Consider the following 918363-nt stretch of genomic DNA (forward strand, 5'->3'; position numbering starts at 1 on the left):
CCCCGTCCCGCCCGTCAGCGGCTGCTTCGAGACTCCCGCACCGCGCTACCAAGACCTCTTCCGCTCCACCGGCTTCCACACCGCATTCACTCAGCACCACACTGCCGGTGACCGGCGTGCCCGGCTGATGTACAGCGCCCCGGGCTCGCCCTCTGCTGTCCATCCTCGCGATCTGCCCGACCCACCCGCGACGACACCGCGCGACAACCTCCGCGGGCGGGCCGCTCGCCACTCCCCCGCACCGCATCTGCGCCGTGCGCCACCGCCGCGACGCACCCGAAGCGCGGCAGTCTCGCGGCCTTTACGAAGCGGTTTCGGGGGCCGGTTCGCACGGCGCGACACTCACCGGAACGCCGCTGTGACGGCCCCGTGGCCCCGGCAGGGGCTGAAGCCCGCCCCGGCCCTTCGGGGAAGATCCGGGCTTGTTGCGTAGCGAGACGTGATCTCCGGCGTACTCTTTCACCAGCAGTTGTGTTCCGCACCGTTGCCTGAGACACGGCAACCGGCATCGCGGGGCCCACTCGCCTCCGCCGGCACCGCAGACGTCATACCTCCTCCGAGGATGCCGGCCGCGATACGGCACACCCTCACATCCCGAGCCGCGCTGCGGCCGCAACCCCTGGAGAGCCGATGTCCCTGTCCGTGCCCCGCCCGGCCAAGCCCGACTACACGGCGGTGTTCATCGAGCCCGCCTACCCCGAGGGCGATCCGTACGCGGACCTCGACCAGGAGGACGAGGAGATCCCGCTCGCCGTCGTCAACAACCGGAGCCAGCGGGGCGTCACCGCGCCCGGCCGCCCCCGTCGTGCATGACGTGACGCAGTCGGCCGCGGTCGGCCGGCCGGCCCGCCGGTGAAGACCAGCGGACCCGGTACCCGTACTCCGAGGGCGTGTTGACCCGGGCCACCACGCCCTCCGGAGCCGGTCCACGAGCTATCGGCAACCGCTGAACGGCCGGCTCAGTCGGCCCGCAGGGCGGCCCCCGCAAGGCCGGTGCCGTGAACGCCGAGCGGTGAGCTATGAGCGGTGAGCGACCACCGGTGCCCGCTCCCCCGTTACGGCCGAAAGCGGCCGGTGACGGTGCGCCTCCCCGATGCCAGGCGGTTCGTGCGCGGCCCCGGCCCACTGCCGCGGTCCCTGCCACGGGGCTCTGCCCGCCGGGTCACCGCCGCGACCACGGATGCCGTAGCCGGATCCAGACGTCCCTGGCGTGCCGGCCGGCCTCGGCCCGGCTGTCCGCGACCAGGGCCTGGGCTTCCTCCTCGTTCTCGACCATGGGTCCGGAGCCGCGGAGCGGCTTGCCCGCGGTCTCGTGGAGGAAGAAGGCGGCGATCAGGCCGATGACGCCTGCCACCATCAAGTAGTAGGCGGGGACCATATCGCTCCCGGTGGCCTCGACAAGGGCCGAGGCGATGAGGGGCGTGGTGCCGCCGAAGAGGGAGACCGAGATGTTGAAGGAGATCGACAGCGCGCCGTAGCGCAGCCGCGTCGGGAAGAGCGCGGGCAGCGTCGAGGCCGAGGTTCCCGCGAAGCAGACCAGCAGCAGCCCAAGGATCAGGCATCCGAAAGCGGGCAGCAGAATGCCGCCGGCGCGGATGAGGAGAATCGCGGGGGCGGCGAGGACGATCATGGCGATGCTGCCCGCCATGAAGACGGGTCGGCGGCCCCAGCGGTCGGAGGTGCGGCCCACCGTGGTGATGGTGAGCACCACGACGATCATGGTGCCGAGCACCAGCAGTTGGGCGGTGAGATCGTCCTCGCCCAGGGTCTCGGTCATGAAGGTCGGCAGGTAGGAAGTCACCATGTAGTTGGTGACGTTGTAGAGCAGCACCAGGCCCATGCAGATCAGCACGGCCTCCCAGTGGCGGGTGAAGATCTCCTTGAGCCGCCCCTTGCCGGACTGGCGTGCCACGTCCACCGGGTCCTCACCGCCTTCGGTCCGGGCCTGTTCGGCGGCCTGGTGGGCCTGTTCCGCCTCGCGCTGGAAGGCGGGGGTCTCCTCCAGGCGCAGCCGCATGTAGAGGCCGATCAGTCCGAGGGGGCCGGCCACCAGGAAGGGGATGCGCCAGCCCCAGCTCACCATGTCCCCTTCGCCGAGCACGGCCGTGAGCACGGTGACCAGACCGGAGCCGAGGGAGTAGCCGACGAACGTGCCGAAGTCGAGCCAGCTGCCGAGGAATCCGCGTCGCCTGTCCGGTGCATATTCGGCGATATAGGTGGTGGCCCCGGCATATTCACCACCGGTGGAAAATCCTTGTACCAGTCGGCAGACGAGCAGCAGGATCGGCGCGGCGAAGCCGATGGTGTCATAACTCGGCAGGAATCCGACGGCGAATGTACTGACCGCCATCATGATCATGGTTGCGGCGAGTACGCTCTTTCTGCCGATGCGGTCGCCGAGCGGTCCGAATACGAGACCGCCGAGCGGCCGGACGAGGAATGCGGCGGCGAAAGTGGCGAAGGTGGAGACGACCTGGGCACCTGGTGAGCTGGACGGGAAGAACACCTTGCCCAGGGTTCCGGCGAGATAGGCGTACACGCCGAAGTCGAACCATTCCATGGTGTTGCCCAGAGCGGCCGCCGATACCGCCCGACGCACTTCCGGTTTATCGGTGACCGTCACATCCTCGGCGCTCAGCGGCTGTTTGCGGCGGCGCAGCAGAATGCGGAGCAGGCGGTCATTGGTGGTGGTGCGGCCACCTACCGGTTTCCGGCCCCTCCGGGGGTTCGACGGATTTCGGCGTCCAGCGCTCATTCCATCCCGTCCACAGGGCGAAATCGGGTGCCCCATTATTTACCCGCAGGCGTCCGTTATCGGTCGTCAAGCGATCGGAACCGCGTGTCGTTGCCGACGGTGCCGGCGGGCGGGATGGCGGAGCCTGGGGTGCGGGCGCGTCCGGCGGGCCCGTCAGGGGGCGCTGTCGCGCAGCGCCTCCTCGACGATCGCCTCCAGGCGGGCGTGGTGCGCTCCTCGCCAGTAGACCCGTCCGCACGACGTGCACTGCGCGAAGACGTCGTAGCTGCGCTGCGTGCCGTGCCGCAGCTGCTCCTGGACCGAGTCCTTGTCGGCGTCCGCCAGCCGGCCGTTGCAGGCGGTACAGCGGGTCCACGGAACGAGCTCGGGCGCGAAGCGGCCCAGTACGTCGCGCAGTTGGTCGTCGGGCCGGTCGCTGTAGACGTACGCGCCGGCCCAGAGCTCCCGCCGCCGCAGCAGCCCCCGGTCCCGGGAGAGCATGACCCGCCGCTCCTGCGCGGACCGGGTGGCCAGGGCCGCGTCACCGGGGTCCTCGTTGGTGTACGCCGCGTCGACGCCGAGCAGCCGCAGCCTGCGCGCGAGGGTGCCGAGATGGACATCGAGCAGGAAGCGCAGCGGGGCGCCGTGGATGCGCTGCGGGCGCTCGACGGCCCGCACCTCGACGCTCTCGCCCGCCCGGGGCACGTGGGAGACGGGGACCTCGCGGCCGTCCACGACCAGTCGGCCGACCTCGGTGAGCGGGACTCCGAGCGACTCGACGACATGGCCGAGTGTGGACACACCGTCGGTCACCACGGGCGTACGGTCGGCGCTGCGCCCCGTCGTGAGGAAAAGGCTCAGCTCGGCGGCGAAGCTGATGGGGATCTCCGGTCCGTTCACGCCCGCAAGCATGCCATCGGCCGCCTCGGCCGACCACGGGATTCCCGGGCCCGGCAGGCGCCGCGGCCGACCGTGCGTGTCACCACCCCGCGGCCGCGTGCCGCTGTTCCCTCGACCTTGCGCGCCAACACCCGGCAGCCGTGGGTGGCTTGGACGTACCGGCAGGTCGTGGATGCGGCGGGGCGGGAGGTGAATCCCCCGCCCCGCCGCGCGGGATCACCGGGTGGGCTCCGGTGCCACGGGCTCTGACGGGCCGTGAGCGACGGCGCCGCGCACTTCCTGCGGCACGTGAGAGGCGTCGTCGTTCGGCCCCTGCGGGATCTCGGGGCCCTTTGGTGCCTCCGCCGCGCCCTGAAGAGCCCCGGCGCGCCCCTGGGAGACATCGGGCCGGCTCACCAGGACGCTGGAGAGGTCCGTTGCGGCGCCGTCGAGGTCACTGCCCGCGATGCCGCTGCCGAGCTGGAGGTTGTTCGTACGGTCCACCTCCAGCCAGGAGTCCGCGTTCGAGTTGTCGATGAGCACGACGGACCGGTCCGCTGCCTCGGCCGAGGTCGAACCGCCACCCAGGAGGTCCGAGACGATCGCCGCCGCTGCCACAGTCGCACCGCCCACGAGGTACCCCAGGCGTCGCGGCCGGCGGCCGTGGCGGGGGAGGTCCGCCCGGACCCTCATGCGGGAACGGCCGCTCGCTGGGGGTGCGGCCGGTCGATGTTCCTGGCCAGCAGTTCGGTGGCCTCCCGGACCCCGACCTCGCCGCTGTCGCCGGTGGCCGGCAGCCGCCCGTCGGCGAACTTCAGCTCGGCCATCGCCGTCTCCATCGCGCGGTGCGCGGCGAACAGACAGGGGGTGCTGTAGATCGCCACATCGATTCCCAGCTCGGCCAGTTCGGTGAGCGAGAGCCGCGGGGACTTGCCCCCGGCGATCTGGTTGAACAGCAGCGGCTTGTCCCCGACGACCTTCCGGATACGCCGGATCCAGTCGACGCTGCGCACCCCGTCGACCAGCACCACATCGGCGTCGGTCTCGGCCAGCGCCGCGGCCCGGCGCAGGATGTCCGCCTCCTCCGTGGCGTCCGTACGGGCCACGACCAGCAGGTCGCCACGAGTGGCGAGCACCAGGTTCAGCTTCTCCAGGTAGTCCTCCAGCGGCAGCACCAGCTTGCCGTCCGCATGGCCGCATCTTCGTGGTCGCTTCTGGTCCTCCAGGATCACCCCCGAGGCCCCGATCCGCTCCAGCCTCCGCACCACGTGGCAGGCGACCTCGGGGTCGACGTAGCCGTCGTCGATGTCGACCAGGAGGTGGTGGCGCGGGAACGCGCCGCGCAGGCGCTCCGCGAAGGCCACCATGTCGGGCCAGGCGATGAAGCCGATGTCCGGGAGTCCGTAGTGCGACGCGGCGAAACCGAAGCCGGACACGAAGAAGCCGTTGTAGTGCTCGGCGGCGATCGATGCCGAGTACATGTCGTGGACGCCGATCAGGGGCGTCGTGCCGCGGGCCGTTACCTCGTCACGCAGTGCTTGTCCGTAACGCAATGTGCTGCCTCCTCGGAGAACCGGCGGGGACGCCGTCCGTCCGAGGTCAGGGGGGCATCCCGAGGGAGGCCCACGTCCGGCGGCGCGACGCCCCTTCGCATGAAGAACGGGTCAGGGGCATATCTATCCGGCACACGTCACCAGCGCTCTTTAACACGCCATGACTTTTCTTTTACTTCATCCATGCGCCGGTATGGCGCGTTGTTGGGGTTCTGTCAGGTCTGCCGGAATCGGCTCGCGCCCGGGCATCAGCGGCACAACCGGCGCGCACGCAGTCTGTTCCGGCCACCGCTGGACCATCGGGCGAGCGGCTCGCCCCGGTCAGCTTCGGACTGCGCGGCCCGCGGACCTGTCACGCATCCGCGGCGTCCGCCGGGGGCGGCTGCTCGGTCCAGATGACCTTGCCGCCGGCGGTGTAGCGGGTCCCCCACCGCTCGGCGAGCTGGGCGATGAGGAAGAGCCCGCGGCCCCCCTCGTCCGTGGTGGCCGCCTGCCGCAGGTGCGGCGAGGTGCTGCTGCGGTCGGAGACCTCGCAGATCAGCGAGCGGTCGCGGATCAGCCGCACCCTGATGGGGCCGGAGGCGTAGCGGATGGCGTTGGTGACCAGCTCACTGAGGATCAGCTCGGCGGTGAAGGCTTCCTCCGACATGTCCCACTCCGCCAGCTTGCGCACCGCGGCGGCCCGCACGTCGGCGACGGCCGAGGGGTCGGGCGGCACGTCCCAGTCGGCGACGTGCGCGCTGTCCAGCAGGTGGGTGCGGGCGACGAGCAGCGCGATGTCGTCGCTCGGGCGGTCGGGCAGCAGCGCGCGCAGCGCCCTCTCGCCGGTCTCCTCCGGCGTCAGCTCGGGATGACCGGCCAGCGTGTCCTGGAGGAGCGTGAGTCCCTCGTCGATGTCCCGGTCCCGGTCCTCGACGAGCCCGTCCGTGTAGAGCACCAGGCGAGTGCCCTCCGGCAGCCACAGGTCAGCCGTCTCGAAGGGCAGTCCACCGAGCCCGAGCGGCGGGCCGCCGGGCACCTCGACGTACTCGGCGCTGCCGTCCGGCCGCAGGACCAGGGGCTGGGGGTGGCCGGCGCGGGCCATGCTGCAGTGCCCGGACGCCGGGTCGTAGATCGCGTACAGACAGGTGGCGCCGGTGACCGCGCCGTCCCCGTCGTCGACGGCCTCGTCCTGGTCGATCCTGGTGACCAGTTCGTCGAGATGCCAGAGCAGCTCGTCGGGCGGCAGGTCGAGGTTGGCGAAGTTGTGCACCGCCGTGCGAAGCCGGCCCATGGTGGCGGCGGCGTGCAGTCCGTGGCCGACGACATCGCCCACCACGAGCGCCACCCGGGCGCCGGGCAGCGGGATGATGTCGAACCAGTCGCCGCCGACGCCGCCGAGCCCTCCGAGGCCCGCGTGCGCGGGCAGATAGCGGTACGCCGCCTCGACGGCGTTCTGTGCCGGCAGTCCCCGCGGCAGCAGGCTGCGCTGCAGAGTCACCGCCATGTTGTGCTCGCGGGTGTACCGCCGTGCGTTGTCGATGCTCACCGCGGCGCGGGCGCCCAGCTCCTCGGCGAGGGAGAGGTCCTCCTCCTCGAAGGGCTCGGGCTTCTCCGCGCGCCAGAAGAGGACCACGCCCAGGATGACGCCGCGGGCCCGCAGCGGAACGGCGATCATCGAGTGGATGCCGCGTTCGACGACCTTCCGGGCCCGCTCGGGGTCCTGCTGCTGCCAGCCGGAGAAGGCCGCCAGATCCGCCTGCAGCACCGGCTCGCCGCTGACGAGGCCGAGGCCCAGCGGCGTGGTCAGGTCGAAGTTGATGAGCTTGCCCAGCGGATAGAGCGGATTGCCCTCCCGGTCGCCGCTGACCGCGATCCGCCGCATCTCGGCGACCGAGGTGGTGGACGTCGGCTCCTCGCCCCGCAGTACGGCCTCGGACAGGTCGACGGTGACGATGTCGGCGAACCGGGCGGCGCCGAACCCCGCCAGCTCCTCGCAGGTGCGCACCACGTCGAGGGTGGTGCCGATCTCGGTGCCGGCGTCGTAGAGCAGCTTAAGCCGGCCACGCGCCACGTCGGCGCGGCCGGTGACCGCCTGCAGTTCGGTGGTGTCCCGGAGCGTGGTGACGCTGCCCGGCGGCCCGCCGTGCTGGTCCGTCGTCCGCTGGTTGACGGCGAGCAGGCGCTCCCCGACCGGGTGCACCTCGTCGGTCACGATCCGCCCGGAGGCCAGCAGCGAGCCGGTGGCCGGGTCCAGCCCCAGTTCGGAGACCTGGCGTCCTTCGACGTCCGACGGCAGGTCGAGCAACCGGCGCGCCTCGTCGTTGGCGAGGAGCAGACGGCCGTCACCCCCAACGATGATCACGCCCTCGCGCACCGCGTGCAGCACCGCGTCGTGGTGCTCGTACATCCGCGTCATCTCGGCGGGGCCCAGCCCGTGGGTCTGCCGGCGCAGTCGTCTGGAGACCAGTGCCGTACTGCCGGTGGTGAGCAGCAGCACGCCCGCGGCGGAGCCGAAGAGCAACGGGAACTGGTCGTCGACGACCCCGCTCACCCGGTCGATGGTGATGCCGGCGGACACCAGGCCGATGACGCGCCCGTCACCGGCCTTGACGGGGACCACGGCCTGGACGAGTGGGCCGATGGTGCCGGTGATCTTCTCGGTGACGATGTCGCCGGCCAGCGCGGGCCCCAGATTGCCGACGAACTTCTTGCCGATCCGGTCGGGGAACGGGTGGGTATAGCGGATGCCGTCGGTGTTCAGCACGACGATGAAGTCGACCTCGGAGAGCTTCCTGGCGGCTTCGGTCCGCGGTTGGAGGACCGCGGTCGGGTCGGGGCTCTTGAGCGCCGCTTCGATGCCGGGCGCGTTGGCGAAGGTCTCGGCGACGGCGACCGACCTGTTGGTGGCCTCCCGCTCGCCGTCCGTCCTCGACTGCAGCACGAGCGCCGTGATGGCGGCGGCGACGAGCAGCACCACGATCGCCACCTGCAGGAGAAAGACCTGACCTGCGACAGTTCGCATCCTCAGAACCGAACGCGGGCGGCCGTAGCGTCCGGCCATGTCCTCTTTCTACACCTCCCGCATACGGTGGGCGAACCGCGTGATGCGGAGCGCAGCAGCCGGTCGTCGTGCCTGCCGGACCCGGTCCGCGCGTCCGTGAGGCCGACCGCGGGACCGGTCCCTCGCGGGCCCCGTGACCCCGGCCGTCGGGCGAGGGCGTCGCCCGCACCCCGTCGAGATCGTGACGGCCGCGCTCACGGTGGGTCCGCAAGGATGGTCCGATGTTCCCCCAGTCCGGCCTCGTGCACCAGAGGACCGACAAACCCGCGGGTAGGTTTGTGCCCCGGGTGACCCACCGCGGCATCCCGGGAAGCGCCGGACCGGCCCGTATCCCCGGTCCTCCCATGTAACTCTTGCCACAGGTTTGACCTGCGAATAATGCCCGCAGGGCGGTCCGAAGGCCGGAGCTTCGGAAGGAACGTCCCTGGTCAGCCGGGCCGAAGCCGGACCCCGGTGCCGCGCGGGAGCGCGCGATGCACCTCGTTGCCACTCTGACATGCCGCCGAACGGGTGTGAGACGTTCGTGAACATGCATGTTCCAGAGGAGATCCGTGCCGAGGCGGCCGCGCTCATCGACCACCACGCGCTCGGACTGTGGAAGCCGCAGGCCGCTGACCGGCGTGCGGCCATGGCGCTCTTCCGTTTCCTCGAAACGGGCATGCCCCTCTCGGCCGAGCAGATCCGGTCCACACTCGCCACCGCGGAGCAGACGACCGACCCCGCCCCCGTGGAGCCCGCGACGGCGCCCGGCTCCGGCGGCGGGCTGCTGGGCCTGCTGCGCTCCACGGCCGGTCTGCTCGACACCCCGGACGTGGCCGACGACCCCGCCGGGCGGGACGCCATCGACCACGTGTGCCTTCTGCTGGACGCTGTCGCCCTCTCCGGGGCCGCGAACCGCTAGACCCGCCCCCGACGCCCGTCGAGGCCCGGGAAGCCTGCGCCGGGCGCTTCCCACGAGCGTCCGGCGCCCCGGAGCCTCCTGCACCGCCCCTACATGCATACAGGGCCGAGGGGCTCCCGCCGGTTCGGCGGGAGCCCCTCGGCCCCTGTGATGTGTGCGTCCCCTGCGGACTCCGGCCGGGTGCGACGGCCGGGAGCCCCGGAGGTTCGTTACGCGCTCACCGACTCGGGGCGCTCGTCACCGAGAGCGGTCTGCGCACCGGGAGCCTGCTCGTCCTCGGGAACCGTGATGACCCAGTGCGTCTCCTGGCGCGGACGCAGATAGCACGCCCAGTAGACGGCGGCACCGGCGACGATGGCCCCGGTGATCATCAGGCTCTTGACGCTCTGCTGGTAGAGGACCCAGGCCAGCACCATGACGAGCAGCGCCGGAACCACCGGCCAGAGCGGCATCCGCCAGGCCAGGCGGTGCTTGTGGACCCCGCGGCGCGAGACCAGGGCGCCGAGCGCGACGAAGACGTACATCGCGGCGACGGCCACGCCGGTCACCTCGCTCAGGGTGTCGAGGTTGACGAAGCACAGCGCCGCTCCGGGGACACCGACGCCGAGCGTGGCCGCCCACGGCGAGCCGAAGCGCCGGCCGACGTGGGAGAAGACCCGGTTGACGGGGGTCGGCCAGGCCGCGTCGCGTGCCGAGCAGAAGACGACGCGGGAGTTCTGGATGACCATCACGATGGCGGCATTGATGATCGCCAGGGCGATGCAGAGGCTGACGAACGCGCCGACACCGGAGTTGCTCCAGGACTGCACCATGCCCGCGACGTCGCCGGCACCGAGGGTCGCCAGGTCGGGGGCGCCCAGCGTGATCGCGACGACGGGGACGAGGACGACGGCCACGCCGATGCCGAGCGTCCACAGGACGGTGCGCGAGACGTTGCGGCGCGGATTGTCCATCTCCTCGGCCAGATACACGGCGGTGGAGAACCCCTGCAGGATGAAGAGCGCGGTAGCCAGGCCGGTCACGATCAAGCCCGCGGTGATGGCCGTGGTGTGCCCGTGGCCCGAGTCCATCACCGGGTGGACGAGTACCGAGGCCGAGCGGTTGGTGTGGCTGAAGCCGAGGAAGGCGACGACCGCGCAGGCCACGACCTCCAGCACGAGGAAGATGCCGGTGATCCAGGCGTTCGCGCGCAGGTCGAGCAGGCCCATGGCGGTGGCCAGCAGCATCACGCCGGCCGCGGTGTACTGCGGATCGAGCGGGACGATCGGCGCCAGATAGTCGGCGGTGCCCAGCGCGATGATGGGCGGGACGATCATCACCACGATCAGTGACAGCACGAAAACCAGCCACCCGGCGAGCCGGCCCATGAGGGTGCCGACCATGGCGTACTCGCCACCCGAACTCGGTATCAGCGTGCCGAGTTCGGAGTAGGTGAAGGCGACGCCGACACACAGCAGGGCCGCGACGGCGATGGTCAGGGCGGTGCCCGTGCCCAGGGTGGCGAAGGAGTCCGGCACGATCACGAAGAGCGAGGACGCCGGGGTCAGACATGACAGCGTGAGCAGCGTGCCCCCGACCACACCGATCGACCGGGTGAGCCGCGGGGACTTCCCCTCCGTGGAGCCAGGTCCCGCATGCTCCGGAGCGACGGCTGCGGGGGTGTGGTGCGTATCGGTCATGCGTATCCCATCGGTGCTGGCGGCAGGAAGGGGGCACCTTCGGCGGAGAGTGCCTCGAAGGGGAAGAAACCCGGCACATGGCGGGCTCCCGCTTCGGTGACCGAATACAACCCTCGCGTCAGGGCCCCGTCAAGACCTCTTCGACAACGAAATCAGTTGCTGAACGGGCCATGGAGGGCGCTTCTGGACGACCGCACGCCGGTATGCACGCGGATTTCGCGGCCACCCGGGGGTTCGAATTCCACGGTCGACCGGTTACAAGTCAGGGAGGTCCGGTGGACGATCCGCCGCCGCCTCGTCACACGTCGTGAGCGTGCGCACGGGCGATGAGCAGGGCGACATCGTCGTGGTCGTTCGCATGTCGCAGGGCGCCCAGGAGCCGGTCGCAGAGTTGCTCCAGCGGCTCCTCGGGCTCCGCCAGCAGGTCCAGGAGTATGCGCAGCCGGTCGTCGATGGGCTGGTCGCGCGTTTCGACCAGACCGTCGGTGTAGAGCACGAGCTGGTCCCCGTCGGGAAGCGGCACCGTGGTCTGTTCGAAGCGGACGCCGCCGACGCCCAGTGGGGCCCCGGTGGGCAGATCGAGCAGCTCGGGTGACCGGCCGGACCGTACGAGGACGGGCGGCAGATGCCCCGCGACGGCGATGCTGCACTGGCCGAGATACGGGTCGTAGACGGCGTACAGACAGGTCGCGAAGGCCGGGTCGAGGCCGGAGACGATGTGGTCGAGATGCTGGAGCACGTCGGCGGGCTCCAGGTCGAGATCGGCCAGGGCGCGGGTGGTGGTGCGCAACTGCCCCATGGTGGCGGCGGCATTGATTCCGCTGCCCATGACGTCGCCGACCACCAGAGCGGTCTTGTCGCCGGCCACGGGAATCGCGTCGAACCAGTCGCCGCCGACCTCACGCGCCGCCTGGGCGGGCTGGTAGCGGTAGGCGATCTCCATCCCCATGGGCTGCGGCGGCCGGTGGTTCATCAGGTGACGCTGGAGGGTGAGCGCGGTGCGCCGCTCACTCTGATAGGAGCGGGCGTTGTCGATGCACACCGCGGCGCGGGAGGCCAGCTCGACCGCCAGTACGGCGTCGTCCTCGTCGAACGGCTGCGGATTGCGCACGCGGTAGAGCGACAGCGCGCCGAGGACCTCACCGCGGGCGATCAGCGGCACGGCGAGATAGGAGTGCAGTCCGGCCCGCCCCAGCAGTTCGGCGCCCTGGGGATCGGCGGCGATGCGCGGCAGGTCCGCCGGCCCGACGTGCGGTACGAGTACCGGGCGGGCGCTCGTCACGCACCGGGTGATGAGCCGGTCTGCGTCGTAGGAGGCGATCTGGCCGGTCGGGTCGGCGGCGCGGACGGCGTCGGTGGGGTAGGCCGTGGAAACCGCGAGCGCCCGGAAGCGGGCAGCGGCGCCCGGCGAGGGAGATGTCGTGCGCCGGCCTTCCAGCACGGCGTCGAGGACGTCCACCGCGGCCAGGTCGGCCAGCTCGGGCACGATGACGTCGGCCAGTTCGTGCGCGGTCTGGTCGACGTCGAGGGTGGTGCCGACGGTCGCGGAGGCATCCGCGATGACGGCGAGGCGCCTGCGTGCCCGGGCCGCTTCGGTGGCGGCCCGGTGCTGCTCGGTGATGTCGACGACGGAGGTGGCCAGGCCGAGGACTCGGCCATTGGGGTCCTCCAGCCGGTAGTACGACACCGACCAGGCGTGCTCACCGGCGGGGTCGGCGACCGTGCGGCCGACGGTGAACTGATCGAGCAGCGGCCGCCCGCTGTCGAGGACATCCCGCATCCGGGCGGCGATCACCTCGGTGTCGAGAAAGGTCAGCACATCCTGGACCTCGCGGCCGATGTGCTCCTCGGCGGGCAGGTCGTTGATGCGCTCCAGTGCCGGGTTGACCATGACGAACCGCAAACCGGTGTCCAGGACCGCCAGGCCGATCGGCGACTGGGCCACCAGCCGGACGGACAGCGCGAGATCGCGCTCCACCCGCCGCAGCACGGCCTGGTCGGTGGCGATGCCCAGGGCGTACGTCTCGCCGCCTTCGTCCTGAAGGCGCATGTTGCGGAACTCGACCAGGCGCGTGCTGCCGTCCTTGTGCTGGACGGGAAAGACACCGGCCCAGCTCTTGCCCTCGCTCATGACCCGGGAGAACAGGCTGAGCACCTGGTCGAGGTGCTCGGGACCGACCAGCAGTTGGGCGGCGGGCCGGCCGAGCGCCTCCTGCGCGGTCCATCCGAAGAGCTGCTCGGCCTGGGGACTCCACAGGGCGATCCGGCCCTCGGCGTCCAGCATGACCGCGGCCACGCCCAGCACATCGAGCAGCCCGCCCGGCCTGGACGGCCCCTCCCCGACCGGGAAGCCTTCGACGGGGAAGCCCTCGGGGAACGCGTCGGTCGCCATCCCAGGCACTCCTTCCGCCGGTCTTCGCGACCGACAGCCACTGCGCTCTTCGCACACCGGCCGTCTCCCGCCGTGCTTCTGCTGCACTCCATCATCTCTCCACGCGGGACGGACCCGCAGGGAGAGGGAGCGCTCCTTCGCTTCTTTCACCTGATGCGAGCACGTCCCACACCGTCGGTCCACCGGACCGGCACCGCCGTGGTGGCCCGACGGCGGGTGCCCGGCGCCCGCCGGACGGCGGGGCGCGCCGGGCATCGCCCGACTTGGAGAAGTCGATCAACAACCGCTAACCTGACTTTAGTTGCCTCTAGCAACTAAACCTGCACACCGCACCGCCGGCGTACGGCACGAGCACGTCGGCGTCAGGAGGAACCCCCTACATGTCAGCAGATGCCCGGACCTTCCGCACCTACGTGGAGGAGAACCTTGACGCACTGAGCGCCGACCCCGCCCGCGAGATCCAGGTCCACCAGGGCCGGCGGGTCAGCGCGGGCGAGTTCCGTGCGCTGGTCTACCGCATGGCCCGAGCGCTGTGCGCCCAAGGGGTCGACCGGGGACAGACCGTCACCCTGCTGAGCGGCAACCTGCCGGAGACGATCGCCGCCCGCTACGCGGCCAATCTGCTCGGCGCCCGCGTCAACCACCTCTACAACAAGCTCTCCGCGGACTCCCAGGCCGCCATCGTCCGGGACGTCGAGACCCGCGCCCTGATCGTGGACCCGCGCATGGTGGAACGGGCCGAGGAGATAGCGGGCGCGGCAGCGGTTCCGGCCGTTCTCGCACTCGGCCCCTCGAAGACCGGCACCGACCTGCTGGAGCTGGCCGCCGCGGAGAGCGGCGAGCCGTTCCCCGGCCGGGCGCAGCCGCAGGACGTGTGCACCATCCGCCACACCGGAGGCACCACCGGGCACCCCAAGGGCATCTGCACCACCTTCGGGCAGGCCCGCTGGTTCCGCGGCGCGCCGTCCGACCTGCCGGTCGGTGCGCGCCGCCAGCTGGTGTGCACGACCCTCGCGCACGCCGCGGGCATGATCGCGGACAGCACGATCAACTCGGGCGGCACGGTCGTGCTCCTCGACGACTTCGACCCGGCGACGGCACTCGCCGCCATCGAGCGCGAGCGCATCACCGACCTCTTCGTCCTGCCGCCGCTGCTCTACCAGCTGATGGACCACCCGGACGCGCCGCACACCGACACCTCCAGCCTGCGCACCCTCACCTACGGCGGCTGCCAGGCGTCCCCCGCCCGCATCGCCGACGCGGTGCGCGCCTTCGGCCCGGTGCTCGTCCAGGGCTACGGCCAGAACGAGGCGGGCGGCGTCAGCGTGCTGGCTCCCGAGGACCACGACCCGCTTCGGCCGGACCGCCTGCGGTCCGCGGGGAAGGTCCTGCCCGGGGTCGAGGTGGCGATCCGCGATGCCTCGGGGCACGACCTCCCGACGGGTGAGCACGGCGAGATCTGCGTGCGCTCCCCCATGGTCATGCAGGGCTACTGGAAGCAGCCCGAACTGACCGCCGAAGTCCTGCGGGACGGCTGGCTGCACACCGGAGACGTCGGACACCTCGACGGCGAGGGGTACTTGACCATCGTCGACCGGCTCAAGGACATGATCGTCGTGGTCGGCGGCCATGTTTACACCACCGAACTCGAAGACCTGCTGAACACCCACCCGGACGTCCTGCAGAGTGCCGTCTTCGGCGTACGCGACGCCGACCGCACCGAACGGGTGCACGCGGTGGTGGTACGCGCGCCCGGCAGCGAGGTCGACGACCGGGAACTCTGCGCCATGGTCCGCTCGGCGCGCGGCGCGATGTACGAGCCGGCGCGCGTGACGTTCACCGACGCGCTGCCGCTCACCGATGCCGGAAAGCCGGACAAGAAGGAACTGCGCAGGCAGGCCGAGCGGGAGTTCGCCGACGCCCGCTGAGGACGCCTATGCGCCCCATTCCTCGGGGCCGCCGCCTTGCCAGTCGATGAGGTCGGTCTCCTCGACCTCCACCTCGTCCAGCCCGACGTGCCGGAGGAGCGACACCACGTCCTCGATGCGGTGGGCGACGCCAAGGCGGCGATCACCGGCCATCACCCGCCGCGCCCCGCCCGGCTCTGGCGGGTGCACGGTCACCTGCGGTGGCTGCTCTTCCATGTCACCAGGCTGCGGCCAGGTCCCCCGGGGCGCACGTCGCGAGCACCCCGGCCGGCCTGCGCCCCGCCACCGCCGGGCGCCGGACGGCCGGCGGCCATGCCGAGGGCACGAGGTCAGCGCCACCGGCGGTGCACTCGGCGCACCAGGGGGTCGTCAGCCGCCTCGACGAGCCAGTTCAGCTCGGACGGGTCGGCGGTGACGGAGTTGGTGAGCGAGCCGACGCCGTCGATGGCGATCTCCACGACGTCCCCCGTGTTGAGGGTGAAGTCGAGGTCGGGCACGATTCCGGTCCCGGTGGAGAGCGCCACTCCGTCGGGGAAAGGCTGGCAGCGCCGCAGGTACCCGACCAGTTCCTCCGGCGTCCGGTGGAAGGCGGCCGTGGAGGTGGCCGCCTTGTACGCCACGGTGCCTCCCCTGCGCACGGTGAGCGCGATCCCCAGCGCCTCGGCGTCGGGTATCTCCCAGGCCGGAACGATGCCGGAGGACACCGCGCAGCTGCCGGCGTAGATCTTGGCCTGCGGGAGGTAGAGAGGGTTCTCCCCTTCGATGGAGCGCGAACTGACGTCGTCGACGACCACATAGCCGACGGTCTCGCCGTGCCGGTTGACCATCAGGCCCAGCTCGGGCTCCGGCACATCGAGCGCGGAGTCGTCCCGCACCGCGATCGGTTCACCGTCCGTGACGACCCGCCAGGGCACGGCCTTGAGGAAGAGTTCGGGGCGCTCGGCGTCGTAGATCCGTTCGTAGACGGTCTGCTCCGTGCTCTCGGCGACGCGGGCCTCGCGGGAGCGCTCATAGGTGACACCCGCGGCCCACAGCTCCATCCGCCCGTCCAGTGGCGGCAGGAGGAGGACCTCCCGCTCGGTGTGGGAGGCGTCGCCGGCCGCGGTGGTTTCGGAAAGTTCGCGGAGTTCGGCGGCGCGCAGCCGGAGCAGATCGGCGATGCGGGTCCCCGCGGGGAAGGCCCGGATGCCGCCGCGGTCGTCGGCGATGCCGGTGTGCACGGTGGCGGTGTCGTCGGTGAAGCGCACGATGCGCGTCATGGCTCTCCTTCTCGAAGTCTCTGCTGTCGGGGCCCGGCCGAGGCCGAGGGGGCTAGTCGGCGACGTCGGCCGTGGGCCGGCCGGCTCGCGGGGCGGGTCGTCCCGCGTCTCGGCCCACCCAACGGAAGCCGGTCACGACCACCGCACCGGCGGCGACCACCGCCCCGATGACGTACAGGCCGGCGGCGCCGGACCCGGTGGCGGTCTCGACGAGGCCCATCAGATACGGCCCGAGGAACCCGCCGAGGTTGCCGAAGCCGGAGATCAGCGCGATGGTGCCGGCCATCTGGGCACCGGTGAGGATCGTGGGCGGCACCTGCCAGAACACCGGCTGGGCGCCCAGGAATCCGAAGGCGGCGACACCGAGCGCGCCGATCGCGGCGACCGGCGGCAGGACCACCGCGCCGATCAGCCCGGCGACGGTGAGCACCAGGGCCAGCCGGAGCGGTCCACGCCGGTCGCCCGTACGGTCCGAGATCCATGGCAGCAGGAGCACGCCGAGCAGTGCGAACACCCAGGGCAGCGCCGAGACGAAGCCGATGCCCAGGTCGGAGAGGCCGTCGATGCGGCCGACCAGCGCGGGCAGCCAGAAGGTCACACCGTAGACGCCGATCTGGATGGCGAAGTACACGAACATCAGGCGCAGTACGCGGCTGTCGGAGAGGATCTGGCGGATGGCGCGGGGTGGTCTGGCGTCGGCTCCCGGCCGGTCGGCGGCGATCCGGTCGGACAACAGCCGCCGTTCCTCGGGCGTCAGCCACTTCGCCTGTTCCGGACGGTCCGTCAGCAGCCACGGGATGGCCATCGCGAGCAGGACGGTGGGCAGGCCCTCCAGGAGGAACATCCACTGCCAGCCGGCGAGTCCGCCCAGGCCGTGCAGGCCGATGAGGTAGCCGCCGACGGGGTTGCCGATGAGGCTGGCGACGGCCACCGCCGACTGGAATACGCCGGTGGCCTTGCCGCGGTCGGCCCCGGGGAACCAGTAGGTGAGGTAGAGGATCACCCCGGGGAAGAACCCGGCCTCGGCCGAGCCGAGCAGGAAGCGCAGGACGTAGAAGCTGGTCGGGCTGCTGACCAGGGCCATCGCGCAGGACAGCACGCCCCAGGCCAGCATCATCACCGACAGCCAGCGGCGGGCTCCGATGCGGTGGAGTACGAGGTTGGACGGAACGCCGAGCAGCGCGTAGCCGACGAAGAAGATGCCGGCGCCGAAGCCGTAGGCGGCCGCGGAGACCCCTACGTCCGTGGCGAGATGGGTTTTGACCAGGGCGACATTGGTGCGGTCGAGGAAGCTCAGCACGAACATGACGAACAGCGGCGGGAGCAGGCGCCGGGACACTTTCCGGCGCACGCTCTCCGCGGTGATGACGGCCGTGGTCATCGAACCTCCCTGCGGGACAGGCTGACGGGTGGGCGGTCGGGTGACGGGGTCGGTGGGGAGTCGGCGGCTGCGTGACATCCGGCCGGGTCGGAAGGGGTCGGAGAAGGCTTTCACCGAGCTGTTCCGGCCTGACGGGTGGCCGTGACGCCGGGACGGGACACCGAACGGCAATCCCCGAGACATCTGACCGGTGCACCGTAGCCGCCCCCTCTTACCCCTACAAGGGGCCGGTGAATGGCCTTTTTCTTTGATGTGTCGTCTGGCGACCGACGCAGACATCTGACATGTTGGCTTCCCGGGGCGCACTCCGACGCGGAGTCCGCTCCTCGTTCGCTCTGCGCAGGACACCCGTTCGCTGTCACAGGAGAGTGCAGATGACCGCTCGTATCGTCGGCGTCGAGACCATCGACGTCCGCTTCCCGACCTCGCGCGACCTCGACGGATCCGACGCGATGAACGAGGCGCCGGACTACTCCGCCGCGTACGTGGTGCTGCATGTCGCCGGCGGCGACAAGCACACGTCCGAGGTGACCGAGGGGCACGGCTTCACCTTCACCATCGGCCGGGGCAACGACCTCGCGGTAGCGGCCGCCCGCGCCATCGGCGAGCGTGCCGTCGGAATGTCCGTCGCGGAGATCGTCGGCGACCTGGGCGGCTTCTCCCGGCATCTGCTGGGCGACAGCCAACTGCGCTGGCTGGGCCCGGACAAGGGCGCGATCCACCTCGGCACCGCCGCGGTGGTCAATGCCGCCTGGGACCTGGCGGGCAAGCTCGCGGGCAAGCCGGTGTGGAAGCTGCTCTCCGATCTCTCACCGCGGCAGCTGGTCGACCTGGTCGACTGGCGCTACCTCAAGGACGCGCTGACGCCGGACGCCGCGCTGGAGATGCTGGAGGCCAGGGCCCCGGGCCGCGCCGAACGCGAGGCCCTGGTCCGCCGGCAGGGCTACCCCGCGTACACCACGAGCGCCGGCTGGCTGGGCTACGACGACGCCAAACTGACCCGGCTCTGCCAGGAGGCGGTCGAGCAGGGCTGGGACGCCGTCAAGCTGAAGGTCGGCGCCGATCTGGCCGACGACGTACGCCGGTGCCGCATCGCCCGCAAGATCATCGGTCCTGGCAGGCGGCTGATGATCGACGCCAACCAGACGCTGGGTGTCGAGGAGGCGATCGCGTGGATGGACGCACTGGCGGAGTGCGACATCTGGTGGTTCGAGGAGCCCACCAGCCCCGACGACATCCTGGGGCACGCGGCGATCGCCCGGAGCATCGCTCCCACCCATGTGGCGACCGGGGAGCACGCCCACAACGCCGTGATGTTCAAGCAGTTCCTGCAGGCCGAGGCGATCGGCATCTGCCAGATCGACGCCTGCCGGCTGGGCGGCGTCAACGAGGCCGTCGCCGCCCTGCTGCTGGCCGCCGCGCACGGGGTACCGGTCTGCCCGCACGCCGGCGGGGTGGGCCTGTGCGAGCTGGTCCAGCACCTGTCGATCTTCGACTACATCGCCGTCAGCGCGAGCATGGAGGACCGCGTCATCGAGTACGTCGACCATCTGCACGAGCACTTCCACGACCCGGTACGCATCCGCGGCTCGCGCTATCTGGTGCCCGAGGCCCCCGGATACAGCGCGCAGATCCGCCGCGAGACCCTGCGCGATCACCGCTACCCCGACGGTCCGGTATGGGCCGGGATGACATCCTGAGGCCATGGCATCGAGAAAAGAGGGCGGCGGGGTGGGGAGCGTCGTCGACGAGGCGATCGGGCTGCTCAAGCGCCGTATCGAGACCGGCGAGTTCGCCCCCGGCCACCGGCTGCCTCCGGAGGCCACGCTCGCCGCGGAGCTTCAGCTCTCCCGCCCCTCGCTCCGCGAGGCGGTACGCGCGCTCGCCATGGCCGGAGTGCTCGAAGTGCGCCGCGGCGACGGCACCTTCGTCACCGACCTGCGGCCGGACCGCCTGCTCAACGCCATCGGCAGCTTCCTCGAACTCGCCCAGGACACCGGCATCGGCGAGATGTTCGAGTGCCGCAAGGTGCTGGAGCCGGGTGCGACCGCGCTGGCCGCCACCCGGATCGACGACCGGGCGCTGGCCGGTCTGCGGGAGCGGATCGAGCGGATGCGCACACTCCAGGACCCCGAGGAGCTGGTCCGTGAGGACCTGGCCTTCCATGCCGACATCGTGGCGGCGACGGGAAACCTCACCCTGCAGTCCCTGGTGTCCTCGGTCAGTCAGCTGACGGCCAGGGCCCGTATCTGGCGGGCCCTGGTCAAGAGCGACGTGCTGTCCTGGACCCATCAGCAGCACATGGACATCTACACCGCGCTCAGCGCGCACGACAGCCTGGCCGCCTTCACCGCGGCGACCCGCCATGTCAGCGATGTGGAGAGCTGGGTGCGCGAACGGCTGGACGCGGTGCGGGAACACGAGGAGAACCTGCCGGACCGCTAGTCACGCGCCGGAAAGGACCGGGGCGGCCGACTTCCTGGAGCGTCTTCCCCCAGGCGTCATCAGGGCAACTGCATCGGCCGGGCCCGACCCCGGCCCGACCCGTACAGTGCGGTGCCATGACCGACACATACGGCCAGGGCGGCCCGAACTCCTTCTGCGTACCGAGCGCGACGCCCTGATACCGCTCCTGAGGGACCGTCCGGACGCGGACTTCGCCCTGCGCACCGCCTGCCCCGGCTGGACCGTCCGTCATGTGCTCGCGCACTGCGGAGCGGCGCTGACCCGCATCGTGGAGAACCGCGTCGAAAAGGGCGTCTTCACGCCCGAGGGAAACGACCGCGACATTGCCGAGCGCGCCGGCTGGTCGAACGCCGAGGTCGTCGACGAGCTGGAGCGCGGTATGACCGAGGCGGGCGCCGTCATCGCCCGGTCCGGCGGGCGCCTCGACGGGGTGGCGCTGGGCGAGTGGGTCCACGCCGGGGACGTACGCGATGCGTTCGGGGAGCCAGGAGCGTACGGGGGTGCCGGGCTGGAGCACGCACTGGGGATCCTGGCCCACGTATCCCGGCAGCGCGCCGCCCTGCCGTTGCGGGCCGACATCGACGGCCGCGACGACCCGCTGGTGCTCGGGGCCGCAGGCGGCGGCCGGTCACCAGCGCACTACGTCGGCGATGCACCGAGCCTCATCCGGCTCTACACGGGACGGTCACTCACCGGTACACGCTATGAGCTGGTGGGCGCGAAGGAGAGCGAACCGAACCTCTTCGGCTAGGGGTGCGGGCGGGAGCGGGGAGCGCTCATTTCTTCTTGGCACGGCTCGGCTGTACCCGGGACGGCTCCCCCGGCATCTTCGGGTGGTCGGGCGGATACGGCATCTCCCCCAGCCCGTCGTCCGCCGCCTGCCGGTCGGCGAGTTCCAGGATCGTTTCCAGACCGAAGGCGTGGTCGCTCATCTCGGCGTGCAGGTCGCCGAGTTCGGCGAACCGCGGCGGGACGGTGCGCAGGTCGAAGTCCTCCGGCTCGACGTCGGACAGCTCCTCCCAGTGCAGCGGGGTGGAGACCGTCGCCCGCGGCCTGGAGCGCAGGGAGTAGGGCGAGGCGATGGTCCGGTCCCGGGCCATCTGGTTGTAGTCCACGAACACCTTCTCGCCGCGCTCCTCCTTCCACCAGGCCGACGTCACCAGGTCCGGCAGCCGGCGCTCCAGGGCCCGGGCGAGGGCGATCGCCGACCGCCTGACCTCGGTGAACGTCCACTCGGGCCGGATCGGTACATAGACGTGCACCCCGCGGCCGCCGGATGTCTTGGGCCAGCCACGCAGCCCGAGCTCGGTCAGCAGCGCACGCAGTTCGTGGGCGGCCCGTGCGGCGTCGGCGAAGCCGGTGCCGGGCTGCGGGTCGAGGTCGATCCGCAGCTCGTCGGGGTGCTCGGTGTCGCCACGGCGCACCGGCCAGGGGTGGAACGTCAGACAGCCCAGGTTGGCCGCCCAGAGCACCGCGGCGGGCTCCGTGGGGCACATCTCGTCGGCGAACCGTCCGCTGGGGAACGCGATACGTGCCGTGGGCAGCCACTCCGGCAGCCCCTTCGGCGCCCTCTTCTGGTAGAAGAACTCGCCCTCGACGCCGTCCGGGAAGCGCTGCATGGTGGTGGGCCGGTCGCGCACCCCGCGCAGCACCCCGTCCGCGACGGCGATGTAGTACTGCGCGACGTCCATCTTGGTGAAGCCACGCTCGGGGTAGTACGTCTTGTCGGGGTGCGAAAGGCGCACCTTGCGTCCGGCGACGTCCAGCTCAACAGCTCCTGCGGCCATGCCTCAACGCTAAATTGCGCGGGCCGGGGCCGCGCGCCGGGAGCGGATGGCGCCCCGCCGGGAGCGGTCGCCGGCGCACCGGCCCAGCGCGCGGGAACGCGGCACTCCGCGCAGGATCGGAAGCATGGATCTGCCTGTCATGCCCCCGGTCTCCCCCATGCTCGCGAAGCTGGTGGCCGACATCCCCGCCGGCATGCAGTACGAGGCCAAGTGGGACGGCTTCCGCGTCATCGTCTTCCGGGACGGCGACGACATCGAGATCGCCAGCCGCACGACGAAGTCGCTGACCCGCTACTTCCCCGAGGTGGTGACCGCGGCACGGGCCGAGCTGCCGCCCCGCTGCGTCGTCGACGGTGAGATCGTCATCGCCCATGACGGCCGGCTGCACTTCGAGGAGCTGCTGGAGCGCATCCATCCGGCCGACTCGCGGGTCCGTACGCTCGCCGAGCGGACGCCCGCCTCGCTCGTGGCCTTCGACCTGCTCGCCCTCGGTTCGCGGTCGCTGCTGGACGAGCCGCAGTCGGACCGCAGGGAAGCGCTGGTGGCGGCGCTCGCGTCGGCCGGGCCACCGGTGTACACCGCGCCCGCCACCACCGATCAGGAGCTGGCGCGTACCTGGTTCGACCAGTTCGAAGGAGCGGGTCTTGACGGTGTGGTCGCCAAGCCGCTGCACCTGCCCTACCGGCCGGGCGACCGGGCCATGTACAAGATCAAGCACGCTCGTACCGCGGACTGCGTCGTCGCGGGCTACCGCCTCCACAAGAGCGGCCCCGTCGTCGGCTCCCTGCTGCTGGGGCTGCACGACAGTGACGGGCGGTTGCAGCACGTCGGGGTGTGCGCGTCGTTCCCGATGGCGAAGCGGCGCGCGCTGGTCGAGGAGCTGGAGCCGCTGCGGATGGACGAGGTGGCGGGCCACCCCTGGGGCGACTGGGCCGACGAGGCGGCACACGCGTCGAAGCGGATGCCCGGCGGCCCCAGCCGGTGGAGCGGCGGCAAGGACCTGTCCTGGGTGCCGCTGCGCCCGGAGCGGGTCTGCGAGGTCGCCTACGACCACATGGAGGGCGACCGGTTCCGCCACACGGCCCAGTTCCGCAACTGGCGCCCGGACCGGACCCCGGAGAGCTGCACCTACGCGCAGCTGGAGGAGCCGGTCAACTACGACCTCGGGGAACTGCTCGACGGCTGACGCCCCGGGGCGCTCGTACGCAACCGGCGAGCGGCCGTCCGTACGTCATCGTTCGTCGCCGTCCGGGGGCGGCCACCGTCGCATGGTCTCCCCCGGCGCGAGCCGTTCCACCACCTCCGCAAGGTCCCTGCACGCCTGTTCGATCTTCCGCCGGACGCTGTTCTGCTCGGTGACGATCGCCGACAGCAGCAGGGCGGTGAGTGCCGCGGAGCCGTTGAGAGCCTGGAGATTGACCATCGCCTCCAGCAGGCTCTGGCCGGAGAAGGGCCCGCTGCGGCTCTTGGCCGCCGAGATGGCCAGTACGGACACCAGGAGCACGCACGGAGCCGCGCCCGCGAGCTGGAATCGCAGGGCGGCCCACACGATCAGCGGAAAGACCAGGAAGAGCACCGCCAGCGGGCTCTGCGTCGCCAGGACCGCGACGGCCGCGGAGCAGACCGCCAGCAGGCTCGCCTCGATCCACCGGTAGGGGCGCAGGTCACGGGGCCTTCTGACGGTACGGAAGACGAGCAGGAGCGGGGTGATCACGAGCACGCCCATGGCGTCGCCGACCCACCACGCCGCCCACGTCGGCCAGAAGCCGCTCGACGGCAGCGATCCCGCCAGCCATTGCACACCGCTGCCCAGGGTCGCGCTGATCAGCATGCCGCCGAAGGCGCCCAGGGTCACCAGCGCGATGCCGTCCCGCAGCCGGTCCAGTGCGAGGTGGAAGTCCACCGCCCTGAGCATCAGGCAGGCGCACACGGGCGCGAGGGTGTTCCCCGCGATGACCCCCAGGGTCGCGTAGGAGAGGGGGCCCAGACTCAGGATGACGAAGAGCGTGCCGAGCGCGATACCCGGCCAGGTCGCGAGTCCCAGGTAGAGCAGGCAGCTCAGCGCGATGCCGGTAGGCGGCCACAGGGGAGTCACCACCACCCCGTCGATCACCACCTGCTCCAGCAGGCCGACCCGTGCGGACGCGAAATAGACGGCGGCGAGGGCGAGGATCTTCAGCACTGCTGGAGCGAGACGCCGGACTTCCTCGGTGCGCACCACGTCAGCCATCAGACAATGCCGACGCCCCGCCACCGGCCGCGACACGCGCGCCCGGCCCCGGCTTCACCCCGCCCTGTCCGCCCCGTCGTAGCGCAGGACGATCACCGCGGCGTCATCGGTGTGCCCGGTGAACTCCGCGACGCTCATCACCGCGTCGGCCACCGCGCCCGGGGATTCGCCGGCCCGGGCGCTGACCAGGCGGCTCACCTGCTCCAGCCCCGCCTCGATCGGGAAGGACGGGCCCTCGATCACGCCGTCGGTGAGGAGTACGAAGGCTCCGGCGGTGGTGAGCCGCCGACGCGTCACGGGGTACCGCTCACCCGGCACGATGCCGAGCGGCAGGCCCCCGGCGTCCTCGGCGAGGCCGTACCGGCCGTCGGTCGTGGCCCAGACGCCGGGCACATGCCCGGCACGGGCGCTCGACACCTCCCAGGCGACCGGGTCGAAGCGCACGAACGTGCAGGTGGCGAAGAGGCCGCAGTCCACCGACAGCAGCAGGTCGTTGGCCCGGCTCAGCACTTCTCCCGGATCGGCGGCGTGGGCGGCCACGGCGCGCAGTCCGATGCGGATCTGTCCCATGAAGGCGGCGGCCTCGACGTCGTGTCCCTGGACATCGCCGATGGAGAAGGCGAGCGCCCCGTCGGGCAGCGGGAAACCGTCGAACCAGTCGCCGCCGATGTCCAGGCCGCTGCGGGCCGGCGCATAGGTGGCGGCGGTCCGCAGCCCCGGCAGCTCCGGCAGCGCGGCCGGCAGCATCTCGCGTTGCAGGGCCTCGGCGAGTTCCACCCGGGCCTGCTGGAGCTCGGCCCCCTCCCGCGCCCGGGCGGTCAGCTGCCCGAGCGTGGTCAGCAGGTCGTCGGCACTCGCCGACCGCGGGGGACGACGCCGAGCCATGGACCGCTCCCAGGTGCATCGCTTCGTGGGCCACTGCGGGGGTGCGCCGCGCGGCATATCCGAGTCCGCCCTCCTCACCGGACGCCGGAGCCGCCGGAAGCGACCGGGCCCGGCCGCGACCGACACATCCGCTCCGATGGGCCCTCGGAAGCCCACCATTGCCGCATTCATCATATTTCTGGCACGTGGCTCGCGCTTCACGACACCGACCGGCCGGCCGGTCAGCCGCACGTCCAGCAGCCCGACCAGCAGGCGGTGTGCGCCGCCCGCTGCCGCCCGGCGGTCCCCTCGGCACGGTCGTACCAGTCGGCCGCGGCGTACGACAGGGCGAGGCGGGCGCACAGCACGACGGTGAGCGCGGCGAGTTCCTCGGGCTCGGCACGGCCCTTCTCGACGCGCAGCAGGTCGGGAGGCGCTTCAGCGGGTTGGCTCATGTCAGGGTCCGTCGGGCTCGATGGCATGCCGTGCTCAGGGGGTCGGCCGGCCCCGGGTGTTCTTCCGCGACGCATTCGGGCAGGTCACAGGCCGACCATAGGAGCGCGTGGGCGGGCTGTCGCGTGGAGGCGGGGCCCGTCTGCGCCATCCGTGCGGGCGCCGGTCAAGTGCCGCACCGTGAACCGCCGCGGCGCCGGCCGGGGGCCGATCGGGGTAGCGGGAGGGGCATCCGGGCGTGATATCGGGCGGCGAGGCCGTGTTGCTCCCGCCCTTCCCGCCGGCCGTGGGGACCATCGCGCTGAGGTACACAGGCGGCTGGGTGCCCGATGACGCAGTCAGGGATGGCGGGACCATGAGACGTGACCGGGCCGGCGAAGGCCGCACCCCAGCGCGGGACGAAGGGCGTCGGGAGTTCCTCAAGTGCGCGGCGGGAATCGCCGGTGTGGCGGCCGCCACCGGCCTGGGCGGGGAGGCACACGCCGCCGCGGCGGGGGCGCCCTCCGCCGGGCCGCGGGCGGGCCGGCGGGTGCCGCCCGACAGGATTCCCTTCCACGGACGCCATCAGGCCGGCATCGTGACCCCGCAGCAGCTCTTCGCCGCCTTTCTCGCCTTCGATGTGCAGGCGGAGAACCTCTCGCAGCTCACCGAGCTGTTCAAGAAGATCACCGAGCGGGCTCGCGTCCTGGTGGCGGGGGAACTGCCCGAGGACGAGGCACCGGCGGCGGACCGGCCGGGGCCCGACTCGCTGAGCATCACGCTCGGCGTGGGCACGTCCCTCTTCGACGACCGGTTCGGCCTGACCGCGCAACGTCCCCGGCACCTCAAGCCGATGCCGGCCTTCCCCGACGACCGGCTGGTTCCGTCGCGCAGCCACGGTGACCTGTCCCTGCAGATCTGTGCGCAGCACCGTGACACCGTCGTGCGGGTCATGCGCGATCTGGCCCGGGAGACCGCCGGCCGGATGCGGCTGCGCTGGCGGGCGGACGGATTCCTCAACCCGTCCGGGGCCTCGGGAACGCCGCGTGACTTCGCCGGCTTCAAGCAGGGGATCGCCACCACGGACTTCTCCTCGGACGCCGGGAGGGACCGGCTGCTGTGGGTGACGCCGCCGTGCGGCGAGCCCGACTGGGCGATCGGCGGCTCCTACCAGGTGCTGCGTCTGATCCGCATCCACGTCGAGGCGTGGGACCGGCTGCCGGTCACCGCGCAGGAGCGGATCTTCGGGCGGCACAAGGCGAGCGGAGCGCCGCTGGGCGGTCGCGTCGAGACGGAGGTGCCCGACTTCCACGACGACCCGCAGGGCACGAGGATCCCGGTCGACTCCCATATCCGGCGCGCCAATCCACGGACCCCCGAGACCGCCGACTCGCTCTTCCTGCGGCGGAACTACAGCTACGACGGCGGGTTCGACACCGACGGGCGGATGGATCTCGGACTGGTCTTCTGCGGCTACCAGCAGAACCTGGAGCGGCAGTTCGCCGCCGTGCAGCAGCGGCTGGAGCACGAGTCGCTGGCGGAGTACGTCACGCCGGTCGGCGGCGGCTACTTCTTCGCCCTGCCCGGCGTACGGACCGACGACGACTGGTTCGGTTCCGACCTGCTGCAGAAGCGCTGACGGACCCGGCAGAGCCGGACTCGCGCCCGACCCGCGCGGCAGGCGCGAATCGGGCGCGGGTCAGGCTCGGCTCATGAGCGGTCCGGGCGCGGCTCAGGCGCAGTTGCCCTGCGTCCGCTTGCCGGCGAAGCGGTCCGCGAGCCAGTTGGCGGCCGGTGTGGAGCCCACCATCGCGCCGACGACGTGCTCGCCGAGCGGGATCGGCGCCCAGTGGACGTCGGCGCCCTTGCCGCACCAGTCGGCCCGCAGCTGTGCGCCGACCTCGTACGGAATGAGCTCGTCGGCCGTGCCGTGGTAGAGGTACACGGGCGCGTCCGGCTTCTTCGTGCCGAGGCGGGAGGCGAGCAGCCGCCGCTGCCAGTCCGGCTCGTGCAGCGGGTTCTGGACCGTCACATCCGAGATCCTTTTGAAGAGCCCCGCGACGGTGTCGACGGCCACACAGTTCTTCCGCATGAAGTCGACGTAGTGGCGGCCCTTGTCGTTGAGGTACTTCTCCAGGTTCAGCTCGGGATGGGCGGCGTTCTGGCCCGAGGCGGCCATCAGCACCAGACCGGCTCCGATGTTGCCGTCGTTGGCTTCGGCGACCTTCATCAGATCGGCGGGGACGCCGCCGGTCGCGGTGCCTTTGACGTTCAGTTCGGGCGCGTAGGTCGCGTGCAGTTCGGCCGCCCAGCTGGTGGCCTGGCCGCCTTGGGAGTAGCCCATGATGCCGACCGGGGAGTCCTCGGTCAGGCCGGCCGCACCCGCTTCCGGCAGTCGCTGCGCGGCACGGGCGGCGTCCAGGACGGCTTGGCCCTCGGCGCGGCCCACGGTGTAGGTGTGCTCGCCCGGGGTGCCCAGACCTTCGTAGTCGGTGACCGCGACGGCCCAGCCGCGGGCCGTCAGCTGCTGGATGAGGTTGGCCTCGACGGTGGTGCCCTGGGGAAAACCTGCCGAGGGGGCGCAGGAGTCCGCGAGCCCGACCGTTCCGACGGCGTAGGTGATGAGCGGACGCGGGCCCGTTCGGCCGTCCTTGGGCACGATGACCGTCCCGGAGACGGTGTTGGGGGTGCCCTTGGCGGTGGTGGAGCGGTAGGTGATGTGCCAGGCCCGGGTGGCGGTGGGTTGGCCTGGCAGGGGGTGGAAGGACGTGGCCGAGGAGGTCACGAGGTCGCCGGGGGCGCCGTTCGCCGTCGGCCGGTCCGGCGCGGCGCTCGCACCGGTGAGGCCCAGGGACAGGGACAGGGACAGGGCGGCGGCGAAGGCGAGCGCGGTGGACCGTGGGTTCATACGGCTCTCCCAACTGACGTGTGTGCCGGGGTGGTTGGGGTGACCGTAGTGACTCGCGGGTAAGGAAGGCGCTGACCGGGACGCTCAGCTTCGTTGACCGAGGACCTCAGGACCGCTGTGGACCGGGCACGACGGCCCGGAGGGCTTCGGCCCGTCCGGCGGCCCGTTCGACCGGTACGCGCCGGGAGTCGTCCCCGTCCAGCGGCGGAACGCACGGAGGAAGGCGGTGTCCTGCGAGAAGCCGATCCGCGCCGCCAGCTCGGCGATCGGCTCCTGCCCGGCGGCGAGCGAGGCGATCGCCGCGTCCCGCCGTACCGCGTCCTTCAGCTGCTGGTACGAGGTCGCCTCGGCCCGCAGCCTGCGCCGCAGCGTCGCCGGGCTGACCGCGAGCCGCGCCGCGACCGCGGAGACGTCCGGCAAAGGCGCCGCCGACTCGGCCCGCAGCGCCTGGACGAGCGTCCTGCGCACCTGGTCGGCGACCGTGGTGCCGTAGTCGCGCCGACTGAGCAGGTCCGCCGGCGCCCGGCGCAGCATCCGCGTCAGCGCGTCCTCGTCCCGGACGACGGGGGCGGCCAGCCAACGCGCGTCCCAGCCGGCGGCGGTGTACCGGGCGCCGAAGCGCACCGGGCAGCCGAAGAGCACGTCGTATTCCCGGGCGTGCGCCGGGGCCGGGTAGGCGAACCGGGCCCAGCGCAGCGGGATACGTCGCCCGATCAGCCAGCTGGAGAGCCGGTGCCAGATGATCAGGAGGCATTCGGAGAGGAAGTGGCCTTCGTCGTACGGGCGCAGGTCGCTGCGCACCGAGAAGACCGCCTCGTCCGTGCCGTCCCCGCCCGTGACCGTCTGGATCGCCAGGTCGGGCCCACCGGGGAAGAGCCCGTAGAAGCGTGCCGCGCGGTCGAGCACCGCACCGAGGTCGGGACAGCCCAGGCAGGCATGGCACATCATCGCGAAGGTACCGCGGCGGCTGGGCGTGGGGCCGAGGCCGAGGAATTCGTCGTCCGTGGCGTGGTGCAGCGCCTTGATCAGGCGGGTGAACTGGTCGGGTGTGACACGGGCCCGGTCGTCGCCCAGCAGGAGCGGCGGGATGTGTGCCGCCTGCAGCAGCGGCAGAGTGTCGATACCGAGCCGCCGCGCGCCGCTCAACGCGGCCCGGACATGGTGCATCGCGATCGTCAACCGGCTCATGTCCCGCCCCTTCGATGCCTGGTGAACGCGGCTCCGTGCTCCAGGATCGACCGCTGCACCCGGCTTCGTACAGGGTCGGGCGGCCGGCATCGAGGCGAACGGCGGGCAGCGGAAAACTGTGCGACGCGGAAGGGTGCACGGAAAGGGAATCCCGGTTCATTGAATTCCCCGGAAATACTTCGGGCGCCACTGCATTCACCGTTGAAACCCTGCACCGCATAGCCCAGTTGAAGACACCACGCCGAATACGCTCCGGGCCGCGCACTCCTCGCGTGCACACGCCATGGAGCACCAGGGGACGGGGTCGCGCCTCCTCCCCATTCGTGATCACGCCTCGGCCGCCCGTCATGGAGCGGTCGACGCACAGCCGGCACCGAGCGCCACGCGGGGACAGGAAGCCCGCACGCTTGGTGATCAACGCATTCCACCGCACCGTCGCCCCCTGAACTGGGCCGGAGGGAAAAGCAGTTGATTACTTGACGAAAACCTTCCGGAAAGCGGAAAAACTGCCGGGCGCCTGGCGACGCATATGTTCGATCCGGTGGGGCACTCGGACTTCCATCGCCAACAGAACGGCCGAGATCACTTCGCAAACACCCCTACAACGCACGACAGGCGGGATCATGGCGACAACGGAGAGCAAGGAAGACAAGAGCCGCCCGGAGCGCATCGCCGCCCCCACGGCCATGCGGCAGGCCGCCGGGCAGCTCGCGGAGTTGCTGGGTTCCGAGCCCGCTTCGGTGTCCGCGCTCAAGGCCACGCCGGACGGCTGGTCGGCGGACGTGGAAGTGGTGGAGATCGAGAGAATTCCCGACACCTCCAGCGTCATGGCCTCCTATCGCGTCTCGCTCGACTCCCAGGGGCAGCTCCTGGAATACGAGCGAATACGCCGCTATGCGCGGGGCCAGGTGGACCGGTGACCGGCAGGCTCCTGCCAGATCCCCCAACCGTGCCCCATGTCCCGCTCAGGTCAACCGGAAGGGAAAACCGATCATGACCGTCGTTCAGCAATCCAACGCACCGAACACCGGTGGCGGCTCGGGCAATCTTTACGATGTGCTGGAGCTCATCCTCGACCGCGGACTCGTCATTGACGCCTTTGTGCGCGTCTCTCTCGTCGGCATCGAAATTCTCAAGATCGATGTCCGCGTCGTCGTCGCGAGCGTCGACACCTATCTGCGATTCGCCGAGGCGTGCAACCGCCTCGACCTGGAATCGGGCCGCAAGGCACCCACCCAGCTCACCGACATCGTCGGGGAGGCAACCGAAAGCGGCGCCAAGGGGAAGTCGAAAGGCGCGCTGACGGGAGCCGTCGAGGCATTCAGCGAGTCCTTCCAAAAGGGCCGCGACGAGTCCGCCGAGGAGACCGAGCGCCCGGCGCGCAAGTCCTCCTCGTCCAGCAGCCGCCGCACCGCCCGCAGCAGGGAGGAATAACACATGTCGACCTATATATACGCGATCACCGACAGCGGGCACCCGCTGCGTCTGGACGGCATCGACGGGGTCGGCGACCCCGCTGCGCAGCTGCGCACCATCCGGACGAAGGAGCTGAGCGCGGTGGTCAGCGACGCGCCGGCGGACCTGCGGGCCAAGCGCCGCGATCTGGTCGCACACCAGGCCGTCCAGGAACGGCTGCTGTCCGACGGAGCCGCGCTGCCGATGCGATTCGGCCTGGTGGGCCCGGACGACGACCAGGTGGCCGCCGTCCTTGAGGAGCACCGCGCCACCTACGCCGAGCGCCTCGAAGAGGTCGACGGCTGCCTGGAGTACAACCTCAAGGTCGCCCGGGACGAGGACGACCTGCTGCGGGAGATCATGAAGGAGTCCGCCGAGGTACGCAGGCTCAACGAACGCACCCGGGACAATCCCGCCGCGCAGGACGACAAGATGGCGCTCGGCGAAATGGTCTCGCAGGAGGTCCAGGCCCGGCAGGACCGCGTGGGCAAGGACATCGCCGCACACCTCGACGAGGGCGCGGTGCGCACCGCGGTCGCCGACCCGACGAAGAGCCACTTCCTCAATGTGTCGTTCCTCGTCCGGCGCGAGGAGGCCGGCGCCTTCTCCGAGGCCGTCCACGCGGAGGCCGAGCGACTGGGCGAGTCCTACACGCTCAACCTGCACGGACCGCTGCCCCCGTACAGCTTCGTCTGACACGCCGAGCGGAGGACTCATGGGTCTCCTCACACAGATCCTCACCCTGCCGCTGGCCCCCGTACGGGGCACGGTCTGGGTTCTCGACCAAGTGCTGCTCACCGCGGAACGGGAGTACTACGACCCCGAGCCCGTGCGGGCGGAACTCGCCGAACTGGAACAGCAGTTGCTGTCCGGGGTCATCGGGGACGAGGAGTTCGACCGCCGCGAGGACGAACTGCTGGACCGCCTGGAGTGGCTGGAGGCCAACCAGCAGCGGCTACGTGACCACTCCTGACCTAGGAGAACGAGGTGTACGAGAGATGATCAGCAACGCCAAGATAGGTGCCGCCGTAGTCGGTGGCTACCTGCTGGGACGCACGAAGAAAGCCAAGATGGCCATCGGCCTGGGCATGTTCCTGGCCGGCCGGAAACTCAGCCTGAACCCGCGGGAGCTGGGCAAACTGGTGGCCAACTCGCCGGTCCTCGGCCCCCTCAACGACCAGGTGCGCGCCGAACTCGTCGACGCCACGAAGTCCGCGGCCACGTCCGCCATGACACAGCGCATGTCGCATCTCGCCGACTCGCTGCACGAGCGGACGCTGGGCCTCGGCGAGTCGGACGAACCGCAGGACCGCGCCGACGAGCCTGCGGACGACGCGGACCAGGACGCTGACGTGGACGCGGAGTCCGACACGGACACCGCACCGCATGGCGACCGGGACGACGGGGACGACCAGGGCTCCGCGGACAGCCGGGGCGGCTCCGGAGCCGAGACCGCGCGTCGTAAGAAGCCCGCCAGGACGGCCAAGTCGACCGCGGACAAGGCGTCCTCCGGCGCGCGACGGGGCGGATCGGGCGCAGCCGGCGCGGCCCGCAAGAGTGCTTCCACAGGTGCGCGCAAGACGGCGTCGGGAACCGCCCGCAAGACCACTTCCGGGGCGCGCAAGACGGCCTCGGCCGCGCGCCGCACCGCTGAGCGGGGAGGCCGCAATGACTGACTCCACGCTGAGCAGGATGAAGGACGAGGTGGCGCAGAGCCCGGCCGCCGAACAGCTCAAGGAAGAACTGCGGAACTACCTCCAGGCGCGTGCTCAGCACACCGTCACCCATCTCGGGCAGAAGCTGGGCGAGAGCGTCACCAAGCTCGCCGAACCCGGTCAGGGGCCGAGCGGGCTGGTGAGCGGCCTGGCGAAGGGCGGCAAGGCGCTCAGCGAGGGCAAATCTCCCGCGCAGGCCGCACTGACCGCCGGCGCCTCGCACGTCAAGGACACCCTCAAGGACAAGGTCAAGGGCCTGTTCGGCAAGGGCCGCAAGGGCGGTGGTGGCAAGTCCAAGAGCGTCACCATCACCGAGGACATCGATGTGGGCGTTCCGGTGCGCGAGGCGTACGACCAGTGGACGCAGTTCCAGGAGTTCAGCACCTTCGCCAAGGGTGTCGTCAGCGTCGAGAAGGCGGATGACACCACCAGCAACTGGAAGGTGAAGGTCGCCAAGTCCACCCGCAGCTGGCGGGCGAACGTCACCGAGCAGGTGCCCGACGAACGCATCACCTGGACCACCGAAGGCGCCAAGGGCACGGTCAAGGGGGTGGTGACCTTCCACCGCCTCGCGGACAACCTGACGCGTGTGCTGCTGGTTCTCGAATACTTCCCGAAGGGGCTGTTCGAGAAGACGGGCAACATCTGGCGCGCCCAGGGGCGCCGGGCCCGGCTGGACCTCAAGCTCTACCGCAAGTTCCTCATGATGCGCGGTGAGGCCACCGATGGGTGGCGCGGCGAGATCCAGGACGGTGAGGTCGTCGTCGAGCACGAGGACGCCGTCGAGGAAGAGGAGCGCCGCGCGGAGGAGGAACGTGCCGCGGACGGCGAGCGGGAGCATCCGGAGGACCGTGACGATTCCGGGGCCGATGCCGACGCCGACGATGCCGTGGACGACGAACCGGACGACGACCGCGATGCGGAAGGCGACCTCGACCCGGAGGACGACCTCGACGACGAGTACGACGCGGAAGACGAGGAAGAACCCGCGGACGAGGACCCCGAGTTCGCGGACGAGCCGGACGCCGGCGACGGCTACGACGACGGCGACGGCGACGACGATGTAGAGGACGAGCAGCCGGTCTCCCGGCGCCGCCGGGCTGTCGCGGCCCGCGGCTGACCCGTCCCGACCGCACAGATAGGGATGATCACGTGTCCGACTCACTCGCCGGCCGTATGGGGCCGTCCTCCGGGGCGTCCCCGTACGGCCAGCAGGGATCCTCCGCCAACCTGGCCGACATCCTGGAGCGCGTCCTCGACAAGGGCGTGGTCATCGCGGGCGACATCCAGATCAATCTGCTCGACATCGAGCTGCTGACGATCAAACTCCGTCTGCTCGTGGCCTCCGTGGACAAGGCCAAGGAGATGGGCATCGACTGGTGGGAGCACGATCCGTCGCTCTCCTCCCGGGCACGTGCACCGCAGCAGGTCTCCGACGCGCGGGCGCCGGCCGCCGGCGGTGACGCGCTGGCCGAGGAGAACGCGCAGCTGCGGGCCGAACTCGCCGAGCTGCGCACGGTGGCCGGACTCCCGCCGGGACCCGGAAAGGCCGCCGAGGCCGCCAAGGCCGCCGCCCCGGATCGGCCGGCCGCGGGCCGGGCGGAGGCAGCAGAGGCGAACCGCGAGGAGAACCAGTGAGCATCGACGCACACACCGCCGAACCCGCCACCGCGCCGCTGGGGGAGCCGGTCGGTCAGCCCCGCAGCTCCTACGTCTACGCCATCAGCCGCGCCGGCACCGACCTCGACGCCGCGGCACCCCGGCTGATGGGGCTGGAGGGCTGCACCCTGCGTACGGTCACCGCCGCCGGGCTCGCCGCCCTCGTGTCCTCCGTTCCGGCCGACGGCTACAGCGCCGAGGGCATGACGGCACGCATGGAGGACCTCGCTGAGCTGGAGGCGATCGCCCGCACGCACCACGCGATGGTGGAGGCGGCGTACGCGAGCACGACCGTCCTCCCCATGCGGCTTGCCACGGTGTATCTGGACGACACCCGTGTGGTGTCGATGCTCCACGAGCGGGCCGCGGACTTCGGCGAGCTGCTCTCCTGGCTCGAAGGCCATGTCGAGTTGGGGGTGAAGGTCTACGCGGATCCGCGGGCGGCGGCCGAGCCGCCGGCCGGGTCGACCGCCTCCGCCGGTACGGCCTCGCCGACGACGACCCCCGGCCGGGCGTATCTGCAGCAGCGCCGGGCGCAGCGCCGTACCCATCGCGACGCCTACCGCGCGGCGGGTGCGGTGGCCGCCCGTATACCGGAGGCCGTGGCGGGCCTCGGCCGGGCCAGGGTCGTGCACCGTCCGCAGCAAGGGGAACTGGCCTCCGGCGCGGGCGAGAACATCGCCAACGAGGCATACCTGGTCCCCGCCGACAGCGTGCCGGAGTTCCGGCAGGCGGTGGTCGGGCTCGCCGAGGACGCCCCTGGGGTGCGCATCGAGGTCACCGGGCCCTGGGCGCCGTACTCCTTCGCCACGCCGCCCGCGGCGGGCGAGCGGTCATGACGGGCGGTGAGGTGCCGGTGGGCGGCTTCGCCGGCGTCGCCGACCTGACCGAGGAGGAATCGCTCGCCGGGCGGCAGGTGGCCCTCATCGACCTGTTGGACCGCCTCCTGAACGGCGGCGCGGTGCTCACCGGAGACCTTGTGCTCTCCGTCGCCGACGTCGACCTGGTCCGGATCAATCTGCGCGCGGTCATTCACTCGATCACGCCGGACGACCCGGCACCCTGGTGACGTCCGGTCCAACTCCCCTACTCAGCAGCGTGTTTCCCCGCAGCGGTGAGGAATTTCCATGATGGACGAGCCCGCAGAGCCCGCGTTCGCGGAAGTGGCCCGGGCAGCGGCACGGGCCTTCGACCTGGTCCCTGCCGGGCCCGCCGAGCAGCGGTCGGGCGGCGGCGACATCGCCCAGCGGCTGAAGACCGATCCGGAGACCGTGGAACGCGATCTCATCAAATTGGTGCTGACGATCGTCGAGTTGCTGCGCCAGCTCATGGAACGCACCGCACTGCACCGCGTCGACCAGGGCGACCTGAGCGAGGACCAGGAGGAGCGGGTCGGGATGACGCTCATGATTCTTCAGGACCGCATGGCCGAACTGTGCGACCGCTACGGACTCACCATGAGCGATCTCAACTTGGATCTCGGCCCACTGGGTTCACTGCTTCCCACTGATAACGCGGAATGACAATTGCCGAACTCCCGGTGTTTACAACGGATTCGAGCGGAAAGGCGAACGGTATGACTCAGCAGCGGAAGAATTCTGACGGGCCCGACAGTAAGCCGCAGCGGGATTCGGCCCGCGCCGCCACGAAGGCCAAATCGTCGGCACATGTCGCCGAGGAGGCAGCGGAATCCGGCGCGCGGTCGGCCAGGACGGCGACCGGACAGGCCGGACGGGCCGCCGCGGCCGGAATCGAAACCGGCCGGCAGGCAGCCGTGGCCGCCACCGGGAAGGTCGCCGCCACGGCGGGCGCCACCTGGCTGGCCGTCAAGAAGCGCAAGGCCGTCGCGGCCGGCGCGGGAGCCGGACTGCTCGGTGTGGCCGGCGCCGCCTTCGCCGCGGGCCGCGCCACGGCGAAGCCGCATTTCGGGCCCGTGACGCGACTGACCCACGGCCGCATCTGAGCGGCTTCCCCACTCTCGGATGATCACCGTCATGCACATCACCCGTCCCCTCCCGTCACTGCGGCGCACGCCCGACCCATGGCGGGAAAGACCCCGATTCGGAGGTTGACAATGGTCCCCCTGCTTCTCGTCCTGCTTCTCGCCCTGCTTCTCTTCGGTGCCGGATTCGCACTGAAGGCCCTGTGGATCGTCGCCGTCGTGGTACTGGCGTTCTGGCTGCTCGGCTTCCTCATGCGCTCGACCACCGCGGGCGGCTCGCGCGGCCGTTGGTACCGCTGGTAGTCGCATCCATATCGCCCGACCGGGGGCCCCGCCGCAAGAATGCGGTGGGGCCCCGGCGCCTTTTCGGATCACCCGCACGCCGCTCCCCCGAATATCTACCGGATTTCCCCGGCGGCATGCGTATCGGGAGATCCACCGGGCATCAGAAAACCGAACGCGAATGCAATGATCAGCGAATTCCGCGCGCTACGGCGTGCGACTGATACGTGCACTGCACACCGTGCCGGGCCGGTATCGCCCTCACCCGCGCACCGCAAGGAAGGATCCCTCTCGTGACGGACAGCATCTGGGGTTTCCACGACGCCGCCGGCTACCCGGAAGGCACCGATCTGACGGGCTTCAAGGTCGAGGCGATCGACGGCGCGATCGGAAAGGTCGACAAGCACTCCGTAGAGGTCGGCGCCGCCTACCTCGTCGTCGACACCGGGGTGTGGATCTTCGGCAAGCATGTCCTGCTGCCGGCCGGGACGATCTCGTCCATCGACCTCGACGAGACCACGATCTACCTCTCCCGCACCAAGGACGACATCAAGCACGCGCCGGAGTTCGACAAGGAAAAGCACATCGGCGACAAGGACTACCACGAGCAGCTGGCCGGCCACTACGGCGCTCCGCACTCCTGACCACGCCGGGCCGCGGTGCCGCACGCCGCCGCGACCACGGCGGGTACCGGGCTCCGGAGTGCCGGGACCGATCGGGGGTAGCCGTTGTCAGCAGCGGCGGGCGCGGGCCCGCCGCAGTGGGGAGGGAGGCACAATGGCCGTGGCCAAGACCAGTGTCCTGGTACTCGATTGCACCGAACCGGAGAAGCTGGCGGACTTTTACGCGCGTTTCCTCGGCGGCGAGCCGAGGACCGGGGCAGGCCCCGACTACATCGAAATCGTCGAGCCCCAGGGCATCCGCCTCGCGATCCGCCGGGACCACGGGGCCGCACCGGCCAGCTGGCCGCGTCCGGACGACTCCCAGCAGGCGCATCTGCACTTCCTGGTGCCCGAGGACGACATGGACGCCGCGGAGCGCGAGGCGATCAGCCTGGGCGCCCGCCCGCTGGAGACCAAGGACAACGGCGGCCCGTTCGACGTCCGCCGCTACGCGGACCCGGCCGGCCACCCCTTCGTGCTGGCCGCGCGCGAGGGCCACGGAGTGACCTGAGCGGCGCCGCCGACGGGGTGAAGCCCCCGGTCGCCCCCCGCGAGGCCCGCGCCGTACACGACCGCCCGGGACACCCGGCCCATGGCCACTTCGGTGGCGGGCCCGGCGCCCCGGGCGGTCGTGCGCGCGAGGCGCTGCCTCAGCAGATCCGCGGCAGCTGTTCGCCCAGCGGCAGGTCGACCACCCGGGTCCCGCCGAGCGGCGTCCGGGCCACCACCATCCCGGGGTGTGCCTCGACGGCCTCACCGATCACCGCCGCCTCGGCGCCGAGCGGATGGGCGCGCATCGCATCGAGCACCGCGTCGGCGTGCTCACGCGGCACAAAGGCCACCAGCTTGCCCTCGTTGGCGACGTACATCGGGTCGAGGCCGAGGATCGCGCAGGCGTTGGCCACGGTGGGCGGGACCGGGACCGCCCGCTCCTGGAGGACGACGCCGGTGCCCGAGGCGCTCGCGATCTCGTTGAGGGCCGCGGCCAGGCCGCCGCGGGTGGGATCGCGCAGCACATGCAGGTCAGGGGTGACGGCGAGCATCGTCTCGACGAGGCCGCCGAGGGCCGCGCAGTCACTTTCGATCTCGACGCCGAACTCCAGGCCCTCGCGGACGCTCATGATCGCCACGCCGTGCACGCCGATGGCACCGCTGACGATGACCACATCGCCGGGGACGACCCGCTGCGGGCGCAGATCGACCCCTGCCGGGATCAGTCCGATGCCCGCGGTGTTGATGTAGACGCCGTCGCCGTGCCCGGCCTCGACGACCTTGGTGTCGCCGGTCGCCACCTCGACGCCGGCGGCCCGCGCCGCCGCTCCCATGGCGTCCGCCACGGCGGCCACCACCGGCATCTCGACGCCCTCCTCCAGGATGTAACCGCAGGAGAGGTAGGCGGCCCGCGCGCCGCTCATGGCCAGGTCGTTGACGGTTCCGTTGACGGCCAGGTCGCCGATGCTGCCGCCGGGGAAGAAGAGCGGCCGTACGACATAGGAGTCGGTGGAGAAGGCGAGGCGTACGCCACCCAGGGAGACCGTCGCGGAGTCGCCGAGCTGACCGAGCACCTCGCCGCCGAAGGCGGGGGCGAAGATCTGCTGGACCAGTTCGGCGGACAGCGCGCCGCCGCCACCGTGCCCCATCACGACCCGCGGCTGGTCGCGCAGCGGGGCCGGGCAGGTCCAGCCGGTGATGTCCACGGTGGGCAGGTCGCGGGCGGCCGGCGCGGCGTTCTCGGTACCGGAGGACGGCACGGTGGTGTCAGGCAACGGGACTCGCCTCCATCGGAGTGGGCGTGACGCCGAGACGGCGGTAGAGGTAATAGGCGGCACAGGCGCCCTCGCTGGAGACCATGGTGGCGCCCAGCGGGGTGCGCGGGGTGCAGGTGGTGCCGAACGCCTCGCATTCGTGGGGCTTGAGCAGCCCCTGCAGGACCTCGCCGCTGCGGCATTCGGCGGGCTCACGGGTGGTGATGTCGCCCACGGAGAAGCGGTGTTCGGCGTCGTATTCGCGGTAGCGGGAGGACAGCCGCCAGCCGCTTCGGGGGATGACCCCGATGCCGCGCCAGGCGCGGTCGGTGACTTCGAAGACGTCCGCAAGCATCGCCTGGGCCGCCGGGTTGCCCTCCGCGCGCACGGCCCGCGGGTAGGCGTTTTCCACGGTGTGCTCACCGCGCTCCAACTGCTGGACGGTGCGGCGGATGCCTTCGAGGATGTCCAGCGGCTCGAAGCCGGTCACCACGATCGGCACCTCGAACCGCTCGGCCAGCTCCGGGTACTCGCCCATGCCCATCACACTGCACACGTGCCCGGCGGCCAGGAACGCCTGGACCCGGCAGCTCGGCGAGGTCATGATCGCCTCGATGGCCGGTGGCACCCGGACGTGCGAGACCAGCAGGCTGAAGTTGGGAATGCCGAGCTTGCGTGCCTGATACACCGTCATGGCGTTGGGCGGTGCGGTCGTCTCGAAGCCGATGCCGAAGAACACCACCTCCCGCCGGGGGTTCTGCTGGGCGATCTTCAGCGCGTCGAGGGGCGAGTAGACGACCCGTACGTCGCCTCCCTCGCTGCGGACCCGGAACAGGTCGCGGTCGGTGCCGGGGACGCGCAGCATGTCGCCGAACGAACAGAAGATCACGTCGGGCCGGGAGGCGATCTCCAGTGCCTTGTCGATGACCTCCAGCGGCGTCACACAGACCGGGCATCCCGGTCCGTGGATCAACTCCACCTTTTCCGGCAGCAGTTGGTCGATGCCGTGCCGGATGATGGTGTGTGTCTGGCCGCCGCAGACCTCCATCAGGGACCAGGGCCGCGTCACCGTGGCGTGGATGTCGTCGAGCAGGCGGCGGGCCAGCTCGGGGTCCTGGAACTCGTCGATGTACTTCACTGCCGCGCCTCCTGCGCTCCGTCACCCATGGCGGCCACCGGCATGCCGACCGCCTCCGCGGCCGCCTCCCAGGGGTCGCCGAACTCCTCCTGCAGCAAGCCCATTTCCTCGAACAGCGCGAGGGTCTGCCGGGCCGACTCCTCGTCGAGTCGCTGGAGCGCGAAGCCCACATGGACGATCGCGTACTCGCCCACCGCGAGGTCGGGGACGTACTCCAGGCACACCTCCTTGACCACCCCGCCGAAGTCGACGGTGGCCATGCGGGTGCCGTCCCGCTCCTCGATGTCCAGAACTTTTCCGGGTACCGCCAGGCACATGGGGGGTTTCTCCTCGTCGTGGATACGTTCCGTGAACTCGCCGCGGGGCGCCGCCTCAGGGGGCGGACGCACCGCCGTACGCGTGCGCGGTGCGCGCGGCGACCGCGATCTGGCCGAGGGCAAGTCCCCCGTCGTTGGGCGGGACCCGACGGTGCCGCAGGACGGTGAAGCCGTCCTGCCGCAGCAGGCGGGAGGCGGCCTCCGCCAGCAGGGTGTTGGCGAAGACACCGCCGGTCAGGGCGGCCGTCCGCACCCCGGCCCGCTCGCGGGCCAGGACACAGCAGCGGCTGACGAGTTCGGCGACCGCGGTGTGGAAGCGGGCCGCGATCAGCGCCGGGGCGACGCCCGCGCGCAGATCCTCGATGACCGAGGCGAACACCGGCGCCGGGTCGGCGATCGTCTCTGCGCCCGGCTCCCCGGGCGCCGCGGTGCGCAGCGCGAAGGAGTAGCCCGATGCCGGCTCCTGCTCGACGGCCAGCGCCGCGGCCTCCAGTTCGACGGCGGCCTGTGCCTCGTAGCCGGCGTGGTGACACACACCGGCCAGGGAGGAGACGGCGTCGAAGAGCCGGCCCATGCTGGAGGTCGGCACGCAGTTGAGGTCGCGTTCGAGCTGTCGTGCCAGCAGCCGCCGCTCGTCGGGCGGGCAGGCCGCCACCGGGGGCAGGTCCTCGTCCCAGGCGATGCCCGCGGCACGCAGATGGGCGAGCGCCATGCGGTACGGACGCCGGACGGTGGCGTCGCCGCCGGGCAGCGGCACGTACGCGAGCTGCCCGAAACGGCGGTAGCCGTCGTAGTCGGCGAACAGGATCTCGCCGCCCCAGACCGCTCCGTCGTCGCCGTAGCCGGTGCCGTCGAACGCCACACCGATCACCGGGCGGCTGCCGTCGAGGCCGTGCTCGGCCATGGCGGCGGCGATATGCGCGTGGTGGTGCTGGACCCGCACCAACGGCCTTCCCCCGGTGTGCCGTTGGGCCCATTGACCGGAGCGGTAGCCGGGGTGCCTGTCGGCGGCCAGGAGCTGCGGACCTACCCCGGTGACCGTCTCCAGGTGCGCCTCGGCCCGCTCGAACGCGAGTTGCGTCTCCAGGTCGTCCATGTCACCGATGTGCGCGGACAGCCACGCGCGCCGCCCTTCGGCCAGGCAGAGCACGTTCTTGAGGTCGCCCCCGACGGCCAGCGCGGGCCGCACCGGCAGCGGGAGCGTGACCGGGAACGGCGCATAGCCGCGGGAGCGGCGCACGAACAGCGGTTCCCCGTCGCACACACGGAGCACCGAGTCGTCGCACGGGACCTGGATGGGCCGGTCGTGGCCGAGCCAGGCGTCGGCCAGATGCGCGAGCCGCCGCACGGCCTCCGCGTCGTCGGTGACGATCGGCTCTCCGGCGACGTTTCCGCTGGTCATCACGAGCAGCCGGGGCCCCGGCGGGTCGCCGGGGAGACCGAGCAGCAAGTGGTGCAGGGGGGTGTAGGGGAGCATGACGCCCAGGTCCGGGCTGCCGGGGGCCACCGCGTGGGACAGCCCCGGCGCTCCGGCGGCGGCCCCGGTGGCGCGGGTGCGGCGCAGCAGGACGATGGGGCGGCTGACGCCGGTGAGCAGCGCCCGCTCCTCGGCTCCGACGCGCACCAGGTGCGCGAGGTCGGTGAGGTCCCGGGCCATCAGGGCGAAGGGCTTGTCGCCGCGGGCCTTGCGGCGCCGCAGCAGCGTGACCGCCCCGTCGTCGGAGGCGTCGCAGACCAGGTGGTAGCCGCCGAGGCCCTTGACGGCCACGATCGCTCCGCGGGCGAGCAGCCGGCGTGCCCCGGCGACGGGGTCGGCGTCGGGTGCGGGGCGGGGCGGGCGGGTGCGGTCGTCGGGGTCCGCGATCAGCAGACTCAGCCGGGGGCCGCAGTCGTGGCAGGCGATCGGCTGGGCGTGGAAGCGCCGGTCGGCGGGGTCCGCGTACTCCGCGGCGCACGCGGCGCACATCGGGAAACCGGCCATGGTGGTCTGCGCCCGGTCGTAGGGCAGTCCGGTGACGATGGTGAAGCGCGGCCCGCAGTGCGTGCAGGTGAGGAAGGGGTGCCGGTGGCGGCGGTCCTGCGGGTCCCTCAGCTCGGCGAGGCAGGCGTCGCAGGTGGCGGCGTCCGGGGAGACGAGGGTGCGGCAGGTCTCCGCGGCGTGAGAGGCCAGGATGGTGAAGCCGGCGCCACCCGTCGCGGGGACGTCCTCCCCTTCGACGGCCTCGACGACGGCCAGGGGCGGGGCGTCGCGGCGGATCCGGACACCGAAGCGGTCGACCGCGGCCGGGGCGCCCTCGACCTCGATGAGCACGCCTTCGCCGGTGTTGGTGACGTGGCCGGTCAGGCCGAGTTCGGAGGCGAGGGTGTGGACGAACGGGCGGAAGCCGACGCCCTGGACGACTCCGCGCACCGTGATCCGGCGTCGTACGGCGGCCGTCGCGGGGGCCGCGCCGACCTGCCCCGTGGTCATCGGCGGCTCGACGCCACGGTGCCGGGGTCGGTCGTGTGGGAGCGGGCCCCCGGAGAGTCCGGTCCACCGGCCGGCGCGTGCGAGTGGCCCTCGCCGTGGGTGTGGCCTTCGCCGTGGGCGTGGCCCTCGCCGTGCGAGTGGCCCACCGCATGGGCATGCCCCTCGCCGTGCGTGTGACCGGCGTCGTGGGCGTGGTGGGACTGTCGGCTCATGACCGGGAGGTGGACCGGGGCGCCGTCCCGCGCCGCGAGCGCCCGGTCGAGCAGGACGCCGTCCCCCTCGCCGCGGCGTGCCGAGGTGAGGACGATCTCGACACCGGGGTTGATGCGTTCGACGTTGGCGCGGAACGCCTTCTCGTCGAAGTCGACGGCCTCGGCGATGTCGGTCTTCGTGACCACGACGAGATGGGCGAGTCCGAAGGCGGTGGGGTACTTCAGCGGTTTGTCCTCGCCCTCGGTCACGGATGCCAGCACGACCCGCAGGGTCTCCCCCAGGTCGTAGGAGGCCGGGCAGACGAGGTTGCCGACGTTCTCGATGAAGAGCAGCCGGGTGTCGGCCGGGAGCCACCCGTCGAGATGGCCGCCCAGCATCTCCGCTTCCAGATGGCACAGCCCGTCGGTGAGGACCTGCTTGACGGGCACCCGGGACCGGGCGAGCCGTACCGCGTCGTTCTCCGTGGCCAGGTCCGCGGTCAGCGCCGCCACCGGTACGCCACGGCGGTGCGCGAGGGCGAGTTCGCGCTCCAGCAGGGCTGTCTTGCCGCTGCCCGGGCTGGAGAGCAGGTTGATCACGGAGGTGCCCCGGGCCGCCAGGTCCTCGCGCAGCGTGTGGGCGCAGGCGTCGTTCTTGGCGAGGACCGCCTGCTGCAGGTCGACGACACGGCACATGGTTCAGCGCTCCTAGTGGGTCGGTAGGTGCGGTGGTGGGTGCGGCGACGCGGGCACCGGGGCGTCGTTCCAGCAGACGCTGACGATCTGAAGTTCGCGGCCCGACATCAGTTCCGCGGTCGTTCCGCCGCAGCGTGGGCACACCAGGTGCGGCGGCATGCCCACCGCCCAGCTGTCCGCGCAGGGACCGCAGCGGGCGCGGGCCGACACCTTTTCGGTGACCAGCTCCGCGCCCTCCAACAGCGTGCCCGCGCAGGCGAGTTCGAAGGAGAAGGCCAAGGCGTCGGGAACCACCCCGGCCAGTTCGCCGACCTGCAGCCGGACGCGGGTGACCGCGGTTGCCCCGGCGGGCCGTTCCGCGCTCGCGACCTGGTCCACGACCGCGAGCGCGATGGACATCTCGTGCATCGGTCTCTCTCTGGTGCGGGGACGACCGGGTGCCGCTCGGCTTCATTACACGGCGCTGGCGGAGCCCGGCCGGGATGCCTCGCCGGGGCGGCGTTCTCGCGTACGCCGGTCGGCGCAGCGGGCCGTCACATGGACCGGATGCGGAGGTAGCGCCTGAGGTCCGGCAGAACACTCTTCAAGGCGAGGGCGAACACGGCCGCGGCCGCTCCGCCGAGGGCGAGCTTCAGCATGGTGTGGAATTCCTCTCGATGGTGTGGGGCCGGGCGGGGGCCGCCGTCGGCTCCTCCGGTTCGACCAGTCGCAGGATCAGGCTCACGGCCTCGTCGACCGCGGCGCTGACCGGCTCGCTGAGTCCGATGCCCTCCTCGACGTCGGCCGGTTCGCAACCGACGACGAGGACGCGCTCCGGACGGCACCCGCCGGTGCCCGCGCTGAGCGTGTCGAGCAGCGCGAGCACGGTGTCCGGCGTCATGTGGTGGCCGTCCAGGGCGGTGCTCTGCGGGCGGGCGGTGGCCGGGTCCGTGGCGTCCAGCAGGTAGACGGTGCCGGGCTCGCCACCGCGCGCGGAGGCGTCGACGAGCAGCACCGTGTGATAGCCGTCCAGCATCTGGTAGGCCAGGTGCACACCGCGTACGCCGGCGTCGACGACCTCGACCCCGTCCGGGAGCGGGTGTTCGCCCAGCCTGCGGACGGCCTCGACGCCGAAACCGTCGTCGCCGAGGAAGATGTTGCCCACGCCGGCGATCAGCGTCTTCCCGGACGCGTCGGCGAGGGGGGCGTCGGTGCTCACGCGTCCTCCAAGGGGGCCACTTCGTCGGGTTGGAAGTACAGGAACCGGCCCTGGGCGCGCCGGATGTCGACACCGGGGTCGCCGTCGACGGTCACCGCGAGATGCACCCCGCCGTCCACGTCGTGCAGGACCGCTTCGACGTGCGCGCTGCGTCCCTGGAGGAACAGGTCCTGGGCGTCGGTGCGGCGCAGCCCGGGGCGCAGCAGCACCCGGCTGCCCGCGCCGATGGACTGTCCGTCCACGATGATCCGGTCGGTCACCGGGTCGACGCTGCGGTCGCTCTCCGGGTCCCACCAGGGCGTGCCGGGGCGCAGGCCCGGTACGTCGGGGGTGAGGTCGTCCGGTTCCGCCGGGCCGGGGCCGGTCACCTCGCGCAGCGAGCGGACGGCGCCGTGCAGGCGTTCCAGCACCTCGGGGGGCATCGAGTCGGCGAGGTCGATGACCTCCGCCGCGCGGCGGTCGGTGCCGCGTGCCTCGCGCTTCTCCTGGTCGGTGAGGGCGGCGGTGCGCAGGGCGAGGATCTCGTCGATCTCCAGGGCGTCGTAGAGGGCGCCGGGGCTCTCGGGGGCGATGGCGGGGTGGTCCTCCAGGATGATCGGGGAGGACAGGATCACGTCGCTGCGTCCGGGCTCGCCGGCGAGGACGGGCCAGGCGTGCTCGTTCCGGCAGCCCGCCACGGCGCCACTCGCCCATTCGGGCGGATCCGTCATCGACAGGAAGGAGCCCGGGGCGAGGCCGAGCAGAAGGTGCGCCGCGACCAGGGAGCGGGGCAGCACCGCCTCGCGGTCGGCGGCGCCCTCGTCCGGTGTCCAGGGGCTGGTGTTCTCGACGGTGGCGGTCAGCCGCATCGCCGCGTACGGGCCGTCGAGCGGGCTCGTGGTCAGCCGCACCCGGCCGTTGATCTCCTCGCAGCGGCGCACCAGGCGGCCGACGAGCACACCGTCCGCGTCGTGCACCAGCTCGGTCTCCTCGCGTGCGGGCCGCGAGAACGGCACGGTGACGCCGTCGCCCTGGAGTTTGTCGACGGCCACGACGTGCGTGACGCGTTCCTCGGCGCCCTCGTCCCAGGGCACCAGCACCCGGTCGGGGAGTTCGAGTTCGACGACCGTCTCGAACTCGCCGTCCGGGCACAGGCGTTGGACGACGCGCCGTTGGGCGTGCAGGAACCGCAGTTCGACCGAGAGATGCGCGCCGGACCTGGGCTCCATCAGGCATTCGGTGCGCTGGAAGGAGTGCTCCTCGCTCTCGGCGCCCCAGCCGGGCGGGACCAGCACGCCGAACTGCCAGCGCAGCTTGTTCTTCGCCGCGGATGCCCGGTACGGGTAGAGCACATAGCCCTCGAAGAGCACGGCGTCCGCGACCTGCCGGGCGACGGCGAACCGTGCCTCCATCTCGTCGGGCAGCACGCTGGTCGTCACGGCGCGGTCCTCTCGGTGACGGGACGGGCGACGGCGCCGGGGAAGACCCGCGCGCGTGGGGCGGGTTCCTCGGCGTCGACGGTGGCCAGGAGGGCCTCGACGGTCGCTTCCCAGGACGGCAGGGCCCGGCGGGAGCGGAAGGCGAGCAGCGCGTCGAGGGTTTCGCGCGGCAGCCGGAGCCAGCCGCAGCCCGGGAAGTGCTGTTCGGTCATCTCCTGCCAGACGGGCACCGGCATCCGGAAGGCGGCTTCCTTGTGCCAGGGCACCGGTGCTACGCGGAACCCTCCGGCGCCGGCGAACACCGTGCCGGAGAACAGCAGGAGCAGCGGGACCTCGCCGTCGCGCAGCGCGCGGAAGTAGCGGGACGCGGCGACATCCATGTCGTAGGTGCACGGTACGGGGAGGTCCACCTCCGTCTCGCCGGTGAAGCCGGGGACGACGAGGGAGACCTGGGCGAACTGCAGCGGCTGCAGGGTGCTGCCCCAGCGGGACCGCTCGCCGAAGAGGTCGGCCAGCGCGGCGGCCTCCTCGGGCTCGTAGCTGCGGCGGGCCGGCTCGATGCGGAACTGGCAGCGCAGGGCGATGGCGTGCACCCGTGCGTCGTCGGCGGCCGTGATGCGCAGCCGGAAGACGAGGGTGGGGCCGGCGGCGTACTTGTCGGCCCGTACGCCGGTGCAGACGAAGGAGAGGTCGGTCACGGCCGGGTGTCCTCCTTCGGCGGGCGGGCCCGCCGGGCCACCTGGGTGAAGAAGTCGGCCAGCGCGGTGCGCGCCTGTGGCCCGCCGTCGAAGCCCTGCCACAGCAGGCGCATCCGGCCGACCAGTTCGTAGCAGATGTCGACGGGCACCAGGTAGCACTCGATGCGGCCCTCGGTACGGCGTACCAACAGGGCTTCCACGTCGGGTGCGAGGAGCTGCGCGAGCCGGCTGGCGCCGACGACCGTCTGCCAGGTGGACGGGTCGAGCTCGCTCTCGGTGGCGCCCGCCGGGCTGGGGTAGAGCGCCACCAGCCGGTCCAGATCGGCGTTGCGCAGGAAGAAGGCGACGCCGACCGGGATCTGGAGCTGCTCCCAGGCCGCGTCGTCGAGGGTGTGGCCGGCGTCGACGAGGTAGCGGTCGGGGACGGTACGGAACTGACCGGTGCCCTCCCCCGGCCGGTCGAAGAGCAGCGCGCAGGGCGTACAGGCACAGGCCAGCGCGCGCTTCTTCGTGTCGACGAGATGGCGGTGGTTGTGCTCCGAGAGGACCGCGGAGCACAGCTCACAGCGTTCCGGGGCCTGCGGTCGGGGCGCGCGGAACCGGCGCAGGCCGCGGTGGGCCGGTGGTGCGGGACGCGTGGGCGCCGTCTGCGGGCCGGTCACGACGGTGTGGCGGCGGTCGGCGGACGGCTGGAGATCTGCAGCAGCGTCGGCTCCTTCGTCGCCTTCGCGGACTCCATCTGCACCGACGTCACCTCGGGCGCGAAGCACGACAGGGCGTCCTCGATGGCCTGCTGGGCCCCCTGTGCGGTGCTCGGGCAGCCGCAGCCGCCGGAGTCGGCCGAGCGCAGGCGCAGCACACCGGCGTCCTCGTCGAAGCCGGCCACCTCGGCGGGGTGCTGTCGTCGGACGCTCTCCAGCGCCCGTTCGATGCGGGCGGCGACATCCTCCGGATGCAGGTCGTGCAGCACCAGCAGGCTCGCGACGAGTTCGTCGCGCAACAGGGCGGCGCGCGGGCCGCCGTCGCCCTCGCGGTTCCCGCCGCGGTCGAGGAGATGCACGATCCGCGCCAGTCCCGCGCCGTAGAAGTCCATCAGGACGCTGACGAGTTCCTCGGCGGACGCGGTGATCTCGGGATCGTCGCGCTGCGCGATGCGATCCAGGACCTCCTCGACGCGCCGGCCGGTCGCCTCCGCGTTCGGCGCGGTGTTCCGGGGCGGTGCGGTGTCCACGGGGGCGCTCATCCGCCGAGCCCGCTCAGACCGGTGGGCACGTGCATCTTCTGCACGGACTTGCCGCCGCCGACGTACATGTGGACGCCGCAGGGCAGGCAGGGGTCGAAGCTGCGGACGGCGCGCATGATGTCGATGCCCTTGAAGTTCTCCGGGGAGTTCTCCTCGAAGATGGGGGTGTTCTGGACGGCGTCCTCGTACGGGCCGGGGGTGCCGTAGGTGTCACGGGTGCTGGCGTTCCACGGGGTGGGCGGGTAGGGGTGGTAGTTGGCGATCTTCCCGTCCCGGATGACCATGTGGTGCGAGAGGACGCCGCGGACCGCCTCGGTGAATCCGACACCGATGGACTCGTCCGGCACCTCGAACTTCTCCCAGGTCTGGGTGCGTCCGGCGCGGACCTCCTCCAGCCCCTTCTCGGCGAAGTGCAGTGCCATGGCGGCCGCGTACGCCTGGAAGTACGTGCGGGCGCGGTTGCGCTCCAGCGCGTTGCTCCACTTGGGGATCTTCCACTCGAAGCGGGCCTCGGGCTTCGTCATGCTGCGCGGCAGGTCGATGACCACGCTCTGGCCGGTGGACTTGACGTAGGGCGTGTCGACGAGGCCGGACAGCGCGGTCGACCACAGGCGGGCGATGGGGCCGCCACCGGTGTCCAGCGCCAGGTAGTCCTTGCCGTCGAACCACCGCGGGGACATCACCCAGCTGTACTTGTCACCGAAGTCCCGCTTCTGCGGAGCGGGGATGGTGTGCTGGTTCCACGGGTGGCGCGGGTCGACGGGGTTGCCGAGCGGGTCGTGGGTGACGAACTGCTCCTGGCCCTCCCAGTCCTGGTAGTAGGAGCTGCCCAGCAGGATCCGGATGCCGAGGTTGATCTCGGTGAGGTCGTTGGTGACCAGCTTGCCGTCGACGATGATGCCGGGGGTGACGAACATCCGCCGGCCCCAGTCGGTCATGTTGCGGTACGTGAAGTCGCAGTGGTCCGGGTCGTTGAGGGCGCCCCAGCAGCCGAGCAGCACGCGCCGCCGGCCGACTTCCTCGTAACCGGGCAGCGCCTCGTAGAAGAAGTCGAACAGGTCGTCGTGGAGCGGGACGACGCGCTTCATGAATTCGACGTAGCGCATCAGCCGGCTGAGGTAGTCGGTGAACAGCTGCACGCTGGCGATGGTCCCGACGCCGCCCGGGTAGAGCGTGGAGGGGTGCACATGGCGGCCCTCCATGAGACAGAACATCTCGCGGGTGTAGCGGCTGACCTGGAGCGCCTCGCGGTAGAACTCGCCCTCCAGGGGGTTGAGCGAGCGCATGATGTCGGCGATGGTGCGGTAGCCGTGTTCGCCGGCGTGCGGGGCCTCGGTGCGTTCGGCCAGTTCCAGGACGCCGGGGTTGGTCTCGCGGACCATCTTTTCGCAGTAGTCGACCCCGACCAGGTTCTCCTGGAAGATGTTGTGGTCGAACATGTACTCGGCGGACTCACCGAGGTTGATGATCCACTCCGCGAGGTGCGGAGGCTTCACGCCGTAGGCCATGTTCTGCGCGTACACCGAGCAGGTCGCGTGGTTGTCGCCGCAGATACCGCAGATGCGGCTGGTGATGAAGTGCGCGTCCCGCGGGTCCTTGCCGCGCATGAACACGCTGTAGCCACGGAAGACCGACGAGGTGCTGTAGCACTCCGCCACCCGCTTCTGCTTGAAGTCGATCTTGGTGTGGATGCCGAGGCTGCCCACGATCCGGGTGATCGGATCCCAGGCCATCTCCGTCAGACCGCTGCCGTCACCGGCCGCCTTTGTCTTCGGTGCCATCGTGTGTGCCGTGCCCTTCTTCGTGCGCGGGAGGTGGGGTCGGACGGAGAGGCCGGACGCTCAGGCGGCTCCGGTTCCTGCTGTTACCAAGGGGACCGGTAACCGGTGGTCAGCTTGTCGCCGCGGTGGCGCCACTTGGGCTCGCTGTCGACGGTCTTCGCGGTGACCTGTCGCAGGCGGCGGATGACGCTGCCGTACGCGGCACTGGCGGTGCTGGAGACCTTGCCGCCGGGCGGCTCGTCCATGAACGGCATGAATTTGTCGGGGAAGCCGGGCATGGTGCAGGCGATACAGATGCCGCCGACATTCGGGCAGCCGCCGATGCCGTCCATCCAGCCCCGCTTGGGCACGTTGCATTTCACCACGGGGCCCCAGCATCCGAGCTTCACCAGACACTTGGGCGAGTCGTAGGTGGTGGCGAACTGACCCTGCTCGTAATATCCGGCCCGGTCGCAGCCCTCGTGGACCGTCGCGCCGAAGAGCCAAGTGGGCCGCAGCTGGTCGTCCAGCGGGATCATCGGAGCCGAGCCCACCGCCTGGTAGAGCAGGTAGGTAAGGGTCTCCGAGAAGTTGTCGGGCTGGATCGGGCAGCCGGGCACGCACACGATCGGGATGCCGGCCTTGGACGTCCAGTCCCAGCCCAGGTAGTCGGGCACGCCCATGGCGCCCGTCGGGTTACCGGACATCGCGTGGATGCCGCCGTACGTGGCGCAGGTGCCGATGGCGACCACGGCCAGCGCCTTGGGGGCGAGACGGTCGATCCACTCACTGGTGGTGATCGGCTGGCCGGTCTCGGGGTCGTCACCGAAGCCGCACCAATAGCCTTCCGGCTTGATCGACTCGTTCGGGATGGACCCCTCGATGACAAGGACGAACGGGTCGATCTCGCCGCGTTCGCCCTTGAAGAACCACTCGATGAAGTTGTCGGCACCCTGCACGGGCCCGCATTCGAAATCGATCAGCGGCCAGTGCACGGCCACCTTGGGAAGGCCCGGCAGCACACTGAGCGCGATCTCCTCAATGCTCGGCTGGGTCGCGGCGGTGAGCGAAACGGAGTCGCCATCACAGCTCAGCCCCGCGTTGATCCAGAGAACGTGGATCGGGGACTCGTCCTCGGCGGACGGCTTTCCGGCCGTATCCGCACTGTCGGCCACGGTCGAAGATGCTGCATCCATAGGGATGCCTCCTTGGGGAGGTATGCAACGAAAGCGCACATTTCACGGCTTCCGTACACAGTGGTAGCACCGAACCCGTCGACCGGAACCACAACGGGGGCCGTTCCAGTGACGCACCGGCGTCGCGTGCCCCGCGCCCCCTCACACGCCTGAGCGGGCCGGTCCATGACCGGCCCGCTCAGGCCCTGCTCACCCCGGAAATCGTCAGGCAGTGGCGCCCGTTTCCATCGTCGTGACGGTGAACCGTCCGCCGCACACCCGCAGCCCGCGACTCTGCGTGGTCATCGAGTCCTTCGAGCCGGGCGGGTAGACGTAGACGAGTTGCGACGAGGACCAGCACGGGGTGTCCGAGACCCCGTCGTTGACGGTGTGCAGCACGGCGTGGGCGCTCTGCCCCGGCCGCAGCGTGACGGAACCGCCGGCGCCGCCCTCGCGGGAGGCGGGCTTGCCGATGACCGAACCGTCACGGGACATGAGGGAGACGCCGGGGTAGCCCCGCAGCGAACAGGCGTTCTTACCCTTGTTGGTGAAGACCAGCGGGTAGTGAATGTTGCCCGCGCCGATGTCGGAGGGGCCCAGGCGCAGCGACATCTGCGGGGCGGTGCAGCGCCCCGCGGGCGACTTGGTCGCGTTCTTGCTCCGCGACGGGCTGGGGCTGCCGGCATCAGGTGACTTGTGCCCGGACGGCTTCGACGCACCCGCGGAGGGCTCCGTCTCCGCGGAGGGCGCCTGCGTCCCCGACGGCTTGAGGGCGTCGCCGGACGGCGTCGCACTGTGGTCGCCCTCGGAGGTGCGCGCCGCGTCCGGCGAGGAGGCGGACGGCGGACCGGCCGCGGAGTTGCTCCCCTCCTGGCAGGCGGTGAGCGTGAGCGCCGCGATGGCGATCAGCGAACCGGCGGCGGCACGACGGCCGCGGCCGAGGGTCTTGGCGGTGAGCGACATGAGTGTCCCCCTCGTCTTGTGCGTCCGTACCCTCTTGGTGCGGGTGCGTATGGTCCGTCCGTTGCTTCCAGCGTGGCCCAGGGCGCTGCCGGTCCGCTAACGCAGCGCTAACGCACCGCTAACGGGCCGGGCACCCCGGCCCGCGGTGCCTCCGCTGGTCTGTGTGACCAGCCGGAACGTCGGGTGTTACACCAGGCTCGCAGAAGTTTGGGAGTTTCGAACGCGGCACCACGGTGTTCAGCCGCACCTCCCACCGGACGCCGTAACCTCCTCGGCCTCGACAGCCCCACCGGCCCCGCCGACGAGGACCGGTCGGGCCCCGCCCCGCCCGCCCGGCCGCGCTACCTCCCACTCCCCTGGTCCGCCCCGATGTTCGGCGGGTCGGGGACCGGGTTGCCGTAGAAGTCCCGGTCGCCCGAGCCGGGCACGACCACGCCCGCACCGAGGGCCGGGGAACCGGCACGCAGGCGGACGTCACCCGGGGAGACGAACCGCGGGTCGGCGCGTACCGCCGCGCTGTCGCCCGGGATGCCGGAAATGCGGGCGTAGAGGTTGTGGTCGTAGACGTTGTGCGGGTCGGCGATCGGGGAGGTCGTCCCGGCACCGGCGAAGATGTTGTTGCGGAAGGTGACGCCTCCGGGGCCGTTGCTGCTGACCATGACTGTGCCGGAGGAGGCTGTGGTGATGGTGTTGTTGTGCACCAAGGTGTTGGTCGCAGGGCCGCAGACGACCGAAATGACGCCGTAGGGCGCGGACTTGTTCTCGTCGTTGACGCTGACGTTGTAGCGGACGGTGTTGCGGTCCGACGTCATCCCCTCACCGTTGCAGATGAGCAGGAAGCCGCCTTCGTTGTCGTGGCTGTAGTTGTACTGGTAGATGTTGCCGTTGTTGCCTCCGTCGATGTCGTACGCCATCGAGTCGCGGGTGCCGTGACCGCCGGTGACCTCGTTGAACTGGTAGACGACGCGGTCGGAGTTCCAGGCCCAGATGCCTGCGTTGTAGCCCGCCGAGCGGGTGTTGAAGCCGGCGACCAGGTTGTGTTCCACCCGCGCCCCGACGGCGTTCTGCACGACGATGCCGTCACCGCCGACATCCCGCACGGTGTTGTGGTGCACCGAGAGTCCCGTGATCGGCGCGAAGGACGTCCCCGGCCCCTGGGGGTGCTCCGGCCTGCGGCCCCAGGTGGAAGAGGTGCCGATGCCCGTGCGGTCGGTGTGCTCCACTGTTGAGTGACGCACCGTCACCTCCGCGAAGCGGGTGGCCACGGCTGAGCCCTGTACGGCGAAGAGGATGCCGCCCGAGGGGTCGGGGTCTTTGAAATCGGCCCCGTTGACGTCGTGCACATCGACGCCGTCCACCAGGTAGTGGTGACCGGTGCCGAAGTCGTGCAGCCGGACGAGTATCCCGGCGCGGCGGTCGGTCGTGGTGGCCGGGCCGGTGTTGGTGACGTCGAGGTCGCGCAGCTCCCAGCGCTGGACGTTGTCGAGAAGGATCGCGGCACGCGCGCCGGCCCCCGCGATGCGCGGCTTCGCGCCGCTCCCGTACGCCCCGGCGCCGAGCGGCGCACCGGATGCCCCCGATGCCGTGGGGGCGAAGGTGCCGGTACAGGTGACGCCACGCTTGAAGAGGATTCGGTCACCCGGGCGGAGGGCCGCGGCGCTTGCCTTCTTCAGGGTGCGCCAGGCGGTGGCGGGGCTGGTTCCGAGAGCGGAGTCCGACCCCTCGGCGCAGTCGACGTGGTAAGTGGCCGATTTTACAGAGGTGTTCGCGGATGCCGCGGGCCCGGCCTCCGCCTGCGCAGGCGGCGCGGAGAGCGTGGCGAGGCCGGCGAGGACGGCAGTGCTGAACAGAGCGGCCAAGACCGTTCGGGCCATCACGGGTGCCGTTGGGCGGAGAGCCGGCAAGGCTCCATGCGGCCGGCGGCGGGTGCGGTGGGGCATCGTCTCTCCTGGTTCCGGTGACCGTCCTCTTCCGGCCGCCGGACGCCTGCGGCGTGGGATCCGCTGAAGAGACGGTGACGGAAGGCGGACCGGGCGGACGTCGTGCCGCCGGGCAGCGGCAGGGTCGCCATATCGTCGAGCCCCGCGCGGAAGGGTGACAAGGCTTGCCGAGGAAAGTGCAAGCCCTCAGACGAAAAGTGCAACTGAGCTTGAATGCAGGCGAGTTGATGCCGAAGGACGTATCCCCGATTGCCGCCCCGGGGAACGAGCGGGTGGTGCGCGATGGTGACGCGCCGGGCGCGGCTCATGGGGGTGGCTCAGGGGGGGGTGGCTCAGGGGGGGGGGGCTCAGGGGGGGGGGGCGCATGGGGGGGGGCTCATGGGGGGGGGCCCATGGGGGGGGGGGCAGGGGGGGTGGCTCGTGGGGGGTGGCTCATGGGGGGGGGGCGGGGCCTGGCCCCGCCCACCACTCGGCGTGCTTCCCGGCGGCGCACCGCTCTGAAGGCGAGGGCCCCGTCGGTCGGCGGCGCGCGCCGGGGCCCTCGCCATCAGAGCGAAAACTCTCCGGAAAATGGCGACGGGGCATTGCGCCATTCGGCGGCATCGGCTCCAGAAGGGGCGCAGGGGAAACGTGGACATCGGCCTCACCTCGTGCACGCCGCCCCGCCGATTACCACTCCCGCCCCGCATTCGACAGGATGGGCGACATGACCGAGATCCACACGCCCCGCCTCCTCCTCCGCCGCTGGCACGACGACGACCTCGCCCCGATGGCGGACATCAACGCGGACCCGCTGGTCATGCGCTGGGTCGGGGACGGGTCGGTCCTCGACCTGGACCAGACCGCGGAGGCCATCGAGCGGTGGGAGGAGGAATGGGACGACGAGGGGTTCGGCCTCTTCGCCGTCGAGCTCCTGGCCTCGGGCGAACTGGCCGGGTTCGCGGGTCTGTCCCTGCCCGAGTACCTGCCGGAGGCGATGCCCGACGTCGAGATCTCCTGGCGCCTCGGGCGGCAGTTCTGGGGGCAGGGCTACGCATCGGAGGCAGCGCAGGCCGTGCTGGAGTTCGCCCTCCAGGACCGCGGACTCGAACGCGTCATCGCCGTCGACCGGCTGGGCAACGAGGCGTCGGAGAATGTGATGCGCAAGCTCGGCCTGGCCTTCGAGCGGGAAACCGCCCACCCCGAATACGGCCACGCCCTGACCGTGCACAGCATCGACCTGACCGAATACCAGGCCTGAGCCCACTCCCGGACAGCGGCGGACCCATCGGGCCCCCGGAGCGGTGCGGCACGGACCAGCGGCGGTCACGACGCGGTTCAGCGCCGTCGCCGGGTCGATGCGGTGCAGCGCCGTCTCCGGGAGCGCGCCAATCAGCGCCATCCAGGCCGTGCGCAGCAGCGCCCTCTCCGGGTCGGCGCGCAGCAGGGATGCTCCGGACGGCGCGCCATCAGCATCGTCGGGCCACGCGCAGCAGCGACCTCGCCGAGGCGGCGCGCACCAGCGACATCTCGCGTCGATGCGGTGCAGCGCCGTCGCCGGGGCGGTGCGCCAATCAGCACCGTCGCAAGGCCGGCACTTCAGCACCATCTCCGGGGCGGCCGGTTCAACGACGTCTCCGGGATGGCGCGCCATCAGCACCATCTCCAAGCCCCGCGCATCAGGGATGTCTCCGGGACGGCGCGCCATCAGCATCGTCCCGGGCCACGCGCAGCAGCGACTCGCCGGGGCGGCGCGGTGCAGCCGTCTCTGGGCGCCACCGCCAGCCAGGGCCGGCTCAGGCCCAGCGAGCATCGCGGGGCAAGGGTTGGGCGAGGTGAGGCGGGGGCGTTAGGCGAGGGCGGCGCGAGGTGATGCGGCGTAGGGGTACGCCGGACGACGGCCCGACGGGGGCGACGGGCGCCGACGGGGTGACGGCACAACGGGGCGAGGCCGTCGCCCAGGCTGGAGGGGCGACGCTCCGACGGGGCGTGATCCCCCGCCCCCCTGTCGAGGCGAGGGGTGCGGCCGCCGAGGAGCCGCGCCATCTGCCCGGCGCCGGCCGCGCCCAGGCCGCGGACCCGCCATCCACCGCCCGCCTCGGCACCAACGCCGCTCCCGCCCCTCCCCCACCACTCCCTCTCGCCGCCCGTGTCCCTCCCCTCGGTTCCGGAGGGAGGGACACGGACGGCACCGTGGCGGACGCGAGCATCATCGCGAACGTCAGCGGGCGGCCCCGGACGGCTGGACCAGGTCCAGGTCGAGAACCTCGGTGGCGCCGCCTGCGACGGATATCGGTGCGGCGTGCGGCGGATAACCGGCCGCCGACAGCGTGTAGTGACGTCCGCTCAGTTCGGAGAACGCGAAGGCGCCATCCGGGCCCGTGACCGTGTGGGCGGCGACCGTACCGTCCTCGACAAGGGTCACGGCGGCATCGGCCAGTGGCCGTCCGTCCGGGCCCCGCACCGTTCCACGAACGGTTGCGGCAGGCTGCAGACGTACCTCCTGGCGCGCCGGCTCGCCGCCGGACAGCTCGACGGCGCGGGCCTCCGGTCGGTATCCGTCGGCGCTCATGACCACGGTGTAGCTGCCAGGCAGGAGCCTGGAGACCTCCCAGTTCCCGTCACTGCCCGACGTCGTCGTGGTCACCACGTCGCCACCGCTGTCGGTGACCACGACGCCCGCACCCGCCAACGGGAGGCCGTCCGGCCCGCCGAGCAGGGTGCCCGTCAGCCTGCCGGAGGCGGTCAGAATCAGGTCCACCTCGACCGGGGCCGTCCCGGCGCGGTACGTGGCCGATGCCGCGTGCGGGGTGCGCCCGGCCGCGGCGCCGGTGAGGACGTAGGTGCCGTCGGCGGGTGCGGTCAGGGCATATCGGCCGTCCGCACCTGCCGTCGTGACGCCGGCCTGCCGGCCCTGCCGGTCGATCAGGGTGATGCTCGCCCGCGGCACGGGCGCACCGGATGCGTCCAGCACCCGGCCACGGAAGCCCGTGGAGGAGTCGTCGTGCGCGACAACGCCGACCGTCTCCGGCACCGCCGGGTCGGCCTGCGGCACGGGGGTGGAAGCGGGCCGTGCCCAGGAAGGCGCTGGCTTCACGAGCGCGTCGGGACGCTCGGCCGTCAGGGGCGGGGTGACCGGAACAGGCTCCGTGCCCGCGGAGAGGAACGGCGCCGGCGCCGCCGCATCGCCGTACGCATCGCCCGCACCGGCGACATCGGAAGTTCCGGCAGCTCCCGCCGCCTCCTCCGAACTGTCCGTGCTCTGTGCGACCAGGGTCGGCCGTGACGTCTTGCTCTGCGACGGCAGGAACGCGGCCACGGCCACGCCGACGATTACCGCGCCCGTGGCGATCAGGAAGGAGACCCGGAAGCCGCCCATGGTGGGCACCGTGACCGACCCGACCCGCGTGGACATATGGGCGAGGACCATGCCGATGACGGCGCTGGAAACGGACGTGCCGATGGAGCGCATGAGGGTGTTGAGGCCGTTTGCCGCACCGGTCTCGGACGGGTCGACGGCGCCGATGATCAGGGCGGGCAGCGAGGAGTACGCGAGCCCGATACCGGCGCCGACGGTGACCGCGATGATGACGGTCTGCCAGGGCGCGTTCATGAGTCCGATGCCGGCGCCGTAGCCGATCGCGATCACCAGCATGCCGAGCAGCAGCGTGATCTTGGGGCCGCGCCGTGCGGCGAGGCGCGCGTAGAGCGGCGCCACCAGCATCATCGTCAGTCCCAGCGGCGCCACGCACAGTCCGGCCACCACCATGGACTGGCCGAGACCGTAGCCGGTGGACGTCGGCAGCTGGAGCAGCTGCGGCAGCACCAGGGAGATCGCGTAGAAGGCCACGCCGACGGTGATCGAGGCGAGGTTGGTGAGCAGCACCTCACGCCGGGCGCTGGTGCGGAGGTCGACGAGCGGGTCGGGGATCCTCAGCTCCATCACGCCCCACAGCACCAGAATCACGGCGGCGAGACCGAACATCCCGAGGGTCAGGGGCGAGCCCCAGCCCCAGTCGCTGCCCTTGGTGATGGGGAGCAGCAGGGCGACCAGTCCGGCCGAGAGTCCGATGGCGCCGGCCACGTCGAAGCGGCCGCGCGCCCGTACCTTCGTCTCGGGGACCACCAGGGCGGTGAGCAGCATCGACAGCACGCCGAGACCCGCTGCGGCGAAGAACAGGGCGTGCCAATCGGCGTGCTGGGCCACCAGGGCCGCGGCGGGCAGGGCGAGTCCGCCGCCGACGCCTATGGAAGAGCTCATCAGGGCCATCGCCGAGCCGAGCCGCTCGCGCGGCAGCTCGTCGCGCATGATGCCGATGCCGAGCGGGATGGCACCCATGGCGAAGCCCTGGAGTGCCCGGCCGACGATCATGGTGAGCAGGTCGTCGGTGAATCCGCAGACCAGGGAGCCGATGACCATCACGGCGAGGCTGGACAGCAGCATCCGACGCTTGCCGTAGAGGTCACCGAGGCGGCCCATGATCGGCGTCGACACCGCGCCCGCGAGGAGGGTTGCCGTCATGACCCAGGTGGCGTTGCCGGGCGCGGTGTTGAGCAGCGTCGGCAGGTCCTTGATGACCGGCACCAGCAGGGTCTGCATGACCGCGACGACGATGCCGGAGAAGGCGAGGACCGGGACGATGCCGCCAGGGCTTCTCCGGGGTCCGGCCTCGGTCGGGTCGGGCCCCGGGCGCACGGCGGACAGGTCCGCCGTCGCCCTCTCGGATAGCTGATCGGTCGTCGTCCGGGTCATGCGTGCGGCCTCCAGGGCGGCAGAAAGGGAATACAGGAAGAATGAGGTCAGCAGTGATTGATTGCGGTCGGTAGGGACTAAAGCGGTCAGTGGTACTGCGAACGACCCGGTTCGTCGGGACCGACGGCTTGCGACGGCGCGCGACGGCCAACAGTCAATGGCCCGTGAAGCCGCGAAGGGCAGCGTCAGCAGGCCGGGTGACGTTCGTTGGGGCGGCTGGGTCGTGGAGCTGTGAAGTCGTGGGAGCGGCTTTCGATACGACTGGGACGGGTGCGGCAGGGGCGTTGGGGGACGGACATCGGAACGGCGGGCATGGGCGCGGTCGAACCGACTGAACACCCGTTACTTGCATAGCGAACATATTATTTCGATGCCGTATTCCGGTACGCGGGCAGTCATCTCATGCCGCGCGACGTGATCTGCCTCACGCGCACCGCGTCCATTCCGGCCGTTCTCCCACAAAGGGCCTCCCCGTCCCCGACGCCCACCCAAAAGACCAATTCCCCAAGGCACTTAGCCGACTTCTCGACACCGCCCCAGCCAACAACCCCAGTGAACCGCACGGCACTGACAACGCCCGTCGCACGCTCGACCGCACCGCGCACGCACCGGCCCCCTCAGCAACCGAAGCCACCCCACCCCGCCAACGACAAAGGCGCCGCGAACCCGCGACGCCCCCGACCCCGACACCGACTGTGCGGTATTTTTCAGCCCGCCACCAACCGGCCCAACTCCCCCATATCCCCGGCCCCCTCAGCCCGCCACCCCGGCCACGTCGCCCATCTCCTCCCCCTCTCTCCCCTCGTCCGACTCGTCCACCTCATCGGCCAGGGCTTTCCCTCTAAGCGCGGCGTCGAGCTTCGCACCGCGCTCCGGATCGAGGATCAGCCTCCCCAGGACCACGGGCGCGGCGATGCTGGGCAGAGTGTGCTGGAAGAAAACGGCCAACCGGTGGCCGAGGTCGGCCTGGTTCGAGATGGCATTCGACATCAACTGGAGCCCGGCGAAGGCGCCGACGAACAGCTCCGCGGCGTCCCGAAGATCAACACTCTCCAGAATCTCACCGCGCTCCCTCGCCTCCAGGAACAGCGCCTCGACAAAGTGCGTCCAGGAGATCATCGACTGCTTGCGATCAAGGTGATTGGAGCCCTGCTCGACCGCCAGGCGCGCCGCACCGCGCTGGATCGGGTCGCTCCGCAGCCGGTACGCGAGGACCTGGCCGGAGTCCACGAACTCCTGCAGCTTGATCTTCTGGGGCTCGACGGCGATGTCCACCACGTGCTCCCTCAGCACGGCGAGGGCCAATTGCTCCTTGGAAGCGAAGTGGAAATACAGGGCACCCTTCGTCACGCCGGCACGCTCAAGGACTTCGGCGATGGTCGCACGGTCGTAGCCGAGGTCGTCGAAAACCGCGGCGGCCGCCTCCAGGATCATTCGGCGGGTCCGGATCGCGCGGTCCTGTTGCGCCACAGGACGCCTCCTGTCTTTCGAAGATTTTCCATTCAGCAACAGTTAGCTACAACTTCAAGTCGCCCGCAGACCAGCCACTTGTCCTCTTTTTCACACGGCATTGAAAATAAAACCGGATGGTACGTATCTTAACAGCGTTCGACACCATCCCGTTGAGACGCCTGGGGGCAGTCATGAGCGACACGATGCACGTCGAAAGCCCAGTTCATCCCAGCACTACGCGCGTTGTGGCACCCGCCAGGAACCGGGCCGCCGCACCGCGCACCCGGCGCGATGCCGCCACCACCGTTCCCAGGGAGTTCGTGCACCGCCCCACCCCCGAGGACATCCTGATCACCTCGTGGCGCCGGCTGGACGAGACGCACTTCTCGCTGACCGCCCAGTGGCCCCACAACCATGGGTACTTCACCCCGAGCCACGGCCGCCATCACCTCATCCTCACCGGCGAGACCATCCGGCAGGCGGGGCTGCTGATCTCGCACACCGAACTCGGCGTCCCCGTCGGCCACCATTTTGTCCTGGGCGACCTGGCGTACACCACGCACCCCGAGCACCTCGCCGTCGGCGACGGGCCCACGGAGCTGACCATCGACGTGACCTGCAGCAAAATGCGGATGCGGGCCGGCGCGATGGCCGGCGGCCACTTCGACATGACCATCCGCAAGGAGAACGGAATCGTCGCCACCGGCCACTCCGGCGTCACCGTCACCTCCCCCGCCGTCTACCGCCGGATCCGCGGCGCGCAGCTGACGGCACGCCACGTCCAGGGGCCGCTTCCGGAGCCCGTTCCGCACGGACTGACCGGCAGCACGAAGAGCGAGGACGTCCTGATCGCGCCCACCGACCGGCCGGGCCGGTGGCTGCTGCGCGTCGCCCCCGGCCATGCCGCCGTCGTGAATCCGGCGAACGATCACGTTCCGGGGATGGTGCTGCTCGACGCGGCGCAGCAGGCCGCCCGCGCCCTCACCTCCCCGGCCACCTTCGTTCCGTACGCCTTCGGCACCGAATTCCGCCGCTACGCCGAGCGCGACGTGCCCTGCGTGATCGAGGCACACCTCGTGCCGTCGGCGATGCCCAGCACCACGACGGTCCGGGTGACCGGCTTCCAGGACGGCGAGCCGGTCTTCGTCTCCACGCTCACGGCGCTGGACGAGCGCCACTGAGGCACCTGCCCGCACATGGGCAGCGCCTCCCTGCTCCGACGGCGGACGCCAGGACGGCCACCGATCGCCTGATGCCGACGGCACGGCTGCCGCGGTCACGCGTCGTGGAAGACCAGGCCCAAGGAGTGCCGATGGCCGGAGCGGACGGTGCTCACGCCATGGCGCACCGGCCCCGCCGCCCACCCGCGGGTGGACCGCACGGGGCGGTCGCGGGTGGTGAAGACGAGGCCATGGCCCTGCCGAAGGACGGTCGTGGTGCCACGGGACTGCGCCCGCGGGCGCTGCTCGACGAGAAGGAACTCGCCACCCGTGTAATCGGTGCCCTGTTCGTCGAGCCCGATGACGACCTGGAGCGGGAAGACCAAGTCGCCGAAGAGATCGCGGTGCAGCGCGTTCCAGTCACCCGCCCCGTAACGCAGCAGGATCTGGGAGGACTTGCTCTGACCTGCCGCGTGACACATCGCCAGCCACTCCCCCAGCTGATCGGGCCACGGCGACGGCCTGCCCAGCTTGCCCCACCAGTCGCGCGCGATCTCCAGCAGATACGGATAGAACGCCTCGCGCAGGGCCTGGACGGGGTCGGGGAGCGGCTGGGCGAAGTAGCGGTACTGGCCGGATCCGAAGCGGTGCCGGGCCATGTCGATCGTCGACCGGAAGCGGGCGGTGTCGTCGTACAGCGCGATGAGGTCGCGGCAGTCGGAGGGCGTGAGCAGCTGCGGGGTCAACGCGCAGCCCAGGGCGTCGAGTTCCTCGGTCAAGGCCGGCCAGTCGCAGGCGGCGACCCGGTCACCGAGTGCGGTCGGCCGGGAGCCCCTGGCGCCGCGCGCTCGCCGGGTGGTATGCGTAGACATGGAGTGCTCCATTGGCGTGGTGCGGGGTCTCACCGATGTCGGGGCGCGCGGAAGAGGTTCAGAGCTTCCCCGGGTTCACGCCCGCCGGGCCCGCGAGCCCCTCCAGGCCGAGGAGTTGGCTCTTGCGGTCCAGACCGCCCGCGTAACCGGTGAGCGATCCGTCGGCACCGATGACGCGGTGGCAGGGCCGGACGATGAGCAGCGGGTTGGCGCCGATGGCCGATCCGAGGGCGCGCACGGCACCGGGCGCCGCACCGATGTCGGCGGCGAGCCGGCCGTACGTCGTCGTGGTGCCGTACGGAATGGCCTCCAGGGCCTTCCACACCCGCTGCTGGAACGCCGTGCCGCGGGTGGTGACGCACTCGATGTCGAAGTGCGTCAGCGTCCCGTCGAAGTACGCGCGCAGCTGGCGGATGATCTCGTCGAACGCGGCGGCGTCCTCGTGCCAGCTGTCCTGGACGACCGCGCCGCCCTTCTGCCCGGGAACGGACAGCGAGGCGAGCGTGGTGCCGCCGTGCGCGGAGTCGGATTTCCGGCCCACCAGGAGAAGTTCACCCAACGGGCTCTCGCAGGTGGTGTACAGCATCGCGGACGACGCGGAGGAGGCGGGCGATGCGGGCTGCGGCGTGGTCATCGAAGTCCTGGGCAGGTTGTCGGGCCGGTTCGGGGCGCTGGGTACGTGTGTAGTCACGGGTGCTGTCATGAGTCTGCTCTTTCCTTGAAGCCCGGATCCTTGAAGCCCGGTTCCTTGAAGCCCGGTTCCTTGAAGCCCGGTTCCTTGAAGCCCGAGAGGATCGGACGGCGTCTCCCGCGCGATCAGGGGCGCGGGGTCCACCGCACCGGGGCCCGGCTCGCGCAACGAGCGGGCAAGGGCGACGACACGTCCTTGGCGGAGCGGGCACCGTCCGTCAATCGATCCGGCCATCGTGACCGGCTGGAGCTCGGGCGGGACGGGGGTGGGCCCTGAGGCGTCCAGCCGTCCTCTTTCATCATCACGGTCACCACTCTGCGGCAGGGGGGACGGCGATGCTGGCGGGAATCGGACAGAGCATTTCGAGGCCGACCGTACCTCTGGAGCCGCACCGTGGTCGCCCCTTGTAAGCGCCGGACAGTGAGTCGACATGTCCACCCGTGACTGCGGGCAAGCCGGGCGCGGTGCGCCTGCAGCCGCCGTAGCGTGCAGGCCGGCGATCAGCCCGACGTTCAGGCCGGTGGCATCGGCCAGTCGTTGAGGCTGCCACCGCGCCATTCCACGAGGCGGGGATCATCCAGCTCGATGTCCTCGGCCGGTTCGGCGACTCCGGCACGGCGGAGGAATTCGGCGACATCACCACGCCCGTGGGCCAGGCCGACGATCTGTCCGCGCACGGTGACCCGCCGCCCGCCGGAGGGCGTGGGGGGATGCACGATGACAGGCGGATGCTCGGTCATGCCTACAGCCTGCGCCGGGCTCCGCTCGCGCGCACGTCGAAGAGCGCCCCCTTCCACCGCGGGTGAGACGGGGAGACCATGGACGAAGTGATCCGTGACCCTGTGGATGTCTCCTACACGTCCACCGGATGGCGGGCTAGGGTTTTCCCTGTCGCGCCGGAGCGCAGCCCGCCTCCCCGCGCCGGCGAACTTCGAGACTCAAAGCACTCCTCGGTAGACTGGACATGTGGTGCCATCGACACAGGCCGAACTGACGCGAGAGCTGCTCACCGCCATGCACGAGGTCGTGAGCTGGTCCCAGGTGCAGCTCCGGACGACCCTGGACCGGCTGGAGCTGACCGCACCGCTCTCGGAAGCACTCTGGGCGCTCGATCCGGAACTGCCGGCTCCGTCGATGAAGGTGCTGGCGGGCCGGCTGCACTGCGACCCGTCCAGCGCGACCTTCCTGGTCACCCGCCTTGAGCGGCAGGGCTTCATCGAGCGGGTCCCCGATCCTGCGGACCGGCGCTCCAAGACGGTCGAGCTCACCGACAAGGGGACGAAGGTACGCCATGAGCTGATCGAGGCGATGATCGACCAGTCTCCGCTCACGGCGCTGGGCGTTCCGGATCAGCAGGACGCCCTGCGGCTGCTCCGCAAGGCACTGTCCCAGGCTTCCGCCGCGTGGGAGAGCCTGCCGGAGGACAACAGGTAGCGCGGCGTCCGGGCTCGCGCCCGCCCGCACTCCGCCGAAACCACGCCCCACGCCCCACGCCCCGGTGAGGATGGAGTCGACGTGCCCGACCCCCTGGACTCGGCAGAGTTCTCCCAAGACCCCTATCCCCTGCTCGCCGCGCTGCGTGAGCGCGGCCCCGTCCAGCAGGTGCGCACGGCCAACGGCCGTACGACGTGGGTCGTCACCGGATGGGCGCAGGCACGCTCGGCGATGGCCGACGCACGGCTGTCGAAGGACACCGCCCGTTACTTCGCCGGACGGCCGTCCACGCGCGATCTCGCCCCTGCCGTCAGCCGCACCATGCTCGCCACGGACCCTCCGGACCACGGCCGGCTGCGGAAGCTGGCGATGCAGGCGTTCACGCCGGCGGCCGTGGCGCGCCTGGAGCCGCGTATCCGCGAGATCGCCGAGGGGCTGGCCGACTCGTTGGCCGATGGCGGCTCCGCGGACCTGGTGGAGGAATTCGCCGTCCCCCTGCCCATCGCCGTGATCAGCGAGCTGCTCGGCGTGCCCGAACACGACCGCGCGGCGGTCCGCCGGTGGTCCGACGATCTGTTCTCCGCCGCGGACCCGGACACCGTCGACCGCGCGTCACACGCCATCAGCGACTACATGACGGCGCTGATCGCGGCGCGGCGCGACGCTCTCGACGACGACGTACTGAGCGCTCTGATCGCCGCCAGGGACGACGAGGACCGGCTCACCGAGCCCGAACTGGTCTCCCTGGCCGTGCTGTTGGTGGTCGCCGGTCACGAGACGACGGCGAACCTGATCGGCAACGGCATGCTGGCCCTGCTCGACGACGACGCGCTCCTCGCCCGTCTCCGGGCCGATCTCTCGCTGCTGCCCGCGGCCGTCGAGGAATTCCTTCGCCACGACTCGCCGCTCACCCTCGCGACCTTCCGGTACGCCCGCGAGCCGCTCGATCTCGGCGGCGTCCGGATCGCGGCGGGGGACGTCGTCCTGGTCTCCCCCGGCGGCGCCAACCGCGATCCCGCACGGTTCCCCGACCCCGACGCCGTACGTCTGGACGGCCCGGCCGGGCACCTCTCGTTCGGTCACGGCCCGCACCACTGCCTGGGCGCAGCGCTGGCCCGCACCGAGGCCCGGATCGCCTTCGAGGTGCTGCTGACCCGCTTCCCCGACATGCGGCCGACGGCGGACCCGGGCGCCCTCAACTGGCGGCGCACACGGCTGATGCGCGGCCTCGCCACTCTCCCGGTGACTCTCGCGCCGTAGAAAAGCCGACGCCGCGACTGCAGTGCGGCAGTCGCGGCGTCGGCCGGTCTCTGATCGGTCACGGCAGGAAGCCGTGGACCGGGTCAGCTTTCGGTGGTGGTTCCGGAGAGGCGTTCGACGCCGCGCAGGAGGGCGGAGTGGTCGAGGTTGCCGTCGCCCTGGGCGCGCAGGGAGGCGACCAGGCTCGCGACGACGGCGCCGACGGGCAGGGCCGCCCCGACGGTGCGGGCGGCGTCGGTGACGATGCCCATGTCCTTGTGGTGCAGGTCGATGCGGAAGCCGGGCTTGAAGTCCCGGTTTTTGAAGTTGTCCTTCTTGCGGGTCAGGACGGTGGAGCCGGCCAGACCGCCGTTGAGGACGTCCAGGGCCGCAGCGAGGTCGACGCCGGACTTCTCCAGGAACACCACCGCTTCGGCGCAGGCCTGGATGTTGACCGCGACGATGAGCTGGTTGGCGGCCTTGACCGTCTGGCCCGCGCCGTGCGGACCGCACAGCACGATGGTCTTGCCCAGCGCCTCCAGGATCGGCTTGGCGGCGTCGAAGTCGGACTGCTCACCACCGACCATGATCGACAGCACCGCCTCGATCGCACCCGCCTCACCACCGGAAACCGGCGCGTCCAGCACCCGGATGCCCTTGGCACCGGCAGCCTTCGCCAGGTCGATGGAGGTCTGCGGGGTGATCGAGGACATGTCGATCAGCAGCGCACCGGACCTGGCGTTGTCGACGATGCCGTCCGGGCCGTAGGCGATGGCCTCCACCTGCGGCGAGGCCGGCACCATCGTGATCACGACGTCGGCGTCCTTGACCGCCTCCGCGATCGAACCGGCCGCCGTGCCGCCGGCCGCCGCCAGCCGCTCCAGCTTGTCGGCCTCCAGGGTGTAGCCGGTCACCTCGTACCCGGCCTTGATCAGGTTCTCGGCCATGGGCGACCCCATGATCCCCAGCCCGACCCACGCAATCTTGGGCAGCTTGCTCATACCAAAGCCTCTTTCACACTCAAACGTTCAGACAGATCAGCGGGCAACCGTCAACGGCAGGCGTCAACGGGCCGGGCGCAGCTCGGCCGGCAGCCAGGCGAAGGACTGCGCGCTGGGCGCGTCACCGGGCTTGTACTCCAGACCCACCCAGCCCTGGTAGCCGTTCTTCCTCAGCCGGCCCAGCAGCCCGGCCAGGTCCAGCGCACCGGTACCGGGCGCGCCGCGGCCGGGATTGTCGGCGATCTGCACATGCGCGGTCTTGGCCGTGCAGCGGTCGATGACCTCCTCGAGGTCCTCACCGTTCATCGACAGGTGGTACAGGTCCATCAGGAACCGCGCATTGTCCAGACCCGTCGCCGCGTTCACCGCATCGACGACCTCGATGGCCTTCGGCGCCGAAACGATCGGACAGGCCGGCGACTCCGGCGCATTGAGCGCCTCGATCAGCAGCGTCCCGCCCACCTCGCCCACCGCACGGGCCGCCAGCGTCAGGTTCTCCAGCGCCAGCGCGTCCTGCTCCGCCGCCGCCACACCCTCCACACGATTGCCGTACAGGGCATTGAACGTCACACAGCCCAGCGACCGCCCGAACTCCACCGCCACCGGCACATTCGCCCGGAACCGCTCCGACTCCACACCCGGCACCGACAACGCACCACGGTCCGGACCCGGCAACTGCCCCGCATAGAAGTTCAGCCCCACCAACTGCGTCCCCGCGTCATTGAGCGCGTCCCGCAGTGCATCCAGCTCCGACTGCTCCGGCACCGCGGCATCCACCCACGGCCACCACAGCTCCACCGCCGTGAAACCCGCCGCCGCCGCGGCCGCCGGCCGCTCCAGCAACGGAAGCTCGGTGAACAAAATCGACAGATTGACGTTGAAGCGCGTGTCCGTGAAACCCATAAGGGCCGGCGCTCCTTCCGGATAGCGGATTTCTATTTCTGTTCTACGAGATGGTGGTACTGCCGGGCGGGGCGGTCAAGCCCTCGCCCGGCACACCTGTCCCGACGGGTCCGAGGTCGGACCCCGAGCCCGGACGGGGACCTTCGGTCCCTGCGTCAGCCCTTCAGCGGCTTGATCGCGGTGGGCGCGTGGCCCGGCTCGGTCGCGATCTCTTCCCACTCGTTCACGCTGGCGATGTCGGAACCGCTCATCGAGATGTTGGTGATCCGCTCCAGGATCGCCTCGACGACCACCGGGACGCGGTGCTCGGCGGCGAGCTTCTTGGCCTCCTCGAAGGCGGCCAGCAGCTGGTCGGGCTCGGTGACCCGGATCGCCTTGCAGCCCAGGCCCTCGGCGACCTTGACGTGGTCCACGCCGTAGACACCCAGCTCGGGGCTGTTGATGTTCTCGAACTCCAGGTTGACCTGGAAGTTGATGTCGAGGTTGCGCTGCGCCTGGCGGATCAGGCCCAGGTACGCGTTGTTCACCAGGACGTGGACGTACGGGATCCGGTGCTGCGCACCGACGGCCAGCTCTTCGATCATGAACTGGAAGTCGTAGTCACCGGAGAGGGCGACGACCGGGGTCTCGGGGTCGGCGGTGGCCACACCCAGCGCGGCGGGGATGGTCCAGCCGAGCGGGCCGGCCTGGCCGCAGTTGATCCAGTGACGCGGCTTGTAGACGTGCAGCATCTGCGCGCCGGCGATCTGGGAGAGGCCAATGGTGGTGACGTAGCGCGTCTCCGGGCCGAAGGCCTTGTTCATCTCCTCGTACACGCGCTGCGGCTTCATCGGCACGTTGTCGAAGTGCGTACGGCGCTGCAGCTGAGCCTTGCGCTCCTGGGTGGAGGCGGCCCAGTCGCTGCGGTCGGGCAGCTTGCCTGCGGCCTTGAGCTCCTTGGCCACCTCGACGAACAGCTCCAGCGCGGCCTTGGCGTCGGAGGCGATGCCGTAGTCCGGGGCGAAGATCTTGCCGATCTGCGTCGGCTCGATGTCGACGTGGACGAACTTGCGGCCCTGGGTGTAGACGTCCAGCTTGCCGGTGTGGCGGTTGGCCCAGCGGTTGCCGATGCCGAGGACGAAGTCGGACTCCAGGAAGTTCGCGTTGCCGTAGCGGTGCGAGGTCTGCAGACCGACCATGCCCGCGTTCAGCTCGTGGTCGTCGGCGAGGATGCCCCAGCCCATCAGGGTCGGGATGACCGGGGTGCCGGTCAGCTCGGCGAACTCGACCAGCAGCTCGGAGGCGTCGGCGTTGATGATGCCGCCACCGGCGACGATCAGCGGCCGCTCGGACTCGTTGAGCAGCGTGATGGCCTTCTCGACCTGCGCGCGGGTCGCGGTCGGCTTGAATGCCTGCAGCGGCTCGTACGTCTCGGGGTCGAACTCGATCTCGGTCAGCTGGACGTCGATCGGCAGGTCGATCAGGACCGGGCCGGGACGACCGGAGCGCATCAGGTGGAAGGCCTGCTGGAAGACGCCGGGGACCTGGGCGGCCTCCATGACGGTGGTCGCGGCCTTGGCGACCGGCTTGGCGATCGAGGCGATGTCGACGGCCTGGAAGTCCTCCTTCTGGATCACCGCGGTCGGAGCCTGACCGGTGATGCACAGGATCGGGATGGAGTCACCGATCGCGGAGTAGAGGCCGGTGATCATGTCCGTGCCGGCCGGGCCGGACGTACCGATGCAGACACCGATATTGCCCGGGTTGGCCCGGGTGTAGCCCTCGGCCATGTGCGAGGCGCCCTCGACGTGACGGGCGAGCGTGTGGTCGATCCCACCGGCGCCCTTGAGTGCCGCGTAGAACGGGTTGATCGCCGCTCCCGGCACTCCGAAGGCGTTGGTCACGCCCTCGCGCTTGAGGATCTCCACCGCAGCGCGGGCGGCTGTCATTCGAGGCATCGAGTACTCCTGCGTCGACCTGTCAGGGGCAGTTCCGGCCGAAAGGCCAGGTTCTTAATTCCGCATCATGGAATCAATGTTTTGCTTTATGGAAGGAACGTAGAACGAGACGATCCGCTCGTCAAGGGGATGCCGACCACGCGACGCCGAAATGTCCGCGATGCGGGCGCGCGGGAGGACACGGGCGCGAGAGCGCGTGCGAGAGGGAAGGGAGGCCCGGGCGCGATGGCGCGGGCGCCATGCGCGCGGGCGCGCGATGAGGGCGCGTGGGGAGATGGCGGCGAACCGGCTCGCAGGCGCCGGCGGCTACCCCCCTTAGGCACAGGGGTGCCGAAACGTGCGCATGCCGACGCCGGCCGCCCGTCATGGGAGCGCCGGCGTCAGCAATGCGCGCGATCTGAGGCAGGCCGTCGCAGTCGTACGCCCCAGAGCTCACCCGGCCCGGAGGAGCTGCGCCCCGGACCGCTTCATCCGGGGTCCGCGATCTCCATCACGGGCAGGGCGACACTCGCGGCGCGCGGGTTCACGAGCGCGACAGCGGCGGTCGGCACCCGCCGCCGCCCGGTGAGGCGCGAACTCGCCGCAACCCTCGCCGCCGGGCGAGCGCGCCTTGAGACACGTCCCGACCCGCGCGGGAACGCCGCATTCAGAGGCCGGCGGCTACCGCCCCCTGTCATGCCGACGAACGAACTACTTGATCAGCCAGACCACGAACGCGACGGCTGTAAAGAGCAGCACCGCGCCCTCGATCCAGTCCGTGAACGTGAACTGGCTCTTCTTCTTCGCGTCGGTCTCTCGATCACCGGTCATGTCTGGCTGCCTTTCCCCGCGTTGGCCGAGCCTCAAGATCTACAGCATCACAGAACCATGGCGGCGAGCCCCCCTCGCAGCTCCGACCAGGAACGGCCCTATCCAAGAAGGGCTCTTGCCCAACTCCGTTGCAAGGTAGGCATGTTGAGGGTGGTGACAGACGGCCGACACATCCCCGCAGGCCGCTCCCCGCAGCCCGTACTCGCGGCGCGCCGGCGCTCACTGCGGCATCCCCCGGCTCTCGACGCACCGAAGGCCCCACTCCGCGCCGACATGGGGCCTTTCACGCGGCCCGCTCTACCCGCGTCCTACTGCGGACAGGTCAAGCGGTTCGGCCTACCCGGCCGTCCGCCCGACCGAGCGACGACAAGGTCGTGGATAGCTTGGGCCGTGTACTGCAGGGCATAGAGGGCGTTACCCGCAGGTGACGCTGCCCATGGAACTGAGGATCGCCGATCAGCCGCAGGGCTCGTGGAAGGACTCCCCCGCCCGATCTGGATCGTCGCGAGTACGGCCGCTCCCCGGGTTCGCACCTCCCCGTCGGAAACGATCTCCCAAATATCTCCCACAGCCGTTCGAGGCGCCCGGGAGACCACCGAAGGCCCCACTCCGGCAGGAGTGGGGCCCTACTTCATTCACGGCGGACTACGCGCGTCCTACAGGGGGTTGGACCTAGCGGATCGGCATGCCCGACAACGTCCGCGCGATGACCAGGCGCTGGATCTCGCTGGTGCCTTCGAAGATGGTGTAGATCGCCGCGTCGCGGTGCATCCGCTCGACCGGGTACTCGCGGGTGAAGCCGTTGCCGCCGAGGATCTGTACGGCCTGGGCGGTGACCTTCTTGGCGACCTCGCTCGCGTAGAGCTTCGACATCGAGCCCTCCGCGGAGGTGAAGGGCTTGCCGGTCGTCGCCATCCAGGAAGCGCGCCACACCAGGAGGCGGGCGGCGTCGACCTGGGTGCGCATGTCGGCAAGCTGGAAGGCCACGCCCTGGTTGTCGATGATCGGCCGGCCGAACTGCGAGCGGGTCTTGGCGTACTCCAGCGCCTCCTCGTAGGCGGCGCGGGCGGTGCCGACCGCCATGGCGCCGACGGCCGGGCGGGACGCCTCGAAGGTGGCCATCGCCGCGTTCTTCACGCGCTCGCCGCCGTTCTTCGCCCGCTCACGGGCACGGGCGAGGCGCTCGTCGAGCTTCTCCTTGCCGCCGAGCAGGCAGTGGCCGGGGATACGTACGTCCTCCAGGACGACCTCGGCGGTGTGCGAGGCGCGGATGCCGTGCTTCTTGAACTTCTGGCCCTGGGACAGACCGGGGGTGTTCGGCGGGATGATGAAGGAGGCGTGGCCCTTGGAGCCGACGTCCGGGTCGACCACCGCGACGACGACGTGGACGTTGGCGATGCCGCCGTTCGTCGCCCAGGTCTTGGTGCCGTTGAGCACCCACTCGTCCTTGGCCTCGTCGTAGACCGCGCGGGTGCGCATCGCGCCGACGTCGGACCCCGCATCCGGCTCCGACGAGCAGAAGGCGGCGACCTTCACGTCGTTCGCGTCGCCGTACATCTGCGGCACCCAGGTGCCGATCTGCTCCTGCGTGCCGTTCGCCAGCACCCCGACCGCGGCGAGGCCGGTGCCCACGATGGACAGACCTATTCCGGCGTCCCCCCAGAACAGCTCCTCCATCGCCATCGGGATGCCCAGGCCCGTCGGGTCGAAGAACTGCTGGGCGTAGAAGTCCAGCGAGTACAGGCCGATTTTGGCCGCCTCCTGGATGACCGGCCAGGGAGTCTCCTCGCGCTCGTCCCACTCGGCGGCGGCGGGGCGCATGACGTCGGCGGCGAAGCCGTGAATCCAGTCACGGACTTCCTTCTGCTCGTCGTTGAGCTCCATGGTGAACTCGGCCATGACCCCTCCAGCGCTACGTTCTCAACTGTTGTTACTTGCGGTAACCCAGAGTGTGTTACTCGCCGGTAAGGAATGTCAACTCCCCAAGGTCCGATTTCGCCGTGGAGTGTGGGTGTTACGTTGCGCAAACGCCACGGATTCACAAGGGTGGGGAGCACGACCATGGAGAAGACACAGCACCTCGGTCGCCAGCAGGCGGCGACCGAAAAGCGGCGGCGGGAGCTCTTGGAGGCCGCCGAACGCATCGTGCTGCGCGACGGCCCGGAAGCGTCGATGAACGCCATCGCCGCGGAGGCCGGCATCACCAAGCCGATCCTGTACCGGCACTTCGGCGACAAGGGCGGGCTGTACCGCGCGCTGGCCGTGCGGCACACCGACGCCCTGCTCGACAGCCTTCGGGCGGCGCTGGACGCGCCGGTGCTGCGCCGGGACCGCGTCGAGGCCACCCTCGACACCTATCTCGTCGCGATCGAGACCCGGCCGCAGGTCTACCGGTTCCTGATGCACCCGGCCGACGACGCGAACCAGGCAGAGTCCGGTTTCGATGTCGGACGGCACTCCGCTCCCCTGCTCCGCCGGCTCGGCGAGGAGCTCGCCAAGGTCATCGGCGACCGGCTCGACCTCGGGCCGGCCGGCGAGGAGATGGCCCGCGTGTGGGGGCACGGGATAGTCGGCATGATGCACGCGGCCGGCGACTGGTGGCTACGCGAACGCCCCTGCTCGCGCGAGCAGTTGGTCCAACACCTGACCGACCTGTTGTGGGGTCAGCTGGCCCTCGTCAAGGACCGTGCGAGCGGCCCCGGCTTCTGATACGACGCCGGAGGGCGCGGGTCCGCCGTTCAGCGGGCGGACTCCGCCGCCCAGGGCGCCTTGGCCGCCGCGCGCAGCGCCCACCGGCGCCGCAGCCCGGTGAGGTGGTCGACGTACAGACCGCCGTCGAGGTGATCGCACTCGTGCTGGAGGCAGCGGGCGAAGAAACCGGTGCCGGCGACCTTCCTGGGCTCGCCGCCGACGTCGAAGCCCGTCACCACGGCCTCGTCGTGCCGCGGGGTCCCGGCCTCGATACCGGGCAGCGAGAGGCAGCCTTCCGGGCCGCGCACGAGAGGACCGCCGGTTTCGAGGAGGCGGGGGTTGACGAGATGTCCGAGATGGCGGCGGTCCTCGTCGTCGGGGCAGTCATAGACGAATACCCGCAGCGGCACGCCGATCTGGTTGGCTGCCAGCCCCACGCCGCGGGCGGCGTACATCGTCGCGAACATGTCCTCGATCAGCCGGGCGAGTTCACCGTCGAAGGCGGTGACCTCCCGACAGGGTTCGGCGAGGACCGGATCGCCCAGAAGGCGCAGGGGGCGCGGGCGGCCTGAACTGCCCGGGATGGTGCGGGGACGCATGGGGGTAAGCGTACGGTCCTGCTCATACCGGATGCCGCGGCACGGGTGGCGGGGTTCGGGCTCACGCCCGGATCTCGATAGGCTGCTCCCCGACCGAAGCCTCCGGCCGGTCGTCGGCTGCGGAGGAGGCGTTCCACCGGCAGCCCACAGGGCAGGAGGGCGCCGGATGCAAGGAGGATCAAGGACGATGGCAGGCAACACGGAGCCGCTGTCGCCGCGGGCCAAGCTGGCCGTGACGGCGGGCAAGGCCGCGGCGGCGGTATCGCGCGCGGCGGGCCGCGGCAGCGGATCGGTGATCGGTGGCCGGGTGGCACTCAAGCTCGACCCCGACCTGCTGGCCCGGCTGGCCCGGCATTTGGACGTCATCCTGGTGTCGGCGACCAACGGCAAGACGACCACGACGCGGCTGATCGCGGAAGCGCTGCGGGCCAGCGGTCCGGTGGTCTCCAACGCGCTCGGCGCCAACATGCCGGCGGGCATCACGTCCGCACTGGCCGGTGGCTCCGACGCCCGTTTCGGCGTCATCGAGGTGGACGAGAAGTACCTCTCCAACGTGGCGCGGGATGTGACGCCGAAGGCCATAGCGCTGCTGAACCTCTCGCGCGACCAGCTCGACCGTGCCGCGGAGACGCGGATGCTGGCCGAGCACTGGCGCGAGGGCCTGGCCGGCTCCAAGGCTCTGATCATCGCCAACGCGGACGACCCGTTGATCGTCTGGGCGGCCTCGTCGTCCGCGAACGTCGTGTGGGTCGCCGCCGGCCAGGAGTGGAAGGACGACGCCTGGTCGTGCCCCTCCTGCGGTGGCGTGATGCAGCGCCCGGGCGAGGACTGGTTCTGCGGGGAGTGCGGCTTCCGCCGCCCGACCCCCAGCTGGGCGCTGTCCGGCGACCACGTCCTGGACCCGCACGGCAGCGCGTGGCCGATCAAGCTGCAGCTCCCCGGGCGGGCCAACAAGGCCAACGCCACGACGTCCGCCGCGGTCGCGGCCGCGTTCGGGGTGCCGCCGCAGGTCGCGCTGGAGCGGATGTACTCCGTGCAGGCGGTGGCCGGCCGCTACGACGTCGTCACCTTCATGGAGCGGGAGCTGCGGCTGCTGCTGGCGAAGAACCCGGCCGGCTGGCTGGAGACGTTCTCGCTGATCGACCCGCCGCCGACGCCGGTGATCATGTCGGTGAACGCCCGCGGCGCGGACGGCACGGACACCTCCTGGCTGTGGGACGTCGACTACACCCGGCTCGCCGGGCACCCGATCTTCGTGCTCGGTGACCGCAAGCTGGACCTCGCCGTACGACTGGAGGTCGCCGGACTCGACTTCCACGTGTGCGAGAGCCTTGACGAGGCGGTGCGGATGGCACCGCCCGGCCGGATCGAGGTCATCGCCAACTACACGGCCTTCCAGGACCTGCGCCGTCGCGTGGGCAACTGAGCATGATGCGCGGACAAGGACGAGCGAGCATGAGTGACAACAGCCTGCGGCTGGTGTGGATCTACCCGGACCTGCTGAGCACCTACGGCGACCAGGGCAACGCCCTCGTCGTCGAGCGGCGGGCACGTCAGCGCGGCCTGGATGTGCAGCGCCTGGACGTGCGGTCCGACCAGCAGATCCCCACCTCCGGCGACATCTACCTGATCGGCGGCGGTGAGGACCGGCCGCAGCGGCTGGCCGCCGAGCGCCTGATCCGCGACGGCGGTCTGGACCGTGCGGTCTCCAACGGCGCGATCGTCTTCTCGGTGTGCGCCGGCTACCAGATCCTGGGCCACGAGTTCATCAACGACCTCGGTGAGCAGCAGCAGGGCCTGGGCCTGCTGGACGTGGTGAGCACCCGCGGTGAGGCGGAGCGCTGCGTCGGCGACGTCCTCGCCGACATCGATCCGCAGTTGGGGCTGCCGCCGCTGACCGGCTTCGAGAACCACCAGGGCGTGACGCACCTGGGCCAGACGGCCCGGCCGTTCGCCAAGGTGCGGTTCGGCAAGGGAAACGGCGTCGGCGACGGCTACGAGGGCGCGTGGAACGACACCGTCTTCGGCACGTACATGCACGGCCCGGTGATGGCCCGCAATCCGCACATCGCCGATCTGCTGATCAAGCTCGCGCTGGACGTCAACGCGCTGCCGCCGGCCGACGACCGCTGGTACGAGGCACTGCGGCAGGAGCGGATCGCCGCGGCGACCCAGCCCGCCTGAGGCACCGAGGCCCTCTCGTCCTCATTTCTCCCGCATTGCTCCCGTTTCGTACGCCCGCAGTCCGCACTGCGGGCGTACGTGTGCCCAGGGTCTCCGCGCTTGTAGGGTGTGCGGGATCCAACCGGACGACGGGGTCCGGGCCTCCGGTTGAGTTGCAGAGGGTTTTCGAGCAATGCGTATTGGTGTACTCACCTCCGGCGGCGACTGCCCCGGTCTGAACGCCGTCATCCGGTCCGTCGTCCACCGCGCCACCGCCGATCACGGCGATGAGGTGATCGGTTTCCGGGACGGCTGGAAGGGCCTGCTGGAGGCTGATTACCGCAAGCTCGACCTCGATGCCGTCGGCGGCATCCTGGCGCGCGGCGGCACCATCCTCGGGTCGTCCCGGGTGCAGCCCGCCCATCTGCGCGACGGCGTCGAGCGTGCCCGCGGCCATGTCGCGGAGCTGGGCCTGGACGCGATCATCCCGATCGGCGGCGAGGGCACGCTGAAGGCGGCCCGGCTGCTGTCCGACGCGGGGCTGCCCATCGTCGGCGTCCCGAAGACGATCGACAACGACATCGCCGTCACCGACGTGACGTTCGGTTTCGACACCGCGGTGGGTGTCGCCACCGAGGCGCTCGACCGGCTGAAGACGACCGCCGAGTCGCACCAGCGGGTCATGATCGTCGAGGTCATGGGACGCCACACCGGCTGGATCGCGCTGCACTCGGGAATGGCGGCCGGTGCGCACGCGATCGTGGTGCCCGAGCGCCCCTTCGACATCGACGAGCTGACCGCCCGGGTCGCCGCGCGGTTCGACGCCGGCAAGAAGTTCGCGATCGTGGTCGTCGCCGAGGGCGCCAAGCCGCGCGAGGGCACGATGCCGTTCGACATCGGCGGCAAGGACATGTACGGCCACGAGCGGTTCGCCGGGGTCGCGCGCCAGCTCTCCGTCGAGCTGGAGAACCGCCTCGGCAAGGAGGCCCGCCCGGTCATCCTCGGCCACGTCCAGCGCGGCGGCACCCCGACCGCCTACGACCGGGTCCTCGCCACCCGCTTCGGCTGGCACGCCGTCGAGGCCGCGCACCGGGGCGACTTCGGCATGATGACCGCGCTGCGCGGCACGGACATCACGCTGGTGTCGCTCGCGGAGGCGGTGGAGACGCTCAAGACCGTGCCCGTGGAGCGCTACGCCGAGGCCGAGTGCGTGCTGTGACTTCCGCGCGATAGTTCCGCGCTGTACGAACCGCCCCCGGCCGAGGCATCGGCCGGGGGCGGTTCTAGTCTGGTCGCCGGAGTATCGGTACGAATCAGGAGCGAGCGGATGGATCACAGCGGGCACGGCATGAACATGGATCTGCCGCCGTTCACGCTGGGACGCGGCCTGGAGTTCGGCGGCGACGCGTTCTTCCTCGTCGGCTGCCTGCTGGGGCTGGTGTTGTACGGCTGGGCGGTGGTGCGTCTGCGGAGGCGCGGTGACGCCTGGCCGGTGAGCCGGATCGTCGCCTGGGTCGTGGGTGTCCTGACGGTCGCTCTGGTGATGTGCACCAAGCTCAACGACTACGGCATGGCGATGTTCAGCGTGCACATGGTCCAGCACATGGTGATCAGCATGCTGTCGCCGATCCTGCTGCTGCTGGGAGCGCCGGTCACGCTGACGCTGCGCGCGCTGCCCACCGCCGGGCGCGGCAACAAGGGCCCCCGGGAACTGCTGGTGGCGCTGCTGCACAGCCGCTACATGCGCATCATCACGCACCCGGCCTTCACCATCCCGCTGTTCATCGCGAGCCTCTACGCGCTGTACTTCTCGCCGCTCTTCGACTTCCTGATGGGCTCGCGGACCGGGCACATCGCGATGATGGTGCACTTCCTGGCGGTCGGCCTGATCTTCTTCTGGCCGATCATGGGCGTCGACCCGGGGCCGCACCGGCCGGGCTATGTGATGCGGATGCTGGAGCTGTTCGCGGGCATGCCGTTCCACGCGTTCTTCGGTATCGCGCTGATGATGGCCTCGGAGCCGATGGTCGGCACGTACACACACCCGCCGGCCTCGCTCGGCATCGAAGCGCTGGCCGACCAGACGGCGGCGGGCGGCATCGCCTGGGCCTTCAGCGAGATCCCGTCCGTGGTGGTGCTGATCGCGCTGGTCTTCCAGTGGTACAAGTCCGAGGAGCGCCAGTCCCAGCGCTCGGACCGGGCCGCCGACCGCAACGGGGACAAGGATCTGGCGGACTACAACGCCTATCTCGCCTCGCTCCACGCCCGGGGGCAGTGACGCCGGGGACGGAGGACACCTAGCGGTACGGGCCGCGGCCGGGGACGATGGGTCCCAAGGCCGCGGCCCGTGGCGTGGATGCCCGGGCCGGCAGGAGGAGGTTACGGGTATGCCCGGATCTGCTAAGACGATGGCCGTGTGCACGGTGGGGGGCCTGGTGGTCGCGACCGCCTACACCGTGGCGCTGGGCGGCAATGGCTGGCTCTGGTTCTCCTGGGTGGTGTTGGCCCTGGTGACGATCGGTGTGGTGGCGGCGCGGCAGGCATGAGCAGCCGAAGGGGCCCGCGCCAAAGCCGCTGACCAGCGGTGATGCGACTGCGCAGCCGACGGGGCGGCTCGCGTCGCCCGGTCGGCGCGCGCCGTCAGAAGCGGAAGACCGGCCCCGTCGCGGAGTCCATCGTGCAGGCGCTGGGGAAGTCCCTGTGCCAGTCGATGGAGCCGCCACGCCAGGTCCCGGTGGCGGTGACGGTGACCGGGTCGTACTCCTTGGTGCATGCGTGCGGCTCCCCGCGCAGCGCGTTCAGATCGCCTCGTGCCCAGGTCAGCGCGTCGCAGGCGGCCGTGCCGTGCGGATGGTCGCCGCGGGTGTCGGGGCAGACCAGCCGGATGCCGCGGACCCAGGTGTGCTGGGCGTCGGACACGGTCAGGAACAGGCCGCCGTCGCTCGTCGGCCGGGCCGCGCCGGCCGGGGTGGCCGTCGCGCCCCACACGGTCAGCGCCGCCACGGCGGTGGGGACGGCGGCTCGGGCGAACAGACGTGAACGGCTCTCGGGCATCACGGGCTCCTGAAAGGCACGGCGGGATCGACTGCGGGAGCGTGGGCTCGGGCACCGCGGCGCCCGGCCGCCCCAGGGCACCCCGCCGGACGCCCCCGGACAAGCGGCCACGCCGTGGGGTCGCCCGGACGGAGCTTCCACAAGCCGGTCCTCGGCCGGAGCCGTACGGAACCGTGCGGCGCCGGCCGAGGTGGCGGGACCCACTGCCGTGACCCCGCCACCGAATGCGGCGCCCGGCACTGTCCGCCCAAGCCCCTTGGTGGAGCGGGTCATTGAGCGCTTGCAGGGCGAGAACGACTGCGGCGACTGGCTCGTGGGCACCAAGCTGCCCAGCGAGACCGCCCTTTCCAAGGAGCTCGGTGTCGGCCGCTCGACGGTCCGCGAGGCATTGCGCGCGCTCTCCAGCTTGGGACTGGTCCGGGCCCGTCAGGGCGCCGGCGTCTTCGTCATCGCCACCCGGCCGGTGGAGGAATGGCCGGACCGACTGCGCCGCGCGGCCCTCGCCGACGTCTACGAGGTGCGCATGCTGATCGAGGTGCAGGCCGCCCGGCTGGCCGCCGAACGGCGGACCGACGAGGACTGCGCCACGCCGGCGAGGGCGCTGGAAGCCCGGCGGACGGCGGCAGGCGGCAGGCGGCAGGCGGCAGGCGGCAGGCGCGGACAACGCCGCCTTCGTCGACGCGGACATCGCGCTGCACGCCGCCGTCGTGGCCGCCGCGCACAACCCCGTACTCACCGACCCGTTCACCGAATTCGTGCCGGCGCTCCGGCGCGGGCCGGTCGAGCTGCTCGGCCTGACCGCCTTGCGTGAGGACGAGCCCCACCACGGCGACGCCTCGCACGCGGCACTCGTGGACGCCGTCCGGCGCGGCGACGAGCAGGCGGCGGCCGGCACGCTGCAAGAGGAACTGGCAGCCACGCCGGCCCTGTTCCGCACGCCGGGCACCGCCGCGGACTCCCGGTGAGTGAACCCGGCATCCACGCCGAACGGCCGTCCCCCGCCGTGCCCCCTCACACCTCGGCCACGGGGAGCGTCTGCTCGGCCCAGATGGTCTTGCCCGTCGGGGTCTGCCGGGTCCCCCAGCGCCGGGCGAGCTGGGCCACCAGCAGCAGTCCGCGTCCGCCCTCGTCGTAGACGCGGGCGCGCCGCAGGTGCGGGGCGGTGCTGCTGGCGTCGGAGACCTCGATGATCAGCGTGCGGCCATGGATCAGCCGCAGCTGTACGGGGTGCTGGCCGTAGCGGATGGCATTGGTGACCAGTTCGCTGACCACCAGGCCGGTGACGAAGGCGGCATCGTCCAGGCCCCAGGCCGTCAGCTGGTCGGTGGCGAGCCGCCGCGCGCGGGCCACGACGGACGGTTCGGAGGGGATGTCCCAGGTGGCGACCTGGTCGTCGCGCAGGGCGCGGGTGCGGGCGAGAAGCAGGGCGATGTCGTCCTCGGGGCGTTCGGGCAGCAGCTCGTCGAGCACGCTGTCGCAGAGGGCGTCCAGCGTCGGGGCGGAACGGGCCAGCGCGGTGTGCAGGCTGTCGAGTCGGCGCTGCTTCTCGTCACCCGCGTCACCCGCGTCGGCTGGGTCGGCTGCGTTTGGGGAGTCTGCGGCGTCTTCGGCGTCGTCGCGCACACCGAGCAGACCATCCGTGTAAAGGGCAAGCAGGCTTCCCTCGGGCAGTTCGACCTCCACGGCCTCGAAGGGCAGGCCGCCCAGCCCCAGGGCCGGGCCCGCGGGAACGTCGAGGACGCCGACGGTGCCGTCCGGGGCGACCGTGGAGGGCTGTGGGCGGCCGGCCCGCGCGAGGGAGCAGCGGCGGGTGATCGGGTCGTAGACCGCGTACAGGCAGCCGGCCCCGATGACCCCGGCCGCGGCCGGATCCGCGCCGTCCTCCTCGGCGGACAGGCGCGTGACCAGGTCGTCGAGGTGGGTGATCAGCTCTTCGGGCGGCAGGTCGACATCGGCCAGGGTGTGCACCGCGGTACGCAGTCTGCCCATGCTGGCCGACGCCTGGATGCCGTGGCCGACCACATCACCGACGACCAGGGCGACCCGTTCGCCGGACAGCGGGATCACGTCGAACCAGTCACCGCCCACCCCGGCCCCGTGGACGGCGGGCAGATAGCGGGAGGCGACCTCCAGGGCGGCCTGCCGGGCGAGTTTCTGCGGCAGCAGGCTTTGCTGCAGGGTCACCGCGGTGGTGCGCTCGCGGGTGTACCTACGGGCGTTGTCGATGCAGACGGCCGCCCGGGCGGTGATTTCCTCGGCCAGCAGCATGTCCTCCTCCACGAAGGGCTGCGGGCTCCTGTGGCGTGCGAAGAGGGCCATTCCGAACGTGATGCCGCGTGCCTGCATCGGCACGATGATCGCCGAGTGCATGCCGTGGTCGCGCACCATCGAGGCGCGGGCCGGGTCCTGGGCCGCCCAGCGGGCCATCGAGAAGTCGGTGATCTGGTAGACGGCGGCCCGGCCCGCGCTCACGCACTCGGCCGGGGGTGAGAACTCCGGGTAGGTGGCCACCTCGCCCACCCCGACCAGGGCCTCGATGTTCCCGATGACGGACTGCATGCCGGTGCGCCGCATGGTGATCGGACCGGTCAGCCGGCCCGAGGGCGGTTCGTCGCCGCGGTGGAGGAAGGTCAGCAGGTCGACGGTGGCGAAGTCGGCGAACTGCGGTACGGCCACGTCGGCCAGCTCCTGAGCGGTGCCGGCGATGTCGAGGGTGGTTCCGATGCGGCGGCCGGCCTCGTTGATCAGCAGCAGCCGCTGCCGGGTGACGTGCTCCTCGGTCGTGTCACGCGCCGCGAAGCACACACCGCGTATACGGCCGCCCGGGTCCTTCAGCGGAGCGAGCGAGACCGCCCGGACATGGTCGCGGTCCTCGCCCGGGGCACGCAGGCGGTTCTCCAGAAACTGCCGCTCGCCGCTCTCCAGCACGCGGCGCATGGCTTCCTCGTTCTTCTCGGCGTCGGGGTGCGCCATGATCTCGGTCAGCCGCCGACCGCGCATCTGCGCGTCCGTCATGGCGACCGCGTGTTCCATGTCGGCGTTCGCCCGCACCGACCGCAGCTCCGTGTCGTAGATCGCCAGAGCCCTGGGGGACTGGGCGAACGCCCACTGCGCGAGGGTGTCCGCGAACGCCGAGCGCGGATCCTCCGCTCCGGCGCACACCAGCAGCCACTCGACACCGCCGCCGTCGGCCGCCCCGCGGTACGCGAGCACCTCCGCTGCAACCCGGCCGCCGTCCCGGTGCCGCAGCTCCATCCGCCGGCTCCCACCGGACCGGCGGTCGGCGGTACACCCTTCGGCGTCCTCCTCGTCGGCGAGCAGATCCTTCGCCGGGCGGCCCACCACGTCGTCCTCCCGGGCGCCCAGAAGCCGCTCGGCGCCCTCGCTCCACCCCGTGACGATGCCGCGCCCATCGATGGTGGCCGTGGCGGTGTACGCCCCACCCAAGGGGCCCTCCGGCCGGTCTCCGTGTGCCGCGCGGCGTCGCGTCACCCCGGCTCATCTCCTCTCGATGAGACCGCCGCGCGGGTCGGGCCGACGGGAGGCGGAAGTCCGTCCGTCCCGGCCGTCCCGGCGCGGCGAGCACGGGCGCCCGCCGCAGCGGCACGCGGGCCGGTCTCCTGCGCCACAGCACCCAGCGTATGACCTCCCTGCCCGATCAGACAGTCGGTGCGGGCCCCGGAGCGCCCGCCGTGCGAGGCGCCCGGAGCGCGCCCCCGCCCCCACCCATCTCGCGGCACCGGCAGGCTCAGATGCACCCCTGCCCCTCGGTGACACCGTGATGAGTGCCGTTCGGGTGACGAAGGGCATGGGAAGGCCGAGGGACGCCCCTGAACGTTCCGGGGACGGTGGGCCGTGCCGGGTGATGGGATGGGCGAGGGGGTATCCGGTGAGACGTGGCAGAGGCGGGGGTCGACGGCGGGCCCACAGCAAGGCGCGATCCCGGAGCGGCGGAGCGGGACGGAGCTGACGAGCCGTCACCATGGCTGGCACGCACGGGCATCAGTCCGTCGCGGGTGGTTACCCCGGTCCGCACCGCCACGTACACTTCCCCCTCGCGCACCCAGCTGACCTGGACAAACGCCGCCGTTGAGCCGATCCGGGCGAGTAAGGAGAGCTCCGTGTTCTACCAGGTACTCAAGTACGTACTCCTAGGGCCCTTGTTGCGGCTGTTCTTCCGGCCGCGGATCGAGGGGCTCGAGCATGTGCCGGAGGAGGGCGCGGCGATCATCGCGGGCAATCATCTGTCGTTCGCCGATCACTTCGTGATGCCGGCGATCGTGCCGCGACGGATCACCTTTCTCGCCAAGGCCGAGTACTTCACCGGCCCCGGGCTGAAAGGGCGGCTGACCGCGGCGTTCTTCCGGGGCGTCGGACAGATCCCGGTGGACCGGTCCGGCGGCCGGGCGTCCGAGGCGGCCCTCTCGTCGGGTCTCGCCGTCCTGCGCAAGGGCCGGCTGCTGGGCATCTACCCGGAAGGCACCCGCTCGCACGACGGCCGGCTCTACAAGGGGCGCACCGGAGTCGCCGCGATGGCCGTCAAGGCCGGGGTGCCGGTGGTGCCGTGCGCGATGATCGGGACGTTCGAGGCACAGCCGACCGGGCGGCGGCTGCCGCGTGCGATGCGGATCACCATCCGCTTCGGCGCACCGCTGGACTTCTCCCGCTTTGCCGGCATGGCGGACGAGCGCACCGCGCTGCGCACGGTCACCGACGAGATCATGTACGCCATCCTCGCCCTCTCCGGCCAGGAGTACGTCGACACATACGCGGGCGAGGCGAAGGCGGAGGCCCAGGCCAAGGCGAAGGCCGAGGCGAAGGCGCGCGGGCACGGCCTGCGCGGGCACAAGAACTGACGGACGGCAGGCGCCCGCGATATCCCCTCGCGGGGCATGCCGCCGGCCCGTACCTTGATCGCCATGGACGATCACATACGGGGGTGTCCGCGATGAGCGCCCGGCTGCGCGGGATGGCGCACGAGACGGAACGGATCGTGGCGGCAGGGGCATATCGCGCCCCGAGCGGCCGGCTGGTGGAGATCGCGGCGTCGGTGGAGCGCGCGCGTGCGGGCACCCGGCTTCACGGGCCGGAGCCCGTCGACCTCGCCGCCGGGGAGGCCGCTCCGGCGGGGCGGACCGTGTTCGAGGTGACGGGGGAAGGCAGTCTCACGGCCGGCGGCCGGCTGGCCGCGGACGGCGGCGGCCCGCTCGCGGTGCTGAACTTCGCCTCGGCGCGCAATCCGGGCGGCGGCTATCTCAACGGCGCGCAGGCCCAGGAGGAGGCGCTGTGCCGGGGTTCCGCGCTGTACTCGTGTGTGCGCGAGGCGCCGGACTTCTACGCCGCGCATCGCGCCGAACCGAGCCCGTTCTACAGCGACCGGGTGATCCTCTCCCCCGGAGTGCCCGTCTTCCGCGACGACCGGGGGAAGCTGCGCGAAGTGCCGTACGAGGCGGGGTTCTTGACTGCCGCGGCACCCAATGCCGGAGTCATCGCCCGGCAGCGGCCTGACGAGACGGGCCGGGTGGCCGCCGCGCTGACGGCCCGCGCGGAACGTGTGCTGGAGGTGGCCGCGGTGGGCGGACACCGCCAACTGGTGCTCGGCGCCTGGGGCTGCGGTGTCTTCCGCAACGAGCCGGCCGAGGTGGCACGGGCGTTCGCGACGCATCTGCTGGACGGCGGCCGGTTCGCCGGCCGGTTCGACCGCGTGGTCTTCGCTGTGCCGGACCGCCGGGAGGACTCCCCCACCCGGGCCGCGTTCACCAGGGTGTTCGCGGCCTGAACCATCGGAAACGCCGTACGGGCGGCCGGGAGGGATCCCGGCCGCCCGTACGGTTGCGGACAGCTCCGGCGGCGGTGGCAGCAGGCTCAGGGCGCAGGCGCCCCGGCCCGGTGTGCCCTCCGCGCGCTCAGGGAGTCAGCAGGTCGGAGACGAGGTTGGTGGCGGTCTTCACCGCCGAGGTGGTCGGCTTGGGCGTGGCGTGCGGGGCGCACGTCACATCCGCGGCGTCGACCTTGCCCGTCAGGAAGTAGGAGTCCACCCGGTCGTTGATGCAGGGGTTGACCTGACCGGTGACACCGTGCGATCCGGCGTCCCGCTCGGTGATCAGGCGGGAGCCCTTGAGCCGCTTGTGCAGCTCGACGGCGCCGCCGTAGGGCGTGGCCGCGTCACGGGTGCTCTGCACGATCAGGACGTTGGGCAGGCCCTTGCCGGACGTGACGTCGACGGGGCGCTGCTGCTTGGCCGACCAGCTGGCGCACGGCAGGTTCATCCAGGCGTTCGACCAGGTCATGAACGGTGCCTTGGCGTGCACGCGGGTGTTGTCGCGGTCCCACTTCTGCCAGCTGGTGGGCCACTTGGCGTCGGTGCACTCGACAGCGGTGTAGACGGCGTTGCCGTTCTCGGAGGCGATGTTGCCGGCCTTGTCCGAGAGGTCGGGACCGGCGTTCTCGATCAGCGGCTTCTCGTTGCCGTCGAGGTACGCGCTCCACGCCTCGGCGACCGGGGCCCACATGGAGTCGTAGTACGGCGCGTTCTGGAAGAAGCCGGTCAGCTCGGCGGGGCCGACGACGCCGCCCAGCGGGTTCTTCTTGGCGGTCGCGCGGAGCTTCTCCCACGCCGCCTGGACCTTCTTCGGCGTGTTGCCGATGTGGTAGGTCTTGTCGTTCTTGGCGACCCACTCCTTCCAGTCGCCCCAGCGGGTCTCGAAGGCGACGTCCTGGTCGAGGTTGGCCTCGTACCAGATCTTCGAGCGCGAGGGATTGACGACGCTGTCGACGAGCATCCGGCGCACGTGGTCGGGGAAGAGCGTCGCGTAGACGGCGCCCAGGTAGGTGCCGTAGGAGACGCCGAGGAAGTTGAGCTTCTTCTCACCGAGAGCGGCGCGGATCACGTCCAGGTCGCGGGCGGTGTTGGGCGTCGTCATGTACGGCAGGAGGTCGCCGCTGCGCTCGGCGCAGCCGTCGGCGTACTCCTTGGCGAGCTTGCGCTGGGCGGTCTTGTCCGCCTCGCTGTCCGGCACCGGGTCGGCCTTGGGTGCCTTGACGAACTCCTGCGGGTCCTCGCAGGAGATCGGGGCGGAATGGCCGACGCCCCGGGGGTCGAAGCCCACGAAGTCGTATGCCTTCGCGGTCTTGGCCCACAGGGCGCTCTTGGTGGTGATCCGGGTGGGGAACTTCATGCCCGAACCGCCGGGGCCGCCGGGGTTGTAGAGGAGGGAGCCCTGTCGCTCCTTGTCGCTGCCGGTGCTCACGGCCCGGTCGACGGCGATGTCGATGGTGCGCCCGTTGGGCTTGGCGTAGTCCACGGGCACGGTGACGTACCCGCACTGGATGGGGGCTTTCAGGCCCCAATCGGCGGGACAGTCCTTCCAGTCGATGCCCTTCTTGGCCGCCTGTGCTGCGGCGGTCTGCACGCCGCGCGCTTCGGCCGAACCGCCGGGGTGGTGTCCGCCCGCGGTGGCGGGCGTGGCGACTATCGCTCCGGCGATGAGCGTGCCGGTCACCAGGGTGCCGGCGGCGCCGAGCGCTGCTGTTCTTCTCACGTGGTGGTTCCCCCTGCATGGTGCGCCGTTGCGGCGGAGGTGATCACTGAGCTACAGAAGGATCCTGTCTCTTCCTGTCCCTTCCTGAATAGGTTTGATCGCGGTTTCTTTACCAACCCGTAGGATTTTCTCGGCTGTCGAAGGTCTGTGCGAGGTCAGACCCCCGAACAGCAGGAGGATTCCTCCCGTTACCGTGCTGCCGGGCCGTTACGCCCGAGACGCCGCAGACGCCCATACCGGGTGACAACGGGCCGCCGAGGGGCGATAACTCGTCAATTGCCTTACACATGCTCTTCAGGCATGTGCCAGCCGCATTGGGTTCAGTAACCTTCCGTGCAGGCTCTCCCACACACCGCACAGGGAGGGCTTCGGCGTTTTCCCTCGGCGCAGGCAGTCCCGTGCGAGTTGCCCTGCCCGAGCAGCCCCGTCCGCGCGCGTGCCCGAAGGAGACCCAAGTGCCGGGTATCGATCAGGTGTTGGCCACTGCCATGGAGGTGCCCGGGGTGCAGGGCGCCGGACTGGTCGACTGGACCAGCGGCCTGACGCTCGGCACTGCCGGGCGGGGGCCGCACGCCGATCACGACGCGGCCGCCGCGGACACCGCCGAGGTGGTCCAGGCCGTGGCGCGCAACGCCACGTTCGACACCGCGGGCACCGACGGGTCGTCCCTGGAGGACCTCATCATCACCACGGCGGACAGCTACCACCTCATCCGCTTCGTCCACCCGGCCTTCGACAGCCAGACCTATCTCTACCTCTGGCTGGACCGCGCGCAGGCCAATCTCGCCGTCGCCCGGTTACGGCTGCGCGATCTGGCGGCCGGGCTGGTGGCCGACTGACGCCCCGTGCCCGGAGCGCGGCCCGGCCGCACAGCGCCCCCGTTACGGGCAGCCGCCGTCGCCGCGCGGCCCGTACGGCGTCACACAGCACCAACGGTGAGGGAACCAGCCATGGGCCTGCCCATACCCCGCCCGCCCACGTCGGCCGGCCCGCTCGATCAGCTGGCCGCCGCACGCGCCACGGGCGCCCTGCGCGGCCCGCACGGGTGCTTCTACCTCGTCGACGGCGCCGTCTCCTGCGTCGAGAGCGCCACCGCCCCCGGACTCGGGGCCCGGCTCGCCGCCGCCGGCCGGGTGCCCCCGGAACGCTGGCAGGACGCGCGCGACGCCGCGGATGCACAGCACACAGGCGCCCGCCATCTCGTCGACGCCGGGCTTCTGACCCAGGGCGAACTGGAGATCTGCCATCTCGGCGCCCTCCTGGACGCCGCCTTTTTCGCCCTGCCCCTGCTGGAGGCGGACGACGTGTCCTTCACTCCGGGCGCCGGGCACTGGCTGGGCGTCGTCCGCCGCGTCGGTGCCGACGCCCTCCAGCGGGCGACGGCACGCCGCCACGCGCTGCTCGGACGGCTGGCCCCGTGGGCGGCGGTCGACGCCTCCCCCGTCGTGCCGCTGGACCCTCCGGTCCGGCCCGTCACCATGCGTCCCACCGGCCCGCAGCGCCGGCTGCTCGCACACGCCGACGGCCGGCGCACCCCGCACGAACTCGCCCTGGCGCTGGGCCGGTCGGCGTTCGTGACGCTGCTCGATGTCCGCCGCCTCGCCGCCGGCGGCCTCGTCCTCGTACCCGACGCAACCAAGGCACTGCCCCGCAGGCGCCCCGGCGCATGCCTGGACGAGAGCCCGGCGCCCGCCGCCGGAGCGGCCCGTACCCCCACCTGGCAACCACCGGTTCCGCGCCTCCCCGAGACCGCCGACCCGGATATTGCCCTCCTTGTCCGACTGCGCACGGCGTTGGAGGAGAACCTGTGACCCCCTGCGGCCCCCGGCCATGAAGCACGCACTCAGAAGACGTGCGGTGAAAAGGAGACTGATGACGATCGAGCCCCTCGTACGGGACGAACTGCACGCGTTACGGGATCAGATACGCCATTTCCAAGGCGGAATGGTGGCCAGCGCGGACGGCATGGTCATCGCCCACGACCTCCGGGACATCGAGCCGGACGGCCTCGCCGCGCTCACCGCGGCCGCCATCGGGGTCGCCAAGCGCCTCACCGAGGCGACCGGGCAGGGGCCGTTCGAGGAGTCCCTCACCCGCGGCACCAGCGGTTACATCGCGGCCTACTCCGCGGGGAGCAGCGCGGTCCTCACCGCGGTCGCCGGCCCCGACACCAACGTCGGCCGGCTGCACCTCCAGGCCCGCAGGGCCGCCGCACGCATCGGCGCCCTCGTCGACACCGCGCCGCGGCGCTGACGCCCGCCTCCTGACCACCCGCCTTCCCGCGCATCAGCGGGGACATCCGCAACCCACCGAAAGGTCCGAACAGTCATGGCTCAGATGGAATCCGCACTCGCCGACGCGATGTCGAACATCGAGGGCGCCGTCGGCGTCGCCCTGGTCGACTACACCAGCGGAATGGCGCTCGCCACGCTCGGCGACAACGCAACCTTCGACCTCAACATCGCCGCGGCGGGGAACACCGACGTGGTCCGCGCCAAGCTCCGCACCATGGAAATGCTCGAACTCCAGGGCGCCATCGAGGACATGCTCATCACGCTGACCTCGCAGTACCACCTCATCCGCCCGGTCACCGGCAAGGGCGGCAACGGTCTCTTCCTCTACCTGGTCCTGGACCGCAAGCGCGCGAACCTGGCACTGGCCCGCCATCGGCTCGCCCGGCTGGAAAACGACCTGGAGGTGTGACGGGGGTGAGGGCGTCGGTCCGGCGCCCTCACCCAGCCGCGACGCTCCCGGCGGCCTCGTCCAGCAGGCGTCGCAGCAGCAGCGCGTCGGGGGCGACGGCGGTGGCGAGCGCCGCCGGACCGGCGAGCGGCGCCAGCACTCCCTGTCCGGCACCCTCCCCACCGCCCGCCGCATCGCCCAGCAGCCGCACCTCGATGGGCTTGTCATCGAACTCCGGCGCCACGAGCAGCAGTTGACCGACGGAACGATTGCCGTCCAGCACCGCCGACGCGTCCCAGCCCGGGGCGCCGGGCCCGTATGCCGTCTCCTGGTCCAGCAGGGTGCGCCCGGCACGGCGGACCGTCAGCCTGCTGCGCAGCGCACCCGGCCGCTCGCCGCTGCGCCCGAGGACCTGTTCCTCGCGGAGGACGAGCCGTGCGGTGGGGGCCAGTTCGACGGTCGTGGTCATCCGCAGTTCGCTGCCCTCGGCGGAGATCAGCGGCTCGGGAAGCCAGTCCAGCCGCGCCCCCTCCCCCACCGTCAGCCGAACGTCGTAGGTGGCGTGCCCGGCGGTGCGGCCGGGCAGCGCGACGGTCGCCGCGGCGGTCGTCAGGCGCAGGGCGGTGCCCGCCTCGGCGACCACCTCGATACCCAGCCGGTCTCCGCCGAGCGGTGCGCTCATCGCGCCCACCACGCACACCCTGACCTGATCGCCGTGCGCACGGATGCGGCGCAGCGCGAACGGGCCCGCGCCGTCCAGGACGGGCAGCCGGGTGGTGCCCCGCGCGTCGGTGCGGGCGGTGATGCGGGCGGTGGCGCGCAGACCGGTCACCGTGGCGGTGGCCTGCGTATCCGAGGGGCCGGGGGTCACGAGGCTCATTCCGGTCCCGCGGTCCAGTCGGCCAGGCGCTCGCGGACCCAGTCCGCCACCGGCTTGACGCCGTTCGGCGACTTCAGGGCGGTGAAGGCGACCGGCAGTTCGCCGCGCTGCGCCTTGGCGTCCCGCGCCATCCCTTCCAGGTCGACACCGACGTACGGCGCGAGGTCGGTCTTGTTGATGACGAGCAGGTCGGCGGTGGTGACACCGGGCCCGCCCTTGCGGGGGATGTCGTCGCCGCCCGCGACGTCGATGACGAAGATCTGCGCGTCGACCAGGCCCTTGGAGAAGGTCGCGGTGAGGTTGTCACCACCGGATTCGACCAGGACCAGATCCAGCGGGCCCACCTCCTCCTCCAGGTCCTCGACGGCTTCGAGGTTGGCGGAGATGTCGTCGCGGATGGCGGTGTGCGGGCAGGCGCCGGTCTCCACCGCGGCGATCCGCTCGGCGGGCAGGACCGCTTCGCGGAGCAGGAATTCGGCGTCCTCACGGGTGTAGATGTCGTTGGTGACGACGGCGATGGAAAGCTCGTCACGCAGCTCCCGGCAGAGCGCCGCCACGGTCGCCGTCTTGCCGGTGCCCACCGGTCCCCCCAGCCCCAGCCGTAGCGCGCGGCGCTTGCCGTCGGGGCGGCGGACGCTCGCGGCGCTGTAGGTGTGGCGCTGGGGGAAGGTGTCCTGATGGTCGAGGTGCATGGTCACTCCGGAGTGTTCGTGCGGCCACGGGCTGCGCGGCCCGGGGGCGGGCGTGAGGTCAGGAGGCGAAGAGGCGTACCGGCCAGGCCGCGTGCTGTTCGGCGGTGATGTCGAGCAGCGGCGCGGAGGCGGCGGGCAGCGCGTCGACTCCCTCATGGGGAACGCGCTGCGCCGCTTCCGCGCCCCGCGCCGCGACCCGGTCGAGGTCGGCGGCGAGACGGGCCAGGACGGCGGTGGCGTCGAACGGGTCGAGGCTCAGCAGGCGGACGGCGGCGGTGGCCGGTCCGCTGACGTTCTCGTAGGCCACGGCGTACGCCGCGTCGAGCGGTTCCAGGCCGGCGGAGCGGGCGGCGAGACCGAGCACCACCGGCTGGTGCGCGCCGCGCGGCCGGGCCGCGGCGAGGGCATCGAGGTCGGCGCTCGGCCAGGTGGCGCGGGCGGCCCGCATCATCTGCCGGCCGAGGCGCCGGGCGACCTGCCGCAGCGCCGGCACGGGCGTACGGGCGTCGGCCGCGTCGTCCAGGGCGAGTGGGTCGGCGCCGGCGGCCGCCGCGGCGGCGATGCCGGCGGCGACCAGGCCCGCGGTGTGCAGCCGCCCTCGGCAGAACGCCTCCAGGGTGGCGGCGTCCTTGATGCGGCCCGCCGTGACGGCCGGTTCTGCGCCGCCCGAGTGGGCGTGCCCACCGGCCGGGAACCGGCCGTCGGCGAGGACCAGCAGCGCTGCGCGGCTCATCGGCGGTCCTCCGGGTGGGTCATGGGCAACCGCATCAGAAGAGGAAGTACCGCTGGGCCATGGGCAGTTCGGCGGCCGGCGCCGGCTCGACCGGCTCGCCGTCGATGGTCACCGTGAACGTGTCCGGGTCGACCTGGACCCGCGGCAGGGCATCGTTGTTGCGCATGTCCGCCTTGGTGACGCCTCGGGTGCTGCGGATGGCCTCGAAGGACTTCGCCAGCGGCAGCCGCTCGGGCAGCGCGTCGTCGAGTGCCTGCTGGGAGACGAAGTTGACCGAGTTGCTGCCCGGGGCCCGGCCGGTCGCACCGAACATCGGACGTGGCAGCACCGGCTGCGGGGTGGGGATGGAGGCGTTGGCGTCGCCCATCTGCGCATACGCGATCTGGCCGCCCTTGATGACGAGTTGCGGCTTGACGCCGAAGAACGCCGGGTCCCACAGGACCAGGTCGGCGAGCTTGCCGTCCTCGACCGAGCCGACGACATGGTCGATGCCCTGCGCGATGGCGGCGTTGACGGTGTACTTCGCGACGTATCTGCGGGCCCGGTGGTTGTCGGCGCCGCCGTCGCCCGGCAGGCTCCCCCGGCGCCGCTTCATGACGTGCGCGCTCTGCCACGTGCGCAGTACGACCTCGCCGATGCGGCCCATCGCCTGGGCGTCCGAAGCCATGATCGAGATGGCGCCGAGGTCGTGCAGGATGTCCTCGGCCGCGATGGTGGAGGGCCGGATCCGGGACTCGGCGAAGGCGAGGTCCTCGGGGACGGCCGGGTTGAGGTGGTGACAGACCATCAGCATGTCGAGGTGCTCCTCGACGGTGTTGACGGTGTGCGGCCGCGTCGGGTTGGTGGACGCGGCGAGCACATTGGGCTCGGAGACCATCGCGATCATGTCGGGGGCGTGGCCGCCACCCGCGCCCTCGACATGGAACGCGTGGACCGAGCGCCCGGCGATGGCGGCGAGGGTGTCACCGAGGAAGCCGGCCTCGTTCAGCGTGTCGGTGTGGATCGCGAGCTGGGCGCCGCTCTCCTCGCAGACGCCCAGACAGGCGTCGAGGACGGCGGGGGTCGCACCCCAGTCCTCGTGAATCTTGAAGCCGAGGACGCCGGCACGCAGTTGGTCGCGCATCGAGGCGACGGACGTGGTGTTGCCCTTGCCGAGCAGTCCGACGTTGACGGGCAGGGAGTCCATCGACTCCAGGAGCCGGGCGATGTGCCAGGCCCCGGGGGTGATCGTGGTGGCCTTGCTGCCCTCGGCGGGCCCGGTGCCGCCGCCGACGAGCGTGGTGACGCCCGAGGCCAGCGCCTCGTCGACCTGCTGGGGGCAGATGAAGTGGACGTGGGTGTCGATGGCGCCGGCCGTGAGGATCTTGCCGTTGCCCGCGATGATCTCGGTTTCCGGGCCGATGAAGAGGTCGGGGTGGACCCCGTCCATCGTGTCGGGGTTACCCGCCTTGCCCAGGGCGGTGATCCGGCCGTCGCGGATGCCGACGTCGGCCTTGACGATGCCCCAGTGGTCGAGCACGACCGCGCCGGTGATCACGGTGTCGGGGGCGCCCTCGGCGCGGGTGGCGCGGGACTGCCCCATCGATTCGCGGATCACCTTGCCGCCGCCGAAGACGGCCTCGTCGCCGGCCCGTCCGGGGCCGCCCGAGCGGTCCTCGGTGATCTCGATGACCAGGTCGGTGTCGGCGAGGCGGATGCGGTCGCCGACGGTCGGGCCGAAGAGGTCGGCGTACTCCTGGCGGGTCAGCTCAGCCATCGAGGGTGCCTCCGGTCTCGCCGCGCAGGCCCATGACGATCCGCTTGCCCCCGATGGGGACGAGTTCGACTTCGGTGGGGATGCCGGGCTCGAAGCGCACGGCGGAGCCGGCCGCGACGTTCAGCCGCTTGCCGTGCGCGGCCGCGCGGTCGAAGTCGAGGCCGGGATTGGCCTCGGCGAAGTGGTAGTGGGAGCCGACCTGGACGGGGCGGTCGGCGGCGTTGAGAACGGTCAGGCGGGTGCGCGGGAGGCCCTCGTTGAGGCGGACCGGCTCCTCGGCGGGAAAGATCTGTCCCGGGATCATTGTCTGTTCTCCCGCGGTCAGTTGATCGGCTCGTGGACGGTGACGAGCTTGGTCCCGTCCGGGAAGGTCGCCTCGACCTGCACGTCGTGGATCATCTCGGGGACCCCTTCCATGACGTCGTCGCGGCCGAGCACCTTGCGCCCCGAGGACATCAGCTCGGCGACCGTACGACCGTCCCGCGCGCCTTCGAGGATGTGGGAGGTCAGCAGCGCGATGGCTTCCGGATGGTTCAGCCTCAACCCCCGAGACCGTCGCTTTTCAGCCACGTCCGCCGCCACATGGATCATCAGGCGTTCCTGCTCATGCGGGGTCAGTTGCATACGGTTCACCTCACAATTCTTCCCGCCCGGACGCGTTTGCCCAGGTCACGGGCGTGGGCACACCCGTATCGATAGATGTATCACGCAGTGGTTAAAGGAGGAGCAAACCGGTTGCCAGCGCCTGGCCATCAATCGCCTCCACAACCGGAGGCTAGTTCGGCGGGATTTCAACGGCGTTACATCCAGGGACCGCCGCGCACCTCTTCTTACGCCCGCCGTAACACGGCGTCCATCACCGCCCGTTACGGCGCGCCGGGCCCGATCTCCGCCCCAGGGCCCCGGAGCCGGCACGGTGGCGCATTCCGCTCCACGACGGGCCGTCACCTCCCGGGCGCGAGCGGGAGTGCGGGCCACCCGGGGGGACCTGTCCCCGCAATCCGGACATGCCCCGCTCTGCGAACGCCGCTGTCCGGTATCCGCTCTTGACGAGGCCGGACACGGTCGGAATTCTCATGTGCGCGTCAAATCACGCTCCGCACCACCCCCCACACCAGTATCGGAGCCCCACCGTGATTCGCTCACTTCGTCCTGCCCGCCGCGTGGTCATCGCCGCCGGCGCCTGCACGGCCGTGGCCGCCCTGCTGGGCACCGCCGCCGTGGCCCAGGCCGACAACAACCAGCCGCTCGCCGCACCGGACATCCCGATAGCCGGCGTCAAGGGACACCTTGACAAGCTGCAGTCCATAGCCGACGCCAACGGCGGCAACCGCGCCCACGGCCAGCCCGGTTACAAGGCATCCATCGACTACATCAAGGGCAAGCTGGACGCGGCCGGCTTCACCACCAAGGTCCAGGAGTTCGACTACAGCGGCAGCAAGGGCTACAACCTCATCGCCGACTGGCCGGGCGGCGCCGAGGACAAGACCGTCATGGCCGGCGCGCACCTGGACTCCGTCGAGGACGGGCCCGGCATCAACGACAACGGGTCCGGCTCCGCCGGCATCCTGGAGACCGCGCTCGCCGTCTCCCGCGAGGGCCTCAAGCCCACCAAGCACCTGCGGTTCGGCTGGTGGGGTGCCGAGGAGTACGGCATGGTCGGCTCCAAGAACTACGTCGACAGCCTCGGCGCCGACACCTCGAAGATCGACTCCTACCTGAACTTCGACATGATCGGCTCGCCCAACCCCGGCTACTTCGTCTACGACGACGAACCCCGCCTGGAGAAGGTCTTCAAGGACTGGTACGCGACCAAGAACATCACCACGGAGATCGAGACCGAGGGCGACGGACGCTCCGACCACGCCTCCTTCAAGGACGCCGGCGTCCCCGTCGGCGGGCTCTTCTCGGGCGCCGACTACATCAAGACCGAGAAGCAGGCGAAGGCGTGGGGCGGCACGGCGGGCAAGGCATTCGACGCCTGCTACCACGCCTCCTGCGACACGACGAAGAACATCGACGACACCGCGCTGGACAACAACAGCGACGCCATCGCCAACGCCCTCTGGGAGCTCAGCTCCTGACCCGCACTCCGCACTGAACGGTCAGCTCTCGCGACCCGGCCGCCGATCCCCGGCGGCCGGGTCGCGGTGTTCTGCCGCGATGCCGAACCGCCGCCGTTCGCCCGGAGCGGACGGCAGCTGCCGCACGGTGGAGACCGTGCTGATCACCTGCTCCTCCTCCGCGCCCTCCTCGCGCTTCCCCAATTCCTCGAGCAGCTGCAGGTCAGCGGCCGATACCAGCGCCACCAGAGGCTTGCCGTGGCGCGTGACGACCACGCGCTCGCTGCCGTAGACGACGCGGTTGATCAGATCCGCGAGCTCTGCCCGGGCTTGCGTCACCGGAATTTCGTAGGCCATGCTCCCATTCTAACGGGATGTACATCCTGTACATTTTTTACGGAAGAGAAGGAGCAGACATGCTGCGACCGACGGCCCGCTATGTCCTTCCGGAGTTCACCGAACGCACCTCCGCCGGAACCCGCACCCTCGACCCGTACTCCAAGCTGCTCGACGAACGCATCGTCTTCCTGGGCACTCCGGTCGACGACGCCTCCGCCAACGACGTCATGGCGCAGTTGATGCATCTCGAACACGCCGCGCCGGAGCAGGACATCTCGCTCTACATCAACTCCCCCGGCGGCTCCTTCACCGCGATGACCGCCATCTACGACACGATGCAGTTCGTCTCCTGCGACATCGAGACCGTGTGCCTGGGGCAGGCCGCCTCCGCCGCCGCGGTATTGCTTGCCGCCGGCGCCCCCGGCAAGCGTCTGGCGCTGCCCGGCGCCCGGGTGCTGATCCATCAGCCGGCGTTCAGCGAGCCGGTCCAGGGGCAGGCGACCGACCTCCGGATCCAGGCGGATGAACTGCTGCGCACCCGCGACCTGCTGGAGGAGATGCTGGCGCGGCACACCGGGCAGCCGCGGACGCGGATCGCCGCGGACATCGAACGCGACAAGATCTTCGACGCCCCGGCCGCCGTGGAATACGGCCTGATCGACGCCCTCACCCGCAACCGCAAGCAGTCGTCCGCCCCTCTCGGCGCACGGTGAGCGGTCGTGCTCCCACCCGAACTCCCTCCACTGCCCGCGCTGACACGGGCCGAGGGTGAACTGATCGACCGGTACCTGGAGGTCGTGGACCTGCTGGGCCGCATCAACCCGGCGCGCGGCGACTCCACCTACAGCGGCCTGCGCGCCGCCCAGGCGCTGGTCGGCAAGAGCGCCGAACTGCGGGACGCGCTCACCCTGATGCACCAGCGCGGGGAGAGCGAACTGCATCAGGAGACGCTCACCCGGGCGCTGCGCGTCCTGGACGGCGAGCGACGCGCACGACTCGTCACCGTGCCGCCGCCACCCCCTTCTTGACGCGAACGGCCCCTCTTCCGGCGTTCGCAGCTCCCCCCTCCGACGACGGCCGGGCCCTCCTGTGACGTGTGCAGGACGCCGTCGGCGCGACACGTGCCGGTCTCGGCTCGCACGTACGGCTCAGCGTCGACACCTCTCGCGGGGAGGCGACGAATTGCGCCGGGCACCGCCTCCTTGCAGCGGCGCTCGGCGCTTTCCCCTGGTCCCGCCCCTGCCGGCCGCCACGACACTCCCGACAAACACACCTAAATAACCATTTAGCCGGTATGTGGCGAATGTCACATACGGCATTTTCAACTCGGAATTCTGCCGGTGGATGCGTGACGATCCCTTCGACGACAAGACCCCGCCACAGTGACGGGGCGGTTCGGGCGGGCGCCTAATCCTGCCGCCGTCCGGATGTCCGGTCGACGCTGCTTGGATCGGCAGGAGCGGAGGACCCGAGCACGACGGGGTCCCGGCCATCACGGCCGCGGATCCCTTGGGGTGAAGCCGTACGCACGGCCGGGCATCTTCGCCTGCCCGAACCCGACAGGTCTTCCTTCGCAGGCGGCTGACGAAGGGTTGCGCATGAACATGCGCAGGAATGGATCGAACCTGCCGGTACGTGCCGGCATCATCTGCGCCCTTGCTCTGATCACCGTCGGAGGAACGACGCTGGTACCAGGAGCGGCCGAGGACGCCGCGGCCGCGCAACGCTCCACAAAAGCGTTGCGCGTCGCCGCCTCGAAGCAGGGGTCCCCCTACCAGTACGGCGCTCAAGGTCCCTACCGCTTCGACTGCTCGGGCCTGACGCGCTATTCGTTCAAGCGTGCGGGCAAGGCCCTGCCCCGTACCGCCGCGGAGCAGTACCGCCACACCGAGCGGGTCCCCGCGGGCGTCCGCAGAACCGGTGACCTGGTCTTCTTCCACTCCTCACGGGGCATCTACCACGTCGGCATCTACGCGGGCCGCGGCAGGATCTGGCACGCCCCCAAGGCAGGGGCCGTGGTACGGCTGGAGAAGATCTGGAGCCGCGCCGTCCGGTATGGGCGGGTGGGCTGACCTCGGCCGATACACGACAGAGGGTCAACTGTCGATGGCCGACGGGCAGGTGATCGGCTGATGCGCCGTCAGGCGGCCAGCGCCACCTCGACGAGCAGGATGCCGCCCAACGCGGTCAGCAGCGCTCCCGTGGCGACCTCCAGGGCGCGCGTCACCCGCGGACGGCGCAGCCAGCTGCCGAGGCGGTCGACGAGCAGTGCCACGGCCGGGAACCACACCAGCGCGAGGCCGACGACCATGGTCGCGAGCAGCAGGGTGCGGGGCAGGGCCGGTTCGCCCGCGGGAACGAACTGCGGGAGCAGGCTGAGGAACAGCACGGGCGCCTTCGGATTGAGGGCGTTCGTCAGGAAGCCCTGGCGCAGGCTGCGCACGGTGCCGGGGCGGGCAGCCGTGCCCCGGGCTGCCTCCTCGGTCGCAGCCGGGTCCGCCGAAGCGCCCGCCTCGCCTGCCCCGGCGGGACGGCGGAAGGCCGCCACGAGCGCGCGGGCACCCAGATAGAGCAGGTAGCCGCCGCCGAGGAGCTGAACGGACTCGAAGAGCGCGGGAACGGCGACGAGCACCGCCGCGAGTCCGGCCACCGCGAGCGTGGTGTGCACCAGCAGCCCGCCCGCGACTCCGACCGCGGTCGCCACCCCCGCCCGGCGCGAGGCGAGTGCGTTGCGCACCACGACCGCGAAGTCCGCGCCCGGCATGGCGACCATGCCCGCGGCGACGCCGGTGAAGGTGATCAGCTGTCCGTCCATGGTGCCAGCTTCACCCGTCCGGGCCTTTAATAGGTATTGGCAATCTTCTCTGCCTGCCTTAAGAGGTTCTTTATGTACGACCCGACGCGGCTGGCCGCGCTGGTGGCGGTGGCGGAAGCCGGTTCGATCACCGGGGCGGCCGCCCGCCTCGGCTACACCGCGCCCGCTCTCTCCCAGCAGCTCGCCAAGCTGGAGCGGGAGGCGGGTGCGGCGCTGCTGGTGCGCCACCACCGCGGGGCGCGGCTGACCGCGGCCGGCGAGCTGCTGCTCGTACGGGCCCGGCGGGTGCTCGACGAGCTGGATCTGGCGCGGCACGAGCTGGCCCGGCTGACGGGGCTTTCCGGCGGCCGACTGCGGATCGGCACGTTCATGACGGCGGGCACGCATCTGCTGCCGCCCGCGCTCAGCTCCTTCCGGCGCGCCCACCCCGATGTGGAGCTGAGCGTCACGGAGTATCTGCCGCCCCAGGGGATGGCGGCGGTGGCGCTCGGCGAGGTGGATCTGGCGCTGACGCACGCGTATGTGCCGGGCGATCCGATGCCGGCGCCGGACGGCGTGAGCCTGGAGCCGCTGCTGACCGAGGAGCTGGTGCTCGTCACCGCGCCCGGCCATGCGCTGTCGTCCGCCACCGGGCGGCTGCCGCTGGCCGAGCTGGCCGGGCAGCCGCTGGTCAGCATGGCGCCGGCCAACCCCAACCGGCGCGGGGTCGAGGCGGCTCTGTTGGCGGCCGGGGCGAGCGTCGCGGTGCGCTGCGAGTCGCCCAGCTATGCGGTGGTGTGCGCGCTGGTGAGCGCGGGCCTGGGGGTCGCGGTGGTGCCGGAGATGATGGCGGCCGGTTCGGTGACTCCGCTGGGGGTCCGCCGGCTGGAGCCCGCCGACCTGCGGCGCACGATCTCGGCGGCCTACCGGACCGGCGGCGGCGCACCGGCCGCGGACACCCTGCGGGCGTTGCTGCGCGGGGCCTTCACCCGGCATTCGGGGGCTCCCGCGCAGGCCGCGCCGCCGTCCTGAGGGGATGGCTCCTCAGGCGACGGCGACCGTCCACGGCATGCTGATCCACACGGTCTTGCCGCCGGATTCGGTGGGCACGACCGTGAGCCTGCCGCCCGCCTCCGCGGCGAGGTAGCGGATGATGACCAAGCCGCGGCCGTTGTCCTGCTGTACCGCGGCCGGCAGACGGCGCGGCCGGCGAGGATGACTGTCGGTGACACCGACGCGCAGTCGTTCGTCGCGGTCCAGCCGCATCTCGACGGTGAACGTCGGCGACTGGCCGAAGGTGTGCTGAACGGCGTTGGTCGCCAGTTCGGAGACGATCAGGCGGACGGAGTCGGCGATCACCGCGTCGGCGGGGACTCCCCATCCGGCGAGCACTTCCAGGACGAATCCGCGGGCGGCGGTGACCGAGGCCGGGTCGCTCGGCAGGGTCAGTGAGGATTCCTGGTGGTCTGCCATGCGCGACGCCGTCCTTCTTCCCACCGAGGCCCGGCTCCGGCGCACCGGCCGGGGAGCCGGGATGCCCACCGGGATACCGATGGGCCTCGGGCTGCTGCTTGCGACAGCCTGCCATCCGCCATGGGGTGCAGTGGGCGATCCACCAAGATCTGGATATATCTGTCGCTCGAAGCAGTGAACTCTGCTAAGTGAGAACGTATTTGAGCGACATGACGGGGCTTCAGCACACCCTCTTCCGCCCCCCCCCGGGCGGTCGCCGACCAGCGACGGAGCCGGCAGCACCCGCCGCGCTCGCACGCCGGACCGCCGCGCGGGGGAAGGTGGCACCGTGGGGCGGTTCACCTCGCCACGGCGCTTCGGGCCCGGTCCTCGCTCAGGCGACCGGAGCGGTCGCCACGATCGTGTCGACCGCCCTGGTGATCTGTGCGTCCGTCAGGTCGCCACGGGCGGTGAGCCGGAGGCGGGAGATCCCGTCGGGCACGGACGGCGGGCGGAAGCAGCCGACCGCGAGTCCGGCCGCGCGGCAGTCCGCCGCCCACCGGACCGCCAGTTCCGGCGAAGGAGCCCGTACGGAGACCACCGCGGCGTCCGGCCGTACGGCCGCGAGCCCGGCCGCGGTGAGCCGTCCGTGCAGCTCCGCGGCGACCTGCCCGGCGCGGGCGGCGCGGCCCGGCTCGCGGCGCAGCAGCTGCAGTGCGGCGAGGGCGCCGCCGACTGCCGCCGGTGCCAGTCCGGTGTCGAAGATGAACGACCGGGCGGTGTTGACCAGATGCTCGATGACCCGGGCGGGGCCGAGGACCGCGCCGCCCTGGGAGCCGAGCGACTTGGAGAGCGTCACCGTGGCGACCACATCGGCGTCGCCCGCGAGCCCGGCGGCGGCCGCCGCGCCCCGGCCGCCCTCGCCCAGCACTCCCAGTCCGTGCGCGTCGTCGACGAGAAGACCGGCGCCGTACGTCCGGCATGCCTCCGCGAGCCCCGGCAGCGGTGCGGCGTCGCCGTCGACGGAGAACACCGAGTCGGTGATCGCCAGGGCCCTGCCGTCGTGGCCGGCCAGGGCGGCCCGAACGGCCTGCGGATCGGCGTGCGGGACGACGGTGGTGCGGGCGCGGGAGAGCCGGCAGCCGTCGATGAGAGAGGCGTGATTGCCGGCGTCGGAGACGAGCAGGGCGCCGGGGCCGCTGAGGGCGGTGACGGCGGCGAGGTTCGCGGCGTAACCGGAGGAAAGGACCAGGGCCGCCTCGAACCCGCAGAAATCGGCGAGTTCCCTCTCCAGTCGGGCGTGCAGCTCGGTGCTGCCGGTGACCAGTCGGGAGCCGGTGGCGCCGGCGCCCCAGAGCCGCGCCGCGCGGGCGGCGCCGTCCGTGATCTCGGGGTGCCGGGCGAGCCCGAGGTAGTCGTTGCTCGCCAGGTCGAGCAGCGGGGAGTCGGCGGGGCGGGGCCGCAGGGTGCGGACGAGCCCGGCGCGCCGGCGTTCGTCGCGCGCCGCGTCGATCCAGTCGAAGGTCGCGTCGCCCGCCGGCCGCGGGTCCGGGACGGACAACACTTCGGCGGGTGCGGCCGGCGCGGTGTGGCGCGGCAGCGGCGGCGCGGAATCCTGCGGCATCGTCGTCCTTCTCGATTGTCGGCTGTCGATAGACGTTAGCGGTCGTTCCGCCCGCACACGGTGTGGCGATACACACACCCCGATCGGCCCTCGTTGTGGGAATCCTCCTTGGCCGGGGGCGGTGGCGTACGTCAGGATCAACGCCATGGACCTGCTGAACACACTGGTGGACAAGGGACTGCGGCGCGAGTTGCCGACCCGCGAAGAGGCACTCGCCGTGCTGGCGACCTCCGATGACGAACTGCTCGATGTGGTGGCCGCGGCCGGGAAGGTTCGCCGCCAGTGGTTCGGGCGGCGGGTCAAGCTCAACTACCTCGTCAACCTCAAGTCGGGCCTGTGCCCCGAGGACTGCTCGTACTGCTCGCAGCGCCTGGGCTCCAAGGCCGAGATCCTCAAGTACACCTGGCTCAAGCCCGACGACGCCTCCAAGGCGGCCGCCGCCGGGGTGGCCGGCGGCGCCAAGCGGGTGTGCCTGGTGGCCAGTGGCCGCGGGCCCACCGACAAGGACGTCGACCGCGTCTCGGAGACCATCTCGGCCATCAAGGAGCAGAACGAGGGCGTCGAGGTGTGCGCCTGTCTCGGGCTGCTCTCCGACGGCCAGGCCGGCCGGCTGCGCGACGCGGGCGCGGACGCGTACAACCACAACCTCAATACCTCGGAAGCCACATACGGCGACATCTGCACCACTCACGACTTCTCCGACCGGGTCTCCACCGTCCAGCAGGCCCAGGCGGCCGGCATGTCGGCGTGCTCCGGGCTGATCGCCGGGATGGGCGAGAGCGACGCCGACCTCGTCGATGTCGTCTACGCGCTGCGTGACCTCGACCCCGACTCGGTGCCCGTCAACTTCCTGATCCCGTTCGAGGGCACCCCGCTCGCCAAGGAGTGGAACCTCACCCCCCAGCGCGCGCTGCGCATCCTCGCGATGGTCCGGTTCGTCTGCCCGGACGTCGAGGTACGCCTGGCCGGCGGACGCGAGGTGCACCTCCGCAGCATGCAGCCGCTCGCCCTGCACCTGGTCAACTCCATCTTCCTCGGCGACTACCTGACCAGCGAGGGCCAGGCCGGCAAGGACGACCTCGCGATGATCGCGGACGCCGGTTTCGAGGTCGAGGGAACGGACACCACCACCCTGCCGGAGCACCGCACGTGCGCCGAGGCGGAGGCCCCGGCCGAGGCCGGCCAGGACATCCCGGCCGCCGAAGCCACCGCGACCGTGCCCGCGCCCGTCGACGAGACCCGCCGGGACCTGGTCTCGGTGCGCCGCCGCGGCGCCGGCACCGACCTCCCGCCCAATGCCTGAGCCGCTCACTCCCGACGCACTGCTCGCGCTCGACCGGCAGCATGTCTGGCATCCGTACGGGCCGATGCCCGGCCGCGCCGAACCGCTGCTGGTCGAGTCGGCGTCCGGCGTACGCCTGCGGCTGGCCCAACCGGTCGAGGGCAGCACCGAGTTGGTGGACGGCATGTCGTCCTGGTGGTCGGCGGTGCACGGCTACAACCACCCGGTGCTCAACGACGCCGCGCGCGGCCAGCTGGACCGGATGAGCCATGTGATGTTCGGCGGGCTCACCCACGAGCCCGCCGTACGGCTGGCGAAGCGCCTGGTCGACATCACCCCCGAGCCGCTCCAGCACGTCTTCCTCGCCGACTCCGGTTCGGTGTCGGTCGAGGTCGCCGTCAAGATGTGCCTGCAGTACTGGCGCTCGCTGGGACAGCCGCGCAAGCAGCGGCTGTTGACCTGGCGGGGCGGCTACCACGGCGACACCTGGCAGCCGATGTCGGTCTGCGACCCCGAGGGCGGGATGCACGAGCTGTGGCAGGGGGTGCTGCCGCGCCAGATCTTCGCGGACGCGCCGCCGGCCGGCTTCGACGCCGCGCCCGACGAAGCGTATGCGGCGCACCTGCGCGAGCTGGTCGCCCGGCACGCCGAGGAGCTGGCCGCGGTGATCGTCGAGCCCGTGGTGCAGGGCGCGGGCGGTATGTCCTTCCACTCCCCCGCGTATCTGCGGGTACTGCGGGAGGCGTGCGACGACCACGGCGTGCTGCTCGTCTTCGACGAGATCGCGACCGGGTTCGGCCGCACCGGCGCGCTGTTCGCCGCCGAACACGCCGGCGTCGCACCCGACGTCATGTGCCTGGGCAAGGCCCTGACCGGCGGTTATCTCACGCTGGCGGCGACGCTGTGCACCGCGGCCGTCGCGGACGGCATCTCGCGGGGTGAGCTGCCGGTGCTGGCGCACGGGCCCACCTTCATGGGCAATCCGCTCGCCGCGGCCGTGGCCGACGCCTCGATCGATCTGCTCCTGTCCCAGGACTGGGCGCAGGAGGTCAAGCGGATCGAGGGCGGTCTGCGGACCGGCCTTGCCGCCGCGCGGGACCTCCCCGGCGTACGCGACGTCCGTGTGCTCGGCGCGATCGGCGTGGTCCAGCTGGACCACGAGGTCGACATGGCGGCCGCGACCCGGGCGGCGGTCCGGGAGGGCGTCTGGCTGCGCCCGTTCCGGGATCTGCTGTACACCATGCCGCCGTACATCACCGGCGACCACGACGTGGCACGCATCTGCGCCGCGGTGTGCGCCGCCGCCCGCGAGGGCTGAGCACGGAGTGTCCGGGGCGGGCCGGTCCGGTCCGCCCCCTTCACCATCACAGGTCCACATCTTTTGACGCGCCGTATCGGGCGCGGAGTTCGGAGGCACACCATGTCGGTGCTGTTCGTGACGGGCACGGGCACGGAGATCGGCAAGACCGTCGCCACGGCCGCCATCGCCGCGGCGGCGCTCGCCCGGGGCCGTTCGGTCGCGGTGCTCAAGCCGGCGCAGACCGGGGTCGGTGCGCGGGAGCCGGGCGACGCGGCGGAGGTCCAGCGGCTGGCCGGTCCGGTCACCACCGCCGAACTCGCCCGTTACCCGGAGCCGTTGGCGCCCGCGACCGCCGCACGCCGGGCGGGCCTGCCGCCGGTGCTGCCGCACGACATCGCGGAGGCCGCGGCCAAGCTCGACGCCTCGCACGACCTGGTGCTGGTCGAGGGCGCGGGCGGCCTGCTCGTGCGCTTCGACGCGGACGGCCACACCCTCGCCGACGCCGCCCGGCTCGCGGACGCTCCCGTCCTGGTGGTCGCCCAGGCCGGTCTCGGCACCCTCAACGCCACCGCGCTGACCGCTCTCGCGCTGCGCTCGTACGGCCTCCGCTCACCCGGCGTCGTCGTCGGCAGCTGGCCCGCCGCGCCGGATCTGGCGGCCCGCTGCAACCTCGCGGAGTTCGCGGACATAGCGGGCGCGCCGCTCCTGGGCCTGGTACCGGAGGGCTCGGGCGCGCTGCCGCCGAGCACCTTCCGCGCCACGGCCCCCGACTGGCTGGCCGAAGAACTCGGCGGCACGGGAGCCTTCGGCATTCCGGGCTGACGCCCGACGCGGGTGCCGCCGTCAGCGGCGGCCGTACGCAGAGGGCATGAACAGGACGGCGGCCGCGGCGGGCGGCGTCAGGTCCTCGCGACCAGTGTGGAGTAAGCCCACTCCAGGCCCTGCGTGTACCCGGTCCCCAACTCGACGTAGACATGGCCGCCGGCCGCACACGCTTCACGCAGGGCAGCGCTCTGGTCCCTGACCCACGCGGCGATCTCCCCGTAGGTGGCGTCATCGGCTCCCTCGAGCCAGTCCGGGGCGGCCCGCAGGTGTTCGGGGGTCAGCTTCGTGTTTCCGAGGAACACGGCGGTCAGGGGCAGCCCGAGACCGGCGGCGGCCGTGGCCGCCGCCGGTGTGACGATGTCGCCCTCGACCACGTAGCCGTCTTCGGGGTCGGAGTCATCGAGAGCCTCCGCAGCCGCGCGGATGAACTCGACCAGGAACGGCTGGGCGGGCACGGCCTTGTCCGGATGCGTGCCATGCCGCACGCCGTGCTCAGGGGCAGCGCGCTGCAGCATCGACACCAGAGCGTCGGTCGGGCATCCCGGGAGGCCCGCTCGGTCCAGCAGCATCCACGCGAGGGTGCTCTTGCCCACCCGTGGCGGGCCACCGATCAGGTAGATCACCTGAAGACCGTATCTCGGGCGACGAGTTGGGTCGCCGGAATATCACCGGAGATCATCACGGACGCCGGGCCGCGCCCCGCTCCGTGAGCCGCGCGGAGGCGGGCGCGGAGTCGTGAGGCGCGGGGCCTGCGGCGTCAGACCGTCCAGGTGCGCAATTCCTCCGCGATGGCGTGGACATCGGCCTCGCCTTCCTTGACGAGGCGGGCGAGGTCGCGGACCTGCTCGGGCGAGGTGGCGATCTTCAGCCCGCTCGCGACGAGGTAGCCGTAGGCCACGGCGGTGGCGAACATCGCGTTCGAGCGCTCCAGGGCCGGTACCCGGAGCAGCAGTTGGAGGAGCGCCGCGGCGCGGTCCTGGGGCTCGGTGTAGACGGGTACGCCGAATATCTCCGCTTCGTGGCGGCCCACGGCGGCCACCAGCGCGCCCCAGTCGGTGACCTGGGGGTCTCCGGGGGTGTGGTGTTCGGCGATCAGAAGGAGCCAGGCGAGATCGATGCGCAGTGTCACGTGGTGCCCGGCTGTCCTTCCCGGTCCGTGGGGGCGGCTCGGCCGCCGCCCGGATCCGCACCGAATTCCTCGGCGAAGACCCGTTCGTACTGCTTCATGAAGTCGGAGGCGGCCTCGACGAAGGTCTGGCCGACCTCTCCTGCGTCCTTCAGGACGAGCTCCTCGATATAGCGGTTCACGCTGACTCCCCGCTGCAGGGCGCGCTCCCGCGCCGTCTCGGCGGTGGCTTCGTCCACACGGACGTTCAACTGTGTCTTCGCCACCCCTCCACGCTAGCGCGCAATCGCTAGCACCGGCAAGCGCCACCGTCCGCTTCATCCCTTTCGCCCGGCCAGTGCCGCAGCCCGCGCAGCAGGTCGAGAAAGGCACGCTCCGCGGGCGAGAGCAGACGGTCCCGGCGACGCACGAGGCTGATGGGGCGGGGCTGCGGGGCCGGTGCGGCGGGCAGGGTCAGCAGGGTCCCGGCCCGCACCTCGTGGACCACGGCGTGCTCGGAGATCAGGGCGAGGCCCATACCCGCGGCCACACACTGCTTGACCGCCTCGGGACCCCAGATGTCTGCCCGCGACGCACCCGCGAGGCCCCAGTCCGCCAGCACCTGTTCCTGCAGCTCACGCGTCTGCGAGCCGGGCTCGCGCAACAGGAACCGGGCGCCGCCGAGGTCGTCCGGGCCGATCGTGGCGCGCTCGGCGAGCGGGTGCCCCGGGGCGGCGATCAGGACCAGCCGCTCGTCCAGGACGGATTCGACGACGAACCGGTCGCCGTGCGGCGAGCCGGCCACCACCGCGACGCCGATACCGCCGCCGAGCAGCTGTTCCTGCACGGTCTCGTAGTTGCCGACGAAGACATCGCAGTCGATCCCCGGATACCGGCGCTGGTAGCGGGCCAGCAGTGCCGGCAGGAGGTAGGTCCCGACGGTGGTGGAGCCGCCGATCAGCAGCCGGCCGGCGACCAGGCCGCCGACCTGCTGGACGGCGGCGACGGCCTCTTCGGCGAGCAGGAAGACCCGCTTGCCGTACTCGGCCAGGACCTCCCCCTCGGCGGTCGGTCTGGCGCGGGTGCCGGAGCGGTCGATGAGGGTGACCCGCAGCGACTGCTCCAGCCTGCGCACCTGGTTGGAGACCGAGGGCTGGCTCATGTACAGCTTCTGCGCCGCCGCGGAGAAGCCCTGGTGCTCGACGACCTGCATGAAGATCCACAGTCGGTGGAGGTTGAGTTCCACGGCCCTCCCGCGATGGTCGGCGGCCGGCAGCCCGCACCGCACGGCATCCCATGATCGACAGCGCGGCGAGCCTAGCCGGGTACGTCCTCGATGGACAGGGGTCGGAGGGCCTCCCCCGACCCAGGGGCCTGCTGCACCGCTGCCGGGTCCGTCGAAGCAACTCCCTCGTGGTCCCCGTGTGCCTCCGTGCTCCCGATCCCGCGCGAGCGTGCCCAGAGGTAGTACAGCGGCGCGGTCACGATCAGCCCGACGAGCCAGGACAGATCGGCGCCTCCGAGGTGGGCGGCGATCGGGCCGGTGTAGAGATCGGTGGCGAGGAACGGGATCTGGACGGCGATACCGAGGGCGTAACTGCCGAGCGCGACGGCGTTGAAGCGCCCGTAGCGGCCCCCATCCGGAGCGAACAGGGCGTCGAAGTCGTACCGGCCGCGGTGCAGCAGATAGAAGTCGATGAGGTTGATCGCGGTCCACGGCACCAGGACGACGAGCAGCACCAGTACCAGATTGACGAAGCGGGCCACGAAGTCGGTGGACAGGCCGAGCGCGAAGGCCAGCGCTCCGGCCAGGACCAGCGCCGACACCGCTCCGCGGGCCATCAGCCTCGGCTGCCAGCGCGCCCGGAAGGTCTGCCCGATGGTGATCATCGACAGCACCGCGCCGTAGAGGTTGAGCGCATTGTGGTTGATCACGCTGAAGAGGAACAGGAGCAGCAGGACCGGCCCGAAGGACCCGGCCGCGGCGTCGAATCCCGCGACGGTGTCCGGGTCCGGGCTGACCAGCGCGACGACGGTGCCGGCCAGGAACGGCAGCATGGAGCCCAGGCACGATCCCCAGTAGGTGGCCCAGAAGGTGCGCGAGGTGCGGACCGTGCGCGGCAGGTAGCGCGAGTAGTCGGAGACGTACGGGGCGAATGCCAGTTGCCACAGGGCGCTGAGCGAGACCGTCGCGAGCCAGCCGGCGAAGGTGAAGCCGCCGCGGGTGAAGAAGTCCGCCGGCAGGCCCCGGGCGACGACGACCGCCACGCCGGCGACGATGCCGAGGCCAAGGACCACCGTCGCCACCTTGTTCAGGGCGTGGATCAGGCGGTAGCCGATCAGGCAGATCACCGCGGAGCCGGCGGCGCCGAGCAGGATGCCGGCGCCGACCGGCACCGCGGGCACGAGGCCGTGCAGCGACTTGCCGGCGAGCACGATGTTGGAGGCGAAGAAGCCGACGTACATCGCGGCCGCGACCACGACGATCAGCAACGCACCGAGCGAGCCGAACTGCGCCCGGCTCTGGATCATTTGCGGCACCCCGAGCTGCGGTCCTTGCGCTGAGTGCAGCGCCATGAAGACACCGCCGAGGAGCTGGCCGACCAGGACCGCGAGGACGCCCGACCACAGCGACTGGTGGAAGACCTGGACGCCCATCGCGCCGGTGACCAGCGGGAGTGGAGCGATGTTGGTGCCGAACCACATGGTGAACAGATCGCGGGTACGCCCGTGGCGCTCGCTGTCGGGGACGTGGTCGATGGTGTGGCGTTCGACCGCGGCGGGTTGCGCGGCTCCTCCGGGACCGGTCACAAAGACCTCCTCGGGGCTGGCCCGCGCAGGTCCGCGGGCTGACGGATGACGGGACGGCCGACCGGGACGGGCAGCGGGAAGCTGCCGGGTGACCGGCGGGGCTGCGGCCGACGGGGGGTTGCCCGGGAGTCTCGGCCACCCCGCGACATCCGGTCAATCAGAGAAATCCGCCGTGCTCCATCGCTTTTGCCGATGCAGCCGATGGGCGAGGATCACCCGCATGGCCAAGGACGCGAACTTCACGCTCGTACAGCTGCGGTACTTCCTCGCCGCCGCCGAACTGGGCAGCATGACCGCCGCCGCCCAGCACATCAGCGTCTCCCAGTCGGCGATCTCCACGGCGGTCACCCACCTGGAGCGCGAGCTCGGTGTGCAACTGCTGATCCGCCGGCACGCCAAGGGGCTCTCGCTGACCCGGGCCGGCGAGCGCTTCCTCAACGAGCTGCGCGGCTTCCTCACGCACGCGGACGACCTCACGGAGGCCGCGCGCAGCCTGGGCACCGAGCTGGTGGGCGAGCTGGCGGTGGGGTGCTTCCAGACGCTGGCGCCGTTCTGCCTTCCGCAGGTGCTGCGGGAGTTCGGCAGATCGCACCCTGCGGTGCGGGTCGAGGTGACGGAGGGCGACATCCGGTCGGTGCAGGACGCGTTGCGCGGCGGGGCCTGCGAGGTCGCGCTCCTGTACGACCTGGGCCTGGATGCCGACATCGAGCGCGAGGTGCTGGCGGTGGCGCCGCCCTACGCCCTGGTGCCGCCGGACCACCCGCTCGCCGGGGCGGGCGCCGTACGGCTGGCCGACCTGGCGCAGGATCCGATGATCCTGCTCGATCTGCCGCTCAGCCGCGACTACTTCCGTTCCCTCGCGCTGAAGTCGGGCATCGAGCCGCGGGTGCGGCACCGCAGCACCAGCTACGAGACCGTCCGGGCGCTGGTCGCCGCCGGCCACGGCTACGCGATCCTCAACCAGCGGCCGGTGCACGAGACGACCTATGACGGTGGCCGGGCGGTGGCACTTCGGCTGACCGATCCGCTGCCGGCGCTGCCGGTCGTGCTGGCCCGGCTCGCCGGGGTGCGGCCCACCGCACGGGCGCAGGCGTTCGCCGCGGTGTGCCGCGAGGCCATGGGCGCCTGACGCGGAGCCCGCCCCTCCCCGGCGCAGGCAGCCCCCCTTGGGCAAGCATCGGAAAAACCGATGCAGTTGCTCGAAAAGATCTGCTTTACGGATGTCGAGGACGCCTTCCATAGTGGTCGCTCAGCAGAGCCCGCACCCTTTGGGAGGCTGATGATGACTCTCGCCCCGGACCACATGCTCGACCCGCGCCCGATCCGAGCGGACTTCGTCGCGGCCATGGGCAATGCCGCCACCGGCGTCACCGTGGTCGCCACCGACGGCCCGGCCGGACGCTTCGCCCAGACCGTCAGCGCCATGAGTTCGGTATCGGCCGATCCGCCCTCGCTGCTGGTGTGCGTCAACCGGCGCAGCCCCTTGGCGGACGCGGCCGCCCGCAACGGCGTCTTCGCCGTCAGCGTCCTGGCAGTGGAACAGGCCCATGTCTCCGACGTGTTCGCCGGCCGTCCCGCGGGCGGCGAGCCGTACGACTTCGGCTGCGCCCACTGGCGGGAGCTGGCCACCGGCGCCCCCGCGCTGACCGGAGCGGCCGCCGTATTCGACTGCCGGCTGGACGCCTGTCACGAGTACGGCACCCACCGCATCCTGCTCGGCGAGGTACTCGCCAGCGCCGTCACCGCGGCCCGTCCGCTGGTGCACCACGCCCGCGGCTACGGCTCGCCCCGCCCGCTGTGAGTCACGGCCCCGCCGCGCCCGTCCCCCGATCCACGTCACCACAAGGAGCGTTCGAATGATCCGTACCGGGGAGCAGTACCGGGAGTCGATCCGCGACGGGCGGGAGGTGTGGATCAACGGGGAGAAGGTCGCCGACGTCACCACCCACCCCGCCTTCAAGCCGCTGGTCGACATCCGAGCCCGGATCCACGACATGGCGCACGACCCGGACACCCGCGGGGTGATGACGTACACCGAACCGGGTGGCGACGAGGTCAACGCGATACAGCAGAAGCCGCCGCGCACCGTCGCCGACTGGGAGGCCAAGCGGGCGGCGACCGATGCCGTGCTCAACGATGTCGGCGGTGTGGTCACGCGGGTCGGGGACGAGACCATCGGCGAGGTGTGGTCGCTGATCGACGGCCAGGACATGCTGGACGCGATCAACCCCGCCTACAGCGGCAACGTCCGCCGCCATATCGACCAGGCGTGCTTCGGCGACCCGTTCCACGTCTCGGCCAACACCGATCCCAAGGGCGACCGTTCCAAGCGTCCGCAGGACCAGGATCCCGACATGCTGCTGCATGTCGTCAAGGAGACCGACCGGGGCATCGTCGTACGGGGCGCCAAGTACGAGACCGCGGCGGCCTACGCCAACCAGGCGTTCACCAAGCCGACCATCGCCAACTGGGGCGACTCCGAACTCTCCGACTACGCCCTGGGTTTCATGCTCGACATGGGCTCGCCGGGGCTGAAGTACATCTGCCGTACGGGCTTCGCCGGGCGGGCGCCCGCCGAGGACTATCCGCTGGCCAACCGGTTCGACGAGGTGGACACCCTCGTGGTCTTCGACGACGTGGAGATCCCCTGGGAGAACGTGCTGTTCTACCGGGACACCAAGGCGGCGACCTTCATCCGGGCGACCCTGCACCGCTACAGCGCGTTCGCCTTCACCCAGCGCAACCTCCGGCTCGCGGACCTGATGATCGGTGCCGCGCTGTGGAACGTGAAGCAGACCGGCCTGGAGCGCCAGCAGGCGGTGCAGGAGAAGCTCGCGACCCTCGCCTGTTACCGAGAAGGCATCAACGCCCACCTCACCGCGGCGGTGGCGATGGCCGAGCCGAGCCCCGGGGGGCTGCTGATGCCCCAGCAGTCGCTGCTCTACACCGGCCGCGTACTGGCCTGTTCGCAGCTGCACGAGATGATGCACATCGCCCGCGAGCTGTGCGGCGGGCAGATCTGCATCACGCCCGACAAGGCCTCGTTCGCGCACCCGGAGACCGCCCCGTGGCTGGAGAAGTTCTACTCCGTCAATGAGCACTGGGTCGCCGAGGACCGCCGCAAGCTGCTCGCCTACGCCCGTGACCTGCTCAACTCCGACTACGCCGGGCACCGGCTCACATTCCAGCTCTTCGCCCAGTCACCGCCGTTCGCCCATCTCGGCGCGGTCTACCGCAACTTCGACTGGGACGGCCCGCTGGACCTGGTCAAGGACGCCGCGGGTCTGTCCGACCGGGTGCTCGGCACCCTGGGGCGGACCAAGTGACCGCCCCGGCAGGGGAGGCGGCCCACACCCGCGTCAGGCGCTTCAACACCGCCGACACCTACCCCGAGCAGAGCCTCTCCAACGATCTGGCGCAGGCGGTCGTCGCCGAGGGAACGGTGTATCTGCGCGGCCAGATCGGTCAGGACCTGGACACCCGGGAGAGTGTCGGCGTCGGTGACGTGGCCGCCCAGACGGAACGCGCGATGACCAACATCGCGCTGCTGCTGGCGGAGTGCGGCAGCCGGCCGGAGGAGATCGTCAAGATCACGGTCTATCTGACCGATGTCCGGCACCGCGAGACGGTGTACCGCACGATGGGCCGGTGGCTGGCGGGCGTGCACTACGTCTCCACCGGGCTGGTCGTCTCGGCGCTCGCACGCCCCGAGTGGCTGGTGGAGATCGACGCCACGGCGGTGATCCCACGGGAGCGGCGGGCCGAGGCGGAGAGCGAGCGGCTGCGGCACGCACAGGAGCGGGGTGAGGCGCTGTGACGTTCTCGATCGCCGCCCGCTGCCCGCGCACCGGGGAGTTCGGCGTCGCCGTGGCCTCCTCCAGTCCCGCGGTCGCGGCCCGCTGCGCACACGTCCGCGCCGGGGTCGGCGCCGCCTGCTCGCAGAACGTCACCGATCCGCGGCTCGGCCCCGCCCTGTTGGACGCCTTGGCCGGCCGACCGGGGGCCGAGGGCGCCGTCGCACATGTCGTCGACGGTCAACTTCAAGCGTCCTGGAGGCAGTTGACCCTCATCGGTGCGGTCGGTGGGCCCGCACAGTACTCCGGTGAGCGCACCTTGGGCCGGCACGCCCATGCCCTGGGCGAGGACGCAGTGGCCGCCGGGAACCTGCTCGCTCACGAAGGCGTGCCACGTGCCATGACCGAGGCGTTCGCCGGCTCGCCGGACGCCCCGCTGGGCCGCCGGCTGGTGGACGCGCTCGCCGCGGGCGCGGCGGCCGGCGGTGAGGCCGGGCCGGTGCACTCCGCCGGGCTGCTGGTCGCGGCGCAGGTGGCGTGGCCGGTCACCGATCTGCGGGTGGACTGGACGGAGGGCGATCCGGTGGCGGAACTCGACGGGCTGTGGCGGCTGTGGGAGCCGCAGGGCGCGGACTACGTGCGCCGTGCGCTGGATCCGTCCGCGGCCCCCGGATACGGCGTGCCGGGTGATCCGGCATGACCGGCGCGCACGCCACGGTGCGGGCCTCGGTCGCCACGGCGTCCGAGGGGCTGCTCGCGCTCAGCCACCGGCTGCACGCCCATCCGGAAGTGGCCTGGGAGGAGGAGCGCGCCGCACGCTGGACCGCGTCGGCGCTGGACGAGCTGGGCTACCAGGTCACGCCGGGCATCTGCGACCTGCCCACCGCGTTCGCGGCGACGATCGGTTCCGGCCCGCTGCATCTCGCGCTGTGCGCGGAGTACGACGCGCTGCCGGGTCTCGGCCACGCCTGTGGCCACAACATCATCGCCGCGTCGGCGGTCGGCGCGGCCGCCGCGCTCGCCCCGCTGGCCGACGATCTGGGGATGACCGTGACCGTGCTGGGCACGCCCGCGGAGGAGGGCGGCGGCGGCAAGATCCTGATGCTGGAGCGGGGCGCCTTCGCCGGGATGCACGCCGCGATGATGGTGCATCCGGGGCCGGTGGACGTCGCGGAGGCCGAGCCCTTCGCGGTGGCGCATCTGGAGGTCGGCTACCGGGGCAAGGCCGCGCACGCCGCCGCCTATCCCGAACAGGGCCGCAACGCCGCCGACGCGTTCACCCTCGCCCAGGTGGCCATCGGGCTGCTGCGCCAGCAACTGCCGCCCACCGTACGGGTGCACGGCATGGTCACCCGCGGCGGCGAGGCGCCCAACGCCATTCCGGAGCAGACCCTGGGCCGGTGGTACGTACGGGCCGGGACACTGGAGGAGCTCGGGCAGGTGCGGCCGCGTGTCGAGCGGTGCTTCGAGGCCGGGGCGCTGGCGTCCGGCTGCGAGCTGAGCATCGCGGACGAGAGCCCGCCGTACGCGGAGTTCCGTACCGACACCGGGCTGCAGGAGCTCTACCGGGGGCATGCCGCGGATCTGGGACGCCGGTTCGCGGCGCCGGGTGCACCGGAGGCCCGGATGAACCGGGCCTCCACCGACATGGGCAATGTCTCGCGGGTGCTGCCCGCCATCCACCCGTACATCGGCATCGGCTCCCTGCCGGCGGTCAACCACCAGATGGAGTTCGCGACGCACTGTGTGCGGCCCGACGCCGACCGCGCGGTACTGGACGGGGCGGCGGCGCTGGCGCTCACCGCGGTGTCGGCGGCCGCCGATCCCCGGCAGCGTGAGCGGCTCACAGCCGCGGGCAGCCGGTGACCGTACGGGCGTGGCCGAGGACCGCGTCGCGCGCAGCGGCGTGGTCCACGGCCGGGTTGCGGCTGACGATGTGCAGGCCGTAGCCGTCCTCCAGCGCCACCAGGTCGCGGGCCAATGCCGCGACGGGCGCGGAGAGGGTGAACTCCCCCTCTGCCGCGCCGACTTCGAGGATCGTTGTGTAGAGCGCGACCTCGCGTGCGAAGAGTGACGCCATCAGCGTGGCGTGCGGCCTGCTGCGGTCGGCGAGGCCGTGGAGTTCGTAGAGGAGCCGGTGGACGGGGTCCTCGGCATCCCGCGGCAGCCCGCTGTCGACCGCCGCGCGCAGACGTTCCGCGGTGTCCTTGACGCTGTCCGTACGGGTGTGGCGCAGGCTCACATAGCGTTCCACGGCGTCCTGATGGACCTCGAAGACGAGGTCGTCCAGCTCCGGGTAGTAGTAGAGCACCGAGCCGGCGGAGACCCCGGCCTCGGCGGCGATGTCCTTGATGCGCAGTCCCGCGAGGCCGCGGCCGGTGATCGCGCGCCCGGCCGCCTCGATGAGCGCCTCGCGCCGCGCGCCTTGGTTCTTCGGTCGTGCCACGACGTTGATTCCCCGCTTCTGAGGTCAATGAATTCCCCATTCTGCCGTGCGATGTATTGACACGCCACGTCCTCATAGTTTGAATTTCAGTTCAAAGAACGCGGGGTGTGAGCTCCCGGCTCCCGCAGGGCGCCGGCACCGCTCCCCCGCCCCACCACCCACCCTCGAAGGAGGCGGCGTGGATCCCGAGGCGACACCCTCCCCGATGCGGCACAGCATCGATGTCATCCCCGACCGCGAACGGCACGGGCGTACCCGCGATCTGTTCACGGTCCGGTTCTCCGCCGCAGACCTCCTCGCTGCCCGGCGCGGCGATCGCGCACGCCGCCGGGCCGCGACCGCCGCCACGACGCCTGCCACGGCGCTCGCCGGGACCGACCGAACCGCCGGTCCCGTTCCCCTGCCCACCCGGCCCTCCGCTGGCCGCCTTCCCTGGAGCCGCTCGGAATGACCGCTCTCACCCACACCGCATGGCAGCAACTCGCCGACCGGCTCCGCCCGGAGACCCGCGCCTTCGTCGGCGGCGAATGGCGCGATGCCGCGGACGGCCGGACCTTCGCCACGGTCGCCCCCGCCAACCACAAGACGCTCGCGGAGGTCGCCGCCTGCGGGCCACCTGAGGTCGACGCGGCGGTACGGGCGGCCCGTGCCGCCTTCGACGACGGGCGCTGGTCACGGCTCGCGCCCGCCGAGCGCAAACGCCGGCTGCTGCGGCTCGCGGACCTCATCGAGTCGGACGGCGACCGGCTCGCGCTGCTGGACAGCCTGGACATGGGCAAGCCGATCACCGACGCGCGCACCGTCGACGTACCCGGTGCGGCCGGGTGCTTCGCCTGGCACGCCGAGGCGGTCGACAAGGTCTACGACGAGGTGGCGCCCACCGCACCGGGTCAGCTGGCCCTGGTCCGCCGGGTCCCGCTCGGTGTCGTCGGCGCCGTCGTGCCCTGGAACTTCCCGCTCGACATCGCCTCCTGGAAGCTTGCGCCCGCACTCGCCGCGGGGAACAGCGTGGTCCTCAAACCGGCCGAGCAGTCCCCCTTGTCGGCCCTGCGGCTGGCGGCCCTGGCCGCCGAGGCGGGCCTGCCGGACGGCGTGCTGAACGTCGTCCCCGGCCTCGGGGAGGAGGCGGGCCGGGCACTCGGCCGCCACCCGGACGTCGACGTCCTGGCCTTCACCGGCTCCACGGACGTCGGCCGACGTTTCCTCTCCTACGCCGCCGAGTCCAACGGCAAGCAGGTCTGGCTCGAATGCGGCGGCAAGAGCCCCTGCCTGGTCTTCGCCGACGCCGACCTGGACGCCGCGGCCGAGCGTGCGGCCCGGGGTTTTCTGTACAACGCCGGTCAGGTGTGCTCGGCGAACACCCGGCTGCTCGTCCAGGCCGATATCGCCGAGGAGTTCACCGCCCGGGTCGTCGCGCACGCCACGGCGTGCCGCCCCGGCGATCCACTCGACCCGGCAACCCGCCTCGGACCGCTGGTGGACGAGGCCCAGGCGGTACGGCTCGCCGCCGCCGTCGCATCCGCCTGCGCCGACCACGGCGGGAGCATCGCCTGCGGTGGCACCCGACCCGCGCGGGAGGGCGCGTATCTCGACCCGACCGTACTCACCGGGCTCGCACCGGACGCTCCGCCGGCCCGGGAGGAACTCTTCGGACCGGTGCTGACGGTGCTGCCCTTCCGGGACGAGGCCGAAGCGGTCCGGCTCGCCAACGACTCGCCGTACGGGCTTGCCGCCTCGGTGTGGACCACCGACCTCGGCCGCGCCCACCGCATGAGTGACGCGCTGCACGCCGGGACCGTCTCGGTCAACACCGTCGACGCCCTCGACCCGGTCACCCCCTTCGGCGGCTTCAAGCAGTCCGGGTACGGCCGCGACCTCTCCCTGCACTCCTTCGCGAAGTACACCGGCCTCAAGACGGCATGGATCTCCTACTCATGACGGCGCCTCGGATGCCAAGCACCAGCGCGGCGGAGGTCCTCGACGCGATCGCCTGCCGGGCGGGTGACCTGGTGGACCTCACCACCACCCGTGGGTGGCTGGGCGGGCGTGGTACGCGCGACGATCGAGGAAGCGGTCCGGCGCGCGACGTCCGCCGACGGCCGGCTCGCCGCGCATCCGCCGGTCTTCACCTGGGAGACCGAGCTGCCGCCGGCCGAGGCATCGGCGGACCACCGGCTCGTACGGGAGCTGACCGCGGCCGGCCAACAGCCGGGAAAAGCACCGCGGTTGCGGGGCGAGCCCTCCTGGACGGATGCCGCGACACTCACCCGGCCCGGAGGCACGCCCCCGTGTGTCTGGGGCCGACGGCCACCCGCCCGGACGGTTCACGGACCCTGCACACCGTCGACGAATACATCGAGATCGACGACCTGGTGGCCACGGCGCAGACGCTCACCCTGGCCGCCCTGCGCCTGACCACCGCGCCGGACCGCTGAGCCCCCGCCGCCCGCCGGAGGGTGCCCGACCTCCGCCACCTCCGGCGCCCGCGCACCCGCACCCGCACCCGCACCCGCACCCGCACCCGCACCCGCACCGAAAGGACGCCACCATGGACCACACCGCACTCGCCGAGGCCGACCGCGCCCGGATCATCCACCCCTATCTGCCCGGCAGCGTGACCGAGCGCGTCATCATGACCGAAGGGTCCGGCTGCCGACTCACCGACGCCGAGGGCCGCAGCTATCTGGACGCCACCGGCGGGCTCTGGCTCGCGCAGATCGGCCACGGCCGCGCGGAGGTCGCCCGCGCCGCCCAGGAGCAGATGGCACGGCTCGAATACTTCACCAGCTTCTGGGAGTTCTCCAACGACCGCGCCATCGAACTCGCGAGTCGGCTGACGTCCCTCGCGCCCGACGGCCTCGGCCACGTCTACTTCACCTCGGGCGGCTCCGAGGGCAACGAGGCCGCGATCAAGATGGCCCGCTACTACCACCACCGGCGCGGCGAGGGCTCGCGCACCTGGATCCTGGCGCGCGACAAGGCCTACCACGGCATCGGCTACGGCGGCGGTTCGGCCACCGGATTCCCCCTCTACCACGAGGGGTTCGCGCCGATGATGCCGCACGTCTCGCACCTGACGCCGCCGTGGCCCTACCGCACCGAGCTGTACGGCGGCGAGGACCCGACGGAGTTCCTGATCCGCGAGCTGGAGGAGCGGATCGCCGAGATCGGGCCGTCCCGCATCGCCGCGATGATCGGCGAGCCGATCATGGGGGTGGGCGGCATGCTGGTGCCGCCGGCCGACTACTGGCCGCGGGTGCGCGAGGTCCTCGACCGGCACGGCATCCTGCTGATCTTCGACGAGGTGGTCACCGCGTACGGGCGGGTCGGCGAGTGGTTCGCCGCCCAGCACTTCGGCGTCACCCCCGACATCATCGTCACCGCCAAGGGCATCACCTCCGGCTACACCCCGCTGGGCGCGCTGCTGGTCGGCGACCGGGTCGCGGAGCAACTGCTGCGCGAGCACGGATTCCCGATGGGCTACACCTACAACGGCCACCCGGTCGCCGCAGCCGTCGCACTGGCCAATCTCGACATCATCGAGCGGGAGGGCCTGCTCGCCCGGGCCCTGCACATCGGCGACTACCTGCACCGTGAACTCCGTTCGCAGTTGGGCGGGTTGGAGATCGTGGGCGAGGTTCGTTCGGTCGGCATGATGCTGGCCGTCGAGCTGGTCGCCGACCGCGACACCCGCGCGCCGCTACCGATGCTGCCGGAGCGGATGCCGCACGATGTGATCCGGCGTGAGACCGGAGTGATCGTGCGGGACTCGGCACACAGCATCGTGCTCTCACCACCGCTGGTGATGACCGAGGCGGAAGCGAAGGAGACCGTCGGCGCGCTGCGGTCCGTTCTGGCCCGCACCCGCCCCACCGGCGAGATCAGCGACTGACCGGACCGCTCGCCCCCGACCGCTTTCGCCCTCAGGAGGCTCACTGCCGTGTCCGTCCCAGCCCCCGTCCCCCACCTGAAGCGCAGCCTGCGCCGCTTCGACATCATGGCGATGGGCGTCGCCGCCGTGATCTCCTTCGACGTGATCGGGCAGATCGCCACCGGCGGCGGCGAGGCCGTCACCTGGATCGCCGTCGTCGCGGTGACCTTTCTGCTGCCGTACGCCCTGATCTTCGCCGAGACCGGCGCCGCCTTCCCGCAGGAGGGCGGCCCGTACGTCTGGGTGGAGCTGGCCTTCGGCCGGCTCGCGGCGGCCCTGACCACGCTGTTCTACTGGGTCACCAACCCGGTCTGGCTCGGCGGCTCCCTGGTGTTCATCGCCGCCGAGGCATGGGACGGCTTCGTCTCTCCGCTCGGCTCCGGCACGGTGGCCGACTACGCCTTCAAGCTGATCTTCATCTGGGCCGCCATCCTCACCGCCGTCGTCTCGCTGCGCCGCGGCAAATGGATCACCACGGCCGGCGCCGGGGCCAAGGTCCTCTCCCTGGCCTTCTTCACCGGCACCGCCGTCGCGTACGGCGTCCAGCACGGCTTCCCGGGCCTGGACGACGCCGGGTTCTCCCCCACCGGCGCCGGATTCCTGGCGCTGGTGCCGGTGCTGCTCTTCGCCTTCGTCGGATTCGAGGCGCCCAACGCGGCGGGCGACGAGATGCACGACCCGCAGCACGACGTCCCCGTCTCGATCGGCGCCTCCGGCCTCATCGCCACCTGCTGCTACCTGCTGCCGGTGCTGGCGATCCTGTCCGCGGCGCCGGCCGGCCGGGTCACCGGCATCGGCGGCTTCCTGGACGCCTCCCGGCTGGTCTTCGGGGTGTTCGGGGACTGGCGGGCGCCGCTGCTGACGACTATCGCGGTGCTCTTCGTCTTCGGACTGCTGACCCAGGGCAGCGCCTGGATGATCGTCGCGGACCGGATGCAGGCGATGGCCGCCGCGGACGGCGGATTCTTCAGCCGGCGGCTCGGCGAGTTCCATGCCCGGCTGGGCACGCCGGTGCTGATGAATCTCGTCTCCGGGGTCACCGCGACCGTCTTCATGCTCGCCGCGATGCAGCTGGCGAGCGGGGACACCGGCGCCATCTTCGGTGTGGTGCTGACCGTCGCGATCACCACGCTGCTGCTCTCCTACCTCGCCGTCGTGCCGTCGCTCCTCGCACTGCGGCTGCGGCGCCCCGAGGTGCACCGGCCCTACCGCGTCCCCTTCGGCTCCCGGGGATTCACGGTCGCCACGCTGCTGGTCTACGCCTGGATCCTGCTCGGCTCCTGGGTGGCGCTGTTCCCCGGCACCCTGGAGCCGCTGGTCGGCATCGAGTACGACTTCCGGGACACCTGGGGCGTCTCCCGGACGGCCTTCGAATCGTTCACGCTCGGCACCGTCGTCCTGCTGCTGGCCGTGGGCGCGGTCGGCTATCTCACACAGCACCGGCGCCACCGACTCGACGCCGGGCGCGGCAGCGGGCCGACGGGCTGAGTCGATCCCCGCCCCCGCCTGTCCGAGGGGCCGGAGCACCGCCGGTGCTCCGGCCGCCCCTCGGCGCGCGCTTGCGCCCCCGCAAGCCGCGCCGGGCACGGCCGACGACACGGCGAGCCTAGCCCCCTGCCGGTGCGCGGGCAGGGAGCAGGGCGACGTGCAAAAAGCTATGGCCGGTATAGCGATTTCGGTGGTTCTGCGGCGCTGACGGCCGGTGCTACCCATGAGGGGCAGGGCGGATCGGACCGCCCGGCGACATCGACCTCAGGGGTGGATCCGTACATGAACCGAGCCGGTGCCGAGCAACTGCGGGTGAACGGCCGCGACTACGCCTGGCCGCGGCGCCCGGTCGTCGTGGTGTGCATCGACGGCAGCGAGGACGCCTACCACGAACGGGCCGTCGCGGACGGCCGGATGCCCTTCCTGGAGCGGATGCTCGACGAGGGCAGCGATCTGCGCGCGGACTGCACCATGCCGTCCTTCACCAACCCCAACAACCTCTCGATCGCGACGGGCGTGCCGCCCTCCGTGCACGGCATCTGCGGCAACTACTTCTACGACCCGGCGGCGGACGCCGAGGTCATGATGAACGACCCCGCGCTGCTGCGCGCCCCGACCCTCTTCTCGGCGTTCTCCCAGCAGGGCGCGCGGGTCGCGGTCATCACCGCGAAGGACAAGCTGCGGCGGCTGCTGGGCCAGGGGCTCGAAGGCGGGATCTGCTTCTCGGCGGAGAAGGCCGACCAGGTCACGGAGGCCGACCACGGCATCGACAAGGTGCTGGAGCGCGTCGGGATGGAGCTGCCCTCGGTCTACAGCGCCGAGCTGAGCGAACTGGTGCTGGCCGCCGGCGTCGACGTCCTGGAGCGGGACCGCCCGGAGCTGATGTACCTGTCGCTGACGGACTACATCCAGCACAAGCACGCGCCCGGATCGCCCGTCGCCAACGACTTCTACGCCATGCTCGACCGCTACTTCGCGCGGATCGACGCGCTCGGCGCCGTCCTGGTGGTCACCGCCGACCACGGGATGAACGCCAAGAGCGACGGCGCGGGCGAGGCCCAAGTGGTGTTTCTTCAGGCCCTGTTGGACGGTGCGCTGGGCGCGGGCGCCGCGCGGGTGGTGCTGCCGATCACCGACCCGTACACGGTCCACCACGGGGCACTGGGCTCGTACGCCACGGTGCACCTGCCGGCGGCGACCGACGTCGCGGCCACCGCCGCGCTGATCGCCGAGCTGGCCGCCGTACCGGGCGTGGCGACGGTGCTGACCCGGGACGAGGCATGCGCACGCTTCGAGCTGCCGGGCGACCGGATCGGCGAACTCGTCGTGATCTCCGAGCGGAACACCGCACTGGGCACCACCCCCGACCGGCACGACATCTCCGGCTTCACCGAGCCGCTGCGCTCGCACGGCGGGCTGACGGAGCAACGGGTGCCGTTCCTGGTGAACGAACCGACCGGGCCGCTGCCCGAAGGGCACCGGCTGCGCAACTTCGACAGCTACTGGGTGGGGACGGCGCTGGCGGCGGGACGGCCGCTGACCGGCTGACGTCTCCGGCGACGGCTCCTCCCCGCGCTTCTCCCTCCTTTCCCTCCTTCCCCTTCCCCCGCTCCCCCGGCCCCGGCGTGCCGCCGAGGCGCGCGCCGGGGCCGCCCCATGTCCCCTTCCGTACCGAAGAACCGCTGTACCGGTGAACCACTGACCGCTGAACCGCTCCACCCAACCCCCCGCGCTGCCTCCCCGACCCTTCACGCCGAGGACAGGACGCCACGATGGCCGACCTCGCACAGCAGCCCGTTCCGCACGGCCCACCACCGCCCACCAGCACCCGCGACGCCCTCAGAAGAACCCTCCACTGGCGCCGCCGAATCTTCGCGATCACCTGGCTCGCGTATGCGGGCTTCTACTTCGTCCGGCAGGCGTTCTCCGTCGCCAAACTGGGGATCCTGGACGACCCCGCCGTCCACGGCGTGCTGACCGAGCAGGTGCTCGGGGTGATCGACGCGGTGTATCTCGCCGCCTATGCCGTCGGGCAGTTCCTGTGGGGAATGTGGGCCGACCGGTTCGGTCCGCGGGTGGTGGTGGTCGGCGGCATGATCGGCGCGATCGCCGCTTCCTGCCTGATGGGAGTCAGCAGCGCGCTGCTGGTGTTCGGCGGTGCCATGGCCGTCCAGGGGCTCGCCCAGTCGGCGGGGTGGGCGCCGTTGTGCAAGAACATGGGCAACTTCTTCCCGGTGCGTGAACGCGGCCGGGTGCTCGGCGTCTGGAGCAGCAACTACGCCTTCGGCGGCCTGGCCGCGCCGCCCTTCCTCGGCTGGTGGGCCTACTCGGTCTTCGACAGCTGGCATGCCGCGTTCCTGGCCGGGGCGGCGACACTGGCCGTGGTGCTCGCCGCCTTCCTGGTCTTCCAGCGCGATACGCCACCGGACGCCGGCCCTGAGGCCCCCCGTCCGGCGGACGCGGCGGGCCGGCCGCGGGAGACTCCGGCCGGCCCCGCGGAGTCAGGCTCTGCCGAAGTGGAGCCCCCGGATCCCAAGGGCCCGGCAGCACCCTCAGGCCCTGTCGGGAACACCGCTGCCGGGCGGCCGGACGCGAGGCGGTCACCGCTCGCGCTCTACCGGGAGACGCTCCAGGACCGGATGGTGCTGACCCTCGGCGCCGCCTACTTCCTGCTCAAACCGGCCCGTTACGCGATTCTGCTCTGGGGCCCGGTGATCGTCAGCCGCCAGCTGCCCGAGGTCGGCAACCTGGGCGCCACGCTCATCCCCGTCGCCTTCGGCGTGGCCGGAGTGCTGGCCCCGGTCCTGATCGGATGGCTCTCCGACACCGTCTTCCGGTCGCGGCGGGTACCGCCGTGTGTACTGGCGCTCGGGCTGCTGACCGCGGCGCTCATCCTGTTCATGCCGCTGACGTCGACCGGCAGCGCGGGCGTGATGATCGCCGTGCTCGCCGTGATCGGCCTGTCCGTCTACGCCGCCGACGCGATGATCTCGTGCGTCGCCGCTGTCGACTTCGGCAGCGCCGGCGGTGCCGGGACGGCCGCCGGGCTGGTCAACGGCTGCGGCTCCGTCGGCGCGATCCTCGGCGGTCTGCTGCCCGGCTTCCTCTCCGGCACCGCCCTCTTCTACGGCTTCGCGGGCGCCGCCCTCCTGGCCGGTCTGCTGATGCTCCCGCAGTGGAACCGCGTACCGTCCGCCGCCTGACGCCCGGCGGCCATCCCCGTGCCACCCCTCCCTCGCTCCTGGAGTGGCATCTCTTCGTGACCACCTGCCCGTGTTTCAGAGAGAGGTACTCCCCATGGCGATCACCCACGTGGACACCGCAGTCGTCGGCGGCGGCATCGTCGGCCTGGCGCATGCCCTGGCCGCCGCCCGGCGCGGCGACCGGGTCGTACTTTTCGAACGCGACGAGCATGCCGTCGGCGCGTCGATACGCAACTTCGGCATGATCTGGGCGGTCGGGCAGCAGCGCGGCGCGATCTACCGGCGGGCACTGCGCAGCCGCGAGATCTGGCAGGAGATCAGCGCCAAGACCGGGCTGTGGGCGGCGCCCACCGGTTCCCTGCATCTGGCGCGGCACCCCGACGAGTTGGCGGTCCTGGAGGAGTTCGTCGCGACGACCGCACCGGCCCGCGACCGGGGCACCGTCATGATCACCGCCGCGGAGGCGGCCGAGCGCGGCCCGGCGGTGCGCGAGGAGGGCCTGCTCGGGGCGATGTGGAGTCCCACCGAGATCAATGTCGATCCCCGGCGGGCGATCCCGGCGGTCGCCGGCCACCTCGCCGAGGAGTACGGCGTGGACGTCCGGTTCGGCACGACCGTGCGCGACATCGCGGCGCCGCACCTGTCCACCACCGCGGGGCAGTGGCGCGCGGAGCGCATCCTGGTGTGCAGCGGCAACGACTTCGCGACGCTGTATCCGCAGGTCTTCGCGGAGAGCGGGCTGGTGCGCTGCAAGCTGCAGATGCTGCGGACCGGGGTGCAGCCGGACGGCTGGCAGCTCGGGCCGATGCTGTGCGGCGGGCTGACGCTGCTGCACTACGCCGCGTTCGCGGACTGTACGTCACGGGCCGCGCTGGAGGCCCGGATGCGTGCGGAGCTGCCGTTCCACCGCGAGCACGGGATCCATGTCCTGCTGTCGCAGACCGCGGACGGCCGTCTGACGATCGGCGACAGCCACGCCTACGCCGCCACCCACGATCCGTTCGCCGGGGAGGACATCAACGAGGCGATCCTCGGCTATCTGCGGACCTTCGCGCGGCTGCCCGCCCCGCGGATCACCGAACGGTGGACCGGCTGCTACCCGTCGCTGCCGGACGGCCGCACCGAACTCGTCGTCGATCCGGAGCCCGGTGTGACGGTCGTCAACGGCGTGGGAGGCGCGGGCATGACCTTGTCGTTCGGGCTTGCGGAGGAGGTGCTCGCACGCTGACCGGCTCCGCGCAACGGGCCCCGGCCGCCGTTCGGCAGCCGGGGCCCGTTCGCTTGCGGGATCAGTAGCTGATGCAGGCCGAGTGCCACTGGGTGTAGAAGTCCCAGACCTGCGGGGAGCATTCGGGCGGGCCGTACTGGGATGCCTTGGCGCCGACGTGCGGCAGATGCGCGTACGCCCCCACCCCTGGGCGGTTGACGTGCAGCATGCCCGCCTCGAAGCGGTCCACGGCCTCGAACGCGCGGGCCTGGGAGGCGGTGAAGACGGTCCCGGACATCCCGTACCGGACGGAGTTCGCGATCCGCATGGCGTCGTCGAAGCCGTCCGCGTCCACGACCGCGAGGACCGGGCCGAAGACCTCTTCCTGTGCCAGCTCGCTGTCCCAGGGCACATCGCGGATGACGGTCGGCCGGACGTAACAGCCCTCCGGCAGCCCGGGGTCGTCCGCGCGCTCCCCACCGCACAGCACCTTCCCGCCGTCCCGCCGCGCACCGGCGACGGCGTGCAGCGCCGCCTCCATCCGTGCGGTGTCGACCACCGGGCAGATCTGCGACGCGGGATCGTCACCCGGCCCCACGCGCATCGCCGCCACCCGGTCGACCAGCCGGTCCAGGAAGGCGTCCCGCACCCGGTGGTCGACGACGGCGCGGCTGGTGGCACTGCAGCGCTGCCCGGCCTGCCCGAAGGCACCGAGCACCACCGCGTCCGCCGCCCGGTCCAGATCGGCGTCGTCGAGCACGATGACCGCGTTCTTGCCGCCGAGTTCGAGCTGGGTGCGCAACAGCCGAGGGGCGCCGCCGGTGTGGATGGCGGTACCGACGGCGAGCGAGCCGGTGAAGCTGATGCCCGCCACGTCCGGGTGCGCGACCAGCGCCTCACCGGCCGCCGCGTCGCCCTGGACGAGGTTGAGCACGCCCTCGGGGAGGTCCGCCCGCCGTGCGGCGTCGACGAGCAGCGCCGAGGTCAGCGGCGTGAGCGGGGACGGCTTGAGGACCGCGGTGCAGCCGGAGAGCAGGGCCGGTGCGACCTTCCACACCGGAATGGCGAGCGGGAAGTTCCACGGCGAGACCAGTCCGACGACGCCGATCGGGCGGCGGAAGGTGTAGGCGAAGGTACGGTCCTCCTCGGCGGGCGCGGTGACCCCGCCGAGGAGCCGGGCCTGGCCCGCGGTGAAGTCGAGCACCGCTCGGGCGCGAGCCACCTCGCCACGCGCCTCGCTCAGCAGCTTCCCCTGCTCGCGTGTGATCGCCGCGGCGAACTCCTCGCTTCTCTCGGCGAGTTGACGGCCGATCTCGGTGAGGTACGCGGCCCGGCGGATCGGCCCCAGCGCCCGCCAGCCGGGCAGGGCAGCCGAGGCGGCGGTCACCGCCCGGTCGGCGTCCTCCCCTCCGGACTCGGCGAACTCCCCGAGGTGGTCGTGGACATCGGCCGGGTTGATGTTGGTCCGGGTCTGCCCCGACTCGGCCGGCGTCCACCGGCCGTCGATGAAGTTCAGCAGATGGTGCGGCGCCACTGGTGGCCGCTGCGGAACGTAGGCCATGTCCTGCCCCTTCGCCGGTCGACTCGGTCCCGGCCAGGCTCGCCCAGGCGGTCGGCGGACACCATCCACTGATTGCGAATGCGGGCGATAGCCGGCGGCTATCGGAGCCCGCCGGCTCGTCGTTGCACGGCAGCCCGGGACCCCGGAGCCCCGGGCCCTGCGCCTTCAGAGGCCGATCGCCCCGTCGATCCGCTCACGGAGCAGGTCCGCGTGTCCGTTGTGCCGGGCGTACTCCTCGACCATGTGGAGGAGCACCCAGCGCAGCGACACCGTCCCGCGCCACGAGTCCTGGCCCACGATGTCGAGGTCGGGTGCCCCGGCGACGAAACGCTCGGCGAAGGCCACCTCGGCATGCCAGGCCCGCCATGCCGCGGCGACGACCGAGGGGTCGGGGACCGCACCATCGAAGTCAGCGTCGGGCTGCGCCTTCGACGAGAACAGCGGCGGTGCGTCCCGCCCGGCCAGCACCTTCCGGAACCAGCGCCGCTCCACATCGGCGAGGTGCCGGATCAGGCCGAGGAGGGAGAGGGTGGAGGGCTCGACGGACCGTCGGGACAGCTCCCCTTCCAGGCCGGTGCACTTCCTGGCGAGCGTCGTGCGCTGGGCGCCCAGGAAGTCGACGAGCATGCGCCGCTCGCCGCCGGTCGCGGAGCCGGTGAACCGGGGATCGCGCTCGGCGCCGACGAACATTTCGGCTCTTCTACCGGGACCGGTCATATCCACCATCCTGAACCACCGCGCCGCAGGGCGGAATCCGCAGGGCGCGACCACCGCTGTCGTTCACATCGGAGCCGGCCGCGACCCAGGGATGCCGCCAAGTCCGGCAGCCGTCCGGGATTCGTGCTGACATGTCCGGAGTGGGACCTTGGCCGGAAAACTCTTCACGGAAGCGTCACAAGTTTTTCTCGCCGCCTGCGGTGTGTGTCGTTAGCGTTACTGGCCGCTCGGTATTGCGTGCGAATGTGAACAGGTCTCCGGCGCCCCTGGCGGCGCAGTCAGCAGAAAGATCACCGATGGACTACTGCTCGTCGTGCCGCCGGAACCTCAACGGGGCGCTGATGTGTCCGGGATGTGGTGCTTACGCACCGGACATAGCCCCGCCCGGCTTCCGCTCCGATGCCCCGTCGGATGCCACCACGGCGCCGTGGGAGGCGCAGCACGCCCAGGAGGCAACGGCTACCGCGCCCCATCACGACCCCTTCGGCTTCGATTTCGCGCCGGTCGGCGTCAGCGCCGTACCCGCGGACGCCACGGCCGACACGGCGGACGCGCCCGCCTTCGCGGACGGCAGCTCGGCCGACGGCTTCACGACTCCTTCCCCCACCGGCCAGGGCCGCGCGGCCCGGCGCCGGCAGCTGGCGCGCTGGAAGAAGCACCGGCGTCGGGCCGCGGCCGCGGCGACCTTCGCGATCGCCGGCGGCGCCCTGACCGCCTCCCTGCTGCCGGGCAAGCCGTCCGCCGGCCACACCCAAGCAGCCGCGGCGTCGCCGGACCCGGAGCGTACGGTCGCCGACTCGATGCCGGAGCGGCCGGACTCCCGGGCCTCGCGGCACAGCGATACCCGCAAGCCCACGTCCGACGACCGTGCGCAGCACACCGATGTCGCCACGACGTCCCCGGCGACAACGAGCCGGCCGTCCACCGCGGCCACCGGACATCCCCAGGCGGACCCGAGCACGGCGCCGCACACCGCGTCCACGATGTCCAAGAAGACACACACCGCGAGCGCACGCCCCGAAGCGACGCCGACGACGAGCGCGCCCGCCGCCTCGGAGCCCTCCGACACGAGCACCCCGTCCGGGGGCCAGGACACGACGCAGCCGGCACCCTCCTCGCCGTCGACGACATCGCCTTCGACGACCGAGCCCACCTCGCCGGCGCACCTGTGCCTGCTGGGGCTGGTCTGCGTCGAGTGACGGCTGTTCCGTCACCCGGCGGCCCCGCGTGGCCGCCGCACCGTGCAGCAGGGGGATGAGGGCGTGCGGCCCCCGCCCGGGCCGATGCCCGGGCGGGGGCCCGTCGGTTCAGCCGCCGCTACGGGTGCGGGCGCGCCTCAGAGGAAGCTGACGTTCTGGGCGAGTGCCAGGCTGCTGGAGTAGTTGATGGTGTTGGTGGCCGGCCGCATGTAGGCGCGCCAGGCGTCGGAGCCGGACTCGCGTCCGCCGCCGGTCTCCTTCTCGCCGCCGAACGCGCCGCCGATCTCGGCGCCGGAGGTGCCGATGTTGACGTTGGCGATCCCACAGTCCGACCCCTCGGCGGACAGGAAGCGTTCGGCTTCCTGCTGGTCGCGGGTGAAGATGCTGGAGGACAGCCCCTGCGGGACGTCGTTGTGCAGGGCGATGGCCTCCTCCCACGTGTCGTAGGTCTGTACGTACAGGATCGGGGCGAAGGTCTCCTCGCGGACGACGTCGTTCTGTGCGTCGACCCGCACGAGGGCCGGCTCGACGTAACCGGCCTGCGGAGCGGCGTCGGCCAGACGGCGGTTGCCACCGACCAGGACCTTGCCGCCCTCGGCCTGGACCCGGGTGAGGGCGTCCTGCATGGCGTCGAGGGCCTTCGGCGAGATGAGCGGGCCGACGAGGGTCCCCTCGTCGAACGGGTCGCCGATGGGGAGCTTGCGGTAGGCGGCGGTGAGCCGCTCGACGAGGGTGTCGGCGATGTCGCGGTGGACGATGAGGCGGCGCAGGGTCGTGCAGCGCTGGCCGGCCGTACCGGCCGCGGCGAAGACGATGCCCTGGACGGCCAGGTCGAGATCGGCCGATGGCGCGACGACGGCGGCGTTGTTCCCGCCGAGTTCCAGCAGGGTGCGTCCGAACCGCGCGGCGACGCGGGGGCCGACCTCCCGGCCCATCCGGGTGGAGCCGGTCGCGCTGATCAGGGCGACGCGCGGGTCGTCGACGAGCTTCTCGCCGACCGTGCGGTCCCCGAGCAGCAGACGGTGCACGTCCCGGGGGGCTCCGACCTCTTCCGCGGCCCTGGCCAGGAGCCGGTCGCAGGCCAGGGAGATCAGCGGGGTGAGTTCGGAGGGCTTCCAGACCACGGTGTCGCCGCAGGCGAGGGCGACCGCGGTGTTCCAGGACCACACGGCGGCGGGGAAGTTGAAGGCGGAGATGACGCCGACCACGCCGAGCGGGTGCCAGGTCTCCGCGAGACGGTGACCGGGACGCTCGGAGGCGATCGTGCGGCCGTAGAGCTGGCGCGACAGGCCCACGGCGAAGTCGCAGATGTCGATCATCTCCTGCACCTCACCGAGCGCCTCGGAGCGGATCTTGCCCGCTTCGATGGTGATGAGGTCGGCCAGGTCGCTCTTGTGGTCGCGCAGCAACTCGCCCAGCCTGCGCACCAGTTCACCCCGGCGGGGCGCGGGGGTGGTGCGCCAGACGAGGAAGGCCGCGCGGGCCGCGTCGAGGGCTTCGTCGGTGTCGGTGGCGGTGGCGGCCCGCAGGCCGAAGAGGTCTTCGCCGGTGAGGGGGGTACGGGCCCGGAAGTCGGCACCTTCTTCGACGGTGACGCCGATGCGCTCCAGGCCGGCCCGGGCGCGGGCACGCAGTTCCTCGGTCGTGGGCAGGGTGGTGTCGGTCATGATGCTGTGCTCCTTGGCGATTCAGGAGGCGGATGGGGTGTCAGTCGCGTCCGTCGGCGAGGTGCAGCTCACGGGCGACCTGGGCGAGGGAGCGGTTCTGCTGCTGCTCGTAGAGGGTGAAGGGGTCCAGGACCTCACGGCCGATGGCCCGCGAGAGCCATGCGCTGTCGTAGGCGGTGCCCTCGTGTGCGGTGTTCCTCGATCCCTCGCCGCTGAGGTTGGACTGGAAGATGCCGGCGGCGGAGCGGGGCAGGAAGTCCTCGTAGACGATGGGGTCGGCCCGGACCCATCCCTGCCGCAGGAGATCGGCGATATCGGTCGGCGGCCTGCTTCCGTCACCCGGCCGGTCGGGCGCGAGACGGTAGGTGAAGAAGGCCAGGCCCTGAAGGGCCAGTTCGTGTTCGCTGTCCGGGAAGTGCTCGTCCCACAGGGCACCGGCGAGTTCGGCGCGGTCGGCGTGCGGCAGTGAACCCGCCTGCTCGTCGAGACGGGTGAGCAGGTCGTCGTGGAGAGCGCGGCCCTTGCGGGTGAGGGCGATACCGCGGGCTTCGACCTCGCCGAAGCGCACCCGCAGCTCCCCGCCGGTGACGCTGCCGTCCCTGGTGCGCAGGGCCCGGGGCTCGGCGAGCGCGCGGAAGGACGTCTGACGCAGCAGCACGTCGGGGCCCTGCCGGCGGGGTGGGCCCTGGATGGCGTCGATCATCTCGATGCCCCGGTCGGTCATGCGCCGGTAGAGGTCGTCGATGTCGAGAACGCGTGGCGTGAGGTGGTTGACGTGGGTGCTGCGGACGCCGCCGATGTCGGCCGCGACGGCGGACACCTCCTCCAGGGTCTCGTACCACTCCTGGTCGACCGGCTCGGGGGACAGCTCGAAGGCGTGCACGGCGAGTTGGAGGAAGCGTTCGGCGTCGGTGTCGGACAGTCCCTGGTCCGCCTCGGCGCGGTCGGCGAGCGTCAGCAGTTCGGCGGGGAACAACTCCCGTTCGGCGAGGAAGGCTTCCAGGCGGGCGCGGAGTGCGGGTTCGAAGAACCGCGGGTCCGCGGGAGTGAGCAGGGAGGTGAAGACACGGAAGGGGTTGCGTGCCAGCTCCTCGCTCTCGACGGGGCGGAAGGCGGTGGAGACGACGGGGACGGCGCTGGCGGCCGCTTCCCTCAGATCGTAGAAGCCGACCGGGTACATGCCCAGGGCCCCGAAGATCCGGGCGACCTGCTGCAGTTCGCCGGGTGTGCCGACACGGATGGCCCCGTGGCGTTCGGCGGTGACGCGGCCGATGGAGCCGAGGCGTTCCGCGTCGGCGCCCCGCGCGCGCAGGACGCGTTCGTTGACCTCGCGGGACACCTCCACCAGCGTGGTGTAGGCGGGCACTTCCTTTCCGTACATGTCCGAGAGGCGTTGCGCGAAGGAGGCTCGCAGTTGCCATGGGCTGATCATTTCCGGCCTGCCTTTCCGGTCGGGGTGTTCACACCACGTGGGCTTCGGGTCGGATGTCGGCGCCGGCCGTGAAGCGGTCGGCGCTGAAGGGGGTGACATCGACGAAGGGTGCCCGCCCGAGATACAGGTCGCGCACGATCTCGCCGACGGCCGGGGCCTGGAGGAAGCCGTGGCCGGAGAACCCGGTGGCGTACAGGAAGTTGTCCAGTTCTGCGGAGCGCCCGATGAGCGCGTTGTGGTCCGGGGTGACCTCGTAGAGCCCGGCCCACCCGGTGGCTATCTCCATGTCGGCGAGGTCCGGGGCCCTGCGCCGTGCCGCGGTACGGAAGAGGTCCAGCCACTGCGGGGTCCAGGTGGTGTCGAAGCCGGTCTCCTCGGCGGGGTCCGCAAGGCCGAAGAGCAGTCCGTCGTCGCTGTTGTGGAAGTACCCCGACGAGGAGAAGTCGATGGTGAAGGGGATACGCGGGGCGGGAGGGTGCAACGGCTCGGTGAAAGCGAGCTGGCGCCGGACGGGGCGTACGGGCAGGTTGACGCCCACCATGTCGCCGATCGTGGCGGACCAGGCGCCCGCGGCGCAGATGACCGTGGAACAGGAGATCGTGCCGCTGTCGGTGTGCACGGCGGTGACCCGGTCGGACGCCGCGTCGATGCCGGTGACCGTGGTACGGGTGGCGAGGACGACCCCGGCCTCCTCCGCAGAGTGCGCATAGCCCTGGACCACCAGCTTGGGACGGGCGTGCCCGTCGGTGGGTGAGTACACGGCGGCCGCCAGGCCCTCGGTGCTGACGTAGGGGCACAGCGCGCGAGCCTCCTGGGGGCTGATCATCCTGCTGGGCACGTCCAGGCTGTTCTGGAGGGCGACACTGCGCTCGAAGCCCGCGGCCTGCTCCTCGCTGTCCAGCAGGAAGAGATATCCGACGGTGTCGAGGCGGATGTCCGCGCCGGGCCGGTGCGGGAAGTTCTCGTAGGCGCGCAGGCTCCTGCTGCCCAGTTCGATGTTGAGCGGGTCGGAGAAGTGAGCACGCACCCCACCGATCGGTTTCCCGGAGCTGCCGCAGGCAAGATCGCCGCGCTCCACGACGACGATGTCCCGCACTCCCGCCTCGGCGAGGTGGAAGGCGATACCGGTGCCCATCACGCCGCCGCCGATGATCACGACATCGGCGGTCGGCGGCACGGTGCGGAAGAACGGAGAGGTGGACAAGAGGCCGATCCCTTCCAGAAGCCGACGCCGGAGCCGGGGAGTGATCCCCGGGGCTCGGGCCGGGCCGTCCTTGCGTGGGAGACGCTGATCAGCTGTCTGGTCCGTCATCGTGCAGCAGATCACCATTGACGTCCATGAACAGTTCCTGGCCTCGATTAATTAGGATCTCTATATGGACTGGACGAGTGCGCAGCTGCGATCCCTGGTGGAGCTGACCAGGCGTGGCACGGTCACCGCCGTCGCGGCTGCGCTCGGATACACGCCCGGCGGGGTCTCACAGCAGATCACCGCGCTGGAGCGAGCCACCGGCATGGAGCTGCTGCGGCGGGTCGGACGGCGGGTGGAGATGACCGATGCCGGCATGACGCTGGCCCGTCACGCCGAGCGGATCCTGGCCACCGAGGCCGAAGCGGTCGAGGCCCTGGAACGCAGCCGGGACGAGGTCTCCGGTGTACTGCGGGTGGGGCTCTTCGCCACCGCCGCCGTCGAGATCCTTCCCCTGGCCCTGCAGCAGGTACGGCTGCGTCATCCGCAGCTCGCCGTGCGCAGCCAGGACATGGACGTCGACGACATCTACGACGCGGTGGCCACCGGCGATGTGGATCTTGCCCTGGGGCTGGACTATCCGGACGTGCCCATCCCCCGCGACCCGTCGCTGTGTGTGCGCAAGCTGTACGGCGAGCGCTTCTCCCTGGCGGTGCCGACCGGGACGATGGACGGCCGCGATGCGGTCGCTCTGGCCGACACCCGGGATCTGACCTGGATCCTTCCGTCGGCCGAGAGCTACTACGGCCGCGCCGTGCGGACCGCGTGCCGACGGGCCGGCCTCGAACCCGACGTCCAGCACGTGGTGACGGACACGGCCACGACACTGGGCCTGGTGGAAGCGGGCATCGGTGTGAGCACCGTGACGGATCTGATGCTCAAACTGCGCTCCTCGCGCTTCGACGTGGTGGCACTGCGGGAGACCATCGAGCGGCACATCGTCGTCGTCTTCCGCGCCTCCGCGGAACGCCGCCCCTCGATGCGGGCACTGGTCGACATCCTGCAGACCGCCCCGGGCACCGGGCAGGGCACTCCCGCGTAGGTACGCCGCCCCGCGCCGGGCACCAGCTCCGCTTGCCCTCAGAGCGGCAACTTGTCGTGGTCGGGAGTCTTCTGCCGACCACGCTCGTGAGCGAGGGTTCCGAGCCAGTGGTGACCCCCACCACGGCGGCAGCCCCGACGTTCCTGCCGTTCGCAGACAGGGAGCGATGCGATGTCCCCCACCCCTTCGGCCACATCCCGCCTGACCGCGCTGCTGGGCAGAGGCCCGCAGGGAGTCTTCCGGCGAACCCTTCCGCACGAACAGCCGTCCGGCGCGCGCATGGTGCGCACCCTCGGCCTCACCCAGCTGACGATGATCGGCATCGGCGCCATCATCGGAGCCGGCATCTTCAGCCTGGCCGCGGCGGTCGCCCGCGACGTCGCAGGTCCTGCGGTGCTCATCTCGTTCCTCGTGGCCGGCGCGGCGTCGCTGTGCGCGGCGTTCGCCTACGCCGAGTTCGCGGGCATGGTGCCGAAGGCCGGATCCTCCTACACCTACTGCGCCGCGGTCCTGGGGGAGGTCGTGGGCTGGATCGTCGGCTGGGACCTGCTCCTGGAGTACACGGCCATCGTCGCGGTCGTGGCGATCGGCATGTCGGGCTACCTGGACTTCCTGCTGAACGCGGTCGGACTGCACCTGCCCACGTGGGCGCTGGGAGCCCCGGGCACGGGTCCTGGCCACCGCATCGACCTGCTCGCCGTGGCGATCTGCCTGGGAGTGGCCTGGCTGCTGAACCGGGGCACCCGCACGTCGGCCCGGGTGGAGACCGTCCTCACCGTCATCAAGATCGCGATCGTGCTGCTCGTGATCGTGGTCGGATTCACCAAGGTCGACACCGGCAACCTCCAGCCCTTCGCCCCCTTCGGCCTGGGCGGGGCGTTCACCGGCGCCGCGACGGTCTTCTTCGCCGTCTTCGGCTACGACGCGCTGAGCACCGCGGCGGAGGAGTCGATGGAGGCACGGCGCAAGCTGCCCAAGGCCATGATGATCTCCCTGGGCGTGTCCATGGTGCTGTACGCCCTGGTGTGCGTGGTGCTCACGGGGATGCAGCACTACAGCGAACTCAACCCGAAGAGCGGCATATCCAGCGCCTTCCAGAACGCGGGACTGAGCGGACTGGCCAACGTCATCGCACTGGGCGCGGTCATCGGCATCGTCACCGTGACGTTCTCGTTCATGATGGGCGCATCCCGTCTGTGGTACGCCCTCAGCCGTGACGGTCTGATGCCCACGTGGTTCGGTGCGATCCACCCCGAGCGCAAGGTTCCGCACCGCGCCACCTGGCTGATCGGCATCGTGGCCGCCGTGATGGCGGGGCTCATGCCCATCAACGCGGTCGCCGAACTCACCAACATCGGGGTCCTGCTGGCGTTCGTGGTGGTCTCCGCCTCCGTGCTGATCCTGCGCTACCGCAAGCCCGGCCTCAAGCGCGGCTTCCGGTGTCCGGGAATGCCCGTCGTTCCGGTCCTCGGCATGGTCTTCTCGGTGTGGCTCATGTCGTTCCTGGCGTGGCAGACCTGGGTGCGCCTCGGCGGGTGGCTCGTGGTGGGGATGCTGATCTACGGCTGCTACGGCTACCGCCGCACACGGCAGGTCATGCCGGGCGGCTCCGTGGAACTCGACGCCCTGGATCAGATGTCGGACTCCGACGAGCCCGAGCCGGAGGCTGCGCCCGCCACCGGCCGCTGAGCGGAAGCGGCAGGGTGCAGGTACGGCTGGTCGCCGGGCACCGCGGCGCGCAGTGTGCGCAGCATCGCCCCGAGCAGTGGATTGCTGTTCTCTCTGCGGTGCAGGGCCATGACCGTGCGGTGGGCCGAGGGCCGGTTTAGGCGGACGGCGTCGATGCGGTCACCGGGCTCGTGCCCGAGGGCCGGCACGACGGCCACCCCCAGACCGGTGCCGACCAGTTCCCGCACCACGTCGTAGTTGTTGCTGCGGAAGGCGACCTGGGCGGCGAATCCCGCGGCGGCGCACAGTCTCGTCAGGGACAGGGCGCCCGCGGTGCCCTCCCGGCTCGTGATCCAGCGCTGCCCCGCAAGGCCGGGCAGTTCCGCGCCGATACCGCTGCCGACGGCACGCAGCAGGACCAGGTCCTCCCGCAACAGGGGGTACTGGGCGAGACTTTCGGGCCACTGCCGGGGGCTGAGCCCGTACTCGTACACCAGAGCCACGTCCAGCTCCCCCTCGGAGAGCGCCGAGAGGAGTTCGTCCGGCTCCCCTTCCTCCAGCTGGATCCGCGCCCGCGGATGCGTCGAGGCGAAGGCCGACAGCGCCGAAGGCACCAGGCGCACACCGGCGGTGGGAAAGCTGCCGAGCGCCAGCCTGCCGGTGGTGCCCGTCGCGAGTTCCCGGACCTGGTGGTCCAGGTCGTCCAGTGCGGTCAGCACCCGGGTGCTCAGGTCGACCAGATGGCGGGCCGCGGCGGTGGCGCGGATGCCGTGTGCCTCCCGCTCGAACAGCACCAGCCCGGTGTCCTTCTCCAGGGCGGAGATCTGCTGCGAGATGGCGGACGCGGTGTAGCCGAGATCGCGGGCCGCGAGAGCGAACGAGCCCGTGTGCACCACGGCTTTCAGGGTGAGCAGATGCGGAGGTTTCAGCATGGCCGGCTCCTGTCGTCGCCACAGGCGGGGAGCATAAGCAGCGCTTGCCCTGAAGTGTCAAATGTTTCGTCCTGCTGGCCCTTGTTGGGCCCCCGAGCAGCGCACATCGTGGACACGGCCAGGTCGCACCTGACCGGTGACCCGAAGGAGCGAGCAGAGTGACCACGACAGCACAGGGCAACAGCGCGCTCGACGCGGCAGCGGTGACCGATGCCCTGAGCCGGGAGGACTGCGGAGAGGTCGCCGGCGACGCCGGGCGCCGGGCGCAGTATTCGGCCGACGCGTCCAACTACCGTCAGGTTCCGCTGTCGGTCGTCTTCCCCCGCGAGCGGCGGCACGTCCTCAACGCGCTGAAGGTGTGCCGCCGCCTGGGCGTGCCCCTCACCTCACGGGGCGCCGGCACCAGCACTTCGGGGCAGGCCGTCGGCTCCGGTGTCGTCCTCGACTTCTCCCGCTACTTCAACCGCCTGATCGCGCTCGATCCGCAGGCACGGACCGCGACCGTCCAGCCCGGCATCGTGCTGGACGACCTGCAGTCGGCCGCCTCCGAGCACGGCCTGCTGTTCGGGGCGGACCCCTCCACCCACAGCCGCTGCACGCTGGGCGGCATGATCGGCAACAACGCGTGCGGAACGCACTCCGTCGCCTGGGGACGCACCGCCGACAACGTCACCGCACTCGAAGTGGTCACCTACCGCGGCACCGTCGTACGCCTCGGCGAGATGACACAGAACGAGATCGATGAGGCCGTCGCCGCGGACGACGAACGCGCAGAGCTGATCGCGTCCCTCCACCGGCTCGCACAGGCGAACTTGCGGACGCTGCGCACCGAGTTGGGCCGATTCCCGCGGCAGGTCTCCGGCTACGCGCTGGAACACCTGCTGCCGGAGAACCGCTTCAATCTGGCCAAGGCGTTCGTCGGAGGCGAGGGAACCCTCGCGGTGATCCTCTCCGCGACCGTCCGCCTCATCACCCCGCCACCGGCGCGCGCCCTGGTCGTCCTCGGCTTCCAGGACGCCTGCGCCGCCGCGGACGCGGTACCCGCACTGCTGCGGCACCGGCTGCTGGCTCTCGAAGGGCTCGACCACGCCCTGACCGACATCGTCACCCGCCCCGAGACCAGGGCCGCCATCGACACCCTGCCCGCGGCACGGGCATGGCTGTTCGCCGAACTCGGCGGTGAGCGCGAGGAACTCCCCGAAGCTGCCGCTGCCCTGTCCCGCTGCGCTGAGCAGGCCCCGGGGTTCACCGGCGGCAATGTCATCACCGACCCGGCACACGCACGCCGGCTGTGGCGGATCCGCGAGGACGGAGCAGGGCTGGCCACGCGCCTGCCGGACGGCTCCGAGGCGTGGCCGGGCTGGGAGGACGCCGCCGTCCCTCCGGAGCAGCTGGGCTCCTACCTCAGGGGGTTCACCCGGCTCCTCGAAGAGCACCGACTGCGGGGAGCCGTCTACGGGCACTTCGGCGAGGGCTGTCTGCACGTACGCATCAACTTCGACTTCACCACGGAGCAGGGCACCGGCGTCTTCCGCGCCTTCGTCACCGAGGCCGCCGAGCTCATCGCCGCACACGGCGGTTCCCTCTCCGGCGAACACGGCGACGGACAGGCCCGGTCCGAGCTGCTGCCGCTGATGTACGGGCCCGAGGTCATCGCCCTGTTCGAGCAGTTCAAGAGCATCTGGGACCCGGACAACGGCCTCAACCCGGGCATGATCGTGCACCCGCTGCCCGTCGACGAGAACCTGCGGGTCAGCCCCGGCCGCACGGTTCTTCCCCTGGAAACCGTCCTCCCCTTCCACGCAGACGGCGGGGACTTCGCCAAGGCCACCCGCCGGTGCGTCGGCGTCGGCAAGTGCCGCTCCGCCGGGAACCGCGGGGACGTGATGTGCCCGAGCTACCGCGTCACCCTGGACGAGAAGGACTCCACCCGAGGGCGCGCACGGCTCCTGTACGAGATGACCCAGGGGGACGTCATCACCGACGGCTGGCGGTCCACCGAGGTTCGCGACGCCCTCGACCTGTGTCTGTCGTGCAAGGGGTGCAGCGCGGACTGTCCCGTGGGGGTCGATGTGGCCACGTACAAGTCGGAGTTCCTCCACCACCACTACAAGTGGCGCATCCGGCCGGCCTCGCACTACACCATGGGCTGGCTGCCGCTGCTCGCACGTCTCGCGGCCCGGATGCCACGGCTGACCAACCGCGTCACCGGCTCACGGCTCGCCTCCCTCCTCAAACGCCTCGGCGGGATCGCCCCGCAGCGGGACATCCCCCGCTTCAGCGACCGGACCTTCCTCAGCTGGTTCCGCGACCGCACCCCCTCGGGCCCGGGCAGCCGCGGCCCCGTCCTGCTGTGGGTCGACTCCTTCAACAACCACTTCACCCCCGAGGTCCTCCAGGCCGGTGTCACCGTCCTGGAAGACGCCGGCTACCAAGTGCGGGTACCCGACGGCACCCAGTGCTGCGGACTCACCTGGATCACCACCGGGCAGCTGGGTATCGCCCGCCGTATCGCCGAGCGGACCGTCGCCGCGCTGGAGCCCGCCGTCCGCGACGGCATACCGGTCGTCGGCCTCGAACCCAGCTGTACCGCGGCACTCAAGAGCGACCTGCCCGAACTCCTCGACGGCAACGAAACCGCCCGCGCGCTGGCCCGCGCCACGGTCACACTCGCCGAACTCCTCACCGGCGACGCCCCCGACTGGCAGCCCCCGCGCGTCGAGGCCCGCGCCCTCAGCCAGACCCACTGCCATCAGCACGCCACCTCCGGATTCGGCGCGGACAGCGCCCTCCTCCACCGCATGGGCGTCGACAACGACAGCCTGGATTCCGGCTGTTGCGGGCTGGCGGGCAATTTCGGATTCGAACGTGGCCACTACGACGTCTCCGTCGCCGCCGGCGAGCAGGTGCTGCTGCCGGCGGTACGGGCAGCGGCGCCCGACACGGTCGTCCTCGCCGACGGCTTCAGCTGCCGCACCCAGATCGCCCAGCGGACCGAGCGCCGCGGCACCCACCTCGCCGAGCTGATCGCCCGCGCTCTTCCTTCCCGTCCCCGCGCCTGAACGCTCCGACAGACAAGGACACACCGTGACTGACGCACTCGCCCTCGTGGACGACTGGGGCCCCGAAAAGATCGTCGTCGTCTCCCACCGGCGGTCCGGTATGAAGGGCGTCCTGGTCATCGACAACACGGCCCGCGGCATCGGCAAGGGCGGGACCCGCATGAGCCCTGGCGTCTCGGTGGGGGAAATCGCCCGCCTGGCCCGGGTCATGACGTGGAAGTGGGCGAGCGTCGACCTCTTCTACGGCGGCGCGAAGGCCGGAATCGTCGCGGACCCGACATCCCCCGACAAGGAAGCCGTCCTCCGGGCCTTCGCCCGCGCCCTGTCCAACGAGGTGCCCCGCGAATACGTGATGGGCCTGGACATGGGGCTGACCGAGAACGACGCCGCGATCATCCAGGACGAGCTCGGCGACCGCGGTGCCGCGGTCGGCACCCCCGAACACCTCGGCGGCGTCGCCTACGACAAGCTCGGGGTCACCGGCTACGGCGTCGCCGAGGCCACCGACGCCGCCGCACAGAGCCTGGGACGGCCGACGGCCGGATCCCGCATCGCCATCCAGGGCTTCGGCGCGGTGGGGAACGCCGCGGCCGCGCGGTTCGCCGAACTCGGCGCCACGGTCGTCGCCGTCTCCACCGCGAAAGGCGCGTTGCACGATCCCAGCGGCCTGGACGTCCCCGCCCTCCTCGCCGCCCGCGAGGCGCACGGCGACGACTTCGTGAACCACTGCGCGGGGTCCCGCCTCGGCCCCGGCGAGGAACTGACCGTCGACTGCGACATCCTGGTCCCCGCCGCGCTCCAGGACGTCGTCGACGACGAGACGGCCCACCGGATCAAGGCCGGACTCGTCGTGGAGGGTGCGAACCTTCCCACGTCCCCCCGGGCGCAGAGCATCCTCGCGCAGCGGGGCATCGCCGTACTGCCGGACTTCGTCGCCAACGCGGGCGGGGTCGTCGCCGCCGCGTTCGCCATGGATGCCCGCTATTCGGGATTCCGGCCCGGCACCGCCACCATCTTCGAGACCATCTCCACCCGGCTGCGCACCAACGCCGTCACCGTCCTCGAAGAGGCACAGCGCCGCGGCACCACCCCCCACGCCGCGGGCCGCGGCCTCGCCGAGGAGCGGGTCCGCGCCGCCATGCTCAGCAAGGGGCGCATCCCCCTCTGACCCGCGGCTCCAGGAGCCGTCCGGCGGCCGCACGCCTCGGACGGCACCGTCAGACGTCGTATTCGTCGGGCAGGCGCATGCCGGGGCCGCCGACCTGGAGGCCGAGCGGGACCGCGCGGCCCTTCGGCTCCTCCCACTCCTCCTGGCGGCCGAGCGCGGTGAGGTCGAGGTAGCGGTAGCCGTTGTGGAACTCCTCGATGCCCCGGCCGAACGTGGAGTAGGTGTGGAAGACCTCGTCCCCGACCCGCAGGAAGGTGCTGATGCCGGGCCAGTCACCGCGCAGGTCCTGCGACCACGGTGTTCCGGCCTCGGCGAGATCGGCCTCGGTGCGGTGGAAGATCTGCACGGGCGCGCGGCGTTCGTCGACGGTCGCGTGGAAGTCGTAGTTGAAGTCGCTGCCGTCCGAGGAGTACCAGGGGAACGTCCAGCCCATCCGCTCGCGGTACGCGGCGAGTTTCGCGTACGGCGCCCGGGTCACCGCGACCAGCGTCGTGTTGCGGACATGCAGCTGCCGGAGTCCGCTGATCCCGTCGGCCGCTGAGGAGCAGCTGGGGCAGCCGGTGTCGCGGGGGTGCTCGGTGCCGTCGTCGTCGATGTCGAAGATCCACATGAAGTGGTGCACGACCAGCTGGGACCGCCCGTCGAACAGGTCCGGCAGGCCGACTCTCCCGTTCGGTCCATCGAAGGTGTACGGCTTGTCGATGCGGACCATCGGCAGCTGTCGGCGGAGGGCGTTGACCCGGTCGCGCGCCCGGGTGAGCTGCTTCGCCTCCGCCAGAAGCTCCTTGCGGGCGGCGAACCACTCCTCCGGCGACGCCACATCGGGCAGGTTCGGCTTCGTCATCCTCACGCTCCCGGCCGTTTTCGTTGTGCCATCGGGCGAAGCAGGCCACACGTCCAGTCTGCACCGCCACCGCTGACACCTCTTGGCGAAAAGCGCTGGCCGCGATCATCGGGGCTCTGCTTGGCTCGTGCCATGAGTGATCTTCATATTCGCTGCGCCACCCCTTCGGACATCGACGCCGTGCTGCGTTTCTGGCGTGAAGCCGCGGAGGGGACGAGCATCAGCGACGACCACGACGGGGTGGCCCGGCTCATCGCGAGGGACCCCGAAGCCCTGCTCCTCGCGGAGCGTGAGGGCGTCCTCGTGGGGAGCGTGATAGCCGGCTTCGACGGATGGCGATGCTCCGCCTACCGGCTGGCCGTCCACCCGGACCGCCGCCGGCAAGGCGTCGCCACCGCACTGATGGAAGCCGTGGAGCAGCGATTCCTCTCCCTGGGCGGGCGACGGGTGGACGCCATGGTCCTGGAGGCCAACGAACGCGCACACCACACCTGGGCTTCGGCCGGCTACCACCGCGAGGACCACTGGCGACGCTGGGTCAAGGCGCTCTGAGGCCGGTTCACCCTTTGCCGGTCCTTTACCATGGTGGTTCCCTCCATCCCAGTGAAAGGTGTGTGAGCGTCCAGCCATGGGCGAGCCCCCCAGTAGTCGAGCACCCTCCCGACATAGCGCGAACCTCCCGATCATGTTCGATCATGGGACGGAGGTGACCCGATGACCGAGCTGCTCCTGCTGGCCGTAGCCCTCTGCCTGACCCTGGCCTGCGGTGTCTTCGTCGCTGCCGAGTTCTCCTTGACCACCGTCGAGCGCAGCGATCTGGAGCGCGCCGTCGAGCGCGGTGACCGCGGCGCGGACAGCGCCCTCAGGGCCGTGCGGAGTCTCACCTTCCAGCTCTCCGGCGCACAGCTCGGCATCACCGTCACCGGCCTGGTCATCGGCATGCTGTCCAAGCCGGCCATCGCCACCCTGCTCGCCGGGCCGCTGGACGCGATCGGCCTGCCGCGCTCCGGCGCCGAGTCGGTGGCCCTGGTCCTCGGTACGGCGATCTCCACCATCGTCCTGATGGTCGTCGGCGAGCTGGTCCCGAAGAACTGGGCGATCTCCAGTCCGCTGACCATCGCCAGGAAGGTCGCCACCGCGCAGCGCGGATTCAGCGCCGCCTTCAAGCCGCTCATCGGGCATCTGAACACCACCGCGAACCACATGGTCCGCCGGATGGGTCTGGAGCCGGCCGAGGAGCTGGCGTCCGCACGCGGACCGCAGGAGCTGGTGGCGCTGGCGCGGCACTCCGCCAAGGAGGGCTCGCTGGAGCCGGACACCGCCGAGCTCTTCGTCCGTACCCTCACGCTCTCCGAGCTGACGGCGGAGAACGTCATGACGCCGCGGGTCCAGGTGATCGCCCTGGACGTGCAGTCCACCGCGGAGGACGTCGCCAACGCGACCCGGGCGACCGGGCTGTCCCGCTTCCCCGTCTACCGCGGCAGCCTGGACAGCGTCGTGGGCGTCGCGCACATCAAGGACGTCCTGCGGATCCCCGCCGAGCGCCGCCCCCGGCACCCCGTCTCCGAGCTGCTGCGGGAGCCGCTGCTCGTGCCGGAGACGCTGCCCGTCAACCACCTGCTGGACCGGCTGTCCGGCAAGCGCACCATGGCCGTGGTCATCGACGAGTACGGCGGCACGGCCGGCGTGGTCACGCTGGAGGACATCGTCGAGGAAGTCGTCGGCGAGGTCCGCGACGAACACGACCCGCAGGAGACCCCCGACCTCGCGCCGGCCGGTGTCGACGCGGACGGCCGCAGCGTCTACCAGGCCGACGGCGCCGCCCGCACCGACCAGCTGCAGCGGATCGGCCTGCACCTGCCGGAGGGCCCGTACGAGACCCTCGCGGGCCTGATCGCCACGGAACTGGGGCGGATCCCCGTGGACGACGACACCCTGGAGGTCGAGGGCTGGTCGATGGATGTGCTGGACGCCACCGGCCACCGCGCGGCGCGTGTCCTGCTGCACGCTCCGCTGCCCGGCAGCTCCCAGGACTCCGCTGCGGAGGCCGGCCGATGACCGCACTGCAGCTTTTCGTGGGCCTGCTGACCCTGGTGGTCAACGCCTTCTTCGTGGGGGCCGAATTCGCTCTGATCTCGGTGCGCCGCAGCCAGATCGAACCGCACGCCGAGAGCGGCGACCGCCGCGCGAACAGCGTGCTGTGGGGCCTGCAGCACGTCTCCGCGCTGCTGGCGGCCGCCCAGCTGGGCATCACCCTGTGCACGCTGGTGCTGGGCGCGGTCGCCGAGCCGGCCATCGCCCATCTCCTGGAGCCGGTCTTCCAGGCCATGGGGATCTCGCACACGCTGATCCACCCGATCTCGTTCGTCATCGCGCTGTCCCTGGCGACCTATCTGCACATGCTCTTCGGCGAGATGGTGCCGAAGAACGTGGCGCTGGCGGAGCCGGTACGCACCGCCTTGGCGCTGGGGCCGCCGCTGGTCGCCCTGACCCGCGCGCTGCGCCCGGCCATCTTCGCGATCAACGCCCTGGCCAACGGGCTGCTGAAGCTGCTGCGGGTGGAGACCAGGGACGAGGTGGCCGCGACCTTCTCGGACGACCAGCTCGCGAAGATGGTCGAGGACTCCCGGGACGCCGGACTGCTCGACGACCGGGCCAAGGAACGGCTGCGGGACGCCCTGGAGCTGGGCCGCCGCCCGGTCAGGGACGTGGTGCTGCCGGCCGAGAAGGTGGTCTCGGCGCGAATAGGGGTCACCCCGGAGGGCCTGGAGCGACTGGCCTCCGAGTCCGGCTTCTCCCGGTTCCCGGTCGTCGACGACACCCGCCGCATCCTCGGCTACCTGCACGTCAAGGACGCCCTGGACGCCGCCCCGCGCGATGTGCCGTTCCCGGTCTCCGCGCTGCGCCCGATCGCGCGGGTCAAGGCCGCGACGCTGCTCGACGACGTCCTGACGGCGATGCGCGGCTCCCGGACCCACCTGGCCGCGGTGATCGGCGCGGACGGGACGCTGGCCGGACTGGTGAGCATGGAGGATGTCCTGCGGGAGCTGGTGTTGCAGCGGCCGCCCGCGGCGTGATGTGCGCACCCGACGGCGACGACTGAGGCCGTGCGCGGCGGCCGGTGGTCCCACGGGGGTCCACCGGCCGCCGTCGTTCGCCGCACGGGCGCGGCTCCGTGCCGGTACTCCGGCCGACGCGGCTTCCGGGCCACGGGATAAGATCTCCGCGCCATGGAGATAAATGCCCGTTACACCAGTTTCGTCGCGGTCGGCGACAGCTTCACCGAAGGCATGTCGGACGCCCTGCCGGACGGCTCGTACCGCGGCTGGGCCGATCTGCTCGCCGCCCGCCTCGCGGCCCGGCAGCGCAGCCGCACCGACGAGCCGTCGCCCGCGTTCCACTACGCCAATCTCGCGGTGCGCGGCAAACTCATCGGGCAGATCCTGGACGAGCAGTGCGATCCCGCGGCAGCGATGGGCGCCGACCTCGTGACACTGGTCGGCGGGCTCAACGACGTACTGCGCCCCAAATGCGATGTGGACCGGGTCTGCGCTCAGCTGGCGGAGGCCGCCGAGCGGCTGTCCCAGGGGCCCGGACAGCTGGTGCTGATGCGCAGCCCCGGCCGGCAGGGGCCGGTCATGGAGCGGTTCCGGTCGCGGATGGAACAGCTGTTCGCGCACATCGACGCGCTGGCGGAGCGGCACGGCGCGGTGGTCGTCGATCTCTACGCCTCGCAAGCGCTGTCCGACCCCCGGCTGTGGGCGGACGACCGGCTGCATCTGGGCGACGAAGGCCACCGCCGGGTCGCGGAGGCCGTCTGGCAGGCGCTCGGCCTCGACGCCGAGTCCGACTGGGACGCGCCGCTGCCCGCCGCCGTGCCCCCGGGCTGGGGCGCGCGGCGCGCCGCCGACCTGCGGTTCGCGCGCGAGCACCTGGTCCCGTGGATAGGCCGCAGGCTCACCGGGCGCTCCTCCGGCGACGGCCGGCCGGCCAAGCGCCCCGAGCTGCTGCCGTACGGGGACTGACGCCGGGGCGCCTGCCGCGGGTCGGCGGCTTGGAGGAAAGCACAGCCGGGGCCGGGGCGCTGGCCTGCGTAAATCGCCAGTAGACTCTGGCCACGTGACTGCCGTGTCTGCGAAGCCTCGCATCCCCAATGTTCTTGCCGGCCGCTACGCCTCCGCGGAGCTGGCCGTGCTGTGGTCCCCCGAGTACAAGGTCAAGCTGGAGCGCAAGCTGTGGCTTGCCGTGCTGCGCGCGCAGAAGGACCTGGGGGTGGAGGTCCCCGAGCAGGCACTGGCCGATTACGAGCGGGTCCTGGAGAACGTCGACCTGGCCTCCATCGCCGAGCGTGAGAAGGTCACCCGGCACGACGTCAAGGCCCGGATCGAGGAGTTCAACGCCCTCGCCGGCCACGAGCAGGTCCACAAGGGCATGACCTCCCGCGACCTGACGGAGAACGTCGAGCAGCTGCAGGTGCGGCTGTCGCTGGAGCTGATGAGGGACCGCGCGGTCGCCGTGCTGGCCCGGCTCGGGTCCCTGGCCTCCCAGAACGCCGAGCTCGTCATGGCCGGCCGTTCGCACAACGTCGCCGCGCAGGCCACCACGCTCGGCAAGCGCTTCGCGACCGCCGCGGACGAGCTGCTGGTCGCGTACGGGCGACTCGAGGACCTGCTGTCGCGCTACCCCCTGCGCGGCATCAAGGGCCCGGTCGGCACCTCGCAGGACATGCTCGACCTGCTGGGCGGGGACGCCTCGAAGCTCGACGAGCTGGAACAGCGGATCGCCGGCCACCTCGGCTTCGCGCGCGCCTTCACCTCCGTCGGCCAGGTCTACCCGCGCTCGCTCGACTACGACGTCGTCACCGCGCTGGTGCAGCTCGCCGCGGCCCCCTCCTCGCTCGCCAAGACCATCCGGCTGATGGCGGGACACGAGCTGGTGACCGAGGGCTTCAAGCCCGGCCAGGTCGGCTCCTCCGCCATGCCGCACAAGATGAACACCCGCTCCTGCGAGCGCGTCAACGGCCTGATGGTGATCCTGCGCGGATACGCCTCCATGGCCGGCGAGCTCTCCGGTGACCAGTGGAACGAGGGCGATGTGTCCTGCTCCGTGGTGCGCCGGGTCGCCCTGCCGGACTCGTTCTTCGCGCTGGACGGCCTGCTGGAGACGTTCCTGACGGTCCTCGACGAGTTCGGTGCCTTCCCGGCCGTCGTCGCCCGCGAGCTGGACCGCTACCTGCCGTTCCTCGCCACGACCAAGGTGCTGATGGGTGCCGTGCGCGCGGGCGTGGGTCGCGAGGAGGCCCACGAGGCGATCAAGGAGAACGCGGTCGCGTCGGCGCTGGCCATGCGGGAGCAGGGAGCCGAGCGCAACGAACTGCTCGACAAGCTGGCCGCCGACGCCCGGATCCCCCTGGACAAGGCGCAGTTGGATGCCCTGATGGCGGACAAGCTGTCCTTCACGGGCGCCGCGGCCGACCAGGTGACGTCCGTCGTCGGCCGCATCGAGGAGATCACCAAGCAGCACCCGGAGGCCGCGGCGTACACGCCGGGCTCGATCCTCTGACGTGGGTTTCACACCGGAGGAACTGCAGGCCGCTCGCGACCGCCTCGTCCCTGACGTCGCGGCGAGCGGCCTGCGGGTGCTCTTCTGCGGGATCAATCCCGGGCTGCTGTCGGCGGCCACCGGCCATCACTTCGCCCGGCCGGGGAACCGGTTCTGGCCGGTCCTGTACGCCTCCGGATTCACGCCGCGGGTGTTCAGGCCCGCCGAGCAGGAAGAGCTGCTCGCGCACGGAGTCGGTATCACCAATGTCGTGGCGCGGGCGACCGCGAAGGCCGACGAGCTGACGGCGGAGGAGCTCCGCGAAGGCGGCCGGCTGCTGGCCGAGAAGGTCGCCCGGCTGCGCCCGCGCCGGCTGGCCGTCGCCGGTATCACCGCCTATCGCATCGCCTTCGACGACAAGCACGCCACGATCGGGCCCCAGGAACGCACCCTGGGCGACACCCGTATCTGGGCACTGCCCAACCCCAGCGGCCTCAACGCGCATTGGACGCCCGCCGCCATGGCGGAGGAATACGGCCGGCTGCGCGAGGCAGCCTTCGCCGAGCACTGAGGCGGCCTTCGCCGAGCACTCCTGAACCCGGCGCCGACCCGCCACACCCTGCGGCGCGTCCATCACCGTCGTACCCGGCGTCCCTTCGCCTCCCCTCGCCTGCCCCAGGCATCGGTCAGCCTCCCGGCACCGCCCCCGCCCCGATCGCCACCACCACTTGGTACGGCAGCTCCGGGCCGCCCTGACCTGCACCGATGCCCAGCCAGCGGTCCCCCGCGCGCCAGGTGTGCAGCCGCGGCACCACGCCGCACAGCAGGTCCAGCGGCGGCCCGACCGGCAGGCCCATCGCCACCCGCTCCAGCCGGCCCGCGAGGTCCAGGACGGCGGGCTCGCCCCACCGTAAGGACAGCACGGTGGTCAGCGCCGCCAGCGCGGCGGCGCAGTCCTCGCCCGCCTCCTGCGCGTCCGCCGCATCCGCCTCCCAGAGCGCGGCGCTCTCCCACAGCTGTGCCACATGGAACTCCGGTCCGCTCCCGCCTCTGGCGAAGCGCTCCCTGCGCACCGGGAACGCACGCGCGAGCAAGGCATCGATCAGCGCCACCTGTTGCGCGGTCGTGGCCAGGGCGGTGCCGGTCGCGGGGGTGGTGCGCGCCGCCGCACTCATGGGCTGCTCTCCTGACGTCATACCGTCAGTAAACCGCCGGGGTCTGACAATTGGCCGCCCGTCAGTCGCCGACGATCACCGACGGCGCCCGCACACCTGGCGCCGCCCGCCGACCGCTCCGCCCGCGCCGCCTCTCGGGGCTCGCCGCACACCCGCTGACCGGCTACGATCCGCCAGACACGCAACGCGAGGGAGACGGACGTTGGGGCGGCTCACCGGTGGGGATCCCTCCCTGCTGCGACGTATCAACTCCGCGGTGGTGCTGCACGCTCTGCGCGCCGCGGACTCCCCCACGCTCACCCACCTCGTCCAGGTGACGGGCCTGTCCCGGCCGACCGTCGAGGGCGTGGTCGAGGGGCTCATCGAGACCGGCCTCGTGGTCGAAGCCGCCGTGGAGGAGGGCGAAGCGCGCCGCCAGGGCCGGCCGGCCCGCCGGTACCGCTTCCGCACGGAGGCCGGGCATCTGCTGGGCATCGAGATCGGACCGCACCGTGTCTCGGCCCTGCTCTCCGATCTCGGCGGGCAGGTGCTGGGCTCCGCGCAACGCGCCGTGGCGGAGACCGCCCCCGCCGACGAACGGCTGGAGCGCGTACGGACCGTGGTGGCCGACCTGCTGCGCCGTGCGGGAGTGGCGCGTGGTTCCCTGCGGGCCGTCGGTGTGGCCGGACCGGGCATCGTCGAGGCGGACGGCACCGTACGGCTGAGCACCGCACTGCCCGGCTGGACCGGCCTCCCCCTGGGTGACCGGCTGCGGCGTTCCTTCCGCTGTCCGGTGCTGGTCGAGAACGACGCCAACGCCGCCGCGGTGGCCGAGCACTGGAAGGGCGCGGCCACCCGGTCCGATGACATCGTTTTCGTGCTCGCGGGGCTGAGCCCGGGGGCCGGTTCGCTGATCGGGGGACGGCTGCACCGAGGGTTCGGCGGGGCGGCCGGGGAGATCGGCGCACTGCATCTGCTGGGCCGCGAGGCGACCCCGGAGACGCTGCTTTCGACGACGGGCGAGCCGCTGCACCCGCTGGACGAGGCACAGGTGGCCAAGGTCTTCGCCTTGGCGCGCGACGGGGACGAACAGGCACGTCAGGCCGTGGACCGCTTCATCCAGCGGCTGGTGCACGACGTCGCGGCGCTGGTGCTCGCGCTCGACCCGGAACTGGTGGTGGTCGGCGGGTGGGCGGCGGGGCTGGCCGGTGTGCTGGAGCCGCTGCGCGAGGAGCTGGCGCGCTACTGCCTGCGCCCGCCTCAGGTCGCGCTCTCGATGCTGGGCGAGGCCGCGGTGGCGACCGGCGCGCTGCGGCTCGCGCTGGATCACGTCGAGGCCGAACTCTTCGCGGTGGAGGGCACGGTGACGGGCCGCCGCTGACGCGCGCCCACTTCACCGGCGGAGAGACCCGCGCCCCCTCCCGGACACGGGCCCCGGAGCGGCGTCGGCTCAGCCGGCGAGCAGGGACACCGCGTCGCTCTCCCCGAAGGTGAGGCGGCAGGTGTCCGCGCGGTAGGTGGCGACCGCGACCGCGGTGGTCCGGCCCTCGGAGACATAGCGGGTGGTGACGACGAGCACGGGCGCGCCCGGCAGCCGGTCCAACTGCTTGGCGTCCTCCGCGCGGGCCGACCCCAGCTCCACGGTGCGGTCCCGGCCCTCCAGTTCGCGCGCCTGGAGCTCGTGCAGTACGGCGCGGGCATGGGCAGCGGCGCTGACCGGCGCCACTCCGGAGCAGCCGGGGACCGCCGATGCGAGGACGTACAGCAGCTCGGCGGCGACCGGCTGGCCGCCCGTGACCCGGCTGCGGCGCACCAGGTGGATGCGGTCACCGGAGGCGGTCTCAAGGAGGGCCGCCACCGCGGCGGGCACCGCGTCGGTCTCGACGGCGTCGACCGGCTGCCAGTCGTCCCCGGGGGCACCGGGCCAGGTGTCGCTGGCGGGGTCGACGGCGACGCCGACCCGCGGCGGTGCGACGGTCGTGCCCACGCCGCGCCGGCGCTGCAGCCTGCCTTCCAGCTCCAGTTGTTCCAGCGCCTGCCGGAGCGTGGCACGGGCGACGCCGAACCGCGCCGCCAGGTCACGTTCGTTGGGCAGGATCTCGCCGACCGTGAACTCGGAGTCCAATGCCTCGCTGAGCACGGTCTTGAGGTGCCAGTACTTCGGCTCCGGCACCGTTTCGAGCTGCGTGGTCCCCACCCTGTCCTCCGCACTGGCCATTGCCCCGCGGGGCTCTGCCGTCAACCGGACACGGGCTCGCCCGGAGCCCGGAATATGAGCACTTCTTTATTAAAGGTTGTTGCAGTATCCCGACGATATGGCCGCCCCCACCCTTGGTCAAGACCAATGCCCCATCCGGTGGACCGCCCGCCCCCGTCGCACCCCGGACACCCCGCACGACCTGCGGCGACTCTCGCTACCCTCACCGTCATGCTCACCCTGCTGCACACCTCGCCCGTCCACGTCCCGGTTTTCGACGCGCTGCGCGACGAGGATGCCCCGGGGTTCGCGCTCCGCCACCTCGTCCACCCCGAACTGCTCGCCCGGGCACGGGAAGAGGGCCCCGAAGCGGTGGCGGGGCAGGTCGCCGACGTACTCGGGCGTGCCGTGCGGGACGGCGCGCGGGCGGGGCTGTGCACCTGCTCGACGATCGGGTCGGTCGCCGAGAAGGCCGGCGTGGCGCTCGGCCTGCCGGTTCTGCGGGTGGACCGGCCGATGGCCGCGGCCGCCGTCGCCGCCGGCCCGCAGGTCACGGTGCTCGCCTCGGTGTCGAGCACGCTGGGGCCCACCGCGGACCTGATCGCGGAGGAAGCGGAGCGGGCCGGGCGCGTGGTGAGCGTGCGCGAGGTACTCGTGCCGGACGCCTGGGAGCGCTTCGAAGCCGGCGACGAGGACGGCTATCTGACGGCGGTGGCCACCGCCGCGCAAGGGGAACGGGACACCGACGCCATCGTGCTGGCGCAGGCGTCGATGGCGTCGGCCGCCGCACTGATGACGGACGCCGGCGGGAGCGGTGTGCCGGTGCTGTCGAGCCCGCGCTCGGGCCTGCGGGCCGCCGTACGGGAGGCCGCCCACCCGGGGGCGGGCCGAGCGGCGCCCACGCGGTGACCCGGGGCGGGCCCTTCCGCGCCGGGCCGGTCAGCTCTTCGCGAGCGAGGCGAGCTTGTCGGGGTTGCGCACGATGTAGACCGTCGCGACCCGGCCGTCGACGACGTCGAGCTGGATGACGGAGTCCGGCACTCCGCCGTAGTGGGCCAACAGCGCCACCCCGCCGTTGAGTTCCAGGATGCTGAACTCCATGCCGGGCGGCGGCGAACCCGCGGCGCCCACCAGGAAGCGGGCGATCTTGTCCGCCGAATGGATGATCCGCAGCGGCGCCTTGGCCTTCCCTCCGCTGTCCCCGACCAGCCGCGCGTCGGCGGCGAGCAGGCGCAGCAGGCCGTTCAGGTCCTCGCCCGTCGCCGCGGCGAGGAATCGCTCGGTCAGCTCGCGCTGCCGCTCGGCGTTGACCTCGAAGCGGGGCCTGCCCTCCTCCACATGCCTGCGGGCGCGTGCCGCCAGCTGCCGTACCGCCGCCTCGCCGCGGTCCAGGACGGTGGCGATCTCGCCGTACGGGTAGCCGAACGCCTCGCGCAGCACGAAGACGGCCCGCTCCAACGGGGAGAGGGATTCCATGACGACGAGCATCGCGAGCGTGACGGTCTCGGTGAACACCGCCCGCTCCGAGGTGTCGGGGGCGCTGCCGGCCGTGTCGGTCGCGAGGGGTTCCGGCAGCCAGGGGCCCACGTAGGACTCGCGGCGCGCCTGGACCTGCCGGAGGCGGTCGATGGCCAGCCGGGTGGTCACGCGCACCAGGTAGGCGCGCGGTTCGCGGACCTCGCTGCGGTCGGCCGCCGACCAGCGCAGCCATGCCTCCTGGACGACGTCCTCGGCGTCGGCGACGCGGCCCAGCATGCGGTAGGCCACGGCGTGCAGCACCGGTCGGTGCTCTTCGAAGACTTCGGTCGCAAGATCCGTCAGCACTGCTCCATCCCACCGGTCCGCCGTCGCCTTGTCCAGCCGGAACGGCGGAGTGCGGGCCGCCCGCGGCGTGGTGTGCGGCACAGCGCCGGGTGCGGCCCGGGCCCCGGGCGGCCTCGGATCCCCCCCCTCCCCGTACCGCTCGGTAGCCATTACTGGCATCGTGGCTGCGCACATCCGGCAACAACGCACGTCACGCGAACTCTTGAGGAGTCCCCATGGCCGCCTCGGTCTCCTTCGCCCGCATCACCTCCGCAGACCGGCCGCCGTGCACGCTGGCCTACGAGCGCAAGGGCGCGGGTGAGCCCCTCGTCCTGCTGCACGGCATCGGCCATCACCTCCAGGCGTGGCGCCCGGTCTGCGACATCCTCGCCGCCTCGCACGAGGTCATCGCCATGGACCTGCCCGGTTTCGGCGCCTCCCCTGGCCTTCCCGGCGGTTGCTCCTACGACATTCCGACGGTGGTCTCGCTGCTCGCCGAGGCGTTCACGGAACTGGGCATCGAGCGGCCCCACGTGGCCGGGAACTCGCTGGGCGGGCTGCTCGCCCTGGAGCTGGGCCGCCGCAACGCCGTACGGTCCGTCACCGCCCTTTCGCCGGGCGGCTTCTGGACGCCGGCGGAGCGCCGCTACGCGTTCGGTGTGCTGCGCGGCATGTACGCGGGGGCGCAGGCGCTGCCGGAGCCGGTCGTGGAGTCGCTGGCCCGGTCCGCCCTGGGGCGCGCCTCGCTGACCGGCACCATCTACGCCCACCCCGGGCGTCGATCGGCCGACGCGGTCGTCGCGGAGACCCGGGCGTTGCGTACCGCCCCCGGGTTCGCGCCCACGCTGGAGGCCGGCCGCGCGGTCCAGTTCACCGCCGATGTGCCGGACATCCCGGTCACCATCGCCTGGGGCAGCCGGGACCGGCTGCTGCTGCGCCGCCAGGGGGTGCGCGCGAAGCAGACGATCCCGGGCGCCCGGCTGGTGCGGCTGCCGGGCTGCGGGCATGTGCCGATGAACGACGATCCGGCGCTGGTCGCCCGGGTCATCCTCGACACGATGGGCTGACGGCCGGATCCGGCCACGACGGCCCGGACGTCCGGGTGCGGTCCGTCGCGGCGGCCCGCCCGCACTGCTTCCCGCGCGGCGGGCGGCGGCGGCCCCGCCTGCGACGCGAAACAGGAACCGCCGGGGCCGGAACGACGTCTAGGCGATCGGCCCGCGCGCTTGCGACCATGGGCCCGGCCGGTGGCCGCCGTACACGAGCACCGGCAGGTGTTCACCGCATGTTCGGCCGCGGGGCATCGGGCAGCGGTACGAACGGGACGTCACCGAGGTCGATCGAGCGATGGAGGTTCATATGGCGCCGGGATCCGGCAGGGGCTTCGGACGGCGGTCACTGCTGCACGGCACGGCGGCCGGGTCCGCGGCGCTGGCGCTGCCCGCCCTGTCCTGTGCCGCACCGGCACAGGCGCGCAGTGGCCGGCCGACCGCCGAGTGGGGAGTACAGGTCGGGGATGTCACGACGTCCTCCGGGCTGGTCTGGGTACGCTCGGACCGACCGGCCCGGATGGTGGTGCAGACGGCGGCCACCGAGTCCTTCCGCAACGCCAGGACCTGGCACGGCCCGGTGATCGGAGCAGGCACCGACTTCACCGGCGTCACCTCGCTGCACGGGCTGCCGTCCGGTGAGCAGATCCACTACCGGGTGCTGCTCGCGGACCCCGACGACCCGCGGCACACCGGTGAACCGGCCACCGGCACCTTCCGTACCGCGCCCCGGCAGCGCCGCCAGGACGTCCGCTTCCACTGGTCGGGGGACCTGGCCGGCCAGGGCTGGGGGATCAATCCGGACCGCGGCGGCTACCGCATCTATGAGGAGATGCGCCGCCGCAACCCGGACTTCTTCCTGTGCAGCGGCGACAACATCTACGCCGACAGCCCGATCACCTCCCGGGTCACGCTGCCGGACGGCCGTATCTGGCGGAATGTCACGACCGAGGAGAAGTCGAAGGTCGCCGAGACCCTCGCGGAGTTCCGCGGCGCGTTCCGCTACAACCTGCTGGACGACAACCTGCGCCGCTTCAACGCCCAGGTGCCCACGATCGTGCAGTGGGACGACCACGAGGTCCACAACAACTGGTATCCGGGGCAACTGCTCGACGACGCCCGGTACACCGAGAAGGACGCGGACGTGCTCGCCGCGCGCTCGCTGCGCGCGTTCGGCGAGTACTTCCCCGTCCGTACGCTGCGCGCGGACGGGGACGGGCGGGTCTACCGGGTGGTGCGGCACGGCCCGCTGCTGGATGTGTTCGTGCTGGACATGCGGCGCTACCGCAACGCCAATTCGCCCGGACGGCAGACGGACGACCCGCAGGGCATCCTCGGCGCCGATCAGCTGCGCTGGCTCAAGCGTGAGCTGTCCCGGTCGCAGGCGGTCTGGAAGGTGATCGCCTCGGATATGCCGCTGGGCCTCGTCGTCCCGGACGGCAAGACGAACTTCGAGGCCGTCGCGCAGGGCGATCCGGGCGCTCCGCTGGGCCGCGAGCTGCAGCTGGCGGAGCTGCTGCGGCACATCAAGCACCACCGGGTGACCGGGACGGTGTGGCTCACGACCGACGTCCACTACACCTCGGCGCAGCACTACGCGCCGGAGCGGGCGGCGTTCAAGGACTTCGCGCCGTTCTGGGAGTTCGTCTCCGGGCCGCTGAACGCCGGCGGCTTCCAGGCGCTCAAGCTGGACGGAACCTTCGGGCCCACTCAGGCGTTCATCAAGGCGCCGGACCGTGCCAACACCTCCCCCGCGGAGAGTCCGCAGTACTTCGGCGAGATCGACATCGACGGGGGCAGCGGGGAGCTGACGGTGCGGCTGCGGCAGGAGGGTGGCGAGGTGCTGTTCAGCAAGGTACTTCAACCTGGACAGGTGGGGCAGTAAAGGCCAATGCGTCGATTACGTCTTTTACCCGTCCGACACAATGTGTTGGCGATCAGGCAACACCGGTCGGCGAGGCTGTCTGCATGACTGAAGCATCCTCTGCCAACAGCTCCCGTCGCCACCACTGGCGCCGGGGCGTCGTCGAACTGGCCGCCCTGTTCACCACCGCAGCGGTCGCGGACGCCCTCGCCGATGCCCTCGGCTTCTCGGGCCCGGCTCTGCTGTGCGCCGCGGCCCTCGCCGTCTCGGGCTTCCACATCCGGTGGTCACGCCGCCACGAAAACGCCCCGCCGCCGACCGATACCGGCGCCGCGGCGTCGTCCTCCACCGCCGGGCCCGAAGCCCGCGGTCCCGAGACGACGCTGTGGCGGATGCGGACCACGGTCCGGGACGAGCCGGGCAGCCTGGCCGCCCTGTGCACGGCACTCGCCGCGTGGCGGGTGGACATCCTCAGCCTGCAGACCCACCCGCTGTCCGACGGCACGGTCGACGAGTTCCTGCTGCGCGCGCCGACCGCGGTCCAGCCCGAGGAGCTGACCCGTGCGGTGTCCGGCGCCGGCGGCGCGCGCACCTGGCTGGAGCGTGCCGACGCCCACGACCTCGTCGACGCACCGACCAGAATGCTGGGGCTGGCGACACGCACCGCGCTGGACTCGGCCGAACTGCCGCTGGCCCTGCGGCAGTTGCTGGGCCGCTGCACCATCCATTCGGTGCCCGCCCGGTCGTTGAGCGGCCAGCCGCTCGCCGAGCAGGTGCCCGTCGAGGGCGTGCTGGAGGAGCACCTCATGAAGTTCCGCGACCCCTCCGGGGGGTCTCTCACCATCGAAAGGCCGCAGTTGCCGTTCACCCCCACCGAGTTCGCCCGGGTGCGCGCGCTGACCGAGCTGGACAACCGGCTCGGTCAGCGGGTCCCGCCGCGGCGGGATGTGCTGACGCTGCCCGAGGGCAACGAGATCACCATCCGCCGCGCCGGCCCCTCCGACCAGGTCGCCGCCCGCGAGATGCACGACCGTTGCTCCTCCGGCACCCTCGACCTGCGCTACCACGGCCCGGTCTCCGACGCGGACCGCTACCTCGGGCACCTGCTCAGCCCGCGGTTCGGCCGCACCCTGGCGGTGGAGACCGCGTCCGGCCGCCTGGTGGCGCTCGGCCATCTGCTGTGGGACGGCGACGAGACCGAGGTCGCCCTGCTGGTCGAGGACGCCTGGCAGCAGCGGGGCATCGGCGCGGAGCTGCTGCGGCGGCTGGTGGCGATGGCGGCCGAGGCTGGCTGCGACAGCGTGTACGCCATCACCCAGGCGTCCAACACCGGCATGGTGGCGGCGATGCGTGGCCTCGGGCTGCCGCTGGACTACCAGATCGAGGAGGGCACGCTCGTGATCACCGCTCGTCCGGCGCCTCTCCCGGCCCGCCATGAGGCCCGGGAGATCATCCGGGTGCGGGACGGCTCCGGCCGCCGCTGAGCCGCCGTCCCACCGTCCGGCCCCGGTGCCGGGCGGCAGGATCGACGCGAGCCGACCGCCGGGGTGCCGAGCGCACCCCGGCGGTCGGCGCATACGGGCCACCGCGCGCCGCGGGGCCCGCAAGGCCCCCTCGATCGGGCCACCGTTTCGAAAACTGACAGGAACGTCCGGCGGAATGATGGTGACGCGGTGGGGGCATCCGTACGAGGATGGCCCGCATGTCCAACACCACTCCTTCCGGCGGCGGCCCGCTGCCCCGCCAGGTCGCCGATGCCTATGTCGACGCGCTCGTCGACCTGGACCCGATCACCGGCACCTTCCTCGGCATCGCCGAGAGTTCCGGTCAGCTCCCCGACTTCTCGCCGACGGGCCAGGAGGCGGTGGCGCAGCTCGCGCGTACGACGCTGGAGCGGCTCACCGAGGCCGAGACCCGGCCGGGCGCCGACAGCGCCGCGGAAAAGGTCTGCGCCCGGCTGCTGCGCGAGCGACTGACCGCCGAACTCGCCGTACACGAGGCGGGTGAGGGCCTGCGCACCGTCAGCAACCTCAGCTCGCCGCTGCACCACGTCCGCGAGGTCTTCACCGTCACCCCCGCCGAGACCGACGAGGACTGGGCGGCGATCGCCCGGCGTCTGCGGGCGGTGCCCGCAGCGCTGGAAGGCTACCGGGCCTCGCTCGAAGCCGGCCTCAAGCGGGATCTGCCTGCCGGACCGCTGCAAGTGGTCACCGTCGTGGGGCAGTTGACCGAGTGGATCGGTACGGACCGCAGCTGGTTCGCCGAGTTCACCGGTGCCGGCCCGGAGGCGCTGCGCGCGGAGCTGACCGCGGCCGCCGAGGTGGCGACCGGGGCGCTGGTGGAGCTGCGTGACTGGTTCCGTGACGACTACGCCCCCGCGGTCGCGACCGCGCCGGACGTCGTCGGCCGGGAGCGCTATGCCCGGCTGGCGCGCTACTTCAACGGCGCCGACCTCGACCTGGACGAGGCGTACACGTACGGCTGGTCGGAATTCCACCGGCTGCTGGCCGAGATGGAGACCGAGGCCGAAAAGATCCTGCCGGGCGCCAAGACCCCGTGGGAGGCGCTGGCCTGGCTCGACGACAACGGCGAGGCCGTCGAGGGCGTCGAGGAGACCCGGCAGTGGCTCCAGTCGCTCATGGACGAGGCCATCGACGCCCTGGACGGCACCCACTTCGAGCTCGCCGAGCGGGTGCGCCGGGTGGAGTCGCGGATCGCGCCGGTGGGCAGCGCCGCGGCCCCGTACTACACCCAGCCGTCGCTGGACTTCTCCCGTCCCGGCCGCACCTGGCTGCCGACGATGGGCGAGACCCGCTTCCCCGCGTACGACCTGGTGTCCACCTGGTACCACGAGGGCGTGCCCGGCCATCACCTCCAGCTGGCCCAGTGGGCTCATGTCGCCGAGGACCTCTCGCGCTACCAGACGACCGTGGGCATCGTCAGCGCCAACGCCGAGGGCTGGGCGCTGTACGCCGAGCGCCTGATGGACGAGCTGGGCTTCCTCAGCAACGCCGAGCGGCGGCTGGGGTATCTGGACGCGCAGATGATGCGGGCGGTCCGCGTCATCATCGACATCGGCATGCATCTGGAGCTGGAGATCCCGGCGGACTCGCCCTTCCACCCGGGTGAGCGCTGGACGCCCGAGCTGGCGCACGCGTTCCTGGCGAGCCATTGCAGCAGGCCCGCCGACTTCGTCCAGAGCGAGATCATCCGCTACCAGGGCATGGCCGGGCAGGCGATCGGCTACAAGCTCGGCGAGCGGATCTGGCTCAAGGGCCGGGAGGCGGCCCGCGCCCGCCGGGGCGCGGACTTCGACCTCAAGGCATGGCACATGGCCGCGCTCTCACAGGGCTCCCTCGGCCTGGACGATCTGCTGAGCGAGCTGTCGGCGCTCTGACGTCCCACCGGTGACCGGCGGACGGCCGGCGGCAGGGCGGCACGCCGGCCCGGCCCGCCGGACACCCGCCGGCCACCGGTCCCGCGCGAACGGCCGGCCCGCCTCGTGTTGTGGCCGGCCGTCACCGTAGGGTCCGCTGACATGACAGTGGGCTCCGCGGCGGACAGGCCGCTCTTTCTGCTCCCCGGCGATCCGCTTCGTGCCCGGCGTACCGACCCGCACTTCGCGCCGGAGGCGGCGGCAGCGCAGGCGGCCGGAGCGGCGACCGCGGTGCTGGATCACGAGGCGCTGCTCGCCGGGGACGACGAGCGTGCCGTCGCACGGGTGCCACGCGACGCCGGCCCCGTCTGGTACCGCGGCTGGATGCTGCCGGCGGAGCGCTACGCCACGCTGGCCGCTGCCCTTTCGGCGCGGGGCTGTCGCCTCCTGACCCCGCCCGGCGCGTACCGCACCGCCCATGAACTCCCCGGCTGGTACGCGACGTTCCAGACCCTTACGCCCGCCAGCGCGTGGCAGCCGTGTTCACCGGGCCGGCCTCCCGGGGAAGCGGAACTGGCGCAGCTGGCCGAGCCGTTCGGCGGGCATCCCCTCGTCGTCAAGGACTGGGTGAAGTCCCGCAAGCACGAGTGGGCGGAGGCGACCTTCGTCCCCGATGCGGCCGACACCGCCCGGCTGTCCGCGGTCGTCGAACGGTTCGTGACGCTCCAGGAGGACTCCTTGACCGGGGGCGTGGTGCTGCGCGCCTTCGAGTCGTTCGACGCGGCGGGCGAGGCCCGGGTGTGGTGGGTGGACGGCGAGCCGGTCCTCGTCGGCGCGCATCCGGACACTCCGCGGCTTTGCCCGGTGCCCGATCTGGCCCGGGTGGCCGATGCCGTACGGGAGTTGGGCTGCCGCTTCGTCACCACGGATGTGGTGCGGCGCTCCGACGGTGCCTGGCGGGTGGTGGAGGTCGGCGACGGCCAGGTCAGCGGGCTGCCCGAAGGAGCTGATGCGGGTCCGCTGTTCGAGGCCCTGGTCGCCGTCGGAGCGGGCTTCCCGCTGACGCTCGCGGCGGGCCGGCTCGCCCTGCGCGCCTTGCTGCCGACCGCGGCGGCACAGGTCGCGGACGGCGAGCCCGCGGGGTACGACTGGGTGGACGGCACACCGCCCCGGTCCACCTCCGCAGGCGCCGAGATCGCCGTACGCGAAGCCATCGCGGCCGGTCTGAAGCGCCCCGGCTGGAGCGGCTACGTCCTCACCGACGCCGGGACCGGCACCGCTCTGGGCAGCATCGGCTTCCACGGCCCGCCCGACGCGGAGGGCCGGGTGGAGATCGGCTACGACCTCTCGCCCTCCGCACGCGGCGCCGGGTGGGCGACCGACGCGGTGCGACTGCTGACCGGATGGGCGGCGGAGCGCCCGGAGGTGGCAACGATCTGCGCTGTGACCGAGCCGGAGAACGCGCCCTCGCAGCGTGTGCTGGCACGCGCCGGGTTCCGCTTCGCCGGCGAACGCGACGGCCTGCGGGCGTACGAGTTGCGGACGGGGGCCGCCGTTGCCGCAGGTGGATGCGGCGAAGGAACCACCTGACGCGGACGCTTCCCCGCCGCGCGTCAGCAGCCGCAGTCCTCTGCGGCGACGGGTGCCGTCAAGGGGTCGGCCGGGAGGCGTCGCGGCCCCTGCCGGGTGGTCACCTCGTAGCCCTCCCGGATCCAGTACTCGATGCCGCCGAGCATCTCCTTGACGCGGTAGCCGAGCCGGGCCAAGGCGAGGGCCGCGCGGGTGGCACCGTCGCAGCCCGGGCCCCAGCAGTGGACGACGACCGGGACCGCCGGATCGAGGATCTCCCGCGCGTCCTGGGCCATGCGGGCAGTGGGGAGATGGACGGCGCCGGGGATGTGCCCCTGGTCCCATGCCTCGGCGCTTCGGGAGTCGACGACCACCAGATCGCGGGCGCCGGCCGCCACAGCGTGCTGCACCTCGGCGACGTCGGTATGGAAGGCGAGGCGCGCGGCGAAGTACGCGGCGGCGTCTGCGGGCGCGGCGGGCGGGACGTCGAGCACGCGGTGCGGAAGCGAGCCGCTGGGGGTGCCGACGGTGACTGTGGTGCCCTGAGGTGTCCGTGTGGTCATGGCCGATAATTTATGGTTCGCCGATCGGCCCGAGAAGTGATGATCACCGGCAGAACCCTTGATCTACCGCTGATTTCACTGCTAGACAGCGGAGATGACCGGCTATTCCCCCGACGCCACCGACTGGCGCATCCTCGACGTCCTGCAGCGCAACGGCCGCGCCGGCTACGCCGAGCTGGCGCGCGCCGTGAACATGTCCGCGAGCGCCGTCACGGAGCGGGTGCGGCGGCTGGAGGAGGCCGGAGTGATCTCCGGTTACGCGGCGGTGATCGACCCGGAGCGGATCGGCCTTTCCGTCCTCGCGTTCGTGCGGCTGCGCTATCCGAACGGCAACTACAAGCCGTTCCACGATCTGCTGGACACCACGCCGGAGATATTGGAGGCGCACCACGTCACGGGTGACGACTGCTTCGTCATCAAGGTCGCCGCCCGTTCGATGAAGCACCTGGAGGAGGTGTCGGGCCGCATCGGAGCGCTCGGCGCGGTGACCACCAGCGTCGTCTACTCCTCGCCGCTCCCCCGCCGTCCCGTCGGCCACTGACCGGGCCGTCGCGAGGCGGACGGGACTTTGCGGACACGACCTGGCTAGTGCCGGATGTGGTGCCGCACGGTCGATCCCGACCGGTCCTTGAGGACTTCCAGTTGCGCCGGGATGCGCGCCCTGAGATCCGCGACATGGCTGACGATGCCGACGCTGCGGTCCCGTTCGCGCAAGGAGTCCAGGACGTCGAGCACCTCGTCCAGGGTCTGTTCGTCGAGGCTGCCGAAGCCCTCGTCGATGAACAGGGTGTCGAGCCGGGTGCCGCCGGCCTCGTCGGTGACGACGTCGGCGAGGCCGAGCGCCAGCGCGAGCGAGGCGAAGAACGTCTCGCCTCCGGAGAGGCTGGAGGTGTCCCGTTCATGGCCGGTCCAGGCGTCGATGACGTGCAGACCGAGCCCGGAGCGCCGGGCGCCGCCCGCCCGCTCGTCGGAGTGCACCAGGGTGTAGCGGCCCGCCGACATCCGGTGCAGCCGGGCGCTGGCGGCTGACGCGACCTGTTCCAGCCGGGCGGCGAGGACGTAGGACTCCAGGCGCATCCGGCGTTCGTTCTCCGTGGACGTGCCCGAGGCGAGCGAGGCGAGGCGGGCGATCCGGTCGTGGTCGGCGCGCAGCGGGGCCAGCTCGCGGGCGTCGGAGGCGGCGCGGGCCGACAGCCGGTCGAGTTCCGTGCAGCGTTCGCGGGCCGCGGCGTGGGTCGCGAAAGCGGTCCGCAGCCGCTGCTCCGCGGTGTCCAGGGCGGCGCGTGCGGCCTGCGGGGCCGCGGGCGGCAGGGCCGCTGCCGCCGCGCCCGCCGGGTCGGCCAGTTCCGCGGCCACCGCTGCGGCCTCGGCCTGCCACTCGTCGAGCCGCTGCTGCAGCGCGCGCCACTCACCGTCCCGCAGCAGCGCCTCGGCGGCGGCCTGCGGGGTGTCGAACCCGGCGCGGTGGGCGGCGTCCGTCAGTCCGGCGGCGGCTTCCTCGAACCGTCCGGCGCAGGAGGCCGCCGTGCGGGACGCCTCGGCCGCGGCGGCGAGCAGGGTGACCTGACGCTCCAGTCGCCGTGCCCGGTCGGCGACGCTGGCGCTGCCACCCCGAGCACGGTCCAACTCCTCTTCCAGCGCGCCGTGTTCACGCTCCAGCGCCTCGCGGTGCGACGTACGCGCGGCGACCCGGCGCTCGGCCTGCTGCTGCGCGGTACGGCGCCGTTCGTACTCCCGCTCGGCACGGTCCAGGGCCTCGCGGGCGGCATGCAGATCCGCCGCGGCCGTACGGTCGCGCGCGTGATCCTCCCGCAACTGCTCGACATGTGCGGCGAGTTCACCGGTCGGCGTGTCCCCTGCCGTGGCGGCAGCCCCGGCCAGCGCCTCCTTGACGGACTGGCCGCGGTGCTCCGCGTCCTGGCGCTGCTGATCGGCGCTCCGGTAGGCGGCCAGCGCGCGCTCCTCGGTCGCCCGGTCGATGTGACCGGCGTCCGCCTCGGCCGGGCCGGGGTGCTCGGTCGCGCCGCACACCGCACACGGCCTGCCCTCCTCCAGGCCCTCCGCGAGTTCGGCGGCGATGCCGCGCAGCCGCCGGTCCTTGAGGTCGAGCCAGTGCTCCTGGGCCGCGGCGGCCCGCTCCCGGGCGGCGAGCAACTGCTCTTCGGCCGCCCGCACTTCGGCGCCGATACGGTCCCGGAGTCGGGCCGCGTCCAGGCGCTCGGCCGCGGGGGAGATCAGCGCGCCGAGCTGTTCGGCCCGGGTCGCGGCGTCCTGGGCCGTCTCGATCCGCTGCTGGTGGGCCTTGCGGGCCGTCTCCCAACCGGCCAGCCACTCCGCCGTGTCCAGCAGCGTCTGGTCGTCGGCGCGTGCCTCACGGTCCAGCGCCGCGCGCTCCAGGGCGATGTCGGCCGCCCGGCTTTCGGCGCGCCGTGCCGCGGCGAGCGCTCCCAGCTCCTCCCGCACTTCGCGCTCGCGGGCGGCGAGCCGCTCGCCCGCGGCTTCGGCGAGGTCCGGCGGGAGCTGCGTCCGGTGTCGGTGCTCGTCGCGCCGCGCGGCGTCCAGCTCGTTCCGGGCGGCGTCGCGCAGCGCGAGGGCGGGGGCCACCTCCGCGGCCGCGCGGGCCCGTTCCAGTCGGCGACGGGTCCTCTCCCGCTCCTCGGCGTCGGCGTCGAGCCGGGCAGCGCGCCGGCGGGCGTCGGCGTGCCGCTGTTGCAGGCGGTCGCGCTCGCGGGCCTCCTCCAGCCGGCCGGCGGCGCCCCGTTCCGCCTCTTCCGCGGCGGACACCGCGGACGCCGCGACATCCAGCCGCTCCCGTGCGCCCGCCCGCGCCACGGCGGCTCTGACCAGCACGGCTTCGGCGAATCCCGGCTCGGAGGGCCCGGGGGCGTCCGGTTGTCCCGCGGGCGGCTCGGCGGCGGCTGCCCGGGCGCGGTTCGCGCGGCCGGCGGGCCCGCCCTGGCCGGGCACGGTGACCCGTCCCCGTCCGGCGCCGCCTCGGCCGGGGGCCGGCACGGGCTGCGCGGCGCTCGCGGGTGCGGGAACCGTGGGATCGGCGAGGTCCGCGCACTCACCGGCCGCCTGCCCCATTCGGTGTGCCAGCGCGAGCAGTTGCTCGTCGCCCGCGGCGACCCGGTCGGCCGCACTCTTGCGGCGTGCGTTCAGCTGCTCTTCGAGGGCGGCGAACCTGCGGGTGTCGAAGAGGCGTCCGAGCAGCCGCGCGCGGGCCTCGGCATCCGCGCGCAGAAAGCGCGCGAAGTCGCCCTGCGGCAGCAGGACGACCTGGCAGAACTGCTCCTTGCTCATGCCGAGGAGCTGGCCGATCTCCTCGCCGATCTCCTGGTGGGAGCGGCTGAGCGCCTTCCAGTGACCGGCGCCGTCGACACCGTTCCCGGGCTCGGCCCCGCCTGCCGAGGGCACGTACTCCCGCAGCCGGCTCTGCGCCTTCTCCCGGGTCGTGCCGCTGCCCCGCTTCTTGGGGCGCGGCTGCTCGGGGAGCCGGTTGATCTCCAACCGCCGGTCACCGACGGTCAGTTCGAGGACGACCTCGGTCAGGGTCAGCGGATCGGCGAGATCGCTGCGCAGCGCCTGCCCGCTCTGCCGGGCCCCGGGCACGGAGCCGTAGAGCGCGAAGCAGACGGCGTCCAGGACGGAGGTCTTGCCCGCGCCGGTCGGCCCGTGCAGCAGGAAGAGCCCCTCGCGCGAGAGGCGGTCGAAGTCGACGGTCTGGGTGCGGCCGAACGGCCCGAAGGCAGTCAGCGTCATCCGGTGCAGCCTCATCGCGCCACCTCGCGCACGGTGTCATCCACGCGTACGTCGTCGATCGCCGACCGCAGTTCGGCCCGCTCGTCCGCATCCGCCACGCGCCCGGCCCGCACATGTTCCACGAAGTCCTCGGCGATCTCCTGGTCGCTGCGGCCGCGCAGCCGCTGGGCGTACGAGGCGAGTGAGCGGGTGGGTCCCTCGTCGGGGTCGAAGACCAGGCTGACGATGTGCGGGAAGCGCTTGGCGAGGCGGGCCATCGGCTCGTGGGGGCGGGAGGCGTCGGTGAGGGTCGCCTCGACCCACGATTCCTCGTCCCCGGCGCACGCCGGATCGTCGAGGAGCTGCTCCAGCGTTCCGCGGAGCCGTGCCAGAGGCCGCGGCACGGGGCAGTCCACCCGCTCGGCTTGGACCTCACCCGCCGCGTCGAGGTCGACCAGCCACGACGACTTGCGGTGACCGGCCTCGGAGAAGGAGTAGGCGAGCGGCGATCCGGAGTAGCGGACCCGCGGGGAGAGCGTCTGCGCGCCGTGCAGATGCCCGAGGGCCGCGTAGTCGACGCCGTCGAAGACCGCCGCGGGGACGGACGCGACCCCGCCCACGGTGATGTCGCGCTCGCTGTCGCTGACGGCGCCCCCGGTGACGAAGGCGTGCGCCAGCACCACCGAGCGGGTGCCCGCGGGCCGGTCCGCGAGGTCGGCGCGCACCCGGTCCATCGCCGCCCCCAGCACCTCGGCGTGATCGGCGCGCCGGGCGCCGAGTTCCTCGCGCACCATGGCCGGTTCGAGGTACGGCAGTCCGTAGAGCGCGACCGGGCCGTGCGCGTCGTCGAGGAGTACGGGCGTGGCACACGCCGCCGGGTCCGTCCGCAGATGGATGCCGGCCCGCCGCATCAGCCCGGAGCCGACGCCGAGCCGGCGGGCGGAGTCGTGGTTGCCGGAGATCATGACGGTGGGGACGCCGAGGTCGGCGAGGCGGTGCAGGACGTCGTCGAAGAGTTCCACGGCCGCGAGCGGCGGCACGGCCCGGTCGTAGATGTCCCCGGCGACGAGCACCGCGTCGACCTGCCGGCCGCGGACCGTGTCGACGAGATGGTCGAGGAACATCCGCTGGGCGGTGAGCAGGCTCACGCGGTGGAACGACCGGCCGAGGTGCCAGTCCGAGGTGTGCAGGATCCTCACGACAGAGCCCCCACCCGCACCGCTACCTCTCCACCTGCTTCGTGACCGCGCCGGCCTCGTACCGGACTCCTGCTGCACCGGACACTCTAGCCGCGGCCGGCGCTCCGCCCGGCCGTGCCCCCGGGGCGCACGCCGTCGACGGGCCAGGTCGTCATCGACACACCCGGGCCGCATCCCTGGGGTTCCCGGGGGTTGCTCCCACCGGTGCAGAGGTGGGCGGCCCCGGTGGTCGTGACGCGGTAGCCGCGCAGGTGGTGGCGGACCCGGACCGTTCCAGGTCCGCACTGCGTGGCGTGCTTCCGGGGCGGTTCGCCGGCGAAGTCGTGGGTCCATGTCAGCCAGAGCGAAGAGCAGCCCCGGCCGGTGTTCGTCAGGCGTCCTTCGATCACCAGTTCGTCGGGCGAACCGGCGCTCCTCAGCTGCCACCGGGTTCCCGAGGCCGAGGCCGCGCCGTGCCGCGCCGACCATTCCACGGGGGCCGTCGGCTCACCGGCCGTTGCCTGCGTCCGCGGCTGCGGCGCTCGCGCGGAGGGCGCGACCCCGACGGCGGACGAGGAGAGCAGGGCCAGCAGCGGCACTACCGTGGCCAGCGTGGCGGCTCCGGAGATGCGCCCGGATAAGTGCATCGTGTTCCCCTTCGTCGGACGCGCCGGATTCAGGGTGATCCCGCGCGCGACGATGGAAGCACCGAGGCAGCCCGTCCCGATATGACGCGCCTCACTAAGACTTCACAGCGAGAACGGCTAAATACCCATTTCGCAGCGTTCGGGGAGAGGAACCTGCCGAGCAGGTGACGAAGGACATATCGCGTTCAGCTCTCAAATCGGCTTCGGTGCAGCGCAGTTGACGTCCCGTCGGCGGAGACGGACGCCTGATCCCTCCCGGTCACGCCGCACTCCCTCGCGGTCACCCGGCGGCCTTCTCCTCCTCCGCAGGGTCCGGCCCGTGCAGATACTCCTCGCTGATGCGCTTCGGCCCGAACGGCCACTCCTTCTCGTGGCGCGCCCAGAGCAGGAAGGCCACGACGCCCGCCGCCACCCACGCCAGCGACCACTCGACGGGGTGCCTGCCGGGCGAGTTGAGGTCCGCGTAGCCGTAGATCACCAGCCAGCCGACCAGGGCGACGATGCTCGGCAGCGGGTAGAGCCACATCCGGTACGGGCGGCGCAGTTGCGGCTGGCGGCGGCGCAGCACGCTCACCGCGGCGATCTGGGCCAGCGCCTGCACGATCACCATGACGGTGGTCAGCAGCTGGATGATCGTCGTCAGGTCGGTGTGGCGCCCGATCAGGAAACCGACGGCCATGATGCCGCCCATCGTGAGCAGCCCCAGGACGGGAAAGCGGTGGCGTGGGTGGAGCGTGCCGTACGCGCGGAAGAAGACCCGGTCGCGGGCGGCGTCGTACGGGACCCGGGAGCCGCCGAGCAGTCCGGCGAGGACGGAGGCGACGGCGGTGAGGAGGATGAGCACCGTTACGGCGTCCGCGGCGCCCTTGCCCCATGACTTCTCCAGCACGGCGGACGCGACGGAGGAGGACGCCGCGTTGTCCGGGTCGGACATGTCCTGCCAGGGGATGACGCCCAGGGTGCCGACCTGGAGCAGCAGGTAGATGGCCATGATGCCGAGGATGGAGAAGAGGATGGCGCGCGGGAGGGTGCGGCCGGGGCGTTTGATCTCGGCGCCCAGGTAGGCGGCGGTGTTGTAGCCGAGGTAGTCGTAGATCCCGATGGTCAGGCCGGCCGCGAAGCCGATCCAGAAGTGATGCGAGGTCAGCTCGAAGGCGTGCGCGGGATAGGTGAAGGCCCGCTCCGGGCTGAAGTGGGTGAAGGCCGCCACGATGACGAGGACGACGGAGGCGATCATCACCGTCCACAGCACGACGGTGAGCCTGGCGATGTTCTCCACCCGCCGCCACAGCACGACGAGCACCCCGGCGGTGACGACGAGGCCGACGATGTCGCCCTGCGCCTGGCTCATGCCCGGCCACAGATAGCCGAGGTACTGCACGAAGCCGATGACGCCGGTGGCCATGCCGAGCGGGATGAACAGCATCGCCGTCCACACGAACAGAAACGGCATCAGTTTTCCGGTGCGGTACTGGAACGCCTGCCGCAGATAGACGTAGCTGCCCCCGGCGCCCGGCAGCGAGGCACCCAGCTCCGCCCAGACCAGCCCGTCGGCGAGGGCGAGCACCGCGCCCGCGAGGAAGCCGATGACGGCCTGCGGCCCGCCGAACGCCCCGACCATCAGCGGAATGGTCACGAAGGGGCCGATGCCGCACATCTGGCTCATGTTGATCGCGGTGGCCTGGAAGAGGCCGATGCGGCGGACGAAACCCGTGCGCTCGTCGAGCAGGTCAGGCATCGGTGTCGGCCCCTTCTCGCGCCCGCTCACCCACCCGGCCAGCGGCCCGTTCCCGGCTCCCACAGGCTGGCACCCTCGGCGGCCCGCCGGCACGTCCGGCCGCGAAAACGCCCGGCGGCTCCCCCGGAATGGCCGGGATGCGACGCCCGCCCGCCGTCCGGTCAGAGGTCCCCGTATGCCTCGCCGCCGAGCTCCAGCCGCGCCGTGCCGGCGGTGACGTCGGCCAGCCACGCGGTGAAGGACTCCACGTCGGCTTCCGGCAGCCCGACCTCGATGCGCACCTCGGCTCCGTAGGAGACCTCGCGCACCGCCCGGCCGGTCGTGCGCAGGTCGTTCTCCACCCGGCCGGCCCGCTGGTGGTCGACGGTGATCGTCGCAAGGCGGAACCGCTGCCGGGTCACGGTGCCCAGCACGTCCAGCGCCTCGCCGACGACGCCTCCGTAGGCCCGGATGAGGCCCCCGGCGCCGAGCTTCACACCGCCGAACCAGCGCGTGACGACGGCGACGACGTAGCGCATCTCGCGGCGCACCAGCATCTGCAGCATCGGTACCCCGGCGGTGCCCCCCGGCTCGCCGTCGTCGCTCGCCTTCTGGATGCCGCCGTCGGCACCGAGGACGTACGCGAAGCAGTGGTGCCGGGCGCCCGGGTGCTCCTTGCGGATGCGCGCGATGAAGTCCTGGGCCTCGGCCTCGGTGGCGACGGGTGCCAGCGCGCAGAGGAAGCGGGACTTGTTGATCTCGATCTCGTGGACACCCTCGCGCGCGAGAGTCCGGTACTGCTCCTGCATCGCACCAGCCTATGCGGCCCCGCCGGCGGGCGGGCACCGGGCGCCGACCGGGCCCACGCCGCGCCCCGGTGTCCGCCGTACGGGCTCTCTCGCACGGCCAGGCGGCGTACGCGCGAGGCGCGCACGGTGCGTCGGGAAGACGTTCGGGCCGCCCGTGGGCACTGTGAGCCCCAGGGCGAGGGCCTCGTGTTTCCGGGGCCGGCTCGTACACGCAGGAACCGGAACGGCGGGTTGGCGGAGGCTTCATGGACAAGGACACACAGTCGGCGATGACGGCGGGCGATCCCGTGACGGGCAAGGACATGCCCGAACCACCCCCGGAGGTCGTCGAGGCGGCACGCAACGCACCCGATCACTGGCTGGCGATGATCGACCTGACCTGGTCGGGCGAGGGGCCACCGCCCCTCTGGGCGCTCATCGGACAGTGGCGGTCGGGACCGACCGGCGAGATCGAGGAGTGGCGGGACAACCCGGAGTACCGGCCGTCGCCGCAGATGCTGGACTGGCCGGACCCGGCCGACGCGGTCGACAGCGCGGTGCAGCTGGCCGCGACCGGCTACGGACCGGCCGAGGACGTCCCGGCGGCACTGGCCCGCGCGGAGGTCTCCGTCCTGGTCACCGCGACCGGCACACCGCTGGCCGCGGCCTCTCCCGAGGGCACGCCGGTGATCCCCGTCTACACCTCTTCGGTGTACCTGGAATCGGTGGGCCGGCTGCTCTACGACCGGCGGCCGGTGGCCGAACTGGCCGAACAGCTGCCGCCTGGCCACTCCCTCTACATCAACCCCACCGGCCCGGTGAGCATGCTGCTGGACACCGAGCAGCTGCGCGCGGCGCTGGCCGCGGCCGGCGGCGGCATCGCGCAGGACGCCGACGAGGCTCCCGAGCCGGTCGGCGCCGGGGCGCTGCGTCCCGGTACCGGGGCCGGCGGGATCGAGCCGGTGGGCGCCGGGATGGCGATCGGCAAGCCGGCGCGTGCCGGCGAGGAGAGCACGGTGGGCGCCGGGATGGCCGGTAGTGGGGCGGCCGGCGGAGCGAGCTGACCGTCGGCACACGGACCCGCCCCGCCCGTCTTCCCCTTCGGGCGGGGCGGCCGTGTGCCCGGAACCCACGGCCGGCTGCGCGCCCGGGCCCCCGACCGGGGACGTCACCGGCCGCGGTCGGGAATCTCCGGGCGGCGGCGTCCGTTGTCCGCACAGGACCTTTCCGATGTGCAGGAGGCAGTGCGTGTACGGCGACACCGACACGATCCGCAGGATCCTCACCGAGCTCGGTGACACCTGGGCGGTGGTGGGTCTGTCCCGAAACGAACAGCGCGCGGCCTACGGCGTCGCGCAGGTGCTGCAGGGCTACGGCAAGCGGATCGTGCCCGTCCACCCGAAGGCCGAGACGGTGCACGGCGAGCGGGGATACGCCTCCTTGGAGGCGATTCCGTTCCCGGTCGACGTCGTGGACGTCTTCGTCAACAGCGACCTGGCGGGAGAGGTCGCTGACGAGGCCGTCGCGATCGGCGCGAAGGCCGTGTGGTTCCAGCTCGGGGTGGTCGACGAGGGGGCGTGGGACCGGGTGCGCGAGGCGGGCCTGGAGATGGTCATGGATCGCTGTCCTGCCATCGAAATACCACGTGTGGGCTGAGCGCCGCCCGGGTTACCGTCCGGGCATGATCTCGCCACGTGCCGCTCTCCCCCAGGACGCCGCCGAACTGGTCCGGCTGCGCCGCTTGATGTTCTGCGCCATGAACGGCCGGGACGAGCCCGGCAGTTGGGAGCGGGACGCCGAGGCGGTGGCCCGTCGGCAGCTGACCGGGCCGGACGCCGCGCTGGGCGGGTTCGTGGTGGACGGTGACGGTGGCGGCTCGCCACATCTCGCGGCGTGCGCGGTGGGTCGGATCGAGGAACGGCTGCCGGCGCCCGGCCACCCTTCGGGGAGGTTCGCCTTCATCTTCAACGTCTGCACCGACTCCAGGTACCGGGGCCGCGGCTATGCGCGTGCCACGACGGAGGCGCTGCTGGACTGGTTCGCCGAGCGGGGCGTCACCCGCGTCGACCTGCACGCCACGGACGGCGCCGAGCCGCTGTACCGCAGCCTGGGTTTCGCCGAGCACTCCACCGCGCTCTCCCTGGATCTGCGCTCCCGCACTCCGGCCGGGTGGCCCGCGGCCGGCACCCGCTAGCCGACGCCGAGCCCGTCCAGGACCGTGGCGCCCGGCAGTTCGGCCAGGGCCTTGCCCGGCACGATGAGCTTGCCGCGGCGGCTGCCGCTGCCGATCAGCGCGTACGGGATGTCGGCGACGGCGGCGTCCACCAGGATCGGCCATGCGTCGGGCAGACCGATCGGGGTGATGCCGCCGTACTCCATCCCACTGTCGCCGACCGCGGTGTCCATCGGCGCGAACGACGCCTTGCGGGCGCCCAGTTGGCGTCGCACCACACCGTTGACGTCGACGCGGGTGTGCGAGAGGACGAGGCAGGCGGCCAGCGTGACCTCGCCACCCCTCTTGCCGGCGACCACCACGCAGTTCGCGGACTGCTCGAGCAGCCAGGGGCCGTGGTGCCGTACGAGGGTCTCGGTGTCCGCGATGGCCGGGTCGGTGTCGACGAACCGGACTTCCTCGACGGGCACGGAGCCGCTCCACACGCGCAGTGCGGCGGCAACCGGCTCGGTCAGCAGGTCCAGGCACTCGATGGCGGGCCGGACATCGTCGAATGCATCCATCGGAACGGGCATATCAGCCAAGCTAGCAGCCTCGCGGGGCCGCCGGTCGCGTCGTCCCAGGGCGCGAACGGGCCGCCGCTCCGGGACCGCGGCCCCGGCTGCGCGGCTCCTTGCCCCGCGACTCAGCGGGCCGGCGGAATGATCACCGCCATGGTCATCTCCACCGGCTCCGTGCCGTCGTTGCGGTATCCGTGCGGCACCTTGGCCTCGAAGGTCGCCGACGCACCCTCGGCGACCGTGTGCTCCACTCCGTCCACGACCAGCGTCAGGGTGCCCGCGCGGACATGGAGCAGTTCGAAGGTGCCGGGCGGGTGCGGATCGGAGTTGCTGTCCTCACCGGGCATCAGGCGCCAGCCCCAGAGCTCGAAGGGGCCGGGGGCCTCGGCGCCGACGAGCAGCGAGGTGTGGCTGCCGGCGTCGGTGGACCACATCCGTACGGCGTTCTCCGGTGCCACGATCCGCACCTGCGGTCCCTGCTCGTAGTCCAGCAGCGTGGTGATGCTCACCCCGAGGGCATCGGCGATCTTGACGGTGGTCCCCACACTCGGGTTCGTCCTGGCCTGCTCGATCTGGATGATCATGCCCCGGCTGACGCCCGCCCGAGCCGCCAACGCATCGAGGGTGTAGCCGCGTTCGGTGCGCCAGCGTTTGAGGTTGCGGGCGAGTGACTGCGTGAGCTGATCGAGGTCGGTCACGGTCCATCCCGGTCGGAGGTCAATATATTGAATTCCGCAGTCGCTTTTCTTGTACTACGGTGAGCTGCACTTCATCGTTCAGCACACTGTACTGCGAGGTTCACCATGACAGCGGTCTTCGCCCTGGCCACCAGCCTGCTCTGGGGGCTCGCCGACTTCGGCGGCGGCCTGCTCACCCGACGGCTGCACGCGCTGACCGTCGTGGTCGTCTCGCAGACCCTTGCCGCGCTGGTGCTGGGCGTCATCGTGGTGGCGACGAGTGGCTGGCGGGAGGCCGGGCCGCAGCTGTGGTTCGCGGTCGCCGCCGGCGTCGTGGGCCCCGCCGCGATGCTCTGCTTCTACCGGGCCCTGGCGCTCGGCCCGATGGGTGTGGTCTCCCCGCTCGGTTCGATCGGCACCGTCCTGGTGCCCCTCGGCGTCGGATTCGTGGCGGGTGAGCGGCCGGGGCTCCTGCAGGCCGCGGGCATGGCCGTCGCCGTGATCGGCGTCCTGCTGGCCGGCGGACCGCAGGTCGGCGGGGCCTCGGTGGCCCGCCGGACGATCGCGCTCACCCTGGTCTCCGCGCTCGGCTTCGGTGCGGTGATGGCCCTCATCGCAGAGGCGTCCACGACCCTCACCGGGCTCTTCCTCGCCCTGTTCGTCCAGCGGCTGTGCAACGTCGCCGTCGGCGGCGCCGCCCTCTACGCCTCGGTCCGGCGCGGCACACAGGCGCTGCCCGAGGGAGGCATCGGGGCGCTGCGCGACGCACTGCCCGCGCTGGGCTTCATCGGTATCGCCGATGTCGCCGCCAACGGCACCTACGCCCTCGCCGCCCAGAACGGCCCGGTCACCATGGCGGCGGTGCTCGCCTCCCTGTACCCGGTCGTGACCGCGCTCGCCGCACTGGGCGTACTGAAGGAGCGGATGCGGGCGATCCAGACCGCGGGCGCCTCGCTGGCCCTGGTCGGCACGGTCCTGCTCGCCTCAGGCGGGTGACCACGGGCGCGCCATCGCACCAGCGAACACGAACCGGGCATGCTCCGCCGGTCGCCTGACCGCCCCTCAAACGGCCCGCGGCACCTTGCCACGGCGCCGTCAAGCGCGGTCCGTGCACGGCACCCCGCCGATCCGTGCGCCTGCCTACGGCGCGTCCGCCGACGACCGGACCTGGACGGCCTCGCCCACCGGCGTCCGGGGCGGCGAAGGTTCCCCCGTCTCCGCGCCCTCCCCCGCCTGCGGCACCGCGTCCGACTCTTCCGTCTCGTCCGTCTCACCGGCCTCGGCCTGCCACTCCGCCACGGCGACCAGCTGTTCCGAGGTGACGCCGTCGGGGATCGGCCGGGGCGTCGGCGTACGCAGGGGCGGCTGCCAGCCCTCCTGCGGATCCCACCTGCGGACGACCTTCGCCGGGGCGCCCGCGACCACCGCGTGGTCGGGGACCTCACCGCGGACGACGGCTCCGGCCGCGACCACGACGTTCCTTCCCAGGCGCGCGCCCGGCAGGATCACCGCCCCGGTACCGATCCAGCTGCCCGAGCCGATGCTCACCGGGGCGCTGCGCGGCCACTGCTTACCGATCGGCACGTCGGGATCGTCGTAGCTGTGGTTGGTGGTGGTGAGGTAGACACCGGGACCGAAGAAGCAGTCGTCGCCGATCGTCAGCCGGACGTCCGCGATCACATGGCTGCCGCGGCCCAGGACGACGCCGTTGCCCAGGGTGAGGATCGGGTCCGGCCCCAGGTCGAGGTCCGGCATCATGCCCGCCGTCAGGGTCACGTCCTGGGCGATGATGCAGTACTCGCCGATCTCGATCCACGGATCACCGAAGACCGTGCCCTGCGGGAACGCCAGCCGGGCACCGGAGCCGATGCGGCGGAAGCGGTACGGCCCGGGCCGCTCGGACGTGACGGCCCCGGCCTGCCTCACCCACCGCGCGCCGCGGTGGACGGCGCGCGACACGGCCCGGCGCCGCCAGGCCGCCACGGATGAGAACACGTTCTGCTTTATCGGCACGGGGATACCGTACTCAGCGCCCCGGACCACCCACCGCGCACTGCGCTGTGATCTTCACCCCACCGGCCGCCGCCACCGCCGAACGCCCGCCCCGTCCTCTACGGTGCTCAAGGCGCGGCGTAGCACTGGCAAGGAGGCCGGAATGACAGGACGGGCACTGATCTCAGCGGTGGGCGGCAAGGAACCGGAGCTCGATCCGGGGGCCTTCACCGCCCCGACGTCCGTCGTACTCGGTGAGGTCACCATGGCCGCGGGCGCGAGCGTCTGGTACCACGCGGTGCTCCGCGCCGACTGCGGCCCGATCGTCCTCGGCGCCGACAGCAACATCCAGGACAACTGCACCGTGCATGTCGACCCGGGCTTCCCGGTGACCGTGGGCGAGCGGGTCTCGGTCGGACACAACGCCGTCCTGCACGGCTGCACCGTCGAGGACGATGTGCTGGTCGGCATGGGCGCCACCGTCCTGAACGGCGCCCACATCGGCGCCGGCTCCCTGATCGCCGCACAGGCGCTGGTGCCGCAGGGGATGCAGGTGCCGCCCGGCTCGCTGGTGGCGGGGGTGCCGGCGAAGGTCAAGCGGGAGCTGACCGACGAGGAGCGCGAGGTCATCAAGCTCAACGCGACGATGTACGTGGAGCTGGCGGCACAGCACCGGGACGCGGTGAGCGACGGGAAGAGCTGAGCCGGATCGCGCTGCCGACCGGTCCGTCACTTGACGCTTCGGCACAAGGGCGGACCGGTACGCCACTTGGCGCCCCCCGGGGGGGCGCCCTGACGCGTCAGGCGGAGGGAACCGGCCCCTGCATCTGCTCGCTGATCCAGTGCAGGGACTCCGCCATGCGCCGGAGGTAGGTGTGGCCGCTGTGCACGCCATGCGGTGTCTCGAAGAGCGTGGTGTGAATCGGCCCGCCGGTGTGGTCGCGGATGAAGCTCTTCACGTCGGGCACCGCCGCCTCGTCGGAGCCGAGTTCGAAGGCCAGGTAGATCTCGGGACCGTGCCGTTCGACCAGCTGCCGCGCCAGCCGCCGGGGGTCGTTCGCCCGCTTCGCGGCGCGATGCCCCCGCCACATCGGCGAATCCGGGGCGGTGTCGGGGCCGTTGACAACCGCCGCCTTGAACTTCTGCGGATACTTGAGCACCGCCTTCAGCGCGGCGAACCCCCCGGACGACGAGCCCATGAACGCCCAGCCCTCCCGGCCGTCATAGGTGCGGAAGTTGGCGCGCGCGAAGGCCGGGACATCCTCGGTCAGCCAGGTGCCCATCTTCGGCCGGCCCGGGATGTCGCTGCCGTCGTGGTACTTCTTGCCCGGGTTCAGCACCGGCATCACGACGATGAACGGCAGCGTCCTGCCCTGCCGCGACCACCGCGCGATCCGCTCCTCCAGCGCGAAGCCCTTCCCCGCCCAGTAGTTGAACGGGTAGCCCCAGGCTCCGGGCAGCGCGATCAGCACCGGAAAGCCGCTCCTGGCGTACTCCGGCCGCTGGTACTGCGGCGGCACCCAGGCCCAGATGTCGCCGGTGAAACCGGACTTGCGGCCGTGCCACCGGGTCGTGACGACCTCGGTTCCGTCCTCCCCGGTCGAGCGGAACGGCAGGAACGCGGAGCGCGGGCCGAGGGGCGCCACCATGCGGAGCCTGCCGTTGCCGCCGTCCACGGTCCGCGCAGGCGGCCGTGCGGTACCCGAAGCGCCTGCGGTGTGCGCGCCGAGGCTGCCGCACCCGGCAAGGAGCAACGCCACCGCGACCGCACCCACCACAGCCCAGACACGCAGGCCCTTCATCGGACGTTCTCCTCGTGCACGGCCCGGCCCCGTGACAGCCCGCTCTGCCGCCGCGGTACCGGACGAAAGGCTCCAGAATAAGAGCGGCGGGCCGGCACGGAGCGCCGCCACGATCTCGCCGCCGACCAGGCGATTCCGCGTCACCAGCGGCCGAGGCGACCGCTCCGTGCGTCAACGGCACCGGCGACGCTTCGCCCGATCGATAATCTCCGCGCGCTGTTTGCCCGACCGTCGGCTCCAGCGTGGGCAAGAGCTTCCTTGCTGCCGCGGGGGTGGTGACGGAGCCGGACCCGGACGTGGTCCTGACCGGGGCGGACGGGTCGACGGCACCCGGCATCCGACATCCAGCAGCCGACAGTCCCGACAGCCAAGGGCCCGCGGCGAACCGGCTCTCCCCCCCCCCGCAACCTGCCCATGTTACAGACTGTTATCACCCGAATGCTGTCGGCATGCGGCTGCGCCGGGGCGGCGGCATGCTGGGCTCATGAACCGTGCACCTGTGATCGTGCATCCGCCCTCGACCGGCGGCCGTCGCGTCACGCTCTACGGCCAGGACCTCGGGCGGGCGCGCCGCACCGGTGACGTGGCCGCGATCCTGCGCCGAGCCGGCTTCGCCGACACGAAGTTCATCTGGGAGGACGCCGGCGTATTCGAATGGCGCGACGGCGGGCCCGACATCTGGACCATGTCCTGACGGAGTCACACCACCTGTACGGCCGGGCGCCTTCCGCGCGCCCGGCCGTCCGCGTTGCCCGCCCCCGCCGCGTTCGCCCGGTCCACCAGCTGCTGCCCTCCGGTCCGAGTGCACCACTCCAAACGCTCAAAACAATCAACTACGTTGAACTACTTGAGCGTTTGACGAGTCGTGTGTACAAACCGTTCAGGACGTGCGGACCGCCGTCGGCCCACAACGGGCCCGGTCGGCCGAAGCACCAGGACTCTCGACCGAAGGGAACGGCAATGCGCATCCGCGCGGGCGTCTTCGGCGCCCTCCCCGTCATCGGCTCGGCACTGACCCTCCTTCTGGCCTCCCCCGCCGTCGCCTCCGTCATCTGGAACGGTGATGCCGCCGGAGGCACCGCGGTGTTCTCCTCGGTCCTGTGCGACGCGCCGGGCAGCGTCACCGCGCAGGACAACCACGACGGACGCGGCATGGTCTTCAAGTTCAACAAGCCGCTGGGGCTTGAGCGTTGCGAGGCGCACGGCCTCTCGGTCGGCGGCTCGCGCTACACCTTCCACAACGACCGGACGTACTACCTCGGCTGGGACACCTCCACCAACACCGCGGACGCGGCGACCATCTTCCAGTGGAAGTCGTACGGCACCGGGGACCAGCAACAGCAGAACTACCCGGTGCTGATGAAGGTGGAGGGCGGTGTCCTGAAGCTGTTCCACATCGAGGCCGGGGAGAAGTGGACCCTGAAGTGGAGCAGGCCCGTGGAGACCGGCACATACAAGCGCATCGTGCTCGGGATCCACACCTCCGACGACGCGTCGACCGGCTGGGTCGAGGCGTACTACAACGGCTCCAAGGTGGCCTCGTTCTCCGGACGGACCTGGGACGACCTCGGCAACGACACCCGGTGGGGCACCTACGGATCCGAGGTCACGAGCAAGCGGGTCATCAACTGGATCGACGGTCTGAAGGTCGGCACGAGCTACGCGGACGTCGCCTAGGTCACCTCGCATCGGGTCTCTCCCCCCCCCCCCGTCCGATGTGCTGAACCACCGCTCCTTCACTGCCGCGCAGGTGGGAGGGTGTGAGGGCTCGCACCCACTGAGGGGGGACCTTCGTCATGGCCGTCATCCACCACACCGTGCTCAAGCCGACCAAGCTGGAGCTGCTCGCCGCCTGGCTGCCCACACGCCCCTGGTACCGCGGCGGGGCGGGGGAACCGAAGTTGGCCAAGGCCGGCGGGTTCCGGTTGGACGACCCGCAGGGCGCGGTCGGGATCGAGTTCCTCGTGGTCACCGATGCCTCCGGACCTCGCCCGACCGCATACTTGGCACCGCTCACCTATCGCGGTGCCCCGCTCGCCGGGGCGGAGCACGCACTCGTCGGCGTGATGGAGCACGGGGTGCTGGGGCGGCGCTGGGCATACGACGGCTGCCACGACCCGGTGCTGGTCGCCCAGTTGCTGGCCCTGGTCGAGGGCCGGGTCCAGGCCCAGGACCAGAACACCAGTGACGCCCCCGACCGGGAGGTCACCCGCTCGTACACGGGCGAAGGAGCCCTCTTCACGGACGTCGTCGCCACGGCCGCCGACAGCCCCGAGGGCACCGAGATGTCCGCGCCGCATGGCATGACTCTCCGCCTGCACCGGCTCCTGCACCCCACCCCGGACGGCCGTCCGCTCCTTCCGCGAGGGGCGATCGGCCATGTCGGCGGCGCCTGGCAGCTGCCGGACGGCGTCCGCGCTTCGGGACTCTTCGCCACCTTGGACGCGCCCTAGCCGTGCTGCCCGGCACGATCGGAGCCGGATGGGGAGCACGGCGGCCGTGACCGGCCCGGGCGGGCCGCAACCGCGCCGGCTCCTGGTGCCTGGCCGACAACGGCGACGGCCCGGCAGCATGTGCTGCCGGGCCGTGTGGGGATCGTCCGTCCTGCGACCGGTCCCGCCGCAGGGGTCGGAAGGCGTGTCAGTCGACCGCGGCCGGAACCGGCGCCTCCGCCTCGCGCTCGGCGGCGGCCTTCTGCGCGCGGCGCTTCATGACGATGAAGGACCCGACGCCGAAGAGCAGGGCGGCGACCAGACCCAGCCAGGAGAAGCGCTTGAGCCACGGCTCGGCGACGATGCCCACGCTGTAGATGAGGGCGGTGGTGCCGCCGGCCCAGACGATGCCGCCGAGCACGTTGGCGATGAGGAACTTCCAGTACGGCATCTTCAGCACACCGGCCAGCGGGCCGGCGAAGATGCGCAGCAGGGCGACGAAGCGGCCGAAGAAGACCGCCCACATCCCCCACTTGTCGAACTTCGCCTCGGCCATGGCGACATGATCGGGACCGAAGTGCTTGGGGAACTTCCGGCCGGCCCAGGTCAGCAGGGGCTGGCCCCCCTTGCGCCCGATGATGTAGCCGATGGAGTCACCGATGATGGCTCCGGCGGAGGCGCAGGCACCCAGCACGAACGGGTCGATGTGATCCTGGGTGGCGGCGAGGATCGCCGCGCTCACCAGGACGATCTCGCCGGGCAGCGGAATGCCCAGGCTCTCCAGTCCGATGACCACCCCCACCAGGAGGTAGACGCTCACGGCCGGTACGGTCTCGAGCCACTCCTGGATGTGCAACGCCGATTCCTCCGCATGCTGTGGGGCCCCCGTGGGCCGCTGACCGGAGTCGATGACACCGGTGCCGGTCGATACCCTGACGCGCCGCACAGGGCGCCCGCGAAGCGTACTCGATCGCCTTGGGCGCGGGCCGGTTCATGCGCCGTCCAGCAACGCCTACCAGGGCGGTCCGCCGTCCGGCAAACCTCGTCCGGGCGGCCCGCCGGTTGTCGCGGGCACGACGACGGCCCGTCGTGCGTCGCACGACGGGCCGTCGAAGAAGGGCGGGCCGGCTGACGTCCCCGTCCAAGCGGCCGGGGCGCGCTCAGCCGTACCGAAGCGCCCCGTGGCCGGTCCCGACGAAGAAGGACGTCACCCGGCCGGGGACCTCACTTGTTGGGGCGCAGGGTCCACACGATGGTCATCTCGCCGGTGACCGCGCCGTCCTCGCGCGTGATGGCGACGTTCACCGGGAACTCCGGGCGTCCGCCGGCGTCGAGCTCGGCGACCACCTCGGCCGCCGGCCGGCCCAGCTCCGCGGTCGCGGTGACCGCGCCCATGGCGAGCTTCTTGTAGCCGATCTCGGCGCGCACGGCCAGCGGCACGGCACGGCCCAGCTGATCGCCGAAGGCCGCCATCACGATCGCCCCGCTCGCCGACTCGGCGAGCGTGAACATCGCTCCGGCGTGCGGGCCGCCGACGTGGTTGTGGTAATCGGGCTGGTCGGGCATGCGGACCACGGCACGCTCGGTGGTGGTCTCCGCGAAGTCGAGGTTCAGGGTGCGGGCCATCGGCACGGATGCCGCCATCATTTCGCCGATCGACGGCAGGGTCTCGGAGGACATGGCGGCATGTTACCTGCCAGTAGCTTGTGCTGGGAAGAGCCGGCCGCGATCCGGGGCCGCGGTCCCGCCCGCAGGCGCTGTTCCGGCGTGTCCGGGCCCCGCATATCGTTGACATCCATGTGGCCAGGACTGCGAGACACCGGGGGCGAGCGGGCGACGGACCCGGCCCACCGTGCACCGACGACCCCGCCCCCCGCCGCGGCCCGCCGGCCGGTGCGGTCTTGGTGACAGCCCGCCCCGCCTGGGCGGGGCGCAACTACACACTCCTCACCGCCGCCACCGTGATGTCGAGCCTGGGCAGCTCCGGGGCGCTCATCGCGGGCGCCTTCGCGGTCCTCGAATCCGGCGGTACGGCCACCGACGTCGGTCTGGTCGCCACCGCCCGCACCATCCCGCTCGTCCTCTTCCTGCTGATCGGCGGCGCGCTCGCCGACCGGGTCCCCCGGCACCGCGTCATGGTCGCCGCGAACGCCCTGAGCTGCCTCTCCCAAGGGCTGTTCGCCCTGCTCGTGCTGGCCGGGGATCCGCAGCTGTGGCAGATGGCGGTGCTGGCCGCGCTCGGTGGCACCGGGCAGGCATTCTTCGCGCCGGCGTCCGAGGGCATGGTGCTCGCCAGCGTCTCGGGCGAGCACTCCGGCCGGGCCTTCGCCGTCTTCCGCATGGGGATGAACGGGGCGAACATCGGCGGCGCGGCCATCGGCGGCGCGCTGGTCGCCGCGGTCGGCCCCGGCTGGGTGCTGGCCGTGGACGCGCTCTCCTTCGCCGTCGCGGGTGGTCTGCGCGCATTCCTCGACGTCAGCAAGGTGCCCACGCGTGCGCCGGGCGGCGGGATCCTGCACGATCTGCGCGACGGCTGGCGCGAGGTGGTCTCGCGGCCCTGGCTGTGGGCGGTCGTGGTGCAGTTCGCCCTCGTCAACGCGGTCATCGCGGCGGCCGAGGCGGTCTACGGGCCGCTGGTCGCCGAGGAGCATCTGGGCGGCGCCGGCCCCTGGGGACTGGCACTCGGCGCCTTCGGCGCGGGCACCGTGGTCGGCGCGCTGGCGATGACCCGCTTCAAGCCCCGGCGCATGCTCCTGGTCGGCGTGCTCTGCATCTTCCCGCTCGCGCTGCCTTCCGCGGCGCTGGCCGTGCCGCTGCCGGCCGCGTGGCTCACGGCGATCATGTTCGGCACGGGGGTCTCGGTCGAGATCTTCTCTGTGACGTGGATGACGGCACTGCACCAGGAGATCCCCGAGGAGAAGTTCTCCCGGGTCTCCTCCTACGACTGGTTCGGCTCCCTGGCCGTCGTGCCGATGGCCACGGCGCTGGCCGGCCCCGTACAGGACCTCATCGGCCGGCCCGCCGCCCTGTGGGGCTGCTCCGCACTGGTCGCCCTGCTCACGGTGGGGGTGCTTTGCGTCCCCGACGTACGACGGCTGACGCGGCGCGCGACGCCGCCGGTCACGGATGGGCCGGTCGCGGTGCCGCCGCCGGCCCAGGAGCCGGTCACGGGTGCCATGCCGAGTGCGGTCCTGCCGCCCGTTCCTCCGCGGGACGGCGCCGCCGCCGGGGAGTGAGGTCCGCACCGCGGGCACGCGCGGACGCGGCTCAGCCGATGCTGAAGGCGCCGTCCGGCGGTACCGGGGACGCCACCGCGTCGACGTCCCGTACGGGTTCGGCGCCCGCGATCAGCCGCCGGAGCGCCGGGCCGTGCTCGACCCTCGCCGGGAAGGCGTCGCCGGCCGTCCGGCGGGCCAGCGAGGCGAGGGGGAGGTCGGCCCGCGAGGCGATCAGCACCGCGTTGCCGAAGCGCCTGCCGCGCAGCACCGACGGCTCGGCGATCAGCGCGAGGTGGTCGAAGACGGTCGCGGAGTTGGCAAGTTGGCCCCGCAGGAACCCGAAGGGTGCGCTGTCGGCGAGGTTCGCGGCGTAGATGCCGTGCGGGCGCAGCGCCCGGGCGGCGGCGTGCGCGTACTCGACGGAGGTGAGGTGCGCCGGCACCCGCGAGCCGCCGAAGACGTCCGCGACGATGACATCGGCGCTGTCCTCCGGCGCCGCTTCCAGCGCCGTACGGGCGTCCTGCGCCCGCACCGCGATGCCGGAGCCGTCGGGCAGCGGCAGGTGTTCCGTCACCAGGCGCAGCAGCCCACCGTCCGCGTCGACGACGTCCTGGCGGGAGGCCGGGCGGGTGGCGGCGACATAGCGCGGGAGGGTCAGCGCGCCACCGCCCAGATGCAGCACGTCGAGCGGGCTGCCGGGCGCCCCGGCTTCGTCCAGGACGTGAGCCATCCTGCGGACGTACTCGAACTCCAGGTGCGTGGGCGCATCGAGGTCGACGTAGGACTGCGGCGCGTCGTCCACCGTCAGCAGCCACGCGCGGGCGCGGTCCACGTCCGGCATCAGCTTGGCGGTGCCGCAGTCCACGGTCCGGGTGACGGGTATCGGCTCGGCTGTCTCGTCCACGGTCTCATTGTGCCGGTCGGATCAGGGCCCCGATTCCGACCGGCTCCGGGGCCCGGCCTCAGGCGTGTCAAGGGCGGTTCGTCCGCGCACCACGCGCATCCGGTCCGGGCGCGTGCCGCGCGCTCAGTCCGACCAGACCTGACGGATCTCGGCGGTGTGGCGGGCGGACTGGCGGCGTCCCGCGCGGGCCGCGTCCGCGCGCTTGGCCGGGTCCAGGACGTTACGGCCGAACGCCGCCCTGGCCTCGCGGTCAGGGGTGACCACGCACACCCGGGCCCCTTGGCGGGCGAGTGCTTCCCCCTGGGTCCGGGGTGCGGCGATCGGCCCGCCGCTGACCGCCATCGGCGCGATCACGACGACCCGGGCGTAGCCCGCCGCCAGATCGACGTTGGCGCTGGAGTGCACACCTCCGTCGATCCACCGCTTTCCGTCGAGGGTGACCGGCGGATAGACACCCGGCACCGCGCAGCTCGCCGCGACCGCGTCGACCAGGGAGACACCGCTGGTGTCGTCGAAGGTGGACCGCTGCCCCGTCGCGGAGTCCACCACGGTGACCACCAGCCGCCGCGCGGGCCAGTCGTCGAAGTCCAGGGTCCGGGCGATCACCGAGCGCTGTTCCGCCTCCGGGACGGTACGGGCGGCCACCGCGAGGCGTCCCATGCGCGCGCCGAAGGAGACCACGTCCCGGGAGCGCAGCGCGATGGCGGCGAAGCGCGCCATCGCGGCGGGCCCCATCCTGGCGCCGGAACGGCCTTCGGGCACCGCGAGCTGGCGCTGGTACATCTCCTCCAGGGACAGCCGCTCCGCCGTGAGGTGCGCGCCGACGATCGATCCGGCCGAGGTGCCGATGACGACATCGGCGGCGGCGAGGTCGATGCCCGCCTCCGCGAGACCGGTGAGCATGCCGATCTCCCAGCCGATGCCGGTGATCCCGCCGCCGCCGAGGACCAGTGCCGTGCCCGCCATGCGATGTCCCTTCTCTCCCCCCGGCCCTCCCCCCGGAGCGCGTGGCCTGTGTCCGGGCCGCCCGGTCCGGGCAAGCAGTCTCGCACCCAGCCCGTCGGCTGGACAGCACGCGACTGCGCCCCGCACCTGTCGGGGTGCGGGGCGCAGCCGGCCCTCCGCTCGTCAGGACACGGGCCGTCCGCTCAGTCCTCGACGGTGCGCACGGTGCCCGCGCCGACGGTCCTGCCGCCCTCACGGATGGCGAAACCGAGCCCCTTCTCCAGCGGCACGTCCCGGCCCAGCTCGACGGAGACGGTCACGGTCTCCCCGGGGCGCGCCACCGCCCGCTCGCCGAGGTCGAGGTCCCCGACCACGTCCGCGGTGCGGAGGTAGAACTGCGGCCGGTAGCCGGTGGCCAGCGGCGTACGGCGTCCGCCCTCCTCCGCCGACAGCACATAGACCTCGGCGGTGAAGCGGCGCCGCAGGGTGACGCTGCCCGGCGCGGCGACGACGTGTCCGCGGCGTACCTGGTCGCGGTGGAGACCGCGCAGCAGCAGCGCGACGTTGTCCCCGGCCTCGGCGGACTCCATCGGCTTGCCGAACGTCTCCAGCCCGGTGACCGTGGTCTCGGCGTCCGCGCCCAGCACCGCCACCCGGTCGCCGACCCGCACCGTGCCGCGCTCGACGGCCCCGGTGACGACCGTGCCGCGCCCGGTGATCGTCAGCACGTTCTCCACCGGCAGCAGGAACGGCGCGTCGACGTACCGCTCGGGCATCGGCACATAGGTGTCCACCGCGTCCAGCAGCGCGTCGATCGCCTGCGTCCAGCGCGGGTCGCCCTCCAGCGCCCGCAGCCCGGACACGCGGACGACCGGGACGTGCTCCCCGTCGTAGCCGTGCGCGCCCAGCAGCTCCCGCACCTCCAGCTCCACCAGGTCGGTGAGCTCGGGGTCGCCGGCGTCGGCCTTGTTGAGGGCCACCACGATGTGCCGTACGCCGACCTGCTTGGCGAGCAGCACATGCTCGGCGGTCTGCGGCATGATCCCGTCGAGCGCGGAGACGACGAGGATCGCGCCGTCGAGCTGGGCGGCGCCGGTGACCATGTTCTTGATGAAGTCGGCGTGCCCCGGCATGTCGACATGGGCGTAGTGGCGGGTGCCGGTCTCGTACTCGACGTGCGAGATGTTGATGGTGATGCCGCGGGCGGCCTCCTCCGGGGCCCGGTCGATCCGGTCGAACGGCACGAAGGTGCCGCTCCCCCGGTCGCTGAGGACCTTGGTGATGGCAGCGGTCAGCGTGGTCTTGCCGTGGTCGACGTGGCCCATGGTGCCGATGTTCAGGTGCGGCTTGGTGCGCACGTATGCCGTCTTGGGCATGGTGTTCTTCCTCGCAACAATGCGGTGAGGACGGCGACTTCGCGCCGTGGGGACCCCCGGGCCGATCCGACCCTCCCCCTGTGGGGTCCGCCGGACGATCCGGGGAGGGTCAGCTTCGTGCGCCGTCGGTCGCCGCTGCGGCCGGGACGGCTGCGGTGGCGACGGGCGCGGCGGCGGCCACGGAGGCGGCGGCCGCGGCCGCGCACTCCGCGGCCGCGAGGGCCGCGAGGATGTGGAAGGCAGCCTTCGGCGCGTCCGCGACTGCGGACGGGAGCGGAAGGAAGGCGTGCCGGAACATGCGTCATATGGTGCCGGGCCGTCGCTGCGGCGTCGAACGATTAAATGGAGCGGAGGACGCACGCCGACGAGCCCGGCGAGGCCGACGCCCTGTCACCTTCCCTTCCGCGCAACGCCGTACGAGTGGTGCAACGGCCCGACGGATGGCCGTACCGCCGCACGGCGGCCGGGCGGGCAGAGCAGCGGAGCCGTTTTCACGACCAGGAGCCACCACCCGCAGGAAACCGGCACCACCACGAGCCGGACCGGCAGTCGTCACCCGGCCGAGTGGTGACCTTCGCCACTGTGGAAGCGGTGTCGGGCCCATCCGTCCCGCATTCGGCTCCTTGTCACCCCTGTCGGTTACGCTCCCCGAATGTTCGAACCCGCCGCAACGCCCGACGGCCTCGCCGCGCGCTGCACGCGTGTGCTCTTCTCCTCCTGGGCGCGCCTGGGCCTGCTGCTCGTCCTGCTGGCCTGCGCCGCGACCGCGATGCTGCTCTGGCAGCCGCAGCGCCTGCTGGCCGACGGCTGGCCGCCACAGCTGACAGGTCCGATCGCCGCCGTGGTCTTCGCGCTGGCCTACGGCGTGTGCACCACCGCTTTCGTCCCCCGCCCGATTCTCAACCTCGCCGCGGGCGCCCTCTTCGCCGACCGGCTCGGCCTCGCCGCCGCGCTCGCCGGCACGGTGCTGGGCGCCGGGCTGGCTTTCGGACTCGGCCGGCTGCTAGGGCAGGACGCGCTGCGCCCGTTGCTGCGAGCCCGCTGGCTGGCGGCCGCCGACCGGCAGTTGAGCGAGCACGGCTTCCGCTCGATGCTGGCGATCCGTCTCTTCCCCGGCCTGCCGTTCTGCGCCAGCAACTACTGCGCCGCCGTGTCCCGCATGGGCTGGCTCCCCTACCTCCTCGCGACGGCGCTCGGCAGCATCCCCAACACCGCCGCGTACGTGGTCGCCGGGGCGCGAGCCGCCGCGCCGACCTCCCCGGCGTTCCTCACCTCCATGGGCTTCATCGCGGTCAGCGGGCTCGGCGGACTGATCGTGGCCTGGTGCAAACGCAAGGCGCTGCGCGGACGCTGAGGCCACGCGCTCCTGGCCCACGCGCAGTTCCTCCCCGTCCCACGCGCGATCCTCCGATTCACCGCACGCTCCTCCCGCCACCGGCCTCCGCCTCACGGCTCGTCAACGGACACGGGGGGGTGCGTCCGGGAGCCCCGGTGCGCGGGGCCCTTTGGCCGCCCGGACATCTTCGGGCGTTACGCTGCCCTCCGTCGGCCGATGATCCGCATCCGCCGTCGCCGCCCGCTTTCTCCCCGCCCGCGCCGGTAAGCGCTTGATCACCCCTGGATAGCGTAGTTTCCATGACCTGGTTTGAATCTTTCGTCCTCGGGCTCGTCCAAGGGTTGACCGAGTTCCTGCCCATCTCCTCCAGCGCGCATCTCCGACTGACCGCGGCCTTCGCCGGCTGGCACGACCCCGGTGCGGCGTTCACCGCCATCACCCAGATCGGCACCGAAGCCGCCGTCATCATCTACTTCCGCAAGGACATCGGGCGGATCATCTCGACGTGGGCACGCTCCCTCTTCAACCGGGAACTGCGGCACGACCATGACGCCCAGATGGGCTGGCTGGTGATCGTCGGCTCGATCCCGATCGGCGTGCTGGGCATCACGCTCAAGGACGCCATCGAGGGACCGTTCCGCGATCTGCGACTGATCGCGACCACCCTGATCGTCATGGGTGTGGTCCTCGGCATCGCCGACCGGCTGGCCGCCCGCGACGAGGTCGGCGGCCGGCACCGCGCCATCAAGCAGCGCAAGTCGCTCGACGATCTGAACATCAGGGACGGCCTGCTCTACGGCGTGTGCCAGGCCATGGCCCTCATCCCCGGCGTCTCCCGGTCCGGCGCCACCATCAGCGGCGGCCTGCTCATGGGCTACACCCGCGAATCCGCTGCCCGCTACTCCTTCCTGCTCGCCATCCCCGCGGTCCTGGCCTCGGGTGCCTACGAGCTCAAGGACGCCGGCGAAGGACATGTCTCCTGGGGCCCCACGATCTTCGCCACGATCATCGCGTTCGTCGTGGGCTACGTGGTGATCGCCTGGTTCATGAAGTTCATCTCCAGCAAGAGCTTCATGCCCTTCGTGATCTACCGCATCCTGCTGGGCATCGTCCTCTTCGCCCTGGTCGCCGCGGGAACGCTGAGCCCGCACGCGGGCGAATCGGCGGGCTGAGAGGCACTGAAAGCGGCCTTCAGTGGGCAAAGGGCGGTGCGAAGCAGCCGGTCTCCAGGTAGGGCCCGTTGACCTGCACCTGGTAGTTGGCCTTCTGCACGAAAGCGGTGACGCAGGCGTCCTTGTGGACGTGGAGGCCGATCCGGGCACCCTGGGGTGTGACGTAGTGATCGGTTTCGAAGCGGCGTTCCATGCCACGCACTTCGAGGTTCCCTCCGAGTTGCTCACCCTTGGGGCCGGTGCGTAGGTCTCTGTAGCCGAGCGCGAGCATCGCCGAGCGAACGCTCTTGGGGTCCCACTTGCCCTGCTTCCACAGGCGTTCGAGGACGGGCTCGATGCGGTTGGCCTCTCGCTGTGCGTCTTCCTCGCTCGCGGAGGACATTTCGCGGGGTCGGCGGCCGGCGTTGTTCTCGTTGTGGTGCGGGGCCCCGTCGTTCGCTCCCGGTTCGACATAGGGAGAGGCACCGGGGTGGGAAGGGCTTGGGCTGGACGGGCTCGGGTTGGAGGATGCGCTGGGCGGCGCACCGGCCGCGACGCGCTGCTGACCGCAGGCAGTCAGGGGGATCACGGCGCCCAGGAGGAGCGCTGCGGCAACGTGTCTTCGTCGCCGATGCGTTGAGAGAGTCATACCGGTCACTCTGCCATGACGGCACAAGCTGCGCGCCGATTGTCATTTCGCCGTGATCAGACGCCAAGCCGGCCCCCATCGGCGGGATCCCCCGGCTTGAGCTGCGGGCCTAGCCGCTCTTCAAAAGCGTTGCTCCTGCGGACGGTGGCTGCCCGGTGTGTGACCGAAGGTGCGGCGGAAGACATCGATGAACGCGCTGGCCGAGGACCAGCCGCACAGGTGGGCCACGGTGGTCACCGGCGTGTGCTCCGCCAGCAGCACCAGGGCGTGATGGAGGCGCAGTTGGGTGCGCCACTGCGGGAAGGTCATGCCGACGTCGCTTCGCACGAGGCGGGAGAGAGTGCGGTCGCTGGCGCCGACCTCTCTGCCCAGCGCGGCCAGTGTGCGGTTGTCGGCCGGGTCCGCATGCAGGATCTCGCGCAGTGCCTTCAGCTGGGGTGCAGTTGGTGTGGGCAGGTGCAGAGGCTGCTGCGGTGAGGCCCTCAGTTGGTCGAGCATGACGGCGCGCAGCCGGGCACGTTCGGGACTGTCGTCGTCGGGGGTGCGCGTGTGGGCGAGGATGAGTTCGCGCAGCAGGGGGCTGACGGCCAGGACGGTCGGCGTGTCCAGGCCGAGCGGGTTTTCGCTCCTGGGGAGCCCGACCACGTGCAGATCGAGTTCGCCGTGGGCCTTGTGGGCGTGGACCGTGCCGGCCGGTACCCAGATGGCGCGGGTGCCCGGTGCGACCCAGGAGCCCGCGCTGGTGGTGACGGCCAGGACTCCGCGGCCGGCGTAGACGATCTGGTGATCGTCGTGCCGGTGGGCGTCGATCGCAGCGCCGGGGGCCAGCTGCCGGGTGTGGGTCGGCGCAATCGGTTCGTGGCGGATTTCCTGCATTGGTTGGCAGTTTATCGGAAGCACGACATCCCGCTCGGTGCAGACCATGGCCAGGTGGCAAAAAACAAATCGATCACCCTGCTTGCCGTCGGGCATGCCTGCGTCGACGTCTATCAGGGCGCCGTGGCGTCCCTCGTCCCGTTCTTCGTCGCCGAGCGCGCCTACAGCTACGCCGCCGTCTCGGGCATCGTGCTCGCCGCCTCCCTGCTGTCCTCCGTCGCACAGCCGGTGTTCGGCCTGCTCACCGACCGCTGGGCGATGCCCTGGCTGCTGCCGGCGAGCACCGTCCTGGGCGGTGTGGGCATCGCACTCAGCGGCGTGAGCGGCTCGTACGCGCTGACGCTGGCGTTCGTGGCGGTGTCCGGGGTCGGCGTCGCCGCCTACCACCCCGAGTCCGCCCGGGTCGCCCGGCTCGCGAGCAGGGGCAGTCACAGCGCGATGGGCTGGTTCTCGGTGGGAGGCAACATCGGTTTCGCTCTGGCACCCCTCATGGTCGCCGCGGTCGTCACCCCCGGGGGCCTGCGACTGACGCCCTTGCTGGCGGTGCCCGCGCTCGTCGGCAGCGTGCTGTGCCTGCCGGTGCTGCGGGAACTGGAGCGGCGGCGTTCCACCGGCTCCTCCTCGACGGCGGTGGCCGGGCACGACGACAAGGCGTCGTTCGTGAAGCTGTCGCTGGCCGTGGTGTTCCGGTCGATCGTCTTCATCGGCCTGAGCACCTTCATCTCGCTGTACGCCCAGGAGCGCATGGACGGCAGCGAGGCGGCGGGCACCGCGGCGCTGTTCGTGCTCTACGCCGGCGGCGCGGTGGGCTCCGTCCTCGGCGGTTGGCTGGCCGGCCGCCGGGACCGCGTCACCGTCACCCGCTGGTCGTACCTGATCTCCATCCCCTCGATCGCGGGGGTCGTGTTCGTACCCGGCCCGGCGCTGTACCTGTTCGTGGCACTGACCTCGGCAACCCTCTACGTCCCCTTCTCCCTCCAGGTCACCCTCGGGCAGGACTACCTGCCCACCCGCGTCGGCACCGCCCGCGGAATCACCCTCGGGCTGACCGTCAGCATCGGCGGCCTGGCCAGCCCCCTCATCGGCAGCATCGCCGACGCCACGTCCCTGCGGACCGCGCTGGCACCGCTCATCCTCCTGCCGGCCCTGAGCTGGCTGCTGTTCCGCAGCCTGCCGGAGCCGACCGTGCCGCACGCCGCAGCGGCAGCCCCGGAGAAGGAGGGCGACGACGACGCCGTCGCGCCCGGTCGGGCGCCGGGCGCCAGGGCCCCCGCCGACGGATCGGCGGGCTGAGGGACGAGCCGGAGGCCGGCCGTCAGCGGGCCGAGTCCTCCGCGCCGGAGTCCGCAGTCGTCCGCACGGGGGCGGCGACGACCAGCGATACGGCGAGCGCGAGGGACGCCGCCGCCTGGTAGCCGAGCCACATCTCGCCCCCGGCGCCCGTCCCTTGCCAGGTCACCAGCAGGCCGGCAAGCGTGACCAGTGCCCAGCCGCTGTCGTAGGCGACCATGAGCCGCGTGTAGGTGCGCATGGCACGGCTGCGCACGTACCTGATCTCGGCGCCACCGCCGATCAGCAGGCTCACGCCGGAGACGACCATCAGCCAGGCGGGCGCGCCGAGCAGTTGGCCGAGCCGGGCGGCTCCGACGATGAACGCGGCGCCGATCAGCACCTTGACGACGCCGTCGGCGACGACTCCAACCATCCGGCCGGTCAATGCCCTTGCCTCGGTCCGGCGTCGGGTCTGGGTCTGGGTCATGAGCCTTCCCCCTGATGCCGACCTGCCGGCCGGCTGTCGCTTCCATAACTTGATTACTATAATAATGAGATTATGAGAATGACGAGAGCGGAGACCAAGGAACGCAACCGCCGCGCCCTGCTGGACGCCGCGTTCCAGGTCGTCTCGCGAGACGGGTACCGCGCCAGGCTCGAGGAGATCGCCGAGCGCGCCGGCCTGACCACCGGCGCCGTCTACTCGCTGTTCGGCAGCAAGAGCGGCCTGGTGACAGCCCTGGTCACCGACCACCTGCGGCCGCATTACCAAGAGATCGAGCAGGCGGTTCCCGCCGGGGCGGACCTGCTGGAAGCGGTCGAGGCCTTTGCCCGGTACTACCGGCGCAGCTGCGACTCCCCCGACGCATTGCCCGCCATGTCGCTGCAGATCACCTTGCTGGACATGGCCCTGCACGACCCCGAGTTGGGTTCCCGGATCGCCGAGTCCGTCCTGGCGCAGGAGAGCCATCTGATCGCGTTGTTCACCGGACGAGCGCACAAGGGGGGCGTTGTGACGTCGCATCAGTCGCAACGCCTGGTCACCGCGCTCAGAGCACTGTTCGTCGGCCTCGGTCAGGGCGTCGTGCTGGGGCTGGCCCGCGGTGCCGACGAACAGTACTTCGCCGACACCGCCCGCGCCCTGGCATCGAGCGTGACCCTCGTCGATCGCGATGCGGACGCTTCCGCGCCGTGCGATGCGGACTGACGGCGGCGCCGCGAATCCCTCCCGTCAGGCCGTGACCACCGGCTCCTGGAGTTCGGTCACCCACTCGTCCCGGTCTTCCGGGCACTCCAGATTGATCTCCCTGGGGTAGCCCGCCGAGCGGTAGCCGTTGGCGTCGATCCAGCGGCCCAGGCTCTGGATCGTGGGCAGGACCGCTTCCATCGACCCGCGGTGCACGACCGTCGCGGCCCGCTCGATGGGCGGCAGGTCCACGATTCGCAGCCCGTCATCCTCCCCGAGGGCCGCCGCGACCTCGACGCCCGCGTGGATGAGGACCCCGCCGTCCGGGGCGTCCTCGTAGTACGCGACACCCGGACCGGTCAGGGCGACCCCAGCCACCCGGAGGCGCTTCATCAGCTCCTCGTACAGCGGCTGGATGACCGGCCCGATCGTGTCGAAGTCCGGTGCCACCGCGGTCAGTTCGGCCACCCGCACGCTCGGCAGGCTCTTCACTACGACGTCGTTGACGGGCATGCGCCCCTCGCTCTCGATCGACCGGAGCCTCGCCTCGACCCGGGTCAGCCGGGCCGCCTCGGCCGTCACCGTGGCCTCCAGTTCGGCCCGTCGCAGCCGCAGCATGGCGCGCAGTTCCTCGGAGGAGACCTTCTCGTCGAGGATCTCCTGGACCTGCCGGAGGGTGAAGCCGAGGTCCTTGAGTGCGATGACGCGGTTGAGGCGGGCGAGCTGGCCGGCCGTGTAGGAGCGGTAGCCGGTGGCAGGGTCGACCCGGGCCGGGCGCAGCAGGCCGGTCGCGTCGTAGTGACGCAGCATCCGGACCGATACGCGGCCGTGGCGGGCGAAGTCTCCGATGGTGAACATGATGGTCTCCGAGTTGACCGCCTGACACGGTGTGAGGGTCAAGAACCTACGTGCAGCCGGGCCCGGCCTCAGCGTGGGCCAAGGGCAGCACGTGAAGGGCCCGCCCGGCTTCGTGGCCCTCGCCGTGTCCGTGCTCGGGGTGGGGCGGCGTGGCGCCTGAGCCCATCAGATCGCACCATTAGCATGGAAAAGCCGCATATCGCGGCGCATCTGTGCTGCCTCAGCCGCTCGGGCGACTCCGTTCGCGGCGCGGTCTCGAAGATCCGCTCGTCGTGCGGAGCGGACCGATGAGTTCTGCCGCATCCGGGCGTCTATCTCTTCGACAGCACAGCACCCGCCCGGAAGGTGAGAATCATGCAGTACATGATCCAGTTGAACGTCCCGGCCCCCCAGTGGGAATCGATGATGTCCGCGTATTCCGAGGAGGACACCAAGGCGATGTTCGCCCACATGAACGCGCTCAACGAGGAGCTGACCTCCGCCGGGGAGCTCGTGGAGGCGCGGGGACTGGGCGGACCCGCGCTGGCCAAGACCGTACGGGCCGGGGACGACGGGCGCCCGGTGGTGAGCGAGGGACCGGCCGAGGCGGACCGCATCCTCGCCGGTTACTGGGTCGTCGACGTCAAGAGCGAGGACCGCGCCCTGGCGATCGCCGCTCGGGCGTCGGCCTGTCCCGGCCCCGGTGGCGCGCCGAGCAACGAGCCGGTCGAGGTACACCCGGTCCCCGCCGACCCGACAGCGGGCTGATCCCGGGCCCACGGCAGGGCGGCCGCCACCCGAGACACTCGGGTGGCGGGCAGGGCGGCCCGTACGTGTGACCAAACTCCGACAGCGGTCGTTCACCGGTAAACAAGATCATCACCGTCGTAGGAGTCCTCGCGGCATCCGCGCTGGGCCTGGCCGGCCAGGCCCAGGCAGGCCCCGCCCCCATGCCGAGCTTCAAGGACCGGCCCCTCATGACCGTCTACCGGACCGTCGACGCGGGCACGAGGGTCGACGTCCGGGACGTGAGCGGGTTCAAGAGGCACGTCCTGTGGCCCGCGAACTGGAAGACCTGCACCCAGGTACCGGCCCCTGGCGCGCCCATGAGCGGCCCGGTCAAGATCGGCGTGGTCAAGAAGACGGAGCGATGCCCGTGACGTAGGCGGCGCCGGGCGCCTGCGGCTGAGCCCGCCAGGTGGCCCGACGGGCGCCACGGTTGGCCGCGTGTGCACGGGGCGTGGACGCCGGGCACCCGTGCACGCCGGGCATCCGTGCACGTCGGTCGGGCCGTGGCGCTCCGCTCAGACGACCGGCTCGCCGATGCCCAGCATGTTTCCCTCGCTGTCACGGAACCAGGCGGCGCGTTCGCCCCGTGCGCCCTTGCTCGGGTAGTTCCCCTCGATGTCGGCGATCCCGTCCTTCGTGCGCAGGCCGGGCACGTCGACCTCTTCGAACGTCACACCGCGCTGCTTGAGTTCCGACACGACGGTCTCCAGGTCGTCGACCACCCAGCCCATCTGAGTGAAGGTTCCCGGCGACGCGCCGACCGACTTGAACAGTGCGAACTCCGTGTCTGCGCACCGGTACAGGAGCCCACCCGGGCGTTCGTCCACGGGCTCAAGACCGAGTACGTCCGCGTAGAAGCGCCGCGCCCGGTCCAGGTCCTGGGCGGGCAGCCTGGTCGCCACGCGTCCCCGGGCCAGAATGTTTCTGTCGTCTGCGTTCATGCCGCCACTGTGCCGTGAGCCGTGGCCGAAGCGGACAGGCGAAGGGCGCGTGTCACGGTTCGGGGTCCCGTCGCCCTCCGCCCTTCCCGAGCGGACGGCGGACAGCGGACGGCCTCGCGATACCGGCGACGCGATCGCCGTGGGCCCGAGCGCCCGGGAAGGAGGCGTCGGCCCGGTCCTTCCGGCCGCGCCCTCCCCTACTCCAGCCCGCCACGCTTGACCAGCTGGGCGGCGATGACGTTGCGCTGGATCTCGTTCGTTCCCTCACCGACGATCATCAGTGGCGCGTCGCGGAAGTAGCGTTCGACGTCGTACTCGGTGGAATAGCCGTAACCCCCGTGGATGCGGACCGCGTTGAGGGCGATCTCCATCGCGGTCTCGGAGGCGAAGAGCTTGGCCATGCCGGCTTCCATGTCCACCCTGCGGCCCGCGTCGGCCTCACGGGCGGCGTGCAGGGTGAGCTGCCGGGCCGCGGTCAGCTTGGTCGCCATGTCGGCGAGGTAGTTGCCGACGGACTGGTGCTTCCAGATGGGCTTGCCGAACGACTCGCGTTCCTGGGCATAACCGAGCGAGTCCTCCAGGGCGGCGCGCCCGACGCCCAGTGCGCGGGCGGCGACCTGGAGGCGGCCGGTCTCCAGGCCCTTCATCATCTGGGGGAAGCCCTGGCCTTCCACACCCCCGAGCAACGCGTCCGGTGCGGCCCGGTAGTTGTCGAAGGCGACCTCGCAGCTCTCGACGCCCTTGTAGCCGAGCTTGGGGAGGTCGCGGGAGACGGTGAGGCCGGGGCCGTGCTCCACGAGGAGGATGGAGATGCCGCGGTGGGCGGGGGCCGCGGCCGGGTCGGTCTTGCAGAGCAGGGCGATCAGCTGGGAGCGGCGGGAGTTGGTGATCCAGGTCTTGGTGCCGTTGACGAGATAGCCTCCGCCGCGCCCGGCTTCGTCAGGTCCGTCGGGTCCGTCGGCTCCGGAGTGGTCTGCACCGTCCCTGTGGGCGGTGGTGCGCATGGCCTGGAGGTCGGAGCCGCCGCCGGGCTCGGTGAGGGCCATGGTCGCGCGGATCTCGCCGGTGGCCATCTTCGGCAGGTAGCGGCGCTTCTGCTCCTCCGTCCCGAAGTGCAGCAGCAGCTTGGCGACGACGGTGTGGCCACCCATCGCGCCGGCCAGGCTCATCCAGCCGCGGGCCAGTTCCTCGGTGACCAGGACGTAGCAGGAGGTGGAGACCGCGGTGCCGCCGTACTCCTCGGGGATGGCGAGCCCGTAGATCCCGAGGGCCTTCATCTTCCCGATGAGCTGCTCGGGGTAGGTGTTGGCGTGCTCCAGCTCCTGGACGACGGGTTTGACGTCCTTGTTGACGAAGTCGTGCACGGTCTCGACGACGAAGCGTTCGTCGTCGGTGAGGGTGTCCAGCGTGCTCATGCGGGTTCCTTGGGTGCGGGCGGCAGGAAAGGGCGGTGGACCGGCGTCAGATGGTGCCGTCGGCGCGCAGCGCGGCGAGCGACTCGGGGCTGTGTCCCAGGGCGGTGAGGACCGCTTCGGTGTGTTCGCCGACGCTCGGTACGGGGTCCATGCGGGCGGTGACTCCGGCGAGGTCCGCGGGCGGCAGCAGGGCCTGCACGGTGGCGCCCGGTACGGCGACGTCGCGCCAGCGGTCGCGGCCTTCCAGCACGGGGTGTTCGAGGAATTCCGTGAGGGAGTTGACCCCGGCGCAGGCGACACCGATCTCGTCGAGGGACTTCAGGACGTCGGCGGCCGCGCTGTGGGCGAACCGCTCGGCGATGACGGCGTTGAGCGCGTCGCGGTGGACGACGCGGTCGGAGCCGGTGGCGAAGCGCGGGTCGTCGGTCAGTTCGGGCCGGCCGAGGAAACCGGCGCACAGCGCGGCCCATTCGCGCTCGTTCTGGATGGAGAAGAGGACGTCCTTGCCGTCGGCCGCGGTGTAGGCGCCGTACGGGGCGATGGTGGCGTGCTGGGTGCCGATCCGTGGCGGCTGGGTGCCGCTGTGCCGGGTGTAGTAGGCGGGCTGGCTCATCCATTCCGCGAGCGCCTCGAAGAGCGAGACCTCCACCGGGTGCACCACGCCGCTGGTGGCGCGGGCGAAGAGGGCGGTGAGGATGCCGCTGTAGGCGTACATACCGGCGGAGATGTCGGCGACGGAGATGCCGACCCGGGCCGTTTCCTCGGCGGTGCCGGTGAGGGAGACCAGGCCGGTCTGGCACTGGATGAGCAGGTCGTACGCCTTGCGGTCGGCCCAGGGGCCGCTGGTGCCGTAGCCGGAGACCGTGCACGGGATCAGCCGGGGATAGCGGGCGGTGAGCGCGTCGGGGCCGAGGCCGAGTCGGTCGGCGGCGCCGGGGGCGAGGTTCTGGACGAACACATCCGCCTCGGCCAGGAGTTGGTGCAGGATCTCCCGGCCCCGCTCGTCCTTGAGGTCGAGCGTGACGGATTCCTTGGAGCGGTTGAGCCAGACGAAGTAGCTGGACTGGCCGTGCACGGTCCGGTCGTAGCGGCGGGCGAAGTCGCCGTCGCCGGGGCGTTCGATCTTGATGACGCGGGCGCCGAGGTCGGCGAGCTGGCGGGTGGCGAAGGGGGCGGCCACCGCCTGTTCGATGCTGACGACGGTGATGCCTTCGAGCGGGAGCTGCTGCTGCACGGTCCTCACGCCTCCTGGTCGGGGTTCGGGGCGGGATCGGCGTCCGCCGCCGGGAACGCCGCATGCATCAGTGTCGCGGCGCCCGTCCAGCTGATGCCCGCCGTCATCCCGGGAACATCCGCTCCGCAGGCGGCGAACTTCTCGCGCAGGTCGCTCGCGGTGGGCGGACGTCCTGGCGAGCCGGGCGGCAGGGCCATCTCGGCGTGGACCGCGGTGCCGTCGGCGAGGTCGACGCGCAGGGCGACCGTGCCGTCGAGGAGGGTGCTGGTCTCGCCGGGCAGCCGGTCGACGGTCACCAGGTCGATGATCCGCTGCGCCTCGGGCCGGTTCACCGCCTCGTCCGTGAAGCTCTCGAAGCCGGGATAGCCGTCGAGCAGCGCGGTGGCGATCGCGTACGGCATGGAGAACTTCGCCGCGAGGCCGGTCACGGGCCGGTCGTGGAGGAGCGGGTGCACGGTACCCGCGGGGGTGGTGACGGTGATGCCGGTGATCCCGCCGCCGGTGTGACCGCCGATCAGCCGGTCGCGGATCTCGCGCAGGGCGGCGATCGGCCGCTGCATGGCGTAGCAGCAGGGGAACAGCTTGATGGCGAGGCCGCCCGGGACGGCGGGGCCCTCGGCGCCTTCCGTCGTGGGCGTGCCGCCGACCCGCTCCAGCCAGGCGTCCAGGGCACGGGGGTCGGCGGTGGCGCCGGCCCGGGCGAGGCGGGCGGCTCGCACTCCGGCGTCCGCGGCGAAGCCGACCTGCAGGGACTTGCTGTGCGTCCCGAAGGCTTCCTGGACGCCGCCGGCCGCGGGTACGGCGAGCGCCATCGCGGTGGCCAGCCGGGGGACGTCCAGCCCGAGGGCGATGCCGGCCGCCACGGCGGCTGCCGGGGCGCCCGCGGTGCAGGTCGCGTGCCAGCCGGCCGCGTAGTGGCGCCAGCCGAGCATCGCGCCGAGCCTGGCCATGACGCCGGCGCCCGCCAGGTAGGCGCGGGCGTCACCGCCGACGGCGAGTACGGCGGGGACGGTGACCACCGAGATGTGCGTGGTGGTGTCGGTGTGCAGGTCGTCGAAGTCCAGCACATGGGCCATCGCCGCCCAGCGCGCCGCGTCGGGCAGCGGCGCGGCGACCGGGCGCAGCGGGTGGGCGCGGGCGGCGAGCGCGACGGCGAGGGTGTCGGCGAGGGCGCGGTCGGCGAGCGCGAGGTCGTCGGGGTCGGGCCGGTGGTCGTGGGCCCACTGCGCGAGGGCTCGGGCGGCGGTCATGCGGGTCCCCTCCGATGTTCGGCGTCCGCCGGGCGTGCCGTCGGCGGCTCAGCGCAATTTGTACGGCCATATTCTGGCGGTGTCAACGAGGCGAAATCCAGTCGCCAGCAGAGAAATTCGGCGCACCCTTGACGGCAGAGTGAGGCGCACCACAGAATGCCGGTGCTTTGTACGTAGCAATACATCAAATGGCTTCATCAATGGCCCGCCAGGACGGCGGGCGGCCTGTGAGCGCCGCGGGACGCGTCGCCTCCGCACCCCTCACCCGATGAGCCGCCGCCCGTATGCCGGGACCCCTTGGAGGTAGGTCAGTGTCGACCCCGTCCCCCGCCCTCGCCGCACTGAGCAAAGCGCCCATCGGCCGTATGCACCGCAGGGTGCTGCTGACCGTGAGCGCGATGTTCCTGTTCGATCTCGCCGATCTCAACACGTTCGCCTACGCCGCCCCGGCGATCCGGGCCGCGCACCTGTTCACCGTGCACGACGTGGCCGTGGTGACCGCGATGAGCTTCGCGGGCATGGCGGTGGGCGCGGTCCTCGGCGGACGCGCCGCCGACCTGCGGGGCCGCCGGGCCGGCATGTCCGCCGCCGTCCTGATCTTCTCGGCCGCCTCACTGCTCAACGCCGTGGTCTCCACCCCCGGCCTGATGGCCGCGGCCCGCGCGCTGACCGGCTTCGGTCTCGGCGCGATGACCGCGGTGGCGATCTCGTACCTCTCCGAAGTCACCCCGGCCACCCACCGCGGCCGTTTCCAGGCCGTCGCGCTCGGTGTCGGCCTCGTCGGCATCCCGCTGGTCGCCTTCTCGGCCCGCGCGGTCACCGTCTCCCACCCCGCCGCATGGCGCTGGCTGTTCGTCGCGGGCGCGCTCGGCTTCCTGCTGCTCCCACTGGTCCGGCGGCTGCCGGAGTCGCCACGCTGGCTGCTCTCCCGGGGCCGGACCGAAGAGGCCGAGGAGACGGTCCGCCGCTTCGTTCCGGACTTCCGCCCGGAGGCCGCGCAGCCGCACGACGAGGTGCCCGCGGCGGAGCCTCTCCTGCCGCCGAAGGCCCGCTTCGCCGACCTCTTCGCGCCGGGCCAGCGACGCAACTCCCTTGTCATGATGGTCGTGTGGATCTTCGCGCTGACCGGCTTCTACGGTTTCGCCTCCTGGGTGCCGACCCTCCTGGCCGACCGCGGCCAGGACTTCGCCCGGTCCATGACGATGTCGGCGATCACCACGATCGGCGCGGTGCCCGGCGCCTTCCTCGCCGCGCCGTTCATCGACCGGTTCTCGCGCAAGCACCTCTCGGTCGTCCTCGGGCTTCTGGTCGCGGTGGTCGGCATCAGCTACGGGCTCAGCACGGGCACCGCGGCCGTCGTCGTCTTCGGTGTGCTGGTCGCCGCGCTCAGCCAGAGCTATATCGCCGTGCTGTACTCCTACACGCCCGAGTACTTCCCGACCGCCCTGCGGACCGCGGGTTCGGGGCTGGGCAACGGCGCCGGGCGCGCCGCGAACATCGTCGCCCCGCTGATCATCGCGGCCATCTACACCTCACCCGGGCTCGGTTACGTCGGCGTGTTCGCCTTCGTGGCCGGGGCCTGGCTCGTCGCCGCCCTCACCGTGGCATTCTTCGGCCTCGACACCCGCGACGCGGCACTGGAGGCACTGCACGCCCGCCCCGCGCAGGAGGAGGTGCCCACCCCGCCCACCACCCGCACCGCAGACGTCAGCTGACTCCAGGCCGGCGACCGGCCCGGCCGCCCGGAAGCCGGCCCCGCTCCCCCTCCCTTCCGCCCCTCGCACGACAGGAGCCGCCTTGTCCCCCGCCGACGCCTCCGCCGCCGACTTCAGCGTTCTCGAAGAGACCGCCCGTACCTGGCACCCGGCCGGCACCCACGCCACCGACGCGCTGGACCCGGCGCCGGTCGCGGCGCTCTCCGCCGTACTCGACCTGCCCGAGACGGTGGCCACGGCAGGCCGGCCGCTGCCGCCGCTGTGGCACTGGATGCACTTCCTGACCTGGCCGCGGCAGAGCGACCTGGGCCCGGACGGGCACGTGCGCGACGGGCACTTCCTGCCACCGCTTCCGGAGCGGCGGCGCATGTTCGCCGGCGGCCGACTGGAGATCCGTACGCCGCTGACCACCGGGCACCCGGCCGAGCAGTCCGGTCGCGTGGTGAAGGTGCAGGCGAAGAAGGGGCGCAGCGGCGGACTGCTGTTCGTCACCGTACGCAACGAGTTCAGCCAGGACGGCGAGCTGCGGGTGGCGGAGGAGCAGGACATCGTCTACCGCAGCGGCGGCGGCGCCCCGGTGCCGGCCGCCGTCACCCTGGCCCCCGCCGCCGAACCGCGGAGCGACGCACCCTGGCAGCTGCCGTGGACCGCCGATCCGGCCGTCCTCTTCCGCATCAGCGCGCTCACCGCGAACACCCACCGCATCCACTACGACGCCACCTACGTCACCGACGTCGAGGGGTATCCGGGGCTGGTCGTGCACGGCCCGCTGCTGGCGCTGATGATGCTGGAGGTGGTCCGCAGGCAGGCCCCCGAGCGCACCGTCCGCACGCTGTCCTACCGGCTGCACAAGCCGGCGTTCTGCCGGGAACAGCTGCTGGCCTGCGGCGAGCCGTCCGACGAGGGCGTTCGGCTGCGGATCACCGGGCCGCGCGAGAGCGAACACGCCACGGCGGAGGTGACCTTCGCATGAGCAGCGCCGACACGGACGCGTGGGCCACGACCCTGGCGGCCGCCCGCAGCCTGTTGTTCGTCCCCGGGCACCGTCCCGACCGCTACGACAAGGCGGTCGCCGCGGGTGCCGACGGCGTGATCATCGATCTGGAGGACGCGGTCGCCCCCGAGGCGAAGGACGCGGCCCGCGACGACGTGGCCGCGTGGCTGACCGAGGGCGGCCGGGCCGTGGTCCGGATCAACGCGCCCGGAACGCCGTGGTTCGAGGCCGACCTGGAGATGGCCGCCGCGCACGGCGTCCCCCTCATGCTGCCCAAGGCCGAGGACCCGGCCGTACCGGAGGCGGTCGCCCTGGAGACGCGCGGGCGGTCACCGGTGCTGGCGCTGATGGAGACCGCCGCCGGGGTCGAGAACGCCGCGTCGCTCTGCCGGGCACCGAACGTGCTGCGGGCCGCCTTCGGCAACGTCGACCTCTCGGCGCAGCTCGGCGTGGACCCCACCGATCATCAGGCGTTGGCGTACGCGCGCTCGCGGGTGGTGTGTGCCTCGGCAGCCGCCGGGCTCGTGCCGCCTCTGGACGGCGTCACGACCGACCTCGACGACACAGGCCCCTTGTCGGGGGACATCGCGCACGCCCGCCGGATGGGATTCACCGGAAAACTGTGCATCCACCCACGCCAACTGGACGCCGTGCACGAGGGGTTCGCGCCATCAAGCGCCGAGCGGGAGTGGGCGCGCCGGGTGCTGGGCGCCGGTGAAGCGGTCACCGTCGTCGACGGTCACATGGTGGACCGCCCGGTCCTGGAGCGGGCGCGCCGCATCCTGGAGGCCGCTGCGCGCGGCTGAGCCGACTCGGCGGACGGCTCGTGACCGCAAGGGCCGGGATGCCCCTCGCGGAACAGGCCGTCCGCCGGATCCGGACACGAAGGGCCGCCCCGCATCCCTGCGGGTGACCTGCTCCTTCGGGGGCGGATAGGCTGGCCGTCCTTCCCGGATGTGAACGGCGACGAGGATGTGATGGCCAACAAGCCGGCCCGTGGGCAGAGCGCGTACCAGCAGTTGGCGAACGATCTGCGCGCGGACCTCGCGGACGACCGCTACCCCGAAGGGGTGCGGCTGCCGACGGAGGCCGAGCTGGCCGAGACCTACCGGGTCAGCCGCCAGACCGTACGCCGTGCCTTCCACGACCTGGTCGCCGAGGGCCTGGTCTACCGGGTCCCGGGGCGCGGGACGTTCGCCGCCCCGCGCGACGGCCGCTACCTGCGCAAGTTCGGCTCGGTGGACGACCTGATGGGGCTGTCCATCGACACCACCATGCAGCTGACCGGCCCATTGCGGCGGCGCGTGGACATCGACGCCGCCGGGCGGCTGCGACTGGACAGCGACATGGTGCACACGCTCGCCTTCCGGCGGCTGCACGACGAGGTGCCGTTCTGTCACACCACGGTGTGGCTGCCGACGGACGTCGGCGAGACCCTGGCCTCCGTCGACCAGCTGACGGAAACGGGCGCGACCAGCACCTTCACCATCATCGGCCTTCTCGACGACCGGCTGGAGCAGCCCATCACCGGGGCCGAGCAGAGCATCACGGTCGCCCCGGCCCCGGACGTCGTCGCCGAGCAGCTGAAATGCGAGCCACAGCATCCGCTGCTGCGGATCGACCGCCTCTACACGACCTCCGAGGGCCGCCGCGTCGAGCTGGCGATCAGCTACTTCCTGCCCGAGCTGTACTCCTACCGCGTCCGGCTGACCCGCTGACCCCGGCACCGCCGCACGCGGTCGATCCCCCCAACCGCCTTGCCACCGAAGGACGGTGGGCAGCGTCCGGACCCGAGAGCGACAACGCCACCGCGAGCGGGAGCCCCGCGGCCCAGACACCACAGCCGTGAGACTCCCGCGAGCCCGGCGCCCAGGGTCTGCGCAGCCGGAACCATCATGCGCCCAGCCTTTCCCGCGGCATGACACCACGTCAGCCCGAGGTCACTCCGGCTCTTCCGCCGCAAGGGCCGCCGCGATCGCTTCGGAGATACGGTCCCCGGTCGCCGCCTTGTCGAGGCCGAGACCGGCGAGGACGCCCTCGCCCCCTTCGAGCTCCAGCAGCGCCAGCAGGACGTGCTCCGTGCCGACGTAGTTGTGCCCCATCCGCAGGGCCTCCCGGAACGTGAGCTCCAGCGCCTTGCGCGCCTGGGTGTCGTACGGGATGAGCTCGGGCACCGTCCCGGCCGCCGGCGGCAGCGTCTCCGTCACGGCCTCCCGCGCCGTCTCCAGGGGCACGCCCTGCGCGACCATCAACTTGGCGGCGAGCGCGTTCGGCTCGTTCAGCAGCCCCAGCACCAGGTGCGCCGGGCGGATCTCGTTGTCACCCGCCGCCCGGGCCTCGTCCTGCGCGGCCACCACGACGTTCCGCGCCCGTGGCGTGAACCGGCTGAAGCCCTGGCTCGGGTCGAGGTCCGAGGGGCCGCCGGGGTCCTTGGGGACAAACCGCTTCTGAGCTGCCTGCTTGGTCACGCCCATGCTCCGGCCGATCTCGGTCCAGGAGGCACCGGAGCGCCGCGCCTGATCGACGAAGTGGCCGATCAGATGGTCGGCGACGTCGCCGAGATGGTCCGCGGCGAGGACCGCGTCGGAGAGCTGGTCGAGGGCGTCGGGGTGGACCTTCTTGATCGCCTCGATCAGATCGTCGAGGCGCACCTGAGGGTTCATGGGAAGAGGATTCGTCATGCGTCAACCGTAGGTTGTCGATCCGCGGTCGTCAACCACGCGTTGACGCTATCCGTGGGTGAAGGGAGGATCCGACCCATGCCCCCTCCACCCCTCCCCCGCCTCCGTCCCTACGGTCGCCGCGCCGCAGGCACTACGGCTCCTGCCGGGCCCTGCGGTACATCAGGAGCTGAGGTGGTACTGGGTCCAAGGCTGGGGGGAGGCCGCGGCCTCCTCGTAAGGGGAAGCGATCGTGCCCCACGGAGCGAGGGCGTTGTCCCAGTCCGGGGCGAGCGCCACGTCCTGGACCGTCTCCCCCGCCGGCACCGTGCCCTGGTACCAGGCGGACTGCATCGCGTGCGCAGCGGGCGCCGCATTCCATGCCGCCGTCTGCTGGGCAGGGATGGCGTATTCGGCTTCGTGCATCTCACCGGGGCCGCGGCGATGACGTCCCGCGTGACCCTCATGACCGGGGAATCGGCCCTGGGCGGACAACTGCTGGGCGCGGCTGACCAAGCGGGTCAGGTCCAGGCCGAGTTCGGTGGCCAATTCACGCAGATCCACCCCGGTCTGCCAACTACCGATCAGCACCGCATCCATCGCCGCGGACCACCCCTGCTCCTGAGGGCTGCTCGCCGGCTCGCGCGGCGGAGCCGACTGCCGGGTCCCGGACGTCTGCGTAGGCGCGGCGGCGGCGGGCGGAACCTCGGAAGAGTAATCAGGCGTCTCGGGCATCTCCGGTTCCCGGATCAGCGCCGTCGGCCCCCCGGCCAGCAACTCCTCGGCAACGGCGCGGGCATCGTCCTTGCCCACCGTGCGCCGGGCGACCCGCACTTCCCGCTCGTTCAATCCGAAGAGGCCGGCCACCGCGCCGGCGCTGCCCACGGTCACCGCAAACGCCGCCAGCACCCGCGATCGGTCGGCCTGCGCCTCATCAAGCCTGGCCTGCGCCTCGCGCACCCGCTCGTCTCCCAGACAAAACGCTTCCGCCAGCACGGCGTTGCGGTCCCACAACTCTCTAGGCTCCATACCCGGACAACGTTTCAACAACGCGGTTGAACCGTTTTGGCGCAATAAAGCACCCCAAAGCACGCATACACCCACGAAATGACAATATCGTCACGGGTGCGTGCGCCGCCTCGGGGCGCTTCACGACTGAGGCGCCCAGGCTTACCGATCGAGCGCCTCGTGGAGCGCGCGACACACCCCGAGCTGCCGATCGTGTGACACCACGCCCGCCATTCGGCCCTATCCGCCGGCCGTTCCGGCGCCGCTCGGCGGCTCGCGCGTACCCCGGCGACGAACGGCGGGCCGACGGGCCGGCCATGTCGACGCCGTCGAACGTCCCGCACGCGCCGGTCCATCAGCGGCCCCTTTACCGCACAACGGCGCCGACACCGTGGAAGCGCGCGCCGCTCAACGGGTGATTATCGGCCCCTTATCCACCCGAAGAGCCCAGCGTGTCGCCCGAATGCGGCGTTCTCCGGTGGTGGCGCGCCGCGATCCGGCTGACGGTGATCACGCCGCACCTGCGATCCCGTGTGCCGATGACGCGTCGGCCTTCGCAGACGCAGCGAAAGGAAAATGCCCTCATGCGCACTGCTCGCACCCTGTTCGCCTCGGCCGCCATCACCGCGGCCTTCGCGATATCCGCTCCGGCCGCGTACGCCCTGACCACGGCCGAGGACCGGACCCCGGACAGCACGTCCTCTTCCAGCAGCGACCACGACAAGTCCGGGAAGGGCGATCACGACAAGTCCGGGAAGCACCACAAGGGCCACAAGCACGACCACGACAAGTCACGGGACGGCCGCAAGCCGCACGGCGGTATGCGCACCGGCGGCGGCGCCCTGGCCAAGTCGCTGACGCAGGACTGGGACCAGGACGACTACCCCTCCGGTGACGACCGCGAAGAGGGCTGGAAGGGCGACCGCGAGGGCGGTTGGAAGGGCGACCACGACAAGTGGAAGGGCGAGCACAACAAGTCGTGGGAGGGCAAGAAGCCGCGCGGTGGCGTCCACACCGGTGGCGGCGCCCTGGCCATGTCCGGTAGCGGCCTGGCCGCCGGCTCGGTGCTGCTGATCGGTGGACTCGGCGCCGGCGCGTACATGCTGCGCCGCCGCAACGCGTCAGGTGCCGCGGCGGCCTGATCGGGCCGCATCCGCCACAGGTCGCTGCGCTGTCGCGGCCACCGTCCGGCCGGGCGGTGGCCGCGGCGATGCGCTTCCCGTCACCGGCCCCGGCCTGCGGCCCGCAGGCGACGGCGCCCGGACGCCGCACCGCTCCGTTCACGAAAGGCCCGTTCATGTCCGCGCAGCAGAACTCCCCCCGGACCACGACAGCCCATCGTCCGCCCGGCCGTTCCCTGATGTGGCCCGCCGTGGCCGTCGGACTGGGCGCCCTCCTCGTCTACAACTCGTTCGAGACCACCGCGGACCCCAAGCCGCAGTCCCGGCCCCCGGCGGTCGCCTCGGCCACCCCCGGGCCGACGCTGCCGCGCTCCGCGCCCACGCGGCTCTCGATTCCGGAGATCGCGGTCGACGCGCCGTTCACTCCGCTGGCCATCGAGGAGTCGGGCCAACTCGCGGCGCCTCCGTCGGACAACAACAACCTGGTCGGCTGGTTCGAGGACGGTGCGTCGCCCGGCGAGCGGGGCGCCTCCATCGTCGCGGGCCACGTCGACACCAAGACCGGTCCCGCGGTCTTCCTCCAGCTCAGCATGCTCAAGCCCGGCAGTACGGTGGACATCGCCCGGGAGGACGGCACCGTCGCGACGTTCAAGGTCGACACTGTGGAGACCTTCAGCAAGGCCGACTTCCCCAACGACCGGGTCTACGCCGACACGCCGTCCGCGCAACTGCGCCTGATCACCTGCGGTGGGGCCTACGACCGCAAGGCCAAGGACTACGCCGACAACGTGGTCGTCTTCGCCCACCTCGCGTCGTCCAAGGACGCCTGAATCCATAGGCGTTGAGCACGGCGGGCCCAAGATCCTCATGGACGGCAGCGATCTCGCGCGCCGTATGGTCGAGCACGCCGCCGAGCGTGCGGCGGAGATCTCCCGGCGGACCGGGCAACGCCCGTGCCTGGCCACAGTGTTGGTGGGTGTCGACCCGGCCTCGGTGACCTACGTCCGGATGAAGCGGAACCGCTGCGAGCGCGCCGGGCTACGATCCCGGCATGTCGCACTGCCCGCCTCGGTCACCCAGGCCGAACTCAGCGGCACCATTGCCTCGTTGTCGCAGGATCCCGAGGTGCACGGCATCCTGCTCCAGCATCCGGTCGGCCCGCACCTCGACGAGCGCGCGGCGTTCGAGGCCATCGCCCCGGAGAAGGACGTCGACGGTGTCACCACCCACTCGTTCGCCGCGATGAGCTTCGGCCTGGACGGCTTCGCCTCGTGCACACCCGGCGGCATCATGCGGCTGCTGGAGCACTACGACGTCGATCCGGCCGGCGTGCCGTCGTGGTCGGCCGCAGCGCGATCCTGGGGAAGCCGGTCGGGATGCTGCTGCTCGCCCGCGACGCCACGGTGACCTACAGCTCCCGCACCACGGATCTCCCCTCTGTCACCAGGGAGGCCGATGTATTGATCGTCGCGGTCGGCCGGCCGCGGTTCCTGCGCGGTGACCACATCAGGCCCGGTGCGGTAGTGATCGATGCCGGGTATCACCCCGGCAATGTCGGGGACGTCGACTTCGACAGTGCGCAGCGTCGCGCCGGTCTCCTCACCCCCGTGCCCGGCGGTGGGCCTCATGGCCATCGCCACCCGGCTCACCCAGACCGTCGAGGCGGCGGCCCGGCAGCTGGGCGTCGCCGGAGCGGAGGCGTTCACCCGGGCCGGGTGATGCCGTTCAACTCTCAACCCGGGGAGAGGGGTTATGTCGGGCCGCTGTGCCCGGCCGCGATCAGCTCGACGACCGGCCGGCCGCACCGAAGCCCGACTGCCAGGCCCACAGGTGCGTGCAGTTGGGGCATTGCAGGTGCAGCGTGCTGCCCTTGTTCGTCAGGAGGTAGCGCCAGTGATCGCCGCAGGTGCGGCCGTCCAGGCAGGTCGCGCAGTCCTGATGATCCTCGCACCGGGGGCAGGGCACCCAGGCCCGGCGGCCGATGTCGGCGGTGGGATCGAGCGGCAGCACGGTCAGTCCCGCCCGGACGCCGGCAGGACTCCGGCGGCGACCAGCATGTCGTAGGTGGCCTGCTGCTCCGCGTCGAGGCCGGAGTAGAGGAGTCGGTTGGCCTCGTCCTCGGACTCCATCACCGCGAGCGGGTCCCAGCTGTCCCCCAGCGCCGCCACCACTTCGGTTCGGCGCCTGGACTCGTGGTCGGCCAGATCGAACTCAAATATGTGCTGGTCAGAGGCATTGCGGTCGGTCATGGTGCGCTTCCCGTGCACGTGCGGATGATGCGAACGTGTCTACCAAGGGGCGCGGGCTTGAGGAAGCGTCAGGCAACGAGGGGCGGCCGCCAGGCCACTGCGGCTTCGTTGCGTGACGACATGAATCGCATTAAATCGGCTGAAAAGGGAGCGTCGGAACTGCACTTTTGTGTATTTTGCACCATTTTAGTCCGCCATTGGCGGTGTGACGCAATTCATCCGGCGCCAAAGGCTTGATCCAATGACGGTTCGGCGACCTTGTTGACGCACCCCGTCGGCCAGGCCACTCTCGGAGCCCTCATCCTTCTTCCAGGAGGTCCTCATGCTCCGACGTACGGCCGCGACCGCCTTCGGCGTTGTCATGCTCGCGGCGGGTTCTCTCATGGGCGCCGCCCCCACCTCGTACGCCGCCTCCCCCGCCTCCGACGCCACCCGCGGCTCCGGTCAGCCCGATGCCGGCCTGCTCGCCAAGCTCACCCACGCGCAGGCCACCGGGAAGTTCCGCACCGCCGGCATCACCTGGTCCTCCAGCGGCGGCTGCTCGGACCGGAACAACTCCACCTGCACCTCGTTCGACCAGATCAACTCGGCCACGGTGGACGGGGTGATCACCCTCAGGGGCGCCACCGGCTGCGCGATCAACCTCACCGGAGGCACCGAAACCGGCCATGCCGACGGCACCTACAGCCACTGGAACGGCTACAAGGTCGACTTCAGCCTCTCCACCTGCCTGACCAAGTACATCACCGGGACGTTCTCCTCCATCGGCGGTTCCAAGTGGAAGTCGGCCAGTGGGAACGTCTACTACAAGGAGGGTGATCACTGGGACGTCACGTACTACAACTGCGGGGGCTGCGTGGCGGGCGTGCGGCAGTAGCGCGGCGGGGGGACGGCCACAAGCGGGTGGCAGGAGCGGGCGGACAACCGGAGGGGGCCGGTCACGGCGTCGGCCCGCTCTTGCCGCCTCTGCGGGGCCACCCACAGCCAAGGGCTCATTTCCCCCGCTCCGGAGGGAGTTGCCCCGGAGACCGCGGATGAGGTGAAAGAGCGGGAACCCTGAGAAACGGAGCCCGCTGAGGGAGTTCCTGGGGGCGTCGGTGTCGTCACGGTGGGTGAACCACACCGTGCAGAGCAAAGGGTGAACCGACCGGTGCAAGTCCAGGAGCGGCTTGCGGATCGTGGGCGGCAGGCTCGTCTCTTCAGCGCGCAGGAGCGCGGACGGAGGGCTTGGCCGCGAAGCCCCATCGCCCGCTCGCCGTCAGGCGGAGAGTTGTGCTTCCAGAGGGTCTACGTGGACGATCCCGGCAACGCGGCCGGGCCCCTCCGAGGATGCGTGCCTGGGGCTCCTCCCAGAGGTAGCCGGGAGGAGCGTCGCGGACCAGGCGGGACTCTGCGGACACGCGCCGGCGCCATGGGGCAACCGGCATGCCGCCGTACCGGATGCCGACGGCGTGGAGCTACGCGCGGGTCAGCCGGGTCCGCTCCCTCGGGGCGGCCCGCTGGGCGCCGAGGAGGAGGCCGCTGCGTCGGAGGCAGGAGAGGTAGCCGTCGAGCAGCTTGTCGTCGACGGGCGGGCACGAGTCCCGCCAGGCCGGCCAGACCTGGTCGGTGCGGGTGCGCCCGACTTCGGGGAAGACGGTGTCGAAGTACATCTCCTTGACGCTGTGCTCGGCCTGGTTCGCCGGCGTGACGAAGAGCGGCACGAACGGCGCGATGGGGGCTTCGGGGTTGCGGCGCACATGACCGACGAGAGCGGCGGTCCACTCCTCGTAGCTGACGTCCTCGACGGCGTACCCGGCCGCACGCATGCGGTCGACCATGTCGCTGAGCAGCGCAGGCCGGGGGTTGGTCAGATGGACCACTCCCCCGAGATGCGGGAGCCGGGTGGCGATGCCGACGATCGCGTCGGTGACGGTGTCGACGGGCACGAGGTCGAGGGGCAGCGGGACGGCGGGGGCCGACCCCATGTGTGCGATGGCGTCGAAGACCGCGCAGATGGCGCTGGAGGTGTTCCAGGCGCCGGTGCGGCTGTGGCCGGTGATCTCGTAGGGCCGGTGGATGGTGACCGGCAGCCCCGCCGCCGCCGCGTGGCCGAGCATGCGCTCGGCCACCCACTTGGATTCCGGGTAGCCCATGCTGATCAGCTCGGGATGGCTGAGCGGAGTGCTCTCGTCGACATACCGGATGCCCCCGGCGCCGCTTCCTGAGAGCACCGCGGTGGTCGAGACGTAGTGGACGGGAATCCGTCTCCCTGCCGCCAAGTGGAGGAGGGAGCGGACGGCCGCCACGTTCGCCTCCCTCAACTGGTGGTACGGGTAAAGGAAGTTGACGTGGGCGGCGTTGTGCACGATCAGGTCGACCGCGTCCGCCAAGCCGTCGAGGACACCGGGAGCCATCCCCAGCCCGGGGCGGCCGAGTTCGGCGGGCAGCGGGCGGACCCGCCCGGGTTCACCGAGACGGAGACCGAACCGCTGCATCGTGGCGTGGATCCGCCGCATCGCCTGCGGGCGGTCTGCGGCGCGCACCGGGCAGTGGATGGTGGCGTCGGTGTCCCGCAGCAGCCGTTCGAGCAGGAACGCGCCGACGAAGCCGGTGGCTCCGGTGAGCAGGATGTGGCGGGCCCGGGTGGGCTGCGGAGCGGCGGACCGACCGGTGCCGACGTTCAGCTCGATGCGGGCCTCGGCTTCGAAGTCCGGCTGCGCCCGGTCGTCCGGCCCCGACGGCGGGGTGCGGGTCGCCGCGCGGTACGCGGACAGCGCCGGTGCCGCCAGCAGGCGTTGCAGCAGCGGCGCGAAGTCCTCGGCGGTCAGGCCGAGGGCGGCGATGGTGCGGGTGACGGCCTGGGCCGCGAGGAGGGAGTTGCCTCCCTCGGCGAAGAAGTCCGTGCTGTCGGACACCGGTGTGCCGAGCACCTCCGCCCAGATCTCCGCGACCGGGTCGCCCGGCCGGTCGGGTGCCGGTCGCGCCGCGCCGTGTGCCGCGGGCGGGGCGGTCGCCCGGTCCCGCAGCACCGCGTAGTCCGTCTTGCCGTTGCCGGTGAGCGGCATCCGTTCCAGCGGGGTGATGGGGGCGGGTATCGCGTGCACGGGCAGCCGGCTCGCCAGGTGATCGCGGAGTTCTTCGGACCGCACCGGCCGGGTGGCGTCGGCAGAGGTGACGAAGGCGCTGAGCCCTTTGCCTATGCCGTCGTTCCCCCGGACGATCACCGCGGCGTCGGCCACGCCGGGGTGCGTACGCAACAGGGCCTCCACGGCGTCGAGTTCGACGCGGAAGCCGCGGACCTTGACCTGCCGGTCCACCCGGCCGCGGAATTCCAGCAGCCCGTCGCTGCCCCGGCGGGCCAGGTCACCGCTGCGGTAGAGACGTACGCGTTCGCCGGCACTCGTGCGCAGTGTGAAGAAGGCGCGGGCGGTCTCCTCGGGCCGGTTGAGATAGCCAAGGGCCAGGCCCTCCCCGCCGATGCAGATCTCGCCCTCCTCCCCCGGGCCCGCCGGGCTGCCGTCGGCCCGCAGCAGGTGGCAGCTGCTGGCGGCCACCTGCCATCCGATCGGCACCGAGGAGGCGTCGGGCGTCAGATGGCCGACGTCGTAGGCGCTCACCATGATGCCGCCCTCGGTCGGGCCGTACCCGTTGATGAGATGCCGCGGCCGCCCCGCCGCGCATACCGCCGCCACCAGCCCCGGGTCCATGGCCTCACCGCCTACCAGCACCATGTCCAGGGAGCCGAAGACCGCGGCCTTGGTCCGCGCCGAGTGGTGGAACAGGCTGGTGGTCATGAAGGCGTGCGTGATGCGTTCGGCGCGGAGCAGGGAGCTCAGCGCCTCCGTATCCAGGAGTACGTCCCTGTCCGCCACGACGAGGCAGCCGCCGTTGAGCAGGGTGGCCCACATCTCGAAGAGGGAGCCGTCGAAGGAGAGGCCGAAGGTCTGCAGTACGCGCTTCCCGGAGCCGGGGCACCAGGGGGCTCCGCCCTCGGCCAGTCGCGCCACGGCGCGGTGCGGGAACGCCACCGGCTTGGGGCGTCCAGTGGTGCCGGAGGTGAAGAGCACATAGGCGCAGTTCTCCGCCGAACGTTCCGTGAAGGACGCGAAATCCGGGTCGTGATCCTCGGTGGGCCGCGTCTGCAGCAGTGCGTCGAAGTCGTCCCAGCACGCCTGCTCGCCGCCCGCCGCCGCCACCGGCTCGTGGCCCGGCAGTGCGATGGCCAGTCGCACACCGGCATCGGTGAGCATCTCTGCGGCACGGGCCGACGGGTACTGCGCGTCCACGGGGACACACACCGCGCCGGCCCGCAGGATGCCGGCGATGGCGACCGTCGCCTCCCAGGAGCGCGTGCCGAGGACCGCTACGGCGTCCCCAGGGCGTATGGAACGGCTCAGGAGGGCTTGGGATATGGACCGTGACCAGTCGTCAAGCTCTTGATACGAATAGGTTCTGCCGCCGTCCTGCACCGCCGGAGCGTCGGGTCCGCGCACCACCTGCCGGGCCAGCAGACCGGGAAGCGAAGCACTCCGTGGGGTAACAGAAGCGGCGTCCTGTCGGCTCTCGCGGGGGTGTGTACTCGTATGCATGGTCGCTCCACAGAGGTCGGCCTGGGGCATGGGGGTGCGTCAGGGCGCGAGGGGATTGGAGGGGGGTCGGGCGCTGAGAGCGTCTCCCCGTCCCGGTGCACGGGCCGTGGGGGGGTCGGTGCGTGCCGATCAGTGGCCGCGCGGGGGGCGCGGCCTGTGGCTGGGGGCGGTGGTTCAGGAGGAGACGGCGGACGGGATCAGCGCGGTCCGGCGGTCCATCGGCGAAGCCGACATGCCCGGGCATCGCCGGGGTGCGTCGCCCTTGCCCGGCATAACCCTTCACCCGAACCGGCGCTGCGTGCGCTGAATCGATGGGCGGCGTACTCCGGGTGCTGTTGGACCGTCAAGGAACTCGACGCCTTCCCGTGTGGGGGCCGGTGAGGATGCCCGCCACACACGCCCTTCTGTAGTCCTGAGCATCATTGCCCACATCAGCATCAGTTGAAGACAGGACTTGGACGTGCTGAAGACCACACCATGAGGGCTTGGCCAACGTTCCGCCTCGCCGGCTGTCGGAAACTCGCCCCCGTACACGCGAACAGGGGCACCACAGCCGCCGGTTGTCCGCCGGAGTGTGGTGCCCCTGGTATCGCTCGGGCCGGACGAGGGCCCGGCCCGAGCGTCAGTCGGTTGTGCGGCGCTCCCCGCTACGCCGCCAGGACAGCCAGGACCGGCCGGCAGGCGCCGAGGGGGCGGTCGGGAAGGCGGGCCTGGTCTCGGGCTCCGCCGTGGGGAGTTCGGTACGCAGCGTCGTTGGGGGCATCAGATCCGGCACGCGCGACACCCGGCGGCCGGGGCTGAACTCGACCGGCAGGGCTTCGAGGTGGCGGTACATCAGCGAGGAGTTCCACTCCAGTTCGTCCTTCGGGACGGACAGCTGAAGATCGGGCAGGCGGGTGAGGAGGGTGTCGATGGCCGTGTCGGCGATCGCCCGGCCGATGTGCTGGCCGGGGCATTCGTGCGGGCCGCCGCTGAAGGCCAGATGGGAGCGGTTGCCGCGCACGGAGGCCGCCAGATCGGGACGGATCGCCGGGTCGACGTTCGCCGCGCCGAGTCCGAGGAGGACCATGTCCCCTGCCGCGATGGGCTGTTCGGCCAGCACGGTGTCGCTGGTGGCCCACCGCCCCAGGAGAGTCATCATCGGCGGCTCGTCCCACATCACCTGCTCCATCGCGTCCGGCAGCGTCATGTGACCGCCGGCCAGATTCGCGCGGAAGCGGTCGTCGGTGAGGACCATCCGCAGTGCGTTCGCGATCAGGTTGACGGTGGTCTCGTTGGCAGCGGTGAGGATGAGGCGCAGATGCTCGCGGATCTCTTCGTCACTCAGGCCGGAGGGATGCTCGATCAGCTTGGAGGGGAAGTCATGACCGGGGTCGGTGCGCTTGCGCTCGACCAGTTGCGTCAGGGTACGGGTGATGTAGTCGTTGCTCGCCGCCGCGGTGTCCGTACCGGTGAGCACGTCCTGAACGGCGGCGGCCAGGGCGGGCCCGTACTCGTCCGGCATACCGAAGAGCTGTGTCATGACCCGCAGCGGAAGCTCGGCGGCGAACTGGCTCACCAGGTCGGCCCGTCCGGCGGCCTCGAACCCGTCGACGAGCTGATGGGTGAAGCGCGTGACATGACGCCGGATACCGCGCGCCTCGAAGCGGCCCAGGCTGTCGGTGACCGCCCCGCGCAGCCGCTCGTGCTCCTCACCGTCGACGAAGACGCACAGAGGCTGCCAGGCCGTGATGGGCGCCAGCGGATGATCCGCCGCCACCCGCCCCTCGGACATGTCCCGCCAATACCGTGAATCACGGGTGAAGACAGTGGGGTTGCGCAGCACATCGAGGTTCTCGCGATGGCCCAGGACCAGCCAGGCCGGCAGGTCGCCGTGGACGAGGACGGGGGCGACGGGCCCGTGCGCGGCCCGCAGTTTCTCGTACACGCCCATCGGATCGGCCTGGGCCTCGGCGCCGTAGAGGCGGTGCAGCGTGTCCGAAGCCATTCCGTGGGCCGGGCAGCCGGGCGGCGGAGTCGCCGGGCGGCCGGTCGCGGGCTCGGGAGTGTTGGCGGTCACGTGGACTCCGAGGTCGTTGCGGAGGTTCGCAGGTAGCGCATCAGGGAAATCAGCACGTCCCGGCTCGACGGTCGCTCGCGGGCGTCGCACAGCACGATCGGCACGCTCTCGGGAAGGTCGAGTGCGCCGCGCACTTCCTCGGTGAGATAGGAGGTCGCGTCGGGGAAGGAGTTGACGGCGATCACGAAGGGCACGTCGGCCTCCTCCAGACGCCCGATCACGTCGAAGCTGACCTCCAGGCGCCGGGTGTCGACGAGCACGATCGCCCCCAGCGCGCCCTCGAACAAGCCGTTCCACAGGAACCAGAAGCGCTGCTGGCCGGGTGTACCGAAGAGGTAGAGCACCAGCTCTTCGTTGAGCGTGATCCGGCCGAAGTCCATCGCCACGGTGGTCGCGGTCTTGCGCTCCACCCCGGCGATGTCGTCGACCTCGGCACTGGCCTGCGTCATCGTCTCTTCTGTGGTCAGCGGCCTGATCTCGCTCACCGAGCGGACGAAGGTGGTCTTGCCGACGCCGAATCCGCCCACGATAACGATCTTGACTGCGGAGGAGGCTGATGACGGCAGCCGGTCCTCGCTCCGAGGCTCCGTGACAGTGTCAGAGCTTCTGGAGACCATCGATAACCGCCTCAATCAGTGCGATGTCGGTACGCGACGGGGCGGGCCTGCGGGCCTCGACCCGTCCGTCGGCGAGCAGATCGGCGAGGAGCACGCTGATCACACTGGCCGGCAGAGTTAAATGAGCGGAGATTTCCGCGACGGACACCGGTGACCGGCACACCCGGAGGATGGCGGCGAGCTCCGGCTGGATGCCGGCCTGCGGCTCCTCCCGGGACACGATCAGGGTGACCAGGTCCAGGTCCGCCTGCTCCGATGAATCCGCCCGGCCCCCCGTGATGACGTAGAGCCGCTCGGGCCCGCCCTCATCCCAGTCCCGGTCGGATGTGCTCACTGCACCTGCCCGTCGCTTCGCGGCGGGCTGGTGAGATGCGCGCCGATCCGGGCGACGAGGTCACGCATGCACTGACCGACCAGCCCGGCGTCCACCCCCTCGTCGGCGAGGACCGCCAGATGGGCACCGGCGCCCGCGGCCATCAAGTACATGAAGCCGCCGCTGACTTCGATGACGACCATCCGCATCCGCCCGTCGCTGTGCGGGAACTCGGAGGCGACGGCCACGGACAGGCTCTGCAGGCCCGAACCGACTGCGGCGAGGCGGTCCGCGGTGTCCATGTCCGTGTCGTAGCGGGCCATGCACAGGCCGTCCGACGACAGGACCACGATGTGGCGAGTCTGGGGGACGCTCTCCGCGAGATCCTTGAGCATCCAGTCCATGTCCGCGCGCTGCTGCATCGGTTACTCACCCTTGTCTGACGTGTCGCTGTTGGCCCGGGAAGGTGCCGCCCTGGGCTTGTCGGCTGAGAGACCGCTCTGCAACTCGGCCATCCAGACGCCGGGCGCAGGTTCCTCGTGCGCCGTCTCCGCCGGTCCCGGCAGGGCCGTGGTCCGCGCCGCTTGGCCGGACGACGGACGACGGCGGCGCCGCTGGGGCAGCCCACTGGCCGTCCGCTCGGCCTGGGCCGGCGCCTCTTCCTCGGTACGGTGTGCGCGTGCCGGGGCGGGCTGTTCCGCGTCCATGGCCTCGTGCGTGTCCACTGTCGCAGCGGCGTTCCGGTACGCGTGCGGGGACGCGGAGCGCGGTGCGAAAACTTCGGTTGCCGCCCGGGACGGCGCGCTCTGTTCGGCCTCCCGCCGCTCCGGCCGGGGCCCGGACGAGGCGCCGATGCCGTGCGCCCGCCCGGTCGCGGGTGCGGTGGTGAGCAGCGTCTTCGGCACGGTCAGCACCGCGCGCACGCCACCGTAGGCGGACGGGGGGAGCGCGACCTTGAAGTCGTAAGCCTGCGCGAGGCGGCCGACCACGGCGAGTCCCAGCCGCGGCGACTCCCCCAGGTCGTTCAGGTCGATGCCGGCCCGTGCTTCCTTGAGCATCCCCTCGGCCCGCGACCGCGCCTCCTCGCTGAGGCCGATACCGCCGTCCTCCACCTCGATGGCGATGCCCATGTGCACCTCCACCGCGGTCAGATGGACGCGGGTCTTGGGCGGCGAGTACCGGGTGGCGTTGTCCAGCAGTTCCGCCAGAGCGTGGATGAGCGGCTCGACGGCGGTGCCGACGACGGCGACCTCGGCGACGGTGTGCAGCTCAACCCGCTTGTAGTCGAGGATCCGGGACATGGCGCCGCGCAGCACGCTGTAGAGGGGCACGGCCTTGCCCCACTGACGGCCCGGCCGCGCCCCGCCGAGTACGGCGATGCTGTCGGCCAGCCGGCCGATCAGGGCGGTGCCGTGGTCGAGCCGGAGCAGGTCGGCGAAGAACGCCGGCTCCTGGCCGTGCCGGTCTTCCATCCCTCGCAGGTCCGTCGCCTGCTGGTGCACGATGGCCTGGACCCGGCGGGCGATGTTGACCACACCGCGCTGCGCCGAGTCACGCATGCTCTCCTCGGCCTGCACGGCCTCGACGACGGACCGGAGCAGCGCCTGGTGCGCCGCACGGGACTGCGGGCTGAGCCCCTCGTCCTGCGCGGCGACGGACAGCAGGACGTCCTCGGCGAACTCGCCTTCCTGGAGCTGCGCGACGGCCGCCGGCAGATGCTGCTCGGCCAGCCGGATCGTCGCGGCCTCCTGCCGCCGCAGGTCCTGCAGCAGGGCGGCCTCACGCGCGGCGTGCTCGGCCCGCAGCGCGGCGACCGCACGGCCGCGGCGGGCCACCTCGGCGGAGACGAGGGCGACGATCACCGTGGCGACGACTCCGCACCAGATGGCCGGCGCCCTGCCTCCCGCGGGCGCGATCGTCGCGATGACGGCCGTGGCCACGGCCATCAGGGCAGCGGGAACCGACCACGCCGCGGAAAGGCCTGTCGAGGGGCCTCCGGGTGACGACGCAGTACGAACCATCAGCATCCTCAATCATGGAGAAATCCAGAACCAGCGGGATGCGCGGCGCAGGCGACAACAGTCGAACTCATTGCACCGACCAGGGCCTAATTACTGCTCCGGGTTCGCGCAATGAGTTCGCACCCCAATGCATTCAACTAATAACACTATAACCATACTTGATCTCCAGTCACACACAGCCTCTGACCTGGTCGGCAGATTCTGCACGACTGCTCGGAGGGCTGTTCTCGCCCCGACCCGCAGGGCGGAGAGCGACGGCAGCCAAGGTGGTGTTGCGCGTCGCGGAGATACCCGTGGCGGCGATCTCCTGCATTGTGTGGTGAATAGCGGCCGGATGAGCAGTGTGTCCGCTTGGCGGCGAAGTATTCGCCAACAATTGCCCGGCCGGAGGGCGCGCGTTCGGAAGGCCGTTGAGCCGACGCGGGCACGCACGGCGCCCCTCAGCCTTCGATCCGGTCGACCCTCGGTGGTCCCGGATCCCGTCGAGAACCCGCCTACGGCCCGGAACGGTGCACTCCAACGGGCCGCGGACGCGGGGGCCGTGGCGCATCGAGGGTCGCATCAGGGCGGGGCAGGGGATCAACGCGCCGGACCCGGCCGTCACTTCCGCCGGTCACCCGCTTCGCGGCGCAGCGCGGCGATGAGGAGGTCGAGCGCGGGCTCGACCGCCGAGCCCGCCATGAGCGGGAGGTGGTCCCGTACGCGGCGCACGCTGGGGAATCCGTCCGCCGGCAGACTGCCGTACGCCGCCTGCCAGGCCGCTTCGTCCGCAGCGCGCTGGGCAGGGGCCAGCCGGAGCACCCCGGCGTCCAGGGCGGCGTGACCGAGGGCCGTGTCCACCAGTGCGTGGTAGTGGCGGACGGCCGTGGCCTCGTCGAAACCGGCCTGGAGGAGCAGGCCGATGCCGGTGTCGACGGCGCGCTGCTCATGCGGCCGGCCCGTCACACGGACCGTGCTGAAGACTGCGATCTGCGGGTGCCGCAGCGCGGAGCGGTAGGCGCGGAGACCGAAATCGCGCAGGTCGGCGGCCCAGTCACCGCTCGGTGCGTAGTCCGCCATGGACTCGCCGATGAGGCGGTCGGCCAGTGCGAGGAAGAGATCCTCGGCGTTGCGGAAGTAGCGGTAGACGGCGGACGGATCGGCGCCGAGGGCCGCGCCGAGCTTGCGCATGGTGAACGCCTGCGCCCCTTGGGCGTCTATCAGGTCCCGTGCCGCGTCGACGATGAGATCGACGGACAGCACCACACCTGAACCGGTCGGCCGGCGCCGCTTGCGCTCGGCCGGCACCCGCTCGCTGTCCGACACCGTTCCCCTCCGCTCCATGCTGCTCACGCTCCGGCTCCCGCCGGCTCCCCCGCTCCGCGAGGACGCCGGGGCGGACCCCCGGGACCACCGGGTCCCACCGGCGGGAACAGTGCCCGGGGCCTTGAGCCGCCACGTGGTCCAGTTAATCACCAAGTTAAGACAACACCGTTGACACAAGCTCGCACCGGGCTGTTTCATCGGCGGACACGGACCGCGGCGCCACATCCCGCACGACGCGGTCCGTCCTGCCGAGGCCGTGCGAGCAAAGGGCAGTCGGCGCTCGGCGCAGCGGTATCCACCCCGGCGACGCCCACCCCTGCCCGTCACCTCCGCCATCCCGTGCCTCCTTCATCCCGCGCCTCCGAACCCCTATGGCCCGGCCCGACCGGTGCCCGTCAAGGAGTGAGTGCCATGCCCTCCGAAGTGCAGCAGGACCCCGGTACGGTGCGCATGCGCCGCTCACTGGGAGTGAAGGACGGGGTGGCGATTGCCGCGTCGAGCACCGCAGCGACCACCAGCATCGGCATCGGCATGGGCGCGCTCGCCGCGTACGCCGGCCGGCAGACGCCCGGCCTGCTGCTTCTCGCCGCCCTCCCCATCCTGGGCATCGCGCTGTCGTACGCCCGGCTCAATCGCACCGAGCCGAACTGCGGCAGCGGCTACACCTGGGTGGGCCGCTCCATAGGCCCCTGGCCCGGCTTCCTGACCGGCTGGGTGGTGCTGGTGGGCAACGTCGTCTTCATGGCGTACACCGGTGCGGTCACGGGTTCTGTGGTGCTGCAGTTCCTCAACAAGCTCGGGCTGCACAACGTGCTCGGATTCCGGCTCGATCCCACCTCGACCGGGGTGAGCACGGCGGTCGGCCTGGTCGCGCTGGTCGTCGTCACGGCCACCGCCATCACCGGCGTGCGGTCGGCGACCCGGCTCCAGATGGCGCTGCTGATCTTCGAGTACGCGGTACTGCTGGTGTTCTGCGGCTGGGCCCTGATCGTGGGCGACCAGCCCTTCTCACTGTCATGGCTCAACCCCTTCGCCATCGGATCCCCGCAGGCACTGGCGCAGGGACTGGTGCTCGCGGTGTTCATCTACTGGGGGTGGGACGCGGCGTTCAGCGTCAACGAGGAGACCCGTAGCTCCTCCGACGCATCGCGGGGCGGACTGATCGCCCTGGCGGCGATGACGGGCCTCTTCCTCTTCGGCGCGGTCGCCTTCCAGCGGGTGATGAGCACGGACGAGCTGCTGCGCAACGGCCCGCAGGCGCTCACCTACCTGGGTGGCCGGCTGGCGCCCGAGCCCTGGGCATCCCTGCCGCTGGCGGCTCTGATGTGCTCCGCCTTCGCCTCCCTCCAGTCCAGCGTCATCCCCACCGCCCGCGGCGCGCTGGCCATGGCGCGCGACCGGACGCTCGGCGCCGTGTGGCAGCGCGTGCACCCGCGCTACGGGTCGCCCGCCGTCGGCACGCTCCTGATCATGGCCGTCGCCGCGCTGCTCGCCGTGCTCGCCGTCGGCATCCCCGAGCTCAACGACATGATCCTCACCGCCGTCAACTCCATCGGCCTGACGGTGGCGCTCTACTACGGACTCACCGCTCTCGCCTGCGCGGTGCGCTTCCGCGGCAGCCTGCGCGACGGGCCGGTCCGCGCGCTGCGGGACGTACTCGTCCCGGCGGTGAGCGCGCTGACGCTGTTCGGCCTCGGCGGCTTTCTCCTCTGGAACTACGCGACCATGAGCGATCACTTCGAGGCGAGCCCCGACAACGGCTGGTTCATGCTGATGCTGCCCACCCTCTTCGTGCTGGTGGGCCTGGGCGTCGCCGCCTGGGCCAAGTGGGTGCGCCGCTCCCCGTACTTCCGTACCGGGCGCGGTACGGACGCCGACGCGATCGCCTTGCCGATGGACGGCGCGGCGGCCGGCACCCCCGGATCTCCATGACCGCCTGGTCGACGGGCCACAGCCGGTGAGCTAGGCCGGCCATCTCGCCAACCTGCTTCCACCGAAGCTCAGTTCACGATCAGCAAGCCCCATCCCAAGTATCGAACAAGGAGTCACAGCACGATGCACGTCAGCACCCCCGAAGGAGACCCGGCGACCCCTGCCACGGCCCCGGCCCGGATCCCGGCCCCGGCCGGTGAGGAGCCCGCCGCCGCGGCCGGCCCGCGCGGTGGACGGAGCGGGTCGCCCGGACGGCACGCCGCCGACCTCGTGTTCCTCTCCGGCCCTGTCCACACCGTCGACCCCGCCCGCACCCGGGCGAGCGCCATCGCCGTACGAGGCGACCGCATCCTCGCCGTCGGCCACGAAGCGGACGTCACGGACCTGATCGGGCCCGCTACCGAGGTCGTCGACCTGAACGGCAAGCTGCTCCTGCCCGGCTTTCAGGACGCCCATGTCCATCCCGTCGGCGGGGGGATGGAGTTGGGTCAGTGCGATCTCAGCGCGGCGGTCACCGCCGACGCCTACCGCGACCTCATCCGCTCCTACGCCGGCGCCCACCCCGAGGCGCCGTGGATCATCGGCGGCGGCTGGTCCATGGAGGCGTTCCCCGGCGGGATGCCGACGCGGGACTTCCTGGATGCCATCGTGCCCGATCGTCCCGTTTTCCTGGTCAACCGCGACCACCACGGCGGCTGGGCCAACTCCCGTGCGCTGGAACGCGCCGGGCTCACCGCGCGTACACCCGACCCGGTCGACGGGCGCATCGAACGCGACGCCACCGGCGAGCCGACCGGCATGCTCCAGGAAGGTGCCATGCGGCTGGTCGCCGACCTCCTTCCCGAACCGACCCTCACCGAGCTGACGGAGGGGCTGCTCCGGGCGCAGCGGCTTCTCCACTCCTACGGCGTGACCGCCTGGCAGGACGCGATGCTGGGCCGTGGCCCCGGTACGGCCGACCCGATCCCCGCCTACCTGGCAGCCCGCCTGGAGGGGAAACTGACCGCGCGGGTGACCGGCGCGCTGTGGTGGGACCGCTCACGCGGCAGCGAGCAGATCCCTGAACTCCTTGCGCGCCGGGAGGAGTTGAGCGGTGGTCTGTTCCGGGCCACGAGCGTGAAGATCATGCAGGACGGGATCGCCGAGAACCATACGGCGGCCATGCTGACTCCCTATCTCACCGCGTGCGGCTGCGCCTCGGACAACAGCGGCATCTCGTTCATCGAGCCCGGGGACCTTCGGAAGTACGTCACCGAGCTGGACGCCGAGGGATTCCAGGTGCATTTCCACGCCTTGGGCGACCGGGCGGTACGAGAGGCCCTGGACGCCGTCGAGGCGGCTCGGCGGGCGAACGGCATGCAGGACACCCGCCCCCACCTCGCACACCTCCAGGTGGTGCACCCCGACGACGTACCGCGCTTTCGCAAGCTCGGTGCCACCGCCAACATCCAGGCACTGTGGGCCGCCCACGAGCCGCAGATGGACGAGCTGACGATTCCCTTCCTCGGGCCCCGGCGGGCGGCGTGGCAGTACCCGTTCGGTGACCTGCTGCGCTCCGGCGCCACCCTCGCGGCGGGCAGTGACTGGCCTGTCAGTTCCCCCGATCCGATCGCCGCGCTGCACGTGGCCGTCAATCGCCGGGCACCGGACGGCCCGCCGTCGGCGCCGGTCTTCCTGCCGGAGCAGCGCATCGACCTCGGCTCGGCGCTCGCCGCGTACACGGCGGGCAGCGCGTACGCCAACCACCTGGACGGCACGGGCAGCATCCAACCCGGAAAGCTGGCGGACCTGGTCGTCCTCGACCGGGACCCGTTCGACGGGCCCGATGAGGAGATCGCCGCGACCCGCGTGCTGCAGACGTTCGTCGGAGGACGGCGGGTGTACGCGGCGGACGACGCGTAGAGAGCGGGTGCCGGGGCAGGCGGGACGGCGGAGGAGCATGCCGCAAGGCGAGAGCCCCCGCCCGCCAGCGGCCCACCGCCACCACCACGTCGGGCTACCCCTTCCGCACGGCGGTCCCGCCCGGCCCCGTTCCCCATGACACTCCAGCACGGTTCGCGCCCGGTCCGCCCGCACGCTGCGCGCGGCTCCCCAGGGCGGAGCGCCGGCCCTCCGACAGCGGCGGCACACCTTCTTCGGTGGCCGGCGCGGCGCGTCGGCCACCGTGGGCGAAGAAGTCCGCGAGCGGGAGAGTCGCGGCGCCGACCGTGACGGCGTCGGGGCCCAGCAGACCCAGGTCGATGGTGACGCGCCCGGCGGGGTGGGCCAGGGAGTAGTCAGCGGCGTAGGACCGTACGGCGGGGAGGATGTGCGGGCCCAGCTGGAGACCGGCCCAGCCGCCGATGAGGACGCGTTCGGGGCTGAAGAGGTTGATCAGGTCGGAGATGCCTGCGCCCAGGTACTCCGCCGTCTCGTCCAGGACGGCGGCCGCCACGGGGTCGGGGACGGTGCCGGGGTCCTGCGGATGGGCCGCGGCGATCAGTGCGGTCACCCCCGACTCCTCGTCCGCGCCCTCGGGAAGGCGCCCGCCGGCCTCCTGCCAGCGCTCCAGCAGCGCCTCCGACCCGGTGTACGCCTCCAGGCAGCCCCGCGCACCGCAACGGCAGCGCCGGCCGCGGACGCTGACGGTCAGATGGCCCCACTCGCCGGCGCTGTCGCGCTCGCCCCCATGGATGACACCGTCGGTGACGATGCAGGCACCGACTCCGGACCCGAACAGCACGATGACCGCGTCCTTGACGCCCCGGCCGCCGCCGAACCACATCTCGGCCTGACCGAGCGCCTTCGCCCCGTTGTTGATGAAGAAGCGGACACCGGCGGGGAGTTCGACGGCCGCGCGCAGCAGGGCTTCCAGGGGGACGGCGTGCCAGCCGATGGTCTGGCCGTGGACGACGGCGCCGTCCGGTCCGCCCCTGTCGAGGATTCCGGGGACCCCGACCCCGACGCCGAGCAGCCGGGCCGGATCGACGCGCCCCGCCCGCAGCACGGTGGCGATCCCGTCGGCGATATGGCGCACGATCAGGCCGACGTCGTAACCCTGGTGCGTCAACGGCAGTTCGGCACGGGCGAGTTCGCCGAGGGCGAGGTCGAACAGCTCGATCCTCACCCGGGTCTCGCCGACGTCCACGCCGATCAGGCAGCCGCTCGTGGGCGCCACCCGCAGCAGGGTGCGTGGCCTGCCGCCGTCGGACTCGACGACTCCGGCCTCCTCCAGCAGCCCGTCCTCGGCGAGTTCGGCGACGACGTTGCTGACGGATCCTGAACTGAGGCCCGTCGTGGGACCCAGCGCCTGCCGGCTCATGGGCCCGTCGAAATACAACCGTTGCAGAACCGCGGCGCGGTTGGCCCTCCGCAGGTCACGCACCGTCCGTCTGTTGCGCTCGGTCATGTGGCTCCCTCCCTGCCCGCAACATACCCTTGCCCGATCCCTTGACGCGCCCTTCTCTCGGGCTTTAACTCACACCCTAAGTTAAGCCATGAGGCCGTTCAGGAACTGAACATGGCCGACCTCCGGACTCCTCAGAGAGAGGCGTATCCGTCATGCGCATACTCCGAGCCGCGACCGTCACCGCCACCGTCACCGTGCTCGCCGCAGCGGCGGCCGGGTGCGGCGGCGGATCGGCTCCCAGCGGCGGGGGCAGCAACAACTCCCCCAGGACACTGACGTATTGGGCGTCCAACCAGGGGCCGAACGTCGAGGCGGACAAGAAGATCCTCGGGCCCGAGCTGAGGAAGTTCGAGAAGCGGACCGGGATCAAGGTGAAGCTGGAAGTCGTGCCGTGGCCGGATCTGCTCAACCGGATCCTCGCCGCGACCACCTCCGGCCAGGGGCCCGACGTCCTGAACATCGGCAACACCTGGTCCGCCTCGCTCCAGGCCACCGGCGCTCTGCTGCCCTGGGACAAGGCGAACTTCGACGAGATCGGGGGCCGCGACCGGTTCGTCGCCCCGGCGCTGGGCGCCACCGGCGCCGAGGGCAAGGACCCGGCCGCCGTGCCGCTCTACTCGCTCACCTACGCGCTCTACTACAACAAGCAGATGTTCAAAGAAGCCGGCATCAGCCAGCCACCCTCCACCTGGGAGGAGTTGGTGGCGGACGGCAAGAAGATCTCCAAGAACGGCAAGTGGGCCCTGGGAGCCGAGGGCGGAAACCTCTCCAACAACATCCACCAGGCATTCGTCCTCGCCAAGCAGCACGGAGCCGACTTCTTCGATTCCTCCGGGAAGCCCACCTTCACCTCACCGGGGGCGGTGGCAGCGGTGAAGCAGTACGTCGACTTCATGGCCGAGGACGGCATCATCGCGCCCGGCAACGCCGAGTACGGTCAGAACCAGTCACTCCAGGACTTCGCCAAGGGCAGGACCGCGATGGTGCTGTGGCAGGCCGCGGCCGGCACCTTCACCGCGCACGGGATGAAGGCCGAGGACTGGGGCGTGGTGCCGGTGCCCGTACCCTCCGGCGCCCCGGGCACCGGTCGCCGGACGAACTCGATGATCGCCGGCATCAACATCGCCGTCTTCAAGAACACCGACAATCTCGACGGCGCCCGGAAGTTCGTGAAGTTCATGACGAGCGATGCCGAGCAGACACTGCTCAACAAGACCTACGGCGCCATCCCGCCGGTGAAGGCCGCCCAGGCCGACCCGGCGTTCAGCCGGCCGGACACCAAGGTGCTGCGCGAGACGCTCACCAGGAGTGCCGCGCCGCTCCCGCAGATCGCCGACGAATCACAGTTCGAGACGTCCGTCGGCACCGCCGTCAAGGACCTGTTCGCCGATGCTGCCGCCGGGCACCCGGTGACCACCGCGTCGGTCAGGGCCCGGCTCGCCGAGGCCGAGCAGCAGATGGCGAAGTGAGCGGCCCGCGATGACCACCACCGTGACCGCTCGCGAGGAGGCACCGCCGGGCCGCGGCCGGCGGCCGGACGGCGGGAAGCCCACCGCGCGCCGCCGGCCGCGCCTCCCCGCACGGCTGCGCCGCATCGGCCTGCCCTATCTGTTGCTGCTGCCCGCACTGCTGCTGGAGCTGCTGATCCACCTGGCGCCGATGGTGATCGGCATCGTCATGAGCTTCAAGGAGCTGACCCACCTCTTCATCGGCAACTGGGGTGCGGCCCCCTGGAACGCGCTGGACAACTACCGGGTCGCCGTCGACCTGGACGCACCGATCGGCGCCGCGCTGCTGCGCTCCTTCCTGGTCACCTGCGCCTTCAGCGTGCTCACGGTCGGGCTGTGCTGGCTCCTGGGCACCGCCGCGGCGATCTGCATGCAGGAGAACTTCCGGGGCCGCGGTCTCCTGCGCGCCGTCTTCCTCACGCCGTACGCCCTGCCCGTCTACGCCGCCGTGATCACCTGGGCGTTCATGTTCCAGCGGGACAACGGCCTGGTCAATCACGTACTGCACGACCAGCTCGGGCTCACCGACGGCCGGCCCTTCTGGCTGCTGGGCGACAACAGCTTCGTCGCGCTGACCGTCGTCGCCGTCTGGAAGACCTGGCCGTTCGCGTTCCTCATCGTGATGGCCGCCCTGCAGAACATTCCCAAGGATCTCTACGAGGCCGCGGCCCTCGACGGCGCGGGCATCCGCCAGCAGATCCGGCGGATCACCCTGCCCGCGCTGCGGCCCGTCAACCAGGTGCTCGTCCTGGTGCTGTTCCTGTGGACGTTCAACGACTTCAACACGCCCTATGTGCTGTTCGGGAAGGCCGCGCCGAAGGCCGCCGACCTGATCTCCGTCCACATCTACCAGTCCTCGTTCGTCACCTGGAACTTCGGCACCGGCTCCGCCATGTCCGTCCTGCTGTTGCTGTTCCTGCTCATGGTGACGGCCGGCTACCTCCTGGTGACCTCACGGGGAAGGAAGCACGCCGATGGCTAGCCCCTCCGTCCGCGAACCGGGCGGGGCCGCCGCCCGACGGCGCTCCCCCACCGCCCCGCCCCGCTCCTTCGTCTGGACCCGCCGGATCTTCCTCACCGCGCTTGCCTGCTTCGTGCTGCTGCCGGTGTACGTCATGGTCAGCAGTTCGCTGAAGCCGCTGGAGGATGTCTCGGGCTCCTTCCACTGGCTGCCCGAGGCCCTGACCGTCCGCCCCTACCTCGACATCTGGCGGACCGTGCCGCTGGCCCACTACTTCGCCAACTCGCTGATCGTGGCGGGCTCGGCGACGGTCTGCTCGGTGGTCATCGCGGTGTTCGCCGCCTACGCGGTGAGCCGCTACCGCTTCCGCGGCAAGCGGCTCTTCACCGTCACGGTGCTGTCCACGCAGATGTTCCCGGGCATCCTGTTCCTGCTGCCCCTGTTCCTGATCTTCGTCAACATCGGGAACTCCACCGGGCTCGCCCTCTACGGCTCCCGGGGCGGTCTCATCCTGACCTATCTGACCTTCTCGCTGCCGTTCTCCATCTGGATGCTGATCGGCTACTTCGAGTCGGTGCCGCGCGAGTTGGACGAGGCCGCCGCGGTGGACGGCTGCGGCCCACTCGGGGCGCTCTTCCGGGTGGTGGTGCCCGCAGCGGTGCCCGGGATCGTCGCGGTCGCCGTGTACGCGTTCATGACCGCCTGGGGCGAAGTGCTGTTCGCCTCCGTCATGACCAACGACACCACCCGCACCCTGTCCGTCGGCCTCCAGGGCTACGCCACGCAGAACGACGTCTACTGGAACCAGGTCATGGCCGCGTCGCTGGTCGTCAGCGTCCCCGTGGTCGCGGGGTTCCTGCTCCTCCAGCGCTATCTGGTCGCCGGGCTCACCGCCGGGGCCGTCAAATGACCCAGCCGGAAAGGACTTCCGTGAGCGACCGGATCGACTACACCGCCCTGCCGGACGACTTCGTCTGGGGCGTGGCCACCTCCGCCTACCAGATCGAGGGGGCGGTATCCGAGGACGGCCGCGGCCCGTCCATCTGGGACACCTTCTCGCACACCCCGGGGAAGATCGACAACGCCGAGAACGGGGATCTGGCCTGCGACCACTACCACCGATGGCGCGAGGACATCGATCTGATGCGGCGGCTCGGCGTCGGCGCCTACCGGTTCTCGCTGGCCTGGCCGCGGATCGTGCCGGACGGCGACGGCCACGTCAACGCCAAGGGCCTGGCCTTCTACGACCGGCTGGTCGACGGTCTCCTCGACGCGGGCATCTCCCCCTCCGCCACCCTCTACCACTGGGATCTGCCGCAGGCACTCCAGGACCGCGGCGGCTGGCCCGTACGGGAGACCGCCGAGCATCTCGCGGCCTACGCGCAGGTCGTCGCCGAGAAGCTCGGCGACCGCGTGCACCACTGGGCCACGCTCAACGAGCCGCTGTGCTCGGCCTGGATCGGCCACCTCGAAGGCCGGATGGCCCCCGGCCTCACTGACCTCACCGCGGCGGTGCGCGCCTCCTACCACCTGCTGCTCGGGCACGGCCTGGCCGCCCAGGCGATCCGGGCCGCCGCGCCGGACGCCGAGGTGGGCATCGTCAACAACCTCAGCACCGTCGAGCCCGCCACCGGGTCCGAGGCCGACGCCGCGGCGGCACGGCGGATGGACGGGCACACCAACCGCTGGTGGCTCGACCCCGTGCACGGCCGCGGGTTCCCCACGGACATGCGGGAGCTGTACGCCGTGGAGCTGCCCGAGCGGGCCGGCGATCCGCAGATCATCGCGCAGCCGCTGGACTGGCTCGGCCTGAACTACTACTTCCCCGCGGTCGTCACCGCCGAGCCGTCCGGCCCGCCGCCGCACGCCCGCCAGGTGCGCCGGCTGCACGTACCGCGGACGGGGATGGACTGGGAGATAGACGCCGACGGCATCGAGACCTTGCTGCTGCGGCTCACGCACGAGTACGCGCCGCGCAAGATCTACGTCACCGAGAACGGCTCCGCCTACCCCGACATCGTGCGCCCCGAAGGCACGGTCGCGGACCCCGAGCGGACGCGGTATCTGCACGACCATGTGGCGGCGTGCGCCCGCGCCGCCCGCAAGGGAGCCCCCTTGGCGGGGTATTTCGCCTGGTCCCTGATGGACAACTTCGAGTGGGCGTACGGCTACGACAAGCGCTTCGGCCTCTTTCACGTCGACTACGCCACCCAGCGCCGCACGATCAAGGACAGCGGCCGGCACTACGCCGAGCTGATCCGCGGCCATCCGCGCCGCAGCAGCCCGCACGCGGCTTGAACCACGGGCGCAGGAGAGGGCCGGCCCCCGCGACGGCATCGCGGAGGCCGGCCCTCTCCCATGGCTCGGGGCGTTACTCGATGACGAGTTCGACCTCGATGTTGCCGCGGGTGGCCTTCGAGTACGGGCAGAAGTCGTGGGTCGCCTCCACCAGCCGGCGCCCGGTCTCACCGGCCAGGGCGTCCGGCAGCTCCACGCGCATGACCACGGCGAGACCGAAGCCGGTGTCGTCCTTGCCTATGGAGACCTCCGCGGTCACCGAGACGTCCTTGGTGTCGATCTTCATCTGCCGGCCGACGTTGCTCATCGCGCTGGCGAAGCAGGCCGCGTACCCCGCGGCGAAGAGCTGCTCCGGGTTGGTGCCGGCGCCGTTGCCGCCGAGGGCCGGGGGCATGGCCAGGGCCAGGTCGATCTGCCCGTCGGAGCTGACGGCCCGGCCCTCTCGGCCATTGGCGGTGGCGACAGCGGTGTACAGCGCGTCCATCTCGGTTCCCTTCGAAAGCCGGCGGCCGTTCCCCGGCCGCCCGATGAGCCCCACAGTGGCACATTTTTAAATTGAGCACAACTTAGTTGTGCACAATCCAATCGACCGCGACGCGTTAACCTGGACACATGGCCACGCTCCCGGTACCCGAGTCCGAACTCCTCCGCCTCGACCATCAGGTCTGCTTCTCGCTGCACGCCGCCTCGCGCGCATTCGGCGGCGTCTACCGGGACGCCCTCAAGGACCTGGGCCTGACCTACCCCCAGTACCTCGTCATGCTCGTCCTCTGGGAGCACGGCCCGCAGCCCGTCAAGACCATCGGCGAACAGCTGCGGCTGGACTCCGGAACCCTCTCCCCGCTCCTGAAGCGCCTGGAAACGGCCGGCCTGGTACGCCGCGAGCGCAGCAGCGAGGACGAGCGGTCGGTCACCATCCACCTCACCACCGCGGGCGAGGACCTCCGCGAACAGGCGCTGCCGGTACCGCGCAGGATGCTGGCCGCCACCGGCCTGACGGTCGACGAGCTCCGCACCCTGCGGGGCTTGTTGAGCCGGGTCACCACCGCACTCGACGAGTCCTGACAGGCGCGGCCGCCCCCTCCGCCACCGCCGCACCCGGCGCAACCCGGGACGCATGAAGCCCCGCCCGGACGTGCCTCTTTCCCGGTCCATAGGCGTCCGCCCCGTACCTTCTCGCAGGCCCGGGGCGTTAGGACGGGCAGATGCCTTCCGCGGTGCGCGCCCCAGTTGTGCGCCTCTCGTACACCCCGGCGCACTCATCACCCCATTGAGCTACCACGGTTGGGGAGTCTTCGGGGACGAAGGTGCACAAGAAGGCGTATAAAGGGTGGCCGAACCAGCCGGATCCGCCTGCGAGCACCCCAGGACGCGGTTGGCAGCATCGCCTACGACAAGCGGAGGAGCGCCACGTGAACGCGGCAGAAGTTGTCAACACCTTGCTGGTCCAACGATTCGGAGTCGCACCGGTCGACATCACCGACGAAACCCCGCTGCGCAACCTGCGCATGGACTCCCTGGCGCTGGAGGAACTCCGGGTGCTCATCGAGGAAGAGCTGGACATCGACCTCGACGCGGTGGCGCTGACCTCGCGGGACAGCGTGGGTCAGCTGGTGGCGGCCGTCGACGGCGAACTCGTCGCGTGACGGGCCGCCGAGAGCCGTTCTCCGCGGCGGTGACCGGCCTGGGGCTGGTGACCGCCGCCGGGGTGGGCGCGAAGGCCACCTGGCATTCCGTCACCCAGGACAGCACGCCGAGCGGAGTGCTGCGGCAGGAGGAACTCGCCGATCTGCCCTGCGACTTCATGTACACCGTCGCGGGCCTGGACACCACCGAGGTGCTGGGAGTCGCCGCGCAGCGACTGATGGACCGTTTCTCCCAGCTCGCGGTGATCGCCGCCCGCGAGGCCCTGGCGGATGCCGGGCTCGACCCGGAGACCTGGGACAGCGACCGCGTCGCCGTCGTCATCGGCTCCGCCCACGGCGGGCTGGCCTTCTACGACGAGCAGCACGTCGCCATGTCCGGCCGCGGCGCCCGTCGCGTCTCCCCCAAGCTCGCCCCCCTCACGGTCGTCAACAGTGCCGCGAGCAGCGTCTGCATGGACATCGGCGCGCGCGGCCCCAGCCTGGGCGTGGCGACCGCCTGCTCCTCCGGAACGGTCGCCCTGGGCACCGCGCATCAGTTGCTGCGCACCGGGGCCTGCGACATCGCCATCGCCGGTGGCGCCGAGTCGCCCCTCTCCCGGCTGCTGATCGCCAGCGCCTGCCAGATGAAGGCCGTCTCCACCCGCCGCGACGACCCGTCGGCAGCCTGCCGCCCGTTCGACGCGGCCCGTGACGGTTTCGTCGTCGGCGAGGGTGCGGGCCTGCTGGTCCTGGAGCGCCCCGAGCACGCCAGGGCCCGCCGGGCCCCCCTCCGCGCCCATGTCTCCGGGTACGGCGCGTCCAGCGACGCATACGCAGCGGTGGCGCCGGATCCCGACGGCAACGGCATCGAGCGCGCCCTGCGGACGGCGATGGCCGACGCGGAGGTGTCGGCCGGCGACATCGGCCATGTCAACGCCCACGGCACGTCGACGGTGGTCAACGACCTCATCGAGGCCACCATGCTGCGGCGGGTGCTCGGCGACCACCCCTTGGTGACGTCGACCAAGGCGATGACCGGGCACACCCTGGGCGCCGCCGGCGGCATCGAGACCGCGCTCACCGTGCTCGCCCTGGAGCATCAGCTGGTGCCGCCGACGGCCAACCTCGACGAGCCCGATCCGCAGATCCCGATCGAGATCGTGCGCGCGGAGGCCCGGCGATCGACGTTCGACTGCGCGGTCAAGACGTCGCTCGGTTTCGGCGGGCACAACGCCGCGCTCGTCCTCACCCGCGCTTGACGCCCCACCCGCGTACCGGTCCCCCACGATCGCCGCCGGCCGTGTGCGCGCCCTGCGGGCCGCCACGGTGCCGACCGGCGGCGGCCCGCGCCCCCCGTCCCCTGCCGACCGAGGCGGCCGGGCCGGGCTCACCGCTCGGCGCCGCCTGTCCCCGCCGGTCTCCCCGAGAAGGAATCAGCCATGTCCGAGGAAACCATCCGCTCTCTGTCGGTGGGCGGGTTGCCGTATTCCTACCGGCTGCTGCGCCAGCCGGACCGGATCACCGAACCCGTCATGGTGCTCGGTGGCGCGCTGCAGGGGATGTTCGGCTGGCCGCAGATGGAAGACCATGTCGGGCCGGTCGCGGACGTCGTCACGGCCGACCTGCCCGGCATGGGGAGCGCCGACCCGCTGCCGCCGGGGCCGAGCATCGACGTCATGTGCGCGGCGATCGGGGGCATCATCGAGGATCTGGGCGTCCCGCGGATCAACATCTTCGGCTTCTCCTACGGCGCGGGCCTCGCCTACGGCTACGCCCAGCGCCATCCGCGACATGTCGCGCGGCTGGCCCTCGGCGGAGTGCCTGCGCACATCAGCGTCGCGCAGCTGGACTACTGGCGACGCGCCGCGGACCATCTCGCGCGGGGTGACATCGAGACCTTCGCCACCCTGGTCGCGGAGGGCCTGATGTGCCTGGACGAGGCCCGGCACGTCACCCGGCGCAGGCTGGCCTTCCGCTACGTCCGGCGGTCGATGCTGCACGCGGCCCGTCACTCCCCGCACGCCGTCGACGCGCTGGGGCGCGCGCTGTCGGACCGCCCGGACTTCTCCGGCGGACTCATCGGCGTACCGACCCTCGTCTTCAGCGGCGAACACGACACGGTGACCTCTCCGGCCCGGCAGCGCGAGTTCGCCGCCACCATCGAGGGCAGCCGCTTTCTGACGATCCCGGACGCCGATCACTGGGTGGTGCTCGAACGCCCCCAGGAGGTGGCCGACCTGGCGGCGCGCTTCTTCACCGACGGACCGCTCAGCTCGGCGCCGTGCCTCACACCGATCGGGCCCGAGCGGTGTCCCCGTCCGTCCCGGCCCACCCATGACCATGCTCAACTCAGCGTCTGAGCAACGGACTTGAGCGATGGGCGTCGGGTCCACCGGCGCCCATCGAACGAGCACGGGGTGCGGGGCGCGCCGCTCGGCAATTCGATCGCCTCGGGCACACGGTCGGCACCGGCTCCGGCTCCCGAGCCGCCATATGCTCTTGCGGTTATATAACCGTCGAGCAATACTGAGTCCATGCCCATACCGTTCGACGTCCTCGCGGAACCGAGCCGGCGCAGAATCCTCGACCTGCTCCTGGAGCGTCCCCATCTGGTCGGCGAGCTGACCGACCAGCTCGGCCTGAGCCAGCCCGGGACGTCCAAGCATCTGCGGGTGCTACGCGAGGCCGGGCTCGTGCGGGTACGACAGGAGGCACAGCGCCGCTGGTACGAGCTGCGCCCCGAACCGCTCGCGGAACTCGACGCATGGCTCGCGCACTACCGGCACCTGTGGACCGGAAGCCTCGACGCGCTCGAACGGCATCTCGACGCGACGGAGGACGACCCGCGATGAATCCGCACTCCGACACCCTCACCACCGCCGATGGACGGACCGCACTGCGCATGGTGCGCCGGCTCGCCCATCCCCCCGGGAAGGTCTGGGCCGCGATCACGGACCCGGCCCGCATCGGCCAGTGGTTCCCCTCCGAGGTCGCCGTGGACCTCACCCCCGGCGGGGCGATGACCTTCTTCATGCCCGGAGTGAGCGGGCCCGCCATGACCGGCACGGTCACCGACGTCGACCCGCCCCGGCTGTTCGCCTTCACCTGGGGCGAGGACCATCTGAGCTGGGAGATCACCCCCGACGGGGAGGGCTCGCTACTCACCCTGGTGCACACCTTCGGCGACCGCTTCGGCGGTGCCAGCTTCGCTTCCGGCTGGCACCTGTGCCTCACCGGCCTGTCGCAGCTGCTGGACGGCGACGCGCCGGCCGTGCAGCCCGACACCGGCGAACTGCACGAGGCGTACCTCGAACAGTTCGACCTCGGCCGAGGCGTGGTGGAGGACACCGCGGACGGCCCGCGGATCCGCTTCGAGCGGCAGCTCGTACGCCCCGCCGAGGCGGTCTGGGCGGAACTGACCGAGGGCCGCGAACCGGTGACCGGCACACCCGCCCCGAAAGGCTTCACCGCGGAGGGCGCGCCCGCCGGGCCCGTCAGCGAGGTGCGGGCGCCGACGACGCTGGCGTACGCCTGCCCACCGGGCGGGACGGTGCGCTGGGAGCTGGGAAGCGGGACCGGCCACGGCGCCCGCCTCGTTCTCACCCGGACCGGACCGCCGGGATTCGACACGGATGCCGCCCTGGCCGCATGGCATGACCGGATCGAGCACCTCGCGGCCCGACTGATGGACGGCTGACCAGGCCCGGGACCGCGTTCCGGCGGTCCGGCGACTCACCTCACGCCCCCTGCCCACGGGCAGGGGGCGCTTCTTCGGGACCGGTGCGGGAGACGGGACCGAAAGGGCTCTCGCCCGTGTGAGCCAGGCAACTTCGGGCGGGGGGTCACAGGGGCTCCGAGGTGATGCCGGGCACAGGACGTGCGTCACGTACGAGGAGGGGTAGTGGCGTGGCTTCCGGCCCCGCACCACCAAATGCGGCCTCATTCGGGCATCTCACCCCATCTCACGAAGAGGGGTAGTACAAGGCATCTTTGCCTGCATCCAGGACGGGCGCTACCAATGTTTCCGGTAGCGCCGAGAACGAGCCGACGACCTCATCCAGTGAGGCGAGCACGGCAGTCTCCCTCGGTCGCACAAGCGCCGCCGAAGGCCGCCACCCGCCACCCGCACCTGGAAGAGGTCACTCCGCATGCCGAACTTCACGCTGCTCCGCTCCGCCCGCATCACCCGCACCCACAAGATCGCCACCGCCGTCCTGGCCGGCGCGGCCGCCACCACGGGCCTGGCGTTCACCGCGGCGCCGAGCGACGCCGACACCTCCGCCTCGCACGCACCGGCCGCGGTCCAGCCGGTCAGCGCCGACGGCCAGCCGACCACGCCGAAGGACAAGGCCGAGGACGCCAAGAAGAAGGCGGCCGCCGAGCACACCGCCCAGCAGGCCGCGAACCGTTCCACCGAGCGCAAGCCGATGGCGGCCCCGAAGGCCGCCCCCAAGGCCGCGCCCAAGGCAGCTCCGAAGGCCGCCCCCAAGGCTGCTCCGAAGCCCGCCCCCAAGACCTACGCGAACAACCTCGACGGCTGGATCCGTGAGTCCCTGGACATCATGAAGGCCAAGGGCATCCCCGGCAGCTACGAGGGCCTGCACCGCAACATCATCCGTGAGTCCGGCGGCGACCCCAACGCGGTCAACGACTGGGACATCAACGCCATCAACGGCGTCCCCTCCAAGGGCCTGCTCCAGGTGATCCAGCCCACGTTCGACACGTACCACGTGTCCGGCACGCCCGATAAGCTGACCGACCCGATCGCGAACATCACCGCCGCCGCCAACTACGCGGCCGACCGCTACGGCTCCATCGACAACGTCGACTCCGCCTACTGAGCCGAGTTCGCACACCTGGACGGCGCCCTCCGGGGCGTCGCCCGCCCCTGGCAACTCCAATGGCCCTGACCGCCTTCCGCGGTCAGGGCCATTGGAGTTCTGCCGTTTTGAGCGGGCGTCAGTTCGCTCCGCCCAGCGGAAGCAGGCTCCCGACGACCTCACGCAGCACCTGACCCGCGACGCGGAGGCTCGCCCGCTCCCTCGCGGTGAGCGGCTCCGAGTCCTTGACCGTCCGCCCGTTGACGGTGATGCGCCTCTCCTTGGTGGTGACGTGCTTCTCCCTGTCGGTGACGTGCCTCGGGCTGTCGCCGGACCGCTGCTTGATGCTGATGTGCAGGGGGCCATCGGCGGGCGCGGCAGCGGTGGCGACCCCGGTGGCGAGGGATCCGGCGAGGACGATGCCGGAGAGGACGACGGGCAGACGACGACGGAGCATGAGCGGTTCCTTACGGTGAGTGGTGACGGTGTGCGCTCTCACCTTCCGCGACGTCGGCCCGGGCGGCCATTCGACAGCGCCCGCGCTGATACGAACGGACCATCGGCACCGCTGTATCGCCGTAACGAGGCGCACGAACGGCCGACCCCTGCGCCCGCCCTCCTCCCGCGCACCGGGCGTGAATCGCCCGAACTGGCCTCCGGTGAAGTGCTCCACGCCACTTCCGGGCGTCCCGAGGACCGCCACCGGGGTTCTCGCCCACCCTTTTCCGGGTCTCCTCGTGGGTGCGAAAGCCCGTCGCGGAACCGCAGTTCGCTGTGAGCCAGGCAACTTCGAGGCCCCGCGAAAAGGGCCCGCGAAGCCCCCTCCAGGTGATGCCCGGCACAGGACTTAGGTCACGTACGACCGCGCGTAGTTCCGGCCCGCCGGGGCCCACGCCGCCCGAGCAGCGCCGATCCCGGGTCCTTCGGTCCTGCGCACGAAGAGCGGTAGTACAAGGCACCTTTGCCACCGTCCGGGGCCCGCGTTAACCATGGATTCCGGACGCACCGAGAAGAGCTTGCGACCTCCGCCCCGATGGGCGAGCGCGGCGAAGACACTCGGTCTCCCTGAGCCACAAAGGCCACCTCCCCGTCCCCATACCTGGAAGAGGTCACTCTGCATGCCTAGCTTCACCCTGCCCCGCGCTGCCCGCATCACCCGCACCCAGAAGATCGCCACCGCCCTGCTGGCCGGCGTAGCCGCCACCACGGGCCTGGCAGTCACCGCAGCGCCCGGCGCCCAGGCAGCCTCCAAGCCGGCGACTTCCGCCACGGACCACGTCAAGGTCACGGCCGTCGCCAAGCAGGAGGCCGTCGCCAAGCAGGCTGCCAAGGCCGCCAAGGCCGCCAAGGCCGACACCCCCAAGACCTACGCGAACAACCTCGACGGCTGGATCCGTGAGTCCCTGGACATCATGAAGGCCAAGGGCATCCCCGGCAGCTACGAGGGCCTGCACCGCAACATCATGCGCGAGTCCGGCGGCGACCCGAACATCTCGAACGACTGGGACATCAACGCCGTCAACGGCACTCCCTCCAAGGGTCTGCTGCAGGTGATCCAGCCCACGTTCGACGCCTACCACGTGTCCGGCACGCCCGATAAGCTCACCGACCCCGTCGCCAACATCACCGCCGCCGCCAACTACGCGGCCGACCGCTACGGCTCCATCGACAACGTCGACTCCGCCTACTGAGCCAGGTCGAACGCACGCGACGGAACAGGGGGACGTTCCAACGCGGCAGTGACATGACGTGAAAACCGCAGTGACAACAGAAGGAGCCGACACGGTCGGCCGGGCAGTGGCAACGCGGCGACACGGCGCGTTGCCACTGCGCCCAGCGAAGCGGGTCCCGGCACATGCCGGGGCCCGCTTTCGTGTCTCCCGGCACGCGGGCTCCGACGGGCACGGGCGGCCGGGCACCCCGACCGCGAGGGCCTGTCGGTCACACCGGCGGGGCCGCCCGCGGCCGCACGGATACGGGCCGGGACCGCGGTACATGACGGCCACACGAGTGAGATGGCAAGGCCGGTCGCCGGCCTGACGGCCTGTTGGCCCAGGAGTCCGGCCCTCGCGGCGTAGAAAGTCTTCTTATCGGCAGGATTCTGCTCAAATGCTGTCGAACCTGACCACCCGAAGGCCTTCGGAGGCATGCGATGCCCTTGCGCAGATCCGGTCCGGCCCGCCGCACACGCACCGTTGCGGCCGGAACACTCGTTTCCTTCCTCTCCGTGCTCGCTCTGCCACTCGCGCTGTCGGGCTCCGCCGAGGCGTCACAGGCGGGGCAGGGTCCCGCCCATCCCGAGCAGGACTGGATGGGCTCCACCATCGCTGCCCACGAGGGCATCGACCGCGCCGCCGACACCGAGCCGCAGACGTCGTCCAGTTCCGTGGCCGGTGTGGACGTCTCCAGCCACAACGGCAATGTCGGGTGGGCGGCACTGCACAAGACCGGGGTGCGCTTCGCGTACGTCAAGGCCACCGAGGGGACCGCCTACAAGAATCCGTACTTCCATCAGCAGTACCGGGGCGCGTACGACGCCGGGATGATCCACGGCGCCTACCACTTCGCGCTGCCGAACCACTCCAGCGGCGCGACCCAGGCGAAGTACTTCGCCTCCCACGGCGGCGGCTGGTCGAAGGACGGCAAGACCCTGCCCGGTGCGCTCGACATGGAGTACAACCCCTACGGCGCGACCTGCTACGGCAAGAGCCACGCGGGGATGGTCAGCTGGATCGCGGACTTCTTCCGTACCTACCGGGCGCAGACCGGCCGCGACGCGGTGATCTACACCTCGGCCAACTGGTGGAAGACGTGCACCGGCAACTCCAGCCGGTTCGGCAAGACCAACCCGCTGTGGATCCCCCGGTACGCCTCGTCCGTCGGCACGCTGCCGGCCGGCTGGCGCATCCACACCATCTGGCAGCACACCTCCTCCGGGAAGCCGGTCGGCGACCGCAACCGCTTCAACGGCGCGTACAGCCGCCTCAAGGCTCTCGCGAACGGCTGAACCCCACGGCCCGGCGCACGACTACGGCCGGCCCCTGACGCCTCCTCGGGCGTCGGGAGCCGGCCGTAGTCGTGCGCCGGGCAGCGGTTCGCCCGCGATCCCGCGCCGGCTTTCATCATCATTTTCCCGCCGCGCACAACGCCGTTCGAGGCGCGGTGAATTCACTCTGAAGTGCGAGGACGCGGTTATCCGGAAGGGCTCTGTGCACTTGCGTGCGGGGGGGTGTTCGAAGGCCGGTGGAAAAGTTTATCGGCCCGAGGTACAACCATTCCTGACCGATCCCTGTCCAACACTGTGAAATGACCACGCGACGCCCACCATCCAACGGGGGGATTCCCATGAAGCGTTCACGTGCCATAGCAGGATCCGCAGTGCTGGCCGTGGCCGGCCTCGCCACCATGGCCACCGCCACCACCGCATCCGCAGCTCCGGCAGCCGCCGCCTACAACGGAGCCTGCGGAAGCGGCTACAGCGTAGTGAATTCCGTGCCGATCACCGGTAAGGGAAAGGTGTATCTCACGTACAACTCGAAAACCGGAAAGAACTGTGTGGTGACGGTTCGGAACAGCCCCGGATCGCCGGTATACATGTACACCTATCTCGCGGCGAGCGACGGAAGTTCCGACGCGGTTTGGGACAGCGGCCTTTACACCTCCTACGCGGGTCCGGTTTACCTGTCGGCAAAGGGCCTGTGTGTGGACTGGGGCGGCACGATCGAGACCGTCAGCGTCAGCGTCTCGGGTTCCAACTGCGGCCGTATGGCGGCCGGGGTCGTGACACACAGCTGACACCACCGCGCCACGCGGCGCAGTAGCTGTCGACGACGGGTCCCGGGCAACGCGCCCAGGGGCCCGTCGTGCGTACCCCGCATTCGCACACGGCGCGCACGCCTGCCGGTTCCGGGCCTACCGCCTCATCTAGGCGGTGCCCGGCCGGCGAAGGCCGGATCGTATCCGATGGCGCTCAAGCGATGCCCGCCTTTGCGCATCATCGCTGAATCGAATCGTTTGCCCCATGCAAAGATTAGCGTGGCTCATGCCCCAGCAGTCCGCCGTGACGCAGCGCTCGCAGGCGAATTGTCCCGCATTCCAGGAGGCATGATGAAGTCTCACGCTCGGAATCCAAGGCAACGAGCCGGCCGAGGTCGCGTGCTCACCCTCACGGTCGCCGTCGTGGCGGCCATCGCCGCCGTCTCCGTCTGGCTGTCCCAGAGAGAGAGCTCCGGCGACCAGTCGGTCTCCGCCAACCTCCCGGCGGCAGCGGCGGCGGCCGGGCCGACTGCCCGTCAGGCCGGTGGCACAGGAGCGGTCACCGAGTTGGACAAGACCTTCCTCGTCAAGGTGCGGCAGGCCGGCCTGTGGGAGATACCGGCCGCCCGGCTCGCCCAGACGCACGCATCGAGCGAAGCCATCAAACGCGCCGGCATGCATATGCTCGACGGCCACAGCAAACTCGACCAACTGGTCCGTGAGGACTCCGAGGCGTTGAGCGCGCCCATCCCCGACCAGGCCACTCCAGAGCAGCAAGGGTGGGTCGACCAGCTCAAGGATGTCCGGGGCCGGGCCTTCGACCAGCTCTTCGTCGACCTGCTGCGGGCCTCCCACGGCAAGGTGTTCATCACCATCGGCGAGGTCCGCGCCACCACCAAGAACGCCCTGATACGGCGGCTGGCGACGCAGACCAACAACACCGTCCAGGACCACATGGACGTGCTGGAGGACACCGGCCTGGTCAAGGACGCGACGCTGGACGACGTCGCCTCCACCATTCCCAAGTGAGCGCCCGCGCCGCTCCCCGCTGAACGAACCCCGTCGGTGACGTCCCCGGTTTCGCCGGCTCAGGCACCACGCGGCGCTGCGGCGTCGGCCCACCCCAGCGGGTGCAGCTCCTGGTCTTCCGCGGGCGGCTCACCGCCCGCCTCGTTGAGGGCGGTCAACGCCTTGACGAGAGCCGTGCGCTGGCCGGGGGCGAGGCGCTCGACGATCGCGCTGATCTCGGCGCGGCGGCGGCTGGTGACGTCCTCCACGGTGCGACGTCCCTCGTCCGTGGGCCGCAGCAGGTTTTCGCGGCGGTTGTCGGGGTTGGTCTGCCGGTCCGCCAGGCCCGCGGCGATCAGCCGGTCCACCATGCGCATCGCCGTCGAGGGGGCGACCTGGAGGAGTTCGGCGAGGTCGACCAGCTTGGTGACGCCGCGCGTGGAGAGCACCACCAGCATCCGGAACTGCGGAAGCGTCACCCGCTCCTCGACCTCCGCGAGCGAGCGCGCAGACACCGCGACCAGCAGTCGTGAGGCCGTGAGCACCGCACGGGTCACCGCGTCCACATCATCCACGTCCCGCACAGGGGCTTCAGGCTCGCTCATTCCCCCTTTCTATCGCCCTGCGCACCCCGCACGCTCACTCGACCAACGGGAGGTGGTCGCGTAAGAGCGGACAGGCGGCTCGCTCAGCTGGACGATCGCGTCCGGATTCGGGCCCGCCGCGGCCTGGTACCAGAATCTGCGCCACGTCCCGCGGACCACGGTCCGGTTCGGCATTCGCCGCTGCACTGCCACCGCGCCCACCGGGAGACGGTGGCGCCCTGATGGCCCGTTACGCTTCCCGGCGCCCGCGGCTCGCCCGCCGCGTGCGCTCTTTCATGGGCGTCGACGTCGACGGCAGCGAGGCCGGGCGGTCCCTCCCGTTCGTACGCCTGGAGGCGACCGCCGGGGAGCGGCTCGCTTGATCAGTCGTCGCCACCGCTCATGGCGCGGGAGCTTCGGGTCACCACGGAACGGTCGCTTCCAGCGCTGTCGCGGCCTGGCGTTCAGTGGCCGCCGGTGAGTTCGCCGCTGAGCGTCTTGTGGAGGCGGGCGCTGGTCTCGTTCAGGCCGACGATCTCCACGCTCTTGCCGCGCTGTACGTACTTGGCCTCGATGGCGTCGAGGGCCGCGACGGACGAGGCGTCCCAGATCCGGGCGGCGGTCAGATCGATCACGACCTTCTCCGGGTCCTCCGCGTAACGGAACTGCGACGCCAGGTCGTTGACGGAGGCGAAGAACAGCTCGCCGGTGACGGAGTAGACGACCTGGGTGCCGTCGGGGTCGGTGACCGCGGTGACATGCGCGAGGTGGGCGACACGGCGCGCGAAGACGACCATGGCGCTGACGCTGCCGACGACCACGCCGATGCCCAGGTTGTCGGTGGCCAGCACGACGGCCACGGTGATCACCATGACCGCGGTCTCGCCGACCGGCAGCCGCTTGAGGGTGGCCGGTTTGATGGAGTGCCAGTCGAACGTACCGACCGACACCAGGATCATCACGGCGACCAGGGCCGCCATCGGGATCCTGGAGACCACCGGGCCCAGGACGATGCACAGGATGAGCAGGAAGAACCCGGCGAGGAAGGTGGAGAGCCTGGTACGCGCGCCGTTCTTGACGTTGATCATCGTCTGGCCGATCATCGCGCAGCCGCCCATCCCCCCGAGGAATCCGGTGACGATGTTGGCGATGCCCTGACCCACACATTCGCGGGTCTTGTCGGAGTGCGTGTCGGTGATCTCGTCCACCAGCTTGGCGGTCATCAACGACTCCATCAGTCCGACCAGGGCCATCGCCAGCGCGTAGGGCGCGATGACGGCCAGGGTGTGGAGAGTGAAGGGGACGTCCGGCAGTCCGGGCACGGGCAGCGAGGAGGGCAGCTTGCCCTTGTCGCCCACGGTGGGGACGGCGATTCCGGCCGCCACGGTGACGACGGTCAGCACGGCGATGGACACCAGCGGCGCCGGCACCGCCCTGGTGATGCGGGGGAAGAACACCATGAGCGTCAAACCCGCGATGACCAGGGGATACACCGGCCAGGGAACGTCGAGCAGATTGGGTATCTGGGCCGTGAACAGCAGGATGCCCAGGGCGTTGACGAAGCCCACCATCACCGACCGCGGCACGAACCGCATCAGTTCGGCCACCCCCAGCAGGCCGAGCACGATCTGGAAAACGCCGGCCAGGACGACCGTGGCGATCAGGAAGCCGAGGCCGTACTGACGGACCACGGGGGCGACGACCAGGGCCACCGCACCGGTGGAGGCGGAGATCATCGCGGGCCGGCCGCCGACGAAGGCGATCACCATGGCCATGCTGCAGGCCGCGAACAGTCCCACCTTGGGGTCGACTCCCGCGATGACCGAGAACGAGATCGCCTCGGGAATCAGCGCCAGCCCGACGACCAGACCGGCCAGGGCCTCGGTGCGAAAGACCTTCGGGGACAGCCATGGCGGGCGTGAGCCGGGGAGCCAGGAGGCACGGAAGAGGGCGGAGGTGGACAACGGAAGCGGTACCTGTCGTGCTCGGGCACACCTGACATCGCTGTGCGGCGTGCTGGGGAGCGCAGACGGCCGGGCCGGCAATCTGCGGAGCCCGCGCACGGCGGGCCGATGTCACGGGGGTGCGCAGGGAACGACCGCGCCCCGGCGTGCTCAGGAGTGAGGGGTCACGGCGGGCAGGCGGCAGCGCTGGGCATCAGCGACATGCGGACGCTTCCTCCTGCGGAGATCGGACCTGGTCAGCCGGACCGACCATCTCAATACCCAGCAACTCTACCCTAACGTTAGAGTAGAGATGGACGTCCGATCGCCCGGACGCCTCGGCGCGGGACACGAAGGGTGCACACGTGAGCAGCGAGCACATGCAGATCGGCGAGGTCGCGGTGCGCACCGAACTGTCGCTGCGCACGATCCGGCACTACGAGGAGACCGGGCTGGTCATCCCTTCCGCCCGTTCCCAGGGCGGCTTTCGGCTCTACACGGAGGCCGACGTCACGCGCCTGATGGTGATCCGCCGGATGAAGCCGCTCGGATTCACCCTGGACGAGATGCGCGACCTGCTGCGGGCGACCGACCGGCTCGACTCCGGCGACGCACTGCCGGACGACGAACGGGCCGAAGCCCTGGACCGGGTACGCGACTTCGAGCGGAGGGCCGCGGAGCGGGTGGCGGACCTGCGGACCCAGCTGGTCCGCGCCGAGGAGTTCGCCGGCACACTGCGCGAGCGCCTCACCCCGGTGCCGTCTTCCTGATCACCGCGGACCGGCGTCCTGCCGGGTCACGGCGTTACGCCGTCGTGGGTGGGAGGGTGAGCGCCGCCCGGGTGACGGCTTCCGGCAGGCTCTCGCGCCCGAGCAGTCCGGCGACGGAGCGCGTCGTCAGGTCGTGCCAGGCCCCGGCTCCGCGCAGCATCGCGTGGTCGCCGCCCGGCATCGTCAGGGCGTACGCCTCGGCGCCGGCCGTCCGTGCGCGGCCCGCGAACCGGGCCGTTGCCCGCGGGTCGGTGACGCGGTCCCGGTCCCCGTGCAGCAGGACGACGCGCTTGCCCGTCAGGTGGTCGACGGGTTCCTCGTCGGGACACCAGGGTGCCAGCCCGACGACGCCGCCGACGGACGGATGACGGGCGGCCCGCAGTGCCGCCCGGCCGCCCATGGAGTGCCCCACCAGCACCACGGGCACCTCGCCGAGGAGCGCGATGAGGTCGTCGAGGGCGCGCTGCGCGTCCGCCGCGGCGTCGGCGCGCGTGCCGTTCCAGCCACGGTGGCGGTAGCGCACCGACCCGAGTGCCACGTCCGCGTCCCGGGTGGCGCGGGCGATCGCCCTGGTGAACGGCACCATCCGCCGCCCCGGCAGGTTCCACCGCGTGGGCGCCTCCAGTCCGTCGGCGCGACCGCCGTGCAGCAGCAGGACGGCCGCTCGCGGTGTTTCCGGGCGCCGGCTCAGCACGAGCGGGGACATCGGCCGGTCCTGCCGCCCGGACCGCGCCTGCGTTTCGTCACCCGTCATCGCACTTCCTTCATCGTCCCGGATCGCTCGCCGACCGTCGGTCCCGGTGGGTCGCCGCAGGGCGGCGTGAACTCCCACTTCTACATTCGGAGCGTAGACGGCGGTGGATTGCTCGCGTGGGGAAGGGGACGGAAGGAGCGGGAGGCTCGGCCGGCGCTCTCCCGGGCCCGCGGCGGTGTTAGCGGCGTGTTAGTGGATCATCAGCGCCGCCGGAGAGTGTGGTTTCCGCGGAACGGAGGGGCCCCGGGGCCCGGCTTCGGAACGTACACAGGAAGCAAACCAGGGGGACTCATGTCGCATCACACCACGCTCCACCTCGCTCGCAAGACCGCAGTAGCCACCCTGATCGCCGCCGCCGCGCTCGCGTTCACCGCCTGCCAGGATGCCGAGGCCGATGCGGCAGGTGCTTCGTCGTCGCACTCGGCGACGGCCTCTCCGTCGGCGTCCTCCGCTGACCACGGGCACGAGGTCGAGCGGAACGGGCCGTCCGCAGCGCGCCGTTGAAGCGCCCGGCCGGCGCTCCGTTCGTCCGGGCCGGGAAGAGGAGGCGGGTGGCCCGCGCGTAGGCTCCTTCCGTGGTTCCTTCTCCCTCCCGCACCGTCGGCCTCGTCGCACTCGTCCTGGCCCCGGTCCTGGCGCTCGGCACGGCCTGTTCCGCCTCCGGCCCGCAACGCGCCGACAGCGGTCCGGCATCCCCGTCCGCATCCGCCGACGGCACCGGGTCCGGCGCGCCGGAGAAGGTGCGGGCACCCGCAGCCAACGCGGAGTTCGACTACCAGCTCGGCGCCCCCTACCCGCCGGCCGGCACGGTCCAGGCGGTCTCCCGCGACCGCACCGCCGAACCCGCCGAGGGCCTCTACAACATCTGCTACGTCAACGCCTTCCAGACGCAGCCCGGCGAGGCCGTCACCTGGTGGGAGAAGCACCACCCGGACCTGCTCCTGAAGGACGACGACGGAGGCACGGTCACCGACGAGGACTGGGACGAGCCCTTGCTCGACATCTCCACCCCGGCACGGCGCGCGGCCCTCATGGACATCGTCGGGCCGTGGATCGATGGCTGCGCCGCAGCGGGATACGACGCGGTGGAACCGGACAATCTCGACTCCTACGAGCGGTCCGAAGGCAAGCTGACCCGTCATCACGCCGCCGCCTTCGCACGGCTGTTGGCCGATCGCGCACACCGCCGCCACCTGGCGGTCGCGCAGAAGAACACCGCCGACCTCCTGCCCCGGCGCGAGCACATCGGCTTCGATTTCGCCGTCGTCGAGGAATGCGCCCGCTACCAGGAGTGCGCCGACTTCAGCGACGCCTACGACGGCAGGATCTTCGACATCGAGTACGTGAACAAGGACTTCACCGCCGCCTGCCGGTCCTGGGGGAAGTCCCTGTCGGTCACCTTGCGCGACCGCGACGTCCGGCCCGCCGGCACCGAAGGCCACGTCCGCAGGTCCTGCTGACGGCTACGCCCCCGGCTTCCCCGGCTCCCCCGTGCTCTCCCGGGCCTCCAGGTGGGGAAGTTCGCCTTGCACGGTGCGCACGGGTCCGCCGTCGAGTACGGCGAGCAGTTCCTGGGCGGCGAGCCGGCCGAATCCCGGGGTGTCGCGGACGAGCGCGGTCAGCCGGGGGTGGGTGACGCGGCACAGCGCGGAGTCGTCCCAGGCCACGATCGACAGCTCGCCCGGGACGGCGATGCTGCGCCCCGCCGCGACCGACGCACCGGCCACCGCCATCACGTCGTTGTCGTAGATGATCGCCGTGGGCGGCGTCGCCGCGTCGAGGATGCGGCGGGTGGCCTCGGCTCCCTCGGCGTCGGAGTAGTCGGTGGTCACCGACCGGACGTGGTCCGTGTCGAGGCCGCGCAGTTCCGCTTCGGCGCGCAGGGATCGGATCCGGCGTTCGGTGTGGGCGAGCCCCGGCAGCCCGGCGACATGCCCGATCCGGCGGTGCCCGAGGCCGTGCAGGTGGTCGAGGATCCGGGCCATGGCCTTGGAGTCGTCGGCCCAGACGGTGGACAGCGGCGCATGCGCGGTGTCCGGCCGCGGAGCGCCCAGGCCGCCGACGACGACCGCGGGAAGCCCGAGGGAGGCGAGGAGTTCGGGCCGCGGATCCTCGGTGCGCGGGTCGACGACGAGGACGCCGTCCACGCGCCGTTCGGCCCACCAGCGGCGATAGAGCGCGCATTCGGCGTCGAGGTCCTCCACGACCTGGAAGAGCAGCGCGCTCTTCCGCGCCGAGAGCACCTCCTGGATACCGGAGACGAGTTGGAGGAAGAACGACTCCACGCCGAGTGTCCGCGCGGGGCGGGCGAGCACCAGGCCCGTGCAGCCGGCGCGTTCGCCGGACAGGGCGCGGGCGGCGCTGTTGGCCTGCCAGCCGAGTTCCTCGGCGACGCGGCGTACCCGGGCACGGGTGTCCTGGGAGACGCCCGGCCGGTCGTTGAGCGCGAAGGAGACCGCGCTCTCCGACACCCCGGCCCGGCGTGCGATGTCCTTGATCGTCGGCCGGCGCACCGGCTTACGGCGGGCGGCCTCACCGGGCGCTGTCATGACGGGCTCTCCTCGTGCGGCGGGCGTGCGCATCCCGTGCGGTGGCAGGGCGCGAGCGGGTCCGTCCCGGCCCAACTCCCTAAACCGCATTAGTGCGCTCAGTCTGATCAGCGCATGGACGCCTGTCAAACGTCCGGGTGAAGAGTTCGAGAGGCCGGGGCGTACGGCCTGACCAGCGCGGCGGATGCCTTCCGACCGAGGTCCGGCGCGACCGGTGGCGGCGGGGGTGTTGACACTCACTAAAACGCATTAGTACCGTCTGCCGCGTCGTCATCCGAGAGCCGTTGAAAGGTGCACTCGGGTTCACTCGGCAAGGTCATGGCCGGCATTCGGCCCTGTGCGTCATTTCCCGGTCAGCGGATTCATCACGGCTTCGCCCAACAGGAATACGACAGGTCCGTCCCGATTTCCTCGGCGGCCGGCGCGCAACATTTCCATATGTTTCCGGTTCGAGCAAAGGAGCCAGCCGGCCATGCGCATATCCCGCCGAACAGCAGCCGCCACCGCGGTCCTGATCACCTCGGCACTCGCCCTGTCCGCGTGTGGGGCCTCGGGTGACTCCGGCGGTTCGGACAGCGCCTCGGGCAAGGTCGAGGGGAAGGTCACCTTCCAGACCTGGAACCTCAAGGCCAATTTCAAGGACTATTTCGAGGGCGTCATCGCGGACTTCGAGAAGAAGTATCCGGACGCCGAGGTGACCTGGGTGGACCAGCCTGCCGAGGGCTATCCGGAGAAACTCAGCGCCGACGCCGCGGGCGGTACCCTGCCGGATGTCGTCAACGTCTCCCCCGACCTGCTATATCCGCTGGCGAAAGCCGGTATCGCGCTGGACCTGGAAAAAGCCGCGGGTAAATACCGCGGCGAGTATCTGGACGGCGCCTGGAAGAGCCATGCGATGCCGGGCATGAAAGGCGTCTACGCCTTCCCGTGGTATCTGAACACCGGCCCCATGTTCTACAACAAGGATCTTTTCCGGCAGGCAGGTCTGGATCCGCGGAAGCCGCCGACCACGTACGACCAGCTCTTCGAGGATGCCGTGTCGATGGCGAAGAAGAGCGACCGGCGGATAGCGATGCTCGCGAGCACCCCGTCGATCGAGGACTTCGGACGCTACGGCGTGCGGCTGATGAACGCGTCCGGCACGGAGTTCACCTTCAACGAGCCCAAGGGCGTCGAGCTGGTGCAGCACTACAAGGAGCTGTACGCGGCAGGTGCGCTGGACTCGCAGGCGCTCACCGCTCAGGCCGAGTCGGCCGGCCGAAAGTTCCAGCAGCAGTCCGTAGCCATGAACCCGGGCAGCGCGCACGACCTGGAGAACTTCAAGAAGGAAGCGCCCGGTCTCTACAAGAACATCGGAATCACCGACGCGGTCAACAACACCGGCAAGGCCAATATGTACGTGCAGGGCCTGATGGTGAACGCGCAGAGCGAGGTCAAGCCGGCGGCCGTCGCCTTCGCGCACTTCGTCACCGACAAGAAGAACCAGATGGCGTTCGCCAAGGAAGTGACGATCTTCCCGAGCACCAAGGGCTCGCTGAGCGATCCGTACTTCACCAAGGAGGACGGCACCGACGCGACCCGGGTCCGGGTGGCCTCGGCGGCCTCCCTCAAGGATGCGGTGAACTACACCCCGGTGCTGCTCAGCGACCAGATGAAGACCGTGCTGCGCAATGCCGTCGCCAAGGCGGTACAGGGCGACAAGTCCCCCAAGGCCGCGCTGGACGACGCGGTCGCCGACTGCAACCGCCTGCTCGCGGCCGGCTGAGGCCGGACGCCGTGCAGACCGACACGACACCGCGGAGCGGGCCCGCCGAGGCCCCCGCTCCGTCACCCGCTCCCCCACCGCCCCGGGCACACCGTCGGCGCCGCGGAATCCGTACGCATCTGCCCTCCAGCCCCTGGCTGTTCCTCGCCCCGGGCATGCTGATCGTCGCCGGATTCAGCCTGTATCCGTTCCTGAGCACCGTGGTGCACTCCTTCACCGACGCGCGCACCCTCACCGAGGGGCAGTTCGTCGGTGGCGCCAACTACCGCGAGCTGATCCACGACGCGATGTTCTGGACCGGCCTGCGCAACAGCCTGCTGTACGTCCTGGGCGTCGTCCCGCTGCTGGTGGTGCTGCCGTTGCTGCTCGCCCTGCTCGTGCAGCGGCACCTCCCCGGGATCACGTTCTTCCGGGCCGCGTTCTACACCCCGGTCGTCGCCTCGGTGGTCGTGGTGGGGTTGATCTGGGTGTGGCTGCTGGACGACCGCGGGCTGATCAACGCGGTCCTGGAGACCTTCGGGTTCGGCAAGGTCGGCTTCCTCAGCGACCCCTGGCTGCTGTTGCTCAGCGCGATGGCGGTCACGGTCTGGAAGGGCCTCGGCTACTACATGATCATTTATCTGGCCGCGCTTGCCGGTGTCCCCCGCGAGCTGCACGAGGCCTGCGCGGTCGACGGCGCGGGAGCGGTACGCCGCTTCCTGACCGTCACCGTGCCCGCCGTGCGCTCCACGATGGTGTTGGTGGCCGCCCTCTCCTCGGTCGGCGCCTTCAAGGTGTTCTCCGAGGTCTATCTGATGGCCGGGCCGACCGGGGGCCCCGGAGGCGCGGACACCACCCTGGTGATGCTCGTGCAGCAGGTCGGTACCGGCCTCAGCGGCCGGGTGGGGTACGCCTCCGCGCTGTCCGTCGTGGTCTTCGCCCTCACCCTCGGCCTGATGCTGCTGGTGCTGCGCGCCAACCGCAAGGAGGACGCATGACTGCCGCGGCCGCACGCGACCGGGCGGAGCGGCGACGGATGCCGGCGTGGCAGCTGGTGCTGCGCTATCTGCTGCTGCTCGCCGTGCTGGCGCTGACCGTCGGACCGTTCCTGTGGCAGCTGTCGACGTCCCTCAAGGGCGCCGGCGAGGACATCTACCGCTACCCGCCCGACCTGATCCCCCAGCACCTCACGCTCGACAACTACGCCGGGGTCGCGGAGATCATTCCGGTCTGGGACTTCGCGCTGAACTCCCTCCGGGTCGCCGCCGCGAACGTGCTGACCAACTGCGTGGGCGCCGCGCTCGCCGGCTACGCGCTTGCCCGGATGCGCTTCAGGGGACGGCGCGCCGCCCTGATCGTCTTCGTCATGGCGATGCTGGTACCGGTGGAGAGCATCATGATCGCCCAGTTCGTGACGATGCGTGAACTCCAGCTGAACAACACCCTGATCGGGGTGCTGCTGCCCGGCTGCATCGGCGCGATGAACGTCCTGCTGATGCGCAACGCGTTCGCGGGTCTGCCGTACGAGGTGGACGAGGCCGCGTTCGTCGACGGCGCAAACGCCTGGCACCGGTTCGTCCGGATCGCGCTGCCGTCGGTCAAGGGCACACTCGCCGTCGTCGCCATCTTCGCCTTCATGGGCGCCTGGGACGACTTCCTGTGGCCGCTGATCGTGCTGAGCGACCAGTCGAAGTTCACCCTGACCATCGGCCTGAACTTCCTGCACGGCACCTTCGCGGACAACCAGCGGCTCGTCGCGGCCGGCACCGTCATCGCCGTCCTGCCGCTGATCGTGATGTTCGCCTGTCTTCAGCGCTACTTCTTCCGGGGTGTGGGCGAAGGTGCCGTCAAGGGCTGACCGAGGCCCCGCACCGCCACCGCACCCCGACCGCCCGGCGCCCGAACGTGGCCCTCACCGACAGGAACGCCCATGCCCGTGCTGGACACCGCCCGCCGCTCGCCGCGCTTCGGCGCCAACTACACCCCCACTCAGGGGTGGTTCCATCACTGGCTGGACTTCGATCCGGACGCGGTCCGCGCCGACCTCGACTCCCTCGCCGCCCTCGGTCTCGACCACATCCGCGTCTTCCCCCTCTGGCCGCTCTTCCAGCCCAACCGCACGCTGATCCGGCCGCGCGCCGTGGAGCAGCTGGTGCAGTTGGCGGACGCGGCAGCCGAGCGGGGGCTGGATGTCAACGTCGACGGGCTGCAGGGTCATCTGTCGAGTTTCGACTTCCTGCCCGCCTGGACGCAGACCTGGCACCGCCGCAACCTCTTCACCGACCCCGACGTGCTCGCCGGGCAGGAGGAATATCTGCGGACGCTGGCCGCCGCGCTGGCCGACCGGCCCAACTTCCTCGGGATGACACTCGGCAACGAGATCAACCAGTTCTCCGACGGACCGCACCCCGATCCGGACCGGATCACCACCGGCCAGGCCGCGGCATGGCTGGAGCGGATGCTGGCGGCCTGCGAACGCGGTGCGCCCGGGCGGATGCACCTGCACGCCGAGTACGACGCGGCGTGGTACCGCGACGGCCATCCGTTCACGCCCGCCCAGGCCGCCCGGCTGGGGAGCGTGACGGCCGTGCACTCCTGGGTGTTCAACGGCACCGCGCAGCGGCACGGTCCGGCCGGCACCGCCACCGAGCACCACGCCGCCTATCTGATCGAGCTGTCCAAGGCGTGGGCGGCCGACCCGCACCGCCCGGTGTGGCTCCAGGAGGTCGGCGCCCCCGCCCCGCACATCCCCGCCGAGCGGGCGGCGGACTTCACCGAGGCGACCGTCGTCAACGCCCTGGACTGCCCGGACGTGTGGGGTGTCACCTGGTGGTGTTCGCACGACGTCTCGCGGTCCCTCGCCGACTTTCCCGAGCTGGAGTACGGGCTGGGTCTGCTCGGCAACGACCGTACGGTCAAGCCCGCGGGCAAGGCGATCGCGGCGCTGGTCGAGGAGTGGCGCGGCCGCGAGCACCGGCCACCGGTACGCGGTACCGCGCTGGTCGTCGACACCGGTGGCGCGCAGGACGCGCCGCGCCGTTCGGTGTGCGCGCCCGGTGGCGCGGTCTTCGAAGCGTGGGCGCAGCTCACCGCGGAGGGCGAGCGTCCGGCCCTCGTTCTCGCCGAACTCGCGCAGGACACGGACCACTTGGCATCGCGCGGGATCACCGAGGTCCGCACCCCCGACGAGGTGCTCCAGGGCCGCCCGCCGGTACCGGGCACCCCCTAGAAGCCGCAGGCGCCCGTCCCCCACACCGTCCGTCATCGGAGGAGTTCCCCATGCCCCGGCAACCCCGCCCGTTGTCCCGCCGGCGTGCGCTGTACGCCGGGGCGGGCGCCGCGGCCGCCCTGCTCGAAGTCCGCGCGGTGGACGAGCTGTTCACCGTCTCGCCACCCGCCCTGACCCGGCACCACTGGTAACGCAGCCCCGGGCGGACCCTGTTGCCGTCCGCCACCCTCCCCGATCCGACGGAGCGACCTCTCATGCATGACGATCGCGCACTGGTCGAAGCCCGCCTCCAGCGTGTGCTGGACGAGCGCATCCGGCCCGCCCTCTATCCCCGATCGGTCCCCCTGGAGGTCGCGGCATGGGTCGCGCCCGGTGAGCCGGTGCCCGTCGCCGAGGGCCTGGCCGCCCGGCACAGCCCCGTCGCGGTGGGGGACGCCTGGGGCGCTCCCTGGGCGACCACCTGGTTCAAGGTGGTCGGGACGGTGCCGGAGGAATGGGCCGGCCGCACCGTGGAGGCGGTGCTCGACCTCGGTTTCGACGAACGGATGCCGGGCTTCCAGTGCGAGGCGCTGGTCTACACCCCCGACGGCACTCCCGTGAAGGCCATCAATCCGCGCAACCAGTGGGTGCGGGTGGGCGCACCGGTCCGGGGCGGCGAGCAGGTCACCTGGCACGTGGAGGCCGCGTCCAACCCCGTCATCCTTGATGTGCACCCGTTCCTGCCGACGCCCTTGGGCGACCCCGAGACCGCGGGCAGCGAGCCGCGCTACCGCCTGGCCCGCATGGACCTGGCGGTGTTCGACACCACGGTCTGGGAACTCGTCCAGGACCTCGAGGTGCTCGGCGAGCTGATGGTGGAGCTCCCGGTGGACGCCCCGCGGCGCTGGGAGGTGCTGCGGGCGGTGGGGCGCGCGCTGGACGCGATCGACCTCCAGGACGTCAACGGCACTGCGGAGGCGGCCCGTTCGCAGCTGCGGGAGGTGCTGGCGTCGCCCGCCGGAGCGTCCGCGCACCGGATCAGCGCGGTGGGGCACGCGCATATCGACTCGGCGTGGCTGTGGCCGCTGCGCGAGACCGTCCGCAAGGTGGCCAGGACGGCATCGAACATGACGGCGCTGCTGGAGGACGAGCCCGAGTTCGTCTTCGCGATGTCGCAGGCCCAGCAGTACGCCTGGCTCAAGGAGCACCGGCCCGAGGTCTACGCCAAGGTCAAGAAGGCGGTCGCGGACGGACGGTTCGTGCCGGCGGGCGGTATGTGGGTGGAGTCGGACACCAACATGCCCGGCTCGGAGGCGATGGCCCGGCAGTTCGTGCACGGCAAGCGGTTCTTCCTGGAGGAGTTCGGCGTCGAGAACGACGAGGCGTGGCTGCCGGACACCTTCGGGTTCGCCGCGGGCCTGCCGCAGATCATCAAGGCCGCGGGCGCGAAGTGGCTGCTGACGCAGAAGATCTCCTGGAGCCAGATCAATGCGTTCCCCCACCACACCTTCCGCTGGGAGGGCATCGACGGGACGCGGATCTTCACCCACTTCCCGCCGGTGGACACCTACAACTGCCAGATGGCCGGGCGGGAGATCGCCCATGCGGCACGGAACTTTAAGGACAAGGGGGTGGCACGGCATTCGCTGGCGCCGACCGGCTGGGGCGACGGCGGGGGCGGCACCACCCGCGAGATGATCGCCAAGGCCCGCCGGCTGCGTGACCTGGACGGCTCACCGGTGGTGGTGTGGGAGAAGCCCGCCGAATTCTTCGCCAAGGCCGAGGCGGAGTATCCGCAGGCACCGGTGTGGGTGGGCGAGTTGTATCTGGAACTGCACCGCGCGACGCTCACCAGTCAGGCGAAGACGAAGCGGGGCAACCGCCGCAGCGAGCAGTTGCTGCGGGAGGCCGAACTCTGGTCGGCCACGGCGGCGGTGGCGGCCGGGCACCCGTATCCGTACGCCGCGCTCGACCGCATCTGGAAGACGGTGCTGCTGCACCAGTTCCACGACATCCTGCCCGGCTCCTCCATCGCCTGGGTGCACCGCGAGGCGGAGCGGACCTACGCGGCGGTGGCCGCGGAACTCGAAGAGCTCATCGCCGCCGCACTGACCGCGCTCGCCGGCAGCGGGGATGCCGAGCTGGTGGCGAACTCGGCGCCGCACACCCGCGAGGGAGTGGCCGCGGGCGCCGTCGCCGCCTCGTCGCGGGAGGGCGCGGCGGTACGCGCCGAGGACCGCGAGGGCGGCGGATTCACCCTCACCAACGGCCTGTTGCGCATCGAGATCGACGATCACGGCCTGGTCGTCTCCGCCTACGACCTCACAGCCGAACGGGAGACCGTAGCGCCCGGCGAAGCGGCGAACCTGCTGCAGATCCACCCGGACTTCCCGAACATGTGGGACGCCTGGGACGTCGACTCCTTCTACCGCAACGTCGTGACCGACCTGACCTGCGCCGACGAGGTGGCGCTCGGCGAGGTGTCGCAGAGCGCCGCGACGGTACGCGTCGCCCGCTCCTTCGGCGACTCCCGGGTGGTGCAGTCACTGACCCTGGCGCGGGGGCAGCGGCGCCTCGACATCGACACCGAGGTCGACTGGCACGAGACGGAGAAGTTCCTCAAGGCGTCCTTCCCCTTGGACGTCCACGCCGAACGGTACGCCGCGGAGACCCAGTTCGGGCATCTGTACCGGCCCACCCACACCAACACCAGTTGGGAGGCAGCCAAGTTCGAGGCATGCGCCCACAGGTTCGTGCACGTCGAGGAGCCGGGCTGGGGCGTCGCCCTGGTCAACGACGCCACCTACGGCCACGACGTCACCCGCACCGTCCGGGAGGACGGCGACCGCGGCACCACCACGACCGTCCGGCTCTCCCTTCTGCGCGCCCCGCGCTTCCCCGACCCGCAGACCGACCAGGGGCTGCACCGCTTCCGCTACGCGCTCGCACCGGGCGCCGCGATCGGTGACGCGGTCCGCGAGGGGCACCGCATCAACCTGCCGGAGCGCCGGATCACCGGAACCGGCGCGGTGGCACCGCTGATCGCCGTCGACAACGACGCGACGGTGGTCACCGCGGTCAAGCTTGCCGACGACGGCAGCGGTGACGTGGTCGTCCGCCTCCACGAGGCGCACGGAGGGCGGGCCAGGGCCGTCCTGACGGCGGGATTCGACCTGGCCGGCGCCGTCACCACCGACCTCCTCGAACGGGCCACGGCCGACGGCCCGGCGATCGAGCGGCACGGCAGGACCGTACGGATGGCGCTGCGCCCCTTCCAGATCGTCACCCTGCGGCTGACCGTGGCGGGACCCCGCACGGACAGCTGAAGGGCCGAGGACGGCGCGGCGTCAGCCGGGCCCCGGTGACCACGAGCGCGCGTCGCGGCAGGTGTCGCGGCGCGACTCGTGGCGGCGCTCGCGACCGCCACCGCGCCCGGCATCCTGGCCGCGCGCCGCCTTGTGGCGGGCGTCCTGAGACGGGTCCAGGTCCAGCATGTCCATCAGCAGGGACAGTTCTTCCGCATCCCGCGCCCGGCCGGCCACCGCCTTCCTGGCCAGCCTTCGCTCCTCGTCACACGGCGTGGAGCGCGGCGTGATGTCGTCGGCACTGCGGTGTTCATCGCTCACCGCTGCATTCTCGGCCGGACCGCGGCACCCTGCCCGTCGAGCGGGCCCGCGGGCGCCCGCGGGCGGAGCGGGCGCTGATCCGATCGGGTGAGCACGGCGGCGTTACGGGCCTTCCGCGCCGGTGCCCGCGGCAGGCACCGGCTACGTCGGCGCGGATGCGGCGCAAGCGGCGCCGGGGCGGCCGTCCCGGCGCGCGGATGCATATCGTGCGACCAGGGGTGATGCTGGAACGTGCGGGGGAACCCGGCGAGGAGGATCACCTATGTCCATGATGGACAAGCTCAAGAACATGCTGAAGGGCCACGAGGCCCAGACCTCCAAGGGCATCGACAAGGCCGGCGACTTCGTCGACAGCAAGACCGACGGCAAATACAGGAGTCAGGTCGACTCAACGCAGGAGAAGCTCCGCAAGCAGTACGGCACGCCGGGCGACCAGGACCAGCCGCCGCAGTCCTGATCACGTCGAGTCGCCGGGGGCGAGCCGACCGGGCTCGCCCCGCTCTCCCGTTTCCGCTCGGGCGGGCCCCGTGGCGGCCGTCGGAGCTGCACCCGACCACTCAGGCCCCACCCCGGCTGCCCGTCATTAGGCTGAGCGGATGACGCGCGCGCCCATCCAGATCGCCCCCGATGTTTTCCTGCGGCACCCGACACCGGAGGACGCGGAGGGCCTCGCCCGTGCCTATCTCCGCAGCCGCGACCATCTCCGGCAGTGGGAACCGGACCGGGACGAGGCTTTCTTCACGCCCGCCGGACAAGCTGAGCGGCTGCGCACGTATCTGGCCGAGACGAGGGCCGGGCGGATGATGCCTTGGCTGATGGTCAGCGAGAGCCAGGAAGCCGCCGGGCAGTCCGGCATCATCGGAACCGTCATGCTCACCAACATCACGCTGGGACCCTTGCGGAGTTCCCCCGTCGGCTACTGGATCGACCCGGGCCACGTCGGCCGCGGGCTCGCCACGGCCGCCCTGAAGGCGGTGTGTACGGTGGCCGACACACAACTGGGTCTGCACCGGCTCGAGGCGGGCACCCTGCTGGAGAACACGGCCTCGCAGCGAGTGCTGGCCAAGTGCGGTTTCGTGCCCTTCGGCCTCGCCGAGAAGTACCTGCACATCCACGGTGCCTGGCGCGACCACCGGCTCTTCCAGAAGATCCTCAACGACCGGCGCCCATGACCTGCGGGTGAGCACCGCACGTCCGGCGCCGGTGCCTTCGCACGCGACGGCGCCCGCCCCCGTGCGGGAGCGGGCGCCGTTCGTGGGCGGCGATTACGCCGGGCGGATGTTCTCCGCCTGGGGGCCCTTCTGGCCCTGGGTGACGTCGAAGCTCACCTTCTGGCCCTCCTGCAGCTCGCGGAAGCCCTGGGCGTCGATGTTCGAGTAGTGCGCGAAGACGTCGGCGCCGCCGCCGTCCTGCGCGATGAAACCGAAGCCCTTTTCCGCGTTGAACCACTTCACCGTGCCGGTAGCCATACCTGTCTCCTTCGTTCAATGGGCTTGAATCGGCTCCCGCGTACTGCGGAACCCGGAGGTGATCGCCCTGGTCCGGAGAAGGCACAGCACAACAAGAACGCCCGTGAATGCGACACGGGCGCCCGGCACTTCGGAACCACGACAGCTGATCAGGACGCTACACCGAGCGGCGCCCGGCAGTCACCACAACAGCGACAGACGCGTCGCCGTTCACCGGGCGGGGCGGGCGCGCCGTCCCCGGTTCCCTGAACGTTCATACAGTTGTGCGACGGAAGAACCGCTCCGGTCACGCCGGCGGCTTCATGACGCACCGGTGCCGGCGCGGACAGGGGATCAGATCGGCGGCGCGGGAGGGGCGTTGCGCTGCTTGCGCCGGCGCCACCACAGTCCGACACCGGCGAGGGCGGACGCTCCGGCCACCGACAGGGCCCACACGTACAGCGTGCGCCGCTGGGTGTCCCGCTCTCCGGCCAGGGCCATCCCGGGCGCCGCGTCGGCGTGCTCGGCCTTCTCGTTCAGCAGTGCGGCGTGCTGGGAATCGCGCACCGCACCGTCCGTGTCGAGTTGCGGCTCGACGGGGGCCGTCTCGGGCAGGGTGCCGACCCCCGCGGCTCGGGGCGCGGCGGCGAATCCCCAGTCCAGCAGGGCGCGCGTCTCCTCGTAGACGGCGTTCTCCGAGCCGGTCTGCGGGTTCATGACAGTGACCAGCAGGGTCCGCCCGTCGCGCTCGGCGGCGGCGACCAGAGTGTTGCCCGCGTTCGTCGTGTAGCCGTTCTTCACGCCGATCAGCCCGGGGTAGGGGACCACGCCGTGCGAGCCGACCAGCAGCCGGTTGGTGTTCTGGATGCCGAAGGCCCGCTCGCCCCCGGCCTCGGGGAATTTCGCCGTCTTGGTGGAGGCCAGGCGGGCGAAGTCGGGGTTGGCCAGGCCGGCCCGGCCGAAGACGGACAGGTCGAAGGCGGAGGAGAACTGCCCCTCGCTGTCGAAGCCGTCCGCGGAGCGCACCGTGGTGTCGTTGGCGCCGAGGCGGCGCGCCATCGCACCCATGTCGGCGACGGTCTTGTCCCAGCCGCCGTTCATCGTGGCGAGGGTCCGCACCGCGTCACTGCCCGAACTGAGGAAGACGCCGCGCCAGAGGTCGGCGACGCTGTAGCGCACGTCCTCCTTGATGCCGACGAGCGCGCTGCCCGGCAGGATGCCGGCCAGGTCGGCGTCGGTGACGGTGTGGGCGGCCCGCTGCGGGAACTTCGGGAGCACCGTCAACGCGAACAGGGTCTTGAGGGTGCTGGCGGGAGGCAGCCGGCGGTGGGCGTCCTTGGCCGCGAGGATCCTTCCGCTCCGCGCGTCCGTCACGGCCCAGGACAGCGCCGTGACATCGGGTGGACCGGGTACCCCCGATCTGGGGAGGAACTGCACTCCGGGCTGGTGCAGCCGGCTTCCGGTGGCGGGACCCGAGCCGACGCTTCGCGCGTCGTCGATGCCGTGCGGACCATCGGCGACGGCCGGTCCGCACGTGACCAGCAGGCTCGCGGCACACACCACCATGGCGGTACCGACTCTGACGGGGGGCCAACTTGCTGACGACATGCGTCCACGCTAAAAACGTCGGCGCCCGCGCGCCGGTTGACCTACTCCATCCGGTGTGTCCGCCGTTCCGCGGTCGCCGCCGGCACCCGGCCGCCCACCCGCACGCGGGCGGCCGGGGCCGTGTCGGGCCGGGCGCTACGGGCGCGCCTCAGTGGCCTGAGTTGGCGTCAGTTACCAGATCTCGTTGACCCATTCGGGGTGGTCGATGAACGGGTTCCTGTTGTGCTGGTACTTGTCGAATATCACCTGGTTGCGGTGTTTCTCGAAGGCGTCCGGAGCGTCCTGCCGGCTCCACTCCTTCAGGACGGAGAGCCGGCCGATGTTCGGCGCGGAGCCGTTGTCGACCTTGTCGTTGGGCTCCAGGTCTGCGACCCCGTCCTCGCCGTCGTAGCGGACGGCCATGTAGAGGATCATGCGGGCGACGTCGCCCTTGACCGCGTCGCGGGGCTCGAAGGAGTCGTCGTCGGTGCGGTTGCCCGGCGCCTCCTCGACCTCCGTGCCGCCGTTGTCGAAGTCCTTGCTGCCGCGGGTGCTGTTGACGGACACGTCCGTCGGACGCAGGTGATGGATATCGGTGCCCGGTCCGGTGGCGGTGCCGAAATCGCCGTGGGATTTCGCCCAGACGTGCTCGCGGTTCCAGTCGTCCGGATTGCCGCCGTTGGTGTCCTTGCCCTGCGAACGGCCGGTGTAGAGCAGGATGACGTTCGCGCTGTTGTCCGGGTCCTCGTCGGTCTCCTTGAGGGCGTCCCAGACCTGGTCGTACGACAGGTTCCCGGTCTGGGTGGTGCTGATGATCCGGTGCAGCGAATCCTTCAGCTCCTGACCGGTCTTGCCGATGGCGTCCTTGTAATACGTGTCGTCGTACGCGCCGACGGACGGGGACGAATGCCGGGCGGCCGACGCGGCACCGGATCCGGAGTGGGCGGCAGGATCGGTCGTGGCGGTGGCAGGGATCTGTGCGCCGACGGCGACCAGAATCGTTCCTGCGGCCACGGCCAGCGCGGTCCTGCCGCGACGGGTCACGCGGGTGTTGTCCACGGATGGTGTCCTCTCCCCGAAATGTGGCACTCGGCCGCGAGATGTGGGGCACGGCCGGTACCGGCCGTTGGGTGTACGGCCGCAGGCAGCTTTCCACCGCGGTAATCACCACAGTGTGTACGTCGGGAAACGATTGTGTGTTCACTCCGTGGCGACGCCCGAATCAGCGCCCGGAAAGCCTGTCCCGGCCGACCTCTTGCCCGCTCCTTTCCAGTATTTCCCGTTCAATAACCACTATGCGATGCCAGGTGCACGTAAAGGCATTGAATGCCCGTCAGAATCCGTGAGAGTTCCGCGAGAACGGCCAATCGGTAGGAATGGGCATGGAATGCCGGATTCCCTTTTGCGGGCTCGCGCTGCGCATGACCGTCCGTCAGCGCACCTGTCCATCGCCTCCGTGGCGCGGTTTGTCCCACACCACCGAGTAGCGCCACAGCAGATGACGGCGGAAGCGGCAGCCAGGCAGCTGGTCCCGAGCGGCCCGGCGCACCTCGCCCCAGTCCATCTCGGGGTCTTGCACGGGCATCCCCGACGGGTCGTGCTTGCCTCCGTTCCGCAGGGCGAGGAGGCGCGCCGCGGGGACGCCTGCGCCGTTGACGAGCCGGTCCCAGGGCGTCCGGTTGTTCGCCAGCCCGACGAGGACGAGGCGGCCACCGGGCGCCAGCAGCCCGGTCATCCGGTCCACCGCGACGGCGAAGTCCAGGTGGTGGACGACGGCGACGGCAGTGAGGAAGTCGTATCCCCCCATGGCGGTGGCTGCTCGGGGTTCGCCGGATCCGTCGCCACGGCCGGCACGGCCGTCGTCCACGGCCATGAAGTCCGCCTCGACGAACGCGACGTTGCCGATCCCGGCGCTCTGCTCGCGGGCCAGGGCGACCATCTCGGCCGACCGGTCCACTCCTGTCACCGTGCGCGCGCGTCCGGCCAGTTTGCGGACCAGCAGCCCGTCCCCACGGCCGACGTCCAGCGCCCGCCCGCAGCCTTCCGGCACCGCGTCCAGCACCAGTCGGTGGTGGTGCACATTGTGATTCCAGTAGGGGTCCGCAGATCGGCCGGAGTGCGCCATCGGGTCACCGTAACGAAGGGGCATAGGCCGGGGCGGGCCGCCCCTCCGCGACCGCCGCGGGCCCACCGCTGCTCCCTTCGGGTGAAACCCCGCAGCTCACGCAACCGCGAGGGGCGCACCACGCCTCCGGACAAGCAGGACCGCTTGCGGGTGTGGCGACCGCTTCGGTTCTTCGGATCTTTCGGATTCCCCGGATCACGAGTGGTGGAGGCCCTGATGTCGACGTACTGCGAGCAGACCCCCTGGGGCGCGAGCCCCTGGACCGACGACGGTCCCGCCCGGCCCGCGCCCGCGGCGTACCGCGCCGCGACGGACTACACCCTCGCTCCCCCGCGTGCCGAGGACCGCCTCGCGACGGCCTCGTTCCCGGCCGGGTTCCTCGTGCCGCCCGCGTACCCGGACCACCTTCTCCCGCCGCCGCGCCCCGAGGACCGCGTGGCGGCCGCCCGGCACACGGAGGCCGTCGGACGGGCCTCCCAACCGGAGACGCGCGGTCAGAGCGGCCCGCCTCCGGCCGACCACCGGTACGCGTATCCGGAGTACCGGCAGCAGCCTCCGTGTCGCGACGACTTCGCTCCCCCGCGCCCCGGAGCCCCGTTCCAGTCCCCGGTGAGCACGCCCGACCGCCGCCGGCTGGAGCTGCAGGCCGCCCTCACGGCGGCCGGTGTCGCCCCGATGGCGGGGGACGGCGCCGCCGTCCGCAAGCTCGCCCAGCTCGACGACGCGACGGTCGACGCGGTCATCGACTGGATCGGCGCCGCCGCCCAGCGCCCGTAGCGGCCCGCCCGCGGACGGTGTGAGCCGCGCGCCCGCCGTCACCGCAGACCGGGCAGGCTCCGCAGCTCCCCTGTCCTCAGAACGCGGGCCGACAGCACGAAGACCAGCGCCATGGTGAGTCCGCCGGCAGCCAGGGTCGGAGCCGGGGTCCGCAGCACTGCGGTGGACACGCCGGCGCAGGCCCGGGCGACGACCCAGCCGAGGATGCCGGCCGTGGCGGCGGACGCGGTCAGCTTGCCGTAGGTGCGGCACAGCCGACGGCCGTCGAGCCGTCCGGCGAGCCGGCGGCGCAGCAGCAGCGCGGTGGCGAGCAGGCCGATGCCGTACGCGACGGTGTACGCGGCCGCCATTCCGGTGACCGACCAGCGCGCCGGCAGCAGGAGATGGCACGCGGTTGCGAGGGCGACGTTCACGGCCGCGATCGCGGTGGCCATCCAGAACGGCGTACGGGTGTCCTCGAAGGCGTAGAAGCCCCGCAGCAGGAGGTACTGCGCGGAGAACGGAATGAGGCCGAGGCCGAACGCCTGGAGCATGTGCCCGGCGGGTTCGGCCGACGCGGCGTCGACCGTGCCGTGGGCGAAGAGCAGTTGTGCGGTCTGCGGGCCGAAGACGAGGAAGAAGAAGGCGGCCGGGACGATGACGACGCCGCTCACGCGCAGCACGCGGGAGAGATCGGCGCGCAGGTCGTCCAGACGGTGTGCGGCGGCCGCCCGGCTCATCCTCGGCAGCAGGGCCGTCACCAGGGAGACGGTGACGATCGACTGCGGGAGCATCCAGATCGTCTGGGCGTAGGAGTAGGCGGTGTAGCCGACGCCCGCCGTGGGGAGCCGCTGGTCCGCGGCGTTGGCGTAGTGCGTGACGACGGTCATCGCGGCCAGGTTGGCGAGGACGAAGAGCAGGGTCCAGCGGGCCGCCGCGATGCTCTTGCGCAGGCCCGTGCCGCGCCAGTCGAAACGGGGCCGGAAACGGAAGCCGGCGGCGCGGACGAACGGGATGAGCGCGACACCCTGGAGGGCGATGCCCAGGGTGGTGGTGATGCCGAGCAGGTGGATCTGTCCGCGAGTGATGTCCTCGATCCGGTCGGGCCCCGCCAGCAGACCGATATAGACGCCGAACATCGCGATCAGAACGATGTTGTTGAGGACGGGGGTCCACATCATCGCGCCGAACTTGTCGCGTGCGTTGAGGACTTGGCCGAGGACGAAGAACAGCCCGTAGAAGAAGATCTGCGGAAGGAGGAAGCGGGCGAAGACGACGGTGAGTTCGAAGGCGGCGTGCGTGCGCGGGGTGTCCGGCGTGTAGACGGCGACGATCTGCGGCGCGGCCCACACCGCGAGCAGTGTGCCGACGGCGAGCACGCTCAGGACGAGGGTGACCAGCCGCTGTTCGTACGCCCGTCCCCCGTCCGCGTGCTCCGCCCTCGCCCGGACGAGCTGCGGCACCAGCACCGAGTTGAGCGCGCCGCCGATCAGCAGGGTGTAGAGGCTCATCGGGACGACGTTGGCGGTGTTGTACGTACTCGCCAGCAGCCCGGTGCCCAGCGCGCCGGCCTGGAGCACCTGCCGGATGAGCCCGGTTCCCCGCGAGGCGACGGTGCCCAGCGCCATCAGCAGCGACGCTCGCAGCATGCCGCCCCGGCCGCGCCCCTTCGGCGCGGCATGCCGGCGCCGCCGTGGGGCCGGCCCGCCCTCCGGCGGCCCGACGCGGCCGGGAGTCGCCCCGGATAAGCGCCGGTCCGGCGGTCGCAGCGGCATCGTGTCATCCGTCGCCTTCTCCACCATGGTGGTCAACCTACGGCGTGTCCCGGTGGGGTTCGGGCCCGTCGGGCGGCGCTCCGGTGCGGGAAAGATCACCTGGGTGCGGTGGAACCTCAGGCCGCCGGGAGCGGGCGGGCCCGTCGGGGGTCGAGGAGCGGCGCCATCAGATCGCCGTGGCTTTCGAGTCGCGGGGCGATATCGCTGAACAGGAAGGACAGTTGACCGGGTGCGGTGCAGTCGGCGACCTCGTCCCAGGTGACGGGGGTGGAGACGGTGGGGGTGGCGCGGGCGCGCAGCGTGTAGGCGACCGCGGTCGTCTTGGCGGCGGCGTTCTGCGAGAAGTCGATGAAGACCTTGCCGGGGCGGAGCGCCTTGGTCATCTTGTGCACGACGAGATCCGGCAGCGCCGCCCGCCCCTCGACGGCGAGGGTTTTGGCGTAGGCGGTGGTGTGTAGGGAGGACGTGCGCTCGATGGGGACGACGAGGTGCAGGCCCTTGGACCCGCTGGTCTTGGCGTAGGCGTGCAGTCCGTCGGCCGCCAGGCGGTCGCGCAGCCACCGGGCGGCGGCGCAGCACTCCACGATGGTGGCCGGTTCGCCGGGGTCCAGGTCGAAGACGAGCCGGTCCGCCGAGCCCGGGTCGTCGCAGGTCCACTGGGGGGCGTGCAACTCGACCACCAGGTTCGCCGCCCAGACCAGTGCGGAGAGATCCGGCAGCAGGACCTGCCGGGTGGTCTCCCCACTCGTATGGGGCACCTCGCAGGTCGTCACCCAGGAGGGCGTCCCGGGCGGCAGATTCTTGGTGAAGAAGCGCAGGCCGTCGGGCCCGTCGGGGAAGCGCAGGAAGGAGAGCGGCCGGTCGCGGAGGTGCGGGAGGATCACGTCCGCGGTGGTGGTCCAGTAGTGCAGCACCTCGCCCTTGGTGGTGCCGGTCTGCGGATAGAGGACCTTGTCCAGGTTGGTCAGCGAGAGGCGCCGCCCCTCCACGACGGTGATCGGCGACATACGATGAGAATCCCACACAAGGGATGAAGTATGCGATCTATCTGGAATGGGTCCATCTCGTTCGGCCTGGTCACCATCCCCGTCAAGACCTACAGCGCCACCGACCGCACGTCGTCGGTGTCCTTCGTGCGCATCCACGAGAAGGACGGCGCGCAGGTCCGGTACCGGAAGATCTGTGAGCTGGACGGGAACGAGGTCCTCAACGAAGAGGTCGGCAAGGGCTATCAGGTCCCCGGGGACGACACCATCGTGCCGATCACCGACGAGGACCTGTCCCGGCTGCCGATGCCGACCTCGAAGACCCTGACGATCCTGTCGTTCGCCGACCCCGACGAGATCGATCCCCTCCAGATGGACAAGGCCTACTACCTGGGCCCCAACGGCGCGGCCGCGGCCAAGCCGTACACGCTGCTGCGGGAGGCCCTGGAGCAGCACGGGAAGGTGGCGATCGGCAAGGTGGCGATGCGGGGGCGGGAGACGCTGGCGATGCTGCGGCCGCACGACGGGGCGATCGTGATGCACGCGCTGCTGTGGCCGGACCAGATCCGGCCGGCGACCGGGATCGGGCCCGAGGAGGTGGCCATCCGGGAGAACGAGATGAAGCTCGCCGAGACCCTGATGGACTCCTTGGGCGAACTGGACCCCGCCGAACTCCACGACGACTACCGCGAAGCCGTGGAGCAACTGGTCAGCGCGAAGCTGGAGGGCGGGGAGCCGGTCGCGCCCGAGAGTCCGGCCGGCGGGCAGGTCATCGACCTGATGGCGGCGCTGGAGAAGAGTGTCCGGGCGGCTCAGGGCGGGGTGGACGGCGACGAGGCGGGCCCGGCCGGCGGCGGAAAGGCGGCGTCGGCATCCGTGACGTCCCTGAAGGGCCGCAAGGCGGCGAAGAAGGGCACGGCGGACGCGGCGGGGAAGAGCGGGGCGAAGAAGACCGCCGCGAAGCGGACGACCTCGGATTCGGGACCGGCCCGCAAGACCACCGGTTCCACGGCGAAGAAGGCGGCGTCCTCCCCCAAGGCGTCCGGCGGCCGGGCGAAGGCCACCTCCTCCGCGGGCGGCGCGTCCGGGGCCTCCGGCGCCAAGAAGAGCACGGCCAAGAGCTCGGCCAAGAGCACTGCCAGGAGCACCGGCACGAAATCGGCGGCGAAGAAAACCACGGCAAAGAAGACCGGGGGGAAGACGTCCGCCTGACCCACCGGCGCCGCACGGGCTCGATGCCGAACGGCCTGGAGCCGAACGGCCTAGAGTCGTGTCATGGCTTCAGACGAGGGGATCCCCCGCATCGACAGCTGGATCTGGTCGGTGCGGCTCACCAAGACGCGCTCGGCCGCCGCCACGGCCTGCCGCGGGGGGCACGTACGCGTCAACGGCGAGCGGGTGAAGCCGGCCCACGGTGTGCGGGTCGGCGACGAGGTCCGGCTGCGGCACGCCGGCCGGGAGCGGATCGTGGTCGTCACGCGCCTGGTGCGCAAGCGGGTGGGCGCGCCGGTCGCCGCCGAGTGCTTCGTCGACAACAGCCCGCCGCCCCCGCCGCGCGAGGAGGTGCCGGTCATCGCGCACCGCGACCGCGGCGCGGGCCGCCCCACCAAGCGCGACCGGCGCGAGATCGAGCAGTTGCGCGGCCGGTAGCGGCCGCGTTACGCCTCCGGCAGCGCGTCCACGTACACCCACCGCCCGCCCTCGCGGACGAAGCGGCTGTTCTCGTGCTGGCTGCCGGTGTCGCCGTGCAGGGTGTAGTGCGCGCGGAATTCGACGGTTCCCTCGGCGTGGAAGGCGCTGCCGCCCGTGGTGCCGAGGATGTCCAGTCCGGTCCAGCGCTGCGCGGGCTCGAAGTCGAGGCCGTCGGGGCGGGTGGAGGGGTGCCAGGTGCGCAAGAGGTATCCGGCGTCGCCGACGGCGAAGGCGCTGTAGCGCGAACGCATCAGACGCTCCGCGGTGGGCGCTGGGGCACTTCCCCGGTGGAAGGGGGCGCAGCACTCGCGGTAGGTCTCCGCGCGTCCGCAGGGGCAGGGCGAGGCGGGTGTGACAGCGGCCGGGCGGCGCGTTTTCTTCTTCGACACCCCCCGATTGTGCCGGGTCGGAGAGGTGGGGCCGCGACACGCGGAGCACAAGGGGAGGACAGGGTGCCTCACCACAGCGCCCGTTTGGGGGGTTTCAACGATAAATCACCCAAATGCAGCTTTTGAGGGCTTGATACTTGCTGTGAGGCTGGAAGAACTCATGGTGACCGTCCCCACCACCCAGGAGAGAACCCCCCATGATTCTGTCCATTTCCGGCGTGATCCTGCTCGGCGTCATCGTCTTCCTGTTCTTCCGCAAAGACGGCCTCAAGATGTCCCACGCGCTGGTCTGCGCGCTGTTCGGGTTCTATCTCGCCGGCTCGGCCATCGCGCCCAGCATCAAGGCCGGCGGCGCGAGCCTGGCGAGTCTCCTCGGAGGTCTCAAGATCTAGCGCGGTGTGAGGGGTAACGGCCGGCCGGGCCACGCCAGGTCCCGGCCGGTCCGTTCCCCCGGCCGCACCCACCCGGCTCGCATCCCACGCCGAGCCACTCACGATCACCGCACGAACAACAGGAGACAGATGTGGCCCGGCGCCCCCTGCCCCGCATCCTGACCAACAGCGCACCGCTCGCGCGCAGCCGCGAACTCGCGCGTACCGCCGCCGACAGCGCCTCCGACGTCTTCCATCCGCTGATCACGATCAGCCGTGGAGTGCGCCGGCTGGCCGTCGCCGCCGGGCGGCGCTGGACCGAGACGCCCAAGGATCGTCGCGGACCGCTGTTGTTCTTCGTTGCCGCGTGCGTCCTGGTCGTGGCCCTCGCGCCCTTCGGGCCGCTGCTCGCACTCATCGCGGTGATGGGAGCAGCGGCCTGGGCGGGGCGGGACCGCAACACCGCCCCCACCGGCCCCACCGAGGCGGAGACGAACCGGCTGCGGGCCCTCTACGAAGCGCTCGTGCCGTACTTCACCATCGAAGGCGACCCGGTCCCCCTCTACACCCACAACGGCGAGTGGGAAGAGGTCTTCTCCGAGTACGGCTTCGACGAGGACGGGCGCCTCGCCCGCCTCCACCTGAAGTACCCGGCGTATTTCACCGACGGCGAGGAGCCGTCCCGGGCCCGCATCGAACAGGTACTGCACGCGAAGTCCGGCCGGGGCCGGGAGTACCACTTCGACTGGGACGAGGAGGCCAACCAGCTCGTCCTGACCGTCCTCGGCCCCCTGCCCACCGACATCGCGGCGCAGCGCTTCGTCGCCGCACCGGGTGAGACCGTCCTCGGCTTCACCGACCCCGACTCCGTACGGCGGACCGTGCCCGTCGTCGCCGACGAGGAGTCGCGGGACGCGCCGCCGGTGCTCTGGCGCACCGGCCGGCGGTCCACCGAACCTCACCTGCTCGCCCTGGGGCAGCCCGGGTCGGGCACCACCACCCTGCTGCGCTCGCTGGCGCTCCAGGCGCTGGACGACGGCGATGTGCTGATCATCGACGGCAGCGGGACCGGTGAGTACGCCTGCCTGGCCGGGCGCCGGGGTGTGCTGGGCGTCGAGAGCGGCCTGTCGGGCGCGACGGCGACGCTGCAGTGGGCCTCGCACGAGACGGAACGCCGGCTGATCTCGGCGAACCGGGCGCGGCAGGCCGGCCGGTCCGCGCCGGAGGACACCCGGCGTCCGCTCTGGATCATCGCGGACCGCCCCACGGCGCTGACACATCTGGCGACCGCGGAAGGGCGTGACGATCCGCAGCGCCTGCTCCAGGTACCACTGCGGCACGGCCGGGCGGCCTGCGTCACGGTGATCGTGGCCGATCAGTTCGAGGGCGCGGAGCTGTTGAGCGAACCGGTGCGGGCGCACACCAAGGCCCGTGTGGTGCTCGGCCCCGCCACGGCGGAGGAGGTGCGGGCGGTGCTCGGGGCGCCGCCGCACACCACACCCCCCTTCGAGGTGCCGCCGGGGCGGGGTTACGCGCGGCTGGGCACGGGCCCTGTCCTGCGGCTGCAGGTACCGGCCACTCCCGACCCGTTCGACGAGGCCGCGAGCGACGCGCACCGGCAGGCGGTCCAGGCGCTGCTGCCCGAGCACACCGTTCCGGCCGGCGGGCTCGCGCTCGGCACCGTGCCCGTCGCCAAACCCGCTGCCCCCGCGGAGCAGACCGCGGTCGGCGAGCCCGCCCCCTCCCCCGGAGCCGGCCACCGCTGACCGGACGACCGGCACCCCGGCCGGCGCCACCACGTGCGCCACGCTGCTGTGCGAAGGCCGCCCCGGGCGGGCCGGGCGCCCGTCAGGCGACGAACGTGTGCCGCGCCTCGGTCGCGACCGGGGCGCCGGTCGCCACCAGGCGGGCGGCGCCGGCCAGCCGGACGGCGGCCTCGTCCGCGACCGCACCACTGACGGTGAACGGCAGCCGCACGAACCCCTCGAAGGCGCCGTCGACCCCGAACCGCGGACCGGAGGGGACCCGTACGCCGAGCCGCTCCCCCGCCTCGGCGATACGGGAACCGGAGAGTCCGCCCGTACGCGCCCAGAGGGTCAGGCCGCCGCGGGGAACGCTGAACTCCCAGTCGGGCAGGTGCCGGCGCAGGGCGCCGACGATCGCGTCGCGGTTCTCCCTGGCCTGCTCCCGGCGGATCCCGACGGCCTGCTCCCAGCCGCCGGTCTCCAGGAGCGAGGCGATGGCGAGCTGTTCGAGCACCGGTGAGCCGAGGTCGGAGTAGGCGCGGGCGGCGACCAGGCTGCGGATGATGTCCGGTGCGGCCCGCACCCAGCCGATCCGCATCCCGGCCCAGAACGCCTTGCTCGCCGAGCCGACGGTGATCACGGCGCTGCCCGCCGGGTCGAACGCGCAGACGGGGCGGGGCGGTTCGGCGTCGGCGTCCAGCTGGAGTTCGGTCATCGTCTCGTCGACGACGAGCAGCGTGCCGGCCGAGCGCGCGGCGTCGACGAGCCTGCGGCGCTGATCCTCGGTGGCGAGGGTGCCGGTGGGGTTGTGGAAGTCGGCGACGACGTACGCCATGCGGGGGGCGGCGTCGCGCATCACCTGACGCCAGACCGGGATGTCCCAGCCGGCCAGCCGCTCGCCGAGCGCCACCGGGACGAGCCGGGCACCGGCGTCCCGCATCAGCTGGAGGATGTTGGCGTAGGACGGGGAGTCGACGGCAACCCGCTCGCCGGGGCTCGTACACAGCCGGCAGATCGCGGCGACGGCGCCCATCGCCCCGGTGGTGACCATGATCTGTTCGGGCATGGTGGGGATGCCGCGGGCGGAGTAGCGGTCCGCGAGGGCCTGGCGCAGGACGGGGAGGCCCGCCGGGTAGTCGCCGTGGGTGTGGGCGTAGAGCGGCAGGTCGGCCATGGCGCCCTGGACGGCGCGGGTCAGCCAGGGCTCGGGGGCCGGAAGGGCGGCACAGCCGAGGTCGATCATCGAGCCGGCGGCCTCCGGCGGCAGCGGCTCCAGGCCGCGGGTGGGCAGGGGGTTCCCCGCCGGGACGGCGGTCCAACTTCCCGAGCCGCGCCGGGACTCCAGGAACCCTTCGGCCCGCAGGGCTTCGTAGGCCGCGGCGACGGTGGTGCGGCTGACCCCGAACGCGGCGGCCAGCTCCCGCTCCGCGGGCAGCCGGGCCGCGACCGGCACCCGGCCCTCCAGGACGAGCAGGCGTACGCCGTCGGCGAGGCTGCGGTAGGCGGGCAACCGCCGCCCGCCGCCGAGGGGTTCGGCGTCCCCCGTGTCCTGCGACCGGAGCAGCCGGGCGAGTTGGGGCGCGCCTACCGCCGAAGTCCACTGAGCCATGAAGATCAGTCCACCTTCCCCGAATTGGCTCTACTTCGTAAGCCGGAACATGCCACATGGTGTCATGCGTCAGTCCAATCGTGCCAGGAGGGGGACGCGTCATGTCCATCACCGAGGAATCCGCCGCCCGACGCGGGCTGCTGCCGCGCCGGCTGATCCAGCTCTATCTGGGGCTGGTGCTCTACGGCGTCAGCATGGGGCTGATGCTCAGGGCCGAGCTGGGGCTGGAACCCTGGAGCGTGCTGAACCAGGGCATATCCCGGCATACGGGGTTGTCGATCGGCACGGTGACGGTGGTGTCCGGCGCGCTGATCCTGCTGCTCTGGATCCCCCTGCGCCAGCGTCCCGGGCTCGGCACGGTCTCGAACGTGGTGATCCTCGGGGTGGTCATGGACGCGACGCTCGCCGTGGTGCCCGAGCTGCACGGGCTCGGCGCCCGGATCCCGCTGCTGGCCTTCGCCGTCCTCCTCAACGGCGCCGCGACCGGCCTGTACATCTCGACCCGCTTCGGCCCCGGCCCGCGCGACGGCCTGATGACCGGACTGCATCTGCGCACCGGCCGCCCGGTGCGCCTGGTGCGGACCCTGATCGAGGTGGCGGTGCTGGCGGCCGGGTTCCTGCTCGGTGGCTCCATAGGGGTGGGCACCGTGGTCTACGCGCTGGCCATCGGGCCGCTCGCCCAGTTCTTCCTCCGCCGCTTCGCGATCGGGGGCCTGTCCGGCCCGCCGTCGCCCGTGGTGGCCCGTGGTCCGGCGCGCACGGAGCACGCGATACTTCCCGAGTGATCCGGAAGCCAGGCATACGCCACCCCTACCTCGACCACCCCGCCCCGCTCCCCTTCGCCCACCGGGGCGGGGCGGCGGACGGCCTGGAGAACACCGCCGCCGCCTTCCGGCGGGCGGTGGACCGCGGCTACCGCTACCTGGAGACCGATGTGCACGCCACCTCGGACGGGAAGCTGGTCGCCTTCCACGACGCGACCCTGGACCGGGTCACCGACAGCCGCGGCAAGATCCGCGCCCTCCCCTGGCGTGCGGTGCGCCGGGCCCGGGTGGCAGGCCGGGAGGCGCTGCCGCTGTTCGAAGACCTTCTGGAGGAGTTCCCGCAGGCCCGCTGGAACGTCGACCTCAAGGCCGAGGCCGCTCTGGTGCCCCTGCTCGACCTGCTGCGCCGCACCGATGCCTGGGACCGTGTGTGCGTCGGCTCGTTCTCCGAGGCCCGGGTCGGCCGGGCACAGCGGCTGGCGGGCCGGCGGATGGCGACCTCGCTCGGCACGGGCGGTGTGGCGGGCCTGCGCATGCGGTCCTACGGGCGCGGGGCGCTGCCGCTGGACCGGCTGCTGGGCGCGGCGGTGCGGCGCAGCGCCGTGTGCGTGCAGGTCCCCGAGCGGCATTCCGGCATCCCCGTCGTCGACCGGCTGTTCCTGCGTGCCGCGCACGCGCTCGGCATGCAGGTCCATGTCTGGACGGTCAACGACGGGGATCGGATGGCGGCCCTTCTGGACCTCGGGGTGGATGGCATCATGACCGATCAGATCGACACCCTGCGCACGGTGCTCACCGGGCGGGGCTGCTGGGTCTGAGGGTCGGCGGCTGTCCGCCGCGCCCCGGGGAGAGGGATACGGGGGTGTGCCGGTGAGCGCGCAGGCTGTGGCGGGGAGCGTGGCTGAGGCGGCTTCCCGGCGCCGCGAACAACGCGGCTGGTATTGGTACGACTGGGCCAACAGCGTCTACTCGACGAGCGTCCTGACGGTCTTCCTCGGGCCCTATCTGACGTCGGTGGCGAAGGCCGCGGCGGACGCCGACGGTTTTGTGCATCCGCTGGGTGTGCCGGTGCGCGCGGGCTCGTTCTTCGCGTACACGGTCTCGGCGTCGCTGCTGCTGGCCGTGCTGGCGATGCCGCTCGCCGCGGCGCTGGTCGACCGCACCGGCCGGAAGAAGCCCCTGCTGGGCTTCTGCGCGTACGCGGGCGCCGCGGCCACGACCGGGATGTTCTTCCTGGGCGGCGAGCGCTATCTGCTGGGCGGAGCGCTGCTGATCATCGCGAACATGTCGTTCGTGGTGGCGATGATGCTCTACAACTCCTTCCTGCCGCAGATAGCCGAGCCCGAGGAACGCGACGCGGTGTCCTCCCGGGGCTGGGCGTTCGGCTACGCGTCCGGGGCGCTGGTGCTCGTCGCCGATCTGGCGCTGTTCGCCGGGCACGATTCCTTCGGCGTCACCGAGGGCACCGCGGTGCGCATCTGTCTGGCCACCGCCGGCCTGTGGTGGGGCATCTTCACCCTGATACCGCTGCGCCGCCTGCGCGACCGGTACGCGGCGGGCAGCGGCCTGCCGGGCGAGGCACCCACCGTGATCCAGGCGGGCGAGACCCCGCAGCGCGGCCGGAGCCGGCAGCAGCTGCGGGAGACGCTGCGCGATATGCGCCGCCACCCCCTCACGCTGTCCTTCCTGCTGGCCTACCTCGTCTACAACGACGGGGTGCAGACGGTGATCACCCAGGCGTCGGTGTACGGCTCCGAGGAGCTGCGCCTGGACCAGACGACGCTGATCGTGGCGATCCTGCTGGTGCAGGTGCTGGCCGCCGCGGGCGCGCTGGTGATGGGCCGGCTGGCCCGGCGGTACGGCGCCAAGCGGACGATCCTGGGCTCCCTGGTGGCCTGGACCCTCACCATCGCGGCCGGCTACTTCCTCCCCGCGAAGGCACCGGGCTGGTTCTTCGCCCTGGCCGTCGGGATCGGTCTGGTGCTCGGCGGCAGCCAGGCGCTCTCGCGGTCGCTGTTCTCCCATCTGATCCCGCGCGGCAAGGAAGCGGAGTACTTTTCCGCGTACGAGATCAGCGATCGCGGCGTGAGCTGGCTGGGTCCCCTGGCGTTCGGTGTGGCCTATCAGCTGACCGGAAGCTACCGGGTGGCGATCCTGTCGCTGGTGGCGTTCTTCGCGATCGGCTTCGCGCTCCTGGCGAGGGTGCCGATGCGGCGCGCGATCGCCGAGGCGGGTAATCCCGTCCCGGACCGGATTTAGGTTCGGGGCGCGCGGGGCGGTAGTGTACGCCTTTGGCTCACCAGGCGGACCGTTACTGCGCGCTCAACGAAACAAGGCGCTGGGTGACATCTGCTGCCAGATGTGACAAACCGGGCGCTGGTGGGTACAACAAGGGGCGGCACGAAGGAAGGCAGCGGCGCACAGCGCCTCCGTCACGGGCGGTGGTGGGCGACGGGTGGGCGCATGTCCCGTTTTCGGGAATCTTCACCGCCGACCGGACGTTGACCGGATGACGACGACAGCGACACCTGTCCTGTGGGCGACAAGCCCGGGAGGCACGATTCATGAGTGAGCGAGCTCTTCGCGGCACGCGACTCGTGGTGACCAGCTACGAGACCGACCGCGGCATCGACCTGGCTCCGCGCCAGGCGGTGGAGTACGCATGCCAGAACGGCCATCGATTTGAGATGCCGTTCTCGGTTGAGGCCGAGATTCCGCCGGAGTGGGAGTGCAAGGTGTGCGGTGCACCCTCCCTCCTGGTGGATGGCGATGGCCCTGAGGAAAAGAAGGGTAAGCCCGCGCGTACGCACTGGGACATGCTCATGGAGCGGCGCACCCGCGAGGAGCTGGAGGAAGTGCTGGCCGAAAGGCTGGCCGTCCTGCGCTCCGGCACCATGAACATTGCCGTGCATCCGCGCGACAGCAACCGCAAGTCCGCCTGACAACCGGACTTCCTTAGGCACGACAGCACGTACAAGGGCCGGGGTCACCGCACAGCGCGGTGGCCCCGGCCCTTGCCTGTTCTCACGGCTGCCGGTTCGCTGCCCTCAGCCGGTCAGCGGCGGGTCCTGGCGCCGGGGGGCCGGAGGCTCGTCGTCGTGGATGACCTCGCCCTGGACGACCTTGCCGTCCGGGCGGTGCATGCGTGCCTGCTGGAAGGCGTCACCGAACGTTCCCGGGCTGTGGGCCGCCCGCCGGTTGAGGACCTTCTCCGCACGGTGGTGGATCAGCTTTCCCGTCGGCGGGAAGAGGCAGAGCAGGCCCAGCGCGTCGGACACCAGACCCGGCACCATCAGCAGCAGACCGCCGAGCATCGGCAGGGTGTTGCCGCTGCCGGACGCCGGGTCCTTGGGCGGCACGGCGGGATCACGGCCGGCCTGCAGGCTCTCGGTGAGGTTCTTCCAGGCGCGGCGGCCGGCCCGCTTGATCACATACGCACCGGCGATCACGCCTGCCAGGAGCAGCAGGAAGACCGTCAGACCGTTGGTGGCATCGGCGACCACGATCAGCAGCCAGATCTCCAGCACCATCCAGGCGGCGATGCCCAACGGGACGAACCTGCGGGCGCGTGAACGCCTGGGTGGGCGGGGACCGGGCGGCGATGGCGTGGCTCCGAACGTCATGCCTCAAGTGTGCCTGGCCCGGCGCGCGGCGACCCCTGAGGGGCGCGCGTTGTCGAGCATCCGCTCACTGCGTCGCTCCCGGTCCGCGCCCGGAAGAGACCGGCGGACCGCCGTCAGCGGCTGTCAGCGGCTGTCAGCGGCCGCGGATCTTGCCCACGCGGGAGCCGATGCCCCAGGCCGTGACCCGCCACAGCGCCTCGACGACGATGTCCCGGCTCATCTTGCTGTCGCCCAGCTCCCGCTCGACGAAGGTGATCGGCACCTCGACGACGTGGCAGCCGGCCTGGACGGCACGGCGGGCCAGGTCGACCTGGAAGCAGTAGCCCTGGGAGGCGATCTCGTCCAGGCCGAGGCCCTTGAGGCTCTCGGCGCGAAAGGCCCGGAAACCACCGGTCACATCGCGGATCGGGACGTCCAGCAGGATGCGGGAGTAGGTGCTGCCGCCGCGGGAGAGCATCTCGCGGGTCTTGGGCCAGTTCACGACGCGGCCGCCGGGCACCCAGCGGGAGCCGAGGACGAGGTCGGCGCCCTTGAGGGCGGTGAGCAGCCGGGGCAGTTCCTCGGGCTGGTGGGAGCCGTCTGCGTCCATCTCCACCAGCACGCCGTAGCCGTTGTCGATGCCCCACCGGAAGCCCGCGAGGTAGGCGGCGCCGAGTCCTTCCTTGCCCTTGCGGTGCAGGACGTGGACCTGCTCGTCGGAGGCGGCCAGCTCATCGGCGAACTTGCCGGTGCCGTCAGGGCTGTTGTCGTCGGCGACGAGCACATGCGCCTCGGGGACGGCGGACCGCACCCGCGAGACGATCGGCTTGATGTTCTCCGCCTCGTTGTACGTCGGAATGATCACCAAGGTGGTGCCGAGCGGACCGTACTGCCGCTGACCGCCGTCTGTCACTGCTGCCCCTTCTCGTCCTTCGAACGCCCGCGCCGGCCGATGACTGTCGCGGCGGCGCAGGACAGAAGCCCAACGATAGCGAGCGCCCACTCGGGTGCGGCACCGACGCGGTCGGCGAGCGTCGTTTCGTCGCGCAGCGGGATGCGCGCGGACACCACGCCCCGGGTGAATTCCGGGATCTGGTGCGTGACGGTGCCGTCCGGGGCGACGACGGCGCTGATGCCGCTGGTGGCGGCGGTGACGACGGCCCGGCCGTGCTCGACGGCGCGGAGCTTGGACATGGCCAGCTGCTGTTCCGGCTGGCCGGTACGGCCGTAGGTGGCGTTGTTGGTCTGGATGACCAGGGCGCGGGCTCCGGCGTCGACCGTCTCGTGGACGATCTCGTCGTAGGCGACCTCGAAGCAGATGACATCACCGAGCTCGGCGGGTCCGATCTTCAGCACGCCGGTGTGGTCACCGGGGTAGAAGTCGCGGGGCACCCGCTGGAAACGCGTGATGATCTTGCTGAGCTGCTCGCGGAACGGCACGTACTCGCCGAACGGCACCGGGTGCTGCTTGGTGTACGAGGCGCCCGGGCCCTTCTTCGGGTCCCAGACGATGCCCTCGTTGAAGACATAGCCCTGCCGGGACGGGTGGTCGACCAGGGCGCCGACGAGCACGGGGACGCCGATCGCCTTCACCGCCTCGTCGATCCGGTCGTATGCCTGTGGGTACTGGAACGGGTCGAGGTCGGAGGAGTTCTCCGGCCAGATGACCAGATCGGGCTTCGTCGCCCTGCCCGCCTTGATGTCGGCCGCGAGCTTCTCGGTGGCCGTGGCGTGGTTGTCGAGGATCTTCATCGGGCGGCCAAGGAAGTCCATACCGGCTTGCTGGACGTTGCCCTGGACGACGGCGATGTCGACGGTGTCGTCGGCCTTGGTGGGGACGGGCACGGCCGCGCCGGCCACGGTGAGGGCCGCGGCCAGCCCGAACGCCTCCAGGGCCGGGACCGCGCGGCGCAGCGTGCCCGAGCCCCGCAGGCCCCACAGGATGGCGGCGCAGGCGGCCAGCAGGGTGCCGGTCAGGGCGACCGCGAAGGCGACCAGCGGGGCGCCGCCCAGCGCGGCGAGCGGCGTGAACGGCGAGGCGGTGTTGGCGAAGGCGAGCCGTCCCCAGGGGAAGCCGCCGAACGGCAGGCGGTCGCGGGCCCACTCCTCCGCGACCCAGAGGCAGGCGGCCCACAGCGGCCAGGCCGGCAGCCGCGAGGTGCCGGCCAGCGCGGCCCCCAGGAGGGTCACGAAGAGCGCCTGGACGACGGAGAGTCCGATCACCGCGTCCCAGCCGATGACATGCAGCCACTTCAACAGGATCAGGAAGAAGGGCACGCCGAAGGCAAAGCCCGTCCAGGCGCCCTGACGGACGCTCCGGCCGCGGGTCAGCAGCGAGAGCGCGGCCACGGCCACCAGGGACAGCGGCCACAGGTCGTACGGCGGGAAGGCGAAGCCCAGCGCCACCCCGGAGACGACGGCCACGCCGGTGCGCGGTGCCGTACGGCGGGCGAGCGCGAGGAGCCGACGGGCGCGGCCGGGACGGCTCCGCGCGTCGGCCGAGCCCGTCTCTGTGGGCGGCACCGGGCCGTCGGGCGAGGTGCCGCTGACGGCTTCTACGGTGGTGTCGGAACCCGATGGCACGGTCGCGCCTTCCTTCAGGTCGTGCGGTGGTGAGCTGACCGTACATCGGGTGGCCGCGGTTGCGGGTGCGGGGTGCGCGCGGTAGAGGGCGCAGCGGGAGGGTGCGGATCGGGGCCCGGCGCCCTTCGGGCCGACCTGGGGCCCGCTGGCTGCGGGTCGACCGAAAGCCGTTGTCTACTGAGCATCCGGGCCCCACCCGGGTCGCACCTTCCCCCACGCTCTGAAGGAGCAGGGAGGGACCCCCATCCGGCCGAAACCAATCCGGCGCGTCGGGCCGCTGATGCTGGACCTGGCTCCCAGCGGCGGTGTGCCGGTTGGCACCCCGCCCCATGGCCCAGCTGCGTTCGACGACTGCGCGGAGGTCTCCCGATCGGACGTCCTGGTGGTGGACTCGGCCGAACCTACCGGCCGCCGACCGCCTGCTGTCAACAGGTGCCCCGCCTGCGTCGTTTTCGCGTCGCGCCAGGTCAGTGGCGCGCCTTCGCAGGTCGGGCGAGTAGCCGCACGGACGTCCTCGGGCGGCACGTGCCCGCGCGATGTCACTCGTTCGGCCGCCCGAAGACCGTCCGGCCGCCGACGACGGTGGTCAGGCATTCCGGGAGGGCGCTGCCGGGGGTGAGATCGGGCAGGCCAGGGGTGCCGGAGCGGGGGTCGGTCGACCACCGCTGGACACGCTCGTCGGGGGCCTGGACGAGGAGGTCTCCGGTGCGCCAGACCGCGTAGTCGGCGGGGGCGCCGGGGACCAGGATGCCCGCGTCGTCCCGGCCGATGGCGCGCCAGCCGCCGCGGGTGTGCGCGGTGAACGCGGCGCGGGCGGAGATGCCGTGGTCGCGGGTGCGGTGGAAGACGGCGGCGCGCAGCGTGCCCCAGGGGCCGAGCGGGGTGACCGGGCTGTCAGACCCGAGGGCGAGCGGCACTCCGGCCTTGAGCATGGCGGCGTACGGGTTGAGGGTGCGTGCGCGGTCGGCGCCCAGGCGGGCGGCGTACATGCCGCTTCCGCCGCCCCAGGCCGCGTCGAAGGCGGGCTGGACGGAGGCGGTCAGGGCCAGATCGGCGAAGGCGGCGAGGGTGGCGTCGGTGAGCATCTCGGCGTGTTCGACGCGGTGCCGGGCGGCGCGCACACGCTGCAGGCCGACGCGGTCGGCGGCGGCACGTACGCCGTCGACGACGGTGGTCAGGGCGGCGTCGCCGATGGCGTGGAACCCGGCCTGGAGGCCGGCTTCGGTGCAGGCGGCGACGTGCGCGGCGACCTCCTCGGCGGTGAGGTGCGCGCTGCCGGTGTGCGGGGCGTCGGCGTACGGGGCGTGGAGGTGGGCGGTGTGCGAGCCGAGGGAGCCGTCGACGAAGAGGTCTCCGGCGGCACCGACGGCGCCCAGCTCACGGATCCGGTCGGCTTCCTTTGCGGTTGCGATCTTTTCGGCCCAGTAGCCGACGACCCGCGGGCCGTGCCCCTCCGCGGCCAGGGCGAGCAGGGCGGTGAAGTCGTCCTCACCGGAGATGTCCGGGCCGGCGCACTCGTGGAGGGTGCCGATGCCGAGGGAGGCGGCGCGGGCGAGGGCGGCGGCCTGGGCGTCGGCGCGCTGGGCGGGGGTGAGCGTGGCGTACGCGGTCTGCCGCACCGCGTGGTGGGCGTCGCCGGTCAGCGGGGCGTCCGGGCGGAAGCCGGTGCGCTCCCGGATGCCCGGGACGAGGTCGAGCAGGGCGGTGGTGACGACGGCGGAGTGCACGTCGACCCGGGTGAGGTAGAGGGGACGGCCGCCGGCGGCGTCGTCCAGTTCGGCTCGGGACGGCGGGCGGCCCTCGGGCCAGGCGGTGGTGTCCCAGCCGTGGCCGAGGAGGATCCTGTCCGCCGGGCGGGCCGTGGCGTGGGCACGGATCCGGGCCAGCGCGTCGGGCAGCGTGGCGGCGCCGGAGAGGTCGAGGCCGGTGAGCGCGAGGCCGGTCGCCGTGGTGTGCACATGTGCGTCCGTGAACGCGGGGGTGACCAGTGCGCCATCGAGGTGAACGGTCTCGTCGACGCCGTCGGCGAAGGAGTCGGCGGCGCCCTCCTCGCCGACCCAGGCGATGCTGCCGCCCTCCACGACCATGGCGGTGGCGAACGGGTCCGCGGGACTGTGCACCTCACCGCCGCGCAGCAGAACGGTTCGGGGACGGGCCGGGTCGGGGGTGCGCTCGCTCATACCGGACAGTTTGCCGCCTGCGCACGCGGGGGCCGCGCGCGGGGTCGGATGCCCGGTCAGATGCGGGGCGGCCGGGCCTCGTACGGGGTGGAGAGCACGACCGTGGTGCGGGTGGAGACACCGGCCAGGGTGCGGATGCGGGTGAGCAGGTGCTCAAGCTCCAGCGGGGTGGCGACCCTGACCTTGAGGATGTAGTTCTCGTCGCCGGCGACGCTGTGGCATGCCTCCAGCTCGGGGACCTCGGCGAGCCGATCGGCGATGTCGTCCGGCGCGCTGGGGTCGAAGGGTTTGACCGAGATGAAGGCGGTGAGCGGCAGCCCCACGGCTTCGGGGTCCACGATGGCCGCATAGCCCCGGATGACACCGCGCTGTTCGAGGCGGCGCACACGCTGATGCACCGCCGAGGTCGAAAGGCCGGTCGCCTTGCCCAGGTCGGTGTAGCTCATCCGCCCGTCCTTGACGAGAAGATCCACGATTTGTCGGTCCAGCTCCTCCACCCGCTCAACTTACTGCGCCCGGGCGCATGCGCGCACCGCGCGCCGGATCGTGGACGCCCCCGCACCGACCAGTGTGACGAATGCCACACGTGCGCCCCCGTGTCCGTCGGGCGGCGGCGATTATGCGTGCGGCATGAGGGGAATTGCTGGTGGTGGCCGGGGCCGCCCGTCACAGGAAGTCAGCGGTCCGACCGGCCCACCCGAGGGGGATGGACATCATGCGACGCCTGAAGCAGGAATCCGCTGCGGCGAACGTCGGCGCCCAGGAGGGCGACAGTCCCGGTTCCACCGGCGACGACGACACGTACGAAGCATTCGAGACCTTTGAGATCTACCGGGTGACCTGCCCGGACTGCGCGCAGCCGATCGCGCTGCTCGCGGACGAGGACACGCTTCCCGAGCACGCGCTGTGCCCCTCGCCGTGGAACCCCTTCGGCCTGACGGTGTGCCAGGGGTCGGGGCGGCCGGTGGCCGAGGCCCCGTCGACCGACGACACCCTGGACACCCAGGAGCAGGACGCGGCCATGCTGCTGACGCTCCCGGAGGGCCTGGACTGGCGCCGTCAGCCCTTCTCGCACGTCGGAGGGCCCGGCACCCGGCCGGCCCGGGTCGAGCCCCAGGTGCGCCGCCAGGTCTGAGCCGGACCGGTGCCGGCGGCCTCACCAGTAACGGCCGGCGAGCATGGCCTCCAGCGTGTCCCGGTGCAGGATCAGCGCATCGGGCTCGTCGGGGGCGGCCGCCTCGCCGAAGTGGATCCGCCGGTAGGCCACCCTCAGCATGACGATCGCGTGCCGCAGCGCCGCGTAAAGGGTGTGGAACTCCATGTCGCGGGGCGGATGCCCGGTGAGCCGGGCGTAGCGCCCCTCGACGCCGTCGCGCCGCAGGAGGCCGGGAAGCCCGCGCTGTCCTGCGGCGACGGTGAGGTCCTGGAAGAAGCGGTGCAGATACACCATCCAGCCCAGGTCGAGCTCGCGGGGCCCGAGGGCGGCCATCTCCCAGTCCAGTACGGCCGCCGGTGTGAAACCGTCGTAGACGATATTGCCGATCCTGGCGTCTCCCCAGGTCAGTACCGTCTCGCCGGGATCGGACGGCCAGTGGTCCGCGAGCCATCGGAAGCCGCGCTCGATCAGTGGTGAGCGGGGGCGTCCCTGCACGACCCAGGCGTAGTACGCATGTTGGGCCTCGACGTGACGGCGCAAGGCCGTTCCCGGGCCGGGCGTGGCGAGGAAGTCGGCCGCTCCGGAAGGCACTTGATCGTGCAGGCGGGCGAGGACCGAGACGCTGGCACCCTCCAGGTGCTCCCGTTCGGCGTCGGTGGCCGCGTGCAGCCAACTCCCCTCGTACGTATAGGGCATGACGTCCGGCGGGACGCGGCCGGCGGCACGCGCCATGACGAAGAACGGCGCGCCGAGGTGCGCCGGATCCTCCTCCAGCCACAGGGTGCGGGGCACCGGGAGGTCGGTGTGCTCGGCGACCAGGCGCATGGTGCGGTACTGCCGGGCCATGTCGTAGCGGGGGAAGACGGTGTACGCCGTGGGGTCGGCGGCCAGCCGTAGGGCGCAGGAGCGGACCGGCGCGCCCGGGTGGTCGATGTCGAAGAGCAGCGTTTCGCTTGACATGCCGTTGGAGTCGGGGACGGTCGCCCCGACGGCGCGGGCGCCGGGCAGGCGGGTTCCGAGCCAGGTGGTGAGGCGGCGGGTGAGCGCCTCGGGGTCGCGGGTGGTGGTCCGGGGGCGGGGCGCGGTGGTCATCGGCCGGTCTCCTCCTGCGCGGAGGGCCGCGATGCGTCGGGAGCGGCTCCGGGGGCCACGGAGTCGTAGCCGGTGAAGCCGCTGGGGTCGTGCCGCCCGAAGCTGCCGTGCTCGAAGATGCCGTACCCGGTACGGCCGTCGAGGGTGAAGCGGGCCGCGTGGTCGGTGACGCCGTAGGCAGCGAGCGGGTGGGCCGCGGGGTCGGAGAGGTCGTAGTCGCGGCGGTCGGTCCAGCCGCGCCCTCGCCAGGTGCCGTGCTGCCAGTCGTCGGCCGGCGGGTAGCCGGCGCCGACCGCGAGGGGCGAGGCGGTGAGGATCTCCGCGGTGAGGGTGAGGGGTTTGCGGGCCGGGTCGGTGAGGTGGATGACGGCGCGCTCGGGGTGGCGGGTGCCGGGCCGGTAGGTGATGTCCGTGTGCGGCCAGCCGAGTTGGGTGTCGCGCGCCCCCTCGCGGACGGATACGGCCTCGTTGAGCGTGCGGTGGCCGTCGGCGTCCTCCTGGACGATGACCATGAGGAAGCGGTCGTCGAAGCGCACCGGGCACCACACCCAGTGGAAGCCCTCGGGCCGCAGTTCCTCGGCGGCGCGGCCGCCGTCCTCACCGGGGATGGGGCGCACGCCCCAGCTGCGGTCCCTGGTGCCGGTCCACTCCCCCGTCGTGACGGCGATCTCCTGTCCGCCGACGCGGATCGTGCCCTCGCAGGTGCCCGCCTGCACGAAGCGGCGGCCTTCGAGCATCAGGCGGTCGCCGCGGTACTGGGTGTGGTGGGGCTCCCAGGTGGCGGGGAAGGCCGCCGACCACGTCAGGTCGTAGGCGAGGCCGTCCGGGTCGTCAGGGTCGGCGGCGCAGGTCAGGCGCAGCCGCCGGAGCGGCTCCTCGACGGTGATGCCGAGCGGGCCGACGGTGAGCGCCATGCGATCGTCGCTGAGCGCGTCGGAGGCCCGTACGGCGTGCAGCCGGTCGCCGAGACGGAGGGTGGCGTAGGCGTCGATGACACCGGTGTTGGGGTAGACGCCGAGGCCGACGATGAGCAGGGCGCGGCCCGAGTGGTCCATGACGTGGAAGATGCACCGGTCGTAGGCGTTGCGGTCGCCGGTGGCGACGTGCCGCATGGACAGCGGAGCCTGGTGGATCGGGTATTCGTCGAGCGCGATCGGGCGGTCGGACACGGTCTCCTCCTGGACGCGCGGTCAGCACGGTCGTCGCCCGGAGTGCGGTTCGGGCAGCGGGAGTTGACGGTACGTCAGGAAGTGGTGAGCGGCCATAGCCGCGGCGGGAGCCAAGCCGCCATGAGCCGGCCGGAACCCTCTCGCCGCTTGGCGCTTTGTGGCTGAAGAATGGCGCAAATACGCCCGGCTCCCCCCACGGGAGCCGGGCGTACGACTGGGGGACGCCGACCGGCGTCGAAGCGCCCCGGCCGGCGCGAACGGGCCGGGGCGGCGGTGGCACGCCGGCCTGCCGTCAGCGCACCTCTGCCGGCGATGTCGACTCTGGCGGCCACTGCCGGCAGAGCCGCTCCGGCGGCTCCGTCAGCGCGATTCGGGGCCCGCCAGATGGCGGGCGATGACCATCCGCTGGATCTGGTTGGTGCCCTCGACGATCTGCAGGACCTTGGCCTCGCGCATGTAGCGCTCGGCCGGGAAGTCCAGCGTGTAGCCGTAGCCGCCGAGGAGCTGGACGGCGTCGGTGGTCACCCGCATCGCGGTGTCGGTGCAGAAGAGCTTGGCCATCGCCGCCTCCTTGGAGAACGGCAATCCGGCATCGCGCAGCCGGGCGGCACTGAGATAGAGCGCTCGGCCCGCCTCCACCTGGGTGGCCATATCGGCCAGCATGAAGCGCAGGCCCTGGAAGTCGGCGATCGGACGGCCGAACTGGCGGCGCGTGGCGGTGTAGGCCAGCGCTTCGTCCAGCGCCGCCTGGGCGACGCCGATGGCGCATGCCGCGATCCCCAGCCGGCCGGACTCCAGGGCGGAGAGGGCGATGGGGAAGCCCTGCCCCTCCTCACCGAGGCGGCGGGAGTCGGGGACGCGGACGCCGTCGAAGTGCAGCTGGGCGGTCGGCGAGCCCTTCATGCCCATCTTCCGCTCGGGCTGGGCGGCGCTCAGGCCCTCGGCGTCGCCGGGGACCAGGAACGCCGTGATGCCGTGGGAGCCGCTGCTGCCGGTGCGGGCCAGGACGGTATAGAAATCGGCCACGCCGCCGTGGGTGATCCACGCCTTGGTGCCGTTCAGCGTCCAGGTGTCGCCGTCCCGGGTGGCGCGCGTGGTCAGGGAGGCCGCGTCGGAGCCCGAAGCGGGTTCGGAGAGGCAGTACGCGCCCAGGAGCCCGCCGCCGAGCATGGCCGGAAGGTGCTCGGCGCGCTGCTCCTTGCTGCCGTATCCGGCCAGCGCGTGACAGGAGAGGGTGTGCACGCTGACGCCGAGGCCGACGGTGAGGCGGGCGGCCGCGAGCTCCTCCAGGACCTGGAGGTACACCTCGTAGGGCTGGTCGCCGCCGCCGAATTCCTCGGCGAAGGGGAGGGACAGCAGACCGGCTTCCGACAGCAGCCGGAAGGTCTCGCGCGGGAAGTGCCCGGCGTCCTCCTCCTCGGCGGCCAGCGGCCGGATCTCGCGCTCGGTGAGCTCGCGTACGAGCGTCATCAGAGCGTGGGCTTCCTCCGTGGGCAGCCTGCGGTCCACCGGCTGGATGCCGTACTCGGTCATGGCGGCGCTCTCCTCCCTGTCGGGCGCTGCGGCGACGCTCGCGCGGGGTGAGGCGGCGACGCCGGGTTTCCGTGGTGCCGAGCCGATGATCGCCTTCCGGGTCGCGGACGGCGGTGACCTGCAGCTGTGGCGCTAGGAGTATGCCCGATCGGCGGCCCCACGTCACGGGTTGATCTTCAGCCGTTGGCCGAAGGACACCGGGACGCACCCCGTCACCAAATTGGTCCGAACCATTGACCCCAGTGGTCTAGTCCTTCTACCTTCTGCTCCAACGTTCAACGCGTTCATGCCAATTCGGAACGCAGGTCAGGCTCCACCCTCGATCCCCCTCCGAGGAGACGACATGCTCAGACCGCACCGGAAGCGATCACCGCGCAGGCTGATCGCCGCCGCCACCACACTGTGTACGGCGGCGCTGGCCGGCGCCCTGCTCGCCGGATCGGCCACCGCCCTCCCGGCCGGCGCCCCCACCGCCGCGCGGCCCGCTGCCGCGACCGCCGCGCAGCCGACCGCCGCACAGCCGACCGCCGCGGGCAACAAGGTCGTCGGATACTTCACCAACTGGGGTGTCTACGACCGCAATTACCACGTCAAGAACATCGAGACGTCGGGGTCCGCCGCCAAGCTGACCCACATCAACTACGCCTTCGGCAACGTCCAGGGCGGCAAGTGCGCGATCGGCGACTCCTACGCCGACTACGACAAGGCGTACACCGCCGACCAGAGCGTCGACGGCAAGGCCGACACCTGGGACGCCGGTGCGCTGCGCGGCAACTTCAACCAGCTGCGCAAGCTCAAGAAGCTGCACCCCGACCTCAAGGTGATCTGGTCGTTCGGCGGCTGGACCTGGTCCGGAGGGTTCACCGAGGCGGCCAAGAACCCCGACGCCTTCGCCCAGTCCTGCCTGGACCTGGTCGAGGACAAGCGCTGGGCGGATGTCTTCGACGGCATCGACATCGACTGGGAGTACCCCAACGCCTGCGGTCTGACCTGCGACAGCAGCGGCAGGGACGCCTTCACCAAGGTCATGAAGTCGCTGCGCGCGAAGTTCGGGACGGGCAACCTCGTGACCGCGGCGATCACCGCGGACGCGTCCGCCGGGGGCAAGATCGAAGCCACCGACTACGCGGGCGCGGCGCAGTACGTCGACTGGTACAACCCGATGACGTACGACTACTTCGGTGCGTGGGACGCCAAGGGGCCGACGGCGCCGCATTCCCCGCTGGCGTCGTACAGCGGCATCCCCAAGGCCGGGTTCAACACCACCGACACCACCAAGAAGCTCAAGGACCTCGGCGTTCCGGCCGGGAAGCTGCTGCTGGGCATCGGCTTCTACGGGCGCGGCTGGAGCGGCGTCACCCAGGACGCACCGGGTGGTACGGCCACCGGCGCGGCGCCGGGCAAGTACGAGGCCGGCATCGAGGACTACAAGGACCTCAAGGGACGCTGCCCGGCCACCGGCAAGGTGGGCGGCACGGCCTACGCCAAGTGCGGTGACCAGTGGTGGAGTTACGACACTCCCGAGACCATCGGCACGAAGATGGCCTTCAAGGACGCGCAGGGCATGGGCGGCACGTTCTTCTGGGAGCTGAGCGGTGACACCTCCAACGGCGAGCTGATCAAGGCGATCCGCTAGCCGCGGCGGTACACCTACGACGAGGGCGGGAGGCTGCGGCCTCCCGCCCTTGCGTGTGCCCACCGGGCCGGGGCCGCCCCCTTACGCCGTGGTCTCACAGCTGCGGGCGGTGCGGCGCCGGCCAGCTCGGTTCGTACTCCTCGACGAGCCGGAGCGTGTCCCCCAGGCCGCGCACCAGCAGCGCCACCACCGTCTCGCGCGGCACCTGGCGTTCGGCGATCCAGTCCAGGGTGACGCCCTCGACGCCGGCGAGCCAGCCGACCAGCGCGGTACGGGCCAGCGGCGGGATGTCCTCCCGCCCCCAGGCGCCCCGCGCGATGGTGGCGAGCAACTCGGCGCGGACGGTTTCCCGGATCGCCAGCACCTCCGCGTCGAACCCCACGCCACCGCTGATGATGGCGCGGTAGGCGGCCTGGTGGTGCTCGGCGTAGCGCAGATAGCCGTCGACGGTGCGCTGGACGCGTTCCACGGGCGGCAGGTCGTGGGTGCTGCCCGCCCGCTCGACCAACTCGGCCACCGCGTCCTCGATGATGGCGAGGTAGTAGCCGCGCTTGTTGGTGAAGTAGTAGTAGATCAAGCCCTTGGCGACCCCGGCCTGCCGCGCGATGTCGTCCATGGACAGCGCGTCGTAGGACGTGTCGGCGAACAACTTCCGCCCAGTGGTTATCAGTTCGGCGCGCCGCGCCTGGGAGCGTTCGGTGGCGCGGGCGCCTCGGGGAGCGACCCTGCCACCCTGTTGACTATTATTCAAAATCCGCCCTACTCTCCAACTGCCAAGAGTTTTGCGCAGTATGACAGCCCATCACACCTGCGGAGCAGGTCTCGCAGGGGCTCGGTGAAGCACTTCCCTCGCGCACCCGTACGTGTCCGCGGCTGCGCGTGCCCCACGGTTCGCGGCGGCCTTCGCCCGCGGCCGTCGGCACGCCCGGAGCCGGTCGATCGCTGCCCCGGGGAGGACGCAGTGAGCACGGATCCCACAACGCCCGAAGGGCGAACCGCCTGGAAGAAGAGCGCCGTGGTGGCGCTGCCCGCCGTGCTCGCCGTGGGCGCGCTGGCGACGGTGATGGCGCAGGGCGCACTGGCCGCGTCCTTCGCCGTGTCCGGCACCCACTTCCAGGTCTCGTCGGGGAAGCTGACCAGCAGCGGTCTCTCCTCCTACGTCCACACCGACCGGGACGCGGACGGCCGGGGCCACTCCGTCGCCCTGCTCGGCATCGGGAAGGCCACCCTCGCCGATATCTGCCAGTCCGCCCAGGTCAAGACCCCGGTCGGCACGGTCGTGTTCAAGCTGACCGCCGGCGGCGAAGCGGGGGCGGTGACCGCCGACAGCCTGGTCATCGACGGCGAGGACCTGGTGGGCGACGCCCGCTTCGGTACCGCCCAGATCGGCCGGGACGCCGCCTCGCTCGACGCCGTACCGGGCGTGCGCGGTCCGAAGGGCGCGTTCGGTCTGCAGGCCGGTGACATCGAGGTCGCCGGCGTGAAGTCGCACGCTTGGTCCGCCACCGGAGGCAACTTCCGCCTCAAGGGGCTGCGGGTGAGTGTGAGTCTGGACGGCTCGAAGTGCTTCTGAGCGCCGGACGTGCCCGGTGGGGCGCCCGGCTCGAACGGAAGCTGCCGTGGCCGCGGCGGCGCGCGGTGTTCCGGCGTTGGCGGCGGACCCGGCCGTTCTGGGCCGGGCTCCTGCTCGTGCTCGGCGGGGCCGAGTTGCTGCTGGTCCCGCTGTCGCCGCTGACCGTCCTGGTGAGCCTGGGGCTCGGCGGGCTCGCCGCCCTGGGCATCGGGCTGGCCCTGATGGTCGCGGGAGTGTTCCTGTGGTGCACCCCATCCGCCCGCCATTACGTCAGCGTCAACGCGCTGATTCTGTCGGTGCTCTCCTTCGCCGCGACCAACCTCGGCGGCTTCCTGGTGGGGATGGGCCTGGGGATCGCCGGCAGCGCCATGGGGTTCGGCTGGAAGCCGGGGCGGGCCCCCGACCGCGACGCGCCCGCACACCGGCCGTCCGCCCGCGACGGCACGGGCAGCAAGGTGCTCGCCGTCGCGCTGCCCCTCGCGCTGCTCACCTCCCTCGGCGGCCCGGCCCCGAGGGCGGCGGCGGACGGGATCCCCGCGCCTCCGACACCACCGACCGTGAGCACGACGCTGTTCGCGCCGAAGGGCTTCCTGCTGGCGGGCGTCACGACCGTGCCGACGGCCGACGGGCCGCTCTCCGCGATGGTGCTGAAGATGCAGGCCGCCTCGCTCACCGATTACCGCCTCACCACGAGGGACGGCGGGCCCCCGCTGCACCTGAGCGCCGACGCGCTGAACCTCAGCGGCGAGGTGACGCTCTACCTCACCAGGTTCAGCGGCTGCCTCGAGGGCGTGATCTGCCTGACCTTCACCCCCGACACCCTGCCGGTGCCACCGGTCGTACCCCCCTTCGTCTTCATGACGGACGTACAGGCGGAACAGGCGCTCGTGACCTCGGACCTGATCACCGCGGACGGGCTGAGGCTGGGCGCCGGGGGCCGGTCGGCGAGGGCGTCCTGACGACCTGCGGACTGCCCTCATGCCGCCTCCTCCCGGTTCCGCCCGAGGCCCTGTGCCGGCCGCCCGCTCACCCTCCCGGTGCCCGGCCGCATGCGGTCAACAGCAGCATCACGGCGGCAGGTTGAGGTCGGCGGGGTTTACGGGCCCGCCCGCTGCGAGCACCATCGGCGGTAACGGGGCAGGCAGCAGCACCGGAGAGGTGACACGTGGTCAACCCTTGGCTGGCGATGGAGGCGGGCACCGATCCCGTCGAGCGCACGCGCACGGTACGGCGGGCGCATGAGGCGTTCCTGGCCGGCGAGGCCGTCGCACCACCCGTCCGCCGGGTGGTCGCGGAGTCCTGGCGCCGCTCGGCCGACGCCCGGGCCACCTCCGACGGCGCCGCCCCCATCGAACTGGACGGCACCGCACTGCACAGCTACCGCGACGCGCACCCCCTCGCCCGCGCGATGCCCGTCTTCCGCGACCTGCTCGGTGCCATCGCCGAGGACGGCGCGCATCTGCTGGCCGTCTGCGACCCGCTGGGCCGCCTGCTGTGGGTCGAGGGGCACCAGGGGGTTCTGCGCAAGGCGGAGCAGATGAACTTCGTCGTCGGCGCCCGCTGGGACGAGCGGCACGCCGGCACCAACGCGCCGGGGACGGCGCTCGCCTCCGACCACGCCGTGCAGATCTTCGCGGCGGAGCACTACAACCGGCAGGTCCAGCGCTGGACCTGCGCCGCGGCGCCCCTGCACGACCTGCGGACCGGACGCCTGCTGGGCGCCGTCGACATCACCGGCGGCGACCACCTCGCGAGCCCGCACAGCCTGGCCCTGGTGCAGGCCACCGCGCGCGCCGCGGAAGCCCACCTCGCCGCGTCGGCGCGCGAGCCGGGCGTCTTCCTGACGGCGCTGGGGCGGGACGAGGCGCTGCTGGTCGTCGACGGTGAGCGGCTGCGGCTCGGCCGCCGGCACAGCGAGATCATGGTGCTGCTCGCCCAGCACCCCGAGGGGCTGACGGGAGATCAGCTCTCGGTGTCCCTGTACGGCGAACGCGAGATGCGCCCGGTGACGCTGCGGGCCGAGATGTCCCGGCTGCGGCATCTGGTGGGCCCGCTGATCAGCTCCCGTCCGTATCGCCTCGGCCGTCCCGTGGAGACCGATCTCGCCGCGGCCGAGCGGGAAGTGTCCGACGGCCTGCTCGATGCCGCCCTGGACACCTATCGCGGGCCGCTGCTGCCGCTGTCCGAGGCACCCGGTGTACGGCGGCTGCGCGACGGCCTGGCGGATCGGATGCGTCGCGCGCTGCTCGGCACGCGGGACCCCGGCCGGCTGTGCCGGTGGTCCCACACTCCCTGGGGAGAGGACGACCTGGAGATCTGGGAGGCCCTGGTCGACGCCCTCCCCGAGCGCTCGCCGGCACGCTCCGCGCCGAGCGCCACCGCCCGCAGGCTGCGCGCCGCGTACGGCCTGACCGCCGGTCCGGCCACCCCGCGGACCCGGCCCGCGCGGCGCGCAACGTTCGCGCAACCTCCGCCGCCCTAGCGTGCCGCGCAACGCCCGCCGCACGGGAGCGGCGGGCACCGCGTCGAATGCGATTGGGAGGCCGCCCCATGGCCCGCTACGCCAGCCCGGGTTCCGCCGATGCCGTGATGAACTACCAGGCCCGCTACGACCACTGGATCGGCGGCGAGTACGTGGCGCCCGCACTGGGCCGGTACTTCGAGAACCCGACCCCGGTCAACGGCCGGCCGTTCACCGAGATCGCGCGCGGCACGGCGGAGGACGTCGAACGCGCGCTGGACGCGGCGCACGCGGCCGCGCCCGGCTGGGCCCGCACCGCGGCGGCCGAGCGGGCCGCCGTCCTCAACAAGATCGCGGACCGGATGGAGCAGAACCTCGAAGCGCTCGCGGTCGCCGAGAGCTGGGAGAACGGCAAGCCCGTACGGGAGACCCTGGCGGCCGACCTCCCGCTCGCCATCGACCACTTCCGGTACTTCGCGGGTGCCGTGCGGGCGCAGGAGGGCACCCTTTCGGAGATCGACGAGGACACCGTCGCGTACCACTTCCACGAACCGCTGGGCGTCGTCGCGCAGATCATCCCCTGGAACTTCCCCATCCTCATGGCGACGTGGAAGCTCGCCCCGGCGCTGGCCGCGGGCAATGCGGTGGTCCTCAAGCCGGCCGAACAGACCCCGGCGTCGGTGCACTACCTGATGAGTCTGATCGCGGACCTGCTGCCGCCCGGCGTGGTCAACATCGTCAACGGCTTCGGCGCCGAGGCGGGCAAGCCACTCGCCTCCAGCCCGCGCGTCGCCAAGGTCGCCTTCACCGGGGAGACCACCACCGGGCGCCTGATCATGCAGTACGCCTCCGAGCACCTGCGGCCGGTCACGCTCGAACTCGGCGGCAAGAGCCCCAACATCTTCTTCGACGACGTCTCGTCGTCGGTGGACGACTTCCACGACAAGGCGCTGGAAGGCTTCACCATGTTCGCCCTCAACCAGGGCGAGGTCTGTACCTGCCCGTCCCGGGCGCTCATCCAGCGCGGTCACTACCAGGACTTCCTGGCGGCGGGAGTCGCCCGTACCGAGAAGATCGTCCAGGGACATCCGCTGGACACCGACACCATGATCGGCGCCCAGGCGTCCAACGACCAGCTGGAGAAGATCCTCTCCTACCTCGACATCGGACAGAAGGAGGGCGCCCGCATCCTCACCGGCGGCTCCCGCGCCGAACTGGGCGGCGAGCTGGAGGGCGGCTACTACGTCCGGCCCACGATCTTCGAGGGCAGCAACGACATGCGGGTCTTCCAGGAGGAGATCTTCGGCCCCGTGGTGGCCGTCGCCCCCTTCACCGACTTCGACGACGCGATCGGCATCGCCAACGACACGCTGTACGGCCTGGGCGCCGGCGTGTGGACCAGGGACGGCTCCACCGCCTACCGCGCCGGCCGCGCCATCCAGGCGGGCCGCGTGTGGACCAACTGCTACCACGCCTACCCGGCCCACGCCGCCTTCGGCGGCTACAAGCAGTCCGGCATCGGCCGCGAGAACCACAAGATGATGCTGGACCACTACCAGCAGACGAAGAACCTGCTGGTGAGCTACTCGGCCAAGAAGTTGGGGTTCTTCTAAAGGCATGAGGAAGGGCGCCTGACCTGGGTTTTCACCCGTCAGGGCCGTTCGCTCAGCCCGCCTGGAGCGAGGGCCGGTTCACGTGCCCCTGCCCTTACCCGGACACGCCTGCCCGGCCCGGCACCGACAACGCGCCGTCGCCGGGCCGGCGGTCGGCTCGGCGTGAGCAGGGCACCCCGGTCAGCGCGCTCTCTGCCCTGATGAGGCAGGCCCCCGGCCCGGGACAGCAACTGCGGCTCGGGGCGCACAAAAAAGTGAAGGGTCACCCCGCACCGCGCTCCCGACATCGTTGTCGAAAGCGCGGCCTGCACGGATCGCGGTCCTAGGGGATGCGGCGAACTCCGAGGGAGTACCGCGCACCGGGGCGTGCGGTCGCCTCAGGGCGTGTGGACGGCGTCACTGCCGTACAGCTCTCTGGTGAAGGCAGAGACATCGGCGCTGCGGTCGGAGCCGTCGAGGTTGTACGTCAGATAGACGCCGTACCCCTCGCTGACGGTGCGGCGGGCGAGGTCGGTGACCGTGCTCTGCGAGGTCCCGCCGATCTCAACGGCCGCCGGCGACAGCTTCGACTTGGGCAGTGCGATGCCGGGGACCTGCCAGGTGCCGTAGTACGGGTTCCAGGCGTAGTCGAACGTGGACGAGACGTCGACGCCGCCGTAGGAGAGGCGCGACGCGGCCGGGCCGATGTTGTAGAGGCTGATGATCTTGTCCGGCATGTTCGCGCGCAGCGCCGTCACCAGGTGCACGAACGAGCTGTCGTTGGGCTGTCCGGTGCCGTTGTTGCCGTACTCGGCGTACTCGTCGTCGAAGTCGATGCCGTCGAGACCGTACTTGGTCACGGTGTCCGACATCTCCTTCGCAAACACCGAAGCCGCCTGCTGGGACGGGAAGTTGGCGAAGCCCGCGCCCTGGTGGTTGCCGAGCACGGAGAGGACGACCTTGATGCCCTTCTGCTGCAACGGTCTTATCTCCGTGGCGGCGTTGTCGAGGACACGCTGCACGTTCTCGTTGAAGTGCACATACGCCTCCTTCTTGCCCGTGTCGTAGTTGATGTTCGCCGCGAAGATCACGGCAACGTCGAAAACGTTGTCGCCGCTGTCGGCGAGGGTGTACTTGCCGACGTTCAGCATGCTGTTGTTGTTCACCTCGACGTATGCCACCGAGGTCGGTCCCTGTTTCGCGGGAGCCGGGCCAGGGGCCGGGGCCGCTGCCGCGCCGGTCGTGGCGGTCGCGCCGAAGGTGAGGGCCGCGACGGCCGAGAGCGCGAGCGCGGCCTTCCGCACTCCGCTCCGTACCAGAGTGAACATCGTTGATCGGTCTCCCATCGCTTGGGGCGGCGCCCGACCTGTTCGAAAGCGCCGAGTGGGCCCTCCGAGTTTCCGCTCCCGTGACCGAATCCGAGAGTCACGGCAGAACTCTTCACGGCCCCCACGCACGTTGCGCCACAACCCCGGTCCAAGGCAAGGGAGTTGACGCGTCCAGTGGTGACTGCGGTACGCGCAGGAACGCACGGCCGGCCCGGTGGTCGAGGGTGCTGTCTCGGATCGATCACCGCACGCCGCGCAAGGGACGGCGCGCTGACGGACCACCACGAAACCGTCGCCCTCCAGGGGGCCGCTGCAGCGGAGCGCCGACGCCCTTGTCAGTGCCTGCTGTCACACTCGGCATCACCTCAACATCGCCGTCTGGAGCACAGCATGAGTGCCGACCTCGGTCCGCTGGTCATCACACGCCGCAGCGGCGAAGAGCCGATACGGGCCAATGGTGAGACGGTGGGCAAGCTCGGCGCCTTCTGGAGCTGGGCCTGCTCCGACCTCGCCAACAACACGATGCGTGGTGTTCTCGCGGAGTACCTCGTGGCCACCGCCCTCGGAGCGGCCACCGGTACCCGCACCGAATGGGACACCGTCGACATCCATACGCCCGAGGAGTGGCGCGTAGAGGTGAAGTCTGCGGCCTACCTGCAGTCATGGGCGCAGTCCCAGCCATCGAAGATCTCATTCTCCATCGCACCGGCCTCCGGCTGGGACGCCCGGACCGGCACTGCCTCGGCCGAAGTCCTCCGGCGCTCGGACGTGTACGTCTTCTGCCTGTTGCACCACCCGGACAAGCAGACCCTGGACCCTCTGGACCTCGACCAGTGGACCTTCTACGTCCTGCCGACCCCTGTCCTGGACGAACAGTGCCCTTCCCAGAAGACCATCAGGCTCGCCTGCCTCGAGCGCCTCGGCCCGATGAGGACCGACTTCAGCGGTCTGGCGAAGGCGGTCGCCGCGTGCGCCGAAGGCACACGGTAGCCCCACGTCAGCGAGCTCAGCCCGGGCGGTGACCTTGTCGACGGCCGTCACCGCAGCCGTTTCCGCAGGTCGGCACTGCTGGTAGCGCTGCACCACCAGCAGACGAGGAACCTGTTGGTGAGCTACTCGGCGAAGAAGCTGGAGTTCTTCCAGCAGCCGGGCTAAGGCGCCTGCTGTGCGGCCGTGTTCAGCGACGAACCGTGGCCAGGGCTACCACCGTGGTCGGCGCGGACGCCGCCGTCACCACTCCTCGTCGGTCCACTGGTCCAGCAGTTCGTCCGTGGTGGCCGCGTCCGGTTCGGTCGCGGTGGCGTGCAGGGACTGTTCGGTCCAGATGACCTTGCCGTGGGGGGTGTATCTGGTGCCCCAGCGTTGGGAGCTCTGGGCCACCAGGAACAGTCCGCGTCCACCCTCGTCGGTGGTGGCGGCACGGCGCAGACGCGGGGACGTACTGCTGGCGTCGGAGACTTCGCAGATCAGGTTGTCGGTGTCGTGCAGCAGCCGCAGCCGGATGGGCGGGGTGCCGTAGCGGATGGCGTTGGTGACCAGTTCACTGACGATCAGCTCCGTACCGAAGGCGCTCTCCTCCAGGCCCCAGGTCTCCAGCTGCCGGGTGGCTTCGGCGCGGACGCGGGAGACGGCGGCGGGGTCGTCCGGCACGTCCCAGTCGGCGACGTGTTCCGGGTCGACCAGGCGGGTGCGGGCCACCAGCAGCGCGACGTCGTCGCCGGGGTGCTCGGGCAGCAGTGCCTCCACGACGGCGTCGCAGGTCGCCTCGGGAGCCCGGCCGGGGTGGTCGGCCAGGACGCCGCGCAGGATCGCGAGGCCGGTGTCGAGGTCGCGGTCGCGGTCCTCGATGAGTCCGTCGGTGAACAGGACCAGGCGGCTGTCGGCGGGCAGTTGCAGAGTGGCGGTCTCGACCGGCAGGCCGGCGCCCACGCCCAGAGGCGGTGAAACGGGGACGTCGGGGAAGGTGACGGCCCCGTCGGGATGGACGAGAGCGGGGCCGGGGTGCCCGGCCCGCGCGACGGTGCACACCCCGCCGACCGGGTCGTAGATCGCGTACAGGCAGGTGGCGCCGGTGATGCCCGTCCCGTCGGTGTCCATGGCCTCCGCGGCGTCGATAGTGGCCACCAGCTCATCGACGTGGGCCAGGAGTTCGTCGGGGGGCAGGTCCAGGGCGGAGAAGTTGTGCACGGCGGTGCGCAGCCGCCCCATGGTGGCCGCCGCGTGCAGACCGTGGCCGACCACATCGCCCACGACCAGGGCGACACGCGCGCCGGGCAGCGGGATGACGTCGAACCAGTCGCCGCCCACCCCCGCCTCCGCGGGAAGGTAGCGGTGGGCGACCTCAAGGGCGGACTGCGCGGGCAGGTCGCGCGGCAACAGGCTGCGCTGCAGGGTGTCGGCCAGGGTGTGTTCGCGGGTGTAGCGGCGGGCGTTGTCGATACAGACCGCAGCCCTTGCGGCCAGCTCTTCGGCGAAGGACTGGTCGTCCTCCTCGAACGGTGGGGAGTCACCGGTCCGCCAGAAGTTCGCCACCCCGAGCACCACTCCCCGGGCCCACAACGGCACCGCGACCCACGAATGGAAGCCGTGGTCCAGGATCTCCTGCGCGTGTTCCGGGTCCTGGGCGCGCCAGCCGTCGGAGGCGGCCAGGTCCGGCTCAAGGGCGGCGTGTCCGTGCGCGATACCGGCGGCCACGGGGGTGGTGGGCACGAAATGAATCAGCTCGCCCACGGGGTGGAGGGGGTGCCGCCCCTCCTGGCCAACTATGGCCGTGCGGCGCATCTCGGTGCTCGCTCCGTCCGGCTCCTCACCGCGCAGGACCGGCTCCAGCAGCTCCACGGTGACCACGTCGGCGAACCGGGGCACCGCCATCCGCGCCAACTCCTCGGTGGTGCGCACCACATCCAGAGTGGTGCCGACCCGCATCCCGGCGTCGTAGAGGAGTTGCAGCCGCTCGCGGGCCACCTCGGCCCGCCCCGCCAGCGCCTGGAGTTCGGTGGTGTCCCGCAGCGTGGCCACACTGCCCGCCGGGCCTCCGTGGCGGTCGACGGACCGTACGTTGACGGCCAGCAGCCGGTCGCCGGCCCGGTGTACCTCGTCGGTGACCGGCCGCCCGCCGGCCAGCAGCTCACCGACGCCCGGGGCCAGGTCGAGGTCGGTGACCGGCTGCTGCTCCGCGTCCTCGGGCAGGTCCAGCAGCCGCCGGGCCTCGTCGTTGGCCAGCAGCAGCCGCCCGTCGCCCCCGACGATGAGCACCCCTTCACGGACGGCGTGCAGCACCGCGTTGTGGTGCTCGTACATCCGGGTCATCTCGGCGGGGCCGAGGCCCGAGGTCTGCCGCCGCAGCCGCCTGCTCACCAGTGCCGACCCACCCGCGGCGAGCAGGAGTGCGCCGCCCGCGGCGCCGAAGAGCACCGGCAGCTGCTCCTCCACCCCGTCGTTCACGTTCTCGACCGTGACCTCCGGATACACGATCCCGGCGACCGAGCCGTCCGGCCGGAAGACCGGCACCGCCGCGTACACGGACAGGCCCAGCGGGTCCTTCACGATCTCGGTGAAGGGCTTGCCCTGCGCGGCCTCCTTGTACGGACCGATGACGCGCTTGCCGATCTGCGCCGGGTCGCGGTGGGTGATGCGGATGCCGGACGTAGTCGACAGCACGATGTTGTCGATACCCGCCCGCTTCCGGGCAGCTTCGGCGCGCGGCTGCAGGACCGCGGTCGGGTCGGGGCCGTCGAGGGCCTCGACCACGCCCGGCGCGTTCGCGAACGCCTCGCCCGCGATCAGCATCTCCTCGCGCGCCGAATCCGTGGCCTGATGGCGGGCCTGCAGCACCAGCGCCACCAAGGTCGCGGCGACGAGCAGCACGACCACCCCCAGCTGGAGGAGGAATACCTGGCCGGCCACGCTCCGCGGGCTCAGCAGGGACCGCGCGCGCTGCCCCGGCGAGCGCGGCGGGACGTCAGGACCGCCCTGGGGCCGCGTCGGTCGTCCGCATTCTGATCCCGCGCGCGGTTCGGCCCGCCTGTCCCGCATTCGGAACAGACGGATGCGGGCCGAGGGGCGGCGGAAGCGTCTCATCCCGTCCATTTTTCCACTTGCCGCCGGCGGGTCCCGACCGCCCCGGGCGTGGCGCCGCGCGCCGGCGGATCCGTCCGGGGTGATGCGGCGTCGGACCGAGGTCGTCGCGCCGGGGCGTGGGAGGTGTCCTCGGCCTCGAAGCAGCGAAGCTCCACGACGGGCGGGTCAGTCGAAAGGCGGCCCCGACCGGGAGATCTCGTGCTTGAGCACCTGAACGTCCTTGATCTCGGCAGCGGCCGACGGGCTCGGCGCGACCGCACGCCAGGCGTCCAACGTCTGCTGCGACTCCCAGTACTCGAAGATGTTCACCCGTCCCGCCTCGATGGAATCGGGAGAGATCGACACATCAAGGCACCCGGGCTGCCGACGGCACTGCTCCACGAGCTCGCGAAACCCCTCGACGTACCTGTCACGCTCCCCCGGGTCGACGTACGCCTTCCCGGCAACAATCACCGTCATGGTGCTCTCCCTCTGCCTCGTGCCTCCGCGGCCCCTGCTGAGGCCGGCTGAACGGCTCTCTTGAAGTACCGACTCCTCGCGGGGCCGGAACTCATCGGCTCCCGCGTCGGCGGCACAGCTCGGCCGGTCGCATCGCGAGGCAACTGGTGACGTCAGGGCGGCGCACGACCTCGCCCTCACCCACCGCAGGACGGGCCGATGCGGCGGCCCGGTCGCCGCGGGGAGGCACCGGGCCGCCGCTCTCGGTCTCACGGATTCGGCTTACGCGCTGCCCGTGAGACTGGCGAACACCACCACGTTGTCCGGGTAGTAGTGCTTGCCCTCGTCGTACTCGCCGCCGCAGGTGATCAGGCGGAGACCGGCGTGGTCGAGGTTCTTGTACACCTCGACCGTGGGGAACTTGTTCTTCGGGTACTGGGCGACGCGGTCGACGGTGAACTTCGCGGTCTTCCCGTCCTGCCGGGCCACCTCGATGGTGTCACCCGTCTTCATCGTCGACAGCTTCTCGAACACCGACGGCTCGCCGTTCCAGGAGACATGGCCGGCGATCACGGCCGGCCCCTGGGATCCCGGCGTCGGCCCCGGCTTGTACCAGCCCGCCTTGTCCGGATCGCGCGGGGTCTGCATGACGCCGTTCTTGCCCTGTCCCAGCGTCTCCAGCGTGGAGGAGACCTGAAGCGAGGGGATGGAGAGCCGCTCCGGAACCGACTTCGGCATGTCTGCCGCAGCTCCGGCCCCGGACCCTCCGTCCGGTGCCGGGTCCCCGCCCTGGGCCGGCGGCTGCCCGGCCGGGAAGGGCTGTGACGAGGCGGCTTCCTGCCCTCCGCACCCGGCGACGAGTACGGTCGCCAACGCCGCGGCGACCGCACAGCCGAGGACGCGGCGGCTCCGGCGACGTACGGCGATCATGCCGTCCGCGCTCCGGGGGCTCATGCGGCGGCCCCGTTTCCCCCGGTGCGCCCGGCGCCGAGCACGCCCTTGCGCCGTCGCGCGAGGGCCAGGGCGCCGGTCACCGCCACGAAGCCGGCGCCGCCCGCGCCCAGTGCCGCGAGCGGGACCCCCTGCTCCTCGGCGGGCCCGGTTCCGGTCTCGACCCCGCCGACCGGTATGGACCCCACCGCGGCGCCCTGGACCTCGCCGCAGTTGGTCGGGGCAGTGGCCTCCTGGGGGAGCTTGGGATCGAGTTCGCTCTTGCCCGCGCCGTCGAAGTCGTACTTCTTGTTGCTGTTGCGGTCGATGCCGTGCTGGACGATGTGCAGATCCCTGATGTGGTCGACCACGTCCTGGGAGACGGTCAGTGTGCGCTGGTAGGAGAGCTTGCCCTCGGCGTCCGCCACGGGCATGCGGTCAACGGCCAGGCCGCTCGCCATGTCCGTGGGTCCCTTGGTGGTGAGGGAGATATTGATGTCGCCGTAGTCGACCGTGGCTTCGGTGTTGTTGAGCACACCGTCGCCGTTCGTATCGTCGCTCGCGTCCGGGCAGTGGAAGTCGTGCCCATCGGTGGAGCCGTGGAGGTGCTGGGCGGAGGGCTGTCCGGGTACGAGTCCCTCGGACTCGATTTTCACGGTCAGCCGGTTGCCCTGGAGACCGAGCATCGCCGTGCCCTTGGAACCGGAGTCGTTCAGCTGGTCCAGATTGATCTGGAACGCTCCGGTGCCCTCGGCGACGGCCAGGGACGAGACGCCCACGGTGAGGGCCAGGGCGGCGGGCAGAGCGACGAGTACGGCGAGGCGGCTGGTGCGCTTGGCTATCACGTTCGTTCCTTATCCGGCGGCCTCCGCGGGGAGGGAAGGGGGAGGACCGCACGTCGTCCGGCTTCGAGAGCAGCACCTCGGCGAGGTGCCAACGGTTATTCGGAGCCGCAACACCCTTGGATTGGTGACGTGTTGAGAAAATCCTGACGGACGGCTCCATGGCACCGAAGGAGCGCCGCCGGGCGCACCCGGGGGCGCACTCGTGAGCCTCGGCCGAGCCCTTCCGGATCCGGCCGCTGGGCAGTGGCAAGGGCGCATAATCCAACCGGCCCTGGGCCGGGGCCGGGATGGTGACGCCACCGCAGCCGGCTCGTTGGCACGACATGACACACATGCGACGTGTACTCGCCGGTCTCGCCCTCTCGACCACGCTTCTCGGCCTTGCCGGTTCGGCCCAGGCAGTGGCCGCTCCCACGGACGAGGCCCCGCTCACGCCCCACCTCCAGACGCCGTTGAACGGCCTCCTGACGGGCCGTGGGACCCCGGTCGACTGGAGCGTCCTCGACATCGGCCTCTGAGCGGGGAACGCCCTGCGACTGAAGCCTCCGCATCGCCCTCAGCTTCGGCTGGGGGCGATGCGGCGTTCGGGGCCGGCGCCACACCCACTCAGCACTTGGGTTTCCCAAGTAATCGCTTGGAAAACCCAAGCACCCTCGCTACCATCTTCCGCATGACCACCACCAGGGAAGACGGCTACGAGCTCTCGACGGACCCCGCACGCCTCGATGTCGACCTCGTGCACCACTGGCTGTCGACCGACGCGTACTGGGCGCTGGACCGCAGCAGGGAGACCACCGAGCGGTCGGTCCGCTCCTCCCTCAACTTCGCCGTCCATCACGCCTCCGGCTCCCAGGTCGCCTACGCGCGCGTCGTCACCGACCGGGCAACCTTTGCCTGGCTGTGCGATGTCTACGTCGCTCCCGCGCACCGCGGCAAGGGTCTGGGTACGTGGATGGTCGGCGCCGTCCGCGGCCACCTGGCCCCCTACGGGATCAAGCGCGTCCTGCTCGCCACTCTCGACGCCCACGAGATCTACGCGAAGAACGGCTTCACGCCGCTCCCGGACCCCGAACACCTGATGATCCTGAACCCGTCGGCCTGAAGCGGCCCGACCGGGCAGCACCGGCCGGATCCTGACGCCGCATCCCCGCCGCCGATCACAGGACCACTACGCCGACGGCTCCCTGGCGGGGCTCAACGGCGCGGCCACGGGCGTCCGCCGATGCGCTCGATGTCGGTGTTGAAGCGCCTCAGGTAGGAGGCGAAGGCGGCGATGTCCTCGTCCGCCCAGTCGACCAGGATCTGATCCAGGGATCGGACGATGCCCTCGCGCTCCTCGTCGAGAATGTCCGCACCCTTGTCGGTGATACGGAATTTGCGGGCCATGCCGCCGTCGGGGTCGGGGATGCGCTCCGCGAGTCCCGCGCGTACCGCCGCGGCCGTCTGGCGGTTGAGGGTGGAGGCATCGAGCCCGAAGGCGTCACTCAGCTCACCGATCGACATCGGCCCCTGCATGCGGATGCGGCTGAGGAGGATGTAGGCGCTGCGCTCCAGAGTGCCGTCCTTGCGGCGCCCACCTCGCTGATGCAGGAACGTGTGACGGCTGAGCAGCATCTGCTCGTACTCGACGTCGCGCGTCGGCCTCTCCATGCGTCCCACCGCCTCCCGCTCTCCTGCTCCTTGCCGTGCCGACGCCCCGCATCGCGTCGCGGGCCGGCTCCTGGGCCGCCGTCCCCTCATCCTCTCACGCAGATGCATCACCCACACGATGTGCTTGATACATGCGATGTGTACGATGCACATGCTCCACGAGCCAGGCCGCACGAACCAGCGACACGTACGCCCCGCATCGGGACCCGGCCCGCCATCGGGGCCTCACCGGCAGCGTCACCCTCCGATCACCTCACCAAGTCCGCTCGCGCAGACGCGTGTTGCCCGCAGCAAGCCTCGCGCCGGCGCTACCGCTCGGCCCACGAAGGAAGCACGAAGAGAGGGACATCCATGCCCGGCCCCCACAGTTCGCCCGACGCCACGTCCCCTGCCGGCCCGTCCGAGCTCGGATTCGACCCGGAGGCTCTCCGGGCCCGTTACCGGGCCGAGCGGGACCGCAGGATCCGGCCGGAGGGCGGCAGCCAGTACCAGCGCGTCACCGGCCGGTTCGGGTACTACGACGAGGACCCGTACGCCGAAGTCGCGCCCCCGCGTGAGCCGTTGCACGACCGGGTCGAGGTGGTCGTCATCGGGGGCGGGTTCGGCGGCCTGCTCGCGGGCGCCCGCATGCGGCAGGCGGGTGTGGACTCGATCCGGGTGATCGAGAAGGGCGGGGACTTCGGGGGCACCTGGTACTGGAACCGGTATCCCGGGATCCACTGCGACATCGAGTCCTACATCTATCTGCCGCTGCTGGAGGAGGTCGGCTACGTCCCGAAGTGGAAGTACGCGCCGGGTGAGGAGATCCGGCAGCACGCCAGGGCCATCGGGCGGACCTTCGACCTCTACCGCGATGCCGTCTTCCGGACGCAGGTCACCGCACTGCGCTGGGACGAGGACGCGTCGGAGTGGCTGGTGACCACCGACCGGGGCGACCGGATGCGGGCGCGGTACGTGGTGACGGCCAGTGGCACGCTGAGCGAGGCCAAGCTCCCGGGCATCGCGGGCATCGAGACCTTCCAGGGACACACGTTCCACACCAGCCGCTGGGACTACGGCTACACCGGGGGCGACGCGGACGGGAACCTGCACAAGCTCGCCGACAAGCGCGTCGCCCTGATCGGCACGGGCGCGACAGCCATCCAGTGCGTACCCCACCTCGGCGCGGCCGCCCACCAGCTGTACGTGTTCCAGCGCACGCCCTCCTCGGTCGACGTACGCGGCAACCGCCCCACGGATCCCGACTGGGCCGCCACCCTCTCCCCCGGCTGGCAACAGCGCCGCAGGGACAACTTCCTCGCCCTCGTCACCGGCGGCCACGTGGCCGAGGACCTGGTCGACGACGGCTGGACCAGCAGCGCCCGCCTCCAGCAGAAGCTCATCCCGAGCGACGGCTACCGGGCCCTGCCGCCCGAGGAGCGCGAGCGCGCCTACGAGATGGCCGACTTCCAGAAGATGAACGAGATCCGCGCCCGGGTCGACGCCCTCGTCACGGATCCCCGGACGGCCGAATTGCTCAAGCCCTGGTACCGCTACATGTGCAAGCGGCCCACGTTCAGCGACAGTTACCTGGAGACCTTCAACCGCACCGACGTCACCCTCGTCGACACCGCCGACAGCCACGGCGTGGAGCGGATCACCGAGAACGCCGTGGTGGTCGGGGGCGCCGCGTACGAGGTCGACTGCATCATCTTCGGAACAGGGTTCGAGGTCGGCCGCTCGGGGATCACCTCCGGACGCCTGCCCGGTGCACGGCAGAGGAGGCGTCGCCCTGACCGACGCGTGGAAGGAGGGCCCCCGCACGCTCCACGGCTTCTACAGTCACGGCTTCCCCAATCTCTTCCAGCTCGGCCCGCTGCAGAACGCGAGCGCCGTCAACTTCGTCCATGTCCTCGACGAGCAGGCGACCCACGTCGCCGAGGTCGTCGCGGAGGCGCGCGCCAGGCAGACGCGGTATGTGGAGCCGGCCCCGGAGGCCGAGGCCGCGTGGGTCGGGACGATCCGTGAGAAGGCTGCCGACCTGTACGCGTTCCAGGCCGAGTGCACGCCCGGCTATTACAACAACGAGGGCATGCCCAGGAAGCGCAGTGAGACGTACGGGGACGGGCCCGTCGCGTTCCACACCCTGCTCCGGGAGTGGCGCGCGAACGGCGGCATGGGCGAGGTCCTCGTCGACGCCGAGCGGGACCGGGTTTGAGAAGTCCGCGGGACTCAAGGGGAGGGAAGACGATGGCGGAGCGCTCCAGCCGCTACGGCACGACCGCGCCCGAGCCGAGGTCACGCACCCGTTGGGAGGTGTCCAGGCTCAACACCCCCAATGCGCTGTGGGGTTCGAACGGTGTCGCGTTCGGCCCGGACGGGCGGCTGTACACCGCGCAGTTCCTGGCCGGCCGGATCAGTGCGGTGGACCCCGCCACCGGGGACGTCGAGACGGTGGTGCCCATCGACGGTCCGGTCCAGTCCCCGGACGACCTCGCCTTCGCGGCGGACGGCTCGATGTACATCACGGATCTGGTGCCGGGGAGGGTGTGGCGCCGCAGCCCTCAGGGGGCGTACACCCTGGTCTGCGACCAGGTGAAAGTGCCCAACGGCATCGCCTGCGTCGGCGACCGGCTGTTCGTGAACGAGATGAGGATGAACGGCCGGCTGCTGGAGCTGTTCCCCGACGGCGGCGTCTCCCCCCGGGTGCTCACCGAGGGGCTGGCCCTCGGCAACGCGATGCAACTCGGCCCGGACGGTCATCTGTACTACCCGCACATGGTGACGGGCCAGGTCTGGCGCATCTCTCCCGACGGCGGCGAGCCCGCACTCGTCGCGGAGGACCTGCACGAACCGGTCGCGGTCCGCTTCGACCAGGGCGGCGTCATGCTGGTGCTGTCCCGGGGACAGGCCGGCATCGTGACCCGCGTCGATCTGCACGCAACGGGCTCCCGGTCCGTCGTCACCAGCGGTCTTGCGGGGCTCGACAACGCGGCGTTCGACGCGGAGAACAGGATGTTCGTCTCCAGTTTCGCCAGCGGCGGCATCACGGAGCTGCACCCCGACGGCCGGACGCGGGAGATCGTGCCCCGCGGACTGGACGGCCCCTTCGGAGTGACCGTCGACCTGGCGGGCACGGTGTACGCCGCGGACCACTATCGCGTGGCCGGGCCCGAGAGCGGCGCGGCGGACGCTCCGGACGGGATCACCACGCACGTCCTGCGGCCCTTCGCCCACGGCATCAGCGCCGACGGCGGACTTCTGCACCTCACCTCGCAGTACGGCGAGGTCACCACCTACGACCCCGAGCACGGGACCACGCGCGTCCGGGCGAGCGGTCTGCGGCAGCCCACGGGCATCGCCGCGCGGCCGGGCGGCGGGCTGGTCGTCGCCGAGACGGGGGCGGGCCGGCTGCTGGCCCTGGCGGAGGACGACACCGTCACCGTGCTCGCAGAGGGACTCGTCCACCCTGTGGACGTGGCCCTCGATGCCGAGGGGCGCTGCTATGTGAGCGACGATCAGCTCGGTGCGGTCCTCAGGATCGAGGAGGGGCACGCGTTCACGGTCGCGGACGGGCTCGACGCCCCGCAGGGTCTGGCGGTGCTGGGTGAGGAGGTGTTCACCGTGGAGACGGGCTCGCGGAGGCTGCGGGCCATCTCGCTCACCACGGGGCGGCAGCGGATCGACGCCGAGGATCTGCCGGTCGGCCTTCCCCCGGACGCCGTCCGCCGCACCCGCCCCGCGCTGTTCACCCACGGCATGCCCGGCGTGCCGGACATGTTCGCCGGTCTCACCGCGGCTCCCGACGGCTGCCTGCTCCTCTCGGCAAACGGCGAGGGGACCGTCCTGCGACTGATGCCCCGACCCCCGAGCGGTCGCAGTCCGCAGCACGCCCATTGACGATCGCGCTCCACGGAAGGGATTCACCATGACCAGCAAGGGTTTGGCGGGACGCAGTGTCGTCGTCACCGGGGCCGCCTCCGGCATCGGCAGGGCCACGGCCCTGCAATTCGCGGCGGAGGGCGCCCGGGTGCTCGTCGCCGACCTGAACGGGGACGGCGCCGAAGAGGTCGTCCGGGAGATCGGGAAGGCAGGGGGGACGGCCCTCTCCGTCACCGGCGACCTGAGCGACCAGCAGGTGGTGGACGCGGTCGTCGAACGGGCCGTCGCGGCCTTCGGCGGTCTGGACGTCCTGGTGAACAACGCCGGGGTCATGGACCGGATGTCCGCCTTGGCCGAGACCGATGACGCGGAGTGGGAGCGCGTCATGCGCATCAACCTGACCGCGCCTTTCCTGCTGACCCGGGCCGCGCTGCCGCACATGCTCGCCGCCGGGCGCGGCTCGATCGTCTTCACCGCCTCGGAGGCCGGCCTGCGCGGAGGCGCGGCCGGCGCCGCCTACACCGCGTCCAAGCACGGCGTGACCGGCCTCGTGAAGAACCTCGCCGTGATGTACCGGAAGCAGGGCATCCGCGCCAACGCCATAGCCCCCGGCCCCACCCTGACCAACATCCAGGTGGACGCGGCGCCGGAGGCGCACGGCCCCGCCCTGATAGGCCGGCTGATCGGCGCGAACATCGGCCGGCTGGGCAGCGCCGAGGAACAGGCCGCCGCCATCGTCTTCCTGGCGTCCGACGCCGCCGCGTTCGTCAACGGCGCCGTCCTCCCCGTCGACGACGGCTGGGCAGCGGTCTGAGCACGCAAACGGCCCCGGTCCCTCACGGATGAGGGACCGGGACCGAGATGGAGCGCCGGGCAGGCCTTGCACCTGCATCTCCCCGCAGGAAGCGGGGCGTCTTTCCTTGGACAACCGACGCCGGACACACCGTCAACCGGTGAACGGCGCGTTCAAGATCAATAGTACCGCAGCCGACCGCCCGTTGGCCACACACCTGCCCGGAACACGCTGCGGCGGTGGACGGCCGCCCCTGAAAATCCACGCGCGCCGCGGGATCCGGCGGCGGTACGGTCCTGGGATGCATGACGAGGACGGCTTCTTCGGAGCGGATGTCGCGTCCAGCTATGACGAGAGCGCCGCCGAGATGTTCCGGCCGGACGTGGTGGACCCGGCGGTCGAGGTGCTGGCCCAGCTCGCCGGTGACGGTGGCGCCCTGGAACTCGGCATCGGCACCGGCCGGATCGCGCTGCCCCTGGCCGACCGCGGCGTTCCGGTGCACGGTATCGACATGTCCCGGGCCATGGTGGCCCGGCTGCGCGCCAAGCCGGGCGGCGAGGCCATCGGGGCGACCATCGGCGACTTCGCGACGACGCGGGTGGCCGGCACGTTCGCGGTCGCCTATCTGGTGTTCAACACCATCAACAATCCGACGTCGCAGGACGCCCAGGTGGACTGCTTCCGTAACGCCGCCGCCCACCTCGCGCCGGGCGGCTGCTTCGTCGTCGAGGTGGGAGTGCCGGACCTGCGCCGCCTGCCACCGGGACAGTCCGCCGTACCGTTCCACATCGGCCCGACGGGGTGCGCCTTCGACACCTACGACACGGTCAGCCAGGCCATGAGTTCGCACTACGTCACGATCGTCGACGGGTGCGCCGAGTACCGGGCCGTGCCGTTCCGGTACGTGTGGCCGTCGGAGCTGGACCTGATGGCGCGGCTCGCGGGACTCCGGCTGCGCCACCGGTGGGAGGACTGGAACCGGGCGCCCTTCACCCACGAGAGCACCCGGCACGTCTCGGTCTGGGAGAAGCCGGCCGACTGACCGAGCCGAGGGAACCGCCCGGCCTGTGGAATCGGCAAAGATCCGATCCCCCTCTGCCCTGCGGGGCTCCGGGACGGTGCGGTCGCGTTACGAGCGACGGCGCGGTTTGCCCCGTTTGCCACCCTTGGGGGCCCCTGAGGCGCGCCGCGGATTCTTGCCCGTCGGCTTGCCGCCCGCGGGCTTGCGCTGCGCACCGCCGACATCGGGACGCTTGCGCTTCGGCTGCGCCGGGGTCGGGGGCCGGCCCCGTGTGCTGTTGACCGTCCGCCCGCGCACGATCCCGATGAACTGCTCCACCAGGTCGGTGGTGGCGTCCTGTGGCCACGACAGGGCGACGCGCGACTCGGGGGCGTCCGGGACGGGCCGGTAGGTGAGGTCCTTGCGGTGGTGCAGCCGGGCGAGCGACTGCGGCACGACCAGCAGGCCCACCCCTGCCGCCACCAGCTCGATGGCGTCCGCCGTCGTGGCGGGGCGATCGTTCGCCGGCAGGCCGGGCCGGGCCTCCCAGACGAGGGTGTCGTCGAGGGGGTGCAGCATGATCTCGTCGGCCAGATCCTCCGCGGAGACCTCGTCGACCGCCGCGACGAGGTGGTCCTTCGGGACCACGACCACCGTCGTCTCGGTGTAGAGGGGGATCGCGCTGAGATCCTCGCCGTCGACCGGAAGCCGTACGAATCCGGCGTCGGCCTCACCGCCCCGCAAGGCTTCGCAGGCCGCGGCGGCGGGCACCGCGACGAGGGTCAGGGGGACGTCGGGCAGCCGCTCGTTCCAGATCCGCACCCACTTGGTGGGCGTCACCCCGGGGACGTACGCGAGCCGGAATGAAGGGGTTACTTCCGAGCCTGTCACTCAGCCAGGTTACCGGTCCGTGGTCGGAGGTAGCGCACACGGTCGATAGTCTTGACACCATGACGTCGCACCAATCCACCCAGACGATGAAGCCCGCCACCGCGGCGAAGAAGCTGGGTGTGTACCTCGAGGCCACCCCCGCCGAGTTCCAGGAGGGTGTGGTCTCGCGCGCCGAGCTGAACGCCCTCCAGTCCGACCCGCCCGAGTGGCTGGTGGAGCTGCGGCGCAACGGCCCGCACCCCCGGCCGGTGGTCGCGGCGAAGCTGGGCATCTCCATCTCGGGCCTCGCCCGCGGCGGCATCACCGACCCGCTCACCACGGAGCAGATCGAGGCGCTGAAGCAGGAGGGCCCCGAGTGGCTGGAGCGCGAGCGCGCCACCCAGGCCGAGGTGCGCAAGGAAGCCGCGCGCATCAAGGAGAAGGCCAAGGAGAAGAGCAAGGACAAGGAGGCGGAGCGCGGCGATCAGCCGGGCCGTCCGCGTTCCTGATCTTTCCGCCGAAGGCGTCCGAGGGCGCCCGAAGGGGCTGAGGCCCGTCGGGCGCCTTCGCCGTACCGGGAGCCGGGCGCCCGGCGCCGGGATCCCGAGCGAAGATCCCTTCGGAGTGCGCGCCGGTTCTGCTGGTGTCGCGGGCCGCGCGCATGATCATCGGCTGGGCCGTCGGGGAGTGGGGCATCCAGCGTGTGGAGTGGCGGCTCCGCGTAGGCAATGAGCCCGGCGTCGCCGGGGCCCGGCGGCTGCGGGTGAGTCGGGAAGACGCGCTGCGGAAGAGCTGCCTCACGGGGAGGGCGGCGCGGCGAGGAGATCCGGGCCGTGCTTGCCTCCGAGAGGCGGGCAGGCCGGCCGTCGCCTGCGTGAGCAACGCGCACCGCGGCACCGAACAGCGCGGCAACCGAGCAGCGGAGTCATCGCCCCGCCGGCATCGTCAACACCGTCAGGACCTGCGACGCACAGCGACAGCCGCGCGCATGACGGGCTTTCAGGATCCCCTGGGCGCCGCCCTTTCCCGCACCGGGGCCCGCGGCACAGGAGGCTGCCTCCCCTTCAATTCCCCCATAGCATCTGTTTCGTCATCAACTACAACTTTGCTGAACTTTGGTGTAGTTGAACGAATTTTCACTCCAGTCTCGACGGCAACAGGCGGCGCACGCGGCACTCGCGAACCGCCGCTTCCGCAATGCCAGGCGAGAGGTATGAGCACTATGGCAAGAACCCGCAGGACCCGGTACGGACGTCGGGCGGTCGCACTGTCGACGGCAGCCCTGGGCATGGTCGGAGCGATGGCACTGCCCGCTGCCGCCGCCTCCACCGAAGAGCCCACCCGGGAGCAGCTGATAGCCGACTGCGCCTCCGGAGAGGGAAAGTGCACCTTCAACGAGCCGACCCTCGGCAAGGCGTACCTCGGTGACTTCCGGCAGGTCTCCGACTCGCTCTACAACTGCAGCACCTCGGACGCCAGCCAGTCGATGGGCTGGGCCGACACCGTGGGCGCCACGGACTCGGTGGGGGTCTCGGTCACCGCGGGAGGCAAGATCGCCGGCATCATCGATCTGAGCGTGACGGCCACCTACAGCCACACCTGGACGAGTTCGCACACCGAGAACAGCTCCCTCAACATGACGGTGAAGCCGGGTGAGGTGGGCTGGATCTCCCGCGCGCAGGTGATGCAGAAGGTGTCGGGCACCTGGCAGACGCACTACGACAGCCCGAAGTGGGACCACTACTACTGGTTCGTGCCCGAGACCGTCACCGGCCCGGCGCCGAACGGCACGGACGGGCAGAGCAACGCGGTGATCGTGAAGTCGCGGAAGATGACCGCCGAGGAGAAGGCGTCGTGCAGCGCCGACTCCAAGCAGGGCCGTTCCTTCGTGGTCAAGCGCTGAGAGAACGAACGGCGGGCCCGGCCGGCATTGTTGAATGCCGGCCGGGCCCGCCCCCGGTCACTCCGTGGCTACGGAGCCATCTCGTAGGCACCGGCCAGCGCTTCGACGCGCTCCCAGACGCGCGCCGAGCGGGCGTCGTCGACGACCGGACGCCGGACCGCGCCGAGTGCCCAGCTCTGCTGCGCCTCGTTGGCGGAGTCCTTGCCGTGCAGCTCGACGGCGTGCGTGGAGAAGTCGCGTACGAGAACGGCGAAGAGCTCGTCGAGCACGTCCTCCTCCAGACCGGTCAGCCGCGCCTGCTCCAGGATCAGCTGACCGTGCACGACCAGCGCGAACAGCTGGCCGACGGCGAGCAGCAGGTCCAGGTCACGGGCCTGCTCCGCGTCCGGCGCGGCGGTGGTGACGAACTCGCACAGCGCGTCCGCCTGCTCCCGGAAACGGCCGACGTTGGGCACGTCGGCGTACGCGTCGTAGGCGGTGCGCCAGTCATGGAAGCGCACCGAACCCAGGCCGCGGGCCGGCCCCTGCCGGAAGAGGAAGGCGTCGTCGGCCGCGTCGAGGCGGGTCGGCACCGCTTCGTACTCGGCCGGGTTCAGCAGGTGGTTGCCCATGAACTTGAGGATCAGGGCGAGGTTGACGTGGACCGTGCCCTCCAGCTTCGGCAGGCCGCGGATCTCGGTGGCGGCCTGCGAGAAGTAGGTGTCCTTCTCGAAGCCCTTGGCCGCGATGACGTCCCACATCAGGTCGATGACCTTCTCGCCCTCGGTGGTCACCTTCATCTTCGTCATCGGGTTGAAGAGGAGGTAGCGGCGGTCGTCGGGGCCGGCCGAGCGGAAGTAGTCGACGGCCCGGTCGCTGAACAGCTTCATCCCGACGAGGCGGACGTAGGCGTCGGTCAGCTCGCGGCGCACGTGCGGGAAGGCGGTGACGGGACGGCCGTAGAGGATGCGGTTCTGGGCGTGGGTGACGGCCTCGTACATCGCGTGCTCGCAGATGCCGATCGAGGCGGTGCAGAGGTTGAACTTGCCGACGTTGACGGTGTTCAGCGCGGCGTCGAAGGCGGCGCGGCCGGTGTGCAGGACGTCGTCCGGACCGACCGGGTAGTTGTCGAGGCGGAACTCGCTGACGTACTTCGAGGAGTCGACGACGTTCTTCACCAGGTGGTAGGCCGGGTGGCGGCTGTCGGCGGCGAAGAAGACATAGCCGTCGGGGCCCTCGACGTCGGTGCGGCGACCGAAGACGGACACGAGTCCGGCCTCGTTGCCGTTGCCGATGTAGTACTTGGAGCCGCTCGCCGTGAAGCGGCCGTCGCCGTCCGGCTCCAACAGCATGTCGGTGGAGTAGATGTCGGCGCCGTGAGCCTTCTCGGAGAGGCCGAAGGCGAACACCTCGCCCTGGTCGAGGAGTTCGGCCGCGCGGGTGCGGGCGGCGGCGTTGTCGCTCTGCCAGACCGGGCCGAGTCCGAGGATGGTGACCTGCCACGCGTACCAGTAGTCCAGGCCGTAGAAGCCGAAGATCTCGTTGAGGGCCGCGATCCGGGCGGTGTCCCAGCGCTTGTCCTGGTGCCCCTCGCCGGCGGACTCCGGGGTGAGGAAGGCCGCGAACAGCCCTTCCTTGGCGGAGAACGCGAGGAAGTCCGCCAGCCACGCACGGGAGCGGTAGTCCTCGATCAGCCGGCGCTTGCCGCGGGCCTCGAACCAGTCGACGGTGGCGCGCAGCAGCCGGCGGGTCTCGGGGTCGAAGTGCGCCGGGTCGTAGGTGCTCGGGTTGAACAGCAGCGGGTCGGCCATGGATGTTCGCCTTTCCGGCTCGGGTTGAGGGGTGAGGGTTGAGGTGTGAGAGCTACGGGCTGGGTGGCGCGTCGACCCGGATTCAGTGCCCGGGTCCGAGTCGGCGGAGCGTGGCGAGGACGTCGTCCAGCCAGGCGATCGTCATCCGCTCGTAGGCGATACCGCCGCGCAGCACGACATGCTGGAGCTCCCGGCCCGCGTCGGGCGGCCCGTGGGCCTCGGGGTCGGGGAAGTCGCGCCGCTCTCCCGCGAGATAGTGCGCGAGCCGGTCGCTGTGGGCCCGGTGATGCCGCTCGACCTCGCGGATCAGCGCGGCCGGGTCGTCGAAGGCCGCGCCGCGGATCTTCACGGCGAGGTCGTGCCGGACACTCTCCGGTTCGATCGGCGCGTGCAGCCAGTCGGAGAGCGCGGCCCGGCCGAGGTCGGCGACGGAGTACTCCTTCTTGTCCGGCCGGCCCTGCTGCGGCACCTCGCGCACATCGATCCAGCCGTCGCTCTCCATCCGCTTGAGAACGCGGTAGATCTGCTGGTGGGTGGCGGTCCAGAAGTATCCGATGGACCGCTCGAACCGCCGGGCCAGCTCATAGCCGGAGCCCGGTTTCTCCAGCAGGGAGACGAGGATCGCGTGGTCGAGCGCCATACCCCGATCCTTCTATGCAACTCGTTGCATAGACAAGGGGCAGCGGCCGGGTGAGACACGGCTCACCCGGCGGGCCCGTCCGGGCGGGCGCGGCCCCGGGACGTGCGGGCGTGCAACCTCCGCGCAACCTTGGGCGGCGTTAGCTGGGTAGTCCTGTCCTGGTGGGCATTCGGGCGAACGGCATGCGGGCGGCTCCGGCCGTTCGGTGCCGTGGCCCGTACCGGCGCTCCCGACGCCGCCAGGGCGGGACCACCGGCCGGCGGCCAGGCGAAAGGACGAGGCGTGTACCGATACGAGAAGAAGCTGCGGGTCAGCCGCTCGGCGAAGAGGCCGGTGCGCCGATGACGGCGCCGGAAGCCGCTGCCGGCGGCACCGCCCCGGACGCCCGGCACGCCGGCGGCGGCCCGGATGCCGCGGTCGCGGAGGGCACCTCGCGGATCGCGCTCAGCATGGCGGCCGTCGAGCTGCTGCGCCTGCTGCGCGAGCAGCACGGGCCGCTGATGTTCCACCAGTCCGGCGGCTGCTGCGACGGCAGCGCGCCCATGTGCTACCCGGCCGGGGAGTTCCGTACGGGATCCTCGGATGTGCTGCTGGCCCGGCTGGCCGTGGAGGGGGTCCCGGAGCGGGTCGGCTTCTGGATGTCGGCCGACCAGTTCGCGCGCTGGCGGCACACCCATCTGACGGTGGACGTCGTGCCCGGGCGCGGCAGCGGCTTCTCCTTGGAGGCGCCGGAGGGGGTGCGGTTCCTGATCCGCTCCCGGCTGTTCACCGACGAGGAGCGCGAGCGGCTCGTCGACTGAAGCGGGGTGCGCGGGGGCTCACAGGTGCCGTGACGGCGGCGGGTGCGCGGTCACGGCCGCGGTTGCGGAAGCTGGTGAGGCCCCGCGCACGGGGGATGACGCGGGGCCTCACCACGGACAACGGGCAGGCAGGGGAGGGAGTTCCCCGGTCGTGAAGATTTCGCGAAGGAACTTTCCCGCGCCCAGCTTCAGACGTCGTCTCCCACCAATCGCTCCAGCATGTCCTGGAAGTCGAGGTCGACCACCACGCGCAAGCCCTCGCCGTCCGGCTCGCTCAGCGGCGTCATCACGCCTCGACGCCACCAGAAGACGTTGGGGCTGATCGCCCCCGCCGCGTCCTCGTGACCGGCGGCCGCGAACTGCGCCATGGCCTGAAGCGCCGGGATGACCTGGGCGTCCTGGATGCGGTGGAACGCCAGCTGGTGCCGGAAGGGCATCGCGACCAGGGCCCCGTCCGGGGTGAGTTCGCAGCCCATGATCCGCTGTACCAGTTCGTCGAGCACCAGCACGCGGCTCGCGGTGAAGAAGGAGTCGCCGAGCAGCACCTCGAAGGCCGATCCGTCGCCGCGCCGGACCGTCTCGTGCCCCTCGACCGGCAGCGCCCGCAGATTGTTCATCGCGCGAATCCGCAGTTCGGCGACGTCCCCGAGGTCGGTCAGGGAATCCTCGCTCAGCATCTGCACCGCCTCGGGCAGGTCGAGAGCGAGCACTTCGCGCAGCCCGGGGGCCGGCTCCTTGCCGTACCGGAAGGAGTCCGAGGCGGGCAGCGTCTCCTGGGCGACCACGCGGGGGTAGAGGCAGGCTCGGATCTCGTCCTCGGAGAGGATCTCCAGCGGCTGCGGCCCGTCCATCGTGCGCAGGACCTTGCCGACGTGATCGCGGATCAGGCCGGGCCAGCTGCGTTCACCGCGCCGGTCGCGGTGGCACACCGCGGCGAGGTTGCCGAGACCGAACTGGCGGCCCGCGGAGTCCGTGACGACGCCCGCGTAGGCGGTGACTTCGAGTCCCTGTTCGGCGAAGGCCTGCCGGACCTGCGATCTGAAGACGCCGCCCTCACGCTCGGAGAAGAAGGTGAATTCCTCATCGCGTGCGAGGTCACGGGAATCCCGCTTCGGTCCTCGGCGGAACAGGCCCATCTCTTCCTCCCGGCGACGGCCTCGGCGACGGCCACGAATGGGGCGATCGTAACGGGTGCGTATGACGCAACCGGCACGCTCCACCTGGCCGGTGCCGGGCCCGGCACCCGCGGCGCACCGGACACGCGGACACCTACAAGGCACCGCCCGGCCCGCTCCCCGTCCGCATCCGGCCCCTTCCGCCGCACCCGGCACGCACCGCTCCGACCATGAAACCGCCCACCGTCTCTCCGTACCCGCCCGTGCTTCCGTCCATCCGAGCGCCGCGCCGGCGCCATGAGCCCCGGACTCCTCAACTCCTGGGCGGTGCGGTCCGCTTGTGAGTTCGGGCACGGCTCCGGCGGGAGGGCCTGGCCGTGGGACCGGGCCGGGTGACCCGCCGTCGCGGGGTTGTCGGGCGGTGGGTCAGGAGGCCGGTCACGGGCATGCGGACAGGCTTGACGCCCCGTTGCCCGGGAGCGGCAACGGGGCGACGAGCGGTGTCCTGCGGTCAGCCGCCGATGTTGACGTCGATGCAGGCGTAGAAGGCGTTGGCGGTGTCGGCGATGTTCCAGACCGCCAGGATCTTCTGCTTGCCGGTCGCCCCGCCGAAGTTGACGTTGTGGGAGACCGTCTCCGGCGGCTGCGCGCCGCCGTCGTTGAATTCGGCGACCTTCCGGCCGCCTACGTAGTACTGCCAGGTACTGGTGGAGTGACGGGCGGTCAGCTTCCAGTTGAAGGTCGCGGACGAGCCGACCGGGGTGACCCGCCACCCCTTGGAGTCATCGTCGAGCTCGGCGAACTGACTGTTGCCGCCACTGCAGCTCGTCAGCCCCTTGGGTCCCTCGACGCTCTGCGGCTCCCACTTGATCGGGCCGCATTCGATGGTGCCCGCCGCACACTGCGCCTGCCTGCTGGGCGGTGAGGACACATAGCCGTGCGCGCTCGCCGGGCTCGCGGGCATGGTCACGACGAGGAGCGGAGCGATACCCGCGCCGATGGTGAGCGCCAGCCTTCTCTTCCTGTTCATGTCAACCCTTTCGCGAAGGGAGGCCGCCGCGCGGGAACAGGGGACCTGACGCCACCGATGGGCGCCGAACGTCCGCCCCGGGAAGCCTCGTTGGGGGGTGGATGTGACGCGAAGGTGTTCCTCGGCGACCGCTTCGCGCAGCTCCCCACCCGGCGCCGACACCGGGCGTGAACGGATGCTGACGGTCCGCCAATTGGTCTAGACTTTACCGGCTGATGGCGCACGGTCAAGAGGACGGTCACGCTCCGCACCCCACCACTCGCGCCACCCGCGAGAGCGCAGCCAATAGGCCGCGAGAGGCAGAACCTCCCCCTCCCGGGCGCCGCCTGCGCCGGTGCGCGTCAGCTCTGCGGAAAGATCTCCGGAGCCGGGCGGGCGTCAGCCGCCCGGGCCGATCGTCCGGGAGGAGGTGCGGTGCGCGACGCGGACATCGTGATCGTGGGAGCGGGTGCGGCAGGTCTGTCTCTCGCGCACCGCCTGTGCACGGCGGCCGCCGGATCCGCCCGCCCCTCCGTCCTCCTCGTCGACGCGCCGCACGGGCCGCTCAGACCGCCGGAGCGCACCTGGTGCTTCTGGGAAGGCCCCGGCGGCGAGTACGACGCCGCGCTGTCCGCGTCGTGGGAGCAGCTGCGGGTACGGGGCAGGGACGGCGGCTGCACCGTGGGGCGGCCGGAGCCCCTGCGGTACAAGATGCTCCGATCGAGGGCTTTCGAGACCCTGACCGGGGAGCGGCTGTCGGACGTGGACGGCTTCCGCCGCATCGAGGCCACGGTGCGGAGCATCCGCGACACGCCGGACGGCGCGGAGGTCCACGGACAGGGCGCGGCGGGCAACCCGGTGCGTTTCAGGGCCCGGTGGGCCTTCGACTCCCGCCCGCCGCCCCATCTGCCGGCCGCGCGCACGACGTTGCTCCAGCACTTTCGGGGCTGGTTCCTGCGCACCGCCCGCCCGGCCTTCGATCCGCGGGTCGCGGACCTGATGGACTTCCGTACCCGGCAGCCCGCGCACGGCCTGTCCTTCGGCTACGTCCTGCCGCTGGGCCCCCGGGAAGCGCTGGTGGAATACACCGAGTTCTCGCGCGCGGTGAGCGGCGACGACGCCTACGACCGGGCACTGCGCCACTACACGGGCGATGTCCTGGGGCTCGGCGAGTTCCGCGTCACGGCCGTGGAACAGGGCGTGATCCCGATGACGGACGCCCGCTTCCCGCGCCGCGCGGGCCGCTCGGTGCTGCGGATCGGCACGGCGGGCGGCGCCACCCGGCCCTCGACCGGCTACACGTTCGCCGCCGTGCAGCGCCAGACCGCGGCGATCGCGGACGATCTCCTGGCCGGGCGAGCGCCGTCGCCACCGCCCCCGCACGCGTGGCGGTCCCGGGCGATGGACGCGGTGCTGCTGCGGGCGCTGGACAGCGGGCGGGTGGACGGGGCGGAGTTCTTCACCGGGCTGTTCCGCGCCCTGCCGATGGAGCGGATGCTGCGCTTCCTCGACGGCAGGTCCCGGGTGTGGGAGGACCTCCTCGTCGGACTGCACACGCCCATGGCGCCGATGGTGCGTACCGCCCTCGAAGTCCCGTGGCTGGCCCGGCGGCCGCCCCCGGCACGATCCGCGTCCGGCCGTCCGGAACGGCCCTTCGACCAGGAAGAGAGCGTCAGATGACCCTGCTACGCGATGACGAGCTGTCCGCGGCCTTCGACCACGCCTCCCGCGCCTACGACCGGCTGGTGGCGGTGAATCCCGGATACCACCACGATCTGCGGCGCTCCGCCCGCCGGCTGCGGCTGCCCGACGGCGGCGCGGGCCTGCGCCTGCTCGATCTGGGCTGCGGCACCGGCGCCTCCACCGCCGCGCTGCTCGCCGCGGCTCCCGGCGCCGAGATCGTGGCGGTGGACGCGTCGGCCGGGATGCTGGAGCGGGCGGCCGCCAAGTCCTGGCCGCGCGAGGTGTCGTTCGTGCACGCCGCGGTGGAGGAGCTGGGCGCGGCCGGCGTGGCGGGGCCGTTCGACGCCGCGTTCGCGGCGTATCTGTTCCGCAATGTCACCGACCCCGACGGGGCTCTCACCGCGGTACGCGAGCTGCTCACGCCCGGCGGCCGACTGGCCGTTCACGAGTACTCCCTCGGCGGGAGCGCCGGTCACCGCGCGCTGTGGACGGCGGTGTGTCGCGGCATCGTGATGCCGGCCGGGCGACTCGCCGGGGACGCGGAGCTGTACCGGCATCTGTGGCGCAGTGTCGTCGAGTTCGACACCGCAACGGAGTTCGGCGAGCGGGTGGCCCGAGCCGGGTTCGAGGCCGTACGGGTCCTGCCGATGCCGGGGTGGCAGACCGGCATCACCCACACCTTCGTGGCCCGCGCGCCGGCGCCGGCGGAGGGGCGGCGGTGAGCGGCCGCGAGGTCGGGGCGGGCGCCGCGATCCCGGCGCGCGGCAGGGACCGACGGGCGCGGGTGGTGTGGCCGGCGCCGGGCAGCCGCCGGTTCGCTGCCGAAAGCGCACCCGGCGTCGCCGTGATCGGCGGCGGCATCGCCGGACTCGCCGCCGCCACGGCCCTGGCCGAACGCGGCGCGCGCGTCACGCTGTACGAGCGTGAGCGGCAGCTCGGCGGCCGGCTCGCGGGCTGGCCGGTGGAGCTCGCGGACGGCTCCCGGGCGACCATGAGCCGTGGCTTCCACGCGTTCTTCCGCCAGTACTACAACCTGCGGGGGCTGCTGCGCCGCGCGGACCCGGCGCTCCGCATGCTCACCGCGCTGCCCGACTATCCGCTGCGGCACAGCGGCGGGATGTACGACAGCTTCGCGCGGGTGCCCCGGACCCCGCCGTGGAGCGCGCTCGGTTTTGTCGCGCGCAGTCCCGCGTTCGGCTGGCAGGACCTGCTGCGGCTGAATCCGGGGGCGGCGCTGCCGCTGCTCGACGTCCGGGTGCCGCAGGTGTACGAGCGGTTCGACGACCTGAGCGCACGGGAGTTCCTGGCCCGCATCCGCTTCCCGGAGGCCGCTCACCATCTGGCGTTCGAGGTGTTCTCCCGGAGCTTCTTCGCCGATCCGCGGAAACTGTCCGCCGCCGAGCTGGTGTTGATGTTCCACATCTACTTTCTCGGCTCCAGCGAGGGACTGCTCTTCGACGTGCCGGGCGAGCCGTTTCCCCAGGCGCTGTGGGAACCGCTTGCCCGCTATCTGACCGGGCACGGCACACAGGTGCGTACCGGCGTGGAGGTGGGGAGCGTACAGCCGGCGGTGGGCGGCGGGCTGGTCGTCGAAGCGGAGGGCCGCACCCGGCACCACGACGCGGTGGTGCTCGCGCTGGACACCGGCGGGCTGCGGCAGTTGGCCGGCGCGTCGCCGCGGCTGGGCGACGCGCCGTGGCGCGCCCGCCTGGCACGGCTGCGCACCGCGCCCCCGTTCCTGGTGTCCCGGCTGTGGCTGGACCGCCCGGTGGCGGCGCACCGGCCCGGGTTCCTGGGCACCAGCGGCTACGGACCGCTAGACAACGTCAGCGTGCTGGAGCGTTGGGAGGGCGAAGCCGCCCGCTGGGCCGCGCGCACCGGCGGTTCGGTGGTGGAACTGCACGCCTACGCGGTCGATCCAAGAGCCGACCGCACCGCCGAACAGGACCTTCTGACAACGCAGTTGGCCCGGGTGTACCCGGAGACGCGCAAGGCGAGGGTCATCGACGCCCGGCACGAATGGCGTGCCGACTGCCCGCTGTTCTCCGTGGGCGGCTTCTCCGACCGGCCCACGGTGCGCACACCCGACCCGGCCGTGGTGATGGCGGGGGATCTGGTGCACACGCCGTATCCGGTGGCGCTGATGGAGCGTGCGGCCACCACCGGGTTCCTGGCCGCGAACACGTTGCTGGAACGGTGGGGCGTACGCGGCCAGGTCCTGTGGACCGTGCCGGACAAGGGCCGGTCCGCGGCGCTGCGGGCCGTGGCCCGACTGGGAGCCGGCTGACCTCGGCCGGCCGGGCACACGGCACGGGCGGGCGGGTCAGCCCGGGAAGCGGCCGCTGCTGCGCAAGGCCCAGCGCCGTTCCGCGTAGGCCAGGTCGTCCCGCCACAAGCGCCCGGCGGCCGCCCGCATCAACGGGCGGAGCACGGGCGCGGCGGCGCGGGCCACGGCGAATCCGGGCCGGTCGGAGGAGGCGACGACCGCCTCGACGACCGCGGTGCGCGGCCTGCCCCGAACGTCCGGCCCGAGGGGAGTGGCATGGGTCTCCACCACCGATCCACGCCCCTCCCCCTCGGTGATGTGCATGACGACCGTGCGGGGTTCGGGCGCGGTGAAGACCGCCCGGACCGGCACCACGGCCCGTCCTGCGACCTTGAAGGAGACGTCCAGCACGAAGCCGTCCCGGCCCGCGCCCTCGGCGGGCACGTCCACCACGCTGAGATCGACGAACGAGTACGGGTGGAGCCACGCTCCGTGCCAGGGATCGAGCCGGTTGGCGACCACGTCCTGCGGTTCGCACACGCCGATCCCGGTGTAGACCGCCGCGACGGCTCCAGCGGGGTGCGGACGCTCGGGGAGAACCGGCCGCCCCAGGGGTTCCTCCGCCCCTGCCTCGTCCAGGCGCACCCAGGCCAGGACACCGTCGTCGTAGGCGGGGAAGGGTTCCCAGCCCGCGAACGGCGCGCCGTCCAGGGCGAGTCCGTGCCAGTGGCAGATGAGGGTGCCGCAGCGCACCGTGCTGTCCTTGAGCGGCGCGCCCAGATGTGGACAGGCCCCCGGTCCCGCGATCAGCCGCCCTCCCGCGTCACGCCAGAGCACCACTTCCGTGCCGGCGACGGTACGGCCGATGGGACGGCCGGGCGTGAGGTCGCGCGCGGCGCAGACCACGTACCAGTTCCCGGAAGGACGGGCCGTCGCGCGCTTCAGAGCGGCGGCGATCAGGCCGGGCTTGGCGTCCTGCCAGGTGGGCCGCTGCCGCTCCCACGGGACGGGGCGGCGACGCAGCCGCAGGGGATAGCGCCCCCGCCACGCGCGGTCCGCGCCGCTCATGCCGCCTCCCCGTGGATGCGCCCGGGAGCCGGGAGCCGGTGCGCCGGCTCCGGCCGGGGGAAGCCGGCCGCGCGCAGGCGGGCGGCGGCGACGCGCGTCAGCCCGTCGAGTGCCACGGCGACGCGGCGCCGGCGGGGCACTGCCGCGCGGCGGTGCAGTACGGCGTAGCCGTCGTCGCGTACGGCGTCGAGGATGCCGCCGTAGAGGACGAACGCGGTACGGATGCAGGGGCGGGAGACCGGGTCCAGCATGGCGAGGCCGGGGGCCGCCTCGCGGTAGATGCCGCGGGTGAGGTCGGCGGCGGCTTCGAGGGAGGCGGTGATGCGGCGGTCCCTGGCGCCCGTCGCCCGGCTCCAGTGCAGGAGTTCGCGGTCGGCGCCGTGGGCGGCGAGCAGGTCCGCGGGCAGGTAGACACGGCCGCGGTCGAGGTCCTCGCCGACGTCCCGCAGGAAGTTGGTGAGCTGGAAGGCGACGCCGAGGGCTGCCGCGTGCGGCGCCGCTTCCTCGCGGGGGACGACGGTGCCGAGGACCGGCAGCATCTGGAGGCCGATCACCGCGGCCGACCCGTGCATGTAGCGGCTCAGGTCCTCGAAGGTCGGATAGTCCGTCACTTCCAGGTCGCTGCGCATGGACGCCATGAAGTCCGCGAAGTGGCGGTGGTCGATGCCGTACTCGCGTGCGGTGTGGGTCAGTGCCCTGACCACCGGCTCGACGCTGTCGCCGTGGCGCAGCCCGGACTCCAGCCGCTGTTGCAGGACGGCGAGGGCGCGGCCGCGTTCCGCGGTGGTCGTGTCGCCGTCGAGGTCGTCGACGATGTCGTCGGCCCAGCGTGCGAAGCCGTAGAGGGCGTGCACGGCGGGGCGCCGCGCGACGGGGAGCAGCCGGGTGGCGAGGAAGTAGGTCTTGCCGTGCCGGGCGTTGAGGCGACGGCACCGCGCGTAGGCGGCGCGCAGGGCCGGGTCGGTGATGCCCGCTGCGTCCAGTTCGCGGTCGGTCATGCCGGGACGCCCTTCGCCGCCGGCCGTGGTGCTCGGGGCGCGACGCGTCGGGGCCGGGGGCCGGTGACGCGGGCGGCGGCGAGCTTGCCGGAGAGGAGGACCGTCGGCACGCCCACGCCCGGGGTGGTGCCACAGCCCGCGAGCACGGCGTTCTCGGTGCCGTTCACCAGATTGCGCGGGCGGAAGGGGCCGGTCTGCGCGAAGGTGTGCGCGGTGGCGAACGGGCTGCCCGCGGCATGCCCGGCCGCGGTCCAGTCCGCCGGGGTGACCAGGCACTCCTCCTCGATGGCGGAGCTGAAGCCGTCGAGGCCGCGGCGGTCGAGCGTCGCGAGCAGCCGGTCGCGGTAGCGGGGCGCGAGGTCCCGCCACTCGCGGGCGTCGGGCCCGATGTCGGTGTTGGGGCAGGGGGCCAGGACGTAGTGCAGGTGTCGGCCGGGCGGTGCGAGCCCCGGGTCGGTGGCCGTGGGGCGGGTGATGAGCAGCGAAGGGTCCGTCATCAGGCGTCCGGAACGGGTCAGTTCGTGGAACGTGCTTCGCCAGGCGGAGCCGAACGAGAGGGTGTGGTGGGCCAGTTGGGGCCAGGTGCGGTCGGTGCCGGCGTGCAGGACCACCGCCGAAGGCGAATGCCGCAGGGCGAGGGGGCGGCGCGGCTGCCGTCCGAGGAGGCCGTAGCTGACCGGCAGGTCCGGGGTGAGGACCACCGCGTCGCAGGGCAGCCGTGCCTGGTCGGTGATGACGGCGGTGATCCGGTCGCCGGTGCGCTCCAGCCGGGTGACGGGGCGGCCGAAGCGGAAGTCGGCGCCCGCGTCGGCGGCCGCGTCGGCCATGGCCTGCGGCAGCGCGTGCATGCCGCCGCGGGGGAAGTACACCCCGGCGACCGTGTCCATGTAGGCGATGACGGCGTAGGCGGCGAGGGCGCGTGCGGGCGGCACGCCGGCGTACAGCGCCTGGAAGGTGAAGACCCGGCGCAGCCGTTCGTCGGGGAGGAAGCGGCCGACGCGGGCGTCCAGGCGGCCGAAGCCCCCGAGGGCCGCGAGCCGGGCGAGATCGGGGTGGAGCAGTTGGAGCGGCGAGTCGAAGTTGGCGTCGATGAAGCGGCGCATCTGAACGCGGTGCAGCTTCTCCAGCCAGTCGCGCAGCCGCCGGTAGCCGGCCGCCGCGGCGGGCCCGGCGAACCGCTCGACCTCGGCCTCCATCGCCTCGGCGTCGGTGTGCACGTCCAGCTGGGTGCCGTCGGCGAAGCGGGCGCGGTAGGCGGGGTGCAGGCCGATGAGTTCCATGCGGTCGCCGAGCCGTTCGCCGACCGCCGCGAAGGCCTCCTCGACGAGGTCCGGCATGGTGAGCACGGTCGGCCCCGCGTCCATGCGGTAGCCGTTGCGTTCGATGCGGCCCGCACGGCCGCCGGGCAGTGCGTCGCGCTCGACGACGGTCACCCGGCGCCCGGCACCGAGCAGATGCAGGGCCGCCGACAGCCCGGCGAGCCCGGCCCCGACGACCACGACATGGTCCGTGGGCCCGCTGAGTACCTTCATCGGCTGCCTCCTCCGGCGGTGCGGGTGTCGGTCGCTTCACCGCCGGGGCCTCCACCACCGCCCGCCGTGCCCGGGCCGCACGGCCGGCCGGCGGCGGCCCGCTCGCCGGCGATGGCGCCCACCAGGTCGCGCAGTCGGCCGCCCGCGCCGGGCTCCACGCCCGCCTCGTCCAGGTGGCGTGCGCTGTCCGCGGCGAGACGGCCGATCTCGGCTTCGACGGCGGCCCGAGCGCCGGTCGTCACGAGCACTTCGCGCACCCGGTCCACGTCGTCGTCCGACAGGCCGGCGTCTCCCAGGGAGCGGTCGAGCAGGGCCCCCGCCGCCTCGTCCCCGGCGTCCTCGGCACGCGCCCGGGCGACGGCGACCAGGTAGGTCAGCTTGCCTTCCCGGATGTCGTCGCCGGACGGTTTGCCGGTGCGGTCCGGATCGCCGAAGACCCCGAGCAGGTCGTCGCCGAGCTGGAAGGCGATCCCCGCGCAGCGGCCCGCGGCGCCCAGGGCGCGGCCGGTGGGCTCATCGGCCCCTGCCAGCGCGGCGCCGAGAGTCAGCGGTCGCTCGACGGAGTACCGCCCGCTCTTCAAGGACGCGGTGCGGATCGCCTGCTCCCGCGAACGGGAGCGCGTGACCTGGTTGTGCAGGTCGAGGTACTGGCCGGCGACCATCTCCGTGCGCATGGCCCGCCAGATCCCGTCCACCCGGCGGCGCGGGTCGGGGGCCAGGTCGGTCTCGGTGACGGTGTCGTCGGCCCAGGCCAGCGCGAGGTCCCCGGCGAGGATGGCGGCCGCCCTGCCGAACGGCTCCGTGGCGCCGTCGTCGCTCCCGGCACCGTATTGCGCCGTCAGGTCGGCGTGCACGGCCGGCCGGCCACGGCGCAGTGGGGAGCCGTCCATGACGTCGTCGTGCACCAGGGCGCAGGTCTGGAGGAGTTCCAGCCCGGCGGCGATGCGCAGGGCGGCCGCCACCTCCGCCGCGGTGGTGCCGCCGGCGCACGCCCGCATCCCCCACCACAGGAACTGCGAGCGCGTACGTTTCCCGCCGCTCAGGGTGAAGCGGGCGACACGTTCGGCGAGGTCCGTCGCGAAGGTGTGGTCGATCGCCACCGCGTCGGCGGCCCGCTCGCGCAGTACGGCCGCGAGGGCCCCGTCGACGGCGCCCGGGACATCGGCGTCCACCGCCTCGGGGTCCAAGGTGCCGAAGAGCGCTGCGCCGGTACGTGCCGAGCCCGGTCCCGGGCCGGACGGAGCCGTGCCGGGGCCGGGAGGAGCCGTGCCGAAGCCGGACCGCTCAGTCGCACTGCACAGGGAAGCGAGGGACTCGTTCGCCCGGGTGCGCATCGCACGTCCTCTCCTGGCGTCGATCTCTCATGGCGTCGATCGATCGAGGTCGCAGATGTTCCCGGTTCGGCGCGCCATCGGAAATAGCAGGTGAACGGCGCCGTGCCGTGGGCCCCCGGCCGGCGCGGTCACCGCCGGTTCAGTCCATCACGGGCCCTCCCGCCCGCTTCGACGCCACGGCCGGGAGGCCGCCCGTTCGGCGGAGGCGACAGCCCTCCGTCGCACGCCTGGTGACGACTGCTCACGTGACGCAGCACCAGAAGCCGTGCGATACGCGTTTGCCGGAGTGTCGCTGACGCACAGGGCCCCGTGGCCCGGCACGAAGCGCGGCGCCCCGCAGCAGGCCGTGAGAACGGGGAACTCCGCCCGGGGCGGAGCCCACCAGGCCACAGCAGCTCATCCCCCGCTCACAGAGCCGCCGTTCGTTCTCCGCGAGGGGCACTCCTCAGAGCCGCGCCCCCGTTCGGATACGGCGAGCCAGATCTCCCCGCTCAGCGCACCCGTCCCCGTGACTGGCCCTCTTCCTCCTCGTCCTCCTCGTCGGGCAGGTGGATGTCGTCGACGGCGATGTTCACCTCGACGACTTCCAGGCCCGCCATGCGCTCCACCGCGGCGATGACGTTCTCGCGGGTCTCCGCGGCGATCTCGGCAATGGGCGTGCCGTACTCGACGACAACGTCGAGGTCGACGGCCGTCTGGCGCTCACCGACCTCCACATTCACTCCGCGGGTCACCTGTCCGCCCCGACCGGGAACCCGGTCGCGTACGGCACCCATGGTGCGGGCGAGTCCGCCGCCCAGTGCGTGGATGCCCGGCACCTCCCGTGCCGCGGTACCGACGATCTTCGCCACCACGCCGTCGGAGAGGGTTGTCCTCCCCCGGCTCCCCGGCGGCGTGCCGGGCCCGGTCTCGCCGGACTGCAACGTCGCGTCTCCCTTTCGTCCGGCACCGGACGAGCTGCTTCTGGTCTGCTCCGCCATGGACGGCCACCTCCTCAACAAGACGGGGCCCACCGGATCCGAGAGCTCGGGGAACACGGTGAATGCACCCGTTCACTCCAGTTTCCTGCGACGTGCCCGACGCGGCGACCGCACCGCTGTGAACAGGCATCGCGCCCGCTTGCGCCGTCGGTCCTGCCCGCTCACGGACGGCACGACGGCTGGTCCGCGAGGCACATTGCGGCCGGTCACCTCGCCCCGCCCGCGAGGGCGCCCGCGGACGGGACCGCCGGCGGCAGGCGGCCTCCGCGCTGTCCGCCTGCCTGCGAGCCGGCGGCACCCCAGGAGGGGGCACCACGCGCCCGAGCAGGCTCCCGTACCTCGCCGGACGCGGTGGTCGAGGCGTTGCGCCGGGGTCGGAGAAGGAGCGGCGGCCAAGGGGCGCAGGACGGCCACGACAACGCGACACGAATGTGTCTGATGCCGCATCAGATGCGGACGGCCGACTCCCGCGCTCCCCGGTGCGGCTCCCGCGGAGCGCGCCCGCTTCCGTCCTAAGCTCGGCCGGGTGACGTGGCTGCGGGCGCTGAGGGAGATCGTGCGCTCCGGGCTGACGATCGAGCGGACCCGGCTCGAACCCCTGGTCGCGCTGCGCGCGGCGGCCGGCGTGGCGATCGTGATCGGCCTCGCGCTGTCGCTGGTCTCCCCGGCGTTCGCCGCGTCCGCCGCGTTCGGCGCCTTCTCGGCGGGCACCGCCACGTTCCAGCGGAGCTGGCGCCCGCGAAAGGTCGTCGCGCTCGCCGCCGGTGCGGGACTGGCTCTCAGTACGTTCCTGGGCTATCTCGCGGCGGCGTACACCGTGCCGTTCCTGCTGGTGCTCGCCCTCTGGGCCTTCCTCGCCGGAATGGCGTGGTCCGTCGGTCCGACCGCCGGGATCGTGTCCGCGACGACGGTGGCCATGATGCTGGTGACGGTCACCCTGCCCACCAGCGTCGCCGACGCGCTGGAGCACGCCGCGGTCATCGCGTTCGGCGGAGTGGTGCAGGCGACGCTCATCCTCCTGTTCCCGATCCGCAGATGGGGCCGGCACCGCGACGCGCTCGCCGACGCGTTCGCCGCGGTGGCGGACTACGCCAGGCGGCTGCGCCACGACCCGGTGGCGCCCTTCGACCCGGAACCGATGATGACGGCCCGCAGCGCCGCCACCGTCACGCCGTCGCAGGCACGCCGACGGCCTGCCGCGCTGCACGGCCCCCGGGCACTGGCCGAGCGCATCCGGCCGGTCCTCGCCTCCCTGGCCGACCCCCGGGTGGGAGCCCCGGAGGAAGGGCCGGGGCGTGACCGGGCCCGGGAAGTGCTGCATACGGCCGCGGACATCCTGGACGGCGCGGCCCGCTCGATCCGTCGCGACGGCCCGGCCCGGGTGCCCTCGGAGGGCGTACGCGTCACGGAGGACGACGCGCTGGAGGGGCCGGCACGGCAGGCCGCGGTCCGGCTGGCCGGTCAGCTCGACGAGGTAGCGGAGATCGCCGGCAGCGGACGGACCCACGACACCTCCGACGGCGACCACGACGCGGCAACCTCCCCGGCCCTGCTGCGGCCGACGCTGTTCCGGCTGGTACCGGTCATCCTTCGGGCGCTGCGCCGCGAACTCGACCGCGACTCCCCCGTACTCCGGCACGCCGTACGCCTCGCGGCGGTGGCGTCGCTCGGCTACCTGCTCGGCACCGCGCTCCCCCTCGGCCACGGCTACTGGGTGCCCATCACCTCGGTGCTGGTGATGCGGCCGGACTTCCACCAGACGTACTCGCGCGCCGTGGCACGGTTCGCCGGCACCCTGGTGGGCGTGGCGCTGGCCACCGGGGTGGTGCAGCTGGCCCACCCGGATGCCTCGCTCTCCGGGTGCCTGGCGGTGCTGTCCGCCGCGCTGATGTACCTCCTGATGCGGACCGGCTACGCGGTCTCCCAGTCCTTCGCCGCGGCGTATGTGGTCTTTCTGCTCGGGATGGGCGGCGCGGAGTGGCACCAGACGGTGCGGGACCGGGTCCTGCTCACGATGCTCGGCGGTGTGCTGGCGATGGTCGCCTACCTGGTGTTCCCGGCCTGGGAGACTCCGCGGCTGCTGGACCGGCTCGCGGACTGGCTCACCGCGAGCGGGCGGTACGCGGCGGCGGTGGTCGGCAGCTACGCGGACCCCACGGGCCGGCACCGCAAGGACGTGCGCGGGGCGCTGCTGGCCGCCCGCGAGGACCAGGCCGCGTGGGAGGAAGCCTTCGAGCGGGCCAAGCAGGAGCCCGTACGGCACCGTGGCGGGCTGACGCGCGAGGCGGCTCAGGGGGCCCAGGATGCGCTCACGGCGCTGGGGCGTGCGGCGATGCTCCTGGAGGCGCATCTGCCGGAACGCGGAACGCGGCCCGTCCCGGAGGCCGAGGAGTTCGCCGAATCGCTCCAGGCGGACACCGAGCGCGGGGCACGGGATCTGCGGGGGTGGCGGGCCCCGGTCTGGGGCCGGACCGAGAAGGCTCTCGACGCCTGGGAGAGAGCCGGCTCCGGCATGGATCCGGTGGTGCGACGCGGAGCGGAGCTCCTGCTGCGGGGGATGCAGGATCTGACGGCCGCCATGGACACATCGCCGCTGGAGCGGGACATCGAGTCCTCCCGGCAGGAGCGGCACGCGCGTGCGGAGCGGGAGGCGCAGCCCGGGGAGGGCACGGCGGGGACGGGCGGCGAGGAGGGCTCGCGGCGGGGCGGCGGTACGGGTCCGCCCGCGCCGCCCACGGAAGCCGACTGAACCGCCCGGCAGGTCAGGACACATGCGACGCGCCACTCATGTGTGCGGCAGACGCTTCGATCTGATGTGCCGTCACCAGGGGTCGGGGGGAGGGTGTCAGTTACCGGCCGGCCGGCGGGTCGCCTCCTGCGGTCTGCGGCGTCGGCGTCCGCGTCCGACCGCGTCAGCCTCGGCCTCGGCATCCCTCAGACGATCGCTTCGTCGATGTAGCACCAGCGCCAGTCCTCACCCGGCTCCAGCGACTGCACGATGGGGTGGGCGTCGTCGTTGGCGTGCTGACTGGCGTGCTTGAGCGGCGAGGAGTCGCAGCAGCCCACGTGCCCGCAGGTCAGGCACAGTCGCAGATGCACCCAGGGAGAGCCCAGGCGCAGGCACTCCTCGCAGCCGTCGGGGGTCCGCGGCATCACCGGCTTCACCATCGCGAGGTGCGGGTCGGATTGTGTGGACATGGTGATCGTCCTTCCGTTTCCGATTCCGACGCCGTCGCTGCCCTGCGACCAGGGCGGCAGCCGGTCGACATCGACCTTCACCAACGTAACCCTCGTCCCCTCGGGCGGCGACCTCGTCGGTGCGGAGCCGACCGGGCCGCAGGACCGGGTGACGTCGCAGGTCGTTGAACTGCGGGACGTGCACCTAGACTCTGCGGATGGCGAAGTATTTCGACGTGCACCCCGAAAATCCCCAGCGGCGCACCATCAGCACGGTTGCTGAAAGCATCCGCTCCGGTGCGCTCGTCGTGTACCCGACGGACTCCTGCTACGCGCTGGGATGCCGGCTGGGCAGCCGTGACGGCATCGGCCGGATCCGGTCGATCCGCAACCTCGACGACCGCCACCACTTCACGCTGGTGTGTCAGGACTTCTCGCAGCTCGGGCAGTTCGTGCACATCGACAACGACGTGTTCCGCGCGATCAAGGCAGCGACGCCCGGCAGCTACACCTTCATCCTTCCCGCGACGAAGGAGGTGCCCCGGCAGCTGATGCACCCCAAGAAGAAGACGGTGGGCGTCCGGATCCCCGACCACCCCGTCGCCCAGGCGCTGCTCACCGAGCTCGGTGAGCCGCTGCTCTCCAGCACCCTGCTCCTGCCCGACGAGGAGGAGCCGATGACCCAGGGCTGGGAGATCAAGGAGCGGCTCGACCACGTCGTGGACTCGGTGGTCGACTCCGGCGACTGCGGCACCGAGCCGACCACGGTCATCGACTTCTCCGGCGACACACTGGAAATCGTCCGCCGAGGAGCCGGCGACCCCTCGCGCTTCGAGTAGCCGCCGACGTCTCCGCACATCGGGCACGGGTCGCGCAGGCGCCCGTGCCCGTTTCCGTGCCTGCGCGCGGGAGAGGGGAGCCGCCTTGCGACGGCGGTCCGTCAGTCCCAGACGACGACGTTGCGGCGGACCGGCACCGACCCTGTGTCCTTGGCGAACAGCTCGGGCGAGCGCGTCCGGACGCGCTCGACGTCATCGAACACCGCCCGGAGGTGGGCGCGCATGGCCGAGCGGGCCTGTGCGGCTTCGCCCGCGAGCACCGCGTCGAAGATCTCGACGTGCTGGGCGGCGAAGCCCGCCGGTGACGCGGTGTCGTAGAGGCCGAGCCGGCGCGCCCGGTCGAGATGCCCCTTGGCCGAGACCACGGTCGCCCAGGCACTGCCGTGTCCACTCAGCCGCAGCAGGGCGTGGTGGAACGCCTCGTCCAGCGCGAAGAACTCCTCGAGATCCAGGCCCGGCCGCTGCTGCTCGGCGAGGTTGCGGCGCAGTTCCTCGACCTGCTCGGGGTCGAGCTCGGCGGGGAGGTCGTCGAGTGCGGCGAGTTCCACGGCCTCCCGCAGGAACTGCGCGTCGGCCACCCTGGCCGGATCGACGCGCGAGACGAACGACCCGACCTGCGGAAAGATCTGCACCAGCCCCTCCTGCGACAGGAGGATGAGGCTCTCCCGGACCGGGGTGCGACTCACCCCGAGGGACGCCGCGAGCTCGTTCTCCGAGAGCGCCGCGCCCGGTGGGAGTTCCAGGGCCAAAACCTTGCGGCGCAGCGTCTCGTAGACGGCCAGGCGGCTGGTTCGTTGCCGGTTCGATCGAGCCATGCGCTCATCGTATCGGGGCCCGCAGGCCGCACTGCCCATGCTGGTCAATCGATGTTTCGAAAGTATTGCGCACCTGTACGACCAATGCTTGTATACCAGTGCTGGTCGACCAGTGGTCCGGGTCTGCCGCACACCGTCCACCGGCACGGTGCGTATACCGAAGGAGCAAGATTTCCGTGAGCAAGATCGAACGTGCCGAGGTGTTCGTCGCCTCCCCCGGCCGGACATTCGTCACCCTGCGCATCACCACCTCGGACGGCGTGGTCGGGCTGGGCGACGCCACCTTGAACGGGCGCGAGCTGGCCGTGGCGAGCTACCTGCGAGACCACCTCGTACCGCTGCTGATCGGCAAGGACCCGGCGCGTATCGAGGACCTGTGGCAGTACCTGTACCGCGGCGCGTACTGGCGCCGCGGACCGGTGACGATGACCGCCATCGCCGCCGTGGACACGGCCCTGTGGGACATCAAGGGCAAGGTCGCGGGGCTGCCGCTCTACCAGTTGCTCGGCGGCCGCTCCCGCGACGGCGTCATGGTCTACGGGCATGCCAGCGGCACGGACACCGCGTCACTGCTCGACGATGTCGAGCGCTATCTGGACCTCGGCTACCGTGCCGTGCGCGCGCAGGCCGCCGTCCCGGATGTCGGCGGCACCTACGGCGTACGCAAGGGCAAGGTCTACGAACCGGCCGCCACCTCGCTGCCCGACGAGCAGCCCTGGGACACCGAGGCGTATCTGCGGTTCGCGCCCACGTATCTGGAGGCGGTCCGGGAGCGCTTCGGCTTCGGCTTCCACCTCCTGCACGACGTGCACCACCGGCTCACCCCCATCGAGGCGGCCCGCTTCGGCAAGCAGGTCGAGGACTGCCGGCTGTTCTGGATGGAGGACCCGACGCCGGCCGAGAACCAGGAGGCGTTCCGGCTCATCCGGCAGCACACGACGACGCCGGTCGCCGTGGGCGAGGTACTGACGTCGATCTGGGACGTCCAGCACCTGATCACCGAGCAGCTCATCGACTACGTCCGCACCAGCGTCGTGCACGCCGGCGGCATCACGCACCTGCGCCGCATCTTCGACCTGGCCGCGCTCTACCAGGTCAGGACCGGCTCGCACGGGGCGACGGACCTCTCCCCGGTCACCCTCGCCGCCGCCGTCCACCTCGACACCACGGTCCCCAACTTCGGCATCCAGGAGTACATGGAGCACGCGGACGAGACCGCCGAGGTCTTCCGCAGCGGGGTGACGTTCGCCGACGGCATGCTGCACCCGTCCGAGGAGCCCGGTCTCGGCGTCGAGTACGACGAGGAGGCCGCCGAACGCTTTCCGTACCAGGCGCGGTACCTGCCCGTGGCGCGCCGCCTGGACGGCTCGGTGCACGACTGGTGACCCGCATGAACCTGCCCTCGTCCCCGGCCGCTCCCCTGCTGGGCCGCCGCACCCTCGACCGGGTGCCCCCGGCCCTGCGCCCCGCCGTCGACCCCGGCGACCTGCGTCCGCGCGTCGTCCACTTCGGCCTCGGCGCCTTCCACCGGGCGCACCAGGCCCGCTACACGGAGACCGCCGCCGCCCGCTCCGGCGAGCCCTGGGGGACCGTCGTCGTCGCCCCGCGCTCGACCGGAACGGCGGATGCGCTGCGGTCGCAGGACTGCCTCTACTCGATCACCGAGCTGCGTCCGGAAGGCACCGTCACCCGGGTGTCCGGTGCGATCGTGGACGCCCTGGGAATGCGGCCGGACGCGGCGCGGATCGACGGGCTGCTCGCCTCCCCCGATGTCTGCGTGGTGAGCCTGACCATCACCGAGAAGGGCTACCACCGCCGCCCGGACTCAGGCGCGCTGGACACCGCGGCTCCGGGCGTCGCCGCCGACCTCGCGGCCGGCGGGACCGGTGTGCTCACCACCGTCATCGGGCGCGTCGCCGCGGGACTCGCCGCGCGGATGCGCTCCGGCGGCGCCCCCGTCAGCGTCGTCTCCTGCGACAACATGGCGGCCAACGGCGCCGCGCTCGGCCGGGTCGTGCGCGACTTCGTCGAGGCCGCGCCGTGGCCGGACCGGCAGGCCGTCCTCGACTGGATGGCCACGTCGGTGACGTTCCCGTCGACGATCGTGGACCGCATCGTGCCCGCCACCACCGACGCGGACCGGCGGGCGGCGCAGGCTGCGCTCGGCGTGCACGACGCGCTGCCCGTCGTCGGCGAACCGTACCGGCAGTGGGTGCTGGAGGATTCCTTCGCCGGGCCGCGGCCCCCGTGGCAGCTGGACGGTGCCCTGTTCGTCCCCGACGTCGTGCCGTACCAGCTCACCAAGCTGCGGATGCTCAACGGCTGTCATTCGGCGCTGGCCTACGCGGGCGCCGCGGCGGGCTGTACGACCATCGCCGACACCCTGGCGACCGACTGGGGCGAGCGGCTGGTGCGTGCCCTGTGCACCGAGATCGCCCCGACGCTGCCCGCCGGCGGCCCCGCCCCGGCGGCCTACGCCGAGGGGCTGGTGCAGCGGTTCCGCAATCCCGGCGTGCGGCACCTGCTCCGGCAGATCGGCTCCGACGGATCCCTGAAGATCCCCGAGCGGTGGCTCGACGCGTTGCGTGAGCTGCGGGCCGCCTCCGCCGCCACCCCCGTACTGGAACTCGCGCTGGCCGCCTGGGCGAACGCCACGCGGCCCGGCGGTGACGGCGGGCAGCTGTTCGGTACGACGGACCCCGCCGCCGCGGCCCTGCACCGCTGCTGGCGCGACGGTACGGGCTCCGCGGCGGAGGACACCGTCCGCCGGCTACTCCACGCGCTCGGTGCCGCGGATCTGGCCGAGGACAACGCCCTGACCACCGCCGTCGCGGCCCGACTACCCGCCCTGCGGGCCGGCCGCATCGAGGTCTGACCCGCACCGAGGTCCGGCCCGGACCGGCCCCTCCCCAAGGACCGCCACACCCAGGGAGCCACTCCCCCGTCCCACCGCTCCCGCACGGCCAGAGAACAATGGAGTTCCTCATGACGGAAACGCAAGCGACGGAGCCGATGAGCGCCGCGAGAAGAACGACCCGCGATCTCACCAGAGCAGCAGTCTCCGGCTGGCTCGGCACCGCCATGGAATTCATGGACTTCCAGCTCTACTCGCTGGCCGCCGCCATCGTCTTCAACAAGATCTTCTTCCCCGATGTCAGCCCCGCGATCGGCCTGATCGCCGCCATGGCGACCTACGGGGTCGGATACGTCGCGCGGCTCGCCGGCGCCCTCTACTTCGGCCGGATGGGCGACCGCATCGGACGCAAGAAGGTCCTGTTCCTCACCATCTTGCTGATGGGCGCCTCGACCACGCTGATAGGCGTGCTGCCCACGTACGGGGCGATCGGCATCCTCGCGCCGATCCTGCTGGTCGTCCTGCGCCTGGTGCAGGGCTTCGGCGCCGGCGCCGAGATCGCCGGCGCCACCGTCATGCTCGCCGAGTACGCCCCCGCCCGGCGCCGCGGCCTGATCTCCTCGCTGGTCTCCCTCGGCACCAACTCCGGCACCCTCGCCGCCTCGGGCCTGTGGGCGGTGCTGCTCGCCACGCTGAGCGAGGAGCAGCTGGTCACCTGGGGCTGGCGGCTGCCGTTCCTGCTGAGCTTCGCGCTCATGGTCTTCGCGGTCTGGCTGCGCCGGAACCTCAAGGAGAGCCCGGTGTTCGAGGACCGGGCGGACGTCGTGGACGGGGTGGCGATGTCCCGCGCGGAGGTCGCCACCGCGGTCGCGAGCAAGACCACCGACGCGCAGCAGGAGAGCGTCCTGGAAGCCGGCATCCGGCAGCGCAAGGGCAAGGCGTTCTTCCTCGCGCTCGGCCTCCGCTTCGGGCAGGCCGGCAACTCGGGCCTGATGCAGACGTTCCTCGTCGGCTATATCGCCACCACGCTGGGCGCCGACCGGTCCGTCCCCACCGACGCCATCGTGTACGGCTCGCTGCTGGGCTTCGCCACCGTGCCGCTGATCGGCCTGCTCGGCGACCGCTTCGGCCGCCGTCCCCTCTACCTCGCCCTCACCGTGCTGACCATCGTCCTCGCGTTCCCCGTGATGATGCTCATCGCCTCCGGCAGCACGGCCGGCGTGATGGCCGGCATGATCGTCGGGCTCAATGTGGGTGTCCTGGGTCTGTTCTCGCTGGAGAGCGTCACGATGGCCGAACTGTTCGGGGCGCGCACCCGCTTCACCCAGCTGGCGCTGGCCAAGGAGATCGGGGGCATCCTCGCCACCGCCGTCGGCCCGGTCGTCGCGGCCACCCTCACCGCCGTCACCGGCAGCTGGTGGCCCGTCGCGGCGATGCTGGTCGTCTACTCACTCATCACCCTGGTGGCCATCATCCTCTCGCCCGAGACGCGCGGACGTGACCTGGTGCGTCTGGAGGACGCGGCATGAAGGCAGTCGTCGCCCACGGCCCCGGCGACCTCCGGATCGACGAGCGCCCCGTACCGGTGCCGGGCCCGCAGGAGGTCCTCCTGGCCATGGAGTGGGGCGGGATCTGCGGTTCCGACGTCGCCTACTTCAAGCACGGGACGTCCGGTACGGCCGCCCTCAAGGATCCGCTGGTGCTCGGCCACGAGGTCGCCGGCCGGATCGCCGCCGTCGGCAAGGAGGTCACCGGACTGGCGGAGGGGCAGCCGGTCACCGTCCACCCGGCGGAGCCGGTGGGGAACGACCCGCTGCCCGACCGGATCGCCGGCCGTACGAACCTCCACCCCTGTATCCGCTACTTCGGTTCGGCAGCCCTCCATCCGCACACCGACGGCGGTTTCAGCGAGTACCGGGTGGTCCGCGCGGCCCAGATACGGCCGCTGCCGGAGAACGTCTCCACCGAGCACGGCGCGCTCGCCGAACCCCTCGCGGTGGCCCTGCACGCCGTGCACCGCGCCGGGGACCTGAGCGGGAAGACGGTCCTGGTCAACGGTGCCGGCCCGATCGGGTCGCTGGTGGTGGCCGCCGCCAGGCACCGAGGGGCCGCCTCGGTGATCGCCGCGGACCTCTCGGCGTCGTCGCTCGCGGTCGCCAAGGCCATGGGCGCGGACGAGACGGTCGACCTCGGCCAGGGCGCGACTCTCCCGCAGGACGTGGAGCTGGCCTTCGAGGCATCGGGCGCACCGCCCGCACTGGGGCCGGTGCTGCGGGCAACCGCGCGCGGCGGCACCCTCGTACAGGTCGGCAACCTGCCCGGCACGGCCGTCACCGCCGCCCTCGGGGATCTCGTCACGCGCGAGATCACCTGGATCGGCTCGTACCGCTTCGTCGAGGAGATCGATGACGCGCTCCTGGCCATGCACCAGGGCCTCGACGTCTCGCCGGTCATCAGCCACCGCTTCGCCCTGGACCGGGCCGCCGAGGCACTGGCAGTCGCCGCCGATCCCACCAGCGGCAGCAGCAAGGTCATGCTGCGCCTCGGCACGGCACCGCCCGGGCCGGCCGGCGGCGGCGACCGGCCATCCGGCTGAGGGCCACGGACGCCCCTCCTTGCGGCACGAACGCCCGCTCCACCGAGTTCGGACTCGGCGGGGCGGGCGTTGTCACGCGGCGCGGGGGCGGGGGCGGGGGCGTTCTGTTGCCGATCAGGGCAGAATGGCCTGATGAGGGTGTTGCCAGTGTGGTCACGGGTACGCCGTTGGATTCCGGCGGTAGTGATCGCGCTCGCGGCCCTGGTAGATCTGCTGACACCTACCACGGTGTCCTCGGCTCCCCTGCTGGCCGTGGCGCCGGTGACGGCCGTTTCGCTGCTCAGCCCGGCCGGCATCGTCGGCATCGGCCTCACGGCGATGCTGGTGCAGGCGGGCCTGGGCTACGTCGACGGAACCTACGGCTGGCAGGACGACGCCGCGGTTCAGATCACCCTGGCGGCCGTCACCGCGCTGGCCATCGGTCTGAACCGGTCGCTGCGCACACAGCACGTCAGCGCCAGCCGGGCACGCTACGCCGCGGAAGTGGCCCAGCGAGCCGTTCTCCCCCGCCCGCCCAGCCGGCTGGGCAGCCTGCGGATCGCCGCCCGCTACGTGCCGGCCGAGGACATGGCCCTGATCGGCGGCGATCTCTACGTGGTGCAGGAGACACCCTTCGGGGTGCGTGCCATGGTCGGCGACGTCAGGGGCAAGGGGCTGTCCGCCGTGACGGCGGTCAGCGTCGACATCGGGGTCTTCCGCTACGCCGCCGACCACGAGCCCGACCTGCCGAGCCTCGTGGAGTGCATGGAGGGCGCGCTGCTGCGGGAGAGCCAGCGCCGCGAGGGGCTGGACTCGATCGAAGGGTTCACCACTGCCCTCATCGTGCAGTTCGCGAGTGACCTCAGCCGGTTCCACCTCATCAACCGCGGCCACCCCGCACCGCTCCTGCTGCACAGGGACGGCACCGCCCGCGTACTGGAGCCGTCGGAGGAAGCTCCGCCGCTGGGCATCACCGCTCTGGGGAGCTGGAAATCACCGGTGGAAACCCACCCTTTCCCACCCGGGGCGACGCTGTTGTGCTTCACCGACGGCGTCACCGAGGCCCGCGACCGCGCAGGCGTTTTCTTCGACCCCGCCGACCGCGTCCCCCGCATGATGCAGTCCTACCTGCGCCAGACCGGCCATCTCCCGGACCTGACCACCGTCCTCGACTTCCTCGTCCGTGACGTGAGCCGCCACAGCGACGGCGCCCCCCAGGACGACCAGGCCCTCCTCGCCCTTCACCGGCCCCTGCCGCGAAAGGACCTGCTCGCGCATCCGCGCTGACCTCGGCGGCCCCACGACCAAGATCCTCCCGCGGGCCGACGGCCACAGCTCTAGGCGCGGAATGCCTTCCGCAGGAGTTCCCCGAACTCGGCGGGGTGGGTGGTCAAGCCGGTATGCCCGCCGGGGAAGTGCCGGAATCCCGTGCCGAGCAGGTCGGCAAGGAAGGCGGCCGACCGGTAGGGCAGCTCGCCTCGTGAGTCCTGGCCGCCGGCGAGGACGAGCCGGTCCGAGAGCGCCCGCAGCCGGTGGACATCGGGGGCGTAGGACATGAACCGGGGCACGATGCGCCCGACGAAGTACGGCAGGTTGGCCATCGTCGCCTCGGCCCGCGCCGCCGCCTGCGGCGGAAGCCTCCTCGCGGCCTCCGGTTCGACGGTGTCGCCGGCCTTCTTCAGACCGGCGGCGAAGACGGCCATCGCCGGCATGAGCCCCTCGGTGCGGAACGCCTCCTGCACCCGCGCGATGAGCGCGCGATGCTCGGAGGCGTCCGGCAGGACCTCCACGACCGGGGGCTCGTGCGCCACGAGGCGTTCGACGCGTCCGGGGTGGGCGGTGAGCAGATGCAGGGCGGTGATCGCGCCCGAGCTGATGCCGCACACCCGAGCGGGCTCGCCGGGCGACAGCAGATCCAGTATCCGCAGTGCGTCGGTGGCGTGCTCGGCCACGCTTTGCTCGGCCTCGGTGTCGTCCAGGGTGCTTCGGGACATGCCGCGCGGGTCGTAGGTCGCGACGGTGTATTCGGCGGCCAGGTCGTCGGCTATGCCATCGAAGGAGGCCGCGCCGCCCGCCCCTCCGGGGATCAGCAGCAGGAGCGGGCCCTGGCCGCGCACCACGTGGTGCAGCGTCGCGCCATCCACACGCAGCCTTCCGATGGTCGGGACGGTCATGAGGGGTCTCCTTCTCGGGACGTGGGCCAGTGCTCCAGGAGGACGTGCAGGGCGTCGAGGGCGCGGACCCAGGAGTGCTGCGGCGAACGCTCGTGCGCGAACCCTCCGGCGGCCTCCAGGGCGACGAAGCCGTGAAACGTGCTGCGCAGCAACCGGACCGCGTCGGTCAGGTCGGGCTCGGCCAGGCCGTAGCCGCGCAGCATGCCGTAGGTCAGCTCGACCGCGCGCCGGGGTCCGCGTGCCTCGGCGGCCAGCTCGGGGGCGATCTGGAGGGGGGTCTGCGTCGCCGTGTAGCGGCCCGGATGGGTGCGGGCGTACTCCCGCCAGGCGTCGGCGAACGCGACCAGCGCGTCCTTGCCCGCCCGTCCGGCGGTCGCCTCGGCGATGCGGATGGTCTTCTCGTCCGCCGCCAGCAGCGCGATCCGTCCGCGCAGATCCTCCAGGCCGCGCACATGCGTGTAGAGGCTGGCGTCCTTCACCCCGAGCCGCCGCGCCACCTGCGACATCGTCACATGGTCGAGCCCGACCTCGTCCGCCAGCTCGGCGCCCGCGACCGTCACCCGCTCCGCCGTCAGCCCTGCCCGCACCATGCGCTCTCCTCGGTTTCCTAGGGGGTCTAGATATAAACTAGGATCCCTAGGAGACGCAAGCGCAGGCGCCGAGTGCACGCGCAGGCTCAGGCGCAGGCTCAGGCGCACTCGAAGCGAGGAGTTCGCGTTTCGGGCGCTGCAATGAGAGCTCCACGATTCGTCCGCCGCGATTCAGGCAGGACACGACCCCCGGGGGTGGGGGGATGGCGACGGCGTACGGCAGCGGCGGCCCAGCGGCGCGGGCGGCTCGGGCGGCGGCGAGGGCGCGCCGGGTGCGGTTCCGGACGAAAGAGCGCACGCGGGCGGCGATGGTGGACTTCCGCATAAGCGCCCGGAAGGCGGCCGGAACGGGATCCGCCCGAAGGTCAGCGGCAAAACCGCAGGTCAGAAAGGCAAAGACCCCCGACTCGGGCGATCCCCCGCGTCGCCCGAATCAGGGGCTCCTACCGGCTCTCGCCGCCGAAGGCAGGCGGACATCCGGAGGTCCGCTGAGTATATTGGCTCTCAGCCAGTCAACGCAGGAGTTACAGCATGTCCCCCCGCAGCGCATCGGTCAATGAAGAGTTGCGGCGGCGTTCTCGCGAGCGGCTGCTGCAGGCTGCGGTCGAGTTGGTGGGCGAGCGCGGGTACGAGGCGACGACGCTCGGTGACATCGCGCAGCGTGCGGGCGCGGCCCGCGGGCTGGTCTCGTACTACTTCCCCGGTAAGCGTCAGCTGCTGCAGTCGGCGGTCCACCGCCTGATGCATCTGACCCTTGAGGCGGCGCTGCTGCGCGAGCCACGGCCGACGGGGCCGGATGCGGGGAACGAGCTGATGGCCCGCGCCATCGACGCGATCTTGGGGCTGGCGCACGACCACCCACTGCTGATGCGCACCCACATGGCCGGCATTCTGACGGCCGAGGGCTTCATCCAGTGCCCCGAGCAGCAGCGGCTGGCCCAGTTGCTGCGCGAGACGGTCACGGCGTACGGGTCGCCGGATCCGGACGCCGACTATCCGCTGCTCCGCGCGCTGCTGATGGGCTCGGTGGTGCCCCTGCTCCTGCCAGGGGCACCGATGCCGCAGGCCCGGCTCCGCGCCGAGCTGTTCCAACGATACGGATTGCCATGGGAGTTGGGTGTCCCGCCGGCCGAGAAGCCGCCCGGCGGGACACGGGCGCCGAGCGCGACGCCGCTGTAGCCGGCGCCGGCCGCGGCGTGACCGGTGCCGGGCTCAGCGGTAGTCGGGCTGGGTCTGGACGTTGAGCTCGCGCATCCGGACCGACTCGGCACTGTCCGTCAGGCGGTCGTCGATCGCCAGGACGTCGAAGCCCTTGGCGATGTCGTTCGAGTAGATGTGGCCGTTGTAGTAGTACGCCGACCAGGAACCACCGGTGACCAGCGAGTCCGTGGAGATCGGGCCGCGCTCGAAGTAGCCGATCTCCTTCGGGTGCGCGGAGTCGGTGAAGTCCCAGATCGAGACGCCGCCCTGGTACCACGCCTGGACCATGATGTCGCGGTTCTTGGAGGGGATCAGCGAACCGTTGTGCGCGACGCAGTTCTCGGTGTCGGCCTGGTGGCGCGGAATCTTGTAGTAGCCCTTGAAGACGAGCTTGCGCTTGTCGCCCTTGCCGACGATGTCGTAGATGCCGTCCGCGCCGCGGGTCGAACCGGTCGCCTCGTTGCAGGTGGCCGCGCCGCCGCCGCCCAGTTCGTCGGTGAACACGACCTTGTTCCCGCGCTCGTTGAACGTCGCGGAGTGCCAGAACGAGAAGTTGACGTTGTCCTGGACCCGGTCGATGACCTTCGGCGCGGCGGGGTTGGAGATGTCCATCAAGATGCCGTCACCCATGCACGAGCCCGCGGCCAGCTTCAGCTTCGGGAAGGTGGTGATGTCGTGGCACCCGGTGGTCTTCGAGACACTGGGGTTGGGGTTGCCCCCGGGGTTGCCACCGTCCGGGAAGAGGACCGGGAAGTCGATGACGGCGGCCTTCTCGGGCGCCGATCGCGGCACCTTGATGACCGAGATGCCGTCGTGCGGCGGCCGGCAGTCGGGGAAGGTCTCGCTGGGCGAGTACGACGAGACGTAGATGTAGACGTTGCGGCGATCGGGGGCCAGCGTGTGGGTGTGCGAGCCGCAGGCGGTCTCGACGGCGGCGACGTACTTCGGGTTCTTCTTGTCGCTGATGTCGAAGACCTTCATGCCCTCCCACGAGGACTTCTCCGTGGCGGGCTGGCTGGTGCTGCTGCAGGAGTCGTCGCTGCGCGAGGAGTCCGTGGAGAGAAACAGCAGGTCTCCGGAGACGCTGATGTCGTTCTGCCCGCCGGGGCAGAGCACCTGGGTCACGGTCTTGGGCGCCTTGGGCCGGGAGACGTCGTAGATGACGAAGCCGTCGTAGTTGCCTGCGAAGGCGTACTTGCCCTGGAAGGCGAGGTCGGAATTGGTGCCCTGGAGCGCCTGCTTGGGGATGTTGGTCAGGTGGCGGACGTTGTCGCTGTGCACGACCTCGTCCACACCGGGTATGTCGCCGTCTTCCATCGCGGCCTTGGTGTCGGTCCGCTGACCGGGGCTCACCTCCTTGGCTGCGGAGGGGCTGTCGCCGGGGTCGGGGGTCGCGGCCGCGGGTCCGGCCGCGAGGAGTGCGGCCACGAGCCCGAAGGTCCCGGCCACCGCTCCGAGGTATCTGCGCCGCACGCGGGGTCTGTGCAACGACGTCACGAGGTCCTCCCTAGTGTCCGTTCGGAAGTGAACGGCTCCTGGACCCGGTGATATCGCGCTGCTCATGTACATATCAATAGAGGGGATTGAAGATGTAACACCGAATTCCGTTCAGATCCCCTCGTGGACAGGAGTACGCGCGTTGAAGCGTCCCAGGAGAGTCATCGCCCGCACCGTGGCCGGCCTCGGTCTGGTCACCTCCCTCGCGTTGAGCGGATGTTCGTCCGATGAGACGCCCGAGGCGAGCGATGCCGGCGGCCCGAGGGTGGTGGCGCCGGGCAAGCCGGGCGAGCCGGCGAAGACCCTCACCGCCGACGAGGCCAAGAAGGCCAGGAGCGACGACTCCCCCAACTCCGCGGACTTCGCTTACGTCCAGATGATGATCGTTCACCATCGGCAGGCACTGGTGATGACCGGCCTGGCCGCCCGGCACGCGGACGACGAGCAGGTCAGCCGGGTGGCGGAGCGGATCGCCGCTGCCCAGCGGCCCGAAATCGGCGCGATGGAGGGCTGGTTGAGCCGCAATGGCGGTCCGCGTAAGCAGCCGGGGCACCAGCATGCGGAGATGCCGGGCATGGCCACCGCATCCGAGCTGGATCGGCTGCGGGAGGCGCGCGGAAAACAGTTCGACGCGCTCTTCCTGAAGCTCATGATCGCCCACCACAACGGCGCGGTCACCATGGCCACCGATGCACTCTCGGAGGGCAACAACGTCCTCGTCGAGGAGATGGCGAACGACGTCATCGCGCAGCAGAGCACCGAGATCGCCCGGATGCAGAAGATGCGTGCGGGCAAGGGGGATTGATGGACCATCGCCGGTCGGGCGGCTGGTCCTGTGTGTCGGTCGGTCGGTCGGTCGCTTGTGCCGGTAGGTCAGCAGTGCCGGTGGGTCAGCTGTGCGGTTGGTCGCGCCGTCGGTCATGGCCGGTCGGGGGACGCGGCGGCACCCGACGTCAACGCTTGTGACGCGGCGTCAGGAACCCCTCGTCGCGTGCCCCGGCGATCAGCCTCAAGGATCTTCGGCGGTTGCGCCCGGTGGCCTGCATGACGGCCTCCACCGGGTCCCGGCCCTGCCGTTGCGCCTCCCGGTAGACGTCCGCGGCGAGCCTGCGGCGTTCCGTGGCCCGCGACCGGGCCAGGAGCGCGGGCGAGGCGTTCGGCTCGGATGGGTCGGAAGAGTCGGACAGGCCGGAGGGGTCGGACGGGCCGGACGCGAGCGAAGCGTGGGAAGCGCCCACCGGGTCGGAAGGTTCGGACGGGGCTTCGGAGATGGGGCCGGAGGTCGTGACGCGGGGGTCGGAGGCCGGCTCGACCGCCCGGTCGGACGAAGCGTCGCCAACGGATACGGGGCCTGACGCCGGCCCGTTCGACGCGAGCGGCTCGATGACCTCCGGGGCCCCGCCGTAGCGGTCTCCCTGGGCTCCTGCCGCCTCGGGGTCGGCAGCGAAATGAGCCTGAGTGTCGGTGGGGGCATGCGGGGTGTCGAGTCCGATGCCACCTCGGCCGTCGGTCCCGTCGCCGTCCCGGGTGCCGTATCCGTCGCCCTCGGCAGCCGCACCGGCAGCGCCGGCCGCACCCGCCACCTCCGTCATCGCGACGCCCGCACCACCCGCCGCGTCCGGCACACCCGCCCCGGTCGCGTCCGACGCGCCCGTCCCACAGAGCGGCCCATCGCCGCGGACGACGCTCCCGGAAGGTGCCGAGGTCGCCCGCCCTTGCGGCCGCGGCGCACAGCCCTCCCGCCGGGCAGGCGGCTCCACCTCGGACCGCGCCTGCCACGGGTTCACCAAGGGGTGGGCGTCCTCGTCCGGCCGTGCCTTTCGAGGCCGGCCGGTGGCGGTCCGGCAGGCGTCGTCGAGCGGCCCGTCGATCCAGCGGGCCAGCGCGGCGAGCCCGTCGAGCGTCAGCGGCGGATCCGCGCGTACGTCCTCGACGGCGATGCGGTCGTTGAAGACCGCCACCAGGACGTCGACCCTGGCGCCGTCGGCGAAGGAGAGCCGGGCGCTGAACCAAGGACCCAGCGGATCGAGCCGGGGCGGCAGGGCCCCGGGGCCCTGATCCCCGACCGGATCGTCGAGGGAGGCAGGCTCAGGGGCGGGCGCGGCGGAGCCGTAACCCTGCAGCTCCCAGACAGGCCATTCCGCGGCCACACCCTGAGCCCTATATCGGTCATTAACGGTATAAAAGTCACTTTCCGACACAAGGGAAACGTAGCCCCTACCTCACCGGGCCCCGCCTCGCGGCACGCTTGGCACACCGCGAGCAACCCCGATAGCGCATCTCCCCTCCCACGCCCGCCGGTGGGATGCTGGGGGTACTTCGCGGAAGGAGCCACCCGTGCTTCGTGTCGCAGTGATCGGTTCGGGACCCAGCGGCGTCTACACCGCCCAGTCCCTGGTCGAACAACAGGCCGTACCGGACATGGAGGTCTACGTCCTGGACCGGCTGCCCTGCCCGTACGGCCTGGTCCGCTACGGCGTCGCACCGGACCACGAGAAGATCAAATCACTGCAGGGCACTCTGCGGCGGGTCCTGGAGCACCCTCGCGTGCGTTTCCTCGGCAATGTCGAGGTGGGCACCGCGGATTTGGGTCTTGAGAAGTTGCGGGAGATCTTCCACGCGGTGGTGTTCTGCGTGGGTGCCGCCACCGACCGGCACCTCGGAGTCCCCGGCGAGGAGCTCCCCGGCAGTCACCCGGCGACGGAGTTCGTCGCTTGGTACAGCGCGCATCCGGATGCCGCGGCCATCCGCTTCACCCTTGCCGCACGCTCCGCACTGGTGGTCGGCGTGGGCAATGTGGCCGTCGACGTGGCACGCATTCTGGCCCGCGGCGCCGCGGAACTCGCCGCCACCGACATGCCGGACGGGCCTCTCGGCGCACTGGCGGACAGCCGCGTCGAGGATGTCTGGATGATCGGCAGGCGCGGCCCTTCGCAGGCCAAGTTCACGACGAAGGAACTACGGGAACTCGCCACGCTGCCGGGGGCGGAGGTCCGGGTGCTGCCGGAGGAGCTCGCCCTGGACCCCGCGTATCGCGACCCCGGGGCGCTGCCGGCCGCCGCACGGCGCAATGTCGAGGTACTGCGCGGCTGGGCGGAACCACCGGCATCGGAGCCGACCGCGACGGCCGCGGCGGCATCGGAGCCGACCGCGGCGGCCGAGGCGAGCCGTCGGCGCCGCATCCACCTGCGGTTCTTCCTGCGCCCCGTCGAAATGCTGGGAGATGCCGCCTCCGGCGTGCGGGCGGTCCGCTTCGAGCGGACGACTCCCGACGGGCTCGGCGGAGTGGTGGGCACCGGCGTATTCGAGGACATCGAGGCGCAGTTGGTACTGCGTTCGGTCGGCTACCGGGGCACTCCGCAAGCCGGGCTGCCGTTCGACGAGAAGCGCGGGACGGTGCCGCATCTGGCGGGGCGGGTACTGCTGCCGGACGGGACGCCGTACCCGGGAGCGTATGTGGCGGGCTGGATCAAGCGGGGCCCCACCGGCGTGATCGGCACCAACCGGCCGTGCGCCAAGGAGACCGCGATGTCGCTGCTGGAGGATGCCGCCGCACTGGCCGGACGCGAGGTGGCCGACGACCCCGTGGAGGCGCTGCGGCAGGCCGGGCAGCAGCCGGTCCCGTGGACGGGCTGGCTGGGTATCGAGGCGGCCGAGGCGGCGTGGGGGCATCAGCTCGGACGCGGGACGGTCAAACTCCCGGACTGGGAAAGGCTGTTGGGCGCCGCGGGCTCAACGGGCGCCGCGGGTACGCCCTCTACGGGCGCTCCGGACGGCAGGTCTGAGGGCGCGGCCCGGTGAGTCGCCCTGGGCGCCGAAAGGCAACGGGCGCCGCGTGCCGTCGCCGGAATCCGCCGAGCAGGCGGAGCCGCGTCGCAGATCCGGCCGGGTCGGCGGTTCGGCGTCAGGCGTCGCCGAGGCGGCCGGTCTCCAGCTCGGCCGCCCTGAGGACGCCGTCGATGAGACCGGGGAAGAGAGCGTCCAGATCCGCGCGGCGCAGCCCGTTCATCTTGGCCGTGCCCCGGTAGTTCTGCTGGATGACGCCGCACTCCCGCAGCACCCGGAAGTGGTGGGTGCAGGTCGACTTGCTGACCGGGAGCTCGACGTCCACACAGTTCAGCTCCCCCTCGGCGGCGGCGAGCACGCGGACGATCCGCATCCGCACCGGGTCGGCCAGCGCATGCAGAACGTCGGCGAGGCGGATGTCCCCACGGGCCGGGTGCTCCAGCGCCCGGGAGCCGGGCGCGGCGACCACGGACGTCGTATCGGTCGGCATGAGGGCTCCTGACGTACGGCTCGGTCGGCATCCGCGTCGATCGTCCCGGCCTCTCGGCTGCTACCGCGAGGGCCAGCTCGACGCGTGGCGGGGCGCCGCCCGCAGCGCCATTGTACGAGACCCGTCGTATCTTTCCATGCGCCCGCGACCCGACCGCCGGCCGGCTACCGAGATCCGCCGCCCATGGGGGGCCCGGCCGACCGTCAGCGACGGCACCAGCCCCGGCCGCGCCGCCGCCCGCACCCCCGCCCGCGCCGGGACCTGCCCGCGCAGCCCCACCGCGCCCCGGAGGCCAGCAGGCCCAGACCGATGCCCAGCATCCAGGAGTCCTTGGCCAGCGCGACACCGTCCTGGGTGGGGCGCACACTTCCGGGTTCCCGCATTCCGGGCGTCCGCAGATACAGGCCCACCAGGCCGCCGGAGAAGCCGGTGAGCGCCAGCCCGGCGACGGGTGTCGGTACGAAGGGGGCGAGGAGCGCTCCCCCGACCGTGATCTCCGTCAACGCCAGCAGCCGCGTGAAGCGTTCGGCCTCCAGCTTGCGAAGGAAGGGGTACGCCCCGCAGGCCATGCCGTGCAGGCCCTGCGCGGTCGCCTCGTCCGCCTTCAACTTGCTCAGTCCGGAATTGAGAATGAACGCGCCGGTGACGAGACGCGGGGGCACGTCTCGCGGTTCGGGGACCTGCGTCATCAACGTCTCCTGAGGTCAGGTGGCCGGCCCCCTCGGCGAGCGTAGCCAGTGGCCCCTTGACCTGCCACGCCACCGGCGCAGACGAGGGAACCGCGACGGTCCGGGGCCGCTTCCGCCCCACCCGCCGCGGTAGTACGAAGGTTTTCGTAGTTTGACATCCACCGTAGTACGACTCCTATCGTATGAGCGTGGGTCCGTCCGGAGCCCGCCCCGCCGTCACGTACAGGAGCCTGCCGTGAGCGCACTGTTCGAGCCCATCACCCTTCGCTCGCTGACCATCCCGAACCGCCTCTGGATGGCACCCATGTGCCAGTACTCGGCGGCGCCGGAGGGGCCCGCGGAGGGCGCGCCCGGCGACTGGCACTTCCAGCATCTGGCCGCACGCGCGGCGGGCGGGACGGGGCTGATCCTCGCCGAGGCCACCGCGGTGAGCCCGGAAGGCCGGATCAGCCCCTACGACCTCGGGCTCTGGAACGACACCCAGACCGAGGCGTTCCGGCGCATCACCGGCTTCCTCAAGTCCCAGGGCACGGTGCCCGGCATTCAGATCGCGCACGCCGGCCGCAAGGCGTCGACCGAGCGGACCTGGGTCGACCGCGGCGCCGCGCTCGCGCCGGGCCAGGACCACGGCTGGACGCCCGTGGGCCCGAGCCCGGTGCCGTTCGACGAGAAGTCCACGACTCCCGCGGAGCTCTCGACGGCACAGATCGGCGAGATCGTCGAGCAGTTCGCCGCCACCGCCCGCCGCGCGCGGGCGGCCGGCTTCGAGGTGGTCGAGATCCACGGCGCGCACGGCTACCTCATCAACGAGTTCCTCTCCCCGTTCACCAACCGGCGCACCGACGAGTACGGCGGTTCGTACGAGAACCGGACCCGCTTCGCGCTGGAGGTCGTGGACGCCGTCCGCGCGGTGTGGCCCGAGGACCTTCCGGTGTTCTTCCGGATCTCGGCGACGGACTGGCTCAGCGAGAACGAGGCCGACGAGCGGGAGGGCTGGACCGCCGAGGACACCGTGCGCTTCGCCGGCGAACTCAAGGCCCACGGCATCGACCTGCTCGACACCTCCACCGGCGGCAACGCACCGGACGCCAAGATCGAGGCAGCGCCCGGATTCCAGGTGCCGTTCGCCGAGCGCGTCAAGCGGGAAGCCGGTCTCGCGGTGGGCGCCGTCGGTCTGATCACCGAGGCGCGGCAGGCCGAGAAGATCATCGCCGACGGTCAGGCCGACGCGGTGCTGATCGGGCGGGAGCTGCTGCGCTCCCCCAGCTTCGCCCAGCAGGCGGCGCGCGAGCTGGGCGCCGGCACGCATGTGCCCAATCCGTACCACCGGGCCGTCTGACCTGCACGAATATCATCCGGGACGCCATTGTCAGTGGTCGGGTGCAGACTGACGACTGTCTGAGACAACGGCGTCCCGGAGGTGTCCGGCATGACTGACGTACTACTCGCGGTGGGCACGCGCAAAGGGCTGTTCATCGGCCGGAGGCGGCGCGGCGACTGGCGCTGGGGCGGCCCGCATTTCCCCGCGCAGGCGGTCTACTCCCTCGGGATCGACACCCGCCGCGCGACGACCCGGCTGCTTGCCGGAGCCGACAGCGCACACTGGGGCCCTTCGGTCTTCCACTCCGACGACCTAGGCGACACCTGGCACGAACCGGCCAGGCCCGCCGTCAAGTACCCGCCCTATACCGGGACTTCGCTGGAGCGGGTGTGGCAGCTGCATCCGGCGGGCCCCGCGGCCCCGGATGTGGTGTACGCCGGCACCGAGCCCGGCGGCCTCTTCCGGTCCGAGGACCGCGGCGAGACCTTCGACCTGGTGCGGGCGCTCTGGGACCACCCGAGCCGGGAGAAGTGGGTCCCCGGTGGCGGCGGGCTCGCCGTCCATACGGTGATCACCGATCCGCGGGACGCCGATGCGGTGACCGTCGCGGTCTCGACCGCCGGTGTGTTCCGCAGCGTGGACGGCGGGGCGGACTGGTCCCCGTCGAACAACGGCGTGAAGGCGGTCTTCCTGCCGGATCAACATCCCGAGTTCGGCCAGTGCGTCCACAAGATCGCCCAGGACCCGGTGGACCGCGACCGGCTGTATCTGCAGAACCACTGGGGCGTCTACCGCAGCGACGACGCCGGCGCACGGTGGACGGACATCGGCGGCGGCCTCCCCTCGGACTTCGGATTCGCCGTGGCGGCCCACCCGCGGAGGGGGGACGTCGCCTATCTCTTCCCCATCACCGCCGATATGGACCGGGTGCCGGCGGACCACCGCTGCCGGGTGTACCGCACCGACGACGCGGGAGAGTCCTGGGAACCCCTCGACGCCGGCCTGCCCGATGAGGACCACTACGGCACGGTGCTCAGAGACGCGCTGACCGTGGACGACGCCGACCCCGCGGGCGTCTATTTCGGCAATCGCAACGGCGAGGTGTACGCGAGCGCGAACGACGGCGACAGCTGGCAGCAGCTCGCCTCCCATCTGCCGGACGTGCTGTGTGTGCGAGCCGCCGTGGTGGGGTGAGCGCGCGAGACCGCCGCGCACGGCCCTCGGGTGGGGCGGAGCCGCGACGCGAACCGGTTCACCAGGTCGCGATCGAGCGACACCTCGCGACCTGGAATGCCGCTCACCACAGATGAGTTGGGGATCAGCACTGCCGGCCGGGCAACGGCTGGGAGGGCGACGCGGAAAGATCCCCTCCGCGGTCCGGAGCACGACCCCACGGAAGGCCCGGGCCATCGATTGAAGGAGGGCGGTGTACGGCCAGTAGGGTGATCCCGTGGCTGCACGACCTCTTCAAGACATCGTCGAACCCGGCTGGGCCAAGGCACTTGAGCCCGTCGCCGGACGGATCGCCGCGATGGGCGACTTCCTGCGGGCGGAGATCGCCGCGGGACGGACATATCTCCCGTCCGGCAGCAATGTGCTGCGGGCCTTTCAACAACCCTTCGACGAGGTGCGGGTACTCGTCGTCGGCCAGGATCCGTACCCGACCCCAGGGCATGCGGTCGGCCTCAGCTTCTCCGTGGCGCCCGATGTGCGTCCGCTGCCGGGGAGCCTGGAGAACATCTTCCGGGAACTGCACTCCGACCTGGGCCTGCCGCGGCCGTCCAATGGCGACCTCACCCCATGGACGCACCAGGGGGTGCTGCTGCTGAACAGGGCGCTGACGACGGCACCCCGCAAGCCCGCCGCGCACCGCGGGAAGGGCTGGGAAGAGGTCACCGAACAGGCCATCCGGGCGCTGGTGGCGCGTGGCCGGCCCCTGGTGGCGGTGCTGTGGGGACGCGATGCGCGCAATCTGCGGCCGCTGCTCGGCGACCTCCCGTCGGTCGAGTCGGCGCACCCCTCCCCCATGTCGGCCGATCGGGGCTTCTTCGGCTCCCGGCCGTTCAGCCGAGTGAACGATCTCTTGGCGCGGCAGGGCGCCCGCCCCGTGGACTGGAGGCTGCCCTGACCCCGGGAGATAGTGTTCCCGCATGACACAAGCGAACATCCCTGCGGGTTGGTACGCCGACCCTCAGGGCACCCCCCACCAACTGCGCTGGTGGGACGGGGCACGGTGGACCGAGCACACCCACCCGGGGCAGCAGGCACCCTCGCCCGCCCCGAACCAGGCGCCCCAGCAGGCGCCCCATCAGCAACCGGCTCAGCAACAGTCGGCCCCGCAGCAATCCGCACCTCAGCAACAGGCACCGCAGCAAGCCGCCCAGCAGTACGCGCAGCAGCAGGCGCCGCAGCAGATGTCCCCGCAGTACGCGCCCCAGCAGCAGCCGGCACAGGCCCCGCAGCAGGGCGGGATGCCGTACGGACAGCAGAGCTACGGCTACCCCCAACAGGCGCCCGGTCAGCCTGCGCAGCAGCCGTATCCCCAGCAGATGACGGGGCAGCCCGGCATGCCTCCGGCCGGTGTGCCGCAGCAGACGCAGCAGCCTGCCGGTGCGGCTCCCGGGGGCCCGGGGGGCGGCAGCCTGTTCACCGAGCCGGTGCTGGTGGTGAACCAGAAGGCCAAGCTCATCGAGGTCACCAACGAGTACGGCGTCTTCGACCAGCACGGCAACGCCCTCGGCGCGGTCGTGCAGGTCGGCCAGAGCACCGCGAAGAAGGTGCTGCGCGTGGTCTCCAGCCTCGATCAGTACATGACCCACAAGCTGGAGATCCGGGACGCGTACGGTCAGCCGCAGCTGGTGCTGACCCGGCCCGCGAAGATCATCAAGTCGAAGGTGATCGTGGAGCGCCCGGACGGTCAGCCGGTGGGCGAGATCGTGCAGCAGAACGCCATCGGCAAGATCAACTTTGCGATCATGGTCAACGGCCGGCAGATCGGCGCCATCAAGGCGGAGAACTGGCGCGCCTGGAACTTCGCGATCGTGGACCACACCGACGCCGAGGTCGCCCGTATCACCAAGACCTGGGAGGGCCTGGCGAAGACGATGTTCACCACCGCGGACAACTACGTCCTGCAGATCCACCGGCAGCTGCCCGACCCCCTGTTGAGTCTGGTCGTGGCCACGGCACTGACCGTCGACACCGCCCTGAAGCAGGATGCCCGCGGCTTTGGGTGAGCCCGAGTCCGCCGGCCGCGGCCGGCTCGTCGTGGGCGTCGACTCGGGCGGTTCCGGGCTGCGCTTCGCCGTCGCCCGCGCCGACGACCCCGATGCCCGGCCGGTGGCCACGCGCGTCTGCGACCAGCCGGTCCGCACCGGCCCGACGGGCATCGACGCCGGACATCTGCTGGAGCAACTCCTGCCCGCCGTCGAGGAGTTGACGCGTACGGCGGGCGGCGGGGACGTGGCCGCGGTCTGCGTGGGCGCGGCCGGGATGGCCACGTTGGGCGACGATCTGCGCACCCGGCTGCCCGGGGCGCTGGCCTCCGCGTTCGGCGTACGGCATCTCGCCCTGGCGGCGGACGCGGTCACCGCGTACGCGGGCGCACTGGGCCAGCGGCCGGGGGCCGTGGTCGCCGCGGGCACCGGCATGATCGCGATGGGCACGGACCTGACGCCGGCGGGCGGTTGGCGCCGCGCCGACGGCTGGGGGCACCTCCTGGGCGACTGCGGCAGCGGTGCCTGGATCGGCCGTGCCGGGCTGGAGGCGGCGATGCGCGCGCACGACGGGAGGCCGGGCGGTTCCGACACCCTGCTGGCGCGTGCGCAAGCCGTGTTCGGTCCCGTCACCGGACTGCCGAGCCGGCTCTACCCGCGGTCCGACCGGCCGGCCGTGCTGGCTTCCTTCGCACCCGAGGTGGCCCGGTGCGCGACCGAGGGGGACGCGGTGGCCGAGAGCATCCTGGGCGACGCAGCGCGCCATGTCGCCGATGCGGCGGCCGCGGTCTGCCCGCCGGGGCCGAGCAGGGTGGCGCTCACGGGAGGTCTGTTCCGCATGGGGGAAGTGCTGCTCTCCCCGCTGCGTGCGGCGCTCGCCGAGCGGCTGCCGGAAGCCGTCCGGACGGAGGCGGCGGGCAGCCCGCTCGACGGAGCCCTGGTCATCGCCTCGGCGCTGGCGGGCGGACGGCTGGTTTTGCCCTCGGACGCGAGGTTGTTGCAGATCACATGCCCTGTGGGGTGAACGCACCACCGTGACGCGCGGGATAAATCGGGACGGATACCGCTCGACGGAACCCTCCCTCGGCGCCGGGTGGGTCGGAGGCATTAGCATGCGGCGCCATGAGTTCCCCCACTGGGCCCGCACCTGGCACGCCCCATTTTGACGCCGATTCCCCGAGCCCGGGAGCCGCACCCGGTCTGCCTGTACGGATGCCGCGCGCGCGGCAGTCCGGCCGTCACCGCAAGCCGGAGCCCCTCGCCGCACCCGAGGGCGCACCCGCCCTGGTGCTGGCCGTACCCGGCACCCCCTCCGCCGCGACGCGCGGCCTGGCGGAGGAGGTCTCCAGCATCGCCCGCTCCGAGCTGCCCGGCCTCGACGCCCGGATCGGCTACATCGACGGTGGCGACGAGGAGTTCCCGTCGCTGGAGGCGGTGCTCTCCCGCGCCGCCGCCGAGCAGCGGGCGCGGATCGGCAACGACGGACAGCACGCGGACCCCGGCCCCGCCGCCGTGGTCGTACCGCTGCTGGCCGGCCCCGAAAGCGCCCTGCTGCGGCGGATACGCCAGGCCATGATGAACAGCGGCTCCGGCGCCGAGCTGACCGATGTCCTCGGCCCGCACCCGCTGCTCGCCGAGGCGCTGCACGTCCGGCTCTCCGAGGCCGGCCTGGCCCGCGCCGACCGCGCGCGGCTGTTCACCGTCGCCACGGCGGCGGACGGCATCATCCTGGCCACCGTCGGTGGCGAGGAGGCCGTGCAGGCCGCCGGGATCACCGGCATGCTGCTCTCGGCGCGGCTCGCCGTGCCGGTGCTGGCCGCCGCCCTGGACGAGGAGGGCGCCATCTCGCGCACGGCGGAGCAGCTGCGCGGCTCCGGTTCGCAGCAGCTGGCGCTGGCCCCGTACCTGATCGGTCCGGAGATCGCCGACGGCCTTGTGGGGGCGGCCGCGGCGGAGGCGGGCTGCGCCGCGGCGGAGCCGCTCGGGGCGTACGGCACGGTGGGCCGGCTGGTGCTGTCGAACTACGCGGCGGCGCTGGGCATCACGCTGCAGCCGCCCGGGCAGGCGGCACCCGCCCGCTAGGACACGGGAGCGAACGCACATCGAGCAAGGGCCGCCTCGCGCCGACGCGCGGGGCGGCCCTTGCGTGTTCACCGGCGGCGTCCAGCTCGCTCGATACCCTTGAGCGGCACATACGCCCCTCTGCCGCCTCGGGACGCCCACGGACGGGGTGAATGTGCCCGGAGGTCCGCGCGCCCGTGTGCGGCGCCCCCAGGGGGTTGCGTCCCTCCTGCCGAACCGACCGATGAGTTCCCATGCCGGCCGGAGTCCACGTTCGAGGCCGGGCCGCAGGCGCCCGGCGCTCCGTACACGGCCCTGCGGCCCCACGAGAGGACACGCCATGTCGTCCAGCGCCGATGTCGTCCGCGCCTGTTTCGCCGCCTATCTCGCCCAGGACCGGGCGGCGATGGAGCGCCTGCTCGCCGAGGACTTCGTCTTCACCAGTCCGCAGGACGACCACATCGACAAGGCCGCGTTCCTCGAAAGGTGCTTCCCCACCGCGGACCGCCTGCGCTCCCAGGAGCTGCTCGACGTCGTCCCGTCCGGCGACGGTGCCGACAACGTCTTCATCCGCTACGAGTACGAGCTGAAGACCGGCGCGCGGCACCGCAATGTCGAGGTGCTGACGGTGCGCGGGAGCCGGATCACCGAGACCCAGGTCTACTTCGGAGGCCGCTTTCCGCAGTCATGAGGATGCGGGGTGCCTGAGCCTCGGACGGGGAACTCCCGGGCAATGTCAGGTGAACACCACGCAGGACGCGGCGGGGGCGGTCACGGATCCGGCCGGGGTCGGAATGCCGGCCTCCTGGTCGACGGTGAACCAACTGACGTCGCCGGAGCGCTCATTGGCGACGTAAAGATGCCGGCCGCCGGGGTGCAGGGCCAGGTCCCGCGGCCAGTGGCCGCCGCACGGCACCGTCGTGACGAGCGTGGCGGTGTCCCCGGACGCCCCGAGGGCGAGCACGGAGATGCTGTCGTGCCCCCGGTTGGCGACCCAGAGGAACCGGCCGTCCGGGGAGACCACCAGCTCCGAGGGATAGGTGCCGACGGCCGAGGCCCCGTCGGGCAGCAGCCAGGTCTCGCCCAGCGGGGTGAGCGAGCCCCGGCCTGCGTCCCAGCGGCAGACCGTGACCGTCGGGTCGAGTTCGTTGACGACGTAGGCGCGGGCGCCGCGCGGGTGGAAGGCGAGGTGGCGCGGGCCGCTCCCGGGGCGCAGCGGGACCTCCTCGCGGACGGTCAGTGCCCCCCTCGCGGTGTCGAGGGCGCAGACCCGGACCGAGTCGGTGCCCAGGTCGACGCTCAGCACCCAGCGGCCGGTGGGGTCGGGCAGCACCGCGTGCGCGTGCGGGCCCTCCTGACGGTCGGTCCGCGGGCCGCTTCCTTCGTGCCGGAGGACGGTGGCGCGGTCGCCGAGCGTGCCGTCCGCGCGCAGGGGCACGGTGCTGACGCTGCCGGAGCTGTAGTTGGCGGAGACGAGGTGCCCCGCGGTGAGGGTGAGGTGGGTGGGGTCGGCGCCGTCCACCGGGGTGGCCGGAGCGAGCAGCGCCGGTCCTTCGGGGGTGAGGGCGAACGCGGCGGCGGCTCCGTCGGGCATCTCGCTGACCGCGTAGAGGTACCTGCCGTCGGGGCTCGGCGCCAGGTAGGAGGGGTTGGGAAGAGCGTCGGTGGAGCGCAGCGCGGTCAGCGCACCGGACCTCGGGTCGACGGACGCGGCGGTGACACCGCGGCCGCCTGCCGTCGTGAACGATCCGATGTACGCCCGTCGGCCACTGTCCGTCGCCCCCACCAGGTCCGCCCTTCGCCCGTTGCCGGTTGAGCTGCTCGGGCGACGCTAACAGCCGGGAGCGGGACTCCTCGGGCGATGGCTGACACCCGCACCCAAGGGGGCGTGTCGGCGCCTGCTTCAGGAGGCGGCGAAGGGTGCCCGGGGGGAGCTGCGGACCGGGTGGGCGAGGGCGGTGAGGGCGGACTCCAGGCTGTGCAGATGAGCCAGGGCGCGCTCGGCGCCCGGGTGGTGGTGCGGAGCGGGTCCGAGCGCGGTGGGCGCCGCGGCGGGCTCCGCTCCCGGTGCGAAGAGGGCGCCGACGACGGCCTCGACGCGCTGGCAGGCGGCGGTCAGCCGGGCGTCGTGCGAGGCGGCCGGGTCGGCGGCGACCTCGGCGAGTCCCCTGACCTGCGCGGCGCAGTCGTCGAGGCAGCTCATGACCTGGCGGGCACGCGCCTTGCGGTGCCGCAACGGGCTGAGCGGGTGCAGCAGCGGGACCAGGGAGAGCCGGACCCGGCCCAGCAGCAGTTCGAGTTCTGCGACGTGCGGAGACGGGTCGGCGGCCGCGTCCCCGGCCAGCCGGCGGGCGGAGGCGGCGGTGCAGTCCCGTACGCAGTGCACGGCGCGCTGGATCCAGGCGTCGGTGGCGGAGTGCGTGGTGATCGGCAGGACGAGGACGACGGCGAGCGCGGCGCCGAGCGCGCCGACGGCGGTCTCCTCGAAGCGGAGCGCGAGCAGGCCGGGGTGCAGCACACCGAGCAGGCCGTAGAGCAGTCCTGCCATGACGGTGACGAAGAACATCATCCAGGAGTACGAGACGGCGGCCGTGTAGAAGATCCCGAAGACGCATACCGCGACGATCACGGCCGTCGGTGCCGGGGCGCTGTGCAGCGGGATCGCGATGAGCAGCCCGGCGGCGATTCCGGCGACCGTGCCGAGGACCCGGCGGAAGCCGCGGACCAGGGTCTCGCCGCGGGAGGCGGTGTTCACGAAGATCCACCAGACGGCGCCGACGGCCCAGTACCAGCGGTCCTGGGACAGCATCTGGCCGGCGCCCAGGGCGAAGGCGCAGGCGGCGGTCGCCTGGATCGCCTGGCGGGTGGTGGTGCGTGCCAGACCTCGTCCGGGGTGCGGCGCGGGGACGGCGGGCGGCGGCAGACGCCGTTCGTAGCACCAGGCGCCGAAGCGGACCGCGGAGGAGGCGATCAGCGACAGCGCCACGGCGGCGTAGAGCTCGGGCAGCCGGGCAGGCGCGGGCTGGAGGAACTGCGCCATGAAGAAGGTCATGAACGCGAACACGCCCAGGGCGTGCCCCCGGGGGCCCCAGCGGCGCGCGTACACGCCGGCGCACACGACGGCGAGGAACGCGGCATCCCGCAGCAGCGGATGCGCGTGCAGGACCGTCGCCACGGCGAGCACAGGGAAGCCGACGGCGGGCAGCAGTGCGGTGGTGACCGCCTGTCCCCGGACGGTGGCGTCGGTGACCGTGAAGAGCGCGAGCAGCGCGGAGAGCCCGCCCGCGATCGCGGCGACGAGCGAGTGGGCGGCAAGACCCGAGACGGTCACGGCCAGCGCGATGCCCAGCACGGCGCGGGCGGAGCTGCGCAGCCGCAGCCGCCCCGGGTCCGGCGCCACGAACATCCTCTTCAGCACGGCCTCCGCGCCCCCTCGTCTTCCGCATGAAAAAGGCGCCGCGGGGATCCGCAGCGCCATCGACGGGAACATCAGACCATCCGGGCGTCCCTTGGCTCAAGGGACGCCCGGATGGCTGGGCCATTGGTACAGCATCTTCCCCATGGGGTGGGCCAAGGGAAGGCCAACGGACCACCGCCGCGGGCGGCGGCGGGACGGCGGCGGGCGGCGGCGTGGCGTCGCGGTGCGGCGCCGCCTCGCCTGCCGCGCAGGTCAGCCGATCTGCGCCCCGGTCTTCTCCAGGACCTCGGGCACCGGCTGGTAGAAGGTCTCGCCGCCGCTGGAGCAGTTGCCACTGCCGCCGGAGGTCAGGCCCAGGGCGGTGTCGCCCTCGAAGAGGGGGCCGCCGCTGTCGCCGGGCTCGGCACAGACGCTGGTCTGGATGAGTCCGTCGACGGTGCCCTGCTGGTAGTTGACGGTCGCGTTGAGCGCGGTGACGTTGCCTGCGTGCACCTGGGTGGTGCTGCCGCTGCGCTGCACCATCTGGCCCACGATCGCCTCGCCCGCCCTCGCGATGGGCTGCGTGCCGCCGTTGTAGAGGTTCACCTCGCTGGGGTGCGAGGTGTTGGCGGTGAACTTCACGAGCCCGTAGTCGTCCCCGGGGAATCTGCTGGATTCCGTCGAGGCGATCTCGCCGCCGCCCTGGGTGGCGGCCCAGGTGCGCGACTCGTTGGTGCAGTGCCCGGCGGTCAGGAAGTACGGCTCGCCGCCCTTGGTGACGTTGAATCCGAGGGAGCAGCGCGCGCCGCCGCCCCAGATGGCGTCGCCACCGGCGATCAGCGGCTTGATGGTGCCGGTGGACTTCTTGATGGCGGTCCGGTCGCCCAGCGAGGACGCGACCTTGGTGAGCTTCGCCAGGTCGGCGCTCTTGACCGTGCGGTCGACGACGATGACCACCTTGTTGGTCCTCGGGTCCATCGCCCAGGACGTGCCGGGGACCGCCGCCTTCTGCTTCAGGGTCGCCTGGGCCTGCTCCAGCGTGGCGAGGGAGTGCTTGACGACCTTCGCCTCGGCGCCGGCCGCGCGGGCCTTGCCCGCGGCCTTCTCGTTGGTGACGTTGACGACCAGCTTGTGGCGGGTGGCGTCGTAGTAGGAGCCCGCGTGGTCGGCGCCGAGGGTGGTGCCGATGGCCTTGGCGCGCTGGGCGGCCGCGGTGGCCGACGACGGGTCGGGGGCGGGAGGCGGAGTGGCGTGGGCACTCTGCAGGGTGAAGGCGGCAGTGATCACAGCCGCCACACCCGTACCGATGATGACGGAGTGACGCGTGGGTGCGCTCGTGTGCTTCAACTCGGAACCTCTTGTGGGGGTGGGCGGGCAGTGGGGGTGAGCGGACCTGGAGGAGGCACGAGCGCCCGCCCTGGCCGAAGTCGCGTGCACGCCACGTCCCTCGGCAGGGCGCCCGGACCCCCGCGCGGCGCAGAGCATCGCGCGAGGGCCGTGCGCCACCTTCACGGCCCGTCAGTTGCTTCGTGATGCGCCCGGCCCACAAGGGGCTTCGGCGCCCGCCAGGACAGGAAACCTGCGGGCGTGGCGCGGCAGAGCGCAGTTATTCTTGCCGTCACCTGCTGCGCGCTACACCCGTGCGGCCACATATCCGTATGAATCACCTGGACGGCCGGTGCGTTCGGCCGCAGGTGCCGTATCGCCCGCCGGGCGGCACGGCCCGGACCCGACGGGCCCGATCCCTTCCGCACCGGCCGTTCGAGGCGCCGCCGCCCGCCGGCCGCCCCCTGTCACCCGAGCGCGCCACCGCCGCTCCCCCGGCGATCGGCGCGACGCTCGCATCGAGGGCGTCGCCTCCGCGCGACGGGCGGAACCGGTGGCTCACCCGAGCTGCCGCACGATGGGCCATTGGTACAGTGAGCAGCGGATTTGCCGACCGTGAGGAGGCCGCCGGGCCATGGCCGTGGACGCCCTCGACGCGAAGATTCTCCGGCTGCTGCTGGATCAGCCGCGCACCAGCGTGCGGGAGTACGCACGCGTCCTCGGCGTCGCCCGGGGCACCGTCCAGGCACGGCTGGACCGGCTGGAGCGGGACGGCGTGATCACTGCCTACAGCCCCCGGCTGTCGCCCGCCGCCCTCGGCCATCCCGTACTGGCCTTTGTGCACATCGAGGTGACGCAGGGCCATCTGGAGGAGATGGCCGACGCGCTGGCGGAGGTGCCGCAGATCATCGAGGCGTTCTCGACGACCGGCGGCGGGGATCTGCTCGCCCGGGTCGTGGCGCGGGACGCGGCACATCTGGAGGACCTGATCCAGCGGCTGATCAGCCTGCCGGGGGTGGTGCGCACCCGCACGGAGGTGGCGCTGCGGGAGCGGGTGCCGCACCGGATGCTGCCGCTGGTCGAGGACGTGGGCGGCACCGCGCAACAGCGGTGAGCAGGCCCTTGGCATCCTGGAGGGCATGAGCACTTCGCCCGCCTCCCCGGTCGCACCCGCCACGCCCGCCCCGCCCACACCGGTGATCTTCGACCTCGACGGCACCCTGGTGGACAGCGAGCCGAACTACTACGAGGCGGGCCGGCGGCTGCTGGCCGCGTACGGGGTGGCCGACTTCAGCTGGGAGCAGCACACCCGCTTCATCGGTATCGGCACCCGCGAGACGCTGGAGGTTCTCGCCCGGGAGTTCGGCATCGATGCGCCGCTCGACGAGTTGCTCGCCGGCAAGAACCGGGCCTACCTGGAGCTGGCGCGGGCGCACACCGAGGTCTTCCCGGAGATGCGGGCCCTCGTGGAGCGGCTGCACGCGGCGGGGCATCCGATGGCGGTCGCCTCGGGGTCGTCCCGGGCCGCGATCGAGGCGGTGCTCACCGGTACCGGGCTCGACGCGCTGCTGACCACGCTCGTGTCGGCCGAGGAGGTCGCGCACGGCAAGCCGGAGCCCGATGTGTTCCTGGAGGCCGCCCGCCGGATGGGTGTCGCACCGGCGGACTGCGTGGTGCTGGAGGACGCACCGCCCGGTGCGCTGGCGGCGCACCGGGCGGGGATGCGGTGCATCGCGGTCCCGTATGTGGCGGCGACGGCGCAGGACCCGGCCTTCGCGAGCGCCGGGCTGCTGTTCCGGGGCGGCCAGGACGAGTTCACGGCGCGGGCCGCGTACGACTGGCTCGGGCGGCCAGTTCGGTCTTCCTGATCTTTCCGGTGGCGGTCGTCGGCAGCGCGTCGACGAGTTCGACGTGCGGCAGTTTGTAGCTCGCCATGGTGCCGCTCGCCCAGTCCCGCAGGGCGTCGGCGGTGAGCGGGCTGCCGGGGACGGTGCACACGTAGGCGTACGGGCGCTGACCGCGTCGTTCGTCCTCGACGGCGACGACGGCCGCCGCGCGCACCTCGGGGTGCCGGCCGAGGAGCGTTTCGACCTCGGTGGGGAACACGCTCATCCCGCTGACCTTGATCATGTCCTTGTCGCGGCCGTGGTAGTGCAGCGCGCCGTCCGCGTCCAGGCTTCCGATGTCACCGGTGTGCAGCCAGCCGTCGCGCAGCGCCCGGGCGGTGGCGTCGGGAGCGGACCAGTAGCGGGTGAGGACGGACGGGCCCCGGACGGTGATCTCGCCGCGCTCGCCGAGCGGCAGCGGTTCGCCGGTCGCGAAGTCCACCACGAGGATGTCCGTTCCCGGGACCGGCAGACCGCAGAAGACCGGGGCGGTGGTCAGGTCGTGGTCGTCGTCCTGGAAGCCGAGGGTGTGGGTGTCGCTGGTGTGTGTCTCGGTCATGCCGTACGACGCCTCGCGCAGCACACCGCCCGCCGCGGCGCGCCAGCGCCGGCGAATCTCCGGGGTGAGCTTGCGGATGAAGGAGACGGTGAGCGGCGCGGTAAGGGTGGACAGGTCGCGGCGCGGCAGGTCGGGGTGGCCGAGGAGTTCGAGGTAGTTCTCGACGGTGCCGGCCATGGTGGTGACGCGGTGCCGCTCGACGGCCGCCAGGACCACGCCGGCGTCCCAGCGGGGCAGCAGCACACCGGTGCCGCCGGAGACGAGCGGGGCGAGGATGCCGAGGTTCTCCCCCGCTATCCAGAAGACCGGCAGGAAGCAGAGCGAGACCAGGGGCCGGACGCGCTCGTCGGGTGCGCGGCCCGCCTCGATGGCGTTCGCGGTGTAGACCATGTGGCGCTGGGTGTGTTCGCAGCCCTTGGGCATGCCCGTGGTGCCGCCGGTGTAGTTGAGGGCGGCGAGCGCGTCCGGGTCATCGGCGATGCGGCCGAGCGGGGCGTGCGCGAGCGCGGAGTGCCAGTCGTCGGTGTGGGTGACGAGGACGTCCCGTACGGCGGTGCCGGTGCGGGCGTCGTCGAGCGCGGGCGCGAGGTCGGCTGCGGTGATGACCAGCACGGCGCCGGAGTCGGCCAGTTCGTGGCGCAGTTCGTCGGTCTTGAACATCGGGTTGACCGGCACATGGACGGCGCCGAGGCGGAGCACGGCGAGCATCGCGAGCAGGAACTGCGGGCAGTTGGGGAGGTGCACGCCGACGCGGTCGCCCGGGCGGACGCCGCGGGCGTCGAGCGCGCCCGCCAGCCGGTCCGCGGCGTCGTCGAGAGCTCCGTAGCTGTAGATCTCCTCGCCGTACGGGCCGCCGGCGAAGACCAGGGCGGCGCGGCCGGGGTCGGTGCGCGCCCAGTGGTGGACGAGTCCGGGGACGGTCGCCGGGCCGGCCGGGCCGGGGACGGTGTCCAGTCGGCGGATCTCCCGGGCGCGGGCCTGGCGGGCGCGCAGATCGTGCAGGTGCTCCTCGATGCGGGTGCGGCGGCTCACGGCTACTCCTTCGGTATCGCGTCGATTCCGAGCAGGTGCAGATACATGGCGGTGACATCGCGGACGGCGGGCTCCAGTTCGCCGGGAGCGGCGGCCACCTGCCGGGCGAACTGGACGCTCATCCCGCCGACCGCGCGGGCGACCGCGAGCGGGGCGGCGACCGGGGCGAGTGCACCGGCGGCGGTCATCCGGCGGATGTAGCGGGCGGTGCGGTGCACGGGCCGTTCGGTGATCTCCTCCCACAGCGTGCGCACCTCTGCGTCCGCCTGGGCCTGCTGCTCCAACAGCCGTAGCAGGGGCAGGTGTCGGGCGTAGGCGGCGATGAAGGCGGCGGTGGAGGCCGCGGCGACGGCGCGCACGTCCTCCGGGGCGGTGCCGGGGACGTCCTGCGCGGCGAGGAACGCGTCCCGTACGCGCACCGCGAGGACGCGGAAGATCTCCTCCTTGGACGCGAAGTAGACGTAGAAGCTCGCCCGGGACAGATCCGCCTCGGCGGCGATGTCGGCGATGGTGGCGGGGCCGTGGCCGCGCCGCGCGAAGACCGTCTCCGCGGCGTCCAGCAGCCGGCCGCGGACCGCCGTCTCGGTGCGGTCGCGTGCGGTGCGGGTCGCCCAGGGCTCTTGTCTGCGTGCCACGCCCCGACCTTATTGACGTTGACGCCAATGTCAATGAGCATGACCGTGCCGTCTTCTCGGCCTGCCCGGGCCGTTCGGGAACGTGGAGGTTGTCCATGGGGCCAGCTGCCGTACTCGTCGCCAACCGTGGGGAGATCGCCGTACGGGTGCTGCGCGCCGCGGCCGGGGCCGGGTGGCGGACGGCCGCCGTGCATGCCGAGGACGACGCGGACACGGCCGCCGTCCGGCTCGCCGACGCGGCGTACCCGCTGCCCGGCTCCGGCCCCGCGGCCTATCTCGACGCCGGAGCCGTCATCGCGGCGGCACGGCAGGCCGACTGCGGCTTCGTGCACCCCGGTTACGGATTCCTGAGCGAGGACGCCGACTTCGCGCGAGCCTGTGCCGCGGCCGGCCTCACCTTCGTCGGCCCCTCCCCCGAGGTGCTGGATCTGTTCGGCGACAAGGTCGCGGCGCGCGCGCTCGCCCGATCGCTGGGAGTCCCGGTGGCGCCCGGTACGGAGGGCCCGACGACCCTGGCGCAGGCACGGGACTTCCTCGCCGGACTCGACGAGGGCGGGGCGGTGATGGTCAAGGCGCTCGGCGGGGGCGGCGGGCGCGGCATGCGAGCGGTGCACGATCCGGGCGAGCTGCAGGCGGCATGGGAACGGTGCAGGTCGGAGGCGCTCCAGGGCTTCGGCCGGGGTGAGTTGTACGTGGAGCAACTGGTGCGCGGAGCCCGGCACATCGAGGTGCAGACAGCGGGGGACGCGACGGGCGCGGCGACCCACCTGTGGGAGCGGGACTGCAGCGCACAGCGCCGCCACCAGAAGCTCATCGAGATCGCTCCCGCGCCGGACCTGCCGGAGACCGTGCGCGAGGACCTGGTGAAGTGCGCGCTGCGGATGGCACGCGAGGCGGACTGCACCGGCCTGGTGACCTTCGAATTCCTCGTGGACGGGCCGGAGTTCCACTTCATGGAGGCCAACCCGCGCCTCCAGGTCGAGCACACCGTCACGGAGGAGGTGACGGGCGTGGACCTGGTCGATGTCCAACTGCGGCTGGCGGCAGGCGCGACGCTGGCGGAGCTGGGGCTGGCCGAACCGCCGCCCCGGCCGCGCACCTTCGCGGTGCAGGCACGGGTGAACGCCGAGGTGACGGGCGCGGACGGGGAAGTGCGCCCGGCCACCGGCACCCTGACCCGCTTCGAGGTGCCCACCGGCCCCGGGGTCCGGGTGGACACCGCGGCGGGCGCCGGCCTGGAGATCGGCGCGCGCTACGACCCGCTGCTCGCGAAGGTCGTGGCGCGGGCGCCGGGTCCGGACGTCGCGGCGGCCTGCGCGCGGGCCCACCGGGCACTGGGCGAGTTCGCGGTCGAGGGGGTGCGGACGGGAATTCCGCTGCTGCGCGCGGTACTGGCCCATCCGGCGTTCACGGCGGGCGGAATCCGCACCTCCTGGGTCGAGGAGCGATGGACCGAACTCACCGCGGCCGAGGACGACTTGGCGAGCGAAGCACCGACGGATGCCGACGCCGGAGAGGTGGTCGCGCCGATGAGCGGCACGGTCGTCGCCGTCGAGGTCGACACCGGCCGGACCGTACGGGCCGGACAGCAGTTGCTCGTCCTGGAGGCCATGAAGATGGAGCACGTGGTGCGTGCCCCCGCCGCCGGAACGGTGCTGTCCGTGGGCGTGGCGGTGGGCGAGACCGTGGACGAGGGCCGGCCGCTGGTGGCGCTGACCCCGGCGGACGTGAGCGCGCGGGAGGAGCAGGCGGCGCAGCCGGCTGACCCGGACGCGATACGCCCCGACCTCGCCGAGGCGCTCCGGCGGCAGGCGATCGGGCTGGACGCCCAGCGGCCCGAGGCCGTCGCCAAGCGCCGCGCGCTGGGCCGCCGTACGGCCCGGGAGAACATCGACGACCTGTGCGATCCGGGGAGCTTCACCGAGTTCGGAGCACTCGCGGTGGCGGCCCAGCGGCGGCGACGCCCGCTGGCGGAGCTGATCGTCGCCACTCCCGCCGACGGCATGGTCACCGGCACCGGGACGGTCAACGGCGCGCCCTGTGTGGCCATGTCCTACGACTACACGGTGCTGGCCGGGACCCAGGGGCACCAGAACCACCGCAAGACCGACCGGATGCTGACCGTGGCGGAGCAACGACGGCTGCCCGTCGTGCTGTTCGCCGAGGGCGGCGGGGGCAGGCCCGGCGACACCGATACCGCTTCGGTCGCGGGGCTGGACGTGATGACGTTCCGTCAGATGGGCCGCCTGAGCGGGCTGGTGCCACTGGTGGGCATCGCCTCCGGACGCTGCTTCGCGGGCAACGCGGCGCTGCTGGGCTGCTGTGATCTGGTGATCGCCACTCCGGAGGCGTCGATCGGCATGGGCGGCCCGGCCATGATCGAGGGCGGCGGGCTGGGCACGTACCGCCCGGAGGAGGTGGGGCCGCTCTCCGTCCAGGTGCCGAACGGCGTGGTGGATGTGGCGGTGCCGGACGAGGCGGCGGCGGTGCGCGTCGCCCGGCGCTATCTCTCGTACTTCCAGGGCCCACGGGCGACCTGGGAGGCGCCCGATCAGCGGCTGCTGCGCCATGCGGTGCCGGAGAACCGGCGGCGCGCGTATCCGGTGCGGACGGTGATCGAGGGACTCGCGGACACCGGCTCGGTGCTGGAGCTGCGGGCCGGCTTCGGGGCCGGGGTGGTCACCGCGCTGGTGCGCGTCGAGGGCCGGCCGATGGGTCTGCTCGCGAACAACCCGGAGCACCTGGGCGGCGCCGTCGACCGGGACGCCGCGGACAAGGCGGCGCGCTTCCTGCAGCTGTGCGACGCGTTCGGCCTGCCGGTGCTGTCCCTGTGCGACACCCCGGGGTTCATGGTCGGCCCGGACGCCGAACGCACCGCGACCGTACGGCACTTCTCCCGGCTCTTCGTCACCGGCGCGAACCTGTCCGTGCCGCTGGTGTCGGTGATCGTGCGCAAGGCATACGGGCTGGGCGCGATGGCGATGATGGGCGGCTCCACCCGGGCGCCGCTGGCCACCGCGGCCTGGCCGAGCGGCGAGCTGGGCGGCATGGGCCTGGAGGGAGCGGTGCGGCTCGGCTACCGCAAGGAACTGGCGGCGGTGGCGGATCCGGAGGAACGGCGGCGGGAGTTCGAGGCGCGGGTGGCCGAGCTGTACGAACACGGCAAGGCGGTGAACGCCGCGGCCGCGCTGGAGATCGATGCGGTCATCGACCCTGCGGGGACCCGGAGTTGGGTCGTGTCGGCGCTGGCCGGGCACGATCCGTCAGTGCCCGCCGCGGCGGCCGAGCGCCGGCCGTTCGTCGACACCTGGTAGCGGTCGACCGGGTCGGCGGGCCCCGGAGGCGGCCGGACACCGCCGAGGGGAAACGGCCCGGTGATTGGCCGTCAGGTCCCGTCAGGCGCCGTCCCGGTCCTCCGGTACGCCGATCCGGACCAGCGATCCGGTCTCCAGCGCGGCCCACAGGGCGCCGTCGGGGCCCAGGGTGATGCCGTGCGGTTCCGAGGCGCGGTCCGGCAGGTCGTAGCCGTCGATCCGCCCGTCGGTGGTGATCCGGCCGATGCGTCCGGCACCCCACTCGGTGAACCACAGGGCACCGTCCGGGCCTGCGACGATGGCGTGCGGACGGGAATCCGCCTCCGGGAGCGGGAACTCCTCGACGGTGCCGTCGGTGGCGATCCGCGCGATCCGGCCTGCGGCGATCTCCACACACCACAGCGCGCCGTCCGGGCCGGGCGCGATGCCGACCGGCCCGGCCTCCGGGGTGGGCAGCGGGTGGAGGGTGACGTCCCCGTCCACGGTGATCCGGCCGATGCGCCCGCCGGCCTGGTTGACGGTGAACCAGAGCGCCCCGTCGGGCCCGGGCGCCATGACCGAGGCGAAGCCGCCACGGAAGGGCAGCGGATACTCGCTGACCTCCCCTTCGGTGGTGATCCGGCCGATCCGGTCGGTCGCGGACTGGGTGAACCACAGCGCGCCGTCGGAGCCGGCGGCGATGCCCAAGGGCCCGGCCGCCGTGCCGGGCAGCGGGAACGACCGGATCTCACCGGCGGTGGTGATCCGGCCGATCCGGTGCGCCTTGAACTCGGTGAACCACAGGGCGCCGTCGGGCCCCGCGGTGATCATCGTCGGCCCGCTCGATGCCGAGGGCAGGTCATATGTGGTGACGTCGCCGTCCGTCGTGACCCGGGCGATGCCTCCGCCGTGCACCAACGTGCACCACAGCGCGCCGTCGGGTCCTGCGGTCAGCGCGTAGGGGCCCGCCTCGGGCCCGGCGATGGTGAACTCCTGGAGTACGAGGTCATGGTGCGACATCAGCGTGGGCAGTCCTCTCCGCGGTGGGCAGGGGGAGGCTATGCCATCGCGGTCGGAAGCACGCAGGCAATTTCCGGAGGGGCGGGCGGCCGCACACGGTGCCGGGCAGCTCTCCCCGCGGTGCGGGGAGGCCCCGGTCACTCCGCACCGGTCACTCCAGGTCGAGTGCCTTGCAGGCCGCGGTGAGGTCCTTGCACAGCCAGTCGGTGCGCACGACGCCGTCCCGCACGACCGTGTCCTCCAAATTCTTCCTGGTCACGATCTGCGCCTCGAACAGCTTTGCGGGGATTCCCGACTTGCTCTTGCTGTCCGCAGTCGTCGGGGTAAGGGACTTGATGCTCTTCCCCTGGAGGAGGCGGACGGCGATCTCCGCGGCGGTTTGCGCCTCCGGCCTGACCTCCTTGTAGATGGTGAAGGTCTGACTGCCGCTTACCAGCCGTCGCAGAGCGGGGAGTTCGGCGTCCTGGCCGCCGAGCGGCACATTCTGGATGCCGGACGACTCCAGGGCTTCGGCAATGCCGCCCGCCATGCCGTCGTTGGCCGAGTAGACCGCGTCGAAACCGGCCGGCCCGAGGTCGTCGATGACGTCGGCCATCTTCTTCTTGGCCTCCGCCGCGGACCAGCCCTGGATGTCCTTCTCGTAAACGATCTTGCGGACCTTGCGGTCGAGGATCTCGTGCGCGCCCTTCTTGAAGGACGGTGCGTTCGGGTCGCCCGGCGAGCCGTTCAACATGACGACGTCGGAGGTGGCCGCGCGGGAGCCCAGGACAGAGGTCAGGCCCTTGGCCTGGAGGCGGCCGATCTCCTCGTTGTCGTAGGACACGTAGGCCGCGACGTCGCCCTCGGCGAGCCGGTCGTAGGCGACGACCTTGACGCCCTTCTTGGCGGCCTTGTCCACCCAGCTCCGGCTGGCGGCGGCGTCCACCGGATCGAGGATGATGACCCGCACGCCCTTGTTCACCAAGGCGTCGAACTGCTTTTTCTGCGTGGCCACATCCGACTTGGCGTTGCGGTAATCCAATTCGCATTCGAGACACAGGGAGGCGACCCGGGAGGAAATAATGCGGCGGTCGAATTCCTCGTAACGCGATGCATTGTTCTCCGGCAGAAGCAGTCCAATGGACCGGTTATCCACCGCTGCGCCGTCATCGTCATTTCCGCAGGCCGCAAGGGGCGCTACGAGCGAAAGTGCCATTGCACCCATGGCGACACGGCGCAGTATTGCATGCATTTCAGGTACCTCCAAAGGGGCCGTCCCTGACCGGCCCGTGAACGGCTGAAGTGAACGTCAATCACGCTCCGCAGTCAAGAATCGAAGCAATAACGATCCGAAAGCGACTTGTGCCTTGACGACCCGAAACGAGGCGATTGGGGTGTTCGTCGTCCGCGCCGGATCGCGCCCGTCACGGGCGGGACGGCCCGGGGTCCGCGGATCGGCCGGCGCGGACGTGGCGATCGTCACCCCCGCCGGCGGCGGCGCGGCGGGCGTCCCCACCCACCCGCGCGCCCCCGCGGACGGGCGTGCGATCCACTGCCACACGACGTCCACACATTCACCACATTTACGCGACGGTCGAATGCGCACCGCCCGTGGCCATTCCGTCACGCCTTCCCCGACCGGCACGGACGACTTTCTCCGAGGGCGGCCACGGAAACATACCGATGGGGTCATAGGGAGCGGAGCCATGAGAAACAGCCGCTTTGCCGATCAACTCACCGGCGTCCGTCCGTGCCGCTCGCTCCGCACCCCGACCGGCACGTCGGATTTCCGCCGCCTCTCCCTGCTGCGCAGGGCCAGCTGGACGGTGGCCATCACCACGGCGGTCACGATCGCGCTGTGCCACAGCAGCGCGTCGAGCCGGTCCGCGGACAGGTAGGCACCGGCCGCCACGGCCGCCAGCGCGCACACCCCTCGGTCGACGATGCTCTCGACGGAGAGCAGGGTGGCGCGCGGGGCGAGAGCCGGGATGGCGTCGTTGACCAGCTTGCGTTGGACGGGATAGGCGAAGCCGGTGACCGCCGCGAACACACACAGCAGCGCTACCACGGTCCATGGCCCGCCGAGGGTGATGCCGGCCAGCGTGCCCGCCAGCGCGACGCTGAGCAGGGACACCCATGTCGCCGGCGTCAGCTTGCGGCCGAGCCACTGCGGACGGGCCGAGGCCACGGCCTCCGCCACGGTCATCGCCGCCAACACCCCGCCGTGCGCGCTCTCGCCGATGCCGTGGTCCAGCAGGATCGGCTGGAAGAGGTTGACCTGGCAGATGCGGGAGAGAGTGAACACGGCCACCCCCTGCACCATGAGCAGTGCGAGCCAGGGCGTGGCCCGCACCCAGCGCAGTGCCACGGCCGCGTCGCGCAGGAGCCCGGAACGGCGTCTGTCCTCACGGCCGAGGGCGCGGGCTTCCGGCTCCGCCTCCCTGCGGGAGGGGGCGAGGCGCGGCAGTGCGACGGCGCACGCCAGGGAGCCCGCCGCGCTCACGGCGCTCAGCACGTACGGCGCCGGGTGGGCGAGGGCCATCAGCGGGCCGACCAGGGGCCAGCACATCACCTTCGCGGCGAGCCCCAGGGCGCGTGCGGTGCCCTCGGCCTTCAGATAGTGCTCCTCGCAACCCTCCGCCGCCAGGGCGTCGTACAGGTAGGCGCTGGCGGCGCCGGAGGTCAGGGAACGGCCGGCGGCGATCGCCAGGAAGTGCACGAGGAAGCCCGTGTACGAGGGGGTGAGCACCGGGACGAGGTTCGCCGCGGTCATCACCACCGCCCCGGCCCGCAGGCAGTTGCGGGCCCCGATGCGGTCGGCCACCATCCCGGTCGGGATCTCGCACAGGCAGAACGCGATGTAGTAGATGCTCTGGATCCCGAAGATCTGCCCGTCCGAGAGTCCCGCCTGCCGTTGGTAGGCGTAGAACACCGGCATCCACCACAGCAGATTGAACAGCAGTTGGAAGCCGTTGTTGAGCCGGATGACCTGACGCGCCACGGGGGTCGGGGGCGGGCCCGTCGGGCCCTTGCGGGTGGTGCGCCGGGTCCCTGGAAGCCGGCGGATCACAGCGCGTAGGGGCGGATCTGGACCAGCCGGAAGTCGCCCTGATCGGTCATCAGCCACTCGATGTCGAGCGGGCTTTCGGTGTCCTCCGCGCTGAAGTGGGACTGCAGCAGCCGCCCGGTGAGCGCCAGGTCGGCGAGCCGTCCGCGGGTCACGGCGGGCAGGTCCGCGCCGGACGAGCCGAGCGCCACCGTACGGCCGCCGCCCTCCACGGTGTTGTAGAGGTACTGCTGCGGCAGCGTCGTCCCGTCGACGACCGTCTCGGGAGAGCCCGGTGAGCAGTTGAGGTAGACGTTGCGGAAGTCCTCGCGGCGGGTCGGGTTGCAGGTCACCAGCACGCCTCCGAGGTCCGCGGGGACGTACTGCTGGATGATCACTCCCATGTAGGTGTCGTCCAGCGAGATGCCGACCTGGTGGCGCAGGCGCACGCTGCGCGGCGACAGCAGGGAGGCCCATACCTGGCGTACCGCGTCCAGGAGTTCGCCGGCGCCGCGGACGGTGGTGACCGAGTCGTAGACGCCGGCCGCGGAGAAGCCGGGCAGGTCCTCGGCGTTGGAGGAGGAGCGCACCACCAGGCGGCTGCCCGCGGCGAGCGGCTCGGGAAACGCCTGAGTGATCTGCCGGGTCACCTCGTCCGGCATCGGGGTGTTGCGGACGACGTGCTGCAGGTGCAGACAGAGCGGGTCGAGCGCGTCCACCGCGTCGAGTTCCAGCGCCATCTTGAGCTTGCCGATGCCCTGTTGGAGGGCCGGCGAGGAGATGAGGAAGCGGTGTTGCAGCGCGAACGGCAGGGCGACTCCGTCGGGGGCCGCGACGGTGCGGGCGGCGAACGCGGCCGCCGTCCGCTGCAGCTCGGCGGCGGTGGCGTCGGTGGTGCCGAGGCGGGCCGCGAGGTGGCCGTACAGGTCGGTGCGGGGCGGCCGCGGCCGGCCGTAGAACGCGGTGAGGTCGGCGCTGCGGCTGTCGAGGACGTGGTGCAGCTCCCCGAGGTTGGCCGCCTTGGTCCCGTAGCGGTCCCGGTCGGCGCGGCGCAGCCGGTGCAGGGACAGGGCGGGGACGTCCTCCAGCAGCGGCGGTTCCATCCGGATCCGCTGCTGGTGCCACGTCGGGGCCTGCAGGGCGGGGGCGTTCGCCAGCGGCGCGAGCGTGATCTCGTCGTCCCGCACCCGGTAGCGGACCCAGGCGCCGTTCAGGTCGTCCTTCGCTACGAGCTGCGGCAGGTCCCGGACGATCGCGTTGGGTATGCCCCAGCCGGAGGCGAGGACGTTGGTGTGGGAGAGCGGTGTGATGGGCGCGGTGTTGACGAATCCGGCGACGCGCGGCACGTCGTCGGGCAGGCAGGCCATGGCGACGATGTCCGACCAGCCCAGGCCGGCGGCGGCCGCCTCGTACTCCTCGGTGGTCGCGAAGAAGCGCAGCCGGCCGGTGGCGTCGCCGGGGTTGAGCGGAGTGCGGGTGCGGTTGCCGAAGAGCTGGTGGCTGAGGATCCGGGGCACCCGGACCTCGCTGATGGCGGTCAGTTCGTGTTCCTGACCGTGGTTCGCGGGCTTCAGCAGCAGCGGCAGCCGGCCGTCGACCCGGCTGCGGACGAACGTGTAGAAGTCTTCGAGCAGGGCGCCGTGCATGGTGTCGGCCTCGGTCGTCTCCAGGACGAGGAAGGGCCGTTCGCGGCCGTCGAAGTCCTCGTCGGTGTGCAGGGAGAGCACGCCGAGGAGGAAGCGGCGCTCGGGATCGGTGTACACCGAGGCGTTGAAGGCGTCCAACGTCGCGTCCAGTGCCGACAGTTCCATGCCGAGGATCCGGGTGGCGACGTAGTTGACGTGGAACGGGTGGACCGCGGTGTCGAGAAGGTGCCAGGTGTTCTCGGCACGGTCGACGACGACTTTCAGATAGGGGTGGCCGGCCAGCACTCCGGAGAGGGTGCGGAACAGCGGCAGCGAGAGGTTCTCACCGACGACGGTGCGGTCGGTGTGCGGGCAGGGCGCGCCGAGCGGGAGCAGGTCGGTGGTCATGACGGGTCCTTCTCGGGGACGGCGGCGGGGAGGACGTGCGGCAGGGCGTCGACCAGGGTGCGGAAGTCGGCGAGGACGGTCTGCGGGTCGGCGGCGGAGAGCAGGCAGAGCGCCGCCATGGTGTTGGCGCCGGCGGCCGGGTCGTAGACCGGGACGGTGTCGCCGTCGGGGAGGGAGTTCTCGGCCACCACGGACAGCCGGCTGCCGTCGCCGAGGGGGACGGCGCGGGCAACCGCGGGGAAGTCCCAGACGCGCCGGTCCGGCCAGGGCTCACCGGCACCGTCGACGGCCAGGACCACGAGTGAACCCGCCGCGCCCCGCGCCTCCTGCGGCGTACGGGCCCGCGTCGGCCAGAGCACCGGGCGCCCCAGCAGGTGGTCGACGAGCATGCCGATGAGGTCGAGGCCGAAGACCTCCTCGATCTGCGGGATGGTCATCGCGCCGCCGAACCGGGCGGCCGTCTCGATCACCCACATCCGGCCGTCGGCGCCGAGCTTGATCTCGGTGTGCGTACCGCAGTTCACCAGGTCCAGCGCGTCCACGGCCTCGCGTGCGAGGGCCACCACCCGTTCCTGGGCCTCCTGCGGGAGCAGGGCCGGGGTGATGCCGGCGCGTTCGGTGAAGGGCGCGACGGTCGGCATGCGTCCGCTGAGGCACACCGGCCGGAATTCGCCGTCGACGACCACGCCTTCGACGCTCACGTAGTCGCCCCACCCGGGATCGTCGAACCAGTCCTCGGCGGAGCCCGTCACGATCTCCTCGACGAGGAAGTCCGCGCCGGCGCCCGCCACATGCAGTTCGGCGTAGCCCAGCTGTGCGGATTCGGCCATCACCGCACGCGAGCGCTCCCAGGCCGCGCGCACCTCCCGCGGGGAGCGGATGATCTGGTGGGCGGTGGATCCGGCGCTCCAGGCCGCCTTCAGCAGCAGGGGGAAGTCGAGGGCGGAGGCCGCGTCGTGCAGGTCCTGTTCGCAGGCGACCGGCCGGAACCGGGGCTGGGATATGCCCTGTTCCCGCCAGGTGCGCCGCATCATCCGCTTGTCGCGGGCGAGCACGCAGGAGGAGCCCGCGCCGGCGAGGCCGAGCTTCTCGCACGCCTCGGCGACGGCCACGACCGCGTACTCGGAGAAGGTGACGACCGCGTCCGCGCCGACCGCCTGGGCACGGGCGACGATCAGCGACACCAGGTCGTGCTGCTCCTGCGCGGTGGGGGCCAGGACCGAGGCGCAGCGGCGCTCCGCGGTCGCGGCCAGGGTGGGAGGAAGTGCGCTGAGTGCCAGCAGGTGCACTGCCGACCTCGCGGCGACCCGTGACAGGGCATGGCCGAGCGGCGGGCCGCCCTTGGCATGCACGTACAGCACCTTGCTCACAGAAATGCATCTCCTTCACGGAAAAAGGGGTGGGGCGTCAGAGGTGGACGGCGTCACCGGCGGACGGCGCGTCAAGGTGGCGCGAGGGGCGCCTCCAACGGGCGCCTGCCACCCCTCAAGCGAAGCAGCCCCGAGGCGCCCGGGAAACCGCTTCGTGCGCCAGAAGGTCAGGCAAGTGCCAGAGTTGTGGGTGCCGTTGGGCAGGTGTGAAGGATCCGTGATGACGTATGGCGGGGAGGGGCGGCACGGCGCCGGCACCGGAGACCTCCCAGGTCGGCCGAGAACCGGGCTTGCGCGGGAACCGGACGGGATACGCATCGCGGTGTCACATCGCGCCAACCGGTTGAAACTTGATGGAAAGGTCGTCGTGGACGAGACCAGTCTCAAAGCGCTGCTCACACACCTCCCCGTGTCCTGGTGGGAGACCGACGGGCAGCTGCACGTCATCGACAGCGGCGGCGGCGCCTTCGGCGACACGCGGACGGCACAGCGGTTCCTCGACACGCTGCGGCCCGATCTCGCGGCGAACACCGCCGGTCCCCGGCAGTGGCACGCCCGGTTCGACGGCCGGGTCTTCGAGGTGAGCTGGCCCCTCGACGGCACCGCGGGCCGCGGCCGCACGCGCGGGCTCGCGGTGGAGGTCGACGCCGGGGCAGCCCCCGGGCGCCGCTACGACGCGTTCGCCGACCTGGCCCCCGCCGCGGCCTTCATACGGGACCGCAACGGACGCTACCTGTGGACCAACCACGCCTACGCCCACCTCTACGGCGCCACTCCCCCGGACATCATCGGCAAGCACCTCCAGGACCTCGACACCCCCGACGACGCCGCGCAGTTCCTCGCGCTCGACCGGGAGATCCTCGCCCACGGCAGACCGGTGCGGCACACCCTGACGTACCACCGCTCCGACGGCACCGACGGACACGCGGCGGGCCACCGCTTCCCCGTCCTGGAGGGCTCGCAGACCTGCGTGGCGGGCATCTATGTGGACATCACCGACTCCACGCGCGCGCTGCGCCAGCGCCGCGAGGCCGAGGAGAGCCTGCACGCGCTGCGCGACCACAGCGGGCTGCCCTGCGCCCTGATCTCGGCCGGCGGACGGATCAGACAGGCGAGCGCCGCGGCCGCGGAACTGCTCCAGACCAGGCTCTCGGACCTCATCGGCCGCCGCGCCGACACCCTGCTGGCCCCGGCCCCGGAGCTCGACCTGCTGCATCACAGATGGAACGACCTGATAGCCCGCCGAAGCAGGAGGGTCGAGACCACGGCGGTGTTCCTGGACGCTCTCGGCCGGCAGCGCAGGGCCCGGCTGCATCTGACGACGGTGGGCCGGACCTCCACCCGGGCGGCGCACGTCTGGGCGGTCGTCACCCACCAGGGGCTCGCGCACGACGTCCAACCGCCGCTCACGGCAAGCCAGATCCGCATCCTGTCCCTGCTCGCCGTGGGGCGCAGCAACGGGGAGATCGCCACCTCGCTGCGGCTCTCCCGGCAGACCGTCGACTACCACCTGCGACGGCTGCGCGATCTCCTCGGCGCCGCGACCCGGCCCGCCCTGGTCGCCCGCGCGTACGTCCTGGGCATCCTCGCCCCCCAGGCATGGCCGCCGCGTTCCGCCACGGCCACCCATCCCCTCAGCCCCACCTGAGCGCGGCCCGGGCGGGCGCCGCCCACCTGCGGGGACGGTGGACGGGCGGCGGCGCTCCCGCCGGCCCCCGGTCCACGTAAACTCACCCGGGACGGGGCAGGGGCACGGACGGCGCAACGGACGCGAGTGACCCGCCCGGTCTTCCGAGGGTCCGCGGGACCAGTGCCCGTGAGCCCGACGCCGCTCGCATCGCTGGAGGTTTCCGCCCGATGGCACCGTCCGTGGGTATCAAGGACGTCGCCCGCGCCGCCGGGGTTTCCGTGGGCACGGTCTCGAATGTCATCAACCGCCCGGAGGCCGTCGCCTCGGGCACCCGGGAGCGGGTCCTGTCGGCCATCGAACGCCTCGGCTACGTCCGCAGCGAGTCCGCGCGGCAGCTGCGCGCGGGGCACAGCCGCATCATGGGGCTGCTCGTCCTGGACATGGGCAACCCCTTCTTCGTCGATGTCGCGCGCGGCGCGGAGCGGGCCGCGCGCGCGGCCGGGCTCGGTGTGATGGTGTGCACCAGCGCCCAGAGCCCGACCGAGGAGGCCGAGTACCTGTCGCTCTTCGCCGAGCAGCGGGTCCGCGGCGTCCTCCTGACCCCGGCCGACGCGACCGGCCGCAACATCACGGCCTTCCGCCGGCACCACATCCCCTTCGTGCTGCTCGACCGGGTCGCCGAGGGCACCTCCGAATGCTCCGTCTCCGTCGACGATGTCACCGGCGGCGCCCTCGCCGTACGCCATCTCGTCACCGCGGGGCACCGCAGCATCGCCTATGTGAGCGGCCCGTCCACGCTGCAGCAGGTCAAGGACCGGCGCACCGGCGCGCTCCAGGCCCTGGCCGAGGCCGGGCTCCCCGCCGAGTCGCTGCGCGAGCTGCCCAGCAAACGCCTCGACGTGGCCGCCGGGCGGGACGCGGGTGCCCGGCTCCTGGGCCTCACGGAACGGCCCACCGCCGTCTTCTGCGCCAACGATCTGCTGGCGCTCGGCGTCCTCCAGGAGATGTACGCGGCGGGCATCCGGGTCCCCGAGGACATCGCGCTCGTCGGCTACGACGACATCGAATTCGCGGCCGCGGCTGCCGTCCCGCTCACGTCCGTACGACAGCCCGCCGTCACCATGGGTGCCATGGCGGCCGAACTCCTCCTGGAGGAGATCGAGACGGCGGACGAGGGCGGCCACGCGCACCGGCGTGAGGTTCTCCAGCCGGAACTGGTCGTGCGGCGCTCCAGCCTGGCACCGCACTGACCGTTTCCGGCCGGGGTCGTTGGCGCCTCCGGGCGGGTCAGCCCTCGCTCACCAGCACCACCTCCAGGGTGCGCGGACCGTGTACCCCCTCGACCCGGTCCAGTTCGATGTCGCTGGTGGCCGAAGGGCCGGAGATCCAGGTCAGGGGGCGCCCGGGGTCGAGGAGTTCCATCGCGAGCGGGAGCGAGGCGACGACCTGGTCCGGGACCCGCACCACGCAGAGGTGATGGTCGGGGACGAGCGTGATCCGGCGCCGCCCCTGGTCCGGGCCGCCGTCCAGGACGAGCGTGCCGGTCTCGGCGATCGCCACGGCGCAGCCCGTCACCACGCTGTCCGTGCCGTCGAGCTGAGCGGGGCTGAGCGAAGCCGCGTCGTGGACGCGCGTCGGGCCGTCCTCGGGCAGCCATCCGGGCGGCAGACCGGGTGGCACCACCACGGTCCGCGACCCGCGCTCGGCGAGCAGCCGCGCCAGGAGTGCGGGCAGCCCGCGGAGGTCCGTACGGTGCACCAGGGCCCGGTATTCCGCCAGGTTCTCGGCGAGCAGCGCGACGGTCTGCTCGGGGCTGCGCGTACCGTGCTCACGCAGATAGCGGCGGTCCACCGCCGACGAGTCATTCTGCGGTTCGCGCTCCGGTCCCAGCGCCCGGCGCACCCGGCCGAGGACCCTTTCCCTGCTGCTCATGTGCTGTCCTTCCCCTCGGCCTGCCGGGTGCGTCGCCACCAGTCGCGGAACGGCTCCGCGGGCACCGGCGGCAGATCGCGGGTCGCGCTCCACGCCCGGCCGGGGCCCGGCAGCGTCCGGGGGTGGAGGCGGCGGGTGCGCGCTGCGAGCCGCTGGCCGGCCCGCAGCGCCGCGGGATGGCTGAAGGCCCAGCGCGCGGCCCGCATCGCGGCACGCTCGGCGGCGTGTCCCTTCGCCGGCTTCAAGGTGACCTTCGCCCCGTGACGGGTGACCTCGCCGCCCTGCACCACGCGTTCGCGGAGGTGCACCAGGACCTCGGGGATGTCGATGGCCACGGGGCAGACCTCGTAGCAGGCCCCGCAGAGGCTGGACGCGTACGGCAACGAGGCGTCGATCTCGCTCTGGGTGCCGCGCAGTTGTGGACTGAGGATGGCACCGATCGGGCCGGGGTAGACGGAGCCGTACGCGTGTCCGCCCGCCCGCTCGTACACCGGGCACACGTTGAGGCACGCCGAGCAGCGGATGCAGCGCAGGGCCTGGCGTCCGACCTCGTCGGCCAGTGTGTCGGTGCGCCCGTTGTCGAGGAGAACGAGGTGGAAGGCCCGCGGGCCGTCCCCCGCCGCGGCGGCGGTGGTCCCGGTCCACATCGATGTGTAGGGGTTCATCCGCTCCGCCGTCGAGGAGCGGGGCAGCGTCTGGAGGAACACCTCCAGGTCGCGCCAGCTCGGCACGGTCTTCTCGATGCCGACGACGGAGATCAGCGTCTCCGGGAGAGTCAGGCACATCCGGCCGTTGCCCTCGGACTCGACGACGACCAGCGTGCCGGTCTCGGCGACCATGAAGTTGGCGCCGGAGATGCCGACCTTGGCGCGCAGGAACTTCTCGCGGAGGTGGAGCCGGGCGGCCTCGGCGAGTTCGGCGGGACTGTCGGTCAGCGCTTCGGGCGCCGAGCGGCCCCACGCGCTCATCTCCCGGCGGAAGATGTCGCGGATCTCGCCGCGGTTGCGGTGGATGGCCGGGACGAGCAGGTGCGAGGGCCGGTCCTTGCCGAGCTGCACGATGAGTTCGGCGAGGTCGGTCTCGTAGGCACGGATGCCCTCGGCCTCCAGCGCCTCGTTCAGACCGGTCTCCTGGGTGGCCATCGACTTGACCTTGACGACCTCCGTCTCGCCGGTCGCGCGCACCAGGCGGGTCACGATGCGGTTGGCCTCGGCCGCGTCGGCCGCCCAGTGCACGGTGCCGCCGGCGGCGGTGACCGACTCCTCCAACTGCACGAGGTAGCGGTCCAGATGGCGCAGGGTGTGGTCCTTGATCTGCTTGCCCGCCTCGCGCAGCTCCGCCCAGTCCGCCAGCTCGGCGACGGCCTGGGCGCGCTTGTCGCGGATGGTGTGCGTGGCATGCCGCAGATTGCCGCGCAGCGTACGGTCGCGCACGGCGTCGTGCGCGGCGTCGGGAAAGGCGGGCATGCCCAGATACGTGCCGCTCATGACAGGGGCTCCTCTTCCGTGCTCGCCAGGATCTCCGCGAGGTGGACCGGGCGCAGCGACGTACGCAGCCGCGTCATGGTGCCGCCGAGGTGCATCAGGCAGGAGTTGTCCGCGGCGCACAGGACGCCCGCGCCGGTCGACTCGGCGTTGCGGACCTTGTCGGTGCCCATCGCGGCCGAGACATCGGAGTTCTTGACGGCGAAGGTGCCGCCGAATCCGCAGCACTCCTCGGCGCCGGGAAGCTCCACGAGTTCGAGCCCGCGGACGGCTTCGAGCAGCCGGCGCGGCCGGTCGCCGAGCCCGAGGGACCGCAGCCCGTGGCAGGTGGGGTGGTAGGTCACGGTGTGCGGGAACCAGGCGCCGACATCGGTCACGCCGAGCACGTCCACCAGGAACTCGGTGAGTTCGTACGTCTTGTGGACCACCGGTGCCAGCGCCGCCGCCAGGCCCTCGCCACGGCCCTCCGCACGGGCCCGTTCGCCCATCCGCGGATAGAGCTCGCGCACCATCGCCCCGCACGACCCGGAGGGCGTGACGATCGCGTCGTACTCCGCGAACACCTCGGCGAAATGCCGGGCGAGCGGCTCCGCCTGGTGGCGGTAGCCGGTGTTGTAGTGGGCCTGCCCGCAGCAGGTCTGGCCCATGGGGAAGTCCACCTCGACCCCGAGCCTGGACAGCAGGTTCACCACCGCCCGGCCGGTGCCCGGATACAACGTGTCGTTGACACAGGTCAGAAACAGGGCGGCACGCACCGCGGCCCCTTCGGTTCGTTCGGTTCGTTCGGTCCGTTCGGTCCGTTCAGTCCGTTCGCGGCGGGAAGGTGCCGCATCACGCCGCGAGCCTGCGCTCGGCCGCGCGCCATGCGGCGGCGTCGCCCCGCGGCTCGTACCGCGCCAGTGGCTGCGTCCGCGCGAGGAGCGCGCGCATCGCCGCCCGGTCGTCGACCAGACCGTGCGCCCGTGCCTGCACGAGGACATTGCCGAGCGCGGCGGCCTCGGCCGGGCCGGCGACGACCGGCAGGCCGCAGGCGTCGGCCGTCAGCTGGCACAGAAGCGCGTTGCGCGCGCCGCCGCCGACGATGTGCACGACGTCGACGGGGCGGTCGGCGAGCCGGGCCGCGTCGGCGAGGGTGCGGCGGTGCGCGAGCGCCAGCGAATCCAGGATGCAGCGGACCGTCGCGGCCCGGGTCTCCGGTACCGGCTGGCCGGTGGCCCGGCAGGCGGCGGCGATCCGCTCGGGCATCCGACCGGGCGGGAGGAAGGCGGCGTCGCCCGCGTCGACGACGGACCGCAGCGCCGGTTCCTCGGCCGCCTCCCTCAGCAGGGGGGCGAGGTCCGGTCCGCCCCAGGCCCGCAGGCATTCCTGGAGGAGCCAGAGGCCCATGATGTTGCGCAGGTAGCGGACGGTGCCGTCGAGGCCGAGTTCGTTGGTGAAGTTGGCCGTGCGGCTCGCCTCGCTCAGGACGGGCGCGTCCAGCTCAAGACCGGCGAGCGACCAGGTGCCGGTGCAGATGTACCCGAAGCGGTCGGCGGGCCCCGCGGGCACGGCGGCCACCGCGGACGCGGTGTCGTGCGAGCCCACCGCGGTCACCGGCACCGGGCCGGTCAGCCCCGTCTCCTCCAGCACGTGCGGCAGCAGCTCCCCCGCCGGGTCGCCGGGGCGGCGCAGCGGCGCGAACAGGCCGAGGTCGATGCCCAGCCGCTCGGCGACGCCGTACGCCCAGTCGCCGGTGCGCGGATCGATCAGCTGGGTGGTGGAGGCGTTGGTCAGCTCGGTGCCGGGACGGCCGGTCAGCCAGTACGTCAGCAGGTCGGGGATGAGCAACAGGCGCCCGGCAGCGGCGAGTTGAGGAGTTCCGCGAGCCGCCGTCAGCTGGTAGAGCGTGTTGAAGGGCGCGTACTGCAGGCCGGTCGCCGCGTACAGCTCGTCGGCCGGCACCCGCGCCCACACCTTCTCCGCGGCGCCTTCCGTACGGCTGTCGCGGTAGTGCACCGGGTTGCCGAGCAGCGCCCCGTCCGCGTCGAGCAGGCCGTAGTCGACGGCCCAGCTGTCGATGCCGACGGAGGCCACCTGCCCGGCGGCCCGCAGCCCGTCGAGGACGCCCGCGTACAGCGCGAGCACGTCCCAGTGCAACGTGCCGCCGGTGCGCACGGCCCGGTTGGGGAAGCGGTGGACCTCGGCCAGGTCCAGGACGTCCGGGCCGGCCCGGACCGTCATCACGCGCCCACTGGAGGCGCCGAGGTCGACGGCGGCGAACGGGAGGGGGTCGGTGGGTGGCACAGGGTCCTCGCGGGGGTCGTTGGTGCGGGCGGCGGCCGCGCCGTGGTGCGCGGCCGCCGTGACGGGGAACTGGCGGTGTCAGCGCAGGAACGCCGCCGCGACGCCCGCGTCCACGGGAACGTGCAGCCCGGTCGTGTGCGTCAGATCGCCGCCGGTCAGGGCGAACACCGCGTTCGCGACGTGCTCCGGCAGGACCTCGCGCTTGAGGAGGGTGCGCTGGGCGTAGAACTCGCCGAGCTTGTCCTCCTCGATGCCGTACGTCGCCGCGCGCTGCGCTCCCCAGCCGCCCGCGAAGATCCCGGAGCCGCGCACCACACCGTCCGGATTGACGCCGTTCACACGGATCCCGTCCGCACCCAACTCCACTGCCAGCAGGCGCACTTGGTGTGCCTGGTCGGCCTTCGCGGCGGAGTAGGCGATGTTGTTCGGGCCGGCGAACACCGCGTTCTTGGACGCGATGTAGACGAGGTCGCCGCCGAGCTCCTGCGCCCGCATCAGCCGTGCCGCCTCGCGCGAGACGAGGAACGATCCGCGCGCCATGATGTCGTGCTGGAGGTCCCAGTCCCGCGCCGTCGTCTCCAAGAGCGGCTTCGACAGCGAGATACCCGCGTTGTTGACCACCAGGTCGACACCGCCGAACGCCAGCGCCGCGGCCCGGAACGCCTCGGCGATCTGCTCCTCGGACGTCACGTCCACGGCCACCGCGACGGCCTTGTCCGCGCCGCCCAGCTCCTCGGCGACGGTGGCCGCGCTGTCCGCGTTCAGGTCCGCGATCACCACACACGCGCCCTCGGCGACCAGTCGGTGCGCGACGGCCCTGCCGATGCCGCTGCCCGCACCCGTCACCAGCGCCACGCGGGTGGCCAGCGGCCTCGGCTTCGGCATTCGACGGAGCTTGGCCTCCTCCAACGCCCAGTACTCGATGCGGAACTTCTCGGACTCCTCGATCGGCGCGTACGTCGAGACCGCCTCGGCGCCGCGCATCACGTTGACGGCGTTGAGGTAGAACTCCCCCGCCACCCGCGCCGTCTGCTTGTCCTTGCCGAAGGAGAACATCCCGACGCCCGGGACGAGCACGATCGCCGGGTCCGCGCCGCGCATCGGCGGCGAGTCGGGCTCGGCGTGCCGGGCGTAGTAGGCGGCGTACGCGTCGCGGTACTCGGCGTGCAGTTCCTCGATGCGCGCGACGGCCTCGTCGAGCGGTGCGGACGGCGGCAGGTCGAGGACCAGCGGCCTGACCTTCGTCCGCAGGAAGTGGTCCGGGCAGGACGTGCCCAGGGCCGCGAGCCGCGGGTGCTCGGCGCGTGCGAGGAAGTCGAGGACGGCCTCGGAGTCGTCGAAGTGGCCGACCTGCGGCCGGTCGCGGGAGGCCAGCCCCCGGATCACCGGCGCGAGCGCCGCCGCCCGCTCCCGGCGTGCGGCGGCGTCGAGAGGCGCGTACCCGTCCAGCAACGGACCGAACGGCTCGGCCTTGCCGCGCTCGGCGAGGAACGTCTCCGCCGTGCGGATGAGGTGCAGGGCGTTGCGCTCGCACCCCTCGGACGTGTCGCCCCAGGCGGTGATGCCGTGACCGCCGAGTACGCAGCCGATGGCCTGCGGGTTGTCCCGCTTGACCGCCGCGATGTCCAGGCCGAGCTGGAAGCCCGGTCGCCGCCACGGCACCCAGGCCACCCGGTCGCCGAAGCACTCGGCCGTCAGCTTCTCGCCGTCCGCCGCGCAGGCGAGGGCGATTCCCGAGTCGGGGTGCAGATGGTCGACGTGTGCCGCGTCCACCAGGCCGTGCATCGCGGTGTCGATGGACGGCGCCGCGCCCCCCTTGCCGTGCAGGCAGTAGTCGAAGGCCGCGACCATCTCGTCCTCGCGCTCCACACCCGGATACACCTCCGTCAGCGCGCGGAGCCGGTCCAGACGCAGCACGGCGAGCCCGTCGGCGGTGAGCGTGCCGAGGTCGCCGCCCGAGCCCTTGACCCACATCAGCTCGATGTCGCCGCCGGTCACCGGGTCGGCGGCGTTGCCCTTCGCGGAGGCGTTGCCGCCCGCGTAGTTGGTGTTGCGGGGATCGGCGCCGAGTCGGTGCGCCCGCGCGAGCAGCGCGGCCGCCGCCTCGGGGATCCGCGCGGAACCGGCGCCCTTCGGAGGGTCTTGGGGGTGGATGGCGGAAGCCATGAGCAAAGTCCTTAGGGGAAGGGAGAGGTGCGTACGGGGGCGGGTCAGGCGCCCCAGCCCGCCTGCTGTCCGTCGGCGCGCTCGGCGGCGAGGTGCGCGGCCCAGCCGGAGCGGTGGTAGGCGGCGACCGGGTCGGGGTCCAGGCCCTGCTCCTCGCGGACCTCGGCGAGCAGCGGGCGTACGTCGGTGTTGAAGGCGTCCATCAGGACGGCGTTGGCCGCGAGGACGTCACCGGAGCGCTGTGCGCCGGCCAGCGCGTCGCGGTCGACGAGCAGCGCCTTGGCCGTGGCCTCCTGGACGTTCATCACCGAGCGGATGACCGCGGGGATCTTCGCCTCGATGTTGTGGCACTGGTCGAGCATGAAGGCGATGCCCGAGCCCTCGTCCAGCCCCCCTCCGCGCCGTACCTCGTACATGATCCGGAACAGCTGGAACGGGTCGGCCGCGCCCGCCATCAGGTCGTCGTCGGCGAAGAAGCGGGAGTTGAAGTCGAACGCTCCGAGTTTCCGCTCGCGCAGCAGCAGCGCGACGATGAACTCGATGTTGGTGCCCGGCGCATGGTGCCCGGTGTCCACACACACCTGCGCCTTCTCGCCGAGCTTGAGGCAGTGCCCGTACGCCGTGCCCCAGTCGGGCACATCGGTCGCGTAGAAGGCCGGCTCGAAGAACTTGTACTCCAGGACCATCCGCTGGTCGTCGCCGAGGCGCTCGTAGACGGCCTGCAGCGCTTCCGCCAGCCGGTCCTGGCGGTCGCGGATGTCGTCCTGTCCGGGATAGTTGGTGCCGTCGGAGAACCAGAGCTTCAGGTCGCGCGAGCCGGTCTCGTCCATGATGTCGACGCACTCCAGCAGGTGGCCGAGCGCCTTGCGCCGGACCGCCGGGTCCGGGTTGGTGACACTGCCCAGCTTGTAGTCGTCGTCCTGGAAGACATTGGAGTTAATGGTGCCGAGCTTCACGCCGCGCTCTTCGGCGTACCGGGCGAGGCCCGCGTAGCCCTTTGGTCCTTCGACCCGGTCCCAGGGGATGTGCAGCGCCACGGTCGGTGCGGCGCCGGTGAAGTGGTGCACCTTCGCGGCGTCGTCCAGCTTTTCGTGCGGGGTGCGCGGCACGCCCGGCTGGGCGAACACCTTGAAGCGGGTGCCGGAGTTCCCGTAGCCCCAGGACGGCGTCTCGATCGCCTGGCGCTTCAGGACGGCCTTGGCCCGCGCCGTCCGTGCCTCGTCTGCGGTGGGCTCGGTCATGTCTCTCCTGTGGTGACTCATCGCTGCGATGAAACGATTCAATACTGGACGCTAAAGGGCGTTCGCAGGGCCTGTCAACGGCCCCGCCCGGGTCAGGCCACGGCCCGCTCCGCCTCCAGCCGGTCGAGGGACTTACCGGTGGTGTTCGGCATGAACATCCCGATCACCCCGCACACGAACAGGCAGAAGGTGAGGAACCCGGCGACCGCCGTGATGCCGGTCTCGGCGAGGGTCGGCACGAAGAAGGACCAGATACCGAGGAAGACCCGGGCGACCCCGAAGGAGATGCCCTGCGCCGTGCCGCGCAGGGTGGTCGGGAAGAGCTCCTGGCTGACCGTCTTGTAGAAGCCCTCGCCCGCCATGGTCTGGCCGATGCCGAACAGGACGACGTTGAAGATGATCGTCGAGATGGTGAACGGCAGGACGAGGAAGAGGCCGTACGCCGCTATCTGCATCACAGAACCGGTGATCCACATCGCCTTGCGGTACTTGTGCCCCTTGTCGGCAAGACGCATGTAGAGGGCGACGGTGCCGACGATGGCGAGCGCGAAACTCGCGCAGGACAGCAGCACGCTGGTGGCCTGGCTGCCCGCACCGAGGGTCTTGACCATGTACGGGGTGAAGATCCCGTTCGTGCCGGCCGCGAGGTTCCAGAACAGGTAGATGCCGCCGGTGTAGAGAAGGGCCCGCAGATTCGGCCCGCTCAGCAGGTCGCGGACCCGCGCCCTGGCCACCTTGCCGGACTGCGCCGCGAGCCTCCAGGCCACCGATTCCGTCATACCGCGGCGCAGCGCGTAGGTGACGAGGGCGACCACGAACAGCTGGAGGAAGACCAGCCGGATGCCGAGCAGCCCCAGATCGGACAGCGCCCAGGCGAGCAGGAGGACGACCACCGGGCCGAGATTCCACGTCACCTGGGTGAGCCCCATCAGCTTGCCACGCGCCTTCGCCGGCGAGAACTCACCGACCAGCGCCAGCGAGGTCGGGACGTCCGCGCCGACCGCGAGGCCCACGATGAAGGTGCCCACGAACAGCATCAGCGGGTTGACCGCGAAGGCGATGAGCAGCATGGCGCCCGCATAGACGAGCAGGTCGTACTGGTAGATCCGCTTGCGTCCGAGCTTGTCGCCCAGCCGGCCACCGATGAAGGCGCCGATTGCCGCGCCGACGGCGTTCGGGCCGATGGCGGTCAGGGTGCCGACGGCATCGCTGGACAGCCCCATGCTGTCCTGGAAGAGCGACAGGCCCGAGCCGAGCGCGACGATCGAGCCGGCGTCCAGATAGGAAGCCATACCGGCCAGGGCCGTCCACTTCCACTGCTGTTTGGTGACGGCGCCGTCGCCGGCATCGGCCGTGGTGTCCTGGGTGGTCTCCACCGACATCACGGAGCCTCCTTCGTCCTGTTTCGGGGCGGGGGGAGAGACGGCCGGAACGGGCCCGGCCGTCGGTATGAAGCACGTCGCCCCAGGTGGACCGAGGGTCCGACCGAGCCACGGCCATCACCCTCAGGGCTCACGGAATCGCGACGCGCTGATTGAAACGACTCAAACATGGCCTCAGGTGGAGGTGACCGTCAAGACATGTGGCCGTAACTTTTCCGCCGCCGGCACCACTCCGCGCACCACCGCCCGCTCCGAAGGGCAGTAGGGCAGTCCGGGCACGACCGGGACGCCGCGTCCGGGGATTGACTCCGCCTCCGCACCGCCCGTAGCTTCCGGAGAACCGGATTGAAACATTTCAATCAGACTCTCCCTGACCCTCACCTCACTCCCGGGTACCCCCGTGCCCCGTGCTCGCCAAGAGAAGGAGCCGCCCCGTGCAGCGCGTCTGTTTCCTGTTGAAGGTCCGCCCCGACCGGATCGACGAGTACCGCGAACGCCATGAGCAGGTCTGGCCGGAGATGCTGGCGGCGCTCTCCGGCGCCGGCTGGCGCAACTACTCCCTCTTCCTCCACGAAGACGGACTGCTCGTCGGCTATTTGGAGACCGAGGACTTCGCGGCGTCACAGGCCGCGATGGCGGCGACCGAGGTCAACGCCCGCTGGCAGGCCCACATGGCCGACTTCTTCGAGGAGTTGGACGGGCGGGGCCCCGACGAGGCGATGCGCCCGCTCACGGAGGTGTTCCACTTGGCCTGAGCGCGCGGCCTCTCCGAGCGCCGACAGGCGAGCCATGGGGGCGCGCGGGGAAGGCGCGGCGGACCGCGTGGAGGGGGATTTCGCGGACCTCCGAGGAAGGCCCGGCCCCGACCACCCATCGTCCGGCTTCGATCACCCAGCGACCGGCCCCGACCAGCTGTTGTTCGGAGTTGTCGCCGTGCGATGCTGTGGCGTCCGTGGACCAGGTCGGGACGAGGAGAGTTCAGCAGCGTGAGGGCAGTGACACGACGGGTCGGAACCGGCACGTGGGATCGCTTCGTCGCGTCCGACCCTGGACTGCTGCGACTGATGGCGGGGCTGCGGACGGTCGCGGCGATCGCGCTCACCCTCGTCGCCCTCGCCCTGCTCGACACCGACGTCACCCACATGGTCGCCGGTGCCATGGCCGCGATGGTCTCCACCTTCGCGATCAAGGAAAAGCAGGTCGGCGGCCAGGCGATCACGCTCGCCCTCGGCCTTCCGGTCGCACTCGCGGCGATGTCCCTGGCAGCGCTGCTGCACAGCCGGATCATCGCCGGTGACCTGTTCTTCGTCGCGCTGATCTTCGCCGCCGTCTACTCCCGCCGCTTCGGCGACCGCGGGACCGCGCTGGGCCTCATCGGCTTCCAGATCTACTTCGTCTCCCTCTTCGTGGGCGTGACGGTCTCCTCGCTGCCCGATCTCTGCGGGACCCTGGCCATCGCCTTCGCCTGCAGTGCGGTCGTGCGCTTCGCCGTCGTACCGGAGACTCCCCAACGCATCCTGCGGCGGCTGCGCGACGCCTTCCGCGCGCGGCTCGCGCAGCTCGTCGCCAGCCAGATCGAACTGCTCGACGCGCCCCCTGAGCAGCTGGACAAGGTCCTCGACGACCTGCGGCGGCACACCGCCCGGCTGCACGAGGCGGCGCTGATGATCCAGGGCCGCCTGGAGGAGGGAACCCGGGACGCGGCCACGGCCGCGCTGCTGCAACGACGGGTCGCGGACGCCGAGATCGCCACGGAGCGGCTGGGCGTGCTCCTGCTGAACGCCCGCAGTGCCGAGCGCGCGGACACCCTCACCCTCCATCTGCCGCATGCGCCCGTACCGGCCACCGGAACCCTCATCACCACGCACGACGACGCGACCGTCACCCTGCGCCGGGACCTGAAGGCGCTGCACCTGCTGGTGGCACGGCCGGTCTCCGACGACCGGGGCACCGCCGTCGCCCATGTGCGCAACCGGCTGCTGGGCTACCGCGACGAGGACAAGCTGCCGCCCGGCTCGACCGCCGTCCAGGACGTCTTCCGCGGTATCGGTGAGGCCGCCCGCTCCGTCCTGGGTCTGCGCCTCGCGCTGGACGGGCCGCAGGACGAGTCCAACGACACGCCGGCGACGACCCGTTCTCGTGAGGAGTTCGACGCCGAGGACGTCGCGATCGGGGCCGAGGAAGAGGAGGACGAGGGCGACGACCGGACGGGGTTGCAGCGTCCCACCACCCGGGCCGCGTTCCAGGTCTCGGTGGGGTCGGTGCTGGCCATCATCGGCGGTGAGTTCCTCTCCACCCAGCGCTGGTACTGGGCGGTGCTGACCTGCTGGGTGGTCTTCCTCAACACCGCGTCCACCGGCGAGATCCTGGTCAAGGGCTACCGCAGGCTGCTCGGCACGGTCGTCGGAGTGGTGGCCGGTGTCGGGCTGGCGGGGCTGGTCGGCAACCACACCTGGATCGCCTTCGCCCTCGTCCTGCTCTTCATCTTCGCGATGTTCTTCACCGCCCCGCTGTCGTACGCGCTGATGTCCTTCTTCGTCACCGCGATGCTGGGCCTGCTCTACACGCTGCTCAACACCTACAGCTTCTCGGTGCTGGTGCTGCGCATCGAGGAGACGGCGCTGGGTGCGGTCTGCGGCATCATCGCGGCGGTACTGGTGCTGCCGGTGCATACCGACCGCCGCACCGACGAGCTGCTGGGCACCGTGCTGGACCGGCTGGGCGACGTGGTCTCGGCCGCGGTGGAGCAGCTCAGCGGCGGCCCGGCGTCCGACCTGCTGGGCAAGGCGCGGGACCTGGACACGGCGCTGGACGACCTGCGCGCCTCCACCAGGCCGCTGACGCACCCGATCACGCCGCTGCGCGGCCGCCGGCGGACCGCCCGCTATCTGGTGGCGCTGCTGGAGACCTGCGCCTATCACGCGCGTTCCCTGGCGGCGACCGCCGAACTCGTACCGCACAGCAAGAACATCGCGGCCGATCCCCGCCTGGAGCGGGCCGGGCGGCGCATCGCCCACAACATCGCGGTGATCGCCGCGTACGTCGAGGACGAGAAGACCGACGGCGAGGTCACCTCCGGCGCGAGCATCGCCTCGATGCTCAAGCACGACGGTCCGGGCGCGCTGCCGTCGGGCACCGTCGCCTTCCGTGTCCTGCGGCATCTGCAGCGTCTCGACGAAGGAGTGGTCGGCCTCGCCCGGCCCCTCGACGTGCCGGTCGCCGACCGCGGCGACAAGAAGGGCGCGCGGGGCTGACGCTCCAGGGGGCGCGTCGAACCGAGGCGCCCCCTGCCCGCGCGGTGGCGGCCCGACGTCAGTCGGCCGACCGGCGCGGCCGACCGGGTGGGCTCGCAGCCCGCCCGCCCAGAACTCCCATCAGTACCGCCGGCAGCACGCATCCGCCCGCACCGGTGACCAGCACGCCCCAGGGGACGCTTCCCCCCAGCAACACGGCGATGAAGAACATCGCATGCCAGGCGGTGACGACGGCCGCGATGCCTGCGGAGATCAGCAGGGGGACGGTCAGGTGCCACAGGGTGGCCGACCTGACCGCATTCTGACGGCTGGTCAGATCAGCCAATGGCGCAAGGGATTGCCGCGTTCTCACGAACTCCGCGGCCGCGCCCAGGCAGGCGGCCAGCAACAGCAGGGCCAGCCCCAGGGAACCGAACAGGGCGAGCCAGTTGTTCAGCCGGGCGTTGGTCGCGGCGCCCACCAGCCAGCCTTCGCCAAGGGTCTCGACGTTCACGGCGGGCAGCTGCGCATACGCCGCTGCCTCCACCTGGTCACGCAGACCAGACGTCTCGGTGATCACCAGGAGAGATCCGTGCAGCCTGTCGAGACGCAGCGCGGACGGAGCGACCTGGACGCGCAGGCTCGGGCCGTACCAGTGGCGGATCTCGGTCACCCGCCTGTCGCCTTCCGTGACCGTTTCCGGCGTGGTGGGACACCCCAGACCCAGCGTCTTCAGCGCACGGCAGGAGCCCTGGAGCAGTGTGGCCCGCTGCTCGGAATCCGTGTTCAGGGCGACGAGCACGGCCCCCGCCGGGAGTGAGCGGGCGAGCTTCTCGATCAGCGGTGGCGTCAGGTCACGGCTCTGGACGCTGATCACGCTGTCGCCGACGCCCGCCTGGGAGACGCGTGCCGCGAGGGCCTGCTCGCCGACCCGGCTGTTCCATACCTGAAGCTGGCAGACCAGCCCCAGGCCGATGACGATGGCGAGGGCGGGACGGACCACGACAGCCGGGTGGGCGATCGTCCAACGCCCTCCGATCAGTTGCCCGGGACTGCCGGTGCGGAGTCCGCGCGCCGCGATCTTCTCCCCCACCCGGCGGACGGCCACGACGGCCGCGGACGGCAGCAGCGCCCACATGACGAGCGTGCCACCGGCGAAGGTCACGAGGCCGGGCGTAGCGCTGAGGTACTGGCTGAACGCGACGGTGGCCACGCCGACACCGCACCCGATGAGCCGCCATCGCGGCACCCGGCCGGACGACGCGCGGATTCCGGCAGCACCTCCCCTGCGTTCCCCGCGGGCGAGCAGGGCCACCACCACCAGGGTGAAGGCGAAGGACAGCACGATGGCGGTGAGCAGCATCGGCCAAGCCGTACGCAGGTCACTGCTGTTCAGCAGATAACCGGTGGGCGGAATCCTGACGTTCGTCGACAGCGCGGCGAGCATCGGGAGAAGCGCCAGAGCGGTTCCGGCTGCGGCGGGCGGAACCGCTGCGCCCATGCTGACGAGCACACGGTGCCGCCAGGTCCCGGCATGTTCCTGCGGCGGCAGGCCGAGGAGGCGGTCGAGAGCACGCGAGCGGACGCGAGCAGCGACGACCAGCAGCCCGAGCGCCGGAAGACCCGTCAATACCCCGAGTGCGAGCAGCACTTGCCCGAGCGGGCGGGAGTTCAAGACCTCGCCCATCGGGTAGCTCTCCCCGAATCCCCGCACCGGCCACCAGGACTCCCGCTCCCGGGCTTCAGGAGCTCGCGAGGAGCCGACGTACGCCAGACGCTCGGAGGGGGAGACCAGGCCGGATGTGCCGATCGTTCCGGCGTAACGGCCGTAGCGGCTCTTGATGCCGTCGCGCTGCCCCTCGCGGGCCAGCTCCGGGGACAGCATCACCTCCCCGGGGGCGGGCCACCGGGTCAGCCCGGGCGGGGGTTGCGCGCCGGCCTTCAGCGGATGGAGGTGGACAACCGTGTGCTGGACCTCGCCGACCGCGTCGAACCCCTCTCGCCACAGCGCGACGGCGTCCTGCTGCCGCTCGGTGATCACCGGTCCGCGCGCCTGATTCCGCGCCGCGCGCCCGTCGTAGGTGGCGACGGCGGTGACGGCCCCCAGGACCACGAGGGCGACCGCGGCCGCGGCCGCGAACACCGCCCAGAACCTCAGCCGGTCCCCGTACCTTCGGCGCCCGGCAGAGAATCCGGCGCGGAGCAGCCGCCACCACTGCCAACCGCCGCGTGGCGCCTCCGGGGTGGAGCCCTCGGTCTCCGCTGTTCTCTCGGCGACGGCGCTCACGCGGCCACCTCTTCCGGGACGTCCGTGAGCATCCCGTTCCGCAACCGAAGCGTCCGGTCGGCCCGCGCGGCCACCGACAGATCGTGGGTGGCAACCAGCAGGGCACAGCCCCGTTCCCGGGCCACCGCGAACAGCAGGTCGGCCACGTCCTCCCGGGTCTCCGGGCCGAGCGCCCCGGTCGGTTCGTCCGCGAGGAGGATGTCCGGGCCGGCGATGAGGGCGCGGGCCACGGCGACGCGTTGGCGTGCGCCCTCGGAGAGCGCCCCGACCGGCGTACCCTCCCCCGGCGCACCCACCTCGGTCAGCAGTTCCGCGGCGCGCTTGTACGCAGCACGGTGATCGCCGCCCGAGAGCAGTACGGGCAGGGCCACGTTCTCCACCGGCGTGAGTTCGGGCAGCAGTTCACCGAACTGCGGGACCACACCGATACGTTGGCCGCGCAACCGCGTCACCTCGTCCTCCCGCAACCCAGTCAGCTCCCGGCCGTCGACCCTGACCGTTCCACTGTCCGGCTCGGTCAGGCCGAGGACGCACCTCAGCAGCGTCGACTTCCCGCAGCCGCTCGGGCCGGTGACCGCCACCGACTCCCCCGGGCCGACCGCCAGGCCGACACCGTCCAGCAGCACGCGTTCGCCCAGCCGGTAGCGGAGACCCTCCACCTGCAGGCCGGTCAGCTCTCCGGCTGTCACCGTCGTTCGCCCCTTCATCCTCGCCGCGGCCCACCCCGGGGCCGCGGTCACTCCGATCGGAAAATGAGCCCGCCGGGCCGGCCGTCGTACGGCCGACCCGGCGGTGAGACCCGGATCAGGTCTCAGGGTTGTTCTCAGGGAGCGACCCAGCCGGAGCAGTCGTCCGCGGAACCGTAGTTCTCGTCGCAGGCCTGGAACTTGATGATCTTGGACCCGCCGCCGGAGTAGACGGTCGTGCCGGGACCGCTGTGGTTCCACAGGGTCCTCTTGGTGCCCGCGCTGGCCTGGCGGTAGTACTCCGCCTTGCCGGGGTCGCCGTCCTTGCTCTCGTCCTTGACGGCGATCTTGCCGGAGTCGCTCTGCGCCGGCGACCACGCGCTGACGCCTCCGCCCTTGGCGGTGAGCGCGAACGCGCTGGTGGTGGGCAGCACGAGACCGGCGGCGACGATCACCCCGGCGATGAGCTTGAGTCTGGACACGCAGTTTCCCCTCTTTGGTCATGTGGCTGAAGATCAGCGGTTGTTGACGGATTTGATAGTTGATGACAGCGCATTTCCGATCAAGAGGAAGGGGGCAGGTGTGCCCCAGGTCACAGAACAGGTGTACACACCTGGACGGGTGTGGCGTGTGGTGCCCGAGAGGTCGGTGGGGCCGGATGGGACCTCGCGGAACGCGGGCCCACCAGCCTCATGACTCCCGCCACTTTCCGAGATCGAGTGGTTAGGATTGGCAGTCCTGTTGGGAGGCCCGCGAGGGGCCGCACACCCGAGGGAGGGGGCGCAAGGGTGCAGGTCGACATCGTCATGGAAGGTGACAGCGACGACCGGTCCGCTGCGTCGACGGCCTCCTTGACGTCCTTGTACCGCTGGCTGGTCCAGGATCCCGATGTGGCACAGCAAGCCGATGTCTCGCTGGGATCCGAGCAGGCGGCGTCGGGCGAGATGAGCGGCGCGTTCGACGTGATCAACGCCGTGGTCGCCAACGGCATCGCCCTCGGCAGCCTGGCGATCGCATGCGCCACGTGGCGGGCAGCGCGTCCTTCCGCCCCTGCCGTACGGATCGAACGGAACGGAGTCACCGTCACCGTCGAGGACGCCTCTCCGGAGACGGTACGGCGGATCGTCGACGCCCTGGGTGAACCGCAGGCGCCGGCCGGCGGAGCGGGGGCGGATCAGCAGCAGTGACGGCGTTATCCGACCCGGCCGCGTCGCGGGCGCTGCTCATCGGCGTCCACCGCTACGACAGGCTGGACGAACTGCCCGCGGTCGAGCGCAACCTGAGCGGGCTGAAGCGCGCCTTCATGGATGAGGCGCTGTGGGGGCTGCCGGAGGCGCACTGCACCGAGCTGTCCCAACCGGAGAGCGCGCAGGCGGTGCTCGACACTCTCCACTCCGTCGCCCTGCAGACCACCGACACCCTGGTCGTCTACTACGCAGGCCATGGACTCACCGACCCCTACAGCGACGAGCTGTATCTGGCGCTGCCCGGTTCGGACCAGAACCGCATGTACAGCGCCCTGCCGTACGAGTGGGTGCGCCGGGCGATGCTCGATCCGCACATCAAGGCCCGGCGCAAGGTGGTGATTCTGGACTGCTGCTACAGCGGACGAGCCCTGCTGGGCGGTATGAGCGGCGTCGATCAGGTCGCCGACCGCGCCCTCATCGAGGGGACCTGCCTGATGGCGGCCGCGGCGGAGACCCGCAAGGCCCTGTCCCCTCCTGGTGAGGAGTTCACCGCGTTCACCGGCGAACTCATCACGGTCCTGGGCGAGGGCATCGCCGGCGGCCCGCCCCTGCTGGACATGCACACACTGTTCCGCCACCTGCACTCCACCCTGGCGGCCAAGAGCAGGCCGATCCCGCAGCAACGCAACCGCAACACGGGCGGGTTGATCGCGCTGGCCCGCAACCGCTTGTACGCCCCCGTTGTTCCGGACACGGCGCTCCCCCAGGCACCTGCCTTTCCGCCGCCACCCCCGCCAGAGCCGCCGACCACGGAGGTGGAGTGGCGCGCGGAGGTTGAGGAGCCCGCGGAGGTGGAGGAGCCTGCTACGGCGGATGTCCCTGCCGAGGAATCCGTGGAGACGGACCGGCCCGCAGAAGGGGACGAGCAGGCCGAAGCGGACCAGCCCCTGGGAACCGACCAGCCCACGGAGACCGACGAACCCGGTGAGGCGGAGGAGCGCGCCGATGCCGGAGAGCCCACGGAGGCAGAGGAGCGCGGCAAGGCAGAAGCTCCAGCGGAGGCAGAGAAGCCCGACGAGGCAGAAGCTCCAGTGGAGGCAGAGGCTCCTGCGGCGGCGGAGGAATCCGCCGAGACCGGCGAACCCGCCCGCCCCCGGCCCGTCGAACACCTCCCAGCGCCGCCCCACCAGGACGCGCTGCGGAGCGCCACCACCAACCCTGCCACCGTCTCGCCCACCCACCCCACGCGCATCAGCTCCCCGCGCCTCAAGATCGGTGTGGCATCGCTGGCGGTACTCCTGGCCGCGGGCATCCCCGCCGTCATCAGCTGGCTTCCTGACCCGCCCGACGATGCCGGCGGCCCCTCCCCGGCCAAATACAACGACGCGATCAGAAATGTCGTCAGCGAATCGACGGCCAGAGGCAACACGCTCAACTTCGTCGGCAGCGATGCCGACTCCTGGGATCCGCAGCGCAGCTACTACGGCTACGCCTGGAACTTCGCCCGCTACTACACCCGCCAACTCGTCACGTACGCGCCCAAGCCGGGCGCCGAGGGCACGGCACTGACGCCGGACCTGGCCACCGGCAGGGCAAAGATCTCCGACGGCGGCAAGACGTACACGTACACCCTGCGCAAGGGGATCGCCTGGGAGGACGGCTCCCCCATCACGGCCCAGGACATCAAGTACGGAATCGAGCGGATCTGGGCTCAGGACGTCGTTTCCGGTGGTCCGACCTACCTCCAGGAGGCCCTCGATCCGCACCAGACCTACAAGGGCCCGTACAAGGACAAGTCCGCGGACAAGCTGGGCCTGAAGGCCATCGAAACGCGTGGCACGAGGACCATCGTCTTCAAACTTCCCGAACCCAACGCCGAATTCGAGCAGTTGCTGGCCATGCCCGCGGCCTCTCCGGTGAAGCGGGCAAAGGACACCAGGGCCAAGTACGGTCTCGATCCGTTTTCCAGCGGCCCCTACACCTTCCATTCCTACGCACCGAACAATTCCCTGGAGCTGGTACGCAACAAGCACTGGGAGAAATCCACCGACCGGATCCGCAACGCCTTGCCGGACAAGATCAAGGTCACCTTTTCCCCCAATCAGGAGGCCAACGAAAAGGCCCTGACCACAGGCAAGTTCGACCTGATGCTCGGTGGGCGGGGCCTGAGCCGTCCGGCCCAGGCAAATGCGTTCCAGAGCTCAGACCTCAAGAGGAACCTCGACACCCCCCTCACCGGCACCGTGCGCTACGCCGCCTTTCCGCAGAAGGTCGCGCCGATGAACGACCTCCATTGCCGCATGGCCGTCTTCTACGCCGCCGACCGCCAGTCGCTGCAGACGGCGCTCGGGGGGCCGACGGCCGGGGACGTCACCGCCGATATGCTTCCCCGGTACCTCAAGGGATCGGACGCCGAGTACGACCCGTACGGCGTGCGGAAGAACGGCGGCCGGCCGGATGTGGACAAGGCCAGAGCCGCATTGAAGAAGTGTGGGCGACCGAACGGCTTCACCACGAACATGGCCGTGCGCAACACCGCGCCGGAGGTGGAAGCCGCCGAATCCCTCGCGGATTCACTGAAAAGGGCGGGCATCAGGGCGGAGATCCATCGGATCGATCGTGAAGACGTCCCCAACATTTTGGCCTCGCCGCTCGCCGTGAGGAAGGCGGCGTACGGCATCGTCCTCGGGAGCTGGAAGGCCGACTTCCCCACCGCGCAGGCATTCTGGAAGTCACTGGTCGACAGCAGGTTCATCTCCCTCAAGGGCAATTACAACGTCACCGAGGTCGACGACCCGGCCATCGACAAAGCCCTCGACAAGGCCGTCGACTCCACAGGCCCTGCCGGGGCACCCGGCGTCGACCCGGACAAGGCCGGTACGTACTACGAACAGATCAACCGGGCGGTCGCGGAGGGGGCCTACTACCTTCCCTTTCTTCAGGAAAGGATGGTCAACTGGCGCAGCCCGCGCCTGACCAATGTGTACGTGTCCGAAGCCTACGGCGACTACGACTTCGCCCGACTGGGCGTCAGCGGAAAGTAGCCCCGGCCTTCCGCAGAATGAGATCCGTACCGGAAAATCCCGCCCATCGCTCGCTGTTGGCCTGAACACGTAGCCATATTTCACCCGTTACGGCATTGTGCGCGCACGCACCGCGCTCAGCCCCTTACCTTGCGCAAGTGGCTGCCTGCTCAGGTATGTCATCGATCATTCAGAGCGCAAGGAGACTCCTGAGTGAAGCGAACCCGCACCCTCCGCACGCTACTTGCCGCCCTTGGTGTCGCCATGACCATGGCGGCAGCCCCCGCCGCGGCCGCCGGCCCGCACGAGCAGGACCGGGGCCGCCGGTCCGCCGCGGCGCCGCCCGCACCCTGCACCGGGGAGTACCACGGAGAGGCCCGGCTGGGGCCGAAGGCGCTCCCGGAGAAGTGGCACGCACCGGTGGGCCCGCTCCTGAACGGGTGGAAGCGGACAGGAAAGTTGTCGCCCTCGGCCTTCCTGTCGAAGTACTGGCAGGGCCCCGCGGAGAGCGGCAGCTGGAAGTACCCGCCCAACGACGGGTTCGCCGAGGTCAACGGTGAGATCGACAAGGAGCCCACGAAGCTCCGCACGGGCCTGCGCCTCGACCGCTTCGGATCGGAGTACGGTGCGTATCTGGCCCCGGCCGGCGACCGCTACGCCGAGCGGGCGCTCCCTCCGCAGAACCTCAACACGCGCGATGCGGCGACGCCGTGCGACTACCACGTCTACAAGGTCACCAAGGCGTTCTGGGTGTGGGAGGGCAGCATCGCGCCCTGGTTCGAGCAGCCCGGCGGGGGCCGGCAGATCAAGCTCGACCCGGTCTTCCTCGACCCGAGCGAAGGACAGCGGCTGAATGTGAAATGGCTGCTGGAGCACGACTACCTCGCCTCGGTGGAACCGTAGTACGCCGATGGACCGCCACGATCTGCGTGCCGCACTGCGTGCGGCGGGTGTGGCCGACGGCTACTACCGCATCGAGGGGGTCCATGAACCCGGCCCCACGCCCCCCGACTTCCTGTTCCTGCGGAGCACAGGGGACGGGGCGTGGGAGACCGGGGCCTACGAACGCGGCGTGTACCAGACCATTTCGCGCCACCCGAGCGAAGAGGCGGCGTGCGCACACCTCTGGCAGCTGCTGAGGTGACCGAGCCCCACTGAGTCTCCGATCGAACCGCTGAGAGACCCAACTGCGCCTCACTACAGTCATCCTGGGAACGACATCGACGGTGTGCGTGGATGAGCGGCGTGCCACCGCTGTGCGAGGTAGGGAGGCGCGGCCATGAAGCCGAGGAACTGGCTGTGGCGCTGGCGGAGCAACCCGGTCAAGCGACCGTCCGACGTCCTGGAGTCGGCGGTGCTGCTCGTCGCCCTGGTGCTCGTATGCCTCGGCGGACCCGCGGTCGCCGTCATGGCGGGCCGCGCTGCCCAGGGCACCTTCCGAGAACAGCGTCAAGAGCGTTACCCGGCTACCGCTGTCCTGGTCGACGACGCGCCCGACCGAACGTCGCCCGCCTACAGCAGCGGCGGTGACGACAAGGTGCGCGCCCCCATCCGCTGGCGCGATGCGCAGAACACGGTCCACCGAGGAAGCACCCAGGTCGAGCCGGGCCGTCCGTCGGGGTCGAAAGTCCCTGTCTGGCTGGACGGCCGCGGCCGGCTCACCCATCAGCCGCTCGACCCGGCCGGCGGTACTGCCGCGGCAACGCTGGTCGGCGGCCTGGCGGCGGGAGGTTGGTGCGCCGCGGTGTCCCTCGTCACCTACGGGTTACGGCGGTTACTGAAATACCGGCGCGCCCGGCAATGGGACGAGGAATGGGCCGACGTCGCCGCACGCTGGGGACACAAGAGCATCTGACGTTCGCGGCCTGCCCAACTGCCCCGGCGCTCCCGGTCAGCGGCCCGGCTCTGCCGGGCCCGCGCCCCACACCAGCGAGGCGGCGTCCGATGTCGGCTGCAGCACCGCCTCCGTCACCGCCGAGGTGCGCAGATGCGTACCCCGCTGGTAGTCCTCGTCGCGGACCATCTCGGAGAAGGCGCGGCGCGACGGATAGGACACCAGCAGGACCGCGTCCCACTCCTGGCCCGGCTCCGCGACGACCGGGGAGGCGCCGAGCCCGTAGTAGAGAATCGTGCCGCCCACCCGCTCGGCGTGCGGGCGGAAGTGCCGGAGGTAGTCGGCATAGCCCTCCTTCCCGCCTCCCGGCGCGAAGCGGAGAAGGTTCAGCATCACCACCGGAGTATCGGGGTTCTCCAGGAGGAATTGCTTCAGGCTCTTTCCCGTGGGGTCCACCGCCATGGCGCACACTCTCCCATCTGTCGTCATCGATCTCGTCGGGGTCGTCAAGGTCGTCAAGGGCTTCGCCGGCGTCAGGCGCGCTGCGGCAATGTCACCGCCCCCACCGAAGCGCAGGACACCAACGCCCGGTACTTCCCCAGCACGCCCGCCTCGTAACGCGGAGGCGGTGGGGTCCAGGCGGCGAGTCGGTCCGCCAGTTCGGACGGAGACAGGGCCACCGACAGCTCACGCCGCTCCAGGTCGATCGTCACGCGGTCGCCGTCCTGCAGCGCTGCCAGCGGTCCGCCGGCGGCCGCCTCCGGCGCCACATGACCGGCCATCAGCCCCCGCGACGCTCCCGAGAAGCGGCCGTCGGTCACCAGGCCGACGTGCGGGCCCAGGCCACGGCCCACCAGCGCCGCCGTCACGCCCAGCATCTCCCGCATGCCCGGACCGCCGCGCGGGCCCTCGTACCGAATGACCACGACATCGCCCCGGCGGATGCGACCGGCCTGCACCGCCGCCATCGCGTCCTCCTCGCGGTCGAAGACCACCGCGGGTCCCGTGAGCCGCGGCGTCACCGCGGCAGATGCCTTCACCACCGACCCCAGAGGCGCGAGATTGCCCTTGAGGACCAGCAGTCCGCCGGTCGGGCTCAGAGCGCGCTCGGCCGGCACGACGACCCGCTGTCCGGGCGTCTCCCGGGCCTGGTGCACTTCCTCGGTCACCGTCCGCCCCGTCACCGTCAGAGCGTCACCGCTCAGCAGTCCGGCCTCGTCCAGGACGCGGCCCACCAGCCGGGTGCCCCCCGCACGGTCCAGGTCCACCGCCGTGAAACGCCCGCTGGGGCGCAGGTCGGCGATGACCGGGGTGCGGGAGCTGATCGCGTCGAAGTCCGTCAGGTCCAGCGGGATCCCGGCCTCGTGGGCGATGGCCAGCAGGTGGAGAACCAGGTTGGTGGAGCCGCCCGTTGCCGTTCCCGCGGTGATCGCGTTGCGGAACGCGTCCGGGGAGAGGATCTTCTCGGGGGTCAGTCCCTGCTCGACCAGCCGCATGGCCAGCGCGCCCGCGCTCTCGCAGACCGCCGTCCGCCGCGGGTCGGTGGCGGGCGAATCCATCGAACCGAACGGGCTCAGCCCCAGGAACTCCAGCGCCATCGCCATCGTGTTGGCCGTGTAGTGGCCCGCGCAGGCACCCGCGCCGGGGCAGGCGGCACGTTCCAGTTCCCCGAGCCCGGCGTCGTCCAGGTCTCCTGCCGCGTTGCGCCCGACGGCCTCGAAGACGTCCTGGAGCGTGACCTCGGAGCCGCGGAAGTTGCCCGGCTGCATCGTGCCGGAGTACAGGACCAGCCCCGGAAGGCCGAGGCGGACATGGGCCAGCGCGGCCGCCGGGAGGGTCTTGTCGCAGCCCGCGATGGTGACCAGGCCGTCCAGCGCATGCCCGCGGCCCACGAGTTCGATGGAGTCGGCAATCACTTCACGGCTGACCAGGGACGTGCGCATCCCCTCCGTCCCCATCGTGATCACATCGGAGATCGCGATGGTGTTGATCTCCATCGGCGTACCGCCCGCGTCGCGGATGCCCCGCATCACGGACTCCGCCAGACGACGGTGGTTCAAGTTGCACGGCATGGTGCCGATCCAGCTGTGGGCCACGCCGATCATCGGCCGGGACAGGTCCTCGCTCGACAGCCCGGTCGCGCGCAACGCCGCACGCGCCGGAGCACGGTCACGGCCACTCAGAAACGGATTTGCTGGCATCGCCCCTCCGGGACTTTCCGCGGGTGACTGGAAAACGGGCCTGCTCGCCCATCGATTCCCTTTTTTTGCGTCTTCCTTTCGATGGAGGATAGGAATGCCGCGCGAAGGCGGACAGCGCGGAAACGAGAATGTGGCGGATGCCGGGACGTTGGCCCCGGATCCCTACCACCTTCGTGGCAGTGCGGTACGCCGTGCGGCACAGCGGGTTGCACCGGCCGTGAATTACGCACGGTCCGGGGCGCCGGTAGCGTCCGAGGGGGAAAGTCATGTGTCGCTACCGCGGCGAATCTGAAGGGAGTGTGCGGCATGGCAGCCGAATGGCACGAGGACGCTGTCCAGGTGGGAATCATCGGCGGCAGCGGGTTGTACGACCTGGAGGCGCTGACCGATGTGCGCGAAGTCAGGGTGACGACTCCGTACGGCGATCCCAGCGATGCGCTGGTGGTCGGCTCGCTGGGCGGGATTCGGGTGGCGTTCTTGCCACGGCACGGTCGCCGGCACCAGATCGTGCCCACGAATGTGCCGGCGCGCGCGAACATCTATGCGCTCAAGAGCCTGGGTGTGCGCCAGCTGATCAGCGTCAGCGCGGTGGGCAGCCTGCGCGAGGACTTCCGGCCCGGCGATCTGGTGACGCCTGATCAGATCGTGGACCGTACCCGCAACCGCAACGGCACGACCTTCTTCGACGAGAACCTCGTCGTGCATGTGCCGTTCGGGGAGCCGTTCTGCGGCCGGCTGCGCGAGCTGCTGGGCTCGGCGGCGCGGCACGCCACGGACACGGCCGTCCACGCCGCCGGTACGTACTGCTGCATGGAGGGGCCGCAGTTCTCCACGCGGGCCGAATCCGAGCTCTACCGGTCCTGGGGGCTGGACATCATCGGGATGACGGCGGTGCCGGAGGCCAAGCTCGCCCGCGAGGCGGAGCTCTGCTACGCCGGGCTCGCGCTGGTGACGGACTACGACTGCTGGCGCGCCGATTCCGAGGACGTCAGCGCGAGCGCGGTGACGGAGGTGATGCGGCGCAACAGTGCGGCTGCCAAGGCAAGCATGGCCACGCTGCTGGCATCGCTGGATCCCGAGCCGAAGTGCGGCTGCCAGGACGCGCTGGCGACCTCGGTGATCACTCCGCTGGATGCCGTTTCGGAGACGACCCGGGACCGTAACAGGCTGCTGGTGGGCAGGTACTTCGCGGCGCAGGAGCCGAAGCCCGCGGCGTAGGGAGCGAATGAGGGCCCGGCTCCGCATCTCGCGGAGCCGGGCCCCTTCGTGTACCGGCCGTACGTCCCGGATCAGGGGATCGGACTGTCAGCCGTCGGTCGTCAGAAGGGAGAAGACCCGGGCCGGGGCCAATCGGGCAGCGCCGTTCAGACCGCCGATACCGGCGGCGACGGCGTAGCCGGCTATCTCCCCTCCGCCGTCGGTGACGAGCGCGCCTGCCGCCGCGAACGTGCCGCCGGTGGCGAGGACATCGTCGACCACCAGGACGCGGGCGCCCGGTGCGAGGGCGTCGCGCTGGATCTCCAGGGTCGCGGTTCCGTACTCCAGCTCGTACTCGGCACGGTGTACCGGGCCGGGGAGCTTGCCTTTCTTGCGGGCGAGGACGAGCGGGCGGTCCGCGGCGGCAGCCACGGCGGTGCCGAGGATGAAGCCGCGGGCCTCGATCGCAAGTACCCGGTCGAACTCGCCGGCGAAGACCTCGGTGAAGGCCGCGGCCAGCCGCCGTACGAGTGCCGGGTCCCCGAAGACCGGGGTGAGGTCCTGAAACCGGATCCCGGGCTCGGGGAAGTCGGGGAAGACACGGATCTGTTGCCGTACGGCCGCGCGGAGGGCGGCCGCGCCGGACGGGTCGGTCGGCGTGATTTCGGGGGGCATCGTGGGCTGGGGTGTCATCTCTCCTGCTCTCGTGGTGGGGTGACCGCCCTGTGGCCGAACTGCCGGGCGGTGCGGTTTTCGGGTCACTGGGCCAGATAGCCGCCGTCGACCGGGAGGATCGCGCCGGTGATGAAGGAGGCGTCGTCCGAGGCGAGGAAGCAGATCGCGGCGGCGACCTCACCCGGCTCGCCGATCCGGCCGAGCGGATGGCGCCGGGCGATGTCGGCGAGGTACTCGGCACCGCCCGGCTCCTCGGGGAGCCGTCGCACGCGGTCGGTCCTGATGGTGCCGGGCGCAACGGCGTTGACGCGGATGCCGTGCGCGGCCCACTCCACCGCCAGGTGGAGCGTCAGCCCGGAGGCGACGAACTTGGCCGGACCGTAGGTGCTCTGCGACTCCTGGCCCGCGAGTCCGGAGATGGAGGACAGACAGACGATGGAGCCGCCGCGGTTCGGCAGCATCGCCTCGATCGCGTACTTGCAGGACAGGAACATGCCGCGGCCGTCGACGGCCATGACGTGATCCCAGTCCTGCGGGGTGGCCTCGGTGATTCTCTGCAGGGGCAGGACTCCGGCGTTGGCGACCAGGACGTCCAGACGTCCGTAAGCCTCCATGGCCGCGTCGGTCATCCGGTAGGCGGCACCGGGGTCGGAGACATCGCCCGTGACGGTGCGGACGTCGGTGCCCGTGGCGGTCAGCTCGGCGGCGAGCTTGTCGAGCGCCTCGCCGTCGACGTCACCGAGCACGAGGCGGGCGCCTTCCGCGGCGAAGCGCTCGGCCGTGGCCCGGCCGATGCCCTGGGCACCGCCGGTGATCAGACAGGTCTTGCCGCTGAGGCGGGCGGCTGTCGGTGGCGCTGTCATGGAACCTCCTGGGGTATCGAGGCCGTAGCCGTACGGTCCGGCTGCGGTGCGGTGAGCGGACCGGGCGGCCTGGTGGCGGCCGGCCCGGAGGCAGGTGCGTCGCGGCGGCAGGAGCGGTCCAGCCAGAAGCCGGCCAGCTGGCAGGTCACGATCGACATCAGGACCAGTGCGGCGAAGAAGTGGGCGTTGATGATGCCGGCGCCGTAGGTGACGCTCGCCAGCAGGACTCCGGGCGTTCCGCGGGCGTTGAGCGCGACCGCGAGGCGGGTGGACACGCCGCGCCCCTCCCCCGCCAGCCTTCCGGCCAGCCAGACGCTGCCGCCCTTCACGACGCACGCCATGGCGAGGAACCAGGCGAAGAACAGCGGGTCGAGCTGGTTGGCCAGGTCCAGGCGGAGGCCGACGAGCGCGAAGTAGACCGGGACGAAGAACGCCAGGGAGAAGTGCCTGATCGCCTCCCACGCGTGCAGGGCCCGGCCTTCCGCCTGCAGATCGCCGCTGCCGGAGTCACTGCGGGCGGCGCAGATCCCGGCCATCAGCGCGCCGAAGACGGTATTGATGCCCAGGACCGCGCACACGGCGACGCCGGCGAAGAGGGCGGACAGGCGGAAGGCGGTGGGGCTCTGGCGCTCCACCGGATTCCAGCGACGGCTCGCCAGCCAACGGAAGAACCGCGGCCCCCAGGCCATGCAGACGGTGAAGAACAGCAGGGTGACGGCGATGTAGTACGCCATGGTCGCGAGCGGCGCATCGGAGCCGATCGCGGCCCACACGCCGACGGCGTCATCGGACCGGACGGCGGCGAGACCGAGCACGACGGACAGGGCGATGTAGAGGACGGCGTCCTCGGCGACGGCAACCATGAGGACGATGCGGGCGAACGGGGTGCCCTGAATGCCGAGGTCCATGATGATCCGGGAGATCACCGGGATCGCGGCGACCGCGGTGGCGATGCCGAAGACGAGGGCGAGGGACAGGGCGGTGCCGTTGGGCCCCGCGAAGTCGCGGTGGCCGACCAGGCGTACGACGAGGACGCCGGCCATGAACGGCAGGACGAGTCCCGCGGCAGCGATGACGGCGGCGGTACGGCGCTCCTTCGCGCCCGCGCGGACGCGAAGCTCGACGCCGGCAAGGAACATCAGCAGGAGCAGGCCGATCTGGTTCACGGTGTCCAGTCCGGTGGCGACCGGTCCCGTGGTGGGGAACAGCCGCGCGGTGAAGTGCGGTGCGAGGGCACCCAGGACGGTCGGCCCGAGCAGCAGACCGCCCACGATCTCGCCGATCACCGGTGGCTGCCGGAACCGGGCGAACAGCCGGCCCACGGCATGCGCGGTGACGACGAGAACCAGAAGAGCGATCAGCAAATGGGCGACATCGGCTGTTGACAGCGACATACGACCTCCGGAATTCATTCACTGCTGGACATGAATGTCCGGAAGCGTAATGACGGGAGGCGTCTTTCCGTATCGACGTAAAGGCCGCAGGCATATGGCCTTTGGGAGTGCCCGGCTACCGCGAAATTCGCGTACCGATGTAGCGGATTCATCGGGCGGCCGAGCGCATGCGCCCGTGTTGACGGCACCTAGGTCGCAGGAATCGTACGACGCGTGGTCGATGCCGCCGGGCAGCGCGGGCCGAAAGACTCGGTGCGCACGCGCTGTGCTTGTCATGTGCCCGAATTCGACCGGATGAGGAGTAGCCCATGATCGTCCTTTTCTGCGGAGACGTCGTCGGAGAACGCGCCGGCGAGCGGCTGGCGGAGAGCCTGCCCGAGCTGCGCCGAAGGCACCGGGTCGACCTGGTGGTGGTGAATGCGGAGAACTGTGCGCCCAACGGCCTCGGTATGGGCGCCAAACAGGTCGACCAATTGCTGGAGGCCGGCACCGATGTCATCACCGGCGGCAATCACTCCTGGGACAGCGAGGAGTCCGTCGCGCTGCTGGACCTCCCCGAGGTGATCCGGCCGGCCAATCTCGCGCCCGGGGTGCCGGGCCGGGGGGTGCTGCATGCCGAGGCTGCCGGCGAAACGCTGACGGTGGTCAATCTGGCCGATCACTGCGCCATGAAGTCCGTCAAGGCCACCGCGGGCAAGTTCCTTCCCGCGTATGACGGCTGGCGAGCCGCGGACAAGCGGGGTGCCGTGCTGGTCGACTACCACGGTGATCATGTGCTGGAGAAGCAGATCTTCGCGCATGCGGTGGACGGCGAGGCCGCCGCCGTACTCGGCAGCCACACCCATGAGGCCACCGGGCCGTTGCATCTGCTGCCCGGTGGCACCGCGTTCGTCACCGAGGTCGGCATGACCGGCCCCGGCGACGGAGTTCAGGGGTTTGCGCCCACGAACCTCGTCTCGGGGCTGCGTGGGACGGGGAATCCCTTCTCCGGCGAGATGCCGTCAGTGAGCCTGGGCCCGCTCGTGCTGGGCGCCGTGGTCCTGGAGATCCGTGACGGACGCACCGAACGCCTGGAGCGGGTCTCCTGGCCCGAGGACGAAGCGGCCCACGCTCCTCCCGCGAAGCCCGTCGGACGGGGAGCAAAGATATGACGTTGCATCAGGTGCCGGCTTCCGCACCGGCTCACCCCGCGCCCCAAGGGCGCGAAGTGCTCGATCTCTCCCTGTCGTTGGCGGAGGACCTGCCCTGCCACTGGCCTGCCCATCAGCCCTTTCAGCACAAGGTCTGGAGCTGGTTCGCCACCCGGAGCAACGGGGCCCAGACGACGTACAACCGCAGCGGCGCCCCCTACTCCACGCGCTGGATGGCGATCGACGAGCACACGGGAACCCACTTCGACGCCCCCAGCCACTTCGTCCCTCCCCCGGACTCCGGCCTGCCCGACGCAGGCCCCGCCGGTGAGATCACCGCCGAACGGGTGCCGGTCAGCCGGCTGATGGGGCCCGCGGCCGTGGTGGACGTGACGGAACTCGCGGCCACCGACGGCCAGGGCGAAGGCGGGGTCAGTCCGTTCATCACCGCGGACCATCTCCTCGCGTGGGAGCGCCGGTACGGACGGCTCGCCCCCGGCGAGGTGGTGCTGCTGCACACCGGCTGGGACACGCGGTACCGGCGCGGCCCCGAAGGCGATGCGTATCTCCACGACGTGATCGTGACCGGGCGTGCGCCCGGGTGGCCAGCGCCCGCTGTGTCCGCCATGGAGTTGCTGCTGGAGCGCGGCGTGGGGTGCGTCGGCATCGACGCGCCGTCGATGGGCGCCGCTCACGACGGCGTCCCGGTCCATGTCCTCGGGCTGAGCGCCGGCGCGGTGTACGTGGAGTGCCTGACCGGACTGGCCCGACTACCGGCGCGCGGAGCGTGGTTCTGCTTTCTGCCGCTGAAGGTCGAGGGCGGTACGGGCGCGCCCGGACGCGCGGTGGCGTTCCTGCCGCCCGCGGCCGGCTGAAGGTCATCAACAGGAATCCTGAAGGAGTGTCACCATGCGTTCCACCATGCGCCGTTCCGTCCGGCTGTCCGGTGCGCTGTTGCTCGCCGTGTCCGGCAGCACGCTGGCCGCACCGCAGGCGCAGGCCGCCGGTGCGGCCGAGCCGCGCGTCCTCACCTGTTCGGGCACCATGGCGGAGACGTTCTCGCCGGGGCTCACCGTCAAGAAGCGGCCCACCAAGGTCGTTGCGCACAGCGAGCTGTCCTGCACGGGCGGGGCGGTCACCTCGGTCACCTTCTCCTCCAGCTACACCGTGGAGGCCAGCTGTGTGTCCAATCAGGTGATCACCGTGGGCTCGCCGAAGTTCCGCTGGAACACCGGCGGAAACTCCACGGCCACCTTCACCTACGCCGTCGGGCGCCCGGCGGGGCAGACGGTCGCGGCCGGCGTGGGACAGGTGACCGAGGGCCGGTTCGCGGGCTACGCCGCGACCCGCGTGCTCGCCGCACCGTCCCCCGATGCCCTCAAGTGCCTGGGCGAGGGCATTCCGTCGGCCAAGGGAGTCGACCATGTGACGCTGGTGGCCCAGCCGTAGACGTACCACCTGGCAGCGGATGCGGCGTGCCGGACAGGGCTCTTCGGAGTCCCTTCCCCGGCACGCCGCATCCGTGTGTGTCCACGCCCACGGTCACACGGTCCGCGGCCCGGCCCAGAAGGCGTCCAGCGGTTGCGGGGTCGCGGCCGCGATGAGCTGACGGGCCGTGGCATGGGCCCGGTCCGCGGCGTTGTCGACGGTGCCGACGGTGTACTGGGCGATGACGCCTTCGTACAACAACAGGAGCTGATCGGCCAGCAGATCGGGGTCGGGGGTGCCGGTGGCCTCCGCGAGTTCCCGGACCTGATCGCGCAGGGCCCGCTTCTGGCGGGCGACGACCCTGCGGCCCGGGTGCTCGGGAGCGGCGAGTTCGACCTGGGCGTGGACGAATGCGCAGCTGCGGAAGCCGGACGGGGAGGTGTCCCACTCCTTCAGTGCGTCGAAGACGGCGAGGAGCCGGGCGCGCGGGTCCTCGCCGGCGTCGTCGATGCAGTCGTCGAGGACGAGCCGCCAGCGGGTCTGCCGGCCGTCGAGATAGGCGAGGAAGGCGACGGTATCCATGGGTTCTCCCTTTGGAGGGCCGGCCGGTGCGCCGGCCGGCGAGTCAGATCGCGCGGCGCGACCGGCCGCGCACGGGCTGCATGGGTGCGGTGCGGAGCGTCCGGGCTTCCGGACGGGCCGGCGCCGCCGGCTCCGCCGGTGTGTGTACCGGGGTCTGCGGATCGGGCGTGCGGCGTGCGGAGCGGCGCACGGGCAGCGGGGCGCCATGGCGGATGGCATGGCCCGCGTTGATTCCGTAGGCCACGTCCTGGACGAGCCGTAGCAGGGAGCGGAGAAGTGCCTTCATGAGCGTCGGTTCCTTTCCGGTGTTGAGCCGGCGGGCCCGAGGAGGCAACCGGCTGTCAGTCGCGGGGCAGCATCAGTCGTGCCAGCAGGGTGGTTGCGCACAGCAGAGCGGCAGCGAGGGCAAGGCTGAGGTGGAGGCCGCCGACGGAGAAGCCACCGTCGGCAGGTCGGGCGAGCAGGGTGCCGAAGAGGGCGACGGCCAGGGCGCCGCCGGTCTGCCGCATGGCGTTGAGCAGTCCGGAGGCGGTGCCTGCGCGGTGGCCCGGCACGCTGTCCATAAGCAGGGCGGTCAGCGCGGGCACCGTCACCGCGCTGATCCCGAACGGCAGCAGGAGCACCAGGACGAGCCAGGCGGGCGTGCCGGGACCGAGCACCAGCAGCGCCGCCATGGCCAGGGCGAGCAGGGCTTGGCCCCAGACGATGACGGGGCGGCGCCCGTAGCGGTCGGCGAGCCGCGGCGAGAGGATGTTGACGGCGGTGATCACAGCGGCGGTGGGCACGAACATCAGCCCGGCGACGGTGCCGGACATGCCGCGCAGTTGCTGGTAGTAGAGGCCGAGCAGGAAAATCGTGCCGTAGTAGGCGGCGTTGACGGCGAAGCCGACGGTGAGGGTGACGACGACCTCGCGCTGCCGGAGCATCTCCAACGGCACCATCGGCGCGGAGTGCCGGGCCTCGGCGGTGCGGAAGGCCAGGGCCGCGGCCAGGGCGACGCCGAGCGCGATGCCGGACTGCCAGGTCAGGCGCCCCGCATGGCCGCCCTCGATGACCGCGTAGGCCAGGGCGGCGAGGGCGAGCACGGCGGAAGCCTGGCCTGCCGGGTCGAAGGGGACATGGCGGCGTGCCGAGGCAGGGACCCGGGTGAGGAGGGCGAGGATGAGCGCGCCGACGGGGAGGTTGAGGAGGAAGACGGCGCGCCATCCTGCCGTTTCCGTGAGGACACCGCCGAGTACGGGGCCGATGGCCATGGCGAGCGAGCCGCCGACCGACCAGAGGGCGATCGCGCGGGCCCGGCGGCCGGGGTCGTCGTAGGTCTGCCGGATGAGGGCGAGAGAGGCGGGCATGACGACGGCGGCCGCGCTGCCCTGGACGACACGGGCGGCGATCAGGGTGCCGATGCCGGGCGCGAGGGCACAGGCGACGGAGGCGACGGTGAAGAAGGCGACTCCGATGGCGTAGGCGCGGCGAGCCCCGGAGCGGTCGGCGAAGGAACCGGCGGAGAGCATCAGGGCGGCGAACATCAAGGTGTAGGCGTCGACGACCCACTGCAGGTCTGCCATGCCGCCGTGCAGGGTCGAACGGATCGCGGGGAGCGCGATGTTGACGCCGGAGACGTCGACGGTGATGACGAGGAAGCCGAGGAGCCCGGCGAGGAGGGCGAAGGCCGGAGGCGCGTCGGCCGCTTTCCGCGGCCCTGGTAAGGGGGCGGACGCGTCACCGGCGGCGGGCGGGGAGCCCGGCGCGGGTATGGGTGGGGTGGGGGCCGACATGGCGAATCCTCCAGGCAGTGGCGGGAGAGGACGACGAGGCGGGCGCGTTGCGGGGTGCGGGTTCGCGGGCCGGGTGGGGACGGAGGGCGGATGCGTCGGCGCGCCTGCGGATCGGCGCGCCGGCCCGGGGAGGCGTTCAGTCGCGCTCCCGCCCGAAGAACTCCACCAGCGCCTTGGCCGTCTCCTCGGGCTGGTCCTCGGCGAGGAAGTGGCCGGCACCGGGGATGTCGGCGCGTTCGGCACCGGGGATGGCGGCGGCGAGCTGGTCGCCCGTGGCGGTCGGCAGCCACTGGTCCTCGGCGCCCCACAGGACGAGGGTGGGCACGGTGACATCGCCCAGCCGGTCCACGGCTTCGCGCGTGTCCTCGAAGCTGACGGCGCAGACCTGGTCGATCCAGCGCTGCTGCCCTTCGGGCCCCGCCCAGGGCGCCCGGTAGGCCGCCGCGGCGTCGTCGGACATCGGTCGGTGCGCCGCGGTGTGGAAACGGGCGGCGACGATGTCGTCGAAGATCTGTGCCGGCATCGTGCGGTATGCCTCGGCGTAGGTCTGCTGGTGTTCGGTGAACGGGGTGTTCCAGGGGCCGAGGACGGCGGCATCGAGAAGGGCGATGTGGGAGGCCGGCACCCCGTCGAGGAGGTGGGCGCGCATGACGATGCCGCCACCGATGTCGTGTCCGACGAGCGCGGGCGCGGTGAGGCCCCAGTGGTCGACGAGCTCGGCGAGGGTGCCGGCCTGCTGGGCGATGGAGGGGGTGGCTCCGGGAGCGATGCGGGAGGCGCCGAAGCCGAGGAGGTCCCATACGTAGACGGTGTGCTGGCGGGCCAGGGCGGGGACGGTGTTCCGCCAGAGGTACGAGGAGGCAGGGGTGCCGTGGACGAGGACGACGGGCGGGCCGTCGCCGAAGACGCCGGTGGCGGCCTCGCCCGCGGCGACCGGTACGCGCTGGTGGAGCTTCCACGGGGTGGGCTGGGCATGCGTGCTCATGCCGATCCCTCCAGACCTAAGGGGTATAGTTGGTGTTCTCCGATTACCTTAGCATGGAGTAAGGCTTGAAGATTCCTTTTTCCGATTACGCACTGGGGGCCGGTGTCGCGACCGACCTGGTCAACACGTCCGCCCTGGTCCGCAGAAGCACGGGCGAAATGCTCGTGGACCCCACCGCGCTCGACCGCTTCCTGAGCGAGTTCGAGATCCCCGTGGACACCGCGGCCCCCGGCCGCAGGCTGACCCCGGAGGATCTGGATCAGGTGCTCGCGCTGCGCGACGAGCTGCGCGAGCTGCTGGAGTCCGACAGCGAGGACCGGGTGGCAGAGGGCGCGAATGCGCTGGTCAGACGGTCAGGATTGGGTACGTCCCTCGAACGGGACCCGGAAGGGCTCTGGCAGTGGTACGTCAGCACCACTGCGGGGGCCTCCCTCGCCCAGGAGCTGGCCGCCATGATCGGTACCGGCCTGCTGGGTGTGCTGCGGACGCTCAACCACGACCGCATCCGCCACTGCGCCTCGCCGGTGTGCGACGGGATGTTCGTCGACACCAGCAAGGCGGGGCGGCGTCGGTACTGCATGCCCGACCTGTGCGGGAACCGCCTCAACGTCGCCAAGCACCGCGCCCGCCGGCTCGCGGCCTCGGATTCGGCCTCGGGTTCGGGTTCGGGTTCGGGTTCGGCCGGAACGGCAGAGGGCGGCGGGACCGGACGGGCGGCGGGGCGTCGCGCTACGTCGGGCCCGGCCGATCCGCCGGACGCGGCGGACCTCCGAGACTGAGCCCCGGGGTGCTCCCCGGGGACACGATGGCACCCAGGAGAGCCCACCAGGCCCGGGTGAGCTGAACCGCGGCCACGGTGCCGGCACAGGCGCAGACCGCCTGGAGCGCGGCGGTCTCCGCCGCCGCGACGAGGCTGACCGCCAGCACGGTCACCGTCGCCGGGTCCACCCCTGCCTGCAGCGTGCCCTCGCGGTCGGCGCGCGTGCTCACCGCGTGCAGGCTCGGCAGCCATGCCGTGTACCAGCCGTCCCGCTCCCCCGCCTCGCCGCCGAGCCGGCTGGCCGCCCGCACGAGGTCGTCCTCGCCGAGCAGACGCACCAGTGCATGGGTGATGTCGACGACCGCCTGCAGCGCGCAGGTCGCGTCCGCGGCGCTGCGTGCCACGGCCTCGCGGGTGACCCGGTGGCCCTGCGCGCAGACCTCGTCGGCCAGTGCCCGTTTCGATGCGAAGTGAAAGGTGATCGATCCCATCGTCACCCCCGCCGTCCGCGTGATGTGGGTGAGGGTGGTGGCGGCGTAGCCCCGCCGGGCGAACTCCGCCGCGCCCGCCTGCAGGACACGCCGGCGGGTCCGTTCGGCTCGTTGCTGGGTCACCAAGTGCCCTTCTTCCTCGGCTGCCTGCCCCGCCCCGGCGCCGGTTCGCCGCAAGCGGCGCACAGAGCAGTCGGGCGGGCTCGGCCCTACGCTCCGTACGCCGCTCGTCGGCAGCTCCGTACGCGCATGACCGCCGGGTCGGTGCAAGTGCGTACATCGGGTGGTGTCGTTCTTCGGGGCCTTCGGCCCTGCCGCGAAGCGGCCGTCGGTTCAGCGGCCGCCCTCCGGCAGGATCGCGTCGGCCTCGATCTCCACCAGCAGAGCGGGGTTGGCCAGCGCCGAGATGCCGACGAAGGTGGCGGCGGGGCGCGCCTCCCCGAACACCGCGGCATGCGCACGGGCCACGGTGTCGAAGTCCGCGATATCGGTGAGGTAGACACGGGTGCGGACGACGTCGCCGACATCGCCGCCGGCCTCCTTCAGCGCCGCGGCGATACGGTTCAGCACCTCGGCGGCCTGCTTGCCCGCGTCGTCGCCGCCGACCGGGCCGTCGGGACCCGAGGCCGTCGTACCGGAGACGGAGACGAACGGGCCGACGCGTACGGCTCGAGAGAAGCCGACGAGGGACTCGAACGGCGAGCCGGAGCTGAAGAGCTGACGCTCATTGGTGGTGCTGGTCATGGGAGTTCCTCCAAAACGGTGCGGGTTCAGCAGTGGATCGGGATGTGCGGTGGGTCGGGGCGTGTGGTGGGTTGGGCATGGGGTGATCCGGTGGTGTCGGCGCCCTCCGCTCAGGACGTGACCGCCGCCGGGTGGTCCGGCACGGCTGCCGGTATCGGCGTCCGCCACTCCGGATGGGGCGCGTGGCCCGTCACCGTCGCCCGGAACGCCGCCGCGATCGCGTCGAACACCGGGCGTTCCCGGGCGTACGGGCGGCCTTCCAGCGACGCGACCGGGACCAGTTCGCTGGCGGTCCCGGTGAGGAACACCTCCTGTGCCGCACGCATGTCGGAAACCTCCACCGGCCCCTCCGTCACCTCCAGACCCAGGTCGCGGGCGAGGGTCAGCACGGTGTCCCGGGTGATGCCGGCAAGCAGGCTGTCGGTGAGCCAGGGGGTGCGCAGCCGCCCATCGGTGACGAGGAAGACGTTGGAGACGGTGGCCTCGGCGATCCGGCCGGTGACGCAGTCGAGCTGCAGTGCGTCATCGAAGCCGGCGGTCAGCGCCGCGGTCTTGGCCAGGGCCGAGGTGACATACGTGCCGACGGCCTTGGCGCGCGGCGGGAAGGTCTCCGGCGAGGGGCGACGCCATGGCGAGACGGTGAGCCGCACGCCCGGCACCGGGGCGTCCGCCGAGGTACGCCCGTCACCGGAAGGCGGCGCCTGCACCGGCCAGACCTCGATGCCCAGGGTGAAGGGCACCGTGGACAGGTCGATGCTCAGGATCGGGTCCGCGGCGAAGAGTCCGGGGCGCACGTAGGCGTCGGCGAAGCCGCTCCCGGCCGCCGCGCGCAGCGTCGCCTCGCGCAGCCGGAGCAGGTCGTGGTCGTGGTGGATGCCGAGCAGGCGGGCCGAGTTCAGCAGCCGGAGCAGATGGTCGTCGAGGCGGAAGAGCGCCGGCCCTTCCGGTGTGGCGTAGCAGCGGATTCCTTCGAAGACGGCGGTGCCGTGCTGGACGCTGCTGCTGCCGAAGGGGATGCCGCGTCCGGGCGCGGTGCGCTGTGCGCCGGGTCCGTCCCAGTAGGTGTAGGCCGAGGTGGGCGGGTTCATCTCGTACGCTCGCCTCCTTCACAGGGCCGCGAGCACGGCGCGGGTGGTGTCGTCGGTGGTGGCGGTGCCGCCGAGGTCGGGGGTGCGCAGTCCTGCGTCCAGGGCGCGTTCGACGGCGGTCTCGACCGCGTCGGCGGCTTCCGGCCGCCCCAGTCCGTGACGGAGCATCAGGGCGACGGACAGGACGGTGCCGAGGGGGCTGGCGTGGCCGCGGCCCGCGATGTCGGGGGCGGAGCCGTGTACGGGTTCGAAGAGCCCGCCGCGGACGCCGCCGGCGGGGTCGGGTGCGCCGGGCAGGGAGGCGCTGGGCAGCAGTCCCAGGGAGCCGGCGATGGCTGCGGTCTCGTCGCTGAGGATGTCGCCGAACATGTTCTCGGTAAGGACGACGTCGAAGGATGCGGGGTCGGTGACCAGGCGCATCGCGGCGGTGTCGACGAGGAGGTGGCCGAGGGCCAGCTGCGGGTACTCACGCGCGGCGACGCGGGTGACCGTGTCGCGCCACAGCCGGGAGGTGTCCAGGACATTCGCCTTGTCGACGGAGGTGACACGGGCGCGGCGGCCGGTTCGGGAGGCGAGTTCGCAGGCGACACGGGTGACGCGCTCGATCTCGGCGACGGTGTAGGTGCAGGTGTCGTACGCCTCGTCGGCGGCGCGGGCGCGCGGACCGAAGTAGAGACCTCCGGTGAGCTCGCGGACCACGATCAGGTCGACACCCTTGGTCCGCTCCGGCTTGAGGGGGCCCGCATCGCCGAGGGCCGGAAAGGGCCGCACGGGACGCAGGTTGGCATACAGGCCGAGGGCCTTGCGCAGTTCGAGGACGCCCTGTTCGGGTCGGGGCGCCTCGGGGTCGTCGTTCTGGGTCCCGGTGCCGACGGCCCCGAGCAGGACGGCGTCCGCCCGGGCGCAGGCCGCGAGCGTCTTCCGGGGCAGCGGCTGTCCCGTACGGTCGATGGCGGCGGCGCCGATGGGGTGCTCGTCCACCTCGAAGTCCCCCACCGCGTGCAGGACTTGCAGGGCGGAGGCGACGACCTCGGGTCCGATGCCGTCGCCGGGGAGGGCGACGATACGCGGCCGTGCGACGGCCGCCGGCGGTGCGCTGGGCGTGGTCACAGATCCTCCGGGGAGGCGAGGCGGCCAAGGACTGCGGTGGCCGCGGCGACGGGCGGGGAGACCAGATGGGTGCGGGCGCGGTCGCCCTGGCGGCCCTCGAAGTTGCGGTTGGAGGTGGAGGCACTGCGCTGGGCCGCCTGGAGGCGGTCGGGGTTGACGCCGATGCACATCGAGCAGCCGGCCGAGCGCCATTCGGCACCGGCGTCGCGGAAGACCTTGTCCAGTCCCTCGGCCTCTGCGTCCAGGCGTACGCGGGTCGAGCCGGGGACGACGAGAGCCCGCACGCCGGGGGCGACGCGGCGGCCGCGCAGGACCTCGGCGGCGGCCCGCAGGTCTTCGATCCGGCCGTTGGTGCAGGAGCCGACGAAGACGGTGTCGACGGGGATGGACCGCAGCGGGGTGCCGGGGGCGAGGTCCATATAGACCTGGGCGGCGCGCGCCGCCTCGCGTTCGCCCCTGTCGGCGAAGGCGTCCGGGTCGGGGACGGTGCCGTTGAGCGGTCCGCCCTGGCCGGGGTTGGTGCCCCAAGTGACGTAGGGGCTCAGCTCCGTGGCGTCGAGGGTGATCTCCTTGTCGAAGGCCGCGTCGCCGTCGGTGGCGAGGGTGCGCCAGTGGGCGACGGCGGCATCCCAGGCGCCGCCCTTGGGCGCGTGGGGGCGGCCCTTGAGGTAGGCGACGGTGGTGTCGTCGGGGGCGATCAGACCGGCCCTCGCACCCGCTTCGATGGACATGTTGCACACGGTCATCCGGGCTTCCATCGACAGGCCGCGGACGGCCTCGCCACGGTATTCGATGACGTATCCCTGACCGCCGCCGGTGCCGATGCGGGCGATGACGGCGAGGATGAGGTCCTTGGCGGTGACGCCCGCGGGCAGGGTGCCTTCGATGGTGACGGCCATCGTGCGAAACGGCGGCGTGGCCAGCGTCTGGGTGGCCAGGACGTGTTCGACCTCGCTGGTGCCGATGCCGAAGGCCAGGGCGCCGAGTGCGCCATGGGTGCTGGTGTGACTGTCGCCGCAGACGATGGTCATGCCGGGCTGGGTGAGGCCCAGTTGGGGTCCGATGACGTGGACGATGCCCTGGTCCTCGTGGTCGAGGTCGAAGAGCTCCACGCCGAACTCCGCGCAGTTCTCACGCAGGGCGTCGACCTGGGCGCGGGAGACGGGGTCGGCGATGGTGCGGCGTCCGGCGGTCAGCTCGGTGGGGACGTTGTGGTCCGCGGTGGCGACGGTCAGGTCGGGGCGGCGCACGCCGCGGCCCGCGGTACGCAGCCCGTCGAAGGCCTGCGGACTGGTCATCTCGTGCATGAGATGCAGATCGATGTAGATCAGGTCGGGCAGATTCTCGGCCCGGTCGACGGTATGTTCCTGCCATATCTTCTCCGCCAATGTAAGACCCATGGCCGTGGACGGTACCGCTCGGCATTCCCCCTTTTGAAGGCGAATCGGCGGCGAATTCCATTCGGGGCACATGAGCGCAGCGCGCCTACGACGAAAGTCACATGCCACTTCCGCCCGACCGGCTCCGGAAATTCAACCAAGGTCGGGCGCGGTGACCGTGGCGCCGGGGTAACACTCGGGACGTGACTTATTCTCCCGGAAATAATGCATCGGACCGTATACCGGCCCCCGAATCGCCCCGCGCCACCGACCGTACGCAGCGGCACGCCGGCGGCATGCCCGTGCACAAGTACCGCCGGTACGAGCCGTTCAGGCTTCCCGACCGGACCTGGCCGGACCGTGTGGCGGAGCGGGCACCGACGTGGTGCAGCGTCGATCTGCGGGACGGCAACCAGGCTCTGCTGGAGCCGATGGACATCGAGCGCAAGCGGGTGATGTACGACCTGCTGGTGCGGCTCGGTTTCAAGGAGATCGAGCTGGGCTTCCCGATGTCCAGCCGCGCCGACCTGGAATTCACCCGCGATGTGATCGAGCGGGGCGCCATTCCCGACGACGTGACCATCCAGGTGATGTCGCCCATCCGCGACGGGATGATCGAGGACACCGTCAAGGCGATCGAGGGTGCGCCGCGCGCCATCGTGCAGATCTTCAATCCGACGTCGGTGACGCAGCGGCGCGCGGTGTTCCGGATGAGTCGTGCGGAGGTCAAGGCCCTTGCCCTGCGGGGCGCGGAGCGGGCGCTGAAACTGCGTGACTCGCTGCCGGGCACCGAGATCTATCTGCAGTACGGCACGGAGTCCTTCACGCAGACCGAGCCGGAGTTCGCGCTGGAGGTGCACAACGCGGTCCTGGACCTGTGGCGCCCGGAGCCGAAGGAGCAGGTGCGGATCGTGCTGCCCGCGTCCGTCGAGGCCTATCCGCCGCACGAGTTCGCCGACCGCATCGAGTGGATGCACCGCAATCTGGCCTACCGCGACGCGATCTCGCTGACCCTGCACACCCACAACGACCGCGGCTCGGCGGTCGCCGCGACCGAGATGGCGGTGCTGGCCGGCGCCGACCGGGTGGAGGGCACCCTGTTCGGCAACGGTGAGCGGGCCGGCAACGTCTGCCTGATCACACTGGCGATGAATCTGTACTCGCAGGGCATCGACCCCGGCCTGGACCTCGGCGATCTGGACGAGGCGCGGCGAGTGGTCGAGCACTGCAACCGCATGCCGGTCTCGCCACGCCACCCCTGGGTGGGCGACTTCGTCTACACCTCCTTCGCCGGTTCCCACCAGGACGCGATAGCCAAGGGGCTCCGGGCGCTGGAGGAGAGCGGGTCGCCGGTGTGGGACGTGCCGTACCTGCCGATCGATCCGCGTGACGTGGGCCGTGACTACCAGGCGCTGATCCGGATCAACGGCCAGTCGGGCAAGGGCGGTGTGTCACACCTCATGCGGACCGCGCACGCCTTCGAGCTGCCGCGCAGGCAGCAGATCGAGTTCGCCTCGATCGTGCAGACCAAGGCCGAGAACGGCGGCGAGGTGACGGCTGATCAGCTCCTGACGTGGTTCAGGGAGGCGTATCTGCACGAGGCGGACGGCGCCGCTCTGCCCGGTCATGTGGAGGACCGGTCGTCGCCACAGGCCGTGCTGGACGCGCTGTTGTCCCGGCACGCGCTGGAGGGCTCGGTGAGCGAGACGCAGGTGCAGGCGCCGCGGGCCGGCGAGCAGCGGTGCGTGGCGTACGCCGAGGCCTCGGTGGGAACGACCACCCGCTGGGGCGTCGGCGTCGCGGCGACGGAGGAGGAGAGCCTGGCCAGGGCGCTGCGCTCGGTGGCACGGCGACTGGTTGCGGAGGTGACGTCATGAGTCCGGTACCCGTGGTGCGGCACACCGGAACGGCGGCACCGCTGCGCCGCCGCGACGTGGACACCGATCAGATCATCCCGGCCGAGTTCTGCAAGCGCCTGGGGCGTACGGGATACGAGGACACGCTGTTCCACCGCTGGCGGCAGGATGCGGACTTCGTACTGAACCTGCCGCGGTACGCCGGGGCGAGCGTGCTGGTGGCGGGACCGGACTTCGGCATCGGGTCCTCACGCGAGCACGCGGTGTGGGCGCTGCGTGACTTCGGCTTCCGTGCGGTGATCGCCTCGTCCTTCGGCGACATCTTCCGCGCCAACGCGGCCAAGAACCAGCTGGTGACGCCGCGGGTGCCGGAGGAGGCGGTACAGCGGCTGTGGGAGCTGGTCGAGGCGGACCCGGCCACGGAGGTCACGGTGGATCTGCGGGAGCGAGTCGTGCTGGCCGGAAGCATGCGCGTACCGTTCGAGATCGGTGAGCACAGCCGCTGGCAGCTGATGAACGGGCTGGACGACATCGAGATCACCCTGCGGCGCGGCGGCGGCATCGACGCGCACGAGCAGCGGCGCCCTGCGTGGCTGCCGCGGGTCGTGGCCTCAAGTGTGGCCGCCGGTACGGCGGGTGGTGCGTCAGACCCCGCGGAAACAGGGTGACCCTGCCGTCCCCTCCCGCCACCGTCCCCGTGCAGGAAGGCCGCCCCGGATTCCGGGGCGGCCTTCCTGCGCTCCGTCAGCGCGCGGCGGCGCCCGGCTCCGCGGCGGGGAGCAGCCGCATGGCCATGGCCTTGTTGATGGCGTTCATGCGGGAGCGCACTTCGAGCTTGAGATAGATGTTGGTCAGATGGCGTTTGACGGTGCCTTCGGAGATGTAGAGCTCGCCGGCGATCTGCGCGTTGCTCAGCCCGTGCGCCACCAGGCCGAGTACCTCCAACTCGCGTGCGGAGAGCGGGCCTTGGGCCGGTCGCTCCAGGCGGCTGACCGTCCCCTTGGCGACGGAGAGCACCACTCGGTCGGAGTCGTTGCGTACGGCGCGGATCGCGGCGAGCAGCTCCTCGCGCGTGGAACTCTTGGAGATGTATGCCTGGGCACCGATCGCGATGAGTCTGCTGACCATGCGGGCGTCGTCGTGCATGGTCAGGACCGCGACGCGGGGCGGCTCCGGGACCCTCAGCACCTGTTCGAGGGTCTCCTCGGCGCCCGGGCCCGGCATCTCCACGTCCAGCAGGAGGACATCGGGGTTCGTGCTGCGCACCTGCGCGACGGCCGCCTCGCCGTGGGCGGCCTCGCCGACGACGTGCAGATCGCTCTCGTTGTCGCATATCTCGACGATGCCCTCCCGGAAGAGCGTGTGGTCGTCGGCGATGACGACGCGGGCCGGAGCGCCCGTCCCCGTCGTCACCGTGCCGCCAGCGGTACCGTGACGGTGATCCGGGTGCCGCCGCGGGGGCCCGGGCCGGTACGCAGCGAGCCTCCCAGTAACGCGGCACGCTCCTGCATCGACGAGAGGCCGAGCCCCGGCGAGCGTTCCCGTCCGCCGCACTGAAGGCCCGAACCGTCGTCCGCGACCTCCGCGACCATGGTGCCGTCCCGGGTGTGCAGGGAGATGGTGATGTCGTCGGCGCCCGCGTGGGCAAGGGCGTTGCCCACGGCCTCGCGCAGGATGAGGTAGATCTCGCCGACGTCCGCGGTGCCGGCGGGAGCCGTGTGCGGGGGTTGCTCGGCGGTCCGCTGATCGGCCCCGGGGGTACGCAGGCGGGCGGACAGCTCCTTGGCGGTGTGCAGGGCCTGGTGGAGGAACCGTACGGCGTCGGTCCGCTTGTCGCGGGCGCGCTCGGGGCGGCCGTCGTCGGCGTAGAACTCGCTGAGTTCCAGGGAGTTGAGGCCGACGACGATGGCATGGGCGACGCGGTCGTGGAGTTCCCGGCTGAGCCCCTGCCGGTCGGAGGGGGCCAGGGCGGCGTCGGCCTCGATCGCCTCGCTCCCGTCAGCGGGCGCGGCGCGGCCATCCCTCGAAGTACCCCGCTCCGCGGCGCTGTCCGGTCCCGCGTCCCGGCCAGGGGGCCCGTCGTCCGCCGCTGTCGGGGGGCGGTCCAGTACGCCGGTGCAGCGCGGCAGTGTCATCGCATTGCGTGTCATCACACACACTTCCTCAAGCATCGTCCGCGGTCGGGGGATGTTCGGAGATGAACGCACCGAATGCGCACACCTGGGGCTGAGCGCGAATTCATCGCGGCGCGGCGGGGGGAATCCGGGTCGGCAGACCGAGTTTTTACCCGGCATACCCACGGGAGTTGGCGGTGGTTGCCGTGCGCCTTCCACGGAAGCTGCGGCCATTTGCTCTCGGTACAGAATCCGGCCACCGGTCACACGCCTCCCTTCAGGCGCTCACAGAACAAAAGATAGCGCTCTTTATGTAACTTGGGTAGGCCCGCTGACGGGCAATCACACTCCCTTCGGCGCCCCGCTCTGCCCCTCTGCGCGCCGGCCGTGCTTCCCGGTCGCCAAGCCCGCTGCCCCCAAAGCACAGTGCCCGCTGTCACCTTCGCCGGATGTGGCCGCACGGTCGCCACGACGATGCTGGGGCCCATGACACACGGTACGAACACTCATGCCGGAGTCGCCGTCGTCACGGGCGCTCGCCAGGGCATCGGCCGCTGCATCGCCGAAGTCCTCGCCGCCCGGGGCTACTCGCTGGCCCTGATCGATCTGGAACATCCCAAGGAAACCCTCGACGCCCTCGGGCCCGTTCAAGCCGCGGGCACCGAGGCATTCGGGATCACCGCGGACGTCTCCGACGAGGCCGCAGTGGCCGCCGCCAAGGACGAGGTCCTCGCCCGCTTCGGCCGGGTCGATGTCCTGGTCAACAACGCCGGCATCGGCTTGATCGCCCCGGCCGAGACCACCCCGGCCGCACAGTGGCGCCGGGTGCTGGACGTCAACCTCACCGGCCCCTTCCTGCTCTGCCAGGCCTTCGGCACGGCCATGCTCGACTCCGGCGTACCCGGCACGATCGTCAACATCGCCTCCATCGCGGGCCTGGGTGGCATCCCCGACCGCGTGGCCTACAACGCCAGCAAGCACGGCGTGCTCGGCCTCACCCGCACCCTCGCCGTGGAGTGGGGCGGTCGCGGCATCCGCGTCAACGCCGTCTGCCCCGGCTTCGTCAAGACCGAGATGGACGAGGCCGACCTCGCCTCGGGCGCCTACGCCCCGGAGGACATCATCGACCGCGTACCGCTCGCCCGCTTCGCCTCACCCACCGACATCGCCGAAGCCGTCGCCTACCTCGCCGACCCGCGGCACAGCGCGTATGTCAACGGCACGGCCCTGCCGGTGGACGGCGGTTGGACCGCGGACGCAACCTGGCGCGCGCTACGGCTTCGCAAGCGCGCGACGGCCTGAGGACACGGCCGGCGCGGCCTGCCCCGGCACGCGTCACGGCAGCGCCCGGCACCTCGTCAGGCCCGGCTCGCCGTCCTCCCCACGTCCTGCTCACCGTTCCACCCAAGGAGACCTCATGGCTTCAACGCTGTTCACCTCGGAGTCCGTGACCGAGGGCCATCCCGACAAGATCGCCGACCAGATCAGCGACACCATCCTCGACGCACTGCTGCGCGAGGACCCCGGCTCCCGTGTCGCCGTGGAGACGCTGATCACCACCGGACTGGTCCACGTAGCCGGTGAGGTCACCACCACGGCCTACGCGCCCATCGCCCAGCTCGTACGCGACAAGATCCTCGAAATCGGCTACGACTCCTCCGCCAAGGGCTTCGACGGGGCCTCCTGCGGAGTGTCGATCTCCATCGGCGCCCAGTCCTCCGACATCGCGCAGGGGGTGGACACCGCGTACGAGCAGCGCGTCGAGGGATCCTCCGACGCCCGGGGCGACGACGATCTGGACCGCCAGGGCGCCGGCGACCAGGGCCTGATGTTCGGCTACGCGACGGACGAGACCCCGGAGTTGATGCCGCTGCCCATCAGCCTCGCGCACCGTCTCTCCCGCCGGCTGTCCGAGGTCCGCAGGAACGGCAAGCTCCCCTACCTGCGGCCCGACGGCAAGACGCAGGTCACCATCGAGTACGACGGAGAGCGCGCGGTCCGCCTGGACACCGTCGTCGTCTCCTCGCAGCACGCCTCCGACGTCGACCTCGATGCCCTGCTCACGCCCGACATCCGCGAGTTCGTCGTCGAGCACGTCCTCAACCAGCTGACCGAGGACGGCATCAAGCTCGACACCGGCGACTACCGCCTGCTGGTCAACCCCACCGGCCGCTTCGAGATCGGCGGCCCGATGGGCGACGCGGGCCTGACCGGCCGCAAGATCATCATCGACACCTACGGCGGCATGGCCCGCCACGGTGGCGGCGCCTTCTCCGGCAAGGACCCGTCCAAGGTCGACCGCTCGGCCGCGTACGCCATGCGCTGGGTCGCCAAGAACGTCGTGGCCGCCGGCCTGGCCTCCCGTTGCGAGGTCCAGGTGGCCTACGCCATCGGCAAGGCCGAGCCCGTCGGCCTGTTCGTGGAGACCTTCGGCACCGCCACCGTCGACGTCGAGAAGATCGAGCGGGCCATCTCCGAGGTCTTCGACCTCCGCCCCGCCGCGATCATCCGCGATCTGGACCTCCTGCGCCCCATCTACGCCGCCACGGCCGCCTACGGTCACTTCGGCCGCGAAGTGGACGCCTTCACCTGGGAGCGCACCGACCGTGTCGGCGCCCTCCGGGCAGCGGCCGGGGTGACCGCCTGAGCGGCGCTCCGGTCACGCCCGGGAAGCATTCGTCGAACGGGGCCGGCACCGCTGCCCGGGCCGGCCCTCCCGGGGCCCGCGCCGGACGCGCCGGCCGGGACAGCCCGGGGCCGGACGCACCACCCGTCCCCGAGCATCCCGCGAGCCCGGCCCGGTATCCAGAGAGCCCGGCCCCACCACGCAGGCAAGGCAAGGAGAGAACACCGTGCAGATCGCCATCGCCGGCTCGATCGCCACCGACCATCTGATGGCCTTCCCCGGCCGCTTCACCGACCAGCTCGTCGCCGACCGGCTGGACCGGGTTTCGCTGTCCTTCCTCGCCGACCACCTGGAGGTCCGCCAGGGCGGGGTGGCGGCCAACATCGCGTGCGGCCTGGGCCGGCTGGGTCTGCGGCCCTTCCTGGTGGGCGCGGCCGGCACGGACTTCGCCGACTACGCGGCACGGCTGGCGGCCGACGGGGTCGACACCGGTTCCGTACGCATCAGCGAGACCCTGCACACCGCCCGCTTCATGTGCACGACCGACACCGATCAGAACCAGATCGCCACCTTCTACGCCGGAGCCATGGCCGAGGCGCGCAAGATCGACCTCGCCGTGGTCGCCGACCGCACCGGCGGCCTCGACCTCGTCCTCATCGGCGCGGACGACCCCGAGGCGATGCTCCGGCACACCGCCGCCGCCCGGGCCGAGGGCTTCGCGGTGGCCGCGGACCCCTCCCAGCAGCTGGCCCGCCTGACGCCGGAGCAGGCCCGCTCCCTGGTCGACGGCGCGCGCCTGCTGTTCACCAACGAGTACGAGGCCGGTCTGCTGCAACAGCTCACCGGCTGGGACACCGCCGACGTACTCGACCGCGTCGGCACCTGGATCACCACACTCGGAGCGGACGGCGTACGGATCGCACACGCGGGCCAACCGCCCCTGCGCGTACCGGCCGTACCCGCGCACGACATCGCCGACCCCACGGGTGCGGGCGACGCGTTCCGCGCCGGCTTCCTCGCCGGCCTCGCCTGGCAATGGCCGCAGCAGCGCGCCGCTCAGCTGGGCTGCGCGCTCGCCACCACGGCCCTGGAGTCGGTCGGCACCCAGGAGTACAAGCTGATTCCCGCGGAGCTGCTGGAGCGGATCGCCGAGGCATACGGTCAGCAGACGGCAGCGGAGTGCGCTCCGAGGCTCGGGGATATCTCGTGACCGGCCGGGACGAGGAGATCCAGCCCGTCCGACTCCTCAAGGCTCTGGCCTATCGCGTCGAGTTCACCGCCGGAGGCCCCTCATGACCGCCCTCCGCGAGATCATCGCCGGTCCGGAGCCGTCGTTCTCGTTCGAGTTCTTCCCGCCCAGGACGGAGGCAGGGGACCGCACCCTGTGGCGCACCATCCGCCGCGTCGAGGCGCTGGCCCCTGCCTTCGTCTCGGTCACCTACGGCGCGGGCGGCTCCTCCCGGGACCGCACGATCGCGCTCACCGAGCGGATCGCCGCCGACACCACCCTGCGCCCGGTCGCCCATCTGACCGCCGTCGGCCACTCGGTCGCCGAGCTGCGGCACATCGTCGGCCGGTATGCCGATGCGGGAGTACGCGACGTGCTCGCCCTGCGGGGCGATCCGCCGGGCGATCCGAACGGGGAGTGGATCGCGCACCCGGACGGGCTCACCCACGCCCATGAGCTGGTGTCCCTCGTCAGGGAGTCGGGCGCGTTCACCGTGGGCGTCGCCGCGTTTCCCGAAAACCATCCCCGCTCCCCGGACCGGGAGTCCGACCTCCGGAACTTCGTCGCCAAGTGCCGGGCCGGCGCCGACTACGCCATCACGCAGATGTTCTTCCACCCCGAGGACTACCTGCGGATGCGGGACCGGGCGGCCGCGGCCGGCTGCGACACCCCCATCATCCCGGAGATCATGCCCGCCACGGACGTACGGCAGATCCGCCGCTTCGCCGAACTCAGCGGCGCAGCCTTCCCCGAGGAGCTGGCGCAGCGGCTGGAGGCGGCGCGCGACCGCCCGGAGGAAGGCCACCGCATCGGCGTCGATCACGCGACGCGGATGGCGGACCGGCTGCTCGCCGAGGGCGCACCGGGGCTGCACTACATCACGCTCAACCGGTCGACCGCCGCCCTCGACATCCATCGCCACGTATCCGGGACAAGGAGTCTTCATGCCTGCTGAGTTCACCGATTTCAAGGTCGCCGATCTTTCTCTTGCGGCTTTCGGCCGCAAGGAGATCACTCTTGCCGAGCATGAGATGCCCGGTCTGATGTCGATCCGTAAGGAGTACGCCGCGGCGCAGCCGCTGGCCGGTGCCCGGGTGACCGGTTCGCTGCACATGACCGTGCAGACGGCCGTGTTGATCGAGACCCTGGTCGCCCTGGGTGCGGAGGTCCGTTGGGCCTCGTGCAACATCTTCTCCACGCAGGATCACGCCGCCGCGGCGATCGCGGTGGGTCCCGAGGGCACGCCGGAGGCGCCGCGGGGTGTGCCGGTCTTCGCCTGGAAGGGCGAGAGCCTGGAGGAGTACTGGTGGTGCACCGAGCAGGCCCTGACGTGGCCGAACTCGCCCACCGGCGGTCCGAACATGATTCTTGACGACGGCGGCGACGCCACGCTGCTGGTGCACAAGGGTGTGGAGTACGAGAAGGCCGGCAAGGTTCCGGCGGTGGAGACCGCGGAGAGCGAGGAGCACCGCGCGATCCTGGAGCTGCTGCACCGCACGCTGGGTGAGGCTCCGCAGAAGTGGACCCGTCTGGCTTCGGAGATCCGCGGTGTGACGGAGGAGACCACGACCGGTGTGCACCGTCTGTATGAGATGCACCGCGATGGTGAGCTGCTCTTCCCGGCGATCAATGTGAACGACGCCGTGACGAAGTCGAAGTTCGACAACAAGTACGGCTGCCGCCACTCGCTGATCGACGGCATCAACCGTGCGACCGATGTGCTGATCGGTGGCAAGACCGCGGTGGTCTGCGGCTACGGCGATGTCGGCAAGGGCTGTGCGGAGTCGCTGCGCGGCCAGGGTGCGCGGGTGATCATCACCGAGATCGACCCGATCTGTGCGCTGCAGGCGGCGATGGACGGCTACCAGGTCACCACCCTGGAAGAGGTCGTCGAGAGTGCTGACATCTTCGTGACGACCACGGGTAACAAGGACATCATCCTTGCCGAGCACATGGCGCGGATGAAGCACCAGGCCATCGTCGGCAACATCGGTCACTTCGACAACGAGATCGACATGGCCGGCTTCGCCAAGATCGACGGCATCGTCAAGGACGAGGTCAAGCCTCAGGTCCACACCTGGACCCACCCGGACGGCAAGGTGTTGATCGTGCTGTCCGAGGGCCGTCTGCTCAATCTGGGCAACGCCACCGGTCACCCGTCGTTCGTGATGTCCAACTCCTTCGCGGACCAGACGCTGGCCCAGATCGAACTGTTCACCAAGCCGGAGGAATACCCCACCGACGTCTACGTGCTCCCCAAGCACCTCGACGAGAAGGTCGCCCGCCTCCACCTCGACGCCCTCGGCGTCAAGCTCACCGAGCTGCGCCCGGAGCAGGCCGCCTACATCGGCGTCCAGGTCGAGGGCCCCTACAAGTCCGACCACTACCGCTACTGAGCCGCCCAGGGCGCGCGTAACGCAGGGCAGGAGGGGGTCTTCAGACCGCCGAGCAGCCCCCGTCCACCGGCACCACTCCCCCGGTGACGAAGGATGACTGGTCGCTGCAGAGCCAAGCGGCGGCGCGGGCGACCTCGACGGGGTCGGCCAGCCGGCGCTGGATGGCACGGGCGACGAGGTCCGACTCCTGCACGCCGTCCGCCTCTTCCAGGGCGGCGGTGAGCATTTCGGTACGGGTGGCGCCCACGACGAGGGCGTTGACGCGGATGCCGTGGCCGCCGTACTCGGCGGCCGCGGTCTTCGTCAGTCCCAGGACGGCGTGCTTGGCGGCCACGTACGGGGCGATGGCGCCGGTCGCGAACAGCCCCGCCGTACTGGAGGTGTTGACGATCGCACCGCCGGTGTCCTGGGTGAGCATCGCGCGGATCTGGGCGCGCAGGCAGTTCCACACGCCGCGGACGTTGACGTCCATGATCCGGTCGAAGACCGCCTGGTCCGTCTCGTGCAGGGGGGAGCCGAGCGTGCCCTGTCCTGCGTTGTTGAAGGCAGCGTCGAGAGCTCCGAAGTCGGCAACCGCCACCTCGACGGCGCGCTCGACGTCGTCCTGGCTGGTGACATCGCCGGTGACCACGGCGGCGTGCCCGCCGGCCTCCTCGATCTCACAGGCGAGGAGGCGCAGCCGGTCCTCGCGGCGGGCCATGAGGACCACGGCGGCGCCCTCCTCGGCGAAACAGCGTGCGGCGGCGGCACCGATGCCGCTGGACGCACCGGTGATCATTACGGTCTTTCCGTCCAGCGTTCCCGGGTCACGGTCCCTGCCGCTGCCCTTCTGCACCGCCCGCCGCCTCGGGGCGGCGGGCCGACCCTGCCGTACGCTCCCCGCGCTCGTCGTGGTCCCTGCCGCCTGTACCGGAATCGCCGGCGTCATCCCATGCCCCCGTATGTGGACAGCCACTGCATCGGATTATAGAAATCTCGGTTCGTCACCGTGGTGCACTTGTGTCACACCATCCAGGGAGACACAACCCCGCACGGAATCTGACGCAACGTCAAATAGCTTTCCCACGCGAGGAGTCGAGGTCGATCGTGGCCACCGCCTCCGGTGTGGCCATGCCCGGCAGGAGGCAGCCCCACATCTCGGCCACCCGCTCGGGCAGGTCACGACGCCCGGTTGCCATCTGCGCGTGCATCTGCGCACCCGTACAGGCGTTGACGATCAGGCGGGCGAGCGCCGCCTGATCGCAGCCGGCCAGGAGTTCGCCGCGCTCCCGGGCCTCCGCCAGATCCTCCGCCAGTATCCGGGCCCACTGCTGGTGGGAGTTCTGCTCCTGGCTCAAGAACTCCTCCTGCTCCATCACCAGCCGTGCGCCGGCGAGCAGTACGGGGTCCTCCAGGAGCTGGTGGGCCCAGGTCAGGGTGACGTCGACGGCGCGCTGGAGGCCGGCGGAGTGATGTTGCGGCAGGACCCTTCCCGGCTGGTTCAGCACGATCTCGCGGGCCAACGCCGCCTTGTTCTTGAAGTGGAAGTACATCGCCCCCAGGGTCAGGCCCGCGCGTTCAGTGATCTTGGTGACGCTCGCGCCCGCATAGCCCTGCTCGGCGAAGACCTCGGCCGCCGCCCACACGAGGGTGGCGCGGGTCCGGAGGGCACGGTCCTGTGGCTGTCTTGACATGCATCTTTCCGGTCAGCTCTCGACAGAATAAATAACGTTCTCTATGTTACCGCACACCGGTTGACTCAACTCCCCCTCCAAACACATCAGTTACTGCACACGACGTTCCACCGTCCATGAGGAGAAGTCGTATGCCTACCCCCCTTGCCGTCCCTGTCTCCGGTGCCCCCACGGCGGCGCCGGTTCCCGGCCACCTGGTCCGCAAGCACTTCGCCGATCAGGTCCTGATCACCGACTGGCACCTCGTCTCCGGTACCACCCACAGCGTCACCGCCCACTGGCCGCAGCAGCACAGCTTCTACACCCCCCATCCCGGCCGCTACAGCCCGCTGCTGCTGATCGAGACCGTGCGCCAGGCCCTCGCCCTGCTCTCCAACACCGCCTACGAGGTACCGCTGGAGTACCGACTGGGCTGGGACTACTGCTCCAGCACCCTCACCCCCGCCATGCTCGACATCCGCCCCGGTGACGGCGGGGCGGATATCGAGCTGACCATCACGCACGCCGTGCCCACCCCTCACCGCAAGGGCGGCTCCGTACGCCTGGAGGCCCAGATCACCGCGGTTCGTGAGGGGCAGCTGCTGGGGGCCATGCACCTGCGCTACACCGGCCATCCGCCCGCCATCTACGACCGGCTGCGGGGCGGGCACGCCGACGCCCGGAAGGCCACCTCGCTGGCACCGTCACCCGGCATGCCGGTGCCGCCAGGACACGTGGGCCGCACGCGCGAGAAGGATGTCGTGCTCTGCCCGACGGACAACCCGAGGCGCTGGCAGCTGCGGGTCGACACGGAGCACTCCGTGCTCTTCGACCACGCCCACGACCACCTTCCCGGCATGGTGCTGCTGGAGGCCGCCGGGCAGGCCGTGCAGTGTCTCGCGGGGCCCGAGCCCACCACACCGGTGACGCTGCGCACGCACTTCTCGCGCTACACCGAGCTGGACGCGCCCTGCTGGATCGAGGCAGCGCCGCTGGAATGGCCGCAACCCGACCTCGCCCGAACCGACATCACCGGCACCCAGAACGGACAGGTCACCTTCACGACGCATGTGGTGACCCGGAACTGAGGGGATCCGTCCCGGACATGGCGTGAGGGGCGGCCGGCGGCCGCCCCTCACCCACCTCCGACGCGCGGTCACCACATGAACTGTCCGCCATCGACGATGAGCTTCTGCCCCGTGATGTATTCGGCCCCGTCACCGACGAGGAACTCCAGCGCCGCGGCCATCTCCTCGACCGTGCCGATGCGGTCCTGGGGGATGCTCGTCAGCATGCTCGCGCGGTGCTCGGGCGCCGCTGTCCGCACGCGCATCTGCATGTCCTCGGTGTCGATCATGCCGGGGATCAAGGCGTTCACCCGTACGTGCGGCGCGAGTTCCAGCGCCAGGCACTTCGTCAGATGCAGCAGACCGGCCTTGCTCGCCGCGTAGTTGACACCGTTGAAACGGGGCCTGATACCGGTCGTGGCGGCGATGTTGACGATGGACCCCTGGCCGGCCTCACGCATCGCGGGGGCGAAGGCGCGCGCCATGTAGAACGGTCCCGAGAGGTTGGTGTCGAGGACGGTGTGCCATTCCTCGTCCGACATCTCGGCGAACGGGCGGTCGATGTTCCGTCCGGCGTTGTTGACCAGCACATGCGGTGTGCCGAGGCCGGTGAGCACGCGGTCCGCGAGGCGGTTGACCTCGGCGCTGTCGGAGACATCCGCCTGGAGCGCCGTACAGGCGTCGCCGAGCTCCGCGGTGGCCACCCGCGCGGCCTCGGGGTCGTGCCGGTACAAGGCCACGACCTGGTAGCCGAGTTTCACGAGTTTCCGGCTGAAAGCCAGCCCTATTCCCTTGGTACCACCGGTGACGACGGCAATCCGACCGACGCTCCGGCCCGTTTCGCGAACACTCATGCAAACCGATCCTTTCTCCTCCGGGATTCCTCCGAGCTTCCTACGAGAACTCCTCTGCAGCGTGCGGCAATTCATGGGAGAAGTCCAGCTCCTCAGGGGAGGGGGAGCGCACCTACGACGCCCCGGAACGGTCATGGTTCACTCCGTTCCGCTCCGCCTGCTTTCCGCCGGAGCCCGCCCATGTCCGCACGTCAGCGCGGCATTCGAGGGATCCCTTCGGCGAGCACGCCGCCTCGCCGGCGGCCCCGCGATCGAGCCGGGGTCGCAAACGGCAATGTCCCTAAGGTGGCATCGGGATTTACCACCATCGCCGAATGGTGCCGGGCCGCCGCCACGAATCATGATGGTGAAACCAGCCGGAAGCCCGGACCGAAACCGGATCCGTCCCGGACAGAACCCGGAACATTCCCGGACCACGGAAGGTCGAATTGGTGAACACGCCCATCATTGCTTACCTGTCGGACATCGGTAACCACGACGAGGCGCACGCACTCGGCAAGGGCCTTATCAAGACCATTGCCCCGGGTGCGGAAATCGTCGACATCACCCACCAGGTCACGCCGTTCGATGTGCGGGAGGGCGGCCTGTATCTGCAGGACGTACCGGCATCGTTCCCCGCGAACACCGTGATCTCCGCCTACGTCTACCCCGAGACCGGCACCTCGACCCGCACCGTCGTGGTCCGCAACGAGAAGGGACAGCTGCTGGTCGCCCCCAACAACGGGCTGCTGACCTGGGCCCTGCAGGCGATACCGGCCGTCGAGGCATGGGAGGTGACCTCGCCCGACGTGATGAACCAGCCGGTCACGCCCACCTGGTACGGCAAGGATGTCGTGGTGGCCTGTGGTGCGCATCTGGCCGCCGGTGTCGAGCCGTCCGCCGTCGGCCCCAAGATCGACGTGGCCGACCTCGTGACTCTTCCCTCGACTCCCGCCGTCCAGCAGAAGGACGGTTCGGTACACGGCGAAGTGGTCCGGATCGACAAGGCGTTCGGCAACGTCTGGACGAACATCTCCCTGGACGCGCTGTCCGGCGGCGGCGAGCTGGAGGGCAAGACCCTGCGGGTGACCGCGGAGGGGGTCTCCGTGGAGATCCCGTACTACTCCACCTTCGGCGAGGTGCCGGTCGGCGAGCCGCTGGTCTACAACAACAGCCGCGGCAAGGTCGCGCTCGGCCTCAACCAGGGCAGCTTCCTGAAGAAGTACGGAGTGGGCGCCGGCACCGCCCTCACCATCGGCCTCGTCTGAACCCGCCGGGTACGCGAGCCATCCGTCCCACCTGATGCACCCTGCGCCTGGCCCGGTAGCGGTACCGGGCCAGGCGCCATTGCGTGGAGGAGAAGCACATGGACAGCCAGGAGATCGTCGACCGGTCGCACAGCCTCGACGGCCGGCCCGACCTGCTCAGCGCCTTCTACGGCGACTGGGCCACCACGTATGAGGCCGACGCGAACAACATGGGGTACGAGGGGCCGCTCAGGATGGCCGACTTCTATCTCTCGCTCGCACCCCGGATGCTGCCCGAACCCGCCGGGACGACCGCGCTCGACGCAGGGTGCGGTACGGGCCTGATCGGCCCCGTTTTCAGGAAACTCGGCATCGGCACGCTCGACGGCATGGATCTCAACCACGGGATGGTCACCCAGGCGGCCGGGACCGGCGCCTACCGCCACCTCACCAGCGGCACGGATCTCAACCTCGGCCTGACCGAGTTCGCACCCGACACCTATGACCTCACCATCAGCTGCGGCGTGTTCACCACCGGCCATGTGGCGCCGCACGCACTCGACGCACTCCTTCGCGTCACCCGCCCCGGCGGCCTGGTACTGCTCACCACCAGCGCCCACTACCTGACCATCACGGACTTCCACGGCTATCTGACATCCCGGCAGGCCGAACATCGCCTGACCCTGATCGACTGCCTCCCCGACCACCCGTACCTGACGGACGAACGCGCACACTACTGGGCGGTGTCACCCACGGAGTGAACCGGAGGGGGGCCGCATCGGCTCCGGCAGCACCGCTGCGCGGGGTCAAGCGGTAGCGCGTCTCCACTGGTTCAAGGGCGGCCCGCTTCGTGCGGGCGGCCGCCCGCTCCTGGTTGCCATCCCGCAGGCGACGTTCCTCCTCCGCTCGGCGCGCGGGGTGCACCGCGTTGAACGGTCATGCTGCCGGGCCGTGCGGCTACGCTTCGGGGCCGGCCCTCGGGCCTTCTTCAATGGGCCTTGTTCCGGCCGGACCGGACCGTGGCGAATGTCGGCGCGAGCCCAAGCCCCCGGAACAGCATCCAGTGACCGCATTGAGAACCTGAGCGACCTCGATGCCGGAGCGGCACCCGGTCGGCCGGCGGTGTCGGTGCTTCGTATGCTCGCGGTGCGGGGAACCGGAAGCGACCATCTTCGGAGGCGAACGACCATGTCGGAGCAGCGTGTTGTCCTGGTGACGGGTGGAGGAACGGGAATCGGGGCCGCCACTGCCCGACTGCTGCGCACCGCCGGGCACCAGGTCGTGATCTCCGGGCGGCGGCCCGAGCCACTGCGCCGGGTGGCCGAGGAGACCGGAGCGCTGGCCCATCCTTCCGACGCCGCCGACCCCGAAGCCGTGCGCGAGCTCGTCGAGACGACGGTGACGGCCTACGGGAGACTCGACGGCGTGGTGCTCAACGCCGGAATCGGGCGGGGCGGCGCGATCGGCGACACCACGGCCGAGGACTGGGAAGAGCTGATGCGGACCAACCTCACCGGCCCGTTCCTGCTGATGCGTGCCGCGCTGCCGCATCTGCTGGCGGCCCGTGGCGCGGTGGTCGCGGTCGCCTCGGTCGCCGCGCTCCGCAACAGCTTCGGCAACGCCGCCTATGCGACGTCCAAGGCGGGTTTGCTCCACCTCTGCCGCTCCCTCGCCGTCGACTACGGGCCGCAGGGGCTGCGGGCGAACTCGGTGTGCCCGGGCTGGGTGCGTACGGAGATGGCCGACCAGCGGATGGCGCGGTTCGCGGCGGAGGCGGGGCTGGCGGGCGGTGCCGAGGAGGCGTACGAGGAGGCGAACCGGTTGACTCCCGCCGGGCGGCCGGGTGATCCGGAGGAGGTCGCCGAGGCGATCGACTGGCTGCTGTCGCCCGCCGCGTCCTACGTCAACGGGGCCGTCCTCACCGTCGACGGCGGGGTGACCACGGTCGGCGTCGGCGGTGCGGCCTTCGACCACCGGATCGAGGCGCGCACCCCACGCCTGTAGCGGACTGCCGGACAGCCTCGCTCCACAGGCCCCGTGGAGCGAGGCAAGAACCCCTGGCGGGGCCAGGTCCCCGGAAAGAGGCTGAGCACGCCCGACTGCCCCCGAGGCAGCCGGGCTCGTCTATGGGGGACGAAGCCGAGGGGCGGCCAGCCAACCTAGCGTCCGGGCCGAGACACCATGCCGACGGTGGCGGCCAGGGTACGCAGGACGGTCGTGCCGGCGACCATGACCGAGGAGACCGGCCATGCCACCCATCGCGCCAGATCGTCTCGCAGGTCGGGATCCACCTCGACGGTCACCCGGAGGTATCTGTTCTGCAGCGTGGTGACTTTGGTGGACCGGGTTACGGAATCGTCCTGTCCGCGCTGCAGTGCCGCGCGGTAGCTTTCCTTGCGCTGACTCATACCTCATCCTGACGCTTGATCAGTTCCTCCGCGAAGTCCATGTACGCCGAACCCTTGGCCTGGACCGCGTTCCCGAATGACTGGGAGTACAGGTCGAGCCGCGCGATCTGGGTGTCCAGCACCTCGAAACCCCGCTCGGTGAGGGCCTCACGAGCGTCGGCATCGGGCCCGGTGCGCGTGGCATCCGGACGGTTGGTGCGATTGAGCAGGACCGCCGTGCGGGCCGGCTCGGCACGCAGGGACTGCACGTCCGCCATCTCGCCGAGGATGGGTGCCATCCGGTCCAGTTCGATGGGGGCGGGGGTCACGGGCACGATCCACTCACCGGCGTACCTCATGATGCTGCGGGTGATGCGGGGATGGTCCTCCAGCTGGGGCGCATCGAGCACGACGGCCTGCCGGTTGCCGAGGAAGTCGTTCACGCGCCGGTGCACGTCCCCCACCGGCAGGGCGATCACCGGAAACGGAAAGCCACCGGCCAGCTCGCTCCAGCGCAGCGCGGAAGAGGCCGGGTCACCGTCGACCAGCAGCGGCGACAGTCCCGACTCATGCAGCGCGTGGGCCAGCCACACGGCGCTCGTCGTCTTTCCGACGCCGGGCTTGAGGTTCACAAACGCACAACTCAATGGCACAAGAGCTGACCATAGCGGGCACAATCGTCCGGTTTCGGTCGGTACGAGGGCGTGGCTTCGTGGTTCACCCGCAAGCGGTGAAAAACAGCGGGCACCCGTTGTGGTCCCGGCCGTCTCCGACGGCGCCGCTGGTCGCCCTTCCCCGCTCCCTCACCGGATGGCATACGGCACCCGCCCGTCGGCACCGACTACTCCGCTCGGCCCCGCCGGCCCATGAGACCGAGGACCAGCGTGAAGGGCGGACGGCGCGGCCTTGCCCATCCGTTCGCGATCCTTCGATCTGCTCACCGAGGAGACGGTGACCCGCATGGACAAGCTGTTCTACTCCGAATGCCGGACCTCCTGAGGGGCCGCATGCGCCGCCTTGCACCCGGCCCACGTGCCCTGCCGCAGAGGGCGGGGCTGCCGGCCGGCCCCGGCGAAGGCGCGTGCCACATCCGTCGCGTCGCGAGGCGGCGTGTCAGCAGGAAGGACCCTCACCGCCAACCCTCGCTATCCGAGGAAGCTCAGCCGCACCGTGCGGTCGGGGTTGTCCCGGTTCGTGTCGACCAGGCACACCGACTGCCAGGTGCCCAGGGCCATGCGGCCATCGATGACCGGGAGGGTGGCGTGGGGCGGGACGAAGGCGGGGAGGACGTGGTCGCGGCCGTGGCCGGGGGTGCCGTGGCGGTGGCGCCAGCGGTTGTCGGCGGGGAGGAGATCGTGCAGGGCGGCCAGCAGGTCGTCGTCGCTGCCGGCGCCGGTTTCGAGGATGGCGATGCCCGCGGTGGCGTGCGGGACGAACAGGTTCAGCAGTCCGTCGCGGGCGTCGACGTCCCGGAGGAATGCCGCGCAGTCGGAGGTGAGGTCGGCAACGGTTTCGGCCGAGCCGGTGGTGATGTCCAGGGTGCGGGTGGTGAAGGTGCTCATGGCCTCATTTTGGTACGGCGGCCAGGGGCGGTGACGCAACCGGGCGGCCCCGGCCGCAATACTGCCGCAACAAAGGTCCAGCAGCCGAGACGACGTTTGACCCTCCACGGGGGCACCGCTACGTTCAACGGCATGTCTACGTCAGCCCTGCTCACGACGCGCGGTCACATCGACCTGCTGCGAGTGGCCTCCGCCGCATGTCGCCGCGGCTGCTGACGACCCCTCAGCTCATTTAGCCTTCCGGGTTCCTGGACCGTCCGGCTCCTTTGACCTGCTGGCCTCATGGCCATTCGAGCATTCGGGCAGTCGACCCGTTCACCGCTTCGCCTCTTCGCCCGCTCGCCTCTTCCGCCCGCCCAGGGCCTCCCCTCTGCCGCTGCGCGCTGCCCGTGCGTGTCCGCGGTACGCCCCTCCCCTGCCTGTGGAGTCTTGATGTCCCTCGACCAGGCCGTCCAGCACGGCCATTCTCCGCCCGATATATCTGATTCATCGCCATCTGACCCCTCGCGCTCTCTCGCGCTCTCGAAGGGCGCCGACGCCTCCGAGGGGTCCGTCGCACCCCCGCTCGACCGCGTCGTGCCCGTGTCGAGCCGCAACCGCTCGGTGCCACGGTGGGTGCGACGGACGGCGGGCCCCGTGACGCTGCTGGTGCTGTGGCAGGTGCTGAGCGCGACGGGCGCGCTGCCGGCCGAGATCCTGGCCTCGCCGGGGACCATCGCCGCGACCGCCGGCGACCTCGTGTCGGACGGGACGCTGCCGTCGGCGATGGGGGTATCGCTCCAACGCGTCGCCGTCGGCCTGGTGTTGGGCGGTCTCATCGGTGTCACCCTGGCGCTCGTGTCGGGCCTCTCCCGGCTCGGCGAGGATCTGGTCGACGCGACGGTGCAGATGCTGCGTTCCGTCCCCTGGGTCGGCGTCATCCCGCTGTTCATCATCTGGCTGGGGATCGGCGAGGCACCCAAGATCGCACTGATCTCGCTCGGCGTCGCCTTCCACCTCTACCTCAACGTCTATGCCGGAATCCGCGGCGTGGACGCCCAGCTGGTCGAGGCGGGGACCTCACTCGGACTGAGCCGCTGGGGCCAGATCCGGCACGTCGTGCTGCCCGGTGCGCTGCCGGGCGCGATGACCGGGCTGCGGTATTCGCTGGCGACCGCCTGGCTCGCGCTGGTCTTCGGTGAGCAGGTGAACGCCGATGACGGTCTCGGGTTCCTGATGAACCAGGCCCGGGAGTTCTTCCGCACCGACGTGATCGTGGTCTGCCTGGTGGTCTACGCGCTGCTCGGGCTCATCGCCGACTTCCTCGTCCGCACTCTCGAAAGGCTGCTGCTGCAATGGCGACCGACCTTCACGGGCCAGTGACCGACACCGCCCCGGACGTGACCGAAGCACCGGCCCCCGCGCGGGCGGCGGACGGTGCGGGAGCCGTCCCCGGCGTCGCCGTACAGGTCGAGGGGCTGGTCCGGGCGTTCGACGGCCGGGCCGTCATCGACGACCTGCAACTCAACGTCAGGCCGGGCGAGTTCGTGGCCCTGCTCGGCCGCAGCGGCTGCGGCAAGTCGACGCTGCTGCGGGTCCTGGCCGGACTCGACCGGGAGATCGAGGGCGAGGTGCTGGTGCCGCGCCGCAAGGCCGTGGCGTTCCAGGCACCGCGGCTGATGCCCTGGAAGCGGGTCTGGCGCAATGTCCTGCTGGGACTGCCGGGCCGCCCCGAACGCGCCGCCGCGGTGCGGGCGTTGGACGAGGTGGGCCTCGGTCACCGCGCCGACGCCTGGCCCAAGACGCTCTCCGGTGGTGAGGCGCAGCGCGCCTCGCTGGCCCGAGCGCTGGTACGTGAGCCCGATCTGCTGCTGCTGGACGAGCCGTTCGGGGCCCTCGACGCGCTCACGCGGATCAAGGCCCAGCGGCTCGTGGCCGACCTGTGGCAGGAGCGTGGCTGCGCGGTCCTGCTGGTCACCCACGACGTCGAGGAGGCGCTGCTGCTCGCCGACCGCGCGCTGGTGATGGAGGACGGCCGCATCGCGTACGAGACCGAGGTGGATCTGCCGCGGCCGCGTGACATCTCCGATCCCCACTTCGCCGCGCTGCGTGCCGAGCTGCTCGACCGGCTGGGCGTCGAGGGACCGGACGACGCCGCGGCGGACCCGGCCGCGGACGACGAGGAGACCTCCGGCGCCGACGCCACGCCCGCCGCCACCACCGAGGCCGAGGACGCGGCTTCCGCCACCACCCACCTTCCTGCCACAGCCGCCTGACTGCCACTCACTCACCCACACCCGCACCCGCACCCGCACAGCGAGTACTGCGCCCGAGCGGCAAACCCCGCCCACGGCGCGCTTCACGAATGGAACGGAATCTCATGAGACCACGGCACACCGCCCCGGCCCTGCTGCTCCCGCTCGCCCTGCTGCTGGCCGCCTGCGGTGGTTCGCCGCGGGGGGACGGCGCGGGAGGGACCGGCAGCGGTACCGACGGGAAGGGCTCGCTGACGCTCAACGTCGGTGACCAGAAGGGTGGTTCGGAGGCCGTACTGCGTGCCGCCGGCGAACTGGACGACCTCCCGTACAAGATCAAGTGGTCGACCTTCACCTCGGGGCCGCCACTGCTGGAGGCGATCAACGCCGGAGCGGTCGACGTCGGCGGGGTCGGGAACACGCCGCCGGTGTTCGCCGCCGCCGCGAATTCCAAGATCAAGGTGATTGCCGGGTCGCACAGCAGGTCCGACGGCGAGGCGATCCTGGTGAAGAAGGGCTCACCGCTCAAGCGGCCGTCCCAGCTGAAGGGCAAGTCCATCGCGGTGGCGCAGGGCAGCTCCGCGCATTACCAGCTCATCGCCCAGCTGAAGAAGACCGGGCTGACCCCGAAGGACGTCACCCTCAACTATCTGCAGCCGGCCGACGCGCTCGCCGCGTTCTCCCGCGGCAAGGTGGATGCCTGGGCGGTGTGGGACCCCTACACCTCGCAGGCGCTCGACCAGGCCGACGCCCGGGTGCTGGCGACCGGGCAGGGTGTGGTCAACGGTCTGAGCTTCCAGGTCGCCGCGCCCGCGGCGCTGGACGACAAGAAGAAGTCCGCCGCCCTCAAGGACTACACCGACCGGCTGCGCCGCGCGCAGAACTGGGTCTTCAAGCACCCCGACGCCTGGGCGAAGGCATGGTCGCAGGAGACCGGGCTGCCGCGGAAGGTGGCACGGGACGCGGTCGAGCGCACCCGGGGCACGGCGGTGGCGGTGGCCGTCGACAAGGCGGCGATCGCCTCCGAGCAGCAGATCGTCGACACGTTCGCCGGGCTCAAGCTCATCCCCCGCAAGTACGACTTCGGATCGTTCGTCGATCCCCGCTTCAACGGTGACCTGCCGCCTTCGAGCACGCCGCCGCGCACCTATGGAAAGGCCAAGTGACATGTCCGTACACCTGCATTGGTTCCTGCCGACCGGCGGCGACGGACGGACCCTGGTCGACCGCCACGCCTACACCGACGGCGGCATCAAGCGGGACCGCATCACGCCCGTGAGCGGGGTGCGCGCACCCGACATCGAGTACCTGGCCCAGATCGCGAAGGCGGCCGAGCAGCTCGGGTTCGAGGCGGTGCTGACGCCGACCGGCACGTGGTGCGAGGACGCCTGGCTGACGACGGTGGCGCTCACCCAGGTCACCGAGCGGCTGAAGTTCCTGGTCGCGTTCCGTCCCGGTGTGATCTCGCCGGTGCTGGCCGCCCAGATGGCCGCGACCTATCAGCGCATCTCGCGTGGGCGGCTGCTGCTGAACGTGGTGACCGGTGGCGACTCGACCGAGCAGCGCCGCTTCGGTGACGCGCTCGACCACGACCGGCGCTATGCCCGTACCGACGAGTTCCTGCAGATCGTGCGGGGTGTCTGGGGCGGCAAGCCGTTCGACTTCCAGGGCGAGCACTACCAGGTCGAGGGCGGGCTGACCGCGCTGCCGCCGGACCCGCTGCCGGAGATCTTCTTCGGTGGTTCCTCCGCGGCGGCCGGTCCGGTCGCCGCCCGGAACGTGGATGTGTACCTCACCTGGGGCGAGCCGCCCGAGCAGGTGAAGCAGAAGATCGACTGGATCCGCGGGCTGGCCGAGCAGCAGGGCCGCACGGTCCGCTTCGGCATCCGGCTGCACACGATCTCGCGGGACTCCTCGAAGGAGGCGTGGGCGACCGCGAACCGTCTGCTCGACGACCTCGACCCGGAAACCGTGGCCGCCGCACAACAGGCCCTGGGCAAGAGCGAGTCGGTGGGCCAGCAGCGGATGCTCGCGCTGCACGGCGGTTCGCGCGACAAGCTGGAGATCTCGCCCAACCTGTGGGCCGGGGTCGGGCTGGTGCGCGGCGGCGCGGGTACCGCGCTGGTCGGCAGCCACGCCGAGGTCGCCGACCGGATCGAGGAGTACCACGCCCTGGGTGTCGAGCACTTCGTGCTGTCGGGCTACCCCCACCTGGAGGAGGCGTACTGGTTCGGCGAGGGTGTCCGGCCCGAGCTGGCCGCGCGCGGGCTGCTGGACGAGCTCTCGTCACCGCCGGCGGGGGTGCCGGCCGCCAACGGGCGGCCGGCGTCCGCTCCCGGCGGCGCTCCCCTGCTGGTGGCGGGCGGCCGCTGACGCGGGCGTGCCGCTGAGCGGCGCCGAGTCCCCCGCCGTCCCATCGGCAGGGGACTCGGCGCGCTTCCCCCGCCCGGGACCGTGCCGCATCGGCGCGGGACGTGATCCGGGAGGTGCGACCGCAGGACGCCCCCGGGAAGGGCACGGCGTCCGGGAAGACATCCGGCCCTCCCCGGGTTGGTAGAAACATGAACCACAGCGGGGTGCGGCATATCGACGTCGTGGTGATCGGCGCCGGCCAGGCGGGCCTGGCCGCGGCCTTCCACCTGCGGCGGGCGGGCTACGTGCCGGACCGGGACTTCGTCGTCCTCGACCACTCGCCGCGCCCCGGCGGTGCCTGGCAGTTCCGCTGGCCCACGCTCACCTACGACAAGGTGCACGGCATGCACGCGCTGCCGGGCATGGAGCTGACCGGCGCCGACGGGGACCGCCCTTCCTCCGAGGTGATCGGCGGATACTTCGCGCACTACGAGCAGACCTTCGGGCTGCGGGTGCACCGGCCCGTGAGTGTCCTTGCCGTGCGCGAGGGCGACGGGGACACACCCTGGACCGAGCCTGTCGGAGCCGTCGGGGGCGGCCGGCTGCTCGTCGAGACGTCCGAGGGCACGTACGCGGCCAGGGCACTGATCAACGCGACGGGGACCTGGGACCGGCCGTTCTGGCCGCGCTTCCCCGGGCAGGACGTCTTCGCCGGGCGTCAGCTGCACAGCGCGCAGTACCCCGGCCCGGAGGAGTTCCGGGGCGCGCGGGTCGTCGTGGTCGGCGGGGGCACCTCGGCCGTGCAGCAGCTCCTGGAGATCGCCTCGGTGGCGGATGCCACGACATGGGTGACCCGCAGGCCGCCGGTCTTCCGCGAGGGCCCCTTCGGCGAGGAGCAGGGCCGGGCCGCCGTCGCGCTTGTCGAGCAGCGGGTCCGGCAGGGGCTGCCGCCGCGCAGTGTGGTGAGCGTGACCGGGCTGCCGATGACCGAGGCGGTCCTGCGGGGCCGCGAGAGCGGCGTCCTGGAGCGGCTGCCGCTCTTCGAGCGGCTCACACCGACCGGCGTGGCCTGGGCCGACGGCCGTACGGTCACCGCGGACACGGTGCTCTACGCCACCGGCTTCCGCGCCGCCATCGACCATCTCGCGCCGCTGAAGCTGCGCGAGCCCGGCGGCGGCATCGCCATGGAGGGCACCCGTACGCTGCGCGACGCACGGGTGCACCTCGTCGGCTACGGGCCGTCGGCCAGCACCATCGGCGCCAACCGCGCGGGGCGCGCCGCGGTCCGCGACATCCGCCGCCTGCTCGCCGGCGGGCCCCGCGCCGGCTACACCGCCCCTGACGCGGCCGGCAGTCTCGCCTCGTAGGAGGAGGCGGCGTGCTCGACGAGACCGATCAGCACCTCCTTGCAGGACGTGCGGTCCCGGGCGTCGCACAGCAGCACCGGGGTCCCCGGATCGAGGTCGAGGGCCCGCGAGACCTCCCCGGCCCGGTGGGCGCGGGCGCCCTCGAAACAGTTCACGGCGACGACGAACGGGATGCCGCGGTGCTCGAAGTAGTCGATGGCCGCGAAACTGTCGGCCAGGCGCCGGGTGTCGGCCAGCACCACCGCGCCGAGCGCACCCTGGGCCAGCTCGTCCCACAGGAACCAGAACCGGTCCTGTCCTGGGGTGCCGAAGAGGTAGAGGGCCAGGTCGTCGTGGATGGTGATCCGGCCGAAGTCCATGGCCACGGTCGTGGTGGTCTTCTGCTGGACCCCGTCGAGGCGGTCGACGGGCCGGCCGGCCTCGGTCAGCCGCTCCTCCGTGCTGAGCGGCCTGATCTCGCTGACGGAGCCGACGAGCGTCGTCTTGCCGACGCCGAACCCTCCGGCCACCAGGATCTTGAGGGCCATGAAGGAGTCAGAGCGCGCGGAGTCCATCGATCACTTCCCTGAGAATGTGCGCGTGGGGCAACTGGGCGGGCGGTACGGGACGGTTGACGCGGAGCAGTCCTTCGGCCAGCAGATCGCTCAGCAGCACCCGGACGACGCCGAGCGGCAGTCCGGAGTCGGAGGCGATGTCGGCCACCGGGCGGGGGCGTTCACCGCACAGCGCCAGGATCGACCGCTGCTCGGGCGACAGCACGGGGAACTCGCCGGGCGGGTCCTCGGCCTGCACGACGGCCATCAGGTCGAAGGCCTCGCTGCTCGGCCGGGCCCGCCCCGCGGTCATCGCGTAGAGCCGGACCATCGGCCCCGCTTCGTCGTCGTACCAGTGCGGGGTGGAATCGGTCATGGGCGGCCGGTCACTCCGCCCCGGCGCGCACCGGGGTCCCGAGGTGCTCGCCGACCCGCTTGACCAGCCGGGCCATCTCGTAGGCGACCAGGCCGACATCGGCCTCCGCGTCGCCGAAGACCGACAGGCAGGAACCGTCTCCCGCCGCCACCACGAAGAGGAAACCGCCCTCCAGCTCGACCATGGTCTGGATCACCTGGCCGGCGGCGAAGTGGCGGCTCGCTCCCTTGGCGAGGCTGTGGAAGCCGGACGCGATCGCCGCGAAGCGCTCACTGTCGTCGCGGGTCAGCCCGGTGGACGTCCCGACCGCCAAACCGTCGCCGGAGAGCACCACCGCGTAGCGGAGCTCCAGTACGCGGGACACCAAGTCGTCGAGAAGCCAGTTGAGTTCGCCGGAAAGGTGCTGTTCGCCGGTCATCGTGTCTCTTCTCCTCGTGACGGATCATCGTTCGTCCCGTGCGGCCGCCCGGCGTCCTGCGGGTGCCGTGGTCGCTGCGGTGGGGACGGCTCCTGCGCGTGTGGGTGAGCGGCCCCGGAGGGCGGTGTCTGCTCAGCAGGCCGCGTGTGCTCGGCCTGCGGTGACTGCCCCAAGGGCCGGGGCGAAGTGGTGGCGCCACGGCCGCGTGCCCAGCCCGCGCGGAGGGACGCCATGGTCGCCCGCGCCTGCTCCGGGGAGCGGCGCGGGGCGGGCGTGCCCTCGGTGCGCGGAACCCACTCGGGGTGCTCCTGCGGACTGCTCCGCAGTGCCGGTGCGAGGTTGGCCTGCCGCACCCGGCGCGGGAGACCGCCGTCGGTCTCCGCCGGCGCGGGCGCCTGCCCGGTGTCCGGCCCGTCCGCGGCAACGGAGGGGACGGACGCCGGATCGGCTCCGGGCGTGCCCTCCCCCGCGGGAGCGGGAGCGTTCGCGCGTAGGGGCAGGGGCTGCTCGGGCATGGCGTCACCGGGTGCCGGGTCGTCGGGGGTTCGGTGCTCGGGCGGCTGCTCCCGCGGGCTCGGGCTCGGGTCGGCGTGCGACGCCGCACCGGCCGGGGCTGCGGGGAGGGCGCGCGGGTGGCGGGGAAGGGAGGCCAAGGCGCGCCCTGTGCCCGGGTGGCGCCGGTGCAGCAGCGACGCCCGCTCCTGCGCGGCCGATTCGCCCTCGGCGGCCGGGGGTTCCCCGCCGGTCCCGTCGGAGAGCAGCGCTTCGGGCAGCAACACGACGGCGGTGACGCCGCCGTAGCCCGATGGCTGCAGGGTGACCCGGACGTGCTGTCGGTGCGCGAGCCGGTTCACCACGAACAGACCGAGCTGTTCGGTGTCCAGCAGGTCGATCTCGTCGGCGTCCTGGATGCGGCGGTTGGCCTCGTCGAGCGCCTCCTTGCCCATGCCGAGCCCGCGGTCCTGGATCTCCACGGCGATGCCGCTGCCCACCCGCTCGGCACGTACCTGCACCTTGGTGTGCGGCGGCGAGAACATCACCGCGTTCTCGACCAGTTCGGCCAGCAGATGGGTGAGGTCGGCGACGGCGCCGCCGACGAGCCGCGTCTCGGCGACGGTGTGCACCTCGACCCGCGGGAAGTCCTCGACCTCGGCGACCGCCGCGCGCACCACGTCCAGCAGCGGCACCGGGTGGCGCCAGCCGCGTCCGGGGGCGGCGCCGGAGAGGATGATCAGGCTCTCGGCGTGCCGGCGCATGCGGGTGGTGAGGTGGTCGAGCCGGAAGAGGTCCTCCAGTTCTGCCGGGTCCTCGGTACGGCGTTCCATGGTGTCCAGAAGAGCGAGCTGGCGGTGCAGCAGCAGCTGGCTGCGGCGCGCGAGGCTCACATAGACACCGGAGATGCCGCTGAGTGCGGCCGCGCGGTCGGCGGCGGCTTCGAGCGCGGCGCGGTGCACCGCGACCAGGGCCTCGCCGACCTGGCCGACCTCGTCCCGACCGGTGCCGCGCTCCCCGCGCGGCGCCACGGCATCGATGTCCACCGGCTTGCCCGCGTGCAGCCGCCGCATCGACTCGGGCAGGTCGCGGCCCGCGACCCGCAGCGCGGAGTTGCGCAGGTCCTCCAGCTCGACGACGAGCCGGCGGCCGATCTTGACCGAGATGAGCAGCGAGAGCAGCACACCGCAGAGCCCCATGACCACGGCGACACCCGATCCGCCGAGGGTCTCCAGGGACAACGGGTCGGCGTCGCGGGCGGCCCCGGTGGTCGCGCCCTTCTGGGCCGCGCGCAGTTCGCGCAGGACCGCGTCGTTCGCCTGGGTCCAGTGGGCGGCCGGCACGGCCAGGGCCGCGGGGGTGCCGGCGCCGGCGTCGCGTACGGCGTTCTCCGCCGAGTGCAGTTCGCGGTACCCCGCGCCGTTCAGGACGTGGCGGTAGGCGGCGGCATCGTGGGGCCGCAGGTCGTCGACTGCGGCGGCGAACAGCGTGCGCTGCGTGTGCACGGCGCCCGCGAAGGCGTCGAGCCGGGAGGCGGACATCCGTCCGGTCGCCTGGGCGGCGCCGAGGATCGCGTCCTCGCGGGAGATCTCCTCCCGCGCCCGGGAGAGTTCGAGGACGACGCGGACCTCCGAGACGACCGCGGTCTTCTCCAGGCCGCTCAGCGCCCCGACCGTGGCGAGGCCGTGGTCGACGACCTCGGTGTAGCCGCCGATCGTACGGTCGGTGGCCTCCTCGCCCGGTGCGTCCCGCTCCCGCAGGGCGGTCAGACCGTCGGCGTCGTCCATGAGCCTGTCGATGCGGCCGGGCAGGGCGGGGTCGATGGCTTCCGCGTCGGCACTACCCGCGTTGACGCCGTCCCGCAGGGCGGCCGCGGCGGCGTCGGTCGCCCGCTGCCGGTCACGCAGCGCCTGGTGGCGGCCGGCGTCCGGCGCGGCCTGGGCGCGGGCAGCGGCGCTGCGCTCCTCCTGCACCGCCGCGACGAAGTCGCCGACGGGCGCGACGAGGGTGGCGTCGATCTGCTGGAGGCGGTCGAGCTCGGAGACGTTCTGCGCGGTGGTGACCGTGGCGAAGGCCCACAGGGCGATCAGCGACACGACAGGCACCATGAGCAGGGCGACGATCTTCGCACGCACCGACCGGGGCATCAGCCGGATACGGCGATCCCCTTTCCCCTTACGGGATTTGGGCGCTGCGGTCACCGCATGCCGCGGGCCGTTGGCGGGCGACTGCTTATCCCCTTCGGCCCCGGGATGATCCGGGTTCTGTCGTACGTGCATGAATTCCTCGATAGGTCAGGCAGAGGTGGGGAGTTCGGCTTCGCGAAGCGAATCGGCAGAAGCGGATTCGGCACGCTCCCGCGCGGTCGGGGACAATGCGACAAAGGCCACCGTGAGGAAGAGGAATGAGCCGAGAGCGACTGCCAGCGGAAAGATGAATTCCATTGCGGTGGCGCCCGGGAGCGGCGCCCGACTGGGCGTCAGTTCCAGGCGTACGGCGGCCATTCCGGTGTAGTGCATGCTGCTGACGGCGAGCCCCATGACCAAGGAGGCGATGGCCGCACCGGTCGCGCCGCGCACCCTGAGCGCCGCCCACAGGGCGGCCGTGGCCGCGGCGACGGCGATGCCGACGGAGAGTGCGACGAGACCCGGGTCGTAGCCCACCTGCCCGTGCAGGCGCAGGGCGCTCATGCCCAGGTAGTGCATGGCCGCCACGCCGAGTCCGGTGCCCAGGCCGCCGAGCAGCAGCGAGCGCAGCCGGGCCGGGCTGTAGCCGACGGTGAACACACCCGCGCCGACGACCAGGACCGCGACCAGCAGGCTGACCACGGTCAGCGGGACGTCGTAGCGGATCGGGCTGCCGGTGACGCCGAAGCCGAGCATCGCGATGAAGTGCATGGTCCAGATGCCCGAGCCGATGGCGACCGAGGCGGTCAGCAGCCAGTTGCGCCGCGAGCGCCCCTCGGCGGTCAGCGCCCTGACGGTGCAGCGCAGGCCGAGAGCGGAGCCCACGCACGCCATCGCATAGGCGAGGACGGGAGATATCCAGCCCGCACTGAAGTGGTGCATATGGCCCACGGATTTTCCTTTCACGTGTTCGGTTCGCGGCGACGGACGCTAACACGTGATCGACTTGTGAAATTCGGACACGAACGGAGAACGATTCGGGCAGGATTACCGGGTTTTTGACGCAGCGTTTCGCTACCGGTGAGTTCCGTGAGTCATGCATCGACCAAATGTCCGCCATTGCCCGACCGTCACATTCCTGACCGCTTGTCAATTGCGCGCGAACAAGGGGCGGCCCGGCCTGACGCAATGAGAAAGGTCACGCAAAGCTCAATTACCGGAACTCCACAAGGCGCACCGGTCACGCCGAAAAGGGCGAATGGCGCCATACGGACGGCGCGGACGGCGCCGAGAGCGAGGGTCGAGTCCGGTGGGAACAAACGAACGCGGGAGCGAGTGTTCGCCAGAAAGCGTGGTCGAGTCCGACGGGGCTTCCGAGGGGAGGGCGGGCCGGGTGATGCTTACGGGGCGCGAGCGACGGGCTGCAGACCGTTACGGCGCCTCCGGTCGACATCCCTTGCTGGGCCGGAGAGTTGGTCCCACAACGCATCACTTGCACAAGGAGAAAGACCAGATGAACTTCCTCACCAACCTGCTTGCCGGCGTCGTCCACTTCGTGGGTTGGCTCGTCTGACGGACCTCGCACCACCGGCGCCGCCCCTCCCCGTCCCTGGGAGGGGCGGCGCCTCCGTGTGTGCCTCTTGTGCGTGCGCCTCCGTGCACGCGCCCCGTGCACACCTGTGGTCGGGTGCCTCGGCGCCCCGTGCGGCACAGCCCGGTAGGACGTAGGGCGCTCCGGCCGGGCGCGGGCTACTTCTCCAGCGGCTGCCGAGAGGTCTCCGGCAGCGTGAGATAGACACAGAACGACACCAGGCAGAGCACGGCCACGTACCAGGGGAACAGCCCCGCGTGCCCGGCCTGCTGGAACCACGTACCGACATACGGGGCGGTACCACCGAAGAGGGCCACGGTGAGGGAGTACGGGAAGCCGATGCCGGCCGCCCGCACACGCGCCGGGAACACCTCGGCGTTCACGGCCGCGGCGACCGCGGTGTAGCCGGTCAGCAGCACCATGCCCGCGCACTGCACCAGCAGCAGCGAGAGGAAGGCGTCGGTCACCAGGTGCAGCAGCGGCACGGCGAGGACGGCGAACCCCAGCGAGAAGCCGAGCAGCAGCGGTTTGCGGCCGATCCGGTCCGAGAGCATCCCGCCGAGCGGCTGGAGCAGCGCGAAGAAGGCCAGCGAGATGGTCCCGACGGTGAGCGAGGCGCCCTTGTCGAAGCCCGCGTTGACCTGCGCGTACGTGGGCAGGTAGGTGGTCCAGGTGTAGTAGGCGATGGTGCCGCCGGCGGTGATGCCGCAGATCAGCAGGGACTGGCGGGGGTGGCGCCGCAGCGCTTCGAAGAGGCCGGGGCGCGCGGCGGCCTGCTGAGCGGCACTGCGGGTTTCCTGGGCGCCGCGGCGGATCCACAGGCCGAGCAGGCTCAGCAGCGCGCCGACGAAGAACGCCACCCGCCAGCCCCACTGCCCCATCTGCCCCTCGGTGAGCAGAGCGGCGAGCAGCGCCGCGGTTCCCGAGGCCAGCAGCTGGCCGACCGTCGTGGAGACGTACTGGAAGCTGGAGAAGAGCCCGCGCCGGCCGGGGCCGGCGGATTCGACGAGGAACGTCGTGGAGGCGGCGAACTCGCCGCCCACCGACAACCCTTGCACCAGGCGCGCGACGACCAGCACCACGGGGGCCAGCACACCGCCGCTCGCGTAGGTCGGGGTGAGTGCGACGAGGAGACTGCCGCCGCCCATCAGCAGGATGGTGACGGTCAGCGCCGCCCGGCGGCCGCGCCGGTCGGCGACGGCACCCATCAGCAGTCCGCCGACCGGCCGCATGAAGAAGCCGACCGCGAAGACCGCGAAGGTCGACAGCAGTGGCACCAGGGAGTTGCCGGTCCCCGGGGGGAAGACCTGATCCGCGAAGTAGACCGCGAGGAAGGAGTAGGCGTACCAGTCGTACCACTCCACGGCGTTGCCGACGGAGGCGGCCGCCAGCTGGCGCAGCTGAGAGGGCGGTTGTATTCCGCCGGTCGCCCGGTCCTTTGCCACGTGTTCCGCGCTGGGCATGTGTCCCCCGCTCCCGGTTCTTCTCCTGAGCCTGCCGCTGGGGCAGGATGGCCATCAGGTGATCATGTACCGGCGGGCCGTCCGGCCGCCAGGGGCCGGGCCGGGCGGAACTGCGCCGGGCCAGAGGCCGGCGGGCGCTTCCCGGGGCCGCGGCGGCCGAAAGGAGGGCGCGACGTGCGTGTGGCACTGTTCGTCACCTGCATCAACGACACACTCCACCCGCGGACGGGACAGGCGGTGGTGGCGCTGCTGGAACGGCTGGGGGTGACGGTCGACTTCCCCGCCGAGCAGACCTGCTGTGGTCAGCCTCAGTTCAACACCGGCTACCGGCACGCCACCGAGCCGCTGGTGCACCGCTTCGACCGCGCCTTCGCGGAGTACGACCACGTCGTGACCCCATCCGGTTCCTGCGCGGCGATGGTGCGGGACAACTACCCGCGGATCGGGTCGAAAGCGGCAGCGGAGGGCCGGGGCACGCAGCTCGCAGACGCCGCCGCGGCCGCGGTGCCCAAGATGTACGAACTGACCGAATTCCTGGTGGATGTACTGAAGGTGACCGATGTCGGCGCCTACTACCCGCACACCGTCACCTACCACCCGACCTGTCACGGCCTGCGGATGCTGGGCCTCGGGGACCGTCCCCGGCGGCTCCTGGAGCACGTCAAGGGCCTGGAGCTGCGGGAGCTGCCGGGCGCCGAGGAGTGCTGCGGCTTCGGGGGCACTTTCGCGGTGAAGAATCCGGCGGTCTCCGCCGCGATGGGCGCCGACAAGGTCCGCAACGTCGTCGGGACCGGCGCCGAGGCGGTCTGCACCGTCGACAATTCCTGCCTGCTGCACATCGGCGGCACCCTCGCCCGGCAGGGTGCGAAGGTCCGCCCCGTCCATATCGCCGAGATCCTTGCGAGCACCGAAGGGAGCGTGCTGTGAGCGGCACCTATCTGGGCATGCCGGCCTTCCCCCGCGCCGCTGCCGTCTCCACCCGCGACACCCAGCTGCGCGCCAACCTCACCCATGCCACCCACACCATCCGCGACAAGCGGGCGAACGCCGTCGCCGAGCTGGACGACTGGGCGCAGCTGCGGGCCGCGGGCGCCGCGATCAAGGACCGTACGCTGCGCCATCTCGACCACTACCTGGAGCAGTTGGAGGCAGCGGTGACCGCCGCGGGCGGTCAGGTGCACTGGGCCGCGGACGCCGAGGAGGCCAACCGCATCGTCACCCGGCTGGTGGCGGAGACCGGTGAGCGGGAGGTCGTCAAGGTCAAGTCGATGGCCACTCAGGAGATCGGGCTCAACGAGGCGCTGGCCGAGGCGGGGATCAGCGCCTACGAGACGGATCTGGCCGAACTGATCGTGCAGCTCGGCGACGATCTGCCGTCCCACATCCTGGTCCCGGCGATCCACCGCAACCGCTCCGAGATCCGTGACATCTTCCGCCGCGAGATGGCCGCGTGGGGCCGCCCGGCCCCCGACGGGCTGTCCGACTCCCCCGCCGAACTCGCCGAGGCCGCGCGGCTGCATCTGCGGGAGAAGTTCCTGACCGCCAAGGTGGGCGTGTCCGGCGCCAACTTCATGGTGGCCGAGTCCGGCACGCTGGTCGTCGTCGAGTCCGAGGGCAACGGCCGGATGTGCCTGACCCTGCCCGAGACGCTGATCTCCGTCGTCGGTATCGAGAAGGTCGTACCGACCTGGCAGGACCTGGAGGTCTTCCTCCAACTGCTGCCACGCTCCTCGACGGCCGAGCGGATGAACCCCTACACCTCGACCTGGACGGGAACGACGGACGGCGACGGCCCGCAGACCTTCCATCTCGTACTGCTCGACAACGGCCGGGCGGACACCCTCGCCGACACCGTGGGGCGGCAGGCGCTGCGCTGCATCCGCTGCTCGGCGTGCCTGAACGTCTGCCCGGTCTACGAGCGGGCCGGCGGGCATGCCTACGGATCGCCCTACCCGGGCCCGATCGGCGCCATCCTCACTCCTCAACTGCGCGGCACGGAAGGCTCGTTGGAGGCGTCACTGCCCTACGCCTCATCGCTGTGCGGAGCCTGCTACGAGGTGTGCCCGGTGGCCATCGACATCCCCGAGGTGCTGGTGCACCTGCGGGAGCGGGTGGTCGAGGGCGGGCCGGTGACACGGCACGGCGTGCGCACGGTCCTCAAACCGGCCAAGGGGCACGCGGCGGAGCGGGCCGCGATGCGCGCGGCGGGCTGGGCGTTCGACCACCCGGGCGCGCTGCGCACCGGTATGCGTCTGGCGGCCCGGACCAGGCGGCTGCACCCCCGGCGGCTGCCGGGGCCGGGGCGCGCCTGGTCCGACACCCGCGATCTGCCGCCGGTGCCCGCGGAGTCCTTCCGCGACTGGTGGCAGCGCACCCGGGGCACGTCCGAGCAGCGAGGGAGCAGCCAGTGAGCAGCCGCGAGGTGGTGTTGGCGCGGATTCGCCGCGCCCTGGACGACGTACCGCGCGGCGAGGGGCCCGAGGATCCGCCGGTCAAGCGCGACTACCACCGGGTGCACGGTTCGCGTACGACGGCGCAGACCGTCGATCTGCTCGCCGAGAACCTCGCGGACTACCGGGCGGTCGTGCACCGCAGTGACGCGGCCGGATTGCCGGCGCTGATCGGCCGGCTCCTGGCGGAGCGGGGGGCCAGGACGGTGCTCGTACCGCCGGGTCTGGACGCCGGGTGGCTGGCCGAGGCGGATGTCATCCCCGTTCCCGATCGTGCGGAGAGCACGGCGCAGGAACTCGACGCCGTGGACAGCGTGGTGACGGGCTGCGCGGTCGCCGTCGCGGAGACCGGCACCCTCGTCCTGGACGCGGGCCCCGATCAGGGCAGGCGCCGGATCACGCTGGTGCCGGACCATCACCTCTGCGTCGTCCGCGTCCCGGACCAGGTCGTCGGCTCGGTCCCCGAGGGGTTGCCGCGCCTGTCGCCCGACCGCCCGCTCACCTGGATCTCCGGCCCCTCCGCGACCAGCGACATCGAGCTCGACCGGGTCGAGGGGGTGCACGGGCCGCGCACACTGGAGGTGATTTTGCTGGCGGAGTGAGCGAGGGCCGTGATGGGCGCGGCATGTGGTGCCCGAAGTGCTCGCAGGTGGGGTGTGCGGGGCGGGACGCGTGCGGCGAAGTGGCGTGCGAGGGGCTTGTCTTACGCCTCCACCGTGTTCGATCCTGAGGCTTCCTGTTGCCTTGCGTTCGGAGTTGTCGCATGAGCGTACGCCGTCTGAGCCGCCGGTCGTTCCTCGCCACCAGCACGGCACTGGCCGGCTGGGCGGCCTTCGCCGCGCAGAAGCAGGCATTCGCGGCGGGGGCGGCCGGCGCGGGCAGCGCGGACGGCGAGTGGAACGCCCGGCCCGGCGTCTTCCAGGTGAACCGCGAGGCGGCCCGCGCCCGCCTCGTGCCGTACCCCGACACCCGGGCCGCCCTCGCGGGCCGGATGCGTGAATCGCCCTACTACCGTTCCCTGAACGGGAGTTGGCGATTCCACTGGTCGAAGAATCCGGACGAGCGGCCGACCGAATTCCACCGACCCGGCTACGACGACAGCGGCTGGGACCGCATCCCCGTCCCCTCCAACTGGGAGATCGAGGGCTACCCGGAGCCCATCTACCTCAACATCAAATATCCCTGGACCGGCTACGAGACACCCGAACCCCCGCACGTCCCCGCGGGCTTCAACCCCGTCGGCTCCTACCGCCGCACCTTCACCGTGCCCGGGGACTGGGGCGGCCGCCGCACACTGATCTCCTTCCAGGGCGTGAAGTCCGCGTTCTTCGTGTGGGTCAACGGGCAGCGGGTCGGCTACAGCGAGGACAGCTACACGCCCGCGGAATTCGACATCACCGACCACCTGGAACCCGGCACGAACCACCTGGCCGTCGAGGTCTACCGCTGGTCCGACGGCAGTTGGCTGGAGGACCAGGACATGATCGACCTGTCCGGCATCTTCCGCGAGGTGTACCTCTACTCCATCCCCCGCGTCCATCTGCAGGACCTGGAGGTGCGCACCGACCTGGACGGTGCGCAGCGGGACGCCGAGCTGACGGTCACCGCGACCGTGCGCGACCGTGGCGGAAAGGGCGGCGGGCCGAGCTCCGGTGCGCACCGGCTGACCGCCATCCTGTACGACGCCGCCGGCGAGCCGGTCCTGCCCGAGCCGCTCAGCGCGGCCGTCACCCCGGGCGCGGGCAAGGACGTCACCGTCACGCCGAGGGCCACGGTCGAGGCACCCGATCTGTGGTCGGCGGAGGCCCCGCATCTCTACACGCTGGTGGTCACCCTCACCGACCCGGCAGGCCGGACCGTCGACGTCCAGCGCACCCGGGTCGGCTTCCGCAGCGTCGCCTGCGGGCCGCACACCTTCACCGTGAACGGCAAACCGATCGTCTTCCGCGGCGTCAACCGCCATGAGTCCGACCCGGACCACGGCCAGGCCGTCACCGAGGAGCGGATGCTCCAGGACATCCTGATCATGAAGCGGCACAACATCAACGCGGTGCGCACCTCCCACTACCCCAACCATCCGCACTGGCTGGACCTGTGCGACGAGTACGGCCTGTACGTCATCGGCGAGGCCAACCTGGAGTCGCACGGCATCCGCGACCGGCTGCCCGCGAGCCTGCCGGAGTGGACCGCCGCCTGTCTGGACCGGATGCGTTCGCTGGTGGAGCGGGACAAGAACCATCCGAGCGTGGTGGTGTGGTCGCTGGGCAACGAGGCGGGCGAGGGCGGCAACTTCCGGGCCATGGCCGACTGGACGCATGACCGCGACCCGTCCCGGCCGGTGCACTACGAAGGCATGAACGACGTCGCGGATGTGCACAGCGAGATGTACACCAAGCCCGCCGACGTCGAGAAGTACGGCAGGTCGGGCAACCCCAAGCCGTACATCCTGTGCGAGTACGCCCACTCGATGGGCAACAGCACCGGCAACTTCCAGGAGTACTGGGACGTCTTCGAACGCTATCCCAACCTGCACGGCGGCTTCATCTGGGACTTCGTCGACCAGTCGATCCGCCGCCCGGTGCCCGGCGACCCCCGGCACACCTACTTCTCCTACGGCGGCGACTGGAAGCCCGGCTACCCCACCGACGGCAACTTCTCCTGCAACGGCATCGTCTCCTCCGACCGGACGCCCCACCCGGCCATCCACGAGGTCAAGAAGGTCTACCAGGCCGTGCGGATGGCGGCGGCCGACCCCGCGGTGTTCAAGGTCAAGGTCACCAACCGCCAGCTGTTCCTGGGACTGGACGCCTACGAGCTGCGCTGGGAGGTCACCCGCGACGGTGAGCGGATCCAGCACGGCACGCTGCCCGCTCCCGAGGCGGGACCCGGCGCGGACGCCACGGTCACGCTGCCGACCCGGCGCCCGCTGCACCCCGAGCCCGGCGCCGCCTACTGGCTCAACCTCTCCTTCGTGCTGCGCCGCGACACCACCTGGGCGGCGGCCGGACACAGCGTCGCCGCCGAGCAGTTCGCCCTGCCCTGGCATGCCCCGGCCCCCGCGGACCCGGTACCCGCCGAGCTTCCGCCGCTGACCTTCTCCGAGACCGCCAAGAGCGTCACCGTCAGCGGCCGCGACCTCGAACTCGTCCTGGACAAGGCCGCCGGCACACTCGCGTCCTTCCGCCACCGGGGACGGACGCTGCTCTCCGGCGGCCCGGTGCCCAACTTCTGGCGCGGCCCCACCGACAACGACATCGGCCGCGGCGCCCAGGACTCACTGCGCACCTGGCGCGAGGCGGGGACCGGGCGCACGGTGACCGGTGTGCGGGCGGCGCAGCCGTCCGCCGGTGAGGTCACCATCGAGGTCACCGCCACGCTGCCCACCTCCCCCACGAGTTCCCACTGGGACACCGTCTTCACCGTGCGCGGCGACGGCGAGGTACGCGTCGCCCACACGCTCCGGCCGGGCGCCGGACTGCCCGACCTGCCGATGGTGGGCGCGTTGCTCACCGTTCCCGAGGGGCTGAACACCTTCGAGTGGTACGGACGCGGGCCTCAGGAGAACTACCGGGACCGGCGCACCGCGGCGTTCGTCGGCCGCTACCGCACCACCGTCGACGCGCAGTTCGCTCCGTATGTGCGCCCCCAGCAGACCGGCAATGTGACCGATGTGCGCACCGCCTCGCTCACCGGCCGGGACGGAACGGGCCTGCGGGTGCGCGCCGAGCCGGGCGAGGACGCGCCGCTGCTGGAACTCAGCGCGCTGCACCACACACCGGCGGATCTGGACGGGCCGCGCCATCCGTACGAGGTGAAGCGGCGGGGCGAGACGCACCTGGGCGTCAATCACCGGCAGATGGGGGTGGGCGGCAACGATTCGTGGGGCGCGCCGCCGCTGGAGGAATACCTGCTGCACGCGGACCGGACCTACCGCTACGCGTACCGGCTGTCGCCCGCGTAGCCGGCATCCGGTCTCCTGTGGACCGCCCCGGCCGGCGCCTACGGGCGCGGCTGCGGGGCGGTCTCGCCGGCGGTGCGGGCGGTGTGCAGCGCCCAGGCGATCAGCGGCACCTGGCCGGGCAGCCGCCCGTAGGCGAGGGCCTTCAGGGGCGCCGGGCGATCGCGCCAGTCGTAGGCCATCTTCACGTTGGCGGGGAAGACCGCGGCGAAGAGTCCCGCGGCGGCCAGGGCGCCCGCGCGGCGGGTGCGGGGTGCGGCGATCGCGGCGGCCACCGCGATTTCGGCGACGCCGCTGGCGTACGTCCAGGCGCGGGCGCTGCCGGGGAGCCGCTCGGGCACCATCGCGTCGAACGGCTTCGGTGCGAGGAAGTGCACGACCCCGGCTCCGGCGAGGAGGCGGGCCAGGAGACGGGCGGAACGGTCGTTGGCCACGGATGCTCCCGGTGAGGTCGGTCCGGCGGACGCGGGCGATGCGGAAGGGTGGGTGCGGCGGCCGCCCCGACCATTGAACTGGCCGCCGCGATCTCGACCTTACCCGCGGGTCACTTACTGGGTCATCATCTGATCGTCGGCAGTGGTGAGGCGTGCGTCACGATCAACGGGCGGCAGCGCGGCCGCGGCGGCAGGGGCCGGTCCTCCCCGGTGCGCGTCACGCCGCACCAGCGCCGCGTAGCGCCCGTCCGCGGCAAGCAGCTCGTCGTGGGTGCCCCGCTCGGCGATCCGGCCCGCGTCCAGGACCACGATCTGGTCGGCGTCGCGGACCGTGGACAGGCGGTGCGCGATGGTCACGGTGGTGCGTCCCCGGGACAGCGCGTCGATGGCCTGCTGGACCGCGTGCTCGGTGCGGGTGTCGAGGGCACTGGTCGCCTCGTCGAGGACGAGGACCGGCGGGTCGCGCAGGATGGTGCGGGCGATGGCCAGGCGCTGCTTCTCGCCGCCGGAGAAGCGGTAGCCGCGTTCGCCGACGAGGGTGTCGTAGCCGTCGGGCAGGGCGGCGATGTGGTCGTGGATCTGGGCGGCCACGGCGGCCCGCTCGATCTCGTCGTCGGTCGCGTCCGGCTTGGCGAAGCGGAGGTTGTCGGCGACCGAGGCGTGGAAGAGGTAGGTCTCCTGGGAGACCACGCCGACGGAGCGGGCGAGCGTGTCGAAGTCGAGGTCGCGCACGTCCGTGCCGTCCAGGGTGACCCGGCCCCCGGTGACGTCGTAGAGCCGTGGCACGAGATAGCTCAGGGTGCTCTTGCCGCTGCCGGTCGGGCCGACGACGGCGAGGCTGCCGCCCGCCGGGACCGTCAGGTCGATGCCGCGGAGCGTGTCGCCCGCGCCGGGGTCGTAGGAGAACGTGACGTTCTCGAAGCGGACCTCGCCGCGCGGGGTGGCCAGGCGGACCGGCTCGGCCGGCTCGGTGATGGCGACGGGCAGATCGAGGTATTCGAAGATGCGCTGGAAGAGCGCGAGGGAGGTCTGCATCTGCACGCCGGTGGACAGCAGCGAGACGGTGGGCCGCAGCAGTCCCTGCTGGAGCGTCACGAAGGCGACGAGCGTGCCGATGGAGAAGGTGGGCCCGCCGAACCGGAGGACGAGGCCGGCCGCCCAGTAGATCAGTGCGGGCATCGCGGCCATGACGATGCCGATGGTGGCCAGCCGCCAGCGTCCGGCCATGTTGGAGCGGATCTCCAGGTCGACCAGGCGCTCGGACTCGGTGACGAAGCCCCGCGTCAGCGAGTCGGCTCGGCCCATGGTGCGGCCGAGCAGGATGCCGCTGACGGACAGCGACTCGGTGACCATCGCGGACATCGACGCCATCTGCTTCTGCCGCTGGGTGGTGATCCGCTTGCGCTCGTTGCCGACCCGCCGGCTGATCCACACGAAGAGCGGGAGCAGCAGCAGCGAGACCACGGTCAGCCGCCAGTCGAGGGCCAGCATCGCGACGACGGTGGCGATGACGGAGGTCAGGTTGGACACCAGGGAGGTCGCGGTGGAGGTGACCGTCGCCTGCATGCCGCCGATGTCGTTGGCGATCCGGGACTGGACCTCGCCGGTGCGGGTGCGGGTGAAGAAGGCCAGCGGCATCCGCTGGAGCTTGGCGTAGACGGCGGTGCGCAGGTCGTGCATGACGCGCTGGCCGACGGTGGTGGACAGCAGGGTCTGCAGCACACCGAAGACGCTGGTGGTCACGGCGGTGACGATCATGCCCAGGGCCAGCAGGGTGAGCAGGCCCGTACGGCGGTCGGGAATCGCCACGTCGAGAATCTCGCGCAGCAGGAACGGCGAGGCGACCGAGACCAGCGAGGAGGCGCCGACCAGCAGGCCGACGAGGGCCAGCCGGCCGCGGTAGGGGCGGAAGAGAGCGAGGATCCGCCGCAGCTGGACCGGCTGGTCCGGATCCTTGGGCGGTGGCGTCCACTCCGGTTCGTCGCTGCGCATGGGCTCCTTCGAGGGGGTGCGGTGGGTTCCACGGACGGAAAGACAAGAGTCGGTTTCAGGGAGCCTAGCTCATTGTTACCTAGACTCACAATGAACTTGGTCCTGTATCCTTCGCCGCATGCCCTCCCCCGAGCCGACGGTCAGCACCTCCCATGTCGCAGAGCAGCTGGTGCGGCTGACCCGCCGGATGCACCGCGCCCAAAAGCATCACCTGGAGCATCTGGACATCGCCTTCACTCCCGCACAGTCCCGGCTGCTGCGCATCGTCGACCACTGCCGTGACGCCCCGCCGCGGATGGCCGACCTCGCCGAGCGCCTCGAAGTGGTGCCCCGCGCGGTGACCACGCTGGTGGACGCGCTGGAGGCGAACGGCGCGGTGCGCCGCGTGCCCGATCCGGACAACCGCCGGGTGGTGCGGATCGAGCTCACCGACACCGGCCGGTCGACACTCCGCGCGTTGCGCAGCGCACGCCGGGCCGCCGCGGAGGACATCCTGGCTCCACTGACCGCCGAGCAGCGCGAGGTCCTCGGCGAGCTGCTGTCCACTCTGGTCGACGGACCGGGGACGCACCACTGAACCGCGGCCGACCGGCTTCCGCGCCGCCGGCCGAGAGCTGAACCGACCGCACGGCGCCGGGCGGACCGGCGCCGGCCGACCGGAGGAGTGCGCCATGCCCCTGCTGGAGCCGAAGCCGGATGCCCTGCGGCCCGCCGTCACGACGAGCCCCGCGCACGACCGGGTGCCCGAAGCACGCGCCTCGGGCACCCCCGAACCGCTGCGCAGTGACCTCATCGCGCTGCTCGGCGCGGAAAAAGTGCTCCACACGATCTCCGACCTGGTCGCCTACGCCTCGGACGCCAGCCCCTACCGCTTCGTCCCGCAGGTCGTGGTGCTGGCCGAGGACGTCGACGACATCTCCGCCGTCTTCTCCTACGCCCACGGCAAGGGCCGCAACGTCGTCTTCCGGGCCGCCGGCACCTCCCTGAACGGCCAGGCGCAGGGCGAGGACATCCTGGTGGACGTACGGCGCCACTGGGCCGGCATCGAGGTGCTCGACGGCGGCGCGCGCGCCAGGATCCTCCCGGGCACCACGGTCTGGCGGGCCAACACCACTCTCGCCCGCCACGGCCGGCTGCTCGGCCCCGACCCGGCGAGCGCCCTCGCCTGCACCCTCGGCGGGGTCGTCGCCAACAACGCCTCCGGGATGACGGCCGGCACCACCCGCAACTCCTACCGGACGCTGGCCTCGCTGACCCTCGTCCTGCCCTCGGGCACGATCGTGGACACCGCGGACCCGGCGGCGGACGGCGAGCTGGCGCGGGCCGAGCCCGCACTGTGCGCGGGACTGCTCGCCCTCAAGGCCGAGATCGAGGCGGAGCCGGAGCTGGTGGCCCGGATCCGCGCCAAGTACCGGATCAAGAACACCAACGGCTACCGGCTCGACGCCTTCCTCGACGGCGCGACGCCCGCGCAGATCCTGCGCGGGCTGATCGTCGGCTCCCAGGGCACCCTCGGCTTCATCGCCGAGACGGTCTTCGACACCCTGCCCCTGGAGCGGTGCACCTCCACCGCCCTGCTCTTCTTCCCCACACTGCGGGAGGCTGCCGCCGCCGTACCGCGGTTCAACGAAGCAGGGGCGCGGGCCGTGGAGTTGATGGACGGCAACACGCTGCGGGCCTCGGTGAGCGTCCCAGGGGTGCCCGCCGACTGGGCGGAGCTGCCGAAGGAGACCGCTGCCCTGCTGGTGGAGTTCCGCGCGGCCGACGAGTCCGCGCTGCGGGCGTACGAGAAGGCCGCGGCACAGGCGCTGGCGGGCCGGCCGCTGATCGCGCCGGTGGCGTCCGTCAGCAATGCCTTCACCCGGGACGCCGCCGCCATCAGCGGTTACTGGAAGGCGCGCAAGGCGTTCGTGACCGCGGTCGGCGGCTCCCGGCCGCCCGGCACGACGCTGATCACCGAGGACTTCGCGGTGCCGCCTGCCCGGCTGGCCGACGCCTGCGCCGCGCTGCTGGAACTCCAGGCCCGGCACGGCTTCGACGCGGCCGTCGCGGGCCACGCCGCGCACGGCAATCTGCACTTCCTGCTCGCCTTCGACGCCGCCGAGGCGGCCGATGTGGCGCGCTACGCCGCGTTCATGGACGAGTTCTGCCGGCTGACCGTCGAGCGGTTCGACGGCTCGCTCAAGGCCGAGCACGCCACCGGTCGGAACATCGCGCCCTTCGTGGAACTCGAATGGGGCCCGCGGGCAACGGAGTTGATGTGGCGGATCAAGGCACTGGTCGATCCGCACGGCATCCTGGCCCCGCGCGTCCTGCTCGACCGCGATCCGCAGGCGCACCTGCGCGGCCTGAAGACCATTCCCGAGGTCGAGGCGGTCGCCGACCCGTGCATCGAGTGCGGCTTCTGCGAACCGACCTGCCCCAGCGGGGACCTGACCACCACCCCACGGCAGCGGATCGTGCTGCGCCGCGAGATGACGCGCCAGCCGGCCGGTTCCCCGGTCGAGCGCGAACTGCTGGCGGCGTACGGCTACGACGCGGTGGACACCTGCGCGGGCGACGCGACCTGCGCACTGGCCTGCCCGGTGGGCATCGACACCGGCGCGCTGATGAAGGATCTGCGCAGCCGCCGGCACTCCCCGCGCGAGGAGTGGGCGGCGGCGCAGGCGGCCCGGCGGTTCAAGGCCGTCGAGCGGTCGGCGCGGCTGGCGGTGGCGGCCGCGGACCGGATCGGCGACCGGCTGACCGCGTCGGTGACCGGCGCCGTCCGCAAGGCCGTACGCCCTGATCTGGTACCGCAGTGGCTGCCGCACCTGCCCGGCGCCGCGGCCCGTAAGCTGCCCGCCACCCACAAGGCGGACGCCGTCGCCGTCTACTACCCGGCGTGCGTGAACCGGATCTTCGGCGGGCCCGCCGGGCACCGCGGACCGTCCCTTCCGGAGGCCGTGGTGGCGGTGTCGCGGCGCGCCGGCCGGCCGGTGTGGATCCCGGCGGACGTCACCGGCACCTGCTGCGCCACCATCTGGCACTCCAAGGGCTACGAGCGGGGCAACGTCCTGATGGCCAACCGCATCGTCGAGGCGGCCTGGGGGTGGACGGCGGGCGGCCGACTGCCGCTGATCGTGGACGCCTCCTCCTGCACGCTCGGCATCGGCCAGGAGGTCGTGCCGTACCTGACGGACGGCAACCGCGCGCTGCACGCCGAACTGACGGTCCTCGACTCCGTCGTCTGGGCCGCGCGGGACCTGCTCCCGCATCTGCGGATCCTGCGCACGGTCGACTCCGCGGTGCTCCATCCCACCTGCTCCATGCGGCACTTGGGGGACCAGGACCGGCTGCGGGAGGTCGCCGAGGCGTGCGCGCGGGAGGTCGTGGTCCCGGACGACACGGGCTGCTGCGCCTTCGCCGGCGACCGGGGCATGCTGCACCGGGAACTGACGGAATCGGCCACCGCCCGCGAGGCGGCGGAGGTCACCGTCCGGGAGTTCGACGCCTACCTCTCCGCGAACCGGATGTGCGAGGTCGGCATGGATCACGCGACGGGCGGACGCGGCTACCGGTCGGTCCTCCTGGAACTGGAGCGCGCCACCCGCCCGGAGGCGGAGCGGGGGTGAGCAGGCGCGCGTGCCGACCGGCACCGCGGCCCGCCGTCGTACGTGCGGGCCGCGGTGACCGGTCCGCGGTTCAGCTCTTGGCGCCGATGTGGAGGGCGACGGCGCCCTTGGCCGGGACATCCAGCTTCGCCTTGCCGTCGTCGCCGACGGTGACGGTGTTGCCCGCGCAGTCGTCCGGGGCGGCCTTGGCCACGTTGCAGTAGGTGCCGGCGGGCAGCGGGGTCGCGAACTCCTCGGAGAGGGCCCCGTCACCGCCGTTGAGGGCGACGAAGCCGGCCTTGCCGCGTCCGAAGGCGATGGCGCTGCCGCCGTTGTCCCACCAGTCGGTCAGTTCTGCGGAGCCCACGGCGTTGCGGAAGCCGACCAGCCCGGTGATCTCCTGCGCGGCGTGCACCCGGGTCCAGCCGTCGCTGCCACCGGGCGGCCCGGCGTCCTTGTCGGACCACTCGTAGCCGGAGAAGACGTTCGGCGAGCCGTAGGGCGAGGCGAGCATGAAGACGTTGGCGAGGGTGTGGGTCGCGCCGTCCTTGTAGGTGAGCGTCGAGCCGTTGCGCTCGGTGTCCCAGTTGTCGACGAAGGTCCTGGCCTTGTCGCCGGCCAGCTTGCCGTCCGCCACGGACTTCAGCTGGGCGAGGTTGCCGCCCTGGAAGGCGCTCTTGAGGTGCCCGCCGTAGCGGAACTCGTCGACGTCGCCGATGCCGGTGTACTCCTCCGGCTGGACCGCCTCGCCACCGCCGTGGATCACCTCCTGGACCCAGTAGCCGGGGTCGCTCATCTTCCCCTTGATGGCGGCGATGTCGGTGGCGGAGACGTGCTTTGCGGCGTCCACCCGGAATCCGTCGACGCCCAGCGACCGCAGGTCGTCCAGGTACCCCGCGATGGTGGTGCGCACCGCGTCGCTGCCGGTGTCCAGGTCCGCCAGGCCGACCAGTTCGCAGTTCTGGACGTCGTCCCGGTCGCCGTAGTCGGAGATGGGCTTGCGGCAGCTGTGGAAGTCCTGGTCCTGGTAGGAGCCCGGATAGCTGTACTTGCCGTACTGCGTCCCGCCGGTGCCGGTACCGGATCCGGCCGCCATGTGGTTGATCACCGCGTCGGCGACGACCTTCACACCCGCTCCGTGGCAGGCGCTCACCATCGCGGCGAAGGCGTCGCGGTCACCGAGGCGTCCGGCGATCTTGTAGCTGACGGGCTGATAGGAGGTCCACCACTGGTCACCCTGGATGTGCTCCGATGCGGGCGAGACCTCGACGTAGCCGTAACCGGCCGGTCCCAGTTCATCGGTGCACGCCGTGGCCACGTCCGCGAACTTCCACTCGAACAGGGTGGCGGTGACGGTCTTCTCGCCGGGTGGGGTGGCCTGCGAGGACCAGGGGGCGTAGGTGGCGAGGCCGGCCGCGGCCAGCACTCCGGCCAGCGCCCCGCCCAGCACACGGGAACGATGCTGCATCTTGCGGCTCCTTCGTCATGGGGCACGGCAGGGCACACCGCGCCCACGAAAGCAGCCACGCGCCAGGCCGCCATGGGGGGGATTCCGCAGGGGAGCCTGCCGTTCGACTCGTGTACACGTCAAGGTTTTCCGCAAGACATTTCAGCGACTTGCGAAAGTTGCTGCCAACGGCGGGTCACCTCCAGCAAGTTGGCGACAACGCCGCGATCGGCGACGCCGCGGTATCCGCACAAGAGTCCAAGCGCGCCGTGCCAAGAGTCCAACTGGCCCTCTTGTGCCTCAGGCCGCTCTACCGTCAGGGTCCTGACCGAGGTTCACGTATGCCCCGCGCGTAGCATCCGCTTGCTTCCTGGAGGACCTATGAACGAGGAACACCCCCACGACCACGCCCCCGAAGAGCCGGGGCCGAGCCGCCGCTCCGTCCTGTGGACCGCCGGCGCGGCGGGCGCCGGCCTGGGTCTCGGCGGGCTGACGGCCGGTCACGCCGCCGCGGCCGCACCCGCGTCGGCGTCCGGCGCGGCGAGCACCGCTGCGGCCCCGATGGCCAAGGGCAAGACGATGATCGGGGTGCCGTTCGAACGGCGCAGCACCGTACGCGTGGGCATCATCGGCCTCGGCAATCGCGGCGGCAGCATGATCGACCTCTTTCTCGCGGTGCCGGGGGTGCGCGTCGTCGCCCTGTGCGACCCGGTGAAGGAGAAGACGGCCAAGGCCGCCAAGAAGGTCACCGACGCCGGACAGCCCGCGCCGGCCGTCTACACCAACGGCGACCACGACTTCGAAAACCTCTGCAAGCGCGGGGACATCGACTTCGTGTACGCGGCCACGCCGTGGGACTGGCACTACGACATGGCCAAGACCGCCATGAGCAACGGCAAGCACGTCGGCATCGAGTGTCCGCTCGCGCTGCGTCTGGACCAGCTGTGGGAGCTGGTCGACCTCTCCGAGCGCACCCGCAGACACTGCATGCAGCTGGAGAACTGCTGTTACGGCAGGAACGAGATGCGGGTGCTGCGGATGGCGCACGCCGGGCTGTTCGGGGATCTGCTGCACGGCGCCGGCGCCTACAACCACGATCTGCGCGGCCTGATGTTCGACCCGGACTACTACGAGGGCCCGTGGCGCCGGCTCTGGCACACCCGGCTGCGCGGCGATCTGTACCCCAACCACGGCTTCGGCCCGGTCGCCAACTACATGGACGTCAACCGGGGTGACCGCGCCGTACGGATCTCCAGCTTCGGCACCCCCGCGCTGGGCCTGGCCGCCTATCGCAAGGAGCACATGCCGGCGGGCGACCCGAGCTGGAAGGAGTCGTACATCGAGAGCGACCGGACGATCAGCCTCGTGCAGACGGCCAAGGGGCGGGTGATCCGGCTGGAGCACGATGTCTCCACCCCGCATCCCTACAGCCGCATCAACAGCCTCGGCGGCACCAAGGGCGTCTTCGAGGACTATCCGGAGCGGATCTACCTCGAACCCGACCAGAGCAATGACGAGTGGGGCGACTTCGGGAAGTACGCGGAGTGGGACCACTGGCTCTGGAAGGAGCACGCCAACCCGCCCGGCGGCCACGGCGGTATGGACTACATGCTGGTCTTCCGGCTGATGCAGTGCATGCGGCTCGGCCTCGTACCGGACTTCGACGTCTACGACGCGGCGACCTGGACCGCGCCGGTGCCGCTGAGCGATCTCTCGATCAAGGCCAAGGGCGCTCCGCAGGAGATCCCCGACTTCACGCGCGGGCTGTGGAAGAAGGAGCGGCCCGGAATGGACTCGGAGAAGCCGGCCGAGTAGCCGGTACGCCGGCCGGATCCGCACGAAGGGACCCACAGCAGGAACGGACCGCACCGCCAAGAGCCCCCGGATCGGACGCATCCGGCGGATCGAGCAGGTTCGGGGCCCCGGTGGCGGCCACGCCGCCCGGGGCCCCGTACGTCACTTCTCCGAGGTGGTGACCGACGCGCCGTCCGGCTCGGGCGGCGCCGCGGGCCCGGCCGGCTCCTCCGCCTCCGTGCGCTCCTCCGGTCCGGCCTTCGCGAGCCGGTCGGACGGCGGGGCGGCCGGCGCCTCTCCGTTGAGCACCTTCTTCGCCGTCACCCGGTCCAGCGCGCCCTCCCAGCGCGACACCGCGAAGACCGCGACGCAGTTGCCGAGCAGGTTGGTCGCCACCCGCATGGAGTCCATGATCCGGTCCACGCCGAGCAGCAGGGCGACCGCGGCGGCCGGGATGACCCCGAGCGCGGAGGCGGTCGCGGACAGCGCGAGGAACGCCGAACCCGGCACGCCCGCCATGCCCTTGCTGGTGAGCATGAGCACCAGGACGACGGTGATCTGCTGGCCGAGCGAGAGGTCGACGCCGATGGCCTGCGCGATGAAGAGCGTCCCGATGGAGAGATAGATCGAGGCACCGTCGAGGTTGAAGGAGTAGCCGGTCGGCAGGACCAGACCCACCGCGTCGTCCCGGCAGCCCGCGGCCCGCAGCTTCTGCATCATCCGCGGCATGACCGTCTCGCTGGAGCCGGTGCCGAGGGCCAGCAGCAGCTCCTCGCGGGTGTACCGCACGAACTTCCACAGGCTCAGCCCCGTGACGGCCTTCAGGGCGAACCCGAGCAGGATCAGGAAGAGCAGGGCGACGCCGTAACAGACCGCGATCAGCTTGCCGTACGTCGACATCGCACCCAGCCCGTACTCCCCGACGAGATGGGCGGTGGCACCGAAGACCGCGAGCGGGGCGAGCTTCATGATGTAGCCGACGATGGTGAACACGACGTCCTGGGCCTGCTCGATGAGCGGCAGGATCTGCGGCGCCTTGCGCTGTCCGAGGTGCAGCAGCGCCGCACCCACCAGACAGGCCAGGACGAGGACCTGGAGCAGCGAGTTGTCGGCGAAGGCGCCGACCGCGCTGTCCGGCAGCGACTCCAGGATGAACTGGGCGGTCGAGGGCAGATGGCCGCCGCCGGTCTTGGCGTCGACGGCCCCCTTGTCGAGGGAGGCGGGGTCGACGTTCATCCCGGCGCCGGGCGCGAAGACGTTGCCGGCCAGCAGACCGATGACGAGGGCGAGGCTGGTCGCGACCTCGAACCAGATCAGGGCCTTCACCCCGATCCGGCCGAAGGCCTTGAGGTCACCGGCCTTGGCGATGCCGGCGACGACGACACAGAAGACCAGCGGGGCGATCACGGCCTTGATCAGGCGTACGAAGCCGTCACCGAGCGGCTGGAGCGAGGCTCCGACGCCGGGCCACAGGCGACCTACGACAACACCGAGGAGCAGAGCGAGCAACACCTGGGCGAACAGACTGGTGCGCAGGAAACGTCCTGCGCGACGGGGGAGAGTTCCGGCGGCGTGCGGCACGAGCACTCCTACATGGACGGTTTCTGTTATGTGGAAGTGGACTTCCACGGTCCGTCACTATCGTCGCTTGTCGTTCCCCACGAAAGAGCCCTGTGTAACTTCCGGGAAAATCTTGGAGCTTGGTCCAACTACTCGCGGGTCACCCACCCGACTTCGCGCGGAAATATCTCGAATAAACGACATATCCGTAAAATCCGGACGTGCGCGACCCGGCCGTCCGCCCCGCCCGGCCCTTCCTGCTCAGGCCCCGTTCAGGCCGAAAGGCGCGCCTTGTCCCCCATGACCACGACGGGGTGCCGCGCGGGATCGAGAGCCCGCAGCAGTGAGGTCATGCCGGACTTTGAGATGCTCACGCATCCGGAGGTCCCGCTTCCGTGGTCCAGGTGCAGCCAGATCCCGCCACCCTTGGACTGACCCTCGGGGCGCGTCGGATCCAGCGGGGACGTCCCCTTGACGCGGTTGTAGTCGACCGCGATGACGTGGTCGAAGTCGTGGCGGGTGCTCTTCGCCCAGTACGAGGGCGGGGTGAATGCCGACGTGTGCGTGTACGGCAGCTTGGCGCCGGGGTCCGCGAGGACACCGCCCGCGTCGGTCAGCGTGAAGACGCCCACGGGGCTGCGCTTGTCACCCTCGTGGTGGCCGGTCGTCCAGCCGCGGCGCCCGTTGTGGGCCGCCCAACGCCCCTTCTGATCCCATCCCTTGGCCCCCTTTTCGAAGAGGACGAGGGTCGCGTCGGCGGAGTCCGCCCCCTTGCCGTACACCGCGACGACCTGCCGGGCGGCGGCCGGGACGCGCGCCCGGAAGGCGGCGCCCAGCTGCGGAATGTTCTTCAGGTGCGTGGTCGCCGGAGCGCCGGAGGGCGCCTCACCGTGACGCCCCTTCTTGCCCGCGCCGTCGGAGCTGCCCCGCGCGCCGTCGCTCGCACCACCGCAGCCCGCCAGTAGGAAGAGCCCCGCCACGGCCACCGCCGCCGTTCGCCTCGCACCGCCCGCTATTCGCATGTCCCCATGGTCGCACCGCCCAAGAGCCGGCCGGCCGCCGCCCGTCCGTTGCGTACACGTCCCACACCATTGGCCCGAAATCCACGGCTGCGACGGAAAACCGTTTGAAATCGGCACTGCCGGGGCGCCAACCTTCCTTCACCCCACCGACGACGGGACAGCCGTCGGACGCCGTCCGCCCGCCCGAGCGACCGACGCCGGCTACCCGGCCCACGACGACCGGCCCCACCACCCACGCGCGCCCCTCCCCCACCGCCCTCTCCTTCTTCCTCTCTCGCCGTGCGCCCGGCCGGCCCGCGGTCCGCTCACCCGCCCGCCACGACCACGCCTTTGGACATCATGCGCATTCGCGACCTGCCCCACCCCGACCCCGGCACCCCGGACGTCCGTACGGGCGGCACCTTCCTCCGGTGGCTCTACAGACAGCAGCTCGGCGGGCAGACCAAGGCTCTTCTGTGGGGCTTGGTGCACACCGGATCCGTGGCGGCCTTTCCCCTGCCCGTGGGCATCGCCGTGCAGGCCGTGGTGGACCGCTCCGGCGGCAAACTGATGCTGGCCGGCGGACTGATGGCGCTCCTGGGAGTACTCGTCTCGCTCGGCGACACCATGCTGCACCGCTCGGCCGTCACCAACTGGATCACCTCCGTCGCCCGGGTGCAGCAACTGCTCGCCCGCAAGACGACGGAACTGGGTGCGGCCATGACCCGGCGCGTGGCGGCCGGCGAGATCGTCGCCGTCAGCACCGGCGACCTGGAGAAGATCGGCTGGTTCGTCGAGGCGATCTCCCGCTGCGGTGCGGCGGCCCTGACCTCGGTCGGCGTCTGCGTGGCCCTGGTCCTCTACCAGCCGGCGCTGGGCATCGTCGTGGCCATCGGCGTACCGGTCCTTGCGCTCGCCGTGCTCCCGCTGCTGCCGCCGGCCACCCGCCGCGCCGACGCCCAGCGGGAGAAGGCCGGCCGGGCCACCGAGCTGGCCTCCGACACCGTCGCCGGACTGCGCGTACTGCGCGGCATCGGGGGCGAGGAGCTGTTCCTCGGCCGCTACCGCAGCGCCTCCCAAGAGGTCCGCAAGGCCGCCGTCCGCAGCGCGCGGATGTGGTCATTGATCTCGGCGGTGCAGGTGGCGCTGCCGGGCCTGCTGCTCATCGTGGTGGTCTGGTACGGCGCCCGGCTCGCTCTCGACGGCCGGATCGCGGTCGGCGAACTCGTCACCGTCTACAGCGCGGTCGTCTTCCTGCTCTACCCGATTCGGCACATCGAAGAGATCGCCATGGCCTACTCCTTCTCCAGGCCGTCGGCGAAGCGTGCGGCCCGGGTGCTGGCGCTGAGCCGGCCGGCCGGCGGCCGGCTCCACGACCACGGGCCGCCGGCCGGCGACCTGCACGACCCGGTCAGCGGACTCACCGCCGTCTCGGGCCGGCTGACCGCCGTGGTCTGCGGGGACCCCGACGCGGCGGGCCGGCTCGCCGAACGCCTCGGCGGCCACCCCGCGGACCAGGAGGGGGACGAGACCGTCACGACCACGGCGGCCGCCGACTCCGCCGAGCCCGCCGAGAACCGCACGTCCGCGCGCAGGGCCCGCGGGACACCCACGGCCCGCGCGATCCCCAGGGTTCGTAGTGGGGCAGATGCGGCGGCGGCCACCGGTCCGTGCACTGAAAGTGAAGGGGACAAGCCCGCGGAACCGGCGGACCTCTGCGCCGCGATGCCGTCCGTCCTCCTTGGCGGCACTCCGCTGGACGACCTCCCGCGCGATGCCGCCCGGGCCGCCGTGCTCGTGCAGGACAAGGACCCGGTGCTGCTCTCCGGCACCCTCCACGAACTCCTCGACGTCCCGGCCTCCGGGCGCGTGGAGGCCGCGGAGGCGCTGGCCGCTGCCCAATGCGGCGATGTGCTGGCCTCGTTGGCGCAGGCGTCCGTCGACGACTCCGGCGACCCGATGCGCACCCGCATCACCGAGCGCGGCCGGTCGCTCTCCGGCGGCCAGCGCCAGCGGCTGGCGCTGGCCCGTTCGCTCGTCACCGATCCCGAGGTCCTGGTGCTGGACGAGCCGACCAGCGCCGTCGACTCGCACACGGAGGCCCGGATCGCCGACGGTCTGCGCCGGATCCGCGCGGGCCGTACGACGGTGGTGCTCAGCTCCAGTCCCCTGCTCCTGGACCGCGCGGATCAGGTGGTCTTCCTCCAGGACGGCAAGGTCGCCGCCGAAGCCCCGCACCGCGAACTGCTGCGCACGCACCCCGGCTACCGCGCCGTCGTCACCCGCGAAACGGAAGAGGACGCCCCGAACGGCGCCACCGGGGCGACGGGCACCGGCACGACGGGCCTGGAGGAAGAGGCCGAAGGCAGCCACGCCGGCAAGGGCATCGACGGCATCAACCGTACTCAGCACATCGAGGAGATCGCATGATCGGCCTGGCGCCGCCGGAGCACGATCCGGATGCCCCGCAGACCGCCACGACACTGCCCGTCGGTTCACCGGAGACCGTCCGCGCGTACGTCGGTGGCCTGATCCGCCGGCACCGGCGGGCGTTCGCGCTGCTGGTCGGCGTGAACGCCGCGGCGGTCATCGCTTCGATGGTCGGCCCCTACCTCCTCGGCGGCCTGGTCGAGGACCTGTCCGCGGGCGCCCGCAGCCTTCAACTGGGCAGCACCGTCGCCCTGTTCGCCGTCGCACTGGCCCTGCAGACACTGTTCGTCCGCATGGTGCGGCTGCGGGGCGCGATGCTCGGCGAGCGGATGCTGGCGGACCTCCGCGAGGACTTCCTCGTACGGTCCGTGGCACTGCCGCCGGGCATCCTGGAGCGGGCCGGCACCGGCGATCTGCTGTCGCGGATCACCACCGACATCGACCGGCTGTCCAACGCGATGCGCGAGGCGGTGCCGCAGCTGTCCATCGCGGTGGTGTGGGTCGCGCTGCTGACCGGCGGCCTCGCCGTGACCGCGCCGCCACTCGCGCTGTCCCTGCTGATCGCGCTGCCGCTGCTGATCGTCGGCTGCCGCTGGTACTTCCGGCGGGCGCCGAGCGCCTACCGCTCGGAGGCGGCGGGCTATGCCGCGGTGTCCGCGGCGCTCACCGAGACGGTGGACGCGGGCCGCACCATCGAGGCCCACCGGCTCGGTGCCCGCCGGGTCGCCCAGTCCGAGCGCCGGGTGCGGGAATGGACCCAGTGGGAGCGGTACACGCTGTATCTGCGCTCGGTGCTCTTCCCCGTGATCAATGTGACGCATGTGCTGATGCTCGGGTCGGTGCTGATGCTCGGCGGCGCGTTCGTGCTCCACGGCTGGCTCACGCCGGGGCAGTTGACGACCGGTGCGCTGCTGACGCAGATGATGACCGAGCCGATCGGCATGATCCTGCGGTGGTACGACGAGTTGCAGGTGGCCCAGGTGTCCATCGCGCGCCTCGTCGGCGTCCGTGAGATCGAGCCGGAGGCGGCCGACGAGGAGACCGACCCGGTCGGCCGGGACGTACGCGCCGAGGACGTGCGCTTCGGCTACCGCGCGGGTGTCGATGTCCTGCACCAGGTCTCGCTGCATGTCCGTCCCGGCAGCCGGCTGGCGCTGGTCGGCCCGTCAGGTGCCGGAAAGTCGACGCTCGGACGGCTGCTGGCGGGCATCTACGGCCCACGGACGGGCACGGTCACGCTCGGCGGGGCGGCGCTCGCCGAGATGCCCGCCGAGCGGGTCCGCGGTCATGTGGCGCTGGTCAACCAGGAGCACCACGTCTTCGTCGGGTCGCTCCGCGACAATCTGCTGCTGGCGCGGACCGGTGCGGCCGACGCCGAACTGTGGGCGGCACTGGGCGCGGTGGACGCCGAGGAGTGGGCCGGGGCCCTGGAGAAGGGGCTGGACACCGAGGTCGGCTCGGGTGGTCATGCGCTCACGCCGGCGCAGGCTCAGCAGATCGCGCTGGCGCGGCTGGTGCTCGCCGATCCGCACACCCTGGTGCTGGACGAGGCGACGTCCCTGCTGGACCCGCGGGCGGCCCGCCATCTGGAACGTTCGCTGGGCAAGGTGCTGGACGGACGCACGGTCGTGGCCATCGCGCACCGCCTGCACACGGCGCATGACGCCGATGTGATCGCGGTGGTCGAGGAGGGCCGCATCACCGAACTGGGCAGCCACCGTGACCTGGTGGCCGCCGACGGTGCCTACGCCGCGCTCTGGCGTTCCTGGCACGGCTGACCTCCCGGGGCGAACTCGGCCGGCTCCTGGGCCTTTCGGCGCCCGGTGCCGGCTGAGGGTGCTCCGTGCCCGCCCTGCCAGGGCGCGGTGCCCGCAGAGGGCTCGGGGCGGCAACGACCGGTTGCCGCCCTCCGGATGCTCGATAATGGGCCGATGACCGACTCCCTTCTGCGTGTTGTCCTGGCCGAGGATTCCGTCATCCTGCGTGAGGGCATGGTGGAGCTGCTCGGGGCGAGAGGATGCGAGGTCGCCGCCACGGCCGGGACTCCGGGAGAGCTGCTGGCGGCCGTGGCCGAGCACCGCCCCGACGTGGCCGTGGTCGACGTCCGGATGCCTCCCACGTTCACCGATGAGGGCATCCGCGCTGCCGTCGAACTGCGGGCGACCCGGCCGGAGGTCGGCATCCTGGTGTTCTCCCAGCATGTCGAGACCGCCTGGGCCGAGCGGCTGCTGGAGGCAGGTGCGGGCGGGGTCGGCTATCTGCTGAAGGAGCGTGTCGCCCGCACGTCGGAACTGGTCGAGGCACTGCACCGGGTGGCCGGGGGCGGTACCGCGCTCGACCCGGAGATCGTCACCCGGCTGATGCGGCGCGGGCGGCGCCGCGGCCGGGTCGAGTCGCTCACGCCACGGGAGCGGGAGACGCTGGAGCTGATGGCGCAGGGCCACTCCAACCGGTCCATCGCCGCGCGGCTGGTGGTGTCGGAGCGGGCCGTGGAGAAGCATGTGGCCGCGGTCTTCGCCAAGTTCGGCCTGTCGGCGAGCGAGACGGACAACCGCCGGGTGAAGGCGGTGCTGGCGTATCTCGCCGAGACCGGCGGCGCTGCGGTCTGACCCCTGCGCGAACGGTCAGATGCGCGACGGCAGTTCGGCGGTGACGGTGGTCGGCCCACCGGCCGGGCTGACGATCCGCAGGGTGCCGTCCACCGCGGCGAGCCGCTCGCGCAGGCCGGTCAGGCCGCTGCCGCCGCCGAGGCGGGCTCCGCCCCGGCCGTTGTCGCTCACCACCATCCGTACCCGGCCCCGCTCGGCGAGGATTTCGACCGCGGCGGCGTCCGCTCCGCTGTGCTTGGTCATGTTGGTCAGGAGTTCGGCGAGACAGAAGTAGACGGCCCGCTCGATCGCCGGGTCGGGGCGTTCCCGCAGTTCCAGGCGGGTGGCGACGGGGACGGGACCGGCGTCGGTCAGGGTGGGCAGTGCGTCGCCGAGCCCCGCGTCGAGGCCCACGGGGTGGATGCCGCGGGTGAGCCTCCGCAGGCTCACGATGGCGTCGTCGGTCTGCCCGCGTGCACGGGTGACGAGGGTGCGCAGGCGGTCGAGGTCGGCGCTGTCCCCGGTGGTGAACGCGTCGTCGGCAAGCGACAGGGTGATGGCGATGGCGACCAGCTCCGCCTGCGTGCCGTCGTGCAGATCGCGCTCCAGCCGGCGCAGGTTCTCGGTGCTCTCCGCGACCAGAGTGCTGCGGGCCCGTTCGAGCGCCTGAAGGCGCTGCTGCGTCCCGGCGGGGCCGAGCAGCAGCCGGGCGAGGTAGCGGTTCAGCCGGGCCATCCCCCGGATCACGGCAGGATTGACGAGGAGCGTGGCGATGCCGAGCAGCGCGCCGGTTGCGCTGAGCCACCACTCGGGCGACTCGTCCGGCGCCAGGATCCGGAGCCAGAGGGGAAAGGCGATCAGCCATCCGCAGGCGAGCGGCAGGACGACGGCGACGGCGAAGGTCAGCACGCCGACTGGCAGCCGCAGGCCCAGATAGAGCATGGCCCGCCAGCCCACCGGGTCGGTCAGCAGCACACGGGCCCGGGCGATCACCCCCTGGGCCGCGGGCAGGGGCGCCGGTTTCTCGACGGCCTCCCCGAGCAGCCGGCCCGCCAACCTCCTGTGCAGCTCGCCCAGTCCGCGCGCTCCGCGCACCGCGACGGCGGCCAGGGGCAGCCCGAGCACGGTGAGGGACAGGAGGGTGCCCGCGTAGAGGGCCGCGAGTACGTAACCGCAGCCGATGATCGCGAGCGGCAGCCCGACCACCGCGTAGGCGATGTCGCCGGGGCGTACGGCGGGCCGGAGGCGGCGGGCCGGGCCGCGCTCGCGGTCAGCCACGCTGCCCTCCGACCAGCTCCGTGGCGGGGCCCGACGCGGCGCGCAGGCCCGCGCCGAGGATGCCCGGCGCGATCAGCGCGGCCGCGCCCACCGCGATCCACGCGTAGTCGCCCAACGGCACGGACGGCAGCGCGGATCCGGTCACGGTCAGGTGGAACGCGCCGCCCACGAGTCCGGCGACCGCGGTACCCAGCACCACACCCACCGCCGCGATCAGCAGCGTCTCGGTGCAGAGCATGCGCAACAGTTGACGGCGCGTCGCCCCGATCAGGCGGAGCAGGGCGAACTCCCGGCGGCGGTCGGCGGTGAGGGCGGCCAGGGTGTTGACCGTCGAGACGGCGGCGAAGCAGACCAGCAGGGCCAGCTCGACCTGGCGGAGCCACACGTCGCTCGCCGAAGTGACGGTCGTCAGGCTCGTCCCCCGCAACCGCTGGGCCGCCTGTTCGACGGTACTGGTCATGGACACCATGGTGCAGGACAGTCCCACCAGGAGGGCCACCGGTGTCACGGCAGCGGCCAGCCGGTGGGTGTAGCCCCGCAGGTTGCCGTCGGCCAGCCATCCCGAACGCCGGGCCACGGCCCGGATCGGGGCGCCCAGCACCACCACGAGCGCGCCGGCGAGCAGGGGCCCCAGCAACGCGACCGCCACCAGCAGGACCAGAGCCGTCAGCAGCGCCGCCTGACCGGCCTTCTCCGGCGGCTGCGTCGCGACGAGCCGGCACAGCATGCCCCCGCCTGCCAGCACGATCAGTCCGCCCACCACCCGCAGCGGGCCTGTCCGTCCGTGCTCCACCGTGCTCGCCGTCATGGCCGCGGCCGGTGCGATCCGCGAGATCCGGCGTGCGGCGAACGCGGCGGACAGCAGGCCGATGCCGAGAGCGGCCGCGACCGCCGCCAGCATCGGCACGGGCGAGCGGGGGATGGTGCTCCCAGGAGCGGCCATTTCGCGTGCCAGCAGCGCGTCCAGGAACCGGCCGGCCCCCACCGCGCCCGCCGCACACCCGGCCGGAGAGACCAGCAGCACCGTCACCAGCACCTGCCGGCGCACCAGCCGCCGGACCTGCCGGGGCGTGGCCGCCACGGTGCGCAACAAGGCCAGCTCCCGGTGCTGCTGGCGGACCGCGAAGCCGAGGGTGTTCGCCACGACAAAGAAGGCCACCAGCACGGCGATCTCCCCGAAGGCCCCGGCGATCAGCCCCAGGCCGGGCCCCACCGCCGCCCGTTCCCGGCCGGCGGGCGCGGTCAACGCGGCGGCCATCAGCTCGCCGAACAGCGTCACCGCGCCGACCGCCAGGAACAGCGCCATGGCGAGCCCGACGAACGCCGCCGGCCGCAGCCTTATCTGCCCGAAGGCCAAGGTCAGCACGGTCATGCTCCCATCCGGCTCAGCCGGTCGGTGATGACCTGCGCGGTCGGCCTGTCGAGGTCGTCGACGATCCGGCCGTCCGCCAGCACCACCACCCGGTCCGCGTAGCCGGCCGCCACCGGATCATGGGTCACCATGACGCAGGTCTGCCCCAGCCGGTCCACCCCGTCGCGCAGCAGGCCGAGGATCTCCTGCCCGGTGGTGCGATCCAGCGCGCCGGTGGGCTCGTCCGCGAACAACACCGACGGCCGCGATACCAGTGCCCTGGCGATGGCGACCCGCTGCTGCTGGCCGCCGGACAGCTGTCCTGGCCTGTTCCGCTCGCGACCGGCCAGGCCCACCTGCGCCAGCGCCGCCCGTACGGCCGCCGGGCCGACCCGCTCGCCCGCCAGCCGGCCGGGCAGCTCGACGTTCTGAGCCACCGTCATGGCCGGCATCAGGTTGAACGCCTGGAACACGAAGCCGACCTGGCTGCGCCGCAGCTCGGCAAGCCGCCGCTCCGGCAGCCGGGACACCTCCACACCGCCCCACCGGACCGACCCGCGAGTCGGCCGGTCCATCCCGGCGAGGCAGTGCAGCAGCGTGGTCTTGCCCGAGCCGGAAGGCCCCATCACCGCGGTGAAGGTGCCCGGGCGCAGCTCCAACGTCACCCCGCGCAACGCGCGTACGGCGCCGGCCCCTCGGCCGTACTCCCGATGCAGATCCTCTGCCCGCGCGGCTGCTTCGGAGCCCACCGCTTCCATGATTCCCGTGCTGTCAGCCATGACGTCATCCTCGGCGGCCGCGGGGAGGGAAACGACCGTGCTCACCCCCGAATGCTCGGTACGGAAACCCGCACCACGCCTGCCCGCCAACGGCTTCTGGCGACGCCGGCAGTGAACTCGGCGGTGAGACGCGCGAAGGCGCCGCGGCCATGGGACCGCGGCGCCTTCGTTCGGAGGCTGCCGCCGCGAGGGCGTCGGAGAGCCTCTCCGACGCTCCTGCCGGAGGTGGCTGTCAGAGGTAGCCGAGGGCGCTCAGCCCGCCGACGCCGCCCAGCAGCATGAAGACCGGCATCAGCACCTTCAGCTCCACCCAGCTGCCGGCCTTGAACCGCATGCCCTTGGGCGGACCCAGCGGGTACCAGCGCTTGCGGCCTATCGGGATGGGCCACAGGACCGGGCAGCCGGAGACGGTCAGGGCGTCGCCGATGTCGTGGACCAGCGCACCGAGCACGACGGGCAGTCCCAGCCAGAGGTACTGCTGCCCCGGCGCCTCGAACAGCCAGCTCGCCCCGTTGCCCGGCTGGTCGAGGACGCCGGCCAGGATCCAGGCCGTGGCGGCGCCCAGCAGCCACACCAGAACGTCGCTGGAGACCCTCGCCGCCCGCCAGAGCAGCCCTTCGATGGCGAGCACCATGTGGACGAAGAGAATGGCGAGCACCGCCCAACGGCCGCCCTGGGTCGCCAGCAGCGACATGCCGCCGCCGACCAGTACCGCCCACACCCAGGTATGGGTGAGCGTGCGGTGGCCCCCGGAACGGTTGACGTCACCGCGCATCTTGGTGGCCTTGTAGACCGCGTGCGAGAGGGTGTCGACCACCTCGCAGAGCCCCTTCGACAGCGGCCCGAAGGCGCGTGAGATGGTCGCGGACTTGTGGTCGAGGTCGGGGGCGAGCGCAGCTCCGGCGCAGATCAGAGCTCCGCAGACGAGCACGGGCCAGGGCATCGGGTGCCCGGCCGCAGCGGTCGCCGCGCCCACCCCCAGCCAGGCCGCAGCCCCGGACAGCGAGTGCGCCGGTCCCATCATTGTCGTTCCCCACCCCTTGTGTGCGTCGGTTCGCCGGGGTTCCTCGACAGCGCGTGGCTGACGCCCGGTCGGCGACACAGCGTAGCGTCAGATGATCTCCGTACGATGCGCGGGGCTCCCGGCGTCCGCGCCGCTCCCTGGGACGACCCCGACCCGCACGGTGGCCCCAAGGCGAATGCCACGGTGGCCGGTTGCCGTGAACCGGACGTCGGCCTCCCGGCCATCTACCGGCCCGTTCCCGGGCAGTTGGCTCACGAAGCGCCAAGGGCTGCGGCGACGGCAGCAGTTCGTCGGCAGGCGCCGGGCAACCGGTCTCGAAGGCCCAGCCGCGCATCGGCCGGTGTCACACCGCTCCCGGAGTCCCTGCACCGCCGTCGCATGTCCGCCCGCAAGCCCTCAGGGGCCCCACGCCCGCGGTGCTTCAGCACTCCCGTGCCCGCGAGCCGTCGCGCGGTCGCCACCATGGGATAATCTACGCACATCAGACAATCAGGGCGCTCGGCGGAATGGCGGCCGCCCGTGGAAGACGAGGCGTGGGTGGCGAGGCGTGGATGACGAGGTGTGGGCCGACGGCGCGGCCTACGAGCCGTACGCGGGACGGTGGAGCCGGGTGGTGGCACCTTCCTTCGTGCGCTGGCTGAACCTTCCCCCCGGTGAACGCTGGTCCGACATCGGGTGCGGCACGGGGGCGTTGACACAGGCGGTGCTGGACCTCGCGTTCCCGGAAGAAGTGGCCGGTGTCGACACCTCGGAGGGCTATGTGCGCTACGCCCGCCACACCATCACGACCCCTCGGGCGCACTTCGCGGCCGCGGACGCCACGCGGCTGCCGTTCCCGGACGCCGCGGCCGACGTGGTCGTCAGCGGCCTGGTCCTGAACTTCCTGCCCGATCCGGCCCGCGCGGTGACGGAGATGGCACGCACCACCCGCCCCGGCGGCACGGTCGGCGCCTATGTCTGGGACTACGCCGAGGGCATGCAGCTCATCCGCTGCTTCTGGGACGCCGCCGGCGCACTCGACCGCCGCGCCCGCGAGCTGGACGAAGGGGCACGGTTCCCGATGTGCCGGCCCGAGCCGCTGCGCACGCTGTTCGGCGACGCCGGCCTGCGGGACGTACAGGTCGAAGCGGTCGATGTGCCGACGTCGTTCGAGGACTTCGGGGACTACTGGGCGCCGTTCCTCGGCGGACAGGGCCCGGCGCCCGCCTACGTGAAGTCCCTGGCGGAAGAACCGCGCGCCGAGCTGCGCGACCACCTCCGCGCCGGCCTCCCGCGCGCCGCCGACGGCACCGTCCCGCTCACCGCCCGTGCCTGGGCCGTACGCGGCCGGCGCCCGATCCGGTAACGCGAACCGGCACCCGCCCCCGCCTCCGCAGCGGCAGCCGCTAGCGCACGTCCACGGGCGCGTCGGCGAGTTTGCCGCGGGCCGCCCGGGCCGCCGGCAGCACCGAAGCGGCCGCCGCGACCACGACCGAGACGCCGCCGACCAGCAGCAGGACGCTCAGCGGGGGCCGCTGGGCGATACCCGACCCCCAGCCGCTGCTGCGCCCCTGGAGGTCGATGAGCCACTCCGAGGCGAAGACTCCCAGCAGCGAGCCGACGGACGCGGCGGCCAGCACCACGAACACGGTGGCGGACACGATCACCGCAATGATCTGACGCGGCGTCAGCCCGACGGCCTTGAGGGCGAGCAGGTCGCGGCCGCGGTCGCGCACCGCGGCGCCGACCGTCGTCGACAGCTCCGCGAGGCCGATCAGGACGAGCACCGCGATCAGTCCGGCGATCACCGCACGGACCGGCGCGAAGCCGCCCGCCGGGTTGGGGATCTCCCGCACTTCGAGCCGGCCGGCCGACGCCTCGACGAGGGCGTCACGCACCGCGTCCGGGTCGGCACCCTGCTTGAGGACCAGGTGGTAGAAATCCGGACGCAGCGCGGTGTCCCCCTCGCGCAGGGTGTCGAGCCCGGTGGAGATCACCCGCCCGCCGTCGGCGGGCTCGATGCCTCGGCCGACGATATGCAGGACGTGCGGCTGTCCGGCGACCGTCATCCGCACCCAGTCGCCGACGCGGGCGTCCAGCAGGTCGAGCAGTCCCTGCCCGGCGATGGCCTCGTCCGGGCCGCGGGCGGCGCGTCCCTCCGCAAGGGCGTAGGGATAGGGCTGCCGGTCGGTGCCCAGCCCGCGCAGGGTGATGGTGCCGGTCTGCCCCGGCACCAGGGCCTGGACCTCCGCACCCGGGTGGGCGGTGATGTCCGGCCGGCCATCGAGCAGTTGACGCAGCTCCCGGTCGCCGAGGCTGTCGGAACGCACGGTGAGCGCGGCGGGCAGACCCACCTTCTCCGGGTGGGAGGCGAAGCGGTCGAGGGTGGCCCAGGCGCCGAGCGCGATGGTGATGATCAACAGGGGCACCGTCAGCCGCCCGACGGCCGCCGCGGAGCGGAGCGGGCGGTGGAAGGCGCCGCGCCAGCCGAGGACCAGGGCCGGTGGGACCCGGAGACCGAGCGCCCTGCGCACGGTGCCGGACATCCGGCGGCCGGGGGGCACGGCGGCGCGGGCCACGGGCACCGGGGGGACCCGCCCCGCCCGCCAGGCGGCCAGGCAGGTGGCCGAGCCGATGAAGGCGACCACGCCCCCGGAGATGGCGAACGGCGCCCAGGCGTGCTCGGGGAGCTCCTGCCACAGGGCCATCGCCTCCCCGATCCGGCCCGGGACGAGGCTGCCGAGCACCTCGGTCAGGACGGCCCCGGACGCGACGCCCAGCAGCGCGAAGCCGAGATGCAGGGCGAGGAACATCCGCACCACCTGGCCCGGGGTGAACCCGATGGCCTTGAGGATCGCGATGTCCCTGAGGTGTCCGCGGATCCGGGTGCTGATGGCGCCGCCCACCGCGAGTGCCGCCGCGAGCAGCGCGCCGAGCCCGAAGAGGCCGAGCAGCCGCCCCAGGAGCTGGTTGTCCCGCTCGGCTTCGGCCTTGGCCTGCCGCCAGGTCGAGACGCCGGTGATCTGGTCGGAGCCGAGCCGGGTGACGGCGCGCTGGACGACGTAGTCGGTGTCCTCGGCGTCGGTGAGCTGGAGTCCGACGGTGCGGCCGCGTTGCTCCCGGCCGGCGTCCGACGCGACGAGCGTTCCCGGCAGCACCCAGGCCGTCCCCGGCGTCTCCCCCGCGCGGAACCCCGCCTCGGCGGTCTCCGCGATGCCCACCACGCGCAACGGCTGGTCGAAGCCGCTGAGGGCGAGGCGGTCCCCCGGCTTCGCCCACATGGCACGGGCCACCGAGCTTTCCAGGACGATGCCCGCCCCTCGTCCCCCGGCGGTGCCGCCGTCCAGCCAGCGGCCCGCGGTGAGGCGCGGGCCCGCGGTCCGGGGACGGTCCGGGGCGCCGCGGAGTTCCAGGGCCGCTTTGGCCCCGCCCGGCTGCAGGCTCGCCGTGGTGCGGACGGTGGGGAAGGGCCCGGAGGCGGCCCGCACCTCGTCCAGCGCGGTCAGCGATCCCGCGGGCGCGCCGGCTTGGGTGTGGATCCAGACATGCGCGCCGGAGGTCTGGGTGAAGACCCGCTGCCAGGGGTCGGCCGCGTAGCCGAAGAGTGCGGTGGCAAGCAGCAGCGAGACGGTGATCCCGGCTGTCGCCAGCACGATGAGCACCGCCGCGCCGCGGTGGGCCCTGAGGTGGGCGTGACTCCAGCGTGCCGCTGCGCGCATGCCGGTCAGCCCTTGAGCTTGAGTACGTCGGCCACCCCGGCGCGCGGACGGTCGCCGCTTCCGCCGAGGTGGGCGTCGTCGACGACCTGGCCGTCGAAGAAGCTGATCACCCGGTCCGCGGCGCTCGCCATCCGGGCGTCGTGGGTGACCAGCAGAATCGTCTGGCCGCGCCGGTGGAAGCGGGCGAGCAGCCGCAGCACCTCCCGGGTGCCCTTGCTGTCCAGGCTGCCGGCGGGCTCGTCGGCGAGCAGCAGACCGGGGGCGTTGATCAGGGCGCGGGCCAGTGCGACGCGCTGCTGCTCACCGCCGGACAGCTCGCCGGGCGTGCGGTTCTCCATGCCCTTCAGCCCCAGCTCGTCGAGCAGCTCCGCGCGGTCGGCGCGGGCCCGCCGCGGGGAACTGCCGGCCAGCAGGGCGGGCAGCTCGACGTTGTCGGCGACGCTGAGGTTGGAGACCAGGTTGAAGAACTGGAAGACGATACCGATGTGCTTGCGGCGCAGTACCGCCCAGCGGGCCTCGCTGCAGGAGTCGACCTGGCGGCCGTCGAGCCAGAGGGAACCGCTGTCGGGTCGGTCGAGGCCGCCGAGCAGATGCAGCAGGGTGGACTTCCCGGCGCCCGAGGGCCCGGTGACGGCGACGAATTCGCCCCGCTCGATGGTCAGGTCGACACCCCGCACGGCGTGGACCGGGGCGGCCCCTTCCGGCCGGTGGGTCTTGACCAGGCCGGCTGCCCGAAGTATCGGGCCGGACGGCTCGTCCCGGTTCATTCCAGCTCCTCCTGACAGCGCTCCAACCAGTCGAGATCCGCTTGAAGATGCAGCATCGCGCCCTCGATCAGCAGGTGCGCCACCCGGTTGTCCGGGTCCTCGCCCACGGAGAGCTTCGACAGATCCCGCATGGTGTTGAGGTAGTGGCGGCGCTGCTTGTTGATCAGGGCGATCTGATGTGCGGCCCCGGTGCGGGGGGCGAGGGCGAGCTTCATGAAGAACTCGTCCCGCACCCGTGGTTCCGCGGTGGATTCCTCGAACCACGCGTCGACCGTCTCGCGGCCCGCCTCGGTGATCCGGTAGGTGCGCTTGTTGGGGCGGTCCGACTGCTCGACGTCCTCTCCCTCGATCAGGCCCGCCTTCTCCAGCCTGCCGAGGGTGACGTAGATCTGGCCGACGTTCGGCTGAGGGTATGCCGCGCCCAGGAGGTTCTCAAGAGCCTGCTTGAGTTCGTAGCCATGTGCGGGTCCGCTGACCAACAGCGCCAGGAGTGGCAGCCGCACGCTCTCCCTCTCCCTCACCGCCGTAGTTGCCGGTTAACTGCGCTCTTCCGGCTGTGATCCGGATCGCCGTCGTATCTTCCTGCGGGTCTAGTATCCCGCATGTCCAACAGGTATACAGGGGGCCGGCTGTCGAGTACGTGTCCGGCGACGCCTGGTGCGAGGAGGATCCCATGCGGTGGAAGCGTGCCGCGGGGAGGGCTCTCCTGGTCTGCTCCCTGTTGTTCGCGGGGCATGCCGGCGCGCAGGCGGGAGAGCCGGCCGGCGGCGCGGACGGCCGCGGTCCGATCACGCTGGTGACGGGCGGGGACCTCACGGGCTACCTCCGGGGCATCCTCGACGGCTGGAACGGCCGGCACCCCCGGGAGAAGGTGACCCTGGTCGAGCTGCCGGACGCCGCCGATGAGGTCCGGGCCCAGATGATCTCCGAGCTGCGCTCCGGCAGTGACCGCTTCGACGTCCTGAACATCGACGTGGCATGGACATCGGAGTTCGCGGCGCACGGGTGGATCACTCCCGTCGACGCCGGGCGGCTCCCGTTGGGCCGCTTCCTCCCTCCCGTGGTGGACACCGCCACCTTCCGGGGCCGGCTCTATGCCGTCCCCTACGTGACCAACGCGGGCCTGCTCTACTACCGCAAGGACGTACTGGACCGGGAAGGGGAGCAACCACCGCGTACGTGGGACGAGTTGAAGCGCCTCGCCAAAACCGTCGCGCCCCGACACGGCCTGGAGGGGTACGCGGGCCAGCTCCTGCCGTACGAGGGGCTGACCGCCAACGTCGTCGAGGCCGTGCAGTCCGCGGGCGGCACGGTGCTCGCGGACGAGGGTGCACGGGTCACGGTGGACTCCCCCGCGGCACGCCGTGGACTGTCGTTCCTTCTCGACGGGGTGCGCGAGGGCTGGATCCCGCGGCGCGCTCTGGCGTTCAAGGAGGAGGAGTCCCGCCGGGCGTTCCAGGACGGCCGGCTGCTGTTCCTCCGCAACTGGCCGTACGCGTACGCGCTGGCCGGCGGGAAGTCGTCGCACGTGGCGGGCAAGTTCGGCGCGGTGCCGCTGCCCGGTCCCGACGGCCAGGGCTCCAGCGTGCTCGGCGGCTCCAACCTGGCGGTCAACGCCCGGTCGCGGCACCGGAAGACGGCTGCCGACCTGATCTCGTATCTGACGAGCGAGCCGGTCCAGCGACGGGTGCTCTCCGAGGGGTCCCTGCCGCCGGTGTGGGCCTCGCTGTACGACGATCCGGCGCTGGTACGGCGGTTCCCCTACCTGCCGACCCTGCAACGGAGCGTGCTGGCGGCCAGGCCGCGCCTGAAGAGCCCGCGGTACGACCAGGTGAGCCTCGCGGTGCAGGCCGTGATGCATGACGCGCTCACCCATGGCCGGAGCACGGACGCGACCGTCGCGCGCCTGACGCGCGAGCTCCGGGCCATCGCCGGCGGCGGCTGACCGCACCCGGCGGCGGACCGTCCGAGGGACCGTCCGCCGCCACGCACCGATCGCGGTGCACGGCCGACGCTCGTCGTCGGAGCTCGCGGCCGGAGCTCGGGTCCTCTCGCAGAGCCGGCATTTCTAGTTACTCGTTAGGTAAACGAGCTCTGCGCATCTCCACGCAAATACGGGCAATACCGGGCCACTTTTGACAGATTCGTTGACACCCAAAAGTCACGCCTACTTAACATGCATGCATAACAGCGATCCCGCAGGCCGCACCGGCATGCTCAGGTAAGAACGGATCTCGGCAGATGCTCACAGCCACGGCAGGGAACGGCTACTCGGCCCTCCCCGCTCCCTCCCCCTCCCCGGCCCCCGCCGTGACCGCGCAGGCCACCGAGACCGCGGCACAGCGCTGGTGGCGTGATGCGGTCATCTACCAGGTGTACGTCCGCAGCTTCCTGGACAGCACCGGCGACGGCATCGGTGACCTGGCGGGCGTCCGCGCCGGGCTGCCCTACCTCAGGAAGCTGGGCGTGGACGGCATCTGGCTCAGCCCGTTCTACCCCTCGCCCCAGCACGACCACGGCTACGACGTCGCCGACTACCGCGACGTCGACCCCGTCTACGGCGACCTCGCGGAATTCGACCGCCTGGTGGCCGACGCCCACCGGCTGGGCCTGAAGGTCCTCCTCGACATCGTGCCCAACCACTGCTCCAGCGACCACCCGTGGTTCCGCGCCGCCCTGGCGGAAGGGCCGGGCAGCGCCGCGCGGGACCTCTTCCACTTCGCCGACGGGCGCGGTGAGCACGGCGAGCTGCCGCCCAACAACTGGCGGGCCATGTTCGGCGGCCCCGCCTGGTCCCGCGTCGAGGAGGCCGGCCCCGCCTCCGAGGACCCGGAGCAGAGCGGAGGCGAAGCGAAGCGCCCCGGGCAGTGGTACCTCCACATGTTCACCCCCGAACAGCCCGACCTGAACTGGCGCAACCCCGCCGTGGGCGCCGACTTCGAGGAGGTGCTGCGCTTCTGGCTGGACCGCGGCGTCGACGGATTCCGCATCGACGTCGCCGCCGGGCTCTTCAAGCACCCCGAGCTGCCCGACTCCCCCGACCCCGAGGCCGACGAGCGCACCCGGGACTCGGTCAACCCGCTGGCCTGGAACCAGCCCGAGGTGCACCAGGTGTGGCGCGACTGGCGTGCGCTGTGCGAGGAGTACACCGCCCAGGACGGCCGCGACCGGCTCCTCGTCGGCGAGGTCTCGGTTCGCACGCCGAGCGAACAGGCCGCCTACGTCCGGCCCGACGAGCTGCACCAGGCGTTCTTCTTCCACCTGCTGACCGCGCGCTGGGACATCGACACCTTCCGCAAGGTGATCTCCGAGGCCCTGACCGACATCGCGGGAACCGGCTCCACCGTCACCTGGGTGCTCAACAACCACGACCAGGTCAGGACGGTGACCCGGTACGCGACGGAGCCCGGCGGCCACGCCGGCGCACACGGCCCGGCCCGCGCCCGCGCCGCCGCCCTGCTGATGCTGGCACTCCCCGGCGCCGCCTACGTCTACCAGGGCGAGGAACTGGGCCTGCCCGAGGTCGTCGACCTCCCCGACGAGGTCCTCACCGACCCGATCTTCCACCGCACGGGCAGCCGTCAGCACATCCGCGACGGCTGCCGGGTGCCGCTGCCGTGGTCCGGGCACGCCTCACCGTTCGGCTTCACCGCGGGCGCCGAGACGGCCCAGCCCTGGCTGCCCCAGCCCACATGGTTCGCCGAACACGCCACGGACCGGGCCCTGGCCGACACCCGGTCGTTCTGGCACCTCTACCGCGAGGGGCTGCACCTGCGCCGCAGCCTGCCCCAGCTCGGCGAGGGCTCCCTGCGCTGGCTGGAGTCGCCCCCGCAGGTGCTGGCCTTCGTCCGCGGCGACGGACTGGTCTGCGCCATCAACTTCGGCAGCGACCCCGCGCCCGCCCCCGTCTCCGGTGCCCCCCTGCTGGCCAGCGGCGACTGCCCCGCCGGGACCCTCCCCGGATCGACCGCCGCCTGGTGGATGCACAGCCCCGACGCCCACTAGCCCGACCGAAGGAAACCTCACGATGAGACACACCGCAGCACGCCACACCCGCACCGCCGCCTCCTGCGCAACTGTCCTCGGCCTGGCGCTCACCGCCACCGCCTGTGGCGGCGGCGCAGTCACCCCCGGAGGAGGCGAACAGAAGCTCAGCGGCCAGACACTGACCGTCGCCGGCGTCTGGACCGGTGTGGAACAGCAGAGCTTCAAGAAGGTCCTGGACGGCTTCTCCGAGAAGACCGGCGCGAAGATCACCTTCTCCTCCACCGGCGACAACGTCTCCACCGTCGTCGGCAGCCAGATCGAGGGCGGCAACGCTCCCGACGTCGTGATGGTTCCGCAGGTCGGCGTGCTCCGGCAGTTCGCGAAGAAGGGCTGGCTCGCCCCGCTGTCCAAGGAGATCGGCACCACCGCCGGCACGAACTACGCCCAGGTCTGGAAGGACTACGGCACCGTCGACAACACCTACTACGGCCTGTACTTCAAGGCGTCCCACAAGTCGACGGTCTGGTACAGCCCCGAAGCGTTCGAGCAGGCCGGGGTCGGCCCCGCGAAGACGTACAAGGAGCTGCTGTCCTCCGGCCGGACGCTGTCCGACTCGGGCGTACCGGCATTCTCCGTCGCGGGCGAGGCCGGCTGGCCGCTCACCGACTGGTTCGAGAACGTCTACCTCTCCCAGGCCGGGCCCGAGAACTACGACAAGCTCGCCGACCACAAGATCCCCTGGACACACCCCACCGTCGTCAAGGCCCTGAGCACCCTCGGACAGCTCTTCAAGGACAAGAACCTCGTCGCCGGCGGCGGCGCGGGCGCCCTGCGCACCGACTTCCCCGAGTCCGTCCAGCAGGTCTTCGGCCCGGATCCCGAGGCGGCGATGGTCTACGAGGGCGACTTCGTCGGCGCTCTGGTCACCGACGAACTCCACAAGGAAGTCGGCAAGGACGCCAAGTTCTTCCCCTTCCCCTCGGTCGACGACGGCAAGCCGCCGACGGTCAGCGGCGGTGACGCCGCGGTGGTGCTCAAGGCCGGCAAGAACAAGAAGGCCGCGATGGAGCTGGTGAAGTACCTCGCCACTCCCGAGGCGGCCGGCATATGGGCCCAGGCCGGCGGCTTCATCTCGCCCAACAAGAAGGTGCCCGCGGGCGATTACCACGACGAGGTGTCCCGCAAGGCCGCCAAGTCCCTGACCGACGCCGGCAACTCCGTCCGGTTCGACATGTCCGACCAGGCCCCCGCCGCGTTCGGCGGCACCCAGGGAGCCGGCGAATGGAAGCTCCTCCAGGACTTCCTGCGCGACCCCTCCGCCCCCGAGGACACGGCCCGCAAGCTCGAGGCCGCCGCGGCCAAGGCCTTCCGGAACTAAGGACCAAGGGGCCCCGATCCATGCCAGTCACCACCTCCGAGGTGCCGCCCGCAGCGACGGGCGGCACCCCGGCTCCCCCGCCGCCCGGCGCACACGGCAAGAACGGCAAGCACGGCAGGGCCGGCACCCCCGGGCGGCGCGCCGTCCGGCGGCGCCGGCGCACCGCCGCACTGTTCCTGCTCCCGGCCTTGCTGCTGCTGGGCGCGCTCGTCGCGTACCCCATCGTGTTCTCGGTCATCCGCAGCATGTACGACGCCTCCGGCGACACCTTCGTCGGCGCCGACAACTACACCGAGATGTTCCAGGACCCGGCGACCGTCCGGGCCATCCGCAACAGCGCGATCTGGGTCGTCTTCGCGCCCGCCCTGCTGACCGGGCTGGGCCTGATCCTCGCCGTGCTGACCGAGAAGATCCGCTGGAAGACGGCGTTCAAGCTGCTGATGTTCATGCCCATGGCGATCTCCTTCCTCGCCGCGGGCATCATCTTCCGCCTCGCCTACGAGCAGGACCCGGAACGCGGTGTGCTCAACGCGGTCGTCGTCGGCGTCCACGACAACCTCCACGACACCCCCTCCTTCCCCACCGCCAAGGCACGCCTCGGCGACAAGCAGCTCGTCCACGGCGACGACGGCTCCTACCGCACGGCACGGACCGCCGAACCCGGACGGACCGTCAATCTCGGCCTGGTCGGCGTCCCGCCCAAGGAGATGCCGGCCGCGGCGAAGCCCGCCGCGCCGGCCTCCAGGACAGCGGCGGGCGCCGGCGAACTCCGGGGCGTGGTCTACCTCGACTTCACCCCCGGCGGGCACGGCAAGCCCGGCAGGGTGGACCCGGGCGAACGCGGGCTGCCGCAACTGGCCGTCGAGGCCGTCGACTCGCACGGCAAGGTCGTCGCCGACGCCACCACCGGGCCGGACGGCTCGTACCGCCTGACCGGTCTGAAGGCGGGCTCCTACACCGTCCAGCTCCCCGCGAAGGACTTCGCCCCGCCGTACGAGGGCGTCTCCTGGCTCGGCCCGGCCCTCATCACCCCCGCCATCATCGGCGCCTACCTGTGGATCTGGACCGGCTTCGCGCTCGTACTCATCGGCGCGGGACTCTCCGCGATGCCACGCGAGGTCCTGGAGGCCGCCCGGATGGACGGCGCGAACGAATGGCAGGTGTTCCGCAGGATCACCGTGCCGCTGCTCGGACCCGTCCTGGGCGTCGTGTTCGTGACGATGGTGATCAACGTGATGAAGGTCTTCGACCTCGTCTACATCATCGCGCCCGGCCCCGTACAGCAGGACGCCAATGTGCTGGCGCTGCAGATGTGGCTGGTCTCCTTCGGAGGCGGCAACAACCAGGGGCTCGGCAGTGCCCTCGGTGTCCTGCTGCTGCTCCTGGTGGTCCCGGCCATGATCCTCAACATCCGACGCTTCCGCAGGAGCCAGTCATGACCACCACCCACGCTGCCTCGGCACCCGGCGGAAAGGGCAACGCCCCGCAGGGCACAGCGCAGCCGGGCACAGCGCTGCCGGGAAAGACGCGGTCGGGGAAGAACCGGACGACGCACGCCCGGCCCGGGAAGAACCCTCCTGGGAAGACGCGACCGGGGAAGCGGCTCAGCCGCAGCGTGATCCAGGTGGGGCTGCTGATCATCGGCCTCGTCTGGCTCGCCCCCGCCGCCGGCCTCTTCGTCTCCTCGCTGCGCTCCGAGGAGGACAACGCCGGCAGCGGCTGGTGGCAGGCCCTCGCCGCTCCCGGCCAACTGTCGCTCGACAACTACACCGCACTGCTGCAGGACTCGGGCATCACCCAGGCTTTCTGGAACACCGTGCTGATCTCGGTGCCCACCACCATCGCCGTCGTGGTGATCGCCGCGCTGGCCGGATACGCCTTCGCCTGGCTGGAGTTCCCCGGCCGCGACTGGATCTTCCTGCTGGTCGTCGCCATGCTGGTGGTGCCGGTCCAGATCGGACTGCTGCCGGTGGCCAAGATGTTCGGCGCACTCGGACTGTTCGGCTCCATCCCGGGCGTGATCCTCTTCCACACCGCCTACGGCCTCCCCTTCGCCATCTTCCTGCTCCGCAACTACTTCGCGGAGATCCCCAAGGAGATGCTGGAGGCCGCACGCATGGACGGCGGCGGGGAGTGGCGGATCTTCTCCCAGCTCATCCTGCCGCTGGGGCGTCCGGCCATCGCCAGCCTGGCCATCTTCCAATTCCTCTGGGTCTGGAACGACATGCTCGTCGCGCTGCTCTTCGCCGACAACGAATCGCAGCCACTGACCGTGGCCCTGCAGTCCCAGATGCGCCAGTTCGGCAGCAACATCGGCGTCCTGGCCCCCGGCGCCTTCCTGTCCCTCATCGTCCCCGTCATCGTCTTCTTCGCCTTCCAACGCCACTTCGTCCAGGGCGTCATGGCGGGCTCGGTGAAGTGAGGGGCCGGAAGTCTCGGGGGGGGGGACGCGACCGGTGCGGCGCGGGGGTAGGGCGGGAGCCCCGATCGGTGCGCCTACGGGAACGGCCGGGGCCGGTGGGATCAGCCACTGACGGCGGGAACGGCGCGCACAAGGCGTCGTGGTCGGTTCGGCGCCCGTGTGGACAGCGCTGAGTGCCTCACCACGATCGGGCCGATGCGGTGCCGTGCGGCCCGGCAGGGCGGGGATGGGTGCGGGACGAGCCGGTCGTGGACTGCCCGGCTCGGCTGCCAACGAACCGGGCGTGTCTGCAACTCCGTTACGCCCGTGGAACAGCCAGGTCCGGACGGCGTAGCTCCTAGCCATCCCCCCACTACTGGCGAATGTGCGGAGTCCAGGGAACCCCTCGACACGAGCCAGTGAGTGCCCGTCAGCAGTGTCTGCTGACGGGCACTGTCTTCAGCAGGTGCTGTACTTGGTGGTTCCTGCGGACTGGGAGAAGGTGCCGCCCCAGTGGCTGGTGCCCTTGTAGCTGTAGCCGAGCCTGGCCATGATGGTGCCGCCGCCCTCCTTCACGTAGGAGTTGGTGATCGTGACGCTTGCGGCCAGGATCTTTGAGTGGAAGACGGCGCCGCTGCTCAACGAGGTGCAGGCACCGCCGCCGAGCTTGCCGTCGCCGGGGCAGCCGGCGCTCTGCACGCCTGCAGGGCTTCCCGGCGCCGTGGTAGCTGCCTGGGCTGTGGTGGTGAGGGCCGCGATGACCAGCGGTGGCTTGATCGGTGCCGGAGGGCTGCTCAGTTCTGCGTGGTTTCCACGCTGCCGCCACCGTTCTCTTCCGGGTTGTCGATCTTCTCCTTCCTGCTCGCGCGGGTGTCGACCTTCCCGGTGTTCGCATCGACGTAGACAGGGTCGAGCACCACGCTGGGGTCGTCGGTCTCAAAGCCGGTCAGCCACTGGGCACGCCACTTGCCCTCGCGTTGCACGGCCAGCAGCTCGCTGTCGGCGACCCGCACCTTGTGGCCCTTTGGCTGATGCAGTGCCTGAAGAGCCGTACGCTGCGCCGTCGCCTTATCGACATTCAGCGCGGGCAGGTCATGAGGGTCCTTGTCGTTGCGGACGAGCAGTTGAGAGACGCGGCCGGCAGTGTTGATCTGGACGTCCAGACGCATCGGCATCAGAACGCCGCCGCCGTTACGGCGCCGCCAGCTGACGATCCAGCCGAGTTCCGCCCGGTCACCGACCGGGTAAACACGTGGCTCGGCGCCGCGCAACTCGCGCGGGAAGTGCTGCTGTGCATATCGGCGTGCGATGGGGAGTGCGTCCTCTTTGCCAGCCGGACGTTTGGTGACCCCGGGGATCGCGAAACTGGAGGGCGTCGTCTGGCTTGAGCTTTCCAGACTGACGTTGAGCTGAGAGGCATCGGGCCAGGTGAGCTCAGCGGATCCCTCATCGAGAGCGATGAGCAGGAGGTCAGGGCTGTCGTCGACACCTGCCTGCAGTTGAACGTTGCTGATCTCGTATCGGTCACCGAAGGCTTGGCGGATTGCCCGCTGCGCTGAGGCTTCTTCCTTCTCGCCGGTGAACTGCAGACTCGTGGCGTCCACGGCGACAGGCGTGATCCATGTTGCTGCGGCGATACCCGCAACGACGAGGACCACAGCGGAGGCAATCGCGGTGGCTCGAGCATGACGCCGAGGAGGGATGGCAGGACGCTTGGCCAGCCGTAGGACGACCCAGGCAACAGCGATGCCCAAGAGTCCGCCCAGCGCGTTCATCTGCAGGTCACTGCTGTCACATCCCCGGCTGACACCGGGGACCAGCGTCTGCAGAAGCTCGGTGGCCAGGGAAAGCAGAATGCTGCCGGCCACCGCGGGCAACAACGAGCGCAGCGCCATGAGGCCGAAGAAGCCGATGGGTGCGAAGAGCAGCAGGTTGAGAAGTCCCTGCTGGGTGGCGAACGGCTCGGCGTAGTTGCGGTTGATGACACAGACACGACTGGCCTCGGCTGCTGCTCCGCCGCTGGGGAGGAACAAAGTGAGGGCGATCTCGGCCGTGACAGCTGCGCCGAGCGCGGCGTGGGACCAAGGGCGCCTGCCCGCCCGTTGGGCAAGCCAGAAGCACAAGACGGCGACCGCCGGCACCGCTAGGGCCGCGAAGATGATGAAGCCCGTTTTATTCTGGAAAATCGCGGAGAACACGGAACACGGTGTCCTAATCCTCAAGTGAACTGCCAGGGGGCTGCCTGTGCCCGGCCGTCTCGCAGCGGCCGGGCACAGACCGACGGTCAGCCGCTGCAGTTGGCCAAGGGCGTCTGGTAGGTCTGCTGGCCGCGGACCTCAAGAAGGCCCACGGTGCCGGCGCAGTACGTCACGTTGCTCCAGCTGCCGGTCTTGGTCGTGCCGCTGGACTGACTGAACCAGCCGCTCCAGGCCGTCGACCCCGACCGGTTATATCCGACGCGGGCCGTGATGCTGCCGCCGCCGGTCTTCTTGTACCAGGTGGAAGCCCTGTTGTTGGTGTACTTCTGGTGATACAGCTCTCCGCTGCCCAGCGTGGTGCAGGTGTAGTTGCGGCTGATGTGCCCGTCCCCGGGACAGCTCGCCATAAGCGCCTTCGTGGTGCCCGAAGCGCCCTCCGCGTGGGCAATGGGCATCACGCCGATTGCCGCCAGCGTCATCCCCGCCACTGCGGTCGCCCGCGTGATTTTCCGAATCCTCATGACTGTTGCCTCCCTCGACAACCACAGACCTGCTGTGGATGGACCTTCAGTCGGGGGAATCAGCACGGCGCAGCCCAAGGCAGCACGCTGAACGCCCGTCCCCCCACGGACGCCCTCGAACGAAAGCCAAGCGTCCGTTCGATGCGGGCCTGAACCTAAGGAGGGAAAAACCCGGACGCAAACAAGATCGGAGATTTGAGCCAATCTCCTGGCATCCGGCTACGCGTGAGCCGACGCAGCTGACATCGGCACCCGATGAGTGTGATGCGGACACCTCTAGGGCCGCTCGGGCCCCAGGGCCTCCCTCAACGCCAACGCCCATAACTCCGGCAGCACTTCCCGACCTTGTCCGTAAACAGGCAATACACTGCCGTGACGGCTGCTTGGCCTAGAACGGCTTGCCGCATCTCAGAGCAATGCGCGTTCGGACGCCGGCTCACCCCAAGAGCAAATAGGGTCAACCCCCACAATCACGCACCCGATCGCCTTTTCGCCACGGGGAATTACCAGATGCCGGGCCCTCGCAAAGAAGGCTCGCCGCGCCTGCGCTCAAGAAGATCAGACAACTGCCCGTTCCACTGCCCTTCACACCTACAAGCGGCTGGGCGACGCCTCGGACGGAGGGCGCCGGGAGGGCATCACCTCCGGGTGCCGGCGGGAACGGCCGTCGACCCCAGCGCCTGGTCTCGGCGAGCACGTCCGCTATCCGTGGGAACGGCTGGCAGCGACCGGAACGTCTGATGTTGGGCGGACGCGCCAACTCCGACCGGAGCTTCCGGTCTGCAAGCACATCCAGCGCCGATGGGATCAGCCACGGCGGGCCGGCAACGGTGCGCAGGGCTACGTGGTCGGTTCGGTTCAACCGCGTGGGTCGGGTCCGGTTGCGGCCATACGACCACGGCCCAGTGCGGTCAGTGACGTCCGGGGTGGAGTGCGGCCCGGTGCGGTCGCTAGGCGCTGGGACCTCTCCGTACGGCGCCGACCGCGCCCCGAAGGACACCCGCGCCCTACGGAGCGACTCGGGACGGCCCCCGACAAGCGGGCCGGTGCATTTTCGTAGCGGCCCACTTCACGTAGGTCCGCGAGGCCGCCGGACCCGGTCCGACGTGAGGTGACGAGCGGGTCTATGGGGTGACGCGCGAGCCGGCAGGGGCAGGGGTGACAGGGGTGGGGTGTGGGGGTTAGCCGGCCATCCCGAATCGGCTCGGGGGCCTGGACCGGCCACGCCGGGAGGGGCCCTCCCCCTCCCCACCCCACCCCCGCGGCTGCTTCTCGCTCTGGTCGGCGATCTCCTTTCCATCGAAGGCAGTGATCTCCGACTTCATCGAAGGCGGTGATCTCCGACACGTCTCCCCATGGATGCCTGACCAGTGAGTGCCCGACCAGCCAGGCGCCGCGCTCGCGCCGTGGCGCGCTACCCCTGGCTCGCCACTCCCTCGGTGATCATCAAGGGCCGTGCCCGAGGATCAACGGAACCCCGGCAGTGACCGGGATGAGCCCGTGGCATCAGCCCACCGCAGCCTCAGCGGGCGCCCCATCCGAATGGCCAGTCGCCCGCCGACCGCCTCCTCCTCTCCCCCGGCGCGCACGTCTTCGCAGGTCAGGCCATTGGCTTTCCTTGCACTGGAGCACACCGACCCTCGCCAGATCCCCGACTTCTCCCTCCCCACGACTCCCTGCATCGCCTGCGGGCTGCCCCCCGATCGCTGCGGGGCCTCCGCGCCAAACACTCGACCGCTACTGCCACGAATCGGCGCAAATCGGCATCTTCGCAGCTCAGAGGTCGTGCGCAGTGATCGCCTCGGAATGGTGGGGCGTGGGGTCCCGGCCCCGGGCAATGCACCGCCGGTTCCCTGATACGGGCCGAAGGCAGGCAGTATGGGGGGTGTGACCCTCATCGATCATTTGCCGAAAGACGCCGACCCCGATGCCCTCTTCGAAGCCTTTTCGAACTGGGCCGAGCAGCAGGGCATCGCGCTCTACCCTGCCCAGGAGGAGGCGCTGATCGAGGTGGTCTCGGGGGCGAACGTCGTCCTGTCGACCCCCACCGGCTCGGGAAAGAGCCTCGTCGCCGCCGGCGCGCACTTCACCGCCCTCGCCCGCGACCAGGTGACGTTCTACACCGCTCCGATCAAGGCCCTGGTGTCGGAGAAGTTCTTCGACCTGTGCAAGCTGTTCGGCACCGAGAACGTCGGCATGCTCACCGGTGACGCCTCCGTCAACTCCGACGCACCCGTCATCTGCTGTACGGCCGAGGTGCTCGCCTCCATCGCGCTGCGCGACGGCAAGCACGCCGACATCGGCCAGGTCGTGATGGACGAGTTCCACTTCTATGCCGAGCCGGACCGTGGCTGGGCCTGGCAGATTCCGTTGCTGGAACTGCCGCAGGCGCAGTTCATCCTGATGTCGGCGACGCTCGGCGACATGTCGCGGTTCGAAGAGGACCTGACCCGCCGCACCGGCAAGCCGACGTCGGTGGTGCGCTCCGCGACGCGGCCCGTTCCACTGTCGTACGAGTACCGCACGACGCCGATGACGGAGACGCTCACCGAACTGCTGGAGACCCACCAGTCCCCGGTGTACATCGTGCACTTCACGCAGGCCGCCGCCGTTGAACGGGCGCAGGCTCTGATGAGTATCAACATGTGTACGCGCGCCGAGAAGGACCAGATCGCCGAGCTCATCGGGAACTTCCGGTTCACCACCAAGTTCGGTAAGAACCTGTCGCGTTACGTCCGCCATGGCATCGGCGTGCACCACGCCGGCATGCTGCCGAAGTACCGCCGACTGGTGGAGAAGCTGGCGCAGGCGGGCCTGCTGAAGGTCATCTGCGGTACGGACACACTCGGCGTCGGCGTCAACGTCCCCATTCGCACCGTGCTGTTCACCGCGCTGACGAAGTACGACGGCACCAGGGTGCGGACGCTTCGGGCGCGGGAGTTCCACCAGATCGCGGGCCGGGCCGGGCGGGCCGGCTTCGACACCGCGGGCTTTGTCGTCGCGCAGGCGCCCGAGCATGTCGTGGAGAACGAGAAGGCCCTGGCGAAGGCCGGCGACGACCCGAAGAAGCGGCGGAAGGTCGTCCGCAAGAAGGCGCCGGAGGGTTTCGTCAACTGGGGAGAGAACACCTTCGAGAAGCTCATCGCCTCCGATCCGGAGCCGCTGACCTCCCGTTTCCGGGTCACTCACGCCATGCTGCTGTCCGTGATCGCGCGGCCGGGCAACGCCTTCGCGGCAATGCGCCATCTGCTGGAGGACAACCACGAGCCGCGCAGGAATCAGCTGCGGCACATCCGTCGCGCGATCGCGATCTACCGGTCGCTGCTGGACGGCGGGATCGTGGAGCGGCTGGAGGAGCCCGACGCGGAGGGCCGGATCGTCCGGCTGACCGTCGACCTTCAGCAGGACTTCGCGCTGAACCAGCCGCTGTCGACGTTCGCGCTGGCCGCATTCGACCTTCTCGATCCGGAGTCGCCGTCCTACGCGCTGGACATGGTGTCGGTGGTGGAGTCGACGCTGGACGATCCGCGGCAGATCCTCGCCGCCCAGCAGAACAAGGCCCGGGGCGAAGCGGTCGCGCAGATGAAGGCCGACGGCGTGGAGTATGAGGACCGCATGGAGCGGCTCATGGACGTCGAGTACCCAAAGCCGCTGGATGAACTGCTCTCCCACGCCTACAACCTGTACCGCAAGAGCCACCCGTGGGTCGGCGACCATCCGCTGTCGCCGAAATCGGTCATCCGCGATATGTACGAACGCGCCATGACCTTCACGGAGTTCACCTCCTTCTACGAGCTGGCCCGCACCGAGGGCATTGTGCTGCGCTACCTGGCGAGCGCCTTCAAGGCGCTCGACCACACGGTGCCGGACGATCTGAAGTCCGAGGACTTCCAGGACATCATCGCCTGGCTCGGCGAGATGGTGCGGCAGGTGGACTCCAGCCTGTTGGACGAGTGGGAACAGCTCGCCAATCCGGAGGTGGAGACGGCGGAACAGGCCGCGGAGCGGGCGGACCAGGTGCGGCCGGTGACCGCGAACGCGCGGGCGTTCCGGGTGCTGGTGCGCAATGCGATGTTCCGGCGGGTGGAGCTGGCGGCGCTGGACAAGGTCGAGGAGTTGGGCGAGCTGGATGCCGAGTCCGGCTGGGACGTGGATGCCTGGGGCGACGCTATGGACGCCTACTGGGAGGAATACGACGAGCTGGGCACCGGTCCGGACGCGCGCGGCCCGAAGCTTCTGCAGATCGAGGAGGATGCCGCGCACGGGCTGTGGAAGGTGCGGCAGACTTTCGCCGACCCGAACGGTGATCACGACTGGGGCATCTCGGCCGAGGTGGACCTGGCCGCCTCCGACGAGGAGGGGCGTGCGGTGGTGCGCGTCACCGACGTGGGTCAGCTGTGAGCGGACGGCTTCACCCGAGGCCGTCCACGGATGTGACGGAGGGCCACCGGTCATGACCAATCCGGCCGAGAAGTTGGTCGATCTGCTGGACCTGGAGCAGATCGAGGTGAACATTTTCCGGGGCCGCAGCCCACAGGAGTCCCTGCAGCGGGTCTTCGGCGGCCAGGTCGCGGGCCAGGCGTTGGTGGCGGCCGGGCGGACGACGGAAGGTGACCGCCCGGTCCACTCGCTGCATGCGTACTTTCTGCGGCCGGGGCGGCCCGGGGTGCCGATTGTGTACCAGGTGGAGCGGGTGCGTGACGGGCGGTCGTTCACCACACGCCGCGTCGTCGCGGTCCAGCAGGGTCGGACGATCTTCAATCTGACCGCTTCCTTTCACAAGCCGGAACCCGGCTTCGATCATCAGTTGCCGATGCGCCGGGCGGTGCCCGACCCGGAGGAGCTGCCGACGGTCGTGGACGAGGTCAGCGCGCACCTGGGCGGTCTGCCCGAGGGGTTGGAGCGGATGGCGCGCCGGCAGCCCTTCGACATCCGCTATGTCGACCGGCTGCGCTGGACGCCGGACGAGATCGAGGCTGCGGAGCCGCGCAGCGCGGTGTGGATGCGCGCGGTCGGGCCGCTTGGTGACGATCCGCTCGTCCACACCTGCGCGCTCACCTACGCCAGCGATATGACGCTGCTGGACGCGGTCCGCATCCCCATCGAGCCGCTCTGGGGTCCGCGCGGCTTCGACATGGCCTCGCTGGACCATGCGATGTGGTTCCACCGGCCGTTCCGCGCCGACGAGTGGTTTCTCTACGACCAGGAGTCGCCGATCGCCACCGGCGGTCGGGGCCTGGCGCGCGGCCGGATCTACGACCGCGCGGGCAGGCTGCTGGTCTCGGTCGTCCAGGAAGGGCTGTTCAGGAAGATCGGCGACTGACCTCCGCGGGCGCCGGCCGTCACAACGGCCGGTGTCCGGATGCGGCCCGGTTCTTCGCGGCGAGCCGCTTCCAGGGCCCTGGAGAGGTTGACGCGGTACCACATCACTTCGTCGAACTCCTCGGCCGTCAGGACCCGTGCGAACGCTTCCCGGGCGGCGGCCGTCGCGGTGATGACGGAGGCGAACGCGGGCCGGAGCCTGCGCATCAGGGAGCGTTCCAGGGGGTCCTCGGCGACGGAGGCCAGCTCCTCCGGAGGCAGCACGGCGGCGATGACCGCGGCGGACTCCCAGGGGTCGTCGGTCTCCGCCATGAGCTGGGCGACCCTGCGGCTGCGCCACTGCCGCGCCCGCCAGTCCTGTCCCCCGTCGAGCATCACCCGCATGGCGGCCGGGGTGTTGCCGCGCATCAGCTCGGGTTCGCGGTCGGCGAAGGCCGCGACCTCGGCGGCGAGGTAGAGCCAGACCACCGCGCCGAAGCGGTTGACGTAGAACCGGACGGGGCCGAAGCAGCCGGCTCGGGTCAGGCGCAGGAACCGGCCCGGGCCGATGCCCATCAGCTCGGCGGCCTCGGTCGTGCCGACCGTGCGGACACGTTCGCGGAGGGCGTCGGGAAAGCCAGGCTCTGCCTGCAGCCGGGCGATCTCCTCCGCCGGTACGCGGCGCCTGGCGGGCGGGCCCGGGCGTCCCGGCCGGCCGTCCTGACCGGCCGGGACCGTCCGTACTTCACCGAGCTGGGCGGCCAGCTCGAACTCGCCGGTCCTCAGCTCCAGTTCACGAGCCGCGCGCCCCGTCGTGAGCGCCTGCTGCCCGTCGCACATCACTGTCATGTCTGTTCCCCCGCAACCATCGGTCGATCACTGACAGTGATGACGATAGTCGGGGGTCGTGACAGCGCGTCAACCGATGCCTCAGACCTGTGGATAACTCTCCGGCTGCCGGACCGCGACCCCCAGATGCTCACCGACGCGATTGACCAGCAGCGTCATCTCGTAGGCGATCTGACCGACATCGCCGTCCGCGCCGGCCAGCACACAGAGGCAACTGCCGTCCCCCGCCGCCGTGACGAACAGCATGCCGTCGTCGAACTCGATCATGGTCTGACGTACCCGTCCGACCTGGAAGTGGAGCCCTGATCCCTTGGCGAGGCTGTGCAGTCCCGAGGCGACCGCCGCGAGATGTTCCGCGTCCGCCCGCTCCAGCCCCTCGCTCACGCCGGTGACCAGCCCGTCGTTGGAGAGCACCAGCGCGTGCCGTACCTTCTCCACCCGTTTGGTCAGATCGTCCAGCAGCCAGTCGAGTCCGCTGCTCAATGCCATGCCGCATCCTCCCCGTATCCCCGTCCGCGCACTTGGCCGGTCGGCAGCCCGCAGTCCGTCCGCGGCTGCCGTGCCAGCCTGTCCCACCTCCGCCGCATCGGCAAGCGGCCCCACAGCCCGGCGTGCCACGGCCGCTCGATCGCGCCGGACGGAGAGGATGGCGGCATGGCACGAAAAATGACCAAGGACGAGTGGCACACGTTCGTTTCGGAAGGCACCCGCACCGGAAAGGTGTCGACCGTGCAGGCCGACGGCGGCCCGCACATCGCACCCGTGTGGTTCGTGATGGATGGCGACGAGCTGGTGTTCAACACCGGGAAGGAGACGGTCAAGGGCCGCAATCTCGCACGCGATCACAGAGTCGCCGTCTGCGTCGACGACGAGCGGCCGCCGTTCTCCTTCGTGGTGCTGCACGGCAGGGCGGAGATCAGCGAGGACCTCGCAGCTCTGCGCCACTGGGCGACCCGGATCGCGGCCCGTTATATGGGCGAGGAGCAGGCGGAGGAGTTCGGGGCCCGCAACGGCGTGCCCGGAGAACTGCTGGTGCGGGTCCGCATCGACAAGGCCGTGGCCATGGCGGATCTCACGAGCTGACGGATACGTGGCGCAGGGCGCCGGGCTCCCGTGCGACTCCGTGCGCCGGCGCTCCGCCCGCGTCGCCCCCGCGCCCCACGCACCGGGCGCCAAACGCCTCGACAGCGGTCCTGATCCTCGGCGTTGGCGCACGCGCCCACGCGGGAGACGCACGTCACACCCACCCATGTCACACCGCCCCGGGCCGCCCCGTCATATCGGTGTACGCATCGACGACGACGGAGGAGCTCACCATGGGTGCGCGTTTGAACATGTTCGGCAGCCCGACCGCGGTCAAGACCTGGAAGCACATCATCGCCGCGAACAAGGCGCTCGCCGACTCGTCCCTGCCTGCCGCGACGCAGGAGCTGGTGAAGATCCGCGCCAGCCAGATCAACGGGTGCGGTGGCTGCCTCGACATGCACACCAAGGACGCCGCAGCCGCCGGGGAGACCTCGACGCGCCTCCACCTGGTCGCGGCATGGCGGGAGGCCACGGTCTTCACCGAGGCCGAGCGCGCCGCGCTGGAGCTGACGGAGCAGGGCACCCGCATCGCCGACGCCGCCGGTGGCGTCACGGACGAGGCATGGGCGAACGCCGCCAAGCACTACGACGAGGAGCAACTCGCCGCGCTGGTATCGCAGATCGCCCTCATCAACGCCTTCAACCGCGTGAACGTCATCGTCCAGCAGCCCGCCGGCGACTACCAGCCCGGCCAGTTCGCGTAGCCCGGTTCGGGTGGACGAGGAGTGTCTGACCGGGGTCGGACGCTGTCCGGCCACAGCGGCCCTCAGCCACCTCTGAAAGGAAGCAGGAGGTCGGGCCCGGGCTTCGGTCGGCCATTTCACCGCCCGAACTCTCCGGGAGGCAGGCCGCGCGCTGCCCTCTTCGTCCAAGCGAAGGCGGCGTGCCCGTAGTTCGGGTCCCGGAGTCGATGGAGCAGTGCGGGTCGAGTGTCGTCGTCGCCGATTGGCCGGATGCGGCGAGCCGCGCCGGGCAGGTGTCCAGCGGTGCGCCCGCCACTGGGACAGCCGCGCCACCCACCCGGCGCTGCGGCACCTCGACGGCTCGACTGTTCCGTCGCCCCCTCCGTGGCCGGCGCGCGCCCTCGAACGAGGTGCGTGGCCGGTCGGGAGGGGTGGCGCGCCCCACGATTCCCCGCCGTGCGGCAGCGCCGATGAGCGACGGGTGTTACCAGACCTCGCTGGTGGTGAGGCCGTTGTGGGTGATGGTCTGCTCAATTCGGCCGCTGCTGAACTGGTCGGCGTCGTCCGCCGGGGCCATGCCGGCGCTGCCGAGTACGGCGGTGGCGGCAATGGCGACTGCGGCGAAGAGGGTGCGGATACGCATGCTGTGCTCCTGTATTCGGGGATGTCTGAGCCCGTGATCAGCAGAAGGCATGCGCCGGGGAGCCTTGCGTTATTCCACATCGGGAGAGTGCCACCCGATCGATGGATTTGACGCGCCCTCCTGGCGCAGCCCGTCGCCCGGCGTCCACGACTATCAGCACATCACCACAAGAAGCGCGCTAGCCGACGGAGTCCAACAGGCGGGCGGTGTGCATCCGTCCGGCATGCTCGACCAGTCGTATCAGCACCTCTTTGCCCGAGTCGCGGTCCCGCGCGTCGCAGAGCACCACCGGGGTGCCGCGGTCCAGGTCCAGGGCGCGGGATACCTCGGCGGCCCCGTAGGACCGGGATTCCGCAAAGCAGTTGACGGCCACGAGGAACGGGATCGCGCGCCGCTCGAAGTAGTCCACGGCCGGGAAGCAGTCCTCCAGCCGTCGGGTGTCGGCCAGCACGACGGCACCGAGCGCGCCCTCCGAAAGGTCGTCCCACAGGAACCAGAAACGATCCTGCCCGGGGGTGCCGAACAGGTAGAGGGAGAGCCCCTGCCTGATGGTGATGCGTCCGAAATCCATCGCCACCGTGGTACTGGTCTTGTGGTGCACGGCCCCGGTGTCGTCCACCGTCTCGCCCGCTTCGGTGAGCTGTTCCTCGGTGCGCAGGGGGCGGATCTCGCTGACCGAGCCCACCAGAGTCGTCTTGCCCACCCCGAAGCCGCCCGCGACTAAAATTTTCAGGGCCAGATCGGGGTCAGGGTCCAGGGTCGTGCCCTCCGGGGCCCCTTGTGCGGCAGTCATCAGCCGTCTCCTCCAGGATGCAGATCCCGTACGTCACGGGTGCGGTCGGATCCATGGCTCGGCGAGAGGAGCCCCGCGGCAGAGCGCCGTCCGGAATCCATGGCGAGGACCGTACCCCCCGCTGATCGCGATGTCCTTGGATTGGGGAAAGCCGCGAGGCTTGGATCAAAGATCCCCACGGGGCCTTGCTGCCACGGTAGTTGGGGATGCGGACCGTGATCCTCGGTGCGGTGGTCACAGGGAGCGGAGGCCATGGATCACCTCGCGCAAAAACCTTTCACCGGAGAGCTTGGCCGGCGGCACCGGAAGCGTCACCCGGAGCTGCCCGCTGCACAGCAGATCGCCGAGCAGCACCCGCACCACCGCGATCGGCAGCTCGGCGGCCGCGGCGAGCTCGGCGACCGACCGGCTTCCGGACCGGCACAGCGCGAGCAAGGTGCGGTGTTCCGGGCCGAGTTCGGACTCGTCGCCTTCGGGGTCCTCCGGCCCCTGGGGTCCCGCCGAGATCAGCGCGATGACGTCCAGCCTGGCCGCCGGGTCCGGGGCGGCGTGTGTGCCGATCACCGCGTAGGGGCGGACGACCGGTCCGGCCTCCCCGTCGTACCACCCTCTGTCCTGAGCCATATCGGCCCGCCCCCATCCCCCAGCACCTGTGCACCGCTCGCCGTCCTCCGGCATGGGCGGTCGGCGAGGTCCTCGTGATCGCGGACGCTAGCGACAGCCGGCCGCGGTATCCGCGGACAGACCGGAAGACACGGGTATTTGGCGTGGTGGCGCTCCCGGACGATCGCGCTGTGACCGAACATGTTCGCCACGCGGGCGCTCCGCACATCCCGCACACCCGCGCCCTCGCCGGCCGACGACCCCACCCCATCACCGCTCAGCCACCCGGTCCGCCGGGAACCCGCGCACCCGCACCCGTGGGAGATCATGGCGTACGGCCCTGTATGCGCCCCGCCCTGAAGGAGCCCGATGACCGACCACGACGACCCGCACGATGTCCGAGCGTTCTTCGCCGCCCGCGCCGCGGACTGGGACGACCGGTTTCCCGACGACGCGCCCGCCTACGCCGCCGCCATCGCCGAAATCGGCCTGCACAGTGGCGATCGGGTGCTGGATGCCGGATGCGGCACGGGGCGCGCTCTGCCCGCCCTGCGGGAGGCGGTGGGCCCGCGCGGGGCGGTACTGGGAGCGGATCTCACGCCCGAGATGCTGCGGGCGGCCGTCGGCGCGGGCCGCGACGGCAGCGCGGGGCTGGTGCTCGCGGACGTGACCCGCCTGCCGCTGCGCGACGCCTGCCTGGACGCCGTGTTCGGCGCCGGGCTGGTCTCCCACCTGCCGGACCCCGCCGGCGGTCTCGCGGAACTGGCCAGGACGGTACGCCCCGGTGGGCGGCTGGCCCTCTTCCACCCCGTGGGCCGCGCGGCCCTCGCCGCTCGCAAGGGCCGCGCGCTGACTTCTGACGACCTCCGGGCGGAGCCGAATCTGCGGCCGCTGCTCGGCGGCAGCGGTTGGGACCTCGTTCGGTACGTGGACGAGGACTCCCGTTATCTGGCGCTGGCGGTTCGCAAGGGGTGAGAGGCGTTTCCGTGCCCGGGAAGGGGCAACGGCGTGCGCCGGTCCCGCCCCGAGCCGTATCCGCCAACTCGCCCTGCCCGGGGCCCGGTCAGGGCTCCGTCGTGCCCTCCACATGAGGGACGGGGCAGCCTCCCGCGCGGTGCGGTGGGGGGAACGTCCCCAGGTCGGCGATGCGGAAGCCGTCGGGGTAGCCCTTGATCTCGGGGTTCTGGCGGGCGTAGTGGGGAGTGCGCCGGGGCGGGAGCAGGCGCACTGCCCTGGCCCGCAGTTTCAGGGCGCCGCGTACCACTGCCCGGACCGCGGGCTTGGGGTGTTCGTAGCGGAAGACATCCAGGAGGGCGTCGTCCAGGAGGGCCATGCTGCCCTTCTTCACCACGGGGGCGAGAGGGCCGTACCACCCTGCCATGAGGTCCAAGGTGGCGTCCGAGACGCGCCGGGCGCCCTCGTCCCAGCCGAAGTGGGCCGCTTCGTAGTCGTCGAGGCAGCGTGCGAAATCCTGGTGGGTCTCGGGGATTTCGGTGATGCCCATGTGGCGGCCGAGGGTGCGGTAGTAGGCGGCGATGGCGCGCTTCTCGTGCTCGCTCAGCGGGCGCCAGCCGTACTGGTCGATCCAGCGGGTGGGCACGACCACGAAGGTGCACAGGACGTAGCGCATGTCGTCGTTGCTGATGTCGTAGCCGCGGTGCATCTGGTTGATGCGGCGGATCGCCGTCCGGCCTTCCGTGCCGTCGAAGCCGTGCTCGACGACGGCGTCCAGGAGGAGGGCGGTGTCGTCGTAGCGTTTTTGCGTACGGTCCGTCAGTTCGGCTGTCCTGGCGAGCAGTCGCCCGATGCTGGGTACGGCGTAGGTGCGGTAGAGCGCCAGTTCCAGGGCTCTGGTCATGTCCCAGGGAAATTCGTGGGTCGCGGTGATGCGGTAGATCCGCAGGAAGTCGTGTTCGGGGTCGAGCCGCAGGATCTCTCCGAGCCAGTCGTAGCGCCGCACCGGGCATCGTCCCTTCGTTCGCCGAAGTTCCAACTCTAGGCGGCACGGGCACACTTCATCGACGGCGACGGGCGCCGATCAGGAGTCGACATGGCCGGATTCTTGCGCGGTTTCGACGGGCTCTTCCGTGGTGTCGGACGATCCTCGGGCGAGGGCGGTGACGGCACCGTCCGGACGCGGCGGGGTGCCGCGGGAACGCCCCGGCAGCGGCGTACGCACAATCTCTTCGAAGCGGCCGCGGTCCATGTGGCGGCGAACGCCGAGGGCGACGAGGAGCGCGGCGCGGAGGCGGCGGCCTGGGTGTCGCCGGAGGCACTGGCGTTCGGCGTGAACGAGCTTGCCTGCCGTGCGGTGATCGCGCTGGCGCGGGAGCGGGGGCAGTCCCCGGAAACGGTCGCCCATGAGCTGCTCGGTCTGCCGGTCACCTGACCCGGCACGAGGGGGCCAGGGGCCGGAGTCAGCCGTTCCGCCGCCCGGTGTTGCGGGCTCGTGGTCCAGAGCCCGGTGCGCTCACGCCGTAGCGGTCGGTGACCGTGGGGTCCGCCACGGCCAGGGCGTCCTTGACGGGCATACCGGTGCGTCCGGCGAGGGCCAGCCGCTCCCTCACCTCGCGCGGGGTCCGGGGGCGAAAGCCCGGCCCCGTGCCGCAGCAGCCGCCGTGGAAGGTCAGCCCGGCGCGCAGTACGGCGTCGAGCGCGCGCCAGCCGGCCTCGTCACGGCGCTTGGGCACGGCGAGGTCCGCACCGGCGTCGATCAGGGGGCGGCGGCAGCGCGGACAGGGGATGTCGCCCGGTGCCTGGGCGCCCGCGGTCCTCTTGACGGCGGTCCGGCAGTCGAGGCAGATGAAGTGCATCCGGCGGCTGTAGAAACACATGAGCGCAGCGTAGAGCTGGTGACAAGGTCATGCCGAGCCAATTAAGGTGCGCCGACATACTCCGGATGGATCGGATGGGAGGCCCCGCGTGCCCGCGACCGAGAGCGCCGACAACGATCAGTTGCTCGTGCTGACGGCGGTGCTGCTGACGCCCGCGCAGTTCCCGAGCGTGCTCGGGGACGATTACCCCGAAGTGTGCGCGGGCCTCGGCCTGGAACCGTACGAAGAGGGGTACGGGCTGGTCCTCGGGCAGGACGGCGGCGGGGCGCGCTGGACGGTGGTGACCGAGGACGTGTCGCTGGTGGCCTGTGCGATCGCGGCCTGGGACTGCGGTATGGAGTACGACCTCTCGCCCGGGGAGGGCAGCATCGTGGGCGCGCTGCCGGGCTGGCCGGTCGCCCTCGCCGTGTCGGCTCCGGGAGTGCCGCAGCCGCACGACCCGGAGCCGCAGGACGGCGATCCGGCGCCCCTCGTGCCTCCTGACGGCGAGGAGTGGGGACCTGCTCAGCGGCGGCTCGGCGCGGACGAGATCGCCCTGCAGTGGGCGGCGTGGCGCGAGCAGGTCGATGGTGAGGTGGCCTTCGCGGAGCCGGGCGAGGAGCAGCACACGGGGGTGCGGCGGGTGTTGGCGGAGGCGCGCCGGTATGTGACCGAGCCGCCGCCGCCCGGCCGGGTGCGGTCGTCGTTCGCTGCGGGCGAGGCCCGTACGCTGCGTGTCGACGGCCCCGGCTGGAGCATGGTCGCGCGCACCGATGACATCGCCTTCGTGCTGCTGGACGAGGAGCCGGGTGAGGTGCATCCGGTGGGGCGGGGCCCCGAGCTGCCGGGTTTGCTGACCTCCTTGGACAAACTGGCGGTACGTCCCCTCTGAGCCGCGCCGGGCCGCGGGCGCTCGGTCGGCGCACATGCCGGCGGGCCGGGGGGTGTGGGGCGGGTCCATGGCGGGTGGTGCGGTGACCGCGCACGATGGGGCGCCGCGGCCGCCTCGGGCCGCCCGCTTCTGGAGGCCGGAATGCGCCTGGCGTACGCCCGTTCGCGACGCACCGCTGTCGTGTGTGCCGCGTCCCTGCTCGTGTTGGCCACGGTCGGAGCGGCGGGGCCGGTGCCCGCGCCCGGTCGCGCCTGCGGAGCGAGTACGCCCGCAGCGGGCGTCGTCCTCCCGGGGGTCTCGGTCCCGGGCGCCGAGCGGCAGCAGGCGGTCTGCCTGCCCGATCTGACGACGACCGCGCTGGCGGGCACGCCGTATACGGATACCACCGATCAGGCCGGGCTGGCGGCACAGGGGACCCGGCTGCCCAGCGGTGTGCCCGGGGTCCAGGTGGACGGCTACTTCCCCGACAGTTCCACCTTCAACGCCACACACGGCCGGCGGCACGACGCCCAGTTCGTGATCCGTATGCCGGAGCGCTGGAACGGCGGGCTCGTGGTCACGGGCGCGCCCGGCACACGCAAGCAGTACGCCACCGACGCGCTGATCTCCGACCGGGTGCTGGCCGCAGGCTTCGCCTACGCCGCGACCGACAAGGGCAACAACGGCGTGGACTTCTACCGCGACGGGCGGCGCCCCGGTGATGCCATCGCCGAGTGGAACCGCCGTACGACGGAGCTGACGCGTGCCGCGCGGCGGACCGTGGCGGGCTTCTACGGCCGAGCCCCGCGCCGGACGTACATGACGGGTATCTCCAACGGCGGCTATCTGACCCGCTGGCAGCTGGAGAACCATCCCGAGCTGTACGACGGCGGCGTCGACTGGGAGGGCGCACTGTGGACCGCGAACGGACCGAGCCTGCTGACCTCCTTGCCGACGGCGGTGGCCTACGGGCAGGGGGCGGCCGGGGTGCGGGAGATGACCGCGGCGGGGTTCGCGCCCGGGTCGCGGTTCCTGTGGCCGTACCACCAGCGCGCGTACTGGGGCGTGACGCAGAAGACCTACCGCGCCGAACTGGACCCCGGCTACGACCCGGGCTGTCCCGGTCCCTCGGCCGGTTCGACACCGGAGGAGATCTTGGCGGCGTGCGCCGCGGACGGGGCGTACGACTACGCCGGCCGTCCCGCGGCCGTGCACCGCGCGGTCGGGCGGATCGCGCTGACGGGGCGCATCGGGCGGCCGTTGATCACGCTGCACGGCGATCTGGACGCGCTGCTGCCGATCGCGACGGACTCCGACGTCTATGACCGGATGGTGTCGGGGCAGCGGCGGCAGGCCCTGCACCGCTACTACACCGTGGCAGGCGGCACGCACGTGGACGGCCTGTACGACAGCCATCCCGACCGGCTACGGCCGATCCTGCCCTGCTACCGGGCAGCGTTCGACGCCCTGACGGCCTGGGTGGAGCGTGGGGTGCGGCCTCCCGCGGACCACACGATCGACCGCCCTGCCTCGGGGGACGTCGTCAATACCTGCCGTGTCGATTCCTGACCCACGGGCCGAGCAGCCGGTCGCCGGCCGGGACGGTGGGCGCGGCGCCCGCCGGGCGCCGGGCCACCGTGGCCGGCCCGGGGCCCCCGCATCCGGCCGGGGGCCCGTCGTTCAACGGCCGATCTGCTTGCGGCTGACGCGGCGCAGCCGCCGTCGCTGAGAGGAGTCGAGGGTCAGATACGCGACGGCCGGGACCCCGACCATGACCAGTACGGCCGCCCAGAACGGCAGCAGCCACAGCAGGATCACTCCCACCGCGACGCCCCCGATCGCGACCTTCGCCTGTGTGGACATCCTTCACGCCCCTTCCGCGGCGCCTGCCGCGCTCTGTGTATCCCATTGAACGCCGTTTTCGCGCCGCGGGTTCCCTGAGGGGCCGAAGCGTGCTGTACCCTCGGGCGCTTCAGAGATCAGTAGTCAAACTTGAGGAGTACGCGGCCCCGTGGCATCACTCCCCGCGGTCACCCCCGCTCACGTCGCCGAGCTCTCCCGCTGCGCGGCCGTCTTCCTGCCGTCGGATCCGCCACGAGCCGGGCAGGTGGCGTTCTGGCGCCCGGACGGTGAGCCAGTCGCCGACGGCGGCACGTCGGCGCCCGACAGGCCCGCCACGGACCCGCCCGGCGCGGACGACCTGCCCCGCGTGAACGAGCTGCCCGTCGCACTGCCGGACGAGGACGGCGGGATCACGGTCCTCGGGGTCCCCGCCGTGGTGCTGCCGGTCGCCGCCGCGGTGCCCGTCCTCACCAGGTCCCGGGCCGCCCGCGGCGCCGATCCGGCCGCGGCGTTCTGGGGTGCCGCGGCCGTGCTGGCCCTCCAGCTCGCCGCCCGGGGCCGGCTGCTGCCGGGCGTCAGCCCCGCCGACCACGACGCCTGGCGGCTCGGCCCCCTCGACCCCGCCGACATCGAGCGGCTGCGTGACCTGGCCGCCGCGATGCCGCCGTACGCGCATGCCACGCCGCTCCCCGACACCGACCCCGTCGCACTGCCCGAGCCCGAGCGTCATCTGCGCGCGTTCCTCGACGCGGTGGCCGACGGGCTGCCCCGCTCCCCGGCCGCTGCGCTGGCCACCGGCGCCCCGGCCTTCGCGGCGCAGCCCCCGCAGCGCGTCCCCGAGCAGCGCACCTGGGCCGCCGATGTCGCCGCGGGCCACGACGCGGGCGTACGGATCTCGCTGCGGGTGGAGGTGCACGGAGCGGATGTGCCGGACGGGCGGAGGGGTTCGGCGGATGCGGAGGGAGCAGGGGGCGGGCCTGCCGATGCTTCCGGCAGCCTCGGCGTAGGCCCCGAATGCGGCGCCGCCGATGCCGACGGCGTCACCTTCACCGCCGTCCTCCAGTTGCACAGCCTCAGGGACCCGGCGCTGGTGGCCGATGCCGCCGCGGTCTGGGCCGGGACCTCGCCCGCGGCGAAGGCGTTCGGTCCACGGGCGCGGATGGACACCCTGCGCACGTTGCGCAGGGCCGCCGACGCCTGGGCACCGCTCGCCCCGTTGCTCTCGGCCGCCGTGCCCGACGCGCTGGAACTCGACGACGAGGAGATCGCCGAACTGCTCGGTCCGGCCGCGCGGACGCTGGCGGCCGCGGGCGTGCGGGTGCACTGGCCCAAGGAGCTGGCCCGCAAGCTGACCAGCCGCGCTGTCGTGGGCCCGCCGGACCCGCTCGATCCGCGGGACTCCCGGCTGCCTTCCCTCCTGTCGGCCGACGCGCTGCTCTCCTTCAGCTGGCGGTTCGCGGTGGACGGCCAGGAGGTCGACAGGGCGGAACTCGACCGGCTCGCCGAGGCCGGCCGGCCCCTGGTGCGGCTGCACGACCAGTGGGTGCTGATCGACCCCGAGGCGGTGCGTGCCGCCCGGCAACGCCAGGACCGCAAGATCACACCGCTCGACGCGCTCGGCGCCGCCCTGACCGGCACCGCCGAGGGCGACGACGGGCGACCGGTGGAGGTGGCAGCCTCCGGCTGGCTCGCCCGGCTGCGCGACCGGCTCGCCGACCCGGACCGGGCGGAGACCGAGCCGCCGCGCCAACCCGCCGCCCTGACCGCGACGTTGCGCGACTATCAGCTGCGCGGGCTCGCCTGGCTGCACCGGATGACCTCGCTGGGGCTCGGCTGCTGTCTGGCCGACGACATGGGCCTGGGCAAGACGATCACGCTCATCTCACTGCATCTGCACCGGCAGACCGACCCGGACTCGGCCGGCCCCACGCTCGTCGTCTGCCCCACCTCCCTCCTGGGCAACTGGCAGCGGGAGATCGAGAAGTTCGCACCCGGCACCCCGGTCCGCCGCTTCCACGCCGGGCGGCGCAGCCTGGCGGACCTGGCCGACGGCGAGTTCGTGCTCACCACGTACGGCACGATGCGGCTGCACGCCGACAAGCTGGCGGACGCCGGCTGGGGGCTGGTCGTCGCGGACGAGGCGCAGCACGTCAAGAATCCGTTCTCCGCGACCGCCAAGGCGCTGCGCACGGTCCCGGCGAAGGCGCGGGTGGCACTGACCGGCACCCCGGTGGAGAACAACCTGTCGGAGCTGTGGGCGATTCTGGACTGGACGACGCCGGGGCTGCTGGGGCCGCTCGGCCGGTTCCGTACGCGCTACGCGCAGGCCATCGAGGGCGGCGCGGCGACGTCGGCCGAGGCCCGGGCGGCGGCCGGGCAACTGACCCGGCTGGTACGGCCGTTCCTGCTGCGGCGGCGCAAGTCCGATCCGGGGATCGCGCCGGAGCTGCCGCCGAAGACGGAGACGGATCGCGCGGTGGCGCTCACCAAGGAACAGGCCGCCCTGTACGAGGCCGTGGTGCGCGAGGGACTCAGTGACATCGCCGGGACGGACGGGTTCGCCCGCCGCGGGCTGGTGGTCAAGCTGCTCACCGCCCTGAAGCAGATCTGCAATCACCCCGCGCAGTACCTGAAGGAGCTCGACTCACAGGACGGCCTCCCGCGGATCGGCGGGCGTTCGGGGAAGGTCGAGCTGCTCGACGAGCTGTTGGACACGCTTCTCGCCGAGGACGCGAGCGTCCTGGTGTTCACGCAGTACGTGCAGATGGCCCGACTGCTGGAGGGCCATCTGGCCGCGCGCGGCGTCCCCACCGCGTTCCTCCACGGCGGCACACCGGTGGCCCGTCGCGAGGAGATGGTCCGGCAGTTCCAGGACGGAGCGGTGCCGGTGTTCCTGCTGTCGCTGAAGGCGGCGGGTACCGGCCTGAACCTCACCCGGGCCGCGCATGTCGTGCACTTCGACCGCTGGTGGAATCCGGCGGTCGAGGCGCAGGCCACCGATCGCGCGTACCGCATCGGGCAGACCCAGCCGGTTCAGGTGCACCGCATGATCACGGAGGGCACGGTCGAGGACCGGATCGCCGAAATGCTGTCCAGGAAGCAGCAGTTGGCCGATGCGGTGCTGGGCTCCGGCGAGGCCGCCCTGACCGAACTCACCGACGCCGAACTGGCGGACCTGGTCGCACTGCGAGGGAGCGAGCGATGAACACGCCCGACGACGACACGGCAGGCGCCACCTCGCGGGACGCCGCAGCGGGCCCGCCGGCACCACCCGGGGAAGGTGCCGGCCCCGAGCGCACCTTCGCGGCCCTGCCGGTGGAGCGCGGCCGTGCCTTCGCGCGCAGTTGGTGGGGGCTGGCCTGGCTCAAGGCGCTGGAGGACACCGCCCTGGACGGGGCGCAGCTCAAGCTGGGCCGCCGGCACGCGCGGGCCGGCGCGGTCGGCGCGGTGTCGGTGCGCCCCGGCCGGATCACCGCGGTCGTGCAGGACCGCGACGGCAGTCGGCACCGCTCCGACGTCCTGCTGCAGCAGCTGAGCGCGGCGGACTGGGACCGGTTGCTGGACCTGGTCGCCGACCGGTCCGGGCACATCGCCGCGCTGCTGCACCGGGACATGCCGCCGGTGCTCGTCGAGGACGCGGCCGCCGCGGGGATCGACCTGCTGCCGGGGATAGGCGACCTGGAGCCGGAGTGCAGCTGCGAGGCGTGGGACCACTGCGCGCATTCGGCCGCGCTCTGCTACCAGTTGGCGCGGCTGCTGGACCAGGACCCTTTCGTGTTGCTGCTGTTGCGCGGACGCGGTGAGCAGGCGCTGCTGGATGAGTTGCAGGCGCGCAGCGCGGCCCGAGCGCCGTCCGCCGAGGTGGCGGACACCGCGGAGGCGCACGGTGCGGGGGTGCCGGCCACCGAGGTGTACGCGGCCCGGGACATCCTGCCGCCGCTGCCCGGTCCGCCCCCGCCCGTCGAGGCGCCGGGCCCCGCGCCGGTGCTGGGCGGCGGCTCCCCGCCCGCGCCCGGAGTGGACGTCGCCGCGCTGGAGTTCCTGATCGCCGACGCGGCGGCGCGCGCCCAGCAGCTGCTGGCGGACGCGCTGTCCGCCTGGCACCCGGACAATCCGCCGCCGCAGGGGCTGACGGTCTCCCAGGACGCGGTGCGGCTGGCCGCTGCGCGTCCCGACGGGGCCATATCGCGGCGGCTCGCGGCCGGTTCCGGACGCGATGTGCGGTCTCTTGGGCCGGCGGTTCGGGCCTGGGAGGTGGGTGGCCCGGCCGGGCTCGCCGTCCTGGAGGAGGACCGGTGTCCGGAGCCGGACGAGCTGGCCCGTGCGACCGACCGCCTCGCGGCCGCCTGGCAGGAGGGCGACGCACGGCCGCGGCTGCGGGCCGACCGCAACCGCTGGACCGTGGTCGGCGGGGATGCGCAGCTGCGCTACGGGCGGGACGGTCGCTGGTGGCCGTTCCGCAAGGAGGGCGGTCAGTGGGCCCCGGCAGGGCCGCCCAGTGACGACCCGGCGGGCGCGCTCGCGGCGCTGTCGGCCGAGGGCTGAGCGCCGGCGGGGCTGCGGGGCGGGCAGGCGGCCTGCCTCGTCAGCCCACTGAGCCCTCCGTCGCCGCCCGGTGCGCTGCCGCTCGCCGTACGAAGATGTCGTGCAGGTCGCGGGCGGCCCGGGGGACCGAGCCGGAGCGGCGGCGCTGGATCACCAGGAGGACCTCGGTGCGGTCGGCCGCCAGCGGACGCCAGGTGATGGCGCCGCTGCGCTCCAAGGGGTCGCCGACGATGCTGAAGTCGGGCAGGACGGTGGCGCCGAGGCCCTCGGCGACCATCAGCTTGCCCATCTCGGCGCCGTCGGTGGAGTAGGAGAAGGTCGGCGCCCGGCCCTTGAGGAGCCGGTGGACGAAGCGGTGCATGACGTATCCGGCGCGCATCACGATCAGCGGCTGCTCCAGCAGGTCCGTCACCCGCACCTCGCTCAGCTCCGCCAGGGGGCTGTCCGGCCGCACGCACACCACGGGCCGGCCGCGCAGGAGTTCGGTGGTGTGGAAGTCCGGTGGGACGTCGTCGCCCCGCAGGTAGTTGACGAGTCCGAGGTCGAGGCTGCCCTCCAGCAGGGAGCGGTGGATCTCGGCCTGCTGGGCGCCGATCACCTCGGCCTGGGTCAGCGGATGGTCGGCGTGGAATTCCCGGAGGGTGGGCACCAGCAGCGGCACGGTCGCGGCGTTGACGGTGCCCAGGCGCACCATGCGGCTGATGTGGTGCTGGTCGTCCGCGGCGCGGCGGAGCTTGTCGACCGCGTCGAGCACGCCCGTGATGTGCGGCAGCAGCTCCCGGCCGTCGTCGCTGATCTTCGCCCCGGAGCGCTTGCGGTCGAGGAGGTCCACGCCCAGTTCGCGTTCGAGATTGCGGACGGTCTCGCTCAGTGCGGGCTGCGAGAGATGCAGTTCCTCGGCGGCCCGGCGCAGGGAGCCCAGGCGGGTGACGGCCGCGATGTATTCGAGTTGCTCGATTCGCACGGAATGCACATCCCCGGCTCCGGCAGTGGCGTGATCCCGTTTCCTTGATCACCGCTTCAAGGGAAACCCTATCACCACCTCACGGATGCCGTATCGACCGCCGGCGAACCGGTCGCTAAACTCGTCGAAGACGCGGCCGCCTTGATGCGAAAATGCCTCGGAAAGCGGCCGCGGGACCGCTACCGATGCCCCGGTACGGCGAATTGTTGCGAGGAGGTGACGCGTTCATGAACGAGCAACAGCAGCTCACCCAGCGGCGTCACATCGACCTCGTGCGGGTCTCCAGCTCGCTCTGTCCTCCGGTGCGCTGAGAGCGATACCGCGAACGGGCGCCCCGTTCGTACGGGCCGCCGACGCCCCTTGCGCCGCGCGGAAGCCGGCCCTCCCGCGCGCTCGTACGCGTCGCGGGACGCGCCGGAAAGACCGAACGGAAAGCGGCTTCGAATGGCGCCCTGCCGACGCGGCGGATTCCGGTCCGCAAGGCCGCCCGGGTAAACGGGAATTCCCTGCGCCGATCGCCCACCGGCGGTATCGCTACCGGCCTGACAGATCACCAGCAATTTCCCTCTCGTTCCGTCCGCACGCCTTCGGGCGATCGCCGGAACGCCATTCGCCATTCCTTCATTCAGCACACCGGGAGTTTCGATGTCCGACCTGCCCGCCACCGGGCCCGCGCGTTTCGCGTATTGGGTGCCCAACGTCAGCGGCGGCCTGGTGACCAGCACCATCGAGCAGCGCACCGACTGGGGTTACGACTACAACCGCGAGCTGGCCGTGCTCGCCGAGAACAACGGCTTCGAGTACGCGCTGAGCCAGGTCCGCTACATGGCCAGCTACGGCGCGGAGTACCAGCACGAGTCCACGAGCTTCAGCCTCGCCCTGCTGCTCGCCACCGAGCGGCTGAAGGTCATCGCGGCCGTGCATCCGGGGCTGTGGCACCCGGGTGTGCTGGCGAAGCTGGGGGCCACCGCCGACCAGCTCTCCGGCGGCCGGTTCGCGGTGAACGTGGTCAGCGGCTGGTTCAAGGGCGAGTTCACCGCGCTCGGGGAACCATGGCTGGAGCACGACGAGCGCTACCGCCGCGCCGAGGAGTTCATCCGGGCACTGCGCGCCGTGTGGACCGAGGACCACGCCGAACTGGCCGGGGACTTCTACCGGATCCGGGACTTCTCGCTGAAGCCGAAGCCGCTCAACTCCCCGGAGCGGCCCCACCCGGAGATCTTCCAGGGCGGCAACTCCACCGCGGCACGGGCGATGGCCGGCCGGGTCTCCGACTGGTACTTCAGCAACGGCAAGGACTTCGACGGCGTCACCGAGCAGATCAGGGACGTGCACGCCTCGGCGGCGGCCGCGGGCCGGCCGGCGCCCCGCTTCGGGCTGAACGGCTTCCTCATCGCACGCGACACCGAGGCCGAGGCCCGCGAGGTGCTGCGGGAGATCGTCGCCAAGGCGGACACCGAGGCGGTGCACGGCTTCGGCGCCGCGGTGAAGCAGGCCGGGCAGTCCACGGCGGACGGCACCGGCATGTGGCAGGACTCCTCGTTCGAGGACCTCGTCCAGTACAACGACGGCTTCCGTACCGGCCTGATCGGCACCCCGGAGCAGATCGCCGAACGCATCGTCGCCTACAAGCGGCTCGGCGTGGATCTCTTCCTGCTCGGATTCCTGCACTACCTGGAAGACGTCGAGTACTTCGGCAAGCGCGTGCTGCCGCTGGTGCGCGAGCTGGAGGCGCAGGAGGCGGAATCCGCGCCCTCGGGCGCGCCGATCGCCGCCACCGCCCACAGCTGAGCGCCCCCGGGCGGAGCAGTCCCGCCACCCCTTACTCACTTTTCGTCCCCTCACCCAGGGAGATTTCCATGAGCACCGTCGCACCGACCGCATGGCAGACCCGTCCCGCGCCCGACAGCCCGCAAGGCTGGGTCGAGCGGGCCGCCGAGGTGTCCGCCGTACTCGCCACCGACGCCGCCGCCCGTGACCACGCGGGCGCCACCCCGCACGCCGAGATCCAACTGCTGAAGGACTCCGGGCTGGTCACCCTCCTCGGCCCGGTCGAGCACGGTGGCGGGGGCCAGGACTGGCCGACCGCGTACCGGGTGATCCGCGAGGTCGCCAAGGCCGACGGGTCCATCGGCCAGCTGCTGGGCTACCACTACCTGTGGAACTGGGCTGCCCGGCTCGTCGGGACCCCCGAGCAGTGGCAGCAGGTGGAGGCGGAAGCCGCCCGCAGCCAGTGGTTCTTCGGCGGGGCGGTCAACCCGCGGGACAACGACGTGGTGGTGCGGGACGAGGGCGAGCACCTCCTCTTCAGCGGCCGCAAGACGTTCTCCACCGGGAGCAATGTCTCCGACGTCACCGTGCTGGAAGGCGTCCTGGAGGGCACCGACGACCATGTGTTCGCCATCGTCCCGTCGGACAGTGCGGGCCTGACCTTCCACGACGACTGGGACAACATCGGCCAGCGGCTGACCGAGAGCGGCAGCGTCACCCTGGACGAGGTGCGGGTTCCGTGGGCAGCGGCCGCCGGATACGTGGACAAGGCGTTCCGGCCGCGCGTCTACAACACCCTCAACGTGCCGACGATCCAATTGGTCTTCGCACACTTCTACCTCGGGATCGCCGCGGGTGCGCTGGAGACCGCCGCGACCTACACGCGCACCAAGGCGCGGTCGTGGCTGCACGGCGGCCACGAGCGGGCGGTGGACGAGCCGTACGTCATCGACACCTACGGCGATCTGACCGGGAAGCTGTGGGCCGCCGAGGCATTGGCCGACCGGGTCGCCGAGGAGGGGCAGCGGCTGCACGACGCCCCGGACGAGGTGACCGAGCAGGACCGCGGTGAGTTCGAGATCCGGGTGGCGGCGGTCAAGGCCCGTGCCACGGAGGTGGCGTTGGAGGTCACGAACCGGATCTTCGAGGTGACCGGTGCCCGGTCGACCGCGAGCGCCGAGGGCCTGGACCGCTTCTGGCGCAACGTCCGCACCCACACCCTGCACGACCCGGTGGCGTACAAGCGCCGCGAGGTCGGGCGGTTCGTGCTCACCGGCGATCTGCCGGAACCCACCTGGTACTCCTGACCGGTTGCCGCCGGGGTGCCCGCCGCCGCCGCGCGCCGAGCACCCCGGCCCCTGCCGTCCCCCTGCGTTCTCCATCTTCTTCGGCCTCTTCTGCTTCTTCCACCACCCCGTTCCGAGGTGATCGTGCATGTCCACCGTCCTGTCCGTCTCCGGCAGTCCGTCCGCGACCTCGCGGACCGCGCGTCTGCTGCGCCATCTGGACGCCCGGCTCACCGCCGAGGGGCACCGCGTCGTCCCCCTGGACGTCCGTACGCTGCCCGCCGAGGCCCTGCTGGGCGCCGACTTCGGCCATCCGGCGATCGTCGAGGCCACCGAACTGTTCGCGCAGGCGGACGGCATCATCGTCGGCACCCCGGTCTACAAAGCCGCTTACTCCGGGCTGCTCAAGTCGCTGCTGGACCTGCTGCCGCAGTACGCCCTGCGGGACAAGACCGTCCTGCCGCTGGCGACCGGCGGCAGCACCGCACATGTCCTGGCCATCGACTACGCACTGCGGCCGGTGCTCTCGTCGATGGGCGCGGGCCACATCGTGCAGGGCTGGTTCGTCCTCGACCGTCATCTGGCGGTACGCGAAGACGGCTCACTGACCGTCGACCCCGCCGCGCAGGAAGGACTGCACCAGGTTCTGCACCAGTTCTCCGGCGCGCTCGGAGGCAGTCCGCTGCTGTCCGTCGCCGGCTGACCGCCGCTCGCCGTTCCGTCCCACACGCCCTCAGGAGGCAGCACCGTGACCGCTCCCGCGCGGCCCGTCCCCGCCCATGTCATCACCGACGACGCCGAGGCCCTGGCGGTCGCCGCGGAACTGGCCGAGGAGTTCCGCGCCGGTGCGGCCGGGCGCGATGCCGGCCGGCGGCTGCCGCACGCCGAACTGGAACGGCTCTCGGCGAGCGGGCTGCTGGGCGTCACCGTGCCGCGCGGCCACGGCGGTGCGCAGGTGCGGACGACGACGCTGGCCGAGGTCTTCCGGCTGCTGGCGTCGGCGGACGCCAGCCTGTCGCAGATCCCGCAGAGCCACTTCGTCTATCTCAATGTGCTGCGCCGTCAGGGGGACGCGGCACAGCAGAAGTTCTTCTTCGGTGAGGTGCTCGCCGGGCGTCGCTTCGGCAACGCGCAGTCGGAGGCGGGCACCCGGCACGTCCAGGACATCCGCACCCGGCTGCGGCCCGCGGCGGACGGCTCGTATCTGCTGAGCGGGGTCAAGCACTATGCGACGGGGGCGCTGTTCGCGGACTGGATTCCGGTGCTGGCACGGGGTGGGGACGACGCGCTGCATGTGGCGTACGTGCCGCGGGACGCTCCGGGCGTTCAGGTCGTCGACGACTGGGACGGCATGGGGCAGCGGACGACGGCCGGCGGCACGGTGCGCCTGACGGAGGTCGCGGTGCCGGCGGATCGCGTCCTGCCCCATCACCTCACCTTCCAGGGGCCTCAACTGCACGGTGCGGTAGCGCAATTGCTGCATGCCGCGATCGATGTCGGGATCGCCTCCGGCGCACTTGCGGAGGCCGTGGCGTTCGTCCGGTCCAAGAGCCGGCCCTGGTTCGAGAGCGGTTTCGAGACCGCGGCCGAGGACCCGCTGCTCATCCAGCGCTTCGGCGAACTTGCCGTCCGGGTGCGGGCCGCGGAGGCGCTGCTGGCCGAGGCGGCGCGGACGGTGGACACCGCGGAGGCCGCCCTGACCGACGACTCCGCCGCCGAGGCGTCCATCGCGGTGGCCGCGGCGAAGGTGCTGGCCGCGGAGGCGGCGGTGGAAACCGGCAGCGCGCTGTTCGAGGTGGCCGGCACCAGGGCCGCGCTGGACGGCCTCAACCTGCACCGGCACTGGCGCGACGCTCGCACCCACACGCTGCACGATCCGGTCCGCTGGAAGGTCCAGCACATCGGCCGATACGTCCTCAACGGCGTCCGGCCGCCGCGCCACGGCCTGTTGTGAGACCCACCGCTCCCCGCGTCAGCCGGCTTCTTTGCCGCCCTGGTCACCCTTGTCATCGGAGTACCGCATGTCCCTCACGTTCCACTGGTTCCTCCCCACCTACGGCGACAGCCGTCATGTCGTCGGCGGCGGTCACGGTCTGCCCGCAGGGGCGGCCGGCGGGGAGCGGCCGGCCACCCTCGGCTACCTCACCCAGATCGCCCGCGCCGCCGAGGACCTCGGGTTCGAAGGAGCCCTCACGCCCACCGGCGCCTGGTGTGAGGACGCCTGGCTGACCACCGCCATGCTGGCCCGGGAGACCGAGCGGCTGAAGTTCCTGGTGGCCTTCCGGCCCGGCATCGTGTCACCCACCCTGGCCGCCCAGATGGCGGCCACCTTCCAGCGGCACTCCGGCGGGCGGCTGCTGCTGAACGTCGTCACCGGCGGGGAGAGCCACGAACAGCGCGCGTACGGGGACTTCCTGGACAAGGATGCCCGGTATGCGCGGACCGGCGAATTCCTGCGTATCGTGCGGGAGTTGTGGCAGGGCAGGACGGTGGACTTCGCCGGCGAACAGCTGCGGGTGGAGGGCGCCCGGCTCGCGCGGGTGCCCGACCCGGTCCCGCCGGTGTATTTCGGCGGGTCCTCCCCCGCCGCGGGCGAGGTCGCGGCGCGGTCCGCCGACGTCTATCTGACCTGGGGCGAACCGCCGGCCCAGGTCGAGCGGAAGATCGCCTGGATCCGGGAGGCGGCGGAGCGCGCCGGCCGTACGGTGCGGTTCGGCATCCGCCTGCACGTCATCACCCGCGACACCGCGGACGCGGCCTGGGCCGAGGCACGGCGGCTGCTGGACGGCTTCACCCCGGAGGCGATCAGCGCGGTGCAGGCGGGGCTGGCCCGCAGCGAGTCCGAGGGCCAGCGCCGGATGCTGGCGCTGCACGGCGGCAGCACCGACGGGCTGGAGATCGCGCCCAACCTGTGGGCGGGCATCGGGCTCGTGCGGGGTGGCGCGGGCACCGCGCTGGTGGGCAGCCACACCGAGGTGGCGGAGCGGATCGCCGAATACCACCGGCTGGGCATCGACGAGTTCATCCTCTCCGGGCACCCGCACGTCGAGGAGGCCTACTGGTTCGGTGAGGGCGTGCTGCCGCTGCTGCGGGAGGCGGATCTGTGGCGGCATCCGACGGCCGGGGACACCGGCGAGCAGCCCGCCGCGGTCCCGTTCGCGGCGGAACTCGCCCGCTGAGGCATCGCGCGCGGCAGCCGTGACGGGATTCCGGGCCGCCGTCCGGAACCCGTCACGGCCGCCGCGGCGTCGCCGGGCCAATCCTCCCCATCCGGCTGCGGTGCGCGTCCGGTCGTGATTCGCTGAGCTGATCCCCCACCGCATGGCCGTCGCCCCGCAGCGAGGAGGACCAGTGACCGGCACGTCGCCGCACAGGCCGCACCACAGGTCGGACGGGCAGTCGCCGCAGGATGCCGCCGGAGTGCCCGCACCGGGCACCCCGGCGTACTTCGAGGACCGTTCACCGGGCAGCGGTTGTCTGCCGCCGCGCGCGTGGTACGCCGGGTCCGACGCCGCGCGGATCTCGCTGCACGGCACCTGGCGCTTCCGGCTCTCGCCCACCGCCACGGCCCACGACGATTCCTTCGCCCGCCCCGATTTCGACGATGCGTACTGGCAGGACCTGCGGGTCCCGGGCCACTGGGTGCTCAGGGACAGCTTCGCCTCTGACGGCTCGTACGAGGACGCGGGCGAACTGCCGCACAGCGGCTCGCCCGTGTACACCAACACCGCCTACCCCTTCCCGGTCGATCCCCCGCGAGTGCCGGACGAGAATCCGACGGGCGACCACCGCCATGTCTTCGACCTGCCCGACGGGTGGGGCGAAGGGCCCGCGGTGCTGCACTTCGGCGGGGTGGAGTCCTGCGCGAGGGTCTGGCTCAACGGGCAGGAGCTGGGGCATTTCCAGGGCAGCAGACTGCCGCACGAGTTCGCGGTGGGACATCTGCTGCGGCCGCGGCGCAACGTCCTCGCCGTGCGCGTCCACCAGTGGTCCGCGGGCAGCTATCTGGAGGATCAGGACCAGTGGTGGCTGCCGGGCATCTTCCGCGATGTCGCGCTCCACCGCCGCCCGGCAGGCTCCGTCGTGGACCACTTCGTGCACGCCGGGTTCGACGACGTCACCGGCCACGGCACGCTCCGCGTGGACTGCGAGCCGGCCGGCCGGATCACCGTCCCTGCCCTGGGCCTCGACCTGCCCACCGGCCGCAGCGCCACGCTCCCGGTCCGCCCGTGGAGCGCGGAGCGGCCCCATCTCTACGCCGGAGAGCTGATCACCGCGGGCGAGCGGATCCCGCTGCGCATCGGCTTCCGCACGGTCCGGGTGGAGGGCGGCCTCCTCAAGGTCAACGGCCGCCGCATCCTGCTGCGCGGCGTCAACCGCCATGAGTTCCACCCCCGTTACGGCCGCACTCTCGGCCCGGAGGCGATGCGCCGCGATCTGCTGCTGATGAAGCAGCACAACATCAACGCGGTACGCACCAGCCACTACCCGCCGCACCCCGACTTCCTCGGCCTCTGCGACGAACTGGGCCTGTGGGTCATCGACGAGTGCGACCTGGAGACACACGGCTTCGCGCAACAGGGCTGGCGGGACAACCCGGTCGACGATCCACGCTGGGAGCCGGCGATGCTGGACCGCGCACGGCGGATGGTCGAGCGGGACAAGAACCATCCCGCAGTCATCCTGTGGTCCCTGGGCAACGAGTGCGGCACGGGCCGTGGACTGTCCGCCATGGCCGACTGGATGCGGGAGCGCGATCCGTCCCGCCCGCTGCACTACGAGGGCGACCCCAGCTGCGCCGACACCGACGTCTACTCCCGGATGTACGCCGACCACGCCGAGGTCGAACGCATCGGCCGACGCGCGGAAGAGCCCCTTCCCGACCCGGAGGCGGACGCCCGGCGACGCGGACTGCCCTTCATCCTCTGCGAGTACGCGCACGCCATGGGCAACGGTCCCGGCGGGCTGAGCGAGTACCAGCGCCTCTTCGAGACGTACGAGAGGTGCCAGGGCGGCTTCGTCTGGGAGTGGATCGACCACGGGCTGCGGCAGACCACGCCCGGCGGCGAGGTGTTCCACGCCTACGGCGGCGACTTCGGCGAGGAGCTGCACGACGGCAACTTCGTCTGCGACGGTCTGGTCTTCCCCGACCGGACGCCGTCGCCGGGGCTGGTCGAGTTCAAGAAGGTCATCGAGCCGGTACGGATCGAAGGGGCCGGCGCCGCGGGCACCGTCCGGATCACCAACCTCCACGACTTCACCGACCTCGGGCACCTCGCGTTCCCCTGGGCCTACGAGGTCGAGGGCGAGGCACGCGCGGACGGCAGGCTCGCCGTACCGGTACTGGCGCCCGGCGAGTCGGCGGAGGTGAGGCTCCCCGCACCGCCCGGCGGGCCGGACGACGAGGGCGGGGAAGCACATTGGACGGTGCGGGCCGTCCTGGCGGAGGACACCGCGTGGGCGCGGGCGGGGCACGAGGTCGCGTGGGGGCAGCTGCCCGCCGCCGCGCGTCGCGCCACCCCTCCCCCGGCGGCCACCGCGGTGCCACGCCGCGGAGTGGGCAATGTGATCGTCCTCGGTCCCGGAACCTTCGACGCCGCCACCGGCGCGCTCTGCTACATGGACGGTGTGCGGATCGGCGGCCCCCGGCTGGAGGTGTGGCGGGCGCCCACCGACAACGACGAGGCCGCTCCCTGGCAGCCGGAGCCGCGGCCCGCCACCGAGTGGCGGCGGATCGGGCTGCACCGGATGCGCCACCGCGTCGACACGGTCGAGCTCGGCCCGCACGCCCTGGAGGTGCGGTGCCGGATCGCGCCGGCCGGCACGGACCTGGCGCTGCGCACGGTCTACCGCTGGACGGCGGACCAGGGCCGGCTGCGGCTGGAGACCGCCGTCGACCCGGAGGGCGACTGGCCGGGCCCGCTCCCCCGGCTGGGTGTGCGGATGGCGGTGTGCGGCAGCCTCGGGCTCGCGCAGTGGTTCGGTGGCGGCCCGGGTGAGGGCTACCCCGACACCCGGGCCGCCGCGCGGGTGGGCCGCTGGACGATGCCGGTGGACGCCCTTCAGACGCCGTACGTCCGGCCGCAGGAGAACGGCGCGCGGCCCGGGGTCCGCTGGGCGCAGCTGACCCGCACCGACGGTTCGGGGCTGCGGATCGAGGGCGATCCGGACTTCTTCCTCACCGCCCGCCGCTGGTCGGTCGAGGAGCTGGACGCGGCCCGGCACACCACGGACCTCAAGGCCGGCGAACGGCTGTGGCTGCATCTCGATCATGCGCAGCACGGCATCGGCAGCCAGTCGTGCGGGCCGGGTGTGCTGCCGCAGCACCGGCTGGAGGTGGCGCCGGCCCGCTTCTCCTTCGTCTTCTCCTCGCTGCGCTGACCGCCCCGGCGAAGGCTGCGGCGAGGGCTGTCCCGACCTCGGAAATCCGCAGGTCAGGACAGCTGCCCGCCCGGTGGCCCAGGGGCGTTCGACGATACGATCCGAGGGGGGCAGGTCATCGGGACCGCCCCGCAGCGACGAGAGGTACCGCACCATGCCCAGCACCCTCCGGACGCTCACCGAAGCACTCGCGTCGGGTCCGGTCGTCCTGGACGGCGGGCTGTCCAACCAGTTGGAGTCCACCGGTCACGACCTGAGCGACGCCCTGTGGTCGGCCCGGCTGCTCGCCGAGGAGCCGGCAGCCATCGTCGCGGCGCACCGCGCCTACTACGAGGCGGGTGCGCAGGTCGCGATCACCTCCAGCTACCAGGCGACGTACGAGGGGTTCGCGCAGCGCGGTATCGGCGCGCAGGAGGCCACCGCCCTGCTCGGCCGCAGTGTGGAACTGGCGCGGGAGGCGGCCCGGCAAGCCCGGGACGGCGGCGTGAGCGGCCCCCTGTACGTCGCCGCGTCGGCGGGGCCGTACGGCGCGATGCTGGCGGACGGCTCGGAGTACCGCGGCCGCTACGGGCTGTCGGTGGACGAGCTGGAACGGTTCCACCGTCCGCGCCTGGAGGTGCTGGCCGAGGCGCGGCCCGATGTGCTGGCCCTGGAGACGGTGCCGGACGCCGAGGAGGCCCGCGCGCTGCTGCGGGCGGTGCGCGGCCTCGGCGTACCGGCCTATCTGTCGTACAGCGTCGCGGGTGACCGCACCCGGGCCGGGCAGCCGCTGGAGGGGGCGTTCGCCCTGGCCGCGGACGCCGACGAGGTGATCGCGGTCGGCGTGAACTGCTGCGCCCCGCAGGACGCGGACCGGGCGGTCGCGACGGCGGCCCGGGTCACCGGAAAGCCGGTGGTGGTGTATCCGAACAGCGGCGAGAGCTGGGACGCACAGGCGCGCGCCTGGTGCGGCAGCCCGGCCTTCAGCGGGGACCGGGTCGCCGGGTGGGCCGCCGACGGGGCCCGGCTCATCGGCGGCTGCTGCCGGGTCGGACCGGCCGCGATCGCCGAGCTGGCCGCGGGCCTGGGCCGCTGAGGGAGCGGTCTTTCGGAAGGGCGCGGTCCGCGGACGCGGGCCGGAGGCGTTACACAGACGCAACCCGCACAGCGGCGACAGAGGCCCTGGCCGGTGGCAGGATGCAGCGCAACTCTCAGCACCGCACGGCTTTTGGATCTTGAATCTGCCCTGGAGGACCCGTGTCCGCTCGCTCCTCGTTGCCTGTCATAGCCGTCGCCGCGGCCGTCGTCGTACTGGCGGGATGCACCAGCACCAAGTCCGACGGGAAGCAGGGTTCCGGCCTGGAGCTGGTCTCCTCCGGGACCCTCAAGACCTGCACCCACCTTCCGTACGCGCCGTTCCAGGTGAAGAAGGAGGGCAAGGTCGTCGGATTCGATGTCGACCTGGTGGACCTGGTGGCCAAGGAACTCAAGGTCGAGCAGGAGATCGTCAACACGCCGTTCGAGGGCATCGAGACCGGCCAGGACTTCAACATCCGCAAATGCGACCTGGCCGCCGCGGGCATGACGATCACGCCCGCGCGGGACAAGGTCATGGATTTCTCCGACCCCTACTTCAACGCCACCCAGGCACTCCTGACGAAGAAGGGCAAGCCCTTCAAGAAGGCCGAGGATCTCAAGGGCAAGAAGCTCGGCTATCAGAAGGCCACCACCGGCGAGATCTACGCCAAGGAGCACGGCAAGGGCGCCGAGCTGGTGGAGTTCGAGGATCTGGGGTTGCTGCTGACGGCCGTGAAGTCCGGTCAGATCGATGCCGGTGTCAACGACAACGGCGTGCTTTTCGACTATGTGAAGAAGAACCCGGACACCGAGGTGACCGCGGAGTTCAACACCGGTGAGCACTACGGCATCGGCGTGCGCACCGGCAACGACGCGCTCCGCAAGAAGGTCAACGAGGTCATCAAGCAGGCCAAGTCCGACGGGAGTTACGACCGGATCTACAAGAAGTGGTTCGGTACCACCCCGCAGAGCTGACACCGCCGCACAACGAATCGGAGAAGGTCGGCTCTCATGCCCCTGTCCAAACGACAGCGCGCGCGGATAACCCGCGGCGCGCAGTACGGCGTCCTGGCCATCGTTGTCGTGGTCTTCGCCCTGCTCGCCGACTGGCAGCAGTTGCGGGAAGCGTTCTTCGACGTAGAAGTCGTCAAGGCGCTCTTCCCCGAGATCATCACCGTCGCCCTGGTCAACACCGTCATCTACACCCTGCTCGGATTCGGCTTCGGTCTGGCACTCGGACTGGTGCTGGCGCTGATGCGGCTGTCGTCCGTACCGCCGTACCGCTGGATCGCCGTCACCTATATCGAGTTCTTCCGCGGAATTCCGTGTCTGCTGGTGTTCATCGCGCTCGGCTTCGGCGTGCCACTCGCCTTCGAAGTGGCGCTCGACATGAACATCACGGTCATGCTGTCCCTCGGCCTGGTCGGCGCCGCCTACATGGCGGAGACCATCCGGGCGGGCATCCAGGCCGTCCCCAAGGGACAGACGGAGGCGGCACGTTCGCTGGGAATGTCGCACGGCCGGGCGATGATCTCGATTGTCATTCCGCAGGCGTTCCGCATCGTTCTGCCGCCGCTGACCAACGAACTGATCCTGTTGACCAAGGATTCCTCTCTCGTCTATCTGCTGGGGCTCTCGCTCGGCCAGTTCGAGCTGGCCAACTTCGGCCGGGACGCGCTCACCGAGCACAAGAGCCTGACCCCGATCCTGATCGCCGGACTGCTCTATCTCGTGATCACCCTCCCGCTCGGCCAGCTGGTCCGGCGGCTAGAGGCCCGTACGGCGAAGGCCAGGTGACCGGCATGAAGCAGGACAAGGCTCCGCAGGAATCCGGCGACGCGAAGGCCATCGATGTGCAAGGACTGCACAAGGCCTTCGGCGAGCTGGAGGTGCTGCGCGGGATCGACTTCTCGGTGGCGCGGGGTGAGGTGGTGTGTGTCATCGGGCCCTCGGGCTCGGGCAAGTCGACGCTGCTGCGCTGCGTGAATCTGCTGGAGGAGCCGAGCGCGGGCCGGGTCACGGTGGCCGGCACCGACGTCACCGACCCGGACGTGGACATCGATCGGGTCCGCCGCCGGATCGGCATGGTCTTCCAGTCCTTCAACCTCTTCCCGCACCTGACCGCGCTGGAGAACCTGACGATCGCCCAGCGGCGGGTGCTGCGGCGGGACCGCTCGGAGGCGGAGCGCATCGCCCGCACCAACCTCGAACGGGTGGGCCTGAGCGAGAAGGAGGCGTCCTACCCCGCGCAGCTGTCCGGCGGGCAGCAGCAGCGGGTGGCCATCGCCCGTGCGCTGTCCATGGACCCGCAGCTGATGCTCTTCGACGAGCCGACCTCGGCGCTGGACCCGGAGCTGGTCGGCGATGTGCTGGCGGTGATGCGGTCCCTGGCGGACGAGGGCATGACCATGCTCGTCGTCACGCACGAGATGAGCTTCGCGCGGGAGGTCGCCGACCGCGTGGTCTTCATGGACGGCGGAGTGATCGTCGAGGAAGGCACCCCGGAGCAGGTGGTGGGCGACCCGCAGCACGAGCGCACCAGGACGTTCCTCGCCCGCGTCCTCGACCCGGCGGCAGCCGAGGTCGGCGAGGTCGCGGACCCCGGAGCAGCCGGCAAACGCGTCGACCGCTGAGCGCGAATCGCATTCGACAGAACCAACATAGAGGTGTGCGGCGGGAGTTGCACGGATCGAGCAAGGGGTAGGTCGCCCCGGCCACCCGACCGTCGACGGCCCCGCCGCACACCCTGCTTCGGCGCACCGCAACCAGGTGGAGGCTGTCGGCCCCGGCTGTCGAGTGGGACTAATGGAGCATCTGACGATGTGGTGAATGCCGGCGCACGGCGGACGGCGACGTGATCGACTCCCCTCGTTCGTACTCACGTTCTTTCGTGCGAGGTGAAAACAACTTTGTCGAAACACACCTACGGGCTGACCACCGTAGCGATCTTCGGCGCCGTGCTTGCGGTGCTGCTGACCAGCACATCAGCGCAGGCCGGAACCGCGAGCAAAACGCTCAAGTGGCGGTGGAGCGCACAGGCCGATGGCGCTGTGTGCATGCTGAAGGCCGATGTCGCCGCGAAGCCCGTCAAGATCAAGGGGAAGTGGAAAGTCAGGGTCCGCGGGGGCTGGCTGGGCTGCAGCAAGGGCGTCGCGGTCGGCGGCGCCGACGGAAACCTGTCCGTCACTGCGAAGGGCCCCAACGGCAAGCGGTACGGCGGCACCACGGGGATCTGCCTGGACACGACGTGCGGCAAGACCGTCTATGTCCCGTACACCGGCCAGGGCACCTACCGCGCGATGGCCTACGTCACCAACGGCGGCTACCTGGTCAAGTACGGCCACGATCCGCAGGTCCGCCCCTACCGCAGCGTAAAGCGGTAACGACCGTCAGAGCGGCCCTGACCTTCGAGCGGTCAGGGCCGCCTCACGGGCGGAACGGGTGCCGACGCGGATCACGACAGCGGCTTGGTGAGCTTCTTCGTGGCGGTGCTGTTGCCCGCGAGGCTGCAGCTGACGGTCTTGATGCCGAGCTTGTAGCCGCTGATGTTGGGGAACTGGACGTAGGTCCCCTCCGCGGTGCCGGCGGGCTGGCGGGCCGCCTTGCTCTCCAGCTCCCGCTTGCACAGCGACGACGCCTCCGCCTTGATGGCGGCGCTGGTGGTGAAGCCGGAGCCCAGTCGGTGGGTGGTGACGACCTCGGCGTCGTGCGGGCCGTTGCAGGACGCCCGGTCGTTGTTGCCACCGCCGTCCGCCGGGCGGTCGAAGCAGTCGCCCACCTTCAGCTGGAAGAAGGGGATCTTGCCGTTGGACGGCGACGGCATCAGGCTCTCCATGTCCGTGCCGGTCGGCGTCGCGGACGCGGAGGGGTATCCGGACGGCGAGTTGGTGGCGCTCTCGGACGGGGTGGCGCCGGTGCTCGTACTGGCCACGGGCTGCGCGCGGTTCTTGCTGTCGTCGTCACCGCCGTTGGCGACCACCACGGCGACGATGACGGCGGCCACGACAACGACGCCGCCGCCGATGATCGCCGCGATCGTCTTGCCGCTGCCCCCACCGCCGGGCGGGGTGGGCGGCTGCTGCCAGCCACCGGGGCCGGCGGGTCCCGACGGTCCGCTGGGACCGTAGCCGCCTCCCGGGGGCGGGCCGTAGCCCCCGGCGGGCGGGCTGCCGGCCGGCGGGCCGTAGCCGCCCTGGCCGTAGCCCCCCTGGCCCTGACCGCTCTGGCCGTAGCCGCCGGCAGGCGGGCCGAAGCCACCCGAATTGTCGTGAGGTGGCTGGTTCGGCGGCGGGGGCGGAGGAAAGCTCATGGCAGAAATAATCGCTTCTTTATGGGGAGTCGGGAGGCACGGTGACCAACCTGGAACATTCACCGTCCGAAATATTCGGTATACGGGCGCGGTTGGCGTCAGTCGGTAAGTAACACTACGGCCCGGAGGAATTTCGTGTTCACCGACCTGCCCCTGGACGAGTTGCGCCGCTACCACCCACCGCTTCCCGAGCCGGCCGGATTCGACGCGTTCTGGCAGCGGACCCTCGCCGAGGCCCGCAGCCACGATCTGGCCCCGCGGTTCACCGAGGTCGATGCGGGGCTCGCCCTGCAGCGCACGTACGACGTGGAGTTCTCCGGCTTCGGCGGCCACCGCATCCGGGGCTGGTTCCTGCTCCCGCGGGAGGCGACGGAGCCGCTGCCATGCGTCGTGCAGTACATCGGCTACGGCGGCGGCCGGCTGCTGCCGCACGACTGGCTGCTGTGGCCGTCCGCGGGGTACGCGGCGCTGGTCATGGACACCCGCGGACAGAGCGGCCCCAACCGGCCCGGTGACACCCCCGATCCGGTCGGCTCCACCAACCCGGGCGTTCCCGGCAAAATGACCCAGGGGCTGCTGGACCCCCATGACTACTACTACCGCCGGTTGTTCACCGACGCGGTACGCGCCGTCGAGGTGGCCCGCGGGCACGCCGCGGTCGACCCAGGACGGATCGTGGTCGCCGGCGGCAGCCAGGGCGGCGCGTCCGCGCTCGCGGTGACGGGCCTGGTGCCGGACCTGGCGGGCGCGCTGATCGACGTGCCGTTCCTGACGGACATCCGGCGCGCGCTCGACGTCACCGACGAGGGGCCCTACGGCGAACTCGCCCGCTATTTCGCGGGCGAGCGCACCCGCATCGACACCGCACTGGACACCCTGGACCACTTCGACGGACTGAACTTCGCGACCCGCGCGAGCGCTCCCGCGCTGTTCGCGACGGCGCTGCGCGACCCGATCGTGCCGCCCTCCACCGGTTTCGCCGCCTACCACCACTACGCGGGCGAGAAGGACCTGCGGGTCTGGCGGTTCAACGCCCACGAGAGCGGCGGCGGGCAGCAGCGGGCGGCCGAGATCCGGTTCCTGCGCGAGCTGCTCGCCTGAGCGCACCGCAGGGGCTCAGGCGGCTCCCAGCAGGTGGTCGAGGGCCAGCTGGTCCAGATGCTCGAAGGCCATTCCCCGGGCGGCCGCCGCCTCGACGTCGAAGGACGCGAAGGCGGCGTCGTCCGCGAGCAGCCCGGCCAGTCCGTCGGCGGCGGTGGGGCGGCTCAGCTCGTCCAGACGCGCCGCGCGCAGCGCTTCCTGGACGGCCGGGTCGGCCCGGAAGGCCGCCGCGCGCTCCTTGAGCATCAGGTAGTTGCGCATGCAGCCGGCCGCCGAGGCCCAGACGCCGTCCAGGTCCTCGGTGCGCGGCGGCTTGAAGTCGAAGTGCCGCGGACCGTCGTACCCGGCCGTCTCCAGCAGGTCGACCAGCCAGAACGCGGACCTGAGGTCGCCGGCGCCGAAGCGCAGGTCCTGGTCGTACTTGATCCCGGTCTGGCCGTTGAGGTCGATGTGGAAGAGCTTGCCGGACCAGAGCGCCTGGGCGATGCCGTGCGGGAAGTTGAGCCCGGCCATCTGCTCGTGCCCGACCTCGGGGTTGACGCCGTAGAGCTCGGGGCGCTCCAGCCGCTCGATGAAGGCCAGGGCGTGGCCGACCGTGGGCAGCAGGATGTCGCCGCGCGGCTCGTTGGGCTTGGGCTCGATGGCGAACCTCAGGTCGTAGCCCTGCTCGACGACGTACTGGCCGAGGAGGTCGAACGCCTCCTTCATCCGGTCCAGGGCGGCCCGCACGTCCTTGGCCGCGCCCGACTCCGAGCCCTCCCTCCCGCCCCAGGCGACGTAGGTGTGGGCGCCCAGCTCGACGGCGAGGTCGATGTTGCGGATCGTCTTGCGCAGGGCGTAGCGGCGGACGTCGCGGTCGTTGGCGGTGAAGGCGCCGTCCTTGAAGACCGGGTGGGTGAAGAGGTTGGTCGTCGCCATCGGCACGACCATGCCGGTGGTGTCCAGGGCCTGCCGGAAGCGCTTGACCACGGCCTCGCGGTCGATGTCGCCGGAGCCGAACGGGATCAGGTCGTCGTCGTGGAAGGTCACCCCGTAGGCGCCCAGTTCGGCGAGCCGCTGGACGGACTCGACGGGGTCCAGGGCGCGGCGGGTGGCGTCCCCGAAGGGGTCCCGGCCCTGCCAGCCGACCGTCCACAGACCGAAGCTGAACTTGTCCTCGGGCGTGGGCTGATGACTCATCGCGGGCTCCCTCGGTCATTTCGTCAACGCTCTTTACAAATTCTGTCGCGGCCAAACTAATATGCGGCAGCACACCGGGGAACCCCCTGGGAGCGAGAGCGTGGAACAGCACCCGGCAAGGGAGAGCGCGATGGGCGCACAGTCAGCGGGACCGCTCGTCGTCGGCGTGGACAGCTCCACCCAGTCCACCAAGACGCTGGTCGTCGATGCGGAGACCGGGGAGGTGATCGCCCGGGGCCAGGCGCGGCACACCGTCAGCGGCGGCGACGGCAAGGAGAGCGACCCCCGCCAGTGGTGGCGGGCGCTGGGTGAGGCGCTGGACCAGTGCGGCGACGCCGCGCGCCAGGTCTCCGCCCTGTCCGTCGGCGGCCAGCAGCACGGCCTGGTCGCGCTGGACGCGGCGGGCGAGCCGGTGCGGCCCGCGCTGCTGTGGAACGACGTGCGGCCGGCCCCGCAGAGCGAGCGGCTGATCGAGGAGCTGGGCGGCGCCACGGCGTGGGCGGAGCGGGTCGGGAGCGTGCCGGGTCCCGCCTTCACGGTGGCCAAATGGGCCTGGCTGCGGGCCAACGAGCCAGCCGCGGCCGCCGCCACCGCCGCGGTACGGCTGCCGCACGACTACCTCACCCAGCGCCTCACCGGCCAGGGCGTCACCGACCGCGGTGACGCGTCGGGGACCGGCTGGTGGGCGTCATCGAGCGAGTCCTACGACGCGGAGATCCTGGAGCATGTGGGGCTGGCCCCGGGAGCGCTGCCCCGGGTCGCGCTCCCCGGCGAGGCCGCCGGCACCGTGCGGACCGACGAGCTGCCGCTCCCCCGGGGCGCGCTGGTGGCCGCCGGCACCGGCGACAACATGGCCGCCGCCCTGGGCCTGGGGCTGCGCCCCGGACAGCCGGTGCTGAGCCTGGGCACCTCCGGCACCGTCTACGCGGTCTCCGCACACCGGCCCGCCGACCCGACCGGCACCGTCGCGGGCTTCGCCGACGCGCGCGGCGACTGGCTGCCGCTGGCCTGCACCCTGAACTGCACGCTCGCCGTGGACCGGGTGGCGGCGCTCCTCGGCCGTGACCGCGAGGCGGTCGAGGCCGGTGGCGGCGCCGTGATGCTGCCCTTCCTCGACGGCGAGCGCACGCCGAACCTGCCCGGGGCGTCGGGCCTGCTGCACGGGCTCCGGCACGACACCACCGCCGGCCAGTTGCTCCAAGCGGCGTACGACGGCGCGGTGTTCACCCTGCTGCGGGCCCTGGACCGGGTGCTGGACGCGGACGCGGCGGCGGACACCCCACTGCTGCTGATCGGCGGCGGGGCGAAGGGCCGCGCCTGGCGGGAGACCGTACTGCGGCTGTCCGGCCGCCCGGTGCTGGTGCCCGACGCGCAGGAGCTGGTCGCGCTCGGCGCCGCGGCACAGGCGGCGGGCCTGCTGCTGGGCGAGGACCCGGCGGCGGTGGCGCGCCGTTGGGGAACGGCCAGGGGCGAGGAGTACGAGGCACGGGAGCGCGACGACGCGGCCCGCGACCGGCTGGCCGCGACCCTCGCCGACGGCGAGGCGCTCCTGCGGCGGTGACGCGCGCCCCTCCCCGTCGAGAACGCCACTCCCCCCCAAGCGATCCGATATCCGTCCTGCAGGCGAGCCTGCGCCGTCCGCCCGAGGAGACCACTGTGACCGCGTCCGGCGGCGACACCCAGCACGGCATACGCCGGCGCAATCTGGCGAGAGTGCTGCAGGCGGTGGCAGCCGAGGGCCCGCTCTCCCGGGCGGGCGCCGCGGCGCGGATCGGGGTGACCCGGGCCGGGGTCGCGCCGCTCGTGGACGAGTTGCTGCGGGCCGGTCTGCTGGTGGAGACCGGGCGGGCGGCTCCGAGCGGACGGGGCAGGCCGGGCAGCGAACTCGCGGTCAGCGACCGCGGGCCGGCCGGGATCGGGGCCGAGATCGGCGTCGACCACCTTGCCGTGTGCGCGGTCGACCTGCGCGGCCGGGTACGGGCGAGAGCGGCTACCGACGCCGCCAACCGGCACAGCGCGCCCGGTCCGGTGCTGCAGGAGCTGTCCGCGCTGCTCGCCGGAGTGGCGGCGCGGATCGCGGCGGAGGGTCTGTACCCGGCCGGTCTGACGGTGGCGGTACCCGGCCTGGTCGCCCGCGGAACGGCGACCGTCGTGCACGCCCCCAACCTCGGCTGGCGCGAGGTCGACCTCGCCCCGGCCCTCGCCACCGCGCTCACCCCGCCGCCCGTTCCGGCACCGGCCGATTCCCCCGGCGCCCCGGGCGGCTCCGGAGCGTCCATCCCGCTCGGCGTCGAGAACGAGGCGAATCTCGGCGCCCTGGCGGAACTGCGGCTGGGCGGCGGCCCGGACGGCCTCGCCCCGCCGCCGGACTTCGTGCATGTGTCGGCCGAGATCGGCATCGGCGCCGCGGTGGTGGTGGACGGCCAACTCCTGCGCGGCGCACGAGGGTTCGCGGGCGAACTGGGCCATGTGCCGGTCTACCCGGACGGCCTGCCCTGCGACTGCGGCGGCCGCGGCTGCCTGGAGCAGTACGCGGGCGAGGAGGCGGTGCTGCGCGCCGGGGGGCTCACCTCGGCGCGGGCGGCGGCCGAGCATCCCGGCCCCGGGGCGCGGGGCGCCCTGCTCGCGCGCCGGGCCGCCGCCGGAGACTCCGCGACCGTGAACGCACTGGCCGACGCGGGCACGGCACTGGGCATCGCGCTCGCCGGTACGGTGAACCTGCTCGACCCCCGGGCGGTGGTGCTCGGCGGCGCACTGACCCGGCTGGCGCCGTGGGTACTGCCTTCGCTGGAGCGGGAGTTGACACTCCGCACGACCGTCGCGACGACTCCCGACCGGCCCGGCCGCCCCGCGGTCGAGGTGTCCCGGCTGGGCGCCGACGGCCCGCTGCTCGGGGCCGCGCACACCGCGCTCCGGGCCGTTCTGGACGATCCGATCGATGCGTGCGCCCCGCCTCACTCTCCCCACGTCCGATTCCGCTAAACCTTTCCATGGAATGCTAATTCCATGCCACTCCATCGAGTGATTGTGTCGATAAAAAGAACACCACTATCTTCGGTTGAGCGGGCTGTCGCCGAACACCCTTGAAATGGGCCTTCGCGCCGGCTGCCCCGCACCGTTCGACGAGATAGGCGGAGCACTGTGACGATTGCCGAAGAGACGTTATCCGGAAGCGCTGAAGAGGCCTCTCAATCGAGTCTGAGCACCACCGCAGCGCGGAATTTGGCGACCACCACCAAAACCGCGCCGCAGATGCAGGGCATTTCTTCTCGCTGGCTGCTGCGGCTGCTGCCCTGGGTTCAGGTCTCCGGCGGCACCTATCGCGTCAACCGCCGGCTCACCCACACCGTCGGCGACGGGCGGATCGATTTCGACATCTCCGGCACCGACGTCGCGATCATCCCCGAGGAGCTCCGAGAGCTGCCCGCGCTGCGGGACTTCACCGACACCGAGGTGCTCGGCGCGCTCGCCGGGCGCTTCACCCAGCACGAGTACGCGCCGGGCGAGCTGATCACCGAGGCCGGCGCGGCCGGCGACCGGCTGGTGCTGATCGCCCACGGCAGGGTGGACCGCATCGGCACCGGCAAGTACGGCGACAACACCGCGCTGGAGGCGCTGGCCGGCGGCGACCACCTCGGTGACGAGGCGCTCACCAGCTCGGACGCGACCTGGCAGTACAGCTACCGCGCGGTGACGCGGGTGACCGTGATGTCGCTGCCGCGGCAAGCCGCGCGGGAGATCGCCGACCGGTCCCCCGAGCTGCGCGAGCACCTCGCCACGGCCGGCCGGGGGCCCGTGCTGCCGACGAACGCGAGCGGGGAATCGGCGGTCTCCGTCGCCTCGGGGCACCACGGCGAGGCCTCCCTCCCCGGGACGTTCGTCGACTACGACCTGGCTCCGCGCGAGTACGAACTCAGCGTCGCGCAAACGGTGCTGCGGACCCACACCAGGGTCGGCGACCTGTTCAACGACCCGATGAACCAGGTCGAGGAACAGCTCAAGCTGACCATCCAGGCGCTGCGCGAGCGCCAGGAACACGAAATGATCAACAACCGCGAGTTCGGGCTGCTGAACAACGTCGATCTCAAGCAGCGCATCCGTACCCGCTCCGGTCCTCCCACCCCCGACGACCTCGACGATCTGCTCGCGACGGTCTGGAAGGACCCGGGCTTCCTGCTCGCCCACCCCAAGGCGATCGCGGCGATCGGCCGGCAGTTCAGCGCCCACGGCCTGTACCCGACGGCGGTCGACTTCATGGGGCACTCGCTGCCGTCGTGGCGCGGCGTACCGATCTTCCCCTGCAACAAGATTCCGGTGACGCAGGAGCAGACGAGTTCCATTCTGCTGCTGCGCACCGGCGAGGAGAAGCAGGGCGTGGTCGGGCTGCACCAAGCCGGAATTCCCGATGAGTACGAGCCGAGCCTCTCGGTGCGTTACATGGGAATCGACGAGCGGGCAGTCATCAAATATCTGGTCAGCGCCTACTATTCGGCGGCCGTTCTGGTGCCGGACGCCATGGGTGTCCTCGAAGACGTGGAAATCGGCCACTGAATCGAACGCACGGGAAGGCACCTCGCCCAGCAGCCCGTGCGTCCACCGCCCCGGCCTCGGGATGCGGCGGTGCTCCGCCGGCACCGCCGCATCCCGGGCCCGGGCGGGGAGCCATCAGCCCCACCTTGAACGGGCTCCGCCCCTCGTGACTGCGGGCCCCTGCCCGCATCCGGCCACAGCAGCACCGTCGATCAGCGTGCCCGCGGACTCCGGCACGCCCCGGCCGAGTCCGCAACGCCCCTGGCACGCACAGCACTTCAGCACCTCAGCACCTCCAGCACTGACAAGAACAGGTGAACTTCTTCATGACCACATCGGTGGACCCGACGTCCGGCCCGCAGGCCTCCGACATCGAGCAGAACCGTTCCAGTCTGGACACCGCGGCGGCGCGGAAGCTCGCGACGACGACCAAGACCCCGCCACAGATGCAGGGGATCTCGTCCCGCTGGCTGCTGCGCGTCCTGCCCTGGACGCAGGTCTCCGGCGGTACGTACCGCGTCAACCGCCGCCTGACCCACACACTCGGCGACGGCCGGGTGGAGTTCGTCACGACCGGCGCCGAGGTCCGCGTGATCCCCGTGGAGCTGCGGGAGATCCCGCCGCTGCGCAGCTTCGAGGACACCGCGACGCTGGAAGCTCTGGCCGACCGGTTCGAGCAGGTGGAGTTCGCCCCCGGTGACGTCCTCGCCGAGCAGGGGCAGCCGACGGACCGCGTGCTGCTGATCGCGCACGGCAAGCTGAACCGGGTCGGCACGGGCAAGTACGGCAACGAGACGGTGCTGGGCGTGGTGGCCGACGGTGCCGCGCTCGGCGAGGCGGCTCTGCTCGGCTCGGACGCGGAGTGGGAGCAGACGATCCGGGCGGTCACCCGGGGCACGGCTCTGGCGCTGCCGCGCAGCGAGGTCGAGGAGGTCCTCGGCCGCTCGGAGGCGCTGCGCGACCATCTCGAAAGCTACCGCTCCGCGCAGGTGCCGGCGCAGAACAAGCACGGCGAGGCGGCCATCGACCTGTCCGCGGGCCATGTGGGCGAGACGGCCCTGCCGGGCACCTTCGTCGACTACGAGCGGGCGCCGCGCGAGTACGAACTCAGCGTCGCGCAGACCGTGTTGAAGATCCACTCGCGGGTCGCCGACCTTTACAACGACCCGATGAACCAGCTGGATCAGCAGCTGAGGCTGACCGTGGAGGCGCTGCGCGAGCGCCAGGAACACGAGATGATCAACAACCGCGAGTTCGGACTGCTGCACAACACCGATCTCAAGCAGCGCATCCACACCCGCAACGGCCCGCCCACCCCGGACGACCTCGACGAGCTGATCTCCAGGCGCCGCAAGACGCAGTTCCTGCTGGCCCACCCGAGGACGATCGCCGCGATCGGGCGGGAGTGGAACGCCCGCGGTATCTACCCGAGCGGCATGGAGATCGAGGGCACGCCGGTCCGCGCCTGGCGAGGCATTCCGCTGCTGCCGTGCAACAAGATCCCGATCAACCCGGACCAGACCAGCTCGATTCTCGCGATGCGTGTCGGCGAGGAGAACCAGGGCGTGATCGGCCTGCACCAGGTCGGCCTCCCGGACGAGTACCAGCCCGGCCTCTCGGTGCGCTTCATGGGCATCAACGAGCAGGCCGTCATCAACTACCTGGTCAGCGCCTACTACTCCGCGGCGGTGCTGGTGCCCGACGCGCTCGGCGTCCTGGAGGACGTGGAGATCGGTCACTGACCGGCGCGTGCCCCCTCCGGCGCACCCCGCGGCCCCCGCTCGGATTCCGAGCGGGGGCCGCGGTACCCGGGTGACGCCCGATCAGGTGTCTTTCGTTTCTGACCTGCGCCGTTCCGTCTTTGGTCGAGCCCATTGGCAGATCGCCCATTCCCTTGGCAGGGCCTGTCCGGTTGCGCATCATGAACGCATCGATGTGCGTGACATGTACGCGACCACCTACGGTCCTTGTCAGGAGTTCACATGGAGCCCGACCGCCATCACCCGGCCCGCCGGCGCCTGCTCACCGGTGCCGCCGCCCTCGCCGCGTCCACCGCGCTCGCCCCGCTCACGGCGGCCACCGCCCACGCCACCCCGTCCGGTACCTCGGGCTATCCCCCCACCCACTGGACTCCGGCCAGCACCTCCAACTACACCGCCGCCAACCGACCGACGCAGTACCCGGTCGATCTCGTCGTGGTGCATGTGACGCAGGAGACCTACGCCGACACCATCAAGCTCTTCCAGGACCCCGGCCACAAGGCCGCCGCGCACTACGTCGTGCGGTCCGACGACGGCTACATCGCCCAGTGCGTACGGGAGAAGGACGTCGCCTGGCACGCCGGCAACTGGGACCACAACACCCGGAGCATCGGCATCGAGCACGAGGGCTGGATCGACGACCCGACGTGGTTCACCGACACCCTGTACGAGCAGTCCGCGCTGCTGACCGCCGCCATCTGCAAGCGCTACGGCATCCCCAAGGACCGCGCGCACATCATCGGGCACGTCGAGGTGCCCGGCTCCGACCACACCGACCCCGGCCAGTTCTGGGACTGGGCGCACTACATGCAGCTGGTGACCGCCGCTCCCTGACGGGACGCCGGTCGGCTTCGCTCGCATACCGCGCACGCTGCGCGCCCCGCCGGCGGCGGCGCCCCTGCCGACGGCACCCGGCCGGGACGGCGGCAGGGGGCTTCAGCCCGTGGCGCGCAGGAAGCTCGCAAGGCCCGGCAGATCATCCGAGTTGAGGTGGTCGACCCCGGCGTCGAGCAGCGCCCGCCACACCGCCTCGCGCTCAGGTCCCGCCGTGTCCGGCGTCGCCCAGAAGCGCAGCCGGCGGCGCTCGGCGTGCGCGGCCGCCGCAAGCTGCCGCAGCCGGGCCCGTTCGTCCTGCGGCATCGGCCCGGCACCCTGCCAGCGAAAGGTATCGGTCCAGGACACGGAGACCAGCGGGAGGAAGGAGGCGGGCGCCGCGGCCCCCAAGTCCTCCGGCCGGCCGTCGTAGAAGGCATGGCGCACCCGCTCGGCCTCCATCGGGGCGCGAGCGGCGCGGTCACCTGAGACCACCGCGGTGACCGGCCCGCCGTGGACCCGGCCGGCGGTGCATCCGCTCAGCAGGTCGCGGTAGCGGTGCAACACCCGCGCCAGGGCGCGGTAGGTCGCGGCCCCGGCGGTCTTGATGTCGATCAGCAGCTGAAGCGAGAGGCGGTGCCCCCGGTAGACCGACCCGCCATTGGCGTGAATCCGCCGGCGAAGTGGGTCGAGATAGAGCGACTCCAAGGTGCGCGCGGGGTCGAGATCTGACTGCTCGTGGGCGACCAGAAGGTGGCCGCCGACGAGCCAGATGTCCGCCTCCACGCTGCCGAAGCCGTGGTCGAGGGCGTCCAGCAAGGGGCGGGGGTGCGCGTAGTCGTTGTGCGCGTGGGCGAGCCGCAGCGGCGTGGTACCGGCCGCGGCCGCGGCGCCGCGATCACGGGCGACGGCGGGCGCGGGCAGGCCCGCCGCGAGGGCGGACGCGATCGACACGACGACTGTACGGCGGGTGTGCAGATTCATGACATCTCCGGGCCATAGTGAATGACTTCGACACATGGGACAGTTGGCATGACGTCAGGGGGGCTCGTGAAGCTTCGATTCGGCCGGGTTCGCGCGGTACTGACAGTGCTGGTGGCGTGGGGCGTCGTGGTCGGCGGGGTGGCGGGCGGAGCGCCCGCCACCGCCGCGCCGGACACCCTCGACCGCTCGGATGCCGTGCCGGTGGCGCCCGGTGTGGAGTACGACGAATTCTGGATGACGGTGCCGCGCGGCACGGCGCACGGGCATCTGCTGACGGTCGATCTGGCCGATCCCCGGGTCTCGACGGACCTGCTGTATCCGGGGGCGGTCGGCGCGCGGTCGCCGGTGTCCGAACTGGCCGAGGCGCGAGACGCGGTGGGCGCGGTCAACGGCGACTTCTTCCACATCACCGAGACCCAGCACCCGGGCGTCGAACCGACCGGCGCCCCGGTCGGCCCCGCCGTCGCCTCCGGGCGGCGGCTGAAGGGCGCGGTGCCGAACGGCCAGCGGTTCGGTCCCGCGATGCCGCCCGGGGCCACCACCGAGGACGTCATCGGGGTGGGCCAGGACGGCCGGGCGCGGCTGGACCGGCTGGCGCTGCGCGGTGCGGTACGGACCCCCGAGGGGCAGCTGCCGCTGCGCGGGCTCAACCAGTACGCCCTGCCGGTGAACGGCATCGGGGCGTACACGGAGCGGTGGGGCCCGGCGTCGCGGGTGCGGGCGACCTGTGGCACGGACACGGACCGGGCGGCGCCGTGCAGCACACGGACCGCCGAGGTCACGGTCCGCAACGGACGGGTCGCGAGCGTCGAGGAACGGCCGGGCGGCGGCGGTGTCGAGGCGGGGAGCGTGGTGCTGGTGGGCCGCGAGGAAGGGGCGCGGCGGCTGAGCAAGCTACGTGTGGGTGAGCCGGTGGGTGTCAGCCACCGGCTCGTGGGCCGGAGCCCCGTACCGCTGCGGTTCGCGGTCGGCGGCTTCCCGATCGTCCGGGACGGGCAGCCGGTGTCCGGACTGGACACGGTCACCGCGACCGTCCGCACGGCCGCGGGCACCGGCGAGGGCGGCCGGGTGCTGTACCTCATGGCGCTCGACGGAGCGGTCGGTCAGGCCGGTCTGACCGTGCGGGAACTGGCCGAGCTGATGGCCCGGTTGGGGGCGCGGAACGCGCTGGACCTGGACGGCGGCGGCTCCTCCACGCTGGTCACCCGCGAGCCGTACGACCCGGAGGTCACCGTGCGCAACCATCCCTCGGGAGGAATCGAGCGGCCGGTGCCCAACGCGATCGGCGTCTTCTCGCACGACGACTGACGGGCCGCCCCGGGGCCACGACTGTCCGGTTCCCCTGAGCGGAGCGGTGTTCCCGAGAAGTTCGGCCGCGGTGGCGTCTGCCGTCCGTACGGCCTCAACTGCCGCAGATACGACGTAAACCGACGGATCCCGTACGCCCGCCGGCGCGCACGGTGCGGACTGGGGCGCAGAGCCGACGAGTTCGCCGCCGACTCCCGATCGGCGGCGGCACCCCCGGCCCGGTCGCGCCGCGACGCGACAGCGGACTCCGGAGCCACCAGGGTGCCGCCCCCATTGCCGACCTCTGCGAGCGTGCCGGACGGTGGCGGCCCGGCCCGCCGTTCCGGTACGCCGGGGTCGTCACGGGCGGACGCTGCTCACCACGTCCGCGGCGCCGGACAGCCCGTTGTGGATGTCGGGCGCGAGGCTGCTGCTCGCCAGGTAGAAGCCCAGCAGCCCGCACACCAGGGCATGCGAGAACTTCAGCTTCCCGCTGCGCAGAAAGATGACGGTCAAGATCACCAGCAGCACGACGACCGAAATGGAAATAGCCATGGCACACCCTCCTCGACCGCCGCCCGAACGGGCGGCAATGGGCGGCCAGTTTGGCGTATTTCAGGGTATGTCCGTTTGGAGTCCGGGTAGTCCGATCAGGTGATCACTGCGGGTCACCGGGTGGAGGGCGCCGTATTCCTGCGGCCACCGGCCGGCCGCCGGCAGCGCCGATGCGTCCTCGGCCGATGCCGACCCGGCCGCTCCGGCTCCGCGCACCCCGAACCGAAGTGGCGTGGATCACATCACTCCCTGCAACGAGGCATCGGGATCGGCCGTCTTAGCGAGCGACATCACCGCCGCATGTGTACTGCCGACCGAGAGCCGCCCATGATCTTGCTCCCCGCACTCCGCCCTTCGCGGCCCACCCCCCGGCTGCGCGCCACGCTCGCGCTGGTACCGCTGGCAGGTCTCGGCGCGCTCACGGCCTGCGGCGGCAGTGCGGCGTCGGCGTCCACGGGGCACACGGTGCAGGTGGGACTGGGTGCGGCGAGCGGCGCCAGGACGGTGCAGGCCGGGGACAGGCTCCGGGTGACCGCGGGCGGCGGGGTGCTGACGGACGTGACGGTGACCGACCCGAAGGGCCGGCAGCTGACCGGCCGGTTCGCGGAGCACGCGACGGTCTGGACCTCGGACGCCAGGACCGCGGCGGGCACCAAGTACTCCGTACTCGCCCGCACCAGGAACGACCGGGGCGACACCGGCGAGGCCAAGGAGTCGGTGACCACGGCCAGGACGGCGAGGTCCGAGGGGCAGCTGAGCGGCGTCGTCACCGGCGACCGGCACAGCACAGCGGTCCGCCGTCCGACGCCGGACGGGTCCGAGGGGCAGATCGGGCCATGAACACCGCGAGGGCAGCGCCCAGGGCACCCTGCGAGGTGAACTCCACCCGTCGCACCGATGGCCGCCGCCCGTGCACCGGCACGACCGATGCGGGCCCGCGGCGGCTGTATGGCAAAGTCCACGTGGGTGATCCGTACGGGGTCACCGGATCCTCCGTACGAGGGAAAGCCGGCGCGGCCACCGGGATCGGAGACTGGATGGTCGACCGGTTCCGATGGCGGAGCAAGAGCGCCCTCTCGTCGACCAGCTGACCGCTTTCAAAGCCTAATGTGACGGAATGAGCACCGTGCAGGACCAGGATCAACTTACGGGGTGGCCGCGCTTCCGGCGTCGTGTCCCCAATGGCTTCGCCATCGTCTTCAGCGTGTTGGGGCTCTTCTGCGCCCTGACGGCGCTGATCGGGCCTCTGCGGCGCGGCCTCCACCCGGTGATCTACTGGCTGGACACCCTTACCATCCCGGTGGCACCGAACTTCGCCTACGCGGCGTTCCTCTTCCTGCTCGCCGCGGCGATGACCGCGCGCAAACGGGTCGCCCTGTGGTTCGTCGTGGCCTACATGCTGCTGGTCTCGCTCGCCGACGCGCTGTTCCTGGCCGCGGGGTACTGGGAGTTCGCGTTCTCGCTGGTGCTCTGCGCCGGGGCGCTCCTGCTGCTGCTCGTCTCGCATCGTGAGTTCTACGCGATCACCCGGCGCGGGGCGTTCCTTCGGGCCACGCTGGTGCTGGCCGCCGGTCTGGTCGCCGCGGTGCTGATCGGCTGGGGCCTGGTGGCGCTGGCGCCCGGCTCGTTGGAGTCCGGCGGCGCCAACCGCCTGCTGTGGGCCGCCAACCGCGTCTGCGGCGGGCTGGTCGGCGGCCGGCTGATCGAGGGCCACCCGCCGCACTGGATCGTCACCGTGCTCGGTCTGCTCGGTGCGCTCGCACTGCTGAACGCCGCCGCCGCGCTGTTTCGTTCGCAGCGGATGGAGGCGGCGCTGCACGGCGACGAGGAGTCCCGGATCCGGGCGCTGCTGGCCCGGTACGGCAGCCAGGACTCCCTGGGCTACTTCGCCAGCCGTCGCGACAAGGCCGTGGTGTTCTCCCCCAGCGGCAAGGCCGCCGTCACCTACCGCGTCGAGGCCGGCGTCTGCCTGGCCAGCGGTGACCCGGTCGGTGACCGGGAAGCGTGGACACCCGCCATCGAGGCCTGGTTGGAGGTCGCAGGTCGTTACGGCTGGCAGCCCGCCGTGATGGGAGCGAGCGAGGACGGCGCCAAGGCGTTCGCGCGCAGCGGTCTGGGCGCGCTCCAACTCGGCGACGAGGCGATCCTGCACGTAGCGGGCTTCGACCTGGACGGCCGGGAGATGCGGGTGACCCGTCAGGCCGTGAACCGCGTGGAGCGCAGCGGCGCGACGTTCCGGGTGCGCCGCCACTCCGCGCTCTCCGACGAGGAGATGCAGGAGGTCATCCACCGCGCGGACGCCTGGCGCGACACCGAGACCGAGCGCGGCTTCTCGATGGCGCTGGACCGGCTGGGCGACCCGGAGGACGGCGACTGCCTGCTGGCCGAGGCGTTCGACGGCGACGGCAACATGATCGCGCTGCTGTCGTTCGTGCCGTGGGGCACCGACGGCATCTCGCTGGATGTGATGCGCCGCGACCGCAGCGCGCCCAACGGCGTCATGGAGTTCATGGTCGCCCGGCTGTGCGCCCAGGCGGGGCAGCTCGGCGTGCGGCGGATCTCGCTGAACTTCGCCGTCTTCAGGTCCGCCTTCGAGGAGGGCGCCCGGATCGGTGCGGGGCCGGTGCTGAAGTTCTGGCGCAAGCTGCTGCTGTTCTTCTCCAAGTGGTGGCAGCTGGAGGCCCTCTACCGCTCCAACGCGAAGTACAACCCCGAGTGGTACCCGCGGTTCCTGTGCTATGCCGACGCCGGTGCGCTCGCCCGGATCGGTCTGGCCTCCGGTATCGCCGAGGGCTTCGTGGCCGTACCGAGCCTGGGCAAGTTGTGGGGCAAGGGGCACAAGAAGCGGATGCTGGCCCCGGCGAGCACCGCGGGTCTGCCGTCGCTGCACGAACTGGGCCTGGTGCACACCCCCGCCACCGAGGAGGAGCAGCGGGCGCAGGAGCTGGCCGCGCTGCCCGAGCAGGTGCGGGTGCGCCACCGCAAGCTGGAGCGGCTGCGCGAGGACGGCACCGACCCGTATCCGGTCGGCGTGCAGCGCACGCACACGCTCGGTGAGGTGCGCGGGGAGCACCCGGACGTCGCGGCCGGTGACCGTACCGGGAAGACGGTGAGCGTCGCGGGACGGGTGCTGCTCACCCGTGACCACGGTGGTGTGCTCTTCGCGGTGCTGCGCGACTGGTCAGGCGATCTGCAGATCGCGCTGACCCGCGACGGCAGCGGCAGCGAACTGCTGGACCGCTTCGGGACGGACATCGACCTCGGTGACCACGTCGAGGCCGAGGGCGAGGTCGGCGCGAGCGATCGCGGTGAGCTGACGGTGTTCGTGACGGGGTGGCGGCTGACGGCGAAGTGCCTGCGCCCGCTGCCGGACAAGCGGCGCGGCCTGTCCGACCCCGAGGCCAAGGTCCGGCAGCGCTACGTGGACCTGGTGGTCTCGCCGGACGCGCGGGAGACGGTGCGGGCCCGCAGCACGGCGGTCCAGGCGCTGCGCCAGGGGCTGATCGACCGCGGGTATCTGGAGGTCGAGACGCCGATGCTCCAGCAGGTGCACGGCGGCGCCAACGCCCGGCCGTTCCACACCCATATCAATGCCTACGACCTGGATCTGTATCTGCGGATCGCGCCGGAGCTGTATCTCAAGCGGCTGTGCGTGGGCGGTATGGAGAAGGTCTTCGAGATGGGGCGGACGTTCCGCAACGAGGGCATCTCCTACAAGCACAACCCCGAGTTCACGATGCTGGAGGCGTACCAGGCGTTCGCCGACTACGACGTGATGCTCGATCTGACCCGTGAGCTGATCCAGAGCGCGGCGGTCGCGGCGTTCGGCAGTGCCACCGCCCGCAAGGCGGACGACAACGGGCGGCTCGTCGAGCACGACATCTCGGGGATCTGGCCGGTGAAGACCGTCTACGGCGCGATCTCGGAGGCGCTCGGCGAGGAGGTCGACGCGGACACCGACCCGCGGGTGCTGCGGCGGCTGTGCCACGCCTCCTCGGTGCCGGTGAAGCCGGAGATGAGCCGCGGTGACCTGGTGCTGGAGATGTACGAGCGGCTGGTGGAGGAGCGCACCACGCTGCCGACCTTCTACAAGGACTTCCCCACCGAGGTCTCCCCGCTGACCCGTCAGCACCGGCTCGACCCGCGGCTCGCCGAGCGCTGGGACCTGGTCGCCTTCGGCACCGAACTGGGCACCGCCTACTCGGAGTTGACCGACCCGGTGGAGCAGCGCCGACGGCTGACCGCGCAGTCGCTGCTGGCGGCCGGCGGTGACGTGGAGGCGATGGAGCTGGACGAGGACTTCCTCCAGGCCCTGGAGTACGCGATGCCGCCGACCGGTGGTCTGGGGATCGGCGTGGACCGGCTGGTCATGTTCCTCACCGGCCTGTCGATCCGCGAGACGCTGCCGTTCCCGCTGGTGCGGCGCCGCTGAGAGCGCGACCGGTGACGACCGCCCGCGGCCCCTCGAAGACGGGGCCGCGGGCGGTCGGCGTTCGCGGCGGGTGGCCGCGAGGCGATCCGACCGGCAACGGACGGAGGTGACGTGGCGTCAGTCGGCGGTGGCCGTGCGCCGGTCCAGTACCTCGGGGTTGGCGCAGTGCGTCAGCGGTTCGCCGCGCAGGTAGCGGCCGACCTCTTCGGCGACGATCCGTGCGGCCTTGTGCGCGACCTCCTGGCTGCCGCCCGCGATGTGCGGGGTGAGGACCACCCCGGGGACGGTCAGCAGCCGGGATCCGGCCGGCAGCGGCTCCTCGGGGAAGACGTCGAAGCCCGCTCCGGCGAGCTGCCCCGATTCCAGCGCGTCGCAGGCGGCGTCGTAGTCGAGCAGGGCACCCCGGGCGCAGTTGACCAGGACGGAGCCGCGCGGCATCGCGGCGATCTGCGCGCGGCCGATCATGCCCTTGGTCTCGTCGGTGACGCGGGCGTGCAGGGAGACGATGCGGGAGCGGCGGAGCAGGTCGTCGAGGGTGACCTGCTCGGCGATGCCGGCCAGTGCCTCGGGCCGCACGTAGGGGTCGTGGACGAGGACGTGGGCGCCCATGGCCGTGAGGACCTTGGCGACGCGGCTGCCGATGGCGCCGAATCCGATGAGCCCGACGGTGGCGCCGTCGATCTCGATGCCACAGTTGTCGTAGTCGTAGTAGTCGCCGCGCCAAGTGCCGCGGCGCAGGTCGGTGTGGGTGTCACCGACGCCGCGAGCGGCGGCGAGGAGCAGGGTGAGGGTGTGCTCCGCGGTGGCGGTGGCGTTGCGTCCCGGGGCGTTGCAGACCGCGACACCGTGCCGCGTGGCGGCGTGGAGGTTGGCGTTGACCGGGCCGCCGCGGCTGGTGCAGAACAGCTTCAGGTCGGGGCAGTGGGCGAGGATGCGCTCGGTGAGCGGGCCGTGCTCGGTGACGCAGATCTCGACGCCCTGGAGGGCCTCGATCATCTCGTCCTCGCTGCCGGATGCCTCGATGACCTCGCCGACCGGGCCGAACGGCGTGTGCGGCCAGGGGAATTGCAGCTCGCGGATGTCGAGTGGGGCGTCCCCGGCCGCGGTGCGCACGGCCTCGGCGAAGAGGCTCGGGCGGATGAAGTGGTTGCCGGCGGCGAGGACGGGGGTGCTCATGCGTGTTTCTCCTGAGGTGGCGGTGCCGGGTGGGCGGGAAGGTCAGCGGAGTGCCGGGCTCTGCGCCATGGCGGGAACGTTGAAGCGCAGCAGCGCGGTCCGCCCCTCCTCGACCCGGATCTCGGTGAGGGCGCCGTTGTGCAGTTGGGGGAAGACCCGGCGGTAGTCGGCGAGCGGGATGCCGAGCAGGTGGCAGAGCAACAGGCGCACCAGGGTGGAGTGGGCGACGAGCAGGACCCTGCCGTGGGGCTGCTCGCGTGCGATGTCGTGCAGGGCGGCGGCCGCGCGCTCGGCGGCCAGGCGCGGGTGTTCTCCGCCGGGCAGATGACTGTCGACCGGGTCGGCGAGGAAGGCCGCGAGCTGCTGCGGGAACCGCCGGCGCATCTCGTCCCTGGTCAAGCCCTCGCCCTCGCCGAAGTCGACCTCGCACAGCCGCTCGTCGATGCGTGCGGCGAGGCCGCAGCCGAGGGCCGCGGGCTCGGCGGTGAGCCGTGCCCGGGACAGCGGGGAGCTCCAGATCGCGGTGAGCCCGGCGGTGGTGGCCCATTCGGCGAGCGTCGCCGCCTGCTCGCGGCCGTGCGCGGTGAGGGGCACGTCGCTGCGCCCGGCGTAGCGGTTCTCCGCATGCCAGACGGTCTCACCGTGGCGTACGAGGATGAAGTCGGTCACTGCGTGGCCCTCCTGCGGGCGTGTGCGGCCACGGCGTGGTCGAGGTGGCCGCGGCGGGTGAGTTCGTCGATGAAGCGGAGATAGGCGGGCAGGTAGCGGGCGGTGCGGGCCGGCGAGGGCTGGATCTCCTCGCCGATGCGGACCATGGCGGCGGCCGCGTCCTGGAGGTTGGTGCCTGAGGAGGTGGCGGCGAGAACCGCCATACCGATGGCGCCCTCCGCTTGTGCGGGCAGGCGTACCGGCCGTCCGAGGACGTCGGCGCGCAGCCGGCACCAGTAGGCGTTGCGGGCGCCGCCGCCGGTGTAGGTGAGCGGCCCGTCCACCGGGGCGCCGAGGTGGTGGAGGTAGTCGAAGCAGAGGCGCTCCAGGCAGGCGACGCCCAGCAGGTGGGCGTGGAACTCGGCGGCGCGGTCGGGTACGTCGCCGAGCACGAACGGCTCGGCGTCGGGCGCGCGGAAGGGGAAGCGTTCGCCGCCCGAGGAGACCAGGGGGTAGGCCACCGCGTCCGCGTCCAGGGCGGCGGCCCGCTCGGTGAGCGCGTCGAGGTCCTCGCCGGGGAAGTGCCGGGAGAGGGCGCCCGCGCCGCTGCTGGAGGCGCCGCCCGGCAGCCAGTTCCCGTCCGGCCCGCGGTGACAGTAGACCACTCCCGCCGGGTCGCGGATCAGGTGCGGGCTGCTGCCCTTGAAGACGAGGGTGGTGCCGAGGACCACGTTCCAGGCGCCGGGGGCGAGTGCTCCGGCACCGATCTGGGCGGCGCAGCCGTCGGTCATGCCGGCGACGATGGCGGTGCCGGCCGGGATGCCGGTGGCCTCCGCGGCCGCGGCGCAGACGGAGCCGAGGACCGTGCCGGGGCGTACGACGTCCGGCAACAGCCCTTCGGGAATGTCGAGTTGCTTCATGACCTGGTGCGGCCAGCGTTCCTCGACGAGGTGGTAGCCGGTCTTCAGGGCGTGACTGGCGTCGCTCGGGACCTGGTGGCCGGCCAGCCGCCAGGTGATCAGGTCGACCTGGTGCAGCAGCCGCGGGCCCGCGCCGGCCGCCGGGTCGCGCTCGGGGGCGTGGTCCAGGAGCCGGCGGAGTTTGGGCAGTGCCCAGGACGGCTGCATGGTGCGGTAACCCAGCTCCCGCCAGACCGCTTCGCCGGCCTCGTTGACGGCTGCGGCCTGCTCGGCGGCGCGCCCGTCGTCGTACATCTGGCCCGGCGTCAACGGGGTGCCGGCCGCGTCCGCGAGGAGGATCGTCCCGGAGGTGCCGTCGACGGCCAGCCCTCGGACCCGGCGGGCGTCGATGCCGTCCAGGGCCTCGCGGCAGGCGGCTGCCAGGGCGGTCCACCACTGCTCGGGGTCCTGCTCGTGGCGCGTGCCCTCACGGTGGCTGGTCAGCGGCCGTGAGGCGGCGGCGAGGAGGCGGCCGGTGCCGTCGACGGCGACGCAGCGGGCGCTCTGGGTGCCGAGGTCGAGGCCGAGCCAGACGCCGTCGAGGGTGGGGCCGTCGGGGCGGGGGTCAGACACGGGGGCCTCCGGGGGCGGTGCCGGTGGGGCGGGGGTGCGTGGGGGCGTCGGCGGGTGCGGCGGCGGGCGTGCCGGGGTCGGCGCCCGACGCCGGCTCGCCGGCGGGCTCCGCTCCCCCGCCGCCCCTCCACACCGCGCCGCCGCGCCAGCCGGACTCCCGGACCAGCGCCCGCCGGTCGAGGAAGTCTTCGTAGAGCGCGGTGTAGAACGCGGCGCGTTCCGGATCGGGCTGCCAACTGCGCTGCATACGGACGTATTTGGCGGCCGCCCGGTGCATGCTGCTCTCGGCGCCGGAGCGGACGAGCCCGGTCAGGAAGGCGCCCTTGGCGCCCAGTTCGGTGTCGCCGGAGCGTGCGGTGGGCACTCCCGTGGCGTCGGCGATCAGCGCGCACCAGGCGTCGCTGTTGGCACCGCCCCCGCACAGCCGCAGCTCGCTGATGTCCGTACGGGCGGCGGCCAGCGAGTCACGCAGGACCAGGGAGAGCCCGTCGAAGACGGCGCGGGCCATGTCGTCACGCGAGTGTTCCAGGGACAGGCCCCAGAACGATCCGCGGGCGCCCGGGTCGAGGAACGGCGCGCGCTCGCCCGCCGGGGACAGATAGGGCAGGAACAGCAGCCCGCGGGCGCCCGGTTCCGACCGGAAGGCCGACTCCGCCAGCTCGGGTGGCCCGGACAGGCCGAGCATGCGTGCCGCCCAGCCGAGCACCTCGGCTCCGTTGAGGGTGGGGAAGGCGCGCAGTACCCGCTCGCGGCCGCGGTAGGCGATGTTGATGCCGGACGGCTCCCCGCCGGTGTCGACCTCGGTGCGGACGATCTCGGTGCACAGCGTGGTTCCGAGGATGCTGCATGCCTGGCCGGGGTTGACCACGCCGACACCGCGGGCGGTGGCGGCGATGTCGTACGGCGACATCACGACGGGCAGCCCGGCCGGCAGCCCCAGTTGGCCCGCCGCCTCGCCGGTGATCTCGGCGATCCGCTCCGACTCCCCCAGCACGGTGGGCAGCAGCCGTTCGTACGCGGACAGGCCGAACAGGTCGAGGATCTGCGGGTCGTAGTCGCCGGTCGCGTGGTCGAGGAACGGCGCGGACGCGTCGGACTCGTCGCTCGCGCGGACCCCGGTCAGACGCAGGAAGAGCCAGCCGGCGGCGGTCAGGGAGGTGCGGGAGCGGGCCAGGCGGTCCGGATCGTGGCCGGCGAGCCAGCTGAACAGCGCGTTGGGCATGCCGGCGCAGGTGAGGGAGCCGTTGCGGCGGAAGGCCGCTTCCAGGATGCCGTCGCGCTGCCAGGCGGCGACCAGCTCGCCGGCCCGTCCGTCGTTCCACAGGATGGCGGGACCGGTCGGGCGGCCGCGGTCGTCGACGAGCCAGGCGCCGTCGCCCTGTGCGGTGAAGGACACCAGCCAGACCGGGTCGGCGCGCTCGGCCAGTTCAGCCAGCACGCTGCGGACGGTGAAGACGACGGCGTTCCAGACCGCTTCCATGTCCTGCTCGGCCCAGCCGGGGTGCGGTCGCAGCACCTCGGTGGCCTGGCGGGAGACCGCGATCTCGGCGCCCCGGTCGTCGAAGACGACCGACTTGATCATCGAGGTCCCGACGTCAATGGTCAGTACGGACATCAGTGAGGTCCTTTCACGCCGGGGCCGAGGCGGGGGCGGGATCGCCGTCCGGCCGGGCGTCGCCGGACCGGACACCACTGCCGTCCGCGTCCGCCGGATCCGACTCGTCGGGCAGCTTCAGGACGAAGGAGAGCACGGTGCTCACGGCATACATCCCCGCGAAGATCCAGACGACCCCTTCGAGGCCGAGCGGGCCGGCGAAGGCCGCGACGACGGCGGGACCGACGAAGGTGCTCGCTCCCGCGCCCAGGTTGAGCGCGGCCAGCGCCTGCCCCTTGTGCCGCGGCTCCAGCGACGGAACCAGCGCCGAAAGCGGTACATATCCTGCCAGCGTAGCCCCGTAGAAAGCGGCCACCACGAGCGCCAGCGGAAAGTTGGCGCCGGCCGCGTTCGGTACGTAGAAGAGCAGCAGGGTGCTGAGGGTGCAGCCGGCGCCGCCGAACCAGCCGATGGTGCGGCGCCAGCCGAGCCGGTCGCCGACGACGCCGAACAGCAGGTTGGCGAAGATGTTGGTCGCGAACATCGCGCTCAGCAGGTGCAGCCACTCGGTGAGGGTGAAGCCGACGGTCCGGGTGAAGTGCAGCGGCATGATCACGAAGAAGCCGAACTGCGAGGCCGTGTTGATGACCCGCACCAGCGAGCCCACCCCGACCCGCGGGTTGCGCCACAGGATGGTGACGCTGCCAAGGAGGGTGGCGAGCGGCCCCGCGTCCGCACTCCGCGGCTGCTTACCGCCCCGGTCGTCGCGGACGAGCAGCAGGGCGATCAGGCCGCCGGCGGCGACCAGCGCCAGCGCGGCCCACAGGGTGGCGTAGGCACCGATGTGCGGGATGAGGCCACTGGCGACCAGCGAGCCGAGAGTGGGCAGACCGCCGGTGAAGGCGAACCAGAACCAGCCCATGGCCGTACCGAGGCGGGCCCGCGGCGCCACGCCGGCGACCCAGACCAGGAACCCGTAGGCGAACAACGGGTATCCCAGGCCGCGCAGACCGTACCCGAGCATCATCAGCGGATAGCTGCTCATGGGGATGGCCGCGGTGAGGAAGAGCAGCTGGAAGAGCGCCCAGATGCCCAGACCGGCCCACATGACGCGGCGCGGGCCCCACAGGTCGGACAGGACTCCGGAGAGCCAGGCGGCGACGGCGGCCGCGACTCCGTAGACGGTGAAGAGCAGCGCGACCCGGGAGTCCGAGACGCCCTCGTCGCTCAGGTAGGGCGAGAGATAGCCCGACTCGACACCGTCCCCGATCATGAAGAGGAGCAGCCCGAGGTATCCCCAGGCGAGGGTCGGTGGAATCCCGAGTCGTGTGATCAACGAACGCGGAGGGTTCTTCATCGAATCTCCCGTGTGTGCGGCGGCGGGCCGGTGGGATGGATGCTGCGAGGGAACAGCTCGGCCGAAAGCGGAGTCAATGGCCGGGATTTTCTTCCCATCGCGGCGGCGACCTGCCGTGTTGCGTCCGCCGGGAGCCGCACGCGGGCGCCGCGGCGACGGGCCGCGGTACGTTAAATCCGTGCGAACATAACGCGGCGAATTCACACGCCGTGCCGCGCACACTCGGGGCGCGGACGCCGGAGGGAGCGGTTTCCATGGACCGGGTCGAGGCCCAGGAGGAGCGGCGGCGACACATGCGTGAGGCCGTCATCGCCCGCGGCTTCGTACGCACCGCCGACCTCGCGGAGGAGTTCGCCGTCAGCCTGATGACCGCGCACCGTGATCTGGACGCCCTGCAGGCGCAGGGCTGGCTGCGCAAGGTCCGCGGCGGGGCGACGGGGCTGCCGTCGGCGCACTTCCACGGCAGCGTCGCGGAGCGGATGGCCACGATGGCGCAGACCAAGCAGTTGCTGGCGCGGGCCGCCGCGACACTGCTGGTCCCCGGGCAGACGGTGCTGCTCGACGACAGCACGACGTGTCTGCTGCTGGCGCACCAGGTCGCCGAGCACACCCCGCTGACCGTGATCACCAACTCGCTGCCGGCCATCACCACGCTGGCGAAGGAGCCGGGCATCTCCCTGATCACCCTGGGCGGTGCGTACTTCCCGGCGTACGACGCCTTCATGGGGCTGCACACCGCGGACGCCGTCCGGGCCTTTCGCGCCGACGTCCTGTTCCTGTCCACCACCGCCGTCACCAACGGCCGCTGCTATCACACGTCGCCCGAGACGGTGCAGGTCAAGCGGGCGATGATGGAGAGCGCGGCGCGGCGCGTGCTGGTCGCGGACCATACGAAGTTCACCAAGGACGGGCTGTACGCCCTCGCGCCGCTGACCGACTTCGATCTGCTGATCGTGGACGACGGGCTGCCGCCCGACCAGGTGCGGGCGGTGCGGGCGGGCGGCACCGAGGTGATGGTGGTGCCCGCCCGCGGCCAAGGGTGACGGGCGCGCGACCTGCGGCGCCCGCCCGGCCGGTCAGCGGCTCACAGCTGATGGAGCCATGACACGAGCAGCACCGCTCCGGCCGCGACGACGAGGAGGGACAGCGGCAGGTACCGGTTGCGGGGCGGGGAGCCCGCGGACGACGGCCGGTTCCGGGCGCCCAGCGCGACCAGTCCACGCAGCAGCCACACGGCAGCCACGACGATCGGCACCGCGAGCGCGGCATGTGCCGCCCAGGCGCCCACCGGTGTCGGCCCGCCCCAGGAATGCCGGTAGTCGTGTGCGTCCAGCAGCGGGTACAGCGCGCCGTTCACGGCCGCCTGGGCGCTGATCAGCACGATGAACCAGGCGACGAGTCCGAGGCCGGCGCCCAGAAGGGACGACAGCGCGTCGGTGCACCGCCCCTTGGACAGCTCACGGAGGAACCGGCCGGCGGACACCGGAAGCAGGATGACTGCCCGCCCGACTGCCGCCAGGCCGGGCCTGCCCACCGTCTTCGCGACGAACTCCCGGACGGGCGTGCTCGGTAACTGCTGCGTACTCTCCATGCCTTCACGATCACAGCGACCGGGCGGCGGATCGATGGTGTCAGCACGAGGGTCGGGGGTGGGGTTGTCCCCCGCGACGGGGTGCCGCGCCGTTCGCGCTCGGTGCGGTCCGGCCGAACCCGCGGTGTGCGCCGGGCGGTCCGCGGTGAGCGGTGCGCGTCAGTCGTCGGTGAGGCCCAGCAGCGTCGGGTCGGCGGCCAGTTCGCGGAAGGTCCGCCGCGGGTCCGTGAGCAGCTTGCGCGCGGTCAGGTCCAGCAGTCCGCAGACGGCGCTCACCTCGGCTGCGACCGTCCCGTCCGTCTTGCGCACGGTCTGCTCGATCCGGAAGGTCCTGCCCTCGCCCCACACGAACGCGCAGCTCACCTCCACCTCGTCACCGGCCCGCAGCTCCCTGCGGTAGCGGATGGTCGTCTCGACCGTGACCGGGCCGACCCGGCGGTCGACCAAGGTGCTCTGCCGGATGCCGCTCGCCTGGAGCAGCGACCAGCGGGCGTGCTCGGCGTACTGCAGATACACGCTCTGGTTGAGGTGGCCCTGGGTGTCCGTCTCGTAGCCGCGGACGGTGACGGGCACCGCGAAGGGCTGCGCCGCGTCCGCCGCGGTCCTGGGCACGTCTGCCACGATCTCTCCCGCTCCCCGTGGGCGTGCCGCAGGCGGGCACACCGGACCGAATGGATCTCCGGCCGCCCATCGTAGGCGCAGACGATCACCGGCGGGGCGGCCGCTGCGCCCCTCGCCCCCGGGCCGCTCGCCCGGCGAGGGCGCGGCCGCCAGGGACGGGCTCGCTCAGGTGCCGGTCCGCAGGGTCAGGTCCCACTCGGACAGGGCCTCCTCGACCGGCTGGAAGATGGTGAGGGTGTCGGAGCTCTCGCTGTCGCAGGTGGCGCTGCCGCCGCCGGAGTGCAGCCCGACGGCCTTGGGGGCGCCGGGCTGGGTGACGTACGAGCCGCCGGAATCGCCCGGCGCGGAGCAGGCGTTGGTGTACGAGAGCCCGTCGATGGTCACCGAGCCGTAGTCCACGGTCTGGTCGACCCGGGTGATCTCACCGCACCGCCAGCCGCTGGCCTGCCCGGAGCGGCAGACGGAAGTACCCTCCACGCCCTCCTGCGAGCCGGTGACGGCGACCGGTGTGCCACCCTGTCCGGCCACGTTCGGACTCAGGGTCCAGCCCGGCCGGTCCACGGTGACCAGGCCGAAGTCGCCGTCCGGCCCGTTGACGCTGTGCCGCCCGCCCTCGTTGGACGTGCCGAGGCGGGTGTCGTCCTTGCCGTACGCGGGCTGGTCGGGGTCGTCGGTGCAGTGACCTGCCGTCAGGAAGCCGCGGCCGCCGTCCGCGTCGGTCACCGAGAAGCCGATCGAGCAGACCCCTTCCTTGCCTGGCATCCACTTCTCCCCGCCGACGATCTTCCCGCCCTGCTGGCGCGGCGACTGGTCGCTGCGTTCGATCCGGACCGGGATCCCCGCGCGTGCGCCGAGGGAGCGGACCTCTTTCTCGAAGGCGTCGGTCTTCGCGGTACGGGCCCTGCGGTCGACGCGGACGACGACCCCGTTGGCGCGCCCGTCCACACCCCAGCCGGTGACGCCCGGCACGCCGTTGCCGGCCCTCCGGTCGATCTGCGCCGCCAGCGCGATCAGTTCGGCCCTGCTGTGCTTGACCCTCCGGGGCAGCGCGCCGGCGGTCCGTACCCGGTCCGCGTCGGCTGCCGCCGTGACGGCGACGACGAGCTTGCCGGACGCCTTGTCGAACCACATCCCGGCGGCCGGTGCGCTGAGGACCCGGCGTACCGCGTCGGCCGTGCGCTGCGCCTCGGCCTCCTGCGCGAGCCGCCGCCGTGCCTGCTCCGGTGTCAGCCCCAGGTCCCGCCGCATCGCGTCGAGCATGCCGCGGGACGACGGCTGGGGCGTCGGGTCGGGCTGCGGCGCGGCATGCGCCTGGGGGAACGGGCCGACGGCAGCCAAGAGGGCGGCCACCGCCACGCCCCAGAGAGGTGCCTTGCGAAAACGGCGTTGCATCGGGGGTCTCCTCGCGGGTCGAGAACACGTCGGATCCGGCGTGTTGAGCCTGCTCGACCTCGCCGTGTGCGGCATGAGGGAGATTCCTTGCATGATGACCCGGTGACCACCGACACCCCGGGCCAAGTCCCGGGCTCCCCGGGCCCGGACGTCCTCGGCCGGCTCCCGGAGGCGCTCCGCGGTGTCGCCTACTCGGCCGCCCGCCATCCGGTAGCCGGGGCACCCGAATGCCCCTCGCCCGCCGCGGCCGGTGCGGGAGCCGGTCCGGCGGGCCTGGCGGAGGGCGCGAACTGCCAGCTCTACGCGTACGCGGTACTCGGTCACTTCGGCCTGGCGGTCCCCCCGCTGCGGTCGTCCGAGCTGTGGGCGGAGGACCGCGCCACCCGGCGTGTGGAGCGGCCGCGGCCGCTGGACCTGGTGCTCTTCGACGGCGGCCCGGCCGACGGCCGCCCGGCGGGGTACGGCGCGCACGTCGGTGTCCACGTGGGCGATGACGCGGTCCTGCACCTGTGCCGGGAGGTCGGCCGTCCGGCCGTGTGGAGCTACGCCGACTTCGCGGCACGGCCGCGCTACAGCCGGTTGCTGGGCGCCAAACGGGTGGTCGGCAGGGCGGCGGAGGACGGGGCGACGCCGGACGGCTGAGGGGCACCCCCGTGGGGGGCCGCGAACCTGATCCGGCACCGCTCAGCAGCGGGAAACCGACCCCCGGCCGTGCGGAAAACCGCACCGCACGACGGGTGGATGCCCCATGGTCCCTGCCTGGTCCCGGCCGTCACGCTGATCACCGTCCGAAGCGAAAGGTGTGCTCACGTCCGGCTGATCGGCGCGTACGGCGGCTGCGGTCCGGCTCGCGTGCGGGGCGGCGGCGACACCGTGCGCACCCGAGGCACAGCGGCGGCGCGGGCTCACCCGGCCGGCCCCGCCGCGCCATGTGCACACCTTCCGCGGCCCGAGCCCACACCACGAGGTATCTCCATGCATCACCGCGGCACCCTGCCCCGGGACTCCCACCGCCCCCGCGGCGGACCGGCGTTACTGCTCACCGCCCTCACGGCCGCCACCGCCCTCACGGCCGCCACCGTCCTGGCCGCGGCCACCGGCTGCGCCGGTCCGGCCCGCGCCGAGCGCTCCGGGCCACCGGCCCCCTCCGCCTCGACGGACCCCGCGGCGGTCCGGTCCGCACGGCCCCCGGCCGACTCCCTGCAGGGCGTCTGGCGGATGGACGGCTACGGCACCCTCGTCACCCTCAAGGGCCGCGGCCTGCGGACCTACGAGACCACCGGCATCAGCTGCCTGCCCGGCTCCGTCACGGGCACCCGCACCGGCCCTCCCGGAGCACACGGCAGCCTCCGCTTCGCGGTCCCGGGCTCGGCCCCGATCACCGTGGCACCGGCCGGCGCCGGCCGCGCCCGGCTGGTCGTCGAGGACAACGTCGGCCGGCGCACCCTGCGCCGCATCGACGCCCTTCCCGACCGCTGCACCCGGCGCACGCCCCGCGATCCACGGACGGTCTTCGACGTCTTCTGGCGGACCTACGCCGAGAACTACCCGTTCTTCCGTGCCAAGAAGATCGACTGGGCGGCGGTCCGCGACCGGTTCCGGCCGCGGATCACGTCGCGGACCACCGATGACGAACTCTTCGCGGTGCTCCGCCGGATGATCGAGCCGCTGCACGACGCCCACACCCGCGTGGTCGTCGACGAGGACACCTGGTTCGCGGGCATGCGTCCCGGCACGGTCCTGCCCACCGACGAGTCCACGGCCCGCATCGACCGGGCCATCGCCGCGAACCTGGGCCCTGGAGCCACCCTGATGCGGTGGGCCGGCGGCCGGCTCGGCTACGCGGATCTGCCGGGCCGTATCGGCTACTTCCGCGTCACCTCCTTCGCGCAATACACGAAGAAGGGCGACTACGCGGGCGACGTCGCCGCACTCGACCGCGCCCTGGACGCCGTGTTCACCAAGGCCCGTACCCAGGGCCCGGCGTCCCTGCGCGGCCTGATCATCGACCTCCGGCTCAACGGCGGCGGCGCGGACCCCCTCGGGCTGCGCATCGCCTCCCGGCTCACCGACCGCCCCTACCTGGCCTACCGCAAGGTGGCGCGGAACGACCGCCGCGACCCGGCCCGGTTCACCACGCCCCAGCCGATCCGGATCAGCCCGCACCGGGGCCCCGTCCACACAGGACCGGTCGCCGTGCTCACCGGCCGCCTCACGATCAGCGCGGGCGAGACCTTCACCCAGGCCCTGATGGGCCGCTCCCCCGCCCCGCTGCGCATCGGCGAGAGCACACAGGGCGTGTTCTCGGACGTCCTGGGCCGCACCCTCCCCAACGGCTGGACCTTCGGCCTGCCCAACGAAAAGTTCCTGACCGCCGACGGCCGCACCTTCGACGGCCCCGGCATTCCGCCCGCCGTCCGCACCCCGGTCTTCACCGACGCGGAACTCTCCGCAGGGCACGACTCCGCCCTCACCCGCGCCAGGGAACTCCTCACCCGCGGGGCACCGGGGGAAGCCCGCCAGCCCCGGCCGCAGGCCGGTACGGGATCAGGCCGGCGGGCGGGCTGTTCCGGGGGCTGCGGCGGACGTCAGAAGCCGCCGCCGAAATCGCCACCGCCGCCGAAGCCCCCGCCGTCGCCGAAGCCGCCACCGTCACCGAAACCGCCGCCACCGCCGAAGTCACCGGAGTCGAAGTCGGAGCCGGAGGCGTCGCCGCCCTCCGCACCGGTGAAGCCATCGGCCGCGAAGGCGTGCGAGGACATCATCATGTTGCCGAGCAAGGTGCCCACCAGGAGACCGGGAAGCACACCGCCGCCGAAGTATCCGCCGGCCCAGGGGCCGTAGACGGGGCCCGCCTCCCAGTACGGCCGGTCGCCGCCGGCCGTCCTGACCGTGCGGGACATCGGCTCCCGGCCCTCGTCGAGCCGGGCCTGATCCGCCGCGCAGACCGGTACGGTGCGCTCCGCCCCGCCGGCCGGCGCCCACTGCACATCGCTGACGGACGGGCCGTGGCGCGGGTCGAAGAAGCACGGCAGTCTGCGCTCCGGACGCGGCTCGCCCGCACGCCGGGCGGCGAGAGCGGCCAGCGAGAACCTGCCGTCCTCCAGGGCCTCGGTCACCGCGCGCACGTCTCCGGGGTGCTCGGCCTTCGCCATCGCCGACTTGGCGCTCTCGTAGGAGTCCAGCGCGTTGCCGTAGTCGGCGCGCATCGCGTCGTCGGCGCCGGGCTCACCGGGGCTGAAGTCGAGCCGGTCCAGCTCCTCGCCGAAGGCCGTGATGTCCTCGTCGACGACGACCCGCAGCTCCTCCAGCGCGGCACGCTCCTCCTCGGCCTTCCTCCTGCGGTTGCGGCGGGCGATGGCGTACGCGCCGCCGCCCCCGACCACGACCAGCACGCCGAGGCCGATGGCCGCGCCGCTGCCGATGCCGGCGTCGTCCGTGCCGCCCCAGGCGCTGGGAGCATGGCCGTTCGCCTGGTCGACGGCACCGTCGACGAAGCTGTTGAGGCGCTGCTCGACCGTGGGGTAGTCGGAGCGGTTGACCGACCCGACGAGGTTCTGGACGGAATTCTGGGACATCACCCGGGCGTCGGCCCCGGCGTCGAAGCGGTCACCGAGCTCCACGGCGTAGACACCGCTGATGCCGACCTTCGTCCGCAGGTCCTGCAGCAGGGTGCCGGGCGGGTACTCCGCGGCCTGCGGCAGCACGGCGACGAAGATCGGCTTGCCGGAATCCTTGATCTTCTTCTCCAGCACGTCGGCTTCCCCGGCGGAGAGCTTGTCCGACGCACGGGGATCGACGTAGACGGGGCCCTGCTTCAGGCTCCCCGCGGCCTCGTCGAGGCCGCCGGCGGCCTGCGCGCCGGATGCCAGCGCGGCGACCACCGCCAGCATCGCGGCCACCAGCAGCAGCACCGGCCCGAACAGCACACGACGAGTTGCGGTTTTCATACTTACGACGCTACCGCGAACAGGCGTTTCCGGACATAAGTGGCGACGGGATCGGCTACGCCCCGCGGCGAAAGCCCGGTCCGGGCACCTCGGGCAACCGGTGGGATCGCGCGGCCCGGGGGGTGCGGACGGTGGCGCGCGGCCCGTGGTGCGGCACTCGGGTGATGGCCATCCAGGTGATCACTTCGCGTGCCGTTTTTGATGATCGAGCGGCCGGGGATGTTCCGCCACGTCCCCTCCCCCCGAGGAATCGAGGACACGATGCGCAGGGCCATCTCGATGGCCACCTCCGTGGCCATCGCCGTTTCCGCCGGTGCGATCGGCTATTTGTTGGTGCTCGTACGGACCCCGCCGGACGGCAGCGCCACGCCGGGCGGGCCGTCGGCCGTCACCTCGTTCGCCCCCCTGCCCGGACAGCCGGGCGCGCCCGGCCCGACGAAGGGATCCGCGGCCCGCGCCGTCACCACGGGCCTGGGTGCGGTGCCTCAGCACACCGCCGTTCCCTCACCGGTTCCCGCCGCCGACCCCCAGGCCGGGCGGATCGAGGTGCTGGCACCACCGCGCGGACTCACCTTCCGGGTCAACGGCAGCTTCAGCGTCAGCTGGAAGAACACCACGGGCGAGAACGTCAACGTGTGGCTGCACACGCCGAGCAAGACGCGCCCGCAGCGGCTGGTGATGGTGGCCCCCCGAGCGGGCAGCAAACCTCTCGACGAGGCCATCGTGACGCTGCCCCGGGTGCCGGCCGGGCCCACCTACCGGCTGGAGGTGACGGCCGCCTACGGTCCGGCGAGCGGCTTCAGCAACACCTTCGCCATCACCGGCTGACCGGCCGCGTCCGGCCGCCCCCCTCGTGCGGCCGGACGCGGCCGTCCTACGGGGCGCTCAGCCCGGCCAGTTCCGCCAGGGCATCGCGGTGCCGCCCCGGGGTCCCGAGAGCGACCTCGTCGCTCTTCGCCCGCTTGAGGAACAGATGCGCCGGGTGTTCCCACGTCATGCCGATGCCGCCGTGCAGCTGCACGCACTCCTCGGCCGCCCGTACCGCCACCGGGGCGCAGTACGCCTGGGCAACGGCCACCGCCACCGCGGCGTCCGGACTGTCACCGGCCAGCGCGTCCGCGGCGTTGCGGGCGGCGGCGCGGGCCGAGGCGACCTCCAGCCAGAGGGCGGCCATCCGGTGCTTGAGCGCCTGGAACGAGCCCACCGGGCGGCCGAACTGGGTGCGCTCCGCCGTGTACCGCACGGTTTCGTCCAGGCACCGTTCGGCGACGCCGAGCTGCTCCGACGCGAGCAGCCCCGCGCCGGTCAGCACGGCACGCTCGACGGCGGCGCGGGCGCGGTCGCCGGTGGCCAGGAGGCGCCCGCGGGCGCCCTCGAAGGTGAGGTGGCCCAGGCGGCGGGTGAGGTCGAGGGAGGTCACCGGCTCGGTGCGTACGCCGTCCGCCGCCGCCTCGACCGCGTGCAGGGCGGGCCCGTCGGGGCCCTGTGCCAGGACGACCAGGACATCGGCCGCCGAGGCGTCCGCGACCGAGGTGACGCGTCCGGTCAGCGCACCGTCCGCGTCGGCCCGCACGGTCGCCTCGGGCACCGCGCCGGGGGCGGTGGGCAGGGGGAGCGCGAGGACGCCCACCTTGCGGCCCTCGGCGAGCGCGCCGAGCAGCGTCGCCACGTCCTCCTGGGCGGTGTCGCAGCCCAGCAGCGCGGTCACCGCGAGGACGCCGCTGGTCAGGTAGGGCACGGGGGTGACGAAGCGCCCCAGCTCCTCCAGGACGACGGCGGCCTCGCGGGCGCTCGCGCCCTGCCCGCCCAGCTTCTCCGGCACCAGCAGGCCCGCGGCACCGATGTCCGTGGCGAGCGCGCGCCACAGGGCGGAGTCGTACGGAGCGTCCGTTTCCAGGCCGGCGATGACGGTGGGGGCGTCGCCGCGGGCGGTGAGAAGGGCCCGTACGGCGGCGCGCAGTGCGTCCTCGTCCTCGGAGTAGAGGAGGTCGGGGTCGGGCGTCGGAGCGGTCGGCCCGGGGGTCGAGGCGGTCATCGGGGGAGGTCCTTCCACGCGACGTCCTTGTCGGTGCGTGGCTCGGGCGGCAGCCCCAGCACGCGTTCGGCGACGATGTTGAGCAGCACTTCCGAGGTGCCTCCCTCGATGGAGTTCCCCTTGGCGCGCAGGTAGCGGTAGCCGGCCTGCCGGCCGGTGAAGTCGACGCCCTCGGGGCGGCGCAGCGTCCAGTCGTCGTAGGTCAGGCCGTCCTCGGCGAGGAACTCCACCTCCCAGCCGCTGATCTCCTGGGCGAGCCGGGCGAAGGCGAGCTTCATGCCCGATCCCTCCGGACCCGGCTGGCCCTTGGTGAGCTGCTGGCGCAGCCGTTCGCCGGTGAGCCGGGCGACCTCGGATTCCACCCACAGCTTCAGCAGCCGCTGGTGGAGGTCGTGGGTGCGCAGTTCGGGACGCGTGCGCCAGTCGTCGGCGGCGACGCCGATCATGCCGCCCTCGCGGGGCATGCGGGCGCCGCCGATGGCGACCCGCTCGTTCATCAGCGTGGTCTGGGCGACCCGCCAGCCCTCGCCCACCTCGCCCAGACGGTGGGCGTCGGGGATGGTGACGGCGGTCAGGAAGACCTCGTTGAACTCGGCCTCGCCGGTGATCTGACGCAGCGGCCTGACCTCGACGCCAGGGTCGGTCATGTCGCACACGAAGTAGCTGATGCCGCGGTGCTTGGGCAGGTCCGGGTCGGTGCGGGCGATCAGGATCGCCCAGCGGGCGAGGTGCGCGCTGGAGGTCCAGACCTTCTGTCCATCGACGACCCAGCGGTCGCCGTCGCGCACCGCGCGGGTGCCGAGCGCGGCGAGGTCGGAGCCGGCGCCCGGCTCGCTGAACAGCTGGCACCACACCTCCTCGCCGGTCCACAGCGGGCGCAGGAAGCGCTGCTTCTGCTCGTCGGTGCCGAAGCGCAGGATGGTCGGCGCGGCCATGCCCAGGCCGATACCGATGCGTCCGGGGTCGTTGCCCGGGGCGCCTGCGGCGTCCAGCTCGGCGTCCACGACGGCCTGCAGGGCGCGCGGCGCGTCCAGGCCGCCGAGCCCTTCGGGGAAGTGGACCCAGGCGAGCCCCGCGTCGAAGCGGGCACGCAGGAAGGCCAGGCGTTCGGTGGTGGCGGGCGGGTGCGCGGCGAGCAGCTCCGCGGTGCGCCGGCGCAGGTCCTCGGTGTCGGTCATCGTGCCTCCCCGGCGCCGGGAAGGACGACCAGCCGGCCGGTGGACGTGCCGTCCGCGACGCGCTGTACGGCCTCGGCGGCGCCCTCCAGCGGGACGCGCCCGCCGATCAGCGGCTTGATGACGCCCTGCGCGGCGAGCTTGGTGAGCTCCTCGTGGCAGGCGTCTATCGCGGCCGGGTCCTTGGTGTTGTACAGGCCCCAGTGCAGCCCCAGGATCGCGTAGTTCTTCACCAGGGCGTGGTTGAGGGCGGGCGTGGGGATCGCGCCACCGGCGAAGCCGACGACGACAATGCGGCCCTCGAAGGCGATGCACTTGACGGACTTGGCGTAGGCGTCGCCGCCGACCGGGTCGTAGACCACGTCGGCGCCGCGTCCCCCGGTCGCCTCCTTGACGGCGGCGATGATGTCGTCGGTGCGCCGGTCGAGGACGACGTCGCAGCCCAGTTCGCGGGCGATGCGGTCCTTCTCCTCGGCGCCGACCACGCCGATGACCTGCGCGCCCGCGGCCTTGCCGAGCTGGACGGCGGCGCTGCCGACGCCGCCCGCCGCGGCGTGGACCAGCAGCGTCTCGCCGGCCTGGAGCCGGGCCCGGCGGTGCAGCCCGAACCAGCCCGTCTGGTAGCCGATGTGCAGGGCGGCGGCCTCCGCGTCGTCGAGGGCCTCGGGCGCCGGGCGCACGGTGGCCGCGTCGACGACGGCGAACTCGGCGAATCCCCCGTCGGGCAGCGGCGGCTGGGCCAGGACACGCTGTCCGACCTCTCCTGCCGCACCCTCACCCACGGCCAGGACCTCGCCGCAGATCTCCACGCCCGGGGTGAACGGCAGCGGAGGCCGCACCTGGTACTGGCCGCGGCACAGCAGCGCGTCCGGGAAGTTGATGTTGGCGGCCCGTACCCGCAGCAGCAGCTGCCCCGGGCCCGCCTGCGGATCCGGCACCTCTTCCAGCCGCATCACCTCACGCGGCTCGCCGTTCGCGTGTACGCGCCATGCCTTCACCTGGTGCCTCCACAGACCTCGGATACGCGGGTGGCGTGGGGGCTCGCCGGCCCTCTCGCCACCGGCATACTAAGCGGTCGGTATCCCAGAGGGAACAGTCTCCGGCAGTCCGTGACCCCGGCCACCGCCGGTCGGCACCCGGACCCGGCCCCCGCCGACCGGGCACCGGGCCTCCCCCACGCTAAGGGCGGACGCGGGGCGGCACGCCGAAGAGCGACAACTCGCCGCATGGAACGGCGAGTTGTCGCTTCGCAATGATTGCTTCCGGGGCGCTCGGCTACTCTCCCCGGAGCGCGGCCCAGGTGTCCGGGTCCTCGAACCCGAGCGCCCACAGACCGGTACCTTGCACGCCGTACTTCTCCAGCAGCGGCATGTGCGCGCGGACGCCGCGGGCGTCCTGGTACCAGACCTCGTGCGTGCGGCCCCCCTTCTGGTAGGTGAAGTACGGGGTGCCCGACGCGTCGTCGAAGTGGTAGCCGACGCCTTCCTGCCTGCGCAGCGCGTCTGCTTCCTTCCAGGTCAGATGGTGCGCGCGCGCCTTGACGCCGGTGGTCCAGTCCCAGCCGTAGCCGGGGAAGGACACCTCGATCCGGTTCCTGGGGATGGTGTCGGTGGCGTAGCGAAGGAAGTCCTCGTACCAGTCCGTCGCGGACAACGGCCCGGCCTCGCCGCCCGCCCAGTGCAGGTCGTAGCCCATGATGCGGATGCGGTCGGCGACCTTGCCGAGCTCCTCGTAGTCGAACGCCTTGCCGTTGCCGCGGGCGCGGGCCATGACGGTGATCACGCACTGCTTACCGCGCGCGTGCAGCCGCGCGCACAGGTCCTTCGCCAGCGCGTTGTAGCCGGTCCTGACCCGATCGCGGGCCGCGCTGTCACCGGTGACGGCCATCCGTTCGTAGTCCAGGTCGAGACCGTCGTACGCGCGGCTCTGCACGAGTTCCATCAAGGCGTCGACATGCGCGGTGCGACGCTCGGGGTCGTGCATCAGATCGGCCATCTCATCGGCCGCGAGGGTCTCGGTGACCGTGGGCACCACCTTGATGCCGGCTTCGTGCAGTCCGTCGATCATGCGGATCGACCCGGCGCCGGGATGGCTCTTGACGGTGGCGGCGGACGCCTCGTACCAGAAGGGGCTGACGGTGTGCAGCTGGTCGGCATGCTGCAGCGCGTCCTGGAACGCCTCCTCGGTGTCGCCCCAATAGGGGAGCCAGGCCGAGCCGGTGCGCCGGGTGCCGTCCGGGTCGGCGGCGCCGTGGGCGGGTGACGGCACCGGGGACGTGGCCCCGACGGCCGCCGGGGTCGCGGCGGCCAGCGTCACCGCGGCCAGCAGAAGAGTGAGTCCGGTTCTTATTCGGGAAACTGATGCGTGGTCCATTTCCCGAGCTTCACCCGCCGTTGCCGTACCCGCCCCGTCTGATCGGCCGAACGGAGGGACGGCGCCCGGCGTGCTGCCGGACGGGTGACGGGGCCTGACGACGCGTAGGGCGGCGCCGCGGATCCCGCAGCGCCCGGGGCGCCGACCCGGACGGACCGGCTGCGGGGACGCGTGTGGTGCCTGCGGTGCATGGAGTACCTGCGGTGCCTGTGCCACGAACGGCGGTACGCATCACCCGCGGCCGGTCGGGGCTGCCCCGTAGGCGCGTTCGCCCCGTGCTCAGCCGGCTGGCTACGTACGCCCCGTGCGCTCCTGGGCGTCCCGTACGGCCTCCGAGGGCACGGCCCACCGGGCGCGTATCACGGGGAAGCCGGCCTGCTCGCAGGCGTCGCAGACCAGTTCGTCGTCGTCGACGAGCCACCGGACCTCGCGATCGTGGGCGATCTGGCGCAGGGTCTCCAGCTTGGTCTGCCGGGCCGGGCGACGGTCGTTGCCCGGGCGCATCCACAGCCGGCCCTCCGGGAGGCCGTGCCGGGCCAGCCAGTCGAGGGTGTCCCGCCGGCACTGCTCGGGGCGGCCGGTGAGGTAGACGACCTCGCAGTCCTCGGCGCTCCGAAGCGCCAGGTCCACGCCCTCGGGCAGCGGCGGGTCCTCGGGAGCCGCCGCGAAGAAGCCCTTCCAGTCGCGCGGGGTGCGCTCCAGCAGATGCTGGCGGTGGCGGGCGTCGGAGAGGGTGCCGTCGAGGTCGAAGACCGCCAGGGGCCGCGTCGTCATACCGTTGTCGTCCTCAGTGTCGTGGCGGGGCGGCCGCGCGGTTCAGGCCGTGACCTGCCCGTCGAGCGGCTCGTCCACCGGCCCCGCGGGCAGGGTGAGGGCGATCCGGCCGGACGCGATGCCGTCGGCGAGCGAGAGCCGATCGTACGCGACGTCCGCGCAGGTGGCGGTGTCCATCCGCAGACGGGCGTCGGGGCGCTCGGCCGGCCCGTCGGCATAGGCGGGACCGTCCGCGCCGAGGACGACGTGGAACTCGCCTTCGTCCAGGGCGATGCCGACGACCCTGACGGCGTCGGCGCCATCGGCGTCCGCGCCGAAGTGGTGGGCGAGCCGGGCGAGGAGCGGCACGGCGAACCAGTGGGCCCGCACCGCGTCCGTGGGGCGCCGCTCGCCGAGCGCGGGAGCGCCCCAGTCGGCGAGCGCCGCGAGGGCCGGGAGCAGGGCATGCCCGCGGGGGGTGAGTTCGTAGACGAAGGCGGCCCCGGGCGGGGCGAGGCGGCGGCGGCGGACGAGGCCGTCGCGTTCCATGTCCTTCAGCCGGGAGGCGAGCATGTCGGTGCTGACACCCGGCAGGTCGGCGTGCAGGTCGGTGTAGCGCCGGGATCCGCCCAGCAGCTCCCGGACGATCAGGAGGGTCCAGCGGTCGCCCACGGCGTCCAGGGCCCGGGCGACGGCGCAGTACTGGTCATAACTTCGGCGCGGCATACCCCCAGCATAGACAAGTGGTTGGACTTTCCAAGTCGCTACTTGGTAAAACCAAGTACGGTAGAACGAATGCTGCCGCGCCGCGCGGTGAGCGAAGGACCGGGAGGCCGCCGCATGCAGTTCAAGCAGTCGAACAAGTTGGCCGACGTCTGCTACGAGATCCGGGGACCGGTCATCCGGCACGCGGACGCGCTGGAGGAGGCGGGCCACAGCGTGCTGCGGCTGAACACCGGCAACCCGGCGCTGTTCGGCTTCGAGGCTCCCGAAGAGATCCTCCAGGACGTGATCCGCAACCTCTCGCAGGCGCACGGCTACACCGATGCGCGGGGCATCCTCTCGGCCCGCCGCGCGGTGGCCCAGCACTACCAGCAGAGCGGGCTCGCGGATGTCGGTGTCGATGACGTCTACCTCGGCAACGGCGTCTCCGAACTGGTCTCCATGGCGGTCCAGGCGCTCCTCGACGACGGCGACGAAGTGCTCATCCCCGCTCCCGACTTCCCGCTCTGGTCCGCCGTCACCACCCTGGCCGGCGGCAAGGCGGTGCACTACCTGTGCGACGAGTCCGCGGACTGGCTCCCGGACCTCGACGACCTCGCCTCGAAGATCACCGACCGGACCCGGGCGCTGGTGATCATCAACCCCAACAACCCCACCGGCGCCGTCTACCCGAAGGAACTGCTGGAGGGCATGCTCGACCTCGCCCGGCGCCACCAGCTGATGGTCTTCGCCGACGAGATCTACGACCGCATCCTGTACGACGACGAGGTCCACCACCACGCCGCGGTGCTCGCGCCGGACCTGGTGTGCCTGACCTTCAGCGGCCTGTCGAAGTCCTACCGCGTCGCCGGTTTCCGCTCCGGCTGGCTCGTCGTCTCCGGCCCCCGGCAGCACGCCGCCGACTATCTGGAGGGTCTGGGCATCCTGGCGTCCATGCGGCTGTGCCCGAACGCGCCCGCGCAGTACGCGATCCAGGCGGCACTGGGCGGGCGCCAGAGCATCAAGGATCTCGTGCTGCCCGGCGGCAGGCTGCGCGAGCAGCGCGACCGCGCCTGGGAACGGCTGAACGAGATCCCGGGCGTCTCCTGCGTCAAGCCCAAGGGCGCGCTGTACGCGTTCCCCCGGCTGGACCCGGCCGTGCACAAGATCCACGACGACGAGAAGTTCGTCCTCGACCTGTTGCTGCGGGAGAAGATCCAGGTCGTCCAGGGCACCGGCTTCAACTGGCCGCGCCCCGACCACTTCCGCATCCTCACCCTCCCCCATGCCGACGATCTCGACGCGGCGATCAGCCGGATCGGCCGCTTCCTGGCCGGGTACCGGCAGTGACCAGGGGGCTCACCACCGGCGGAGCACCCGGGCGGCTCCGCGTTGCGCCACTTTGCGCCACTTTTCCCGCACCGGACTTCCCTCGTCTCACCACACTCATCTCGTCCCAGCACCCACATACGTCACTCGAACGGGTGTAGCCCCTCTCTCGGTCTTGTCCGGGCTCCCCGGGCCTCTCCCCCGGCTTCCGGTCCGGGTCCACGGATGTGGGGGCGGGCCGCAGGGCCGTCCCCGTCGCCGAGCGGGCGCCCGGGCCCCGGGCCCGGGTCCCCTCCCTCGGCCCGCCCGCTCGTCCGCAGGCGGCCCGTCCCTGCCGCCCGCGTCCCGAATGCGCCCTTGAGCCCGCCGCCCGCAGCCGCTTAGGTGGAGGGCGGCAAACCTGCCGCCATCCCGGAGGGGAGAGGGAACGATGCCCGTACGGCCCGCGGTGACCGAGGCGGATCTTGAAGCGCATCTGCGCGGAATATGCTTCAAGACCGGCCCGCCACGCCGCATCGGCGTCGAGATCGAATGGCTGGTTCACGACGCACGCAACCCCCGATGTCCGGTCGAACCGTCCCGGCTGCGCGCCGCCCAAGCCGCTCTGCGCGCGCTGCCCCTCGATTCGCTCCTGACCTTCGAACCCGGCGGCCAGCTGGAGCTCAGCTCGCTCCCCGCCACCTCCCTCAACGCCTGCATCGAGGCCGTCTCGGCCGATCTCGCGCTGGTCAGGCCCGCCATGCTCGACATGGGCCTGGGCATGGCCGGCCACGGCCACAACCCCTGGCACGCCCCGCAGCGCGTGCTGACCGAACCGCGCTACAACGCCATGGAGGCGTACTTCGACCGCTGGGGCGCGGCCGGCCGGTCGATGATGTGCTCCACCGCGTCCGTACAGGTGTGTGTGGACGCGGGCCACGAGGAGCCCGGACCGCTCGGCTTCGGGCGGCGCTGGCTGCTGGCTCATCTGCTGGGCGCGGTGCTCGCCGCGGCCTTCGCGAATTCGCCGACCAGCGAGGGCTGCCCGACGGGCTACCGCACCACCCGCCAGGTCGTCTGGTCCCAGCTCGACCCGGAGCGTACGCTCGCGCCGCCGCAGGACCCCGACCCCCGCACGGGCTGGGCGCGCTACGTCCTGGACGCCCCGGTCATGTGCATCCGCTCCGAGGACGGACCCTGGGACGCGCCGCAGGGGCTCACCTTCCGCGAATGGGTCCGTACGGGCGTGCCCAGACCCCCCACCCAGGAGGATCTCGACTACCACGTCTCCACCCTTTTCCCGCCCGTGCGGCCGCGCGGGCACCTGGAACTGCGGATGATCGACGCACAGCCGGGCGACGCCGGCTGGGTCGTGCCGCTGGCGGTCACCGCCGCCCTCTTCGACGACCCGGAGGCCGCGGAGCGCGCCTATCGGATCGTCAAACCCCTCGCGGAGACGGCGGGTGCCCGTCCCGCGCCGCGCAACCCGCTGTGGCGGCACGCCGCCCGCGGGGCACTGACCGACCCGGAGCTGCACGCCGCGGCGGTGGCCTGCTTCGCCGCCGCGCAGGAGGCGCTGCCGCGGCTCGGCGCCTCGCCCGGAGTGCTCGCGGCCGTCGCGGACTTCACCGAGCGCTATGTCGCGCGCGGCCGCTGCCCGGCCGATGACCACCTCGACGCCGTGTACGCCGCGGACCCGGCGTACGCGCCCGCCGCTCCGGACCCCGCGGACCCGCCGGGCGACGGCCCGGATCGCGCCACGGACATCACCGACCCCACAGGCTTCGCGGCCGAGGGCGAGCTCACCCTTGGGAAGGACAGCCAGTGACCATCGACCCCGAGTCGCTCAGGGAGCGCGCGGCCACGGCGCTGCTCGCGGCCCGCGACCGCACCCGTCTGCTGACCACCTGCGTCGAGGAGCCGGACCTGCTCGCACAGCACTCGCCGCTGATGTCCCCCCTGGTGTGGGACCTCGCGCACATCGGCAACCAGGAGGAGCAGTGGCTGCTGCGCGCCGTCGGCGGCCGCGATCCGCTGCGCCCCGACATCGACTCCGTGTACGACGCGTTCGAGCACCCGCGCGCCGAGCGTCCCTCGCTGCCGCTGCTGGCACCCGCCGAGGCGCACGGCTACGTCGCCGAGGTGCGCGGCCGGGTGCTGGACATCCTGGAGCGCACCCCGCTGCGCGGCGGTCCGCTGCTCGACTCCGGGTTCGCCTTCGGCATGATCGCGCAGCATGAGCAGCAGCACGACGAGACCATGCTCATCACCCATCAGCTGCGACGCGGTCCCGCGGTGCTGACCGCGCCCGAGCCTCCGGTCACCTCCGACGGGATCCTGCCCGCCGAGGTCCTCGTCCCCGGGGGCCCCTTCACGATGGGCACCTCCACCGAGCCGTGGGCACTGGACAACGAACGGCCCGCGCACCGGCGCCTGGTGCCGTCCTTCCTCATCGACACCACACCGGTCAGCAACGGCGCCTACCTGCGGTTCATCGAGGACGGCGGCTATGACGAGCCGCGGTGGTGGGCCGAGGAGGGCTGGGCCCAGGTCCGCGAGCACGGGCTGCGCGCACCGCTGTTCTGGCGGCAGGAAGGCGGCCGGTGGCTGCGCCTGCGGTTCGGGGTGACCGAGCCGGTCCCGCCGGACGAGCCCGTGCTGCACGTCAGCTGGTACGAGGCGGACGCCTACGCGCGCTGGGCGGGACGCCGGCTGCCGACGGAGGCCGAGTGGGAGAAGGCCGCCCGGCACGACCCGGCCGGAGGGCGGGCGCTGCGCTACCCGTGGGGCGACGAGGAGCCGACACCGGCGCACGCCAATCTCGGCCAGCGGCACCTGCGCCCGGCCCCGGTCGGCAGCTACCCGGACGGCCAGTCGCCACTGGGCGTACGGCAGTTGATCGGCGATGTGTGGGAGTGGACATCGAGCGACTTCCTGCCGTATCCGGGCTTCGTCGCGTTCCCCTACCGCGAGTACTCGGAGGTGTTCTTCGGCGGGCCGTACAAGGTGCTGCGCGGCGGCTCCTTCGCGGTCGACGCGGTGGCCTGCCGGGGCACGTTCCGCAACTGGGACCTGCCGGTGCGGCGGCAGATCTTCTCCGGTTTCCGCACTGCCCGGGACGCCGACCCGGCGGCGGGCGCGTGAGGCCGGCGGCCCCGCCGCGGCAGACCACCGGGCGCCCCCGCGGGCGAGCTGCCGCGGGGCGCTGCCCGGCCGCGCCGGGGGGCGATCGCTGATGTGCCGTCATATTGCTTACGTGGGACCCGAGATACCCTTCGCCGATGTGGTGCTGAGCCCGCCCGACGGCCTGTACCGGCAGTCGTGGGCACCGCGCCGCCAGGTGCACGGCACGGTCAACGCGGACGGTTTCGGCGTGGGCTGGTACGCATCGGGCGATCCGGTGCCCGCCCGCTACCGCCGGGCCGGGCCCATCTGGGCCGACGAGCTGCTGCCCGACCTGGGGCGGGTGATTCGCACCGGCGCGCTGCTGGCCGCCGTGCGCGACGCCACCGAGTCGGGCGCGGATGCCGAGGCCGCGGCCGCGCCGTTCGCCGCCGGCCGGTACCTCTTCAGCCACAACGGCGCGGTGACCGGCTGGCCCGGCTCCATGGCCGACCTGGCCGCCGAGCTGCCGCCGGAGGAGCTGCTGCGGTTGCAGGCCCGGTGCGACGCGGCGTTCCTGTGGGCCCTGGTCCGGCACCGGCTGGCGCAGGGCGACGACCCCGGCGAGGCGCTGGCCGCGACCGTCACGGCGGTGGCCGGAGCCGCACCGGGCTCCCGCCTCAACCTGCTGCTCACCGACGGCCTCTCCATAGCCGCCACCACCTGGGGCGACACCCTCTTCCATCACTCCGTTCCGGGAGGCGGCACGGTCGTCGCCTCCGAACCCTACGACCGTTCCCCCCACTGGACCGAGGTCCCCGAAGGCACTCTGCTCCGCGCCACCGGGACCGACGTCCATCTCTCCCCGCTCAAGGAGCCCGAAGCGTGAGCCCCCTCAGCATCACCCGCACCCTCCCCGCCGACGCCACCGCGGCCGCCCTGCGTGCCGATGTCACCCGGGGTCTGACCAGTACGCCCAAACAACTGCCGCCCAAGTGGTTCTACGACGCGCGGGGCAGCGAGCTGTTCGAGGAGATCACCAGACTCCCCGAGTACTACCCCACCCGCGCCGAGCGGGAGATCCTGCTCACCCGCGCCGACCACATCGCCGCCGCGACCGGGGCCCGCACCCTCGTCGAGCTGGGCTCGGGGTCCTCCGACAAGACACGCCACCTGCTCGGCGCGCTCTCCGAGCTGCACACCTATGTGCCGGTGGACGTCAGCGAGTCCGCCCTGGCCGCGGCCGGCGAGGCGCTGCTCACCGAGCACCCCGGCCTGACCGTGCACGCGCTGGTGGCCGACTTCCAGCGGGGCCTCACCCTGCCCGACTCCCCCGGCCCGCGCCTGCTCGCCTTCCTCGGCGGCACCGTCGGCAACCTGCTGCCCGAGGAGCGGTCCGCGTTCCTGCGGTCGGTCCACGACATGCTGTCCCCGGGCGACGCCCTGCTGCTCGGCACGGACCTGGTCAAGGACGAGGCCACGCTCGTCGCGGCCTACGACGACGAGCGCGGCGTGACGGCCGAGTTCAACAAGAACGTGCTCCATGTCATCAACCGCGAGCTGGGCGGTGACTTCGACCCGGACGACTTCGACCATGTCGCCGTGTGGAACGCCGAACGCGAGTGGATCGAGATGCGGCTGCGGGCCCGCAAGGAGCTGACGGCGAAGATCCCCGGCGTGGACCTGGCCGTGCCCTTCGCCGCGGGCGAGGAACTGCGGACCGAGATCTCCGCCAAGTTCCGCGAGGACGGCGTGCGCGCCGAACTCGCCGCGGCAGGGCTTGAGTTGACGCAGTGGTGGACGGACAGCGCGGAGCGTTTCGCGCTGTCGCTGTCCGTGCGCGGCTGACCCGGGCGACCGGCACAGGTCCGGTTTCCGCCATCCTCGGCCGGTGGGCCCTCGCGGCCCGCCGGCCGGGTGCCGCATTCACCCCGCATATGGTTCGATGCCCCGAACATGCGTGCGCACCGGTGCGGCCGGGCGGCGCGCCGGGTCGACGGGCAGGGGTGGCGGGATGGGGCTGGACCGGCGGGGTTTCCTCAGGGGCGCGGCGGCGCTCTCCGCGGCGGGTGTGCTGGCAGGCGCCGGCAGCGGGCAGTTCACGGCCACCGCGGCACAGCGCAGGACGTCCGTACTGTCGGCGCAGGACTGGATGTCGGCGCTGGGCGACGGCACGCCCCTCCAGCGGTTGACGATCCCGGGCACCCATGACTCCGGCGCCCGCGTCGGCGGCCCCTGGGTCGCCTGCCAGAACACCCCGATCGATGCCCAACTCGCCTCCGGTGTCCGCTTCCTGGATGTCCGCTGCCGCGCCATCGACGGCGTGTTCGCGATTCACCACGGCGCCTTCTACCAGCAGCTGATGTTCGGCGATGTGCTCAACGCCTGCCGGGCGTTCCTCCAGGCGCACCCGTCGGAGACGGTGCTGATGCGCGTCAAGCAGGAGTACTCCGAGGTCGCGGCCGAGGAGTTCCGCAGGATCTTCGACATCTACCTCGACGACAAGGGCTACCGCTCGCTGTTCCGGCTCGACGGCGGCCTGCCGTCCCTGGGGCAGGCGCGGGGCAAGGTCGTCCTGCTGGCCGACGCGGACGGCCTGCCCGGCGTCCGCTACGGCGACCCGCAGCTTTTCGACATCCAGGACGACTACATGGCGGAGCCGTTCGCGAAGTACCCGAAGGTCGAGGCGCAGTTCCGCAAGGCCGTCGCCGAGCCCGGCAAGCTGTTCGTCAACTACGTCAGCACCGCCGCCCTGCTGCCGCCGCGCTCCAACGCCGACCGGCTCAACCCGCAGGTCAAGAGCCTGCTGACGGGGTCGGAGGCGAGCGACTGGACGGGCCTTGGCATCGTGGCGATGGACTTCCCGAACGAGGCCGGCCTGGCCGACACCCTGATCCGGCACAACCTGGCGCTATAGCGCGGGAGGGGACACCGAACCGTCGGCGCCGGGGGGGAACGGCCCCGCCGGCGCACCTCGCACCGCCGCGCCGTCCCGCCGATCGGGTTCCGGTCCCCGCCGATCGGGTTCCGGTCCGGCGGGGTTTCGGTGACCTCGGACGGCGCTCCGCCGTGGCATCGGGCGACGGCGGGCGAGCATGCCGCAAACTGGGCGAAATGTCTGGTTCTGCTGTCGCCCGGTCCCCCGGCCGGGTGCTGCGGCTGATGCGACGAGGCGGCACGGGTGGAGACGAGCGAAGGCGGTCCGACCGCGGCGGACACGGCGGGAGTCGGCGCGGCGGGAGCGGGCTCCGCGACGTCGCCACCGTCCGGCCGGCCGGGCCGCCCTGCCCGTGCCCGCAGGCGCCTTCGCCTCTCTCTCCGGCTGCGGGTGATGTCGGCGCTGATGCTGCTGACCGCAGCCGCGGGCGGCACCGCGCTCGCACTGCGCTCCGGGCCGGACGATCCGTTCCTGGCCGGCGGGGACGCCGCCGCGGGGGCGTACGTCGCGGACCGGGCGGGCGGGGACACGGCCGCCGCCGCGGTACTGGCAGGCCCGTACACCGAGCGGCCCGGCCCGCCGGTGGCGGCACGCCGCGGCGGCACTCCCGGCACGGGACCGGCGTCCCGGCCGGTGGCCGCGTCGTCGACCGCTCCCTCGCCGCAGATCGGCGCGCTCTTCTCACCCGGCGACGACGGCGACCCCACCCACCACTGCACCGCGAGTGTGGTGCACTCACCGGCCGGGGACCTCGTCGCCACCGCCGCGCACTGCGTGCACGACGGCGGGTTCCGTACCCGGCTGGTGTTCGCGCCCGGACTGGACGGCCGGTTCGTGCCGTACGGCCTGTGGGTGCCCACCCGGGTCCTCGTCCACCCGCGCTGGATCAGCGACCGGGACCCCGACCACGACGTGGCGTTCCTGCGGGTGCGGCGGGCAGGGGCCGCGGGCGGCCGGATCGAGGACGTCACCGGGGCCGAGCGCATCCGGTTCGACGCCTCCGCCGGCCGGCCGGCGCTGCTGACCGGCTATCCCGATAACTGGGACACACCGGTCAGCTGCCGGCACACCGTGGAGGCCCAAGGGCCGTCCCAACTCCGCTTCCCCTGCCCGGGATTCCCCAACGGTACGAGCGGCGGGCCGATGCTCACCGACCTCGATCCGGCCACGGGGACCGGGGCATTGATCGGAGTGATCGGCGGGCTGGACGAGGGCGGTGACGACGCCACCTCCTACAGCAGCCGCTTCGGGCCGGACACCGCCGCGCTCTACCGGCGCGCGACCTCAGGCCCCGCGAGGGACCACGGCCTTGAGGACGGACGGCAGCGGGTACCAGTCGGCGGTCGCGAAGCTGGCGTGTGACGACGCGAGTTGGCCGACCCGCCCTTGTGCCTCGGCCTCGGTGGGCCGGGTGGCATCGATCTCCGGCGCGACCTTGTGGGCGTCGGTCATGACGAGGAGATAGTGGCGGGTGTCGTACCAGGCGGTGTCGATGCTGCCGTTGAGGTACGTCGCGGCGTCACCGTCGAAGACCACGAAGTAGGGCCGCAGCGCCGGGTCGGCGTAGCGCGTGCGAGGGTCGCCGGCCGTGGCGCCGTGCACCGCGGGGAAGGCGGTGGACCGCGCCAGAGCGCCCTGGCCCGCGAGGTCCTTGAGGTGGGTGGCGTACTCGACGTCGGTCCACAGCTTGTCGAACGGATTGTCCTCCTCGACGGTGCCGGGGATCAGCTCGAAGAGGAACTTCCCGGCCAGGTCGGCGCGCGTGGGCCAGCCGCCGGCGCGTACCGCCTCGTCGGGGTTGGCGTGTCCCGCGGTCAGCTCGCCGGGCCCGTAGACCGCGTCACCGAGCTTCTCCCGCACCAGTGAGTCGAACTCGGCCGGGCCGCGGCCGCCCTTGGCGTTGAAGCCGTCCTTCATCTCGATCTTGACGAGTATCGGGCGGTGCCCGGGGTTGGCGTCATGCCAGGCCCGCATGTCGGCGAGGCAGCCGCCGAAGCTCTGGTTGCGGCTCTTGGTGCGCAGCTCGGCGGCGTTCGCTGCGTTCTCGCAGTTGTTGTCGTTGCCGAGCGGGTTGCTGTGCGAGACGCGGAAGGAGGAGCCGAAGCCGTTGGACCAGAGGTCCAGTTCCAGGAGCGCGGCCCCGGAGTCCAGCGCGTCCGCGAAGTACGGGTACTTGTCCTTCTCGTAGGCGTTGTGGACGCCCACCGACGTGCTGGTGTCGTATGTCGTGGCGGCCGTCCCGGCACCTGCCGGTCCGGCCGCCACGAGTACCGCCGCCGTCGCGACGGCTACCGCTCCCACGCACCGGGTCCTGTTCATGCGCCCCGCTTTCCCCTGAGATCATCGGCCGTTCGGCCATTCGTCGCCCGGTCGGTCATCCGGTCGAATGGGCAGCAGCGTACGGGAGTTGGGTACGCCGGTGACCAGGGGGCAGGTGGCGAACGGGGAAATGTATGACGTCCGGTCAATGATCGATGGAGGGTGTAATGACCGACAGGAAACAGACCACGGCACTGCCACTCGCGGCAGTCGTGCTCACCGCGACCATCGCGCTGCACATGGCGCTCATAGCCTTCGGCAATATCACCGACTTCGACACCAACCGGGAGTTCGTCCGCCATGTCCTGGCGATGGACACCACGTTCCGGGACCCGGAGATGATGTGGCGGGCCGTCACCTCGAAGGCCGCGCAGGACGCCGCCTATCTGGCGATCATCGCCTGGGAGACGGTGGCCGCGGCGGTCCTGCTGGCGGCCACCGCCCTGTGGACCCTCGGTCTGCGGCGGGGCCGCACGGAGCGGGCGCGACGATTCGCCACCGTCGGCCTGCTGATGGTGCTGCTGCTGTTCGGCGCCGGCTTCCTCGCGGTGGGCGGCGAGTGGTTCGCGATGTGGCAGTCGAAGGACTGGAACGGCCTGGACGCCGCCACCCGCAATCTGACCCTCGCCGGGATCGTGCTGCTGGTCATCCATCTCCCGGGTGCCGTGGGGCGGCAGGGCGACACGGAGTAGGCGGCCGGACGGCTCGCCTCACCAGGTGATGCGGTAGTCCGTCAGCCAGTTCTCGCCGCCGTCGCCGTCGCCGCCGCCGCCGCCGCGTGGGGCGCCCGGCTCGGGCCGCTGTCGTCCGGCCGGGCCCATGGCGGTGCGGCGGGCCATGACGGCGCTGGCCGCGACGACCTTCTCCACCCGCTCCCGGCGCAGTTCCTCGTACGCGGTGAAGGCGCTGCGCGGATCCGGTCGGTCCCGCAGGCACCGGGCGAGCACGACGCCGTCCTCGATGGCCATGGACGCGCCCTGGGCGGCGTTGGGTGCGGCCGCGTGGGCGGCGTCGCCGATGACGACCATGGTGTCGGTGTGCCAGTTAGGGATGGTGGCGAGGTCATAGGAGTTGGAGGCGATGACGCGGTCGCCGCTCGCCCCGACGAGGGCGGCGGCCGGGGTGTCGTCCTCCTCGAAGAGCCCGGCGACCCGGCGGCGCCACCCGGCGGGGCTGCCGGGGTCCGACCGGTCGAACTCGGGCCCCGGGGCGTTGGCGAACCACCAGACCTCGCCGTCGGGGGCGCGGGTGCAGCCGAAGAACGCCTGCTTGCCGAAGATCATGGTGTAGGTCTCCGGGGCGGGCGGCCGGCCGGCGTCCCCGGCGTGGCCGGTATAGCCGCAGACGGTGTTCTGCCCGGTGTAGCGCGGGCGCGGCGCGTCCGGGTCGATCAGCGAGCGGGTGACGGAGTGCAGGCCGTCCGCACCGATGAGGAGATCCCCTTCGGCGCGGCTGCCGTCGGCGAAGACCGCCGCCACGCCCGTGCCGTCCGCGCGGCGCACCGGCTCGGTGGCGACTAGGCGCTTGCCGTGCCGGACGGTGACACCGCGGCGGGCGGCCTCGGCGTGCAGCACGCGATAGAGCGTGGCCCGCCGCAGGGTGCGCGGCCCGGGGCCGTTGCCGGTACCGGCGATCGGCCGCTCCCCCAGCAGGTCACCGCGGTCGCCGAAGAGCTGCACCTGCCGTGCGGGGAAGGAGTTCTCCAGGACGGGGCCGTGGGCGTCGATCACCCGGAGGGCTTCGAGGCCGTTGGCGAAGACGACGAGGAAGGCGCCGGCGTCGTCCGCGCCGGTCGGGTAGGACTCGAAGATCTCCGCTTCGATGCCCGCCTTGTGCAGCGCCATCGCGGTCACCGCGCCCGCGATGCCGCCTCCGATGATCAGAGCCTTGGTCATACCGCATGTCCCCCCGGTCGGGCCTTCGGCCGCACCCCGCGGCCGTCGAACGGCGCGGCCCCGAGGGGCCGCACCCCCCACCCTGGCCCCGGCGGGCCACGAGATCCAGTCCGTGTGCCCGCCGGGGGACGAGGAGTTCCTCAGCCGGCCGCGTAGACGTCCTCGATGTAGCGCCCCGAGGCGGTCAGTTCCCGCAGCCACCCCTCGGACTCCTGTGCCGAGGCGCCGGTACGGGCACCGTGCAGATCGCGGAAGGCGGCCCGGACCCCCGGCGCCATCCTGCTGCCGTCACCGCAGACGTACACCCGCGCGCCGGCCTCCAGCAGGTGCCACACCTCGTCGGCCTCGGCGGCTATCCGGTGCTGGACGAAGCGGTGGCCGTTCTCGGGCCGGGCGCTGAACACCGGGCGTACGGACACCGCTCCGGCCTCCTGCGCGGCGGCGAACTCCGCGGCGTGCAGGAAGTCCGCGTCGGGGTCGTCGCAGCCGAAGTAGAGCCGCGCCGGGGAGGTCCGGCCCGCCGCGACACGGTCCACGACGGCGCCGCGGAAGGGGGCGAGCCCGGTGCCGGCGGCGATCATGATGACGGGAGTGGGATCGGCCGGATCGAGGCGGAACGCCTCGCGGCAGGGCTGCACGCGGGCCAGGACCGTGTCACCGGGCCGCAGGGTGTGCAGATAGGTCGAGCCGGTGCCGCCGGGCAGCAAGGAGACCATCAGGTCGGCGTGCCGCGGGTCGGCCGCGGGCGAGGACGACAGGGAGTAGTGCCGGGTGCGCAGCGGCGGGAGCAGCTCCAGGATGACGGGCCACGGCAGTGCGCCGCGCAACGCGGGGTGTGCCTCGATCAGTTCGATCAGAGTGCGCGGATCGTCGTCGGCGAGGGCTTCCAGCGCCGCGCGCTCGGGCGGGCACGGGTTGTGCGCGGCGAGCAGCGCCGCCTGTCCGGGCGCCGGGCGCGTTCCCAGCTCCAGGTGCTCGGTCAGCAATTGACGAACCGTCAGCGGACGGTCGATGGGGAGGGTGTCACGACCGGGCCGCCCCGCGTGCAGCGCGAGGACGGTTTCCGGGTCGACGCCGAGGGCGCGGGCCGCCCGCTCGACCACGGCCGGGGCGTTGACCGGCAGCACGGCGAGGTGGTCGGCCGTGCGGTAGCCGACGCCTTCGGGGAGCGCGATGCGCAGGAACCGCTTGGGCCGCGGCCACCCTTCGGCGGTGAGGTCGTGAGCCTGGGTGACGGTCATCGCCACGACGTCGTGCCGGGCCGCGAGGGCGTCCAACGGTCCGCCGGTGATCTCGGTGACGGTGTATCCGGCGTCCTCGGCGGCCGGTGCGCCCGCTCCGACGCTCGCGGGATCGCCGTAGCGCTCCAGCAGCCGGGTGCACAGCTCCGCGGTGAACTCCTTGACGGCGCCGCCCAGATCGCCGGAGGCGTCGGCCTCGGCGCGCGGCAGCAGCCGCTCCCCGCCGAGCGCGGCCAGCCGGTCGTCCAGGCGCATCGGCACATGCTGGTAGGTCGCGGCCCAGTTGCGGTCGCCGACGCCCAGAACGGCGTAGGGCACGCCCGCGGCGGCGCCGTCGGGTGCGGTGTCGAGCCACCGGACGAAGTCGGCGGCGTCGTCGGTGGGCTGGCCGTTGTAGGATGCGGCGACGATGACGACGGGCCGGTCTGCGGGCAGCGCTCCGGCGTACGCGTCCAGCGGCGCCACGTCGGCACCGAAACCGAGTGCGGTGGCCTCGTCGGCGAGCCGCTCGGCGAACTCCCGGCAGGTGCCGTAGTTGGTGCCGTGCAGGAGCAGCAGGCCGGTGCCCTGGGGGACGCGGGTGGGCAGCCCCTCCGCGCGGGCGGCCGCCGCGCCGTCCGCGGCACCGGCGGCCGCGCCGGGCAGCACCGCCAGTGCGCCGCGGACCGCCGCCCTGTCCTCCGGCGTGCGGGCCGCCAGGGTCATCGTGAACCCGTCGGGCTTGAGGGTCAGCGTCTCCTTGATCCGCAGCCGGTAGTCGGTGTGGTCGATCAGGCGGTAGCGGTGCACCAGGAGAGCGAGCAGCATGGTCGCCTCGTGCAGTGCGAACTGCCGCCCGATGCAGGCGCGTTCACCGGTTCCGAACGGCTTGTAGGCGTGCGGCGAGCGCGCCGCCTCGGCCTCGGGGCCGAAGCGGGCGGGGTCGAACAGCTCGGGGTTGTCGCCCCAGACCGGGTCGCGGTGCAGCATCGGGGTGAGGACGGTGACCAGTTCGCCCGCCCGCACCGAGTAGCGGCCGCCGATCAGGGTGTCCTCGCGGGCCTGGCGGCTGAAGGCGGCGGCGGTCGGCCACAGCCGGAGCGCCTCGTTGAGGACCTGCCGGGTGAACGGCAGCCGGCCGATGTCCTCGAAGGACGGGTCGGGGTCCGCCTCGTCTCCCCACAGCTCGTCGGCCTCGCGCTGGGCCAGGCGCAGCGCGACCGGGTCCTTCAGCAGGTGGTGCAGGGCGAAGGAGAGGGCACCCGAGGTGGTCTCGTGGCCGGCGATCAGGAAGGTGATGACCTGGTTGCGGATGTTGGCGAGGTCGAGGCGGGGGCCCTCCTCTCCCTCCGCGGTGCCGCCGAGCATCAGGCCAAGCAGATCGTCGTCGCCGCTCTCGCCGCTCGCGGTGCGGGCGGCGATGACCTCGTCTACGACGGACGCGAGGTAGTCCGCGTCGGCACGGAACGCCGCGTCCTCCGCGGTGTGATCGGCGCCGGGGTCACGGGCGAACTTGGTCATGCTCCACTGCAGGCAGCGCACCATCGACTCGACGAACGGGTGCGGGGTGTCGCGGGAGAACGAGGAGAAGTCGAAGCCGAAGCCGGCGAGCCCAATGGTGTCCAGCGTCATCCGGGTCATGTCCTCGGCGACGTCGACGGGGGTGCCGTCGGCCACCCGCCCGTCCCAGCTGTCCATCACCCGGCGGGCGACCTTGAGCATCGCCGGGTGGTAGGTGCGCATCGAACCGAGCGCGAAGGCCGGCATCAGGACCTCGTGCGCCCTGGCCCAGTTCGGCTCATCGTTGTAGGCGGTGAACAGACCGTCCCCGGCGAACTCTCTGACGTTCTCCAGGACGACCGACACGCCCTTGGCGAAGCGGGTCTCGTCGGCGACCTCGGTGACCAGGTCCAGCGAGGAGATGAACAGCGTCTCGCGGTCGCCCAGCTTGCGCTTGAAGGCCGGGCCGTGGATCCGGGCGAGGTCCATGGCCTGCTGGATGGGCGTGCTGGTGAGGCCCGCCGCCGTGAGGTCGGCGACCGGGGTGCCGTCGTCGGCGGCGGCGCGTTCGTCGGTGTGCAGCGCGATGGTGTCGGTCATGTCTCCAGCGTGACCGGCCCGGTGTGCGGGACATGACCGGGCAACTGCATGATTGTGCAGTGGTTTTTTGCTGCCCGCTCTTGCGGGCGGACGGAGAAGAGGCAATGGACAACGGGACAGCCGACGGCCCGGCGGGCGAGGGCGCCATCGGACCGCGCCCGCCCGGCGGGTCGCTCGACCCGGCCGGCCCGTACGCTGCCGGACCCTGGCGCAACTATTTCCTGATCCTGCTGGACCGTATCCCCACCCCGATCGCGGTGTGCCACGCCGACGGCGAGGTGCTGATCGCCAATCCGGCGATGGCAGCGGAGTGGGGCGCAGCCCCGGGGCAGCTGCGCGGCCGCAATCTGCTGGACCTGTTCAGGCCCCGGGCGAAGGCGCAGCTCGACCGGCTGGCCGAGGCGCTGCGGCTGGGCCACCGGTCGCGCTATCCGGTGGAGGTGCACTGGCAGGCCGGGGCCGAGGGCGCGCCGAGGGAAGGGGAACTGACGGTCGATCCGGTCGGCGACCCGTCCGTCCGCCCGCCGGCGCTGCTGGCCCTGCTGCGGGTCCGCGACACGAGTCCGCCGCCCCGGCCGCGTGGTTCGGCGAGCCCGGTGGAGGCCCGCATCCTGGCGCTCGCCGCGGGCGGCGCCACCACCGCGTCGATCGGTACGACTCTGGGCCTGACGGTGGACGGCGTCAACTACCACCTGACCCGGCTGGCCCGGCGCTGGCGGGTACAGGGACGCACCGCGCTCGTCGCCAAGGCGTACGTGCTGGGCGTCCTCTCCGCGGACAGCTGGCCGCCGGCCCCTGCCTGAGCCGCCGGGAGGACGGCGGCGCGCGGGACGCGGCCCCCGGTCCCGACAGCACGCGTGTACGGATAACCTCCCGGGTGTGGAGGAGAACACTCCCGCGCCTTTCGAGCGCGGAACGGACGGCCCGAAGGTCATCGTCGTCGGCGTCGACGGCTCCGACTCGTCGTGGCGCGCCGCCGCCTATGCGGCCGGGCTGGCCCGGCGCCAGTTGTCGAAGCTGGTCCTGGTCTACGTCCAGCCGGTGATGCCGGCCGGCGCGGTGATGGGCGCCCCCGTCGTCGACGCCACGAACGAGGTGGCCGAGGAGCTGATGGCCGAGATCCGCAAGGCGACGGACCGGCTGCAGGGGATATACAACGTCCGCTGGGAGTTCCACACGCTGCGGGGCGACCCGTTCAACGGCATGGTGCAGATGGCCGACGAGCTGAAGGCGGACGCGGTGGTGGTGGGCGCCTCGGAGTCGGCCGGGCACCGCATCATGGGGTCGGTCGCGGTCCGCCTGGTCAAGGCCGGGCGCTGGCCGGTCACCGTCGTGCCCTAGCGCGGCTCCCGGCCGCTCCGCTGGTGAGGTGGGCCGGGCTGAGGCACGGTGGAAGATGGACGGGCGGAGCGCCGCCCCGACGAGGGAGACCACCGTGACCGACCGCACCTATCGCGTGACGGAGATCGTGGGCACGTCCCAGACGAGTGTGGACGCCGCGATCCGCAATGGCATCAAGCGCGCCTCCGAGACGCTGCGCAATCTGGACTGGTTCGAGATCACCCAGGTCCGCGGACATCTCGTCGACGGCGAGATCGACCACTACCAGGTCGGCCTGAAGGTCGGATTCCGGCTGGAAGAGGCCGAGTGACACCTCTCCCGTGTGTCTTCGCCGGGAAGAATCGGAAGAACGCGGGAGTCGCCTTCCGTAGAGGCCGCTGAGGGACCATGATGATCCGCCGTCGGACCACGACGGAGCGTATGGAGGATCACGCATGGGGCTGCGCGCGGGACAGGGCGTATTGCGCCGCAAACCGATCGACCACATCACGGAGACGGAAGGCGGTTCCGGCCAGCAACTCACCCGGGCGCTGGGCCTGTGGCAGCTGACGGCCATCGGCGTCGGCGGCATCATCGGCGCGGGAATCTTCACCCTCGCCGGCACCGTCGCGAACGGGAAGGCCGGACCCGCGGTCCTGATCTCCTTCCTCGTCGCGGGTGTGGCGAGCGCGGCGGCCGCCTTCTCGTACGCCGAATTCGCCGGGCTGATCCCGAAGGCGGGCTCGGCCTACACCTACGGCTACGCGGTACTGGGCGAGTTGGCGGGCTGGTTCATCGGCTGGGACCTGCTGCTGGAGTACACCGCGATCGTGGCGGTGGTCGCCATCGGCATCTCCGGCTACTTCAGCTTTCTGCTGGGAGAGACGGGTGCGGAGCTGCCCGCCTGGATGCTGGGCGCGCCGGGAACCGGCGAGGGGCACCGCGTGGACCTGTTCGCGGCGGTGCTGTGCCTGCTGATCGCCTATCTGCTGACCCTGGGCATCAAGAACGCCGCCCGGTTCGAGACGGTCGTGGTGGGCCTGAAGGTCCTGGTGGTCCTGCTGGTGATCGGGGTCGGCTTCTTCCACATCGAGACCGGGAACTACGAGCCGTTCTTCCCCTTCGGGGTGAGCGGCGCGTTCACGGGCGCCGCGACCGTCTTCTTCGCGGTGTTCGGCTATGACGCGATGAGCACGGCGGCCGAGGAGTCGAAGGACTCGCAGCGCCACATGCCGAAGGCGATCATGTATTCGCTGGCGATCTCGATGGTGCTGTATGTGCTGGCCTGCCTGGTGCTGACGGGTATGCAGGACTACAAGGACATCGACCCCGAGAGCGGCTTCTCGACGGCGTTCAAGTCGGTGGGCCTGAGCGGCCTCGCGGATGTCATCGCGGTCGGCGCGATCATCGGCATCCTGACCGTGATGTTCACCTTCATGCTCGGTGTGACCCGCGTGTGGTTCTCCATGAGCCGGGACGGGCTGCTGCCGAAGTGGTTCGCGAAGACCAGCCCCAAGCACCATGTGCCGACCCGGGTGACCTGGATCGTGGGTGTCGCGTCCGCGGCCATCGCGGGCTTCGTACCGATCGGTGAGGCCGCGGAACTGACCAACATCGGCATCCTGCTGGCCTTCGTGGTCGTGTGCTCCGCGGTGATCGTGCTCCGCTACAAGCGCCCCGACCTGCCGCGTACGTTCCGTACGCCGGGGATGCCGGTGGTGCCGGCGCTCGGCGTGGCCTTCTCGATCTGGCTGATCACCTTCCTGGAGTGGCAGACCTGGGTGCGGTTCGCCGTCTGGCTGCTGGTCGGCCTGGTCATCTACTTCGGCTACTCCTACAAGCGCTCGGAAATGGCCAAGACGGAGCAGACGGGATCTGCCGCCCCGGGCGGCAAGGAGAAGCCGTGAGCGGCAGCCGCTGAGCGGACAACGGTTCAGACGCGGGGCCGTCGGGGAGTACCTCCGACGGCCCCCGCGTCTGTCGCTGATGAGCCGTCAGGGTCGCCATGGCCCCCGCCCGCCGGGCCTCGCGCTACCCGCGCCACCTGTCGCACAGCAGCCATCGCACCCGCTCGCCCACGCCGTATCGCCACATCCACAGCGGTAGCCGGCGGTGCGCCACATAGGCCCAGATGTCCGTGTCGGCCTCGTTACCGCGAGGGCAGCCGCGCAGCAGGTCCAGGCAGCGGGCGTCGACGGTGCCGTGCAGCCGGGCGGTGTGGGCGAGGGCGACGATGCCCTGGTGCCGGAGCCCGCTGTCCGCCGTATCACGGGCACGTTCGAGCGTCCGTGCGACACGGGGCAGGATCGCCGTGGCGTCGGGGTGGGTGAGAGCGAGCCCGATGACGGCCACGCCCACGAGTTCCTCGTCCCGCTCGAACGCGGCATCGACCTCCTCGGGGCGGTCCGTGCCCAGCAGCGCGGAGCTGTTCCGCCAGTTCATGCCCCGGCCGGCAGCGGCCCGATCGAGCAGGAACTCCCGTCTGCCCAGGTCGAGTTGATCCGCGTCCGGCGTGGCGCCGCCGAGTTCGGGGCGCGCCGCGCGCCATGCCGCGGCGAGGTGGTCCCAGACCCGCCCGGCGGCGTCCACCTGCCCCGCGTCCCCGTCGAGGAGTTCCCGGCACACGGCACCGAGCGCCGAGGCGTCCGGCCCCTGCCGGTGGATCCGGGTGAAGCCCGCGGCGGACGGACGGAGGTCGCAGGTGCGCAGGAAGGCGAGCCGGACCGTGTCCTCGGGGGTCAGCCGGCCGTGCAGATATCCCCAGGCGAGTTCGGTCTCCTCCAGGGCCACGGCGTACCGGACGAACTCGGCGGGGAGGTGGTGGGGCGGGGCGGGAGAGTCGTCCGGGAGCACGTCGTGAGCCTACCGAGCGGGCCGGCGGGCGGGACCGGCGGAGTGCCTGCCGCGCCGCGGGCGGTCCGCGGGTGCCGCCGGCGCCCGCGGACCGTCCCGCCTCGGTGGCGCTAGCGTCGCGACCGCCGCCCCAGCCACGTCTGGGCGACCACCACCAGCACCAGGAAGCCGCCGCTGACGACCTGTTGGTAGGCCGAGTCCAGCGAGCCGATCTGGTTGATGACGTTCTGAATGACCTTCAGCAGCAGCACGCCGACCAGGGAGCCGCTGACGAAGCCGAAGCCACCGGTGAGCAGGGTCCCGCCGATCACGACGGCGGAGATCGCCTCCAGCTCCATGCCGGTGCCCAGGATGGTGACACCGGAGGCCAGCCAGGCGGCGTTCAGGGCGCCGGCCAGACCGGCGAGCACCCCCGACATCGTGTAGACGAGGATCTTGGTGCGGGCAACCGGGGTCCCCATCAGCGCGGCCGCGTCCTCGTTGCCGCCGACCGCGTAGACGTGCTGACCGAAGCGGGTGCGGCGGAGCAGCACGGCGCCCGCGACGAAGAGGGCAAGGGTGATCCACGCCGGGACGCCGAGGCCGAGCAGGGTGCCCTGCCCGAGCCGGGCGAGAACCGAGTCCTTCGCGACGAGGTAGGTCGTGGCGCCCTCGTCGGTGACGGTGAGCAGCAGGCCCCGGGCGGCGAGCATGGCGGCCAGCGTCACGATGAACGGAGCCAGCCGGGAGCGGGCGATCAGCAGGCCGTTGACCAGACCGAACAGTGCGCACACGACGAGCGGCAGCAGCAGCGCGACGAGGGTGCCGTGTCGCGAGCCCCAGGCCGCGAGGACACCGCCGAGGGCGAACAGCGAGCCGACGGACAGATCGATCCCGCCGGTGACGATCACGAAGGTCATACCGAGCGCGATCACCGCGAGAAAGGCCGAGGAGACCGCCATGTTCCGCAGGTTGTCGGGAGTGGCGAAGGAGTCGAAGGAGAACGTCGCCACCAGGCCGATGACGACCAGCGCGGCCAGGGCGCCGTGTTGCCGGGCGAGGGCGCTCAGGCGCTCGCCGCGGGTCCGTCCGCGGCGTGCCGTGGGCGGCGCCGTGGCCCCCGGCGGCGCGGGTGTGCGCAGTGACGTCATCGCTTCCCCCGCTCCCGTGCCGCGTGGACCGCGAGCACGATGACGACCGCCTGCGCGATCTGGGTCCAGGACGGTGGCAGATCGTGTTTGATCAGGGAGGCGGTCAGCAGCTGGATCAGGACGGCGCCGGCGACCGTCCCGCCGATCCGGACCCGGCCGCCGCTGAGCGGGGTGCCGCCGACCACCACCGCGGTGATGGCGGACAGTTCCATGAGGGTGCCGAGCGAGGTCGGGTCGCTCGCCGTCAGCCGTGCCGTGGCGAGCACCCCGGCGAGGGCCGCGAGGGCGCCCGAGCCGACGTAGACCAGCAGCAGTACCCGGCGGACGGGCAGTCCGGCCAGCGCCGCGGCCGGGCGGCTGTCGCCGATGGCCAGCAGCCGCCGGCCGAAGAGCGTGTGCCGTACGACGAAGCCGACCAGCAGGGCGAGACCCGCGGCGATCAGCACCAGGTAGGGGATGCCGGCCAGGGTGCCGGAGCCCAGGGCGGCCATGCCCCGGTCACGGACGTCCTTGAGCTGCGGCAACAGCACCAGCGCCAGCCCACGGACACCGACCATGAGAGCGAGGGTGGCGACGATCGGCTGCACACCGACCCAGGCGACCAGTGCGCCGTTGGCGACGCCGACGGCGGCTCCGCCGAGGACGGCGACGAGCAGGGCGATCCACGGCCCGTAGCCGAGATAGAGCGAGACCAGCGAGGTGGCCAGCGCCATCACGGAGCCCACGGACAGGTCGATGCCCTCGCTGCCGATGGCCAGCGCCATGCCCAGCGCGACGATGATGACGGGGGCGACCTGGACGGCCTGGGTGCGGAAGTTCTCGCCGGTCAGGAAGTTCGGTGTGATGAGGGTGTTGACCAGCACCAGGACCGCGACCCCGGCGTAGACGCCGTAGTCCTGCAGGCCGCGCAGCAGGGCGGCCCGGTCGGTGGGCAGGCGCCGCAGCGCCGGATCAGCCATGGTCGGCGGCCTCCTCGGCGGACGGCGGTACGGGGCCGGCGGGTGCCCGGGGCGGGGCCCCCTCGGGTGGTGCGGGGAGGTGCCGCGAAACCGGCGCGTCGGCCGCACGCCGGTCCTCCGCGGCTTCGGCGATGGCACGCATCAGGTCGTCCTCGGTGACGTCCCCACCGGTCAGTTCCCCCACCACCGCACCGTCCTTGAGGACCACCACCCGGTCCGAGCCCTCGATCAGCTCCTCCACGTCGGAGGAGATCAGCAGCACGCCGAGACCGTCCTCGGCGAGTTCGTCGATCAGCCGCTGCACCTCCGCCTTCGCGCCGATGTCGATGCCGCGGGTCGGCTCGTCCAGCAGCAGCACCCTGGGGTGCATGGCGAGCCAGCGGGCGAGCAGCACCTTCTGCTGGTTGCCGCCGGAGAGTTCACCGACCTTCTGGTCGGGTCCGGACGCCTTGATGTTCAGACGCCGGACGAAGGTGTCCACCACGCGGTCGATCCGGGGGCGGGAGACCAGGCCGAAGCGGGAGAGCCGCGGCAGTGCGGCCAGCGCGATGTTCTCGCGCACCGAGAGGCCGGGCAGGATGCCCTCGGCCTTGCGGTCCTCCGGCAGCAGGCTGATCCCGGCGCGCAGCGCGGCGGCGGTGGAGCCGGTGCGTACCGGGAGCCCGGCGACGGTGACCCGACCGCCGGCCGGCAGTGCGCCGGCGATGGCCTTGGCGGTCTCGCTGCGCCCGGAGCCGAGCAGCCCTCCCAGCCCCACGACCTCGCCGGGGCGGACCGAGAGCGAGATGCCGTGCAACCGGCGGGGGACCGTCAACTCCTCTACCGCCAGCACGGGTTCGGCCCCGGCGGCCTCGTGCGCGCCGCTGAACCGGGTGACGCCTTCGCGGCGCACCTCCCCCATCTCGCGGCCCAGCATCAAGGAGACCAGTCGCAGCCGGTCCAGGCCGGCGAGCTGTCCGGTGTGCACGCTCCGGCCGTCGCGGAGCACGGTGACGGCGTCGCAGACGGCGTAGAGCTCGTCGAGGCGGTGGCTGACGTAGACCACCGCGACGCCCCGCTCGCGCAGCGTGCGGATGACGCCGAAGAGGGTCGCCACCTCACGCGGCTCGAGGGAGGAGGTCGGCTCGTCCATGATGACCACGCGGGCGTCCACCGACCGGGCGCGGGCCAGCGCCACCATCTGCTGTGCCCCGACGCCCAGTTCGTGCAGGGGCCGGCGCACGTCGACGCGGACGCCGAGGTCGGCCAGGGCCGTCCCGGCCTCGCGGTGCATCCGGCCGAAGTCGATCAGGCCGAGGCGGGTGCGCTGTTCCCGGCCGAGGAAGAGATTGCGGGCCACGCTCATCAGGGGGATGAGGTTGACCTCTTGGTAGATGGTGGAGATGCCCGCGTGCTGGGCGTGCAGCGGCGTCTGGAAGCGGACCGGCCTGCCGTGGTGGCGCAGCTCGCCGGCGTCGGGCCGGTGCACGCCGGTGAGGACCTTGATGAGGGTGGATTTCCCGGCGCCGTTCTCCCCCACCAGGGCGTGCACCTCACCGGCCCGTACCGCGAAGTCGACGCCGTCCAGGGCGAGTACACCGGGGAAGCTCTTGGTCAGGCCCTGTACGGCGAGCACCTCGGCCGCGCGCCCTGCAGGCGCGGCGGGCGCGGCGGGCGCGGTGCTGCGGCCGGCTTGCGCGGCGCCGGGTGTGCCGGCCGCTTTGCCGCCGCCCGGCGCGTGCGGCGGCGACCCGTCCGGTTCACCGGGAGACACTGAGCGACGCGCCGGGCGTGGCGGACGCATCGTCAGAAGGCCTTTCCGAGGTCGGCCTCGGCGTTGGCTTCGGTGTACGCGCTGTCGCGGATGACGATGTCCTGGGAGACCTTCTTGCCCTGGGTGAAGGAGTCCAGCGTCGCGAAGGCGAGCGGGCCGAAGCGGGGGTTGGATTCGATCACGCCGTCGATCCAGCCGTCGATGATGCCCTGGACGGCGCTCCGAGTGCCGTCGACGGTGACGATCTTCACCGAGCCGGGCTTCTTGCCCGCGCCCTTGAGCGCGTTCACCGCCCCCAGGCCCATCTCGTCGTTCTCGGCGTAGATGCCGTCGATCCCGGGCCGGGACTGGATCAGCTGCTCCGTGACCTGCTGGCCCTTCTCGCGGGCGAAGTCGCCGGTCTGCTGGAAGACCACCTTCAGCTTCGGCGCCTTGGCCCGGATACGGTCCTTGAAGCCCTTGGTGCGCTCGGTGGTGACGTTGTTGCCGGCCGCGCCGAGCAGGATGGCGATCTCCCCCTTGCCGCCGGTCGCCTCGATCATCCGGTCGGCGGCCCGCTCGCCCTGCGCGACGAAGTCGGAGCCGATGAAGCTCACGTAGTCCTTGCAGGGCTTGGCGTTGATCTTGCGGTCGATGGTGACGACGGGGATGTGCCGGGCGGCCGCCGCGCTGAGCACCGGGTCCCAGCCGTCGGAGTTCAGCGGCGCGATGACCAGCAGGTCCACGCCCTTGGCGATCAGGTCCTGGACGTCGCTGATCTGCTTGGAGAACTGCGACTGGGCGTTGGCGGCCAGCAGCCGGATGCCGCGCTTCTCGGCCTCGGCCTTGATCGAGGCGGTCTCGGCGATCCGGAACGGGTTGGCTTCCTTCTCCGACTGGGAGAAGCCCACCGTGGCGTTCTTCAGGTCGAGTTTCTCGGCGCCGTAGGCGTCGAGGGTGCAGCCGGCCCTGCTGCCCGCGGACGGTCCCTCGACCGCCTGCTCGCCGCCGGAGCCGGCCCCACCGGCCGGTTTCGCGCCGTCGTCCTCGGACTTGGCGCAGGAGGTGACGGTCAGGGCCAGGCTCAGGGCGAGCCCCGCGACCAGGGCGGAACGGTGTCGACGAGCGTACGGATGCATGGCAGAACCCCATCTCGGGCGATCAAGTCCGTTGTCCGCAGCGATATTTATAACGTTGGAAGGGCGCTGTAAACCCTTCGCGCAAGGACTCGTACGGCGCGGTTCACCGCCGGCCGAGCGTGCTCTCCCGCGCCACCAGGGCGAATTCCGGCTGGAGTTGGCGCGGGCGGCTCTCCTCACCCGCCAGACTCGCGATGATCGACTCCACCGCGAGACGGGCGATGGCCTGCTTGTCCGGCGCGATGGTGGTCAGCGTGACGGCGCCGAACCGCCCCTCGGTGATGTCGTCGAAGCCCACCACCGCCACGTCCTCCGGCACCCGCAGCCCGCGCTCGAACAGCACCCGCATCGCCCCGATCGCGATCAGGTCGTTGTAGGCGAACACCGCGTCCGGCCGCTGCCCGGAGTCCAGCAGCGCCGCCATCGCGCCGGCGCCGTCCGACCGCTCCCAACCCTGCGTGGGTCCGATCAGGCACGCCTCCTCGGCGATGCCGGACGCCGCCAACTCCGCCTGCCAGCCCAGTTGTCGCAGATGGGCGGGCTGGTGCGTGCGGTCCCTGCGGGCGCCGAGGAAGGCGATCCGGCGCCGTCCGAGGTCGAGCAGATGACGCACGGCGGCCCGCGCCCCGGCGATGTTGTCGATGGCGATGTGGTCGTGCGGCAGGTCGTAGCGCCGCTCGCCGAGCAGGACCAGGGGGGCGTCGTCGCTGCGGGCGCGCAGATCCTCGGTCTCCAGCTCGATGGGGCTGAGGATCAGCCCGTCGATGACCCGGGCGCTGAAGCCCTGGCTGACCAGGATCTCGCGCTCGCGCAGCCCGCCGGTGTGGTCGAGCAGCACCGTGTAGTCGTGCCGGGCCGCCGCGTCGATCACCGCGCCGGCCAGTTCGGCGAAGTAGGGGTTGCCCAGCTCCGGCAGCGCCAGGGCGATGATGCCGGTACGCCCTTTGCGCAGGTGGCGGGCGGTGAGGTTGGGGCGGTAGCCGAGCTCGTCGATGGCCTGCTGGACGCGCGCCCGCATCGCGGGGGTGACGTGCTGATAGTTGTTCACGACGTTCGACACGGTCTTGATCGAGACACCGGCGCGCTGCGCCACATCCTTGAGGCTGACCCTCATCGGACTTCCTCCCGTGCCGATCCGGCGCCCCGGAACCGGCCGTTGTCATGGCCCTGGACAGAGTGCAGACGGCGTGCTGTCATGCCAACTGCCCTTGTTTCCAACGTTATACAAGATGGCGGAAGCAAGGGGCAGAGCCGGAAGGAACCGACCTCGGAGGTCCTGTGCGTTCTCCGTTCCTGCCCACCCGTCCCGGTCGCGCACGTGGAAGACGTGCGCGCCGCGGAAAATTCAGCCACCGCCCCCTCGGCGCGGCGCTGGCGGCCACGCTCGCCGCCGCGCTGCTCTCCCTCACCCCCGGCGGCGCCGACGCGTCCGCCGCGCCCGCCGCGCCCGCCGCGGATCGCGACGACGCCCCCGCGGCCGTCCACGGCCTGAAGGGCGACTACTTCACCCAATCCGCCCCGGGCGCCTTCGACTTCGACGAACTCAAGGCGACCGCCGTCGACCCCCTGATCGACTTCGCGAACCTGGACTCCCGGCTGGAGCAGGCCACCGGCCGGGCCGACGACGCGACGGTCCGCTGGACGGGCAAGCTCACGCCCGCCACCAGCGGCGCGTACACCTTCGCGATGACCGGCGACAACGGCTTCCGGCTCTGGGTCGACGGCAAACCGGCCATCGACCACTGGGTCGACGACTGGGACAAGGAGCAGACCTCGCCCGCCGTGGACCTGGCAGCCGGCCACGCCTACGACATCAAGATCGAGTACTTCGAGCACATCGGCGGCTCCAACCTCCACCTGAACTGGATTCCGCCCGGAGGCACGAAGACCCCGGTCCCGCAGAGCGCCTTCACCCTCCCCGACGGCTTCGACTACGACGGCCCGACCGCCGTCTCCGTCCGGCCCGACGGCCGCACCCTCCGCCTGGACTTCCCCCAGGACCTGGCCGCTCCCCCCGCAGCCTTCACCGCCCACCTCGACGCGGTGATCGGCGGCGCACGTTGGCCGCTGGGCAAGGCCAGGCTGGACTCCGCCGACCCGTCCAGGCTGCTGATCGCGCTGGACGAACCGGTCGTCGGCCAGGGCGGCCAGGCCGACCTGCACTACGACGGCGAGGGCGGCCTGGCCACCGCGCAGGGCGAGGACATCGCCGCCTACTGGGCCGGCGGCACCAACGAGTCGACCTACCAGCTGCGCACCGAGTGGGCCGACGACGTCAGCAAGGACAACGCCCTCCCGGAGTACCCGCGCCCGCAGCTCACCCGGGACAAGTGGCGCAACCTCAACGGCGAGTGGCAGTTCGCGGCGGCGGACAAGGGTGACGCACCGCCCGTCGGCAAGCAGCTGGCGGAGAAGATCCTGGTCCCCTACCCGGTGGAGTCGCAGCTCTCCGGGATCGAACGGCACGAGGACCGGATGTGGTACCGCAGGACCTTCACCGTCCCCGCGGACTGGAGGATCGGCAGCTCCCGGCGGCTCGACCTCAACTTCGGCGCGGTGGACTGGCAGGCCGAGGTGTACGTCAACGGCAGGAAGGTCACCGCGCACAAGGGCGGCTACGACCGGTTCTCCGTGGACATCACCGACGCGCTGCGGCCGGGCCGCACACAGGAGTTGATCGTCGGGGTCTACGACCCGACCGACGCCGCGGACGGCGAGAGCCCGCCCATCGGCAAGCAGCGGCTGGACCCCAGCGGCATCTGGTACACCGCCTCCTCCGGCATCTGGCAGACGGTCTGGATGGAACCGGTCGCCGCCGACCACGCCGACAGCCTCGCACTCACCCCCGACGTCCCCGGCGGCACGGTGTCCGTCGAGGCCCACGGGGTACGCGACGGCGTTCCGGTGACCGCGGTCGCCTACGACGGCAAGCGCGAGGTCGGCCGGGCGAGCGGCACCGGCGACGGCCCGATCGAGGTGCCGGTCCCCGACGCACACCTGTGGTCGCCGGACGATCCGCATCTGTACGACCTGAAGGTGACCGTCGGCTCCGGCTCCCGCGCCGACCGGATCGGCAGCTACTTCGGCATGCGCTCGATCGGCGTCGAGAAGGTCGACGGCGTCCCGCGGACCGTCCTCAACGGCAAGCCGGTCTTCTCGATGGCCACCCTGGACCAGGGCTTCTGGCCGGACGGCCTGCACACCGCGCCGACCGACGAGGCGCTGGCGTACGACCTGAAGATGCACAAGGCCATGGGCTTCAACTCGGTGCGCAAGCACATCAAGGTCGAGCCGGACCGCTGGTTCTACTGGGCGGACAAGCTGGGCCTGATGGTGTGGCAGGACATGCCGGCGATGAACACCGTCGAGCCGTCCCAGCCGGCCCGCGCGCAGTACGAGCGCGAGATGAAGCAGATGATCGACGAGCACGTCAGCAGCCCTTCGGTCATCATGTGGGTCACCTTCAACGAGGGCTGGGGGCAGTACGACCAAGCCCGCGTCGCCGACCAGGCCAAGGCGTGGGACCCGACCCGGCTGGTGAACAACATGAGCGGCCTCAACTGCTGCGGCGCCCAGGACGGCGGGAACGGTGACGTGGCCGACGCCCATGGCTATCCCCGCGCCCAACTGCCCGCACCGGACGGCAGACGCGCCCTGGTCAGCGGCGAGTACGGCGGCCTCGGTCTGGCCGTACCGGGCCACGCCTGGCCGGTGCAGCACACCTACGTCGGGGTGGACCAGGCCGCGTACACGGACGACTATCTCGCGGAGCTCGCACATGTCCGCACGCTGGCCTGCCAGGGCGGCAACGGCGCCGTCTACACGCAGATCAGCGATGTGGAGGGCGAGTTGAACGGGCTGCTGACGTACGACCGCAAGGTGGTCAAGCCGGATGTGAAGCGTCTGGCGGCGGCGCATCGCGCGCTCATCAAGGACGCGTCCGACCCGGCATCGATGCCCTGCGGCACGTCCTGACGGTGGGGGCCGCACCGGCCCGTGGTGTCCGGCGGCGCGGCGTCGCCCCCGGACACCGCTCCGGCGCCCCGCGCACCGGTGCGTGCCTTCCCACAACCGCCTGACCCACGCCTCCCCTTCGGCTGTCCGGACCACCCGCGTTCCCGTGGTCCGGACACGCCGGAGTTCCCCCGACGCCGACCCTTGACGCCCGCCGGGCCGGCACCAAGAATGAGCGCGCCCTGACAACGTTGTCTGCCGACCGGGCCCGCTGAACTCCCGGCCGGCCGGCCACGCGGCCACGATCCCGGAGGTCCGACCCATGCCATGGCTCAGTCGCACCCGGCTGCGCACCGCCGGCGCGGTGCTGGCGGCCGCGCTCATCGGGGGCGCTCTCGCGGCCCCCGCCGCGCGGGCCGAGCCGCCCGCCGGCCCGCTCACCGACCTGGTCAACCCCTTCATCGGCAGCCGGCACGACGGCAACACCTATCCGGGCGCAGCCGTGCCGTTCGGCATGGTGCAGCTCTCCCCCGACACCGGCCACACCACCGGCTACGGCTACGACGACGACCACATCCGCGGCTTCGGTTCGGTGCACATCTCCGGCGTCGGCTGCGGCCTCGGCGGTGATCTGCCGGTGCTGCCCACGACCGGCGACATCACCGAGACCGACAACGCCGAGTACGCCGCCTCCTACACCCACGACGACGAATCCGCCCGCCCCGGTTATTACCGGGTGGGCCTGAAGTCGTACGGCGGGATCACCGCCGAGCTGACCGCCACCGCGCGAACCGGCAAGCAGCGCTACACCTTCCCGGCCACCGACAAGGCCAACGTGCTGCTCAACACGGGCCAGTCGCTGCACAGCACGGTCTCCACCCGGGTCGAGGTGCTCGACTCGCGCACCATCCGCACCAGCATCACCGGCCGAGGCTTCTGCCAGGACACCGAGCCGTACACCCTGCACACCCTCACCCACTTCGACCGGCCGTTCACGTCGTACGGCACCTGGGACGGCGACAAGGTGACGGCCGGCTCCCGCGACTCGACGGCCACCGGCCGGCACGGCGCCTACGCGCGCTTCGACACCCGCGCCGACCGCACCGTCGAGGCGACCACCGCCATCAGCTACGTCGACGCCCCGGGCGCGGCCCGCAACCTACGGGCCGAGGGCGGCCGTTCCTTCGACCGGACGAAGGCCGCGGCGAACGCCGAGTGGGAGCGGCGGCTCGGGCTGGTCCGGGCCCGGGGCGGCGACACCACGCTGCGCCGGACCTTCTACTCCTCCCTCTACCGGTCCTTCCTCGCGCCGAACATCGGCAGCGACGTGGACGGCCGCTACACCGGATGGGACCGCAGGACCCACCGCGCCACCGAGGACGGAGGGTTCACCTACTACCAGAACTGGTCACTGTGGGACACCTACCGCACCCAGGCGCAACTGCTGGCGCTCCTGGCACCGCGGGAGTCGCGCGACATGGCGTTGTCGGTGCTGCGGATCGACAAGGAGAGCGGCTGGCTTCCGAAGTGGGGCTACGGAACGGTCGAGACGAACATCATGACGGGCGACCCGGTCACGCCGTTCCTCACCAACGCCTATCAGCAGGGGCTGTTGCGGGGGCATGAGGAAGAGGCGTACGCGGCCCTGAAGAAGAACGCGGACGGCGTCCCGCCGGCCGACTCGCCGGCCGTCGGCCGCGAGGGCAACGCGGAGTACCTCAAGGACGGATTCGTGCCGTACCTCAAGGGCCGCGAGCACGCCAAGCCCGGCGACTCCGATTTCGACCACGGCGCGTCGGCGACCCTCGAATACGCGCTGTCGGACGCCATGCTGGCCCAGATGGCGCGCGACCTGGGGCACGACGCCGACGCCGACCGCTATGCCGCCCGCGCCCAGAACTACCGCAGGATCTTCGATCCCTCGACCGGCTTCTTCCGGGCCCGCGACGCGGAAGGCGCCTTCACCGGCCCCGCGGATCCGGCCAAGAGCGAGGGCTTCCACGAGGGCACGTCCTGGCAGTACCAGTGGCTGGTGCCGCAGGACCTGCCGGGGACGCTGGCCCTGATCGGCGGCAAGGAGAAGGCCGACCAGCGGCTCGACTCCTTCTTCGCCTACCAGGACCTGTTGAAGGACCCGGCGAAGACGGCGCGCGAGGTGTGGGTCAACGGCCCGTACGACTACTACAACGCGGACAAGTACAACCCGCAGAACGAGCCCGATCTGATCGCGCCCTACACCTATCTGTCCACCGGCCGGCCGTGGAAGACCACGGACGTGGTGCACGCCGCGCTGACCCTCTTCACCGACACTCCGAGCGGTATGACCGGGAACGACGACCTGGGGACCATGTCGGCGTGGATGGTGCTCTCGTCGATCGGGATCTTCCCGGTGCAACCGGGCACCGACACCTGGGGGCTGAGCACACCGGTCTTCGACCGGGTCGACCTGACGCTGGACCGGCGGTACTTCCCGGCCGGCCACTTCACCGTCACCGCGCCCGGCACCTCCACCGACCTGCGCTACGTGCGGTCGGTCCGACTCGACGGCGCCGAGCGGGAGCGGACGTATCTGACCACAGGCGATCTGCGCTCGGGGCGTGAGCTGGCCTTCACCCTGGGAGCGAAGCCGTCCGACTGGGGCACGGGCGAGGACGCGGCGCCGCCGCCGGTGGGCGCCTCGGAGAAGTAGCGGACCCCCGGGCTGCCACCGTGGGCCCCGGGGAGCAGGAATCGAGCCGCGGACGGGCGAGCGGTACCCGCCGTCCGCGGTTCGCCGCGTCCGGGCCGGCCGGCGCGGACGGGCACGCCGGGGCCGCCCGCCTCCGGGCCGGCCGGCATCGCGGCCGGCCCGAAGGCGGCACAGGTACCCGAGGAGCGGACGTCAGGGGGCGGGCGTCACTTCTCCAGGGCCTGCCAGAACTCGTCGAAGGACAGCCGGCCGTCGCTGTTGCTGTCCTTGGACTTGATGACCGCCTCGGCGATCGGGCCGGTGACGAACGGGTCGCCCATCTCGGCCATCGCCCGCTTGAACTCGTCCGCCGTGACCAGGCCGTCCTTGTCCGCGTCGAACCGGTCGAACTCCGCCCTGGCCTTCTCGATGTCTGCCACGAGAGGTGCCCCCTTCGTCTTGCTGCACGGTGATGTGACCTGCGTAGATTATCCGACCCTCAAGAACGCCCGGGCCTGGCCCTGTCCCGGGCCAGATAGGGCGCGGTACGGCTGCCCGGCGCAGCCGCCACCTCCTCGGGCGTGCCCTCGGCCACGATCCTGCCGCCCTCGGCCCCGCCGCCCGGCCCCAGGTCGATGACGTGGTCGGCGCCCGCGACGACCGTCATGTCGTGCTCGACGACGACCACGGTGTTGCCGGCGTCCACCAGGCCGTGCAACTGCCGCAGCAGCACCTCGGTGTCGGCCGGGTGCAGGCCGGTGGTGGGTTCGTCGAGGAGGTAGAGGGTGTGGCCGCGCCGGGCGCGCTGGAGTTCGGCGGCGAGCTTGATGCGCTGGGCCTCGCCGCCGGACAGCTCCGTCGCGGGCTGGCCCAGGCGGAGGTAGCCCAGGCCGACGTCCTGGAGGGTGCGCAGGCTGCGGGCGGCCGCGGGGATGTCGGCGAGGAAGTCCGCGGCGGTGTCGACGGTCATCCCCAGGACGTCGGCGACGTTCCGGCCGCGGTAGGTGATCCGGAGCGTCTCGGGGTTGTAGCGGGCGCCGTGGCAGTCGGTGCAGGGCGCGTAGGTGCCGGGCAGGAAGAGCAGTTCGACGGCGACGAACCCCTCGCCCTGGCAGGTCTCGCACCGGCCGCCGGTGACGTTGAAGGAGAACCGCCCCGCGGTGTACCCGAGCGCGCGGGCCTCGTCGGTGGCCGCGAACACCTTGCGGACGGCGTCGAACATCCCGGTGTAGGTGGCGAGGTTGGACCGGGGGGTGCGGCCGATCGGCCTCTGGTCGACGCGCACCAGCCGGCCGATCGCCTCCAGGCCGTGGACGGCGGTGAGTTGGGCGGTGGCCATGGGCCCGGCGTCCGGCTCCGCCGCGTCACCGGCGTCCTGCCTGCCCTGCTCCGCGCCCAGGTGCTCGCGGACCGCTTCGGCGAGGACACGGGTGACCAGCGTCGACTTGCCGGATCCGGAGACGCCGGTGACGGCGGTGAAGACGCCGAGCGGGAAGGCGGCGTCCACACCCCGGAGGTTGTGCAGGGTGACGCCGCGCAGCGCCAGGGTGCCCGAGGGGCTGCGGGGTGTGCGGGACGCGGGCGGCTCGGTGTCGAAGAGGAACCGGCGGGTCGCGGAGCCGGTGACGTCGGCGAGCGCGTCCACCGGCCCGCTGTGCAGCACCTGTCCGCCGTGCTCCCCGGCCCGGGGGCCGACGTCCACGATCCAGTCGGCACGCCGTACGACGTCCATGTCGTGCTCGACGACGAACAGCGAGTTGCCGGCTTCCTTGAGCCGGCCCAGCACCGTGAGCAGGGACTCGGTGTCGGCGGGGTGGAGGCCGGCGGACGGCTCGTCGAGGACGTAGACGACACCGAAGAGGCCGGAGCGCAGCTGGGTGGCCAGCCTCAGCCGCTGGAGTTCGCCGGCGGAGAGGGTCGGCGCGGGCCGGTCGGTGCTCAGATAGCCGAGGCCGAGTTCGGTGAGGATCTCGATGCGGGCCACCAGGTCGCGGGCCAGGGTCGGCGCCACCCCCTCCTCCGGCGCCTGCGCGGTGGGGCGCAGCAGCTCGGCCAGGGCGCTCAGCGGCAGGCCCGCGAGGGCGGCGATGTCACGGCCTGCGAAGGTGACGGCCAGGGCTTCGGGGCGCAGCCGCCGTCCGGCGCACACCGGGCAGGGCTCGGCGACCATGAAGCCCTGGACCCGCTTGCGCAGCGTCTCGCTCTTGGAGTCGGCGAAGGTGTGCAGGACGTAGCGCTTGGCGCTCATGTACTGGCCCTGGTAGGGGCGTTGGATGCGCCCGACGTCGCGCACCGGGTGGACGGTGACGACCGGCTGTTCCTCGGTGAACAGGATCCAGTCGCGGTCGGCCTGCGGCAGTTCCCTCCAGGGCCGGTCGACGTCATGGCCCAGGGCGTCGAGGATGTCGCGGAGGTTCTTGCCCTGCCAGGCGCCGGGCCAGGCGGCGATGGCGCCGTCGCGGACGGACAGCGCGGGGTCGGGGACGAGGGATTCCTCGGTGACCCGGTGGACCCGGCCCAGGCCGTGGCACTCGGGGCAGGCGCCGACGGCGGTGTTGGGTGAGAAGGCGTCGGAGTCGAGCCGCTCGGCGCCCGCCGGGTAGTCGCCCGCCCGCGAGAACAGCATCCGCAGCGTGTTGGAGAGCGTCGTGACGGTGCCGACCGAGGAGCGTGAGGTGGGCGCGGAGCGCCGCTGTTCCAGGGCGATCGCGGGCGGCAGACCGGTGATGTCCTCGACCTTCGGGGCGCCGACCTGGTGGATCAGCCGCCGGGCGTAGGGGGCGACCGACTCGAAGTAGCGTCGCTGGGCCTCGGCGTAGAGGGTGCCGAACGCCAGCGAGGACTTGCCCGATCCGGACACCCCGGTGAACGCGACCAGGGCGTCCCTCGGGATGTCCACATCGACGGTGCGGAGGTTGTGCTCACGGGCGCCGCGCACCCGTACGTACGAGTCGGTCATCCCTCCATGATCCGGCACGGTCAGCCGGGAGCGGTGGCGGCGCCGACGCGCTCGCGCGCCTCCTCCCAGGGAAGGGGGGTGGCGATGACCGCGCGCAGTGCCCGCACCTGCCGGGGCGGCAGCCCGGTCGCGACGATGCCGGTGGCGGCGCCGTCGCTGCCGTAGAGGGTGACGGTACGGCGGGTGCCGTGGTCCAGGACGGTGGTCTCCGCACGGTCGGCGTCCGCGGTCAGGCCGTACGCCTGGATCTTGATGTCGTACTGGTCGGACCAGAAGTACGGCACGGGGGCGAACGGGCGGCGCTGCTGTGCCGAGCCGTCGGCCTCCGGGTCCGAGGGCTCGGCCGGGGCGGTCTCGGCGGCCAGTTCGGCCAGCAGGTTGCGGGCGGCGGCCATGCCCTGCTCGGTGGCGTTGGTCCGGTGCTCGAAGCGCAGCGGACGGCCGTGGACCGGATGGTCCCAGCGGGCCACGTCGCCCGCGGCGTAGATGCCGGGGGCGGCGGCGCAGTACGCGTCGCAGCGCAGCCCGTCGCCGGTGTCGAGAGCCGGGTCGTCCAGCCACTGCACGGCGGGCTCAGAGCCGATGGCGAGCAGCACGCTGTCGGCGGGGATACGCGTCCCGTCGGCCGGCCGCACGGCGGTGACGTGTGCGGCCTCCGCACCGGCGGAGGCCGCCGTGTCGAACCCGGCCACGTCGGCGGTGAGCAGGCGCACCCCGTGGGCGCGGTGCTCCTCGGCGAGCAGGGTGCCGACCTCGGCGCCGAGGGCACGCGCCATCGGTACCGGGTCGCGGCCGACGAGGGTGACCTCGTGGCCCAGTTCACGTGCCACCGCGGCCGCTTCGCAGCCCAGGACGCCGTTGCCGACGATCACCAGGCGCCGCTCGGCGCCGGTCAGCCGGGCGCGCAGTGCGAGAGCGTCGTCGAGCGTGCGCAGGGTGTGCACCCCGGCGAGGTGCTCCGCCCCGGGCAGCGAGCGGGCGGCGACGCCGGTCGCGATGATGACGCCGGCGCAGATGAGCCGTTCGCCGCCGTCCAGAGTGAGCGTCCTGGTGGCCGCGTCCAGGCCGGTGGCCCGGGTGCCGAGCCGCAGGTCGAGGCCGAGCGGGTCCAGTTGGCCTGCGGTGCGCAGCAGCAGCCGCTCGGGCTCCCACGCGCCGTGCAGCAACTGCTTGGACAGGGGAGGCCGGTCGTACGGGAGGTGGGGTTCGTCGCCGATGAGGGTGAGCGGTCCGGTCCAGCCGAACCGGCGCAGCGCCTCCGCCGCGGCGAGACCCGCCGCGGAGGCACCGACGACGGCGATGGGCCGGGTGGTCACGCGTGGACCTCGATCACGGCGGCCGGGCAGATGGCGGCGGCCTCGCGGACCGCGTCGTGCTGCTCGGCGGGGGGCGCGGCGTCGAGAAGCACGACCACGCCGTCCTCGTCGCGCTGGTCGAAGACCTCGGGGGCGATCAGCACGCACTGGCCGGCGGCGCAGCACTTGTCGGCGTCAAGGGTGATCTTCATGGGGAACTCCGTGGTGGTGAGGGGTGCGTGGGGGGGTGGGTCGGGGCGGCGGCCGCCCGGTGTCACCAGGTGACGGGCAGGGCGTGGCAGCCGTAGATGGCCATGTCGCTGCGGAAGGGGATGTCCTCGACCGGCACGGCCGGGCGCATGGCGGGGAAGCGGCGCAGCAGCGTGGCGATGACGACCTGGAGTTCGACGCGGGCCAGTGCCTGGCCCAGGCACTGGTGGACGCCGTACCCGAAGGCGACGTGGTGCTGGGCGTTGGGGCGGCACACGTCGAGCCGGTCGGCGTCGGCGAAGACGCTCTCGTCGCGGTTGGCGGACGGCACGGCCACCACGACGCCCTCACCGGCCCGGATGAGGTGGCCGTCGATCTCGATGTCGGCGGTGGCGACCCGGCGCGGGCCGTTGCGGATGATGCTGTGGAAGCGCAGCAGTTCCTCGACGGCGCCGCGGATCAGCGCGGGCTCCTCACGCAGCCGGTCGGCGGACTCCCGGTCGCGCATCAGGGTGAGCGCGCTGAGGCCGATCATGTTGGCCGTGGTCTCGTGCCCGGCGATCAGGAGCAGGGCGGCGAAGGCGGCCACCTCGTCGTGGGTGATCTCGCCGGTGCGCTGCTGCTCGACGATGAGGCGGCCGAGGATGTCGTCGCCCGGGTCGGCCTCCTTCGTGGTGACCAACCGGTCGAGGTAGTCGCGCAGTTCGATGCGGGCGGCCTCCCGCTCGTCGTCGGGGACGACACGGGAGAGCAGCTTGCCGGTGAGCCCCTGGAAGACGTCGTGGTCGTCGTAGGGGACGCCGAGGAGCAGGCTGATGACCAGCGAGGGGACGGGCAGCGCGAGCGCCTCGACGAGGTCCACTCCCCCGTTGCCGCGCCCCTGCGCCCGCTCCATCGCGTCGCACAGCTCGTCGGTGATGCGCTGGATCTCCGGGCGCAGCGCCTCGACGCGTTTGACCATGAACTCCCGGGTGACCATCCGGCGCAGCCGGGTGTGCTCGGGCGGGTCAATGCGGATGAAGCCGCGGTTGTCGGTGTTGGTGCCGCCGGTCATGCCGCTGAGGGGGTAGCCGGGGACGGTGGTGTCGGAGCTGAAGCGGGTGTCCCCGAGGATGGCGCGGATGTCGGCGTAGCGGGTGGCGAGCCAGGCCCAACTGCCGTCCGGGAGAGCGACCTTGGAGAGCGTCTCCTCGGCGCGGAGGGCGGCGAAGGCGGCGTGCGGGTCGTCCCCCTGGTCGAGGAGATCCGAGAGCGGGGGCGGGTCGAAGGGGCAGCCGCTCGACGGCTGGGCGGTCCGGGACGCCGGGGCGGTGGAAAGTGTCATCTCGCTCATCTCGCTTCTCGCGCGCACGCCGACAGCGGCGTGCTCAGAGTCGAACGTTCGCCTAACAGCCGTAAACTTACATGTGTAATGGCCACGCAAACAGACCGGGGCACCGGAAGTGACGGGAAATCAGGAAGGGACGGCGCCGGACTCCCGGTCAACGGCGGGGGGCTGCGGCAGGTCGGCAACGGCGAAACGGCGGGGCGTCAGCCGTTTCCGGAGCGAGGCGCGGCGGCAGCCGGAAACGGCAAGGACGGCACGACGGGTGCCCGCCGCTGATGAGCCGGCCTCACTGCCCGCCCGCTCACCACACCGGCCGCCCGCGGGCGGCCGCGCTCAGTCCTCCAGCAGCAGCTGAAGGATCTCGTCCACGAAGCGGTCGAGCCGGCTGGCGTCCTTGCGGCTCGGCATGACCTGCCAGAGCATCACCCGGCCGTGCACGGACGACCACAGCATGTACGGCGCCTCCGAGCGCGAGCACCGCACCCGCCGGCCCGCTTCCTCGCACGCCGTGAGCGCGTCGTTCCAGCTGCGCACCAGCAGTCCGGCCGGATGCCCGGCCAGCCGCTCGGGGCCGACGGGGGTCTGCCGGGTCTCGTAGAGCAGCCGGTAGGTGGCCGGGTGCGCGACGGCATACCGGCAGTAGGCCCGCAGCTGGGCACGCAGCCGGGCGACCGGATCGTCGCCGTCCGCCTTCGCGGCGGCCTCGGCCATCGCGCGGGCCAGCCGCTCGTAGCTGATCTCCAGGGTCGCCCAGACCAGCTCGGTCTTGTCGGCGAAGTGCCGGTAGATGCTGGGGGCGGCGACACCGGCCTCGCGGGCGACGGCGCGCAACGACAGGGCGTCCTCGCTGCCGACCTGCTCCAGGAGGCGTTCGGTGGCCCGCAGCAGCTCCTCGCGCAGCCGCTCACCCTGTCCGCGCGGGTTACGGGGCCGGACGGCCGCACTCTCGCTCACTGCCCTCCGGTCCTTCCCTGGCCTCGCCGATGTGGTCCGACCAGGGTTTCACATCCGCCCGCCACGGTTCGCGGGAGTGCCGCGCGGCGTGCGGTGAGTGGTCCGGCTCACCACCCCGGCGGTCGGCCCGTCGGCCGCCGCGCCCCGGCTGAGGACGGCCGCGGCGATCGCCTGGCGCGCCCTCTCGGGCGCGCCCGGCCGCGGCGGCACCGACACCCGCGACCGCGGCCCGTGCGCCCCCGGCGGCCGGACGAGCTGACGCCGCCCATGGCCGTCCCGGCACCGCCTAAGCTGCCCGGATGGCGCGCACCCCGCACGACGACCGCTTCCCCGCCGACCTGCCCGTGATCACGCAGATGGGGCGAACGCCCTCCGGGCGGGCCTGGCTCGACCGGCTGCCGGGCATCGTCCGCGAGATCGAGGAGCGGTGGGAGCTGCGGCTGGGCACCCCGTTCCACGGCGGCAGCTGCTCCTGGGTGGCGCCCGCGGTACAACCCGGCGGCGAGCCCGCGGTGCTCAAGGTGACCTGGCCGCACCGCGAAGCCGAGGGCGAGGCACCCGGGCTGCACGCCTGGGACGGCAACGGAGCCGTCCGGCTGCACCGTTGGGACCGCGAGCGGGGCGCGCTGCTGATCGAGCGCTGCACCCCCGGCACCCCGCTCACCGACGCCGCGCTGCCGCCCGCCGAGCGGCTCGCCCTCGCCGCCGGTCTGCTGCGCGACCTGTGGACCGCGCCCATGCCGCCCGACGGCATGCTGGAGCGGGTCGACGCGGTGTGCGCGGAGTGGGCGGACGTGCTCCAGGAGCGGATGTTCCGGCTGCGGCCGGGCTACGACCCGGGGCTGGTGGCGCTCGGCGCCGACCTGCTGCGCAAGCTGCCCGTGACGGCCGCCCGGGAGGTCGTGGTGCACGGCGACTTCAACCCGGGCAACGTGCTGGCGGCGCGGCGGCAGCCCTGGCTCGCCATCGACCCCAAGCCGATGGTGGGTGACCCGGCGTACGACCCGTGGCCCCTGCTGACGCAGGTCGACGACCCCTTCACGCACCCCGACCCGCGACCGGTGCTGCAAGAGCGCTGCACGCTCGTCGGCGAGGTCCTGGGCGAGGACCCCGCGCGGCTGCTCGCCTGGTCGGTGGCGCGTGCCGTGGAGAGCGCGCTGTGGAGCGCCGACCACGACGATGTCGAGGGCGGGGCAACGGAGTTGGCCGAGGCGCGGGTGCTGGCGGAGCTGGCCGGATTGTGACCTTCCACGGGACGCGGCGGGTGCTCCGCGGGGGTCTCCCACGGCCTAGGGTGGGGGCGTATGAACCGTGAACCACTTCATGTGACGGTGTGGGACGAGGCGACGCCCGGCGCGCCGCGGGCGGTGCTGGTGCACGGCACGATGAGCTGGGGCACGGAGTGCTTCGCCGGGCAGCGTCCGCTGGCCGAAATGTTCCGCCTGGAGCTGGTCGACCGGCGCGGTTTCGGCGACAGCCCGGACATCGACCGCAGCGACTACGCCGTCGACGCCGAGGACGTCCGCCAACTGCTGGGAAACGGCGCGCATCTGGTCGGTCACTCCTACGGCGCGGTGGCCGCGATGCTGGCCGCGTCCGCCCGCCCCCAGGCCGTCCACTCGCTCACCCTCATCGAGCCGTCACCACTGCGCACCGCGGCCGGCCACCCCGTCGTGGCGGCGGCGCTGGAGCGGATCCGCGCCGCCTTCGGGGGCGACGAAGCGGAGTCGAGCCCGGCGGACTTCCTGCGGCGGGCCACCGAGCCCTACGGCCTGCCGGTGCCGCGGCCTACACCGCGGCTGCTGCGCGCGGCGCGGTCCGCGATGCGCGAACGCCCGGCCTGGGACGCGCAGATCCCGCTCGGTCCGCTGGCCAAGGCCGGGATGCCCAAGGTCGTCATCAACGGGTCGTGGGAGGAAGCCCACCCCGACTACCGCGACTTCACCGGAGCGGCGCTGGCCGCCTGCGGTGAGTACCTCGCCGACGCGATCGGCGCACGCCACGTACGGGTGCAGGGCGCCGACCACACCCCGCACCAGGACCGCCCGGACGCGGTGAACGCCGTGCTCACCCGGATGTGGCAGAGCTGACGGCCGGCCGGCGGGCGTCGGCGGGACCAGGATGTGACCGGACGCGTCACGGGCCCGGCGGCGTGCTGCCCACCGCGCGGGCCGCCGGGGTCACTTGCGTGCGGGCCTGGCCCGCACGTGAAGGCGCTCCCCCTGCGCCCCGAAGAGGCTGAGGAACTCGACCGGCTCCGGGCCGGCACTCGCCCACCCGTGCGGAGTGCGGGTGTCGAACTCGGCGACCTCCCCTGCGGTGAGCACGACATCGTGCTCACCCAGCAGCAGCCTCAGACGGCCGGCCAGCACGTAGAGCCACTCATAGCCCTCGTGCGCCCGCTGCTCCGGATCCGCCGCCCCCGGTTGCGCGCCGGGCACCACCATCTTGTAGGCGTGCAGCCCGCCGAGGTGCCGGGTCAGCGGGATGAACGTCACGCCGTCGCGGGTGAAGGGGCGGGGATGCAGACGCGGGTCGCCGGTGGCCGGCGCGTCCACCAGTTCGTCCAGCTGCACGGCGTACGCCTTCGCCAGCGGCAGCAGCAGTTCCAGGGTGGGTTTGCGCAGACCGGATTCCAGGCGGGAGAGGGTACTGAGCGAGATCCCGGTGGTCTCGCTCAATTGGGCCAGGGTCGTGCCGCGCTCGCGGCGCAGCGCCCTCAGTCGCGGGCCCACAGCGGTCAGTACGTGTGCGAGATCGTCGTCTGCCATCTGTTCCATTGCCGACCCGGCAAGACATTTTGTCAAGCGCGCGGCACCCCGGCTTTGTGCCGCGGCACGGCGGGGACCCGCGACCCCCGGGGCGCACGGGCCCGGCGCCCCCACGAGGGCTGTGCCGGGCCCGCACCGGACACGGAGTCAGGAGCCGGCCACTTTCGCCAGCTCCGCACCCGCCATCAGGAAGCCGCCGACACCGAAGTCCGCCGTGGTGCCGTACCCGACCGGCTGGCTGGACTCCGGGCGGTCACCCACGTTCTGCACGTATCCGAGGAAGCCGTCGGGGTGCACCGCGGTGGCGACCATCCCGTTCCAGGCACGGGCGGCGACCGGCCGGAACGTCTCCCGCGGGACCAGCCCGGCGCGCAGCGCGTACGCCGTGCCGTACGTGAAGAAGGCGGTGCCGCTGGTCTCCGGGCCCGGCAGGTGCTCCGGATCGGCGAGGTTCACGTTCCAGAACCCGTCGGCGCGCTGGACGGCGCGCAGCGCGGTGAGTTCACCGACGAGTGCGGCGCGGTATTCCGGGACGTGCGGATGTGAGGCCGGCAGGACGCCGAGCACCTTGGTGTGGGCACCGGCGACCCAGCCGTTTCCCCGCGACCAGAGCACCGGCCGGCCGTTCGGCGAGGCGATACCGCCGGGCAGGAACCGCTTGTCGCGATACCAGAGCCCGACGGCGGGGTCGTACAGGCCCGGCCCGCCCTCCGCGCTCTTGGTGTGGGTGTAGAGGGCGTGCATCGCGTCCCAGTACGCGGGGTCCTGACGCAATGCGCCGAGCCGGGCGAACGGCGGCATCGCCATGTGCAGCGCGTCGTCCCACCACCAGTCGTCGTGCTTCTCGGCGGAGGTCCGGACCATGCGCTGCAGGGAGTCCTCGATGGCGGCGATCTTCGCCGGGTCCGGCGTGGCGTCCAGCGCGTGCAGATCGAGGTAGGTCTGCCCCGCGCAGTGGTCGTCGGCGTGCCGGGTGGTGACGCCGTTGTGCAGCCCGTAGGCGTGCTTCTCGGCCCAGCCGCGGGCGTGGGCGAGATAGCGCGGCTCGCGGGTGAGGCGGTGCAGGGCCATCAGCCCGCTGAAGAAGGTGGCACGGGCCCACTGGTTGTCCCCGGGGTCGGCGTGCGCGCCGATCCAGTGGTCGGCGACCCGGCGCAGTACGGCGACGATCTCGGCCCGGGGCGGCAGCCGGTCGGCGGGACGGGCGCCCGCGGCGGCGCGGGCGGCACCGGCCGTGAGGGCGGGCAGTGCGGCGCCGGCCGCCAGCGTGGCGCCCGTGGTGAGGAATTGCCGACGTTCCATGAACACACCTCTCCGATACGGAAGTTCAGGCATGCAGGGTCAGGTACGTGAACAACGTTCGTTCATGTGATGCGCATCGTGGGCCATCGTGGCAGCCAACCAGGCGCCTGGGAAGGGGAGTTCAGCGATCCGAACGGCGGCCTCGTACGCGCCTCAGGCGGTGCCACCGCTCGACAGGAAGCGCTCGACGGGCAGCGTCGCCGCCCCGAGAGCCACCGCGTCCGGGCCGAGTCGGCACAGTTCGACGGTGCAGCGCTCGTACGGGTGGCGCAGGGCCGGCCCGGCCACCGCCTCGCGGATCTGCGGCAGGAGGTGATCGCCGAGCATCGACCCGGCCCAGCCGCCGAGGACGATCCGACGGGGGTTGAAGAGGTTCACCAGGTTGGCGATGCCCGCACCGAGATAGACGCAGGTCTCGTCCAGGACCCGGCGGGCCGCGGGGCTGCTGCCGGCACCGGCGATCAGCGCGGCCAGGGCGGACTCCTCATCGGCGCCGGGCGCCGGCCGGCCCCGGCGTGCCTGGTGGTAGCGGTCCAGGATCGCCTCGGCGCCCACGTACGCCTCCAGGCACCCCCGCGCCCCGCACCGGCAGCGCCTGCCGCCGACCTGCACGACGGTGTGCCCCCACTCCCCCGCGCTGCTGGTGGCGCCGTGGTAGAAGCTGCCGTTGGCGACGACGGCGGCACCGACGCCGGACCCGATCAGCGCGATCACGGCGTGATCGGCCCCGCGCACGGCGCCGAACCACATCTCCGCCTGACCCAGGGTCCTGGCACCGTTCTCGATGTACAGCGGCAGGTCGGTGCCCGGGTACGCCGCGGTGCCGGCGCGCAGCAGACGGCCGAGCGGCACCGCGTCCCAGTCGAAGGTCTGGCCGTGCACGAGCGCGCCGCCCTCGCTCGCGCCCGCCTGCTCGACGATCCCGGAGACGGCGACGCCGACACCGAGGATGTCGGCGCGGTCGACCGCGGCGGCCGCGACGACCTCCCACAGACCCGCGAGGATCCGCTCGACCACCGGCCCGACGTCGTGGCAGCCGCTCTCCAGCGGGTGGTCTGCCCTCGCCCGCTCGTTCATGGCCAGGTCGTACAGCGCGACCCGCACCCGGGTCTCCCCCACGTCCACGCCGACGGCAAAGCGCCGGCCGGGGTCGACGCGCAGCAGGATCCGCGGCCGCCCGCCGTCGGAGTCGACCGCGCCGGCCTCCACCACGACGCCCTCACCGAGGAGTTCACCGACGACCGTGGAGACGGTGGTGACGCTCAGGCCCGTACGGGCACTGATGTCCTGACGGCTGAGCGGCCCGTCGAAGTACAGGGTCCACAGCAGCACGGACCGGTTCCCGCGCCGCATGTCCCGGGTCGTCGTACGCCGCTGGGCCGCCATGGGCGCCTCCTGTGCCTCGGTCCCCGGCGCCACATAATTCGAGACTTGTTATAAGCATGTCAAGTAGTGCGCAGGGGCCGGACACGGCGACGTCCGCATCCGGCCCCGTGCTCAGATCGTGCCGTCCCGCCCGGCCCAATAGGGGTCCCGCAGCCGCCGCTTGAAGAGCTTGCCCGACTCGTCGCGCGGCAGGAGTTCCTCGAAGACCACGGCCCTGGGCACCTTGTACCCGGCCAGCCGCTCCGCGACGTGGGAGCGCACCGCCTCGGCACGCAGCAGCACACCGGGCTCCGTCTGCACGTGCGCCGCCAGCACCTCGCCGAACTCCTCGTCGGGTATGCCGAACACCGCCGCGTCCCGCACCCCTTCGAGGGAGAGCAGGCAGCCCTCCACCTCCGCCGGGTAGATGTTGACGCCGCCGGAGATGACCATGTCGTTGCGGCGGTCGCTGAGGTAGAGATAACCGTCCGCGTCGAGATGGCCGATGTCGCCGATCGTGACGTGGCCCGGCAGGCCGGGCGCCTCCATCGCGGCGCGCTTGGCGGCGTCGCCGAGGTAGGTGAACTGCGGCCAGTTGTCGGAGGGTTTGAGGTAGATCTCGCCGGTGGCGCCGGTCGGCAGCACCTCCCCGCCGGGCCCGAGGACCGCGACAGCGCAGGTACCGTCCGCCCGGCCGACCGTGCCGGGGTGGGCGAGCCACTCCGCGCTGTCGCACCATGTCACCGCGCCGGTCTCGCTGCCCCCGTAGTACTCGCGCAGCACCGGTCCCAGCCAGTCGATCATGGCGTGCTTGACGTGCGGCGGGCAGGGCGCCGCGGCGTGCACGACCGAGGTGAGCGACGACAGGTCGTACCGCTCGCGCACGTCCTTGGGCAGCCGCAGCAGCCGGACGAACATCGTGGGCACCACCTGCACCTGCTCGATGCGGTGGCACTCGATCAGCCGCAGGAACTCCTCGGCGTCGAAGTGCGGCATCAAGGTGATGTCCAGGCCCGCGGCGAGGGCGAGGACGGCGTGCTGACTGGGCGACGCGTGGTAGAGCGGGGCGGGGATCAGGGTCCGGCCGCCGGGCGCGACCGCGAAGTACTCCAGGAACGACCGCACCCCTTCCTCCAGCAGGTCCTGGGGCACCGGTTCGCGCAGAACCCCCTTGGGGCGCCCGGTCGTTCCGGAGCTGTAGATGACGGTGGGCGGGCGTTCCTCGGCCGGCCGCGCCAGCGGGGCGTAGCCGGCCAGCCAGCTGTCCAGGAGGGGATGGTCACCGGTTGCGGGCGGCGCGGCGAAGCCGCAGGCGGCCGCGACGCCGGCGGGCACGGGCACCTCGATGATCCGTACGCCGTCGGGGAGTGCGGCGCGCACCGCGTCCAGCAGGTCCGTGTGCGCGAAGACGACCTTGCTGCCGCTGTCGGTCAGCACATGCCGCAGCTCGTCGTGTTTGAAGTGCCAGTTGACCGGCACCGCGGAGGCGCCGAGCTGAGCGGCCGCGGCGGTGATCTCCAAGTGGGCGGGTTCGTTGCGCATGACGATGGCGATCCGGTCGCCGGGCTCGACTCCCGTCTCGGATAAGCCGGTTGCTATGCGCGCTGCCCGGTCGAGGAAGTCGGGATAGCTCCGTTCGTGTCCCGCGGCGCGGAGGGCGGGTGCGGGGCGTGGCACCTCGGCGGGGCCGCCGCTGTGTGCGACGGCGGATGGCTCGGCGGATCCGGTGCCGTTGGCGGCGGATGGGGCGACGGCGTTCATGGTGCCTCCAGTGAGTGCGGCCCGCGCCCATTGAACAGCCCTCTTCCCGGGTTCGCCAGAGCGCTGATGCGCAGTCGGCGCGTACCGCGCACCGTCCGGTGCGCCTGATCACGCCGTCCACCTCTCCTCACGCCAACTCTCTTTGATCGGACGTCTATTGAGGTCAGCAGCCGCAACTCCGCTATTTCATCGACTCGTTGACCACTGTCCTCCGATGTTTATCGTGTCCGACGTCTTCCGGTCCGGCACGGCGCGCGCCACCATGCGGGGTGGCACGGAAGGACCGTCGGCACGAACCGACCGGAGGAGCGAGCCATGCGCAGAAGCACACGACCGGCCAGGGCGCTGGGAGTTCTGGGGCTGCTGGGAGCACTGCTGCTGACCGGCGGCAGCCCCGCGGCGTCCGCGAAGCCCCCGCCACGCGACACCGCGGGCCCCGGCACCAACCACGCGATCGACGACCCCTTCACCTCGGAGCGCACCTCCTGGTGGCGGCAGGACCGCTTCGGGATGTTCATCCACTTCGGCGCCTACTCGAACCTGGAGGGTGAGTACACCCGGCCCGACGGGACCGTCTGCCGCAACGCCGAGTGGATCAAGCGCGAGTGCGCGATCCCCACCGCGGAGTACGAGAAACAGGCCGCGACCTTCAACCCCGCTGACTTCGACGCCGAGGCGGTCGTCAAGGCCGCCAAGGACGCGGGCCAGCGCTACATCGTCATCACGTCCAAGCACCATGACGGGTACGCGATGTGGCCAACGAAGCAGAACTCCTGGAACCTGCGGGACCACTCGTCCTTCGACCCCCGCCGCGACCTCCTCGCCGAGCTGAAGAAGGCCGCGGACGCCGCCGGTATCAAGCTGGGCTTCTACTACTCGATCTGGGACTGGCACGATCCCGACTTCGCCGACCCGGCGACCTTCCCGCGCTACAAGAAGCGGATGTACGCGCAGCTCAAGGAACTGGTGGACGGCTACGACCCGGCACTGCTGTGGTTCGACGGGGAGTGGGACGCCGACAACCCCACCAACACCTGGTCACGCCGCGACGGCGCCGACCTGCAGGCGTATCTGCACGACCTGGACCCCGGCCTGATCGTCAACAACCGGGTGGGCAAGCGCGAGGTGGTAGACGGCGATTTCGGCACCCCGGAGCAGGAGATCCCCGACGAGCCGGTGGCCGGACAGCTGTGGGAGAGCTGCATGACCCTCAACGACCACTGGGGCTTCGCGAAGTACGACACGCACTGGAAGTCGTCCACCACCGTCGTCCGCAATCTCCTGGACGTCGCGAGCCGCGGCGGCAACTACCTGCTGAACGTCGGACCCGACCGGCGCGGCCGCATCCCGCAGCCGTCCGTGGACCGGCTCCGCGAGGCCGGCCGGTGGCTCGGCGCGCACGGCCAGGGCGGCGCGGTGTACGGGGCCGGGCACACCGGCCTCGTCGCGGATCCCTCCTGGGGCGCGGTCTCCCGCCGGGGCGACACCCTGTACGCCTCCGTGACGTCCTGGCCCGCGGCCGGCAGCGCGCTGCACCTCACGGCGAAGGAGGCGTTCAAGGTCACCTCCGCGAGGGTCCTGGGCAGCTCGCAGGGGGTGCGGGTCACACCGTCCGGCGACGGCTTCGACCTCACCCCTTCGGGCGCCGCCACCGGCCCCGTCGCGAGTGTCATCCGGCTCACCATCGAACCCCCGGCGGCGTCCCCGCCCGGCACCGGTACGGGGCTGACCGCCCGGAGCTGGGCCAATGACTCCTTCAACGGACCGCCGGCGGTGACCACCGTCGACCCCACCGTCAACAAGTCCTACCGCTTCGACGGGTCCCCCGATCCGCGCATCCCCTCGGACCACTTCAGCACCCGTTGGACGGGGAGCATCCAACCGCGAACGGGCGGGACCTACACCTTCACCACCGTCTCCGACGACACCGTGCGCCTGTGGATCGACGGCGAACCGGTCATCGACAGCAGCACACCGCACGGACCGAAGGCCGACCAGGGGACCGTCACGCTCACCGCAGGTCACCGGCACAGCATCCGCATCGACTACACGGAGGGCACGGGCGAGGCACACATGAAACTCCTGTGGGCCGGGCCGGACCAGAGCCTCCAGGTCGTGCCCCGGAGCCGGCTGTACGCCGACTGACCCCGCGGCCTGCCGCGCCTCCCGGTGGACTTCCCCCCGCCGGGAGGCACCGCCGTTCACGCCGCTCCTCGCGCCGATCTCCGCGCTGCTCCCGGCCCGGGAAAATTCCCCGGCCGGGCTGGACCGAACGGGTCATCGAGGGGCGGCGGAACGCCCCCGCACCGGGGGACGGAAGGCACAGGGGCCGCGGGGCGGCGGGCGCCCGCCCGATCGCGGTACGCCGGGGGGCCGTTGTCAGTGGCCGCTCCTATCCTCGGGAACCATGAACAAGGACGAGATCCTGCGGACGCACGGCGAGGCGATCGAACTCTTCGGGACCCGGGTCCACGCCGTCCGCGACGACCAGTGGGACGCCCCGACGCCGTGCACGCAGTGGTCGGTGCGCGATCTGGTCAATCACCTCACCGTCGAGCAGCTGTGGGTGCCTCGTCTGGTGCGGGACGGCGCCACGGTCGCGGACGTGGGCGCGGACTTCGACGGCGACCGATTGGGCGAGGACCCTGCCGCGGTCTGGGACCGCGCGGCGGTGGCCGCCGTGGCGGCGTTCAGCGAACCGGGCGCGCTGGACCGCACCGTGCACCTGTCCTACGGCACCAGCGGAGCCGCTGCCTACTGCACGCAGATGATGGCCGACGCGGTGGTCCACGCCTGGGACCTCTCCCGGGCCGTGGGCGCGGAGGAGCGGCTGCCGGGGCACCTGGCGACGGCGGCGCTGCGCGAGGTCGAACCGTACGCCGCGGAACTCGGTGGGTCCGGGCTGTTCGCCGAGCCCGTGGAGCCCCCGGCGGGCGCCGATGACCTCACCCGGCTGCTCTGCCTGCTGGGTCGCCGGCCCTGACCCGGCCGGGCCCCTCGCTTGCGGACGGGAGCGACTGCCCAGGGCAGCCGCTCCCATCGGTTCCGGGCGGCGCCGGGGGCGCTTCGAGGGGAAGCGGCGGCCCGGCGCCCGGCGGTCAGTCGATGCCGCGGAAGATGTTCGACTCGGCGGGGTCGTCGTCGCAGCCGGCGAGGTGCACGGGGACGCAGCGGTCCCAGACCTCCAGATTGCGGACTTCCTTGATACGGCCCGGCCGGTCGCCCTGCTGGGGGCGAGGCTGCTCGTAGTGAGCCTTGTGCAATGCCACCACGCACTCCTTCATCGAGGTATTGGTTCCGACGCGGTGGCGCCTCGTTCACAAACCGGGAGTTCGGCCAGGGTTTGTGGCGTTCCCGCGACGGGCCAATGGTGTTGGCGTCTTCCCGAAAAGGTCGTCCGTCGTCCTCCAGCGTAACGATGTCACTCGCGGCTCGCTCGACTTTTTGCGGTGAAATCGGCATGTCACCGGAAGGCGGTGACACCGCCCGGCGCGCACGGAGGAAACAACGCGGCCGGGGTCCGGCACGGCGGCCCGCCCAGCGCTCCGGTTGCCGGTGGCGGCGAGGTCCGTACGCTGGAGGTGAGCGAGTGGGGAGCATTCACTCGGTCTCCGTTTGCGCGGGGCCGCGCTCCCGGCGAGCGATCCACTCACCAGTGTGCCGAAAGGGTCGGTGTCCGCACCGGCCCTTTCGGCGCGCCGTGCCGGACTCCGCTTTCGGTGCCGCCCCACGGGCCGCTGTCCGGAGACCGGCGACACCCCCGTGTGGCCGCGCGCCTCCCCGCCGGGCCCACGGCCGGAGTGCTACCCATGGGCGGGTGGAATGGTTCTCGGATCCCGACTACTGGCTCGGCCGGCTCATCTACCAGCGGATGCTGGCCGTCCTCTACCTGATCGCCTTCATCGCCGCGGCGCGGCACTTCCGGGCGCTCATCGGGGCCCGCGGCATGCTGCCGATCCCCGCGTTCGTGGCGCGGGTGCCGTTCCGCGACGCGCCGTCGGTCTTCCAGCTGCACTACTCCGACCGGTTCTTCGCGGCCTGGTCGTGGTGCGGGGCGCTGCTGGCGGCGGCCGTCGCGGCGGGCGCCGCGGACGCGGTTCCGCTCTGGGCGGCGATGGTGCTGTGGGCCGCGCTGTGGGTGATGTATCTGTCCATCGTGAACGTGGGGCAGACCTGGTACGGCTTCGGCTGGGAGTCGCTGCTGCTGGAGGCCGGGCTGCTCGCGGTCTTCCTCGGCAACGACCGGACCGCTCCCCCGGTGCTGGTGATGTGGTTGCTGCGCTGGCTGCTGTTCCGGGTGGAGTTCGGGGCCGGGCTGATCAAGATGCGCGGCGACAGCTGCTGGCGGGACCTGACCTGCCTGTACTACCACCACGAGACCCAGCCGATGCCGGGCCCGCTGAGCTGGTTCTTCCACCATCTGCCCAAGCCGCTGCACCGGGCGGAGGTGGCCGCCAACCACGTGGCGCAACTCCTGCTGCCCGTGCTGCTGTTCACCCCGCAGCCGATCGCCGGGTGGGCCGCCATCGCGATGGCGGTCACCCAGCTGTGGCTGGTGCTGTCCGGCAACTTCGCCTGGCTGAACTGGGTCACCATCGCGCTGGCCCTCTCGGCCGTGCCCTCCTGGGCCGGCCCGCCCTCGTCCCTGCCGGCTCCCCCGGTCTGGTTCGAGGTCCTGGTCATCGCCATGACCGCGCTCGTCCTCGTGCTCAGCTACCGGCCGGTCCGCAACCTCCTGGCCCGGCAGCAGCGCATGAACACCTCCTACGACTCGCTGCACCTGGTCAATTCCTACGGAGCGTTCGGCAGCATCACCCGGGTCCGCCGGGAGATCGTCGTCGAGGGCACCGCGGACGCGGTGAACGGGCCGGAAACGACCTGGCTGGCATACGAGTTCCACGGCAAGCCGGGGGATGTGCGGCGGCTGCCGCGCCAGTTCGCGCCGTACCACCTGCGTCTGGACTGGCTGATGTGGTTCGCGGCGCTCTCGCCGGCCTCTGCGCGGGCGTGGTTCGTGCCGTTCGTGGAGCGCCTGCTGGAGAACGACCGCGACACGCTGCGGCTGCTGCGGGTCAATCCCTTCCCGGACGTACCGCCCGCGCGGGTGCGGGCGCGGGTCTTCCGCTACCGCTTCACGACCTGGCGGGAACGGCGGCAGACCGGTGCGTGGTGGCATCGCAGTGCGGAGCGGGACCTGCTGGCGCCGATGTCGCGCTCTCCTCGTCCCGGAAGGCGATGACCGCGTCGCGGGCCTGCCGCAGTCCGATCCGGGTGAAGTCCCGCTCCAGCTCGGCGAGTTCGTCGAGGGTCTCCTGCGGGTCGCGGCCCAGGCGGGCACGGGACTTGGCCAGCCCCAGCCGGGACAGGGCGGTGCCCCGGGGCTCGTGCATCTCGCGGAATTCGCCCAGCGCCACGGAGTAGGTGTCGCGGGCCGCGGCGTAGCGCCCCGCACGGTAGAGGACGTTCCCGCGCATCTTGTGGTTGTAGGCGAGCGCGCCGGCCAGGTCCATGGCGCGGCAGATGACTTCGGCCTCGGACAGCAGCTCCAGTGCACGGTCCGGTTCGCCCTGGACCGAGAGGACGTCGGCGACACCGCGCAGCGACCAGGCGCGGCCCCGCGTGTCATCGGCCTCGGTGGCTATTCGGACGGACTCCTCGAACAGCTCCAGGGCCTTGGCGTATTCGCCGGTGTTGCGGTGCATCTGCGCGATGCCGGACATCGCCCAGACCATGTGCCGGGCCTCGCCGTGCGCCCGGCCCTGTTCGAGCAGCTGCTCGTGGAGTTCGGCGACCGCGGCGTAGTCACCCTGGATGCGGCCGGTCTCGGCGAGCCCGGCGAGGGAGTAGCCGTGGGCGAGGCGGTCCCCGCTTCCCGCGCCCAGCGTCACGGCGTGGGTGAGCAGCCGGCGGGCGAGCGGCAGCGTCCCGCACTGGCGGGCGAGGGTGCCGCCGCTCCACAGGGCCCAGGCCATGGCACCGGCGTCGCCCGCGGTGCGCGCACTGCGGTAGCTCTCCCGCCAGGCGTCGCCGGCGTCCGTCACCCGGCCGAGGCGCCGGTTGGCCTCCGCGACGGCGAGCGCGGCGCGCGCCCGCTCCAGGGGCCCGCTCGCGCGGGAGCGAGCCAGTCTCGCGGTCGCCAGCACCTCCTCGTAGGAGGAGTTCACGCCCAGCGCCGAGCCCAGCTCACCCTGGTATTCCGGGGCGAATGCCTTGCCGTACATATATCCGTGGCCTCTCGATCATCTCCGTGCCTTGATCAAGAAACTACGAGCCGGACACGGGGCGGCGAATCAGTCCGCGTATGTGTTGTGCTGTACGACTCGAGTGCTACGGGTGGGGTTGATGGTCATCACCGGGATGTACGACCATGTCGGGGTAACGGTCCGGCACAGCGCCGTTGACCTGCGCAAACGCCGCCCGCCCCGACCCTGACTCCGCCCCGGCGGCCGCGCCTGCCCGCCTCCCGCCGTCATGCGGCCCCCGGGTCGTCGGCACGTGGACCTACTCGAAGTGGCGTTGCACGCTACGCAATTCGGGTTGCAGCCCTTGCCGGGAGGCGGGGCGACGGGTCACGCTGACTGCCGTATCCGGGGCACCCGCAGCACAGCACGCAGCACGGCACGCTGATCCCCCACAGATCCCCGAACGCCGAGGTGTGACATGAGCTCAGCACGGCCAGGCACCACGACGGGAAGCGGCCTCGCCCGCCGGCGGTTCGCCGGCGCGGTCGCGGGGCTGGCCGCGACGGCCGCGGTCTCGGCACTGAACGTCAAGGACACCGGCCCCGGCCACGCCAGGCCCCGCCCCGAGCCGCACCCGCGCGCCGACCGGCCGCTGTTCCTGGGGACCTACACCTCCACGGAGGGCGGCGGCACCGGCATCGGCCTGGGCACCTACGACGCCGGCGGCCGGATCACCGCCACCGGGGTGGTCGCGGGCGTCGCGGATCCGTCGTATCTGACGCTCGCGCCGGGCGGGCACACCCTCTACGCGGTCGATGAACAGCAGCAGGGCGGCGTGACCGCCATCGCGCTGCCGTCGGGCGGCGCGCCCGTGGTGCTGGGCACCCGGTCCACCGGCGGGGCCGGGCCCTGCCATCTGTCGGTGCACCCCGGCGGTCGCTGGCTGCTCAGTGCCAACTACCTCTCCGGCAGTGTGGCGGTCCATCCCATCGCGCCGGACAGCGGCGCCCTGGGCGAGCGGACCGACCTCGTCACCCACGACAGCCCGCCGCCCGGCCCCGGCCAGGACGGGCCGCACGCGCACCAGATCATCACAGCCCCGGACGGCCGGCGCGTACTCGCCGTGGACCTCGGCAACGACACCGTCTACACCTACCGGCTGGACGAGACCGCGGGAAAGCTCACGGAGGTGTCGCGCGCGGCGCTGCGCCCCGGCGCCGGCCCACGGCATCTGACCTTCCATCCGTCCGGCCGCTTCGCCTACCTCGCCAACGAGGTCGACAACACCGTCGTGGTCTGCGGGTACGACGCCGGCAGCGGCCGGTTGACACCCGGCGCACCGCAGTCCACAGGCACCGGGGCGGGCACCAGCTACCCCGCACAGCTGCTGGTCACCCGGGGCGGCGGCTTCGCGTATCTCGCCAATCGCGGCCACAACAGCCTCACCCGTTACGCCGTGGAGGACGGCGGGGCGCGACTGCGGCTGCTGGACACCGTGCCGGTGGGCGGTGACTTCCCGCGGCATCTCGCGTTCTCCCCCGACGAGCGGCTGCTGTTCGCGGCGAACCAGAAGTCGGGCACGGTGACGGTGTTCTCGGTGGATTCAGGGAGCGGAGGGCTGACCCGCACGGGCGAACCCTTCGCCGCGCCCGTCCCGGTCTGTGTCCTGCCGCTGTGACCTGTGCGGGCGCCGCGCCCTGAGGAAGCAGCGCGGCGACGCGCCGGGCTTGGAGCAGCGTCGCCTCCGCCTCGCCTGGGAGTTCAACCGCGCCGGGCCGCCCGCGGTGACACGTACTGCAGGAGCAGCTCGCGCAGCTCGGCCGCGAACGCGTCGTAGCGCAGCCGGAGTTCGCCGCCGGGCCAGCCGGGCGGCAGCAGTGCATCGGGCAGCAGCGGGTCCGACAGCAGATGGCGCAGCGCGGCGGCCGCGACCGTGAAGCGGTCGGCCAGGGCGTCGGCGCGGTCCAGCGCGGCCATCAGGGCGCGGGCCTCCTGTGCCCAGCCGGTCAGGTCCCACAGGCGGCCGGCGAGTGCGACCGGGTCGTCGTCGGGGGTGCCGGTGAGCCAGGTGCACTGTGCGGTGGCGACAACCGGGCGGGGACGGTCGAGGTTGGCGGGGCGCAGCCAGCTGCCCTCGCGGAGCTCGGCCAGGCGCAGCCCGGACATGGCCTGGCGCAGCGCGGTGCGCTCCGCGGCGGGCCGGCGTTCGGCCGTGGTGACCACGGCGATCTCCCAGTCCCCCCGCCAGGGCAGGGTCCTGGGCGACCGGCTCTCGTCCTGCCGTGCCTGGCGCTCCAGCAGCCGGGCGGTGAGACCGTACGAGCCGTCGCTCTGCCGCAGGTCTCCGGCGGCCACCATCCGGGAGAGCGCGACCCGGACGGTGCCTTCGGCGATGCCGAAGAGCTCGCCGACCCGCACCAGGGCGCGTGCGGGCAGCTGCGGCGGGTGGTGCCCGAGGAGGGTGCTCAGCACGATCGAGCGGGCCGTGAGAGGGCGCAGCGCGGGGGCGTCCTGCGCGGTCGGCGGGCGCTCGCCGGAGCGCTGCGGGGCGTGGTCGCGGAGGGGCCGGGTGTCGTCGTTCATGAGTGCGGGAATTCTAGCTCCGCCGATCGTGGGTATTACAGCCTTCTCACGGCTGTTCGGATTCTGTAACGTCGAGCCATGACCGTCACCCATGAAGTCGCGAATCAGGCCCCGCCACTGACCGGATTCAGCACGGCCGACGAACCGGCCCTGCTGGAGGCCCTGCGCCGCGAGGGCGCCGGCTGGGGCGAGCCGGAGGTCGCCGAGCTGGGCGCGCTGGCCGGCTCGGCGGCCGTGCAGGACCAGGCCCGGTGGGCGGAGGAACAGCCGCCCAGGCTGCGCACCCACGACCGCTTCGGTCATCGCGTCGACGAGGTGGAGTTCCACCCGGCCTGGCATCAGCTGATGACCGTCGCGGTGGAACACGGCCTGCATGCCGCGCCCTGGGCCGACGACCGCCCGGGAGCACATCTGGTGCGCGCGGCGAAGTTCTACGTCTGGTCGCAGGCCGAGGCCGGACACGGCTGCCCGGTATCGATGACGTACGCCGCCGTGCCGGCGCTGCGAGCCGCCCCGGACCTCGCCGCCCGGTACGAACCCCTGCTCACCTCCCGCACCTACGACTTCGGGCTGCGCGCGCCGCTGAGCAAGGCGGGGCTGATCGCGGGCATGTCGATGACGGAGAAGCAGGGCGGCAGCGACGTACGGGCCAACACCACACGCGCGGTGCCGGCCGGTGACGGCACCTACCGCATCACCGGCCACAAGTGGTTCACCTCGGCTCCCATGAGCGATGTGTTCCTGGCACTGGCGCAGACCGACGAGGGACTGACCTGCTTCCTGCTGCCGCGGGTACTGCCGGACGGCTCCCTCAACGGGATGCGGCTGATGCGGCTCAAGGACAAGCTGGGCAACCGCTCGAACGCCTCCTCGGAGATCGAGTACGACCAGGCGGTGGCCTGGCCGGTCGGCGAGCCGGGCCGCGGGGTGCGCACCATCGTCGAGATGGTGAACATGACACGGCTGGACTGCGTGCTCGGCTCCGCGGCGGGCATGCGGGCCGGGCTACGGCAGGCGCTGCACCACACCGCCCACCGGCGGGCGTTCGGGCGGGAGTTGGACCGGCAGCCGCTGATGCGGTCGGTGCTGGCCGACCTCGCCGTCGAGTCGGAGGCAGCGACGCTGCTGGGCATGCGGCTCGCCGCGGCGGTGGACCGGTCCCGGGCCGGGGACGCAACGGAGGGTGCGCTGCGCCGGCTGGCGCTCGCGGCCGGCAAGTACTGGGTATGCAAGCGCGGCAGCACGCACGCGGCGGAGGCACTGGAGTGCCTGGGCGGCAACGGCTACGTCGAGGAGTCGGGCATGCCGCGGCTCTACCGGGAGGCGCCGCTGCTGTCGATCTGGGAGGGCTCGGGGAACGTGGCGGCACTCGACGTCCTGCGGGCGCTGAGCAAGGAACCTGCCGCGCTGGACGCGTTCCTTGCCGAGGTCGAGACGGCCGCGGGTGCCGACCGGCGGCTGGACGCCGCGGTGGCCGGGGTCCGCAAGATGCTCGGCGGCCTGGCCGACCCGGAGCACGCACAGCTGATGGCCCGTTCGCTCGCCGAGCGGATGGCGCTGGTGCTTCAGGGGTCGCTGCTCGTCCGGTTCTCTCACCCCGCGGTCGCCGACGCGTTCTGCGCGTCGCGCCTGGACGGCGAATGGGGCAACGCCTTCGGCACGCTGCCCGCCGGCGCCGATCTCGCCGCGATCCTGGAGCGCGCCCGCCCCGCGTCCCCGGCCGGGGACGCCGCGCCGGGTGCCGCCTGATGTCCGTACGGGTGGAGCGCTCGGGGCCGGTCACGACGGTGGTGCTGTCGCGGCCGGCGTCCCGTAACGCCGTGGACGGCGCCACGGCAGCCCAACTGGCGGACGCCTTCCGCGCGTTCGAGGCCGACGACGGTGCGCATGCCGCGGTGCTGTGGGGCGAGGGCGGCACGTTCTGCTCCGGCGCCGACCTCAAGGCGGCCGGTACCGAGCACGGCAACCGCGTCGCACCGGACGGCGACGGGCCGATGGGGCCGACCCGGATGCGGCTGAGCAAGCCGGTGATCGCGGCGGTCGCCGGCCACGCGGTCGCGGGCGGGCTGGAGCTCGCGCTCTGGTGCGACCTGCGGATCGCGGAGGAGGACGCGGTCTTCGGGGTGTTCTGCCGACGCTGGGGCGTGCCGCTGATCGACGGCGGGACGGTGCGGCTGCCGCGGCTGATCGGGGCGAGCCGGGCGAGGGACCTGGTGCTGACGGGCCGTCCGGTACCGGCGGCGGAGGCGCTGGACATCGGCCTGGCCAACCGGCTCGTGCCGACCGGGACGGCGCGCACGGCGGCGGAGAGCCTGGCAGCCGAGATCGCGAGCCTGCCGCAGGCGTGTCTGCGCAGCGACCGCGCCTCGCTGCTCGACCAGGAGGGCGAGCCGGAAGCGAAGGCCATGGCACGCGAACTGCTCTATGGCCAGGCGGTGTTGGCGGAGGGGCTGGCGGGCGCGGCGCGGTTCGCGGCGGGAGCGGGACGGCACGGCGAGCCGGAGAGCTAGACCCCCGAGGCTCGGGTCCTCGCCGTCGGCGGCCTCGGTCCCGCCGACGACGAGGACCCACCCGGCCGGGGCCCTCCGGGAGGGGCGGAGAGACGAACACCTCACGAGCGAACGATCGTTTGGATCGTTTGTCGCGAACCTCTTGAGCGTTTGGTGCCGCTCGTGTTTCATACGGGCACGCCGCACCGTCGGCACCCCCGCCCTCCCGGCTACGGAGACCCCATGACGCACCCATGGACCCGCCGTTCCCTGCTCCTCACGGCGGGCGGTGCCTCGCTCACCGCCGGGCTGACCGGCACCTCCGCCCTGGCCCGGCCCCACGGCGCCGACGGCGCCACGGCAGGTCGCTCCGCCGCCTCCGCCGAGGACTTCGCGGCGCTGCGCACGACCTGGCGCGAACTGCTGCTCGGTACCGGCTTCAGCCCCACCGCGCAGCCGTTCAAGGACCGGCTCACCGCACTCGGCGCCACCGCGGGGAAGCTGCTGTCGACGATGGCGCCGGCCGACGGCTCGCTGTGGCCGGACGCGGTCTTCGCCGACCCCGAGCCGGACACCGATCCCGAGTCGTACGGCTTCTCGGGCCAGATCCAGACCAGTTACACGCGCCTGCAGACGATGGCGCAGGCCCTCGCGCAGCCGGGCACGGGCGTCACCGGCGACCCGGACCTCGCCACGGCCCTGCTGACCGGCCTCGACCATCTCTCCGAGCAGGTCTACAACGAGCGGACCACCCGCTACGGCAACTGGTACAGCTGGCAGATCGGCGCCCCGCAGCCGCTGCTGGACATCTGCGTCCTGCTCCACGACCGGCTGTCCGAGGAGCGCAGAGCGCGCTACCTCGCCGCGGTCGACCACTTCGTACCGGATGAGGCCGTCGGCTCGTACACGGGCACCAGCACCGGAGCCAACCGCGTGGACCTGTGCCGGGTGCTGGCCCTGCGCGGCATCGTCGGGGAGAACGCCGCCAAGATCGCGCTGGCCCGCGACGCCCTCACCCCCGTCTTCCCCTACGTCACCTCGGGCGACGGCATCTACGCCGACGGCTCGGTCGTCCAGCACACCTGGGTGCCCTACACCGGCTCCTACGGCGCGGTGCTGATCGACGGCCTCAGCAAGCTCTTCGCGCTGCTGGGCGGCTCCCCCTGGGCAGTGGTCGATCCGAAACGGCAGCTGTTCCTCGACGCGGTCGAGCACGCCTACGCGCCGTTCCTCTTCAACGGCCTGATGATGGACGGGGTTTCGGGTCGCGCGATCAGCCGCGGGGTGGCCGCGGGCGACGCGACGGGGACGCAGGCCGACGACCATCTGCGGGGCCATCCCGTGATCGCCTCGATCCTCCTGCTGGGGGAGGGCGCGAGCGCGGCGGAGCGGACCCGCTGGCGCGGCCTGGCCAAGGGCTGGTGCCGTCGCGACCATTACTCCCCCGCGATGAGCGATCCGAGCCTGTCGATCGGTGCGCTCTCCCGGCTCAAGGAGGTCCTGGACGACTCCGCGGTGCAGCCCGTCCCCGAGCCGACCGGGCACCGGCAGTTCCCGGGCATGGACCGCGTGGTGCACCGCCGCCCCGGCTGGGCCGCCTCCCTCTCCATGGCCTCCCGTCGCATCACCCACTACGAGAACGGCAACGGCGAGAACGTCCGCGGCTGGCACACCGGCTCCGGCATGCTCTATTGGTGGGGCGACACCTACGGCAACGGTCAGTACAGCGACGCTTTCTGGCCCACCGTCGACCCGATGCGGCTGCCCGGCACGACCGCGTCCGGCAAGCAGCTCGCGGACGGGGAGGGCGGCGTGTGGGGCGCGGCGCGCCCGGACGTGTCATGGGTGGGTGGCAGCGAGGCCGGGCCCTACGCCGCGGTCGGCCAGTACCTCAAGGGACTGGCGTCCACCCTCGTGGCCAAGAAGTCCTGGTTCTTCCTCGATGACGCGGTGGTCTGCCTCGGGGCGGGCATCACCGCGCGGGACGGCCGAAGGGTCGAAACGATCGTCGACAACCGCAATCTGGGGCCGACAGGCGGTTCCGCGCTCACCGTGGACGGCCGGCCGCAGCCCACCTCGTATCCCTGGTCGGCGACGCTGACCGGCACCCGCTGGGCGCACCTCGCCGGCCACGCCGGCTACGTCTTCCCCGGCGGCACGACCCTCAAGGCTCTTCGCGAGGCGCGCTCCGGAGCCTGGAAGGACATCAACGCGGGCGGCTCACCGACCTCGTTGGAGCGCCGCTACCTCACGCTGCTCGCCGATCACGGCACGGATCCGTCCGGCGCCCGCTACTCCTACGTCCTGCTGCCCGGCGCCTCCGCGGCGCGTACCGCGGCCCGGTCCGCGGACACCGCCTGGCTGCGGATCCTGGCCAACACCGACGACCTCCAGGCGGTCGCGGTGCCCTCGCTCGGGTTCCTCGGCGCCAACTTCTGGTTCGGCGGCACCGCGGGTCCGCTCACCACCGACGCACCGGCGAGCGTCACGGTGCACGAGCGCTCCGACGGCACCGCCGTCATCGGCGTCAGCGACCCGATGCGCGCCCGGACCTCGCTGAAGGTGACCTGGCGCCGGCGGGTCGGCGCGGTGCTCTCCAAGCCCTCGACGGTCACCGCGGCCGCCACGGGCGCCTCGCTGACGCTGACCTTCGGCGACCTGACCGGGACCGGCGGCGTCAGCCAGAAGGTCACGGTGCGGCTCGGGTGACGGGCTCAGGGCCTCAGGTCCGCTCGGCGCCGCCGCACGAGGACCGCACCCGCAACTCCGGTAGCAGATCGACGTGTTGGCGGGGAAGGGCCTCGCTCGCACGGTCGGCGTCCTCGGCGATCCGGGTCAGCAGCAGCTGCGCCGCCATCGCCCCGACCGCGCGCTTGGGAGGGGCCACGGCGGTCAGCGGCACCTCCGCGAGCGAGGCCACCTCGTCGTCGTACGCCACCACCGCCAGGTCCTCGGGCACCCGCACGCCGCGCTCACGCAGGCGGGCCACCAGCGCGATGGCGTCCGCGTCGCTGTGCACCAGGGCGGCCGTGACCCCGTCGCGGGCCACCGCGTCGACCAGGCGCTCCAGGGCGGCCTCCAGTCGCTGGGCGCCCGTCGACGCCGGATGGCCCTCCGGTGGTGGCACCGGGACGGACGTGAGCCCCAACGACCTCACCGCGTCGTCGAAACCGTCCCGGATCGGGCCCGCGTGCACACTCTCCTGGACGGCGAGGGCGATGTTCCGGTGGCCGAGGTCCGCGAGATGCCGGACCGCCATCGCCGCACCGTGCGCCCGGTCCGTACGCACCCGGTCCAGCTCGGCCGCGGGGCTTCCCGCAGGCGCCCACCGCTCGACGAGCACCACCGGCGCGGCGCTCTCCCGCAGCCGCTGCTGCTGGTCCGCCGAGGGCAGTCCGTCCTGCCAACTGGGCGCCAGCAACAGCCCGTTGGCGCCACCTTCCAGCATCCGCCCGATCTGCGCGGTGTCCTCCTCGGGCTGATAGGACGTCAGCCCGAGCAGCAGTCGGCCGCCGCGCGCCTCCACCGTCTCGCGGGCGCCGCGCACCATGTCACCGAAGAAGCGGTCGACGGTCGGTACCACCATGCCGACGACCGGCCCGGGCCGCTCCGGCGCGCTCCCCGCCCGGCCCGCTTCCCGCTCGCCACGGTCCGCCGCGGTGCCGGGCCACAGCACCGCGCCGTGCCGGCGGACCAACCTGCCCTGCTCGGACAGCGCCTCGACATCCCGCCGCACCGTGACAACGGACACGCCCAGCTCCCCCGCCAGGTCCGTCACACGCAGGCTTCCGCGCTCCTGGACCAGCGCGAGCACCCGCTCATGACGCCGGTCGACATGCATCCGCATGGTGCCCCCAGGGCTCGCCCGTTCCGCTTCTTTCACCGCTGCCGTCCTGGTCAGGGAGTGTACGCAGCGGCCGGGAAGCGCGACGCGCGGGTGCTCCGGCGCCCCGTGACACCCGCCTCCGCGGACCTCCGAGCGCCTGCCGGGTGACGGCAGACATGGCGATCCCGCCCCCGGGGAGCCATTCTTGAACACGTTCAATTCTGCGCGTACTGTCGGCGCCGTACCGGAACGCAGGTCACGAAAGGGGGGCGTGGTGACCGTATTGGTCCACTTCATCGTCATGCTCGGAATGTTCGTGGTGATCCCGCTCGGGATCTCGCTCATCGAAGGACCGGGCCTGGCCCGCCTCCGGCATTGGTGGCCGCTCGCCGCCACCGCGGGCACAGCGGCCCTCTGGCTGCCGCGCGGGCCCCTCGCCGTTCCCTGCGCCGCCGGTTACGCCGTGGCCACCCTCGCGCTCGCCGTCCAGGCACCGCGGCGGCTCGCCCGCACCCGTTCCCTGGCGGCGTCCGAGGTCGCCGTGCTGACCGCGCTCACCACCCCGGCCGTCGCCGGTAGCGCCCTGGTCGCCGAGCGCGGCGGGTACCGGCTGTTCGGCTTCGACCTCGACATCCTGGCGCTGACCGTGCCGCACTTCCACTTCGCAGGATTCGCCGCGGCACTGATCGCGGGCCTGGTGTGCCGCGGCAGCGGCGGCGGCCGGGCGGGCCGGGCCGCCGCGCTCAGCGTCCCGGTGGGCACCCTGCTGGTGCTCGCCGGGTACTTCGTCGACGACTGGGCGGAGCTGGCCGGCGCCCTGGTCCTGACGGCCGGTATGTGGCTGGTGGGCCTGCTGACCTGGCGCGATCTCAGGACGACGGGTCCCGACCGGACGACCCGGGCGCTGCTCGCCTGCTCCGCGACGGTCCTGGTGGCCACCATGCTGCTGGCCCTGAGCTGGGCGCTCGGCGAGGCGACCGGCCTGCCGCACCCCTCGCTCACCTGGATGGCCGCCACGCACGGCCTGGGCAACGCCCTCGGATTCGCCCTCTGCGCGCTCCTCGCCCAGCGACGGCTGCGCGCCGTGCAGGTGCCGGTTCCGGCTCCGGCTCCTGGCGAAACCCTTGCACGGACCGACGGCAGCACGACCGAACCCGACATCCGCACGCTGAAGGAGCGCACCGCATGAGCGACCTCAACTACCCCGAGGAGGGCGGCACCCGGCACCGTCCGCTGCCGTCCGGCTACCACCACCTGCACGAGGAGCGGAAGATCGGCCACGGCCCCGAGGTGCTGGCGGCGGCAGGCGAGGCGATCACCACCTTCCGGATGCACCGCGCTTCGGGCGCCCAGGTCCAGGCCGACGCCCCGCGCGCCGCCCCCGGGGTGGCCGTCGAGATCGCGCTCGGCATCGGCCCGCTGTGGCTGCGGGCGCCCTGCCGCGTGGTGTGGACGGCGGATGAGGAGAACCGCGTCGGCTTCGCGTACGGCACCCGGGACGGCCACCCGGAGCGCGGCGAGGAGGCGTTCGTCGCGGAGCTGCGCGCGGACGGCTCCGTCTGGTTCACCGTGACCGCCTTCAGCCGCCCGGCCCGCCTCTACAGCCGTCTCGTGGGGCCCGTGGTCCCCCTCTTCCAGCGCCTGTACGCCCGGCGCCTCGGCCGGACCCTGCGCCGCCTGGCGAACCGGCCCCGTGACCGCATCTGAACCACCGGGGCCCACGGGCCCGGCATCCGGCAGAAGGAACCGGTGGAGCACATTCCGGCACCACGACGCGCCGGAATCCTCATACATCCACTCCCCGTTCATCAATTCGTCACCACCGCCCCCGGCGCACGTGAGAGAAACCAGGCATGTGTGAAGACGAACTGATCCCGCCGCAGGCGGACATGACCGAGAGCCAGTGGCTGCGCACCGGCTCGGACGCCGCGGCCGGGGGGCCGCCGATGCGGACGACGGGGCGCGTCCCGCAGTTCGTGAACCGGCGGACGCTGCTGGGCGGCGCGGTGGCCGGCGCGGCGCTCGCCGTACTCCCCACAGGCGCGCAGTCGTCCGCGTCCGCCACCTCGCGCACCGGCGCCTCGGGCGCCGCCGACGCGTTCCCCTTCCCCGAACACCCCAACGGAAACGGCGAGTTCGCCGTCCTGGTCACCGGGGACGCGGGGACCGGGGACGAGGCGCAGTACGCGGTGGCCGCCGCCGCCCGCGACATCTGCCGGTCCGAGGGGGTGGGCCTGGCCGTCGGCCTCGGCGACAACATCTACGAGAACGGGCCCGAGTCCGACCATGATTCGGAGTTCCAGGACAAGTTCGAGAAGCCGAACAACGGCATCGACGTGCCCTGGCTGATGGTGCTGGGCAACCACGACTGCTCGGGCCTGATACCCGGCAGCGGCGGCGACCCCTCGCGAGGTGACCGCGAGGTGGCCTACGCCGCGACCTCGCGGCGCTGGCACATGCCCGCCCGTTACTACAGCGTGCCGCTGCCGGCCGCGGATCCACTGGTGGAGTTCTTCGCCATCGACACGATTCCGTGGTCGTCGTACGTCGCGCAGCTCGACCCGCACTACTGGTGGAACGGCCCGTACATGCGCGAGCAGCGGCAGTGGCTGGACGGCGCGCTGAGCGCGTCACGGGCCCGCTGGAAGATCGTGATCGGCCACCATCCGTACCTCAACAACGGCAAGCACGGCAGCGCGGGCTCCTACGACGGATTCGAGATCGGGAACTACACCAGCGGCGTCCACCTCAAGGAGATGTACGAGGAGGTGGTGTGCGGACGGGCCGATCTGATCCTTTCCGGCCACGACCACACCCTCCAGGTGCTGGAGCCGACGGCCCGGACGGGCGGCACCCGTCAGGTGGTCTGCGGCGCGTCGGCCAAGACCGAGGACGGCAAGGCCCACTTCGGGCACCCGGCGGCCTGGCAGAACTTCGCCGACCACGGGTTCATGGTGCTGAAGGTGTCCGGGGCGCGGCTGACCATCGACGCCTACACCGTCGACGTGGCCACGCGGAAAGCCACCCTGGCGCACCGGACGCGGACCGCGGCGCCGGTCGCGGCCGGGGCGCGGGTGCACGCCTGACGCCGCGTGTCGTCCCCCGGCGGGGAAACACCGGGGGACGACGCGTCTCCGGCTCAGCGCGAGGGAACGCAGTGCGGCGGGTGCCTCCTCGTCGCGCTCACTCCCGCTCTCGCTGGTAGGCGGCGGTGACGGGCCCGCGGTCCGCGGTCAGGGCGCCGCGGGAGGAGCTGCCGGAGGGGTTGCCGCTCCAGGTGAAGGTCGCCGACGCGCCGGCCGGCAGGTCGTAGGTGAGGTGCTCGCCGCCCCAGTTGATGTCGGCCTTCCGGGTCCCGGTGGTGTCGTTGTAGGCGATCAGCGCCTTGGAGCCGTCGGGGTTCTTCCAGGCCACGTTGGGGACCGTGGCGGAGGCGGTGGAGGCGATCCGCCGGGCGCCGGGCCGCACGAACTTGGTGAGGTGCCCCATCGTGTAGTACTCGACGGTGTAGTCGACGGTCCCGTGCTGGCCGTCGCCGTTGTGCACCGTGACCAGCCCGGTGCAGGTGCCGCATCCGCCGTAGTGCGGACCGCCGTTCTGGTCCACCGCGAGGGACCACTTGACCCAGCTGCTGCCCCAGTTGCGGGTGTAGTCGATCAGGTTGTGCATGTCCTCCTTCTGCTGGTTGGCGATCCACCGGCCGCCGGAGTGCTCGGTGTCGTAGGCGACCAGGCCGGGGTAGCGGTCGTGCACCCGGGTCTGCTCGGTGACGTCGCCGCCGTAGCCGTGCCAGGCCATTCCGCCGAAGTTGGGGTGGCTGCGCACCGCCGCGTCGTCGACGGTGGGCGCGGCGAAGTCGGCGTACTTGTCCCAGTTCCAGTCCAGCGCCAGGACCTTGGTGGGCAGTCCGGCGTCCTTCAGGGCGGGCAGCAGGTTGTTCTTGGTGAAGTAGGCGAGGCCGGAGCCGTTCCACTGCATGGACGGGTAGCCGGAGCAGCAGGTCGGCTCGTTCTGGACGGACACGTAGTCGACGGGCACGCCCTTGTCGCGGTACGCCTGGAGATACTTCACGAAGTACCGGGCGTAGGCCCCGTAGTACTGCGCCTCCAGCCAGCCCTGGTCGAGCTTGTCGTTGTCCTTCATCCAGGCGGGCGCGGTCCACGGCGAGGCCATCACCTTGACGGCCGGGTTGAGCGCACGCGCCTGGGCGGTCAGCGGCAGCACGTCGGCGAGGTCGTGCTCGATGGAGAAGGCGTCCAGTGCGGGGTCGGTCCGCCCGGCGGGCATGTCGTCGTAGGTGTAGCCGAAACGGGCGAGGTCGGAGGCGCCCATGGGGTTGCGGACGAAGCCGAGGCCGATGCCTTCGACAGGGTCGAAGAGCTTCTTCATGGTCGCGTTGCGGGTGGCCTCGCTGATCGCCCCGCTGCTCTTCAGCAGCCAGCCGGCGGTGTCGGTGAAGGACGCGCCACCGCCTTCGAACGTCTGGTAGGCCGTCGACTCGTCGACGGTGATGTCTCCTCCGCCGCCGGGGACGAAGGCCACCGGGTCCTGCTTCTCCAGTCCCTTGGCGACCTGCCGGCCACCGGGGTCGGATGTGGTGGTGAGGTGGACCTGGACCTGCGTCCGCGCGGCGGCCTCGGGGGCGGCCTGCGCTCCGGCGGCCACGCACACCGGTACGAGGGCGGCTGCGGCCGCCCCGACCGCGCCGGTCACGGCCCGGCGGAATCTGCGGGATCTCATGGGGGGTGCCTTCCTGTGGCAGGGCAGGCAGGCGCGTAGGCCGGTCCGCCCGGCGGGCCGGTGCGGTCACGGCCCTGCTGCTGCTTCCGGCCGGTGTGGTCACGGCCGACGGCTCGGGCACATGGTTCGGGAGTTGAACGTGCCACGTCAAGAGTCGCGGAGAAAACCGGGGTTGACCGGTCGCGCGGCGCACGGCGCGTTCACTGCGTGAAGATGGGCTCGCGGACGGCCCGGCCGGTCTGCCGCGCCCGGCGCCGCGCGCGGACCCGGCAGCGCGTCCGCAGGGCCTCACCCGACTTCCGTAACGCCGCACGGCACCCGGAGCACCGGAAATGCGGGCGGTCGGACCCCCGCCTAGGGTGAGCGCATGGCCGCGTTCCGGTGGAGATCGGCCCCGGTCAACGGCCCGCGACCGAGGGCGTGGGGCGTGCGTGCCCCGGCAGGGGTGGAGGCGCCACCGCCATGACGAGCCGGAAAGGACCGCGACGCGGGAGCTACGACCCCCGGGCCGACCGGTCCCCGCGGCGTGTCGAGGAAGACGTGCCCGGAGTGTCGCACCACGAGCCCGTCGACCTGCGCGGCCGGCTCGCGCTCAACCGCATGGGCACCTTCGACTGGGACCTCGACAGCGGCTTCATGAACCTGGACGACGGCGCGCTCGACGTGTTCGACCTGGGGGCCGACGAATTCGACGGGGACCCGATGTCGCTGGCCACCCGGGTGCCGCCGGACGACGGCCTGCGGCTGGACACGGCGCTGTCCGAAGCCCTCCAGCACGGCAACTCCTCCTACGGCGCGTACTTCCGCATCCGGTGCCGTGACGGGACCCCGCGCTGGACGCACTCCCAGGGCCGGATCCTGCACGACGCGGAAGGACTCCCCTACCGGGTCATCGGCATCGTCCGGGAGGCGTCGGGCGAGCTGGCCGACTCGGCGCTGCTGCGCTCCCTCCAGCGGGAACGGCAGCGGCAGACGGTCATGGTGCAGCAGACCACCACCGCGTTGTCCCGTGCCCTGTCCGTCGCGGATGTGACCCGGGTGCTCACCGGCACCGGCGCGGCCCTTCGCTTCGGTGCGGACGCACTCGTCCTCGGGCTGGTCGACGGCGACACCTTCGAGGTGATCGCCGCCACCGGGCTGCGGGGCGAGGTCCCTCAGGACCTGATGAACGCGCCGCTGGACGACACCCTGCCGCTGTCGGACACGGTGCGCTCGCGGCGGCCCAGTTTCCTGGGCACCCGCGGCGAGCTGATCGCCCGCTATCCCCGGCTGCGCCCCTACACCGAGATGCTGCCGACGGGCAGCGCGGCCTTCCTGCCGCTGATCGCGCAGGACACCGTCATCGGGGCGCTGGCCCTGCTCAACGCCGAGCCGTCGGTGCAGTCGACCGATTCGCGGAACCTGGCCCTGGCGCTGGCCGGCGTCGTCGCCCAGTCGCTGCAGCGGGCCACCCTCTTCGACCAGGAGCGGGAGTTCGCGACGGGGCTCCAGGCGACGATGCTGCCGCGCCGGGTCCCGCCCATCCCGGGCGGCGAGGTGGCCGTGCGCTACCACCCGGCGAGCGTCGGACGGGACATCGGCGGCGACTGGTACGACGTGGTCCCGCTGCCCCAAGGGCGCACCGGCCTGGTGGTGGGGGACGTGCAGGGCCACGACACCCACGCGGCCGCGGTGATGGGCCAGTTGCGCATCGCCCTGCGCGCCTACGCCAGCGAGGGCCACTCGCCGGAGACGGTGCTGGTGCGTGCCTCCCGCTTTCTGTCCGAGCTGGAGACCGAACGGTTCGCGACGTGTACGTACGTCCAGGCCGACCTGGAGTCCGGGGCGCTGCGGGTGGCGCGCGCCGGCCATCTCGGACCGCTGATCAGCGACAGCTCCCGGCACATCGACTGGCCCGAGATCCGCGGCGGGCTCCCCCTGGGCCTCGCCACGGCCTTCGGGCACGACCACTTTCCGGAGACCCGGCTGTTCCTGGAGCCCGGGTCCACCCTGCTGCTGTGCACCGACGGTCTCGTCGAGCAGCCGGGCCGGGACATCGCCATGGGCATCGAGGAGCTGTCCGCCGCGGTCCGCGCCGGGCCGGGGGACCTGGAGTCGCTCGCCGACCGGCTCGCGGACCAGCTGTGGGCCAGCCCCGGCTCGGAGGACGACATGGCGCTCCTGCTGCTGCACCGGCTGCCCGGCACGGCCGCCGCCCTCACGCCGCGGTTGCGGCTGCACGTCCATCAGGCCGACCCGTCGGGGGCCGCGGAGGTCCGCTCGGCGCTGCGCCGGACCCTGGACCAGTGGCGTGCCGGGAGCGTCTCGCACGATGTCGAGGTCGCCGCCTCCGAGCTGATCGCCAACGCCCTGACCCACACCGAGAGCGGCGCCCTGATCGCCATGGAGCTGCTGCCCGGCACACCGCAGCGGATCCGGCTGGAGGTCGAGGACCGCTCCAGCCAGTGGCCGCGGCGCCGCAGCCCCGGCGAGACCGCGACCTCCGGCCGCGGGCTGATGCTCGTCGAGGCCCTCGCACACCGCTGGGGCGCGGAGCCGCGGGGCTCCGGCAAGGCGCTGTGGTGCGAGTTCGTCCTGCCGGACACCACCGGCTCGGCCTACTGAAGATCCGCGCCGCAGTGCTGCGGTGACGTCCCGTGGGGCGCTGCGGCGGCCGTCCCCCGGCCCCTGCGGCGCCCCCGCGGCGCGGTCCGGACGCAACATGGCCGAGCCGACCAACCTGGCCGTTGGCCGACTCGCCCTGATCGGAACGTACACCCTCACACCGCTGAGGAAAACTGCTCCGGCGCACGCGCCTCCCGAGGCTCCGTACACGCCGTTTCGCCCTCGCCCCGCCACCCCTCTCCGGGAGCGGCAACCGGGCCGGACGGAGCGGTTCCGGGCGACCGCGCGCGGACCGCCCGGAACACCCTGGCGGGGCTCAGTCCTCGGGCCCGTACCAGACCGTCGTCATGTTGCAGAACTCCCGCATGCCGTGCCCCGAGAGCTCCCGTCCGTAGCCGGAACGCTTGGCTCCGCCGAACGGCAGGCCCGGGTGCGAGGCGGTCATACCGTTGAAGAAGACGCCGCCCGCCTGCAAGTCCCGTGCCAGCCGGGCCTGTTCGTCCGCGTCCCGGGTCCAGGCGTTGGAACCGAGGCCGAAGGGCGTGTCGTTGGCCAGCGCGATCGCCTCGTCCAGGTCCTCGACGCGGTAGAGCGTGGCGACCGGCCCGAATGCCTCCTCCCGGTGGATCCGCATGGCGGGGGTGATGCCCGACAGCACGGTGGGCTCGTAGTACCAGCCCACCCGGTGCTCCGGCGGGCGCCGGCCGCCGCACAGTGCGGTCGCCCCCTGGTGCAGCGCGTCGTCGACCAGCTCCTCCAGGTCCGAGCGGCCCTGCTCGCTGGAGAGCGGACCGACGTCCGTGGACTCCTCCATCGGGTCGCCGACCGTCAGCGCGGCCATCCGCTCGGTGAACCGCGCCGCGAACGTGTCGTGGACGTCGGTGTGCACCAGGAACCGCTTGGCCGCGATGCAGGACTGCCCGTTGTTCTGCACCCGGGCGGTGACCGCCGTACGGACGGCCTTGTCGAGGTCGGCGGACGGCATGACGAGGTAGGGGTCGCTGCCGCCGAGTTCGAGGACCGTCTTCTTGATCTCGTCACCGGCGATGGCGGCGACCGAGCGGCCGGCGGGCTCGCTGCCGGTCAGCGTCGCGGCGGCGACCCGCGGGTCCCGCAGGACGTCCTCGACGGCGCCGGACCCGATCAGCAGGGTCTGGAAGCAGCCCTCCGCGAAGCCCGCCCCGCGGAACAGCTCCTCCAGATAGAGGGCGGTCTGCGGGACGTTCGACGCGTGCTTGAGCAGGCCGGTGTTGCCCGCCATCAGGGCGGGCGCGGCGAACCGGACGACCTGCCAGAGCGGGAAGTTCCACGGCATGACCGCCAGGACCGTGCCCAGCGGGCGGTAGCGCACGACGGCACGCATCGCGCCGGAGTCGTGGACGTCGGCCGGGTCGGGGTGCTCGTCGGCGAGAAGTTCCTCGGCGTGCGTCGCGTACCAGCGCATCGTCTTGGCGCACTTGGCGGCCTCGGCGCGCGCCTGGGCCAGCGGCTTGCCCATCTCGGTGGTCATCGTGCGGGCGACGGAGTCCTGGTCGGCGTCGAGCAGATCGGCCGCCTTGAGCATGCGCCCGGCCCGGTGGGCGAACGACGTCAGGCGGTGCTCCTGGAAGGCCCGCTCGGCCCTGACCAGGCAGTCCTCGATCTCGCCCGCGTTGAGCGCGTCGAAGGTCTTCAGCGTCTCGCCGGTGGCCGGGTTGACCGTGGCGATGGCCATGATCAGCACCTCCTTGGGGGTACGGGGTGGTGATGCGCGTAAGGGGTGGTGGTGGTCCGCGGCGTCCTAGGAAAGCGGCGAGGGCGCCGGGGACGGTTCCGGGACCGGGTCGGGATCGGGGCCGGGCGGCCGTGGCACCGGGGACGGCGGTACGGGGTCCGGCGGCCCGGGTGGTCCCGGCGGGGCCGGGGGTACGGGGGGCGGCTCCGGCACCGGACCGGGGCCGGGTTCCGGGGGCGGCACAGGGCCGGGGCCCGGCTCGGGTGGCGGCACGGGATCAGGATCGCGGTCCGTGGTGCGGACCCGCCGCGTCTTCGCTTGCCGCTGCACTTCTGGCCTCCAGCATCGGACGGCTAAGGGCACATGAATGCCCGTACCCGAGTCTCGCCCGTCCATGGCCCCGCCGCAGCGCGGATTGCCGGGGGACGGCGCCGAGCCCCCGGTGAATGACCTGTTCGGACGACGCCGGGCGGCCCCGGCCCGCTCTACATTGCGCAGATGTCCCTGACGCGTACGACCACAGCCGCGGCCGGCGGCGGGCCCGGGAGGTTCGCCGGCGGTCCCGGGATCCGGGCCGCCGTCCTGGCGTCGGCGCTCTGCGCGGCCCTGCTCGCGCCCGCCGCGCCGGCCCCGGCAGCGCCCGTCCCGCTCCCCCTGCGCATGGCCGACACCGGGGGCGGCGATCAGCTCATCACCGCCGTCGCGTCCGGTACGCGCGCCACGACCGGGACGGTGGCCTGGTGGCAGCGGCGCAACGGCGGCTGGCGAAAGGCCGGTTCCGCACCGGCCCGCTTCGGCTCCGGGGGCCTCGCCGAGGGCCGCACCCGGGTACAGGGCACCTCCACCACGCCGACCGGGCTGTACGACCTGCCGTTCGCGTTCGGGACGGCCCCCGCGCCGGCCGGCACCAGGACCCCGTACCGCCGGGTCGGCGCGGGCTCCTGGTGGTGCCAGGACAACGCGTCCTCGTCCTACAACCGCTGGGTTGACCCCCGGCCACGGGACTGCGCGGCCGCCGAGTCCGAGCGGCTCGCGGCATATCCGGTCCAGTACAGCCGGGCCCTGGTGATCGGGTTCAACTACCGCCTTCCGGTACGCGGCCGCGGCGCCGCCATCTTCCTGCACGTCAACGGCAAGGGGCCGACGGCCGGTTGTGTGTCCGTACCGGCCGGGGCGATGGCGCGGATCCTGGCCTGGGTGCGGCCGGCCCGGAACCCGCACATCGCCATCGGCACGGCATACGGGGCCACGACGATCACCCGTTACTGATCGGGCCCGGACGCCGGCGACGGGCCGCGGGCCCCGATGGCCCGCCGGAGGTCACGGCTGCGGATCGCGGGCGTCGTAGCGGGCGAAAGCGCGGCGGCCGAGGCCGAGGCCGGTCACCACCAGGACGCAGGCGAGGCCGCCGCCGATCACCGCGACGGCCGGAGAGGTCAGGTCGGCAGCGGAGCCGGCGAGGAAGTCGCCCAGGCGCGGCCCGCCAGCGACCACCACGATGAAGACGCCCTGCAGCCGCCCCCGCATCGCGTCGGGAGTGGCGGCCTGCAGCATGGTGCTGCGGAAGACCATCGAGATGGTGTCCGCGCAGCCCGCGACGGCCAGGAAGAACAGCCCGAGCCACAGGTTCCGGGAGAGCCCGAAGCAGGCGATGGCGGCGCCCCAGGAGGCCACGGCGAGCAGGATGGCCAGCCCGTGCCGCCGGATCCCGCCGAGCCAGCCGGAGAACAGCCCGCCCAGGACCGCGCCCACCGCGGGCGCGGCGACCAGCAGGCCGACGGTCTTGGCGTCCCCGCCGAACCACAGCACCGCGATCGCCGGGAACAGCGCCCGGGGCTGTGCGAGCACCATGGCCGCGAGGTCGGAGAAGAACGTCATGCGCAGGTTGGGCCGGGTGGCCAGGAAGCGCAGCCCGTCCAGGACGGAGGCCCGGCGGCTGCCCGCGGTGCCCTCCTCGCCCCGATCGGGGCGCATGGAGGGCAGCCGCCACATCGCGTAGAGCGAGCCGCTGAAGGCGACGACGTCGATCAGATACGCGGCCTGGTAGCCCCACAGGCCCACGATGACGCCGCCCAGCATCGGCCCGCCCATCAACCCGAGGTTGCTGGTCAGCGAGTTGAGAGCGTTGGCGGCCGGCAGCTGCTCGGTGGGCAGCAGCCGGGGGATCATCGACGAACGGGCCGGCGAGTTCATCGCGAAGCAGACGGCCTGGAGCGCGACGACACCGTAGAGCAGCCAGACGCGGTGATAGCCGGCCAGTGCCGCGGTGGCGAGCACGACCGACATCACGGTCGCGCCCCCGGCACTGAACAGGCCCAGTTTGCGGCGGTCGACGGTGTCGGCGATGGCGCCGCCGTAGAGCCCGAAGACGACCAGTGGCACCAGGGAGCACAGGCCCACCAGGCCGACCGAGAAGGTGGAGCCGGTGATGGCATAGACCTGGAGCGAGACCGCAAGCGCGGTCATCTGCTGGCCCATCCAGGAGATGGTGTTGCCGCACCACAGCCTGCGGTAGTCGGCGGAGCTGCGCAGCGGCGTGAGGTCGGCGAATATCCGGGAGCGCAGCGGTATGTCGCCGGATTTCGAAGTAGTTGCAGGAGGCACGCGGAAGTAAAGCACGAGGCCCGGAATCCGGGTACGGCAGGGCGGTGCGGGCCCGGCGCGGGCACCGGGCAGCTCTCGGCAGCTCTCAGCCTCCGGGGAGGCCGTACACCCGCCGCGCGTTGTCCGCCGCGAGCATCGCGCCGACCCGCCGGGCGTCCGCCGCCGACCAGTCCCCGGAGGCGGTCCAGTCGCCGAGCACCGAGGCGAGGGCCGTACGGAACAGGGCGCTGCCGACGGTGTACAGCTCCGGCAGGCCGTAGGCGTCGGTGGAGAAGAGCAGTTTGCCGAAGGGGGCGAGTTCCAGGAATTCCGCGAGGACGGCGGTGGCGCGGGTCCCGGTGTGCGTCAGGGTCAGGCCGAAGTCGGCGTAGACGTGCGGGAAGACGCTCGCCAGGTAGGCGGCCTGCCGGTGGTAGGGGTAGCAGTGCAGGAGCACCAGGTCGGTGCCGGTGTCGGCGGTGGCCCGGACGAAGTCGGTGAACAGGGCCGGGTCGGCGTCGTGCAGGCGCAGGTCGGGGTCGCCGAAGCCGGTGTGCAGCTGGAGGGGGCGGCCGGTGGCGACGGCCAGTTGGACGAGGTGGCGCAGCAGTACCGGGTCGGTGACGCGGGTCGCCGCGCCGGCCCTCCAGCGGCGGGCGGCGCCGTGCAGTGCGGCGGGGGCGGGCGGCCGGGGGTCGAGGGCGAGTCCGTGCCGGTACGCGGCGACCGATTTGAAGGCCACGGCGGTGCGCGCCGCATCCCGTACGGCGCTCTCCAGGGCGTGCAGGAACTCCTCGGCGTCATGGGTGGCGGCCGCGACACGCTCGGCCAGCGTCTCCAGCCGGACGATCTCGTGTCCGGTGCCGCCGCCGGCCGCCGCGGTCTCGTCCGGCCCCGTGAGGTCGCCGGGCAGCCCGGTGTCGAGGAGGTAGGCGCCGATGCCGGTGGCGCCCAGCAGCCGGCGGCGGGTCTCGTCCGGGCCGAGTTCGGCGCGTCGCGCCAGATAGCGGTCGGGCGGGCAGTGGGCCGGTAGGTCCAGCAGCGGCGGGCACCAGCGGCGTACCGCGAAGCCGGTCTGGGTGTCGAAGAAGGTGGTGCCGGCCGCGGCGGGCCGGTCCGATTCGGTGAGGAGCGCGGCGAACGTCCCGGGGTCGGGCTCGCGCCGGAGCACGCCGTGGCAGTGGTGGTCCACCAGCGGCGGCAGGCTCACGCCGTCGCCGGGCCCCGGGGCGTCCGCGGCCATCACCAGCGCCAGCGGGTGGCGGCGGCGATCTCCTCGGCGTCGCTCTCGGCGAACCGCGCCTCCTCGGCCCGCCGGACGGCGAGCACCGCGCCGTGCAGGACGTCGCCGAGCGCTTCGGACAGCGGCGCCGACTTCTCCAGCCGGTCGGTGGCCTCGCCGAGGGTGGACGGCAGCCGGACGATGCCGCGCCGGGCGCGCTCGCGGACGCCGAGGACGCCCGGGTCGCCGACCGTCGGCGCGGGGAGCGAGGCCCCGGTCTCCATGCCGTGCAGTCCCGCGGCGATGACCGTGCCGACGGCGAGGTAGGGGTTGGCGGCGGCGTCGAAGGTCTTGACCTCGGCGTGGCCGCCGTCGAGGTCGTCGGGGGCACCGGTGATCAGGCGCAGCGCCGCCTCGCGGTTCTCCACTCCCCAGCACTGGTAGACGCCCGCCCAGTGGGAGGGCTGCAGCCGGAGGTAGCTGGCGGGGGACGGGCAGCCGATGGCGAGGAGGGCGGGCAGCGCGCCCAGGATGCCGGCCAGGAATGCCTGCGCGTCGGGTGCCAGGCCCCATTCGGCGTCCGCGGCGCGGTGCAGGCTCTCGCCGTCGCGGTGCAGGCTGAGGTGGAGGTGGCAGCCGTTGCCGACCTCTCCGGCGACGACCGAGGGCGCGAACGAGGCGCGCAGGCCGTGCCGTTGGGAGACCGCGCGGATGGTCTCGCGCACCAGCACCACGTCGTCGGCGGCGCGGACCGGGTCGCCGGGCGCGGTGGTCACCTCGAACTGCCCCGGGGCGTACTCGGGATGGAGCTGGAGCACCTCGACGCCCTGGACGGTCAGCGCCTCGGAGACATCGCGGAGGTAGTCGGAGAGTTCGACGACGCGGGTCATGCCGTACGCGGGCCCGGCGCAGGGGTAGTCGAGTGCCTCGTAGGTGTCGGCCGCTGCCGGGGGCGGGCCGGCCGGGGCGCGGGTGACCACCCACTCGGTCTCGAAGCCCGTGCGCAGGTCGAGGCCGGCCGCGGTGGCCCGCTCGGCCATCCGGCGGGCGAACTGGCGCTGGCAGGCGGGGTGCGGCAGGCCCAGCTGGTCGTAGCGGTCCGCCGGGGCCCAGGCCCAGCCGGGCTGGGCTGCGAGGGTGGTGACCCGGTCGAGGTCGGGGAAGAGCCGCAGGTCGCCGTCCGGCCCGCCGAGATGCTCGGAGGGGGAGATCTGGTCCTCGGAGGTGAAGACGTCGAAGACGGGCGACATCCCGACGCCGCGCTCCGCGGCCTGCACCAGGCGCTGCGCCGGAATGGCCTTGACGCGCGCGATGCCCGCATTGTCCACCCAGGTCAGGGCCAGGTTCCGGACACCTTCCGCGTCCAGTCGCGCCGCCAACTGGCGGGCGTCCCCGCGCTGTTCCGCAGGCCGCGATGCCATATGCCGTCCTCACTCCGCCGTGCCGATCCCTCGGCGCCCGATCCCCCCGTCACCGGCGGCGGGCACAGGCCCGTCCCGGTCAGGGGCAGTTGAACTCGCACCATACGCACTTTCCGCCTCCGCGCGGTTCCACACCCCAGACATCGGCCAGCCGGTCCACCAGCAGCAGGCCGCGCCCGGACACCCCCGCCTCGCCCGGTTCGCGGCGCCGCGGGAGGCTGCTGGAGTTGTCCTCGACCTCCAGCCGCAGGCGCCGCTGCACGCTGTGCGGCATCCGGATGTTGACCACCGCCTCACCGTCGGTGTGCAGCAGGGCGTTGGTGATCAGCTCGTCGGCCACCAGCTCGATCTCCTCGGAGCGCTCCCGCGCTCCCCACGCCCGGACAGCCGCCCGGATCATGTGCCGGGCGGCGGAGAGCCCTTGGGGGTCGGCGGGCGCGATGTGCTGCCGGAACCGTCCCGCGATGTCGTGCTCCGGGGCGCCGAGGCGCCGGAGCAGCAGCAGCGCCATGTCGTCCTCGCCGCTGCGCTCGGCCGCCGACTCGCAGAGCCGGTCGGCGAGCCGCTGGACGTCCTGGGGGCCCTCGCGGACCTCGCGGGCCAGCTGCCGCAGCCCGTCGTCGAGGTCGGCTCCCGGCTGCTCGACGAGCCCGTCGGTGCACAGCACCAGGGTGTCGCCGGCGGCGAGGTGGATGGTGGTGACGGGGTAGTCCAGGCGCTTGAACTCGGAGGAGATGCCCAGCGGGAGGCCGCCGGCCACCGGCAGCCGGCGGCAGATGCCCTCGGCGTGCCGCAGCAGCGGATCGATGTGCCCGGCGCGGACGAAGCGGGCCGCGCCGGTGCTCAGGTCCGCGTCGACGTAGACGCAGGTGGCGAAGCGGTCGGTGTCGAGTTCGTTCAGGAAGGCCGAGGCGCGGGCCATGACCGTGGCGGGCGCGTGCCCTTCGGCCGCGTAGGCGCGCAGCACGATCCGCAGCTGGCCCATCAGGGCGGCGGCCTGGGTGTCGTGGCCCTGGACGTCCCCCACGACGGCGGCCACCCTGCCGTTGGGCAGCGGGATCACGTCGTACCAGTCGCCGCCGATGTCCCGGCCGAGCCGGGCGGAGCGGTAGCGGACCGCGACCTGGGCGTCGGGGACGCCGGGGATCCGGCGCGGCAGCATGGCCTGTTGCAGGCCCGCGGCGAGGTCGTGTTCCTGGTCGTAGAGCATGGCGCGGGCCAGGCTCTGGGCGATGCTGCTGCCGAGTGCGACCAGCACGTTGCGCTCCTGGTCACGGAATTCGCTCTCCCGCCGGTAGAACAGCCCGATCACGCCGATCGGCCGGCCCTGGGCGATGAGCGGCAGGTAGGCGGCGGAGCCGACGTCCAGCGGTTCGATGGCCGGCCACAGGTGGGGGTAGTCGCGGGCGAACTCCTCGCGGCTGCGGAGGTAGCGCGGGGTGAGGGTGCGCACGACCTCGCTCATCGGGAATTCGTCGCCGACCCGCGTCAGCTCGTGGTCGGGGACGAAGCTGCCGGCCTTTCCCTCGGAGACCAGGCGGATCCGGCCGGCCTCGACCAGGCCGAGGATGACGTTCTCCGCGCCCAGCCGGCTCAGCCCCTGTTCGTCGGCGAGCACGGCGATCACGTCGCGCACCGTTCTGGCGTGTGCCAGGGCGGCGGTGGTGCGCTCGACGACGCTGGTGTGCCGGCGGCGCTCCTCGTCGACCGCGACCCGCTCGGCCGCCTGGGTGTACTCGTCGCTGGCGTCCCGGACGACGCCGATGATCCGGCGGGGCCTGCCGGTCTCGTCCCGGCGGATGCTGCCCTGGGTGTGTGTCCAGCGCAGTCCGCCGTCGCGCAGCCGGATCCGGAAGTAGGCGCCGTAGGAGTGGCTGCCGTCCTTGAGGGCCGCGGCGACCACGGCGTCCAGGCGGGCCGACTCGGTGGGCGGTACCCGGCAGCCGAGGGTCTCCGGGCGGTTGTCGTACTCGGCGAGCGGCATGTCGAAGACCTCGAGGGCGGGCGGGTCCATGTGCATCAGCCCGCTGTCGAGATCCCAGTCGAAGCCGCCCATGCCGTTGAGTGCCAGGGTCAGGTCCGGGTGGGCGGGCCAATCGTCCGGCACCGACACGGTGGGGCGCTTCGGTCCCCGGTCAGCCATGTCGTCACTTTGCCACATTCACCCGGATTACGGCGGATGGAGGCATTTCGCCTTGCGCACCCTCCACAATGCTGACTCCATCATCAGTTCTTGCTCATCACAACACCGCCGAACCCCGAATAACTGGCCTTTGCCGCCTCCGCCCGCGCCGCTGTCGTTGCGATGTTCTCAACACGCTGTTACGGTCCCGGACCATGAAGGAAGACCCCGGAGCCCGGGTGGGCGACGACGCCGGCGAGGTCACGGACCGTGTCCGCGAGGTGATCGACCGGCTCGGCTGCAGCCACCGGGAGTTCGCCCGCCGCATCGTGATGGACCCCTCGAAGCTGTCCAGGTCACTGGGCGGCACCCGGCGCTTCACGTTGGCCGAGATCGTGCGCATCGCCGATATCGGCGGGGTGGAGGTCGGCCGGCTGCTCGGCTCCCCGGAGCGGCCCGCGCCACCGGCGGACCGGGCACCGGCTCCCCTGCCCGAGGGCGGCCGGCCGCTGCAGATCGTGCGGGAGACCGTCCGGCTCATCGCCGAGCACGGCTTCCACGGCGTACGGGTCGCCGACATCGCGGCGGCCTGCGGCACGAGCACCGCCGCCGTCCACTACCACTTCCCCGGCCGTGACGAGCTGCTGGAGGCGGCCGTCCGCTGGTGCATGGACGAGGACACCGACCGCCGGGCCGCGGGCCTGGCCGAGGCGTCCGACGCCCACGAGGAGCTGCTGCACCTGATCGCCCTGCAGACCCCGCGCACCGGGCAGCAGCGCAGGCAGTGGCTGGTCTGGCTGGACCTGTGGGCACAGGCGGCCCGCTCCACGGCCGTCGGGCGGCTGCACGAGCACTACTACCGGCAGTGGCGCACCACCGTCGCCGATGTCCTGCGCCGCGGCGTCGAGCAGGGCGTCTTCCGTCCGGTGGACCCCGAGTTCACCGCGCTGCGGCTGACCGCGCTCATCGACGGCCTGGCCACCCAGGTACTCGCCACCGCTCCCGACAGCACCGGCCCCGACACGATGCACGCCGCGCTCCTGGCCTTCGTGGAGGGCGAGCTCACGGCCGGCTGAGGCACGACGCCCGGCGCCGCGACCCGCTGCGCCTCCTCCGGCTTGCGCCCATGGCCTCCCCTCCCTCCGCTCTCGTCCTCCCCTCCGCTCTCGTCTTTCCCCCCGCTCTCGCCTTTCCCCCCGTCTCACCGAAGGGATCACCATGAACAACGAGGTCATCATCACCTGCGCGCTGACCGGCGCGGGCGACACCGTGGGCCGCTCCCCGCACGTGCCCGTCACCCCGGAGCAGATCGCCGCGTCGGCCGTCGAGGCGGCGTCCGCCGGCGCCGCGGTGGTCCACATCCACGTGCGCGACCCCGAGACCGGCGCCCCCTCGCGCGACCCGCGGCTGTACGCGGAGGTGGTCGAGCGGGTCAAGGAGACCGGCACCGACGTCGTCATCAACCTCACCGCCGGCATGGGCGGCGACCTGGTGATCGACCCGGAGAACCCGCTGCGCAGCCTGCCCGGCACCGACCTGGTCAGCGGCCTGGAGCGGCTGCCGCACGTCGAGGAACTGCTGCCCGACATCTGCACCCTGGACTGCGGCTCGCTCAACTTCGGCGACGGGTCCAACCTCTACGTCTCCACCCCCGACATGCTGCGGGTGGGTGCCAAGCGCATCCAGGAGCTCGGCGTCCGACCGGAGCTGGAGATCTTCGACACCGGTCAGCTGTGGTTCGCCAAGCAGTTGCTCGCCGAGGGCCTGCTGGACGACCCGACGATCTTCCAGCTGTGCATGGGCATCCCGTGGGGCGCGCCGGCCGACCCGGGCGTACTGCAGTCGATGGTGAACATGCTGCCCGAGGGCGCGCAGTGGGCCAGCTTCGCGCTCGGCCGGATGCAGATGCCCTGGGTCGCCCAGTCGATCCTGCTCGGCGGGAACGTGCGCGTCGGCCTGGAGGACAACCTCTACCTCAGCAAGGGCGTCAAGGCCACCAACGGTCAGCTCGTCGAACGCGCCGTCCAGATCACCGAGTTGCTCGGCGCCTCGGTCGCCACCCCCGCACAGGCGCGCGCCCGCCTGGGCATCAAGCCGCGCGGCTGATCCGCCGCAGCCTTCCCCGTCCACCCTCTTCCTGGAGCCGTTCCCCCATGCCCGAGACCACCCCTGCCCCGACCCCTGCCCCCTGTTCGCCCGAGGCCGTACGCCGTGTCGCCTGCATCGGCGCCGGAGTGATAGGCGGCGGCTGGGTCGCCCACTTCCTGGCCCGCGGCTACGACGTCACCGCCTGGGACCCGGCCGCCGACGGCGAGGACAAGCTCCGCCGCCTGGTCGCCGCGGCCTGGCCCGCTCTGGAGCGCATCGGCCTCGCCGAGGGCGCCTCCCAGGACCGCCTCACCGTCGCGCCCACCCTCGCCGCAGCCGTCGCCGAGGCGGACTTCGTCCAGGAAAGCGCCCCGGAGAAGCTGGAGTTGAAGCGCTCCCTGCTGGCCGAACTCGCCGCGGCAACCCGTCCGGGTGTGGTCATCGCCTCCTCCACCTCCGGCTACCCGATGACCGATATGCAGACGGACGCCGAGGACGCGGGCCGGCTGGTGGTCGGCCACCCCTTCAACCCGCCCTACCTCATCCCCCTCGTCGAGGTCGTCGGCGGCGAGCGGACCGACCGCGGGGCCGTCGAGTGGGCCTCCCGTTTCTACGACGTGGCGGGCAAGTCCGTGATCACCATGGACCGCGAGCTGCCCGGCTTCATCGCCAACCGCCTCCAGGAGGCGCTGTGGCGCGAGGCGCTGCACATGGTCGCCAACGGCGAGGCGTCGGTCGAGGACATCGACGCCTCGATAACCGAGGGACCGGGCCTGCGCTGGGCGTTCATGGGCCCGTGCCTGACCTTCGCGCTGGCCGGGGGCGAGGGCGGCATGGCCCATATGCTCGACCACTTCGGCCCGTCGCTGAAGTCCCCGTGGACCCGCCTGGAGGCACCCGAGCTGGACCGCGAGCTGCGCGACGCGATGGTCGACGGCTGCGCGGAGGCCGCGGGTGACCGCAGCTACGCGGATCTGGTCGCCGAACGCGACCGAGGCGTCATCGACGTGCTGCGGGCCACCGGCCGGCTGGGGGAGAACCGCCGATGAGCGCCCCGCTCCCCCTCTTCCGGCAGACCGTCCAGGACGCCTGGATCGACTACAACGGCCACCTCAGCGAGGCGTACTACGTCCTGGTCTTCGGCTTCGCGACGGACGCCCTGATGGACGGCGCGGGCCTCGACGCCGACTACCGCGCACGCACCGGCTGCTCCCTCTACACGGTCGAGGCACACGTCCGCTATCTGCGCGAGGTCGCCCGGGGCAGCGAACTCACCGTCCGCACCACGGTGTTGGGGGTGGACGGGAAGAAGCTCCGCGTCCTGCACGAGATGTTCGTCGGCGAACCGTCCGGGGACCCGGTCGCGACCGAGGAGCTCTTCACCCTGCACGTCGACCAGGGCACCGGGCGCGCGGCCCCGCTGCCGGACGCGACGCGCGAGCATTTCACCGCGCTCACCGCTCCCGCGCCCGAGTGGGCCGGCCGCGGCATTCGCGAGGTGTAGCGGAAGGGTTCCCCGGGTGAGGACGGGCGGTCGGCGGCGCCGACCGCCCGTCCGGTGCGATCCTGGGGAGCGAGCCTTTCACCGACCGGCGAGGAGCGACGATTGTGGCAGCCGACCGAGGACACCGCATCGAGATCACGCAAGGCACCGACCACCTCCGCATCGAGATCGACGGCCGGCTGCTCGCGGAGAGTTCCCGCCCGCTCCTGCTGGCCGAGACCGGCTATCCGGTGCGGTACTACCTGCCGCCGCAGGACGTGAGGACCGAGCTGCTGACGCCGTCCGAGACGCACACGTTCTGCCCCTTCAAGGGCACCGCCTCCTACTGGTCACTCGCCGGTGGCCCGCAGGACATCGCGTGGGCCTACCCTGAGCCGCGTCCCGAGGTGGCGCAGATCAAGGATCACTTCTGCTTCTACGCCGCCCCCGAGGCGTAGGAACCCGGCAGCGCGACAGGACGGGACGTCAGGTTAGGAAAGTTTCCTAACCATGACATCACCCGTTCTTGACGCGTACATGATCGCCCGTCAGGATTCCTCGGGACGGCTCCCCACGCCGACCCAGGAGACGGACATGACGCCCACCCCCCGCGCCAAGAAGGCTCTGCTCACCCCTCGCTTAGCACTACCCGCCGCGGGCGCGACCCTCGCGCTCGTCGGCGGCGTGCTGCTCTGGTCGCCGGCCGGCCGCGCGGACGCCACCCCCGACCGCGCACGCGGCGCCGGTTTCACCGTCGTGGCCGCGGGCGACATCGCCGAGCGGTGCACCGCCGACGACAGCGACTGCGAGCACCCCCGAACGGCCGCGCTGGTGCGGCAGATCAACCCCGCGTTCGTCCTGACCATGGGCGACAACCAGTACGACGACGCCCGCCTCAAGGACTTCACGAAGTACTACGACAAGAGCTGGGGCGCGTTCAAGAGCAAGACGCACCCCGCCCCGGGCAACCACGAGACCTACGACCCGGCCGGTGAACTCGCGGGCTACAAGGCGTACTTCGGCTCCGTCGCCTTCCCCGACGGCAAGAGCTACTACAGCTTCGACCAGGGCAACTGGCACTTCGTCGCACTGGACTCCAACTCCCTGGACACCACGCAGCTCAACTGGCTCAAGGCCGACCTGGCCGCCAACTCCGGGAAGTGCGTGGCCGCCTACTGGCACCACCCCCTGTTCTCCTCGGGCGAGCACGGCAACGACCCCGTCAGCCGCCCGGCCTGGAAGCTCCTGCACGACGCCAAGGCCGAGCTGGTCCTCAACGGCCACGACCACCATTACGAGCGCTTCGCGCCGCAGGACCCGGACGGCAACGCCGACCCTGCAGGGCTGGTCGAGCTCCTCGGCGGCATGGGCGGCGCCAACCCGTACAAGATCGAAGAGGTCCAGCCGCACAGCGAGAAGAGGCTGACCGACACCTTCGGCGTGGTGAAGCTGAACTTCACCGACACCGGCTTCTCCTGGGACCTGGTGGGCGTCGACGGCAGCACGAAGGACAGCAGCCCGTCCTACGAGTGCCACTGAGCGCGGCGGAACGGGACCCACGGGCCTGACCGATGTATCTCGCGACCACCGACGCGGCCGCGACGGCGACACGGGTGACGCGCGGCCGCGTCGGGGGGCCGGTCCTGGCCCTCGGCGCGGTCAGCCTCGTCACCGACATCTCCTCGGAGATGGTCACCGCCGTGCTGCCGCTCTACTTCGTCCTCCAACTCGGCCTCTCGCCACTCCAGTTCGGCTTTCTCGACGGCCTCTACAACGGCGTCACCGCGCTGGTACGGCTGCTCGGCGGGCATGCGGCGGACCGTGGCGGACGGCACAAGCTCGTCGCCGGGTCCGGCTACGCGCTCTCCGCGCTGTCCCGCCTCGGCCTGCTGCTCGCGGGCGGCGGCACCGTCGGCATCGGCGCCTCGCTCGCCGCGGACCGTATCGGCAAGGGCGTGCGCACCGCCCCGCGCGACGCCCTCATCTCGCTCAGCGCACCGCCGGACGCCCTCGGCCGGGCCTTCGGCGTGCACCGCGCCATGGACACCACGGGCGCCCTGCTCGGGCCGCTCGCCGCCTTCGCCCTGCTGTGGCTCACCGCGGACGCCTACGACGCGGTGTTCGTCGTGAGCTTCTGCGTCGGGCTGCTCGGCGTCCTGCTGCTGGTCGCCTTCGTGCCCGGCCGGTCCGCGCTCCCCGCCCACCCGCCGGCACCGCCCGCTCCCGGCCCGCGCGTAGGGCTGCTCGCGCCGCTGCGCGATCCCGCGTTCCGCCGCCTCTTCTCCGCGGCGGCGCTGCTCGGCGCGGCGACCATCGGCGACGCCTTCCTCTATCTGCTGCTGCAACGCCGGCTGGACTTCGCGGTGAGCTGGTTCCCGCTGCTCCCGCTCGGCGCCGCCGCGGTCTATCTGCTGCTCGCGGTGCCCGCCGGGCGGCTCGGTGACCGCATCGGCCGCCGGGTGCCCTTCCTGTGCGGGCACGCGGCTCTGCTGACGGGCTACCTCCTGCTGGCGACGACCGGCGCGGGCCCCGTTCTCTTGGTGGGCGTCCTGGTGTTGCTCGGGGTGTTCTACGCAGCCACCGACGGCGTGCTGATGGCGCTCGCCGGACCGGTGCTGCCCGCCGCGCGGCGCGCGAGCGGCATGGCGCTGCTCCAGACGGGCCAGGCGCTGTGCCGGCTGCTGGCAGCCGCCGGCTTCGGCGCCGCCTGGACGCTCTGGGGCACCCGCCCGGCGCTGATCGCGGCCGTCGTCGCCCTGTCCGCTGCGCTGACCGCTGCCGTCGTCCTCCTCCCCCGAACGGAAAGGCCGTCCGCCCGCCCATGACTCCGCCGACCGAACCGCCCCACCCCGTCCCTGCTGCGGCGACGCGGCCCGACGAGGCACCGGGCCCGCCCCGGATCGCCAGGCTGTCGCTGCGCGCCCGGATCGCCGCCGTGGCCGTCGCCGCCGTGGTCCTGACCACCGTCGCCGTCGGCTACACCGTGCGCGCCGCCCGGCACGCCGAGCCCGCCGACACCGCCTCCGCCTTCGGACTCGACCATGGCGCGCTGTACTTCCGCAGCACCGGCGCCGGCGCGGGCAAGGTGGCGCGGCTGCCCGCACCCGCCGGCGGAGCCCATGCGCCTGCCGACGCTCCCGGGGCGGTCCGCCGGACCACCGGCGGCCCGGTCTGCGAGCGCTTCCACGCGGCGGGCGGCACCGGACTGTGTCTGCAGCGCCGCCCCGGCATCCCGCCGAAGTCGTACGCCGTCGTCCTGGACCGGCGGCTGCGCGAGAAGCGGCGCATCGCCCTCACCGGCATCCCCAACCGGGCCCGGGTCTCGGCCTCCGGCCGGATGCTGTCCTGGACGATGTTCGCCACCGGCGACTCGTACGCCACGACCGCCTTCTCCACCCGCACCTCGATCCTGGACACCCGGACCGGCTACCTCGTCAAGAACATGGAGGAGATCCCGCTGACCCTCGGCGGCAGGCGCTACCACTCGCCGGACGTCAACTACTGGGGTGTCAGCTTCGCCCGCGACGACAACCGCTTCTACGCGACCGTCTCGACGAAGGGGAAGACCTATCTCGTCGAGGGCGATATGCGGGCCTGGTCGGCGCACACCGTCCGCGAGAACGTCGAATGCCCGTCCCTCTCCCCCGACAACACCCGCCTCGCGTTCAAGAAACGGGTCCGCGGCGGCACCTCCGCTCCTTGGCGGCTGTACGTCCTGGACCTGCGCACCCTGCGCGAGCACCCGCTCGCCGAGACCCGCAGCGTCGACGACCAGGCCGCCTGGCTGGACGACCACACCCTTGCCTACGCCCTGCCGGGACGCGAGAACAGGACCTCGGACATCTGGACCGTCCCGGCGGACGGCGCCGGCGCCCCGTCCCTGCGTGTCCCGGACGCCTCCTCGCCGGTTCGCCTCCCGTAGCGGAGCGGGCCCGAATTCGCCCCCCTTACGACACCGGAACCGCCCGCGGCGCACAATCGAGGAGTGAACGACGCGGAGGAAGCCCAGGGCAAGGCCGGTGCGCACGACGCAGCGGCGGAGGACACACAGCGCGCCCGGGTGGCGCCGGGCCGGGAGGAGGGCGGCGACCCGGCCTGCTGGCTGGACCAGGTGTGCGACGCCTGCGGCAAGATCCGCGAGCGGCCCGCCGGCGAGGTGTGCGAGCACTGCGGCGCGGTCGGCACCGACGCAGCGGGCGCCGCCCCGGCCCCCGACAGGGAGGCCGGGCCCGCTCCCGCCCGCAGCGGCGCCGGCCGGGCCGCGGGCCGCAGGGACCGTGACGAGGAGGGACGGGCCCGAAACGCCCGTCCGCGCGACGGACTCGGCCGCCCGCTGCCGTACGGCTCCCCCGGCGTGGCGCGGCAGCCGGAGGGTGTGTCGCGTACGCCCGGGGAGTCGCTGACCGAGGCGCAGCGGCTGCTCGACGAGGGAATGCCGTTCCACGCGCACGAGGTGCTGGAGGATGCCTGGAAGGCGGCACCCGAGGAAGAGCGCGAGCTGTGGCGCGGCCTCGCGCAGCTGGCGGTGGGCCTCACCCATGCGGCGCGCGGCAATGTCTCCGGCGCCGTGGCCCTGCTCGACCGGGGCGCGGCGGCGCTCGGGCCCTACGCCGAGGAACCGCCGTACGGCATCGGAATCCGCGAACTGACCTCCTGGGCAAGCGAGTTGACCGGACGCCTGAGCGGTCCGGTACCGGCGGCCGAGACGGCGCCACGGCTGCGCCCCGCGGGCGCCGGAGCCGGCCCCGGCGCCCGCGGGTGAGGTCCGGCTCCGCGCCCGCGGAGCCGTCCGCCTACGAGGTTCCTCCCGGCGGTGTGGTGCGGCCACGGCCACGAAGCCGCAGCAGGAAGACGGCACCCGCCGCCAGAGCCGCGGAGCCCGCTCCGTAGGCCCACGGCGCGAGGGCCGAGTACCAGGTCGAGTTGCCGCGGGAGCCGAGGTCGGTGGCCCCGGCGTTCACCTGGCCGGCCCCGTGGGAAAAGGCGGCGTGCTGGGCGTGCACGATGTGCAGCGAGTCGACGGGCCGGGCCTTCTTGGCGCTGCTGAATCCCCAGTCGAGCAGCGAACGGGCCTCGGTGTAGACGGCGTTGGGCGCATTGGACTGCGGATTGAGCACGGTCACCACCAGGGTGCGGCCGCCCCTGCGGGCTGCCGCGATCAGCGTGTTGCCGGCGTTGGTGGTGTAGCCGTTCTTGACGCCGATGATGCCGGGGTAGCGGGTCAGGCCGTGGGAGCCGACCAGCAGGCGGTTGGTGTTCTCGATCTCGGTGGTGCCGTTCGGGCCCGGGAACTGGGCACGTGCGGTGGAGCAGTAGGTGGCGAAGTCCTCGTTGGTGAGCCCCGCCCGCGCGAAGATGGTCAGGTCGTGCGCCGAGGACACCTGGCCCGGGGCGTCGTAGCCGTCCGGCGACTTCACGGTGGTGTCCCGGGCGCCCAGCTTGCGGGCGGTCCGCTGCATTTCCCGGGCGGTGGCGTCCCAGCCGCCGTTCATCGCGGCCAGTACGTGCACCGCGTCGTTGCCGGAGCGCAGGAAGACCCCCTGCCAGAGGTCGGCGACCTTGTAGCGCTTGCCCTTGCGGATACCGACCAGGCTGCTGCCCGCGCCGATGCCCTCCAGGTCACCCGCGGTGACCTGACGGACCGAGCCGGCCGCGAACTTCGGCAGCACGGTGACCGCGAACAGCGTCTTGAGGGTGCTGGCAGGGGCCAGCTTGCGGTGGGCGTCCTTGGCCGCCAGCACATCGCCGCTGTCGGCGTCGGCCACGGTCCAGGCCCGGGCGGACAGGCCCTGGGGCAGCTCGGGCGCGTCGGGGGTGCTCTGCACCTCGGCCCGGACCGGGGTGGCCTGACGGGCCGCCCGCCCTTCCGGCTGGGCCGCGGCTGGTATGGAGGTCAGGGAGACAGCGGCGGTGGCGATCAGGGCGAGCGCACCGGCCTTCTTGGACGAGAGAGCGTCAATTGCCATGCCGTCACGCTAAGAAGGCCGACCGCCGCCCGCAGCGCAGGTGCGCCAGACGGACGAAGCGCCTCGCTCCGCCCCGGCGTGTCGCGTCTGCAAAGAAGGACCCGCCCGGTGCGACGGGGGATGCACACCGGGCGGGCTCAATGACCTTTCTACCGCATGAGGGAGGGGTTATGCCTCAAATCTTTGTTCGTTTTCCGATTACCAGGCCACGGGGAGCGAAATCAGGCCACGCGCGCGCAGGGTCCGCCGGTGCCGCAGATCCGCTCGTGGGACGTCCAGCCGCAGGCCGGGGAACCGCCTGATGAGGGCGCCGAGCGCGATCTCGACCTCCATACGGGCCAGGGCCGCACCGAGGCAGCGGTGGATGCCGTGGCCCAGCGCGAGGTGCCCGGAGACGTCCCGGCCGGGGTCCAGGGTGCCCGGCTCGGGGAAGCGCTCCGGGTCACGGTTCGCGGAAGCGATCGAAAGCAGCACGGCCTCCCCGGCCGGGATGCGCACGCCGCCGATGCTCAGATCCTCCGTGGGGAAACGCCGGATGGCCAGCGGGGCCGGGCCGTCGTGACGCATGAACTCCTCGATGAAGGGGGGGAGTTCGGCCGGATCGTGCCGCAGCAGGTCGCACAGCTCCGGCTGGTCGAGCAGGGCGAGCGTGGCCTTGCCGATGAGGTGGACGGTGTTCTCGTATCCCCCGAAAAGGATGAGGAACGCCAGAGAGGTCAGCTCGTCCTCGGTGAGCCGGTCACCGGGCCCGGCGGTGCCGGAGAAGTCTTGATCCATTCCCTCCCGCTCCGCTGCCGATTCCTCACGCACCGCGATCAGATCCGAGAGCAGGTCGTTGCCCGGCTCCGCGCGCTTGGTGGCGATCAGCGTGGTGAAGAACGCCAGCATGGCCCCGACCGCCTCCTTCATCAGGTGCGGCCGGGTGGGGTCCGGAGTGATCAGGGCGTCCGTCCAGGCCCGGAAGTCGCGCCGGTCACGCTCCGGGACACCGAGCAGATCGCAGATCACCGCGATCGGCAGCGGCCCCGCGTAGTCGGCGATCACATCGGCGCGGCCGTGCGCCTCCATGGCGTCCAGCAGCGCGTCGGTGGTACGCCCGACGGGCTCACGCAGGGCCTCCACCCGCCTCGGTGTGAAGGCCCTGACCACCAGGCGCCGCACCCGCGTGTGGTCCGGCGGGTCCATGTTCAGCAGGTTGGCCTCCAGCGCGGGCGGCAGCGAGAAGCCGCGGTAACTCCCCGCTACCGCATGGCGCTTGTCCAGTGAGAGCCGTGGGTCGGCGAAGGCGCTGCGGACGTCGTCATAGCGGGTGACCAGCCAGGCGGGCTGTCCGTCGGGGCCGGTGATGCGGTGGACGGGGCCGGACTCGCGGAGCTCCGCGTACGCGCTGTGGGGGTCGTCGAGGAGGGGCGTCACGTCGATGGGGGCGTCGGGGCCGGACTCGGCGGTGTTCTGCATGAGGTCCGACTCTAGACGCGCCCCGCACCGGCCAGGGTGCGCGGGGCCGGGCCCGGATCGGCGCGGGGAGGGACTTTCGGAACGGGGCGGTGCCCACCCTCATGGGCAGGCACCGCCCCGGAAAACGCGGGTGGCCCGGACCCCCGTGCCGGGCCACCCCCGTCCGTGCAGCGGCTGTTCAGCCGCGGACCATGGCGCTGCGCTGCCGCAGCTCGGTGAGCACCGTTTCCACCAGCGGCGAGTGGTAGACGTCCGCCACCAGCGCCAAGTGCTCGTATTCGTCGGCCGGTTCGACCGGCTCGCCGCCCTTGTCGACCACCACGCTGTCGGCGCCGAGGGCCGGAACGTGGCCCACCGAGCGGTTCTCCAGCCCGCGTCGCAACGCGGCGGCCTCGGCGACGGCCGCCAGCTGCCGGTCGTCCAGCGAGACCGTGCGGGCCCGCTCCCGGGCGATGTCGACGGCGTCACTCTCCACGAAGCTGCGGATGCCGCGCTGGACGTCACGGATCTCCGCCATCTGCCGGTTGGCCCGCCACTCCAGGTCGGCGAACGGCCACCGCACCGACCACGACGAGCTCTCGATGGTGACCTCGGGGCTCTGGGCGGTGACGGTCCGCCAGAGCGGGGAGAGCCGGCGCAGCCGCCGCCAGGCGGCGACGCGGGGCCCGGCGGCCGGCAGTGCGAATCCGGCGAGGACCAGGAGCGCGGCAACCGAAGCGCTCAGCGGGGCCACGCCGTTGGAGAGCCAGAGCGCTTCGTGGCCCGCCCAGGACAGCACGAAGCCGATCACCTTGCAGGCGCAGTAGACCAGGCCGAGCCAGCAGCCCGCTGCCAGGATCCGCAGACCGCGCGCCAGCCACGAGCCGCCGAGCCGGGCGGCGTAGCGAGGGCACAGGGTGCCCAGGCCCGCCAGGGCGGCGCCGAAGATGGCCAGATACAGCACGAGGAAGAGCATGACTCCGGGTGAGTCGGTGTAGGCGGTGCTGAAGTCGCGGGGGTGTTCGACGGCGTCCGGCCGTCCCACCGCGAAGCCGGTGATGGCCACCGCCCACAGGGCGGCGACCCCGCCGACGGCGGCGCGTGCCCGGGAGCGGGCGCGGGCGCGCGCGGCCTCGCCGTCGCCGGCCGTCCAGCGCAGCAGCAGCACCAGGGCTCCCGCGGCGAACACCACGACGGAGGAGTAGAGGAAGACCATGGCGAGGTTGGCCACGCCGGCCAGCCGGTCGAACCCGCGGTAGAGGCTGGGCGCGGAGAAGAGGAAGACCGTCGCGACGCCGGCGGTCATCACACAGGCGAGCCCCAGGTCGGCGTTGCCGCGGTCCTTGAACCACGCGACGGCCTTGTACGCGACGATCGCCCACGCGGCCGCCCCGAACCCGAGATAGATGAGGTCAAACACGCGGTCCCCCGTCCCCGACCGGGCCGGCACCGCCGTCGCCCTCACCGTCAGCAGCGCCCTCCGCGCCGGCGGTGTCCGCCGCGCCGGCACCGCTTGCCGCGCTCTCCGCGCTCTCCGCTTCCGCGGGAGCATCCGGTCCGCCGCCCTGCCGGCGCCGGATGTGCCGCAGCGCGGGGCCCAGGGCGGCCGCGAGCTCGGCCGCCTGCCCCTCCAGGGGGAGTTCACGTTCCCCGGCCGACGGCACCACCCGCTCCATCAGCAGCGTGCCCAGCACCTCGGTCTCCCGCTCGGCGAGCTTGTCGTAACCGTGGTGGCGGGCGAAGCCCATGGTCAGGCCCATCCGTCGCATCGCGGTGGCGACATCGACCGACGGCGTCCACATCCGCAGCGCGTCCTCGGTGACGGCCGGGTCCTGGCCGTGTCCGAGCAGCAGGTGACTCAACTCGTGCAGCACGATGTGCGCCTGATGCCACGGAGAGGTCCGCAGTTCGAAGAAGACCCAGTAGGCGTCGTCGGTGGCCGCCGTCATACCGGAGACCACGCCGCCCAGACTCATCGGCACCATGTGGACGGGCCGTTCGACGCGCGTCGCGACGATGTCGCACATCCCCCGCAGATCGGTCGAGGCGGGCAGCTCCAGCTCCTTGATGAGCTGCTTGCACCGCCTGCGTATCTGCCCCACTCGCATGCTCGTTCCGCCCTCGTCCTCGTTCCGCCGCCACGCGTAGAAAAGCTGATCGCGCTCGGCGGTCCCCACCAGCTCACTCGCCACGCTGATCACCGCCGTGCTCCGGCAGCTCGGCCGGCAGATTCATCTGCTGCCGGAACTGGGAGATGATCGTCGTCAGACTGTCCTGCACCTCCGGCGGCAGCCCGACCGAGCGCAGCGCGATGGCGCGCACCCGCGAGTCCCGCATGGCGGCGAGGAAGCGGACCTCCTCCTCCACCCGCGCCGCCTGCGGCTGCGAGAGGTCCCCCAGCAGATAACCGACCGGTACCGCGAAGAACTTGGCGAGCGCGCGCAGCAGCTCCGGACTCGGATTCGTCCGCCGGCCGTTGCGCAGCATCGACAGATACTGCTCGGTCACCTTGGCCCCGCCGTACTCCTGCGTCCCGCCGCTGATCTCCTCGGCCACAAAGGCGTTGGTGTACGGAGCACCGGGCGGGTGCATGTTCGCGAAGAGGTGATTGAGCCGTTCCGCGAGCGCGCTGCCCGTCGTCCCGGGCCCGCCCTCGCCCCCCAAAGTCATGCCCACCGTCCCTCGGACTCCCACGCTTCGAACCGGCGCCGCGCCCCTGGTCCCCAGGACACCCGCCGGATGGCGGCCCGTCGGTCGCGCCCAACGCACAGTTAAGGCAACCGGAACCGCCTCACTCATCCTTTCATGTGAGGAACGCGCTGCACCAGTCCACATACGGACAGTGAGAGAGAGCGAACTTAACCGGGAGTTGAGCGCCCGTCGGACGCCCACACGACCCAACAGCAGCCGCCCACCGGACAATTCCCCCGGCGGGCGACGGGAGGCCCGGCCTCGGATTGCGCCGGATCAAGGCACGGCCCGTCGGCCCAGGTGACGTCACCGGCTCGGCAAACACCGACCGCCTTGCGGGACCCCTCGCCATCCCGGGCGGAGCCGACGCCGCAGCGGTCGTCGCAGTCGATGTTGTCGTGAACGCGCCACATAGCGGGCCCGTGGCCCAATCCCGGCACTGCGGATCCCTCGGGCCGGGCAGTGCGTCCGGCGGGGGGAGGCAAGTACGGCGAGGCGAGGTCGCCGCCGGCAGCGTCGACCGGCTCAGGCGACGGGGCATCGGGGGGATCGTCCTACGCCAAAGGCCGCTTCCCGTGAAGGGAAGCGGCCTTTGACCTACAGAAGCAACGTCGGGACGACAGGATTTGAACCTGCGACCCCTTGACCCCCAGTCAAGTGCGCTACCAAGCTGCGCCACGTCCCGTTGCCCGCTTTCGGCCGGGAAATCCCGGACCGACCGCGCACGAGAACAATACCGCATGTCAGAGGGTGGGTGCTGCCATATCCGGACGGAGCGCGGCGTCGGGGGCCGGCGAGGATGAGTACCTGTACTCATGCGGCGCAGTCACCGCCCCGCCACGCTACGCGCATGACTACTCCATCGATTCAGCGGCCGACGACCACGGCCTTCTTCGTCCAGGCCGCGATCTCCTTCGGGCTGTCGCTGGCGGCACTGATGATCGGGATCATGAAACTTCCGGTGGGGCCCTGGGAGCGCGGGTTCCTCGCGCTGGGTCTGGTCTTCGTGGTGTCCTCGGCGTTCACGCTGGCCAAGTGCGTACGCGACCGGCAGGAGGTCGAAGAGGTGACCAACCGGGTCGACAAGGCGCGGATCGACAAGATCCTCATCGAGCAGGACGTCTTCAAGCCCGGCCAGATCTGACCGGGCGGGCCGGGAGCACGGCGCACGCCGGGGCCGTGGCGCACGTCGGGGCAAGGCACCGGCAGCCTTCTCGGCAGAGCCCGCTCGGCCCCCGGAGCGGCCGCGAGAAGCCTCGGCCCCCGTGACGGCGGCCGTACGGCGGTGCTTCAGACGTGCTTGTCGAGCCAGGCGCGCAGGTCCTCCTGGACCTCGTCGCGATTGGTCTCGTTGAGGATCTCGTGGCGGGCCTCCGGATAGCCCTTCCAGGTCAGGTCGCGGGTGCCGAGGTAGCGGAAGTCCTCCAGCAGTTCGTAGACCAGGGTCATCCCCTGGTGGCAGGGATCCTGGTCGCCGACGGCGATGTGGACGGGCAGGCCGCGGGGGATGCGGGCGAGGTGGGCGGGGTCGTTGAGCTTGCGGATGGCGCGTACCCAGTCGATGACCAGGCCCGCGCAGAACGGGAAGCCGCAGGCGTCGTCCGCGGCATAGCGGTCCACCTCCGCCGGATCGCGGGAGAGCCATTCGAAACCGGTGCGAGGGGTGAACGCGTCGTTGAAGGAGCTGAAGGTGCGCGGGATGAAGCCGGACAGGGCGGTGCGGCCCCGCTCGGCGATCTCCGCCTCCAGCTCGGCGACAGCCGTGTCGATCTCCGTGCCGGGCAGCGTGCGGAAGGTGCCGGTGAGGATGAGCCCGGCGAGGTCGGCGCCGTATTCCTGCGCGTAGTCGCGGGCCAGCATCGAGCCCATGCTGTGGCCGAGGAGCACGAGCGGCACGCCGGGGTGGGCAGCCGCCGCATGGTCGCCGATCGCCTTGAGGTCGGCGACGATCGCGCGCCAGGCGTCCGCTCCGACCACGCCGCGGCCGCCGGTGGACGCCGCGGTGGCACCGTGGCCGCGGTGGTCGGAGGCGATCACGCCGTAGCCGTGGCCGGCCAGGAAGCGCGCGAAGCGGTCGTAGCGCCTGCCGTGCTCCGCGGCGCCGTGCGCGATCTGCACCAGGGCGCGCGGCCGGCCGGACTCCGGAAGCCAGGTGTAGGTGGCGATGCCGGCCCCGTCGGGGGCCTGGTGGAAGTCCTGCTGCATGGCCTGCATGACGTCGGTCTCCTGACTGCCGGGCGTGGCTGACTGGTCGTCGATGGCGTCCGCGCCCACTCTCTCCTTCCCGGCGATGGTGCGCCAAGGGGCGCGCTCGGCGATGTCCGCCCCCGACGGCGCCCGACATGACACGATCGGGCCGCTCAATCCTGGCGCCCATGCCGCAACCCCCTGTCGCAGGAGGATCGTTGGACTCCACGGACCGCTCCCCCTCGTCCCGCATCCCGTCGCCGCTGTCCCGTCGCAGTTTCCTGCAAGGCACCGCCTCGGCCGCGGCCGCCGCGGGGCTGACCGGCATCACCGTTCCCACCGCGTCCGCGCAGCCGGCCGGGACGCCCGGCGCCCTGTCCTTCACCGCCGCCACCAACGGCGCGGGGTCGCTCTCCCCGGCGGGTGACCGCCTGGTCGCAGAGATCCAGAACGTGCTGTGGTCGATGCCGCGCACCGGTGGCGATGCGGTGGCCCTCACCCCGCCCGACCTGGAGCCGACCCGCCCGGTGCACTCCCCCGACGGCCGGCTGATCGCCGTCTGCGCCTATCGCGGGGGCGGCTTCCACCTGTGGACGCTGCGCCCCGACGGCTCCGGGCTCCGGCAGCTGACCGACGGCCCGTGGGACGACCGAGGGCCCGCGTGGTCTCCCGACGGCACCCGCCTGGCGTTCGCCTCCGAGCGGGGTGGCGACGCGGTGAGCGGCAGCCCCGTACCGGATCTGGGTGCTGGAACTGCGGACCGCGCGGCTGACGCGGGTGACCGGGCTGCCCGGTCAGGACGGGCCCCACCAGGACGGCGCCTGGGAGGACTTCGACCCCTGCTGGTCGCCGGACGGCACCCGCATCACCTTCGTCAGGGGGAAGGCGGCGGCCGCGGGCGGCACCCCCGCCGCGCTGGTCTCGCGGACCGTGGCGTCCGTGCCCGCCGACGGCGGTGGCCCGGTGCGCACCGAGCACACCGAGGCGGCCGCCGCACAGGTGATGGTGCCCGCCCTCTCCCCCACCGGGCGGCTCGCCTACCTGCGCACCACCGACTACCCGAGCCCCACCTGCGCCCTCGTGGTGGACGGTGAGCGCGTCGCGGTCGACGGCGATGTGGAGCCGGTGCCGCCGCGCTGGGTGTCCCGGGACGAGCTGCTGCTGACGGTCGGCGGGCAGTTCTCGGTGGTGCGGGTGAACGCGCCGGAGAGGACCGAGACGATCCCGTTCACGGCACGGCTGCCGCTGGAGCGCCCCCGCTACCGCGTCAAGGACTACGGCTTCGAAGGCACTGCGGTCCGGCCGGTGCGCGGTGTGCATCTGCCCGCGCTCTCCCCGGACGGCCGCACGGTGGCCTTCGCGGCCCTCAACTCGCTCTGGGTGCAACCGGCTTCCGGTGGTGGTGCGCCGCGCAGGATCGTCCGTGCCGACGCCACCCGCTATGTCCTCGCGCCGAGCTGGTCACGCGATGGCCGGTCGCTGCTGTACGCGGACGACCGGGACGGGCTGTTCGCGGTCCGCCGCCGCGACATGGCTTCGGGCGAGGAGACGGTACTGGCCACCGGCGGCCGGGTGCACCCGGCGCTGTCGCCCGACGGCAGGCGGCTGGCCGCGCTCGACATGTCGGGCAATCTCGTCGTACGGAATCCGGCCGCGGGGACCGAGAAGATACTGGCCGCGCCGCTGGGCGGCGGCGGCCTGCCGGGCCGCCCGAGCTGGTCGCCCGACGGCCGCCACCTCGCGTTCTGCGACCGCAATCGGCTCAACCGCCGCTTCCGCGAGGGCTACAACGTCATCCGGGTCGTGGACAGCGAGACCGGCAAGAGCCGGCTGCACGCACTCGCCGAGCATGTCTCGCTCGCCGACCGCTACGACTCCGGGCCCGTCTGGTCGCCCGACGGCCGCTGGATGGCGGTGATCGCCGAGTCCGCGCTGTGGGTGCTGCCGGTTCGGCCCGACGGCACCCCGGACGGTGCCCCGCGCCGGCTGACCGACGAGAGCGCCGACCACCCGTCCTGGTCGGGCGACTCCCGGACGCTGCTGTATCTCTCGGCCGAGAAGCTGCGGCTGATCGAGCTGTCCGACGGCGCGACCCGTACCGTGCCGGTGGCCCTCGACCACCGCGGGACCCGCGCCCGGGACACCGTCGTGCACGCCGGACGGTTCTGGGACGGCACGGGCGACGCGGTGCGCGAGGACGTCGACGTGGTGGTGCGGGACGGGCGGATCACCGCCGTCACCCCGCACCGGGCCGGCCGGTCCGGCGCCGGGACGGCCCGCCGGGTGGACGCCTCCGGGCAGACCGTGCTGCCCGGCCTTTGGGACGCGCACACCCACCCCTGGCAGACGACCTACGGCGGGCGGCAGACCGCCCTGCAACTGGCGTACGGCATCACCACCGCGGTCTCCTGCGGTGGTTTCTCCTATGAACAGGCCCGCATCCGCGAGGCCGTGGCGGCCGGTGCGCTCGCCGGGCCGCGTCTGCTGACCTGCGGAGAGCTGCTGGACGGCGGACGGGTCGCGTACAGCATGGGGCGGGCGCACCGCACCCGCGCCGGACTGCGGCGTTCGCTGGAGCGTGGCGCGGCGCTGGATTGGGACTTCGTCAAGACCTACGTCCGTGCTCCGGGCTGGGTGATGGAGGAGGCCGCCCGTTTCGCCCACCACGAGCTGGGAGTGCGGGCCGGCAGCCATCTGCTCACCCCTGGAGTCCAGTTGGGGCAGGACCTGACGACCCACCTGCAGGCGACCCAGCGGGTGGAGTTCGGGCACGCGGTGTCCTCGTCGGGGCATGCCTATCAGGACGTGCAGGAGGTCTACGCCGCGACCGACTTCAGCCTGGTCGCCACCCCGTTCTCGGCCGCAGCCCTGCTCGGCGACGATCCGGCACTGGCCGAGGACGACCGGGTGGGGACCCTGATGCCGCCCTGGGATGCCGCCTTCGTGAAGGAGGGCGCCGGGCACCGGCCGACCCCCGCGCAACTGGCCGACATCATGACGGAAGTGGCCGTCTACCGGCGGGTGCTCTCCGGCGGCGGGGTGGTCGCGCTCGGCACGGACCAGCCGCTGTCGCCGGTGGGCCTGGGGCTGCACCTGTGCCTGCGGGCGCTGCACCGGGGCGGCCTCGGCGTGCCCGCGACGCTGCGCACCGCGACCGCGCTGCCCGCCAGGATGTTCGGTGCGGAACGGGACCTCGGCACCCTGGAGGTCGGCAAGCTCGGCGATATGACCCTGGTCGACGGCGATCCGTTCACCGACTTCGACTCGCTGGTGCGCACCTCGGCGGTGCTGCGGGGCGGACGGCTCGTCACCCAGCGGGAGTTGGTCGGCTCCTTCCCGGCGCCCTCCGGGCGCCGGGAGGCTCCGAGGTCCACTCGAGCTGCCGGGCGCCCGGAGGCGTCCGTCGACTGGCTGGAGGTGGGGCGGCAGCAGCGCCGCGAGACCTGCTGCGATGCCGCGCACTGATGTCGAGGGCGCGCCGTCGACCGCCGGGGAGGCGCGGGGTGGCGCGACTTCGGTGCCGTTCCGGAACGCTCTCCGCCCTCGCTGAGCAGGGGGGTTGTGCGCGGGGCCGGCACGCTTCAACTCCGCGTATGAATGCGACCAGTTGATGTTTTATGCGCCCCGCAGTAGGTATGCCAACGGGTATTGCGCGCGGTGAGCACCTGATCACAGACCGGAAAGAGCGGCGGGCGGCACCACGGTGGTGCCGCCCGGGGACGGGGAGCGGCCGGCGCGGGAGAAACGCGAAGGAGGGCTCGTCTTGCATCGCTATTTCACCGACCAGCGGCATGAAGCGCTCCGGCAGCGGGTGCGGGACTTCGCCGAGAGCGAGGTCCGCCCCCGCATTGCGGAGATGGAGGCGAGCCGAACCGTTTGCCATGACCTTTCGCGCCGCATCGCGCGTCAGGGGTGGATCGGCGCGACCGTGCACCGCGCCTACGGCGGGATGGGCGCGGGACACGTCGCCAAGACCCTCATCATCGAGGAGATCTCGCGGGTCAGCGCCGCGATGGGCGCCATGGTGCAGGCGTCCCAGCTGGGCGTCGCCAAGATAATCCACTTCGGGAGCGAGGAGCAGAAGAAGACCTGGCTGCCGGCCATGGCGTCCGGCGACTGCCTGCCGACCATCGCCGTGACCGAACCGCAGTCCGGCGGCCATGTGCTGGGCATGGCGAGCACCGCCGTCCGGGACGGCGACGACTACGTCCTCAACGGCCGCAAGATCTACGTCGGCAACAGCCATGTCGGCGATCTGCACGGCGTGGTCGTCCGCACCGGCGAGGGCTCCAACGGACTGTCGGCGTTCCTGGTGGAGTCCGACCGGCCGGGCTTCCGCGTCGGGGAGCAGCAGCCGGCGATGGGGCTGCACGGCTTCAGCTTCGGTGAGCTGTTCTTCGACAACTGCCGTGTCCCCGCGGCCAATCTGCTGGGCAGGGAGGGCGACGGTCTCTCCGTCGCCTACTCCTCCAGCGTGCTGTACGGCCGGCCGAACCTGACCGCCGTGTCACTGGGGATTCACCAGGCGGTACTGGAGGAGACCACGCGGTTCTGCGCCGAGCGGCAGCGCTACGACAAGCCGCTCGCGGACCTGGGCACCATCAAGCTCAAGCTCGGGCGGATCCAGTCGCGGCTGCTGCTCGCCCGCCTCGCCGCGTACCACGCGGTCCATCTGCTGGACCGGGGCGAGCCGTGCGACGCCGAGTTGATGAACGCCAAGCTGGTCAACGTGGAGTCGGCGCTGGAATCGGCGCAGGACGCGATGGACATCCATGCCGCGTGCGGCCTGTTCACCGACCGGCCCGTGGAGCGCTTCCTCCGCGACGCGCACCACATCTTCGCGCCGGCGGGTACCTCCGACATCCAGCTGCTGCGGCTGGGCGAGCTGGCGCTCGGCCGTGCGAAGGGCGAGTGGTCCAGCCGCCTGGCGGACGTGCTGCGCCTGGAGCCGTCGGAGCGCCCCGAGGAGGAGCCCCCGGCCACGGTGCCCGCCCAGCGCACCGCGCCGACGCAGAAGAGTTCGTGGTTCGCCCGTCTGCGGTGAGCGAACCGGTCCGGAACGGCCCGCAGGCCGCCGGCTCGGTGCCGGCGGCCTGCGGGGCATGGTCACCCGGCCCGGTTCCGCGCCCCCTCGGCGCGGGCCGGGCGGTCAGGGCACGTCGGCCTGCTGCTCCATGTGATGGATCTGCTCGACGAGTTCGGCGGCCATCGACTTGATGGTCTCCAGCCCCTCCCGCCCCCACGGGCGCGGTTCGAGGTCCACGACGCAGACGGTGCCCAGCGCCATGCCGGTACGGTCGATGAGCGGGGCGCCCAGGTAGGAGCGGATACCGATCTCGTCCACGACGGGGTTGCCCGCGAACCGCGGGTAGTCGCAGACGTCCTCCAGCACCAGCGCCTTGCGCCGGACGACGACATGCGGGCAGTAGCCGTGGTCGCGTGCCATCACCCGGCCCGGCTGCGCACTTGCGGGCGCCGGCCCCAGTTCGATGGCCTGGTCCTGTGCGGGCGTGTAGAGCCCGGCGAAGTACTGCCGCTCCTCGTCGATGAAGTTGACCATGGAGTACGGCGCCCGGGTGGTGCGCGCGAGCTTGCGTGCGAACTCGTCGAACGCGGGCAGCGGCGACTCACCGATCCCCAGCGCGCGCAGCCGCGCCACCCGCGCCGGCGCCTCGTCGTCCTGCGGCGTCAGCAGCAGATGGCGCGTCGGATCGTAGGCGGTGTACGGGACGCGGGAGGCAGGGTGGTTCATGGCAGCTCCGGGGTCGCGGCGAGGACGGGAGTGAGCAGATGCTGGACGAGCGAGACCAGGATGTGCGTGGCCGAGCTGCACCGGCGGGCGTCGCACATCACGACGGGGACGTCCGGGGAGAGGTCCATGGCGCTGCGGACCTCGTCGGGGTCGTAGTGGTAGGAGCCGTCGAACTCGTTGACCGCGACGATGAATTGGATGCCGCGTCGCTCGAAGAAGTCGACGGCCGCGAAGCACTGGTCCAGCCGGCGGGTGTCGGCGAGGATGACCGCGCCGAGCGCGCCGTTGGACAGCTCGTCCCACATGAACCAGAAGCGTTCCTGTCCCGGCGTCCCGAAGAGGTAGAGGACGTGCGCGGGGCTGAGGGTGATCCGCCCGAAGTCCATGGCGACGGTCGTGGTGTTCTTGTCCTCGACACCCGCCAGATCGTCGGTGCCGACGCTGATCTGGGTGAGGAGTTCCTCCGTGCTGAGCGGTTCGATCTCGCTCACCGCTCCGACGAAGGTGGTCTTGCCGACCCCGAAGCCGCCCGCGATGAGGATCTTGAGTGCGGTCGGGAACGGGTCGTGCGTGGTGTCCCCCGGGGTCACGGGGTCACAGTCGTTTGCGAAGTCCATTCAGCACCGCCTCCAGCAGGGCTCGGTCGGTCCGGGACGCGGGCCCTGCCGAAACGGCCGCGGGAGCCCGCGCGGTGAGCGCTCCGCAGTCGACGAGGTCGGCGAGGAGCACCTTGGTGACCACGGCGGGCAGCCGTATGTGTGCGGCGATCTCGGCCACCGAGACCGGACCGCCGCACAGTCCTAACACCTGCGCGTAGTCCGGCCCCTGGCAGGAAGCGGGCCGTCGTCCGGTGGCCATCACCATGGTCAGCAGGTCGAAGTGCGCCGTGGGGCGGGTCCGGCCGTTGCTGATGGTGTACGGGCGGACCAGCCGGCCCGCCGCGTCGTCGTACCACGGTGACTCCTGGCCGCCCTGCCGCCGTCGGCGACGCAACCCCATGGTCAGCGACCGCCTGCCGATGCCTGGTGGCGCGCGGGGGTGGACAGGTACGGCCGGACGCTCTTGACGAGCATTCCCATCTCGTAGCCCAGCACCGCCACGTCGGCCTCCCGCCCGGCGAGCACGGCCAGACAGGCACCCGAGCCCGCGGTGGAGACGAACAGGAACGTCGTCTCCAGCTCGACGACGACCTGCAGAACGTCGTCGCCCTCCCCGAAGCGCGCTCCGGCACTGCGGGCGAGGGAGTACAGGCCGGAGGAGAGGGCCGCCATGTGGTCGGCGCTGTCCTGGTCGAAGCCATGGGCGGCCTTGACCAGGCCGTCGGACGACAGCAGGAGCGCACTGCGGGCATGCGGCACGCGCTGCACGAGCCCGGTCAGCAGCCAGGACAGGTCCGTGTGCTGGCTTCCCGGCAGCTGCGCCTGGGACTGCGTGTGCACATCACTCACCATGGTTGTGGTCGTCTCCTCGTGGGCGGGCCATCGGGGCGTCTCGGTCACGGTCATAGAGCAGGTCGTTGCCGCCAAGGCTGCTGAAGTCAACGCCCTGGCCTGCGGTGTTTCCGGCTTCGTAGGTTTCGTCGGCGAGGCTCACACCGCGCCGGAAGGCGGCCATCAGACCGGGGTCGTGCTCGGGCTCGGGCCCCGAGCGGCGTTCCGCGGACGGCAGGATCGGGTCGCCGCGCAGCTCGGGGACGAGGTGCTCCTGCCTGCGCCGGCGCGGCAGCCGCGGCCGGGCCGCGTTGTCCGCCGGGGGCGCGGGCGGGAGCAGCACCGGGCCGAGGTCGGCGGGGCGGTCGTCCTGGGCGGGGAGGGCGGTGCTCGCCGCCGGGTGGGCGGGTACGGAGCCGGCCTCCACGGCATCGCGGGGACAGGGCTCCTGGTGGGGTGCGGCGGGTGTCCTGGCGTGGCTCCCGGTGGCGGTGGCGGTGCTCCCGGTGTGGGCGTGGCCCGCCGTGCGGTCGACGGAGCGGGTGGGCAGGGGCGGCAGCTGCTGCTCGGTGGCGTACCGATCGGGGGCCGGTTCGGCCGACGGGGCGGGGGCCGCCGCAGGGGAGGCCACAGGGGCCGGTCGGCGCCGGGTGAGCTCGCTCTCGATCCCACCGCCGGCAGGGTCGCCGAAGTCGCGCAGCGGCCCATCGAGCGACGGATCGGGGGCCGGTCCGGAGAGCGCGTCGCGGTCCCGGCTCGCCTCGTGGCGGAGGCCGTACGCCTCCTGGTACCCACCGTCGTGCTCGCGGGCCGGGTCGGCGTCCTGCGCCCCCGCGCGAAGGCCCTCCTGATCCGCCGACTCCGTGCCGAGCAGGCCCGAGGGCAGGATCAGCACGGCCTGCACACCGCCGTAGATGTTGCTCTGCAGGCGCACCACGATGCCGTGCCGGCGGGCGAGGGAGGAGACCACGAAGAGGCCGATCCGCCCGTCGCTCAACAGCTCGGCGACGTCGACGTGTTCGGGGTCGGCGAGCAGCGCGTTCATGCGCGCCTGCTCCTCGCCGGACATGCCGAGGCCGCGGTCCTCGACCTCCACCGCGAGGCCGGCGGTGACCAGTTGCGCGCGCAGCAGGACGGGCGTCTGCGGGGCGGAGTAGAGGGAGGCGTTCTCGACGAGTTCGGCGAGCAGGTGGATGACGTCGGCGACGGCGTGCCCGCGCAGGGTGCCCTCGATGGGCGGCACGAGCTTGATCCGCGGGTACTGCTCGACCTCGGCGATCGCGGAGCGCAGCACCTCGGTCATGGTGACCGGGCGGCTCCACTGGCGCCGGGAGATGGCGCCGCCGAGGACCGCGAGGTTCTCCGCGTGCCGTCGGATGCGGGTGGCCAGGTGGTCGACGTGGAAGAGGCCCTTGAGCAGGTCCGGGTCCTCGACCTGGTTCTCCAACTCGTCGAGCAGCTCGATCTCGCGGTGCACGAGGGACTGCAGCCGCCGGGCGAGGTTCACGAAGACCTCGACCTTCTGCTCGCTGCCGGTGGCGTTGCTGCGCGCGATGGCGACGGCGTCGATCACGGCGGACTCGGCCGCCCGGCCCGCGGCGGCCACCTCGTGCGCGAGCAGGTCGAGGGTGTCGCCGGTGGGTGCGAGCGTCGGGTCCGGCTCGCGGTGCTGGAGCCATTCGCCCTGGCGTACCCGGTCCAGCAGCTCGTACAGGTCGGCCTGGCTGCGGGCGCAGACCTGCCGCAGCCGGGCGTAGCGCGCGACGGTGGCGCGTGCCTCGGAGTTGGCGGCGGCGCCGGCGCTGAGCACGATGACGCAGATCATCGCCAGGCCGCCGAGCAGCACCGCCCACTCACGGCTGGTGAGCGTGGCACCGCCGGCCTGCACGACGAAGGCGGTGACGGCGGTGCAGGTGGCGGCGACCAGGAGGGCGGGGACGGCGGCGAGCCGGATCAGGCGGGACCGTATCGCCGAGTCGGCGGCCGACTCGGGGAAGGATGCCCGGCCGTGCCGTCCGCCTTCACGCTCCCGTCGCCGCGGCGAAGTGGGTACGGGAGCGGCCCCCGGGGAACCCTGAGCTCCGTGGGACCTCTGAGTCTCCTGGGACAGCTGGGTCCCCTGGGGAAATGCGGTAGGCATCGGCGCCCTCCGGATCGGCCGTTGGCAGTCGCGGAGCACGCACGCTAGTTGTTGCCCGGGTGGTATTCGGACCCACTTCGAGGTTTCGCTACCCCTCGCCACCTCCTTGGGTGGGCGCCACCCGTACTGCCGTACGACTCAATCCGAACCTCCGTTCAAACGGAGGGAGTTGATGCCTCTTCCACCGTGTTCGGCAGGGTGACGCGCACCGGCGGCCAGCTCGGCCAGCCGTGCACCGGCGGCACCGCGACCGCCCGCCACCACGGCTCCAACACCGGCTCCGCCGCGGGCTCGAACGGCTTGCCCGGCAGCGGCGCGACCACCGCCGCACCCACCTCGCGCGCCGCCGCGACCGTGCGCTCCACGGGCTCGGCCCAGGGGTGCGGGGCGAGGTTGAAGGTGCCCCAGTGGATCGGCAGCATGGCACCGGCGGGACTGCCCCCGGAGAGGTCGGTGTGGGCCTGCATCCCCTCCTCCGGCGTCATGTGGATGTCCGGCCAGAACTCGCTGTACGCGCCGATCTGGATCATCGTCGCGTCGAACGGGCCGTACTGTGCGCCGATCTCCGCGAAGCCGGTGAAGTACCCGGTGTCGCCGCTGTGGAAGATCCGGTGCTCCGGCCCCGCGACCACCCAGGACGCCCACAGGGTGTGCTGCGGACCGCGCAGCCCGCGCCCGCAGAAGTGCTGGGCGGGGGTGGCGGTCAGGGTCAGCCCCCCGAGGCGGGTGGACTCGTGCCAGTCGAGCTCGGTGATCCGCTCCTCGGGCACACCCCAGAACTCCAGGTCGGCACCGATGCCAAGCGGCACGACGAAGGCGGCGCCGGAGCCGATCAGGCCCTGGATCGTCACCATGTCCAAGTGGTCGTAGTGGTCGTGCGAGATCACCACGACGTCGACCGGGGCGAGCTCCGCCAGCTCGATCGGCACCGGGTGCATCCGCTTGGGGCCCACCCAGGTGAACGGCGAGCAGCGCTCGCCCCAGACCGGGTCGAAGAGCACCCGCCGGCCGTCGATCTCGGCGAGCACGCTCGAATGCCCCATCCAGGTGAGCCGCAGGCCGGAGGCCGGGGGCTCACCCCACTCCTCGGCGGTGGGCCGGTGCACCGGGATCCGCCCCACCGGCGCGCGGCGCAGCCGCCCGTCACGGCTCAGCTGGGTGCGGGCCATGGGCAGGGCGGAGCCGTTGAGCAGCTGCCTGGTCGCTATCGGGTTGCGGAACTGACCGTCCACGAACTGCGGCGACCTGCGCATTCTGGCCAGCCGCTCCCCGGTGGGCTCGGCGCCGAAACTCGCGGGGCGAAGCGCGCTGAGTCCAGCGCGGCGGGGTCGGGAACCGGTCACGGTACCTCCATGGTCGGGGCAGTCGCGAAGTGAACGGGCCGCGCGAGCGGCAGGTTCCGGCGCACCTGGGCCTCGCGGCACCGCCCTGCTGCGGCACCACGACACCCTGACGTGAACACCATCACCCGCAGACGCAAACCGCGCGACCGGCCGTGCCATTCCGGGTGGCGGTGTGACGTTGCCCGCGCGTCGCGATCACGGCCGCGGCCCCGGCGGCCCGGTCGTCGGCCCGCAGGGCGCGGAGGGCCAGGAGCGGTCGTTTCCAGCCACTCATACCGGGCCCGGGCCCGGGCGCCTTGGGCTCGGGCCGTCGGGCCGTCCGCCCCACGTCAGTCCGTCCCGGCAGGTACGAATTCCAGGACGACGTGGTCCTCGACCGGCCGGTAGCCGATCCGCCGGTAGAGGGCGTTGCTGGTCGCGTTGGCGAGGTCGGTGAAGAGCAGCACCTCCTGGGCGCCGGAGTCCCGTGCGGCCCGCGAGAGAGCACTGGTCACTCCCGCCGCGTAGCCGCGTCCGCGCAGCTCGGGCGGGGTGTAGACGGGGGCCACCCGGGCCGAGCCGGCGACCGTGCGGGTGATCCCGGCGAGCGAGACCGGGCGGCCTTCGACCTCCCACAGGGTGCAGCGGCCGTCGGCGAGCCGGTCGTCGACCGCGCGGGCGTCCCGGGGCGGCGGGCCGCCGATGTCCGCGGCGAAGGCGGCGAACCAGTCGAGCAGCAGGTCCCGGTCGGCGAAGGTGGCGGGGCGGGCCGCGCCCGGCGGTGCGGGCTCGGGCGGGGTGAGCGTGCCGAGGCAGTAGAGGCGCCGGCGTCCGGCGGTTTCGACGCTGCCGCCGTGCCGCCGCTGCCAGGCAGCGGCGTACGCCTCGGCCGCGGGCCGGCAGGCGTTCACCCCGGGCACCGCGAGGCCCCCGTCGGCCAGCGCGTCCACCAGCGCCGTGGCCGCGTCCTCCCCCATCGGCGAGAGCAGGGCCGGGCGCGGCGGGGTCCGCACCACGGCGGCCTCCACCGGCCGCCCCGCCGGCTGCCACCACCCGAACCACGGGGCCCGGTCGCCGTACGCGTCCGGTCCGACGGCCCGCAGCGAGGCCGCGACGGACAGCAGCACGGTGTGCTCCGTGGGCCGCGCCCGCAGGAACGCTCCGGCGGCCTCCTCGAAGCGGTCGATGTCGCCTGTCAGCGTCCACGTCATGCCCCACCTTCCCGCGGGGGATCCGGCGCGCGCATCCGATTTCCGCGCCTGGGGCCTGAGGGCGTCGGCCCGCCCGTCACACCGTCTCGACGGCCTCCGGCGGGGCGGCGAGCCCCGGCCTGCGCGGCAGGAAGACGGTGCGCAGGACGATGCGCGGCGCGACGAGCCGGGAGAGCGGTGCGGTCAGGCAGAAGACGTCCCGGTAGGCGGCCCCGACAACGGGGTCGATGGCGGCGCGGGCGGCCAGGCGGTCGAAGTACCAGGTGGCCAGCCGCTCACCGCGGCCCGCTCCGGCGTCGCCATCGGTGGTGTAGGGGCGGTCCGCGCCGACGGCCGCCATCCATGCCGGATCCACCGCGCGGGACACCGCCTGCTGGGCCTCGACGGTGAATCCCTGGACCGGGCCGCCGGTTCGCTCCAGGGTGCCGCGCACGGCGAGCGCGCCGAGCGTGGCCACCGACATGCCCTGCCCGTAGACGGGGTTGAAGGTGCAGTAGGCGTCCCCCAGAGCGAGGAAGCCCTCGGGCGCCGCGTCGGTGCGTTCGAAGTACCGACGGCGGTTGCAGGTGTCCCGGAAGCCGTGCACCGGCGAGACCGGCTCGGCGCGGGCGAGGAGTTCATGGACGTACGGGTCGCCGATGGTGGCGCTGAAGCCGAGGAACCCCTGCGCGTCGGTGGGCGGGTGGTGTCCGCGCACACCGGACAGCGTCAGCAGCCACTTGCCGTCCTCGACCGGTACGTACGCGCCGCCGCGCGGGCACTGCGGCCAACCGGGGATGTTCACCCCCGCGTCCGGCGCGGTGTCCGGGTCGCTGGGGCGGTACTCCCGGGTGGCGTAGGCGATTCCGGCGTCGACGGTCTCCTCGTGCGGCGCGGGCCTGCCGAGTTCGGCGTACCACTGCGGGGCCCGGGAGCCGCGGCCGGACGCGTCCACGACCAGCGCGGCGGAGAGCGCGCGTCCCGAGCGGTCGGCCTGGTCGCCTCCCCGGGACCGCACGCGGACGCCGGTCACCCGCCCCGCGTCACCGGTCAGGCCCACCACCTCGGTGGCCTCCAGCACCTCGACGTGGGTGGGCGAGGCCGCGGCCGCCAGGAGCGTGCGCTCCCGTACCACCGCGTCGAGCAGTGGCCGGGTGACGCTCAGCGTCGGGTGCCGGCGCTCGTCGAAGCGGCGCTGCCACCCGGTGGGCGTGCGGGTCAGCAGATCGCGCGGGAGGTACAGGCTGCGCGCCCCCGCGTCGGTGAGCGCCGCGACGGTGCCCGGCAGCAGGTCGTCCAGCGCACGTTGGCCACCGCTCAGGAGGATGTGCAGGTGACGCGCCTGCGGGACGCCCTTGCGGAACGCCGGGCCGTCGGGGTAGCGGTCGCGTTCGACGACGGTGACCGTCTCGACGTGCCCCAGCAGGGCGGTGACGGCGAGCATCCCGGCGAGCCCTCCGCCGATCACGATCGCGGTGTGCCCGCTCCCGGCGTGCGCTGCCATGTCTACCCGCTCCCCACCCGGCACGCCCGACGCGCGCCAACCGATCACCGGCGCCCCAGACTTCATCGCGCGCACAGCGATGTCAACGCTCGCTCCGGCCTGCCCGATCATGGTCATCGCGGCCGGCGCCGAGGGGCGCCGCCGTCGCCCGAAACGCCCTGGAACCGCTTCTCAGCTGCTCTTTCCTCCCGCGCGTCACGGCAGTCCCTGACATCCCGTTGTGCGGTGGCCCTGCGTCTACACTCCCGTCAGCGGACGGGAACGTCCGCAAACGGTCTCACCAGCAAGGGATTCAAGGACGCTTGTGACATTCCAGCAGGTAACTGAGCCGTACGACGTCCTCGTCATCGGCGGATCGGGCGTGGACACCACCGTGCAGGTCGGCGCGCTCCCCGTGCCGGCCGTCGACGCGTACCCGGTGCCGCCCATCCGTGAAGGGGCGGGGCACACCGGCACCGGGGTCGCGCTCGGCTGCGCGGCACTCGGACTCACCACCGGATTCGTGGACTTCATCGGCGATGACCACCAAGGCACCCTGGTCCGGGAGCGTCTCGCCGGTACCGGCGTCGACTTCCGGCCACTGATCTCTCCGCACGGCACCCGACGGGCCGTCAACCTCGTCTCCCCCGACGGGCGCCGGATGTCCTTCTACGACGCCCGCGACCCCCTCGACCTGCGGATGCCGCCCGAGCACTACCTTCCGGCGCTGCGCCGCGCCCGCCACGTCCATCTGTCGATCACGCACTTCGCGCGCTATCTGTACGACGACATCGAGGCCCTCGGCGTCCCCGTCTCCACGGACCTGCACGACTGGGACGGCCTGACCGGCCATCACCGGGACTTCGCGCTCCGCTCGGACGTGGTGTTCCTCAGCACGGCCGGGGCGGGCGAACGGATCGGCCCCGTCATGCGGGAGATCCTCCGGGAGGGCCGGGCCGAGGTGGTCGTCGCGACGGCGGGCGCGGGCGGCGCCTACCTCCTCACCCCCGACGACCGCACTCCCCGGCACGTCCCCGCCGCGGTACCGCCCGGCCCCGTCGTCGACAGCAACGGCGCCGGCGACGCCTTCGCCAGCGGTTTCCTCTACGGTCTGCGGGCGGGCCTGGACCTGGAGGAATGTGCGCGGCTCGGCGCCGTGGCGGGCGCGTACGCCTGCACCTCGCCGGGCACCCACACCGCCCTCGCCGACCCGGAAATGCTCCGCCCCCGCGGCCCCGCCGTCGGCGAACCGCCCGTCGACGCCGTTCCCGGCCCACCGGACGCCGCGGTCTCCCACGCCGTGACCTAGCCCATGCCGTGACCCAGGGCGTGGCCTGCGGGCCACCCTGGCGGCCCGCTCCCAGGGGCGGGCCGCCACGGGACGGGTCAGCCGTTCAGGTGCGCGAGGACGGACCCCACCGCGTGTTCCACGGCGTGGCGCGCCTCCTCCGTGTGGTCGATCGTCTCGAAGCCGTGGTGCCCGAGCGGCAGATCGATCACCTCCACATCGGCACGGCACTCCTCGGCGGCGGTCAGGAACTCCTCGACGGTCGCCGCGATTTCGGCGAGCTCCTGCCCCACCCGGGTCAGCACGATCGGCAGCCGACCCGCGGTACGCACCGCCGCCGCGGGGCGGAAACGGGAAGCGGCGAGGCCCCAGTTCGGCAGGGGCGCCATGACGGGATAGTTCGCCGCCACACAGCGCAGCCAGGGCGGGGGCGCCGCGAGCCAGTCCGCCGACAGCAGGCCGCCGGCGGAGAAGAACCAGAGCGCGACGCGGTCTTCGTCGACCCGCGGATCGGCTCGTACGCGCTCGACCGCTGCGGCGAGGTCCTCGGCGGCGCGCCCGTAGTCGGCGAGGTCGTGCAGCCCGTGGTCCAGCGTCACGCCCACCACTCCCCGATGCGCCAGGTGTCGGCCGTGGCCGACGAAGGCCGGCCAGTCCCGCGGCGTCGGCCGCACGCCGGTTGGAACGGGGCCGCCGTGGACGAACACCACCGCCGGACGGGGCCGGTCCGCGTCGGGCAGGTAGAGATCGATCCGCCCCACCCGCTCACGGGGCCGCTCCGGAACGTCCATGAGGAAGGGCCGGAGGTGCGCGGGCTGCTCGCTCGCCGCCGCGGAGAGATGGTGCCCCTCTCCCGCGGCGGCCCGCAGGAGTACATCGGTCAGTTCGTCAGGGGAGGAGAGCATCGGCCAGTGCCCGGTGGGGAGATCGAAGAAGCTCACCCGGGGGTCGGTGAGCGCCTTGAGGCGGGGATCCCCCAGCCCCACCAGGGTCTGGACCAGGGCGATGCTCGACCCGTTGGCGGTGCAGAGAACACCGGTCACCGGGAACTCGGCCTCGGGTCGCTTGAGTTGAAGCGGCTGGGTGAGCGTCGCCCGCGGCTGCGGTGCGGCGCGCCGGGCAAGCTCCGCCAGGGACTCCGCCGGGACTCCGGTGGTGCTGCCCCAGCGCTCCCACTCGTCGGGCGACGGCGGGGCGATCCGCCAGTCGTCCCCGGCCGGGTCGGCCTGCGTCAGCAGCCGCTCGCGGAGCTCCTGGTCGGGCACCAGCCCCAGGGCCGGGTCACCGTCCTGGGGCACCCCGACATCCAGATGGACGACCCGGGCGATCCGCTGCGGGCGCCGGTCGGCGGCGCCCAGCACCGGGTGGATGCCGTAGCAGTGCCCGACGAGCACCACCTCCGGCGCCTCCAGCCCGTCGATCAGCCGCACCAGATCCGCGATGTGCGTCTCCAGGTCGGTGTCCGGGCCCGCCGGACCACCCCCGTCCCCCATGCCGGAGAGCGTCACCGGGTACGCCTCGGCCCCCGACTCCCGCAGCCCGGCGGCCACTTCCCGCCACACCCAGCCGCCGGTGTGGGCGCCCGCCACCAATACGAATGCCGTCATGTAGCTCTCCTCGCCTGCCATGGTCCGCGGGACCGGACGCACCGGCCCTCCGCGCTCGCCGATACGCTAGGAACTCCCCCTGAGGGAGGTTCAAGCCGTGTCCGCTGACAGCATGTGGAGCATCGGGGAGCTCGCCGCGCAGGCGGGCGTCACCGTCAAGACAGTCCGTTTCTACTCCGACCGCGGTCTGCTGCCCGAAGCCGCGCGCAGCGCCGGTGGCCACCGGCGGTACGGCCCCGAGGCACTCGACCGGCTCCGCATGATCCGCTCCCTGCGCACTCTCGACCTCCCCGTCCCGGATGTGGGCAGGGTCCTCGACGAGGAGGGGGCCTTGGAAGACGTCATCGCGGGACAACTGCGGGAACTCGGTACGCGGATGGCGGCCCTGCGCTGGCGGGAGGCCGCCCTCCACCTCCTCCAGGACTGCGCCCCCGAGGACCGCGCCGCCCGGCTGCGCCTCATCGGCGGCATGTCGACTCCCCCCAGCACGGCCCCGCTGGCGCGATTCTGGAGGCAGTGGCTGCCCCCGCGGCTCCCGGCCCGGCTGACCTCCACGATCATCGAACACGCCGTGCCGCAGCCCCCCGCGGACCCGACCCCCGCGCAGGTACTGACCTTCGCCCGCCTGCACGCCTTCGTCTCCGGCCCCTGCCACGGCGGCCGCGGGCAACACCAGCCCACGGCGCACCGGCGCGACGAGGGCTACCGGCCGACCGTGCTCTACGACGGTCTCATCGAGGCGTACGCGCTGGCCTCGCCCCCGCTCCTCACGCACCGGGCGCCGCACGAGGGTCAGGCCCTCGACTGCTTCGTCGCCGCCTACGCCCACTCGGCCGGCACGCGCGACACCCCGGCCTTCCGGCGCCGGCTCAGCGGGATGCTGGCCGCGGACCCGCGTATCGACCGCTATTGGCACCTCACCGCCGAACTGACCGACCCCTCGCAGCCGACCGCAGGCGCGGCCCACGACTGGCTCTGCGCGGCCCTGGACGCGCAGGTCGCCGAGCCGGCCGCCTGAGGCGCCCGTCGTCGGGGCGCCGGCCGGTCAGTCCTTGCGGCCCACCGCGCCGTAGAAGATGGTGTCGTTGAGTTCCTTCGCGCCGGGCACCGCACCGTCGGGCCGCCACAGCGACACCCGTACGATCCCCGGGTCCAGCACCGTGAACGGCCCGAGGAGCGGCTCGATCTCGGCCTTCGACCGCAGGTTGAGGCTGGCGGTGGCGCTGCGGTAGACGTTCACCACGCCGTCGCGCGCCTGGACGTCGGTCCGGCCCGGGGCGTAGTCCTCGTAGGGCTCGCCGGTGGCGTGCGACAGGACGATGTGGCTGCCCGCGGGCAGCGCGTCGGCGAGGGTGGCGACGATCGCCGCGGGGTCCTCGTCGTCCCGGACGAAGTGCAGGACGGCGACGAGCAGCAGCGCCACCGGCTGATCGAAGTCGATCAGCTCCCGGACGACCGGGTGGTCGAGGATCGCCTTCGGGTCGCGGACGTCACCGAGCACGAATCCGGTGCGTTCGGTGTTGGTGAGCCGCGCCCCGGCGTGGGTGGCCACGATGGGGTCGTTGTCGACATAGACCACGCGGGTGTCGGGCGCGACCTCGCGGGCCACCTCATGGGTGTTGGGCGAGGTCGGGATGCCGGTGCCGATGTCGATGATCTGGCGGATGCCGCCGGCTATCAGGGCACGCACGGCCCGCTGCAGGAAGGCCCGGTTGGCGCGGGCGCTGAGCCGTATCTGGGGGTGCACCTCGATAACGCGCTCGGCGGCCACCCGGTCGACCTCGTAGTTGTCCCAGCCGTCGAGGTAGTAGTCGTACATCCGGGCGGGGTGCGGCCGGCTGGTGTCGATGTCCGCCACGGAGAACCCCGAGTGCTCCGCTCCCGGTGAGCCCTGCGGGCCGGTGGCCTGCCGGGCGCTGTCCTGTTCGCTCACGCCGTCCTCCGTTCGGGGCGCCGACACGGCGCGGAGAGCAGGAAGTCGGCTTCGCCGGCCTTCGCGCCCTCGATGAAACTCACGATTTCACGGTGGGTGTAGATCAGCGCCGGACCGTCCGGGTCGGTCGACTGCCGCAGCGCCACCCGGCCGTCCCCCAGTCTCATGGCCTCGACGCACTCGCCGCCGTTCCCCCCGCTCCACGGCTTGTGCCAGCCGTCGTTGCCCAGTTCCTTGGCGGGCATGCCGTTGTAGATGCGTATGCGATCCATGGTTCAGATCTCCTTGCGAAAGCCACCCAGAAGGGCCTCGGTGGTGTGTGCCGGCGCGGCCTGCGCACACATCCGGTCCAGGGCCTCCAGAAACTGCGAGACGTCGTTGCGCTGGTCGAAGTACACGGCTCCGACGAGGCTTTCCGCGTACGCGATGTCCGGGAGCTCCGGGATCGGGAAACGGAAGAGGTGGAAGGGCCCGTACATGGCGGGGTGCGGGCCGGCGGCGAACGGCACGATCTGCAGCCGGACGTTGGGCAGGGCCGTGGCGTCCATCAGCCGGGTGATCTGGTCGCGCATGACCGCGGAGCCGCCGATGGGACGCCGCAGGACGGTCTCGTCCATGACCACCCACAGCATCGGCGCGTTCTCGCGGGTGAGCAGGGCCTGCCGCTCCAGGCGCAGCGCGACGATGCGGTCGATGTCCGCGGCGGGAGCGTGCGGCATGCCGGCCCGCAGCACGGCGGCGGCGTAGTCCTCGGTCTGCAACAGGCCCGGTACGTAGTGGGGTTGGTAGGCCCGGATGAGGTTGGCCTCGCTCTCCAGGCTGACGAACGCGCTGAACCACTCGGGCAGGACGTCCCGGAAGTTGTGCCACCAGCCGGGGCGGTTGGCCTCCCGCGCGAGGGAGAGGAAGCCCTCGATCTCGTCCTGGTCGCGTACGCCGTAGGTCGCCAGCAGCTTCTCGACGTACGGAAGCTTGAGACCGACCTCGGCCTTCTCCATGCGCCGAATCGTGGCGTGGGTGACATCGAGGGCCTCCGCGGCCCGTTCGAAGGACAGTCCCGCCTTTTCGCGCAGGTCCTGCAGTCGCTTCCCGAGCACCACCCGCAGGACGGTCGGCGCACCCGCCGACCGTGGATCCGCCACGTCCGATCTCCTCCAACCAGCTTCAGGAATCAGCAGTGTGTCATGTCGTCAGCACCGGCGACAGACTGCGTTCTGCGATTCTGCAAATTACAGAATGATCCTTGCCATCGGCGACCGACATCGCACATAGTTACGGAGTGGCTTCCTCCGACAACGCTTCTTCGTTAGGGCGCTGTGGCGGCTCCGTCGCCGAGCACCCCCAGGACGCGTTCCATCTCCCGGCGCGACGCACGTCCGTACCCGAGGCGCGCAGACGCGTCACGGCCCTGCTGCGCGCCTGGGGCGCGCGCCAACAGGTCCGTGACGATGTGGAGTTGGTCGTTTCGGAGCTGATCACCAACGCGATTCGGCACACCGACAGCGAGAAGGTCGGATGTGAACTGAGGCTGGCCGGTGCGCACATACGCATAGAGATCACCGACCAGGGCGGCCCGCAGGCTTCGGCGCCGCACGCACAGCCCGGCAGCGTGGACAAGGAGTGCGGGCGCGGCCTGTTCCTCGTCGGCGCGCTGTCCGAGCGCTGGGGCACCCGGCTCGACGCGACAGGCCCCGGCCGGGTCGTCTGGGCCGACCTGCCCTACACCTCAGACGTGGACTGAACTGCTTCTTGCCCCCTGCGAGGCTCACGTGGAGACCTCCCCCACGGGCCGGCAGGCCGCCCTCGGGGCGAAGGCTGGGGCAACGGCACGCGGCACGCCGCCGGACAGTGCGCGACCTCCGCGCGCCCTACCCATGCCATCGGTGACGAGCGACGACCAGCCGACGTGTGCCGGTGCGCCTCGCCCGTGAGGACGTCGATCCCCGCCTCCGTGAGATGCGTGAGGCGATGACCGACGTCCCGGTACGCAGCGATCTCCGCTTCGTCGGGTCCGCCGGACGGCCGGGCCCCGAGCGCTCAGCGGCCCGGAAGCCACCCCGCCCGATCAGGCGACGTCGAGGAAGCCGGGCAGCGTCAGCCCGGCCGGCGCCCTCGGACCTCGCGATCGCGGCCGCGGCCGTCTCCGTCGCCGTGGCCGCCCTAGAGCGGCAGCAGGTCGGGCCGCTTGGGCTCCACATGGTCACCGGAGGACACGCCCCGCAGCCGGCGCCCGATCCAGGGCACGAGATACTCCCGCGCCCAGTGGATGTTGTCGCGCCGCGCCGCGGCGGGCGACCGCTCCGCCTCCGGGGGCCAGGGCTGGTCCGGATCGGCGGGCACCTGGAGACCGAGCACCTGCCCCGCGCGCAGCGCGACACGGGTATGGCCGTCGGCGGACAGGTGCAGCCGGTCATTGCTCCACGCCCGCCGGTCCTGGACGGACTTCAGCGACCACAGGTCGAGCACCGGACTGTCGTGACGGTCCGCGATGGCCCTGACATGCGCCGTGTAGGTCGCGATCTTGCCCCGCAGGTGCTTGAGCACGGGGATGTCGCGGGTGTCGAAGCCGGTGCAGAGCAGGACCGTGCCGACGGTCTCCCGCAGATCGGCGACCGCGGCCTCATAGCGCTCGGCGACCGCGTCGGGATCGGAACCGGGCCGCAGGATGTCATTACCACCGGCACAGAACGTCACCAGGGCGGGAGCCAGCTCCTTCGCCCGGGGCACCTGCTCCTCGACTATCTGGTCGAGGAGCCTCCCCCGGACGGCGAGGTTCGCGTAGCGGAAGTCCCCCTCGTCCCGCTGGTCCGACAGCAGGACCGCTAGCCGGTCCGCCCAACCGATGTACGCCCCGTCAGGCCCGGGATCCCCGACCCCCTCGGTAAAGCTGTCCCCGACGGCTGCGTACGACCCGATGGCGCCGTGCGCGCCGTTGCTGGTGTTCTTCGAATCGTCTGCCACGTCAGGACATACTTCACCCAAAGAAGTGACTTACGCCACCGTAACCAGGGGTTGACGTGGGGTGATTAATGCCACCCGGTCAAATTCTTCTCAAGTCGGAATAACGATCGATCAGCTGGTGCCCACCGATCGGGCGGAAATCTGTCGCCGCGCGACCAGGCGTCGCATTTAGCGCCCATCGTGTCCTGATTGCCTATTGCATGAATGTCGTATCGTCGAAGTTGCCCCGCCTCGTCGACGAGCAGCGTCGGCGGCCGACCCCGAGGAGCGCCCGTGACGCAGCAGACGCCGCAGGTCCCGTCGACCGAGACCGAACTCACGGAGGTGCGCAACTTCCGCGACGTGGGCGGGCTCCCGACCAAGGACGGGCGTCGCATCCGCGAGGGCCGGCTGTTCCGCAGCGGCCACCTCGCGCACGCCACGGAAGAGGACGCCGCGTTTCTCGCCGGCCTCGGTCTGCACACCGTCTTCGACTTCCGCAATGCCGCGGACATCAAGCTGGAGGGCCCGGACGTCGCCCTCCCCGGCGTGCGGAACGTGAACATTCCGCTGACGGACCCGGCTGACGGCGCCGAATTCTGGACGATGGTGCGCGACGGCGAGCTGGACCAGCTGCGGACCGCACTCGGTGACGGCAAGGCCGCGGCACGTATGGCGCAGACCTACCGCCACATCATCACCACCCGCACCGAGGACCACAGTCGGCTGCTGCACGCCCTGGCCGAGGACAGCCTGCCCGCACTGATGCACTGCGCGGCCGGCAAGGACCGCGCCGGCCTGTCGGTCGCCGTGACGCTGCTGGCGGTCGGCGTGGAGCGGGACGCCATCGAGGCGGACTACCTCAAGTCCAACGACCCCCACCGGCGCTACAAGATCCGTCGCTCCGACAGCTCCGCGGTCGGGATGTCCCCGGAGGTCATGGAGCTGCTCTCGCCGCTCTTCGGGGCGCACACCGACTACCTGGCGGCCGCCTTCGACGCGATCCACCAGACCTGGGGCTCCACGGAGGAGTACCTCACCGACGGCCTGAAGCTGACCGAAACGACGCGCGACCGGCTGCGTGCCCAGCTGCTGACCGGCTGATCCGGTGAGCTCTTGACCTCCTGACCGGGTGAGCCGCGCGGCGAGCGCCGGGGGACGACGGAGCTGTCCGGCCCGTCACCAGGCCGCCGCGAACCCCGGCCACAGGTCGGGGTCCGTCACCCATCCCGCGACGAGCACCAGCCCGGACGCCCGGTGCACCGCGAGGAAGCCGAAGGGCCTGTCGTAGCGGGCCGACACGCACAGCGCCCGGTGCGGCGGCGTCCGCGGCACCGACCCCGCGGCGGCGGGCACCACCGTGACGGCGGCCGCCCGGAAACCGAGCGGGCCGAAGGTCGCGGTAGCGCTCTGCCGTGCGGCCGACACCGCCAGCGGCTGCTCGCTGATCCCGGGGAAGTGCCCCCGGGAGGTGTCGGAGGCGGCGGCGAGCCCGAAGAGCTCCGCCCTCTCCAGGAGATCGTGTTCCGCGTCCACGGTGAAGCGTGCCGCGGTCAGCTGCACCCGTGCCACGCCGTCCTCACTCGGCACGGTCGTCACGCCGAGCCCCGGCCCGGCCCCTTCGGCGAGCCCGGCTCCCGAGACCGTCGCATAGGCCCCGGCCAGCGCCGCCACACCATGGGACAGCACCGCACCGCCCGACATGTCCGGGGGCCCCAGCAGGAGATGCACGTCCAGACCGCTGTCCCCCGCGACCTCCACCGCGGTCAGCGGACCGGCCGGTGTGGTGTGGACGCGCACCTGTTCGGCGTTCGTGCCGGAGCGGCCGAGACCCGTCAACTCCCGCCCTGCCCATGGCCCTTCGACGACCCTGAGCGGATACTCGCCGAACGGTTCCTGCCAGGTCGTACGCACCAGCAGGGCGCTCGCCAGCACGAGCAGCGTCTCCGGGTCGACGCGCGCCGGCATCCGCTCGATCAGCCCGTCGGTGTGCCGCCGCGCCCATGCGTGCATCGCTTCCTCGTCCGCGCCGGCGTCCCCGGTCAGCTCGCCGTGCGAGCCCGGCGGCAGTCCGGCCAACCAGTCCGGGCGCAGCGCCAGGGACCGCCGGGTCCAGAGCCCCACCGCCGCGTCGACGCCCTCCGCCGCCCGGCACGCGGCCAGCAGATCGCGGCCTTCGCGCGGGGCGTGCTCCGCGTCGAGGCCGAGCGCGGCGGCGAGTTCGGCGCGTGCCGGTCCGGCCGCCGGTCCCGCGAGCAGCGCCTGCAACGGCCACACACCGGCCGCCGTCAGAACGGTGCCGCGCTCCCCCACCGCCGCCCGTGCCCAGCGCCCCGTGATGTCGTTGACGGCCCGCACCGTCGTCGCGGCGACCATCCGTCCCCCCGCAGCCTCGTCACCGGTTGGCGACCGCCTGCTTGACCAGCGTCCGCCCGAAGTCCCACATCAGGCCGCCGCCACCGTGGGCGTCGTCCATGACGGCGGTGAACGCCTCGACGAACCGGTCTACTTCACGCTCACCGATGGTCAGCGGCGGGATCAGCTTAATGACCTCCAGATGGTCTCCGGAGACCTGGGTCAGGATGTGGTGCCGCTGGAGCAGCGGCACCACGACCATCTGCGCGAACAGGCCCTTGCGGGCCGCCTGCAGCATCGTCCAGCGGCTGCGCAGGCCCAGCGACGAGGGCCGGCCGAACTCGATGCCGATCATCAGGCCGCGGCCGCGGACGTCGTGCAGCAGCTCGTACTTGTCGGTGAGGGCCGCCAGTCGGGTGCGCAGCAGGTCGCCGGTGTGCCGGGCGTTGGCAACGATCTCCTCGTCCTCCATGACGCCGAGCACCGCGAGGCCGGCCGCCATCGCCTGGGCGTTGGAGCCGAAGCTGGCGGAGTGCACCAGGACCCGGTCCATGGAGGAGTAGACCTTCTTGAAGATCCAGTCCTTGCCGAGCGTCGCGCTGACCGGGACGTAGCCGCCGGACAGCGCCTTCGCCACACACACCAGATCCGGTTCGACGCCGTCCTCGTGCTGGTAGGCGAAGAAGTCGCCGGTGCGGCCGAGGCCGGTCTGCACCTCGTCGGCGATCAGCAGGCCCTTGTGCCGGTGCAGCAACTCCTGGGCGGCGCGCAGGTATCCGGGCGGGGCGGGCAGCACGCCCTTGCCCTGGATCGGCTCGACGATCAGCGCCGCCACATCGCCGCGCCTGACCTCCCGCTCCAGCGCGTCCAGGTCACCCATCTCGACGGCGGTGTCCGGCAGCAGCGGGGCGAAGCCGTCGCGGAAGCCGTCCTCGCCGTTGACGGACAGCGAGCCGGTGGTCAGGCCGTGGAAGGCGTGGGTGCAGTACAGAACGCGCGGTCTGCCCGTGGCGAAGCGGGCGAACTTCAGGGCGGTCTCCACCGCTTCGGTCCCGCTGTTGCCGAAGAAAACCCGGTCGAGGTGCGGCGCGTAGGACAGCAGCTTCTCGGCGAGCAGGCCGGGCAGCGGCTGGCAGTCGAAGCGGGTGAGGTCGGCCAGGCCGGCGTCCAGCACGTCGTGCAGCGCCTTCCGGACGACCGGGTGGTGCCGCCCGAGTCCCATCACGCCGAAGCCCGCGAGCATGTCCAGGTAGTCCTGGCCGTCGGTGTCCCAGAAGTAGGCGCCCTCGCCGCGCTCGTAGACCTTGTCGAAGCCGATGGTGTGCAGCATGCGCGGGAGTTGGTGGTTGAGGTGGCGGGCATGCAGGTCGTAGCGCTCGCCGCCGCGCGCGGCGAGCAGTTCGGCGAGGTCGAATCCGGTCACGGCTGCTTCTCCTTAGGGGCCGGCTTCGCCTTGGGGGCCGGCACGGCGCTGATCCGATGCAGGGCCGGTACGGCGCCGATCCCGGCGGCGATCTCGGCCGGGGTCAGCCCGATGTCGGCCAGCAGTTCGCCGCGCTTGCCGTGCGCCAGGAACTGCTCGGGGATACCGAAGGTGCGCAGCGGCACATCCAGCTCGGCGTCGCGCAGCGCGCTGCCGATCGCGGAACCCACGCCGCCGTTGCGGCTGTTGTCCTCCACGACGGCCACCACTGTGTGTGCGGCGGCGAGTTGGGGGATGGCGGGGTCCACCGGCTTCACCCAGCGCGGGTCGACGACCGTCGCGCCGATGCCGCGCGCCGCGAGCAGGTCGGCGACGTCGAGGCATACCGGCGCCATCACGCCGACGGCGACCAGCAGCACATCCGGCCGGTCGGCGCGGCGCAGGACGTCGACGCCCCCGATCCGGTCGACCGCCGCGATCGGCTCGCCCACCGACTCCTTGGGGAACCGGATGACGGTCGGCGCGTCGTCGACGTCCAGGGATTCCCGCAGCTCGGCGCGGAGCTGCTCGGCGTCACGGGGCGCGGCGATCCGCAGCCCGGGGACGACACCCAGCATCGACATGTCCCACATGCCGTTGTGGGAGGCGCCGTCGGTGCCCGTGACACCGGCCCGGTCCAGAACGAAGGTGACACCGCACCGGTGCAGCGCGACGTCCATCAGGACCTGGTCGAAGGCGCGGTTGAGGAAGGTCGCGTAGACCGCGACGACGGGGTGCAGCCCGCCGGTGGCCAGCCCCGCCGCGGACACCGCGGCGTGCTGTTCGGCGATCCCGACGTCCCACACCCGGTCCGGGTACGCCGCGGCGAACTTCCCGAGTCCGACCGGCTGCAGCATCGCCGCGGTCAGTGCGACGACGTCCGCACGCTCGGCACCGATGCGGACCATTTCGTCACCGAAGACGGAGGTCCAGGTGGGTGCCGCGGGCGGCGCGACGGGCTCGCAGGTGAGCGGGTCCATCTTGCCGACGGTGTGGAAGCGGTCCGCCTCGTCCTCCAGGGCCGGGCGGTAGCCGCGGCCCTTCTCGGTGAGGCAGTGCACCAGCACCGGGCCGTGGAAGCCGGCCGCGCGGTGCAGCGCCGACTCGACGGCGGCGATATCGTGGCCGTCGATCGGGCCGATGTACTTCAGGCCGAGGTCCTCGAACATGCCCTGCGGGGCGATGAAGTCCTTCAGACCCTTCTTGGCGCCGTGCAGGCTTCCGTAGAGCGGCTTGCCGACGACCGGGGTGCGCTCCAGGATGTCCTTGCCGCGGGCCAGGAAACGCTCGTAGCCATCGGTGGTGCGCAGCGTGGCGAGGTGGTCGGCCAGACCGCCGATGGTCGGCGCGTAGGAGCGCTCGTTGTCGTTGACCACGATGATCAGCGGGCGGTCCTTGGCGACGGCGATGTTGTTCAGCGCCTCCCAGGCCATGCCGCCGGTCAGCGCACCGTCCCCGATCACCGCCACGACGTGGTCGTCCTTGCCGCGCACCTGATTGGCCTTGGCCAGACCGTCAGCCCAGCCCAGCACCGTCGAGGCATGGCTGTTCTCGATGACGTCGTGCTCGGACTCCGCACGCGACGGGTAGCCCGACAGACCGCCCTTCGCCCGCAGCTTCGAGAAATCCTGACGCCCCGTGAGCAGCTTGTGCACATACGACTGATGGCCGGTGTCGAAGAGAATGCGGTCGGCCGGCGAGTCGAAGACACGGTGCAGGGCGATGGTCAGCTCGACCACACCCAGGTTGGGGCCCAGATGGCCGCCGGTACGCGCGACCGCTTGCACCAGGAACGTGCGGATCTCGTGGGCCAGTTCGTCCAGCCGGTCCACCGCGAGCGCCTTGAGGTCACGCGGCTGCCGGATGTGCTCCAGCATGGTCATGGATCACTCCCCCTCTACTGGTTCAGCTGACGAGCGCCCCGCCCGCGCCGGTGGACGACGCGATCGCGGCCGCGTCGCCACCGGCAGGTCCGGGGCGCCGGTGGGTCCGCCACCGGAGCCCACCCGCTTCTCACCTCATGTGCGGTTTCCTCCGACGGTGTCCCGGGCGGCCCGCAGGGACTCCTTCAGGGATCCCATCGTGGCCAGTACGGCGGTCGGCTCGTAGCCGCAGTGCGCCATGCAGTTGGCGCAGCGCGGGTCCTTGCCCCGGCCGTACTTGCTCCAGTCCGTCTCCTCGATGAGTTCCTTGTACGTCGGGACGTACCCGTCGCTCATCAGGTAGCAGGGCCGCTGCCAGCCGAAGAGCGAGTAGTTGGGGATCGCCCAGGCCGTGCACGGGAAGTCCGCCTTGCCCTCCAGGAAGTCGAGGAAGAGCGGGCTGTGGTTGAGCCGCCAGCGGCGCCGGTTGCCGCCGGCGAACGCCTTCTTGAACAGCTCCCGGGTCTGCTCGACGCCCAGGAAGTGCTCCTGGTCGGGGGCCTTTTCGTAGGCGTAGGCGGGCGACAGCATCATTTCGTCGACCTGGAGGTCGTCATTGAGGAAGTTGAGGACCTCGATGATGGTCTGCGGGGTGTCGGTGTTGAAGAAGGTGGAGTTCGTGGTGACCCGGAATCCGCGGCGCTTGGCTTCCTTGATCGCCGCCACCGCCTCGTCGAAGACGCCTTCCTTCGCGACGGATTCGTCGTGCCGCTCACGCATTCCGTCGATGTGCACCGCGAAAGCGAAATACCGCGACGGCGTGAACTTCTCCATCTTTTTGCGCAGCAGCATCGCGTTGGTGCACAGGAAGACATATTTCCGCTTGGCGACGAGCTGGCGGACGATCTCGTCGATCTGCGGGTGCATCAACGGTTCGCCACCTGCGATGGACACCATCGGGGCGCCGGACTCCAGCACCGCGCCCACCGCCTGCGCCACCGGCATGCGCTGCTTCAGCACCCCCGCCGGGTGCTGGATCTTCCCGCATCCCTCGCAGGCGAGATTGCACGCGAAGAGCGGTTCGAGTTCGACGATGAGCGGAAACTTCTCGCGCTTCCTGAGCACCTTCTGTTCAAAAAGGTAAGTCCCGACCCGGATGGTCTGGCGGAGCGGCATAGCCATCTAGCTCACCTCCTGGGGAGCAGCAAAGAACGGTGCCATTCGAAGAGAACAGGAATAACGGAGCGCAGCACACGGAAGGCCGATATTCCACCGCGCACGGTGCCGATGCGCATGAGTTCATGTTCTGGAGCGTCCACGACCACCCGGACGGCCGCAACCGGACGGATTCCCGAGCGCACCGCCGCGCGGAGCGTGGCGGCGGATTCCATGTCCACCGCGACGGCTCCCGCGGCGTGCAGCTCGGCCCGCTCGGCGCCGCGGACGACGTGGTCGGAGCCGCTCAGCAACCCGGTGTGCACCGTCAGCCCGCGCTGCCGCAGGGCCCGAAGCAGCGGGCCGTTGTCGCGGCAGAGCACCTCCGGGGCGTCCGGCCGGTGGTCGCGGGTGGTCCCGGCGACGACGACATCGCCGGGCCGCATGCCCGGGGCGAGGCCGGCGCAGAAGCCGCTGGCGACGACCGGTGAAAGCGCGGTGGCGGAGCCGTCGCGCAGTGCCTTCGTGACCGCCCGCTCCGCCGCCTGGGGGCCCATGCCCGTGCGGAGCGTGACCAGCTGCGGGCCCGCACCGGAGCGACTGCCGCCCCGCAGCGCGAACCGCTCGATGCCGAGCGCGCAGGCGACCAGCAGCGGGGGATCCACGTCCGTCGGGGGGCGTCCCGGCATCAGGCCCCCAAGGGCGCACCGGCCGGTCCGCCGTTGACGTAGCGGCCGAGGGCCGTCAGCGGGAAGACCTGGCGGTACAGGTGGTAGTTGATGGAGAAGTCCCAGGGGAAGCCGGTGCCGGTGAAGTACGGCTCGTCCCATGAGCCGTCCTCGCGCTGGGTGCCGGCCAGCCAGCGCACCCCGCGCCGTACGGCGTCGCTGTCCCGCTCGCCGGCCGCGAGCAGCGCCATCAGCGCCCACCCGGTCTGCGAGGCGGTCGAGGCACCGCGCCCGGCCCACTCCTTGTCCTGGTAGGACCGCTGGTCCTCGCCCCACCCGCCGTCGTCGTTCTGGACGCGCCGGAGCCAGCCGACGGCCCGGCGGACCGCGGGGTGCGAGCCGGGGATGCCGGCCGCGGCGAGCGCCGGGAGCACCGATCCCGTGCCGTAGACGTAGTTGGTGCCCCAGCGGCCGAACCAGGCGCCGCTGGGCTCCTGCTCGGCCAGCAGCCAGTCGATTCCGCGGCGGGTGCGCGGATCGTGCGTCCTGCCGACATCTGCGAACATTTCGACGACATGGGCGGTCACGTCGGCCGACGGCGGATCGATGACCTCGCCGAAGTCGCAGAACGGCAGGCGGTCGGGCAGCGGGCTGGTGTTGTCCGCGTCGAAGGCGCCCCAGGCTCCGTTCCTGGACTGCATGCCGAAGGTCCAGCGGACCGCCCTGCGGACGGCCGCATCGACGCGCCGGGGGTCGGGGTGGGCGACGCGGCGCAGCGCCAGCACCACCTCGGCGGTGTCGTCGATGTCGGGGTAGTTGTCGTTCTCGAACTCGAACGCCCAGCCACCGGGGCGGAGCCGGGGTCGGCGCACCTGCCAGTCCCCGGGGCGGTCGATCTCCTCGGCCAGTATCCAGTCGGCCGCCTTGACCAACTGCGGGTGGTCGGGCGGCAGTCCGGCGTCGGCGAGGGCGATGGTGGCCAGGCAGGTGTCCCACACCGGGGACTGGCATGCCTCGATCATCCGCACGGGCGCGCCGTCGGGCTCGTCCTTGCGCCAGACGGTGAAGCGGTCCAGCGACTCCAGGCCGGTGCGCAGCACCGGGTGGTCGAGGTCGTAGCCCAGGAGGTGCAGGGCGATGACGGAGTAGACGGCGGGCGGCTGGATACCGCCCCAGCAGCCGTCGTTCTCCTGGCGTTCGATGATCCAGCGGGCGGCGGCGCGCATCGCGGCGCCGCGCAGCTTGCGCACCGCGACCTTGCGGTAGAGGTGCAGGGCCTTGTCCAGGCGCTGGAAGACGCCGTCCCAGCTGGTCGCGGGAGCGAGCGGCTGCGGCGGGTTGGGGCGGCGCGGGTCGGTGTGCAGCTCGTCGAGGGCGAAGGGCGCCGGGCGCACCGGGCGCTTGGCCGAGACGACGGTCAGGGGCACGATCGTCTGCCGCGCCCAGCAGCCGAAGTCGTAGATGTTGAGCGGGAACCACTTGGGGAAATAGATCAGTTCCGGCGGCAGCTCGGGGAGGTCGTCCCACTTCCACCAGCCGAAGAGGGCCAGCCAGATGCGGGTGAAGACCCGGGCGGCGGCGATCCCGCCGCGCTCGCGCACCCAGGCCGAGGCGAGGGCCATGTGCGGTGCGTCCGGGGCGTCGCCCGCGAGCCGCAGGGCCACATAGCCCTCGATGGTGGTGGAGAGTTCGCCGGGCCCGCCGTAGAAGGTGGCCCAGGTGCCGTCCGCGCGCTGCTCACCGCGGATGAAGCGGGCCGCCGCCTCGGTCACCTCGGGGTCCTGGATGCCCAGGAACTGACGGAGCAGCAGGTCCTCGGCGTCCATCGTCACATTGGTGTCGAGGTCGCCCTTCCACCAACCGGCGGGATCCTGTTGGGAGAGCAGGAGCTCGGTGGCGCGGGCGGTCGCGCGCCGTGCGGCGTTCGCCGTGTCGCGTAAGGCCGTGTCGTGCGCCGCGGCGCCCTGCTGGTGTTCGGTTGTCTCGGCGGTGGCATCGCTGGCCGAAGGGGGCCGGGGCGGCAGCGCCCCGGTACTTCCGTCGGTCGTCGCTGTCATGGCTTCCCCTTCTGCAGTGAACTGTGAAGCGTGCTCAGGGATAGCGTCGGCCCGCGCCCGGCTGGCACCGGCCGGCGACTGCGATCTAATACGTCACGATCGTGATCATCTCTCTCGTACGACGACGAAGTCCGCGAGGGCGACGAGCTGCGCGCGGATGCGCTCGGGCATCTCGACCTCGTCCAGCGCGGCGATGGCGGTGGCGTGCTGGCGGCGGGCCTCCTGGGAGGTCCAGTCCCGGCCGCCGGCCTGCTCGATCAGGGCGGCACGGGAGGCGAACTCCTCCTCGGTGAAGTCCGCGATCTCGGTCTCGCTCTTCTTGGCGTCCGCCGCAAGGATCCGGGCGAGGCGTTCGGAGGCGGTGCCGCCGGCGTCCAGGGCGGCGACGACCGGCAGTGACTTCTTGCGCTGCCGCAGATCGCTCCACGTCTGCTTGCCGGTGGATTCCGGGTCGCCCCAGATGCCCAGCAGGTCGTCGATGGCCTGGAAGGCGAGGCCGAGGTGGTAGCCGTACTTCTCCAGGACATCGGCGGTGTGGTCGTCGGCGCCGCCGAGGACCGCGCCGATGGAGACGGCGCAGGCGAGCAGCGCCCCCGTCTTGTTGCCCTCCATCTCCAGGCACTCCTCGACGGTGACCCGCTCGCGGTGCTCGTAGGAGATGTCCTGGGCCTGACCGTCGATCAGCTTGCGCGTGGCCAGGGTGAGTCGGCGGGTCGCCCGGCCGGCCTCGACCGTGCCGAGCTCCAGCAGTATTTCGTTGGCGAGGGCGAACAGCGCGTCGCCGACGAGGATGGCCTGCGCGGGACCGTGCACCTTCCAGACGGTGTCGCGGTGCCTGCGCTGCTCGTCGCCGTCCATCAGGTCGTCGTGCAGCAGCGAGAAGTTGTGCACCAGCTCGACGGCGACGGCGCCCGGGATGCCGACCTCGGGAGCCTGCCCCGCGGCCTCCGCGGACAGCAGGGCGAGCGCGGGCCGTACGGCCTTGCCGCTGTCGCCCGTGGTGGGGCGGCCCTCGGCGTCGATCCAGCCGAAGTGGTAGGCGGCGACGGTGTCCATGGGGGGAGCGAGCCGTTCCACGGCGGCACGCAGCACGGGAGTGGCAAGCGTCCGCCCGCGCTCCAGCAGCGCGGTGACGCTCTCGGTGTCGATAGCTGGGGAAGCCGGATTCACGGTTTCTCCTCTGTTTCCGATACTCGTGCTCGTGCGAGCGCTCGTACTCGTAGTCATGCCGCCTCCTTGGGCAACCGGCCCTGAGGCAAGCCGAGTTCGTTGAGTGCCTCGCGAGCGGCGACAGTGCCGCTGCGCACAGCGCTTTCCATGGTCGCGGGCCACCCGGTGGCGGTCCACGCACCGGCCAGGAACAGGCCGGGGGCTTGGGTGCGGGCGGCGGGGCGGAGCCTGCCGACGCCCGGTGCGGGCGCGAAGGTCGCGGTGCGCTCGCGGGTGACGAAGAAGTCGCGGACGCCCGCGCCCCGGGCGGCGGGCAGCAGCCGCTCCAGCTCGGGCAGATAGCGGGCACGGAGCGCGGCGACCGGCTGGTCGATCTCCTCCTGCGCGGCGGACTGCGAGACGGCCAGATACTGGCTGCCCTCACCGCCGGGGACGCGCGCGAGACCCGAGGTGTCCGTGCGGTCGAAGACCCACTGCACCGGGGAGCCGACGGCGGCGAAGAAGGGGCGGCGCAGCACCTTGCGGTCGTAGACGACATGGAGGTTGAGGATCGGCGCGGTGCCGATCCCCAGCAGCCGGTCCTTGTCGGCCAGGGCTCCGTCCGGGAGCAGCGCGTGCGTCTCGCGCTGCGGTACGGCGAGGACGACGGTGTCCGCCGCGAGCTGCTCGCGGTCGTGCGGGCCGTTCTCCACGGTGACCTGCCAGCCGCCCGCGTCGGTGCGGGTCACGGCGCCGGCACGGGTGCGCAGGGCGACGCGCACCCCGGCCTTGTCCAGTGCGGTGCGGGCGAGGGTGTCGTGGACGTCGCCGAGCGGCACCCGGGACCAGCCGATGTCGGCGGCGCCGGGAGCGGAGAGCAGCCCGGTCTTGAAGACCTTGGCCGCAAGCCCCATCGAGGCCGCGTCGGCGGTGGCGTTGAGGGTGGCCACTCCGACGAGGTCCCACAGGGCCTCGACCGCGCGGGCCGACTGGCCGTGCCGGCGCAGCCAGCTGCCGAAGTCCACGCCGTCCAGGGCGGGGTCGGCCGGGTCGAGCCCCTTCAGGGCGAGGGTGGCGCGCACGACGCCGGCCCGCTCGGCGGGCGAGAGGTGCGGATAGCCGGCCAGGCTCGCGGCCAGATGCAGCGGGACCGGCAGGGCCGTACGCCGCAGCCGGCCGAGCCGCATCCCTCCGCCGGGCTTCGAGCGGGGGGTGCCTCCGGGGTCGAGGACCGGGACGTCCATGCGGTCCTGGAGGGGCACCAGGTGGTCGGCGTCGAGCCGTTCCAGGAAGCCGCGGTAGGCGGTGCAGCAGCGCAGGTAGACATGCTGGCCGTTGTCGACGCTCAGCTCGCCCGCGGCGGAGTTCCGACGGAAGGAGAAGACCAGCCCGCCCAGCCTGGGCCGGCCCTCCACGAGGGTGACCCGCAGCCCGGCGTCGGCCAGCGCGAGGGCCGCCGTGGTGCCCGCGAGGCCGCCCCCGACGACCACCGCGGTGCGCCCGGCCCCGTCCGACGACCGGACGCGGCGCAGGTCGGCGTGCGTGGCTCCCGATGTCATGCGTCATCCCCCCTCACACCTGCCTGGGACGCAGCCGCCCCGGGAAGGGTTGCGCACCGCGCTGACGCGGGGTCGCCGCTGTCGTTCGTGGCCGGGCACGTCATCCGCGCCTCCTGACCGCCTGGCGGCGCCCGATGGCGCGGGCGTCGAGCCCGGACAGACCGCGCACGGCGACGAACGCCTTCTCCCGGCCGGGCAGCGAGACCCGGCCGCGCAGCACGGCCTCGGGGTCGGCGGCGATCCGCGTCAGCAGCCGGTGGTAGATGCCCGCCATCGCGGCCACGCAGGCGCCGCTGCGCCGGTCGAGCATCGGCAGCAGCTGGAAGCCGTCGGCGAACAGGGCGCGGGCGCGGCTGACCTCGAAGTGCACCAGCCCGGTGAAGTCGGCGCCGGGCGGCGGGACCGGACCGTGAAACCCCTCCGCACAGCCGAACTTGGCGAGATCCTCGGCGGGCAGGTAGGTGCGGCCGTTGCCGGCGTCCTCGCGAACATCCCTGAGAATATTGGTCAGTTGCAGGGCGAGCCCCAAGGTGTCGGCGTACTCCGCGGCGCGCTCGGTGTCCTGCGCTCCGGGCACGGTGCCGAACACGCCCAGCGAGAGCCGGCCGATGGCTCCGGCGACGCAGCGGCAGTAGTCCTTGAGGTCGTCCCAGGTCTCGTAGGTCTGGCCGTGCACGTCCATCAGGACGCCGTCGATGAGCTCGTCGAGACCTTCCAGCGGCAGCGGGAAACGACGGGCGGCGTCGGCGAGCGCGACGGCCACCGGGTCGGTGTCGTCCTCGTCGACCAGGCCGTCCTTGATGCGCGCCAGCAGGGCCCGGGTGTCCTCCAGCCGCTGGTGCTTGGCGGCGGGCTCCAGGGTGCCGTCGCCGATGTCGTCGACCCGTCGCGAAAAGGCGTAGAGCGCCGACATCGCCTGCCGCTTGTCGTTCGGCAGCAGCCGGATGCCGTAAGCGAAGTTTCGTGCCTGCTGCCCGGTGACGGTCTCGCAGTAGCGGTATGCAGCGAGCACCGGCGCGGACGCGTGTGCGGTTGCCTCCACGGTCCTGCTCACCCCTCTCTTCGCAATGTCGCCCCCACCTCGCGCAGCAGGCTGAGCTTGGTCGGCTTGGGTGGTCCAGGGAGTACGTCGTGATCGGCGGCGGCCACCGCCCGGAGTGCGGCACGTCCGCCGGCCACGAAACCGGCCAGCAGCAGCTTGAGTCTGCCGTGGACGCTACCCACCAGCGGGGCGCCTTCATTCAGCAGCTCACGGGCGCGTTCGGCCTCGAAGGCGATCAGTGCGCGCACCGATGCGCCCCCTCTGGGGGCCCGCAGATCGTCTTCCGTGACGGCAAAACGTTTCAGATCCTCGGCGGGGAGATAGATGCGGTCGCGGCCGAGGTCCTCGGCGACGTCCTGGAGGTGCTCGACGATCTGCAGGGCGGTGCAGATGGCGTCGGATCGCCGGACGCGTTCGGGGGTGGTGGTGCCGGTGATGCCGAGGACGAGCCGGCCGACGGGATTGGCGGACAGCTCGCAGTAGGCGAGCAGATCGTCGTAGGTGCCGTAGCGGGCCACCCGCTGGTCCTGCCGGTTCGCCTCGATCAGGCCGAGGAAGGGCTCGGGGGTCAGCCGGCAGCGGCGCACCGTCGGGCCGAGCCGCCGCATCAGCGGATGGCGGGGGCCGGGGGCCAGGTCGCTGAAGACGCGGTCGAGGTCGGCCTGGAGCGCGTCCAGCATCGCGGGGCGGTCGTCGCTCTGCTCACGGTCGAGGCCCAGCAGCACGGCGTCGCCGCCTCCGGGGGCGAGATCACCGTCGCCGATGTCGTCGACGAGCCGGGCGAAGCCGTAGACGGCCATCAGGTCGGTGCGCCAGGCGCGGGGCAGGAAGAACGGCGCCACCGGGAAGTTCTCGTGGGCGGCCTGGTCCAGGACGGTGCGCGACTGGGCGTCGGCCGCCCCGCCGGAGGCCACCGTCCGCGGTGTGACGCCGGGCGTCGCCTCCCGTTCGCTCATCGGGGGCTGCCCGGCGCGTTGGGGAGCCGGAGCGAACCAGTAGCCATTGCCGTCACGTCTCCCGTTCTACACCGCCAAGTCAAAACATCCCATTTCGGACACGCCGCAGTCCGCGACACGCCCGATCATGCCGCCCAGGCCCATGAGGTAACTTTTGCCCGACTTATACCACTTGTGCTGTTCAGTACCCGTACAGCTTACGCCGTACAGCTCGCCCGCGTACGAGGGGGTACCGGGGCGGGCGGGCAAACTTCCGGTCAATTGTGAGCGGCGTTCAACTATGGTGCGCGCCCCAGGAGTTGCCCCCTCCCGCACAGTCGAAGGCCCCCGCGAGGCGGACTCGCGGAGGCCTTCGCACAGCGCGCGGGACTACTTGCCCGTCTCCTTCTCGTAAGCCTTGATCACTTCGTCCGTCGGGCCGTCCATCAGCAGCTCGCCCCGCTCCAGCCACAGCACCCGGTCGCAGGTGTCCCTGATCGACTTGTTGTTGTGGCTGACCAGGAAGACCGTACCGGCCTCCTTGCGCAGCTCGCGGATGCGGGCCTCGGAGCGCTTCTGGAAGCTGCGGTCACCGGTGGCGAGCGCCTCGTCGATCATCAGCACGTCGTGGTCCTTGGCCGCCGCGATGGAGAACCGCAGACGGGCCGCCATCCCGGAGGAGTAGGTCCGCATCGGCAGCGAGATGAAGTCGCCCTTCTCGTTGATGCCGGAGAAGTCGACGATGCCGTCGTAGCGCTCGCGGACCTGGTCGCGGGACATGCCCATGGCCAGGCCGCCGAGGATGACGTTCCGCTCGCCGGTCAGGTCGTTCATCAGGGCCGCGTTGACGCCGAGCAACGAGGGCTGACCGTGCGTGTAGACCTTGCCGCGCTCGGCCGGGAGCAGTCCGGCGACCGCCTTGAGCAGCGTCGACTTGCCGGAGCCGTTCGAACCGATCAGGCCGATCGACTCACCCCGGTACGCGGTGAAGGAGACGCCCTTGACCGCGTGCACCTCGCGCACACCGGCCGACGGCTTGCGCCGGATGATGCGGTTCAGCGCCGCCGTGGCGCCGCCCTTGCCCGCGCCGGTGCCGTAGACGCGGTAGACGATGTGCAGATCGTCCGCGATCACCGTCGGGATGCGGGCCTCCGCCGCCTTGGTCGGCTGGACGCCGTTCTCTTTCTCAGCCACGTCCGTACCGCTCCTCAGCCTTCCAGAAGTACACAAAGCCGACGACGCCCATCACCAGCGCCCAGCCGCCGGCGAACGCCCAGACGTGCGGCGGAAGCTTCTCCGCGGTGAAGCTGTCGATCAGCGCGAACCGCATCAGGTCGATGTAGATGGCGGCCGGGTTGGCGTTGAGCAGCCACTCGACGAAGCCGGGGACGTTCTTGCCCTTGAGGATCACGTCGATGCTGAACATCACGCCGGACGCGTACATCCACGTGCGCATGATGAACGGCATCAGCTGCGCCAGGTCGGGCGTCTTGCTGCCCAGCCGGGCCATGACCATCGCCAGGCCGGTGTTGAACGTGAACTGCAGCAGCAGTGCGGGGAAGACCAGCAGCCACGACCAGGTGGGCATCTGCCCGAACCCGAGCAGGATGACCAGCAGCACACCCATCGAGAACACCAGCTGCTGCAACTGCATCAGGCAGAAGGAGACCGGCAGGCAGGCGCGCGGGAAGTGCAGCGCGCGCACCAGCCCGAGATTGCCCGAGATCGACTTCGTGCCCGCCATCACCGAGCTCTGCGTGAAGGTGAAGATGAAGACGCCGGTGACCAGGAACGGGACGAAGTCCGGGACGCCGTTCCGGGTGCCGATCAGCAGACCGAAGATGAGGTAGTAGACGAGCGCGTTCAGCAGCGGCGTCGCCACCTGCCAGACCTGGCCCAGCTTCGCCTGGCTGTACTGCGCCGTCATCTTGGCGCTGGCGAAGGCGGAGATGAAATGCCGCCGGTCCCACAGCTCCCGGATGTACTGCGGGAGGGTGGGGCGGGCACCGCTCTGCGAGAGCCCGTACTTCTGGGCACGCTGGGCAGGGGTGAGCCCCTCGTCGGAAGCTGGCGGGGCACTCATGGCGACCGCACTGTCGTGCGTGGTCTCGCTCACAGTTGACACTTTCGTCCTCAAGGTGCGCTGCCGGGGCCACGCCCCGGTTCGCGGCTGATGCTCTCAGATACGAGCTTGTCAGATGACGGGAGGGCGGCCCAGTCGGGTCAGTCGCCAAACGGTAGCCCACTTCATGGGGCGCCTGGGACCGCACGGTGTGGCCCAGCCCTCCTTGAAGCCGCCCAGCCATACCCGCAGCGCGGGCCACGAGGGGCGCCGGGCGAGCGTGAGCAGGAACCAGACACCGAGATAGACCGGAACCAGCGGCGCGGGGAGGTTGCGGCGGGCCAGCCAGACCCGGTTGCGGGCCACCATGCGGTGGTAGACCGCGTGCCTGCTGGGAGCCATCGTCGGATGCAGCAGCAGCATGTCCGACCGGTAGTCGATCATCCAGCCCGCGTCCAGGGCCCGCCAGGCCAGGTCCGTCTCCTCGTGGGCGTAGAAGAAGTCGTCGGGCAGCCCGCCGACCTCTTCGAGCACCTTGGTGCGCACCGCGTTGGCGCCGCCGAGGAAGGTCGTGACCCGGGAGGACCGCATCGGGTCCGCGGCACGCAGTCGCGGCACGTGCCGGCGCTGGGTCTCCCCGGTGTCCGGGTCGGCGATCCGGAAGCTGATGATGCCGAGCTCGGGGTCCTTGGCGAAGGCCTCCCGGCAGAGCTTCGCGGTGTCCTCCGTGGCGAGCAGACCGTCGTCGTCGAGGAAGAGCAGGATGTCGACCTCGCGGCCGCCGGGCCCGAACGCCTCGATGCCGACGTTGCGTCCCGCCGGGATGCCGACGTTCTCCGGCAGCTCGACGGTCCGTACGCCCTCGGGGAGCTCGGGCAGCGGCGAGCCGTTGCCCACGACAACCACCTCGACCGGGTCGCCGTCCTGCTTGGCGACCGAGTCGAGCAGCGCGCGCAGTTCCTCGGGGCGGTTGCCCATGGTCAGGACGACCGCGCCGACCCTGCCCGGGTACGGGGACTGCTGCATGCCGGGCGCCCCCGTCACTTGAGCCTGCTGGAGGCGAGGATGGACACGAGGTGGAGCAGCGTCTGGAGGATCGCGATGCCGGCGAGCACGGCGACGCCCAGGCGGGTGAAGAAGAGGTCCCCCCGCATCTGATCGAGGACCGCCAGGACCAGGATCAGCAGGGACGCCTCGATGCCGAGGACCAGACGGTGGAACTTCAGCGCAGCGGCGGCCTTGCGGGCCAGCGCCACACCGGACGACCGCGGCTCCGACGCGGCCTCCTTGACGGGCGGCAGCCCGCCCTGGTGACGGGCGACCCCGACGAGGTCGGTCTCCGCCTTGATCAGGATGGCGCCGAGCGCGGCGAGCGTACCGAGGAAGGCCCACAGCCAGTCGATCCGCCCGCTGCCCCACAGGTCGGCCGCGCGCAGACCGAAGCCGACCAGGACCGCCGCGTCGCACAGGTAGGCGCCGACACGGTCCAGGTACACGCCGCCGAGCGAGAACTGCTTCCGCCAGCGGGCGATCTCCCCGTCGACGCAGTCCAACAGCAGGTAGAGCTGAACCATCACCACACCGAGGACGGCACCCCAGATCCCCGGCACCAGGAGGGCCGGGGCCGCCAGGACACCCGCGACGGTCATCAGGTACGTGAGCTGGTTGGGCGTGATCCTGGTGTTCACCAGGTACCTGTCGCAGCGCAGGGAGATTTCCCGCATGTAGAGGCGACCGGCCCAGTGCTCACCGCTCCGCCGGTCCTTCACACCCTCGGGGTGAACGACCGGGCGGAGTTCAGCTACCGATGGTTTTGGCATAGTCAGCGTATGCGTCCCTGATCTCGTCGGCGGACAGGTCCAGGTGCTCCAGGATCGTGTAACGACCGGGGCGGGTCTTCGGGGCGAACTCCACGACCTGCACGAACTCCTCGTCCGTGAAGCCGATCTCACCCGGCGTGACCGGCAGCCCGTGCCGCTTGAGCACCTCGACCATCAGGCGGGACATCTCCTTGTCCCCGCGCAGATGCGTGGCGAAGGCGGCACCGAGGCCGCACTGCTCGCCATGGCTCGCCGCCCGCTTGGGGAAGAGGATGTCGAAGGCGTGGTTGATCTCGTGGCAGGCGCCGGAGGCCGGGCGGCTGTCGCCCGCGACCGACATCGAGATGCCGGTGAGGACCAGGCCCTCGGCCAGCACCTGCAGGAAGGCGTCGTCGCCCACGCCACCGGGGTGGCGCAGCACGGCCTCGCCGGCCTGGCGGGCCATGGCGGCCGCCAGCCCGTCGATGTCCTCGCCCCGCTCGCGGTGCGAGAGCTCCCAGTCCGCGACCGCGGAGATGTTGGAGATCGCGTCACCGATGCCCGAGCGGACGAAGCGGACCGGGGCCTCACGGATGATGTCGAGGTCGATCACCACGGCGATCGGGTTCGGCACGCCGTAGGAGCCGCGGCCCGCGTCGTTGTCGAGGGTCGCGACCGGCGAGCACAGGCCGTCGTGCGAGAGGTTCGTCGCGACGGCGACGAGCGGCAGCCCGATGCGCGCGGCGGCGTACTTCGCACAGTCGATGATCTTGCCACCGCCGAGGCCCACGACCGCGTCGTAGTGCCCCTTCTTCATGGCGTCACCGAGCTTGATCGCGTCGTCGAGGGTGCCGCCGCCGACCTCGTACCAGTCGGCGCCGGGCAGCGCGGGGGACAGCCGCTCGCGCAGCCGTGCCCCCGAGCCCCCGCTGATCGCGATGGCGAGCTTGCCCGACGCGGAGATGCGCTGATCGGCCAGCAGGCCCGCCAAGTCGTCCAGGGCGCCGGCGTTGATGTCGACGACGACCGGGGACGGGATGAGGCGGGTCAGTACTGGCATGCGATGTCACGGCCCTTCGCCAGGTCGTCGTGGTTGTCGATCTCGACCCACTTGACGTCGCCGATCGGGGCCACATCCACCTTGAAGCCGCGGTTGACGAGCTCCTGGTAGCCGTCCTCGTAGTAGAGGTCGGGGTCCCGCTCGAAGGTGGTCTTCAGGGCGTCGGCCAGCTCGTCGGCGGCCTCGCCCTCGATGAGCGTGACGCCGATGTACTCGCCGGTGGCGGTCGCCGGGTCCATCAGCTTCGTGATCTTCTGGACGCCCTTGTCGGCGTCGACGATGACCTTCATCTCCTCGTCGGCGAGGTTCTTCACCGTGTCGAGGGCGAGGATGATCTTCTTGCCGTCGCCGCGGGCGGCGAGCAGCGTCTTCTCGACGGAGACCGGGTGCACGGTGTCGCCGTTGGCGAGGATCACGGTGTGCTTGATCGAGTCACGGCCGCACCACAGGGAGTAGGCGTTGTTCCACTCCTCGGCCTTGTCGTTGTCGATCAGCGTGAGCTTGAGGCCGTACTTCGCCTCCAGGGCGGCCTTGCGCTCGTAGACCGCTTCCTTGCGGTAACCGACGATGATCGCGACCTCGGTCAGGCCGATCTCAGCGAAGTTGCCGAGGGTCAGGTCCAGGATGGTCGTGTCCCCGTCGACCGGCACCAGAGCCTTGGGCAGGGTGTCGGTGTAGGGGCGCAGACGCCGTCCGGCGCCGGCTGCCAGCACGAGGCCGATCATGCGGGTTCTCCTTCATCGTGTACGGCGGGTGCACCGTGGTTATGAGCGGTCACCCAGAAGCGGATGCTCTCGATGAGCACCAGCAGCGCCAGGGCCCCGGCAAGGGCCGTCAGCGCGATTGTGAAACCTGCGGGCGACAGCAGGGCGGCGAGGACCGTGATCACGAGGATCCGTCCTTCATGTCCGCCGGCCGCCCGGACGAGCCACCGCGGAGGGGCTCCGGTGCCACCGCGGATGCGGTAGACCGTGTCGTAGTGATGGTAGGCGACCGCAGCGACCAGCCCGAATGCCGCGGGCAGCGCACCGGGGTCGTCGGTGCGGGCCGCCAGCACCAGGATCGTGGTGTATTCGCCGGCCCGGAAGAGGGGCGGCACCAGCCAGTCGAGCACGCCCTTGAGCGGGCGGGCCACGGCCGCGCCGGCCAGCACCGCGGAGCAGACCGCGACGCCGACCGTCAGCCAGGAAGCGGGGTCGTCCTGGAAGATCACCCAGACCAGCAGCACGGCGGCGGACAGGAACGCCATGACCGGGGCCAGGAACGAACCGGCGCGGCTGCGGCCGCGCGCCTTCCCGGCGATCAGCTCGGCGAGCGGACCGGAGTCGGCCAGATCGGCCAGTGCCCGGGCGGCGCGGTCGGTGCGCCGCGCGCGGCGGGTCAGCGAGCGCAGGACCCGGCCGGCCGTGGTGTAGCACGCGGCCAGCGCACAGCCCACGAGCAGGACGTAAAAGACGATCCGCGGGGTGGTGAGCGCGGTGAGGACCGCGATCAGGGCCCAGCGTTCGCCGATCGGCAGCACGATCATCCGGCGTACCCAGACCGTCCAGCCGACGCTGTCGAGCTTGTCGGAGAGCGCGGCGGTGGGGCTGGTGTTCGCGGTGGCGTCGTGGTTCGCCTCGTTGAAGGAGAAGTCGACGATGTGGCGGCAGGTCTGCAGCACCATCGCGCCGAGTGCCAGCGCCCAGACGTCGTCGGTGCCGCCGCCTCGGCTCGCGCCCACGGCGAGGCCCGCGTAGTAGGCGTACTCCTTGGCCCGGTCGAAGGTCGCGTCGAGCCAGGCGCCCATCGTCGAGTACTGCAGGGAGTAACGGGCGAGCTGCCCGTCGGTGCAGTCCAGGACGAAGGAGAACAGCAGCAGGGCGCCGGCGGCGATGAAGCCGCCGCGGGTGCCGGTGGCCGCGCAGCCGGCCGCGATGAGCGCGGTGAGCAGCGACGCGGTGGTGACCTGGTTGGGGGTGAGCCCCCGGCGCGCGCACCAGCGCGCGAGGTAGCGGGAGTACGGGCTGATGCAGTAGGTCGTGAAGAAGCCGTCACGGGACTTCACGGCGGTACGCAGCCGGACGGCCTCGTCATCGACGGCCGCGACGGCCTCCTGCGCGTCCTCGCGCTGGGCCGGGGTCAGCGGGATGGCCGCGACGAGGCTGCCCAGCTCGACGCGGTGCAGGCCGATGTCCTCGCGGTCGAGGAAGTCGGTCAGGGTGTCGGTCAGCACGTCGGTGAGGTGGGCGGTGCCGGCCCCGACCGGAATCGAGGCGGCCGCGCGGGCGAGCACGGGCCGCGCCTCGGGCTTGGCGGTGACCGCCCCGGGCACGGCCGCGGCCGGGAAGCGGGGGTCGGTCAGTGCCAGCCGCAGGCTGTGCAGATGCCCGACGAAGCGGGGGTCCACCACGGCCACCCGCTCCTGGGCGGGGACTGCGGCGATCAGTTCGGCCGTCGACGCGGCGTCGTGGGCCGTGCGCACGTCGAAGCCCAGCGCGCGCAGGTCGCCTTCGAGCGGCGACCCGGCGACCGGCGGACCGGTGAGGATGGCGGTCGACAGACGAACTCACTCCTTGGATGCTGACAAGGCAGCGCAGGCCGTCCGCATTCGATACGAACTACCCGGGCAGCGGGCGTGGCACACCTCGCCCCGGGGAGGGGTGGGTGGCACGTCGGCAGAGGCTATCGGATCGCCGGATGCGGCCGTTCACCGCGCATTCACCGCACGATCGAGTGACCGACGGCTGCGCCTGCCGCGATCATCATGGTGGATCGGACGGCCCATGAACAACTGCCGCCGGCCACCGCGGCAGATCCGGTGCCGGTTATGAGAGGGCTGGTCACAGGTGGGGTGGGTTGTGCCCGGGGGTGCTGTGGCGAGATCCGTGCCGCGGGCCCGGACGCCCCCGCGGCATCCGCCCGGAACCCGGTCCTTCCTCGCCCCGTAAGCCTCTGCACGGTGGACTCAGGGGCGGCAAGAGGTGTGGACCATCTCACGGACCGGAGGCTGGAGAGCCCGGCGACGGTCACGCGAGCGCGTGACCGTCGCACTACGGACGGTGCTTGCCGTGCCACCCCGCACACCGCCGTGCCGCGCTGATCGTTTCGCTATCGAACACAGCAACGCCGCGCACCACCTTGCACCACTCTGCGACTGATGCGCACCCGGCTAGGGCAGACTTGGCGTCGAAGACCGACGACAAGGATGGGCATGCCGATCACACCTGCCAACGGACAGACCGCCGGGCTCTCGGCGGTGAGCACACCGGACGGCGCCGCCGAACCGATCATGCTGGAGCTGGTCGACGAGGACGGTACGACGATCGGCACCGCGGAGAAGCTCGCGGCCCATCAGCCCCCGGGGCAACTGCACCGGGCCTTCTCGGTCTTCCTCTTCGACGAGACGGGGCGGCTGCTGCTCCAGCGCCGGGCACTGTCGAAGTACCACTCCCCCGGTGTGTGGTCCAACACCTGCTGCGGCCACCCCTACCCGGGCGAGACGCCGTTCGCCGCGGCGGCCCGCCGCACCGCCGAGGAGCTGGGCCTGGCGCCCGCGCTGCTGGCCGAGGCGGGCACCGTGCGCTACAACCACCCCGACCCGGCCTCCGGCCTGGTGGAGCAGGAGTTCAACCACCTCTTCGTCGGGCTGGTGCGGGCCGAGCCCGCACCGGACCCCGAGGAGATCGGCGAGATCGCGTTCGTCACGGCGCAGGAACTGGCCGAGCGGCACGCCCAGGCGCCGTTCTCCGCATGGTTCATGACCGTGCTGGACGCGGCGCGCCCGGCGGTGCGGGAGCTCACAGGGAACGCGGCGGGCTGGTAGCGAGCGGAGCGAGCGGCAGCTCGGCCCAGATGGCCTTGCCGCCGCTCGCGATGTGCTCGACATCGCATTTGCCGCCCGCTTCCGCGGTGAGCATCTTGACCAGCCACAGCCCGCGGCCGCCGAGGTCGCTCTCGTCCGCCACCAGTGCCTTGGGGCGGTAGGGGTGGTTGTCCTCGACCGCGACCCGCAGCCAGTTCGCGCCGATGGTGACCTGCACGGCGATCTGCGGCGAGAGCAGCGCGGCGTGCTGCACGGCGTTGGTGACCAGCTCGGAGACGATCAGCAGCAGGCCGTCCATGATGGCGGCGGCCACGGGCACGCGCTGTTCGTCGAGCAGATCCCGGACCGCGTGGCGCGCGTGCGGCACCGACGACTCCAGTGCGGGGGCGGTGAACCGCCACACACCTTCGTACGCGAGCGGGGAGGTCAGCTCCTCGGGGGGTTCTGCGGGGGGTCCGGAAGGCATCCTCACAGGAAGAGTGTTGAGAATGTATTGGTCCGGACCGGCCTGCTGAACACAAGTCAGCTTCTATCGACGCCTTTTGACCGATTCAGCGATGCCTGATCAGCCCGGCGACCGGTCTTGTTCCTTTTGTTCCCGGTTCACGGACTTCGAGAAAAGGGCACCGTACGGTCCACGCCATTTCGCCGGTCCTGTGGCCGGGAAAGCGGGCAACACCGCAGCAGGCCCGGTGCCTGGGGCACCGGGCCTGCTGTGAGAGTAGCGGGGACAGGATTTGAACCTGCGACCTCTGGGTTATGAGCCCAGCGAGCTACCGAGCTGCTCCACCCCGCGTCGGTGAACCCCACACTACGGGTCGCCCGCGCCGGAGCCAAATCGCTTTCCGGCCGCGGGGCCCGCGGGCCCCGGGCCGGCCCTCCGCCGCGGGCACGGGCTTCCGGACCTCACACCGCCCGGTCGGCGATCCGCCCGCCGTCGACCTCGACACGGCGCGTGGTGTGGACCGCGTCCAGCATCCGGCGGTCGTGCGTGACCAGCAGCAGCGTGCCCGCGTACGAGGCGAGCGCGGACTCCAGCTGCTCGATGGCCGGCAGGTCGAGGTGGTTGGTGGGCTCATCCAGGACGAGGAGATTGACGCCACGGCCCTGCAGGAGTGCCAGCGCGGCGCGGGTCCGCTCCCCCGGCGACAGCGTGCCGGCCGGGCGCAGCACATGCGCCGCCTTCAGGCCGAACTTGGCCAGCAGCGTCCGCACGTCGGCGGGCGACAGGTCCGGTACGGACGCCCGGAAGGCGTCCATCAGCGGCTCGTCGCCGACGAAAAGGCCGCGCGCCTGGTCGACCTCGCCGACGACCACGCCGGGTCCGAGCGAGGCATGCCCGGCGTCCAGCGGGAGCCTGCCCAAAAGGGCGGCGAGCAGGGTGGACTTGCCGGAGCCGTTGGGGCCGGTGATGGCGACCCGGTCCGCCCAGTCGATCTGGAGGTCCACCGGCCCGAAGCGGAAGTCGCCCCGGCGTACCTCGGCGCCGCGGAGGGTCGCCACCACCGCGCCGGCCCGTGGCGCCGCGGCGATCTCCATCCGCAGCTCCCACTCCTTGCGGGGCTCCTCGACGACTTCGAGACGCTCGATGAGGCGCTGCGTCTGCTTGGCCTTGGCGGCCTGCTTCTCGGTCGACTCCACCCGCGCCTTGCGGCCGATCTTGTCGTTGTCGGGCGCCTTGCGGCGGGCGTTCTTGACGCCCTTCTCCATCCAGTTGCGCTGCTGGTGCCCGCGGGCCTCCAGGGCGGCCTTGGTGTCGGCGTACTCCTCGAATTCCTCACGGGCGTGGCGGCGGGCCCGCTCGCGCTCCTCCAGGTAGGACGCGTAGCCGCCGCCGAAGGCGTTGACCTGCTGCTGGGCGAGGTCGAGCTCGACGACGCGGTTGACCGTGCGGGTCAGGAACTCGCGGTCGTGGCTGACCAGGACCGTGCCGGCGCGCAGGCCGGTGACGAAGGCCTCCAGCCGGTGCAGACCGTCCAGGTCGAGGTCGTTGGTCGGCTCGTCCAGCAGGAAGACGTCGTAGCGGGAGAGCAGCAGTGAGGCGAGGGAGGCGCGGGCCGCCTGGCCGCCGGACAGCGACGTCATGGGCTGGTCCAGGCCGACGGTGAGGCCGAGCTGGGCGGCGGTCTCCTCGGCGCGTTCGTCGAGGTCGGCGGCGCCCAGCGCGAGCCAGCGCTCCAGGGCGGTGGCGTAGGCGTCGTCGGCGCCCGGCCGCTCGTCGACCAGTGCCTGGGTCGTGGCGTCCAGGGCGAGCTGGGCGTCGGCGACGCCCGTGCGGCGGGCGAGAAAGGCCCGTACGGACTCCCCGGGGCGCCGGTCGGGCTCCTGCGGGAGGTGGCCCACGGTCGCGTTGGGCGGGCTGATCGCGAGCTTGCCCTCCTCCGGCGTGTCGAGGCCGGCCAGCAGGCGCAGCAGGGTGGATTTGCCCGCGCCGTTGGCGCCGACGAGGCCGATCACATCCCCCGGGGCGACGACCAGATCGAGGCCGGAGAACAGGACGCGCTCGCCGTGGCCGGCGGCGAGGTCTTTGGCGACAAGGGTGGCTGACATCAGGCCGCCGATCGTATCGGGCCCTCCCGGGGGCGTCGCTCTAATATCCGGGGCATGGAACCGGCCCTGAAGACGCATGTCAGCAACGGCACAGCGACCGTCGTGATCAGCAACCCCGAGAAGCGGAACGCCATGGCCGTGGGGATGTGGCGAGATCTGCCACCGCTCCTGGAGCGGCTGGCGGCGGACCGCTCGGTGCGGTCACTGGTGCTGACCGGCGAGGGCGGGACGTTCTGCGCCGGGGCGGACATCGGGTCGCTGCGGGCCGGGGCGGCGGAGTCGCAGGGGCTCGCGGTGGCGGCCGAGGAGGCGCTGGCGGCGTTTCCCGGGCCGACGCTGGCGGCGATACGCGGGTACTGCGTGGGCGGCGGCTGCCAGTTGGCGGCCGCCTGCGATCTGCGGTTCGCGGAGGAGGGCACGCTGTTCGGCGTGACGCCCGCCAAGCTGGCCCTGGTCTATCCGGCGTCCTCGACCCGGCGGCTGGTCCGGCTGGTCGGCCCGGCCGCGGCGAAGTACCTGCTGTTCTCCGGGGAGTTGATCGACTGCGGGCGGGCGTTGCGTACCGGTCTGGTGGACGAGGTGCTCGCCGGCGGCGAGCTGGACCAGCGGGTGGCGGAGTTCACGGCGGTGCTGGCGAGCCGGTCGCTGCTGACCCAGACCGCGGCGAAGGAGCTGGCCGACGGGACGTGGGACATGCCGCCGTCGCAGGCGGAGGAGCGGGGTGCGTTCTGGGTCGAGCAGGGCCGCGGGAGCGGCGACGCCGCGGAGGGCGCCGCCGCCTTCCTGGAGCGCCGGGCCCCGCGTTTCACCTGGCCCGCGGGCTGACGCCGCGGCCGGGGGCCGTCGGGCGCGGGGGCCGGACGGCCCCCGGCGCCGCTACTCCTCCCCCGTCAGCACGAAGCGGCTGCGCTCCCGCAGCAGCGCGGTGACCTCGGCCGGTGCCTTGTCCGGGGAGCCCGCGTCGTAGGGCGGCTGCGGGTCGTACTCCACACCGAGCTGGATGGCCTGCGCCACGGTGTCCCCGGCGATCCGGCCGGCCAGGGCAAGGCCCATGTCGATGCCGGAGGAGACGCCGGCGGCGGTGACGTATTTGCCGTCGAAGACCACCCGCTCGCCGGTGGGCTCGGCGCCGAGGGCGGGGAGCTGGTCCAGGGCGAGCCAGTGGGACGTCGCCCGGCGGCCCTTGAGGAGGCCGGCGGCGGCGAGGATCAGCGAGCCGGTGCACACCGAGGTGGTCCAGGTGGTGCCGGCGTCCACCGCGCGGATCCACTCGTGCAGCGGGCCGTTCTCCATGAGGGCGATCTGGCCGGGGCCGCCCGGCACGACGAGGACGTCGGGGGCGGGTGCGTCGCTCAGCTCGGCGTCCGCCACGAGCGCGAGGGAGCCGGAGTCGTTGCGGTAGGGGCCGGTCCGCTCGCCGACGAACAGCGCCTGCGCGCCCGGGATCCGGCCGAGGGTCTCGTAGGGTCCGACGGCGTCGAGGGCGGTGAAGCGGTCGTAGAGAAGGATCGCGATCTGCATGGCGTGCTCCTGTCGGGTGTGCGGTGAGGATGCGGGTGCGGGATGGCCCGGGGTGTCGGCTCGCACGCCGCTCACCGGGCCTGATGTGCGGGCTGGAAGCGGCGGCGGTACTCGGCCGGGGATGCGCCGAGGACGCGGAGGAAGGCGCGGCGCATCGCCTCGGGGGTGCCGTAGCCGCAGTGGCGGGACACCTGCTCGATGCCGTCGGCGGTGTCCTCCAGGCGCCGGCGGGCGGCTTCGAGGCGGACCCGGTCGACGTAGCGCCCCGGCGTCATACCGACCTCGTCGCGGAAGGCACGGGCGAAGTGCCGGGCCGAGAGCCGCGCGCGGCCGGCGAGGGCTTCGACGGACAGGTCCGCCGCAGGATTCTCGGTGATCCACTGCTGGACGTCGCGCAGCGGGCGCCGGTCGGCGGTCTGGGCGGCGAGCTGGGCGCTGAACTGCGTCTGGTTGCCCGGGCGGCGCAGGAAGACGACCAGATGCCGGGCGACGGTCAGCGCGAGGTCCCGGCCGAGGTCCTCCTCCACCAGCGCGAGCGCGAGGTCGATACCGGCGGTGACGCCGGCGGAGGTCGCCAGATCGCCGTCGCGTACGTAGATCGGCTCCGGCTCGACCCGGACTGCGGGGAAGCGCTCGGCGAGGGTGCCGCACAGCGCCCAGTGGGTCGTCGCCCGGCGGCCGTCCAGCAGCCCCGCCTCGGCCAGTAGCAGCGCCCCGCTGCACACCGACACCTTCCGGCGGGCACGCGGTGCGTGCGTGCGCAGCCAGTCGATCAGCCGCGGGTCGGGGGCGCGGGTTCCCTCGCCGCCGGGGACGAGGAGGGTGTGCGGTGCCTCGGTGTCGTCGAGCGGCAGGTCGGGGGTGAGCGTCAGGCCGCTGGAGGTGCGGACGGGACGGCCGTCGAGCCCCGCCGTGCGGATCCGGTAGGCGCCGGGGACGCCGCGGCTCGCGCCGGCGAAGACCTCGACCGGCCCGCTGACGTCGAGGCTCTGGAGGCCGTCGAAGAGGACGACCAGCACATCGCGTTGCTCCATGTCTCCATCCTGGGCAGCGGCGCCTTTGGCCGCAATGACGAATAACCCACCTTTCCTGCCAGAGGCCGATGCGGGGCGGCCCGGACCGCGCCGGGATCCGGGCGGTGCGCGACCTCACGTACCACCCATACCGACGGGTCGGTAACCTGCTGGCATGACCTCCTTGAGCGCACTGCCCGAGCACGCCGGCCGTCACTGCCACAACGTCATCAACCCGCTGCACTCCACCCACTACTTCTCGCCGGACCTGCCGGCCGAACTGGCCAAGGTGGGGATCGACAACCGCAGTGCCGCCTACTTCGCGGCGCGCGGCGCGGCCATGGGCGCGGTGGGCCCCGGCACCATCACGGCGACCTTCTACAACTTCAAGCACGAGCTCGTCGCGCAGCACGTCCCGCAGGTCTGGTCGGCCGCCTCCCCGGAGGCCGTGCTGGAGGCCCGGCTGCGCGCGGCCGACAGCACGCTGCGCCGGCTGCTCGGCGCGGAAGCCCTGGAGTCGCCCGAGATGGCCGAGGCCGCGAAGCTGGCGCTGCGCGCCGCCGAGGCGGGCAGCCGCCACGCCCGGCCGCTGTTCGCCGCCCACGCCGATCTGCCCGTGCCGGACGCCCCGCACCTCGCCTACTGGCACGCCGCCACGCTGCTGCGCGAGCACCGCGGCGACGGCCACCTGATGGCTCTGCTGGACGCCGAACTGGACGGCATCGAAGCGCTGGTCACGCACAACGCCAGCGGCCGCGGGATGAGCTACAAGGGCGTCATGCAGACGCGCGGCTGGTCGCAGGAGGAGTGGACCGAGGCGCAGGAGCGGCTGCGTGCGCGCGGACTCCTGGACGCCGAGGGCGAGTTGACCGAGACCGGCGTGCAGCTGCGCAAGGAACTGGAGTACACCACCGACCGCCTGGACCGCGCCCCCTACGAGCACCTGGGCGCCGAGGGCGTGGCCCGGCTGACCGACCTGGCGGCCGGTTTCGCCACCACCGCCATGAACGCCGGGGCCTTCCCCGCGTCGATGTTCGGCAAGGGCTGAGCCTTCCGCCGGGGTGTGGGTGCACGTCCCACACCCCGGCCCCCCGGCTGGGCGGCGCGACAGCCCGGCCCGCCACCCGGCACAATGCAAGGCTCAAGCAAGCGCTGGAAGGCGGGTCAGGATCAACGTGACGGCATCCACTGTGTCCACCGGGTCTCTCGGGTCCCTCGAAGCGAGGATCGCCGAGGAGCTCGGCGTCAAGGAGCGGCAGGTGAAGGCCGCGGTCGAACTGCTCGACGGCGGCTCGACGGTGCCCTTCATCGCGCGCTACCGCAAGGAAGCCACCGAAACGCTCGACGACGCGCAGCTGCGCGCGCTCGAGGAACGGCTGCGCTATCTGCGGGAGCTGGAGGAGCGGCGGACCTCGATCCTGGAGTCCGTACGGTCCCAGGGGAAGCTGGACGCAGCGCTGGAGGCCCAGATCCGCGGCGCGGACTCCAAGGCCCGGCTGGAGGACATCTACCTGCCCTACAAGCCCAAGCGGCGCACCAAGGCCCAGATCGCCCGGGAGGCGGGCCTGGAGCCGCTGGCCGAGCGGCTGCTGGGCGATCCCACGGCGGAGCCGGCCGCGGCCGCCGCCGCGTTCGTGGACGCGGACAAGGGAGTCGCCGACCCGGCCGCGGCCCTGGAGGGCGCGCGGGCGATCCTCACCGAGCGGTTCGGGGAGGACGCGGACCTGATCGGCGAGCTGCGCGAGCGGATGTGGTCGCGCGGGCGGGTGGCGGCGAAGGTGCGCGAGGGCAAGGAGGAGGCCGGCGCGAAGTTCGCCGACTACTTCGACTTCGCCGAGCCGTTCACCGAACTGCCCTCGCACCGGGTGCTGGCGATGCTCCGCGGCGAGAAGGAGGAGATCCTCGACCTCGCGCTGGAGCCGGAGGACCCGTCGTCCGTGACGGAGGGGCCGAGCGCCTACGAGCAGGCGATCGCGCACCGCTTCGGTGTCGCCGACCGCGGCAGGCCCGGCGACAAGTGGCTCCAGGACACGGTGCGCTGGGCGTGGCGCACCCGGGTGCTGGTGCACCTCGGGATCGATCTGCGGCTGCGGCTGCGGCAGGCGGCCGAGGACGAGGCGGTGCGGGTCTTCGCGTCGAACCTCCGCGATCTGCTGCTGGCGGCGCCCGCCGGGACGCGCGCGACGATGGGCCTGGACCCCGGTTTCCGTACCGGTGTGAAGGTCGCGGTCGTGGACGCGACGGGCAAGGTGGCCGCCACCGAGACGATCTACCCGCACGTCCCGCAGCAGAAGTGGGACGCGTCGCTGGCGACCCTGGCCCGGCTGGCGCGCGAGCACGACGTCGAGCTGATCGCGATCGGCAACGGCACCGCCTCCCGCGAGACCGACAAGCTGGCTGCCGATCTGATCGCCGCTCAGCCGGAGCTGAAGCTGACGAAGGTGATGGTGTCCGAGGCCGGTGCCTCGGTGTACTCCGCCTCCGCGTTCGCCTCGCAGGAGCTGCCCGAGATGGACGTGTCGCTGCGCGGCGCGGTGTCCATCGCACGGCGGCTGCAGGACCCGCTGGCCGAGCTGGTCAAGATCGACCCGAAGTCGATCGGGGTGGGCCAGTACCAGCACGACCTGTCCGAGGTGAAGCTGTCGCGCTCCCTGGACGCGGTCGTCGAGGACTGCGTGAACGGCGTCGGCGTCGACGTCAACACCGCCTCCGCGCCGCTGCTTTCGCGGGTCTCGGGCATCGGGTCGGGGCTGGCGGAGAACATCGTCGCGCACCGCGACAGCAACGGCCCGTTCCGCTCCCGCAAGGCCCTCAAGGACGTGGCGCGGCTCGGCCCGAAGGCGTACGAGCAGTGCGCGGGCTTCCTGCGGATCCGGGGCGGCGACGACCCCCTGGACGCCTCCAGCGTGCACCCGGAGGCCTACCCGGTGGTGCGCCGGATGGGCGCGTCCGCGGGCGGTGAGGTGGCCACGCTGATCGGCAACGCCTCGGTGCTGCGGTCGCTGCGCGCCGAGGACTTCGTCGACGACTCCTTCGGCCTGCCGACGGTCACCGACATCCTCCAGGAGCTGGAGAAGCCGGGCCGTGACCCGCGTCCGGTGTTCAAGACCGCGACCTTCAAGGAGGGCGTGGAGAAGATCGGCGATCTGCAGCCGGGGATGCTGCTGGAGGGCGTGGTGACGAATGTCGCCGCCTTCGGGGCGTTCGTGGACGTGGGTGTCCATCAGGACGGTCTGGTCCATGTGTCGGCGATGTCGAAGACCTTCGTCAAGGACCCGCGGGACGTGGTGAAGCCCGGCGACATCGTGCGCGTCAAGGTGCTCGATGTGGACATTCCGCGCAAGCGGATCTCGCTGACGCTGCGGCTGGACGACGAGCACGGCAAGGGCGCGTCGGCCGGCGGCGGCGAGCGCCGGGGCGGCTCGGGCGGCGAGCGGCGCGGCGGCGGCAGTGGCGGCAGTGGCGGCGAAGGGCAGCGTCCCGGCGGCCGTGGCGGTGCGCCTCGGCAGCGGCAGGGCGGCGCGGCACGTGGCGGGGAGCGCCGCGGCGGCCGCGATGCCGCACCGGCGAACGACGCGATGGCCGACGCGCTGCGGCGTGCCGGACTGCTGGGCAAGGAGCGCGGCGGCCGCTGACGGTTCGCTCCGCCGACGACGCCCCCGGGGACAGCGGGCCAACGCCCGCTGCCCCCGGGGGCGTTCGTCCCCGTTTCGTCGGGGCTGCTGCCGTCCCCGCGTCAGACCGCGCCCGCGTAGCCGCGCAGCTGCTCCAGCTCGGCGGCCACGTCCGTGAGCGTGGCGCAGTCAGGAACCGGCCGTGGGCGCGGGACCGGTGTGCGGGGAGTCCCGCTCGGGTCCTCCAGGGCGTCGGCCATCGCGGACAGCGCCTGGCACAGCCGCCACGCCTCGTCGGCGCTGGGGCGGCGGGCACCGTGGTCGAGGCGTACCGCGCAGGCGGTCGCGGCGTCCGCGATGCGTTCTGCGGCGGTCACCACGGCCGGCCAGTCGGGGTTGCGGTCGCGGGCCGCGAGGAGTTCGGCCGCGGCGGTCTCCGCCGCCGCACGGGCCTCGCCCAGCGCTCGGTAGGCGGCCCGGCGCAGCGCCGGGCGCTCGCCGGCGTCCTGCCCCGGTTCCGACGTCAGGACGTGCCCCAGGAACCGCTCGGTGGCGCGCAGCGCGGCGGTGACCCGCTGGCCGACCCGGCGGCGCGGATCCGCCAGCCGCGGCAGATGACCGACGACGAGGACGATGCCGCAGGCGATCGAGGTGTCCACGATCCGCTCGCCGGCCGCCCGCGGGTCGCCGCCGACGTACACGAAGGACAGCACCATGAGCGTGATGGCGCCGGTCTGCAGGGCGAAGTGACGGGTGGCGAACGGCAGCAGCGCCCCGCCCAGGCCGGCCATCAGCAGGGGCCACGCCCACCCGGGCAGCAGCAGGCCCGCCCCGGCGAAGACCAGGACGCCGGCGACCGTGCCGGCGAAACGGTTGACCGTACGGGAGAAGAGCGGCCCCAGGTCGGGCTTGACGAGGAAGGTGACGGTCACCGGAAGCCAGTACCAGTGGTGGGGGTTCAGCAGCAGCGCCACCGCGGTGCTCGCCGCGATGCAGACCGCGACCCGCAGCCCGTAGTCGCGCCCGGCGGGCCCGAGGAGGCTGCGGCCCCGCCGCGTCCGCCGGCCGATGACTCCCAGCGCCCGACGCGCCGCGGTCCCGCCCCCTGGGCGGCCGGCCACGGACTGCTCCTCGGCCGCCCGGGTGCGCGCCGGGCCGGTGGCCGCCGCGTCCTCGGCCGCACCGCCGCCCGGGGAGTCCGCTGCCGGTGCGGTGCCCGGCGACGGCTGCGCCGACGGCCAGGGACGGGCGAAGATGACCGCGGCGTCGAGCAGCGCGCGGTCGAAGGCGCCGCGCCCGGCCGAACTGGACTCGGGGGCGGACAGCCGCCCCGGCGGTCGCCCGGTGCGCAGGGCGTCGGCGAACTGCCGGGGGCTCGCCGCGACCCGCGACGGCAGCGGCCGTGCCTCCCACAGCAGCGCGACGCTGGCCTCGCACAGGGCCGTCGCCGCGGCGAACCGTTCGGCCAGGAGCAGCTCTTCGGTACGGGTGCGGCGCAACAGCAGCCTGCCGGTCAGGTGCCGCAGCCGCAGGGCCTCGTCGGCGCGGTCGAGAGCGGCGGTGAGCCGGCGCCTTGCGGGCTCGGCGCCTGGTCCGCCGGCCGCGCCCAAGGCGTCGGCGAGCGCGTCGAAGACCTTGGCCACCGCCGCACGCTCGCCGCCGAGCGCACCACCCGCGGGGCGCGGTGGACGCAGCACGAGGCGCAGCAGCAGGAGCCACAGGCACCCGGCGAGGACATGGAACGCTTTCACCCCGGGCGTTCCGGGCAGCGGCATCCCCGCGCCGAGGATGGTGGTGGCCAGCATCTGCATGCCGGCACTGGAGCGCACGGGCCCCGCGACGCTGCCGGCGCCGGAGACGAATCCGACGGCGAAGAGCGCCGGGACCAGCCACCACCCGGCGCCGGTGGCCTGCAGCGAGGCACCGAGCAGCATGCCCAGGGCGGAGCCGAGGGCGGGCAGACCGATGTGGACGATGCCGGTGCGGCGGGTGCCCGGACGGTCGTTGACCCCCGCCAGCATCGAACCGAGGCCCGCGAGGACGCCGGCCTCGGGGTGCCCGACGGCGGTCCCCGCGGCAAGCAGCGGTCCGGCGCAGAGAGCGCCGCGGGCAACGCCCGCCCACGGCACGGGCAGACGCTGCCAGCGGAAGGGGTGGGCGAGCCAGGCGGGCACGGCGCGCGGCGCGCGGGGCATGGGCCTCCTCGGACGACGGCAGATACGGATTGTGGAACATCCGAGGGGCGTCATCGGCCAACGGAGCTGACTCCAGCCTAAGGTCCGGGTTTGTCCGGGTGGCTGCCTGAGGGTTACGCGAACATCACACGAAGACGGCAGAAGGGCGGCGGGCTCCGCGGCCTGGCAGGCGATCGGCCGGGCTCGGCCCTCCGCCGGAGGGCGGACGCCGTGGTGCGCCGACCTCGCAACTCCGCGCCGCCCTCGACCAGGTCCCCGCCGCCCGCGACCGGCTCCTCCGGGACCGCCTCACAGCGGCCCGCAAGCTTGTGGGGCACCAGGGCCCTCGCGACCGCGACATCGAGGCCGGCGCCGGTGCCGACCATCGGGATTTCCACCACCTCGGCCAGCAGGTCCAGCGCCTCGGGCGGGATGCCGTGCCGTTCGTGGCCAAGGACCGTCACCATCGGTGTACGGGCCGCCGGCAGGTCGGCGAGCCCTACCGCTTCCCCCGCCCACTACCCGCAACCCGCGTGTCCGCTGCCGCTCCAGCCGAGCCACCGGCTCACCGGGCCAGTGCCCCCAGGCGGGTCTGCGGTGCGTGTTGCCGCGCTCCAGCGCCTCGGGCCCAGGAGAGTCGCGGCACGGTCAGCCAGGCCGACCGCGTTGGTGGTCCCGGCAGGAGTGCGCGCGAGGGGCCCGGGTGCGGCGGAGTGCGTCGCGGTGCGGGGGCGGAAGGCGGGAGTGGGCGCCCGGGCGAGCCTCGGAGTGCGGCGGTGCCGCCGCGCGCGCCTCATGTCAGGACGTCGCCCGGCTTGCCGTCGTCGCCTTTTCCGCGCCCGCTCCGCCTGCCCGGCCGTGCCATGCGCGTCACCAGCACGCCGCCCGTGGTCCGCGCCACCACGAACGTCTCCCCGGCATCCATCGCGCTGTCCATCCGCAATGTGTGGGCGCCTGGGGTGAGTTGAGCGTCGTGCAGCACGGCCGTGCGGGTGCGGCGGAGCCTGTCGACGCAGTATCCGGTCAGCCGGACCCGGCAGGGGTGGGCGACGGCGAGGGTGACCTCGCCGCCCTCCGCCGCGAGCCGCAGCAGCCGGCGCTCGCCCTGCGGACTGCGGTCCAGTGCCTGTTCGACCTGCGCGACCAGCAGTGGAACGGTGGGCGCCGGGGCCTCGACGAAGACCGCCGCGGACCCGGCCGCCGCGAAAGCCCTCCGCACGGCCGCGCGTTCCCCTTCCCCCAGCGCCCGCCCGATCACGACCACGCCGTACGAGCGCAGCTCACCGGGCACCGTTGCGCCCGCATCGCGGGCGATGTCCACCCCGAGGCCGATGCCCCGCAGTGTCGCGGCCGGTTTCGCCAGAGCGGCCGCCCGCCGGCCGATGAGCAGCACCCGGCGGCCGGGCGGCTCCGCGGGCCGGGCATCGGACGCCAGCAGCCGCCCCAGGACGGCGCGGTACTGCGTGCCCTCGAACCGGAACGGCCCGATGCCGGGGTAGCCGCTGAGCCGGAGATCCACGGCCTCGTCGGTCTGCCAGGCGAAATCACGCCAGATGAAGTCGGCTCCGTCGCGTGCGATGAACGCGGTGACCGCTCCGCAGCCCAGCCCCTCGCACTCGGGGCAGCCGTAGATGATCCGCCGCCCGCCGCCGAGCGGCGGTTCGGCCTCCAGGAGCAGGCGCCGCACCCGTGCCGCGAAGAGGGACGGGCCGACGTCGGCGGCGAGCGGGGAGACCGCGTCGAGGTCGGCCAGGCGGAGCAGCAGCGGTCTGCCGTCGATGCTGAAGTCCAGGAACTCCCGGTGCTGTTGGTACGCGCCGTCGGTCAGCACGCCACCGGGACGGATGGCGGGGGCCAACCCGAAGGACACATAGGGCGCGGGCTCGGCAGACATATCCCGAGTATCCCCACATAGCTGCCCGGTGGAACGTTCACATGTTCGTAACGGCGAGGGGGCGGACGGCGCCGGGCCGGTCCGTTTCGAGGGGCGGAAACACGCCGCGGAGGGCCGGTGGCTCCGGCCCTCCGCGTCAGGGTTTCGTCAGCTGCCCGGTCCCTCAGTCGGTTGATTCACCGCGCTTCCCGGCCGCGGTGTCCGAAGGACCGCTGCCCTCGGCGGTGGCGCCCGACGTCTCGTCGGTGGGGCCGATACGGAACTCGAAGTCACCGTCGTACTGTTCGTGCCCGGCGATGACGGCCATCTCGACGGCCTCCTCACCCATCTGTCCACGCACGATGAGCGGATCGCTGCGCAGGTCCCGCATGAGAGCCCAACACATGACGATCATGACGACCAGGAAGGGCACCGCGACCAGGATCGTCAGATTCTGCAATCCGGTCAGGGCGTCGCCCGAACCGCCTCCGATCAGCAGCATGATGGCGGCGACCGCGCCGGTCACCACGCCCCAGAAGATGACCACGGGCCGGGTCGGCTCGAACGATCCCTTCTGCGACAGGGTGCCCATGACGATGGACGCGGCATCGGCGCCGGAGACGAAGAAGATGCCGACCAGGACCATGACCAGGACGCTGGTGGCGGTGGCCACCGGGTACTGGTGCAGCACGTCGAAGAGCTGCCCCTCCGGGGTGCTGGAGCCGCTGAGCTTCTTGGAGTCCTGCAGCTTCATGGCCGAGCCGCCGAACACCGCGAACCACACCAGGCTGACCACGCTCGGGACGAGGATGACGCCGCCGATGAACTGCCGGATCGTGCGGCCACGGCTGATGCGGGCGATGAACATGCCGACGAAGGGCGTCCAGGAGATCCACCACGCCCAGTAGAAGACCGTCCAGCTGCGCAGCCATCCGCCGAGGTCGTCACCGCTGCTGGCCTCCGTCCGGCCGGCCAGCTGCGGCAGCTCCCCGATGTAGGACCCGATGGACGTCGGGATCAGGTCGAGGATGAGGATGGTCGGCCCCACCACGAAGACGAAGACCGCCAGGATCAGCGCCAGCACCATGTTGATGTTGGACAGCATCTGGACGCCCTTGGCGATACCGGACACCGCGGACAGGATGAACGCGATGGTCAGTACGGTGATGACGAGGACCAGCAGGGTGGTGCTGACGCTGTCCATCCAGCCCAGCACCTTGATGCCGCTGCCGATCTGCAGCGCCCCGAGGCCGAGCGAGGCCGCGGAGCCGAAGAGGGTGGCGAAGATGGCCAGGATGTCGATGACCCGGCCGCCCCAGCCGTTCGCCCGCCGCTTGCCGATCAATGGCGTGAACACTGCGCTGATCGTTTGCCGCCTCCCCCGCCGGAAGCAACTGTAGGCAATGGCCAGGCCCACCACCGCGTAGATGGCCCAGGGGTGCAGCGTCCAGTGGAACAGCGTGGTGGCCATCGCCGTGTCCATCGCCTGGGCGGCGTCCTTGGGGTCGGTGCCCGGCGGCGGCGTCATGAAGTGGCCGAGCGGCTCACTGACGCCGTAGAACATCAGGCCGATGCCCATGCCCGCGCTGAACATCATCGCGACCCAGGACACCGTCCGGAATTCGGGGTCCTCGCCCTCCTTGCCGAGGGTGATGCGGCCGTACTTGCTGATCGCCAGCCAGATCGCGAAGATCACGAACGCGGAGGCCGACAGCACGAAGGCCCAGCCGAGGTTGTCGATGACCCAGTTCAGCATCGACGTCGAAACGCTCTTGAGCGAATCGGTGCTGCTCGCCCCCCAGACGATGAACGCGAGGGTGAGCAGCGCGGTCACGCCGAAGACCACACGGTCGGTCTGCGGGGGCCCTGTGAGGTGCGGGTCGCCGGGGAGATCCGCCAGGAGCGGCGTACCGCCCCCGTCCCCCTCTTCCTTGTCTCTTTCCGACACGAGTCGACCTTTCAATTGGGCATATTTTCCCTACGGGTTACCCCCTACCACACCGCGGCAGCCATTCATGTGCGCCGCGACCGTAAGGTGATAATCGGCCCTTTCGTCAAGCAGCAGCGGAACGAGCCCCCGCAGCGGCTGGCGCAAAGGTACGACGGCCCCGCTACCCAGCTTCCGCCAATTCACTCCGTGGAGCGCCAATTCATCCTTGACCTGTGCGAACTGCGTCGCGTCGAGGCGGTAGGCGCAGGGCGGATCGGCCAGGGTCTGCGCGTCGGTGGCAGGGTCGTTGTCCGCACCACCGAGATAGACCGGGCCACGGTCGGCGTATCCGGCGAGCCGGGCCGCGGTGGTGGCCGCCTCCACCCGGCCGCGGTGCCGGTCGAGGAAGGAGAACGCCCCGTCCAGGGCGGCCAGCTGCGATGTCACCCGGCGCCGGTTGTTGCGGGCCGGATCGGCCCGCTCCGCGTCGGTGAGCGCGTCGACGCGGGTTTCGACGAGCAGACCGACAGAACCCTTGACGCCGGCGGTGTTGCGCAGTATGCGCTCCTGACCGTCGCCCGCGACCTGCTTGAGGGGTTCTCCGGTCTCCGGGTCGGTCCAGATGCCGTAGACGCCGGTGCTGAAGCCCGCCCGGTGCACGGCGGGCTCGACGAAGTCCTCGGAGAGCGAGGTGGCTTCGCGGTGCACCGCGTCCGCCGTGTTGAGGTTGCGCGGCCAGAGCGAGAGCAGGTCCTTCATGTAGTACGGCACGGTGGGTCCGTACTCGTGCAGGTCGTAGATGGTGTCAGGGCGGTAGTCGCGGATGACGGCGGCCATCGCCCGGCCCTCGGCGGTCTTGAGGGCGAGATGGTCGCGGTTGATGTCCACTCCGTCGGAGTTGCCGCGGGTGTCCGCGGCCCGGCCGTCGGGGTTGGCGGTCGGGACGACCAGCACGCTGGTGCGCTGCAGGAAGCGTTCGGTCGCCCGGTCCTCGGCGAAGGCGAGGTCGCGGACGGTGCTCAGGCACGCCTCGCGGCCGGAGGGCTCGTCGCCGTGCTGCGAGCAGATCAGCAGGACGGAGTTGCCGCGGCGTACGTCCCGGGCTTTCTCCGGGGCCGGTGCGCCCAGGCGTACCAGCTGGACGGGGCGGCCCTGCTCCGTGGTGCCGATCCGGTCGACCTCCGCCCGGGGTCCGGCGCGGTCGACGGCGGCGAGGAGGCGCTGCTCCTCCGGCTGGGTGGTCCAGCGGGCGCCGTGGCTTTCCTCGAATCCGGTGCGCGGCGGTCGGGACCCCGTCGCGTCGGCGGGCGAGGCCGGCAGCGTGGCGGCGAGCGTGGCCGTCAGAGCGACGGCCAGGGCGCCGAGGGCGAGGCTTCGGGAGCGACGTATCACGGGATGGTGCCTCCCTTGCGTGGAGCGGTGGGGGGACGTTCCGGCACGAGCACGGGCGGAGGTGCTCACCGGGCCGGCCCGCGGGGGCGGGTCGGCCCGGCCGGTCATCGGGCGGACGGCAGCGGGGTCGCCGTCCGTGGCGGGGCGATTCCCCGGAGCGGCGCCGGCTCCGGGGCGGGGTGCGGGGCGCCGGCCGTGGCCCTGGCGAGAGCGGGCGCCCCGCCGGTCAGTGGCAGTTCGGCGATGGTGCGGGACAGGTCGAGGGTGAGCCGCGGCCTGGAAGGCGGCGGGTCGATCAGTCCGGCGTCGGTGCCGGCCACGATGAGGGCGAGGCGGTGCCCCGCGGGCACGATGTGATCGCTCGCGGCCAGGTCCAGGGTGATCGTGTAGGGCTTGCCGGGGGTGAGCGGCCGGCCCTTGTGGTCGTCGGCGTGGTTGCCGAGGTCGGCCCAGCCGCGGCTGAAGACGGTGTGCGCCACCTTACGGGTGTCGGCCGCGGTCTCCTTGAAGCAGCCGGTGTCGCCGGTGGTGCCCGCGCCCCAACAGGTGCGCGTGCCGAGGGTCGTGATGCCCTCACCCTCCGCGGCGTAGTTGCGGATCGTGTCGGGGCCGACGTCCACCAGGACAGCGGAGAGGTGCGCGGTCGAGGTGCTGGGGGTCGCGGTCACCGTGACCTTGCCGGCGCCGGACAGCCGCAGGGGTGCGCGCAGGGGGCCGGTGGTGAACCCGGCCTTGGCAGGTGTCGATTCGTCGATATGGGCCGCCCAGTCGGCCTCGCTCAGCTCCGGGTCGTCGGTGAACGCCGCGGTCGACCCGTGCGGCGCGGGCTCGGTGCCCAGGACGCCGACGCCGGGTGAGGTGCCGTTGCGCGGCCGCAGGGTGGTGGCCGTGGTGCCCGCCGCGGGCCACCGGGCATCGGTCGTCCAGCTGTCGGGGGCGCGTTCGACGTCCGCCATCGGGGCGCGTTCGATGCCGTTGTCGTAGCCCATCAGGTAGTGGTCGAACCACTGGTGGAGGGTGCGCACCCAGTCCGTGCGGCGGAAGTCGAAGGGGTCGACGTGCCCCGTCTGCGAGAGCCAGATCTTGCGCTCGACGCCGTGCCGGGCGAGGGCGTCCCACCACCGGCCGGCGTGCCGGGTGCGCACGTTGAGGTCCTGCAGCCCGTGGACGAGGAAGACGCTGGCGCGCACCTTGCCCGCGTCGGGGACGTAGTCGCGCTCGGTCCACAGGCCGGTCCAGTCGCCGGTGCGCGGTGCGCCGTCGGCGAGCCGCTGCTGTACGGCGGCGCAGCGTTCGCGGGCCTCGGGGCTGTCGACGTAGTCCGCGAGACCGTCCGGGCCGGAGTCGTAGAGCGGGGCTCCCTTGGCGAAGTAGTAGTCGTACCAGGAGGAGATGCCGGCGATCGGGACGATGGTTTTCAGCCCTTTGACGCCGGTGGCGGCGACGCCGTTGGCGATGGTCGCGTCCCAGCTCTTGCCGATCATGCCGGTACGGCCGTTGGACCAGTCGGCGGCGACCGGATGTCCCGCGGTGCGGGCGTCGTAGGCGCGGCCCCTGCCGTTCAGCCAGTCGATGACGGCCTTCGCCGACCGGATGTCGGAGCGGCCGCCGACGTCGACGCAGCCGTCCGAGCGGTTCGTGCCCGCGAGGTCGACGAGGACCGTCGCATAGCCGCGCGGCACGAAGTAGTTGTCGTAGTAGAGCGGGAACCCGACCGGCCTGCCGCGGTCGTCGTAGGTCTTCTTCTGGCTCTCGTTGCCGCGCCCGCAGCAGGAGTAGTACGGGCTGGCGTCCATGATCACGGGTATTTTGCGGCCCTGCTGCGCGGGTTCGGCCGGGCGCACTATGTCGACGGCGACCCGGTCGGTCCTCCCGTCCGCGTCGCCGTCGAGCCGTGTGTCCACCCAGACCGACTCGCGTATCGCGCCGTCGTAGGAGTAGACCGGGGTGCTTTCGCCGGGGGACGCCTGTGCGCCGCTCGGGCTCACCAGAGCGGACAGCAGGGCGACGACCGCCGCCACCGCGAGGGCCTTCCAGGGGATGCGGGGGACCCGCGCACGAATCGTCACGGGCGGACGGTAGCGCGGCTCAACTCCCGCGCGTAAGGGTGCGTGTGACGAGGAATGTGCGGATGGTGACAGACGGCCGGGGTGGGGCGGGAGGGACACCGGCGACATCGGACGCTTCATGTCGGTCATGTGTCAGATGTGGCCATGTGCATGACGGTGGACCACTGAGTACATAGGGTCTGAAGCGATCCATCTCCCCTACGAGTTGGAGGACTCGTGCGTCACAGACTCCTCGTCCCGGGCGCGGCCGCGCTCAGCCTGCTGCTGGCGATCCCGGCATCGGCGGCCGGCCATGCTGATCTGCACAGCACGCCCGGCGCTCCGGGTGTGGGCGACACCTACTACCCCGAGAGCGGAAACGGCGGATACGACGTTTCCCACTACGACCTGCGTCTGAAGTACCAGCCGAAGACGGACCTCCTGGAGGGCACGGCGACGCTGCTCGCCCGCACCACCCAGGATCTCTCCCGCTTCAACCTGGACTTCGGCCTGAAGGTCAGCGAGATCCGGGTCAACGGCAAGAAGGCGGCCTTCACCACCTCCGGCAAGCACGAGTTGGAGGTCACTCCGGCCACACCGCTGGCGAAGGACGCACAGATCAGTGTCGTCGTGCGCTACGCCGGCAAGCCCTCGGAGCTGAAGATCGACGGCTACAGCGCCTGGGCCCGTACGCCGGACGGCGGTGTGGTGGCGCAGGAGCCGGACGCCGCCGTGTGGTGGTTCCCCAGCAACGACCACCCCACCGACAAGGCGACGTACGACATCTCGGTCGCCGTCCCCGACGGCACCCAGGCGCTCAGCAACGGCGTGCTGGCCTCGCAGTCCTCCAAGCTCGGCTGGACGCGCTACAACTGGCGCTCGGACAAGCCGCAGGCGACGTATCTGACCACGCTCGCGGTCGGCAAGTTCGATGTCACCACCGACAAGACCGCGAACGGCCTGCCGGTGATCAACGCCGTCAGCAAGGACCTGGGCGCCAACACCGGGTCGGCGTGGGCGAGCATCGAGCGCACCACCGAGATCACCGAGTGGCTGGAGAGCGTCTTCGGCGCCTACCCGTTCAACGCGGTGGGCGGCTATGTGCCGAACGTGCCGGCGGGGTACGCCCTGGAGACCCAGACCCGCCCCTTCTACGGGAAGAAGGCCTTCGACCGGGGCACGAACGTCTCCGTCGTGGTCCATGAGCTGGCGCACCAGTGGTACGGCGACAGCGTGTCCCTCAAGGACTGGAAGGACATCTGGATCAACGAGGGCTTCGCCGCCTACAGCCAGTGGCTGTGGTCGGAGAAGGAGGGCGAGGGCACCGCTCAGGAACTCGCCGACTACGTCTACGCCCAGCACCCGGCCGACGACGCGTTCTGGACCGTCAAGCCGGGCGACCCCGGGGCGGAGAACCAGTTCGACGGCGCGGTCTACGACCGTGGCGCGCTGACGCTCCAGGCGCTCCGCAACAAGGTCGGTGACAAGGTCTTCTTCGACCTCCTGAAGTCCTGGCCGACGGAGAACAAGTACGGCAACGCCTCGGTGGCCGACTTCGTCCGGTTCGCGGAGAAGAAGTCCGGCAAGTCGCTGACCGCGTTCTTCGACACCTGGCTGTTCCAGCCGTCGAAGCCGTCCGCGGGGGCGGCGAAGCAGGCGTTCGGCACGCCGGCGAAGCAGGTCGCCGAGCCCGCGTCCTGGCGGAAGATCGCGGCCACGCACGACATCCACGCCCACGGCCACTGACCCGGTAGCCGGCACGGCTCCCTAGGGTGCGCGAGGCGTACACACCGCCGCCGCGGAGGATCCCTCCTCCGCGGCGGCGGTCGTCGTACGGTGCGGCGCCCGGACGGCGGTCATCGAGCGGCGTCGCGCTCGCGCCGCGCCGCTCGACGGGCCCGGCGCGCCACGGGCAGGAACCGCAGCCGCTCCGGCAGTACGGGGACCACGGCGCGCACGACCCGGCCGAGGAGACGCAGCCGGCGCTCCTGACTGCCGGTCCACTCCAGGCCGATCGCTTCGCGCGCGTCCGGCGGCATCAGGCCGATCGTGACGAAGCGCCGGAAGCGGACCAGCAACGGAAGGAGCACCGGCCAGATCGCCCTGAGCAGCCTCCGCAGCGCCGCCGGCCCGCGGTCAGGGACCGGCAGCGGCAGGTCCGTGGCGATCAACTCCCGCACCACGACGGTCTTTTCGAGTTCGTTGTCCAGGACGCCGCGGTAGTACGGCCAGAACGCCTCGATCGTCTGCGGCATGTCGCGGTCGTGAATCCCGAGCACCCTGCCGACCCGCAGCCACTCCGCGTACAGCTGCCGCTCCTGCGCCTGGGTGAAGGGGCGGCCCAGGTAGTGCTGGGCGTGCCGGAAGACCGGGTAACCGGTGGCGTGGACCCAGGCGTAGTGGGCCGGGGTGAGCGCGTGGTACTTCCTGCCGTGCGCGTCGGTCCCCCGGATCCTCCGGTGCAGCCGCCGCAGCCGCTGCCCCTCCTCGATGGCGCCCGGACCGCCGTACACCCACAGCTGGAGCGAGAGCAGCGAACGCTCACCGCGGCCCCACGGGTCCGTGCGGAACACGGAGTGCTCGTCCACCCCCGCGCTCACCGCCGGATGCGCGACCTGCATCGTCAGCGCGGCGGGCAGGGTCAGCAGGGTGCGGATGTCCCCGACCAGGGACCAGAGCACGCCCCCGGGCGGCGGGGGAACAGGTCCCGGACCCCGGGCCATCGGCGCACTTTCCACCACTTTCATTACATAGGCCATGATACGGCTGCTCCAGGTCGCGCAGCGTGAGCCCCGTACGGAACGCCCGGGTTCCCGACGGTGCGAAAGGAGCCGCACCGTCCATCCCGCCACCACCCGGTGGTTACCCTGAGGTAACCACAGCTGGTTTGATGAGCGTCGCCGGATCACACCCCAACCCCCATCGGGAGATTCAGTGTCGCTCTCCGCGTCGCGCACGACCCGGGCCGCCGGGATAGCCGCGGCCCTCGCCGCCGTCACCCTCGCCGGGTGCCCCACCGCGTCGGCCGCCACGGCCCCCCACCTGAAGGTGCTGACGTACAACGCCTTCCTCATGAGCAAGAACCTCTACCCCAACTGGGGCCAGGACCACCGTGCGCAGGCGATTCCCGCCGCGGACTTCTTCCAGGGCAACGACGTCGTCGTGCTCCAGGAGGCGTTCGACAACTCCTCCTCCGAGGCGCTGAAGTCCCGCGCCGCGGCGCAGTACCCGCACCAGACCCCGGTGGTGGGCCGGAGCAAGGACGGCTGGGACGCCACCGGCGGCGCCTACTCCGCCCTCACCCCCGAGGACGGCGGGGTGACGCTGCTGAGCAAGTGGCCGGTCCTGCGCAAGGAGCAGTACATCTACAAGGACGCCTGCGGGTCGGACTCCTACTCCAACAAGGGCTTCGTATATGCCGTGTTGGACGTGCACGGCACCAAGGTGCACGTCGTCGGCACGCACACCCAGTCCACCGACTCGGGGTGCGGGACGGGTGAGGCGGCCGCGGACCGCGCCAAGCAGCTCAAGGAGGTGGATGCCTTCCTGGACGCCAAGAACATCCCGGCGGACGAGGAGGTCATGGTCGCGGGCGACCTGAACATCGACTCCCGCAGCAGCGAGTACGACGCCCTGCTGACCAATGCCGACCTGGCTCCGGCCGACACCCGCACCGGCCACCCGTACTCCTTCGACACCCAGGACAACTCGGTGGCGAAGGACCGCTACCCGACCGACCCGCGCGAGGACCTCGACTACGTCCTGCACCGCAACGGCCATGCTCGGCCCGCCTCTTGGCAGAACGACGTGGTCAAGGAGGAGTCCGCACCCTGGACGGTCTCCAGCTGGGGCAAGGACTACACCTACACCAACCTCTCCGACCACTACCCGCTGATCGGCGGCTGACCGACCGAGGGTCCATACCGAAAGGCGGCCGCGGACGCCCCTGTGGGCATCCGCGGCCGCCCTGGTGACTCAGGCGTCCGCCGCTGGGCGGCTACTTCGTCAGGCGGCGCTCCTCGGCGATACGGCTCACCCGGCCGCGCACCGCGAACCAGCCGCCGATCAGCGCCAGGGCGAGGACCGGGATCAGCAGCACGGTCTGCCGGCCGACGCCGTCGTCGAACCACATCAGCACGATCACGCCGAGCAGGAACGCGATGGTGGCGATGTCGGTGACCGGGGTGCCCGGGAGCCGGAAGCGCGGGCGCTCGACCCGGCCTTCCTTCGAGCGCCGCACGAAGACCATGTGACAGATCATGATCGTGCACCAGGTGCTGATGATGCCCAGCGCGGCGATGTTCAGGACGATCTCGAACGCCTTGCCCGGGACGACGTAGTTGAGCGCGACGCCCAGCACGCACACCGCGGAGGTGAGCATGATGCCGCCGTACGGCACCTGACTGCGGTTCATCAGGCCGGCGAACTTGGGCGCCGAGCCCGCCATGGACATGGAGCGCAGGATGCGGCCCGTCGAGTACAGGCCCGAGTTCAGGCTCGACATCGCCGCGGTCAGCACGACGAGGTTCATCACGTCGCCCGCCGCCGGCACACCGACATTGGACAGCACGGTGACGAAGGGGCTCTGGCCGTCGACGTACTTGTTCCACGGCAGCAGCAGCGTCAGCAGCAGCACCGAACCGACGTAGAAGACGCCGACCCGCCACATGATGGAGTTGACGGCCTTCGGCACGACCTTCTCCGGCTCGCTGGTCTCGCCCGCGGTCACACCGACCAGCTCGACGGCGGAGTAGGCGAAGACCACGCCTTGGAGCACGATCACCACCGGCAGCAGACCGGTCGGGAAGATGCCGCCGTTGTCGGTCAGCAGATCCAGCCCCGGCGTGTGTCCGCCGACCGGGTGCTGGGTCGCGAGAAGGAAGATGCCGATGAACATGAAGACGACCAGCGCCGCGACCTTGATGATCGCGAACCAGAACTCCAGCTCGCCGAAGATCTTCACCGAGATCAGGTTGACCGTGAGCACGACCGCCAGGGCGATCAGCGCCATCACCCACTGCGGGATGTCGGTGAACAGGCTCCAGTAGTGGGTGTAGAGCGCGATCGCGGTGATGTCGGCGATGCCGGTGGTCGACCAGTTGACCACGTACATCCAGCCGGCGACGTAGGCGCCCTTCTCCCCCAGGAACTCACGGGCGTAGGAGACGAAGGATCCGGAGGACGGGCGGTGCAGTACCAGCTCGCCCAGGGCCCGCACGACGAAGAAGGCGAAGAGGCCGCAGACCGCGTAGGCGACGGCCAGCGCGGGACCGGCGGAGTGCAGTCGGCCGCCGGCGCCGAGGAACAGGCCGGTTCCGATCGCGCCGCCGATGGCGATCATGTTGACGTGCCGACCCTTGAGGCCCTTGCTGTAGCCCGCGTCGCCCGCATCCTGCGACCCGTTCCCCCCGTCCGGTGGCCTGTGGGCTTCCTCGGTGAGGGTTTCTGTGCTCACTGCTGGTTCATCTCGCTTTCGGGCAGGCGCTGGTGCCAGGGCCGGATTCCGCGGATCGCGCGAGTCGGCCGACGGCACACCTTCCCCGAAGAGTGCTCCCCCGTCTGTGGGCAAGATCACAGGGCGCCCATACCCGCTGTGAGGTGGGTATGTTTGTCCGTATTTGGTCCGTAGATCGGTGTCGGTCGCCGGAAAGATCATGGCATATCCGGATACCACGATTCGCCCCGGACGGGGCAGCGCGGAAGGTTTCACAGAAGTGGTGAGACAGCAATACTGTTGAACATGATGGAGTCCGCCACCGACCTGACGGTCGACGAACTGGCCGCCCGCGCCGGAGTCACCGTCCGCACCATCCGCTTCTACAGCACGCGCGGGCTGCTGCCGCCGCCCGAGATCGGCCCGAGGCGCGTCGGCCGCTACGGCGCCGACCACCTCTCCCGCCTCGCCCTCATCGAGGAACTCCAGCACCAGGGCATGACGCTCTCCGCCATCGAGCGCTACCTGCAGCAACTGCCGCCCGATCTGAGCGCGCAGGACCTGGCCATCCATCGCGCGCTGGTGGCCGGCTGGATCCCCGACAAGGCCGAGGACGCCACCCTCGACCAGCTGGAGCGGCGGGTCGGCCGGGAGCTGACCGAGGAGGACCTGGACCGGCTGGCGGCCATGAGCGTGCTCGTACGGACCGACGACCCGCAGGTCTTCCAGGTCGATCCGGGGCTGCTGCATCTGGGGACGCGGCTGCTGGACGTGCCCATCGCGCTGGAGACGATCCTGGCCGCGCGCACCGTGGTCATCGAGCACACCCGCTCCGCGGCGCGCGAGCTGGGACGGCTCTTCAAGGACGAGGTGTGGGAGCCGTCCCGTGACGGCGCCCCGGACGCGGAGGAGAGGGCTCGGATGAAGTCGCTCTCCGCCGACATGCAGCCGATGGTGGTGCAGGCGCTGGTCACGGCGTTCCAGCGCTCGATGAAGGAGGAGCTGCGGGAGTGGTTCGGCACCGGGGAGGGGTGAGCGGGGCGGGCCGCCTCGGCCCGCCCCGGCACACGGTCAGTCGCTGAACTTCTCGCCCTTCTCGGCCTTCTCCACCAGCAGCGCGGACGGCGCGAAGCGCTCGCCGTAGGCCGCCTGCAGCTCCCGGGCGCGCGCGACGAAGCCGGGCAGCCCGCCTTCGTAGCCGTTGATGTACTGGATCACGCCGCCGGTCCAGCCGGGGAAGCCGATCCCGAAGATGGACCCGATGTTGGCGTCGGCGACGGAGGTGAGGACGCCCTCCTCGAAGCAGCGGACGGTGTCCAGCGCCTCGGAGAACAGCATCCGCTCCTGCATGTCGCGGAACGGGATGCCGGCGTCGGGCCGGGTGAAGTGCTCGCGCAGGCCCGGCCAGAGCCCGGCCCGCTTGCCGTCCTCGTCGTACTCGTAGAACCCGGCGCCGCCGCTGCGGCCGGGGCGCTCGAACTCGTCCACCATCCGGTCGATGACGGCGTCGGCCGGATGCGGCTGCCAGCTGCCGCCGGCCTCCTCGACCGCCCGCCGGCTCTCCAGGCGGATCTTGCGCGGCAGGGTGAGGGTGAGTTCATCCATCAGGGACAGCACCTTGGCCGGGTAGCCGGCCTGGGCGGCGGCCTGCTCGACGGAGACCGGGTCGAGTCCCTCGCCGATCATCGCCACGCCTTCGTTGATGAAGTGGCCGATGACGCGGGAGGTGAAGAAGCCGCGCGAGTCGTTGACCACGATCGGCGTCTTGCGGATCTGGCGGACCAGGTCGAAGGCGCGGGCCAGCGCCGCGTCGCCGGTCCGCTCGCCCTTGATGATCTCCACCAGCGGCATCTTGTCGACCGGCGAGAAGAAGTGCAGCCCGATGAAGTCGTCCTGGCGCTCGACCCCCTCGGCGAGCGCGGTGATGGGCAGGGTGGAGGTGTTGGAGCACAGCAGGGCGTCGGGGCCGACGATCTGCTCGATCTCTTGGAACACCTTGTGCTTGAGGGAGACGTCCTCGAAGACCGCCTCGATGACGGCGTCACAGCCGGCGAGGTCCTGCGGGTCGGCGGTGGGCGTGATGCGGGCCAGCAGCTCGTCACGCTTCTGCTCGGTCGTCCGCCCGCGGCTGAGTGCCTTCGCGAGGAGGCCCTCCGAATACGCCTTGCCCTTCTGCGCCGCCTCGGCGGTGACGTCCTTGAGGACGACCTGCATCCCGGCCTTGGCGCAGGAGTAGGCGATGCCCGCGCCCATCATGCCCGCGCCGAGGACGGCGACCTTCTCGACCGGGCGGGGCTCGATGCCCTTGGGGCGATTGGCCCCGGAGTTGACGGCCTGGAGGTCGAAGAAGAACGCCTGGATCATGTTCTTGGAGATCTGGCCGGTCACCAGCTCGACGAAGTACCGCGCCTCGATGATCTGGGCGTTCTCGAAGTCGACCTGGGAGCCCTCGACGGCCGCGGCGAGGATGTTGCGCGGCGCGGGGTACGGCGCGCCGTTGACCTGCTTCTTGAGGTTGGCGGGGAACGCCGGGAGGTTGGCCGCGAACTTCGGCTGGGCGGGGGTGCCGCCGGGGATGCGGTAGCCCTTGACGTCCCAGGGCTGCTGCGACTCGGGGTGCTCGTCGACGAAGGCGCGGGCCTTGGCGAGCAGTTCTTCCGGGGTGGCCGCGACGTCGTGGACGAGGCCGGCGTCCTTGGCGCGGGTGGCGTTGTACTGCGTGCCCTGGAGGAGCACCTTCAGCAGCGCGTCGGCGATGCCCAGCAGCCGGACGGTGCGGGTGACGCCGCCGCTGGCGGGCAGCAGTCCGAGGGTGACCTCGGGCAGGCCGATCTTGGTGGCCGGGGTGTCGAGGGCGACGCGGTGGTGACAGGCCAGGGCGATCTCGTAACCGCCGCCCAGCGCCGCGCCGTTGATGGCGGCGACGACCGGCACGCCGAGGGTTTCGATGCGGCGCAGGTCGCGCTTGATGCCGTTGCCCGTCTCGAAGACCTGCTGGGCCTGGGCGGGGGTGACGGCGATCAGGTCGCGCAGGTCGCCGCCGGCGAAGAAGGTCTTCTTGGCGGAGGTGAAGATGACGCCGCGGACGCTGTCCTTCTCGGCCTCCAGGCGGTCGGCGACTGCGGTGAGGGAAGCCTTGAAGGCGCTGTTCATGGTGTTGGCGGACTGGTCGGGGTCGTCCAGGACCAGGGTGACGACGCCGGTCTCGTCCTGTTCCCAGCGAATGGTCGACGGTGCAGTGGGCTCGCTCACTGTGGCTTCTCCGTAAGGGGGTGGGGCGGGGCGGTCAGAGGCGCTCGATGACGGTGGCGATTCCCATGCCGCCGCCGACGCAGAGGGTGACCAGGCCGTAGCGCTTGTCCTGCCGCTCCAGCTCGTCGATGAGGGTGCCGAGGATCATCGCGCCGGTGGCGCCGAGGGGGTGGCCCATGGCGATGGCGCCACCGTTGACGTTGATCTTGTCGAGCGGGAGCCCCATGTCCTTGGCGAAGCGCAGCACGACCGCCGCGAAGGCTTCGTTGATCTCGACCAGGTCGATGTCGTCGATGGTCAGGCCCGCCTTGGCCAGGGCCTTGCGGGCGGCCGGTGCGGGCCCGGTGAGCATGATCGTCGGGTCGGAGCCGGAGACCGCGGCCGCGGCGATCCTGGCCCGGGGGGCGAGGCCGTAGCGCTTGCCGACCTCGGCGTTGCCGATGGCGACGAGGGCGGAACCGTCCACGATGCCGGAGGAGTTGCCGGCGTGGTGGACGTGGTCGATCTTCTCGACCCAGTGGTACTTCTGCAGGGCGACCGCGTCGAAGCCGCCGGCCTCGCCGATCATCGCGAAGGACGGCTTGAGGCCGGCCAGCGATTCGGCGGTGGTGCCGGGCCTGATGTGCTCGTCGCGGTCGAGGACGACCAGACCGTTGCGGTCGCGCACGGGCACGACCGAGCGCTCGAAGCGGTTGTCCTTCCATGCCTCGACGGCTCGCTCCTGGGAGAGCGCGGCGAAGGAGTCGACGTCGTGCCGGGAGAAGCCCTCGATGGTGGCGATGAGGTCGGCGCCGATGCCCTGCGGGACGAAGTTGGTCTCGAAGTTGGTCATCGGGTCCATCGCCCAGGCGCCGCCGTCGGAAGCCATCGCGACGCGGGACATCGACTCGACGCCGCCCGCCAGGACGAGGTCCTCCCAGCCGGAACGGACCTTGGCTGCGGCCATGTTGACGGCTTCGAGGCCCGAGGCACAGAAGCGGTTCTCCTGGACGCCGGCGACGGTGTCGGGCAGCCCGGCGGCGATCGCGGCGACCTTGGCGATGTCCGAGCCCTGGTCCCCGACCGGGCTGACCACGCCGAGCACGACGTCGTCGATGGCGGCCGGGTCCAGCTCGGGGAAGCGGCGGCGGAGTTCGTGGATGAGGCCGACGACGAGGTCGACGGGCTTGGTGCCGTGCAGCGCGCCATTGGCCTTGCCGCGGCCGCGAGGGGTGCGGATCGCGTCGTATACGTACGCTTCGGTACTCAAGTCAAGCAGCCTTTCGCATGAGGGTGGGGCATTCGCAGCGGGTGGGGCCGGCCTGGGCGGGTCAGCCGAGGAGCGAGCGGCCGATGATCTCCTTCATGATCTCGGTCGTCCCGCCGTAGATCGTCTGGATGCGGCCGTCGGTGAAGGCCCTGGCCACGCGGTACTCGGCCATGTAGCCGTAGCCGCCGTGGAGTTGCAGACACCGGTCGGCGACGCGCTTTTGCAGTTCGGTGGCCCACCACTTGGCCATCGAGGCGTGCACCGCGTCCAGTTCGCCGGCGGAGTGGTCGGCGATGCAGCGGTCGAGGAAGGCCCGGGTGACGGCGCATTCGGTGGCCATCTCGGCTATCTCGAACCGGATGTGCTGGAGCTTGGCCAGCGGCCGCCCGAACGCCTCGCGCTCCTTGACGTATGCGCTGGTGATCTCCAGGAGGTACTCCGCGCCGGCGATGGCGGCCACCGCGATGCCCATCCGCTCCTGCGCGAGATGGGTCATCAGATGGACGAACGCGCCGTTGAGCTCACCGAGCAGATTCTCCTTGGGGACCCGCACGTCCTGGAAGAACAGCTCCGCGGTGTCCTGCGACTTCTGACCGATCTTGTCGAGGTTGCGGCCCCGCTCGAAGCCGTCCATACCGCGCTCCACGGCCAGCAGGCTCAGGCCGTGGGCCCCGCCCTCCGGCGTCGTCCTGGCGACGACGATGACGAGGTCGGCGAGGATGCCGTTGGATATGAAGGTCTTGGAGCCGTTGAGCAGCCAGTGGTCGCCGCGGTCCTCGGCGGCGGTGCGGATGCCCTGGAGGTCGGAGCCCGCGCCCGGTTCGGTCATCGCGATGGCGGTGACGATCTCGCCGCTGCAGAAGCCGGGCAGCCAGCGGCGCTTCTGCTCGTCGGTCCCCAGGGTCGTCAGATACGGGCCGATGATGTCGTTGTGCAGGCCGACGGCGAGCCCCGCGGCGCCGGCCCGGGTGAACTCCTCGGCGAGCACGGCGCTGTAGCGGAAGTCCTGCTCCCCGCCGCCGCCGTACTCCTCGGGCACCGCCAGGCCCAGCAGCCCCTGCCGGCCGGCCGCCCGCCAGGCGTCCCGGCTGACGATGCCGTCCTTCTCCCACTGTTCGTAGTGCGGCGTCACCTCCTTGGCGAGGAAGGTGCGTACGGTTTCACGGAAGGCCGCGTGGTCCTCGGTGAAGATCTGGCGCTTCATGGGTACGGGCCCTCCTCAGAGCCAGTTCTTGACGGTCTCGATCAGCTTCGCGGGCTCGGGCCCGACCGGGTGGACGTTGAGCATCGTCACGCCCGCCTCCCGGAAGGCGGCGATGCGGTCGCGGACGTAGCCCTCGGGCCCGCACAGCGACATCAGCTCGCAGAGCTCGTCCGGTACGGCGGCCTCGGCCTCCCGCTTCTTCCCGGCGAGGTAGAGCTCCTGGATGGTGTCCGCGGCACGCTCGTAGCCGTAGGCCGCGGCCAGGTCGTGGTAGAAGTTCTTGCCCTTGGCGCCCATGCCGCCGACGTACAGGGCGATGGTCGGACGGGCGAGGTCCCGCGCGGCCGCGGCGTCCTCCCCGATGGCCAGCAGGCCGCCGGCGACGGTCTGCAGGGGCCCGAGCGCCGGATCGCGCCGGGCCGTGCCCTCGGCGAGCGGGCCGCCCCACACCTCGGCGGCCTTCTCCGGGATGAAGAGGGTGGGCAGCCAGCCGTCGGCGACCTCGGCCGTCATCCGGACGTTGGCGGGCCCGAGCGCGGCGACGTACACCGGGATGTCGGGGCGCACCGGCCGGGTGAGGATCTTCAGCGGCTTGCCGAGCCGGCCGCCCTTCTCCGCCGGCAGCGGCATGTCCGTGATGCCGTGGTGGTCGATAACCTCGCGGCGCCAGATGCGGCGGCACAGCTCGATGGTCTCGCGGGTGCGGCCCAGCGGCTTGTCGTACGGCTTGCCGTGCCAGCCCTCGACCACCTGCGGGCCGGAGGCCCCCAGGCCCAGCAGGGCCCGGCCGCCGGAGACCGCGTCGAGCCCGGCGGCGGTCTGCGCGATCAGTGCGGGTGTGCGGGAGTAGACGTTGAGGATCGCCGAGCCGATCTTGGCGTGCTCGGTGCGGGCGGCGAGGAATCCCATGATCGTCGGTGAGTCGAAGCCATATGCCTCGGCGACCCAGATGGCGTCAAGGCCGGCCCCTTCCAGGGCCGCCACCTGGAGTGCCGCCTCGCGCGGGTCCGCCGCGTACTGGAGTGTCGTGGCGAGTTCCATCAGCTGCCTGTGTCCTTCCGGTGGCCGGGCTCGGCGGTGAGAGCGGGGACCTGCCAGTCGCGTGCGACCTCGGCGGTGTCGGCGCCGGGCTGTGCGGGCGGTGTGCGCACCGCGCCGGGGGTGAGCGAGAAGCGGGGTGCCGGGGCGGGCTGGGTGATCCCCCCGTGGTCGACGAAGGTGCCGCGGGCCGCGAGATGGGGGTGCGCGGGCGCCTCGCGCAGGGAGAGGACGGGGGCCACGCAGGCGTCGGAGTCCTGGAAGAGCGCGGTCCACTCCTCGCGGGTACGGGTCTTGAAGCGGGCGGCGATGGCGGTGCGCAGGTCGCTCCAGGCGGCGAGGTCGTCGCGGCCCGGGACCTCGCCCTCGATACCGAGCAGCCGGACGAATTCGGCGTAGAAGCGCTGCTCCAGTGCGCCGACCGCCATGTGGCCGCCGTCGGCGGTCTCGTAGGTGCCGTAGAACGGCGCGCCGCCGTCCAGGAGGTTGGCGCCGCGCCGGTCCTGCCAGCCGCCGGCCGACAGCATGCCGTGGATCATCGCCGTCAGATGGGCGGTGCCGTCGACGATGGCGGCGTCCACGACCTGGCCCCGGCCGCCGTCGGTGCGGGCGTGCTGGAGCGCGGCGAGGACGCCGATGACGAGGTAGAGCGAGCCGCCGGCGTAGTCGCCGAGGAGGTTGGCGGGGATGGCGGGCGGGCCGTCGGCCGGGCCGATCATGCCCAGCGCGCCCGTGATGGCGATGTAGCCGATGTCGTGTCCCGCGGTGTCGGCGAGCGGTCCCTGCTGCCCCCAGCCGGTCATCCGGCCGTAGACCAGCCGGGGATTGCGCGCCAGGCACTCCTCGGGGCCGACGCCGAGCCGTTCCGCCACGCCGGGCCGGTACCCCTCGATCAGCACATCCGCCCGCGCGGCCAGATCGAGGACCTGCGCCACGCCGTGGGGGCTCTTGAGGTCCACCAGCACCGAGCGCTTGTTGCGGTTGGTGACGTCGTGGTCCGGATCGATGCCCAGGCCGGCGCCCCCGGGCCGGTCGACGCGGACGACATCGGCGCCGAGATCGGCCAGCAGCATGGCGGCGAAGGGGCCGGGGCCGATCCCCGCGAGCTCCACGACGCGCACACCGCTCAGCGGGCCGTTCCCTGACTCTGCCATCGCGCCCCCTGCGGTCGCCGCACTGTGACACTTCTGATGTAACACTCGTGATGTTAAGAACGTGTTCCACTTTCCACAAGCCCCCCTCGCCAAGTGGCGGCCACCGGAAAAGGCCCGTGACGGCGAGGCACAACTGCCATCGCCGTCACGGGCCTTCGCGCACCTCTACCGGCGCGCCTGCGGGCGTCCTGCCGGGCGCCCTACCTCCCGTCGAGTTCGGCGACGAGCTTCTTCGGGGCTATGACGCGGTAGGACTCCTCGACCCAGTCGCAGAGCAGGTCCGCCCGCGGGGCGTCCGCCACCTCCAGCGGAATCCGCACCCACCCCGACCTGCCCAGGCCATATCCGGCCGGCTCGGCCCCGGGCGAGGACAGCGCATGCGCGTGCGCCTCCGGGCTCACCAGCTTCATGGTGAGCCCCAGTGGATAGCTGCCGTCACCGACGCCGAGGAAGACGAAGACCTTCTTGTTGACCTTGATGACGCTCTCGCCCCAGGGGAACTCCTCCACGGCGCCCGGAAGTCCCAGCGCGAACGTCCGCACGCGCTCGCGCACCGCCGCCGGACCCGTTGCCTTCGCCATGAGCTCCTCCACGTCCGTCCCCCGACGGCACCGTGCGCGGTGCCACCGTGCGCCGCGCGCTGCTCCCGCCTCGCACCGGCTCCCTCGCATCCCACGCTAACGGCGACCACCGACAACGGCCCCCGCAGCGCGGGATACCGGGCCGACGGAGGGACAATGCGCCCATGTCACCTCCGCAACTCGCCGCCGCACTGTTCGATTTCCAGCACGGTCAGGGACTGCGTCAGTTCACCGAGCTGGGGATCGCGCTGCTGCTTTCCTCGCTCATCGGGCTGGAGCGCGAGGCCCGGCAGAAGAGTGCCGGGCTGCGCACCCACACGCTCGTCGGGGTGGGCAGCGCGCTGTTCATGGAGGTGTCGATCCACGGCTTCGGCGCGCTGATGGGCATGGACGACGTCTCCCTCGACCCGTCCCGCGTCGCCGCCCAGGTGGTGTCGGGCATCGGCTTCATCGGCGGCGGCCTGATCTTCGTCAAGAAGGACGCCGTCCGTGGACTGACGACGGCCGCCACCATCTGGCTGACCTGCGCCATCGGTATGGCGTGCGGGGGCGGCCTGCCGCTGCTCGCGGCCGGCGCGACGGCGGTGCACTTCCTCATCGTCCGCGGCTTCTCGAAGGTGTCCGAGCGGATGTCCGCGGTGCCGTCCTTCACCGAGGTGGAGCTGCGCCTGACCTACCGCGCCCAACACGGACTGCTGGGCCGCATATTGCAGATGTGCACCAGCGGCGGCTTCCGGGTGACCGACGTACAGGTGCAGACGGGCGGGGGTGAGCGGGTCTCGGCAGAGGTGCTGCTCCGCCTGGAAGGGTCCGGTTCGGCGCATCCCCTGGTCGAGGCGCTGACGGAGCTGGACGGGGTGCGCGGGGTGTCCCTGGGACGGCGCGACGACAGGACCGAGTGAGGACGCCGCCCCGGCCGGATGCGGCACCGCCGCGAGGCGCTCGGCCATGGCAGGATCGGCTTCCTCACGGACCCGGCGCCTCACCTGCTCCGCCCCGTGCCCCGGCGGCCCCTGCCCCGGTGGCCGGTGGCTCCGTCCGGCCGGGCCCTGCGGCGTCCGGCACGAGGTGGTCCTCCGGCACCGCGGGGTCGAGCAGCCGCGCCAGGCGCCGGGGGACGTCGCCGCCCACCAGGAGGATGACGAGCAGCGTCAGGCCGAAGGTGAGGACGGCCAGCGCCCGCCCCAGGGGCATCCCCTCGGCCAGCCGGGCGCCGAGGACGGGGGCCACGGCACCGCCGAGCGCCCCGACGTTGTAGACGAACCCGAGGGAGGCGGCGCGGGACGCGGTCGGGAAGTGGCTCGCGATGTACTTCGGCAGGATTCCCGAGATGCCCTGGCCGAGTGCGAGCAGCCCGAAGAGCAGCACCCCCAGTGAGACCAGGTTGTCCCGTACCGCGAAGACGGGGAAGACGAAGGCCAGCGAGGCGAGCAGGGTGCAGGCGTAGGCACGGCGGGTACCGAACCGGTCGCCGACGAATCCCGCCAGCCAGCAGCCCGCCATGGTGCCGAAGCCCGCGTAGAACATCACGTCGGTGACCTGCGCGGGTGCGTAGCCCAGCTCGGTCTTGAGGTAGGTGGGCAGCAGGGCCTGGATGGGCCAGCTGTAGAGGAAGGCGCAGAACACCGTGGCCATCAGGGACACGTACAGCAGCCATCCGCGGCGGCCGCCGAGTTGGACGGCGAAGGCGGTCAGGCACAGCGCCGCGGCGGCGGACAGCCAGGGGACGTGGCCCGCGCCTGCCGGGGTGAAGACGCAGAACAGGGCGGCGGAGGCGGCCGCGGCGAGGGCGGCGTTGAGCCAGGGGCGGAGGTGGCCGGTGAACAAGGGGCGGAAGGGGTGGGGGCGTTGCGTGCCGCGGGCCGCGGCGTCGCCGATCTCGGCCTGCCAGTCGTCGGCCTCCGGTAGCGCCCTGCGCACCCAGAGGGCGACCAGGACGGGCAGCACACCGATCCAGAACATCCAGCGCCAGCCCCAGTGCGGGACCACCCACTTGTAGAGCTCGGCCGCGAGGACGGTGCCGCCCGCGTAGCCGGAGATCAGGAATCCGGAGGCGCGGTTGCGCAGCCGGGTGGGCCAGCTCTCCAGCACATACGTCACGCTGGCGCTGTACTCCCCCGCCATCCCCAGGCCGATCACCAGGCGGGCGAGGAACAGACTGCCGTACCCCCAGGCGAATCCGCAGGCGAAGGTGCCCAGCGAGTACAGCAGGATGCTGGTGATCATGGCGGCCTTGCGGCCGTAGCGGTCCCCCAGGGCGCCCAGGACCGCGCCGCCCAGCCAGCGGGTGATGAAGGCGCCGGAGATGAGCGAGGCGGCGGTGGCGGTGTCGAGCCGGAACTCGTCGGCGATCTCGGTGAGGACGAGGGTGATCAGGACGAAGTCGAAGCCGTCCAGGAGGTAGCCGATCCAGGCCGCGAACATGGCCTTCCACTGGCGCGGGGTGGCCTCCCGGTACCAGGGGGTGCCTTTGGCGGGGGTGGCCGTGGGGTGGATCGTCACAGCAGTCCTGCCTCCTCGATCAGTCGGCGTACGGTGCGGCGTGCGGCGTCGTCGAGGGGCGGCCGTGGGGCAGCGCCGGCCGGTGTTCCGATGACGCCGGGCAGGGGAAGCACGGCTTCGGCGGGGAGCCGTGCGGGAGGGGCATACGGGCCGGCTTTCTGCCGTGCCGGGCCGTACCGCTGGGGCAGTCGGCCCGGCAATCCGGACATTGGACGTCCTATGTCTTGGGTGAATGTGGCGCCGCGCCGACGCGGCGTCAAGGGTGTCTGCCGCCCGCCGGGCCCAATCGACATGCCGGTTCCGTCATTGACGGGGCGACAGCCACTGCCTAAGGTCCCGACTCCAGGTCGAGAGGACGCGCAATGCGACGGCAGGACACCTCAGGACGAGCTCACGACCTCGTCCTCTACGGCGCCACCGGCTTCGCCGGGGCGCTCACCGCCGAGTATCTGGCCCGGCACGCTCCCGCGGACTGCCGCTGGGCGCTGGCGGGCCGCAACACCGAGAAGCTGGGGCGGCTGCGCGACCGGCTGGCCGCGATCGATCCGGCCTGCGCCGACGTTCCGCTGCTGCGGGCGGACAGCGCCGACGCGGAGTCGCTGCGCGCGCTGGCCGAGGGCACCCGCGTGCTGGCCACGACCGTCGGACCGTATCTGCTGCACGGTGAGCCGCTGGTCGCCGCCTGTGCCGCCGCGGGTACCGACTACGTCGATCTGACCGGTGAGCCGGAGTTCATCGACCGCATGTTCCTGCGGTACGACGCCAAGGCGCGGGCTTCGGGGGCGCGTCTGGTGCACGCCTGCGGCTTCGATTCCGTCCCGCCCGACCTGGGTGTGCACTTCACCGTGGGGCTGCTGCCCTCGGACGTGCCGCTGCGCATCGACGGTTTCGTACGGACCAACGCGACGTTCTCCGGCGGCACTCTGGCGTCCGCGCTGACCGTCGCGTCGCGTCCGGTGGCCATGGCGCGGGCCGCCCGCGAGCGGCGCCGGGCCGAGCCGGGGCCGGACGGGCGTACGGTGCGGGCGCCGTTCGGGCCACCGGTCAGGAACGCGGAGGCGAAGGTGTGGGGAGTGCCGCTGCCGACCCTCGATCCGCAGGTCGTCGCGCGCTCGGCCGCAGCGCTGGACGCTTACGGTCCGGACTTCCGCTACCGCCACTTCGCTGGGGTGCGGTGGCTGCCGATCGCGGTGGGCGGGGCGTTGGGGGCCGGGGCGCTGGCCGCGGTCGCCCAGGTGCCGCCGGCGCGCCGCTGGCTGTCGGGGCGGTTGGAGCCGGGTGACGGGCCGAGCCCGGAGCGGCGGGCGAAGAGCTGGTTCTCGGTGCGCTTCGTGGCCACGGGAGGCGGCAGGAAGCTGGTCACCGAGGTGTCCGGCGGCGACCCCGGATACGACGAGACGGCGAAGATGCTCGCCGAGTCGGCGCTGAGCCTGGCCTTCGACGATCTGCCGGAGCGGTCGGGCCAGCTGACGACCGCGGTCGCGATGGGCGACGCCCTGACGGCGCGTCTGCAGAAGGCGGGTATGTCCTTCCGGGTCGTCGGGGAGTAGCCCACCGCCCCCGGGATGCTCAGGCGGCCGCGAGCGCCTTGCGGCAGAGCGCGTCGGCCGCCCGGGTCGTCTCCGGGAGGCGGTAGCGGGGTGCCAGGTGGAGGGTGTGTGCGCAGGCCCGGTCGAGGTCGACGCGGTGGCCCACGGAGACGAAGACCGGTTTGACGCCCTTCTGGGTGCGCAGGGCTCGGCCCACCTCCTCCCCACTGCCCGCTCCGGTGTCGTCCAGGAGCGGGGAGGCCGCGCCGCGCTCCCCGCCCGGGGCCGCGTAGCGGAAGGTGAACGGGTTCTTGGCGACACCGATGGAGGGCAGGCCGGTGAGCACGCCCAGGTGGCTGGCGAGCCCGAAGCGCCGCGGGTGCGCGAGCCCGTAGCCGTCGCAGACGACGAGGCCGGGGGTGCGGGTGAGGCGGGCGAGGGCGTCGAGGACGGTCGGTATCTCCCGGAAGGCGAGCAGGCCGGGCACATAGGGGAAGGAGACCCGGCCGACGGCGGTGGCTTCGTCGACGACGGCGAGCGTGCGGGCGTCCAGGGCGACGGCGGCCGCGGCGACGACGTCCCGCTCGTCGTCGTAGGCGACGTCCACTCCCACGACGGTGCCGTCGAAGCCCGGCTCCGGGCCGCACTCGTCTAGGCGTACGTGGGGCCGCAACCGGTCCTGGACGGCACGGGCCTGGGCTTCGTCGGCGGGCCAGTGCCGCAGTTCGTCGTCGCGGGAGATCGTTGCGGGAGTGTCCATGGTGGGCGTCACGCTACCGAACCCGTGACCGGCCGGTCCCGCCCGTCGCGGGGCCCGGACCGCTTCGGCCCGGGTCGCTGTCGGTGGCACTCGGTACGGTGGGGGCGTGAATCCAGCCGCTGTTGACGTGGACGCTCTCGACCGCCGCATTATCGCCGCCCTCCAGGTCGACGGGCGCGCTTCGTGGCGCCGGATCGCCTCGGTGCTCGGCGAGCGGGAGCGTACGGTCGCGCGTCGGGCGCAGCGGCTGCTCGGCAGCGGGCTGGTCACGGTGACCGGCCTGGTGGCGCGCGGGGACACGGTCATCGTGCGGCTGCGGTGCCGTCCGAAGATGGTGCGCAGGACGGCGGCGGCGGTGGCCCGGTTGGAGCACGCCGTCTTCAGTTATGTGCTGGCGGGGCCGCTCGATGTGGTGGCCGAGGTGCAGTGCCCGCCCGAGCGGCTGGCGTCGTTGATGATGGAGGAGCTGCCCGCGCTTCCGGGGGTGGTCTCGCAGCATGTGTCGCCGGTGTTGCGGTACTTCCGCACGGTGCACGAGTGGCACCCGGGAATTCTGGACGCGGACGAGACCGCCGCACTGGACCGTTTTCCCGCTCCGGTCGGGCCCGTTGCGGCGCCGGAGACCGAGTTGGGGCCGGAGGAGCAGAGCATTCTGCAGGCGCTGGCCGAGGACGGCCGGCGTACGCACGAGGAGTTGGCCGCCCTCGCCGGGGTGTCGGAGGCGACCGCCCGCCGGCGGGTCGATGCCCTGTCGCGTTCGGGGATGGTGAGCATCCGCGCCTCCGTGGAGCCCGCGGTTCTGGGCCTCCCGGTGGAGGCGCTGCTGTGGATCAGGACCCGGCCCGACGAGGTCGAGGAGGTCGGGCGGCTGCTCCTGGAGTCGCCGCTGGTGCGGTATGTGGCGGTGGTGATGGGTGAGTATCAGCTGCTGGTGGACGTCACCCAGCCGTCCAAGGACGCGCTGCACGCGTTCTTGACGTCCTCGGCGTGGGTGGCGCGCGCCGAGGCGGTCCAGTCCCACCTCGTCGTCGAGGCGCTCAAGCGCAGCGCCGCCGCGACCCCGGTGCTGCGGGAAATCCTCGACGAACAGGGGATCGACGGCGGCGAGTTGCACCCGGCCGTCTGAGCGTCGGCGCGGCATCGTGCGCCGGTCGCCCGACGCGCCCGCCATTCCTCGGACAGGGCGTCATCCGGGCGTGCGGCCAGGGCTCGCGGGTGCGTCCCCGTTCATGCGATCGGAGTGCGCCCGTGCGGCCAGGAGTCGCGACGCGTCCGGTACGAGGTACCCCGCCGGCGAGCCCGATCCGGGCGTTCCCTTGCTCTGGCATGACACTCCAAGCGCCCTAGGCGTCTGAATCCGTCACCAGAAGAGCATGTGAGGCGTACATCCGTCTACGCCTCAGGCTCTTCAAAGTTTTCCGTCAGACCAAAAGCCCAGTTCAGCGCGCCAGTCAGCCGCACAGGCCACCATGTCTACTTTCGTCAGCCTGAGCGTCACCCTTGACGTTTTTCGTCAGCAACCTCAAGATGAGGCCGCTCGCACTCCCTGACACCACCCGAGGCCCTTCATGACCGACGCCCTCCATCAGCTCGACGCCACCGACCTCGCGGCCCGGCTGCGCACCCGCGAGATCTCCGCGAGGGACGTGGTGCAGGCCCACCTGGACCGCATCGGACAGGTCAATCCGGCTGTGAACGCCATCGTGACCCTGGACCCCGAGGGAGCGCTCGCCGACGCCGCGCTCGCCGACGAACGTCTGGCCCGGGGCGCCGACGTCCCTCCGCTGCACGGCCTGCCGATCGCCTTCAAGGACACCCACCTCACCCGTGGCATGCGCACCACCCACGGCTCGCCCCTCTACGCCGACCACATCCCCGACGAGGACGACCTGCTGGTCGACCGGGTGCAGAAGGCCGGTGCCATCCGTCTGGGCAAGACCAACGTCCCCGAGTTCGCCGCCGGTTCGCACACCTTCAACACCGTCTTCGGCACCACCCGCAACCCGTACGACACCACGCGCTCGGCGGGCGGCAGCAGCGGCGGAGCCGCCGCCGCGCTCGCGGCCGGGATGCAGCCCCTCGCCGACGGCAGCGACATGGGTGGCTCCCTCCGCAATCCCGCGTCCTTCTGCAATGTGGTCGGGCTTCGGCCGACTCCCGGACGGGTCCCCGCCCCTGGCGCGGGCGACCTCTGGGACACGCTGTCCGTAGCGGGGCCGATGGGGCGCACGGTCGCCGACACCGCGCTGCTGCTTTCGGTGATGGCCGGCCCGGACCCCCGGTGTCCCGTCAGCCTGGAGACCCCGGGCGCCGCGTTCCGCGTCCTGCTCGACCGCGACCTGCGCGGGCTGCGCGTCGGATGGGCGCCGGACCTGGCCGGACGTGCGCCGGCCGACGCGGACGTGACGGCCGTGCTCGAACCGCAGCTGAAGGTCTTCGAGGAGCTCGGCTGCCACGTCGAGGCTGCCTGCCCGGACCTCACGGACGCCGACGAAACGTTCCGCACCCTGCGGGCGCACAGCTTCGACCTGGCCTTCGGCGGCCTGCTGGAGACCGAGGGCGAGGCCCTCAAGCCCAGCCTCCGCCGGAACATCGAGCAGGGCCGCCGGCTGACCACCGACGACCTCCACAGGGCCACCGCGGCACGCGGCCGGCTCCACCTCGCCGCGCTCGACTACTTCTCCCGCTACGACCTCCTGCTCGCGCCGGTCAGCCAGGTCACGCCGTTCGACGCGGAGTGGGAGTATCCGCCGTCGGTCGCCGGGCAGCCCACCCGGACGTATCTCGACTGGATGCGCTCCGCCTACCTGATCTCCGTCCTCGGCGTACCCGCTCTCTCGGTGCCCGCGGGCTTCACCGCGGGCGGCCTGCCGGTGGGCCTGCAGATCATCGGCCCGCCGCGGGCGGATCTCGACGTCCTCCGAGCCGGCCACGTCTACGAGGCCGCGACGCGTCACGGGCGGCGCCGCCCGGACCTTCCGACGTCCTGACCTCGCCGACCGCCCCATGACCGGAGCACCCATGAGCCTCATCAGATCCGCGCGCGTCCCGCACAAACGCCATACGGCATGGGCCGCCCTGCCGGTGGCCGGATTCCTCTCGACTCCGTTCCTGCCGTTCGTCAACGGCCCGCATCTGTGGTTCGGCCTGCCGTCCGTCCTGGTCTGGACCGTTCTGTGGACGGTCGGCACCACCGCCGCGCTGGCCGCCGTGGAGCACCTGTCCCCCCATCACGACGAATCCGAGGAGGAGGCCCGATGACCACCACCATGCTCATCACGCTTCTCGGCATGCTCGCCGTCGCGGGTGTCGGCATCAGTGGCCGTCGCCGGAGCTCCCGCGCGGAGCTCGGCGAGTGGACCGTGGGCGAGCGGCGCTTCTCCACCGCCACCTCATGGTTCCTGCAGGCCGGCGAGGCCTTCACCACCTTCAGCTTTCTGGGGCTCGCGGGGCTCGCCTTCAGCGGCGGCGTCGGCGCCACGTACGCACTCGGCTATCTGGCGCTCTCCCTGATCGGCCAGTACTTCACGGGTCCGCGGATCTGGCGGCTGGGCCGGGACCACGGCTATCTGACGCAGGCCGACATGTTCGCGCACCGCTTCGGCAGCCCGCTGCTGGGGAAGGTGGTGGCGGTGATCGGCGCGGTGTTCCTCCTTCCGTATCTGCAGTTGCAGATCACCGGCCTGGGCCTCATCGTCCAGCTCGCCACCGGAAGCAGCGCCGGCGCCGATCTGAGCATGATCCTTGCGACCACGCTGACCGTCACCTTCGTCCTGTGGTCCGGCATCCGCGGTATCGCCCGCGCCGCCTACCTCAAGGACGTCCTGATGGTGCTCGCCCTGATCGTGCTGCTCATCGCGGTCCCGGCGGCCGCGGGCGGCGGCGTCGGCCATCTCTTCAGCGTCGTCCAGGACCTCCATCCGGACCTGCTGACGCTTCACCACGGCGATTTCGACGGGACGTGGTTCACCACCGCGATGCTCATCAGCGGGATCGGCGCGGGCTTCAACACCATGCCGCATCTGTGGCCGGCGGTACTGTCCGCGCGCGGCAGCCGGGCATTGCGTTCGAACTACGTCTGGCTGCCGCTCTACCAGGTGGCGCTGGCGGTGCCGGTCATCGTCGGCTTCGCCGGAGTTCTGGCCCTCTCCCCCGGCGCCGCCGGGAACAGCGTGCTCCTCACCCTCGCCCACCACACGCTTCCCGGCTGGCTCGTGGGGCTGGTGGCGGTCGCCGCCGCGGCGGCGGCCATGGTGCCGTCCGCGGCGATCGTCATGGGCATCTCCACCCTCGTCTCGCACAACCTCGTCCCGGCTCGGGGAGAGCGCGCCCGGCTGCGGGTGAACCACCTGTGCGTCGTGTTCGCCTCCGGGCTGGCGCTCGTCCTCGGCCTGGCGCGCCCCGACCTCCTCGCCAATCTGCTGCTGCTCACCTACGGGGGCCTGTCGCAACTGGCCCCGGCGACGGTCATGGCGCTGGCCGCACGGAACCGCCTCGCCGCCGGTCCGGCGCTGCTCGGCCTCCTGACGGGCGTCGGCACGCTCGCCTGGCTGACCTTCGGCGGTCCGGACGTCGGCACCGTCGATACGGGGCTCATCGCCCTGATTCCCAACCTCGTCGTCACGTTCGGCGCGCAGGCCGTGCTGCGAGTGCGTCGTGGGCGGGCGCCGGCGGAACCGTCGCCGAAGCCGGCGGAACAGAGCGTTCCGGCGGATCGTGCCGTCGGCTGACAAGTCCGGTGCGGTGCGCGGAACATGGCCGCCTGGAGGGCACCAGAACCGCTCTGGCCTGCGACTTCCCACCGTCGAGGTGAACCGGCGGCCACTGCGGGCTCCTCTATATTGCCTTTATGTTCGTACTGGAGCTGACCTACACCGCGCCCATTGAACGCGTCGAAGCCGCCCTTCAGGAGCACGTGGAGTGGCTGAAAAAGGAGTTCGCCACGGGGCGCTTCATCGCCGCCGGGCGCAAGGTGCCGCGGGACGGCGGCGTGATCCTGGCCACCGGTGCGGACCGGGCAGCCGTCGAGCAGCTCGTGGCCGAGGACCCCTTCAGCGTGGCGGGGGTGTGCACCTACCGGATCACCGAATTCGCGGCGACCACGACCGCGCCGCCGCTGGAGACGTACCGGGAGACGCCTCCGTCCTGACGTGGCAACACAGGGCCCGGGCCGCCGTCACAGGGCGGCCCGGGCCGTTGCCGTGGGCGGTCGGACACAACCTGGGGCCTAGGGGGCGGTCTCCGGTGCCGGGGTGGGCCACCGGCCCCCGTTGCGCCAGTAGCCCTGGACCTCTTCCAGGTGGCGGCCCTTGGTCTCGGGCGCCGTGACGGAGGCGAAGACCAGGGCGGCGAGAGCGAGCGCCCCGAGGCCGGCGAACGTCCAGGCAGCGCCCGCCCAGGCCATCAGGGACGGGAAGAACTGGGCGATGAGCAGATTGGCGACGAGGTCGGCGGTGAGCATCACCGACGCCCCCGTGGAGCGCAGCTGGGCCGGGAAGGCCTCGCCGGCGTAGACCCAGATCAGCGAGCCGAAGCCGAAATTGAACGCCGCGGTGAACAGCAGGATCGCGCCGAAGCCGACCCAGATCGTGGCGCCGCTCAGCTCACCCCTGCCGAAGACGACGGTCAGGACGGCGAGCATCACCACCATCGTGCCGATGCCGGACAGCAGAACGGCACGCCGCCCGAGCCGGTCGATGATGAGGATGGCGAGGACCGTCGCGGCCAGTGAGGCCAGCTGGACGAAGGACGGCAGCAGGAAGTTCTGCCCGTCCCCGGTGAAGCCCATCTCCTCGAAGATCTGCGGGCTGTAGTACGTCACGGCGTTGATGCCGGTGATCTGGCAGAAGAAGCCCAGGCCGACGACGAAGAGCGTGGCGCGGACGTAGGGCTTGTGCAGCAGCGCACGGCCACCGCCCCCGCTCTCCTGGGCCAGCGCGGCGCTGACGGCCGCGACCTCCGCACGCGGATCGACATCCGGGTCGGTCATCGCCATGACCTCGACGGCGCGTTCCGTTCGGCCTTTGAGGACGTACCAGCGGGGCGTGTCGGGCAGGCGGAACAGCGGGATCAGCACCAGGGCGGCGGGGATCGCCGAGAGGCCCAGCATCCAACGCCAGTGGCCGCCGTCCGACAGGCCCCAGTTCACGAAGTAGGTGAGGACGATGCCGGCGACCGTGGCCACCTGGTAGGCGGCGACGGAGGCGCCGCGGATGCGCGCCGGGGTCGATTCGGCGATGTAGAGCGGCGCGGCGACGATCGAGATGCCGATGGCGACACCGAGCAGGAATCGGACGGCGTCGAGCACCACGACGTTGGGGGCGAGCGCGGACAGCGCGACGAATACGGCGTAGGAAGCGGCCACGATGAGCATCGCCGCCTTGCGTCCGAGGGCGTCCGCGAGCTTGCCGCCGATCAGCGCACCGAGGATGGAACCACCCACCAGAATGCTGTTGACCAGTCCTTTTTCCGCCTCGGTGAGCTGGAAGTCCTGACTCAGGAACACCAGCGCACCGGAGATGCTGCCGGTGTCGTAGCCATAGATGACGCCGACCACGGCACCGGTGAGCGCGAACAGCTTGCCGGTGTGGCGTGACGTCTTGGACGGCGGTGTGGGGGGCGTCGTGGACAGCGTGGCAGTGGACATGGGGGTCCTTTGTGCGGCGAGCGGCCTTGCTTCATGACTGATCTTGCGAGTATTCGGCCTCTTTCACGCAGGTGTCAACAGTTTCCTTGCACGCCGCTCGATCACCCCAACCCCCTCCCCCGGACGGCTCAACGCGCCTACATCACCCCTCCCCTCTGCTCCCCTCTGCTCCCCTCTGCCGCATACACCCCCACGAGGGATGGATGCGCTGCACAAAACTGCGTAGAGTCGTCTGCAACAAAGCGCAATCTTGCAGATCTACGCAGTACAGATACACGCAGAACAGTTCACGCGCACCCGGCCACCAGGCATCGGGGCCGCGCATCGGAGTGACGCCTCACGGGAGGGTGTGCCATGACCGGGACCTCATACATGGAGCAGGAGCTGCACAGTCAGCCGGAGACCTGGCAGGAGGCGGCCAGGATCGGGGCTGCGGGCGGACCACTGCCCAAGGCGGGGGCTCGGGTGGCCGTCGTCGGCTGCGGCACCTCGTGGTTCATGGCCCAGTCGTATGCGGCGCTGCGCGAGGGGGCCGGCCTCGGCGTGACGGACCCGTTCGCCGCCTCCGAGGCGTTCCTGGGCAGCGACCGGGCCTACGACGCGGTGGTGGCGATCACCCGCTCGGGCACCACGACCGAGGTGCTGCGGGTGCTGGACGCGGTCAAGGGGCGCATCCCAACCGTGACGATCATCGGTGATCCCGGGACACCTGCCGTAGAGCTCTCCGACGAGACGGTGGCGCTGCCCTTCGCCGACGAGAAGTCGGTGGTACAGACCCGGTTCGCGACGACGGCCCTGACGCTGCTGCGCGCGCACCTGGGCGAGGACATCACCGGGTCGGTGCGGGACGCGCAGGAGGCCCTGTCGGCGCGACTGGAGCCGGAATGGGTGGAGGCGGAGCAGTTCTCCTTCCTCGGCTCGGGCTGGACGTACGGGCTGGCCAATGAGGCGGCCCTCAAGATGCGGGAGGCGTCGCAGAGTTGGACGGAGTCCTACCCCGCGATGGAGTACCGCCACGGCCCGATCGCGATAGCGGCACCGGGCCGGGTGACGTGGGTGTTCGGACCGGCGCCTGAAGGGCTGGAGGCCGATGTGGCGCGGACCGGCGCGCGATTCGTGTGCCATGCGCGCGATCCGCTGGCCGATCTGGTGCTGGTGCAGCGGGTGGCTCTGGAGCGGGCCCGTGCGCGCGGCCTCGACCCGGACAACCCCCGCAGCCTGACCCGCTCGGTGATGCTCAAGGAGCCGGCCGCGACGTGAGGCGCCCGCTCCCCCTACGTCAACCCGCCCCGCTCGCAAGGGAGTCAGGACCCCATGGCCCTCGTTTCGACCTCATCGATCGTCGATGCCGCGCGTGAGGCGCGGATCGGTGCCGCGGCCTTCAACGTCATCCACCTGGAAACCGCCGAGGCACTGGTCACCGCCGCGGAGCGCACGGACACTCCGCTGATCCTGCAGCTCAGCGAGAACTGCATCCGCTACCACGGCAGCCTGCTGCCCATCACCCGGGCGACATTGGCCCTCGCGGAGACCTCCAGCGCCCCGATCGCCGTCCACCTCGACCACATCACCGATGCCACGCTCGTACACCAGGGCGTCGCCGCGGGGGTGGGATCGGTCATGGTGGACGCCTCGGCCCTCCCCTACACCGACAACGTCGCCGCCACCGCCGAACTCACGGCCTGGTGCCATGAGCGGGACGCCTATGTGGAGGCAGAACTCGGCGAGGTCGGCGGCAAGGACGGCGTGCACGCGCCGGGAGTGCGCACGGACCCGGACGAGGCCCTCGCCTTCGTCCGCTCGACGGGGGTGGACGCTCTCGCCGTTGCCGTCGGCTCCTCGCACGCCATGCACCGACGCACCGCGGTCCTGGACAAGGACCTGATCGCGGCACTGCGGGCGACCTTGCCGGTGCCGCTGGTGCTGCACGGCTCCTCGGGAGTGCCGGACGACGAGCTGGGCCGCGCGATCGCCGCCGGCATGACGAAGATCAACATCTCGACGCACCTGGTCTCGGTGTTCACCCAGTCCATCCGGGAGACGTTGACGGAGAACCCCGCGCTCGTCGACTCCCGCAAGTACGTCAAACCGGCCCGCGAGGCAGTGGCCGAGGAGGCGGCGAGACTCCTGGGCGTACTGACCACTCCGGCTACGGTCCCGGACCAGCTCACCGTCCAGGCTCCGGCCCGGGGGTAGCCGGCGACGGCCGCGGTCGGGCGAGAGCCGACGAGGGAGCCTGTGGCGCCGGGCGCTGTCGAGAGGGATTGACCCAGGTGGCAGCTGGGCTGGGTGGCGGGCTTGGCGGGCTCGGTTTGTTGCTGCGGGGTGCCTGGACGGGTGGGATCCGTTGGCCGGAGGGGCTCCCTTGGGCTGGTGAGCTCCGTGGCCTGGTGGGTTCCGTTGGGCTGGTGGACTCCGTGGCCTGGTGGGCTGGGCGCTGTTGGGCTGGTGGGCTCTGTTGTGGGTGCGGTGAGGGGCCGGCCCGGCGTGGGGGCGATGCGGGGTCGGCGTGGGTCGGCGTGGGTCGGCGTGGGTCGGCGTGGGTCGGCGTGGGTCGGCGTGGGTCGGCGTGGGTCGACCGGACTGGGGGTGGGTGGGGCGGGGGGGGGAGGGCCCCCGGGGAGCAAAGGGAGCGGATGGATTGCTGAGGTGGTTGGTGGGCGCCAGGCCGTGCCGGGTCCCGCCGGGACGAATTAGGCTCGCTGCATGAAGCGCCATGAACGGATGAACGCACTGCTCGAGCTGCTCGGCGAGAGAGGCCGAGTGGATGTCGAGGAGGCAGCGACCGAGCTGGAGGTCTCGGCCGCGACGATGCGGCGCGACATGGATGCCCTGGCCGAACAGCAGTTGCTGACCCGAACGCGGGGCGGCGCGGTGCTCAGCTCGGTGGCGTACGACCTGCCGATCCGCTACAAGCACGCGCATCGGTCCGGCGAGAAAGAAGCCGTGGCGAAGGCCGCGGCCAAGCTGGTCGAGCGCGGAGACGTGGTCGGGCTGAGTGGCGGCACGACGACCACCGCCATCGCCCGCGTGCTCGCCACCCGCCCGGATTTCGCCGAGGCCGGCCCTCAGCCGCATCTGACGATCGTCACCAACTCCCTCAACATCGCCAACGAGCTGGCCGTGCGGCCGCAGATCAAGATCGTGCTCACCGGCGGTGTCGCGCACTCACGATCGTTCGAACTGGTCGGCCCCTTCAGCGAGTTGGTGCTCCAGCAGATCTCCATCGACACCGCCTTCATCGGCGCCAACGGCATGGACCCGGTGATGGGCGCGACGGTGCACGACGAGGCCGAAGCCCGGGTCAACCGACTCATGGCGGAGCGCGCCCGGCGAGCCGTGGTCGTCGCCGACTCCTCGAAGATCGGCGAGCGTTGCTTCGCCAGGGTCGGTGACGCGGATGTCTTCGACACCTTCATCACGGACAGCGGCGCGAAGGAGGCAACCCGCCGCGAGTTCGCGGATCGTGGGCTGAAGGTCGTCACCGCACTCCCGGCCGGCGCCGACGACTGACTTGCCGACGACTGACTCGCGGACTGCTGGCCTGCGGACGGCTGACCTGGGGACATGCGCCCTGATGGCGATTGACCTGAGGACGTACATCCTGCGGGCGTCCATCCCGGGGGCGTCCGTCTTGAAGGGGTCCGTCCTGAAGGGGTCCGTTCCGAGGGCGCCCACCCTGCGGCGTCCGCCCTAGGGGTGCATCCCTCCCACGCTCCCCCTCCCGGACCCCCGGGCCCCCGGGCCCCCTGCCGGTCACGCATCTTCAGTCGGCTGAGCGCCATGGACCGGTTGCGGAGGACGGGCGGTGGCGAGGAGTTCGCGGGCGGTTCGGCCCGCCTGGGCGGGGGTCCAGCGGGCAGCCTTGTCGAGGGTCGGGCCGGGTCGCCAGCCCTCCATCACGGTGATCCGGCCCCCCTCCGCCTCGAAGACCTGTCCCGTTACGCCCTCCGAAGCGGCCGACCCGAGCCACACCACCAGGGGCGAGACGTTCTCGGGAGCCATCGCGTCGAAGGCCCCCGCCTCCGGAGCTGCCATGGTCTCGGCGAAGGCTTGCTCGGTCATTCGGGTGCGAGCGGCCGGGGCGATGGCGTTGACCTGGATGCCGTAGCGGCCCAGCTCAGCTGCGGCTACCAGGGTCAGGCCGAGGATTCCGGCCTTGGCGGCGGAGTAGTTGCCCTGACCCACGCTGCCGGACAGGCCCGCGCCTGAGCTGGTGTTGATGACTCTGGCCTCCGGCATCCGGCCCTCCTTCGCCTCCGTCCGCCAGTGGGTCGCGGCATGCTTCAGGGGAAGGAAGTGGCCCTTGAGGTGGACCCGCAGCACGGCGTCCCACTCGTCCTCCTCCAGGTTGACGAGCATGCGGTCACGCAGGAAGCCGGCGTTGTTGACCAGCGTGTCGAGGCGTCCGTAGGTGCCGAGTGCGGTGGAGATGAGGGATGCGGCGCCTTGGCTCGTGGCGATATCGCCGCCGTGCGCCACGGCGTCGCCGCCCGCGGCACGGATCTCCGCGACGACGCCGGCTGCGGGCGTGTCGTCGCCTCGCGTACCGTCCAGCCCCACACCGAAGTCGTTGACCACCACTCGGGCGCCCTCCGCGGCGAAGGCAAGGGCATGGGCGCGGCCCAACCCCCGTCCGGCACCCGTGACGACCACAACGCGCCCGTCGCAGATGCCGCCACCGCCACCGCCGCCTCCATCGCCACGATCACTGCTACCGCTGGTTCGGCTCATCTCAGCTCTCCTTGTGGGTAATTGACGAGGTCAGGCAGTCGGAGACAGGGGGACGTAGGGAGGGAGTGGTGAGGCGTGTGAGCAAGGAATGGAAGTGCGCGAGCTGGGTCAGGCGGTGCCGGGGGCGGGCGGTGTAGGGGGCAGCGGCCGGATGCCGGGGTCGGCCGGGGGTTGGGGGGTGGTCTGCGCGGCGTCGAGGAATGCCGGGCGTTCGCCGCCTCCGTGGACGAGCAGGCTCGCACCGGTGACGTAGCGCGACAGGTCGGAGGCGAGGAACGCGCATGCCTCGCCGACCTCGGTCGGCGTGGCCAGCCTGCCGAGCGGCACGGTGCGGGCCACGGCGGCGAGACCCGCGTCGTCGCCGTAATGAAGGTGGGACAGTTCGGTACGGACCATGCCGAGGACGAGGGTGTTGACGCGGATCGCCGGAGCCCATTCGACCGCCATGGAGCGGGCGAGGTGGTCAAGGCCGGCCTTGGCCGCCCCGTAAGCGGCTGTGCCGGGTGAAGGGCGGGACCCACTGACGCTGCCGATCATGATGATGGAACCGCCGCTCCGCTGGTCCGCCATGACCTCGCGTGCCGCGAGTGAGGCCGTCACCGCCGTGATGAGGTTCAACTCGATTGCTCTGGCTGCTTGTTGGGGTGTGGATCGGGTGAGAAGGCGGTACGGCGTGCCGCCGGCGTTGTTGACGAGGACGTCGAGGCGGCCGCGTTCCTCGCGTACCTGCCGGAAAAATGTGCTGACCGCGTCGGGGTCTCGCAGGTCCAGTGTGGCGTGCTCCGCGGTCCGGCCCGCGGCCTCCAGTGGCCGGTCGGGGGGCCTGCGTGCACAGGCGATGACCTGCGCGCCGGCCGCGAGCAGCGTGGTGGTGATGCCTGCGCCGACACCGCGTGTGCCGCCCGTGACGACTGCGACGCGGCCCGACAGGTCGATCGTGAGCGCCATCCGACACCTCCCGCAGCGCGCATTGCGCTGCTACCTTCTCCATCGACAGCACCTAACAAACGTTTGGTGGAAAGGTAGCTGATCTGCTGATGGGTGTCTCCACCTCTCACCCCGTCCATCCCTCGGGCGACGGTGGCGTTGCTTCGGGCGTCGCGCTGGTGACGGTCGACTTTCCGCCGGTCAACGCGCTGCCGGTGCAGGGGTGGTACGACCTGGCCGAGGCCGTACGGGCCGCCGGGCGGGATGCCACGGTCCGGTGCGTGGTGCTCGCTGCCGAGGGGCGCGGGTTCAACGCCGGTGTCGACATCAAGGAGATGCAACGGACGGAGGGCCACTCGGCGTTGGTCGGTGCCAACCGCGGTTGCTATGAGGCGTTCGCGGCGGTCTACGACTGCGAGGTGCCGGTCGTGGCGGCGGTACACGGCTTCTGTCTGGGCGGTGGCATCGGGCTGGTGGGCAACGCGGACGCGATCGTGGCGAGCGATGACGCGACGTTCGGGCTGCCCGAGCTGGACCGTGGCGCCTTGGGTGCGGCCACCCATCTCGCCCGGCTGGTGCCGCCGCACCTGATGCGCACGCTCTACTACACCTCGCGCACCGTCACCGCGCGCGAACTCCAGCACCACGGGTCGGTGTGGGAAGTGGTGCCGCGGGAGCGCGTGCGGGACGCGGCGCTGGCGCTCGCGGGGGAAATCGCGGCGAAGGACGGGCAGTTGGTCCGGCTGGCGAAGGCTGCGATCAACGGGATCGATCCGGTCGACGTACGGCGCAGTTACCGCTTCGAGCAGGGCTTCACGTTCGAGGCCAATCTGAGCGGTATCGGCGACCGGCATCGCGAAGCCTTCGTCGGCGGGGCCTCCCACACGCGCGAGGGTTCTGCGGGGGACACTCGTGAGGCGTCTGCCACAGGCGACATGCGTCAGGGGCCTGCCGGGGGCGTCACGAGTGAGGGGTCTACTGAGCGCGACACACCTGAGGGTTCCGCCGGGGGCGGCACACGCCAGGGGGCCGTGACCGCCGCCCGCCAGGAACCAGGGGGCCGTACTCCCCCGGCCACCGAACCCCGCGCACGCACGAGCTCGCAGTCGTACGCCCCTCGCCAGCAGCACGAGCCCCCGCCACCGCACGAACCTCCGCAGCCGCACGCGCCCCCGCAGCCCAACGGGCCTCCGCAGGCGGGCGCATCCGATTCCGCCCGGCCCGGCCGTCAAGATCCGTCATCCGCCAACACCGTGCCATTGGAGGAGAGTTGAGCGACAAGACCATGACCGCCGACGACGTTGTCGGTCGGCTGGCGAGCGGTATGACGATCGGGATCGGCGGCTGGGGGTCCCGTCGTAAGCCGATGGCGCTGGTGCGGGCCCTGTTGCGGTCCGAGCTGACCGATCTCACGGTTGTCGCGTACGGCGGGCCGGACGTCGGGCTGCTGGCTGCCGCGGGCAAGATCCGGCGCCTGATCGCGCCCTTCGCCACCCTCGATTCCATTCCCCTCGAACCGCACTTCCGTGCCGCCCGCCAGAACGGCACCCTGCAACTGACCGAGCTGGACGAGGCCATGTTCATGTGGGGTCTGATCGCGGCCGGTCAGCGTTTGCCGTTCCTGCCGGTGCGCGCCGGGCTCGGATCGGACGTGCTGCGGGTCAACCCCGAGCTTCGGACGGTCCGATCGCCGTACGGGGACGGGGAGGAGCTGGTCGCGGTTCCCGCCCTGCGTCTGGACGCGGCGCTGGTCCACATGCATCGGGCGGATGTCCGGGGCAACGGCCAGTATCTGGGACCCGATCCGTACTTCGACGATCTGTTCTGCGAGGCCGCGGACGCCGCGTACGTCTCGTGTGAACGGGTGGTGGCCGGTGCGGAGTTGATGTCCGCGGGCGGTCCGCAGACGTTGCTGGTGAAGCGTGCGTTCGTCACCGGGGTGGTGGCCGCGCCGAATGGTGCGCACTTCACCGCGTGCGATCCCGATTACGGGCGGGACGAGGCGTTCCAGCGGGCGTATGCGTCGGAGGCGGCTGATCCCGAGCGGTGGGCGGCGTTCGTCAAGCGCTACCTCGATGGTGACGAGGATGCGTACCGGGCCGCCGTGGCCGCCTTCCACCGTGAGGAGAGGGGCGGGGAGAAAGAGGAAGGGAACGTCGGGGAGAGCGTGGGCGGGAAATCGGTGCCTGTGACGGAGCGGATGAGGGACCAGAAGGGGACGAGCGCATGAATGCCACCCCGGCTTCCGGGTCCGTGGAGGGGCCTGCGGTTACCCGCGCCGAGTACTGCGTGCTGGCCTGTGCGGAGGCGTGGCGGGACGCCGGTGAGGTGCTCGCCAGCCCGATGGGCACCGTTCCTTCGATCGGGGCGCGGCTGGCCCGTCTGACCTTCTCCCCCGACCTGTTGCTGACCGATGGTGCCGCGCTGCTGATGGGTGATGTACCGGCGATCGGCGCCGAGGCCGAGGTCGTCGAGGGCTGGCTGCCGTACCGGCAGCACTTGGCCTTGGTGGCGACCGGCCGCCGGCACGTCATGATGGGCGCGAGCCAGATCGACCGGTTCGGCAATCAGAACATCTCCTGCATCGGCGAGTGGTCCCGGCCGGAGCGTCAGCTGCTCGGGGTGCGCGGCGCTCCCGTCAACACCGCGAACAATCCGACGAGCTACTGGGTTCCGCGGCACTCCCCCAGGACTTTCGTGGAGCGGGTGGACATGGTCTGCGGTGTCGGTCACGACCGGGCCGCGTCCGCCGGTCCCGCCGCGACCCGGTATCACCGTATCCCTGAAGTCATCAGCGATCTGGGTGTGTTCGACTTCGCCACGGCGGACCGTTCCATGCGGCTTCGGTCCCTGCATCCCGGCGTGACCGTCGAGCAGGTGAGGGAGGCCACCGGGTTCGCTCTGGCGGTGACTGCCGACCCGGCGGACGTGCCCCTCACCCGTGAACCGACGGCGGCGGAGCTGCGGCTGATCCGCGAGGTGATCGACCCCCGTGGGCTGCGTGACCGTGAGGTACGCGCATGACGGCCGACGGGGATGGCAACCGCTCCTCCCGCACCTCGGGCTCATCAGCCACCTCGTCCGAACCCGCCGGCGTCTCCACAGCCGGTGGCGAACCCGCTGCCCCCTCCCCGCGGACAAGGCAGGCCGCCCCTGCGCCGTCGCCGTCCCTGCGGACCGCGTTCACCGATCTTGTCGGTGTGCGGCATCCGCTCGTCCAGACCGGAATGGGCTGGGTGGCCGGGCCGCGGTTGGTCTCGGCCACCGCGAACGCCGGAGCGCTGGGGATCCTGGCGTCCGCCACGATGACCGTCCCGGAGCTGCGGGCGGCCGTCCGCGAGGTCGCGTCCCGTACGGAGGCGCCGTTCGGGGTGAATCTGCGGGCGGACGCGGGCGACGCGGCGGAGCGGGTGCGCGTGATCATCGAGGAGGGGGTGCGGGTGGCTTCGTTCGCGCTGGCTCCGTCCCGCGAGCTGATCGCGCGGCTCAAGGAGGCGGGCGTCGTCGTGATGCCGTCGATCGGGGCGCGTCGACATGCCGAGAAGGTGGCGGCGTGGGGCGCCGACGCCGTCCTCGTGCAGGGGGGTGAGGGCGGTGGGCACACCGGTGAGGTGGCCACGAGTGTGCTGCTGCCGCAGGTCGTGGACGCGGTCGATATTCCCGTGATCGCGGCGGGTGGCTTTCGTGACGGCCGGGGGCTGATTGCCGCGCTTGCTTTCGGTGCGTCCGGGGTCGCCATGGGCACCCGGTTTCTGCTCACTTCGGACAGCACCGTTCCCGACGCGGTCAAGGAGCGCTATCTGGCGGCGTCGGTCAAGGACATCGTCGTCACCACGAAGGTGGACGGTCTCCCGCACCGGATGCTGCGCACGGATCTCGTCAACTCGCTGGAGCAAAGCGGTCGTTCGGCTGGTCTGCTGAGGGCCGTCCGGCATGCCGTGGCCTTCCGCGAGCAGTCGGGAATGAGCTGGTCGCAGCTGCTGCGCGACGCGCTCGCCATGAAGCGGGGCAAGGATCTGACGTGGGGGCAGGTCCTTCTGGCGGCCAATACGCCGATGCTGCTGCGGGCCGCCATGGTCGAGGGCAGGCCGGATCTCGGAGTGATGGCCTCGGGGCAGATCGCCGGGCTGATCGAGGATCTGCCGTCGTGCGCCGAGCTGGTGGACCGGATCATGACCGAGGCGTACGGGACGTTGGCCGGTCTCCCCGGGGCGGGGGCACCGGGGAGACCACCTGTCGGCGCGCCGGGTGGTGGGTGAGGGTGAGGTCGTTGCGCGGGCTGGCGGCCCTGCCCAGCACGCGCCCCCGCCCAGCACACGGCCCGTCCAGCACGCGGCGAAGCCGGCCCGGCTGCCGGACGAACGTCGACCTGGAGCGCTCCGGCGACCACGCCGGGCCACCCGCACGGACTGCCACGCTCCGGCGGACCGCCGCGGGGCGTCGCCGCGAGACGGCACCCTGGTCGCCGCGGGACGGCCCCCATGGTCGCGTTGTGGCACCACGGCCCGCCCCTCACCGGCTCTCCCTGCGGGGAACTGCGCGGGCTACCGGGCCCCGGGCACGCAATGGCTACCGGGCCCCGCGCTCCCGGGCCCCCGGCCCCCGACGGCTACCGGGCCTCCCGGGCTCGCTCCAGGTAGTGGACCAGGTCGCGCATCCGGTCGACGGGCCACGGCAGGGAGTTGCCGATCTTTTCGCTGTTCTCGTCCCACATCCGCTGCGCCGCGGCCTTGGTCCGCTCGCCGTCGGCGCCTTCGGCGTGAAAGCGGTCCGCCAGCGCGTCCCACCGGCCGGTGAGGTCCTGCACCCGCGGGTCATCGACGGGAGTGCCGTCCTGTACGTGCCGCAGAAGCTGCACGACGAGTCCGGCCCATTCGGTCTTGGCCGCCTCGATGGCCTGCGGGCCGAGTTCCGCTCTGCGCTCGGCGAGCTGCTCCCTCTGCTCCGGCGTGAAGGAGGTCTCGAACACCGACATCATCTCCAAGGTCGTCATGAACTGGTCAGGATCGGGCATCGACGTCTTGTCCAGCTGTCCCACCAGCCCGCGGATCCGGTGGGTGAGCTGCTGGATGCGACCGGCGTGGGCCTCCAGACCGCGGAGCTGGGCGTTGAGCAGGTCGCGCATGGCCCCCAGGTCGTCGGCGGAATCCGTCAGGACGTTCGCGATCTCCTCCAGCGACAGCCCGAGCGAGCGCAGGGCCCGCACCCGGTACAGCCGCCGCACATCGCGTTCGGTGTAGCGGCGGTGCCCCGAGGCGGTGCGTTCGCTCGCGCGCAGCAGTCCGATCTCGTCGTAGTGGTGCAGCGCGCGCACGGTCATCCCGCTCGCCTGTGCCACCTCGCCGATGCTCCAGCGGCGGCCGGCGTCGTGTTTCCCGGTCATGCCGGCAACGCTAGAACCTCCCGTCACGGCAGGTTCAAGCCCCGCATTCGCCGCCGGGCGTCCCTCCGCGTCCACCCGGTGCTGCCCGCGCCCACCTGCGGCTTCCGGGGAAATCGGTCGCGGTCTCGATCTTGAACGAGCTCCGTGGCGCGGCTGCGGGGTGCCCCGGGGCTGAATTTCCCGGGGCCGGTATGGAGAATGGGGCATGAACGTGCGAATGCCGGACGGCCTTCGCAGGGGGAGTTACCACCGGGGGAGAGATCACGTGCGGAAGATCATGGCCATAGTGATGGCAGCGGTGGCGTTCGGCGCCTCATTGACGCTGGCCACAGGCTCGGAAGCGGCGGCGGCCGGCCGGTCGCCGCAGTGCGTCAAGGTGCGCAAGTACTTCGACAAGGGCAATCACCGTTATGTGCGGCTGACCAATCTGTGCGCCCAGCGCACGTCCTGCTTCACCATCGTCATCCCGCATCAGCGCGACCCGCGCGGCCGTCTGGCGAAGAGCGCGACCAAGGACGTTCGGTACGGCAAGACGTCGGGTCCGCGTGCCCTGTACGTCAAGAACACCCACTGCTGAACGCCTCCGCACCGGCCGCCGCCCGTCGCGGCGGCCCTGTGTGACCGACCGGCCGTGCCGCCCGCCTCTGCGCCGGGCGGCACGGCCGTCCCGGAGAGTGGCCCTTCCGGCCCTCCCGGAAATCGCCGGCTCAGAGGCGTTCGATGATCGTGACGTTGGCCTGGCCGCCGCCCTCGCACATGGTCTGCAGGCCGTAGCGGCCGTTGGTGCGTTCCAGCTCGTGCAGGAGCGTGGTCATCAGTTTGACGCCCGTCGCGCCCAGGGGGTGGCCGAGGGCGATGGCACCGCCGTTGACGTTGACCTTGTCCGGGTCCGCGCCGGTCTCCTTGATCCAGGCCAGGACCACCGAGGCGAACGCTTCGTTGATCTCGATCAGGTCGATCGCGTCGAGGGTGAGGCCGGTCTTCTTCAGCGCGTGCGCGGTGGCGGGGATGGGGGCGGAGAGCATCCTGATGGGGTCCTCGCCGCGGACGGACAGATGGTGGATGCGGGCGCGCGGGGTGAGGCCGTGTTCGCGGACCGCGCGTTCACCGGCCAGCAGCATCGCGGCGGCGCCGTCGGAGACCTGCGAGGAGACGCCGGCGGTCAGCCGGCCGCCCTCGACGAGGGGCTTGAGGGCGGCCATCTTCTCCAGGGAGGTGTCGCGGCGCGGTCCCTCGTCCAGGGCGATGTTTCCGTAGGGGACGGTCTCGCGGGTGAAGCGGCCCTCGTCGAGGGCGCGGATCGCCCGCCGGTGGGAGCGCAGCGCGTACTCCTCCATGTCGCGGCGCGAGATGCCCCACTTCTCGGCGATGAGTTCGGCGCCGTGGAACTGGTTCACCGGGCGGTCGCCGTAGCGTGCGCGCCATCCCTCGCTGCCGGCGAACGGGCCCTCGGTCAGGCCGAGTGGTTCGGCGGCCTGCCGGCCGGCGAAGGCGATCGGGATCATCGACATGTTCTGGGTGCCGCCGGCGACGACCAGATCCTGGGTGCCGGAGAGCACGCCCTGCGCCGCGAAGTGCACGGCTTGCTGGGAGGAGCCGCACTGCCGGTCGATGGTGACGCCGGGCACCTCTTCTGGCAGCCCGGCCGCGAGCCAGGCGGTGCGGGCGATGTCCCCGGCCTGCGGCCCGACGGTGTCCAGGCAGCCGAAGACGACATCCTCGACGGCGGCCGGGTCCACGTCCGTCCGGTCCATCAGTGCCTTGAGGACGTGCGCGCCGAGGTCGGCGGGGTGCACGGAGGCCAGTCCGCCGTTGCGTTTGCCGACCGGGGTGCGCAGCGCGTCGACGATGTAGGCCTCACGTCGCTCGTAGGGCGCGGCCATGACGGGCTCCTTCGGGTCGTGGGTGGGTGGTTCCCGGGGCTGGAGCGCTCTGGCATCCGCGGGGCGCTCATTCCCGTAGGGCGGTCTCGTTCCGCAGGGCGATGCCGTCCAGGACCATCGAGAGGTACTGGCGGGCGATCTCCTCGGGGCTGTGGTGGCCTCCCGGCCGGTACCAGCTCGCCGCCACCCAGACGGTGTCGCGGACGAAGCGGTAGGTGAGCCGGATGTCGAGGTCGGCGCGGAAGACGCCGTCGCTGACGCCTCGCTCCAGGGTGCCCAGCCAGGCTCTTTCGAACTTCCGCTGGGAGTCGGTGAGGTAGCCGAAGCGGGGCTGGGCGGCGAGGTGCGGGGACTCCTTCTGGTAGATGGCGACGGCCGCGCGGTGCCGGTCGATCTCCCGGAAGGATTCGGTGACGAGGGCTTCGATGGTCTCGCGGGGGTCGAGGCCGGCGGCGAGTACGGCGTCGTAGCCGTCCCACAGTTCGGTCAGGAAGGTGGAGAGGATCTCGTCCACCATCGATTCCTTGGAATCGAAGTGGTAGTAGAGGCTGCCGGCGAGCATGCCGGCCTCGTCCGCGATACGGCGGACGGTCGTGGCGTTGTAGCCCTGGGCGGCGAAGACCTCCGCCGCGGTGTCGAGCAGTTCGCGGCGGCGCTCCGGGGACGCGCTCACGGCGGTCGTCTTCTTCTTGGCGGTTGGCACCTGCCCATTGTCGCTCCGCATCGGGCCGGTCTCAGGCGTGCTGGCTGCTGACCGGGACGACCTCGCCGGTCATGTAGGAGGAGTAGTCGCTGGCGAGGAAGACGATGACGTTGGCGACTTCCCAGGGCTCGGCGAAGCGCCCGAACGCCTCTCGGGAGGTGAGCTCGGTCAGCAGCTCGTCGGTGGTGACCTTGGCGAGGTGGGGGTGCATGGCGAGGCTCGGGGAGACGGCGTTGACCCGGATTCCGTAGGCGGCGGCCTCGACCGCGGCGCAGCGGGTCAGCGCCATGACGCCGGCTTTGGCGGCGGCGTAGTGGGCCTGTCCGCGCTGTGCGCGCCAGCCGACGACGGAGGCGTTGTTGACGATGACGCCGCCCGCGGAGCTGCTGACCCCGGGAGCCGCGCCGGTCCCGGGCACGGTGCCGACCCCGGGCGCGGTGCCGGTGCGGGTCTGCCCCGGGGTGGCGCGCATCCGGCGCAGTGCGGCGCGGGTGCAGCGGAAGGTGCCGCCCAGGGTGACGTCGAGGACCTTGTCCCATTGGTCGTCGGTCATGTCGACGAGGTCGGCGGTGCCGCCGAGGCCGGCGTTGTTGACGACGATGTCGAGCCGCCCGTGGCGCTGTTCCACGAAGTCGAAGAGCGCTCCGACCTGCTCTTCGTCGGTGACGTCGCAGGGCAGGGCGGCGACCCGCCGGGCCCCGAACTCGTCGGCGAGCAGCTCCGCGGACTGCGTGAGCCTGCGGGAATGGGCGTCGGAGAGGACGACGTCCGCGCCTTCCTCCAGGAGTTTGCGGGCGGTGGCGCCACCGATGCCGGCGCCCGCCGCGGCCGTGACGACGGCGCTCCGGCCGGCCAGCAGCCCGTGTCCGGGGACGTACGAAGGCTTCTCGGGCGTCATGGCCGTACGTTAACCTACCAAACACTTGTTAGGGAACAGTCGGACGGCACCACGGAGTCCCAGGCCCGGAGATCTCCGGGGCCGCGTCACGAGAGAGGCCGCTCCCCGATGGATCTCGCGCACACGCCGGAGGACGAGGAGTTCAGGCGGACGGCCCGCGCCTGGCTCTCCGCGCACGTACCGGCCGTCCCCCTCCCCTCCCTGGAGACCGCGGACGGGTTCGCCGCCCACCGGGAGTGGGAGCGCACGCTCGCCGCGGACCGCTGGTCGGCGGTTTCCTGGCCCGAGGAGTTCGGCGGCCGGGGGGCTTCCGTGCAGCGCCGGCTGATCTTCGAGGAGGAGTACTACGCCGCGGGCGCGCCGGGCCGGGTGTCCCAGAACGGCATCAGCCTCCTCGCCCCGACGCTCTTCGAGCACGGCTCCCCCGCCCAACTCGCCCGCCTGCTGCCGCCGATGGCGCGTGGCGAGGTCATCTGGGCGCAGGCATGGTCCGAGCCGGAGGCGGGATCCGACCTCGCGTCGCTGCGCTCGACGGCCGTGCGGGTCGACGGCGGCTGGCTGCTCAACGGGCAGAAGACCTGGTCCTCGCGGGCCGCTTTCGCCGATCGCGCGTTCGGCCTGTTCCGCAGCCATCCGGACGCCGAGCGCCCGCACCGCGGGCTGACCTATCTCATGTTCGACCTCGCCGCACCGGGCGTGGCGGTGCGGCCCATCGGCCGGCTGGACGGCAAGCCGGCTTTCGCCGAACTCTTCCTCGACGACGTCTTCGTCGCCGACGCGGACGTCATCGGCGAGCCGAGCCGGGGGTGGCAGGTCGCGATGAGCACGGCGGGCAACGAACGCGGTCTCACGCTGCGCAGCCCCGGCCGTTTCACGGCGGCCGCCGACCGGCTGGCCGCGCTGTGGCGGCAGTGCGCCGATCCGGCCGATACGGCGCTGCGCGATCGCGTCGCCGACGCCGTCATCGGCGCCCGCGCCTACCACCTCTTCACCCGCGCCAATGCGGCACGGCTCGCGGCGGGCGGGCAGTTGGGGGCCGAGTCCAGTCTCAACAAGATCTACTGGTCGGAGCTGGACATCGCTCTGCACGAGACCGCGCTCGACCTCCTCGGCGCCGAGGGCGAGCTCGCCGACCATGCCGAAGAAGCGCCGGAGCACGGCAGTTGGGCCGAGGGCTGGACCTTCGCGCTGGCCGGCCCGATCTACGCGGGCACCAACGAGATCCAGCGCGACATCATCGCCGAGCGACTGCTCGGACTGCCCAGGGGCAGGCGGTGACGGCCGCTCCGCCCGGCCACGACGAGAGGACTCGACCCGGTGGCTTTTCTTCTTGACGACGAGCAGATCGAGTTCGGCCGGACCCTCGACCGGATGCTGGGCGCGGCGGGCAGCGCTTCCGCGGTGCGGGCGTGGGCGGCGGAGGACACCGCGCCGGGCCGGAAGATATGGCAACAGCTGGCGGATGCGGGCCTGTTCGCGCTGGCGGTACCGCAGGAGTACGACGGGATGGACTTCCTGCCCGTCGAACTGGTCACCGCTTTCGTGGAGTTGGGGCGTCACGCGGCCCCTGGCCCGATGGTGGAGACGGTCGCCGCCGCGGTCCTGCTGCAACGGCTGGGCGACCCCGCGCTCCGCGGGCGGTGGCTGCCGGGGATCGCGGCAGGCGGGCTGGTCGTGTCGTACGCGGACGCGGCGTACGGGCCGTACGCGCTGGACGCCGCCACCGCCGACGCGACGTTCGCCGTCGACGGGGATCAGCTGCTGCGTACGGCCGCGGGCGGGCCCGTCCAGCCCTCGATCGATCCGGCGCGGCGACTGGCCCGCCCCGCCCCGGACGGCGAGACGGTGGCGAGCGGGCCGGCGGTCCGGGCGGCCGCCGCGTACGCCGGTGATGTCGCGTCGCTGCTCACGGCCGCACAGGCGCTCGGCGTCGGACGCCGACTGCTGGCGGACACCGTGACGTATGTACAGCAGCGGCGGCAGTTCGGCGTAGCCGTCGGCACGTTCCAGGCGGTGAAGCACCGGCTGGCCGACGCGCTGCTGGCCTTGGAATTCGCGCAGCCGCTGGTGTTCGCGGCGGCGGTGGGGACAGCGGGGCGGGGAGAGGAGGGAGACGGGCGCGGCTCGGCGTCCGAGGATGCCTCCCGGGACGTGGCCGCGGCGAAGGTGGCCGCGGGCGAAGCGGCATACGGGGCGGCGCGGACCGCGCTCCAGCTCCACGGCGCCATCGGCTACACCGAGGAGCTGGACCTGTCGCTGTGGATCCGCAAGGCGCGCGCACTGCGGAGCGCCTGGGGGACGCCGTCGCAATGCCGGGCCCGGGTACTCACCGGGGCGGAGTGAGCGGGGTGAGCGGGGTGAGCGGGGCGGGTGGGGCGGGTGGGACGAGGTGAGCCATCCCCTGCCCTCCCGCTTCCCCGCCGGGGGACATCGTTCACGAGTAAAACACCTGCTAATCTTCAAGCCATGGGGAAGCATGCCAAGCCGCCGGAGCGGTCCGCGACCACCGCGCGCAAGAGCGCGATGCGCGCCCGCCCACCGCGCGCGCTGCCGGTCAGGAGCACCGTGCGGTTGCGCCGCCCCGTCGACATCTGGCACAAGCCGGCGCTCAGCGCGGTCGTGGCGCTCGCCATCCCCGATCTCACGCTGCTCGCCCTCGGACGGCTTGACCTGATCCTCTACACCTCCGCCGGGGCGATGTGCGCGCTGTACGCACACGGTCTGCCGTACGCGGCCCGCGCCCGCACACTGCCGTGGGTGGTGCTCGGCATGGTCGCGAGCCTCGCCGTCGCGCTGACCGCCGCATCGCTGACCACCTCGACCGCTCTGCTCGTGGTGCTGGCCTCGCTGGTCGCCGCGGTCCACAAGATGGTGTGCGACGCGACGCGCATCGGCCCGCCGGGGAACCTGATCCTGACGTTCATCGCCGCCTCGGCGTTCTTCGTGCCGCAGCGGCCGGGGCAGGTTCCGCTGCACGTGGCCTTGGCGCTCGGCACCGGCGCCATCGCGTGGCTGGTGTGCATGGCGCCCGCGCTGGTACGGCCCCAGGGGCCGGAACGGATCGCCGCCGCTCGTGCCCTGGAGGCCGCGGCCGGACTGTTGCGCTCTGCCCCGGAGACCGGCGGCGCGGAACCGGCAGGGACGGCGCAAGCCCGGCACGCCACCGCGGCCGCCGTGAACGCCGCGTGGCACGCCGTCTTCCTCGTCCCCGTCCGCGCACCGGGCAGGGCAGCGGCCCGCGCCCGCCTCGAGCGGCTGCTGGTACGCGCCGAGTCGGCGCTCGGAGACCGCGATCCCGTAGGCGCGCAACCCACAGGACGGGCCGCGGAGGCTGACCGGCTCAGCGGCTGGGCGCGTGAGCTGCGAGGTGGGCGGCCCCTCCCCGAAGTGCCGCTCTCCCCTGCCCAGGCCGAGGAACTCGCCGGCATCACGGCGGAGACGACAGCGGCGGCGCGGACGACGGCCGCGGGGGCACGCGGGACCGTGACGAAGAGCCACGCTCCGGACGACGACGGCTCCGGCCCGCTCGTGCTGCGGCACCCGGCGCCCGGCCTCCCGCGCGGACTGCGGGCGGTGGCGGCGCGTCTCGCGCCCGGGTCGCCGCTGCTGCCCATAGGCGCGCGGGTCGCCGCCGGTTGCGTGCTCGCGGGATGGGCCTCGATGGCCATCGGCGTCGGGCACCCGTACTGGGCCGTGGTGACCGCGGCCTCCATCTACCAGGCCAACACCACGCTCTCCTGGCAGCGCGCGCTCCAGCGCACCCTGGGCAATCTGCTGGGCCTGCTGCTCTTCACCGCGCTGCTGCCGCTGATCCACACGGGACACCTGGCGATGATCGCGCTCGCGTTGGCGTTCCAGCTCGGCGCCGAGGCATGGATCACCCGGAACTACTGGCTCGGCTCCGTATGCGTGACGCCCGTGGCGCTGCTGCTGACCGGGTTCGGCGGCCATCTGCCGGCGAGAACCCTCGTCACCGACCGCTGGATCGACACCGTGGTGGGTGCGGCGGTGGGCCTGGCCTGCTGCGTGCTGGTCACCAACCGGCGGGCCGCCGACCGCATCGACATCGCCCTGGAGCGGCTGGCGGCCGCCGAGGCCGCGGCCCATCGCCGGCTCGCGGCGCGCGAGCCGGCGGGGCGGGACGACACTCCCGAGGCCGGCTGGACCCGCGACCGGCTCGCCGGGTGTCTGATCGAGCTGCGTGAGGCCGTCGATGTCGCGGCAGGCGAGTGGTGGCAGCGGCCCCTGCCGCAGGAGCGGATCGCTCTCGCCGAGCAGCAGGGCCACCGCGTACTGGCGGTGCTCGTCCGCAGGCTCTCGACGCCCGTGGCCGCCGCCTGACCGGTGCGTCCGCGGGCCCCGGCGGCAGGCACAATTAGGGCTTGTACGGCAGTGTGGCCGAGAGGAGTGCGGGTGACCGAGGACATCGTCGCGGGGGTGCTGCGCCAGTGGCAGCAGGTGCACCCAGGGCTGGACACCGGCCCGATGGCGGTGATCGGGCGGCTCAACCGCTGCTCCGCACTGTTGCAGCAGGCGGCCGACGCGCCCCTGCGGCGGGCCGGGCTCACCCGCCCCGAGTTCGACATCCTCGGCACGCTGCGCCGGATGGACCGCGAGCTGACCCCCGGGCGGATCGCCCGCGAGACCTTCGCTTCCGGGGCCGCGGTGACCAAACGCGTGCGGCAACTGGAGGACCGTGGGCTGGTCTCCCGCCGGCCCGACGAACGGGACCGCCGCGTCACCCACCTCTCCCTCACCGACGAGGGCCGCGACACCATCGACCGGCTCCTGCCGGAGCAGCTGCGCTACGAGGCGGCCCTGCTCGACGGCATCGGCGACGAGCGGCAGGAGGAACTCTCCGACGCGTTGGGCGAGTTGCTGGTCGTCCTGGAGGGCCGGCTCGGCAGCTTGATGGACTGAGGGACGACCGGACGAAGCGGCGAGCGGGCACGGGGACGGCTACCGGAACCCGGTCCCGCACGTGATCGGCTGCCGGACCCGGTACCGCAGGGCCCCACACGAAGACGTCGGGGCACGGAGGAGTCCGGACGAAGGCGAACAGGTCGCCGCCGCCGTTGTCGCCGAAGAAGAGCAGCGGGTCGAACGGCATATAGGTTCGGCGAAGGTGCGATCGGACCGGAAGTGAAGGTTCTCCTCGACGATCCGGCTCAGAGGCCAGACCGTATCCACTCCGTCGTGGGCCACGATGCCGCCCGTCTCCCGCAGCAGGCCGACGAGTTCGCGCGGTAGCGCACATCCCAGGCGCCGCTCGGCGGTGGCCACCCTCTCCGGATCGGCGGGCTCGCTCAACTCGACCGCGGGAAACGCCTGGCGGGCGATCTCTCTCCACATGCGGGCAGCGTAGGCACTGCCTGACGGGTCGTGTGACCAGGCCGTCATGCACAACGCTCCGGTCGGTATCAGGCGGGGTGGTCTGACGGGTCGTGAGTGGACGCGGCCGGAGCGGCACTTGCCGAAGAACGCCGGACGCGGCGCCGGGCCGCGTAGCCCGGGACGGCCGTTGCCGCCATTCGCCTCCGGCCTTCGCCCGTGACGCGCCGGGCAGTCCTCAAGGGCGGGTGGCCTCCCAGGCCGCCTCGATCATCCGGAAGATCTCGTCCACCGCGGCCTCCGGATCGGCCGCCTCACGGGCCAGCGAATAGGCGTCGATCACGAACCTCGCGATCGCCCGGGCGGCCGTGGTGCTCGACGACAGGTCGGGGTCGGCGGCGATGGCCGCTGCCAGCGACTCCGCATGACGCAGCCGCATCGACTCCTCGTACTCCCGCAGGGCGGGTGAGGCGTCGATCATGCGCCAGATCGGGGCTGCGCCGTCCGCCGTGCAATGCCGCACCAGGGCCTGGATCTCGCGGCGCAGCGCAGGGATGAGCGGCTCGTGCGGCGCCCGGCGGGTGACCGCCTGCGCAAGGCGCTGCTCGAAGTCTTCGTCCTGCTCGAACACCAGGGCCTCTTTCGAGGCGAAGTGGGAGAAGAGCGTGGTGACGGCCACGTCGGCCTCGGCGGCCACGTCACGGATGCCCACCGCGTCGTATCCGCGTTCCAGGAAGAGCCGCAGGGCGGCGTCGGCGATCTTCTGGCGGGTCGCGGCCTTCTTGCGCTCACGGCGTCCGGACGGCATGTTCACGCGCTGACGCTATCAGATACAAATTCCTAACCGTTCCAAAACACTAACCGTTAGTGTTACGTTCGGCCGCATGAGAAAAGTGAGCTTCGCCGAGTTCGGCGGTCCGGACGTGCTGCAACTCAAAGACGCCGAGGAGCCCCACGCGGGCCCCGGTCAGGTGCGCGTCGCCGTGCGGGCGGCGGGCGTGAACCCCGTCGACTGGAGGGTCCGTGAGGGCCAGGTCCTGGGGGCCCATCCGATCGCGTTGCCCGCCGGGGTCGGGCTGGACGCCGCCGGGGTGGTGGACGAGGTCGGCGACGGTGTCAGCGGGGTCGAGGCCGGCGACCACGTGTTCGGCGAAGGGTCGAGCACGTATGCCGAGTTCGCCGTGCTGTCGGCCTGGGCCCGTATGCCCGAGGGGCTGACCTTCGAAGAGGCGGCCGGGTACCCCTCCGTGGTGGAGACCGCGCTGCGCGTCATCCGTGAGGTCGGTGTGCAGTCCGGGCAGACGCTGCTGGTCAGCGGGGCTTCCGGAGGAGTCGGATCGGCGGTGTTGCAGATCGCCCGCGACCGCGGCATCACGGTGATCGGTACGGCCGGCGCCGCGAACCAGGACTATCTGCGCGGTCTGGGTGCCCTCGCCACGACGTACGGCGAAGGCTGGGTCGAGCGGGTGCGGCAGCTCGGCCGTGTCGACGCGGCTCTCGATCTGGCGGGCTCGGGCGTGATCGGCGAACTCGTCGAGCTGACCGGGGATCCGCAGAAGGTGCTCTCCATCGCCGATCTCGCCGCGCCGGAACTCGGTGTCCGGTTCTCCGGCGTGGCCGGGAGCGTGCCGGAAGCGCTCGCCGAGGCCGCCGTCCTCATCTCGCGGGGGAAGCTGCACATCCCGGTCGAGAAGTCGTACACCCTCGCCGAGGCCGCGGCGGCGCACATCGACAGCCAGGCCGGCCATACGCGCGGGCGCCGGGTCATAGTCGTCTGAGCCGTTTCCTGCGAGGTTGCACGGCCCGGCAGGCTGCTTTCCTCGACGGCGGCGAACATGCTTCCCGTCGCCGAGCCCGCCGGGCCGGCCTTACCGGTCGGCGTCGGCCTGGACAGCTCAACAGAGCTCTCCCGTGTGCCGTCCGCCGGCCGGCGGACGGCACACGGGACGGCCGTAAGAGGTCTACCGGCTGCCGGACCTCGCGGCAGGCCACCCGCCTCGGGATACCGGTCCGTCGCCGGATCCCGTTGATGACCTGCCGGTGTTTTCCCTACGCCGGCCTCGACGCCGTCCCGACGTCCTCAGTGCGCGAGACGCGCGATGCGTCCGTTTTCCCCTGCGGCCCAGCAGCCGAGGTCCGGGGCGCAGTCGACGGTGTCGTACGAGCCGTTGTCGAAAGCTTGCCAGGTGCGGCCGGCATCGAACGTCACGTCGCTGCCGGTCGGTCCCACGGTGACGGCGATGTGCCGCGAATGCGGGAGCCAGGACACTCCGGAGCGGTATGCGCTCGGCGGTTCGGCCGCGCCCTTCCAGGTGGCACCGCCGTCGGTACTGACCGCGGCGGCCCGGGGCGACGGCATGCCCGGGCGGTAATCGCCACCGACCGCGAGGCCGTGCGCGCGGTCACGGAAGGCGAGCGCGAAGACCCCACGGGCCGGGTCACCGGCCGGGACGGGGGCATCGGTGACCGTCCAGGTACGCCCGCGTTCGGCGGTGTGCAGCACACGGGCGGTGGCCGCGCCCCCGGTCGCGATCCAGGCGTCGTGGCTGCCGGAGGAGACCAGGCACTGGCCACTGGCGGCGAACGCGGCCTCGCCCGGCTGGGCCTGCGGCATCCCGTCCGACGGCAGCACACGCCAGCTGCGGCCGCCGTCGCCGGTCGACAGGATGCGGTACCTGCCGTCGACCGGATCGCTGAGTGCGATGCCGTGCCGCCGGTCGAAGAAGGTCAGGCAGTCGTAGAAGGCCCGCGGGTCGGTGTTGCGGAAGCTCTCACTCCAAGTGGCCCCTCCGTCGTCGGTGCGCAGGACCCGTGAGGCATCCCCCTCGCCGATCGCGAGAACCACCGCACGGCGCGCATCGAACGCCTCGACATCGCGGAACTCCAGCGCACCCGCGCCCGGCGGTGAGACATCGCTCCACCGCCGCCCGCCGTCGTGCGTCCGGAGCACGGTGCCGTTGGTGCCGGCCACCCACGCCGTCGACCTGCTGACGGCCGCGAGGCCGCGGAAACGGGCGTTGCTGCCACTGTCCTTGAGCCGCCAGCCGACGTGCAGGGCATCGGGCCGGGACGTGGTGGCCGACGCCGGCAGGTCCATGCGCGCAGCTGACTGCTCCCCGGCGGAGGATGCCGACGGCGGCCGGCCGACGTCGGCCGGCTGTGCCGCGGCCACCGGTCCTGCGGCTGCGGCGATCGTGCCGAGCAGCGCCGCGCCGGCCACCGCCGACGCGATCCGGCGCACCGATCGCCCACTGCGGGGCCCCGGCTCCGTGCCCGTGCCCCTGCCTGCGCGCGCTGTGCCGTGTCCGCCGTACGACCTGTGTTCCGAACGCCGCATCCGCGCCCCACCCCGATCGTGATCCCCACGGGCCTCAGGAACCTCCGGGCCCTCGTTGCGCTGGAAGCTAGCCCAGCCCGAGGGCCCCGTCCAGGGTGCGGCGGGCCGTCACCGGTCCCGGTGTTCGCGCTCCGTCGGGGTGGGCGTGGGTTCCGTCGGCTGCGCGGAGGCGGAGCTGGTGCCCGGCTCGGAGGAGGGGGCGGAGCTGTCCGAGGGGGGCGGGGTCGTGCCGGGCGCGGTCGTGGAAGGCGATCCGCTGCTCGGCCCGGCCGTCGGCGAGGTGGGCCCGGTGCTGGGGCTGGAAGGCGCGGGGCTGGAGGGGGCCGGGCTCGAAGGCGCAGGACTCGACGGGGCCGGGCTGGAGGGCGGCGGGCCGGAGGGCTGCGTCGGGGACCCCGTGGCCGGCGGCGGGGTGGGCGAGCCGGGAGTCGGGGAGCCGGTGGTCGGCGGCGCGGTCGTGCTCGGCGCCGGGGTCCCGGACGCGGGCCCCGTGCCCGGCAGCGAGGACGAGGGCGGCGCGGATATCGAAGCGGCGGTGCGCGGCGGCAACGGCTGACCCGGCGTGGACCCGCCGGGCGTCCCCGGAGCCGGGATCCCGCCGTTCGACGGCGCGGTCGATCCGGCGGCGGGGCTCGTGCTGCTCGCGCCGCCGGTCCCGGACGGTGCCTCCTCGGTCGGCGCACCGCCCTGCGGCAGGCTCTGCTCCGACGTACCGCCCGTGGTCCGCGAGGCCGCCTCGACCTGGTGCGGGGCGGCCGCGGAGTCGTCACCGGCCAGTACGAACCCGGCGGCGACCGCCGCCCCGGCGACCGCGGCCGCGGCCACACCCGCTGCCGTCGCGGCCACCGGCCCGGTCATGCCGACCCGGCCGCGCAGGAGACGCCGCATCGGCGAGGGCGTCGGCTCGGGTGCGCCGGTCTTGGCCGCGGCGTCTGCGGCGCCGACGCCGACCAGGGGCCGCAGGAACGTCGCGGAGCCGCCCGCCAGGAACGTCAGCAGCGCGGGGCCGATCAGCGCGGACAGCCGGTCGTCGGAGCGGGTCAGCAGGGCCATCCGGTCCTGGCAGTCCGGGCAGTGCGGCAGATGGCCTTCGACCTCGCGCACCTGGTCGCCGGTGGCCTCGCCCCGGATGACGGCGGGCATCCGCTCCCGGTAGGCGAAGCACAGCGGATCGTCGGGCGCGCCGGGTATCTCGCTCAGGAACGCCTGCCGCAGACCGCCCCGGGCCCGGTTGAGGAGCACGGTCGCGGTGTCTTCCTTGCCACCCACCGTCTTGGCGATCGCGGCCGGCGTCTGCTTCTCGGCCTCGGCGAGCCACAGGGCCTGCACCCAGCGCTGCGGCAGCTGGTCCAGGATGCGGGCGAGCAGATCGACGTAGCCGCCGGGCTCCGGCGCCTCGGCGCCGTCCGTGGAGGCAGGGGTGCCGGCGCGCGGCCGGTCGTCCTGCGGGTCGCGCGGGATCAGGCGTGCGGGGTCCGCCTCCGCCGTCGTCGCGAGGTCGCGAATGGTGGTCCGCAGATAGGCGCGGATGTCGTCGATCCGGGCGCCGCCGTGGATCCGCTGCCGGACGTGGAAGTGCGCCTCGGCGACAAGGTCGGCGGCGAGGGCGGGGTCGGCGGTCCGGAGCCGGGCATAGCCGATCAGGTGCGGGTACTCCCGCGCGTGGAGCGCGGTGTAGGCGTCCACCGCCGACTCCTCGGACATCGCGAAGTCATCTGACATGGAGGTACGGCCCCTGACGTAGTGCGCACCCCGGCGGCGGCTCCGCGACTGCCCGGTGGTCGGTCGCGGCGCGGTGGGGGCATGGCTTGAACGGCAAGAGTAAGGAGGACGCAACGTTGGCTCAAAGTTTCGTGACGGAGGTCACGGAGGCATGCGGCGCAACGGAGCACCGACGGAACCGGGGTCGATCTTCAGCCATATTCCGTCGGGGGCACCGCCCAGAGATCGTTTGTCGCGCGAGACGCACGGAAGGCGACGGGAGACGCACAAGGGGCAAGGGAAGGGCGGCGAAATCAGCCGCGGCTTCCGCTCGCTCCGGCCAGGGTGTGTCCGACCTAGGCGTGGCCGGCCTGGGCGCCCCCGAAGAGGTTTTCCAGATGCCGGTCCAGCAGCCGCAGCGCCTGCTCGGGGCCGTGCACGTCCAGCAGGACGTATGTGGCGAGGCCGTCGGTCACGCTGATCAGCAGCATCGCCTCGTCCTCGGTGGCCCGCTCCGGCGGGAGTTCACCGCGGTCCGCGGCCCGGCGCAGCTGGTCGGCGAAGAAGGCGCGCAGCTCGGGGGTCCCCTCCCTGGCCTCGGCCCGGAGGGACTCGTCGTGAACGGCGCGGGCGAAGTAGGCGGCGCCGACCAGCGCGCCGATCCGGCTCTTCTCGTCCAGCGGCAGCATGCCCGCCAGGCAGGCGCGCAGCACCGTACGGGGCGACGGCTCCTCGGGCAGCTTCTCGATGCGCTCGCGGATGCGCCGCTCGGCCAGCTGGTTGATGTGGCGCAGGGCGAAGCGGAGCATCTCGTCCTTGCTGCCGAAGTAGTGCTGCAGCCGGCCGAGGGAGATGCCGGCCTCGGCGGCGACGTCGCGCAGACTCGCCCCGTCCAGGCCCCGGGTGCTCGCGATGCGCCAGAGCGCCTCGGAGATCTCCTGCCGCCTGGCTTCGTGATCCACCTTCTTGGGCACACAGGCCCCTTTCTCTGTTCCCTGTTCTCTGTCCGCTGTGCGCAGGGGTTCGGCAACGACCACGCGGCAACGCATTGGCGGGAATACCCGGGCGGCAGCCGGCGTGCCGCGCCGCGCCCGAGTCTCCCGAATCGGCCCGGCTCGCCCGTGATTCACCCCTGCCCGACCGGGCCGCCGCGGCGACTTCGCCTTTTACAAGTCACTCGTATCGTTATAGCGTACGGGACTCAATACAGTTGACTTGAAACCCGGAGTGATCCCTGATGTCCGAGTGCGCCGCCCCGCGCCTGCGCCCACCCCGCCATCGCGTCGACCCGCGCGCCCGCCACTGGTGGACCGTCCAGGCGTGGCTGACGCTCAGCGGCCCGATGCTGCTGACGGCGCTCGCACTGGCCGTCCTGAGCCTGCTCTTCTTCCCCGGCGCGCTGCCCTGGCTCGGCCCGCTGCTGCTGGTCACCCTGGTGCTGCCGGCGGTCTGGTACGTCGCCGTCATGCCGCGCCGGCGGTACGCGGTGCACGCGTGGGAGCTGGGTGACCGCGCGGTCTACGCGGCCGGGGGCTGGTTCTGGCAGAAGCGGCGGATCGCGCCGCTGTCGCGGGTGCAGACCGTCGACACCCTGCGCGGCCCCGTGCAGCGGCGCTACGGCCTGGCCACCGTCACCGTCACCACCGCCTCCACCGCGGGCGACATAAAGATCGCCGGGCTCTGCGACGCCGACGCCGAGGAGCTGGCCCGTCGGATCGGCGAGGCCGCCCAGGACGTACCGGGTGACGCGGCATGAGCGCCCCGACCGGAACCCCCGGCCTCACCGCTCCCCCCGGTACCCCGCAGTGGCGACGGCTGGACCCGCGCACGCTCCTGGTGCACTGCGGCTGGATGGCCGCGCCGCTCGGCTCACTGGCCCTGACGGCCCTGGCGACCGGCGGGCGGATCAGCTCCAGGGCCTGGATCAGCCTGGCCGCCATCGCCGCGTCCTTCGCCGTGATCACCGCCATCGGCCTGGTGCGCTGGGGCCGCACGGCCTTCCGCGTGACCCCCGACTCCTTCGAGGTCCGCACCGGACTGCTGACCCGACGGCTGCGCAGCGTGCCGCTGCACCGCATCCGCACCGTCGACCTGACGGCCTCCCCGCTGCACCGGCTGCTGGGCGTGACCGTGCTGCGGGCCGGCACGGCGGGCTCCGGCGACACCGGCGGCGAGCTGCGCCTCGACTCCCTGACGCGTAATCAAGCACATTTGCTGCAGGCCGAGTTGCTCGCACGTGCCGATGTGGAGGCGGGCACCGCGGATCCGGTACTTGCCCGCGTCAGCCGTCGCTGGCTGCGGTACGCGCCGCTGACCTTCTGGGTCGTCGGTGGCGTGTTCGTGGCGGTCGGCTCGCTCTACCGCGCGCTCGACGGGATGGGTATCGAGCCGTGGAAAATCGGCTTCGTCCAGCGGGCGTTCAGCGAATTCGGCGCCGGCATACTGTGGCTGACCATTCCGGCCGCGCTGCTCGGCGTCCTCGTGCTCGGTTCGGTCGGCGCGGTCGCCCTCTACATCGAGAACTGGTGGAACTACCGCCTGGAGTGGGCCGATGCCCGCACACTGCGGGTGCACCGGGGCCTGTTCACCACCCGCTCGGTCACCATCGAGCAGGACCGGCTGCGCGGCGTGCTGCTCCGCGAACCGCTGCTGCTGCGAGCCGGCGGTGGCGCCACGGTCCGCGCCGTCGCGGGTGGCCTCGGCAACCGTGAGGAGAACCGCCGGCGCAGCGTGATGCTGCCGCCCGCGCCCCGGCCACAGGCACTGCGTGTGGCGCGCGGCGCCCTGCGCATGCCGCTCCCCGACACGGAGTTGACGTCACCGGCCCCGCTCACGCCGCACCCGCGCGCCGCGCTCCGCCGACGCCGGGTGCGTGGCGTGCTGTACGCGGTGCTGCCCGGCACGGCCCTGCTCGCGGGGACGGGGGTGGCGTTCACCCCCGTACTTCTGCACTGCGCTTGGATCTACGCGGTGGTCAGCACGCCGCTCGTGCTGTGGCTGGCCCGGGACGCGTACCGCAATCTGGGCCACGGAATACGCGGCGGCCTGCTGGTGACCCGCTCCGGCACCTTCAGCCGGGACACCCTCGCCCTTGAGCGCAAGGCCGTCGTGGCGTGGACGTTCACCACCTCGCCCGCGACTCGCCGGGCCGGACTCGTCACGCTCACCGCTGCGGTCGCGGCCGGTGAGGACGGCTACCGCATCCCGGACCTCTCGGCCGCCGAGGCACCGGCCTTCGCGGCTGCGGCCGCCCCGGGAATCATCGAGGAGTTCCTGGAGCAGCCACGCCCTTGACCGCCCCTTGACTGAAGAGCGATGCCCGTTACCCGATGCCAGGTGGGGGCACCAGGGGCCGGCCGACGGAGGGGCTCCAGCCGTCGGCCGGCCCAGTGCGTTACCCCGGATCGGCCCGAGGATGCCTTTCATGACATAGATCACACACCCGTCGCGTGCACGGCGAGAGCGGGCACTGCGTCCTACTGGATGAGTCACGCCCAAGACCCGACCGCCGTGAGGGAGCAGCCGCGATGCCCAGTGCCATCGACCAAGCCGTCCAGGTCCGTCTCATCGCGACCGCGCCAGGCCCGCACGCGGTGCCCGCGGTGCTGCGCTACGAGCCGTCCGATCCGCTCGCGGTGCGGATGTCCTTCCCGCCGGAGATCTCCCTGGACGGCGCCGCGGTGAACTGGGCGTTCGCCCGCGAGTTGCTCGCCGAGGGGCTGAGAGGCCCGGCCGGGCGGGGCGATGTCCGGGTACGGCCGGCCGGCCAGGAGCGCACCGTGATGGAGTTCCACGCCGAGGAGGGCGTCGCCATGGTCCAGATGCGCACGGCGGACGTCCGGCGGTTCCTGGCCCGCTCCTACGAGGCCGTGCCCGAGGGGTCCGAGCAGATGCAGCTCGATGTCGACCGCGGCCTGGCGGAACTCTTCGGCGCGGCGTGACCGGGACCGGCGTGACACCGCGACGCACGTCCGGGCAACTGCTCGCAGTACGGGCATTCCACCCCTGTTACGGATCCATCATGTATCTCTCCGATACTTGTTCCCATGCCACGGGTACTTCTGATCGAGGATGACGCTGCCGTACGCGACGGGGTGAGCCTCGCGCTCCGACGGCGCGGCCATGACGTGGCTGCCGCGGCCAGCGGCGAGGAGGGGATGGAGGTCCTGCCGGGCTTCCGCCCCGACATCGTCCTGCTGGACCTGATGCTGCCCGGCAAGGACGGCTTCGAGATCTGCCGGCTGATCCGCGCCGACCGGCAGCTGCCGATCATCATGCTCACCGCGCGCGGTGACGACCTCGATGTGGTGCTCGGGCTGGAGGCCGGCGCCGACGACTACATCGTCAAGCCCGCCCGCGGCGAGGTTCTCGAAGCGCGGATCCGCGCGGTGCTGCGCCGCACCGCGCTGCCCGCCGACGGCGGTCCCGCCGCCGACCCGGGGCCCGCCCCGGTCGAGACGTACGGCGAACTGGCCGTCGACCGGGCCGGCCTGGTCGTCACCAAGGCGGGCCAGGACCTGGCACTGGCGCCTTCGGAGATGAAGCTGCTGCTGTTCCTGTCCGCCACGCCCGGCCAGGTCTTCAGCCGCCAGCAGCTCCTCGAACACGTCTGGGAGCACAGCTACCACGGCGATGCCCGGCTGGTCGACGCGTGTGTGATGCGGCTGCGCACGAAGATAGAGGACACCCCGCGCAGCCCCCGGTACGTCCAGACCGTGCGCGGTTTCGGCTACCGCTTCGGACCGCTGTGAACCACGTCGGCCGCCTGGCGCCGGCCCTCCCCCGTCTGCGGCGGGGCGGCCCCCAGCTCCTGCGGGGGCTGCGGGCGCGGCTCGTGGTCGCCTTTCTGCTGGTGGCGGCCGTCAGCGCGCTGACCACCGCCGGGCTGACCTACCGCGAGGCACGCAACGCCATCCTTCAACGCTCCCAGGACATCGCCGTCAACGATCTGCGGGAGCAGATCAATTCGCTCGCGCCCGAGCTGCCGGTCCCGCCGTCGCAGTCGGATCTGGACTTCTTCCGGGTCCAGCTGGAGCGCTCCGGCAAGTCCCGGGACTGGGACATCTCCGTCCACTACAGCGGTGTGTCGGACAGCGGCGGTGGCCTGCGGCGGGACGTGGTGGTGCCGGCCGAGCTGAAGGAGTCGGTCGAGAAGCGCCATGTCCCGGCCTTTCAGCGGGTCGAGCGGGACGGCGCACCGTGGCTGCTGATCGGGATGCCGGTCCGGCAGTCCGACGGTGACGCCTCCGCCCTGTCCGTCTACGCCCAGCTTCCGCTGAACGCCGAGGAGTCCAATGTCGAGGCGTTGGTGAGCGCGGCACAGCGGGGCGCGCTGCCGGTGCTGGCGCTCGCGGTGATCCCCGCGCTGTTCGCGGCGCGCGGTGTGCTGCGTCCCGTGCGGGGTCTGCGGCAGGCCGCCGGGCGACTCGCGGAGGGCAGGCTGGACACCCGGCTGGAGGTGAAGGGGGCCGACGAACTCGCCGATCTGTCACGGTCGTTCAACGACATGGCCGCGCGGCTGGAGGAGAGCATGGCGGAGCTGCGGCGGCTGGAGGCCAACGCCCGGCGCTTCGCGGCGGATGTGTCGCACGAGCTGCGGACGCCGCTCGCGGCGATGTCCGCGGTGACCGATGTCCTCGACGAGGACGCGGAATCGCTGGACCCGGACACCGCCTCCGCGGTCCGGCTGATCAGCCAGGAGACCGGCAAGCTGGCGCGGATGGTGGAGGACCTCATGGAGGTCTCGCGCTTCGACGCCGGGGCCGCGTCGCTGCATCTCGACGAGGTGGACGTCGCCGAGACGATCCGTAAGACACTGCAGGCCAGGGCCTGGCGGGAGCGGGTGTCCACGGAACTTCCGGACGGGGTACGGGCGCGGCTGGACCCGCGCCGGCTGGATGTGGTGGTCGCCAACCTGGTGGGCAACGCCCTGCACCACGGCGGCGAGCCGGTGCGGGTGCTGCTGCGCACGCCGGAGGCCGGCGCGGACCGGCTGCTCATCGAGATCCGTGACAGCGGTCCCGGCATCGATCCCGAGGTTCTGCCGCATGTCTTCGACCGCTTCTACAAGGCGGACTCCGCGCGTGCCCGGTCGGAGGGCAGCGGCCTGGGGCTGGCCATCGCGCTGGAGAACGTCCGGCTGCACGGCGGGGCGGTCCGTGCCGCCAACTCCCCCGAGGGCGGAGCGGTGTTCACCGTGGAACTGCCGCTGCGCCATGACGTCGGAAACGGCGAGCCCTCCGGCGATCGGGCCGATGCCCACGAGGACGCGGGCGAGGACGGGACCGGACCCGCCGCCGTGGCGTCCGGTGACAGCCCCGAGGCGGTGGGCAGCGCCGTGGTCGGCGGCCCGGATGCCGCGGGCCCCCCGGCCGGGAAGGAGAGCGACGGATGAACGCCCTCGACGCCCTGACCTCCGTACGGGCCCGGCGGATCGTGCTCAGCGGGCTGCTGGGTGCCGCGCTGTCGGGCTGCGGGGTGGCGACCACGGACGTCATCGACGCGGGTGCGCCCGCGGTCGGTGTGAAGGATCCGGGCCAGCCCGAGGCGGACGTCCAGTTGTTCTTCTACGGGCAGTCCGGGCTGCGCTCCGCGACCCGCCCGGCGAAGGCACCTGCCGACCCGGAGGAGGCGATCCGGTTGCTGATGGACGGGCCGAACCACGCCGAGCGTCAGCGTGGCCTGTCCAGCGTGCTGCCGGAGTTCCCGGGACGGCTGACCGCCGGCACACGCCAGGGCACCGTCGAGATCACGCTGCCGATGAACGCGAAGCTGCTGGACTCCGCTTCCCTCAGTCAGTTGGTGTGCACGGCGGCCAACGCCCACGTGCCCGGAGACAAGCCGCCCGGCCAGGTCACGGTGACGCTCGTGGGCGCGGGCGTCCGCGTCGGCCCCATGGTGTGCGGCGGCAACAACGCCTTCCCCGTCGTCCAGCCGACCCCCACGGAGACGCGGCCCGGGTGATCCGGGGCCGGGCCGAGGCGTGGAGCCGACGGAAGCCCGACCTCGCGACGGTGGCGCGGTGCCGGGCGGGAGCCGTCGATCCGCCCGCCCGCGCTACGGTGAAAGCAGGCACCCGCGGGCCAAGAGGATCGGACGGCCCTGAACCTCGGGAGAATCACGCGATGACCGAGCGCAAACCCCCCGGCGTCGACTTCGAGACCTGGGTCGACAGGCAGATCCGCGAGGCGACGGAGCGGGGCGACTTCGCCGACCTGCCCGGCGCCGGAAAGCCGCTCCCCCAGCTCGACCGGCCGTACGACGAGCTGTGGTGGGTCAAGGACAAGATGAGCCGCGAGAACCTCTCGTACCTCCCGCCGACGCTCGTCCTGCGCAAGGAGGCCGAGGACGCGCTGGAAACGGCGTCCCGAGCCCCCACCGAGACCGCGCTGCGCCGCATCCTGTCGCCGGTCAACGAGCGGATCCGCGCGGCGCTGCGCACCCCCCCTCGAAGGCCCGCCGCTGAACCTCACACCGTTCGACATCGACGAGGTGGCCCGCGTCTGGCGGGAGCGGCACGGGCAGCAGGATTCCGGCTGATCGCAATCGGGGCCGCCGCGCTTCACGGCCCGGCCGGCCCCAGCCGCACGCGCAAGAACCTCGGCCGGTAGAGACCGACGTCGCCGTTCAGCCGGGCATCGGTCGGCACGCCGGGCGGGCCGAGCACGTTGACGTCGTAGCTGAGCAGGAGCCTGCCCGAGGCGGTGAACTCTGGGTGGACCTGCGGGTTGTAGACGGCGACATCATCGCCACCGTGCGGGCTGTCGGCGGACGGGCGCGGCGGCGTGAGGCGGCCCCGGGGACCGTGCCAGGGGCCCTGCGGTGAGCAGGACCAGTAGCTGGTGAGCGAGGCCAGGCCGGCTGCGCCCCCGCTGCCGGTGTCCATGGTGAACAGCACCCAGGTCGGGCCGTCGCGGACGACGGTGAAGGAGCTGCCCACGCCGCGCCGGCCGCCGGCCCGCAGCACCGGCGCGGCGCGCGCGGCCTGCCGCTGCCAGCGGGCGCCGTCCCAGAACCGCCAGCGGTCGCGCTCGGCGAGCCGCCCGGCCGGGACCCGGGCGAGATAGGCGCTGGAGGCGGGTGATGCCTGCGGGTCGTCGCTGCCGAGGACATAGCGCCACGCACCGTCGCGTACCGACGCCGCGCCGTAGAGGACGCGCCGGTCCGGGTCGGTGACGGATGTCTGGTCCACGGCCTCGGTGATGCTCTCCAGGCGCAGGCCGGGGAGGGAGAGGGTGGCGACCTCGGTGCTGCGCGGTACGCCGAAGATCCAGGGGCCGGACCCCGGGGCGCGGTTCCACAGCAGGACGCGGACGACCTTCTCGCGCGCGCCCGGCGTGCGTGGCTCCACGCTCGCGCGGACCGGCCACCGCCAGCCGCCCGGCGGATCGGGGAAGAACGGCCCGGCGCCCCCGCTGCCGCCGGTCAGGGTCCGCTCCAGGCGGCCGGAAGGCGACATCAGCACGGCGGAGTTGCGCCGGAGGACGGGCGTGCCGCCGTGGTCGGCGGTACGCCAACGGTGCAGCAGTCCCTGGGGATTGGGCGGCGGCTGGATCCGGTCGAGGAAGGTGTCGGAGAACAGCCAGAGGGTCCGGCCGTCGGGGAGCCGTACGGAGTGGGTGCCGTCGCCGCCGGTCCAGTCGTCCACCCGGGTGTTGTCGTCGCCGTAACGGGAGAAGGCGGTGGTGTGCGCGGTGTCCGCCGACCAGGACGCCACCGCACGTCCGGCGCAGGCCGGGCCGCGCTCCGGGGCGGCGTCCGGCAGAGCCCACACCACGGCGGCTGCCATCAACAGGATCAGGAGCGCGGCGGTCGCGGGGCGGGCGATCGGCCTGGACATACCGCTCCTCCGTCGGGTGCCGCGCCCAATATCCGGAGCCGGCCGGCCCCAGCCGGTTACGCGCGCCGAGCGGCGAGACGCGGGCCGGCGCCTGGCTTCACGGCGCTCGCGCAACGGTGGCACAGGGGCGCCAACATCCGTGCGGGACACGCCCGTTACCCGGTCGTGCGCCCACCGCCGACGTATTCGGGCCGCGCCGACACAGCGTGACGGATCGACCGTAGGGGTAACCCAGCGTGACCACTCGAGGCAGCCGAGACGTCACTCCGACGATCACGGCGGGAGCGAACCGACCGCATTGGGCACGATGTGACCTTAGGTGGCTTTTATGAGCAATGTCGATCCCCGCATCACTCAGGCGGCACCCTCGCTCCCGCCACACGATCGGGTGGCCGGGCCCGCCCCGCCGGCCCCTCGGTTCGAATGTCCACCCGAATACGGACAAGCGCGAGGTCAAAGAGTGCAAGGTCACAGCTGGAGCCCCTGCTCCAGCTAACGGTCGTTCGCCTAGCCTGCTGCCATGACCGCCGAGTCCCCCGAACTCCCCCTGGCCGCAGCATTCCCGGACGCGGACCGAGAACAGTGGCAGCGCCTCGTCGAAGGCGTGCTGCGCAAATCGGGCGTCACCGATGCCGCGGGCGACGCCGCCGAGGACGCGCTCGCCACCGAGCTCCAGGACGGGATCCGCATCCGCCCGCTGTACACCGCCGAGCCCTCCGGGTCCGCCGAGCAGACGGCCGCCGTGGGCCTCCCCGGCTTCCCGCCGTTCGTAAGGGCCGGCCGTCCGGAGGGCACAACCGTGGCCGGCTGGGACGTACGCCAGCGCCACGAGCACACCGACCCGCGCCGCGCCAACGAAACCGTGCTCGCCGATCTGGAGAACGGCGTCACCTCCCTCTGGCTGACCGCCGGGGCCGGTGGCGTGCCGGTCGCCGGCCTCTCCGAGGCGCTGCAGGGCGTCTACCTGGACCTTGCCGCCGTCGTACTGGACGCCGGCGCCGACTTCGAAGCGGCCGCCGAGGAGTTGCTTCGCCTCTACACCGCGGCAGGTGTACCCCTCGGCGCGGCGTCCGGCAATCTCGGCGCCGACCCGCTGGGCCTGCTGGCCCGCTCGGGCGACGACAGCGCGCTGCGCACCCACCTCGCCGCGGCCGCCGAGCTGGCCGCGCGCTGCGCCGCGGAAGCGCCGGGCCTGCGGACCCTGGCCGTGGACGCGCTGCCGTACCACGAGGCCGGCGGCTCGACGGCCGAGGAGCTCGGCGCGTCGCTGGCCACCGGCGTCGCCTACCTGCGGGAGTTGACCGCGGCGGGCCTGGACGTCGACACGGCCTGCCGGCAGCTGGAGTTCCGCTATGCCGCCACGGCCGACCAGTTCCTGACGATCGCCAAGCTGCGCGCGGCCCGCCGGCTGTGGGCGCGGGTCGCCGAGGTGTGCGGCGCGTCGCCCGAAGCCTCCGCACAGCGCCAGCACGCGGTCACGTCCACGGTGATGATGACCCGTCGGGACCCGTGGGTGAACATGCTGCGCACGACGGTGGCGGGGCTGTCCGCCGGCGTCGGCGGCGCGGACGCGGTGACGGTGTTGCCGTTCGACTCCGCGCTCGGCGTGTCCGACGCGTTCGCCCGACGCATCGCCCGGAACACCCAGTCCGTACTGCTGGAGGAGTCGCACCTGTCGAAGGTGATCGACCCGGCGGGCGGCTCCTGGTACGTGGAGAGCCTCACCGACGAACTGGCCGGCGCCGCCTGGGCGTTCTTCCAGGAGATCGAGGGCGTCGGCGGCCAGGCCGCGGCGCTGCGCTCGGGGATGGTCGCCGAGCGTCTGGCGCGCACCTGGCAGCAGCGCTCCGAGAAGCTCGCCCGCCGCCGAGAACCGATCACCGGAGTCAGCGAGTTCCCGCATCTCGCCGAGCCCGCCGTGCACCGCGAGCCCGCCCCCGCTCCGGCGGGCGGCGGACTGCCTCGGGTGCGCAGGGACGACGCGTACGAGACCCTGCGGGCCCGGTCGGACGCGCATCTGGCGGCCACCGGCGCCCGCCCGAAGGTCTTCCTCGCCGCCCTGGGACCGGCCGCGGTGCACACCGCGCGGGTGGCCTTCGCCGCCAACCTCTTCCAGGCGGGCGGCATCGAGACGGTGCAGGAGCCCGCCTCGGTGGACGCGGAGTCGGTGGCCGAGGCGTTCCGGCGCAGCGGCGCGGGCATCGCATGCGTGTGTTCGAGTGACGCGGTGTACGCCGAGCAGGCCGGCCCGGTGGCGGCCGCGCTGAAGTCGGCGGGAGCGCTGCGGGTGCACCTGGCGGGCAAGCCGGGCGAGCGCCGGGAGGAATTCGTGGAGGCCGGTGTGGACGCCTTCGTCTTCGCGGGCTGCGACGCGGTCGAGGTGCTGTCCTCGGCCCTGGATGTCATGGAGGTGGCGTGATGGACGACGCGACGCAACAGGCGGGCGCCATCCCGGACTTCAGCACGGTCGAGCTGACGGACGCGGCAACTGTCGCTGCCGGCGCAGCGGGCCCGGGCGACGCCGGGCAGTGGGCGGCGGCCGTCGAGGAGGCCACCGGCAAGGGCGTCGAGGACCTGACGTGGGAGACGCCGGAGGGCATCGACGTCAAGCCGCTCTACACCGAGGCGGATCTGGCGGACGTGGACTTCCTGGGCACCTACCCGGGCATCACCCCGTATCTGCGCGGCCCGTACCCGACGATGTACGTCAACCAGCCGTGGACGATCCGGCAGTACGCCGGCTTCTCCACCGCCGAGGAGTCCAACGCCTTCTACCGCCGCAACCTGGCGGCCGGCCAGAAGGGCCTCTCGGTCGCCTTCGACCTGCCCACCCACCGCGGTTACGACAGCGACCACCCGCGGGTGACCGGCGATGTCGGTATGGCGGGCGTGGCGATCGACTCGATCTACGACATGCGTCAGCTCTTCGAGGGCATCCCGCTCGACAAGATGACCGTGTCGATGACGATGAACGGCGCGGTGCTGCCCGTGCTCGCCCTCTACATCGTGGCGGCCGAGGAGCAGGGCGTACCGCCCGAGAAGCTGGCCGGGACCATCCAGAACGACATCCTCAAGGAGTTCATGGTCCGCAACACCTACATCTATCCGCCGCAGCCCTCGATGCGGATCATCTCCGACATCTTCGCGTACACCTCGCAGAAGATGCCGCGCTACAACTCCATCTCGATCTCCGGCTACCACATCCAAGAGGCGGGCGCGACGGCCGACCTGGAGCTGGCGTACACCCTCGCCGACGGGGTGGAGTACCTGCGCGCGGGCATGGCGGCCGGCATGGACGTGGACTCCTTCGCGCCGCGGCTGTCCTTCTTCTGGGCCATCGGCATGAACTTCTTCATGGAGATCGCCAAGCTGCGCGCGGCCCGGCTGCTGTGGGCGCGCCTTGTCCAGCAGTTCGAGCCGACGAACCCCAAGTCCCTTTCTCTGCGCACCCATTCGCAGACATCGGGCTGGTCGCTGACCGCCCAGGACGTGTTCAACAACGTCACCCGTACCTGCGTCGAGGCGATGGCCGCCACCCAGGGCCACACCCAGTCGCTGCACACCAACGCCCTCGACGAGGCGCTGGCCCTGCCCACCGACTTCTCCGCCCGTATCGCCCGCAACACCCAGCTGTTCCTCCAGCAGGAGTCGGGCACCTGCCGGGTCATCGACCCGTGGGGCGGCAGCGCGTACGTCGAGAAGCTCACGCAGGATCTGGCGCGGCGGGCCTGGCAGCACATCGAGGAGGTCGAGGCGGCCGGCGGCATGGCCAAGGCGATCGACGCGGGCATCCCGAAGCTGCGCGTCGAGGAGGCCGCGGCCCGCACCCAGGCCCGGATCGACTCGGGACGCCAGGCACTGATCGGTGTCAACAAGTACCGCGTGGAGACCGACGAGGAGATCGACGTCCTCAAGGTCGACAACTCCTCGGTGCGCACGCAGCAGGTCGAGAAGCTGAAGCGGCTGCGCGCCGAGCGCGACGAGGGTGCCTGCCAGGACGCGCTGCGGGCGCTGACCGAGGCGGCGAAGGCGGGCCCCGGTGAGGGCCTGGAGGGCAATCTCCTCGCCCTGGCCGTGGACGCGGCCCGCGCGATGGCGACCGTCGGTGAGATCTCGGACGCACTGGAGTCGGTGTACGGGCGCCACTCCGGCCAGATCCGTACGATCTCCGGTGTGTACCGAGACGAAGCGGGCCCCTCCTCCGGTGTGGAGCGCACCCGGGCGCTGGTGGCCGAGTTCGAGCGGGCCGAGGGGCGCAGGCCGCGCATCCTGGTGGCCAAGATGGGCCAGGACGGCCACGACCGCGGCCAGAAGGTGATCGCCACGGCCTTCGCCGACCTGGGCTTCGACGTCGATGTCGGCCCGCTGTTCCAGACGCCGGCCGAGGTCGCCCGCCAGGCGGTGGAGGCGGACGTGCACATCGTGGGCGTGTCCTCCCTCGCGGCCGGCCATCTGACGCTGGTGCCCGCGCTGCGTGAGGCGCTGGCGGCGGAGGACCGCGAGGACATCACCGTCGTGGTCGGCGGGGTGATCCCGCCGCAGGACGTGCAGACGCTGCGCGACATGGGTGCCGCCGCGGTCTTCCCGCCCGGCACGGTCATCCCCGATGCGGCCCACGATCTGGTGAAGGACCTGGCGTCGGTCCTCGGCCACGAACTGTGAGCCGGTGCCGTTGATGCCTGCGAGGATCGATGTCGAACGCTACGCCGAGGGTGTCCGCGCGGGCTCCAGGGCTTGGATCGCCCGCGCCGTCACGTTGGTGGAGTCCACCCGCGCCGACCACCGGGCGGCGGCCCAGCGGCTGTTGGTCGAGCTGCTGCCGCACTCCGGTGCGGCCCGCCGGGTGGGCATCAGCGGTGTGCCGGGTGTCGGCAAGTCGACGTTCATCGACGCGCTGGGGTCGCTGCTGACCGGGCTGGGACACCGGGTGGCGGTGCTCGCCGTCGACCCGTCGTCCAGCCGTACCGGCGGCTCCATCCTGGGCGACAAGACCCGGATGGAGCGGCTGGCGACCGACCCGGCGGCGTTCGTCCGCCCGTCGCCCACGTCCGGGACGCTGGGCGGGGTGGCGCGGGCGACCCGCGAATCCATCGTGGTGATGGAGGCGGCGGGCTACGACGTCGTCCTGGTCGAGACGGTGGGCGTGGGGCAGTCCGAGACCACCGTCGCCAACATGGTCGACACCTTCCTGCTGCTGACCCTGGCCCGCACCGGCGACCAGTTGCAGGGCATCAAGAAGGGCGTGCTGGAGCTGGCGGACCTCGTGTCGGTCAACAAGGCGGACGGCCCGCACGAACGGGACGCACGCTCGGCGGCCCGTGAACTCTCCGGCGCCCTGCGGCTGTTGCAGCCGCCGGACGCCGCGTGGACGCCGCCCGTACTGACCTGCAGCGCCCGCGAGGGCACCGGCCTCAAGGCGCTGTGGGAGCGGATCGAGCAGCACCGCACGCTGTTGGAGTCCACCGGCGCGCTCGCCGAGCGCCGTCGCGCGCAACAGGTCGACTGGACCTGGTCGATGGTCCGCGAGCGCCTGATCGACCGCCTCCAGGACCATCCGGAGGTACGCCGCGTGGGCCCCGAGATCGAGCACGAGGTCCGCGAGGGCCGGATCACCGCGACACTCGCCGCCGAGCAGCTCCTGTCGGCCTTCGGGCTGCCGGATGCCGCGCCCGACGGAGCCTAGGCGGCATCTTCCGAGGAGGCGGCGCGGCGGCCGGGCGACGCTCGGCCGCCGCGCCGTTTCGGTTCCACCACCTTCGGCACGTTCCCGCTGAGGGGCGCCGGACTCCGCGATCCCCGCGCGGATCGCCGATGCCGGCGCCTCTCGGCCCGCAGCGGTGCATCCGAAAAACCGCGTTGCCGCCGCCGGTACTGATCACTACAGTCGCTCGGGTGACTACCGGGTCGGCCATGAGCCATGCACGAGTGAGGTTCCCGGCCCCGGCGTGAGCGCGCGGCGGGCAAGAGCCCCGCCCTTCCTTCCGAGTCGTTCTGCCCGGCGCCCGACGGCGCCCTTCCCAGCGGATCCCGAGACCCGGAGAGACACCACACATGCCGAATGAACCGTATGACCGCCGAGGCAGGTCCGAACTCCCCACTACCGCAGTTCAGTTGAACCACACTGTCGTCCTCACCAGGGACCGGCAGCTGTCGGCCGAGTTCCTTGCCGCCATCCTGGGGTTGCCGGTCGGGGCGCCCTTCGGGCCGTTCCTGCCCGTCGATCTCGGCAACGGCGTGACCCTCGACTACTACGAGAAGCGTGACGAGCCGATCCAGTCGCAGCACTACGCGTTCCTCGTGCCCGACGAGCAGTTCGAGCACATGATCGCCCGCCTGGAAACCGTCGGGGTCACCTACTACGCCGATCCCGGCCACACCGAACCGGGGCAGATCAACCGCCTGTTCGGTGGTCGCGGCGCCTACTTCGCCGATCCGGACGGCCACAACATGGAGATCCTGACCCGGCCCTACGTCCGCCCCTAGGGGCGTAGGGCGGGATGGCCGGTCGCCCCGACAACTCCCCTTCGTGGGTGATCAGGTCGGTCGGGGCCCGGCCGCTCCGGACGATGGCGCTCCCCCGGCATCCGACCTGACGCGTTCCGGTCCGCCCGGGGCGCCGACGCGCGCAGCCGCCAACACCCTTACCCAGAACTTCAGTTGCCACGAAGCGTCAGCCGCGCGCCGAGGACACCGTGGCCCACACCGTCTTCCCCGACCGGTCCGGCGGTGTCCAGCCCCAGGCATCGCTCAGCTGGTCGACGATGTGCAGGCCACGGCCCGACTCGGCGAGATGGTCGGGCACCTTGACGACCGGCGCGGTGGTGCCGGCATCCGAGACCGCGCACAGCACCGTGCTGTCCTGCCGCGTCAGCGCGAGCCAGGCCGGACAGACCGCGGCCGAGTCGTCGCCCCCGCCGGCGCCGTACCGCAGGGCGTTGCTGACGAGTTCGGAGACGACCAGGGCCGCGTCCTCGGCGAGCGCGGAGCACAGTCTCCAGCTTTCGAGCGTCGCCCGGGTGAAGCGGCGGGCCTCCGCCACGGTGCGGGCGGAACTGCTCAAGGCGCAGGCGGCGAAGCCGTCGGGGCCCGGCATCCACCAGGCGTCCTCACACGGTTCCTCCCGAAGGGCGTCGTGCACGGTCTCTGCCGGATGTGTCGTCATCACGATCTCCGCGAAGGGCATTCGGGGCTGGGCGGGATTGCCCTGGAGGGCTAATATCCTCGTCAGCCGTCCCTCGCTGCAAGTGCATCTGCAATTACATCGGTAAGGACGGTCGCACAGGGGCTTGTTCACGCCACCGTGATCGCGAGCTCGAAACAGGGGCGGAGGACCGTCCTCCAGCAAGGAGAAGCTGTTATGAAGCCGGTGACCAACGGCATGCAGGCGACCAGCATCGAGCGCGCCGTGTGGCGCAAGAGCCGCCGCAGCAACCCCAGCGGCAACTGCGTTGAGCTGGCTGTTCTTTCGGACGGCGGAGTCGCGGTACGCAACTCGCGGTTCGCTGCGGGGCCGGCCCTGATCTACACGCGCGACGAGATGGCGGCCTTCGTCCAGGGCGCCAAGGACGGCGACTTCGACGACCTCATCCCCCGCAACTGACGCATATGTCGACCGGATAGTCAGCACGGCTGTACGTACGCACCGGGCGATGGGACACTGGGCGTTCGCCCGACCACTCAGGGGAGTCTGCATGATCGCCGCGCAGCCGAGCAGCGAACCGTCTCTGCGCCGCTACCTTGAGCACCCGCGGGGCGGCCCGACCGTCCTGCGCATCGTGCTGGGCACGCAGCTGCGCAGGCTGCGTGAGTCGGCCGGCATCACCCGCGAGGCCGCCGGTGACGCCATCCGCGGCTCACACGCGAAGATCAGCCGTCTCGAACTGGGACGGGTGGGCTGCAAGGAACGGGATGTCGCCGACCTGTTGACGCTCTACCACGTCACGGACGAGTCCGACCGCGAGGTCTTCCTCACGCTCGCCCGCCGGACCAGTACCCCCGGCTGGTGGCACCAGTACGGAGACGTGCTGCCCACCTGGTTCGAGACCCACATCGGTCTCGAAGAGGCCGCCTCCGTCATCCGTACGTATGAAGTGCAGTTCGTACCGGGCCTGTTGCAGACCGAGGACTACGCCCGCGCGGTGACGCGGCTCGGTCATCCGCGCGCCTCCGCGGAGGAGATCGAGCGCCGGGTCGCGCTGCGCGTCCAGCGGCAGGCCCTGCTGACCATCCCCGACGCGCCCCGGGTGTGGGCCGTGATCGACGAGGCGTCGCTCCGTCGCCCGCTCGGCGGCCCGGAGGTGATGGAGGGACAGCTGCGGCATCTGATGGCGATGGCTGAACTGCCGAACGTCACCCTCCAGATCGCCCCGTTCAGTCTCGGCGGGCTCGCGGCCGCCGGTGGGCCGATCACCATCCTGCGGTTCCTGGAGCCGGATCTGCCGGACATCGTCTATCTGGAGCAGCTGACCAGCGCGCTCTACCTGGACAAGCGGGATGACGTCGATCACTACCTCGCCGTGATGGACCGGCTCAGCGCGCAGGCCGAGTCGCCCCGCGAGTCGATGGCGATGCTGGAGCGACTGCTGAAGCAGGACACCTGAGCCGCGCGCCGGCGGCAGCGCGGTGCGGGCGGCAAGAGCCCGAAGACCGTCACAGGACCAAAGAGAGGCGGGCCCCTCGGGGGCCCGCCTCTTCTTCGTCTTGGTCTCTTTCGTCCCGCTCCGCCCTCGGGGGCGAGGTCCTACGACTTGCGGGCGACGCCGCCGAACTCGATCCACTCCTTGGTGGCCTGCTTGGGCCCGAGGTCCGCGTCCGGCCGCCAGGTGGAGACCTCCACCAGGCCCGGCTCCACGATCTCCAGACCGTCGAGGAAGCCCGCCAGCTCGTGCGCCTGGCGCACCCGGCCCCACCGGCCCTCCGTGCTGACGCGCATGAACTCCGTGACGAAGTCGCGGGTCGCCGCATCCTCGCTGACCAGCTGACACACCACCAGGAAGCTGCCCGGGGCGAGCCGGTCGGCGACCCGCTTTATGAGTCCGGCCGGGTCGTCGGCGTCGGAGATGCAGTGCAGGACGGAGACGAACAGCGCGGCGACGGGCTTGTCGAAGTCGATCAGCCGCTTGACCTCGGAGCTGCCGAAGATGCCGTCGGTGTCCCGCATATCGGCCTGGATGACCGCGGTGTTGGCGTTCTCCTCCAGCAGCGCGCGGCCGTGCGCCAGCACGATGGGGTCGTTGTCGACGTACACCACGCGGGACTGCGGGTCGATCTGCTGCGCGACCTGGTGGACGTTGTCCTGGGTCGGCAGACCTGATCCGTGGTCGATGAACTGCCGGATGCCGTGCTCGCGAGCGAGCCAGCGCACCACGCGTTGCAGGAATCGCCGGTTGTTGATGGCGAGCACCTGGGTGCTCGGCACCACCTTGTTGAGCTCTTCGCAGGCCTCGCGGTCAACCGCGTAGTTGTCCTTGCCGCCGAGGTAGTAGTCGTACATCCGCGCCACGCTCGGGACGCTGACATCGACGGTGCTGGACTGCGGTTGGGTTTCTTGGCTCATTCGACACTTTCCCGTCGCTTCGACATCCACCGCCTTGAGGCAGCCGCTTGCCGCGCCACGACGGGGGCTGCGGCTCCTCCGGTGCAGCCCCCAACATACCCACCGAATGGCGGTTGTTGCAGGCGAGCGGCACAGTCATTTGCTCAGTTCGGCGGCTCTGCGGACGACTTCGCCGGGACGCTCGAACACCCGCTCCAATAAGGGGTGTTCACCCGGTGCTGTGGTGGGACGCGTGGTTCTCGTGACCATCATGGCCGGGAATCGACCCATCGGCCTCGGCGATCAGAAGGTGGCCCGCCATCCCCATGTCGGAGTGGCTCTGGACGTGGCAGTGGTACATCCAGGCGCCGGCGCCGACGCCCTCCCCTGCGACGATCTGAAAGCCGAAGGAGTCGGCCGGGCCGGTGATCTTGTTGTCGATGATCCGGCTCGGGTCGTCGGGTCCCTGGAGGAGCCCGGTGCGGTTGTCGGCCCAGCGGTGACCGTGCACGTGGAAGGTGTGGTAGTACTCGCCGTGCGTGATCATGATGATCTCGACGCGTTCGCCCACGGTCGCCTTGAAGTCGGGACCGGCCTTCAGGTTGTTGATGGTCATGTCGTTGAAGACGATGGTGAACTGCTTGTCCGGCAGGGTGTCACCGGCGCGGCGCACCACGACCGGCCCGTACATCCCCGCACGGATGCCCCCCGTGCCGTGCTCGGTGCCCACGGCGTGGTCGTGGTAGTGCCAGTAGCCCGCGCTGCCCGGACGCCAGCTGCCGTCCTTGCGCCTGCCCGGGGCGTGGGTGCGCCAGGTGTAGGTGCGGGTGCCGCCCGGCTCGACGGTGCTGTGGCTCATCTTGGTGCCGTCGTTCGCCAGGTCGTAGTCGAGGCCGTGGACGTGCAGGCCGGTCTCGACCTCCATGGTGTTCTCGAACTCGATGTGCAGGGTGTCGCCCTCGTTGAGTTCGATCAGCGGGCCGGGGACCGACGCCTTGCCCTTCTCCAGGCCGTAGCCGCGCTTCCCGTCGGGCAGCTTCTCGGCGTACAGCTTCAGGTGCTTCACCGTGCCCGCGGCTGCCGTCCGCGTGTCGGCGGCTGCCGCGCCAGGGGCGGGGCCTGCGGCCGCGGCGGTGGGGCCGAGTGCCGCCACGGCGGCGCCGCCGGCCAGGAAGCGGCGATTGAAGAGTCGTCTCGGCAGGGCGGGCGGCGGGGTGGCTTCGGCTGCCTCGGTCATCGTGCTCCCATCGGCGAGTGCGCGGCACAGGGGTGCGAGGGGCGAGGGATGTGCGAGTGAAGTGGCGCGAAGTGAGCTGTCTGGACGGTAGCCGCCCACCTCAAGTTTATCCACACCCAGGACAAAGTTCGTCGTGTCACGGTCATAGCTCTTGGCGAGTCGCCGAAAGAGGTCTAGCTTCATCGGCTGTTGTGTGACCGATGAGGGATGGGTGGACCATGCGACGCACACCGCGTCAGGAACCCTCGCACCACAGAGGGTTGAACACCGGCAGACCGAAGCCCCGACATGGCTGGGTGGCAGGGATGATCGCCACGGCCGTCACCGCGGCCCTGCTCGGCGGTTCGCCCGCCGTGGCCGGGACCGCCCCCGAGCGGTCCGCCGCCCGGCTGAGCCTGCCGTCCCCACCGGGCGGCGAGAACGTACGCGTCCTGGTCTTCCACGCGTCGGCGGGCGACGAGCCGCCCACCGTGGACGCCGGTATCGCGGCCATCGAGAAGATCGGCCGGCAGGGACCCGCCGCCGAGCACTTCACCATCGAGGCGACCGCGGACGCCTCGGTGTTCACCGCACCGCGGCTGGGGAAGTTCAACGCCGTCGTGTTCCTCACCGGTGGCGGCGACGTCCTCGACCCCGACCAGGAGGCCGGACTCCAACGCTACATGGAGGCCGGCGGCGGCTTCCTTGGCATCCATGACGCGGCCCGCGCGGAACCGTATTCGGACTGGTTCACCGGTCTGATCGGGGCCCGGCCCACGGGCTCCGGCCAGGCCGCGGCGCAACGCGCGACCGTCGAGGTCGGCGACCGCGCCCATCCCGCCACGAAGGACCTGCCCGTCGAGTGGAAACGCCCCGACCGGTGGCTCAACTGGTCCACCAACCCCAGCGGCACGGTGCACACCGTGGCCCGGGTGCGGGAGAACACCTACCAGCCGGGCACCGGCGCCAACGGCTGGGACCACCCCGTGTCGTGGTGCCGTGACTACGACGGCGGCCGCTCCTTCTACACGGCCATGGGCGGTACCGCGGACAGCTTCCAGGAGACGGACTTCCGCAGCCACCTGCGGGGCGCCCTGCTGTGGACCACCCGGCTCGCGCGCGCCGACTGCCAGGCGACCATCACCACCAACTACAAGGCGGAGCGGGTCACTTCACCCAACAAGCCGGGCAGCTCCGACCAGATCGGCGAGCCGCACGGGCTGGTGACGGCCAAGGACGGCCGGGTGTTCTACATCGGCCGCGGCGGCGGCGACGCGAGCACGCCGGTGGTCACCGACTGGAACAACCCCGAGGTCGGCAAGGGCGAAGGCACCGTCCACATCTGGGATCCCAAGACCGGCAAGGCGACCCTCGCGGGCTCGGTGACCGTCTTCGGGAACAAGGGCGGCGGCGATGAACTGGTCAAGAACGAGGAGGGGTTGCTGGGCATCGAGCTCGATCCGGACTTCCTCTCCAACGGCTGGATCTACCTCCACTACACCCCGCACTCCCGCATCGACCGCGACAAGCAGATGGCCGAACGCCGGGTCTCCCGCTTCACCGTGAACCCCACCACGAACAGACTGGACCTGTCCTCGGAGAAGGTTCTCCTCAAGTGGCCCGTGCAGGTCCACAGTTGCTGCCACGCGGGCGGCGGCATGGCGTGGGACTCCGCGCGCAACCTCTACATCGCCACCGGCGACAACAACTCCTCGCAGTTCAGCGACGGTTACTCCGGTAACAACCCGGAGCCCACCTACAAGGGCGTCGCGTTCGCCGATGCCCGGCGCACCGCGGGCAACACCAACAACCTCAACGGCAAGATCCTGCGGATCCACCCCGAGCAGGACGGCACCTACACCCTGCCCGAAGGGAACCTCTTCACCGGCAAGGAGACCGACGAGGGGGGTGGCAAGACCCGCGGCGAGATCTATGTGATGGGCGTACGCAACCCCTCCCGGATCTCCGTCGACAAGAAGACCGACACCCTGTACGCGGGCTGGGTCGGCCCGGACGCCGGTGCGCCGAGCCCGACCTGGGGCCCGGCGAAGTACGACACCTTCGCCGTCATCACCCACGCCTCCAACCGCGGCTGGCCGTTCTGCATGGGCAACGAGCAGCCCTACCGCGACCGCAATCTGCCCGATCCCACCAAGCCCCTGGGCTGGTACGACTGCGACCACCTCAAGAACGAGTCGCCGCACAACGACGGCCTGGTCGACATCCCGCCCGCCGAGTCCAACAACATCTGGTACTCCCCGCAGGGCGGCGGCCCCGACTTCCCGCGGAACGCCAACGGCGTCCCCAGCTACGAGCTGTCGCAGCAGAAGCTGCTGCTCCCCTGGCTCAAGGGCGGCGGGCAGGCCGCGATGGACGGCCCGGTCTACCGCCATGACCCGGACAGCGCGAGCAAGGACGCCTGGCCCGCCTATTGGGACGGCAAGTGGTTCGTCGGGGACTTCTACGACGGCGAGCAGCCTCGGCACGCCGTCGTGATGGACCCGAAGACCGCGGGCGGCGGCGGTCTGCCGGCGCACGCGGAGAGCCTCGACAAGATCATTCCGGTGGGCGCGGACGGCATCCGCAACCTCATGGGCTGGACGTTCGGGCCCGACGGTGCGCTCTACGTCCTGGACTACGGGCGCGGCTTCTTCACCTCCGACCCCAAGTCCGCGCTCTGGCGCATCGCCTACAAGGGCGGCGAGCCCACCCCGTTGCCGCAGCAACTGGCCAGGAAGGCATCCTGATGAACCGGGGACACAGGAGATACCGGGAGTTCCGGAAGTACTGCAAGCGCCGCAGGACATGGACGGCGCTGCTGTCCGCGCTGGTCCTCGTCCTCGGCCTGGCCTCGGCGACCGCGTACGGTCAGCCCGCCCCGCAGCAGGCCGAGCAGATCCTGACCTGGACCGCGGGCGACGACATCACGAAGTACGCCTCGGCACCCGCCACGGCGGTCGCGGGCAAGGCCACCATCGTCTTCGAGAACAGCGCGGCCACCGGCAACACCATGGGGATGCCGCACACGCTGACCTTCGTCACCTCCGACTCCGAGTACAACCAGGACGTCACCCTCAACATCCTTGCCAATCCGGGCGACGCGGAGGGCGGGAAGCACACCGCGGAGGTCACCCTCACTCCGGGCAGGTACCGCTACCACTGCACCATTCCGGGGCATGAGGGGATGCAGGGCGTGCTCGTCGTCACCGACGGCGGGGGCTCGGACACCACCGCGCCGGAGACGTCGCTGAAGCTCGAAGGCCAGCAGAACGCCGACGGCGCGTACATCGGCAGCGCGACCGCCACGGTCACGGCGTCCGACGCCGGCTCCGGCGTCGACACCGTGGAGTACGCCCTCGACGACGGCGCCTACCAGCCGTACACCGCGCCCGTCGTGATCGACAAGGTCGGCGCCCACACCCTGCGCTACCGCGCCACCGACAAGGCCGGCAACGCCGCGGCGGAGAAGTCCACGGCGTTCACCGTGGCCTCACCGCCGACGGACGACACCACCCCGCCCGAGACATCGGTGAAGCTCGAAGGCGAGCAGGACGCGGACGGCGCCTATATCGGGAGCGCGACGGCCACCGTCTCGGCGTCCGACACCGGCTCCGGCGTCAACACCATCGAGTACGCCCTCGACGACGGCGCCTATCAGGCGTACACGACCCCGGTCATGGTCCACGACGCCGGCGCCCACACCGTCCGCTACCGCGCCGCCGACAAGGCCGGCAACGCCGCGCCGGAGAAGTCCGCGGACTTCACCGTCGTCAGCCCGCCGGCCGAGGACACCACACCGCCCGAGACCACGGCCGAGGTCACCGGCGACAAGAACTCCGACGGCAACTACCTCGACCGGGCCACCGTCACCCTCGCCGCCACCGACGGCGAGTCCGGCGTGGCGAAGACCGAGTACGCCATGGACGGCGGCCCCTTCCTGGCCTACTCCACGCCGGTCGTCGTGGACCGCGCCGGCCGGCACACCGTCGCCCACCGCGCCACCGACGAGGCCGGCAACACCTCGGAGGCCCGGACGGTGTCGTTCACCGTCGCCCAGGGCGGCGGCGTGCCCGCGCCCAACTGCCCCGAATGGGACGAGCGGCTGACCGTCATCGTGGGCACCGTCAACACCGGCATCCCCAACCGTATGACCGGCAACCGATGCACCGTCAACGAGCTGATCGAGGACGAGAAGGACTGGTCCTCCCAGGCCCTCTTCCTCAAACACGTCCGCGCCGTCACCGACCGTCTGCGCACCGCCGGGGTCCTCGACGACCGCGAGTACAAGGCCGTCAACCGGGCCGCCAAGCAGTCCGGCATCGGCACCCCGGGGCAGCACACCGGCTACCGCGACCTCTTCGACGGCACCCGGAAGTCCTTCGACCGGTGGCAGCAGGTCGGCGGCGGCTCCTTCGCGCTCGGCGAGGACGGCACCATGACCAGTTCCTCCACCGTCCCGGGCATGGGCATGCTCTGGCTCCCGCAGCGCACCTACGACGACTTCTCGCTCAAGCTCCAGTTCCGGGACGACGCCCCCGGTACGGGCAACGCCAACAGCGGAGTGTTCGTGCGCTTCCCGAACGTGCACGACCATCCCGAGGAGCCCCGCCCCGAGTGGGTCGCCATCAAATACGGGCACGAGGTCCAGATCCTCGACCGCCCCGACTGCGACATGTACAAGACCGGATCGCTCTACGGCTTCGACCGTGTGGGACTCGGCGGCGCCGGCGTCACTCCCAAGGGCACCTGGAACGACTACGAGATCCGGGTGACCGGCCAGCACTACGCCGTCTACCGCAACGGCGTCCTGCTCAACGAGTTCGACAACACCGGCGGCCAGGAGTTCAGCCCGCCGCGCGGCGACGACCCGGGCACCGACGGCCGCCGCTACGCCTCCGGCTACATCGGCCTCCAGGTCCACAGCGAAACCGACGTCATCTCCTACCGCAACATCCGCATCCAGGAGCTGTAGACCCCGACCCTCCCATCACCACGCCGCAGGCCGGGCTGCCTCATCCGCAGCCCGGCCTGCGGCGCGCTCGGTTGCCGGGCGGGGCGCGGGGCCAGACCCCACGCCCCGCCGGCCGCGCTTCTCATCGCGCTCTCACGCGGCGCTCAGCGAGCCGTCACACCGTGTCCGTACGGTCGTCCCACGTCCCAGGCCCACCCGGTCCTCCCCGGCCGGCGCCCGACAGCACCCCGTACCACTGCCGCTCGGCCCGCCCGGCCGACGGAGCAAGAGGAGACCCGTGTACCACCTGACCGGCGTGACCAAGTCCTATCGGAGCGCGCAGGGCCCGGTACGGGCACTGGACGGAGTCGGGCTCTGGATCGAGGCAGGGGACACGCTGGTCGTGCAGGGGCCGGCCGGGGCGGGCAAGTCGACGCTGCTACGCGTTCTGGGCGGGGTGGAACGGCCCACCCGCGGCAGCGTCGAACTGGACGGCACGGACCTTGCCACGGTGACCGAGGCGCGGCTGGCCCGCATCCGTGCCGAGTCGATCGGGACCGTGCCGCACGGCGGCGGTCTCACGCCGGGTCTCTCCGCCCGGGAGAACGTGGCCGGCGCCCTGGTGCCGCTGCGGCTTCGCCCCGCGGACCGTGGGGAACTGGCCGACGAGGCGTTGGAGAAGGTGGGTCTCGGCGCCCGACGGAACTGCCCGCCATCGGAGCTGGGCGAAGGAGACCGGCGCCGTGTGGCGTTGGCGCGGGCCTTGGTGAAGCGGCCGGCCGTGTTGCTGTTGGATCAGCCGACGGCCGGACTGGGAGCCGGCGAGCGCGACGGCCTGGCCGCGCTGCTCGAAGGACTGTGGGACGAGCACCGGCTGACGTGCGTCGTGGTCACCGAGGACGAGGTGCTCGCCCGGCGGGCGCCCCGGCTCGCGACGATGAGCCGAGGGCGGGTGACCGCGATCGCCCGTTGCGCCGGCTGAGGGGCGCTCGGGGCCGGGTACGGGCCGCCACCTCGCCACTCAGGGGCGGCGGCCCGTACCGTCCCCGGCGACACCCGGCGCCGGACACGCACCGCGGGAACGGGCCCGGCCCACCGAGAGGTGGTGGACCGCTCCCGTACCGCCTCCGGACCGGTGGTCACCCGACCAACAGCTCTGGCGGAGCGGAGCGTTGTTCCGGTTCACCTACCACGTCCGCCTCGCTTTACACCTGTCCGCTCCACGAGCCCTTCGCGACCGCACACCGGAGTGGCGCGAACCGAGGGGCACCGGAGCGGCCGGAACCACGGACGCACTCCGCGGTCGGGCGCCCGCGATTCCGGCCGCGAAGGGCGAATATCCCCCTCCGGGGCAATCGGATGCACCATGGAGGAAGGGGTGGCCGCGTCTGTCAGTCGGAGGAGTGAGACCGATGGCCAAATTCATGGACATCCACCGCGGGATGAAGGACATCACGGCCGCGCAGCTCAAAGAGGCGCACGAGGCCGATCTCGCCATCGAGAACGAGGAGAACGTCCACTTCGAGCGCGCCTGGGCCGACCCGGCCTCCGGCGATGTCTTCTGCCTGTCCGAGGCTCCCTCGGCAGAAGCGGTGCAGCGCATCCACACCCGCACGGGCCATACGGCGGACGAGATACACCCGGTGCCGCTCTCGATCTGAGCCCGGCGTCCCGCGGAGGCGAGCGGACCCCCGTACGGCCCGGCGCCCGACCCGTCCGGCTGCGTGGGTTGGCCCGGCACCCGGCAGGGCCCGCGGGCGGATCCGCCCGTCCGGCTGCGGTGCGGGCGGCTACCGAGCAGGCTGGGGGCATGCGCGGCCAAGCTCCGATCGTGGTCCACCGCCCCTCCCCCACCGGTGGGCGCCGGGTCACTGTGCGTGAACAGATCCTCGGCCTCGCCCATGACGACCAGGACCTGATCGAGTTCCTGCGCCGGGCAGGGGTGGCCGAACCGGGAGAGATCCTCGACGACCCGCTCTGGGTGGAGTGGCGGGACGGGCCCGCCCACGAGTACGGGCGAGCGCCCCACATCAGGTGAGCGACCCGCGCGGCACCGCCCGCCGCCTGTCGCGGGCGTGCCCGCGCGCGCCGTCCTCAGGCTTTCGGGATGTCGAAGTAGCGGTTCAGCGCGGCGGCCAGGGCGAGGTCACCCGACACCTTGAGCCTGCGGGTGAGGAGCATCGTCATCGGGTTGCCGTTGCCGGAGACGAGCTTGAGGAACTCGACGTCCCCCATGGTCAGCGTCAGCCGCGGCTCGGTGTCCGTACGGCCCTTGCGCACGGTGCACTCCCCGTCCGCGATGGTGGTCTCGTACACCACCTCGGACTCGCCGGTGATGCACCACCGGATGACGGCGGTCACCGTCCCCGCGGCTTCCGGCCGGAACTGACGGCTCATCCGTCCGAAGACCTCGGCGAGCACCCGGGCCCGCAGCTCGCCCTCGGCCAGCTCGGAGATCTGGCGGGTGGTCAGCCCCTTGACGATGCTCGCGAACTCCTGCGGGGTGACGCTCGCGAAGTCCAGCGCGGCCAGCCGCGCACGCACGTCGTCGGCCACGGAAACCTCCTTGCTCGACGGCCTGGGTCGACCTCGCCCACCCAACCGTTAACTTACTAAAGAGTAAGTTTACGCGGGTGGTGGATAGGCTGGCAAGGATGAGCGATACACGCAGGCGACGCATCCCCAGGCCGGTCCGGGAACAACAGATCATCGACGCGGCGATCCAGGTCTTCGCCAAACGCGGCTACCACGCCGCCGCGGTCGACGAGATCGCCGAGCAGGCCGGCATCTCCAAGCCGATGGTCTACCTCTACCTCGACTCCAAGGAAGGACTGTTCCTCGCCTGCCTGCGGCGCGAGGCGGGCCGCCTGGTGGCCGCCTTCCAGGCCGCGGCAGGTGAGGCGCACTCCCCCGAACTCCGGCTGCGGGCCGGGCTGCTGGCGTTCTTCACCTTCGTCACCGAGCACCGCGGCAGCTGGGTGATACTGCACCGCCAGGCGGCGGAACTGAGCCCGGCCATCGCCGCGGAGGTCGCGTGCGGACGCCGGGCGGTCATGGCGGAGGTCGCCGGGCTGATCCAGGACGGCGTCGCGGACAGCGCCGCCCGCCCGGCCGCCGAGGAGGCCGACTTCGTGGCGCACGCCCTGGTCGGCGCCGCGGACACGCTCACCGACTGGATGGCGCGGCACCCCGAGGAGTCCCCCGAGCGAATCACCCTGCGCCTGATGAACATGGTGTGGGTCGGGATGCGCAATGTGCTCGACGGCGAGGTCTGGACCCCGGCCGAGAGCTGACCCGAGGTCGTACTGGGTTCCGGGGCGTCGCGGCGACGGGACTCGCCGGCCGTCGGCCATGCGGTCTGGTGTACGCGGCGGGCGGGCCGGTAGAAGGAAGGATGACCACAGAGAAGAGTGAGCCGTTGGCCGGGGCCGCGCCGGGGGCTGCGGCAATGCCCCCGACCTGTACGCCGCCGGGGACCGGAACGGCGCCGACCGCCGTGCAGCCGCCGACCACCGAGGACATGCTGCGGGCCAATCAGGCCAACTGGGATGCCCGTACCCCCGTCCATGTGGCCAGCGAGTTCTACGGCCTGGACGGATCCAGGACCGCCGACGACTGGTTCGCGCCGTTCGAGTGGACCGATCTGGGCGACCTGTCGGGGCGGGACGTCCTGCATCTGCAATGCCATCTGGGCACCGAGACGGCGGCGTTCGCGGAACGGGGCGCGCGCGCCGTGGGCCTGGACTTCTCCGCGGCTGCGGTGGCGGAGGCGCGGCGGCTCGCCGACGAGGCGGGCCGGGACGTGGAGTTCGTCCGGTGCGACGTCCACCGGGCCGCCGACGCGCTCGGGGACCGCCGGTTCGACGTGATCTACACCGGCAAGGGCGCGCTGTGCTACCTGCCCGACCTGGCCGCCTGGGCCGGCGTCGTCAGCTCCCTCCTGCGGCCGGGCGGGGCCCTCTACCTCGTGGAGTTCCACCCGCTGCTGGACGCGCTGGGCCCGACGCCCGGCCCGGAGCGTGAAGATCTCCTGCTGCGTCACGACTACTCGGGCGGACGCGGCCCCCTCCGGAGCGACACGCCGTGCACGTACACCGACGGCCCACCCGTGAGAGGTGCGACGACGAGCTACGAGTGGCGGCACGGCATCGGCGAGGTCATCTCGGCCGTGGTCGGCGCGGGTCTCACCGTCCAGGTCGTACGGGAGACCGAGCTGCTGCCCTGGAAGCGCTTCTCGTCGATGGTCCCGTCGGACAACGGCTGGTGGCGTCTGCCTCCGTCGGAGCCGATCATCCCGATGCTGTACGCGGTGCGCGCGGTGAAGGACTGACCCCAGCAGTGTCCCCCGCCTCCGCACCTGAGCGGAGACGCGGGACAGCAGTACGCGACATCCCGGTGCGTCAGTCGCCCTCGCGCCGGTAGACCGACCGCAGCAACTGGTCCTTGGCCGGGCCGCCGACCCGCCACCGCAGGTGCCACTCGTCCGGCGCGACCACGGTGAACGTCCCCTCGTAGCGGTCCGCGGCACAGGGGTGGACGGCGATCCAGCTGCCGGTGCGCAGGTCCAGGTCGTGGAAGGGCCGCCCGTCGGCGAAGTCGACCTCCGCGGTGCCGTCCGGCAGCGGGCGCACCCGGAGGGTCCGGCTCGCCGGATTCACCACACCGCCCCAGGTCAGCTCGCCTTCCTCCAGGTGGAGCAGTGCGTCACCCGCCGGGGCGGGCCGGAATTCGGCCGTGCCGCGGAAGCGGCCCTCGGTGCCCCCGCGCAGGTCGTACACGGCGCGGTCGATGCGCCAGCGGCCGGTGAGGTAGGCCGCGGCGTCGGGGACCGGGAGGGCAGGGGCGGGGCCGGGCGCGGTGGACATGCCTTCCATTGTCCCGGCCGGGCGGAGCCGCCTCGCAGCCCCCCGACCGGCGGCCGGCCGCGATCACCGGAAGACGTCACCGTGCCCCCGCCGTGGCCGGGGCGCCGCCCTCAGGCCGTTCCCGTCACCCGCGCCGACCTGCGCGGTTACGGGCCACCCCCCGCCCGGCCCTTCGTATCGTGCGGCCCCGCGGGACCCGTCTTACTGTCGGTGCAGACATCGTCACCGAGGTCCGCATCGCCGGGCCGGCCGGCGTCCCGGCGGCAGCGTGCCGCCGGTCGGGCCCCGCGCCCGCCGCAGGCTCCTACAAGACCGGATACCGGAGGCCCCACATGCCGGAGCTGTTCATCGGCGGTCAGTGGACCGCAGCCGCCGACGGGCAGGTGCGCGAGATCCGCTGCCCGGCGGACGGCACGCTGGTCGCGACCGTCGACGAAGGCGGGCCGAAGGACGCCGCCGCGGCGATCACCGCGGCCCGTACGGCCTTCGACGACGGGCCCTGGCCACGGACACCGGTCGCCGAACGCGGCCGATTGGTCCTGCGTGTCGCGGACCTGCTGCAGCGTGACAAAGCCGCTCTGGCCAGGGAGGAATCGCTGGACACCGGGAAGCGTCTGGTCGAGAGCGCGTACGACATGGACGACATCGCCAACTGCTTCCGCCACTTCGGCAACCTCGCCGCGGCCGGCGGCACCGACCGGGTCGTGGACACGGGCATCGGCGAGGTCGAGAGCACGGTGCAGCACGAACCGGTCGGCGTCTGCTCGCTGATCACGCCGTGGAACTATCCGCTGCTCCAGACCGCCTGGAAGGTGGCCCCGGCCCTCGCCGCAGGCAACACCATCATCCTCAAGCCCAGCGAGCTGACGCCCCACACGGCCATCCACCTCATGCGCCTGCTGGCCGAGGCGGGGCTGCCGGACGGGGCCGCCAACCTGGTCCTCGGCACCGGGCCCGCCGTGGGCGCCCCGCTCACCACCGACCCGCTGGTGGACATGGTGTCCTTCACCGGCGGTCTGCTGACCGGCCGCCGCATCATGGCCGCGGCCGCGCCGACGGTGAAAAAGATCGCCCTCGAACTGGGCGGCAAGAACCCCAACATCGTCTTCGCGGACGCCGAGTTCGAGACCGCCATCGACTACGCCCTCATGGCGGTGTTCCTGCACTCCGGCCAGGTCTGCTCGGCCGGGGCCCGGCTGCTCGTGCAGAACGAGCTGCACGACGCGTTCGTCGACGAGCTGGTCTCCCGGGCCCGGCGCATCCGGCTGGGCGGGCCGTTCGACGAGAACGCCCGCACCGGTCCGCTGATCTCCGCCGCGCACCGGGCGAAGATCGAGGCGTATGTGGCCGCGGGGCTGGAGGAGGGCGCCGTACTGCTGTGCGGCGGCTCGGCGCCCGACGACCCGTCACTGGCCGACGGCTTCTACTACCTGCCGACGGTGCTCGACGAGTGCACCCCGGACATGTCCGTCGTACGCGATGAATCGTTCGGCCCGGTACTGACCGTCGAACGGTTCCGCGACGAGGAAGAGGCGATCTCCCTCGCCAACGACACCATCTACGGCCTGGCCGGTGCCGTCTGGACGCAGGACAGCGGACGCGCCCGGCGGGTCGCCTCCCGGCTGCGCGCCGGAACGGTGTGGATCAACGACTTCCACCCGTACGTCCCGCAGGCCGAATGGGGCGGCATGAAGCAGTCCGGCGTGGGCCGCGAGCTGGGCCCGGCGGGCCTTGCGGAATACCAGGAAGCCAAGCACGTCTGGCGCAATACCGCGCCGCAGCCGCAGAGGTGGTTCGAGTGAACGACCCAGGATCCGAACCCGTCCGCCCGGGCACCCGGGCGGACGGGACACACGACGACGACTCGCTCGCCGAACTCGGCTACAAACCCGAACTCAAGCGCACCCTGGGCAACTTCCACACCTTCGCCGCGGGGATCAGCTACATCTCGATCCTCACCGGCACCTTCCAGCTCTTCTACTTCGGTGTGAGCTTCGGCGGCCCGGCGTACTGGTGGTCGTGGCCGATGGTCTTCGTCGGCCAGCTGATGGTGGCCCTGTGCTTCTGCGAGCTGGCCGCCCGGTACCCGGTGGCCGGGTCGATCTACAACTGGTCCAAGAAACTGGGCGGGCCACACATCGGCTGGCTCGGCGGCTGGATGATGCTGACCGCCACCATGGTCTCGCTGTCCGCCGTCGCCCTCGCCTACCAGGTGACGCTGCCGCAGATCTCCTCGTGGTTCCAGTTCATCGGCGACGGCACCGGCAAGACCGACGCCGCGGCCAACGCCGTGCTGCTGGGCTCCGTGCTCGTCGCGTTCACCACGCTGGTCAACGCGTTCGGCGTGAAGCTGATGGCGCGGATCAATTCGGCGGGCGTGGCGATCGAGCTGATCGCCGCCGTCATCCTGATCATTCTCCTCGCCGCGCACGTCACCCGCGGCCCCAGCGCGCTTCTCGAGACCAACGGCCTGGGCAAGGGCGACCAGCTGGGCTACTTCGGTGCCTTCCTCACCGCCGCCCTGGCCTCCGCCTACGTCATGTACGGCTTCGACACGGCCTCGTCGCTCGGTGAGGAGTCCAAGAACCCGGGCCGCAACGCGCCGCGGGCGATCCTGCGGGCGCTGATCGCCTCCTTCATCATCGGCGGCCTCATCCTGCTCTTCGCGCTGCTCGCGGTGCCCGATCTGCAGGCCAAGGAACTGTCGGTGGACGGCCTGCAGTACGTGGTGCTCTCCACGCTCGGCTCGACGATCGGACAGATCGTCCTGTGGTGCGTGGTCATCGCCATCACCGTGTGCGAACTGGCGGTGCACACGGCCGGCATCCGGCTGGCGTTCGCGATGGCACGGGACAACAACCTGCCCGCGGCGTCCCTGCTCGCCAAGGTCAGCCCGCGCTTCCAGACACCGGTGCTGCCCGCCGTCGTGATCGGCCTGGTGGCGGTCGGCATCCTCGTCATCAACATCAACCAGCCGCAGATCTTCTCCGTCATCACCAGCATCGCGATCATCATGATCTATCTGGCGTATCTGCTGGTCACGCTGCCGATGCTGTACCAGCGGCTGCGCGGCAACTGGACCCCGGTCGAAGGGAAGTTCTCCCTCGGCAAGTTCGGGCTCCCGGTGAACATCCTCGCCGTGCTGTGGGGCGCCGCGATGTCCCTCAACCTCGCCTGGCCGCGCGCCACCGTCTACAACGCGACCGGCCCGCAGCACTGGTACCTGCGCTGGGGCGCCTTCCTCTTCATCGGCGTCGTGGGCCTCGGGGGGTTCGCCTACTACTGGTTCATCCAGCGCAAGCGCACGGGAGTTCTGGCCGGCCACGCCGCCGACGTCCCCGACCCCACCACCCCCAAGAAGCCCTGAGCTGGCGACAGCACCAAGCCCCGAGAGGCCCCCGTGGACGACAACCGTACGGACAACGAACCGCTGGACACGTTCGACTACGTCGTCGTCGGCGGTGGAACGGCAGGCGCCGTCGTGGCGGCCCGGCTCAGCGAGGACCCCTCCGTCACCGTCTGCCTCCTGGAAGCCGGCCCTTCCGATGTCGACGACCCGAACGTCCTGCGTCTCGACAAGTGGATGGGACTGCTCGAATCGGGCTACGACTGGGACTACCCGGTCGAACCGCAGGCGAACGGCAACAGCTTCATGCGGCACGCCCGTGCCAAGGTGCTGGGCGGCTGCTCGTCGCACAACTCCTGCATCGCCTTCTGGGCACCGGCCGAGGACCTCGACGAGTGGGCCGCTTCGGGCTGTACGGGCTGGAGCGCGGCCGAATGCTTCCCGCTCTACCAGCGCCTGGAGACCAACGACGCCCCGGGCGATCACCACGGGCGCAGCGGCCCGGTGACGCTGCGCAGCGTCCCGCCCCGCGACCCCTGCGGCGTCGCCCTCCTGGAGGCGTGCGCGGCGTCCGGCATTCCGACCACTGCCTTCAACACCGGCCGCACCGTCGTCCGCGGCGCCAACTGGTTTCAGATCAACTGCCGCCCCGACGGCACCCGCTCCTCCGCGTCCGTCTCCTATCTGCACCCCGTCATGGGCAGCCGGCCGAACCTGGACGTACGCACCGGCCTCCAGGCGAAGCGGCTGGTCTTCGACGACGACCGGCGCTGCACCGGCGTCGACTACCTCGCCGCCGACCTGATCCACACCCGGCGCGTCGGTGCCCGCCGCGAGGTCGTCGTCTCCTGCGGCGCCATCGACTCCCCCAAGCTGCTGATGCTGTCGGGGATCGGCCCGGCCGGGCATCTGCGCGAGATGGGCATCGAGACGCTCGTCGACTCCCCCGGCGTCGGCTCCTACCTCCAGGACCACCCGGAGGGCGTGATCATGTGGGACGCGAAGCAGCCCATGGTCACCTCCTCCACCCAGTGGTGGGAGATCGGCATCTTCGCCGACACCGAGCCCGGCCTGGACCGGCCGGACCTGATGTTCCACTACGGGTCGGTGCCCTTCGACATGAACACCTACCGCCGGGGCTACCCCACCTCGGAGAACGCCTTCTGCCTCACCCCGAACGTCACCCGGGCCCGTTCGCTGGGCACCGTCCGGCTGCGCACCCGCGACTTCCGCGACAAGCCCAAGGTCGACCCGCGCTACTTCACCGACGAGCACGACGTCCGCGTGATGACCTACGGGCTGCGGCTGGCCCGCGAGATCGCCGCCCAGCCCCCGATGGCGGACTGGGCCGGCGCCGAACTGGCCCCCGGCCCCGATGTCCGCTCCGACGCTGAACTGCTCGACTACATCCGCACCACCCACAACACCGTCTACCACCCCGCCTGCACCGTCCGGATGGGCGCCGCGGACGACCTGGGCGTCCCGCTCGACCCGCATCTGCGGGTCAAGGGCGTCAGCGGACTGCGGGTGGCCGACGGTTCGGTGATGCCGTTCCTGCCGGCGGTGAACCCCTGCATCACCACGATGATGATCGGCGAGAAATGCTCGGACCTCATCCGCGGGGGCTGACGGTCGGCCTGACATATCTTCACGCGCGGCCATGGCCCCTACCATCCGGACATGACCAACTCCCCCCGGACCGCGTGGACATGAGGATCTCCGACCCCGTCGCCGCGGCCCGCGACATCGTGCGCGCGCACCACCCGCAGGCCCGCGCCGCGTTCCTCGGCGGCAGCGCTCCCACCGAGCGGCGCACGGCCACATCCGACCTCGACATCGTCGTCGTGCTGGAGGGCGAACCGGCCCCGTCCCGGCACAGCTTCCGGCACGCCGGATGGCCGGTCGAGCTGTTCGCCCACACGGAGCGGAGCTGGCGCGCGTTCATCGAGCGCGAGACCGCCGCACGGCGCTCGCCGCTGCTGTGGATGTGCGCGGCGGGCGTGCTGCTCCTCGACCGGGACGGCGTGGGCGAGCTGTTGGCCGGGGAGGCACGCACCCGGGCCGCGGCCGGTCCGCCCCCCGTGACCACCACGGAGCTGGACGACCGCCGCTACGCCCTCAGCGACCTCCTCGACGATCTCGAAGGCTGCGAGGAGGCCACCGAGCGGCTGTTCGTCGTCACGGAGCTGGCCCGCCGTACCGGCGAACTCGTGCTGCTGCGGCACGGCGCCTGGCTCGGCGGCGGCAAATGGCTGGCCCGTCGGCTGGAGGACGTCGACCCCGGCTTTCCGGAGCGCCTGCGCGCCGCGGTCCGCGCCGCCCTGGACGGCGGGTCCGGCCCCCTGGTCGCGCTGATCGACGAGGTACTCGAGCCGGTCGGCGGCCGTCTCTGGGCGGGCTACCACCGGCAGGGAACGCCCTGATCACGGCCGTGCGGCGCGCGTGCCGCGGTTCCGACTGTCGTCGCCGGACGCCCTGCCGCCAAAAACAGAAAAACCCCAGATCAACTGGGGTTTTTCGCTGGTGTCCGAGGGGGGACTTGAACCCCCACGCCCGATAAAGGGCACTAGCACCTCAAGCTAGCGCGTCTGCCATTCCGCCACCCGGACTAGGTGTCATCGACGCGGGGCGTTCCCCGCGGCGACGTGGACAACAATACCAAGCTTTCGGAGTGCCCTTCACCTGCGTATCCGCGCGCCACATAACCCCGATTTATGGCTGATGAGGGGCAAATCCTACTTCGCCGCGCGCTCGCGGGCACGGCGTGGCGGTTCCCGTCGGAATCGACGGGCCGCCCGCTCGGTCGGCGGCCGTCGGCCGGCGCGGCACCGTGCGCTCCTGATCCAGGCGCTGGAGCGCACGGTGCCGACGAGCGGCGGCGCGGACCGGACCCGCTAGGGCATGAGGTGGTAGTCGGGGAAGTTGCCCGGCAGCCGTTCGGTCGCCGGGCCCTCGGTCACCGCTTTGACCAGGAGTTCACCGCCGACGAAGGCGCCGCTCCAGGAGTTGCCGAAGCCGCCGAACAACTCCTCGCGGTCGCCTCGGGAGCGGGGCTTGCCATGACCGACCTTGAAGGCGCGGATCTGTGGCGCGAGGCGCGCGTAGGTCTCCTCGTCGTCGCAGGAGAGGCTGGCCACCAGGGCGCCGTTGCTGGCGTTCATGGCGGCGAGGAGTTCGGCCTCGGTGTCGACGAGAACGATGGTGTCGACCGGGCCGAAGGGCTCGGCATGGTGCAGGGGTGAGGCCGGCGGCGGGGCCAGCAGGGTGGTCGGGGGGAAGTAGGCGGAGGTGTCCTGGGAGGGCAGGAAGCGCCCTTCGGCCAGGCTGCCCCGGTGGAGGGGGACGGCGCCGCGGGAGATCGCCTCGGTGGTGAGGTCGGCGAGTTCCTTGGCCTTGGCGGCGTTGATCAGCGGGCCGAAGTCGAGTTCCGGGAGCGGGTCGTCAGGGGCGCTGACGGCCAGTGGGTGGCCGAATCGGACGCTGCGGACGGCCGGGAGGTATGCGGTGAGGAAATCGGCGAAGGCGGCGCGCTGGACGACGAAGCGGGGATAGGCGGTGCAGCGCTGTTTGGCGTAGTCGAAGGTCTTACGGATCAAGGGGGTCAGCGCGGGCCAGTCGGTGTGGTTCCAGATGCCCCAGGTGTTGAGGCCCTCTTGTTCGAGGATGTGGCGCTTGCCCAGGTCGGCGACGGCGGTGGCGACGCGGGCGCCGGTGTCGCGGCCGCCGACGAAGGAGACGCAGCCGATCTCCGGCGAGCGGACCAGGGCCGGGGACAGCTCCCGGCCGCTGCCGCTGACCAGCGTGGCCGGGACACCCTCGCGGGCGGCCAGCGCGCAGGCCAGGGTCAGGCAGGACACGCCGCCGTCGGTCGGGGTCTTGGCGATCACGGCGTTGCCGGCCAGGGCCTGGACGAGCATCGCGTGAATGAGGACCGACATCGGGTAGTTCCAGCTGGCGATGTTGCTGACCGGGCCCGGCAGCGGGGTGCGGCCGGTGAGCATCCGGTCGATCTCGGACACGTACCAGCGGACACCGTCGATGGCGCGGTCGACGTCGGCCTGCGCGAGCTTCCAGGGCTTGCCGATCTCCCAGACGAGGAGGAGGGCGAGCAGTTCGCGGTGTTCGGAGAGGGCGTCGAGGGTCGCGGAGATGCGCGCCTTGCGTTCGGGCAGGGGGACCTGGCGCCAGGCCCGGTGCTGGTCGAGGGAGGCGCGGACGGCGTTCAGCGCGGCGTCCGCGTCGAGCCGGGGCGGGCCGGCGATGGGGGTGCCGTCCACGGGGCTGGTGGCGGGCAACGGGTGGCCGTCCGGCTGCCATTGCCCGTCCCAGAGGTTGCGGACGTGGTCGCCGAAGGCCTCGGGGGCGGCGGCGAGACTGCGCTCCCAGGCGTCCCGCCAGGAGGTGCCGGGTTTCAGGATGCGGGGCTGGTCCGCGGGTGGCGTGTTCCCCGGGTCGGGGGTCGTACTGCGGGTGGGTGCCATCGTTCTTCTCCGCTCTCGGTGCACGGCCGGAGGGGCAGGGTGGTGGCGCTCGGTCGGCTCCCCGGTGGAACCGTGTGTTACCGGACGGTAGTGGTCCGTGTCGGCCCTGCGGGACGGTCCGGCATCAGATATGGCGAGTGTCACTCGGGCCGGTCGGCACGACCACCCGGGAGCGGCGGTCGGCGGGCAAGGTGCTCCCTGGCGGGCCGCGCCACTCGGTGGGCGTGCGGCCGACGCGCACCGTCGCCGCTTCAAGGGCCGCCTTCTTCGCCTGATGCTGATGCCCTGTCTGCGGCCCCGGAGGCGATCGTGCCGGCGTGGCCCGGGGGCACCGAGCGGGACGATGAGTTCGGGGTCGGGTCCACCCTCGAAGGCGGTGAGGCAGCGAGGCGTCGGTGGGGCCGTGGAACTCGGCCTGGACGGCGCCGGGTTCGGCCACCTCACCCGAACGAGGGTGGGCGGTTCCGCGACGGCACCGCCCACCCTCGTGGTGTCTGGGGAGGTCAGCCGGCGGACGGCCGGCCGGGCTCCTCCAGGGTCCGGTCGGCGATCGCGCGGTGGTGGCGGACGACCTCGTCGATGATGAAGTTCAGGAACTTCTCGGCGAACGCGGGATCGAGCCTGGCGTCCGCGGCCAGGGTGCGCAGCCGGGCGATCTGCGCGGCCTCACGGGCCGGGTCGGCGGGCGGCAGGCTGTGCCGGGCCTTGAGCTCACCGACCTGCTGGGTGCACTTGAAGCGCTCGGCGAGCAGATGCACCAGGGCGGCGTCGAGGTTGTCGATGCTGCCGCGCAGATAGCGCAGCTGCTCGCGGGCCGCCTCGTCGGCGACGGTGGCCGTGTCGCCGGCCGCCGGTGCTGTCCCCTCGCTCATGTGCGTCTCGCCATTCGTCATCGGGTGGTGCGTGATCGCCTGCACATTACCCGGACCCGGGGGGCGCCCTCGGCACGGTCTCGCGGATCGGACCGGATCCGGCCGGAAGGCACCCCTGGGGCTCGACCACGCTCGTGGTCGGTGTCCTATCGGCGCAGGCTGCGAAGGTGGCGGGCGGAGCGGTCGGCGGTGGACAGCGAGCCGGCCGGGTTGGCGGCCGGGTCGACGGCGTCGTCGCGTTCGACGATCCAGTGGTGGTCGCGGGGGTCGCACCCCTTGCGCCGGTTCACGGTGGCCAGAAAGCGCCGGTAGTCGATGTCGCCGTCGCCGACGTCGACCATGCGGTAGCCGTCCTGTTCGGCGGTGTCGTGTTCGCCGTCCTTGACGTGGAAGAGCGGATAGCGGTTGGGGGCCTTGAGCACGTAGTCGAGGGGTTCGAAGGGGGCGGGGGTGCCGTCGGGCCGCCGGGAGAAGCGGTATTGCGCGCAATAGGCCCAGTAGATGTCCATTTCGAGGAAGACCAGGTCGGGGTCGGTCTCGGCGAGCAGCACGTCGTAGAGCCGTACGCGTGGGTCGTCGGTGGCGAAGGAGAATTCCTCGGCGTGGTTGTGGTGGTAGAAGCGCAGCCCGCGGGCCTTGGCGGCGGCCCCGTAGGTGTTGAACTCCTCGGCGGCGCGCTTCCAGGCGTCGACGGTGTCGCCGTAGCGGTTGGGGCTGGAGGGCGTCCCGACGTACGGCAGACCGAGCGCTTCCGCGTCGTCGAGAACCTGGGTCAGATTGGTGGCAAAGGTGTACGCCTTGGGGTCGTCGGAGGAGTAGCCGACATGGCTGCCGACGCCCCGCAGGCCGTTGTCCCGCAGCAGGCGCTTGAGTTGCGCGAGGTTGATGGGGCCCGCGCTGCCCTGTGTGTAACCCGCGAACTCGACCTCGTCGTAGTCGTAGCGGGCGAGCTCCTCGAAGACCCGGGCGAAGCCGAGCGAGCCGGTCTGGTCGCGCAGGGTGTAGAGCTGGATGCCGAGACGGCCGGGCGGCACCAGCCTGCGGCGGCCTTGCGACGCGGGAGCTGCCGCCGGAACGGCCGCGGTCGCGGTGTGGGCACCGAGGAGGGCGGCCGCCGTGGTGCCGGCCGCGACGCCGAGGAATCTGCGCCGGGCGAGGGTACGGGCGAGGTCGCGGGTGCGTTCGGGGTCGTGGGTCATGGTCGGCTCCTGAAGGTGGGTGGCGTGCGGTGGGCTGCCGGTGCGGCCGGGGGCTCGGGCGGCCGGCGACCTGGCCCGGCACGGGCCGGTCAGGTGAGTCGGGCGAGGCGGAGCAGCAGCGGCTTGATGTCGGTGGCCTCGGGGGCGTCCGGCAGGGTGTCCGGCTGCGAGCAGATGAGGACCGGGCCGTCGGCGGCATCGGCCGGCAGCAGGCCGTGGCTGCCGCGGACCGGCTCGGGGTCGAGCGGGACGACGGCCATGCGGTAGCGCATCCCGGTCTTCTTGCGGGCCAGCGCTGTCGCGGCGCGCAGGCGGACGTACGGGTCCCGCGGGTCCATGAAGAGTTCCGCCGGGTCGTAGCCCGGCTTGCGGTGGATCTCGACGAGCCGGGCGAAGTCGGGGGCGTGGGCGTCGTCGAGCCAGTAGTAGTACGTGAACCAGGCGTCCCGCTCGGCCAGCGCGACGAGTTCGCCGGCGCGTGGGTGATCGATGCCGTACTCCTTCTTGCCCTCGTCGTCCAGGAGTTGGGCGAGGCCGGGGAGGTCGGCGAGCGCCGCGCGCGTGGCGGCGAGGTCTTCGGGGCGGCGGACGTAGACGTGCGCGATCTGGTGGTCGGCGACGGCGAAGGCGCGGGACGCGGTGGGGTCGAGGTACTCCATGCCGTCCTGGGTGTGTACCTCCAGCAGTCCGGCCGTGCGCAGCGCCCGGTTGATGTCGACCGGGCGGCGCACCCGCGTGATGCCGTACTCGGAGAGCGCGACGACGGTGGTGCCGGCGTTGCGCGCGTCGTCGAGGAGGGGCGCGAGGACGGTGTCCAGGGCGCTCGCCGCGGCGTGGGCGCGGGGGTCGTCGGGACCGTAGCGCTGGAGGTCGTAGTCCAGGTGCGGCAGGTAGGCGAGGGTGAGGTCGGGGCGGCGGGTGCGGTGGAGGTGCCGGGTGGCATCGGTGATCCACTGCGACGAGGCGAGCGAGGCGGTCGGGCCCCAGTAGGTGAAGAGGGGGAACGGGCCGAGCAGATCGGTCAGTTCGTCGTGCAGGGCGGGCGGCCGGGTGTAGCAGTCGGGTTCCTTGCGGCCGTCGGCGTAGTAGATGGGGCGCGGGGTCACGGTCCAGTCGGTGTCGGCTCCCATGGCGTACCACCAGCAGACGTTGGCGACGGTGTAGCCGGGGTGCGCGCGGCGGGCGGCGTCCCAGACCTTGTCGCCGCCCACGAGGGCGTTGTGCTGCCGCCAGAGGTGGACCTCGCCGACGTCGCGGAAGTACCAGCCGTTGCCGACGATGCCGTGCTCGGCGGGGGTCGTGCCGGTGAGGAAGGTCGACTGGACGCTGCAGGTGACGGCGGGCAGGACGGTGCCCAAGGGGCGCCGCTCGCCGGCCTCGGCGAGGGCGGACAGATGTGGCATGTGGCGCAGGAGGCGCGGGGTGAGGCCGACGACGTCGAGGACGAGCAGCCGCTGCACGCCGTCGGCGCCGGGTGCGGTGGGGTCGGTCACGGCAGCTCCTTGAGGCCGAGGTCGGTCAACAGGTCGCGAGCCAGGGACAGTTCGGCGGCGATACCGTCGATCAGCCGGGCGCGGCTGCGGGGGCGCAGCGCGGCCGGCAGCGCCTGCCAGGTGTACGTCTCGACCTCCAGGTGATGCGTACGCGGCGCCGGTTCGCCGACCAGGAGGGCGAGGGTGTCCTGGAGGACGGCCATGGTGGAGGTGAGCGGCGGCTCGGGCGGGGCGTGCAGCGGCACGTGGAAGTGGGCGCGCCAGGGGGCGGTGGTGGGCAGGCCGCCTCCGTCGGCGAGCGCTTCGTCGAGGTCGTCGGTGGCCCGCAGCGTGCCCTGCGGACTGCGGGTCCTGGTCTGGTGCAGGAACCGCGGTTCGGCGAACGCGCCGAGGGCCGCGCGCACTTCGGGCCGGTCGGGGTGTTCGGCGTGCAGCGCGGCGGACAGCTGGGACTTGACGATGGGCACCGCCGCCCGCTGCAGCGCGTCGAGGGCGCTCGCCGGGTCCTCGAAGGAGGTGGCGAGGTGGCAGGTGTCGACGCAGATGCCGATGCGGGGTTGCCGGGCAGGGGGCTGTCCCGCGGCGTGCGGGGTGCCGTCGGCGCGGTCCCGGTTGACGGCACCGAGGGGACCGATCGCGTCCGCGGTGGTCTCGACGGTGCAGCCGGGTTCGGGCTCCAGGCCGACGCGGACGGAACGGCCGGTGAGCTCGTGCAGCGCGTCCAGCCGCTCGGCGAGGAGACGCAGCGCGTCGAGGGCGGTGTCCTGCCGTTCGGTGGCGCCGCGGACCGGGTCGAAGTCGGTGCGCCAGCCGAGGGGGAGGGTGGAGATGGTGCCTTCGGTGGCGTCGTCGGGGAGCAGGGCGGTCAGCAGCCGCGCCAGGTCGGTGGTGTGGTCCAGCCGTTCGGGTTCGGTCCAATCGGGCCGGTAGACACGGTATTTGACGTGCTGGTCGCCGAATCCCTGGTAGGGGAAGCCGTTGAGGGTGACCACTTCGAGGCCGCGGCCGTCCAGCTCACCGCGGAGCCGGCGCAGCGCCACGGGGTCGGCGGTCAGTGCGCGGGCGGCGTCCCTGGCGAGCCAGAGCCCGATGCCCAGTCGGTCGCGGCCCAGGCGCTTGCGGACCGGTTCGCAGTGGTCGCGGAGCTGGGTGAGCACGCCGTCGAGGGTCTCGGCGGGGTGGACGTTGGTGCAGTAGGCCAGGTGGACGGTGGAGCCGTCGGGGTGGCGGAAGCGCATGCCGGTGCCCTCCTCATTCCCCGCCGCGCAGGATGGAGTTGCCCTCGTACAGCGCGCCGGGTGGCGCGGTGTGCAGGTCGAGGCGGCCGCTCTGTCCGTAGAAGGCGGCGGGGTTGCGCCACAGCACCTTGTCGACGTCGTCCTCGGTGAAGCCGGCCGCGAGCATGGCGTCACCGGCCTGCCGGGTGGTGAGCGGATCACTGCGGCCCCAGTCCGCCGCGGAGTTGACCATGATCCGGTCGGTGCCGTGCAGGCGCAGGATCCGCACCATGCGCTCGGCGTCCATCTTGGTGTCGGGGTAGAGGGAGAAGCCCAGCCAGCAGCCGCTGTCGGCGGCCTCGCCCACGGTGGTCTCGTTGAGATGGTCGAGGACCACCCGCTCGGGGGCGAGGGCGGACTCGCGCAGCACGTCGAGGGTCCGGCGGAGCCCGGCGGCCTTGTCCCGGTGGGGGGTGTGGACGAGCGCCGGCAGGCCGTGCTCGGCGGCGAGCTGGAGCTGGGTGGCGAGGGCGGTGTCCTCGGCCGGGGTCATGGAGTCGTAGCCGATCTCGCCGACGGCGACGACGGAGTCCTTCGCGAGGTAGCGGGGCAGCGCGTCCAGGACGGGCGTGCAGCGCGGGTCGTTGGCCTCTTTGGGGTTCAGCGCCAGCGTGCAGTGGTGGGCGATGCCGTACTGCGCGGCGCGGAAGGGCTCCCAGCCGAGGAGGGAGTCGAAGTAGTCGAAGAAGGCGGCGGCCGAGGTACGGGGCTGCCCCAGCCAGAAGGACGGTTCGACGACGGCCCGGACGCCGACGGCGTGCATGGCCTCGTAGTCGTCGGTGGTGCGGGAGGTCATGTGGATGTGCGGGTCGAAGATGCGCATCGGGACTCCTCGCGTGGTGGGGGTCAGGCCGTTGCCGGTGGTACGGCGGGGAGCCGGGGCGGCTCGGTGGGCGGGGCGGGCCGGTCGGCGGTGCGGGCCGGGCGGGTGAGGGAAAGGACGTGGTGGAGGTCGTCGGGTACGGCGCGGCCCGCGGCGGTGCGTTCGCGGGCGTAGTCGCCCAGCATCCGGGCCAGTTCGGTGTCGCCCCCGGCCCGCTGCGCGAGCCCGGCGACGGCGCGCACCGGTACACCGGTGAACAGGCACTTCAGGACGGCGTGCCGCCAGGCGTGCGCGTCGAGGTGGAGTGCGGCGTACGGCCCGACGGCCGCCGCGACCAGCCGGGTGTCGTTGGTGCGCAGGGCGTCCTCGACCAGTGGCCGGGCTCCCGGGCCGAGCCCCAGGTGGGGCAGGGCGGCGAGGACGGCGCGGCGCTCGGCGGCCGTGCCGTGCGCGTACAGCCGGGTCACCGTCGGGACGTCGGCCCGGGCGGCACACAGGATGAGGACGCGGGCGGCCTCGGCCGCTTCGGGGTCGGCGGCGTGCGGCGGCTCCCGCCGGGTGCAGTGCCGCCCCGCCTCGGCGAACCGCTTCTCCCAGGGCGGGAACTCCCCTGCGGGCGGCTCGGGCGCCCCAAGGTCGGGAGAGGGGCCGGTGGGGTGGTCCGCGTCGGCGGCCGGCCGGGCGGAGGTGGCGGTGTGGCCGGCTTCGGTCAGGGAGGCGGTGAGCCAGACACGGGCCGTGGTGTGCAGGCGGGTGTGCAGGGCGGTGTACAGCCGGGGGATCCGGCCGTCCGCGGTGGTCAGCATGAGGGGGCTCCGGCGGGGCCGACGAGAAGGGCGGTGGGCTGCTCCGGTGCGGTGCCGCCGGCGGCCGCGGCCGCCCGGAGGAAGCGCAGTGAGGATTCGGCGAGCCGGGGGCCGGCGTGGGAGTGGCGGGGCAGTTCGACCCCCACGAGGCCCCGGTAGCCGATGTCCTGGAGTGCCTGGAGGACCGGCGGGAAGTCGATCTCGCCCGTGCCGAACGGCAGGTGCTCGTGCACACCTCGCCGCATGTCCTCGATCTGGACGTGCCGGAGCCAGGGCGCGGCGGCCCGTACGCACGCGGCGGGCGGATCGGGTTCCAGGCACTGGCAGTGGCCGATGTCGAGGGTCAGGCCCAGGAGCGCGGCGGGCGGGTCGCCGAGGTCGGTGCGCAGCCTGTGGAACCCGGCGAGGTCACCGACGAGGTGGCCCGGCTCGGGTTCGACGGCGAGCGGCACCCCGGCTTCCGAAGCCGCGTCGAGGACGGGGCCGAGGGCGTCGACGAGCCGGTGCCGGGCGGTGTCCTCGGGGGTGTCGTCGGGCCGCACGCCGCTGAAGCAGTGAACCGCCGTTGCACCCAGGTCGGCGGCTACGCGTACCGCGGTGCGCAGCAGTCCGGTGCGTTGCGCGCGGGCGTCCGGGTCGGGGTCGAGGAGCGTGGGGTGGTGTTTGCGGTACGGGTCCAGGACGTAGCGTGCGCCTGTCTCGATGGCCACGGAGAGGCCCAACGCGTCGAGCCTGCGGGCGACATGGGCGGTCCTGGCCTGCAGGTCGGGGGCGAGCGGGTCGAGGTGCATGTGGTCGAGGGTCAGCGAGACACCGTCGTAGCCGAGGTCGGCGAGAAGGGCGAGGGCGTCGGTGAGGCGGAGGTCGGTGAGGCCGTTGGTTCCGTAGGCCAGCCGCAGGGCGGGCGTCGTCGTCATGTCGGGCTGACCTTCCTCGACAGCCGCCGTGCGGCGGGGATGAGCGCCAGCAGCGCGGCGCCGGTACCGGGTGCTCCGGCTCGGGCGGTGAGCGCCGCCTGGAGCGGGATCATGGCGCGGATGCCGCCGCCGACGGCGCGTTGGAGGAAGTACGGCGAGGGGTTGAGGGCCGCCTGGAGGAGCGGGCGGGCGGCCGTGGCGGTATAGCCGGCGACCAGGGCGGCGGTGACGGCGGTGGTCGCGGGTGTGTCGCGGACCGCGCGGGGCAGGGCGGCCGACACCGCCCGGGAGAGACGGCGCACGGTCCCGGCGGGGCGCGACGTGGCGAGTACGGTCCCGGTGCGCCGGGGAACGGGCGTCGAGGACGGCGCGGCCGTCCTGCTCCGGCCGGCACCGGCCCGCGCGACGGCGGCGACGGCGGCCAGACCGGTGAGCGGCAGACCGGCGGAACTGCCGTGCGCCTCGCGGCGCGAGACGGTGGTGACGGCCAGGGTGTGGGCCCCGAGCAGCGCCGCGGAGGGCAGGGCCGCGAAGGCTCGCCGCCGTGCCCCGGCAGCCTGCCGGAGCGGACCGGCCGTGGTCGGCGCTCCCGCAATGTGGCGCGGGCCGGTGGCAACGGCTCCCTGGAGGAGGTCCAGCGCGCGGGCGCAGGCCATCGCGGCGGGTCCCGCCGGGGTGTTCTTGAGGTACAGGTCGTAGGCCCAGACCGTGCCGGCGAGGGCGGTGCCGGTGAGCAGGGCGGGGCGGCCGGCCGCCGCGGCGAGGGCGAGGCCGGCGGCGGTCAGTCCGGAGGCCGCGGCGAACGCGGCGGCCGGGCGGATCCGGCCGGACGGAAGGGGCCGGCCGGGGCGTTCGACGGCGTCGATGCCGCGGTCGGCCCAGTCGTTGAGCGCCATCCCGGCCTCGTAGAGGCAGAGCGACGAGCAGGTGGCGAGAAGGGTGCGGTGGTCGGGCCGGTGGCCGCCGGCCGCGGCACCCGCCAGCAGGTCGCCTGGGACGGTGAAGAGGGCGGAGACGCGCAGCAGTTCGGCCCAGGCGCGCCCCGTCGCGCGGACGGAGGAGGCACCGGCGGGAACGGGAGCGGCAACGGGGACTGACCGGCGGGCGGTGCGGGCCGGGCCTTCTTCCAGAGGCCCGGCCGCGCCCGTGCGCCCGGTGACGGAATCCCCCACAGAGCCCGCCACCGGGCCGCTCATGACAGGCGGCGTCCGCGCACCGCCCCGGGGCGCCGCACTGCCCGAACCGGCCGGAAAGCCACCCGGGCGGACGCCCTGCCTGTCTCCGGCTTCCCCTTGCTCCGCCGGTTCATGCCTCCGGCGGCCGGCTCCTTGCGACGCATCAGTGGCACCCACCGCCCGTGGCCCTCGCGCCGCGTCCGGCCCGTTCATCTCTCGCTCACCCGCCACCTCACCAGCCCCTTTCGCCTCACGTCCACCTGTCGGCACACCGGTCTCCGCGTCGCCCCCGACCGCCCCGCTCACGGGCGCCGCCCCGCGCGCAGCCGGTCGGCGAAGGCGACGAGGTCCGCGTACTGGTCGGAGAGGGCGGACGGGCCGCCGTCCGGGTCCTTGAAGTAGAAGCCGAGTGCGGGTTGCGGTCCGGACATGCCGACGGCGTGGGCGGCGGCAAGCAGCCGGGCCAGGTCCAGGATGAGGGGCGCGGCGAGTGCCGAGTCGCAGCCCTGCCAGATGGTCTGCAAAATCATCCGGTTGCCGAGGAACCCGTCGAAGGCGATGTGGTCCCAGGCGGTTTTCCAGTCGCCGAGTGCCGGGACGTTGTCGATGTGCACCTCACCCGCGGGCAGCTCACCGAGGGTGTCGGACAGCACGCGCGCCTTCCCCGCGTTCTTCGCGGCCGCGGCACCGGGCTCCTGGAGGGTCGCGCCGTCGCCGCCACCGAGCAGGTTGGTGCCGGACCAGGCGCGTACGGCGAGCACCCGCTGGCTGAACATCGGGGCGAGCACACTGCGCAGCAGGGTCTGGCCCGTCTTGCCGTCGCGGCCCGCGTACGGCAGCCCGCTCACGGCCGCCATCTCCTGGAGGAGGGGGTGGTGCAGGCCCGTGGAGGGGGTGAAGTTGAGGTAGGGGCAGCCGGCGCGCAGCGCGGCGTGCGCGTAGAGCGAGCTGGTCGGCAGCCGGTCCGCACGGGGGTCCTGGGGGGCCGGCTCGGTGGCGGCGACGTTGATCACGACGGTGCGGTCGAGGCCGTGGTCGCGGCGGAACGCGCGCAGATCGGCGGCGAAGGCCGCGACCAGCTCGGCGTCGTCGCGGGTGTCGCCGCTCTGCGGGCCGCCGGGACGGATCGCGGCGTCCGCGGCGGCGAGTTCGGCGTGCACGGCACGCGGCAGGCCGGGCGGCAGGACGCCGCCCGCGGCCAGTTCCTCGGCGCGTTTGGGGAGCGGGCAGGAGGCGATGTCGTGACCGCCGAAGACGAGGGAGGCCAGCGGCGGCAGGGCCGGGACGGGCGGCTCGGTGAACGGGCCGGTCTCGGTGACCATGCCGGTGGGCGGGTGCAGGCCCGCGGTGAGCGCGGCGCAGCCGGCGATCACGGTGGTGGCGACCGAGCCGCGGGCGCCGATCAGCCAGACCCCGGTGCGGCCGGGCGGCGCGCCCTGCTCCCCCGCGGTGACGTCCCCGGCCCGGTCCGCTGCCGCCGCCCCGGGGGCCGGGGCCTGCTCCGCGGGCGTTCCGTCAGAATGCCGTCGGGCCATCACTTGCCACCCTTCCCCCGTGTCCCGCCCGCCGGGGTGTCCGGCAGTTCCTTCACCCGGATGTTGCGGAAGGACACCTCGTCGTCGGCACCGTGGTTCTGGATGCCGATGTGTCCCTGGCGCAGGCTGCGGGCGGGGTCGGTGTTGGTGAAATCGTTGATCTTGCGGCCGTTGAGCCGGATCTGCAGGCGTTCGCCCTGCACACGGATCTCGTAGGTGTTCCAGGCGCCCGGCGGGTTCAGCGCGGCGTCGCGGGCCGCGATGTCGGCGGCCTGGAAGGTGTAGACGGAGCCGGTCGTCCGGTCGGGGGCGTCACTCGCGTCGATCTGGATCTCGTAGCCGTTGTCGACGGCGATCCAGGGGTCGTCCGAGGGCGGGAAGCCCACGAAGATCCCGGAGTTGTCGTCCCCGGTCATCTTCCAGTCGAGCTTGAGGGAGTAGGCGCCGAACTCCTCGGCCTCGTACCAGAGGAGGCCCATGCCGCCGGAGGACGTCAGGGTGCCGTCGTCGAGGGTGAAGGATCCGGGCCCGGCCTGTTTCCAGCCGTCCGTCGAGGTGCCGTCGAAGAGCGGGCGGTAGCCCTGTTCGGGGCGGCAGTCGGCCTGCGCGGCGCCGGTGGCGTAGCGGATGCCGCCCAGCAGGTGGGTGCGGAACGCCGGTTCCGCGTAGGACTCCTTGGTGTGGCCCGCGCCGGTGTAGAAGGCACGTCCGCCTCGGTATTCCTGGCACCAGGAGAGCGGGTGGTCGCCGTTCATGTTCCCGCCGCTGTATGTCGACTCGTCGAGGGTGGCGAGGACATGGGCGCGCTCACGCGGATTGGTGCGGTAGTTGTACCACTCGTCCGTGCGGTTCCAGGCGCCGTCCAGGTGGGCGGTGGCGGGGTGGGCGCGGTCCTCGACACGGACGGTGGCGGGCTGGATGGCCGGGTGGGAGTCGAAGTAGGCGCCGGCGAGACCGCCGTAGAAGGGCCAGTCGTATTCGGTGTCGGCGGCGGCGTGCACCCCGACGTACCCTCCCCCGTCGGCTATGTAGCGCTCGAAGGCGTCCTGCTGGCCGCTGTCGAGGACATCGCCGGTGGTGGAGAGGAAGACGACGGCGTCGTAGCGCGCGAGGTCGGTGTCGTTGAAGGTGGCGGCGTCCTCGGTGGCGTCGACGGCGAAGCCGTTCTGGTTGCCGAGTTCCTCGACGGCGGCGATTGCGTCGGGAATGGAGTCGTGGCGGAAGCCCGCGGTCTTGGAGAAGACCAGGACGCGGCTCTCGTCGTCGCCGGGGACGGGTGCGGCGGCGCCGGGGAGGGCCATGGCGGCGAGGAGGGTGGCGGCCGCGGCGGCCGTGACGCCCAGGCGTGCGGAGGGGTGCATCGGGTGTCCTTCCTCCGGGCGGGGCGTACGGAGCGGTGGGCCCGCCGGTTGCGGCGGGTGGGTCCGGTCCGTACGCCCCGGTCGGCGGGTGTCAGCCGTGGGACGGCTGTCGGCGGTGGTGCGGGTCAGCCGTGCTGCGGGGCGGCGGGGTCGGCGCCGTGGGCCTCACCCGGTGGTGAAGGTGAAGTCGTCCACGTCGTAGAGGGCCTCGCTGCCGCTGCCCTTGAAGACGAGGTAGAGCGTCGTGGTGCCGTCCCGTGGTGCCTTGAGATCGGCGCTGACGTCGGCGTAGGTCTCCCAGCCGCCGGTCACCGGGACCTCGGCGGAGCCGATGAGTTTGCCGTCGGCCGAACCGGTACGGATCTCCAGGGTGCCGCCGGTGCCCGCCGAGGCGATCCGCGCGGTGATCTTCTTGGCGTTGCCGACGATGTACGGCGTGAAGGCGATCCAGTCGCCGTTGTGGATCTCGCCGACGGTCCGGCCGCCGTGTGCCGGGGTGTGCGAGACGATCTTGACGCCCTCGGAGGTGTCGAAGTGCTCGGCCTGCCGGTGCTTGGGCTGGACGATGTTCTGATCGTGCGTGGTCAGCGCGGGCTGGCCGTTGGCACCCTTGTCGGTGTACTCCGCGTCGAAGACTCCGAAGATGTTGGCGTTGGGGTCGTGCTCGCCGTCCGCGAGGGTCTGCAGGGTGCCTTCGCAGCCGTTGGCCGACGTGACGGGGTGCCCGTGGCTGTCGTGGCCGAGGATGTGGGTCACCTTGACCTTGCTGCAGTCGATCTCGCCGTCCTCGGGGTCACTGACCTTCACCTTGAACGGCACCTTGTCACCGAAGGTGAACAGCTGCCCGTCACCGGGGAGTTCGAGGGTCACCTTGGGCGCGGTGTTGCCGACGGTCAGGTGCACACTGGCCGACCCGGTGCGGCCGGTACCGTCCTTGGCGGTGACGGTCGCGGTGTAGGTCCCGTTCTTGGTGTACGTGTGCGCCGGGTTCTGTCCGGTGGCGGTGGCGCCGTCCCCGAAGTCCCAGCTGTAGCTGAGGGCTCCGCCGTCCGCGTCGGTGGCCGAGGCGGTGAACTTCGCGGCCAGCGGCGCCTGCCCCGAGGTCTTGTCGACCTTGGCCGCGGCGACCGGTGAGTGGCCGTCGGTGGCGTTCTCGATGCGGTACAGCGCGGAGTTCTCGTCGCCGTTGAAGTAGCCGGTGCCGTAGTCCAGGACGTACAGCGCGCCGTCGGGGCCGAAGGCCATGTCCATGACCTGGGTGCCGGCCCAGGGGAAGGCGTTGATGGACGACACGGTGCCGTCGTCGGTCTTGTCGATGCGCTTGATCCAGGCCCGGCCGAACTCCCCGGCGAAGAAGTTGTTGTCGTAGGACTCGGGGAACTTCACCTTGGAGTCGGACGCGGCGTCGTAGTGGTAGACCGGGCCGCCCATGGGCGATTCCGAGCCGGTGCCGAACTCGGGCACCGAGCCGCCGTCGTAGGGGATCCAGGCGGGCTGGGCGGCCGGCAGGTCGGTGAGGCCGGTATTGAGCGCCGAGGTGTTCTTGGGGGCCGCGCAGTCGAAGGCCGCTCCCGAGGTGCCGGTGGCGAAGTCGTAGTCGATGTACGCGTCGTTCTTGCCGGTGCAGAACGGCCAGCCGAAGTTGCCGGGCTTGGTGATGCGGGCGAACTCGACCTGCCCTGCCGGGCCGCGCTTGGGGTCGGCGGAGCCGGCGTCCGGGCCGTAGTCGCCGACGTAGACGATGCCGGTGGGCTTGTCGACGCTCATCCGGAACGGGTTGCGGAAGCCCATGGCGTAGATCTCGGGCCGCGTCTTCTCGGTCCCCTGCGGGAAGAGGTTGCCGTCCGGGACGGTGTACGAGCCGTCGTCCGCCACCTTGATGCGCAGGATCTTGCCGCGCAGGTCGTTGGTGTTGCCGGCGCTGCGCCGCGCGTCGTACGCGGGGTTGCGGCCGGCGCGTTCGTCGATGGGGGTGAAGCCGTCGGAGGCGAACGGGTTGGAGTCGTCGCCGGTCGAGAGGTAGAGGTTGCCCTGCGCGTCGAAGTCGATGTCACCGCCGACGTGACAGCAGATGCCGCGGCTGGCGGGGACGTCGAGGATCTTCTTCTCGCTGGCGGTGTCCAGGGTGCCGTCGGTCTTCAGCACGAAGCGGGAGAGGCGGTTGACGCCGTCGAACTTGGCGAAGTCGGCGGCCGTCCCGTCGTTGGGGGCATCGCCCGCGGGGGTGTCCAACTGCGGCGCGTAGTAGAGGTAGATGAAACGGTTGTCGGTGAATCCGGGGTCGACACCGACGCCCTGCAGGCCCTCTTCGTCGTGGGAGTAGACCGGAAGCCTGCCGGCCACGGTGGTGTCGCCGCCGGCGTCGGTCAGCCGCAGCGTGCCGTCCCGTGCGGTGTGCAGCACCGAGCGGTCGGGCAGGACGGCGAGCGTCATCGGCTCGCCCATCTCGGTCTCGCCCTTGGCGAGGGTGACCTGCTGGAAGTCCTCCGCGGCGGCCGAGGCCGCGGCCTTGTCACCGGCCGGGGCGGCGCCGGCGGCCGTCACCCCGGTCAGGGAGAGCGATCCGGCTGCCAGCAGACCGCCGGCGAAGAGAGCGAGGGCCGGGCGGATTCTGCGAAGTCGGTGCCGTTTGCGGTACACGCGGTGCCTCCCGTGCGGGTTGTCGGTGGGGGGAGTTCGCTGTGTTGCGCTGATCTCGCTGCGCTGCGCTTCGGGTACGGGTTCCGCGGCAGCGGAACCGGCCGGGCCGGCGCTCTCGCTGCGTGGGCGGTGCGTCTGCGTCGGTGTGGCGTCGTGGCGGTGCGTCGAGCGGTGCGCGGAGCCGGATGGTGACATGGCGTCAAATATGCAGGTTGGTCACCTGATGTCGGCGTCGTGACGTGGTATCAGCATTCGTGTCATGCGCACGACACGAGGTCGACATCGTCTGGGACGGTAGCCTCATTCGCCGGATCCGGGAAGCCTTCACACAGCAACGACATCGCCTTTTTCTCCGGAGAGGACAAAGACTGGGCCGGCCGGGCCTGACACGGCCTAGTCGGCGCCGCCGAATGCCGCGTCGAAGGAGGCCGTGGGCGGCTCGAAGTCGAACGCCCGCAGCCGGGCCAGCGCCTCGGGGGCGCCCTGCAGCCGGTCCATCCCGGCGTCCTCCCACTCCACCGACACCGGCCCGTCGTAGCCGATCGAGCGGAGCATCCGGAAGACGTCCTCCCACGGCACGTCCCCGTGTCCGGCGGAGACGAAGTCCCAGCCACGGCGCGGGTCGCCCCAGGGCAGGTGGGAGCCGAGCCGCCCGTTGCGGCCGTCCAGGCGGCGCCTGGCCTCCTTGCAGTCCACGTGGTAGATCCGGTCGCGGAAGTCGTAGAGGAAGCCCACCGGGTCCAGGTCCTGCCAGACGAAGTGGCTGGGGTCGAAGTTGAGCCCGAAGGCCGGGCGGTGGCCGACCGCCTCCAGGGCGCGGTGCGTGGTCCAGTAGTCGTAGGCGATCTCGCCGGGGTGCACCTCGTGGGCGAACCGCACGCCCTCGGCGTCGAAGACGTCCAGGACCGGATTCCAGCGGTCGGCGAAGTCCTGGTAGCCGCGCTCGATCATGCCGGGCGGCACCGGGGGGAACATCGCGACCAGGTGCCAGATGGCCGAGCCGGTGAAGCCGATGACGGTGCGCACGCCGAAGGCGGCGGCGGCCCGCGCGGTGTCGGCGATCTCGGCCGCCGCTCGCTGCCGAACCCCTTCGGGCTCGCCGTCGCCCCAGATCCGGGCGGGCAGGATGGCCTGGTGGCGTTCGTCGATCAGCGCGTCGCAGACCGCCTGCCCCACCAGGTGGTTGGAGATCGCCCAGCAGGTGAGTCCGTACTTCTCCAGGAGCTGGTGTCGGCCGGCGAGATATCCCGGCTCCGTCAGCGCCCGGTCGACCTCGAAGTGGTCGCCCCAGCAGGCGAGTTCCAGTCCTTCGTAGCCGAAGTCGCGGGCGAGCCGGCAGACCTCTTCCAGCGGCAGATCGGCCCACTGCCCGGTGAAGAGCGTGAACGGTCTCGGCATTCGAGCCTCCTTGGAGCGGTCGGACACATACGGGGTGCGCGGGAGCACAGCAGGTACAACGAGGACGCGAGGCGCGGGGAGTGCGGGGAGTGCGGGAGATCCGGGGGACTCAGACCGGCACCGGCACCACCGAGGTGAACGCGCAGTTCTTGGCCGCGCTGTCCTCCACCGCCGCCAGTACCCGCTGGACCTGCAGCCCGTCCGCGAAGGACGGCTCCGGCGGCTGCCCGGTGGCGATGGCGTGCACGAGGTCGCGCGCCTGGTGGACGAAGGTGTGCTCGTAGCCGAGGCCGTGACCGGGCGGCCACCACGCCTTCAGGTAGGGGTGTTCCGGCTCGGTGACCAGGATGCGGCGGAACCCGGCGGCGTCGGCCGGTTCGGTCTGGTCGTGGAAGGACAACTCGTTGAGCCGCTCCAGGTCGAAGGCCAGCGAACCGTGCTCACCGTTGAGTTCGATGCGCAGGGAGTTCTTGCGGCCGGCCGCGACCCGGCTGGCCTCGAACGAGGCCAGCGCGCCGGAGGCGAAGCGGCCGGTGAACAGCGCCGCGTCGTCCACGGTGACCCGGCCGCGCCCGCCCCCGGGCAGCGGGCGCTCGGGAACGAAGGTCTCGGTGAGGGCGGAGACACCGGTCAGCCGCTCCCCCGCCAGGTGCTGGGCGAGGTCGACGATATGCGCGCCGAGGTCGCCGAGCGCGCCGGACCCGGCGTGCTCGCGCCGCAGCCGCCAGCCCATCGGCGCCGCGGGGTCCACCAGCCAGTCCTGGAGATAGGCCGCACGGACGTGCCGCAGGCGCCCGATGCGGCCCGCCGTGACCATCCGGCGGGCCAGCGCCAGCGCGGGCGTACGGCGGTAGTTGAAGCCCACCATGGCGATCTGGCCGCGGCCGCGGGCCGCCTCGGCAGCCGCGGTCATCGCCTCCGCCTCGGCGACCGAGTTGGCGAGCGGCTTCTCGCACAGCACGTGCTTGCCCGCCTCCAGGGCGGCGACGGCGATCTCGGCGTGGCTGTCGCCGGGTGTGCAGATGTCGACCAGTTGCACGTCGTCACGGGCGATCAACCGCCGCCAGTCGGTCTCCGTGGCGGCCCAGCCGAGCTTGTCGGCGGCGGCGCGTACGGCGGACGGGTCACGCCCGCAGACGGCGTTCATCGCCGGGCGCAGCGGCAGGTCGAAGACGCGTCCCGCGGTGCGCCACCCCTGGGAGTGGGCGGCGCCCATGAAGGCGTACCCGACCATGCCGACGCCGAGTGCGGGTGCCTGACGGGAGTCCTGCGCGTTGTCTTCCATGAATCACCTCGTCTGTCGACGGTGGGAGGTCGCTCTCCTGCGGCGCGCGGCCGGGCGGCCGCCGCCGGTGCACGGCGGCACCGGGCGGTCCGCGGCCGGTCACCCCGGCCGGTCAGTTGAAGCCGGTGGAGAGGTAGTCGTCGACGTTGTCCTTGGTGACGACGGCGGAGTAGAGGGTGAGGGAGGCCGGGATCTCCAGCTCGGCCATGCCGCCGATGCCCTTGCCCTGGGCGAGGGCGCGCGCCAGGTCGATGGCGGAGGCGGACATCGTCGGCGGGTAGAGCACGGTCGCCTTCAGCACCGAGCCACCGGCCTTGATGGTGTCCATGGCCTTGCGGGAGCCGGCGCCGCCGACCATCAGGAAGCCGTCGCGGCCGGCCTGCTTGATCGCGCGTTCCGCGCCGACCCCCTGGTCGTCGTCGTGGTTCCACAGCGCGTCGAAGTCGGGGTGCGCCTGCAGCAGGCCCGCCATCTTCGACTGGCCGGACTCGACGGTGAAGTCCGCCGCCTGCCGCCCCACCTTCTCGATGTTCGGGTAGTTCTTCAGGGCGTCGTCGAAGCCCTTGGTGCGCTGCCGGGTCAGCTCCAGGTTGTCGATGCCGGCCAGCTCGACGACCTTGGCGCGCTTCTTGCCCTTGAGCTGTTCGCCGATGTAGCGGCCGGCGTTGAGGCCCATGCCGTAGTTGTCACCGCCGATCCAGCAGCGGTATGCCTGCGGCGAGGCGAAGACCCGGTCGAGGTTGACGACGGGGATGCCCGCCCGCATGGCCTTGAGGCCGACCTGGGTGAGGGCCTTGCCGTCGGCCGGGAGGATCACCAGGACGTCGACCTTCTTGTTGATGAGGGTCTCGATCTGGCCGATCTGCTGGGCGGTGTCGTTGGACCCCTCGGTGATCTCCAGGGTGACGTCCTTGTAGCGCGCCGCCCGGGACTTGGCGTTCTCGTTGATGGCGTTGAGCCAGCCGTGGTCGGCCTGCGGCCCGGCGAAGCCGAGGGTGACGTGCCGGCCCGGCTTGTCGTCGATGCCTCCCGCCTGCTGCTCGCTGCTCCCGGCCGCCTTGGCGTTGCTCTCGTTGCTGGTGCAGGCGGTGAGGAAGGCGCCCGCGGACACCGCGGCGGCCCCGAAGAGCATGCCTCTGCGGCTGGTGCGTGGCCCGGTGCCCGGTGCGTGCTCGGTGTGTTCGGTCATGACGTACGGCCCTTCCTCTGGATCAGTACGGCGGCGACGATGATCGCGCCCTTGGCGATCTGCTGGACTGCGGTCTCCAGGTTGTTCAGCGCGAACAGGTTGGTGATGGTGGTGAAGACGAGGACGCCGAGCACGGAGCCGGTGATGGTGCCGCGGCCGCCGCTGAGCAGGGTCCCGCCGATGATCGCGGCGGCGATGGCGTCGAGTTCGTAGAGGTTTCCGTTGGTGTTCTGGCCGGAGCCGGTGAGCACGATGAGCAGGAAGGCCGCGATGCCGCAGCACAGGCCGGACAGCAGATACAGCATCAGCCGCTGGCGCCGGACATCGATCCCGGCGAGCCGGGCGGCCTCGGGGTTGCCGCCGACGGCGACGGTGCGGCGGCCGAAGGTGGTGCGGTTCAGCACCAGCCAGCCGATGGCGGTGACGGCCGCGAAGACCAGCACGATCGGTGGCACGCCGAGCACATAGGCGTCCCGCTGGCCCAGTTCGAGCACCGGCTCGACGGTGACGATCTGGGTGCGGCCCTCACTGATCTGCAGGGCCAGGCCGCGGGCCGAGGCGAGCATGGCGAGGGTGGCGATGAACGGCACCATGCTGCCGAAGCTGACCAGTAGGCCGTTGACGAGTCCGCAGGCCAGGCCGACGGCCAGGGCGCAGAAGAGGATGCCGGCCGCCCCGTACTCCTGGGTGGCCAGGGTCGTCGCCCAGACGGTGGCCAGGGCGACCATCGCGCCGACGGACAGGTCGATGCCGCCGCCGATGATGACGAAGGTGACCCCGACGGTGACCACACCGATGACCGACGCCTGGGTGAGCACGAGTTGGAGGTTCTGCACGCTCAGGAACTGCTCGGGCTCGGTGAGCGCGCCGACCACGACGAGTGCGGCGAGCACCCCCAGCAGCGACAGGTTGCGCAGGTCGAGGCGGGCCCCGAGGCGGCCGCCGGGACGGGCCGAGGCGTGCCGGCTCGGCCGCTCCTTGCGCGGGCCGGACGCGCCGGGCGTCGTTGCGCCCTGCGGGTCGCCCGGCCCGGCCGTGTCGCCGCGGGCGCTCTTGGCGAGGGGGACTCGCCCTTCGGAGGTGTTCACGGTCGATCTCCTCGCAGTGTCGGCGACGGCGCGGCCGGCCGTACGGGTCGCGGATCGCGGGGCGGGGCGTCGGCAGTCCGGTGGGGCGCGGTGGCCGAGCGGCACGGGTGCGGGACGTGCGTGAGATGTCGCGCCGTCATGACCGGCTCCCGGGATGCGCCCCGGACGGCGTCGGGCCACCGGCCATGACCAGGTCCAGCACCCGGTGCTCGTCCAGCGCGGCGGCGGCGCCCTCGTGGACCACCCGCCCCTCACGCAGCACCAGCACCCGGTCGGCGAGGCCGAGCACTTCCGGGATCTCGCTGGAGACCAGCAGCACCGCCACTCCGTCGTCGGCCAGCCGCCGGATCACCGCGTACAACTCGGCCCGTGCGCCGACATCCACGCCGCGCGTCGGCTCGTCGAGCAGCAGCACCCGGCAGCCGCGCAGCAGCCAGCGGGCCAGCACCGCCTTCTGCTGGTTGCCGCCGGAGAGCGTGCGGACCGGGCGGTCGGGATCGTCGGGCCGCAGGCTGAGGTCGCGGGTGGCGGCCCGGGTCGCGGTCTTCTCCGCCGTACGGTTCAGCCAGCCCCCGCGGGCGAACCGTGCCAGGGAGGAGACCGAGACATTGCGGTTGACGGATTCCAGGAGCAGCAGCGCCTGGGACTTGCGCTCCTCGGGGGCGAGGCCGAGGCCGGCGCGTACCGCGGCGGGTACGCTGCCGGGCCGCAGTGGCCGCCCGTCGACGAGGACGCGCCCGGCGGTGGGCCGGCGCGCTCCGAAGACCGTCTCCAGGATCTCCGAACGGCCCGAGCCGACGAGCCCGGCGAGGCCGAGGATCTCGCCGGGGTGCAGGACGAGGTCCAGGGGGGCGAACTCGCCCTGGCGGGACAGCCCTTCGACGGTCAGCACCGGCGCGTGCACGGGTGCGACGGGTGGCGGTCGTCGGGGGAAGGCGTGTTCCACGGTGCGGCCGGTCATCAGGGCGACGACATCGCGGGTGGGCGTGGTGCGGGCGTCGAGTCCGCGGGCGGCGGCCCGGCCGTCCTTGAGGACGGTGACGCGGTCGCCGATCCGCCGGATCTCCTCCAGCCGGTGCGAGATGTGGACGACGGCGACCCCGGCGGCGGTCAGGTCGGCGACGATGCGGAAGAGGTTGTCGACCTCGTCCGGGTCCAGTGCCGCGGAGGGTTCGTCCATCACGATCAGCCGGACGTCGTGGGAGAGCGCCCGCGCCATCGACGCGATCTGCTGCCCGGCCGCGGAGAGACCGCCGACGAGCGCGCCGGGCGCGATCTCCGGGTGACCGAGGCGGGCGAGGAGCGCGGCCGTACGCGCCCTGGCCTCGCCGGAGCGGACGAATCCACCGGTGGCGACCTCGTGGCCGAGGAAGACGTTCTCCGCGACGGACAGGTGCTCCACCAGGTCGAGTTCCTGGTAGATGGTGGCGATGCCCAGGCGCATGGCGGCGATCGGCGATTTGAGGGTGACCGGCTCGCCCTGCCAGCGGATCTCGCCGCCGTCGGGCTGGTGGGCACCGGCCAGCACCTTGATCAGGGTGGACTTGCCGGCGCCGTTCTGGCCGAGGAGGCAGTGCACTTCCCCGGCGGCGACATCGAGGTCCACGCCGTCCAGGGCCCGGACGCCCGGGAAGGACTTGGTGATGCCTCGCATGGTGAGCAGGGGTGCGGGCGGGCCGGGTGGAGCGGCGGGTCGTTCGGGGCGGTGCTCTGGTGCCATGGCGGGCCTCCTCGGCGGGGCGCCGGTGAGCGGGCAGGGCAAACGGGCAGGGCGGAGCGGTGCGCGGCGTGACGGTGGGCCGGGTGTGCGATGCGGCGGCGGTGCGCGGGCGGCTCGGTACGGGGGCGGCGCGGACGGTGCGAGGTGCGGAGCGAGACGGCGGGCGAAGCGGGCGGTGCCTGCGGAACAGCGGTACGTGCGCGGTCGGTTCCGGCTCGTGCGGGTGCGTGCTGCTGAGCTGTCGCCGCGTCGGACTGCCGCGGCGCCGAACTGTCGGGCGTTGAACTGTCGCGGTGCTTGCGACTGCGCTGCGCTGAACTCTCGTGGTGCTGCGTGCGGTCGGCGTCCTGGCGGTGCGTACGTCCGGTGCGGGATGCGGCCGGGGTGGCCCCGGGGGGCCCGCCCGGTGGCGTCCGGAGCGGGTCAGGCGGGTGAGAACAGGTGGTCGCTGATCAGACGGGCGGCGCCGGTCACCCCGGCGGCCTGCCCCAACTCCCCCAGGACGATGGGGAGGTTGCCCGTCGCCAGGGGCAGCGACTGGCGGTAGACCTGGGTGCGGATGGCGGCCAGCAGGGTGTGGCCGAGGCCGGTGACCCCGCCGCCGATGACCACGAGCCCGGGGTTGAAGAAGCTGACCAGGCCGGCGATGACCTGGCCGGTGCGGGTGCCGCCGGAGCGGATCAGCTCCAGTGCCGCGGCGTCGCCGGAGGCCGCCGCGGCGGCCACGTCGGACGCGGTGAGCGGGCCGCCCGCCTCCAGCCGTGCGGCGAGTTCCGCGGACGTGCCGTCGCGGGCGGCGTCCGTGGCGTCCCGGGCGAGCGCGGAGCCGCCGAAGTACGCCTCCAGGCAGCCGCGGTTGCCGCAGGCGCACGGCCGTCCGTCCGGCTCGACCTGGATGTGGCCGATGTCGCCCGCGCTGCCCGTCGTACCGCGGTAGACCTCGCCGCCGACGACGATCCCGCAGCCGATACCCGTGCCGATCTTGACGAAGAGGAAGTCCTGCGAGGTGCGGGCGACGCCGGCGTGCTGCTCCCCCATCGCCATCAGGTTCACGTCGTTGTCGACCATGACCGGGCAGCCCAGCTCCTGGCTGAGTGCCTCACGGACGGGGAAGCCGTCCCAGCCGGGCATGATCGGCGGGGCGACCGGCACCCCTTCGGGGAAGCGGACCGGGCCGGGGACGCCGATCCCGGCGCCGTCGAACCCCTCCGCGACCCCGCCGGCCTTCAACTTGGCCGCCAGCGCCAGGACCTGCTCGAAGACCGCGACCGGCCCCTCGCGTACGTCCATGGGCTGGGTCAGATGTCCGAGCACCTCCAGCTCGGCGTTGGTGACGGCCACGTCGACCGAGGTGGCGCCGATGTCCACGCCGAGGAAGCGCAGCGTGGGGGCGAGCCGGATGTTGTGGGAGCGGCGGCCGCCGCGCGAGGCGGCGAGTCCGTCGGCGACCACGAGTCCGGTCTCCAGCAGCCGGTCGACCTCCACCGCCAGCTTGGAGCGGGAGAGGTCGACCTGATCGCCCAGTTGGGCACGGGAGTTGGGGCCGCCGTCGCGCAACAGGCGGAGCAGCCGCGCCTGGTGCGCGTTCGCGGGCCTGGCCGTCATGCGCCTCACGCCACCCCTCCAGCCGTACTCGGCATCGACGGACCGGTGTCGCCGGCGCCTTCGTTCGGCGTCGGCTCCGGGCTTTCGAGGGGAACGTAGCAGCGCTTGTCCGCACGGGGAAGGACTACGGACAGAATCCAGACCTACTTTCTCCTGTCCGAGGACAAAGCGTGGGACGGCACGGTGAGAACGGGCGGTGCGCCAGGGGACGCTCCGGCGTCCTGGCGCCCTTGGTACGTGCGGCGGGTGTGCCGAGTTCCGCTCTCCGCCCGCCCCGACTCCTGCGACAATGAGCGTGTTTGCACCGGTCCGACCGGCCGGGAGACGCAGTGGCACGGAGAGCGGCCGGCGGACGCGCGAGCGCCGGCCGGAATGGGGGCGGATCGGATGGGCACGCACAGCTCGGCGCTCGCGGGGGCCGATGTCGCCGTGGTGGGCGGCAGTATCGCCGGCTGCGCCGCGGCGCTGGCCGCACACCGGGCGGGGGCGGGCCGGATCACGGTCCACGAACGCACCGCCGGCCGCCTCGCGGAGCGCGGCGTCGGCCTGGCCGTGCACAACGACCGGTACGCCGAGCTGGCGGCCGCCGGATATCTGGACGCGGCCATGCCCTGGGTGCAACTGACCACCCGCCGCTGGTACGTCCGCGACGGAGCCGCACCGCTCGGCCGCCAGATCGCCGTCCAGCCCTTCCCGTTCCGCGCGTACTCCTGGGGCCCGCTCTGGCGCGCACTCCGCGCCAGGCTGCCGTCAACGGTCGGATATCGCACGGGCATCACCGTCCGCGGCGTGACCGGGTCCGCGGACGGCGCCACACTGCACCACGACGGCGGCGCGGGCACCGGCACCGGCACCGGCACCGGGACGAAGGGCATTGCCCGCTTCGACCTGGTGATCGGCGCCGACGGCTACCGCTCGGTGGTCCGCGACGCCGCCTTCCCCGATGTCCGGCCCGGCTACGCCGGCTATCTCGCCTGGCGCGGCACCGTACCGGCCGACCGGCTGGCCGGCCTCGACCTCCCGGGCCTGCCGAAAGACCCCTGGGCGCAGGAGGACTGCGTCTACGGCGCGTTCCCCGGTGGCCATGTCATCATCTACCGCATTCCGGACGGCCACGGCGGCCACCGCGCCAACTGGGTCCTCTACACCGCGCCGCCCGCGGGCCTCGCACTGCGGCTGGACAGCCCCGGCAGCCTGCCGCCCGGCACTCTCACAGAGCCCCTGCACGCCCGCTTCCGGCAGGTCGCCGACGAGCTGCTGCCGCCCTACTGGGGCGGACTGATCCGGCTGACACCGGCACCGGAGCGCTTCATCCAGCCGATCTACGACGTCACCGCGCCGCGCTACAGCCAGGGACGGCTCGTCCTGCTCGGGGACGCGGCGACCGTCGCCCGCCCGCACACCGGCGCCGGCGCGGTCAAGGCGCTCCAGGACGCGGTCGCGCTGGAATCCGCGCTGCGGGCTCTGCCGAAGCGGCCCGATGCGCTGACGTCGTACGGCACGGAGCGCGGCGCGGCCGGGCGGGAGATGGTCGAGCTGGGCCGCCGCCTCGGCCGCGCCTTCGTCCAGGACACCCCCGACTGGCGGCGATCGACCCGAGCTGAGCTGGAGACGGCCTGGGCCGCGGCGGACGGCTCGGGCGTCTTCGGCGGCGGCGAACTGCGCGACTGATCCGGCGGTGGCCGAGGCCCGCACCACGGCCCTGCGTCCGGACGCTCGTGGCGGACCGGCCCTGACCCGCTTGCAACGGGCAGGCGCGGAGCGGGCCGGGTATCGCCGCAGCCTGGTGCCGGACCCCACACTGCATGTGCAGGAGAATGAGAGCGTCGAGGTCACCTCACCGCACGACAGCCCGGTGGCCCACGGCACTCTCTGCGTCAAGGGCCGCTTCGGCCGCCAACACATACAGAACCGGGGCTGCGCGCGACCGGTGAGGACGGGACTGATCAGACATGGGACGGGTCACCGAGCGACGCCGCGTCATCCGTATCCGCGACGGGGCGGTCAGCACCCGCCCGGACACCCTCGTCGTCGAGGAGCCCCTGGAGATCCGCCTCGGCGGCAAGCCGCTGGCGATCACCATGCGCACACCGGGCGACGACTTCGCGCTCGCGGCGGGCTTTCTCGTCAGCGAGGGCGTCCTGGCGAGCGCGGACGACCTGGCGAACATCGTCTACTGCGCCGGTGCCACCGAGGGGGCCGGTGAGGCCGGAGGCCGGGGCGCCAACACCTACAACATCGTCGACGTCCGGCTCGCGGAGGGCGTCCCCGTCCCGGACATCTCCCTGGAGCGCAACGTCTACACGACGTCGTCCTGCGGGCTGTGCGGCAAGGCCAGCCTGGACGCGGTCCGCACCACCGCGCGCTTCACCCTCGACCGCTCCCCCGACACCCCGGTCCGCATCGAGCTGGCGACCCTGGCCGCGCTCCCCGACCGGCTCCGGGCCGCCCAGCAGGTCTTCGACCGGACCGGGGGCCTGCACGCCGCGGCCCTGTTCACCACGGACGGTGAGCTGCTGGACATCCGCGAGGACGTGGGACGCCACAACGCGGTCGACAAGATCGTCGGGCGGGCGCTGCAACAGGGACTGCTGCCGCTGTCGTCGTGTGTGCTGATGGTCTCCGGCCGGGCCTCCTTCGAGCTGGCCCAGAAGGCCGTGATGGCGGGCATCCCGGCGCTCGCGGCCGTCTCCGCCCCCTCCTCGCTGGCCGTGGACCTGGCGGCGGAAACCGGGCTGACCCTCGTCGGGTTCCTGCGCGGCACCTCCATGAACGTGTACGCCGGCGAGCACCGGCTGGCTCTGCCGGCAGAGGCCGGCACGGGCTGAGCCGAAGGCCCGCCCGTCACACGGGCCGTCGGACCGGCCGGGGCCCACCTTCCGCGCCTGCCCCCTGCCACCCGCGCACTCAGCGGCCGGACATCCCGGGACGTTCACCGCTCCGGCGTGACGATGCGCGTCAGCAGCGCGATCAGCTGCTCACGCTCCTGCGGGCTCAGGGCCGCGGTCAGTTCGGCGTTGGCCTCGTCGCCGAGACGCCGGGTACGGCGCAGCCGGCGCCGGCCTCCGGCCGAGATCCCGATGGCGTTCTTTCGCCGGTCGTCCGGGTCGGGGGTACGGGTGACCAGCTCCTCCTTCTGGAGGTCGTTGACGAGGGCGACCATGTCCTTGGGGTCGATGCCCAGGATGCGGCCGAGCTCCGCCTGGGAGACCGGGCCGAGTTCGGCGACCGCCGAGAGCACGGCGTGGTGCATCATCCGCAGGCCCTCGGAGGCGAGGGCGTCGGCGACGAGGCGGTGGCCGCGGGCGGCGGCGCGCCCCAGCAGCCAGCTGGGGAGGCCCCGGATACTGCCGGGTGCGTAGGGGAGATCGGTCATGGGACCACGGTATCGGCAATTCATTGGACCCCCCAACGGAAATCCATTGGCAACCCCAACGACTCTGCATCTATCGTTGGGGAACCCAATGAATGTCGGCCGGTGACCCGGCCGGTCCACGACCCGGAGGTGTCCGCCCTTGCGCCAGATCCGATTCCATACCTACGGAGGCCCCGAAGTGCTGCGTGTCGAGGAGGTCGGGACGCCCGAGCCGGGCCCCGGCGAACTCCTGGTGCGCGCCGAGGCGATCGGCGTGACGCTGCCGGTCGTGCGGCGGGTGCGCGGCGACGGCAAGGGCGGCGGAGTCCCGCTGCCCTGCGTGCCCGGCGACGAGATCGCCGGTGAGGTCGTCGCGCTCGGACCGGAGGTCACCGGCTTCGCCGTCGGTGACCGCGTCACCTCGCTCACCTTCAGCGGCGCCTATGGCGAACTCGCCCTCGCTCCCGCCTTCATGGCCGGCCGCCTTCCCGCCGGCATGAGCGCGGCACGGGCGGTGGCGCTGGTGCGCCCGGGGCATGTCGCGCTCGCCGCACTGAGCACCGCCGCGCCCATCGGCGCCGAGTCCGTACTGATCACCGGAGCGGCGGGCGCCACCGGACACCTCGCCGTCCAACTGGCCAAGATCCAGGGCGTGCCACGAGTGGTGGCCGCCGTCGGCTCGGCGGCCAAGGCCGAGTTCCTGTACGGGCTGGGGGCCGACGAGGTCGTCACCTACGACCAGGAGTCCTGGGGCGAGCCGGTCGACATCGTCCTGGACGGCGTCGGCGGCGATCTGCTGCCGCGCGCGCTCGGCGCGCTCGCCCACGGCGGGCGGTTGATCTTCTTCAACTCCGGTGGCGGCACGGTCCCGGCGTTCGAGCTGCTGGCGGGCTCCAAGACCGTCACCGGTCTGACGATGCGGCGGTTCGCCGCCGTCCACCAGGATCTGTACCAGCGGCACCGTGCCCAGCTGTGGGAGCTGGCCGGCGCCGGGCGGGTGCGGGCCGTCGTCCACGCCGAACTGCCGCTGGCCGACGCCGCGAAGGCGCACGAGATCATCGAGGCGCGGGCCAACCTCGGCAAGGTGGTGCTCGTGCCGTGACGCCACGTCACCGAGGGCCCGTGCGGCGCACGCGGTCCCCTGCGCAGCGTGCGCCGCACGGGGCACGGCAGGCTCGCCCGGCCCATCCGGCACTTCCGCTGCGAGCCGGGCGAGTGAATTCCGGCCCCGGCGCGGAGAACCAGCGCACGCTCCTTGTCGCGCCCCCCGTGCAGCAGTACGTTCCGTCGCACCGCACCTAGGACGTGGGATGTCCTGATGACCCGACGCCGATGCCTCGAAGGGCAGGCCGGACATGACGTCAGTTCTCCGCGCACACCCCAGCACCCGCAGCAGACCCCGGCGAAACCGTGCCGCGGTCGCCCTGGCCGCCGCAGCCCTCACGCTCCTCCCGACCGCCCCCGCGCAGGCGGCGCCTGACGCGGCGTCGGAAGGGAGCGCGTCCGCCGCCCCCGCCCCGGCGAGCGGGTTCGATCAGCAGGTGCTCTTCAAGTCCACGCAGGACCAGGGTTACGCCTGCTTCCGCATACCGGCGATCGTGAAGTCCGTACGCGGCACCCTCCTCGCGTTCGCCGAGGGCCGGGCGCACGACTGCGGCGACTCGGGAGATATCGACCTCGTCCTCAAGCGCTCCACCGACGGCGGCCGCACCTGGGGACCGCTCCAGATCATCAACCACGGCGACGGCGACACCCACGGCAACCCCGCCCCCATCGTGGACCGCCGCACCGGACGGATCGTCCTCGCCGAGACCTACAACAAGGGCCGCGACGACGGCCGGAGCTGCGACGTCCCGTGTGACCGGACCCCGCACCTGCAGTACAGCGACGACGACGGCGCGACCTGGTCCGCGCCCCGGGATCTGACCCCCACCATCCGCCCCCCGCAGTGGAACTCCTGGTACGCGACGGGACCCGTGCACGGCATCCAGCTCGCCCGGGGCCGGCACGCCGGCCGGCTGGTCTTCGGCATCAACGCCGAGAGCTACGCGGACGGCCGGGTCACCGCCAACCACGCGGCCCTGGTCCACAGCGACGACGGCGGCCGCTCCTGGCGGGTCGGCGCCCTGGACACCTGGCCGATCGCCGCGGACGGCACCTTCCGCCAGAAGCCGTCCGAGATGACGCTCCTGGAACGCTCCGACGGCTCGATCTACGTCAACGGCCGCGAGCAGGACGGTACGGACCTGGGGCATCGCGACCATGCCGTCAGCCGCGACGGCGGCGCTTCCTTCACCGCCCCGTTCCGCGCGATCCCCGACCTCTACACCCCGATGGTGCAGGGCTCGGCACTGCGCCTGCCCACCTCCCCGGCAGCCGGCGGTCGCAGCCGCACCCTGCTCGCGGCACCCGCCGACCCCGACCGGCGCCGGACGATGACCATCCGCTCCTCCTACGACGAGGGGCGCACCTGGGAGGGCGCCGACCGGGGCGCCCGGGTCTCCACCGACTGGGCCGGCTACTCCGACCTGGTCGCCGTCTCCCCCGAGGTCACCGGCCTGCTCTACGAGGGCGGCGCGGTCGACGCCCGCGACGAGATCCGCTTCGCCCGCTTCACCGAGGACTGGCTCGGCCCGCGCCGCGCCGCGGATCCGACGACGCGGGACGGCGCACCCGGTGCCCGGCCGGCCCTCGTACTGGGCGGCGCCCGCACCACCGACGGTGTGCTCGGCCGCGCACTGTCCTTCGACGGCAGGGACGACGCGGTCCGTCTCCCCTACCGCGGCTCGCTCCCCCTCGGCACCCGCGACTTCACCTGCGCCCTGTGGTTCCGCTACGACGCCGCGACCGGCGAACAGCCGCTGCTGTGGATGGGCGGCGTGGGCAGCAGGTCACCGCAGGTCACTCTCGGCGCCGAGCCCTCGGCCGGGCGGATCACCGCGCGGGTCACCGCCGTTGACGGCGCCAAGCCGGCCGCCACGGCCCAGGTCGTGACCGACGGGGCGTACAACGACGGCCGCTGGCACCATCTGGCGCTGCGCCGCACCGGGGGCCGGCTCCTCCTGACCGTGGACGCCCTGCCGCCCGTCACCGCGCCCGATGTCCCGGGGACGGTCAGCCGCGGCTCGGTCTTCGGCGTACACCTGGGGCAGCGGGCCGACAGCCGCGCGCAGTTCACCGGCGCGCTGGACGAGGTGGGCGTCTACCGGCGCGCACTGACCGACGCCGAACTGTCCGGCGTACGCGCGGGCAAGGTGCCCCTCTCCGCACCCCCGGTGTTCCGGCTGGCGCTGGACAGGGTGCGCGACGGCGGGTTGAGCTGAGACGAGCAGATCACCGGGCGAGGACAGCGCGCCGAAGGCATGTCAGCTGCCGCCGCCGGCGCGCCCGTTCCGGCAACACCGTCGGGTGCCGCGCTGTCCACCACCGGCCGCTATCGCCGGGCGCCGCCCACGACGACACCGGCCTTCGTTTCCGTCTGCTCACCGGCAGCCGCGCGGGCGTCGGGGCCCTCCGCCGCCCCGGCCTCGCCGACGGCCTCCGCGCCGGAGCGGGCGTACCGCTTCGCCAGGACCGCGCAGACCATCAGCTGCATCTGGTGGAACAGCATCAGCGGCAGCACCGCCAGTCCGGCCTGCGCGCCGAAGAGCACGCTGGCCATCGGCAGGCCGGCCGCCAAGCTCTTCTTGGAACCGGCGAAGGTGATGGCGATCCGGTCCTCGCGCACGAACCCGAGCTTCTTCGAGCCGAACGAGGTGCCGGTGAGCATCACCGCGAGCAGCACGGCCTCCACACCCAGCAGGCAGAGCAGGCGCAGCGGCGAGACCTGGTGCCAGATGCCCTGGACCATTCCGGCGCTGAACGCGGTGTAGACGACGAGCAGGATCGAGGAGCGGTCGACGTAGCCGAGGACCTTCTTGTGCCGGGTGAGGAAGCCGCCGATCCAGCGCCGCAGCAGCTGGCCGGCCACGAACGGCAGCAGGAGCTGGCCGCCGATGGAGAGCAGCGCGCCCGCCGCGAACCCGGCGCCTCCGCTGCGCAGGACGAGCGCCGCGAGCAGCGGGGTGGCCACGATGCCGACGATGCTGGAGAACGAGCCCGCGCAGATCGCCGCCGCGACGTTGCCGCGCGCCAGCGAGGTGAACGCGATCGACGACTGGACGGTGGACGGCACCAGGCACAGGAACAGCAGCCCGGTGTAGAGGGCCGGCGGCAGAACGTACGGGACGAGCCCGCGGGCCGCCAGGCCGAGCAGCGGGAAGATCACGAACGTGCAGGCCAGGACGGTCAGGTGGAGCCGCCAGTGGCGCAGCCCCGCCATCGCCTCGCCGGTGGAGAGCCGGGCGCCGTAGAGGAAGAACAGCAGCGCGACGGCGCCCGTCGAGGTGCCCTCCGCCGCGGTCGTGACCGGCCCGCGGGCGGGCAGCACGGCCGCCAGCGCGATGGTGCCCACCAGCGCCAGGATGTAGCCGTCCACGGGCAGCCAGGAGGGCGGACGGAGCGAAGGGCGGCGCATGGTCTCTCTTCAGGTCGTTCGGGGGCTCAAGGGCAACGGCACCGACGGTGACGTCCCCAGCGTGCCGTGAGCACCGGCAATCGGGAACCCCGCTTACCGTGGTGACTGTTATTCCCTGTTGTGATGACGGTCGCTCGCTGATCCTGCCCGGACGACCGTCGAAACGCGCTCGCGGACCCGCGTCGCCGTGCCCGCGGGCCATGAGGTGAGCGCCCGTGTTCGAGCCATCCCAACTGCGTACCTTCCTCACCGTGGCGCAGACGCTGAGCTTCACTCAGGCCGCGCACCGCCTGGGCCTGCGCCAGTCGACGGTGAGCCAGCACGTACGCAAGCTGGAGGAGTCCGCCGGGCGGCGGCTGTTCGTCCGGGACACGCACGCCGTCGAGCTGACCGAGGACGGCGAGGCGATGCTCGGCTTCGCCCGCACGATCCTGGAGGCGAACGAGCGGGCGGCCGGCTTCTTCGCGGGCACCCGGCTGCGCGGCAGGCTGCGGTTCGGCGCCTCGGAGGACTTCGTCCTGACCCGGATGCCGGAGGTTCTCGAAGGGTTCCGGCGCGAGCATCCCGAAGTCGATCTGGAGCTGACCGTCGAGCTGTCGGGAACGCTGCACGAGCTGCTGGCAGCCGGCCGGCTTGATCTGGTTCTCGCCAAACGCCGCCCACAGGAATCGCGCGGCCGGCTGGTGTGGCACGACCGGCTGGTGTGGGTCGGCACCGAACGGCTGCGCCTCGATCCGCAGCGTCCGGTCCCGCTGGTCGTCTATCCGCCTCCCGCGCTGACCCGTGCCCGCGCGCTGGAGGCCCTGGAGCGCCAGGGCCGGGAGTGGCGGATCGCCTGCACCAGCGGAAGCCTGAACGGCCTGATCGCCGCGACCCGCGCGGGTCTGGGCGTCATGGCCCACACCCTCGGCATGATCCCGCCCGGGCTGGTGCGGATCCCGCCGCGGGCGGGGCTGCCGGAGCTCGGCGGGGTGGACTTCGTCCTGCTCCACGGGCAGCGCGACGCCGCGGCGCGGGGTCCGGCGGAGGCGCTGGCCGACGCGATCCTGGCCGGCGGGGACCGGCTGCACCTCCCCTAGCCACGGCCCGGCGTGCACGCCCCCCGGGCGCCCCCGTCGCAGGTCACCCGTTCGTGGCGGACGCGTGCAGAGATTTGGTGCAGATAACGTCCCGATGCCGTGATCGTTCGACGCCCACCGGGCCGGATCATGTCCACGCTTCTCCGAAGTAGCCCGATTTCGCCGTTGGCCACTTCCCGCTCCTGTCCGTTCGCGACGTGGTACGGGACTCCCGCTGACCGCCACCGTGGGGTACGGTCGCGGCCCTGTGAGGAGCACCACGAGGAGCTGGGTCATTGCGCGAGTTCACCGTCCCGCCTTTGGCGACCGCGCCCCGGGTCGGCGGGCTGGCGGACGCCGTCTACGATCACGCCGACTCCGAACCCGGGCGGATCGCGCTCGCCCGTAAGGACGACGACGGCCACTGGCAAGACGTCAGCGCGGCGCAGTTCCGGGACGAGGTCCTCGCCCTTGCCAAGGGCCTGCTCGCGCAGGGCGTGCGGTTCGGCGACCGGGTGGGCATCATGTCGCGCACCCGCTACGAGTGGACCCTGTTCGACTTCGCGCTGTGGTCCGTCGGCGCCCAGTCCGTACCGCTGTATCCGACCTCGTCGGCCGAGCAGGTCTGCTGGATGCTGCACGACGCCGACGTCTCGGCCTGTCTGGTCGAGCACGAGGACCACGCGATGACCATCGGCTCGGTCATCGACCGGCTCCCCCATCTGCGCAAGCTGTGGCAGCTGGACGCCGATCCGGTGGCGGAGCTGACCGCCGCGGGGGCGCACATCGACGACGACGTCGTGCACCGCCACCGGCTGGCCGTCACGCCGGACGCGGTCGCGACGATCATCTACACGTCGGGCACCACCGGCCGCCCCAAGGGCTGCGTCATCACGCACGCCAACTTCATGGCCGAGGCCGACAACATGGTCATGCGCTACGAGACGGTCTTCACCTCGAAGCCGGGCGACGAGGCGGCCACCCTGCTCTTCCTCCCGCTGGCGCATGTCTTCGGGCGGATGGTCCAGGTCTCCGCCATCCGCGGGCAGGTGAAACTGGCCCACCAGCCGGAACTTGCCGCCCGCGCCCTCCTGCCGGACCTGCAGTCCTTCCAGCCCACCTTCATCCTCGCGGTGCCGTACATCTTCGAGAAGGTGTTCGCGGCGTCTCGGCGGAAGGCGGAGGCGGAGGGCAAGGAAGGGCCGTTCGACAAGGCCGTGGAGATCGCGGTGCGGTACGCCGAGGCGCAGGAGAACAAGGCGTTCGGTACCGGCCCCGGCCCCGGCGCCGCTCTGCGGATGCAGCATCAGCTCTTCGACAAGCTCGTCTACAGCAAGGTCCGTACGGCGATGGGCGGCCGGGTGCGGCACGCGATGTCCGGCGGCTCGGCGATGGAGCGCCGGCTGGGGCTGTTCTTCGCCGGCGCCGGAGTGCGGATCTTCGAGGGCTACGGCCTGACGGAGAGCACCGCGGCCGCCACCGCCAACCCGCCCGAACGGACCCGCTTCGGCACCGTCGGCACCCCTGTCCCCGGCACCACGGTGCACATCGCGGAGGACAGTGAGGTCTGGCTGTACGGCGGACAGGTCTTCCAGGGCTACCACAACGACCCCAAGTCGACCGACGCGGTGCTGCACGACGGCTGGTTCGCCACCGGTGACCTGGGCGCCCTCGACGAGGACGGCTATCTGACGATCACCGGCCGGAAGAAGGAGATCCTGGTCACCTCGGGCGGTAAGTCCGTCTCGCCGGTGGGCCTCGAGGAGCGGGTCCGGGCGCATCCGCTGGTGGCGCAGTGCATCGTCGTGGGCAACGACCGGCCGTTCGTCGCCGCGCTGGTGACCCTGGACCCCGAGGCGGTCGCCCACTGGCTGGCCATGCGCGGCAAGCCGGAACTGCCGCCGACCGACCTGGTGCGCGATCCGGATCTGGAGACCGAGATCCGGCGCGCCGTGGTCGCCGCCAACACGCTGGTCTCCCAGGCGGAGTCGATCCGTACATTCCGGATACTGGCTCACCAGTTCAGCGAGGAGCACGGACTGCTGACGCCGTCCCTGAAGCTCAAGCGCAAGGCGATCGAGACGGCGTACTCGGCCGAGGTGGACGCGCTGTACCGGTCCTGAGGTCGGGCGCGGCGCGCGGCCGGGGCCCGCCCCCGGCGTCCGCCGCGGCCCCCGACCGAGGGCATTCGCACACAGATCCGGGTACCAGGTTTTCCGTATCCCGTGGAGATGCACGGGAATGCGCCACGGCCGATGATCGTTGACACGGGGGAACACGAAAGTCGACGTAAGGATCGAATCCCCCGTGAGCAAGGTCCCCTCCATCACGCTCAACAACGGCATCGCGATGCCGCAGCTCGGTTTCGGCGTCTGGCAGATCCCCGACGACGAGGCGTTCACCTCCGTCGGTCATGCCCTGGAGGCCGGCTACCGCAGCATCGACACCGCGGCGATCTACGGCAACGAAGAGGGCACGGGGAAGGCCCTCGCCGCTTCCGGCATCGCGCGTGACGAACTGTTCGTCACGACGAAGCTGTGGAACGCGGAACAGGGCTATGACTCCACCCTCCGCGCCTTCGACACCTCCCTCGGCAAGCTGGGCCTGGAGTACGTGGATCTGTATCTGATCCACTGGCCGCTGCCCTCCAAGGACGCGTACGTCGACACGTACAAGGCGTTCGAGAAGATCCTCGCGGACGGCCGCGCCAAGTCCATCGGCGTCTCCAACTTCCAGCCCGCCCACCTGGAGCGGCTGCTGGGCGAGACGTCCGTGGTCCCGGTGGTGAACCAGATCGAGCTGCACCCGCAGTTCCAGCAGGCCGAGTCGCGCGCCTTCCATGCCCGGCACGGCATCGCCACCGAGGCATGGTCGCCGCTGGGCCAGGGCAAGGGTCTGCTGGCGGACCCGACGATCGCCGAACTCGCCGCGAAGCACGGCAAGACGCCCGCCCAGGTCGTCCTGCGCTGGCACCTCCAGCTGGGCAACGTCGTCATCCCCAAGTCCGTGACCCCGTCCCGGATCCAGGAGAACCTCGACGTCTTCGACTTCACGCTGGACGAGGCCGACCTCGCCGCCGTCGCCGGCCTCGACGCCGGCAACCGGCTGGGCCCGGACCCGGCCACCTTCGACGTGGCCTGACCCGCACGACACACAGCGCCGCCCGGCCGTGCCGGGCGGCGCTGTGCGGTGTCCGGGGCCCCGCCGGGAGCCGCGCGGTTACTGCGCCCGGGCCGTGTGCACGGTCTGAGCTGCCAGGAGGAAGAGGTCGGGGCGGCGGGTGACGCCCGCGGGGTCCTCCGGGTCGATGAGCCGGGTGAGGACGCCGAGGTCGTCCGCGTCCAGCCGGTCGGCGAACGCCTCACTGCTGCGGGTGAGATTGGCCGAAATGAACTCCCGCGCGGCGTCGGAGAGCGGAGCCGGCAGGTCCAGCAGGAAGCTGCGGGTCAGCGGCGCGCGCAGACCGGCGTCCGCGAGGAAGGCCGGCCAGTCCTCGACGTCGTCGGTGGCGTCGGGCAGCTCCGCCCGCATCTGCGTGAACCACTCCTCCGCGACGGCGTCGAGGCGTGCCTGCAGTCCCGGTCGGCCGATCCCGATGTCGCGCGGCAGGAAACGCGGGGACAGGCCGCCCTCGGAGACGGCCAGCAGACCGCCGGGCCGCAGATGTCCGGCGAGGGCGGCCACCGCGCCGCGCTGGTCACCGACGTGGTGCAGCGCCTTGCTCGACCAGATGAGGTCCGCCCCGCCGAGCGCGTCGAGGCCGTCGGGGACCTCGGCGAGATGCGTACGCACCCGGTCGGCGAGCCCGAGGCGGTCGGCGCGGGCCCGGGCACGCTCCAGGAGTCCCTCGGTGGCGTCCACCGCGACCACCTCGGCGTCGGGGAAGGCCCGTGCCAGCAGACAGGTCACGACACCCGGCCCGCTGCCCACGTCGAGGACCCTTCGCACGGCGTCGGGGCCGGTGCCGCCGGCGGCGGTCATCAGCTCGCGCAGCCAGGCCGCGGCCTGCTCGTGGAGCGGTGTGTGCAGCTCGGCGCCGCGTTCCAGGAAGGGACCGAGGGTCTCCCAGTCCACGAGCATGTCTTCGGAGGTGTGGGTGTGTGCCGCGGGGGTGTTGCCGCCCGGCGGGCGGTGGGTGTGCGTGTGCTGCCGGGCGGCCTGCCCGTGTCCGGGGTGGGGGTGATTGCTCATGGGACCGAGCCTCCGTGACGGGTCGTTCTCGGGCAAATTTTCTTGCCGTACCAGCAATGTCCCCCCGACTCCCGCCGGGCTGCCGGCTCACCGTAGGGTCTGGCTGTGGGTACTCCGGGATGGATGCCGCCGACCGATACGGAGCGGCGGCTGTGCGAAGCGACAGCGCGTGGTGACTGGGACGGACAGGTCGCGGCGATCGCCGGCGAGGACCTGTATCTGGCGGTACCGCAGCAGGGTCAGGACCCGCTGCCCGTCTACGACGACCCCGCGACGGGCGGTAAGTGCATTCCCGTCCTGACGCGCGGCATGCTGCCGCCCTGGCAGCCACAGCAGTTTTTCGACCGGGTGTCGGTCGAGGACCTGGCACAGGACTGGCCCCACGACAAGTGGCGGCTGGCGGTCAATCCGGGTACGCCGTGCGCCGCGTATCTGGCGGCCTCGCAAGCCCACCGCGCCGGCTGGATGCGTATCCGCGGGCAGGTGGGCGTGCGGCCCGGCGGGCTGCTCGCCACCCACTTCGGCGGCCCCCTGCACGGTCCGACCGCACAGGGGCTGGCCTGCGGCGCGCCCCTCGCGGTGCACCACAGCGTGCCGTGGAACGAGCTCGGTACGGCCTTCCTCGACCACGCCACGGACGCGGAAACCCTGCGCACACAGTGGTCGGTGACCGATCCGGCCGGTTGGCAGCAGCGGCTTGAGCAGCTGCTCGGCGGCGGCTTCGTCCCGGTGGACACCGAGGCCGCGCTGCGTGCCCGTGCCGGCCGGCGGCGTACGGCCGGCGAGATCGCCGACGGCGGCAGCCGGGGTGAGAAGGCGGAGGCCACGTCCGAGGAAGCGGCCTCGCCGGAGGTCCCCGAGCTGGTGGGCCGGTACGAGGAGCGGTTCCGCGCCGACGGGCTGCTGCCCGCCGACGGCCAGGTGGTCTCGCTCGTCGCGCTCGACCACGCCCACGCGGTGAATCTCGTCCGCTGGGGCCTGGGCGCGCGCCTGTGCGACCCGCAGCGGGCCGAGCAGGCCGTGCAGCGGGCCGGCGCGCAGGCCAGGGAGGTGTACTCCTCGTGGGAGGAGTTCGCCGCGGGCTACGCGCTGGGCCGGATGCTGGCGTTCGACAACGGCTGGTTCGGGCCGCAGTACGCCGAGACCGTGCACATCCACCGCGTCCTCACGCAGGACCCCGGCTCCCCGTGGCGGGGCCTGCCCTTCGCCTGACGCCCGGTTATCCCCGCGGCCTCCGTCCGGCCCGCCCCCGTCGCAGGAGTTGCGGGCTGCGGGCTGCGGGCTGCCCTCGCCATCGGCTCGTCCTGCGCAAATCTTTGTGCTTTTCGAAAGAAAACCCGGCAACCGGCCCATCCATCCACCTGTCCGCTCCGAATCATGGCAAGGACCTCGTCGGCGCCCTCCGCGCGCGGAGGGGACGGACGGCGCAGACGGCATCCAGGAGGACGGCTCGGTGAGAGAACCCGTATGGATCGGTGGGCCGGCCCGGCGCGGGCCCGACCTGGAGGAGCTGCTGGGCCGGGTGGCCCGTGGCGACCAGGGGGCCTTCGGGCCCGTGTACGACGCCCTGGCCGGGCCGGTGCTCGGCCTGGTGCGGTCGGTCCTGCGGGATCCGGCGCAGTCGGAGGAAGTGGCGCAGGAGGTCCTGGTGGAGGTGTGGCGCACCGCGGCGCGCTTCCGCCCCGAGCGGGGCTCGGCGACCAACTGGGTGCTGACACTGGCCCACCGCAGGGCGGTCGACCGGGTGCGTTCGGCGCAGGCGGCGGCCGACCGGGAGCACCGGGCGGCGCTGCTGGACCACACCCCGGCGTTCGACGAGGTGACCGAGCAGGTGGAGAACCGGCTGGAGCGCGAGCAGGTGCGCCGCTGTCTGCGTACGCTCACCGAACTCCAGCGCCAGTCCGTCACGCTCGCGTACTACAAGGGCCTGACCTACCGCGAGGTGGCGGGACTGCTGACCGTGCCGCTCGGCACGGTCAAGACGCGGCTGAGGGACGGCCTGATCCGGCTCCGTGACTGCCTGGGGGTGAGCGTATGACCGGCGCCGATCTGCACACGATGACGGGCGCGTACGCCGTCAACGCGCTGCCCGAGGAGGAGGCGCGCGAGTTCGAGCGGCATCTGCTGGTCTGCGAGGCCTGCGCACAGGAGGTGCGCGAACTCGCCGCGACCGCGGAGCGGCTGGGGCGGGCGATGGCCGTGGTGCCGCCGCCCGAGATGAGGGAACGGGTGCTGCACAGTATTTCCACGGTCCGCCAGGAGCCGCCGAGGGTGGCGCGTGGGGGCCGTAGAGCCGCGGGCCCGGCGGCCCGTGCGCGCCGCCTGCCCCGGTGGGCCCTCGCGGCGTGCCTTGCCGCGGCAGCCGCGTTCGGTGGTGTCGCCGTGTGGCAGCACGACCAGGCGGAGGACGCCCGTGCGCAGGCCCAACGCATCGAGCAGCGCGCCGAGTCGGTGGCCCGGGTGCTGACCGCCCCGGACGCGGTGGTGACGAACGGGAAGGTCGGCGACGCCGGCACCGGCACGGTGGTGGTCTCCCCCGGCCGGAACCGGGCCGCGTTCCTGGCGTCCGGCCTGCCACGCCCCGCGGAAGGCCGGGTCTACCAGCTGTGGTTCAACGACGGGGGCACGATGCGGCCCGCCGGTCTGCTCGACCCCGGCCGTGCGGACGCGGCGGTGCTGATGGACGGTGGGGTGGACGGGGCCTCGGGGATGGGCGTGACCGTCGAGCCGGCCGGCGGCTCACCGCAACCCACGACGAAGCCGATCGCGCTGATGGACTTCTCCAGGGCGTAGGGCCGGGGCGCCCCTTGGGGGGAGCAAGGGGCGCCCGGCCGCCGGGCGGTCAGCGTCCTCCCGCGCCACCGCGGCGCGGCGGCAGCGGGAAGAACCCGCTGGTACGGGCCCGGTACGCGGCGAAGCCCGGCCGGTCGGCCATATGGGCCTCCAGCAGGCGCTTTCCGCTGCCGACGGTCAGCAGGGCGGTCATCACCAGCGGTGCGACGGCGGCGACCGCCGCGGCCTGCCACTGGTCGCAGGCGAGCAGATAGAGCCCCCACCAGACGCAGAAGTCACCGAAGTAGTTGGGGTGCCGGGTCCAGGCCCACAGACCCCGGTCCATGATCCGGCCCTTGTTCGCCGGGTCGGCCTTGAAGCGCGCGAGCTGGTGGTCGCCGACGGCTTCGCAACCGAAGCCGAGCAGCCAGAGCGCCACGCCGGCCAGAGCGAGCGGGCCGGGTGCGCCGGTGACGTAACAGGCGGCCTGGACGGGCAGCGAGACCAGCCACACCAGGGCCCCTTGGAGGAGGTAGATCTTCCGCAGTGCGTACCAGGCGGGGTTGCCGGGTGCGCGGGCCAGCATCCTGGCGTAGCGCGGATCCTCGCCGTGGCCGCGGCCGCGGCGGGCGATGTGCCAGGCGAGCCGCAGTCCCCAGAGGAGCGTCAGAGCGAGGGTCAGCGCGCGCCGTCCCGCGTCCGGTCCTTCGGCCGCGCCGGACAGCACGTAGGAGACCAGCGCCACCGCGCAGAAGCCGATCCCCCAGGCCACATCCACGATCCGGTGCAGGCCCCGTGACCGTGCCACCGCGAAGGTCACCAGCATGACGGCGAGTGCCGCCCCCGCTGCCACGGCGAGGTTGACCGCGAAGGGGCCCCACAGGAAGCCGTTCACGAGGCACCGTCCGGTGCGGCCGCGTCTCTCCGGAGGAGAAGCTGGTGGACGTCGAGATAGCGCGCGCGGAAGCCCGCCTCGGAGTACGCGAGGTAGAAGGTCCACATCCGGCGGAAGGTCGCGTCGAACCCCAGCTCGTCGACCTCGTCGGTGTGTTGGGTGAAGCGGTCGCGCCACAGCCGCAGGGTCTCCGCGTAGTGCGCGCCGAAGCCGGCGCGGTCGGTGACGCGGAGCGTTGTGTGCGCGCGGGCGCAGTCCTCGATCGCGGTGACGGAGGGGAGGAAGCCGCCGGGAAAGATGTACTTCTGGATCCAGGTGTAGGTGCGGCGGGTGGCCAGCATCCGGTCGTGCGGCATGGTGATCGCCTGGAGTGCGATCCGGCCGCCGGGGGCGAGCAGGCGTTCCAGGGCGGTGAAGTACGCCGGCCAGTAGGCGGCTCCGACGGCTTCGATCATCTCGACGCTGACAACGGCGTCGTAGCGGCCCTCGATCTGCCGGTAGTCGCGCAGCTGGACGGTGATCCGGTCCTGCAGGCCGGCCCGGCGGACGCGCTGTTCGGCAAGAGCGCGCTGTTCCTCGGAGAGGGTGACGGTCACGACGTGGGCGCCGCGGCGGGCGGCTCGCAGCGCGAGTTCGCCCCAGCCGGTGCCGATCTCCAGCAGCCGGGTGCCGGGGCCGGTCTCGGCCAGGTCCAGCAGCCGGTCGATCTTCCGGTGCTGACCCGCCACGAAGTCGGCCTGACGCGCGGGGAGTTGAGGGAAGAGCGCCGAGGAGTAGCTGAGTGTCTCGTCGAGGAAGAGGGCGAAGAGGTCGTTGGACAGGTCGTAGTGGTGCGCGATGTTGGTGCGCGAGGTGCCGGGCGTGTTGTGCCCGCCGTCGGGCTGCCGGCGCGCCCAGGCGCCCCGCAGCCGCTGGAGGGGTGCGGGGATGAGGGTGGCGGCGTGCTCGGCGAGCACCGTCAGCACGCCCACCAGGTCCTCGGCCTCCCACTCGCGCGCCATGTACGACTCACCGAATCCGATCAGCCCGTCCGCGCCGATCCGGCGGTAGAAGTCCTCGGGCGCCCGCAGTTCGAGCAGCGGGCCACCGGCGCCGAGTATCCGGCCGGAGGGCAGCCGGACGCTCAGCGGCAGCCGCGCCAGGGCGTGCCGCAGGACCCGTTCGGCCACGGCCGCGCGCAGCGCCGAGCACCGGGGAACCGCCGCCACATCGGGCCATCGGGCGGCGTCCACCCCCGCCGGAGCGGGGGCGGACACGGCGTCTTGACGGGAAACGGAGGTAGTCACTCCATGCCTTCCTGGGGTCGGTGGCGGGGACGCGGCTGCACGGGCAGACCGCGCAGGAACAAGCGGATGCCCTGGGTGCGGATGCGGGCCGAGACGACGGCGGTGGACCACGGGTGGCTGGCGGCCGCGGCACAGAGGGTGCGCAGGGCCGCCGGGCGCCGTACGCCCCGCACGGTGGCGGTGAACGGCCGGCCCCCCGCCCGCTCCAACCGGACGGTCAGGCTGAGCCGGTCGCCCGGTTCGGGCAGCCGCATCCGGTAGTCGCCGTCCACGGGGAAGAACGGCGAGACGTAGAACTCCTTGGCGGTGCGGGCGGTGCCGTCGGCGTCGGGGCGCATCAGGTAGCAGTGCCGCTCGCCGTAGGTGTTGTGCACTTCGGCGACCACGCAGCGCAGGGTGCCGTCGCGGTCGTGGCACCAGTAGAGGGTGAGCGGGTTGAAGACGTACCCCAGCACGCGGGCGTGCGCGAGCATGCGGACCCGGCCGCCGTCGAGCTCGATGTCCCGGGCGGCGAGCCAGCGCTCCAGGCCGGCGCGCAGGGTGGGGGCGGTTCCGGCGAAGTGGTCCCGGGGGTCGAAGTGGGCCAACCACCGCAGCGGGAGCGGGAGTCGGGGCGTGTGGTCGAGGTCGATCAGCCAGAGGTAGGTGCGGTGACGGAAGGCGTGGCGGACAGGGGCCGTGCGCACATGGGTGACCTCGCAGGCGTACAGCGACGCGCCCCGGAGGCCGACTCGGCTCCGGCGCACGGGAGTCCCGGACCTCCCGGGGCTCACCACCGCACCCCCAGCCTGGCCGCGGCCGCCACCCCGGAGCGGGCGCCGTCCTCGTGGAATCCCCAGCCGTGATACGCGCCGGCGAAGGCGATGACGGTGTCGTCCAGGGCCGGCAGGCGCGCCTGGGCCGCCACCGATTCCGGGGTGAACACGGGGTGTTCGTAGACCATGCGGGCCAGCACCTTCGCCGGGTCCACCCGCTCGGCCGCGTTGAGGGTGACGACGTAGTCCTCGGCCGCGTCCAGCCGCTGCAGCCGGTTCATGTGGTAGCTGACCAGCACCTGGCCGGCGTCCGCGGAACACGACGGCATCAGGTAGTTCCAGGAGGCGGCGGCGCCCCGACGGCGCGGCAGGGGCGCGGTGTCGGTGTGCAGGAGCGTGGGATTGCGGGAGTAGCCGAAGGCGCCGAGCACCTCGCGCTCGGTGTCGGTGGCGTCGGGCAGCAGCCGCAGCGCCTGGTCGGGGTGCACGGCGATCACGGCGGCCCCGTGGCGGTCGACGCCGCCGTCCGCCGCGACGACCTCGACACCGCCCCCGGCCGCCCGGCGCACGGCCCGCACGGGTGTGCCCGTCCGGACGGCATGCAGCTGCTTGGCGACCCGGTCGACATAGGTGCGCGAGCCGCCGGTGACGGTGCGCCAGGTGGGCGAGCCGCCGACGGCCAGCATGCCGTGGTGGTCGAGGAAGCGGAACAGGTACCGGGCAGGGTAGCGCAGGGCGGTGGCCGGGCCGCAGGACCAGACCGCGGAGACCAGCGGGGTCATGTAGTGGGCGGTGAAGTACGCGGAGAACCGGCCGCGCCGCAGGAACTCGCCGAGAGTGAGTTCGGGGTCCGCCTGCGGCTCCGGGGCCACGCCGGCGCCCTCGTCCGCGGCAGGTCCGGGCGCCGCGGCGCCCACCCGCGCACCGCCGCCGGCGTCCGCCGCCGCCCCGGCGGCCAGCAGCGCGCGTGCCGCACGGCGGAAGGCGACCACCTCGGTCAGCATCCGCAGATAGCGCGGGCGCAGCGCGTTGCCCGGCCGGGCGAACAGCCCGGCGGGACCGCGGGCGCCCGCGTACTCCAGCCCGCAGCCCTCGCACCGCACGGACATGCTCATCTCCGACTCCTGCGTCGGCACGTCCAACTCGTCGAAGAGGCGCAGCAGGTGGGGGTAGGTGCGGCGGTTGTGCACGATGAAGCCGCTGTCGACGGGCACCACCCGGCCGTCGGGGGCGCGGACGTCGTGAGTGTGGGCGTGCCCGCCGAGCCGGCCGTCCGCCTCGTAGAGCGTGACGTCGCGTGCGGTGCTCAGGACGTACGCGGCGGTCAGTCCCGCCACTCCACTGCCGATCACGGCGACGCTGCGCTGCCGCATCCCTCGCCCTCCTCACGCCGGTGAGCGGCACCCGGTGCACCGCCCTTCACCCGCTATTCGGAGCCGACGGGCGAAGGGATTGGCCCGGTCCGGAAGATCGGCCTCCGACCGACGCCTCCACCAGCGGGAAAGGGGCGAGCCGGTCATGTCGGACGCGGTCGCGCACCTCCGCGGGCGGGATACGGAGGGAGTGCCTCCGGGGCGCCGGTGCGGGCGCGCCGGAGGACGGCGTGCGGCGAGGTGTCCGATGCCGTTTACCGGGGCGGTGCGAGGGCAGATACTCCCGCCGCCTCGCGGCGACGCGGGCGCACGCCGGCGGCCCGGCCGGCCGCGGTTCTCGCCTCCCCGCCATGCGGCCGGAACGCGGTCACCCCATACCATCCGGCATCATGCGGCCGCGCGAACCGTGCCGATCCGGGAGATCGGTCGGCGATACGGCGGGACCGTGGGACGGTGGGACACGTGAAGCGGCGGTTGGCGAGGAAGACGACGACGGAGGCGGGCGGCGATGTGGCGTAGGAGCAGCGGGCAGAGGGCGGAGCCCGGCAGGCGAGGGGTGGAGCGCGGGCGCTCCACGGCGTGGCCGGTGGGCCTCGGGCTGCTGGGCTGTGCGGTACTGCTCGGACCTGCCGCGGCCGTTCTGCTGTCGCGTGAGCTGCCGGCCTGGATCAGCACGTGGACCGGGCACCTCGCGCTCCTGGCGACGGACGGCTGGGCGATCGGCGGCGTCGCGCTCCTCGCGCTGGCCGGGGCGGCCATGGTGGTCACGGCACTCATACCCGGCACTCACCGGGAGCTGACGAGGGGCCCGTTGATTCCCGGGGTGCGCGCGTCGCTGGACCGGCGCGGCGTCGGCAGCGTGCTGCGCGACACGGCCCTGCGGGTCCCCGGAGTGGCCGGCGTCCGCGTGCGCGTGCACCGCCGGCGCGCAGTCGTACGGGCGGTACTGGCCTTCGGTGACCCCGCCGAGGCCCGCGAGACCCTGGTCGCCGCCCTGGCAGCCCACCGGGACCGGCTGGGCCTCTCCCGCCCGCCGCGGTTGGTCGTACGCATCGCGCCGCTCGTGTGCCCCGCGCCGTGACACGCGCTCCGGCGCGGAGACCCGGGAGCCGAGGGGCACGGGAGGGGGGAGCGCGAGCGGGGCTCCGGCGCAAGGGATGATGGCGGTAGCGGCCTGACGGCCGACAGCGAGGGCGTACCGACGGCACCACCGCCGTACGCCCACGGCACGGAGCGCAGGGCACGCCACCCTTGAGCGCGGGGAGATGAGCCGGTCGCGGTATCCGGCTCGCAGGAGAGGACGAAGTGGACATGGGTGGGAGCGGTGTGCGCCGCGGGCCGGGCCGGACGCGGCCGGCTCCGACGGGACCGGCAGCGCGGGCGGGCCGGGCGCCCGCCCGCGGCCTGCCGGCGCGCCGTGAGCCGGCGTCGGCGGGAGCGCGGCACTGCTCCGGGCCGAACCGGCCGGTCGAAGAGCCGCGGCTGCGCACCCTCGCTCCGGGAGACCTTCGTGTCCGCTGACGCCACCCGGCCCGACGGACCCGAGCAGCCCGACACGCCGCCTTCGAGCCTGCCCACCTGGGCCCAGTGCCGCACCGCACTGCGCCGTACACCGGTGTCCGTCTGGAACGACGATGTGACGGACTGGGCGGCGAGCCTGACCTACTACTCGGTCCTGGCGCTGCTGCCCGCGCTGATCGTCACGGTGTCGCTGATCGGGCTGGCCGATCCCCCGGCCACCGAGCAGCTCATCAACCACCTGACCTCCCTCGCCCCGGCCGACTCCGGGCCGACCGTGCGCCGGGCGCTGGTGACCATGGCGCATCAGCGCGCCGCGGCGTGGGTGGTGGTGGGCGGCGCCATGATCAGCGCCCTGTGGTCGTCGTGCAGCTATCTCGCGGTGTTCCGCCGGGCCCTGCACGCCATGCACCGTACGAAGGACGACCGCCCGCCGTGGCGCAAGGCGCCGCGCATCCTGGCGACGGCGCTGCTGCTCATGGCCCTGCTGATCATCAGCGCGGTGGCGCTGCTGGTGAGCGGGCCGATCGCCAGCGCCCTCGGCCGGGCACTCGGACTGGGCACGGCGGGCGAGGCCACGTGGAACATTCTGAAGTGGCCCCTGTTGCTGCTGCTCGCCATCGTGCTGGTGATGGTGCTCTTCCGGTCCGGGCCGCCCCGCTCCCGCGGTGTGCGGCGGGCGGCTCCCGGCGGACTGGTCTCCGTGCTGATGTGGCTGGTGTCCTCGGCGGGCTTCGCGATCTACGCCTCGTACGTGGGCACCTTCAACCGGCTCTACGGTTCGCTCGCGGGCCCGGTGGTCTTCCTGATCTGGCTGTGGTTCTCCCACCTGTCGCTGCTGTCCGGCGCCCAGTTCAACGCCGAACTGGCCCGCGCGAGGCGTCCCATGGAGCTTCCGGAGAACCGCTGACGGCGGCCCGGCGCGCGGCGGCGGGCACGTCCCGGCACCCGCCCGCGGTCAGTGCGCGCCGTGGCCCGGGGCGACCTTCTCGACGCGGCGCGCGAGGTCGAAGTCGAGGTCGGTGACCCGGCCGCCCGCGCTGTGCGTGTTCACCGCCACGCGCAGCCGGCGGTAGCTGAGCGTGAGAACGGCGTGATGGCCCAGCTCCTCCTGGATCGCCGCGACATGCAGCAGCGCCGCGGCAGCCGCGAAGTTCTCGTCGAAGGAGTAGCTGCGGCGCAGCAGGTCGTCCTCGACGGACCAGCCCGGCAGCTGCGCCAGACGCTCCTGGATCTCCTCTTCGCCGAGCGGTTGCCCTTGAGCTGTCATGGCGCTCGCCTCTCCGCTGTGTGCCGGTGACTGCCGCAGCTCCTGCGGCACCTTCAGCCTGGCACGCCGGCAGGCCCGTCGCGACGGGACACGAGGGACGACGCCGGCAGAGGCGCACCGCGCGCGTCCCGGCGAGGCGCCGTCCAGTACGGTCCCTCCCATGACGACTGCCGCGGCGCTCTCCACGAAGACCACGGGCGTGGGAGCCCTGTTGCGCGCATGGCGCGATCGCCGCCGGATCAGCCAGCTGGAGCTGGCACTGCGCGCCGACTCCTCGGCGCGGCACATCAGCTTCATCGAGACGGGCCGCTCCCGGCCCAGCGCGGACCTGGTGCTCCGGCTCGCCGAACACCTCGACGTCCCGGTCCGCGAGCGCAACGCCCTGCTGGTCGCGGCCGGTTACGCGCCACGGTTCCCCGAGACCCCCATGGACGACCCGTCGATGGAAGCCCTGCGCACGGGCATGGAACGGATGCTGACCGCCTACGAGCCGTTCCCCGCGCTGGTGATGGACGGTACCTACGACGTGCAGGCCGCGAACCGGGGAATCACCGTGCTCCTGGAAGGCGTCGACCCGTCCTTGCTGCGTCCGCCGCTGAACGCCATGCGGATCACCCTCCACCCGCGAGGACTGGCACCGCGTATCCGCAATTTCCTGGAATGGCGCGCGCACCTCTTCGCGCAGATGGAGCGGCAGCTCGCCCTGCTGCGCTCCGCGCCGCTGCGGGCGCTCCACGACGAGGTGCGCGGCTATCCACTGCCCGACGGCGGCCGGGAGGACGCGGACCTCGGGGAGCACCCGCCGTTCGCGCTCCCCCTGAGGATCGAGCACCGGGGCGCGGTGCTGTCCTTCATCTCCACCCTCGCGACCTTCAACACCCCCATGGATGTCACGGTCTCCGAACTCGCGGTGGAAACCTTCCTCCCGGCCGATCCGCAGACAGCCGCCGCGCTCCGTACCTGGTCGCTGTAGGAGCGCCCGGCGGCTCGCGCTGCCCACCGGCCCGTGGGGCTCAGGCTGCCGGTACCCGGTCGAGGAATCCGAGAACGGAGCGGATCCGGCCGTCCTCGGCCAGCCGCACCACATCGAAGCCCGCGACCGGCGCGCTGCCGTCCGCGACCGCGACCAGTTCCCAGCCGAAGCGTGCGATGTCGTGATGGCCCTCGACGTCGCCCAACGGCCGGAAGACGAACCCCGGGAACTGCTCGTGCGCGCCCGCGATCACCGCCGCGATCCCCTCGTGGCCGGCCACGTCCGCCAGCGGATCGGTGTACCGCCCCTCCTCGGTGAAGGCCCCGGCGACCGCCTTGCCGAGGGCGTCCTCGCCGGTCGCGTTCCACGCCTCGAAGTACCGCGCGACGGCGTCCGCGTAGCGGGACGGTTCGGGAGTCGGACGGCCTGCCTGCTGCTCGTGCGGTGTCATGACACGCTCCTTGGATGTCCGGAGGGGACGGCTGACGGAAACCGATTCACGGGCCGGAGTGCGCCGGCCCGTGAACCGATGCCCTCACCCTGCCGGGGCGGGGAGCGGTGGTCGATTACGCGAGAGGTAATGGCAAGGAACGCGGGGCAGCGGGAATGGCCGGTCGGTGGACTGTCCCGTCCCGCCGTCCGCTCGCCCCGAGGGGGCGGCGCCTACCGGGCGTCCGTGCCCGTCGGCGAACCCTCGACCGACGCGGCAGCCACGGCGTTGGGCGCCGCGGGCTGCTCGGGCCGACCGGACTCGTCGGGGATCGCGTCGTCGGACCCGTCCACCGCCACGTCGGCGGTCCCGGGAGCCCCGGTCGCCGCCGGCTGCCGGCCCGTGCGTCGGGCCGCCATCCACACGTAGACCAGGATTCCGGCGAAGAGGAACAGCACGCCCTGGTAGATGGCGGCGTAGCCGGCGCCCGCGACGAGCCAGAAGGTGAAGCCGAACGCGGCCAGCGCCAGGGTCAGGTCGCGGGCGAAGCGGGCCGGGCGGACCCGGTCGCGGCGGCCGGACAGCAGGAAGTAGATCTGGGCGCCGGCCGCGAGCAGATACGGGACGGTGGCCGAGAAGGTGGTGATCAGCACCAGGATCTCGAAGACGCCACCGGTGCCTGCCAGGTAGTTGATCACCGTCAGGGCGGTGGCCAGCAGGGCGGCCGTCAGGACGCCGAAGGTCGGCACGCCGCGCCGCTTGGTCAGGAAGGCGGCCGGGAACAGGCCGTCCTTGGCGGCGGCGTACGGGGACTGGGCACTCATCAGCGTCCAGCCGTTGAGCGCGCCGACGATCGAGATGACCGCCGCGCCGGCGACGAGGGTGCCGCCCCACTGTCCGCCGAACATCGCGTTCACCGCGTCCGAGAACGGCGCCTTGGACGCCACCAGCTTGTCGTGGGAGACGGTGCCGAACACGGCGAGGGTGCCGAGCAGGTAGACGACGGCGGCGCCGATGGTGCCCAGGACGGTGGCGCGGCCGACGTTGCGCTCCGGGTCACGGACCTCGCCCGCGCTCATCGCGGCGGACTCCACCCCGACGTAGCTGTAGAGCAGTATCGCGGCCGCCGCGGACATCCCGCCGACCGCGCTGCCGCCGCCCTCGTGGAAGGAGCCGAGGTTGTCCGGGTCGAAGAAGAACAGGCCGACGACGGCGATGAAGAGCAGCGGGACGAACTTCAGGACGGTGGAGACCATCTGGACGGCGCCGACGTAGCGGGTGCCCGCGAAGTTCGCGAGAGCCGGCAGCCACAGTGCGCACAGCGCCACCACGAGGTCGATGCCGCCGGACTCGTGTCCGGGGACGAGGACGTGGACGTAGCCGACCGCGGCGACCGCGAGCGCCGCGTTGCTGACCCAGGTCATGGTCCAGTAGGACCAGGCGGAGAGGAAGCCGGCGAAGTCGCCGAACGCCTCGCGCGCGTAGACGTAGGGCCCACCGGTGTCCGGGTGCCGCTCGGCGAGCCGTCCGAAGACCAGGGCGAGAGCGAGGGCGCCGATCGTCAGCACGCCGAAGGCGACCAGGCTGACGGTGCCGAAGGGGGCCACCGAGGCGGGCAGCAGGAAGATGCCGCCGCCGATGATGTTGCCCATCACCAGGGCGGTGGCGGTTCCGAGACCGAAGCGGCGGGTGTGCCGGTCGTGCATGGCGTGGTGGCCTCTCGTCGTGCGCGGTGCACCCGGGATTGCCGGGCGGTTGATTATCGTCGGCGAACGGCGGGCGTCGGCCCAAATCAGCGGGTTTTGTCCTGCGGAGTGTGGCCCTCGGGTGAAAAACCTTCGGGTGGACCCACCGCGCGCCGCAGTTCGTCCTCACCCTCGGTGACCTGGGGCTGTTGTCCGTGTTCCGCCGGCATGGCCCGTGACCTGCGGCCGTCCGCCGAGGATGCCCTGCCCGGCCGTGGCGTGTCCGTGCCGGTCGTGACCGGCAGCTGCGGCCCGTCGGCCTCCACCAGCCAGCGCCGCAGCACCCGGTGGACGTGCTCCGCGCCGACCAGCGGCTCCCCGTCGGCGGTCGGCGCGGTCAGCTCCAGCGGCCAGAGCAGGAACGGGTGGCTCTGGGCGCCGCCCAGGCCGCCGTGCGAGCCGATCTGCTCCTCGAAGGCGTGCACCGACCCGGTCACCGGATCGTGGGCGGAGTTGACCATGAGGTCGGCGGTGTGGCGGAAGCGGTCGGTGCGGCGCACCGCTTCGGCCGCCCCCTCCCCGAACGGCGCCAGTGGATCGGCGCCGACGATGTGCCCGGTGTCGAGGTGGTGTTCGGTGCCCGCGGGGCCGAGCACCACCGCTCCGTGCTGCGCGGAACGCACGAGGACGAAGCCGATCCCGGGGTGGTTGGCGAGGGTGGGGAGCAGCGCGGGGTGGCGGCGTTCCAGTTCCTCCCGGGTGATCCGGCCGGGCACGTCGGGGAAGGACACCAGCCCCAGATTCCCGGAGGCCAGCACGACCGGGCGGGAGGAGCTGTGCCCCTCGGTCTCCTCCGGCCGGTGCAGGGCGGCGCGCGCCGCCTCCCTGGCCTCGGCGCCGCTCGGCGTGCGCCCCACGCGCCGTGACACCGGCAGCCCGCACCCTGCGCGTACGAGGTCGCCCAGGCTCAGCCCGTAGCACTCCAGGAAGGTCGCGCCGTGGCTCTGCCCGTGGTCGGAGAGCAGCACGATGCGGTACGGGCGCGGCGCGTACCGGGCGGCGGCGCCGATCAGCGCGATCGACCGGTCGAGGCTGCGCAGCACCTGGTGGGTGTCGCGGTGGCCCGGCCCGGAGTGGTGCGCGACCTCGTCGTAGGCGACGAGGTCGGCGTAGACCGCGCTGCGGCCGGCGAGCATGTCACCGACGACGGCGGCCACCACGACATCGCGTTCGACGACGGTCGCGAAGGCCCGGATGACGGGGTAGAGGCCGCCGCGCTTGACCCTGGGCCGCTCATGGCGGAAGCGGGTGCGCAGCGACTGGACGATCTCGCGGACCACCTCGGCGACGAAGGAGACGGCGGTGCGGGTGGCGTTGGCCGGGTCGGAGAAGTACGCGAAGTAGCCGGCCCGGGAGCGGTTGTGCCTGCCCCGGCGGGCCGCCACCGACATCACCAGGGCGACCTGGTCGGCGCCGCCGCTGAAGAGGTTGCCGCGGCTGGCGCCGTCGTAGGCGAGCAGGCCGCCGTACCCGGTGCGCTCGACGGCGCGCCGCTGGAGTTCGGCGGCGCCGGTGGGCCTGTTGCAGACGAGGAGTTGGCCGGTCTCCTTCTCGTACCAGCGGAAGGCGGGCAGGTCGTCGTTGCTGCCGTGCAGGATGGCGAGCTGGCTGGCGCCGGTCTGGCTGGACCAGTCGGTGCGCCACGGGGTGAGGCGGTGACTGCTGCCGGCCCAGCGGGCGACGGTCTCCATCAGCGGCCGGTCGCCGCTGATGGCCTCGCGCAGCAGGTCGTGGCCCAGGCCGTCGAGCTGGAGGAAGACCGTGCCGGGGGTCCGCGGGCGGCGGGCCGGGCCGGCTCGGCGTAGGCGGCGCCCGGCGAGCCGCACCAGCCGCCGGCGGTAGGCCGCGTCGTTGCGTACCGCGAGGAAGGCGGACGTCGCGGAGGAGGTCGCGGACATCACCGCCGCGACGATCACGGCGGTCTCCGGCGCGGCCTGCCCGCGTCCCTCGGGGATCAGGCCGAGCGCGAGCAGCAGGAGGGAGCCGTTGAGGAAGAAGACCAGCAGCCCGAGCACGAGGGCGGGCACCAGCAGCAGGGCCCGCACGAGCAGCGGCCAGACCAGTGCGCTGAGCAGGCCGAACGCGCCGGCGCCGAGAGCGGCGGTGGCGGCGGTGCGGGTGAGGCTGTCGCCACCCGGGGACTGCAGCCGGAAGTCGGGCAGCAGCGCGGCGAGGACGAGCAGGGTGAGGCTGGAGACCGCCCAGACGGCGAGCACCCGCAGCAGCGCGCCGCTCAGGCTCCGCCACCTCGCTGTCCGCACGTCCTGCCACCTCACACGCTCGGCCCACGCCGGCTGCGCGGGCGTGCGGCCAGCGTGTCACAGACCGCCGGAGCGACGAGCGGCCACCGCTGGTGCTCCGCGAGCGGTTCGGGCGCCCGGCCACCGTTTCCGGGTGCATGGTGGAGGATCGGGAGAGAACGGAGCAGACGGGAGGTCATCGATGGCGGTGGAGGTCACCTGGTGGGGGCACGCCACCGTGACGGTCGAGGACTCCGGGGTGCGGGTGCTGACCGACCCGCTGTTCGTGCGCCGGCTGGCACATCTGCGGCGCCGGCGCGGCGCCCTGCCCCCACCGGAGGCCGCGCGGGCGGATCTGGTCGTGGTCTCCCATCTGCATGCCGACCACCTGCACCCGGCGTCGCTCGCCCGTCTCTCCCCCGGTACCCGGCTGGTGGTGCCGCGCGGGGCGATGGCGGCGGTGGCGGGTCTGCGGCGGGTGGCCGCCGAACGGCACCTGCGGGTCACCGAGGTGCTGCCCGGTGAGGAGGTCGTGGCCGGGCCGGTGACGGTGCGGGCGGTGCGCGCGGCGCACGACGGGCGGCGGCTGCCCTACGGACCGCAGCGGGTGCCCGCGCTCGGCTATGTCGTGCAGGGCGCGGCCCGGACGTACTTCGCCGGGGACACCGGGCTGTTCGACGAGATGGCCGACGAGGTCGGGGCGTGCGAGGTGGCACTGCTTCCGGTGGGCGGCTGGGGCCCGTTCCTCGGTCACGGCCATCTGAACGCGCGGCGCGCGGCGGAGGCGGCGGCCCGACTGGCGCCGTGCAGCGCCGTCCCGGTGCACTACGGCACGTACTGGCCGATCGGGATGGACGCTGTACGGCCGCACGAATTCCACTCGCCGGGCCAGGAGTTCGAGCGGCAGAGCGCTCTGGTCGCTCCGGAGGTACGGGTGCACCGCCTCGGTCACGGCGAACGCATTCGGCCGGTGGTCGCCCGATGACGCTCCTCGGTGACCTGGCGCGGAGTGTGCCGCCGGAGTCCACGCAGCAGGCGGTGACCTATCCGTCGCTGTTTCTGCTGGTGGTGCTGGGGTCGTTGGTGCCGGTGGTGCCGACCGGCGCGCTGGTCAGTTCGGCGGCGGTGGTGGCCTTCCACCACACCTCGCCGTTCTCCCTGCTGATCGTCTTCGGTGTGGCGGCGAGCGCCGCGCTGCTCGGCGACATCGGGCTGTACTGGCTCGGGCAGCGCGGCGTCCACTCCGCCAACGGCTCCCGCTGGCTGGAGCGGCTCCGCGCCCGCGCCGCGCCGGAGCGGCTCGCCCAGGCCCGGCACCGGCTTCAGGAGCACGGCGTGCTGGTGCTGGTGCTGTCGCGGCTGGTCCCGGCGGGGCGGATTCCGGTCATGCTCGCGTGTCTGCTGTCCGCGATGCCGCTGCGGCGGTTCGTCCGGGGTGACATCCCGGCCTGTCTGGCCTGGGCGGCGACGTACCAGCTCATCGGCCTGCTGGGCGGCTCACTGTTCAGCGAGCCCTGGGAGGGCGTGGCCGCGGCCGTCGGCCTCACGCTCGCGCTCGGCGCGGGGCCGGCGCTCTGGCGGCGCGTCAGGCCGGCGGACGGGCCGGACAGACACAGCGGGCACCGCGACGGCACCTCGGACTGAGGAACTTCCGCAGGTCGGCGACATCATCAGCGCTCGTCGAGGACCCGCGACCCGCCCACCGGCAGGTCCCAAAGGTCTTCCCTGGCACGGCCGGTGGCGGCCCACGCGGCACGCACGCGGTGCAGCGGTTCCAGCGGCGGCTCGGCGGAGAGCAGGAACGTCGACCAGTGCATCGGCACCAGGCTCCGGGCGCCGAGGTCCTGGCACGCCCGGACGGCCTCCTCCGGGTCGGTGTGCACCGGTCGCAGCATCCAGCGCGGGTCGTAGGCGCCGATGGGCAGCAGCGCCAGATCGATGCCCGGGTAGCGGTGGCCGATCTGCTCGAACCAGTGGCCGTAGCCGGTGTCCCCGGCGAAGTGGATCCGCCGTCCGTCGGGCGCGGTGAGCACCCAACCGCCCCACAGGGAGCGGCAGGTGTCGGTGAGGGTCCGTTTGCTCCAGTGGTGTGCCGGGACGAAGTCGGCGCGTACGGCGCCCCCGGGGGCGGGCAGTTCGACGCCCTCCCACCAGTCGAGGTCGGTGACCTGGGTGAAACCGCGCCGCCTTGCCCAGGGGGCCAGTCCGGCGGGGAGCAGGAGCGGGGTCTCGCGCGGCAGGCGTTTCAGCGTCGGGGCGTCGAGATGGTCGTAGTGGTTGTGGCTGATGACGACCGCGTCGACGGGTGGCAGATCCTCCCAGCGGACGCCGACAGGGGTGACCCTGGCCGGGGTGCCGAGGATCTTGCGGGACCAGACCGGGTCGGTCAGGACGGTCAGGCCGCCGATCCTGATGACCCAACTGGCGTGCCCGGCCCAGGTGAGAGCGACGGTCGTGGGGCCGGCGGCCGGCAACGAACCAGGTGCGAAGGGGAGTTCGGTGATCTGGCGGAGCGCTTCGGGGGCCGGCCGCAGCTTGCCCTCCCGGGCGATCCTGGCGAGCGCGCGGACGCCTGGCAGCGGTGCCGTCAGCCGGTCGGTGAAGTCGCGCGGCCAGCTGCGGGGCTCCCCCAGAGGGCGGGGCTCGGGCAACGGCGGCGGGAGGACCGGGGCGGCGGGGCCCGCAGGCGGGTACGCGGTGGCCGGACCTGCCACGCCCTCGGCGGGTAGCGTGGGCTCGACGAGGTGCACCGGCCCGCCGTGGCGCACGCCCTCGACACCGTGCGGCGTCTCGACACCGTGCGTCATCTCGAAGCCGACGGCCGTCGCGGTGGCCTCGGCGTCCAGGCCGCTCGCGCCCGTACCGCCGTCGGCCGCGGCTGCCGTATCGGCCGCTGCCACCGCGGCCGCAGGCCGCATTTCCCCGGAAGGACCGTCCAGCGCGCTCCGTTCGACGGCCGGGCGGCTCTCGCCCGGTGTGGAACCCGCGCTGGAGCGCTCGGTCTGTTCGGTCATCGACGGCTCCAATTCGGTGGGCACCAGGGCTGATACGGAACGGGCTGGGGCTGGGCTGATGCGTGCCGCGGCGGGCCGCGGGTGCTCAGCCCTCCGGGGCCGCGAGCCCGGCCAGGGCGCGGGACAGGGAGGTCAACGTCTGCTCGACATGCGGTAGTCGCAGGGGGTCAGCCGCGTCCAGAGCACGTTGCCGCAGGTCCATGTCCGCACCGAGGAGCGCCTCGGCTCCCAGCCGCACCCGCAGGGCGCCCGGGTCGTCCCCGAACCGGTGGCCTCCGCGGCCCGCCCAGGGCGCCAACTCCCGCTCCAGTGCCACGGAATCGGTGATGCCGCGAGCGGCCAGGGGCGGGCGCAGCGGGTCGAGTTCGGCGTACACATGGCTGCCGGCGTGCGGAGGACGGCACACGGCGCCGGCGTCGGCGAGGGCCCGGTGGAGCGCCGCGGTCAGCGTGCCGTACACCCGGGCGGCGGTGGCGGTCCTGGTGCGTACGGGCTCGGGTTCGCCGAGCGCGTGGGTGACGGCGCAGGCGATCGGGCCGGCCAGCGTGCCGCCGAGGCCGGACAGTGCGTGGTGCGCCGCCGTCCGCAGCGCGGCGCCGCTGTCGGTGGCCGGGAACCGGGCCAGCGCCGCGGGCCAGGACGCGGGCACGAGGGTGGCCCGCAGGTCGGTCAGCACCACGACCTCGGCGGGCAGCATCTCGGCGGGGCTGAGCACGACCGTGTCGTGCGGATCGTGCAGCAGGTCGCGGCGCGACTCGTCACTGATGACCCACAATCCCTCCTCGGCCGCCGCCTCGCAGACCTCGTGCAGCTGCTCGGGCGGCGGGCAGGTGCCGGTCGGATCGTCGGCGACGGAGAGCACCAGGACACGGGGGCTGTCGCCGTGCATCCGGGCCCGCCGTACGGTCTCCAGCAGCGCGAACGGGTCGGGCACGCCGCCGGATTCGGCGGGCACGGGCGCGAGGTGCACCGGCCTGCCCAGCAGCCGGGCGGGCGGCGCGTACCACTGCGAGCAGGGCCGCGGCAGCACCACGGCGCCGCCCGCCGCGGCGAACAACGCGAGGAGCATGGTCGGCGCCCCCGGGGCGGCGAGCACGTGGTCGGGGGCGGTTACCAGGCCGCGGCGTTCCCAGTAGCCGCAGCCGGCAGTACGCAGCGGCAGGGCGCCGCCGGGGGGTTCGGGTTCGGTGCGGCCGGCGGCAGCGGAGAGATGCGCGGCGAGGTCCGGAAGGACCGGCAGGCCCACCGGCGGGTCCGGGTCCGGCTCCCGCTGCGGATCATGGACGGTCCGCTGCATCCGTACCTCCACACTCCACGACGGCAGGTCGATCGTGGGCCCTCGTATGAGGGACGGGCCCCGTCCACCTTTGCAGATCGGGGCCGTGGCGGTGGGGGGCGACACGTCAGCCGGGGGTGGCGCCGGGCGCCACGGCGGAGGGCCGGGGCCGTATGGGGCAACCGTTCGCTCGCGCGTACGACAGCCGGCGGGCCCCGGACGGGAACAGTCGCGGGGCGCCACCGGACGCCTCAGGGGCCCCAGGGGTCAGCCGTCCGGGGCCGCGCGGTCCGGCGCTTCGTACCGGTGGACCTCGACGGTCTCCCCCGCTCCCCAGTCCTGCCGCTCGGTGGCCCGGCGGACCCAGCCCTGCCGCTCGTAGAGGGCGATGGCCGAGGTGTCGGTGGTCTTCACATCCAGGACGGGCCGCAGCCCGCGCGCCGCCGCTTCCTGTTCGACGCCGCGCAGAAGGCTCCTGCCCAGGCAGTGCCCCCGGGCCGCCGGGGCGACGTACAGCCGGCTGATCTCCCGTCCGCAGAGCGCCGCGTGGCCGACGATCGCACCGTCCGCCTCGGCGACCCAGGCGGCGGTCAGGTCTCCCGGGGTCAGCCAGCTCGCCGGATCGGCGGGCCAGTGGTGCGGGTAGCCGCTGTGGGTGTGCACCTCGGCCAGGACGGCCACCAGGGCGTCGAGGTCGCCGTCGTCACGTCTCCTGATCACCGGGGCATGCAAGCACGGCCGGGCCGGACCCGTCACCCGGTTTCCGCCCCCGTCCGGGCCGGGGAAGCCCGCCGGTGTGAGACAGACGACGCCGCGAGCGGCGCTTTCATGGCCTGCGGCGCCCCGGCTGGGGTACAAGGTGGCGCATGCGAACGCTTCTGACCAACCTCGACCGGCGGACCTTCGAACGGGTCGCCTCGCGCGAGTGGCCCGGCGCCCAGCGGGTGCTGCCCAGGCTGACCCGCAGCGCCAACCACGGACTGCTGTGGTTCGGCATCGCGGCCGGCGCCGCCGCGCTCGGCGGCCGGCCCGCCCGCCGGGCCGCTCTGCGCGGGGTGGCCTCACTGGCGGTGGCATCGGCGACGGTGAACACCTTCGGCAAGCGCTCCGTACGGCGTGACCGGCCGCTGCTGCACACCGTGCCCGTCATACGGCAGCTCGGCCGCCAGCCCTTCACCTCCTCCTTCCCCTCCGGACACTCGGCATCGGCGGTCGCCTTCGCCACCGGTGTCGCCTTCGAGAACAAGTGGTGGGGCCTGGCGCTGGCACCGGTCGCCGCGTCGGTGGCGTTCTCCCGCGTCTACACGGGCGTCCACTATCCGGGCGATGTGCTGGCAGGTGCGGCTCTTGGAGCCGGTGCGGCGTTCGCGGTGCGCGGCCTGGCCCCCACCCGTGCGCAGCTGGCGCCGCCCGCCCGGCCGCGGGCGGACGCCCCCGCACTGCCCGAGGGGCGCGGCCTGGTCGTGGTGGCGAATTCGGGCTCGGGGCAGCGTGGCGGCCCGCGCCCCGACCGCGCCCAGGAGGTGCACGGGGTGCTGCCGAAGGCCGAGGTGCGCGAGTGCGGCGGGCCGGACGCGCAGCCGCTGGAGAAGCTCCTCGAGGACGCCGCGGATCGGGCCAGGCAGCTGAACGGCGCCCTGGGTGTGCTCGGTGGGGACGGCACCATCAACGCCGCGGCGGCGGTCGCGCTGCGGCACGGGCTCCCGCTGGCGGTGCTGCCCGGCGGCACCCACAACCACTTCGCCTACGACCTGGGGATCGAGACCTACGGCGACGCGGCGCGCGCCGTGGAGACGGGCGAGGCGGTCGCGGTGGACGTGGCGCGATTCCGCGCCGGCCCGCACCGCGAGGCGCAGATCTTTCTCAACACCTTCTCGATCGGCGCCTATCCGGAACTGGTGCGGATCCGGGAGAAATGGGCGGGCCGCATCGGCGCCTGGCCGGCCGGCGTGCTCGCCGCCTGGGAGGTGCTGCGCACCGCGGAGCCGCTCACGATGCAGGTGAACGGCAAGCGGCGCGCCGTATGGATGCTGTTCGTCGGCAACTGCCAGTACCGGGGTCTCGGCCTCGCGCCGGTGCGCCGGCACGACCTGGCGGACGGGGTGCTCGACGTGCGGGTGGTGCACGGCGGCCGGCTGGCCCGCACCAGGCTGCTGGCCGCGGCGCTGATGGGCACCCCGCGGCACTCCCCGGTGCTCAGCGAGGCCCGGCTGCGCGGATTGCGGATCGAGGATCTGCCCCCGGGCACGGACCTCGCCTTCGACGGTGAAGTGGGCTCCGCACCAACCCGGTTGACTCTGGAGAAGCAGAACGAGGCGCTGACGGTCTACCGCCTCCTGCCCGAATGGTGAGATCCGACTCTCATAATGCGAGATCCCGGCGTACGGTGTGAGCACCACACCGAAAGGCGTGCCCGGTAGGCCCCCGCGCACGCCGAGCGGCGGTCGGCGGCGTGTCCTCACGCACGCCGTCCGCCGCTCCCGGGAACGCGAAGGAGTCGGCCATGTCGCAGGAATCCGCCGTCTACACACACGGCCACCACGAGTCCGTACTGCGCTCACACACCTGGCGCACCGCCGCCAACTCGGCCGCATACCTGCTGGATTCGCTCCTGCCGCACATGCAGATCCTGGACATCGGCTGCGGCCCCGGTACCATCACCGCCGACCTGGCCGCGCTGGTACCGGACGGACAGGTCACCGGACTGGAGCACGCCCCCGCCGTGCTGGAGCAGGCGCGCGCCACCGCCGACGCGCACGGAGTCGACAATGTCCGCTTCGCGGTCGGGGACGTCCACGCACTGGACTTCCCGGACAACTCCTTCTGCGTGACACACGCCCATCAGGTCCTGCAGCACGTGGGCGACCCCGTGCAGGCGCTGCGCGAGATGCGCCGCGTCACCAAACCCGGCGGAATCGTCGCCGTCCGCGATGCGGACTACTCGGCCATGACCTGGTATCCGGAGGTCGAGGGGATGGCGGACTGGCAGCAGCTGTATCTGCGGGTGGCCCGCGCCAACGGCGGCGAGCCGGACGCCGGACGCCGGCTGCACGCCTGGGCCCGCCAGGCAGGTTTCGACCCTGCCGCGGTCACCGTGACCACCGGCACCTGGTGCTACCGCACCCCCGAGGAACGCTCCTGGTGGGGCGAGCTGTGGGCGGACCGCACGGTCGCCTCGTCCTACGCGCGGAACGCGGTGGACGGCGGCCACGCCACACCGGACGAGCTGGACCGGATCGCCCGTTCGTGGCGCGAGTGGGCCGCCCAGGAGGACGGCTGGTTCGCGGTACTGCACGGCGAGATCCTGTGCCGCGTCTGAAGCTGTGCGGCCACCGCCGTAGCCACTTCAGGGCGGAAGGGGTGCGCGCTGTCCAACTGACGGCGCAACCCTCTCCCCCGCTCGGCATATAATCCTATTTATCCCGGTATAGGTCAGTCGTGACTCCACAGCGACTGGCCGCGATGGCGGCACTCACCCTGCTCGCGGCGGGCTGCGGAACGCAGCAGTCCGCCGGTCCCGCACGCTCCTCCGACCCGGCCCCGCCGCATCTCGCCCGGGCCGCGAGAGGGCCCGGCTTCACTCTTCTGGCCACCGGGGACGTCCTCCCGCACACCGAGATAATCAAGCAGTCCCACACGGACGCCGGCGGCGACGGCCACGACTTCCGCCCCATGCTCGCCGGGGTCAGGCCCGTGGTCAGCCGCGCCGACCTGGCGATATGCCATATGGAGACGGTGTACGGCAAGGACGGCGGGCCGTTCACCGGCTACCCCGCCTTCAAGTCTCCGCCGCAGGTCGCCGCCGCCCTCAAGCACACCGGCTACGACTCCTGCTCCACCGCCTCCAACCACACCCTCGACGACGGTGCGGACGGGGTGCGGCGCACGCTCGGCGCGATGGACGCCGCAGGGCTGCGTCACGCGGGCTCGGCCCGCTCCGCCGCCGAAGCCCATCGGATATCCCTGATGTGGGCCGGCCCCGCCAAGGTCGCGCAGCTCTCCTACACCTACGCCACCAACGGCATACCGCTGCCCCAAGGACAGCCGTGGGCGGTCAATCTGATCGACCGGAAGAAGATCATCGCCGATGCCCGGTCCGCCCGTGCGGCCGGTGCGGATGTCGTCGTGGTCAGCGTCCACTGGGGCACGGAATGGCAGCAGGAGCCCGACGAACAGCAGCGCACCCTGGCGCGCGCCCTGACCGCCTCCCGCAGCGCGGGACGGCCCGACATCGACCTGATCCTCGGCACCCACGCACATGTCCCGCAGGCCTACGAGAAGGTCAACGGCACCTGGGTCGTCTACGGCATGGGCGACCAGCTGGCGGGCTACATGTACAACCCGCCGGACGTGGTCGACGGGCGCGGCAACCAGAGTTCGATGGCCCGCTTCACCTTCGCCCGCCCGGCCAGGACCGGGGACCGCTGGCCCGTCCGCAAGGCCGAGTTCATACCCCAGCTCACCGACCTGAAGGACCGATTCCGGGTGGTGAACCTCCCCGACGCCCTGGCCCGGGAGCCCGGCCGCACCGACTACTCCGCGGCCCGCGACAGCATCCGGGACATCGTGTTCTCCCGGGGCGCGGCGAAGGACGGTCTGATCATGTCCAAGTGATCGCGCTCCCCGAGGCACGCCAACTAGGCTTGCCCGTATGGACATTCTGGGGACCTCATTGCGGGTGTGCGTCAGCGATCTCGAAGCCGCGGTCGGCGTCTACGAACGGCTGACCGGCGCCGAGGCGGTCCGCTTCCAGCGCGGCGGCGTCGCGGTCGCGGCCGTGGGGTGCTTCTTCCTGATGAGCGGCCCCGAGGCGGAGTTGTCGGTACTGCGGAAGATCACGGCGACTCTCGCCGTCAAGGATGTGGACGAGGCGGTCGCCGATCTGTCGGCGGTCGGCGCCGACATCATCGCGGGCCCGCTGTCCACCCCCATCGGCCGCAACCTGGTGGCCCGCCACCCTGACGGTTCGGTCTTCGAGTACGTCGACCGGCGGCAGGACGCCTGAACGACTCCCCCGGCGGTGCGCCCACGTGCCGTCGCCGGGCGCAGTGGATCGCCGCGCGACTCGGCCGCTCTCCTCAAGCGGCCGGGTCGCCCGCGTCGCCTGCCTCTCGGCAACCGTGGGCCCACGGGCCCGTGATCAGGACACGTCCAGGACGATCTTGCCGCGGGTGCGGCCCGCCATACTGCGGCGGAATGCCTCCGCGGCCTCGGACAGCGGGAACGTCGCGTCGACCGGCACGGTGAGCTTGCCGGCCTCCGCGAGGTCGCCGAGCGCGGTCAGATCCGCGCTGTCGGGGCGCACCCACACCATGTGCCCGCCCTTCGCCTTGACCTCGCCGTCCGCGACGGACACCACCCGGGTGCGGTCCTTGAGGACCTCCTGCGAGACGTCCACGGCACCGCCGCCGACGAAGTCGACCGCCACGTCCACCCCTTCGGGAGCCAGCTCCCGCACCCGCCCGGCGAGGCCGTCGCCGTAGGTCACCGGCTCGGCGCCGAGGGAGCGCAGGAACTCGTGGTTGCGTTCACTGGCCGTGCCGATGACGCGGGCTCCCTGGGCCACCGCGATCTGCACCGCGAGCGAGCCGACGCCGCCCGCGGCGGCGTGCACCAGGACCGTCTCGCCCTGCCGGGTACCGACCCGCTTGAGCGCCTGATAGGCGGTGAGCCCGGCGAGCGGCAGGCCCGCCGCCTGCTGCCAGTTGAGCGAGGCCGGCTTGCGCGCGAGGGTGCGGACCGGCGCGGAGACCAGTTCCGCGAAGGTGCCGTGCTGGACCTCGTCCTTGCGGACGTAGCCCATGACCTCGTCGCCGACGGCGTACTCGGTGGCGTCAACGCCGACCGCCTCGACCACGCCCGAGACGTCCCAGCCGGGGATGAGGGGGAAGTGCATGTGCATCAACGCGTCCAGATAGCCCGCGACGATCTTCCAGTCCACGGGATTGACGCCGGCCGCCTTCACCCGGACCAGGACCGCGTCGGGAGCCACCTTCGGGTCCGGCTGGTCGGTGTATTCGAGGACCTCGGGTCCGCCATAGCTGTTGGTGATGATCGCCTTCATGATCGTGACAACGAGTGACGGTCCTGAATCATTCCCTCACGGCCGGGACGGTCACCGAATGGCGTACGCGTCAGCAGGGCGGCAGGGTGGGCGCGTTGGAGGTTCATCCCCCGTCGGCAGCGGTGGACGCGCCCAGCGCGCGCAGCAGGAACGGGAGCAGTTCCCGTGCCATCGCCTCGCCGGACGAGGGGGCGCGGGGCGCCGGGGGCTGAGCGTCCGGGGTGAGGAAGAGGCGGCTGACCATCGAACCGACGACGAGGTCGGCGAGGACATGCGCGTCGTCCAGCGGCGGGATGTCGCCGCGGGCCACCGCGCGCCGGACCACGGTGGCGGCGCGGTCGCGGACGGGCTGGACGATGGCGGTGTCCAGCACCCGGGCCAGCGCCTCGTTGTGCGCGGCCTCCCCGATCAGCACATGCAGCAGCCGGCCGCCCGGCCCTTCCAGGGTGTCGGCCTTGTCCCGCAGCAGTGCGGCGAGGTCGCCTTCGAGGCTGCCGGTGTCCGGCTGGGGGCCGAGATCGGCCGCCCAGCGGACGGCGGTGCCCACGACCAGATCCTCCTTGGAGCGCCAGCGGCGGTAGAGCGTCGCGGTGGACACCCCGGCCCGCTTGGCCACCGCCGCGGTGGTCAGCCCGCCGTAGCCGCTCTCCTGGAGGACCTGGACGGTGGCCTCCAGCAGGGCCCGGTCACGGCCGGCGTCGCGCGGCCGGCCGCGGGCGGGCTGCCGCTCGGCGGTCGCGGTGTCGTTGCTCTCGGTGCGTTCGGCCACACGGGGAGTCTAGCCACTTCAATACGAAACGAAACACTTTCGTTTCATGTAGCCTCGGGGGCATGGCACCTCACACCCCCACCACGCCCCTGGACGTCGCCGCCGTCGTGGCCCGGCTCCGCGCCACCTTCGCCACCCACCGCACCAGGTCGACGGCCTGGCGGCGCGGACAGCTGGAGGCGCTGCGCACCCTGCTCACCGAGCACGCCGACGAACTCGTCGCGGCGCTCCACGAGGACCTGGGAAAGGGCCCCAAGGAGGCATACCGCACCGAGGTCGGCTTCACGATCAACGAGATCGATCACACCCTCGCCCATCTCGACGACTGGCTGGCCTCCCGGCCCGCGGACCTGCCCGAGCGGCTGCTCCCGGCCACCGGCCATGTCGTCCGCGAGCCCCTCGGCGTCGTCCTGGTGATCGCCCCCTGGAACTACCCGCTGCAGCTGGCCCTCGCCCCGCTGGTCGGGGCGCTGGCCGCGGGCAACTGCGCCGTCGTCAAGCCCAGTGAACTCGCCCCCGCCACCTCCACAGCCCTCGCCCGCCTGCTGCCGCGCCATCTGGACGACGAGGCGGTGGCCGTCGTCGAGGGCGCCGTCCCGGAGACCACCGCACTGCTGGAGCAGCGGTTCGACCACCTCTTCTACACCGGTAACGGCACCGTCGGGCGGATCGTGATGGCGGCCGCCGCCAAGCACCTGACGCCGGTCACGCTCGAACTCGGCGGCAAGAGCCCGACCGTCGTCGACCTCGGCACCGACCTGGCCGTGGCGGCACAGCGCATCGTGTCGGGAAAGTTCCTCAACGCCGGCCAGACCTGCGTCGCACCCGACTACGTCCTGGCCGTCGGCGACACCGCGGAGGGCCTGGAGGAGCACCTCGCCGAGGCCGTGCGCGAACGGTTCGGGGCCGACCCGGCCGCCGCCCCGGAGTACGGACGGATCGTCAACGAGCGGCACTTCGACCGGCTGACCGCCCTCCTCGGCAGCGGCCGCACGGTCGTCGGCGGTATCCACGACCGCGCCACGCGCTATCTGGCGCCCACCGTGCTCGCCGATGTCACCCCCGACGCCCCGGTGATGCGGGAGGAGATCTTCGGCCCGATCCTGCCGATCGTGCGGGTGCCCGACCTGGACGCGGCGATCGCGTTCATCAACGAGCGCGACAAGCCGCTCGCGCTGTACGCGTTCACCGCGTCCGACGACACCAGGCACCGGCTGCTGACCGAGACCTCCTCCGGCGCGCTCACCTTCGGGCTGCCGGTGGCCCATCTCACCGCTCCGGACCTGCCGTTCGGCGGCGTGGGCGAGAGCGGCATGGGCCGCTACCACGGCGAGTACTCCCTCGACACCTTCAGCCACAGCAAGGCCGTGCTGGACAAGCCGGCCTGAGGAAGGACCGGCCGGGACGACGCGGCCCGGTAGGCCGGGCCGGCCTACCGGTAGTCGTCACACCGGCCGCATCCGGTACTCGTACCGCTCCGGCAGCGGGTGCTCGGCACGGGCCGTGGCGCGCACCTCGTCGGTGACCGGACCCTCGCCGGCCACCAGGCGTTCCGCGATGGCGTACCAGGTGTCGCTCAACGCCTCGTCGCCCTCCCGCAGATCGGCGATCTCGAAGCCCGCGTCGAAGATCTCGCGGGCCTCGGCGGTCCGTCCCCGGTCGAGCAGCACCTGGGCGGTCAGCAACCGGAACCGGCCGTCGGCCGACACCTCCTCGGGCAGCCGCCCGAGGAGGTCCGCCGCCTCCTCGCTCCGCCGCGCCGCGCGCAGCGCCGGGACCGCCTCCCTGGCCAGGGCGGGCAGGGCCGCTCGCCAGACACGGGCGGCCGGGCCGGGCGTGGCGGAGTGCGCGGCCCGGTCGGCGCAGGCGAACGCCTCCGCGAAGCGGTCGGCGGCCCGCGCCGTGTCGCCCGCCTCCCACTCCGCCACCGCCAGGCAGTACAGCGGCAGGCAGCCCGCGCCGTGCGACAGTGCGCGCTCCCAGCTGCGGACGGCCTGCGCGCGGTCACCGGCGTGCCACTGGGCGAGGCCGAGGTGGTAGTCGGTCGCCGGCCCCGGCCGGGCCGACTCCAGCAGATCGCGCCAGGCGGGGGCGACCTGCGTGGCGCCGGGCACCGGAGCATCGGCGGGCAGGTCGCCGGAGGTGAGGAGGGTCAGCCACGGCTGCTGTTCCTCGCCCATGGTGCCCCCTTCGAAGGGGGTGCCGGGCAAGTCGTGGCCGGCCCGTGCGACTTCGAGCGCGCCCCAGCCGGAGCCGGTGGCGAGCTGCTCCTTCGGTTCCGCGTCGGCGTACGGCCGCCAGGCGGCGAGGGCGGCCTCGACGTCGGCCCGCGGCAGGGCCGCCTCCAGCCGGGCCGCGACCTCACCGCGGGCGGCGCCCCAGTCGTCGCCGTGCACCACCGCCGGGTCCGCGGCCAGCGGCCCGTACGCCTCCAGCCAGCTGAACTCGCCGCCGCCGTCGAGCGCCACATGCTCCAGCTGGGTACGGGCCAGACCTGCCTGGATCTCGGCGTAGCCGCCGGTTCCGGGCTCGGTGAGCCAGCGTTGCCAGCGCCGCCCGGCCCGCTGGGCACCCCAGACGAAGAGCTTGCGGCCGCGGAGCGCGTCGGTGGAGGTCTGCACCAGGCCGCGGCCGCCCTCGTCGAGGGAGCTGATCCAGCGGCGGGCGCCGTCGGGGACCTCGTAGAAGTAGTCGGCGGGGACGTCGCTGCGCAGCGGGTAGCTGCGGTCGGCGCCGTTGAACTCCGGGGAAGGGACCCGGCGCAGGGCGTGCTCGTAGCCGAAGTGCCACGCCTCGTCGGCAGGGGCGACGACGCGGGTCCCCTCGGCTTCGGGAACGGCGATGTTGGACCACCAGTAGACGGGCGCGGTGTGGTGGTGCGGATTGCGGATGCGGACGCCGACGTACAGGAAGTCCGAGCCCTCCGGCAGCCAGAGGTCCACCTGGAAGGGCAGGTCGCGCAGTCGTTCCCACTCCCACAGCCGGAGCATCTCGCCGCCGTCGGGGGCCGGGACCCGGGCGGCGTGCAGCGGTGCACAGGAGAGGGTGGTATGGCCCGTGGCACCGATGTTCCACTCGATGCCGCCGGAGAACCAGGCGCCGTTGAGGGCGAAGTTGGCGGGTTGCAGCACGGGGTTGCGGTAGAGCAGTTCCCGGTCGGTGGGCTTGTGGTGCAGGGAGTACACCCGGCCGCCGAGGCCCGGCAGGACGGTGGCGCGCAGCCGGTCGTTCTCGATGACGAGCGCCTCGACGTCGGTGCCGACGCGGTGACGGCCGTAGCCGTCGCGCAGCCGCGTCGGCAGGATCGTGCGCAGCGGCTGGTAGCGGATCTGGCGCGCCATGTCGGCGGGCAGACCGGCGTCCTCGGGGATGCGGATGCGGTGCGGGTCGTCGGAGGCGCGCAGGGCGGGCAAGGGGTTGTCGGGGCCGATGGGCGCTGCGGGAAGGGTCAAGGTCGTGCGTCGCACACTCGTGGCCACGGCTGCCTCGCATGGTTGGACCGGGCCACCTCTGCTGCGGTGGCCGCCTGTTGACCATGGAACATCGTCTCGGCCGGTCTGCACAGGGCGTGTTGCGCACAGGTGAGGTCAGGGTTGCGCAAAGACGCTCTCCAGGAGGTCGGCGAGCAGCGCCGCGCCGGCTCCTTCGGGGTCGCGGTCCGGGTCGTAGATGGTGACGTCGACGCCGACGCACCGCGGCGAGGCGGCCAGGGGGCCGAGCAGGGCGCGCAGTTCGTCCGTGTGGAGGCCGTCGGGGTCGGGGCTGTCGACGGCCGGCATGACGGAGGGGTCCAGGACATCGGCGTCGAGGTGGAGCCAGAAGCCGTCGAGCGGCGGGTGCTGGAGGTGTCGGAGCGTCTCGCGCGCCACCGTCCCGGCTCCGCGTCGGCGGATCACACCGACCGGGGCGTGGCGGATGCCGAGGCCGGTCAGCTCCGGCTGGTCCTCGTCGGCGTCGCGGATGCCGAGGACGCTGATGTCGGTGTCCCGTACGTAGGGCCGCAGTCCGTCGATATCCGTCAGATCCGGCTGTCCGCGTCCGGTGATCTGCGCGACGCCCTCACCGGCGGCGGCACCCACCGGGCCGGCCACCTCGGTGTTGCCGGGGTGGCGGAAGTCGCCGTGGCCGTCGAGATACGCCACGCCGTACCGGCCCAGGCGGCGCAGCGCGAGGACGGCGCCGAGCAGGATGCTGCAGTCGCCGCCGAGCAGCACCGGGAACGCGCCGTCGCGCACATGCTTCCCGACGCGCTCGGCGAGCCTTCGGGTGTAGCCGGCGATGGCCTCGGCGTGGAAGTCGCCGTCGCCCTCCTGCCACCGTCCGAGGTCGTAGCGCGGCGGCACCACCACTCCCCCCTCCTGGGCACCGAGGCGCCGTAGCAGCCCCTGGTCGCGCAGGGCACCGGCGAGCTTGTGGCAGCCGGGGACGGCGCCGGGCGCGGGCGGGCGAAGTCCGAGGTTGGAGGGAGCGTCCATGAGTACGGTGCGGCGCATGCCGGGATCGTAACGGGCCCGGGGAGTAGGGCCGTTGGCTTTCCGCCAGGCGCCCGGCACGGTGCGGTCCGGCTCCGGCCCCGGCACTGCGGCGGTGGAGCCGCCTCGGGCGAGGTGGCTCCACCGCCGCGGTCGGGCGGGCGTTCACTCGTGGGCGCTGATCACGCCGCCGGCGCTGAGCACGATGTACACGCCGTTGGCGTCGACCCCGACGTCGTGCCCGTTCGTCTCCAGCGTGGCGGCCACGCCCTCGGAGCCGATGATCTTCGCGCGGTACCGCAGCTCGCCGACCTTCGTGACCTCGGCCTTCCAGCCGCCGGCGAGCTTGAAGGTGCCCGGTCCCTGGTGCTCGCCGCCCATCCAGGAGTGGATCTCGCCGCCCATCGTGAGCACGACGTACATGCCGTTGGCGTCGAGCCCGGCGTCGGCGTCCTGCCCTGTCGTCTCCATCGTGGCCACGACCGCACCGTCGCTGACGATCTTGGCGCGGTAGCGCTGGGAGCCGAGGTCGTAGATCTCGGCCTTGCTGCCGTCCACCAGGGTCTCGGTGCGGACCGGGGAGGCCTTCTTGCCGACGCCGGTGGCCTGCGTGGCACCCGACGACTTGCCCGCGGCGCCCGGCTCGGCGCCGGTCTTGGCATCGGGGCTCGCCTTGCCGTCGGAGTTCTGCGCTCCGGAACGGTCCGAAGCGGTGGACTGTGCGTCGGGCGCGCTCGCGTGGGCCGCGGGCTTCGCGTCGGCGGCGTCCGAGCCGGAGCAGGCGGTCAGGGTGAGGCCGGCCACTGCGGTCAGGGCCGCGGCGGCAACGCGCAGGGTGCGGCGGCGCGCGGTGCGGGCAGTGGTGCTGGAGCTCATCGGGTCCCCCGGGTCGGGTCGGTGTCGGTGTTTCCTCGGTACGTCACCCACTCTGGTCGGCGCCGCTATTGCCCCGCTGCCGCTCCGCTAACACCCCACTAACACCCGTGTGAGCAGCGGAAAAAGCCACCCGCCCGTCGGAATCGCCCTGCGGACACGCCCTAGGACTCCGGCTCGTCGGGGTGCCGCTCGTGGAAGCGCAGCCGGTTGCCGAACGGGTCGGTCAGGGTGAGTGACGTACCCGTCCCGTCCTCCTCCAGGCCGGGCCGCAGGTTGGGATAGTCCTTGCCGGCCAGCTCGGCGTGCAGGTCGCGTACCCCGCTCAGTTCCAGGAGGACGGTCGAGCCGGGCGTCGCGTCGCCGTGGTGCTCGGACAGATGCAGGACCAGGCCGCCGCGCGAGACCTGGGTGTAGAGCGGCATACCGGGCTCGTAGCGGTGTTCCCAGTCGACGGTGCAGCCGAGATAGCCGAGGTAGAACGCGTGCGCTGTGGCCAGGTCGAAGATGCGGAAGACGGGCACGGTACGGCGGAAGTCGATTCCCATGATCCCACTCTGCCCGGCCGGCGCCGCGAGGGTCACTCCTTGCCCGCCCCTACGCGCCTTCCGCGGGCGCCATCTCGCTGGTGATCGCCCAGCGCTCGTGGTCGCGCCACGCGCCGTCGATGAGGAGGAAGTCCGGCGAGAACCCCTCCAGCCGGAAGCCGGCGCGCTCGACCAGGGCGATCGACCGGGTGTTGGCGGGCTGGATGTTGGCCTCCAGCCGGTGCAGGCCCATCTCGTCGAAGGCGTGGCGCAGGACCAGCCGGAGCCCCTCGGCCATGAGCCCGCGCCCGCCCGCGTGCGCGAAGGCGCCGTAGCCGATCGCACCGCACCGGAACGCGCCGTGCACGATGTTGTTGATCGTCAGGAATCCCGCGATCCGGCCGTCGGAGCGGTCCCGGAACAGGAAGCCCTCGCGCACCGGTTCCGCCAGCCTGCTCAGGTAGCTGTCGTACGCGGCGGGGGTCTCCGGCGGGAACAGCCACGGGTGGTGCAGGGACCTGCTCTCCCGGGCCAGGGCGGTGAACTCCTGCTGGTCGTCGGCGGTGAAGGGCAGGAGCTCCACACGGGGGCCGCGGGCAGGCGGGCGAGGGTTGGTCGTCATCGGCAGATCCTATGAAGGCGTGTGGACGCCTGGCCAGGAAGGTGCCCCACGGCGCCGCCCGCCGGGCGCTGCCGAGCCACTGACGCGGCATCACCGGGCCGGATCGAGCGGCCCGCCGCTTCTCGTCCGCCGCCACTGCCGCTCCCCCGCCGCGGGGGCCGCGAGTGCGAGGCGACGGCGGGTCCTGCGCAGCATCGTCCGGGCCATGACGAGGTGGGCGAGGCGAACCTGTCCGCACCGCACGGAAGTTGGCCGAACTGCCCGTAGACATCCGCCGGGACACAGGCATGAGGTGAGACCGGGTGCGTCGCACAGGCGCGCTTGTCTGTCGACATGCCGCGCAGGGGACCCGGGCCCCTGCGTACGGGAGGCGTCCATGACCGAAGCCATCTCCTTCCCCCAGGACCGCACCTGTCCCTACCACCCCCCGGCCGGCTACGACCCGCTGCGCGCACAGGGCCCGCTGGCCCGCGTCTCCCTCTACGACGGCCGCTCGGTGTGGGCGGTGACCGGCCACACCGAGGCGCGTGAACTGCTCACCGACCAGCGGTTGTCCTCCGACCGGCTGAACCCGTCCTTCCCGATCCCGAGCGAGCGCTTCTCGGCGGTCCGGCGGACCAGGGCGCCGCTCCTGGGCGTGGACGACCCCGTGCACAACACCCAGCGCCGGATGCTGATCCCCAGCTTCGGCGTCAAGCGGATCGCCGCGATGCGCCCCGAGATCCAGCGGATCGTCGATGGCCTCCTCGACCGGATGCTGGCGCAGGGCCCGCCCGCCGAGCTGGTCTCCGCCTTCGCGCTGCCGGTGCCCTCCATGGTGATCTGCTCGCTCCTCGGCGTGCCGTACGCCGATCACGAGTTCTTCGAGGAACAGTCCCACCGCATCCTGCGCGGCCGCAGCGGCGAGGAGGCGGAGACCGCCCGGCAGAATCTGGAGACCTACTTCGCCGGTCTGATCGCCCGGAAGGAGAAGGATCCGGGCGACGGGCTGCTGGACGATCTGATCGAGGACCGGCTGCGAGCCGGCGCGCTGGAGCACGACGAACTGACCCGGATGGCGATGATCCTGCTGATCGCCGGCCACGAGACCACCGCCAACATGATCTCGCTGAGCACCCTCACGCTGCTGGAACACCCCGAACAGCTGGCGCAGTTGCGCTCCCGGGAAGACCTCATGCCCAGCGCGGTGGAGGAGTTGCTGCGCTTCCTGTCGATCCTCGACGGCATCCTGCGGGTGGCGAAGGAGGACATCGAGTGGGGCGGGCGGACCATCCGGGCCGGCGAGGGCGTGATCTTCCCGGCTTCCCTGATCAACCGTGACGACACCGTGTACCCGGCCCCGGACACCCTGGACCTCGGCCGAGCCGCCCGTCACCATGTGGCCTTCGGATTCGGGATCCACCAGTGCCTGGGCCAGAACCTCGCGCGGGCGGAGATGGAGATCGCGCTGCGTTCCCTCTTCACGAGGATCCCGGGACTGCGGCTCGCCGTACCGGCCGGCGACCTCCCCATCAACCCCGGGGACACCCTGCAGGGCATGATCGAACTGCCGCTGGCCTGGTGAGCCGGATGGCGACAGCATCGGGAAAGGAGTCCGCCGTGCGGATCACCGTCGACCAGGACATCTGCATCGGCGCCGGTCAGTGCGCCCTGACCGCGCCCCGGGTCTTCACCCAGGACGACGACGGCTTCGGCACGGTGCTGCCCGGCCGGGAGGACGGCGCGGGCGACCCGCTGCTGCGGGAAGCCGCCCGCGCCTGCCCGGTAGGAGCCATCGAGGTCGCGGGCGGCTGACCGGCAGCCCTACCCCACCTGGCCCCGCATGACGGGCAGTTCGAGCACTCCGGTGTCGCCGGGGGCGCTGGTGATCGTCACCGGCTTGATACCGCGGTTGCCCGTGTAGGCGGAGTCGCTCGCCGCGACGACGAAGCGCAGCCGGTGCCCCGGCTGGTAGCGGTGCACGATGCCCGGGAGTTCCACGGTGAAGCTCCGCGTCACATCGGGCACCCGGGCCGGGGCCACCAGTCGGTGCACCAGCGTCTTGCTGCCGTCCGGCGCGACGTCGTAGAGCTTGGCGAACAGCACCAGCTTGTCCGCCGCGTCCGAGGAGTTCTGGGTCCGCTCGGCCGCCGGCGAGGAGACCTTGAGCGTCACCTTCGGGGTGCCCACGAGATCGGCCGGCCCGCCCGTCACCGGCTCGGACGTCCACGCCAGGTGGGTGCCCGCACCGTCGAACGGCGCGGAGTCCGGCAGCCCGAGCAGGCCGGCCAGCGAACTCTCCGAGTGGCTGCTGGCCACCGGGAGGTTGCGGTAGTGCCGGCTGCCGCGCGCGACCTTCGTCCGGTTGTCGACGAGCTTGCCGTCACCGGAGAGATACAGCCGCTGACTGCCGCTCGTGGGATAGCCCGAGGCGGTCGCGTAGCTGGAGCCCTCGGGCGCCCAGTCCTGGTAGTACGCGAAGGCGGGCCCGGTGTCGGTGTCCGTCCTGCGGTGCAGATAGCGGTCGAACCACGCGAGGATCCGCCGTCCGACGTAGCTGGTCTCCAGATTCCCCTGTTTGAGGTCGAGTTCGCCCGCGGCCGACTTCTTCATCCCCCCGCTGTGACCCCATGCCTGCCAGATCATCTTGGTCTCGGTGCCCTGGGCGGACAGGGTGCGGTAGGTCGCGGCGGCCTCGTTGAGGTTGAACAGGCTGTCGGCCTGGCCCTGGACGAGGAGCGTCGGCGCGCTGACCGACTTGAGATAGGAGACGGGGGAGACGCTGCGGGCGTAGCGGAGCATCGTGGCGGTGTCCTGGGCCGGGTACCGACCGGAGTCCAGCAGCCGCTTGGTCTGGCAGGCCGACGCGACGAAGTGCAGGCAGCCGGCGCCGCCGGTCCGTGAGCGGTCGAGACCCGGGTGCGCCAGCCCCTGGGCCTCGCCGATCAGGAAGAAGCCGTTCGTCCACTGGTACTTGTACGCGCCGGGCACCGGGCCGGGTGCACTGCTGTCCCGGTCGGCGTTGTTCGGGGCGAGGGAGTACGCCAGGTCGTGCCAGGTGATGAGCGGGACCAGCGCGTCCACCCGGTGGTCGACGGCGGCGGTCGCCATCTGGATGGCGCCGCCGTAGGACCCGCCGATCATGCCGACCCGCGGGTCCCTCGCACCGTCCTTCGTGACGTAGTCGACCCGGGTGCCGTCGTCCGCCGCCCGGGCGCCCGCCAGGAAGTCGAGGAGCTGGGAGGCCGCCTTGCCGTCGGCCGTCGGGTCGTCCAGGGAGATCGGACAGCCGGTCTTGCCGAAGCCGAGACCCGAGTAGGCCATGGCCACATAGCCGCGGGCGGCGAAGGATTTGGCGGTGACATCGGTCGAACCGTCCGCCTTGCTTCCGCCGAAGCCGTTGGTGGTCAGCACTGCGGGTGCCGGGTGCGCGGCGTCGGCTCCGGCCGGGCGGTAGAGGTCCGCGTCCACGGTGCAGCTGCGGTCGCCCGCGCGGACGGTCAGCTTCAGGGCGGTGACGGAATACGGCGCGGCTGCGGTCGCGGGGGCGGCGGTCAGGGCCAGCGGCACGGTGAGGGCGGCCCCGGCCAGCAGGGCGATCGACCTGCGCGGTGCGGGGCGGGAGACGGCTCGGGACACGCTGGGCACGCAGACCTCCACAAGGACACGTCGTACCAACCAGTCGGTAACGGCGGGCTCATGCTGTGACACGAGTAACCCGCATGTCAACGCTTTCGACACGCGTCGCTGTTAGGACGTCAGTTCAGCGACCGACTACGCCACTCACCATGATGGACACAGCATCCGGCGTGTATTTCATGAGACATGACGGGGCGTCACTCAAGTGGAGGTGTCCGGGCGGGAAGGGCCCGCGCGCACGTGGTCGGCCACATGGTCAGCTCAGTGCCGGGATCTCCAAGGTCAGCGTCCCGGCCGTCGCGTCCAGCTCCGCGGGGACGCCGAGCGGCAGGGTCAGCGCGGAGTCACCGTGACCGAAGCCGAACTCCTCCACCACCGGCACCCCGAGACCGCACAGCCGGTCCCTGAGCACCTCCCGCACCTGTGCGTACGGGCCGCAGCGGGCCCAGGAGCCGAGGACGATCCCGGCGACGCCGTCGAGCCAGCCGGCACGCGACAGCTGCGTCAGCGCCCGGTCGATGCGGTAGGGCGGCTCCCCCACGTCCTCCAGGAGCAGCAGTCCGCCGGGGACGCCGCGCCGGGCCTGGGCGGTGCCGACCTCGCTGGCGAGCATCGCCAGGCAGCCGCCGACGGTGACCCCGCGGGCCCGGCCAGGCACCAGCGGCCGGGCCGTCCCGGAGGCCAGCGTGCGGACCGTCTCCGGCGCGAAGAGGGTGCGCCGCAGATGCTCGCGGGTGGCCTCGTCCTTGAGGAAGACCTCACCGGCCACGGCCGGTCCGTGCAGCGAGGACACTCCGGCCCGCACCGCGAACGCCTCGTGCAGCACCGTCACATCGCTGAAGCCGACCAGCGGCTTGGGGGCCGCGGCGCGCAGGACGTCCCAGTCCAGCAGGTCGACCATCCGCTGGGCGCCGTAGCCGCCGCGCGCGGCGAACACCGCGGCGACGGACGGATCACACCACGCCTGCTGGAGTTCGCGGGCGCGGTCCTCGTCCGAGGCGGCGAGATAGCCCAGCGTGTCATGCGAGCCCCTGGTGCCGGGCGAGGTGACGGGGTCGAGGTCCCAGCCGCGCAGGATGTCCAGGCCGCAGTCCATCCGCTCCGGCGCGATCGGGCCGCTGGGGGCGACGACCGCCACCCGGTCGCCGGGCCGCAGCCGCGGCGGCCGGATCAGCCGCGCCGCCGTCATGTGCGCAGCTCCAGCTCCGGGATGTCGTCGCGGACGAAACAGAACGTCCGGGCGTAGAGGGAGAGTTCGGCCTCGACGGCGCGGACCATGGTGTCCTCCCGGCGGAAGCCGTGTCCTTCGCCGGGGAAGGCCAGATAGGCGTGCGGTATGCCGCGCCCGGCGACCTCGGCGAGGAACCGTTCGCACTGCGCGGGCGGGCAGATGACATCGTCCAGGCCCTGGAGCAGCAGGAACGGCGCCGCGATACGGTCCGCGCGGTGCAGCGGCGAGCGGGCGCGGTAGCGGTCGGGGACCTCCGCGAGCGGGCCGACCAGGGACTCCAGATACCGCGACTCGAAGTCATGGGTCTCGTCCGTCGCCCAGCCCGCCAGATCCAGGATCGGATACTTGATGGTGCCGCAGGCGTAGAGGTCCGTGGAGGTCAGCGAGGCGGCGGTGGTCCAGCCGCCGGCGCTGCCGCCGCGGATGGCCAGCCGGGCGCCGTCGGCGGTGCCCTCGTCGGCCAGCGCGCGGGCGACGGCGGCGCAGTCCTCGACGTCCACGATGCCCCACTGACCGCGCAGCCGTTCGCGGTATTCGCGGCCGTACCCCGTCGAGCCGCCGTAGTTGACCTCGGCGACGCCTATGCCGCGGGAGGTGAAGTAGGCGATTTCCAGGTCGAGGACCAGCGGGGCGCGGGTGGTGGGGCCACCGTGCACCCACACCACGAAGGGCGGGAGTTCGTCGTCGGGGCCGGTGTGGTCGGGGCTGTGCGGCGGATAGATGTGGGCGTGGACGTCCCGGCCGCCGGGTCCGGTGAAGGTGCGGGCCCGCGGGCGGGGGTAGTAGGCGGGGTCCACGACGTCGGTGTGGCGGGCGGCGATCGCCCGGGAGCGGCCGGTGCAGGTGTCGAGTTCGACGACCTCGTAGGAGCTGTGCGGTCCTGCGGCGATGCCGAAGGCGCGGCTGCCGTGGGCGGTGAGGGTGGGCGCCCATTCCGTCCAGGGGCCGGCCGAGTCGACCAGGTCACCGGTGACCGGGTCGAGGATTCCCAGGTTGGTGTCGCCGAGGCCGTGCAGGACCGCGATGGTGCCGTTGTCCAGCGGCAGGAACCAGCGCTCGCCGACGTTCCACAGCGGGCCGCCGAACTCCTCCTGGCGGGCGGGGCACAGGCTGCGGCGGGCGGCCGTGCCGGGCGGCGCCGCGGGGTCGACGCACTCCAGCTGCCACCAGCCGCTGAGGTCGGAGACGAAGAGCAGCGAGCCGTCGGCGGCCCACTCGATCTGTGCGATGGCCTCGCCCCGCTCGCCCCCGCCGGGCGAGGTGGGGCCGAGGTCGCCCACGAGTGGCCGGATGTCCTTGAACTCGCCCTCGTCGGTGACGTCGGCGAGCATCACCAGGGTGCCGTCCCAGGGCATCTGCGGATGGTCCCAGGCGATCCAGGCGGCGCGCCGGCCGTCCGGGGAGAGCCGCGGGCCGGTGACGAAGCGGTGCCGGTCGTCGCTCAACTCCCGGACGGCGCGGCGGTCTTCGGAGGCGGAGCCGTCTAGCGGCACGGCGGCGAGCACCCGGCGGACGTCGGTGGGGCGGTCGCCGGTGAACTCCTCCAGGACGCACCACACCTCCCCCAGTTCCGGGCGCAGCACCGGGTCGACCCACCGCAGGCCGCCCCCGACGGCGGACAGCGGGGTGAGCGGGCGCGGGGCCTCACCGCCCTCGGGTGCGCAGGCGTACAGCCGCTGGTCGGTGAACTCGCTGAAGACGATCAGCGGTCCGCGGTCGGTGAGGGTGCCCGCCCAGGGCTGGCCACCGTATTCCAGCACCCGGCTGCGGACGTCCCACGGGGCGGGGAGTACCGCCTCCTCGGTGCCGTCGGGCCGCCTGCGGACCAGTGCCCGGCGGCCGCGCTCGGCGGGTCGCGGCTCGGTCCACCAGACCTCGTCACCGACCCCGCCGATGAACGCCGGACGGCCGTCGTGCGCGGCGACCGTCCGGGCGTCCATCGGGGATGGCCAGGCTCCGTAGGGGGCGGTGGTCACCATGCGGGAAGTCCTCCTCTGCCGGGCCGGCCGGCGGGCCGTGCCGTCATACCTGTCGCAGGAAATGGTCGAGCACCCGGACGCCGAAGTGCAGCGCCTCGACGGGTACGCGCTCGTCGACGCCGTGGAAGAGTGCCTGGTAGTCGAAGCCCTCGGGCAGTTTCAGCGGCGAGAAGCCGTAGCCGGCGATGCCCAGCCGGGAGAACTGCTTGGCGTCCGTGCCTCCGGACATGCAGTAGGGGACGACGTGCCCCTGCGGGTCGAAGAGTTCGACGGCGTCGCGCATCGCGGTGAAGGTCGGGGAGTCGACCGGTGCCTGCAGGGCGACCTCGCCGTGGTGGTAGTCCCAGCTGACGTCGGGGCCGGTGAGTTCGTCCATCGTCGTGCGGAACTCCGCCTCGCCGCCGGGTACCACCCGGCCGTCCACGTAGGCGACGGCGCTGCCGGGGATCACATTGACCTTGTAACCGGCTTCCAGCATCGTCGGGTTGGAGCTGTTGCGGATCGTCGGCCGGACCAGCTCGGCGGACGGGCCGAGCTTGCTCAGCAGGGTGTCGACGTCGAAGCCGGGGGCGTCGACATCGACGTCGACGACGTGCAGCACGGCGAGTTCGCGCAGCGCGGCCCGCACGGTCGGGGTGAGGCGGACGGGCCATTCATGGGCGCCGATGCGGGCCACCGCGGCGGCCAGCCGGCTGACGGCGTTGGCGTCGTTGACCTTCGAGCCGTGGCCCGCGCGGCCCTGGGCGGACAGCTTCAGCCAGGCCGTACCGCGCTCCCCCGCCGCGATGGGATACAGCTGCATCCCGCCGCCGGCGTGGAAGGTGTAGGCCCCGGACTCGCTGATGCCTTCGGTGCAGCCCTCGAAGAGGTCGCGGTGGTGGTCGGCGAGGAAGCCCGAGCCGTCGTCGGCGCTGGCCTCCTCGTCGGCGGTGAAGGCCAGCACGATGTCGCGACGGGGCCGCACGCCGGTGCGGGCCCAGCGGCGGACGGCGGCGAGCACCATCGCGTCCATGTTCTTCATGTCGATGGCGCCGCGGCCCCAGACCACGCCGTCGCGGACCTCCCCGGAGAAGGGATGCACGGTCCAGTCGGCGGGCTCGGCGGGCACCACGTCCAGGTGGCCGTGGACCAGCAGGGCGTCGGCTGCGGGGTCGGTGCCCGGGATGCGGGCGACGACGTTCGTACGGCCCTTGGTGCGCTCCAGGAGCGTCGGTTCGATACCGGCCTCGGCCAGCAGCTCCGCGACGTACTCGGCGGCGGGGCGCTCCTGGCAGGTGCCGTCGCCCGTGTTGGTGGTGTCGATGCGGATCAGGTCGGAGGTGAACCGCACGACCTCGTCGAGGGCCTGCTGGTCGACCGGCCCGGTGAAGTCAGCCATATTGTTCCTCCACGGCGGACGAGACGACGGTGGTGACCGCCTTGAAGCACCGGATGGCTTCGTACATGTTCTGACTGGTATACGCGACGCGGCGCTCTCCCGTGCGCTCCACGCCGGGCACGCAGGTCGCCGCGCCCACCAAATGCTCCGCGTCGAACTCCATCTCGACGTGGAAGGGGCCGGCGCCGACCGGTTCGTGGCGCACCGCGAGGGACGCCGCTTCCCGGGCGGCGGCCCGGATGTCGGCCGCCGTACGGGCCGGGGGGCGGCATACCGCGGCGTAGCGCGAGACATAGTCCTTGACGGCCACCGCGGGTGCCTGCGGGGCGTACCCCTGGGCGTCCTGGCAGGTGCGGTCGTCGCCGGTGACCAGGACCACCGGCACGCCGTACTCGGCGACGACGAGGGAGTTGAGCAGGCCCTCGCTCGCCCGGGCGCCGTCGACCCAGACGCCGGTGAGGGAATTGGCGAGGTAGGTGTGCGCGAGGACGCCCTCGGTGCCGGCGCCGGTGTGGTAGCCGACGAAGGCGATGCCGTCCACGTCGCCGTGCTGGACGCCCTCGACCATGCTCAGCGACTTGTGGCGTCCGGTGAGCATCTGCGCGCGCTCGTCGAGCTGCTCCAGCAGCAGATTGCGCATCGTCCAGTGCGCTTCGTTGACCAGCACCTCATCGGCTCCGCCGGCGAAGAATCCGGCGATCGCCGCATTGACGTCGGAGGTGAACATATGGCGGCAGCGCTCCCACTGCGGCGTGCCGGGCAGCACATCGGCGGGCCAGGTCACGCCGGTGGCGCCCTCCATGTCGGCCGAGATGAGGATCTTCATGCCGCGTCACGTTACGCGTTCCGCCCCGCGCCCGACAGGGCTGTGGATAAGTACAGAGGTCTACTCCACTGACGGCCTACAGCGGTCCCCCGACCGGCCCTGACGTGGGCCCGCGACACCCCCGCGTCCCCGCGGCCGCGCCCGGCGGCGGAGGACGGGCGGAACGGGTGGGCGCGGGAGAAGGTGGACGCAACGGTACGACGCGAGGTGGAGGCTCCCATGACGAGCGAGGACCCGGCAGGCGGGCCGCGCTGCCTGGTGACCGGAGCGACGGGGTACATCGGGGGCCGGCTGGTGCCCGAGCTGCTGGACGCCGGCTACCGGGTGCGGTGCCTGGCCAGATCGCCGGGCAAGCTGCGGGACCACCCGTGGGCCGGGCGGGCCGAGGTGGTGCGGGGCGACGTCACGGACGCGGAGTCGGTCGGCGCGGCGATGCGGGACATCGACATCGCCTACTACCTGGTGCACGCGCTCGGCACCGGCGCGGGCTTCGAGCGGACCGACCGCGACTCCGCCCGCATCTTCGGCGAGCAGGCGCGCGCCGCCGGCGTCCGGCGCATCGTCTACCTGGGCGGTCTCACCCCGGCGGAGGTCGACGAACGCGACCTCTCCCCGCATCTGCGCTCGCGGGCCGAGGTGGGCAGAACCCTGCTGGCGTCGGGGGTCCCGACCGCCGTGCTGCGTGCGGCGGTCATCATCGGCTCCGGATCGGCGTCCTTCGAGATGCTGCGCTATCTCACCGAGCGGCTGCCGGTGATGGTCACCCCGAGCTGGGTCCGCACCCGCATCCAGCCGATCGCCGTCCGCGACGTGCTGCGCTATCTCGTCGGCAGCGCCGAGCTGCCCCGGGAGGTGAGCCGCACCTTCGACATCGGCGGCCCCGACGTGGTGACCTACCTGGACATGATGCGGCAGTACGCGTCGATCTCCGGGCTGCCGCGGCGGCTGATCGTGCCCGTTCCCGTGCTCACCCCCCGGCTCTCCAGCCACTGGATCGGGCTGGTGACGCCCGTGCCGCCGGCCATCGCCCGGCCGCTGACCGAGTCGCTGCGCCACGAGGTGGTGTGCCACGAGCACGACATCGCCCGGTACGTCCCCGACCGGCCGAGGTCACCGGTGGACCTGGCCACCGCGCTGTCGCTGGCGCTCCAGCGGGTGCGGGAGGCCAACGTCACCACCCGGTGGTCCTCCGCCTCGGTACCGGGCGCGCCGAGCGACCCGCTGCCGACCGACCCCGACTGGGCGGGCGGCAGCCTCTACACCGACCGGCGTGAACTGCCGGTCGGCGCCTCGCGGTCGGCGCTGTGGCGGGTCATCGAGGGCATCGGCGGGGACAACGGCTGGTACTCCTTCCCGCTCGCGTGGGCGATTCGCGGCCGGCTGGACAGGCTGGTGGGCGGGGTGGGGCTGCGGCGCGGCCGCCGCGACGCCGCACATCTGCGGGCCGGGGACTCGCTCGACTTCTGGCGGGTCGAGGAGATCGAGCCCGGCAGACTGCTGCGGTTGCGCGCCGAGATGCGGATCCCGGGCCTCGCGTGGCTGGAGATGTACGCCGACCAGGACGGTTGGGGGCGGACCCGCTACCGGCAGCGGGCGATCTTCCATCCGCGCGGGCTGCTGGGGCACTTGTACTGGTGGAGCGTTTCGCCGTTCCACTCCATCGTCTTCGGCGGAATGGCCCGTAACATCGCCAGGACCGCCGCCGAGGAGGAGGCCGCCCGCCCCCCGGAGCGGCAGCCGGCGCCGTGAGAGCCGCCCCGCCGTACACGTCACCGTTCGCCCTGGAGTGACGCCATGACAGTCGCCGTCGTCCTGTTCACCTCCGATCTGCGCCTGCACGACCATCCCCCGCTGCGCGCGGCGCTGCAGGCGGGCGACCAGGTGGTGCCGCTGTTCGTGCGCGATGAGGCCATCGCCTCCGGTGGCTTCGCCGCGCCCAACCGCCGGGCGTTCCTCGCCGACTGCCTCACCGGCCTCGACGCGGGGCTGCGCGAGCGCGGCGGGCGGCTCGTCGTGCGGTCCGGGGACGTGGTGGAGCAGGTGTGCAAGGTGGCCGCGGAGGCCGATGCCGACGAGGTGCACCTGGCGGCCGGTGTCAGTGGCTACGCGCACCGCAGGGAGGAGCGGCTGCGTGCGGCGCTGGAGGCCGAAGGCCGGCAGCTGCACGTCCACGACGCCGTCGTCACCGCCGTCCCGCCCGGTGCCCTGACACCGGCCTCCTCGGACCACTTCGCGGTCTTCACGCCGTACTTCCGGCACTGGTCGCGAGAGCGTCTGCGCGATCCGCTGGGCGCCCCCCGCACGGTGCGGGTACCGGACCGGGTCTCCTCGGAGCCGGTGCCGTCCCGCAAGGACGTCCCGGGGGTCTCGGCGGGGCTCGCCGCGGGAGGCGAGAAGGAGGGCCGGGCGCGCCTGTCGGCCTGGGCGCGCGGCGGACTGGCGGACTACGAGGAGCGGCACGACGACCTGCCGGGCGACGCGACCTCCCGGCTCTCCCCGCATCTGCACTTCGGCACCCTTTCCGCGGTCGAGGCCGTCCACCGGGCACGCAGGAGCGGCGGCCCCGGCGCCGAGGCCTTCGTCCGGCAGGTGTGCTGGCGCGACTTCCATCACCAGGTGCTCGCCGCCAGGCCCACCGCGGCCGCTGACGACTACCGCACCCACCACGACCGTTGGCGCGGGGAGCGGTCGGCCGCGGAGGAGATCGCGGCGTGGAAGGAGGGCCGTACGGGCTATCCGGTGGTCGACGCGGCCATGCGGCAGCTGGCGCACGAGGGCTGGATGCACAACCGCGGCAGGCTGCTGACCGCGAGCTTCCTGGCCAAGACGCTGTACGTGGACTGGCGGATCGGCGCCCGGCACTTCCTGGAGCTCCTGGTGGACGGCGATCTCGCCAACAACCAGCTCAACTGGCAGTGGGTGGCCGGGACGGGCACCGACACCCGGCCCAACCGGGTCCTCAACCCGGTGACCCAGGGCAAGCGCTTCGACCCGGACGGGACCTACGTCCGCCGCTGGGTGCCCGAGCTGCGGGGCATCGAAGGGCGCGCGGTGCACGAGCCGTGGAAGCTGCCGGACACCGAGCGCGCCGCGTACGACTACCCCGAGCCGCTCATCGAACTCTCCGACGGCCTGGCCCGCTTCAAACGGGCCCGCGGCAAGGACTGAGGAGACGGGTTTGGGCACCGCGCACTGGCTGTTCGGCGACCAGCTCGGCCCGCACTTCCTCGCCCCGGGGGACGGCGGCCCGGGCCGCGACACGCCCCTGGTGATGATCGAGGCCCGCTCGGTCTTCCGACGCCGCCGCTTCCACCGCGCCAAGGCACACCTCGTGCTCAGCGCGATGCGCCACCGCGCCGCCGAGCTGGGCGACCGGGTGCGCTACGTCCGTGCCGACACCTATCGGGAGGGACTGCGGGAAGCCGTCGGGGACGGCGAGGTGACGGTGCATCACCCCACGTCCCGGGCGGCGCTGGCGCTGACCTCCTCGCTCGGCAACGTCACGGTGCTGCCGGCCCGCGGCTTCCTCGTGCCGCAGGAGGACTTCCGGGCCTGGGCCGAGGCCAGGAGCACCGGCACACTGCGCCAGGAGGACTTCTACCGCTGGGTCAGACAGGGCCACGACCTCCTCATGGACGGGGGCCGGCCGGCCGGCGGCCGCTGGAACCACGACCACGACAACCGCGAGCCACCGCCCCGGGACGCCCGCACCCTCGGCGTCCCCGCGCCGTACCGGCCGCGTGAGGACGCGATCGACGAGGAGGTACGGCGCGACCTCGACCGCTGGGAACGCGACGGGGACGTCGCCTTCGTCGGCCGGGACGGGCCCCGGCGCTTTCCCGCGAGCCGCCGCGAGGCCCTCACGGCGCTGCGCCGCTTCCTCGCGCACCGGCTGGCCGCCTTCGGGCCGTACGAGGACGCCGTGCTGGCCGGCGATCCGGTCATGAGCCACAGCCTGCTCTCCTCCTCGCTCAATCTCGGCCTGCTGCATCCGGCCGAGTGCGTGGAGCGCGCGGAGGCCGCCTGGCGGGCGGGCGAGGCACCGCTGAACAGTGTGGAAGGGTTCATCCGGCAGATCGCCGGCTGGCGTGAGTACGTCTGGCAGCTGTACTGGCACTTCGGCGCGGACTACCGGCGGCGCAACGCACTGCGTCACCACGCGCCGCTGCCCGGCTGGTTCGTGGAACTGGACGCCGACGCGGTCACCGCGCGCTGTCTGGCCACCGTGCTGCGGCAGGTGCGCGACACCGGCTGGACCCACCACATCCCGCGCCTGATGGTCCTCGGCAGCTACGCCCTCCAGCGCGGCTGGGACCCCGCGGAGGTCACCGACTGGTTCCACCGCTCCTTCGTCGACGGCTACGACTGGGTGATGCTCCCCAACGTCGTCGGCATGTCGCAGTACGCCGACGGGGGCCTGATGACCACCAAGCCGTACACCTCCGGAGGCGCGTACCTGCATCGCATGAGCGACCTGTGCGGCCCGTGCGCCTACCGGCCGACCGAGCGTGTCGGGGAGCACGCCTGCCCCTACACGGCGGGCTACTGGGCCTTTCTCGACCGGCACCGGGATCGGCTGGAGGGCAACGGCCGGATGCTCCGAGCGGTGCGGGGCCTGGACCGCCTGGCGGACCTGCCGGAGCTGCTGCGCGAGGAGAAGCGCCGCGGGGACGGGCCGCCCTGAGGGCGGGCGTGGTCGGCAGGGACGCAGGACGGCGCGGTCAACGGGGCGGTCGGCCCAGGTCGCGGAGCACTTCGCGGGCGGCCCTGGCGCCGGAGGCCAGCGCGCCCTGTACGGACCCGGTCGCCCGGTGGTCACCGCAGACGTAGCGGCCGGGACCGATCCGGGACGGCCGGCTCAGCGGGTGCGGCGGCGGCATGGCCGGCAGCGCGTCACGGATGGTCCGCACCGCCACCCGCTCCCACCCCGAGGCGTCCGCGGCGTACGCCTCGGTCAGCGCGGCACGCAGGACGCCCTCCCGCCCCGGGCCGTCCGTGCCGAGGACCGAGGTGGCCACCAGCGCGGTGCCGGCGGGTGCGTGGCCGGGCACCACTTCGCTCAGCACGCAGGAGTTCAGGAACCGCAGCCGCACGTCGGTGAGCAGTGTCGGCTCGGTCAAGGGGGACGCCGGGGCCGCGTGGTAGTACGTCGTGACGGTGCGGTGCGGGGGTACCGGGAGACCGGGCAGCAGGGAGCCGGCCGCGGCGGCGCCGGTGGCCACGACGACGGTGCGGGCCCTCAGGGTGCCGCCGCCGTCGGACAGCCGGGCGCCGTCGTCGGTGAGGCGGTCGACGGGACAGCCGAGCCGCACGGCGCCCTCGGGCAGCCGGTCCGCGAGCTGCCGCGGCACCGCCCCGATGCCCTCGCCCGGCAGGCAGAGGGTGCCGCGCAGCATGCTGCGCCAGACGAGGTGGAAGAACCGGCTGGAGGTCTCCAGTTCGTCCTCCAGGAACACGCCCGACAGGAAGGGACGGAAGAACCGCTCGACGAACTCCTCGGACACTCCGGCCGCGGCGAGCGCCGTCCGGGTGGTGCGGTCCGCGCCGCGGGTGAGCAGCCGGGCCGGGGCCAGCATGTCGCGGGCGGACAGGGCGCCCAGGGCGAGCAGGTCGCGGGAGCCCGCCAGCCTGCCAGGCAGCAGATCGGCCGCCCTGCGGGGCACGCGGGTGGGGTCGGTGAAGCGCAGCCGCCGCCCCTCGTCGGTGTGCACCAGCACGCCCGGGGTGAACGGACGCAGCCGCAGCGCACGAAGGTCCAGGCGCTTTCGCACCTGCGGATAGGAGGTGTTGAACACCTGGAAGCCCCGGTCGACGACGAACCCGTCCACCCGGTCGGTGCGCATCCGGCCCCCGACCTCGTCGGAAGCCTCCGCGACCCGGACCGTCAGCCCGGCCGACAGCAGGTCCCGAGCGCACGCGAGACCCGCCGGGCCCGCACCGATCACCAGGACATCGACGGTGCCGCGGTCGGGGGCCATCGGGGCACCGCCCTTTCCTCCGGGAGCGCGCCCGCGCCGGCCGGCGGACGCGGCTGATGAGCCGTCTCCTCATCCTTCCGGTTGTCCCCGGGCGGCGGAGGCCGCGGACCGCTCGGCGCCGACGCCGGACACCGGCTCCGGGGCCGTGGAGCTGGGCGAACGGCGTTCCGATCCGGCGCGGCGGCGACAGGGGCAGACGGGTGACGGCACGGGGCGCGTGCTCCGGGGTGACCGCCGCGCTCCGGCGCGGTCAGCGGGCCAGGACCGCGATGACGGCCTTGCCGCCGTGCGGGTGCGGGCGGACCGTCACCGTTCGGGCGAGGCTGCGCACCATGGACAGGCCGAACCCTCCGGTGCCGCCGGTCAGGTCCGGGCTGCGTTCGCGCGGCCGGTCGGGGCTGGGGTCCTCGACGGCCACCCGCAACGCGTCGTCCTCGACCGTCAGGCGCAGGGCCGTGACCTCGCCGGCGTACCGAAGGGCGTTCGTCACCAATTCGGAGACGACGAGGAGGACGTTCTGGGTGGTCTCCGAAGAGGCCGGTGGCCGGAGCCCGGAGAGGAACGCTGCCACCGCGTGGCGCGCGTCCGCGGCCTGGCGTGGCCGAGCGGTGTACGCGTCGGTGTCGCCGTCCGCGCGGCCCGCGCCGGAGGGGCGGCCGGTGTCCTTCACTCCGTGGTCCATGCTGTTCACCCCGTCAGATCTCTCCTCGGCTTGTTCATTCCACTCCTCGCTTACCCGGAGTTCACCGGCTGAAAAGGCCGATGCCCCTCCGCGGATACGCAATGGCGGAGGCCGGCCCCGTTTGCCACCGAGGGGGTGCCTGCCGGTTTGTCGCCGATACCTTCGGGCACGCGTTCTCTCGTCAAGGAAACGGCTCAACAGTAAGGGAGCGCGACCATGACCCCGGACAAGAAGATGTCCACCAAGGCCGAGCAGATCACGGGTGCGGTGAAGGAAACCGTGGGCCGCGCCGTCGGTAACGAGCGGCTGACCGCGGAGGGCCGGGCCCAGCGCGCCGATGCCGACATGCGTGAGGCCGGGCACAAGGCCCGCGAAGCGTTCCGGCGCTGACCGCGCCCGACGCGGAAGCGATGGCGCCATCAGGCGGCATACCGCCGGAGTGACGTACCGCGCCGAGGGGCGAGCAGCAGCCCCGGCGACGTCGTTCCGGCCGCCCTCCCTTTCGCCCCGGAGCATTTCACTTCGAGCAATCCGTTCACGGGACTCGGTTCCGAAGCTCCGTTCACGAGCTTCCGTTCCGGAGCGTTGCGGAACGAAGTATTTCGTTACCGGTCACGGCCGTGCAGAACATTCCGTGGCGGCAGTCCGTCGCAGTGCAGTCCGACACACTGCGCTTCGTCGCGGCGCGGGATTCGCCGTGCATTCCCTTGCGGAGCACGGCGAATACGGCGAGGAAGCGTTGTGGCGTCGAAGCACAGGAACTGGAGCAGCAATGAGTGGCAGCATCTGGGATTACCGGCCGTCGGTCGGCGATGCGGCGGGCGCCGATCTCGTCGGGTTCGCCGTGGAGGCAACGGACGGGCATATCGGCAAGGTTGACAAGCATTCCGACGAGGTCGACGCGGCTCATCTCGTCGTCGACACCGGAGTGTGGATCTTCGGCAAGGAGGTCCTGCTGCCCGCGGGCACCATCACGCGGATCGACAGGGCGGCGGAGACCGTCCATGTGAACCGCACCAAGGCCGAGATCAAGGACGCGCCCGAGTACAGCACTTCGGGAGCCGACGGCAGCGCCGGATCCCGGCAGCAGGTCGGCGCGTACTACGAGGGCTTCCCCCTCATATGAGGCGCGCCCCCGCATGAGGGGATGCCGCGCCGTCAGGGGAATCCTGAGACTTTCCCGTGTGTGGCGGGCACCGATCCGGGTGCCCGCCACACGCGCGCTGTGATCCATCCCACCTTCCCGTTCAGGTGTTTGGCGGGCCCCGCAGGCATGAGTGGCCGATTCGGGGGAAGGCGCGCTTCCCAGCACTGTTACCTGGGGAGGGTGAAGTCATGGCGGGGTTGATCGCACGGACCACCGGTGTGGAAGAGCACGGGATCGCGCAGCCGTCCGGCAGGTGCGCGCCGGTCACGGCGGAGGGCCTGCCGCGGCTGGAGGACGCGTCGAAGGTCACGCCGAAGGATGCCCGCGAGCTGTCACGGCTGTTCTTCGAGCGCCTTCAGGTCCTGGAGGAGGGCACCCACGCCTACCAGTACGCCCGCAACACGCTGGTCGAGTTGAACCTCTCCCTCGTGCGCTTCGCCGCGAACCGGTTCCGGCACCGCGGCGTCGAGGAGCGGGAAGACATCATCCAGGTCGGCACGATCGGGCTCATCAAGGCGATCGACCGCTTCGAGCTCTCCCGTGAAGTGGAATTCGCCACCTTCGCGGTCCCCTACATCCTGGGGGAGATCAAGCGCTTCTTCCGCGACACCAGCTGGGCCGTGCACGTTCCCCGGCGCCTCCAGGAACTGCGCGTCGAGATCGCCAAGGCCAAGGAGCACTTCGCCGGCGCGTCCGAGCGCGAACCGACGGTCCGTGAGCTGGCCGCCCACCTCCGGCTGACCGAGGAGGAGGTCATCGAGGGCATCGTCGCGTCCAACGGCTACACCGCGGGCTCCCTCGACATGCCCACCGACCCTGCCGACGACGGTCAGTCCGCCCACAGCGGCCGAAGCTACGCCGATGTCCTGGGCGAGCCGGACCCCGCGATGGAGGCGGTCGAGAACCTGCACTCCCTGGCGCCCCTGCTGGCGCAGCTCGACGAGCGCGAGCGCCGCATCATCGCCATGCGCTTCGGCGAGGAGCTGACCCAGTCGCAGATCGGCGCCGAACTCGGCATCTCGCAGATGCACGTGTCCCGGCTGCTGTCGCGCACCCTGGCCAAGCTGCGCACCGGGCTGCTCAGCAACGCCTGACCCCGCTCCTCGCCACGGGCCGCGGTACCCTCAGTCGCCCCCCGCGGCCGTCAGCGGCACCCCGCAATCCACCGCCTCACGTTAGCGAAAGACATGAACACCACCTCGAACCCACCGATCTACGACCAGCTGATACAAGAGCACGGCGACGTCGTCTCCCAGGCCCGCGAGGCCGCCGACCACACCCGCCGGGAAGCGGAAGACGCCCTGGACTGGAGCAGTCTTCGGCCGTACCGCTCCGAGGAGTAACTGCCGGGCCCCCGGGTGGAGGCGCGGCGCGAGCGCCTCCACCGGGCCGGGATCCTCCTCGGCGGGACGGCGTGGACGCCGAACGGACGCCTGGAGAACGGGCGTTGAGCGGCCCGAGCCGGCCTCCTTGCCACCGCCCCGTGACACCGGCAGCTGCGTGGCCGCACCGACGTCGTCGGACCGCCCCGGCACCCGCACCGCTCGACCTGCGTGGCACCGGATACTCCGATGCCCCCGCCGACCAGGGCTCCTACCGCTGCGACCGCCAGGTCGCCGACCTGGAAGCCCTCCGTGCACACCTGGGCCCGGACCGCGTCGACGCCGTCGCCCACTCCGCGAGCGATGACCGCGCCCTCCTGTAGGCGGCCCGCCACCCGCAGCGCCTCCGTACCCTCACTCTGCTCACGGCCCATGCGCGCCCTGGGCGTCGACTTCACCGAGGAGCACCGCCGGGAGGCCGCCGCGATCCGCACCGCCGAGCCGTGGTTCATCGCCGGGCACGCGGCGTACGAACGGGTCCGGGCCGGCTCCGGGAGCAACGCCGACCGGGGCGCCATCACCCCCTTCTTCTACGGCCGTTGGGACACCGCAGCGCAGACCCATGCGTTCGTCCGACGTGGCCTCGCAGGTGGCGCCGCGAGGCGTACGCCGCACCCGGCGGTCAGCCGGGCAGCATCGCGCCGCGCGTGCTGGAGGCACGGACGACGAGTTCGGGTGCGAGACGGACGGAGTGCCGGGCTCCGGGGTGCGCGGCGGGTGGGCGGGCGAGCAACCGGGCGGCCTCGGCGGCCAGTTCGGCGACGGGCTGCCGGACGGTGGTCAGCGCGGGGTCGGCGAGACCCGCGAGCGGGATGTCGTCGAATCCGGTGACGGCGACCTCGCCGGGGACGTCCGCGCCCAGCTGGCGCAGCCGTTGCAGTGCGCCGACCGCGATGAGGTCGTTCGCGCAGACGAAGGCGTCCGGCCGCGAAGGCCAGAGCCGGTCCACGGCGGCGCGCCCCCACTCCACCGAGAAGTCGCCGAGTTCCACGCGCCCGGGTGCCGCGGGGTCCAGGCCGCCGGCCCCGGCCTCGTACGCCGCGCGGCGCTCCACCGCCGCCGAAGCGGTGCCGGCCGCCCCCACGAAGCACGGCCGACGGCGGCCCTCCGCGGCCAGATGTGCCAGCACGAGGGCCATACCGGCCCCGTTGTCGACGGCCACCGAGTCGGCGACGCCGGGTCCGCACCCGCGGTCCAGCAGGACCAGCGGCACCCGGGCGGCCGCGTCGGCCACCGCGTCCCGGCTGCGGTGTTCGTCCACCGGTATCAGCAGCAGGGCGTCGATCTGCCGGTCGAGGAGCGCGCTGATGCGGGCCGCCTCGGTCACCGGGTCGTCGTCGCAGTCGGCGAGCAGCACGGCCCGCCCCTCGGCGTGCAGCGCGTGCTCCAGCTCCCGTACGAGGGAGGGGAAGAAGGGGTTGGTGATCTGCGGGAGGACCAGGCCGACGGTGCCGGTGGAGCGGCTGCGCAGGGCACGGGCCACCTGGTTGGGCCGGTACCCCAGGCGCGCGGCGGCCTCCCGCACCGTGCGCGCGGTCTCGGCGCCGACGGGGCGGGTGCCGGCCAGGACGCGGGACACCGTGGCGATGGAGCAGCCCGATGCGTGGGCCACCTCTCGCAACGTGACTTCTGCCACCGTCTCCCAGCCCCCTTCGTTCGGCTCGGCTGCGCCGGAGGGAGCATACGCCCCGGCAAATGTGCGGTAAACGTTGTCCCTTCGCGGTGGCCACTGCGGGCCGGTGAACCGATGTGGCGCTCCCGTTACGCGCGGAAGGCCGGATATCGAACCATTGACAACGGCCGGTTCCGTGGGCGAAGTTTCCGGAGAACGTTTTCCAAGATGTGTTCCGAGGGAGGTGTGCGGTGGTCTTCGCACCGGCACGCGGCCACGGCCGCGCCGGTCCCTGAGCGCCGTCACCGCGCGCTAGAGACCACCACCGCCGCGCCCGGCCCGTCACCACCGTGACGACCGGTGCCGCCCGCCTCGCGGGCCCAGGGCTCCCCCGTGCCCCGGGTCCGTCGTCGGTGTGCGCGGCGCCGGGCCGTCCGCGGCATGCCGCGCGCCCACCTCACCCGATCCACAGCACAGCAGAGCAAAGGGGCTCTTCCGTTGGCCAGAAAGATCATCCTCGACTGCGACCCGGGGCACGACGACGCGATCGCCATGCTCCTGGCCCACGGCAATCCCGAGATCGACCTGCTCGCCGTCACCACCGTGGTCGGGAACCAGACGCTGGAGAAGGTGACCCGCAACGCCCTGTCCGTGGCGCGCATCGCCGGCATCACCGGTGTGCCGTTCGCGGCCGGCTGCCCGCGGCCGCTGGTGCGGACCGTCGAGACGGCCGTGGAGATCCACGGGGAGAGCGGCCTGGACGGTCCGGTGCTGCCCGAGCCGACCCTCGAACTGGACCGCCGGCACGCCGTCGACCTGATCATCGACACGGTGATGTCCCACGAGCCCGGCGAGATCACCATCGTCCCCACGGCGGGGCTGACGAATATCGCGATGGCCGTCCGCAAGGAGCCGCGGATCGCCGAGCGCGTGCGTGAGGTCGTGCTGATGGGCGGCGGCTACCACGAGGGCAACTGGAGCGCGGTCGCCGAGTTCAACATCATCATCGACCCCGAGGCCGCGCACATCGTCTTCAACGAGCGCTGGCCGGTGACCATGGTCGGTCTGGACCTCACCCACCAGGCGCTGGCGACCCCCGAGGTCGCCGCGAAGATCGCCGCGGTCGGCACCCGCCCCGCCGTGTTCGTCGGCGAACTGCTGGACTTCTTCCGCGAGGCCTACCGCGAGAACCAGGGCTTCGACCACCCGCCGGTGCACGACCCGTGCGCGGTCGCCTACGTCATCGACCCGGACGTGATGACGGTGCGCAGGGCGCCGGTGGACATCGAGCTGACCGGCGGCCTGACCCGCGGGATGACCGTGACCGACTTCCGGGCGCCCGCGCCGGCCGACTGCACCACCCAGGTCGCGGTCGAGCTCGACCACGAGCGGTTCTGGAACCTCGTGGTCGACGCCCTCGAACGGATCGGTGACATCACGCCATGAGTGTTTCCACCAACAGCCGCCCCACCGGGGCGGCGGACGGCTCCCGCGTGCGGGTCGGCGTACTGCTCACCGCGCTGCTCGCGGCCTGCTTCGCCTTCCAGCTCAACGCCAGCATGCTCAGCCCCGCGCTGAAGAGCATCCAGGACACCCTCGGCGCCGACTCCGCGGAGATCGGTCTGACCCAGACCGCCTTCTTCACCTCGGCGGCGCTGTTCTCGCTCTTCCTGCCGAGGCTGGGCGATGTCATCGGGCGCCGCCGGGTGCTGACCGGGATGCTGGCCCTGATGGTCCTCGGGTGTGTGGTCGCCGCGCTGGCGACGAGCGTGCCGATGCTGTTCGTCGGCCGCGTCATCCAGGGAGTGAGCGGTCCCGTCGTCCCGCTGTGCCTGATCATGCTGCGGGTGGAGGTGAAGGAGCCGAAGCGGTACGGCACCCTGCTGGGTGTGATCACCGCCGTCAACGGCGGAATCGCCGGTGTCGACTCCCTCGCCGGCGGCTACCTCGCCGACAACCACGGCTTCGCGTCCGTCTTCTGGGCGATGGCCGCCGTCGCGGCGGTGGCCGCCGTCCTGGTCGCCACGCTCACCCCCGAGTCCACGGCCGGCGCCGCGTCCCGGATGGACTGGCCCGGTGTCGCGCTGCTCGTCGTGTCGGTCGGCTCGCTGCTGATCGCGCTGAACGAGGCGGGGAAGCTGGCCGCCGCCAACTGGCCGCTCATCGCCGGTCTCGTGGTCCTGGCCGCGGCCGCCTTCGCGCTGTTCTGGCGTACCGAGAACCGCAGCGGGCATCCGCTGGTCGCCACCCGGCACCTCAAGCGGCGCGCGACCTGGGCGACGCTGCTGACCACGGTGCTCACCATGACCGGTGTGTTCGCCGTCATGAACGGCCTGATCCCGGCGTTCGCCCAGGACGCCGAGGCGGGGCTCGGCATGTCCGCGCAGCAGGCCGCCTGGTGGACGCTGACGCCGTACGCCCTCGCCGGTCTGGCGATGGGGCCGCTGGCCGGGCGCCTGGCCGCCACCTTCGGCTACGGCCGGATCCTGCGGCTCGGCCTGGCCGGTTCCGCGGCGACCGTCGTGCTGATGCTCTGGACGGTCCACAGTCAGTCGCACGCGCTGATGCTGGTGACGTCCCTCCTGGTGGGCGTGGCCTACGCGGGTGTGGCGAACATCGTGCTCAACGGGCTCGGCATCGTGCTCTCCCCGGCCGAGAACCCGGGCTTCCTGCCGGGCCTGAACGCGGGCGCGTTCAACCTCGGCGCGGGACTGAGCTTCGCGCTGCTCTACGCGGTGCAGACCGCGGCCCTGCCCACGGATCCGGCCTCGCCCGCCGGCTACGCCGCCGGCATGATCGCCGGTGTCGTCATCCTGGCCGCCGCCTTCGCGGCGTCCTTCCTGATCCCGAAGCCGGTGGCCGCCGAAGCGCAGAGCTGAGCGCGACCCGCTCCGCACGAGTCCGCCCGCCGCCCGGATACCGATCCGGACGGCGGGCGGACCCGTACGGTCAGTCGGTGGCCCGGACCGGCTCGGGGCTTTCCGCGTCGGGCCGGCCGGACGGCTCCTGGGCCGCGTGCTCGGCCAGTACTCCGGTGCGGTGGCGCTGGATGAACCAGTAGTAGGCGAAGCCGCCGAGCGCGACCGCGCCGACGAACAGCACGGCGCCCCAGCGCAGGTACCAGTGGTGGGGCGGGGTGGCGTTGTAGACCTCCTCGCGCGGCCAGGCGAGGTTGACGATCATTCCGGCGCCCCAGAGGACGCCGAGGATGTTGACCGGCAGGCCCCAGCGCCCCAGCGAGAACCTTCCGCCGTCGGCCGGGGTCCACTTCCCGCGCAGCCTGGCCACCAGCATCGGCGCGGTGACCAGCAGATAGGCCGCGTAGATCATGATGATGCCGATGCTGGTGACCACCGAGAAGATCTGCGGCTGACGGATGTTGAGACCCAGCACGCCGAGCGAGAGCACGCCGACGACGACGGCGGGCAGCACCGGCGTCTGGAAGCGGGGGCTGACCTTGGCGAGCAGGGACGCCGCGGGCAGGTTGTTGTCCCGTGCCATGGCGAACGCGAGCCGGATGGCGGCGGTGTGCACGGCCAGGGCGCACACGGTGACCGCGATGAGCACGCACCAGAGCATGGCCTTGCCGACCGTGTCGCCGAGGACGTCCAGGACGATGTACTGCAGGCCGTCGGTGGTCAGCCCTTCCCCGGTCAGACTGCGCACGCTCATCATCGCGAGCAGCAAAATCAGGCCGCCGATGATGAACGACGCGATCAGCGCCCGCAGGATCGCCCGCGGCGCGTTGCGCGAGGGATCCAGGGACTCCTCGCTGAGCGAGGCCGCGGTGTCGAAGCCGTACATGACGTAGGCGGAGGCCAGCGAGGCGGTGAGGAAGGCCCCGAGGTAGCCGAGGTTCTGTCCGGCGCCGGTGTGGTGGGTCTCCAGCACCACGTCCGGGCCGCGCACCACGTGCACGGCGAAGAGCACGATCAGCACGACGGTGGCGACCAGTTCGATGAACACGCCCGCGGTGTTGATCCGGGCCATGAGCTTGACCCCGAAGGCGTTGACGAGGGTGGTGAAGACGATCAGCACGCCGGCGAGCAGTACGCCGTTGGTCGCGGTGTCGTACGGTCCGCTGCCGTCGCCGATGATCTGGAAGGACGCGGAGATCTGCGGGAGCGTCAGCTGGTAGGCGAGGGCCACCGCGGCCAGGGACACGATCGAGGCGACCAGCATCATCCAGCCGGCCAGCCAGCCGATGTGCGGATTGCCTATCTTCTTGGCCCAGTTGTAGACGGAGCCGGCCACGGGGTGGCGGGCGGCCAGTTCGGCGAAGCACAGCGCGATCATCAGCTGGCCGACGAAGACCATCGGCCAGGACCACCAGTAGGCCGGGCCGCCGGCCCCGTAGCCGAAGTAGAAGAGCTGGAAGGTGCCGGTGAGGATGGAGATGTAGCTGATGCCGGCAGCGAAGGTGTGGAAGTTGCCGAGGGTGCGTTTGAGTTCGGGGCGGTAGCCGAACTCCGCGAGTTGGGCGTCGTCCTGCGGTGGCGATGCCTCGTCGGTCTCTGCCATGAGCGGCCTCCTGGGCAAGGGGCTGTGTGCGCCTCGCGCGAGGAGGGGATCGGGGGTGCACGAGGCCAGGTCCCGGCTCGGATGTGGTGGACAGGTATGGGCTTCGGTAGGGCGGCGGGTGTCCTTTTCGAGCGAGTGCGGTGCCGTGGAGCGCGGGGTAACTCCGGGCGTGTTCGACCACGTGGTGTTACGCCGGGCCACCGGTCAGGCGCTCCCGGCCGGTCCCCGACGGTGTGAATCCGCCGCATCCGCCTGCGGCAGGCTTGGGATGGTAGTCGTTGATCCACGCGGTGCCCACCCCCGGGGCGGGCGCGGTGCGACCGGCCCTGACCTGGCCGGTGTTCCGGCACCGCGCCGCCCGGCTCACGCCGTCGGCGACCGGGAGCGGGCGGGGTCGCCGTCGGGTCGGGGGTCATCGGGCCGCGCTCCACCGCGGTCAGGCCCCCTCGTCCGCCAGGCACTCGGTCACCCATTGATGGAAGGCGCCGATGTGGTGCTCGCTGGGTACCAGCACCCCGCCGTGGCGGTAGGCGCGGGAGTCCATGGCCGGCTGGGTGCGCTCGCAGGCGTCGAAGTCCTGGGCGTTGACCCGGTGGAAGAGCTCGACGGACGTGGAGAGGTCCGCGCCGGAGTCGACGACCTCCGGCAGGTACAGCCAGTCGCACTCGACGACGGTGCGGTCGGCGGCCATCGGGAACATCCGGTGGACGATGACGTGGTCGGGGACGAGGTTGACGAAGACCTGCGGCCGGACGGTCATCGCGTAGTAGCGGCGGTCCTGGGTGTCCTCGATCCCCGGCAGCCGGCCGAAGCCCCCGCGGCCGTCGACGGTGAAACCCTCGGCCTCCTCGGCGAACTGCGCACCGTGCCCCACGTAGTACTGAGCGGCGAACCCATCGGCGAACTCCGGCAGTACATCGGTCAGTTCGGGGTGGATCGTCGCGCAGTGGTAGCACTCCATGAAGTTCTCGATGATGAGCTTCCAGTTGGCCCGCACGTCGTAGGTGATGCGTTTGCCCAGGGCGAGGCCCTCGGTGCGGTAGCGCTCGATGGACGCCGTGTCGCCCAGCCGCTCGACGGCCGCGCCGATCACCGTCTCCTCGAAGGACGGCGGCTCATCGGCCAGGCACACCCACGCGTAGCCGAGCCACTCGCGCAGTTCGACCTGGACCAGTCCGCGCTCGGTGCGGTCGATGTCCGGCATCTTCTGCAGGTTGGGCGCGGCGACGAGCCGGCCGTCGAGGTCGTAGGTCCAGGCGTGGTAGGGGCATTGCAGGTTGCGGCGGACCTCGCCGGACTCCTCGGTGCACAGCTGCGCGCCGCGGTGCCGGCAGATGTTGAGGAAGGCGCGCAGCCGGCCGGCGCGGTTCCGGGTGATCAGGACGCTCTCCCGGCCGACCTGCACCGTACGGAAGGCGCCCGGCTTTTCCAGGTCCGCGCTGCGCACCGCGCAGAACCACAGCCGCTCGAAGATCTTCTCCTGCTCCTGCCGGAAGATGTCGGGGTCGGTGTAGGAGGGGCCGGGCAGGGTCGTGATCAGGCTCGTGCCGGGGGCCGGCGCGGATTCCGCCGGGGCGGTGGCGGTGGCGGTGGTGGACGAGGGTGTGGTCGTCATGTGCGGTCTCCTCAAGCAGCCGCGGCGGCGGGCCGGCTAGGGGTCTCCCCGGCGAAGCGAGGGGAAGGGGCGAACAGCTCGATGGGGTGCTCGGTGGCGCCGGTCGGCGCGAGATCGGCGAGCTTCTCGCCGACCGGCGCCGGCGGGAAGCCGTGTGCTCGGGCTGCGGTGACGCGCCGGTTCGCGGGCGGCTACCTGCGGATGCGCGTCATCTTCGGGTCGAAGAGCGGTTCCTCCGCCACGGTGGCGGGGACCTTCTCGCCGAAGTACTCCAGGTGGACGGCGGTGCCCGGGACCGCGGCCGAGGCCGGCAGCCAGGCGTAGGCGATGCACCGGCCGATGGTGTAGCCGTAGGAGGCGGAGGTGACGTAGCCGGCGGGGGCGCCGTCGACGAACACCGGCTCCTTGCCGAGGACGACGGCGGCCGGGTCGTCGAGGGTGAGACAGGTGAGCTTGCGCCGGACGTTCTGCTCGCTGATCCCTTCGAGGGCGGCGCGGCCGGTGAACTCGCCCTTGGCGGGACGGACGGCGAAGCCGACCCCGGCCTCGTACGGGTTGTGTTCCGTGGTCATGTCGTGGCCCCAGGAGCGGTAACCCTTCTCCAGGCGCAGGCTGTTGAAGGCGCTGCGCCCGGCGGCGATCACCCCGTGCTCCCGGCCGGCCTCCCAGAGTGTGTCCCACAGCCGCAGGCCGAGGTCCGCGGTGGTGTACAGCTCCCAGCCCAGCTCGCCGACGTAGCTCAGCCGCATGGCGGTGACCGGAACATGGCCGAGGTAGGTCTGCTTCGCCTTGAAGAAGCCGAAGCCCTGGTGGGAGAAGTCGTCGCGGGTGAGCGGCTGGACGAGGTCGCGGGCCAGCGGGCCCCAGAGCCCGATGCAGCAGGTGCCGGAGGTGACGTCGCGGATCTGCACCCCGGCCGGTGCGTGCCGCAGCAGCAGGTCCATGTCGGCTCCGCTGTTGGCGCCGACCTGGAAGTGGTCGGGTGCGAGACGCGCCACGGTGAGGTCGGAGCGGACGCCACCGGCCTCGTCCAGGAGGAGGGTGTAGGTGACCGCACCGGGCTTCTTGTCCAGCTGGTTGGTGGTCATCCGCTGGAGGAAACCGAGGGCGCCAGGGCCGGTGACCTCCAGGCGGCGCAGCGGGGTCATGTCGTAGAGCGCGACCTTCTCGCGGGTCGCCGCGGCCTCCGCGGCGGCGATCGGTGACCAGTAGCGGGCCGACCAGGGGTCGCGTTCGGGGAGGGCGAGCCCTTCGGCGAGCGGGGCGTTGGCCTCGTACCAGTGGGGGCGCTCCCAGCCGCCGGCCTCCAGGAAGTACGCGCCGAGTTCCTGCTGCCGGGCGTGGAAGGGGCTGACGCGGAGGGGGCGGGGGGCCTCGATGGGCTGGAGCGGGTGGATGACGTCGTAGACCTCGACGAAGCTCTGGGCGCCGCGGTCCTCGATGTAGGCGGGTGAGCGCTGGGCGTCCTCGAAGCGGTAGAGGTCGCATTCGTGGAGGTCGAGGGAGGGCCGCCCGTCGGTCATCCACTCGGCGAGGGCCTTGGCGACGCCGGCGGAGTGGGTGACCCAGACGGCCTCGGCGAGCCAGAAGCCACGCAGGTCCCGGGATTCGCCGAGCACCGGCATCCCGTCGGGGGTGAAGGAGAAGACGCCGTTGAAGCCCTCGGCCACCCGGGAGGCACGGAGTGCGGGGATCAGTCCGATGCTGTCCTGCCAGCTCGGGGCGAAGTCCTCCTCGGTGAAGGGCAGGGAGGACGGCATGACCGGCGCTTCGTCGAAGGCGGGGACGGCGAAGGGGTCGACGGGCATCGGGCGGTGGGCGTAGGAGCCGATGCCGAGCCGGCTCCCGGCGGCGTCCGTGTGCTCGCGGTAGTACAGGTCGCGGTCCTGGAACCGCAGGATCGGGCGCCCCGCTCCGGCGCCGTCGGGCCCGTCGAGTTCGGGCAGCGGTTCGGTCGTGGCGTACTGGTGGGCCAGCGGCAGCAGCGGTACGTCCACCCCGGCCATCGCGCCGATCACCGGGCCCCAGAAGCCGGCGGCCGAGACGACGTGGTCGGCGGGGAAGGTGCCCTGGTCGGTGACGACGCCGGTGACCCGGCCGTCCGCCCGCTCGATGCCCGTGACGGTGTGCCGCTCCAGGAAGCGGGCGCCCCGCCCCTCGGCCCGTGTCATCTGCGCCCGGCAGGCGAGCAGGGCCCGGGCCAATCCGTCGTCGGGGGTGTGGAAGCCGCCGAGGATGGTGTCCTCGTCCAGCAGGGACCACAGCTGCTTGCACTGCTGCGGGGTGAGCAGCTCCCCGCTGACGCCCCAGGAGGCGGCGAGTCCGGCCTTGCGGTGCAGGTCGGCCCAGCGGGCCTCGGTGGTGGCGATCTCCAGGCCGCCGAGGGGGTCGAAGCAGGGCAGCCCGTCGACCTCCAGGGCGCCGAACTTCTGGACGGTGTACTTCGCGAACTCGGTCATGGTCTTCGACGGGCCGGTCCGGAAGACCAGCCCCGGCGCATGCGAGGTGGAGCCGCCGGGGGCCGGCAGCGGCCCCTGCTCCAGGACGGTGACGTCGCTCCAGCCCCGGGCGGTGAGTTCATCGGCGAGCGAGCAGCCGACGATGCCGGCACCGATGACGACCACCCGGGCGTCGGTGGCGAGTGCAGAGGACATGTCCCTCCTTCGGGTTCAGGCGCGTGCGGGGAGCGGGGGAGAATCCGGCCGGTGGTGCGCTCTGTTGCCGAGCGCTTCAGGTGGTGGGGAGGTGCGGCCGCCCGGCCGCGATGCCGGTGTGCGAGGACGGTTCGCCGAACTCCCTTGAGACGGCGGTCCGTTGGCTCCTCACAGGACCACGACCGAGCGCAGCACCGTGCCGTCGCGCATCTTGTCGAACGCGGCCTCCACCTCGTCCAGGGCGATGGTCTCGGTGACGAAGCCGTCAAGGTCGAGGCGCCCGCTGAGGTAGCGGTCGATGAGGACGGGGAAGTCGCGGCTGGGCAGGCAGTCGCCGTACCAGGAGGATTTCAGGGCGCCGCCGCGGGAGAAGAGTTCGATCAGCGGCAGTTCGATGCGCATGTCGGGGTCGGGGACGCCGACCTGGACGAGGGTGCCGGCCAGGTCGCGCATGAAGAAGCCCTGCCGGTAGGTCTCCGGGCGGCCCACCGCGTCGATCACCACATCCGCGCCGTGTCCGCCGGTCAGGCCGCGCACCGCCTCGATCGGGTCCGTGCCACGGGAGTTGACGGTGTGGGTGGCGCCGAAGCGGGTGGCGCCGTCCAGTTTCCGGTCGTCGATGTCGACGGCGATGATCCGGCGGGCGCCGGCGATCGAGGCGCCGGCGATGGCGGCGTTGCCGACGCCGCCGCAGCCGATGACGGCGACGGTGTCGCCGCTGCCGACGGCGCCGGTGTGCACGGCCGCGCCGTAGCCGGCCATCACCCCGCAGCCGATGAGACCGGCCGCCTCCGGCCGGGCCGAGGGGTCGACCTTCACCGCCTGCCCCGCGGCGACCAGGGTCTTCTCCGCGAACGCACCGATGCCCAGGGCCGCGGTCAGCGCGGTGCCGTCCAGCAGGGTCATCGACTGGGTGGCGTTGCGCGAGTCGAAGCAGTACCAGGGACGGCCCCGGCGGCAGGACCGGCAACTCCCGCACGGCGCACGCCAGGCGAGCACCACATAGTCACCCGGCGCCAGATCGGCCACCCCCGCACCGACCGCCTCCACCACACCGGCCGCCTCATGCCCCAGCAGATAAGGGAAATCCTCCCCGATCGCCCCCTCCCGATAGTGCAGATCGGTGTGGCAGACCCCGCACGCCTGGACGGCGACCAGCACCTCTCCCGGGCCGGGATCCGGCACCACGATCGTCTGCACCTCGACGGGTGCGCCCCTTTTCGCCGCGACGACGGCACGGACCTCGTGTGGCATGCCCTACCCCTCAGTGTTGCGCAGTGCACGACTGGTTGCGCGATGAGAGACATACTGGGAACGCCACCTCGTCAGCGTCAAGGGGTGGGAGTTAGCTCTTGGTAAAGCACCGGTTACGGCCCCGGACACACGAAAGCGGGGCCGGATCGCTCCGGCCCCGCACCCTTCCCCGCTCGCACGGAGGTCAACAGGCGTACCCCATCCGCCGCGAGAGCTCCCGGGCCGCCTCGACGGTGCGCTCGGCCACTTCGGGAAGCCGTTCCTCGTCCAGCCGGTAGACCGGGATCGACACACTGATCGCCCCGATCACCGCGCCGTCGTGCGCCCGCACCGGGGCCGCGACGGCGTGCAGGCCCAGTTCGAGTTCCTCGGCGGCCACCGCGAAGCCCTTCCGCACCACCTCCGCCAGCTGCTCGCGCAACGCCGGCGCCGAGGTGATCGTCCGCTCCGTCAGCCGCGGGAGCTTCCGCGCCAGGACCATGTCCTGGACCGGGGCCGGCTGGTACGCGAGCAGCGCCTTGCCGCTGGAGGTGGCGTGCAGCGGTGTGCGCCTGCCGAGCCAGTTCTGCGCGGTGACCGAGGCCGGGCCGCGTGCCTGCATGATGTTGACCGCGGCGTTGTGGTCGAGCACCGCGATGTTGACCGTCTCCCCCAGCTCGTCGGCGAGCATCCGGCACAGCGCCGCGCCCTCCTGGGAGATGTCCAGCCGCACGGCCGCCGCGCCGGCCAGGCGCAACACCCCGGCTCCGAGGTAGTACTTGCCGCGCTCCTGCTCCTGGGCGACCAGCCCGCGATTCTCCAGGACGCCCAGCAGCCGGAACGCCGTGGACTTGTGGACGCCCAGCTCCTCGGCGACCTCGGTCACCCCGACATCGCCGTGCCGGGCCAGGATCTCCAGCACGGTCACGGCCCGGTCCACCGACTGCACTCCGCCGGCCGGCCCCCTGGGCGGCTTCTCCGCCGCCCCTGCCTCCGCCTTGTCGGTCATCTGCGATCTCACCACCTGGCGGCCCGATCGGGCCGACATTGAGGGGAGCGCTTGACGCGCGGGCTCCCCATCTGGATTCTGTTGCGCATAGCGACGTGCCGTGCGTATTAAGAAACTCGACTATACCGAACAGTAACAGGGGGGCTCCGTGATTCCCGTCTGCCACCTGGCCGAACTGCCCGCCGGCGAGTCCGTTCGTCTCGACACCGCACCTCCGATCGCCGTCTTCAACGCCGACGGTGAGCTGTACGCCATCGACGACACCTGCACCCACCAGGACGCCTCGCTCGCCGACGGCTGGCTGGAGGGATGCCTGGTCGAATGCCCGCTGCACGCCGCGTCCTTCGACCTGCGCACCGGAGCACCCACCTGCCTGCCGGCGCGGCGGGCCGTGCGCACCCATCCCGTCACGGTGGAAGACGGCATGGTCTACGTCCACCACGCAGCCGAGGAGGGCACTGCCGCATGAAAGCGATCGCAGTCATCGGCGCCTCGCTGGCGGGACTGTACGCCGCGCGGGCGCTGCGCTCACAGGGGTTCGACGGGCGCCTGACGATCGTGGGGGACGAGCACCACCGCCCCTACGACCGGCCGCCGCTGTCCAAAAACTTCCTCACCGGCGCCGCGAGCCCGGACCAACTCGCCCTGGCCGACGCCGAAGAGGTCGCCGAACTCGACGCCGAGTGGCTGCTGGGCACCCGCGCCACCGGGCTCGACACCGGCGGGCGCACCGTGGCCCTGGAAAGCGGCCGGCGGCTGGCGGCCGACGGCGTGGTCGTCGCCACCGGCGCCACACCGCGCCGCCTGCCGGGCCCCGCGCGCAGCGGGGTGCACACGCTGCGCACCCTGGACGACGCCCAGGCACTGCGCGACGATCTGGGCCGCGGCCCGGCCCGGGTCGTGGTGATCGGCGGTGGCTTCATCGGGGCAGAAGTGGCCTCGTCCTGCGCCACGTTGGGGCATGACGTCACCGTGGTCGAGGCGGCCCCGCTCCCCCTCGTCCCCCAGCTCGGCGACGAGATGGCGCTGATCTGCTCCGCCCTGCACGCGGACCACGGCGTCACCCTCCTGACCGGCACCGGCGTGGCGGGCCTGCACGGCGGCGGCACCGACCGGGTGGCCGGCGTCGAACTGCGCGACGGCCGGATGCTCCTCGCCGATGTGGTCGTCGTGGGCATCGGGGTGCGGCCCAACACCGGCTGGCTGGAAGGGTCCGGGCTGTCGCTCGACGACGGGGTGCAGTGCGACGAGGGCTGTGTGACCGCGGTCCCGCACATCGTGGCCGTCGGCGATGTCGCCCGGGTGGGCGGCTCGCGCGCAGAGCACTGGACCAGCGCGACGGAACAGGCCGCCATCGCCGCGCGGAACCTCCTCGCGGGAAGCACCGTGGCCACCCACGGCGGCCTGCCCTACTTCTGGTCCGACCAGTACGGCGTCCGCATCCAGTTCGCCGGCCGGCGGCTGCCGGGCGACATACCCCGGATCGTCGAGGGCTCGCCCGACGACCGCAGCTTCCTCGCCTGTTACGAGCGCGACGGGGCCACCACCGCGGTCCTCGCCCTGAACCGCCCCCGTCCCTTCATGCGTCGGCGCCGTGAACTCGCGCGCGCCACACAGCCGGCCATCACCTGAAGCGCCGCGCGAGCAGGGCGCCGAGGAGATGGCGGCCTGCGGATTCGCGTCGAGGCCGTCGCCTGCCGAGGCAGTAGAGGTACAGGGCCCGGGCCGCACCCGGGCGTCCGGTCAGCCGGCCTCGGCCAGATCCCGGTGGATGACCTCGGCGGCTTCCTCCACGGTGTCGACGCCGTAGTCCATGGTGCGGTTTCCCTGCGAGAGGACGGCCATGCCGTAGTCGTGCCCACCGCCGGTGAAGGCGCCGACACTGTGCACCCGCCAGCCGTTGTCCTCGCGCGGCAGCCAGCCGTTCTTCACATGCGTCGTGGTGCCGCCGGGCACTCCGGCGGGCGTGCCCCAGCGCTGGTCGGGGGCGACCCGCTCCATGAGGTCGAGCGCGAAGCCGCGGGCGTGCGCGCTGAGCACCGTGTTCTTCCGGGTGAGCAGTTCCATCAGCTTGAGCTCGTCGCTCGCGGTGACCTGGGTGAGGCCCCAGGCTCCGTCGGCGCCGGGGACGGTGTGCCGCATTCCGGCCAGGGAAAGGAACCGGTTGATCCCGTCCTCCCCGATCTGCCGCCAGAGCGCGGAGGTGGCCTCGTTGTCCGACTTGGTGATCATGGCGGTGGCCAGCTCCACCTCCTTGGGCGTGAGCTTGCGGTGCTCCTCGTCGGCCTGCCGGAGCAGCGCGCCGAGCACCGTGACCTTCACCACGCTCGCGGAGTCGAAGGCGGTGCCGGCCTGGTAGTCGCAGGTGGTGCCGGTGTCCCGGTCGTAGACGGCCAGCGCCGCCGCGCCCTGCCGCCCGTGCAGGGCGTGGGCGATGTCCCGGGAGAGTTCGGGCGCCAGGCCCGGCTTCTTCGACGTGCACTCGACCTTCGCGCCGCCCACCGTGGCACTGGCGGTGGTCGGTGCGGCCGGGGCCGGGGCGGCCGAGGAGCGCGTCATGGTGAAGACGGTGCCGAGGGCCGCGAGCAGGGCGGCGGCAGCCACCAGCGCGGCCAGCCCGCGGCGCGTGCCGCGGCTCATCCGTGATGCGTGCATGATCCGTCCGTTTCCGTCCCGAGGGGTGTCGCCAGGTCCGGTGCGGGCCTCGCGCGACCGGTGACGGGCCGGCGTTGCGCGCCGTACCTGCCGTCCTCTGCCGCCTTCGCGCCGCACTTCATCGCGCTTCGTCGCGCGGTGTTCCGCGAAGTGGGGTGCGGCGGACCGATCGATCCGGGCGCCTGTGCAGGGCCTCGGAAGTCGCTGAACGCGGGCCGGCCTCGATCTGCTCCGGGCTCACGGCTGCGTTCATCGCCACCGACGACCCTACGCGGCCGCTTCGCGAACACCCCCGAAAACGAGGTAGAAATGTCCGTTTTGCCCGGCCTGTTGGGCTGTGACATTCGCCAACCCCGACAGGGGAAGGCCGAGGTGGGAAGCCCTGCACAGCGGCCCGCGCGGCCGGTGGCTCAGTCGTGCGGCGGGAGGTGGCCCAGCTGATGGTCGGCGACGCTCAGCGCCTCCTCCACCAGGCGGCGCAGATGCCCGTGGCGCAGGGCGTAGACGACCCGACGGCCTTCCTTGCGGTGGGTCACCAGACCGGCCAGGCGGAGCCGGCCGAGGTGCTGGCTGACGGAAGGGCGCGCCGCTCCGCACGCCTCGGTGAGCGTGCTCACATCCGCCTCCCCCTCCGCGAGGCGCCGCAGGAGGGCCAGCCGGGTGCGGTCGGCGAGCAGGCCCAGCACCTCGGCGGCCACGGCCAGCCGAGCGCCTTCGTCTCGCTCTTGCGGACCGTGCGCATCTGATAGGTGCATGCGTGCGCTCATACGCACATAATGGTCCGAGGAGCGGGCCGGTGTCCACCACCGGCGCCCCTGGAGCGGAAGGTGGGAGCTGCTGTGAACGACGCGAGTGACCTGCACGACGTACCGGAGAAGCACCCGTCCGGCGAGGCGAACGGCCGCCTCGCCGCCGACGGACACCACTACGGCGGGGCCGCCCCTCACTCCCATGGACCCCACGAGCACCGGCACGGGCACGGCACCCCGCACGGGGAGCACGCTCCCGTGCGGGGCCGCTGGTCACGCTGGTCCCACCAGCTCCGGCACCTGGTCACGCCGCACAGCCACGAGGCGTCCGACAAGGTCGACGCCGCCCTGGAGACCTCGGCCGAGGGCATGCGCACCCTGTGGATCTCCCTCGTCGTCCTGGGCCTGACCACCGTGGCGCAGGCGCTGGTCGTGACGCTGTCCGGATCGGTGGCGCTGCTCGGCGACACCGTGCACAACGCGGCGGACGCACTGACCGCCGTGCCCCTGGGCATCGCGTTCCTGCTGGGGCGGCGGACCGCGACGCGTCGGTTCACCTACGGATTCGGCCGGGCCGAGGACCTCGCGGGCCTGGTCATCCTCCTGACCATCGCCGCGTCCGCGGTGTTCACGGCCTGGACCGCGATCGACCGCCTGCTGCACCCGCGCGAGATCGGCCACCTCCCGGCCGTCGCCGTCGCCGCGGTGATCGGCTTCCTCGGCAACGAAGGGGTGGCGCGCTACCGCATCCGCACCGGCCGCAGGATCGGCTCGGCCGCGCTGGTCGCCGACGGGCTGCACGCCCGCACCGACGGCTTCACCTCACTGGCCGTACTGCTGGGCGCGGGCGGGGCCGCCATCGGCTGGCGCCTGGCCGACCCGGTCGTCGGCCTGCTCATCACCGGCGCGATCCTGCTGGTTCTCGGCTGCGCGGCCAAGGAGGTCTTCCGCCGCCTCATGGACGCGGTGGATCCCGCCCTGGTCGACACCGCCGAGCAGACCCTGCGTCAGGTCCCGGGTGTGCTGGCGGTGGGCGAGTTGCGGATGCGGTGGATAGGCCACCGGCTGCGGGCCGAGGCCGCGGTCGTCATCGACGGCACACTGCCGCTGGCCGCCGCCCATCACGTCGCCGTGGCCGCCGAGCACGCCCTGCTGCACGCCGTCCCCCGGCTGGCCGGGGCACTCATCCATCCCGACCCCGCCCGCACCGGCGGCGGCGATCCACACGCCGAACTCGCCCACCACGGGCGAGCTTTCACCACCTGACCGGCCGGGCGCGAGACCGCCGGCCGGGCACACCCCGGGCACGGGCATTCCTCCGCGCCCGGGGCGATACGTCAGTCCTCGTGCCCCAACTGCAGGTCGCGCTCGGTGCGTCCGCCGCCCGCGACCTGCAGGACGGTGGCGACCGGCGGGTATCCGGCGGCGATGACGGTGTACTCACCGGCCGAGAGATCCACGAAACGGAAGAGTCCGTCGGGGCCCGTCGTCGCGGTGTCGACGACGTTGCCCGCCGCGTCCAGCAGCGTGACCCGGGCGTCCTCGACCGGCCGGCCGCCGCCGGCGCGTACCGTGCCGCGCAGCACCGCGCCGCCGGCGAGTTCGATGTCCTGGCGGGTCTCGCGGGAAGCCTGGACGGTCACCGGCAGGGCCGCGGGCCGGAAGGCCGGGGCGCTGGAGGCGAGGGTGTACTCCCCGGCCACCAACTCCCCGATGACGTAACCGCCTTCGCGTCCGCTGCGGGTGCCGGCCACCACCTCGCCGCGCACATCGGTGAGGGTCACCATGGCGTCGCGTACCGGAGTGCCGTCGCCCGTGGTCACGGTGCCGGCGAGGCGGCCGGCACCGCCGAGGACGACGTCCAGGTCGACCGGCCGCTCGCCGACGGTGACGCTGACCGCCTGCGGCTGATGCCCGCCCGCCGCGGCGATCAGGACGTACGCCCCCGCGCCCGGCGTGCTCAGCGCGTACCGCCCGTCCTCACCGGTGGCGCCGCGGCCGATCTGCCGGCCCGCGACGTCGATGAGCGTGAGCGCGGCGCGCGGGACGATGGTGCCGTCGTGGTGTTGGACGGTGCCGCACACCGGGATGCCGGCCATCGCCGGGGGCTGCCCGGTCGCGGCGTAGGCGTTGGCGTGCGTGTAGGTGGTCGCCGAGCCGTAGGAGTCCGGCGCGGGGCCGTACCCGCCGGAGGCGTGGGCCGAATCGGCCCCCGGGGCGGAACGCGCCGGCGGCACGGCGGGGGCGTCCGGGTCGGCGTAGGGGGCCTGCGAGGTCTGCGGGGCGTGGGACACCAGGGGTTTCTCTTTCAGGAAGAGGGCGAGCAGGAAGCCGAGGACGAGCACCGGCACGAGGTAGAGGAAGATCCGCGGCATGGCCTGCGCGTATGCGGTGATGTAGCCCTCACGCAGCGCGGCCGGCAGCTCGTGCACCAGTTGCGGGGTGATCGACTCGGGGTCGGGCAGCCGCGCGTTGCGCGGCAGTTCGCGGCCGAGCCCGTCCGCGAGCCGGTTGGCGAAGAGGGTGCCGAAGACGGCCGCGCCGACGCTGCCGCCGATCTGCCGGAAGTAGTTGTTGGCGCTGGTCGCGGTGCCGAGGTCGGCGGGGCGCGCGGAATTCTGCACGGCCAGTACGAGCACCGGCATGACGAAGCCGATGCCGAGGCCCAGGATGCCCATCCAGAGGCTGTAGACGCCCCGCGAGGTGTCCTCCTCCATCCGCGACAGCAGCCACATGCCCTCCGCGGCCACCGCACAGCCGAGGAGCGGAAAGACCTTGTAGTGACCGGTGCGGCTGATGAGCTGGCCGGAGACGATCGAGGCGATCACCACGCCGCCCATCATCGGCAGCATCAGCAGCCCCGACTCGGTGGCGGTCGCGCCGTCGACCATCTGGAGGAAGGTCGGCAGATAGCTCGCGGCCCCGAAGAGCGCGACGCCGACGACCGCGCCGATCAGTCCGGTGAGGTTGAAGATCGAGTCGCGGAACAGCCGTAGCGGGATGAGCGGTTCGGCGGCGAAGCGCTCGACGACGAGGAAGAGCAGAGCCGAGGCGAGCGCGCCGGCGCCGAGCCCGAGGACCACCCGGGAGCCCCACGCGTACTGCGTACCTCCCCAACTGGTCAGCAGCACAAGGCAGGTGGAGAAGGCTGCGAGCAGCAGCGCACCGGCGATGTCCAGTTTGGGCCGGCCGACGGGCTTGGGCAGCTTCAGGACGACGGCGATGACGAGGAGCGTCAGGGCGCCGAACGGGACGTTGATGTAGAAGCACCAGCGCCAGGAGGCGTGGTCGGTGAAGAAGCCGCCGAGCAGCGGCCCGGCGACGGAGGCCAGTCCGAAGGCGGCGCCGATCAGGCCCATGTAGCGGCCGCGCTCCCGGGGCGGTACGACATCGGCCATGATCGCCTGGACGCCGATCATGAGACCGCCGCCGCCGACGCCCTGGACGGCGCGGAAGACGATCAGTTCGTCCATCGAGCGCGACCAGCCGGCCAGCGCCGATCCGACGATGAAGACGAGGATCGCGAAGACGAAGATGGGCTTGCGGCCGAAGAGGTCGCCGAGCTTGCCGTAGAGGGGCAGGCCGATGGTCGAGGCCAGCAGGTAGGACGTCACCGCCCAGGACATCTTGTCCAGACCGTGCAGTTCGCCGACGACCTTCGGCAGGGCGGTGGCGACGATGGTCTGGTCGAGCGCCGCGAGCAGCAGCGTCAGCATCAGGCCGACGAAGACCAACCGCACCCGGCGGGGGCTGAGTTGGACCGCGGCGCCGCCGGGGGCAGGCGCCGCGGATGCGTCGCCCGTCGCGGCCGGTGCGGCGTCCGCGCGGGCCGGGGCGTGCGCCCGTGCCGCGATCTCCCCGGTATCGGGATCCCGTTCGCGCACCGCGTCCGCCGGGGTCTCGGAGGCGGGCGGATCGGCCCGCTCGTCCCGCTCGGTCAGGGTGGTCCCGCCCACGTACTGCTCCCCTCGTCACGCCTGCTGCCGCCGCCCATTTCTCGCATCGGGCGACAACAGGGATCAAGCGCGGCGAATCGGAGCGTGCGGGGCGGGACGGGCACCAAGTACGTTGCCCGGGGCGCCTATTGGGCCCCCATCAGGGGTTTCTGCCGAACGGGCCTGACGCGGTCAGGACACCCTGGCGCATCGGAAACCACCCGAACCGGTGAGCAGGCCGAAACCCCGAAAGGGTGACGGAGCGGCCGGCGTGACGCTCACTTCTCCATGTGGGTGGCGAGATTGGCGAGAATCGCGTCATAGATCCGGCCAAGGCCCTTGGGTGCGAACGTCCTCTCGAAGAAGCCGCCGACACCGCCGGCGCCCTGCCAGGTGGTGGTCACGACGACCTGGGCGCGCTTCTCGCCGGCCGGGGTGACGACCCAGGTGGTCACCATGGAGGAATTGCGGTCCTTCTCCACGAGCTGGCCGTCGGTCGGCTCGTCGACCTCCAGCAGGCAGTCGCGCACCCGCTTGCTCGTCGCCTGGAGCTTCCAGTGGACGACGGTGCCCTTGCCGTCGCCACCCTCGCGGACCTCGTACTCGCTGAAGTGCTCGGGCAGCAGCTGCCGGCGCGTGCCGTTGTAGTCGGCGAGCGCGTCGAACACGTCCTCCGGGTCCGCCGCGATCTCGCGCTGCGTGGTGGCCTCGACCTGACCCATGTGTGTCTTCCTCCAGTATCGGCTGCCGGTCCTGCGGTGCGCCGCCAAGCCAACCACCACCGGGCGGCACGCCCAAATTCCGGGTCGGCGGACCCTGAAGGGAACACCTGTTCTAATATGGGTACGGGGGCTCGGCAGGACTCAGGAGGAGGCCCGATGCGCTGGGACAATCTGGGCGACAGCCCGTCCGCGCTGTTCGGCACGGACATCGTCAGCCGGACGATCGACAGCCCCGAATTCCGTGGGATCACCTTCCATGAAGTGCGGGCCCGCTCGATCGTGAACCGCGTGCCGGGAGCCTCCCGGATGCCGTTCGAATGGACGGTGAACCCCTACCGGGGCTGCTCGCACGCCTGCGTCTACTGCTTCGCCCGCAAGACCCACAGCTACCTCGACCTGGACACCGGGCTCGGCTTCGACTCCCAGATCGTGGTGAAGGTCAACGCCCCGGACCTGCTGCGCCGCGAGCTGACCGCGCGCCGCTGGCGCGGCGAGCACATAGCCATGGGCACCAATGTCGACTGCTACCAGCGCGCAGAGGGCCGCTACCGCCTGATGCCCGGCATCATCGGCGCGCTGCGCGACCATGCCAACCCCTTCTCGATCCTCACCAAGGGCACGCTGATCCTGCGCGACCTCGAACTGCTGCGGCAGGCCGCCGAGGTCACCGACGTCGGCATCTCGGTCTCCGTCGGCTTCGTCGACCGCGAGCTGTGGCGCACGGTCGAGCCCGGCACACCCGCCCCTGAGCGCCGCCTCGACGTGGTGCGCACGCTCACCGCACACGGCATTCCGTGCGGCGTGCTGATGGCGCCGGTGATCCCCTTCCTCGGCGACGCGCCGGACCAGCTGCGCGCCACGGTCCGGGCCATCGCGGAGTCGGGCGCCGGCTCCGTCACCCCGCTCGTGCTCCATCTGCGGCCCGGCGCCCGGGAGTGGTTCATGGAGTGGCTGGGTCACCACCACCCCCGGCTGGTGCCGCGCTACGAGCGGATGTACGCGGGCGGCTCGTACGCCCCGAAGTGGTATCAGCGCCGGATCACCCGCCAGGTCCACGAACTCGCCACGGAGTACGGCATCGGCCCCGCCCGCTCCGGTGAAGCCCGTCGCATTCCGCCGCCGGAGCCGGCCGGCGGGGATGAGCATGCGGCGGGGCCGACCCAACTGACCCTGCTCTGAGCGCCGTTGGCCGCTCTCCGGGCGTCCGCCGGGCCTACGCCGATGCGGTCGGGGCGGCGTCCAGGGCGCGCGCCAGACGATCGCGCGCCTCGGTCTGGGCGGCGATCCGCGCGTCGATGACGGCGAGCCGGTCGCGGGCGATCCGCAGTCCCTCGGCCGAGGGCGGGGCGGTGGCCATGTCACCGTCCAGGCAGGTGGCGAAGCAGTGGACGTCGGCGAGGGTGAGCCCGGCCGCCAGCAGGTGCCGGATGTTCCGCACGCGGACGGCCGCGCGGCCGTCGTAGACGCGATAGCCGTTCGCCGCCCGCTCCGACCGGATCAGGCCGTCGTCCTCGTACCGGCGCAGCGCCCGCGGCGACGCACCCGTGATCCGGGCCAGTTCCCCGATCCGCAACCCGACCACCTCCCCTCCGGCACCGTTTCTACCAGGGAGGTGGCGGGTCGTGGCGGCGTCCTGCCGTCGCCGGTCGTGGCCGGCCGCCCGCTCAGCCGACCACCGCTCCCCCGTCGACCGGAAGGACCACCCCGGTCACGAACGACGCGGACGGCGCGGCCAGCCCGGTGATTGCCCAGGCGACCTCCTCGGGACGGCCCACCCGCCCCATGGGCGTGTGCGCGATCTGCCAGTCGCGGACCGCCGCCCGCTGCTCGGCCGACCAGCCCTGGTGGAGTGCGATCGGGGTCTCGATCGCTCCGGGGGCGACCGCCACCACCCGTACGCCGCGCGGTGCCAGCTCCACCGCCCAGCTGCGGGTGAGGAGTTCGAGGCCGGTCTTGGTGGCGGCGTAGACCGCGTTGCCGGGCCAGCCCCGTTGGCCGACCGAGGTGCTGATGTTGACCACCACGCCACCGGTCCGCTCCAGGTGCGGCACGGCGGCCTGGGTCAGCAGGACCGGCGCGACGAGGTTCGTCGCCAGGAGCGGGGCCAACCCCTCCTTGCGGTAGGCGCCGAGGGACCCGCTGCCCACCACCGCGGCGTTGTTGACCAGCACGTCCAGCCGCCCATAGGTCTCGACGGCGTGGCGCACGATCTCCTCGGGCGCGCCGTCCGCGGTGATGTCGGCGGCGTACGGAACGATCTCGCCGTCCCCGGTGCCGTTCGCCGCGGTCTCGGCCAGCGGCGCGGCCCGGCGGCCGACCGCCAGCACGCACGCTCCCCCGTCGGCGAAGGCGCGGGCGGTGGCGCGTCCGATGCCGGTGCCGGCACCCGTGACGATGACGACTCTGCGCTGGGTTCGGGTCGCGTCGGGCGCGGCCTGCGAGGTGCTGTCCATGCCGGGAGTGTCGAACCCTGACCCCTGGGGCAAGGTCAAGTGCCGCCCTGGCGGAGCACGGAAAAGCCCTTGACCCGCCTCCTACGCTCTCGGACATGACGGGGTCTGTGGAGCGGATGCCGGCGCGGCCGCCGGACGGGGTACGGATACGCGAGATGACCGAGGCGGACATCGACACCGTCTCGGCGGTCCGGGTACGGGGCTGGCAGGCGGCCTACCGCGGGCTGATGCCGCAGGCGTATCTGGACGCCATGAGCGTGGCGGCCGACGCCGAGCGGCGGCGCTCGTGGTTCGGGCGACGGCCGCCGGAGGTGTCCGACCTGGTGGCGGAGCGGGACGGCGAGGTCGTCGGCTGGGCCTGTGTCGGGCCCGCCCGTGATTCCGATATCGCCCCGCCCGAGGGCGCGTTGACCGGGGGCGTGCCGGCGGGGGAACTCCTCGCCCTCTACGTCTCGCCGGCCCTGATCGGCACCGGGGTGGGACGCAGCCTGCTGACCGCGGCCGTGGACCGGGCCCGCGCCGCCGGTTTCGGCACCCTGTATCTGTGGGTGGTCCGCGGCAATACGCGCGCCCGGCGCTTCTACGAACGGGCCGGATTCGTGCCGGACGGTTCGGAGGAGGCGTACGAGGTCGGAGGCAGGAGCGTCCCCGAGCTGCGCTACCGGCGCCCGTCGGCGGCCGGCCCGCCGTCCGCCGGGCCGCCGGGCACCGCTTCGCCGTCGCCCCTCCGGGGGGCGTGAATCCGGCCGTCCCCGCCGCCTGCGTCGCCCGGCCCGGCGGGCGCCGCGTCCTCCTGGACCCCCAGCCGCGCCAGCGACGCCGCCGCGGCGGCCGCCAGCCGCGGATGTCCGGCGGCGGCCGCGAGGGTGGGGACGGCCCGCCGGTCGCCCAGCGCACCGAGGCCCTCGACGCAGGCGAGCGCCACCCGCCAGTACGGGTTGTGCGGGGTGAGCAGCCGCTCCAGCGTCGCGACCAACGCGGGTACCGACTGCGGCGCACGCAGCTCGGCCAGCAGCCGCACGGGATGCAGGGCGTACGCGGTGCGCAGCGGATTGGTGGCCAGGGCGGCGGCCGCACGGGCGGTACGGGGGTCGCCGAGCCGCCCCAGGGCGTGGGCGGCGGTGGCGCAGCGCACCGGATCGCGGTAGTTCAGCAGCAGCACCAGCGTCTCGAAGGCGCGCTTGTCGCCCGCGCAGCCGAGCACGAAGGCGGCGATCTCCCTGGCCCACAGGGGGCGTTCGACCACGACCAGCACCCTGGCCAGCTCCTCCCGGGCGGCGGGGGTGTTCTTGCGGGCCAGCCCCAGCAGCCGCTCGTAGGCGACCAGATCCTGTGGGGAGCGGAGTTCGGCCCGCACCCGGTCCGTCAACTCGTGGAATTCCTCTTCCATTTGTCGCTCCCCTCCCGCCGGGCCGCCCCGGTCCGTGCGACGTGGCCTGCGCCACAGCCTAATGACCCCGACTACCCCTGGCGCTCCGGTTACCCACGGGTTAACCTGCTGGGACGAGCGGCACCCCTGCTCGGGCGGCCTGGTGACGCAGCCGCCATGAGTGACATCGGTTCGGCACCGCACAGCACGACACCTGTACGGAGAACACGGCACGGCCCCGGGACAGGGCTTGCCCGATCTCCCTTCCCGCCGGCGCTGCCCACAGTGCTGCGGCCCCGCGGCCCACCGCCGCCTCCCGCCGTTGCGCCTTGCTGCCCGCGCTCGCGGACTCAACCCCTCAGTCGTCACCTCTCCCCTGCCTCAGGGGAACACTCTCTGGAGTCTCGCGATGGGCCCTCAGTCCACACCGGACCTCTCAACTGAAGTCTCCCCCTCGTCCCTTTCCACCGTGGCCGTCGTCGGTCTCGGCACCATGGGCACCGGTATCGCCGAGGTGCTCACCCGGGCCGGCCGCGAGGTCATCGGCATCGACACCGACGAAGCCGCGGCCCGGCACGCCGTCGCCTCCCTCGCGGCCTCCACCGCCCGCGGCGTCGAGCGCGAGCGGATCACCGAGCGCGAGCGGCAGGACGTCCTCGCCCGCTTCCGCACCTTCTCGGACCTGCAGGCCGCCGCGGACGCCGACCTCGTCATCGAGGTGGTGCCGGAGGACTACGAGCTCAAGCGCCAGGTGATCACCGCGCTGGACGACATCGTGCGTCCGGAGGCCATCCTGGCCACCGGCACCAACGCGCTGTCGGTGACCCGGCTGGCCGCCGACTCCCTGCGCCCCGAGCGGGTGCTCGGCGTGCACTTCTTCAACCCCGCGCCGGCGATGAAGCTGGTCGAGGTGGTGTCCTCGGTGCTCACCGCGCCGACCGCGGTCGCCGCCGTCACCGAGCTGGCCCGCGACCTGGGCAAGAACCCCATCGCGGTCGGCGACCGCCCGGGATTCGTCGCCGACGGCCTGCTGTTCGGCTACCTCAACCAGGCCGCCGCGATGTACGAGTCCAAGTACGCCACCCGCGAGGACATCGACGCCGCGATGCGGCTCGGCTGCGGGCTGCCGATGGGCCCGCTGGCGCTGCTCGACCTGATCGGCGTGGACACCGCGCGGACGGTCCTGGAGGCGATGTACGCCGATTCCCGCGACCGGCTGCACGCCCCGGCGCCCATCCTGGGGCAGCTGGCCGAGGCCGGGCTGACCGGCCGCAAGGCGGGCCGCGGCTTCTACAGCTACGCCGAGCCGGGCAGCGGCGAGGTCGTGCCGGACGCGGAGACCCCCGAGGCCGCCGACGAGGCAGCGGCCGGCCGGAGCGTGCGCAGCGTCGGCGTGGCCGGCTCCGGAACCATGGCGAGCGGCATCGCCGAGGTGTTCGCGAAGGCGGGCTTCGAGGTCGTGCTGGCCGCCCGCAGCCTGGAGAAGGCGGAGAAGGCCAAGGCGAGGATCACCAAGTCGCTGGGCCGCTCGGTGGACAAGGGCCGGCTCGCCCCGGAGGCCCGGGACGCCGCCCTGGCGGCGATCACCCCGGCCGGTTCGCTCGACGCCTTCGCGGACGTCGATCTCGCCGTCGAGGCGGTCGCCGAGGACCTGGAGGTCAAGCAGCAGCTGTTCGGCACGCTGGACAAGGTCTGCAAGCCGGGCGCCGTCCTCGCCACCACCACCTCCTCGCTGCCTGTGGTGGCCTGTGCCCGCGCCACCTCGCGGCCGCAGGACGTCATCGGGATGCACTTCTTCAACCCGGCGCCCGCGATGAAGCTGGTGGAGGTCGTGCGCACGGTCCTGACCGCGGATGACGTGCACGCCACGGTGCGGGCGGTCTGCACGAAGGTCCGCAAGCACCCGGTGGACTGCGGCGACCGTGCCGGATTCATCGTGAACGCGCTGCTGTTCCCGTACCTCAACAACGCGATCAAGATGGTCCAGGAGCACTACGCGACCCTGGACGACATCGACGCGGCGATGAAGCTCGGCGGCGGGTACCCGATGGGACCCTTCGAGCTCCTGGACGTCGTCGGGCTCGACGTCTCGCTGGCCATCGAGAAGGTGCTGCACGCGGAGTTCCGCGACCCCGGGCTGGCCCCGGCGCCACTGCTGGAGCACCTCGTCGCCGCGGGCTGCCTCGGCCGCAAGACCGGCCGCGGCTTCCGTGAGTACGCCCGGCGCTGACGGGTGGGGACATCCCCGGTCGAAAGACGGGGGAACGTGGGGCGGGCTGCTGGCACCATCCGGCGGCCCGCCCCAGGTCAGGGGGGCGCGGACGGCAGCCGATGCCGCAGGCCGCGTAAACATGCAGTACCGTCCCCACATGTCCCAGCCCGCTCGCACGCCATCGACCGACACACCCGAGACCAGCACTCCCGGCACCCGCCGCGCAGCCGCCCAACGGCTGAAAATGCGCCGCGAATTGTCCGCTGCGGCGATGGAACTGTTCGCGACCAAGGGCTACGAGGCGACGACGGTCGACGAGATCGCGGCCGCCGCGGGCGTCGCCCGCCGCACCTTCTTCCGCCACTTCCGCTCCAAGGAAGAGGCGATCTTCCCCGACCACGACGACACCCTCGTACGTGCCGAGGCCGTCCTGGACGCCGCCCCGCAGCACGAGCACCCGCTCGACACGGTCTGCCGCGGCATCAAGGAAGTCATGCGGATGTACGCGGCCTCCCCGGCCGTGGCCGTCGCCCGCTACCGCCTCACCCGCGAGGTGCCCACCCTTCGCGAGGCGGAGATCGCCTCGGTGGCCCGCTACGAGCGGCTGTTCACCCGCTACCTCCTGGGCCACTTCGACGAGGGCGCGCACCGCGAGGGCGACGACGATCCGCTGCTCGCCGAGGTCGCCGCGTCCGCGGTGGTCACCGCGCACAACCACGTGCTGCGGCGCTGGCTGCGGGCGGGCGCCGAGGGCGATGTGGAGGCCCAGCTCGACCACGCCTTCGAGATCGTCCGGGAGACGTTCGGCTCGGGCATCGGCGCGGGCCGCACCTCGGCCGGCGAGAGCCCTCCGGCGGCCGTCTCGCGGGAGGGCGAGGTCCTGGTCGCGGTGGCGCGGACCGACGCCCCGCTGGACGAGGTCATGCGCACCATCCGCAAGGCCATCAAGGACCGCAACTGAGCACTGATCCGGTGACGCGCTGACGCACCCGATCCGCTCGCGTTCTTCACCACGGGGGAGAACGCGAGCGACGCGGGCCGGGACGGCCCGCACCACCGCCCCACGGCCGCTGCCGGACCCCCGCGGCCCCTCGCAAGACCCGCGGCGCCTCCCGAGAGCCCGCTCGCGCCCTTCTCCGGCCGGGCGCGCCGGCCGCATCCCTCGCCGAGCCGAATCCACTCCATCGCGACCCGCATGGGCTAACCCACCCATGCCCACCCAACGCATGCACGACGACGCGAAGAGTGAGGAATACCCCCCACAAGGCAGCCTCTGTTGCTCATGCGTGCCCGCCGGATGACATCTGAGAGAAATTGCTGGCACTCAGTGTCTTGTCGAGTGGCACGCGGTGTCATACGTTGAGTGTGTCCGGGCGGCCGGCGCGCAGTGCACCTTCGTGCGCCGGCTGTCCCAGCAAGCCACCCGTGGCTGCTCGCCCGGATGCCTGCGTCACCAGGCGACCCCGCGCTCACCCAGCGCTGCCAGGCGCCGCGACCGACGCCCCGCGACAACCGCGGGAGCCGAGGAAACGGAGCCACCCGGCCGAACCGACGGCACCACCTCCGCACCACCCCCGACGTTCCACCCAAGCGTTTCCCTCAACGCTTCCCCGAGCTCCCGGATCCGCCCCACGCTCTCGGCCTCCCGCCGAGCAGGTGGATCCCCGAGCAGGGGAGATCACACTCGCCGGAGGCACACCGTGAACGAAATCCTGGACGCAATCCTCGCGACCGACACCACCAGCGACGACTTCGCCGCGCTGACCATCCCCGAGTCCTACCGCGCGGTGACCGTGCACAAGGACGAGGCCGAGATGTTCACCGGCGTGCCGTCCAAGGAGAAGGACCCCCGCAAGTCGCTGCACGTCGAAGACGTGCCGGTGCCCGAGCTCGGCCCCGGTGAGGCGCTGGTGGCCGTGATGGCCTCCTCCGTCAACTACAACTCCGTGTGGACCTCGATCTTCGAGCCGGTGTCGACGTTCGGGTTCCTGGAGCGCTACGGCCGCCTCTCCCCGCTCACCAAGCGCCACGACCTGCCGTATCACGTCATCGGCTCCGACCTCGCCGGTGTCGTGCTGCGCACCGGCCCGGGCGTCAACGCCTGGGGCCCGGGTGACGAGGTCGTCGCGCACTGCCTGTCCGTGGAGCTGGAGTCCTCCGACGGCCACAACGACACGATGCTCGACCCCGAGCAGCGGATCTGGGGCTTCGAGACGAACTTCGGCGGCCTCGCCGAGATCGCTCTGGTCAAGTCCAACCAGCTGATGCCCAAGCCCCAGCACCTGAGCTGGGAGGAGGCGGCGTCGCCCGGTCTGGTCAACTCGACCGCGTACCGCCAGCTGGTCTCCCGCAACGGCGCCGGGATGAAGCAGGGCGACAACGTCCTGATCTGGGGCGCCAGCGGCGGCCTCGGCAGCTACGCCACCCAGTTCGCGCTGGCCGGCGGCGCCAACCCGATCTGCGTGGTCTCCAGCGACCAGAAGGCGGAGATCTGCCGGAAGATGGGCGCCGAGGCGATCATCGACCGCAACGCCGAGGGCTACAAGTTCTGGAAGGACGAGCACAACCAGGACCCGCGCGAGTGGAAGCGCTTCGGCAAGCGCATCCGCGAGCTGACCGGCGGCGAGGACGTGGACATCGTCTTCGAGCACCCCGGCCGGGAGACCTTCGGCGCGTCCGTGTACGTCACCCGCAAGGGCGGCACCATCGTGACCTGTGCCTCGACCTCCGGCTACAACCACGAGTACGACAACCGCTACCTGTGGATGTCGCTGAAGCGGATCGTCGGCTCGCACTTCGCCAACTACCGCGAGGCGTGGGAGGCCAACCGACTGATCGCAAAGGGCAAGATCCACCCGACCCTGTCGCGTACGTACACTCTCGAAGAAACCGGCCAGGCCGCCTACGACGTGCACCGCAACCTCCATCAGGGCAAGGTCGGCGTGCTGGCGCTGGCACCCGAGGAGGGGATGGGTGTGCGC

Annotated in this window: 797 protein-coding genes, 3 tRNA genes, 9 pseudogenes and 1 riboswitch (1 of these 810 cut by a window edge); of the genes and pseudogenes, 398 read left to right on the forward strand and 411 right to left on the reverse strand. The window is 72.0% G+C overall.

The annotated features are described in order from the left end of the window. Positions 1-630: 630 nt before the first annotated feature. Positions 631-813 carry a hypothetical protein gene (locus tag QOM21_RS03705; RefSeq protein WP_407548121.1) on the forward strand — a complete coding sequence of 61 codons (183 nt, stop codon included), beginning with the start codon at positions 631-633 and terminating at the stop codon, positions 811-813. A 349-nt stretch (positions 814-1162) separates the two neighbouring features. Here QOM21_RS03705 and proP read toward each other — a convergent pair whose 3' ends face one another. From proP to QOM21_RS03730, 5 genes are all read right to left on the reverse strand, one after another. Further along, complete coding sequence (gene proP / locus QOM21_RS03710) at positions 1163-2755, reverse strand: glycine betaine/L-proline transporter ProP (RefSeq protein WP_407548123.1); 1593 nt, start codon at positions 2753-2755, stop codon at positions 1163-1165. A gap of 153 nt (positions 2756-2908) precedes the next feature. Continuing rightward, positions 2909-3634, reverse strand: coding sequence for a Mut7-C RNAse domain-containing protein (locus tag QOM21_RS03715; protein ID WP_407548125.1), 726 nt, complete (start codon positions 3632-3634; stop codon positions 2909-2911). Between the two features lie 216 nt (positions 3635-3850). Further along, entirely contained in the window at positions 3851-4246 is a 396-nt protein-coding gene (locus QOM21_RS03720) for a hypothetical protein (RefSeq protein WP_407548127.1), read from the reverse strand. Positions 4247-4302: 56 nt separating this feature from the next. Beyond that, positions 4303-5166, reverse strand: coding sequence for an oxaloacetate decarboxylase (locus tag QOM21_RS03725; protein WP_407548129.1), 864 nt, complete (start codon positions 5164-5166; stop codon positions 4303-4305). Between the two features lie 352 nt (positions 5167-5518). Continuing rightward, a complete protein-coding gene (locus QOM21_RS03730) occupies positions 5519-8209 on the reverse strand; it encodes a SpoIIE family protein phosphatase (protein ID WP_407548130.1) in 2691 nt (896 codons plus the stop codon). A 529-nt stretch (positions 8210-8738) separates the two neighbouring features. Between QOM21_RS03730 and QOM21_RS03735 the strand changes: the two genes are divergently transcribed. Then, positions 8739-9110: a hypothetical protein gene (locus tag QOM21_RS03735; protein ID WP_407548132.1), complete on the forward strand. Its 372-nt coding sequence runs from the start codon at positions 8739-8741 to the stop codon at positions 9108-9110. Positions 9111-9319: 209 nt separating this feature from the next. Here the strand turns inward: QOM21_RS03735 and QOM21_RS03740 are convergent, their stop codons facing one another. Both QOM21_RS03740 and QOM21_RS03745 read right to left on the reverse strand, forming a co-directional pair. Beyond that, the gene (locus tag QOM21_RS03740; protein ID WP_407548133.1) at positions 9320-10789 is read right to left on the reverse strand and encodes an APC family permease; all 1470 of its coding nucleotides are present in this window, start codon (positions 10787-10789) and stop codon (positions 9320-9322) included. A gap of 298 nt (positions 10790-11087) precedes the next feature. After that, complete coding sequence (locus QOM21_RS03745) at positions 11088-13181, reverse strand: SpoIIE family protein phosphatase (protein ID WP_407548135.1); 2094 nt, start codon at positions 13179-13181, stop codon at positions 11088-11090. Between the two features lie 380 nt (positions 13182-13561). On the opposite strand from QOM21_RS03745, the gene QOM21_RS03750 reads away from it, so the two are divergent. Beyond that, the gene (locus QOM21_RS03750; protein WP_407548137.1) at positions 13562-15109 is read left to right on the forward strand and encodes an AMP-binding protein; all 1548 of its coding nucleotides are present in this window, start codon (positions 13562-13564) and stop codon (positions 15107-15109) included. 6 nt (positions 15110-15115) lie between these two features. On the opposite strand, the gene QOM21_RS03755 is transcribed toward QOM21_RS03750, so the two are convergent. From QOM21_RS03755 to QOM21_RS03765, 3 genes are all read right to left on the reverse strand, one after another. Next, complete coding sequence (locus tag QOM21_RS03755) at positions 15116-15325, reverse strand: hypothetical protein (RefSeq protein ID WP_407548139.1); 210 nt, start codon at positions 15323-15325, stop codon at positions 15116-15118. Between the two features lie 113 nt (positions 15326-15438). After that, complete coding sequence (locus QOM21_RS03760; protein ID WP_407548141.1) at positions 15439-16368, reverse strand: fumarylacetoacetate hydrolase family protein; 930 nt, start codon at positions 16366-16368, stop codon at positions 15439-15441. A 52-nt stretch (positions 16369-16420) separates the two neighbouring features. Next, positions 16421-17749, reverse strand: coding sequence for an MFS transporter (locus tag QOM21_RS03765; RefSeq protein ID WP_407548142.1), 1329 nt, complete (start codon positions 17747-17749; stop codon positions 16421-16423). Positions 17750-18123: 374 nt separating this feature from the next. Between QOM21_RS03765 and QOM21_RS03770 the strand changes: the two genes are divergently transcribed. From QOM21_RS03770 to QOM21_RS03780, 3 genes are all read left to right on the forward strand, one after another. Continuing rightward, complete coding sequence (locus QOM21_RS03770) at positions 18124-19449, forward strand: enolase C-terminal domain-like protein (protein WP_407548144.1); 1326 nt, start codon at positions 18124-18126, stop codon at positions 19447-19449. 4 nt (positions 19450-19453) lie between these two features. After that, positions 19454-20194 carry a FadR/GntR family transcriptional regulator gene (locus tag QOM21_RS03775; protein WP_407548146.1) on the forward strand — a complete coding sequence of 247 codons (741 nt, stop codon included), beginning with the start codon at positions 19454-19456 and terminating at the stop codon, positions 20192-20194. 106 nt (positions 20195-20300) lie between these two features. Continuing rightward, positions 20301-20966: a maleylpyruvate isomerase family mycothiol-dependent enzyme gene (locus QOM21_RS03780; RefSeq protein ID WP_407548147.1), complete on the forward strand. Its 666-nt coding sequence runs from the start codon at positions 20301-20303 to the stop codon at positions 20964-20966. A 25-nt stretch (positions 20967-20991) separates the two neighbouring features. Here QOM21_RS03780 and ligD (QOM21_RS03785) read toward each other — a convergent pair whose 3' ends face one another. After that, positions 20992-22002, reverse strand: a complete 1011-nt coding sequence (ligD, locus tag QOM21_RS03785) for a non-homologous end-joining DNA ligase (RefSeq protein ID WP_407548149.1) — start codon at positions 22000-22002, stop codon at positions 20992-20994. 124 nt (positions 22003-22126) lie between these two features. On the opposite strand from ligD (QOM21_RS03785), the gene QOM21_RS03790 reads away from it, so the two are divergent. Then, entirely contained in the window at positions 22127-23188 is a 1062-nt protein-coding gene (locus QOM21_RS03790; RefSeq protein WP_407548151.1) for an ATP-dependent DNA ligase, read from the forward strand. Positions 23189-23233: 45 nt separating this feature from the next. On the opposite strand, the gene QOM21_RS03795 is transcribed toward QOM21_RS03790, so the two are convergent. The 3 genes from QOM21_RS03795 to QOM21_RS03805 all read right to left on the reverse strand — a co-directional run bounded on the left by QOM21_RS03795 (position 23234) and on the right by QOM21_RS03805 (position 25551). Beyond that, positions 23234-24223 carry an MASE1 domain-containing protein gene (locus QOM21_RS03795; protein ID WP_407555568.1) on the reverse strand — a complete coding sequence of 330 codons (990 nt, stop codon included), beginning with the start codon at positions 24221-24223 and terminating at the stop codon, positions 23234-23236. Positions 24224-24286: 63 nt separating this feature from the next. Then, complete coding sequence (locus QOM21_RS03800; protein WP_407548153.1) at positions 24287-25117, reverse strand: PP2C family protein-serine/threonine phosphatase; 831 nt, start codon at positions 25115-25117, stop codon at positions 24287-24289. Between the two features lie 221 nt (positions 25118-25338). Next, on the reverse strand, positions 25339-25551 hold the full coding sequence (locus QOM21_RS03805; protein ID WP_407548155.1) for an acyl-CoA carboxylase subunit epsilon: 213 nt from the start codon (positions 25549-25551) through the stop codon (positions 25339-25341). Between the two features lie 353 nt (positions 25552-25904). Here QOM21_RS03805 and QOM21_RS03810 point away from each other — a divergent pair, with 353 nt between their 5' ends. Beyond that, positions 25905-27167, forward strand: coding sequence for a Dyp-type peroxidase (locus tag QOM21_RS03810; RefSeq protein WP_407548157.1), 1263 nt, complete (start codon positions 25905-25907; stop codon positions 27165-27167). Between the two features lie 93 nt (positions 27168-27260). On the opposite strand, the gene QOM21_RS03815 is transcribed toward QOM21_RS03810, so the two are convergent. Further along, positions 27261-28436 (reverse strand): lipase family protein, encoded by a 1176-nt coding sequence (locus tag QOM21_RS03815; RefSeq protein WP_407548159.1) that lies wholly within the window; start codon positions 28434-28436, stop codon positions 27261-27263. An 84-nt stretch (positions 28437-28520) separates the two neighbouring features. Continuing rightward, positions 28521-29624 carry an AraC family transcriptional regulator gene (locus tag QOM21_RS03820; RefSeq protein WP_407548161.1) on the reverse strand — a complete coding sequence of 368 codons (1104 nt, stop codon included), beginning with the start codon at positions 29622-29624 and terminating at the stop codon, positions 28521-28523. A gap of 623 nt (positions 29625-30247) precedes the next feature. Here QOM21_RS03820 and QOM21_RS03825 point away from each other — a divergent pair. From QOM21_RS03825 to QOM21_RS03890, 14 genes are all read left to right on the forward strand, one after another. Next, positions 30248-30544: a gas vesicle protein gene (locus QOM21_RS03825; protein WP_407548163.1), complete on the forward strand. Its 297-nt coding sequence runs from the start codon at positions 30248-30250 to the stop codon at positions 30542-30544. Positions 30545-30617: 73 nt separating this feature from the next. Beyond that, entirely contained in the window at positions 30618-31058 is a 441-nt protein-coding gene (locus QOM21_RS03830; RefSeq protein WP_407548165.1) for a gas vesicle structural protein GvpA, read from the forward strand. A 3-nt stretch (positions 31059-31061) separates the two neighbouring features. Beyond that, positions 31062-31775 (forward strand): GvpL/GvpF family gas vesicle protein, encoded by a 714-nt coding sequence (locus QOM21_RS03835; protein WP_407548167.1) that lies wholly within the window; start codon positions 31062-31064, stop codon positions 31773-31775. Between the two features lie 19 nt (positions 31776-31794). Next, on the forward strand, positions 31795-32052 hold the full coding sequence (locus tag QOM21_RS03840) for a gas vesicle protein GvpG (RefSeq protein WP_407548169.1): 258 nt from the start codon (positions 31795-31797) through the stop codon (positions 32050-32052). 25 nt (positions 32053-32077) lie between these two features. Next, a complete protein-coding gene (locus QOM21_RS03845) occupies positions 32078-32755 on the forward strand; it encodes a hypothetical protein (RefSeq protein WP_407548171.1) in 678 nt (225 codons plus the stop codon). Beyond that, positions 32748-33914, forward strand: a complete 1167-nt coding sequence (locus QOM21_RS03850; RefSeq protein WP_407548173.1) for an SRPBCC family protein — start codon at positions 32748-32750, stop codon at positions 33912-33914. Before QOM21_RS03845 ends, QOM21_RS03850 begins: the two co-directional genes overlap by 8 nt. A gap of 32 nt (positions 33915-33946) precedes the next feature. Next, positions 33947-34432, forward strand: a complete 486-nt coding sequence (locus QOM21_RS03855) for a gas vesicle protein (protein ID WP_407548175.1) — start codon at positions 33947-33949, stop codon at positions 34430-34432. Continuing rightward, complete coding sequence (locus QOM21_RS03860; RefSeq protein ID WP_407548177.1) at positions 34429-35292, forward strand: GvpL/GvpF family gas vesicle protein; 864 nt, start codon at positions 34429-34431, stop codon at positions 35290-35292. Before QOM21_RS03855 ends, QOM21_RS03860 begins: the two co-directional genes overlap by 4 nt. Next, entirely contained in the window at positions 35289-35522 is a 234-nt protein-coding gene (locus QOM21_RS03865; RefSeq protein WP_407548179.1) for a gas vesicle protein, read from the forward strand. The genes QOM21_RS03860 and QOM21_RS03865 overlap by 4 nt, the downstream gene beginning before the upstream one ends. Positions 35523-35580: 58 nt before the next feature. After that, positions 35581-35976 carry a gas vesicle protein K gene (locus QOM21_RS03870; protein WP_407548181.1) on the forward strand — a complete coding sequence of 132 codons (396 nt, stop codon included), beginning with the start codon at positions 35581-35583 and terminating at the stop codon, positions 35974-35976. Positions 35977-36029: 53 nt separating this feature from the next. Further along, positions 36030-36416: a hypothetical protein gene (locus QOM21_RS03875; RefSeq protein ID WP_407548183.1), complete on the forward strand. Its 387-nt coding sequence runs from the start codon at positions 36030-36032 to the stop codon at positions 36414-36416. A gap of 111 nt (positions 36417-36527) precedes the next feature. After that, a complete protein-coding gene (locus tag QOM21_RS03880; protein WP_393897766.1) occupies positions 36528-36698 on the forward strand; it encodes a hydrophobic protein in 171 nt (56 codons plus the stop codon). 272 nt (positions 36699-36970) lie between these two features. Beyond that, on the forward strand, positions 36971-37321 hold the full coding sequence (locus tag QOM21_RS03885) for a PRC-barrel domain containing protein (protein ID WP_407548185.1): 351 nt from the start codon (positions 36971-36973) through the stop codon (positions 37319-37321). A 133-nt stretch (positions 37322-37454) separates the two neighbouring features. Further along, a complete protein-coding gene (locus QOM21_RS03890; protein WP_407548187.1) occupies positions 37455-37850 on the forward strand; it encodes a VOC family protein in 396 nt (131 codons plus the stop codon). Between the two features lie 139 nt (positions 37851-37989). Here the strand turns inward: QOM21_RS03890 and hypE are convergent, their stop codons facing one another. The 16 genes from hypE to QOM21_RS03970 form a co-directional block, all read right to left on the reverse strand. Beyond that, entirely contained in the window at positions 37990-39105 is a 1116-nt protein-coding gene (gene hypE / locus QOM21_RS03895; protein WP_407548189.1) for a hydrogenase expression/formation protein HypE, read from the reverse strand. Then, positions 39098-40222, reverse strand: a complete 1125-nt coding sequence (hypD, locus tag QOM21_RS03900; RefSeq protein ID WP_407548190.1) for a hydrogenase formation protein HypD — start codon at positions 40220-40222, stop codon at positions 39098-39100. The genes hypE and hypD overlap by 8 nt, the downstream gene beginning before the upstream one ends. After that, a complete protein-coding gene (locus QOM21_RS03905) occupies positions 40219-40539 on the reverse strand; it encodes a HypC/HybG/HupF family hydrogenase formation chaperone (RefSeq protein WP_407548192.1) in 321 nt (106 codons plus the stop codon). Before QOM21_RS03905 ends, hypD begins: the two co-directional genes overlap by 4 nt. A 55-nt stretch (positions 40540-40594) precedes the next feature. After that, positions 40595-43009 (reverse strand): carbamoyltransferase HypF, encoded by a 2415-nt coding sequence (hypF, locus tag QOM21_RS03910; protein ID WP_407548194.1) that lies wholly within the window; start codon positions 43007-43009, stop codon positions 40595-40597. After that, positions 43006-43896 carry a hydrogenase nickel incorporation protein HypB gene (gene hypB, locus QOM21_RS03915; RefSeq protein WP_407548196.1) on the reverse strand — a complete coding sequence of 297 codons (891 nt, stop codon included), beginning with the start codon at positions 43894-43896 and terminating at the stop codon, positions 43006-43008. Before hypB ends, hypF begins: the two co-directional genes overlap by 4 nt. A gap of 12 nt (positions 43897-43908) precedes the next feature. Next, a complete protein-coding gene (locus tag QOM21_RS03920; protein ID WP_407548198.1) occupies positions 43909-44304 on the reverse strand; it encodes a hydrogenase maturation nickel metallochaperone HypA in 396 nt (131 codons plus the stop codon). 125 nt (positions 44305-44429) lie between these two features. Continuing rightward, positions 44430-44534 carry a DUF6893 family small protein gene (locus tag QOM21_RS03925; protein ID WP_398559855.1) on the reverse strand — a complete coding sequence of 35 codons (105 nt, stop codon included), beginning with the start codon at positions 44532-44534 and terminating at the stop codon, positions 44430-44432. Then, the gene (locus QOM21_RS03930; protein WP_407548200.1) at positions 44528-45094 is read right to left on the reverse strand and encodes a hydrogenase maturation protease; all 567 of its coding nucleotides are present in this window, start codon (positions 45092-45094) and stop codon (positions 44528-44530) included. Before QOM21_RS03930 ends, QOM21_RS03925 begins: the two co-directional genes overlap by 7 nt. Beyond that, the gene (locus QOM21_RS03935) at positions 45091-46485 is read right to left on the reverse strand and encodes a hypothetical protein (RefSeq protein ID WP_407555569.1); all 1395 of its coding nucleotides are present in this window, start codon (positions 46483-46485) and stop codon (positions 45091-45093) included. Before QOM21_RS03935 ends, QOM21_RS03930 begins: the two co-directional genes overlap by 4 nt. Positions 46486-46508: 23 nt before the next feature. Beyond that, the gene (locus tag QOM21_RS03940; protein ID WP_407548202.1) at positions 46509-47210 is read right to left on the reverse strand and encodes a DUF6084 family protein; all 702 of its coding nucleotides are present in this window, start codon (positions 47208-47210) and stop codon (positions 46509-46511) included. Next, positions 47207-47872 carry a DUF5947 family protein gene (locus QOM21_RS03945; protein ID WP_407548204.1) on the reverse strand — a complete coding sequence of 222 codons (666 nt, stop codon included), beginning with the start codon at positions 47870-47872 and terminating at the stop codon, positions 47207-47209. The genes QOM21_RS03940 and QOM21_RS03945 overlap by 4 nt, the downstream gene beginning before the upstream one ends. Then, the gene (locus QOM21_RS03950; RefSeq protein ID WP_407548206.1) at positions 47869-48453 is read right to left on the reverse strand and encodes a hypothetical protein; all 585 of its coding nucleotides are present in this window, start codon (positions 48451-48453) and stop codon (positions 47869-47871) included. The genes QOM21_RS03945 and QOM21_RS03950 overlap by 4 nt, the downstream gene beginning before the upstream one ends. Beyond that, on the reverse strand, positions 48450-50234 hold the full coding sequence (locus QOM21_RS03955; RefSeq protein WP_407548208.1) for a nickel-dependent hydrogenase large subunit: 1785 nt from the start codon (positions 50232-50234) through the stop codon (positions 48450-48452). Before QOM21_RS03955 ends, QOM21_RS03950 begins: the two co-directional genes overlap by 4 nt. 83 nt (positions 50235-50317) lie before the next feature. After that, entirely contained in the window at positions 50318-51409 is a 1092-nt protein-coding gene (locus QOM21_RS03960) for a hydrogenase expression protein HypE (RefSeq protein WP_407548210.1), read from the reverse strand. 204 nt (positions 51410-51613) lie between these two features. Next, on the reverse strand, positions 51614-52351 hold the full coding sequence (locus QOM21_RS03965; RefSeq protein ID WP_407548211.1) for a DUF4232 domain-containing protein: 738 nt from the start codon (positions 52349-52351) through the stop codon (positions 51614-51616). A 341-nt stretch (positions 52352-52692) separates the two neighbouring features. Then, a complete protein-coding gene (locus QOM21_RS03970; protein WP_407548213.1) occupies positions 52693-54225 on the reverse strand; it encodes a hypothetical protein in 1533 nt (510 codons plus the stop codon). Between the two features lie 772 nt (positions 54226-54997). Between QOM21_RS03970 and QOM21_RS03975 the strand changes: the two genes are divergently transcribed. After that, positions 54998-55531 (forward strand): GNAT family N-acetyltransferase, encoded by a 534-nt coding sequence (locus QOM21_RS03975; protein WP_407548215.1) that lies wholly within the window; start codon positions 54998-55000, stop codon positions 55529-55531. 960 nt (positions 55532-56491) lie between these two features. Here QOM21_RS03975 and QOM21_RS03980 read toward each other — a convergent pair. Continuing rightward, complete coding sequence (locus QOM21_RS03980; protein WP_407548216.1) at positions 56492-59023, reverse strand: MFS transporter; 2532 nt, start codon at positions 59021-59023, stop codon at positions 56492-56494. 753 nt (positions 59024-59776) lie between these two features. Then, on the reverse strand, positions 59777-60493 hold the full coding sequence (locus tag QOM21_RS03985) for a ScbR family autoregulator-binding transcription factor (RefSeq protein ID WP_407548218.1): 717 nt from the start codon (positions 60491-60493) through the stop codon (positions 59777-59779). A gap of 227 nt (positions 60494-60720) precedes the next feature. Here QOM21_RS03985 and QOM21_RS03990 point away from each other — a divergent pair, with 227 nt between their 5' ends. Further along, complete coding sequence (locus tag QOM21_RS03990; protein WP_407548220.1) at positions 60721-61656, forward strand: ScbA/BarX family gamma-butyrolactone biosynthesis protein; 936 nt, start codon at positions 60721-60723, stop codon at positions 61654-61656. A gap of 95 nt (positions 61657-61751) precedes the next feature. Here the strand turns inward: QOM21_RS03990 and QOM21_RS03995 are convergent, their stop codons facing one another. From QOM21_RS03995 to QOM21_RS04005, 3 genes are all read right to left on the reverse strand, one after another. Then, positions 61752-62507, reverse strand: coding sequence for a 2OG-Fe(II) oxygenase (locus QOM21_RS03995; RefSeq protein WP_407548222.1), 756 nt, complete (start codon positions 62505-62507; stop codon positions 61752-61754). Between the two features lie 58 nt (positions 62508-62565). Beyond that, positions 62566-63093, reverse strand: a complete 528-nt coding sequence (locus QOM21_RS04000) for a methylated-DNA--[protein]-cysteine S-methyltransferase (RefSeq protein ID WP_407555570.1) — start codon at positions 63091-63093, stop codon at positions 62566-62568. Between the two features lie 617 nt (positions 63094-63710). Further along, on the reverse strand, positions 63711-63938 hold the full coding sequence (locus QOM21_RS04005) for a hypothetical protein (protein WP_393897743.1): 228 nt from the start codon (positions 63936-63938) through the stop codon (positions 63711-63713). A 226-nt stretch (positions 63939-64164) separates the two neighbouring features. Here QOM21_RS04005 and QOM21_RS04010 point away from each other — a divergent pair, with 226 nt between their 5' ends. Both QOM21_RS04010 and QOM21_RS04015 read left to right on the forward strand, forming a co-directional pair. Continuing rightward, on the forward strand, positions 64165-64632 hold the full coding sequence (locus QOM21_RS04010; RefSeq protein WP_407548224.1) for a MarR family winged helix-turn-helix transcriptional regulator: 468 nt from the start codon (positions 64165-64167) through the stop codon (positions 64630-64632). Between the two features lie 81 nt (positions 64633-64713). After that, on the forward strand, positions 64714-65892 hold the full coding sequence (locus QOM21_RS04015) for a cytochrome P450 (protein WP_407548226.1): 1179 nt from the start codon (positions 64714-64716) through the stop codon (positions 65890-65892). An 83-nt stretch (positions 65893-65975) separates the two neighbouring features. Here QOM21_RS04015 and QOM21_RS04020 read toward each other — a convergent pair whose 3' ends face one another. From QOM21_RS04020 to QOM21_RS04035, 4 genes are all read right to left on the reverse strand, one after another. Next, on the reverse strand, positions 65976-66872 hold the full coding sequence (locus QOM21_RS04020; protein WP_407548228.1) for a 2-hydroxy-3-oxopropionate reductase: 897 nt from the start codon (positions 66870-66872) through the stop codon (positions 65976-65978). 63 nt (positions 66873-66935) lie between these two features. Further along, a complete protein-coding gene (locus QOM21_RS04025) occupies positions 66936-67775 on the reverse strand; it encodes a TIM barrel protein (protein ID WP_407548230.1) in 840 nt (279 codons plus the stop codon). A gap of 155 nt (positions 67776-67930) precedes the next feature. After that, a complete protein-coding gene (gene gcl, locus QOM21_RS04030) occupies positions 67931-69703 on the reverse strand; it encodes a glyoxylate carboligase (protein ID WP_407555571.1) in 1773 nt (590 codons plus the stop codon). A gap of 1491 nt (positions 69704-71194) precedes the next feature. Then, complete coding sequence (locus tag QOM21_RS04035) at positions 71195-72421, reverse strand: acyl-CoA dehydrogenase family protein (RefSeq protein WP_407548232.1); 1227 nt, start codon at positions 72419-72421, stop codon at positions 71195-71197. A gap of 162 nt (positions 72422-72583) precedes the next feature. Between QOM21_RS04035 and QOM21_RS04040 the strand changes: the two genes are divergently transcribed. Next, positions 72584-73231 carry a TetR family transcriptional regulator gene (locus QOM21_RS04040; RefSeq protein ID WP_393897235.1) on the forward strand — a complete coding sequence of 216 codons (648 nt, stop codon included), beginning with the start codon at positions 72584-72586 and terminating at the stop codon, positions 73229-73231. A 29-nt stretch (positions 73232-73260) separates the two neighbouring features. Here the strand turns inward: QOM21_RS04040 and def are convergent, their stop codons facing one another. Then, positions 73261-73812 (reverse strand): peptide deformylase, encoded by a 552-nt coding sequence (gene def, locus QOM21_RS04045; protein WP_407548234.1) that lies wholly within the window; start codon positions 73810-73812, stop codon positions 73261-73263. 187 nt (positions 73813-73999) lie between these two features. Here def and QOM21_RS04050 point away from each other — a divergent pair, with 187 nt between their 5' ends. The 5 genes from QOM21_RS04050 (at position 74000) to QOM21_RS04070 (ending at position 78521) form a co-directional block, all read left to right on the forward strand. Beyond that, positions 74000-75238 (forward strand): MurT ligase domain-containing protein, encoded by a 1239-nt coding sequence (locus QOM21_RS04050; protein WP_407548236.1) that lies wholly within the window; start codon positions 74000-74002, stop codon positions 75236-75238. Between the two features lie 29 nt (positions 75239-75267). Further along, positions 75268-75996, forward strand: coding sequence for a type 1 glutamine amidotransferase (locus tag QOM21_RS04055; protein WP_398557095.1), 729 nt, complete (start codon positions 75268-75270; stop codon positions 75994-75996). A gap of 172 nt (positions 75997-76168) precedes the next feature. Continuing rightward, positions 76169-77194 (forward strand): 6-phosphofructokinase, encoded by a 1026-nt coding sequence (locus QOM21_RS04060; RefSeq protein WP_407548238.1) that lies wholly within the window; start codon positions 76169-76171, stop codon positions 77192-77194. Between the two features lie 108 nt (positions 77195-77302). Then, positions 77303-78253, forward strand: coding sequence for a cytochrome c oxidase assembly protein (locus QOM21_RS04065; RefSeq protein WP_393897240.1), 951 nt, complete (start codon positions 77303-77305; stop codon positions 78251-78253). A 109-nt stretch (positions 78254-78362) separates the two neighbouring features. After that, the gene (locus QOM21_RS04070; RefSeq protein WP_398557092.1) at positions 78363-78521 is read left to right on the forward strand and encodes a hypothetical protein; all 159 of its coding nucleotides are present in this window, start codon (positions 78363-78365) and stop codon (positions 78519-78521) included. Between the two features lie 94 nt (positions 78522-78615). Here the strand turns inward: QOM21_RS04070 and QOM21_RS04075 are convergent, their stop codons facing one another. Further along, a complete protein-coding gene (locus tag QOM21_RS04075; protein ID WP_407548241.1) occupies positions 78616-79029 on the reverse strand; it encodes an SSI family serine proteinase inhibitor in 414 nt (137 codons plus the stop codon). Between the two features lie 208 nt (positions 79030-79237). On the opposite strand from QOM21_RS04075, the pseudogene QOM21_RS04080 reads away from it, so the two are divergent. Beyond that, positions 79238-79994, forward strand: a pseudogene (locus tag QOM21_RS04080) (FadR/GntR family transcriptional regulator). A 46-nt stretch (positions 79995-80040) separates the two neighbouring features. On the opposite strand, the gene QOM21_RS04085 reads toward QOM21_RS04080, so the two are convergent. Further along, positions 80041-82521, reverse strand: coding sequence for a SpoIIE family protein phosphatase (locus QOM21_RS04085; protein ID WP_407548243.1), 2481 nt, complete (start codon positions 82519-82521; stop codon positions 80041-80043). Positions 82522-83150: 629 nt separating this feature from the next. Here QOM21_RS04085 and QOM21_RS04090 point away from each other — a divergent pair. Both QOM21_RS04090 and QOM21_RS04095 read left to right on the forward strand, forming a co-directional pair. Then, a complete protein-coding gene (locus tag QOM21_RS04090; protein WP_407548244.1) occupies positions 83151-83885 on the forward strand; it encodes a lysophospholipid acyltransferase family protein in 735 nt (244 codons plus the stop codon). A 92-nt stretch (positions 83886-83977) separates the two neighbouring features. Next, a complete protein-coding gene (locus QOM21_RS04095; protein ID WP_407555572.1) occupies positions 83978-84808 on the forward strand; it encodes a TIGR02452 family protein in 831 nt (276 codons plus the stop codon). A 127-nt stretch (positions 84809-84935) separates the two neighbouring features. On the opposite strand, the gene QOM21_RS04100 is transcribed toward QOM21_RS04095, so the two are convergent. Beyond that, positions 84936-86570, reverse strand: a complete 1635-nt coding sequence (locus tag QOM21_RS04100) for an alpha/beta hydrolase (RefSeq protein ID WP_407548246.1) — start codon at positions 86568-86570, stop codon at positions 84936-84938. Between the two features lie 455 nt (positions 86571-87025). On the opposite strand from QOM21_RS04100, the gene QOM21_RS04105 reads away from it, so the two are divergent. From QOM21_RS04105 to QOM21_RS04120, 4 genes are all read left to right on the forward strand, one after another. Next, positions 87026-87409: a hypothetical protein gene (locus QOM21_RS04105; RefSeq protein WP_407548248.1), complete on the forward strand. Its 384-nt coding sequence runs from the start codon at positions 87026-87028 to the stop codon at positions 87407-87409. A gap of 111 nt (positions 87410-87520) precedes the next feature. After that, positions 87521-88381 carry a hypothetical protein gene (locus tag QOM21_RS04110; protein WP_407548249.1) on the forward strand — a complete coding sequence of 287 codons (861 nt, stop codon included), beginning with the start codon at positions 87521-87523 and terminating at the stop codon, positions 88379-88381. A gap of 61 nt (positions 88382-88442) precedes the next feature. After that, a complete protein-coding gene (locus QOM21_RS04115; RefSeq protein WP_407548251.1) occupies positions 88443-88823 on the forward strand; it encodes a roadblock/LC7 domain-containing protein in 381 nt (126 codons plus the stop codon). Between the two features lie 75 nt (positions 88824-88898). Continuing rightward, the gene (locus QOM21_RS04120; protein ID WP_407548253.1) at positions 88899-89273 is read left to right on the forward strand and encodes a hypothetical protein; all 375 of its coding nucleotides are present in this window, start codon (positions 88899-88901) and stop codon (positions 89271-89273) included. 28 nt (positions 89274-89301) lie between these two features. On the opposite strand, the gene QOM21_RS04125 is transcribed toward QOM21_RS04120, so the two are convergent. Genes QOM21_RS04125 through QOM21_RS04150 form a run of 6 tightly spaced genes read right to left on the reverse strand, consistent with a single transcriptional unit; the run spans position 89302 to position 93937 of the window. Beyond that, the gene (locus QOM21_RS04125) at positions 89302-90132 is read right to left on the reverse strand and encodes an urease accessory protein UreD (RefSeq protein WP_407548255.1); all 831 of its coding nucleotides are present in this window, start codon (positions 90130-90132) and stop codon (positions 89302-89304) included. Continuing rightward, positions 90129-90824: an urease accessory protein UreG gene (gene ureG / locus QOM21_RS04130; protein ID WP_407548257.1), complete on the reverse strand. Its 696-nt coding sequence runs from the start codon at positions 90822-90824 to the stop codon at positions 90129-90131. The genes QOM21_RS04125 and ureG overlap by 4 nt, the downstream gene beginning before the upstream one ends. Positions 90825-90882: 58 nt before the next feature. Beyond that, positions 90883-91557: an urease accessory protein UreF gene (locus tag QOM21_RS04135; RefSeq protein ID WP_407548259.1), complete on the reverse strand. Its 675-nt coding sequence runs from the start codon at positions 91555-91557 to the stop codon at positions 90883-90885. Positions 91558-91591: 34 nt separating this feature from the next. Next, positions 91592-93313, reverse strand: coding sequence for an urease subunit alpha (locus QOM21_RS04140; protein WP_407548261.1), 1722 nt, complete (start codon positions 93311-93313; stop codon positions 91592-91594). Continuing rightward, positions 93306-93617, reverse strand: a complete 312-nt coding sequence (locus QOM21_RS04145) for an urease subunit beta (protein ID WP_407548263.1) — start codon at positions 93615-93617, stop codon at positions 93306-93308. Before QOM21_RS04145 ends, QOM21_RS04140 begins: the two co-directional genes overlap by 8 nt. 17 nt (positions 93618-93634) lie before the next feature. Beyond that, entirely contained in the window at positions 93635-93937 is a 303-nt protein-coding gene (locus tag QOM21_RS04150) for an urease subunit gamma (RefSeq protein WP_407548265.1), read from the reverse strand. Between the two features lie 509 nt (positions 93938-94446). Here QOM21_RS04150 and QOM21_RS04155 point away from each other — a divergent pair. After that, positions 94447-95397, forward strand: coding sequence for a M28 family metallopeptidase (locus QOM21_RS04155; RefSeq protein WP_407548266.1), 951 nt, complete (start codon positions 94447-94449; stop codon positions 95395-95397). A 21-nt stretch (positions 95398-95418) separates the two neighbouring features. Here the strand turns inward: QOM21_RS04155 and QOM21_RS04160 are convergent, their stop codons facing one another. Beyond that, a complete protein-coding gene (locus tag QOM21_RS04160) occupies positions 95419-95733 on the reverse strand; it encodes a type II toxin-antitoxin system Phd/YefM family antitoxin (protein ID WP_393897255.1) in 315 nt (104 codons plus the stop codon). 59 nt (positions 95734-95792) lie between these two features. Between QOM21_RS04160 and QOM21_RS04165 the strand changes: the two genes are divergently transcribed. The 3 genes from QOM21_RS04165 (at position 95793) to QOM21_RS04175 (ending at position 97787) form a co-directional block, all read left to right on the forward strand. Next, the gene (locus QOM21_RS04165) at positions 95793-96428 is read left to right on the forward strand and encodes an ATP-dependent Clp protease proteolytic subunit (RefSeq protein ID WP_407548268.1); all 636 of its coding nucleotides are present in this window, start codon (positions 95793-95795) and stop codon (positions 96426-96428) included. Between the two features lie 6 nt (positions 96429-96434). After that, positions 96435-96743, forward strand: coding sequence for a hypothetical protein (locus QOM21_RS04170; RefSeq protein WP_407548270.1), 309 nt, complete (start codon positions 96435-96437; stop codon positions 96741-96743). A 401-nt stretch (positions 96744-97144) separates the two neighbouring features. Further along, a riboswitch (cyclic di-AMP (ydaO/yuaA leader) is annotated at positions 97145-97310 on the forward strand. Positions 97311-97313: 3 nt separating this feature from the next. Then, a complete protein-coding gene (locus tag QOM21_RS04175; RefSeq protein ID WP_407548272.1) occupies positions 97314-97787 on the forward strand; it encodes a C40 family peptidase in 474 nt (157 codons plus the stop codon). A 68-nt stretch (positions 97788-97855) separates the two neighbouring features. Here QOM21_RS04175 and QOM21_RS04180 read toward each other — a convergent pair whose 3' ends face one another. Continuing rightward, positions 97856-98530, reverse strand: coding sequence for a LysE family translocator (locus tag QOM21_RS04180; protein WP_407548274.1), 675 nt, complete (start codon positions 98528-98530; stop codon positions 97856-97858). 72 nt (positions 98531-98602) lie between these two features. Here QOM21_RS04180 and QOM21_RS04185 point away from each other — a divergent pair, with 72 nt between their 5' ends. After that, positions 98603-99541: a LysR family transcriptional regulator gene (locus QOM21_RS04185; protein WP_407548276.1), complete on the forward strand. Its 939-nt coding sequence runs from the start codon at positions 98603-98605 to the stop codon at positions 99539-99541. Positions 99542-99553: 12 nt separating this feature from the next. On the opposite strand, the gene QOM21_RS04190 is transcribed toward QOM21_RS04185, so the two are convergent. Then, the gene (locus QOM21_RS04190; RefSeq protein WP_407548278.1) at positions 99554-99982 is read right to left on the reverse strand and encodes an ATP-binding protein; all 429 of its coding nucleotides are present in this window, start codon (positions 99980-99982) and stop codon (positions 99554-99556) included. 373 nt (positions 99983-100355) lie between these two features. Beyond that, on the reverse strand, positions 100356-101585 hold the full coding sequence (locus QOM21_RS04195; RefSeq protein WP_407548280.1) for an 8-amino-7-oxononanoate synthase: 1230 nt from the start codon (positions 101583-101585) through the stop codon (positions 100356-100358). Positions 101586-101730: 145 nt separating this feature from the next. Between QOM21_RS04195 and bioB the strand changes: the two genes are divergently transcribed. The 3 genes from bioB to bioD all read left to right on the forward strand — a co-directional run bounded on the left by bioB (position 101731) and on the right by bioD (position 104989). Next, positions 101731-102888 (forward strand): biotin synthase BioB, encoded by a 1158-nt coding sequence (gene bioB / locus QOM21_RS04200; protein WP_407548282.1) that lies wholly within the window; start codon positions 101731-101733, stop codon positions 102886-102888. Then, complete coding sequence (locus QOM21_RS04205; RefSeq protein WP_407548284.1) at positions 102881-104185, forward strand: adenosylmethionine--8-amino-7-oxononanoate transaminase; 1305 nt, start codon at positions 102881-102883, stop codon at positions 104183-104185. The genes bioB and QOM21_RS04205 overlap by 8 nt, the downstream gene beginning before the upstream one ends. A gap of 102 nt (positions 104186-104287) precedes the next feature. Next, positions 104288-104989: a dethiobiotin synthase gene (bioD, locus tag QOM21_RS04210; RefSeq protein ID WP_407548286.1), complete on the forward strand. Its 702-nt coding sequence runs from the start codon at positions 104288-104290 to the stop codon at positions 104987-104989. Positions 104990-105066: 77 nt separating this feature from the next. Here bioD and QOM21_RS04215 read toward each other — a convergent pair whose 3' ends face one another. The 5 genes from QOM21_RS04215 to QOM21_RS04235 form a co-directional block, all read right to left on the reverse strand. Further along, the gene (locus tag QOM21_RS04215) at positions 105067-105615 is read right to left on the reverse strand and encodes a hypothetical protein (protein ID WP_407548288.1); all 549 of its coding nucleotides are present in this window, start codon (positions 105613-105615) and stop codon (positions 105067-105069) included. A gap of 134 nt (positions 105616-105749) precedes the next feature. After that, positions 105750-106121 carry a fic family toxin-antitoxin system, toxin component gene (locus QOM21_RS04220; protein ID WP_393897267.1) on the reverse strand — a complete coding sequence of 124 codons (372 nt, stop codon included), beginning with the start codon at positions 106119-106121 and terminating at the stop codon, positions 105750-105752. Beyond that, positions 106118-106384, reverse strand: coding sequence for a hypothetical protein (locus tag QOM21_RS04225; protein ID WP_407548290.1), 267 nt, complete (start codon positions 106382-106384; stop codon positions 106118-106120). The genes QOM21_RS04220 and QOM21_RS04225 overlap by 4 nt, the downstream gene beginning before the upstream one ends. 23 nt (positions 106385-106407) lie before the next feature. After that, complete coding sequence (locus QOM21_RS04230; RefSeq protein WP_407548291.1) at positions 106408-107343, reverse strand: LysR family transcriptional regulator; 936 nt, start codon at positions 107341-107343, stop codon at positions 106408-106410. Positions 107344-107414: 71 nt separating this feature from the next. After that, a complete protein-coding gene (locus QOM21_RS04235; protein WP_407548293.1) occupies positions 107415-108908 on the reverse strand; it encodes a purine-cytosine permease family protein in 1494 nt (497 codons plus the stop codon). Between the two features lie 220 nt (positions 108909-109128). Here QOM21_RS04235 and QOM21_RS04240 point away from each other — a divergent pair, with 220 nt between their 5' ends. The 6 genes from QOM21_RS04240 to QOM21_RS04265 all read left to right on the forward strand — a co-directional run bounded on the left by QOM21_RS04240 (position 109129) and on the right by QOM21_RS04265 (position 114568). Continuing rightward, positions 109129-110037, forward strand: coding sequence for a LysR family transcriptional regulator (locus QOM21_RS04240; protein WP_407548295.1), 909 nt, complete (start codon positions 109129-109131; stop codon positions 110035-110037). A 150-nt stretch (positions 110038-110187) separates the two neighbouring features. Beyond that, positions 110188-110709, forward strand: coding sequence for a flavin reductase family protein (locus QOM21_RS04245; protein ID WP_407548297.1), 522 nt, complete (start codon positions 110188-110190; stop codon positions 110707-110709). Positions 110710-110764: 55 nt separating this feature from the next. Then, on the forward strand, positions 110765-112234 hold the full coding sequence (locus tag QOM21_RS04250; RefSeq protein WP_407548299.1) for a 4-hydroxyphenylacetate 3-hydroxylase family protein: 1470 nt from the start codon (positions 110765-110767) through the stop codon (positions 112232-112234). Continuing rightward, positions 112231-112725, forward strand: coding sequence for a RidA family protein (locus QOM21_RS04255; RefSeq protein ID WP_407548301.1), 495 nt, complete (start codon positions 112231-112233; stop codon positions 112723-112725). Before QOM21_RS04250 ends, QOM21_RS04255 begins: the two co-directional genes overlap by 4 nt. Next, entirely contained in the window at positions 112722-113402 is a 681-nt protein-coding gene (locus tag QOM21_RS04260; RefSeq protein ID WP_407548303.1) for a DUF1028 domain-containing protein, read from the forward strand. Before QOM21_RS04255 ends, QOM21_RS04260 begins: the two co-directional genes overlap by 4 nt. Then, positions 113399-114568, forward strand: a complete 1170-nt coding sequence (locus tag QOM21_RS04265) for a M20 family metallopeptidase (protein WP_407548305.1) — start codon at positions 113399-113401, stop codon at positions 114566-114568. The genes QOM21_RS04260 and QOM21_RS04265 overlap by 4 nt, the downstream gene beginning before the upstream one ends. Here the strand turns inward: QOM21_RS04265 and QOM21_RS04270 are convergent. Beyond that, complete coding sequence (locus QOM21_RS04270; protein ID WP_407548307.1) at positions 114546-115148, reverse strand: TetR/AcrR family transcriptional regulator; 603 nt, start codon at positions 115146-115148, stop codon at positions 114546-114548. The genes QOM21_RS04265 and QOM21_RS04270 overlap by 23 nt on opposite strands. A gap of 178 nt (positions 115149-115326) precedes the next feature. On the opposite strand from QOM21_RS04270, the gene QOM21_RS04275 reads away from it, so the two are divergent. The 8 genes from QOM21_RS04275 to QOM21_RS04310 all read left to right on the forward strand — a co-directional run bounded on the left by QOM21_RS04275 (position 115327) and on the right by QOM21_RS04310 (position 124998). Continuing rightward, positions 115327-115599, forward strand: a complete 273-nt coding sequence (locus tag QOM21_RS04275) for a hypothetical protein (protein WP_407548309.1) — start codon at positions 115327-115329, stop codon at positions 115597-115599. After that, positions 115596-117086, forward strand: coding sequence for an aldehyde dehydrogenase family protein (locus QOM21_RS04280; protein WP_407548311.1), 1491 nt, complete (start codon positions 115596-115598; stop codon positions 117084-117086). Before QOM21_RS04275 ends, QOM21_RS04280 begins: the two co-directional genes overlap by 4 nt. A gap of 350 nt (positions 117087-117436) precedes the next feature. After that, complete coding sequence (locus QOM21_RS04285; RefSeq protein ID WP_407548313.1) at positions 117437-117583, forward strand: hypothetical protein; 147 nt, start codon at positions 117437-117439, stop codon at positions 117581-117583. Positions 117584-117696: 113 nt separating this feature from the next. Beyond that, positions 117697-119040 (forward strand): aspartate aminotransferase family protein, encoded by a 1344-nt coding sequence (locus QOM21_RS04290; RefSeq protein WP_407548314.1) that lies wholly within the window; start codon positions 117697-117699, stop codon positions 119038-119040. 48 nt (positions 119041-119088) lie between these two features. Then, positions 119089-120567: an APC family permease gene (locus QOM21_RS04295; protein WP_407548316.1), complete on the forward strand. Its 1479-nt coding sequence runs from the start codon at positions 119089-119091 to the stop codon at positions 120565-120567. Between the two features lie 282 nt (positions 120568-120849). Next, on the forward strand, positions 120850-122115 hold the full coding sequence (phnA, locus tag QOM21_RS04300; RefSeq protein ID WP_407548318.1) for a phosphonoacetate hydrolase: 1266 nt from the start codon (positions 120850-120852) through the stop codon (positions 122113-122115). 224 nt (positions 122116-122339) lie between these two features. After that, entirely contained in the window at positions 122340-123770 is a 1431-nt protein-coding gene (locus QOM21_RS04305) for an MFS transporter (protein ID WP_407548319.1), read from the forward strand. 94 nt (positions 123771-123864) lie between these two features. Further along, positions 123865-124998: a TIGR03364 family FAD-dependent oxidoreductase gene (locus QOM21_RS04310; RefSeq protein WP_407548321.1), complete on the forward strand. Its 1134-nt coding sequence runs from the start codon at positions 123865-123867 to the stop codon at positions 124996-124998. A gap of 61 nt (positions 124999-125059) precedes the next feature. Here the strand turns inward: QOM21_RS04310 and QOM21_RS04315 are convergent, their stop codons facing one another. Together QOM21_RS04315 and QOM21_RS04320 are read right to left on the reverse strand one after the other, a co-directional pair. Further along, entirely contained in the window at positions 125060-126538 is a 1479-nt protein-coding gene (locus QOM21_RS04315; RefSeq protein WP_407548323.1) for an aldehyde dehydrogenase family protein, read from the reverse strand. Between the two features lie 165 nt (positions 126539-126703). Then, positions 126704-127255 (reverse strand): DinB family protein, encoded by a 552-nt coding sequence (locus tag QOM21_RS04320; RefSeq protein ID WP_407548325.1) that lies wholly within the window; start codon positions 127253-127255, stop codon positions 126704-126706. A 296-nt stretch (positions 127256-127551) separates the two neighbouring features. Here QOM21_RS04320 and QOM21_RS04325 point away from each other — a divergent pair, with 296 nt between their 5' ends. Continuing rightward, positions 127552-128454, forward strand: coding sequence for a hypothetical protein (locus tag QOM21_RS04325; RefSeq protein WP_407548327.1), 903 nt, complete (start codon positions 127552-127554; stop codon positions 128452-128454). 137 nt (positions 128455-128591) lie between these two features. Here QOM21_RS04325 and QOM21_RS04330 read toward each other — a convergent pair whose 3' ends face one another. The 3 genes from QOM21_RS04330 to QOM21_RS04340 are packed head-to-tail and all read right to left on the reverse strand — an operon-like array spanning position 128592 to position 132757. After that, positions 128592-130121, reverse strand: coding sequence for an aldehyde dehydrogenase family protein (locus QOM21_RS04330; RefSeq protein WP_407548328.1), 1530 nt, complete (start codon positions 130119-130121; stop codon positions 128592-128594). Positions 130122-130161: 40 nt separating this feature from the next. Continuing rightward, a complete protein-coding gene (locus QOM21_RS04335; RefSeq protein WP_407548330.1) occupies positions 130162-131553 on the reverse strand; it encodes a 2-oxoadipate dioxygenase/decarboxylase family protein in 1392 nt (463 codons plus the stop codon). A gap of 28 nt (positions 131554-131581) precedes the next feature. After that, complete coding sequence (locus tag QOM21_RS04340; RefSeq protein WP_407548332.1) at positions 131582-132757, reverse strand: NAD(P)/FAD-dependent oxidoreductase; 1176 nt, start codon at positions 132755-132757, stop codon at positions 131582-131584. Positions 132758-132929: 172 nt separating this feature from the next. On the opposite strand from QOM21_RS04340, the gene QOM21_RS04345 reads away from it, so the two are divergent. Together QOM21_RS04345 and QOM21_RS04350 are read left to right on the forward strand one after the other, a co-directional pair. Continuing rightward, positions 132930-133844, forward strand: coding sequence for a LysR substrate-binding domain-containing protein (locus tag QOM21_RS04345; RefSeq protein WP_407548334.1), 915 nt, complete (start codon positions 132930-132932; stop codon positions 133842-133844). A gap of 279 nt (positions 133845-134123) precedes the next feature. Next, positions 134124-135533 carry an amino acid permease gene (locus QOM21_RS04350; protein ID WP_407555573.1) on the forward strand — a complete coding sequence of 470 codons (1410 nt, stop codon included), beginning with the start codon at positions 134124-134126 and terminating at the stop codon, positions 135531-135533. Here QOM21_RS04350 and QOM21_RS04355 read toward each other — a convergent pair. Next, positions 135476-136444, reverse strand: a complete 969-nt coding sequence (locus QOM21_RS04355) for a LysR family transcriptional regulator (protein WP_407548336.1) — start codon at positions 136442-136444, stop codon at positions 135476-135478. The two genes, QOM21_RS04350 and QOM21_RS04355, sit on opposite strands and share 58 nt — an antisense overlap. Before the next feature lie 158 nt (positions 136445-136602). Between QOM21_RS04355 and QOM21_RS04360 the strand changes: the two genes are divergently transcribed. Then, positions 136603-139506: an FAD-binding and (Fe-S)-binding domain-containing protein gene (locus tag QOM21_RS04360; protein WP_407548338.1), complete on the forward strand. Its 2904-nt coding sequence runs from the start codon at positions 136603-136605 to the stop codon at positions 139504-139506. A 25-nt stretch (positions 139507-139531) separates the two neighbouring features. Next, the gene (locus QOM21_RS04365) at positions 139532-140674 is read left to right on the forward strand and encodes a Glu/Leu/Phe/Val family dehydrogenase (protein WP_407548339.1); all 1143 of its coding nucleotides are present in this window, start codon (positions 139532-139534) and stop codon (positions 140672-140674) included. Positions 140675-140723: 49 nt separating this feature from the next. Here QOM21_RS04365 and QOM21_RS04370 read toward each other — a convergent pair whose 3' ends face one another. Then, positions 140724-141518, reverse strand: a complete 795-nt coding sequence (locus tag QOM21_RS04370) for a DUF899 domain-containing protein (protein ID WP_407548341.1) — start codon at positions 141516-141518, stop codon at positions 140724-140726. A 132-nt stretch (positions 141519-141650) separates the two neighbouring features. Between QOM21_RS04370 and QOM21_RS04375 the strand changes: the two genes are divergently transcribed. From QOM21_RS04375 to mug, 6 genes are all read left to right on the forward strand, one after another. Further along, positions 141651-142070 (forward strand): GNAT family N-acetyltransferase, encoded by a 420-nt coding sequence (locus QOM21_RS04375; protein ID WP_407548343.1) that lies wholly within the window; start codon positions 141651-141653, stop codon positions 142068-142070. Between the two features lie 162 nt (positions 142071-142232). Next, positions 142233-143576, forward strand: a complete 1344-nt coding sequence (locus tag QOM21_RS04380; protein ID WP_407548345.1) for a hemolysin family protein — start codon at positions 142233-142235, stop codon at positions 143574-143576. Beyond that, positions 143573-144595: a hemolysin family protein gene (locus QOM21_RS04385; protein ID WP_407548347.1), complete on the forward strand. Its 1023-nt coding sequence runs from the start codon at positions 143573-143575 to the stop codon at positions 144593-144595. Before QOM21_RS04380 ends, QOM21_RS04385 begins: the two co-directional genes overlap by 4 nt. Positions 144596-144748: 153 nt before the next feature. After that, on the forward strand, positions 144749-145543 hold the full coding sequence (locus tag QOM21_RS04390) for an SGNH/GDSL hydrolase family protein (RefSeq protein WP_407548349.1): 795 nt from the start codon (positions 144749-144751) through the stop codon (positions 145541-145543). A gap of 103 nt (positions 145544-145646) precedes the next feature. Next, positions 145647-147080, forward strand: a complete 1434-nt coding sequence (gene purB / locus QOM21_RS04395) for an adenylosuccinate lyase (RefSeq protein ID WP_407555574.1) — start codon at positions 145647-145649, stop codon at positions 147078-147080. A 1-nt stretch (position 147081) separates the two neighbouring features. After that, on the forward strand, positions 147082-147630 hold the full coding sequence (mug, locus tag QOM21_RS04400; protein WP_407548351.1) for a G/U mismatch-specific DNA glycosylase: 549 nt from the start codon (positions 147082-147084) through the stop codon (positions 147628-147630). Positions 147631-147745: 115 nt separating this feature from the next. Here the strand turns inward: mug and QOM21_RS04405 are convergent, their stop codons facing one another. After that, complete coding sequence (locus QOM21_RS04405; RefSeq protein WP_407548352.1) at positions 147746-148132, reverse strand: hypothetical protein; 387 nt, start codon at positions 148130-148132, stop codon at positions 147746-147748. A 304-nt stretch (positions 148133-148436) separates the two neighbouring features. Here QOM21_RS04405 and QOM21_RS04410 point away from each other — a divergent pair, with 304 nt between their 5' ends. Next, complete coding sequence (locus QOM21_RS04410) at positions 148437-149594, forward strand: ROK family protein (RefSeq protein WP_407555575.1); 1158 nt, start codon at positions 148437-148439, stop codon at positions 149592-149594. Positions 149595-149663: 69 nt separating this feature from the next. On the opposite strand, the gene QOM21_RS04415 is transcribed toward QOM21_RS04410, so the two are convergent. Next, positions 149664-150410 carry a GntR family transcriptional regulator gene (locus tag QOM21_RS04415; RefSeq protein WP_407548354.1) on the reverse strand — a complete coding sequence of 249 codons (747 nt, stop codon included), beginning with the start codon at positions 150408-150410 and terminating at the stop codon, positions 149664-149666. A gap of 231 nt (positions 150411-150641) precedes the next feature. Here QOM21_RS04415 and QOM21_RS04420 point away from each other — a divergent pair, with 231 nt between their 5' ends. Beyond that, complete coding sequence (locus QOM21_RS04420) at positions 150642-151319, forward strand: aspartate/glutamate racemase family protein (protein WP_407548356.1); 678 nt, start codon at positions 150642-150644, stop codon at positions 151317-151319. 30 nt (positions 151320-151349) lie between these two features. Here QOM21_RS04420 and QOM21_RS04425 read toward each other — a convergent pair whose 3' ends face one another. Next, entirely contained in the window at positions 151350-152234 is an 885-nt protein-coding gene (locus tag QOM21_RS04425; RefSeq protein ID WP_407548358.1) for an RNA polymerase sigma-70 factor, read from the reverse strand. A gap of 215 nt (positions 152235-152449) precedes the next feature. Between QOM21_RS04425 and QOM21_RS04430 the strand changes: the two genes are divergently transcribed. From QOM21_RS04430 to QOM21_RS04450, 5 genes are all read left to right on the forward strand, one after another. Beyond that, positions 152450-153280, forward strand: a complete 831-nt coding sequence (locus QOM21_RS04430) for an alpha/beta fold hydrolase (protein ID WP_407548360.1) — start codon at positions 152450-152452, stop codon at positions 153278-153280. A 292-nt stretch (positions 153281-153572) separates the two neighbouring features. Further along, positions 153573-155147 carry an alkaline phosphatase D family protein gene (locus tag QOM21_RS04435; RefSeq protein WP_407548362.1) on the forward strand — a complete coding sequence of 525 codons (1575 nt, stop codon included), beginning with the start codon at positions 153573-153575 and terminating at the stop codon, positions 155145-155147. Positions 155148-155230: 83 nt separating this feature from the next. Next, complete coding sequence (locus tag QOM21_RS04440; RefSeq protein ID WP_407548364.1) at positions 155231-156610, forward strand: GNAT family N-acetyltransferase; 1380 nt, start codon at positions 155231-155233, stop codon at positions 156608-156610. Positions 156611-156828: 218 nt separating this feature from the next. Next, complete coding sequence (locus tag QOM21_RS04445) at positions 156829-158523, forward strand: DUF885 domain-containing protein (protein ID WP_407548366.1); 1695 nt, start codon at positions 156829-156831, stop codon at positions 158521-158523. A 141-nt stretch (positions 158524-158664) separates the two neighbouring features. Then, positions 158665-160092: a GNAT family N-acetyltransferase gene (locus tag QOM21_RS04450; RefSeq protein ID WP_407548368.1), complete on the forward strand. Its 1428-nt coding sequence runs from the start codon at positions 158665-158667 to the stop codon at positions 160090-160092. A gap of 23 nt (positions 160093-160115) precedes the next feature. On the opposite strand, the gene QOM21_RS04455 is transcribed toward QOM21_RS04450, so the two are convergent. Beyond that, positions 160116-160634 carry a rhodanese-like domain-containing protein gene (locus tag QOM21_RS04455; RefSeq protein ID WP_407548370.1) on the reverse strand — a complete coding sequence of 173 codons (519 nt, stop codon included), beginning with the start codon at positions 160632-160634 and terminating at the stop codon, positions 160116-160118. Between the two features lie 94 nt (positions 160635-160728). Here QOM21_RS04455 and QOM21_RS04460 point away from each other — a divergent pair, with 94 nt between their 5' ends. After that, the gene (locus tag QOM21_RS04460) at positions 160729-161175 is read left to right on the forward strand and encodes an Lrp/AsnC family transcriptional regulator (protein ID WP_393897298.1); all 447 of its coding nucleotides are present in this window, start codon (positions 160729-160731) and stop codon (positions 161173-161175) included. A 44-nt stretch (positions 161176-161219) separates the two neighbouring features. Here the strand turns inward: QOM21_RS04460 and QOM21_RS04465 are convergent, their stop codons facing one another. The 5 genes from QOM21_RS04465 to QOM21_RS04485 all read right to left on the reverse strand — a co-directional run bounded on the left by QOM21_RS04465 (position 161220) and on the right by QOM21_RS04485 (position 168726). After that, positions 161220-164411: an AAA family ATPase gene (locus QOM21_RS04465; RefSeq protein ID WP_407548372.1), complete on the reverse strand. Its 3192-nt coding sequence runs from the start codon at positions 164409-164411 to the stop codon at positions 161220-161222. Next, the gene (locus QOM21_RS04470) at positions 164408-165574 is read right to left on the reverse strand and encodes an exonuclease SbcCD subunit D (RefSeq protein ID WP_407548374.1); all 1167 of its coding nucleotides are present in this window, start codon (positions 165572-165574) and stop codon (positions 164408-164410) included. Before QOM21_RS04470 ends, QOM21_RS04465 begins: the two co-directional genes overlap by 4 nt. An 86-nt stretch (positions 165575-165660) precedes the next feature. Then, positions 165661-166200, reverse strand: coding sequence for a hypothetical protein (locus QOM21_RS04475; protein ID WP_407548376.1), 540 nt, complete (start codon positions 166198-166200; stop codon positions 165661-165663). A 280-nt stretch (positions 166201-166480) separates the two neighbouring features. Beyond that, entirely contained in the window at positions 166481-167938 is a 1458-nt protein-coding gene (locus tag QOM21_RS04480; protein WP_407548378.1) for an APC family permease, read from the reverse strand. A gap of 161 nt (positions 167939-168099) precedes the next feature. Beyond that, positions 168100-168726, reverse strand: coding sequence for a YigZ family protein (locus QOM21_RS04485; RefSeq protein ID WP_407548380.1), 627 nt, complete (start codon positions 168724-168726; stop codon positions 168100-168102). Between the two features lie 245 nt (positions 168727-168971). Here QOM21_RS04485 and QOM21_RS04490 point away from each other — a divergent pair, with 245 nt between their 5' ends. From QOM21_RS04490 to QOM21_RS04500, 3 genes are all read left to right on the forward strand, one after another. Further along, positions 168972-169769 (forward strand): type VII secretion system-associated protein, encoded by a 798-nt coding sequence (locus tag QOM21_RS04490; protein ID WP_407548382.1) that lies wholly within the window; start codon positions 168972-168974, stop codon positions 169767-169769. A gap of 184 nt (positions 169770-169953) precedes the next feature. Next, positions 169954-170361: a CoA-binding protein gene (locus QOM21_RS04495; protein WP_407548384.1), complete on the forward strand. Its 408-nt coding sequence runs from the start codon at positions 169954-169956 to the stop codon at positions 170359-170361. Between the two features lie 25 nt (positions 170362-170386). Beyond that, positions 170387-170899, forward strand: a complete 513-nt coding sequence (locus QOM21_RS04500; RefSeq protein WP_407548386.1) for a GNAT family N-acetyltransferase — start codon at positions 170387-170389, stop codon at positions 170897-170899. Here the strand turns inward: QOM21_RS04500 and QOM21_RS04505 are convergent. Together QOM21_RS04505 and QOM21_RS04510 are read right to left on the reverse strand one after the other, a co-directional pair. Continuing rightward, the gene (locus QOM21_RS04505; RefSeq protein ID WP_407548388.1) at positions 170896-171441 is read right to left on the reverse strand and encodes a YbaK/EbsC family protein; all 546 of its coding nucleotides are present in this window, start codon (positions 171439-171441) and stop codon (positions 170896-170898) included. The genes QOM21_RS04500 and QOM21_RS04505 overlap by 4 nt on opposite strands. Before the next feature lie 122 nt (positions 171442-171563). Next, positions 171564-172136, reverse strand: a complete 573-nt coding sequence (locus tag QOM21_RS04510) for an XRE family transcriptional regulator (RefSeq protein ID WP_407548389.1) — start codon at positions 172134-172136, stop codon at positions 171564-171566. 105 nt (positions 172137-172241) lie between these two features. Between QOM21_RS04510 and QOM21_RS04515 the strand changes: the two genes are divergently transcribed. Continuing rightward, the gene (locus tag QOM21_RS04515; protein WP_407548391.1) at positions 172242-173111 is read left to right on the forward strand and encodes an EamA family transporter; all 870 of its coding nucleotides are present in this window, start codon (positions 172242-172244) and stop codon (positions 173109-173111) included. 144 nt (positions 173112-173255) lie between these two features. On the opposite strand, the gene QOM21_RS04520 is transcribed toward QOM21_RS04515, so the two are convergent. Beyond that, positions 173256-174128, reverse strand: a complete 873-nt coding sequence (locus QOM21_RS04520; RefSeq protein ID WP_407548393.1) for an acyltransferase — start codon at positions 174126-174128, stop codon at positions 173256-173258. A 142-nt stretch (positions 174129-174270) separates the two neighbouring features. Here QOM21_RS04520 and QOM21_RS04525 point away from each other — a divergent pair, with 142 nt between their 5' ends. Next, on the forward strand, positions 174271-174810 hold the full coding sequence (locus tag QOM21_RS04525) for a gamma carbonic anhydrase family protein (RefSeq protein WP_407548395.1): 540 nt from the start codon (positions 174271-174273) through the stop codon (positions 174808-174810). 97 nt (positions 174811-174907) lie between these two features. On the opposite strand, the gene QOM21_RS04530 is transcribed toward QOM21_RS04525, so the two are convergent. Then, positions 174908-175909: an alpha/beta hydrolase gene (locus QOM21_RS04530; RefSeq protein WP_407548397.1), complete on the reverse strand. Its 1002-nt coding sequence runs from the start codon at positions 175907-175909 to the stop codon at positions 174908-174910. Between the two features lie 484 nt (positions 175910-176393). Between QOM21_RS04530 and QOM21_RS04535 the strand changes: the two genes are divergently transcribed. The 3 genes from QOM21_RS04535 (at position 176394) to QOM21_RS04545 (ending at position 178362) form a co-directional block, all read left to right on the forward strand. Then, on the forward strand, positions 176394-176603 hold the full coding sequence (locus QOM21_RS04535; RefSeq protein WP_407548398.1) for a hypothetical protein: 210 nt from the start codon (positions 176394-176396) through the stop codon (positions 176601-176603). Between the two features lie 266 nt (positions 176604-176869). Further along, entirely contained in the window at positions 176870-177586 is a 717-nt protein-coding gene (locus QOM21_RS04540; protein WP_407548400.1) for a hypothetical protein, read from the forward strand. Positions 177587-177705: 119 nt separating this feature from the next. Then, positions 177706-178362 carry a maltokinase N-terminal cap-like domain-containing protein gene (locus tag QOM21_RS04545; RefSeq protein ID WP_407548402.1) on the forward strand — a complete coding sequence of 219 codons (657 nt, stop codon included), beginning with the start codon at positions 177706-177708 and terminating at the stop codon, positions 178360-178362. 187 nt (positions 178363-178549) lie between these two features. Here the strand turns inward: QOM21_RS04545 and QOM21_RS04550 are convergent, their stop codons facing one another. Next, on the reverse strand, positions 178550-179197 hold the full coding sequence (locus QOM21_RS04550) for a DedA family protein (protein ID WP_393896890.1): 648 nt from the start codon (positions 179195-179197) through the stop codon (positions 178550-178552). A 368-nt stretch (positions 179198-179565) separates the two neighbouring features. After that, positions 179566-180021 (reverse strand): DUF4442 domain-containing protein, encoded by a 456-nt coding sequence (locus tag QOM21_RS04555; protein ID WP_393896889.1) that lies wholly within the window; start codon positions 180019-180021, stop codon positions 179566-179568. 224 nt (positions 180022-180245) lie between these two features. Here QOM21_RS04555 and QOM21_RS04560 point away from each other — a divergent pair, with 224 nt between their 5' ends. Beyond that, on the forward strand, positions 180246-181577 hold the full coding sequence (locus tag QOM21_RS04560; RefSeq protein ID WP_407548404.1) for an MFS transporter: 1332 nt from the start codon (positions 180246-180248) through the stop codon (positions 181575-181577). Between the two features lie 31 nt (positions 181578-181608). Here QOM21_RS04560 and QOM21_RS04565 read toward each other — a convergent pair whose 3' ends face one another. From QOM21_RS04565 to QOM21_RS04580, 4 genes are all read right to left on the reverse strand, one after another. Then, the gene (locus tag QOM21_RS04565) at positions 181609-182400 is read right to left on the reverse strand and encodes a spermidine synthase (RefSeq protein WP_407555576.1); all 792 of its coding nucleotides are present in this window, start codon (positions 182398-182400) and stop codon (positions 181609-181611) included. Between the two features lie 186 nt (positions 182401-182586). After that, positions 182587-183429: a patatin-like phospholipase family protein gene (locus tag QOM21_RS04570; protein WP_407548406.1), complete on the reverse strand. Its 843-nt coding sequence runs from the start codon at positions 183427-183429 to the stop codon at positions 182587-182589. A 182-nt stretch (positions 183430-183611) separates the two neighbouring features. Continuing rightward, complete coding sequence (tuf, locus tag QOM21_RS04575) at positions 183612-184784, reverse strand: elongation factor Tu (RefSeq protein WP_407548408.1); 1173 nt, start codon at positions 184782-184784, stop codon at positions 183612-183614. 109 nt (positions 184785-184893) lie between these two features. Continuing rightward, positions 184894-185082, reverse strand: coding sequence for a hypothetical protein (locus QOM21_RS04580; protein ID WP_407548409.1), 189 nt, complete (start codon positions 185080-185082; stop codon positions 184894-184896). 354 nt (positions 185083-185436) lie between these two features. Here QOM21_RS04580 and QOM21_RS04585 point away from each other — a divergent pair, with 354 nt between their 5' ends. Both QOM21_RS04585 and QOM21_RS04590 read left to right on the forward strand, forming a co-directional pair. Next, complete coding sequence (locus tag QOM21_RS04585; protein WP_407548411.1) at positions 185437-186138, forward strand: TVP38/TMEM64 family protein; 702 nt, start codon at positions 185437-185439, stop codon at positions 186136-186138. A gap of 281 nt (positions 186139-186419) precedes the next feature. Continuing rightward, a complete protein-coding gene (locus QOM21_RS04590) occupies positions 186420-187292 on the forward strand; it encodes an undecaprenyl-diphosphate phosphatase (protein WP_407548413.1) in 873 nt (290 codons plus the stop codon). A 19-nt stretch (positions 187293-187311) separates the two neighbouring features. Here the strand turns inward: QOM21_RS04590 and QOM21_RS04595 are convergent, their stop codons facing one another. Together QOM21_RS04595 and QOM21_RS04600 are read right to left on the reverse strand one after the other, a co-directional pair. Continuing rightward, positions 187312-187674: a hypothetical protein gene (locus QOM21_RS04595; RefSeq protein ID WP_407548415.1), complete on the reverse strand. Its 363-nt coding sequence runs from the start codon at positions 187672-187674 to the stop codon at positions 187312-187314. Positions 187675-188040: 366 nt separating this feature from the next. Next, complete coding sequence (locus QOM21_RS04600) at positions 188041-188796, reverse strand: AraC family transcriptional regulator (RefSeq protein ID WP_407548417.1); 756 nt, start codon at positions 188794-188796, stop codon at positions 188041-188043. Positions 188797-188850: 54 nt separating this feature from the next. Between QOM21_RS04600 and QOM21_RS04605 the strand changes: the two genes are divergently transcribed. Then, positions 188851-190089 (forward strand): MFS transporter, encoded by a 1239-nt coding sequence (locus tag QOM21_RS04605; RefSeq protein WP_407548419.1) that lies wholly within the window; start codon positions 188851-188853, stop codon positions 190087-190089. 22 nt (positions 190090-190111) lie between these two features. Here the strand turns inward: QOM21_RS04605 and QOM21_RS04610 are convergent, their stop codons facing one another. Further along, complete coding sequence (locus QOM21_RS04610) at positions 190112-190555, reverse strand: hypothetical protein (RefSeq protein ID WP_407548421.1); 444 nt, start codon at positions 190553-190555, stop codon at positions 190112-190114. Between the two features lie 78 nt (positions 190556-190633). On the opposite strand from QOM21_RS04610, the gene QOM21_RS04615 reads away from it, so the two are divergent. Then, complete coding sequence (locus QOM21_RS04615; RefSeq protein WP_407548423.1) at positions 190634-191275, forward strand: TetR/AcrR family transcriptional regulator; 642 nt, start codon at positions 190634-190636, stop codon at positions 191273-191275. 24 nt (positions 191276-191299) lie between these two features. On the opposite strand, the gene QOM21_RS04620 is transcribed toward QOM21_RS04615, so the two are convergent. Beyond that, positions 191300-192112, reverse strand: coding sequence for a MerR family transcriptional regulator (locus tag QOM21_RS04620; protein ID WP_407548424.1), 813 nt, complete (start codon positions 192110-192112; stop codon positions 191300-191302). Between the two features lie 354 nt (positions 192113-192466). Here QOM21_RS04620 and QOM21_RS04625 point away from each other — a divergent pair, with 354 nt between their 5' ends. Both QOM21_RS04625 and QOM21_RS04630 read left to right on the forward strand, forming a co-directional pair. Further along, positions 192467-192859: a YciI family protein gene (locus QOM21_RS04625; RefSeq protein WP_393896878.1), complete on the forward strand. Its 393-nt coding sequence runs from the start codon at positions 192467-192469 to the stop codon at positions 192857-192859. 209 nt (positions 192860-193068) lie between these two features. After that, positions 193069-193251, forward strand: a complete 183-nt coding sequence (locus QOM21_RS04630; RefSeq protein ID WP_407548426.1) for a hypothetical protein — start codon at positions 193069-193071, stop codon at positions 193249-193251. 144 nt (positions 193252-193395) lie between these two features. Here the strand turns inward: QOM21_RS04630 and QOM21_RS04635 are convergent, their stop codons facing one another. The 4 genes from QOM21_RS04635 to QOM21_RS04650 all read right to left on the reverse strand — a co-directional run bounded on the left by QOM21_RS04635 (position 193396) and on the right by QOM21_RS04650 (position 197720). After that, positions 193396-193821, reverse strand: coding sequence for a VOC family protein (locus QOM21_RS04635; protein ID WP_407548428.1), 426 nt, complete (start codon positions 193819-193821; stop codon positions 193396-193398). A gap of 197 nt (positions 193822-194018) precedes the next feature. Next, complete coding sequence (locus QOM21_RS04640) at positions 194019-195236, reverse strand: acyl-CoA dehydrogenase family protein (RefSeq protein WP_407548430.1); 1218 nt, start codon at positions 195234-195236, stop codon at positions 194019-194021. A gap of 46 nt (positions 195237-195282) precedes the next feature. Continuing rightward, positions 195283-196470 carry a CaiB/BaiF CoA transferase family protein gene (locus QOM21_RS04645; RefSeq protein ID WP_407548432.1) on the reverse strand — a complete coding sequence of 396 codons (1188 nt, stop codon included), beginning with the start codon at positions 196468-196470 and terminating at the stop codon, positions 195283-195285. Between the two features lie 5 nt (positions 196471-196475). Next, a complete protein-coding gene (locus tag QOM21_RS04650) occupies positions 196476-197720 on the reverse strand; it encodes an MmgE/PrpD family protein (protein WP_407548434.1) in 1245 nt (414 codons plus the stop codon). Positions 197721-198031: 311 nt separating this feature from the next. Here QOM21_RS04650 and QOM21_RS04655 point away from each other — a divergent pair, with 311 nt between their 5' ends. From QOM21_RS04655 to QOM21_RS04670, 4 genes are all read left to right on the forward strand, one after another. Then, entirely contained in the window at positions 198032-199435 is a 1404-nt protein-coding gene (locus QOM21_RS04655) for an MFS transporter (RefSeq protein ID WP_407548436.1), read from the forward strand. Between the two features lie 82 nt (positions 199436-199517). Beyond that, complete coding sequence (locus tag QOM21_RS04660) at positions 199518-200408, forward strand: hypothetical protein (RefSeq protein ID WP_407548437.1); 891 nt, start codon at positions 199518-199520, stop codon at positions 200406-200408. Then, positions 200405-201235 (forward strand): HpcH/HpaI aldolase/citrate lyase family protein, encoded by an 831-nt coding sequence (locus QOM21_RS04665; RefSeq protein ID WP_407548439.1) that lies wholly within the window; start codon positions 200405-200407, stop codon positions 201233-201235. The genes QOM21_RS04660 and QOM21_RS04665 overlap by 4 nt, the downstream gene beginning before the upstream one ends. Before the next feature lie 171 nt (positions 201236-201406). Further along, complete coding sequence (locus QOM21_RS04670) at positions 201407-202147, forward strand: GntR family transcriptional regulator (protein WP_407548441.1); 741 nt, start codon at positions 201407-201409, stop codon at positions 202145-202147. A gap of 222 nt (positions 202148-202369) precedes the next feature. On the opposite strand, the gene QOM21_RS04675 is transcribed toward QOM21_RS04670, so the two are convergent. Both QOM21_RS04675 and QOM21_RS04680 read right to left on the reverse strand, forming a co-directional pair. Next, positions 202370-203110: a Clp protease N-terminal domain-containing protein gene (locus QOM21_RS04675; protein ID WP_407548443.1), complete on the reverse strand. Its 741-nt coding sequence runs from the start codon at positions 203108-203110 to the stop codon at positions 202370-202372. A gap of 162 nt (positions 203111-203272) precedes the next feature. Further along, positions 203273-204103: a hypothetical protein gene (locus QOM21_RS04680; RefSeq protein WP_407548444.1), complete on the reverse strand. Its 831-nt coding sequence runs from the start codon at positions 204101-204103 to the stop codon at positions 203273-203275. Between the two features lie 578 nt (positions 204104-204681). Here QOM21_RS04680 and QOM21_RS04685 point away from each other — a divergent pair. The 3 genes and pseudogenes from QOM21_RS04685 (at position 204682) to QOM21_RS04695 (ending at position 206937) form a co-directional block, all read left to right on the forward strand. Next, positions 204682-205239, forward strand: a complete 558-nt coding sequence (locus QOM21_RS04685; RefSeq protein WP_407548446.1) for a hypothetical protein — start codon at positions 204682-204684, stop codon at positions 205237-205239. 155 nt (positions 205240-205394) lie between these two features. Next, positions 205395-206048, forward strand: coding sequence for a class F sortase (locus tag QOM21_RS04690; protein WP_407548448.1), 654 nt, complete (start codon positions 205395-205397; stop codon positions 206046-206048). A gap of 37 nt (positions 206049-206085) precedes the next feature. Further along, positions 206086-206937, forward strand: a pseudogene (locus tag QOM21_RS04695) (bifunctional 5,10-methylenetetrahydrofolate dehydrogenase/5,10-methenyltetrahydrofolate cyclohydrolase). Between the two features lie 60 nt (positions 206938-206997). Here QOM21_RS04695 and QOM21_RS04700 read toward each other — a convergent pair. Both QOM21_RS04700 and QOM21_RS04705 read right to left on the reverse strand, forming a co-directional pair. Next, positions 206998-207228 (reverse strand): hypothetical protein, encoded by a 231-nt coding sequence (locus QOM21_RS04700; protein ID WP_407548449.1) that lies wholly within the window; start codon positions 207226-207228, stop codon positions 206998-207000. A gap of 2 nt (positions 207229-207230) precedes the next feature. Further along, positions 207231-207467, reverse strand: coding sequence for a DUF6400 family protein (locus tag QOM21_RS04705; RefSeq protein ID WP_407548451.1), 237 nt, complete (start codon positions 207465-207467; stop codon positions 207231-207233). Positions 207468-207789: 322 nt separating this feature from the next. Between QOM21_RS04705 and QOM21_RS04710 the strand changes: the two genes are divergently transcribed. Next, a complete protein-coding gene (locus tag QOM21_RS04710) occupies positions 207790-208344 on the forward strand; it encodes a hypothetical protein (RefSeq protein WP_407548453.1) in 555 nt (184 codons plus the stop codon). A gap of 580 nt (positions 208345-208924) precedes the next feature. On the opposite strand, the gene QOM21_RS04715 is transcribed toward QOM21_RS04710, so the two are convergent. The 7 genes from QOM21_RS04715 to QOM21_RS04745 form a co-directional block, all read right to left on the reverse strand. Next, the gene (locus QOM21_RS04715; protein ID WP_407548455.1) at positions 208925-212038 is read right to left on the reverse strand and encodes a non-ribosomal peptide synthetase; all 3114 of its coding nucleotides are present in this window, start codon (positions 212036-212038) and stop codon (positions 208925-208927) included. Positions 212039-212660: 622 nt separating this feature from the next. Next, positions 212661-214097, reverse strand: coding sequence for a cytochrome P450 (locus QOM21_RS04720; protein WP_407548457.1), 1437 nt, complete (start codon positions 214095-214097; stop codon positions 212661-212663). Continuing rightward, the gene (locus QOM21_RS04725; protein WP_407548459.1) at positions 214094-214714 is read right to left on the reverse strand and encodes a GTP-binding protein; all 621 of its coding nucleotides are present in this window, start codon (positions 214712-214714) and stop codon (positions 214094-214096) included. The genes QOM21_RS04720 and QOM21_RS04725 overlap by 4 nt, the downstream gene beginning before the upstream one ends. Further along, complete coding sequence (locus tag QOM21_RS04730; protein WP_393896858.1) at positions 214695-215048, reverse strand: DUF742 domain-containing protein; 354 nt, start codon at positions 215046-215048, stop codon at positions 214695-214697. The genes QOM21_RS04725 and QOM21_RS04730 overlap by 20 nt, the downstream gene beginning before the upstream one ends. After that, complete coding sequence (locus QOM21_RS04735) at positions 215045-215449, reverse strand: roadblock/LC7 domain-containing protein (protein WP_393896857.1); 405 nt, start codon at positions 215447-215449, stop codon at positions 215045-215047. Before QOM21_RS04735 ends, QOM21_RS04730 begins: the two co-directional genes overlap by 4 nt. Positions 215450-215452: 3 nt before the next feature. After that, positions 215453-217048 carry a sensor histidine kinase gene (locus QOM21_RS04740; protein WP_407548460.1) on the reverse strand — a complete coding sequence of 532 codons (1596 nt, stop codon included), beginning with the start codon at positions 217046-217048 and terminating at the stop codon, positions 215453-215455. A gap of 600 nt (positions 217049-217648) precedes the next feature. Further along, complete coding sequence (locus tag QOM21_RS04745) at positions 217649-218371, reverse strand: TetR/AcrR family transcriptional regulator (RefSeq protein WP_407555577.1); 723 nt, start codon at positions 218369-218371, stop codon at positions 217649-217651. A gap of 393 nt (positions 218372-218764) precedes the next feature. Here QOM21_RS04745 and QOM21_RS04750 point away from each other — a divergent pair, with 393 nt between their 5' ends. Further along, positions 218765-220285: an APC family permease gene (locus tag QOM21_RS04750; protein ID WP_407548461.1), complete on the forward strand. Its 1521-nt coding sequence runs from the start codon at positions 218765-218767 to the stop codon at positions 220283-220285. 123 nt (positions 220286-220408) lie between these two features. After that, entirely contained in the window at positions 220409-222187 is a 1779-nt protein-coding gene (locus QOM21_RS04755) for an amidohydrolase (protein WP_407548462.1), read from the forward strand. A 94-nt stretch (positions 222188-222281) separates the two neighbouring features. Here the strand turns inward: QOM21_RS04755 and QOM21_RS04760 are convergent, their stop codons facing one another. Continuing rightward, the gene (locus QOM21_RS04760; protein ID WP_407548463.1) at positions 222282-223673 is read right to left on the reverse strand and encodes an ROK family protein; all 1392 of its coding nucleotides are present in this window, start codon (positions 223671-223673) and stop codon (positions 222282-222284) included. A 152-nt stretch (positions 223674-223825) separates the two neighbouring features. Between QOM21_RS04760 and QOM21_RS04765 the strand changes: the two genes are divergently transcribed. From QOM21_RS04765 to QOM21_RS04780, 4 genes are read left to right on the forward strand one after another with little or no spacing between them, the layout of a single operon-like run. Further along, entirely contained in the window at positions 223826-225142 is a 1317-nt protein-coding gene (locus QOM21_RS04765) for an extracellular solute-binding protein (protein ID WP_407548464.1), read from the forward strand. Between the two features lie 10 nt (positions 225143-225152). Further along, a complete protein-coding gene (locus QOM21_RS04770) occupies positions 225153-226163 on the forward strand; it encodes a carbohydrate ABC transporter permease (protein WP_407548465.1) in 1011 nt (336 codons plus the stop codon). Beyond that, positions 226156-227052, forward strand: coding sequence for a carbohydrate ABC transporter permease (locus QOM21_RS04775; protein ID WP_407548466.1), 897 nt, complete (start codon positions 226156-226158; stop codon positions 227050-227052). Before QOM21_RS04770 ends, QOM21_RS04775 begins: the two co-directional genes overlap by 8 nt. Continuing rightward, positions 227049-228440, forward strand: coding sequence for a GH1 family beta-glucosidase (locus tag QOM21_RS04780; RefSeq protein WP_407548467.1), 1392 nt, complete (start codon positions 227049-227051; stop codon positions 228438-228440). Before QOM21_RS04775 ends, QOM21_RS04780 begins: the two co-directional genes overlap by 4 nt. A 73-nt stretch (positions 228441-228513) precedes the next feature. Here QOM21_RS04780 and QOM21_RS04785 read toward each other — a convergent pair whose 3' ends face one another. Further along, positions 228514-228924: an organic hydroperoxide resistance protein gene (locus QOM21_RS04785; RefSeq protein ID WP_407548468.1), complete on the reverse strand. Its 411-nt coding sequence runs from the start codon at positions 228922-228924 to the stop codon at positions 228514-228516. A gap of 128 nt (positions 228925-229052) precedes the next feature. On the opposite strand from QOM21_RS04785, the gene QOM21_RS04790 reads away from it, so the two are divergent. The 7 genes from QOM21_RS04790 (at position 229053) to QOM21_RS04820 (ending at position 234906) form a co-directional block, all read left to right on the forward strand. Then, complete coding sequence (locus QOM21_RS04790; protein WP_407548469.1) at positions 229053-229505, forward strand: MarR family winged helix-turn-helix transcriptional regulator; 453 nt, start codon at positions 229053-229055, stop codon at positions 229503-229505. 347 nt (positions 229506-229852) lie between these two features. Beyond that, positions 229853-230086 carry an acyl carrier protein gene (locus tag QOM21_RS04795; protein WP_407548470.1) on the forward strand — a complete coding sequence of 78 codons (234 nt, stop codon included), beginning with the start codon at positions 229853-229855 and terminating at the stop codon, positions 230084-230086. Beyond that, on the forward strand, positions 230083-231324 hold the full coding sequence (locus tag QOM21_RS04800) for a beta-ketoacyl-[acyl-carrier-protein] synthase family protein (RefSeq protein ID WP_407548471.1): 1242 nt from the start codon (positions 230083-230085) through the stop codon (positions 231322-231324). Before QOM21_RS04795 ends, QOM21_RS04800 begins: the two co-directional genes overlap by 4 nt. Positions 231325-231504: 180 nt before the next feature. After that, positions 231505-232425, forward strand: coding sequence for an alpha/beta fold hydrolase (locus tag QOM21_RS04805; protein WP_407548472.1), 921 nt, complete (start codon positions 231505-231507; stop codon positions 232423-232425). A gap of 174 nt (positions 232426-232599) precedes the next feature. Beyond that, on the forward strand, positions 232600-232917 hold the full coding sequence (locus QOM21_RS04810; protein ID WP_407548473.1) for an ArsR/SmtB family transcription factor: 318 nt from the start codon (positions 232600-232602) through the stop codon (positions 232915-232917). After that, complete coding sequence (locus tag QOM21_RS04815; protein WP_407548474.1) at positions 232914-233762, forward strand: SRPBCC family protein; 849 nt, start codon at positions 232914-232916, stop codon at positions 233760-233762. The genes QOM21_RS04810 and QOM21_RS04815 overlap by 4 nt, the downstream gene beginning before the upstream one ends. Before the next feature lie 451 nt (positions 233763-234213). After that, entirely contained in the window at positions 234214-234906 is a 693-nt protein-coding gene (locus QOM21_RS04820; protein ID WP_407548475.1) for a transglycosylase SLT domain-containing protein, read from the forward strand. A gap of 118 nt (positions 234907-235024) precedes the next feature. Here the strand turns inward: QOM21_RS04820 and QOM21_RS04825 are convergent, their stop codons facing one another. Continuing rightward, on the reverse strand, positions 235025-235342 hold the full coding sequence (locus tag QOM21_RS04825) for a hypothetical protein (protein WP_407548476.1): 318 nt from the start codon (positions 235340-235342) through the stop codon (positions 235025-235027). A 661-nt stretch (positions 235343-236003) separates the two neighbouring features. Between QOM21_RS04825 and QOM21_RS04830 the strand changes: the two genes are divergently transcribed. The 4 genes from QOM21_RS04830 (at position 236004) to QOM21_RS04845 (ending at position 239670) form a co-directional block, all read left to right on the forward strand. Then, the gene (locus QOM21_RS04830; protein WP_407548477.1) at positions 236004-236576 is read left to right on the forward strand and encodes a transglycosylase SLT domain-containing protein; all 573 of its coding nucleotides are present in this window, start codon (positions 236004-236006) and stop codon (positions 236574-236576) included. Between the two features lie 461 nt (positions 236577-237037). Then, positions 237038-237892: a lysozyme gene (locus QOM21_RS04835; RefSeq protein WP_407548478.1), complete on the forward strand. Its 855-nt coding sequence runs from the start codon at positions 237038-237040 to the stop codon at positions 237890-237892. Between the two features lie 338 nt (positions 237893-238230). Beyond that, complete coding sequence (locus QOM21_RS04840) at positions 238231-238680, forward strand: spore-associated protein A (RefSeq protein WP_407548479.1); 450 nt, start codon at positions 238231-238233, stop codon at positions 238678-238680. Positions 238681-239040: 360 nt separating this feature from the next. Beyond that, complete coding sequence (locus QOM21_RS04845) at positions 239041-239670, forward strand: DUF4142 domain-containing protein (RefSeq protein WP_407548480.1); 630 nt, start codon at positions 239041-239043, stop codon at positions 239668-239670. A 59-nt stretch (positions 239671-239729) separates the two neighbouring features. On the opposite strand, the gene QOM21_RS04850 is transcribed toward QOM21_RS04845, so the two are convergent. Further along, positions 239730-240254 (reverse strand): MarR family winged helix-turn-helix transcriptional regulator, encoded by a 525-nt coding sequence (locus QOM21_RS04850; protein WP_407548481.1) that lies wholly within the window; start codon positions 240252-240254, stop codon positions 239730-239732. 221 nt (positions 240255-240475) lie between these two features. On the opposite strand from QOM21_RS04850, the gene QOM21_RS04855 reads away from it, so the two are divergent. Beyond that, complete coding sequence (locus tag QOM21_RS04855; protein ID WP_407548482.1) at positions 240476-240616, forward strand: hypothetical protein; 141 nt, start codon at positions 240476-240478, stop codon at positions 240614-240616. A gap of 81 nt (positions 240617-240697) precedes the next feature. On the opposite strand, the gene QOM21_RS04860 is transcribed toward QOM21_RS04855, so the two are convergent. Further along, a complete protein-coding gene (locus QOM21_RS04860; RefSeq protein WP_407548483.1) occupies positions 240698-242197 on the reverse strand; it encodes a SulP family inorganic anion transporter in 1500 nt (499 codons plus the stop codon). A 344-nt stretch (positions 242198-242541) separates the two neighbouring features. Between QOM21_RS04860 and QOM21_RS04865 the strand changes: the two genes are divergently transcribed. Beyond that, positions 242542-242946: a MerR family transcriptional regulator gene (locus QOM21_RS04865; protein WP_407548484.1), complete on the forward strand. Its 405-nt coding sequence runs from the start codon at positions 242542-242544 to the stop codon at positions 242944-242946. 34 nt (positions 242947-242980) lie between these two features. On the opposite strand, the gene QOM21_RS04870 is transcribed toward QOM21_RS04865, so the two are convergent. Continuing rightward, a complete protein-coding gene (locus QOM21_RS04870; RefSeq protein WP_407548485.1) occupies positions 242981-243700 on the reverse strand; it encodes an alpha/beta hydrolase in 720 nt (239 codons plus the stop codon). A 291-nt stretch (positions 243701-243991) separates the two neighbouring features. Here QOM21_RS04870 and QOM21_RS04875 point away from each other — a divergent pair, with 291 nt between their 5' ends. After that, positions 243992-244204 carry a hypothetical protein gene (locus QOM21_RS04875; protein ID WP_407548486.1) on the forward strand — a complete coding sequence of 71 codons (213 nt, stop codon included), beginning with the start codon at positions 243992-243994 and terminating at the stop codon, positions 244202-244204. A gap of 71 nt (positions 244205-244275) precedes the next feature. Then, complete coding sequence (locus QOM21_RS04880) at positions 244276-245160, forward strand: endo alpha-1,4 polygalactosaminidase (RefSeq protein ID WP_407548487.1); 885 nt, start codon at positions 244276-244278, stop codon at positions 245158-245160. A gap of 3 nt (positions 245161-245163) precedes the next feature. Here QOM21_RS04880 and QOM21_RS04885 read toward each other — a convergent pair whose 3' ends face one another. Further along, positions 245164-246249, reverse strand: coding sequence for a LacI family DNA-binding transcriptional regulator (locus QOM21_RS04885; RefSeq protein ID WP_407548488.1), 1086 nt, complete (start codon positions 246247-246249; stop codon positions 245164-245166). Positions 246250-246721: 472 nt separating this feature from the next. On the opposite strand from QOM21_RS04885, the gene QOM21_RS04890 reads away from it, so the two are divergent. The 6 genes from QOM21_RS04890 to QOM21_RS04915 all read left to right on the forward strand — a co-directional run bounded on the left by QOM21_RS04890 (position 246722) and on the right by QOM21_RS04915 (position 254527). Then, complete coding sequence (locus QOM21_RS04890; RefSeq protein WP_407548489.1) at positions 246722-248014, forward strand: ABC transporter substrate-binding protein; 1293 nt, start codon at positions 246722-246724, stop codon at positions 248012-248014. 155 nt (positions 248015-248169) lie between these two features. Continuing rightward, complete coding sequence (locus tag QOM21_RS04895) at positions 248170-248991, forward strand: carbohydrate ABC transporter permease (RefSeq protein WP_407555578.1); 822 nt, start codon at positions 248170-248172, stop codon at positions 248989-248991. Then, entirely contained in the window at positions 248988-249851 is an 864-nt protein-coding gene (locus QOM21_RS04900; RefSeq protein ID WP_407548490.1) for a carbohydrate ABC transporter permease, read from the forward strand. The genes QOM21_RS04895 and QOM21_RS04900 overlap by 4 nt, the downstream gene beginning before the upstream one ends. A gap of 72 nt (positions 249852-249923) precedes the next feature. Next, complete coding sequence (locus tag QOM21_RS04905) at positions 249924-251222, forward strand: glycosyl hydrolase (protein ID WP_407548491.1); 1299 nt, start codon at positions 249924-249926, stop codon at positions 251220-251222. 50 nt (positions 251223-251272) lie between these two features. Then, complete coding sequence (locus QOM21_RS04910) at positions 251273-251413, forward strand: hypothetical protein (protein WP_407548492.1); 141 nt, start codon at positions 251273-251275, stop codon at positions 251411-251413. Between the two features lie 63 nt (positions 251414-251476). Beyond that, complete coding sequence (locus tag QOM21_RS04915; protein WP_407548493.1) at positions 251477-254527, forward strand: alpha-mannosidase; 3051 nt, start codon at positions 251477-251479, stop codon at positions 254525-254527. A 21-nt stretch (positions 254528-254548) separates the two neighbouring features. Here QOM21_RS04915 and QOM21_RS04920 read toward each other — a convergent pair whose 3' ends face one another. After that, positions 254549-254827: a hypothetical protein gene (locus QOM21_RS04920; RefSeq protein ID WP_407548494.1), complete on the reverse strand. Its 279-nt coding sequence runs from the start codon at positions 254825-254827 to the stop codon at positions 254549-254551. A gap of 262 nt (positions 254828-255089) precedes the next feature. On the opposite strand from QOM21_RS04920, the gene QOM21_RS04925 reads away from it, so the two are divergent. Beyond that, entirely contained in the window at positions 255090-255284 is a 195-nt protein-coding gene (locus tag QOM21_RS04925) for an antitoxin (RefSeq protein ID WP_407548495.1), read from the forward strand. A gap of 139 nt (positions 255285-255423) precedes the next feature. After that, complete coding sequence (locus QOM21_RS04930; protein WP_407548496.1) at positions 255424-255999, forward strand: GNAT family N-acetyltransferase; 576 nt, start codon at positions 255424-255426, stop codon at positions 255997-255999. A gap of 93 nt (positions 256000-256092) precedes the next feature. Here the strand turns inward: QOM21_RS04930 and QOM21_RS04935 are convergent, their stop codons facing one another. The 4 genes from QOM21_RS04935 to QOM21_RS04950 form a co-directional block, all read right to left on the reverse strand. Beyond that, entirely contained in the window at positions 256093-256296 is a 204-nt protein-coding gene (locus QOM21_RS04935; protein ID WP_393896821.1) for a cold-shock protein, read from the reverse strand. A gap of 333 nt (positions 256297-256629) precedes the next feature. After that, positions 256630-257883: a D-alanyl-D-alanine carboxypeptidase family protein gene (locus QOM21_RS04940; protein ID WP_407548497.1), complete on the reverse strand. Its 1254-nt coding sequence runs from the start codon at positions 257881-257883 to the stop codon at positions 256630-256632. 171 nt (positions 257884-258054) lie between these two features. Beyond that, on the reverse strand, positions 258055-258921 hold the full coding sequence (locus QOM21_RS04945; RefSeq protein ID WP_407548498.1) for an endonuclease I family protein: 867 nt from the start codon (positions 258919-258921) through the stop codon (positions 258055-258057). A 373-nt stretch (positions 258922-259294) separates the two neighbouring features. Then, positions 259295-259987, reverse strand: coding sequence for a class I SAM-dependent methyltransferase (locus QOM21_RS04950; RefSeq protein ID WP_407548499.1), 693 nt, complete (start codon positions 259985-259987; stop codon positions 259295-259297). A gap of 216 nt (positions 259988-260203) precedes the next feature. Here QOM21_RS04950 and QOM21_RS04955 point away from each other — a divergent pair, with 216 nt between their 5' ends. Then, positions 260204-260764: a hypothetical protein gene (locus QOM21_RS04955; RefSeq protein ID WP_407548500.1), complete on the forward strand. Its 561-nt coding sequence runs from the start codon at positions 260204-260206 to the stop codon at positions 260762-260764. Positions 260765-260802: 38 nt separating this feature from the next. Here QOM21_RS04955 and murJ read toward each other — a convergent pair whose 3' ends face one another. Both murJ and ligD (QOM21_RS04965) read right to left on the reverse strand, forming a co-directional pair. After that, positions 260803-262392: a murein biosynthesis integral membrane protein MurJ gene (gene murJ, locus QOM21_RS04960; protein ID WP_407548501.1), complete on the reverse strand. Its 1590-nt coding sequence runs from the start codon at positions 262390-262392 to the stop codon at positions 260803-260805. A 242-nt stretch (positions 262393-262634) separates the two neighbouring features. Further along, positions 262635-263525 (reverse strand): non-homologous end-joining DNA ligase, encoded by an 891-nt coding sequence (ligD, locus tag QOM21_RS04965; RefSeq protein WP_407548502.1) that lies wholly within the window; start codon positions 263523-263525, stop codon positions 262635-262637. A gap of 30 nt (positions 263526-263555) precedes the next feature. On the opposite strand from ligD (QOM21_RS04965), the gene QOM21_RS04970 reads away from it, so the two are divergent. Both QOM21_RS04970 and QOM21_RS04975 read left to right on the forward strand, forming a co-directional pair. Continuing rightward, positions 263556-264716 carry a Ku protein gene (locus QOM21_RS04970; protein WP_407548503.1) on the forward strand — a complete coding sequence of 387 codons (1161 nt, stop codon included), beginning with the start codon at positions 263556-263558 and terminating at the stop codon, positions 264714-264716. A gap of 63 nt (positions 264717-264779) precedes the next feature. After that, positions 264780-265154 (forward strand): RNA-binding S4 domain-containing protein, encoded by a 375-nt coding sequence (locus QOM21_RS04975; RefSeq protein ID WP_407548504.1) that lies wholly within the window; start codon positions 264780-264782, stop codon positions 265152-265154. A gap of 8 nt (positions 265155-265162) precedes the next feature. On the opposite strand, the gene QOM21_RS04980 is transcribed toward QOM21_RS04975, so the two are convergent. Continuing rightward, positions 265163-265585: a YchJ family protein gene (locus QOM21_RS04980; protein ID WP_407548505.1), complete on the reverse strand. Its 423-nt coding sequence runs from the start codon at positions 265583-265585 to the stop codon at positions 265163-265165. Positions 265586-265782: 197 nt separating this feature from the next. Between QOM21_RS04980 and QOM21_RS04985 the strand changes: the two genes are divergently transcribed. Further along, a complete protein-coding gene (locus QOM21_RS04985; RefSeq protein WP_393896812.1) occupies positions 265783-265977 on the forward strand; it encodes a hypothetical protein in 195 nt (64 codons plus the stop codon). A gap of 131 nt (positions 265978-266108) precedes the next feature. Further along, positions 266109-267722, forward strand: a complete 1614-nt coding sequence (locus QOM21_RS04990; RefSeq protein ID WP_407548506.1) for a hypothetical protein — start codon at positions 266109-266111, stop codon at positions 267720-267722. Between the two features lie 82 nt (positions 267723-267804). Here QOM21_RS04990 and QOM21_RS04995 read toward each other — a convergent pair whose 3' ends face one another. Continuing rightward, positions 267805-269310 (reverse strand): PLP-dependent aminotransferase family protein, encoded by a 1506-nt coding sequence (locus tag QOM21_RS04995; protein ID WP_407548507.1) that lies wholly within the window; start codon positions 269308-269310, stop codon positions 267805-267807. 101 nt (positions 269311-269411) lie between these two features. Here QOM21_RS04995 and QOM21_RS05000 point away from each other — a divergent pair, with 101 nt between their 5' ends. From QOM21_RS05000 to QOM21_RS05015, 4 genes are all read left to right on the forward strand, one after another. Next, entirely contained in the window at positions 269412-270095 is a 684-nt protein-coding gene (locus QOM21_RS05000) for a YczE/YyaS/YitT family protein (RefSeq protein WP_407548508.1), read from the forward strand. Further along, positions 270092-270892 (forward strand): glycerophosphodiester phosphodiesterase, encoded by an 801-nt coding sequence (locus QOM21_RS05005; protein WP_407548509.1) that lies wholly within the window; start codon positions 270092-270094, stop codon positions 270890-270892. The genes QOM21_RS05000 and QOM21_RS05005 overlap by 4 nt, the downstream gene beginning before the upstream one ends. 79 nt (positions 270893-270971) lie before the next feature. Then, positions 270972-272333, forward strand: a complete 1362-nt coding sequence (locus tag QOM21_RS05010; protein WP_407548510.1) for an MFS transporter — start codon at positions 270972-270974, stop codon at positions 272331-272333. 305 nt (positions 272334-272638) lie between these two features. Then, positions 272639-273016 (forward strand): RNA polymerase-binding protein RbpA, encoded by a 378-nt coding sequence (locus QOM21_RS05015; RefSeq protein ID WP_026170122.1) that lies wholly within the window; start codon positions 272639-272641, stop codon positions 273014-273016. A 105-nt stretch (positions 273017-273121) separates the two neighbouring features. Here the strand turns inward: QOM21_RS05015 and fxsA are convergent, their stop codons facing one another. From fxsA to QOM21_RS05040, 5 genes are all read right to left on the reverse strand, one after another. Next, positions 273122-273697 (reverse strand): FxsA family membrane protein, encoded by a 576-nt coding sequence (gene fxsA, locus QOM21_RS05020; RefSeq protein WP_407548511.1) that lies wholly within the window; start codon positions 273695-273697, stop codon positions 273122-273124. A 133-nt stretch (positions 273698-273830) separates the two neighbouring features. Further along, positions 273831-274589, reverse strand: coding sequence for a polyprenol monophosphomannose synthase (locus QOM21_RS05025; protein ID WP_407548512.1), 759 nt, complete (start codon positions 274587-274589; stop codon positions 273831-273833). Further along, on the reverse strand, positions 274586-276259 hold the full coding sequence (gene lnt, locus QOM21_RS05030) for an apolipoprotein N-acyltransferase (protein WP_407548513.1): 1674 nt from the start codon (positions 276257-276259) through the stop codon (positions 274586-274588). Before lnt ends, QOM21_RS05025 begins: the two co-directional genes overlap by 4 nt. Before the next feature lie 539 nt (positions 276260-276798). Next, positions 276799-278439 (reverse strand): amidohydrolase, encoded by a 1641-nt coding sequence (locus QOM21_RS05035; RefSeq protein ID WP_407548514.1) that lies wholly within the window; start codon positions 278437-278439, stop codon positions 276799-276801. 56 nt (positions 278440-278495) lie between these two features. Continuing rightward, positions 278496-278936: an Lrp/AsnC family transcriptional regulator gene (locus tag QOM21_RS05040; protein ID WP_026170119.1), complete on the reverse strand. Its 441-nt coding sequence runs from the start codon at positions 278934-278936 to the stop codon at positions 278496-278498. A 209-nt stretch (positions 278937-279145) separates the two neighbouring features. Between QOM21_RS05040 and QOM21_RS05045 the strand changes: the two genes are divergently transcribed. Then, positions 279146-279574, forward strand: coding sequence for a hypothetical protein (locus tag QOM21_RS05045; RefSeq protein WP_407548515.1), 429 nt, complete (start codon positions 279146-279148; stop codon positions 279572-279574). Positions 279575-279595: 21 nt separating this feature from the next. Here QOM21_RS05045 and QOM21_RS05050 read toward each other — a convergent pair whose 3' ends face one another. The 3 genes from QOM21_RS05050 to QOM21_RS05060 all read right to left on the reverse strand — a co-directional run bounded on the left by QOM21_RS05050 (position 279596) and on the right by QOM21_RS05060 (position 283389). Then, positions 279596-280687 (reverse strand): phosphotransferase family protein, encoded by a 1092-nt coding sequence (locus QOM21_RS05050; RefSeq protein WP_407548516.1) that lies wholly within the window; start codon positions 280685-280687, stop codon positions 279596-279598. After that, entirely contained in the window at positions 280684-281856 is a 1173-nt protein-coding gene (locus QOM21_RS05055) for a hypothetical protein (protein WP_407548517.1), read from the reverse strand. Before QOM21_RS05055 ends, QOM21_RS05050 begins: the two co-directional genes overlap by 4 nt. Before the next feature lie 360 nt (positions 281857-282216). Beyond that, positions 282217-283389, reverse strand: coding sequence for an acyl-CoA dehydrogenase family protein (locus QOM21_RS05060; protein WP_407548518.1), 1173 nt, complete (start codon positions 283387-283389; stop codon positions 282217-282219). Between QOM21_RS05060 and QOM21_RS05065 the strand changes: the two genes are divergently transcribed. Next, positions 283373-283525 carry a hypothetical protein gene (locus QOM21_RS05065; protein ID WP_393891308.1) on the forward strand — a complete coding sequence of 51 codons (153 nt, stop codon included), beginning with the start codon at positions 283373-283375 and terminating at the stop codon, positions 283523-283525. The two genes, QOM21_RS05060 and QOM21_RS05065, sit on opposite strands and share 17 nt — an antisense overlap. 207 nt (positions 283526-283732) lie before the next feature. Beyond that, positions 283733-285025 (forward strand): glycoside hydrolase family 18 protein, encoded by a 1293-nt coding sequence (locus QOM21_RS05070; protein ID WP_407548519.1) that lies wholly within the window; start codon positions 283733-283735, stop codon positions 285023-285025. Positions 285026-285119: 94 nt separating this feature from the next. Here the strand turns inward: QOM21_RS05070 and QOM21_RS05075 are convergent, their stop codons facing one another. Next, the gene (locus QOM21_RS05075; protein ID WP_407548520.1) at positions 285120-285776 is read right to left on the reverse strand and encodes a TetR/AcrR family transcriptional regulator; all 657 of its coding nucleotides are present in this window, start codon (positions 285774-285776) and stop codon (positions 285120-285122) included. Positions 285777-286088: 312 nt separating this feature from the next. Here QOM21_RS05075 and QOM21_RS05080 point away from each other — a divergent pair, with 312 nt between their 5' ends. The 4 genes from QOM21_RS05080 (at position 286089) to QOM21_RS05095 (ending at position 290672) form a co-directional block, all read left to right on the forward strand. Beyond that, the gene (locus QOM21_RS05080) at positions 286089-286598 is read left to right on the forward strand and encodes a DUF6230 family protein (RefSeq protein WP_407555579.1); all 510 of its coding nucleotides are present in this window, start codon (positions 286089-286091) and stop codon (positions 286596-286598) included. Then, entirely contained in the window at positions 286589-287557 is a 969-nt protein-coding gene (locus QOM21_RS05085) for a DUF6114 domain-containing protein (protein WP_407548521.1), read from the forward strand. Before QOM21_RS05080 ends, QOM21_RS05085 begins: the two co-directional genes overlap by 10 nt. Positions 287558-287763: 206 nt before the next feature. Further along, positions 287764-289080 carry a GAF domain-containing protein gene (locus QOM21_RS05090; protein WP_407548522.1) on the forward strand — a complete coding sequence of 439 codons (1317 nt, stop codon included), beginning with the start codon at positions 287764-287766 and terminating at the stop codon, positions 289078-289080. Positions 289081-289148: 68 nt separating this feature from the next. Next, the gene (locus QOM21_RS05095; RefSeq protein ID WP_407548523.1) at positions 289149-290672 is read left to right on the forward strand and encodes an aldehyde dehydrogenase family protein; all 1524 of its coding nucleotides are present in this window, start codon (positions 289149-289151) and stop codon (positions 290670-290672) included. A gap of 377 nt (positions 290673-291049) precedes the next feature. On the opposite strand, the gene QOM21_RS05100 is transcribed toward QOM21_RS05095, so the two are convergent. Then, entirely contained in the window at positions 291050-291979 is a 930-nt protein-coding gene (locus QOM21_RS05100) for an endo-beta-N-acetylglucosaminidase H (RefSeq protein ID WP_407548524.1), read from the reverse strand. A 390-nt stretch (positions 291980-292369) separates the two neighbouring features. On the opposite strand from QOM21_RS05100, the gene QOM21_RS05105 reads away from it, so the two are divergent. Then, positions 292370-292969: a hypothetical protein gene (locus QOM21_RS05105; protein WP_407548525.1), complete on the forward strand. Its 600-nt coding sequence runs from the start codon at positions 292370-292372 to the stop codon at positions 292967-292969. A gap of 240 nt (positions 292970-293209) precedes the next feature. Here the strand turns inward: QOM21_RS05105 and QOM21_RS05110 are convergent, their stop codons facing one another. From QOM21_RS05110 to QOM21_RS05125, 4 genes are all read right to left on the reverse strand, one after another. Next, complete coding sequence (locus QOM21_RS05110) at positions 293210-296014, reverse strand: SpoIIE family protein phosphatase (RefSeq protein WP_407555580.1); 2805 nt, start codon at positions 296012-296014, stop codon at positions 293210-293212. A gap of 210 nt (positions 296015-296224) precedes the next feature. Further along, positions 296225-296518 carry a putative quinol monooxygenase gene (locus QOM21_RS05115; RefSeq protein WP_407548526.1) on the reverse strand — a complete coding sequence of 98 codons (294 nt, stop codon included), beginning with the start codon at positions 296516-296518 and terminating at the stop codon, positions 296225-296227. 261 nt (positions 296519-296779) lie between these two features. After that, on the reverse strand, positions 296780-297451 hold the full coding sequence (locus QOM21_RS05120; RefSeq protein ID WP_407548527.1) for a class F sortase: 672 nt from the start codon (positions 297449-297451) through the stop codon (positions 296780-296782). Beyond that, entirely contained in the window at positions 297448-298272 is an 825-nt protein-coding gene (locus tag QOM21_RS05125) for a hypothetical protein (RefSeq protein WP_407548528.1), read from the reverse strand. Before QOM21_RS05125 ends, QOM21_RS05120 begins: the two co-directional genes overlap by 4 nt. Positions 298273-298604: 332 nt before the next feature. On the opposite strand from QOM21_RS05125, the gene QOM21_RS05130 reads away from it, so the two are divergent. Both QOM21_RS05130 and QOM21_RS05135 read left to right on the forward strand, forming a co-directional pair. Beyond that, positions 298605-298790, forward strand: a complete 186-nt coding sequence (locus QOM21_RS05130) for a hypothetical protein (RefSeq protein ID WP_407548529.1) — start codon at positions 298605-298607, stop codon at positions 298788-298790. 152 nt (positions 298791-298942) lie between these two features. Continuing rightward, positions 298943-299374, forward strand: a complete 432-nt coding sequence (locus QOM21_RS05135; RefSeq protein ID WP_407548530.1) for a GNAT family N-acetyltransferase — start codon at positions 298943-298945, stop codon at positions 299372-299374. A 92-nt stretch (positions 299375-299466) separates the two neighbouring features. Here the strand turns inward: QOM21_RS05135 and QOM21_RS05140 are convergent, their stop codons facing one another. Further along, entirely contained in the window at positions 299467-299922 is a 456-nt protein-coding gene (locus QOM21_RS05140; protein WP_407548531.1) for a MarR family winged helix-turn-helix transcriptional regulator, read from the reverse strand. A 351-nt stretch (positions 299923-300273) separates the two neighbouring features. Between QOM21_RS05140 and QOM21_RS05145 the strand changes: the two are divergent. The 4 genes and pseudogenes from QOM21_RS05145 (at position 300274) to QOM21_RS05160 (ending at position 305618) form a co-directional block, all read left to right on the forward strand. Continuing rightward, positions 300274-302119: pseudogene (locus QOM21_RS05145) on the forward strand (flavin-containing monooxygenase). Between the two features lie 32 nt (positions 302120-302151). Then, complete coding sequence (locus QOM21_RS05150) at positions 302152-303801, forward strand: hypothetical protein (protein ID WP_407548532.1); 1650 nt, start codon at positions 302152-302154, stop codon at positions 303799-303801. Positions 303802-303829: 28 nt separating this feature from the next. Then, positions 303830-304597: an SDR family NAD(P)-dependent oxidoreductase gene (locus QOM21_RS05155; protein ID WP_407548533.1), complete on the forward strand. Its 768-nt coding sequence runs from the start codon at positions 303830-303832 to the stop codon at positions 304595-304597. Positions 304598-304877: 280 nt separating this feature from the next. After that, complete coding sequence (locus tag QOM21_RS05160) at positions 304878-305618, forward strand: class I SAM-dependent DNA methyltransferase (RefSeq protein ID WP_407548534.1); 741 nt, start codon at positions 304878-304880, stop codon at positions 305616-305618. A gap of 87 nt (positions 305619-305705) precedes the next feature. Here QOM21_RS05160 and QOM21_RS05165 read toward each other — a convergent pair whose 3' ends face one another. Beyond that, a complete protein-coding gene (locus QOM21_RS05165) occupies positions 305706-306467 on the reverse strand; it encodes a LysR family substrate-binding domain-containing protein (RefSeq protein ID WP_407548535.1) in 762 nt (253 codons plus the stop codon). Between the two features lie 59 nt (positions 306468-306526). On the opposite strand from QOM21_RS05165, the gene QOM21_RS05170 reads away from it, so the two are divergent. Together QOM21_RS05170 and QOM21_RS05175 are read left to right on the forward strand one after the other, a co-directional pair. Next, positions 306527-306955, forward strand: a complete 429-nt coding sequence (locus QOM21_RS05170; RefSeq protein ID WP_407548536.1) for a DUF5997 family protein — start codon at positions 306527-306529, stop codon at positions 306953-306955. Between the two features lie 791 nt (positions 306956-307746). Next, the gene (locus QOM21_RS05175; protein WP_407548537.1) at positions 307747-308349 is read left to right on the forward strand and encodes a hypothetical protein; all 603 of its coding nucleotides are present in this window, start codon (positions 307747-307749) and stop codon (positions 308347-308349) included. Between the two features lie 68 nt (positions 308350-308417). Here QOM21_RS05175 and QOM21_RS05180 read toward each other — a convergent pair whose 3' ends face one another. Beyond that, positions 308418-310139 carry an acyl-CoA dehydrogenase family protein gene (locus tag QOM21_RS05180; protein ID WP_407548538.1) on the reverse strand — a complete coding sequence of 574 codons (1722 nt, stop codon included), beginning with the start codon at positions 310137-310139 and terminating at the stop codon, positions 308418-308420. An 82-nt stretch (positions 310140-310221) separates the two neighbouring features. Further along, positions 310222-310779 carry a PadR family transcriptional regulator gene (locus tag QOM21_RS05185; RefSeq protein WP_407548539.1) on the reverse strand — a complete coding sequence of 186 codons (558 nt, stop codon included), beginning with the start codon at positions 310777-310779 and terminating at the stop codon, positions 310222-310224. Positions 310780-311228: 449 nt separating this feature from the next. On the opposite strand from QOM21_RS05185, the gene QOM21_RS05190 reads away from it, so the two are divergent. Then, positions 311229-311579: a DUF779 domain-containing protein gene (locus tag QOM21_RS05190; protein WP_407555581.1), complete on the forward strand. Its 351-nt coding sequence runs from the start codon at positions 311229-311231 to the stop codon at positions 311577-311579. 188 nt (positions 311580-311767) lie between these two features. Here QOM21_RS05190 and QOM21_RS05195 read toward each other — a convergent pair whose 3' ends face one another. Continuing rightward, the gene (locus tag QOM21_RS05195) at positions 311768-312715 is read right to left on the reverse strand and encodes a hypothetical protein (protein WP_407548540.1); all 948 of its coding nucleotides are present in this window, start codon (positions 312713-312715) and stop codon (positions 311768-311770) included. 490 nt (positions 312716-313205) lie between these two features. Continuing rightward, positions 313206-313724 carry a lytic polysaccharide monooxygenase auxiliary activity family 9 protein gene (locus tag QOM21_RS05200; protein ID WP_407548541.1) on the reverse strand — a complete coding sequence of 173 codons (519 nt, stop codon included), beginning with the start codon at positions 313722-313724 and terminating at the stop codon, positions 313206-313208. Positions 313725-314138: 414 nt separating this feature from the next. On the opposite strand from QOM21_RS05200, the gene QOM21_RS05205 reads away from it, so the two are divergent. From QOM21_RS05205 to QOM21_RS05215, 3 genes are read left to right on the forward strand one after another with little or no spacing between them, the layout of a single operon-like run. After that, positions 314139-315383 carry a lycopene cyclase family protein gene (locus QOM21_RS05205; protein WP_407548542.1) on the forward strand — a complete coding sequence of 415 codons (1245 nt, stop codon included), beginning with the start codon at positions 314139-314141 and terminating at the stop codon, positions 315381-315383. Continuing rightward, positions 315380-316108 carry a class I SAM-dependent methyltransferase gene (locus tag QOM21_RS05210; RefSeq protein WP_407548543.1) on the forward strand — a complete coding sequence of 243 codons (729 nt, stop codon included), beginning with the start codon at positions 315380-315382 and terminating at the stop codon, positions 316106-316108. Before QOM21_RS05205 ends, QOM21_RS05210 begins: the two co-directional genes overlap by 4 nt. Further along, the gene (locus QOM21_RS05215; RefSeq protein WP_407548544.1) at positions 316105-317673 is read left to right on the forward strand and encodes an FAD-dependent oxidoreductase; all 1569 of its coding nucleotides are present in this window, start codon (positions 316105-316107) and stop codon (positions 317671-317673) included. The genes QOM21_RS05210 and QOM21_RS05215 overlap by 4 nt, the downstream gene beginning before the upstream one ends. Before the next feature lie 36 nt (positions 317674-317709). On the opposite strand, the gene QOM21_RS05220 is transcribed toward QOM21_RS05215, so the two are convergent. The 5 genes from QOM21_RS05220 to QOM21_RS05240 all read right to left on the reverse strand — a co-directional run bounded on the left by QOM21_RS05220 (position 317710) and on the right by QOM21_RS05240 (position 323564). Next, positions 317710-318720, reverse strand: a complete 1011-nt coding sequence (locus QOM21_RS05220; RefSeq protein ID WP_407548545.1) for a DUF5914 domain-containing protein — start codon at positions 318718-318720, stop codon at positions 317710-317712. After that, positions 318717-319718, reverse strand: a complete 1002-nt coding sequence (locus QOM21_RS05225) for a phytoene/squalene synthase family protein (RefSeq protein WP_407548546.1) — start codon at positions 319716-319718, stop codon at positions 318717-318719. The genes QOM21_RS05220 and QOM21_RS05225 overlap by 4 nt, the downstream gene beginning before the upstream one ends. Beyond that, the gene (locus QOM21_RS05230) at positions 319715-321250 is read right to left on the reverse strand and encodes a phytoene desaturase (RefSeq protein ID WP_407548547.1); all 1536 of its coding nucleotides are present in this window, start codon (positions 321248-321250) and stop codon (positions 319715-319717) included. The genes QOM21_RS05225 and QOM21_RS05230 overlap by 4 nt, the downstream gene beginning before the upstream one ends. After that, complete coding sequence (locus tag QOM21_RS05235; protein WP_407548548.1) at positions 321247-322584, reverse strand: polyprenyl synthetase family protein; 1338 nt, start codon at positions 322582-322584, stop codon at positions 321247-321249. The genes QOM21_RS05230 and QOM21_RS05235 overlap by 4 nt, the downstream gene beginning before the upstream one ends. Positions 322585-323075: 491 nt before the next feature. Then, positions 323076-323564 (reverse strand): Asp23/Gls24 family envelope stress response protein, encoded by a 489-nt coding sequence (locus tag QOM21_RS05240; RefSeq protein ID WP_407548549.1) that lies wholly within the window; start codon positions 323562-323564, stop codon positions 323076-323078. A 526-nt stretch (positions 323565-324090) separates the two neighbouring features. Here QOM21_RS05240 and QOM21_RS05245 point away from each other — a divergent pair. Then, on the forward strand, positions 324091-326313 hold the full coding sequence (locus QOM21_RS05245; RefSeq protein ID WP_407548550.1) for an FUSC family protein: 2223 nt from the start codon (positions 324091-324093) through the stop codon (positions 326311-326313). A 185-nt stretch (positions 326314-326498) separates the two neighbouring features. Here QOM21_RS05245 and QOM21_RS05250 read toward each other — a convergent pair whose 3' ends face one another. Continuing rightward, positions 326499-326762: a UBP-type zinc finger domain-containing protein gene (locus QOM21_RS05250; protein ID WP_407548551.1), complete on the reverse strand. Its 264-nt coding sequence runs from the start codon at positions 326760-326762 to the stop codon at positions 326499-326501. 197 nt (positions 326763-326959) lie between these two features. Here QOM21_RS05250 and QOM21_RS05255 point away from each other — a divergent pair, with 197 nt between their 5' ends. Next, entirely contained in the window at positions 326960-327580 is a 621-nt protein-coding gene (locus QOM21_RS05255) for an L-threonylcarbamoyladenylate synthase (protein ID WP_407548552.1), read from the forward strand. Between the two features lie 101 nt (positions 327581-327681). Here QOM21_RS05255 and QOM21_RS05260 read toward each other — a convergent pair whose 3' ends face one another. Then, positions 327682-328395 (reverse strand): GntR family transcriptional regulator, encoded by a 714-nt coding sequence (locus QOM21_RS05260; RefSeq protein ID WP_393891348.1) that lies wholly within the window; start codon positions 328393-328395, stop codon positions 327682-327684. A 176-nt stretch (positions 328396-328571) separates the two neighbouring features. On the opposite strand from QOM21_RS05260, the gene manD reads away from it, so the two are divergent. The 5 genes from manD to QOM21_RS05285 all read left to right on the forward strand — a co-directional run bounded on the left by manD (position 328572) and on the right by QOM21_RS05285 (position 335111). Beyond that, positions 328572-329780 (forward strand): D-mannonate dehydratase ManD, encoded by a 1209-nt coding sequence (gene manD, locus QOM21_RS05265; RefSeq protein ID WP_407548553.1) that lies wholly within the window; start codon positions 328572-328574, stop codon positions 329778-329780. A gap of 5 nt (positions 329781-329785) precedes the next feature. Beyond that, a complete protein-coding gene (locus QOM21_RS05270; protein ID WP_407548554.1) occupies positions 329786-331270 on the forward strand; it encodes a mannitol dehydrogenase family protein in 1485 nt (494 codons plus the stop codon). Between the two features lie 110 nt (positions 331271-331380). Next, complete coding sequence (locus QOM21_RS05275) at positions 331381-332778, forward strand: MFS transporter (protein WP_407548555.1); 1398 nt, start codon at positions 331381-331383, stop codon at positions 332776-332778. Next, complete coding sequence (locus QOM21_RS05280; protein ID WP_407548556.1) at positions 332775-333845, forward strand: L-idonate 5-dehydrogenase; 1071 nt, start codon at positions 332775-332777, stop codon at positions 333843-333845. Before QOM21_RS05275 ends, QOM21_RS05280 begins: the two co-directional genes overlap by 4 nt. A 132-nt stretch (positions 333846-333977) precedes the next feature. After that, complete coding sequence (locus QOM21_RS05285) at positions 333978-335111, forward strand: PP2C family protein-serine/threonine phosphatase (RefSeq protein ID WP_407548557.1); 1134 nt, start codon at positions 333978-333980, stop codon at positions 335109-335111. A gap of 50 nt (positions 335112-335161) precedes the next feature. Here QOM21_RS05285 and QOM21_RS05290 read toward each other — a convergent pair whose 3' ends face one another. Further along, positions 335162-335998 carry an alpha/beta fold hydrolase gene (locus QOM21_RS05290; protein ID WP_407548558.1) on the reverse strand — a complete coding sequence of 279 codons (837 nt, stop codon included), beginning with the start codon at positions 335996-335998 and terminating at the stop codon, positions 335162-335164. Continuing rightward, positions 335995-336588, reverse strand: a complete 594-nt coding sequence (locus QOM21_RS05295) for a TetR/AcrR family transcriptional regulator (protein WP_407548559.1) — start codon at positions 336586-336588, stop codon at positions 335995-335997. Before QOM21_RS05295 ends, QOM21_RS05290 begins: the two co-directional genes overlap by 4 nt. Positions 336589-337119: 531 nt before the next feature. On the opposite strand from QOM21_RS05295, the gene QOM21_RS05300 reads away from it, so the two are divergent. Next, entirely contained in the window at positions 337120-337767 is a 648-nt protein-coding gene (locus QOM21_RS05300; protein WP_407548560.1) for a TetR/AcrR family transcriptional regulator, read from the forward strand. Between the two features lie 33 nt (positions 337768-337800). Here the strand turns inward: QOM21_RS05300 and QOM21_RS05305 are convergent, their stop codons facing one another. After that, a complete protein-coding gene (locus QOM21_RS05305) occupies positions 337801-339285 on the reverse strand; it encodes an LVIVD repeat-containing protein (RefSeq protein ID WP_407548561.1) in 1485 nt (494 codons plus the stop codon). A gap of 142 nt (positions 339286-339427) precedes the next feature. On the opposite strand from QOM21_RS05305, the gene QOM21_RS05310 reads away from it, so the two are divergent. Continuing rightward, positions 339428-340090, forward strand: coding sequence for a DUF305 domain-containing protein (locus QOM21_RS05310; RefSeq protein ID WP_407548562.1), 663 nt, complete (start codon positions 339428-339430; stop codon positions 340088-340090). 148 nt (positions 340091-340238) lie between these two features. Here the strand turns inward: QOM21_RS05310 and QOM21_RS05315 are convergent, their stop codons facing one another. Then, complete coding sequence (locus tag QOM21_RS05315) at positions 340239-341435, reverse strand: DUF6214 family protein (RefSeq protein WP_407548563.1); 1197 nt, start codon at positions 341433-341435, stop codon at positions 340239-340241. 187 nt (positions 341436-341622) lie between these two features. Between QOM21_RS05315 and QOM21_RS05320 the strand changes: the two genes are divergently transcribed. Beyond that, positions 341623-343086 (forward strand): FAD-dependent oxidoreductase, encoded by a 1464-nt coding sequence (locus QOM21_RS05320; protein ID WP_407548564.1) that lies wholly within the window; start codon positions 341623-341625, stop codon positions 343084-343086. Positions 343087-343189: 103 nt separating this feature from the next. On the opposite strand, the gene QOM21_RS05325 is transcribed toward QOM21_RS05320, so the two are convergent. Beyond that, the gene (locus tag QOM21_RS05325; RefSeq protein ID WP_407548565.1) at positions 343190-343561 is read right to left on the reverse strand and encodes an ArsR/SmtB family transcription factor; all 372 of its coding nucleotides are present in this window, start codon (positions 343559-343561) and stop codon (positions 343190-343192) included. A gap of 203 nt (positions 343562-343764) precedes the next feature. Further along, positions 343765-344250, reverse strand: coding sequence for a hypothetical protein (locus QOM21_RS05330; protein WP_407548566.1), 486 nt, complete (start codon positions 344248-344250; stop codon positions 343765-343767). 235 nt (positions 344251-344485) lie between these two features. Here QOM21_RS05330 and QOM21_RS05335 point away from each other — a divergent pair, with 235 nt between their 5' ends. The 7 genes from QOM21_RS05335 to QOM21_RS05365 all read left to right on the forward strand — a co-directional run bounded on the left by QOM21_RS05335 (position 344486) and on the right by QOM21_RS05365 (position 351538). Continuing rightward, complete coding sequence (locus tag QOM21_RS05335) at positions 344486-345589, forward strand: NADH:flavin oxidoreductase/NADH oxidase (RefSeq protein WP_407548567.1); 1104 nt, start codon at positions 344486-344488, stop codon at positions 345587-345589. 90 nt (positions 345590-345679) lie between these two features. Further along, complete coding sequence (locus QOM21_RS05340; RefSeq protein ID WP_407548568.1) at positions 345680-346765, forward strand: WD40/YVTN/BNR-like repeat-containing protein; 1086 nt, start codon at positions 345680-345682, stop codon at positions 346763-346765. 256 nt (positions 346766-347021) lie between these two features. After that, positions 347022-347699 (forward strand): uracil-DNA glycosylase, encoded by a 678-nt coding sequence (locus QOM21_RS05345; protein WP_407548569.1) that lies wholly within the window; start codon positions 347022-347024, stop codon positions 347697-347699. Between the two features lie 22 nt (positions 347700-347721). Continuing rightward, a complete protein-coding gene (locus tag QOM21_RS05350) occupies positions 347722-348807 on the forward strand; it encodes a phospholipid scramblase-related protein (RefSeq protein ID WP_407548570.1) in 1086 nt (361 codons plus the stop codon). After that, on the forward strand, positions 348788-349810 hold the full coding sequence (locus tag QOM21_RS05355) for an N-acetylglucosamine kinase (RefSeq protein ID WP_407548571.1): 1023 nt from the start codon (positions 348788-348790) through the stop codon (positions 349808-349810). Before QOM21_RS05350 ends, QOM21_RS05355 begins: the two co-directional genes overlap by 20 nt. 98 nt (positions 349811-349908) lie before the next feature. Next, positions 349909-350868, forward strand: coding sequence for a sirohydrochlorin chelatase (locus QOM21_RS05360; RefSeq protein ID WP_407548572.1), 960 nt, complete (start codon positions 349909-349911; stop codon positions 350866-350868). A gap of 319 nt (positions 350869-351187) precedes the next feature. After that, positions 351188-351538: a nuclear transport factor 2 family protein gene (locus QOM21_RS05365; RefSeq protein ID WP_407548573.1), complete on the forward strand. Its 351-nt coding sequence runs from the start codon at positions 351188-351190 to the stop codon at positions 351536-351538. Positions 351539-351583: 45 nt separating this feature from the next. On the opposite strand, the gene QOM21_RS05370 is transcribed toward QOM21_RS05365, so the two are convergent. From QOM21_RS05370 to QOM21_RS05380, 3 genes are all read right to left on the reverse strand, one after another. Beyond that, on the reverse strand, positions 351584-352633 hold the full coding sequence (locus QOM21_RS05370; RefSeq protein WP_407548574.1) for a lactonase family protein: 1050 nt from the start codon (positions 352631-352633) through the stop codon (positions 351584-351586). Between the two features lie 117 nt (positions 352634-352750). Next, a complete protein-coding gene (locus tag QOM21_RS05375) occupies positions 352751-354253 on the reverse strand; it encodes an FUSC family protein (RefSeq protein ID WP_407555582.1) in 1503 nt (500 codons plus the stop codon). A 264-nt stretch (positions 354254-354517) separates the two neighbouring features. Then, a complete protein-coding gene (locus QOM21_RS05380; protein ID WP_407548575.1) occupies positions 354518-355591 on the reverse strand; it encodes a S1 family peptidase in 1074 nt (357 codons plus the stop codon). Between the two features lie 613 nt (positions 355592-356204). Between QOM21_RS05380 and QOM21_RS05385 the strand changes: the two genes are divergently transcribed. Continuing rightward, positions 356205-356684: an Lrp/AsnC family transcriptional regulator gene (locus QOM21_RS05385; protein ID WP_407548576.1), complete on the forward strand. Its 480-nt coding sequence runs from the start codon at positions 356205-356207 to the stop codon at positions 356682-356684. 25 nt (positions 356685-356709) lie between these two features. After that, on the forward strand, positions 356710-357438 hold the full coding sequence (locus tag QOM21_RS05390) for an HAD family hydrolase (RefSeq protein WP_407548577.1): 729 nt from the start codon (positions 356710-356712) through the stop codon (positions 357436-357438). Here QOM21_RS05390 and QOM21_RS05395 read toward each other — a convergent pair. Together QOM21_RS05395 and QOM21_RS05400 are read right to left on the reverse strand one after the other, a co-directional pair. Continuing rightward, positions 357386-359047, reverse strand: a complete 1662-nt coding sequence (locus tag QOM21_RS05395) for an AMP-binding protein (RefSeq protein ID WP_407548578.1) — start codon at positions 359045-359047, stop codon at positions 357386-357388. The genes QOM21_RS05390 and QOM21_RS05395 overlap by 53 nt on opposite strands. Before the next feature lie 2 nt (positions 359048-359049). Beyond that, complete coding sequence (locus QOM21_RS05400) at positions 359050-359682, reverse strand: TetR/AcrR family transcriptional regulator (protein ID WP_407548579.1); 633 nt, start codon at positions 359680-359682, stop codon at positions 359050-359052. Between the two features lie 95 nt (positions 359683-359777). On the opposite strand from QOM21_RS05400, the gene QOM21_RS05405 reads away from it, so the two are divergent. After that, the gene (locus QOM21_RS05405; protein ID WP_407548580.1) at positions 359778-362996 is read left to right on the forward strand and encodes a carboxyl transferase domain-containing protein; all 3219 of its coding nucleotides are present in this window, start codon (positions 359778-359780) and stop codon (positions 362994-362996) included. Between the two features lie 81 nt (positions 362997-363077). Here QOM21_RS05405 and QOM21_RS05410 read toward each other — a convergent pair whose 3' ends face one another. From QOM21_RS05410 to QOM21_RS05430, 5 genes are all read right to left on the reverse strand, one after another. Beyond that, positions 363078-363995, reverse strand: a complete 918-nt coding sequence (locus tag QOM21_RS05410) for a virginiamycin B lyase (RefSeq protein ID WP_407548581.1) — start codon at positions 363993-363995, stop codon at positions 363078-363080. 151 nt (positions 363996-364146) lie between these two features. Then, positions 364147-365226, reverse strand: coding sequence for a sugar ABC transporter substrate-binding protein (locus QOM21_RS05415; protein WP_407548582.1), 1080 nt, complete (start codon positions 365224-365226; stop codon positions 364147-364149). Positions 365227-365703: 477 nt separating this feature from the next. Then, complete coding sequence (locus QOM21_RS05420) at positions 365704-367044, reverse strand: MFS transporter (RefSeq protein ID WP_407548583.1); 1341 nt, start codon at positions 367042-367044, stop codon at positions 365704-365706. Then, positions 367041-369053, reverse strand: a complete 2013-nt coding sequence (locus QOM21_RS05425) for a PEP/pyruvate-binding domain-containing protein (RefSeq protein ID WP_407548584.1) — start codon at positions 369051-369053, stop codon at positions 367041-367043. The genes QOM21_RS05420 and QOM21_RS05425 overlap by 4 nt, the downstream gene beginning before the upstream one ends. Then, positions 369050-370423, reverse strand: coding sequence for an acetyl-CoA carboxylase biotin carboxylase subunit family protein (locus QOM21_RS05430; RefSeq protein ID WP_407548585.1), 1374 nt, complete (start codon positions 370421-370423; stop codon positions 369050-369052). The genes QOM21_RS05425 and QOM21_RS05430 overlap by 4 nt, the downstream gene beginning before the upstream one ends. A 367-nt stretch (positions 370424-370790) precedes the next feature. On the opposite strand from QOM21_RS05430, the gene QOM21_RS05435 reads away from it, so the two are divergent. Then, the gene (locus QOM21_RS05435) at positions 370791-372071 is read left to right on the forward strand and encodes a PAS domain-containing protein (protein WP_407548586.1); all 1281 of its coding nucleotides are present in this window, start codon (positions 370791-370793) and stop codon (positions 372069-372071) included. A 209-nt stretch (positions 372072-372280) separates the two neighbouring features. Further along, complete coding sequence (locus QOM21_RS05440; protein WP_407548587.1) at positions 372281-373303, forward strand: LacI family DNA-binding transcriptional regulator; 1023 nt, start codon at positions 372281-372283, stop codon at positions 373301-373303. Positions 373304-373340: 37 nt separating this feature from the next. Here the strand turns inward: QOM21_RS05440 and QOM21_RS05445 are convergent, their stop codons facing one another. The 7 genes from QOM21_RS05445 to QOM21_RS05475 all read right to left on the reverse strand — a co-directional run bounded on the left by QOM21_RS05445 (position 373341) and on the right by QOM21_RS05475 (position 382541). After that, positions 373341-373985 (reverse strand): lactate utilization protein C, encoded by a 645-nt coding sequence (locus tag QOM21_RS05445; protein ID WP_407548588.1) that lies wholly within the window; start codon positions 373983-373985, stop codon positions 373341-373343. Next, positions 373982-375472: a LutB/LldF family L-lactate oxidation iron-sulfur protein gene (locus QOM21_RS05450; RefSeq protein WP_407548589.1), complete on the reverse strand. Its 1491-nt coding sequence runs from the start codon at positions 375470-375472 to the stop codon at positions 373982-373984. Before QOM21_RS05450 ends, QOM21_RS05445 begins: the two co-directional genes overlap by 4 nt. Then, a complete protein-coding gene (locus QOM21_RS05455; protein WP_407548590.1) occupies positions 375469-376224 on the reverse strand; it encodes a (Fe-S)-binding protein in 756 nt (251 codons plus the stop codon). The genes QOM21_RS05450 and QOM21_RS05455 overlap by 4 nt, the downstream gene beginning before the upstream one ends. 76 nt (positions 376225-376300) lie before the next feature. Beyond that, positions 376301-377689: a rhamnulokinase family protein gene (locus tag QOM21_RS05460; RefSeq protein ID WP_407555583.1), complete on the reverse strand. Its 1389-nt coding sequence runs from the start codon at positions 377687-377689 to the stop codon at positions 376301-376303. Between the two features lie 141 nt (positions 377690-377830). Beyond that, the gene (locus tag QOM21_RS05465) at positions 377831-379918 is read right to left on the reverse strand and encodes a bifunctional aldolase/short-chain dehydrogenase (protein ID WP_407548591.1); all 2088 of its coding nucleotides are present in this window, start codon (positions 379916-379918) and stop codon (positions 377831-377833) included. Positions 379919-379962: 44 nt separating this feature from the next. Next, a complete protein-coding gene (gene rhaI, locus QOM21_RS05470) occupies positions 379963-381159 on the reverse strand; it encodes an L-rhamnose isomerase (protein WP_407548592.1) in 1197 nt (398 codons plus the stop codon). A 92-nt stretch (positions 381160-381251) separates the two neighbouring features. Continuing rightward, entirely contained in the window at positions 381252-382541 is a 1290-nt protein-coding gene (locus tag QOM21_RS05475; RefSeq protein WP_407548593.1) for an MFS transporter, read from the reverse strand. Between the two features lie 434 nt (positions 382542-382975). Here QOM21_RS05475 and QOM21_RS05480 point away from each other — a divergent pair, with 434 nt between their 5' ends. Both QOM21_RS05480 and QOM21_RS05485 read left to right on the forward strand, forming a co-directional pair. Then, the gene (locus QOM21_RS05480; RefSeq protein ID WP_407548594.1) at positions 382976-383296 is read left to right on the forward strand and encodes an L-rhamnose mutarotase; all 321 of its coding nucleotides are present in this window, start codon (positions 382976-382978) and stop codon (positions 383294-383296) included. Positions 383297-383605: 309 nt separating this feature from the next. Then, entirely contained in the window at positions 383606-385795 is a 2190-nt protein-coding gene (locus QOM21_RS05485; protein WP_407555584.1) for an FUSC family protein, read from the forward strand. A gap of 58 nt (positions 385796-385853) precedes the next feature. Here the strand turns inward: QOM21_RS05485 and QOM21_RS05490 are convergent, their stop codons facing one another. From QOM21_RS05490 to QOM21_RS05500, 3 genes are all read right to left on the reverse strand, one after another. Beyond that, positions 385854-388061, reverse strand: coding sequence for a permease (locus QOM21_RS05490; protein ID WP_407548595.1), 2208 nt, complete (start codon positions 388059-388061; stop codon positions 385854-385856). Next, complete coding sequence (locus QOM21_RS05495; RefSeq protein WP_407548596.1) at positions 388058-388768, reverse strand: ABC transporter ATP-binding protein; 711 nt, start codon at positions 388766-388768, stop codon at positions 388058-388060. Before QOM21_RS05495 ends, QOM21_RS05490 begins: the two co-directional genes overlap by 4 nt. A gap of 116 nt (positions 388769-388884) precedes the next feature. Beyond that, positions 388885-389229: a hypothetical protein gene (locus QOM21_RS05500; protein ID WP_393891393.1), complete on the reverse strand. Its 345-nt coding sequence runs from the start codon at positions 389227-389229 to the stop codon at positions 388885-388887. Between the two features lie 306 nt (positions 389230-389535). On the opposite strand from QOM21_RS05500, the gene QOM21_RS05505 reads away from it, so the two are divergent. The 5 genes from QOM21_RS05505 to QOM21_RS05525 all read left to right on the forward strand — a co-directional run bounded on the left by QOM21_RS05505 (position 389536) and on the right by QOM21_RS05525 (position 394812). Next, complete coding sequence (locus tag QOM21_RS05505; protein WP_407548597.1) at positions 389536-389934, forward strand: effector-associated constant component EACC1; 399 nt, start codon at positions 389536-389538, stop codon at positions 389932-389934. Beyond that, complete coding sequence (locus QOM21_RS05510) at positions 389931-392978, forward strand: caspase, EACC1-associated type (RefSeq protein WP_407548598.1); 3048 nt, start codon at positions 389931-389933, stop codon at positions 392976-392978. Before QOM21_RS05505 ends, QOM21_RS05510 begins: the two co-directional genes overlap by 4 nt. A gap of 243 nt (positions 392979-393221) precedes the next feature. Continuing rightward, the gene (locus QOM21_RS05515; protein WP_407555585.1) at positions 393222-393860 is read left to right on the forward strand and encodes a TNT domain-containing protein; all 639 of its coding nucleotides are present in this window, start codon (positions 393222-393224) and stop codon (positions 393858-393860) included. A gap of 7 nt (positions 393861-393867) precedes the next feature. Next, on the forward strand, positions 393868-394101 hold the full coding sequence (locus QOM21_RS05520; RefSeq protein WP_407548599.1) for a hypothetical protein: 234 nt from the start codon (positions 393868-393870) through the stop codon (positions 394099-394101). 135 nt (positions 394102-394236) lie between these two features. Next, complete coding sequence (locus QOM21_RS05525) at positions 394237-394812, forward strand: hypothetical protein (RefSeq protein WP_407548600.1); 576 nt, start codon at positions 394237-394239, stop codon at positions 394810-394812. A gap of 36 nt (positions 394813-394848) precedes the next feature. Here the strand turns inward: QOM21_RS05525 and QOM21_RS05530 are convergent, their stop codons facing one another. Both QOM21_RS05530 and ilvD read right to left on the reverse strand, forming a co-directional pair. Continuing rightward, on the reverse strand, positions 394849-395253 hold the full coding sequence (locus tag QOM21_RS05530) for a DUF1330 domain-containing protein (RefSeq protein WP_407548601.1): 405 nt from the start codon (positions 395251-395253) through the stop codon (positions 394849-394851). 71 nt (positions 395254-395324) lie between these two features. Next, entirely contained in the window at positions 395325-396992 is a 1668-nt protein-coding gene (ilvD, locus tag QOM21_RS05535) for a dihydroxy-acid dehydratase (protein ID WP_407548602.1), read from the reverse strand. A gap of 306 nt (positions 396993-397298) precedes the next feature. Between ilvD and mtnP the strand changes: the two genes are divergently transcribed. Beyond that, positions 397299-398210, forward strand: a complete 912-nt coding sequence (gene mtnP, locus QOM21_RS05540; RefSeq protein WP_407548603.1) for an S-methyl-5'-thioadenosine phosphorylase — start codon at positions 397299-397301, stop codon at positions 398208-398210. An 87-nt stretch (positions 398211-398297) separates the two neighbouring features. On the opposite strand, the gene QOM21_RS05545 is transcribed toward mtnP, so the two are convergent. The 3 genes from QOM21_RS05545 to QOM21_RS05555 form a co-directional block, all read right to left on the reverse strand. Then, positions 398298-398882, reverse strand: coding sequence for an adenine phosphoribosyltransferase (locus tag QOM21_RS05545; protein WP_407548604.1), 585 nt, complete (start codon positions 398880-398882; stop codon positions 398298-398300). Positions 398883-398947: 65 nt separating this feature from the next. Beyond that, positions 398948-399727 carry an SDR family NAD(P)-dependent oxidoreductase gene (locus QOM21_RS05550; RefSeq protein WP_407548605.1) on the reverse strand — a complete coding sequence of 260 codons (780 nt, stop codon included), beginning with the start codon at positions 399725-399727 and terminating at the stop codon, positions 398948-398950. Then, the gene (locus tag QOM21_RS05555) at positions 399724-401121 is read right to left on the reverse strand and encodes a cation:proton antiporter (RefSeq protein ID WP_407548606.1); all 1398 of its coding nucleotides are present in this window, start codon (positions 401119-401121) and stop codon (positions 399724-399726) included. Before QOM21_RS05555 ends, QOM21_RS05550 begins: the two co-directional genes overlap by 4 nt. A gap of 308 nt (positions 401122-401429) precedes the next feature. Between QOM21_RS05555 and QOM21_RS05560 the strand changes: the two genes are divergently transcribed. From QOM21_RS05560 to QOM21_RS05570, 3 genes are read left to right on the forward strand one after another with little or no spacing between them, the layout of a single operon-like run. Continuing rightward, positions 401430-402272 (forward strand): YmdB family metallophosphoesterase, encoded by an 843-nt coding sequence (locus QOM21_RS05560; protein ID WP_407548607.1) that lies wholly within the window; start codon positions 401430-401432, stop codon positions 402270-402272. Continuing rightward, complete coding sequence (locus QOM21_RS05565) at positions 402269-403126, forward strand: cyclase family protein (RefSeq protein WP_407548608.1); 858 nt, start codon at positions 402269-402271, stop codon at positions 403124-403126. Before QOM21_RS05560 ends, QOM21_RS05565 begins: the two co-directional genes overlap by 4 nt. Before the next feature lie 34 nt (positions 403127-403160). After that, positions 403161-403700 carry a hypothetical protein gene (locus tag QOM21_RS05570; RefSeq protein WP_407548609.1) on the forward strand — a complete coding sequence of 180 codons (540 nt, stop codon included), beginning with the start codon at positions 403161-403163 and terminating at the stop codon, positions 403698-403700. Positions 403701-403793: 93 nt separating this feature from the next. Here QOM21_RS05570 and QOM21_RS05575 read toward each other — a convergent pair whose 3' ends face one another. The 4 genes from QOM21_RS05575 to QOM21_RS05590 all read right to left on the reverse strand — a co-directional run bounded on the left by QOM21_RS05575 (position 403794) and on the right by QOM21_RS05590 (position 407021). Further along, complete coding sequence (locus QOM21_RS05575) at positions 403794-404261, reverse strand: TetR family transcriptional regulator (protein WP_407548610.1); 468 nt, start codon at positions 404259-404261, stop codon at positions 403794-403796. Between the two features lie 43 nt (positions 404262-404304). Continuing rightward, positions 404305-404547 (reverse strand): hypothetical protein, encoded by a 243-nt coding sequence (locus tag QOM21_RS05580; RefSeq protein ID WP_407548611.1) that lies wholly within the window; start codon positions 404545-404547, stop codon positions 404305-404307. A 55-nt stretch (positions 404548-404602) separates the two neighbouring features. Next, positions 404603-406036: an MFS transporter gene (locus tag QOM21_RS05585; RefSeq protein ID WP_407548612.1), complete on the reverse strand. Its 1434-nt coding sequence runs from the start codon at positions 406034-406036 to the stop codon at positions 404603-404605. A gap of 136 nt (positions 406037-406172) precedes the next feature. Next, positions 406173-407021: an alpha/beta fold hydrolase gene (locus tag QOM21_RS05590; protein WP_407548613.1), complete on the reverse strand. Its 849-nt coding sequence runs from the start codon at positions 407019-407021 to the stop codon at positions 406173-406175. A gap of 65 nt (positions 407022-407086) precedes the next feature. Between QOM21_RS05590 and QOM21_RS05595 the strand changes: the two genes are divergently transcribed. Continuing rightward, positions 407087-407800 carry a CGNR zinc finger domain-containing protein gene (locus QOM21_RS05595; protein WP_407548614.1) on the forward strand — a complete coding sequence of 238 codons (714 nt, stop codon included), beginning with the start codon at positions 407087-407089 and terminating at the stop codon, positions 407798-407800. Here QOM21_RS05595 and QOM21_RS05600 read toward each other — a convergent pair. From QOM21_RS05600 to leuC, 5 genes are all read right to left on the reverse strand, one after another. After that, entirely contained in the window at positions 407751-408395 is a 645-nt protein-coding gene (locus QOM21_RS05600; protein ID WP_407548615.1) for a TetR family transcriptional regulator, read from the reverse strand. The two genes, QOM21_RS05595 and QOM21_RS05600, sit on opposite strands and share 50 nt — an antisense overlap. Before the next feature lie 210 nt (positions 408396-408605). Then, a complete protein-coding gene (locus tag QOM21_RS05605; protein ID WP_407548616.1) occupies positions 408606-409016 on the reverse strand; it encodes a RidA family protein in 411 nt (136 codons plus the stop codon). 110 nt (positions 409017-409126) lie between these two features. Then, a complete protein-coding gene (locus QOM21_RS05610; RefSeq protein WP_407548617.1) occupies positions 409127-410104 on the reverse strand; it encodes an aminotransferase class IV in 978 nt (325 codons plus the stop codon). Between the two features lie 18 nt (positions 410105-410122). Beyond that, positions 410123-411214 carry a 3-isopropylmalate dehydrogenase gene (leuB, locus tag QOM21_RS05615; protein ID WP_407548618.1) on the reverse strand — a complete coding sequence of 364 codons (1092 nt, stop codon included), beginning with the start codon at positions 411212-411214 and terminating at the stop codon, positions 410123-410125. Further along, on the reverse strand, positions 411211-412614 hold the full coding sequence (gene leuC, locus QOM21_RS05620) for a 3-isopropylmalate dehydratase large subunit (RefSeq protein ID WP_407548619.1): 1404 nt from the start codon (positions 412612-412614) through the stop codon (positions 411211-411213). The genes leuB and leuC overlap by 4 nt, the downstream gene beginning before the upstream one ends. Before the next feature lie 275 nt (positions 412615-412889). On the opposite strand from leuC, the gene QOM21_RS05625 reads away from it, so the two are divergent. Both QOM21_RS05625 and leuD read left to right on the forward strand, forming a co-directional pair. Next, positions 412890-414470: a 2-isopropylmalate synthase gene (locus tag QOM21_RS05625; protein ID WP_407548620.1), complete on the forward strand. Its 1581-nt coding sequence runs from the start codon at positions 412890-412892 to the stop codon at positions 414468-414470. After that, positions 414467-415117: a 3-isopropylmalate dehydratase small subunit gene (gene leuD, locus QOM21_RS05630; RefSeq protein WP_407548621.1), complete on the forward strand. Its 651-nt coding sequence runs from the start codon at positions 414467-414469 to the stop codon at positions 415115-415117. Before QOM21_RS05625 ends, leuD begins: the two co-directional genes overlap by 4 nt. Positions 415118-415193: 76 nt before the next feature. Here leuD and QOM21_RS05635 read toward each other — a convergent pair whose 3' ends face one another. Continuing rightward, positions 415194-415862: a response regulator gene (locus QOM21_RS05635; protein ID WP_407548622.1), complete on the reverse strand. Its 669-nt coding sequence runs from the start codon at positions 415860-415862 to the stop codon at positions 415194-415196. Further along, a complete protein-coding gene (locus QOM21_RS05640; RefSeq protein WP_407548623.1) occupies positions 415859-416599 on the reverse strand; it encodes a sensor histidine kinase in 741 nt (246 codons plus the stop codon). The genes QOM21_RS05635 and QOM21_RS05640 overlap by 4 nt, the downstream gene beginning before the upstream one ends. A gap of 450 nt (positions 416600-417049) precedes the next feature. Here QOM21_RS05640 and QOM21_RS05645 point away from each other — a divergent pair, with 450 nt between their 5' ends. From QOM21_RS05645 to ahcY, 5 genes are all read left to right on the forward strand, one after another. Beyond that, on the forward strand, positions 417050-417865 hold the full coding sequence (locus QOM21_RS05645) for an SDR family NAD(P)-dependent oxidoreductase (RefSeq protein ID WP_407548624.1): 816 nt from the start codon (positions 417050-417052) through the stop codon (positions 417863-417865). 115 nt (positions 417866-417980) lie between these two features. After that, entirely contained in the window at positions 417981-419210 is a 1230-nt protein-coding gene (gene metK, locus QOM21_RS05650) for a methionine adenosyltransferase (protein WP_407548625.1), read from the forward strand. A 205-nt stretch (positions 419211-419415) separates the two neighbouring features. Continuing rightward, on the forward strand, positions 419416-420399 hold the full coding sequence (locus tag QOM21_RS05655; RefSeq protein WP_407548626.1) for a carbohydrate kinase family protein: 984 nt from the start codon (positions 419416-419418) through the stop codon (positions 420397-420399). Positions 420400-420481: 82 nt separating this feature from the next. After that, on the forward strand, positions 420482-421372 hold the full coding sequence (gene metF, locus QOM21_RS05660) for a methylenetetrahydrofolate reductase [NAD(P)H] (protein WP_407548627.1): 891 nt from the start codon (positions 420482-420484) through the stop codon (positions 421370-421372). After that, positions 421362-422813, forward strand: a complete 1452-nt coding sequence (gene ahcY, locus QOM21_RS05665) for an adenosylhomocysteinase (RefSeq protein ID WP_407548628.1) — start codon at positions 421362-421364, stop codon at positions 422811-422813. Before metF ends, ahcY begins: the two co-directional genes overlap by 11 nt. Before the next feature lie 40 nt (positions 422814-422853). On the opposite strand, the gene QOM21_RS05670 is transcribed toward ahcY, so the two are convergent. Together QOM21_RS05670 and QOM21_RS05675 are read right to left on the reverse strand one after the other, a co-directional pair. After that, positions 422854-423609, reverse strand: a complete 756-nt coding sequence (locus QOM21_RS05670; RefSeq protein WP_407555586.1) for an SDR family NAD(P)-dependent oxidoreductase — start codon at positions 423607-423609, stop codon at positions 422854-422856. A 253-nt stretch (positions 423610-423862) separates the two neighbouring features. Then, positions 423863-424486: a ScbR family autoregulator-binding transcription factor gene (locus QOM21_RS05675; RefSeq protein ID WP_407548629.1), complete on the reverse strand. Its 624-nt coding sequence runs from the start codon at positions 424484-424486 to the stop codon at positions 423863-423865. Positions 424487-424617: 131 nt separating this feature from the next. Between QOM21_RS05675 and QOM21_RS05680 the strand changes: the two genes are divergently transcribed. After that, positions 424618-425553 (forward strand): ScbA/BarX family gamma-butyrolactone biosynthesis protein, encoded by a 936-nt coding sequence (locus tag QOM21_RS05680; protein WP_407548630.1) that lies wholly within the window; start codon positions 424618-424620, stop codon positions 425551-425553. 68 nt (positions 425554-425621) lie between these two features. Here the strand turns inward: QOM21_RS05680 and QOM21_RS05685 are convergent, their stop codons facing one another. Beyond that, the gene (locus tag QOM21_RS05685) at positions 425622-426386 is read right to left on the reverse strand and encodes an SDR family NAD(P)-dependent oxidoreductase (RefSeq protein ID WP_407548631.1); all 765 of its coding nucleotides are present in this window, start codon (positions 426384-426386) and stop codon (positions 425622-425624) included. 431 nt (positions 426387-426817) lie between these two features. Between QOM21_RS05685 and QOM21_RS05690 the strand changes: the two genes are divergently transcribed. The 3 genes from QOM21_RS05690 to QOM21_RS05700 all read left to right on the forward strand — a co-directional run bounded on the left by QOM21_RS05690 (position 426818) and on the right by QOM21_RS05700 (position 429616). Continuing rightward, complete coding sequence (locus QOM21_RS05690) at positions 426818-427633, forward strand: S-adenosyl-l-methionine hydroxide adenosyltransferase family protein (RefSeq protein ID WP_407548632.1); 816 nt, start codon at positions 426818-426820, stop codon at positions 427631-427633. A 98-nt stretch (positions 427634-427731) separates the two neighbouring features. Continuing rightward, positions 427732-428373 (forward strand): class I SAM-dependent DNA methyltransferase, encoded by a 642-nt coding sequence (locus QOM21_RS05695; protein ID WP_407548633.1) that lies wholly within the window; start codon positions 427732-427734, stop codon positions 428371-428373. Between the two features lie 427 nt (positions 428374-428800). Then, positions 428801-429616 (forward strand): SDR family NAD(P)-dependent oxidoreductase, encoded by an 816-nt coding sequence (locus QOM21_RS05700; RefSeq protein WP_407548634.1) that lies wholly within the window; start codon positions 428801-428803, stop codon positions 429614-429616. 155 nt (positions 429617-429771) lie between these two features. On the opposite strand, the gene QOM21_RS05705 is transcribed toward QOM21_RS05700, so the two are convergent. The 3 genes from QOM21_RS05705 to QOM21_RS05715 all read right to left on the reverse strand — a co-directional run bounded on the left by QOM21_RS05705 (position 429772) and on the right by QOM21_RS05715 (position 431561). After that, complete coding sequence (locus QOM21_RS05705) at positions 429772-430020, reverse strand: hypothetical protein (RefSeq protein WP_407548635.1); 249 nt, start codon at positions 430018-430020, stop codon at positions 429772-429774. Beyond that, positions 430017-430631: a hypothetical protein gene (locus QOM21_RS05710; RefSeq protein WP_407548636.1), complete on the reverse strand. Its 615-nt coding sequence runs from the start codon at positions 430629-430631 to the stop codon at positions 430017-430019. Before QOM21_RS05710 ends, QOM21_RS05705 begins: the two co-directional genes overlap by 4 nt. Positions 430632-431144: 513 nt before the next feature. Next, positions 431145-431561 carry a secondary thiamine-phosphate synthase enzyme YjbQ gene (locus QOM21_RS05715; RefSeq protein WP_407548637.1) on the reverse strand — a complete coding sequence of 139 codons (417 nt, stop codon included), beginning with the start codon at positions 431559-431561 and terminating at the stop codon, positions 431145-431147. Positions 431562-431993: 432 nt separating this feature from the next. Here QOM21_RS05715 and QOM21_RS05720 point away from each other — a divergent pair, with 432 nt between their 5' ends. From QOM21_RS05720 to QOM21_RS05740, 5 genes are all read left to right on the forward strand, one after another. Beyond that, on the forward strand, positions 431994-432923 hold the full coding sequence (locus QOM21_RS05720; protein WP_407548638.1) for an ABC transporter permease: 930 nt from the start codon (positions 431994-431996) through the stop codon (positions 432921-432923). Next, entirely contained in the window at positions 432896-433816 is a 921-nt protein-coding gene (locus tag QOM21_RS05725) for an ABC transporter ATP-binding protein (RefSeq protein ID WP_407548639.1), read from the forward strand. Before QOM21_RS05720 ends, QOM21_RS05725 begins: the two co-directional genes overlap by 28 nt. Positions 433817-433920: 104 nt before the next feature. After that, positions 433921-434961: an ABC transporter substrate-binding protein gene (locus QOM21_RS05730; protein WP_407548640.1), complete on the forward strand. Its 1041-nt coding sequence runs from the start codon at positions 433921-433923 to the stop codon at positions 434959-434961. 1 nt (position 434962) lies between these two features. Beyond that, positions 434963-436168, forward strand: coding sequence for an LLM class flavin-dependent oxidoreductase (locus QOM21_RS05735; RefSeq protein WP_407548641.1), 1206 nt, complete (start codon positions 434963-434965; stop codon positions 436166-436168). 188 nt (positions 436169-436356) lie between these two features. Further along, complete coding sequence (locus QOM21_RS05740) at positions 436357-437514, forward strand: NAD(P)-binding domain-containing protein (RefSeq protein ID WP_407548642.1); 1158 nt, start codon at positions 436357-436359, stop codon at positions 437512-437514. Here the strand turns inward: QOM21_RS05740 and QOM21_RS05745 are convergent. The 6 genes from QOM21_RS05745 to QOM21_RS05770 all read right to left on the reverse strand — a co-directional run bounded on the left by QOM21_RS05745 (position 437475) and on the right by QOM21_RS05770 (position 444513). After that, the gene (locus QOM21_RS05745) at positions 437475-438068 is read right to left on the reverse strand and encodes a GTP-binding protein (RefSeq protein WP_407548643.1); all 594 of its coding nucleotides are present in this window, start codon (positions 438066-438068) and stop codon (positions 437475-437477) included. The two genes, QOM21_RS05740 and QOM21_RS05745, sit on opposite strands and share 40 nt — an antisense overlap. After that, positions 438049-438423, reverse strand: coding sequence for a DUF742 domain-containing protein (locus QOM21_RS05750; RefSeq protein WP_407548644.1), 375 nt, complete (start codon positions 438421-438423; stop codon positions 438049-438051). Before QOM21_RS05750 ends, QOM21_RS05745 begins: the two co-directional genes overlap by 20 nt. A 10-nt stretch (positions 438424-438433) precedes the next feature. Next, positions 438434-438841 carry a roadblock/LC7 domain-containing protein gene (locus QOM21_RS05755; RefSeq protein ID WP_407548645.1) on the reverse strand — a complete coding sequence of 136 codons (408 nt, stop codon included), beginning with the start codon at positions 438839-438841 and terminating at the stop codon, positions 438434-438436. Next, entirely contained in the window at positions 438838-441468 is a 2631-nt protein-coding gene (locus QOM21_RS05760; RefSeq protein WP_407548646.1) for a nitrate- and nitrite sensing domain-containing protein, read from the reverse strand. Before QOM21_RS05760 ends, QOM21_RS05755 begins: the two co-directional genes overlap by 4 nt. Positions 441469-441627: 159 nt before the next feature. Next, positions 441628-442410: an MHYT domain-containing protein gene (locus tag QOM21_RS05765; RefSeq protein WP_407548647.1), complete on the reverse strand. Its 783-nt coding sequence runs from the start codon at positions 442408-442410 to the stop codon at positions 441628-441630. A gap of 798 nt (positions 442411-443208) precedes the next feature. Then, positions 443209-444513 carry an MFS transporter gene (locus QOM21_RS05770; RefSeq protein ID WP_407548648.1) on the reverse strand — a complete coding sequence of 435 codons (1305 nt, stop codon included), beginning with the start codon at positions 444511-444513 and terminating at the stop codon, positions 443209-443211. Between the two features lie 174 nt (positions 444514-444687). On the opposite strand from QOM21_RS05770, the gene QOM21_RS05775 reads away from it, so the two are divergent. The 4 genes from QOM21_RS05775 (at position 444688) to QOM21_RS05790 (ending at position 450924) form a co-directional block, all read left to right on the forward strand. After that, positions 444688-445440, forward strand: a complete 753-nt coding sequence (locus QOM21_RS05775) for a (Fe-S)-binding protein (RefSeq protein WP_407548649.1) — start codon at positions 444688-444690, stop codon at positions 445438-445440. Continuing rightward, a complete protein-coding gene (locus QOM21_RS05780; protein WP_407548650.1) occupies positions 445437-446924 on the forward strand; it encodes a lactate utilization protein B in 1488 nt (495 codons plus the stop codon). The genes QOM21_RS05775 and QOM21_RS05780 overlap by 4 nt, the downstream gene beginning before the upstream one ends. Continuing rightward, positions 446921-447565, forward strand: coding sequence for a lactate utilization protein C (locus QOM21_RS05785; protein ID WP_407548651.1), 645 nt, complete (start codon positions 446921-446923; stop codon positions 447563-447565). Before QOM21_RS05780 ends, QOM21_RS05785 begins: the two co-directional genes overlap by 4 nt. Before the next feature lie 161 nt (positions 447566-447726). After that, a complete protein-coding gene (locus QOM21_RS05790; protein ID WP_407548652.1) occupies positions 447727-450924 on the forward strand; it encodes a glycoside hydrolase family 2 TIM barrel-domain containing protein in 3198 nt (1065 codons plus the stop codon). A gap of 38 nt (positions 450925-450962) precedes the next feature. Here the strand turns inward: QOM21_RS05790 and QOM21_RS05795 are convergent, their stop codons facing one another. Beyond that, positions 450963-451355 (reverse strand): hypothetical protein, encoded by a 393-nt coding sequence (locus tag QOM21_RS05795; protein ID WP_407548653.1) that lies wholly within the window; start codon positions 451353-451355, stop codon positions 450963-450965. A gap of 114 nt (positions 451356-451469) precedes the next feature. Continuing rightward, entirely contained in the window at positions 451470-453347 is a 1878-nt protein-coding gene (locus QOM21_RS05800) for an ABC transporter ATP-binding protein (RefSeq protein WP_407548654.1), read from the reverse strand. A gap of 118 nt (positions 453348-453465) precedes the next feature. Between QOM21_RS05800 and QOM21_RS05805 the strand changes: the two genes are divergently transcribed. Together QOM21_RS05805 and QOM21_RS05810 are read left to right on the forward strand one after the other, a co-directional pair. After that, positions 453466-453924, forward strand: coding sequence for a MarR family winged helix-turn-helix transcriptional regulator (locus QOM21_RS05805; protein WP_407548655.1), 459 nt, complete (start codon positions 453466-453468; stop codon positions 453922-453924). A 94-nt stretch (positions 453925-454018) separates the two neighbouring features. Continuing rightward, a complete protein-coding gene (locus QOM21_RS05810; protein WP_407548656.1) occupies positions 454019-456961 on the forward strand; it encodes an FAD-binding and (Fe-S)-binding domain-containing protein in 2943 nt (980 codons plus the stop codon). Between the two features lie 70 nt (positions 456962-457031). Here the strand turns inward: QOM21_RS05810 and QOM21_RS05815 are convergent, their stop codons facing one another. Beyond that, entirely contained in the window at positions 457032-458408 is a 1377-nt protein-coding gene (locus tag QOM21_RS05815) for an alpha-amylase (RefSeq protein WP_407548657.1), read from the reverse strand. Between the two features lie 360 nt (positions 458409-458768). Here QOM21_RS05815 and QOM21_RS05820 point away from each other — a divergent pair, with 360 nt between their 5' ends. Next, positions 458769-460202: a Gfo/Idh/MocA family protein gene (locus tag QOM21_RS05820; protein ID WP_407548658.1), complete on the forward strand. Its 1434-nt coding sequence runs from the start codon at positions 458769-458771 to the stop codon at positions 460200-460202. Between the two features lie 141 nt (positions 460203-460343). On the opposite strand, the gene QOM21_RS05825 is transcribed toward QOM21_RS05820, so the two are convergent. Both QOM21_RS05825 and QOM21_RS05830 read right to left on the reverse strand, forming a co-directional pair. Continuing rightward, positions 460344-461762: a cation:dicarboxylate symporter family transporter gene (locus tag QOM21_RS05825; RefSeq protein WP_407548659.1), complete on the reverse strand. Its 1419-nt coding sequence runs from the start codon at positions 461760-461762 to the stop codon at positions 460344-460346. 251 nt (positions 461763-462013) lie between these two features. Then, entirely contained in the window at positions 462014-462763 is a 750-nt protein-coding gene (locus QOM21_RS05830) for a L,D-transpeptidase family protein (RefSeq protein WP_407548660.1), read from the reverse strand. Between the two features lie 339 nt (positions 462764-463102). Between QOM21_RS05830 and QOM21_RS05835 the strand changes: the two genes are divergently transcribed. The 3 genes from QOM21_RS05835 (at position 463103) to QOM21_RS05845 (ending at position 467781) form a co-directional block, all read left to right on the forward strand. Then, complete coding sequence (locus tag QOM21_RS05835; protein ID WP_407548661.1) at positions 463103-465172, forward strand: ABC transporter transmembrane domain-containing protein; 2070 nt, start codon at positions 463103-463105, stop codon at positions 465170-465172. Beyond that, positions 465169-466950, forward strand: coding sequence for an ABC transporter ATP-binding protein (locus QOM21_RS05840; RefSeq protein WP_407548662.1), 1782 nt, complete (start codon positions 465169-465171; stop codon positions 466948-466950). The genes QOM21_RS05835 and QOM21_RS05840 overlap by 4 nt, the downstream gene beginning before the upstream one ends. Before the next feature lie 153 nt (positions 466951-467103). Beyond that, complete coding sequence (locus QOM21_RS05845; protein ID WP_407548663.1) at positions 467104-467781, forward strand: response regulator; 678 nt, start codon at positions 467104-467106, stop codon at positions 467779-467781. Positions 467782-467796: 15 nt separating this feature from the next. On the opposite strand, the gene QOM21_RS05850 is transcribed toward QOM21_RS05845, so the two are convergent. The 4 genes from QOM21_RS05850 to QOM21_RS05865 all read right to left on the reverse strand — a co-directional run bounded on the left by QOM21_RS05850 (position 467797) and on the right by QOM21_RS05865 (position 472192). Continuing rightward, a complete protein-coding gene (locus tag QOM21_RS05850; RefSeq protein ID WP_407548664.1) occupies positions 467797-469038 on the reverse strand; it encodes a sensor histidine kinase in 1242 nt (413 codons plus the stop codon). Then, entirely contained in the window at positions 469031-470410 is a 1380-nt protein-coding gene (locus tag QOM21_RS05855; protein WP_407548665.1) for an FtsX-like permease family protein, read from the reverse strand. The genes QOM21_RS05850 and QOM21_RS05855 overlap by 8 nt, the downstream gene beginning before the upstream one ends. Continuing rightward, entirely contained in the window at positions 470407-471168 is a 762-nt protein-coding gene (locus tag QOM21_RS05860; protein WP_407548666.1) for an ABC transporter ATP-binding protein, read from the reverse strand. The genes QOM21_RS05855 and QOM21_RS05860 overlap by 4 nt, the downstream gene beginning before the upstream one ends. A gap of 232 nt (positions 471169-471400) precedes the next feature. After that, positions 471401-472192 carry a metal-dependent hydrolase gene (locus QOM21_RS05865; protein WP_393891432.1) on the reverse strand — a complete coding sequence of 264 codons (792 nt, stop codon included), beginning with the start codon at positions 472190-472192 and terminating at the stop codon, positions 471401-471403. Between the two features lie 547 nt (positions 472193-472739). On the opposite strand from QOM21_RS05865, the gene QOM21_RS05870 reads away from it, so the two are divergent. Then, positions 472740-473537 (forward strand): class I SAM-dependent methyltransferase, encoded by a 798-nt coding sequence (locus QOM21_RS05870; RefSeq protein ID WP_407548667.1) that lies wholly within the window; start codon positions 472740-472742, stop codon positions 473535-473537. A gap of 40 nt (positions 473538-473577) precedes the next feature. Here the strand turns inward: QOM21_RS05870 and QOM21_RS05875 are convergent, their stop codons facing one another. Genes QOM21_RS05875 through QOM21_RS05885 form a run of 3 tightly spaced genes read right to left on the reverse strand, consistent with a single transcriptional unit; the run spans position 473578 to position 477160 of the window. After that, entirely contained in the window at positions 473578-475890 is a 2313-nt protein-coding gene (locus QOM21_RS05875; protein WP_407548668.1) for an ABC transporter permease, read from the reverse strand. A 5-nt stretch (positions 475891-475895) separates the two neighbouring features. Then, a complete protein-coding gene (locus QOM21_RS05880) occupies positions 475896-476657 on the reverse strand; it encodes an ABC transporter ATP-binding protein (protein ID WP_407548669.1) in 762 nt (253 codons plus the stop codon). After that, positions 476654-477160, reverse strand: coding sequence for a PadR family transcriptional regulator (locus QOM21_RS05885; RefSeq protein WP_407548670.1), 507 nt, complete (start codon positions 477158-477160; stop codon positions 476654-476656). Before QOM21_RS05885 ends, QOM21_RS05880 begins: the two co-directional genes overlap by 4 nt. Before the next feature lie 170 nt (positions 477161-477330). On the opposite strand from QOM21_RS05885, the gene QOM21_RS05890 reads away from it, so the two are divergent. The 5 genes from QOM21_RS05890 to QOM21_RS05910 all read left to right on the forward strand — a co-directional run bounded on the left by QOM21_RS05890 (position 477331) and on the right by QOM21_RS05910 (position 484444). Beyond that, positions 477331-478602, forward strand: coding sequence for an ABC transporter substrate-binding protein (locus QOM21_RS05890; protein ID WP_407548671.1), 1272 nt, complete (start codon positions 477331-477333; stop codon positions 478600-478602). A 296-nt stretch (positions 478603-478898) separates the two neighbouring features. Next, complete coding sequence (locus QOM21_RS05895; RefSeq protein WP_407548672.1) at positions 478899-480662, forward strand: glycoside hydrolase family 13 protein; 1764 nt, start codon at positions 478899-478901, stop codon at positions 480660-480662. 22 nt (positions 480663-480684) lie between these two features. Further along, positions 480685-482022: an ABC transporter substrate-binding protein gene (locus QOM21_RS05900; RefSeq protein ID WP_407548673.1), complete on the forward strand. Its 1338-nt coding sequence runs from the start codon at positions 480685-480687 to the stop codon at positions 482020-482022. 20 nt (positions 482023-482042) lie between these two features. Beyond that, complete coding sequence (locus tag QOM21_RS05905) at positions 482043-483461, forward strand: ABC transporter permease subunit (protein WP_407548674.1); 1419 nt, start codon at positions 482043-482045, stop codon at positions 483459-483461. Continuing rightward, positions 483458-484444 carry a carbohydrate ABC transporter permease gene (locus tag QOM21_RS05910; protein ID WP_407548675.1) on the forward strand — a complete coding sequence of 329 codons (987 nt, stop codon included), beginning with the start codon at positions 483458-483460 and terminating at the stop codon, positions 484442-484444. The genes QOM21_RS05905 and QOM21_RS05910 overlap by 4 nt, the downstream gene beginning before the upstream one ends. Before the next feature lie 438 nt (positions 484445-484882). Here QOM21_RS05910 and QOM21_RS05915 read toward each other — a convergent pair whose 3' ends face one another. The 3 genes from QOM21_RS05915 to QOM21_RS05925 form a co-directional block, all read right to left on the reverse strand. Beyond that, positions 484883-485122 carry a hypothetical protein gene (locus tag QOM21_RS05915; RefSeq protein WP_407548676.1) on the reverse strand — a complete coding sequence of 80 codons (240 nt, stop codon included), beginning with the start codon at positions 485120-485122 and terminating at the stop codon, positions 484883-484885. 95 nt (positions 485123-485217) lie between these two features. Then, positions 485218-486621, reverse strand: a complete 1404-nt coding sequence (locus tag QOM21_RS05920; RefSeq protein ID WP_407548677.1) for a VanZ family protein — start codon at positions 486619-486621, stop codon at positions 485218-485220. Positions 486622-486707: 86 nt separating this feature from the next. Further along, a complete protein-coding gene (locus QOM21_RS05925; RefSeq protein ID WP_407548678.1) occupies positions 486708-487142 on the reverse strand; it encodes a hypothetical protein in 435 nt (144 codons plus the stop codon). 1887 nt (positions 487143-489029) lie between these two features. Between QOM21_RS05925 and QOM21_RS05930 the strand changes: the two genes are divergently transcribed. After that, entirely contained in the window at positions 489030-491543 is a 2514-nt protein-coding gene (locus QOM21_RS05930) for a DEAD/DEAH box helicase (protein ID WP_407548679.1), read from the forward strand. Positions 491544-491595: 52 nt separating this feature from the next. Next, on the forward strand, positions 491596-492465 hold the full coding sequence (locus QOM21_RS05935) for an acyl-CoA thioesterase (protein ID WP_407548680.1): 870 nt from the start codon (positions 491596-491598) through the stop codon (positions 492463-492465). Here the strand turns inward: QOM21_RS05935 and QOM21_RS05940 are convergent. Both QOM21_RS05940 and QOM21_RS05945 read right to left on the reverse strand, forming a co-directional pair. Beyond that, positions 492396-493292 carry a DUF6397 family protein gene (locus tag QOM21_RS05940; protein ID WP_407548681.1) on the reverse strand — a complete coding sequence of 299 codons (897 nt, stop codon included), beginning with the start codon at positions 493290-493292 and terminating at the stop codon, positions 492396-492398. The two genes, QOM21_RS05935 and QOM21_RS05940, sit on opposite strands and share 70 nt — an antisense overlap. An 81-nt stretch (positions 493293-493373) precedes the next feature. Then, complete coding sequence (locus tag QOM21_RS05945) at positions 493374-493781, reverse strand: roadblock/LC7 domain-containing protein (protein ID WP_393891445.1); 408 nt, start codon at positions 493779-493781, stop codon at positions 493374-493376. Between the two features lie 165 nt (positions 493782-493946). Here QOM21_RS05945 and QOM21_RS05950 point away from each other — a divergent pair, with 165 nt between their 5' ends. Further along, positions 493947-494375 carry a PPOX class F420-dependent oxidoreductase gene (locus tag QOM21_RS05950; RefSeq protein ID WP_407548682.1) on the forward strand — a complete coding sequence of 143 codons (429 nt, stop codon included), beginning with the start codon at positions 493947-493949 and terminating at the stop codon, positions 494373-494375. 233 nt (positions 494376-494608) lie between these two features. After that, entirely contained in the window at positions 494609-495082 is a 474-nt protein-coding gene (locus QOM21_RS05955; RefSeq protein ID WP_407548683.1) for a carboxymuconolactone decarboxylase family protein, read from the forward strand. A 463-nt stretch (positions 495083-495545) separates the two neighbouring features. Here the strand turns inward: QOM21_RS05955 and QOM21_RS05960 are convergent, their stop codons facing one another. The 3 genes from QOM21_RS05960 to QOM21_RS05970 all read right to left on the reverse strand — a co-directional run bounded on the left by QOM21_RS05960 (position 495546) and on the right by QOM21_RS05970 (position 497121). Then, on the reverse strand, positions 495546-495704 hold the full coding sequence (locus QOM21_RS05960; RefSeq protein ID WP_407548684.1) for a hypothetical protein: 159 nt from the start codon (positions 495702-495704) through the stop codon (positions 495546-495548). Between the two features lie 178 nt (positions 495705-495882). Next, on the reverse strand, positions 495883-496497 hold the full coding sequence (locus QOM21_RS05965; protein WP_407548685.1) for a GTP-binding protein: 615 nt from the start codon (positions 496495-496497) through the stop codon (positions 495883-495885). A gap of 234 nt (positions 496498-496731) precedes the next feature. Continuing rightward, positions 496732-497121 carry a DUF742 domain-containing protein gene (locus tag QOM21_RS05970; protein WP_407548686.1) on the reverse strand — a complete coding sequence of 130 codons (390 nt, stop codon included), beginning with the start codon at positions 497119-497121 and terminating at the stop codon, positions 496732-496734. Positions 497122-497469: 348 nt separating this feature from the next. Between QOM21_RS05970 and QOM21_RS05975 the strand changes: the two genes are divergently transcribed. Further along, the gene (locus QOM21_RS05975) at positions 497470-498075 is read left to right on the forward strand and encodes a class I SAM-dependent methyltransferase (protein WP_407548687.1); all 606 of its coding nucleotides are present in this window, start codon (positions 497470-497472) and stop codon (positions 498073-498075) included. 88 nt (positions 498076-498163) lie between these two features. Here QOM21_RS05975 and QOM21_RS05980 read toward each other — a convergent pair whose 3' ends face one another. Then, positions 498164-499060, reverse strand: a complete 897-nt coding sequence (locus QOM21_RS05980; RefSeq protein WP_407548688.1) for an oxygenase MpaB family protein — start codon at positions 499058-499060, stop codon at positions 498164-498166. A gap of 90 nt (positions 499061-499150) precedes the next feature. Here QOM21_RS05980 and QOM21_RS05985 point away from each other — a divergent pair, with 90 nt between their 5' ends. Next, a complete protein-coding gene (locus QOM21_RS05985) occupies positions 499151-499489 on the forward strand; it encodes a hypothetical protein (protein ID WP_407548689.1) in 339 nt (112 codons plus the stop codon). A gap of 28 nt (positions 499490-499517) precedes the next feature. Here QOM21_RS05985 and QOM21_RS05990 read toward each other — a convergent pair whose 3' ends face one another. Continuing rightward, positions 499518-499934 (reverse strand): hypothetical protein, encoded by a 417-nt coding sequence (locus tag QOM21_RS05990; protein ID WP_407548690.1) that lies wholly within the window; start codon positions 499932-499934, stop codon positions 499518-499520. A gap of 88 nt (positions 499935-500022) precedes the next feature. Between QOM21_RS05990 and QOM21_RS05995 the strand changes: the two genes are divergently transcribed. After that, positions 500023-500805: a hypothetical protein gene (locus QOM21_RS05995; RefSeq protein WP_407548691.1), complete on the forward strand. Its 783-nt coding sequence runs from the start codon at positions 500023-500025 to the stop codon at positions 500803-500805. Positions 500806-500946: 141 nt separating this feature from the next. Then, the gene (locus tag QOM21_RS06000; RefSeq protein WP_407548692.1) at positions 500947-502353 is read left to right on the forward strand and encodes a tannase/feruloyl esterase family alpha/beta hydrolase; all 1407 of its coding nucleotides are present in this window, start codon (positions 500947-500949) and stop codon (positions 502351-502353) included. A gap of 111 nt (positions 502354-502464) precedes the next feature. Here QOM21_RS06000 and QOM21_RS06005 read toward each other — a convergent pair whose 3' ends face one another. After that, positions 502465-502647, reverse strand: a complete 183-nt coding sequence (locus QOM21_RS06005; RefSeq protein ID WP_363154676.1) for a hypothetical protein — start codon at positions 502645-502647, stop codon at positions 502465-502467. A gap of 148 nt (positions 502648-502795) precedes the next feature. On the opposite strand from QOM21_RS06005, the gene QOM21_RS06010 reads away from it, so the two are divergent. After that, positions 502796-505831, forward strand: coding sequence for a DEAD/DEAH box helicase (locus QOM21_RS06010; protein WP_407548693.1), 3036 nt, complete (start codon positions 502796-502798; stop codon positions 505829-505831). Next, positions 505828-507171 (forward strand): SWF or SNF family helicase, encoded by a 1344-nt coding sequence (locus QOM21_RS06015; RefSeq protein WP_407548694.1) that lies wholly within the window; start codon positions 505828-505830, stop codon positions 507169-507171. Before QOM21_RS06010 ends, QOM21_RS06015 begins: the two co-directional genes overlap by 4 nt. A gap of 40 nt (positions 507172-507211) precedes the next feature. Here QOM21_RS06015 and QOM21_RS06020 read toward each other — a convergent pair whose 3' ends face one another. Continuing rightward, positions 507212-508135 (reverse strand): LysR family transcriptional regulator, encoded by a 924-nt coding sequence (locus tag QOM21_RS06020; RefSeq protein WP_407548695.1) that lies wholly within the window; start codon positions 508133-508135, stop codon positions 507212-507214. A 227-nt stretch (positions 508136-508362) separates the two neighbouring features. Between QOM21_RS06020 and QOM21_RS06025 the strand changes: the two genes are divergently transcribed. The 12 genes from QOM21_RS06025 (at position 508363) to QOM21_RS06080 (ending at position 522011) form a co-directional block, all read left to right on the forward strand. Continuing rightward, on the forward strand, positions 508363-508446 hold the full coding sequence (locus QOM21_RS06025; RefSeq protein ID WP_407555587.1) for a putative leader peptide: 84 nt from the start codon (positions 508363-508365) through the stop codon (positions 508444-508446). 334 nt (positions 508447-508780) lie between these two features. Then, complete coding sequence (gene sfnG, locus QOM21_RS06030; RefSeq protein WP_407548696.1) at positions 508781-509926, forward strand: dimethylsulfone monooxygenase SfnG; 1146 nt, start codon at positions 508781-508783, stop codon at positions 509924-509926. Between the two features lie 68 nt (positions 509927-509994). Beyond that, positions 509995-511212, forward strand: coding sequence for an acyl-CoA dehydrogenase family protein (locus QOM21_RS06035; RefSeq protein WP_407548697.1), 1218 nt, complete (start codon positions 509995-509997; stop codon positions 511210-511212). Between the two features lie 127 nt (positions 511213-511339). Continuing rightward, positions 511340-511894, forward strand: coding sequence for an NADPH-dependent FMN reductase (gene ssuE, locus QOM21_RS06040; RefSeq protein WP_407548698.1), 555 nt, complete (start codon positions 511340-511342; stop codon positions 511892-511894). A 45-nt stretch (positions 511895-511939) separates the two neighbouring features. Next, positions 511940-513145, forward strand: a complete 1206-nt coding sequence (locus tag QOM21_RS06045; RefSeq protein ID WP_407548699.1) for an SfnB family sulfur acquisition oxidoreductase — start codon at positions 511940-511942, stop codon at positions 513143-513145. A 67-nt stretch (positions 513146-513212) separates the two neighbouring features. Further along, positions 513213-514370: an LLM class flavin-dependent oxidoreductase gene (locus tag QOM21_RS06050; RefSeq protein WP_407548700.1), complete on the forward strand. Its 1158-nt coding sequence runs from the start codon at positions 513213-513215 to the stop codon at positions 514368-514370. Between the two features lie 172 nt (positions 514371-514542). Continuing rightward, a complete protein-coding gene (locus tag QOM21_RS06055) occupies positions 514543-517572 on the forward strand; it encodes a glycoside hydrolase family 2 TIM barrel-domain containing protein (protein WP_407548701.1) in 3030 nt (1009 codons plus the stop codon). A 154-nt stretch (positions 517573-517726) separates the two neighbouring features. Further along, a complete protein-coding gene (gene mmuM / locus QOM21_RS06060) occupies positions 517727-518647 on the forward strand; it encodes a homocysteine S-methyltransferase (RefSeq protein WP_407548702.1) in 921 nt (306 codons plus the stop codon). Between the two features lie 161 nt (positions 518648-518808). Next, positions 518809-519603, forward strand: coding sequence for an ABC transporter substrate-binding protein (locus QOM21_RS06065; protein ID WP_407548703.1), 795 nt, complete (start codon positions 518809-518811; stop codon positions 519601-519603). Between the two features lie 36 nt (positions 519604-519639). Further along, entirely contained in the window at positions 519640-520425 is a 786-nt protein-coding gene (locus QOM21_RS06070; RefSeq protein WP_407548704.1) for an amino acid ABC transporter permease, read from the forward strand. 5 nt (positions 520426-520430) lie between these two features. Further along, the gene (locus tag QOM21_RS06075) at positions 520431-521261 is read left to right on the forward strand and encodes an amino acid ABC transporter ATP-binding protein (protein WP_407548705.1); all 831 of its coding nucleotides are present in this window, start codon (positions 520431-520433) and stop codon (positions 521259-521261) included. A gap of 276 nt (positions 521262-521537) precedes the next feature. After that, positions 521538-522011, forward strand: coding sequence for a hypothetical protein (locus QOM21_RS06080; protein ID WP_407548706.1), 474 nt, complete (start codon positions 521538-521540; stop codon positions 522009-522011). A 71-nt stretch (positions 522012-522082) separates the two neighbouring features. Here QOM21_RS06080 and QOM21_RS06085 read toward each other — a convergent pair whose 3' ends face one another. Next, positions 522083-522937 carry a hypothetical protein gene (locus QOM21_RS06085; protein ID WP_407548707.1) on the reverse strand — a complete coding sequence of 285 codons (855 nt, stop codon included), beginning with the start codon at positions 522935-522937 and terminating at the stop codon, positions 522083-522085. A gap of 135 nt (positions 522938-523072) precedes the next feature. On the opposite strand from QOM21_RS06085, the gene QOM21_RS06090 reads away from it, so the two are divergent. Then, positions 523073-524038 carry an acetylxylan esterase gene (locus tag QOM21_RS06090; RefSeq protein ID WP_407548708.1) on the forward strand — a complete coding sequence of 322 codons (966 nt, stop codon included), beginning with the start codon at positions 523073-523075 and terminating at the stop codon, positions 524036-524038. A gap of 15 nt (positions 524039-524053) precedes the next feature. Here QOM21_RS06090 and xylA read toward each other — a convergent pair whose 3' ends face one another. Beyond that, positions 524054-525217 carry a xylose isomerase gene (xylA, locus tag QOM21_RS06095; protein ID WP_407548709.1) on the reverse strand — a complete coding sequence of 388 codons (1164 nt, stop codon included), beginning with the start codon at positions 525215-525217 and terminating at the stop codon, positions 524054-524056. 130 nt (positions 525218-525347) lie between these two features. On the opposite strand from xylA, the gene xylB reads away from it, so the two are divergent. The 5 genes from xylB to QOM21_RS06120 all read left to right on the forward strand — a co-directional run bounded on the left by xylB (position 525348) and on the right by QOM21_RS06120 (position 532341). Continuing rightward, the gene (xylB, locus tag QOM21_RS06100; protein ID WP_407548710.1) at positions 525348-526778 is read left to right on the forward strand and encodes a xylulokinase; all 1431 of its coding nucleotides are present in this window, start codon (positions 525348-525350) and stop codon (positions 526776-526778) included. A gap of 95 nt (positions 526779-526873) precedes the next feature. Then, positions 526874-528199 carry an ROK family protein gene (locus tag QOM21_RS06105; RefSeq protein WP_407548711.1) on the forward strand — a complete coding sequence of 442 codons (1326 nt, stop codon included), beginning with the start codon at positions 526874-526876 and terminating at the stop codon, positions 528197-528199. A gap of 159 nt (positions 528200-528358) precedes the next feature. Beyond that, entirely contained in the window at positions 528359-529768 is a 1410-nt protein-coding gene (locus tag QOM21_RS06110) for a family 2B encapsulin nanocompartment shell protein (protein WP_407548712.1), read from the forward strand. Positions 529769-530073: 305 nt separating this feature from the next. After that, complete coding sequence (locus tag QOM21_RS06115; protein WP_407548713.1) at positions 530074-531489, forward strand: family 2B encapsulin nanocompartment shell protein; 1416 nt, start codon at positions 530074-530076, stop codon at positions 531487-531489. A 240-nt stretch (positions 531490-531729) separates the two neighbouring features. After that, positions 531730-532341 carry an N-acetylmuramoyl-L-alanine amidase gene (locus QOM21_RS06120; RefSeq protein WP_407548714.1) on the forward strand — a complete coding sequence of 204 codons (612 nt, stop codon included), beginning with the start codon at positions 531730-531732 and terminating at the stop codon, positions 532339-532341. Between the two features lie 102 nt (positions 532342-532443). Here the strand turns inward: QOM21_RS06120 and QOM21_RS06125 are convergent, their stop codons facing one another. Beyond that, positions 532444-533304, reverse strand: coding sequence for a phosphatidylinositol-specific phospholipase C/glycerophosphodiester phosphodiesterase family protein (locus tag QOM21_RS06125; protein WP_407548715.1), 861 nt, complete (start codon positions 533302-533304; stop codon positions 532444-532446). Between the two features lie 66 nt (positions 533305-533370). Here QOM21_RS06125 and QOM21_RS06130 point away from each other — a divergent pair, with 66 nt between their 5' ends. After that, the gene (locus QOM21_RS06130) at positions 533371-534612 is read left to right on the forward strand and encodes a phosphodiester glycosidase family protein (protein ID WP_407548716.1); all 1242 of its coding nucleotides are present in this window, start codon (positions 533371-533373) and stop codon (positions 534610-534612) included. A gap of 339 nt (positions 534613-534951) precedes the next feature. Here QOM21_RS06130 and QOM21_RS06135 read toward each other — a convergent pair whose 3' ends face one another. Then, positions 534952-535146, reverse strand: a complete 195-nt coding sequence (locus QOM21_RS06135) for a hypothetical protein (RefSeq protein ID WP_393891479.1) — start codon at positions 535144-535146, stop codon at positions 534952-534954. Between the two features lie 327 nt (positions 535147-535473). On the opposite strand from QOM21_RS06135, the gene QOM21_RS06140 reads away from it, so the two are divergent. Together QOM21_RS06140 and lysX are read left to right on the forward strand one after the other, a co-directional pair. Beyond that, positions 535474-535986 carry an Ig-like domain-containing protein gene (locus tag QOM21_RS06140; protein ID WP_407548717.1) on the forward strand — a complete coding sequence of 171 codons (513 nt, stop codon included), beginning with the start codon at positions 535474-535476 and terminating at the stop codon, positions 535984-535986. Positions 535987-536263: 277 nt separating this feature from the next. Further along, positions 536264-539578 carry a bifunctional lysylphosphatidylglycerol synthetase/lysine--tRNA ligase LysX gene (lysX, locus tag QOM21_RS06145; RefSeq protein WP_407548718.1) on the forward strand — a complete coding sequence of 1105 codons (3315 nt, stop codon included), beginning with the start codon at positions 536264-536266 and terminating at the stop codon, positions 539576-539578. Between the two features lie 117 nt (positions 539579-539695). On the opposite strand, the gene QOM21_RS06150 is transcribed toward lysX, so the two are convergent. From QOM21_RS06150 to QOM21_RS06170, 5 genes are read right to left on the reverse strand one after another with little or no spacing between them, the layout of a single operon-like run. Continuing rightward, on the reverse strand, positions 539696-540754 hold the full coding sequence (locus QOM21_RS06150) for a 2-hydroxyacid dehydrogenase (protein WP_407548719.1): 1059 nt from the start codon (positions 540752-540754) through the stop codon (positions 539696-539698). A 42-nt stretch (positions 540755-540796) separates the two neighbouring features. Next, the gene (locus QOM21_RS06155; protein WP_407548720.1) at positions 540797-541423 is read right to left on the reverse strand and encodes a histidine phosphatase family protein; all 627 of its coding nucleotides are present in this window, start codon (positions 541421-541423) and stop codon (positions 540797-540799) included. Continuing rightward, positions 541420-542934, reverse strand: a complete 1515-nt coding sequence (locus tag QOM21_RS06160; RefSeq protein ID WP_407548721.1) for an FGGY-family carbohydrate kinase — start codon at positions 542932-542934, stop codon at positions 541420-541422. Before QOM21_RS06160 ends, QOM21_RS06155 begins: the two co-directional genes overlap by 4 nt. Continuing rightward, positions 542927-544549: an FGGY-family carbohydrate kinase gene (locus tag QOM21_RS06165; RefSeq protein WP_407548722.1), complete on the reverse strand. Its 1623-nt coding sequence runs from the start codon at positions 544547-544549 to the stop codon at positions 542927-542929. Before QOM21_RS06165 ends, QOM21_RS06160 begins: the two co-directional genes overlap by 8 nt. 13 nt (positions 544550-544562) lie before the next feature. Next, the gene (locus QOM21_RS06170) at positions 544563-545885 is read right to left on the reverse strand and encodes an MFS transporter (RefSeq protein WP_407548723.1); all 1323 of its coding nucleotides are present in this window, start codon (positions 545883-545885) and stop codon (positions 544563-544565) included. 254 nt (positions 545886-546139) lie between these two features. Between QOM21_RS06170 and QOM21_RS06175 the strand changes: the two genes are divergently transcribed. Next, positions 546140-546928 (forward strand): DeoR/GlpR family DNA-binding transcription regulator, encoded by a 789-nt coding sequence (locus QOM21_RS06175; protein ID WP_407548724.1) that lies wholly within the window; start codon positions 546140-546142, stop codon positions 546926-546928. A 41-nt stretch (positions 546929-546969) separates the two neighbouring features. Here QOM21_RS06175 and QOM21_RS06180 read toward each other — a convergent pair whose 3' ends face one another. The 3 genes from QOM21_RS06180 to QOM21_RS06190 form a co-directional block, all read right to left on the reverse strand. Next, positions 546970-547476 carry a hypothetical protein gene (locus tag QOM21_RS06180; RefSeq protein WP_407548725.1) on the reverse strand — a complete coding sequence of 169 codons (507 nt, stop codon included), beginning with the start codon at positions 547474-547476 and terminating at the stop codon, positions 546970-546972. A gap of 159 nt (positions 547477-547635) precedes the next feature. After that, on the reverse strand, positions 547636-548097 hold the full coding sequence (locus QOM21_RS06185; RefSeq protein WP_407548726.1) for an acyl-CoA thioesterase: 462 nt from the start codon (positions 548095-548097) through the stop codon (positions 547636-547638). A gap of 165 nt (positions 548098-548262) precedes the next feature. Continuing rightward, the gene (locus tag QOM21_RS06190; RefSeq protein WP_407548727.1) at positions 548263-549489 is read right to left on the reverse strand and encodes a S1 family peptidase; all 1227 of its coding nucleotides are present in this window, start codon (positions 549487-549489) and stop codon (positions 548263-548265) included. A 102-nt stretch (positions 549490-549591) separates the two neighbouring features. Between QOM21_RS06190 and QOM21_RS06195 the strand changes: the two genes are divergently transcribed. Continuing rightward, a complete protein-coding gene (locus QOM21_RS06195) occupies positions 549592-550131 on the forward strand; it encodes a cell wall hydrolase (RefSeq protein WP_407548728.1) in 540 nt (179 codons plus the stop codon). A 576-nt stretch (positions 550132-550707) separates the two neighbouring features. Then, positions 550708-551895 (forward strand): annotated as a pseudogene (locus QOM21_RS06200) (S41 family peptidase); the annotation flags it as partial. Between the two features lie 182 nt (positions 551896-552077). Here QOM21_RS06200 and QOM21_RS06205 read toward each other — a convergent pair. Beyond that, entirely contained in the window at positions 552078-553439 is a 1362-nt protein-coding gene (locus QOM21_RS06205) for a hypothetical protein (RefSeq protein ID WP_407548729.1), read from the reverse strand. Between the two features lie 261 nt (positions 553440-553700). On the opposite strand from QOM21_RS06205, the gene QOM21_RS06210 reads away from it, so the two are divergent. Beyond that, complete coding sequence (locus QOM21_RS06210) at positions 553701-554267, forward strand: hypothetical protein (protein WP_407548730.1); 567 nt, start codon at positions 553701-553703, stop codon at positions 554265-554267. Between the two features lie 46 nt (positions 554268-554313). Here the strand turns inward: QOM21_RS06210 and QOM21_RS06215 are convergent, their stop codons facing one another. The 6 genes from QOM21_RS06215 to QOM21_RS06240 form a co-directional block, all read right to left on the reverse strand. Then, complete coding sequence (locus tag QOM21_RS06215; RefSeq protein ID WP_407548731.1) at positions 554314-555474, reverse strand: acyl-CoA dehydrogenase family protein; 1161 nt, start codon at positions 555472-555474, stop codon at positions 554314-554316. Further along, positions 555471-556652 carry an acyl-CoA dehydrogenase family protein gene (locus QOM21_RS06220; RefSeq protein ID WP_407548732.1) on the reverse strand — a complete coding sequence of 394 codons (1182 nt, stop codon included), beginning with the start codon at positions 556650-556652 and terminating at the stop codon, positions 555471-555473. The genes QOM21_RS06215 and QOM21_RS06220 overlap by 4 nt, the downstream gene beginning before the upstream one ends. Beyond that, positions 556649-557647 carry an NADPH:quinone oxidoreductase family protein gene (locus tag QOM21_RS06225; RefSeq protein ID WP_407548733.1) on the reverse strand — a complete coding sequence of 333 codons (999 nt, stop codon included), beginning with the start codon at positions 557645-557647 and terminating at the stop codon, positions 556649-556651. Before QOM21_RS06225 ends, QOM21_RS06220 begins: the two co-directional genes overlap by 4 nt. 277 nt (positions 557648-557924) lie before the next feature. Then, positions 557925-559022, reverse strand: coding sequence for a glycosyl hydrolase family 18 protein (locus QOM21_RS06230; protein ID WP_407548734.1), 1098 nt, complete (start codon positions 559020-559022; stop codon positions 557925-557927). A gap of 291 nt (positions 559023-559313) precedes the next feature. Continuing rightward, the gene (locus tag QOM21_RS06235) at positions 559314-559796 is read right to left on the reverse strand and encodes a hypothetical protein (RefSeq protein WP_407548735.1); all 483 of its coding nucleotides are present in this window, start codon (positions 559794-559796) and stop codon (positions 559314-559316) included. A 42-nt stretch (positions 559797-559838) separates the two neighbouring features. Continuing rightward, positions 559839-560501, reverse strand: a complete 663-nt coding sequence (locus QOM21_RS06240; protein ID WP_407548736.1) for a winged helix-turn-helix transcriptional regulator — start codon at positions 560499-560501, stop codon at positions 559839-559841. A gap of 114 nt (positions 560502-560615) precedes the next feature. Here QOM21_RS06240 and QOM21_RS06245 point away from each other — a divergent pair, with 114 nt between their 5' ends. The 7 genes from QOM21_RS06245 (at position 560616) to QOM21_RS06275 (ending at position 569187) form a co-directional block, all read left to right on the forward strand. Continuing rightward, a complete protein-coding gene (locus QOM21_RS06245; RefSeq protein ID WP_407548737.1) occupies positions 560616-561827 on the forward strand; it encodes a pyridoxal phosphate-dependent aminotransferase in 1212 nt (403 codons plus the stop codon). A gap of 409 nt (positions 561828-562236) precedes the next feature. Continuing rightward, the gene (gene egtA, locus QOM21_RS06250) at positions 562237-563613 is read left to right on the forward strand and encodes an ergothioneine biosynthesis glutamate--cysteine ligase EgtA (RefSeq protein ID WP_407548738.1); all 1377 of its coding nucleotides are present in this window, start codon (positions 562237-562239) and stop codon (positions 563611-563613) included. Further along, positions 563610-564929: an ergothioneine biosynthesis protein EgtB gene (gene egtB, locus QOM21_RS06255; protein WP_407548739.1), complete on the forward strand. Its 1320-nt coding sequence runs from the start codon at positions 563610-563612 to the stop codon at positions 564927-564929. Before egtA ends, egtB begins: the two co-directional genes overlap by 4 nt. Positions 564930-565020: 91 nt before the next feature. Continuing rightward, entirely contained in the window at positions 565021-565776 is a 756-nt protein-coding gene (gene egtC / locus QOM21_RS06260) for an ergothioneine biosynthesis protein EgtC (protein ID WP_407548740.1), read from the forward strand. Then, positions 565773-566735 carry an L-histidine N(alpha)-methyltransferase gene (gene egtD / locus QOM21_RS06265; RefSeq protein ID WP_407548741.1) on the forward strand — a complete coding sequence of 321 codons (963 nt, stop codon included), beginning with the start codon at positions 565773-565775 and terminating at the stop codon, positions 566733-566735. The genes egtC and egtD overlap by 4 nt, the downstream gene beginning before the upstream one ends. A 166-nt stretch (positions 566736-566901) precedes the next feature. Next, positions 566902-567804, forward strand: a complete 903-nt coding sequence (locus tag QOM21_RS06270) for a phosphatidylinositol-specific phospholipase C domain-containing protein (RefSeq protein ID WP_407548742.1) — start codon at positions 566902-566904, stop codon at positions 567802-567804. 264 nt (positions 567805-568068) lie between these two features. Then, entirely contained in the window at positions 568069-569187 is a 1119-nt protein-coding gene (locus QOM21_RS06275) for a trypsin-like serine peptidase (RefSeq protein WP_407548743.1), read from the forward strand. On the opposite strand, the gene QOM21_RS06280 is transcribed toward QOM21_RS06275, so the two are convergent. Beyond that, positions 569110-570144 (reverse strand): phosphatidylinositol-specific phospholipase C domain-containing protein, encoded by a 1035-nt coding sequence (locus QOM21_RS06280; protein WP_407548744.1) that lies wholly within the window; start codon positions 570142-570144, stop codon positions 569110-569112. The two genes, QOM21_RS06275 and QOM21_RS06280, sit on opposite strands and share 78 nt — an antisense overlap. Before the next feature lie 167 nt (positions 570145-570311). Between QOM21_RS06280 and QOM21_RS06285 the strand changes: the two genes are divergently transcribed. Then, positions 570312-570836, forward strand: coding sequence for a DUF2165 domain-containing protein (locus tag QOM21_RS06285; RefSeq protein ID WP_407548745.1), 525 nt, complete (start codon positions 570312-570314; stop codon positions 570834-570836). Between the two features lie 18 nt (positions 570837-570854). Here QOM21_RS06285 and QOM21_RS06290 read toward each other — a convergent pair whose 3' ends face one another. Then, complete coding sequence (locus tag QOM21_RS06290) at positions 570855-572039, reverse strand: FAD-dependent monooxygenase (RefSeq protein WP_407548746.1); 1185 nt, start codon at positions 572037-572039, stop codon at positions 570855-570857. 140 nt (positions 572040-572179) lie between these two features. After that, positions 572180-575359: a bifunctional cytochrome P450/NADPH--P450 reductase gene (locus QOM21_RS06295; RefSeq protein WP_407548747.1), complete on the reverse strand. Its 3180-nt coding sequence runs from the start codon at positions 575357-575359 to the stop codon at positions 572180-572182. A 104-nt stretch (positions 575360-575463) separates the two neighbouring features. Here QOM21_RS06295 and QOM21_RS06300 point away from each other — a divergent pair, with 104 nt between their 5' ends. From QOM21_RS06300 to QOM21_RS06315, 4 genes are all read left to right on the forward strand, one after another. Further along, positions 575464-576162, forward strand: a complete 699-nt coding sequence (locus QOM21_RS06300; RefSeq protein WP_407548748.1) for a PAS domain-containing protein — start codon at positions 575464-575466, stop codon at positions 576160-576162. 76 nt (positions 576163-576238) lie between these two features. Further along, the gene (locus QOM21_RS06305; protein ID WP_393891513.1) at positions 576239-576700 is read left to right on the forward strand and encodes a universal stress protein; all 462 of its coding nucleotides are present in this window, start codon (positions 576239-576241) and stop codon (positions 576698-576700) included. A 94-nt stretch (positions 576701-576794) separates the two neighbouring features. Then, a complete protein-coding gene (locus tag QOM21_RS06310; RefSeq protein ID WP_407548749.1) occupies positions 576795-577010 on the forward strand; it encodes a dodecin in 216 nt (71 codons plus the stop codon). Positions 577011-577134: 124 nt separating this feature from the next. After that, entirely contained in the window at positions 577135-578586 is a 1452-nt protein-coding gene (locus QOM21_RS06315) for an amino acid permease (protein WP_407548750.1), read from the forward strand. Positions 578587-578710: 124 nt separating this feature from the next. Here the strand turns inward: QOM21_RS06315 and QOM21_RS06320 are convergent, their stop codons facing one another. The 6 genes from QOM21_RS06320 to QOM21_RS06345 all read right to left on the reverse strand — a co-directional run bounded on the left by QOM21_RS06320 (position 578711) and on the right by QOM21_RS06345 (position 585606). Further along, the gene (locus QOM21_RS06320; protein WP_407548751.1) at positions 578711-579532 is read right to left on the reverse strand and encodes a hypothetical protein; all 822 of its coding nucleotides are present in this window, start codon (positions 579530-579532) and stop codon (positions 578711-578713) included. A gap of 110 nt (positions 579533-579642) precedes the next feature. Continuing rightward, entirely contained in the window at positions 579643-580662 is a 1020-nt protein-coding gene (locus QOM21_RS06325) for an ABC transporter permease (protein ID WP_407548752.1), read from the reverse strand. Further along, a complete protein-coding gene (locus QOM21_RS06330; protein ID WP_407548753.1) occupies positions 580659-581621 on the reverse strand; it encodes an ABC transporter permease in 963 nt (320 codons plus the stop codon). Before QOM21_RS06330 ends, QOM21_RS06325 begins: the two co-directional genes overlap by 4 nt. Next, positions 581614-583236: a sugar ABC transporter ATP-binding protein gene (locus tag QOM21_RS06335; RefSeq protein ID WP_407555588.1), complete on the reverse strand. Its 1623-nt coding sequence runs from the start codon at positions 583234-583236 to the stop codon at positions 581614-581616. Before QOM21_RS06335 ends, QOM21_RS06330 begins: the two co-directional genes overlap by 8 nt. 170 nt (positions 583237-583406) lie before the next feature. Continuing rightward, positions 583407-584492, reverse strand: a complete 1086-nt coding sequence (locus QOM21_RS06340; protein ID WP_407548754.1) for an ABC transporter substrate-binding protein — start codon at positions 584490-584492, stop codon at positions 583407-583409. A gap of 103 nt (positions 584493-584595) precedes the next feature. Then, on the reverse strand, positions 584596-585606 hold the full coding sequence (locus tag QOM21_RS06345; protein WP_407548755.1) for a LacI family DNA-binding transcriptional regulator: 1011 nt from the start codon (positions 585604-585606) through the stop codon (positions 584596-584598). A gap of 47 nt (positions 585607-585653) precedes the next feature. Between QOM21_RS06345 and QOM21_RS06350 the strand changes: the two genes are divergently transcribed. Further along, complete coding sequence (locus QOM21_RS06350; protein ID WP_407548756.1) at positions 585654-588467, forward strand: PA14 domain-containing protein; 2814 nt, start codon at positions 585654-585656, stop codon at positions 588465-588467. A 301-nt stretch (positions 588468-588768) separates the two neighbouring features. After that, positions 588769-591135, forward strand: a complete 2367-nt coding sequence (locus QOM21_RS06355) for a GH92 family glycosyl hydrolase (RefSeq protein WP_407548757.1) — start codon at positions 588769-588771, stop codon at positions 591133-591135. Positions 591136-591341: 206 nt separating this feature from the next. Here QOM21_RS06355 and QOM21_RS06360 read toward each other — a convergent pair whose 3' ends face one another. The 6 genes from QOM21_RS06360 to QOM21_RS06385 form a co-directional block, all read right to left on the reverse strand. Then, the gene (locus QOM21_RS06360; protein WP_393891523.1) at positions 591342-591554 is read right to left on the reverse strand and encodes an EF-hand domain-containing protein; all 213 of its coding nucleotides are present in this window, start codon (positions 591552-591554) and stop codon (positions 591342-591344) included. Between the two features lie 59 nt (positions 591555-591613). Further along, a complete protein-coding gene (gene uvrA / locus QOM21_RS06365) occupies positions 591614-594073 on the reverse strand; it encodes an excinuclease ABC subunit UvrA (RefSeq protein ID WP_407548758.1) in 2460 nt (819 codons plus the stop codon). A gap of 20 nt (positions 594074-594093) precedes the next feature. Next, the gene (locus QOM21_RS06370) at positions 594094-595389 is read right to left on the reverse strand and encodes an NAD(P)/FAD-dependent oxidoreductase (protein ID WP_407548759.1); all 1296 of its coding nucleotides are present in this window, start codon (positions 595387-595389) and stop codon (positions 594094-594096) included. Further along, positions 595386-595580, reverse strand: coding sequence for a ferredoxin (locus tag QOM21_RS06375; protein WP_393891526.1), 195 nt, complete (start codon positions 595578-595580; stop codon positions 595386-595388). The genes QOM21_RS06370 and QOM21_RS06375 overlap by 4 nt, the downstream gene beginning before the upstream one ends. A 62-nt stretch (positions 595581-595642) precedes the next feature. Continuing rightward, the gene (locus tag QOM21_RS06380; RefSeq protein ID WP_407555589.1) at positions 595643-596902 is read right to left on the reverse strand and encodes a cytochrome P450; all 1260 of its coding nucleotides are present in this window, start codon (positions 596900-596902) and stop codon (positions 595643-595645) included. 336 nt (positions 596903-597238) lie between these two features. After that, positions 597239-597859: a TetR/AcrR family transcriptional regulator gene (locus QOM21_RS06385; RefSeq protein WP_407548760.1), complete on the reverse strand. Its 621-nt coding sequence runs from the start codon at positions 597857-597859 to the stop codon at positions 597239-597241. Between the two features lie 299 nt (positions 597860-598158). Here QOM21_RS06385 and QOM21_RS06390 point away from each other — a divergent pair, with 299 nt between their 5' ends. Together QOM21_RS06390 and QOM21_RS06395 are read left to right on the forward strand one after the other, a co-directional pair. Then, positions 598159-599103, forward strand: a complete 945-nt coding sequence (locus QOM21_RS06390; RefSeq protein ID WP_407548761.1) for an aminoglycoside phosphotransferase family protein — start codon at positions 598159-598161, stop codon at positions 599101-599103. Positions 599104-599163: 60 nt separating this feature from the next. Continuing rightward, the gene (locus QOM21_RS06395) at positions 599164-599949 is read left to right on the forward strand and encodes an alpha/beta fold hydrolase (protein ID WP_407548762.1); all 786 of its coding nucleotides are present in this window, start codon (positions 599164-599166) and stop codon (positions 599947-599949) included. Between the two features lie 90 nt (positions 599950-600039). Here the strand turns inward: QOM21_RS06395 and QOM21_RS06400 are convergent, their stop codons facing one another. The 4 genes from QOM21_RS06400 to QOM21_RS06415 form a co-directional block, all read right to left on the reverse strand. Beyond that, positions 600040-600630, reverse strand: a complete 591-nt coding sequence (locus tag QOM21_RS06400; protein ID WP_407548763.1) for a helix-turn-helix domain-containing protein — start codon at positions 600628-600630, stop codon at positions 600040-600042. A gap of 147 nt (positions 600631-600777) precedes the next feature. Then, positions 600778-601932, reverse strand: coding sequence for a glycoside hydrolase family 88 protein (locus tag QOM21_RS06405; protein WP_407548764.1), 1155 nt, complete (start codon positions 601930-601932; stop codon positions 600778-600780). A gap of 153 nt (positions 601933-602085) precedes the next feature. Continuing rightward, positions 602086-603318 carry an ROK family protein gene (locus QOM21_RS06410; RefSeq protein ID WP_407548765.1) on the reverse strand — a complete coding sequence of 411 codons (1233 nt, stop codon included), beginning with the start codon at positions 603316-603318 and terminating at the stop codon, positions 602086-602088. Between the two features lie 111 nt (positions 603319-603429). Then, complete coding sequence (locus tag QOM21_RS06415; protein WP_407548766.1) at positions 603430-605058, reverse strand: AMP-binding protein; 1629 nt, start codon at positions 605056-605058, stop codon at positions 603430-603432. A gap of 315 nt (positions 605059-605373) precedes the next feature. On the opposite strand from QOM21_RS06415, the gene QOM21_RS06420 reads away from it, so the two are divergent. Further along, on the forward strand, positions 605374-607203 hold the full coding sequence (locus QOM21_RS06420; RefSeq protein ID WP_407548767.1) for an alpha-L-fucosidase: 1830 nt from the start codon (positions 605374-605376) through the stop codon (positions 607201-607203). Between the two features lie 262 nt (positions 607204-607465). Next, the gene (locus QOM21_RS06425; protein WP_407548768.1) at positions 607466-608041 is read left to right on the forward strand and encodes a TIGR03086 family metal-binding protein; all 576 of its coding nucleotides are present in this window, start codon (positions 607466-607468) and stop codon (positions 608039-608041) included. 115 nt (positions 608042-608156) lie between these two features. Here QOM21_RS06425 and QOM21_RS06430 read toward each other — a convergent pair whose 3' ends face one another. After that, entirely contained in the window at positions 608157-608327 is a 171-nt protein-coding gene (locus QOM21_RS06430; protein ID WP_407548769.1) for a hypothetical protein, read from the reverse strand. Between the two features lie 548 nt (positions 608328-608875). Between QOM21_RS06430 and QOM21_RS06435 the strand changes: the two genes are divergently transcribed. Then, the gene (locus QOM21_RS06435) at positions 608876-610297 is read left to right on the forward strand and encodes a lipase maturation factor family protein (protein WP_407548770.1); all 1422 of its coding nucleotides are present in this window, start codon (positions 608876-608878) and stop codon (positions 610295-610297) included. Here QOM21_RS06435 and QOM21_RS06440 read toward each other — a convergent pair. Continuing rightward, on the reverse strand, positions 610191-611279 hold the full coding sequence (locus QOM21_RS06440) for a tetratricopeptide repeat protein (protein ID WP_407548771.1): 1089 nt from the start codon (positions 611277-611279) through the stop codon (positions 610191-610193). The genes QOM21_RS06435 and QOM21_RS06440 overlap by 107 nt on opposite strands. A gap of 439 nt (positions 611280-611718) precedes the next feature. Between QOM21_RS06440 and QOM21_RS06445 the strand changes: the two genes are divergently transcribed. Further along, positions 611719-612918 (forward strand): lactonase family protein, encoded by a 1200-nt coding sequence (locus tag QOM21_RS06445; protein WP_407548772.1) that lies wholly within the window; start codon positions 611719-611721, stop codon positions 612916-612918. 83 nt (positions 612919-613001) lie between these two features. Here the strand turns inward: QOM21_RS06445 and QOM21_RS06450 are convergent, their stop codons facing one another. Continuing rightward, complete coding sequence (locus QOM21_RS06450; protein ID WP_407548773.1) at positions 613002-613823, reverse strand: PaaX family transcriptional regulator C-terminal domain-containing protein; 822 nt, start codon at positions 613821-613823, stop codon at positions 613002-613004. 78 nt (positions 613824-613901) lie between these two features. Here QOM21_RS06450 and QOM21_RS06455 point away from each other — a divergent pair, with 78 nt between their 5' ends. From QOM21_RS06455 to QOM21_RS06465, 3 genes are all read left to right on the forward strand, one after another. Next, positions 613902-615572, forward strand: a complete 1671-nt coding sequence (locus QOM21_RS06455; protein WP_407548774.1) for an acyl-CoA dehydrogenase family protein — start codon at positions 613902-613904, stop codon at positions 615570-615572. Then, positions 615572-616333 carry a crotonase/enoyl-CoA hydratase family protein gene (locus QOM21_RS06460; protein WP_407548775.1) on the forward strand — a complete coding sequence of 254 codons (762 nt, stop codon included), beginning with the start codon at positions 615572-615574 and terminating at the stop codon, positions 616331-616333. The genes QOM21_RS06455 and QOM21_RS06460 overlap by 1 nt, the downstream gene beginning before the upstream one ends. Positions 616334-616555: 222 nt before the next feature. Beyond that, on the forward strand, positions 616556-619021 hold the full coding sequence (locus tag QOM21_RS06465) for a polysaccharide lyase 8 family protein (RefSeq protein ID WP_407548776.1): 2466 nt from the start codon (positions 616556-616558) through the stop codon (positions 619019-619021). A gap of 13 nt (positions 619022-619034) precedes the next feature. On the opposite strand, the gene QOM21_RS06470 is transcribed toward QOM21_RS06465, so the two are convergent. Further along, positions 619035-620159 (reverse strand): substrate-binding domain-containing protein, encoded by a 1125-nt coding sequence (locus QOM21_RS06470; RefSeq protein WP_407548777.1) that lies wholly within the window; start codon positions 620157-620159, stop codon positions 619035-619037. Positions 620160-620412: 253 nt separating this feature from the next. On the opposite strand from QOM21_RS06470, the gene QOM21_RS06475 reads away from it, so the two are divergent. From QOM21_RS06475 to QOM21_RS06485, 3 genes are all read left to right on the forward strand, one after another. After that, complete coding sequence (locus tag QOM21_RS06475) at positions 620413-621327, forward strand: YndJ family protein (protein WP_407548778.1); 915 nt, start codon at positions 620413-620415, stop codon at positions 621325-621327. Next, positions 621324-621845 (forward strand): DUF1990 family protein, encoded by a 522-nt coding sequence (locus QOM21_RS06480; RefSeq protein ID WP_407548779.1) that lies wholly within the window; start codon positions 621324-621326, stop codon positions 621843-621845. The genes QOM21_RS06475 and QOM21_RS06480 overlap by 4 nt, the downstream gene beginning before the upstream one ends. Before the next feature lie 146 nt (positions 621846-621991). Then, positions 621992-623224, forward strand: coding sequence for a metallophosphoesterase (locus tag QOM21_RS06485; RefSeq protein WP_407548780.1), 1233 nt, complete (start codon positions 621992-621994; stop codon positions 623222-623224). 145 nt (positions 623225-623369) lie between these two features. On the opposite strand, the pseudogene QOM21_RS06490 reads toward QOM21_RS06485, so the two are convergent. Continuing rightward, positions 623370-624878, reverse strand: a pseudogene (locus QOM21_RS06490) (glycoside hydrolase family 30 protein); the annotation flags it as partial. Positions 624879-625340: 462 nt separating this feature from the next. Between QOM21_RS06490 and QOM21_RS06495 the strand changes: the two are divergent. Beyond that, positions 625341-627482, forward strand: a complete 2142-nt coding sequence (locus QOM21_RS06495; protein WP_407548781.1) for a SpoIIE family protein phosphatase — start codon at positions 625341-625343, stop codon at positions 627480-627482. 316 nt (positions 627483-627798) lie between these two features. Here the strand turns inward: QOM21_RS06495 and QOM21_RS06500 are convergent, their stop codons facing one another. Then, entirely contained in the window at positions 627799-629196 is a 1398-nt protein-coding gene (locus QOM21_RS06500) for an NADP-dependent succinic semialdehyde dehydrogenase (protein ID WP_407548782.1), read from the reverse strand. Between the two features lie 498 nt (positions 629197-629694). Between QOM21_RS06500 and QOM21_RS06505 the strand changes: the two genes are divergently transcribed. Further along, on the forward strand, positions 629695-630465 hold the full coding sequence (locus QOM21_RS06505) for a L,D-transpeptidase (RefSeq protein WP_407548783.1): 771 nt from the start codon (positions 629695-629697) through the stop codon (positions 630463-630465). 51 nt (positions 630466-630516) lie between these two features. On the opposite strand, the gene QOM21_RS06510 is transcribed toward QOM21_RS06505, so the two are convergent. From QOM21_RS06510 to QOM21_RS06525, 4 genes are all read right to left on the reverse strand, one after another. Further along, positions 630517-631800, reverse strand: a complete 1284-nt coding sequence (locus QOM21_RS06510) for an MFS transporter (protein WP_407548784.1) — start codon at positions 631798-631800, stop codon at positions 630517-630519. Between the two features lie 85 nt (positions 631801-631885). Beyond that, complete coding sequence (locus tag QOM21_RS06515; RefSeq protein WP_407548785.1) at positions 631886-633022, reverse strand: amidohydrolase family protein; 1137 nt, start codon at positions 633020-633022, stop codon at positions 631886-631888. Next, positions 633022-634422 (reverse strand): glutamine synthetase family protein, encoded by a 1401-nt coding sequence (locus tag QOM21_RS06520; RefSeq protein WP_407548786.1) that lies wholly within the window; start codon positions 634420-634422, stop codon positions 633022-633024. The genes QOM21_RS06515 and QOM21_RS06520 overlap by 1 nt, the downstream gene beginning before the upstream one ends. Before the next feature lie 79 nt (positions 634423-634501). After that, positions 634502-636565 (reverse strand): SpoIIE family protein phosphatase, encoded by a 2064-nt coding sequence (locus QOM21_RS06525; protein WP_407548787.1) that lies wholly within the window; start codon positions 636563-636565, stop codon positions 634502-634504. Between the two features lie 194 nt (positions 636566-636759). Here QOM21_RS06525 and QOM21_RS06530 point away from each other — a divergent pair, with 194 nt between their 5' ends. From QOM21_RS06530 to QOM21_RS06570, 9 genes are all read left to right on the forward strand, one after another. Further along, complete coding sequence (locus QOM21_RS06530; protein ID WP_407548788.1) at positions 636760-637620, forward strand: TetR family transcriptional regulator C-terminal domain-containing protein; 861 nt, start codon at positions 636760-636762, stop codon at positions 637618-637620. A gap of 142 nt (positions 637621-637762) precedes the next feature. Beyond that, positions 637763-638650 (forward strand): 3-keto-5-aminohexanoate cleavage protein, encoded by an 888-nt coding sequence (locus QOM21_RS06535; RefSeq protein WP_407548789.1) that lies wholly within the window; start codon positions 637763-637765, stop codon positions 638648-638650. 47 nt (positions 638651-638697) lie between these two features. Continuing rightward, positions 638698-639681 carry a 3-hydroxyacyl-CoA dehydrogenase NAD-binding domain-containing protein gene (locus QOM21_RS06540; RefSeq protein WP_407548790.1) on the forward strand — a complete coding sequence of 328 codons (984 nt, stop codon included), beginning with the start codon at positions 638698-638700 and terminating at the stop codon, positions 639679-639681. Then, positions 639678-640136, forward strand: a complete 459-nt coding sequence (locus QOM21_RS06545; RefSeq protein WP_407548791.1) for a thioesterase family protein — start codon at positions 639678-639680, stop codon at positions 640134-640136. Before QOM21_RS06540 ends, QOM21_RS06545 begins: the two co-directional genes overlap by 4 nt. Positions 640137-640240: 104 nt before the next feature. Further along, complete coding sequence (locus QOM21_RS06550; RefSeq protein WP_407548792.1) at positions 640241-640573, forward strand: DUF427 domain-containing protein; 333 nt, start codon at positions 640241-640243, stop codon at positions 640571-640573. A gap of 136 nt (positions 640574-640709) precedes the next feature. Beyond that, entirely contained in the window at positions 640710-641654 is a 945-nt protein-coding gene (locus tag QOM21_RS06555; RefSeq protein ID WP_407548793.1) for a metallophosphoesterase family protein, read from the forward strand. A 32-nt stretch (positions 641655-641686) separates the two neighbouring features. Beyond that, positions 641687-642940, forward strand: coding sequence for an MFS transporter (locus QOM21_RS06560; RefSeq protein WP_407548794.1), 1254 nt, complete (start codon positions 641687-641689; stop codon positions 642938-642940). Further along, a complete protein-coding gene (locus tag QOM21_RS06565; RefSeq protein ID WP_407548795.1) occupies positions 642937-644037 on the forward strand; it encodes a hypothetical protein in 1101 nt (366 codons plus the stop codon). Before QOM21_RS06560 ends, QOM21_RS06565 begins: the two co-directional genes overlap by 4 nt. A gap of 63 nt (positions 644038-644100) precedes the next feature. Then, positions 644101-644877 (forward strand): DUF309 domain-containing protein, encoded by a 777-nt coding sequence (locus tag QOM21_RS06570; protein WP_407548796.1) that lies wholly within the window; start codon positions 644101-644103, stop codon positions 644875-644877. Between the two features lie 31 nt (positions 644878-644908). Here the strand turns inward: QOM21_RS06570 and QOM21_RS06575 are convergent, their stop codons facing one another. The 6 genes from QOM21_RS06575 to QOM21_RS06600 form a co-directional block, all read right to left on the reverse strand. Then, entirely contained in the window at positions 644909-646081 is a 1173-nt protein-coding gene (locus QOM21_RS06575) for a D-alanyl-D-alanine carboxypeptidase family protein (protein ID WP_407548797.1), read from the reverse strand. Positions 646082-646279: 198 nt separating this feature from the next. Next, positions 646280-647539, reverse strand: coding sequence for a cytochrome P450 (locus QOM21_RS06580; protein ID WP_407548798.1), 1260 nt, complete (start codon positions 647537-647539; stop codon positions 646280-646282). Between the two features lie 178 nt (positions 647540-647717). Continuing rightward, positions 647718-648938, reverse strand: coding sequence for an MAB_1171c family putative transporter (locus QOM21_RS06585; protein WP_407548799.1), 1221 nt, complete (start codon positions 648936-648938; stop codon positions 647718-647720). Then, entirely contained in the window at positions 648931-649719 is a 789-nt protein-coding gene (locus QOM21_RS06590; RefSeq protein WP_407548800.1) for a hypothetical protein, read from the reverse strand. Before QOM21_RS06590 ends, QOM21_RS06585 begins: the two co-directional genes overlap by 8 nt. Then, the gene (locus QOM21_RS06595; protein ID WP_407548801.1) at positions 649700-650188 is read right to left on the reverse strand and encodes a helix-turn-helix domain-containing protein; all 489 of its coding nucleotides are present in this window, start codon (positions 650186-650188) and stop codon (positions 649700-649702) included. Before QOM21_RS06595 ends, QOM21_RS06590 begins: the two co-directional genes overlap by 20 nt. Before the next feature lie 632 nt (positions 650189-650820). Next, positions 650821-650894, reverse strand: a tRNA-Pro gene (locus QOM21_RS06600). 165 nt (positions 650895-651059) lie between these two features. On the opposite strand from QOM21_RS06600, the gene QOM21_RS06605 reads away from it, so the two are divergent. Then, positions 651060-651353: a YiaA/YiaB family inner membrane protein gene (locus QOM21_RS06605; protein WP_393891568.1), complete on the forward strand. Its 294-nt coding sequence runs from the start codon at positions 651060-651062 to the stop codon at positions 651351-651353. Positions 651354-651499: 146 nt separating this feature from the next. On the opposite strand, the gene QOM21_RS06610 is transcribed toward QOM21_RS06605, so the two are convergent. Continuing rightward, positions 651500-652423, reverse strand: coding sequence for an alpha/beta fold hydrolase (locus QOM21_RS06610; protein WP_407555590.1), 924 nt, complete (start codon positions 652421-652423; stop codon positions 651500-651502). Positions 652424-652584: 161 nt separating this feature from the next. Between QOM21_RS06610 and QOM21_RS06615 the strand changes: the two are divergent. Continuing rightward, positions 652585-655861, forward strand: a pseudogene (locus tag QOM21_RS06615) (amidohydrolase family protein). Positions 655862-656159: 298 nt separating this feature from the next. Continuing rightward, positions 656160-657440, forward strand: coding sequence for an acyl-CoA dehydrogenase family protein (locus tag QOM21_RS06620; RefSeq protein WP_407548802.1), 1281 nt, complete (start codon positions 656160-656162; stop codon positions 657438-657440). A gap of 105 nt (positions 657441-657545) precedes the next feature. Here QOM21_RS06620 and QOM21_RS06625 read toward each other — a convergent pair whose 3' ends face one another. The 8 genes from QOM21_RS06625 to QOM21_RS06660 all read right to left on the reverse strand — a co-directional run bounded on the left by QOM21_RS06625 (position 657546) and on the right by QOM21_RS06660 (position 665734). After that, positions 657546-658148: a GAF domain-containing protein gene (locus QOM21_RS06625; RefSeq protein ID WP_407548803.1), complete on the reverse strand. Its 603-nt coding sequence runs from the start codon at positions 658146-658148 to the stop codon at positions 657546-657548. Continuing rightward, positions 658145-658765 carry a GTP-binding protein gene (locus QOM21_RS06630; RefSeq protein WP_407548804.1) on the reverse strand — a complete coding sequence of 207 codons (621 nt, stop codon included), beginning with the start codon at positions 658763-658765 and terminating at the stop codon, positions 658145-658147. Before QOM21_RS06630 ends, QOM21_RS06625 begins: the two co-directional genes overlap by 4 nt. Continuing rightward, positions 658743-659147, reverse strand: a complete 405-nt coding sequence (locus QOM21_RS06635) for a DUF742 domain-containing protein (RefSeq protein WP_407548805.1) — start codon at positions 659145-659147, stop codon at positions 658743-658745. The genes QOM21_RS06630 and QOM21_RS06635 overlap by 23 nt, the downstream gene beginning before the upstream one ends. A gap of 2 nt (positions 659148-659149) precedes the next feature. Next, entirely contained in the window at positions 659150-659599 is a 450-nt protein-coding gene (locus tag QOM21_RS06640) for a roadblock/LC7 domain-containing protein (protein WP_407548806.1), read from the reverse strand. Beyond that, complete coding sequence (locus tag QOM21_RS06645; protein ID WP_407548807.1) at positions 659589-661718, reverse strand: sensor histidine kinase; 2130 nt, start codon at positions 661716-661718, stop codon at positions 659589-659591. Before QOM21_RS06645 ends, QOM21_RS06640 begins: the two co-directional genes overlap by 11 nt. Positions 661719-661873: 155 nt before the next feature. Further along, on the reverse strand, positions 661874-663061 hold the full coding sequence (locus QOM21_RS06650; protein ID WP_407548808.1) for an MBL fold metallo-hydrolase: 1188 nt from the start codon (positions 663059-663061) through the stop codon (positions 661874-661876). Between the two features lie 329 nt (positions 663062-663390). After that, positions 663391-664251, reverse strand: a complete 861-nt coding sequence (locus QOM21_RS06655) for a GNAT family N-acetyltransferase (RefSeq protein WP_407548809.1) — start codon at positions 664249-664251, stop codon at positions 663391-663393. A gap of 76 nt (positions 664252-664327) precedes the next feature. After that, positions 664328-665734 carry an NAD(P)/FAD-dependent oxidoreductase gene (locus QOM21_RS06660; RefSeq protein ID WP_407548810.1) on the reverse strand — a complete coding sequence of 469 codons (1407 nt, stop codon included), beginning with the start codon at positions 665732-665734 and terminating at the stop codon, positions 664328-664330. A 304-nt stretch (positions 665735-666038) separates the two neighbouring features. On the opposite strand from QOM21_RS06660, the gene QOM21_RS06665 reads away from it, so the two are divergent. Next, on the forward strand, positions 666039-667022 hold the full coding sequence (locus QOM21_RS06665) for a carbohydrate kinase family protein (protein ID WP_407548811.1): 984 nt from the start codon (positions 666039-666041) through the stop codon (positions 667020-667022). A gap of 77 nt (positions 667023-667099) precedes the next feature. Here the strand turns inward: QOM21_RS06665 and QOM21_RS06670 are convergent, their stop codons facing one another. Then, complete coding sequence (locus QOM21_RS06670; RefSeq protein WP_407548812.1) at positions 667100-668608, reverse strand: alpha/beta fold hydrolase; 1509 nt, start codon at positions 668606-668608, stop codon at positions 667100-667102. Between the two features lie 97 nt (positions 668609-668705). Between QOM21_RS06670 and QOM21_RS06675 the strand changes: the two genes are divergently transcribed. Then, positions 668706-669626 carry a MerR family transcriptional regulator gene (locus tag QOM21_RS06675; RefSeq protein WP_407548813.1) on the forward strand — a complete coding sequence of 307 codons (921 nt, stop codon included), beginning with the start codon at positions 668706-668708 and terminating at the stop codon, positions 669624-669626. Positions 669627-669653: 27 nt separating this feature from the next. Here QOM21_RS06675 and QOM21_RS06680 read toward each other — a convergent pair whose 3' ends face one another. Genes QOM21_RS06680 through QOM21_RS06690 form a run of 3 tightly spaced genes read right to left on the reverse strand, consistent with a single transcriptional unit; the run spans position 669654 to position 671683 of the window. After that, positions 669654-670541, reverse strand: coding sequence for an SAM-dependent methyltransferase (locus QOM21_RS06680; RefSeq protein ID WP_407548814.1), 888 nt, complete (start codon positions 670539-670541; stop codon positions 669654-669656). Beyond that, positions 670538-670813, reverse strand: coding sequence for a DUF397 domain-containing protein (locus tag QOM21_RS06685; RefSeq protein WP_393891583.1), 276 nt, complete (start codon positions 670811-670813; stop codon positions 670538-670540). The genes QOM21_RS06680 and QOM21_RS06685 overlap by 4 nt, the downstream gene beginning before the upstream one ends. A gap of 3 nt (positions 670814-670816) precedes the next feature. Beyond that, positions 670817-671683 (reverse strand): helix-turn-helix domain-containing protein, encoded by an 867-nt coding sequence (locus tag QOM21_RS06690; protein ID WP_407548815.1) that lies wholly within the window; start codon positions 671681-671683, stop codon positions 670817-670819. Positions 671684-671820: 137 nt separating this feature from the next. On the opposite strand from QOM21_RS06690, the gene QOM21_RS06695 reads away from it, so the two are divergent. Next, positions 671821-672282, forward strand: a complete 462-nt coding sequence (locus tag QOM21_RS06695) for an ATP-binding protein (protein ID WP_407548816.1) — start codon at positions 671821-671823, stop codon at positions 672280-672282. Between the two features lie 419 nt (positions 672283-672701). Here QOM21_RS06695 and QOM21_RS06700 read toward each other — a convergent pair whose 3' ends face one another. Next, entirely contained in the window at positions 672702-673502 is an 801-nt protein-coding gene (locus QOM21_RS06700) for an SGNH/GDSL hydrolase family protein (protein ID WP_407548817.1), read from the reverse strand. A gap of 273 nt (positions 673503-673775) precedes the next feature. On the opposite strand from QOM21_RS06700, the gene QOM21_RS06705 reads away from it, so the two are divergent. After that, a complete protein-coding gene (locus QOM21_RS06705) occupies positions 673776-674585 on the forward strand; it encodes a tyrosine-protein phosphatase (protein WP_407548818.1) in 810 nt (269 codons plus the stop codon). A 75-nt stretch (positions 674586-674660) separates the two neighbouring features. On the opposite strand, the gene QOM21_RS06710 is transcribed toward QOM21_RS06705, so the two are convergent. The 17 genes from QOM21_RS06710 to QOM21_RS06790 all read right to left on the reverse strand — a co-directional run bounded on the left by QOM21_RS06710 (position 674661) and on the right by QOM21_RS06790 (position 695188). Next, on the reverse strand, positions 674661-675857 hold the full coding sequence (locus tag QOM21_RS06710) for a serpin family protein (protein ID WP_407548819.1): 1197 nt from the start codon (positions 675855-675857) through the stop codon (positions 674661-674663). A gap of 19 nt (positions 675858-675876) precedes the next feature. Then, positions 675877-677259, reverse strand: a complete 1383-nt coding sequence (locus tag QOM21_RS06715; protein ID WP_407548820.1) for an aspartate aminotransferase family protein — start codon at positions 677257-677259, stop codon at positions 675877-675879. Continuing rightward, entirely contained in the window at positions 677256-679181 is a 1926-nt protein-coding gene (gene dxs, locus QOM21_RS06720) for a 1-deoxy-D-xylulose-5-phosphate synthase (protein WP_407548821.1), read from the reverse strand. Before dxs ends, QOM21_RS06715 begins: the two co-directional genes overlap by 4 nt. A 135-nt stretch (positions 679182-679316) precedes the next feature. Next, positions 679317-680342: an adenosyl-hopene transferase HpnH gene (hpnH, locus tag QOM21_RS06725; RefSeq protein ID WP_393891591.1), complete on the reverse strand. Its 1026-nt coding sequence runs from the start codon at positions 680340-680342 to the stop codon at positions 679317-679319. A gap of 5 nt (positions 680343-680347) precedes the next feature. After that, on the reverse strand, positions 680348-681004 hold the full coding sequence (locus tag QOM21_RS06730; RefSeq protein WP_407548822.1) for a 1-hydroxy-2-methyl-2-butenyl 4-diphosphate reductase: 657 nt from the start codon (positions 681002-681004) through the stop codon (positions 680348-680350). Further along, positions 681004-683040, reverse strand: a complete 2037-nt coding sequence (gene shc / locus QOM21_RS06735) for a squalene--hopene cyclase (protein WP_407548823.1) — start codon at positions 683038-683040, stop codon at positions 681004-681006. Before shc ends, QOM21_RS06730 begins: the two co-directional genes overlap by 1 nt. Before the next feature lie 105 nt (positions 683041-683145). Continuing rightward, a complete protein-coding gene (locus QOM21_RS06740) occupies positions 683146-684210 on the reverse strand; it encodes a polyprenyl synthetase family protein (RefSeq protein ID WP_407548824.1) in 1065 nt (354 codons plus the stop codon). 53 nt (positions 684211-684263) lie between these two features. Continuing rightward, on the reverse strand, positions 684264-685748 hold the full coding sequence (gene hpnE / locus QOM21_RS06745) for a hydroxysqualene dehydroxylase HpnE (protein ID WP_407548825.1): 1485 nt from the start codon (positions 685746-685748) through the stop codon (positions 684264-684266). Positions 685749-685848: 100 nt separating this feature from the next. Beyond that, a complete protein-coding gene (gene hpnD, locus QOM21_RS06750; protein ID WP_407548826.1) occupies positions 685849-686802 on the reverse strand; it encodes a presqualene diphosphate synthase HpnD in 954 nt (317 codons plus the stop codon). Continuing rightward, entirely contained in the window at positions 686799-687746 is a 948-nt protein-coding gene (hpnC, locus tag QOM21_RS06755) for a squalene synthase HpnC (protein WP_407548827.1), read from the reverse strand. Before hpnC ends, hpnD begins: the two co-directional genes overlap by 4 nt. A 369-nt stretch (positions 687747-688115) precedes the next feature. Beyond that, positions 688116-688919, reverse strand: coding sequence for an ABC transporter ATP-binding protein (locus QOM21_RS06760; protein ID WP_393891598.1), 804 nt, complete (start codon positions 688917-688919; stop codon positions 688116-688118). Continuing rightward, positions 688912-689841, reverse strand: a complete 930-nt coding sequence (locus QOM21_RS06765; RefSeq protein WP_407548828.1) for an ABC transporter permease — start codon at positions 689839-689841, stop codon at positions 688912-688914. Before QOM21_RS06765 ends, QOM21_RS06760 begins: the two co-directional genes overlap by 8 nt. Positions 689842-689919: 78 nt before the next feature. Beyond that, positions 689920-690813 carry a glycosyltransferase family 2 protein gene (locus tag QOM21_RS06770; protein ID WP_407548829.1) on the reverse strand — a complete coding sequence of 298 codons (894 nt, stop codon included), beginning with the start codon at positions 690811-690813 and terminating at the stop codon, positions 689920-689922. A gap of 14 nt (positions 690814-690827) precedes the next feature. Beyond that, positions 690828-691607 (reverse strand): CDP-alcohol phosphatidyltransferase family protein, encoded by a 780-nt coding sequence (locus QOM21_RS06775; RefSeq protein WP_407548830.1) that lies wholly within the window; start codon positions 691605-691607, stop codon positions 690828-690830. Beyond that, a complete protein-coding gene (locus QOM21_RS06780; protein WP_407548831.1) occupies positions 691585-692646 on the reverse strand; it encodes an iron-containing alcohol dehydrogenase family protein in 1062 nt (353 codons plus the stop codon). Before QOM21_RS06780 ends, QOM21_RS06775 begins: the two co-directional genes overlap by 23 nt. After that, positions 692634-693371: a sugar phosphate nucleotidyltransferase gene (locus QOM21_RS06785; protein WP_407548832.1), complete on the reverse strand. Its 738-nt coding sequence runs from the start codon at positions 693369-693371 to the stop codon at positions 692634-692636. Before QOM21_RS06785 ends, QOM21_RS06780 begins: the two co-directional genes overlap by 13 nt. Further along, the gene (locus QOM21_RS06790) at positions 693368-695188 is read right to left on the reverse strand and encodes a DUF5941 domain-containing protein (protein ID WP_407555591.1); all 1821 of its coding nucleotides are present in this window, start codon (positions 695186-695188) and stop codon (positions 693368-693370) included. Before QOM21_RS06790 ends, QOM21_RS06785 begins: the two co-directional genes overlap by 4 nt. Before the next feature lie 651 nt (positions 695189-695839). Between QOM21_RS06790 and idi the strand changes: the two genes are divergently transcribed. Continuing rightward, positions 695840-696451, forward strand: coding sequence for an isopentenyl-diphosphate Delta-isomerase (gene idi / locus QOM21_RS06795; RefSeq protein ID WP_407548833.1), 612 nt, complete (start codon positions 695840-695842; stop codon positions 696449-696451). Here the strand turns inward: idi and QOM21_RS06800 are convergent. From QOM21_RS06800 to QOM21_RS06810, 3 genes are all read right to left on the reverse strand, one after another. Continuing rightward, positions 696426-696917, reverse strand: coding sequence for an ATP-binding protein (locus tag QOM21_RS06800; protein ID WP_407548834.1), 492 nt, complete (start codon positions 696915-696917; stop codon positions 696426-696428). The genes idi and QOM21_RS06800 overlap by 26 nt on opposite strands. 256 nt (positions 696918-697173) lie before the next feature. After that, a tRNA-Met gene (locus tag QOM21_RS06805) sits at positions 697174-697247 on the reverse strand. 110 nt (positions 697248-697357) lie between these two features. Next, on the reverse strand, positions 697358-699001 hold the full coding sequence (locus QOM21_RS06810; protein WP_407548835.1) for an ABC-F family ATP-binding cassette domain-containing protein: 1644 nt from the start codon (positions 698999-699001) through the stop codon (positions 697358-697360). 54 nt (positions 699002-699055) lie between these two features. On the opposite strand from QOM21_RS06810, the gene QOM21_RS06815 reads away from it, so the two are divergent. Continuing rightward, positions 699056-699826, forward strand: a complete 771-nt coding sequence (locus QOM21_RS06815; protein WP_407548836.1) for an enoyl-CoA hydratase/isomerase family protein — start codon at positions 699056-699058, stop codon at positions 699824-699826. Positions 699827-699877: 51 nt separating this feature from the next. Here the strand turns inward: QOM21_RS06815 and QOM21_RS06820 are convergent, their stop codons facing one another. Continuing rightward, complete coding sequence (locus QOM21_RS06820) at positions 699878-700522, reverse strand: DJ-1/PfpI family protein (protein ID WP_407548837.1); 645 nt, start codon at positions 700520-700522, stop codon at positions 699878-699880. A gap of 71 nt (positions 700523-700593) precedes the next feature. After that, on the reverse strand, positions 700594-701556 hold the full coding sequence (locus QOM21_RS06825) for a GlxA family transcriptional regulator (RefSeq protein WP_407548838.1): 963 nt from the start codon (positions 701554-701556) through the stop codon (positions 700594-700596). Positions 701557-701710: 154 nt separating this feature from the next. Between QOM21_RS06825 and QOM21_RS06830 the strand changes: the two genes are divergently transcribed. Together QOM21_RS06830 and QOM21_RS06835 are read left to right on the forward strand one after the other, a co-directional pair. Next, positions 701711-702583, forward strand: a complete 873-nt coding sequence (locus QOM21_RS06830) for an SCO6745 family protein (RefSeq protein WP_407548839.1) — start codon at positions 701711-701713, stop codon at positions 702581-702583. 127 nt (positions 702584-702710) lie between these two features. Continuing rightward, positions 702711-705170, forward strand: coding sequence for a Tex family protein (locus tag QOM21_RS06835; RefSeq protein ID WP_407548840.1), 2460 nt, complete (start codon positions 702711-702713; stop codon positions 705168-705170). Between the two features lie 101 nt (positions 705171-705271). Here the strand turns inward: QOM21_RS06835 and QOM21_RS06840 are convergent, their stop codons facing one another. From QOM21_RS06840 to QOM21_RS06865, 6 genes are all read right to left on the reverse strand, one after another. After that, positions 705272-707344 carry an FUSC family protein gene (locus QOM21_RS06840; protein WP_407548841.1) on the reverse strand — a complete coding sequence of 691 codons (2073 nt, stop codon included), beginning with the start codon at positions 707342-707344 and terminating at the stop codon, positions 705272-705274. A 113-nt stretch (positions 707345-707457) separates the two neighbouring features. Further along, positions 707458-707790 (reverse strand): TrmH family RNA methyltransferase, encoded by a 333-nt coding sequence (locus tag QOM21_RS06845; protein ID WP_407548842.1) that lies wholly within the window; start codon positions 707788-707790, stop codon positions 707458-707460. Positions 707791-708116: 326 nt separating this feature from the next. Next, positions 708117-709217 carry an oxidoreductase gene (locus tag QOM21_RS06850; RefSeq protein ID WP_407548843.1) on the reverse strand — a complete coding sequence of 367 codons (1101 nt, stop codon included), beginning with the start codon at positions 709215-709217 and terminating at the stop codon, positions 708117-708119. Between the two features lie 163 nt (positions 709218-709380). Next, positions 709381-711096 carry a BCCT family transporter gene (locus tag QOM21_RS06855; RefSeq protein ID WP_407555592.1) on the reverse strand — a complete coding sequence of 572 codons (1716 nt, stop codon included), beginning with the start codon at positions 711094-711096 and terminating at the stop codon, positions 709381-709383. 78 nt (positions 711097-711174) lie between these two features. Further along, positions 711175-712518: a M14 family metallocarboxypeptidase gene (locus QOM21_RS06860; protein ID WP_407548844.1), complete on the reverse strand. Its 1344-nt coding sequence runs from the start codon at positions 712516-712518 to the stop codon at positions 711175-711177. 104 nt (positions 712519-712622) lie between these two features. Beyond that, the gene (locus QOM21_RS06865) at positions 712623-714581 is read right to left on the reverse strand and encodes a Xaa-Pro dipeptidyl-peptidase (protein ID WP_407555593.1); all 1959 of its coding nucleotides are present in this window, start codon (positions 714579-714581) and stop codon (positions 712623-712625) included. 222 nt (positions 714582-714803) lie between these two features. Between QOM21_RS06865 and QOM21_RS06870 the strand changes: the two genes are divergently transcribed. Continuing rightward, entirely contained in the window at positions 714804-716312 is a 1509-nt protein-coding gene (locus tag QOM21_RS06870) for a M1 family metallopeptidase (protein WP_407548845.1), read from the forward strand. A gap of 110 nt (positions 716313-716422) precedes the next feature. Here QOM21_RS06870 and QOM21_RS06875 read toward each other — a convergent pair whose 3' ends face one another. Beyond that, positions 716423-717289: an oxygenase MpaB family protein gene (locus QOM21_RS06875; protein ID WP_407548846.1), complete on the reverse strand. Its 867-nt coding sequence runs from the start codon at positions 717287-717289 to the stop codon at positions 716423-716425. A gap of 211 nt (positions 717290-717500) precedes the next feature. On the opposite strand from QOM21_RS06875, the gene sph reads away from it, so the two are divergent. Continuing rightward, positions 717501-718472 carry a sphingomyelin phosphodiesterase gene (gene sph, locus QOM21_RS06880; RefSeq protein ID WP_407548847.1) on the forward strand — a complete coding sequence of 324 codons (972 nt, stop codon included), beginning with the start codon at positions 717501-717503 and terminating at the stop codon, positions 718470-718472. Between the two features lie 91 nt (positions 718473-718563). On the opposite strand, the gene QOM21_RS06885 is transcribed toward sph, so the two are convergent. Further along, entirely contained in the window at positions 718564-720021 is a 1458-nt protein-coding gene (locus QOM21_RS06885; RefSeq protein ID WP_407548848.1) for an amino acid permease, read from the reverse strand. Between the two features lie 285 nt (positions 720022-720306). On the opposite strand from QOM21_RS06885, the gene QOM21_RS06890 reads away from it, so the two are divergent. Next, positions 720307-721035, forward strand: a complete 729-nt coding sequence (locus tag QOM21_RS06890) for a MerR family transcriptional regulator (protein ID WP_407548849.1) — start codon at positions 720307-720309, stop codon at positions 721033-721035. A 36-nt stretch (positions 721036-721071) separates the two neighbouring features. Here QOM21_RS06890 and QOM21_RS06895 read toward each other — a convergent pair whose 3' ends face one another. From QOM21_RS06895 to QOM21_RS06920, 6 genes are all read right to left on the reverse strand, one after another. Then, a complete protein-coding gene (locus QOM21_RS06895; protein ID WP_407548850.1) occupies positions 721072-723252 on the reverse strand; it encodes a 3-hydroxyacyl-CoA dehydrogenase NAD-binding domain-containing protein in 2181 nt (726 codons plus the stop codon). 34 nt (positions 723253-723286) lie between these two features. Further along, a complete protein-coding gene (locus QOM21_RS06900) occupies positions 723287-724501 on the reverse strand; it encodes an acetyl-CoA C-acetyltransferase (protein WP_407548851.1) in 1215 nt (404 codons plus the stop codon). 61 nt (positions 724502-724562) lie between these two features. Further along, complete coding sequence (locus QOM21_RS06905; protein WP_407548852.1) at positions 724563-725705, reverse strand: acyl-CoA dehydrogenase family protein; 1143 nt, start codon at positions 725703-725705, stop codon at positions 724563-724565. Positions 725706-725720: 15 nt separating this feature from the next. Next, complete coding sequence (locus QOM21_RS06910) at positions 725721-726746, reverse strand: LLM class F420-dependent oxidoreductase (RefSeq protein WP_407548853.1); 1026 nt, start codon at positions 726744-726746, stop codon at positions 725721-725723. Further along, a complete protein-coding gene (locus QOM21_RS06915; protein WP_407548854.1) occupies positions 726746-727897 on the reverse strand; it encodes a CaiB/BaiF CoA transferase family protein in 1152 nt (383 codons plus the stop codon). The genes QOM21_RS06910 and QOM21_RS06915 overlap by 1 nt, the downstream gene beginning before the upstream one ends. Positions 727898-728097: 200 nt before the next feature. Further along, positions 728098-728478, reverse strand: a complete 381-nt coding sequence (locus tag QOM21_RS06920; protein ID WP_407548855.1) for an MmcQ/YjbR family DNA-binding protein — start codon at positions 728476-728478, stop codon at positions 728098-728100. Positions 728479-728642: 164 nt separating this feature from the next. On the opposite strand from QOM21_RS06920, the gene QOM21_RS06925 reads away from it, so the two are divergent. Next, positions 728643-729380, forward strand: coding sequence for an MgtC/SapB family protein (locus QOM21_RS06925; protein WP_407548856.1), 738 nt, complete (start codon positions 728643-728645; stop codon positions 729378-729380). Positions 729381-729444: 64 nt separating this feature from the next. On the opposite strand, the gene QOM21_RS06930 is transcribed toward QOM21_RS06925, so the two are convergent. Further along, entirely contained in the window at positions 729445-730980 is a 1536-nt protein-coding gene (locus QOM21_RS06930) for a sialate:H+ symport family MFS transporter (protein ID WP_407548857.1), read from the reverse strand. Next, positions 730977-731189, reverse strand: coding sequence for a hypothetical protein (locus QOM21_RS06935; RefSeq protein WP_407548858.1), 213 nt, complete (start codon positions 731187-731189; stop codon positions 730977-730979). The genes QOM21_RS06930 and QOM21_RS06935 overlap by 4 nt, the downstream gene beginning before the upstream one ends. A gap of 153 nt (positions 731190-731342) precedes the next feature. On the opposite strand from QOM21_RS06935, the gene QOM21_RS06940 reads away from it, so the two are divergent. Beyond that, positions 731343-732530, forward strand: coding sequence for a saccharopine dehydrogenase family protein (locus QOM21_RS06940; RefSeq protein WP_407548859.1), 1188 nt, complete (start codon positions 731343-731345; stop codon positions 732528-732530). Positions 732531-732549: 19 nt separating this feature from the next. Here QOM21_RS06940 and QOM21_RS06945 read toward each other — a convergent pair whose 3' ends face one another. After that, positions 732550-733269, reverse strand: a complete 720-nt coding sequence (locus QOM21_RS06945) for an endonuclease V (protein ID WP_407548860.1) — start codon at positions 733267-733269, stop codon at positions 732550-732552. Positions 733270-733375: 106 nt separating this feature from the next. Between QOM21_RS06945 and QOM21_RS06950 the strand changes: the two genes are divergently transcribed. From QOM21_RS06950 to QOM21_RS06970, 5 genes are all read left to right on the forward strand, one after another. Next, positions 733376-734395 carry an Lrp/AsnC family transcriptional regulator gene (locus tag QOM21_RS06950; protein ID WP_407548861.1) on the forward strand — a complete coding sequence of 340 codons (1020 nt, stop codon included), beginning with the start codon at positions 733376-733378 and terminating at the stop codon, positions 734393-734395. Between the two features lie 442 nt (positions 734396-734837). Continuing rightward, positions 734838-736259, forward strand: a complete 1422-nt coding sequence (locus QOM21_RS06955; protein WP_407548862.1) for an amidase — start codon at positions 734838-734840, stop codon at positions 736257-736259. A gap of 31 nt (positions 736260-736290) precedes the next feature. Continuing rightward, on the forward strand, positions 736291-736530 hold the full coding sequence (locus QOM21_RS06960; RefSeq protein ID WP_407548863.1) for a hypothetical protein: 240 nt from the start codon (positions 736291-736293) through the stop codon (positions 736528-736530). Next, complete coding sequence (locus QOM21_RS06965) at positions 736527-737999, forward strand: sodium:solute symporter (RefSeq protein WP_407548864.1); 1473 nt, start codon at positions 736527-736529, stop codon at positions 737997-737999. The genes QOM21_RS06960 and QOM21_RS06965 overlap by 4 nt, the downstream gene beginning before the upstream one ends. A gap of 119 nt (positions 738000-738118) precedes the next feature. Beyond that, positions 738119-738418 (forward strand): YciI family protein, encoded by a 300-nt coding sequence (locus QOM21_RS06970; RefSeq protein WP_407548865.1) that lies wholly within the window; start codon positions 738119-738121, stop codon positions 738416-738418. Between the two features lie 78 nt (positions 738419-738496). On the opposite strand, the gene QOM21_RS06975 is transcribed toward QOM21_RS06970, so the two are convergent. Then, the gene (locus QOM21_RS06975; protein WP_407548866.1) at positions 738497-739915 is read right to left on the reverse strand and encodes a sugar porter family MFS transporter; all 1419 of its coding nucleotides are present in this window, start codon (positions 739913-739915) and stop codon (positions 738497-738499) included. A 354-nt stretch (positions 739916-740269) separates the two neighbouring features. On the opposite strand from QOM21_RS06975, the gene QOM21_RS06980 reads away from it, so the two are divergent. The 3 genes from QOM21_RS06980 (at position 740270) to QOM21_RS06990 (ending at position 743428) form a co-directional block, all read left to right on the forward strand. After that, positions 740270-741175 (forward strand): SIS domain-containing protein, encoded by a 906-nt coding sequence (locus tag QOM21_RS06980; protein ID WP_407548867.1) that lies wholly within the window; start codon positions 740270-740272, stop codon positions 741173-741175. 54 nt (positions 741176-741229) lie between these two features. Beyond that, on the forward strand, positions 741230-742111 hold the full coding sequence (locus tag QOM21_RS06985; RefSeq protein ID WP_407548868.1) for a ketose-bisphosphate aldolase: 882 nt from the start codon (positions 741230-741232) through the stop codon (positions 742109-742111). A gap of 510 nt (positions 742112-742621) precedes the next feature. Beyond that, positions 742622-743428, forward strand: coding sequence for a DeoR/GlpR family DNA-binding transcription regulator (locus tag QOM21_RS06990; protein WP_407548869.1), 807 nt, complete (start codon positions 742622-742624; stop codon positions 743426-743428). Positions 743429-743671: 243 nt separating this feature from the next. On the opposite strand, the gene QOM21_RS06995 is transcribed toward QOM21_RS06990, so the two are convergent. Together QOM21_RS06995 and QOM21_RS07000 are read right to left on the reverse strand one after the other, a co-directional pair. Continuing rightward, positions 743672-744649, reverse strand: coding sequence for an SDR family oxidoreductase (locus tag QOM21_RS06995; RefSeq protein ID WP_407548870.1), 978 nt, complete (start codon positions 744647-744649; stop codon positions 743672-743674). Positions 744650-744757: 108 nt separating this feature from the next. Next, positions 744758-745597, reverse strand: coding sequence for an SDR family oxidoreductase (locus QOM21_RS07000; RefSeq protein ID WP_407548871.1), 840 nt, complete (start codon positions 745595-745597; stop codon positions 744758-744760). An 89-nt stretch (positions 745598-745686) separates the two neighbouring features. Here QOM21_RS07000 and QOM21_RS07005 point away from each other — a divergent pair. The 4 genes and pseudogenes from QOM21_RS07005 to QOM21_RS07020 form a co-directional block, all read left to right on the forward strand. Further along, positions 745687-746478, forward strand: a pseudogene (locus QOM21_RS07005) (enoyl-CoA hydratase family protein); the annotation flags it as partial. Between the two features lie 368 nt (positions 746479-746846). Further along, on the forward strand, positions 746847-747806 hold the full coding sequence (locus tag QOM21_RS07010) for a CoA transferase subunit A (protein WP_407548872.1): 960 nt from the start codon (positions 746847-746849) through the stop codon (positions 747804-747806). Then, on the forward strand, positions 747803-748600 hold the full coding sequence (locus QOM21_RS07015) for a CoA-transferase subunit beta (protein ID WP_407548873.1): 798 nt from the start codon (positions 747803-747805) through the stop codon (positions 748598-748600). The genes QOM21_RS07010 and QOM21_RS07015 overlap by 4 nt, the downstream gene beginning before the upstream one ends. A gap of 146 nt (positions 748601-748746) precedes the next feature. Further along, positions 748747-749835 (forward strand): NAD(P)H-dependent flavin oxidoreductase, encoded by a 1089-nt coding sequence (locus tag QOM21_RS07020; protein WP_407555594.1) that lies wholly within the window; start codon positions 748747-748749, stop codon positions 749833-749835. A gap of 350 nt (positions 749836-750185) precedes the next feature. Here the strand turns inward: QOM21_RS07020 and QOM21_RS07025 are convergent, their stop codons facing one another. Further along, complete coding sequence (locus QOM21_RS07025; RefSeq protein WP_407548874.1) at positions 750186-750959, reverse strand: MerR family transcriptional regulator; 774 nt, start codon at positions 750957-750959, stop codon at positions 750186-750188. Positions 750960-751224: 265 nt separating this feature from the next. On the opposite strand from QOM21_RS07025, the gene QOM21_RS07030 reads away from it, so the two are divergent. Beyond that, positions 751225-751536, forward strand: a complete 312-nt coding sequence (locus QOM21_RS07030; protein ID WP_407548875.1) for a hypothetical protein — start codon at positions 751225-751227, stop codon at positions 751534-751536. Positions 751537-751666: 130 nt separating this feature from the next. Here the strand turns inward: QOM21_RS07030 and QOM21_RS07035 are convergent, their stop codons facing one another. From QOM21_RS07035 to QOM21_RS07045, 3 genes are all read right to left on the reverse strand, one after another. Then, positions 751667-752842 carry an acetyl-CoA C-acetyltransferase gene (locus tag QOM21_RS07035; protein ID WP_407548876.1) on the reverse strand — a complete coding sequence of 392 codons (1176 nt, stop codon included), beginning with the start codon at positions 752840-752842 and terminating at the stop codon, positions 751667-751669. A 67-nt stretch (positions 752843-752909) separates the two neighbouring features. Beyond that, positions 752910-753566 (reverse strand): TetR/AcrR family transcriptional regulator, encoded by a 657-nt coding sequence (locus tag QOM21_RS07040; protein WP_407548877.1) that lies wholly within the window; start codon positions 753564-753566, stop codon positions 752910-752912. A gap of 10 nt (positions 753567-753576) precedes the next feature. After that, positions 753577-754443, reverse strand: a complete 867-nt coding sequence (locus tag QOM21_RS07045) for an SDR family oxidoreductase (protein ID WP_407548878.1) — start codon at positions 754441-754443, stop codon at positions 753577-753579. Between the two features lie 108 nt (positions 754444-754551). On the opposite strand from QOM21_RS07045, the gene QOM21_RS07050 reads away from it, so the two are divergent. The 4 genes from QOM21_RS07050 to QOM21_RS07065 all read left to right on the forward strand — a co-directional run bounded on the left by QOM21_RS07050 (position 754552) and on the right by QOM21_RS07065 (position 759363). Then, positions 754552-755721: an acyl-CoA dehydrogenase family protein gene (locus QOM21_RS07050; protein WP_407548879.1), complete on the forward strand. Its 1170-nt coding sequence runs from the start codon at positions 754552-754554 to the stop codon at positions 755719-755721. 39 nt (positions 755722-755760) lie between these two features. Further along, positions 755761-756786, forward strand: coding sequence for an acyl-CoA dehydrogenase family protein (locus QOM21_RS07055; RefSeq protein ID WP_407548880.1), 1026 nt, complete (start codon positions 755761-755763; stop codon positions 756784-756786). A 180-nt stretch (positions 756787-756966) separates the two neighbouring features. Next, positions 756967-758784 carry an FUSC family protein gene (locus QOM21_RS07060; protein WP_407555595.1) on the forward strand — a complete coding sequence of 606 codons (1818 nt, stop codon included), beginning with the start codon at positions 756967-756969 and terminating at the stop codon, positions 758782-758784. Between the two features lie 72 nt (positions 758785-758856). Continuing rightward, the gene (locus QOM21_RS07065) at positions 758857-759363 is read left to right on the forward strand and encodes a MarR family winged helix-turn-helix transcriptional regulator (RefSeq protein ID WP_407548881.1); all 507 of its coding nucleotides are present in this window, start codon (positions 758857-758859) and stop codon (positions 759361-759363) included. 649 nt (positions 759364-760012) lie between these two features. Here the strand turns inward: QOM21_RS07065 and QOM21_RS07070 are convergent. Next, positions 760013-760588: a TetR/AcrR family transcriptional regulator gene (locus QOM21_RS07070; RefSeq protein ID WP_407548882.1), complete on the reverse strand. Its 576-nt coding sequence runs from the start codon at positions 760586-760588 to the stop codon at positions 760013-760015. A gap of 70 nt (positions 760589-760658) precedes the next feature. Here QOM21_RS07070 and QOM21_RS07075 point away from each other — a divergent pair, with 70 nt between their 5' ends. Beyond that, positions 760659-761552 (forward strand): NADP-dependent oxidoreductase, encoded by an 894-nt coding sequence (locus tag QOM21_RS07075; RefSeq protein ID WP_407548883.1) that lies wholly within the window; start codon positions 760659-760661, stop codon positions 761550-761552. Positions 761553-761854: 302 nt separating this feature from the next. Here the strand turns inward: QOM21_RS07075 and QOM21_RS07080 are convergent, their stop codons facing one another. The 3 genes from QOM21_RS07080 to QOM21_RS07090 all read right to left on the reverse strand — a co-directional run bounded on the left by QOM21_RS07080 (position 761855) and on the right by QOM21_RS07090 (position 765786). Next, positions 761855-762871: a WD40/YVTN/BNR-like repeat-containing protein gene (locus tag QOM21_RS07080; protein ID WP_407555596.1), complete on the reverse strand. Its 1017-nt coding sequence runs from the start codon at positions 762869-762871 to the stop codon at positions 761855-761857. Between the two features lie 348 nt (positions 762872-763219). After that, positions 763220-764833 carry a zf-HC2 domain-containing protein gene (locus QOM21_RS07085; protein WP_407548884.1) on the reverse strand — a complete coding sequence of 538 codons (1614 nt, stop codon included), beginning with the start codon at positions 764831-764833 and terminating at the stop codon, positions 763220-763222. Between the two features lie 335 nt (positions 764834-765168). Further along, a complete protein-coding gene (locus tag QOM21_RS07090) occupies positions 765169-765786 on the reverse strand; it encodes a TetR/AcrR family transcriptional regulator (protein ID WP_407548885.1) in 618 nt (205 codons plus the stop codon). Positions 765787-766049: 263 nt separating this feature from the next. Between QOM21_RS07090 and QOM21_RS07095 the strand changes: the two genes are divergently transcribed. From QOM21_RS07095 to QOM21_RS07125, 7 genes and pseudogenes are all read left to right on the forward strand, one after another. Continuing rightward, the gene (locus QOM21_RS07095) at positions 766050-766568 is read left to right on the forward strand and encodes a PH domain-containing protein (protein WP_407548886.1); all 519 of its coding nucleotides are present in this window, start codon (positions 766050-766052) and stop codon (positions 766566-766568) included. Continuing rightward, on the forward strand, positions 766565-768106 hold the full coding sequence (locus tag QOM21_RS07100; RefSeq protein WP_407548887.1) for a PH domain-containing protein: 1542 nt from the start codon (positions 766565-766567) through the stop codon (positions 768104-768106). Before QOM21_RS07095 ends, QOM21_RS07100 begins: the two co-directional genes overlap by 4 nt. A gap of 233 nt (positions 768107-768339) precedes the next feature. Further along, positions 768340-768753, forward strand: coding sequence for an SsgA family sporulation/cell division regulator (locus QOM21_RS07105; protein ID WP_407548888.1), 414 nt, complete (start codon positions 768340-768342; stop codon positions 768751-768753). Between the two features lie 105 nt (positions 768754-768858). After that, the gene (locus QOM21_RS07110) at positions 768859-769563 is read left to right on the forward strand and encodes a response regulator (RefSeq protein ID WP_407548889.1); all 705 of its coding nucleotides are present in this window, start codon (positions 768859-768861) and stop codon (positions 769561-769563) included. Further along, positions 769560-771206, forward strand: coding sequence for an ATP-binding protein (locus tag QOM21_RS07115; RefSeq protein ID WP_407548890.1), 1647 nt, complete (start codon positions 769560-769562; stop codon positions 771204-771206). The genes QOM21_RS07110 and QOM21_RS07115 overlap by 4 nt, the downstream gene beginning before the upstream one ends. After that, positions 771203-771775 (forward strand): hypothetical protein, encoded by a 573-nt coding sequence (locus QOM21_RS07120; RefSeq protein ID WP_407548891.1) that lies wholly within the window; start codon positions 771203-771205, stop codon positions 771773-771775. Before QOM21_RS07115 ends, QOM21_RS07120 begins: the two co-directional genes overlap by 4 nt. A gap of 161 nt (positions 771776-771936) precedes the next feature. Next, positions 771937-772351, forward strand: a pseudogene (locus tag QOM21_RS07125) (DUF1992 domain-containing protein). 22 nt (positions 772352-772373) lie between these two features. Here QOM21_RS07125 and QOM21_RS07130 read toward each other — a convergent pair. After that, positions 772374-773651: a hypothetical protein gene (locus QOM21_RS07130; protein WP_407548892.1), complete on the reverse strand. Its 1278-nt coding sequence runs from the start codon at positions 773649-773651 to the stop codon at positions 772374-772376. A gap of 520 nt (positions 773652-774171) precedes the next feature. Between QOM21_RS07130 and QOM21_RS07135 the strand changes: the two genes are divergently transcribed. The 4 genes from QOM21_RS07135 to QOM21_RS07150 all read left to right on the forward strand — a co-directional run bounded on the left by QOM21_RS07135 (position 774172) and on the right by QOM21_RS07150 (position 780134). Then, on the forward strand, positions 774172-776070 hold the full coding sequence (locus QOM21_RS07135) for a methylmalonyl-CoA mutase family protein (RefSeq protein WP_407548893.1): 1899 nt from the start codon (positions 774172-774174) through the stop codon (positions 776068-776070). Next, positions 776070-778313 (forward strand): methylmalonyl-CoA mutase, encoded by a 2244-nt coding sequence (gene scpA, locus QOM21_RS07140; protein WP_407548894.1) that lies wholly within the window; start codon positions 776070-776072, stop codon positions 778311-778313. The genes QOM21_RS07135 and scpA overlap by 1 nt, the downstream gene beginning before the upstream one ends. Positions 778314-778326: 13 nt before the next feature. After that, entirely contained in the window at positions 778327-779334 is a 1008-nt protein-coding gene (gene meaB / locus QOM21_RS07145) for a methylmalonyl Co-A mutase-associated GTPase MeaB (RefSeq protein ID WP_407548895.1), read from the forward strand. Between the two features lie 368 nt (positions 779335-779702). Next, positions 779703-780134, forward strand: coding sequence for a VOC family protein (locus QOM21_RS07150; protein ID WP_407548896.1), 432 nt, complete (start codon positions 779703-779705; stop codon positions 780132-780134). 187 nt (positions 780135-780321) lie between these two features. On the opposite strand, the gene QOM21_RS07155 is transcribed toward QOM21_RS07150, so the two are convergent. Then, complete coding sequence (locus QOM21_RS07155; RefSeq protein ID WP_407548897.1) at positions 780322-780813, reverse strand: ATP-binding protein; 492 nt, start codon at positions 780811-780813, stop codon at positions 780322-780324. A 195-nt stretch (positions 780814-781008) separates the two neighbouring features. On the opposite strand from QOM21_RS07155, the gene QOM21_RS07160 reads away from it, so the two are divergent. Both QOM21_RS07160 and QOM21_RS07165 read left to right on the forward strand, forming a co-directional pair. Beyond that, entirely contained in the window at positions 781009-781251 is a 243-nt protein-coding gene (locus QOM21_RS07160; RefSeq protein WP_407548898.1) for a DUF397 domain-containing protein, read from the forward strand. Between the two features lie 91 nt (positions 781252-781342). Then, complete coding sequence (locus QOM21_RS07165; protein ID WP_407548899.1) at positions 781343-782251, forward strand: helix-turn-helix domain-containing protein; 909 nt, start codon at positions 781343-781345, stop codon at positions 782249-782251. A gap of 140 nt (positions 782252-782391) precedes the next feature. On the opposite strand, the gene QOM21_RS07170 is transcribed toward QOM21_RS07165, so the two are convergent. Both QOM21_RS07170 and QOM21_RS07175 read right to left on the reverse strand, forming a co-directional pair. Continuing rightward, positions 782392-783207: an SAM-dependent methyltransferase gene (locus tag QOM21_RS07170; protein WP_407548900.1), complete on the reverse strand. Its 816-nt coding sequence runs from the start codon at positions 783205-783207 to the stop codon at positions 782392-782394. Positions 783208-783415: 208 nt separating this feature from the next. Next, entirely contained in the window at positions 783416-784387 is a 972-nt protein-coding gene (locus QOM21_RS07175) for a multicopper oxidase domain-containing protein (protein WP_407555597.1), read from the reverse strand. 341 nt (positions 784388-784728) lie between these two features. Here QOM21_RS07175 and QOM21_RS07180 point away from each other — a divergent pair, with 341 nt between their 5' ends. The 5 genes from QOM21_RS07180 (at position 784729) to QOM21_RS07200 (ending at position 791391) form a co-directional block, all read left to right on the forward strand. Beyond that, the gene (locus QOM21_RS07180) at positions 784729-787149 is read left to right on the forward strand and encodes a ThuA domain-containing protein (RefSeq protein ID WP_407548901.1); all 2421 of its coding nucleotides are present in this window, start codon (positions 784729-784731) and stop codon (positions 787147-787149) included. Continuing rightward, entirely contained in the window at positions 787149-789374 is a 2226-nt protein-coding gene (locus QOM21_RS07185) for an OmpL47-type beta-barrel domain-containing protein (RefSeq protein ID WP_407548902.1), read from the forward strand. The genes QOM21_RS07180 and QOM21_RS07185 overlap by 1 nt, the downstream gene beginning before the upstream one ends. Positions 789375-789651: 277 nt before the next feature. Then, positions 789652-790335, forward strand: a complete 684-nt coding sequence (locus QOM21_RS07190) for an ABC transporter ATP-binding protein (RefSeq protein ID WP_407548903.1) — start codon at positions 789652-789654, stop codon at positions 790333-790335. A 430-nt stretch (positions 790336-790765) separates the two neighbouring features. Continuing rightward, positions 790766-791014, forward strand: coding sequence for an SCO4226 family nickel-binding protein (locus QOM21_RS07195; RefSeq protein ID WP_407548904.1), 249 nt, complete (start codon positions 790766-790768; stop codon positions 791012-791014). Between the two features lie 149 nt (positions 791015-791163). Further along, the gene (locus QOM21_RS07200) at positions 791164-791391 is read left to right on the forward strand and encodes a hypothetical protein (protein WP_407548905.1); all 228 of its coding nucleotides are present in this window, start codon (positions 791164-791166) and stop codon (positions 791389-791391) included. Positions 791392-791447: 56 nt separating this feature from the next. On the opposite strand, the gene QOM21_RS07205 is transcribed toward QOM21_RS07200, so the two are convergent. Further along, positions 791448-791909 (reverse strand): SCP2 sterol-binding domain-containing protein, encoded by a 462-nt coding sequence (locus QOM21_RS07205; RefSeq protein ID WP_407548906.1) that lies wholly within the window; start codon positions 791907-791909, stop codon positions 791448-791450. A 98-nt stretch (positions 791910-792007) separates the two neighbouring features. Between QOM21_RS07205 and QOM21_RS07210 the strand changes: the two genes are divergently transcribed. Then, on the forward strand, positions 792008-792646 hold the full coding sequence (locus QOM21_RS07210) for a TetR/AcrR family transcriptional regulator (protein ID WP_407548907.1): 639 nt from the start codon (positions 792008-792010) through the stop codon (positions 792644-792646). 227 nt (positions 792647-792873) lie between these two features. After that, complete coding sequence (locus QOM21_RS07215; RefSeq protein ID WP_407555598.1) at positions 792874-793683, forward strand: class I SAM-dependent methyltransferase; 810 nt, start codon at positions 792874-792876, stop codon at positions 793681-793683. Between the two features lie 70 nt (positions 793684-793753). Here the strand turns inward: QOM21_RS07215 and QOM21_RS07220 are convergent, their stop codons facing one another. Beyond that, positions 793754-794218 carry a DUF6314 family protein gene (locus QOM21_RS07220; protein ID WP_407548908.1) on the reverse strand — a complete coding sequence of 155 codons (465 nt, stop codon included), beginning with the start codon at positions 794216-794218 and terminating at the stop codon, positions 793754-793756. Between the two features lie 332 nt (positions 794219-794550). Between QOM21_RS07220 and QOM21_RS07225 the strand changes: the two genes are divergently transcribed. The 4 genes from QOM21_RS07225 (at position 794551) to QOM21_RS07240 (ending at position 799987) form a co-directional block, all read left to right on the forward strand. Beyond that, the gene (locus tag QOM21_RS07225) at positions 794551-796020 is read left to right on the forward strand and encodes an aldehyde dehydrogenase family protein (RefSeq protein ID WP_407548909.1); all 1470 of its coding nucleotides are present in this window, start codon (positions 794551-794553) and stop codon (positions 796018-796020) included. Then, positions 796017-797585, forward strand: coding sequence for an APC family permease (locus QOM21_RS07230; RefSeq protein WP_407548910.1), 1569 nt, complete (start codon positions 796017-796019; stop codon positions 797583-797585). The genes QOM21_RS07225 and QOM21_RS07230 overlap by 4 nt, the downstream gene beginning before the upstream one ends. A 63-nt stretch (positions 797586-797648) precedes the next feature. After that, positions 797649-799193, forward strand: coding sequence for a GMC family oxidoreductase (locus QOM21_RS07235; RefSeq protein ID WP_407555599.1), 1545 nt, complete (start codon positions 797649-797651; stop codon positions 799191-799193). Between the two features lie 80 nt (positions 799194-799273). Then, positions 799274-799987 carry a nucleotidyltransferase domain-containing protein gene (locus QOM21_RS07240; protein ID WP_407548911.1) on the forward strand — a complete coding sequence of 238 codons (714 nt, stop codon included), beginning with the start codon at positions 799274-799276 and terminating at the stop codon, positions 799985-799987. A gap of 98 nt (positions 799988-800085) precedes the next feature. On the opposite strand, the gene QOM21_RS07245 is transcribed toward QOM21_RS07240, so the two are convergent. The 19 genes from QOM21_RS07245 to QOM21_RS07335 form a co-directional block, all read right to left on the reverse strand. Continuing rightward, a tRNA-Leu gene (locus tag QOM21_RS07245) sits at positions 800086-800173 on the reverse strand. Between the two features lie 285 nt (positions 800174-800458). Next, the gene (locus QOM21_RS07250; protein ID WP_407548912.1) at positions 800459-802045 is read right to left on the reverse strand and encodes an aldehyde dehydrogenase family protein; all 1587 of its coding nucleotides are present in this window, start codon (positions 802043-802045) and stop codon (positions 800459-800461) included. 503 nt (positions 802046-802548) lie between these two features. Then, complete coding sequence (locus tag QOM21_RS07255; protein ID WP_407548913.1) at positions 802549-802917, reverse strand: chorismate mutase; 369 nt, start codon at positions 802915-802917, stop codon at positions 802549-802551. Positions 802918-803063: 146 nt separating this feature from the next. Beyond that, positions 803064-804116 carry a sugar phosphate isomerase/epimerase family protein gene (locus QOM21_RS07260; protein ID WP_407548914.1) on the reverse strand — a complete coding sequence of 351 codons (1053 nt, stop codon included), beginning with the start codon at positions 804114-804116 and terminating at the stop codon, positions 803064-803066. Positions 804117-804205: 89 nt separating this feature from the next. Next, positions 804206-805609 carry an alkaline phosphatase family protein gene (locus QOM21_RS07265; protein WP_407548915.1) on the reverse strand — a complete coding sequence of 468 codons (1404 nt, stop codon included), beginning with the start codon at positions 805607-805609 and terminating at the stop codon, positions 804206-804208. Then, complete coding sequence (gene eboE, locus QOM21_RS07270; RefSeq protein ID WP_407548916.1) at positions 805606-806847, reverse strand: metabolite traffic protein EboE; 1242 nt, start codon at positions 806845-806847, stop codon at positions 805606-805608. The genes QOM21_RS07265 and eboE overlap by 4 nt, the downstream gene beginning before the upstream one ends. A gap of 13 nt (positions 806848-806860) precedes the next feature. Beyond that, positions 806861-807709 carry a TatD family hydrolase gene (locus QOM21_RS07275; protein ID WP_407548917.1) on the reverse strand — a complete coding sequence of 283 codons (849 nt, stop codon included), beginning with the start codon at positions 807707-807709 and terminating at the stop codon, positions 806861-806863. A 23-nt stretch (positions 807710-807732) separates the two neighbouring features. After that, positions 807733-808515: an EboA domain-containing protein gene (locus QOM21_RS07280; RefSeq protein ID WP_407548918.1), complete on the reverse strand. Its 783-nt coding sequence runs from the start codon at positions 808513-808515 to the stop codon at positions 807733-807735. Then, positions 808509-809432: a sugar phosphate isomerase/epimerase family protein gene (locus QOM21_RS07285; RefSeq protein ID WP_407548919.1), complete on the reverse strand. Its 924-nt coding sequence runs from the start codon at positions 809430-809432 to the stop codon at positions 808509-808511. The genes QOM21_RS07280 and QOM21_RS07285 overlap by 7 nt, the downstream gene beginning before the upstream one ends. Further along, the gene (locus tag QOM21_RS07290) at positions 809429-810628 is read right to left on the reverse strand and encodes an SCO3242 family prenyltransferase (protein WP_407548920.1); all 1200 of its coding nucleotides are present in this window, start codon (positions 810626-810628) and stop codon (positions 809429-809431) included. Before QOM21_RS07290 ends, QOM21_RS07285 begins: the two co-directional genes overlap by 4 nt. Before the next feature lie 281 nt (positions 810629-810909). Beyond that, on the reverse strand, positions 810910-812142 hold the full coding sequence (locus QOM21_RS07295) for an inositol-3-phosphate synthase (protein WP_407548921.1): 1233 nt from the start codon (positions 812140-812142) through the stop codon (positions 810910-810912). After that, the gene (locus QOM21_RS07300; RefSeq protein ID WP_407548922.1) at positions 812142-813503 is read right to left on the reverse strand and encodes a ThuA domain-containing protein; all 1362 of its coding nucleotides are present in this window, start codon (positions 813501-813503) and stop codon (positions 812142-812144) included. The genes QOM21_RS07295 and QOM21_RS07300 overlap by 1 nt, the downstream gene beginning before the upstream one ends. Positions 813504-813668: 165 nt before the next feature. After that, positions 813669-816338: a PQQ-dependent sugar dehydrogenase gene (locus tag QOM21_RS07305; RefSeq protein WP_407548923.1), complete on the reverse strand. Its 2670-nt coding sequence runs from the start codon at positions 816336-816338 to the stop codon at positions 813669-813671. A 198-nt stretch (positions 816339-816536) separates the two neighbouring features. Then, positions 816537-817541, reverse strand: coding sequence for a sugar phosphate isomerase/epimerase family protein (locus tag QOM21_RS07310; RefSeq protein ID WP_407548924.1), 1005 nt, complete (start codon positions 817539-817541; stop codon positions 816537-816539). 109 nt (positions 817542-817650) lie between these two features. Beyond that, positions 817651-818826, reverse strand: a complete 1176-nt coding sequence (locus QOM21_RS07315) for a Gfo/Idh/MocA family protein (RefSeq protein WP_407548925.1) — start codon at positions 818824-818826, stop codon at positions 817651-817653. Positions 818827-818938: 112 nt separating this feature from the next. Further along, positions 818939-820015 carry a substrate-binding domain-containing protein gene (locus QOM21_RS07320; RefSeq protein ID WP_407548926.1) on the reverse strand — a complete coding sequence of 359 codons (1077 nt, stop codon included), beginning with the start codon at positions 820013-820015 and terminating at the stop codon, positions 818939-818941. Then, on the reverse strand, positions 820012-821103 hold the full coding sequence (locus QOM21_RS07325) for an ABC transporter permease (protein WP_407548927.1): 1092 nt from the start codon (positions 821101-821103) through the stop codon (positions 820012-820014). Before QOM21_RS07325 ends, QOM21_RS07320 begins: the two co-directional genes overlap by 4 nt. A 136-nt stretch (positions 821104-821239) precedes the next feature. Beyond that, positions 821240-822823 carry a sugar ABC transporter ATP-binding protein gene (locus QOM21_RS07330; RefSeq protein ID WP_407548928.1) on the reverse strand — a complete coding sequence of 528 codons (1584 nt, stop codon included), beginning with the start codon at positions 822821-822823 and terminating at the stop codon, positions 821240-821242. 423 nt (positions 822824-823246) lie between these two features. Next, on the reverse strand, positions 823247-824428 hold the full coding sequence (locus QOM21_RS07335) for an ROK family protein (RefSeq protein ID WP_407548929.1): 1182 nt from the start codon (positions 824426-824428) through the stop codon (positions 823247-823249). Positions 824429-824815: 387 nt separating this feature from the next. On the opposite strand from QOM21_RS07335, the gene QOM21_RS07340 reads away from it, so the two are divergent. The 3 genes and pseudogenes from QOM21_RS07340 to fdhD all read left to right on the forward strand — a co-directional run bounded on the left by QOM21_RS07340 (position 824816) and on the right by fdhD (position 827256). Next, entirely contained in the window at positions 824816-826099 is a 1284-nt protein-coding gene (locus QOM21_RS07340) for an FAD-dependent monooxygenase (protein WP_407548930.1), read from the forward strand. A 127-nt stretch (positions 826100-826226) separates the two neighbouring features. Further along, positions 826227-826343, forward strand: a pseudogene (locus tag QOM21_RS07345) (Fe-S-binding domain-containing protein); the annotation flags it as partial. A 37-nt stretch (positions 826344-826380) separates the two neighbouring features. Further along, the gene (gene fdhD / locus QOM21_RS07350; protein ID WP_407548931.1) at positions 826381-827256 is read left to right on the forward strand and encodes a formate dehydrogenase accessory sulfurtransferase FdhD; all 876 of its coding nucleotides are present in this window, start codon (positions 826381-826383) and stop codon (positions 827254-827256) included. A 104-nt stretch (positions 827257-827360) separates the two neighbouring features. On the opposite strand, the gene QOM21_RS07355 is transcribed toward fdhD, so the two are convergent. Next, positions 827361-827804 carry a MarR family winged helix-turn-helix transcriptional regulator gene (locus QOM21_RS07355; RefSeq protein ID WP_407548932.1) on the reverse strand — a complete coding sequence of 148 codons (444 nt, stop codon included), beginning with the start codon at positions 827802-827804 and terminating at the stop codon, positions 827361-827363. Positions 827805-827943: 139 nt separating this feature from the next. Here QOM21_RS07355 and QOM21_RS07360 point away from each other — a divergent pair, with 139 nt between their 5' ends. Both QOM21_RS07360 and QOM21_RS07365 read left to right on the forward strand, forming a co-directional pair. After that, the gene (locus QOM21_RS07360; protein ID WP_407548933.1) at positions 827944-828885 is read left to right on the forward strand and encodes a zinc-binding alcohol dehydrogenase family protein; all 942 of its coding nucleotides are present in this window, start codon (positions 827944-827946) and stop codon (positions 828883-828885) included. Between the two features lie 253 nt (positions 828886-829138). Continuing rightward, the gene (locus QOM21_RS07365; RefSeq protein WP_407548934.1) at positions 829139-831106 is read left to right on the forward strand and encodes an exo-alpha-sialidase; all 1968 of its coding nucleotides are present in this window, start codon (positions 829139-829141) and stop codon (positions 831104-831106) included. 110 nt (positions 831107-831216) lie between these two features. On the opposite strand, the gene QOM21_RS07370 is transcribed toward QOM21_RS07365, so the two are convergent. Next, complete coding sequence (locus QOM21_RS07370; protein WP_407548935.1) at positions 831217-832299, reverse strand: bile acid:sodium symporter family protein; 1083 nt, start codon at positions 832297-832299, stop codon at positions 831217-831219. 215 nt (positions 832300-832514) lie between these two features. On the opposite strand from QOM21_RS07370, the gene QOM21_RS07375 reads away from it, so the two are divergent. The 3 genes from QOM21_RS07375 (at position 832515) to QOM21_RS07385 (ending at position 836498) form a co-directional block, all read left to right on the forward strand. Further along, a complete protein-coding gene (locus tag QOM21_RS07375) occupies positions 832515-833378 on the forward strand; it encodes a LysR family transcriptional regulator (RefSeq protein WP_407548936.1) in 864 nt (287 codons plus the stop codon). A 275-nt stretch (positions 833379-833653) separates the two neighbouring features. Continuing rightward, positions 833654-835480 carry an AMP-dependent synthetase/ligase gene (locus tag QOM21_RS07380; RefSeq protein WP_407548937.1) on the forward strand — a complete coding sequence of 609 codons (1827 nt, stop codon included), beginning with the start codon at positions 833654-833656 and terminating at the stop codon, positions 835478-835480. Between the two features lie 184 nt (positions 835481-835664). Further along, positions 835665-836498: an aldo/keto reductase gene (locus QOM21_RS07385; protein WP_407548938.1), complete on the forward strand. Its 834-nt coding sequence runs from the start codon at positions 835665-835667 to the stop codon at positions 836496-836498. Positions 836499-836576: 78 nt separating this feature from the next. Here the strand turns inward: QOM21_RS07385 and QOM21_RS07390 are convergent, their stop codons facing one another. After that, on the reverse strand, positions 836577-837548 hold the full coding sequence (locus tag QOM21_RS07390) for a class I SAM-dependent methyltransferase (RefSeq protein ID WP_407548939.1): 972 nt from the start codon (positions 837546-837548) through the stop codon (positions 836577-836579). 123 nt (positions 837549-837671) lie between these two features. Between QOM21_RS07390 and QOM21_RS07395 the strand changes: the two genes are divergently transcribed. From QOM21_RS07395 to QOM21_RS07405, 3 genes are all read left to right on the forward strand, one after another. Continuing rightward, positions 837672-838760 carry a DUF1266 domain-containing protein gene (locus QOM21_RS07395; RefSeq protein WP_407555600.1) on the forward strand — a complete coding sequence of 363 codons (1089 nt, stop codon included), beginning with the start codon at positions 837672-837674 and terminating at the stop codon, positions 838758-838760. 241 nt (positions 838761-839001) lie between these two features. Further along, entirely contained in the window at positions 839002-839586 is a 585-nt protein-coding gene (locus QOM21_RS07400) for a sigma-70 family RNA polymerase sigma factor (protein WP_407548940.1), read from the forward strand. Beyond that, positions 839583-840341, forward strand: coding sequence for an anti-sigma factor domain-containing protein (locus tag QOM21_RS07405; protein ID WP_407548941.1), 759 nt, complete (start codon positions 839583-839585; stop codon positions 840339-840341). The genes QOM21_RS07400 and QOM21_RS07405 overlap by 4 nt, the downstream gene beginning before the upstream one ends. A gap of 49 nt (positions 840342-840390) precedes the next feature. Here QOM21_RS07405 and QOM21_RS07410 read toward each other — a convergent pair whose 3' ends face one another. The 4 genes from QOM21_RS07410 to QOM21_RS07425 are packed head-to-tail and all read right to left on the reverse strand — an operon-like array spanning position 840391 to position 844629. Further along, complete coding sequence (locus tag QOM21_RS07410; RefSeq protein ID WP_407548942.1) at positions 840391-841215, reverse strand: DUF1295 domain-containing protein; 825 nt, start codon at positions 841213-841215, stop codon at positions 840391-840393. Next, positions 841212-842501 (reverse strand): class I SAM-dependent methyltransferase, encoded by a 1290-nt coding sequence (locus tag QOM21_RS07415; RefSeq protein WP_407548943.1) that lies wholly within the window; start codon positions 842499-842501, stop codon positions 841212-841214. The genes QOM21_RS07410 and QOM21_RS07415 overlap by 4 nt, the downstream gene beginning before the upstream one ends. Further along, positions 842498-843247 (reverse strand): DUF1365 domain-containing protein, encoded by a 750-nt coding sequence (locus QOM21_RS07420; RefSeq protein WP_407548944.1) that lies wholly within the window; start codon positions 843245-843247, stop codon positions 842498-842500. The genes QOM21_RS07415 and QOM21_RS07420 overlap by 4 nt, the downstream gene beginning before the upstream one ends. 23 nt (positions 843248-843270) lie before the next feature. Continuing rightward, complete coding sequence (locus QOM21_RS07425; RefSeq protein WP_407548945.1) at positions 843271-844629, reverse strand: NAD(P)/FAD-dependent oxidoreductase; 1359 nt, start codon at positions 844627-844629, stop codon at positions 843271-843273. A gap of 556 nt (positions 844630-845185) precedes the next feature. On the opposite strand from QOM21_RS07425, the gene QOM21_RS07430 reads away from it, so the two are divergent. Together QOM21_RS07430 and QOM21_RS07435 are read left to right on the forward strand one after the other, a co-directional pair. Then, entirely contained in the window at positions 845186-845710 is a 525-nt protein-coding gene (locus QOM21_RS07430) for a DUF6286 domain-containing protein (protein ID WP_407548946.1), read from the forward strand. A gap of 429 nt (positions 845711-846139) precedes the next feature. Then, positions 846140-847057: a YihY/virulence factor BrkB family protein gene (locus QOM21_RS07435; protein ID WP_407548947.1), complete on the forward strand. Its 918-nt coding sequence runs from the start codon at positions 846140-846142 to the stop codon at positions 847055-847057. Between the two features lie 48 nt (positions 847058-847105). On the opposite strand, the gene QOM21_RS07440 is transcribed toward QOM21_RS07435, so the two are convergent. Then, on the reverse strand, positions 847106-847417 hold the full coding sequence (locus tag QOM21_RS07440; protein ID WP_407548948.1) for a 4a-hydroxytetrahydrobiopterin dehydratase: 312 nt from the start codon (positions 847415-847417) through the stop codon (positions 847106-847108). Positions 847418-847577: 160 nt separating this feature from the next. Between QOM21_RS07440 and QOM21_RS07445 the strand changes: the two genes are divergently transcribed. Further along, positions 847578-848390, forward strand: a complete 813-nt coding sequence (locus QOM21_RS07445; protein ID WP_407548949.1) for a helix-turn-helix domain-containing protein — start codon at positions 847578-847580, stop codon at positions 848388-848390. A gap of 40 nt (positions 848391-848430) precedes the next feature. On the opposite strand, the gene QOM21_RS07450 is transcribed toward QOM21_RS07445, so the two are convergent. From QOM21_RS07450 to QOM21_RS07460, 3 genes are all read right to left on the reverse strand, one after another. Continuing rightward, complete coding sequence (locus tag QOM21_RS07450) at positions 848431-848841, reverse strand: nuclear transport factor 2 family protein (protein ID WP_407548950.1); 411 nt, start codon at positions 848839-848841, stop codon at positions 848431-848433. Between the two features lie 212 nt (positions 848842-849053). Then, a complete protein-coding gene (locus QOM21_RS07455) occupies positions 849054-850526 on the reverse strand; it encodes an amino acid permease (RefSeq protein WP_407548951.1) in 1473 nt (490 codons plus the stop codon). 86 nt (positions 850527-850612) lie between these two features. Next, the gene (locus tag QOM21_RS07460; protein ID WP_407548952.1) at positions 850613-852826 is read right to left on the reverse strand and encodes a phage holin family protein; all 2214 of its coding nucleotides are present in this window, start codon (positions 852824-852826) and stop codon (positions 850613-850615) included. Positions 852827-853007: 181 nt separating this feature from the next. Here QOM21_RS07460 and QOM21_RS07465 point away from each other — a divergent pair, with 181 nt between their 5' ends. After that, a complete protein-coding gene (locus tag QOM21_RS07465; RefSeq protein ID WP_407548953.1) occupies positions 853008-853790 on the forward strand; it encodes an MBL fold metallo-hydrolase in 783 nt (260 codons plus the stop codon). Continuing rightward, positions 853787-854449 (forward strand): DedA family protein, encoded by a 663-nt coding sequence (locus tag QOM21_RS07470; RefSeq protein WP_407548954.1) that lies wholly within the window; start codon positions 853787-853789, stop codon positions 854447-854449. The genes QOM21_RS07465 and QOM21_RS07470 overlap by 4 nt, the downstream gene beginning before the upstream one ends. Positions 854450-854475: 26 nt before the next feature. On the opposite strand, the gene QOM21_RS07475 is transcribed toward QOM21_RS07470, so the two are convergent. The 3 genes from QOM21_RS07475 to QOM21_RS07485 all read right to left on the reverse strand — a co-directional run bounded on the left by QOM21_RS07475 (position 854476) and on the right by QOM21_RS07485 (position 857815). Continuing rightward, positions 854476-855519 carry an MBL fold metallo-hydrolase gene (locus tag QOM21_RS07475; protein ID WP_407555601.1) on the reverse strand — a complete coding sequence of 348 codons (1044 nt, stop codon included), beginning with the start codon at positions 855517-855519 and terminating at the stop codon, positions 854476-854478. Positions 855520-855904: 385 nt separating this feature from the next. After that, complete coding sequence (locus QOM21_RS07480) at positions 855905-857116, reverse strand: aminotransferase class I/II-fold pyridoxal phosphate-dependent enzyme (RefSeq protein ID WP_407548955.1); 1212 nt, start codon at positions 857114-857116, stop codon at positions 855905-855907. 246 nt (positions 857117-857362) lie between these two features. Next, a complete protein-coding gene (locus QOM21_RS07485; RefSeq protein ID WP_407548956.1) occupies positions 857363-857815 on the reverse strand; it encodes a GNAT family N-acetyltransferase in 453 nt (150 codons plus the stop codon). Between the two features lie 146 nt (positions 857816-857961). Here QOM21_RS07485 and QOM21_RS07490 point away from each other — a divergent pair, with 146 nt between their 5' ends. The 4 genes from QOM21_RS07490 to QOM21_RS07505 all read left to right on the forward strand — a co-directional run bounded on the left by QOM21_RS07490 (position 857962) and on the right by QOM21_RS07505 (position 862100). Next, complete coding sequence (locus tag QOM21_RS07490; RefSeq protein ID WP_407548957.1) at positions 857962-859446, forward strand: bifunctional phosphatase PAP2/diacylglycerol kinase family protein; 1485 nt, start codon at positions 857962-857964, stop codon at positions 859444-859446. A 152-nt stretch (positions 859447-859598) separates the two neighbouring features. Further along, the gene (locus QOM21_RS07495; RefSeq protein WP_407548958.1) at positions 859599-860414 is read left to right on the forward strand and encodes a class I SAM-dependent methyltransferase; all 816 of its coding nucleotides are present in this window, start codon (positions 859599-859601) and stop codon (positions 860412-860414) included. Positions 860415-860533: 119 nt separating this feature from the next. Next, positions 860534-861709, forward strand: coding sequence for a CapA family protein (locus QOM21_RS07500; protein ID WP_407548959.1), 1176 nt, complete (start codon positions 860534-860536; stop codon positions 861707-861709). Between the two features lie 37 nt (positions 861710-861746). Beyond that, positions 861747-862100: a VOC family protein gene (locus QOM21_RS07505; protein ID WP_398555066.1), complete on the forward strand. Its 354-nt coding sequence runs from the start codon at positions 861747-861749 to the stop codon at positions 862098-862100. Between the two features lie 135 nt (positions 862101-862235). Here QOM21_RS07505 and QOM21_RS07510 read toward each other — a convergent pair whose 3' ends face one another. Beyond that, positions 862236-863159, reverse strand: coding sequence for an NADP-dependent oxidoreductase (locus QOM21_RS07510; RefSeq protein ID WP_407548960.1), 924 nt, complete (start codon positions 863157-863159; stop codon positions 862236-862238). Between the two features lie 103 nt (positions 863160-863262). Beyond that, positions 863263-863928: a TetR/AcrR family transcriptional regulator gene (locus QOM21_RS07515; protein WP_407548961.1), complete on the reverse strand. Its 666-nt coding sequence runs from the start codon at positions 863926-863928 to the stop codon at positions 863263-863265. A 62-nt stretch (positions 863929-863990) separates the two neighbouring features. Here QOM21_RS07515 and QOM21_RS07520 point away from each other — a divergent pair, with 62 nt between their 5' ends. After that, a complete protein-coding gene (locus QOM21_RS07520; RefSeq protein ID WP_407548962.1) occupies positions 863991-865316 on the forward strand; it encodes an aldehyde dehydrogenase family protein in 1326 nt (441 codons plus the stop codon). A gap of 57 nt (positions 865317-865373) precedes the next feature. Here QOM21_RS07520 and QOM21_RS07525 read toward each other — a convergent pair whose 3' ends face one another. The 5 genes from QOM21_RS07525 to QOM21_RS07545 form a co-directional block, all read right to left on the reverse strand. Beyond that, positions 865374-867407, reverse strand: a complete 2034-nt coding sequence (locus tag QOM21_RS07525; RefSeq protein WP_407548963.1) for a DUF5107 domain-containing protein — start codon at positions 867405-867407, stop codon at positions 865374-865376. Between the two features lie 108 nt (positions 867408-867515). Further along, on the reverse strand, positions 867516-868421 hold the full coding sequence (locus QOM21_RS07530; RefSeq protein WP_407548964.1) for an arginase family protein: 906 nt from the start codon (positions 868419-868421) through the stop codon (positions 867516-867518). A gap of 144 nt (positions 868422-868565) precedes the next feature. Further along, positions 868566-869276 carry a hypothetical protein gene (locus tag QOM21_RS07535; RefSeq protein ID WP_407548965.1) on the reverse strand — a complete coding sequence of 237 codons (711 nt, stop codon included), beginning with the start codon at positions 869274-869276 and terminating at the stop codon, positions 868566-868568. Between the two features lie 161 nt (positions 869277-869437). Further along, on the reverse strand, positions 869438-869821 hold the full coding sequence (locus QOM21_RS07540) for a glyoxalase superfamily protein (RefSeq protein WP_407548966.1): 384 nt from the start codon (positions 869819-869821) through the stop codon (positions 869438-869440). A 49-nt stretch (positions 869822-869870) separates the two neighbouring features. Then, on the reverse strand, positions 869871-870422 hold the full coding sequence (locus QOM21_RS07545) for a GNAT family N-acetyltransferase (protein ID WP_407548967.1): 552 nt from the start codon (positions 870420-870422) through the stop codon (positions 869871-869873). A gap of 376 nt (positions 870423-870798) precedes the next feature. Here QOM21_RS07545 and QOM21_RS07550 point away from each other — a divergent pair, with 376 nt between their 5' ends. Further along, a complete protein-coding gene (locus QOM21_RS07550; protein ID WP_407548968.1) occupies positions 870799-871986 on the forward strand; it encodes a cytochrome P450 in 1188 nt (395 codons plus the stop codon). A gap of 35 nt (positions 871987-872021) precedes the next feature. After that, the gene (locus QOM21_RS07555; protein WP_407548969.1) at positions 872022-872216 is read left to right on the forward strand and encodes a ferredoxin; all 195 of its coding nucleotides are present in this window, start codon (positions 872022-872024) and stop codon (positions 872214-872216) included. Positions 872217-872225: 9 nt separating this feature from the next. Here QOM21_RS07555 and QOM21_RS07560 read toward each other — a convergent pair whose 3' ends face one another. The 5 genes from QOM21_RS07560 to QOM21_RS07580 form a co-directional block, all read right to left on the reverse strand. Further along, the gene (locus QOM21_RS07560) at positions 872226-874040 is read right to left on the reverse strand and encodes a CocE/NonD family hydrolase (protein WP_407555602.1); all 1815 of its coding nucleotides are present in this window, start codon (positions 874038-874040) and stop codon (positions 872226-872228) included. 256 nt (positions 874041-874296) lie between these two features. Continuing rightward, a complete protein-coding gene (locus QOM21_RS07565) occupies positions 874297-875229 on the reverse strand; it encodes an LD-carboxypeptidase (protein WP_407548970.1) in 933 nt (310 codons plus the stop codon). Continuing rightward, a complete protein-coding gene (locus tag QOM21_RS07570; RefSeq protein WP_407548971.1) occupies positions 875226-877250 on the reverse strand; it encodes a S9 family peptidase in 2025 nt (674 codons plus the stop codon). Before QOM21_RS07570 ends, QOM21_RS07565 begins: the two co-directional genes overlap by 4 nt. Positions 877251-877293: 43 nt before the next feature. Continuing rightward, a complete protein-coding gene (locus QOM21_RS07575) occupies positions 877294-878628 on the reverse strand; it encodes a M20/M25/M40 family metallo-hydrolase (RefSeq protein WP_407548972.1) in 1335 nt (444 codons plus the stop codon). Beyond that, on the reverse strand, positions 878621-879454 hold the full coding sequence (locus QOM21_RS07580) for a M55 family metallopeptidase (RefSeq protein ID WP_407548973.1): 834 nt from the start codon (positions 879452-879454) through the stop codon (positions 878621-878623). The genes QOM21_RS07575 and QOM21_RS07580 overlap by 8 nt, the downstream gene beginning before the upstream one ends. A 219-nt stretch (positions 879455-879673) precedes the next feature. Here QOM21_RS07580 and QOM21_RS07585 point away from each other — a divergent pair, with 219 nt between their 5' ends. From QOM21_RS07585 to QOM21_RS07595, 3 genes are read left to right on the forward strand one after another with little or no spacing between them, the layout of a single operon-like run. Continuing rightward, positions 879674-881203 (forward strand): SDR family oxidoreductase, encoded by a 1530-nt coding sequence (locus QOM21_RS07585; RefSeq protein ID WP_407548974.1) that lies wholly within the window; start codon positions 879674-879676, stop codon positions 881201-881203. A 45-nt stretch (positions 881204-881248) separates the two neighbouring features. Next, positions 881249-882622: a cryptochrome/photolyase family protein gene (locus QOM21_RS07590; protein ID WP_407548975.1), complete on the forward strand. Its 1374-nt coding sequence runs from the start codon at positions 881249-881251 to the stop codon at positions 882620-882622. Between the two features lie 10 nt (positions 882623-882632). After that, positions 882633-884138 (forward strand): cryptochrome/photolyase family protein, encoded by a 1506-nt coding sequence (locus QOM21_RS07595; protein WP_407548976.1) that lies wholly within the window; start codon positions 882633-882635, stop codon positions 884136-884138. Between the two features lie 37 nt (positions 884139-884175). Here QOM21_RS07595 and QOM21_RS07600 read toward each other — a convergent pair whose 3' ends face one another. Both QOM21_RS07600 and QOM21_RS07605 read right to left on the reverse strand, forming a co-directional pair. Beyond that, on the reverse strand, positions 884176-885432 hold the full coding sequence (locus QOM21_RS07600; RefSeq protein ID WP_407548977.1) for an NAD(P)/FAD-dependent oxidoreductase: 1257 nt from the start codon (positions 885430-885432) through the stop codon (positions 884176-884178). A 250-nt stretch (positions 885433-885682) separates the two neighbouring features. Next, positions 885683-886114, reverse strand: coding sequence for an ATP-binding protein (locus QOM21_RS07605; RefSeq protein WP_407548978.1), 432 nt, complete (start codon positions 886112-886114; stop codon positions 885683-885685). A 216-nt stretch (positions 886115-886330) separates the two neighbouring features. Here QOM21_RS07605 and QOM21_RS07610 point away from each other — a divergent pair, with 216 nt between their 5' ends. From QOM21_RS07610 to QOM21_RS07630, 5 genes are all read left to right on the forward strand, one after another. After that, the gene (locus QOM21_RS07610) at positions 886331-886504 is read left to right on the forward strand and encodes a CsbD family protein (RefSeq protein WP_407548979.1); all 174 of its coding nucleotides are present in this window, start codon (positions 886331-886333) and stop codon (positions 886502-886504) included. Between the two features lie 382 nt (positions 886505-886886). Next, positions 886887-887240 (forward strand): PRC-barrel domain containing protein, encoded by a 354-nt coding sequence (locus QOM21_RS07615; protein ID WP_407548980.1) that lies wholly within the window; start codon positions 886887-886889, stop codon positions 887238-887240. 209 nt (positions 887241-887449) lie between these two features. Further along, positions 887450-888355 (forward strand): RNA polymerase sigma factor SigF, encoded by a 906-nt coding sequence (locus QOM21_RS07620; protein WP_407548981.1) that lies wholly within the window; start codon positions 887450-887452, stop codon positions 888353-888355. A gap of 93 nt (positions 888356-888448) precedes the next feature. After that, positions 888449-888604 (forward strand): hypothetical protein, encoded by a 156-nt coding sequence (locus QOM21_RS07625; RefSeq protein ID WP_393891752.1) that lies wholly within the window; start codon positions 888449-888451, stop codon positions 888602-888604. Positions 888605-888744: 140 nt separating this feature from the next. Continuing rightward, complete coding sequence (locus QOM21_RS07630; protein WP_407548982.1) at positions 888745-888966, forward strand: alpha/beta fold hydrolase; 222 nt, start codon at positions 888745-888747, stop codon at positions 888964-888966. Positions 888967-889265: 299 nt separating this feature from the next. Here QOM21_RS07630 and QOM21_RS07635 read toward each other — a convergent pair whose 3' ends face one another. Beyond that, positions 889266-890255, reverse strand: coding sequence for a LacI family DNA-binding transcriptional regulator (locus QOM21_RS07635; protein ID WP_407548983.1), 990 nt, complete (start codon positions 890253-890255; stop codon positions 889266-889268). A 498-nt stretch (positions 890256-890753) separates the two neighbouring features. On the opposite strand from QOM21_RS07635, the gene QOM21_RS07640 reads away from it, so the two are divergent. Next, positions 890754-891701 (forward strand): nucleoside hydrolase, encoded by a 948-nt coding sequence (locus QOM21_RS07640; protein ID WP_407548984.1) that lies wholly within the window; start codon positions 890754-890756, stop codon positions 891699-891701. Next, on the forward strand, positions 891698-893134 hold the full coding sequence (locus QOM21_RS07645; protein WP_407548985.1) for an MFS transporter: 1437 nt from the start codon (positions 891698-891700) through the stop codon (positions 893132-893134). Before QOM21_RS07640 ends, QOM21_RS07645 begins: the two co-directional genes overlap by 4 nt. 70 nt (positions 893135-893204) lie before the next feature. Here the strand turns inward: QOM21_RS07645 and QOM21_RS07650 are convergent, their stop codons facing one another. The 5 genes from QOM21_RS07650 to QOM21_RS07670 form a co-directional block, all read right to left on the reverse strand. Beyond that, a complete protein-coding gene (locus QOM21_RS07650; RefSeq protein ID WP_407548986.1) occupies positions 893205-894776 on the reverse strand; it encodes an APC family permease in 1572 nt (523 codons plus the stop codon). Between the two features lie 436 nt (positions 894777-895212). Next, positions 895213-896391 carry an aromatic ring-hydroxylating oxygenase subunit alpha gene (locus tag QOM21_RS07655; RefSeq protein WP_407548987.1) on the reverse strand — a complete coding sequence of 393 codons (1179 nt, stop codon included), beginning with the start codon at positions 896389-896391 and terminating at the stop codon, positions 895213-895215. 191 nt (positions 896392-896582) lie between these two features. After that, a complete protein-coding gene (locus QOM21_RS07660) occupies positions 896583-899045 on the reverse strand; it encodes an FAD-dependent oxidoreductase (protein ID WP_407548988.1) in 2463 nt (820 codons plus the stop codon). A gap of 168 nt (positions 899046-899213) precedes the next feature. After that, positions 899214-900299 carry an S-(hydroxymethyl)mycothiol dehydrogenase gene (locus QOM21_RS07665; protein ID WP_407548989.1) on the reverse strand — a complete coding sequence of 362 codons (1086 nt, stop codon included), beginning with the start codon at positions 900297-900299 and terminating at the stop codon, positions 899214-899216. 184 nt (positions 900300-900483) lie between these two features. Beyond that, on the reverse strand, positions 900484-901287 hold the full coding sequence (locus QOM21_RS07670) for an IclR family transcriptional regulator (RefSeq protein ID WP_407548990.1): 804 nt from the start codon (positions 901285-901287) through the stop codon (positions 900484-900486). Positions 901288-901435: 148 nt separating this feature from the next. Between QOM21_RS07670 and QOM21_RS07675 the strand changes: the two genes are divergently transcribed. Beyond that, complete coding sequence (locus QOM21_RS07675; protein ID WP_407548991.1) at positions 901436-901756, forward strand: bifunctional 3-phenylpropionate/cinnamic acid dioxygenase ferredoxin subunit; 321 nt, start codon at positions 901436-901438, stop codon at positions 901754-901756. Then, the gene (locus QOM21_RS07680) at positions 901753-902919 is read left to right on the forward strand and encodes an NAD(P)/FAD-dependent oxidoreductase (RefSeq protein ID WP_407548992.1); all 1167 of its coding nucleotides are present in this window, start codon (positions 901753-901755) and stop codon (positions 902917-902919) included. The genes QOM21_RS07675 and QOM21_RS07680 overlap by 4 nt, the downstream gene beginning before the upstream one ends. A 111-nt stretch (positions 902920-903030) precedes the next feature. Here the strand turns inward: QOM21_RS07680 and QOM21_RS07685 are convergent, their stop codons facing one another. Together QOM21_RS07685 and QOM21_RS07690 are read right to left on the reverse strand one after the other, a co-directional pair. Continuing rightward, a complete protein-coding gene (locus tag QOM21_RS07685) occupies positions 903031-903927 on the reverse strand; it encodes a serine hydrolase (RefSeq protein WP_407548993.1) in 897 nt (298 codons plus the stop codon). Between the two features lie 425 nt (positions 903928-904352). Then, positions 904353-904709, reverse strand: a complete 357-nt coding sequence (locus QOM21_RS07690; RefSeq protein ID WP_407548994.1) for an ArsR/SmtB family transcription factor — start codon at positions 904707-904709, stop codon at positions 904353-904355. Positions 904710-904781: 72 nt separating this feature from the next. Between QOM21_RS07690 and QOM21_RS07695 the strand changes: the two genes are divergently transcribed. Further along, positions 904782-905957, forward strand: coding sequence for a cation diffusion facilitator family transporter (locus QOM21_RS07695; RefSeq protein ID WP_407548995.1), 1176 nt, complete (start codon positions 904782-904784; stop codon positions 905955-905957). Between the two features lie 71 nt (positions 905958-906028). Here QOM21_RS07695 and QOM21_RS07700 read toward each other — a convergent pair whose 3' ends face one another. Then, positions 906029-908647, reverse strand: coding sequence for an MFS transporter (locus QOM21_RS07700; RefSeq protein WP_407548996.1), 2619 nt, complete (start codon positions 908645-908647; stop codon positions 906029-906031). Positions 908648-908904: 257 nt separating this feature from the next. Then, positions 908905-909348: an SRPBCC family protein gene (locus QOM21_RS07705; protein ID WP_393891767.1), complete on the reverse strand. Its 444-nt coding sequence runs from the start codon at positions 909346-909348 to the stop codon at positions 908905-908907. A gap of 156 nt (positions 909349-909504) precedes the next feature. Here QOM21_RS07705 and QOM21_RS07710 point away from each other — a divergent pair, with 156 nt between their 5' ends. Continuing rightward, on the forward strand, positions 909505-910527 hold the full coding sequence (locus tag QOM21_RS07710; RefSeq protein WP_407548997.1) for an Rv2578c family radical SAM protein: 1023 nt from the start codon (positions 909505-909507) through the stop codon (positions 910525-910527). 34 nt (positions 910528-910561) lie between these two features. On the opposite strand, the gene QOM21_RS07715 is transcribed toward QOM21_RS07710, so the two are convergent. Continuing rightward, positions 910562-910921: a MerR family transcriptional regulator gene (locus tag QOM21_RS07715; protein ID WP_407548998.1), complete on the reverse strand. Its 360-nt coding sequence runs from the start codon at positions 910919-910921 to the stop codon at positions 910562-910564. Positions 910922-911012: 91 nt separating this feature from the next. Further along, positions 911013-911801 (reverse strand): SDR family NAD(P)-dependent oxidoreductase, encoded by a 789-nt coding sequence (locus QOM21_RS07720; protein WP_407548999.1) that lies wholly within the window; start codon positions 911799-911801, stop codon positions 911013-911015. Positions 911802-911956: 155 nt separating this feature from the next. On the opposite strand from QOM21_RS07720, the gene QOM21_RS07725 reads away from it, so the two are divergent. Then, the gene (locus QOM21_RS07725) at positions 911957-912541 is read left to right on the forward strand and encodes a GNAT family N-acetyltransferase (protein ID WP_407555603.1); all 585 of its coding nucleotides are present in this window, start codon (positions 911957-911959) and stop codon (positions 912539-912541) included. On the opposite strand, the gene QOM21_RS07730 is transcribed toward QOM21_RS07725, so the two are convergent. After that, on the reverse strand, positions 912460-913191 hold the full coding sequence (locus tag QOM21_RS07730; RefSeq protein ID WP_407549000.1) for a HEAT repeat domain-containing protein: 732 nt from the start codon (positions 913189-913191) through the stop codon (positions 912460-912462). The two genes, QOM21_RS07725 and QOM21_RS07730, sit on opposite strands and share 82 nt — an antisense overlap. A 388-nt stretch (positions 913192-913579) precedes the next feature. Between QOM21_RS07730 and QOM21_RS07735 the strand changes: the two genes are divergently transcribed. The 3 genes from QOM21_RS07735 to ccrA form a co-directional block, all read left to right on the forward strand. Next, the gene (locus tag QOM21_RS07735) at positions 913580-915400 is read left to right on the forward strand and encodes a 3-hydroxyacyl-CoA dehydrogenase family protein (protein ID WP_407549001.1); all 1821 of its coding nucleotides are present in this window, start codon (positions 913580-913582) and stop codon (positions 915398-915400) included. A gap of 139 nt (positions 915401-915539) precedes the next feature. Then, positions 915540-916343, forward strand: coding sequence for a TetR family transcriptional regulator (locus QOM21_RS07740; protein WP_407549002.1), 804 nt, complete (start codon positions 915540-915542; stop codon positions 916341-916343). 739 nt (positions 916344-917082) lie between these two features. Then, on the forward strand, positions 917083-918363 hold the 5' portion of the coding sequence (gene ccrA / locus QOM21_RS07745; protein ID WP_407549003.1) for a crotonyl-CoA carboxylase/reductase. The gene runs 57 nt beyond the window's last position; only the first 1281 of its 1338 coding nucleotides appear in the window; its start codon is at positions 917083-917085; the stop codon falls past the right edge of the window.

Source organism: Streptomyces sp. Pv4-95 (genome assembly GCF_045782725.1).
Lineage (GTDB): Bacteria > Actinomycetota > Actinomycetes > Streptomycetales > Streptomycetaceae > Streptomyces.

Coding starts and splice junctions, on each gene's coding strand:
- QOM21_RS06215 (WP_407548731.1), bottom strand. CDS start 555,474: ATGACCGCCTCGACCCCCGGGCCGACCGCTCCGACGCCCGACCCCGAC.
- QOM21_RS07165 (WP_407548899.1), top strand. CDS start 781,343: ATGATCGCCGCGCAGCCGAGCAGCGAACCGTCTCTGCGCCGCTACCTT.
- QOM21_RS04600 (WP_407548417.1), bottom strand. CDS start 188,796: ATGCAGGAAATCCGCCACGAACCGATTGCGCCGACCCACACCCGGCAG.
- QOM21_RS07480 (WP_407548955.1), bottom strand. CDS start 857,116: ATGCAGCGGACCGTCCATGATCCGCAGCGGGAGCCGGACCCGGACCCG.
- QOM21_RS07105 (WP_407548888.1), top strand. CDS start 768,340: ATGCCCAGTGCCATCGACCAAGCCGTCCAGGTCCGTCTCATCGCGACC.
- QOM21_RS04165 (WP_407548268.1), top strand. CDS start 95,793: ATGCTGCGACCGACGGCCCGCTATGTCCTTCCGGAGTTCACCGAACGC.
- QOM21_RS05065 (WP_393891308.1), top strand. CDS start 283,373: ATGCCGTACTCGGTCATGGCGGCGCTCTCCTCCCTGTCGGGCGCTGCG.
- QOM21_RS06925 (WP_407548856.1), top strand. CDS start 728,643: ATGTCACCTCCGCAACTCGCCGCCGCACTGTTCGATTTCCAGCACGGT.
- QOM21_RS05695 (WP_407548633.1), top strand. CDS start 427,732: ATGGACAGCCAGGAGATCGTCGACCGGTCGCACAGCCTCGACGGCCGG.
- QOM21_RS05755 (WP_407548645.1), bottom strand. CDS start 438,841: ATGACCGGCGAACAGCACCTTTCCGGCGAACTCAACTGGCTTCTCGAC.
- QOM21_RS03740 (WP_407548133.1), bottom strand. CDS start 10,789: ATGACCGATACGCACCACACCCCCGCAGCCGTCGCTCCGGAGCATGCG.
- QOM21_RS07370 (WP_407548935.1), bottom strand. CDS start 832,299: ATGCGCCGCCCTTCGCTCCGTCCGCCCTCCTGGCTGCCCGTGGACGGC.
- QOM21_RS03840 (WP_407548169.1), top strand. CDS start 31,795: ATGGGTCTCCTCACACAGATCCTCACCCTGCCGCTGGCCCCCGTACGG.
- QOM21_RS05890 (WP_407548671.1), top strand. CDS start 477,331: ATGCGGTGGAAGCGTGCCGCGGGGAGGGCTCTCCTGGTCTGCTCCCTG.
- QOM21_RS07060 (WP_407555595.1), top strand. CDS start 756,967: ATGCGCGCCCGCCCACCGCGCGCGCTGCCGGTCAGGAGCACCGTGCGG.
- QOM21_RS04055 (WP_398557095.1), top strand. CDS start 75,268: ATGAGTGACAACAGCCTGCGGCTGGTGTGGATCTACCCGGACCTGCTG.
- QOM21_RS04515 (WP_407548391.1), top strand. CDS start 172,242: ATGACAGCGGTCTTCGCCCTGGCCACCAGCCTGCTCTGGGGGCTCGCC.
- QOM21_RS04620 (WP_407548424.1), bottom strand. CDS start 192,112: ATGTTCACCATCGGAGACTTCGCCCGCCACGGCCGCGTATCGGTCCGG.
- QOM21_RS04480 (WP_407548378.1), bottom strand. CDS start 167,938: ATGCCTGACCTGCTCGACGAGCGCACGGGTTTCGTCCGCCGCATCGGC.
- QOM21_RS05375 (WP_407555582.1), bottom strand. CDS start 354,253: ATGTTCGTGGCGCCGGACCCGGGGCGGCTGCGGCTGCGCAGCTCCGCC.
- QOM21_RS03880 (WP_393897766.1), top strand. CDS start 36,528: ATGGTCCCCCTGCTTCTCGTCCTGCTTCTCGCCCTGCTTCTCTTCGGT.
- QOM21_RS05220 (WP_407548545.1), bottom strand. CDS start 318,720: ATGAGCGGCGCGGACCGCGCGTGGCGGGGGCGCTATCCCCTGCGGCTG.
- QOM21_RS06295 (WP_407548747.1), bottom strand. CDS start 575,359: ATGACCGACACCATCGCGCTGCACACCGACGAACGCGCCGCCGCCGAC.
- QOM21_RS05790 (WP_407548652.1), top strand. CDS start 447,727: ATGAGCGTACGCCGTCTGAGCCGCCGGTCGTTCCTCGCCACCAGCACG.
- QOM21_RS05015 (WP_026170122.1), top strand. CDS start 272,639: ATGAGTGAGCGAGCTCTTCGCGGCACGCGACTCGTGGTGACCAGCTAC.
- QOM21_RS05445 (WP_407548588.1), bottom strand. CDS start 373,985: ATGAGCAGCAGGGAAAGGGTCCTCGGCCGGGTGCGCCGGGCGCTGGGA.
- QOM21_RS04440 (WP_407548364.1), top strand. CDS start 155,231: ATGACTGAAGCATCCTCTGCCAACAGCTCCCGTCGCCACCACTGGCGC.
- QOM21_RS06985 (WP_407548868.1), top strand. CDS start 741,230: ATGGCCCTCGTTTCGACCTCATCGATCGTCGATGCCGCGCGTGAGGCG.
- QOM21_RS04835 (WP_407548478.1), top strand. CDS start 237,038: ATGCCCTTGCGCAGATCCGGTCCGGCCCGCCGCACACGCACCGTTGCG.
- QOM21_RS03875 (WP_407548183.1), top strand. CDS start 36,030: ATGACTCAGCAGCGGAAGAATTCTGACGGGCCCGACAGTAAGCCGCAG.
- QOM21_RS06780 (WP_407548831.1), bottom strand. CDS start 692,646: ATGCCAGTACTGACCCGCCTCATCCCGTCCCCGGTCGTCGTCGACATC.
- QOM21_RS07200 (WP_407548905.1), top strand. CDS start 791,164: ATGCGCGGCCAAGCTCCGATCGTGGTCCACCGCCCCTCCCCCACCGGT.
- QOM21_RS05260 (WP_393891348.1), bottom strand. CDS start 328,395: ATGGCTCGATCGAACCGGCAACGAACCAGCCGCCTGGCCGTCTACGAG.
- QOM21_RS05975 (WP_407548687.1), top strand. CDS start 497,470: ATGACCGACCACGACGACCCGCACGATGTCCGAGCGTTCTTCGCCGCC.
- QOM21_RS05060 (WP_407548518.1), bottom strand. CDS start 283,389: ATGACCGAGTACGGCATCCAGCCGGTGGACCGCAGGCTGCCCACGGAG.
- QOM21_RS06240 (WP_407548736.1), bottom strand. CDS start 560,501: ATGCCGCGCCGAAGTTATGACCAGTACTGCGCCGTCGCCCGGGCCCTG.
- QOM21_RS06730 (WP_407548822.1), bottom strand. CDS start 681,004: ATGCCGGGACGCCCCCCGACGGACGTGGATCCCCCGCTGCTGGTCGCC.
- QOM21_RS05950 (WP_407548682.1), top strand. CDS start 493,947: ATGGCACGAAAAATGACCAAGGACGAGTGGCACACGTTCGTTTCGGAA.
- QOM21_RS05700 (WP_407548634.1), top strand. CDS start 428,801: ATGTCGGAGCAGCGTGTTGTCCTGGTGACGGGTGGAGGAACGGGAATC.
- QOM21_RS04765 (WP_407548464.1), top strand. CDS start 223,826: ATGCGCATACTCCGAGCCGCGACCGTCACCGCCACCGTCACCGTGCTC.
- QOM21_RS04040 (WP_393897235.1), top strand. CDS start 72,584: ATGGAGAAGACACAGCACCTCGGTCGCCAGCAGGCGGCGACCGAAAAG.
- QOM21_RS07620 (WP_407548981.1), top strand. CDS start 887,450: ATGGCGGGGTTGATCGCACGGACCACCGGTGTGGAAGAGCACGGGATC.
- QOM21_RS06465 (WP_407548776.1), top strand. CDS start 616,556: ATGACGCACCCATGGACCCGCCGTTCCCTGCTCCTCACGGCGGGCGGT.
- QOM21_RS05280 (WP_407548556.1), top strand. CDS start 332,775: ATGAAGGCAGTCGTCGCCCACGGCCCCGGCGACCTCCGGATCGACGAG.
- phnA (WP_407548318.1), top strand. CDS start 120,850: ATGAACCGAGCCGGTGCCGAGCAACTGCGGGTGAACGGCCGCGACTAC.
- QOM21_RS06940 (WP_407548859.1), top strand. CDS start 731,343: ATGCGACGGCAGGACACCTCAGGACGAGCTCACGACCTCGTCCTCTAC.
- QOM21_RS07625 (WP_393891752.1), top strand. CDS start 888,449: ATGAACACCACCTCGAACCCACCGATCTACGACCAGCTGATACAAGAG.
- QOM21_RS04390 (WP_407548349.1), top strand. CDS start 144,749: ATGGAGATAAATGCCCGTTACACCAGTTTCGTCGCGGTCGGCGACAGC.
- QOM21_RS05740 (WP_407548642.1), top strand. CDS start 436,357: ATGAACCACAGCGGGGTGCGGCATATCGACGTCGTGGTGATCGGCGCC.
- QOM21_RS05515 (WP_407555585.1), top strand. CDS start 393,222: ATGACCATGGCGGCAGCCCCCGCCGCGGCCGCCGGCCCGCACGAGCAG.
- bioD (WP_407548286.1), top strand. CDS start 104,288: ATGTCGGTGCTGTTCGTGACGGGCACGGGCACGGAGATCGGCAAGACC.
- QOM21_RS06070 (WP_407548704.1), top strand. CDS start 519,640: ATGCCCCTGTCCAAACGACAGCGCGCGCGGATAACCCGCGGCGCGCAG.
- QOM21_RS04465 (WP_407548372.1), bottom strand. CDS start 164,411: ATGAGGCTGCACCGGATGACGCTGACTGCCTTCGGGCCGTTCGGCCGC.
- QOM21_RS07195 (WP_407548904.1), top strand. CDS start 790,766: ATGGCCAAATTCATGGACATCCACCGCGGGATGAAGGACATCACGGCC.
- QOM21_RS06630 (WP_407548804.1), bottom strand. CDS start 658,765: ATGGACTTCGCAAACGACTGTGACCCCGTGACCCCGGGGGACACCACG.
- QOM21_RS05895 (WP_407548672.1), top strand. CDS start 478,899: ATGCTCACAGCCACGGCAGGGAACGGCTACTCGGCCCTCCCCGCTCCC.
- leuC (WP_407548619.1), bottom strand. CDS start 412,614: ATGGGTCTTACATTGGCGGAGAAGATATGGCAGGAACATACCGTCGAC.
- QOM21_RS04950 (WP_407548499.1), bottom strand. CDS start 259,987: ATGGCGCACTCCGGCCGATCTGCGGACCCCTACTGGAATCACAATGTG.
- QOM21_RS04355 (WP_407548336.1), bottom strand. CDS start 136,444: ATGCTGAAACCTCCGCATCTGCTCACCCTGAAAGCCGTGGTGCACACG.
- QOM21_RS05330 (WP_407548566.1), bottom strand. CDS start 344,250: ATGACGCAGGTCCCCGAACCGCGAGACGTGCCCCCGCGTCTCGTCACC.
- QOM21_RS07310 (WP_407548924.1), bottom strand. CDS start 817,541: ATGCCGAGACCGTTCACGCTCTTCACCGGGCAGTGGGCCGATCTGCCG.
- QOM21_RS04710 (WP_407548453.1), top strand. CDS start 207,790: ATGCTCCGACGTACGGCCGCGACCGCCTTCGGCGTTGTCATGCTCGCG.
- QOM21_RS04435 (WP_407548362.1), top strand. CDS start 153,573: ATGGCGCCGGGATCCGGCAGGGGCTTCGGACGGCGGTCACTGCTGCAC.
- QOM21_RS06635 (WP_407548805.1), bottom strand. CDS start 659,147: ATGGGGTTGCGTCGCCGACGGCGGCAGGGCGGCCAGGAGTCACCGTGG.
- QOM21_RS07275 (WP_407548917.1), bottom strand. CDS start 807,709: ATGCGCATCTTCGACCCGCACATCCACATGACCTCCCGCACCACCGAC.
- QOM21_RS07520 (WP_407548962.1), top strand. CDS start 863,991: ATGGCACCTCACACCCCCACCACGCCCCTGGACGTCGCCGCCGTCGTG.
- QOM21_RS04540 (WP_407548400.1), top strand. CDS start 176,870: ATGCGCATCCGCGCGGGCGTCTTCGGCGCCCTCCCCGTCATCGGCTCG.
- QOM21_RS04780 (WP_407548467.1), top strand. CDS start 227,049: ATGACCCAGCCGGAAAGGACTTCCGTGAGCGACCGGATCGACTACACC.
- QOM21_RS06500 (WP_407548782.1), bottom strand. CDS start 629,196: ATGGCCATCGCCACGGTCAACCCGGCCACCGGCGAGACGCTGAAGACC.
- QOM21_RS07425 (WP_407548945.1), bottom strand. CDS start 844,629: ATGCGGCAGCGCAGCGTCGCCGTGATCGGCAGTGGAGTGGCGGGACTG.
- QOM21_RS07185 (WP_407548902.1), top strand. CDS start 787,149: ATGAACCGGGGACACAGGAGATACCGGGAGTTCCGGAAGTACTGCAAG.
- fdhD (WP_407548931.1), top strand. CDS start 826,381: ATGGGACGGGTCACCGAGCGACGCCGCGTCATCCGTATCCGCGACGGG.
- proP (WP_407548123.1), bottom strand. CDS start 2,755: ATGAGCGCTGGACGCCGAAATCCGTCGAACCCCCGGAGGGGCCGGAAA.
- QOM21_RS07530 (WP_407548964.1), bottom strand. CDS start 868,421: ATGCGCCGCACCGTACTCATGGACGCTCCCTCCAACCTCGGACTTCGC.
- QOM21_RS07295 (WP_407548921.1), bottom strand. CDS start 812,142: ATGGCCCGACGGCATTCTGACGGAACGCCCGCGGAGCAGGCCCCGGCC.
- QOM21_RS04585 (WP_407548411.1), top strand. CDS start 185,437: ATGTTCGAACCCGCCGCAACGCCCGACGGCCTCGCCGCGCGCTGCACG.
- QOM21_RS04675 (WP_407548443.1), bottom strand. CDS start 203,110: ATGACGAATCCTCTTCCCATGAACCCTCAGGTGCGCCTCGACGATCTG.
- QOM21_RS07710 (WP_407548997.1), top strand. CDS start 909,505: ATGCGCTGGGACAATCTGGGCGACAGCCCGTCCGCGCTGTTCGGCACG.
- QOM21_RS05805 (WP_407548655.1), top strand. CDS start 453,466: ATGCCCTCCCCCGAGCCGACGGTCAGCACCTCCCATGTCGCAGAGCAG.
- QOM21_RS05560 (WP_407548607.1), top strand. CDS start 401,430: ATGATCGTCCTTTTCTGCGGAGACGTCGTCGGAGAACGCGCCGGCGAG.
- QOM21_RS06300 (WP_407548748.1), top strand. CDS start 575,464: ATGGACAACGGGACAGCCGACGGCCCGGCGGGCGAGGGCGCCATCGGA.
- QOM21_RS04855 (WP_407548482.1), top strand. CDS start 240,476: ATGGCCCGTTACGCTTCCCGGCGCCCGCGGCTCGCCCGCCGCGTGCGC.
- QOM21_RS05045 (WP_407548515.1), top strand. CDS start 279,146: ATGGACATCATGCGACGCCTGAAGCAGGAATCCGCTGCGGCGAACGTC.
- QOM21_RS04430 (WP_407548360.1), top strand. CDS start 152,450: ATGGCCGCCTCGGTCTCCTTCGCCCGCATCACCTCCGCAGACCGGCCG.
- QOM21_RS03745 (WP_407548135.1), bottom strand. CDS start 13,181: ATGGCGACCGACGCGTTCCCCGAGGGCTTCCCCGTCGAAGGCTTCCCG.
- QOM21_RS06875 (WP_407548846.1), bottom strand. CDS start 717,289: ATGGCCCGGGGTCCGGGACCTGTTCCCCCGCCGCCCGGGGGCGTGCTC.
- QOM21_RS06955 (WP_407548862.1), top strand. CDS start 734,838: ATGACCGACGCCCTCCATCAGCTCGACGCCACCGACCTCGCGGCCCGG.
- QOM21_RS05955 (WP_407548683.1), top strand. CDS start 494,609: ATGGGTGCGCGTTTGAACATGTTCGGCAGCCCGACCGCGGTCAAGACC.
- QOM21_RS07590 (WP_407548975.1), top strand. CDS start 881,249: ATGACAGTCGCCGTCGTCCTGTTCACCTCCGATCTGCGCCTGCACGAC.
- xylB (WP_407548710.1), top strand. CDS start 525,348: ATGGGCGCACAGTCAGCGGGACCGCTCGTCGTCGGCGTGGACAGCTCC.
- QOM21_RS05285 (WP_407548557.1), top strand. CDS start 333,978: ATGAGGGTGTTGCCAGTGTGGTCACGGGTACGCCGTTGGATTCCGGCG.
- QOM21_RS04750 (WP_407548461.1), top strand. CDS start 218,765: ATGCCCTCCGAAGTGCAGCAGGACCCCGGTACGGTGCGCATGCGCCGC.
- QOM21_RS04445 (WP_407548366.1), top strand. CDS start 156,829: ATGTCCAACACCACTCCTTCCGGCGGCGGCCCGCTGCCCCGCCAGGTC.
- QOM21_RS06350 (WP_407548756.1), top strand. CDS start 585,654: ATGGCCCTGGACAGAGTGCAGACGGCGTGCTGTCATGCCAACTGCCCT.
- QOM21_RS06245 (WP_407548737.1), top strand. CDS start 560,616: ATGCAGTTCAAGCAGTCGAACAAGTTGGCCGACGTCTGCTACGAGATC.
- QOM21_RS04985 (WP_393896812.1), top strand. CDS start 265,783: ATGATTCTGTCCATTTCCGGCGTGATCCTGCTCGGCGTCATCGTCTTC.
- QOM21_RS06330 (WP_407548753.1), bottom strand. CDS start 581,621: ATGGCTGATCCGGCGCTGCGGCGCCTGCCCACCGACCGGGCCGCCCTG.
- QOM21_RS06515 (WP_407548785.1), bottom strand. CDS start 633,022: ATGGCCGCGGACGCCCCGGGGCCCGGCGACGGCGTGAGCCTGCCGCCG.
- QOM21_RS06190 (WP_407548727.1), bottom strand. CDS start 549,489: ATGCAACGCCGTTTTCGCAAGGCACCTCTCTGGGGCGTGGCGGTGGCC.
- QOM21_RS06120 (WP_407548714.1), top strand. CDS start 531,730: ATGGAGCCCGACCGCCATCACCCGGCCCGCCGGCGCCTGCTCACCGGT.
- QOM21_RS07600 (WP_407548977.1), bottom strand. CDS start 885,432: ATGGCCCCCGACCGCGGCACCGTCGATGTCCTGGTGATCGGTGCGGGC.
- QOM21_RS03920 (WP_407548198.1), bottom strand. CDS start 44,304: ATGCACGAGATGTCCATCGCGCTCGCGGTCGTGGACCAGGTCGCGAGC.
- QOM21_RS06775 (WP_407548830.1), bottom strand. CDS start 691,607: ATGCCAAAACCATCGGTAGCTGAACTCCGCCCGGTCGTTCACCCCGAG.
- QOM21_RS06205 (WP_407548729.1), bottom strand. CDS start 553,439: ATGAAAACCGCAACTCGTCGTGTGCTGTTCGGGCCGGTGCTGCTGCTG.
- QOM21_RS07290 (WP_407548920.1), bottom strand. CDS start 810,628: ATGAGCGGCCCGGTGGCGGGCTCTGTGGGGGATTCCGTCACCGGGCGC.
- QOM21_RS06535 (WP_407548789.1), top strand. CDS start 637,763: ATGAACAACGAGGTCATCATCACCTGCGCGCTGACCGGCGCGGGCGAC.
- QOM21_RS07015 (WP_407548873.1), top strand. CDS start 747,803: ATGAATGCCACCCCGGCTTCCGGGTCCGTGGAGGGGCCTGCGGTTACC.
- gcl (WP_407555571.1), bottom strand. CDS start 69,703: ATGACAGCCGCCCGCGCTGCGGTGGAGATCCTCAAGCGCGAGGGCGTG.
- QOM21_RS06935 (WP_407548858.1), bottom strand. CDS start 731,189: ATGTCCGGATTGCCGGGCCGACTGCCCCAGCGGTACGGCCCGGCACGG.
- QOM21_RS04310 (WP_407548321.1), top strand. CDS start 123,865: ATGGCGATCACCCACGTGGACACCGCAGTCGTCGGCGGCGGCATCGTC.
- QOM21_RS04755 (WP_407548462.1), top strand. CDS start 220,409: ATGCACGTCAGCACCCCCGAAGGAGACCCGGCGACCCCTGCCACGGCC.
- QOM21_RS05155 (WP_407548533.1), top strand. CDS start 303,830: ATGACCAGCAAGGGTTTGGCGGGACGCAGTGTCGTCGTCACCGGGGCC.
- QOM21_RS03995 (WP_407548222.1), bottom strand. CDS start 62,507: ATGTCTACGCATACCACCCGGCGAGCGCGCGGCGCCAGGGGCTCCCGG.
- QOM21_RS06355 (WP_407548757.1), top strand. CDS start 588,769: ATGCCATGGCTCAGTCGCACCCGGCTGCGCACCGCCGGCGCGGTGCTG.
- QOM21_RS04190 (WP_407548278.1), bottom strand. CDS start 99,982: ATGGCAGACCACCAGGAATCCTCACTGACCCTGCCGAGCGACCCGGCC.
- QOM21_RS04205 (WP_407548284.1), top strand. CDS start 102,881: ATGCCTGAGCCGCTCACTCCCGACGCACTGCTCGCGCTCGACCGGCAG.
- QOM21_RS05495 (WP_407548596.1), bottom strand. CDS start 388,768: ATGAAGGGGCGAACGACGGTGACAGCCGGAGAGCTGACCGGCCTGCAG.
- QOM21_RS03820 (WP_407548161.1), bottom strand. CDS start 29,624: ATGAGCCGGTTGACGATCGCGATGCACCATGTCCGGGCCGCGTTGAGC.
- QOM21_RS07465 (WP_407548953.1), top strand. CDS start 853,008: ATGGCGGTGGAGGTCACCTGGTGGGGGCACGCCACCGTGACGGTCGAG.
- QOM21_RS04455 (WP_407548370.1), bottom strand. CDS start 160,634: ATGACCACACGGACACCTCAGGGCACCACAGTCACCGTCGGCACCCCC.
- QOM21_RS05575 (WP_407548610.1), bottom strand. CDS start 404,261: ATGGATACCGTCGCCTTCCTCGCCTATCTCGACGGCCGGCAGACCCGC.
- QOM21_RS05970 (WP_407548686.1), bottom strand. CDS start 497,121: ATGGCTCAGGACAGAGGGTGGTACGACGGGGAGGCCGGACCGGTCGTC.
- QOM21_RS07505 (WP_398555066.1), top strand. CDS start 861,747: ATGGACATTCTGGGGACCTCATTGCGGGTGTGCGTCAGCGATCTCGAA.
- QOM21_RS04650 (WP_407548434.1), bottom strand. CDS start 197,720: ATGACCGCCGCCCGAGCCCTCGCGCAGTGGGCCCACGACCACCGGCCC.
- metF (WP_407548627.1), top strand. CDS start 420,482: ATGACCGCCCTCCGCGAGATCATCGCCGGTCCGGAGCCGTCGTTCTCG.
- QOM21_RS04420 (WP_407548356.1), top strand. CDS start 150,642: ATGCTCACCCTGCTGCACACCTCGCCCGTCCACGTCCCGGTTTTCGAC.
- QOM21_RS06825 (WP_407548838.1), bottom strand. CDS start 701,556: ATGGAGCAACGCGATGTGCTGGTCGTCCTCTTCGACGGCCTCCAGAGC.
- QOM21_RS03850 (WP_407548173.1), top strand. CDS start 32,748: ATGACTGACTCCACGCTGAGCAGGATGAAGGACGAGGTGGCGCAGAGC.
- QOM21_RS05750 (WP_407548644.1), bottom strand. CDS start 438,423: ATGACCGATTCCACCCCGCACTGGTACGACGACGAAGCGGGGCCGATG.
- QOM21_RS04290 (WP_407548314.1), top strand. CDS start 117,697: ATGGACCACACCGCACTCGCCGAGGCCGACCGCGCCCGGATCATCCAC.
- QOM21_RS03815 (WP_407548159.1), bottom strand. CDS start 28,436: ATGAACCCACGGTCCACCGCGCTCGCCTTCGCCGCCGCCCTGTCCCTG.
- QOM21_RS05720 (WP_407548638.1), top strand. CDS start 431,994: ATGTCCCTCGACCAGGCCGTCCAGCACGGCCATTCTCCGCCCGATATA.
- QOM21_RS04185 (WP_407548276.1), top strand. CDS start 98,603: ATGTACGACCCGACGCGGCTGGCCGCGCTGGTGGCGGTGGCGGAAGCC.
- QOM21_RS07050 (WP_407548879.1), top strand. CDS start 754,552: ATGGATCTCGCGCACACGCCGGAGGACGAGGAGTTCAGGCGGACGGCC.
- QOM21_RS04640 (WP_407548430.1), bottom strand. CDS start 195,236: ATGAGCACGCTGGACACCCTCACCGACGACGAACGCTTCGTCGTCGAG.
- QOM21_RS07580 (WP_407548973.1), bottom strand. CDS start 879,454: ATGAAGATCCTCATCTCGGCCGACATGGAGGGCGCCACCGGCGTGACC.
- QOM21_RS07075 (WP_407548883.1), top strand. CDS start 760,659: ATGAGAAAAGTGAGCTTCGCCGAGTTCGGCGGTCCGGACGTGCTGCAA.
- QOM21_RS04790 (WP_407548469.1), top strand. CDS start 229,053: ATGGCCACGCTCCCGGTACCCGAGTCCGAACTCCTCCGCCTCGACCAT.
- QOM21_RS06400 (WP_407548763.1), bottom strand. CDS start 600,630: ATGGCAGACGACGATCTCGCACACGTACTGACCGCTGTGGGCCCGCGA.
- QOM21_RS07495 (WP_407548958.1), top strand. CDS start 859,599: ATGTCGCAGGAATCCGCCGTCTACACACACGGCCACCACGAGTCCGTA.
- QOM21_RS06050 (WP_407548700.1), top strand. CDS start 513,213: ATGTCCCTCACGTTCCACTGGTTCCTCCCCACCTACGGCGACAGCCGT.
- QOM21_RS07685 (WP_407548993.1), bottom strand. CDS start 903,927: ATGAGCCGCGGCACGCGCCGCGGGCTGGCCGCGCTGGTGGCTGCCGCC.
- QOM21_RS05745 (WP_407548643.1), bottom strand. CDS start 438,068: ATGGACTCCGCGCGCTCTGACTCCTTCATGGCCCTCAAGATCCTGGTG.
- QOM21_RS05450 (WP_407548589.1), bottom strand. CDS start 375,472: ATGAGCGGCACGTATCTGGGCATGCCCGCCTTTCCCGACGCCGCGCAC.
- QOM21_RS05900 (WP_407548673.1), top strand. CDS start 480,685: ATGAGACACACCGCAGCACGCCACACCCGCACCGCCGCCTCCTGCGCA.
- QOM21_RS05425 (WP_407548584.1), bottom strand. CDS start 369,053: ATGACCACCGACCTGCTCCCGCTCGGCGCGCCCTGCCCGCACACCGAC.
- QOM21_RS05730 (WP_407548640.1), top strand. CDS start 433,921: ATGAGACCACGGCACACCGCCCCGGCCCTGCTGCTCCCGCTCGCCCTG.
- QOM21_RS04320 (WP_407548325.1), bottom strand. CDS start 127,255: ATGACCGGTCCCGGTAGAAGAGCCGAAATGTTCGTCGGCGCCGAGCGC.
- QOM21_RS04160 (WP_393897255.1), bottom strand. CDS start 95,733: ATGGCCTACGAAATTCCGGTGACGCAAGCCCGGGCAGAGCTCGCGGAT.
- QOM21_RS07045 (WP_407548878.1), bottom strand. CDS start 754,443: ATGACGCCCGAGAAGCCTTCGTACGTCCCCGGACACGGGCTGCTGGCC.
- QOM21_RS04665 (WP_407548439.1), top strand. CDS start 200,405: ATGAGCAGCGCCGACACGGACGCGTGGGCCACGACCCTGGCGGCCGCC.
- QOM21_RS05290 (WP_407548558.1), bottom strand. CDS start 335,998: ATGACCGTCCCGACCATCGGAAGGCTGCGTGTGGATGGCGCGACGCTG.
- QOM21_RS04490 (WP_407548382.1), top strand. CDS start 168,972: ATGGACAAGGACACACAGTCGGCGATGACGGCGGGCGATCCCGTGACG.
- QOM21_RS06180 (WP_407548725.1), bottom strand. CDS start 547,476: ATGGAGAGTACGCAGCAGTTACCGAGCACGCCCGTCCGGGAGTTCGTC.
- QOM21_RS04565 (WP_407555576.1), bottom strand. CDS start 182,400: ATGCCGGACGTGGACCGCGCCCGCGCGTGGCTGCTGACGGTGGACGAC.
- QOM21_RS06140 (WP_407548717.1), top strand. CDS start 535,474: ATGATCTTGCTCCCCGCACTCCGCCCTTCGCGGCCCACCCCCCGGCTG.
- QOM21_RS04715 (WP_407548455.1), bottom strand. CDS start 212,038: ATGCATACGAGTACACACCCCCGCGAGAGCCGACAGGACGCCGCTTCT.
- QOM21_RS05910 (WP_407548675.1), top strand. CDS start 483,458: ATGACCACCACCCACGCTGCCTCGGCACCCGGCGGAAAGGGCAACGCC.
- QOM21_RS04815 (WP_407548474.1), top strand. CDS start 232,914: ATGAATCCGCACTCCGACACCCTCACCACCGCCGATGGACGGACCGCA.
- QOM21_RS04025 (WP_407548230.1), bottom strand. CDS start 67,775: ATGGGTTTCACGGACACGCGCTTCAACGTCAATCTGTCGATTTTGTTC.
- hypB (WP_407548196.1), bottom strand. CDS start 43,896: ATGTGCCGTGTCGTCGACCTGCAGCAGGCGGTCCTCGCCAAGAACGAC.
- QOM21_RS05160 (WP_407548534.1), top strand. CDS start 304,878: ATGCATGACGAGGACGGCTTCTTCGGAGCGGATGTCGCGTCCAGCTAT.
- QOM21_RS04175 (WP_407548272.1), top strand. CDS start 97,314: ATGAACATGCGCAGGAATGGATCGAACCTGCCGGTACGTGCCGGCATC.
- QOM21_RS06480 (WP_407548779.1), top strand. CDS start 621,324: ATGAGCGACCTCAACTACCCCGAGGAGGGCGGCACCCGGCACCGTCCG.
- QOM21_RS03755 (WP_407548139.1), bottom strand. CDS start 15,325: ATGGAAGAGCAGCCACCGCAGGTGACCGTGCACCCGCCAGAGCCGGGC.
- QOM21_RS04135 (WP_407548259.1), bottom strand. CDS start 91,557: ATGAGCCGCGCAGCGCTGCTGGTCCTCGCCGACGGCCGGTTCCCGGCC.
- QOM21_RS05530 (WP_407548601.1), bottom strand. CDS start 395,253: ATGGCGGTGGACCCCACGGGAAAGAGCCTGAAGCAATTCCTCCTGGAG.
- QOM21_RS05945 (WP_393891445.1), bottom strand. CDS start 493,781: ATGGCATTGAGCAGCGGACTCGACTGGCTGCTGGACGATCTGACCAAA.
- QOM21_RS05100 (WP_407548524.1), bottom strand. CDS start 291,979: ATGTTCACTCTGGTACGGAGCGGAGTGCGGAAGGCCGCGCTCGCGCTC.
- QOM21_RS07740 (WP_407549002.1), top strand. CDS start 915,540: ATGTCCCAGCCCGCTCGCACGCCATCGACCGACACACCCGAGACCAGC.
- QOM21_RS04595 (WP_407548415.1), bottom strand. CDS start 187,674: ATGTCCTCCGCGAGCGAGGAAGACGCACAGCGAGAGGCCAACCGCATC.
- QOM21_RS05770 (WP_407548648.1), bottom strand. CDS start 444,513: ATGCCCAGCGCGGAACACGTGGCAAAGGACCGGGCGACCGGCGGAATA.
- QOM21_RS05940 (WP_407548681.1), bottom strand. CDS start 493,292: ATGACAGTGATGTGCGACGGGCAGCAGGCGCTCACGACGGGGCGCGCG.
- QOM21_RS07000 (WP_407548871.1), bottom strand. CDS start 745,597: ATGGCGCTCACGATCGACCTGTCGGGCCGCGTCGCAGTCGTCACGGGC.
- QOM21_RS06970 (WP_407548865.1), top strand. CDS start 738,119: ATGTTCGTACTGGAGCTGACCTACACCGCGCCCATTGAACGCGTCGAA.
- QOM21_RS04140 (WP_407548261.1), bottom strand. CDS start 93,313: ATGGCTGAGCTGACCCGCCAGGAGTACGCCGACCTCTTCGGCCCGACC.
- QOM21_RS05590 (WP_407548613.1), bottom strand. CDS start 407,021: ATGAGCACGCATGCCCAGCCCACCCCGTGGAAGCTCCACCAGCGCGTA.
- QOM21_RS04280 (WP_407548311.1), top strand. CDS start 115,596: ATGACCGCTCTCACCCACACCGCATGGCAGCAACTCGCCGACCGGCTC.
- QOM21_RS06995 (WP_407548870.1), bottom strand. CDS start 744,649: ATGAGCCGAACCAGCGGTAGCAGTGATCGTGGCGATGGAGGCGGCGGT.
- QOM21_RS05835 (WP_407548661.1), top strand. CDS start 463,103: ATGCGCATTCGCGACCTGCCCCACCCCGACCCCGGCACCCCGGACGTC.
- QOM21_RS04555 (WP_393896889.1), bottom strand. CDS start 180,021: ATGTCCTCCGAGACCCTGCCGTCGATCGGCGAAATGATGGCGGCATCC.
- QOM21_RS06340 (WP_407548754.1), bottom strand. CDS start 584,492: ATGCATCCGTACGCTCGTCGACACCGTTCCGCCCTGGTCGCGGGGCTC.
- QOM21_RS07735 (WP_407549001.1), top strand. CDS start 913,580: ATGGGCCCTCAGTCCACACCGGACCTCTCAACTGAAGTCTCCCCCTCG.
- ligD (WP_407548502.1), bottom strand. CDS start 263,525: ATGTCGCCGATCACCGTCGTGGAGGGGCGGCGCCTCTCGCTGACCAAC.
- dxs (WP_407548821.1), bottom strand. CDS start 679,181: ATGACCATGCTGGAGCACATCCGGCAGCCGCGTGACCTCAAGGCGCTC.
- QOM21_RS05365 (WP_407548573.1), top strand. CDS start 351,188: ATGTCGTCCAGCGCCGATGTCGTCCGCGCCTGTTTCGCCGCCTATCTC.
- QOM21_RS04065 (WP_393897240.1), top strand. CDS start 77,303: ATGGATCACAGCGGGCACGGCATGAACATGGATCTGCCGCCGTTCACG.
- QOM21_RS07365 (WP_407548934.1), top strand. CDS start 829,139: ATGACGTCAGTTCTCCGCGCACACCCCAGCACCCGCAGCAGACCCCGG.
- QOM21_RS04125 (WP_407548255.1), bottom strand. CDS start 90,132: ATGAGCCTCGTGACCCCCGGCCCCTCGGATACGCAGGCCACCGCCACG.
- ilvD (WP_407548602.1), bottom strand. CDS start 396,992: ATGCCAGCAAATCCGTTTCTGAGTGGCCGTGACCGTGCTCCGGCGCGT.
- QOM21_RS05325 (WP_407548565.1), bottom strand. CDS start 343,561: ATGCCGACCGATACGACGTCCGTGGTCGCCGCGCCCGGCTCCCGGGCG.
- QOM21_RS06220 (WP_407548732.1), bottom strand. CDS start 556,652: ATGACCGACACCGAGGACCTGCGCCGGCGCACCGCGGAGCTGCTCGCC.
- QOM21_RS07250 (WP_407548912.1), bottom strand. CDS start 802,045: ATGGCACCCACCCGCAGTACGACCCCCGACCCGGGGAACACGCCACCC.
- QOM21_RS07300 (WP_407548922.1), bottom strand. CDS start 813,503: ATGCACCCCTCCGCACGCCTGGGCGTCACGGCCGCCGCGGCCGCCACC.
- QOM21_RS06965 (WP_407548864.1), top strand. CDS start 736,527: ATGACCACCACCATGCTCATCACGCTTCTCGGCATGCTCGCCGTCGCG.
- QOM21_RS06085 (WP_407548707.1), bottom strand. CDS start 522,937: ATGAGCTTTCCTCCGCCCCCGCCGCCGAACCAGCCACCTCACGACAAT.
- def (WP_407548234.1), bottom strand. CDS start 73,812: ATGCGTCCCCGCACCATCCCGGGCAGTTCAGGCCGCCCGCGCCCCCTG.
- QOM21_RS05405 (WP_407548580.1), top strand. CDS start 359,778: ATGGGGCCAGCTGCCGTACTCGTCGCCAACCGTGGGGAGATCGCCGTA.
- QOM21_RS04530 (WP_407548397.1), bottom strand. CDS start 175,909: ATGAAGGGCCTGCGTGTCTGGGCTGTGGTGGGTGCGGTCGCGGTGGCG.
- QOM21_RS06975 (WP_407548866.1), bottom strand. CDS start 739,915: ATGTCCACTGCCACGCTGTCCACGACGCCCCCCACACCGCCGTCCAAG.
- QOM21_RS05800 (WP_407548654.1), bottom strand. CDS start 453,347: ATGCGCAGCGACGAACCGGAGTGGACGCCACCGCCCAAGGATCCGGAC.
- QOM21_RS06165 (WP_407548722.1), bottom strand. CDS start 544,549: ATGTCCGTACTGACCATTGACGTCGGGACCTCGATGATCAAGTCGGTC.
- tuf (WP_407548408.1), bottom strand. CDS start 184,784: ATGCCCAAGACGGCATACGTGCGCACCAAGCCGCACCTGAACATCGGC.
- QOM21_RS04745 (WP_407555577.1), bottom strand. CDS start 218,371: ATGGAGCGGAGGGGAACGGTGTCGGACAGCGAGCGGGTGCCGGCCGAG.
- QOM21_RS04875 (WP_407548486.1), top strand. CDS start 243,992: ATGTCGCATCACACCACGCTCCACCTCGCTCGCAAGACCGCAGTAGCC.
- QOM21_RS07095 (WP_407548886.1), top strand. CDS start 766,050: ATGTCCGAGTGCGCCGCCCCGCGCCTGCGCCCACCCCGCCATCGCGTC.
- QOM21_RS06560 (WP_407548794.1), top strand. CDS start 641,687: ATGTATCTCGCGACCACCGACGCGGCCGCGACGGCGACACGGGTGACG.
- QOM21_RS07180 (WP_407548901.1), top strand. CDS start 784,729: ATGATCGCCACGGCCGTCACCGCGGCCCTGCTCGGCGGTTCGCCCGCC.
- QOM21_RS07455 (WP_407548951.1), bottom strand. CDS start 850,526: ATGCACGACCGGCACACCCGCCGCTTCGGTCTCGGAACCGCCACCGCC.
- QOM21_RS04840 (WP_407548479.1), top strand. CDS start 238,231: ATGAAGCGTTCACGTGCCATAGCAGGATCCGCAGTGCTGGCCGTGGCC.
- QOM21_RS04475 (WP_407548376.1), bottom strand. CDS start 166,200: ATGCACTTATCCGGGCGCATCTCCGGAGCCGCCACGCTGGCCACGGTA.
- QOM21_RS07655 (WP_407548987.1), bottom strand. CDS start 896,391: ATGACGACCACACCCTCGTCCACCACCGCCACCGCCACCGCCCCGGCG.
- QOM21_RS07240 (WP_407548911.1), top strand. CDS start 799,274: ATGAGGATCTCCGACCCCGTCGCCGCGGCCCGCGACATCGTGCGCGCG.
- QOM21_RS05250 (WP_407548551.1), bottom strand. CDS start 326,762: ATGTCCACACAATCCGACCCGCACCTCGCGATGGTGAAGCCGGTGATG.
- QOM21_RS06785 (WP_407548832.1), bottom strand. CDS start 693,371: ATGATCGGCCTCGTGCTGGCAGCCGGCGCCGGACGGCGTCTGCGCCCC.
- QOM21_RS03810 (WP_407548157.1), top strand. CDS start 25,905: ATGAGACGTGACCGGGCCGGCGAAGGCCGCACCCCAGCGCGGGACGAA.
- QOM21_RS07160 (WP_407548898.1), top strand. CDS start 781,009: ATGAAGCCGGTGACCAACGGCATGCAGGCGACCAGCATCGAGCGCGCC.
- QOM21_RS04570 (WP_407548406.1), bottom strand. CDS start 183,429: ATGGCGGGCACGGCACTGGTCCTCGGCGGCGGCGGGATCACCGGCATC.
- QOM21_RS04890 (WP_407548489.1), top strand. CDS start 246,722: ATGCGCATATCCCGCCGAACAGCAGCCGCCACCGCGGTCCTGATCACC.
- rhaI (WP_407548592.1), bottom strand. CDS start 381,159: ATGACCGAGCCCACCGCAGACGAGGCACGGACGGCGCGGGCCAAGGCC.
- QOM21_RS04460 (WP_393897298.1), top strand. CDS start 160,729: ATGACCGGCTATTCCCCCGACGCCACCGACTGGCGCATCCTCGACGTC.
- QOM21_RS04120 (WP_407548253.1), top strand. CDS start 88,899: ATGGCTCAGATGGAATCCGCACTCGCCGACGCGATGTCGAACATCGAG.
- QOM21_RS03775 (WP_407548146.1), top strand. CDS start 19,454: ATGGCATCGAGAAAAGAGGGCGGCGGGGTGGGGAGCGTCGTCGACGAG.
- QOM21_RS05875 (WP_407548668.1), bottom strand. CDS start 475,890: ATGCGCGCAGCGGCACGCTGGAGTCACGCCCACCTCAGGGCCCACCGC.
- QOM21_RS07445 (WP_407548949.1), top strand. CDS start 847,578: ATGACGACTGCCGCGGCGCTCTCCACGAAGACCACGGGCGTGGGAGCC.
- QOM21_RS05115 (WP_407548526.1), bottom strand. CDS start 296,518: ATGACGGTGATTGTTGCCGGGAAGGCGTACGTCGACCCGGGGGAGCGT.
- QOM21_RS03750 (WP_407548137.1), top strand. CDS start 13,562: ATGTCAGCAGATGCCCGGACCTTCCGCACCTACGTGGAGGAGAACCTT.
- QOM21_RS07155 (WP_407548897.1), bottom strand. CDS start 780,813: ATGACGACACATCCGGCAGAGACCGTGCACGACGCCCTTCGGGAGGAA.
- QOM21_RS04380 (WP_407548345.1), top strand. CDS start 142,233: ATGACCGAGCTGCTCCTGCTGGCCGTAGCCCTCTGCCTGACCCTGGCC.
- QOM21_RS03825 (WP_407548163.1), top strand. CDS start 30,248: ATGGCGACAACGGAGAGCAAGGAAGACAAGAGCCGCCCGGAGCGCATC.
- QOM21_RS06230 (WP_407548734.1), bottom strand. CDS start 559,022: ATGGACCACGCATCAGTTTCCCGAATAAGAACCGGACTCACTCTTCTG.
- QOM21_RS04775 (WP_407548466.1), top strand. CDS start 226,156: ATGGCTAGCCCCTCCGTCCGCGAACCGGGCGGGGCCGCCGCCCGACGG.
- QOM21_RS04005 (WP_393897743.1), bottom strand. CDS start 63,938: ATGACCGAGCATCCGCCTGTCATCGTGCATCCCCCCACGCCCTCCGGC.
- QOM21_RS06025 (WP_407555587.1), top strand. CDS start 508,363: ATGAACGAGCAACAGCAGCTCACCCAGCGGCGTCACATCGACCTCGTG.
- QOM21_RS05990 (WP_407548690.1), bottom strand. CDS start 499,934: ATGTGTTTCTACAGCCGCCGGATGCACTTCATCTGCCTCGACTGCCGG.
- QOM21_RS07355 (WP_407548932.1), bottom strand. CDS start 827,804: ATGACCGATCTCCCCTACGCACCCGGCAGTATCCGGGGCCTCCCCAGC.
- QOM21_RS05185 (WP_407548539.1), bottom strand. CDS start 310,779: ATGGCGCTCGACCACGCGATCCTCGTCTCCCTGCTGGAGAAACCGGGC.
- mmuM (WP_407548702.1), top strand. CDS start 517,727: ATGCCCAGCACCCTCCGGACGCTCACCGAAGCACTCGCGTCGGGTCCG.
- QOM21_RS04115 (WP_407548251.1), top strand. CDS start 88,443: ATGACGATCGAGCCCCTCGTACGGGACGAACTGCACGCGTTACGGGAT.
- QOM21_RS05135 (WP_407548530.1), top strand. CDS start 298,943: ATGACCACCACCAGGGAAGACGGCTACGAGCTCTCGACGGACCCCGCA.
- QOM21_RS06815 (WP_407548836.1), top strand. CDS start 699,056: ATGGAACCGGCCCTGAAGACGCATGTCAGCAACGGCACAGCGACCGTC.
- hpnC (WP_407548827.1), bottom strand. CDS start 687,746: ATGAGCGAACGGGAGGCGACGCCCGGCGTCACACCGCGGACGGTGGCC.
- QOM21_RS07135 (WP_407548893.1), top strand. CDS start 774,172: ATGACCGCCGAGTCCCCCGAACTCCCCCTGGCCGCAGCATTCCCGGAC.
- QOM21_RS07615 (WP_407548980.1), top strand. CDS start 886,887: ATGAGTGGCAGCATCTGGGATTACCGGCCGTCGGTCGGCGATGCGGCG.
- eboE (WP_407548916.1), bottom strand. CDS start 806,847: ATGCGCTTCCGCCACCCCGACGGCTCCACCGTCCACCTGGCCTACTGC.
- QOM21_RS07610 (WP_407548979.1), top strand. CDS start 886,331: ATGACCCCGGACAAGAAGATGTCCACCAAGGCCGAGCAGATCACGGGT.
- QOM21_RS06125 (WP_407548715.1), bottom strand. CDS start 533,304: ATGAATCTGCACACCCGCCGTACAGTCGTCGTGTCGATCGCGTCCGCC.
- QOM21_RS06425 (WP_407548768.1), top strand. CDS start 607,466: ATGAACAAGGACGAGATCCTGCGGACGCACGGCGAGGCGATCGAACTC.
- QOM21_RS07540 (WP_407548966.1), bottom strand. CDS start 869,821: ATGGGAATCGACTTCCGCCGTACCGTGCCCGTCTTCCGCATCTTCGAC.
- QOM21_RS07720 (WP_407548999.1), bottom strand. CDS start 911,801: ATGGACAGCACCTCGCAGGCCGCGCCCGACGCGACCCGAACCCAGCGC.
- QOM21_RS04870 (WP_407548485.1), bottom strand. CDS start 243,700: ATGACGGGTGACGAAACGCAGGCGCGGTCCGGGCGGCAGGACCGGCCG.
- QOM21_RS07725 (WP_407555603.1), top strand. CDS start 911,957: ATGACCGAGGCGGACATCGACACCGTCTCGGCGGTCCGGGTACGGGGC.
- QOM21_RS07260 (WP_407548914.1), bottom strand. CDS start 804,116: ATGACCCACGACCCCGAACGCACCCGCGACCTCGCCCGTACCCTCGCC.
- QOM21_RS06315 (WP_407548750.1), top strand. CDS start 577,135: ATGGGGCTGCGCGCGGGACAGGGCGTATTGCGCCGCAAACCGATCGAC.
- QOM21_RS03830 (WP_407548165.1), top strand. CDS start 30,618: ATGACCGTCGTTCAGCAATCCAACGCACCGAACACCGGTGGCGGCTCG.
- QOM21_RS07225 (WP_407548909.1), top strand. CDS start 794,551: ATGCCGGAGCTGTTCATCGGCGGTCAGTGGACCGCAGCCGCCGACGGG.
- QOM21_RS07315 (WP_407548925.1), bottom strand. CDS start 818,826: ATGGAAGACAACGCGCAGGACTCCCGTCAGGCACCCGCACTCGGCGTC.
- QOM21_RS04830 (WP_407548477.1), top strand. CDS start 236,004: ATGCCTAGCTTCACCCTGCCCCGCGCTGCCCGCATCACCCGCACCCAG.
- QOM21_RS05605 (WP_407548616.1), bottom strand. CDS start 409,016: ATGACCAGCACCACCAATGAGCGTCAGCTCTTCAGCTCCGGCTCGCCG.
- hpnH (WP_393891591.1), bottom strand. CDS start 680,342: ATGGCTATGCCGCTCCGCCAGACCATCCGGGTCGGGACTTACCTTTTT.
- QOM21_RS04035 (WP_407548232.1), bottom strand. CDS start 72,421: ATGGCCGAGTTCACCATGGAGCTCAACGACGAGCAGAAGGAAGTCCGT.
- QOM21_RS05685 (WP_407548631.1), bottom strand. CDS start 426,386: ATGAGTGTTCGCGAAACGGGCCGGAGCGTCGGTCGGATTGCCGTCGTC.
- QOM21_RS03705 (WP_407548121.1), top strand. CDS start 631: ATGTCCCTGTCCGTGCCCCGCCCGGCCAAGCCCGACTACACGGCGGTG.
- QOM21_RS06380 (WP_407555589.1), bottom strand. CDS start 596,902: ATGACACTTTCCACCGCCCCGGCGTCCCGGACCGCCCAGCCGTCGAGC.
- QOM21_RS04525 (WP_407548395.1), top strand. CDS start 174,271: ATGACAGGACGGGCACTGATCTCAGCGGTGGGCGGCAAGGAACCGGAG.
- QOM21_RS03790 (WP_407548151.1), top strand. CDS start 22,127: ATGGATCTGCCTGTCATGCCCCCGGTCTCCCCCATGCTCGCGAAGCTG.
- QOM21_RS06960 (WP_407548863.1), top strand. CDS start 736,291: ATGAGCCTCATCAGATCCGCGCGCGTCCCGCACAAACGCCATACGGCA.
- QOM21_RS07550 (WP_407548968.1), top strand. CDS start 870,799: ATGACCGAAGCCATCTCCTTCCCCCAGGACCGCACCTGTCCCTACCAC.
- QOM21_RS07510 (WP_407548960.1), bottom strand. CDS start 863,159: ATGAAGGCGATCATCACCAACAGCTATGGCGGACCCGAGGTCCTCGAA.
- QOM21_RS04925 (WP_407548495.1), top strand. CDS start 255,090: ATGTCCATGATGGACAAGCTCAAGAACATGCTGAAGGGCCACGAGGCC.
- QOM21_RS06980 (WP_407548867.1), top strand. CDS start 740,270: ATGACCGGGACCTCATACATGGAGCAGGAGCTGCACAGTCAGCCGGAG.
- QOM21_RS06890 (WP_407548849.1), top strand. CDS start 720,307: ATGATGGAGTCCGCCACCGACCTGACGGTCGACGAACTGGCCGCCCGC.
- QOM21_RS06485 (WP_407548780.1), top strand. CDS start 621,992: ATGTGTGAAGACGAACTGATCCCGCCGCAGGCGGACATGACCGAGAGC.
- QOM21_RS06460 (WP_407548775.1), top strand. CDS start 615,572: ATGTCCGTACGGGTGGAGCGCTCGGGGCCGGTCACGACGGTGGTGCTG.
- QOM21_RS05815 (WP_407548657.1), bottom strand. CDS start 458,408: ATGCAGCATCGTTCCCGTGTGCTGGGCGGGGCGCTGGCCGGAGTGCTG.
- QOM21_RS06170 (WP_407548723.1), bottom strand. CDS start 545,885: ATGAAGAACCCTCCGCGTTCGTTGATCACACGACTCGGGATTCCACCG.
- QOM21_RS06285 (WP_407548745.1), top strand. CDS start 570,312: ATGACCGACAGGAAACAGACCACGGCACTGCCACTCGCGGCAGTCGTG.
- QOM21_RS06575 (WP_407548797.1), bottom strand. CDS start 646,081: ATGGCAATTGACGCTCTCTCGTCCAAGAAGGCCGGTGCGCTCGCCCTG.
- QOM21_RS04545 (WP_407548402.1), top strand. CDS start 177,706: ATGGCCGTCATCCACCACACCGTGCTCAAGCCGACCAAGCTGGAGCTG.
- QOM21_RS04615 (WP_407548423.1), top strand. CDS start 190,634: ATGACGAGAGCGGAGACCAAGGAACGCAACCGCCGCGCCCTGCTGGAC.
- QOM21_RS04330 (WP_407548328.1), bottom strand. CDS start 130,121: ATGACCGACACCACCCTGCCCACGACCGAGGAACTGCGTGCCCGCGCC.
- QOM21_RS04735 (WP_393896857.1), bottom strand. CDS start 215,449: ATGCAGCAGCGCGCGGACATGGACTGGATGCTCAAGGATCTCGCGGAG.
- QOM21_RS04910 (WP_407548492.1), top strand. CDS start 251,273: ATGCCCCGGCAACCCCGCCCGTTGTCCCGCCGGCGTGCGCTGTACGCC.
- QOM21_RS06945 (WP_407548860.1), bottom strand. CDS start 733,269: ATGGACACTCCCGCAACGATCTCCCGCGACGACGAACTGCGGCACTGG.
- QOM21_RS06640 (WP_407548806.1), bottom strand. CDS start 659,599: ATGGTGAGTGATGTGCACACGCAGTCCCAGGCGCAGCTGCCGGGAAGC.
- QOM21_RS03835 (WP_407548167.1), top strand. CDS start 31,062: ATGTCGACCTATATATACGCGATCACCGACAGCGGGCACCCGCTGCGT.
- QOM21_RS07110 (WP_407548889.1), top strand. CDS start 768,859: ATGCCACGGGTACTTCTGATCGAGGATGACGCTGCCGTACGCGACGGG.
- hpnE (WP_407548825.1), bottom strand. CDS start 685,748: ATGACATCGGGAGCCACGCACGCCGACCTGCGCCGCGTCCGGTCGTCG.
- QOM21_RS06415 (WP_407548766.1), bottom strand. CDS start 605,058: ATGAACGCCGTCGCCCCATCCGCCGCCAACGGCACCGGATCCGCCGAG.
- QOM21_RS05195 (WP_407548540.1), bottom strand. CDS start 312,715: ATGGGCCTGTTCCGCCGAGGACCGAAGCGGGATTCCCGTGACCTCGCA.
- QOM21_RS07085 (WP_407548884.1), bottom strand. CDS start 764,833: ATGTCAGATGACTTCGCGATGTCCGAGGAGTCGGCGGTGGACGCCTAC.
- QOM21_RS05475 (WP_407548593.1), bottom strand. CDS start 382,541: ATGTCGGTGGAGACCACCCAGGACACCACGGCCGATGCCGGCGACGGC.
- QOM21_RS06540 (WP_407548790.1), top strand. CDS start 638,698: ATGCCCGAGACCACCCCTGCCCCGACCCCTGCCCCCTGTTCGCCCGAG.
- QOM21_RS03800 (WP_407548153.1), bottom strand. CDS start 25,117: ATGGCTCGGCGTCGTCCCCCGCGGTCGGCGAGTGCCGACGACCTGCTG.
- QOM21_RS03925 (WP_398559855.1), bottom strand. CDS start 44,534: ATGCTGAAGCTCGCCCTCGGCGGAGCGGCCGCGGCCGTGTTCGCCCTC.
- QOM21_RS04905 (WP_407548491.1), top strand. CDS start 249,924: ATGCCCGTGCTGGACACCGCCCGCCGCTCGCCGCGCTTCGGCGCCAAC.
- QOM21_RS06115 (WP_407548713.1), top strand. CDS start 530,074: ATGACCACATCGGTGGACCCGACGTCCGGCCCGCAGGCCTCCGACATC.
- QOM21_RS06280 (WP_407548744.1), bottom strand. CDS start 570,144: ATGAACAGGACCCGGTGCGTGGGAGCGGTAGCCGTCGCGACGGCGGCG.
- QOM21_RS04625 (WP_393896878.1), top strand. CDS start 192,467: ATGCAGTACATGATCCAGTTGAACGTCCCGGCCCCCCAGTGGGAATCG.
- QOM21_RS04150 (WP_407548265.1), bottom strand. CDS start 93,937: ATGCAACTGACCCCGCATGAGCAGGAACGCCTGATGATCCATGTGGCG.
- QOM21_RS04590 (WP_407548413.1), top strand. CDS start 186,420: ATGACCTGGTTTGAATCTTTCGTCCTCGGGCTCGTCCAAGGGTTGACC.
- QOM21_RS06410 (WP_407548765.1), bottom strand. CDS start 603,318: ATGGCGGCCCAGCGGCGTACGACGACCCGGGACATGCGGCGCGGGAAC.
- QOM21_RS05680 (WP_407548630.1), top strand. CDS start 424,618: ATGCCTACCCCCCTTGCCGTCCCTGTCTCCGGTGCCCCCACGGCGGCG.
- ssuE (WP_407548698.1), top strand. CDS start 511,340: ATGTCCACCGTCCTGTCCGTCTCCGGCAGTCCGTCCGCGACCTCGCGG.
- QOM21_RS04685 (WP_407548446.1), top strand. CDS start 204,682: ATGCGCACTGCTCGCACCCTGTTCGCCTCGGCCGCCATCACCGCGGCC.
- QOM21_RS07130 (WP_407548892.1), bottom strand. CDS start 773,651: ATGTCCAGGCCGATCGCCCGCCCCGCGACCGCCGCGCTCCTGATCCTG.
- QOM21_RS04335 (WP_407548330.1), bottom strand. CDS start 131,553: ATGATCAGCCCATGGCAACTGCGAGCCTCCTTCGCGCAACGCCTCTCG.
- sfnG (WP_407548696.1), top strand. CDS start 508,781: ATGTCCGACCTGCCCGCCACCGGGCCCGCGCGTTTCGCGTATTGGGTG.
- QOM21_RS05845 (WP_407548663.1), top strand. CDS start 467,104: ATGACCGACTCCCTTCTGCGTGTTGTCCTGGCCGAGGATTCCGTCATC.
- QOM21_RS05585 (WP_407548612.1), bottom strand. CDS start 406,036: ATGTCGGCCCCCACCCCACCCATACCCGCGCCGGGCTCCCCGCCCGCC.
- QOM21_RS05295 (WP_407548559.1), bottom strand. CDS start 336,588: ATGGTGCGGGCAGGGCTGACGGCGGAGCGGGTGACGGTCGCGGGCGCC.
- QOM21_RS06495 (WP_407548781.1), top strand. CDS start 625,341: ATGACGAGCCGGAAAGGACCGCGACGCGGGAGCTACGACCCCCGGGCC.
- QOM21_RS03935 (WP_407555569.1), bottom strand. CDS start 46,485: ATGGAGGCACGGTTCGCCGTCGCCCGGCAGGTCGCGGACGCCGTGCTC.
- QOM21_RS03845 (WP_407548171.1), top strand. CDS start 32,078: ATGATCAGCAACGCCAAGATAGGTGCCGCCGTAGTCGGTGGCTACCTG.
- QOM21_RS06375 (WP_393891526.1), bottom strand. CDS start 595,580: ATGAAGATCACCCTTGACGCCGACAAGTGCTGCGCCGCCGGCCAGTGC.
- QOM21_RS05465 (WP_407548591.1), bottom strand. CDS start 379,918: ATGGCTTCCGCCATCCACCCCCAAGACCCTCCGAAGGGCGCCGGTTCC.
- QOM21_RS04850 (WP_407548481.1), bottom strand. CDS start 240,254: ATGAGCGAGCCTGAAGCCCCTGTGCGGGACGTGGATGATGTGGACGCG.
- QOM21_RS04245 (WP_407548297.1), top strand. CDS start 110,188: ATGATGACTCTCGCCCCGGACCACATGCTCGACCCGCGCCCGATCCGA.
- QOM21_RS04450 (WP_407548368.1), top strand. CDS start 158,665: ATGACAGTGGGCTCCGCGGCGGACAGGCCGCTCTTTCTGCTCCCCGGC.
- QOM21_RS06580 (WP_407548798.1), bottom strand. CDS start 647,539: ATGCAGAACACCGCCGAGTCCGGCCCCGACGCCCCCATCGACGTGACG.
- QOM21_RS06035 (WP_407548697.1), top strand. CDS start 509,995: ATGAGCACCGTCGCACCGACCGCATGGCAGACCCGTCCCGCGCCCGAC.
- QOM21_RS06840 (WP_407548841.1), bottom strand. CDS start 707,344: ATGCCCCGCGCGCCGCGCGCCGTGCCCGCCTGGCTCGCCCACCCCTTC.
- QOM21_RS04195 (WP_407548280.1), bottom strand. CDS start 101,585: ATGCCGCAGGATTCCGCGCCGCCGCTGCCGCGCCACACCGCGCCGGCC.
- QOM21_RS07150 (WP_407548896.1), top strand. CDS start 779,703: ATGCCGAATGAACCGTATGACCGCCGAGGCAGGTCCGAACTCCCCACT.
- QOM21_RS07545 (WP_407548967.1), bottom strand. CDS start 870,422: ATGACGACCAACCCTCGCCCGCCTGCCCGCGGCCCCCGTGTGGAGCTC.
- QOM21_RS05340 (WP_407548568.1), top strand. CDS start 345,680: ATGACTGACGTACTACTCGCGGTGGGCACGCGCAAAGGGCTGTTCATC.
- QOM21_RS07210 (WP_407548907.1), top strand. CDS start 792,008: ATGAGCGATACACGCAGGCGACGCATCCCCAGGCCGGTCCGGGAACAA.
- QOM21_RS05140 (WP_407548531.1), bottom strand. CDS start 299,922: ATGGAGAGGCCGACGCGCGACGTCGAGTACGAGCAGATGCTGCTCAGC.
- QOM21_RS06555 (WP_407548793.1), top strand. CDS start 640,710: ATGACGCCCACCCCCCGCGCCAAGAAGGCTCTGCTCACCCCTCGCTTA.
- QOM21_RS07645 (WP_407548985.1), top strand. CDS start 891,698: ATGAGTGTTTCCACCAACAGCCGCCCCACCGGGGCGGCGGACGGCTCC.
- QOM21_RS05840 (WP_407548662.1), top strand. CDS start 465,169: ATGATCGGCCTGGCGCCGCCGGAGCACGATCCGGATGCCCCGCAGACC.
- QOM21_RS07470 (WP_407548954.1), top strand. CDS start 853,787: ATGACGCTCCTCGGTGACCTGGCGCGGAGTGTGCCGCCGGAGTCCACG.
- QOM21_RS04145 (WP_407548263.1), bottom strand. CDS start 93,617: ATGATCCCGGGACAGATCTTTCCCGCCGAGGAGCCGGTCCGCCTCAAC.
- QOM21_RS04635 (WP_407548428.1), bottom strand. CDS start 193,821: ATGAACGCAGACGACAGAAACATTCTGGCCCGGGGACGCGTGGCGACC.
- QOM21_RS04825 (WP_407548476.1), bottom strand. CDS start 235,342: ATGCTCCGTCGTCGTCTGCCCGTCGTCCTCTCCGGCATCGTCCTCGCC.
- QOM21_RS05080 (WP_407555579.1), top strand. CDS start 286,089: ATGGCGCAGGGCGCACTGGCCGCGTCCTTCGCCGTGTCCGGCACCCAC.
- ureG (WP_407548257.1), bottom strand. CDS start 90,824: ATGCACCTCGACCATCAGGACACCTTCCCCCAGCGCCACACCTACAGC.
- QOM21_RS06660 (WP_407548810.1), bottom strand. CDS start 665,734: ATGGCAGCGCACGCCGGGAGCGGGCACACCGCGATCGTGATCGGCGGA.
- QOM21_RS04265 (WP_407548305.1), top strand. CDS start 113,399: ATGACCGGCGCGCACGCCACGGTGCGGGCCTCGGTCGCCACGGCGTCC.
- QOM21_RS05255 (WP_407548552.1), top strand. CDS start 326,960: ATGGCGAAGTATTTCGACGTGCACCCCGAAAATCCCCAGCGGCGCACC.
- QOM21_RS03970 (WP_407548213.1), bottom strand. CDS start 54,225: ATGGCCCGAACGGTCTTGGCCGCTCTGTTCAGCACTGCCGTCCTCGCC.
- QOM21_RS03955 (WP_407548208.1), bottom strand. CDS start 50,234: ATGGCACCGAAGACAAAGGCGGCCGGTGACGGCAGCGGTCTGACGGAG.
- QOM21_RS07690 (WP_407548994.1), bottom strand. CDS start 904,709: ATGAGCGCACGCATGCACCTATCAGATGCGCACGGTCCGCAAGAGCGA.
- QOM21_RS06530 (WP_407548788.1), top strand. CDS start 636,760: ATGAAGGAAGACCCCGGAGCCCGGGTGGGCGACGACGCCGGCGAGGTC.
- QOM21_RS05275 (WP_407548555.1), top strand. CDS start 331,381: ATGACGGAAACGCAAGCGACGGAGCCGATGAGCGCCGCGAGAAGAACG.
- QOM21_RS06525 (WP_407548787.1), bottom strand. CDS start 636,565: ATGGCTGACCGGGGACCGAAGCGCCCCACCGTGTCGGTGCCGGACGAT.
- meaB (WP_407548895.1), top strand. CDS start 778,327: ATGCCTGCGAGGATCGATGTCGAACGCTACGCCGAGGGTGTCCGCGCG.
- QOM21_RS06395 (WP_407548762.1), top strand. CDS start 599,164: ATGAACCGTGAACCACTTCATGTGACGGTGTGGGACGAGGCGACGCCC.
- QOM21_RS07255 (WP_407548913.1), bottom strand. CDS start 802,917: ATGAGCGAGGGGACAGCACCGGCGGCCGGCGACACGGCCACCGTCGCC.
- QOM21_RS04900 (WP_407548490.1), top strand. CDS start 248,988: ATGACTGCCGCGGCCGCACGCGACCGGGCGGAGCGGCGACGGATGCCG.
- QOM21_RS04935 (WP_393896821.1), bottom strand. CDS start 256,296: ATGGCTACCGGCACGGTGAAGTGGTTCAACGCGGAAAAGGGCTTCGGT.
- QOM21_RS07390 (WP_407548939.1), bottom strand. CDS start 837,548: ATGAGCAATCACCCCCACCCCGGACACGGGCAGGCCGCCCGGCAGCAC.
- QOM21_RS03865 (WP_407548179.1), top strand. CDS start 35,289: ATGACGGGCGGTGAGGTGCCGGTGGGCGGCTTCGCCGGCGTCGCCGAC.
- QOM21_RS06915 (WP_407548854.1), bottom strand. CDS start 727,897: ATGGCAGAGTCAGGGAACGGCCCGCTGAGCGGTGTGCGCGTCGTGGAG.
- QOM21_RS06990 (WP_407548869.1), top strand. CDS start 742,622: ATGAAGCGCCATGAACGGATGAACGCACTGCTCGAGCTGCTCGGCGAG.
- QOM21_RS04370 (WP_407548341.1), bottom strand. CDS start 141,518: ATGACGAAGCCGAACCTGCCCGATGTGGCGTCGCCGGAGGAGTGGTTC.
- QOM21_RS07440 (WP_407548948.1), bottom strand. CDS start 847,417: ATGACAGCTCAAGGGCAACCGCTCGGCGAAGAGGAGATCCAGGAGCGT.
- QOM21_RS05035 (WP_407548514.1), bottom strand. CDS start 278,439: ATGAGCGAGCGCACCCCCGACCCGGCCCGTCCCCGAACCGTTCTGCTG.
- leuD (WP_407548621.1), top strand. CDS start 414,467: ATGAGTCCGGTACCCGTGGTGCGGCACACCGGAACGGCGGCACCGCTG.
- QOM21_RS07575 (WP_407548972.1), bottom strand. CDS start 878,628: ATGGCTGACTTCACCGGGCCGGTCGACCAGCAGGCCCTCGACGAGGTC.
- QOM21_RS05985 (WP_407548689.1), top strand. CDS start 499,151: ATGGCCGGATTCTTGCGCGGTTTCGACGGGCTCTTCCGTGGTGTCGGA.
- QOM21_RS05175 (WP_407548537.1), top strand. CDS start 307,747: ATGGCACTGCCCGCTGCCGCCGCCTCCACCGAAGAGCCCACCCGGGAG.
- QOM21_RS04760 (WP_407548463.1), bottom strand. CDS start 223,673: ATGACCGAGCGCAACAGACGGACGGTGCGTGACCTGCGGAGGGCCAAC.
- QOM21_RS05385 (WP_407548576.1), top strand. CDS start 356,205: ATGGCCGTGGACGCCCTCGACGCGAAGATTCTCCGGCTGCTGCTGGAT.
- QOM21_RS03760 (WP_407548141.1), bottom strand. CDS start 16,368: ATGACGCGCATCGTGCGCTTCACCGACGACACCGCCACCGTGCACACC.
- QOM21_RS05525 (WP_407548600.1), top strand. CDS start 394,237: ATGAAGCCGAGGAACTGGCTGTGGCGCTGGCGGAGCAACCCGGTCAAG.
- QOM21_RS04485 (WP_407548380.1), bottom strand. CDS start 168,726: ATGCAGGAGCAGTACCGGACTCTCGCGCGCGAGGGTGTCCACGAGATC.
- QOM21_RS05240 (WP_407548549.1), bottom strand. CDS start 323,564: ATGGCGGAGCAGACCAGAAGCAGCTCGTCCGGTGCCGGACGAAAGGGA.
- QOM21_RS05210 (WP_407548543.1), top strand. CDS start 315,380: ATGACCCTGCTACGCGATGACGAGCTGTCCGCGGCCTTCGACCACGCC.
- QOM21_RS05270 (WP_407548554.1), top strand. CDS start 329,786: ATGAACCTGCCCTCGTCCCCGGCCGCTCCCCTGCTGGGCCGCCGCACC.
- QOM21_RS05355 (WP_407548571.1), top strand. CDS start 348,788: ATGCCCGCGGCTTTGGGTGAGCCCGAGTCCGCCGGCCGCGGCCGGCTC.
- QOM21_RS05935 (WP_407548680.1), top strand. CDS start 491,596: ATGACCAATCCGGCCGAGAAGTTGGTCGATCTGCTGGACCTGGAGCAG.
- QOM21_RS05070 (WP_407548519.1), top strand. CDS start 283,733: ATGCTCAGACCGCACCGGAAGCGATCACCGCGCAGGCTGATCGCCGCC.
- QOM21_RS05130 (WP_407548529.1), top strand. CDS start 298,605: ATGCGACGTGTACTCGCCGGTCTCGCCCTCTCGACCACGCTTCTCGGC.
- QOM21_RS06075 (WP_407548705.1), top strand. CDS start 520,431: ATGAAGCAGGACAAGGCTCCGCAGGAATCCGGCGACGCGAAGGCCATC.
- QOM21_RS03980 (WP_407548216.1), bottom strand. CDS start 59,023: ATGACCCGGACGACGACCGATCAGCTATCCGAGAGGGCGACGGCGGAC.
- QOM21_RS05300 (WP_407548560.1), top strand. CDS start 337,120: ATGTCCCCCCGCAGCGCATCGGTCAATGAAGAGTTGCGGCGGCGTTCT.
- QOM21_RS05625 (WP_407548620.1), top strand. CDS start 412,890: ATGCCCGTGCACAAGTACCGCCGGTACGAGCCGTTCAGGCTTCCCGAC.
- QOM21_RS03975 (WP_407548215.1), top strand. CDS start 54,998: ATGACCGAGATCCACACGCCCCGCCTCCTCCTCCGCCGCTGGCACGAC.
- QOM21_RS04975 (WP_407548504.1), top strand. CDS start 264,780: ATGGCTTCAGACGAGGGGATCCCCCGCATCGACAGCTGGATCTGGTCG.
- QOM21_RS03890 (WP_407548187.1), top strand. CDS start 37,455: ATGGCCGTGGCCAAGACCAGTGTCCTGGTACTCGATTGCACCGAACCG.
- QOM21_RS07705 (WP_393891767.1), bottom strand. CDS start 909,348: ATGGGTCAGGTCGAGGCCACCACGCAGCGCGAGATCGCGGCGGACCCG.
- QOM21_RS06610 (WP_407555590.1), bottom strand. CDS start 652,423: ATGCAGGCCATGCAGCAGGACTTCCACCAGGCCCCCGACGGGGCCGGC.
- QOM21_RS06810 (WP_407548835.1), bottom strand. CDS start 699,001: ATGTCAGCCACCCTTGTCGCCAAAGACCTCGCCGCCGGCCACGGCGAG.
- QOM21_RS07040 (WP_407548877.1), bottom strand. CDS start 753,566: ATGCGGAGCGACAATGGGCAGGTGCCAACCGCCAAGAAGAAGACGACC.
- QOM21_RS04110 (WP_407548249.1), top strand. CDS start 87,521: ATGGGCCTGCCCATACCCCGCCCGCCCACGTCGGCCGGCCCGCTCGAT.
- QOM21_RS06770 (WP_407548829.1), bottom strand. CDS start 690,813: ATGCAGCAGTCCCCGTACCCGGGCAGGGTCGGCGCGGTCGTCCTGACC.
- ahcY (WP_407548628.1), top strand. CDS start 421,362: ATGCCTGCTGAGTTCACCGATTTCAAGGTCGCCGATCTTTCTCTTGCG.
- QOM21_RS04535 (WP_407548398.1), top strand. CDS start 176,394: ATGAACCGTGCACCTGTGATCGTGCATCCGCCCTCGACCGGCGGCCGT.
- hypF (WP_407548194.1), bottom strand. CDS start 43,009: ATGACCACGGGGCAGGTCGGCGCGGCCCCCGCGACGGCCGCCGTACGA.
- QOM21_RS07565 (WP_407548970.1), bottom strand. CDS start 875,229: ATGACGGCGGCGCGGCTGATCCGGCCGCCGCGGCTGCGGCCCGGCGAC.
- QOM21_RS06520 (WP_407548786.1), bottom strand. CDS start 634,422: ATGGCATCGCGGCCTGCGGAACAGCGCGGGGACGCCCGCCAGTTGGCG.
- QOM21_RS07340 (WP_407548930.1), top strand. CDS start 824,816: ATGGGCACGCACAGCTCGGCGCTCGCGGGGGCCGATGTCGCCGTGGTG.
- QOM21_RS04705 (WP_407548451.1), bottom strand. CDS start 207,467: ATGACCGACCGCAATGCCTCTGACCAGCACATATTTGAGTTCGATCTG.
- QOM21_RS07605 (WP_407548978.1), bottom strand. CDS start 886,114: ATGGACCACGGAGTGAAGGACACCGGCCGCCCCTCCGGCGCGGGCCGC.
- QOM21_RS07035 (WP_407548876.1), bottom strand. CDS start 752,842: ATGGCCGCGCCCTACGAGCGACGTGAGGCCTACATCGTCGACGCGCTG.
- QOM21_RS06150 (WP_407548719.1), bottom strand. CDS start 540,754: ATGAGCACCCCCGTCCTCGCCGCCGGCAACCACTTCATCCGCCCGAGC.
- uvrA (WP_407548758.1), bottom strand. CDS start 594,073: ATGACCGACTCGTACGTACGGGTGCGCGGCGCCCGTGAGCACAACCTC.
- metK (WP_407548625.1), top strand. CDS start 417,981: ATGGCTTCAACGCTGTTCACCTCGGAGTCCGTGACCGAGGGCCATCCC.
- QOM21_RS05705 (WP_407548635.1), bottom strand. CDS start 430,020: ATGAGTCAGCGCAAGGAAAGCTACCGCGCGGCACTGCAGCGCGGACAG.
- murJ (WP_407548501.1), bottom strand. CDS start 262,392: ATGCTGCGAGCGTCGCTGCTGATGGCGCTGGGCACCGTCGCCTCGCGG.
- QOM21_RS05440 (WP_407548587.1), top strand. CDS start 372,281: ATGGCACCGTCCGTGGGTATCAAGGACGTCGCCCGCGCCGCCGGGGTT.
- QOM21_RS05570 (WP_407548609.1), top strand. CDS start 403,161: ATGCGTTCCACCATGCGCCGTTCCGTCCGGCTGTCCGGTGCGCTGTTG.
- QOM21_RS06440 (WP_407548771.1), bottom strand. CDS start 611,279: ATGTACGGCAAGGCATTCGCCCCGGAATACCAGGGTGAGCTGGGCTCG.
- QOM21_RS06175 (WP_407548724.1), top strand. CDS start 546,140: ATGGACCGGGTCGAGGCCCAGGAGGAGCGGCGGCGACACATGCGTGAG.
- QOM21_RS06470 (WP_407548777.1), bottom strand. CDS start 620,159: ATGCGGATGCATGTCGACCGGCGTCATGAGCGGGTGCTCGCGCTGGTC.
- QOM21_RS05095 (WP_407548523.1), top strand. CDS start 289,149: ATGGCCCGCTACGCCAGCCCGGGTTCCGCCGATGCCGTGATGAACTAC.
- QOM21_RS07730 (WP_407549000.1), bottom strand. CDS start 913,191: ATGGAAGAGGAATTCCACGAGTTGACGGACCGGGTGCGGGCCGAACTC.
- QOM21_RS03965 (WP_407548211.1), bottom strand. CDS start 52,351: ATGTCGCTCACCGCCAAGACCCTCGGCCGCGGCCGTCGTGCCGCCGCC.
- QOM21_RS04770 (WP_407548465.1), top strand. CDS start 225,153: ATGACCACCACCGTGACCGCTCGCGAGGAGGCACCGCCGGGCCGCGGC.
- QOM21_RS06920 (WP_407548855.1), bottom strand. CDS start 728,478: ATGGCGAAGGCAACGGGTCCGGCGGCGGTGCGCGAGCGCGTGCGGACG.
- QOM21_RS05610 (WP_407548617.1), bottom strand. CDS start 410,104: ATGAACCCGCCCACCTCGGCCTACACCTACTGGGACGGACCCGGCGCA.
- QOM21_RS04805 (WP_407548472.1), top strand. CDS start 231,505: ATGTCCGAGGAAACCATCCGCTCTCTGTCGGTGGGCGGGTTGCCGTAT.
- QOM21_RS06455 (WP_407548774.1), top strand. CDS start 613,902: ATGACCGTCACCCATGAAGTCGCGAATCAGGCCCCGCCACTGACCGGA.
- QOM21_RS04915 (WP_407548493.1), top strand. CDS start 251,477: ATGCATGACGATCGCGCACTGGTCGAAGCCCGCCTCCAGCGTGTGCTG.
- QOM21_RS03870 (WP_407548181.1), top strand. CDS start 35,581: ATGATGGACGAGCCCGCAGAGCCCGCGTTCGCGGAAGTGGCCCGGGCA.
- QOM21_RS06670 (WP_407548812.1), bottom strand. CDS start 668,608: ATGACGGCATTCGTATTGGTGGCGGGCGCCCACACCGGCGGCTGGGTG.
- QOM21_RS05460 (WP_407555583.1), bottom strand. CDS start 377,689: ATGACGGTCCGGGCCGGCCCGGACGTCCTGGACCTGGCCGAGGTCCAC.
- QOM21_RS07320 (WP_407548926.1), bottom strand. CDS start 820,015: ATGACCGAACACACCGAGCACGCACCGGGCACCGGGCCACGCACCAGC.
- idi (WP_407548833.1), top strand. CDS start 695,840: ATGCCGATCACACCTGCCAACGGACAGACCGCCGGGCTCTCGGCGGTG.
- QOM21_RS06850 (WP_407548843.1), bottom strand. CDS start 709,217: ATGTCTGCCGAGCCCGCGCCCTATGTGTCCTTCGGGTTGGCCCCCGCC.
- QOM21_RS04240 (WP_407548295.1), top strand. CDS start 109,129: ATGGCCAAGGACGCGAACTTCACGCTCGTACAGCTGCGGTACTTCCTC.
- QOM21_RS07535 (WP_407548965.1), bottom strand. CDS start 869,276: ATGAGCTCCAGCACCACTGCCCGCACCGCGCGCCGCCGCACCCTGCGC.
- QOM21_RS05110 (WP_407555580.1), bottom strand. CDS start 296,014: ATGCGGGACAGGCGGGCCGAACCGCGCGCGGGATCAGAATGCGGACGA.
- QOM21_RS06625 (WP_407548803.1), bottom strand. CDS start 658,148: ATGAACCACCCTGCCTCCCGCGTCCCGTACACCGCCTACGATCCGACG.
- QOM21_RS05485 (WP_407555584.1), top strand. CDS start 383,606: ATGGCGGGGCTGCGGACGGTCGCGGCGATCGCGCTCACCCTCGTCGCC.
- QOM21_RS06135 (WP_393891479.1), bottom strand. CDS start 535,146: ATGGCTATTTCCATTTCGGTCGTCGTGCTGCTGGTGATCTTGACCGTC.
- QOM21_RS06345 (WP_407548755.1), bottom strand. CDS start 585,606: ATGAGGGTCAGCCTCAAGGATGTGGCGCAGCGCGCCGGTGTCTCGATC.
- QOM21_RS05415 (WP_407548582.1), bottom strand. CDS start 365,226: ATGCATGCAATACTGCGCCGTGTCGCCATGGGTGCAATGGCACTTTCG.
- QOM21_RS07335 (WP_407548929.1), bottom strand. CDS start 824,428: ATGACGGCCAGGCCCGCGAACGCGCACCAGGCGCGGCTGCTCCGCCTG.
- QOM21_RS07280 (WP_407548918.1), bottom strand. CDS start 808,515: ATGCTGACCACCGCGGACGGCCGGATCCCCCGGCTGTACACCGCCCTG.
- QOM21_RS04740 (WP_407548460.1), bottom strand. CDS start 217,048: ATGGTTCGTACTGCGTCGTCACCCGGAGGCCCCTCGACAGGCCTTTCC.
- QOM21_RS05235 (WP_407548548.1), bottom strand. CDS start 322,584: ATGCGCACCCGGGCGAACGAGTCCCTCGCTTCCCTGTGCAGTGCGACT.
- QOM21_RS05050 (WP_407548516.1), bottom strand. CDS start 280,687: ATGACCACCGCGCCCCGCCCCCGGACCACCACCCGCGACCCCGAGGCG.
- QOM21_RS04930 (WP_407548496.1), top strand. CDS start 255,424: ATGACGCGCGCGCCCATCCAGATCGCCCCCGATGTTTTCCTGCGGCAC.
- QOM21_RS06710 (WP_407548819.1), bottom strand. CDS start 675,857: ATGGTCGCCGCGACGACGGTGCGGGCCGTCAACGACATCACGGGGCGC.
- QOM21_RS04050 (WP_407548236.1), top strand. CDS start 74,000: ATGGCAGGCAACACGGAGCCGCTGTCGCCGCGGGCCAAGCTGGCCGTG.
- QOM21_RS04180 (WP_407548274.1), bottom strand. CDS start 98,530: ATGGACGGACAGCTGATCACCTTCACCGGCGTCGCCGCGGGCATGGTC.
- QOM21_RS03960 (WP_407548210.1), bottom strand. CDS start 51,409: ATGGATGCAGCATCTTCGACCGTGGCCGACAGTGCGGATACGGCCGGA.
- QOM21_RS05390 (WP_407548577.1), top strand. CDS start 356,710: ATGAGCACTTCGCCCGCCTCCCCGGTCGCACCCGCCACGCCCGCCCCG.
- QOM21_RS07285 (WP_407548919.1), bottom strand. CDS start 809,432: ATGACGACGACGCCCGCCCTGCGGCTGGCCTACGGAACCAACGGCCTC.
- QOM21_RS07305 (WP_407548923.1), bottom strand. CDS start 816,338: ATGTCACCATCCGGCTCCGCGCACCGCTCGACGCACCGCCACGACGCC.
- QOM21_RS04020 (WP_407548228.1), bottom strand. CDS start 66,872: ATGAGCAAGCTGCCCAAGATTGCGTGGGTCGGGCTGGGGATCATGGGG.
- QOM21_RS07170 (WP_407548900.1), bottom strand. CDS start 783,207: ATGAGCCAAGAAACCCAACCGCAGTCCAGCACCGTCGATGTCAGCGTC.
- QOM21_RS04785 (WP_407548468.1), bottom strand. CDS start 228,924: ATGGACGCGCTGTACACCGCTGTCGCCACCGCCAATGGCCGAGAGGGC.
- QOM21_RS05645 (WP_407548624.1), top strand. CDS start 417,050: ATGACACACGGTACGAACACTCATGCCGGAGTCGCCGTCGTCACGGGC.
- QOM21_RS05170 (WP_407548536.1), top strand. CDS start 306,527: ATGACGTCGCACCAATCCACCCAGACGATGAAGCCCGCCACCGCGGCG.
- egtA (WP_407548738.1), top strand. CDS start 562,237: ATGCCCGTACGGCCCGCGGTGACCGAGGCGGATCTTGAAGCGCATCTG.
- QOM21_RS07660 (WP_407548988.1), bottom strand. CDS start 899,045: ATGTCCTCTGCACTCGCCACCGACGCCCGGGTGGTCGTCATCGGTGCC.
- QOM21_RS04820 (WP_407548475.1), top strand. CDS start 234,214: ATGCCGAACTTCACGCTGCTCCGCTCCGCCCGCATCACCCGCACCCAC.
- QOM21_RS04895 (WP_407555578.1), top strand. CDS start 248,170: ATGCTGATCGTCGCCGGATTCAGCCTGTATCCGTTCCTGAGCACCGTG.
- bioB (WP_407548282.1), top strand. CDS start 101,731: ATGGACCTGCTGAACACACTGGTGGACAAGGGACTGCGGCGCGAGTTG.
- QOM21_RS04385 (WP_407548347.1), top strand. CDS start 143,573: ATGACCGCACTGCAGCTTTTCGTGGGCCTGCTGACCCTGGTGGTCAAC.
- QOM21_RS04075 (WP_407548241.1), bottom strand. CDS start 79,029: ATGCCCGAGAGCCGTTCACGTCTGTTCGCCCGAGCCGCCGTCCCCACC.
- ligD (WP_407548149.1), bottom strand. CDS start 22,002: ATGGCCGCAGGAGCTGTTGAGCTGGACGTCGCCGGACGCAAGGTGCGC.
- QOM21_RS06645 (WP_407548807.1), bottom strand. CDS start 661,718: ATGCCTACCGCATTTCCCCAGGGGACCCAGCTGTCCCAGGAGACTCAG.
- QOM21_RS07025 (WP_407548874.1), bottom strand. CDS start 750,959: ATGACCGGGAAACACGACGCCGGCCGCCGCTGGAGCATCGGCGAGGTG.
- QOM21_RS06595 (WP_407548801.1), bottom strand. CDS start 650,188: ATGACTTTGGGGGGCGAGGGCGGGCCCGGGACGACGGGCAGCGCGCTC.
- QOM21_RS05880 (WP_407548669.1), bottom strand. CDS start 476,657: ATGAACCGGGACGAGCCGTCCGGCCCGATACTTCGGGCAGCCGGCCTG.
- QOM21_RS05965 (WP_407548685.1), bottom strand. CDS start 496,497: ATGACTGCCGCACAAGGGGCCCCGGAGGGCACGACCCTGGACCCTGAC.
- QOM21_RS04610 (WP_407548421.1), bottom strand. CDS start 190,555: ATGACCCAGACCCAGACCCGACGCCGGACCGAGGCAAGGGCATTGACC.
- QOM21_RS07395 (WP_407555600.1), top strand. CDS start 837,672: ATGCCGCCGACCGATACGGAGCGGCGGCTGTGCGAAGCGACAGCGCGT.
- QOM21_RS04095 (WP_407555572.1), top strand. CDS start 83,978: ATGAGCGCCCGGCTGCGCGGGATGGCGCACGAGACGGAACGGATCGTG.
- fxsA (WP_407548511.1), bottom strand. CDS start 273,697: ATGACGTTCGGAGCCACGCCATCGCCGCCCGGTCCCCGCCCACCCAGG.
- QOM21_RS05715 (WP_407548637.1), bottom strand. CDS start 431,561: ATGAGCACCTTCACCACCCGCACCCTGGACATCACCACCGGCTCGGCC.
- QOM21_RS07215 (WP_407555598.1), top strand. CDS start 792,874: ATGCTGCGGGCCAATCAGGCCAACTGGGATGCCCGTACCCCCGTCCAT.
- QOM21_RS05580 (WP_407548611.1), bottom strand. CDS start 404,547: ATGAAGGCACTTCTCCGCTCCCTGCTACGGCTCGTCCAGGACGTGGCC.
- QOM21_RS05350 (WP_407548570.1), top strand. CDS start 347,722: ATGACACAAGCGAACATCCCTGCGGGTTGGTACGCCGACCCTCAGGGC.
- QOM21_RS06270 (WP_407548742.1), top strand. CDS start 566,902: ATGGGGCTGGACCGGCGGGGTTTCCTCAGGGGCGCGGCGGCGCTCTCC.
- QOM21_RS05230 (WP_407548547.1), bottom strand. CDS start 321,250: ATGAAGGTACTCAGCGGGCCCACGGACCATGTCGTGGTCGTCGGGGCC.
- QOM21_RS06565 (WP_407548795.1), top strand. CDS start 642,937: ATGACTCCGCCGACCGAACCGCCCCACCCCGTCCCTGCTGCGGCGACG.
- QOM21_RS05725 (WP_407548639.1), top strand. CDS start 432,896: ATGGCGACCGACCTTCACGGGCCAGTGACCGACACCGCCCCGGACGTG.
- QOM21_RS04375 (WP_407548343.1), top strand. CDS start 141,651: ATGAGTGATCTTCATATTCGCTGCGCCACCCCTTCGGACATCGACGCC.
- QOM21_RS07220 (WP_407548908.1), bottom strand. CDS start 794,218: ATGTCCACCGCGCCCGGCCCCGCCCCTGCCCTCCCGGTCCCCGACGCC.
- QOM21_RS05000 (WP_407548508.1), top strand. CDS start 269,412: ATGTCCATCACCGAGGAATCCGCCGCCCGACGCGGGCTGCTGCCGCGC.
- QOM21_RS05410 (WP_407548581.1), bottom strand. CDS start 363,995: ATGTCGCACCATGACCTCGTACTCCAGGAGTTCACCATCGCCGGGCCC.
- QOM21_RS06445 (WP_407548772.1), top strand. CDS start 611,719: ATGAGCTCAGCACGGCCAGGCACCACGACGGGAAGCGGCCTCGCCCGC.
- QOM21_RS05820 (WP_407548658.1), top strand. CDS start 458,769: ATGAACGAGGAACACCCCCACGACCACGCCCCCGAAGAGCCGGGGCCG.
- QOM21_RS05105 (WP_407548525.1), top strand. CDS start 292,370: ATGAGTGCCGACCTCGGTCCGCTGGTCATCACACGCCGCAGCGGCGAA.
- QOM21_RS06000 (WP_407548692.1), top strand. CDS start 500,947: ATGCGCCTGGCGTACGCCCGTTCGCGACGCACCGCTGTCGTGTGTGCC.
- scpA (WP_407548894.1), top strand. CDS start 776,070: ATGGACGACGCGACGCAACAGGCGGGCGCCATCCCGGACTTCAGCACG.
- QOM21_RS06685 (WP_393891583.1), bottom strand. CDS start 670,813: ATGGATCGCATACGCATCTACAACGGCATGCCCGCCAAGGAACTGGGC.
- QOM21_RS04940 (WP_407548497.1), bottom strand. CDS start 257,883: ATGTCGTCAGCAAGTTGGCCCCCCGTCAGAGTCGGTACCGCCATGGTG.
- QOM21_RS07120 (WP_407548891.1), top strand. CDS start 771,203: ATGAACGCCCTCGACGCCCTGACCTCCGTACGGGCCCGGCGGATCGTG.
- QOM21_RS05150 (WP_407548532.1), top strand. CDS start 302,152: ATGGCGGAGCGCTCCAGCCGCTACGGCACGACCGCGCCCGAGCCGAGG.
- QOM21_RS04630 (WP_407548426.1), top strand. CDS start 193,069: ATGACCGTCTACCGGACCGTCGACGCGGGCACGAGGGTCGACGTCCGG.
- QOM21_RS05810 (WP_407548656.1), top strand. CDS start 454,019: ATGCCCCTGCTGGAGCCGAAGCCGGATGCCCTGCGGCCCGCCGTCACG.
- QOM21_RS04325 (WP_407548327.1), top strand. CDS start 127,552: ATGGACTACTGCTCGTCGTGCCGCCGGAACCTCAACGGGGCGCTGATG.
- QOM21_RS06830 (WP_407548839.1), top strand. CDS start 701,711: ATGACCTCCTTGAGCGCACTGCCCGAGCACGCCGGCCGTCACTGCCAC.
- QOM21_RS05180 (WP_407548538.1), bottom strand. CDS start 310,139: ATGGCCGACCCGCTGCTGTTCAACCCGAGCACCTACGACCCGGCGCAC.
- QOM21_RS07080 (WP_407555596.1), bottom strand. CDS start 762,871: ATGGACCTGCCGGCGTCGGCCACCACGTCCCGGCCCGATGCCCTGCAC.
- QOM21_RS04885 (WP_407548488.1), bottom strand. CDS start 246,249: ATGACAGCGCCCGGTGAGGCCGCCCGCCGTAAGCCGGTGCGCCGGCCG.
- QOM21_RS05640 (WP_407548623.1), bottom strand. CDS start 416,599: ATGACACGCAATGCGATGACACTGCCGCGCTGCACCGGCGTACTGGAC.
- QOM21_RS06910 (WP_407548853.1), bottom strand. CDS start 726,746: ATGGAACTCGCCACGACACTCCAGTACGCGGCGGACCCGCGCGAGGCG.
- QOM21_RS07570 (WP_407548971.1), bottom strand. CDS start 877,250: ATGGTGACCACCGCCCCCTACGGAGCCTGGCCATCCCCGATGGACGCC.
- QOM21_RS06235 (WP_407548735.1), bottom strand. CDS start 559,796: ATGACGACGCGGCCCCTGGCGGTCTTCGACCTCGACGGCACCCTCTCC.
- QOM21_RS05925 (WP_407548678.1), bottom strand. CDS start 487,142: ATGAGGATTCGGAAAATCACGCGGGCGACCGCAGTGGCGGGGATGACG.
- shc (WP_407548823.1), bottom strand. CDS start 683,040: ATGACAGCGACGACCGACGGAAGTACCGGGGCGCTGCCGCCCCGGCCC.
- QOM21_RS07585 (WP_407548974.1), top strand. CDS start 879,674: ATGACGAGCGAGGACCCGGCAGGCGGGCCGCGCTGCCTGGTGACCGGA.
- QOM21_RS05555 (WP_407548606.1), bottom strand. CDS start 401,121: ATGTCGCTGTCAACAGCCGATGTCGCCCATTTGCTGATCGCTCTTCTG.
- QOM21_RS04350 (WP_407555573.1), top strand. CDS start 134,124: ATGGTGCGCACCCTCGGCCTCACCCAGCTGACGATGATCGGCATCGGC.
- QOM21_RS04670 (WP_407548441.1), top strand. CDS start 201,407: ATGGCCAACAAGCCGGCCCGTGGGCAGAGCGCGTACCAGCAGTTGGCG.
- QOM21_RS05855 (WP_407548665.1), bottom strand. CDS start 470,410: ATGACCGTGCTGACCTTGGCCTTCGGGCAGATAAGGCTGCGGCCGGCG.
- QOM21_RS04315 (WP_407548323.1), bottom strand. CDS start 126,538: ATGGCCTACGTTCCGCAGCGGCCACCAGTGGCGCCGCACCATCTGCTG.
- QOM21_RS05190 (WP_407555581.1), top strand. CDS start 311,229: ATGGCGGCCGTCGAGCTGCTGCGCCTGCTGCGCGAGCAGCACGGGCCG.
- QOM21_RS03735 (WP_407548132.1), top strand. CDS start 8,739: ATGCATGTTCCAGAGGAGATCCGTGCCGAGGCGGCCGCGCTCATCGAC.
- QOM21_RS04995 (WP_407548507.1), bottom strand. CDS start 269,310: ATGGCTCAGTGGACTTCGGCGGTAGGCGCGCCCCAACTCGCCCGGCTG.
- QOM21_RS05200 (WP_407548541.1), bottom strand. CDS start 313,724: ATGAACAGGAAGAGAAGGCTGGCGCTCACCATCGGCGCGGGTATCGCT.
- lysX (WP_407548718.1), top strand. CDS start 536,264: ATGAGCACCGTGCAGGACCAGGATCAACTTACGGGGTGGCCGCGCTTC.
- QOM21_RS06545 (WP_407548791.1), top strand. CDS start 639,678: ATGAGCGCCCCGCTCCCCCTCTTCCGGCAGACCGTCCAGGACGCCTGG.
- QOM21_RS07490 (WP_407548957.1), top strand. CDS start 857,962: ATGCGAACGCTTCTGACCAACCTCGACCGGCGGACCTTCGAACGGGTC.
- QOM21_RS03730 (WP_407548130.1), bottom strand. CDS start 8,209: ATGGCCGGACGCTACGGCCGCCCGCGTTCGGTTCTGAGGATGCGAACT.
- QOM21_RS06845 (WP_407548842.1), bottom strand. CDS start 707,790: ATGGTGACGGTCCTTGGCCACGAACGGCACGGCATCCCGCCCGAGGCG.
- QOM21_RS04345 (WP_407548334.1), top strand. CDS start 132,930: ATGGACTGGACGAGTGCGCAGCTGCGATCCCTGGTGGAGCTGACCAGG.
- QOM21_RS03765 (WP_407548142.1), bottom strand. CDS start 17,749: ATGACCACGGCCGTCATCACCGCGGAGAGCGTGCGCCGGAAAGTGTCC.
- QOM21_RS06655 (WP_407548809.1), bottom strand. CDS start 664,251: ATGACGTGGACGCTGACAGGCGACATCGACCGCTTCGAGGAGGCCGCC.
- QOM21_RS07650 (WP_407548986.1), bottom strand. CDS start 894,776: ATGGCAGAGACCGACGAGGCATCGCCACCGCAGGACGACGCCCAACTC.
- QOM21_RS04690 (WP_407548448.1), top strand. CDS start 205,395: ATGTCCGCGCAGCAGAACTCCCCCCGGACCACGACAGCCCATCGTCCG.
- QOM21_RS03770 (WP_407548144.1), top strand. CDS start 18,124: ATGACCGCTCGTATCGTCGGCGTCGAGACCATCGACGTCCGCTTCCCG.
- QOM21_RS06420 (WP_407548767.1), top strand. CDS start 605,374: ATGCGCAGAAGCACACGACCGGCCAGGGCGCTGGGAGTTCTGGGGCTG.
- QOM21_RS04970 (WP_407548503.1), top strand. CDS start 263,556: ATGCGATCTATCTGGAATGGGTCCATCTCGTTCGGCCTGGTCACCATC.
- QOM21_RS06290 (WP_407548746.1), bottom strand. CDS start 572,039: ATGACCAAGGCTCTGATCATCGGAGGCGGCATCGCGGGCGCGGTGACC.
- QOM21_RS04060 (WP_407548238.1), top strand. CDS start 76,169: ATGCGTATTGGTGTACTCACCTCCGGCGGCGACTGCCCCGGTCTGAAC.
- QOM21_RS04070 (WP_398557092.1), top strand. CDS start 78,363: ATGCCCGGATCTGCTAAGACGATGGCCGTGTGCACGGTGGGGGGCCTG.
- QOM21_RS03905 (WP_407548192.1), bottom strand. CDS start 40,539: ATGTGCCTGGCGGTACCCGGAAAAGTTCTGGACATCGAGGAGCGGGAC.
- QOM21_RS04250 (WP_407548299.1), top strand. CDS start 110,765: ATGATCCGTACCGGGGAGCAGTACCGGGAGTCGATCCGCGACGGGCGG.
- QOM21_RS04505 (WP_407548388.1), bottom strand. CDS start 171,441: ATGGATGCATTCGACGATGTCCGGCCCGCCATCGAGTGCCTGGACCTG.
- QOM21_RS06820 (WP_407548837.1), bottom strand. CDS start 700,522: ATGCAGATCGCGATCCTTCTCTACGACCGCTTCACCGCCCTCGACGCC.
- mtnP (WP_407548603.1), top strand. CDS start 397,299: ATGGCAGCCGAATGGCACGAGGACGCTGTCCAGGTGGGAATCATCGGC.
- QOM21_RS05120 (WP_407548527.1), bottom strand. CDS start 297,451: ATGAGCCCCCGGAGCGCGGACGGCATGATCGCCGTACGTCGCCGGAGC.
- QOM21_RS05675 (WP_407548629.1), bottom strand. CDS start 424,486: ATGTCAAGACAGCCACAGGACCGTGCCCTCCGGACCCGCGCCACCCTC.
- QOM21_RS07330 (WP_407548928.1), bottom strand. CDS start 822,823: ATGGCACCAGAGCACCGCCCCGAACGACCCGCCGCTCCACCCGGCCCG.
- QOM21_RS03805 (WP_407548155.1), bottom strand. CDS start 25,551: ATGAGCCAACCCGCTGAAGCGCCTCCCGACCTGCTGCGCGTCGAGAAG.
- QOM21_RS05360 (WP_407548572.1), top strand. CDS start 349,909: ATGAGTTCCCCCACTGGGCCCGCACCTGGCACGCCCCATTTTGACGCC.
- QOM21_RS06210 (WP_407548730.1), top strand. CDS start 553,701: ATGCGCAGGGCCATCTCGATGGCCACCTCCGTGGCCATCGCCGTTTCC.
- QOM21_RS05545 (WP_407548604.1), bottom strand. CDS start 398,882: ATGACACCCCAGCCCACGATGCCCCCCGAAATCACGCCGACCGACCCG.
- QOM21_RS06390 (WP_407548761.1), top strand. CDS start 598,159: ATGGCGCGCACCCCGCACGACGACCGCTTCCCCGCCGACCTGCCCGTG.
- QOM21_RS04955 (WP_407548500.1), top strand. CDS start 260,204: ATGTCGACGTACTGCGAGCAGACCCCCTGGGGCGCGAGCCCCTGGACC.
- QOM21_RS04305 (WP_407548319.1), top strand. CDS start 122,340: ATGGCCGACCTCGCACAGCAGCCCGTTCCGCACGGCCCACCACCGCCC.
- QOM21_RS06605 (WP_393891568.1), top strand. CDS start 651,060: ATGACTACTCCATCGATTCAGCGGCCGACGACCACGGCCTTCTTCGTC.
- QOM21_RS06005 (WP_363154676.1), bottom strand. CDS start 502,647: ATGTCCACACAGGCGAAGGTCGCGATCGGGGGCGTCGCGGTGGGAGTG.
- QOM21_RS04580 (WP_407548409.1), bottom strand. CDS start 185,082: ATGTTCCGGCACGCCTTCCTTCCGCTCCCGTCCGCAGTCGCGGACGCG.
- QOM21_RS05735 (WP_407548641.1), top strand. CDS start 434,963: ATGTCCGTACACCTGCATTGGTTCCTGCCGACCGGCGGCGACGGACGG.
- QOM21_RS05905 (WP_407548674.1), top strand. CDS start 482,043: ATGCCAGTCACCACCTCCGAGGTGCCGCCCGCAGCGACGGGCGGCACC.
- QOM21_RS05565 (WP_407548608.1), top strand. CDS start 402,269: ATGACGTTGCATCAGGTGCCGGCTTCCGCACCGGCTCACCCCGCGCCC.
- QOM21_RS06325 (WP_407548752.1), bottom strand. CDS start 580,662: ATGACGTCACTGCGCACACCCGCGCCGCCGGGGGCCACGGCGCCGCCC.
- QOM21_RS07405 (WP_407548941.1), top strand. CDS start 839,583: ATGACCGGCGCCGATCTGCACACGATGACGGGCGCGTACGCCGTCAAC.
- QOM21_RS06505 (WP_407548783.1), top strand. CDS start 629,695: ATGTCCCTGACGCGTACGACCACAGCCGCGGCCGGCGGCGGGCCCGGG.
- QOM21_RS05830 (WP_407548660.1), bottom strand. CDS start 462,763: ATGCGAATAGCGGGCGGTGCGAGGCGAACGGCGGCGGTGGCCGTGGCG.
- xylA (WP_407548709.1), bottom strand. CDS start 525,217: ATGAGTCATCAGCCCACGCCCGAGGACAAGTTCAGCTTCGGTCTGTGG.
- QOM21_RS06015 (WP_407548694.1), top strand. CDS start 505,828: ATGAACACGCCCGACGACGACACGGCAGGCGCCACCTCGCGGGACGCC.
- QOM21_RS05865 (WP_393891432.1), bottom strand. CDS start 472,192: ATGATGGGACCGGCGCACTCGCTGTCCGGGGCTGCGGCCTGGCTGGGG.
- QOM21_RS06450 (WP_407548773.1), bottom strand. CDS start 613,823: ATGAACGACGACACCCGGCCCCTCCGCGACCACGCCCCGCAGCGCTCC.
- QOM21_RS04000 (WP_407555570.1), bottom strand. CDS start 63,093: ATGCTGTACACCACCTGCGAGAGCCCGTTGGGTGAACTTCTCCTGGTG.
- QOM21_RS05225 (WP_407548546.1), bottom strand. CDS start 319,718: ATGACCGACCGCGAACTGGACGCAGCGGGCATCACCGACCCGGCCCTG.
- QOM21_RS05960 (WP_407548684.1), bottom strand. CDS start 495,704: ATGCGTATCCGCACCCTCTTCGCCGCAGTCGCCATTGCCGCCACCGCC.
- QOM21_RS07100 (WP_407548887.1), top strand. CDS start 766,565: ATGAGCGCCCCGACCGGAACCCCCGGCCTCACCGCTCCCCCCGGTACC.
- QOM21_RS06405 (WP_407548764.1), bottom strand. CDS start 601,932: ATGGAACGTCGGCAATTCCTCACCACGGGCGCCACGCTGGCGGCCGGC.
- QOM21_RS04810 (WP_407548473.1), top strand. CDS start 232,600: ATGCCCATACCGTTCGACGTCCTCGCGGAACCGAGCCGGCGCAGAATC.
- egtC (WP_407548740.1), top strand. CDS start 565,021: ATGTGCCGTCATATTGCTTACGTGGGACCCGAGATACCCTTCGCCGAT.
- QOM21_RS07680 (WP_407548992.1), top strand. CDS start 901,753: ATGAAAGCGATCGCAGTCATCGGCGCCTCGCTGGCGGGACTGTACGCC.
- QOM21_RS05860 (WP_407548666.1), bottom strand. CDS start 471,168: ATGGCTGACAGCACGGGAATCATGGAAGCGGTGGGCTCCGAAGCAGCC.
- QOM21_RS04725 (WP_407548459.1), bottom strand. CDS start 214,714: ATGGTCTCCAGAAGCTCTGACACTGTCACGGAGCCTCGGAGCGAGGAC.
- QOM21_RS07670 (WP_407548990.1), bottom strand. CDS start 901,287: ATGACCGACAAGGCGGAGGCAGGGGCGGCGGAGAAGCCGCCCAGGGGG.
- QOM21_RS07665 (WP_407548989.1), bottom strand. CDS start 900,299: ATGCCACACGAGGTCCGTGCCGTCGTCGCGGCGAAAAGGGGCGCACCC.
- QOM21_RS06800 (WP_407548834.1), bottom strand. CDS start 696,917: ATGCCTTCCGGACCCCCCGCAGAACCCCCCGAGGAGCTGACCTCCCCG.
- QOM21_RS07450 (WP_407548950.1), bottom strand. CDS start 848,841: ATGACACCGCACGAGCAGCAGGCAGGCCGTCCGACTCCCGAACCGTCC.
- QOM21_RS05550 (WP_407548605.1), bottom strand. CDS start 399,727: ATGACAGCGCCACCGACAGCCGCCCGCCTCAGCGGCAAGACCTGTCTG.
- QOM21_RS06905 (WP_407548852.1), bottom strand. CDS start 725,705: ATGAAGCGCCAGATCTTCACCGAGGACCACGCGGCCTTCCGTGAAACC.
- QOM21_RS04500 (WP_407548386.1), top strand. CDS start 170,387: ATGATCTCGCCACGTGCCGCTCTCCCCCAGGACGCCGCCGAACTGGTC.
- QOM21_RS05520 (WP_407548599.1), top strand. CDS start 393,868: ATGGACCGCCACGATCTGCGTGCCGCACTGCGTGCGGCGGGTGTGGCC.
- QOM21_RS03950 (WP_407548206.1), bottom strand. CDS start 48,453: ATGAGCGCCCCCGTGGACACCGCACCGCCCCGGAACACCGCGCCGAAC.